Origin of the sequence: Prescottella equi (assembly GCF_002094305.1) — a bacterium.
GTDB lineage: Bacteria > Actinomycetota > Actinomycetes > Mycobacteriales > Mycobacteriaceae > Prescottella > Prescottella equi.
This window is the reverse complement of sequence record NZ_LWTX01000001.1, coordinates 457,840-1,154,308: the sequence shown is the minus strand read 5'-3', so window position 1 is coordinate 1,154,308 and position 696,469 is coordinate 457,840. Positions and strand designations below refer to the sequence as shown.

General features: G+C 68.9%; 637 protein-coding genes, 13 tRNA genes, 1 other RNA gene, 12 pseudogenes and 1 riboswitch (1 of these 664 cut by a window edge). Of the genes and pseudogenes, 276 read left to right on the top strand and 387 right to left on the bottom strand.

Annotation, left to right across the window (positions count from 1 at the left end; all coding sequences use genetic code 11):
* Nucleotides 1-133 precede the first annotated feature (133 nt).
* From A6I89_RS05570 to A6I89_RS05530, 9 genes are all read right to left on the bottom strand, one after another.
* Nucleotides 134-1,639, bottom strand: a complete 1,506-nt coding sequence (locus A6I89_RS05570; RefSeq protein WP_022596221.1) for a glutamate synthase subunit beta — start codon at nt 1,637-1,639, stop codon at nt 134-136.
* Nucleotides 1,632-6,215, bottom strand: coding sequence for a glutamate synthase large subunit (gltB, locus tag A6I89_RS05565; RefSeq protein ID WP_022596222.1), 4,584 nt, complete (start codon nt 6,213-6,215; stop codon nt 1,632-1,634). The genes A6I89_RS05570 and gltB overlap by 8 nt, the downstream gene beginning before the upstream one ends.
* Nucleotides 6,216-6,503: 288 nt before the next feature.
* Nucleotides 6,504-7,247: a TM2 domain-containing protein gene (locus A6I89_RS05560; protein ID WP_022596223.1), complete on the bottom strand. Its 744-nt coding sequence runs from the start codon at nt 7,245-7,247 to the stop codon at nt 6,504-6,506.
* Nucleotides 7,244-8,179 (bottom strand): prolipoprotein diacylglyceryl transferase, encoded by a 936-nt coding sequence (gene lgt / locus A6I89_RS05555; protein WP_022596226.1) that lies wholly within the window; start codon nt 8,177-8,179, stop codon nt 7,244-7,246. The genes A6I89_RS05560 and lgt overlap by 4 nt, the downstream gene beginning before the upstream one ends.
* Nucleotides 8,180-8,184: 5 nt before the next feature.
* Entirely contained in the window at nt 8,185-8,988 is an 804-nt protein-coding gene (gene trpA / locus A6I89_RS05550) for a tryptophan synthase subunit alpha (RefSeq protein WP_022596228.1), read from the bottom strand.
* The gene (gene trpB / locus A6I89_RS05545; RefSeq protein WP_013416177.1) at nt 8,985-10,292 is read right to left on the bottom strand and encodes a tryptophan synthase subunit beta; all 1,308 of its coding nucleotides are present in this window, start codon (nt 10,290-10,292) and stop codon (nt 8,985-8,987) included. The genes trpA and trpB overlap by 4 nt, the downstream gene beginning before the upstream one ends.
* A 61-nt stretch (nt 10,293-10,353) precedes the next feature.
* Complete coding sequence (gene trpC, locus A6I89_RS05540) at nt 10,354-11,163, bottom strand: indole-3-glycerol phosphate synthase TrpC (RefSeq protein WP_013416178.1); 810 nt, start codon at nt 11,161-11,163, stop codon at nt 10,354-10,356.
* Between the two features lie 77 nt (nt 11,164-11,240).
* The gene (locus tag A6I89_RS05535) at nt 11,241-11,978 is read right to left on the bottom strand and encodes a TIGR02234 family membrane protein (protein ID WP_022596230.1); all 738 of its coding nucleotides are present in this window, start codon (nt 11,976-11,978) and stop codon (nt 11,241-11,243) included.
* Nucleotides 11,971-13,572 (bottom strand): anthranilate synthase component I, encoded by a 1,602-nt coding sequence (locus A6I89_RS05530; protein WP_022596231.1) that lies wholly within the window; start codon nt 13,570-13,572, stop codon nt 11,971-11,973. The genes A6I89_RS05535 and A6I89_RS05530 overlap by 8 nt, the downstream gene beginning before the upstream one ends.
* Before the next feature lie 58 nt (nt 13,573-13,630).
* Between A6I89_RS05530 and A6I89_RS05525 the strand changes: the two genes are divergently transcribed.
* Nucleotides 13,631-14,089: a peroxiredoxin gene (locus tag A6I89_RS05525; protein ID WP_005512861.1), complete on the top strand. Its 459-nt coding sequence runs from the start codon at nt 13,631-13,633 to the stop codon at nt 14,087-14,089.
* 7 nt (nt 14,090-14,096) lie between these two features.
* On the opposite strand, the gene A6I89_RS05520 is transcribed toward A6I89_RS05525, so the two are convergent.
* On the bottom strand, nt 14,097-14,864 hold the full coding sequence (locus tag A6I89_RS05520; protein WP_022596232.1) for a dioxygenase family protein: 768 nt from the start codon (nt 14,862-14,864) through the stop codon (nt 14,097-14,099).
* 153 nt (nt 14,865-15,017) lie between these two features.
* Here A6I89_RS05520 and A6I89_RS05515 point away from each other — a divergent pair, with 153 nt between their 5' ends.
* The 3 genes and pseudogenes from A6I89_RS05515 to A6I89_RS25135 all read left to right on the top strand — a co-directional run.
* A complete protein-coding gene (locus A6I89_RS05515; protein ID WP_005512859.1) occupies nt 15,018-15,512 on the top strand; it encodes a MarR family winged helix-turn-helix transcriptional regulator in 495 nt (164 codons plus the stop codon).
* Between the two features lie 4 nt (nt 15,513-15,516).
* Nucleotides 15,517-16,323 (top strand): helix-turn-helix transcriptional regulator, encoded by an 807-nt coding sequence (locus A6I89_RS05510; RefSeq protein ID WP_005512858.1) that lies wholly within the window; start codon nt 15,517-15,519, stop codon nt 16,321-16,323.
* A gap of 55 nt (nt 16,324-16,378) precedes the next feature.
* Nucleotides 16,379-16,714, top strand: a pseudogene (locus A6I89_RS25135) (transglutaminase-like domain-containing protein); the annotation flags it as partial.
* Between the two features lie 365 nt (nt 16,715-17,079).
* Here the strand turns inward: A6I89_RS25135 and A6I89_RS05500 are convergent.
* Nucleotides 17,080-17,259 (bottom strand): tautomerase family protein, encoded by a 180-nt coding sequence (locus tag A6I89_RS05500; RefSeq protein ID WP_005512856.1) that lies wholly within the window; start codon nt 17,257-17,259, stop codon nt 17,080-17,082.
* A gap of 303 nt (nt 17,260-17,562) precedes the next feature.
* On the opposite strand from A6I89_RS05500, the gene A6I89_RS05495 reads away from it, so the two are divergent.
* Complete coding sequence (locus tag A6I89_RS05495) at nt 17,563-18,366, top strand: SDR family NAD(P)-dependent oxidoreductase (protein WP_005512855.1); 804 nt, start codon at nt 17,563-17,565, stop codon at nt 18,364-18,366.
* Here the strand turns inward: A6I89_RS05495 and A6I89_RS05490 are convergent.
* Nucleotides 18,314-19,492 carry a DICT sensory domain-containing protein gene (locus A6I89_RS05490; RefSeq protein WP_022596234.1) on the bottom strand — a complete coding sequence of 393 codons (1,179 nt, stop codon included), beginning with the start codon at nt 19,490-19,492 and terminating at the stop codon, nt 18,314-18,316. The genes A6I89_RS05495 and A6I89_RS05490 overlap by 53 nt on opposite strands.
* 41 nt (nt 19,493-19,533) lie before the next feature.
* Nucleotides 19,534-20,757 (bottom strand): DICT sensory domain-containing protein, encoded by a 1,224-nt coding sequence (locus tag A6I89_RS05485; protein WP_044991084.1) that lies wholly within the window; start codon nt 20,755-20,757, stop codon nt 19,534-19,536.
* Nucleotides 20,758-21,112: 355 nt separating this feature from the next.
* On the opposite strand from A6I89_RS05485, the gene A6I89_RS05480 reads away from it, so the two are divergent.
* Complete coding sequence (locus tag A6I89_RS05480; RefSeq protein ID WP_237171242.1) at nt 21,113-21,418, top strand: hypothetical protein; 306 nt, start codon at nt 21,113-21,115, stop codon at nt 21,416-21,418.
* Between the two features lie 49 nt (nt 21,419-21,467).
* Here A6I89_RS05480 and A6I89_RS05475 read toward each other — a convergent pair whose 3' ends face one another.
* Nucleotides 21,468-21,902 carry a hypothetical protein gene (locus A6I89_RS05475; RefSeq protein ID WP_022596239.1) on the bottom strand — a complete coding sequence of 145 codons (435 nt, stop codon included), beginning with the start codon at nt 21,900-21,902 and terminating at the stop codon, nt 21,468-21,470.
* A gap of 21 nt (nt 21,903-21,923) precedes the next feature.
* Nucleotides 21,924-22,403, bottom strand: coding sequence for a DUF6098 family protein (locus A6I89_RS05470; RefSeq protein WP_005512847.1), 480 nt, complete (start codon nt 22,401-22,403; stop codon nt 21,924-21,926).
* A gap of 190 nt (nt 22,404-22,593) precedes the next feature.
* On the opposite strand from A6I89_RS05470, the gene A6I89_RS05465 reads away from it, so the two are divergent.
* From A6I89_RS05465 to A6I89_RS05455, 3 genes are read left to right on the top strand one after another with little or no spacing between them, the layout of a single operon-like run.
* Nucleotides 22,594-23,073, top strand: coding sequence for an SRPBCC family protein (locus A6I89_RS05465; protein WP_022596242.1), 480 nt, complete (start codon nt 22,594-22,596; stop codon nt 23,071-23,073).
* A 4-nt stretch (nt 23,074-23,077) separates the two neighbouring features.
* Nucleotides 23,078-24,682 (top strand): phytoene desaturase family protein, encoded by a 1,605-nt coding sequence (locus A6I89_RS05460; protein ID WP_022596244.1) that lies wholly within the window; start codon nt 23,078-23,080, stop codon nt 24,680-24,682.
* Between the two features lie 2 nt (nt 24,683-24,684).
* A complete protein-coding gene (locus A6I89_RS05455; RefSeq protein WP_044991140.1) occupies nt 24,685-25,752 on the top strand; it encodes an NAD-dependent epimerase/dehydratase family protein in 1,068 nt (355 codons plus the stop codon).
* Nucleotides 25,753-25,755: 3 nt separating this feature from the next.
* On the opposite strand, the gene A6I89_RS05450 is transcribed toward A6I89_RS05455, so the two are convergent.
* Nucleotides 25,756-26,232: a DUF4383 domain-containing protein gene (locus A6I89_RS05450; RefSeq protein WP_005512839.1), complete on the bottom strand. Its 477-nt coding sequence runs from the start codon at nt 26,230-26,232 to the stop codon at nt 25,756-25,758.
* Between the two features lie 173 nt (nt 26,233-26,405).
* Here A6I89_RS05450 and A6I89_RS05445 point away from each other — a divergent pair, with 173 nt between their 5' ends.
* Nucleotides 26,406-26,831, top strand: coding sequence for a hypothetical protein (locus A6I89_RS05445; protein ID WP_022596248.1), 426 nt, complete (start codon nt 26,406-26,408; stop codon nt 26,829-26,831).
* 53 nt (nt 26,832-26,884) lie between these two features.
* The gene (locus A6I89_RS24565) at nt 26,885-27,055 is read left to right on the top strand and encodes a hypothetical protein (protein ID WP_005512833.1); all 171 of its coding nucleotides are present in this window, start codon (nt 26,885-26,887) and stop codon (nt 27,053-27,055) included.
* A 13-nt stretch (nt 27,056-27,068) separates the two neighbouring features.
* Here A6I89_RS24565 and A6I89_RS05440 read toward each other — a convergent pair whose 3' ends face one another.
* Genes A6I89_RS05440 through A6I89_RS05420 form a run of 5 tightly spaced genes read right to left on the bottom strand, consistent with a single transcriptional unit; the run spans nt 27,069 to nt 32,005 of the window.
* The gene (locus A6I89_RS05440) at nt 27,069-28,376 is read right to left on the bottom strand and encodes a UDP-glucose dehydrogenase family protein (RefSeq protein ID WP_005512832.1); all 1,308 of its coding nucleotides are present in this window, start codon (nt 28,374-28,376) and stop codon (nt 27,069-27,071) included.
* Between the two features lie 8 nt (nt 28,377-28,384).
* Nucleotides 28,385-29,311 (bottom strand): glycosyltransferase family 9 protein, encoded by a 927-nt coding sequence (locus A6I89_RS05435; RefSeq protein WP_005512831.1) that lies wholly within the window; start codon nt 29,309-29,311, stop codon nt 28,385-28,387.
* Nucleotides 29,302-29,991: an SDR family oxidoreductase gene (locus A6I89_RS05430; protein WP_005512829.1), complete on the bottom strand. Its 690-nt coding sequence runs from the start codon at nt 29,989-29,991 to the stop codon at nt 29,302-29,304. Before A6I89_RS05430 ends, A6I89_RS05435 begins: the two co-directional genes overlap by 10 nt.
* Complete coding sequence (locus A6I89_RS05425) at nt 29,988-31,436, bottom strand: PfkB family carbohydrate kinase (protein WP_022596251.1); 1,449 nt, start codon at nt 31,434-31,436, stop codon at nt 29,988-29,990. The genes A6I89_RS05430 and A6I89_RS05425 overlap by 4 nt, the downstream gene beginning before the upstream one ends.
* Entirely contained in the window at nt 31,433-32,005 is a 573-nt protein-coding gene (locus tag A6I89_RS05420; protein WP_022596253.1) for a D-sedoheptulose-7-phosphate isomerase, read from the bottom strand. Before A6I89_RS05420 ends, A6I89_RS05425 begins: the two co-directional genes overlap by 4 nt.
* A 122-nt stretch (nt 32,006-32,127) precedes the next feature.
* On the opposite strand from A6I89_RS05420, the gene A6I89_RS05415 reads away from it, so the two are divergent.
* Entirely contained in the window at nt 32,128-32,736 is a 609-nt protein-coding gene (locus A6I89_RS05415; protein WP_022596255.1) for a flavodoxin family protein, read from the top strand.
* 55 nt (nt 32,737-32,791) lie between these two features.
* Here the strand turns inward: A6I89_RS05415 and A6I89_RS05410 are convergent, their stop codons facing one another.
* The gene (locus tag A6I89_RS05410) at nt 32,792-33,091 is read right to left on the bottom strand and encodes a ferritin-like domain-containing protein (protein ID WP_005512823.1); all 300 of its coding nucleotides are present in this window, start codon (nt 33,089-33,091) and stop codon (nt 32,792-32,794) included.
* A gap of 276 nt (nt 33,092-33,367) precedes the next feature.
* Here A6I89_RS05410 and A6I89_RS05405 point away from each other — a divergent pair, with 276 nt between their 5' ends.
* Both A6I89_RS05405 and A6I89_RS05400 read left to right on the top strand, forming a co-directional pair.
* Complete coding sequence (locus A6I89_RS05405) at nt 33,368-33,958, top strand: TetR/AcrR family transcriptional regulator (protein ID WP_037085177.1); 591 nt, start codon at nt 33,368-33,370, stop codon at nt 33,956-33,958.
* Between the two features lie 110 nt (nt 33,959-34,068).
* Nucleotides 34,069-34,803 (top strand): SDR family NAD(P)-dependent oxidoreductase, encoded by a 735-nt coding sequence (locus A6I89_RS05400; RefSeq protein ID WP_005512821.1) that lies wholly within the window; start codon nt 34,069-34,071, stop codon nt 34,801-34,803.
* Between the two features lie 1,135 nt (nt 34,804-35,938).
* On the opposite strand, the gene A6I89_RS05395 is transcribed toward A6I89_RS05400, so the two are convergent.
* Complete coding sequence (locus A6I89_RS05395) at nt 35,939-36,136, bottom strand: hypothetical protein (RefSeq protein ID WP_022596259.1); 198 nt, start codon at nt 36,134-36,136, stop codon at nt 35,939-35,941.
* Between A6I89_RS05395 and A6I89_RS05390 the strand changes: the two are divergent.
* Nucleotides 36,088-36,516 (top strand): annotated as a pseudogene (locus A6I89_RS05390) (GAF domain-containing protein); the annotation flags it as partial. The gene A6I89_RS05395 and the pseudogene A6I89_RS05390 sit on opposite strands and share 49 nt — an antisense overlap.
* A 257-nt stretch (nt 36,517-36,773) precedes the next feature.
* Here A6I89_RS05390 and A6I89_RS05385 read toward each other — a convergent pair.
* From A6I89_RS05385 to A6I89_RS05375, 3 genes are all read right to left on the bottom strand, one after another.
* On the bottom strand, nt 36,774-38,015 hold the full coding sequence (locus A6I89_RS05385) for an MFS transporter (RefSeq protein WP_237171243.1): 1,242 nt from the start codon (nt 38,013-38,015) through the stop codon (nt 36,774-36,776).
* A gap of 37 nt (nt 38,016-38,052) precedes the next feature.
* On the bottom strand, nt 38,053-38,655 hold the full coding sequence (locus A6I89_RS05380) for a TetR/AcrR family transcriptional regulator (protein ID WP_005512814.1): 603 nt from the start codon (nt 38,653-38,655) through the stop codon (nt 38,053-38,055).
* A 67-nt stretch (nt 38,656-38,722) separates the two neighbouring features.
* Nucleotides 38,723-39,595 (bottom strand): aldo/keto reductase family oxidoreductase, encoded by an 873-nt coding sequence (locus A6I89_RS05375; RefSeq protein WP_022596266.1) that lies wholly within the window; start codon nt 39,593-39,595, stop codon nt 38,723-38,725.
* 127 nt (nt 39,596-39,722) lie between these two features.
* Here A6I89_RS05375 and A6I89_RS05370 point away from each other — a divergent pair, with 127 nt between their 5' ends.
* Nucleotides 39,723-40,172 carry a winged helix-turn-helix transcriptional regulator gene (locus A6I89_RS05370; RefSeq protein WP_044991142.1) on the top strand — a complete coding sequence of 150 codons (450 nt, stop codon included), beginning with the start codon at nt 39,723-39,725 and terminating at the stop codon, nt 40,170-40,172.
* Nucleotides 40,173-40,259: 87 nt separating this feature from the next.
* On the opposite strand, the gene A6I89_RS05365 is transcribed toward A6I89_RS05370, so the two are convergent.
* A complete protein-coding gene (locus A6I89_RS05365; RefSeq protein WP_022596270.1) occupies nt 40,260-40,757 on the bottom strand; it encodes a CGNR zinc finger domain-containing protein in 498 nt (165 codons plus the stop codon).
* Nucleotides 40,758-40,840: 83 nt separating this feature from the next.
* Here A6I89_RS05365 and A6I89_RS05360 point away from each other — a divergent pair, with 83 nt between their 5' ends.
* The 5 genes and pseudogenes from A6I89_RS05360 (at nt 40,841) to A6I89_RS05335 (ending at nt 45,829) form a co-directional block, all read left to right on the top strand.
* Nucleotides 40,841-41,719, top strand: a complete 879-nt coding sequence (locus A6I89_RS05360) for an alpha/beta fold hydrolase (RefSeq protein ID WP_013416208.1) — start codon at nt 40,841-40,843, stop codon at nt 41,717-41,719.
* Nucleotides 41,683-42,402, top strand: coding sequence for an NAD(P)H-binding protein (locus A6I89_RS05355; protein WP_232244739.1), 720 nt, complete (start codon nt 41,683-41,685; stop codon nt 42,400-42,402). The genes A6I89_RS05360 and A6I89_RS05355 overlap by 37 nt, the downstream gene beginning before the upstream one ends.
* 261 nt (nt 42,403-42,663) lie before the next feature.
* The gene (locus tag A6I89_RS05350; RefSeq protein ID WP_005512808.1) at nt 42,664-43,020 is read left to right on the top strand and encodes a hypothetical protein; all 357 of its coding nucleotides are present in this window, start codon (nt 42,664-42,666) and stop codon (nt 43,018-43,020) included.
* A gap of 736 nt (nt 43,021-43,756) precedes the next feature.
* Nucleotides 43,757-44,224: pseudogene (locus A6I89_RS05340) on the top strand (AAA family ATPase); the annotation flags it as partial.
* Nucleotides 44,225-44,668: 444 nt separating this feature from the next.
* A complete protein-coding gene (locus tag A6I89_RS05335) occupies nt 44,669-45,829 on the top strand; it encodes a DUF6924 domain-containing protein (protein ID WP_139811862.1) in 1,161 nt (386 codons plus the stop codon).
* Nucleotides 45,830-47,072: 1,243 nt separating this feature from the next.
* Here A6I89_RS05335 and A6I89_RS05325 read toward each other — a convergent pair.
* Complete coding sequence (locus A6I89_RS05325; RefSeq protein ID WP_049910447.1) at nt 47,073-47,456, bottom strand: hypothetical protein; 384 nt, start codon at nt 47,454-47,456, stop codon at nt 47,073-47,075.
* Nucleotides 47,457-47,665: 209 nt separating this feature from the next.
* Between A6I89_RS05325 and A6I89_RS05320 the strand changes: the two genes are divergently transcribed.
* From A6I89_RS05320 to A6I89_RS05310, 3 genes are all read left to right on the top strand, one after another.
* Nucleotides 47,666-47,962, top strand: a complete 297-nt coding sequence (locus tag A6I89_RS05320; protein ID WP_005512802.1) for a hypothetical protein — start codon at nt 47,666-47,668, stop codon at nt 47,960-47,962.
* 150 nt (nt 47,963-48,112) lie between these two features.
* Nucleotides 48,113-48,871, top strand: coding sequence for an MBL fold metallo-hydrolase (locus tag A6I89_RS05315; RefSeq protein WP_044991090.1), 759 nt, complete (start codon nt 48,113-48,115; stop codon nt 48,869-48,871).
* A gap of 27 nt (nt 48,872-48,898) precedes the next feature.
* The gene (locus A6I89_RS05310) at nt 48,899-49,474 is read left to right on the top strand and encodes a DUF488 domain-containing protein (protein WP_022596282.1); all 576 of its coding nucleotides are present in this window, start codon (nt 48,899-48,901) and stop codon (nt 49,472-49,474) included.
* Nucleotides 49,475-49,542: 68 nt separating this feature from the next.
* Here the strand turns inward: A6I89_RS05310 and A6I89_RS05305 are convergent.
* Nucleotides 49,543-50,769 (bottom strand): annotated as a pseudogene (locus A6I89_RS05305) (epoxide hydrolase family protein).
* Nucleotides 50,770-50,833: 64 nt separating this feature from the next.
* Between A6I89_RS05305 and A6I89_RS05300 the strand changes: the two are divergent.
* Nucleotides 50,834-51,175, top strand: a pseudogene (locus A6I89_RS05300) (CGNR zinc finger domain-containing protein); the annotation flags it as partial.
* Between the two features lie 134 nt (nt 51,176-51,309).
* Here A6I89_RS05300 and A6I89_RS24340 read toward each other — a convergent pair.
* A complete protein-coding gene (locus tag A6I89_RS24340) occupies nt 51,310-51,567 on the bottom strand; it encodes a DUF6480 family protein (protein ID WP_080559245.1) in 258 nt (85 codons plus the stop codon).
* 199 nt (nt 51,568-51,766) lie between these two features.
* On the opposite strand from A6I89_RS24340, the gene A6I89_RS05295 reads away from it, so the two are divergent.
* From A6I89_RS05295 to A6I89_RS05190, 22 genes are all read left to right on the top strand, one after another.
* The gene (locus tag A6I89_RS05295) at nt 51,767-52,507 is read left to right on the top strand and encodes a hypothetical protein (RefSeq protein ID WP_022596286.1); all 741 of its coding nucleotides are present in this window, start codon (nt 51,767-51,769) and stop codon (nt 52,505-52,507) included.
* 5 nt (nt 52,508-52,512) lie between these two features.
* Nucleotides 52,513-53,529 (top strand): SRPBCC family protein, encoded by a 1,017-nt coding sequence (locus A6I89_RS05290; protein WP_022596288.1) that lies wholly within the window; start codon nt 52,513-52,515, stop codon nt 53,527-53,529.
* Nucleotides 53,530-53,532: 3 nt separating this feature from the next.
* Nucleotides 53,533-53,931 carry a gas vesicle protein GvpJ gene (gene gvpJ / locus A6I89_RS05285; RefSeq protein WP_005512792.1) on the top strand — a complete coding sequence of 133 codons (399 nt, stop codon included), beginning with the start codon at nt 53,533-53,535 and terminating at the stop codon, nt 53,929-53,931.
* Nucleotides 53,928-54,710 carry a GvpL/GvpF family gas vesicle protein gene (locus A6I89_RS05280; protein WP_022596289.1) on the top strand — a complete coding sequence of 261 codons (783 nt, stop codon included), beginning with the start codon at nt 53,928-53,930 and terminating at the stop codon, nt 54,708-54,710. The genes gvpJ (A6I89_RS05285) and A6I89_RS05280 overlap by 4 nt, the downstream gene beginning before the upstream one ends.
* A gap of 1 nt (nt 54,711) precedes the next feature.
* Complete coding sequence (locus tag A6I89_RS05275; RefSeq protein WP_022596291.1) at nt 54,712-54,963, top strand: gas vesicle protein GvpG; 252 nt, start codon at nt 54,712-54,714, stop codon at nt 54,961-54,963.
* Between the two features lie 6 nt (nt 54,964-54,969).
* Entirely contained in the window at nt 54,970-55,269 is a 300-nt protein-coding gene (gene gvpO / locus A6I89_RS05270; RefSeq protein WP_005512788.1) for a gas vesicle protein GvpO, read from the top strand.
* Nucleotides 55,266-55,679 carry a gas vesicle protein gene (locus A6I89_RS05265; protein ID WP_005512787.1) on the top strand — a complete coding sequence of 138 codons (414 nt, stop codon included), beginning with the start codon at nt 55,266-55,268 and terminating at the stop codon, nt 55,677-55,679. The genes gvpO and A6I89_RS05265 overlap by 4 nt, the downstream gene beginning before the upstream one ends.
* Complete coding sequence (locus tag A6I89_RS05260; protein ID WP_022596293.1) at nt 55,669-56,448, top strand: GvpL/GvpF family gas vesicle protein; 780 nt, start codon at nt 55,669-55,671, stop codon at nt 56,446-56,448. The genes A6I89_RS05265 and A6I89_RS05260 overlap by 11 nt, the downstream gene beginning before the upstream one ends.
* Nucleotides 56,445-56,642, top strand: coding sequence for a gas vesicle protein GvpJ (gvpJ, locus tag A6I89_RS05255; RefSeq protein WP_022596294.1), 198 nt, complete (start codon nt 56,445-56,447; stop codon nt 56,640-56,642). The genes A6I89_RS05260 and gvpJ (A6I89_RS05255) overlap by 4 nt, the downstream gene beginning before the upstream one ends.
* Nucleotides 56,639-56,974 carry a gas vesicle protein K gene (locus A6I89_RS05250; protein WP_005512784.1) on the top strand — a complete coding sequence of 112 codons (336 nt, stop codon included), beginning with the start codon at nt 56,639-56,641 and terminating at the stop codon, nt 56,972-56,974. The genes gvpJ (A6I89_RS05255) and A6I89_RS05250 overlap by 4 nt, the downstream gene beginning before the upstream one ends.
* 24 nt (nt 56,975-56,998) lie before the next feature.
* A complete protein-coding gene (locus A6I89_RS05245) occupies nt 56,999-57,886 on the top strand; it encodes a glycosyltransferase family 2 protein (protein ID WP_044991098.1) in 888 nt (295 codons plus the stop codon).
* Nucleotides 57,883-58,776, top strand: a complete 894-nt coding sequence (locus A6I89_RS05240) for a glycosyltransferase family 2 protein (protein ID WP_005512782.1) — start codon at nt 57,883-57,885, stop codon at nt 58,774-58,776. The genes A6I89_RS05245 and A6I89_RS05240 overlap by 4 nt, the downstream gene beginning before the upstream one ends.
* 96 nt (nt 58,777-58,872) lie before the next feature.
* Nucleotides 58,873-59,874, top strand: coding sequence for a glycosyltransferase (locus A6I89_RS05235; protein WP_022596296.1), 1,002 nt, complete (start codon nt 58,873-58,875; stop codon nt 59,872-59,874).
* 3 nt (nt 59,875-59,877) lie between these two features.
* Nucleotides 59,878-61,095: a glycosyltransferase gene (locus tag A6I89_RS05230; RefSeq protein ID WP_022596297.1), complete on the top strand. Its 1,218-nt coding sequence runs from the start codon at nt 59,878-59,880 to the stop codon at nt 61,093-61,095.
* Nucleotides 61,092-62,099: an NAD-dependent epimerase/dehydratase family protein gene (locus A6I89_RS05225; protein ID WP_022596298.1), complete on the top strand. Its 1,008-nt coding sequence runs from the start codon at nt 61,092-61,094 to the stop codon at nt 62,097-62,099. Before A6I89_RS05230 ends, A6I89_RS05225 begins: the two co-directional genes overlap by 4 nt.
* Complete coding sequence (locus A6I89_RS05220) at nt 62,096-63,724, top strand: carbamoyltransferase family protein (protein WP_022596299.1); 1,629 nt, start codon at nt 62,096-62,098, stop codon at nt 63,722-63,724. The genes A6I89_RS05225 and A6I89_RS05220 overlap by 4 nt, the downstream gene beginning before the upstream one ends.
* Nucleotides 63,721-65,265, top strand: coding sequence for an HAD-IIIA family hydrolase (locus tag A6I89_RS05215; RefSeq protein ID WP_022596300.1), 1,545 nt, complete (start codon nt 63,721-63,723; stop codon nt 65,263-65,265). The genes A6I89_RS05220 and A6I89_RS05215 overlap by 4 nt, the downstream gene beginning before the upstream one ends.
* The gene (locus tag A6I89_RS05210; protein ID WP_022596302.1) at nt 65,262-66,386 is read left to right on the top strand and encodes a glycosyltransferase family 9 protein; all 1,125 of its coding nucleotides are present in this window, start codon (nt 65,262-65,264) and stop codon (nt 66,384-66,386) included. The genes A6I89_RS05215 and A6I89_RS05210 overlap by 4 nt, the downstream gene beginning before the upstream one ends.
* The gene (locus tag A6I89_RS05205) at nt 66,383-66,823 is read left to right on the top strand and encodes an ATP-binding protein (RefSeq protein ID WP_022596304.1); all 441 of its coding nucleotides are present in this window, start codon (nt 66,383-66,385) and stop codon (nt 66,821-66,823) included. Before A6I89_RS05210 ends, A6I89_RS05205 begins: the two co-directional genes overlap by 4 nt.
* A complete protein-coding gene (locus A6I89_RS05200) occupies nt 66,805-67,599 on the top strand; it encodes a SigB/SigF/SigG family RNA polymerase sigma factor (protein ID WP_044991100.1) in 795 nt (264 codons plus the stop codon). The genes A6I89_RS05205 and A6I89_RS05200 overlap by 19 nt, the downstream gene beginning before the upstream one ends.
* 225 nt (nt 67,600-67,824) lie before the next feature.
* A complete protein-coding gene (locus A6I89_RS05195; protein WP_232244741.1) occupies nt 67,825-68,259 on the top strand; it encodes an STAS domain-containing protein in 435 nt (144 codons plus the stop codon).
* A gap of 27 nt (nt 68,260-68,286) precedes the next feature.
* Nucleotides 68,287-69,018, top strand: coding sequence for a GAF and ANTAR domain-containing protein (locus tag A6I89_RS05190; RefSeq protein WP_022596309.1), 732 nt, complete (start codon nt 68,287-68,289; stop codon nt 69,016-69,018).
* A 64-nt stretch (nt 69,019-69,082) separates the two neighbouring features.
* On the opposite strand, the gene A6I89_RS05185 is transcribed toward A6I89_RS05190, so the two are convergent.
* Nucleotides 69,083-69,295: a hypothetical protein gene (locus A6I89_RS05185; protein ID WP_022596311.1), complete on the bottom strand. Its 213-nt coding sequence runs from the start codon at nt 69,293-69,295 to the stop codon at nt 69,083-69,085.
* Complete coding sequence (locus A6I89_RS05180; protein WP_044991144.1) at nt 69,292-69,519, bottom strand: ANTAR domain-containing protein; 228 nt, start codon at nt 69,517-69,519, stop codon at nt 69,292-69,294. The genes A6I89_RS05185 and A6I89_RS05180 overlap by 4 nt, the downstream gene beginning before the upstream one ends.
* A gap of 330 nt (nt 69,520-69,849) precedes the next feature.
* On the opposite strand from A6I89_RS05180, the gene A6I89_RS05175 reads away from it, so the two are divergent.
* Nucleotides 69,850-70,329, top strand: coding sequence for a CinA family protein (locus A6I89_RS05175; protein ID WP_022596315.1), 480 nt, complete (start codon nt 69,850-69,852; stop codon nt 70,327-70,329).
* Between the two features lie 33 nt (nt 70,330-70,362).
* Here A6I89_RS05175 and A6I89_RS05170 read toward each other — a convergent pair whose 3' ends face one another.
* Complete coding sequence (locus A6I89_RS05170) at nt 70,363-71,541, bottom strand: zinc-dependent alcohol dehydrogenase (protein WP_022596317.1); 1,179 nt, start codon at nt 71,539-71,541, stop codon at nt 70,363-70,365.
* Nucleotides 71,542-71,771: 230 nt separating this feature from the next.
* On the opposite strand from A6I89_RS05170, the gene A6I89_RS05165 reads away from it, so the two are divergent.
* The 3 genes from A6I89_RS05165 to A6I89_RS05155 all read left to right on the top strand — a co-directional run bounded on the left by A6I89_RS05165 (nt 71,772) and on the right by A6I89_RS05155 (nt 73,104).
* The gene (locus tag A6I89_RS05165; RefSeq protein WP_005512762.1) at nt 71,772-72,056 is read left to right on the top strand and encodes a hypothetical protein; all 285 of its coding nucleotides are present in this window, start codon (nt 71,772-71,774) and stop codon (nt 72,054-72,056) included.
* Between the two features lie 70 nt (nt 72,057-72,126).
* Entirely contained in the window at nt 72,127-72,372 is a 246-nt protein-coding gene (mbp1, locus tag A6I89_RS05160) for a microaggregate-binding protein 1 (RefSeq protein ID WP_022596322.1), read from the top strand.
* A 3-nt stretch (nt 72,373-72,375) separates the two neighbouring features.
* A complete protein-coding gene (locus A6I89_RS05155; RefSeq protein WP_022596324.1) occupies nt 72,376-73,104 on the top strand; it encodes a HemK2/MTQ2 family protein methyltransferase in 729 nt (242 codons plus the stop codon).
* A gap of 470 nt (nt 73,105-73,574) precedes the next feature.
* Here the strand turns inward: A6I89_RS05155 and A6I89_RS05150 are convergent, their stop codons facing one another.
* On the bottom strand, nt 73,575-74,213 hold the full coding sequence (locus A6I89_RS05150; RefSeq protein WP_255221279.1) for a class I SAM-dependent methyltransferase: 639 nt from the start codon (nt 74,211-74,213) through the stop codon (nt 73,575-73,577).
* Between the two features lie 296 nt (nt 74,214-74,509).
* Here A6I89_RS05150 and A6I89_RS05145 point away from each other — a divergent pair, with 296 nt between their 5' ends.
* On the top strand, nt 74,510-75,247 hold the full coding sequence (locus A6I89_RS05145) for a hypothetical protein (RefSeq protein ID WP_044991145.1): 738 nt from the start codon (nt 74,510-74,512) through the stop codon (nt 75,245-75,247).
* A 363-nt stretch (nt 75,248-75,610) separates the two neighbouring features.
* The gene (locus tag A6I89_RS05140; RefSeq protein ID WP_022596329.1) at nt 75,611-75,988 is read left to right on the top strand and encodes a hypothetical protein; all 378 of its coding nucleotides are present in this window, start codon (nt 75,611-75,613) and stop codon (nt 75,986-75,988) included.
* 1,189 nt (nt 75,989-77,177) lie between these two features.
* On the opposite strand, the gene A6I89_RS05130 is transcribed toward A6I89_RS05140, so the two are convergent.
* Nucleotides 77,178-77,537: a nucleoside triphosphate pyrophosphohydrolase gene (locus A6I89_RS05130; protein ID WP_022596331.1), complete on the bottom strand. Its 360-nt coding sequence runs from the start codon at nt 77,535-77,537 to the stop codon at nt 77,178-77,180.
* A 745-nt stretch (nt 77,538-78,282) separates the two neighbouring features.
* Here A6I89_RS05130 and A6I89_RS05125 point away from each other — a divergent pair.
* The 4 genes from A6I89_RS05125 (at nt 78,283) to A6I89_RS05105 (ending at nt 82,619) form a co-directional block, all read left to right on the top strand.
* On the top strand, nt 78,283-79,047 hold the full coding sequence (locus A6I89_RS05125; RefSeq protein WP_080668412.1) for a nucleotidyltransferase domain-containing protein: 765 nt from the start codon (nt 78,283-78,285) through the stop codon (nt 79,045-79,047).
* Between the two features lie 203 nt (nt 79,048-79,250).
* Nucleotides 79,251-79,778: an SRPBCC family protein gene (locus A6I89_RS05120; RefSeq protein ID WP_022596334.1), complete on the top strand. Its 528-nt coding sequence runs from the start codon at nt 79,251-79,253 to the stop codon at nt 79,776-79,778.
* Between the two features lie 936 nt (nt 79,779-80,714).
* Nucleotides 80,715-81,425 (top strand): TetR/AcrR family transcriptional regulator, encoded by a 711-nt coding sequence (locus A6I89_RS05110; protein WP_022596338.1) that lies wholly within the window; start codon nt 80,715-80,717, stop codon nt 81,423-81,425.
* Between the two features lie 27 nt (nt 81,426-81,452).
* Complete coding sequence (locus A6I89_RS05105) at nt 81,453-82,619, top strand: FAD-dependent oxidoreductase (RefSeq protein ID WP_022596341.1); 1,167 nt, start codon at nt 81,453-81,455, stop codon at nt 82,617-82,619.
* 297 nt (nt 82,620-82,916) lie between these two features.
* On the opposite strand, the gene A6I89_RS05100 is transcribed toward A6I89_RS05105, so the two are convergent.
* The gene (locus A6I89_RS05100) at nt 82,917-83,291 is read right to left on the bottom strand and encodes a cupin domain-containing protein (RefSeq protein ID WP_064066899.1); all 375 of its coding nucleotides are present in this window, start codon (nt 83,289-83,291) and stop codon (nt 82,917-82,919) included.
* Between the two features lie 54 nt (nt 83,292-83,345).
* Here A6I89_RS05100 and A6I89_RS05095 point away from each other — a divergent pair, with 54 nt between their 5' ends.
* Complete coding sequence (locus tag A6I89_RS05095; protein WP_013416243.1) at nt 83,346-83,795, top strand: MarR family winged helix-turn-helix transcriptional regulator; 450 nt, start codon at nt 83,346-83,348, stop codon at nt 83,793-83,795.
* 54 nt (nt 83,796-83,849) lie between these two features.
* Here A6I89_RS05095 and A6I89_RS05090 read toward each other — a convergent pair whose 3' ends face one another.
* Together A6I89_RS05090 and A6I89_RS05085 are read right to left on the bottom strand one after the other, a co-directional pair.
* On the bottom strand, nt 83,850-84,272 hold the full coding sequence (locus A6I89_RS05090; protein ID WP_013416244.1) for a ChaB family protein: 423 nt from the start codon (nt 84,270-84,272) through the stop codon (nt 83,850-83,852).
* Nucleotides 84,273-84,309: 37 nt separating this feature from the next.
* Nucleotides 84,310-85,260, bottom strand: a complete 951-nt coding sequence (locus tag A6I89_RS05085; RefSeq protein WP_022596346.1) for a TIGR03557 family F420-dependent LLM class oxidoreductase — start codon at nt 85,258-85,260, stop codon at nt 84,310-84,312.
* Between the two features lie 210 nt (nt 85,261-85,470).
* Between A6I89_RS05085 and A6I89_RS05080 the strand changes: the two genes are divergently transcribed.
* Nucleotides 85,471-86,361: a manganese catalase family protein gene (locus A6I89_RS05080; protein WP_013416246.1), complete on the top strand. Its 891-nt coding sequence runs from the start codon at nt 85,471-85,473 to the stop codon at nt 86,359-86,361.
* An 83-nt stretch (nt 86,362-86,444) separates the two neighbouring features.
* Here A6I89_RS05080 and A6I89_RS05075 read toward each other — a convergent pair whose 3' ends face one another.
* Entirely contained in the window at nt 86,445-87,017 is a 573-nt protein-coding gene (locus A6I89_RS05075) for a hemerythrin domain-containing protein (protein ID WP_044991147.1), read from the bottom strand.
* 141 nt (nt 87,018-87,158) lie between these two features.
* Here A6I89_RS05075 and A6I89_RS05070 point away from each other — a divergent pair, with 141 nt between their 5' ends.
* The gene (locus tag A6I89_RS05070) at nt 87,159-88,055 is read left to right on the top strand and encodes an SDR family oxidoreductase (protein ID WP_022596350.1); all 897 of its coding nucleotides are present in this window, start codon (nt 87,159-87,161) and stop codon (nt 88,053-88,055) included.
* 24 nt (nt 88,056-88,079) lie between these two features.
* Here the strand turns inward: A6I89_RS05070 and A6I89_RS05065 are convergent, their stop codons facing one another.
* Both A6I89_RS05065 and A6I89_RS05060 read right to left on the bottom strand, forming a co-directional pair.
* A complete protein-coding gene (locus A6I89_RS05065) occupies nt 88,080-88,499 on the bottom strand; it encodes a hypothetical protein (RefSeq protein WP_022596353.1) in 420 nt (139 codons plus the stop codon).
* On the bottom strand, nt 88,496-89,923 hold the full coding sequence (locus A6I89_RS05060) for a cytochrome P450 (RefSeq protein ID WP_022596355.1): 1,428 nt from the start codon (nt 89,921-89,923) through the stop codon (nt 88,496-88,498). Before A6I89_RS05060 ends, A6I89_RS05065 begins: the two co-directional genes overlap by 4 nt.
* Nucleotides 89,924-90,047: 124 nt before the next feature.
* Here A6I89_RS05060 and A6I89_RS24560 point away from each other — a divergent pair, with 124 nt between their 5' ends.
* The 11 genes from A6I89_RS24560 (at nt 90,048) to A6I89_RS05015 (ending at nt 98,028) form a co-directional block, all read left to right on the top strand.
* Complete coding sequence (locus A6I89_RS24560; protein WP_005512735.1) at nt 90,048-90,224, top strand: hypothetical protein; 177 nt, start codon at nt 90,048-90,050, stop codon at nt 90,222-90,224.
* A 97-nt stretch (nt 90,225-90,321) separates the two neighbouring features.
* Nucleotides 90,322-90,579, top strand: a complete 258-nt coding sequence (locus A6I89_RS05055) for a DUF7218 family protein (protein ID WP_005512734.1) — start codon at nt 90,322-90,324, stop codon at nt 90,577-90,579.
* A 4-nt stretch (nt 90,580-90,583) separates the two neighbouring features.
* A complete protein-coding gene (locus tag A6I89_RS05050) occupies nt 90,584-92,104 on the top strand; it encodes an FAD-dependent oxidoreductase (RefSeq protein ID WP_022596357.1) in 1,521 nt (506 codons plus the stop codon).
* Between the two features lie 5 nt (nt 92,105-92,109).
* Nucleotides 92,110-93,576 (top strand): aminotransferase class I/II-fold pyridoxal phosphate-dependent enzyme, encoded by a 1,467-nt coding sequence (locus A6I89_RS05045; RefSeq protein WP_022596359.1) that lies wholly within the window; start codon nt 92,110-92,112, stop codon nt 93,574-93,576.
* Nucleotides 93,577-93,652: 76 nt separating this feature from the next.
* Nucleotides 93,653-93,805: a hypothetical protein gene (locus A6I89_RS24555; RefSeq protein WP_013416254.1), complete on the top strand. Its 153-nt coding sequence runs from the start codon at nt 93,653-93,655 to the stop codon at nt 93,803-93,805.
* A gap of 16 nt (nt 93,806-93,821) precedes the next feature.
* A complete protein-coding gene (locus A6I89_RS05040) occupies nt 93,822-94,340 on the top strand; it encodes an SRPBCC family protein (RefSeq protein ID WP_022596360.1) in 519 nt (172 codons plus the stop codon).
* A gap of 21 nt (nt 94,341-94,361) precedes the next feature.
* Nucleotides 94,362-95,528, top strand: a complete 1,167-nt coding sequence (locus A6I89_RS05035; RefSeq protein ID WP_022596361.1) for a zinc-dependent alcohol dehydrogenase — start codon at nt 94,362-94,364, stop codon at nt 95,526-95,528.
* 17 nt (nt 95,529-95,545) lie between these two features.
* Nucleotides 95,546-96,649, top strand: a complete 1,104-nt coding sequence (locus A6I89_RS05030) for a carboxylate-amine ligase (protein ID WP_022596362.1) — start codon at nt 95,546-95,548, stop codon at nt 96,647-96,649.
* Nucleotides 96,650-96,752: 103 nt separating this feature from the next.
* Complete coding sequence (locus A6I89_RS05025) at nt 96,753-97,172, top strand: hypothetical protein (RefSeq protein WP_022596363.1); 420 nt, start codon at nt 96,753-96,755, stop codon at nt 97,170-97,172.
* The gene (locus A6I89_RS05020) at nt 97,169-97,429 is read left to right on the top strand and encodes a hypothetical protein (protein ID WP_044991148.1); all 261 of its coding nucleotides are present in this window, start codon (nt 97,169-97,171) and stop codon (nt 97,427-97,429) included. The genes A6I89_RS05025 and A6I89_RS05020 overlap by 4 nt, the downstream gene beginning before the upstream one ends.
* Entirely contained in the window at nt 97,417-98,028 is a 612-nt protein-coding gene (locus tag A6I89_RS05015) for a TetR/AcrR family transcriptional regulator (protein WP_022596365.1), read from the top strand. Before A6I89_RS05020 ends, A6I89_RS05015 begins: the two co-directional genes overlap by 13 nt.
* On the opposite strand, the gene A6I89_RS05010 is transcribed toward A6I89_RS05015, so the two are convergent.
* On the bottom strand, nt 98,025-99,530 hold the full coding sequence (locus A6I89_RS05010) for a Mur ligase family protein (protein ID WP_005512716.1): 1,506 nt from the start codon (nt 99,528-99,530) through the stop codon (nt 98,025-98,027). The genes A6I89_RS05015 and A6I89_RS05010 overlap by 4 nt on opposite strands.
* A gap of 125 nt (nt 99,531-99,655) precedes the next feature.
* Nucleotides 99,656-100,177: a metallophosphoesterase family protein gene (locus tag A6I89_RS05005; protein ID WP_022596366.1), complete on the bottom strand. Its 522-nt coding sequence runs from the start codon at nt 100,175-100,177 to the stop codon at nt 99,656-99,658.
* 42 nt (nt 100,178-100,219) lie between these two features.
* Between A6I89_RS05005 and A6I89_RS05000 the strand changes: the two genes are divergently transcribed.
* Complete coding sequence (locus A6I89_RS05000; protein ID WP_044991149.1) at nt 100,220-101,017, top strand: SDR family oxidoreductase; 798 nt, start codon at nt 100,220-100,222, stop codon at nt 101,015-101,017.
* 10 nt (nt 101,018-101,027) lie between these two features.
* Here A6I89_RS05000 and A6I89_RS04995 read toward each other — a convergent pair whose 3' ends face one another.
* Both A6I89_RS04995 and A6I89_RS04990 read right to left on the bottom strand, forming a co-directional pair.
* On the bottom strand, nt 101,028-102,488 hold the full coding sequence (locus tag A6I89_RS04995; RefSeq protein ID WP_022596368.1) for a DNA-3-methyladenine glycosylase 2 family protein: 1,461 nt from the start codon (nt 102,486-102,488) through the stop codon (nt 101,028-101,030).
* 479 nt (nt 102,489-102,967) lie between these two features.
* Nucleotides 102,968-103,408, bottom strand: coding sequence for a MarR family winged helix-turn-helix transcriptional regulator (locus A6I89_RS04990; protein ID WP_005512710.1), 441 nt, complete (start codon nt 103,406-103,408; stop codon nt 102,968-102,970).
* A gap of 107 nt (nt 103,409-103,515) precedes the next feature.
* Here A6I89_RS04990 and A6I89_RS04985 point away from each other — a divergent pair, with 107 nt between their 5' ends.
* The 4 genes from A6I89_RS04985 to A6I89_RS04970 all read left to right on the top strand — a co-directional run bounded on the left by A6I89_RS04985 (nt 103,516) and on the right by A6I89_RS04970 (nt 107,429).
* The gene (locus A6I89_RS04985; RefSeq protein WP_022596372.1) at nt 103,516-104,589 is read left to right on the top strand and encodes a substrate-binding domain-containing protein; all 1,074 of its coding nucleotides are present in this window, start codon (nt 103,516-103,518) and stop codon (nt 104,587-104,589) included.
* Between the two features lie 81 nt (nt 104,590-104,670).
* On the top strand, nt 104,671-105,306 hold the full coding sequence (locus A6I89_RS04980) for an AmiS/UreI family transporter (RefSeq protein ID WP_022596374.1): 636 nt from the start codon (nt 104,671-104,673) through the stop codon (nt 105,304-105,306).
* A 36-nt stretch (nt 105,307-105,342) separates the two neighbouring features.
* Entirely contained in the window at nt 105,343-106,380 is a 1,038-nt protein-coding gene (locus tag A6I89_RS04975; RefSeq protein WP_013416265.1) for an aliphatic amidase, read from the top strand.
* Between the two features lie 14 nt (nt 106,381-106,394).
* Complete coding sequence (locus A6I89_RS04970; protein ID WP_022596375.1) at nt 106,395-107,429, top strand: AAA family ATPase; 1,035 nt, start codon at nt 106,395-106,397, stop codon at nt 107,427-107,429.
* Between the two features lie 275 nt (nt 107,430-107,704).
* Here A6I89_RS04970 and A6I89_RS04965 read toward each other — a convergent pair whose 3' ends face one another.
* The 8 genes from A6I89_RS04965 to A6I89_RS04930 form a co-directional block, all read right to left on the bottom strand.
* A complete protein-coding gene (locus tag A6I89_RS04965; RefSeq protein ID WP_013416267.1) occupies nt 107,705-108,163 on the bottom strand; it encodes an Hsp20/alpha crystallin family protein in 459 nt (152 codons plus the stop codon).
* Between the two features lie 255 nt (nt 108,164-108,418).
* Nucleotides 108,419-109,291 (bottom strand): LLM class F420-dependent oxidoreductase, encoded by an 873-nt coding sequence (locus A6I89_RS04960; protein WP_022596377.1) that lies wholly within the window; start codon nt 109,289-109,291, stop codon nt 108,419-108,421.
* A complete protein-coding gene (locus A6I89_RS04955; protein WP_022596379.1) occupies nt 109,288-109,818 on the bottom strand; it encodes a nuclear transport factor 2 family protein in 531 nt (176 codons plus the stop codon). Before A6I89_RS04955 ends, A6I89_RS04960 begins: the two co-directional genes overlap by 4 nt.
* Before the next feature lie 109 nt (nt 109,819-109,927).
* The gene (locus tag A6I89_RS04950; protein WP_005512691.1) at nt 109,928-110,215 is read right to left on the bottom strand and encodes a hypothetical protein; all 288 of its coding nucleotides are present in this window, start codon (nt 110,213-110,215) and stop codon (nt 109,928-109,930) included.
* A gap of 162 nt (nt 110,216-110,377) precedes the next feature.
* Nucleotides 110,378-110,938, bottom strand: a complete 561-nt coding sequence (locus tag A6I89_RS04945) for a TetR/AcrR family transcriptional regulator (RefSeq protein ID WP_013416271.1) — start codon at nt 110,936-110,938, stop codon at nt 110,378-110,380.
* Nucleotides 110,938-111,435, bottom strand: a complete 498-nt coding sequence (locus A6I89_RS04940; RefSeq protein ID WP_022596381.1) for an FBP domain-containing protein — start codon at nt 111,433-111,435, stop codon at nt 110,938-110,940. The genes A6I89_RS04945 and A6I89_RS04940 overlap by 1 nt, the downstream gene beginning before the upstream one ends.
* Before the next feature lie 145 nt (nt 111,436-111,580).
* The gene (locus tag A6I89_RS04935; protein ID WP_232244745.1) at nt 111,581-112,756 is read right to left on the bottom strand and encodes a serine hydrolase domain-containing protein; all 1,176 of its coding nucleotides are present in this window, start codon (nt 112,754-112,756) and stop codon (nt 111,581-111,583) included.
* A 261-nt stretch (nt 112,757-113,017) separates the two neighbouring features.
* Nucleotides 113,018-113,743, bottom strand: coding sequence for a CPBP family intramembrane glutamic endopeptidase (locus A6I89_RS04930; protein ID WP_044991151.1), 726 nt, complete (start codon nt 113,741-113,743; stop codon nt 113,018-113,020).
* A 61-nt stretch (nt 113,744-113,804) separates the two neighbouring features.
* Here A6I89_RS04930 and A6I89_RS04925 point away from each other — a divergent pair, with 61 nt between their 5' ends.
* From A6I89_RS04925 to A6I89_RS04915, 3 genes are all read left to right on the top strand, one after another.
* Nucleotides 113,805-114,371, top strand: a complete 567-nt coding sequence (locus A6I89_RS04925) for a TetR family transcriptional regulator C-terminal domain-containing protein (protein ID WP_005512684.1) — start codon at nt 113,805-113,807, stop codon at nt 114,369-114,371.
* A 720-nt stretch (nt 114,372-115,091) separates the two neighbouring features.
* Nucleotides 115,092-116,063, top strand: a complete 972-nt coding sequence (gene ligD / locus A6I89_RS04920) for a non-homologous end-joining DNA ligase (protein ID WP_022596389.1) — start codon at nt 115,092-115,094, stop codon at nt 116,061-116,063.
* 49 nt (nt 116,064-116,112) lie between these two features.
* A complete protein-coding gene (locus A6I89_RS04915) occupies nt 116,113-116,763 on the top strand; it encodes a hypothetical protein (protein WP_232244746.1) in 651 nt (216 codons plus the stop codon).
* On the opposite strand, the gene A6I89_RS04910 is transcribed toward A6I89_RS04915, so the two are convergent.
* The 3 genes from A6I89_RS04910 to A6I89_RS04900 form a co-directional block, all read right to left on the bottom strand.
* Nucleotides 116,712-117,365, bottom strand: coding sequence for a GAF and ANTAR domain-containing protein (locus A6I89_RS04910; protein ID WP_175278990.1), 654 nt, complete (start codon nt 117,363-117,365; stop codon nt 116,712-116,714). The genes A6I89_RS04915 and A6I89_RS04910 overlap by 52 nt on opposite strands.
* Before the next feature lie 231 nt (nt 117,366-117,596).
* Nucleotides 117,597-118,583, bottom strand: a complete 987-nt coding sequence (locus tag A6I89_RS04905) for a hypothetical protein (RefSeq protein ID WP_022596392.1) — start codon at nt 118,581-118,583, stop codon at nt 117,597-117,599.
* 101 nt (nt 118,584-118,684) lie between these two features.
* Entirely contained in the window at nt 118,685-119,245 is a 561-nt protein-coding gene (locus tag A6I89_RS04900) for a TetR/AcrR family transcriptional regulator (RefSeq protein WP_005512679.1), read from the bottom strand.
* 120 nt (nt 119,246-119,365) lie between these two features.
* Between A6I89_RS04900 and A6I89_RS04895 the strand changes: the two genes are divergently transcribed.
* Nucleotides 119,366-120,574 (top strand): YbfB/YjiJ family MFS transporter, encoded by a 1,209-nt coding sequence (locus A6I89_RS04895; protein ID WP_084967886.1) that lies wholly within the window; start codon nt 119,366-119,368, stop codon nt 120,572-120,574.
* Nucleotides 120,575-120,600: 26 nt separating this feature from the next.
* Here A6I89_RS04895 and hisI read toward each other — a convergent pair whose 3' ends face one another.
* From hisI to hisD, 11 genes are read right to left on the bottom strand one after another with little or no spacing between them, the layout of a single operon-like run.
* Nucleotides 120,601-120,948 (bottom strand): phosphoribosyl-AMP cyclohydrolase, encoded by a 348-nt coding sequence (hisI, locus tag A6I89_RS04890; RefSeq protein ID WP_022596396.1) that lies wholly within the window; start codon nt 120,946-120,948, stop codon nt 120,601-120,603.
* Nucleotides 120,945-121,718 (bottom strand): imidazole glycerol phosphate synthase subunit HisF, encoded by a 774-nt coding sequence (gene hisF / locus A6I89_RS04885; protein ID WP_022596398.1) that lies wholly within the window; start codon nt 121,716-121,718, stop codon nt 120,945-120,947. Before hisF ends, hisI begins: the two co-directional genes overlap by 4 nt.
* Nucleotides 121,715-122,548, bottom strand: coding sequence for an inositol monophosphatase family protein (locus tag A6I89_RS04880; RefSeq protein ID WP_022596399.1), 834 nt, complete (start codon nt 122,546-122,548; stop codon nt 121,715-121,717). The genes hisF and A6I89_RS04880 overlap by 4 nt, the downstream gene beginning before the upstream one ends.
* 14 nt (nt 122,549-122,562) lie before the next feature.
* Nucleotides 122,563-123,297: a bifunctional 1-(5-phosphoribosyl)-5-((5-phosphoribosylamino)methylideneamino)imidazole-4-carboxamide isomerase/phosphoribosylanthranilate isomerase PriA gene (gene priA / locus A6I89_RS04875; RefSeq protein WP_005512674.1), complete on the bottom strand. Its 735-nt coding sequence runs from the start codon at nt 123,295-123,297 to the stop codon at nt 122,563-122,565.
* 18 nt (nt 123,298-123,315) lie between these two features.
* A complete protein-coding gene (locus A6I89_RS04870) occupies nt 123,316-123,600 on the bottom strand; it encodes a hypothetical protein (RefSeq protein ID WP_005512673.1) in 285 nt (94 codons plus the stop codon).
* Complete coding sequence (gene hisH, locus A6I89_RS04865) at nt 123,597-124,232, bottom strand: imidazole glycerol phosphate synthase subunit HisH (RefSeq protein ID WP_005512672.1); 636 nt, start codon at nt 124,230-124,232, stop codon at nt 123,597-123,599. Before hisH ends, A6I89_RS04870 begins: the two co-directional genes overlap by 4 nt.
* A 9-nt stretch (nt 124,233-124,241) precedes the next feature.
* The gene (locus A6I89_RS04860) at nt 124,242-125,393 is read right to left on the bottom strand and encodes an MFS transporter (RefSeq protein WP_005512671.1); all 1,152 of its coding nucleotides are present in this window, start codon (nt 125,391-125,393) and stop codon (nt 124,242-124,244) included.
* Complete coding sequence (locus A6I89_RS24550; protein WP_005512670.1) at nt 125,393-125,545, bottom strand: hypothetical protein; 153 nt, start codon at nt 125,543-125,545, stop codon at nt 125,393-125,395. The genes A6I89_RS04860 and A6I89_RS24550 overlap by 1 nt, the downstream gene beginning before the upstream one ends.
* A gap of 4 nt (nt 125,546-125,549) precedes the next feature.
* Nucleotides 125,550-126,164: an imidazoleglycerol-phosphate dehydratase HisB gene (hisB, locus tag A6I89_RS04855; RefSeq protein WP_013416286.1), complete on the bottom strand. Its 615-nt coding sequence runs from the start codon at nt 126,162-126,164 to the stop codon at nt 125,550-125,552.
* On the bottom strand, nt 126,161-127,309 hold the full coding sequence (locus tag A6I89_RS04850) for a histidinol-phosphate transaminase (RefSeq protein ID WP_005512667.1): 1,149 nt from the start codon (nt 127,307-127,309) through the stop codon (nt 126,161-126,163). Before A6I89_RS04850 ends, hisB begins: the two co-directional genes overlap by 4 nt.
* Nucleotides 127,306-128,628: a histidinol dehydrogenase gene (gene hisD / locus A6I89_RS04845; protein WP_005512666.1), complete on the bottom strand. Its 1,323-nt coding sequence runs from the start codon at nt 128,626-128,628 to the stop codon at nt 127,306-127,308. The genes A6I89_RS04850 and hisD overlap by 4 nt, the downstream gene beginning before the upstream one ends.
* 235 nt (nt 128,629-128,863) lie before the next feature.
* Between hisD and A6I89_RS04840 the strand changes: the two genes are divergently transcribed.
* The 3 genes from A6I89_RS04840 to A6I89_RS04830 are packed head-to-tail and all read left to right on the top strand — an operon-like array spanning nt 128,864 to nt 132,434.
* Nucleotides 128,864-130,471 (top strand): GMC oxidoreductase, encoded by a 1,608-nt coding sequence (locus tag A6I89_RS04840; protein ID WP_022596402.1) that lies wholly within the window; start codon nt 128,864-128,866, stop codon nt 130,469-130,471.
* Between the two features lie 10 nt (nt 130,472-130,481).
* Nucleotides 130,482-131,768 (top strand): glycoside hydrolase family 1 protein, encoded by a 1,287-nt coding sequence (locus A6I89_RS04835; protein ID WP_022596404.1) that lies wholly within the window; start codon nt 130,482-130,484, stop codon nt 131,766-131,768.
* 48 nt (nt 131,769-131,816) lie between these two features.
* On the top strand, nt 131,817-132,434 hold the full coding sequence (locus A6I89_RS04830; protein ID WP_022596406.1) for a LysE family transporter: 618 nt from the start codon (nt 131,817-131,819) through the stop codon (nt 132,432-132,434).
* Between the two features lie 2 nt (nt 132,435-132,436).
* Here the strand turns inward: A6I89_RS04830 and A6I89_RS04825 are convergent, their stop codons facing one another.
* From A6I89_RS04825 to A6I89_RS04785, 9 genes are all read right to left on the bottom strand, one after another.
* Complete coding sequence (locus A6I89_RS04825; protein ID WP_022596408.1) at nt 132,437-132,835, bottom strand: low affinity iron permease family protein; 399 nt, start codon at nt 132,833-132,835, stop codon at nt 132,437-132,439.
* Between the two features lie 77 nt (nt 132,836-132,912).
* On the bottom strand, nt 132,913-133,980 hold the full coding sequence (locus tag A6I89_RS04820) for an iron-containing redox enzyme family protein (protein WP_022596410.1): 1,068 nt from the start codon (nt 133,978-133,980) through the stop codon (nt 132,913-132,915).
* Nucleotides 133,980-134,225, bottom strand: coding sequence for a CDGSH iron-sulfur domain-containing protein (locus A6I89_RS04815; RefSeq protein ID WP_005512659.1), 246 nt, complete (start codon nt 134,223-134,225; stop codon nt 133,980-133,982). Before A6I89_RS04815 ends, A6I89_RS04820 begins: the two co-directional genes overlap by 1 nt.
* A complete protein-coding gene (locus A6I89_RS04810) occupies nt 134,222-134,932 on the bottom strand; it encodes a hypothetical protein (protein ID WP_044991124.1) in 711 nt (236 codons plus the stop codon). The genes A6I89_RS04815 and A6I89_RS04810 overlap by 4 nt, the downstream gene beginning before the upstream one ends.
* 63 nt (nt 134,933-134,995) lie before the next feature.
* On the bottom strand, nt 134,996-137,122 hold the full coding sequence (locus A6I89_RS04805; protein ID WP_022596414.1) for a catalase: 2,127 nt from the start codon (nt 137,120-137,122) through the stop codon (nt 134,996-134,998).
* A 39-nt stretch (nt 137,123-137,161) separates the two neighbouring features.
* Nucleotides 137,162-138,034, bottom strand: a complete 873-nt coding sequence (locus A6I89_RS04800) for a glycosyltransferase family 2 protein (protein WP_064067026.1) — start codon at nt 138,032-138,034, stop codon at nt 137,162-137,164.
* Nucleotides 138,031-139,029, bottom strand: coding sequence for a glycosyltransferase (locus A6I89_RS04795; RefSeq protein WP_022596418.1), 999 nt, complete (start codon nt 139,027-139,029; stop codon nt 138,031-138,033). The genes A6I89_RS04800 and A6I89_RS04795 overlap by 4 nt, the downstream gene beginning before the upstream one ends.
* On the bottom strand, nt 139,026-140,141 hold the full coding sequence (locus A6I89_RS04790; protein WP_022596420.1) for a glycosyltransferase: 1,116 nt from the start codon (nt 140,139-140,141) through the stop codon (nt 139,026-139,028). Before A6I89_RS04790 ends, A6I89_RS04795 begins: the two co-directional genes overlap by 4 nt.
* Entirely contained in the window at nt 140,138-141,205 is a 1,068-nt protein-coding gene (locus tag A6I89_RS04785) for a hypothetical protein (protein WP_022596422.1), read from the bottom strand. Before A6I89_RS04785 ends, A6I89_RS04790 begins: the two co-directional genes overlap by 4 nt.
* A 739-nt stretch (nt 141,206-141,944) precedes the next feature.
* On the opposite strand from A6I89_RS04785, the gene A6I89_RS04780 reads away from it, so the two are divergent.
* A complete protein-coding gene (locus A6I89_RS04780) occupies nt 141,945-142,754 on the top strand; it encodes a sigma-70 family RNA polymerase sigma factor (protein WP_022596423.1) in 810 nt (269 codons plus the stop codon).
* Nucleotides 142,755-142,796: 42 nt separating this feature from the next.
* Here the strand turns inward: A6I89_RS04780 and A6I89_RS04775 are convergent, their stop codons facing one another.
* The 5 genes from A6I89_RS04775 to nadA form a co-directional block, all read right to left on the bottom strand.
* Nucleotides 142,797-145,388, bottom strand: a complete 2,592-nt coding sequence (locus A6I89_RS04775; protein ID WP_044991126.1) for a LuxR C-terminal-related transcriptional regulator — start codon at nt 145,386-145,388, stop codon at nt 142,797-142,799.
* 139 nt (nt 145,389-145,527) lie between these two features.
* On the bottom strand, nt 145,528-146,142 hold the full coding sequence (locus A6I89_RS04770) for an NAD(P)H-dependent oxidoreductase (protein ID WP_022596427.1): 615 nt from the start codon (nt 146,140-146,142) through the stop codon (nt 145,528-145,530).
* Between the two features lie 6 nt (nt 146,143-146,148).
* The gene (gene nadC / locus A6I89_RS04765) at nt 146,149-147,009 is read right to left on the bottom strand and encodes a carboxylating nicotinate-nucleotide diphosphorylase (protein ID WP_005512652.1); all 861 of its coding nucleotides are present in this window, start codon (nt 147,007-147,009) and stop codon (nt 146,149-146,151) included.
* A complete protein-coding gene (locus A6I89_RS04760; protein WP_022596429.1) occupies nt 147,006-148,583 on the bottom strand; it encodes an L-aspartate oxidase in 1,578 nt (525 codons plus the stop codon). The genes nadC and A6I89_RS04760 overlap by 4 nt, the downstream gene beginning before the upstream one ends.
* Nucleotides 148,583-149,614, bottom strand: a complete 1,032-nt coding sequence (gene nadA, locus A6I89_RS04755; protein ID WP_005512645.1) for a quinolinate synthase NadA — start codon at nt 149,612-149,614, stop codon at nt 148,583-148,585. Before nadA ends, A6I89_RS04760 begins: the two co-directional genes overlap by 1 nt.
* Nucleotides 149,615-149,717: 103 nt before the next feature.
* On the opposite strand from nadA, the gene A6I89_RS04750 reads away from it, so the two are divergent.
* Complete coding sequence (locus A6I89_RS04750) at nt 149,718-150,452, top strand: NUDIX hydrolase (RefSeq protein WP_005512644.1); 735 nt, start codon at nt 149,718-149,720, stop codon at nt 150,450-150,452.
* 42 nt (nt 150,453-150,494) lie between these two features.
* Nucleotides 150,495-152,099 (top strand): HNH endonuclease signature motif containing protein, encoded by a 1,605-nt coding sequence (locus A6I89_RS04745; RefSeq protein WP_044991129.1) that lies wholly within the window; start codon nt 150,495-150,497, stop codon nt 152,097-152,099.
* A gap of 152 nt (nt 152,100-152,251) precedes the next feature.
* Here A6I89_RS04745 and A6I89_RS04740 read toward each other — a convergent pair.
* A pseudogene (locus tag A6I89_RS04740) lies at nt 152,252-152,581 on the bottom strand (MFS transporter); the annotation flags it as partial.
* 104 nt (nt 152,582-152,685) lie between these two features.
* Between A6I89_RS04740 and A6I89_RS04735 the strand changes: the two are divergent.
* The gene (locus A6I89_RS04735) at nt 152,686-153,741 is read left to right on the top strand and encodes a winged helix DNA-binding domain-containing protein (RefSeq protein WP_044991131.1); all 1,056 of its coding nucleotides are present in this window, start codon (nt 152,686-152,688) and stop codon (nt 153,739-153,741) included.
* Nucleotides 153,742-153,748: 7 nt separating this feature from the next.
* Here the strand turns inward: A6I89_RS04735 and A6I89_RS04730 are convergent, their stop codons facing one another.
* From A6I89_RS04730 to bioB, 3 genes are all read right to left on the bottom strand, one after another.
* Entirely contained in the window at nt 153,749-154,261 is a 513-nt protein-coding gene (locus tag A6I89_RS04730) for a DUF2567 domain-containing protein (protein WP_022596437.1), read from the bottom strand.
* Between the two features lie 62 nt (nt 154,262-154,323).
* Entirely contained in the window at nt 154,324-154,569 is a 246-nt protein-coding gene (gene bsaP, locus A6I89_RS04725; protein ID WP_005512638.1) for a biotin synthase auxiliary protein BsaP, read from the bottom strand.
* Nucleotides 154,556-155,575 (bottom strand): biotin synthase BioB, encoded by a 1,020-nt coding sequence (bioB, locus tag A6I89_RS04720; RefSeq protein WP_013416308.1) that lies wholly within the window; start codon nt 155,573-155,575, stop codon nt 154,556-154,558. The genes bsaP and bioB overlap by 14 nt, the downstream gene beginning before the upstream one ends.
* A 187-nt stretch (nt 155,576-155,762) precedes the next feature.
* Here bioB and A6I89_RS04715 point away from each other — a divergent pair, with 187 nt between their 5' ends.
* Nucleotides 155,763-156,395 carry a TetR/AcrR family transcriptional regulator C-terminal domain-containing protein gene (locus A6I89_RS04715; RefSeq protein WP_013416309.1) on the top strand — a complete coding sequence of 211 codons (633 nt, stop codon included), beginning with the start codon at nt 155,763-155,765 and terminating at the stop codon, nt 156,393-156,395.
* Nucleotides 156,396-156,426: 31 nt separating this feature from the next.
* On the opposite strand, the gene A6I89_RS04710 is transcribed toward A6I89_RS04715, so the two are convergent.
* Both A6I89_RS04710 and A6I89_RS04705 read right to left on the bottom strand, forming a co-directional pair.
* Nucleotides 156,427-156,750: a hypothetical protein gene (locus A6I89_RS04710; protein WP_022596439.1), complete on the bottom strand. Its 324-nt coding sequence runs from the start codon at nt 156,748-156,750 to the stop codon at nt 156,427-156,429.
* A gap of 145 nt (nt 156,751-156,895) precedes the next feature.
* A complete protein-coding gene (locus tag A6I89_RS04705) occupies nt 156,896-157,192 on the bottom strand; it encodes a hypothetical protein (RefSeq protein WP_044991155.1) in 297 nt (98 codons plus the stop codon).
* A 183-nt stretch (nt 157,193-157,375) separates the two neighbouring features.
* Here A6I89_RS04705 and A6I89_RS04700 point away from each other — a divergent pair, with 183 nt between their 5' ends.
* Nucleotides 157,376-158,515 (top strand): lipase family protein, encoded by a 1,140-nt coding sequence (locus A6I89_RS04700; RefSeq protein WP_022596443.1) that lies wholly within the window; start codon nt 157,376-157,378, stop codon nt 158,513-158,515.
* 16 nt (nt 158,516-158,531) lie between these two features.
* Here A6I89_RS04700 and A6I89_RS04695 read toward each other — a convergent pair whose 3' ends face one another.
* The 8 genes from A6I89_RS04695 to A6I89_RS04660 all read right to left on the bottom strand — a co-directional run bounded on the left by A6I89_RS04695 (nt 158,532) and on the right by A6I89_RS04660 (nt 180,887).
* The gene (locus A6I89_RS04695) at nt 158,532-159,278 is read right to left on the bottom strand and encodes a Mut7-C RNAse domain-containing protein (RefSeq protein WP_022596444.1); all 747 of its coding nucleotides are present in this window, start codon (nt 159,276-159,278) and stop codon (nt 158,532-158,534) included.
* Nucleotides 159,279-159,339: 61 nt separating this feature from the next.
* Nucleotides 159,340-159,723 (bottom strand): VOC family protein, encoded by a 384-nt coding sequence (locus A6I89_RS04690; protein ID WP_013416313.1) that lies wholly within the window; start codon nt 159,721-159,723, stop codon nt 159,340-159,342.
* Nucleotides 159,724-159,828: 105 nt separating this feature from the next.
* Nucleotides 159,829-176,271 (bottom strand): amino acid adenylation domain-containing protein, encoded by a 16,443-nt coding sequence (locus A6I89_RS04685; protein WP_022596445.1) that lies wholly within the window; start codon nt 176,269-176,271, stop codon nt 159,829-159,831.
* Between the two features lie 192 nt (nt 176,272-176,463).
* Entirely contained in the window at nt 176,464-176,784 is a 321-nt protein-coding gene (locus A6I89_RS04680; RefSeq protein WP_005512623.1) for a hypothetical protein, read from the bottom strand.
* A 247-nt stretch (nt 176,785-177,031) separates the two neighbouring features.
* Nucleotides 177,032-177,787, bottom strand: coding sequence for a succinate dehydrogenase/fumarate reductase iron-sulfur subunit (locus A6I89_RS04675; protein ID WP_022596446.1), 756 nt, complete (start codon nt 177,785-177,787; stop codon nt 177,032-177,034).
* 1 nt (nt 177,788) lies between these two features.
* Nucleotides 177,789-179,720 carry a fumarate reductase/succinate dehydrogenase flavoprotein subunit gene (locus tag A6I89_RS04670; RefSeq protein ID WP_022596447.1) on the bottom strand — a complete coding sequence of 644 codons (1,932 nt, stop codon included), beginning with the start codon at nt 179,718-179,720 and terminating at the stop codon, nt 177,789-177,791.
* A 67-nt stretch (nt 179,721-179,787) separates the two neighbouring features.
* Nucleotides 179,788-180,591, bottom strand: a complete 804-nt coding sequence (locus A6I89_RS04665; protein ID WP_013416318.1) for a hypothetical protein — start codon at nt 180,589-180,591, stop codon at nt 179,788-179,790.
* Between the two features lie 11 nt (nt 180,592-180,602).
* Nucleotides 180,603-180,887: a hypothetical protein gene (locus A6I89_RS04660; protein WP_005512616.1), complete on the bottom strand. Its 285-nt coding sequence runs from the start codon at nt 180,885-180,887 to the stop codon at nt 180,603-180,605.
* A gap of 257 nt (nt 180,888-181,144) precedes the next feature.
* Between A6I89_RS04660 and A6I89_RS04655 the strand changes: the two genes are divergently transcribed.
* The 4 genes from A6I89_RS04655 (at nt 181,145) to A6I89_RS04640 (ending at nt 185,239) form a co-directional block, all read left to right on the top strand.
* The gene (locus A6I89_RS04655; RefSeq protein ID WP_013416319.1) at nt 181,145-182,020 is read left to right on the top strand and encodes a TIGR03619 family F420-dependent LLM class oxidoreductase; all 876 of its coding nucleotides are present in this window, start codon (nt 181,145-181,147) and stop codon (nt 182,018-182,020) included.
* Nucleotides 182,021-182,223: 203 nt separating this feature from the next.
* Entirely contained in the window at nt 182,224-182,787 is a 564-nt protein-coding gene (gene ahpC / locus A6I89_RS04650; protein ID WP_005512614.1) for an alkyl hydroperoxide reductase subunit C, read from the top strand.
* 176 nt (nt 182,788-182,963) lie between these two features.
* Complete coding sequence (gene ahpF, locus A6I89_RS04645; protein WP_022596448.1) at nt 182,964-184,553, top strand: alkyl hydroperoxide reductase subunit F; 1,590 nt, start codon at nt 182,964-182,966, stop codon at nt 184,551-184,553.
* Between the two features lie 122 nt (nt 184,554-184,675).
* Entirely contained in the window at nt 184,676-185,239 is a 564-nt protein-coding gene (locus A6I89_RS04640) for a hypothetical protein (protein WP_226347344.1), read from the top strand.
* Here the strand turns inward: A6I89_RS04640 and bioD are convergent.
* The 3 genes from bioD to A6I89_RS04625 all read right to left on the bottom strand — a co-directional run bounded on the left by bioD (nt 185,229) and on the right by A6I89_RS04625 (nt 188,536).
* Entirely contained in the window at nt 185,229-185,924 is a 696-nt protein-coding gene (gene bioD, locus A6I89_RS04635; RefSeq protein WP_022596450.1) for a dethiobiotin synthase, read from the bottom strand. The two genes, A6I89_RS04640 and bioD, sit on opposite strands and share 11 nt — an antisense overlap.
* Nucleotides 185,921-187,087 carry an 8-amino-7-oxononanoate synthase gene (locus tag A6I89_RS04630; RefSeq protein ID WP_013416322.1) on the bottom strand — a complete coding sequence of 389 codons (1,167 nt, stop codon included), beginning with the start codon at nt 187,085-187,087 and terminating at the stop codon, nt 185,921-185,923. The genes bioD and A6I89_RS04630 overlap by 4 nt, the downstream gene beginning before the upstream one ends.
* A 144-nt stretch (nt 187,088-187,231) precedes the next feature.
* Nucleotides 187,232-188,536, bottom strand: coding sequence for an adenosylmethionine--8-amino-7-oxononanoate transaminase (locus tag A6I89_RS04625; protein WP_022596451.1), 1,305 nt, complete (start codon nt 188,534-188,536; stop codon nt 187,232-187,234).
* A gap of 115 nt (nt 188,537-188,651) precedes the next feature.
* Here A6I89_RS04625 and A6I89_RS04620 point away from each other — a divergent pair, with 115 nt between their 5' ends.
* A complete protein-coding gene (locus tag A6I89_RS04620) occupies nt 188,652-190,742 on the top strand; it encodes an acyltransferase family protein (RefSeq protein ID WP_022596452.1) in 2,091 nt (696 codons plus the stop codon).
* A 9-nt stretch (nt 190,743-190,751) separates the two neighbouring features.
* Here A6I89_RS04620 and A6I89_RS04615 read toward each other — a convergent pair whose 3' ends face one another.
* Nucleotides 190,752-191,999, bottom strand: coding sequence for a cytochrome P450 (locus A6I89_RS04615; RefSeq protein ID WP_005512606.1), 1,248 nt, complete (start codon nt 191,997-191,999; stop codon nt 190,752-190,754).
* Nucleotides 192,000-192,217: 218 nt separating this feature from the next.
* On the opposite strand from A6I89_RS04615, the gene A6I89_RS04610 reads away from it, so the two are divergent.
* The 5 genes from A6I89_RS04610 to A6I89_RS04590 all read left to right on the top strand — a co-directional run bounded on the left by A6I89_RS04610 (nt 192,218) and on the right by A6I89_RS04590 (nt 196,105).
* On the top strand, nt 192,218-193,000 hold the full coding sequence (locus A6I89_RS04610) for a GNAT family N-acetyltransferase (RefSeq protein ID WP_005512605.1): 783 nt from the start codon (nt 192,218-192,220) through the stop codon (nt 192,998-193,000).
* A 39-nt stretch (nt 193,001-193,039) separates the two neighbouring features.
* Nucleotides 193,040-193,627: a hypothetical protein gene (locus A6I89_RS04605; RefSeq protein WP_005512604.1), complete on the top strand. Its 588-nt coding sequence runs from the start codon at nt 193,040-193,042 to the stop codon at nt 193,625-193,627.
* A 30-nt stretch (nt 193,628-193,657) separates the two neighbouring features.
* Nucleotides 193,658-194,272, top strand: a complete 615-nt coding sequence (locus A6I89_RS04600; protein ID WP_044991136.1) for a hypothetical protein — start codon at nt 193,658-193,660, stop codon at nt 194,270-194,272.
* Nucleotides 194,273-194,483: 211 nt separating this feature from the next.
* Nucleotides 194,484-195,782 (top strand): HNH endonuclease signature motif containing protein, encoded by a 1,299-nt coding sequence (locus A6I89_RS04595; RefSeq protein ID WP_084978808.1) that lies wholly within the window; start codon nt 194,484-194,486, stop codon nt 195,780-195,782.
* A 122-nt stretch (nt 195,783-195,904) separates the two neighbouring features.
* Nucleotides 195,905-196,105 carry a hypothetical protein gene (locus A6I89_RS04590; protein WP_022596470.1) on the top strand — a complete coding sequence of 67 codons (201 nt, stop codon included), beginning with the start codon at nt 195,905-195,907 and terminating at the stop codon, nt 196,103-196,105.
* 35 nt (nt 196,106-196,140) lie between these two features.
* On the opposite strand, the gene A6I89_RS04585 is transcribed toward A6I89_RS04590, so the two are convergent.
* Nucleotides 196,141-197,346 (bottom strand): PucR family transcriptional regulator, encoded by a 1,206-nt coding sequence (locus A6I89_RS04585; RefSeq protein ID WP_022596472.1) that lies wholly within the window; start codon nt 197,344-197,346, stop codon nt 196,141-196,143.
* Nucleotides 197,347-197,451: 105 nt separating this feature from the next.
* Complete coding sequence (locus tag A6I89_RS04580; RefSeq protein ID WP_022596474.1) at nt 197,452-197,814, bottom strand: hypothetical protein; 363 nt, start codon at nt 197,812-197,814, stop codon at nt 197,452-197,454.
* A gap of 163 nt (nt 197,815-197,977) precedes the next feature.
* On the opposite strand from A6I89_RS04580, the gene A6I89_RS04575 reads away from it, so the two are divergent.
* The 3 genes from A6I89_RS04575 to A6I89_RS04565 are packed head-to-tail and all read left to right on the top strand — an operon-like array spanning nt 197,978 to nt 200,722.
* Nucleotides 197,978-199,018: an NAD(P)-dependent alcohol dehydrogenase gene (locus tag A6I89_RS04575; RefSeq protein WP_005512597.1), complete on the top strand. Its 1,041-nt coding sequence runs from the start codon at nt 197,978-197,980 to the stop codon at nt 199,016-199,018.
* Nucleotides 199,015-199,410, top strand: coding sequence for a hypothetical protein (locus tag A6I89_RS04570; RefSeq protein WP_232244749.1), 396 nt, complete (start codon nt 199,015-199,017; stop codon nt 199,408-199,410). Before A6I89_RS04575 ends, A6I89_RS04570 begins: the two co-directional genes overlap by 4 nt.
* A 55-nt stretch (nt 199,411-199,465) precedes the next feature.
* Nucleotides 199,466-200,722, top strand: a complete 1,257-nt coding sequence (locus tag A6I89_RS04565; RefSeq protein ID WP_103143027.1) for an ion channel protein — start codon at nt 199,466-199,468, stop codon at nt 200,720-200,722.
* Here the strand turns inward: A6I89_RS04565 and A6I89_RS04560 are convergent.
* Together A6I89_RS04560 and A6I89_RS04555 are read right to left on the bottom strand one after the other, a co-directional pair.
* Complete coding sequence (locus tag A6I89_RS04560) at nt 200,715-202,391, bottom strand: ammonium transporter (RefSeq protein ID WP_022596478.1); 1,677 nt, start codon at nt 202,389-202,391, stop codon at nt 200,715-200,717. The genes A6I89_RS04565 and A6I89_RS04560 overlap by 8 nt on opposite strands.
* Nucleotides 202,392-202,567: 176 nt before the next feature.
* Nucleotides 202,568-202,876 carry a PepSY domain-containing protein gene (locus tag A6I89_RS04555; RefSeq protein WP_044991161.1) on the bottom strand — a complete coding sequence of 103 codons (309 nt, stop codon included), beginning with the start codon at nt 202,874-202,876 and terminating at the stop codon, nt 202,568-202,570.
* A gap of 143 nt (nt 202,877-203,019) precedes the next feature.
* Here A6I89_RS04555 and glgX point away from each other — a divergent pair, with 143 nt between their 5' ends.
* The 4 genes from glgX (at nt 203,020) to treZ (ending at nt 210,263) form a co-directional block, all read left to right on the top strand.
* Nucleotides 203,020-205,137, top strand: a complete 2,118-nt coding sequence (glgX, locus tag A6I89_RS04550) for a glycogen debranching protein GlgX (protein ID WP_022596480.1) — start codon at nt 203,020-203,022, stop codon at nt 205,135-205,137.
* A complete protein-coding gene (gene treY / locus A6I89_RS04545) occupies nt 205,134-207,512 on the top strand; it encodes a malto-oligosyltrehalose synthase (protein WP_022596482.1) in 2,379 nt (792 codons plus the stop codon). The genes glgX and treY overlap by 4 nt, the downstream gene beginning before the upstream one ends.
* 112 nt (nt 207,513-207,624) lie before the next feature.
* Entirely contained in the window at nt 207,625-208,437 is an 813-nt protein-coding gene (locus tag A6I89_RS04540) for a mycofactocin-coupled SDR family oxidoreductase (protein WP_005512588.1), read from the top strand.
* Nucleotides 208,438-208,502: 65 nt separating this feature from the next.
* Nucleotides 208,503-210,263 (top strand): malto-oligosyltrehalose trehalohydrolase, encoded by a 1,761-nt coding sequence (gene treZ, locus A6I89_RS04535; RefSeq protein WP_022596484.1) that lies wholly within the window; start codon nt 208,503-208,505, stop codon nt 210,261-210,263.
* On the opposite strand, the gene A6I89_RS04530 is transcribed toward treZ, so the two are convergent.
* From A6I89_RS04530 to A6I89_RS04520, 5 genes are all read right to left on the bottom strand, one after another.
* On the bottom strand, nt 210,244-210,981 hold the full coding sequence (locus tag A6I89_RS04530) for a class F sortase (RefSeq protein WP_232244751.1): 738 nt from the start codon (nt 210,979-210,981) through the stop codon (nt 210,244-210,246). The two genes, treZ and A6I89_RS04530, sit on opposite strands and share 20 nt — an antisense overlap.
* A gap of 14 nt (nt 210,982-210,995) precedes the next feature.
* Nucleotides 210,996-211,148, bottom strand: coding sequence for a hypothetical protein (locus tag A6I89_RS24545; RefSeq protein WP_005512585.1), 153 nt, complete (start codon nt 211,146-211,148; stop codon nt 210,996-210,998).
* 4 nt (nt 211,149-211,152) lie between these two features.
* Nucleotides 211,153-211,956: a class E sortase gene (locus A6I89_RS04525; RefSeq protein ID WP_022596488.1), complete on the bottom strand. Its 804-nt coding sequence runs from the start codon at nt 211,954-211,956 to the stop codon at nt 211,153-211,155.
* Nucleotides 211,957-211,989: 33 nt separating this feature from the next.
* Nucleotides 211,990-212,130 carry a hypothetical protein gene (locus tag A6I89_RS24540; RefSeq protein WP_005512581.1) on the bottom strand — a complete coding sequence of 47 codons (141 nt, stop codon included), beginning with the start codon at nt 212,128-212,130 and terminating at the stop codon, nt 211,990-211,992.
* Between the two features lie 150 nt (nt 212,131-212,280).
* Nucleotides 212,281-216,705: a DUF5979 domain-containing protein gene (locus A6I89_RS04520; protein WP_232244753.1), complete on the bottom strand. Its 4,425-nt coding sequence runs from the start codon at nt 216,703-216,705 to the stop codon at nt 212,281-212,283.
* Here A6I89_RS04520 and A6I89_RS24775 point away from each other — a divergent pair.
* A complete protein-coding gene (locus tag A6I89_RS24775; protein WP_226347349.1) occupies nt 216,680-217,252 on the top strand; it encodes a hypothetical protein in 573 nt (190 codons plus the stop codon). The two genes, A6I89_RS04520 and A6I89_RS24775, sit on opposite strands and share 26 nt — an antisense overlap.
* Before the next feature lie 278 nt (nt 217,253-217,530).
* Here A6I89_RS24775 and A6I89_RS04515 read toward each other — a convergent pair whose 3' ends face one another.
* Together A6I89_RS04515 and A6I89_RS04510 are read right to left on the bottom strand one after the other, a co-directional pair.
* Complete coding sequence (locus A6I89_RS04515; protein ID WP_044991163.1) at nt 217,531-222,309, bottom strand: DUF7507 domain-containing protein; 4,779 nt, start codon at nt 222,307-222,309, stop codon at nt 217,531-217,533.
* Between the two features lie 450 nt (nt 222,310-222,759).
* Nucleotides 222,760-224,274: an MFS transporter gene (locus A6I89_RS04510; RefSeq protein ID WP_044991165.1), complete on the bottom strand. Its 1,515-nt coding sequence runs from the start codon at nt 224,272-224,274 to the stop codon at nt 222,760-222,762.
* A gap of 120 nt (nt 224,275-224,394) precedes the next feature.
* On the opposite strand from A6I89_RS04510, the gene A6I89_RS04505 reads away from it, so the two are divergent.
* A complete protein-coding gene (locus A6I89_RS04505) occupies nt 224,395-224,961 on the top strand; it encodes a TetR/AcrR family transcriptional regulator (protein WP_005512576.1) in 567 nt (188 codons plus the stop codon).
* On the opposite strand, the gene ilvA is transcribed toward A6I89_RS04505, so the two are convergent.
* From ilvA to A6I89_RS04490, 3 genes are all read right to left on the bottom strand, one after another.
* Nucleotides 224,954-226,306 (bottom strand): threonine ammonia-lyase IlvA, encoded by a 1,353-nt coding sequence (gene ilvA / locus A6I89_RS04500; RefSeq protein WP_022596496.1) that lies wholly within the window; start codon nt 226,304-226,306, stop codon nt 224,954-224,956. The two genes, A6I89_RS04505 and ilvA, sit on opposite strands and share 8 nt — an antisense overlap.
* A 73-nt stretch (nt 226,307-226,379) precedes the next feature.
* Nucleotides 226,380-228,155, bottom strand: coding sequence for a pyruvate dehydrogenase (locus A6I89_RS04495; RefSeq protein WP_005512574.1), 1,776 nt, complete (start codon nt 228,153-228,155; stop codon nt 226,380-226,382).
* 95 nt (nt 228,156-228,250) lie between these two features.
* Nucleotides 228,251-228,688, bottom strand: coding sequence for a nitroreductase family deazaflavin-dependent oxidoreductase (locus tag A6I89_RS04490; protein WP_022596500.1), 438 nt, complete (start codon nt 228,686-228,688; stop codon nt 228,251-228,253).
* A gap of 163 nt (nt 228,689-228,851) precedes the next feature.
* Here A6I89_RS04490 and A6I89_RS04485 point away from each other — a divergent pair, with 163 nt between their 5' ends.
* Nucleotides 228,852-229,097, top strand: a complete 246-nt coding sequence (locus A6I89_RS04485; RefSeq protein ID WP_022596502.1) for a hypothetical protein — start codon at nt 228,852-228,854, stop codon at nt 229,095-229,097.
* A 121-nt stretch (nt 229,098-229,218) separates the two neighbouring features.
* The gene (locus tag A6I89_RS04480) at nt 229,219-230,106 is read left to right on the top strand and encodes a DUF5995 family protein (protein ID WP_022596504.1); all 888 of its coding nucleotides are present in this window, start codon (nt 229,219-229,221) and stop codon (nt 230,104-230,106) included.
* A 46-nt stretch (nt 230,107-230,152) separates the two neighbouring features.
* On the opposite strand, the gene A6I89_RS04475 is transcribed toward A6I89_RS04480, so the two are convergent.
* From A6I89_RS04475 to rarD, 4 genes are all read right to left on the bottom strand, one after another.
* Nucleotides 230,153-231,349: a fatty acid desaturase family protein gene (locus A6I89_RS04475; RefSeq protein WP_022596506.1), complete on the bottom strand. Its 1,197-nt coding sequence runs from the start codon at nt 231,347-231,349 to the stop codon at nt 230,153-230,155.
* A 59-nt stretch (nt 231,350-231,408) separates the two neighbouring features.
* The gene (locus A6I89_RS04470) at nt 231,409-231,906 is read right to left on the bottom strand and encodes a DUF5994 family protein (RefSeq protein ID WP_044991198.1); all 498 of its coding nucleotides are present in this window, start codon (nt 231,904-231,906) and stop codon (nt 231,409-231,411) included.
* Nucleotides 231,907-232,122: 216 nt separating this feature from the next.
* Nucleotides 232,123-235,659 (bottom strand): DNA polymerase III subunit alpha, encoded by a 3,537-nt coding sequence (dnaE, locus tag A6I89_RS04465; protein WP_022596510.1) that lies wholly within the window; start codon nt 235,657-235,659, stop codon nt 232,123-232,125.
* Between the two features lie 44 nt (nt 235,660-235,703).
* A complete protein-coding gene (gene rarD / locus A6I89_RS04460; RefSeq protein WP_005512567.1) occupies nt 235,704-236,636 on the bottom strand; it encodes an EamA family transporter RarD in 933 nt (310 codons plus the stop codon).
* Nucleotides 236,637-236,709: 73 nt separating this feature from the next.
* Between rarD and A6I89_RS04455 the strand changes: the two genes are divergently transcribed.
* Nucleotides 236,710-237,735: an alpha/beta hydrolase gene (locus tag A6I89_RS04455; protein WP_022596512.1), complete on the top strand. Its 1,026-nt coding sequence runs from the start codon at nt 236,710-236,712 to the stop codon at nt 237,733-237,735.
* A 7-nt stretch (nt 237,736-237,742) separates the two neighbouring features.
* Here A6I89_RS04455 and A6I89_RS04450 read toward each other — a convergent pair whose 3' ends face one another.
* The 4 genes from A6I89_RS04450 to lspA are packed head-to-tail and all read right to left on the bottom strand — an operon-like array spanning nt 237,743 to nt 240,638.
* A complete protein-coding gene (locus tag A6I89_RS04450) occupies nt 237,743-238,348 on the bottom strand; it encodes a chorismate mutase (RefSeq protein ID WP_044991168.1) in 606 nt (201 codons plus the stop codon).
* Between the two features lie 58 nt (nt 238,349-238,406).
* On the bottom strand, nt 238,407-239,081 hold the full coding sequence (locus A6I89_RS04445) for a hypothetical protein (RefSeq protein ID WP_005512564.1): 675 nt from the start codon (nt 239,079-239,081) through the stop codon (nt 238,407-238,409).
* Between the two features lies 1 nt (nt 239,082).
* Entirely contained in the window at nt 239,083-240,009 is a 927-nt protein-coding gene (locus A6I89_RS04440; protein WP_013416350.1) for an RluA family pseudouridine synthase, read from the bottom strand.
* Nucleotides 240,006-240,638 carry a signal peptidase II gene (gene lspA / locus A6I89_RS04435; protein WP_005512562.1) on the bottom strand — a complete coding sequence of 211 codons (633 nt, stop codon included), beginning with the start codon at nt 240,636-240,638 and terminating at the stop codon, nt 240,006-240,008. Before lspA ends, A6I89_RS04440 begins: the two co-directional genes overlap by 4 nt.
* 62 nt (nt 240,639-240,700) lie before the next feature.
* Between lspA and A6I89_RS04430 the strand changes: the two genes are divergently transcribed.
* On the top strand, nt 240,701-241,651 hold the full coding sequence (locus tag A6I89_RS04430; protein WP_022596516.1) for a hypothetical protein: 951 nt from the start codon (nt 240,701-240,703) through the stop codon (nt 241,649-241,651).
* Nucleotides 241,639-242,397: a hypothetical protein gene (locus tag A6I89_RS04425; RefSeq protein ID WP_022596518.1), complete on the top strand. Its 759-nt coding sequence runs from the start codon at nt 241,639-241,641 to the stop codon at nt 242,395-242,397. Before A6I89_RS04430 ends, A6I89_RS04425 begins: the two co-directional genes overlap by 13 nt.
* Before the next feature lie 82 nt (nt 242,398-242,479).
* Here A6I89_RS04425 and A6I89_RS04420 read toward each other — a convergent pair whose 3' ends face one another.
* The 24 genes from A6I89_RS04420 to A6I89_RS04305 form a co-directional block, all read right to left on the bottom strand.
* Nucleotides 242,480-242,968 carry a WKL family lipoprotein gene (locus A6I89_RS04420; protein WP_022596520.1) on the bottom strand — a complete coding sequence of 163 codons (489 nt, stop codon included), beginning with the start codon at nt 242,966-242,968 and terminating at the stop codon, nt 242,480-242,482.
* Nucleotides 242,969-243,108: 140 nt separating this feature from the next.
* A complete protein-coding gene (locus A6I89_RS04415; protein WP_022596521.1) occupies nt 243,109-244,452 on the bottom strand; it encodes a DNA polymerase IV in 1,344 nt (447 codons plus the stop codon).
* A 63-nt stretch (nt 244,453-244,515) separates the two neighbouring features.
* Entirely contained in the window at nt 244,516-247,683 is a 3,168-nt protein-coding gene (gene ileS, locus A6I89_RS04410; RefSeq protein ID WP_022596522.1) for an isoleucine--tRNA ligase, read from the bottom strand.
* Between the two features lie 248 nt (nt 247,684-247,931).
* Entirely contained in the window at nt 247,932-248,186 is a 255-nt protein-coding gene (locus A6I89_RS04405) for a hypothetical protein (protein ID WP_013416355.1), read from the bottom strand.
* 43 nt (nt 248,187-248,229) lie between these two features.
* The gene (wag31, locus tag A6I89_RS04400) at nt 248,230-249,087 is read right to left on the bottom strand and encodes a DivIVA-like cell division protein Wag31 (RefSeq protein WP_005512552.1); all 858 of its coding nucleotides are present in this window, start codon (nt 249,085-249,087) and stop codon (nt 248,230-248,232) included.
* Between the two features lie 114 nt (nt 249,088-249,201).
* On the bottom strand, nt 249,202-249,504 hold the full coding sequence (locus tag A6I89_RS04395) for a YggT family protein (RefSeq protein ID WP_005512551.1): 303 nt from the start codon (nt 249,502-249,504) through the stop codon (nt 249,202-249,204).
* A 117-nt stretch (nt 249,505-249,621) separates the two neighbouring features.
* Complete coding sequence (locus tag A6I89_RS04390) at nt 249,622-250,209, bottom strand: cell division protein SepF (protein ID WP_005512550.1); 588 nt, start codon at nt 250,207-250,209, stop codon at nt 249,622-249,624.
* A 97-nt stretch (nt 250,210-250,306) separates the two neighbouring features.
* On the bottom strand, nt 250,307-251,035 hold the full coding sequence (locus A6I89_RS04385) for a YggS family pyridoxal phosphate-dependent enzyme (protein ID WP_044991171.1): 729 nt from the start codon (nt 251,033-251,035) through the stop codon (nt 250,307-250,309).
* A gap of 22 nt (nt 251,036-251,057) precedes the next feature.
* Nucleotides 251,058-251,783 carry a peptidoglycan editing factor PgeF gene (pgeF, locus tag A6I89_RS04380; RefSeq protein WP_022596525.1) on the bottom strand — a complete coding sequence of 242 codons (726 nt, stop codon included), beginning with the start codon at nt 251,781-251,783 and terminating at the stop codon, nt 251,058-251,060.
* Nucleotides 251,784-251,794: 11 nt separating this feature from the next.
* Nucleotides 251,795-253,024, bottom strand: coding sequence for a cell division protein FtsZ (ftsZ, locus tag A6I89_RS04375; RefSeq protein WP_013416358.1), 1,230 nt, complete (start codon nt 253,022-253,024; stop codon nt 251,795-251,797).
* Between the two features lie 227 nt (nt 253,025-253,251).
* The gene (locus tag A6I89_RS04370) at nt 253,252-254,025 is read right to left on the bottom strand and encodes a cell division protein FtsQ/DivIB (RefSeq protein WP_013416359.1); all 774 of its coding nucleotides are present in this window, start codon (nt 254,023-254,025) and stop codon (nt 253,252-253,254) included.
* A 59-nt stretch (nt 254,026-254,084) separates the two neighbouring features.
* Complete coding sequence (gene murC, locus A6I89_RS04365) at nt 254,085-255,581, bottom strand: UDP-N-acetylmuramate--L-alanine ligase (protein WP_005512544.1); 1,497 nt, start codon at nt 255,579-255,581, stop codon at nt 254,085-254,087.
* Nucleotides 255,578-256,732, bottom strand: a complete 1,155-nt coding sequence (gene murG, locus A6I89_RS04360; protein WP_044991200.1) for an undecaprenyldiphospho-muramoylpentapeptide beta-N-acetylglucosaminyltransferase — start codon at nt 256,730-256,732, stop codon at nt 255,578-255,580. The genes murC and murG overlap by 4 nt, the downstream gene beginning before the upstream one ends.
* Nucleotides 256,733-256,737: 5 nt before the next feature.
* Complete coding sequence (gene ftsW, locus A6I89_RS04355; RefSeq protein ID WP_022596528.1) at nt 256,738-258,234, bottom strand: putative lipid II flippase FtsW; 1,497 nt, start codon at nt 258,232-258,234, stop codon at nt 256,738-256,740.
* Nucleotides 258,231-259,742, bottom strand: coding sequence for a UDP-N-acetylmuramoyl-L-alanine--D-glutamate ligase (gene murD, locus A6I89_RS04350; protein WP_022596529.1), 1,512 nt, complete (start codon nt 259,740-259,742; stop codon nt 258,231-258,233). The genes ftsW and murD overlap by 4 nt, the downstream gene beginning before the upstream one ends.
* Before the next feature lie 3 nt (nt 259,743-259,745).
* A complete protein-coding gene (gene mraY / locus A6I89_RS04345) occupies nt 259,746-260,840 on the bottom strand; it encodes a phospho-N-acetylmuramoyl-pentapeptide-transferase (protein WP_005512540.1) in 1,095 nt (364 codons plus the stop codon).
* The gene (locus A6I89_RS04340; protein ID WP_005512539.1) at nt 260,837-262,357 is read right to left on the bottom strand and encodes a UDP-N-acetylmuramoyl-tripeptide--D-alanyl-D-alanine ligase; all 1,521 of its coding nucleotides are present in this window, start codon (nt 262,355-262,357) and stop codon (nt 260,837-260,839) included. The genes mraY and A6I89_RS04340 overlap by 4 nt, the downstream gene beginning before the upstream one ends.
* Nucleotides 262,354-263,997, bottom strand: coding sequence for a UDP-N-acetylmuramoyl-L-alanyl-D-glutamate--2,6-diaminopimelate ligase (locus tag A6I89_RS04335; RefSeq protein WP_022596530.1), 1,644 nt, complete (start codon nt 263,995-263,997; stop codon nt 262,354-262,356). The genes A6I89_RS04340 and A6I89_RS04335 overlap by 4 nt, the downstream gene beginning before the upstream one ends.
* A 177-nt stretch (nt 263,998-264,174) precedes the next feature.
* Nucleotides 264,175-266,052, bottom strand: coding sequence for a peptidoglycan D,D-transpeptidase FtsI family protein (locus tag A6I89_RS04330; protein WP_226347352.1), 1,878 nt, complete (start codon nt 266,050-266,052; stop codon nt 264,175-264,177).
* Nucleotides 266,049-266,741 carry a cell division protein FtsL gene (gene ftsL / locus A6I89_RS04325; RefSeq protein WP_022596531.1) on the bottom strand — a complete coding sequence of 231 codons (693 nt, stop codon included), beginning with the start codon at nt 266,739-266,741 and terminating at the stop codon, nt 266,049-266,051. Before ftsL ends, A6I89_RS04330 begins: the two co-directional genes overlap by 4 nt.
* Before the next feature lie 3 nt (nt 266,742-266,744).
* A complete protein-coding gene (gene rsmH / locus A6I89_RS04320) occupies nt 266,745-267,749 on the bottom strand; it encodes a 16S rRNA (cytosine(1402)-N(4))-methyltransferase RsmH (protein ID WP_022596532.1) in 1,005 nt (334 codons plus the stop codon).
* A 188-nt stretch (nt 267,750-267,937) separates the two neighbouring features.
* Nucleotides 267,938-268,369: a division/cell wall cluster transcriptional repressor MraZ gene (gene mraZ, locus A6I89_RS04315; RefSeq protein WP_005512527.1), complete on the bottom strand. Its 432-nt coding sequence runs from the start codon at nt 268,367-268,369 to the stop codon at nt 267,938-267,940.
* 464 nt (nt 268,370-268,833) lie between these two features.
* Entirely contained in the window at nt 268,834-269,274 is a 441-nt protein-coding gene (locus tag A6I89_RS04310) for a DUF3040 domain-containing protein (RefSeq protein ID WP_005512526.1), read from the bottom strand.
* A 248-nt stretch (nt 269,275-269,522) separates the two neighbouring features.
* Nucleotides 269,523-269,915: an SAV_6107 family HEPN domain-containing protein gene (locus A6I89_RS04305; RefSeq protein ID WP_022596535.1), complete on the bottom strand. Its 393-nt coding sequence runs from the start codon at nt 269,913-269,915 to the stop codon at nt 269,523-269,525.
* Nucleotides 269,916-270,219: 304 nt separating this feature from the next.
* On the opposite strand from A6I89_RS04305, the gene A6I89_RS04300 reads away from it, so the two are divergent.
* The 5 genes from A6I89_RS04300 to A6I89_RS04280 are packed head-to-tail and all read left to right on the top strand — an operon-like array spanning nt 270,220 to nt 275,224.
* The gene (locus tag A6I89_RS04300; protein WP_022596537.1) at nt 270,220-270,840 is read left to right on the top strand and encodes a GNAT family N-acetyltransferase; all 621 of its coding nucleotides are present in this window, start codon (nt 270,220-270,222) and stop codon (nt 270,838-270,840) included.
* On the top strand, nt 270,837-272,474 hold the full coding sequence (locus tag A6I89_RS04295) for a phytoene desaturase family protein (protein WP_022596538.1): 1,638 nt from the start codon (nt 270,837-270,839) through the stop codon (nt 272,472-272,474). Before A6I89_RS04300 ends, A6I89_RS04295 begins: the two co-directional genes overlap by 4 nt.
* Nucleotides 272,471-273,274, top strand: a complete 804-nt coding sequence (locus A6I89_RS04290; RefSeq protein WP_022596541.1) for a carotenoid biosynthesis protein — start codon at nt 272,471-272,473, stop codon at nt 273,272-273,274. The genes A6I89_RS04295 and A6I89_RS04290 overlap by 4 nt, the downstream gene beginning before the upstream one ends.
* Nucleotides 273,275-273,306: 32 nt before the next feature.
* On the top strand, nt 273,307-274,041 hold the full coding sequence (locus tag A6I89_RS04285) for an LppM family (lipo)protein (protein ID WP_044991202.1): 735 nt from the start codon (nt 273,307-273,309) through the stop codon (nt 274,039-274,041).
* Between the two features lie 13 nt (nt 274,042-274,054).
* The gene (locus tag A6I89_RS04280; RefSeq protein WP_022596543.1) at nt 274,055-275,224 is read left to right on the top strand and encodes a glycosyltransferase family 2 protein; all 1,170 of its coding nucleotides are present in this window, start codon (nt 274,055-274,057) and stop codon (nt 275,222-275,224) included.
* A 3-nt stretch (nt 275,225-275,227) separates the two neighbouring features.
* Here A6I89_RS04280 and A6I89_RS04275 read toward each other — a convergent pair whose 3' ends face one another.
* Nucleotides 275,228-276,166: a methylenetetrahydrofolate reductase gene (locus A6I89_RS04275; protein WP_013416372.1), complete on the bottom strand. Its 939-nt coding sequence runs from the start codon at nt 276,164-276,166 to the stop codon at nt 275,228-275,230.
* A 181-nt stretch (nt 276,167-276,347) separates the two neighbouring features.
* Between A6I89_RS04275 and A6I89_RS04270 the strand changes: the two genes are divergently transcribed.
* From A6I89_RS04270 to A6I89_RS04255, 4 genes are all read left to right on the top strand, one after another.
* Nucleotides 276,348-277,469 (top strand): polyprenyl synthetase family protein, encoded by a 1,122-nt coding sequence (locus A6I89_RS04270; RefSeq protein WP_037084096.1) that lies wholly within the window; start codon nt 276,348-276,350, stop codon nt 277,467-277,469.
* A gap of 14 nt (nt 277,470-277,483) precedes the next feature.
* Nucleotides 277,484-279,061 (top strand): phytoene desaturase family protein, encoded by a 1,578-nt coding sequence (gene crtI, locus A6I89_RS04265; protein WP_044991204.1) that lies wholly within the window; start codon nt 277,484-277,486, stop codon nt 279,059-279,061.
* An 85-nt stretch (nt 279,062-279,146) separates the two neighbouring features.
* On the top strand, nt 279,147-280,772 hold the full coding sequence (locus A6I89_RS04260; RefSeq protein ID WP_005512512.1) for an alpha-(1->6)-mannopyranosyltransferase A: 1,626 nt from the start codon (nt 279,147-279,149) through the stop codon (nt 280,770-280,772).
* Between the two features lie 38 nt (nt 280,773-280,810).
* Complete coding sequence (locus A6I89_RS04255; protein ID WP_022596548.1) at nt 280,811-281,731, top strand: phytoene/squalene synthase family protein; 921 nt, start codon at nt 280,811-280,813, stop codon at nt 281,729-281,731.
* 30 nt (nt 281,732-281,761) lie between these two features.
* On the opposite strand, the gene A6I89_RS04250 is transcribed toward A6I89_RS04255, so the two are convergent.
* Nucleotides 281,762-282,130 carry an Rv2175c family DNA-binding protein gene (locus tag A6I89_RS04250; protein ID WP_013416376.1) on the bottom strand — a complete coding sequence of 123 codons (369 nt, stop codon included), beginning with the start codon at nt 282,128-282,130 and terminating at the stop codon, nt 281,762-281,764.
* A 122-nt stretch (nt 282,131-282,252) separates the two neighbouring features.
* On the opposite strand from A6I89_RS04250, the gene pknB reads away from it, so the two are divergent.
* Nucleotides 282,253-284,268 (top strand): Stk1 family PASTA domain-containing Ser/Thr kinase, encoded by a 2,016-nt coding sequence (pknB, locus tag A6I89_RS04245; RefSeq protein ID WP_005512509.1) that lies wholly within the window; start codon nt 282,253-282,255, stop codon nt 284,266-284,268.
* 72 nt (nt 284,269-284,340) lie between these two features.
* Here the strand turns inward: pknB and A6I89_RS04240 are convergent, their stop codons facing one another.
* Both A6I89_RS04240 and A6I89_RS04235 read right to left on the bottom strand, forming a co-directional pair.
* Nucleotides 284,341-285,726 carry a class II 3-deoxy-7-phosphoheptulonate synthase gene (locus A6I89_RS04240; protein WP_022596552.1) on the bottom strand — a complete coding sequence of 462 codons (1,386 nt, stop codon included), beginning with the start codon at nt 285,724-285,726 and terminating at the stop codon, nt 284,341-284,343.
* 90 nt (nt 285,727-285,816) lie between these two features.
* Complete coding sequence (locus A6I89_RS04235; RefSeq protein ID WP_005512507.1) at nt 285,817-286,308, bottom strand: polyadenylate-specific 3'-exoribonuclease AS; 492 nt, start codon at nt 286,306-286,308, stop codon at nt 285,817-285,819.
* 90 nt (nt 286,309-286,398) lie between these two features.
* On the opposite strand from A6I89_RS04235, the gene A6I89_RS04230 reads away from it, so the two are divergent.
* Nucleotides 286,399-287,712: a glycosyltransferase 87 family protein gene (locus A6I89_RS04230; RefSeq protein WP_005512506.1), complete on the top strand. Its 1,314-nt coding sequence runs from the start codon at nt 286,399-286,401 to the stop codon at nt 287,710-287,712.
* A gap of 33 nt (nt 287,713-287,745) precedes the next feature.
* Here the strand turns inward: A6I89_RS04230 and A6I89_RS04225 are convergent.
* The 8 genes and pseudogenes from A6I89_RS04225 to A6I89_RS04190 all read right to left on the bottom strand — a co-directional run.
* A pseudogene (locus tag A6I89_RS04225) lies at nt 287,746-288,450 on the bottom strand (DUF4436 family protein); the annotation flags it as partial.
* A 158-nt stretch (nt 288,451-288,608) separates the two neighbouring features.
* Complete coding sequence (locus tag A6I89_RS04220; protein ID WP_005512503.1) at nt 288,609-289,265, bottom strand: SanA/YdcF family protein; 657 nt, start codon at nt 289,263-289,265, stop codon at nt 288,609-288,611.
* A 7-nt stretch (nt 289,266-289,272) separates the two neighbouring features.
* Nucleotides 289,273-290,001: a lysophospholipid acyltransferase family protein gene (locus A6I89_RS04215; RefSeq protein WP_005512502.1), complete on the bottom strand. Its 729-nt coding sequence runs from the start codon at nt 289,999-290,001 to the stop codon at nt 289,273-289,275.
* A gap of 114 nt (nt 290,002-290,115) precedes the next feature.
* Nucleotides 290,116-291,102 carry an ROK family glucokinase gene (locus tag A6I89_RS04210; protein ID WP_005512501.1) on the bottom strand — a complete coding sequence of 329 codons (987 nt, stop codon included), beginning with the start codon at nt 291,100-291,102 and terminating at the stop codon, nt 290,116-290,118.
* Between the two features lie 34 nt (nt 291,103-291,136).
* Nucleotides 291,137-291,514 (bottom strand): hypothetical protein, encoded by a 378-nt coding sequence (locus tag A6I89_RS04205; RefSeq protein ID WP_037085133.1) that lies wholly within the window; start codon nt 291,512-291,514, stop codon nt 291,137-291,139.
* A complete protein-coding gene (locus A6I89_RS04200) occupies nt 291,511-292,749 on the bottom strand; it encodes an ArsA family ATPase (RefSeq protein WP_080668413.1) in 1,239 nt (412 codons plus the stop codon). Before A6I89_RS04200 ends, A6I89_RS04205 begins: the two co-directional genes overlap by 4 nt.
* Entirely contained in the window at nt 292,746-293,183 is a 438-nt protein-coding gene (locus tag A6I89_RS04195) for an SRPBCC family protein (protein ID WP_005512497.1), read from the bottom strand. Before A6I89_RS04195 ends, A6I89_RS04200 begins: the two co-directional genes overlap by 4 nt.
* Nucleotides 293,184-293,268: 85 nt before the next feature.
* Nucleotides 293,269-293,655 carry a hypothetical protein gene (locus A6I89_RS04190; RefSeq protein ID WP_022596559.1) on the bottom strand — a complete coding sequence of 129 codons (387 nt, stop codon included), beginning with the start codon at nt 293,653-293,655 and terminating at the stop codon, nt 293,269-293,271.
* 170 nt (nt 293,656-293,825) lie between these two features.
* Between A6I89_RS04190 and A6I89_RS04185 the strand changes: the two genes are divergently transcribed.
* Nucleotides 293,826-295,637 carry an AMP-dependent synthetase/ligase gene (locus A6I89_RS04185; RefSeq protein WP_005512494.1) on the top strand — a complete coding sequence of 604 codons (1,812 nt, stop codon included), beginning with the start codon at nt 293,826-293,828 and terminating at the stop codon, nt 295,635-295,637.
* Nucleotides 295,638-295,719: 82 nt separating this feature from the next.
* Here A6I89_RS04185 and A6I89_RS04180 read toward each other — a convergent pair whose 3' ends face one another.
* The 4 genes from A6I89_RS04180 to A6I89_RS04165 form a co-directional block, all read right to left on the bottom strand.
* Nucleotides 295,720-296,847 carry a glycosyltransferase family 4 protein gene (locus A6I89_RS04180; protein WP_005512491.1) on the bottom strand — a complete coding sequence of 376 codons (1,128 nt, stop codon included), beginning with the start codon at nt 296,845-296,847 and terminating at the stop codon, nt 295,720-295,722.
* 43 nt (nt 296,848-296,890) lie between these two features.
* Complete coding sequence (locus A6I89_RS04175; protein ID WP_005512490.1) at nt 296,891-298,177, bottom strand: peptidase MA family metallohydrolase; 1,287 nt, start codon at nt 298,175-298,177, stop codon at nt 296,891-296,893.
* Between the two features lie 180 nt (nt 298,178-298,357).
* On the bottom strand, nt 298,358-299,383 hold the full coding sequence (locus A6I89_RS04170; protein WP_044991208.1) for an NlpC/P60 family protein: 1,026 nt from the start codon (nt 299,381-299,383) through the stop codon (nt 298,358-298,360).
* Between the two features lie 267 nt (nt 299,384-299,650).
* Entirely contained in the window at nt 299,651-300,259 is a 609-nt protein-coding gene (locus A6I89_RS04165; RefSeq protein ID WP_005512488.1) for a C40 family peptidase, read from the bottom strand.
* Nucleotides 300,260-300,274: 15 nt separating this feature from the next.
* Nucleotides 300,275-300,440: riboswitch (cyclic di-AMP (ydaO/yuaA leader) on the bottom strand.
* Between the two features lie 480 nt (nt 300,441-300,920).
* Here A6I89_RS04165 and A6I89_RS04160 point away from each other — a divergent pair.
* Both A6I89_RS04160 and A6I89_RS04155 read left to right on the top strand, forming a co-directional pair.
* Entirely contained in the window at nt 300,921-302,654 is a 1,734-nt protein-coding gene (locus tag A6I89_RS04160) for a DEDD exonuclease domain-containing protein (RefSeq protein WP_022596562.1), read from the top strand.
* 9 nt (nt 302,655-302,663) lie between these two features.
* Nucleotides 302,664-302,939: an Lrp/AsnC family transcriptional regulator gene (locus A6I89_RS04155; RefSeq protein WP_005512486.1), complete on the top strand. Its 276-nt coding sequence runs from the start codon at nt 302,664-302,666 to the stop codon at nt 302,937-302,939.
* A 14-nt stretch (nt 302,940-302,953) separates the two neighbouring features.
* Here A6I89_RS04155 and trpD read toward each other — a convergent pair whose 3' ends face one another.
* Complete coding sequence (trpD, locus tag A6I89_RS04150; protein WP_022596564.1) at nt 302,954-304,045, bottom strand: anthranilate phosphoribosyltransferase; 1,092 nt, start codon at nt 304,043-304,045, stop codon at nt 302,954-302,956.
* A 79-nt stretch (nt 304,046-304,124) separates the two neighbouring features.
* The gene (locus A6I89_RS04145; protein ID WP_005512483.1) at nt 304,125-304,568 is read right to left on the bottom strand and encodes a hypothetical protein; all 444 of its coding nucleotides are present in this window, start codon (nt 304,566-304,568) and stop codon (nt 304,125-304,127) included.
* Between the two features lie 126 nt (nt 304,569-304,694).
* On the opposite strand from A6I89_RS04145, the gene ctaE reads away from it, so the two are divergent.
* From ctaE to A6I89_RS04120, 5 genes and pseudogenes are all read left to right on the top strand, one after another.
* Nucleotides 304,695-305,306, top strand: coding sequence for an aa3-type cytochrome oxidase subunit III (gene ctaE, locus A6I89_RS04140; protein ID WP_022596569.1), 612 nt, complete (start codon nt 304,695-304,697; stop codon nt 305,304-305,306).
* A gap of 63 nt (nt 305,307-305,369) precedes the next feature.
* Nucleotides 305,370-306,233, top strand: coding sequence for a cytochrome bc1 complex diheme cytochrome c subunit (gene qcrC, locus A6I89_RS04135; protein WP_172504533.1), 864 nt, complete (start codon nt 305,370-305,372; stop codon nt 306,231-306,233).
* Nucleotides 306,230-307,366 carry a cytochrome bc1 complex Rieske iron-sulfur subunit gene (gene qcrA / locus A6I89_RS04130; protein WP_005512480.1) on the top strand — a complete coding sequence of 379 codons (1,137 nt, stop codon included), beginning with the start codon at nt 306,230-306,232 and terminating at the stop codon, nt 307,364-307,366. The genes qcrC and qcrA overlap by 4 nt, the downstream gene beginning before the upstream one ends.
* Complete coding sequence (gene qcrB / locus A6I89_RS04125; RefSeq protein ID WP_013416392.1) at nt 307,363-309,015, top strand: cytochrome bc1 complex cytochrome b subunit; 1,653 nt, start codon at nt 307,363-307,365, stop codon at nt 309,013-309,015. Before qcrA ends, qcrB begins: the two co-directional genes overlap by 4 nt.
* A gap of 138 nt (nt 309,016-309,153) precedes the next feature.
* A pseudogene (locus A6I89_RS04120) lies at nt 309,154-310,478 on the top strand (carotenoid oxygenase family protein).
* 74 nt (nt 310,479-310,552) lie between these two features.
* On the opposite strand, the gene A6I89_RS04115 reads toward A6I89_RS04120, so the two are convergent.
* Nucleotides 310,553-310,969, bottom strand: coding sequence for a cytochrome c oxidase subunit 4 (locus A6I89_RS04115; RefSeq protein WP_005512476.1), 417 nt, complete (start codon nt 310,967-310,969; stop codon nt 310,553-310,555).
* A gap of 35 nt (nt 310,970-311,004) precedes the next feature.
* Nucleotides 311,005-312,069, bottom strand: a complete 1,065-nt coding sequence (gene ctaC / locus A6I89_RS04110) for an aa3-type cytochrome oxidase subunit II (RefSeq protein WP_080561105.1) — start codon at nt 312,067-312,069, stop codon at nt 311,005-311,007.
* 301 nt (nt 312,070-312,370) lie between these two features.
* Here ctaC and asnB point away from each other — a divergent pair, with 301 nt between their 5' ends.
* Nucleotides 312,371-314,296 (top strand): asparagine synthase (glutamine-hydrolyzing), encoded by a 1,926-nt coding sequence (gene asnB / locus A6I89_RS04105; RefSeq protein WP_022596575.1) that lies wholly within the window; start codon nt 312,371-312,373, stop codon nt 314,294-314,296.
* A gap of 69 nt (nt 314,297-314,365) precedes the next feature.
* Here asnB and A6I89_RS04100 read toward each other — a convergent pair whose 3' ends face one another.
* The 3 genes from A6I89_RS04100 to A6I89_RS04090 form a co-directional block, all read right to left on the bottom strand.
* Nucleotides 314,366-315,340 (bottom strand): carbohydrate kinase family protein, encoded by a 975-nt coding sequence (locus tag A6I89_RS04100; protein ID WP_022596577.1) that lies wholly within the window; start codon nt 315,338-315,340, stop codon nt 314,366-314,368.
* A gap of 128 nt (nt 315,341-315,468) precedes the next feature.
* Entirely contained in the window at nt 315,469-315,819 is a 351-nt protein-coding gene (locus A6I89_RS04095) for a HesB/IscA family protein (protein ID WP_005512470.1), read from the bottom strand.
* A 59-nt stretch (nt 315,820-315,878) separates the two neighbouring features.
* A complete protein-coding gene (locus A6I89_RS04090; RefSeq protein ID WP_022596579.1) occupies nt 315,879-316,967 on the bottom strand; it encodes a glycerate kinase family protein in 1,089 nt (362 codons plus the stop codon).
* A 108-nt stretch (nt 316,968-317,075) separates the two neighbouring features.
* Between A6I89_RS04090 and A6I89_RS04085 the strand changes: the two genes are divergently transcribed.
* The 4 genes from A6I89_RS04085 to A6I89_RS04070 all read left to right on the top strand — a co-directional run bounded on the left by A6I89_RS04085 (nt 317,076) and on the right by A6I89_RS04070 (nt 320,292).
* A complete protein-coding gene (locus tag A6I89_RS04085; RefSeq protein WP_005512468.1) occupies nt 317,076-317,756 on the top strand; it encodes a DUF3043 domain-containing protein in 681 nt (226 codons plus the stop codon).
* A 70-nt stretch (nt 317,757-317,826) separates the two neighbouring features.
* Nucleotides 317,827-318,417, top strand: a complete 591-nt coding sequence (locus A6I89_RS04080) for a bifunctional adenosylcobinamide kinase/adenosylcobinamide-phosphate guanylyltransferase (RefSeq protein ID WP_022596581.1) — start codon at nt 317,827-317,829, stop codon at nt 318,415-318,417.
* Nucleotide 318,418: 1 nt separating this feature from the next.
* Complete coding sequence (gene cobT, locus A6I89_RS04075; RefSeq protein ID WP_041674300.1) at nt 318,419-319,528, top strand: nicotinate-nucleotide--dimethylbenzimidazole phosphoribosyltransferase; 1,110 nt, start codon at nt 318,419-318,421, stop codon at nt 319,526-319,528.
* 2 nt (nt 319,529-319,530) lie between these two features.
* A complete protein-coding gene (locus tag A6I89_RS04070) occupies nt 319,531-320,292 on the top strand; it encodes an adenosylcobinamide-GDP ribazoletransferase (protein ID WP_022596583.1) in 762 nt (253 codons plus the stop codon).
* A 64-nt stretch (nt 320,293-320,356) separates the two neighbouring features.
* Here the strand turns inward: A6I89_RS04070 and A6I89_RS04065 are convergent, their stop codons facing one another.
* The gene (locus A6I89_RS04065; protein ID WP_005512459.1) at nt 320,357-321,460 is read right to left on the bottom strand and encodes a branched-chain amino acid aminotransferase; all 1,104 of its coding nucleotides are present in this window, start codon (nt 321,458-321,460) and stop codon (nt 320,357-320,359) included.
* Between the two features lie 53 nt (nt 321,461-321,513).
* On the bottom strand, nt 321,514-322,629 hold the full coding sequence (gene gcvT, locus A6I89_RS04060) for a glycine cleavage system aminomethyltransferase GcvT (protein WP_022596585.1): 1,116 nt from the start codon (nt 322,627-322,629) through the stop codon (nt 321,514-321,516).
* Nucleotides 322,630-322,732: 103 nt separating this feature from the next.
* Between gcvT and A6I89_RS04055 the strand changes: the two genes are divergently transcribed.
* Nucleotides 322,733-324,259, top strand: coding sequence for a leucyl aminopeptidase (locus A6I89_RS04055; RefSeq protein WP_041674301.1), 1,527 nt, complete (start codon nt 322,733-322,735; stop codon nt 324,257-324,259).
* 68 nt (nt 324,260-324,327) lie between these two features.
* On the opposite strand, the gene A6I89_RS04050 is transcribed toward A6I89_RS04055, so the two are convergent.
* Nucleotides 324,328-324,669, bottom strand: a complete 342-nt coding sequence (locus A6I89_RS04050) for a hypothetical protein (protein WP_005512454.1) — start codon at nt 324,667-324,669, stop codon at nt 324,328-324,330.
* Nucleotides 324,670-324,974: 305 nt separating this feature from the next.
* On the opposite strand from A6I89_RS04050, the gene sucB reads away from it, so the two are divergent.
* From sucB to A6I89_RS04025, 5 genes are all read left to right on the top strand, one after another.
* Nucleotides 324,975-326,735: a 2-oxoglutarate dehydrogenase, E2 component, dihydrolipoamide succinyltransferase gene (gene sucB, locus A6I89_RS04045; protein WP_060934547.1), complete on the top strand. Its 1,761-nt coding sequence runs from the start codon at nt 324,975-324,977 to the stop codon at nt 326,733-326,735.
* Between the two features lie 108 nt (nt 326,736-326,843).
* Nucleotides 326,844-327,737, top strand: a complete 894-nt coding sequence (locus tag A6I89_RS04040; protein WP_005512449.1) for a TIGR01777 family oxidoreductase — start codon at nt 326,844-326,846, stop codon at nt 327,735-327,737.
* Nucleotides 327,738-327,748: 11 nt separating this feature from the next.
* Complete coding sequence (lipB, locus tag A6I89_RS04035; RefSeq protein WP_022596589.1) at nt 327,749-328,522, top strand: lipoyl(octanoyl) transferase LipB; 774 nt, start codon at nt 327,749-327,751, stop codon at nt 328,520-328,522.
* Nucleotides 328,523-328,574: 52 nt separating this feature from the next.
* On the top strand, nt 328,575-329,591 hold the full coding sequence (lipA, locus tag A6I89_RS04030) for a lipoyl synthase (protein ID WP_013416407.1): 1,017 nt from the start codon (nt 328,575-328,577) through the stop codon (nt 329,589-329,591).
* A gap of 60 nt (nt 329,592-329,651) precedes the next feature.
* The gene (locus A6I89_RS04025) at nt 329,652-330,407 is read left to right on the top strand and encodes a DUF4191 domain-containing protein (RefSeq protein ID WP_005512441.1); all 756 of its coding nucleotides are present in this window, start codon (nt 329,652-329,654) and stop codon (nt 330,405-330,407) included.
* Between the two features lie 95 nt (nt 330,408-330,502).
* Here the strand turns inward: A6I89_RS04025 and A6I89_RS04020 are convergent, their stop codons facing one another.
* Nucleotides 330,503-330,976, bottom strand: coding sequence for an RDD family protein (locus A6I89_RS04020; protein WP_044991180.1), 474 nt, complete (start codon nt 330,974-330,976; stop codon nt 330,503-330,505).
* Nucleotides 330,977-331,227: 251 nt separating this feature from the next.
* On the opposite strand from A6I89_RS04020, the gene glnA (A6I89_RS04015) reads away from it, so the two are divergent.
* Together glnA (A6I89_RS04015) and A6I89_RS04010 are read left to right on the top strand one after the other, a co-directional pair.
* Nucleotides 331,228-332,664 (top strand): type I glutamate--ammonia ligase, encoded by a 1,437-nt coding sequence (gene glnA / locus A6I89_RS04015; RefSeq protein WP_005512438.1) that lies wholly within the window; start codon nt 331,228-331,230, stop codon nt 332,662-332,664.
* A gap of 180 nt (nt 332,665-332,844) precedes the next feature.
* Complete coding sequence (locus tag A6I89_RS04010) at nt 332,845-333,882, top strand: beta-ketoacyl-ACP synthase III (RefSeq protein WP_022596593.1); 1,038 nt, start codon at nt 332,845-332,847, stop codon at nt 333,880-333,882.
* Between the two features lie 76 nt (nt 333,883-333,958).
* Here the strand turns inward: A6I89_RS04010 and A6I89_RS04005 are convergent, their stop codons facing one another.
* From A6I89_RS04005 to A6I89_RS03985, 5 genes are all read right to left on the bottom strand, one after another.
* Nucleotides 333,959-334,459 (bottom strand): C40 family peptidase, encoded by a 501-nt coding sequence (locus A6I89_RS04005; RefSeq protein WP_005512434.1) that lies wholly within the window; start codon nt 334,457-334,459, stop codon nt 333,959-333,961.
* A 388-nt stretch (nt 334,460-334,847) separates the two neighbouring features.
* The gene (locus A6I89_RS04000) at nt 334,848-335,150 is read right to left on the bottom strand and encodes a putative quinol monooxygenase (RefSeq protein ID WP_005512431.1); all 303 of its coding nucleotides are present in this window, start codon (nt 335,148-335,150) and stop codon (nt 334,848-334,850) included.
* Between the two features lie 115 nt (nt 335,151-335,265).
* Nucleotides 335,266-336,375 carry an LLM class flavin-dependent oxidoreductase gene (locus A6I89_RS03995; RefSeq protein ID WP_022596594.1) on the bottom strand — a complete coding sequence of 370 codons (1,110 nt, stop codon included), beginning with the start codon at nt 336,373-336,375 and terminating at the stop codon, nt 335,266-335,268.
* On the bottom strand, nt 336,372-337,220 hold the full coding sequence (gene thiM / locus A6I89_RS03990) for a hydroxyethylthiazole kinase (RefSeq protein ID WP_005512428.1): 849 nt from the start codon (nt 337,218-337,220) through the stop codon (nt 336,372-336,374). Before thiM ends, A6I89_RS03995 begins: the two co-directional genes overlap by 4 nt.
* Nucleotides 337,221-337,279: 59 nt before the next feature.
* Complete coding sequence (locus tag A6I89_RS03985; RefSeq protein ID WP_022596596.1) at nt 337,280-338,182, bottom strand: sulfurtransferase; 903 nt, start codon at nt 338,180-338,182, stop codon at nt 337,280-337,282.
* Nucleotides 338,183-338,301: 119 nt separating this feature from the next.
* Here A6I89_RS03985 and A6I89_RS03980 point away from each other — a divergent pair, with 119 nt between their 5' ends.
* The 6 genes from A6I89_RS03980 (at nt 338,302) to A6I89_RS03955 (ending at nt 343,479) form a co-directional block, all read left to right on the top strand.
* Nucleotides 338,302-338,988, top strand: a complete 687-nt coding sequence (locus tag A6I89_RS03980) for a GntR family transcriptional regulator (protein ID WP_005512425.1) — start codon at nt 338,302-338,304, stop codon at nt 338,986-338,988.
* Nucleotides 338,989-339,192: 204 nt separating this feature from the next.
* Nucleotides 339,193-340,350, top strand: coding sequence for an ABC transporter substrate-binding protein (locus A6I89_RS03975; RefSeq protein ID WP_022596598.1), 1,158 nt, complete (start codon nt 339,193-339,195; stop codon nt 340,348-340,350).
* A complete protein-coding gene (locus A6I89_RS03970) occupies nt 340,331-341,392 on the top strand; it encodes a FecCD family ABC transporter permease (RefSeq protein WP_044991182.1) in 1,062 nt (353 codons plus the stop codon). Before A6I89_RS03975 ends, A6I89_RS03970 begins: the two co-directional genes overlap by 20 nt.
* Complete coding sequence (locus tag A6I89_RS03965) at nt 341,385-342,170, top strand: ABC transporter ATP-binding protein (RefSeq protein WP_022596602.1); 786 nt, start codon at nt 341,385-341,387, stop codon at nt 342,168-342,170. The genes A6I89_RS03970 and A6I89_RS03965 overlap by 8 nt, the downstream gene beginning before the upstream one ends.
* Entirely contained in the window at nt 342,167-342,802 is a 636-nt protein-coding gene (locus tag A6I89_RS03960; protein WP_022596604.1) for a hypothetical protein, read from the top strand. Before A6I89_RS03965 ends, A6I89_RS03960 begins: the two co-directional genes overlap by 4 nt.
* On the top strand, nt 342,799-343,479 hold the full coding sequence (locus A6I89_RS03955; protein ID WP_022596606.1) for a hypothetical protein: 681 nt from the start codon (nt 342,799-342,801) through the stop codon (nt 343,477-343,479). Before A6I89_RS03960 ends, A6I89_RS03955 begins: the two co-directional genes overlap by 4 nt.
* Nucleotides 343,480-343,567: 88 nt before the next feature.
* On the opposite strand, the gene A6I89_RS03950 is transcribed toward A6I89_RS03955, so the two are convergent.
* The 4 genes from A6I89_RS03950 to A6I89_RS03935 form a co-directional block, all read right to left on the bottom strand.
* On the bottom strand, nt 343,568-344,068 hold the full coding sequence (locus A6I89_RS03950; protein ID WP_044991210.1) for a hypothetical protein: 501 nt from the start codon (nt 344,066-344,068) through the stop codon (nt 343,568-343,570).
* 14 nt (nt 344,069-344,082) lie between these two features.
* On the bottom strand, nt 344,083-347,097 hold the full coding sequence (locus tag A6I89_RS03945) for a bifunctional [glutamine synthetase] adenylyltransferase/[glutamine synthetase]-adenylyl-L-tyrosine phosphorylase (RefSeq protein WP_037084084.1): 3,015 nt from the start codon (nt 347,095-347,097) through the stop codon (nt 344,083-344,085).
* Nucleotides 347,098-347,194: 97 nt separating this feature from the next.
* Nucleotides 347,195-348,535, bottom strand: coding sequence for a type I glutamate--ammonia ligase (glnA, locus tag A6I89_RS03940; RefSeq protein ID WP_013416420.1), 1,341 nt, complete (start codon nt 348,533-348,535; stop codon nt 347,195-347,197).
* 67 nt (nt 348,536-348,602) lie between these two features.
* Nucleotides 348,603-350,174, bottom strand: a complete 1,572-nt coding sequence (locus A6I89_RS03935) for an alpha/beta hydrolase (RefSeq protein ID WP_022596610.1) — start codon at nt 350,172-350,174, stop codon at nt 348,603-348,605.
* 189 nt (nt 350,175-350,363) lie between these two features.
* Between A6I89_RS03935 and panB the strand changes: the two genes are divergently transcribed.
* The 4 genes from panB to A6I89_RS03915 all read left to right on the top strand — a co-directional run bounded on the left by panB (nt 350,364) and on the right by A6I89_RS03915 (nt 353,691).
* Nucleotides 350,364-351,203, top strand: a complete 840-nt coding sequence (gene panB / locus A6I89_RS03930; protein WP_005512410.1) for a 3-methyl-2-oxobutanoate hydroxymethyltransferase — start codon at nt 350,364-350,366, stop codon at nt 351,201-351,203.
* Nucleotides 351,204-351,327: 124 nt separating this feature from the next.
* A complete protein-coding gene (locus A6I89_RS03925; RefSeq protein ID WP_013416423.1) occupies nt 351,328-351,789 on the top strand; it encodes a hypothetical protein in 462 nt (153 codons plus the stop codon).
* A gap of 3 nt (nt 351,790-351,792) precedes the next feature.
* Entirely contained in the window at nt 351,793-352,749 is a 957-nt protein-coding gene (gene pip / locus A6I89_RS03920) for a prolyl aminopeptidase (RefSeq protein ID WP_022596611.1), read from the top strand.
* Between the two features lie 45 nt (nt 352,750-352,794).
* The gene (locus tag A6I89_RS03915) at nt 352,795-353,691 is read left to right on the top strand and encodes a CHAD domain-containing protein (protein WP_005512405.1); all 897 of its coding nucleotides are present in this window, start codon (nt 352,795-352,797) and stop codon (nt 353,689-353,691) included.
* A 75-nt stretch (nt 353,692-353,766) separates the two neighbouring features.
* Here A6I89_RS03915 and A6I89_RS03910 read toward each other — a convergent pair whose 3' ends face one another.
* Together A6I89_RS03910 and rnpB are read right to left on the bottom strand one after the other, a co-directional pair.
* Complete coding sequence (locus tag A6I89_RS03910) at nt 353,767-353,952, bottom strand: hypothetical protein (RefSeq protein WP_005512404.1); 186 nt, start codon at nt 353,950-353,952, stop codon at nt 353,767-353,769.
* A gap of 373 nt (nt 353,953-354,325) precedes the next feature.
* Nucleotides 354,326-354,753: RNase P RNA component class A (gene rnpB, locus A6I89_RS03905), an RNA gene on the bottom strand.
* Nucleotides 354,754-354,829: 76 nt separating this feature from the next.
* Here rnpB and A6I89_RS03900 point away from each other — a divergent pair.
* Both A6I89_RS03900 and A6I89_RS03895 read left to right on the top strand, forming a co-directional pair.
* On the top strand, nt 354,830-355,357 hold the full coding sequence (locus A6I89_RS03900) for a DUF1697 domain-containing protein (protein ID WP_005512401.1): 528 nt from the start codon (nt 354,830-354,832) through the stop codon (nt 355,355-355,357).
* Nucleotides 355,358-355,380: 23 nt separating this feature from the next.
* Nucleotides 355,381-356,616, top strand: a complete 1,236-nt coding sequence (locus tag A6I89_RS03895) for an SLC13 family permease (protein ID WP_044991192.1) — start codon at nt 355,381-355,383, stop codon at nt 356,614-356,616.
* A 6-nt stretch (nt 356,617-356,622) separates the two neighbouring features.
* Here A6I89_RS03895 and A6I89_RS03890 read toward each other — a convergent pair whose 3' ends face one another.
* On the bottom strand, nt 356,623-358,008 hold the full coding sequence (locus A6I89_RS03890) for a dicarboxylate/amino acid:cation symporter (protein WP_005512397.1): 1,386 nt from the start codon (nt 358,006-358,008) through the stop codon (nt 356,623-356,625).
* Nucleotides 358,009-358,322: 314 nt separating this feature from the next.
* Between A6I89_RS03890 and A6I89_RS03885 the strand changes: the two genes are divergently transcribed.
* On the top strand, nt 358,323-358,778 hold the full coding sequence (locus tag A6I89_RS03885; RefSeq protein WP_022596617.1) for a DUF4383 domain-containing protein: 456 nt from the start codon (nt 358,323-358,325) through the stop codon (nt 358,776-358,778).
* On the opposite strand, the gene A6I89_RS03880 is transcribed toward A6I89_RS03885, so the two are convergent.
* The 4 genes from A6I89_RS03880 to cobC all read right to left on the bottom strand — a co-directional run bounded on the left by A6I89_RS03880 (nt 358,756) and on the right by cobC (nt 362,938).
* Nucleotides 358,756-359,889 (bottom strand): bifunctional RNase H/acid phosphatase, encoded by a 1,134-nt coding sequence (locus A6I89_RS03880; RefSeq protein ID WP_060934548.1) that lies wholly within the window; start codon nt 359,887-359,889, stop codon nt 358,756-358,758. The genes A6I89_RS03885 and A6I89_RS03880 overlap by 23 nt on opposite strands.
* Nucleotides 359,886-360,623 (bottom strand): zinc ribbon domain-containing protein, encoded by a 738-nt coding sequence (locus A6I89_RS03875; RefSeq protein WP_005512392.1) that lies wholly within the window; start codon nt 360,621-360,623, stop codon nt 359,886-359,888. Before A6I89_RS03875 ends, A6I89_RS03880 begins: the two co-directional genes overlap by 4 nt.
* Before the next feature lie 123 nt (nt 360,624-360,746).
* Entirely contained in the window at nt 360,747-361,895 is a 1,149-nt protein-coding gene (locus tag A6I89_RS03870; RefSeq protein ID WP_022596636.1) for a Nif3-like dinuclear metal center hexameric protein, read from the bottom strand.
* Nucleotides 361,892-362,938: an Rv2231c family histidinol phosphate aminotransferase CobC gene (gene cobC, locus A6I89_RS03865; RefSeq protein ID WP_022596638.1), complete on the bottom strand. Its 1,047-nt coding sequence runs from the start codon at nt 362,936-362,938 to the stop codon at nt 361,892-361,894. The genes A6I89_RS03870 and cobC overlap by 4 nt, the downstream gene beginning before the upstream one ends.
* A gap of 63 nt (nt 362,939-363,001) precedes the next feature.
* Between cobC and A6I89_RS03860 the strand changes: the two genes are divergently transcribed.
* From A6I89_RS03860 to A6I89_RS03850, 3 genes are read left to right on the top strand one after another with little or no spacing between them, the layout of a single operon-like run.
* The gene (locus A6I89_RS03860) at nt 363,002-363,679 is read left to right on the top strand and encodes an HAD hydrolase-like protein (protein ID WP_022596640.1); all 678 of its coding nucleotides are present in this window, start codon (nt 363,002-363,004) and stop codon (nt 363,677-363,679) included.
* Between the two features lie 7 nt (nt 363,680-363,686).
* Nucleotides 363,687-364,142: a low molecular weight protein-tyrosine-phosphatase gene (locus A6I89_RS03855; protein WP_044991222.1), complete on the top strand. Its 456-nt coding sequence runs from the start codon at nt 363,687-363,689 to the stop codon at nt 364,140-364,142.
* Nucleotides 364,143-364,171: 29 nt separating this feature from the next.
* On the top strand, nt 364,172-365,140 hold the full coding sequence (locus A6I89_RS03850) for an SURF1 family cytochrome oxidase biogenesis protein (RefSeq protein ID WP_005512386.1): 969 nt from the start codon (nt 364,172-364,174) through the stop codon (nt 365,138-365,140).
* A gap of 15 nt (nt 365,141-365,155) precedes the next feature.
* Here the strand turns inward: A6I89_RS03850 and A6I89_RS03845 are convergent, their stop codons facing one another.
* The 8 genes from A6I89_RS03845 to A6I89_RS03810 form a co-directional block, all read right to left on the bottom strand.
* Nucleotides 365,156-365,431, bottom strand: a complete 276-nt coding sequence (locus A6I89_RS03845; protein WP_005512385.1) for a putative quinol monooxygenase — start codon at nt 365,429-365,431, stop codon at nt 365,156-365,158.
* On the bottom strand, nt 365,428-366,414 hold the full coding sequence (locus tag A6I89_RS03840; RefSeq protein ID WP_044991224.1) for a cobalamin biosynthesis protein: 987 nt from the start codon (nt 366,412-366,414) through the stop codon (nt 365,428-365,430). Before A6I89_RS03840 ends, A6I89_RS03845 begins: the two co-directional genes overlap by 4 nt.
* A 71-nt stretch (nt 366,415-366,485) precedes the next feature.
* The gene (locus A6I89_RS03835) at nt 366,486-366,935 is read right to left on the bottom strand and encodes a hypothetical protein (RefSeq protein ID WP_022596646.1); all 450 of its coding nucleotides are present in this window, start codon (nt 366,933-366,935) and stop codon (nt 366,486-366,488) included.
* A 95-nt stretch (nt 366,936-367,030) separates the two neighbouring features.
* Entirely contained in the window at nt 367,031-368,596 is a 1,566-nt protein-coding gene (locus A6I89_RS03830) for a polyamine aminopropyltransferase (RefSeq protein ID WP_022596648.1), read from the bottom strand.
* Nucleotides 368,593-369,063 (bottom strand): DUF350 domain-containing protein, encoded by a 471-nt coding sequence (locus tag A6I89_RS03825; protein ID WP_037085118.1) that lies wholly within the window; start codon nt 369,061-369,063, stop codon nt 368,593-368,595. The genes A6I89_RS03830 and A6I89_RS03825 overlap by 4 nt, the downstream gene beginning before the upstream one ends.
* A 32-nt stretch (nt 369,064-369,095) precedes the next feature.
* Nucleotides 369,096-369,509, bottom strand: a complete 414-nt coding sequence (locus A6I89_RS03820; protein WP_005512381.1) for a DUF4247 domain-containing protein — start codon at nt 369,507-369,509, stop codon at nt 369,096-369,098.
* Nucleotides 369,497-370,000 carry a DUF2617 family protein gene (locus A6I89_RS03815; RefSeq protein ID WP_022596650.1) on the bottom strand — a complete coding sequence of 168 codons (504 nt, stop codon included), beginning with the start codon at nt 369,998-370,000 and terminating at the stop codon, nt 369,497-369,499. Before A6I89_RS03815 ends, A6I89_RS03820 begins: the two co-directional genes overlap by 13 nt.
* Nucleotides 369,997-370,593, bottom strand: a complete 597-nt coding sequence (locus A6I89_RS03810) for a DUF4178 domain-containing protein (RefSeq protein WP_005512379.1) — start codon at nt 370,591-370,593, stop codon at nt 369,997-369,999. The genes A6I89_RS03815 and A6I89_RS03810 overlap by 4 nt, the downstream gene beginning before the upstream one ends.
* 134 nt (nt 370,594-370,727) lie before the next feature.
* Here A6I89_RS03810 and A6I89_RS03805 point away from each other — a divergent pair, with 134 nt between their 5' ends.
* Complete coding sequence (locus A6I89_RS03805; RefSeq protein ID WP_005512377.1) at nt 370,728-371,474, top strand: VIT1/CCC1 transporter family protein; 747 nt, start codon at nt 370,728-370,730, stop codon at nt 371,472-371,474.
* On the opposite strand, the gene A6I89_RS03800 is transcribed toward A6I89_RS03805, so the two are convergent.
* The 4 genes from A6I89_RS03800 to A6I89_RS03785 form a co-directional block, all read right to left on the bottom strand.
* Complete coding sequence (locus A6I89_RS03800; protein ID WP_013416444.1) at nt 371,451-371,996, bottom strand: protein-tyrosine phosphatase family protein; 546 nt, start codon at nt 371,994-371,996, stop codon at nt 371,451-371,453. The two genes, A6I89_RS03805 and A6I89_RS03800, sit on opposite strands and share 24 nt — an antisense overlap.
* A gap of 110 nt (nt 371,997-372,106) precedes the next feature.
* Nucleotides 372,107-372,178 (bottom strand) — tRNA-Val (locus A6I89_RS03795).
* A gap of 33 nt (nt 372,179-372,211) precedes the next feature.
* Nucleotides 372,212-372,676 (bottom strand): peroxiredoxin, encoded by a 465-nt coding sequence (locus A6I89_RS03790; protein WP_022596652.1) that lies wholly within the window; start codon nt 372,674-372,676, stop codon nt 372,212-372,214.
* 85 nt (nt 372,677-372,761) lie between these two features.
* Nucleotides 372,762-373,184: a DUF3052 domain-containing protein gene (locus tag A6I89_RS03785; RefSeq protein ID WP_022596654.1), complete on the bottom strand. Its 423-nt coding sequence runs from the start codon at nt 373,182-373,184 to the stop codon at nt 372,762-372,764.
* A 387-nt stretch (nt 373,185-373,571) separates the two neighbouring features.
* On the opposite strand from A6I89_RS03785, the gene aceE reads away from it, so the two are divergent.
* From aceE to A6I89_RS03755, 6 genes and pseudogenes are all read left to right on the top strand, one after another.
* The gene (gene aceE / locus A6I89_RS03780) at nt 373,572-376,430 is read left to right on the top strand and encodes a pyruvate dehydrogenase (acetyl-transferring), homodimeric type (protein ID WP_044991260.1); all 2,859 of its coding nucleotides are present in this window, start codon (nt 373,572-373,574) and stop codon (nt 376,428-376,430) included.
* Between the two features lie 98 nt (nt 376,431-376,528).
* Nucleotides 376,529-377,878 (top strand): PucR family transcriptional regulator, encoded by a 1,350-nt coding sequence (locus tag A6I89_RS03775; RefSeq protein ID WP_022596658.1) that lies wholly within the window; start codon nt 376,529-376,531, stop codon nt 377,876-377,878.
* Between the two features lie 127 nt (nt 377,879-378,005).
* Complete coding sequence (locus A6I89_RS03770; RefSeq protein ID WP_022596660.1) at nt 378,006-378,923, top strand: ACP S-malonyltransferase; 918 nt, start codon at nt 378,006-378,008, stop codon at nt 378,921-378,923.
* Between the two features lie 90 nt (nt 378,924-379,013).
* Complete coding sequence (acpM, locus tag A6I89_RS03765) at nt 379,014-379,325, top strand: meromycolate extension acyl carrier protein AcpM (protein WP_005512370.1); 312 nt, start codon at nt 379,014-379,016, stop codon at nt 379,323-379,325.
* Nucleotides 379,326-379,332: 7 nt separating this feature from the next.
* Nucleotides 379,333-380,579 (top strand): annotated as a pseudogene (locus A6I89_RS03760) (KasA/KasB family beta-ketoacyl-ACP synthase).
* Between the two features lie 96 nt (nt 380,580-380,675).
* Nucleotides 380,676-382,109, top strand: a complete 1,434-nt coding sequence (locus tag A6I89_RS03755) for an acyl-CoA carboxylase subunit beta (RefSeq protein WP_005512368.1) — start codon at nt 380,676-380,678, stop codon at nt 382,107-382,109.
* 153 nt (nt 382,110-382,262) lie between these two features.
* Here the strand turns inward: A6I89_RS03755 and A6I89_RS03750 are convergent, their stop codons facing one another.
* The 6 genes from A6I89_RS03750 to A6I89_RS03725 all read right to left on the bottom strand — a co-directional run bounded on the left by A6I89_RS03750 (nt 382,263) and on the right by A6I89_RS03725 (nt 387,882).
* Nucleotides 382,263-382,772 (bottom strand): DUF3145 domain-containing protein, encoded by a 510-nt coding sequence (locus tag A6I89_RS03750; protein WP_022596662.1) that lies wholly within the window; start codon nt 382,770-382,772, stop codon nt 382,263-382,265.
* A 139-nt stretch (nt 382,773-382,911) separates the two neighbouring features.
* The gene (locus tag A6I89_RS03745; RefSeq protein ID WP_044991228.1) at nt 382,912-383,733 is read right to left on the bottom strand and encodes a serine hydrolase domain-containing protein; all 822 of its coding nucleotides are present in this window, start codon (nt 383,731-383,733) and stop codon (nt 382,912-382,914) included.
* Nucleotides 383,734-383,767: 34 nt separating this feature from the next.
* Entirely contained in the window at nt 383,768-384,895 is a 1,128-nt protein-coding gene (locus tag A6I89_RS03740) for an NDMA-dependent alcohol dehydrogenase (protein WP_005512363.1), read from the bottom strand.
* A 195-nt stretch (nt 384,896-385,090) separates the two neighbouring features.
* A complete protein-coding gene (locus A6I89_RS03735; protein ID WP_022596664.1) occupies nt 385,091-386,428 on the bottom strand; it encodes a WS/DGAT domain-containing protein in 1,338 nt (445 codons plus the stop codon).
* A gap of 72 nt (nt 386,429-386,500) precedes the next feature.
* Nucleotides 386,501-387,226: an MBL fold metallo-hydrolase gene (locus A6I89_RS03730; protein WP_022596665.1), complete on the bottom strand. Its 726-nt coding sequence runs from the start codon at nt 387,224-387,226 to the stop codon at nt 386,501-386,503.
* A gap of 582 nt (nt 387,227-387,808) precedes the next feature.
* Nucleotides 387,809-387,882: transfer RNA gene (locus tag A6I89_RS03725), tRNA-Ile, on the bottom strand.
* Between the two features lie 165 nt (nt 387,883-388,047).
* Here A6I89_RS03725 and A6I89_RS03720 point away from each other — a divergent pair.
* Nucleotides 388,048-388,734, top strand: a complete 687-nt coding sequence (locus tag A6I89_RS03720) for a 3'-5' exonuclease (protein WP_022596666.1) — start codon at nt 388,048-388,050, stop codon at nt 388,732-388,734.
* Between the two features lie 68 nt (nt 388,735-388,802).
* On the opposite strand, the gene A6I89_RS03715 is transcribed toward A6I89_RS03720, so the two are convergent.
* Nucleotides 388,803-388,875 (bottom strand) — tRNA-Asn (locus A6I89_RS03715).
* Nucleotides 388,876-389,011: 136 nt separating this feature from the next.
* On the opposite strand from A6I89_RS03715, the gene A6I89_RS03710 reads away from it, so the two are divergent.
* Nucleotides 389,012-389,260: a hypothetical protein gene (locus A6I89_RS03710; protein WP_005512358.1), complete on the top strand. Its 249-nt coding sequence runs from the start codon at nt 389,012-389,014 to the stop codon at nt 389,258-389,260.
* 19 nt (nt 389,261-389,279) lie between these two features.
* Here A6I89_RS03710 and dnaG read toward each other — a convergent pair whose 3' ends face one another.
* From dnaG to A6I89_RS03695, 3 genes are all read right to left on the bottom strand, one after another.
* A complete protein-coding gene (gene dnaG, locus A6I89_RS03705) occupies nt 389,280-391,208 on the bottom strand; it encodes a DNA primase (RefSeq protein WP_037085112.1) in 1,929 nt (642 codons plus the stop codon).
* Between the two features lie 81 nt (nt 391,209-391,289).
* Nucleotides 391,290-392,579 (bottom strand): deoxyguanosinetriphosphate triphosphohydrolase, encoded by a 1,290-nt coding sequence (locus A6I89_RS03700; RefSeq protein WP_022596667.1) that lies wholly within the window; start codon nt 392,577-392,579, stop codon nt 391,290-391,292.
* The gene (locus A6I89_RS03695; protein WP_005512355.1) at nt 392,576-393,271 is read right to left on the bottom strand and encodes a YdcF family protein; all 696 of its coding nucleotides are present in this window, start codon (nt 393,269-393,271) and stop codon (nt 392,576-392,578) included. The genes A6I89_RS03700 and A6I89_RS03695 overlap by 4 nt, the downstream gene beginning before the upstream one ends.
* Before the next feature lie 67 nt (nt 393,272-393,338).
* Here A6I89_RS03695 and A6I89_RS03690 point away from each other — a divergent pair, with 67 nt between their 5' ends.
* Nucleotides 393,339-395,390 (top strand): TPM domain-containing protein, encoded by a 2,052-nt coding sequence (locus tag A6I89_RS03690; protein ID WP_022596668.1) that lies wholly within the window; start codon nt 393,339-393,341, stop codon nt 395,388-395,390.
* Between the two features lie 82 nt (nt 395,391-395,472).
* Here the strand turns inward: A6I89_RS03690 and A6I89_RS03685 are convergent, their stop codons facing one another.
* Complete coding sequence (locus A6I89_RS03685; protein ID WP_013416457.1) at nt 395,473-396,864, bottom strand: glycine--tRNA ligase; 1,392 nt, start codon at nt 396,862-396,864, stop codon at nt 395,473-395,475.
* Nucleotides 396,865-397,062: 198 nt separating this feature from the next.
* Between A6I89_RS03685 and A6I89_RS03680 the strand changes: the two genes are divergently transcribed.
* From A6I89_RS03680 to A6I89_RS03650, 7 genes are all read left to right on the top strand, one after another.
* Nucleotides 397,063-397,428, top strand: coding sequence for an ArsR/SmtB family transcription factor (locus A6I89_RS03680; protein ID WP_037085107.1), 366 nt, complete (start codon nt 397,063-397,065; stop codon nt 397,426-397,428).
* Nucleotides 397,425-397,871 carry a Fur family transcriptional regulator gene (locus tag A6I89_RS03675; RefSeq protein WP_013416459.1) on the top strand — a complete coding sequence of 149 codons (447 nt, stop codon included), beginning with the start codon at nt 397,425-397,427 and terminating at the stop codon, nt 397,869-397,871. The genes A6I89_RS03680 and A6I89_RS03675 overlap by 4 nt, the downstream gene beginning before the upstream one ends.
* Nucleotides 397,872-398,095: 224 nt before the next feature.
* The gene (locus A6I89_RS03670; RefSeq protein WP_013416460.1) at nt 398,096-398,659 is read left to right on the top strand and encodes an alternate-type signal peptide domain-containing protein; all 564 of its coding nucleotides are present in this window, start codon (nt 398,096-398,098) and stop codon (nt 398,657-398,659) included.
* 30 nt (nt 398,660-398,689) lie between these two features.
* Nucleotides 398,690-399,250: a hypothetical protein gene (locus tag A6I89_RS03665; protein WP_005512346.1), complete on the top strand. Its 561-nt coding sequence runs from the start codon at nt 398,690-398,692 to the stop codon at nt 399,248-399,250.
* Nucleotides 399,247-399,795: a signal peptidase I gene (locus A6I89_RS03660; RefSeq protein ID WP_022596669.1), complete on the top strand. Its 549-nt coding sequence runs from the start codon at nt 399,247-399,249 to the stop codon at nt 399,793-399,795. Before A6I89_RS03665 ends, A6I89_RS03660 begins: the two co-directional genes overlap by 4 nt.
* A 3-nt stretch (nt 399,796-399,798) precedes the next feature.
* Nucleotides 399,799-400,410: a TasA family protein gene (locus A6I89_RS03655; protein WP_022596670.1), complete on the top strand. Its 612-nt coding sequence runs from the start codon at nt 399,799-399,801 to the stop codon at nt 400,408-400,410.
* Entirely contained in the window at nt 400,407-402,335 is a 1,929-nt protein-coding gene (locus A6I89_RS03650; RefSeq protein ID WP_044991229.1) for a S24/S26 family peptidase, read from the top strand. Before A6I89_RS03655 ends, A6I89_RS03650 begins: the two co-directional genes overlap by 4 nt.
* Before the next feature lie 22 nt (nt 402,336-402,357).
* Here A6I89_RS03650 and A6I89_RS24535 read toward each other — a convergent pair whose 3' ends face one another.
* The 4 genes from A6I89_RS24535 to recO all read right to left on the bottom strand — a co-directional run bounded on the left by A6I89_RS24535 (nt 402,358) and on the right by recO (nt 404,569).
* Nucleotides 402,358-402,501 (bottom strand): hypothetical protein, encoded by a 144-nt coding sequence (locus A6I89_RS24535; protein ID WP_157349030.1) that lies wholly within the window; start codon nt 402,499-402,501, stop codon nt 402,358-402,360.
* Nucleotides 402,502-402,583: 82 nt separating this feature from the next.
* Nucleotides 402,584-402,988, bottom strand: coding sequence for a YbjN domain-containing protein (locus tag A6I89_RS03645; RefSeq protein WP_022596673.1), 405 nt, complete (start codon nt 402,986-402,988; stop codon nt 402,584-402,586).
* Nucleotides 402,985-403,797 carry an isoprenyl transferase gene (locus tag A6I89_RS03640; RefSeq protein ID WP_044991230.1) on the bottom strand — a complete coding sequence of 271 codons (813 nt, stop codon included), beginning with the start codon at nt 403,795-403,797 and terminating at the stop codon, nt 402,985-402,987. The genes A6I89_RS03645 and A6I89_RS03640 overlap by 4 nt, the downstream gene beginning before the upstream one ends.
* Nucleotides 403,754-404,569: a DNA repair protein RecO gene (gene recO / locus A6I89_RS03635; protein WP_013416464.1), complete on the bottom strand. Its 816-nt coding sequence runs from the start codon at nt 404,567-404,569 to the stop codon at nt 403,754-403,756. The genes A6I89_RS03640 and recO overlap by 44 nt, the downstream gene beginning before the upstream one ends.
* Before the next feature lie 123 nt (nt 404,570-404,692).
* Between recO and A6I89_RS03630 the strand changes: the two genes are divergently transcribed.
* A complete protein-coding gene (locus A6I89_RS03630) occupies nt 404,693-406,120 on the top strand; it encodes an amidase (protein WP_022596679.1) in 1,428 nt (475 codons plus the stop codon).
* 3 nt (nt 406,121-406,123) lie between these two features.
* On the top strand, nt 406,124-406,693 hold the full coding sequence (locus A6I89_RS03625; RefSeq protein WP_022596681.1) for a TetR/AcrR family transcriptional regulator: 570 nt from the start codon (nt 406,124-406,126) through the stop codon (nt 406,691-406,693).
* Between the two features lie 34 nt (nt 406,694-406,727).
* Here the strand turns inward: A6I89_RS03625 and A6I89_RS25015 are convergent, their stop codons facing one another.
* The 7 genes from A6I89_RS25015 to A6I89_RS03595 form a co-directional block, all read right to left on the bottom strand.
* Nucleotides 406,728-406,892, bottom strand: a complete 165-nt coding sequence (locus A6I89_RS25015; RefSeq protein WP_022596683.1) for a DUF6790 family protein — start codon at nt 406,890-406,892, stop codon at nt 406,728-406,730.
* The gene (locus A6I89_RS03620) at nt 406,856-407,257 is read right to left on the bottom strand and encodes a DUF6790 family protein (RefSeq protein ID WP_022596685.1); all 402 of its coding nucleotides are present in this window, start codon (nt 407,255-407,257) and stop codon (nt 406,856-406,858) included. The genes A6I89_RS25015 and A6I89_RS03620 overlap by 37 nt, the downstream gene beginning before the upstream one ends.
* Before the next feature lie 155 nt (nt 407,258-407,412).
* On the bottom strand, nt 407,413-408,330 hold the full coding sequence (era, locus tag A6I89_RS03615; protein ID WP_005512335.1) for a GTPase Era: 918 nt from the start codon (nt 408,328-408,330) through the stop codon (nt 407,413-407,415).
* Nucleotide 408,331: 1 nt separating this feature from the next.
* Nucleotides 408,332-409,654, bottom strand: a complete 1,323-nt coding sequence (locus tag A6I89_RS03610; RefSeq protein ID WP_005512334.1) for a hemolysin family protein — start codon at nt 409,652-409,654, stop codon at nt 408,332-408,334.
* 24 nt (nt 409,655-409,678) lie between these two features.
* Nucleotides 409,679-410,221: an rRNA maturation RNase YbeY gene (gene ybeY / locus A6I89_RS03605; protein ID WP_022596687.1), complete on the bottom strand. Its 543-nt coding sequence runs from the start codon at nt 410,219-410,221 to the stop codon at nt 409,679-409,681.
* Between the two features lie 58 nt (nt 410,222-410,279).
* Entirely contained in the window at nt 410,280-411,371 is a 1,092-nt protein-coding gene (locus A6I89_RS03600) for a PhoH family protein (protein WP_022596688.1), read from the bottom strand.
* A gap of 97 nt (nt 411,372-411,468) precedes the next feature.
* The gene (locus tag A6I89_RS03595; protein WP_005512331.1) at nt 411,469-412,125 is read right to left on the bottom strand and encodes a TetR/AcrR family transcriptional regulator; all 657 of its coding nucleotides are present in this window, start codon (nt 412,123-412,125) and stop codon (nt 411,469-411,471) included.
* A gap of 134 nt (nt 412,126-412,259) precedes the next feature.
* On the opposite strand from A6I89_RS03595, the gene A6I89_RS03590 reads away from it, so the two are divergent.
* Nucleotides 412,260-413,870, top strand: a complete 1,611-nt coding sequence (locus A6I89_RS03590) for an MFS transporter (protein WP_013416468.1) — start codon at nt 412,260-412,262, stop codon at nt 413,868-413,870.
* Here the strand turns inward: A6I89_RS03590 and A6I89_RS03585 are convergent.
* The 4 genes from A6I89_RS03585 to hrcA all read right to left on the bottom strand — a co-directional run bounded on the left by A6I89_RS03585 (nt 413,861) and on the right by hrcA (nt 417,780).
* The gene (locus tag A6I89_RS03585) at nt 413,861-414,616 is read right to left on the bottom strand and encodes an alpha/beta hydrolase family protein (RefSeq protein ID WP_022596690.1); all 756 of its coding nucleotides are present in this window, start codon (nt 414,614-414,616) and stop codon (nt 413,861-413,863) included. The two genes, A6I89_RS03590 and A6I89_RS03585, sit on opposite strands and share 10 nt — an antisense overlap.
* A gap of 92 nt (nt 414,617-414,708) precedes the next feature.
* Complete coding sequence (locus A6I89_RS03580) at nt 414,709-415,470, bottom strand: 16S rRNA (uracil(1498)-N(3))-methyltransferase (RefSeq protein ID WP_005512326.1); 762 nt, start codon at nt 415,468-415,470, stop codon at nt 414,709-414,711.
* Between the two features lie 15 nt (nt 415,471-415,485).
* A complete protein-coding gene (gene dnaJ / locus A6I89_RS03575) occupies nt 415,486-416,637 on the bottom strand; it encodes a molecular chaperone DnaJ (protein ID WP_005512325.1) in 1,152 nt (383 codons plus the stop codon).
* A 99-nt stretch (nt 416,638-416,736) separates the two neighbouring features.
* Nucleotides 416,737-417,780 (bottom strand): heat-inducible transcriptional repressor HrcA, encoded by a 1,044-nt coding sequence (gene hrcA, locus A6I89_RS03570; RefSeq protein WP_022596695.1) that lies wholly within the window; start codon nt 417,778-417,780, stop codon nt 416,737-416,739.
* 227 nt (nt 417,781-418,007) lie between these two features.
* Here hrcA and A6I89_RS03565 point away from each other — a divergent pair, with 227 nt between their 5' ends.
* Complete coding sequence (locus tag A6I89_RS03565; protein WP_013416472.1) at nt 418,008-418,316, top strand: type II toxin-antitoxin system VapB family antitoxin; 309 nt, start codon at nt 418,008-418,010, stop codon at nt 418,314-418,316.
* Nucleotides 418,317-418,328: 12 nt separating this feature from the next.
* Here the strand turns inward: A6I89_RS03565 and hemW are convergent, their stop codons facing one another.
* Entirely contained in the window at nt 418,329-419,516 is a 1,188-nt protein-coding gene (gene hemW, locus A6I89_RS03560) for a radical SAM family heme chaperone HemW (protein ID WP_022596697.1), read from the bottom strand.
* A gap of 393 nt (nt 419,517-419,909) precedes the next feature.
* Between hemW and A6I89_RS03555 the strand changes: the two genes are divergently transcribed.
* Genes A6I89_RS03555 through A6I89_RS03530 form a run of 6 tightly spaced genes read left to right on the top strand, consistent with a single transcriptional unit; the run spans nt 419,910 to nt 426,151 of the window.
* Complete coding sequence (locus tag A6I89_RS03555; protein WP_022596699.1) at nt 419,910-421,619, top strand: nitrite/sulfite reductase; 1,710 nt, start codon at nt 419,910-419,912, stop codon at nt 421,617-421,619.
* Nucleotides 421,616-422,359 (top strand): phosphoadenylyl-sulfate reductase, encoded by a 744-nt coding sequence (locus A6I89_RS03550; protein ID WP_005512320.1) that lies wholly within the window; start codon nt 421,616-421,618, stop codon nt 422,357-422,359. The genes A6I89_RS03555 and A6I89_RS03550 overlap by 4 nt, the downstream gene beginning before the upstream one ends.
* A complete protein-coding gene (gene cysD / locus A6I89_RS03545; RefSeq protein ID WP_005512319.1) occupies nt 422,356-423,297 on the top strand; it encodes a sulfate adenylyltransferase subunit CysD in 942 nt (313 codons plus the stop codon). The genes A6I89_RS03550 and cysD overlap by 4 nt, the downstream gene beginning before the upstream one ends.
* A 2-nt stretch (nt 423,298-423,299) precedes the next feature.
* The gene (locus A6I89_RS03540) at nt 423,300-424,595 is read left to right on the top strand and encodes a sulfate adenylyltransferase subunit 1 (RefSeq protein ID WP_005512318.1); all 1,296 of its coding nucleotides are present in this window, start codon (nt 423,300-423,302) and stop codon (nt 424,593-424,595) included.
* Between the two features lie 4 nt (nt 424,596-424,599).
* Nucleotides 424,600-425,349: a sirohydrochlorin chelatase gene (locus A6I89_RS03535; protein WP_044991231.1), complete on the top strand. Its 750-nt coding sequence runs from the start codon at nt 424,600-424,602 to the stop codon at nt 425,347-425,349.
* Nucleotides 425,350-425,365: 16 nt separating this feature from the next.
* On the top strand, nt 425,366-426,151 hold the full coding sequence (locus A6I89_RS03530) for a pentapeptide repeat-containing protein (RefSeq protein ID WP_022596704.1): 786 nt from the start codon (nt 425,366-425,368) through the stop codon (nt 426,149-426,151).
* On the opposite strand, the gene A6I89_RS03525 is transcribed toward A6I89_RS03530, so the two are convergent.
* Nucleotides 426,148-426,366 (bottom strand): helix-hairpin-helix domain-containing protein, encoded by a 219-nt coding sequence (locus tag A6I89_RS03525; protein WP_022596705.1) that lies wholly within the window; start codon nt 426,364-426,366, stop codon nt 426,148-426,150. The two genes, A6I89_RS03530 and A6I89_RS03525, sit on opposite strands and share 4 nt — an antisense overlap.
* Nucleotides 426,367-426,480: 114 nt before the next feature.
* Between A6I89_RS03525 and A6I89_RS03520 the strand changes: the two genes are divergently transcribed.
* Both A6I89_RS03520 and A6I89_RS03515 read left to right on the top strand, forming a co-directional pair.
* Entirely contained in the window at nt 426,481-426,996 is a 516-nt protein-coding gene (locus tag A6I89_RS03520) for a flavin reductase family protein (protein ID WP_005512314.1), read from the top strand.
* 87 nt (nt 426,997-427,083) lie between these two features.
* Nucleotides 427,084-428,361 (top strand): serine hydrolase domain-containing protein, encoded by a 1,278-nt coding sequence (locus A6I89_RS03515; protein ID WP_044991263.1) that lies wholly within the window; start codon nt 427,084-427,086, stop codon nt 428,359-428,361.
* A 69-nt stretch (nt 428,362-428,430) separates the two neighbouring features.
* On the opposite strand, the gene A6I89_RS03510 is transcribed toward A6I89_RS03515, so the two are convergent.
* The 8 genes from A6I89_RS03510 to A6I89_RS25010 all read right to left on the bottom strand — a co-directional run bounded on the left by A6I89_RS03510 (nt 428,431) and on the right by A6I89_RS25010 (nt 434,194).
* The gene (locus A6I89_RS03510) at nt 428,431-429,378 is read right to left on the bottom strand and encodes a sulfate/molybdate ABC transporter ATP-binding protein (protein ID WP_022596709.1); all 948 of its coding nucleotides are present in this window, start codon (nt 429,376-429,378) and stop codon (nt 428,431-428,433) included.
* Nucleotides 429,375-430,181 carry a sulfate ABC transporter permease subunit CysW gene (gene cysW / locus A6I89_RS03505; protein WP_005512311.1) on the bottom strand — a complete coding sequence of 269 codons (807 nt, stop codon included), beginning with the start codon at nt 430,179-430,181 and terminating at the stop codon, nt 429,375-429,377. Before cysW ends, A6I89_RS03510 begins: the two co-directional genes overlap by 4 nt.
* A complete protein-coding gene (cysT, locus tag A6I89_RS03500) occupies nt 430,178-431,059 on the bottom strand; it encodes a sulfate ABC transporter permease subunit CysT (RefSeq protein ID WP_022596711.1) in 882 nt (293 codons plus the stop codon). Before cysT ends, cysW begins: the two co-directional genes overlap by 4 nt.
* Nucleotides 431,059-432,090, bottom strand: coding sequence for an extracellular solute-binding protein (locus A6I89_RS03495; RefSeq protein WP_022596713.1), 1,032 nt, complete (start codon nt 432,088-432,090; stop codon nt 431,059-431,061). Before A6I89_RS03495 ends, cysT begins: the two co-directional genes overlap by 1 nt.
* Nucleotides 432,091-432,287: 197 nt before the next feature.
* Nucleotides 432,288-432,377: an Ms4533A family Cys-rich leader peptide gene (locus A6I89_RS25070; protein ID WP_350317242.1), complete on the bottom strand. Its 90-nt coding sequence runs from the start codon at nt 432,375-432,377 to the stop codon at nt 432,288-432,290.
* 156 nt (nt 432,378-432,533) lie between these two features.
* The gene (locus tag A6I89_RS03490) at nt 432,534-432,758 is read right to left on the bottom strand and encodes a hypothetical protein (RefSeq protein ID WP_005512307.1); all 225 of its coding nucleotides are present in this window, start codon (nt 432,756-432,758) and stop codon (nt 432,534-432,536) included.
* 94 nt (nt 432,759-432,852) lie between these two features.
* Nucleotides 432,853-433,881 carry a sulfate ABC transporter substrate-binding protein gene (locus A6I89_RS03485; protein WP_022596716.1) on the bottom strand — a complete coding sequence of 343 codons (1,029 nt, stop codon included), beginning with the start codon at nt 433,879-433,881 and terminating at the stop codon, nt 432,853-432,855.
* Between the two features lie 223 nt (nt 433,882-434,104).
* A complete protein-coding gene (locus tag A6I89_RS25010) occupies nt 434,105-434,194 on the bottom strand; it encodes an Ms4533A family Cys-rich leader peptide (RefSeq protein WP_313957197.1) in 90 nt (29 codons plus the stop codon).
* A 107-nt stretch (nt 434,195-434,301) separates the two neighbouring features.
* Here A6I89_RS25010 and A6I89_RS03480 point away from each other — a divergent pair, with 107 nt between their 5' ends.
* A complete protein-coding gene (locus A6I89_RS03480) occupies nt 434,302-436,269 on the top strand; it encodes a glycoside hydrolase family 15 protein (protein WP_022596718.1) in 1,968 nt (655 codons plus the stop codon).
* Nucleotides 436,270-436,315: 46 nt separating this feature from the next.
* On the top strand, nt 436,316-436,693 hold the full coding sequence (locus A6I89_RS03475) for a VOC family protein (protein WP_013416484.1): 378 nt from the start codon (nt 436,316-436,318) through the stop codon (nt 436,691-436,693).
* A gap of 10 nt (nt 436,694-436,703) precedes the next feature.
* Here A6I89_RS03475 and A6I89_RS03470 read toward each other — a convergent pair whose 3' ends face one another.
* Both A6I89_RS03470 and lepA read right to left on the bottom strand, forming a co-directional pair.
* On the bottom strand, nt 436,704-437,636 hold the full coding sequence (locus tag A6I89_RS03470) for an NAD(P)H-dependent flavin oxidoreductase (RefSeq protein ID WP_022596720.1): 933 nt from the start codon (nt 437,634-437,636) through the stop codon (nt 436,704-436,706).
* A gap of 27 nt (nt 437,637-437,663) precedes the next feature.
* Nucleotides 437,664-439,610, bottom strand: a complete 1,947-nt coding sequence (gene lepA / locus A6I89_RS03465; RefSeq protein ID WP_013416486.1) for a translation elongation factor 4 — start codon at nt 439,608-439,610, stop codon at nt 437,664-437,666.
* A 474-nt stretch (nt 439,611-440,084) separates the two neighbouring features.
* Between lepA and A6I89_RS03460 the strand changes: the two genes are divergently transcribed.
* Nucleotides 440,085-440,636: a type II toxin-antitoxin system PemK/MazF family toxin gene (locus A6I89_RS03460; protein WP_022596724.1), complete on the top strand. Its 552-nt coding sequence runs from the start codon at nt 440,085-440,087 to the stop codon at nt 440,634-440,636.
* A gap of 61 nt (nt 440,637-440,697) precedes the next feature.
* Here A6I89_RS03460 and A6I89_RS03455 read toward each other — a convergent pair whose 3' ends face one another.
* Complete coding sequence (locus A6I89_RS03455) at nt 440,698-441,468, bottom strand: aquaporin (RefSeq protein ID WP_005512291.1); 771 nt, start codon at nt 441,466-441,468, stop codon at nt 440,698-440,700.
* A 327-nt stretch (nt 441,469-441,795) separates the two neighbouring features.
* Between A6I89_RS03455 and rpsT the strand changes: the two genes are divergently transcribed.
* Nucleotides 441,796-442,056, top strand: coding sequence for a 30S ribosomal protein S20 (rpsT, locus tag A6I89_RS03450; protein WP_005512288.1), 261 nt, complete (start codon nt 441,796-441,798; stop codon nt 442,054-442,056).
* Between the two features lie 157 nt (nt 442,057-442,213).
* On the opposite strand, the gene holA is transcribed toward rpsT, so the two are convergent.
* From holA to A6I89_RS03395, 11 genes are all read right to left on the bottom strand, one after another.
* Nucleotides 442,214-443,191 (bottom strand): DNA polymerase III subunit delta, encoded by a 978-nt coding sequence (holA, locus tag A6I89_RS03445; protein ID WP_005512287.1) that lies wholly within the window; start codon nt 443,189-443,191, stop codon nt 442,214-442,216.
* Nucleotides 443,188-445,566 (bottom strand): ComEC/Rec2 family competence protein, encoded by a 2,379-nt coding sequence (locus A6I89_RS03440; RefSeq protein ID WP_022596728.1) that lies wholly within the window; start codon nt 445,564-445,566, stop codon nt 443,188-443,190. The genes holA and A6I89_RS03440 overlap by 4 nt, the downstream gene beginning before the upstream one ends.
* Nucleotides 445,563-446,432: a ComEA family DNA-binding protein gene (locus A6I89_RS03435; protein WP_044991234.1), complete on the bottom strand. Its 870-nt coding sequence runs from the start codon at nt 446,430-446,432 to the stop codon at nt 445,563-445,565. The genes A6I89_RS03440 and A6I89_RS03435 overlap by 4 nt, the downstream gene beginning before the upstream one ends.
* Nucleotides 446,433-446,500: 68 nt before the next feature.
* The gene (locus A6I89_RS03430; protein WP_013416490.1) at nt 446,501-447,379 is read right to left on the bottom strand and encodes a DegV family protein; all 879 of its coding nucleotides are present in this window, start codon (nt 447,377-447,379) and stop codon (nt 446,501-446,503) included.
* 4 nt (nt 447,380-447,383) lie between these two features.
* Nucleotides 447,384-448,139, bottom strand: coding sequence for a diglucosylglycerate octanoyltransferase (octT, locus tag A6I89_RS03425; RefSeq protein ID WP_005512283.1), 756 nt, complete (start codon nt 448,137-448,139; stop codon nt 447,384-447,386).
* Between the two features lie 40 nt (nt 448,140-448,179).
* Nucleotides 448,180-448,911 (bottom strand): histidine phosphatase family protein, encoded by a 732-nt coding sequence (locus A6I89_RS03420; RefSeq protein ID WP_022596732.1) that lies wholly within the window; start codon nt 448,909-448,911, stop codon nt 448,180-448,182.
* Nucleotides 448,908-449,324 carry a ribosome silencing factor gene (gene rsfS / locus A6I89_RS03415; RefSeq protein WP_005512281.1) on the bottom strand — a complete coding sequence of 139 codons (417 nt, stop codon included), beginning with the start codon at nt 449,322-449,324 and terminating at the stop codon, nt 448,908-448,910. The genes A6I89_RS03420 and rsfS overlap by 4 nt, the downstream gene beginning before the upstream one ends.
* Nucleotides 449,325-450,020 (bottom strand): nicotinate-nucleotide adenylyltransferase, encoded by a 696-nt coding sequence (nadD, locus tag A6I89_RS03410; RefSeq protein ID WP_022596734.1) that lies wholly within the window; start codon nt 450,018-450,020, stop codon nt 449,325-449,327. It lies immediately after the preceding gene.
* A gap of 81 nt (nt 450,021-450,101) precedes the next feature.
* The gene (locus tag A6I89_RS03405; RefSeq protein ID WP_022596736.1) at nt 450,102-451,550 is read right to left on the bottom strand and encodes a vWA domain-containing protein; all 1,449 of its coding nucleotides are present in this window, start codon (nt 451,548-451,550) and stop codon (nt 450,102-450,104) included.
* 13 nt (nt 451,551-451,563) lie between these two features.
* A complete protein-coding gene (locus A6I89_RS03400) occupies nt 451,564-452,445 on the bottom strand; it encodes an AAA family ATPase (protein ID WP_022596738.1) in 882 nt (293 codons plus the stop codon).
* Between the two features lie 19 nt (nt 452,446-452,464).
* The gene (locus A6I89_RS03395; protein WP_005512276.1) at nt 452,465-453,748 is read right to left on the bottom strand and encodes a glutamate-5-semialdehyde dehydrogenase; all 1,284 of its coding nucleotides are present in this window, start codon (nt 453,746-453,748) and stop codon (nt 452,465-452,467) included.
* A gap of 44 nt (nt 453,749-453,792) precedes the next feature.
* Here A6I89_RS03395 and A6I89_RS03390 point away from each other — a divergent pair, with 44 nt between their 5' ends.
* The 7 genes from A6I89_RS03390 (at nt 453,793) to A6I89_RS03360 (ending at nt 461,177) form a co-directional block, all read left to right on the top strand.
* The gene (locus tag A6I89_RS03390) at nt 453,793-455,205 is read left to right on the top strand and encodes an amino acid permease (RefSeq protein WP_013416494.1); all 1,413 of its coding nucleotides are present in this window, start codon (nt 453,793-453,795) and stop codon (nt 455,203-455,205) included.
* 39 nt (nt 455,206-455,244) lie between these two features.
* Nucleotides 455,245-456,117 carry a ribokinase gene (locus A6I89_RS03385; protein WP_022596740.1) on the top strand — a complete coding sequence of 291 codons (873 nt, stop codon included), beginning with the start codon at nt 455,245-455,247 and terminating at the stop codon, nt 456,115-456,117.
* 49 nt (nt 456,118-456,166) lie between these two features.
* On the top strand, nt 456,167-456,622 hold the full coding sequence (locus A6I89_RS03380) for an acetyltransferase (RefSeq protein WP_022596742.1): 456 nt from the start codon (nt 456,167-456,169) through the stop codon (nt 456,620-456,622).
* 52 nt (nt 456,623-456,674) lie between these two features.
* Nucleotides 456,675-458,783 (top strand): RecQ family ATP-dependent DNA helicase, encoded by a 2,109-nt coding sequence (locus tag A6I89_RS03375; protein WP_022596744.1) that lies wholly within the window; start codon nt 456,675-456,677, stop codon nt 458,781-458,783.
* 132 nt (nt 458,784-458,915) lie between these two features.
* Entirely contained in the window at nt 458,916-459,443 is a 528-nt protein-coding gene (gene ectA, locus A6I89_RS03370; protein WP_037084058.1) for a diaminobutyrate acetyltransferase, read from the top strand.
* A gap of 13 nt (nt 459,444-459,456) precedes the next feature.
* Nucleotides 459,457-460,716, top strand: a complete 1,260-nt coding sequence (gene ectB, locus A6I89_RS03365; protein ID WP_005512268.1) for a diaminobutyrate--2-oxoglutarate transaminase — start codon at nt 459,457-459,459, stop codon at nt 460,714-460,716.
* Nucleotides 460,717-460,760: 44 nt separating this feature from the next.
* A complete protein-coding gene (locus tag A6I89_RS03360) occupies nt 460,761-461,177 on the top strand; it encodes an ectoine synthase (protein ID WP_005512267.1) in 417 nt (138 codons plus the stop codon).
* Nucleotides 461,178-461,247: 70 nt separating this feature from the next.
* On the opposite strand, the gene A6I89_RS03355 is transcribed toward A6I89_RS03360, so the two are convergent.
* A complete protein-coding gene (locus A6I89_RS03355) occupies nt 461,248-463,155 on the bottom strand; it encodes a YhgE/Pip domain-containing protein (RefSeq protein WP_022596748.1) in 1,908 nt (635 codons plus the stop codon).
* Nucleotides 463,156-463,295: 140 nt separating this feature from the next.
* Nucleotides 463,296-463,769 carry a VOC family protein gene (locus A6I89_RS03350; protein WP_022596750.1) on the bottom strand — a complete coding sequence of 158 codons (474 nt, stop codon included), beginning with the start codon at nt 463,767-463,769 and terminating at the stop codon, nt 463,296-463,298.
* 80 nt (nt 463,770-463,849) lie between these two features.
* On the opposite strand from A6I89_RS03350, the gene A6I89_RS03345 reads away from it, so the two are divergent.
* The gene (locus A6I89_RS03345) at nt 463,850-464,656 is read left to right on the top strand and encodes an NAD-dependent protein deacetylase (protein ID WP_044991264.1); all 807 of its coding nucleotides are present in this window, start codon (nt 463,850-463,852) and stop codon (nt 464,654-464,656) included.
* Nucleotides 464,657-464,664: 8 nt separating this feature from the next.
* Here A6I89_RS03345 and proB read toward each other — a convergent pair whose 3' ends face one another.
* From proB to A6I89_RS03280, 13 genes are all read right to left on the bottom strand, one after another.
* Complete coding sequence (gene proB, locus A6I89_RS03340) at nt 464,665-465,765, bottom strand: glutamate 5-kinase (protein WP_005512262.1); 1,101 nt, start codon at nt 465,763-465,765, stop codon at nt 464,665-464,667.
* Nucleotides 465,762-467,222, bottom strand: coding sequence for a GTPase ObgE (gene obgE / locus A6I89_RS03335; protein WP_005512261.1), 1,461 nt, complete (start codon nt 467,220-467,222; stop codon nt 465,762-465,764). Before obgE ends, proB begins: the two co-directional genes overlap by 4 nt.
* Before the next feature lie 192 nt (nt 467,223-467,414).
* Nucleotides 467,415-467,678 (bottom strand): 50S ribosomal protein L27, encoded by a 264-nt coding sequence (rpmA, locus tag A6I89_RS03330; RefSeq protein WP_013416501.1) that lies wholly within the window; start codon nt 467,676-467,678, stop codon nt 467,415-467,417.
* A gap of 51 nt (nt 467,679-467,729) precedes the next feature.
* Complete coding sequence (gene rplU, locus A6I89_RS03325) at nt 467,730-468,041, bottom strand: 50S ribosomal protein L21 (RefSeq protein WP_005512259.1); 312 nt, start codon at nt 468,039-468,041, stop codon at nt 467,730-467,732.
* 262 nt (nt 468,042-468,303) lie between these two features.
* A complete protein-coding gene (locus tag A6I89_RS03320) occupies nt 468,304-471,597 on the bottom strand; it encodes a translation initiation factor IF-2 N-terminal domain-containing protein (RefSeq protein ID WP_022596755.1) in 3,294 nt (1,097 codons plus the stop codon).
* Between the two features lie 456 nt (nt 471,598-472,053).
* Nucleotides 472,054-472,473, bottom strand: a complete 420-nt coding sequence (ndk, locus tag A6I89_RS03315) for a nucleoside-diphosphate kinase (RefSeq protein WP_005512256.1) — start codon at nt 472,471-472,473, stop codon at nt 472,054-472,056.
* Between the two features lie 18 nt (nt 472,474-472,491).
* On the bottom strand, nt 472,492-472,893 hold the full coding sequence (locus tag A6I89_RS03310; protein WP_005512255.1) for a DUF4233 domain-containing protein: 402 nt from the start codon (nt 472,891-472,893) through the stop codon (nt 472,492-472,494).
* Nucleotides 472,890-474,320 (bottom strand): bifunctional tetrahydrofolate synthase/dihydrofolate synthase, encoded by a 1,431-nt coding sequence (gene folC / locus A6I89_RS03305; RefSeq protein WP_005512253.1) that lies wholly within the window; start codon nt 474,318-474,320, stop codon nt 472,890-472,892. The genes A6I89_RS03310 and folC overlap by 4 nt, the downstream gene beginning before the upstream one ends.
* Nucleotides 474,317-476,977 (bottom strand): valine--tRNA ligase, encoded by a 2,661-nt coding sequence (locus A6I89_RS03300; RefSeq protein ID WP_005512251.1) that lies wholly within the window; start codon nt 476,975-476,977, stop codon nt 474,317-474,319. Before A6I89_RS03300 ends, folC begins: the two co-directional genes overlap by 4 nt.
* Before the next feature lie 164 nt (nt 476,978-477,141).
* Nucleotides 477,142-477,753 (bottom strand): membrane protein, encoded by a 612-nt coding sequence (locus A6I89_RS03295; protein ID WP_013416504.1) that lies wholly within the window; start codon nt 477,751-477,753, stop codon nt 477,142-477,144.
* A 140-nt stretch (nt 477,754-477,893) separates the two neighbouring features.
* Nucleotides 477,894-479,933: a S9 family peptidase gene (locus A6I89_RS03290; RefSeq protein ID WP_022596759.1), complete on the bottom strand. Its 2,040-nt coding sequence runs from the start codon at nt 479,931-479,933 to the stop codon at nt 477,894-477,896.
* A gap of 36 nt (nt 479,934-479,969) precedes the next feature.
* Nucleotides 479,970-480,572 (bottom strand): GNAT family N-acetyltransferase, encoded by a 603-nt coding sequence (locus A6I89_RS03285; RefSeq protein WP_005512244.1) that lies wholly within the window; start codon nt 480,570-480,572, stop codon nt 479,970-479,972.
* A 22-nt stretch (nt 480,573-480,594) separates the two neighbouring features.
* Nucleotides 480,595-481,608, bottom strand: a complete 1,014-nt coding sequence (locus A6I89_RS03280; protein WP_013416507.1) for an iron-siderophore ABC transporter substrate-binding protein — start codon at nt 481,606-481,608, stop codon at nt 480,595-480,597.
* Between the two features lie 118 nt (nt 481,609-481,726).
* Here A6I89_RS03280 and A6I89_RS03275 point away from each other — a divergent pair, with 118 nt between their 5' ends.
* The 3 genes from A6I89_RS03275 (at nt 481,727) to A6I89_RS03265 (ending at nt 483,370) form a co-directional block, all read left to right on the top strand.
* Nucleotides 481,727-482,005: an oxidoreductase gene (locus A6I89_RS03275; protein WP_022596761.1), complete on the top strand. Its 279-nt coding sequence runs from the start codon at nt 481,727-481,729 to the stop codon at nt 482,003-482,005.
* Complete coding sequence (gene fdhD / locus A6I89_RS03270) at nt 482,006-482,830, top strand: formate dehydrogenase accessory sulfurtransferase FdhD (RefSeq protein ID WP_013416509.1); 825 nt, start codon at nt 482,006-482,008, stop codon at nt 482,828-482,830.
* A gap of 81 nt (nt 482,831-482,911) precedes the next feature.
* A complete protein-coding gene (locus tag A6I89_RS03265) occupies nt 482,912-483,370 on the top strand; it encodes a hypothetical protein (protein WP_022596763.1) in 459 nt (152 codons plus the stop codon).
* On the opposite strand, the gene A6I89_RS03260 is transcribed toward A6I89_RS03265, so the two are convergent.
* Nucleotides 483,367-484,545: an alpha/beta hydrolase family protein gene (locus tag A6I89_RS03260; RefSeq protein ID WP_049910519.1), complete on the bottom strand. Its 1,179-nt coding sequence runs from the start codon at nt 484,543-484,545 to the stop codon at nt 483,367-483,369. The genes A6I89_RS03265 and A6I89_RS03260 overlap by 4 nt on opposite strands.
* 94 nt (nt 484,546-484,639) lie before the next feature.
* On the opposite strand from A6I89_RS03260, the gene A6I89_RS03255 reads away from it, so the two are divergent.
* Nucleotides 484,640-485,275 carry a TetR/AcrR family transcriptional regulator gene (locus tag A6I89_RS03255; RefSeq protein ID WP_005512234.1) on the top strand — a complete coding sequence of 212 codons (636 nt, stop codon included), beginning with the start codon at nt 484,640-484,642 and terminating at the stop codon, nt 485,273-485,275.
* 60 nt (nt 485,276-485,335) lie between these two features.
* Here A6I89_RS03255 and clpX read toward each other — a convergent pair whose 3' ends face one another.
* The 5 genes from clpX to A6I89_RS03230 form a co-directional block, all read right to left on the bottom strand.
* Nucleotides 485,336-486,613 (bottom strand): ATP-dependent Clp protease ATP-binding subunit ClpX, encoded by a 1,278-nt coding sequence (gene clpX, locus A6I89_RS03250; protein ID WP_005512233.1) that lies wholly within the window; start codon nt 486,611-486,613, stop codon nt 485,336-485,338.
* A gap of 288 nt (nt 486,614-486,901) precedes the next feature.
* Nucleotides 486,902-487,573, bottom strand: coding sequence for an ATP-dependent Clp protease proteolytic subunit (locus tag A6I89_RS03245; RefSeq protein ID WP_005512232.1), 672 nt, complete (start codon nt 487,571-487,573; stop codon nt 486,902-486,904).
* A gap of 49 nt (nt 487,574-487,622) precedes the next feature.
* Nucleotides 487,623-488,231: an ATP-dependent Clp protease proteolytic subunit gene (locus A6I89_RS03240; RefSeq protein WP_013416512.1), complete on the bottom strand. Its 609-nt coding sequence runs from the start codon at nt 488,229-488,231 to the stop codon at nt 487,623-487,625.
* Nucleotides 488,232-488,361: 130 nt separating this feature from the next.
* A complete protein-coding gene (gene tig, locus A6I89_RS03235) occupies nt 488,362-489,732 on the bottom strand; it encodes a trigger factor (RefSeq protein WP_005512230.1) in 1,371 nt (456 codons plus the stop codon).
* Between the two features lie 83 nt (nt 489,733-489,815).
* Nucleotides 489,816-489,892, bottom strand: a tRNA-Pro gene (locus A6I89_RS03230).
* 139 nt (nt 489,893-490,031) lie between these two features.
* Between A6I89_RS03230 and A6I89_RS03225 the strand changes: the two genes are divergently transcribed.
* Nucleotides 490,032-490,102 (top strand) — tRNA-Gly (locus A6I89_RS03225).
* A gap of 198 nt (nt 490,103-490,300) precedes the next feature.
* Nucleotides 490,301-491,434: pseudogene (locus tag A6I89_RS03220) on the top strand (nitronate monooxygenase).
* A gap of 17 nt (nt 491,435-491,451) precedes the next feature.
* Here A6I89_RS03220 and dinB read toward each other — a convergent pair.
* Nucleotides 491,452-492,708, bottom strand: coding sequence for a DNA polymerase IV (dinB, locus tag A6I89_RS03215; RefSeq protein ID WP_022596769.1), 1,257 nt, complete (start codon nt 492,706-492,708; stop codon nt 491,452-491,454).
* A gap of 104 nt (nt 492,709-492,812) precedes the next feature.
* On the opposite strand from dinB, the gene A6I89_RS03210 reads away from it, so the two are divergent.
* Nucleotides 492,813-493,622, top strand: a complete 810-nt coding sequence (locus A6I89_RS03210; RefSeq protein ID WP_005512226.1) for a GA module-containing protein — start codon at nt 492,813-492,815, stop codon at nt 493,620-493,622.
* Here A6I89_RS03210 and A6I89_RS03205 read toward each other — a convergent pair.
* The 3 genes from A6I89_RS03205 to A6I89_RS03195 form a co-directional block, all read right to left on the bottom strand.
* On the bottom strand, nt 493,619-494,416 hold the full coding sequence (locus A6I89_RS03205; RefSeq protein WP_013416515.1) for an Fpg/Nei family DNA glycosylase: 798 nt from the start codon (nt 494,414-494,416) through the stop codon (nt 493,619-493,621). The genes A6I89_RS03210 and A6I89_RS03205 overlap by 4 nt on opposite strands.
* 8 nt (nt 494,417-494,424) lie before the next feature.
* Nucleotides 494,425-494,907, bottom strand: coding sequence for a ribose-5-phosphate isomerase (locus tag A6I89_RS03200; protein WP_005512220.1), 483 nt, complete (start codon nt 494,905-494,907; stop codon nt 494,425-494,427).
* Between the two features lie 78 nt (nt 494,908-494,985).
* Nucleotides 494,986-495,618 carry a mycothiol-dependent nitroreductase Rv2466c family protein gene (locus A6I89_RS03195; RefSeq protein WP_037085088.1) on the bottom strand — a complete coding sequence of 211 codons (633 nt, stop codon included), beginning with the start codon at nt 495,616-495,618 and terminating at the stop codon, nt 494,986-494,988.
* A 131-nt stretch (nt 495,619-495,749) separates the two neighbouring features.
* Here A6I89_RS03195 and A6I89_RS03190 point away from each other — a divergent pair, with 131 nt between their 5' ends.
* Both A6I89_RS03190 and pepN read left to right on the top strand, forming a co-directional pair.
* Entirely contained in the window at nt 495,750-497,030 is a 1,281-nt protein-coding gene (locus A6I89_RS03190; protein ID WP_044991243.1) for an NAD(P)/FAD-dependent oxidoreductase, read from the top strand.
* A gap of 132 nt (nt 497,031-497,162) precedes the next feature.
* Entirely contained in the window at nt 497,163-499,748 is a 2,586-nt protein-coding gene (pepN, locus tag A6I89_RS03185; RefSeq protein WP_022596774.1) for an aminopeptidase N, read from the top strand.
* A 69-nt stretch (nt 499,749-499,817) separates the two neighbouring features.
* Here the strand turns inward: pepN and A6I89_RS03180 are convergent, their stop codons facing one another.
* The 3 genes from A6I89_RS03180 to A6I89_RS03170 form a co-directional block, all read right to left on the bottom strand.
* Nucleotides 499,818-500,294, bottom strand: coding sequence for a DUF5130 domain-containing protein (locus A6I89_RS03180; protein ID WP_005512216.1), 477 nt, complete (start codon nt 500,292-500,294; stop codon nt 499,818-499,820).
* On the bottom strand, nt 500,281-500,529 hold the full coding sequence (ctaJ, locus tag A6I89_RS03175; RefSeq protein WP_005512215.1) for an aa3-type cytochrome oxidase subunit CtaJ: 249 nt from the start codon (nt 500,527-500,529) through the stop codon (nt 500,281-500,283). Before ctaJ ends, A6I89_RS03180 begins: the two co-directional genes overlap by 14 nt.
* A gap of 61 nt (nt 500,530-500,590) precedes the next feature.
* Nucleotides 500,591-501,256, bottom strand: coding sequence for an HNH endonuclease (locus A6I89_RS03170; RefSeq protein WP_005512214.1), 666 nt, complete (start codon nt 501,254-501,256; stop codon nt 500,591-500,593).
* Nucleotides 501,257-501,422: 166 nt separating this feature from the next.
* On the opposite strand from A6I89_RS03170, the gene A6I89_RS03165 reads away from it, so the two are divergent.
* From A6I89_RS03165 to A6I89_RS03110, 12 genes are all read left to right on the top strand, one after another.
* Nucleotides 501,423-501,839 (top strand): globin, encoded by a 417-nt coding sequence (locus A6I89_RS03165; protein ID WP_044991245.1) that lies wholly within the window; start codon nt 501,423-501,425, stop codon nt 501,837-501,839.
* Nucleotides 501,840-501,937: 98 nt separating this feature from the next.
* Nucleotides 501,938-503,542 (top strand): glycoside hydrolase family 13 protein, encoded by a 1,605-nt coding sequence (locus tag A6I89_RS03160; RefSeq protein WP_013416522.1) that lies wholly within the window; start codon nt 501,938-501,940, stop codon nt 503,540-503,542.
* Nucleotides 503,543-503,673: 131 nt separating this feature from the next.
* On the top strand, nt 503,674-505,365 hold the full coding sequence (locus tag A6I89_RS03155; protein ID WP_022596777.1) for an FAD-binding protein: 1,692 nt from the start codon (nt 503,674-503,676) through the stop codon (nt 505,363-505,365).
* A 28-nt stretch (nt 505,366-505,393) separates the two neighbouring features.
* Nucleotides 505,394-506,167, top strand: coding sequence for an SDR family oxidoreductase (locus tag A6I89_RS03150; protein WP_005512210.1), 774 nt, complete (start codon nt 505,394-505,396; stop codon nt 506,165-506,167).
* A gap of 6 nt (nt 506,168-506,173) precedes the next feature.
* Nucleotides 506,174-507,310, top strand: coding sequence for an esterase-like activity of phytase family protein (locus A6I89_RS03145; RefSeq protein ID WP_022596778.1), 1,137 nt, complete (start codon nt 506,174-506,176; stop codon nt 507,308-507,310).
* An 86-nt stretch (nt 507,311-507,396) separates the two neighbouring features.
* On the top strand, nt 507,397-508,110 hold the full coding sequence (locus tag A6I89_RS03140) for an IclR family transcriptional regulator (protein WP_022596779.1): 714 nt from the start codon (nt 507,397-507,399) through the stop codon (nt 508,108-508,110).
* A gap of 206 nt (nt 508,111-508,316) precedes the next feature.
* A complete protein-coding gene (gene mhpA, locus A6I89_RS03135) occupies nt 508,317-510,041 on the top strand; it encodes a bifunctional 3-(3-hydroxy-phenyl)propionate/3-hydroxycinnamic acid hydroxylase MhpA (RefSeq protein ID WP_022596780.1) in 1,725 nt (574 codons plus the stop codon).
* Nucleotides 510,042-510,052: 11 nt separating this feature from the next.
* The gene (locus A6I89_RS03130; protein WP_022596781.1) at nt 510,053-510,916 is read left to right on the top strand and encodes an alpha/beta fold hydrolase; all 864 of its coding nucleotides are present in this window, start codon (nt 510,053-510,055) and stop codon (nt 510,914-510,916) included.
* Nucleotides 510,917-510,932: 16 nt separating this feature from the next.
* Nucleotides 510,933-511,874 (top strand): 3-carboxyethylcatechol 2,3-dioxygenase, encoded by a 942-nt coding sequence (locus A6I89_RS03125; RefSeq protein WP_022596782.1) that lies wholly within the window; start codon nt 510,933-510,935, stop codon nt 511,872-511,874.
* 58 nt (nt 511,875-511,932) lie between these two features.
* Nucleotides 511,933-513,165, top strand: coding sequence for a cytochrome P450 (locus A6I89_RS03120; protein ID WP_013416529.1), 1,233 nt, complete (start codon nt 511,933-511,935; stop codon nt 513,163-513,165).
* A 2-nt stretch (nt 513,166-513,167) separates the two neighbouring features.
* Entirely contained in the window at nt 513,168-513,749 is a 582-nt protein-coding gene (locus A6I89_RS03115) for a TetR/AcrR family transcriptional regulator (protein ID WP_044991247.1), read from the top strand.
* A gap of 74 nt (nt 513,750-513,823) precedes the next feature.
* Nucleotides 513,824-514,351 carry an FAS1-like dehydratase domain-containing protein gene (locus A6I89_RS03110; protein WP_022596784.1) on the top strand — a complete coding sequence of 176 codons (528 nt, stop codon included), beginning with the start codon at nt 513,824-513,826 and terminating at the stop codon, nt 514,349-514,351.
* Between the two features lie 7 nt (nt 514,352-514,358).
* Here A6I89_RS03110 and A6I89_RS03105 read toward each other — a convergent pair whose 3' ends face one another.
* The 5 genes from A6I89_RS03105 to ettA form a co-directional block, all read right to left on the bottom strand.
* Nucleotides 514,359-515,039: a DUF8010 domain-containing protein gene (locus tag A6I89_RS03105; RefSeq protein ID WP_022596785.1), complete on the bottom strand. Its 681-nt coding sequence runs from the start codon at nt 515,037-515,039 to the stop codon at nt 514,359-514,361.
* Nucleotides 515,032-515,499 carry an acyl-CoA thioesterase gene (locus A6I89_RS03100; RefSeq protein WP_005512191.1) on the bottom strand — a complete coding sequence of 156 codons (468 nt, stop codon included), beginning with the start codon at nt 515,497-515,499 and terminating at the stop codon, nt 515,032-515,034. The genes A6I89_RS03105 and A6I89_RS03100 overlap by 8 nt, the downstream gene beginning before the upstream one ends.
* Nucleotides 515,496-520,361, bottom strand: a complete 4,866-nt coding sequence (locus A6I89_RS03095; protein ID WP_022596786.1) for an NAD-glutamate dehydrogenase — start codon at nt 520,359-520,361, stop codon at nt 515,496-515,498. The genes A6I89_RS03100 and A6I89_RS03095 overlap by 4 nt, the downstream gene beginning before the upstream one ends.
* Before the next feature lie 121 nt (nt 520,362-520,482).
* The gene (locus tag A6I89_RS03090; RefSeq protein WP_005512189.1) at nt 520,483-520,905 is read right to left on the bottom strand and encodes an acyl-CoA thioesterase; all 423 of its coding nucleotides are present in this window, start codon (nt 520,903-520,905) and stop codon (nt 520,483-520,485) included.
* 4 nt (nt 520,906-520,909) lie between these two features.
* Entirely contained in the window at nt 520,910-522,583 is a 1,674-nt protein-coding gene (gene ettA, locus A6I89_RS03085; protein WP_022596787.1) for an energy-dependent translational throttle protein EttA, read from the bottom strand.
* Between the two features lie 128 nt (nt 522,584-522,711).
* Between ettA and A6I89_RS03080 the strand changes: the two genes are divergently transcribed.
* The 3 genes from A6I89_RS03080 (at nt 522,712) to A6I89_RS03070 (ending at nt 526,402) form a co-directional block, all read left to right on the top strand.
* Nucleotides 522,712-523,263 carry a TetR/AcrR family transcriptional regulator gene (locus A6I89_RS03080; protein WP_022596789.1) on the top strand — a complete coding sequence of 184 codons (552 nt, stop codon included), beginning with the start codon at nt 522,712-522,714 and terminating at the stop codon, nt 523,261-523,263.
* Nucleotides 523,264-523,460: 197 nt separating this feature from the next.
* On the top strand, nt 523,461-525,056 hold the full coding sequence (locus A6I89_RS03075) for a GMC oxidoreductase (RefSeq protein WP_022596791.1): 1,596 nt from the start codon (nt 523,461-523,463) through the stop codon (nt 525,054-525,056).
* Between the two features lie 35 nt (nt 525,057-525,091).
* Nucleotides 525,092-526,402, top strand: coding sequence for a lipase family protein (locus A6I89_RS03070; RefSeq protein WP_022596792.1), 1,311 nt, complete (start codon nt 525,092-525,094; stop codon nt 526,400-526,402).
* Between the two features lie 12 nt (nt 526,403-526,414).
* On the opposite strand, the gene A6I89_RS03065 is transcribed toward A6I89_RS03070, so the two are convergent.
* The 12 genes from A6I89_RS03065 to A6I89_RS03010 all read right to left on the bottom strand — a co-directional run bounded on the left by A6I89_RS03065 (nt 526,415) and on the right by A6I89_RS03010 (nt 539,695).
* Entirely contained in the window at nt 526,415-527,557 is a 1,143-nt protein-coding gene (locus A6I89_RS03065; protein WP_022596794.1) for an alpha/beta hydrolase family protein, read from the bottom strand.
* Nucleotides 527,558-527,656: 99 nt separating this feature from the next.
* Nucleotides 527,657-528,130 carry a single-stranded DNA-binding protein gene (ssb, locus tag A6I89_RS03060; protein ID WP_044991271.1) on the bottom strand — a complete coding sequence of 158 codons (474 nt, stop codon included), beginning with the start codon at nt 528,128-528,130 and terminating at the stop codon, nt 527,657-527,659.
* Between the two features lie 197 nt (nt 528,131-528,327).
* Nucleotides 528,328-530,358 carry a bifunctional copper resistance protein CopD/cytochrome c oxidase assembly protein gene (locus A6I89_RS03055; protein WP_044991249.1) on the bottom strand — a complete coding sequence of 677 codons (2,031 nt, stop codon included), beginning with the start codon at nt 530,356-530,358 and terminating at the stop codon, nt 528,328-528,330.
* Entirely contained in the window at nt 530,339-531,640 is a 1,302-nt protein-coding gene (locus A6I89_RS03050) for a vWA domain-containing protein (RefSeq protein WP_022596800.1), read from the bottom strand. The genes A6I89_RS03055 and A6I89_RS03050 overlap by 20 nt, the downstream gene beginning before the upstream one ends.
* A complete protein-coding gene (locus tag A6I89_RS03045; RefSeq protein ID WP_005512177.1) occupies nt 531,637-532,302 on the bottom strand; it encodes an SRPBCC family protein in 666 nt (221 codons plus the stop codon). Before A6I89_RS03045 ends, A6I89_RS03050 begins: the two co-directional genes overlap by 4 nt.
* Before the next feature lie 10 nt (nt 532,303-532,312).
* Nucleotides 532,313-533,173 (bottom strand): AAA family ATPase, encoded by an 861-nt coding sequence (locus tag A6I89_RS03040; RefSeq protein WP_044991273.1) that lies wholly within the window; start codon nt 533,171-533,173, stop codon nt 532,313-532,315.
* Nucleotides 533,174-533,208: 35 nt separating this feature from the next.
* Nucleotides 533,209-533,799, bottom strand: a complete 591-nt coding sequence (locus A6I89_RS03035) for a nucleotidyltransferase family protein (protein WP_005512170.1) — start codon at nt 533,797-533,799, stop codon at nt 533,209-533,211.
* Nucleotides 533,790-534,674: an XdhC family protein gene (locus tag A6I89_RS03030; protein WP_022596803.1), complete on the bottom strand. Its 885-nt coding sequence runs from the start codon at nt 534,672-534,674 to the stop codon at nt 533,790-533,792. Before A6I89_RS03030 ends, A6I89_RS03035 begins: the two co-directional genes overlap by 10 nt.
* 13 nt (nt 534,675-534,687) lie before the next feature.
* Nucleotides 534,688-537,084 (bottom strand): aerobic carbon-monoxide dehydrogenase large subunit, encoded by a 2,397-nt coding sequence (locus A6I89_RS03025; RefSeq protein ID WP_022596805.1) that lies wholly within the window; start codon nt 537,082-537,084, stop codon nt 534,688-534,690.
* Nucleotides 537,081-537,578 (bottom strand): (2Fe-2S)-binding protein, encoded by a 498-nt coding sequence (locus tag A6I89_RS03020; RefSeq protein WP_022596807.1) that lies wholly within the window; start codon nt 537,576-537,578, stop codon nt 537,081-537,083. The genes A6I89_RS03025 and A6I89_RS03020 overlap by 4 nt, the downstream gene beginning before the upstream one ends.
* 1 nt (nt 537,579) lies before the next feature.
* Nucleotides 537,580-538,464 carry an FAD binding domain-containing protein gene (locus A6I89_RS03015; protein WP_022596810.1) on the bottom strand — a complete coding sequence of 295 codons (885 nt, stop codon included), beginning with the start codon at nt 538,462-538,464 and terminating at the stop codon, nt 537,580-537,582.
* A 106-nt stretch (nt 538,465-538,570) separates the two neighbouring features.
* Entirely contained in the window at nt 538,571-539,695 is a 1,125-nt protein-coding gene (locus A6I89_RS03010; protein ID WP_022596812.1) for an XdhC family protein, read from the bottom strand.
* 88 nt (nt 539,696-539,783) lie between these two features.
* Here A6I89_RS03010 and A6I89_RS03005 point away from each other — a divergent pair, with 88 nt between their 5' ends.
* Nucleotides 539,784-540,740 (top strand): LysR family transcriptional regulator, encoded by a 957-nt coding sequence (locus A6I89_RS03005; RefSeq protein ID WP_044991251.1) that lies wholly within the window; start codon nt 539,784-539,786, stop codon nt 540,738-540,740.
* Between the two features lie 48 nt (nt 540,741-540,788).
* Nucleotides 540,789-540,865 (top strand) — tRNA-Arg (locus A6I89_RS03000).
* Between the two features lie 30 nt (nt 540,866-540,895).
* Here the strand turns inward: A6I89_RS03000 and A6I89_RS02995 are convergent.
* Together A6I89_RS02995 and A6I89_RS02990 are read right to left on the bottom strand one after the other, a co-directional pair.
* Nucleotides 540,896-541,858, bottom strand: a complete 963-nt coding sequence (locus A6I89_RS02995) for an esterase/lipase family protein (protein WP_022596816.1) — start codon at nt 541,856-541,858, stop codon at nt 540,896-540,898.
* A gap of 139 nt (nt 541,859-541,997) precedes the next feature.
* Nucleotides 541,998-543,410: a DUF4185 domain-containing protein gene (locus tag A6I89_RS02990; RefSeq protein ID WP_022596817.1), complete on the bottom strand. Its 1,413-nt coding sequence runs from the start codon at nt 543,408-543,410 to the stop codon at nt 541,998-542,000.
* Between the two features lie 356 nt (nt 543,411-543,766).
* Between A6I89_RS02990 and gdhA the strand changes: the two genes are divergently transcribed.
* Nucleotides 543,767-545,110: an NADP-specific glutamate dehydrogenase gene (gdhA, locus tag A6I89_RS02985; protein ID WP_172504590.1), complete on the top strand. Its 1,344-nt coding sequence runs from the start codon at nt 543,767-543,769 to the stop codon at nt 545,108-545,110.
* Between the two features lie 68 nt (nt 545,111-545,178).
* On the opposite strand, the gene A6I89_RS02980 is transcribed toward gdhA, so the two are convergent.
* The 3 genes from A6I89_RS02980 to A6I89_RS02970 are packed head-to-tail and all read right to left on the bottom strand — an operon-like array spanning nt 545,179 to nt 547,709.
* A complete protein-coding gene (locus A6I89_RS02980) occupies nt 545,179-545,391 on the bottom strand; it encodes a hypothetical protein (protein ID WP_022596820.1) in 213 nt (70 codons plus the stop codon).
* Nucleotides 545,392-545,405: 14 nt separating this feature from the next.
* Nucleotides 545,406-546,590 (bottom strand): fatty acid desaturase family protein, encoded by a 1,185-nt coding sequence (locus tag A6I89_RS02975; RefSeq protein ID WP_022596822.1) that lies wholly within the window; start codon nt 546,588-546,590, stop codon nt 545,406-545,408.
* A 33-nt stretch (nt 546,591-546,623) separates the two neighbouring features.
* On the bottom strand, nt 546,624-547,709 hold the full coding sequence (locus tag A6I89_RS02970; RefSeq protein WP_022596824.1) for a ferredoxin reductase: 1,086 nt from the start codon (nt 547,707-547,709) through the stop codon (nt 546,624-546,626).
* A gap of 133 nt (nt 547,710-547,842) precedes the next feature.
* Here A6I89_RS02970 and A6I89_RS02965 point away from each other — a divergent pair, with 133 nt between their 5' ends.
* Both A6I89_RS02965 and A6I89_RS02960 read left to right on the top strand, forming a co-directional pair.
* On the top strand, nt 547,843-548,490 hold the full coding sequence (locus A6I89_RS02965) for a TetR family transcriptional regulator (RefSeq protein WP_044991252.1): 648 nt from the start codon (nt 547,843-547,845) through the stop codon (nt 548,488-548,490).
* A gap of 21 nt (nt 548,491-548,511) precedes the next feature.
* Nucleotides 548,512-549,357: an alpha/beta fold hydrolase gene (locus A6I89_RS02960; protein ID WP_022596825.1), complete on the top strand. Its 846-nt coding sequence runs from the start codon at nt 548,512-548,514 to the stop codon at nt 549,355-549,357.
* A gap of 7 nt (nt 549,358-549,364) precedes the next feature.
* On the opposite strand, the gene A6I89_RS02955 is transcribed toward A6I89_RS02960, so the two are convergent.
* Nucleotides 549,365-549,934, bottom strand: coding sequence for a TetR/AcrR family transcriptional regulator (locus A6I89_RS02955; protein WP_022596826.1), 570 nt, complete (start codon nt 549,932-549,934; stop codon nt 549,365-549,367).
* An 89-nt stretch (nt 549,935-550,023) separates the two neighbouring features.
* Between A6I89_RS02955 and A6I89_RS02950 the strand changes: the two genes are divergently transcribed.
* Nucleotides 550,024-550,851 (top strand): acyl-CoA thioesterase, encoded by an 828-nt coding sequence (locus A6I89_RS02950; RefSeq protein WP_044991277.1) that lies wholly within the window; start codon nt 550,024-550,026, stop codon nt 550,849-550,851.
* Nucleotides 550,852-550,868: 17 nt separating this feature from the next.
* Here A6I89_RS02950 and A6I89_RS02945 read toward each other — a convergent pair whose 3' ends face one another.
* Entirely contained in the window at nt 550,869-552,215 is a 1,347-nt protein-coding gene (locus tag A6I89_RS02945) for an MFS transporter (protein WP_022596828.1), read from the bottom strand.
* Between the two features lie 578 nt (nt 552,216-552,793).
* Here A6I89_RS02945 and A6I89_RS02940 point away from each other — a divergent pair.
* The 7 genes from A6I89_RS02940 (at nt 552,794) to A6I89_RS02915 (ending at nt 560,915) form a co-directional block, all read left to right on the top strand.
* Nucleotides 552,794-554,482, top strand: a complete 1,689-nt coding sequence (locus tag A6I89_RS02940) for a sodium:solute symporter family protein (RefSeq protein ID WP_013416555.1) — start codon at nt 552,794-552,796, stop codon at nt 554,480-554,482.
* Nucleotides 554,483-554,529: 47 nt separating this feature from the next.
* The gene (locus A6I89_RS24770; protein ID WP_037084035.1) at nt 554,530-554,661 is read left to right on the top strand and encodes a putative transporter small subunit; all 132 of its coding nucleotides are present in this window, start codon (nt 554,530-554,532) and stop codon (nt 554,659-554,661) included.
* A gap of 100 nt (nt 554,662-554,761) precedes the next feature.
* Nucleotides 554,762-555,316: a PadR family transcriptional regulator gene (locus A6I89_RS02935; protein ID WP_022596829.1), complete on the top strand. Its 555-nt coding sequence runs from the start codon at nt 554,762-554,764 to the stop codon at nt 555,314-555,316.
* Between the two features lie 19 nt (nt 555,317-555,335).
* A complete protein-coding gene (locus A6I89_RS02930; protein WP_022596830.1) occupies nt 555,336-557,366 on the top strand; it encodes an NADPH-dependent 2,4-dienoyl-CoA reductase in 2,031 nt (676 codons plus the stop codon).
* A 45-nt stretch (nt 557,367-557,411) separates the two neighbouring features.
* Nucleotides 557,412-558,215 (top strand): mycolate reductase, encoded by an 804-nt coding sequence (gene cmrA / locus A6I89_RS02925; protein WP_005512138.1) that lies wholly within the window; start codon nt 557,412-557,414, stop codon nt 558,213-558,215.
* Between the two features lie 140 nt (nt 558,216-558,355).
* Entirely contained in the window at nt 558,356-559,699 is a 1,344-nt protein-coding gene (gene lysA / locus A6I89_RS02920; protein WP_022596832.1) for a diaminopimelate decarboxylase, read from the top strand.
* Between the two features lie 97 nt (nt 559,700-559,796).
* Nucleotides 559,797-560,915 carry an NDMA-dependent alcohol dehydrogenase gene (locus tag A6I89_RS02915; protein ID WP_005512136.1) on the top strand — a complete coding sequence of 373 codons (1,119 nt, stop codon included), beginning with the start codon at nt 559,797-559,799 and terminating at the stop codon, nt 560,913-560,915.
* Nucleotides 560,916-560,934: 19 nt separating this feature from the next.
* Here A6I89_RS02915 and A6I89_RS02910 read toward each other — a convergent pair whose 3' ends face one another.
* Nucleotides 560,935-562,539, bottom strand: a complete 1,605-nt coding sequence (locus tag A6I89_RS02910; protein WP_022596834.1) for a helicase HerA-like domain-containing protein — start codon at nt 562,537-562,539, stop codon at nt 560,935-560,937.
* Nucleotides 562,540-562,622: 83 nt separating this feature from the next.
* Between A6I89_RS02910 and orn the strand changes: the two genes are divergently transcribed.
* Both orn and A6I89_RS02900 read left to right on the top strand, forming a co-directional pair.
* A complete protein-coding gene (gene orn / locus A6I89_RS02905) occupies nt 562,623-563,222 on the top strand; it encodes an oligoribonuclease (RefSeq protein WP_013416560.1) in 600 nt (199 codons plus the stop codon).
* A gap of 83 nt (nt 563,223-563,305) precedes the next feature.
* Nucleotides 563,306-563,378 (top strand) — tRNA-His (locus tag A6I89_RS02900).
* A 652-nt stretch (nt 563,379-564,030) separates the two neighbouring features.
* Here the strand turns inward: A6I89_RS02900 and A6I89_RS02895 are convergent.
* Together A6I89_RS02895 and A6I89_RS02890 are read right to left on the bottom strand one after the other, a co-directional pair.
* Nucleotides 564,031-564,258: a hypothetical protein gene (locus A6I89_RS02895; RefSeq protein ID WP_005512131.1), complete on the bottom strand. Its 228-nt coding sequence runs from the start codon at nt 564,256-564,258 to the stop codon at nt 564,031-564,033.
* 52 nt (nt 564,259-564,310) lie between these two features.
* Entirely contained in the window at nt 564,311-565,555 is a 1,245-nt protein-coding gene (locus A6I89_RS02890; protein WP_022596836.1) for a L,D-transpeptidase, read from the bottom strand.
* A gap of 272 nt (nt 565,556-565,827) precedes the next feature.
* Between A6I89_RS02890 and A6I89_RS02885 the strand changes: the two genes are divergently transcribed.
* Both A6I89_RS02885 and A6I89_RS02880 read left to right on the top strand, forming a co-directional pair.
* A tRNA-Lys gene (locus tag A6I89_RS02885) sits at nt 565,828-565,900 on the top strand.
* Between the two features lie 35 nt (nt 565,901-565,935).
* A tRNA-Lys gene (locus A6I89_RS02880) sits at nt 565,936-566,008 on the top strand.
* Between the two features lie 145 nt (nt 566,009-566,153).
* Here A6I89_RS02880 and A6I89_RS02875 read toward each other — a convergent pair.
* Nucleotides 566,154-566,375 (bottom strand): DUF3618 domain-containing protein, encoded by a 222-nt coding sequence (locus A6I89_RS02875; RefSeq protein WP_013416562.1) that lies wholly within the window; start codon nt 566,373-566,375, stop codon nt 566,154-566,156.
* Nucleotides 566,376-566,519: 144 nt separating this feature from the next.
* Between A6I89_RS02875 and bcp the strand changes: the two genes are divergently transcribed.
* Nucleotides 566,520-566,990, top strand: a complete 471-nt coding sequence (bcp, locus tag A6I89_RS02870; RefSeq protein ID WP_022596838.1) for a thioredoxin-dependent thiol peroxidase — start codon at nt 566,520-566,522, stop codon at nt 566,988-566,990.
* An 11-nt stretch (nt 566,991-567,001) separates the two neighbouring features.
* On the opposite strand, the gene A6I89_RS02865 is transcribed toward bcp, so the two are convergent.
* The 3 genes from A6I89_RS02865 to A6I89_RS02855 form a co-directional block, all read right to left on the bottom strand.
* Nucleotides 567,002-568,372, bottom strand: coding sequence for a dipeptidase (locus A6I89_RS02865; RefSeq protein ID WP_013416564.1), 1,371 nt, complete (start codon nt 568,370-568,372; stop codon nt 567,002-567,004).
* Nucleotides 568,373-568,449: 77 nt separating this feature from the next.
* Nucleotides 568,450-570,156: a DEAD/DEAH box helicase gene (locus A6I89_RS02860; RefSeq protein WP_022596839.1), complete on the bottom strand. Its 1,707-nt coding sequence runs from the start codon at nt 570,154-570,156 to the stop codon at nt 568,450-568,452.
* A gap of 1 nt (nt 570,157) precedes the next feature.
* On the bottom strand, nt 570,158-570,919 hold the full coding sequence (locus A6I89_RS02855; protein WP_005512123.1) for a TetR/AcrR family transcriptional regulator: 762 nt from the start codon (nt 570,917-570,919) through the stop codon (nt 570,158-570,160).
* Nucleotides 570,920-571,029: 110 nt separating this feature from the next.
* On the opposite strand from A6I89_RS02855, the gene A6I89_RS02850 reads away from it, so the two are divergent.
* The 3 genes from A6I89_RS02850 to A6I89_RS02840 all read left to right on the top strand — a co-directional run bounded on the left by A6I89_RS02850 (nt 571,030) and on the right by A6I89_RS02840 (nt 573,529).
* Nucleotides 571,030-571,983, top strand: a complete 954-nt coding sequence (locus A6I89_RS02850; protein WP_022596840.1) for a daunorubicin resistance protein DrrA family ABC transporter ATP-binding protein — start codon at nt 571,030-571,032, stop codon at nt 571,981-571,983.
* Nucleotides 571,980-572,768: an ABC transporter permease gene (locus A6I89_RS02845; RefSeq protein ID WP_022596841.1), complete on the top strand. Its 789-nt coding sequence runs from the start codon at nt 571,980-571,982 to the stop codon at nt 572,766-572,768. The genes A6I89_RS02850 and A6I89_RS02845 overlap by 4 nt, the downstream gene beginning before the upstream one ends.
* Nucleotides 572,769-572,875: 107 nt before the next feature.
* A complete protein-coding gene (locus A6I89_RS02840) occupies nt 572,876-573,529 on the top strand; it encodes a TetR/AcrR family transcriptional regulator (RefSeq protein WP_013416568.1) in 654 nt (217 codons plus the stop codon).
* 111 nt (nt 573,530-573,640) lie between these two features.
* Here the strand turns inward: A6I89_RS02840 and acpS are convergent, their stop codons facing one another.
* Nucleotides 573,641-574,054 (bottom strand): holo-ACP synthase AcpS, encoded by a 414-nt coding sequence (gene acpS / locus A6I89_RS02835; RefSeq protein ID WP_005512119.1) that lies wholly within the window; start codon nt 574,052-574,054, stop codon nt 573,641-573,643.
* The gene (locus A6I89_RS02830) at nt 574,054-583,353 is read right to left on the bottom strand and encodes a type I polyketide synthase (protein WP_022596842.1); all 9,300 of its coding nucleotides are present in this window, start codon (nt 583,351-583,353) and stop codon (nt 574,054-574,056) included. The genes acpS and A6I89_RS02830 overlap by 1 nt, the downstream gene beginning before the upstream one ends.
* A 444-nt stretch (nt 583,354-583,797) precedes the next feature.
* On the opposite strand from A6I89_RS02830, the gene A6I89_RS02825 reads away from it, so the two are divergent.
* The gene (locus tag A6I89_RS02825) at nt 583,798-584,463 is read left to right on the top strand and encodes a hypothetical protein (protein ID WP_022596843.1); all 666 of its coding nucleotides are present in this window, start codon (nt 583,798-583,800) and stop codon (nt 584,461-584,463) included.
* Between the two features lie 77 nt (nt 584,464-584,540).
* Nucleotides 584,541-584,625, top strand: a tRNA-Leu gene (locus A6I89_RS02820).
* Between the two features lie 20 nt (nt 584,626-584,645).
* Here A6I89_RS02820 and A6I89_RS02815 read toward each other — a convergent pair.
* Nucleotides 584,646-585,254 (bottom strand): TetR/AcrR family transcriptional regulator, encoded by a 609-nt coding sequence (locus A6I89_RS02815; protein ID WP_226347359.1) that lies wholly within the window; start codon nt 585,252-585,254, stop codon nt 584,646-584,648.
* Nucleotides 585,255-585,325: 71 nt separating this feature from the next.
* On the opposite strand from A6I89_RS02815, the gene A6I89_RS02810 reads away from it, so the two are divergent.
* Together A6I89_RS02810 and A6I89_RS02805 are read left to right on the top strand one after the other, a co-directional pair.
* Entirely contained in the window at nt 585,326-586,261 is a 936-nt protein-coding gene (locus A6I89_RS02810) for an aldo/keto reductase (protein WP_005512112.1), read from the top strand.
* Nucleotides 586,262-586,290: 29 nt separating this feature from the next.
* Complete coding sequence (locus tag A6I89_RS02805) at nt 586,291-586,998, top strand: hypothetical protein (protein WP_022596845.1); 708 nt, start codon at nt 586,291-586,293, stop codon at nt 586,996-586,998.
* Nucleotides 586,999-587,042: 44 nt separating this feature from the next.
* On the opposite strand, the pseudogene yidC reads toward A6I89_RS02805, so the two are convergent.
* Nucleotides 587,043-587,901: pseudogene (gene yidC / locus A6I89_RS02800) on the bottom strand (membrane protein insertase YidC); the annotation flags it as partial.
* Nucleotides 587,902-588,024: 123 nt separating this feature from the next.
* Nucleotides 588,025-588,345 carry a DUF6412 domain-containing protein gene (locus A6I89_RS02795; protein ID WP_022596847.1) on the bottom strand — a complete coding sequence of 107 codons (321 nt, stop codon included), beginning with the start codon at nt 588,343-588,345 and terminating at the stop codon, nt 588,025-588,027.
* 152 nt (nt 588,346-588,497) lie between these two features.
* On the opposite strand from A6I89_RS02795, the gene A6I89_RS24755 reads away from it, so the two are divergent.
* Nucleotides 588,498-589,484 (top strand): ester cyclase, encoded by a 987-nt coding sequence (locus A6I89_RS24755; RefSeq protein ID WP_022596849.1) that lies wholly within the window; start codon nt 588,498-588,500, stop codon nt 589,482-589,484.
* 170 nt (nt 589,485-589,654) lie between these two features.
* Here the strand turns inward: A6I89_RS24755 and A6I89_RS02785 are convergent, their stop codons facing one another.
* From A6I89_RS02785 to A6I89_RS25065, 10 genes and pseudogenes are all read right to left on the bottom strand, one after another.
* A complete protein-coding gene (locus tag A6I89_RS02785; protein WP_022596851.1) occupies nt 589,655-590,749 on the bottom strand; it encodes an amidohydrolase family protein in 1,095 nt (364 codons plus the stop codon).
* A 6-nt stretch (nt 590,750-590,755) separates the two neighbouring features.
* Entirely contained in the window at nt 590,756-592,336 is a 1,581-nt protein-coding gene (gene ffh / locus A6I89_RS02780) for a signal recognition particle protein (protein WP_013416574.1), read from the bottom strand.
* 124 nt (nt 592,337-592,460) lie between these two features.
* The gene (locus A6I89_RS02775) at nt 592,461-594,998 is read right to left on the bottom strand and encodes a [protein-PII] uridylyltransferase (protein ID WP_022596854.1); all 2,538 of its coding nucleotides are present in this window, start codon (nt 594,996-594,998) and stop codon (nt 592,461-592,463) included.
* A complete protein-coding gene (locus tag A6I89_RS02770) occupies nt 594,988-595,326 on the bottom strand; it encodes a P-II family nitrogen regulator (protein WP_005512103.1) in 339 nt (112 codons plus the stop codon). Before A6I89_RS02770 ends, A6I89_RS02775 begins: the two co-directional genes overlap by 11 nt.
* Nucleotides 595,327-595,329: 3 nt before the next feature.
* Nucleotides 595,330-596,703, bottom strand: coding sequence for an ammonium transporter (locus A6I89_RS02765; protein WP_013416576.1), 1,374 nt, complete (start codon nt 596,701-596,703; stop codon nt 595,330-595,332).
* Between the two features lie 236 nt (nt 596,704-596,939).
* Nucleotides 596,940-598,433, bottom strand: a complete 1,494-nt coding sequence (gene ftsY / locus A6I89_RS02760; protein WP_005512099.1) for a signal recognition particle-docking protein FtsY — start codon at nt 598,431-598,433, stop codon at nt 596,940-596,942.
* Between the two features lie 116 nt (nt 598,434-598,549).
* On the bottom strand, nt 598,550-599,083 hold the full coding sequence (locus tag A6I89_RS02755; protein WP_013416577.1) for a glutathione peroxidase: 534 nt from the start codon (nt 599,081-599,083) through the stop codon (nt 598,550-598,552).
* Between the two features lie 67 nt (nt 599,084-599,150).
* The gene (gene smc, locus A6I89_RS02750; RefSeq protein ID WP_022596882.1) at nt 599,151-602,753 is read right to left on the bottom strand and encodes a chromosome segregation protein SMC; all 3,603 of its coding nucleotides are present in this window, start codon (nt 602,751-602,753) and stop codon (nt 599,151-599,153) included.
* Nucleotides 602,754-602,775: 22 nt separating this feature from the next.
* Nucleotides 602,776-603,057 (bottom strand): acylphosphatase, encoded by a 282-nt coding sequence (locus A6I89_RS02745; protein ID WP_013416579.1) that lies wholly within the window; start codon nt 603,055-603,057, stop codon nt 602,776-602,778.
* Between the two features lie 8 nt (nt 603,058-603,065).
* Nucleotides 603,066-604,161, bottom strand: a pseudogene (locus A6I89_RS25065) (SMP-30/gluconolactonase/LRE family protein).
* Between the two features lie 750 nt (nt 604,162-604,911).
* Between A6I89_RS25065 and A6I89_RS02735 the strand changes: the two are divergent.
* Nucleotides 604,912-606,213: an HNH endonuclease signature motif containing protein gene (locus A6I89_RS02735; RefSeq protein ID WP_022596884.1), complete on the top strand. Its 1,302-nt coding sequence runs from the start codon at nt 604,912-604,914 to the stop codon at nt 606,211-606,213.
* Between the two features lie 53 nt (nt 606,214-606,266).
* Here A6I89_RS02735 and A6I89_RS02730 read toward each other — a convergent pair whose 3' ends face one another.
* The 9 genes from A6I89_RS02730 to A6I89_RS02690 form a co-directional block, all read right to left on the bottom strand.
* Complete coding sequence (locus tag A6I89_RS02730) at nt 606,267-606,701, bottom strand: OsmC family protein (protein WP_022596885.1); 435 nt, start codon at nt 606,699-606,701, stop codon at nt 606,267-606,269.
* On the bottom strand, nt 606,694-608,136 hold the full coding sequence (locus tag A6I89_RS02725; protein ID WP_013416583.1) for an alanine/glycine:cation symporter family protein: 1,443 nt from the start codon (nt 608,134-608,136) through the stop codon (nt 606,694-606,696). The genes A6I89_RS02730 and A6I89_RS02725 overlap by 8 nt, the downstream gene beginning before the upstream one ends.
* 58 nt (nt 608,137-608,194) lie before the next feature.
* A complete protein-coding gene (locus A6I89_RS02720) occupies nt 608,195-608,875 on the bottom strand; it encodes a response regulator (protein WP_005512090.1) in 681 nt (226 codons plus the stop codon).
* Nucleotides 608,872-611,445, bottom strand: a complete 2,574-nt coding sequence (locus A6I89_RS02715) for a sensor histidine kinase (RefSeq protein ID WP_044991300.1) — start codon at nt 611,443-611,445, stop codon at nt 608,872-608,874. Before A6I89_RS02715 ends, A6I89_RS02720 begins: the two co-directional genes overlap by 4 nt.
* A complete protein-coding gene (locus A6I89_RS02710; protein ID WP_005512088.1) occupies nt 611,423-612,073 on the bottom strand; it encodes a potassium-transporting ATPase subunit C in 651 nt (216 codons plus the stop codon). The genes A6I89_RS02715 and A6I89_RS02710 overlap by 23 nt, the downstream gene beginning before the upstream one ends.
* A 7-nt stretch (nt 612,074-612,080) precedes the next feature.
* A complete protein-coding gene (kdpB, locus tag A6I89_RS02705; protein ID WP_044991301.1) occupies nt 612,081-614,207 on the bottom strand; it encodes a potassium-transporting ATPase subunit KdpB in 2,127 nt (708 codons plus the stop codon).
* Complete coding sequence (kdpA, locus tag A6I89_RS02700) at nt 614,204-615,904, bottom strand: potassium-transporting ATPase subunit KdpA (RefSeq protein ID WP_022596890.1); 1,701 nt, start codon at nt 615,902-615,904, stop codon at nt 614,204-614,206. Before kdpA ends, kdpB begins: the two co-directional genes overlap by 4 nt.
* A 20-nt stretch (nt 615,905-615,924) precedes the next feature.
* Nucleotides 615,925-616,023 carry a K(+)-transporting ATPase subunit F gene (kdpF, locus tag A6I89_RS02695; RefSeq protein WP_060934553.1) on the bottom strand — a complete coding sequence of 33 codons (99 nt, stop codon included), beginning with the start codon at nt 616,021-616,023 and terminating at the stop codon, nt 615,925-615,927.
* Nucleotides 616,024-616,249: 226 nt separating this feature from the next.
* Nucleotides 616,250-616,909, bottom strand: a complete 660-nt coding sequence (locus A6I89_RS02690; protein ID WP_022596892.1) for a pyridoxamine 5'-phosphate oxidase family protein — start codon at nt 616,907-616,909, stop codon at nt 616,250-616,252.
* A gap of 78 nt (nt 616,910-616,987) precedes the next feature.
* Here A6I89_RS02690 and pdxR point away from each other — a divergent pair, with 78 nt between their 5' ends.
* Complete coding sequence (gene pdxR, locus A6I89_RS02685; RefSeq protein WP_022596893.1) at nt 616,988-618,460, top strand: MocR-like pyridoxine biosynthesis transcription factor PdxR; 1,473 nt, start codon at nt 616,988-616,990, stop codon at nt 618,458-618,460.
* Here the strand turns inward: pdxR and mutM are convergent.
* From mutM to A6I89_RS02635, 10 genes are all read right to left on the bottom strand, one after another.
* Nucleotides 618,396-619,262 carry a bifunctional DNA-formamidopyrimidine glycosylase/DNA-(apurinic or apyrimidinic site) lyase gene (gene mutM, locus A6I89_RS02680; RefSeq protein WP_022596895.1) on the bottom strand — a complete coding sequence of 289 codons (867 nt, stop codon included), beginning with the start codon at nt 619,260-619,262 and terminating at the stop codon, nt 618,396-618,398. The two genes, pdxR and mutM, sit on opposite strands and share 65 nt — an antisense overlap.
* A gap of 24 nt (nt 619,263-619,286) precedes the next feature.
* Nucleotides 619,287-620,057 carry a ribonuclease III gene (gene rnc, locus A6I89_RS02675; RefSeq protein WP_005512082.1) on the bottom strand — a complete coding sequence of 257 codons (771 nt, stop codon included), beginning with the start codon at nt 620,055-620,057 and terminating at the stop codon, nt 619,287-619,289.
* Nucleotides 620,058-620,073: 16 nt separating this feature from the next.
* The gene (gene rpmF, locus A6I89_RS02670; protein ID WP_005512081.1) at nt 620,074-620,256 is read right to left on the bottom strand and encodes a 50S ribosomal protein L32; all 183 of its coding nucleotides are present in this window, start codon (nt 620,254-620,256) and stop codon (nt 620,074-620,076) included.
* Between the two features lie 2 nt (nt 620,257-620,258).
* Nucleotides 620,259-620,825 carry a YceD family protein gene (locus A6I89_RS02665; protein WP_005512080.1) on the bottom strand — a complete coding sequence of 189 codons (567 nt, stop codon included), beginning with the start codon at nt 620,823-620,825 and terminating at the stop codon, nt 620,259-620,261.
* 156 nt (nt 620,826-620,981) lie between these two features.
* Nucleotides 620,982-621,737, bottom strand: coding sequence for a DivIVA domain-containing protein (locus A6I89_RS02660; RefSeq protein WP_022596897.1), 756 nt, complete (start codon nt 621,735-621,737; stop codon nt 620,982-620,984).
* A 116-nt stretch (nt 621,738-621,853) separates the two neighbouring features.
* Nucleotides 621,854-622,348 carry a pantetheine-phosphate adenylyltransferase gene (coaD, locus tag A6I89_RS02655; RefSeq protein ID WP_005512078.1) on the bottom strand — a complete coding sequence of 165 codons (495 nt, stop codon included), beginning with the start codon at nt 622,346-622,348 and terminating at the stop codon, nt 621,854-621,856.
* The gene (rsmD, locus tag A6I89_RS02650) at nt 622,345-622,911 is read right to left on the bottom strand and encodes a 16S rRNA (guanine(966)-N(2))-methyltransferase RsmD (protein WP_041674318.1); all 567 of its coding nucleotides are present in this window, start codon (nt 622,909-622,911) and stop codon (nt 622,345-622,347) included. The genes coaD and rsmD overlap by 4 nt, the downstream gene beginning before the upstream one ends.
* Nucleotides 622,912-622,938: 27 nt before the next feature.
* Entirely contained in the window at nt 622,939-626,346 is a 3,408-nt protein-coding gene (locus A6I89_RS02645; protein WP_013416593.1) for a pyruvate carboxylase, read from the bottom strand.
* Nucleotides 626,347-626,555: 209 nt separating this feature from the next.
* On the bottom strand, nt 626,556-628,811 hold the full coding sequence (recG, locus tag A6I89_RS02640; RefSeq protein WP_022596899.1) for an ATP-dependent DNA helicase RecG: 2,256 nt from the start codon (nt 628,809-628,811) through the stop codon (nt 626,556-626,558).
* 40 nt (nt 628,812-628,851) lie between these two features.
* Nucleotides 628,852-630,501 carry a DAK2 domain-containing protein gene (locus A6I89_RS02635; protein ID WP_022596900.1) on the bottom strand — a complete coding sequence of 550 codons (1,650 nt, stop codon included), beginning with the start codon at nt 630,499-630,501 and terminating at the stop codon, nt 628,852-628,854.
* Between the two features lie 313 nt (nt 630,502-630,814).
* Between A6I89_RS02635 and rpmB the strand changes: the two genes are divergently transcribed.
* Entirely contained in the window at nt 630,815-631,006 is a 192-nt protein-coding gene (rpmB, locus tag A6I89_RS02630) for a 50S ribosomal protein L28 (protein ID WP_005519049.1), read from the top strand.
* A gap of 164 nt (nt 631,007-631,170) precedes the next feature.
* Nucleotides 631,171-631,965: an enoyl-CoA hydratase/isomerase family protein gene (locus tag A6I89_RS02625; protein WP_037086177.1), complete on the top strand. Its 795-nt coding sequence runs from the start codon at nt 631,171-631,173 to the stop codon at nt 631,963-631,965.
* Nucleotides 631,966-631,992: 27 nt separating this feature from the next.
* On the opposite strand, the gene A6I89_RS02620 is transcribed toward A6I89_RS02625, so the two are convergent.
* The 4 genes from A6I89_RS02620 to A6I89_RS02605 are packed head-to-tail and all read right to left on the bottom strand — an operon-like array spanning nt 631,993 to nt 634,377.
* A complete protein-coding gene (locus tag A6I89_RS02620) occupies nt 631,993-632,202 on the bottom strand; it encodes a hypothetical protein (protein ID WP_022596902.1) in 210 nt (69 codons plus the stop codon).
* Nucleotides 632,203-632,227: 25 nt separating this feature from the next.
* On the bottom strand, nt 632,228-632,905 hold the full coding sequence (locus A6I89_RS02615; RefSeq protein ID WP_005519044.1) for a uracil-DNA glycosylase: 678 nt from the start codon (nt 632,903-632,905) through the stop codon (nt 632,228-632,230).
* The gene (locus tag A6I89_RS02610) at nt 632,905-633,426 is read right to left on the bottom strand and encodes a gamma carbonic anhydrase family protein (protein WP_005519043.1); all 522 of its coding nucleotides are present in this window, start codon (nt 633,424-633,426) and stop codon (nt 632,905-632,907) included. The genes A6I89_RS02615 and A6I89_RS02610 overlap by 1 nt, the downstream gene beginning before the upstream one ends.
* Before the next feature lie 9 nt (nt 633,427-633,435).
* On the bottom strand, nt 633,436-634,377 hold the full coding sequence (locus tag A6I89_RS02605) for a thiamine-phosphate kinase (RefSeq protein ID WP_013416597.1): 942 nt from the start codon (nt 634,375-634,377) through the stop codon (nt 633,436-633,438).
* A 258-nt stretch (nt 634,378-634,635) separates the two neighbouring features.
* Between A6I89_RS02605 and A6I89_RS02600 the strand changes: the two genes are divergently transcribed.
* Complete coding sequence (locus tag A6I89_RS02600) at nt 634,636-634,884, top strand: Lrp/AsnC ligand binding domain-containing protein (RefSeq protein WP_044991304.1); 249 nt, start codon at nt 634,636-634,638, stop codon at nt 634,882-634,884.
* A 1-nt stretch (nt 634,885) separates the two neighbouring features.
* Nucleotides 634,886-635,473 (top strand): DUF3515 domain-containing protein, encoded by a 588-nt coding sequence (locus tag A6I89_RS02595; protein WP_005519040.1) that lies wholly within the window; start codon nt 634,886-634,888, stop codon nt 635,471-635,473.
* A gap of 48 nt (nt 635,474-635,521) precedes the next feature.
* On the opposite strand, the gene A6I89_RS02590 is transcribed toward A6I89_RS02595, so the two are convergent.
* Together A6I89_RS02590 and A6I89_RS02585 are read right to left on the bottom strand one after the other, a co-directional pair.
* Nucleotides 635,522-636,628: a D-alanine--D-alanine ligase family protein gene (locus A6I89_RS02590; RefSeq protein ID WP_022596907.1), complete on the bottom strand. Its 1,107-nt coding sequence runs from the start codon at nt 636,626-636,628 to the stop codon at nt 635,522-635,524.
* Nucleotides 636,629-636,709: 81 nt separating this feature from the next.
* Nucleotides 636,710-637,708, bottom strand: coding sequence for an NAD(P)H-dependent glycerol-3-phosphate dehydrogenase (locus A6I89_RS02585; RefSeq protein WP_022596909.1), 999 nt, complete (start codon nt 637,706-637,708; stop codon nt 636,710-636,712).
* 154 nt (nt 637,709-637,862) lie between these two features.
* Here A6I89_RS02585 and cofC point away from each other — a divergent pair, with 154 nt between their 5' ends.
* The 3 genes from cofC to A6I89_RS02570 all read left to right on the top strand — a co-directional run bounded on the left by cofC (nt 637,863) and on the right by A6I89_RS02570 (nt 641,853).
* Nucleotides 637,863-638,579: a 2-phospho-L-lactate guanylyltransferase gene (cofC, locus tag A6I89_RS02580; protein WP_013416602.1), complete on the top strand. Its 717-nt coding sequence runs from the start codon at nt 637,863-637,865 to the stop codon at nt 638,577-638,579.
* 147 nt (nt 638,580-638,726) lie between these two features.
* On the top strand, nt 638,727-640,856 hold the full coding sequence (locus A6I89_RS02575; protein WP_372489608.1) for an RNA degradosome polyphosphate kinase: 2,130 nt from the start codon (nt 638,727-638,729) through the stop codon (nt 640,854-640,856).
* A gap of 64 nt (nt 640,857-640,920) precedes the next feature.
* Nucleotides 640,921-641,853 (top strand): NUDIX hydrolase, encoded by a 933-nt coding sequence (locus A6I89_RS02570; RefSeq protein WP_005519035.1) that lies wholly within the window; start codon nt 640,921-640,923, stop codon nt 641,851-641,853.
* A gap of 87 nt (nt 641,854-641,940) precedes the next feature.
* Here A6I89_RS02570 and A6I89_RS02565 read toward each other — a convergent pair whose 3' ends face one another.
* From A6I89_RS02565 to leuC, 3 genes are all read right to left on the bottom strand, one after another.
* Nucleotides 641,941-642,630: an HU family DNA-binding protein gene (locus tag A6I89_RS02565; protein ID WP_022596915.1), complete on the bottom strand. Its 690-nt coding sequence runs from the start codon at nt 642,628-642,630 to the stop codon at nt 641,941-641,943.
* A gap of 156 nt (nt 642,631-642,786) precedes the next feature.
* The gene (gene leuD, locus A6I89_RS02560) at nt 642,787-643,398 is read right to left on the bottom strand and encodes a 3-isopropylmalate dehydratase small subunit (protein ID WP_005519031.1); all 612 of its coding nucleotides are present in this window, start codon (nt 643,396-643,398) and stop codon (nt 642,787-642,789) included.
* 26 nt (nt 643,399-643,424) lie between these two features.
* Nucleotides 643,425-644,858 (bottom strand): 3-isopropylmalate dehydratase large subunit, encoded by a 1,434-nt coding sequence (gene leuC / locus A6I89_RS02555; RefSeq protein WP_041674323.1) that lies wholly within the window; start codon nt 644,856-644,858, stop codon nt 643,425-643,427.
* 120 nt (nt 644,859-644,978) lie between these two features.
* On the opposite strand from leuC, the gene A6I89_RS02550 reads away from it, so the two are divergent.
* The 3 genes from A6I89_RS02550 (at nt 644,979) to A6I89_RS24520 (ending at nt 646,533) form a co-directional block, all read left to right on the top strand.
* Nucleotides 644,979-645,680 (top strand): IclR family transcriptional regulator, encoded by a 702-nt coding sequence (locus tag A6I89_RS02550; protein WP_005519027.1) that lies wholly within the window; start codon nt 644,979-644,981, stop codon nt 645,678-645,680.
* A gap of 91 nt (nt 645,681-645,771) precedes the next feature.
* On the top strand, nt 645,772-646,269 hold the full coding sequence (locus A6I89_RS02545; RefSeq protein ID WP_005519024.1) for a pyridoxamine 5'-phosphate oxidase family protein: 498 nt from the start codon (nt 645,772-645,774) through the stop codon (nt 646,267-646,269).
* Between the two features lie 96 nt (nt 646,270-646,365).
* Nucleotides 646,366-646,533, top strand: a complete 168-nt coding sequence (locus tag A6I89_RS24520; protein WP_005519023.1) for a DUF5302 domain-containing protein — start codon at nt 646,366-646,368, stop codon at nt 646,531-646,533.
* 78 nt (nt 646,534-646,611) lie between these two features.
* Here the strand turns inward: A6I89_RS24520 and A6I89_RS02540 are convergent.
* The 5 genes from A6I89_RS02540 to A6I89_RS02520 form a co-directional block, all read right to left on the bottom strand.
* Nucleotides 646,612-646,684, bottom strand: a tRNA-Glu gene (locus A6I89_RS02540).
* Nucleotides 646,685-646,751: 67 nt separating this feature from the next.
* Nucleotides 646,752-646,827, bottom strand: a tRNA-Glu gene (locus A6I89_RS02535).
* A 119-nt stretch (nt 646,828-646,946) separates the two neighbouring features.
* Nucleotides 646,947-647,018: transfer RNA gene (locus A6I89_RS02530), tRNA-Gln, on the bottom strand.
* 212 nt (nt 647,019-647,230) lie between these two features.
* On the bottom strand, nt 647,231-648,703 hold the full coding sequence (gene gltX, locus A6I89_RS02525; RefSeq protein WP_013416606.1) for a glutamate--tRNA ligase: 1,473 nt from the start codon (nt 648,701-648,703) through the stop codon (nt 647,231-647,233).
* 100 nt (nt 648,704-648,803) lie between these two features.
* Complete coding sequence (locus A6I89_RS02520) at nt 648,804-649,577, bottom strand: fumarylacetoacetate hydrolase family protein (protein WP_013416607.1); 774 nt, start codon at nt 649,575-649,577, stop codon at nt 648,804-648,806.
* A gap of 127 nt (nt 649,578-649,704) precedes the next feature.
* On the opposite strand from A6I89_RS02520, the gene A6I89_RS02515 reads away from it, so the two are divergent.
* Complete coding sequence (locus tag A6I89_RS02515) at nt 649,705-650,907, top strand: MFS transporter (protein ID WP_197939401.1); 1,203 nt, start codon at nt 649,705-649,707, stop codon at nt 650,905-650,907.
* A gap of 74 nt (nt 650,908-650,981) precedes the next feature.
* On the opposite strand, the gene A6I89_RS02510 is transcribed toward A6I89_RS02515, so the two are convergent.
* From A6I89_RS02510 to A6I89_RS02490, 5 genes are all read right to left on the bottom strand, one after another.
* Nucleotides 650,982-651,995 carry a 3-isopropylmalate dehydrogenase gene (locus tag A6I89_RS02510; RefSeq protein ID WP_005519016.1) on the bottom strand — a complete coding sequence of 338 codons (1,014 nt, stop codon included), beginning with the start codon at nt 651,993-651,995 and terminating at the stop codon, nt 650,982-650,984.
* Between the two features lie 110 nt (nt 651,996-652,105).
* Complete coding sequence (serA, locus tag A6I89_RS02505) at nt 652,106-653,698, bottom strand: phosphoglycerate dehydrogenase (RefSeq protein ID WP_005519015.1); 1,593 nt, start codon at nt 653,696-653,698, stop codon at nt 652,106-652,108.
* 263 nt (nt 653,699-653,961) lie between these two features.
* Nucleotides 653,962-654,963 (bottom strand): ketol-acid reductoisomerase, encoded by a 1,002-nt coding sequence (gene ilvC / locus A6I89_RS02500; protein WP_172504591.1) that lies wholly within the window; start codon nt 654,961-654,963, stop codon nt 653,962-653,964.
* A gap of 76 nt (nt 654,964-655,039) precedes the next feature.
* Nucleotides 655,040-655,543: an acetolactate synthase small subunit gene (gene ilvN / locus A6I89_RS02495; RefSeq protein WP_005519012.1), complete on the bottom strand. Its 504-nt coding sequence runs from the start codon at nt 655,541-655,543 to the stop codon at nt 655,040-655,042.
* Nucleotides 655,540-657,489: an acetolactate synthase large subunit gene (locus tag A6I89_RS02490; protein WP_005519011.1), complete on the bottom strand. Its 1,950-nt coding sequence runs from the start codon at nt 657,487-657,489 to the stop codon at nt 655,540-655,542. The genes ilvN and A6I89_RS02490 overlap by 4 nt, the downstream gene beginning before the upstream one ends.
* A 285-nt stretch (nt 657,490-657,774) precedes the next feature.
* On the opposite strand from A6I89_RS02490, the gene A6I89_RS02485 reads away from it, so the two are divergent.
* Both A6I89_RS02485 and ilvD read left to right on the top strand, forming a co-directional pair.
* Nucleotides 657,775-658,278 (top strand): PH domain-containing protein, encoded by a 504-nt coding sequence (locus tag A6I89_RS02485; protein WP_013416611.1) that lies wholly within the window; start codon nt 657,775-657,777, stop codon nt 658,276-658,278.
* A gap of 188 nt (nt 658,279-658,466) precedes the next feature.
* A complete protein-coding gene (gene ilvD, locus A6I89_RS02480; protein ID WP_005519009.1) occupies nt 658,467-660,308 on the top strand; it encodes a dihydroxy-acid dehydratase in 1,842 nt (613 codons plus the stop codon).
* An 80-nt stretch (nt 660,309-660,388) separates the two neighbouring features.
* Here the strand turns inward: ilvD and A6I89_RS02475 are convergent, their stop codons facing one another.
* Nucleotides 660,389-661,288: a DoxX family protein gene (locus tag A6I89_RS02475; protein WP_022596924.1), complete on the bottom strand. Its 900-nt coding sequence runs from the start codon at nt 661,286-661,288 to the stop codon at nt 660,389-660,391.
* A 117-nt stretch (nt 661,289-661,405) separates the two neighbouring features.
* On the opposite strand from A6I89_RS02475, the gene A6I89_RS02470 reads away from it, so the two are divergent.
* Complete coding sequence (locus tag A6I89_RS02470; protein WP_022596925.1) at nt 661,406-662,548, top strand: PQQ-dependent sugar dehydrogenase; 1,143 nt, start codon at nt 661,406-661,408, stop codon at nt 662,546-662,548.
* 3 nt (nt 662,549-662,551) lie between these two features.
* Here A6I89_RS02470 and A6I89_RS02465 read toward each other — a convergent pair whose 3' ends face one another.
* The 5 genes from A6I89_RS02465 to A6I89_RS02445 form a co-directional block, all read right to left on the bottom strand.
* Nucleotides 662,552-663,760 (bottom strand): cation:proton antiporter, encoded by a 1,209-nt coding sequence (locus A6I89_RS02465; RefSeq protein ID WP_022596926.1) that lies wholly within the window; start codon nt 663,758-663,760, stop codon nt 662,552-662,554.
* A gap of 11 nt (nt 663,761-663,771) precedes the next feature.
* Nucleotides 663,772-665,280, bottom strand: a complete 1,509-nt coding sequence (gene gatB, locus A6I89_RS02460; protein ID WP_037086173.1) for an Asp-tRNA(Asn)/Glu-tRNA(Gln) amidotransferase subunit GatB — start codon at nt 665,278-665,280, stop codon at nt 663,772-663,774.
* Between the two features lie 22 nt (nt 665,281-665,302).
* Nucleotides 665,303-666,334, bottom strand: a complete 1,032-nt coding sequence (locus A6I89_RS02455) for an ATP-dependent 6-phosphofructokinase (RefSeq protein WP_005519004.1) — start codon at nt 666,332-666,334, stop codon at nt 665,303-665,305.
* 81 nt (nt 666,335-666,415) lie between these two features.
* Nucleotides 666,416-667,078: a response regulator gene (locus A6I89_RS02450; RefSeq protein WP_022596927.1), complete on the bottom strand. Its 663-nt coding sequence runs from the start codon at nt 667,076-667,078 to the stop codon at nt 666,416-666,418.
* A gap of 9 nt (nt 667,079-667,087) precedes the next feature.
* Complete coding sequence (locus A6I89_RS02445; protein WP_005519001.1) at nt 667,088-668,233, bottom strand: sensor histidine kinase; 1,146 nt, start codon at nt 668,231-668,233, stop codon at nt 667,088-667,090.
* A 206-nt stretch (nt 668,234-668,439) separates the two neighbouring features.
* Between A6I89_RS02445 and A6I89_RS02440 the strand changes: the two genes are divergently transcribed.
* The 3 genes from A6I89_RS02440 to A6I89_RS02430 are packed head-to-tail and all read left to right on the top strand — an operon-like array spanning nt 668,440 to nt 670,964.
* Entirely contained in the window at nt 668,440-669,048 is a 609-nt protein-coding gene (locus A6I89_RS02440; RefSeq protein ID WP_022596929.1) for a hypothetical protein, read from the top strand.
* Nucleotides 669,045-670,394 carry an alpha/beta-hydrolase family protein gene (locus tag A6I89_RS02435; protein ID WP_022596930.1) on the top strand — a complete coding sequence of 450 codons (1,350 nt, stop codon included), beginning with the start codon at nt 669,045-669,047 and terminating at the stop codon, nt 670,392-670,394. The genes A6I89_RS02440 and A6I89_RS02435 overlap by 4 nt, the downstream gene beginning before the upstream one ends.
* A gap of 45 nt (nt 670,395-670,439) precedes the next feature.
* Nucleotides 670,440-670,964 (top strand): mycothiol transferase, encoded by a 525-nt coding sequence (locus A6I89_RS02430; RefSeq protein ID WP_022596931.1) that lies wholly within the window; start codon nt 670,440-670,442, stop codon nt 670,962-670,964.
* An 84-nt stretch (nt 670,965-671,048) separates the two neighbouring features.
* On the opposite strand, the gene gatA is transcribed toward A6I89_RS02430, so the two are convergent.
* A complete protein-coding gene (gatA, locus tag A6I89_RS02425) occupies nt 671,049-672,533 on the bottom strand; it encodes an Asp-tRNA(Asn)/Glu-tRNA(Gln) amidotransferase subunit GatA (RefSeq protein WP_060934498.1) in 1,485 nt (494 codons plus the stop codon).
* Nucleotides 672,530-672,829, bottom strand: a complete 300-nt coding sequence (gatC, locus tag A6I89_RS02420; RefSeq protein WP_005518991.1) for an Asp-tRNA(Asn)/Glu-tRNA(Gln) amidotransferase subunit GatC — start codon at nt 672,827-672,829, stop codon at nt 672,530-672,532. The genes gatA and gatC overlap by 4 nt, the downstream gene beginning before the upstream one ends.
* Before the next feature lie 188 nt (nt 672,830-673,017).
* Here gatC and A6I89_RS02415 point away from each other — a divergent pair, with 188 nt between their 5' ends.
* Complete coding sequence (locus tag A6I89_RS02415) at nt 673,018-673,668, top strand: ACT domain-containing protein (protein WP_005518989.1); 651 nt, start codon at nt 673,018-673,020, stop codon at nt 673,666-673,668.
* A gap of 5 nt (nt 673,669-673,673) precedes the next feature.
* On the opposite strand, the gene A6I89_RS02410 is transcribed toward A6I89_RS02415, so the two are convergent.
* The 9 genes from A6I89_RS02410 to A6I89_RS02370 form a co-directional block, all read right to left on the bottom strand.
* Nucleotides 673,674-674,162, bottom strand: coding sequence for a GNAT family N-acetyltransferase (locus tag A6I89_RS02410; RefSeq protein ID WP_013416622.1), 489 nt, complete (start codon nt 674,160-674,162; stop codon nt 673,674-673,676).
* 344 nt (nt 674,163-674,506) lie between these two features.
* A complete protein-coding gene (gene ligA / locus A6I89_RS02405; protein WP_044991306.1) occupies nt 674,507-676,597 on the bottom strand; it encodes an NAD-dependent DNA ligase LigA in 2,091 nt (696 codons plus the stop codon).
* A 96-nt stretch (nt 676,598-676,693) separates the two neighbouring features.
* Nucleotides 676,694-677,725, bottom strand: coding sequence for a methionine synthase (locus A6I89_RS02400; RefSeq protein ID WP_022596946.1), 1,032 nt, complete (start codon nt 677,723-677,725; stop codon nt 676,694-676,696).
* Nucleotides 677,722-678,840 carry a tRNA 2-thiouridine(34) synthase MnmA gene (gene mnmA / locus A6I89_RS02395; RefSeq protein ID WP_005518983.1) on the bottom strand — a complete coding sequence of 373 codons (1,119 nt, stop codon included), beginning with the start codon at nt 678,838-678,840 and terminating at the stop codon, nt 677,722-677,724. Before mnmA ends, A6I89_RS02400 begins: the two co-directional genes overlap by 4 nt.
* The gene (locus A6I89_RS02390; protein ID WP_005518982.1) at nt 678,841-680,058 is read right to left on the bottom strand and encodes a cysteine desulfurase family protein; all 1,218 of its coding nucleotides are present in this window, start codon (nt 680,056-680,058) and stop codon (nt 678,841-678,843) included. It abuts the gene before it with no gap.
* A gap of 54 nt (nt 680,059-680,112) precedes the next feature.
* Nucleotides 680,113-680,907 carry a lysophospholipid acyltransferase family protein gene (locus A6I89_RS02385; protein ID WP_197939402.1) on the bottom strand — a complete coding sequence of 265 codons (795 nt, stop codon included), beginning with the start codon at nt 680,905-680,907 and terminating at the stop codon, nt 680,113-680,115.
* A gap of 41 nt (nt 680,908-680,948) precedes the next feature.
* Complete coding sequence (locus A6I89_RS02380; RefSeq protein ID WP_022596958.1) at nt 680,949-681,764, bottom strand: GNAT family N-acetyltransferase; 816 nt, start codon at nt 681,762-681,764, stop codon at nt 680,949-680,951.
* A gap of 211 nt (nt 681,765-681,975) precedes the next feature.
* The gene (locus A6I89_RS02375; RefSeq protein ID WP_005518976.1) at nt 681,976-682,932 is read right to left on the bottom strand and encodes an electron transfer flavoprotein subunit alpha/FixB family protein; all 957 of its coding nucleotides are present in this window, start codon (nt 682,930-682,932) and stop codon (nt 681,976-681,978) included.
* A 45-nt stretch (nt 682,933-682,977) separates the two neighbouring features.
* The gene (locus tag A6I89_RS02370; protein WP_022596960.1) at nt 682,978-683,778 is read right to left on the bottom strand and encodes an electron transfer flavoprotein subunit beta/FixA family protein; all 801 of its coding nucleotides are present in this window, start codon (nt 683,776-683,778) and stop codon (nt 682,978-682,980) included.
* A 240-nt stretch (nt 683,779-684,018) separates the two neighbouring features.
* On the opposite strand from A6I89_RS02370, the gene A6I89_RS02365 reads away from it, so the two are divergent.
* From A6I89_RS02365 to A6I89_RS02355, 3 genes are read left to right on the top strand one after another with little or no spacing between them, the layout of a single operon-like run.
* Nucleotides 684,019-684,834: a class I SAM-dependent methyltransferase gene (locus A6I89_RS02365; RefSeq protein WP_005518973.1), complete on the top strand. Its 816-nt coding sequence runs from the start codon at nt 684,019-684,021 to the stop codon at nt 684,832-684,834.
* A gap of 41 nt (nt 684,835-684,875) precedes the next feature.
* The gene (locus A6I89_RS02360; protein ID WP_044991312.1) at nt 684,876-686,414 is read left to right on the top strand and encodes a 1,4-alpha-glucan branching protein domain-containing protein; all 1,539 of its coding nucleotides are present in this window, start codon (nt 684,876-684,878) and stop codon (nt 686,412-686,414) included.
* Entirely contained in the window at nt 686,414-687,658 is a 1,245-nt protein-coding gene (locus A6I89_RS02355) for a glycosyltransferase family 4 protein (RefSeq protein WP_013416631.1), read from the top strand. Before A6I89_RS02360 ends, A6I89_RS02355 begins: the two co-directional genes overlap by 1 nt.
* 23 nt (nt 687,659-687,681) lie before the next feature.
* Here A6I89_RS02355 and A6I89_RS02350 read toward each other — a convergent pair whose 3' ends face one another.
* The 3 genes from A6I89_RS02350 to ald all read right to left on the bottom strand — a co-directional run bounded on the left by A6I89_RS02350 (nt 687,682) and on the right by ald (nt 690,246).
* Complete coding sequence (locus A6I89_RS02350; protein WP_005518968.1) at nt 687,682-688,473, bottom strand: acyltransferase; 792 nt, start codon at nt 688,471-688,473, stop codon at nt 687,682-687,684.
* A gap of 70 nt (nt 688,474-688,543) precedes the next feature.
* Entirely contained in the window at nt 688,544-688,972 is a 429-nt protein-coding gene (locus A6I89_RS02345) for a hypothetical protein (protein WP_115155952.1), read from the bottom strand.
* 149 nt (nt 688,973-689,121) lie between these two features.
* Nucleotides 689,122-690,246 carry an alanine dehydrogenase gene (gene ald / locus A6I89_RS02340; protein ID WP_013416633.1) on the bottom strand — a complete coding sequence of 375 codons (1,125 nt, stop codon included), beginning with the start codon at nt 690,244-690,246 and terminating at the stop codon, nt 689,122-689,124.
* A gap of 127 nt (nt 690,247-690,373) precedes the next feature.
* Between ald and A6I89_RS02335 the strand changes: the two genes are divergently transcribed.
* Nucleotides 690,374-691,681 (top strand): outer membrane protein assembly factor BamB family protein, encoded by a 1,308-nt coding sequence (locus tag A6I89_RS02335; RefSeq protein ID WP_022596968.1) that lies wholly within the window; start codon nt 690,374-690,376, stop codon nt 691,679-691,681.
* 3 nt (nt 691,682-691,684) lie between these two features.
* Here the strand turns inward: A6I89_RS02335 and A6I89_RS02330 are convergent, their stop codons facing one another.
* The 5 genes from A6I89_RS02330 to A6I89_RS02310 form a co-directional block, all read right to left on the bottom strand.
* A complete protein-coding gene (locus tag A6I89_RS02330; RefSeq protein WP_022596969.1) occupies nt 691,685-692,842 on the bottom strand; it encodes a THUMP-like domain-containing protein in 1,158 nt (385 codons plus the stop codon).
* Between the two features lie 17 nt (nt 692,843-692,859).
* Nucleotides 692,860-693,834 carry a class I SAM-dependent methyltransferase gene (locus A6I89_RS02325; protein ID WP_022596970.1) on the bottom strand — a complete coding sequence of 325 codons (975 nt, stop codon included), beginning with the start codon at nt 693,832-693,834 and terminating at the stop codon, nt 692,860-692,862.
* Between the two features lie 136 nt (nt 693,835-693,970).
* Nucleotides 693,971-694,750, bottom strand: a complete 780-nt coding sequence (locus A6I89_RS02320) for an enoyl-CoA hydratase/isomerase family protein (protein WP_005518961.1) — start codon at nt 694,748-694,750, stop codon at nt 693,971-693,973.
* A 20-nt stretch (nt 694,751-694,770) separates the two neighbouring features.
* Nucleotides 694,771-695,580 carry an NUDIX hydrolase gene (locus A6I89_RS02315; protein ID WP_022596971.1) on the bottom strand — a complete coding sequence of 270 codons (810 nt, stop codon included), beginning with the start codon at nt 695,578-695,580 and terminating at the stop codon, nt 694,771-694,773.
* Nucleotides 695,581-695,726: 146 nt separating this feature from the next.
* Nucleotides 695,727-696,469: the 3' portion of an ABC transporter ATP-binding protein gene (locus tag A6I89_RS02310; protein ID WP_005518959.1), read on the bottom strand. Its footprint extends 88 nt past the window's final position; only the last 743 of its 831 coding nucleotides appear in the window; its start codon lies off the right edge, out of view; it ends in the stop codon at nt 695,727-695,729.

Sequence of the window (696,469 nt, the reverse complement as noted above, 5' to 3'; positions counted from 1 at the left end):
CGCGGTCGCCGGATGCAGTAGCAGGGCCAAGAGTGCAGACAATCTTCGTGCGTCGGGTCACGGGGAAAGCCTAGTCAATCCGGGGAACGAACTCTATTCGGCGGGCGAACGCTCGGTGACACCGAAGTGAGCGTCAGAGGACGGTCAGCGGCAGGGCCGTCGGATGCACCGGAGCGGGCAGTTCGGACGAACCAGTCAGGTACACGTCGACCCCGCGTGCAGCCGAACGCCCCTCCGCGATCGCCCACACCACCAACGACGCTCCGCGGTGCGCGTCGCCGCACACGAACACGCCGGGCGTCGACGTCTGCCAGTCCGCCGCGCACGACAACGAACCGCGGCGGTTGGTCTCGAGCCCGAGATCGTCGAGCAGCGGACCGTGCTCGACGCCCTCGAATCCGATCGCGAAAAGCGCCAGATCACAAGGTAGTTCGATCTCCTCGCCGACGGGAGTGATCACGCGTCGGCCGTGTTCGTCGCGGACGAGGCGGACCTCCGCGAGCACCATCGACCGGACGTGGCCGGACTCGTCACCGAGGAAACGTTGCACCGCAACCTCGTACCGGCGGACGCCGCCTTCGGCGTGTGCCGGCGACGTACGCAACACCATCGGCCACGCCGGCCACGGTGCCGATTTCGTGTCCCGCTCCTCCGGCAGCGCCGGGTGGTAGTCCAACTGGGTCACCGACAGCGCGCCCTGGCGGTGCGCGGTGCCCAGGCAGTCGGCGCCGGTGTCGCCGCCACCGATGATGACGACGTGCTTGCCGCGCGCGGAGATCGGCGTCGCCCCATCTCCCTCACACTCGTGGTTCGACGCGACCAGGTGCTCCATCGCCAGGTGCACCCCGTCGAGGCCCCGGCCCTGGACGTCGGGATTGTCGCGGGCGAGCAGCGCCCCGGTGGCGAGCACCACTGCATCGAAGCGCTCCCGCAGATCCGACACCGCGAGGTCCACACCGACCTCCACCTCGGTGACGAAATGCGTTCCCTCCACGCGCATCTGGGACAGGCGTCGTTCGACGACCCTCTTCTCGAGCTTGAACTCGGGGATGCCGTACCGCAACAGCCCACCGAGCCGGTCGTCGCGCTCGTACACCGTGACCTCGTGCCCCGCCCGGGTGAGCTGCTGTGCCGCGGCCAACCCCGCCGGACCCGATCCGACGACTGCGACGTTCTTGCCCGTCCGTAGCGCCGGGCGCACGGGTGGGACGAGGTCCTTCTCCCAGGCGGCGTCCGCGATGGCCTGTTCGATGCGCTTGATCGTCACGCTCCCCGTGGTGTGCGTGTCGGCCAACGCCAGCACGCACGCGGCCTCGCAGGGGGCGGGACAGACCCGGCCGGTGAACTCGGGAAAGTTGTTGGTGGCGTGCAGGCGTTCGGTGGCCGCGTCCCACCGTCCGCGCCGCACCAGGTCGTTCCACTCGGGGATCAGGTTCCCGAGCGGGCACCCCGCGCTGCTCGAATGACAGAACGGGATGCCGCAGTCCATGCACCGCCGGGCCTGCTCGGACACCTCACGGTCCCGCTCGGAGGGCGACTGGGGTGCATACACCTCACGCCAGTCGTGGATGCGTTCCTCGACGGGACGCTTGCGTGCGTCCTGCTTCGCCACGTGCAGGAATCCTTGGGGATCAGCCACGCGCCGCCTCCATGATCGCGGTGTCGACGTCGAGCCCTTCGGCGCGTGCCATCCGTGTCGCTTCGAGCACCCGCTGGTAGTCGGTGGGCATGACCTTCGTGAACAAGGCGGAACGCCGGGGCCAGTCGGCCAGGACCGACGCGGCCACCGCGGAACCCGTCCATCGCAGGTGCTGCTCGACCACCACACGCAGCCATTGCAGGTCGTCGCCGTCCGGAGTCTGCAACCGCACCATCGCGGTGTTGATCTTCGAGTGGTCGGCGTCGAGGAGGAACGCGATGCCACCCGACATGCCTGCTGCCAGGTTGCGCCCGATCGGGCCGAGGACGACGACGCGTCCACCCGTCATGTACTCACACGCGTGGTCGCCGACCCCCTCGGTGACGGCGACGGCCCCCGAATTGCGCACGCAGAACCGTTCGCCGACCCGGCCCCGCAGGTAGGCCTCGCCCGATGTCGCGCCGTACAGCAGGGTGTTGCCCGCGATCACCTGAGTCTCCGGGAGGAACAGGACGTCGTCGGCCGGGCGCACCACGATCCGACCGCCGGAAAGCCCCTTGCCCACATAGTCGTTCGCGTCACCCACCAGGTCGATCGTGATGCCGGGGGGCAGGAACGCACCGAGTGACTGCCCCGCCGACCCCTCGAGCTGGACCCGGATCGTGTCGTCCGGCAGCCCCGCCGCACCGTAGCGGCGGGTGACCTCGGATCCGAGCAACGTTCCGACCGTGCGGTTGACGTTGCGCACCGGCAGTTCGAGCCGCACCGGCAACGCGTCCTCGAGGGCGCCCTCGGCCAGCTGGATAAGAGTCCGGTCCAGGGCCAGGTCGAGCCCGTGGTCCTGGGCACGGACGCGTCGACGCTGAGGCGGGCCCGAGCCCGGGAGCGTCTCCTCGGCCGCGAACACCGGCGTGAGGTCCAGGCCACGGCTCTTCCAGTGCGCGACGCCGACCGCGGTCTCGAGCAGCTCCGGATGCCCGACCGCCTCCTCGACGCTGCGGAACCCGAGTTCCGCGAGGTGCCTGCGGACATCCGCCGCGACGAACCGGAAGAACTCCTCGACGAACTCCGGCTTGCCCGTGAATCGTTTACGCAGTTCCGGATTCTGCGTCGCTACACCCACCGGGCACGTGTCGAGGTGGCACACGCGCATCATGATGCAACCGGCCGCGATCAGTGGCGCGGTGGAGAACCCGAACTCCTCCGCCCCGAGCAGCATCGCCACCATGACGTCGCGTGCGGTGCGCAGGCCACCGTCGCACTGCACCGTGATCCGATCGCGAAGTCCGTTGAGCACCAGCGTCTGCTGCGCGTCGGCGAGGCCCACCTCCCACGGGAGTCCGGCGTGCTCGAGGGAGGTGAGCGGCGATGCGCCGGTGCCGCCGTCGTGCCCGGAGATGAGCACCACGTCGGCATGGGCCTTGCTGACCCCGGCCGCGACCGTCCCGACACCGACCGAACTGACGAGCTTGACGTGGACGCGGGAGTTCTCGTTCGCGTTCTTGAGGTCGTGGATGAGCTGGGCGAGGTCCTCGATGGAGTAGATGTCGTGGTGCGGCGGCGGCGAGATCAGTCCCACCCCCGGCGTCGAATGCCGGGTTCGCGCGATCCACGGATAGACCTTGAACGCCGGGAGTTGGCCGCCCTCACCGGGCTTGGCGCCCTGTGCCATCTTGATCTGGATGTCGGTGGCGTTGACGAGGTAGTCGCTGGTGACACCGAATCGCCCGCTCGCGACCTGTTTGACGGCGCTGCGCCGCATCGGATCGTAGAGGCGGTCGACGTCTTCCCCGCCCTCACCCGAGTTCGAGCGGCCCCCGAGTCGGTTCATTGCGATCGCCATCGTCTCGTGCGCCTCCGCCGAGATCGAGCCGTAGCTCATGGCGCCGGTGTTGAACCGCGCGAAGATCGATTCCGCCGGCTCCACCTCCTCGATAGGCACGGGTGGGCGCAGCCCGTGCCGGAACTCGAACAGTCCCCGCAGCGTCCCGCCCTCCGCGGACAGGCGATCGACCTCCGCGCTGTACTTCTCGAAGACGTCCGCCCGGCCCGTCCGGGTCGCGTGCTGCAACAGGAAGACCGTCTCGGGGGTGAACAGGTGCAGTTCGCCGTCGCGCCGGTACTGGTAGATGCCGCCGACATCGAGCCGACGATGCACCTGCGACGACGGGTTCTCCGGATACGCGGCGCGGTGCCGCAGTTCCACTTCGCGGGCGAGCACGTCCAGACCGACACCGCCGAGACGACTCACCGTCCCGGTGAAGTACTCGTCGACCACCTCGCGCGAGAGACCGATGGCCTCGAAAACTTGTGCGGCGGTATACGACCCGACCGTCGAAATGCCCATCTTGGACATCACCTTGAGCACACCCTTGCCGAGCGCGCGCAGGTAGTTCCGTACCGCGACCGACGCCTCGACGCCGGTGAGTTCGCCCTCGGCGACGAGGTCCTCGATCGTCTCCATCGCCAGGTACGGGTTGACCGCCGCGGCACCGCATCCGATCAGTAGCGCAATATGGTGCACTTCGCGCGCGTCCCCGGTCTCGACGACCAGCGCCACCTTCGTCCTCTCCTTCGTCCGGACCAGGTGGTGGTGCACCGCGGAAACCGCGAGCAGCGTCGGGATCGGCGCCCGCAGGTGGTCGGAGTCGCGGTCCGAGATCACCAGGGTGCGGAAGCCGTTCGCGATCGCCTCGCTCGCGGACGCCCGGAGGTCCTCGATGGCCTCCGCCATTCCCTCACCGCCCGCGTCCGCCCGGTACAGCGCCCGCAGCACCGTCGCCGCGAAACCCGGGCAGTCCCCGTCCGCGTTGATGTCGATGATTCTCGCCAGCTCGTCGTTGTCGAGCACCGGCCACGGCAGCACGATCTGCCGACACGACGCGGCCGTGGGTTCGAGCAGATTCTGCTCGGGGCCCATCACGCGGCGCAGCGACGTCACGATCTCCTCCCGGATCGCATCCAACGGCGGGTTGGTGACCTGCGCGAACAGTTCGACGAAGTAGTCGTAGAGCAGCCGGGGCCGCTGCGACAGGACGGCGATCGGGGTGTCGGTGCCCATCGAACCGATCGGTTCGCCGCCGGCCGTCGCCATCGGCGCCAGCAGGACGCGCTCCTCTTCCGCGGTGTAGCCGAAGGCGAGTTGTCGTCGGACCACCGACTCGTGGTCGTGGGAAATTCGGCCCCGCCCCGGCATGGAACGCAGGTCGAGCAGACCGGCGTGCAGCCAGTCCGAGTACGGCTGCTGCGCTGCGAGTTCCGCCTTCACCTCGCGGTCGGGCACGAGTCGCCCGGCCTCGGTGTCGACGAGGAACATCTCCCCCGGCTCGAGCCGGCCCTTCTCGATCACCTCGGACTGCGGGATCGGCAGCACGCCGCTCTCGCTGGCCAGCACCACTCGCCCGTCGCCAGTGCGCCACCATCTGCCGGGACGCAATCCGTTGCGGTCGAGAACCGCACCGACGACCGTGCCGTCGGTGAATGTGACGCAGGCCGGGCCGTCCCACGGTTCCATCAACGACGCATGGAACTGGTAGAACGCTCGCAACGACGCGGGCATGTCCGCGTGGTTCTCCCAGGCCTCGGGGATCATCATCAGTACGGCGTGTGGTAGTGACCGTCCGCCCAGGTGCAGGAGTTCGAGAACCTCGTCGAAGGAGGCCGAATCCGAGGCGTCGGGGGTGCAGATGGGAAACAGCCGCTCCAGATCTCCCGGGATCACCGTGCTCGCAAGCATCGCCTCGCGAGAGCGCATCCGGTTCCGATTTCCCCGCACCGTGTTGATCTCCCCGTTGTGGGCGACGAATCGGAACGGGTGCGCCAACGGCCACGACGGAAACGTGTTCGTCGAGAAACGACTGTGCACCACGGCGATCGCACTCGTCACCCGACGGTCTCGCAGATCGCGGAAGAAGAGGGCGAGCTGCACCGTCGTGAGCATCCCCTTGAACGTGATCGTCCTGCTCGACAGCGACGGAAAGTACACACCGATTCCGGCCCGCTCGACCTCTGCGGGCGTCTGCTCGGCGCGCTTGCGCAGACCGTAGACGCGGCGGTCCAGTTCGAGTCCGCCCAGCGGAGTTCCGTCCTCCGCTCGGGCGGAGACGAACAGGTACGTCATGTGCGGCATGCAGGACTGTGCGGTCCTGCCGATGTCGGCACCGATCGGGTCCACGTCCACGTCGTGCCAGCCGAGGATCTCGATGCCCTCCTGTTCCGCTATTCCGGCCACACGCTCCCGCGCGGCAATCCGGGACTGCGGATCGGTCGGCAGGAAGCAGATACCCGCCGCGAAGGTGTGGGCGCCGTCGGTGCGCGATTGCGGCAGCGCGAAAGGGACACGTTCGCGGAAGAACTCGACCGGTAGCTGAACGAGGATGCCGGCCCCGTCGCCGCTGTTGGCCTCCGCACCCGCGGCGCCGCGATGGTCGAGATTCTCGAGAGCCGACAACGCGTCGCACACGATCTCGTGGGAACGCCTGCCGTGAATGTCGGCGACCATGGCGACGCCACACGAGTCCGCTTCACGATCACGGACATAGAGGCCGCGGGAATCGGGTTGCCGAGAAAACAGCACCGGAACACCTCCACACCGGCCCACCGGAAGCTCCGCGAGCTTCGCTGCGGCCATCGCGCGTCGCGCACTTCTTCAGTGGCCCCTGGCGGGGTCACCGACTACGGGTGCCGACTGCATCGATCGGGGTCCACCGGCACTGCTGTCGACCCGTGAAGGTTGCCGAGGTTCCACACCCGGCCGGGCCAGTTTACCCCGGGAAGGCCACCCGAAGCGATGCCGTGAACGTGCTCCGCCCGCGCCGGAGAACGGCGCGGGCGGAGGGTTCGGAGGCGAACGGGGAACGGCGGATCAGGTCTTCAGCGGCCGGCCCTGAGGGTCGCGGACGGCGCCGGACAACATGAGGATTCCGTCGACGAACGCCCAGATCCAGATGACCGGGAAGATCACGAACCCGATTCCGAAAATGATGGTGATCAGGCCGAGCCAGAAGACGAGCAACTGGGTGAGTCCGATCCCGATGCTGCCGATGTACAGGCGACCGATACCGGGCAGCGAGATGAACCCGAGCAGGATCTGCAGCAGACCGGCCGTCGCGCGGGACTTGTCGGAGTACGGTTCGCCGGTGACCGGATCCCGACCGAACGGCGCGCTCGGATCGCCGTAGGCTCCGCCGTACATCCCCGGGTACCCCGATGCCGGCGGGTAGCCCGGCGCCGACGGACCCGTCGACGGCGGTGGGGTGGGCCTGCCGTACTCGGGCTGCGGAGTTCCGTACACGGGACCGGGCGAGCCGGCACCGGTGACCGGCGGCAACGGATCGCTCGACGGCGGCGGGTAGCTCGGGCCGGATCCCCAGCCCGGGCCGTTCCCGACACCCGAGTAGGTGTCCCATCCCGGACCGGCGGTGTTGCCGCCCGACGGTGGGACCGCCGACGTGCCGGACGTCGACTCGGTCATCGACGCGTCGGCCGTGGCGTCGTAGTCGAACGGTGAGCCGAACTCGGGTGGCAGCGGCGTACCGGAGGTGTCGGCCGACTTGTCGGCGGACTGATCGCCGGTGGACTCGGGACGCTTGTCCGGTTGCTCGGTCATTTCTTCTTCCCCTCGACTTCGGACGGCTCGGCGGTGTCGGCGGCGGGCGCCGCGCGGCCACCGGATCCGTGCGGCTGCAACTCCGCCGGATCCTCACGGCCCTTCTTCGCGAGAACGAAGTACGCGACGGCGGCCAGGAAGACGAGCGCCGACGTGAACGAGTTGACGCGGATACCCAAGATCTCGGACGCGTGGTCGGAGCGCATCAGTTCGATCCAGAAGCGCCCGGCGCAGTAACCGGCCACGTAGAGCGCGAACAGGCGCCCGTGCCCGATCTTGAACTGCCGGTCGACGGCCACCAGCAACACCACGATCAGCAGGTTCCACACCAGCTCGTACAGGAACGTCGGGTGCACCACCTGCTGGACCACACCGTTGGAAACCCCGTTCAAGGTGTCCACCCGGCCGGAAGCGTCGGTGCGCTCGTAGATCTCCAGACCCCACGCAACGGTGGTCTCGCGTCCGTACAGCTCCTGGTTGAACCAGTTGCCGAGTCGACCGATCGCCTGAGCCAGCACGATGGCCGGGGCGATCGCGTCGCCGAACGCCGGCAGCGGGATCCCGCGCCGGCGGCAACCGATCCAGGCGCCGACGGCGCCCAGCGCGACTGCACCCCAGATGCCGAGACCGCCCTGCCAGATCTTCAACGCGTCCGCCGGACTGCCGCCCTCACCGAAGTACGTCGGCCAGTCCGTGATCACGTGGTACAGCCGGCCACCGATCAGCCCGAACGGCACCGCCCACACGGCGATGTCGAGCACGGTGCCCTTCTCACCGCCCCGCGCGACCCAGCGGCGGTCGCCCCACACGATGGCGACGACGATGCCGACGATGATGCACAGCGCGTAGGCGCGCAGGGCCAGTGGCCCGACGTGCCATACGCCCTGCGGCGGGCTCGGAAGATAAGCGAGCAATTCGGTCGAAGTCACCATCGCAGTCACGACGCCACGTTAGCCGAGCGCACACCCTCCGCGAGTTCGGCAGTGAGCGCCCGCACCGCGTCCAATCCCTGCTCGGCCGCCGAGACGATCGCCGACCCGACGATGACGGCATCCGCGTACGACGCGATCTCCGCCGCCTGCGCCCCGGAACGAACGCCGAGACCGACGCCGACCGGGATGTCCGAATGCGCGCGGATCCGGGCGGTCAGTTCGGGGGCCATCGAGGACACTGCGTCCCGGGCACCGGTCACGCCCATCGTCGACGCGGCGTAGATGAACCCGCTGCTCGCCTCGAGGGTCATCGCGAGACGCTCCTCGGTCGACGACGGTGCGACCAGGAAGATCCGGTCCAGGTGATGTTCCTCGGACGCCGCCATCCACTCACCGGCTTCCTCGGGGATGAGGTTCGGCGTGATCAGGCCGAGGCCGCCGGCGGCGGCGAGATCACGGGCGAAGCGATCGACGCCGTACTGGAGCACCGGGTTCCAGTACGTCATGACGACGGCCTTGCCACCGACCGACGCGATCTGTTCGACGACGGTGAACACGTCGCGCACCCGGACGCCGCTGCGCAGCGCGGTCTCGGCGGCGGTCTGGATGGTCGGTCCGTCCATCACCGGATCGGAGTAGGCGATACCGACCTCGATGATGTCGCAGCCCGCGTCGACCATCGTCTTGAACACGTCGATCGACGTGGGAACGTCCGGGTATCCGGCGGGCAGATACCCGACGAGCGCGGCCCGATTCTCGTCGCGGCACTTCGCGAACGTGGGCGCCAGGCGCGAATCTCGTTGGCTCACTTGGCCGAACCTTCCTCGGTCGAATCATCAGCAGAGTCGTCGAACAGCCCGAACCACTTCGCTGCGGTGTCCATGTCCTTGTCGCCACGGCCGGACAGGCTGACGACGATGATCGCGCCCTCCCCCAGCTCGCGGCCGAGCTTGAGGGCGCCCGCGACGGCGTGGGCCGACTCGATCGCCGGGATGATGCCCTCCGTACGCGAGAGCAGCAGCAGTGCGTCCATCGCCTCGGAGTCGGTGATCGGCTCGTACGACGCGCGACCGGTGTCCTTGAGGTAGGCGTGCTCGGGGCCGACACCCGGGTAGTCCAGGCCCGCGGAGATCGAGTGCGACTCGATGGTCTGGCCGTCCTCGTCCTGCAGCAGGTACGAGTACGCACCCTGGAAAGCGCCCGGGGTGCCACCGGCGAATGTGGCTGCATGCCGACCGGTCTCGACTCCGTCGCCGGCGGCCTCGTAGCCGACGAGCTTGACCGTCGGGTCGCCGATGAACGCGTGGAAGATGCCGATGGCGTTCGAGCCACCGCCCACACACGCGACGACCGCGTCGGGCAGGCGCCCGGTCGACGCCTGCACCTGTGCACGCGCCTCGAGACCCACGACGCGCTGGAAGTCGCGCACGATCATCGGGAACGGGTGCGGGCCGGCCGCGGTGCCGAAACAGTAGTACGTGCGGTCTGCGTTGGTGACCCAGTCGCGCAGCGCCTCGTTGATCGCGTCCTTCAAAGTGGCCGAACCCGATTCGACGGAGACGACCTCGGCGCCGAGCAGACGCATCCGGGCGACGTTGAGGGCCTGCCGGGCGGTGTCGACCGCACCCATGTAGACGATGCACTCGAGCCCGAGCAGCGCACACGCGGTCGCCGTCGCGACGCCGTGCTGGCCGGCTCCGGTCTCGGCGATGATGCGCGTCTTGCCCATGCGCTTGGCGAGCAGCACCTGCCCCAGCACGTTGTTGATCTTGTGAGATCCGGTGTGGTTCAGGTCTTCCCGCTTGAGCAGGATGCGCGCGCCGCCGGCGTGCTCACGCAGCCGGGTCGCTTCGAAGATCGGGGACGGCCGGCCGGTGTAGTCGCGCTGCAGCCGGTCGAGTTCGTCGAGGAAGTTGTCGTCCGCGCGAGCCTTCTCGTACTCCGCGGTGACCTCCTCGATCACCGCCATGAGCGCCTCGGGTACGTGCCTACCGCCGTAGACCCCCCAGTGGCCACCAGGGTCCGGTTCATGGCCGGACCGCTCCGTCAGACCGGCGCTGGCGGGAGGCAGATCGCCACCCTTGGACACGAGGGCCTCATTGCGTGAACTCACCCCTCCAGTCTGCCCCAACGCCATCGAGAACGAGCGGTCGGGTCCGACGGGAAGCGTGCCGTCAGCGCGACGGCTTGGGGCACGACGGATGCGCACCCGCCGTCACGAGATCCGACACGGCGGCACGCGGATCGCCGCTGGTGACCAACCCCTCCCCGACCAGGACCGCGTCGGCACCGGCACCGGCGTACGCCAGCAGGTCCGCGGTACCACGAACGCCTGACTCGGCGATCTTCACGAGGTCCGTCGGCAGGCCCGGGGCGATGCGCCCGAACGTGTCCATGTCGACCTCGAGCGTCTTGAGGTTGCGGGCGTTGATGCCGATGACGCTGGCGCCGGCCTCGAGCGCGCGGTCGGCCTCCTCCTCGGTGTGGACCTCGACGAGCGCGGTCATCCCCAGCGACTCGGTACGGTCCAGCAGAGACGCGAGAACGTGCTGCTCGAGCGCGGCGACGATCAGCAGGATCACGTCCGCGCCGTGCGCGCGCGCCTCGTGGATCTGGTACGGCCCGACGATGAAGTCCTTGCGCAGGACCGGAATGTTCACGGCCTTGCGGACAGCGTCGAGATCGGCGAGCGAGCCGTGGAAACGCCGCTCCTCGGTGAGCACGCTGATCATCCGCGCCCCGCCGGCCTCGTATGCCGCTGCCAGCACCGCGGGGTCCGGGATGTCGGCGAGGGCGCCCTTCGACGGGCTTGCCCGCTTCACCTCGGCGATGACGCCGATTCCGGGCGCGCGCAGAGCGGCGGCCGCGTCGAGCGCCGGAGGGGCGGCAGCGGCCGCGGCCTTCACGGCAGAGAGGTCGAGAACGGCTTCACGGGCGGCGACGTCGGCGCGCACTCCGTCGAGAATCGAGTCGAGAACGGTCATCGTGGCCCGAGTCCTTTCCGGCATGTCAACCGATGTGAGGAAACTCATCGGCTCTTGACTCAGCCTAGAGGTCGCAGTTATTCGGACTCCGAGCGGGTACCCGAGGGCCCGGTGTCCTTGGTCACATCCGGTGCCGCAGGGCTTGACTCACCTGCAGCGGAGGCGCGATCGCCCCCGTCGACGGTCGGGTCCTCACCTGCGTCGAGCGCGTCCCACAGCATGCGCTGGGTCGGCGGCTCGTTCTCCGCATGCGAGGCGCCCCGCTTGGCGGTGGCCTCCCGCCGCGCCGCCGGGCTGTCGTACTTCGACGAGAGTCCTCCTGCCGCAGACGGTTTCCGGATCAGAACGAACGCGGCACCGAAGGCGACGACGGACCCCACCAGCACCAACAGCGCCGGGGCGGTGGCCACCTCGGTCGCGGTGACCTGAGTCGCAACACGTTCGAAACCCGCGATGTCGGAGGCCTTCTCGTCGGAAGCGCCGCCGACGAGCAACCCGACGGCCGGTATCGCGGCGACCACCGCGACGACGGCGACCAGGAGCCCGACCACCCGCAACAACCATCCGCGCACCGCGAAGGCGGCCGCGATCGCAGCGATCAGCGCGAGAGCGAGAGGCGTCGTGGCGGCAGCCCAGGTGCCGCCGTCGAGTTCGGTGATGCGCTCCTCGCCGAGTCCGTCCGCGGACGTCACCGTCACCCACGTCATCCGGGAGGACGCCCACAGGCACAGCGCCGCGACGGCGAGCAGCAACGCCGCCACCCCGGTTGCCCGCTTGCTGCGCGAAGCGGGGTTCGCGGTCTTCTTCTCACTCAACGCCGTTCACCTCCGAAGCGCCCCCGAAGGGCCGCAGCGTCTGCGCGGCGGCGACGGCACTGAGCGCCGACATCGCCTTGTTCCGCGCCTCCGTGTCCTCGTACACCGGATCCGAATCGGCGACCACGCCGGCGCCCGCCTGCACGTATGCCGTGCCGTCCTTGATCAACGCCGTGCGGATCGCGATCGCGGTGTCCGCGTCACCGGCGAAGTCGAGGTAGCCGACGATGCCGCCGTAGATGCCGCGCCGTGTCGGCTCGAGTTCGTCGATGAGTTCCATCGCGCGCACCTTCGGTGCGCCGGACAGCGTCCCGGCGGGGAAGCAGGCGGTGACCGCATCGAGCGCGTGCCTGCCCTCGGACAGCCGTCCGGTCACCGTCGACACGAGATGCATGACGTGGCTGTACCGCTCGATGTGCCGATAGTCGTGCACCTTGACGGTTCCCGGCTCGCACACCCGGCCGAGATCGTTACGCCCGAGGTCCACGAGCATCAGATGCTCGGAGTTCTCCTTCTCGTCGGCGAGAAGGTCCTTCTCGAGCAGGATGTCGTCCTCCTCGGTGGCACCGCGCCACCGGGTGCCCGCGATCGGGTGCGTCGTCGCGACGCCTTCCTTGACCGTGACGAGCGCCTCCGGGCTGGAGCCGACGATCGAGAAGGCCGTCTCCCCCTCCGGGCCGGGCACCTGCAACAGGTACATGTACGGGCTCGGGTTCGACGCCCGCAGCATCCGGTACACGTCGATCGGCTCTGCGGTGCAATCCATCTCGAAGCGCTGCGAGAGCACCACCTGGAACGCCTCGCCCGCCTCGATCTCGTCGATCAGCCGGCGCACGTCCGCCCCGAAGCTCTCGGTGGTCCGCTGGCGGCGGTACACGGGCTCCGGCCGCGCGAAGGTGGACACGGTCGAAGGGGCGGGCGCCGCCAGCGCCGCCGTCATCCGATCCAACCGCGCGAGCGCATCGTCGTAGGCCTCGTCGACGCGCTCGTCGGATCCGTCCCAGTTGACCGCGTTCGCGATGAGAGTGATCGCGCCCTCGTGGTGGTCGACCGCCGCGAGGTCCGTCGCGAGCAGCATCACCATCTCGGGGATCTGCAGGTCGTCCACCGCGTGGTCCGGCAGCCGCTCGAGCCGTCGGACGGCGTCGTATCCCAGGAAGCCGACCATGCCGCCGGTCAGCGGCGGCAGGTCCGGCAGACGCTCACTGCGCAGCAGTTCGAGGGTACGGCCGAGCGCGACCAGCGGATCGCCGCCGGACGGCGCTCCGGCCGGAACGTTGCCGAACCACGAGGCCTCGCCGTCGCGCACAGTGAGGGCGGCGGGACTACCCGCCCCGATGAACGACCAGCGCGACCAGGACCGGCCGTTCTCTGCCGACTCGAGTAGGAACGTGCCCGGGCGGCTGCCCGCCAACTTGGCGTAGGCGGACAGCGGGGTCTCGGCGTCCGCCAGCACCTTGCGGATGACGGGGACCACGCGATGCTCCGCCGCCAGCGACCGGAACTGCTCGCGGGTGGTGGTCGAATCGTGCCGTGGCCCCCGGCCCGGAACGGCCGAGGGAGCTGCTGGGATGGTGGTGGACTCGCCGCGCATGCACCCATCATCCCAGCAACACCGATCGCTGCCGCGGTCGCGGGTAGCGTCGGCGCCCATGAAGCCCGGAGAGCGCGCGCCCGAATTCGACCTTCCCGACCAGGACGGCATCCGCCGCACGCTGGCGTCACTACTCGCAGACGGACCGCTCGTGCTGTTCTTCTATCCCGCGGCGTCCACTCCGGTGTGTACGGCCGAGGCGTGCCACTTCCGTGATCTGGCACGCGAGTTCGCCGCGGCCGGCGCGTCCGTGGCGGGTATCAGCCGCGACGCCGTCGAGAAGCAGGCGAGTTTCGCCCGCGCGCAGGAGTTCGACTACCCGCTGCTCGCCGACGTCGACGGCACCGTCGCCCAGCAGTTCGGTGTCCGGCGAGGACTGCTCGGCCGGATCACCCCGGTCAAACGCAGCACGTTCGTCATCGACACCGACCGGACGGTGCTCGAGGTGATCTCCAGCGAGCTGCGCGCCAACCTGCACGCGGACCGCGCACTCGAGTTCCTGCGCAGCCGGACCTGATCCGGCGTCAGACCACCTGGAAGGAACGCTTTGCCAGGCCCATCCAGAAGCCGTCGATCACCTGGTCGGCGCTCTGTTCCGGATCGCTCGACGCACCGAGGGTGACGAACAGCGGCGCGAAGTGCTCGATCGTCGGGTGGGCGTACGGCATGCCGGGGGCCTGGGCACGGAAGTCGATCAACGCGTCGACGTCCCCGGCCGCCAGCTTCTCCGCCGCCCACGCGTCGAATTCCGCCGACCATCCGGGCGCCACGGCGTCGGGCGACGGATCGCGCAGGAACGGAAGACCGTGCGTCGTGAAACCGGATCCGACGATCAGCACCCCCTGCTCGCGCAGCGGACGCAGCCGCCGTCCTAGTTCGAGTAGGCGCACCGGATCGAGGGTGGGCATCGACATCTGCAGCACCGGGATGTCCGCGTCGGGATACATGACGGTGAGCGGCACGTACGCACCGTGGTCGAGACCGCGGCCGGGCTGGTGGTGAACCGGTTCGTCGTCGGGCATGAGTGCGGCGACCTGACGGGCCAGGTCGGGTGCGCCCGGCGACCGGTAGGTCACCTCGTAGAAGCGGCGCGGGAAGCCCCCGAAGTCGTACACGAGCGGTGTCCCGGTTGCAGTGGCCCCGATCGTGAGCGGCGCCGACTCCCAGTGCGCGGAGATCACGAGGATCGCCGTCGGGCGCGGCAGATCGGTGGACCACCGGGACAGCTCGTCGACCCACTGCGCGCTGTCCACCAGCGGAGGTGCGCCGTGGCTGAGGAAGATGGCCGGCATTTCGCTCACGAGAACTCCTTTGTTGAAGCTTCAACCTAACATGTTGTTCAACTTTCCCCGCTCGACCTCTGTTCCCCGCTCACGCGCCGGCGGTGCCGGTTTGGCACGCTGGTACCCGAGATCGACCTCTTCAGTGATCGGAGAAACGACCCGATGGGCGCGCAACAGAGCACCGAGACTCCCTGGCTCACCGGAGCACAGCAGGAGGCGTGGCGGACGCTCGTCTCCCTCGTGACCCGGCTGCCCGCGGCGCTCGACACCCAGCTGCAGCGCGACTCCGAGCTGACCCACTTCGAGTACTTCGTGCTCGCGGTGCTCTCGGAGGCGCCCGACCGGCGCCTGCGCCTGTCCGAACTCGCGTTCCAGGCCAACGCGTCGTTGTCACGGCTGTCCCATGTCGTGACCCGGCTCGAGAAGCGTGGGTGGGCTCGGCGCGAGACGGTGGCGGGCACGCGCGGGGCGTTCGCGGTCCTCACCGACGAGGGCTACGACAAGGTGGTCGAGGCCGCACCCGGGCACGTCGCCACCGTTCAGGCGCTGGTCTTCGAGGGCTTGGACGACAAGCAGGTCATGCAGCTGTCGACCCTGGGCAAGGCACTCGTCGATCAGCTCGACCGGGGCATCGCAGCCGGCACCGGCAAGGCCTAGCCGCATGGCGGCGGAGCCGGCATCCTCCGGCCCGTCCGCGTGGGGCGGGATGCTCACGCTGACACCCGGCGCCGTCCTCTATCGAGGCCCCGGAGGCAACGCCGATCTGCACGCGCACCATGCCGTGCAGGTCCTGATCACGCTGGACGAGCCGTTCGTCCTCGAATTCGCGGACAGCAGTCTCGAGGCCTCTGCCGCAGTCGTGCCGAGCGGTCTCCCCCACCGGCTGCGGTGCACGTCCCGCGATGCGCTCCTGATGCTGGTCGAGCCGCTGGGGCCCCGCGGCCGCGGGCTCGGCGCGGTGGGATCACGCCGCCGGGGCCAGGAGCATGCGCACACCCTCGCCCGCATCGCGACCGAGCGTGTGCGTGAGCCGAGCGCCGCGGCCACGATCGACCACCTGCTCGGAGCGATCACCTCGGAGGGACCGCCGCGATCCCGCGCGCTGTCCCGACCGGTGCGCTCGGCGGTGCAGTATCTCGAACGCAACGCCGGGACGCGGCCGACCCTCACCGGTGCGGCCGCCGAAGCGCACCTGTCCCCCTCGCGGCTGACACACCTCTTCACCCAGGAGGTGGGAATCCCGTTCCGCCGCTACGGGCTGTGGGTGCGCCTGCGTGCGGTCGCCGAACACGTCGCGGCCGGATCCGACCTCACCCGTGCGGCGGTCGCGGCCGGCTTCAGTGACTCCGCGCATTTGAGCCGGGTGTTCAAGAGGAACTTCGGCCTCACTCCGTCGGCACTGCTGGGAATGACGGTCGACCGCGACGCGTGGCCCACGGGCGGACCGACGGGGGCGGACCCCGCGTAGAAGATCAGCCGCAACGTTCAAGCCGCCCCACCGTCGCCTCTCCTACGTTCGAGGCATGGACGTTCACCTGCGACCCACCGACATCCTCGACTACGAGCGGGAACCACTTCGAGCGCTGATCGGAGCGCGCGGATGGCGCGAACTGCCGTACGCGGCGCGCATCGGCGCGGTGTACGACTTCGTCAGGGACGAAATCGAATTCGGGTACAACGCATCCGACGCGATCCCGGCGTCCCGGGTGCTCGCCGACGGGTACGGCCAGTGCAACACCAAGACCACCCTGTTGATGGCACTCCTCCGCGCCGTCGGAGTGCCCTGCCGATTCCACGGGGCGACCATCGACAAGCGTCTGCAGAAGGGCGTCGTCGAAGGCGCGCTGTACCGCATGGCACCCCGAAACATCCTGCACAGTTGGACGGAGGTGTGGTTCGACGACCGCTGGGTCGATCTCGAGGGAGTCATCCTCGATGCCGACTACCTGGCGGGCCTGCGCAACACCGTGGCGTCCACCGGGGCATTTCTCGGCTACGGGGCCGGGACCGACGACATCGCCGACCCGCCCGTGGCGTGGGTCGGCACCGACACCGCCATTCAGAAGACCGGCCGGCGTGAACGGCGATTTCGGTACGTTCGACGATCCCGACGACTTCTACCGAGCGCACGGCACCAACCTGACCGGCGTGCGAAAGTTCCTGTATCAGAGGGTCATTCGTCACGTCATGAACCGCAGGGTCGCCTCGATCCGCGGGTGTGCGATCACCCCAGCGGTTCGCCGCCCACGCCCCAGTGCTCGCGCGGAACCTCGGTGATCGTCACCCACACCGACGACGCGTTCTTTCCGGTCGCCTCGGCATAGGCCTTGGTGACGGCGGCGATGGTCTCGCGCTTCTGTTCGGCGGACAGGCCGGGCGTCTGACTGATCTGAATCAGGGGCATGCCGCCATTGTCGCCGCAATCGCTTCCGTCTCGCCCGTCGGGGCGCCACCACCACGCCCGCGCGCCGGGAGCCGAGACGACCGGGATCGATCGAAGCGGCCCTCTCGACTGCTTTCGTCAACACTGTTGACAACATTTCGTCAACACTGTTGACTGGTTCTCATCGAGTTCGACCGATCGGAAGACCTGCCACCCGGTGCGCCACGAGGCAGAAGTGATCGCCCCGATCACCGGTCCGGGCGCACACGGCCGACACCGATCGCCAGTTCCCAGCTCGAACTCATTCGTAGAAAGGGCGCAAGAATGAACCGACTTTCCGGCAAGAAGATCGTCATCACCGGAGCTGCAAGTGGAATCGGTCAGGCCGCGGCGAAGTTGATGGTCGCCGAGGGCGCACACGTTCTGATCGCCGACCTCGACCGGGAGGCCGCCGAGAGTGCCGCTGCCACCATCGGCCGGTCCGAGTCCGGTGGGCGAGCGGTCGGGACAGAGGTGGACGTGATGGACGCCGAGTCGATCCGCACGATGATCGACCACGCGGTCGCAGAATTCGGTGGAATCGATGTTCTGTGCAATCACGTCGGCGGCAGCAACCCGCGCAAGGACCTCGACCTGCTGCGACTCGACCTCGACGAGTGGGATCGTACGATGGCGCTCAACGCCCGCAGCACCGTTGTCGCGTCACAGTTGGCACTGCCTCACATGATCGCCGCGGGCGGTGGTTCGATCATCAACACCGTGTCCGTCGGCGGACTCTCCGGCGACACTCTCCAGTGCGCCTACGGAGCGGCGAAGGCAGCCGTCATCCGCCTCACCCAGTACATCGCCACCCAGTACGGAAAGCAGGGCGTTCGCTGCAACGCCGTCGCGCCCGGGGCGGTGATGACACCGGCGCTCCGGGACAACCTTCCGGCGAACGTCATCGACGACATTCGTCAGCACAACGCCCTCGACATGATCGGTGACCCTGACGACATCGGATGGGCGATGGTCTATCTCGCGTCCGACGAATCCCGGTACATGAGCGGCCAGACCCTCGTGCTCGACGGTGGACTCACCGCGCAGAGCCCGATTGCCGCGAGTCGCCGAGTGCTGCTCGACTCCTGACGGCCCCGGCTGCGGCGGTTGCCGCCGACGCTACGGGTCGGCACAGAACCGACCGGGCGGCGCGGACGATCGTGCTGCGGTCGTACGTGACGACGTAGTCGAACTCACGCTTGCCGTCGGGTCCCCCGGTGTGCAGATCCAGAGCGGAGAGGGCACACGCGAACCGGGCTCCGATGACGATCACGTTCCATTCGTCGATCAGAGGATCGTGTGGGTGCAGCCGATACCGATGGATCCCCAGATCGCTTGCCGGCGAGAACTGTTCGCCATACGCCGCCGTGAACGAAATGGTGCGGGCGAGGTCCGACCATCGGCGCTCGGTGGACGCGGGAAAGTGATGCAGCCGCTGGAAGGTTCCGACGGCGACGACCTCACTGCCGGCCGATCGCGCCTGCTCCTCCAACTGTGTGCTCATCTCGACGAGGAGACCCTTGACGCTTCGAATCCGTTCGCGTCCGGGAGAAATGAGGGAGAACGGGGTGCTGCCGGCCGGGACGGGGTCCACCTGCCAGGTCGGGCCCGCGAGCAGCGGTCGGGGCCGAGTGCTGCGCATCGGATCGGGAGTTCTGTGCAGGGATTCGAACTTCCGGCCCGAGCCGTGGCGGATCCCGAGAGCGAGAGCGTGCTCGCAGTCGCGGTCGGTGTCGATACCGTCGGCGACCACGACCGCGTTGCTGCGCTCGACGACCGCGGCGAGGGCCTGAGCCAGAGCGATCGGATCGCTGTCCGCACCGTTCGACAAACCCCCCGCTCCGACCACGATCACATCCGGCTCGATCAAAGGCAGTAAGCCGAGGGCTCGCGGGTGCGACCCGACGCCGCTGAGAGCAATGAGATCGCCCTCGGCGCGGGCACGGTCGATCAGTCCGAGGACCGGCGTGGGATCGCCGTCCAGCAATCCGGGTGTCACAACCGACACACGGGAGACGGCTGCGGCCCCGTTCGCGCTCCGGCGAGTGATGGGAACGAAAACCGGAAGCGCCCGGCGCTCGACGTCCGACGGAAACAGGTCAATGCAGTCGGCGTCGCAGTTGGCGTCCTCGCCGTTCCACACCACGGCCACACACTCGCCGTCTTCGAGCTGACGGATCGGAACCACCAACTGCGCACCCGACGACTGACCCATCGCAGCAGAATAGGTCAGTTCCCCGGATACCCGCGTGTGCGTCAGTCGGTGAACCGCTCCAGGACGGCGTGCGCGCAACGCGTCACGGTGCGGCGATCGTAGGAGACCACGTACTCGAACTCGCGTTCGCTGTCGACCGTCCCTTTGTGCAGGTCCCGGGCGGCCAGCACACAGCAGAAGTGCGATCCGAGGACGACGACGTTCCATTCGTCGACCAGCCGGTCGGTGTGGTCGAGCGGCGCGTGATGGACGTTGAAGTCGATCATCGGCTGAATGCCCACTCCGTATATGCCGGTGTAGGCCACTTGCGACGCAAGATGAGCCCAGCGGCGCCTGGAACCGGGAGTGAAATGATCGGCGTGCTGGAACGTACCCAACACGATGGTGTCCTGGCCGGCCGAAGCGGCCTGCATCTCGAGCATCTTGCTCATCGACACCAACAGTCGCTTGAGGCTGCGCGTCGTCCGGCGACCGGGTGCGGCGATGGTGAAGGGCGTCGAACGCCCGTCCGACGCGCCCCCGGGCCGGGAGCGCGGTCCCGGATCGAAGTCACCGTGACCCGCGACCGATGCGGCCGTCGCCGGAGGGAACGAGCCGATCCCGAACCGCGCTCCGACGCCGAGCGCGCGGCGCCGCTGCAGGTCACTGTCGACGCCGCGCGCGATCACCAGGGCGTCGGTTCGCTCGCGGTAGGCCGCGACTGCATGCGCTGCCCGTGCCGTCAACGCGTGAGCGGGGCGTGAAACGAGGTCGGCCGACGTGATGATCACGTCCGGCTCGACCAGGGACAAGAGCGCCAGCGACTGCGGGCGCTCACCCACCTCGTCCACGGCGATCGCCACTCCCATGGAACGAGCCGCCGCGATGCGTCCGAGTGCCCGTGCCGGATGCGCCATGACGGCGTCCTCGGTCACGGTTGCGATGAGGCGCACACCGTCGTCGACTCCCGCGAGGTTCGCACTCACAGCGATCTCCACGTCAAGTAGAGCCAGCTGCGGTACGGCGGACTCCTCCTCCGCATACGCCCGCGCCGCGGCCAGGGTGAATTCGTCGAGCAGACCCGTCTCACCCATCGAGCGCGCAGTGGCCCGTAGGACACCGGGAGCCGCGAAGGCAGAATCCTCGGCGCCGCGGAGCTGAAGCTCCACAGCGGTCAGGGCGGCGGTATCCAGGCAGCGGACGGGAGCGCGGTGCACACGGAGCGGGATGCCGTGGAACGCGGGGGCAGAGCCCGCCGAGGCGGGTTCCGGTGCAGTTGTCTCCATCGGCCCACCATGCCAGACGCCCGGTCCAGAACCTTTCAGCACCTAATTCATATCGATTCGATAACCTTGCATAACGTTTCGGTATCGTTGGACGACCATCGCGATTTCGGCGGTTTCCGCAGCTCAATACGTACTACACGGGGTCTACGCTCGCCGCATGACAGCAATCGGAGACAGCCCAACTGCGGACACGGCTCCCTCCGTGCCCGTTTCGTTATACGAACTCGCGACGGCACCCGTCACGACCGCCAGGCGCGCGGAGCGCACACCGCGGGTGCCGACGGCGGCGTATCTGTCTTCGCTCTATCGCGACGAAGTCGATGCACTCGCCATTGCGACGTGCAGACCGACCTCCGTGGTTCGTCGCGGCACCGGGTTCCTCCTGTGCGTGGAGTTCGAGTTCGACCGGTTCCTCCTCGCCACCAACTCTCCGCTCGGCACCCTCGATCCCAGCCCTCGACGTACAGAGCCCCCGCGATGGGTAGTGCAGTTCTTCGCTCGCGACGACGGCAACGAACGGTTCCTGGTGGAGGCCGCGAACGAATGGCTGATCGACGCATTCGACGAGGCCCTGATCCGGGTCTGCCGGCAGGGACACTGGGTGCGGGCCGATTTGAAGTACGGGCACCTGACCGCGCCGCGCGAGGCCGCGACGGCCTAGTTCGACAGGTGCGCGGCGCGGTCGGGCCGAGGTGTCACGGGCCGAGGTGTCACGGGCAGGCCGGTGTGACGATGTCGTAGATCCGTTCGGCCTGATCCTGCGAGGGTTCGGTTCCCTTGTTGGCCGCCAGCACACGGATCTTCTCGGTGACCTGCTCCTCGCTGACCCCGTTCGCCAGGTCGTTGCAGGACGCGATGACGATGTTCTCGATGCTGTCGTCGTCCCGGTCCTCGGAGAGATCCGAGTACCCGCTCCGAAATGCGACCACGAACGCATCGAGCTTCGCCTGATCGAACGTGCCCAGCTGGTCGGTCGATGTGACCGATGTGGGGGTCGATTCTTCGCTCTCCGTCTCGGTGGTCGCGGGCATCTCCATCGACGTCTGCATCGTGGTGTCGGTGCTGTCGTCGTTGCCGTCTCCGCACCCCGCCAACGGCAGCACGGCGCCGGCACCCACCAGAGCGGTGGCGATGATCTTCTTCATGCGACTTGCCTCTCTCTTCGGCTATTCGGAAGTTGGAGTGGAGGGAGCGAACTGCTGCTCGAACAGGCGAGCGGCCTCCTCGAGCACGGATCGATGGATTCGGGCCAGCGGACGGAACTGGGCGACCAGCGGTTCGAGATCCAGGCTGTGTCCGATGACGGTGCCGGTGAGCAACCAGGGAAACCGATCCGGCTCCGAGCCCTGCTCGGCGGGCACTTGTTCGACGAGGCCGCAGCAACGGTGCAGCCGGCGCGCGATCCATTCCTCGACAGTCCGCGGCCACCACGGTTCGAGGGACAGTGGTGTGACGGTCAGGCCCGGCATGTCGATGTCCGACTCCCGGTCTCGGCTCCGACAATCTGCGGCATCGCGTTCGGGGCCGGCGGAGTAGCGCAGGAAGATGCCGTGTGTGGACGCCGTGAGGGCGACCAGCTCGGCCAACGTGGTGATCGTGACGAGCTGCGCCCCCGGCGGCTCCCGATTCGAGACCGCGCCGGTCACGAGTAGGTCCTCCGGACTCTCGATCGCACGAAGCTCCTCCGATGCTCGCATCCGTCTCGACGACGGCGGGCACGGTCCGTGTACCCGGGCGGACGCGCGGCCAACCATGCCGGGCACGTTTCACTTCTCGGCACCTCGGGAATACACCGTCTGTTCCGATCGGTCCCGAGCAGCACCCGGAGAGGCAGACATGAAATTCGAGGCGCACTGGGAGACCACCGCTTCTCCCGACAAGGTGTGGGAGGTACTCGCCGACGGCTGGCGGTATCCGGGCTGGGTGGTCGGCGCGTCCCGAATGCGGGCCGTGGACCCCGCCTGGCCCGCCCCCGGTGCGCGCATCCACCATTCGGTCGGATTGTGGCCGTTCCTCATCGACGACCACACCGAGGTTCTCGAGGAAGATCCGGGGAAGTCACTGACCCTTCTGGCCCGCGCGAAGGCCTTCGGCCGCGCCCGGATCGAAATCCAGGTCCGTCCCCGCCCCGACGGGGTGGGCACCGTCATCGAGATGGGCGAGCATCTCGCCTCCCCTCCCATGTCGTGGTTTCCGCAGAGCGTGGTCGAACTGGCGGCGGTGCCGCGCAACCGGGAGTGCATCCGCCGGTTGGCACTGCTCGCGGAGGGCCCCGCCCATCCGCGCGACGGCTCGACCGCACCGAGGCTCGGGTGATCGGATGACGGAGAAGGCGGATGCAATCGTCGTCGGCGCCGGACCCAACGGACTGGTCGCCGCGATCACCCTCGCGGATCGAGGATGGGACGTGCTGGTCCTCGAGGCCGAACCGACACCGGGAGGAGCCGTGCGTTCCGGTGATCTCCACCCCGGATACCGCTACGACCGGTTCAGTGCGTTCTATCCCCTCAGCGCGGTATCGCCCGCGTTCGCCGAGCTGGACCTGGACCGGCACGGGTTGTCGTGGAGTCGAGCTCCCATCGCGGTGGCCCATCCGCTGGACGCCGAGGACTCGAACGCGCCCGCCGTCCTTCCCGAGGCCGCGGACACCGCAGCCGCACTGGAGCGGTTCCGCAGCGGCGACGGGGAACGGTGGCTCGAGCTGTACCGGACGTGGGAGCGCATCCGCGAGCCCCTGCTGGACACCCTGTTCGGCCCGTTTCCCCCGCTGAAGGGGCCGGTGAAGCTACTGCGCGAGCTGGGCTCGGCGGAGGCGCTGCGCATCGCCCGGTTCCTGTTGTTGCCGGCGAACCGGATGGGGCAGGAACTGTTCGCCGGCGAGGCGGCGAAGGTCCTGCTCCTCGGCAATGCACTGCACGCCGACGTGCCACCCGACGCCCCGATCAGCGGGGCGATGGGATTCCTGTTAGGGATGCTGGCGCAGGACGTGGGTTTCCCGGTCCCTGTGGGTGGTGCGGGCGCGCTCACCGACGCCCTGGTGCGCCGACTGGAATCGGCGGGCGGCCGGGTGGAATGCGACAGTCGTGTCGACGCCGTGACCGTGCAGGGCGGCGCGGCAACGGGGGTTCGCCTGTCCGACGGCCGGACGTTCGGCGCTCGTCGCGCCGTCCTCGCGGACGTGTCGGCGCCCGCGCTCTACGAGCGGCTGCTGCCGCAGGACGTCGTGCCCGCGAACGTGCGCGCCGCGCTCGCGAACTTCGAGTGGGACACCCCGGTGGTGAAGGTGAACTACGCTCTGCGCGTGCCGATTCCGTGGCAGGCCGACTCGGTCCGCCGCGCCGGCACCGTGCATGTGGGCGGCGATACCACCAGGCTCGCGAAGTGGCACACGCAGCTGGCGGCCGGCGAGCTCCCCGAGCACCCGTTCCTGCTGGTGGGCCAGATGACGACCGCCGATCCGACCCGCTCGCCGGACGGCACGGAGAGCGCATGGGCGTATACGCACCTCCCGCGGGGCGTGGCCGACGATGCCAGCGCGGACAAGATCGCCGAGCGCACCGACGAACAGCTCGAGCGTTTCGCTCCCGGCTTCGGGTCGAACATCGTCGCGCGAAGCGTCCAACGGCCGTCGGATCTCGAACGCGCCGACGCGAACCTGGTGAACGGCGCTGTCAACGGCGGAACCGCCCAGTTGCACCAGCAACTGATCTTCCGGCCCGTTCCCGGGTCGTCGCGGCCGGAGACTCCCGTGAAGAACCTGTTCCTGGCCAGCGCGTCGGCGCACCCCGGTGGCGGCGTGCACGGCGTGTGCGGCCTCAACGCGGCCCGGGCCGCCCTTGCCCGGCACGGTATCGGGGCGCCGGTCCGGCGAAGCGTGAACCGCGTCGTGGCGGACGTCGTGTGGCGTTCCGCGAAGCGAGGGTGACGATGCGGATCGCGATCACCGGCGCGACCGGGAACCTCGGCACGACCCTGTTGCAAGCATTGTGGGAGGACGGCAACCACGAGATCGTCGGAATCGCGCGGCGGAGGCCTCCGGACGAGCCCCCGTACGCCGGCGTGGCCTGGCACACCGTGGACGTCGCCGCCCCCGACGCCGCCGAGCAACTCGCACTCCCGTTCGCGGATGCCGACGCCGTCGTCCACCTCGCGTGGGGTTTCCAGCCCACCCATCGGCGCCACTACCTGCGGGCGACCGGGGTCGACGGGACACGCGCCGTGCTCGCGGCCGCAGCGACGGGCGGCGTCGGGCACGTCGTGCACATGTCCTCCTCCGCCGTCTACGCGCCGGGCTCGTACGGGCGGCCCGTCGACGAGTCGTGGCCCACCACCGGTGTGCGGTCCTCGGTCTACAGCCGGGACAAGGTGGCCGCCGAGGACGTCGTCCGCCGCCATGTCGATGCCGGCGCCGGGCCGTCCGTGACGGTCCTGCGCGCCGGCCTGATCGGTCAGTACCGCGCGGGAAACCAGTTGCTGCACTACATTCTTCCCGACTGGGTGCCCGCCGGCGTTCTGCGCGTCGCGCCCGTGGTGCCGATCGACCGGGGCATGTGCATCCCGGCGGTGCACGCCGAAGAGGCGGCGCGAGCGATCGTCTCCGCGACCCGGCAGCGGAAATCCGGGATCTACAACATCGCGTCCGACGTCCCGGCGACGGGCGCCGACGTCCTTGCCGGACTCTCCGTCCATGGTCTGCACGTCCCGTCCCGACTGCTGCGGGCGGCCGCCCAGGTGACGTGGCGGCTGCACCTGCAACCCGTCGACGGAGGCTGGATCGACCTGGCGTACTCGACTCCGCTCGTGGACCCCGCCCGCGCCCGCGACGAGTTGGGTTGGGTCGCGCACACCGAGGGACCGGATGTCGTCCGCGAGCTGGCCGAGGGGATGGTCGATCGCGCGGGCACCGGCAGCCCCGTCCTCGAGGACCGCTCGGTGCTCACGCGGCTGACGTCGGCCCTGCGGCGAGGCGAGGTCGGCACCAGGAAACCGACGTGACGGTCAGTCCATTCGCCTGGACGCCGGCTGCGCGTTGCGCGTCTCCATCGGCGGGAGGAAACCGCCGATGACGATCATCGCGACCGCGAGCCCCAGGTGGAGCCAGTTGTCGGCGTCGTTGACCGGAATGAAGTTCGCGGCGTCGTCACGGTTGATCGACACACCGTAGATCCACACCGCGAAGTAGACCACGCCTCCGGCGATCAGGTAAGTCCGCGCCAGTCGCATGCTCCGGGCCATCACGATTCCGGCCACACCGAACGCAAGATGGATGATGTTGTGCAGGACGGAAACTTCGAAGATTCCGAGCAGCTTCGCGTCGGAGTGGTGGCCGGCCCACGTCATCGTGTCGTAGTCGGTCGTGATCCCGGGGATGAAGCCCGCGATTCCGACGACGAGGAACACGACACCGAAGACCAGCGCCACCACCTCGGTGGCCGAGCGCTTGCGAGCCGACGTCGGCCGAGTATCGCTGGACATGTCGTACCCCTTCCTGTTCGGGTCCGAGCGGGGTACCCCGCGATCGCGGCAGTCAACCCCCGGTGCGCGGGGGAAATCCGCTCACGGACATCGAGCGTGTGGCATACCCAGCGAATGGGTACCCGACGTCCACGGAGGGGTGGACGGCGAGCACGGACATCGAGGAGGCAGCCATGACGCAGCGACCGGGCGAACATCTGGAGGAGGAACCACAGTCGGAGCGGGGCGCGCCGGGCTCCCGCGATACCGGGGCCGAGGAGCCGAGTGCAGGCGACCACCGGCGCGAGGGCGCCTTCGAGGACGAGTCGACGATCTCGTCGGACGAACCGGGGTGGCAGCGGCCCGCGGATGCCGGCGGACACGGCGCGTCCTCCGACGAGGCCGCGATACCGCCGTACGACGATCGCCAGCAGGAGGCCAAGTCCCCCGAGCACATGCGTGCACGCGCCGGCGATCCCGACGGCGCCGGGCAGGCACAGAAGAGCGGCGTGCAACACGAACGACCGTCCGAGTCCGACCCCGGGGTCGGACCGGCACACCAGGGTGGTACGCGCCGGGGCGAGGACCACCCCCCGGAGACCACGCACCCGGAGAAGTAGCGCCGCGAACCGGCGCGGCAGCGAAGCACTGGAACCTCGAGGAGGATCAGCAGATGGAAATACTCGTCATCGTCGCACTCGTGGTGATCGTCGCCGCGATCAACGTGCGCTGGTGGTATCGCAGGCGCCAGGGCAACTCGCCCACCCCGGAAGCCGGTACGGCCGAGGGCAAGACCCGGCAGATGAACGACGTGCACCGGGAGCGCCGCAACGACGAATCGTGAGTCTGCCCAACGTTCACGGCCTGCCGATCCCGCGGTAGGAGAAGCCACAGGCCTCCAGAGCCGCAGGATCGAGCAGGTTTCGCGCATCGATGACGAGCGGCCGCTGCACTTCTCGCGCCGCGGCGCGCCAGTCGACGGTCCGGAACTCGGGCCATTCGGTGAGCACCACCACGGCCGACGCGCTCTTCACCGCCGCCGCCGGTTCGTCGACCACCTGGAACTCGCCGTCCGCGTCCACGGCCGATGCCCGCCCCGAGCCGCATGCCGGGTCGTACGCGGTCACGATCGCACCGCGGACACACAGTTCGTGGACGACCGCCAGCGCGGGCGACTCCCGCACGTCGCCGGTGCCGGCCTTGAAGGTCAGACCGAGGACCCCTATCCGATATCCGGCCAGGGATGCCGCCGGGTCCCCCGTGAGCTCGCGGACGATGTCGGCCACCAGCCGGCGGCGATGGCGGGTGTTCGACCGCACCGCCGCCCGCACCGTGTCCAGCACCACCCCCGCCCGCCGCCCGGCGTCGAGCATGCCGCAGGTGTCCTTGGGCAGGCAGGATCCACCCCACCCCGGACCGGGCGCGAGGAACGCACCTCCGATTCGCGGATCCGCCGCCATCACCGCGGTCACCTCGGTCACGTCGGCGCCCACCGCCGAGCACAGGTCGGCGAGTTCGTTGGTGTACGACGCCTTGACCGCGAGGAAGCTGTTGCACGCGTACTTCGCGAGTTCGGCGCTCGCCCAGTCCGTGCGGAAGATCGGCGCGGGAACCGACCGGTACAGCGACGTGACGGCGTCGACGGCGGCGCCTTCGGCACCACCGACCACGATCCGTTCGGGCCGCAGGAAGTCCGCCACCGAACGGCCTTCGCGGAGGAACTCGGGATTGCTGACCACGTCGATACGGCCGCGGCCGATTGAATCCTGCAGTGTGCGAGCGCTTCCCGGCGGGACGGTGGATTTCACCGCCAGCACCACCGGCCCCGCGATCTCGCGGGCGATGCGTCGGGACACCGATGTCACGCTCGCCAGGTCGGGTGCGCCGTCCCGGCCGGAGGGCGTGGGCAGGCAGAGAACCACGACACCGCACGAGGTGAGTGCACCGAGTTCGGTGTCGAAACACACCGTCCCGCCGCGTAATCCGGCGTGCACGAGCTCGGCGAGACGCGGCTCGAGAATGTCGACCACACCCCGCCGTAACCGCTCGACCCGGGTCGCATCGCTGTCCACACACCGCACCGAGTGGCCCAGGTGCGACAGACAGGCCGCCGTCGTCAGCCCCACGTACCCGGCCCCCACTACGCCCACCGGACCTGCGGACATCGCGCACCTCACCTCTCCAGTTGCACGGACGCGGCGGCCACGACGTCGGCCGCCTCGATGTCCGCCAGACCGGGGTCCAGACGCGCACCGTGCGGGTCGCCGCGCCGGCCGGTCCACAACACCGTGTGCAGATGTCGGTCCACCCGCGGACCCCACGTCCGCGGCGGTGTGGGCCCGAACAGCACCACCGATCGCGTTCCGAACGCCGTTGCCAGATGGGCGATTCCGGTGTCACCGCAGACCACCAGCCGGGCACGCGAGATCAACGCGGCGAGTTCGCCGAGCCGGCACGGGACCGCACGCCGGACCGGGACACCCGATCCGACGGCCCGGCACACGTCGTCGACGAGTCCGCCTTCCCCCGGACCCCCGGTGACCACGACGGCTCCCCCGTACGCACTCCACAGTTCGCGAATCACGGCGGCGAACCGAGCTGCGGGCCAGCGGCGGGCCGCGCTCGCCGCGCCGGGGTGGACCACGATCGCACCCTCGACGGGCGCCGACCGGGGTCGTCGGATCCGCAGTTCCGTCGGATCGGCGGGCACCCCGTGGTGCCGCAGCAGCGCGCACCAGCGATCGACCTCGTGCAGATGCTCGTCCCACTCCGGGCCGTCGGCGCCGATGCCCGGATCGCGATGACACCAGACGCCGCCCGGTCCCGCGCCGCGCAGCAACGTCGTGCTCTGCGGGCCCCGGCCGTGGAGATTGACGGCCAGGTCGGGACGGGTGTGCACGGCCATGGCGCGCAGCCCGGACGTCGGCACGATGTCGTCGATCCCGCCGATCAGGCCGACGAGGTCCCGCAGCCCGATCGGCGTGGCCAGGCGCAGACGTGCGTTCGGGAACTCGCGCCGCAGCGCACGCAGCGCCGGGACCGCGGTCGCCAGGTCACCCACCCCGAGCGCACGCAGCACCAGCACGTCGCTCACGGCCACGACGACTCTTCGGAGGCGCACACGACCATCTCGCGGATCTCGCACCCCTCCGGCTGCCCCAGCGCGTACACCACGGTCGCGGCCACGTCCTCCGGCCGGTTCAGGTGGGCGTCCGGGGGCGGACGGTACTGCGCGGTGCGCCCGTCGAAGAACGACGTGTCCATGCCACCGGGCACCAGCAGGGTCACGCCGTATCGTCCCGCCGTCTCCGCCGCGAGTGCCCGGGTGAAACCGACGACACCGAACTTCGCCGCACAGTAGGCAGTCGCGTCGCTCACCGCCTTCAGACCCAGGGTCGAGGCGCACGTCACGATGCGGCCGGACGGGCTGGCCAGATGCGGCAGTGCCGCACGGACGACGGCCGCGGTCCCCATCAGGTCGACGGCGACGACGCGCTCCCAGTCGGCTGCGGCGACCTCGTCCAGCCTGCCGCAGCAGTCGATGCCGGCGGCGGTGAACACCCCGTCGAGTCGGCCGCCCACGCTGCCTGCGAGTTCGGCGGTGGCCTCGGCGACCGCCGAACTGTCCGCGATGTCCACGAGCCGATAGGCGTGTTCCGCGTCGGGCACCGCCATATCGAGTACGAGCGGCGTTCCTCCCGCCTTGGCGACGGCGGTCGCGGTCGCGGCGCCCAGGCCCGACGCTCCGCCCGAGATGAGCACGTTGCCGATGTCGATCACGGATTCCTCCCTTCGGATCCGAGACCGGCCCGGCCCCGGAAAGCTTCGTGATGCGATTCGATCGCGGCGACGACCTTGGTGGTCGAGTAGTCGCCGAGCGGCGGGACGGTGCGGACCTCGCCGCCGTTCCGCCGCACGGTCTCGGCCTCGGGGAGATCGGCCGGTCGATAGTCCCCGCCCTTCACCCACACGTCCGGTCGCAACCGCTCCAGCAGGCGGGTCGGCGTGTCGTCGTCGAACACCGCCACCGCGTCGACGGTGTCGAGTTCGCGCAGCATCGCCGCGCGTGCGTCCTGCCCGAGCACCGGGCGCCCGGCCCCCTTCAGCCGGCGGACGGACGAATCAGAGTTCAGGCACACCACCAGTGCGTCGCCGAGTGCGGCGGCCTCGCGCAGCAGGCGGAGGTGGCCTGGATGGACCAGGTCGAAGCACCCGCCGGTTGCCACCAGCCGGCCTCCGTCCCGGTGCACGCGATCAGCGAGTGCGAAAGCGTCCGAGCAGGATCGGCTCGGACGACGGACCCGGTTCGATGCCGCCCCGCGGTCCACGGAGGCCATCGACCCCGCGCCGCCCGCGGACACGAACCGGGACGCGCGATCGACCGCGACCGTGACCGCTTCGGTCACCGACGCACCGCCGCCCAGCGCGGCCGCGGCCGCCGCGGCGAATCGGTCGCCGGCGCCGCACGTGTCCGGCCGGCCGGTCCGCAACGTCACCGGCGTCTCCGGGACGGGGACCACGTGGACCGGCCGACCCCGTTCGACGACGGTGGCACCGGCCGGGCCCTGGGTGATCGCAACGGCTCGTGTTCCCCACTGCCCGAGCAGGCGCCGCCCGGCCTCGGCCGGCACCAGCGCGTCGGCGCCGCCGCCGAGCGCACCGTAGGCCTCCCGCAGATTCGGCGTCGCCAACGCGCTCTCCGCGCCGGGCGCCGCCCCGCGCGGATGCGGATCCCAGACCACCGGAGCCATTCGGGCCCGGGACGCGACCAGTGCCCGGAGGCCCCGATGCCGCGTCGTTCCTAGCCCGTAGTCGGCGACGACGATCGCGTCCGCCCCCGCCAGCGCTCGCTCGACCGCGGAGGTCACGGGCGTGCCTGCGGTGACGCCGTCGCCGGAGTCGATCCGCAGCAGGTGCTGGACGTCGGTACGGATCCGGGTCTTGGTCACTGTCGCCCCCAGCAGGTCGAGCGGGACCACGTCGCAGTGTTCCGAAACGAGTTCGACGAGTCGCCGCCCCTCGGCGTCGGCGGCCACCGCCGTCACCAGCACCACCTCGCCGACGTCGCGAGCCGCCAGCACGGCGGCCAGCGCGGCGCCCCCCGGACGCACTCGGACGCTGTCGGTGTCGAACACCGGGACCGGTGCCTCCGGCGACAGCCGGTCGACACGGCCCTCGAGGTCCACGTCGAGGAGCGAGTCCCCGAGCACCACGACGCGGGTCACTGCGCGGACCTCAGGGCAGTGTCGATCTCGGCGCACAACGCGTGCACGAGAACCAGGTGGATCTCCTGCACCGTGGAGACCCGGGGCGCGTCCACCGCGATGGCCTCGTCCACCACCGCCGCCAGCGGGTTGGGTTCGCGCCCCGTCATGGACCACGTCGTGACACCCAACTCGTGGGCCGCCTTGGCTGCGGTGAGGACGTTCGGACTGCGGCCACTCGTGGACAGGCAGAGCAGCACGTCACCGGCGCGGGCATGGGCACGGACCTGGCGCGCGAAGATCTCGTCGAGGCCGTAGTCGTTGGCGATCGCCGTGGCCGACGAGGTCTCGGCGTGAAGAGCGATCGCGGACAGTGGCATCCGCTCCCCTTCGAACCGGCCGACGAGCTCGCCGGTGAGGTGCTGCGCCTCCGCGGCACTGCCGCCGTTTCCACATGTCAACAACCTCGCTCCCGAGGGCAGGACCGCGGCGAGATGCCGGCCCCACCGCTCGAGGCGGGGCGTCGCCGCGACCACGCCGTCCAGGGCCGCGTGAAGTTGCGCTGCATGGTCGTCGAGGTGCTCGGGCATCGGGGCCTCCCAGTTCCGAGTACGGGCGATCACGGGCTACCCGTGCCGACCGGCCCCAAACACCGACCTTGCGGATTCCGCGGAACATGCGTGAGCCCGCCCCGGCCTGGGTATCCGCAGGCATGACCGAACCGACTGCGCTCGCTCTCGTCTGCACACTCAAGGCTTCTCCGGCCCCCTCCAGCAGCGACCTGATCGCCCGGCAGGTCCTCGCCGAACTCGAGAAGCACGGCGTCTCGGGACGCACGATGCGGGTCGTGGACCATCACGTCGCTCCCGGCGTCGAGAAGGATATGGGAGAGGGCGACCAGTGGCCGACACTGCGCCGCGCGGTCCTCGAATCCGACATCGTGCTGATATCGACGCCCACATGGCTCGGACAGATGTCGAGCGTCGCGAAACGCGTCCTCGAACGTCTCGACGCCGAGCTCTCGGAAACCGACGAAGAGGGGCGTCCTATCCTGTTCGACAAGGTCGCGGCAGCCGCGGTCGTCGGGAACGAGGACGGCGCCCACGCCATCGTCGCGAGCCTGTTCCAGGCATTGAACGACATCGGCTTCTCGGTGCCGGCCCAAGGTTGCACGTACTGGAACGGGGAGGCGATGACTCCCGGCGACTACAACGATCTCGTCGACGTGCCCGAGGCCGTCGCCTCGACGAACGCGACGCTCGCCGCGAACGCGGCACACCTCGCTCGCGTGCTGCGGGAGAACCGGTATCCGGCGACCTGACCGAACCATGACCGCGAGTCGACGGGCAGACAGCCCCGCTGGAGGCCATCGCGGATCAGTTGCCGAGGAGGTCGTTCAGGTCGTCGGCGTGGTCTCCTTCCTCGGCGAGAATGTCCTCGATGAGCCGGCGGGTAGTCGGGTCCGAGTTGCCGGTCCACCGCACCATCTCCTGATAGGTGGTGATCACGATGCGCTCGGCGGCACGCAACCCGTGCTGAATCTCCTCGTTGGCGTGTTCGGTGAACTCGGCTGCCACCTGCGCCCGGTCGATACCGCTGGCCGCGATCGCGTTCTGCGTGTACCGCATGACGCAGACCATCTCAGTCGCCACCACCTGATTGAGAACGTTGATCACTCGACCTCGGTAGTGTTACCCGAGGTCAACGCGCCCTGCTCCACCTGGCGCCGTCCGTCGTCGCGAATCGCAGTCACGTCCAGGCCCAGGACATGCCATCGCCCCAGCTGACGACACGAAAAGCACTCACCCCCAGTGAGTGTGCGGCCGAGCCATACGTGGAGCCCTCCCTAAGAGGTACGACAACCAGCCAACCGGCGAAAGACCGCTCGATAGACGGCGCTTCCGCTCGGCGCGATGATGGACCGGGTGGTCCAATACAGATATCCTGGCTGCATGCCGCGTCCACGCCAGTTCGAGGAAGAGGTTGTCCTGGCGGCCGTGCAGGCGGTGTTCTGGGACAACGGGTACGCAGGCACGTCCCTCGACGATCTCGTGGCAGCCAGCGGACTGGGCAAAGGGAGTCTGTACGGGGCATTCGGAGACAAACGGAGCTTGTTCCTGCGTGTGCTTCGCGAGTACGACGAGGCCAATGATCGGATGCTGCGTTCGTGGCTGGAGCAGGCCGACCGCGCTATCGATGTGATTCGCGGTTTCGTGACCGGACCCGTACGCGATCCCGGCGGCGAACAGGCTCGTCGCGGTTGCCTGCTCGCCAATACCGCGATGGAGCTCTCCATGAGCACTGCGGAGGTGGCTGCTGAGGCTCGGCGCAGCTACGCCGCAACCACTTCCATGCTGGTCGATGCGATACGGCGAGCGCAGCGCGAGGGCGACATCGCCCTCCATGTCGATTCGGAAGACGCCGCCCATGCGGTGCTGGCAGGTCAGCTCGGGCTGATTGTCCTCGGCCGGGTCGGTCAGGACCCCGCCGCCCTGTCGATTACGGCCGAGACCCTGCTCAACGGCCTGTTACCCAAGCCCTGAGCATTCCCGCAATGGCGTGCGGGCGAACAATTCCGCCACTGTTCTTGACTAAACGGTCCACATCGGCTGTTATGGACTGGTCGGTAAATAACAAGAAGGTAGGAGCTGCCATGAAGGTCCTGGAAGGCAAGGTCGCGGTCGTAACCGGTGGTAACGCGGGTATCGGACTGGCGATCGCGCGGGCGTACCTCGACGAGGGTGCCCGAGTGTTCGTCGCCGGCCGTCGCCAGGCGCAGCTCGACGAGGTCGAGGCCGAACTTGGTCCCGGGGTGACCGGGATCCGCTGTGACGTGGGCAGGCTCGAGGATCTCGACGCGCTCTTTGCAACGGTTGCCGAGCAGGCGGGTCGGATCGATGTCCTGGTGGCCAACGCCGGGATCGGCATCGTGGCGCCGTTGGGCGAGATCACCGAGGAGCAGTTCGACGCCATGTTCACCACCAACGTCAAGGGCTCGCTGTTCACCGTGCAGAAGGCCTTGCCGCTGCTCTCGGCGGGGGCGTCGATCATCCTCACCGGATCGACGGCGGCCTCGCGGCCCGAGCCGTATCTGCCCGTGTACGGGGCGACCAAGGCTGCGCTTCGTAACCTGGTTCGCGGGTTCGCCCACGTCGCCGGGGAGCGTCGATACCGGATCAACATGCTCTCCCCGGGCGGTACCCGCACGCAGGGTCTAGTCGACCTGATCTCAGCCGAGGCGGTCGCCTCCGCCGGGGCGTCGGTTCCACTCGGCCGGTTGGCCGAGCCTGAAGAGATCGCCGCGGCGGCCGTCTTCCTCGCCTCGGACGCGTCCAGCTATGTCAACGGCTCCGAGCTAGCCGTGGACGGCGGCTTCGCTCAGATTTGAGCCGCGCAGATGCACCCCGCCCGGCAGGAGCTGTGCAGAGCATGTGCGAATAGCACTGTCACTGCTCGGGGGCGATGCCCTGGACGTGGAGGTCGGCGATGGCGGTCCACACGGTCACCAGCCCGCCTACTGTTTCGGGCTCGAGCATCAGGGGATTCTCCACGGCCGCATCGTGTCGCCGGGCTTCGTATTGCGCACCCTCTCTGGTGGCGCAGCGGCGACCATCCATCCGTCGCAGTGGTTTCAGCTGATCGCGGCCGGCGGCTCGTTGTTCATGGCCGCGTCGGCACGCCCTCAGCTCCCACAACGTTCACCACCACAGAAATCTGCTGGCCGATCTTGACACCACCCCACCGCCACAATGTCAACAAGCCGTGGCCCACATAGCCCGGGACGGGCCGTAGCCTCCAAGTGGCGCCATGGTTGAACAGCGCTGCCGGCGGCTACGCAAGCTCCCCTACCTGCTGGTGCGCCGCGACAGGAATGACCCGCCATCAGAGACTGGCGGGTCTTCCAGTCGCCAACCACGAGCCGCTGCATCTGGGGGCAGTGCCGCGGGACGAGATCCCGGATGAGCGGTGAGGTATCCGAGACCCCGGCCGACTACAACCGGATACGCGAACCGGTCAACGAACGGTGTGGCCATCCACGCTCGCAACCACCACGGCGCCCGCGACAGATCGAAACGTCCCCCGAATCCCTTCGGGATGCTGTTCCAGCCCTCGAGTCTCACTCCCCCATTCTCCAGTTCCGCTGTCGCGATCGTCGAACCTCAGACCTCGACGGCTCACCACATCGAAAGCTGATCGTCACTGCCACCCGACCGCCGACGCCGCTTCGTCTGTTCCGACTGCGCCGCCGTGGGCTCGTCGGTGACGATTCCAGCACGTAGGGCACGTTCGAGTTCGGGGCGCGGGTCGACTCCCGCGGCCGCCGCGATCGCGGCCTTGATCCCGGTGCGGTGCGCGAGTGGCGCGGCCGGCGTCGGTGTCGCGGGCGACCCACGCCTGCTGCCATGTATCCGATCCGGGCTGCAGCGCGTCGATCGTCTCCGCGACCGCCTCGGGTGGCACTTCCCTCGCGCCCATACCGCGCAGCGTAGGTCGCGGTGCCAATTGCTTTGAACTACACGCCACTACGGAGAACATGGCGGCAGTTCGTGACCGAAGGTCCACACGGCCGCCGTGGCGGCGCCCACCACGGCGGCGGCTCCGAGCATCCGGAGGGCTCCGGACGGGAACACCGCGTGCCGCGTCGTGGGCTCGTCGGTGCCTGCCGGCCGCGGTGCGTCGCCGACGGCGGACGGGACATGGATCCGCACCCACACGGTCACCGCCGCGGCGACTGCTACGGCGCGTGTGCCGAAGCGCGGCGTGCCCGTCGTCGCGTGCCGCGGTCGAGCTCGTTCCCGGGGCCGAGCACGCGGACATCACGCTGGCCGTGCGGGGCGGGCGTCTGGAATCGCGCGCCGGGACATCCGAGTTGCCGAGCCGGATCGACGACCTGCAACAGTTGGTCGACGACGGTCCGTGCCTGCAGGCGATCTGGGAGCACGAGACGGTTCGGGTGGACGACATGGCGCACGAGGACCGGTGGCCGCGATTCGCGCCCCGTGCCGCGGACGCGGGGATCGGCTCGATGCTCGCCTTCCAGCTCTACACCACCGAGTCGAACCTGGGCGCGCTCAATCTGTTGAGTGCCTCTCCCCATGCGTTCGACTCCACCTCGGTGAGCGTCGGGGGTTCACTGGCCACGCATGCGGCGATCGCGGTGATCGCAGCCCAGCGCGAGGGCGCAACCTCACCGAGGGGGATGAACGCCCTTCCGCCTGACTCGTCGATTCCGGCGAAGGAAGAGGTCGATCCGCTGCGACGGGACGATATCGATCTGCCACGCAAACCGTCTTCCACCCTCCGCCCAGGTGGGTCGCGGTCACGCACCTGGGCGAGCAGTGCACCGGGAAGCGGAGCTCAGCTGACGCCGACCTCGACCCCGGCCGGCCGATCGAGTTCGTCGTTCGCCGCCCGCGTGCGGCCTCTCTGCAGGGCGAGCGTGACCGCGGCCAGAAGCGCGAACGCGCTGCCGGTCCACATGGCAACTGCGGGATCGTTTCCGAACATGCTGATGGTCAAGGCGCTCAACGCAGTTCCGGCGGTGATGCCCAAAGTGATCACCGACGTGTGGAAGGTGCTGACGAGATTTCCCGTGCCCCCGATTTCGACGACCCGGGTCACCAGGGGCGGGTTCATGGACACCCCGGCGAGCCCGACGACAAGCACCATGGTGAGAACCAGAGGTTGGGTCTGGCCCGCGAGTGCGAGCACGCCGAGTGAGACGAACAGCAAGGCATGGCCGAATCGCAGAACGCCGACGGCGTGCTTGTCTGCCAGCTTCCCGACGATCAGATTGCCGACGAGGGCACAGAGTCCGTACGCGAGGAGTATCAGCGTCGTCGCGTCCGCACCGAACCCGGCGCTGTCCTCGAGAAGAGGAGTGAAGTAGGAGAACGCCGCGTATGCAGCTCCGATGGTCAGGAAGCTCACGAGGTAGCGCGCCCACAGGCTGGGGAGACGAAGATTGCGCAAGTCCTGAGCATTGTCGGCGGCACTGGCGGCGCTCCTCGGAGCAAGCGTGAGGAGGCTGAGCGCGAATACGGCCAGGGCGGCAGCGCCGAGAATGTAGAAGGTGGCCTGCCAGTTCCAGCGTCCGGCGATGAAGTGGGAAACGGGAAGCCCTACCACCGTGCCGACCATGATGCCGCTCAATACGATCGACACGGCTTCGCCGATCTTGTCCGTACTCGGCGCAAGTCTGGTGGCGTAGACGATCGATAGCCCTACGGCAGCTCCTGCGAGGCAGCCGGTCAGGATGCGCATCAGCACCACCCACCAGTACTCGTGCACGACGGGTACGAGCATCTCGGGGACTGCGTAGGCGGCGACAACTGTGAGCAGTGCCTGCTTGGGTGGGCGGTGCCGCAGAGCATAGGCGATCACCGGTCCACCGAGTGCCATGCCGAGCGCGAATATCGAGACGAGCAACCCGATCCTTCCTGTGTCCACGTCGAGGTCCTCGGCCATCTCGGACATCATCGCGGGCACTTGCAGCTCACTCGAGACCACGATGATCATCGTCAGCATGAGTAGGTACAGGTGTTTCTTCAATGGACTTCCTTCGGTGATCGAAAACTTGTTATGTATTTGAGAGTCCAAAACGCGGGCAGAGTTCGAGAGTGCAGTGCACCGACGTTCACGCCCTCAGGGAGTCGATGTGCAGATCGGCGACCTTGCGCAGCTCGGCGGGCATGGTGCCCGCCTGTGCCAGGACACGTATCCCGGAGATCGCCGACACCACCATCAGGGCGGCCTGCTTCGGTGCGAGATCCGTCCGCAGGGTGCCGTCGAGTCGTCCGGCTCGTACCGCGTCGGCCACGAGCGCGAGCTGATCGGCCAGGAAGCGGTCGAGGATGTCCTTCACTCGGGGTTCGCGCGCGCCGACGTCGGGCGCCATGTGAGTGCTCACGACCATGCATCCTGCGGCGTGCCCGTTCTTCCTGGCTTGACGCTCTTCGTCCAGGACGAGCGCGAAAAGGGCCGTCAGGCGTTCAGCTCCCGACAGTTCGACGTCCGTCAGGACCGATTCCTGCTGCTCCTTGGCGACGGCGACGCTTCTCTCCAGCGAGCGAACGAACAATTCGTCCTTCGAGGTGAAGGTGTTGTACAGACTGCTCCGGCGGACTCCGGCCGCGTCGCACAGCTGCTCGGTAGAGGTATCCGCGAACCCGTGCACCCGGAACTGTTCGGCGGAAGCGTCCAGAACCGCGACCTCGTCGAACCCTCTCGGCCTGCCCATGCCCGCCACGCTACACGATTATGTACTCAGCTGTCCAAAAGGCCGCTGGAGCGCTGCCGTCCGGGGGTCAGCGACCGATCCTGTCCAGCTCGGTCACGGCGTCCTCGGGAAGTGAAAGCGCCGCGCCGGTGATGTTTTCGTGGAGGTGTGCCGTCGACGATGTGCCCGGGATCAGCAAGATGTTCGGGGATCGCTGCAGGAGCCACGCGAGAGCCACCGCCATCGGCGCCGCCTCGAGCTCTTCCGACACCGCCGAGAGCCTTTCGGACTGCAGCGGCGCGAACCCGCCCAGCGGAAAGAACGGCACATAGGCGATGCCCTGTTCGGCGAGTTGGTCGATCAAGACGTCGTCGTAGCGGTGCGTGAGGTTGTACATGTTCTGAACGCACACGATCGGGGCGATGTCCTGCGCCTCGGCGACCTGCGCGGGGGTGACGTTGCTGACCCCGAGATGTCTGATCAGACCCTCTTCCTGCAGTTCCGAGAGCGTGCCGAACGCTTCTGCGAGGGAGCCGGGTTGCGGGCCGGTCGCGTCGCCCATCCTCAGGTTGACGAGATCGAGAACCTCGACCCCCAGGGACCGAAGGTTCTGCTGCACCTGCCTACGAACCTCTTCTGGTCGTCGGGCGACGGGCCACCCGCCTCGGGCGTCGCGCGTCGCGCCCACCTTCGTGGCGATGAACAGTGAGTCGGGGTAGGGGCGGAGGGCTTCGCCGATCAGCTCGTTCGTGATCCGGGGGCCGTATGCGTCGCTGGTGTCGATGTGGGTGATGCCGGCTGCCACGGCCTCCCGGAGAACGGCCAGAGCGCCGTCGCGGTCGGCGGGTGAACCCATGGCTCCGGGACCCGCGAGCTGCATTGCGCCGTAGCCGAACCTGGTGACGACAGAGTCGCCGAGAGTCCAAGTGCCGCCGGGAAGTGAAGTGTCGAGTGCTTCCATCGTATTCGCCTGTTCCTTGATCCGAGGTGGCGCTCGCCGCCACCGACGACCATCATCGAAGAGTCGCTTCCCGTGTGGAAGTAGGCACCTCGAAGTGCGTAACTTACTCGAGAGGAAGCGGATCGAATTGGCAACGACGAGCGCGGCCCAGAAGCGAGCGGTGGAGAAGGCGCAGTACAACGCGTTTCTGGCGCAGTGTCCGAGTCGGCAACTGCTCGACCGGATCTCCGACAAGTGGGTCGTTCTGGTCCTGTGTGCTCTCGGTGGCGAGGCGTCGGATCGCGGGAGCACGGAAGTCGATACGGCAGACGCCGCAAAGGCGCTGCGCTACTCCGAGATTGCGCGGATACTGGCCGGCGTCAGTCAGAAGATGTTGACGCAGACGTTGCGAGCACTCGAGCGTGACGGTCTGATCACGCGCACCGTCATACCGACGGTGCCGGTCACCGTTTCCTACGAGCTGACCGACCTCGGTCGATCGCTCCACCAGGTGACCCGAGGCCTGCGAAGTTGGGCCCAGGATCACATGCCGCAGATACTTGCCCACCGGGGTCTGCACGACGACGTCGGCGTCTGACCGGGGCGCCCGCGGGTTGGTAGCCACGGATGTGCCGGCTGTGGCCGTCGACTTCGGCGCGCTGCCGCGTGTGCGCTACTCGGCGCGTCAGACCTCCCGTCTGCGGTGGGCGTGTGTGCGCACCTTCATCCTGTTCCCGCAGGTGCTCATGGAGCACCACTTGGCGCTTCCTGGACGACTGTGGTCGATGAGGAAGAGGTTGCACTCGGTGTTGGCGCAGGGGCGAAGTCGGCCGGGCATTCGCTCCGTGACCTCGGACCAGGCCATCGCGGCACGAACCGCGAGCCGTTCGTCCGGGGAAGTCTGCAACTCCCACTTGATCCCGGTGGGCCCGACCTCGGGGGTGAGAAACGCGTCGCGAAGCAGTGAGTCGAGGGCTGCATGGGCGTCGGCCTGGTCGCGAATTACGTCGTGCAGGGCGTTCCGCATCCGCTGGAGGTGCGCGATCTCGGTCTGCGACCCCGTTCCACCGAACTGCTGGGTCAACTCGCGACCGGCTGAACCTGGCAGGTTGTCGACCTTCTTGCCGTCGACGATCGGCGCGCTGTTCAGCAATGCCAACAGCAGATCCTCGTCCTGAACCACTTGCACCCCTTCCTCCGGTCGCGTCGGTCTACTCCTCATGCTACCGTCGTGCTAACCAGTTAAACCTAATTAAGGGGTTAGTCATGAGTGTTGTCCACCACCGCACCGTCGCCGTCGGCGACCACGAGGTCTTCTACCGTGAATCAGGATCCCCGGATGCGCCCGTTCTCCTTCTGCTGCACGGATACCCGACCAGCTCGCACATGTTTCGCCGCCTCATCCCGGCGCTTGCGGGCACGTATCGGGTGATCGCTCCCGACCACATCGGGTTCGGCCGCTCGTCGGCTCCTTCCGTCGATGACTTCGACTACTCGTTCGAGTCCCTGGCGAACGTGACGCGCGCCTTTCTGACGACGATCGGTGTCGCGAAATACACCGTGTACGTACAGGACTACGGCGCACCGATCGCCTGGCGCCTGGCGTTGGCCGAGCCGCGGTCGGTCGAGGCCGTCATCTCGCAGAGCGGTAATGCGTACGAGGAAGGTTTCGTGCCGGCGTTCTGGGAACCGATCTGGGCTTACGGCGCCGATCGGTCCGTCGAGCACGAAACCGCGTTGCGACCCGCACTCGAGCGAGAGGCGGTGGAATGGCAGTACAAGCACGGAGTCGCCGACCAGACGACCGTCGACCCCGACGCCTGGGAACACGACCTCGCTCTGCTCGGTCGCCCGGGATCCGACCGTGCTCAGCTGGACCTGTTCGCCGACTACGCGACCAATCGACAGCTGTACCCTGCGGTGCACGACTGGTTGCGCACCGCCCGGATTCCCGTACTCGCAGTGTGGGGGAGGAACGACGAGATCTTCGGGCCCGCCGGTGCCGAGGCCTTCCGGAAGGACGTGCCCCATGCGCGCATCGAGCTGATGGACGGCGGCCATTTCCTCCTCGAGTCGCACCTCGACGATGTTGTCCGCGTCATCGACGAATGGCGAAGCGAGACTTTCGATATGGCACGCCGATGAACGTTTTTGTCATCGGAATCACCGGGAGAGTCGGTCGGCTACTCGCTGAGCGACTAGCGGGCCGAGGCGACACCGTCAGGGGCCTGACGCGGTCGACCCGTGACCAGGAGAAGTTCGCTGCAGTCAATATCGAGACTGTCGTCGCGGAACTCGGTGCGATGACGCCGCACGACCTCGCATCGGCCATCGCCGACGCGGACGTGATCGTATTCGCCGCGGGATCGAACGGTGGAAAACGAGGTGTCACCGAGGCTGTCGACCGGGAGGGGGTCGCCAAGACCATCGAAGCGGCGCGCCTGGCCGGCGTCGGCCGGGTGGCGCTCGTGTCCGTGTTCCCCGAGGCGTGGAGAGAGCGCAGCCTTCCGGCAGACGAGGAGTACTACTTCTCCGTGAAGAAGGAGGCGGAGGTCGTACTCACCCGCAGCGGACTGGACTGGGTGATCCTGCGCCCCTCTCTGCTGACGGACGACGCCGAAACCGGGCTCGTCGCCCTCGGCCCCGCCGAACTGCACGGTCGAATCAGCCGAGGCGACGTGGCCGCGACGCTCGCCCACATTCTGCACGAACCCCGTATCGGCAGACAGATCCTCGAACTGAACGAGGGCAACACCCGCATCGACGCAGCGGTCTCGCGCGCACTCGTCGAGGCCGGGCAGGTGGAGCACGGAACGACACATCCGTAGTTCCATCGCACGGAGGTCGGAGCACGGTCTCCGAGGATCGCGCCATGATCCGACTTCCGTCACAGCTGATCGCCGCCGGGCCCCACCGGCGTCGCCGACGCGGCACCGTTGATCACCCTGACGATAGGCAATACCTACACCCTCTCCCTGTTGCGGGGCCAGCAACGGGTCCTCGACGCACCCTTCCCACCGATGGCCGACGGTGATGACAAGTAGGTTGGAATCCGGCGGTTCCGGCTACGGACGACATACTGTGCCCACATGTCGACAACGTTGCGCCGCACACTGCGATACGGGGTCCTCATCCTCACCGCGCTGCTCGCCGCCGGGATCCTCTACACGATGTTCATCTACCACAGCATCAATATCTTCACCCCACCCGAACGACTCGAATCCCTCGGCCGCACATACCTCCTCAGCAACAGCCGGAGCCACGAGCGCGACGAGATCCGCCGACCGAGGCACGCCGAATACACCCTCGAACATGTCAGCAACCTCTGGCCCCGCCACCCCATCTACCAATTCCAGAACGACGAAATCCGCGGCCAAGCCACCACCCGTGCCTACCTCAAATGGGGCGACCGCTACTTCGAATACAGCCTCTCTGGCGGGCCCTGACCAAGCAGTTCTGCGAGAAGTATGGGTTCGTCGAACTGCCGCCCGCTGACCCCGCCGTCGCTCCGATGACCTACGCCGGGTCACCGCGAGGACGATCCCCTTGCGGAGCGCGAGCCCCAGTGGCGATCGAGCGCAGCAACGTCCCGCCACGACGCGTCGGAAGAACCCCGCCATCCAACCGCGGAAGTCGCACCCAGGTCGGGAGTGAGTGTGTCCGGTGGAGGTTGGTCTATCGGGACGCGCGGAGAGGTCCCCTGGGCATCACGTCTGTCGCACGTCTGTCGGTTGCCTCAGGAATGATCGCCTCATGAGTGGAACCAACAGAAGTGAACGTTCCCCCGCGCTACTCCCGGGTGGATCCCTGGGTGATCAGCGACAATACCGAAGCTGAGATCGCGTTCCTAGAAGCAGCGATTCAAGCGTACGAGACCCCCGGCTCGCGGATGCTCGGACCCGACGGACGCATTGGTCACGTCGAGGCTGTCGACCGTGCAGTAGAAGCTGGTGCTCGACTTTTGACTCAGCCAACCGAATCGGCCTTCGGCGAGCGGGAGGCCCGCGTTCGCGATCCCCAAGGTCACCTGTGGTGGGTTCACGAGCGGTTCGAGGACGTTGCCCCGGCCGACCTCGCGCAGAGGTTCGCCGACCCTGGCGCGCAACAGGCAATGGCCTACGTCCAAGACTCATTGACAAATGAGCCGTCCCGCGCCCGATATGCCATCCCTGCCGAGCGTTCGTGCGGGTGGTGGCGCTGTCCTTGCCGCGAGTTCGGACACCGACGGACACCTTCATCACCACCAAAGCACACCGTCGGGTTCGCCGAGTTCGCCGACACCGTCCGCCGCGAGGCGACCATCGGAATCTGCTACGCCCAGCCGGAGTCGGCAAAACCCTCTCTGCCCGCCGCCACGCCCGCTGGGACAAAGCCGAACCACTCCTCGAAGAATGGGGACCACGCGACAAGGACGCTGAACGCCCCATCAGCGCCGCACGCGCACGCGCACGCAACCGCACCATCGTCTACACCCTCTACGCTGGCACCACCGTCCGACGCATCCACGAAGACCTCGCCCGCATCACCACCCACGCCAGCGTCTGCATCGGTGAGCACACCGACCCCTCCGCCCGCGGCGACCGCATCCAACTCCGCATCATCGACGAATCCGAACACCTGACCTCCAGCGCCCTCGAGATGCTCCGCGACGAATACGACCGGGGCAACCACGGACTGATCTTCATCGGGGATGCCAGGCATCGAAAATGGCTTCTCCTGCCACGCCCAGCTTTACAGCCGTGTCAGGTTCGCCCACCACTACCGTACGCACGCGCGGCCGAGTTCTGGGGTGCCGGATACATTGGGCGAATGTCGATGACGTGGCCGCAGGTGCGCGGACTGAGCTACAGCACGATGGGTCGATCGGTGCGTGCCGAGACGTGGGCCGACGGCACGTATACGGGCAAGGTGTGGTTTCAGCCGCCGACCTCGTGGCGGATCGAGAACGCCTCCGGTGAGGTCACCTACATCGAGAACGCGACTGACGAGTACCGCCGCGGCGACGACGGAATCATGGTGCATGTGGTGAAGTCCCCGCATCGGTGGGTGATGATGACCGGTCACGCACCCTCCCTCCTCCTGCAGGCGTACTCGATGTGGTTGCCGCAGGAGCAGGGTGTTCCCGCTCAGTTGGATGAACCCACCTCGCCGCGAGAAGTCGACGTGCGCGGCCGCACCGGCTGGGAAGTGCAGTTCACAGACCAGTCCATCAACCGCACGGGCCGTATTGTCACTTACGCCATCGACGCGGAAACCGGTGTCGCACTGTCCCGATCGACGCCAGGTCTTGCCCTGGAACTCTCAGACCCCCTGATCGACGAGCCCTTCGACCCTGCCTTGTTCACCTGGACCGGACCCACCCGGGACGAGGAAGACCTCGCCAACGCAGGTCAGCGTGAGTACGAAGCGAAGATGCAGGCGCTGTCCCAGATGCCGGCCGCGCAGGTCACCTGGACACCGGGGAAGATCCAGGCCCGGCCCATCGACGGCGATCCTCGCACCGGGGCATTGAATCTGCAGGTCATGCCCAACTATCAGGATTTCACGCTGCGGCAATGGGTGACCGAACTCGGCGAGCCTGCAGGCGAATTGAGCACCCGGACCCCACTGATGCACCGCGCCACGGTCGGCCCGTGGACCTACGAGATCCGCAGTCACACGCCGATCGACACCGGCGACTGCGAACGCATCATCGCCTCGATCGTTCCCGCGGATCTGCCCTCTACCCCGGCCGATCAGATTCGCGAGGCAATCGACCTGGAGGCCGCCGAACAGGCCGATGCCAAACTGACCCGGATGCTCGGGACCGGACGCCGACTCGCTGACTATCTCGGCGGCGACGGGGGCGTCTCCCTCCTGATCCGAACAGACTTCAGCGACGACGCGAAGTGGCGTGAAGCCGCCGCGGCCGCAATGGCACCCGGAGAAGGCGAGAACTCGGACTTCTCGGCTGACCTCACCTGCATCGACAATCCCGAGAACAATGGACTGTCGATCCCCGACCTGATCGAGCGCATCGGGGACCATCCGCCGTACTACGTCTTCATCGCCGACCACACCACCATCACCGACCCCGAACACCCGATCCTCGCCGTCGACACCGGCCCCGAGGACTTCGGCAGCACCCGCGGCCAGACCGTCCGCGTCATCCCCTCTCAGATGTGGTCCGTCGAAAACAACCTCTCCATCAGCAACATGGACTTCGACGAATTCGTCGAGTCCGCCGGCCCGGACGGGGTCTACCGTGGTTTCTGACCGCGCGCGCCCCCGACACGGTGCCATCACACGTACCGGCGCGCGCCGTCGGAGGCGTCGACCCACAAACAGACGTCGAGTTCGCTGCGCCCGTTGGCGGATCAGGCGCGGATGCAGACCTATGCGAGCCAGCGGTCATCAGCGATTCGGAGCCAGCAGTGGAGGTACCCGTGCATCCGCGCTTCCAGCTGCACTCCCCCAGCCCGCACGCGCAGCGGCGAGACGCGCGAGACATCCACGAATACCGTTGCGGGACTGTTCAGATGGCGAACCGTCGGGGTGCCGGAAAAGAGCTCTACCCAGCCGTCGAGGCCGGGTGGAGGGTTCACCGCGCCATCCTCAGTGGTGCAACAGCGCCGCTGTCGTCGGTGTCCCATAGCTACGCCACGCCGATGCCCGCACACATTCCCAGGTGAGCGTCCTGCCGGACGCCGCAACGACCGAGGATCACACCGGCGGCGGTTGTGTGAGGCCAAGATCAAGAATCAACACTGCACATCTCGGACGAAGAGGACTCACGTATGCGACTGACCTCCCGTGCCGCGCTCATTGCAGCAGCCGCCATTCCACTCGCAACCGCAGCACCGGCGGCCGCATCCGCCGCCAGCGCAGGCGACGTAACCTACAGCTTCGCCGTCGACGGCTCCACCGTCATCAACACGATCACCAACAACTCCGGAACCGAACTGTCCTGTGCGACAGTCCTGGCGGAGGCGCCCGGGGGTGTCCTCCCACCAGTCGCTGACGTCGTGCTCGGCCCCCAGCCCTGGCAGACCGGAGGCCCTACCCCGGCCGGAGTCACCACACAAACACTCACCGACGTCCCCGCTGGCTCCTACGTCATACTCGCGACTTGCGGACGCCACGAGAACGATCGGGCCATGTGGGTGCCGAGTATCCCGGGATCGAGGAATACCTCACCCCTTTCCAAATCCCAGCCTTCACCGTCCCGCAAGAATCAACCGTCATCTCCATCCTCGGAGACTGACTGCTCGTATCGCGACCGGCGCGGCACCGCAGCGATCAGCAGTGTGATGCCGCGCCCGGTTGGTCGGCCACTTCACCCGGACCGGCAATGCACCCATGGAGCGACTCTGGGTTGTCCTCAATCGCCTCCCGTTGCGAACTGACCTATCCCGCCAGGCATCCACACTCGGCGATCGCTATTACAGGACTCCTCGGGGCAGCATCAGCCCTGTGGATCCGGCTTGGCTACCGTGCCGAAGAAGCGGACGACGTCTGATTACTCAGCGATCGGATCAAGCACCGGCCCTTCCAGGTGGTAGGTGGGTCCGTCTTTCAGTTGGTCCGCTGTGAAGGAAGGCTGCGGGATGTTGTTACTCACCCACAGCTCGTAGATTCTCTGGTTCGCGGCGATCGCCTCGAAATACGCGGAGTAGGTGCATGTCCCAGTCCAATTGTCGGGATCCGTTTCGATCGATTCGACTCTCAAGGGCGCGGTCGCAGTGGTCGCAGCGGATCCAGCAGAGATGGACACCACGTAGACCGGCACAAGGTGCGCGGCACCGGCCCAGACGCACTCACCGGAATCGACCCTCGCCTCGTCTGCGTCACCAGTAATCGTCACCATCGCAGCGAACGTCGCGGGCGTATCCACGTTGGTCACACAACCCGACAGAGCCCCTGCTCCCACAACCGGCGCCGCCACGGCCGCGATCAACCCCCGCCTGTACCCCATAGCAACACCCTAGGCAGTACCGCAGCCACAGCTCTCGACGTACCGCGTGGGTGTGCCGCGCCATCAGATATGAAGTCGCTCTTCCCCACGCTGAAGACCGCCTAGAGTCGAAATCGCGTATCTACGAGGGGGTAGCAATGGTGGTCGGCGTAATCGCAACACTGTTGGCGGTCGTGCTGAACGCAATGGGTGCCGTGATGGGGGCCCGCGACAACGATGGTCAGCGTGCAACGCGGCCCTCCTTGCGCGGACGTCGTTGTCGCGACGCGGCATGGCTCTCGAGCATCGTTGCCGCGCTGGCTATCGGAAGCGCGCTGTGGAATTCGGCGCCGGGCGTGAGCATCGGTGTCGTCGTCACAGTGCTCGTTCTCACCCAGGGCTTGCCAGTACTCGTCGTGACGTTGGCCCAACGCGGGAGGGCGGCGCACCGCTGAGCGCTGACGGGCGGACCGGTCAACCCCCCCAAAAAAAGAAGAAGAACGGTCCGGCCGTACGAGCGCCCGTGTGCCGACCGGTGCACCTGCAGCGTCGATGAACCGTGCGGTATTCACTGCTCGCCCGACATTGAGTCACAATCGATTCCCGTGACGACGGTTGAGGAAGTAGCGCCCGATGTGTTCCGTGGCAGCGGAACGCATGTGAACTTCGTGCTCCTGCGAGATGGTGACGCGCTCACTTTGATCGACGGCGGCTATCCAGGCGATGTGGCCGCAGTCGACGGGGCGATCCGATCGCTGGGGCGGCGGCCGGAGGATGTGCAGGGCATGCTGCTCACGCATGCGCACGTCGACCACATGGGCGCGATCGTCTCGTTCCATGAACGCTACGGAATCCCCGTCTTCACCGACCCCACCGAGGTGGCGCACGCCCGACGGGACTACCTCGAGCAGGCCACCGGTAAGGACTTCATCCCGATGCTGCACCGGCATGGCGTGCTGCCGTGGCTGCTGCGCATCGCCCGGGCCGGCGCCACCAGGTCGGTGTCCGTGAACGCGCAGGCCGTCACCTCCGGTCGCCCCCTGGACCTCCCGGGCGGCCCGGTGCCGGTCGCCACCCACGGCCACACTTCCGGGCACACCGCGTTCCATCTGCCGCAGCACGGTGTCATCGTCACCGGCGATGCCCTGGTCACCGCGCATCCGCTGTCGAAGACTCAGGGCCCGCAACTGCTTCCGCCGGTCTTCGACCACGGTCACGGGGACACACTCGCAGCACTCGACCACCTCGCCGGCCTCGACGCGGACACCGTCTTGCCGGGCCACGGCCCGGTGGTGTCGATGGCGATCGCGGCCGCCGTCGATCTGGCGTGTGAAGCGGCGCGCTCCCGCGAGTACCGGGTGTGATCGTCGCATTGCTGCGAGCATGGGGCCATGCGCGCCGAACCGGGTGAACTGTGGACGATCGGGCACTGGGCCTGCCCGCCGTCCGTCGTGCTCGACACGCTCGCGCAGGCCGACATCGACATGATCGTGGACGTGCGGAAGATGCCGGGATCGCGGCGCAGTCCGCAGTTCGACGCCGACGAGATGATCGCGTGGCTGGGTGCCGCAGCCATCGAGTACCTCCATCTCACCGAGCTCGCCGGTCGGCGGCCCAAGCAGCACGACGTCGACCCGATGATCAACGCCGGCTGGCAGAACACGAGCTTCAAGAACTACGCCGACTACACGCTCACCGCAGGTTTCGAGGCGGGCCTGAAGCGACTCACCGCACTGGCCGCCGATCGACACGTCGCGATCATGTGCGGCGAGCCGATGCCGTGGCGTTGCCACCGCCTGCTGATTGCGAACACACTGACCGCCCGCGGCTGGAGCGTGGTGCATCTGGTGAACAACGCCGCGCCGCGGCCGCATCGGCTGGGGCAATGGGGCGCGGCTCCGTCGGTGGGCCCGGACGGGGTGGTCACCTATCCGCCCGACCCGGCGCCTGCGGCCGGATCACCGTAGCCGCCGCCTCGGAGCTGTCGGTGTGTGCGCGGCAACCTGCGGCGCCTACTCCGACGATCCGATCCGAACTACATGGTCCCACCGGACGGCGTCGCTGTCCGAGTGGCGGCGAGCACCGCCGCCAGACCCTCCTGCAGATCCCGGACGAAATGGTCAGGGACCTCCAGCGACGGGAAGTGACCGCCGGTCTCGGGTTCCTGCCATCGGACGATCCGCCTATACCGCTGCTCCGCCCACGGGCGTGGGCACTTCTCGATGTCGCGGGGATACATGGTGATCGCGGACGGCACGTCGACCCGAAGCTCGGGATCGAGCGAGTTGTGGCTCTCGTAGTAGATGCGGGCCGCCGAGGCGCCGGTCCGCGTCAACCAGTACAGCGTGACGTCGTCGAGGATCGCGTCGATGGAGATCGTCTCGAAGGGGCTGTCCTCGGTGTCCGACCACTCGGCGAACTTGTCGAGGATCCAGGCGAGCAGCCCCACCGGGGAGTCGACCAGCGAATACCCGAGGGTCTGCGGCCTCGTGGCCTGCTACTTCGCGTACGCCGCCCGGTGATGCCAGAAGTCGCGGGTCTCCTCGGTCCATCTGCGCTCGTCCGCCGTCAGCCCGTCCACGGACAACCCCGGCGGTGCCTCCGCGAACAGGGTGTGGACGCCCAAGACGTGCCCCGGGAACCGGCCCGCGAGCACCGTGGTGATGTTGCCGCCCCAGTCGCCGCCGTGCGCGAGGAACCGGTCGTAGCCGAGCCGTCCCATCAGCTGTACCCAGGCGGCCGCAATCTTCTCGGTGCCCCACCCGGTGGTGGTGGGGCGGTCGCTGTAGCCGAAGCCGGGCAGCGACGGAACCACCACATGGAACGCCGGCACGGCGGGTTCCTGCGGTTCCGCCAGCTCGTCCACCACATGGACGAACTCGGCGATGCTGCCCGGCCAGCCGTGCGTGAGGAGCAGCGGCGTGGCGTCCGCGCGCGTCGAACGGCGGTGCAGGAAGTGGATGCCGAGGCCGTCGATGGTGGTGCGGAACTGGCCGATCCGGTCGAGTCGCGTCTCGAACGAGCGCCAGTCGTACTCGGTGCGCCAGTAGTTCACCGCCTCGACGAGGTCGGCGAGCGGAACGCCCTGGTCCCATCGGGCCTGGCCGGGCGCCGCGCCGTGGACCGTCTCGGCTTCCGGTAGCCGCGCCGCCGCCAGCCGCGTGCGCAGATCGTCGAGCTCGGCGTCGGTGGCGTCAGCAGTGAACGGTTGCACCGCAATGGAATCCGGCGGAGAAGGCTGAGCATGGTCGAGCGTGGACATGGGACCTCCTGGTCACCGCGGAACCGAGTACGACCGATAGAGAACCAGCTATGACGGTTCTAACACGACGGCGGCCCTGCGCGAGACCCTCCCGACAGCAGCCGTCGACACCATCAACGACTGCAGCCTCCGGGGCCGCGCCTCGGCCGTCCTGACGTCCACGGGTGGGCGTCGGTGGCGACTCGGGTCGGCGTCCGGCGTCGACGACGCCCTGGGAGTGATCGCCGCCGACGCGATCGATGTCATCACTGGTGAACGCGACGGCAGACTGGCCCTGTGCGCATCACCCACCTGCCGGGCCGCGTTCTTCGACACCAGCCGAAGCCGGACCCGCAGATGGTGCGACATGAACACGTGTGGCAATCGCGAGAAGAAGGCCCGCTTCATAGCCAACCAGCGCACGAACACCGGCGGCTGGCCGGCGTCACCCCCGATCGGGGTGATGACGATGTTGATCGCCCATTCAAGGTTCGCGTCGCCGACAGTGGTGCCCCCGCTCGACGCGAACCCGGAACGGGCGGCCTCCCGACGGCGCTCGGATCACCAGACGCCGGTCGCCATCAGGATGAGCGCGACCACCACCGCGGCGAAGACGATCACGATGAGACCGACCACCACGATCGTGGCGGCACCAGTCGCCGGAAATCCGTGGCGGGTGTCGGGCTCGTGCTCCGACACACCCGAGGTTCCGCCGGATGCGGGCGGAGTGGACCCTGCGGGCACGCCCCCACCTGGTTCCAGGTCCGGGGTGTTGCGGGGGTCGGGGTCGGGGCTTTCGGCTGCGCGTGGATCGGTCATCTCGTCCTCCTGGTCGCCTTTGGATCCGAGTACCCAGGGGCGCCGCGAGTCATTCGCCCCGAGTCCCGTCGGTTTCCGAAATCGGTGTTTGTGCGGGCGTCGCAGCGGCTAACCGAAACGGGTGGAGCGCGGCGATCCGGGCCGGTGGGGTACCGGGCATGTCCCTCCCCCGTACGAAGGACAGGTCATGAAAGGTGGCATGCGAGTCGCACTCGGTGTCGCGGCCGGCTACTTCCTGGGCCGAACGCGAAAGATGAAGGTTGCGCTGATGCTCGCGGGCGCGGGAGCGACGGGACGTCTTCCCGACAACTCACGCCAACTGGTTCGGGAAGGAATCAAACGGCTCGGGGAGTCCGCCGAGGTCGGCAAACTCACGGAAAGTGTCCGGGGTGAACTCACCGACGCCGCAAAGCGGGCGGCGGTCGCGGCCGCGAGCAACCGGATCGACGCCCTCACCAACCGCATCGAAGGTGTCGGGTCCGGCGTGGGCGAGAGCGTCGGCAAGGTGGGCGAGGACGTCGGCGACACCGTCGGCAAGGTCGGCGAGGGCTTGCTGGGCGGCGGGAAGGACGACGAAGACGAGGAAGAGCAGGACGGAAAGGCCGAGAAGGGCGAGAAGGGCGAGAAAGACACAGCCACAGCCGAATCCGCGACTCCGAAGTCCACTTCCTCTCGGCAACGGACGAAGCGGACGAAGTCCGCAGCAGACACAGATGACGCCGATACGGGAGATGCCGGCGGCACGGAGAGCGACGAGGACGTGGGATCCGATCACGAAGAGGGCCGGGACGACGCGGCCCCCCGGCGCAGGTCTTCCGCGCGCGGCTCGGCGGCGCGACGCGGCACGCCGCGCACACGTAAGGACTCCGAGTCCACGTCGCGCACCCGCACGCGGTCCGCGACGGCCGCCGATGCACCCGTGCGACGGACCGGGAGGTGAGGGTGATGACCACAACGCAGGAAGGGACCGACGAGAAGGCAACCACGCCTGGCGCGGATCAGCTCAAGTCGTCCCTGCAGCATCTCGTCGGCGCCGTCGCCCAGAAGGGGGTGAAGTCGCTGACCGACACCGTCTCGTCGACCGTGGGCAATCTCGACCAGTTCACCGAGGGCGGCGGAAGTGGAGGTCTCGCGTCCGCCGTGACCGGGCTGGCGCAGGGCGAGTCGCCCGCGAAGGTCGCGCTCAAGGCCGGCATGTCGTCGGTGACCGGAAAGATCAAGGAGAAGGGCCAGGACCTCAAGCAAGCGCTCACTGGTGGCGGCAAGGGCAAAGGTAAGGGCAAGAGGGACAAGATCACCAACATCGTCGAACAGATCGACATCGGCGCACCGGTCGATCTGGTGTACGACCAGTGGACCCAGTTCGCCGACTTTCCCCGGTTCATGAAGAAACTCGAGCAGGTTGAACAGATCTCGGACGAGAAGCTGAGGTGGAAGGCGCAGGTCTTCTGGTCCCACCGCTCGTGGGAGTCCACCATCCTGGAACAGGTTCAGGACGAACGCATCGTGTGGCGTTCCAAGGGCGACAAGGGGTATCTCGACGGCGCGGTCACCTTCCACGAACTCACACCCGACCTCACCAGGGTGCTGGTCGTGATCGAGTACCACCCGCAAGGCTTCTTCGAGAAGACCGGCAACATCTGGCGGGCACAGGGACGTCGAATCCGACTCGAGCTCAAACATTTCCGCCGCCAAGTCATGATCCAGACCCTCCTGCACCCGGACGACGTCGAGGGCTGGCACGGCGAGATCCGTGACGGCGAGGTGGTTCCCGAGGAGGACCTGGACGACGAACCCGAAGACGAGGACACCGAGGGCGACGAGGGCGACGAGGGCGACGAAGAGGAACCCGACGAGTACGACGAGGTGGACGAGGAGCCGGACGAGAACGAAGACGAGGAACCGGAGGATGCGGAAACCGACGACGGTGAGCGAGCGGAAGCCGGTTCCCGGAAGGAGTAACAGATGACCATGGTGCAAGGGGGCGGCGGTGCCGGCGGCCCGAGTTCCCAGAGCCTCGCGGACGTGGTGGACACGATCCTCGACAAGGGCCTCGTGATCGACGCGTACGTACGGGTCTCTCTGGTCGGCATCGAACTCGTCACGATCGATGCGCGTGTCGTGGTCGCCAGCGTCGACACGTACCTACGATTCGCGGAGGCGGTCAATCGCCTGGAGATCTCGGAGACTCAGCCCAAGGGACTGCCCGACATGGTGCAGGACATGACCACGGGCGTGGCCGAAGGCAAGACGAAGGGCGCCATCGAGGCGGCCGGCGAGAAGGTGCTCGACTTTCTCGGTGGCTCGCAGGACGAGCGTGAGCCGCAGCGACGCGGGCACTCCGGCGGAGGCAAGGACCGATGAGCGAACAGGAATCCGCACCGGACGGTGGTGGCCCGGTGGTGTACGTGTACGGACTGGTTCCCGCGGACGTGGAAGTGAAGGAGGACGCCACCGGTATCGGCTCGCCGCCCCGGCCGCTGAAGATCGTCCACCACGAGGACGTGGCCGCTCTGGTCAGCGAGATCGACCCGGACACCCCGCTGGGCAGTTCCGACGACCTGCGGGCCCATGCGGCCGTCCTCGACTCCACCGCGACGGTGGCACCGGTTCTGCCGCTGCGCTTCGGCGCCGTACTCACCGATACCGATGCCGTGGTGGCCGAACTTCTCGAACCGTATCGGGACGAGTTCCACGAAGCGCTCGAACAGCTCGAGGGCAAGGTCGAGTTCGTGGTCAAGGGCAAGTACGTCGAGGACGCGATCCTCCGCGAGATCCTCGCCGACGACCCGGAGGCGGCACGACTGCGCGACGTCGTCCGCGAACAACCCGAGGACACGACCCGCGACGAGCGGTTGGCGCTAGGCGAACGAATCAGCCAGGCACTGCAGGCCAAACGCGAGCAGGACACCGGGCGCACCGTCGAAGCTCTCGAACCCGCGGCGACCGCCGTGGCACCACGGGAGCCGACCGACGACGAGGAAGCTGGTTCGGTGGCCGTACTGATCTCCGCGGACGGGGTGGACGAACTGGACAAGGCCGTGGCGCGGCTGATCGACGACTGGCAGGGGCGCGTCGAGGTCACGGTGGCCGGTCCGCTGGCCGCCTACGACTTCGTGAAGACGCGGGCGCCGGGTACCTGACATGGGACTCTTCTCCGCCATCTTCGGACTGCCACTGGCGCCCGTCCGGGGCGTCGTGTGGATCGGGGAGGTCGTACGCCGGCAGGTCGAGGAGGAGACGACGAGCCCTGCCGCCATGCGCCGGGACCTCGAGGCGATCGAGGAAGGCCGCCGTTCCGGTGAGATCTCGGAGGACGAGGCCGCGCAGGCCGAGGACGAGATCCTCCACCGGGTCACGCGCCGTCGGGACGCCGGCGGCTCCGGAGAGGAGTAGTGAGCGATGAGCGGGCCTCGAGATCCGGACGAGCCCACCGACCTGACAGCACCGCAGGCCGCCGCGGAGGCGGCGCGGCAGATCGCCGCGCTCACGGGGCGGACGCCCATCGGAGCCGTGTCGGTCGCGCCGAGCGACGAAGGGTGGTCCGTCGAGGTGGAGGTCGTCGAGGATCGCCGGATCCCGTCGTCCTCCGACGTCCTCGCGATCTACGTGGTGGTCCTCGACATGGACGGCATGCTGCTGTCCTACCGGAGGAGCCGCCAGTACACGCGCGGTCGGTCCGAGAAGGGGGCACAGCAGTGACGAGGTCGGGCAGCGGAGCGAACTACCCACAGCAGTACAGCCAGGGGCTCGGCGGGGCGGGCCACGAGCCGGCCAATCTCGGCGACATCCTCGAACGGGTCCTCGACAAGGGCATCGTGATCGCCGGGGACATCCGGGTCAATCTCCTGGACATCGAACTGCTCACCATCAAGCTGCGCTTGGTGATCGCCTCGCTCGAAACGGCGCGCGAGGTCGGAATCGACTGGTGGGAACACGATCCGTGGCTGTCCGGGAACAACCGCGATCTGGAACTCGAGAACGAGCGTCTGCGCGCGCGCATCGAGGCTCTCGAATCCGGCGAGAGACGGGTCGCGGACGTGACCGACCCGCACCGGGCGGTGCAACCGGCCGAGTCACCCGCCGCGGAGGTTCGCGACGATGACTCCTGACGACGGCGTGTGGGTGTACGCCGTGACCGGTGACGGCCCGTTCCCCGGCGGTATCTCCGGTATCCGCGGGGTGGCCGGCGAGGAACTCCGTACGGTAACCGACTCGGGGTTCACGGCCGTCGTGGGCACTGTTCGCCTCGACACGTTCGGCGAGGAAGCTTTGCGGCGCAATCTCGAGGATCTCGACTGGCTGGCCGACACGGCCCGTCGACACGACGCGGTCGTCGCCGCCATCTGCGCGGGCGGTGCCACCGTGCCACTCCGCTTGGCGACCGTGTACTTCGACGACGATCGGGTCCGAACGATGCTGCGCGACAATGCCGAGCAACTCGGCGAGGCACTGCAGCAGATCACCGATCGGTCCGAGTGGGGCGTGCGCGCCTACCTCGAGCGACCGCGCAGCGAACCCCGAGACGCGCGTGAGAAGACCGGACGCCCCTCCGGCACTGCGTATCTCATGCAGCGGCGCGCACAGGTGGCCGCCCGAGAGCAAGCCGAGTCCGCGGCGGGCCGACGAGCCGACGAGATCTTCGCCGAACTGGCACGGTGGGCGGTGGCCGGCGTCCGGCAACCGCCCTCTCCCCCGGACCTCGCGGGCCGTCGTTCCCAGGAGATCCTCAACACGTCGTTCCTGGTCGACAACGGCCGCCACCGCGAGTTCGTCACGGCCGTCGAAGAACTCGACGCGCGACTGAGCGATGTGGACCTGGTACTCACCGGCCCGTGGCCGCCGTACTCGTTCACCGCCGTCGAAGCGAGTGCGCGGTGAGCGCCACCCCGGACCGTCGGATCGCGCTGGTCGATCTCCTCGACCGAGTCCTCGGCGGAGGCGTCGTCGTCGCGGGCGAGATCACCCTGTCGATCGCAGACGTCGACATGGTGCACATCTCCCTGCGCACGCTCGTGTCGTCGGTCAGTGCGCTGACCCGGCCACCCGACGAGAAGCCGGAGAATGCCGGGTGAGCGAATCGACCGGCGGTCCGACGTCGAACGAGCGTGCCGGCCCGCACGATCGGTCGATTCGCCAGCGGATCGACTCGGATCCCGAGTCGGTCGAACGCGGGCTGGTCGCGTTGGTCCTCACACTCGTCGAACTGTTGCGACAGCTCATGGAGCGGCAGGCGCTGCGCCGCGTGGACGCCGGTGATCTCTCCGACGACCAGATCGAACGCATCGGCACGACGCTGATGCTGCTCGAGGAGAAGATGGAGGAATTGCGTGAGCATTTCGGACTCGAACCCGAGGACCTCAACATCGACCTGGGCCCGCTCGGCCCGCTGTTGGCGGAGGACTGACCGTCGGCAGTGGCGGGAGCCGGCATGAACCGCACATCCGTCGTGATCGCCACACGCGACCGGCCGATCGAGCTGGCCCGGACACTCGACCGCATCGGTGCAGACTGTCCTGCGACACCGATCGTCGTGGTGGACAACGCCTCTCGGGATCCTCTGCAGCGCTGGTTGAAGACGCGCCACCCGGACGTCGAGGTGATCCGGCTCGACACGAACCGGGGCGCAGCCGCCAGGACGGTCGGCGCCCGCCGGGCCGGCACAGAGTTCGTGGCCTTCTGCGACGACGACTCGACGTGGGAGCCCGGCGCCTTCGCCGTCGCCGAAGGCATGTTCGATGCGTATCCGTCGGTTGCAGTGCTCGCCGCTCTCACCCTCGTCGGGGATCAGCAGCAACCGGACGCGATCACCGCCGCGCTTGCCGGCAGCCCGCTCCCCCACACCGAACCGCTTCCCGGACCCCGGATCCTCGGCTTCCTCGCATGTTCGGCGATCGTCCGGCGCGCGGCGTATCTGGGTGTGGGCGGATTCGATCCACTGCTCCACTTCGCCGGCGAGGAACGGCTGCTGTCCCTGGACCTGGCAGTACACGGCTGGGACCTCTGCTATTCGAACCGGCTGGTCGCGCGGCACTTCCCGTCGCAGGTCCGTCCCCCGTCGGATTGGCGGCGGCGCCGCGAGATGCGCAACGACGCCCTCACCTCGTGGATGCGCCGACCGTTTCCCGCCGCCCTCGGATCGTCCGGGCGGTTGCTCCGGCGCGCGCTCGCCGACCGTTGCGCCCGCGGTGCCGCCGGCGAGGTGGCGCGCCTGCTGCCCGCGGCGCTCGCGCGCCGACGGCCGCTGCCGGCGACCGTCGAGCGCGACATCCGACTGCTCGAAACTGCACCCGCTCTTCGTCCGGAGGTCTCGTCGTGAGCGAACGCGCCACGGTCGTCGTCATCACCTACAACCGCCGCGACGAACTACGGCGCACCCTGCGGGCGATGACCTCGCTACCCGACGCGGCGCCGATCGTTCTCGCCGACAACGGCTCGAGCGACGGCAGTGCAGCCATGGCCGAGGCGGAGTTCCCCGACGTCACCGTCGTGCGGTTGCCGCGGAATCTCGGCGCGACCGCCCGCAACATCGCGGTGGAGCAGGTGTCGACGCCCTACGTGGCGTTCTGCGACGACGACACGGTGTGGCAACCGGGTGCGCTCACCACCGCCGCCGACGTCCTCGACGAGTACCCGGGCCTGGCGACGGTCACCGGCCGTTGCCTCGTCGAACCGACGCTCACGGAAGATCCCCTGACCCCTGAGCTGCGCAACTCGCCGGTCCCGGGCCCGGACTGGATGCCCGGTCCGACGCTTCTGGGCATCATGGCCGGGCTGACGATGATCCGCCGTCGCGCGTTCCACGAGGTCGGCGGGTTCGAGCCGCGGATGTGGCTGGGCGGCGAGGAGGAGCTGCTCGCCCTCGACCTCGCCGCTGCCGGGTGGTGGATGTGCTGGCGCGAGGACGTCGTCATCCACCATCGGCCCTCGACGTCGCGTGACGCCCGGCGTCGGCGCCAACTGGGAATCCGGAACACGTTGTGGACGCTGTGGCTGCGCCGTCCGGTGCGCTCCGCGCTCCGTCGCTCGACGCAGATCGTCCGTTCGGCGCCGGCCGACCGGTACACCGCTCTCGCGGTCCTCGAGGCAGTGCGGTCGCTGGGCTGGGTGGTCCGCAACAGGGTCGTCGTCCCGAGTCGGGTCGAATCCGGTCTACTCGCCCTCGAGGACGCCCAGGTGCACTCGGCGGCGCGCCGCTACGTGGGCTGACCTGCTCCGCAACACCTTCGGTTCGGTTCCGACGCGGGATTCCACGATTACCTATCCATAGAGTTTGAAATTCGCTGGATCGGTAACCCTCCCCACATGAGCGATCGGAGCGACGCGCGCAACATCCTCGTGTGGCACGTGCACGGCTCGTGGCTCGACGCGTTCGTCCGCGGTGGACACCGGTATCTCGTACCCACGCTGCCCGGCCGCGGTCCATGGGGACGAGGACGGATGGGCCGCGACTGGCCGCCGAACGCGGAGGAGATCGTCCCACGTGACCTCGAGAACGCGGACGTGGACCTCGTGGTGGCGCAGAATCCGGGCGAGATACCGCTGGCCGCCCGGTGGCTGGAGCGCCTGCCCGGACGCGACGTTCCTCTGGTCTACGTGGAGCACAACACCCCCGGTGGGCACGCCCCCACCACCCGGCACCCGATGGCCGATCGTGACGACCTGACACTCGTCCACGTCACCCACTTCAACCGCACGATGTGGGACTCGGGGTCCACGCGCACCCGCGTGATCGAGCACGGCGTCGTCGACCCTGGCGCCCGGCACAGCGGCCGGCTGGCCCGGAGCGCGACGATGATCAACGACCCGGTACGGCGGTGGCGGGCCGTCGGCACGGACCTGCTACCGAAACTGGCGTCCGCCGCCCCCGTCGACGTGTTCGGCATTCGAACCGGCGAACTGGCGCGCAGAGCCGACATACCTCCTTCGGTCTCGGCCGGAGGGGACCTCGGCCGCGACGCGCTGCACGACGCGGTCGGGGAACGCCGCGTGTATCTGCACACCGCGCGCTGGACGTCCCTCGGATTGTCGCTGATCGAGGCGATGATGCTGGGAATGCCTGTGGTCGCGCTCGCCAGCACCGAGGTGGCCGTCTCGGTACCCCCCGAAGCCGGAGTCGCCGCCACCGATCCCGACCGAATGGTCTCGGCAGTGCACCGCTTCGTCACGGATCCCGCGGATGCCGCCGAGACGGGCCGCCGCGCGCGGGCTTTCGCGCTCTCGAAATTCGGACTCGAACGTTTCCTGCACGACTGGGACGTCGTCATCGACGAGACAACACGCCGACCACTGTGCGCCAGGAGGTAGCGAATGAAGATCGCGATGATCTCGGATCACGCCAGCCCGCTCGTCGCGATGGGCGGGGTCGACACGGGAGGACAGAATGTCCATGTCGCGGCGTTGTCCGCCGCGCTCGTGCGGCGGGGTCACGACGTCGAGGTGTTCACCCGCCGGGACGACGCCACCGTCCCGGAACGGGTCCGCTCCGAGGACGGCTACGACGTGGTGCACGTGCCGGCCGGGCCTGCGCGGAGAATCTCGAAGGACGAGCTGCTACCCCACATGCAGGAGTTCGCCCTCGGTCTTCGCGATCGTTTCGCGCGGGCACAGTTCGACGTCGCGCACTCACACTTCTGGATGTCCGGCCTCACCGGCCGACTCGCGAGTCAGGCGTGCGGGATACCGCTCGTGCACACGTTCCACGCGCTGGGCATCGTGAAGAAGCGCTACCAGGGCGCGGCGGACACGAGCCCGCCGGAGCGGATCCCGTTGGAGTGCAAGATCGGCCAGAGTGCCGACGCCGTCGCGGCGACGTGCTCCGACGAGGTGTTCGAACTCGTCCGGATGGGCATCCCCCGCTCACACATCACCGTGGTCCCGTGCGGGGTCGACACGGACGAGTTCCGCCCGGACGGGCCCCGGGCCCCACGGGGCGACCGGTTTCGCGTCGTCACGGTGGGACGCCTGGTGCAGCGCAAGGGATTCGATGTCGCCATACGCGCGCTGGTCGCGCTGCCGGGCGCCGAGCTGGTGATCGCCGGCGGGCCGGTGGCGGGATCGGTGGACGAGGACGCAGAGGGATCGCGGCTGCTGCATCTCGCCGACGAACTGGGCGTACGGGATCGCCTGACGATGCCCGGCCAGATTCCCCGCGCCCGGATGCCGGAGCTGCTGCGCTCGACGGACGTGGTGGTCTGTTCGCCGTGGTACGAACCGTTCGGGATCGTCCCGCTCGAGGCGATGGCGTGCGGTAAGCCGGTGGTCGCCAGTGCCGTCGGGGGACTCACCGACTCCGTCGTCGACGGGGTGACCGGGGTGCACGTTCCGCCCCGGAACGCCGACGCCCTGGGCCGCGCCCTGCATCGGCTGCTCACACAGCCCGTGCAGTGCGAGCAGTTGGGACACGCCGGGCGGGACCGGGCGGTGCAGCGCTTCGCGTGGAGCCGGGTGGCGGGCGAAACCGAGCGCGTGTACGAGTCCGTGCTCCGCCAGGCGGTTCCCCGCGCGGCCGGCGGGGTGGGCCGATGAACGCGCCCGGTGGTCCGCGCCGTCGCCGGGTGCTGGTCACCGGCGGAGCCGGCTTCCTCGGTCTCCATCTCTGCACGCGCCTGTCCAGACGGGGCGAGTCGGTGGTCTGTCTCGACGACTTCTCGACGTCGGCCCCGTGGGCGCGATCGACCCTGGAAGCGCTCGACCGCGTGACGGTGATCGACGGTTCCGTGACGGATCCTCCGCCGCTGCCCCGCCGGATCGACCTCCTGATCCACCTCGCCTGTCCCGCATCGCCGCGCGACTACCAGGACGACCCGGTCGGCACCCTCGCCACCGGTGGTCTCGGAACCCTCGAGATGCTCGAACGTGCCGAGGCTTCCGGCGCTCGCTTCGTGCTGGCGTCGACGAGCGAGGTGTACGGCGATCCGCAGGTGCACCCGCAGGCGGAGTCGTATCGCGGCAATGTCGACCCGGTGGGTCCGCGCAGCATGTACGACGAGGCCAAACGGTTCGGCGAAGCCCTGGCGTCCGCGTTCCGCCGCCAGTACGGCACCGACACCGCGATCGTGCGCATCTTCAACAGCTACGGTCCCGGCATGCGGGCCGACGACGGGCGCATGGTGCCGGCCTTCGTGTGCGCGGCCCTCGACCGCCGCCCTCTACCGGTCGCCGGGAACGGACGTCAGACGCGATCGCTGTGCTACGTGGACGACACCGTGGCGGGCATTCTGGCCATGTCGGACAGTCGGCATCCCGGTCCGGTCAACATCGGCACCGATCACGAGATGTCGGTGCTGGACGTCGCCGCAGTCATCAACCGGATCGCGCACTCGGACGCTGGTGTCCGCTTCCTGCCCTCGGCCCCGGACGACCCCCGGCGACGGTGCCCCGACGTCGAACGTGCCCGCAGCCTTCTCGGTTGGCGCCCGCGGGTGACGCTGGAGGAGGGCATGCGCCGCACCGTGGACTGGTTCGCCCGCACGGCCCGGGCACAGTCGGTCGCCGGCGCTCCGGCGAGCACCCGAGGGGGTTCACTGTGAAGATTCTCGGTGTCAACGCGGTGTTCCACGATCCCGCCGCCGCCGTCGTCGACGACGGCCGGGTAATCGCCGCCGCGGAGGAAGAGAGATTCAGCAGGCGAAAGCACGGCAAGCGGCCGTACGCCTTCTCCACGTGGGAAATTCCCGAGCAGTCCATTCGATGGTGCCTGGCCGAAGCCGGACTCACCGCGCAGGACCTCGACGCCGTCACGTACTCGTACGATCCCGCTCTGGTGGATCCGGAGCTTCCCGGCACCGAACAGGACTGGGAGTTCCTACGCACGATGTACGCCGAGCGTTTCCCACGGTTCCTCAGGACGGTCCTTCCCGACGTCGATCCCTCGATCGTCCGCTTCGTTCCCCACCACCTGACCCACGCCGCGTCGGCTGCGCTCGCCTCGCCGCATCAGGATTGCGCGGTTCTGGTCGCGGACGGGCGCGGCGAGTCCTCGTCGTATCTGGCGGGCGAGTTCCGGGGCGGAAAACTGACACAGCTTGCCTCCCAGAGCCTTCCGCACTCTCTGGGGCTGATGTACGAGGATCTGACCGAGCACCTGGGGTTCGCGCGGTCGAGCGACGAATACAAGGTCATGGCCCTAGGCGCCTACGGGACCCCGCGCTTCCTGCCGGAACTGCAACGCCTCGTCACCACCACCGACAGCGGCAGCTTTCGGATCGAGCCGATCGAATGGGACGCGCTGGCGCCCCGGCGACATGCCGGGGACGGCTGGACCTCCGCGCAAGCAGATCTCGCGTGCAGTGTGCAGCGTCGCCTCGAAGACGTCCTGCTCGCGCTGGCTCACTGGCTGTACGACCGAACCGGGAATCCCCATCTCGCGCTCGCCGGGGGTGTGGCGTTGAACTGCGTCGCCAACACTCGGTTGCACGCGGAAGGACCTTTCGACGACGTGTGGGTCCAACCGGCGTCAGGTGACGCGGGGACCGCACTGGGCGGCGCACTACTGGCCGCCGCGGAACTCGGCGATACTCCGGCCCATCCCGCCGGGTACGACCTCGGACGGGCGTGGACCGACACGGAACTCGAGGACATTCTCGTGGCCGCGGCCGTGCCCTACGAGCGCCCGACGGACATCGCAGATGCCGTCGCCGAGGCGATCGCACGGAACCAGGTGGTCGGATGGTTCCAGGGCCGAAGCGAATTCGGGCCGCGCGCGCTGGGCCACCGCTCGCTACTGGCGCACCCCTCCCCGGCCGCGAACATCGAGCGGCTCAATGCGGTGAAGGGCCGTGAGCAGTTCCGGCCGGTCGCCCCGATGGTCGCCGTGGACCGCGCGTCCGACATCTTCGGCCGCGGCCCCGTTCCCAGCCCGTACATGTTGTTCGTCCACGACGTCGCGCCGGAATGGCGGGATCGACTGTCGGCGGTCACCCACGTCGATGGTACGGCCCGCATCCAGACCGTCGATCCCGTCACCGAACCGCTGCTGCACCGGATGCTGGCGGCGTTCGAGCGCCGAACCGGAGTCCCCGTGGTGGTCAACACCAGTTTCAACACCGCGGGCCGGCCGATGGTCGATTCGCCCCGGGACGCGCTGGAGTGCTTCGGCTCCGCTCCGATCGACCTGCTTGCGATGGGTCCCTTCGCGGTTCGGAGGCCGAGGTGACCGCGCGCGAGTTGCGCTACACCGTCGTGATTCCGACGGTGCTGCGGCCGAGCCTCGACGTTCTGCTGCGAGCGCTGGCGGGCACCGACGGTCCGCAGCCATCCGAGATCATCGTGGTCGTGGACCTGCCCGACCGGACGGGCTCGCAGGTCTCCGGCGGGGCCGGGAGTGTCGACAGCGGTGAGCCCCCGGTGCGATGGCTCTCCTCCGGGGGCCACGGTCCGGCGGCCGCACGCAATCGTGGCTGGCTCGCCTCCCACGACCCGTGGGTCGCCTTCCTGGACGACGACGTCGTCGTCTCTCGTGACTGGGCGCGGCGGCTCGCCGAGGACCTCGCCGGCCTGGGACCGGAGGCTGCCGCGTCCTACGCCCGGATAGAGGTCCCCGCGCCGATCGGACGGCGCCCCACCGACGACGAGCGGCGCACGCTGGCGCTGCGCAATGCGCAGTTCATCACCGCGGACGCGGCTGTCCGCCGGTCGGCCCTGATGGCGGTCGGAGGGTTCGACGAGCGGTTCCCGCACGCGTATCGGGAGGACGCGGACCTCTCACTGCGCCTGATGTCGGCGGGATTCACCCTCCACACCGGATCGCGCGTCACCACCCATCCGATCGGCCGCGCTCGCGCTCTCGCCAGTCTCCGCGCCCAGGCCGGTAACGCCGACAACGCCCTCATGCGTCGCAGGCACGGGCCGGACTGGCGTCGCACCGCGGGCGAGAGCGGGGGCCGACTCGGGCGGCACATGTTCACCACGTTCTGTGCGGGTCTGGCCGCGGCCGCGGCGGTCTCGGGACGGCGCCGAGTCGCTGCCACTGCCTCCGCGGCGTGGCTCGCCTCCACCGTCCGGTTCGCGCTCGCGCGGGTGGCTCCGGGGCCCCGCACCGCCCGAGAAGTGCTCGAGATGTCGGTCAGCAGCATCCTCGTCCCGCCGGCGGCGGTAGCCCACCGGATCCGCGGGGAGATCGCCGTGTCGAGGGCCGGAACAGCGATTCGGTCGCCCGTCCTCGCGGTCCTCTTCGACCGCGACGACACGATCATCCACGACGTTCCGTACCTGTCCGACTTCCGCAAGGTCGAGCCGGTGCCGGGCGCCGCCGAGGTGCTGTCGCGGCTGCGGGCCACTGGGGTGCTCGTCGGCGTCGTCTCGAACCAGTCCGGGGTCGCGCACGGACGGATCACCGCCGGCGAGCTTCGGGAAGTCAACGACGAAGTGGAACGACGGCTCGGCCCGTTCGACACCTGGCAGATCTGCGTCCACTCGGGACGGGCCGGCTGCGCGTGCCGCAAACCGATGCCGGGCTTGATATTCCGAGCCGCTGCGGACCTGGGCGTGCCGGTGGAGCGCTGTCTCGTCATCGGGGACACGGAAGCGGACGTCGAAGCCGCTCGCACCGCAGGAGCAGTGGGGATCCTCGTACCCACGGCACGCACGCTGCCCGCCGAAGTGCACCGGGCCCACAGTCACGGCAGGCTGGCCCCCGACCTCGCGACGGCCGTCGCACTCGCAGGACTGGGCCGGGGCAGGACCGCCGACTCGTGACCGGCCTCCACACACTCGTCGTGCGCCAGGACAATCTGGGCGACGTGCTGCTCGCCGGTCCGTGTGTGCGCGCGGTCGCGGCCGGATCCGGGCGTGTCACGCTGCTCGTGGGTCCCCGCGGGAGTGCCGCCGCGGCACTGCTTCCCGATGTCGACGAGGTTCTCGTGTGGGAGGCGCCGTGGATCGACCCGGAACCGGTGTGGCCCGGCTCCGACTCGGTACTCGACCTCGTCGACCGGCTGCGGGGGCGCCGATTCGATCGCGCCTTGATCCTCACCTCGTTCCACCAATCCCCACTCCCGACTGCCGTGCTGCTCCGGATGGCGGGAGTGCCGTGGATCGCGGCCATCTCCGACGACTACCCGGGGGCTCTGCTCGACGTCCGCCATCGTCTCGATGCCGATGTACCGGAGGCCGAGCGGGCGCTGGACCTCGCCCGGCGCGCCGGATACCAGCTGCCCCGCGGCGACGACGGCCGCCTGCGACTGCGCGCCGAGCTGCCCGATCCCGCGCCGTTCGTCGGGTCGGAGCCGTACGTCGTCGTGCATCCAGGCGCCTCGGCGGCGGCCCGGACCGCGTCCGCCGGTTGGTGGGCACGAACGGTCCGGTCACTCGCCCTCCGCGGGCATCGCGTCGTGGTCACGGGCGGACCGGACGAGTCCGCGCTGACGCGAGCCGTCGCCGGTTCCGCGATCGATCTCGGGGGACGGACCACGTTCGCGGAACTCGCAGCGGTGCTGCGATCCGCCGCCGTGACGGTCGCGCCGAACACCGGGGCAGCCCATCTGTCGGCGGCCGTCGGTACTCCGGTGGTGTCGTTGTTCGCTCCGATCGTTCCGGTCGAAAGGTGGGGGCCCTACGGAATCCGCAGCATCGTGCTCGGCGACCAGCACGCCCCGTGCCGGGGCTCGCGCGCACGACGGTGCGACCTGGCGGCGCATCCGTGTCTGGACGCGATCGACCCGCGAGATGTAGGTGGTGCAGTGGAGAAACTACTCCGCAACCCTTCCCTGGAACGCGAGTATCCGCGAGTTTGGAAACAGGGCACGACGGGAATCCTCCGATCGAAGCCACCGACCGGACCCACCTGTCAGGCCCAGTTTCGAAACGAGGAGTCATGAGCGAAGCGTGCCTCTCCACGAGCAGAAGCCAGGAGCCGGCGCCTGTCATCGAGCTGCGCACGCCGGCCGAGCCGATCCAGCTGGCCCCGATCCGGGGTGTCACGGCATCGCTGGCCGAACGGTGCGACATGACCCTCGACCAGTTGGCCGATCTGAGGCTCGCCGTCGACGAGGCCTGCAGCACTCTGTTCCGGATCGCGCTACCCGACAGTGACATCGTGTGCACGTTCCGGGTGCGGGCCGACACCTTCCGATTCGCCGCCTGTGTCCCGACCTCCCGTCCCGCAGTGGACGGAGAGTACGAGCAGACGTTCGGTTGGCACGTCCTGCGCACCCTCACCGACGATCTCGCACTCCATCGACACCACGGCAACGGCGACGGCCGCGCCTCCACCGTCACGATCTCCTTCACCGTGGAATGCGGGGAGCACATGTGACGCCCCGGACTACGGACCGGCCCGACGAGTACAGCGACGTCAAACCCATGTTCGCGTCGCTGCAAGCGCTTGACGAGAACGACCCCGGTCACGCGGAACTACGGGAATCGATCATCACTCGGTGCCTGCCCCTCGCCGAGCACATCGCTCGACGCTTCGACCGCCGCGGCGAGCCCTTCGAGGATCTGGTGCAGGTCGCCAGCATCGGCCTCGTCAACGCGGTGGACCGCTACGACGTCGAGCGTGGCTCGGACTTCCTCGCCTTCGCCGTGCCCACGATCATGGGAGAAGTGCGGCGCCATTTCCGGGACACCGGCTGGGCGGTCAGGGTGCCGCGGCGCCTCAAGGAGCTTCACCTGGACCTCGTCAAGACGTCGGCGCAGTTGTCCCAGCGCCTCGGACGGTCTCCCACCACCCGCGAGATGGCTGAGGAACTGGGAATCGAGGTCGAGGAAGTCGCTCAGGGCCTGCAGGCCGCCAACGGATATCAGGCACTGTCCGTCGACGCCGCCGCGGGAAGCGGCCCCGACACCGGTTCGACGCTGGGCGACCTGTTGGGCGACAACGATTCGGATATCGCCGGTGTCGAGGACCACGAAACACTGCGGGTCGTCCTCGAAGGACTGCCTGAACGGGAACGAACGGTCTTGTTGCTCCGCTTCTTCGGGAACCAGACGCAGTCTCAGATCGCCGCGCACGTCGGCGTCTCCCAGATGCATGTCTCGCGGATCCTGTCCGACACGCTTGCCCGGCTGCGTGCGCAGGTGGAGCGGTAAACCACGCGCTGTTCTTCCGGCATACCCGTTTCGTGAGCCTCGAAACCAGGGCAGACGCCGGTGACCTGTACACCGGGACGCGTCGGTGTTAGAAAGAAGAGAGGTTGAGCACACAGCCTGTCCACATCGGAGACGGGCGCATCTGTGGCCGTCGATCGAGTGAGCGTCCCGGCCAGAATTGGGCCAGGCGCCGTCCAACTCGTTTCCAGCAGATGGAGGCATGCCGTGCCTGATCTTCCCGGTACAGCGACGAACATATTGCACGCGTCCACCCACCAGACCGACGCCGGCGCCGACACCTCCTCCGCGCTGGTGGTGACGCTCCTGGTCGACTTGGACCTCAGCACCGTGGACACCTTCCGTCAGGCGTTCGCCCAGCTGCTCGCAGGCGACGCTTCGCCGAACGCGGACCTTCTCGTCTTCGATCTCTCGCGGGTCGACTTCGTCAGCATCGACGGAGCCTCGGCACTTGTCGAGGCGAAGGACAGGGTGGTCGAAAGCGGCCTCGATTTCCGGCTCGTCACCGCGACACGGGGCGTCGAGCATGCTCTTGCGGCCACCGGCGCGCGGCAGATGTTCGAGCGCCACGCCACGGTCGGGTCTGCTCTCGATCGCGAGTCGAACCGGGCGGGCACGCCGGTCGCCGACCCCTCCTACTGACTGCCGCACCGGTGAACGGATCCCCAGATGACGGACGACACCACCGACACACTGAGTGAGCGTTTCGACGAGATCACCGGAGCACTCCAGGATCTGTCCGACGTCCTGGACGAATACGAGGACCTCGCAACGGTTCTGGAGCATGTCGTCGAAGGAGCGGTGAGGATCGTTCCGGGAGCCGACATGGCCGGAGTGACGCTCGTGTCCGACGAATCCGCGAAAACTGTGGCGGCAACGCATCCGCGAGTCCGCGAAGTGGACCAAGTCCAGTACGCGAACAACGGCGGCCCCTGCCTGACGGCGTCGCGGGACGGCCGGAGCGTGGTGCTCGACGTCGATCAGGTTCGCTCACGGTGGCCCGCCCTCGAAGCCTCGGCCGCCGATCTCGGGATCAAGAGCTTCATCGCGCTGCCGTTGATGCTCTCGGATCGTATTCACGGCTCGTTCAACCTCTACAGCAGCGATCCCCGAGGCTTCCAGTCCCTGGACGAGTCACTGCTCGAGCTGTTCACCACCGCCGCCGTCACCGCGCTGCAGCAGGCCGAACGGCACCGCCGCGCGCTGGCGTCGATCCGAAACCTCCAGACCGCGCTCACTTCTCGCGCAGAGATCGACCAAGCGATCGGTGTGGTCATGGCGTTGCACGGCCTGCCCGCCGCCGAGGCGTTCGACCGGCTGGTGTCCACGTCTCAGGACACGAACGTCAAGGTCAGAACTGTTGCGCGACAACTTCTCGACAAGGTCGCGGCGCAGAGGTGACCGGCGGATGACGGCGGCGCTGCACCCGCAGCGCCGCCGTCATCGTGTCGGACCGTGATCGTGGTCAGATGAGAATCGCGGCAAGGCCCACGGCCACGAACACCACCAATGCCACGGTGGCACAGAGAATCCCGCTGTATCCGAGCACGAGGGGCGGGAAGGCGGCAACCGCTCCCGAGCCGCAAGCGAGGGCCGCCGAGTAGCCGCGCCGTGACTGGCGGCCTCCCGGCTCGGGAAGACCGTTGCGGCCGGCGAGTCGATCGGAGTCGAGAATCATGCGTCCGCACCTACCGTCCTCGCATCGACGTTGCGCGCCTTCCGGAGCTCGGCCCACTGCGGCGGAACGATGACCGCACCGTTCGGCAGGTCGCTCTCCCTGACCAGCGAGATCAGGCTCGCGGCGGCGGAGCCGACACTGACGTGATGATGCATGGCGACGTCGATCAACTCGTCGAATGCGGCGTCCTGGCTGCATCCGCGCGCGGCACTGATGACGGCCACCGCTTCGCGTTCGGGAGCGCAGCCCGGCACTTCCACTTCCCCGCGGAGGGAACGATGTACTGAGAGGTGTTGGCGATTCATCACGAGACGACTCCGATACGTCGGAAGAAGAGCGGTCTCGCTGTCGACCCATCGCATTACTCGAACCGAGCGAGAATGAGGGACGAAGCCGACGCGAGCGGGGCTTCCAGCATCGGCTGTTTGTTCAACCGTGACCAAGAATACAGACTGGCCCCGCCGACGCGCAAGGGTCGGAGCCGAATACGTCCGTGCCGGGGTCGTGAGAGATCAAGTCGAGTAGGACTCCGCCGGAAAGGGTATAACCGAGCAATGGCGAACCCCCGCAACGACAGCGACGCACTCGCAGAGAAGGTCTCCGATCTCGCTTCCGAGGCCGGCCGCAGTATCGCGACCGCCGAATCCCTGACCGGCGGGCAGATTTCGTGCCTGCTCGGCGCCGCTCCCGGATCGTCCGACTGGTTCCGTGGCGCCGTCGTCGCCTACGCGAGCGCCGTCAAACACGATCTGCTCGAGGTGCCGCCCGGCCCGGTCGTCTCGGAAGCCGCTGCCCGCAGCATGGCAGCGAAGACGGCGGAGCTCCTGGGCGCCGACACCGTCATCGCGGTGACAGGCGCCGCAGGACCCGACGGCCAGGACGGGCAGGAACCGGGGACCGTCTGGTTCGGGATCTTCGACCGCGGTTCCGTCCGTGCCTTCCAGAAGAAGTTCGAGGGCGAGCCGACGGAAGTCGTCGAGACGACCGCCCATCACGCCCTCGAACTCCTCACCGACTGCCTCGGCGGCGAATGAGCTGCCGAAGCGTCGAGCCGCGCGTCACCAACCTCAGGGTTCGAGGAGGACCTTCACCGCGCCGTCCTGCTTCTTCTGGAAGATCTCGTAGGCGCGGGGCGCTTCGTCGAGCGACAGCCGATGGGTGGCGAACGTGTCGACCCCGAGCGGGTCACCGTCCGTGAGCAGCGGAAGAATGTCGTCGGCCCAGCGCTTCACATTGGCCTGACCCATCCTGAACTGGATCTGCTTGTCGAACATCTTGAACATCGGCAGCGGGTCCAGAGCTCCCCCGTACACGCCGACGATCGAGACGGTGCCCCCGCGGCGCACGATGTCGATCGCTGCTTCGAGCGCCGCGAGACGGTCGATGCCCGCGTGGGTGAACAGCGGTCCGGCGACAGCATCCGGCATGAACGACGTCGCCTGCTGTACCAGCTTCGCACCCGGCGACCCGTGCGCTTCCATCCCGACGGCGTCGATCACGGCATCGGTGCCGCGCCCACCGGTCATGTCCCGGATCGTCGCCCCGATGTCGTCGTTCTCCCGCAGGTCGAGAACCTCGATGCCACGCGCCCGCAACCGCTCGAGCCGCTCCGGAACCAGGTCGACGCCGATCACCCGGACCCCCCGGTGTGCCGCGATCCGGGCGGCCATGTCGCCGATCGGCCCCAGCCCCAGCACCGTGAGCGATTCGCCCTCGCGGACGCCGGCGTACTCCACTGCCTGCCACGCGGTGGGCAACACGTCCGACAAATACACGAAACGGTCGTCCGGCGGGCCCTCCGGGACCTTGATGTGCGTGTACTGCGCCTGCGGAACACGTAGATACTGCGCCTGCGCCCCGGGGATACTGCCGTAAAGCTTCGAATACCCGAAGAGCGCGGCGCCGGTGCCTTCCGATCTGACTTGTGTTGTCTCACATTGCGTCTGCAACCCACCACCACACATCGCGCAGTGCCCACACGAAATCTGGAACGGAATCACCACGCGGTCCCCGACCGCGAGATCGCCCACATCGCTGCCGATCTCCCGGACGATACCCATCGGTTCGTGTCCGAGAATGTCGCCGGCGGTCATGAACGGCGACAGCAGTTCGTACAGGTGCAGATCGGACCCGCAGATGTTGGTCGTGGTCACCTCGATGATCGCATCGTTCGCTTCCTGGATACGCGGATCGGGAACCGTCTCCACCGATACGTTCCGCTTGCCTTGCCATGTCACCGCTTTCACCGCTACCTCCAGGTTGTGGGTCGTCTCCGCCCGACGCCTACCCAGTCGCGGACCGGCGCAAACGCCCCAGGATCGCCCGCCGGCAGCGAGCGGATCGAGGTGCGGTACGGCCCCCGCGAGAACGATCGCGTGCAAGAACGACCGGGGTGGACGACAATCGGAACTACATTCAGGGCCCGCACCGGTCCATTCCGGCGCGGAGCACCGACTCGACACCGGGGAGGCTCGAAATGAACACCAACGACCCTCGCGATCTCGCGCACACGACCCGGGAGCACCCCGGCGAAGCGATCGAAGACGCGCGCAACTGGCCCGGCTACGCCCTGATCGGCGTCGCCATAGTCACGCTGGGCCTTACACTCGTCGCAGCCGGATACGGGTTTGCGGGCTGGGCCTGGATCGCCGGAATCGTCTGCGTGGGCGCACTGCTGGCCGGCACCGCACTCGTTCTCGCCGAGCATCGGCGGGTGAAGCGACTGGACAACGCGTCGCTCACCGATCAGGTCGGCCACTGACCGACGTTTGATTCCTTCGACGATCGGGTACACAGCTGGCGGAACCTGTCGGCGGAAGGGAGTTCGCGTCATGTCGGACAAGGACGAGTCGGGGCCTGCGGAGGCTGTCAAAGGCGCCGTCGAAGGCGTGAAGGGTAAGGCCAAGGAGGCCGCCGGCGCGGTGACAGGTCAGGACGACCTGGTTCGGGAAGGCAAAGCGCAGCAGGACAAGGCATCCGCCGAGCGGGAAGCCGCCGAGAAGGAGGCCGAGGCGGAGAAGGCTCGCGGCAAGGCGGCAGCGAACGAGGCGCGCCAGCGCACGGAGCAGGACTCGTAGCAGATGACTTCGGACGCAGTGTTGCGGGGAACCGGTGAGCCGATTCGCCCGCGCAACGGGAAACCTGGCAAGTTCTGGCGTCTACCGGGGGTCTATCCGCCGCAGTCGGACACCTACCTTCTCGCACGTACGTTGCTCGGCGAGACGATCGAACCCGGTACCCGCGTGCTCGATATCGGCGCGGGTACCGGGTATCTATCGGTGTCAGCAGCGCTGGCCGGCTCGCGGAACGTGACCGCTGTCGATGTCGCGAAGCGGGCATTGCTGAACACCCGCCTGAACGCCACACTCAACGGCGTGCAGGTACGTACAGTCCACGGCGATCTGACGAATCCTCTGGGGGAGAACAACTTCGATCTCGTCGTCAGCAATCCGCCGTACGTCCCGGCAGCCGACGACACGTTGCCGACGGCGGGCCTGGCGCGATGCTGGGATGCCGGCCGAGACGGCCGCGCCCACCTGGATCGCATCTGTCGTGAAGCTCCGCGCATACTGGCGCCGGGCGGTGTGCTCCTATTGCTGCAATCGGCCCTGAGCAACATCGATGCGACACAACGAGAGCTCCAGCGCCAAGGCTTTTCGGCAGAGATCGTCTCCACCGCCCAGATCCCCTTCGGCCCCGTGCTCACCGAACGCGCGTCCCTGCTGCGGCAGCGCGGGCTACTGGCACCCGGAGAAGACCGTGAGAAGCTGGTCGTTTTCCGGGCAATCAAGCCTACGGGCGCAGCATGAGAGCCGATCGGCGCATACAGGTTTCGACGTCTCGCCAGGGACGGGCCGACAGCTCCTGCGGTAGCTAGGTTCCTCCAGGTGCGGCAGGGCGGGATGCCAGCACGATCTGTCGCTGGCAGCGTTGGGTCGGTTGTCCGCGGTCACCCGGCCATGACCGCATCGGCCGATCTGTGATCGAGCGATCCGCGAACGGCAATCGCGATGAGTGCGAGCCCGGCGAAGAGCACGCCCGACCAGATCATCCGATGCAGTAGCGCAGTCAGTTTCGTAGTGGTGAGGACGCCGGAGGCGAATCGCGGTCCGGCGCGGTCCGTTCGTGCGCTCCCCTGTCGCCTCGGCTGGTAGTCCTCCCCTGGCAGGATTGCGAATTGTGGAGTGCTGATGCAACGGAACCTCTGGGTCCACCTCGTCGGCGGAGGTCAGTTGCGGCATTGCTGCGGTACCACCTCACGGAACCAAGCCTCATCGTCTCAGCCGCGGATGGCTTCGAAGGTCCACACCGCGTCGGTGGGGGTCGGTGCGCTGCCGGCGCGATATCCGCCGTGGACGGCCACCTCGGCGAACCCTGCCTGGTACAGCATGGTCGTGAACTCGGCCAACCCGAACCAGAGCAATGAGAACACCTGCAGTTCGGTTCGGATCAGTACGCCGGCGTCCCAGCGTTCGTAGCGGAGCCAACTGGTAGATCGTTGGGCGATCGGATCTGCGGTCCTCTTCCAGGTGTCAAGAGTGATAAGGCTTCCTTCGTGCCACCAATGACGAACTGGATCGCGGTCGGGCTCGACGTGCACGGTCGGCGGCTCGATGTCGACGATGAGCCGTCCACGCGAGGCAAGGTTGCCGTGCATCGCTTCGAGCGCAGCCAGGGCGCTGTCGCGATCCGGCAGAAGAGCGAATGATCCGGTCGGGATCACGATCGCCTCGTACCTGCGCTCGTCGCAATAACGTGTCATCTCGCCCTCGACGACGTCGGGGACCAGATCATGGCGTGCACAGTTCGCCCGGCATTGGTCGAGCATCGCGGGCGAGTTGTCGTACCCGCGCACGGAGAATCCTTGTTCCAGAAGCGGGATGAGGATTCTTCCGGTTCCCACCGCAGGTTCGAGCACGGGGCCGGTCACGCCCTGCAGGCGGGACAGATAGAACTCGACGTCACCGAAGGACGTCCCGATCGGCTTGTCGAGTTCGTAAGCCAACGTGGCGAGTGGTCCGTATTCCCAGCCGGTCCCGTGCGTCTCCACCAAAGCCAACTCGCCTTCCGATCGAGGATGCTGCAACGCCTCTCAGGACGCTCCCGAGCACGCTACGGGCGAGCCGGGACTCTGCACCAATGGATTTCGAATCGCAACTCGTGTTCGACGATTCATCTCCTGGGTACAGCATCGCTGGACTCCAAGGTGAGCGCATGGCAAGGAACGACCAACGTTGGCACTGGGCTCCTGAGGAACTGGCGCTCGCCTCCGGCCCGGATGCAGGCTTCTGGATCGCTGATGGGTTGCGACGCGGTGCGTTCGATGTCGGAGGCCTCGTTCCGCCGGTGTTCGACGCGTTCGCACGTGTCTTCCATCCCGTTTACCTTCACGACGGCGACGACTGGACTCGAGTCAACTGGGGAACCATCGCCCAGCAACACGGCACGACCGCACACGCTGCAATGAGCTGGCAGGCCATAACCGGCACTCACCGTCCCGGCAATGATCCGGAAGAAGGCTCCCTGCCTCGACCGGAGGCAAGCGTCCTCGCGACGATCCTCCGCCATCACACCACCACACCGGACGAATGCTGGTTTGCAATCTGGGACGGGTACGGCGACGAAGGCAGACCCCCGGCTGGTATTGAACTCCTCGATGCGTCCCGGAACATGGTTGTCCTCCACGGGCCGATCACTGCAGCCGAGGCTCGTTTCGGCGCGGCCCCGCACCACTCGGGCGGCGGCTACAGCGCCAATCTATGGTGGCCAAACGATCACACGTGGTGCGTAGCAACCGATATCGACCACAAGTCGACGTACGTGGGCGGCAACTCCGCCTGCATCGATGCCATCCTCACCGATCCGCGTCTCGAAGCCTTCCCCGTTTCCGGAACCCAGTTCATCGGCTGGGCAGCCGACACCGTCAACCCCCATCCGCCATACGGGACATGACAGCCAACCAACTTTCCACAGTGCCGGAGAGGCTCGGCGGGCCCCACAGGTGTGTAGCCGGCCGAGCCGGCGGGCCCTCCAGGTCACCGTGCTGTATCGGACGGGACATGCCGTCAATCCAACTCCGGGCCGGCAGCACACGTGCCTTGTACGTTGAGGGAGTGAACTGGCTCCTGGTAGTGACACTGCTCCTGGTCACGGTGGGCGCGTACCTCGGGATCGGCGTACTGACAGCAATCGGGTAACGCCGACGTGGCGGTAGCGGCGTCCTCGCTGCCGGCTCGATCGTGCTCTTCCCCGCCTACTGGATCACCTGGTATCTGCGGGACACCAAACCCTTCACCCGCACGCCGCAACCATCCGGTGTGCGACAGTCGCAGAACGGGAAACCAGCGGCACGCCGACACGACGCCACACGGTTCCCGAGGTAGCGCCGCGAAGGCACTTGTCATCGCCGCAATCTGCCTCATCGGCGGGCTCACGTTCACCGGCTTGCCCATCTTCGAGACCTCGCTGTGGATCACCTATGCCGTAATGGTCATGGTCGAAATTGCTCTCGGCGTCGTCCTGTTCTTCTCCCGATGGACCAACAAACCCGCAGAAGTCGTCCTCGTGCTACTGGCACTGTTTCAAGCCGGACAGAGCTACTTCAACGAGCAGATGCGATACACCTCAGGTGATCCGGTCATCCCGATCGACAACTTCGGAGTCCTCTTTTGTGCGCTTTGGCGGCATATCTGATCGAGAAGGGCCAGCCCTGGCCTGTTCGACCCCACCCCTGACGGGGGTTCCGGCCCCACCTGGGATGCTCGCCCCTGCTCGGGGCGAGCTGCACCTGTACGACCTATACGCCATCCCATGGTGCATACGTTGAGCGCCTTGTAATCGACTCGGGGGTTCTATCGTTGCTGATTTCGGCTGGGCGTCCCCAGCATGTTCTGTGGCGTGACCAACGCGAAAATCACTCCTCCGCTGAGCAATTGAAAGAGTCGACGGCGTTTTCATGAGGCTTGTAGGTGTGCTCGCAGCCGATCATCCAGCAGAAGGCTCGATGTCGCCGACCAGCTCCGGCGATCGTCACTCATGCGACCCAAGCACCCACCCGCTTCCTCTTCTTCTGCAACATCGGATGGATTCGCGATTCGGGCGACGCCGTAGGGGGTGGCGACTCGACGACGGTCGTCTGCGACGGAGTACTCGGCAGCGCGAAGGAAGTCGTCGTCACAGACGAGGGCTGACCGCTCTATCCGGCACCGCTTCCGCAGGCGACCAGCGCCGCCCCCACCACTACGCCCAGCAACACCCGCCTACCGTTCATGCGTCGACTACCGCGAATGACGCCCAGCCGTTACACCTAAAAGCAGGGCAGTCGTCGCCACCCGCGAATTCGCGTTGTTGAAAGACGAATTGATTGTCGTGGGGCGGAGCCGTTCAGGCAGCGCCACCGCAGTGTCGTAGTCAGGTTCGCTGTCGTGCGGCTGGCGTCCTGAGCTTTCCAATAATTGCAGGCCCACCGGTCGCGAAGGTCGCTGTGCCCGCTGCAAGCAGAATCCCAATCACCGCGGCTCGGCGCGGAAGCCCTTGGCGAGCAGCGGCCGCTACCACTCCCGCGTCGACGACGTCCATCACGACACCGGCTTTCAGCGTTGCGCGTCGAACAGCATCGTCGGGGTGCAGGGCCGCCACCCCCAGGACGATGTCGCGGACTCCAAAGGCCTTGATCCAGATCCCCTTGTCCGGGCCGGGATACTCGACACCAAGCGCTCGGTGGACGCAGCCGGGAAAGAGCGCTGTTGTGGCACCCCAGACGATGCGCCCAAGACCTATGGCAGCGAGAACGTGACGTTCCGCTACATGAACACTTGTCACCTTGGCTGTCCTCCCAGTTGGTTCGGCGTGCTCCCGCTGCGAAGGCGGCCAGTGTGTCGCTCTATGGCTGTGCCGTGTTGCCCATCTCGACGTGATCGAGCCAGATTCGCTTCGTGAAGCCGCCCCGGGTCGTACGCTTCCGATCGGCCACCTTCTTCACCTCGGAATCCGCCATCCCGAGCTCCGCCATCAAGGCGGCGGCAACCTCGAGCAGGTCGGCCAACTCGTCGATTCGGTTCTCCGGCGACGCGTCCTGCAGTTCCTTGGCTTCCTCGACGACCTTGGTGAGCAGCGCCGCGAGGTAGTCCGAATCGTCGACTATGGGCCGCCAGTGCGGGCGGTCACCATTGGCAAGAATAACGTCCGGAATGTTGTCTCGAACGAGCTTTCGATGGAACTCTACCGCGCCGCTGCTTCCCATTCGCTGATTCAACCATCCAGGACGACGTGCAGCGCCCCCTGTTTCCGGGATTGAACGGCGCCTTGGCGAGGCTGGTTCGTTCATACAGCTGTAACCATTACCGCGAGGTGGTACTGATTCAGGAGTGGTATTGCCAGTCCGGCCGGCCCTCGGCGACGTGAGGTGTTCATCGACCGTCGAAGGCACTACCGGTTTCCAAGCCGTCCGCGGGATCGGTGAGCATGGCGCTCAGCGATACCCAGCGCGGACGAGCGGCGTCCGCGTCGACTTTGTCTACTAGGGCTGCTCACTCCCAGGTGATGTCGTCTCGGCCCGTCTCTTCGCGGAGCCGGCGATAGAGATCCGCGCCCACCTCTCGATGGCGCCGTGCGTGTGCGGGGTTATCCCAACCATCGATTGGGTCGTACTGCCGGTCCCACGAACGTTGCCATTCAATGAGGTCACGAATCAGATCGCGACAGCCCGAGCGGGTTGCGGCCCGGCCCGAGTAGGACGAAGTGGTCCGGCACGCGAAGATAGGTTCCCCATACTGGAAACGGCGCGCAGTAGTCGACCATTAATCGGATGCGGGAAATCACCGCTGACGACACTGCGCGAGTGTACCGGTTCACAGCGCCGGGCAGAGGGAACCCGTGCGCAGATCACAACGGACTGGGTTGCTTTCTCTGTGGCCGTTGATTCCGTTGCGCGTGGTCTGGTTCCTCGATGCTGGGCCAAGGATGATGGGCAGGTGCCGGATAGCGACGTGGAACCATATCTCGAAGCCGTCGTGGAGGCCGCCCGCGAGGTGTTGGGTACGGAATTCGTCGGGGCGTACGCGGCCGGGTCGCTGGCTCTGGACGCCTTCGACCCTGGCCGCAGCGACATCGACATCGCTCTGCTCTGCCGCAACCCCTTGAGAGAGGCTGTAAAGCGGGAGTTGATAGCCCGATTGCGGCACAGCGCCCTGCCGTGTCCGGCCCGGGGTTTGGAGCTGGTGGTCTACACCGTGGCTACAGCGCACTCGGGCACCGGGAAGCCGGGCTTCGAGCTCGAGCTGAACGACGGCCCAGACATGGCCTTCCGGCAGACCTTTCGACCTGCGGACCGTCCGGCGGCCGACGGGACGTTCTGGTACGGACTGGACCGCAGCATCCTGCACCAAAGCGGCCGGGTGTTGGCGGGACCGCCGGCCTCGGAGGCTTTCGCCGAACTACCACCGGACGAGCTGCGGAGCCTACTGATCGACTCGCTGCACTGGTGGATGGCGCTGTCCGGCCAATCCGACGACCGATCTGCAGCCGGAGCCGACGACGCGGTCCTGGGGGCCTGCCGCGCGCTGGTCCGATATCGCTACGGGAGGTGGCTTTCCAAAGCCGACGCCGGCCTTCGGCTACTCGGGGCCGGCAACCAGCCGACCGAGGCGATCGAGCAGTCCATCGCAGCACGCTGGGGTGGGCCCCCACCCTCGGGCCGGCAAGCACGGACCTTCCAGGAAGGCGTTCTGCACACGCTCCTGACTGAGACCTGACGGGCCATGCCGCCCGCCACGCATCCGAGTGTCTGCCCGGGCTGGCGCTGCGGGCGGTCACGCAGACCTGACCGAGCGATCGGCCCTCGGACCTGTGAAGTGCGCCAATCACTGTGCGGTCCCCACACTTCGATTCGTGATGTTGCGCGTCACAAACCCGCGGGACTGCCGCGGATCGGAGTGGTGGTTTCTAGGATTGTGTGATGCCGAAATGGTTCGACCTGTCTGCCGGCGACGAGACGCACCTGGAAACAGCCACCTTCGTCCGGCGCTTCTCGGTCGCACTGTCGGTCTCCGCGGAATCTGCATGGGCGGAACTGACCCGCGATAACGCGCTCGCTTGGTGCTCATCTGTCACCAGTTCCCGATACCTGACACCACGCCCGTTCGGTGTGGGCACGCGTCGTGAACTGTCGATGCGTCCATCCCCAGTGAAGGCCACAGAGGAGTACTTCCGGTGGGAGGAGACATCGCGAGTCCGGTATCGGAACACCTTCTACGTCAGTAGATTCACCGTCGCCGGTCTGCGGCTTTTCGTGGAGGACATACTCGTCGAGCAGATTGCATCCGGCTCGCGACTGACTTGGACGTTCGCGATCGAACCGGCTCGCACACTGCGCGTGCCGCTGCGACGTGGTGCACCGGCCGTTACCGCGGCGCTACAGCGCGTCGTGACGGAGACCGCTGACCACCTCGGGCGCGCGACCGAAACCACGCCCATTGACACCTGAGCTGCGCGATCGACCGAGAGCCGGGCTTCGGATCGCCACTACCTGCCTGGTAGAGGTCACTTCCGTTGGCTGCGACATCCAAGGAAATCCCCTTGCAGCGCAGGCAGAGTGGTTCTTCGTTCGCGTTCAACACAGGGATGGAGTGTTCGTGCCCGTGCCCGTGCCCGCGCCAACTTGCCGACATCGCTTGCGTAGGGGCCGTTCCGTCCGTACACAATTCACGGGACCAAGGCCGGCCCAGCGAGGAGAACTACGAAAGGCAACAAACTGCGGCGGGAAGGCCCGGTACGAATAGCAGCGGGATGTGCGGATGAGGGACCGGCTGCCAGTCGGCCGTGCCTACGCCTTGCCAGGTTCGTAGTTCACCCAGTCTCCGTAGTGGGTGAACACGACCCAGGATGCTCCATCGTGTTCCCTTGTCCGTTCTGTCCGGATGTACACGCAGCGACCGTGACTCCGAACCTGATCGGCCGGCTGATCGGGGCAGCACATCTGACGGGTCTGATAGGAGCCGATCTCTCGTTCGTCGACGTCGAGATAGCTCCCCGTAAGGTTTCCACCCTCGAAGGTGCACCGCATGTGACGATCCTAACGGCGGGCCACGAAGGACGTCCGCTTCCCCACCTGGCTGACTGCTGGGCCGCACGCCTGCCCGTGACCGGACCGGCCAACCGGCCTCGAGGAGGCTCGCTGTGATGCTCGCCCGCGCCCGGATTGCCCAGCGGTTGCGGCCGCTCGAGGCGATGGTGAACATGCACCGCGACACTCCGACGAGTGCCGATCTCGACGTACCTCGCCGACCAGCAGGGCACGACGCAGGCCGAACATGCCGATCGTGGTCGACCGTCTTCTGCTCGAGCTCGCCGAACCACAGTGCGAACACTCCGGCCAGTACGAACATGTTCGTTACGAACATGTTCGTGTAACGTGGTCGGTATGGAGAAGGCAGTTTCGATCCGTAGCCGACGCGAACGACCCGCCAAGCCGGCGTTATCCCGCGAAGGGATCATCGGCGCAACCATCGAGATCATGCGCGCCGAGGGCCTCGAGAAGGCCACTCTGCGTCGCGTGGCACAGGCGCTCGACACCGGCGCATCCTCGCTGTACGTCTACGTGGCCAACACCACCGAACTCCACAACGCGGTACTGGACGAACTCATCGGGTCACTGGAGGTAGGCGCAGACGGGAACTGGCAGACACGGCTCGAGAATCTACTGGCGGACTACACCGACGTGCTGTTCACATATCCCGGTCTGGCGCGATCGGCAGTTGCACTCCGCCCGGCAGGACCGAGCTCACTTCGATTGTTCGACCGGGTCCTCGGGTTGCTCCTAGGAGGCGGTATCGAGCCCGCCCGCGCTTCATGGGGTGCCGATCTCCTACTGCAGTACGTCACCGCGACTGCCGCCGAGCACAGCACTCCGGCGCCCACCAACCGCGACCATCTCGGCGAGAACGAAGCCAAATCAATGCATCTCACGTCAGCGATCCGATCTGCCGACCCACAAGCCCTCCCCCATCTCACTGCACACGCGGGTTCGATCCTCGGCGGCACACCAGCCGAACGCATTTCGTGGTCCATCCGGGCACTCCTCACCGGAATCTCCGCCACACCAACACCAGACACACACCACGATGCGCCCTGACCACAGCGGGCCTCACCAAGGAGCACCATGCCCAAGCACTACCCCATCGCGATTATCGGCGGCGGTCTCGGCGGCCTGGTAGCCGCTCGTGTCCTCCACAGCCACGGCATCGAATCCGCCGTGTTCGAACTCGAACCGACCCGTGACGCCCGCGTCCAGGGCGGCATGCTCGACATCCACCACTACAACGGCCAGAAGGCCATCCACGCCGCGGATCTGTGGGCACCCTTCGCCGCACTGGTCCGCCCCGGCGGCGAAGCAATGCGCATAGTCGACCACACCGGCGCGATCCTCCGCGACGAAGCAGACGACGGAACCCTCACGCGGCCTGAAGTCGACCGCGGCCAACTCCGTGACATGCTCATCGATTCACTACCCGACGACACCATCCGCTGGGGTCACAAAGCCATCCACATCCACGCGGACGCAGGCACAACCGGCCGCCACGAAGTGACATTCACGAATGGTGAAACCATCACCACCGACCTCCTCATCGGAGCCGACGGCGCGTGGTCGAGAGTGCGGTCACTGATCTCCGACGCCACACCCGCGTACACAGGAATCTCGTTCGTCGAAGCAGACCTGTTCGACGCCGACGAACGACGCCCCGCCCAGGCCGAGATCATGGGCGGTGGAATGCTGTTCGCATTCCGCGGAAACACAGGAATCCTGGGTCATCGTGAAACCGACGGCAGCCTGCACAGTTACCTCGGCATCCGCATCGACGAAGACTGGATCGACACGATCGACTTCTCCGACACCGCCACCGCCCAACAAACCATCCTCGACCTGCTCGACGGCTGGAACGACGCGCTCCGCGGTCTGGTCACCAACTCCGATACCGGCCTGACCCCGCGCCGCGTCAACGCCCTCCCCGTCGGACACTCATGGCCGCGCGTCCCCGGGGTCACACTCCTCGGCGATGCCGCGCACGTAATGTCGCCTTTCGCCGGAGAGGGCGCCAACCTTGCAATGTACGACGGGGCACTGCTCGCACTTGCCATCGTTGACCACCCTGGCGACACCGAGACCGCACTCGCCGCCTACGAAGCCGAACTGTTTCCTCGCGCCACCGAGGCGGCCGCCGAATCCGCGCAGAGCCTCGACATCCTCTTCAGCGCGGCGTCACCGCAAGGTCTTGTGGACATGTTCGCCGCTCACGACTCCGAGAGTGGCCGCGCCGGCGAAATATAGCAGCGCGGCATACCCGTGGAACGCAGCGGAGAACACGCCATAGTGCCCGAAGCGCGGAGCGACACCCCAGCCTCCGGTCCGCCTCCTCGGGCGACTCTCAAGACGGGGTTCGCGACAACAGGGATGGCCCCGAAGCGATTTCGGCGCCGCATAGCCGCTCCCTGAGGATGACCGGAGAGGTGCGTGGAGGGAGCCTGCGTCGGCGCCGGGAGAGGATCGGACTCCGATCGGTCCACCGGGCGGCGCTTCTGCCGCTGGACGGTGAAATGGTCCCGGAGCTGTCGAACCCGAGGGGGATCAGGACGCCCACGGCGGGGTTATGGTTCCGCGGTCCGCAGTGATGGCCGTCATGCCCACCGATGTCGTCACCCACAACGAGGCGACACTGCCGTTGGGGTTGTCGAGCTGAACAGTCGCGGACTCCGGAACGAACACGACATCTCCCACCGAGAGTTCAAATCGGCTGTCGTCCAGCGTGATCACAGGTGTTCCATCAAGCACGAGAAGGACCTCCTCATGCGAAACCGTGTGCGATGCGCCAGCACTTCCCGGCACGAGATCCGTCCGCCAAGCGCACAGCTGTCGACTGCCGCGAGAGGGCGCCACATAGGAGTGGAATTTCGCGCCGTGCATTTGGTGGGTGTCGTGATCGCCGCTTCGTCGAATCGGCATGTCGATCCCCTTTCGTCAGTTTAACTGTCTTTATTGGACAGGTAGGCTGACGACATGTCAAGGGACGAACCGCGCGCCGATCTGCTGATACTGCTGATGCGAAGCTCATCCGCACTGGCAGAGCGGATCAATGCCGCCGTGGTCGCGGCGGGGCATTCGTCGCTACGCCCGGCGCATGGCTTGTTGTTTCGCAGAGTGGCCGGCGACGGGGCCACCGTCAGCGAAATAGCGGCCTACCTGGGTATCACGAAACAGTCCGCAGCTGTGATGGTCGACGAGTTGGTCGCGTCGGGGTATGTGAGCAAACACCCCCACCGAAGCGATCGCCGTTCGCAGCTCGTACGGCTCACCTCCGCCGGTGTCGATGTGACCGCTGCGGCTACTGACGCAGCCCTCCGCTGCTGGGAAGCAGCGAGCACGACGATCGGCGCCGACACAATGGCATCGCTGGTGGTCGCACTCGAGGAGATCGGGAAACACGGAACGCCCCGGCCGGTCTGGTGACCGAATAGTCGGGCGACAGCGCTTGCGCTGTGTATTGGGGGCCCGCGTCTCGTCTCAACTTCGCGCTGCGGCACTCCGGCGTCGGTTCTCCTTCTCGATGGCATCGACAAGCTCCCCCTTGTTCATCGTCGACCGGCCGTGGATATCGAGTTTCCGAGCGATGTCGTAGAGGTGACGTCTGCTGGCGTTGGCGTCGACGCCCTCAGCGGTGCGGCCGGAGGCCTGCGGGCCTCCGCTGCGCGCCCGTGCGTCCGACGGCCCCTTCTCGGCCTTCGGCTCCCAGTGGTCGCCGACCTTCTCGAAGCTGTGCTTGAGCGCCGCGTACGCGACCCTGTGTGCTCGCTCACCTTCGCCGTACTCTTCGACCGCCGAGTCGTGCGCCTTGGCGAAGGTCCGTTGCGCCTTCGCGGGCGAGCGCAGCAGTGTTTCCGGCAGCTCCTGCTTCTTCGGCTGTCCGGTCTTGGTCGTCTTCGGCATCACTGCACCTTCTCTCGCCTGTCTCGTCCGGCACGGCCTAGGCCAACGCCGGTGCAATCTCCCGCACGTAGAAATCGAAGAACCCGTCGACATCCGGTCCCGCGTTGACGAGGGCGAGATGATCGAAGCCGGCTTCGCCGTACTCGCGAATGCGCTCCAGATGACCTTCCGGATCGGGCCCGTAGCCGAAGCTCTCGGCCGTGTCCGATTCCCGGACAACGGATGCGGCGGCCTCGAAATTGACCGGATTCGGCAACTCGGCCTGCACTTTCCACCCGGTAGCCGAGAAGCGAAACAGCTTGTGCGCAGACTGCAGGGCCGCGTCCTCCGTCGGCGCCCAGGACAGCGGGACCTCGGCGTATCGCCGTCCCGCTCCCCCCTCCTTCTCGTACTGGGCGATCAGATCCGGGTCGGGCTCGGTCGCGAACAATCCGTCGCCGAGATCGGCCGCGATCTTCGCCGCCGGCGCTCCCGATCCCGCCACGATGATCGGAGGCAGTTGCTCCGGCAAGTCGAACACACGCGCGTCCTCGAGCTCGAGGTGTCGACCGCTGTAGCTGTGATAGCCGCCGCTCCACAGCAAACGGATGATTTCGATCGACTCGCGCAGCATCGCCGAACGGGTCGACGCCGGTGGCCACCCGCGGGCCACGACGTGCTCGTTCAGTCGTTCCCCGGTTCCCAGCCCCAGCACGAATCTGCCGTCGGACAGGAGTGCTGTCGTGGCCGCCGCTTGCGCGATGATCGCCGGGTGGTAGCGGACGAAGGGACACGTCACCCCGGTGGCCAGTTCGAGGGTCGACGTCTTCGCGGCGATGGATCCGAGGATCGACCACGCGAAACCGGAGTGGTTCTGATCGTGCAGCCAGGGGTGGAAGTGATCGCTGATCTCGACGAAGTCGAAACCCGCCTCCTCTGCCCGAACCGCCTGCCGCACGAGCTCGGCGGGCGAGTACGCCTCCGCGAACAATTTGTATCCGATCTTCACAACGCCTCCGTCGATGCCGTATCCGTCACCCGGTCCTGAAAATCGACTACCCCGCAGCCGAGCGCTCGAAACCGGCTCCGCGTGGGGTGCCGCCGGTGCCGATATTGCGTTCGCGTCACGATCGGCGACGGCCACGCCGGTCGAGGATTCCTCCGCGCCGCGGCGGGTATCTCGGCAACGTCCGAACTACCGCGTCCCGAAGGAAGTGACATGTTCACCCACAACAAGGATCTCCAGTTCGAAGTCCGGATCGACAGGCCCGACCCACAGTTCGCGACGCTGCTGCAGGAACAGTTCGGCGGCGCCAACGGTGAACTCAAGGCCGCCATGCAGTACTTCACGCAGGCATTCGTCCTGCGGCGCAAGAACCCGAAGATGTACGACCTGTTCATGGATATCGCCACCGAGGAGTTCAGCCATCTCGAGATCGTCGGCTCGATGATCACGATGCTTCTGGACGGTCTCAACGACGACCTCAAGCAGGCGAACGAGCGCTGCGACTGGATGCCGGTCGTCGCGACGGCCGACGGCCGGGAACAGGCGATCCACCAGGTCGCGGTGAACCCGACCTATCTGAGCCTCACCGGCGGCGGCCCCGACGTCGTGAATTCGGCGGGCACCCCGTGGTCGGGAACCTTCGTCAACTCCAATGGGGATCCGTCGGTGGATCTGCGGAGCAATCTTGCGGCGGAGTCGCGGGCGAAGATCGTCTACGAGTACCTCAAGCAGTTCACGGACGATCCGGGTGCGCAGGACACCCTGACGTTCCTGATGACGCGGGAAGTGGCGCACTACCAGCAGTTCACCGCCGCCCTCAACGAACTGCCCGTCAACTTCCCGCCCGGCCAACTGCCCGGCGACGATCGCTTCCAGAACGTCGCGTTCAACATGTCCAACGGTGGATCGGTCCGCGGGCCGTGGAACGAAGGCCAAGGCCCGTGGCCCGAGGGCACGGAGTGGCGCTACGTCGAGGCTCCTGCCGACCAGTGGCTGCGCAGTGAGGACAGCACCAACCGGGGCGAGACCGAGAGCCCCGAAGGCGGCCCTGCGGTTCACGGCACCAAGCCGTTCACGCACGAGCAGCACGTCCCCGCGAACTGACCTCACGACCGACAGATGCGCGACGAAGGGATGCTCCCCGCGATCGGCGGGGAGCATCCCTTCGTCGTGGTGAGCTGTCCCGGTCAGCTCGGCGGCGTCTCGGGCGGATGGTGCCGACCGCGTCCGCTGAGCACGTCGCGAACCTTGTCCACCGCCGCAGCCATGGCGCCGGTGGTCTTGAGAACAGCCGGCCGCGGTGGTGTGTTCGGGTGAGGACGTGTCGGAGCACGCTTACGGGCCGCCTCCAGTCGGTTCCCTGCGTCCTCGAGGTCCGAGGCGGGAACGGCCTCCGTCACGAGTGGCCACACCTGATTCTGTTCGTACTCGATGTGCTCCCTTGCCGCGGCGAGAAACTCGCGCAGAGCCGACTCGTAGTCCTCGTCCCCCGCGGACCCGTGCTCGATGGTGTCGAGCAACTTCTCTCCGTCCATCTCCTGGCCGATCGCCGTGTCCGCCAGCTCGTCGCCCCCCGGGACCGCGTCGCGGACGATGGGCCAGAAGATCTCCTGTTCGATGGCCTCGTGACGAGACTCCGCGATCACGAGATTCGCGACCATGTCGTCCCGGCCGGGTGATCCCGGGCCCGACCCTTCGAGCACCTCCAGCATGCCGAGAACGCTCTCGTGCTCGGCGCGCAGAAACGTCAACGCATTCACCACACCCATCACCTCCGATTCCAGGGCTGTCTGTGGGACATAACCGATCAGGGGCGTCCTCAAACACGCTGCCGGCAGTGGACAGGATCCGGCGAGGCGTGCACGGTGGGACCAGGACCTTCCGACCGAAGGAGAACTGCAATGTCCGAACGTGATTCGCTGCAGGATCCCACCACGCGCTTTCCGATCCCCGACCTCGAGGGCCAGAAACCGATCGCGCACCCGGGCCTCACCCAGGAGATGACTACCCGCCCCGACCACGGCGAGCAGGACTACCGCGGAGCCGGCCGTCTGGCACAGCGCCGGGCGCTCGTCACCGGCGGTGACTCGGGGATCGGAAGGGCCGTGGCCGTAGCGTTCGCGCGAGAGGGGGCCGACGTCGCCGTCAGTTACCTTCCGGAGGAGGAGCCGGACGCTCGGGAGACCATGCGTTTGATCGAGGATGCGGGTCGACGCGCGCTCGCCCTCCCCGGCGACATCCGCTCCGAGGAACACTGTCGCGCCCTGGTGGAGTCCACGGTGGAATCCTTCGGAGGACTGGACATCCTCGTCAACAACGCGGCGTACCAGATGGCGACGCCGGGCGGGATCGCGGACATCTCGACCGAACAGTTCGACCGCGTGATGAAGACCAATCTCTACGCGCTGTTCTGGTTGTGCAAGTTCGCCGTCGCGGTCATGCCGGCCGGCTCCACGATCATCAACACATCCTCCATCCAGGGCACCAACCCATCACCCTCCCTGATGGACTACGCCACCACCAAAGCCGGGATCGTGGACTTCACCAAGGCGTTGGCCGACGACGTGGCAAGCAGGGGGATTCGGGTCAATGCCGTTGCACCGGGGCCGATCTGGACACCGCTCATCCCGGCCACGATGCCACCCGAGCAGTACCGCGAGTTCGGCAAGGACGTCCCGCTCGGCAGGCCGGGGCAGCCCGCCGAACTCGCGCCCGCGTACGTGTTCTTCGCCTCGCCCGAATCCAGCTACATCACTGGTGAAGTCCTCGGAATCACCGGTGGCACACCGTTCACATAGTTCCACGCGATCGGTGTACCGCGGTCAGTGCGAGGGACGAGGGGTCCCCGGCCCGGTATCGCCACCGAACGGATGGCGCAGGCTCCGCGGGTGTTCCGATTGCTGCGTCGTCTCCGTGCGGGGGGCCTCGGCGCGGGTGGTGGGCGAGACAGCCGCATCACCGGCCGGCACCGCCGCGGCGTCCCTGCGCTCCAACTCGTGGCGGGCGTAACGGGCCTTGCGCGAGGTCCGCCGCGCACCGGCGAGCAGCAGCGCGAGTCCCAGCATGCCCGCGGCGCCGACGACCAGTCCCGCCAGGAAGAGCGTTCCGGTGGACCCGGTCACGTGGACACCGAACACCGTGAAGTCGTCCTGGAGTTCGTGTGCGGTGCCGGTGTTGTTCACGACGCCGGCCACCCCGATCGCGACGGCGGCGATCAGGAGGATCAGTCCGATGATGATCATGTGTTCTCCTCGGTCGTTGCGCGGCTGCCCTGGGCCGCCGCGAATTTCAAGCCGTAGTGGTTGAGGGTCGGAGGCAGGTCCCCGCCCGGTTGCAGTCGTGGTGCACTCACCTGTTCGATCCGGTCGAATGCCGTCACGACCGCGGACAGCACCGTGCTGGATACGAACAGGGCGACGTTGCGTCCGGGGCATTCGGCGGGGCCACCGCTGAAAGGCAGCAGCGTGTGCAAGCCGTCGGCACGCCCGTCGATCCAGATGTCGGGGGTGAACGCGTTGGCGAAGTCGAAGCGGTCCCGGTCGCGGTGCAGCGGCGGGGTGAGGATGATGAACATGCTTCCCTCGGGCACCGTGGCCCTCGCGCCACCCGGGGTCCGCCACACGGTGGGCCGAGTCGAATCCCGCAGAATTGCCGGCGTCGTCGGCCACAAGCGAAGCGACTCCAGAATGCAGGCCCGGTGGATCGGCAGGGTGGCCGCGTTCCCGACGGGTCGCTCCGACGCCTCCCGACGAACCTCGGCGAGCCGGTCGGGGTGCGCGGCAAGGAGTGCGAGCGCACGCAGGGTCGCCATCCCGGCCGCGTCGAATGCGAAGAGCCAGTGCGGGATCTGCCCCACCGGATCGACGGCCGGAGCCGTCTCCACCGACGCGAGCGCGTGGACGAGGGTGCCCGGCTCGGCACGGTCGGCGTAGTCGTAGAGACTCTCGAAGAACCGATCCCGCAGGCGTCGGCGCGGCGGAGTGAGGTACGACCAGTTGCCGTTGGCGCGGAGCTTCCACAGCCGATCGGTGACGTCCGTGTCGTCCCGCGCACTTTCCCCCAGTGTCACCTGGCGAGCGATTCTCCACCAGACCCGGGTGAAGTCGGCCGCCGTGAACGCGCCGGTCTCCCCCACCTGCTGCGCGAAGATGGAAATCTCCCGGTCGATCGTCCGGGCCATGCTGTCGGACGCACCGTGCAGCGGCTTCGGGGTCTCCAGTGCCGCCTCGTTGACCACGCGCCGTCGCGCGCGGATATCGCCCTGCGAGATGAGGACCCCATGCGGCTGGAACGCCCCCAGCGCCGCCCGCTTCTCTCGATTCGCCGGCGTGAACGGGTCCGGGCTGTCGTCGAGCACCCGCGCGACGTCGTCGGGGTCCAGCAGCAGGACCACCCGGCGGCCCGGCAAGCGGAATTCGATCGGACCACGACCGAATTCGTCACGCAGCCGTCGGAACATCTCGATCGACAACGCGTCGGCCCGTGCCTTCTCGAGTAGCGGCATGACCAGATGCCGCCGGGCGATGATGCCGGAGGCGACCGACGGCAGTCCCAGTGCGGTGACCGCTCCGATCGCCCGGAGCCCGGCGACGACCGGAATCGCGGAAGATCCCTCGTCGGTCGTGGCACCGACCGGCTCGCCCGGCGCTGGGAAGTGGGACGTCATTCGGAAGACCTACCCGTACCGCCGAAATGCAAACGTCGCGGGGTGACAGCAGCGTGCATGGACGGTGCCTTCTGGGTTGTCTCTGCGAGGGTTTCGAATCCTCACGGGGCGGGAACCTTCCCACATGATCAGACGCAGACATCGGGCGCCCCCCGAGCCGGACGACGACACCGAAGGTGCCGAGGGGTCGCCCGACGTCCGATATCCGCAACCGAGCCCCCTCGAACCGTGGTGGCGGCGCGTGATGGCGCAGGGCAAGGCGGCCGACGACCGCCCCGAACACGGCGACGGACGCCGCTGAGCCGGCCTGGCCGACGCCTGTCCACGCCGAAGGTGTAGCCACGCGGACTGCTGGGTATGCGACAGCCAGGCAGCACACGCATTGGAGGGAGACGACCATGGCACGCTCGTCGATCAAGGATGAGAAGCAGTACGAGAAGCTCCGGGAGAAGGGCGCGTCCAAGGAGAAGGCCGCCCGAATCGCGAATGCGAGCGCTGACCGTGGGCGTTCGGACGTGGGCCGCAAGGGTGGCAAGTCGCAGTCCTACGAGGACTGGACCGTCGACGAACTGAAGAAGCGCGCCAAGGAGATCGGCCTGTCGGGCTACAGCTCCAAGCGCAAGGCCGATCTCATCTCCGAACTGCGTAACCACTGAGCCCGTGAACGACCCCTCGCTGTGGCTCGACCGCCCCCGCCCCGCATCGAGTCCGCCCCTTCCGGACGGCAGCCGGTTCGACACGGTGGTGGTCGGTGCAGGATTGACCGGATTGTGTACCGCGTTCGAACTCTCCCGGGCGGGGGCCACGGTGGCGGTCCTCGAGGGCCGCCGTGCGGGTTCGGTGACGACGGGTCGCACGACGGGGAAGATCTCGCTTTTGCAGGGCACGAAGCTGTCGCAGATCGCCGAGCGTTACCCCACGGACGTCGTACGCGCCTACGTCGAGGCCAACCGGGACGGCCGACGGCGGCTTCTGGACCTGTGCCGCAGTTTCGAGGTGCCGGTGCAGAGGGAAACGGCGTACACCTACGCCACATCGTCCGAGGGCGCGACGGCGCTCGCCGCCGAGTTCGATGCCGCAACCGAAGCCGGCCTCGACGTCGGTTGGGACGAAGCGGCTGAGTTGCCGTTCCCGGTGACCGGCGCGATCGGGCTTGCCGATCAGGCGCAGTTCGATCCCGTCGACCTCGTGACCGCGCTCGTGCGCGAGCTGCGCGGGCGTGGCGTCCCCGTCGTCGAGAACACTCGCGTGCGGTCGGTCGGGCGGACGCCGGGCGGCCTCGCCGTCCGCCACGACGGTGGGGGCGAGCTCGTGGCCGACCGGGTGGTCCTCGCGACCGGAACACCCGTCCTCGACCGCGGGTCCTTCTTCGCCAGACTCGAACCGCAAAGGTCGTACTGCATCGCGGTCGCCGGTACGGACCAGCCGCCCCGAGGGATGTACCTGTCCGCCGACTCCCCTACGCGGTCGCTACGCTACGCGCCCAACCCGGACGGCGATCTGCTGATCGTCGGCGGCAACGGGCACACCGTCGGTCGCGGCGGACCGACGCAGCCGCGTGTCGCGGATCTGATCGACTGGACCCGTCGCCACTTTCCCGGCGGGGAGGTCACCCATACGTGGTCGGCTCAGGACTACCACTCGGCCGATCAGTTGCCGGTGGTCGGCGGATTGCTCCCCACCGACGATCGGATCCTGATCGCCAGCGGGTACGACAAGTGGGGTATGACGAACGCCGTCGCCGCCGCGGCCGTGATCGCCGCGCGAATCGACGGCGAGCCGCCGGCGTGGGCGGCGACCTTCGACCCGTGGGCACTGAGTCGCGCACCCCGAAGCGCTCTGCCCACTCTCGAACTCAACGCCGGCGTGGCGGTCGAGATGGTGAAGGGATGGGTGGGGCCCGTCGTCGGATTCCGCTCGTCGTCGCCTGCGGAGGGCGAGGGCAGGGTCCAACCCGGGGTTCCGGTTCCTCGAGCCGTGTGCACGGTCGACGGGCGGACCCACCGGGTGTCGGCAGTGTGTCCCCATCTCGGGGGCATCGTCCGGTGGAACGACAGCGAACGCAGCTGGGACTGTCCGCTGCACGGCTCCCGCTTCGCCGCGGACGGCCGGGTCCTCGAAGGGCCCGCCACGCGAGGTCTGAGTGCGTCGGATTGCGTTTCCGACCGACGGGGTACGTGAGGGTCATGGACCAGTCACGGGCGCCTCTGCTGGAGGCCTTGCAGGAGTACCACCGATTGGACCGTTACGGCTTCTCGCCGCCCGGGCACCGCCAGGGCCGCGGCGCCGACGCGCGGGTTCGCGACGTGTTGGGCGACGAGCCGTTTCGCGCGGACGTCCTGGCGTCCGGAGGCCTCGACGATCGCCTGTCGTCGGCGGGCTATCTGTCGAACGCCGAGAAGCTGATGGCAGAGGCGGTCGGCGCGGAGCAGGCCTTCTTTTCCACCTGCGGCAGTTCGCTGTCGGTCAAGGCGGCGATGATGGCGGTTGCGGGAGACGATCCGGGCGGCCTCCTCGTCGCCCGCGACTCTCACAAGTCGATCGTCGCCGGACTGGTCTTCAGCGGCGTCACGCCCCGCTGGATCACCCCGAGGTGGGACGAGGAGATGCATTTCTCCCATCCGCCCTCCCCCGAGCAGGTCCGTTCCGCGTGGGAGAAGCACCCCGACGCGGCAGGAGCGCTGATCGTCAGCCCGAGCCCGTACGGCACGTGTGCCGACATCGCGGGCATCGCCGATGTGTGCCACGAGCGCGGCAAGCCGCTCATCGTCGACGAGGCATGGGGCGCACACCTGCCGTTCCACGAAGACCTACCCACCTGGGCGATGGACGCCGGCGCCGATGTCTGCGTGGTCAGCGTCCACAAGATGGGAGCCGGTTTCGAACAGGGCTCGGTCTACCACGTACAGGGCGACCTCGTAGAGGGCCGGTACCTGGCGCAGTGCGCCGACCTGCTGATGACCACCAGCCCGAACGTGATGCTGTACTCGGCCATGGACGGCTGGCGGCGGCAGATGGTCGAGCACGGCCACGACCTGCTCGGACGCGCGCTCACACGGGCCGCGCGCGCCCGCGAGCAAATCAACGGCATCGACGGTCTCACCGTGCTCGAGGACCGCCTGCTGGGTGAGGAGGCCTCACACGATCTGGACCGGCTCCAGGTTCTCGTCGACGTGAGCGACCTCGGTGTGTCCGGATACCAGTGCACCGATTGGCTGCGCGAACACTGTCACATCGATCTCGGCATGACCGACCATCGGCGAATCCTCGCCACGATGTCCCTCGCCGACGACGACGCCACCGTCGATCGCCTGGTCGACGCCCTCCGGGCCGTCGCCCGTGCGGCGGAGTCGTTCCCGGCGCCCCACGAGATTCGCCTTCCGAGTCCCGACGAACTCCAACTCGAGTCGGTGCTCTCCCCACGGGACGCCTTCTTCGGAGACATCGAGATGGTGGATGCCGGCGACGCCGACGGCAGGATCGCCGCCGAACAGATCACGCCGTATCCCCCGGGCATCCCCGCAGTGGTGCCGGGCGAGCGTCTCGACCGAGCGGTGATCGACTACCTCCGCAGCGGCGTCGCTGCGGGCATGAACATCCCGGACGCCTCCGACACCTCGCTGGAGAAGTTCCGGGTGGTGAAAGAGCACTGAGCGGCGAATCCGCTGGACTTCGTTTGAGCCACAGCGGAGCCGGGCACCCACTACACACAGACCGGAAAGGTTCGAGATGACCGACGAGACCCACCGCCCCGCACCGAAGGACGACGTCCACGCCGACCCCCCGGGTCCGGCCGATCACGGTCGCGACGGCGGAATGGCAACCCGCGAGAACGCGCCGGACGTCGTGCGCCAGTCCGACAAGGACGAGGACGACAGCTGAGCACCTCGGAGGACCCATGATCTATCTGGACAACGTCGTGCAGAAGGTGGGCCAGGTGGTGGGCGAGGCCGTCGGCCACGTGTCGAAGTCGGACGCCACCCAGTCGGTCACCATCGCCCGCCCCCGCGACGAGGTGACACAGTTCTGGCGCGACCCCCAATCGCTGTCCGCGGTCTTCGACCAGGCCGCGGAAGTCCGAGCGGGCGATGTTGCCGGGGAGTATGTCTGGAGCCCGGTCGGTTCACCCGACGACGCCGAGTCGTGGCGCGCGACCCTCCGAGAGGACGAGGACGGCTTCCGGTTCACGACGACCGGGGGCGACGCGACCGGCCCGACCCCCGGATTCGTCCTGGGCTTCCGGGACGCGCCCCACGGGCTCGGCACCGAGGTCACGCTGCGAGCCCGGACCCCGCTACCGGAGTTCCTGTCGTCGCTCGCGGCGTTCGCAGTCCTTTACCGGGCGCGCGCTCTGCTGCAGACCGGGGAGGTCCCCACCCTGCGCGACAACCCCAGCGCCCGCCGTAGTGGGCAGTGATCGACAACCGGAGGAGGTCCCGTGCGCGCTCTGTGTTGGAACGGCGTCAACGACTTGGCCGTGGAAACCGTCGACGATCCGCGTCTGGTCAATCCTCACGACGCGATCGTCGAGGTACGCCTGACCACGACGTGCGGGTCCGACCTGCATTTCATCGACGGCTACCTACCGGGGATGCGAGAAGGCGACGTCTTCGGCCACGAGTTCATGGGCGAGGTGGTCGAGACCGGCCCGCAGGTCACCCGGATCCGGACCGGGACGCGGGTGGTGGTGCCCTCGTTCATCAGCTGCGGGTCGTGCTGGTACTGCGACCACGACCTGCCGTCGGTGTGCGACACCGCCAACCCCAATGCCCATCTGCAGCAACCGGTTTTCGGTTACCCAACCGGCGGGATCTACGGCTACACCCACCCCTTCGGGGGCTACCAGGGCTCGCACGCCGAGTACATCCGGGTGCCGTTCGCCGACTCCAATTGCTTCCCGGTGCCCGACGGGATATCCGACGAGCAGGCCCTGTTCCTCTCCGATGCGGTGCCGACCGGCTACATGGGTGCCGACTTCTGCGACATCTCCGCCGGTGACACGGTCGCCGTCTGGGGCGCCGGCGGAGTGGGTCTGATGGCTGCGAAGAGCGCGCTGCTGCTCGGCGCCGACCGGGTGATCGTGATCGACAGGTTCCCGGAGCGTCTCGAGATGGCACGCACCGTGTGCCACGCCGAGACCGTGGATTACACCGACTGCAACGTGCGCGAGGTACTACGTGAGAGCACCGGGGGACGCGGTCCCGACGCGTGCATCGACGCCGTCGGGATGGAGGGCCACGGTACCGGAGTGCAGGAACTCTACGACCGCACCAAGCAGCTGCTGCGACTCGAGACCGACCGCGCGACATCACTGCGGCAGGCCGTACTCGCCTGCCGCAAGGGCGGAGTGGTCTCCGTGCTCGGGGTCTACGGGGTGACCGACAAGTTCCCGATGGGCGCCGTGACCAACAAGAGTCTGACGATCCGCTCCGCGCAGCAGCACGGGCAGCGCTATCTCCCCAGGCTGTTCGAGCACGTGCAGCGGGGTGAACTCGATCCCGCGGTACTCGCCACCCACGACCTCCCGCTCGAGGACGCGGTCCGGGGCTACGAGATGTTCAAGAAGAAGCAGGACGGTTGCGTCCGCGCGGTCTTCCGTCCGTAGCGACGCGAGAGGGTGCGATGCCGTCGCGGTGGAATCCCACCGTCGGGGTCGAGGAAGAGTTCCTCCTCGTCGACCCGGTCACCGCGTGGCCGCGGATGGACAACGACGCCGTGGTCGCCGAAGCTCACCGCGCCGGTGTGGAGCTCCAACGCGAACTGGGTGCCTGTCAGATCGAGACGACCTCCCCGGTGTGCACCGGGCCGGAGGAGCTGACCACGCAGCTGGCCCAGCTGCGTTCCGCGGCCGCGCAGGCGGCGGCCCGATGCGGCTGTCGACTGCTCGCCTCCGCGGTCCCTCTCGTCGGACCCCGCGAACACCAGGTCAGCGACGACGACCGTTACCGATCGATGGAGCGAGCCTTCGGGATCCTGGCGCGGCAGCACGGCGTGTGCGGCTGCCACATCCACGTGGCGGTGCCGGACCGGGACTGTGCGATCGCAGTCGGCAACCGCCTACGCCCCTGGCTGCCATCGCTGTTGGCTCTCACTGCGAACTCCCCGATCTACAGCGGGGTCGATACCGGTTGTGCGAGTTGGCGTTCGGTCATGTGGCGACGCTGGCCCAGCGCCGGCGCTCCCCCACTGTTCAGGGATGCGCACGAGTTCGACCGCGTCGTCGCGGCGATGGTCGACACCGGCAACATCCTCGATCGTGGAATGGTCTACTGGGACGTGCGGCCGTCCGCACGGTTTCCGACGGTGGAAGTGCGGGTGAGCGACGTTCCGGCGACCGTCGAGGAGTCGGTGCTGCTCGCGGTACTCGTGCGCGCGCTCGTGGTGACGGCGCTGCGAGACGCAGAAGCCGGCTCGGACGTCGCGGATGTACCCGGCCACGTGCTCGACGCCGCCTACTGGCGCGCCGCCCGCGACGGGCTGGACGGCGTGGGTGTGGACCCCGCGACGGTGACCGTCGTCCCCGCCTCGGTCCTGCTCGAGCGGATGATCGACAGCGTGGGCGACGCCCTCGACCACCAGGGGTTGCGAGCCGTCGCAGAAGACGGGCTCCGGCGTCGGGTGGCAGCGGGAAACGGTGCTCGACGGCAGCTTTCGGCCTTCCGGCGACGGCACTCGATCTTCGACGTGGTCGAGACGGTCGCAGACCTCACCCTGCAGGGTTGCTAGGCAGCAGACCACCCGACTGGCGATCACGGGCCGTGCGGGACGACACGAAAGGCGTCCTGCTAGTTTTTGTGACGACTTGTCGTCATAAAGAAGGGTCGACTCGGTGCCGACGATCGATGTACACGTTCATACCGACGGGATCCGGCTACCGCGGCGCCGGCAGATGGCGTTGTCGGCCCTGGCCGGCGCCGCCGCGTCCGCGGTGATTCTCGCTTCGGCGCAACTGGCTGTCGGCTGGCAGAATTCGGCCGATTCCGCGCTCCTGCTGAATCTGGGCTACGCGGCCCAGTTCGCCGCCATCGTCCAGGTACTGTCCGTTCCGCTCGCGCGCGCCGGAGACCGCGTGACGGGTCTGTCGCTGGGATTGTTCGTCGCCGCGATGTTCCCGCCGATGCTGCACGGCCATGCCGCCCGACTCGCAGTCGTGAGCGATCTCTATCTCGTGAATGTGCTCGTGGTCCTGGCGCTCGCGGTCGCGACGGTCCGTGCCACCGCCGATCTGTGGCGGAGGGCTCGCGCGTGAGCGGACCGGCGGACGTCGTCGGCGCGGTTCGGCTCAGAACGAGACGAACGGTCGCGGTGGAGCTCGAGCGCCTGGCGCGGCGCGGCAGCCTGTCGGAGATCCAGATCGAGGCCGTCGCCGCGGCCCTCGAGCGCGTGTCGACCGTCCTCGTCCTCGATCGGCTGGCGGCGTTGCAGGGTGACCCGTGGGTCGTGGCCGAACTGTTCGGCCACGACGCCCCGACCACGAACGAGGAACACCGCCGATGCCCAAACTGACAGGTGGGACCACGCTGGCCGAGCACAAGGCTGCGACGCGTGACGCAATGCTCGACGCGTTCGCCGTCGAACTGCACCAAAGACCTTGGCAGGACCTCAAACTGCAGACGATCGCGGAACGGGCGGGAGTGGCGCGCACCGCGGTGTACAACTACTTCCCCGACCGGACCACACTGTTGCTGGCCTGGTCCGAACGCGAGATGACGCGATTCATGGCGTTGGCCGCGCGCGAACTCGCGGACCGCATCGACCCCGTCGACCGCTTGCAGGTCCTCGTCAAGCTGGTCCTCATCGAATTCTCCCTGCAGCGCGGTGTCGCCGCCTCCGTCGCGTCGATGCTCGCACCCGAGGATCGACACGTCTTCTTCACGCACCTGGAACCACTCGCGGAGCTGTTCGAGGATCTGCTGCGGGACGGTATCGACGGTGGAGTGTTCGCGGACGCCGATCCGGCAGCCACGCGCCAGTTGATCATGGCGTGTCTGGAATCCCAGCGCCCGGGACTGGTCGCGGGAGGAAGAACGGATTCCGCCGTCGCACGCACCGTGCCGTTCATTCTGCGCGCGCTCGGGGTACGAGAACCCGGGGTGCAGGGCTAGTAGGCCCGCGTCAGCAGGGCGTTGCGCAGCGCGGCCCGATCGTCGAACGCGGTCGCCACGCCGTCGTCGACGAGTGCCGGGTCGTGCCCGCGTCCCGCGAGGAGCACGGTGTCCCCGGCACCGGCCAGGTCCACGGCTACCGCGATCGCCTCCCCGCGATCCGGGATCACCACCACCTCTGCCGTCCCGGCCCGGCGCGCTCCCGCCGCAACGGCGTCGCGGAGATCGGCGGCGTCGTCGGAGAAGGCGCTCTCGTCCGTCACGACGACCACCTCCGCGTATCGCGCAGCGGTGAATCCGAGCGGAGCGCGCTTGCCGGGATCACGCTCGCCGGTGGCGCCCAGCACAACCACGATCCGCCCTGGCGTCACCGAACGCAGATAGGGGAACAGCCGATGCTGACCGGCGGTGTTGTGCACGTAGTCGACCAACGCGAGGAACGGTTGCCCGACGTCCACACGCTCGAGCCGCCCGGGGATCGCGTCGAGTGCCTCGATCCCGGCCACGGCAGCGCCGAGGTCGATTCCTCGGACGGACAGCGCAGCGAGGGCCGCGACAGCATTGTCCACCTGGTGCCCGCCGAGGACCCGCAACCGAACCGGTACCCGTTCGCCCCGGTGGTGCAGAGTGAACGTGCTCCCCCACCGTTGTGCCCGCACCGTCGTCGCGTACACGTCGGCACCGGGATCGCGTGCCGAGAACGTCAGGTGTGGAACCGCGACCTCGGCCGCGAGCCGGCGGCCGTAGTCGTCGTCGATGCAGACGGCCGCGCGTTCGCAGAGGTCGCGTTCGAACAGACGTGCCTTTGCTGCGTAGTAGGCCTCCATGTCGGGGTGGTAGTCGAGGTGGTCACGCGCGAGGTTGGTGAAGACTCCGACGTCGAAACGGGATCCGTCGATCCGGTGTTCGGCCAGTCCGTGGCTCGACACCTCCATCGCGACCGCGTCCACTCCTTCCTCGACGAACTCGACGAAGCTCTGCTGCAGCTCACACGCTTCCGGCGTGGTCCGCGTCGCGGGCCGGACCGTGCCGGGTCCCCGCACCGTGACACCGGTGACCACCCCCGTCCGGAGACCCGCCGCCACGAGAGCGGCCTCGAGCAGGTAGACGGTGCTGGTCTTGCCGTTCGTCCCTGTCACGCCGTACAGGTCGAAGGCGGTCGACGGATTTCCGTACGCCCATGCCGCGAGCGGTCCCAGTGCCACGCGTGGATCGTCGACGACGACCGTCGGCACGATGTCCGACGGCCGGTCGCTCAGCATCGCGACAGCGCCGCGCGCGGTTGCCTCCGAGGCGAAATCCGCACCGTGGTGCCGACGTCCCGGCAGTGCAGCGTAGAGGTCACCCGGGCGGACACGCCGGGAGTCCTGACACACTCCGGTGATCACCCGCCGGTCGTCCACGGGGGCGTCGGCAACCACGTGCCCCGCCTCGCACAGGCGGTCGACGACCTCACGCAACGTGCGGGGAGAAACCGGCGTCCACAGGTCCTCGAGGTCCATCCGACAAGTTGACCACCCTCGGGGCGGTTGCCGCCGGTGAACGATCGTGTCCCTGACGGTCGGGGCATTCCCGATCCGCGCCGTCTCGACATCTCGGCGACGGAACTGCCCGACTGCGCAGGCGCTCAGCGGCCGGGCGAGCCGACGGACCGCACGGGAAGGCGATGCAACTCCACCTCGTTCAACACCCCGCCCAGGGCCGTCGCCGTCATGTACGTGCAATGCGGCTGCCGGCGCCGATCCGTCGGTGAGCCCGGGTTGAGCAGACGCAGTCCGCCCGGGGCTGTCGTGTCCCACGGGATGTGCGAGTGCCCGAACACGAGCACGTCGGTGTCGGGGTACGCCGCCTCCGCCCGCTTCTCCCTTCCCGCCGCTGCTCCCGTCTCGTGGACCACCGCGAGACGCACCCCTTCGAGCGTCACCCGCGCGATCTCCGGAAGCCGTTCCCGCAGTGCGGGACCGTCGTTGTTGCCCCAGCAGGCGACCAGCCGCCGAGCCCTTCCCTCGAGCTGATCGAGCAACCCGACGTCGACCCAGTCGCCCGCATGGACGACGACGTCGGCGCGATCGACCTCGTCCCACACCGCGGGCGGCAGCGACCGCGCTCGGGCCGGGACGTGGGTGTCGGCCAGCAGCAGGAGCCTCATCTCACCAGTGTGCCGCTCGCGCTCGATGGGTACACGGCGAGCATGACCGTCCCCACACACGACCGACTCGCCATCGTGACCGGTGCAGACTCCGGCATGGGCAGGGCAACCGCGCAACTCCTCGCCTCCGACGGGTACGACGTCGGCATCACGTTCCACACCGACGAGGCCGGGGCTGCGGACACCCGCGCCGCCGTCGAGCAACGCGGACGACGCTGCTACGTCGCCCGCCAGGATCTGACGAGTCCGGATACCGGCGACACCGTCGATCACCTCGCCGAACAGCTCGGTGGATTGGGGGTGTTGGTGAACAATGCCGGCGCCGGTCACCGGGACCGGGCGCTCGACCTGACCTACGCCCGGTGGCGGGAGATGCTCGCCACCGATCTCGACGGCCCGTTCCTGTGCGCGCAACGGGCCGCGCGCCGGATGGTCGAAACGGGCAGGGGTGGACGGATCGTCAATATCACCAGCGTCCACGAGCACGTACCACGCCTGGGCGCGGCCGCCTACTGCACGGCCAAGGCCGGCCTGGGAATGCTGACCCAGTGCCTCGCACTCGAACTCGCCCGGTACGACATCACCGTCAACGCCGTCGCTCCCGGCGAGATCGCCACCCCGATGACCGGTATGGACGAACCCGACGCTTTCCGCGAGGACCGTCCCGGCAATCCGACCGGGCGCCCGGGGCACGTCGACGAGATCGCCGCCGTCGTCGCCTTTCTCGCGTCGCCGCGCGCGTCGTATCTCACCGGCCGCTCGATCCCGGTGGACGGCGGCCTGATGCTCATGGCCGCGCACGGGCACGACATGGCCGACGGCAGCTGGCGCGAACTCTGACTGCGCCCAGCTATTCGGCGCTACGTCCGACCCCCGCGTCGCGACAAGCCGCGACGAGGTGGAGTCCGGCGTAGGTCCGCCACGGCCGCCAGCGGTCGACATCCACCGCATCGATGCCGAACCGGTCCATTGCCGCCCGGACGGCGGGATCCTCGGTCGACAGGACGTCGGGGTCGCCCAGGCCCCGCATCCGGATGTGGGCGGCAGTGCCCGGTGGGAGGCCGGGAATGTCGCCGAGGGCCTTCTCCGCGGCGGCGCGGTCGACGCCCGGGTCGAGTGTGACCGCGCCCGAGGCCAGCCTCCGAGCGAGCCCTCGAAGCGTCCGCCGGAGGGGATCGGACAGTTCCCCGAACGAACGGTCGGCCAGATCCTCGGCTCGGGGGAACAGGTGGGTCAGGCCGCCGCGGGCAGTGACCAGCGGCTGCCCATAGCGCCGCGCCAGGAGGGCGCCGGCCCGGCCGGCGACCGCGCGGAGCGCGAATTCCTCCGGGTCGACGGTTCCCGGAGAACGCAGACCGGGTCGGGCCGCCACGGCGTCGGCGAGCGCCCGGTCCGCGCCCAGCCGCTCGGCCACCGCGTCGGGATCTGCGTCGAGGTCGAACAGGCGCCGGACGCGTTGCGTCGCGGTCGTGAGGTCGCGCAGGTCCTGCAGGCACAGGTGGCAGGGCAGCCACCCGTCGCCGCTGTCCTCCCCGACCTCGGCGATCCCGACACCGCGGGGAAGGCGCAACGTGCGACGGTAGCGGCGGGTGGGACGGACACCGGTCATCTCCTCGACGCCCGGTACCAGATCGGCGGCGAGGACGTCGAAAGTCACTGCGGCCGAATAGTGCCCGCGGAAAGGCAGGCGCAGTGGGATACCCGCCGCCGTGCCGGGGGCGCCTACGTCACCGAACCGGGTGGGGGTCCGGGGGCGGGCGGCGCGCAGCCCGGTGGGGTTGGCCGCGTAGATCTCACGGATGGTGTCGTTGAACTGCCGCACGCTGGCGAACCCGGCCGCGAACGCGACATCGGTCACCGGCATCGACGTGGTCTGGAGCAGGACCCGTGCCGTGTGCGCGCGCTGGGCCCGCGCCAGCGCCGTCGGGCCCGCCCCGACCTCGGCGTTGAGTTGGCGCTGAACCTGGCGAGCGCTGTACCCGAGTCGGTAAGCGAGCCCCGAGACACCCTCCCGGTCGACGACGCCGTCGGCGATCAGGCGCATGGCGCGCCCGACCAGGTCGGCCCTGACGTCCCACGCCACCGAACCGGGGACGGCGTCGGGGCGGCAGCGGCGACAGGCGCGGAATCCGGCGCCCTGTGCAGCGGCCGCGGTGGGGAAGAAGCGGACGTTCACACGTTTGGGGGTGGTCGCCGGACAACTCGGCCGACAGTAGATACCGGTGGTGGCCACCGCGAAGAAGAAGTCGCCGTCGAACCGCGCATCACGACTGCACACCGCCTCGTACCTGGCCTCGTCGCTGATCACCACACCAGCATGCGGTGGACGAGTTCGATCGGGCCAGCGGAAATCGGACGTCGCGTTCGAGGACCGCTCGCTGGGGTCGACGTCTTGGCGGGCTGCCACGGAGCCGCCGAGGTCGTTTACGCCGCCGCTGTCCCGTCCGCTCCGCCCGCGACCACGGCGACGGTCGAGCAGACCACCGCCGCTCGCGTCAAGATCTTTGTCAGCACTGGATACTCACCCCTCTCCCTTGATGGAGGCGATCAGTGTTCGACCGCCCTCGTACCGTGTACGAACGGTTCGGACCCACAGCCGCATCCGGAGCCGTGAGCGTTCGTGCGGCGGTAGCGCTTCGCTCGACGTAGCCACAAGGCGCGCCGCGAACGGATACGTGACTCGCCAACCGGAGCGGCCTGTGGACCGCGGAGAGACCTCGACGGCCACCGGCTCAGTGGCCGCAGGACGTCGTAGCCCCTCGAAGCCTCGCCGCACCTGCTCCCGAACCGTCAGGGGCCCACTCGCACCAAACCTGCCAGCGCCCGGACCAGATCGGCAGATTCCGGAGCGGGTAGCTCCCCGAGCCATTGCTCCTCGACGTCGCGCACCGTCAGCGACAAGCGGGCGTGCAACTGCCGTCCCCGCGGACTCGGATGGACACGCACTTTGCGCCGGTCGTCGGGGTCGACCTCACGGTAGACAGCGGCGATCGACACGAGCCGATCCACGACACGGGTGAGAGTCGGTGCCGGGATCCGTGTATCGACCCGCAGCTCCGCCATCGTCGCTCCCGGACGGGCCGCCAGCGTGTCCAGCACCAGGTAGTGGTCGACGGTGAGCTTGTCCGCGGCGAATGCGTCGTCCGTCGCCTGCGCTGCCACTCGGGCCGCCCTCAGCAGCGCAGCGGTCACCGACACGTCGCCTACTGCGATGGCACTATCGTCCGACACGACCCACTCCCGAGCTGTTGCGTAGTTCACACCCCACAAGCAATACTTTCAAATGAAATGATAACCCGAGCACAGCCCCTCACCTACGACGCCGCGGAGGCGACGACATGAGCGCCGTACTCGACCGCGTCCGCGCCGCGCAGTGGCGAGTGGCGATGGTGGTTCCGCTCCAGGGGCCGGCCGGATTGTTCGGGCCGTCGTGCGAGGCGATCGGCGAACTGGCCGTGCACGACATCAACAACACCGGAGGCGTTCTCGGCCGCGAGGCCGCCCTCCATGTCGTGGACGGCGGTCTGGACCCTGCGGCGATCGCCGCGGAGGTGCACCGACTGGTGTCCGCCGGCGCCGTGGACGCGGTGAGCGGTTGGCACATCTCGTCCGTGCGCCACGCGCTCGCACCGGTCGTCACGGGACGCGTCCCGTACTCCTACACCTCGCTTTACGAAGGCGGCGAGACGCGCAGCGGCATCTTCTGCTGCGGCGAGACGCCTCGCCAACAGATTGCTCCGGCCCTGAAATGGTTGCGGGACAACCTCGACACCCGTCGATGGTTCGTGGTCGGCGACGATTACATCTGGCCGCACGGATCACTGGGCGCCGTGCGGGCGTATGCCCACGAGCTCGGTCTCGAGATCGTGGGCGAGGCATTCGTAGACCTCGGCCGCGGCAACATGAACCGCGTGGTGGACGCAGTCCGCGCATCATTGTGCGACGGCGTTCTGATGCTTTTGGTGGGTCAGGACGCCGTCGACTTCAACCGCGCCTTCGCCCGCCGTGGACTCGACGAGCACATCGTGCGGTTCAGTCCCCTCATGGAGGAGAACATGCTGCTCGCGAGCGGGCCGCACGCCACGCGAAGTTTGTTCGTAGCCGCCGCATACTTCCGCTCGCTCGTCGACGCCGACTCGATGGATCTCGTCGGCCGCTACGTTTCGCTACACGGCGCGGCAGCGCCGCCACTGAACAACGCCGCGGAGTCCTGCTACGAGGGCATCCAGACCCTCGCCAACCTCATCCACCGTGCGGGAAATCCGTCCACCGCGGCACTCGATTCCGTCGTCGACGGCGCAGCATACGACGGCCCACGGGGGACCGTTGAGTTCCGAAACCGAGTAGCTCGTCAGCGAATTCACCTCGCCATGGCGAACGGTGTCGACTTCGACATCGTGACCACACTCTGATCGACCACCTCTTGACACTGTGGCGCACACCACTTACTTTCATTTGAAATCATTCCATTTGAAAGTGATCTGAGGTGTCCGATGGGCAGTGTCGGTCTGCTGTACGTGGGTGCGGTCCTGTTCGTGAACGGGCTGATGCTGCTCGGAGCGGTGCCACCGAAATCGGCGGCGATCCTGAACCTGTTCGTCGGGGCGCTCCAGTGCATCGTCCCGACGGCGATGCTGATACAGGCGGACGGCGACTCCGCGGTGACCCTCGCCGCGTCGGGTCTGTACCTGTTCGGCTTCACGTACCTGTACGTCGGGATCGGCAACCTCGCCGGGCTCGATCCTCGTGGCGTCGGCTGGTTCTCGATCTTCGTCGCCGCCGCAGCGGGTGCCTACAGCCTGATCTCCTTCAGCGTCGTCGACGACCCCGTGTTCGGTGTCATCTGGCTGGCCTGGGCCGGGCTCTGGACCCTGTTCTTCCTGGTCCTCGGCGCCGGACGGGAGGAGCTCACCCGATTCACGGGCTGGACGGCCCTACTACTCAGCCAACCCACCTGCACGCTTCCTGCGTTCCTGGCGCTGACGGGCAATCTTCCGAGCTCATCTGGTGCTGCAGCACTGTGGGCCGCCGGGCTGGCAGCGCTCGTCGCAGTCGCCGCGACCCTGGGCCTGCCAGCCGCCCGGCGCCGGGTGCCCGATACTGCCGAACTCCACCTCAGCCCCCACTAACTCTGCCCTGCAACGCAATCAACGAGAGGAACGATCATGCGACACGGAGATATCTCCTCGAGCAACGACACCGTCGGAGTGGCGGTGGTGAATTACAAGATGCCTCGACTGCACGACAAGGCCGGAGTCCTCGACAACGCACGACGAATCGCCGACATGATGATCGGCATGAAGTCGGGACTGCCAGGGCTCGACCTGGTGGTGTTCCCTGAGTACTCCACGCAGGGAATCATGTACGACGAACGAGAGATGTACGAGACGGCGGCAACGATTCCCGGCGACGAGACCGCGATCTTCTCGGCCGCGTGCCGCGAAGCCGACACCTGGGGCGTCTTCTCGATCACCGGCGAGCAGCACGAAGAACATCCGAACAAGCCGCCCTACAACACCCTGATCCTCGTGAACAACAGGGGCGAGATCGTGCAGAAGTACCGAAAGATCCTGCCGTGGTGCCCGATCGAAGGCTGGTATCCGGGCGACACCACACACGTGACCGAGGGGCCGAAGGGCTTGAAGATCTCGCTCATCGTATGCGACGACGGCAACTACCCCGAGATCTGGCGGGACTGCGCAATGAAGGGCGCCGAACTGATCGTGCGCTGCCAAGGGTACATGTATCCGGCGAAGGACCAACAGGTCCTCATGTCGAAGGCCATGGCGTGGGCGAACAACTGCTACGTCGCCGTAGCGAACGCCGCCGGATTCGACGGAGTGTATTCGTATTTCGGCCACTCGGCGATCATCGGGTTCGACGGCCGCACCCTCGGCGAGACAGGCGAGGAGGAGTACGGCATCCAGTACGCACAGTTGTCGGTCTCCGCCATTCGAGACGCCCGCGAGAACGACCAGTCCCAGAACCACCTGTTCAAGTTGTTGCATCGCGGCTACTCCGGCATTCACGCTGCAGGTGACGGCGACAAGGGCGTGGCGGATTGCCCCTTCGAGTTCTACAAGCTGTGGGTCACCGATGCCGAGAAGGCCCGAGAGCGCGTCGAGTCGATCACGAGAGACACTGTCGGCGTGGCGGATTGCAGGGTGGGATCGCTGCCCGTCGAACAGACCTCCGAGGCCTGACGAGGAGGTCCGCCATGCCCTATCTCACAGACATGTTCCACGAGCAGAACCGAGCGCCCACGGATGTGGTGGCACAGCCACTCCGGCCCGTCGGCGCTTTCGATCCCACCGCACTCACCGACCGCCTCGGTTCGCGGATCGTCGGACAACGCAACGCAATCGACGCCGTCGTACGGGCGGTCTCGTTGGCCTCGGTAGGCGCCAACGATCCGTCCCGCCCGCTCGCGAACATCCTCCTTACCGGACCGACCGGTGTCGGCAAGACCGAACTGGTACGGCAAGTCGCCGCCGCGCTGCGCTCCGGACCGGACGATATGTGCCGAATCGACATGAACGCGCTTGCGCAGGAACACTACGCGGCGTCCTTCTCCGGCGCGCCTCCCGGATACGCCGGCAGCAAGGAATCGTTCACCCTGTTCGACCGCGGCGCCATCGAAGGCGATCCGTACACACCTGGGATCGTCCTGTTCGACGAGGTGGAGAAGGCCGACACGACGGTCCTACGTGCACTGCTGCAGATTCTCGACCACGGCGTGCTCCAGCTGGCGAACGGGCAGCAGACAATCTCGTTCCGCAACAGCTACGTGTTCCTGACGTCGAATCTCGGGTCCGTCGAACTGGCCGCCCGCCGCCGCACCCTGTGGGGGCGGCTGGGCCGCCGACACCCGCCGGACGACGAGAAAGTTGTCCGGCGCGCCGTCGAGCGCTTCTTCGATCCGGAGTTCTTCAACCGCCTCGACGAAACCGTGGTGCTGAACGGACTCGACGACGCGACCGCCCGCGAGGTTGCCGGTCTCGAGATCGACGTGGTCGCACGCCGGCTGGCCAGGCGGTCGATCAGCGTGGAGATCGGACCCGACGTCGTCGCGCTGCTCTGCGGTCAGGGCTTCGACCCCGTCTACGGCGCGCGCGGGCTGCGACGCACTGTACGTACGGTACTGGCCGATCCGATCGCGGCAGCGGTCCTCGAACACGGGCCTGTTGGATCGGAACCACTCCATCTCCGCACGCGGGTGACCGCCGGAAGAGTCCGTGTCACCCGCAGCTGATCTGCGGAATCCGTCTGCGGGGTGGCCCGGTACCGGACCGGGCCACCGCGCTCGAGGCCTACCGTCCACGCACGCTCGTGTCTCCCGCCGTCGCAGGTGCACACACCCGGTCCTTTCGAACAGCGCCGCGCCGACACCATCAACGACACTGACCAACGGAGTCCCGGCCCGCGTCCTACGGGCCGGGACGCCACCCGCATCAGACCGGATCGAACCCCTGCCGCGGCTTCAACCGATCCGCGAGGTGCTACGCCGGACGCAGCTGTGCCGTCGGGTCAGGTCGACGTCTCCCCCGTCCCCGCCTCGATGGTGTGCTGGGTGTCGGATGCGAGACGAGTGACCTCGATCTTCCGTGGCTTGGCCCGTTCGGCGACCGGGATCATCACGGTCAGGACACCGTTCTCGTAGGTGGCAGAGATGTTCTCGGCGTCGACGCCGTCGCCGAGTGACAACTGCCGACGATAGGTTCCGGTGAACCTTTCCGACGCGAGCCACTGGACGTGCTCTGCCGAGGGCGCGCTGCGATGCGCGGTCAGCGTGAGCGTGCCGTTCTCGACGTCGACGTCGACCGAGCCGGGGTCGACGCCGGGCAGATCGGCGTGGAGCACATAGTGGTCGTCTACCCGATACAGGTCCATGGGCATGAACTGCGGGACACGCGAGGTACCCACGGCGTTGGACATCAGGCTGCGAGTGAGTGCGTCGACATCGGTGAAGGGATCGAAGCGAAGCACAGCAGAACACCTCCCGAGCTTTCCAGTGCCCGTCACGTCGACGGGCATCCGAACAACGTGTGCACCATGAAATTTAGCACTCCCCGACCGAGAGTGCCAAGAGGATTCCGGGTCGAGTTTTCGACGCGCCCACGACGCCGACTCACACCAATCCCACTGCTGCACAACCACGTCGACGACCGGCCGACTCACTCCCGCGGTGGGGATCGGATCGAAGCAGCGGCCGGTCGGCGCCGTCACCGGCTCGGGCGGACGCTAGCCCGATCGGATGTCGAGGCCGGCAATCTCCGCGAACGCCGCGAGCTGCTCGAGGTAGTGCCCGAGGGAGTCGTGGCGGACCGTCAGGTTGATCTGTGTGGCGCCCGCCTTCTCCGCCGTGGCGATCACGTCGGCCACCTGGCCGGGAGCGTCGACGGGATCGAGCCGGTGGTTCGGCGAGAAGACGACGTCGAAATCGTCGGGCAACTCGTGCCGGTCGAGCATCTCGCGCATCAGCTCGGGACTGGGACCGCGGAAGGCCTGCGGCGCCGGCGCCCAGCCGTCGGCGAGGGTCACGGCCCGGCGCAGTGCACGCTCGCTGTGCCCACCGATCCACATCGGAACCCGCGCCTGCGCGGCGTGCGGGTCGACCACCATGTCCCGGAACGAGTGGTACGGCCCCTCATAGGACACCACGCGGCCGGACAACGCCGCGCGCAGGGCCCGCAGGGCGTCGTCGGCGCGCGGTCCACGGTCCTCGAAGGGAACCCCGAGCATGTCGAACTCCTCCTTCAGGTTCCCGACACCGAACGCCAGGATCAGTCGCCCGCCGCTGAGGTGATCGAGCGTCCCGTACCGCTTGGCGATCTCCAGGGGGTGATAGAACGGCAACACCAGGACGTACGGCAGGAATCGCAGCCGGTGTGTCTGCCCGGCCAGGAACGAGAACGTCGCGAGCGGATCGTAGAAGCGTTCTCCGCGCGGCAGACCCGGTGGGACCGCCACGTGGTCCCCACACGTCATGAACTCGTACCCGAGGCGGTCGGCAGCCTGCGCCACCCGGACCAGTTCGGCGGTGCCGGCGGTGGCCTCCCACTCGGGTCGGTTGCCCGCGAGCGCCACGATCGGCGAGCTGATACCCACCTTCATGCCCGTGCCTCCGCCCCGTACAGCCTGCGCTGCAGCTGGATCAGCGGATCGTCGCCGTCCCTGCTGCCGGACGGTCCGGCGCCCTCCTTCGGCATGAACCGGCCGGCGTCCGACCGCGTCCACTCCCGGGCGGCCCACCGCTCGGCGATGGCCCAGCGACCGTCCCGCCATTCCATGTGGTCGATGAACCGCACGCCGCTGGTGAAATTCGTCCGCGGATCGTCGGCCGGCTCACCCCAGTGAACCGACGTCCCGTACGTCTCGCTGATGGCGGTGTCGCCGAGTAGTTCGACCAGATGGTTGCCGACCATGTGCATCGTCCCACCGCGCCGGGCGCGCAGCTTGGGCTCGACCCAGGCGATGTACTCGTCCAGGGTGCCCTCGAACCCGGTGTGATGATCGATTCCGTCCGGGTGATACGCCGACCGGACGAGGTCGAAGTCCAGCCGGTCTATTCCGCGGCAGTACCGCAGGACGACGTCGTGGATCTGTTGGCGATCGGACCACTCGCTGCGTTGCTCGTTCATACCGAACGAACGTAGAGAAGCCGTCGGCCTCACGCGGTCCACATCCTGCTGGGCGAGAAGACGCGGCGGTGAACCTCGGACCCGTCGGCGTGCCGGGCGAATTCGAGGCTCAGTGCCCGAGGTGATCTCTCAGGTGCCGATGCTCCATGTGCTTCACGTGCGCATGCTCGGCCACCACGATGCTCGCCCCTGCCATGAAGAACAGCGCGCATGCCGTGCCTGCGATGACGGCCCAGCCCTCGAACCCGTAGCCGGCAGCGACCAGCGCCATCCCGAGCGTGGCTATACCGAGGCCGATCAGTCCCAGCCCGGGCCAGTTCCTCGTGTCGTCGATCGATTCGCCCGGATGCTCCCGGGTGGTGTGCGCACGGTCGAGCGGCAGTCGATGAGTGTTCATGCCGACCCTCTTCCTCGAGGTACGGGTTCGAGGTTCCAGCATGCGCGTGTCCTGCGGTAGAACGGGACACAGCGGCATCACCTGAAGGTCACATTCTCCTCTCCCCGGCCGCGAATCGACCCGGCGACGCGCCCCTGCGCGCACGGCGTAGCAGTGCCCGATTCATTCGCACTCGGCCCGGATCGCCGTGAGCATGACGGAGGACACGGAAATCGGCGGAGCGTCAGTGATGCGGACCATTCCGGCGAGACCGACGGCCAGCATGAGCAACCGGCCCGCCGCCTCACGGGCATGCGTGAAGTCCGCGTTCCGGCGGCACAAAACGGCTGCGAGTACTTCGGTCAACCGGGACAGCGACTCGATGTAGCTGTCTGCGATCGGCTTCCGTAGCTGCGCATGGGCCGCCGCCTCGGCCCATCTGGCCATCGACCGGCCATCCGTTCCACCCAGCAGATCGCGAAAGAACTCGATCAAGGCGTCGATCGGTTCGAGTCCCTGTACTTCGCCTTCATAGGCGTCGATCTCGCTAGCGGAGTATTGGCGCCACGCTTCCGCGGCAAGTTCATCGGTCGACGAGAAGTGATGGTGGATTTGCCCCTGCGAACCACCGAGTTGCTCCGCCACCGTACGGGCCGTAACAGCACTGAGGCCTTCCTTCGCCACGATGGCCGCAGCCGCCTCGACGATCGAGCGTCGACGCTCCGCACGTGCCAGATACGCCATCATTGCCTCCGTCGTGCTTCTCGCTCGGGATGGGACGCCGACTTCAGGAAGGCAGCCGTTCGTTCGCGGAGGCCCTGCCGACGCCGTTCGATCGTCTCCTCGGCCGGAGGATCGAGTGGGCCGACGATCGGCTTGCTGTGGACGTTCACACTGCAGTCGAGGTCGGTGCAGACGTGAAGCCCGAGCGTACTCAACCGCTGACGCTTGTCGCGGGACGGGCGCGGGGCAGTGAAGAGTGACACCTCGTTGAACCGCCGCGCAAACCGACACAGGTCGCACATCACCGCGCGCGAGGAATGTGCGGCTTGATTCGGGTTCTGCCGGAGCATCACACCGAGCGCCTCGCCCTCGACGTCGGCGACCAGATAGACCCGCAGCGGAGCCCGCAGGTCTCGCCAGCCGAGGTAGTCGATGCGCGGCCAACGCACCTCGTCGAATCCGACCGGTAGGTGCACTCTCTTCTGCACCGGATCGAGATTGACGATAGAGGCACGCACTTCCGCCCTCGTCATGGACCGCACGTCGTTTCCCCCTAACTTGTACACGGATACAATTTGTATCACGATACAACTTGGAGGTTCGTGCGTACGCGGGCGTGGCTGCCGACATCGACTCTCCTCGGCCGGCGAGTCGCGAGGCCGCCTACTCGGCTTCCTTGATCCACCTGGTCGCGTACATCGTGTTCGATCCGAAGAACTCGCGAACCACGTCGTCTACTGCGTTCAGACCGTTCTCGCTGTTCGTCATGATCACAAGACTGCGGCCGGTTTCGGGATAGGCGATGAAGAAGGCCTTGTACGGGCCGTTGTCGCCCCAGTGCCAGATCGCGTCCCCGAGTTCATTGCTCTGCAGCCCGATACCGAGGCCCCACTTGATGTGGTCGATCGCGTCCTGGTCGCTGCCGCCGTGGTCGGCACTACCGAAGGGAGTGAACATCATCTGGCGCGTGGCAGGTTCGAGGCCCTCGCCGTCCAGCAGCGCGCCGCGAAGGAACTTGTCGTAGTCACCCGCCGTGGTCCGCAGGGTGTAGGCGATGTTCGCGCGGGGGAAGTTGCGTACCGGCCGGGCGGCGCCGTCGGCGGTGTGGCCGACGGATGTGACGGCGTCGAACGCAGGATTGGTGACGAGATCGCTTCCCGCCATCCCGAATCGCTCGAAGACCCGCTCCCGAACCAGTTGGTCGAACGATTTGCCGGTCAGCGATTCGACGGTCTTCTGCAGGTAGTAGAAGCCCTCTCCGGAGTACGACCACTGGGTCCCGGGTTCGAAAGTGGTGCTGACCGGTGTGGTCTCGAACTCCGGGCTGGACGGTCCGGTCGCCCAGTTCGGGAGGCCGGACGTGTGCGTCAGTACCATCCGCCCGGTGATCCGTTGCGCCGCCGGATCTCCCGCGATCCGCGAGTAGTCGAAGTACTCCGACAGCGGCGTGTCGAGATCGAGCAACCCCTCGTCCACCAATTGCAGCACGACGTACGAGGCGACCACCTTCGTCAGCGATGCCGCCTCGAACACCGTCTCGGCAGTCACCGGCCTACCCGTGGCAGCACTCGCCACCCCGTAGTCGAATTCGCGCTCGGTCCCACGGTCCGCGTAGATGACCTGGGCGCCGGGAACCCCCTGCTCCGCCATGATGGCGCCGAGCCGCTGAGCGACAGCCGCGCACGACGGGTCCTCGACGGAACCGCCGAGAGAGCCCAGCGAACCGGTGGAGCCGAGCCAGCCGGGGGCCCCGATCGTCGCCGCCCGAGCCGGCGCATCGATGGACGGGGACAGCGCGACGGCACCGGAAAAGGCCACAGCGAGAACAGGTACCAACACCCTGCGATGGAAAGACTTCACATGACACCTCGAGACATCGATCAACGGACACGCCGATGCTAGGACGGATCGGGGCCCGAATCGCTCGGGGTAACAACATCCTTACCGCCGTCAACCAGATTGAAACAAACGTCCGTTTGACCGCTGTTTCAATTTGGGCACCATCGGTTTTCGTGTGTCACAGATCATGCAGTCCGCCCCAGCGCACCCCCGGCCGGACTCGACGAGCACCTGAACCTGGCGCCGCAGTCAGCGGAAGCGTTATGCGCTGGAGATGACAGCGAAAGCGGCCAACGTCATGGCGCCGTTGCTGACCATGTGGGCGACGATGGGAACCCAGAGGTTCCGATACCGGTGCAGGAGCCACGCGAACAGCAATCCGGCAAAGAAGGCGCTGATCGTGTTGAACACTCGGGGGAGATGCGCGAGTGCGAACATTGTCGAGACGAGAACGACAGCGGCGGCGGCGGGCATCCTGGCGGCGATTCCGTTGAACACGATGCCGCGGTACAGCACTTCCTCGTACAGCGGTGATGCGATCGCACCGAAAAAGAAGGCGAAGCTGAGCTGTGCGGCGAATGCCCCGGCGGGGTAACCACCTTCACCACCGCCGTCACTGGCAAGAGAAGCCGGTAGGGCCACAGCGAGGACCGTCGTGAACACCGCCTTCGCCAGTCCCCAACCCGCACCGGCCCCAACATGGGCCCGGGTGGGGCGGGTAAGCATCAGCGGGCCGGCGACCGTGCCGTAACGGCGGTAGACGAGTGCCAACCCGACGGCAAGTTGCACACCGTTAATCGTGGCCCACGCCGCGGTCAGGGCAACCATCTCGGATGCGCCCAGATGCCGTGGAACCTCAGCTACACGCTCGACCAGTGCGCTGTTCGCCAGTCCGATACCCACCGCTAGTACAAGCAATATCTCCGCGTAGGAGAACCAGGTGTAGCCGTTTCGCGAATCGGCGGACTTCGAATCAGGCGTCGTCACCTCCGCCAAACTAGTCAAATGACCTATTTAGGTCAAATGACCGAAATAGTAGAATGTCACTATGCCCAAGATCGTCGACCATGCCGAACGCCGAAACCTCATAGGCACAGCGGCCTGTGTTGTGCTCGAACGCGCAGGGCACCAAGGACTGTCGGTGCGTTCCGTGGCCAGACAGGCAGGGATGGCCCTCGCCACAGCCCAGCATTACGCCCCCACCCGCGAGGCGATCATGCACGCCGCGATGGACACTCTCGAGCGTCGCGTGATCGCCCGAGCCCGAGAAATCGACACGGGGCTGACCCGACTCGACACCCTGCGCGCGGCACTGCTCGAGTTACTCCCTCTCGATGACGATCGGCGGTTCGAGTGCAGGGTTTGGCTTACGCTCACTGCCGCGGCCATGACCGATCAGGAGGTCGCCGAACGCCTCGAAAGCAGCGAGCGTCACTTACGAGAAAACCTCGAACGCCTTGTCGCGCACACCTCCCCTTCTGCAGATGCGCCGCACGTAGCCGCCACCCTGACTACGGTGACGACCGGGCTGACGGTGCGCATGCTCACGACAGGACTACCCGACGAAGCAGCGCAGGAAGAACTCGATCGTGCACTGGAGAAGGCAACGCAGTGACCGGCGGCCGACATCACGATGCGTCGGTGCCGACGAACAACGGATCTCGGGAGCGCATCCGCAGCCAAGGAGAATCGGCAAGGGAGGAGCGGGGTCTGCCGTTGCCATGGAACCTGCCGAGGTGCTGCGCCAGGAGCCCGCGTGGATCGACGGACTGTCACTGGTCACTCTCGACGAGGCCAGCGCCCTCGTGGGCTGCGTACTGCCGCCCCGCGCGTAGATCGGGTCCCCCGGCCACTGTGCACAGGACCGTGTGCGGTCCTGTGCACAGTGGCCGTCATCCGCTACGCGGCAGCCTTCGGCGACATCTGACCCTCCCGTTCGACCGATAGGCCGGCGACCCCGGGACTCGTCTGGCGCTCGCGCGGGCGAGCCCCGGGCGGTTACGCGGTGGACGCTGTCTCGGCGACGGGCACAAGCACCGTCGAGGTGCCGCGAGATACCGCCGGCATGCCGGTGCGCCTACGGTCCGGAGATGGCGCCGTCTCCGCAACGACGGAACCTCGCTGAGATGCCACTGCCCCTGGCAGCCACAAGCGCGTGCCTCCAACTCGGTTCACAACCATTCGGCGTCCAGTACCCAGGACCGGACCGAGGAAGCTGAATCAATGCCTCCACAATCCGCGCCATCCTCCTCGCTGCTCCCAGACAACACAGTTCGGCGCGCAACACTCGGAATTCGGCCCCGCCTGACCGGCACGACCGAGCAGAATCTGGACTATGAGTGCCGCGCCGACTCCTCCCGCGCCGATGCTCGCCACGCTCGGCGAGCCTCCGGCCGGTGAGGGCTGGGCGTTCGAGATGAAGTGGGACGGACAACGCGCCGTCACCGATGTTCGCGACGGCGGTGTCCGACTCTTCAGCCGCAACGGCAACGACATCACCACGGCGTTTCCCGAACTGACCGGGCCGATAGCCGAGGCCGTCGACGACCATGCCGTCGTCCTGGACGGCGAGATCGTGGCGCTCGACGCGAAGGGTCGGCCGTCGTTCGGTCGGCTGCAACGCCGGATGCACGTCGCTCGTCCTACGACCCAGTTACGCAACGACTTTCCGGTCATCTACTACGCGTTCGACGTCCTGGCCCTCGATGGCGAATCGACCATCGGCCGGACGTACCTGGAGCGGCGCCGGATGCTCGACGACCTCCGGATATCGGGGCGGCAAGTGCAGGTTCCGCCGTTCTGGACCGGCGTGGACGGCCACCGGATGCTCGACCTGGCCCGCGAGCACCACCTCGAGGGCGTGGTCGCCAAGCGCGTCGACTCCACCTACCGGCCGGGTCGACGCGCGCCGGAGTGGATCAAGACTCCACTGCGCAAGAACACCGAGGCCGTCGTCGTGGGCTGGGTCGACGGCAACGGCGCAGCACGTCACGGAGTCGGCTCTCTACTGCTCGGCGCATACGACGACGATGGTCGCCTCGTCTACATCGGACATGTCGGCACCGGCTTCACCACCGCACTGCGCCGATCGTTGCGCGAGCAACTGGCCACACTCGAGCGGCCCGCGAGCCCGCTTGCCGCGCCGCCCCCGAGCCGGGACGCGAAAGACGCGCACTGGGTCGAGCCCCAACTGGTGGGCGACGTCGAGTACCGCCAATACACCGGAGGCAGTCTGCGACATCCCAGCTGGAAGGGCCTACGCGACGACAAAACCCCCGCCGAAGTCGACCTCCCCGGCCGTCACTGAAGATGGATCGGTTGTCGCCCACGGCCGACGCGGCTGCGACACTGCTCGAATGGAAGCTATCGGGTTCGAGGCGGCAGAACTGCTCGACGCGGACGGTGTCGCGCTCGGACCGGGCCTGTCCGACGCCGAGTTCACCTCCGTCCACGAGCGCTTCGGATTCCACTTCAACCCAGACCATCGCAGCCTCTTGGCGGCTGCTCTACCGCTCGGCGACGGCTGGCCCGACTGGCGCAGCGGCGACGATCCCGAGTTGACCACCTGGCTCGACAGGGTCGCCGAGGGTTTCATCTGGGATGCACTACACCAGACGCCGCCCTTCTGGCCAGCATCGTGGGGAGAATTGCCCGCGACGCCCGAGGAGGTCGCAACAACCGTGCGCCGGCAACTCGAGTCCTGGCCACGCCTCATCCCGATCTATCGGCACCGTTTCACCCCCGCGGCCCCCTCGCCGGCGGGCTCACCGGTCCTCTCCGTATGGCAGACCAACGTCATCTACTACGGTGCGGACCTCGTCGAGTATCTGCGCAACGCAGCTCCCTCCCGGCCGAGGCCGAAAGTCTCTCTCGCCCATCACCGTCCGCGTGCCGTACTGGTCCCGGTTCGTCGAGTCGGCGAACAGCGCCGAATCGGTCTGACCGACGGGCGGAGTCAGACGGCCGGGCGTTCATCCCCCTCGGTGAGTTTGCGCGCGATGTCGTAGATCGGCACGTTGCGTTCCTGCGACAACTTGCGCAGTAGGCCGAACGCGTGATCAGCGTCCACCGAGAATCTCTCCATGAGCATCCCCTTGGCCTGCCCGATGGTGTCCCGTGACTGGAGTGCCTCCCCGAACTGCTCCTCGCGCTGAGCTGCGATCACCGCGATCGCCGCATGCGTGGCCAGTGAACCCCCGACGCTCACCGAGGTGGAGTCGAACGCATGGGGAGAGGCACTCAACAGATTGAGCGCGCCCAGGTTCGACTCGGTGGTGTAGAGCTGGAAGGCGAGCATCGAGCCGATCCCCGCGTCCGCGGCACGGGGCGCGAATCGCGGCCACCGGTCCTCGTGCGCCATGTCGTCCACCCGAACCGTCTCGTGCTCCCAGATCGCCTGCAGGCACGGACCGTCGTCGACCAACTGTTGCAGGTCGTCGATCCGGCTCGGCAACTCGGATGTCCCGGCGCGCGATTCCAGACGCCCGCCCCGCACGGCCAGCGTGATGTCCGCGTGCTCGGCCCCGGGAACGAGCTCGACCGCGGCGCGAGTGATCACCTCGAGCGTGCCGTCGAGACTGGCGTGCTCGTCGCGCATGTCCCGCGCCATGGCTTCGATCGCGACCCGTACGTGCCGCTCCACGTTTCGCGGCGTCGTCGCTGCGCTGCCGCCCTCGTCGCCTCCGTCGTGTGCCACGCATCCATGTTTCCACTGATGCGGCCCTGCGCGCGGGCGATCCACTCGCCTTTTCGGACGAGTAGCCTGGCGATCAGCCGCATGGCTTCGGACGCCGTCGGTCAGGCGTTATCGGTTCAGCAGCGCAGCTGGTGGCGTCGTCCGTCACCGGACGCCGACAACCTCCTGTGCTATCGCGGCAAGGCGCGTCTGAGCTGCAGAGACGACGCCGTGCCGGTTCTTGTTCGCCTCCTCGTAGGCGACGATGACGCGCACATCGGCGGGATCCGTCAGTTCCTTGATCGCGGCCACCGCGCGGGAGACGTTCATGTCGTCGTAGTCGGCGATCGGCAGTTCGTCGGGCCGCAGCGCGCCCGTGGATGCCCGTACCCCGTGCAGGGCGTCGGCCACCGCGTCGACCCCACGATCACGCGTGACCTCCTCGGCCCGCTCCAAGGCGCCGTCGCGACCTGCGGCGATCGTGCGCGTCGCCACGTCGCCGGCGTACGCCCCGCGGCTCAGCAGCCGATCGAAACGAGGACCCGCGGAACGCACCGCGTCCATCATCTGGTCGATCCCTCGCGCCGACCAGGACACGGGAGCGTTCATCCAGCGCACCGCCACCCCGGCCGCCGCCTGCGCAGGGGTTCGGCGCAGCGCCACGGGACCACCGAGCGCCTCCTCCGCCAGCACGGTGGTCAACCACTCCACGGTCGCCGAATGCGCTGTGATCAGGCGGTCTGCCAGCTTTGCCACGTCCTCGCGCCGTTCCGCGGTGGCCAAGGCCTTCAGATACCGGGCGCGGTCGAGCAACTGGTGTTCGAGGGCGAGGTCGGCCAGCAGTGCTTCCTCGAACGGCTGCGCCTGTTCCGCCAGTGCCTTCAGGACGGCCGTGGCCCGCCCGACCATCGGGCCGACCAGGGAGGGTAGCCCACCGAGGTCCCGCAGAGTTCGCTCGATTGCGTCGGCCCGTCCCCGCGCATTGTCGGCGTTGCGCGCGAGTTCGGTCGCCACGGCCTCGGTCCGCGCCTGCGCGCGGCGGGTGTCGGCCAACTGGATCTCGGAATTGGTCAGCTCGAGCAGGGTGCGTAACTGCACGACGAGCGTCGAGGTGTCGGTCACCGCATTCTCCGTTCCGGCAGTGCTTGCCATAGGGGAAACTTCGTCCGCGCCGTGGGCTACCCGAATCCCTCCCGCGCCAATCACTTGCGGCACGACGTGCCGCAAGCGCCCTCGGGCACGCCGCCGCGCCGCTATCCGGCCAGGATCCGCTCGGCGAGCTCTCCGGCTCGCCGCAGGCGCTGATCGGATCCGTCGATCCCGCGGTGAGAGACCGCACCCTCGAGCAACAGGTAGAGATGCTCCGCGACCTCCCGCGGGTCGTCCGCGACACCGTCCTCGGAGACCAACTGCGCCATCCGTTCGTGGACACGCTGCTTGTGATCGCGGATGACGTCGTAGGCCGGGTGGGAGAAGGGCAGCTCGGCAGCCGCATTGATGAAGGCGCAACCCCGGTCCCCCTCGTCGACGTCCGCGCGATAGGAATCGAAGACGGCCAGGACCCGTGGTCGCGGCGCCGTCGCGAGTCGCTCCTCGAACCGCTCCCACCACCGCCTGTCCCGCTCGGTGAGGTACGCGACCACCAGCGCATCCTTCGAGCCGAATCGGTCGTAGAGGGTGCGCTTGGTGACGCCCGCGCCGGCGGCGATCGCGTCCACCCCAACCGCGTGGATACCGTTGCGGTAGAACAGCTCCGATGCCGAGTCGAGAATCTTACGCGCCCCGTCGGTGAGCCGACCCCCGGATGCCACCATCACACCATCCTCCTTGACTTCACCGACCAGTATACCTAGCGTGAGAACACGTACTTCACAGATCGGTATACCCAACCGGCAGGCGCCGATTCCACACGGACGACCGAAGGGAGTCATGTCATGTCCTTCACGAAGCCGGCACAAGCGGTCGGCGGCTCCGGTCCGACGCTCTCACCGACGCGCACAATAGGCTTGGCCGGCGCGGGACTGTCCTTGATCGCAGTCTGTTACGGCCTGGCGCGCTTCGCATACGGGTTGTTCGTGCCCGAGTTCCGCGAGTCCTTCACCCTCACGGCCGGCCAGACGGGACTGATCGCGGCAGCCGGCTACGCCTCGTACTGCGTGGGTGTGGTCGCCGCGACGACGGGCACGCCGCGCTTAGGCGCACGCGCCGTAGCCGTCGCCGCGGGCTCCTTGGCGACGGCGGGGACCGCGCTCATCGCGGTTGCCCCCAACGCTGTCGTGCTGGCCGCCGGCGTCACCATCGCCGGAGTCGGCACCGGGGTCGCGTCCCCGCCACTGGGCCACGCGATCGCACTGAGAGTCGTCCCGCGGCACCGCGACCGAATCCAGACCATCGTCAACGCCGGCACCGGCCTGGGCGTCGCAATCTCCGGCCCGGTCGCCTTGCTGGCCGAAGACCGTTGGCGGGCAGCATGGCTCGCGTTCGCCGCCGTCGCCGCGGCGGTGACCGTGTGGGTGCGGATCCATGTCCCGTCCGCCGTCGGCGACGCACCGCGGCCGGCAGGCACCGACGAGCCCACGACGCGGCACGCGGTGTTCCCGTCCGGAGCCCTCCGGATGCTCGGAGCCGCCGCCGTGGTGGGCGCCGCCACGGCGGCCGTGTGGACCTTCGGTCAGGAACTGCTCGTCACCGTGGGAGGTCACGACCGCACGTTGGCGACGACCGCATGGATCGTGCTGGGAGTGTCGGGCCTACTGGGGGCCGTGTCCGGCGAGTTGGTGCGCCGGGTGGGACTGCAACGCGCCTGGACGATGTCGACCGCGGCGGTGTGCGCCGCGACCGCCCTCCTGGCCGCGGCTTCCCGCCAGCCCGCCGTCGCCGTGGCGGCCTCGGCGCTGTTCGGTGCCGTCTACATCGCCGTCACGGGAGTCCTGCTGGTGTGGAGCACTCGCGTCTACCCCACGCAACCCGCCACCGGTGTGGGGCTCGCGTTCCTGCTCGTCGCCGTCGGCCAGGCCGCGGCCGCGCCCGTGCTCGGCTTCGTGGCAGACCGGGCGGGTCTCACGACCTCGTTCTGGATGTCCGCAGGTGTGGCTCTCGCCGCCGTCGCCGTGACGCCGCCTGCCCGATTCCGCAGGACATGATCGGCCCCATCGAGGATCGAGCGCCGTCAGTCCTCGGCTGCGAGCAGCACGTCGGTGTCGAAGCACGTGTGCGTGCCGGTGTGGCACGCGGCACCGTCCTGGTCGACGATGAGCAAGACCGTGTCGCCGTCGCAGTCCAAGCGGACCTCGTGCACGTACTGGGTGTGGCCGGACGTCTCGCCCTTGACCCAGTACTGCTGACGCGAGCGCGAGTAGTAGGTGCCCTTGCGGGTCTCGAGCGTGCGCGCCAGGGCCTCGTCGTCCATCCACGCCACCATCAGGACGTCGCCGGTCGACTTCTCCTGCGCAACGGCACTGAACAGCCCGGCCTCGTTACGCTTGAGGCGGGCGGCGATCGCCGGATCGAGGCTCATCGGACGGTGATCCCTTCTGCACGCATGGACGCCTTGACGTCCCCGATCGTCATGTCCCCGAAGTGGAAGACGCTGGCCGCCAGGACGGCGTCGGCGCCGGCCTCGACGGCGGGCACGAAGTGCTCGACGGCGCCCGCGCCGCCGCTGGCGATGACCGGCACGTGCACCGCGGCACGGACCGCGCGGATCATCGTCAGATCGAAGCCGGCCTTGGTGCCGTCAGCGTCCATCGAGTTGAGCAGGATCTCCCCGACACCGAGTTCGGCCCCCCGGACCGCCCACTCGACGGCGTCGATGCCGGTGCCGCGCTTGCCGCCGTGGGTGGTGACCTCCCAGCCCGACGGCGTGGGCTCCTGACCCACGGGGACGGTGCGGGCGTCTACCGACAGCACGATGCACTGCGACCCGAACCGCTCCGACATCTCGCGCAGCACCTCGGGGCGGGCGATCGCGGCGGTGTTGACGCTGACCTTGTCGGCTCCGGCGCGCAGCAGGCGGTCGACATCTTCGACCGTGCGCACGCCGCCACCGACGGTGAGCGGGATGAAGACCTGCTCGGCGGTGCGGGTGACGACGTCGAGCATCGTGCCGCGGTCACCGCTGGAGGCGGTGACGTCCAGGAAGGTCAGCTCGTCTGCGCCCTGCGCGTCGTACGTCGCGGCGAGCTCGACGGGATCACCCGCATCGCGCAGGTTCTCGAAGTTGACGCCCTTGACGACGCGGCCCGCGTCGACGTCGAGGCACGGGATCACTCGAACAGCCAAAGTCATTGTGGTGGCCCTCCTTCAGGCCGCGTCTCCGGATCACCCAGAGAGTGGAGAATGTCGAGCAGCTCGCCGTGCACGCCGGGCGCCGCCGCGAGGACGGATCGCGAGCCCACGTGCCAGTCGTCGCCGCGCAGATCCGTGACCACGCCACCGGCAGCCCGCACCAGCGCGACGCCGGCCGCGTTGTCCCACACGTGGTGACCGAACACCACGGCGCCGCCGAGAATTCCGGCGGCGGTGTAGGCGAGATCCGCCCCGGTCGACCCGTGCATCCGGATCCGCGACGAGACGCGGCTGAGCCGGCCCAGTAGTTCGAAGCGGTACGTGCCGGGGATGCGGCCGCGGCTGTCGAGGTTGAACGCCCCGAAGCCGATCATCGCCGACGACAGTTCGCTGCGTTCGAGCGTCGGCAGGGCGACCCCGTTGCGGTACAACGGCCCGCCCTCGGCGGCGGCGAACCGCTCCCCCGTCAGCGGCAACCAGGTCAGGCCCAGCACGGGAACGCCGTCCCGCAGCAGCGCGAGCAGGATGCCCGCGATGGGCAGGCCCGCCGAGTAATTGAAGGTGCCGTCGATCGGGTCGAGGATCCACACGTCACCGCTCGCGAGCTCGGGACCGCCGAACTCCTCACCGTGGACCTCGATACCGGTGCGGCGTTCGAGTTCGGCGGACACCGACTTCTCGAGCTCGAGGTCGACGGCCGTTGCAAAGTCCTTGGGGCCCTTGCGAACCGCACTCGGCGCGCCCAGCCCCTCGACGAACCGTTCCCGGGCGCCGTCGAGAACCTCGCTCGCGATCGCGAGCAGGTCGAGCGGTGTCCGGGACGGGCTCATCGTGGCGGCCGTTGCTAGCGCGAAACCGCGGCCAGGGCCTCGGGCAGGGTGAATCGTCCGGCGTAGAGCGCCTTTCCGACGATCGAACCCTCCACACCCTCGCCGACGAGACCGGCGATGGCCTCGAGGTCCGCAATGGTCGAGACACCACCGGACGCGACGACCGGGGCATCGGTGGCCGCGCACACGGCGCTGAGCAGTTCCAGGTTCGGGCCCGTCAGCGTGCCGTCCTTGCTGACGTCGGTGACCACGTAGCGCGAGCAGCCGTCGCGGTTGAGGCGCTCGAGGACCTCCCACAGGTCGCCGCCGTCGGAGACCCACCCGCGACCGCGCAGGCGGTAGTCGCCGTCGATCAGCTTGACGTCGAGGCCGACGGCGATGCGCTCGCCGTGCTTGGCGATGGCACGCGCACACCACTCGGGGTTCTCGACGGCCGCGGTGCCCAGGTTGACGCGGGCGCACCCGGTCGCCAGGGCTGCTTCGAGGGAATCGTCGTCACGGATACCGCCGGACAGCTCGACCTTGACGTCGAGCTCGCCGACGACGGCGGCCAGCAGCTCACGGTTGGATCCGCGGCCGAACGCGGCGTCGAGATCGACCAGATGCACCCACTCGGCACCGTCGTTCTGCCACGCCAGGGCAGCGTCGCGGGGCGCACCGTAACTGGTCTCGCTCCCCGCCTCTCCCTGAACGAGGCGAACAGCTTCACCGTTGGCGACATCTACAGCAGGCAAAAGGACCAGGCTCACTGCGCCGATCCTAGTGGGTCACCGGTCTCGTCCGGGTTTCGGGTCGCCACCGGGCTGGTCGGGTCGGCGTCGCCGGTCGCCGTACGCACGATTGGTCATACGTTTCGACACCACACCCATCCCCGCGATCGCCCCGACGACGCCGACGAGGGCGATCCCGAGCCCGACGACCGGGCCCGGCTGCACGAGCACGACGACGAGCGCGACCACGACCAGGACGGTGGCCGCGGTGCCCATCGTCGCGAGCGCGAGCCTGGCGATGGACAGGTCACCGCCGGCGCGGTCGTCGCGGTCGGGGGTCACAGACTGCGGACCCAGTTCTCCAACAACTGGGCGCCGGCGTCGCCGGACTTCTCGGGGTGGAACTGGGTGGCCGAGAGAGCGCCGTTCTCGACCGCGGCGAGGAAGCGGTCGCCGTGCTCGGCCCACGTCAGCTTGGGCGGCGCGATGATGTCCGACGGCGGCAGTTCCCACTTGCGCACGCCGTAGGAGTGGACGAAGTAGAAGCGCGTCTCCGGGTCCATGCCCGCGAACAGGACACTGTCCTCGGGTGCGTCGACGGTGTTCCACCCCATGTGCGGCAACACGTCGGCCTCGAGACGCTCGACCGTGCCCGGCCACTCCCCGCAGCCGTCCGCCTCGACGCCGAACTCGACGCCGCGCTCGAACAGGATCTGCATGCCGACGCAGATGCCCAGGACCGGGCGTCCGCCCGCGAGTCGCTGGCCGATGATCCGGTCGCCGCGGACCGCCAGCAGTCCCTCCATGCACGCCGCGAACGCTCCGACGCCGGGAACCACCAGTCCGTCGGCAGCGAGCGCCACCTGCGGGTCGGAGGTCACCTCGATCTGCGCGCCGGTGCGAGCGAGGGCGCGTTGCGCCGAGTGGAGATTTCCGGAGCCGTAGTCGAGGAGGGCAACCTTGCGTGCGGTCATGAGGAAACTCTATCGGTGTGCGGGACCCGCCCCGCGCACAGCCAGGGCGATCGGGGCGACCACCAGCGCCACGACGGACGACAGCGCGAACACCGCCGGATAGCCCGACGCACCGGCGACGACGCCGAGGACGAGCGCACCGATACCGGTGCCGCCGTCGTACGCGATGTTCCAGGCGGCGCTGGCGGCGCCGACCCGATCCGGCCCTGCGGACGCCAGCAGCGTCAGCAGCGCCTCGTTCTGGACGGCGCCGAATCCGGCACCGAACGCCATCGCCCCGACGACGAGCGCCCCGTCACCGCCGATGCCCGCCACCGACAGCGCCAGCAGGCCCATGCCGGCGGCCGCGAGGACCAGTGCGGGCACCAGGGTCCGCCCGGCGCCGATCCGGTCCGCGATCACGCCCGCGCCGTAGCGACCGACGAGCATCGCACCCGCGGACGCCGACAGCGCGAACCCGGCGATCGCCGCGCGGCTCTCCGTCGCGATCGGCAGCAGCGACGACATGCCGCCGTACGCGGCCGAGACCACCAGCATCGCCAGGCACGGGATCAGCAGCACACTCACCGACAGACCCTTGCGGCCCGCCGGCAGGCCGGGATTCGGCACCACCGGTAGCCGCGATATCGACACCAGCGACAACGTCGGGATCAGCGCCCCGAGGACGAAGACCGCGGCATCGAGACCGGCTTCGTACAGTGCGAGGCCGAGGGGCAGCACGATCATCTGGGCCGACGCGATCGCCACACCGTTGGCGCCGGTGACACGTCCCAACAGGTTTCGGGGCGCCAACTCGGCCAACAGTCCGATACCGGCGACCGTCACCATGCCGAAGCCGACACCACGGACCGCCGAGATGACGAGCGCAGGACCGGTTGCGGTGCTCCACAGGAAGGCGAGCGACGGCGGGCCGAGGAGCACACAGCCGACCGCCAGCACTGCTCGGTACCCGTACCGACGGAGCAGTGCCGGCACCTTCAGCTGGGTCGCGACGGTGGTGGCCATGAAGACCGCCGTCGACGCACCCGCCGCGGCGTCTGAGCCGCCACCGTCGGCGATCGCCAACGGGACCACGGGCAGCAGGAGTGACCACCCGCCGAACGTGGTGGCACCCATGAGGAGAGCAACCAGGATCCCGCGCGTACGCAGGAGTTCACGCATCAGATCAGCCGCAGGATTCCCGACGCAGCGGCGAGGACGGCCAGGGCCACCAGCACGCCCGACGCCAGCTTGTTGACCTTCCACATCGCGTACGCGCCGCCGATGGCGAAGCCTGCCGCGAGGAACAGGACGTAGATGAAGACCGTGCTCATGGTTCTACAGCGCACCCTTGGTCGACGGAACGCCCGACACCCGCGGATCGGGTTCGACGGCCTCGCGCAGCGCGCGGGCGACGGCCTTGAACTCCGCCTCGGTGATGTGATGCTGGTCGCGGCCGTACAGCACCCGCACGTGCAGCGCGATGCGCGCGTTGAGCGCGATCGACTCGAAGACGTGCCGGTTGATCACGGTCGAGTACGGCACCCCCGGGTAGCCGCCGATCACGCTGTGCAGCATGTGTTCCGGCTCACCGGTGTGCACGCAGTACGGTCGTCCGGAGACATCGACCGACGCGTGCGCGAGCGTCTCGTCCATCGGGATGAACGCGTCGCCGAAGCGGCGGATACCCCGCTTGTCGCCGAGCGCCTGCCCCAGCGCCTGACCGAGCACGATCGCGGTGTCCTCGACGGTGTGGTGGGCGTCGATCTCGACGTCGCCCTTCGCCTCGACCGTCAGGTCGAAGCTGGCGTGCGCGCCGAGGGCGGTGAGCATGTGGTCGAAGAACGGAATCCCGGTGGACACCGACACGTTGCCCGTTCCGTCGAGGTTCAGCTCGACGACGATGCTCGACTCCTTGGTGGTCCGCTCGACGCGTGCGATCCGGTCGCTCATCGGGATCCCTTCGTTTCCGTGGCCGCCAGCTCCGTGGAGGCAAGTTTCCTGCTGACCCGCAGCAGCTCGTCGTTCTCGGCAGCCAGGCCGATCGTGGCCCGCAGGTGCCCGGCGATACCGACGTCGCGGATCAGCACGCCCTCGTCGAGGTAGTGCTGCCAGGTGCGGGCCGCATCCTCGAAGAGCCCGAAGAGGATGAAGTTGGCGTCGCTGGGGACCACCTCGTACCCCATCTCGGTCAGTTCGGCGCTCACGCGATCCCGCTCCGACGCGAGCTCCGCGACGCTGCCGAGCGTCTCGTCGGCGTGGCGCAGCGCCGCCCGCGCCGCCGCCTGCGTCACCACCGACAGGTGATACGGCAAGCGCACCAGCAGCATCGCGTCGACGAACGCCGGCGCCGCGACCAGGTAGCCCAGCCGGCCTCCCGCGAACGCGAAGGCCTTGCTCATCGTCCGGCTCACCACGAGCTTGGTGGGGAACTCGTCGATCAGGCCCACCGCGCTGGGCACGGACGAGAACTCGGCGTACGCCTCGTCCACGATCACGATGCCGGGCGCGGCCGCGAGGATCTGCTTCAGATCCTCGAGCCCGATGCTGTGCCCGGTCGGGTTGTTGGGGCTGGTCACGAACACGACGTCGGGACGCCGCTCCTCGATGATCCGGACCGCGGTCGCGGTGTCGAGCGAGAAGTCGTCGTGTCGCGCAGCCGCGATCCACTCGGTCTGGGTGCCGGCGACGAGCAGCGGGTGCATCGAGTACGACGGCACGAAACCGATAGCGCTGCGGCCGGGGCCGCCGAACGCCTGCAGCAACTGCTGCAGCACCTCGTTGGAGCCGTTGGCGGCCCACACATTGGACACGTCGAGCGGAACCCCGGTCTGGCGGGTCATGTACTCGGCCAGGTCGGTGCGCAGCGCCACTGCATCCCTGTCGGGGTAGCGGTGCAGGTCCGCAGCCGCGGCGCGCACGGCCTCGGCGACGTCGTCGACGAGCGCCTGCGACGGCGGGTGCGGATTCTCGTTGGTGTTGAGCTGCACCGGCACCGTCAACTGCGGTGCGCCGTACGGAGATTGACCACGCAGGTTCTCCCGGATGGGCAGGTCGTCGATGCCGACCGTCGATCCGGGGACGTTCCCCGCGCTCACTGGAGAGCCTCGAACCGCAGACGCACGGCCTCGCCGTGGGCCGGAAGATCCTCCGCGTTGGCGAGCGTGATGACGTGCCCGGCAACGTCCTTCAAGGCCGCCTCGGAGTAGTCGACCACGTGGATGCCACGCAGGAACGTCTGCACGCTCAGACCCGACGAGTGCCGCGCGCAGCCCGCGGTGGGCAGCACGTGATTGGAGCCGGCGCAGTAGTCGCCGAGGCTCACCGGAGCCCACGGACCGACGAAGATCGCTCCGGCGGAGCGCACCTGCGCCGCCACCGCGGACGCGTTCTCGGTCTGGATCTCGAGGTGCTCGGCGGCGTAGGCGTTCACGACCTTCAGACCGGCCGCGATGTCGTCCACCAGCACGGTGCCCGACTGGCTGCCGCGCAGCGCGGTCTCGACACGCTCGCGGTGCTTGGTGATCTCGAGCTGCGCGGCCAGCGCGGTGTCGACGGCGTCGGCCAGATCGGTCGACGTGGTCACCAGCACGCTCGCAGCCATGACGTCGTGCTCGGCTTGGCTGATCATGTCGGCCGCCACGTGCACGGGGTCCGCGGTGTGATCGGCGAGAATCGCGATCTCGGTGGGGCCGGCCTCGGCGTCGATGCCGACCAGTCCACGGCACAGCCGCTTGGCGGCGGTGACGAAGATGTTGCCGGGTCCGGTGATGAGATCGACCGGCGCGAGTTCAGCGCTGTCGGTGTCGGTACCGCCGTAGGTGAGCAGCGCGACGGCCTGCGCGCCGCCGACGGCCCACACCTCGTCGACGCCGAGCAGCGCGGCCGCCGCCAGGATCGTCGGGTGCGGCAGGCCACCGAACGCAGCCTGCGGCGGCGACGCCACGACCAGCGACTCGACTCCCGCGGCCTGCGCCGGCACGACGTTCATCACGACCGACGACGGGTACACCGCGTTGCCGCCCGGCACGTACAGACCGACGCGCTCGACCGGAACCCAGCGCTCGGTGACGGTCCCGCCGGGGACCACCTCGGTCACGGTGTCGGTGCGGCGCTGGTCGGCGTGGACCTTGCGGGTCCGTTCGATCGCCACCTCGAGGGCGGCGCGGACGTCGGCGTCGAGTTCGGCGAGCGCACGGTCCAGCTCGGCCTGCGGGACGCGCACGGTACCGGGGCGGACACCGTCGAACTTCTCGCCGTACTCGAGCGCGGCCTCGGCACCGCGATCGCGGATGTCCTCGACGACGGGGCGGACCTGATGCAGCACCGCGTCCACGTCCACTCCGCCACGGGGCAACGCGCCCCGGAGCTCAGCGGTGGAAGGGGTACGACCACGAAGGTCGGTGCGGGCGAGCATGAGAGGTCCTCTCTGGAGAACGGGGGTTCACACCGATTATCCGCGATGGACGCAAGTTGCCTACGTTCCGGCCCCGCACGCGCGTCGAGCGGGCCTCCCGACGCGGCGAGCGGCGGCCCTGAACTGCGATTTGTCCGAAAGACACCTCACTGGACATGTGTCCACCCTAGAGTCCGGACCTGCGGGGCCGGCCACCCCGCTTCCGTCCCCGGAACAGCCAGGTAAGGGAGCCGACGTGATCGCGGATTCGAACTCCACCACTACCCGCGTGTCGCGGCGCGCGTTCCTCGGCGGCGCAGCGGCCGCGACCGTCGCCACCACCGCCGCCGCGATCTCGGCGCCCGCCGGAGCCCAGCCCCGCCCAGTCACCGAGGAGCGGCGCCGGGCCGTCGTGATCGGCAGCGGGTTCGGGGGCGCGATCGCTGCGTTGCATCTCGGGCGCGCCGGGGTGGACACCGTCGTCCTCGAGCGCGGCATCCGCTGGCCGACGGGCCCGAACGCCGAGACGTTTCCGCGGATGCTGTCTCCCGACCAACGTTCCGCGTGGCTGCAGCCCCACCCGGTGATGACGGGCGCTCCCCCGGCGGTGTTCCCACCTTTCACGGGGCTCATGGAACGCATCCCGGGCAACGGCATGGACATCTTGTGCGGAGCCGGCGTCGGCGGTGGATCGTTGGTGTACCACGGCATGACGATGCAGCCGAACGGCGAGAACTTCGCGAAGTGCGTCTCGCCGCGCATCGACTACGAGCAGATGGCGTCGGAGTACTACCCGCGGGTCGCGAGGACGCTGCGGATCGCCACGATCCCGGACGACCTGTTGAACAGCCCCCAGTACAGCTCGTCGCGCCGGTTCGTGGAGATGGCCGACGCGCAGGGCCTGCACTCGTTCCGGGTACCGATGCCGATCGACTGGGAGTTCGCGCGGCGGGAACTGCGTGGCGAGATGCGCCCGTCGTACACCAACGGCGACGTCATCTACGGCGTCAACAACGGTGGCAAGTTCTCGGTCGACGTCACCTACCTTGCAGCGGCCGAGGCGACCGGCAAGGTGGAGGTTGCCCCGCTCCACCGCGTGAACGACATCGAGCGCGGTGCCGACGGCACCTGGATCGTGCACTGCGACCGGATCGGCCGTGACGGCACCGTGCTCGAGCGCAAACGCGTCGTCTCCGACGCGCTGTTCCTCGGGGCCGGTTCCCCCGGCACCACCCGGCTGCTCGTCAAGGCCCGCGCGAAGAACGCGATTCCCGACCTGCCGGACGGCGTCGGAACGGGTTGGGGCAACAACGGCGACCGCATCTTCATGGTCACCCGGGCGCTCGACAGCCCCGGGGCGTGGCAGGGCGGTCCGGCGTGCGTCGGGGTCAAGGACTGGGACAACCCGGCCGGCGCCCTGACGATCGTCCTCGGGCCGGTGCCGTTCCCCCTCGATCTGCACACGACGTCCGTCATCGGGTACGGCGTGGTGGAGGGACTCGGAAGCTGGCACTACGACAGCGCCCGCGACGACGCGGTGCTCACCTGGAACCAGGCCTACGATCGTGGGCTCACCGACGCGATCCGCGCTCGGATCGAACAGATCGTCGGCGCCGGGTTCGGGGTGTCGGCGATCGACGTGAACGCGTTCGACACCAACACCTTCCATCCCCTCGGCGGCGCCCCCTTCGAGACCGTCTGCGACGACGCCGGACGGGTGCACGGGCAACGCGGCCTCTACATCCTCGACGGCGCGCGTATCCCGGGATCGACAGGCGCGTGCAATCCGTCGATGACGATCGCGGCCCTGGCCGAATACAGCATGGACCTTCTCGTCGCACACGACGTCGACACCGTCTTCTGAAGGAGTTCTCGTGAGAACCGCACTCGGCGCCGCGCTCGTGGCCCTGTCCGCAACACTGCTCGCCGCGCCCGCCGCGGGCGCCGGCCCGCTCGGCGACGACTTCCTGTGGGGCGTCGCCACGTCGGGCTTCCAGTCGGAGGGCTCGTCCCCGGACAGCAACTGGGCGCGCTATTCGGCATCCGGGAGGACCCACGACGCGATCGGCGATGCGGTCGACTTCCGGCACCGGTACGCCGAGGACATCGACAATGCCGCGGCGCTCGGTGTCGACGTATTCCGCTTCGGGATCGAGTGGGCGCGCGTCCAACCTGCTCCCGGGCAGTGGAACGAGGCCGAATTCGCGTACTACGACGACGTCGTGCGTCGCATCCGCAGTCACGGCATGACGCCGATGATCACCCTCGATCACTGGGTGTACCCCGGCTGGGTCGCGGACCGGGGCGGATGGGCCGATCCGCGAACCGTCGACGACTGGCTGCTCAACGCCGAGAAGGTGGTCGACCGCTACAAGGACGCCGAGGCCATCTGGATCACGTTCAACGAACCCACGACGTACGCGCAGCGCGAGCTGACCTTCGGCGGAATCTCACTCCTGGACGTCCACCGGATGTTCGACGGCATGACCCGTGCCCACCGGGCGATCTACGACCGCATCCACCAGCTCGACCCGTCCGCCCGCGTCGGCAGCAACCTCGCATTCATCCCCGCCGTCTTCGGCATGCTCGACACGCTCTTCGTCGACCGGGTGACCGACAAGCTGGACTTCCTCGGCATCGACTACTACTACGGCGTCTCGTCGGACAACGTCTCCGCGATCGCCGCTGCCACCGACCGCTTCTACGACGTCGACCCGCAGCCGGACGGGATCTACCACGCCCTCATGGCGTACCACCGCAAGCTGCCGGACATGCCGCTCTACGTCGTCGAGAACGGTATGCCCACCGACAACGCACAGGCTCGCCCCGACGGTTACACCCGGTCCGATCATCTCCGCGATCACGTCTACTGGATCGAGCGCGCTCGCGAGGACGGCGCCGACGTCATCGGCTACAACTACTGGTCGATCACCGACAACTACGAATGGGGTTCGTACCGGCCTCGATTCGGGTTGTACACCGTCGATGCCCTCACCGATCCGGCGCTGACTCGTCGCCCCACGGACGCGGTGGCGACATATCGCGATCTCGTGGCGGCCGGTGGAGTGGCCCCCGACTACCGCCCCGTGAAGGCGGCCGCCTTGTGCTCCCTCGTCGACCCCCCACGCAGTTGCATCGGCTCCGGATCCGGTGGCTCCTGACGGACCCGCCGCGGCCGGTCGGCCGGGCCCGGGGTAAATTTCTCGCCCGTGTCGTGGCAGGTCTGGGTGGCGTTCTTCGGCGCCAGCTGGGTGATCAGCCTGTCACCGGGAGCCGGCGCCATCGCGTCGATGACGACGGGCCTGAACCACGGCTTTCTTCGCGGGTACTGGAACATCCTGGGCCTGCAACTGGCGTTGCTGCTGCAGATCGCGATCGTCGCCGCGGGCGTCGGCGCTCTGCTGGCGGGATCGACGACCGGCTTCATGCTCGTCAAGTGGTTCGGCGTGGCCTACCTCGCCTATCTCGGTGTGCGGCAGTGGCGTTCGAAGCCTGACCCGGTCACGGCCGAGTCCGCCCCGGATCGTGCGTCCGCCGCCGGACTGGTGCTGCGCGCCTTCCTCGTCAACTCGAGCAACCCGAAGGCCATCGTATTCATGCTCGCCGTGCTGCCCCAGTTCCTGGACCCCGCCGCACCACTGTGGCCGCAGTACGCCCTGATAGCGGCAACGATGGTGGTGGTCGACACGATCGTGATGACCGGCTACACCGGCCTGGCCGCGCGGGTCCTGCGGCTGTTGCGCTCGCCCCGGCAGATGCAGCTCACCAACCGGGTGTTCGCGTCTCTCTTCTTCGCCGCGGCCGCCGCCCTGGCGACCGCCGTGTGAGGCTACGCGCCCTCGCGCTTCTCGATTCCCACCGCCGCGCGAAGCTCTTCCAGGTCCACGCGCAGACCCGGGTGCTCGCGGCTGAGCTCCTCCATCAGATCGGCGAGCCCGTCTGCTATGGCGTTGAGCTTCTGCTGCACCGCGTCGTCGGACCGCTTCTGTGTGTTCTGCAGCAGGGCCACCAACAGGAACGTCACGATGGTGGTGATCGTATTGATGATCAGCTGCCAGGTGTCGATGTTCTGCAACACCAGAAACGACGGCGCCCAGACCACCACGATGATGACGCACGCGACGAAGAACACCGCACGCGAAGTGAAATTACTTGTCGCCGTAGCGAACCTGTCGAACACGGACAGTTTGCCGACGACGCCCGACGGCATGGTGACGGACTGCTGCATGGGTACCTCCACAAGGATCTGGTGGGGCACTACCCAAGAGGTGCCTCGATCAAACCGGACAAGTCGTCCGGAGCTACTCAGGACCGCAGCGAGCTCCTGCCCCGCGACCAGCAGTCGGTGACGTGCTCGCCCAGGAGGTCGTCCAACGCCAGGCACGCCGCCGCCCCGAGGAGCACGTCGTCGAGCAGCTCCGGCCGATCGCTCACCAGACCGCCCGCGAGGTCGCGGACCGCGATCTGCTCGTGGACGGAATCCGCCTCGACATGTTCGTCGAAGAACAACGTCGCGGCGCTCCCGTAACCGAGGCGTCGCAGGCCGGCCGAGTACTTCTTGCTGGGCAACGCGGACGTCGTCTCGATGGCACACAGGTGGCCGACGAGAGCGCCGAGATTGCGGCGGTGCACCCCGAAATAGGACAGCGCATTCAACGTCGCCAACGTCACCGCGGGAACGGCGTCCAGGTAGTGCGCGTAGGCGTCGGACAGGCCCAGTTCGCGCATCGTGGTCGCGAACAGTCGCGAGTGCATGCGGTCGAGCCGCCCCTGCCCGTACTCGTCGATCTGGATCTCGAGCAGCGCGGCCTTCGGCGCCCCGGCCATGCGCGGGATGCCGAAGGTGTAGAGGTCCGCCTCACGCAGCTGGTTCAGCGACCGGTGGATGAGCAATTCGCGGAACTGCTCGAGCACCGCTTCCGTTGCCATGAAGTCCGAGAGGCCGGGCTCTCTCGTCGGGGCGGTCATGTCCCACAGCGCCGCCACCACGTCGTCCCCGAATCGACCCCGCGCCGCAGCGACCCGGTCGTCGGCGAGCGCGCGGATAGCGGCGTCGAACGGTCGCTCCAGCAGCCGTCGGGCCGCGACGAGACGCGGATCCCATTCCCAGCGGTCGTCGACGCCGTCGATGCCCTGCAGGTGCAGTTCGTAGAGCAACGTCAGGCACAGCTGCGCGTCGTCGTCGTGGAGGATGCCGAGGGCGTCGGCGTCGTACCGCGCGCTCAGTTCCGCGGCTGCGGTCAGGAAGCTGTCCGGCTCGCCCTCGCCTCGCAGAACGTCCAAGAGGATACCGCTGGCATCCCCTCGCATGACCGGGACGGCCATCCGACCGGTGAGTCGTTCGCCGGCGGCACCCTCTCGAAGCGGCAGCATCACGGTTCTCCTCCCTCTTCCGCCCGCGCCGCGGTCCGCACGGCACGCCGCGGCTTCTTCTTCTTGTGTGTCGAATCGCAGAACGGTGGATTCCTGGTTCCGCCGCACCTGCACAGGGCGACGACGTTGCGCTGGACGTCCACGGGCGCACCGTCGGCGTCCACCAACTCGATCGCACCGCGCACGAGGAGGGGTCCGTCCGGGCACACGGTGATCCTGACGTCGCCGTTCACTTCGGCACTCATGTAATCGCATCCTCCACCGGGTTACATGTCCTCGTGGCATCGGTCCCCCGACCCCGCCGACTGCCTGCATAGGCGATGCGGCGGATCCTGGCCAACCAGGACGGCCACATCCGGATTCCGGCCGGACAGTTGAGCACGGGGTCGAAGGACGGCTGGTCACCGTCTTCGCATGGTATCCGCCGCGTCAGGCGGAAGGACCCGACCGGAACCGGCGCTCCGCGTGCGGACGCCAGTCCGACCCCGAAGGACAGCGGTGGCACCAGATCCTCGAGCGACGGCGGGCCGTCCGGTCGGCCCCCGACGGGAGCCGCGACGATCCACCGAGGCGCCGCGCCGTCGATCCCCCGATACGCGGCCAGCGTGCTGAAGTTCGCGCTCGCCCACGAGCGGGCCGGCACGAGCGCGATGCGCGCGGGTACGAAGGCCGACGCGAGCAGCAGATCCCACGGACCACCGGGTAGACGCAGACGCACCGCGACACCGAGGATGTCGGGCAGCGGACCGGGGAGACCGATCCCGCGCGACAGGCGAGCATGGAGCGGCACCGGGTCGCCGGTCGGGAGCGGCCACCGCCCCCGACCGGCATCCCCGGTGTCGAACTCGGCGATACCCTCGAACAACACACCGTGCGGATGGAAGATCCGCGCACCGCGGACCGCCGAACCCACCTCGAACGGCGCGGACACCGCCTTGCGCAACCCATCCATACGGACCGGATTACCCCGTGGCCGCAGATTCGAATCGCACGCCGGCACCTTCCGTCGAGGCAGCTAGCGCTGCCAGACCCTGTGGGATCGCATCAGTTCGACTACCTGGTCGGTCACCTGCCGCAGGTCGTCGCCCACGTGCACGCCCGGCTTCTCGCGCGCGCCGGACGCCAGGCCTTCCGCGCCGTTCGAGTCGGCACCCACAGCCTTGCCGTGGCGGAAGGCCTCGTCGAGCAACCGGACCACTCGCGCGTCCGGTTCGGTGGTCAGGGACAGGACGGCATCGAACTCGATTGAGCGGGCCGTGTCGTACGTCCGGGACACCGTGACAGCGCTGTCCCCGAGCGTCAGTCGTCCCCCGTGCGGAGCGGTGACCAACGGGACCACTCCGTGGCCGGAAAGCACATCGAGAACCGCCTCGACGGAATCCGCGGCGGATCCCTCGTCCACGAGGACCGCCACGTTTCGGCCCTCGACCGGCCACTCCCCACCGATCTGGGACAGGGCCGCGCTCGGGCTCGACGGCAGATCCGGTTCGCTGTCGGCGACCTCGGGAACCGGCAGGCCCAGCGACCCTGCGACGTGCTCGCACAGGGTCTTGTCGACGCGTGCGAGCACCTCGAGGGCACGTTCCTTGATGGGCTGTTCGAAGCACTTCCCGAGCTCGAACGAGTAGGCATCGGCGAGATGACGCTGCTCCACCTCGGACAGGCTCGTGTAGAACAGTCGCGGCTGACTGAAGTGGTCGTCGAACGAGCTCGGCTTGGTCCGCTGCTTGGTCGTCGCCTCGATCGGCACCGGCACGTCCACGAAACCCGTGCCCGGCGCGGCGGTGAACGGGCACCCACCGTCGAGGCTGTTCGGCTTGTAGGGCGCGACCCCGTCGTGGACGGCCGTCTGGTGCATGCCGTCCCGCAGCATGTCGTTGACCGGCGCGTGCGGGCGATTGATCGGGAGCTGCCCGAAGTTGGGTCCACCGAGTCGGCTGATCTGGGTGTCGAGGTAGGAGAAGAGGCGGCCCTGCAGCAGGGGGTCGTCGGTGACGTCGATGCCCGGCACCAGGTGGCCGGGATGGAAGGCCACCTGCTCGGTCTCGGCGAAGTAGTTGGTGGGGTTGGCGTTGAGCGTCATGACACCGATCGGCTGCACCGGCGCCAACTCCTCGGGCACGAACTTGGTGGGATCGAGCAGGTCGATACCCTCGAATTCCTGTTCCGGGGTGTCCGGGAAGACCTGGACGCCCAGCGTCCACTCCGGGTAGGCACCGCTCTCGATCGCGTCGGCCAGGTCCCGGCGGTGGAAATCCGGATCGACGCCGGCCGCTATCTGCGCCTCCTCCCACACGAGGGAGTGCACACCGAGTCGCGGCTTCCAATGGAACTTCACCAGGCTGGTCTTGCCGTCCGCATCGACCATCCGGAAGGTGTGGACGCCGAAGCCCTCCATCATCCGGTACGAACGTGGGATTCCACGATCCGACATGTTCCACATCGTGTGTGCGGTGGCCTCCGTGTGGAGGGTGACGAAATCCCAGAATGTGTCGTGCGCACTCTGCGCCTGGGGAATCTCCCTGTCCGGGTGCGGTTTACCGGCATGGATGATGTCCGGGAACTTGATCGCATCCTGGATGAAGAAGACCGGGATGTTGTTGCCGACGAGGTCGAACGTGCCGTCTTCGGTGTAGAACTTGGTCGCGAATCCACGGGTGTCGCGGACGGTGTCCGCCGACCCCCGAGAACCCAGCACGGTGGAGAACCGCACGAAGACCGGTGTCTCGACGTCCTTCCGGAGGAACGCTGCGGACGTGATGTTCTCCGCCGCTCCATTCGCCCGGAAGACGCCGTGCGCTGCGGCACCGCGCGCGTGCACCACTCGCTCCGGGATGCGCTCGTGATCGAAATGGGTGATCTTCTCGCGGAAATGATGGTCCTGCAGCAGAATCGGTCCCCGCGGCCCCGCCTTGAGGGAGTGATCGGTGTCGGTCAGCCGGGCACCCTGCGCGGTCGTCAGCGTTTCACCCTGTTGCCGCCGATCGCCGTCGGCGGCGCCGGTCGGCGAGATCCGGTCCGGTCCCGACTGGTCGTCCTTCGTGAGCCGGGGAACCGGCCCGCTCGTCGGCTCGGCCTTCTCGGGGGTGAGTGCGCTCGGCGCACCGGGAACATCGAATTCGTTGATGGACAACGACATCATTCCTTCCTGTTCGTCGGATGTGATCGAAATTCGGGTCACTCATGGAGGGCTGGCAGGACCGGCACCCACGGGCGCGGCGTTCGGCCGGCTCCAGGCCTTCGACTGCTCGTCGAAGCGGATGAGACCTCGCGACTCGAAAGCGTCGAGCCATCCCCGCATCGGCCACCAGCCCCAGCGGCGCTCGAAGATTGCGGCGTTGCGGAGGATGTCGTCCAGATGCTCGACGGGAGGGTCGGAGACGCGGTGGTGGAGGTGGAATGCGTCCGCTCCCCCGACCCAGGCGAGCCCCACCCCGGCTGCCGCAGCAACCTGGGCGAAGTCGGTGTCCTCTCCGCCATACCCCGTGTAGTCCTCGCAGAAACCACCGAGGCGTTGCCACACCCGCGGGCGAACGGCGAACGAGAGCGACCAGAACAGCTCGTACCGGTCGTCGACCAGGACGGTCCCGTCCGGTGGCGCCGGGCGTGCCGGATGCGGGGCTACCGGTGGTACGCCCGCCCCGGGATACTCCCGGATTCGGGTCGACGCCTCGGCATCGAGATAGGTCACGGGCCCGCACAGCACCGTGTCCCGATGCTGTGCCGTCGCGGCGCCCCGCTCGTAACGACCGAGCATCCGCGGGTGTGGGACGCAGTCCACGTCCAGGAACACCAGCAGATCCGCCCCTCGGTCGATCGCTGCCTCCGCTCCGAGGTTGCGTGCCCTCGCCAGTGGAAGCTCGTCGGTCGAGGCCGGGATCCACACGCTGCGAGTGGCGTCGGAATGCTCGGCGACGATGTCGGTGACGGCCCGGTCGCCCATCGCGACGACGACGTGGTCGTGTGCGGCCACGGTCGATCCGCGCAGCCGACGCAATTGCGTGCGCAAGTGGTCGTGTCGGCCCGACACCACGGTCACCACAGAGGTCCTCATCCGGCTCCACCTCCGTCCAGGACGCGTTCGACGGCAGCCGCGGCACGGTCCACGGCTCCGCGGGTGTTCCACCGTTCCCAATCCGACCCCCCGCCCTGTCGAGCCCGCTCGATCAGGCCGGGCCACTCGGCCGGTGACGGCCAGGACGGTTGTACGACCGCCAAGCGCGCGGCGTGCAGCACGCCGGCCGTCGTGACCTGTTCGGCGAAAGGGCGCTCCTGCGGGATCACGATCGACGCGGCACCGGCGGCGGCGACGTCCGCGACGGCGTTCTGTCCGGCATGCGTGACCACCACCGAACTCGCACACAGATCCGGCCAGGGATCGTCCTTCCATCCCCCCGGCCCGCCGAGCGTGACCCACTCGACGCCCGGTACGGCGGTGTTCCACTGTTCGAGGCGTTGCCGGGTCAGCGACGTTCCGCCCGCGCCACTGAGCACCGTGACCCGGACGGTGCCGGAGTCTCCCGTGACGGCCCGGGCACGTTCCCCGAAACGGCTGAGGCCACCCACATAGGTCGTCTTGGCGGCGTGTCGCTCCAGCCAGGCCGGTGCATACAGCTCGCGCGGCCACGCGGCGATGATGTGGTCCGCCACGTCGTACGCAACCCGGTGGACCGCGTCGTCGCGCTCGCCCGGCATCGCGATCACGACCGTGGGAACACCCATCAGGCGCACGAACGTGGCGACCTCGACCGATACGTCGACAATCATCGCCCGAGGGCGCGCGGTGCGAATCCAGTCGGCGAGCGTCGCCATCCGCGACCGGAGTCCCGGGTCCTGCAGCGGCGCCCAGTGCAGTGCACCGCCGGCGGTGGGATTTCGCGGTGCGGTCGAGGCGTCGTCCCGGTCGAGATGAACGACCTCGCGAAACGGGTGCGGGTGTTCGAGGGCGAGCGAAGTGAGCGCGACGACCGGTGTATCGAGCCGACCGGCGAGAGTCCGTGCACGGGTCAGGTGCCCGCGACCGTGGTGGTGCACGTAGTACCCGATCATGCGACCGACACCCCTTGCAGTCGACGGGCCGCGCTGCGGCTGGCGGCCGATCGGTAGCACCGCTCGTATGCGGAGACCATCGCGGTTTCCGAGCATGCCGCGAGCGCTCGGGCCCGCACCCGGGCCCGTGGGAGCATCGCCGCGTCGGCGATGGCAGAAGCCATTGCTCCGATGTCCCCGGGAGGGACCAGTCGTCCGCTTTCCCGGTCGACGATCTCGGGAATTCCGCCGCGCGCGAACGCGACGACGGGCGTCCCGCACGACAGAGATTCGGCTACCACCAGCCCGTACGGCTCGTCCCAGTCAGGAGTCACGAGCGACACGGCGCAATCGCCTACGAGCCGGGCCAGGTCGGCACACGGCAGATGCCCGAGATAGTCGACGACGCCGGCCCGCAGACGGGGTTCGACCGCGGTGCGGAAGTAGGCCGGATCGCTCACCGGCCCCGCGATCCGCAGCGATATGCCCGCTCGCTCGGCAGCGTCGATCGCCAGGTGGGTGCCCTTCTCCTCGGTGATGCGGCCGAACCATACGGCGCCGTCGCCGCCCTCTCCGAGCGGCCAAGCATCGGTGTCGACTCCGTTCGGAACGACTCGGATCGGGGTTTTCACAACGGATTCCCAGGCCGCGGCGGTATGCCCGCTCACCGCAACGAAATCCACGCCGACGCCGCCGGTGAGCGCGGTGGCCGACCCCAGCCACGGCGTCGGCGGGGTATGCAGGGTACTGACCATCGGGACCGTAAGCGTCGGTGCCATTGCCAGCGGCAGATAGTGCAGGCTGTGGTTGTGCACGACGTCGAAGCGATCGGCACCGTGTTCCGCGAGTTCCAGCATGAGCCCGAGGTAGGCGTGATGGTCCGCGAGGAACTCCGGATGCGGCATCGACGGATCACCGCTGGCGAGGCGACTCGGCCGGAACGACCTGACCCTCAGGTTTCCGCTCGCGACGTCGGCGTCGGAACCGTCCGCGGCGAACAGGGTTACCTGGTGGCCGACGCGCTCCAACGCTCGCGCCAGGTGCCACACGTGCGATTCGAGGCCCCCGGCGAACGGCTGACGGATGGGGTGGCGAGACGACGCGATGATTGCAATCCGTAGGGTCGCCGTCATCCCAGCGCCCGCTCGTAGATTGCTCGGTGTGCGCGAGCGAGGAAGCGTCGCTCCGACATCCGCTCCTCCCAGGTGGCGCGCGGTGACGTCCACCGTTTCCGGTACGCGCGCTGCACACACTCCTCCAGTGAAGCCGTATCGAAGCGTTCTTCGTCGAATGTGTACGTCTCACAAGGGTTCTGCTGATGATAGAAGCCGCAGGATGGTGCGATCACCTGCGTGCCCAGGTCGTGGCAGGCCTCCAGCCATCCGGAGTGGGTGCCGAACCGATACGGCAGTACGGACACCGACAGGGACGACAGATAGGAGAAGAGCCGCTCGTCCGAGTAGTAGGGGTGCACGTCGACGGTGACTCGTTCACGATCGCCGTACTTGAGGAGCAGTTCTCCCGTTTCGGGCGCGTACCAGTGGTTGTCGGGATCGAAGACCTCGTCGTGGAGGTCGACTCTCAGTTCGGCGCCGGGAAGGTCCGAGACTGCCCGCGTGAGCGCCTCGACGACCGGAAGGACGTCCATGTTGGCGCGGAAACTCTTGGCGTGCAGGCCCACCGTGAACGTTTCGGCGGCGGAGGCACCGCGGTGTGCGAACCATTCCTTCTCGACTACGTGCGGATGTGGCAGGACCGTCGCCGAGCGCTGCCATCGGTCGTCGATCACCCGAGCCGCTCCGGGCGTCAAGGTGATCAGTTCATCGGCCAGGGGGATCAACACGTCGAGTTGCTCGTCGTGCATCGACGGGTCCGGATGGTGGGGGTTGCGCAGATCGTGCACGGTGTAGACGAGCGGCTTTCCCTGATCACGCAGTTCGCCCACGATGTCCTGCAACGTCTTCGGATTCACCGCGTCGAAGCCGAAGTGGATGTGGAAGAGGTCGAAGTTCGACGCGTTCGTACGAATCCACACGGGGTCGAGCATGAGAGGAGGCCACCAACCGCCGGGGACCTTCCGGCCGTCCTCCGGCACCGGGTCGGGCAGTCGGGTCACCTCGTCGTCGAACTCCGGCGACCCCAGATGTCGCACGTAGACATGGGAAGCCGGGACGGAAGCGAAACGAATCGGCCTCATCGAGCTCCTCGGGATTCGGGGCACGGCATCACCTGTCGGGTGACACCGTGCACATATTGGTGTGGGCAGCGCCTCGGATCGGACGAGTCAGCGGCTCGGGGGGCGCTGAGCGATCACACGCGCCCACCATCCGTCGAGCGGGCTCGGGTCCGGGTATCGGACGACATCGGGACCCGCGAACACCTCCCGGCGATCTGCTCCCAGAAAGTTCTTGTCGGCATTCCTCATGGCACTCATCCCTTCACCTCGGATGCAACGGGCCCGTACCCGAACGTCGGACGAAGATCCGGCAGGTGGGCTGCTGCTTCCGAACCCGTCCACAGGACGCCGTCCGGACACACAGAGAATCTATACCCCCCACACCAAATTTTCTCTGGAAGGTCCACATTGCCTGGCCGAAGCATCGCCACAGCAAGTCCGACGGGAATACCGCCCTCCGTGATCCACTGCCCCGACATATCCACGCCTCACCATCACCATGCATATGCCGGGAAGCGTGTTGTACCAGCGTCCAGGTGCACCGATGACGCACCGGCAGCATCGGCGATGACCCGCGCCAGACGGGCGACTCGTCCGACACGCCGGACCCGCGTCTTCGAACCGCGCTGCAAATCTCACGCAACAGGTATAGATTTTGTCCTACAGACGACCGATCAATCCTCAACCGACGGGGGTTCGGATGAGCATCCCGATACCCCCCGCACGCCCGACCTGCCCCTCACCGAGAACAGGATGTGCGATGAGCGACTTCCTCACCGATTACGACGACTCCCGCGAGGCCTGCGACGAGCAGGTTCGCCGCTGCATAGAAGAACTCCGCGACCATTGCGCGTCCGGAGAGACCGACCCCGAGGAACTCCATCGCTGCGTGGACCGACTGTGCGTCGCCGCTCTTCCCATGGCTTACCGCGTCGCCGGCCGGTACCGCAACCGAGGGGTTCCGACAGCCGAGCTCCGCCAGGTGGCGGCCCTCGCCCTGGTCGGAGCGGCCCGCCGGTTCGACCCGAGCAGGGGCACGGACTTCATCCCCTACGCCGTCACATCGGTGCGCGGCGAGATCCGCAAGTACTTCCGCGATTTCACCTGGTCCACCCATGTTCCTCGGCGCCTGCAGGAGAGCCACCTGGCCGTGCGGAACCGGATGGAATCGCTGTCGACCGAACTGGGCCGAACGGTCCGACTCGACGAGGTGGCGCATTCGCTGGGGATGCCGGTGGAGGAAGCCGAGGAAGCTGAGCGCGTGGGCGAGTTGTACTCGTGCGAGTCGCTCGACGCCACGCCGGTGGACGGTTCCGTTCCACGCCTGCACACCACCGGCGATGTCGATGCCGACCTCTCGCGGGTCGAACACCGGCACCTGCTGCGTCGGCTCATGGCCACGCTCGACGAACGCCAGCGCACCCTGTTGTGGCTCCGCTATTTTCACCAGATGTCGCAGTCCGAGATAGCCGAACAGGTGGGGTTGTCCCAGATGCACGTCTCCCGGCTACTGCGGCAGTCGCTCGAGCACCTACGCAGGCAAGCGGACGAGACGGTGGCAGCAGCGTGAGCCGCACCGAACGTGTCCTGGTTGCCGGAGGAGGGCCACGCCTCAGAGAAGCCCGCGCCGCGTGGCCGTCTCCACCGCCTCGGCGCGGCTGGCGACGTCGAGTTTCCGGTAGAGGTTCCGTGTATGCGTGCGAACGGTGTTGAGTGACACGTGCAGCTCGCGGGCGATCTCGCGTAACTGTCTCCCGGTGGCCAGTTCGCCCAGCACGACCTTCTCGGTGCGTGTCAGCCCCGGATTGCGCCCCGCATTGGCATCGAGCAGCTTCGCCCTGACGTGCACGACGAACTCGTGGGTGTGCTCACCGCCGGGTGGGAGCGCTGCGAGCAGTTCGGCGGCGTCGGCAGCGCAGTCGAGGAACGGCATCACGATCCGAGCCGGTTCCGCCAGTTCGAGCGCACGTGAGAGCGCGACGGACGCGTCGTCCGAACGGTGCTCCCGGTTCGCCACCACGGCGTCCAGAAGCCAGGCCCGGACAGCGAGCGCCGGATGCAGCGGCCGGTCGCGGACGGTGGCCAGCAGCTCACCCGCAGCCCCAGTCCGGCCCACGTGCAACTCGACCATCGCCCGCGCCACCACCACGTCGGGGATCTCACCGAAGGCGTCCGCTGCCTTCTCGATCACCTGCGCGGCCGTGTTCGTTCGGCCCGCGTCCAGAACGACTGCCATCGCCGGCGTCACGAGGGTATTGCTCAGCCCGGCCTGCGGACCGCGACTGAGCAATCCGATCAGGGCCCGGCTCACCGCGTCCGCTTCCGCCGTCGTCGGCCGCACCGTGCGCCGCGCCTGCAGGAGCGCGAACGCCACCTCCGCGTGGCCGCCGGAGACCGGCGCACTCGTCCCGTCCGGCCGCGTGCGCCGGGGCGACGTGAGGGCGAGTGCGTGGACCGGGCTGTCGTCGGGCAGCTGCTCGCTCCGAACGTAGGTGTCCATGCATACGGCGGCCGCGCACTGGAAGGCGTCGATCCGGTCGGTGAGACCGTGGGCGGCAGCATATTCCAGCGCGCGCCCGGCTCGCAGGCTCATCGTCGTGAGGTCACCGATCACCCCCGACAGGATCGACAGCCTCGCGAGGGTCCGCAGGATCAGGCGCGGGTGGGCACCGACGTCGCCGAGGGAGAGCGCCTCGCGGAGCAGTCGCTCACTCGACGCCGGGTCACCGAGGAACATGCGCGCGACCGAATGCTGTAGTGCGACGTAGCAGTCCAGATCGGCGCTGCCGCTCGGTCCGCACTCCTCGAACGCGGCGAGCGCATCCTTCGGCATGGCCGATCCACCGATCACGGCGATCTCGACCGACAGAGCCGCCGCGAACACCGTGGCAGCGGAGGCGACGCCGCCGGAGGTCGGCGCCGAACCCAGGGCCCCCAGAAAGGCGCGCGCGGCGTCCGGGTAGTTCTGTTCGACCGCGGCGAGCGCGCGCAGGTATCGCACAGCCGGCAGATCGGCGTACCGGGCGCCGAGGAGATTCCAGAGCTCCTCGGTCCGGCCGTCGAACACCACCGTGAGTCCGTGCAGGAGGGCGAGCTCCTCGATCGCCGCCTCATCCCCCAGCGCGACGAGGTGTTCGAGGGCGACGAGCGGCTCGCGCGCCTCGAGGAACCACCGCGCCGCGGTCCGGTGCAACCGGGCCACCCGTTGGGGGTCTCGATCGCGAACTCCCGCACGGGCATGTGCGCGAATGAGGGGATGCCATCCATACCGGACCCCTGCGGCATCCGACGAACATCTGACGACCGGTACACCGAACTTCTCGCGATCCGACGCCACCCTGTCCACGCTCGCCTCGTCGAGCTGTTCCGCGAGATCGGCGTCGAAGAACTCGACGATGCTGGTGGCCTCGATGAAGCGCAGCAAGTACGCGGGCAGAGCATCGAGCGTTTCTGCCACGACGTACTCCGAGATCCGCTGCGGATAGCGGACGAGATCGGCAATGGCTCCACTCGGATCCGTGTGGTTGGAGAGTCTTATCGCGGCTAGTCGCAGCGGCGCCGCCCACCCACGTGTCAGCTCCAGCAGCGCGTCGAGATCGGACTCGCCGAGCGAGTGCCCGTACTCCTCGACGATCGCGGCGGCCTCGGGCCGGCCGAGCGCCAACTCCTCCCAGCCGATCCAGGTGAGCGTGCCGTCGAGCGCATAGCGGGAGAAGGGCAAGTCGGGGGTTCTCCGGCACGCGACCACCACCGTCGAATGCGCCGGCGCCGAGTCCACGAGGCTCGCCAGCACCCCGAGCGCCACGTCGTCCCGGACCTCGTGGGCGTCGTCGAGTACCAGTACGGTCGGACGTCCCGCCGAGGACAGCCTCTCCCACAGTCCGACAACCCTGCGCCGCAACTCTTCTGCATCGTTGTCGGCGGGTCCGAGTACCAGCCAGGCTATCTCGCGAGCCGCCGTCTCTCTCGCGAGCCAGTCGGCGACCAGCACCGTCTTCCCGGTTCCCGCGGCCGCACTGATCAGGATCTTGTCGGGCACGTCCCGCGCGGCGACCGCATCGAGCATCGCGTAGAGGTCCTCGCGCGGCTGAACCGTGACCGACAGCCGCGGCGGAGGCATCGCCTCGGGAGCGGGTCGATCAGCCGACCGCCCCGCAGGAGAGCCGCCACCGGAAACGTCTCCCGCCGAACTCTGCTGCGCCACATGACTCCTCCGCCGATCCCTGTATGGACTCCCCGACCCACTGAGTCTTATCAGACATTTCGACCGGCTAAGGAAGGTTCAAGATCAACTGTGAGCGAGGCCGCACCATATACCTGTAACTCCAGGTACTCAATAGAATTCAGCGCTCGAACAGAGTCAGAGTCGTCTCCGCGACATCGTCGAGCCAGACCCTCCGCTGCTTCGGTGTCGCATCGGTCACCGGCCTGAGGACGTGGCGTACGAAGGACGGGCCGTCGAGATACGGGGCGAGACACCGTCCCCAGATCGCTTCGAGGGGATCCCCGAACACCGCCTCCTCACGTTCGGCGGTGGTGTCCGAGGTGTTCACCACGAGCATCCGCTCGATCGTGACGAGGCTCTCGGGCTCACCGGTCGCGTCGGGCAGACGGTAGGCGACGCCCGGGACCACGACGCGGTCCATCCAGCCGGCGAGTATCGCGGGCGGCTTGCCCCACCAATTCGGGTGGACGACGACGAGACCCCGGGCCTCCCGCAGTTCGGCGCGGTGCCGCCCGACGACGGTGTCGGACTCACGCGCCAGGTACGCCTCGACCGACTCGCCGGTGGTGTATGCCTCCTCGGCCGAGACGATCGGATCGAACTGCTCCGCGTACAGGTCGTGGAACCGGACGTCCGCCCCCGCGTCGGTCAACACCGTCCGGATCCGGTCCGCGATCGCATGGCAGTAGCTGTCCGGGCGTGGGTGCGCGAGCAGCAGCATCACGTGCGACACGGCGGGCTACATGTCCAGACCGAGGTCCAGCACGCTGACCGAGTGAGTCAACGCGCCGACCGCGAGATAGTCGACACCGGTCGCCGCGTAGTCCGAAGCGACGTCGATCGTGAGCCCGCCCGACGACTCGAGTTTCGTCGAGGGCGAGACGGTGTCCCGGCGCTGCACGGCCACCTGCGTCTGCCACAGCGGAAAGTTGTCCAGCAGAACGAGTTCGACACCCTCGGCCAGCACCTCGTCGAGCTGGGTGAGGTCGTCGACCTCCACCTCGCACTCGATGCCCGGTGCGACGGCGCGTACCGCGCGCAGAGCGGAGACCACAGAGCCTGCCGCGGCGACGTGGTTGTCCTTGATGAGCGCCGCGTCACCGAGACCCATCCGATGGTTCACACCTCCACCCACCCGCACCGCGTACTTCTGCAGCCCGCGCATGCCGGGCAGCGTCTTGCGGCTGTCCCGGATCTTGCACTCCGTACCGGCCACGGCGTCCACCCACGCGGACGTCGCGGTCGCGATGCCGGACAGGTGGCACATGAGGTTCAACATCGTCCGCTCGGCGGTGAGCAGCCCTCGCGTGGGCGCGTTCACGGTGAGCACGGCGTCGCCGGGCTGCACCCGGGTGCCGTCCGCGACGCGGTCGAGTACCTCGTAGTTGCCGGCGCCGATCACCTCGTCGAGTACGAGCAGTCCCACGTCGACGCCCGCGACGGTGCCGACCGAACGCGTCACGACGGCAGCTTTCGCCACGGCACCCTCCGGCACCGTCGCGACCGAAGTGATGTCGGGTCCGTAGCGCAGATCCTCGTCGAGCGCGGTGCGCACCAGCGCGAGCGTCTCCTGCGGATCGAGTCGGTCCAGCGTGCTCATCGTGCTCCTGTCGATTCCAGTTCGGGTACTTCGAGTTCACCGTCGCGACCGATTCGCACCTCGATGCTGCGTCGGAACGCGTCGGTCGTGTCCGGGTAGTCGGTGCGGGTGTGGCAGCCGCGGCTCTCCCGGCGAGCGAGGGCCGCCATCACGAGCGCCGACGCCGCGACCGTGAGCGAGGTGTCCTCGAGTGCCGCTCCAATGCCCGCGACCGCTACGCCGCTGCGACCCAATTCGCTTGCGGCGGAGGCGAGCCCATCTCCATCCCGGACCACCGAGGCATGCGCCGTCATGAGCGTCTGCACCGTTTCGCGGGGCGCCCGCCGCCGGAACGGCAGCAGCAGATCGGTCGCCTCGACCCTCAGGTCGGCACGTTCGGCGGCCGCGTGCCCGACGCGCTCGCCCACCACGAGCCCCTCGAGGAGACTGTTCGACGCCAGACGATTGGCGCCGTGCAGACCGGTACGGGCAACCTCACCCGCCGCGAACAGTCCGGGCACCTCCGTCCGCCCGTGCACATCGGTGACGACGCCGCCACACGAGTAGTGCGCGGCTGGGGCGACGGGGATCAACTGTCGGCTCGGGTCGATGCCGGCCGCCAGGCACGAGGCGGTCACGGTCGGGAACCGCGACGCGAAATTCGTCAGGTGTCGGGCATCGAGATAGACGTGGTCGGTTCCGGTGTCCCGCAAACGCTGCGCGATCGCACGCGAGACCACGTCGCGTGGCGCGAGGTCACCCTGCGTGTGCACGCCGTCGGTGACCGACCGGCCCTCCGCATCGACGAGCCGGGCACCCTCGCCGCGCACCGCCTCACTGATGAGGGGCCGCCGTCCCACCCCGCCGGGCGCGAACAGCACGGTGGGGTGGAACTGCACGAACTCGAGGTCGGCCACGGGCGCGCCGGCCTCGAGCGCCAGCGCGATACCGTCCCCGGTGGCGCCGGGCGGATTGGTACTGCACGAGTACAACTGCCCGAGTCCGCCGGTCGCCAGCACCACGGACGGCGTGTGGATGACACCGAGCCCCTTGTCCGACAACACGATCAGGCCGGTCACCCCGTGCGGGTCGGTGGTCACGCGCGCGGCGGCCGCACCGAAGAGCACCGGCATCCCGGCCGCGTTCAGCGCACGCTGCACCTCGGCACCCGTTGCGTCGCCGCCGGCGTGCACGATGCGCCGCGTACTGTGCCCACCCTCGCGGGTGCGGGCCACGGTGCCGTCGGCTCCGACGTCGAAGACGGCGCCCAGCGCGGTCAGCGCGGCGAACGCCTCCCGGCCGGCGGACACGATCGACCGGACGGCGGCCTCGTCGCACAGTCCGACGCCCGCGACGCAGGTGTCGCCGGTGTGCGAGTCGACCGAGTCGGTCCGCGGATCGCCGACCACGGCGATGCCACCTTGCGCGTACTGCGTCGCGGTGTCGGTGGGCCCGCCCTTGCTCACCACGAGAACCTGCAGACCGCGTTCTGCGGCCACCCGCGCGGCCGTCAGCCCCGCGACCCCTCCCCCGACGACCACGACATCGGCGCGCGCCTCCCACACGACGCCGTCACCCCCGGGACCGGCGACCATTACTCCCCGCCGCCGGGGTTCCCGATCTCGATCATGCGCTGCACGGACTTTCGCGCCCGCTCGGCCACATCGGGGGCGACGTGGACCTCGTCCTTACCCTCGACGAGGCAGCGCAGCAACGCGGCCGGGGTGATCATCTTCATGTACGGGCACGAAGCACGGTCATTGACGGCCTGGAAGTCCACGCCCGGCGCGGCCTTGCGCAGCTGGTGCAGCATGCCGACCTCGGTGGCGACGAGAACCTGCTTGGCGCCGGTCTCACGGGCAGCGTCGAGCATGCCGCCGGTCGAGAGGATCTTGACCTTGTCCTCGGGGACGAAGCCCTCGCCCGCGAGGTAGAGCGCGGACGTGGCGCAGCCGCACTCGGGATGCACGAACAGCTCGGCGTCCGGGTGACTCTTGGACTTCGCGGTGAGCTCGTCACCGTTGATGCCGGCGTGGACGTGGCACTCCCCCGCCCAGATGTGCATGTTCTCGCGGCCGGTCACCCGCTTGACGTGGGCGCCGAGGAACTGGTCCGGCAGGAACAGCACCTCGCGGTCGGGATCGATCGAGGCGACGACGTCGACGGCGTTGGACGACGTGCAGCAGATGTCGGTCAGGCCCTTCACCTCTGCGGTGGTGTTGACGTAGGACACCACCAGTGCGTCGGGGTGCTCGGCCTTCCACTCCCGGAGCTGCTCGGCGGTGATCGAGTCGGCGAGCGAGCAGCCGGCCCGCTCGTCCGGGATCAGCACGGTCTTCTCCGGGCTCAGGATCTTGGCGGTCTCGGCCATGAAGTGGACGCCGCAGAAGACGATCGTGCCCTCTTCCGCTTCGGCGGCGATCCGCGAGAGCGCCAGCGAGTCACCGACGTGGTCGGCCACGTCCTGGATCTCGGGCAGCTGGTAATTGTGCGCCAGGATCGTGGCGTTGCGCGCCTTCGCCAGACGGCGCACCTCGGCAGCCCACTCGGGCCCGCCCTCGACACCGGTGTACCCACCGGGGCCGTCCACGATCTGTCCCGCACCCGCCCACATCGTCGAGGTCATGGCCACTCCTTCTTTCGAAGCCTGTTCGACGGCTCCGTCACTACAACCCGGGCGGGCTGGCCCGAATTTCCGAAATCGAGGTTTTCGACTTAGGATCGAAAACATGCCACATAGTAGCACCGTCCACGAAGTGCTCACCGCGGTGTTCCAGGTTCGGCCCGCCACCGAGACCATCTCCGCAGGTGACGGCCATCACGGCCCCAACGGGTGCCGCGGCGACGAACTGATGGTGCTGCTGTGGCAGCGCGCTCTCGATCCCCAGAAAGGCACATGGTCGCTGCCCGGCGGGACACTCCGCATCGACGAGGACCTGAAAACCTCGGCCCGTAGACAGTTGGCCGAGAAGGTCGACGTCCGCGAGGTGGCCCACCTCGAGCAATTGTCGGTCTTCAGCGATCCCCACCGCGTCCCCGGCGACCGCCGAATCGCCTCCACCTACCTGGGCCTGGTCCCCCTCCCCGCCGATCCACAACTCCCGGCGGACACGGCCTGGCACCCGGTCTCCGCGCTTCCGGAGATGTCCTTCGACCACGGGACGGTGGTCGAGCACGCGCGCACGCGGTTGGCCGCGAAACTGTCGTACACCAACATCGCGTTCGCCCTGGCGCCCGACGAGTTCACGATGTCGACCCTGCGCGAAATCTATTGCGCCGCTCTCGGTTACCAGGTGGATACGACGAACCTGCAGCGAGTCCTGACCCGACGCGGCGTCATCACCGCCACCGGCAACACCGCCCGATCGGGGCGCACCGGCGGCAGACCCGCAGCGCTCTACCGCTTCACCGAGTCGCAACTGCGGGTGACCGACGAATTCGCGGCGCTTCGTCCCCCGGTCTGAGTTCGCCCCCCTTTGTCGGCACGTCCGATTACACTCGAAACTATGTTCGAAGCGGGTGGTGCGAGTGGAGGCGTGGAAGCGGCTGACGCCGCCGAGCTGCTCACCGCCCGGCATGCCCGGATCGCACGGGAGCAGTACCTCGAGATCGAGTCGGTGACCGATCTGTTCGTGGTCCGGTGCGAGGAGGACGCCCGGGCGGGCCGGAACGAAGCACGTCACGGCGAATTCGCTCACGTCGAAGTCGCCGGGATTCTCGGGCTGACGGAGTCGGCGGCGCAGCGGATGATCGGCCTCGGCTGCGATCTGCGGTGGCGGCTGAGCCGGGTCCGAGCGGCGTTCGCTACCGGGCGGATCGACCTCGCGAAAGCACATGCCCTAGCCGAGATCCTCGCGAAGGTCTCCGACGAGGTGCTCGCCGAGATCGAGGAACGACTACTCGACGGTGCCGACCGGACGAGTACCACCCGGCTGAGGAATCAGGGACGACGCCTGATCGCCCGCCTGGATCCGGAGGGTGCACGCGAACGCCGGAGGCGCGCCACCGCGGATCGCGACGCGCGCGTCATCGCCCGTGACGATGGGATGGCCGAGGTCGACGGTCTGCTGCCCGCCGCGGGTGGCCGGATCCTGGCCGGTCGGCTCCGGGCGATGTGTTTCGACGTGTGCGCCAAGGATCCGCGCACCGATGCGCAGCGACGCGCCGACGCATTGGTCGCGCTCGCTTCGGGGCACACACACCTCGACTGCACTTGCGGGCGCGACGACTGCGCCACCCACGCGCGCTTTCCCACGCGTGACGATCCCCCCGCCCGTTCGGGCGTCTCGGTGCAGGTCCTGGTCGGCGTCGACGCGTCGACACTGCTCGGGCTCGACGACGCCCCCGGCTACCTGTTCGGCCACGGCCCCATCGACGCCGATCTGGCGCGGGATCTCGCTGCGGACGGCACATGGAAACGGGTGCTCACCCTCACCGATCGCGATCGCGATCGGGTCGCATCAGCGACAGCCTGTTCGACAGGCCCGGTCGTCGGTGTCGGCTCCCCACTTCCGCCGCCGCGACAGGCACCCGCCGATGTCGCGGTGCGCCTTCGCGAACGCACATACCGACCTAGCCGCCAGCTTGCGGAGACCGTGCGGATCCGGGACGGCGGGTGTCGTTTCCCGAACTGCACCGTCCAAGCCAGTGCGTGCGATATCGACCACACGGTCGCGTTCGATCACGACGAACCCGCACGCGGTGGACCCACTACCGAAGCGAACCTCGCGTGCTTGTGTCGCAAACACCATCGGCTGAAAACACTCGGCCACTGGGCCGTCCGGCAGATCGGCGGCGGAAGGTTGGAATGGTCGGGTCCCTCGGGGCGGCCCGTCGTCACCGAACCCTATGGGCCGTTCACCGATACAGGCCTGCGCGAGATCTCTGCAGGAATCAGCGCCGAACTCCTGGACAGAGTCACCGACAGTGCCACCGTGGCGGCGTTGAACTACTCACGCGCCGAACTCGATCTCGACTACCTCCTCGACGTCCACATCCCGCCTCGACAACGCCGGCGCCGCGGGCACACCCCGCGCCACGGCAGTTCACGGACGACGATCGAGCCCGAAACATCGCTGTCCGCAACTGCTGACGATTCGCCGCCGTTCTGATCGGAATCAATTCGACGACACACTATTTCGAACGACGAGCGCGATCGGCTGCCGCCCGTCGACACCGTTGGAGGCGAGTTCGAGCGCCTCGGTCGCCGCAAGCACCGGGATGCACGAAGCTTCACCGGCGAGCCCGACGGTCGTGAACACGGTCAGCGGTCGGCATCCGAGCAGCGGAAAACGGCCACCGACAGCAGCGCGATTGCACGTGCAGATCGACGTTCGGAAAGGTGTTCCCGAGCCACGGCCATCATCAGCGCCGCGAGTCCGAGTCCCGCCCCCTGCGCCGCGCGCCCGATCAACAGGACCGGGAACGGCACCGGAAGCGCCGTCAGCGCGCCGCCCGCGGCGACAATCGTCAGCGTCCAGATCACCACCGCACGACGACGCGGGCCCGACCCGAGCCGACTGAGGATCGGCGTGCTCACGGCACCCGAGAGCAGCGGGACGGTCAACGTCCACTGCGCCGCAGCGAGAGAAACGTGATAGTCGCGCTCCGCGTCGACATCACGGTCGGAGCCTACGACCGTCGAATCCCGCGTGCTCGGCGCCGCGACTTGTCGGGCTGTGGCACTACATTCGTTCCATGACGACGCCCCGGGAGCTCGCTCTGATGCGCCTCGTGGCGCAGCGGATCTCCGGTCCTGCCTGCCCTTCGGCCGCGGAGGCCGTGCGCTGGCTCACCGCGGCGCAGGCGCAGGATTTCCCCGGAGCAATCACCTCGATCGCCGCCAGGGCCGGGGGCGGTGGCCGGAAGTCGATGCTCGACGCCCTGAACAGCGCAGAGGTGGTGCGCTCATGGCCGATGCGGGGCACGCTGCATTTCGTCGCCGCGGAGGATCTGCGGTGGATGCTCGCACTCACCGGTGCGCGGACGCTGTCGAGTGCACGAGCCCGCCACCGGGCCCTCGACATCGACGACGCCGCGGTCGACCACGCCGGCACCATCGCACGAGAGGCGCTCGCCGACGGCGGCCTCGGGCGATCAGAACTGATGCAGGCCTGGGAGCGGGCCGGGATCGCGACGGCGAACCAGCGCGGACAGCACCTGTTGTGGACGCTGGCACTCACCGCAGTGGTGTGTCTGGGCCCGGTCGACGGCGGCACACAACGGGTGGTGTCGTTCGACGACTGGATCGGCAGCTCACGCGAACTCGACGGTGACGAGGCACTCGGCGAGTGGGCGTTACGGTACTTCCGCAGCCACGGACCGGCGACGGTGGACGACTTCGTGTGGTGGACGAAACTGACCGTCCGGCAGGCACGTGCAGGTCTGGCGTCGGCGGCCGAGCGTCTCGAACGGATCGTGGTCGACGGGGTCGACTACTACCTCGACCCGGCGACGCCCGATCTGCTCGCGGCGCATCGTCGACAGGCGCGCGGGGTCTTCCTGCTACCCGGATTCGACGAGTTCATCCTCGGTTACCGTGATCGCGGCGCCGCCGTGGATCCCGCGTTCCAGCCGCGGCTGCAACCGGGAAACAACGGCATGTTCAGCCCCACCGTCGTCGCGAACGGCCGGGTGGTGGGCACGTGGAAACGGCGTCGCGGTGCGGCCGGCGGCATCGACGCCACGCCGTTCACCGCGTTCGACGCAAGCACGGAAAAGGCGATCCCCCGGGCGTATTCGGCACTGGCGTGACGCACCCCTACGGGCTCTCGGCCACGTCCGCCCATTCGGGATCGGTCGGCGCGGATGTCTCCGCCGTGCCCCCGGCACCGAGGTCGTCGTCGGGGCTGAGTGATACGAACAGCAGATAGACCAGCGCCGCCGCGAGTGGCTGGACGATGAGCACCAACGGCGTCGACACGCCGGGGGCCGCCGCGATCACCGAGTCCACGGCGGGTGCGGTGACCTCCGGGTAACGCAGTCGCGCAACGCCCATCCCTACCAGTGCAGCCACACCCGAACCCGCCACGGAACCGCAAACCAGAGCGGCCATCGCTCCCGGCCCACGGGAGCGCCGCATGCCCCACACCACGACCGCCGACAGCACCCCCACGACGATCGTGGTGCCGACGAAGATCGCGAGGGCATCGAACCGGTGCAGATTCTCGGTGGTGAGCACGACCCCGCGGTCCTCGGCGACGACGAGCATGTGCACCGCCGGTGCGAGCAGCGCCCAGATCATCCCGGCCGGCACACCGAGCAGCGCCGACACGACGACGATCCTCACCAAGGCTCGCGATCGGCGGTGTCGGGATGGAGTCACACCACGGGACGTTACCTGCGACCGAGCAGGGTCGAGTCGAGGACACCGTGCCGGGAGCACTTCGCCCACCAGCCGTCGGGGCTGACCTGGACGATCATGCGTCGACCGCACTGCTCGCAGAACCGTGGCGGCTCGAGGCCGAGTTGCGCCGCGGTGGGCGTGGCGTCGTCGACGCCCGGGACGACCCGGCGCCCTGTGAACGGGTTGTAGCGCTCGCCCGCGGGCACGATCTCCGCCGCGGCGTCAGAGGGTGGCATTGAGCGCCTTGATGGGCATCTCGAGATCCACCAGTAGATCGAGGTCGCTCTCGGCGGGACGTCCGAGGGTCGTCAGGTAGTTGCCGACGATGACCGCGTTGATTCCGCCGAGCATGCCCTGCTTGGCGCCGAGGTCGCCGAGGGTGATCTCGCGGCCGCCGGCGAATCGCAGGATCGTGCGGGGAAGTGCGAGCCGGAAAGCGGCCACCGACTTGAGGGCCTCGCCAGCGGGCAGCACGTCGAGGTCACCGAACGGGGTGCCCGGGCGCGGGTTGAAGAAGTTCAGCGGGACCTCGTCGGGCTCGAGCGCGGCGAGGTTCGCAGCGAATTCGGCCCGCTGCTCGACGCTCTCCCCCATGCCGAGGATGCCGCCGCAGCACACCTCCATGCCCGCCTCGCGGACCATGCGCAGCGTGTCCCACCGCTCCTCCCACGTGTGGGTGGTGACCACGTTGGGGAAGTACGACTCGGCCGTCTCGAGGTTGTGGTTGTAGCGATGCACACCCATCGCCGCAAGCTGGTTCACCTGCTCCTGCGTGAGCATGCCGAGCGAGCAGGCGATCTGGATGTCGACCTCATTGCGGATCGCCTCGATCCCCGCCGCGACCTGGGCGAGCAGCTTTTCGTCCGGACCTCGGACGGCGGCGACGATGCAGAACTCGGTGGCACCGGTCTTGGCGGTCTGCTTCGCCGCCTCGACCAGACTCGGGATGTCGAGCCACGCGGCGCGGACGGGCGACTGGAAGAGGCCGGACTGCGAGCAGAAGTGGCAGTCCTCGGGGCAACCACCGGTCTTGAGGCTGATGATGCCCTCGACCTCCACCTCGGGTCCGCACCACTTCATGCGCACGTCGTGCGCGAGGGCGAGCAGTTCTTCGAGGCGGTCGTCGCCGAGGCGCAGCACCTCGAGCACCTGTTCCTGATTCAGCGCTTCACCACGCTCGAGTACCTGTTCACGGGCGGCCGCGAGAATGTCGAGATCGAGAACGTCGGGGGCGCTGGTCACTGCAAACTCCTCGGGTGCGAACAGTCCCGACACCCGGGACCTGACGACTACAGCAGCTGTATCGATGTCGGACTTGAACACCGTACAAGTTGAACGGCGTTCACGTTAGAGCCGTGGTGGATTAGTGTCAAAGGAACAGGCCGAACGCGACAACCCGCGGCCCGACCCGATGCGGAGGAGTGAGGCAGTGCAGCTGCGACGCGGCGACGTCCTCGACGGCGCGATGGCGATCCTCGACGAGTACGGTCTCGCCGATCTCACGATGCGCCGGCTCGCGACCTCGCTGGGCGTCCAGCCGGGCGCGCTGTACTGGCATTTCCCGAACAAGCAGACCCTGCTCGGTGCTATGGCCGACCGAATTCTCGAGGGCGTCGACGCCCCGGTGTCGTCGGAGCGGTGGGACGACGGGATCGCCGAGCTCGCTCATCGTCTGCGCACGGCGCTGCTGGCGCACCGCGACGGGGCCGAACTGGTCGCGGCGACGTACGCGTCGCGGATGACGTCGACCCTGGCCCGGGAGAGTTTCGTGGGCGCGGGCGTGCGCGCCGGTCTCCCCCGACCGTATGCCGAGCTGGCCGCGTACACGCTGCTCTACTTCGTCCTCGGGCACACCGTCGACGAGCAGTCCCGGGCCCAGATGGAGGCGGTCGGCGCCCTCACTCGGGCGCCCGCATCACCCGACACCGAAACGGCCGCCGACGTCGGTTCCGACGACGACTTGCTCGACGGCGACCCGCAGGTCCGGTTCGACTTCGGACTGGCCCTGTTCATCGACGGCGTGCGCGCCCGGTTGGCGACCGGTTCCCCGGCCGCCCGCTGAGAAATCCGTCGGGTGCCTCTGCCGTCGGCGGCTAGTCGGTGGGGCGGCCGATCGCGAACGCGGCGATCGCGGTACACACTGCCGTGAATCCGCCGACCACCAACCCGTCGGTCGTCGACCGCGAGCACCACCACGTCAGCCCGCCGGGAAACACCCCCGACGCGACGACGACGGCGTCGACCAGACGGACCGCTCCGGCGCGTGCGCGGCGAGCAGAGGTGTCGGAATCCGCCGGCGGGTGCCCGGGACGAGCAGAGGGCGGCAGATCGGCGGTCAGAAAGTCCGGTCCGCGGAACTCGGGAGGAACTTCGGTACGAGGAGGATTCCGATACGGCATCGCATACTCACCGTCCATGGTGGAGGGCTGGCACGGAGCTACGGTTCGAACTCGCTCGCCGGGTCCGCCCACAGAATAGTCCGCCGCGGCGCCGCTTCGACAGGACTCGAGACGGAAACCACAGCAACGCTACGGCTTCGGGGCGAATCGGCAAACGCGCCAGTCAGTGAGCGTCCGCGCGACGTTCGCTGACGGCAACGCAGATGTCGCGATCGACGGCGACCGCCCGAGCGGTGTCGACGTCCCCCACCGCGAGCAGTTCACGTTCGCGGTCGGTCAGTGCCTGGATGGCGCGCCCGAGTTCTTCGTCGTCCATCGCCCACGCCGCGGCATGCACCGGGGACGTTCGGGTGCGACTCCGCGTGCGCCATTCGTGCCACCCGAACCACCCGAGCAGTACCACCATCGCGAGGAGGGGCACCATCGCCAACAGCACGAGCCACGTCGGCGGCGTCGTCATCTCACCCGAATACACACCCGGATACTCGCCAGGCCCCATGAACACCCCCCGAAACGAAACTGCGCCCAGAGCTTTCGATGGTAGCGCCGGCGAATCCCGAGCGAAGATCGCGTCCCAGCCAGCAGAATGGGTGGTGTAGCGCACAACAGAGCATCGTCCCGGCGACGTCTGCGAGGTGACGCGATGACCGGAGCGTTCGCCCACCGGGCCGCGGTTGCGATGGTGACCACGGCGGCAGCCGTCGTGCTAGCGGGTTCTCCCCCGGCGCAGGCGCAAACTCCGGACGTCGCGTCGACGCCGGGGGCCGTCACGGCGGTGGAAATGCTCCCGGCATCGTCGTGGATCCCGGGGGCGGTCACCGGCACCAAGGTCACCTACACCACCACCGGACCGCTGGGCCGATCGGCGACCAGCACCGGTGCCGTCTTCCTCCCTCCCGGAGAGCCGCCGCCCGGCGGCTGGCCGGTCGTCTCGTGGGCGCACGGAACCGTGGGGATCGCCGACCGGTGCTCCCCCACCGTCACCGGGAAGATCGGTGGACCGTATCTCGCGCACTGGCTTTCGCAGGGTTACGCGGTCGTCGCCACCGACTACGTCGGTCTCGGAACGCCCGGCCTGCACCCGTACCTCGACGGGCCCACCGAAGCGAACAGCGTGATCGACATGGTGCGGGCGGCGCGGGCGGTAGAACCCGCCCTGTCTCCGCGGTGGATCGTGCTCGGACAGTCCCAGGGCGGCCAGGCCGCGCTGTTCACCGCGGCGCGTGCAACGGGTCGTGCACCGGAGCTCGACTTCCGGGGGGCCGTCGCGACCGGCGCTCCGTCGAATCTCGAGAACCTGACGACGCTCGTCACGCCGGGATTTCCCCGGCTCCCGCTCGAGGGCAGCACGGTGTTCGTGTCGTACATTCTCGCCGGGCTGCGGGCGGCCCGGCCGGACATCGACGTCGATCGGTTCCTCACGCCGGTCGGCCGCGATGCCCTCGCGGCCGCCGAGACCGAGTGCTACGAGACGATGGCCCCTAAGCTGGCGGGCGTCTCGATCGGCAGCCTCGTGTCGCGTCCGCTAGACGATCCTGCGCTGCTCGCCGCGGTCCGCGACATGCTCGAGGTCCCCACTACCGGGTACGACAGGCCGGTGTTCCTGGGACAGGGACTGACCGACGACATCGTGCCCGCACCGCTCGTGCTGAAGCTGGCCGCGGAGCTCGCCGCCAATCGGCAGCCGGTGACGTTCCGGACCTACCCGACCGGCCACCTCGAGACCATGCGCGCCTCTCTGCCCGAGACGACCGCGTTCGTGCGTGACCTGTTCACGCGGTGATCTGGGTGTGAACAGGTCAGAACCACACTCCGATCTCCGCCAACCGGGCCCGCAGCCGCGCCAGATGGCCACCCGGCCAGTACACCTGGCCGCAGTCCCCACACCGGCTGAACCGGCGCTGCTCGCGCAGCACACCTCCGGGCACCCGGCCGCGGGCCATGGCGGGCGTCGACGGCGCGATGAGCCCGTTGCAGCGCGCACACCGAGTGAGCGGCGCGATACGCGAGTGCAGCCGGAACCGATCGAGGACCTCCCGCAGTTGCAGCCGCGAGTCCGTCTCGTGCAGAAAGCCTCCGTAGACGAGCGCGGCACGTTCGAGCAGTCCGACGTCCCTGGTGAGCAGCACGCGGTCCTGGCCGCGGGACACTGCGAGCAATTCGTCGTCCGAGCGATCGTTCGAGTACACGCTGTCGAACCCGAGCAGGCGCAGATAGCGGGCGAGGCGACCGAGGTGCACGTCGAGCACGAACCGCGGCTCCCCCAGCGGCGGGCGCAGTGGCGCGATGTCGCCCAGGTCCAGGGACTGGAACGGCGGGTACACGGCGACCCGTTCGCCGCCGGTCAGCAGCCGGTCGAAGCCGACCGGTACACCGTCCACGACGATCAGATCTACCTCGGTGTGGGGAATGCCCAGCGATTCGATCCGGTCCTTGACCGACGGTGTTCCGGCGAACACGTCGGGAACGGTTCGCCGGCGCGCCGGTGGTCGCAGGAAGTCGTTCAGCTCCCCGTAGAACCGGAACTCGCAGTGCTGCATCGTCATCGCCGTATCGCCCCGACCGAGCGCCGACCGGCCGACTGTCCCGGCGTCGCCCGGCGTGTTGTCATCCTCCGGAACCGTAAGGCCGGGTGATGATCTCGAGATTGTGGCCGTCCGGGTCGTGGAAGTAGACGCCGCGGCCGCCGTCGTTGTGGTTGATCTCGCCGGGTCGTGTCTTGCGCGGATCGGCCCAGTGCTCCATTCCCCGCGCACGGATCCGGCCGTAGATGCTGTCGAAATCCGCTTCCGAGACGAGGAATGCGTAATGCTGCGCAAGCACGTCGACCGGCGACGTCGCGAAGTCGAGCGTAACCCCGTTGTCGAGAGCTACCGCCAGGAACGGACCGGCCGCCACGGGGTCGGGAAGACCGAACAGCTCGGTGAAGAAGTGCGCGGACACGGCTCTGTCCCGCGAGAACACGATGGTGTGGTTGAACGAGATCGTCATGGAAGACCCCTCGAGATTCGACGCCTCCATGCCTGACGCAGTCCGCCATCGACACGCGACGCTGCCCACCATGAAAGCACCGGATCGGCGCCCGCCGCAAGATCATCACGCGTGCCCGTCCAGGCACCGACCGACGAGCGGGCCGATCACCTCGAGCGCCTCCGGCGTGGTGAGCCGATTGTGGGTCCAGGACACCGATTGGATCCGTACCGTCCCGGAAACGTAAGGATCCCACGGTGTTTGCGAGGACGCCGAGGTCCCGTCGGCGGCTGCCACGTAGACCAGATCGCCGTCGAACACCTCCGGACGGTAAGCGCCACCGAGGTCGATCGTGTGCAGGTAGTCGTCGTAGAGGCGGCGCACGTCGGCGGCGGTGAGCGCCCCGTACGGTCCGTCTCCCTCAGCCAGCAACCGCGCCGCCTCCTCGGCGGTGAGGTCGCCGTCGACCGGGGCTTCGTCGACGCCCGCGAACTCGGCGAACAGCATGCCGAGGCTGGGGGCGGGTGCCGACCGCGGAACCGACTCCGCCGTCTGGGTGTCGAGCATGACGAGGGTGCCCACCTCCTCGCCGAGACGCCGGAGCCGCACCGCCATCGCGTGTGCGATCGCACCGCCCACCGAGTAGCCGACCAGGTGGTAGGGGCCGTGCGGCTGGACCTCGCGGAGCCGGTCGACGTACTTCCGCGCCAGCTCGTGCATCGTCGCCGGCGCATCCGCCCCGTCTGTCAGGCCGGGCGACTGGATGCCGTATACGGCCCGGCCGGCCGGCAGATACGGCAGCAGGCCCGTGTAACACCATGTCGACCCGATGGCCGGGTGCACACACACCAGAGGTTCCGTTCCGTCTCCCGGCCGCATCCGGACCAGGATGTCCTCCGCCGCGGGCTCGCCGCTGCCGTCCAGCCGGGCGGCGATCGCCGCCGGCGTGGGGTCGGTGACGACCCACTGCATGGGCAGCGCCCGGCCGAGCCTCGACTGCACCTCGGCGACGACCCGCACGGCACTGAGCGAGTTGCCTCCCAATTCGAAGAAGCTGTCGTCGACCCCGACCCGGTCGGCACCGAGGACGTCGGCGAACACGTCGGCGAGGGCCGCCTCCGTCTCCGTCTCCGGCGGCCGGTAGTCGACGGTCGCGAACACCGGATCCGGCAGCGCGCCTCGGTCGAGTTTGCCGTTGGAGTTCAGCGGCACGTCGTCGAGGATCGTGATCGCCGACGGCACCATGTAGGCAGGCAACGACGCCGCGGCGAGCTTCTTGAGCGCCGCGGCGTCCAGGGCACTGTCGGCTGCGAGGCGCACGTACGACACCAGCACGGTCTCTCCGGTGGGCGCCGTGTGCCCGAGCGACGCCGCGAACTCGACGTCGGGGTGCGCCGTCAGCGCAGCGTCGACGTCCCCGATCTCGATGCGCAGTCCCCGTATCTTGATCTGGAAGTCGGTGCGCCCCACGTATTGGAATCCACACGAGCCGGCGCGCCGCACCAGGTCGCCGGTGCGGTACAGGCGCGACCCTGCCGGGCCGAAGGGGTTGGCCACGAAGCGCTCCGACGTCCGCGCCGACTGGCCGCGATAGCCGCGCGCGAGGCACGGCCCGGACAGGTAGAGCTCGCCTTCGCCGCCGTCGGGCACCGGTCGCATCCAGCCGTCGAGCACGACGGCGCGCACCGCCGAACCCGGCACCGGACCGCCCAACGTGATGGGTTCGCCGGGTGCCAGAGTGTCGCTGGTGGTGACGCACACCGTGCACTCGGTGGGCCCGTACGCGTTGAGCAGGCGGGTGCGGGGGGCCCATTCGTCGACCAGTTCGGCGCCGAACAGCTCGCCGCCGACCTCGACCACTTCGACGTCCGGCAGCGCCGCCGGGTCCAGGGTGCCGCAGACGGCGGGGGTGACCAGCAGGTGCGTGACGTGTTCCTGTCGCGCGTACCGCTCGAGTTCGGGGCCGGCGTACACGTCGGGCGGCGCGACGACGAGGGTGGCTCCGGCGGCGAGCGCGAGCGTGAGTTCGAGGACCGACACGTCGAAACTGGGCGAACACACGTGCATGACGCGGGATCTCGGCGTGACGCCCTGATGTTCGATCTGTGCGGCCGCCAGATACGGCAGACCGGTGTGCGTGACGACCACGCCTTTGGGCGCGCCCGTGGACCCGGACGTGTAGATCAGATAAGCGGGGTCGGACACCCGGACCGGGTGTGTGCGCTCGTCGTCCCGAATCGGCAACGGGGAGAAGCGGTCCAGTTCCAGTTCCTCGAGCGGGAGCCACTCCGGTCCGCCCGGGAGCCCGTGGTGGGCAGAGGCGACGAGACCGACCGCGGCCGCACAGTCGTCGAGCATGTAGCCGATCCGCCCGGGCGGCAGATTCGGGTCGATCGGGACGGGCGCCGCACCCGACTTCGCGACGGCCCAGGTCGCGGTCACCGAATCGGCGGACCGCGGGATCGCGACGGGAACGAAGTCCTCCGGTCCCACCCCTCGCTCGACGAGGGCCCGCGCGATGCGGGACGAGCGCTCGTCCAGTTCCCGGTACGTCGTGTCGACGCCGTGCCAGCGCAGCGCTGTCGCATCCGGATCGACGGCTGCTCCCGCCGCCAGTGTCTCGCCCCAGGTGCGGGGGGTCACCGGGTGCTGCGACGCCACCTCCACGAGTTCCTCACGGCGTTCGGCCCCCAGCACGTCGATGCGCCCGACCAGCGTGTCGGGCCGGTGCGCGACGGTCGCGACGATCCGGGACAGCCGGGCCGCGAGATCCGCAACGGTCTCCGCGGGGACGGCCTGCGGTGCGTACCGCAGCCGCAGCCGCAGCCCCGCGTCGTCGAACGCCATCAGCGAGAGCGGGTAGTGGGTGGAGTCGAATCCCTCGACAGCTGTGACGCGGACACCCGTCGCGTCCGCGAGCCGACTGAGTGCCGTCACGTCCTGCGGATACGACTCGAGCACCATCGCGGTGTCGAAGAGTCCACCGAAGCCCGCCGCGTCCTGGATCGCGGTGAGCCCCAAGTGCTCGTGCGGCATCAGTGCGGCGCGCTCGGACTGCAACCGGGCCAGCAGATCGAGCGTCGTCTCGTGCGGGTCGAGCCGGACCCGGACCGGGACGGTGTTGATGAACAGCCCCACCATCGACTCCACTGCCTCGACGGCGGGCGGGCGTCCGGACACCGTGGTGCCGAACACGACGTCGGTTCCGGTGGTCATCTCCCCGAGCAGGATTCCCCACGCCGCCTGCAACACGGTGTTGACCGTGACGCCGGCCCGCTCGGCCGTCCGCGTCAACGCCACCGCAGTCGCATCGTCCACCGGAACGGCCTCGCTCGCAGTCGCCGACAGCCGCTGCCCGGCGGCGTGCGGCGCGACGAGGGTGGGTCCGGGCAGCCCGGTCAGTGCCCCGGCCCACGCCTGATGCGCGGACTCGGTGTCGCGGGCGACGAGCCAGGTCAGGTAGTCCCGGTACGGCGCCGCCGGGCGGGCCAGCGGCCGACCGCCGGTGACGTACAACTCGAACAGGTCGGAGACGAGCAGCGGCATCGACCAGCCGTCGAGCAGGATGTGATGGTTGGTGACGACGAGCCGACGGTGGCCGGCGCCGAGTTCGACGAGCAGGAACCGGATCAGCGGCGCCGTCCGCATGTCGAAGTGGTTCTCGCGTTCGCGGTCGATCAGCGCCTGATCGTGGCCGTCGGTGACGACGGCCACCGACCAGTCGACGTCCACGTGGTCGAGTACCACCTGCACGATCGTCCCGTCGGCGCGGTTGTCGAACGCGGTCCGCAGGCTCGGGTGCCGGTCCATCAGCGCCTGCGCCGCCACCGCCAACCGGACCGGATCGAGATCGCCGTCGAGGTCGAGCACCAGTTGCACGTGGTAGGCGTCGACGTCGTGTCCGGCGAGCAACGCGTGGAAGAGCAGGCCCTCCTGCAGCGGCGTCGACGGCCACACGTCCACCAACGTGGGATGCGCGCTCTCCCAGCGGACGATGTCCTGCTGCGTCGCCGTCACGAGGTCGAGATCGGACGGTGTCAGCCCCCCACTGCCCGGGCGGTCCGCGTACTCCGCGAGGGCGTGGACGGCACTGCGCCACAGCGCCGCGAACTCCTCGGCGCCGTCCGCGTCGAGGACACCCGGCGCGTACCGGACGGCGGCACACAGATGCGGCCCGTCGGCGAGGTCGACGACGTAGGCGTCGATCGCGAGCGTGCTCGGGACCGGCCCCTGGCTCGCGGCGTCGACCATCGTGTCCGGGCCGTCCGCGTCGAGTGACCACCCGGCCGCACCCTGTCCCGCCAGCCGCCCGAGGTAGTTGATCGACACCTGCGGGTCCTCGAGGTCGTCGAAAGCCGTTGCCGTGTCGGGATTGAGGTAACGGAGCAGGCCGTAGCCGATGCCGTGGTCGGGCACCGCGCGCCATTGCTCCTTGACCGCCGCGAGCGCCGCTCCGGCACTGTCGCCCGCAGCGTATGCGTCGCCGAGGTCGATGCCCGTGAGGTCGATGCGGACGGGGAAGCTCGTGGTGAACCAGCCCACGGTTCGCGAGAGGTCGGCACCGGGGAGAATGCGCTCCTCGCGTCCGTGTCCCTCCGCGGAGACGACGACACTCGCACGGCCACCGGCCCAGCGATCCCACCCGGCGACAGCCATCGCCGTCGCACACAGCACCGCGTCCGCCGGGGTCGCCCGGTACAGCTCCGGAAGCCGGCCCAGCAGTCGATGCGTCACGCTCGCGGGGATGCGCACCGACAGCTGCTCGGCGGTCATGTCCCGGTCCGGGTCGAACCGCCGGGCGCCGAGAGTCGGGTCGGCGGGTGTCAGAGCTTCTCGCCACCAGCGCAGTTCCGCGACCCGTTCCGGTGCGGCGGCGAGCCTAACCAGCTCGTGCGCCCACGTCCGCATCGAGGTCCCCACCCGCGGCAGTTCGGGTGCCGCGCCGGCCCGGGCCTGCTCGCACGCGGAGACGAGGTCGGCGAGCAGGATGCGCCACGACACCCCGTCGACGGCGAGGTGGTGGATGGAGACCGCGAGCCGTCCCGCCCGTCCGGGGCCGGTGTCACACCACACCACCTGCACCATCACCCCGGCCGCGGGGTCGAGACGGGCAACGGCGGCGGCCCGTTCCCACGACGCGACGGCATCGACGTCCGCGTCGTCGCGGACGTGCGAGCAGTCCACGCGCCGTAGGCAGGTCCCGGCATCGACCGAGCCGGGTTCGGCCACGACCAGGTGCAGGTCGGCGCCGGAACCGAGGCGGGTGGCGCGCAGCATGTCGTGGCGGTCGAGCAGCGACTGCAGCGCCACGCGCAGCTGTGCCCCCGTCGTGCCCGCGGGAATCCGGACGGTGACCGACTGCGAGAAGTGGTCCCATTCGCCGTGCCGGCCGCCGAGCCAACGGAGGACGGGTGTCGGCTCCACGGCACCCACACCGCCGCCGGCGATCTCCGCGAGCCTGGCGCCCCGGTCGGAGGCATCGCCGGCGCCCGCGGCGCCGACGACCGCGGCGAGACGCTCGACGGTCGGACGTTCGAACACGTCCTGCGGGGTGAGCACGATGCCCGCCTCGCGGCCGCGGGACACCAACTGGATCACCGTGATCGAGTCCCCGCCCAGGGTGAAGAACGAGTCGTCGGCGGCGACCGCGGGAACGCCGAGCGTCTCGGCGAACAGACCGGCGAGGAGCAGTTCCGCGGGTCCGGTGGGCGCGCGGCCGTGCCCGGTGAACGCTGCGAAGTCGGGCTCCGGGAGCGCGCGTCGGTCGACCTTCCCGTTGGCCGTGACGGGCAGCGAGTCGAGCACGACGACGGCCGCCGGCACCATGTACGGCGGCAGGATCCGGTCGACGGCGTCACGGACACCGACGGGGTCCAGGTGCTGATCGGGCGTGGGGACGACGTAGCCGACGAGACGGTCGTCGCCGCCGCGTTCGCCCCGCCGGGACACGACCACTGCGCGCCCCACGCCCCCGACGCGCAGCAGCGCCGACTCGATCTCGCCCAGCTCGATCCGGAAGCCACGGACCTGGACCTGGAAGTCGGTGCGGCCCAGGAACTCCAGTGCCCCGTCTGGTCCACGGCGGCCGAGGTCGCCGGTGCGGTACATCCGCCCGCCGGCGCCGCCGGGTGCTGCGACGAAGCGCGCCGCGGTGAGGCCGGGCCGGCCGACGTACCCGCGGGCCACGGCGTCGCCGGAGATGTAGATCTCGCCCTGCACTCCCGTGGGCACGGGGTGCAGCCGCGCGTCGAGCACGTCGACCCGGACACCCGGCAGGGGGCGGCCGATCACGGAGGCCGGGATGTCCGCGAGCACGTCCCGGGCGAGGTCCTCGGTGGTGTCGATCACGGTGGCCTCGGTGACGCCGTACATCTCCGCCACCCGGGCCCCACCCTGCGGAGACTGCGCGTACCAGCGTTCCACCTGCGCGGGGGCCAGTTCCTCGCCGCCGACGAACACGTACCGCAGCGCAAGCTCGACACCGGCGGCGTGGTCGACCAGTTGGTAGAAGGACGCGGGCGTCTGGTTGAGCACGGTCACCGACTCCCGGCGCAGCAACTCGACGAATCGGTCCGGCGAGCGTGCGACCGCCGGGTCGACCAGCACCGCGGTCGCGCCGATCGACAGCGGCCCCCACGTCTCCCACACCGAGACGTCGAAGGCGAAGGAGTGGAACAGCGTCCAGGTGTCGGTCGGCCGCAGGTCGAAGGCTGCGTGGCCGCCGGCCAACAACGCCACCGCGCTGCGGTGCGGCACCTGAACGCCCTTCGGCCGTCCGGTCGATCCGGACGTGTAGATCACGTACGCGGCGTTGTCGGGGTGCAGCGGGGCGGTGCGGTCGGCGTCGGTCACCGGCTGCGGCGACGCCGCGGCACAGGCCGCCCGCACCTCACCCGAGTCGACGAGGACGACGGGCGCCGGGAGGCTGCCCAGAGAGTGGGCCGTGTCCGTGGTGGTGAGCACGCACGTCGGCCGGGCCTCCCCGACGACGAAAGCGATTCGCTCCGCGGGGGATCCGACATCGACCGGCAGGTACGCCGCCCCCGCGAGCGTGGTGGCGATCATCGCGATCACCAGGTCGGCCGACCGGGGCAGCGCCAGCACCACCACGGTGTCCGGTCCCGCGCCGCGGGCGGTGAGCACCCGCGCCAGGCGGCTCGCGTCGGCGAGCAGTTCCTCGTACGTCGTGCGTGTCTCACCCGCGACGAGTGCCACGGTGTGCGGGTGCGTGGCGGCCGCCCGCGTGAACAGGGTGTCGAGCGTCGCCCCCGGCGCGCTCGCGGCAGCGATGTGTCCGGCCTCGATCGCCGACAGTTCGGCCTCGGTGAGTAGATCCACCTCCCCGACCGGGGCGTGTGGATCCGTCACGGCAGCAGCGAGGATCCGGCGCAGCCGTTCGGCGAACGTCTGCGCTGTCGATGCGTCCCACAGGTCGGTGGCGTAGGTGAGGTCCAGCCGCAGGCCCGCGGGTTCGCCGCGCCGCGTGAACGATTCGGAGACGCCGAGTTGCAGGTCGAACTTGGAGACCGCCGGCTCGCAGTCCACGGGTTCCACCTCGAGACCGGGCAGCCGCAGGTACCCGGACATGTCGGTCCGGTACTCGACGAGCACCTGGAACAGCGGCGCGTACGACGTCGACCGCTCCGGTGCCAGTTCGTCGACCAGGCGCTCGAACGGCAGGTCGGTACGGGAGAACGCGGTGAGATCGACGTCGCGGACCACGGCGAGGAGGTCGCCGAATCCGGCGCCGGTGTCGATCGGGGTGCGCAGCGGCAGCATGCCGACGAACATGCCGACGATGTCGTCGAGTCCCGCCTCACCGCGTCCGGACACCGGGGTGCCGATCACGATGTCGCGGGTGCCCGACAGCCGCGCGGCCAGCACCGCGAGCGCGGTGTGCGCGACCATGAACATCGTGGCGTTGCCGTGGCGGGCGACCTCCGCGAGCCGGGCGTGGTCGGCCGCGTCGATGTCGAAGCCGACGACGGCGCCCCGGAACGACTGGCGCGACGGCCGAGGACGGTCGGTCGGCAGCGGGATCAGCTCGGGAATGCCGTCGAGTGTGGAGCGCCACTGCGCGAGCTGGCGCCGGTACAGCGACTCCGGGTCGTCGGGGTCGCCGAGCAGGTCGCGCTGCCACAACGCGAAGTCGACGTAGTCGAGTGCCGGTGGCGCCCAGTCCGGTGGGCTGCCGCGACGGCGGGATTCGTACGCGCGCATCACATCCCGTGCCAGGGTCGTCATCGAGAACCCGTCCGCCGCGATGTGGTGGGCCACGACCGCCAGCACGTGTTCGGTGCGCGACATCCGGAGCAGCTGCGCCCGCAGCGGCACCTCGCGGCTCACGTCGAAACCCCTACCGATCAGTCGCAGCAGGTGCGCGGGCAGGTCGGCGCCGAGCACCGACACCAGCTCGGGACCCGGCGCGGCGTCGGGTTCGACGATCCGCTGCACCGGGCCGCCGTCCACGAGCGGGTACATCGTCCGCAGGGTCGGGTGCCGGACCACGACGTCGCCCACCGCGGCGACGAGCGCGCGTTCGTCGAGGTCACCGTGCAGGCGGACGGCCATCACGATGTTGTAGGCGTGCGACGCGGTGTCGAGTTGGTTGATCGACCACATGCGCGACTGCGCCGACGACAGCGGCACGACCTCCGGCCGGGGGTACGGACGCAGCGGCGGACGGCTCTCGGACCGTCCGCCGTGGCGGATCCGCGCGGCCAGGCCGCGGACGGTGGGCGACTCGAACAGCGCACGCACGTCCAGGTCGGCGTCGAGGGCCGCGCCGAGCCGGCGCGTGACGCGGGTCGCCATCAGCGAGTTGCCGCCGAGGTCGAAGAAGCTGTCGTCCGGTCCGATCCGGTCGATACCGAGCACCGCACGCAGGTGCCCGGCGACGATCTCCTCGATCGGGGTGAAGGGCGCGGCGCCCGTGGCGTCGACAGCGGCCGGGAAGTCCGGTTCCGGCAGCGCCTTCTGGTCGAGCTTCCCGGACGGCGTCAGCGGCACCTCGGGTATCGGGACGATCAGTGCCGGGACCATGTGAGACGGCAACCGTCGCGCCACGTGCGCCAGCAGTTCGTCCGGCTCGACTGCCGGATCGTCCCCGGACCGCACGTACGCGACGAGGACGGTCTCGCCCGACGGCGCGGTCCGCCCGAGCGTGGCCGCGAAGTCCACCGCCGGGTGATCGGTGAGCGCCGCGTCGATCTCGCCCAGTTCGATCCGGAATCCACGCACCTTGACCTGGAAGTCGCTGCGGCCCAGATACTCGAGGGTGAGATCCTCCCGCCAGCGCACGATGTCGCCGGTCCGGTAGAGGCGGTCGCCCGGCAGGGTGCCCTCGTCCTCCGCGGTAGGCCGATCGGTGGGGGCGACAAAGGGACTCGCGACGAAACGTTGCGCGGTCAGCCCCGGCCGGTGGTGATAGCCGCGCGCGATCGCGGGGCCGCCCAGATACAGCTCGCCGGGCATGCCGATCGGCACCGGCTGCAGGTGTGCGTCGAGCACCAACTCGACGAACCCCAGCGTCGGACCGCCGATCGTGACGGGCTCGTCGGGCGCCAGAGGTCCGGCGATGTTGGACATGATCGTGGTCTCGGTGGGCCCGTACGCGTTGAACATGAGCCGCCCCGGCGCCCAGCGCCCCACCAGTTCCGGCGGGCACGCCTCCCCCGCGACGGCCAGCGAGGACAGCGCGTCGAGGTCGTCCGGTGGCAGCGAACCCAGGACGCTCGGAGTGAAGAACGCGTGCGTCGCGCCGCCGGTCGCCAGGCCGCGCGCCAGCTCCTCCCCGCCGTACACCTCGGGCGGCGCGATCATCAGGTGAGCACCGGAACCGAACGCCATGAGCAGCTCGAACACCGACGCGTCGAAGCTCGGCGACGTGAACTGGGACACGCGGGCGTCCTCGGTGACGGCAAGACTCTCCCGCTCGGCGGCAACGAGATTCGCCAGACCTCGGTGCGTCAGTGCGACACCCTTCGGGATTCCTGTCGAGCCCGACGTGTAGATCAGGTACGCGGGGTTGTCGACGCGCACCGGCGCACGCCGGTCGGCATCGGAGAGCGGTTCGCAGGAGAGCTCGGCGACCTCGTGCCGGTAGCCGGCGGAGTCGATCGTGTGCCACGACACCGCGCCGGGCAACGTGTCGCGCCAGCGGTCGACCGTGAGCCCCACGCGCGCCCCGGAGTCGCCGAGCATGTGGTCGATACGCTCCCGCGGATACGTCGGGTCGACGGGGACGAACGCCGCGCCGGTCTTCGCGACCGACCACACGCCCAGCACGAACTCGATCGACCGCGTCACCCCGAGCGCCACGACGTCTTCCGGCCCGACACCGGCCGCGACGAGGTGCCTGGCCATCCGCGAGGACCGCTCGTCGAGTTCCCGGTAGGTGAGGATGCGGTCGGCGCACGACAAGGCCGCCGCGTCCGGGTCGATCCGGGCGGCGTCGCCGAGGATGTCGGGCAGTGTGCGGGGCCGGCGTCCGGCGCGGCCGTGGACAGGGGCGAGCCGGGCGTAGTCGGTGTCGGAGATCAGCCGCAGGCGCGCCAGTGTCCGGTCGGGCTCGGACGCGATCGCGTGGAGCACCCGCTCGAGACGGTCGGCGACGGTGTCGATCTCGTGCTCGTCGAACAGCGCAGGTGCGTAGTCGATACGGATCTCCAGCCCACCGTCTACGGATGCGGCCAACGCGAACGGGTAGTGCGTGGCGTCGTGGACCGCGACGTCCGCGACCCGCATCCCGGCGATGTCGGTGTCGGCGGTGAGCCCGCCCCGATCGATCGGGTAGGACTCGAAGACGGTGATCGTGTCGAACAGCGCCGCCGCCCCGGTCGCGCGCTCGATGTCGGCGAGACCGACGTGCTCGTGGTCGAGCAGGGCAGCCTGGTCGGCGTGGCAGCGAACGAGCAGTTCGCCGAGCGTCTCCGCCGGGTGCAGGGTCACCCGGACCGGGATCGTGTTGATGAACAGACCGACCATGTCCTCGATACCGTCCACCTCCGGGGGCCGGCCGGAGACGATCGCCCCGAACACCACGTCGTCGCGTCGGGTCCACGCGCCCAGCACGATCGCCCACGCCACCCGCACGATCGTGCTGAGCGTGACCCCGCGCGCCCGGGCGAGCTCCTCGAGTCGCGCGGTCTCGCCTTCGGTGAGCAGCAGCCGATCGGCGCGCGGCACCGTCGGCAGCTGCCGGCCTCGCTCGAACGCGCCGACGAGCGTGGGTTCGTCGACCCCGGCGAGCTCCTCCACCCATCGCTCGATCGACGCCGCTCGGTCGACCGTGGCCAACCATGCGAGGTAGTCCGCGAACGATGCGGACACCGGGACGTCGCGGGGGTCCGGTGTCGCGTACAGCGCGAGGAGTTCGCGGATCAACAACGGTACGGACCAGCCGTCGAGCAGGATGTGATGGTAGGTGAGCGCGAGTACGTACCGGTCGTCGGCGCCGCGAATCAGCAACGCCCGCAGGAGCGGTGGGATCGCCATGTCGAAGCGCCGGCGCCGGTCCTCGGCGAGCACCCGGTCGACGGAGGCGGGATCCGGCAGGTCGGCCACCGACCACGGCAACTCGACTCGACGCGGAACCGGTTGCAGCGGATCGCCGTCCGGCCCCGTGGTGAACGCGACCCGCAGGATCTCGTGCCGGTCGAGCAGCATCTGGACCGCGCGGTGCATCCGGTCGCCGTCCACCCGCCCGCGCAGCTCGAGCGTCAACTGGACGAGGTAGGGATCGGTATCCGTGCCGGCGAGTTCGGTCTGGAAGAGCAGCCCGGCCTGCAACGGCGACAGGGGCCACACCGCAGCGAGATCCGGGTACGTGTCCTCGAGCTGCTCGATCGTCTCCTGGTCGAGGTCCACCAGCGGCACGTCCGACGGGGTCAGACCGCCGGCGTCCGGGGTGCGGGACGCGCTCGCGAGCTCCCCGCACGCCGAACGCCACAGGTCGCCGAGATCCTGAACCTCCGCGGCGTCGAACAGGCTCTGCGGGTACGCGATCGAGGCGCGCAGCGTCGGGCCGGTCGCCGTGTCGACGGTGAGGAGGTTGATGTCGAGGGCCGCCGCGACGGGCATCTCGGGATCCGCGGACGCCCCCAGGTCGCCCAGTTCGTCGACCGGCAGCCAGGCTCCGTCGTCGCCGTCGGTCAACGTCGTACGCCCCAGATAGTTGATGCTGATCTGCGGTACGGGAGCATCCGCGAGGTCTGCGCCGTCCCGGAGGTAGCGGAGCGCACCGTAGCCGATGCCGTGGTCGGGGGCCGCCCGCAACTGTTCCTTGACGACTTTCAGTGCCTCCAAGACGCCGCCGCCCGTGGCCCCGGTGGCGGCGGCGCCGGACGTCACGGCCTCGAGGTCGATCCCGGTGAGGTCCAGCCGCACCGGATGGATGGTGGTGAACCAGCCCACGGTCCGGGAGAGGTCGGCGCCGGGAATCACGTGTTCCTCGCGGCCGTGCCCCTCGAGCAGGACGAGGCACGACGCGGTCGCGACACCGCGGCGATGCCGCCATCGCGCCAGCGCGATCGCCAGCGCTGTCACGACGGCGTCGTCGACGCCGCCGTGCACGGTTTCCGGGACCGTGGTCGACAGCGCGGCCGAGACGCTCTGCGGCAGCTCGACGAGTCGGGTCGCGACGGCGGCGACGACGTCCCGGTTCGGGTCGAGGTCGCGACGGCCGGGCGGCGGATCGGATTCGCCGAGCACTCCACGCCAGTACCCGGTTTCGGCCGCTCGTTCCGGCGCCGTGGCCCACTCGGTCAACGCGTGCGCCCACGTCCGCATCGAGGTGCCGACGTCCGGCAGAGTCGGCGGCCGGCCGTCCCGCACCTGCTCCCACGCGGATGCGAGGTCCGGCAACAGGATTCGCCACGACACCCCGTCCACGACGAGGTGGTGGATCACGAGCAGGAGCCGCCCGGGCCGATCCGGCCCGACATCACACCACACGGCCTGCATCATCCGGCCCGACGTCGGGGCGAGCCGTCCGGTGGCGTCCTCGCGGGCAGCGGCGAGAACACCGGTGAGATTCTCCTCCGGGTCGACCGCGATCCGGCGCAGCACATCCGGTGCCGCGACGTTGCCCGGCGGCGGCACCTCGAACCCCGCGGTTTCGGTCCGGAACCGTGCCCGGAGCATGTCGTGGTGGTCGATCACGGCCTGCAGCGCACCGCGCAGATCGGCTGCCGAGATCCCCACCGGCAACGCCACACACACGGACTGCGCCAGGCGCGACCACGGTCCGCCGCGTTCGACCAGCCAGCGCACGATGGGCGTCGGCGGCACGTCGCCCACCCCGCCGCCCGGCAGCTCGTCGAGCACCTCCACCGGGTGCTCGACGGATGTGGCGACCGCGGCGAGGCCGGACACCGAGAGTCGGTCGAACACGTCGCGGGGCGTCAGGGACAGACCGACCTCGCGGGCCCTCGACACCAGCTGGATCGCCATGATCGAGTCGCCGCCCAACGCGAAGAACGAGTCGTCGGCTCGTACCGTCTCGACCCCGAGGACCTCCGTGAACAGACGCGCCAGCGCCTCCTCGACCGGACCGGCGGGCGCCCGACCCGCCCCGGCCGCAGTTCCGAAATCCGGTTCCGGCAACGACTTCCGATCGACCTTCCCGTTGATCGTGAGCGGTAGCCGCTCGACGACGGTGACGACGGCGGGAACCATGTACGGCGGCAGGATCGCACCGATCCGCTCACGCACGGCGAGCGGATCGAGGACCGCACCCGCATCGGGCACCACGTACGCGGCCAGGCGCACCGCGCCGGCGTCCGACCAGCGCGGTACCACCACGGCGTCGGCCACCCCCGGGCATTCGGCAAGCGTCGCCTCGATCTCCCCCGGCTCCACCCGGAACCCGCGCACCTGCACCTGGGAATCGCTGCGCCCGAGGAAGACCAGCCGCCCGTCGGCGTCCCACCGCGCGAGATCGCCCGAACGGTAGAGCCGGTCGCCGGCGGAGAAGGGGTCGGCGACGAACCGTGCTGCGGTCAGTCCGGGCCGGCCGCCGTACCCGCGGGCCACCTGGCTCCCGCCGGCGTAGATCTCGCCGACCACACCGACCGGCACCGGGCGCAGCCGGCGATCCAGCAGGTGCAACCGCACCCCCGGCAGCCCGCGTCCCACCAGGTTGCCCGGCTGCTGCGCGCCGTCCGCGTCCATGACCACTTCGGTGAGGAAGACGGTGGTTTCGGTGATCCCGTAGACGCTCACGAGTACCGATGCGTCGTCGCCGTGGCGCTGCAACCAGGGCAGCATGCGGCGCTGGTCGTAGTCGTCGCCGCCGACACAGACCCGGCGCAGATCGGCCGGTGGCCGCGCCGCTGACTTCTCGGCCTCCGCGAACTGCAGGAACGCGGCCGGAGTCTGCCCCAGTACGTTAACGTGCTCGCGCCGCAGCAGGTCGACGAACGTGTCGGGAGATCGGGCGGTGTCCTGGTCGACCACGACGAGAGTTCCCCCGGAGGCGAGCGGCCCCCATATCTCCCACACCGAGAAGTCGAACGAGAAGGCATGGAACATCGCCCACACCGAGCCGTCCGCGGTGTCCAGCGCCTTCCGTGCGTTCGCCAGGAGCGTGCTCACGCTGGTGTGGGCGACCTGCACGCCCTTGGGGCGCCCGGTCGAGCCCGACGTGTAGATCACGTACGCGAGGTGCGCCGGGTGCAGGGGTCGTATCCGGTCGGCGTCGGCCACCGGCGCCCCGGAAAGTGTGCCGAGTCGCTCGGTGGTCGCGGCGTCGTCGAGCAGGACCACCGGGCCGACGACGGTCGACTCGGCGGCGACGTCGACGGTGGTCACCACGCAACCCACCGCGGCGTCGCGCAGCACGTAGTCACGACGCGAGGCCGGGGTGCGGGCATCGACGGGAACGTAGCTGCCGCCTGCGGTGACGACGGCCAGCAGTGTGACGATCAGATCGTCGGAGCGGTCCAGGACGACGCCCACCGGAACCTCCGGCCCCACCCCCAGGGCGATCAGCCGGCGCGCGAGCCGGTTCGCGCGAGAGGTCAACTCCGCGTATGTGAGCCGAAGGCTCCGCCAGACCACTGCGACCCGATCGGGGGACTCCGCGGCTCGGCGCGCCACCAGCGCGGGCAAGGTCTCCTCGACGTCGGCCCCCGGCCTCTGCCACGACGCCAGCCGGGCCGCGAGCGCCGCGGTGTCCACGAGCGGCAGTTCGCCGACGGGAGCCTCGGCGGGCGCGTTCAGCAAGGCGTGCAGCAGACGGGCGAACCGGTCGTGATGGGTGCGGAGGGTCGCGTCGTCGTAGAGTTCCGGATTGGCCTTGAAGTCGAGGCGAATCGGCCCGGCAGGCCCATAGCGGTAGACGTTGACGAGCAGATCCTCGATCGGCCCGGAGGAGAGGACGTCGAGCGCGGTGCGGGTGTCGCCGAGGCGCAGTTCCTCCGGGAACAGCATGAGGTTCAGCAGCGGTCCCGCGAAGCCGCGGCCGGCGCCGTGCGCGCCGCGATCCCGGCGCAGGTCCTCGTGCCGGTACCGCTGATGACGCAACGCACCGGACAGGGCCGCGGCCACCTCGGTCACCAGCTCCGCGACCGTCGTAGCGACGCCGACGGACACCCGCAGCGGCACGACGTTCGCAAGCGTGCCGCCGGAGCGGCGCAGTACCGCCGTCGTGCGCGAGGAGACCGGCAGACTCAGCACTACGTCCTCGGCGCCGGTGTGCCGCGCCGTGTACGCAGCGATCGCCGATGCGACGAGAACCGCGATGCTCACGCCGTACCGGTCCTGGGCCTCGTGGAGAGCCGCTGCGGTGTCGGGCGCGACGACACCACCGACATCACGCCCGAGTGCCCGTGCCGGCGCGGACCTCTCCGCGAGACTGCACCTTTCGGGCATCCCCGACATCCGCTCCGCCCAGTAGTCGCGGTCGGTCCGCCAGCGCTCGGAACCGACGTACGCCGTATCCGCGGCATTGACGGCATCGAGATCGGCGGCCCGGGCGGAGGGCGGCTCCCGGCCCTCGACGGCCGCGTTGTACAGATCTGCGACCCGGTAGAGCATGGTCGCCGCACCCACCCCGTCGAGCGCGATGTGATGGGCCCGGGTGTACCAGAACCAGCGATCGTCGGCGATGCGGAGGAGTACCGATACCGAGAGCCGGTCACGCAGCAGGTCCAGAGGAGCCGTCACATCGGTCCGCATCCAGGTGTGCGCCGCCGCCTCCGGATCCGGCTCGCCGCGCAGATCGATGATCCGGGTGCCCGTATCGAGCCGGGGATCCAGGATCTGGTGCGGCCGAGAATCGATCAGTACCAGACGAATCAGACCCGAACCGAACTCGCGGGCCGCTCGAGAACCGGCCCGCGAGAGAAGGTCGACGTCGAGCCGGCCCGGCCCCTCGCCGATGTCCACGTACTGGGCCACGGACATCGGTACGGCCGGATCGAGCTGCTGCGCCAGCCACTGTCCGGTCTGCGCGGGCGAGAGCGGCATCGGCTCGGAGCACCCACCGCAACCGCTCTCGGGTTCCGGCAAGGCTCCGTCGGCGTCCGTCGTGCCGGGCGCTGCGGCGACTCGGAAGGGCAGTTCCATCAGCTCGGTACGCGGCGTTGCGTGGACTGGATGGTCCGACGCCCGCCGTCGCCTCAGTCCTGACCGGGAGAGTCGATCCTCGTCGCGCGAGCGCCGGAGGCGTTCGACGCGGAAGGAATTGCGTCGATGTTCGTCATTGCCCCAACGATACGACGGACGGTCACCGCCGAGCGAGTGACGATTTCGTGTAGATCACCACTGAGGTGCGGCGACGAGTACGAATATCAGTCCGGCGACGACGCCGAGGGCGCCGCTGAGAATGCCGAAGAGGGCCTCGAGCGACTTGGGTTCACTCTCCTCCGAACGCGACGCGACGACGCCCGCCGCGATGGCACCGAGCCCGAGCACGATGCCGAGACCGAACGTCCAGAAAGTGATGACGGACAGCGCGCCGAGCGCGATCGAGGTGTCGCTGCCGGACCGGCGCAGCCAGTCCGTGACGGCTGCGAGAGGCCGGGAACTGTCGGTGGTGGGGTCTGGATCCGGAACGGGACGATCGGCGACGACGGACATCACGGTGCTTTCTCGAACGAACTACTGGTTGACGCGTGGCATCGGTGGGCGCACCCTCCGATGGGTCTTTCGGTTCGAACCGGGCGAGCGTTTCCCTCGGCGGCCGCTGCCCGACCGGCGACCGATCGACCGTGACACGAAATTAGCACTCTTCAGCCGTGAGTGCCAATCTTGCGTGAACCCGTGCAGTCCGGGCGATCACGCCGAAAGCGACTGGCGCGCAAGTGCACCGATCCCGAACCGGCAATCAGTGTCGATCTCGACGGAAGAGCTTGTTGCCCAACCAGACGACCGGGTCGTAGCGCCGGTCCGCGACCCGCTCCTTCATCGGAATCAGAGCGTTGTCGGTGATGTGGATGTCTTCCGGACAGACGTCGGTGCAGCACTTCGTGATGTTGCACAGACCGAGGCCGAAGTCGTCCTGCGCGGCGTCTCTCCGGTCCGCGACGTCGAGCGGATGCATCTCCAGCTCGGCGACCCGCATGAGGTAACGCGGTCCCGCGAAGGCCTCCTTGTTCTCGTCGTGGTCCCGCACCACGTGACACGTGTTCTGGCAGAGGAAGCACTCGATGCACTTACGGAACTCCTGCGAGCGCTGCACGTCGACCTGCTTCATCCGGTACTCCCCCGGCGCCAATCCGGGCGGCGGGGTGAACGACGGGATCTCCCGCGCCTTGGTGTAGTTGAACGAAACGTCGGTCACGAGGTCGCGAATGACAGGGAACGTCCGCATCGGCGTCACCGTGACGACCTCGTCCTCGGCGAACGTCGACATCCGCGTCATGCACATCAACCGGGGCCGGCCGTTGATCTCCGCGGAACACGATCCGCACTTGCCCGCCTTGCAGTTCCACCGCACCGCCAGGTCCGCGGCCTGCGTCGCCTGGATCCGGTGGATGATGTCGAGCACCACCTCGCCCTCGTTGACCTCCACCGCATAGTCCTGCAGGCCGCCGCCCGACGCGTCCCCACGCCAGATCCGGAACTTCGCGTCGTATCCCATGTCAGGTCGCCCTCCCAGGATGAGCGTCGAGTTCGGCGTCGGTGTAGTACTTGCCGAGCTCGTCGATGTCGAACAGCGCCAGCAGGTCCGGGCGCATCGGCAGCTGCTGTTCGCGGGTGACGATCACGTCGGGAACGGACGTGCCGTCCTCCGCGGCCCGGTCGTCGGCGACCGTGCTGCACACCAGCAGCGTCGACCGCCACTGCGGATCCATCGACGGGAAGTCGTCGCGGGTGTGCCCGCCGCGGCTCTCGGTCCGCATCAGCGCCGCGCGTGCCACGCACTCGCTGACGAGAATCATGTTCCGCAGATCCAGTGCGAGATGCCATCCGGGGTTGAACTGTCGATGCCCCTCGACCGTCACCCCAGGCAGGCGGGACTTGACGTCGGCGAGAGTGGCGATGGCCCGTTCGATCTCCGCCTCGGTGCGAATGATGCCGACGAGGTCGTTCATCGTCTGCTGCAGTTGCGTGTGCAGCGTGTAGGGGTTCTCCCCCGCCCCCGGCACCGGCGGATCGAACGGCAGCAGTGCAGCCCGTGCAGCCGTCGCGACGTCGGCCTCCGCCACCGTCGGGCGCGCCTCCAAGGACTGGACGTAGTCGGCCGCGCCGAGTCCGGCCCGGCGCCCGAACACCAGCAGATCGGACAGCGAGTTGCCACCGAGCCGGTTCGACCCGTGCATCCCGCCCGAGCACTCACCTGCCGCGAACAGCCCTGCCACCGTGGAGGATCCGGTGTCGGGATCGACCTCGATGCCCCCCATCACGTAGTGGCAGGTGGGGCCGACCTCCATCTGTTCCTTGGTGATGTCGACGTCGGCGAGTTCCTTGAACTGGTGGTGCATCGACGGCAGCCGCCGCACGATCTCCTCGGCGGGCATGCGCGACGCGATGTCGAGATAGACGCCGCCGTGGGGTGTGGAGCGACCGGCCTTGACCTCGGAGTTGATGGCGCGCGCCACCTCGTCACGCGGCAACAGGTCCGGGGTCCGACGGTTGTTGTCGGGGTCGTCGTACCACTTGTCGGCCTCTTCCGCCGTCTCCGCGTACTGGCCTTTGAACACCGCCGGAATGTACGAGAACATGAAGCGCTCGCCGTCGGAGTTCTTGAGCACACCGCCGTCGCCGCGGACGCCCTCGGTGACGAGGATGCCCTTGACGCTCGGCGGCCACACCATCCCGGTCGGATGGAACTGCACGAACTCCATGTTGATCAGGTTCGCGCCGGCGCGGAGCGCCAGCGCGTGCCCGTCGCCGGTGTACTCCCACGAGTTCGAGGTGACCTTGAACGACTTGCCGATGCCACCCGTCGCCATCACCACCGCCGGCGCCTCGAACAGCACGAACCGGCCGGACTCGCGCCAGTACCCGAAGGCACCGGCGATCCGGTCGCCCTCCTTGAGCAGTTCGGTGACGGTGCACTCGGCGAACACCTTGACCCGGGCCTCGTAGTCCCCGGTGGCCGCGAAGTCCTCCTGCTGGAGGGCGACGATCTTCTGTTGCATCGTGCGGATCAACTCGAGGCCGGTGCGGTCGCCGACGTGGGCGAGCCGCGGGTAGGTGTGGCCGCCGAAGTTGCGCTGGCTGATGCGGCCGTCCTCGGTGCGGTCGAACAACGCCCCGTACGTCTCGAGCTCCCACACCCGCTCGGGCGCTTCGCGCGCGTGCAGTTCGGCCATGCGCCAGTTGTTGAGAAACTTGCCACCGCGCATCGTGTCACCGAAATGGACCTGCCAGCTGTCCTTCGAGTTGGCGTTGCCCATCGCGGCCGCGCAGCCCCCCTCGGCCATCACGGTGTGGGCCTTGCCGAACAGCGACTTGCACACGACCGCGACCGACAGCCCCCGCTCCCGGGCCTCGATGACGGCACGCAGCCCGGCACCACCGGCGCCGATCACCACCACGTCGTACCTGTGCCGCTCGACTTCGGCCATGCGCACTCCCCCATTCGGTACATCCGTCCGGCGAGCGTCTCGGTGCCGACGCCGGAATCGGTGGAACTCAGTTGATCAATCGCAGGTCGGAGATCGTGCCGCTCGCCACCAGCATGATGTAGAAGTCGGTGACGATCAGCGTCCCGAGCGTGGTCCACGCCAGCTGCATGTGCCGGGTGTTGAGCCTGCTCACCCACGTCCACAGCCGGTAGCGGATCGGGTGCGCCGAGAAATGTTTGAGCCGTCCGCCGGTGACGTGGCGGCACGAATGGCACGACAACGTGTACGCCCAGAGCAGGATCACGTTGCCGGTGATGATCAGACTCCCCACGCCGAGCCCGAAGCTGCCGTTCGGCCCCTCGTAGGCGCGAACCGCGTCGTACGTGTTGACGAGCGAGACCACCAGCGCGACATAGAAGAAGTACCGGTGGACGTTCTGCACGATCAGCGGAAAGCGGGTCTCACCCGAATACGTGGAGTGCGGTTCCGCCACCGCGCATGCGGGCGGCGCCAGCCAGATCGACCGGTAGTAGGCCTTGCGGTAGTAGTAGCAGGTGAGCCGAAAGCCGAGCAGGAACGGCAGGACGAGGAATCCCAGCGGAATCCACATCGGCAGCTCGCCCACCCACGTCCCGAAGTGGCTGGCTCCCGGCACGCACGACTCGCTGATGCACGGCGAGTAGAACGGCGTCAGGTAGTGGTAGTCGTCGACCCAGTACGCGGTCCGCACGAACGAACGGACGGTCGCATACACGACGAAGACCGCGAGGCCGAGGGTGGTGAGCAGCGGCGCCAGCCACCACCGGTCGGTGCGCAGGGTGCGCGCACGGATGTCCGCCCGAGCCGGCGGCGGCGCGCCGATCTCGGTCACCCGCGGCGCCCTCACGTGTTCTCGTGGGGGTTGCCGCCGAGTCCCTCGTCGTCCGCGCCCTGCCACAGCGAGCGGTCGTACGGGGTGTCCGGCACCTGCACTCGCTCGGCGGTGGCGCCGGACGTCGGACGCGGCGGCGATTCGCTCAGATCGTGGGCGTCGATGTCGAGTCGATCGACGTCGTTGGCCAGTCGCCGCACGGCGGACGCGTCGCCGTACCTCTCTCGCAACGATCCGACGCACTGACGCAGATGCCCGATCGTGCGCTGCAAATCCATCACTTCGGTGGTGGTCATCCGTACCTCCGCACAAACGTCGGTCGGATCGGGTGGCGGCGGGGCTGCCTGTCGCGCCCGATCTGCCTACACGGTGTGATGCCACTCACAGTACGTCAGCCTCCGCGTCGACGCCGTCGATCGATCGAGATCCGCCGACGAGGTACCGCGAACACCTTCCCACGCAGCGGGAGGAGCGCTGACATGTGATGCAGACCACTCCAGGATGGGGCGTCGGGGCGAACCCCGCCCCGGCACTCGATCGAAGGAGCCCGTCCGTGCGATTCACCTATGCCGAGTCCATGACCGATCCCGACTTCTACGTTCCGCTCGCGCAGGCGGCCGAGCGCGTCGGCTTCGACTCCATGACCATCGCGGACAGCATCTGCTACCCGGAGGAATCGGACTCGGTCTACCCGTACACCCCGGACGGCAGCCGTGAGTTCCTCGAGAACAAGCCGTTCATCGAGGCGATGATTCTCGCGATGGCGCTGGGTGCGGCGACCAGCACGCTGCGGTTCACGACCTTCGTACTCAAGCTCCCCGTCCGCCCGCCGGTGCTGGTCGCCAAGCAGGCCGCATCCGTGGCGTACCTGACCGGCAACCGCCTGCGCCTGGGCGTGGGCGTGAGCCCCTGGCCCGACGATTTCCAGATCATGGATGTGCCGTGGGAGCGCCGCGGGCGCCGGACCGACGAGGCGATCGACATCGTGCGAGGACTGACCGGTGGCGGATACTTCGAGTATCACGGCGAGATCTTCGACGTACCGTCAATCAAGATCAATCCCGTTCCGACGCAGCCGATTCCGATCCTGATCGGCGGCCACAGTGACGCAGCACTGCGCCGGGCCGTGGTGCGTGGCGACGGCTGGACCCACGCTGGCGGCGATCCCGAGGAACTCGACCGGATGCTGGACCGGCTGCAGAAGATCCGGGCCGCCGAGGGCAAGTCGGACACTCCGTTCGAGATCCACGTCGCCTCCGCCGAGGCCTACACGGTGGACGGGATCAAGCGCCTCGAAGACAAAGGCGTCACCGATGTGATCGTCGGCTTCCGCAACTCCTACGACGTCGCCCCGGACGCCGAACCGCTCGCGCAGAAGATCGCGAACCTGGAGAACTACGCGGAATCGGTGATCGCCAACGTGCCCTGACGAGGCAGGACCGTCGACTCTCGCCGCCCGGGCGCCGGGCGGCGAGGATCGACGTCGACGCGCCGGTTTTGCCCGAAACCCTGCCTTCAGCATTGATAGGTAAAGCGTATCTATGAAGTAGACCTCATAGATTGGAACTATCTATGATTCTTGGCTAACCTCTAGAACGTCTGGTATTCAACTTCGACCGAACAGAGGTTCAAATGGCCCTGATCAACAAGCAGATCAAGCCCTTCTCCGCGACCGCGTACAAGAACGGCGCATTCGTCGACGTGTCCGACGAGGACATCAAGGGCAAGTGGGCGATCTTCTTCTTCTACCCGGCCGACTTCACCTTCGTCTGCCCGACGGAGCTCGGTGACCTCGCCGATCACTACGAGGAGCTGCAGCGCCTCGGCGTCGAGGTCTTCTCGGTGTCCACCGACACCCACTTCACGCACAAGGCGTGGCACGACTCCTCCGAGACCATCGGCAAGATCCAGTACGCGATGATCGGCGACCCGACCCTCGAGATCAGCACCAACTTCGAGGTGCTCCGCGAGAACCAGGGCCTGGCCGACCGCGGTACCTTCCTCGTCGATCCCGACGGTGTCGTCCAGTTCATGGAGATCACCGCGGAGGGCATCGGCCGCAACGCTGCCGAGCTGCTGCGCAAGGTCAAGGCCGCTCAGTACGTCCGCTCGCACCCGGGCGAGGTCTGCCCGGCCAAGTGGGAAGAGGGCGAAGAGACCCTCGCTCCGTCGCTGGATCTCGTCGGCAAGATCTGACGTAAGTCGAATCAGCTGACGTAAGTCGCCACGGGCGGCGCGGGCCCGGACGCCACGGGCCCGCGCCCCACCCCGCTTCCGTCTCGACCAGCACCACCCCGCACCTGTCCGGACCGCAGGAGTAACAAGGTCCACTTCCCCGATCACAGCCTTCCCCACGGATGGAGTAGATCCGCATGCTCGACGCCCCCCTCGCCGCCCAACTGAAGTCCCTCCTCGAGCGGTTGACCCTGCCGATCGAGCTCGTGTCCTCCCTCGACGACGGAGCCAAGTCGGCCGAACTCGCCGAACTGCTCACCGAGATCGCCGCGATGTCGGACAAGATCACCTATGAGCGTCTCGACGACGACGCCCGGCGCCCGTCGTTCGCCATCCGCCGCGTCGGCACCGACATCGAGGTCCGCTTCGCCGGCATCCCCCTCGGTCACGAATTCACCTCGCTCGCACTCGCATTGCTCCAGGTCGGCGGCTACCCGTCGAAGGAAGCCCCCGAGGTGCTCGAGCAGGTCCAGGGACTCGAAGGCAAGTACCACTTCGAGACCTACTTCTCGCTGTCCTGCCAGAACTGCCCCGACGTCGTCCAGGCACTGAACCTGATGGCCGTGCTCAACCCCGGTGTCAGCCACGTCGCGATCGATGGTGCGCTCTACCAGGACGAGGTCGACGGCCGGCAGATCATGGCGGTGCCCACCGTGTACCTCAACGGTGAACTCTTCGGCTCCGGTCGGATGAGCCTCCCCGAGATCGTCAACAAGCTCGACGACGGCGCCGCCGATCGCGCGGCAGCCGCGATCGCGGAGAAGGACCCGTTCGACGTGCTCGTCGTGGGTGGCGGCCCGGCCGGAGCTGCGGCCGCGATCTACGCTGCCCGCAAGGGGATTCGCACCGGCATCGCCGCCGAGCGCTTCGGCGGTCAGGTCCTCGACACGATGGCGATCGAGAACTACATCTCGGTCCCCTACACCGAGGGCCCGAAGTTCGGCGCTGCACTCGAGAACCACGTGCGCCAGTACGACGTCGACCTCATGAACACCCAGCGTGCCGCGAAGCTCGTGCCGGCGGCCACCGAGAACGGCCTCGTCGAGGTCGAACTGGAGAGCGGCGCTTCGCTTCTCGCCCGCACGGTGATCCTGTCGACAGGTGCGCGCTGGCGCTCGATGAACGTGCCCGGCGAGACCGAGTACCGGAACAAGGGCGTCACCTACTGCCCGCACTGCGACGGTCCGCTGTTCAAGGGCAAGCGCGTCGCGGTCATCGGCGGCGGCAACTCGGGTGTCGAGGCGGCCATCGACCTCGCGGGCATCGTCTCGCACGTCACGCTCGTCGAGTTCGACTCGGTGCTGCGCGCCGACGAGGTGCTGCAGCGCAAGCTGCGCAGCCTGCCGAACGTGACCATCCTGCTCAGCACCCTCACCACCGAGGTTCTCGGCGACGGCAGCAAGGTCACCGGCCTCACCTACACCGACCGCACCACCGACGAGTCGCACACCGTCGACCTCGAGGGCGTGTTCGTGCAGATCGGCCTGCTCCCCAACACCGAGTGGCTGGACGGCAGCGTCGACCTGTCGCCGCGCGGAGAGATCGTCGTCGACGACCGCGGTCAGACGTCGGTGCCGGGCGTGTTCGCCGCGGGTGACTGCACGACGGTTCCGTTCAAGCAGATCGTGATCGCTGCCGGAGCAGGAGCGACGGCTGCCCTGTCCGCGTTCGATCACCTGATCCGCACCAGCGCTCCGGAAGAGGAGTCGGCGGCAGCGGTCGGCTGACGCTCTCCCATGACGACCCCCGGGTCCGGTGCCGTTTCGGTGCCGGACCCGGGGCCGTTCAGGCCGACGGGCCGCAACCCTGTTCGGATAATCCATAGATTCCGTCCCGCCCGAAGTTCCGTGTGGAGCTGCCGGCCCGGCCAGTCGGTCGGCTGTGCAACGATGCCGACATGTCCGCTATTACCGACTATTTCTCCGCGCCGTCCGACGAGGCCGCGGCGGCGGCTCTCGACGATCTGCTCGACCTAGAGCCGGACGACATCGCCGCGACCGAGGAGCTCTACCGCATCTCGCCGGACGAAGCCACCCGCCCCCGGGTACGGACCGCCGCGAGCGAAACGCCGGTTCTGCAGGCGAAGGGGATCGACCCGAAGGTCTCGCTCGGGCAGCTCGAGGCGGTGCTCACCGGACGCAGCTATGACGACGTCAAGACCGGCCCGAGGCACGGATCCATGGTGGCGGACAGCGAGGACGGTGACGCGTTCGTACTGTCCGTCGCCGACGAATTGCGCACTGCACTGGCCGCTTCCGATCCGAGCGCACTGATCGCCGCGGCGCGCGAATGGATCTTCGACGAAGATGCGGAGCCGTCGGAGGAGTCGGTCCCGTTCGTCGTCGCGTTGGCCGAACTGGCCAGCATTGCGGCATCCCGCGGCGAGCGGCTTTACTGCCGCATCATCGTCTGATCAACAGCGAGTCGAGCCAGTCGGGCTCGAACCACGTGGGCGCGGTCGCGGCGAATCCGGCGGCGTCCGAGCCCGCGACGCCCTCGGGCACGCGCCCGACCACCGCGGACCCGGTGACGGCGGGCAGATCGTGGAGGTTGCAGCGGGCCGCGAGATCCGGACGCCGAGGCCAGGATCCGACGACGAACCCGCTGCACTTCACGCCCGCAGCGGCAAGCGCTTCGGCCGTGAGCGCGCAGTGATTGAGGGTGCCCAGACCGGCAGCGGCCACCACGACGACGGGGGCACCGAGTTCGGCTGCCACGTCGCGAACCGTGAACCCGTCGGCGCCGAGTCGCACCAACAGCCCGCCCGCGCCCTCCACCAGCGTCACGGCGTGTCGGGCGTCGAGATCGCGTGTCGCGGCAACCACCTCGGGTTGCGTCAGCATCGGCAGCGCAGCGCGGCGCGCGGCGGTGTCGGGAGCCAGCGGTTCCGGGTATCGCGCCAACTCGACGGTCGCGGTCACGCCGCTGAGCCTGGTCACCTCCGCCAGATCGCCGGGTTCGTCGACCGTGACGCCGGTCTGTGCGGGCTTGCACACCGCAACCGACTGACCTGCGGCGCGCAACGCGGCGGCGAGCGCGGCGGTGACGACGGTCTTGCCGACGTCGGTGGACGTTCCGGAGATCACGAGAACACTCATGCCGGCACCCCTGCGCGACGCTCCGAGAGAACTTCTGCCAGAACGGATTCGATGACTGCCATCTCGGCGGAATCGATCGTCGCCCGCGCCGTCAGACGCAGGCGCGACGTGCCCTCCGGGACGGATGGTGGGCGGAAACAGCCCACGTGCAGGCCGCGGTCCCGGCAGGCCGCCGCGGCCGCGACCGCCACCTCCGGATCGCCCAGCACCACCGACACCACGGCCGACTCGGGGTCGGCGGCCCCGGTGATGCGGGCGAGGTCGCGGGCGCGGTCCAGGACGGCGGTCGCCCGCTGCGGCTCTCGCCTGAGCACCGACAGCGCCGCCCGGGCAGCGCCCACCGCGGCGGGCGCCAGGCCGGTGTCGAAGATGAACGTGCGTGCCGCGTCGATCAGGTGTGCACGGACTTTCCGCGACGCGAGTACCGCACCACCCTGGCTCGCGAGAGACTTCGACAGTGTCGCGGTGACGACGACGTCCGGTTCCCCGGCCAGGCCCATCTCGTGGACGAGTCCGCGACCACCGCGGCCGCGCACGCCGATGCCGTGCGCCTCGTCGACGAGCAGGACGGCGCCGTGCTCTCGGCACACCCGGTGCATGTCGGCCAGCGGAGCGAGGTCGCCGTCGGCGCTGAACACCGAGTCGGTGAGGACGAGGGCACGCTCCTCGGCTCGCTCGGCGAGTGCGCGGCGCAGGAAGTCGACGTCGGCGTGCGGCGCCACGACGACGCGGGCCCGTGACAGCCGGCACGCATCGACGAGTGAGGCGTGACAACCGGCGTCCGACACGATCAACGCATCCTGACCCGAAAGTGCGGTCACTGCACCGAGATTGGCGGCGTATCCGCTTGCGAACACCAGCCCGGACTCGGCTCCCACGAAGGCGGCGAGCTCGCGTTCGAGGAGTTCGTGGTCGGACGTCGTGCCGGTGACCAGGCGCGATCCGGTCGCTCCCCCGCCCCAGCGCCGGACGGCGTCGACAGCTCCGTCGACCACCTCGGGGTGCCGGACGAGACCCAGATAATCGTTGGACGCGAGGTCGACCACCCGATCGATCTCGCTGCGGGCCCGCAGCTCGCGGTGCAGTCCTGCCGCCCGCCGCGCCCTTTCGACGTCGTCGAGCCAATCCAGAGCCGCGTTATCGGTACCCACCCGCAGCACCATACAAGCTCACTTGAACGGTGTTCAAGTGAGCTTGTATCGGACCTCGTCGTCCGCGTTCGACCGCCCACCGCACCACCCGGATTCCGCGGCCGAGTGCGCCGACCGATGCCGTCACAGTGCTCACCCGGACTGGAGCGACGAAGATCATATTTCGGCGCGACTCCGGGACTGGCTGCTCGCCGCCGCGACCATTCCGGCGGCGATGCGGTCGATCTCCTCGGCGGTGCACACGTAGGGCGGCATCGCGTAGATCAGATTCCGGAACGGACGCAACCAGACGCCCGCGGCGACCGCCGCCGCAGTCACCGTCGGCATGTCGACGGGTTCGGCGAGTTCGATCACGCCGATTCCCCCGAGGACCCGCACGTCCACCACGCCGGGCACGTCCCACGCGGGAGCGAGGCCGCGCCCCAGTCCCGTGTTCAGCGCCCCGACCTCCGCACGCCAATCGCGCGAGAGCAGCAACTCCACCGCGGCGACCGCCACCGCGCACGCCATCGGGTTCCCCATGAACGTGGGCCCGTGCATGATGCCGCCGCCCTCGCCGGCGCTGATCACCTCGGCGACCGCGGTCGTGCACAGCGTCGCGGCGAGCGTGAGGTAGCCGCCGGTGAGCGCCTTGCCCACACACATGACATCCGGCGCCACCCCGGCGTGGTCCGCGGCGAACAGTTCTCCGGTGCGGCCGAAGCCCGTGGCGATCTCGTCGAACACCAGCAGCAGACCGTGCTCGTCGCACATGCGGCGCAGTTCGCGCAGGTAATCGGGGTGATGGAACCGCATGCCGCCGGCACCCTGGACGACGGGTTCGACGATGATCGCGGCGAGTTCGTCACGATGCGCCACCACCAGGGCCTCGAAATCGGCGACGTACCCGGGATCGAAGTCGCGCGGCGGGGCGGGCGCAAACAGTTGCCGGGCGAGCACGTCGGTCCACATCGCGTGCATGCCGCCGTCGGGGTCGCAGACGCTCATCGGCGCGAACGTGTCGCCGTGGTATCCGCCGCGCCACGTGAGCAACCGGTGCTTCTCGGGACGTCCGCGGCTGCGCCAGTACTGCAGGCACATCTTCACCGCGACCTCCACCGACACCGAGCCGGAGTCGGCGAGGAACACCTTGTCGAGTCCGGCGGGGGTGATCTCGACCAAGAGTTCGGCGAGGCGCGCGGCGGGCGCGTGGGTGAGGCCGCCGAACATCACGTGACTCATCCGTCCGAGTTGGTCGGTGACGGCGGCGTCGAGCACCGGGTTGCGATACCCGTGCACGGCCGACCACCACGAGCTCATCCCGTCCACCAGTTCCGTGCCGTCGGCGAGCGTGAGCCGTGCCCCTTGGGCGGACTCGACGACCAGCGACGCCGTCGACGCAGGAAACGCGCCGTAGGGGTGCCACAGATGGGTGGTGTCGATTTCGACGATTCGGTCGGCCGTCAGATGCAGGGAGTTCACGGCGCTCGACTGTAGGTGTCAAGCATCACGGGCGGGTCGGCAGGTACGTTGGACAGGTCCCCGCCGGCGGAATCCGCCGCGGTCGACCCCCTGTCGTCTGCCCGGGAAGATTCGCGTGTCCGTCCGCTCCACCGACCGAACCCTCCTCGGCGGGCCGTCGGCGTCGGCAACTCGTGGCCGCGCCGCGTACCGCCACGATCTCGACGGACTCCGCGGTCTCGCGATCGGTCTCGTCGTCGTCTACCACGTCTGGTTCGGTCGGGTGTCCGGCGGCGTCGACATCTTCCTCACGCTGTCGGGGTTCTTCTTCGTCGCCTCGCTGCTGCGGGCCGCGGAATCCGGAGGCCGGCTCGATCCGGTTCCGGTGGTCCGGCGGGTCCTGCGGAGGCTGCTGCCGCCACTCGTTCTCGTGCTGGCGGCGGTGGTGGCCTTCACCGTCACGATGCATCCGGCCACCCAGTGGTTCGACACCGCGCGGCAGGTCACGGCGTCGTTGACGTTCCTGCAGAACTGGCACCTCGCCGACAGTGCGAGCGACTATCTCGCCGCCGACCCGTCGGTAAGCCCGCTGCAGCATCTGTGGTCGATATCCGTCCAGGGGCAGTTCTATCTGGCTGCGCTCGTCCTCGTCTTCGGGCTCGCGTGGCTGCTCCGCGCACGTGGCATCACGGTTCGCGGACCGCTCGCGATGCTGCTCGGTGTTCTCGCGATCGCCTCGCTGACCTACGCGACGACCAGCGACCTGCCTCAGACGTGGCTGTACTACGACACCGCTGCCCGGATGTGGGAACTACTCGTCGGCGGTCTGCTGGCCTGCGCGGCCCCGTATCTGCGGGTGCCACGGGTGTGGCGGGTGCTCCTCGCGGTCGCCGGGCTCGCGATCGTCGTCGCGTGCGGCATGGTGCTCGACGGACGAAGCCAGTTCCCGGGACCGTGGGCGCTCGTTCCCGTCGGTGCCGCACTCGCGATCATCGTCGCCGGGGCGGAGGGAGACGACCGAGATCCCTCCCCCACCCGCCTGCTCGCGTCACCTCCCCTGGTTCGGTTGGGGTCGATCGCGTACGCGCTGTACCTGTGGCACTGGCCGGTCCTCATCGCGTTCCTGGTCTGGCGCGAGGAGCCGGATGTCGGTTTCGCCGGCGGCGTCGTCGTCATCGGCCTCTCCCTTGCGCTCGCCGAACTCACCACCCGCCTGATCGAGACGCCTATCCGGCAGACGTCGGGCCCGCGCGCAGTGCGTGGCACACTGATCGGCGTCGTGTCGCTGATCACAGTCGCGCTCGCCGCGGCCTCGGTGACGTGGACCGGGTTCGTCGATCGCCGCACCGAGGAGTGGGCGCAGCAGACATCACTCGACTCCGCGGCGTACCCCGGCGCCGCCGCGCTGCTGTCCGGCGCCGACGTCGAGTTCGCGCGCGAGCAGCCGTCACGCTTCGTGGCGCACGCGGACCTGCCCGCGACCACCCTCGACGGATGCATGTCCCAGGACGGTCAGACCGAAGCTCTCAACTGCACGTACGGCGACACGGAGGCAGACCGCAGCATCGCGTTGATCGGCGGCTCGCACGCCGAGCACTGGCTACCGGCGCTCGACGAGCTGGGCCACAAGCACCGTTTCCGGGTGGAAACGTACGTGAAGGTGGGATGCCCGGCAGTGCTCCCGCCGGGACCGGACGCCCCCGTCGGCGAATGCGAGGAGTGGACGTTCGACGTTCTCGACGCGGTGGCCGCCTCGCGCCCCGACATCGTGTTCAGCACCTCCACCCGTCCCCGCCCGGGTGCGGCCGGCGACTACACCCCCGACACCTACCTCGCGTTGTGGCAGGCCCTGACGGACCTCGACCTACCGACGATCGTCGTGCGCGACACCCCGTGGTTGGAATCCGACGGCGTCGCCTACCGCGCATCGGACTGCCTGGCCCGACGCGGCGGCAACGCCGACACGTGCGGTATCGACCGGGCGCAGGCCCTCGACCCGATCGATCCCGCGCTGGACGCCTCGGCCCCGTTCCCCACCGTCTTCCCTCTCGACCTCTCCGATGCCGTGTGCCGGGAGGATCGTTGCCGGGTGATCGAGGGCAACGTGCAGATCTACCGGGACTCGAACCACCTCACCGCGTCGTACGTGAGAACCCTGACGCCGGTGATGGAGGACCGACTCGGCCCTCTGACGGGATGGTGGTCGGACGCGCCGGCGGACTACTGACTCCGGTTGTCAGTGCGCCACCGGACACTTGCCGGCGTAGTCGACCTGTAGTTCCTTGATCCCGTTGATCCACCCGGACCGCAGTCGGCGCGGGTCGCCGAGCTTGGTGATGTCGGGCATGTGGTCCGCGATCGCGTTGAACATCAGCTCGATCTCCATCCGCGCGAGGTTCGCACCGATGCAGAAGTGCGCACCGGTGCCCCCGAAGGCGAGGTGGTCGTTGTCGGTGCGGGTGATGTCGAACCGCATCGGATCCTCGAATACGTCCTCGTCGAAGTTGGCCGACGAGTAGAACATCACGACGCGGTCGCCCTTGCGGATGGTCTGCCCGCCGAGTTCGGTGTCCACCAACGCCGTTCGCTGGAATCCGACGACCGGCGTGGCCCAACGGATGATCTCGTCCACTGCTGTCGCCGGACGCTCACGCTTGTAGAGCTCCCACTGGTCGGGGTTGTCCATGAACGCCATGATGCCGTGCGTAATGGCGTTGCGAGTCGTCTCGTTCCCGGCGACCGCGAGCAGAAGCACGAAGAACCCGAACTCCTCGGACGCCAGCCCGTCGCCGTCGACGTCGGCCTCCACGAGCGTGGTGACGATGTCCTGCGCCGGGCACTTGCGTCGCTCCTCGGCCATCGCGTACGAGTACGCGAGAATCTCGGCGGACGCAGTGGCGGACTCCTGCGCGAACTCGGGATCGTCGTAGCCCATCATCTGGTTCGACCAGTCGAAGATCTTGTGCCGATCCTCCTGCGGCACACCGATGAGCTCGGCGATGGCCTGCAGCGGCAGCTCACACGCCACCTGCTCGACGAAGTCCCCGGACCCCGCGGCCACGGCGTCCTGCACGATCTTCTCCGCCCGCGCCTTCAGCGCCGGACGCAGACTCTGGACAGCGCGCGGCGTGAAGCCACGGGCGATCACTTTCCGGAGCTTGGTGTGCTCGGGGGCGTCCTTGTTGATCAGCAGGTGCCGCATCAGCTCGACCGTCTCCCGCGGCATGTCGTCCGAGAACCGCGCGATCGCAGTGTTCTCCCAGGTCGAGTAGACCTCGCTGTTGCGGGAGACCTCCTTGACGTCCTCGTGCCGGGACACCGCCCAGTAGCCCTCGTCCGCGTACCCGCCCTTGGTCGGCGGCTGTGCCACCCAGTGCACCGGCGCCGATTTGCGCAGCGCCGCGAACTCGCTGATCGGCAACCGCCGCTCGTACACGTCAGGGTCGGTGAAATCGAAACCTTCGGGGACACCGGGAACTGTCACGCCGCACACCTTCTCTCGGGATCGAGGCGGACCGTTCAGCGATCCGCGTGACCATGATCACACGATCGCGCAGACCGCCGCTTGGGCATTCGGCACAGCACGGCGGGTGCGAATTGTGCTGTCGGCACAAACGCCACGCACGTCGATCGCGGTGAGCACCGCCGGAGAGCACCTACCGGATTTCGCCGACCGGATCCTCGGGTGCGAGGCTGGGACGCATGGCGCCAGATACCCGCTCAGAGACTCTCCCGGCCGGGCGATCGGACTCCGGCGCACTGCTCGCGCAGTGGCAGGAGACCGACGACCAGGTGCTCGATCACCCGGTCCACTTCTCGCTGACCGGCGCTCACGCCCACCTCTCCCGCACCGTCGGTCGGGCGAATGCGTACGCCGACGAGGTGTCGACCTTCTGCTCGGTTCCGGCCGACCCGCGACCCGAGGATTGGGAAGATCTCGCCCGCCTGCTCGGGGCCGGCGGCTTCGCCGATCTCTTCAGCTGCCCGGAACTCCCACCGGCACACTGGGAGCCGGTTTTCGTCCTCGACGGGTTGCAGATGCTGGCGCCACCCACGGGCGTGCACCCTGCTACTGCCGAGGACGGGCTTCCCGCCGGATTCGCGCTCGTCGAACTCGGTGACGCGGATCTGCCGGAAATGCTCGCGCTCGTGACGGAAACACGTCCGGGTCCGTTCTGGTCGCGCACACCCGAGTTCGGAACCTACCTCGGGATCCGCCGGGACGGCGCTCTGGTGGCCATGGCCGGTGAGCGCCTGCGCCCGCCGGGCTGGACGGAGATCAGTGCCGTCTGCACCGCACCGGACGCGCGCGGCCACGGCCTGGCCGCGCACCTGGTCCGAGCGCTCGCCGACCGGATCGCGGCCCGCGGCGAACGAGCGTTCCTGCACGTCGCCGCCACCAATGCCCAGGCGATCAGCGTGTACACCCGTCTGGGGTTCAGGCAACGGCGAAACGTGACGTTCCGCGGATTCCGAGTTCCCTGAGTAGCGCCGCGAATCGGGTGTCGCCGCCATAATCTCCGGATGGGCATTACGCGGTGTGCCGACCTGACGGTCGCGCGGTGGCTGGAGCGGTCGGACGAAGATTGGCGACATCTGGCGGCACGAGGCCCACGCGACTTCGAGAAGCACGCGCGCCTACGGTTCATTCCCGACCCGAGCTTTCCGGGGCAGTCAGAGGGCGACGTCCGGCGCGCCCCGGGCGCGCTGTCCGACAACGAACAGCTGGGCGTGGCTCTCGCGGACTTGACCCCCTACACCGCGACGCCCGACGACTGTTATTTCTGCATCTGGGAAGGATGGCCGAGCTTCTCCGGGGACGATCCGATGCCGAGAATCTCGATCCCGAACCGCGCCTACTTCCTCTTCCGCGGATCACTAGCCGACGTCGCCGACTGGGACTCACAGGTTTCGGAGCTGCTCCAGGACACGGTAGCCCCCACGCCCGCGTTCGTCTGGCCGGCCGATCACGCGTGGTGCGTCACATGCGACGTCGACCCACACTTCGCAACGATCGGCGCAAGCGCCGACGCGATCGCGCGGCTCGTCGCGGACACCCGCGTAGACGTCGTGGTCGACGATCCCGACACCGAGCCGCCGTACTACGGCTGAGGGCGCGCCTTTTCGACCTATCCTCGGAGGATGGCGTGCGAAGCGAGGCCGGTCCACGACCGAGGCTCCCTCGGCTGGGTTGTGTGGGTCAACCTCGCGGCGGCGGTGGCCGCGGCAGCGGTGATGACTGCCGTGGCGTGGCACCTCCCGTGGCCGTCCCCTTCCGACAGCGCTGTCGCACGCGCGAGTGCCCGCACCGCACTGGCGCTTTCAGCCGTGGTGGCGACCGTCGTCGCAGCCCTCATCGTGACGCGGCGTCGGCGCTGGACATGGGCAATCGTGGTCTGGCTTCTCGTTGCCGGGTGCGCACTCGGCGCATCCACATTCGGCCGTCCCACCTTCGCCGACCATCGACGAGAGTTCGAAGAGGTTGCACACCAACTACTTCGCGAGCCCGAGAATCTTCGCGGCGGCCGCTACCAGCGCGACGTAAGAATCGGACGATTCGACGTCGCGTACGCCCATGTCGGCGGCGATGGCTCGGTGTACTTCCACGATGCACGAACGGGACTGTCGCCGTTCGACAATCCGGGATGGATCTACGCACCTCACGGCCTCTCCGAAGCCACCCTGAAACGCACGGCCTCACGCAACATCGGGGACGGCTGGTACACCTTCCCCAACCTCGTCGTCGACGACTACTGAGTTCGGCACAGAAGGACCGTGGGGTGATTCGAACCGAGGTCGACCTACATCCGCATCTTCACCTCGAACGGGACCTTCGTCCGTCGCGACCTCGCCATACGCCCACCCACGCCGGCTCGCGTCCCGGCTCTTCAACGCCGGGACCTCCCGGAAAGTCTGACGCAGGAGAAGCCCCATTGACTCGAACATATATTCGAACTAGACTTGGGTCATGAATCCGGGGGGACTCAATTCGCTGGTCACGGTCACCGCACCGCGACCAGGAGACGTGCACACACTGCCAGAAATCCTGCTGGTGCAGACCGGCCTCGACATCTGCCACGCGATCGAACAACTCGAAGCACTACGTGCAGCCATCGTCGCCGAAATCGACGAGCGCGCAGTCTCGTTCGACACCCTCGGATTTCGCAGTGTCAAGCAGTGGTTGGCTGCGAACACGTTGCTGGAGGTACCGGCTGCCGCACGGATCCTCGCATTGGGCCGGATGCTGAGCCGACAGCCCGAGATCGCCGACGCCTTCAACGCCGGCGATATTTCCGCCGAGCACGCGGCGTTGATCGGGAAGTTCTGCGAGACCCCGCCGCGCGGCATGCCGAACGAAGCGCTTGGTTCGTGCCGGAAGGTGTTGCTGGACGCCGCGTCCGGTCCCGCCGCGACCACTACGACCGTTCGCACCTGCATCTCGCGGTTGGAGCGGATCTTCGAATCCGACGAACTCCCGCCCAGCGAAGACGCCGAGCGCAACGAGTTCCACGCCTCGAAAACGTTGAACGGACGCGTCGCGGTCGAAGGTGACCTCGACGCCGTCACCGGCGAGATGCTGTTGACGGCACTCTCGGCACTGACCAAGCCGAGGAAGCCGGTCGACGACCCCGCCGAAAAACGCACCCCGGCACGGCAGCGGGCGGACGCATTCTCCGAGATCCTGCGCCGCTACCTCGACTCCGGCGAAGCACCCGTCGAGGGCGGCGAGCGGCCACACCTGTCACTCCATGTGAACGCCGCCGACCTCGCCCGCAGCAAGTCGGCTCACGAGTGGGTGAATCCAGACAGCGATTCGGATCTGTTCGGCGACAAAGACATCGCACGCATGCCCCACACGGGGCCCCTGTCGATCGCGACCGCCCGCCGGATCGCGTGCGACTGCCACCTCACCCCCATCGTCATGGACGACGGCGTCCCCTTGAATCTGGGGCGAACGAGCAGGACCGTGTCGAAGAAACAGCGCCGCGCGTTGATCGCCCGCGACCACGGCTGCGCCTTCCCCGGCTGCGGCGCACCACCCGCCCACTGCGAAGGCCACCACGTAAAGCACTGGGCAGACGGCGGACCCACCGACCTCGACAACCTCGTCCTACTCTGCCGCTACCACCACCAACTCCTCCACCACAGCCACTGGGACGTGAAAATCGGCGCCGACCGGCACCCGTGGTTCACACCACCGAGCACCGTCGACCCCTACAAGAAACCCGTCCCCGCCCACAACCGCGCCGGACCACACGCCGCATGACACGGCAGCCGGCACCCGAAACAGCGTGCCGGCTATCGCCGGATGCACGAGTTCGGCAACATTGTCTGCCATTCGGCTGCACGCCAAGTCCACATACGCACCAACCACGTACGGAGCTACCCATGAACAGATTCTCGACCGGGGCAATACTGCTCTACCTGACCGCCGTCATCGCCCAAGCACTGACGTGGCCCGACCTGGGCAGCGCGGAACGCAGCTCGCGTGTTGTGCTCTTCCTTCTCGCCGCTGCGCTACTGACGGCGATTCTCGGATCACGTGCCGACCGAGCTCGGCATCCCGAAGCGGCGGCTGACCGGCAGTGAGTGTTTCATCGCGTGCCAGCGGACAGCGATCTCCGTTATCCGCCGAATGCCTCGAAACACTCCAAGGCGAGTTCCAGTTTCAGCCTGCGCGCCAGAATGTCGCCGCCGAGAAGTTCTTCCGCCCGCTGCATGCGGTACCGGACGGTGTTCTTGTGGATTCCCAGCCGACGGGCTGCGGCCTCATGGTTGCCGTGACAGTTCATCACGGCGCGCAGGGTGTCCCGCAAACGCTCGGACGCAGGATCCTCACCGAGGAGACCGGCCAGCTCCCGGGCGACGAGGGCGCGCATCGCGTCGGGATCGGCCGACAACATCGAGACCAGTTCGACGTGGGTGTAGCTGGTCACGGCCTTTCGCTGCTTGCCGACCTCGGCGATCCGCTGCGCCGCGAGCGCCTCACGATGGCTGCTGCGGAATCCCTCGATTCCCGGAGCACGCTCACCGACCGCGAGGCGGACGCCGTCCGGAATCCGACAGTGGTCGACGACCCACGGGTCGTCGCTGTCCTGCGCGATCCACGACCACACGCCGTGCGCACCCGACGGCACCGACAGGGTGCGCCGGCCGGCCGCAACTCGTGACATCACCCGGTCGAGGGAGCCGGCGAACACCGTCGAGTCGTCGACCCACGCGACCACGGCGGTGTGTGTGAGTCGCAACGGGTAGCCGAGCAGTCCCGACGACTGCGCGACGCCCCCACCGCCGTCGAGGATCTCGCGCACCGTGGTCACGCGGGACGCGAAAGCGCCCTGCAGCAGCCGCTCCCGCTCGTCCGCGTACGTGACGGCAAGTTCGTCGAGCATCGCGTTGAGCAGCTCGCTGGTCTGCGACCACATCGTGGTGAGGACCTCGAGTTTGAACTGGGCGTCGAGGTCCTCCTGCTGCAGGAACTCGGTCGCGAACGACAACATGGCTCGGTGACCGGCGTGATAGAGCTGAGACAACACCCGCAGCTCGAGTCCCCGCTGTGCGACCGTGCGGGCGAGCGCGTGGGCCTCGACGGAGACCGGCGCCTCGGCCGATCCGTCGGCGGACTGTCCGGACGCACCGAGGAACGCGCCGAGCTGACTGCGCACCGCCGCTCGTAGGTCTCGTTGAAGTTCGGCGTCCGCGGCCAACTCGGGAATGTCCGTGGTGAACGACTCCTCGAGGCCCGACAGGAAGAGATCGAGGTCGTGCTGCGTCAGCGTGCTGGTGAGGTAGTTGCGCAGCCAGCGTTCTGCCGGTTCCCGCGCGTTCACTCGCCATCACACCTTTCCGGATCGAGCTCGCCGCCGACGATCGGCGGCATCCACCGTAGACGCGGCACCTGTAGTGCACAGCGACGAAACGCCGCGGACGGGCCGCTAGCGCAGATCCGCACCGGTCAGCCGCAGTGTGACGTAGTCGCTGTCGACCAGAGAAGAGTCGAACACGCGGTCGCCCTTCGCCAGCGATCGACGTACCCCCGGCTCGAGGGCGTCCCACCAGGCGTCCAGACACTGACGGCGGACGAACAGGTAGTCCGACAGTGGGCCCTGGAAGATCGCGAAGTGCGGCACGTCGTCGTCGGAGGTGACGTAGCAGACGCTGTCGTCACCGCAGACACTGATGACCTGGCCGATGAACTCCGGGGGCACGAAGCCCTGCGGATTGCGAAGCAGCGCAAGTCGCGCCCGCTCCGACAGGCGGCCGTAGACGTGTTCGGGTTCCGGGATCGCGTCCCCCATGTCCTGCAACCTAACGCCCGGGGACGGGGCCTGTCCCCCGAGTCGGCGGATCCGTGCGATGCTCGAGACGCGACACGTCCTCGACCGCGAGTGCCCATCGAACGCGAGAGCCCATCGAACGCGAGAGCCCATCGAACGCGAGAGCCCATCGAAGGAGTGCATTGTGAAGGCGATCCAGTACACCCGTATCGGGGCGGAGCCCGAACTCGTCGACATCCCGACGCCCGAGCCGAAAGCCGGTGAAGTGCTGCTCGAGATCACCGCTGCGGGCGTGTGCCACTCGGACGAATTCATCATGAGCCTGCCCGCCGAGCAGTTCGGCTACGAACTGCCGATGACACTCGGTCACGAGGGCGCCGGCCGGGTGGCCGCCGTCGGCGCAGGCGTCACCGACCTCGACATCGGCACGAACGTCGTCGTGTACGGGCCGTGGGGTTGCGGACGTTGCTGGCACTGCGCGCAGGGGCTCGAGAACTACTGCTCCCGCGCAAGGGAACTCGGCATCGCCCCACCCGGCTTGGGCGCGCCGGGCGCGATCGCCGAGTACATGATCGTCGACTCGCCGCGTCACCTGGTCCCGATCGGTGACCTCGACCCCGTCACGACGGTGCCGCTGACCGACGCCGGGCTCACCCCGTACCACGCGATCAAACGGTCGCTCGGCAAGCTCCGCGCCGGTTCGTACGCAGTCGTGATCGGCACCGGCGGTCTCGGACACGTCGGCATCCAGCTGCTCCGCCACCTGTCCCCTGCACGCATCATCGCCCTCGACGTCAACGACGAGAAGCTTGCGTTCGCCCGCGAGGTCGGCGCGCACGAGACCGTGTTGTCGAACGCCGACGCCGCTGCGAACGTCCGGAAGATCACGGGTTCGGCCGGTGCCGCGCTGGTCCTCGATTTCGTGGGTGTGCAGCCGACGCTCGACGTCGCGACCGCAGTGGCCGGAGTCGGGTCCGACGTCACGATCGTCGGGCTCGGCGACGGGAAGTCCGCGGCCCGGGTCGGCTTCTTCACCGGTGCGTACGAGACGAATGTCGCGTCTCCGTACTGGGGTTCACGCAGCGAGCTCATCGAGTTGATCGACCTCGCGCACCAGGGTGTCCTGGACATCGCGGTCGAGCGGTTCGCGCTCGACGACGGCGTCGAGGCGTACCGCCGACTCGCGGCAGGAACGTTGCGCGGTCGGGCTGTCGTCGTGCCGTGAGCCGTGCTGCGGATGTGCTCCGCAGGCTCGTCGGCGGTCTCTTCGTATTCACCGCCGGCATCCACGTCGGCATCGTCGCGGCAGACCCCGAGTTGTACCGACCGTTCGCCGATCGGACGTATCTGCCTCTCGTCCGGACTGCGTGGCGAGACGTCTTCATGGCCCACCCTGCCGGGTGGGGTCTGGTAGTCGCGGCCGGAGAGCTGGCGATCGGCGTGCTGACCCTCGCGGGCGGTCGGTGGACCAGGCTCGGACTGATCGGCGCGATCGTCTTCCACGTGGCACTCATGATGTTCGGCTGGGGATACTGGATCTGGAGTGTTCCGACGCTCGTCGTGCTCGGATATCTGCTCCGGGAGAACCTCCGGCAGCCTCGGCGTCGTAGCGTGTAGGGACTAGCGCTCCGACCCGTCGAGCAGGGAAGCACCGGAGGCACCGTTGGACGTCGTGTTCCCGAGCACCCGGACGATCGCGCGTGAGGCCGTCCCCTCCGTCCTCGTGGGTGTCGCGGCCGCGGTCATCCCGATCGCGATGGTGCTCGTCACCGACCGGGTCACCGACCTGCTCTACAGGTGGATTCCCGATCTGATCGGGTTCGACGGTTACGCCCGATGGTGGATCTTCGCGGTACTCACCGGAATCGGACTGCTGGTGGGTGTGCTGGTGTGGAAACTGCCCGGGCACGGTGGACCCGACCCCGCCACCGCGGGGCTGGTAGGACCGCCGATTCCGCTCAGGTCGCTACCGTCGCTGGCGCTCGTCGTGGCGCTCGCGCTGGGCGCCGGGGTGAGTCTGGGTCCGGAGAATCCGCTCATCGCGATCAACGTCGCGGTCGCTGCCTGGATCCTCGGGCGGCTGTGGCCGACGATGCCGACCAAACGCGTCGTGTGGCTGACGACGTCCGCGACGATCGGTGTGCTGTTCGGCACCCCACTGGCAGGGCCGTTGGCGTTCGTCGAACTGGCCGGCCGCCGCCCGAAAGGCGAGCTGTGGGAGAACATGTTCGCGCCTCTCGTCGCGGCCGGCGCGGGCACCGCGACGATGTTCCTCCTCGATCGCCCGATGCTCGTCGTCGACGTCCCCGCATACCGCGCACCCACCATCGGGCACATCCTGATCGGCACGCTCATCGCAGTCGGTACCGCCGCCTTCTTCCTGATGGGCGTCCCCGCCTTCCACCGGATGCATGCGCTGTTCCACGCGCTGCCGAACCCGGTTCTCGCGATCGGGCTCGGCGGTGCGGTTCTCGGCGCGCTCGGCGCTGTGGGCGGACCCGCAACACTCTTCAAGGATGCCGAGAACATGGGGCGGGTCACCGCGAGCGCTGCCGACGAGTCGGTGGGCCGCCTCGCGCTCTACGCGCTGATCAACCTCGTGGCGCTGCTCGTCGCGTCCAGCTGCGGCTTCCGCGGCGGCCGGACGTTCGCGTCCGTATTCGTGGGCTTGAACGTCGGATTGCTGGTGCATGCCATGTTCGACACCGTCCCGCTCGCACTGTCGATCTCGTGTGCGGTCCTCGGCGCGCTCGTGGTGGCGGTGCGCAGTTGCTGGCTGGGCCTGTTCATCGGTGCGACGATGGTGGCGTCGTTCGGGGTGATTCCGGTGTTGTGCATCGCGGTGCTACCGGTCTGGCTGCTGGTGGTGCACCGCGGCCAGCTGGTCGTGGGCCCCAACACCGTACCGCTCGAGAAGCACGTCAGCTGACGGGGTCCTCGTCCGTACGGGCTTGTGGCGAGAGCGGTTCCGCGGCCTGCTGCACGTACCCCTCATGGCCTCCGATGGTGGCGGAATCCAGTGCGTCCAGCACACGCTCGACGTCGGTGTCCCGGACCAGCACCTCCACCTTCAGTCGCTGCGCGAGCGCGAGTTCACTGCGCTGGTCGCGCATCACCACCGTGTCGCGATGGGTGGAGGGGGCGTGAACTTCCGTCACGACGATCGACCGGGCTCCGGCCTCCCGCAGCGCGCTCTCGAGCGCTCCTGCGTCGATGGCCCGCACGAGCACCGTGACGAGGCGGTACTGGACGCTCGACGGCGCTGCGGCGATCCGCGTCGCCGTCAACGGCGGCTCGTCGACAGCACCCGACGCCAGCCCGGCCCCGGCAACGAACGACGGGGCGAACCGGTACGCGTCCATGCCCTGACGGCGGCGGTCCGAGCCGAACTCCTCGTCGGCGGGCAGGCGCAGGCCCACGGTTCGGTCTGCCGCGAACGCGATCACGAGTGTGACGACGAAAGAGAACGCGACCACCGCGACGACAGCGAGAGCCTGATTCCCCAGCAACGAGAAGCCCCCACCGAAGAACAACCCGTCCGCTCCGATCCCATTGATCGCCTTCTTCCCGAACAGGCCCAACAGGAGGGAACCGAGTACACCACCGACGAAGTGGACGGCGATCACATCCAACGCGTCGTCGAAACGGAACAGCACTTTCAGCCGTAGCGCCACCTGGCACACGAGCCCGGCGACCGCCCCGATCAGCAGCGCCGACGCAGTGTCGACGTATCCGGCGCACGGTGTGATCGTGGCAAGCCCGGCCACCGCCCCGGTCGCCGCACCCACCACGGTCGACCGCCCCTGCCGGAAGCGTTCCGCTATCGACCAGATCACCATCCCCGCTGCCGCCGCGACATGGGTGTTGATCAGGGCCTGCGCGGCAATTCCGTTTGCCTGCAGGCCATCTCCCGCATTGAATCCGAACCAGCCGAACCACAGAATTCCGGCACCGATCATCGTGAGCGGCACCGAGTGCGGAACGGTCTCGGTGCCGGGCCAACCGGTCCGCCGGCCGAGGAACAGGAGGATCGCCAGTGCGGCCGCCCCCGCCGACGCGTGGACCACCATGCCGCCCGCCCAGTCCTGCGCTCCCCGGACCGCGAGCCATCCCTCGGGGTCGAACAGCCAATGCGCGATCGGCGCGTACACGACGACAGGCCACACGGCGAGGATCACCACCCAGCCCGCGATCTTCAGCCGATCCGCCGTCGCGCCGGTGATCAGCGCGGGAGTGATTACCGCGAACATCATTTGATAGGCGACGAAGGCCAGGGTCGGGATCGCGATGCCCGGGACGACGACATGAAGTGCCGGGCGCGGCGCTTCGTCCAGATTCTGCAGGGCGAACAGCTTCAGATCGCCGAACAATCCGGCACCGGTGTCCTCGCCGAACGCGATGCTGTGGCCGATCAGGATCCACACCACCGTCACCACGCCGAGCGCGACGAAGTTCTGCTGGATCATCACCAATGTGTTGCAGCTCTTGACCATTCCGGCGTAGAAGAATGCCAGTCCGGGAACCATGAACAACACCAGTGCGGCGCACACCAGCACCCAGGCGGTGTCGCCTCCGTCCATCGGATTCGACGCGGTCACGGAAAAGCACCTCCGGAGAACGACTCCGGTCGCCCCTTCGTCGCGGAACAGGTTGCGGGACAAACCGTTCAAACGACACAGCCGAAGCGCCGGGTCGCCGGATCCTCAGTGTAGAGCGGCCACCGTGCGGCGTTAACCCCCGCGATCGACACGCGGTCCAAGGGATACGCGAGTCGTCAGCCCGGCAATGTCGAGGCCGGCGCCGTCGCCTCGTCGTCCGGCTCGTCCTCGGTGATCAGGCCGGTCTGCAGATCCACGTCGATCTCGCGCCGCTCGCCCTGCAGATTCACGTAGTCGATCTCCACCGTGGGGCGACCGTCCTCCTCGTCGAGTTCGACGCCCAGGATCGCAGGTCCCGGCGGCGTCTCCTGCGCCGCGGCGGTGCCGGCGCCGAGTACGAGTGCGCCGGATCCGACGACGGCGGAGCAGATCACCGCGATGGCCGACCCGGCTGCCCGAGAAGCTGCACGAGAATGGGAGAACACAGGACCTCACCCCTCCACTGGAAGTGCGACTTCGTCTCCACGCTAGACCGAACCACTCACCAGCGACAGGGTGAACGAACCTGCGAACGAACCCTTGTCACAATCCGGGTGCACCGGTCGGCTTACAGCTAGGGTTCAGCAGCATGGAGCGCAGCGGGCCCGGCGTAGCGCCGCCGATCGAGACGTGGCCGGGAGCCGCGTATCCGCTCGGCGCCACCTACGACGGGGGCGGGACCAACTTCTCACTGTTCTCCGAGGTCGCCGAGGCGGTGGACCTGTGCCTGGTCGCGAGCGACGGCACCGAGACCCGCGTCCGGCTCGACGAGGTCGACGGCCACGTGTGGCACGTGTACCTGCCGTCCGTAGGACCTGGGCAGCGGTACGGGTTCCGGGTCCACGGGCCTTTCGACCCGGAGGCCGGGCTGCGGTGCGATCCATCCAAGTTCCTGCTCGATCCCTACGGCAAGGCCTTCGACGGCGTGTTCGACGGCGACCCGTCACTGCACGCGTTCGGCGAGGACACGCTCGGCCACACGATGACGACTGTCGTGATCAACCCGTTCTTCGACTGGGGCGCGGACCGGCCGCCGCGCACGCCGTACCACGAGACCCTCATCTACGAGGCTCACGTCAAGGGCATGACCGCGACCCATCCGGAGATTCCGGCCCAGCTGCGCGGCACCTATGCCGGGCTCGCGCACCCGGTGGTGATCGATCACCTCCGTGCGCTCGGGGTCACGGCGATCGAGCTGATGCCGGTACACCAGTTCATGCACGACCAGATCCTGCTCGATCAGGGGTTGCGAAACTACTGGGGCTACAACAGCTACGGATTCCTGGCGCCCCATGCCGAATACTCGTCGGCCACCGAGCCGAGCGGCGTGGTCACCGAGTTCAAGGCGATGGTGCGCGCGTTCCACGACGCCGGTATCGAGGTGATTCTCGACGTCGTCTACAACCACACCGCCGAGGGCGACCACCGCGGCCCGACCCTCGTCTTCCGCGGCATCGACAACGCCGCGTACTACCGACTCGACGACGACGATCCGTCCCGCTACAAGGACTACACGGGCACCGGTAACAGCCTCAACGCCCGGCATCCGCACACCCTTCAACTCATCATGGACTCGCTGCGCTACTGGGTGACAGAGATGCACGTCGACGGTTTCCGTTTCGATCTGGCGTCGACCCTCGCCCGCGAATTGCACGACGTGGACCGGCTTTCCGCGTTCTTCGATCTGGTGCAGCAGGATCCTGTGGTGAGCCAGGTGAAGCTGATCGCCGAGCCTTGGGACGTCGGCGAGGGCGGCTACCAGGTCGGGAACTTCCCCGGGTTGTGGACCGAGTGGAACGGCAAGTACCGCGACACCGTCCGGGACTTCTGGCGCGGACAGCCGGCCACCCTCGGGGAGTTCGCGTCCCGACTGACCGGGTCGTCGGATCTGTACGAGGCCACCGGGCGTCGCCCCAGCGCGAGCATCAACTTCGTGACCGCCCACGACGGTTTCACTCTCGCCGATCTCGTGGCGTACGAGGAGAAGCACAACGAGGCCAACGGTGAGGACAACCGGGACGGTGAAAGCCACAACCGGTCGTGGAACTGCGGCGTCGAAGGGCCCACCGACGACCCCACTGTCCTCGCCCTTCGGGGCCGGCAGCAGCGCAACATCCTCGCCACGCTGCTCCTCAGCCAGGGCACCCCGATGCTTGCCCACGGCGACGAGATGGGCCGCACCCAGAACGGCAACAACAATGTCTACTGCCAGGATTCGCCGCTGTCGTGGATGGACTGGTCACTGACGCGAACACACTCGGATCTGTTGGCCTTCGCCCGTCGTGCGTCGGCATTGCGGGCCGCGCACCCGGTCTTCCGCCGACGGCGCTTCCTCGCCGGCCGCCCCGTCCGCGACGAACACCGTCCCGACATCGCGTGGCTCACCCCGACCGGCCGGGAGATGACCACCGAGGACTGGGACAGCGGATTCGGCAAGGTCCTGGCGGTGTATCTGGGCGGTGATGCGATACCCGAACCCGATCACCGCGGGCGCCGCGTGGTCGACGACTCGTTTCTGCTGTTCTTCAACGCGCACGATGCCGACGTCGAGTTCGCGGTTCCGTCGGGCCCCGAGGAGAGCCGGTGGGTCGGCGAGCTGGACACCTGCTCGCCCACCGGGGCAACGGATCTCGCTGCCCACGCAGGAGACACGCTCACCGTGCCGTCCCGATCCCTGCTGGTGCTGCGGCGGGACCGGCCGTCATGAGACCGATCACCGCGACGTACCGACTGCAACTGCGAGGTGACGCCTTCACCCTCGACGACGCACGCCGACTGGCCGACTATCTCGATCGTCTCGGCGTCTCGCACGTCTACCTCTCGCCGATCCTGACGGCGATGCCCGGATCCACCCACGGCTACGACGTCGCCGACCCCACATCGGTGTCGTCCGAACTGGGCGGGCGTCCCGCACTGGTCGCGCTGTCCGCGGAACTGAGCGAGCGCGGCATGGGACTGGTCGTCGACCTGGTGCCCAACCATCTCGGAATCGGCCGGCCGCAGCACAACCGCTGGTGGTGGGATGTACTGACGAACGGCCACCGCTCCCCGTTCGCCCGGTTCTTCGACATCGACTGGCGGGACGACAACGGCACCGACGGGCGGATCGCGCTGCCGGTGCTCGCCGACGAACGTGATCTGCTGGCCCTGCAGGTCGATCGCACGGGCGGCACTCCCCTGCTGGCGCTGGGCGAGCAGCGCTTCCCGATCGCCCCCGGCACCGACGACGGCGACCCCCGGGAGATTCACGCACGACAGCCGTATCGGCTGGTGCCGTGGCGGGACGGCCGGGTCGGCTATCGGCGCTTCTTCGCGATCAACGATCTGGCCGCGCTCCGGCAGGAGGATCCGCGGGTGTTCGACACCACCCACCACCAGTTCGCGTCGTGGGTACGCGACGACATGGTCGACGGTGTCCGGGTCGACCACCCCGACGGGCTGAGCGATCCCGCCGGATACCTGCGCAACCTCCGCGGGCTCATCGGACCCGATCGTTGGCTGGTGGCCGAGAAGATCCTCGCGGCAGGGGAACCGCTCGATCCCACTCTGCCGATCGACGGCACCACCGGCTACGACGCCCTCACCGAGTACGGTGGCGTGTTCCTCGATCCGGCCGGGACGGCGGCGCTCACCGAGTTGGCGGCCCGTGCCGGCGCGGCCGGGGACCGTGCCTGGTTGGACGAGAACGGAACCGAATTGCGCCGCGGCGTCGCTCGCGGCGACCTCGCTCCCGAGGTACGCCGGCTGACCCGGGCGGTGCTGCGGGATTCACCCACGTTCTGCAATCCGGAGCAACTACGCGACGCCCTGGTGGAGGTCCTCGCACACATGCCGGTGTACCGCGCCGATTACGCGCCGCTCGCCGGCATCGTGCCGCGCATCATCGGCGAGACCGTCGACCGGCACCCGGAATGGCAGACGGCCCTGACGACGCTCGCGAGCGCCCTCGTCGACGGCTCCGAGTCCCGGATCCGATTCCACCAGGTGTGCGGTGCCGTCACCGCGAAGGCGGTGGAGGACTGCCTGTTCTATCGGACCGCTCGCCTCGTGTCGCTCCTCGAGGTCGGTGGCGACCCGGGTGTCGTCGGCTGCTCTCCTGCCGAGTTCCATCTGCGTGCCCACGAACGTGCACGCTTCTGGCCGCGCACGATGACCGCCCTGTCCACTCACGACACGAAACGCGGGGAGGACGTCCGTGCCCGCATCGGGGTGCTCTCGCAGGTGCCGGAACTGTGGGCCCGCTGCGTCGCCGACTGGGAGATGTCGGCCCCCAGCCCGGACGGCGTCCTGGGACTGATGATGTGGCAGAACATGTTCGGGGTGTGGCCCGTCGACGGACCGTCCCCCGACGGCGCGGACCTGCGGCCGCGTCTGCACGCCTACGCCGAGAAGGCCGCCCGGGAAGCAGGGGTGCGCACGTCGTGGACCGCGATCGACACGAAGTTCGAGGACGCCCTGCACGAGTGGATCGACCGGGTTCTCGACGGTCCGGTGGGCCGGAGCATCGGTCGGATCGCCCAGCACCTGGCACCGCACGGTTGGTCGGACGCGCTGGGCCAGAAGCTGCTGCAACTGTGCGGGCCGGGAATCCCGGACGTGTACCAGGGCACCGAACTGTGGGAGGACTCGCTGGTCGACCCCGACAACCGGCGTCCCGTGGACTTCGCCGTCCGACGCGCCGTCCTGAAATCGATGGACACCCCCGGTGTCGAGGCCCCGCCGATCGACGCGTCGGGTACCGCGAAGCTGCACGTGACACGCATTGCGTTGCGACTGCGGCGGGAACGCCCCGACAGTTTCGTGGGCGGACACTACCGCCCGGTCTTCGGGGTCGGTCCGGCCCGGGACCACCTACTCGGGTTCGCGCGCGGGCCCGTGGGCGCTCCCTCGGACGTCATCGCACTCGCGACGCGGCACAGCGTGCTGATCCACGAGAACGGTTGGGGCAGTTCGAGCATCGCACTTCCGACCGGAAGCTGGTTCGACCGGCTAACAGGGGAACTCCACACCGGGTCGATCCCGCTGGCGAAGGTCTTCGGCCGGCTACCCGTCGCCCTGCTGGTCCGGCTCGACCGGCCCTGAACGACGCTCGGCCGCCGCTCGTCCTCCCGGTGACCGGGACCGCGCCGACACCGGTCGCCGCCGCTTCATATGGTCCAGATCACACGATCGTCGAAGACTGGAGGCAGTACCCATGAGCGCGAACCGTTTCGTCGGCAAGGTTGCATTCATCACCGGAGCGGCGCGGGGCCAGGGCCGCGCCGAGGCAGTGCGGCTGGCATCCGAGGGCGCCGACATCATCGCGATCGACGCGTGTGCCGACTTCGACTCCACCGCCTACGACGGCGCCACCGAGGCGGACCTCGCCGAGACCGTCGCACAGGTCGAGGCACAGGGCCGAAAGATCGTCGCCACCAAGACGGATGTGCGCGACTTCGCCGCGGTGTCCGAAGCGCTCGCAACCGGCATCGCCGCGCTGGGCCGACTCGACGTCGTCGTCGCGAATGCCGGCATCTGTTCGGGCGCCATGTCGTGGGAGATCACCCCCGAGCAGTGGCAGGAGACGCTCGACGTCAACCTCACCGGCGTGTTCCACACCTGCAAGGCCGCGATCCCGCACCTGATCGAGCAGGGCGAGGGCGGTTCGATCGTCATCACCAGCTCCGTGGCGGGTCTGCGCGGGCTGCCGTTCCTCGGCCACTACGTGGCCAGCAAGCACGGCGTCACCGGGCTCGCGAAGACGCTTGCCGTCGAACTCGGCGCGCACAACATCCGCGTCAACACCGTTCACCCCAACGGCGTCGACACGGGCATGCAGGTCAACGACATGCACGCGCTGGTGCAGGAGTACGCGACCACGCTGGCCCCGATCTTCATGGGCAGCCTGCCCGACCAGATCAGCCGGCCCGAGGACATCGCCAACGCCGTCGCGTGGCTGGCGTCGGACGAGGCCCGGCACGTCACCGGCATCCAGCTGCCCGTCGACCTCGGGACTCTCATCCGCTGAGAGACTGAGCGGCTGATCGACACAGGTCGGCTGCGGTGTGCACGCGATCGGGGCATGCTGATCACGTGCACACCTTCGAGGTCTGGGCCCCGATCCCCCGCTCGGTGCGCGTCCACGTGGACGGATCCGAGCACGAGATGACGCGCTCCGCCGACGGCTGGTGGCACGCCGACGTCGACGCCGCGCCGGGGGCGCGGTACGGGTACGTGCTCGACGACTCCCCCGTCGTGCTCCCCGATCCACGCTCCCCGCGTCAGCCGGAGGGCGTACATCTGCCGTCCCAGCTGCACGAACTCGACCCGAACCGGTGGACGGACGCGGCGTGGACGGGCCGGCAGTTGGCCGGCAGCGTCGTCTACGAACTGCACATCGGCACGTTCACGCCGGAGGGCACGTTCGACGCCGCGATCGGCCGCCTCGATCACCTCGTCGACCTCGGCGTCGGCTTCGTCGAGCTGATGCCGGTTGCGGCCTGGGGCGGGACCCACAACTGGGGCTACGACGGCGTGCTCTGGTACGCCGTCCACGAACAGTACGGCGGCCCGGACGGGTTGCAACGGTTCGCCGACGAGTGTCACCGGCGCGGGCTCGCGGTGGCTCTGGACGTCGTCTACAACCACCTCGGACCGTCGGGCAACTACCTCGACAGATTCGGCCCGTACCTCGCCGACGGCGCCAACTCGTGGGGGCGCGACGTCAACCTGTCGGGTCCCGAGTCCACCGAGGTCCGCCGCTACGTCGTCGACAACGCGCTGCGCTGGTTCCGCGACTTCCACGTCGACGCCCTGCGGCTCGACGCCGTGCATGCCCTGGTCGACAACTCGGCGACACATCTGCTCGAGGAACTGTCGATCGAGGTCCACCGGCTGTCGGCTCATCTGCGACGCCCCCTCACGCTCATCGCCGAGAGCGACCTCAACGACCCGCGGATCATCACGGCACGGGCCGCCGGCGGACTGGGTCTCGACGCGCAGTGGGACGACGACATCCATCACGCGATCCACGCCGCGGTGTCGGGCGAACGTCAGGGCTACTACGGCGATTTCGGCTCGCTGCAGGCCCTCGCCCGCACCCTCACCCAGGGCTACTTCCACAACGGCACGTACTCGACGTTCCGCGGGCGAATCCATGGGCGCCCCATCGACATCCGGAGGATCCCCGCCGACGCGCTCCTGGCCTACACGTGCACGCACGACCAGATCGGCAACCGCGCCACGGGCGACCGCCCGGGCACGTACCTGTCCGACGGGCAACTCGCGATCAAAGCGGCGCTGGTCCTGTGCTCCCCCTACACGCCGATGCTGTTCATGGGCGAGGAGTGGGGCGCCCGAACACCGTTCCAGTACTTCACGTCGCACCCGGAGGCCGACCTCGGTGCGGCGACGGCGGAGGGACGTCGCCGTGAATTCGCCGAGCACGGGTGGACCGCGGACGCCGTGCCGGATCCGCAGGAGCCCGCGACGTTCGAGCGCTCCAAACTCGACTGGAACGAGCCGACGCGTCGCCCGCACGACCGCCTGTTGGAGTGCTATCGGGCACTGATTGCGCTGCGGCGCAGACGATCCGAGATCAGCGACCCGTGGCTCGAGCACCTCGGCATCGAGTACGACGAGGACGCGCAGTGGTTTGCGATGATTCGCGGGTCGCTGCGCGTGGTGTGCAACCTGGGTCCCGACCCGGTGACGGTGCCGATCGGCGGGATCCCACTGCTGTGGTGGGACGAGCCCACCGTGGACGCGACAGCCTCCGCGGTGGTGTTACCGGGACATTCGTTCGCCGTCCTGGACGCCGATCCGGTCGCCCGGATCAGAACGGGACGGCAGTGACCACCACGTTCTCGAGGTAGGTGGCACGTCCCTGGGCGTCCTTCACGATCTCCCCGCCACACGTGACGACGTGCAGTTCGCGCGGGCCGCCCGGACCCTGGAACGCCCAGTCCGGCAGCGCCTGCTTGACGAACCGCTCCATCTTCGTGATCTTCCAGCGCGTCACGACGCCGTCCTTCGTCACGTACACCGCGTCGCCGGGATACAGCGTGTGCATCCAATACAGGGCACCCTCACCCTGATTCGCGTTGTCGACGTGACCGGCCACCAGGATCCCTCCGTCCAGGGCATCGATCGGCGCCGAACCGGTCCAGTACGTCACCTGGCTCACATCCCGCGGCAGCAACAGGCTCTGATCCGGCGCCAACCCGAGCGGATCGAGCGTTGTCTGCACCCCGATCGCCGGGATCACCACACTGTTGTCGGGCAGCGGTCCGGCGGGCACCTGTGGTCGGTCCGACGGATTCTCCGCCGCCGGTCCGGGTTTGCGCGCCTGCCCACCGGCACCGATCCCCGGCAACGCGCCGTCGACCGGATCCGCGACGCCGTCGGGGGGCAGTTCGAACGTCGATCGCGGTACCGGCGCGGCCGCCGCAGGATCTGGCTGCAACCCACGGAAGACGAGGAATCCGCCACCCGCGAGCAGGACGAGCGCGACGACGACCATCAGGATCGTCCCACCCCGACCTGCTCGTCGCGCGGCCTCGTGCCTACCCATGAACGCCATCCTCCCTAGACGGTGACGTCAGAGTAGGGCATCTGCGCCGACACCCAGGGGAAGACGACTTCCATGAGGAGCAGCACGAGCGCGACCGCGATGAGGATCGCGAGCGCGGCCTTCACCGGACGGGGTCCGGGGAGGGCGCGCCAAAGGTAGCCGTACATCTGTCTACTCCTGCAATGCCGCGGGGAGGGTTCCCGCGGACTTCGACACGGATTCGACGCGAACCGCGTGCACGATCATGCGTTCGGTGTTCGAGAACAACGGATGGCACGTGGTGAGCGTCAGGGTGCTTTCGAGCCCGGAGTGCGGTTCGACCCACGGGGCCCCGGGCAGCGGGTTGACGACCTCGACGTCGTCGGGGGTGGTGATGTGCCGCCCCACGACGTGGGCATAGTCGCCGTCGGCGACGCGATCGACCTGCTCCGGGCTCAGACAGGCAGCCGCCTCGGCGCGGCGCCCGAGCTGATCGTTTCCGAGTGGGAGAACCCGATACGTGATCCATCGGAACTCGGTCTCCACGACCACGGCATCACAGGTGTCGAGTCGATCCAGGTGCTGGAACACCGCACCGGTACCGATGCGATGCCCGGCGAGCGCGAAATTTCCCGGCTCGCCGGGCATCTGGGTGTCGACGTAGTGGCCGGGGCCGGCCCGCAGGTCCTCGTTGCGCGTGCCCTCGACGACGGCGTAAGCGGCGTCGAGGGCGGGAATGTGCACGCGCGCAAACCCTTCGCCCGGCGCGGGAGGTGCCGGGGCGACCGACTCGTCGCCGGTCGCCCCGTTGCCCCAGGACTCCGTCAGGCCGCTGTCGACCTCGTCTTGCAGCCGCGCCGAGACGATATTGGTCCAGAACGCCTCGTAGAAGAGGTACAGCAGGAGGACGGCCCCCGCAGTGAGGAGCAGTTCGCCGATGACCCGGCCGCTGTTCGGCCGGGCCCGTTCCGGACCCGGAACTTCGGTGTCGCGCATGGGCCGGAGCCCCTTCCACAGGTGTCGAACCGGCTAGCTACCCACGTTGATCGCAGCGCTGCCGGCGCCACCGAGCAGGTCGTAGAGAAGCACGGACAGCCGACCGAGACCGTCGATCACGGCAGAGCCGGTGGTCTGGACGTCGAAGGTGAGGGAGAGCGGGAGGACGAGCACGGAAGTATCTCCTTTTCGAGGGCGACCGAATCATCGGCCGCGATATTCCTTGTCCGCTGTGGAGCGGTGTTCGATTCGAGCGAACTGCGGCGCGGGGCGGATGCGACAGACGAGGTCGCACCCGCCCCACCAGCCGGGTGCCCGAGGGAACTATCCCTCGCCGGACACCCTCCTGCGGCTACGTAGAGTCAGCCATCCACCACCGGCGATCAGCGCGAGCGCTGCACCGGCGAGCCAGACGACGTTCGCACCCGTCACGGGCAGCGACGACGACTGGTCCGGCGCCGGCTTGCTCGGCGCAGGCTTGCCCGGAGCACCGTTGTGGCCGGTCTCGCCCGCATTCTCCGGCGAGGCAGGTCCGCCCGGTTGCGCCGGCCCGCCCGGCTCACCCGAGACCGGCGGCGTCGGCCACTCGGAGCCCGACCCCGGCGGGGTCAGCGATCCGTTCCACGGCGGCAACGGAATCGGGAGCGGGATGATGATCAGACCGTTACTGCTGGTCTTGTTCTCGAGTCCCAGCACCACCGGCTCGTTCGCGTCACCGGTAAGGGTGACCGAGACTCCGGTCGGCTTGCCGTCGATCGCCGCGACGTCCGCACTACCTTCCTCCACACCCCAGACGACCTCGCCCCACTTGACGTTGGTCACGTCGGTGTAGGCGCCGGTCTCGGCGAAGGTGATCTCGGTGCCCAGCGGGAACTGCACCCGGCCGTCGACGACCGGAGCGTCACAGTCGGCCGTCGGGGTGGCCGGAGCGCCCGGCTTCACGTCGAGGACACAGGAACGGTTCTCGTCGTCGACATCCGTCCACGAGGCCGTGACCTGGAAGATCGTCGAACCGTCCTTGGCGACCTGATTGCCCTTCGGACCGCTCACGATCTTGTCGATGTCCACGTCCGCCGTCGGGATCGGTCGGTTGCGGATCTCCACCACGGATTCGTCGCCCGCAACGATCTGGACCGTGTTGCGGTCACCGGGCTCACCGGCATCCGCGGCCACGTAGTAGAACGGCCGCGCCCAATCCATTCCGGGCAGGGCGGCGGGATCGACCTCGGAGAAGGTGATCACAGTGTTCCGCGGCAGAACGTCGCCGGACTTCCAGCTCCAGCCGTTTGCGGCGTCGAGGGTGATGGTCTCACCCACGGCCGGGAAGTCGGTTCCTCCCGGAAGTGCCGGATCGATGCCCTCGATCCTGACCTCGAACGCCGCACCGTCGGGCAGGTCGGCCTCGGTGGCGGGGACGGGATCCTCACCGTCGAAGACGAACTTGGTGAACTCGACGGAGCCGTTCTTCCACAGCGCCTCGTTCGACAGCGTGATCAGACGGCCGTCCGTCGGGTCGTCGGAGACGATTCCGGTCGCGGTGCCACCGGGATTCGTGACGAGCCACGATTCGCCGTTCGGGTCCGTGCCCCACGAGATCGTGCCCCATTCGACTCCGGCGATCTCGGGACGCCCGGTCTCGGTGAAGGTCACCTCGGTACCGACGGGGAGGTCGACACCGAGCGACGTGGCCGCGCCCTGCTTCACGGTCAGGTCCTTGGTGACGTACTCGGTGCCGTCCTTCCAACGTGCCTGCACCGTGAACTCGGCGTCGTCACCGACCGCCTCGGCGGCCTCGCCGCCGACCTGCTTGGCGATGCGCAGGGTGCCGTCGTTCTTGTCGACGTAGTTCGTCACCTCGACCTTGCCCGCGTCCTTGCCGATGGTGACCGTGGCCGAGCCGTCGTCACCGATCGTCACGTTCCCGGAGTACGAGGGCACGCCCCACGCGAGGCCGTTGCCGTTCGCCGGAACCGTCTCGGTCAGCGTGACTTCGGTGCCGCCCGGCAGATTCACACCGAACGGAACCGCGGTGCCGTCGGCCGGGAGCGTGAGCGTCTTGGACTGCGGCGCTCCGTCCGCGTTCCAACTGGCGATCACGTCGAACGTCTTCGGCACGGACTTGTCGAATGCCTCGGGACCCGTGAGCTTCTTGCTGACCGCGAAGGTGCCCATGGTGACCTTGGCCTCGTTGGTGACGGAGACCCTGTTCGCCGTGGCATCGGTGCCGATGGTGAGCGTCTTCGGCTCGATCACCGGTGCCGACCACGTCACCCGATCGGTGTTCAGCGGCAGTACCTCCGAGAAGGTGACCTTCGCTCCGATGGGCAGATCTGCCAACTCGAAGTGCTGGCCATTCCGCAGGGTGAACTGGCGCACCTCGTCGCCGGTGGTGTCGTCGTCGTCGGCGATGTGTGCGTCGATGACGAAGGACTCGTTGCCGGTGAGACCGCCGAGCCCGTCACCCACGACGGCCTTGGTGATCGTCGCCTTGCCCAGGACGGCGTTGTTGACCAGGGTGACACCGATGTTGGTCTTCGGTTCAATGGTCACGACCGCCTGGGTCTGATCCGCGTTCAGGGTCACGCCCTCTGCCGGACGGAACTTGCCCTGCTCGAAGTAGACGCCGTCGACGGTGGGCAGATCGATCTCGGACAGGCGGATCTGCCAACCGGTACCGCGGGGGTTGACTCCGCTGACGGGTGTGCCGTCCGCCTTCACCTTGACGTTGTACGAGCTGTCCGGCTTGTCGGTCGCCGGGTTCTTACCGGGAGCGAACTCCTCGACCTTGACGGTGAACTCGGTGCTCTGCGGGAACGGCTTGGAGAAGGACGCGACCTCCTTCAGCAGCGAGAACGAGCCGCGCGAGACGCCGGTGCCGGTGCCGCCGCCACCCCACTCCTGTCGGACGCTGCTCGTGATGGCATCGCGGCCCTGGTAGGTGAGCGAGTTTCCGTACACCGTGCCACGCCCGTCGAGACCACCGCTGGCGGTGCAGAGGGTGTAGTCGATGTAGTACCGGGTCTCACGGTCGTACTCCTCCAACGGCAGGGTGAAGTCGACCCCGCCGGCCGTGCGCACGACGCCGGTGGTGGCGGTGAGGTCCCGCTCGGCAACAGCCTTGTCGCCGAGGAAGTCCCGCGCGATCACCCGGAGATTGAGGTTTGCCTTGATGTCGTTGCCGACGTCGCAGACGGTCAGGGTGCCCGAGAAGGTGTCACTGATGACCGCCGGTTCCGTCAGGCCTTCGAGGTGACGTCCGGGAATCTCCACCTTCCAGTCGAGGGTGGTGCCGGCCGGCTGCTTCTCACCGGCAACATCACGCTCGGTGGTGTTGAGCTGGCCGCTCTTGCCGCTCTTGAACTCGGGGCCCCTCACCGAAGCGGTGACCGGGGGGCGGCCGTTGAGGCTCGCCGAGTTGGCGAAGACCTCGGTGTTGTCCGGGACCCTGTCCTCGGTGAGGCAGGTCCGGTAGCTCACGTAGTAGTACTGCTCGGGGTCGAACGCGGCGACGTCCTTCGGCGTGATCGTGACACTGATGTCCTTGGCGCCGGGGGCGGCATCGACATCGATCGTGAACTGGCCGGTGACATCCGTCCGCCCGGGGCTGTTGCCGCTGGCGTCGGGCAGGTAGTTCGCCTTGGCGATCTTCACGACGAGCCCCGTCGCGCAGACGGCGTGGTTGCCCGTGAGGGTGTCGGCGATGGACACCGTATGGTCGGCGCTGCCGGCGATGAACGTGCCGGGGACCATGATGGTCCAGGCCGCCTCCTTGTAGCGCTTGCCCTTGTCCAGGCTGCCGGACTTCGACGGCGCGGTCTGCGGCGTCCAGTCCTGGCCGACGCCGGTCGACGGCACGTCCTTGTTGCCGATCGTCACGGCGTTGTCGTAGACGGTTCCGACCGGGTCCACCTGTCCACTGGCCGTGCACGAGGTGTACTCGATCCGGTACAGCAGGTTGCTGTCGAATGCCTTGCCGTTCGTGAGCGCGATCGAGACGGGTTCGCCCGCGGCATCCTGGGTGACGGTGACGCCACCGCTGACCGCCTTCAGGTCGCCCGGGCGACCGGACTGCAGCGTCGCGTTGAGCCGACCGGTGTCGCAGAGCTTCATGTTGGCCGAGAGCGCGTCGTTCAGGGTCACCGAACCGGTACCGGCTGCGTCCAGAGCGGCCAGGTCCTTGCCGGGAATGTCGATGGTCCACCGCACGGCCTGCTTGTCCGACTGCAGCTTTCCGGACTTCTTGGCAGCGCCGAGATCCTTGCCGTCGCTGATGCCGCCACCGCCGGGCAGCGGGTACGACTGCGTGAACTCGCCGTTGAGGACGAAATCAACGTCCTCGGCCGTGGTGTAGGCAACTGCCTTCGTGTAGACCTCGAAGTCGCCGTAGACGTCTTCGGGCTTGTCCGCCACCGCATCGGTGAGCACGCAGGTCATGAGGTTGGTGGCGGCCACCAACTCGCAGGTGCCCCAGACAGTGCCGTCGCCGACCAGATCGATCCTGGGGTTGGCGTCGAGTTTGAGGACCTCAGGGAACCGGACGGTGAACTGGTCGCCGGGCTGAGGAGCGGCGGTCCGCGCGTCCCACTTGCCCTTCACCGAGACGGAATCGCCGACCTTGATCTGCTGGCCGTTCGCCCCCTCGACCTGGACGTCGGTGATCTCGACGGTGATCTTGTCGTTGACTCCGCGCGGGGTGACGGCTGCGGCACGCTGCTGCGCCGTCGTGGTCGGCACGCTCGTCGTGGTCACCGGCGACGTCGACTCGGCCGGGGCCGTCGTCGTGGTCACCGGCGCCTGCGACGTGGTGGTCGTCGGCGCCTTGGTCGTGGTCGTCGGTGCGATCGGAGCGGAGCTCTGTCCCGTCGTCGAGGGCGAGCTCTCGGCGGTGCGCGTCGGAGCGGAAGTGGTCGATGTTTCGCTCGGGTTCGCCGAGGCCATCGGGGCGATGGAGAACGAGGATAAGACCAGAGTCAGAACCGCAAAGATCATCCCGAGCGCCGCCCACCGTGACACCACCTCCCCTCCGGCACGACGCAGGAACACACGTTTACGCATGAAGGACACCTCTCGTTCGACACATCCGATTTGCCGCACGCCTGACGAGGGGCCGGCGACCGACTACGGAAACAGGACAAACACCTCATATACACGAAGTGATGACACGAAAAGTGACACAGAAACTCGTTCACACCGGGGATGGGGTCACGGGCGCGAGCGCGCAGTCATAACGAAATGGCATGCGCTGCTGATCAATTCGGAGTTGCGCCGCGATCCGATCGACACGGACCGGCGATGACCGGACACTTGCGTGCCGATCGGAATCTCACCCTCGAAATCATCCACCTCTCGGCCGAAAGGTGACCCACCGCACACCTTCGCGGTCCACCGGAGACCCCTCGCTCCGAGGGCGGTCGATGCAGCGAAGTGTGTCGTACACCACTGTGCCGCAACCGGTCCGCAGCCGCCAGCCGAAGCGGGGCGAAGGCGCCACCCGATTGCCCGACGGGGCGAGCCGAAGCAAGGGTGGCCCGAGACGATTCCGTCTCGGGCCACCCCGTCAATCGTCAGGGTTCATCACAGGTCCGTGACATCACCGTCCTCGGCCCTGCGCCTGCGCAGTGCCACAACCAGCACACCGCCTGCGGCGATCAGCAGTGCCAGTCCGCCGGCGACGAGACCGGAGTTCAGCCCGCCGTCACCGTCGGCGCCCAGACCGGAGTCGATCAGCCCGCCCTTGGGATTCGAGGCCTGGGTCTCGGCGTCCGTGCCCGACTCCGCGCCCCCCTGTCCCGGCTGGTTGCCTTCACCGGTGGGGTTGCCGTCGATGACCGGCGTGTCCGTACCCGCCGGCTCGCCCGCAGGTCCGGTCGACCCGGTCGAGCCGAGCGAGCCCGTCAGGAGCCCCGGGATGATCGGGATGATGATCAGACCTGGGAAGCTCGACTTGTCCGGTGTCACCGTCTCGTTCGACGGCTCCGACACCACCTCGTCGCCCTTCGGGTTCGTGCCCGATGCGGTCGCGACGTTGTCGATGCGTCCGTTCTTCACGTCGGCCCGCGTCACGACGTAGGTCGCGGTGCATGCCACCGAGTCCTTCGGCGCCAGCGACTTCGCCTTGTCGGGGCAGGTGATCGCCGACATCGTGCCGGTGCCCGTGAAGTCGCCCTCGTTCACGGTGACGTCCTTCAGGGTCACGTCTCCGACATTGGTGATCACGAACCGGTAGGTCACCTCCTGACCCAGCTTCACCTTCTCGCGCGGGTTCGCCTTCTTGACGATGCTGATGCCCGGGTGCGGATGGCCCGGCAGCGCCACCTGCGACTCCGGCGACTCGATCGGCTCCTTGCCCGGCGGGGTGCCGGTCGCGGTCGCGACGTTGTCGAGCGTTCCGGCATCGATGTCGGCCTGCGTCAGCGTGTAGTTCGCGGTGCAGGTCACCGCGTCGTTGGGCGCCAGCGCGCTCGCGCCCGCCTCGCAGACCGGATCGGACATCGGCCCGGATCCGGTAAACGACTTCTCGTTCGGGCGAACGTCGGTGAGCGTGACGTCACCGGTGTTCGTGATCACGAACGAGTAGGTGATCTCCTTGCCCACCGTGAAGTCGGACGAGTCGGAGATCGACGCAGTCTTCACGATCGACAGGTCCGGGTTCGGGTTGCCCTCGATGCCGCCGTCCGACGGCGGGGACTCGATCGGCTCCTCGGTACCCGGTGGCGTGCCGATCGCGGTGGCCGTGTTCTCCACCTTGCCGGCATCGACATCGGCCTGGGTCAGCTCGTACAGCGCCGTGCAGGTCACCTGCGCACCCGGAACCAGCGACTTCGCCTCCTCCGGGCACGAGAGATCGGTGATCTCGCCGGTACCGGAGAAGTCGCCTTCCTTGATCGAGACGTTCGCCACCGTGACATTGCCCGTGTTGGTGACCGCGAACGAGTACTTCACCTTCGCGCCGGCCTTGAAACCGTCCAGGCTCGTCAGTGAGGCCGACTTCACGACCTCGAGCTGGGGCGCCTGCGCACCGGTCACGTCGACGTCCGACGGATCGGACTCGATCGGCGTTCCCGACGGCGGGGTACCCGTCGCCGTGGCAGTGTTCTCGACCCTGCCCACGTTCATGTCCTCGACCGTGAACGTGTAGGTGGTCTCGCAGGTCACCGACTTCCCGGGATTCAGCTCCTTCGCATCGTCCGGGCAGCTGATCGCGGACAGCGTTCCCTTGCCGGAGAACTCGTTCTCCTTGACGCCGACGTCCTTCAGGGTCTGATCACCGGTGTTGGTGATCGTGAACTTGTAGGTGACGGTGTCGTTCACCTGGACGTTCTCCCGCGGTTCCGCGGTCTTCTCGAGCTTCAGTCCCGCCTGGGGATCACCGGCGAGGTTCTCCTCGTCCTGCGGGGACTCGATCGGGGTGTCGGCGCCCGGGGGCGTGCCGACCGCGGTCGCGACGTTGTCGAGCTTGCCGGCGTCGATGTCCTTCTGCGTCAGCTCGTACGTTGCGGTGCACGACACCTCGGCACCCGGCGCCATGGACTTCACTTCCTCCGGGCAGGACACGTCGGAGAGCTCACCGCTGCCGGAGAACGCTCCCTCGACGACCTTGACGTCCGTCAGGGTCTGGTTGCCCGTGTTGGTGACGTCGAATGTGTAGGTGACCTTCTGGCCGACCTTGAAGTCCGAGACACCCTTGGGCGACGCTGTCTTGACGATCTCGAGGTTCGGCTTCTGGTTACCCGTCAGCTTCGCGTCGTCCTCGTCGGACGTGACAGGACCACCCGATGGCGGAGTGCCCGTCGCCGTCGCGGCGTTGTCGAGCTTGCCCCGGTCCACGTCCGCCTGGTCGAGCGTGTACGTGGCGGTGCACGTCACGGATTCGTTGGGTGCCAGCGACTTCGCGGCATCCGGGCAGTCGAACGCCGAGATCCTGCTGCTCTCACCCGTGAAGGCGGTCTCGTTCGGACGCACGTCCTTCAGTGTCACGTTGCCCGTGTTGGTGATCGTGAAGCTGTAGGTGACGGTCTCGCCCACCGCGAACTTGTCCGGGTCCGTCGGCGACGCCGACTTCTCCAGGGCGATCGCGGGCTTCGGCTCGCCCGAGAGCGTCTTGTCCGACGGCTTCGAGGTGACCGGCTCACCCGACGGCGGCGTACCCGTCGCGGTCGCGGTGTTCTCCAGCTTGCCGGCATCGATGTCGGCCTGCGTCAGCGTGTACTTCGCCGTGCAGGTCACCGACGCACCCGGCGCCAGCGACGCCGCCCCTGCGGGGCAATCGAACGTCGACATGTCGCCCGAACCCGAGAACTTCGTCTCGTTCGGATGCACGTCGGTGAGCGTCACGTCGCCCGTGTTCTTGATCAGGAAGGTGTACGAGATCTCCTGGCCCACCTTGTAATCCGCGGTGGTCGACGGCGATGCGTCCTTCACGAGAGACAGTGACCGGGCTGGATTGCCCTCGACGATCTCCTTGCCCGGCGGGGACACGATCGGCGTGTCCGTGCCCGGCGGCGTGCCCGTCGCGGTCGCGGTGTTCTCGATCCTGCCGTTGTCGATGTCCTTCTGCGTCAGCGTGTACTCCGCGGTGCACGTCACCGATGCCTTCGGCCCGAGCGCCTTCGCCGTGTCGGGGCACTCGACCGCCGACAACGGACCGGCGCCCGTGAACGCGCCCTCGTTCACCCCGACGTTCCGCAGCGTCACGTCACCGGTGTTGGTGATCTTGAAGCTGTACTTGATCGTCTGACCGAGCTTGTAGCTCTCTGCATCCTTCGGCGACGCGGACTTCACGATCGAGATGCCGGGCGTGGCCGGACCACCCTTCAGCGGCACCTTGGACTCGGCGGAGTTCACCGCCTTGCCACCCGGATCGGTGCCGGTCGCGATCGCGGTGTTGTCGACGGTGCCGCGGTCGATGTCCTCCTGCTGGAGCACGTACGTCGCGGTGCACGTCACGGAAGCCTTGGCGGCCAACGATTTCGCGCCCTCAGGGCACGAGAAGTCGGACATCTTCGCCTTACCGGAGAAGTCCTTCTCGACCGGCTTGACGTCCTTCAACGTCACATCGCCGGTGTTGGTCATCTTGAAGCTGTAGGTGATCGTGTTGCCGACCGTGAAGTCGGCTGCGGTGTTCGGCGCAGCCGTCTTCTCCAGCGCCAGGCCGGACTTCAGTGAGCCGTTCGTGAAGGTGCAGACGACACTCGCGCCACCCTTCGTACTGGGAAGCGACATCTTGCCGGATGCCCCGGTGCCGCTCGACAGCTTCGCGTTGGTCTTCGCGTCGAGGCACTGCCAGGTCACGTTGTAGTTGGCGAGATCAGCACCGTTCTTCGCCGTCTCCTTGATGGTGTACTCGGTACCGGGAAGTCCCAGGAGCGGTCCAACCTTGACCGACTGGATACCTGTGGTATTTCCCGTGGTCGTTGCCGTATTGCCAGTACTGACTCCGCCGCCGGTTACCTCGAGCAAGAACTGGTCACCATCCGCGGCACGACCCGCCGGAAGGTCCTTGCGTAGCTCGATCGAGTACGGGTCACTGCACGAGCCGAGGTCGTACATTCCCATGCTGCGCAGAGTCGTGACGGTCGCACCGGTCGCTGGGTTGAGCCGCGTCAAATCGGAGCTTCCAGTCCTGCCGACGTACAAGTAGCCATCAGGGCCGAACGCCGCGGAGGTCGCGTTGGCGAAGCCTGCCGCCTTGGCCGTAATCCCCGTTCCCGTCAGTACAGAACCTGCAGCGACCGGCCCGGGCACCGAGTACACAAGCCCGTCGCTGCTACTCGAGGAAACGATGTACAGGTTGCCGACTGCATCGAACGCGATGTCGCCGTTTGTCTGCCTTGACCCCGGTGCCGGGGTGACGGTGACCTTCACGTCGCCCGTCAACGGCATATTTGTACTGGGGTCGTAGACCCTGTACTTGAACGCACCGTTGTCGTATCCGCCGAAGTAGTACAGACCGTTGCTCGGGTTCACGGCCCCTTGCTGCGTGGCGTAGCCATCTGGCCGGTCCACAGAGGAGGTGGCGCCGGTGAGGGCGTCGTACTTGAAGATCTTGGGACTGTTCTTTGAATCCGGGCCCGTATAGACGGCATACGCCCCGCCGGCCCCGATTCCCAACTGGTTGGGGGTCGTGGACAAGAGCTTGAAGTCCTTAGTCGGCGCACCGTCGGCCGGATCGATCCGGTACGCGTTGGAATCGTTGTTGTTGACCGCGTAAAGCGCATCACAACTCAGCGCCACTGCCGCTGCCGCGGTCCCCGCCCCGACCGTTGCGGTCGTAATCGTGACCATGGCGGCCAACATGGCCATGACCACAGTTCGGATGACGCCCCTGCGCAGGGCGCCGCTCAACCTCACCATTTGAGGCCCTTCTTATGGACGCCCGGCCGGATTCGGCTGCGAGCGATGGATGACATGGACAATCACCCCGACGCGGGACATACAAACACAATCGGTAGTACACGTCCTTCATCCCGGGAGCGCCCCGAACTGATTCACCCGAGCGCTCACCCTCGCGAAAACACAAGCACCGCAGTGTTTTTCATGCAGGGGATGTGCCGAGGGTGAAAAGCCAGGGTGATAGCGCAAGATTCAACCATTTCACCCGCAGATTCATACCTTTGTACTGCAGTCCAAACTGGCTGCGCACCAGAGGTATTCGACCGGAACGACGCGGACCGGCGCAGGCCTGCGGGCTGGCGCCCTACTCTGCTGTGACGCTTGATAATTCCCGTTACTCGTGTGACTCGATGCGCACACGAGAACGGCCCGCTCGATCATCAATCGAGCGGGCCGCTGTGGCGTTACGGATCAGCGACGGCCGAGCATGCGCGCCACGAGGATTGCCGTGATCAGGAGCACGATCGCAGTTGCGCCGGCCGCGATGTGCATGCCGTCGACGAAGGCCGCCTGCGCCCCGTCGACGAAGGCCTCGGCTTGCGGCGCCGGCATCCCCTTGGAGACCTCGACAGCGCCACCGAGCGTGCCCTGCGCGACGTGCGCCTGATCGGGGGTGAGGGCCGAGACGTCCATTCCGCGGCGGAAGATCGCCAGTACGACACTGCCGAGGATGGCCACACCCAGCGCCACGCCGAGTTCGTATGCGGTTTCGGAGACCGCGGACGCTGCACCGGCACGTTCCGGCTCCACCGAGCTCACCACCAGATCCGACGTCAACGTGAGCGCCACACCGACACCGGCGCCGGCGAGCACGAATCCGATCACGAAGGCCTGCGGGCCGCTGTCCGGCTGCAGTGCGATCATGACGGCGGCACCGATTGCCGCGATCACCAGACCGATGCTCAGCACCCGGTTGGGCGCCCAGCGGCGGACGAGCCACGCCGCAGCCAGCGAGGCGAACGCACTGACCAGGGTTCCCGGCAGCATCAGCAGTCCGGCCTCGAGCGGCCGGTAGTCGAGCACCAACTGCAGGTACTGCGACCCGAAGAACAGCACGCCGGCGAGCGCGAAGATGGACAGCAGGTTCGTCAGGACGGCCGTCGAGAACGCGGGCCGGGCGAACAGCGTCAGGTCGATCATCGGATCGGCCAGCGTCTTCTGCCGGCGCACGAACGCCCAGCCCGCGGCGAGTCCGACGACACCGACAGCGGTGAGTACCCAACTCGGCCCGTGGACCGCGGTCTCCTTGACCGCGTACACCATCGGCACCATGGCCAGCATCGACAGCCCGGCGCTCACCAGATCGAAGCGGCCCGGGGCCGGATCCTTCGACTCGGGAATCACCAACGGCCCGAGAGCGATGAGACCGATCATGACCGGGATGTTGACGAGGAAGACCGAACCCCACCAGAAGTGCTCGAGCAACCAGCCACCGACCAGCGGTCCGGCCGCCGCGCCGCCACCGGCCATCGCGCCCCACACGCCGATCGCGGTGGTCCGCTGACGAGGGTCGACGAACATCGTGCGGATGAGCCCGAGGGTCGCGGGCATCAGCGTCGCACCCGACACACCCTGGAGCACACGCGCCGCGATCAGCATCTCCGGACTCGACGACCACGCCGCGATCAACGACGCCAGGCCGAAGCCGGCCGCACCGATCAGCAGCAGGCGGCGGCGCCCGATCCGGTCGCCGAGGGTGCCCATCGTCACCAGCAGACCCGCCAGCACGAACGAATAGACGTCGATGATCCACAGCAACTGCGTGCCGCTCGGCTCGAGATCCTCACTGATGAACGGCAGCGCGAGGTCGAGGACCGTCGCGTCCACCGAGATGAGCAGCACGGCGAACGCGAGCACGACGAGGCCGAGCCAGTCCTTCCGGCTCGCCGTCACGTCGTGCGAATCCCGCACGGTGCCCACAGACATGCTTCCACTCCCACACGAACTGGTTGATGAACAGGAACCGACCGGGGAGTTAACCGTCCAGCCGGTACAGTAGCGAACTCCAGAATAGCAGTCGACCGTCCAGCCGGTACAGTGATTTTCATGGCATCCGACACACGCGATCGCATCCTCGACGCACTCGAGAGCCTTCTCCTGACCCAGGGACTCGCGCAGGTCACCCTCGAGGCGGTGGCGGCGGAGGCAGGCGTCTCCAAGGGCGGTCTGCTCTACCACTTCCCCAGCAAGGAAGCACTCCTGGCCGGGATGGTGCGACGACTCGGCGACCGCTCCGACCAGCAGCTGGCCGACGCCGTCGCCTCCGGGCGGACCGTCTCGGAGATCTATCTGCAATACCCGCCGGCCGAGTCCGCCGACGAGATGACGCTGTATCGGTCGATGCTGGCCGCGATGCGCAGCGCCGACGGCCGGCACGACGAGGTGCAGCAGGCGATCGCCGACGTGATGCGGTCGTGGGACGACGGGCTGCTGGCCGAGATCGACGACCCGGTGCAGGCCGAGATCGTCCGCCTCGTCGGCGACGGCATCTATCTGGCGGCCCTGCTCGGACTCCCGGAATCCGACCCCGATCTGCACCGCCAGGTCGTGAACCGACTACTCGGCACCGACCCGGCGGGCAGAGATCGTTCGGACGAGACGCCCGCTACGTGAGGTAGCGGTACGCCGGCGAGCCCGGCTCGAGCTGCTCGACGACGATGCGCGACGTGCGCATCCGATCGAGCAGATCCGACAGACCGTCGGCCGACCCCAGTTCGATACCCACGAGCGCGGCACCGGTCTCACGGTTGTTGCGCTTGACGTACTCGAACAGCGTGATGTCGTCGTCCGGGCCCAGGACCTCGTCGAGGAACCGGCGCAGCGCGCCCGGCTCCTGGGGGAAATCGACGAGGAAGTAGTGCTTGAGCCCCAGGTGAACCAGCGATCGTTCGAGGATCTCGCCGTAGCGGGACACGTCGTTGTTGCCACCCGAGACGAGACACACCACGGTGCTGCCGGGCGCGACGTCGAGCTGACCCAGCGCGGTCACCGAGAGCGCCCCGGCAGGCTCGGCGATGATGCCCTCGTTCTGGTAGAGCTGCAGCATCGCGGTGCAGATCGCGCCCTCGTCGACCTGCGTCATGGCGAAGCGCTCGGGTCCGCGCCCCGCACGAGTACCGGCGACCAGGGGCAACGACGCGTGCGAGACGACGCTCGCCCCCAACCCGGCAACCACGGCGTACGGCAGATCGCCGACCCGCTTGACCGCGGCACCGTCCACGAACGGGTCGACCTCGGGTAGCGTGACCGGCCCGCCCGCCACCAACGCGGCGGTCATCGACGCGGCACCGGCCGGCTCGACGCCGATGATGGTGGTCTCGGGCGCACGCTCGTGCAGGTAGGTGACGATACCGGCGATGCAGCCGCCGCCGCCGACCGGCACGACGACACTGTCCGGCGCCTCTCCCAGCTGCTCGAGGATCTCGGCGGCGATGGTGCCCTGACCGGCGGCGGTGCGGGCGTCGTCGAACGGCGGCACCATGGTGGCACCCGTCCGCTCGACATCCGCGGCCGCGGCCGCGGCCGCGGCATCGTAAGTCTCGCCCGTCGGGATCAGTTCGACGAACCCGCCGCCGTGCACCATGATCCGGTCGCGCTTCTGCTTGGGGGTGTTGGCGGGCACGTAGATCCGGCCACTGATCTCCATCGCCCGGCACGCGAACGCGACACCCTGGGCGTGGTTCCCGGCGCTGGCCGCGACCACGCCGGCGGCGCGCTCGGCATCACTGAGCTGCATGATCAGGTTGTAGGCACCGCGGAGTTTGTACGAGCGCACCACCTGCAGGTCCTCCCGCTTGAGGTAGACCCGGGCTCCGGTCAGCGCCGACAACCGCTCACTGAACTGCAGCGGTGTCGCATCGATAATGTGTGCAATTCGCTCCGCAGCGGCGTCGATCTCGTCCGCGGTGAGCGCGGGCGAGGTTACCTTCAGATCTGCGAGTTCCGGCGAATTAGACACCCATGCATTTTCCCACTACAGGCGGGCGGGCGCGCAACCGCCCCACCGTTCGCCGGACGCGATGTCCGCGCAGTCACCCTCGCGGCGAGAACTGGGACGGTCGCGGCACGTTGCGCAGATTCGACTTGGCCATCTGAACCGCTTCGGCCACACCGCCGTTCATCACCATCTTGGACATGGCCAGTGCGAACCCTCGGACCTGACCGCCGGTGATCGAGGGCGGCAGCGACAGCGCGTTCGGATCGGTCACGATGTCGATCAGAGCGGGTCCGTCGTGCGCGAACGCCTCTCGGAGCCCCGACTCCAGATCGGCAGGATCCTCGATCCGGCGTCCGTAGAGCCCCAAAGCCGTTGCAACAGCGGCATAGTCGACAGAAGGGACATCCACTCCGAAATCGGGCAAACCATCGACGAGCATCTCGAGCTTGACCATGCCGAGGGTGGAGTTGTCGAACACGACGATCTTGACCGGCAGTCGGTACATCGCGACGGTGATCAACTCGCCCAGCAACATCGACAGCCCGCCGTCACCGGACATCGCGACCACCTGCCGACCGGGTTCGGCGAACTGCGCGCCGATCGCGTGCGGCAACGCATTGGCCATCGACCCGTGCAACGCCGACGACAGGAACCGGCGACGGCCGTTCGGGTTCAGGTAGCGCGCAGTCCACACGTTGCACATACCGGTGTCGGCGGTGAAGACCGCGTCGTCGGCGGCGATATCGTCGAGGATCGAGGCGGCGTACTCGGGGTGGATCGGAACGCGCTGTTTCGCGGGTTCGGTGTAGGCACCGACGACCTTCGTCATGAGCTTCTCGTGCCGGTCGAGGGTCTTCTCGAGGAAGGTGCGACTCGACTTGCGGTGCACGAGCGGTTGGAGGGCGCGCAGCACGGAGCGGGTGTCCCCGTGAACGGGGAGGTCGACACCGGTGCGCCGGCCCAGCGTCTGCGCCGCGACGTCGATCTGCGCGGTCCGCACGTCACCGGGCAGGAACTGGTCGTACGGGAAATCGGTGCCCACGAGAATCAGCAGGTCCGCGTCATGGATCCCGTCGTGCGCGGCCCCGTACCCCAGCAGCCCGGTCATGCCGACGTCGAACGGGTTGTCGTACTGGATCCATTCCTTGCCACGCAGCGTGTGACCGATCGGCGCCCCGACGGTGTCGGCGAGGGCGAGAAGTTCGTCCCGGGCACCGCGCACTCCTGCGCCAGCGAAGATCGCGACGGCGGAAGCCTCGTTGACGGCGTCCGCGAGAGCCTGGACGTCCTCGTCCGCCGGAACGAGCGACGGGGTGCCCGTGCGGGCGAGCGGGGGCGCGGTGCCCTCGGCCGGCTCCTCGGCGATATCGCCCGGCAGCGTGATCACGGCGACGCCCGACTGTGCGATCGCGTGCTGTATCGCGCTCTGCACCACCCGCGGGGATTGCGCGGGAGTGCTGATCATCTCGGTGTAGCGCGAGCACTCGACGAACAGCCGGTCCGGGTGGGTCTCCTGGAAGTAGCCCATCCCGATCTGGGTGCTGGGGATGTGGGAGGCGATGGCGAGCACGGGCGCACCCGAGCGGTTCGCGTCGTACAGACCGTTGATCAGGTGCAGGTTGCCCGGTCCACACGATCCCGCGCAGACCGCCAGTTCTCCGGTGACCTGCGCGTCCGCTGCGGCCGCGAAGGCGGCAGCTTCCTCGTGCCGGACGTGGATCCAGTCGATGCCACCCTCAGCCGCCCCGCCTGTCCTGCGAACGGCGTCGACGACCGGGTTGAGACTGTCCCCCACGATGCCGTAGATCCGCCGCACGCCGGCTTCGACGAGTTGGGAAACCAATTGATCTGCAACAGTTTTCGACGCCATCCCAAGCCTCCGGCCACGGTTCCGAGTGTGGTTGTTCCTGCTTCGCAGGCTACTCGGAACCGGGCCCGACGGCTGGGGGACGGCGACGCCGCCCGCTACTTCTGGGGGGACAGAACGAAGACCGGGATCTGACGATCGGTGTTCTGCTGGTACTTGGCGTAATCCGGCCACGCCGCGACCGCACGCTCCCACCAGACGGCCTTCTCGTCGCCGGTGACCTCACGCGCGACCATGTCCTGCTTGACGGGGCCGTCCTGCAGTTCGACGCGGGGATCGGCCACGACGTTGTAGTACCAGACCGGGTTCTTCGGGGCACCGCCGAGCGACGCGACGACGGCATACTCGCCGTCGTGCTCGACGCGCATCAGCGGCGTCTTGCGCAGCTTGCCGGACTTGGCACCGACGGTGGTCAGGATGACGACGGGTTTGCCCTCCATCGTCGTTCCCTCGGTTCCGCCCGAGCGTTCGTAGAGGTCGACCTGGTCCGCGGCCCAGGACGAGGGGCTGGGTTCGTATTCACCGGTGAGAGGCATGCCCTCAAGTGAACACCCCACACTTGATCTTGACCACCCGATCGGCCGGACGACGGGATTTCCGTCACACGTCGCAAATTGTTCGTTGCGCCGAACTTCGTGCCGTCGGTAAGCTGAACACACCGGCAGGACGACCCGAAACCACGCGAGAGAGGTGCACGCAATGACCACCGCTGCACTCCCCCGCCGCTCCCGCGGCCGGTCCGGCGCCACCGTCGATCTCGCCGGCACCGCCTGGCCGCTCTACAAGCTCGAAGCCCTCGCCGCGGGACTACTCGTCTTCGTTCTGGTTCTCGCCGTGACACAGGTGCTGCAACCAGCAGTTCTGACGGCGGCGGGCGTGGCCGTCATCGTGTGGTGGGGGCGGCGCGTCATGCTCGCGCGCCAGTCGACGACACCTCTCCGCTGAGCTTCCCGGACCGGTTTCCCGGACCGACCGGGCCCGTCCCCACGCGACGCGGCCGGCGCCGTGACCCCCTCGCGGATCGCTTCGTCCGGCGCGGTCGCCGTCGACGCCCTACGCTCGGGCGATGCGCTCACGCCGATTGCTCGCGCCCCTCGTCGCTGTCGGAGCGGCCTTCACGCTCCTGAACCCCGCTCACGCCTCGGCCGACACCGCGGTGGCCACCGCGTGCGGAACGCCGTTGAGCTCGAACGAGATCGACGCCATCGTCGCTCTGAGCGATACGTCCACTTTGTCCGGCACCGGTCTACCGCGACTCGAGTCCGCGATCGACCGACACCACCGGATCACCGAGATCCTCGTCGACCACCGGGACCGGCGCGGGCTGTTCTCGATCGGGCTGGACGCCGTCGAGTACGAGGCGGTCCTGCCTCTCCAGCGCGACCCGGCCGCGTTGCCGGACCGCACCTGGTCGCCGACCATCAGCTACGACCTGCTGACACGCTATCTGCGCAACCTGCACGCCGAGTTCACCGGCGCCCCGGTCGATCCGGCGTGGTTCCACTACTTCGCCCTGACCCGGCAGTGCGCGCAGAGCCCGGCCCGGGTCGCGATGGCCGGCTACAACGCCCACCTCACCGTCGACCTCGCGCACGCGGTCGACACCAGCGGCACCCGGCCCGAACATGTCCCCGACTTCTATCGGATCGTCGATTCGATTGCACTCGAAGGCGATTCGATCGTGACACTCACCAAGGACCGGTACGGCGCCGACCTCGGACCACTCTGGCGCTTCTACTTCGTGGGTGAGGGCCTCGATCGCCTCGCCGGCAACGACCAACCGTCGCGGACGCTGCTGCGTGCCGCCGACAGCGGCTACAACACCGTCACCCTGGCGAACGGTTTCGCGCTCCAGAACCCGCAGGTGCGTCCGTCCGCCGAACAGGAGATCGACGGCCTCTGGCGAGTGACGGACACTGCCCTGCAGACCCTGTCCGACCTCGGCGGCCTCTGACCGATCGGAGGTTTGCGGGCACCCGGGTCGGATCCACCGCCACCTTCTACCAGGAGGAAGTGCTGCGATTTCGTAGTGCCGTCCGTAGCCCACACCGGCGCGATTCTGCACTCGACGAAGCGGATCGCACACCCGCTCTCGACTGCGCGCGAAACTTCGACTCGGAGGCCGTCTCCGGTGCGTCGTCGGCGGTTGCGACCAACAGGCAGTCCGGGAGTGCCAACTTCAGGATCGTCCGGAATGTCTGCCAGTACTGTCGCGCGAGCGGACCGGTCGTGTACGGCAGATCGTACTTCTCACACAGCGGCCGCACGCGAGCGGCGATCTCGGCGTACCTGTTACTCGGCAGGTCCGGGAAGAGGTGATGCTCGATCTGATAACAGAGGTTGCCGCTCAGGAACGCCAGCACCGGGCCGGCACGAAAGTTCGCGGTCCCGAGCATCTGCCGCAGATACCACTCCGACGATGTCTCCCGCTCCAACTCTTCGAGCGTGAACTTCTCCGCCCCGTCCGGGAAGTGGCCGCAGAAAATCACCAGATACGCCCACACGTTGCGCAACAGGTTCGCGGTAGCGTCTGCGGCGAGCGTCCGTCGCCACCGCCTCCCGCTGAGCGCGGGGAACAGCACGTAGTCCTTCGCCGATTGCCGAGCAATCTTGACCGCGACGGCGCGGACACCGCTGCGTTGGTGGATATCGACGTCATGCACGGCCACCCCCCACTCGAACGTGGCGGCCAACACCAGATTCTGGATCGGTTGCAGCAGGTGTCGAGGACGCCAGCGCTGATCCCTCGTCACCCTCATCACGCCGAAACCGACATCTTCGTCCATACCGACGACATTGGTATACCGATGGTGGACGAAATTGTGGGCGTACTTCCACTGCGTCGATGTGCCGGCCATGTCCCATTCCCAAGTGGTGGAATGGACTTCCGGATCGTTCATCCAGTCCCATTGGCCGTGCGACACGTTGTGCCCGATTTCCATGTTCTCGATCGACTTCGCGACGCCCAGGCCAGCCACGCCGAGGACCCACCCGATCCGCCCGCGACTCAGAGCGAGCAGCAACCGCGACGACGCGTCGAGCGCTCGCTGGAACGCGATGGTGCGTCGGATGTATCGGGCATCGCGCCGACCCCGCGAATCCTCGACATCCCTGCGAATGGTTGTCAGTTCCACTCCCAGCGCCTCGATGTCATCCCTGCTGAGGTGTGCGTACTCGTCGATGTTCGTAATAGCCACCGCGTTACTCCCGTCCTGAGCCGGGCAGGACGCGTCGACATCCGATACGGCGGCCCGTATCAGCGTGCCGACGCTCCACCCTCGCCGTCCCACCGACTTTCCGCGAGCTCACGGTCCGCCCGACTCGTGGCGCGGCGGACGTCGGTCATCAGAAGATCGTCTGCGGTGGTCGCATTGTTCGGCGCGGCGGCACGCATCATGGTCCGATGCGAGTACCCCGGATCGGTTTCCGGCGCCAAGACCAGCAGGGTCAGCCGGTCGCGATTGACTCCGACCACATACACCGTGTTCATCGGCTGGTAGTGGTATCCGTCCAGGCGAACCGAACGACCCAGTGCCACAATTCGATCGGGCGTCCGAAACCAGTTGGCCAGGCTGTAGACCACGCGCTCGATCGGCCCGAGTCGCACCGAGAGCACGGCCAGAAGATCCGGGAGCTCGTCGACGAGACTTCGCGAGTGCGGCCACCACGCACCGTCCACATACCCGGTGCCCGGCGCCTTGGGCTTCAACCTCAAGCGCGGCGTGTACCGCGGACCGTCCACCCCTCGATGCATGGCCGGTCCGGGCCGGGACTCCGCCACTGGCTCGAACTGGGCGCGCTGCAGCGTCATGACGACGCTCCTACCTCGGCCGAGAAATAGGCCGGATCATTTCAATCGACAGGCGACGCAGTCTCGAATGCCCACGTGCGAAATGCCGTCGATACAGTCCAGCCTACGCTCCCACGCGCCGGCGGAGAGAATCGCCGAAGCGTGGACGCGGGTTCCTCGTCAGCCCGCCAGGCAGCTCGGCCCGAGCAGTGCTTTGAGGTCACCCATCAGCGACGACGACGGCTCCACCCGGAGCACCTCGTCCACCTTCCATAGTGTGGTGCCACGCGATCCGATCAGCTTGACGTGCACGTCCGCCGTCCCGGGATGCTTCGACAGCACCTGCCGCAGGGCACCGAGCTTCTCCTTGGTGCACTGGCGCACCGGCAGGCTCACCGACACCGGCTTCGCCACGCCGATCGCCGACAGATCGGGCACCGCGAGATCGTTGGCGATGAGGGACACCCGGTCGTCTCGAATCGACACCCTGGCCTTGACCAGCACGACCGAGTCCTCGACCACGTCCATGCCGTACACCGAGTACGCCTGCGGGAAGAACAGCACCTCGATGCCACCGGAGAGGTCCTCGAGCTGAGCGGACGCCCAGGTCAAGCCGTTCTTGTTGATCCTGCGGTTCACCGACGCGAGGATGCCGCCGACGGTGACCTGGGTCCCGTCCTTGATGTCTCCTTCGAGGATCACCGGGATGGACGTGTCGGACTGCGCCGCCAGCACGTGCTCGACGCCGTTGAGGGGATGACCGGAGACGTACAGGCCCAGCATCTCCCGTTCGAGGGCGAGCTTGTGCTTGGTGTCCCACTCCTCGTCTGGCACCTTGACGTTGAACACCGAGGTGATCGACTCGTCGGCGTCGTCGCCGCCGAACAGGTCGAACTGACCCATCGCTTCGGCCTTCTTGGTGCCCATGACCGCGTCGATCGCGTCGGCGTGCACCAGCATCAGACCCTTTCGTGGATGCCCGAGTGAATCGAATCCGCCTGCCTTGATGAGGGATTCGGTGACCTTCTTGGAGCAGGCGAGCGCGTCGATCTTGTTGAGGTAGTCGGAGAAGTCGGTGAAGCTGCCCTTCTCCTCGCGGGCCGCGATGATCGACCCGACCACGTTGGCGCCCACGTTGCGGACCGCACCGAGGCCGAACCGGATGTCCTCTCCGACGGACGCGAAGTCGACGCGGGATGCGTTCACGTCCGGCGGCAGCACGGTGATGCCCATCTTCCGGCAGTCCGAGAGGTACACCGCGGCCTTGTCCTTGTCGTCACCGACCGAGGTGAGCAGGCCCGCCATGTACTCGGACGGGTAGTTCGCCTTGAGGTAGGCGGTCCAGAACGAGACGAGGCCGTAGCCGGCGGCGTGCGATTTGTTGAACGCGTAGCCGGCGAACGGCAGAACCGTGTCCCACAGGGCCGTGATCGCGGCCTGGGAGAAGCCGTTGGCCTTCATTCCCTCCGCGAAACCGTCGTAGGCCTCGTCGAGGATCTCCTTCTTCTTCTTACCCATCGCTCGGCGGAGCAGGTCTGCCTGTCCGAGTGAGTAGCCGGCGACCTTCTGAGCGATCTGCATGATCTGCTCCTGGTACACGATCAGACCGAAGGTGTCGGCGAGGATCTCCTTGAGCGGCTCCTCGAGTTCCGGGTGGATCGGCTTCACGTCCTGCCGGCCGTTCTTGCGGTCGGCGTAGTCGTTGTGCGCGTTCATGCCCATCGGGCCCGGGCGGTACAGCGCCAGGACGGCGACGATGTCCTCGAAGCCGGTGGGCTGCATGCGCCGCAGCAGATCGCGCATCGCGCTGCCGTCGAGCTGGAACACGCCGAGCGTGTCGCCCCGCGCGAGCAGTTCGTACGTGGCCGGGTCCTCGAGCGGCAGCGTGTCTAGGTCGATGTCGACGCCGCGGTTGGCCTTGATGTTCTCGATCGCGTCGCCGATGACCGTGAGGTTGCGCAGACCGAGGAAGTCCATCTTGAGCAGACCGATGGCCTCGCACGACGGGTAGTCCCAGCCGGTGATGATCGCGCCGTCCTGCGCGCGCTTCCACACCGGAATCGCGTCGGTGAGCGGCTCCGACGACATGATGACCGCGCAGGCGTGTACGCCTGCGTTGCGGATCAGGCCCTCGAGGCCCTTCGCGGTCTGGTAGATCTTCGCGACGTCCGGATTGGAGTCGATGAGGGCGCGGACCTCGACGGCTTCCTTGTACCGCTCGTGCTCGGGGTCGGTGATACCCGACACCGAGATGTCCTTTGCCATGATCGGCGGCGGCAGCGCCTTGGTGATCTGGTCGGCGATGGCGAAACCGGGCTGGCCGAACTGGACTCGCGCGGAGTCCTTGATGGCGGCCTTGGTCTTGATGGTGCCGAACGTGATGACCTGCGCCACCTTGTCGCTGCCCCACTTGTCGGTGGCGTAGCGGACCATCTCGCCGCGGCGGCGATCGTCGAAGTCGATATCGATATCGGGCATCGACACGCGTTCAGGGTTGAGGAACCGCTCGAACAGCAGCCCGTGCGGGATGGGGTCGATGTTGGTGATACCCATCGCGTACGCGACGAGCGAGCCGGCCGCCGAGCCTCGACCCGGGCCCACCCGGATCCCGACCTCGCGGGCGTGGTTGATGAGGTCGCCGACCACGAGGAAGTAAGCGGGGAAGCCCATCTGGTTGATGACGCCGATCTCGTACTCGGCACGCTCGATGTACTCGCGCGGCGGCCCGGCCGGGAAACGCCGGTCGAGGCCCCGCATGACCTCCTTGTGCAGCCAGCTCGCCTGCGTCTCGCCCTCGGGCACCGGGAAGATCGGCATCCGGTCTCGGTGCTGCCACACGTCCTCGTACGGCTGCACTCGCTCGCCGATGAGCACGGAGTTGTCGCATGCGCCGGGAACCTCGGAGTCCCAGATCGCCCGCATCTCCTCGGCCGACTTGAGGTAGTAGCCGTCCCCGTCGAACTTGAAGCGAGTGGGGTCCGAGAGCGTCTTACCGGTCTGGATGCACAGCAGTGCCTCGTGGTTCTCGGCGGCGTCCTTGGTGACGTAGTGGCAGTCGTTCGTCGCGAGCGGCGGGATCCCGAGCTGTCGGCCGATCGAGAGCAGGCCCTCCCGGACGCGGCGCTCGATGGACAGCCCGTGGTCCATCAGCTCGAGGAAGAAGTTGTCCTTGCCCCAGATCTCCTGCCATTTCGCGGCGGCCTCGAGCGCCTCGCGGTCGTGGCCGAGCCGCAACCGGGTCTGGATCTCGCCCGACGGGCAGCCGGTGGTGGCGATGATGCCCTCGGCGTGGGTGGCGATCAGCTCCTCGTCCATGCGCGGCCACTTGCCGAGCTGGCCCTCGATCGACGCGAGCGACGACAGCTTGAACAGGTTCCGCAGACCGGTCGAGTTCTCGGCGACCATCGTCATGTGGGTGTACGCGCCGCTGCCGGAGACGTCGTCCGACTTCTGGCTCGGGTCGCCCCACAGCACGCGCTTGGTGTTGAACCGCGACTCGGGCGCGACGTACGCCTCGATGCCGATGATCGGCTTGATGCCGTGCTTCTTGGCCGAGTTGTAGAACTCGCTGGCGCCGTACATGTTGCCGTGGTCGGTCATGCCGACCGCGGTCATGCCGAGGCGTTCGGCTTCCTTGAACAGCGGGCCGACTTTTGCCGCACCGTCGAGCATCGAGTACTCGGTGTGGTTGTGCAGGTGAACGAACGAGTCAGCCACGCGTGCCTCTCTGTAATTCGGTAGATCCCAGGCAAGCCCAGAGTCTATGCCCTGTCACCGACGGTCTCGGGCAGCCGTGACCCGGCCCTGCGCGTCCGCCGTGCACGAGCCAGTGCGTCCGTGGTGAATACCACCAGGGCGACCCAGATCAGGGCGAATCCGACCCACCTCGACGGTGGCATCACCTCGTGCATCACGACCACTCCCCACACCATCTGCAGCGCCGGGGTCAGGTACTGCAACAGGCCCAGCGTCGTGAGGGGAATGCGCTGCGCGGCGAGGCCGAACAGCAACAGAGGCGCCGCCGTGACCGGTCCGGCCGCGACGAGCAGCAGGCTGTGGCCCACGCCGTTACCGAGGAACGACCCGGTGCCGGAGACCAGGAGAACGACGAGGTAGACGATCGCGAACGGCGCCGCGACCAGACCCTCGGCCGTCAGACTCGTGCGCGGATCCAGCGGGACCACCTTCTTGACGACCCCGTACAGCGCGAACGACAGCGCCAGAGTCAGTGCGACGACCGGTGGCCGGCCGTAGTCGACGGTGATGATCACCACGGCGATCGCTGCCAGGACCAGTGCCGCGATCTGGGCGGCACGGATCTTCTCGCGGAAGACGAGCACCCCGATCAGCACGCTGACGAGCGGGTTGACGAAATAGCCGAGAGCGGCCTCGACGACATTGCCGGAGACGACCGCGTAGATGTAGACGCCCCAGTTGACGGCGATCGCGACGGTGGCCGCCGTCACGAGCCCCCACGTCCTCGCGGACAGGCCGCGCAGCGATCCCAGCTTGCCGAGGACGAGCAGGACGGCGAGCATCAGCAGGACTGTCCACACCATCCGGTGCGCCAGCACCTCGAGGGAACCGGCGGGGTCGAGGAGACCGAAGAAGATCGGGAACATTCCCCAGATCAGGTACGCGCCGAACCCGGCCGCCAGTCCGGTGGAATCCTCGGTTCTACCCTGCGGTGTCACGTATGCCGACGATAGCCCTCCGGCTACTGTGACTCGTCACACGCCGAATCCCCCGAGCCAGGAGGACTGCACCTTGACGATCGGTGACCGGACGCTCCGACGGATCCTGGGCGCGGCCGGCCTGCTCGCCGGCAGCGTCGTCGCGTTCGCCGCCGGCCCGTGGCCCGGGGCGCTGGTCGTGCGCACCGTGTTCGGCCGGGACGCGCGCAGGACGACGGAAGCCCTGCGCAAGCACGCTCCCGGAGGAGTCGCGTCGATCACCGCGCAGCGGTACCGGGCGGGCGACGACGACGCCCACCTCGACGTGTACTTCCCCGCCGAATCGGGAGGCGCCACGCACGCCCTGCCCACGGTGATCTGGACCCACGGCGGCGCCTGGATCTCGGGGCACCGGACGAACTGCGCGACCTACTACGAGCTCATCGCCGCGGCGGGCTTCACCGTCGTCTCGCTCGACTACTCCCTCGGACCGCGCCACCGGTACCCGACGGCCGTCGAGCAGTTGCGCGACGCCCACGCCTACATCCTCGCGAATGCCGAACGCCTGCACGTCGATCCGGACCGAATCGTCCTGGCCGGTGACTCGGCCGGCGCCCAGTTGACGAGCCAGCTCGCGACGATGGCCACCGACGCCGCCTACGCCCGCGCGATCGGGATCGAGTCGGCGCTGCGACCCGAGCAACTGCGCGGCGTCGTCCTCAACTGCGGCATCTACGAGGTGACCGACATGGTCGGCGGCCCCGGCATCCTGGGCTGGGGCACCTCCGAGTCGATCTGGGCCTACACCGGCACCAAAGACGTCGCGAACTCGCGCGCCGTCGCCGAGATGTCGACGCTGCGCCACGTCACTGCGGACTTTCCGCCTACCTACATCTCGGGCGGCAATGCGGACGGGCTCACCGAGAAGCAGTCGAAGGCGCTCGCGGTGAAGCTCACCGATCTCGGCGTCGACGTGACGACCCTCTTCTACCCGGACGACCACGAACCGCCGCTGGCACACGAGTACCAGTTCGACCTCGACAACGCCGACGGCCGGCACGCACTGGATCGGACGATCGAGTTCCTGCGAAAGCACACCGGCGACGCCCCGGTGGACTGACGAGCCGTCAGCCGGAGACCGCGCCGCACACCGACCGCAGCGCCCGCACCAGACCGGCCTGATGCAGCACGTCCGGTCGCTGCGCGCCGACGACTTCGGCCGCACCGGCGACGAGGTCCGACAGGCACCGCGGATCGGCCAGTACGTCCTTCTCCTCACCGGTCCGCGTCACGATCTCGGCGTTCAGGCGATCCAGCACAGGCCGCACCGCTGCGAGGTCGGGCCGCGGCTCGGGCACCGCCTGTGGCACGACGTCCCAGTACGCGAACAGGCCGCGCTGCACGTCCTTGCTCGCCTCGATCTGATCGCGGAAGATCTGCGTGACCCGGGCCGGGTCGAGGCCCTGGCCCCGCGCCTGCTCGGCGACCGCACGGAGCACATCGGCCTCGCGTGCCGGGTCGTCGATCGGCTTGCCGGTCCCCCACTTGGCCGCCGCGACCGCATCGGCGATCGCCAGGCGTTCGGAGAGCGCGGAGATCAACGGGACCAGGTCCGAGCTCGGCGCCGCCGACGACGACTCGGCCGCAGCCGTCGCCGTCCCCACCGACGACATTGCGGCACCTACGGCGAGCACCACCGTCAACGCTCGTATCGACACGGATTTCCTCGGCATTGCGACATTGTGCCGCCGCCCCCACGCGGGTGGTCGGATTCGACCGAGGGCGGGCGCGTCAGCCGAGGGCGGGCACCGGGCCGTCGTCCGGCCCCGGAACGACAGAGGTGGACTGCGTCGGCAGCAGTGGGTTGACCGAGAACGCCCCCGCGATCGCGTCGGCGGGCAGGGCCTCCACCGCCCGCACCCCCGGGACCGCCGCGAGCGCGCGCAACCGGTCCAGCGAGCCCCGCACCGTCGCGCCCACGACGCACGCACAGTCCGCGGACAATCGGCTCGCCGAGTAGGCCGCGATCTGGGCACCGCGATCGTTCCCGACGGCTCCGGCCTGTAGACGTGCCGCCGCGACCGACGGCGCGCGGTGCACCGCGACATCGTTGGCGGGGACCGGTACCGCGACGATCGGTGTCTGGACTCGGTCGACAGGGACCCGGAAGAGCACCTGGGACACCCGCACGTCCGGCGTGTCGGTGAGCAACTGCGAGGTTGTCACCGGGGCGTCGAACGACACCAGCGCCCACCGTGGCCCGGCGTCGGCGGAGTCCGCGGCAGAGGCGTCGGTGAGCGAGGCGGCGGCCCGCGCCAGGTACTCCGCGACCAGTTCACCCGATTCGGGACCGAGTGCATCGGTCCCGACACGCCCCGGCTGCGGCGGATTCGCCACCCCCAGGCCCACCACGACAGCCGCCAGCGCGACCGTCGCGGCGACGGCCGGCCACGTGCGCGAACTCATCTCACGCGCCCCGCAGGACTCCGAGCGCGTGCTGCAGGTCCTTCGGGTAGTCGCTCGTGATCTCGACCCAGTGCCCGTCGGCCGGATGCGCGAATCCCAGCGAGCGGGCATGTAGCCACTGCCGCTCCAGTCCCAGCCGCTCCGCCAGGCGCGGGTCGGCACCGTACGTGAGGTCACCGCAGCACGGGTGGCGCAGCGCCGAGAAGTGGACACGGATCTGGTGCGTGCGGCCCGTCTCGAGGTGGATGTCGAGCAGACTGGCCGCCTGGAACGCCTCGACCGTGTCGTAGTGCGTAACGCTGGGCTTGCCGTCCGCCGTCACCGCGAACTTCCAGTCGTTGCTGCGGTGGCGACCGATGGGCGCGTCGATCGTGCCGCTGCTCGGATCCGGGTGTCCCTGCACCAGTGCGTGATACCGCTTGTCGATGGTGCGCTGCTTGAAGGCGCGCTTGAGGACGGTGTAGGCGCGCTCGGACGTCGCCACGACCATCACGCCGGACGTGCCGACGTCGAGGCGGTGCACGATGCCCTGGCGCTCGTGCGCACCCGACGTCGAGATGCGGAACCCGGCGGCCGCGAGGCCACCGATCACCGTCGGCCCGGTCCAGCCGACGCTCGCGTGCGCCGCGACACCCACAGGCTTGTCGACCGCGACGATGTCGTCGTCGGCGTAGAGGATCTCCATGCCCTCCACCGGCTCGGCCTCGATGGTGAGCGGGCGAGGCGGCTCGGGCAACTCCACCTCGAGCCAGGTGCCGGCCGAGAGCCGATCCGACTTTCCGGCGGCGGCGCCGTCGACCAGCACCGCGCCCTCCTCGGTGAGGGTGGCCACGGCGGTCCGCGAAAGCCCGAGGAGTCGCGCGAGGCCGGCGTCGACCCGCATGCCGTCGAGCCCGTCGGGCACCGGCATCGATCGTGTCTCCCTCATTCCGCATCTCCCTTCCGCGAGACCTTGTCGCCACTGGGTTCGATGCCGAACAACGTAAGCGCAACCAACAGGACGGCGCCGCAGACGATCGACGAGTCCGCGACGTTGAAGACCGGCCACCAGCCGACCGAGACGAAGTCCACGACGTGACCCTGGAGCGGACCCGGCGAACGGAATATCCGGTCGATCAGGTTGCCCAGCGCACCGCCGAGAACGAGACCGAGGCCCAGGGCCCACCACGGCGAGCGCAGGGTCCGCCCGATCCGGATGACACCGATCACGACACCGACCGCGACGAGCGTCAACAGCCAGGTCATTCCCGTCGCCATCGAGAACGCGGCACCGGGATTGCGGATGAGGGTCAGGGTGACCGTGTCGCCGATGATGCGGACCGGATCCCTCGGGTCGATCAACGCGACCGCCAACACCTTCGTCAGCAGGTCCAGCGCAAGCACGACGACCGCGATGACCACGAGCATCCGCATGCGCCGAGGGCGTGCCGCCACGGTGCCGGAGCCGGAATCTGCGGGCGGCACGGAGGCGTCACCGGGGTCGGGGACGGGTGGATCGGGAATCGGTTCACCTTTCACGGCGGCGTCGTCGCTGTCGGTGCGGTCGTCACTCACCACGCCATCATCCCTTACGCGGGAGACAGACCGGTCATGCCACCCGCGCCGACTAACCTGTTGGCGTGCCAGTTGCGTCGAAAGTCTTCCGTTCGGGAACCGCGGTCGTCGCGGCCACCCTCTCCCTCACTCTCCTCGCCGCGTGCGGCAACGGCGGCGAGGCTGCGCCCGTGAGCCCCGACGCGGTCGGGGCCGCCTCCGACGAGGTCACCGTGCCGGTGACGGCCGCGACGACCGAGATCGTCGACGCCGGCGCCGAACCGCGATCGGTGGTCCGGTTCCGGCCCGCGCAGGGCACGCGCCAGGAAGCACAGCTGGTCACGACTGCGACGGTGATGCAGCAGATCGACGAGCAGGCCGTCCAGGACGTCTCGACGCCCGCCCTGACCATGCCGCTGACCGCACTCGTCACGCAGGGCGCATCCGACAGCACACCGGCGACGACCGTGGACCTCACGCTCGGCGACCTGAGCACACCCGACCCGGACGTCGACGAGGTACTCGCCCCGGCGACCGGCTCGCACGCGGGGTTCACGATGAACCTGTCCGGCGCCGTCACCGCACTGCGCCTGCGCCCCGACCCCGACGCCCAGAACAAGGCGCGGGCCATGATCGAGCAGGCGTTCTACCAGGCGGTGTATCGCACGGTCGCGTTCCCGGAACAAGCGATCGGCGTGGGCGCCGAGTGGAGGATCCGCCAGCAGGTGATGGGCGCGATCGCCGTCGACCAGGTGACGACCGCCAAGCTGGTCGCACGGGACGGCGACCGTCTCACCATCGACGTGCAGGTGGAGCAGACGCCCACCACGGCGCTCTTCCAGCTGCCCAACGGGGCCGGGGCGCTGGACGTCGACTCCTTCGCCCTCCGTGGGTCCGGCAACGTGGTGGTCGACCTGAGCGTGCCGCTGCCGGTCGCCGGATCGATCACCGCCGAGGGCAGCCAGTCCTTCAGCGATCCGACCGACACGATGCACCTGCGCCAGACCACGAGCGAGCGGGTCGAATGGAACAGCTGACGCGCGTGGTCGTCACGGCCGCTGCCATCGCGCTGGCCGGCGGGCTGGTGGCATGCGGATCGTCCGACCCGGAACCCGGATCGTCGACCGACGCCTCGCCGTCGGCGCCGTCGGATCTCGGTCCGGCCGTGACCGCGCCCGCTGCGCCCGGCGCGGGTCCGATCACCGACCCGGCCGCGCTGCGGGCCGCGCTTCTCGCCGCCCCCGACCTACCGGTGGGGTTCGTCGCACTAGCCGCCGCCGGGAGCCCGGACGAGACGACCGGCGCCGGCACTGCGCCGCCGACGACCAACCCCACCCGGTGCGCGAACGTGCTCGACACGGTCGCCCGCCAGGCTCGCGGTGCGGTCGCCGACGCCGAGTCGAACTTCTCCGGGCCCGACTTCACGAGTATCGACATCGATGCCGCGAGCTACCCGGGAAGCGGTGCGGCCGAAGCTTTCTCGACGATCCAGGCCACGGCGCGGCAGTGCACCACCTACTCCGGCACCGACGGCGAGGGCGTCGGGGTCGACTACCGCGTCGAACCGCTCGCGACTCCCGCTGTCGGTGACGCGTCCACGGGAATCCGGCTGATCACCACGAGCGACGGATTCTCCCTGGTATCCGACGCCGTGCTCACGGTCGTGGACTCGACCGTCGTACAGGTGGTCGCGACGGGACCCGAACCGATCGACGCCGGGGTTCTCGCGGGCCTCGCCCGCAGTTCCGCCGAGCGGATCCACGCGGCGGCGCCGACGCGCTGAGCCCGGAACCGACCGGGACCGAACACGCCGATGCCGTCGTCACCCGGGGTGACGACGGCATCGGTGCAGGGACAGTGAGCGCTTACGCGGGGCAGGCCGGCGAGGAGAGCTGAGCCATGGTGACGAGCTGGCAGGCGTAAGACTTCGACATCTTCCAGACGCCGTCCTCGGCGACGAAGTCGACCGTGGCCGGGTTGTTCTGGCCGTTGATGACGAGCTCCACACCGGCGGTGACGGTGTCGTCACCGGTGGGGGTCACGTCGACGACGTTGATCGTGGCGCCGGCATCCTTGGCGGCCTTGGCGACCTGGTTGATCAGCTCGGGATCGGCCTCGGCGCCCTGGACGAGCTGCGCCTTCTGCTCGACCGGCACGCTCTCGTCGAATGCGGTGGCCAGAGCGGCGTTGAGCTCGGCGGCCGTCGGCGGTGCGAGCGTCGGCGTGGCCGCCGCGGTCGTCGTGGTCTGCTGCGCCGTGGTGCGCTCGGTGCTTCCGCTGTCGTCCGAGCAGGCCGTCATGGTCAGAGCAGCGGCGATCGCCACACCAGCGATGGTCATCTTCCGGAGCTTCAAGTGCTTGTCCTTTACATTCTCGGTCGAACACATTCTCGGGTCGAACACGATTCGGGTTTGGCCGGGATGCGGACGACGATAACCGCCCACCCCAGCTGTCACGTACGTTCACAGCAACAATACCGGCGGTGAGGACGACCTCACGCCAGGCTGTCGATCACGTCCGCGACGACCAGATCACAATCGGTGTCATCGAATGTACGTGACGGCCCCCGCCCCGTGCTGCGCGTCTCGAACCGGACCGTCACCACACCGTGGCCCGCGCCCTGCACCCAGCCGTGCCCGTACTCCGGGTGCGAGACGTCCATGCCGGGCCGCCAGCGGACCGTCGTGTCGGAGACGTCCTCGGCGATGGCGTCGGCCTCGGCTACGTCGTCCTCGGCGGGCACTGCCTGATCGAGCTCCGGGAACAGCGAACCCTGGCTCACCGCCGACAGGCCCCCGAACCCCACTCCGACGAGGCGGATCGGACCGAGCTCGAGCGGATCGATCACCTGCCGTTGCGCTGTCGCGGTGAGGATCTGCAGATCGGTGGTCGCGTACGGCAGCGTGAGCGATCTCGTGACGATGCTCATGTCCGACTTACGGAGCTTGAGCACGACGGTGCGGGCAGCGCGCCCGTCCCGGTCCAGGCGACGGTGCGCGGCCGCGGCGCTCGCGTCCACCGCACGGCGCAGCCCGGCCAGCGTGACGATGTCCTCGGCGTACGTGGTCTCGGCACTGACCTGCTTGGCGTCGGCGCGTTCGGCGACCGGCCTGTCGTCGATCCCCCGGGCGAGCCGGTGCAGGCTCGGCCCGATCGTTCCGCCGAGCACCGACACCACTTCGGCGTCGGGAAGCGCGGCGAGAGCGCCGATCGTGTCGATGCCGAGCCGCTTGAGTTTCTCCTCCGCCACGGGCCCCACCCCCCACAGCTTGCGCACCGGCAGCGCACTCATCAACTGCTGCTGGACATCCGGGGACACGACGGTGACGCCGTTGGGCTTGGCGAGCCCCGACGCGATCTTGGCCACCTGCTTACCGGCGCCGGCGCCGATGGACGCGACCAGTCCGGTCTCGGCCAGCACGAGGGCCCGCAACTCCTCGCAGTAGCGTTCCACCTCCGCCTTGCCCACGCCCGCCAACTCGGCCGGCTCACCGAACGCCTCGTCCATCGAAAGCTGTTCCAGCACCGGCATCCTCACGCGCAGCGCATCGAATACCTGACGGCTGACGTGCCCGTACAGGGAACCGCGCGGCGGCAGCACGACAGCGGCGGGGCCGACCAACCGTCGCGCCTGGTGCATCGGCATCGCCGAATGCGCCCCGAACACCCGAGCCTCGTAGCTGGCACCGGCCACCACTCCCCGACCGCCCAGCCCGCCCACGAGGACCGGACGGCCGCGCAACGTGGGACGGGTCAGTTGCTCGACGGACGCGAAGAACGCGTCCATGTCGAGGTGCAGGACCCACCGGCGGCTGCGGGTGGGGTCGGCGGAAACCATGTCTGAAAACTACGCCGGGCGGACGACAGGAACTTCGTCGTCCGCCCGGGGCGCCTCGTCCGGTCAGGCCTTGACGATCACGGCGCGCACACCCTCGCCGAGATCGACGACCGCGTCTCCGCTGACGGCGCCGAGCTCGAGCGACGTCGCGAGGATCTCCCCCGCGATCAGCTCGCGGTGCCGAGCGGCCCACTCCAGCCGGTCCGCCGGGACCTCCAGCGTGACCGAGATGCGGTCGGAGACGTCGAGTCCCGCGCTGCGGCGGGCGTCCTGCAACTCGCGGATGCGATCCTTGGCCCAGCCCTCGGCCTCGAGCTCCTCGGTCACCCGCGAGTCCAGCACGACCAGGCCGGCGCCGTCCGGCAGTGCCGCCGTCGACTCGGGCTCCGCCGCGACCAGACGCTGGGTGTACTCGGACGGCAGCAGGTCGATGCCCGCGGCGCTGACGACGCCGTCGGTCTCGGTCCAGTCGCCGGCCTTGACCGCCTTGATGACGGTCTGCACGTCCTTGCCCAGACGCGGACCCGCGGCGCGCGCGTTGACGACGAGCTCGAAGCGGCCGTGCACGTCCACGTCGTCGGTGAGGTCGACCTTCTTGACGTTGACCTCGTCGGCGATCAGACCCAGGTACGGCCGCATCTTCTCGGCGTCCGGCGCCGCGACCGTCACCTCGGGCAGCGGCAGGCGCACGCGCAGGTTCTGTGCCTTGCGCAGTCCGAGCACCGTCGAGCAGACGCTACGGACGTCGTCCATCGCGGCGACCAGCTCGGCGTCGGCCGGCAGCTCGGTCTCGGTCGGCCAGTCGGTCAGGTGCACCGACCGCCCACCGGTCAGCCCGCGCCAGATCACCTCGGACGCCATGGGCAGCAGCGGCGCCGCGAGCCGGGTGACCACCTCGAGCACGGTGTGCAGCGTGTCGATCGCGTCGCGGTCCTCGTCCCAGAACCGGCTGCGCGAGCGGCGCACGTACCAGTTGGTGAGCGCGTCGCAGAACGTGCGCAGCTCGTCACACGCTCCAGCGATGTCGGTCACGTCGAGCGCCTCGGTGATCGCGTTCCGCGTGGCCGCCAGCTTGGCGAGGATGTACTTGTCGAGCACGTTCGGCGAATCGGTGCGCCACTGGCCGGGCTTGGACGCGTACAGCTGCAGGAAGCTCCACGCATTCCACAGCGGCAGCAATGCCTGGCGGACACCCTCACGGATGCCCTGTTCGGTGACGACCAGGTTGCCGCCGCGCAGGATCGGCGACGACATCAGGAACCACCGCATGGCGTCCGAGCCGTCGCGGTCGAAGACCTCCTTGACGTCCGGGTAGTTGCCCTTGGACTTGCTCATCTTGAGACCGTCGTCGCCGAGGACGATGCCGTGCGCCGCAACGCATTTGAAAGCCGGGCGGTCGAACAGCGCGGTCGCCAACACGTGCAGCGTGTAGAACCAGCCGCGGGTCTGGCCGTTGTACTCGACGATGAAGTCGCCCGGGTAGTGCGAGTCGAACCAGTCCCGGTTCTCGAACGGGTAGTGCACCTGCGCGTACGGCATCGAGCCCGACTCGAACCAGCAGTCCAGCACCTCGGGCACGCGACGCATCATCGACTTGCCGGTCGGGTCGTCCGGGTTGGGGCGGACCAGCTCGTCGATCATCGGCCGGTGCAGGTCGGTCGGGCGGACACCGAAGTCCGCCTCCAGTTGGTCGAGCGAACCGTAGACGTCGACTCGCGGGTACGACGGATCGTCCGACACCCACACCGGGATCGGGCTGCCCCAGTAGCGGTTACGGCTGATGTTCCAGTCCCGGGCGCCCTTGAGCCACTTGCCGAACTGGCCGTCGCGGATGTGCTCCGGCACCCAGGTGATCTCCTGGTTGAGTTCGACCATGCGATCGCGGAACTTGGTGACGGCCACGAACCACGACGGCACCGCCATGTAGATCAGCGGCTGGCCCGAACGCCAACTGTGCGGGTACGAGTGCTCGATCGTCTCGTGCCGCAGCAGCTTCCCGGCGGCCTTGAGGTCCTTGATGATGACCGGGTTCGCGTCGAAAACCTGCAGGCCCTCGTACGGCGGGACCATCGAGGTGAACTTGCCGCCCGGATCCAGCGGCTGCACGATCTCGATGCCGTTGGCCGTCGCGCACTCCATGTCCTCTTCACCGAATGCCGGCGCGAGGTGCACCACGCCGGTACCGGAGTCGGTGGTGACGTAGTCGGCGGACAGCACGCGGTGCGCTTCCTCGTGTCCCTTGCCGGGGCCGTGGAAGAAGTCGAACGGGGGAACGTACTTCAGCCCCACCAGGTCGCGGCCCTTGTACTCGCCGAGCACCTCGGGCGCCTCACCGAGTTCGCGCGCGTAGTGCCCCACCCGCGCGGCGGCCAGCACGTAACGCTTGCCCGCGCCTTCAGACCCTGCCGCCCGCACGTGCACGTAGTCGACATCCGGATGGACCGCGATCGCGAGGTTGGACGGCAGCGTCCACGGCGTGGTGGTCCAGATCAATGCGTTCGCGCCGTCGAGCGGCGAGCCGGGCGCGGTGAGCAGCATGTCGACGGTGACCGCGGGGTCCTGACGCATCTTGTAGGCGTCGTCGAGCCGGGTCTCCTGGTTCGACAGCGGCGTCTGCTCGTACCAGCTGTACGGCAGGACGCGGAAGCCCTGGTAGATCAGGCCCTTGTCGTACAACTCCTTGAAGGCCCACATGACGGACTCCATGAAGTCCAGATCGAGGGTCTTGTAGTCGTTGTCGAAGTCGACCCAGCGGGCCTGACGGGTGACGTAGTCACGCCACTCGTCGGTGTAGCGCAGGACGGACTGCTTGCAGTAGGCGTTGAACTCGGCGAGGCCCATCGCGTCGATCTGCGACTTGTCCTTGATACCGAGCTGCTTCTCCGCCTCGAGCTCGGCGGGCAGGCCGTGGCAGTCCCAGCCGAAACGGCGGTCGACCTTCTTGCCACGCATGGTCTGGAAACGCGGGACGACGTCCTTGACGTAACCGGTGAGCAGGTGCCCGTAGTGCGGCAGGCCGTTGGCGAACGGCGGGCCGTCGTAGAAGACGAAATCCTCGGCACCGTCGCGATTCTCGATGCTGGCGCGGAAGGTGTCGTCCGCCGCCCAGGCCGCGAGCACCTTCTGCTCGAGGTCCGGGAAGGAGACGGATCCGGTGGCGCGTCCGCCGACGATGTCGACGCGCGGGTACCCGTCGTTCGTCCGGGGAGAGGTGGATTCGTTACTGGTCACCGTTTGGCTCCTCGTGCCCTACTACCGGCACGGGGACGACGACGGCGCCCTGTGCGCCGTGACCGCGGTACCACCCCGCTTGCCCGCCGCGCGGACGCGGCGAACCTCTCGACTTCGGGCTGTGACGGGCCCACCCGTTCGGTTCTAGTGAGCCGGAACCCGGTGGCGCTTGCGCCCCCACCGAGTACCGACCGTTCTTCCGAAGGCTCCCCGGTGATGGCCGGATCGACGCCGAATGTGCGTTCAGTCTAACCCTGCGTCGAATCGCTTCCGGAATCGCCGTGGTCGGGCAGATCCGCGGTCCCGGTCTCGCCGGGGGGATTCTGCGCCCCCGTCTCGCCGGGCACCGCCTTCCTGCTCGCCAACGCACTGACGAGCAGGAGGACGGCGCCTGCGACACAGACCAGGATGCAACCCCACGCCCAGATGACGGAACCCGTCATCAGAGCGATCACCAGCAACGCGAATCCCGCCGCGGCAAGGACCAACGTCATGACCAGCACGATTCACCCCCTGCTCGGGAGCCGGCCGGGCGTCGACTCGGGGTCAGTTGTTTCCTTTGGCGTACGACTGGGTGAAGCCGGCCTGAGAGCCCGGACCGAAGGTGTCCTGGCCGCCGTCGACCGGAACCGCCGAGCCGCGCTGCTCGAGCTCCTCGAGCTGAGACTCCAGGTACGACTTGAGACGCACCCGGTACTCGCGCTCGAACGTCTTGAGCTGCTCGATGCGGCCTTCGAGGACCGAACGCTGCTGGTTGATCGTCGCCATGATCTCGGTGTGCTTCTTCTCGGCGTCCGCCTGCAGCGCGTCGGCCTTCTCCTTGGCCTGACGCAGCTGGGTCTCCGAGCGGGTCTGGGCATCGGACAGCAGCGACTCGGACTTCTGCTTCGCATCCGCGACCATCGTCTCGGACTTCTGCTTCGCGTCCGCAACCATCGTCTCCGACTTGGTGCGCGCGTCGGTCACCAGCCGCTCGGAGTTGGTGCGGGCATCGCTGAGCAGCTGCTCGGCCTCGGTCTTGGCGTCGCCGGTGAGGCGGTCGGCCATCTCCTGGGCCAGACCCAGCACCTTCGCGGCCTGCATGTTGGCGTCCTCACGCGGCGCGGCCGCGGGGGCCGGCGCAGGCGCGGGCTTGGGGGGCTCGACGACGCGAACCGGCTCGGGCTCCGGCGCCGGAGCGGGCGCGGCTGCCGCCGCGGGACGCGGGGCCTTCTTCGCCTCGGCCAGCTCCTGGTCGAGCTCGCCGACACGCTGACGGAGGTCTGCGTTCTCCTCGATGAGGCGCGACAGCTCCTGCTCGACGAGGTCGAGGAAGGCGTCTACCTCGTCCTCGTTGTAGCCACGCTTCCCGATCGGAGGCTTACTGAACGCAACGTTGTGCACATCAGCTGGAGTCAGCGGCATGGAAGGATCCCTTCACGCATCTTTTGGCGGTCTAGCACGCATTCGGTTCTAGCGCGTTGCGCGTACTCGTTAACCATTTCGTTACCAGTCACACTGTAACTGCGGGCCATTCTGTCACACGAAACCTGCGGGTGAAGCCAGTCCTGCGACCACCTGCATCAGGATGAAGAGCAGGAACAGCAACACCATGATCGAGAGATCGAGCCGGACTCCGCCGAGCGAGATCGGCGGGATCAGTCGGCGCAGGAGCTTCACCGGTGGGTCGGTGACCGTGAAGATCGCCTCAAGGACGACCACCACGAAGCCCGTCGGCCGCCAGTCACGGGCGAAGACTCTGATGAACTCGACGATGATCCGCCCGATGAGCAACAACCAGAAGATGAACAGGATCACGTAGATCACCGAGAACACGGCCACACCTTCACTCTGCCTGACAGGAACCAGTCGATCAAAACCAATGGGGAAGCCGAGCCGCGTGTCACAATCCCGCGAAGCAGCCGACCGGGTCACACGATCCGGCCGACCGCGCCCAGGTCACTTCTGGTTGTAGAAGCCGGTCTCCGCGATCCGGCGGCGCTCCTCCGCGGAAACATCGATGTCGGCGGGCGAGAGCAGGAACACCTTGGTGGCGACCTTGTCGAACGATCCCCGCAGCGCGAAGGCGAGACCGGCGGCGAAATCGACCAGGCGCTTCGCATCGGCGTTGCTCATCTCGACCAGGTCCATGATCACCGGCGTGCCGTCACGGAAACGCTCGCCGATGGTGCGCGCCTCGCCGTAGTCACGGGGACGGAGCGTCGTGATCTTGGACAGCGGGCCGCTCTCGTCGACGGCGGAGCGGCGGCTCTCAACCCGATCGAGCCGCGGGTCGACCGCGAGTGAACCTCGGGTCGGTCGCGGAGCGACTCCGCGCGGCGCGATCGATTCGACGCGCTGATGGGACGGCCGGGGCGCGGGCTCGTAGCGATCGAAGTCGCTGTCGACGTCGTCGCGACGCGCCGACGCGTAACCCGGTTCCGCGTATTCGCGACGGCCCTGACCGGGCTCGTCGATGTAGTCGTCCTCGAAGTCCTCGAGGGGAACCATGCCGAAGTAAGCCTTGAACTTGTGCAGGCTGCTCATTGATCGACCTTCCTGGGCGCGGCGGACTGGTACTGGCTAATCCTGCGGTCGACCGCAGAAATCCGGGTGTGACTGGTGTTCCATGTGTGACTGGTGATCATTTCGAGACTATCGGTCGAGACCCGAGCAGCGCAGTTCCGACACGCACGCACGTCGAACCGTGGCGGACGGCGGACTCCAGATCCCCGGTCATCCCTGCCGACAGCGTCCCCGCACCCGGATGCACCCGCATCAGGTCGGCGTGCACCTCGTGCAACTGCGCGAACGCGGCATCGGGGTCCGCGCCGAGCGGCGGAACCGCCATCACTCCGGCGAGTTCGAGACCGGGCGCGGACGCCACCCGATCCGCGAGACTCTCGAGGTCCGCGACCGGGACACCACCACGCGACGGATCACCGTCGAGACTGACCTGGACGAGAACCTCGACGGCACGTGAACGCTCCCCCGCGTCCAGCGCGGCAGCGACGGCGCCGGACAGCGCATCGGTGAGCCGGCCGCTGTCGAGCGAATGGACCGTGTCGGCCCAGCGCACCACGGACTTCACCTTGTTCCGCTGGAGCCGGCCGATCATGTGCCAGCGCACGGGTTCGGTGACGTCGGGATCGGCGGAGAACTCCGCGACCTTGGTACTCGCCTCCGGTTCCCGCGACTCACCGAACGCCCGGCACCCGAGGTCGTAGAGAACCCGCACATCCGATGCCGGGAAGAACTTGGTCACGGGCAGCAGGGCGACCTCGGACGGCTCCCGACCGGCGTGTCGGCAGGCCGCATCGAGCCTGGCGCGCACGCGCGTCAGGGCCGACGCAACTTCTTCGTGCCTACCCATCCCGACAGTCAACTCTCTTCCGTCACTCCGACCCGGACGGATCCATCCAGATCACGGCGGCCAGCCTTCCGGTCGGTGCGCCCCGACGATGGCTGAACAGTGTCGGATCCTCGATCGTGCAGCGCGGATCCTCCGCGACCCCGGAGACTCCCGCGGCGAGAAGCTGGCGCCGCAGTCCCGCCCGCAGATCGAGGCCCGGGGTGCCCTTCGCCGTCCGCGTCGCGCTGCCCGGAAGGAACTTCTCGACATCTGCCTGCATCGCGGCCGGCACCTCGTACTGGCGGCCACTGGCCGCGGGTCCGAGGAACGCTCCGATCCGCTCGGGACGCGCGCCATGCTCGATCATGGCGCCGAGCACCTTCGGGACGATGCCGATGCGGGCACCGATGCGGCCGGCGTGCACCGCGGCGATCACGCCCGCCTCGTCGTCGGACAGCAGGATCGGGACGCAGTCGGCACTCAGCGTCACCAACGCCAGGCCGGGCACCTTCGTCACCAGCGCATCAGTCGCCGGCACGGGGCCGTCGACCGGCCCGTCGACGACGGTCACGTTGCGACTGTGGATCTGCTCCATCCAGACCAGCCGCTCGAACGGCAGGCCGATGCCTTCGGCCAGTCGACGGCGATTGGCCTCGACCGCCGCGGGATCGTCGCCGACGTGGTCACCGAGATTGAACGAATCGTAGGGTGCCGCGGAGACCCCGCCCGATCGACTCGTGACGACCCGCCGGACCCGAACACCCGTCACAGCTGCCCCGCTCAACGGCGCATGAAGGAAGGCACGTCGACGTCGTCGTCCTCGCCGTCCTCGTTACCGACCGGCACGGCACGCGACCCCGTGGATCCGAGCGGCGGAAGGCTGGATCCGGTGGGCGTACCGACCGGCTCACGCGGGGCCACCGGCGGGGCCGGCGCCGGCTCGGCGGGCGCCGCCGGAGCAGCCGCGGCGGGGCGCTCGGACTGGCCGACCTCACCGGCACGACCGGCACCGATGTTGCCGCGACCGATCGCGGACTGGACCTCGAGCGGACGCTTCACGGGAGCGCCGCCGTCGAAGCCCGCCGCGATGACCGTGACCCGCACCTCGTCGCCGAGCGAATCGTCGATGACCGTTCCGAAGATGATGTTGGCGTCGATGTGCGCGGCCTCCTGGACCAGCGACGCGGCCTCGTTGATCTCGAACAGGCCGAGATCCGAGCCGCCCGCGATCGACAGCAGCACGCCGCGTGCACCTTCCATCGACGCCTCGAGGAGCGGCGAGTTGATCGCCGTCTCCGCAGCCTTGATCGAGCGGCCCTCCCCGCGGGAGGAGCCGATGCCCATCAGCGCGCTGCCGGCACCGGACATGACGCTCTTGACGTCCGCGAAGTCGACGTTGATCAGACCCGGCGTGGTGATGAGGTCGGTGATGCCCTGGACACCGTTGAGGAGAACCTCGTCGGCGCTGCGGAACGCGTCCATCAGGCTCACCGCGGCGTCGCCGAGCTGGAGCAGACGGTCGTTCGGGATGACGATCAGCGTGTCGCAGGACTCGCGGAGCGCGGAGATACCGGACTCCGCCTGCGAGCCACGACGCTTGCCCTCGAACGAGAACGGACGAGTCACGACACCGATCGTGAGAGCACCGAGCTTGCGGGCGATGCTCGCGACGACGGGCGCGCCACCGGTGCCCGTACCGCCACCCTCACCCGCGGTGACGAAGACCATGTCGGCGCCCTTGAGGACCTCTTCGATCTCGTCCTTGTGATCCTCGGCGGCCTTGCGGCCGACCTCCGGGTCGGCGCCGGCGCCGAGGCCGCGGGTGAGCTCGCGTCCGACGTCGAGCTTGACGTCGGCGTCGGACATCAGCAGAGCCTGGGCGTCCGTGTTGACCGCGATGAACTCGACTCCCTTGAGTCCCTGCTCGATCATGCGGTTGACCGCGTTGACGCCGCCGCCGCCGATACCGACGACCTTGATTACGGCGAGGTAGTTGTGCGGGGGCGTCATGGGCTCTCGCCTTCCGTGAGTGGGTTTCGCGCTCGTACTAAGGGGGTGATTGCCGGAAAACCCTCAACCTCAACCACAGGGTCAAGGTTATGTCAAGTAGTCCCTCGAAGCGAAACGCTATGCAGTGGCACAGCGATCCGCCAGCAGGCGCGCCGACACGCGCCAAGTTTTTGCGGGCGTTGGTTGCCGCTGACCTGGATTGCGGTGTGCGGCCCCAGGATCACCCATCACTTTACTGTGGGCAACTCGGGACTCGACACATCGAAGATCCGGCCGGGCTGTGTCAACAGCACGGACACCACCGCCGACTTCCTCTCGGAGCCGTCGGCACTGCCCCACACCACGACACGGCCGTCCACAAGAGTAACCGAGACACTCGAAATCGTCGGCGCGGCAACCTCGGAGACCTGGAAGCGCACGGACTCCGGTAGAGCCCCCAGCACCTCGAGCGCAGCCTGCGTCGCGTGGTCGTCGCGTCCCGGGGTGGGAGTCACCAGACGCACCACACCGAACGGCGGAGGCTCGATCGCGAAATCGACGCCGTTCTCGTCCATGAGGTGGGTGCCCTCCGGGGAATCGAAGAACACCACCGGAATCCGCTCGGTGACCGAGACCACGACGGTCGACGGATACTCGCGCCGCACCCGGGCCTCCGCGACCCGCGGCATGCCGGCGACCCGCTGCGCTGCCGCGGCCGTGTCGACCCGCAGCAACGGCCTGCCCTCCTGGATCCGGGCCTGCGCCAGTACTTCCTCGGACGAGAGCACGCCGTCGCCGACGAACTCGACGCTCCGCACCGACATCAAGGGGCTGAACCACAACGTAGCCGTGAGCGCGACGATCAGCACCGCCACTGTTCCGCCGATCAGGAAGACCTTGCGACGCAACGACCTGGCACGTGCCCGATCGACGGATCCCCGGCCCGACCGCTCCGCCGGCTCCGGCGAATCGACCTGCACGGACGAGCCCTGCGGAACCTGCTCGCTCGGTCGGGAGCGCACCCGGCGGTCCCGCCTGGCGTCGGGTCGTCCGCCCCGCGAGCGACTCCGGCGATCGGAGGTCACATCCGCTCCGAACCGGATCCCGCTGCCGCCGAACGACTGCCGTTGGGGCGAGCCCGCAGTGCGTCGAGGATCTGACCACCGAGCATCGTTACGTCGCCCGCACCCATCGTGATCACGACGTCACCCGGTTCCGCCAGGCTCGCGACCTGACGCGGCACCTGCGACCGATCCGGCTGGTAATGAACGGGTTTCGTCACCGACTGCGCGACCAGTGCCCCGCTCACCCCCGGCAACGGCTCCTCGCGGGCGCCGTAGACGTCGAGCACGACGACCTCGTCCGCCAGATCGAGCGCCTCACCGAATTCCTGCGCGAACGTGACCGTCCGCGAGTATAGATGCGGCTGGAACACCACGACGACCCGGCCCGGCTGCCGGTCGTCGTCGACGAGATCGCTTGCCGCACCGAGGACGGCGCGCACCTCCGTCGGATGGTGCGCATAGTCGTCGAACACCCGAACGCCCCGCTCACGCCCGGTGAACTGGAATCGGCGATGGACTCCGCCGAACCCGGCGAGCCCCTCGAGCAGTTCGTCGATCGACGCCCCCGCGCCGCGACCGGCGAGCAGGGCGGCAAGCGCGTTGAGCGCCATGTGCTTTCCGGGGACCCCGAGGCGCAGAGTGCGCGCGGCGTCCTCACCGGCGAACCTGATCTGGGCCACTCCCCCGGTATCGCGGGCCTCCCACGACACCAGCTCGACGCCGACCGGCACGGGACCGGCGGCGGCCACACCGTCCGCGGTGCCGTAACCGACGACGCGGACGTCGTCGCGGCCCGCCTCGATCGTGCGGCGTGCGAGCGCCGCCGAACCGGGGTCGTCGAGACACGCCACCAGCAGGCCGCCCGGCGCGATCCGCGCGACGAAGTCGTCGAAGACCTGGACGTACGCGTCGCTGGTTCCGAAGAAGTCGAGATGATCGGCCTCGACGTTGGTGACGATCACCACGTCGGGGTCGTACTGCAGCAGCGAGCCGTCGCTCTCGTCCGCCTCGGCGACGAAGACGTCACCGGTGCCGTGGTGCGCGTTGGTGCCCGCCTCGTTCAGCTCACCGCCGACCGCGAACGACGGATCGAATCCGCAGTGCTGCAAAGCGACCACGAGCATCGAGGTGGTCGACGTCTTCCCGTGCGTACCCGACACGAGGAGCGTGCGGTGGCCCTGCATGAGGGACGCGAGCACCGCCGGCCGGAGGATCACCGGGATCCCCCGAGCCGCCGCCTCCACGAGTTCGGGATTGTCCTTCGGGATCGCGGCGTGCGTGGTGACCACAGCGGTCGGCCCGCCCGGCAACAGGTCGAGTGCGCTCGCGTCGTGGCCGATCCGCACCACGGCGCCGCGGGCGCGCAACGACAGCACCCCGCGGCTCTCCTTCGCGTCGGAACCGGATACCTGACCGCCGCGAGCGAGCAGGATCCGCGCGATGCCGGACATGCCCGCACCGCCGATCCCGACCATGTGCACCCGCTCGAGCCCCACGGGTAGCTGCTCACTCATCGGTTTCCCCTTGCTACGTCGACAACGATCTGCGCGACCGCAGCGGCTGCACTGCGGTGACCGGCGCCGGCGGCGCAGCGACCCATCTCGTCGAGTCGCGCCCGGTCTCCGAGCAGCGGTACGACGGTGTCCGCCACGAACTGCGGCGTCAGTTCCGCGTCTGCCACGATCATCCCACCACCCGCAGCGACGACGGGCCGGGCGTTCAGTTCCTGCTCACCGTTTCCGTGTGGCAACGGCACGTAGACGGCAGGCAGACCGACCGCGGACACCTCGGCTACCGTCATCGCACCGGAACGGCAGATCACGGCGTCCGCCGCGGAGTACGCGAGATCCATCTGCTTGAGGTACGGCACCGCCACGTAGGGCGCCGCCACCCCCGATTCGACGTCGACCGAATTCTTGGGCCCGTACGCGTGCAGCACCGACACACCCGCCGCGGCGAGCTGCGGCGCGGCGCCGACGACGGCCTCGTTGAGCGACCGCGCACCCTGGGAACCGCCGAACACCAGCAGCACCGGTCCTTCGGCGGGCAGACCGAAATGCTCGCGCGCCTTCGCCCGCAGCGCCGCCCGGTCCAGGCCCGTGATCGACGAGCGCACCGGAATACCCACCACCTCGGCGTCCGCCGCTCCCCGGGCCGCGACGCCCGAGCCGGGGACCGCCGCGAGCACGCGTCGGGCCCGGCGGGCGCCGATCTTGTTGGCGATACCGGCACTCGCGTTGGCCTCGTGAATGACGATCGGAATCCTCCGGCGCCGCCGCAGTAACCCGGCCCCGGCCGCCAGGTAGGCCGGCAGCGCGACGTACCCGCCGAACCCGACTATCACGTCGGCGTCGGTGCGGTCGAGCACCTCACGGGTGGCGGCGATGGAGCGTCGCAGCCTGCCCGGCAGGCGCAGCAGGTCCATCGTCGGTTTACGCGGCAGTGGAACCGGCGGGATCAGTTCGAGGGGGTAACCGCGCTCGGGGACGAGAGTGGTCTCGAGTCCGCGCTGCGTGCCCAGCGCCGTCACCACGGCGGACGGGTCGAGCGCGCGGACCGCGTCCGCCACGGCCATCGCCGGCTCGATGTGTCCGGCGGTCCCGCCGCCGGCGACCACCACCGAAAGGGCAGTGTTTCTGCCGTTCCTGCCGTTCCTGCCGTTCACGCCGCTCACCTACGTATTCCTCGCTCTCCTGGACGCGGGTCGCGCGCACGCGTCGCGCGCCCCCGCTCCGTCATGGGGCTTCGCCCCTCGTTGTCGTCCGGCCGTCGGCCCCTGGCCGGCGGCGTTCGGCGGGCCGTGTCGTGTCCACGGCCCTGTGGTTGTCCGTACGGATTGCCGGCGCCGATCCGCTCGGTCCGAGCGGGGGCCCGCTCGCCGCGCGCCGGCTGGATCTTCCGATTCTCCTGCCCGCGGACCACCGCGGCGCCCCGCTTCCGAGGCGGGATGTACGCCGCCGGCTTCGGCAGCCGGAGCAGGCGCGCGACGCGGCCGTCCTGACCGCTGTGCAGCGCCGACACCGCCTCGGGTTCGTGCCGGGCCGCGTTCGCGACGAGGCCGAACATCAGTAGCGTCGTCGCCGTCGACGTGCCGCCCGCCGACACCAACGGCAACTGCAGACCCGTCACCGGCAGGACGCCGACGACGTAGCCGATGTTGATGAACGCCTGGCCGGTGATCCACGCGGTGGCGGTCGCGGTCAGCAGCTGCAGGAACGGGTCGGCCGACCGGCGAGCGATTCGCAGGCCGGTGTAGACGAACAACGCGAACAGACCGATCACGGCGCCGGCGCCGATGAAGCCGAGCTCTTCGCCGATGATCGCGAAGATGAAGTCGTTGTGCGCGTTCGGGAGATAACTCCACTTGGCGCGGCTCTGGCCGAGTCCTTCGCCGAACAGGCTGCCGTCGGCGAGCGCGTACTTGGCCTGCCGCGCCTGGTAGCCCGCGCCCTGGGCGTCGTCACCCGGGTTCAGGAAGGACTGGACACGCGCGGATCGGTACCCCGCGGTGAGCGCCAGTGTGGTCGCGGCAGTCGCGCCGGCCACCAGCAGGGACAGGAAGATCTTGAGCGGCAGACCGGCGAACCAGAGCAGCGCCAGCAGGATGATCGCGAGCGAGATGGTGGTGCCCAGGTCGGGCTGCAGGACGATCAGGAAGAACACCACCAGCGCCGCCGGCACCAGCGGTATCAGCATCTCCCTGAGCGGGGGGTTCTCGCGCCGCCGCGTAGCGAGGAGATGCGCACCCCACACCGCGAACGCGATCTTCGCCAGCTCCGACGGCTGCAGGGAGATCGGGCCGATCACGAACCAGCCACGCGTGCCCTGGGACTCCGTACCGATACCCGGAATCAACACCAGCACGAGCATCACGATGGTCACGCCGAACGCGGGCAGCGCCCACTTGCGCAGCAGGCGCACCGGAACGATCAGCGCGCAGTAGAAGATCACCAGACCGACCGTGGCGAAGATCAGCTGTGAGACGAACTTGCCGTACGCCGAACCGTCACGAGCCACCGACTCGACACTCGACGACGACAGAACCATCACCAGACCGAGGACGGTCAGCAGCATCGCGATCGTGACGACGAGATGGAACGACGTCAGCGGACGCGCAAGCCACGCACCGATCCTGGTGCGCGGCGCACGTTCGCCCGCCGTGGTCATCCCTCGATCCCCCGGCCGGTGTCGGCAGCGGTCAGCGCGGCGGCCGCCGCGGCGAAACTGCGTCCACGGTGCCCGTACGAGTCGAACATGTCGAGCGACGCCGCCGCGGGCGCGAGCAGGACGACGTCGCCCGGCGCAGCCAGCGCCGCAGCGGTCCGCACCGCCTCCGCCATCACGGTGTCCGCGTCCGCCGCGGGAAGATCGAGGTGAAGCGCCGGCTCGGCGCCTTCCTCGGGCCCGTCCACACCCTCATGGCCCCCATCGTCGCCCGCGCGGACGAGAACGACCGGAACCTCGGGGGCGTGTCGTGCGAGCGCGTCCGCTATCGCCCCGGCATCACGGCCGATCAGGACCGCCCCGGCGATCCGCTCGCCCACCTCGGCGACGAGGTCGTCCACGCGGGCGCCCTTGAGCAGGCCGCCGGCGATCCACACGACCGAATCGTGCGCGACGATCGACGAGCGCGCCGCATGCGGATTGGTCGCCTTCGAGTCGTCGACGAACGTGATCTCCGCGAGCGTGCGGACGACCTGCGCTCGGTGCGGGCCCACGCGATGCGCACGCAGTCCCGCGGCAACCGCATCGGTGGTGACACCGATCGCGCGGGCCAGCGCAGCGGCCGCCAGCGCGTCGGACACTCCCGCCGGCCCCGGCGGGCTGATCTCGTCCGCTGGAACGAGGGCTGCGCCGTACGCGAACGCGCGATCGACGAGCACGCCGTCGACGACGCCGAGTTCGTTCTGGTCGGGTTCGCCCAGGCGGAATCCGATCGTGCGCCCGTCCCGCGGGCGGTCCGCCAGCGAGGCCGCCACCGGGTCGTCGAGCCCGACGACCGCGACGGCGCCCGTCAGAGCCTGTGCCTTGGCGTCGACGTATCCCGGCATGCCGCCGTGCCAGTCCAGGTGGTCCTCGGCGATGTTGAGCACGACCCCCGCCGCGGGCCGAACCGACGGCGCCCAGTGCAGCTGGAAGGACGACAGCTCGACGGCCAGCACCTCCGCCCGCGGCTGCGCCCGCAGCGCATCGAGGACCGGGAGACCGATGTTGCCGCACGCGGCGGACACGAAACCGGCCGCCTCGAGGATCGAGTGCAGCATCGACGTCGTGGTCGTCTTGCCGTTGGTCCCGGTGACGACCAGCCACTGCCGCGGCGGTCCGTACATCCCCGACCGGTCGACGTGCCACGTGAATTCGATGTCGCCCCACACCGGAACCCCCGCGGCCGCGGCGGCGGCCAGCACGGGTGCGTCGGGCCGGAAGCCCGGGCTCGTGACGACGAGCTCGAACTCGGCCATCCGCCGAGGATCCGCCGCCAGGTCGTCGACCGGCACCGTGGACGCCCCCGCCTCCGCGCAACGCGCGAGCGCGTCGGCCGCGGTGTCGGTGACCGTCACGTGTGCCCCGAGGTCGTGCAGCGGCGCGATGACTGCCCGACCGGAGATGCCCGCGCCGGTCACCAGGACCCGGGCACCGCGCAGCCCGTCCAGGTTCGCAGGATCGATCGGCATGGATCAGTCCCCGATCGCCGCGAGGTACTCGCTGTAGAACAACGCCAACCCGATCGCGGACGCGATCGCCGCCAGCAACCAGAATCTGATGATCACCTGGGTTTCCGCCCAGCCACCGAGTTCGAAGTGGTGATGGAACGGTGCCATCCGGAAGACCCTTCGGCGACTCGATCGGAAGACCGCCACCTGGATGACCACCGACGCGGCCTCGGCGACGAACAGCGCGCCGATGACGACCATCAGCAGTTCGGTGCGGGTCGTGATGGACAGACCCGCGAGCATGCCACCGAGAGCCAGCGACCCGGTGTCCCCCATGAAGATCTTCGCCGGCGCGGCGTTCCACCACAGGAAGCCGATGCACGCCGCGGCACCCGCCGCGCACAGCAGCGCCAGGTCCAGTGGGTCGCGGACGTCGTAGCAGCCCTTGGCGGGTCCGGCGGTGACCGGCCCGCCACTGCACGCGTTGCGGTACTGCCAGAACGTGATGATGACGTAGGCACCGAGCACGAGGCTCATCGAGCCCGCCGCGAGACCGTCGAGCCCGTCGGTGAGATTCACCGCGTTCGACCACGCGCTCACCAGCAGGTACACGAACAGGATGAAGACGATCGAACCCATGCTGACGGTCGCGATGTCGCGTACGTAGGACAGGTGCACGCTGCCGGGTGTCAGACCGTTGCCACCGCGGAACTGTAGCGCCAGGATCGCGAAGACCACGGCCGCCACGAGCTGGCCGACCAGCTTGGCGGTCTTGTTCAGGCCCAGGTTGCGCTGCTTGCGGATCTTGATGAAGTCGTCGAGGAAGCCGACCGCGCCGAGCGCGGTCGTCAGGCCGAGGACCAGCAGACCCGACGCCGTCGGGCCCTCCGCGTCGTAGCCGATGCCGATCAGGTGCGAACCCCAGTAGCCGGCCCACAGACCGGCCAGGATGGCGACACCACCCATCGTGGGCGTCCCCCGCTTGGCCTGGTGGCTCGCGGGCCCCTCGACCCGGATCTCCTGCCCGAAGCCCTGCCGCGAGAAGACCTTGATCAAGACCGGTGTCAGCAGGATGGAGACGGCGAGCGCGATGCCCGCGGCGAAGAGGATCTGCCTCACTGCGGCGCCTCCTCGCCGGTCACCGAACCCGCCACGGGCGCCGCGAGCACGGCATCCGCGACCTCCCACAGACCGATCGACTGCGACGCCTTCACCAGCACCAGATCACCGGCCCTCAGTTCCTGCTCGAGCAGTGCGATCGCGCTCGCACCGTCGGGCACGTGGATCGCCTCGTCACCCCACGAACCTTCCATCACCGCTCCCTGGTACATCGCGCGGACGGGCCGGCCCGGTCCGACGAGGATCAGCTTGGTCACGTCCAAGCGCACCGCGAACCGTCCGATCGCGTCGTGCTCGACCACTGATTCTGGCCCCAGTTCCGCCATTTCACCGAGGACCGCCCACGTCCGGCGCGCCGGACCACGTCCCGACCGCGCCATGGACACCAGCGCCTTGATCGCGGCGCGCATCGAATCGGGGTTGGCGTTGTACGAGTCGTTGACGACGGTCACGCCGTCGGACCGGTCCCGGACCTCCATGCGGCGGGCCGACACGGGCGCCGCCCCGCCGAGGGCCGCAGCGATCTGATCGAGGGTCGCACCGCACTCGAGTGCGACGGCGGCCGCCGCGAGCGCGTTGCCGACGTGGTGCTCGCCGTGGACCGCGAGAGTGACCGGGACCGCCCCGGCCGCGCACGTCAGCGTGAAGCTCGCGCGCGCCTGGTCGTCGAGGCGCACGTCGGTGGCGCGGACGTCGGCGTTGCCGGACAGGCCGACCATCACCACGCGCGCCTCGGTCCGGTCCGCCATCGCCGCGACCAGCGGGTCGTCGGCGTTGAGGACCGCCACTCCGCCGTCGGCCGCGGACGGCAGCGATGCGGGCAGTTCGCCCTTGGTCTCCGCGATCGCCTCGCGCGAGCCGAACTCGCCGAGATGCGCGGTACCGACGTTGAGGACCACTCCGATACGGGGTGGTGCGATCTCCGCGAGCGCCGCGATGTGGCCACGGCCGCGCGCGGACATCTCGAGCACCAGGAACCGGGTGTCGGCGTCGGCGCGCAGCGCGGTCCACGGATGTCCCAGTTCGTTGTTGAACGACCCGGGGGGCGCGACGACCGATCCCAGCGGCGACAGCACCGCGGCGAGCAGGTCCTTCGTGGACGTCTTGCCCGACGACCCCGTGACGCCCACGACCGTCAGCCCCGACTCGGTGGTGAGCCGGTCGACGCTGGCGCGGGCCAGCTTGCCGAGCGCCGCCAGCACCGCGGCCCCGGACCCGTCACGATCGTGTTCGAGGGCCAGTGCCCCGTTGCCCGACGCGCCGAGCGGCTCGACGACGATCGCGGGAACCCCGACGGGACGCGCCGCGAGCACCGCGACCGCACCGGCCGCGACCGCACCGGCCGCGTGGTCGTGGCCGTCCACCCGCGCACCGGGCAGCGCCAGGAACAGGCCACCCGAGGTGATCTTGCGGGAATCGAACTCCACCGTTCCCGAGACGGTTGCCGACGGATCGTCGACGTCGTGGAGCGTCCCGCCGACCGCCTGAGCGATCTGAGCGAGCGTCATCGGGATCATGCGTTTCCTCCGTGTGCGCGATCCTCGGGGACGATCCGTGCGATCGCCGCTGCCAGGACCTCGCGGTCGTCGAATGGGTGTTTCACCCCGTGGACCTCCTGGCCCGACTCGTGCCCCTTACCGGCCACGAGCACCACGTCACCGGTCCGCGCCCAGCGGACCGCCGCGGCGATGGCATCCGCGCGGTCACCGATCTCGCGGACCTCCCCGCGCTCGGCGTCCGGAACGGCCACGGCTCCGGCGAGCATCTGTGCGCGGATGGCGGCGGGGTCCTCGGTCCGCGGATTGTCGTCGGTGACCACCAAGAGGTCGGCGCCGCGGGCGCCGGCCTCGCCCATCAGGGGCCGCTTGCCGCGGTCGCGGTCACCGCCGGCACCGACGACGACGGCGATCCGCCCCTTCGTCTGCCCGCGCAGGGTCGCGATGACGGCTTCCAGTGCTGCCGGCTTGTGGGCGTAGTCGACGACTGCGAGGAAGTCCTGGCCCCGCTCGACGCGTTCCACCCGACCCGGGACGTCGACGTTCGCGATCCCGGCCAGAGCGGCGTCCACGTCGGCTCCCGCCGAACAGCAGATCGCGGCGGCCAGCGCGGCGTTGGCGACGTTGTAGTGGCCGGGTAGGCGAAGTGTCGCGGTGCGCGGCGTGCCGTCGGGACCGGTGAGGGTGAAGACCTGGTTTCCGGTGTCGGACGACGACGTGGCGGTGGCCGTCCAATCGGCGGGCGGGTGCGTGGACACGGTCTCCACCGCGTCCGCGTCAGCGGGATGCGCGTGGCGGGCGATCTCGGCCATCCGGACGCCCCACCGGTCGTCGGTGCAGATCACTGCGCGCTGGGCGCACACCGCGGAGTCGGCGGCGAACAGCCGGCTCTTGGCGTTGAAGTAGTCGTCGAAATCCTTGTGGAAGTCGAGGTGATCCTGCGACAGGTTGGTGAATGCCCCGATCGAGAATCGGACGCCGTCGACCCGGCCCAGCGCCAGCGCGTGACTCGACACCTCCATGACGACCGTGTCGATGCCGCGTTCACGCATCGCCGCGAACAGCGCGTGCAACTGCGGCGCCTCCGGCGTCGTCAGGGCGCTCGGCACCCGATGCCCCGCCACTCGCGTCTCGATCGTGCCGACCAGGCCGATCGTGTGCCCGGCCGCGGCGAGACCCGCTTCGACCAGGTACGACGTCGTGGTCTTCCCCGAGGTGCCGGTGATTCCGATGATCTGCATGTGCTCGGACGGGTGCCCGTAAATGGTCGCCGAGGCCTCGCCGAGGACCTGCCGCGGATCGGGGTGCACCAGCACCGGCAGCGACGCGGCCGACTCCTCGGTGCCCGCAGCGAGCATCGCGACGCCGGCGTCGTCGGTGAGAACGGCGGACGCACCGGCAGCGATGGCGACACCCACGAACTCCGCCCCGTGTGTGTGGGCTCCGGGCAGCGCGGCGAACAGGTCGCCGCGGCGCACGGCCTGCGCCCGCAACTCGACGCCCGTCACGTCACCGGCGTCGGCGCCGGGCGACCCGATCCACTCGAGTCGGGCACCGATCCGCGCCGCGAGGTCGGTCAGGGCAGTGAACGGTGGATTCTCCGGCCGGAGACCACCCACCGCCGCCGCGTCCGGCGTTGACGGCTGCGGACTCGGATGCACAGGCAGTAGGTCCTCTCGGGTCGCTTCGGATCGGGTATCCGATGGATTTCTTTCGGAACTTCACGCGGGTCACCGCGCGATGATCGACATGTCAGATTACCGGCGGCGACTCCCGCTGCACGAGTCAGCGTGCCCGGCACACGCCCGTCCGTGGGAATCGTCACGCCGACCGCCTCGTCAGTCCGCCTGGAGCACCAACCGCCGACCCGGATCCGGCGACATCGGAACGCTGTCGCGTTGCAGCAGCCACGACGCGATGTTGTGGAACAGCGGCGCCGCCGACTGGCCACCGCCGCCGTCGATCCCCCGCACCGGCGCATCGAGCATGATGCCGATGACGTAGCGCGGATCATCGGCCGGAGCGATACCGGCGAACGTGATCCAGTAGTTCGAGTTGGAGTAGCACCGGCAGGCAGGATCCACCTGCTGGGCCGTGCCCGTCTTGCCGGTGATCTGGTAGCCCTCCACGGCCGCCTGCGGGCCCGTGCCCTGCTGGTAGCCCATCGGATCCTTCTGGGTCACCGAACGGAACATGTCGCGCACCGTACGCGCCGTTTCCTCACTGATCGCGCGTACGGGCTCGGGACGTTCGGTCTCGGTACGGGTGCCGTCCTCGTCGACCACAGCCTTGACGATCCGCGGAGAGATCCGTTCACCGTCGTTCGCGATCGCTTGATACATGCCGGTCATCTGCAACAGGGTCATCGAAAGACCCTGCCCGATAGGCAGGTTCGCGAAGGTGCCCCCGGACCAGTCCTCCAGGGCCGGGACACTGCCGGCACTCTCGCCGGGCAACCCGACATCGGTGACCTGACCGAGCCCGAAGCGGTGGAGCATGTCGGCGAAGCGTTCCTCACCGACACGTTCCGCGAGCATCAGGGTGCCGACGTTGGACGACTTTCCGAACACCCCGGTACTGGTGAACGGCACCACGCCGTGCGCCCACGCGTCCTTGACGGAGACGCCGGCCATCTGAATGGTGCCCGGAACCTGGAGTACCTCGTCGGGGGTGGTGAGGCCGTACTCGATCGCCGCAGCGGCGGTGACGATCTTGTTCACCGAACCCGGCTCGAACGGCGAGCTCACGGGAAGGTTGCCCATCTGCGCGGTACGCGGGTTGTTGCCCACCCCGATCGCCGGATTGAACGTGCCGTCGTTCGCCATCGCGAGGACTTCGGCGGTCTTCGTGTCGAGCACCACGACGGACGCGTTCTTCGCGCCCGACAGGTCCTTGGCCTGCTGCGTCTGTTGCTGCACGTAGTACTGCAGGTCTGAGTCGAGCGTGAGCTCCACCGTGGACCCGTCGACCGCCTCGCGGAGATCACGCCGGCTGCCCGGGATGACCGCGCCGTCCGAACCCCGGTCGTGGGTCTCCGAGCCGTCCTTCCCCGCCAGCGTCGAGTCGAGGGACGCCTCCAGTCCGAGCAGTCCGTGGCCGTCCCATCCGGTCGCCCCCACGACGTTGGCGGCGAGCGAACCTCCCGGATACTCGCGGATGTCCTGCCGTTCGAGCCCCACCTCCTGGAACTCGTCGCCGATGTCGGCGGCGATCGCCGGGTCGACGCTGCGCGCGAGATAGACGAAGGTCTCGTCGCTGCGCAGCTTCTCGAGCAGGTCGCTCTCGGAAACGGTGTCGCCGAGTCGCTCGTGGATACCCTCCGCGATCTCCTGCAGCCGCTCGTCGGGCTCGGGCTTCTCCGGGTTCTCCGCGTGCGCTTCCTCGAGCCTCTTCCGTTCGGCGACAGGCTGGAACGTGAGAGCCTTCGCGTCGAGGGTGTAGGCGAGCTTGTTGCCGTTGCGATCGACGACGGCGCCGCGGACCGCGGGCAACGTCACGGTCGTGGTGCGCTGGTTGGCGGCCTCGGCGGACAGCCGCGGAGCCGCGATGCCCTGGACCCACAGCAGTTGGACCGCAACGATGGCCAGCGCGCCGAGCATCACGAGGCGCCCGCCACGGAGCCGGAACTCGAAGGAATCGCCGCGCTTCGTGCGCCCCCGCTTCGGACGTCGAGGCGGGGGTGCCGGCCGGCGACGCCGCGGAGCGGAGCCGCTCACTGGCGCGCGCCCACCGGAGGTCGGGTGATCACCGTCACGGGTGTCAATTGTTCACCCTGTGCCTGGATGCGGCCGTCATTGCTCGGCTGCGGCGTGGCGGGAGTACCCGGCAACGTGGTGCTCGGCGGCGTGGTCGGCGGGGCGGTGGTCGTCTGCTGCCGAGGACGCTCGGGGGCGACCGTCGGCGCCGGTGTCCGGTCCAACGGAGCGACCGGCTTGCCCTCCGCGGGCTTCGGCGTGCCGACCACCTGGACCGACCCGTCCGACGCCTGCAGCAACCGCGCCGGATCCTTCGCGGGAATCAGGCCCAACTCGGCGGCCTTCTGCGCGAGAACGGGCGCCGAGTTGCCGGCCTCCACCTCGCGCTTGAGGTCGACGGCCTGCTCACGAAGCGTCTGGTTGTGCGCGCGTGTGGCGGCCAGCTCGTACGAATCCTCCGCCGAGCGCGTCGTGAGCAGCAGCGTGGCCGCGAGTCCCAGACACAGCAACCCGATGATGGTGGCCACGAACGGAATCCGGGCCACGACGTCCTTGGGTGTCGTCACGACCGAGGTGACACGCGTGTCCGACGCCGACGGGTGGCCCGCCACGGTGGCACGCTGCCGGCGGCGTTCGTAGGCACGCTGCGCGGCATCCGACCGGCGAAGACTCGCGGACCCGACACCGACGGGAGTCATCTGCACAGTCATGCGCTACGCCTTCCTCGCGATTCGTTCCGCTGCCCGCAGGCGGACCGGTGCCGCTCGTGGGTTGTCTTCGATCTCGGCCTCGGAGGCCCTCTCCGCACCACGGGTGAGGATCTTGAACTCCGGACCCATCCCCGGCAGCTCCACGGGGAGCCCCTCGGGCGTCTTCGATTTCGCGCGCGGAGCGAGTTCCTGCTTGACGACGCGATCCTCGAGCGACTGGTACGACATGAACACCACACGCCCACCGACCGCGAGCGCATCCAGCCCCGCGGGGATCGCGTCGCGCAGCGAATCGAGTTCGCCGTTGACTTCCACCCGCAGCGCCTGGAAGGTCCGTTTGGCAGGGTGTCCCCCGGTGCGCCGGGTGGCGGCCGGGATGGTGTCGTAGAGGAGTTCCACCAGCGCAGCGCTGGTCGTGAACGGCTGCTTCTGGCGACGGCGCACGATCTCGGACGCGATCCGGCCGGCGAATCGCTCCTCGCCGTACGTGCTCAGGATCCGCGCCAGTTCGCCGTGGCTGTACGTGTTGAGGACCTCGGCGGCCGTGATGCCCGTCGTCGGATTCATCCGCATGTCCAGCGGCGCGTCGATCGAGTATGCGAAGCCCCGATCGGCCTCGTCGAGCTGCATCGAGGACACCCCGAGATCGAACAGGATCGCGTGCACCGATCCGACGGGATCGAGGCCCGCCTGACCGAGGGCCTCGACGATGCCGTCGTAGCGGGTGTGCACGAACGTCGTCCGGTCCGCGTAGGGCGCGAGACGTCCCGACGCGATGCGCAACGCCTCGGGATCTCGGTCCAGGCCGATGAGATGCAACCCGGGGTAGGTGCGCAGGAAATACTCCGAATGCCCGCCGAGACCGAGGGTCGCGTCGATCATGACGGCGCCGTCACCGCGCGGGTTGTCGGCCGTGATCGCCGGACCCAGCAGGTCGTCGGCACGATTGAGCAGTACCGGGACATGACCGAACTCGCCGGGGACCTTGCCGTCCTCGCCGTCGACCATGATTCCTCCGACTCTTCCGCGGTGTGCTGCTGTGCAGGGTGGGCGAATGCCTCGGGGTCCCTGTCCGATCGGGGACCTGGCGCTGGGGAAGTGCGTCAGGGTCCCGGCGGCGAACCTGACACTGGGGAAGTGCGTCAGGGTCACCTTCGGGCAGAGGCCTCGCGGCACTCGCCGATGGCGTCTCCGGGCTAGAAGATCCCTTCGAGCGCCTCGTCTCTGGCTTGCGAGTAACTCTCCTCGTGCTCCGCGAGGTAGGACTCCCACGCTCGGGCGTCCCAGATCTCGAGGAATTCGATCTGACCGATCACCACACAGTCCTTCGACAGCCCCGCGTAGCGACGGTGGTCGGCGGACAGCGTGATCCGGCCCTGACCGTCGGGGTGCTGCTCGTCCGTCCCCGATGCAAGTCCGCGCACGAATGCACGGGCCTGCGGGTTGGTCCGGGAAGCCGCAGCAGCACGACGCGCGACCGCGGTGAACTCCTCGCGGGGGTACACCGCAAGGCTGTGGTCCTGACCTTTCGTGACCATCAACCCTCCAGCCAACGCGTCCCGGAACTTCGCAGGCAACGTCAGTCGCCCCTTGTCGTCGAGCTTCGGCGTGTAGGTACCGAGAAACATCTCGTCACCTCCCGCCGGAGCCCCTGTGGCGAATCTGTTGGGACCTCACCGGTTGGTGCGACCCAGCATTCATGCGGGTCGCTCCCACGATCCGCTGCGCACCACAGTACCCCACTTTCCCCCACCACGACTCCAAACTCGGGGCCGATTTGACAAGTTTCGAAAGATAACTGCAGTTCACACGCATGGGTCGAAGTGGGGGAGGCAGCGAACGTGACCGCAAACACCCAGCCAGGCACGCGACATCCCTCGCGGGGGCCACCCGAAAGCTGCCGAAACGCCCAGGTCGGAGCGCTCAATCATCCCGACGGGCGGCGCCCTTTACGGCCGGCCACGCTCGGTGGGGAACTGTGGGGACCCCGGTGGGTCGATGTGGGGGGCACGGGTCGGACCGGGGCCACACACGCAAACGGCGGCGGCGCGACCCATGGGTCGCGCCGCCGCCGTTCGGAAAGTGTGCCGGCCTATTCCTGTTCGAATCTCTTGCGGAACCTGTCTTCCATCCGCGACGAGAATCCGCCGGACTTCTTACCTCCGTGCGGCTTGCGTTGATGCGAGCCGCGGTTGGCATCTGCCCCACCGGAGCCTGAGTCGTCTCCGTCGGGAACCGCCGCCAGATGGCTCTTTCCTCCGCCGACGAGGAAGAGAACACCGGCACCGAACATCACGACGAACCCGATCACACTGACGATCGGGAAATCGCCCAACCTCAACACATCGACAGCCACACCCACGATGAGAAGAACGAGACCCAGAACGAACAGGGCCGCCGCCTGCAATCGGCGCTTGCTGGAGGCGACGCGAATACGTCCGCCCCTCACTGTGGACGCGAACTTGGGATCCTCGGCGTAGAGAGCGCTCTCGATCTGGTCGAGCATGCGCTGCTCGTGCTCGGAGAGTGGCACGGTACCTCCCCCGGCACTAAGAGTTGGCACCTCACCGCGGTGCGGAGAGGCGGGTAACGGACTGGCGGTTACCTGGATTCAATAATACGAGTAGAACCAGCCCCCCACCACCTACTCCATCGACGAGTTCTCATCGAATAGGTGACTATCTGGGGCAGCCCGGCGGGTGGACGCCCGGAGGTGTCCGGAATCACCCGCTCGCGCACGCGGATCGGACCCGGCGGCACCTGCGGAAACCGGCACGGTAGTCAGCGCCCGAGAAGGTCCTCGACGTCGAACAGGAACCTGCCGACCTCGGCGTAGAAGCCGTCCACCTCCTCCGCGTCGACGGTGCGGGTGATGCCCGCCTCCAGGTCCGCGCGCAGTCCCGAGTAGCCGGCGAAGTAATCCGCCCACGCACCGAAGCCGGGTTCGGCACGCGCCATCAACACCCACGCGCTGCGGGAGCGGGGTCGGCTCGCCCAGCCGGCCGACGTCCCCTCGCTCGCGGCCAGCACGGCCGCTGCGCCGCGCAGTGCGCCGACGTACGCGGTGCAGAACCGCTCGGCGGGATCGGAGGCGCCGGCAGCCTCCGAGAGCAAGCCGTCGGCCCGGCGCAACAGATTCACCGCCTTGGCAGGCGCCGACAGCGGCCCCCGCACTGACGCCCCGCCCTTGGGGCCCGACACCCCTGAAGGCGCTGAGGGCACCGAGGACACCGACCCCGACGCCGCCCCAGACGACCCCCGCACCCTCACTCTCGGACCTGATGTCCGCGACTGGACCTCGACCACGATTCGCGCACCTCCCAGAAGTACGAACCTCGGGACCGGTGAGCCGGTGATGTTCGCTTCCCTCGAACATCACCGGCATCACCGGATCACCAATATCGAACATGCGTTCGACCTATTCAATATAGCTGGCCCCACCGACACGTCGTCAAGAGAGAGAAGGGTGAGCCCACTCATGGATGCGAACCCCGGCGAGAGTTCCGGTATCGACCCGGATCCGACGCCGGTCGTCGTCGACCTGTCGGTATCCGACATGCGTGCCCGCTTACCGGAAGCCCTGTCGATCTACGTCGAAGCCATGAACTACCCCCGCGGGACGGAGTTCCACCGCGCGCCGTTGTGGACCGAACACACGCAGCGCCCGGGATGGCGAGCCGTCGGTGCCGTCCGGCCCGATCCGGCGCAACCCGATCGGCCCGGTCCGCTCGTCGCGATCGCCTACGGGTATCGCGGCGCCCCCGACCAGTGGTGGCAACAGCAGGTCCGCCACGGAATGCAGGCGACGGGGTGGAGTCGGGACCAGATCGAGTACATCCTCGGCAGCTACTTCGAACTGACCGAACTGCACGTGCACCCGAGCGCCCAGGGGCATCGTCTCGGTGAACGACTGCTGCGCCGACTCCTCGCCGACCGCCCCGAACGCGGGGTCCTGCTGTCGACGCCCGAGGTGTCCGAGGAGGACAACCGGGCCTGGCGACTGTACCGGCGTACCGGATTCCGAGACGTCGTCCGGCACTTCACGTTCGCGGGCGACCGCCGCCCGTTCGCCGTCCTCGGAAGGGGTTTGCCGCTGTGAACGGACAACCGCAGGAAATCCGTCGGCGCTCGGATGCGGCCCTCGACACCGTCGTGATCGGCTCCGGGCACAACGCACTGGTCGCCGCCTGCTATCTCGCGCGGGACGGCTGGTCGGTCGAGGTGCTCGAGCGCGACACCGTCGTGGGCGGCGCCGTCTCGACGGTCGAGCGATTCCCCGGGCACAAGGTGGATCGGGGCTCGTCGGCGCACATCATGATCCGGCACACCGGGATCATCGAGGAGCTCGATCTCGCGGTCCACGGTCTCCGCTACATCGACTGCGACCCCTGGGCGTTCGCGCCGGCGCCCGCGGGCTCCGAGCGACCCGGAATCGTCTTCCACCGCAGTCTCGACCGCACGTGCAGGTCGATCGAGGAATCGTGCGGACGCGCCGACGCCGACGCCTACCGCCGCTTCGTCGGCACGTGGGGTCCGCGGTCCGAACGCGTGATGCGCTCGTTCTCCGCGCCGCCCACCGGCGGTCACCTGCTGCGTTCGTTCTGGGGCCTCGACACCGGAGACGGCGGTGCGGCGCTGTCCCGCGAGTTCCTCGCGTCCGGCGACGCGCTGCTCGACGAGTACTTCGACAGCGAACCGCTCAAGGCAGCCCTGGCCTGGTTCGGGGCCCAGTCCGGTCCCCCGATGTCCGAACCCGGCACTGCGCCGATGGTCGGTTTCGCCGCACTCATGCACACGCTGCCCCCCGGTCGCGCGGTGGGCGGCAGCGGCGCCCTGACCGCGGCGCTGTCGGCACGACTGACGGCGGACGGTGGCACCGTCCGCCTCGGCGACGGCGTCACCGAACTGCGCCGGACGGCGGACTGCTGGACGGTCGTCACCGAATCGGGCCGGCGCGTGCGCGCCCGGAACGTCGTAGCCGGCTGCCACATCCTGACCACCCTCGATCTGCTCGAGCGCGGCGGCTACGACCGCGCCACGCTCGACGGCTGGCGGCGCCGGATCCGGGTCGGCCCCGGCATCGGGATGGTGCTGCGGCTGGGCACCGATGCCCTGCCGTCGTATCCGAGCGCACCCGCCGACGCGTCCGCGACCACCACGACGTCGGGCCTGCAACTGCTGGTCTCCGATCGCGCACAACTGCGCACCGCCCACGGCGCCGCGCTCGCCGGCGAACTCCCGCCCGAGCCCGCGGTCCTGGCGATGAGTTTCAGCAGCATCGACCCCAGCATCTCCCCTGCCGGCGAGCACCAGGTGACGTTGTGGTCGCAATGGCATCCGTACCGGCTGTCGGGCGGACGGGACTGGGCGAGCCTGGGCGAGAGCGAGGCCGACCGGATCGTGGCGGGCGTCGACGCCCTCGCACCGGGGTTCGCGGACAGCGTCCGGCACCGTCACGTGCAGACACCGGCGGACATCGAACGCGAGATGGGGTTGCTCGGTGGCAACGTCATGCACGTGGAGATGTCGCTCGACCAGATGATGCTGTGGCGGCCGCTGCCCGAACTCGCCGGCCAACGCGTGCCCGACGCCGACAACCTCTACCTCACGGGGGCATCGACGCACCCCGGCGGAGGCGTGTCCGGGGCCAGCGGCCGCAGCGCCGCCCGGATCGCGCTGTTGGACGCGCGCGGGGGCCGGTGGCGTCGGGCGCTGCGCAAGAAACTCCGGTGAACACCACCGTGCGGCGGGCCTCGGCCGTCGTCGCGATCGCCGCCGTGGGCGCCCAGATCGCGTACCCGCTGGTCCACAGCGGTCCCCGCGACGCCGTCACGGTCGCCGTGGTGGCCCTGCTCGCCGCCGCCTCGATCCTGCACGCGATCGCCGTGCGCGGAAAGCTCTGGGCGGCGGGCATGGTCGCGGCGACCGCAGGTATCGGTCTGCTGTCGGAGGTGGTGGTCGGCACCGCGACCGGCATCCCGTACGGCTGCTACGAGTACGCCACCGGACGTCTCGGCTGGTCGATCGCCGACGTCCCGCTCGTCGTTCCGTTCGCGTGGACGGCGGGCTTCTACCCGGTGTGGTGCGTCGCGTCGCGACTGACGCGGCAGCGGCTCTCGCGGATCGTCCTCACCACGGTCGGCGTCGTCGGCTGGGACCTGTATCTCGACCCGCAGATGGTCGCGGACGGTCAGTGGCAGTGGTGCGTCACCGACGCCGGTCTGCCCGGCGTCGCCCACATTCCGCTGACCAACTACGCGGGCTGGCTTCTCGTCGCTGCGGTGATGGCCGTCCTGGTCGATCTGCTCGATCGCCGAACGGAGACCGTGTCCGCGTCCGACGCGGTCCCGATCGCGCTGTTCCTGTGGACGTGGCTCGGGTCGGCGTTGGCTCACACCGTCTTCCTCGACGCGCCGGAACTGCGTTACTCGGCGGTCTACGGAGCCGTCGCGATGGGTGTCCTCGGAGTGCCGCTCCTCGTGAACCTCACCCGCACACGCCGAGCCGAGCAGCACAACACCCCTACCGCCTGACACGTATCCCGGTGCCTGGCACGATGATCGCTGTGCAGCCGCCTTCCCGCCCGACTCCCCCACTGTCGTCCCGCCGCCCCCGCACGCGGGTGCTCGGTGCCGCTGTTCTCGCGCTGCTGCTCGTGCCGCTGCTGGCCGGCTGCCTGCGGGTGCAGGTCTCGATGGGTGTCTCGGCGGACGACAAGGTGTCGGGCCAGATCGTCGCAGCCACCGTGCCGAAGGACGAGGAGGACAAGGGGCCGCAGCTGACACCACCCGACTCGCTCGCCGACCGGATGAGGGTGCAGGAGTACGACAAGGACGGTTACGTCGGCACCCAGGTGTTCTTCAGCGGACTGTCGTTCGGCGAGGTACGTGATCTCGGCTCGATGTCCGCCGACACCTCCGGCGTACTGCAGTTGTCGCTGCAGCGAGCCGGCGACCTGGTGAGCCTCGACGGCCGCATCGATCTCGAGGACGTTCCGGCGCAGGGCACCGACGTCCAGTTCACGATCGCGTTCCCGGCCCGCGTGGCCACCACCAACGGCACCCGGGATGGGGATTCGACCGTCACGTGGAAGCTGCCCGCGGGAGAGGTCACCAATCTGCGCGCCGAGGTTCGCTACGCGGACCCCAGCACCCGCAGCTTCGCCGGCTGGGCCGGCATGTCGGCGGGCGTGGCGATCGGTGTCGCGCTGATCGTGGGCGGCATGGCCTGGCTCCACCGCAACCGCAACACTCCGCCGCGGCCGCAGCGCGACAGATCCCTGGAGACGTCGACGCGGTAGCCGGTCCACTCCGATGGCAGTCCCACTCCGTCCACTGCGTTCGTCTCTGCTCGTGACCCGGAGCGCGGCGCTCGTCGCGCTGTCGGGGGCGGCGATCGCGGCCGTCAACGCCTGCACGATCCCCCGTCTCCACGCACGCCGCGTCACCGAACCCGTCACGGTGGTGGTGCCCGCCCGGAACGAGGAGAGTCGCATCGGCGATCTGGTGGCAGATCTTCGGCGGCAGACTCTCCTCGACACCCTGCGCGTGATCGTCCTCGACGACGACTCGGCCGACCGCACCGCGGCGGTCGCGACGTCGGCGTTCGCGGGCGACGGCCGGTTCGCCCTCGTCCCCGGCGACGGTCCGCCGCCGGGATGGCTCGGGAAGAACGCGGCGTGCCACGAGGGCGCCACCCGCGCAGCCCGTCTGATGGACCCGGCCCGGCCCGGCGTGCTGGTCTTCCTCGACGCCGACGTGCGTCTGGCGGCCGACGCCCTCGCCGCGGCGGTGACCGCGCTGCGCGACTGCGGAGCAGACCTCGTCTCACCGTGGCCGCGGCAGGATGCCGCGACGGCCACCGAGCGACTGATCCAGCCCCTGCTGTGCTGGTCGTGGTTCTCGACGCTGCCGGTGACCGTCGCCAATCGCAGTACCCGCCCGTCGACCGTCGTCGCATGCGGGCAGTTCCTGGTGTTCGACGCCGCCGCCTACTACCGCATGGGCGGGCACGCTCCTGTCGCCGGCAGCCACACCGAGGACCTCGACATCGCGCGCGCCGTGCGCCGCCGCGGCGGCCGCACCGTCGTCGCCGCCGCGCAGGAGCGGGCGCACTGCCGGATGTACACGGACGCGGACGCGCTGCGGGACGGGTACACGCGCTGGCTGTGGACCGCCTTCGGGTCGCCCGCGGGCGCGGCCGTGGTGACGACCCTGGTCGCGGCGACCTACGCCGTCCCGCCGCTCGCGATGCTGTTCGGTCGCGGCCGCACCCGCGTCTGGGGCACCGCCGGCTACCTGGCCGCGATCGCCTCACGCATCACCGCTCGGGCCGTCGAACGCGGTTCACCGCCCAGTGGCCGGGATGTGGCCGATGCGGCGGCGCATCCGCTGTCCGTCGCCGCCTTCGTGCGACTGGTCGCGGTGTCGCACCGCGACCGCCGCCGCCGGCGACTGCAGTGGAAGGGTCGACAGCTGACCTGACGGTCAGACCGACGCCGAGGCCGACATCCCGAGGTTCGCCAACACCTCGCCCGTGGCCCGCGCGAAATTGAGCGTAATGAAGTGCAGGCACGGCGCGCCCTCGGCGATGAGCCGCTCACTCATCTCGGTCGCGACCTCGATGCCGATCTCGCGCACCGCGGCCCGGTTCTCGTCGGGTCCGTCGCCCGCGGCGCGGGTGAGACGTTCCTCGAGCGCGGGCGGCAGACTCGAACCCGACAGTTCCAGGCTGCGCCGCGCCGAGCGCAGCGACGTGATCGGCATGATCTCGGGGATGATCGGCTTCTCGCCCTGCTCGCGGTCGTACGCGACGACGCGGTCACGCAACCGCAGGTAGTCCTCGACGTCGAAGAACATCTGGGTGATCGAGTACTCGGCACCCGCTCGCAGCTTCTGCACCAGGTATTTGGTGTCGTGATCGAGGTCGGGCGCGCGGTAGTGGCCCTCCGGGAAGGACGCCACACCGACGTGGAAGTCGCCCATGTCGCGCACCAGCCGCACCAACTCCTCGGCGTACTCGACGCCGTCGGGGTGCTTGACCCAATCGCCGAGCGGATCGCCCGGCGGATCCCCACGCAGAACCAAGATGTTGCTGATGCCGCGGTCGGCGTACGCCCCGCACATCGCGCGCAGTTCGTCGATGCTGTGCCCCACCGCGGTCAGGTGCGCGACGGGCAGAAGGGTGGTGTCGTCCGCCAACTGACCCGTGACGCGGACGGTGCGGTCACGCGTCGACCCGCCGGCGCCGTAGGTCATCGACACGAATGCCGGTCCGAGTCGCTCGAATTCGCGAACCGCACGCCAGAGCCGCGCTTCGGCGGCCTCGTCGCGGGGCGGCGAGAACTCGACGGAGAAGGGAATCCGACCGCTCTTCGAAGCTTCGGACGAGCGGATCCGGTCCACGATCGAGGGGGTCTGAGTCACGAATCCCGCGCTGTTGCGCCCCCGGACGGCATCGAATGTCACCCGCCAAGCATAGGTTCAGTGCACTGGTCGGACCGCATCGCGTCGGCTCCCCGTCTCACGTGCCGGGACCTGGGCAGCACCCGACGCGACCGTGGAGAGGACCACTAAGGTTGGCCGGGAGGCTTTTCGAGAACTCGATTTGGAGGCTGTCCTGTCCGCTGGAGCCGGTGAGTCCACTCGCCCTTCGCCGTCCGTCCCACCGTTCACCGATACCGTCGAGGACGCCTTGCGGGAGTTCTTCGCCTCGCGCGCCGGCACGGTCGAGACCGTCGGCGGCGGCTACGCCGAGGCGGTCGCCGCGCTCGAGAGTTTCGTGCTGCGCGGCGGCAAGCGGGTGCGTCCCATGTTCGTCTGGACCGGCTGGCTCGGGGCCGGCGGGGACGCCACCGGGCCCGAAGCGCCGGCGGCGCTGCGGGCCGCGTCGGCCCTCGAACTGGTGCAGGCGTGCGCACTGGTCCACGACGACATCATCGACGCCTCGACGACGCGGCGCGGCTTCCCCACCGTGCACGTCGAGTTCGCCGACCAGCACAGTGCCCACCACTGGAGCGGCGGATCGGCGGAGTTCGGCCGGGCAGTCGCCATCCTGCTGGGCGATCTGGCGCTGGCATGGGCAGACGACATGATCCGGGAGGCGGGACTGTCGCCCGACGCCCAGGCGCGTATCTCGCCGGTGTGGTCGGCCATGCGCACCGAGGTACTCGGCGGCCAGTTCCTCGACATCAGCAGCGAGGTCCGGGGCGACGAGACCGTCGAAGCTGCGTTGCGGGTCGACCGATACAAGACCGCCGCCTACACGATCGAACGTCCGCTGCACCTGGGCGCGGCGCTCGCCGGCGCGGACGACGCACTCGTCGCCGCCTACCGGACGTTCGGCACCGACATCGGCATCGCGTTCCAGTTGCGCGACGACCTGCTCGGCGTGTTCGGCGACCCCGAGGTCACCGGCAAGCCGTCCGGCGACGATCTCCGCGCCGGCAAGCGCACCGTCCTGTTCGCGGAAGCGCTGCAGCGGGCCGACGCGTCCGATCCGGCCGCCGCGGCGCTGCTACGCGAGTCGATCGGCACCGACCTGTCCGACGCCCAGGTCGCGACACTGCGCTCGGTCATCACCGATCTCGGCGCCGTCGACGACGCCGAGCGGCGCATCAGCGAGCTCACCGACAGCGCTCTCAGTGCGCTCGACGGCAGTACCGCCACCGACGAGGGCAAACTGCGCCTGCGGGAGATGGCCATCGCGGTCACCCGACGAGACGCCTGACCGCGGTGGTCGGCGTGCGCGTCGTACCCGGGGCGACGGACCGGGTCGTGGTGGTGGGCGCCGGGCTGGCGGGATTGGCCGCCGCCCTCCATCTGCGCGGCAGCGGACACGAGGTGACGGTCCTGGAACGGAGCGATCATCCGGGCGGCCGGGTCGGGACGTACCGATTCGCCGACCACGTGATCGACAACGGCGCGACCGTGCTGACCATGCCGGAACTGGTCCGCGACGCCCTCGCCGCGGTGGGCGCCGACTTCGATACGACGACGCCTCCCCTGCGTCTGCACCGCCTGTCGCCCGCGTACCACGCCCGGTTCGCCGACGGCTCCTCGATCGACGTGCATTCGGACCCGGATCGGATGGTCGCGGAGGTGACCCGGGTCTGTGGGGCGGACGAGGCGCGCCGGTACCTGGAACTGCGCCGCTGGCTCGGTCGCGTGTTCGACGCCGAGTTCGACACGTTCATCGACGCGAACTTCGATTCCCCACTGGACCTGTTCGCCACGCGCGCCTCCGCGACGGACCTGGCCAGGCTGATCGCCGCGGGGGGCTTCGGCCGCCTGGGCAATCAGGTCGCCCGCCGGATCCGCGACCCCCGCCTACGCCGGATCTTCACGTTCCAGGCCCTCTACGCCGGGGTGGCGCCGGCGAAAGCTCTCGCCGTCTACGGCGCGATCGCGCACATGGACACCTCGATGGGCGTCTCCTTTCCCGAGGGCGGGATGCACACCATCGCCGAAGCGATGACCGACGCGTTCACCTCGGCAGGTGGGCGGATCGAGTTCGGGGCGGAGGTGGTGGCACTCGAGCAGTCCGGCGATCGGGTACACGCGGTGCGCACCGCGGCCGGAGAGACGTTCGGGTGCGACGCCGTGGTGCTCACTCCCGACCTGCCGATCGTCGACGACTTGCTCTCCGCCCGCCGGTCCCGACGGCTGCGGATCTCGCCGTCCGCCGTGGTGCTGCACGGCACCGTCCCGTGCGACGTCTCGGCAGCCTGGGGCGCACCGCACCACCACACGATCGACTTCGGCGCCGAGTGGGAGCGCACGTTCGCCGAGATCGCGGCGCGGCCGGGTCGCGGCCGGTTGATGAGCGATCCGTCGCTGCTGATCACCCGACCCGCGGTGACCGATCCGGGTTTGCTGGTCGAACGCGACGGCCTCCGGCACGAACCGCTGTCGGTGCTGGCACCGTGCCCCAATCTCGACAGCGCCCCGTTCGCGTGGGACGCCCTGGCCGGGCCGTACGCCCGTGAACTGCTCCGCACCCTCGAGCAGCGCGGCTACCGCGGCATCACCGCCGGTTATGTCGTTGATCACATCGACTCGCCCGGGACGTGGGCCGCGCAGGGCTTGGCGGCGGGCAGTCCGTTCGCCGCCGCCCACGTGTTCCGGCAGACCGGGCCGTTCCGTCGTCGAAACCTGCCTCGACACCCGGTCAACGCCGTTCTGGCGGGCTCCGGCACGACGCCCGGTGTGGGCGTCCCCACGGTGATCGTGTCGGGGAAACTGGCCGCCGAACGCATCGACGGACGCGGACGGAAGCCGCGTTCCGGACTGCATGCCGAACATTCCGGTGGGACACACTAAACTGACTAGCCGTCCAGTACCGCGCGGCCGTCCAGCGTCGGCCGACGGTGATCGAGCACCTCATCCGGGGGAGGAATCTGTACCGATGTCGGCCCCTTCCGGACCCCTCGACACCGCGTCCGACCGTTCGTGGCTGCGCGCCGCCGGCGACTATCTGCGCACTCCCGAAGGCCACGCCACCGTGCTCGGGTTCATCGGCGCGCTGATGATCACGTTCGGCGGCTTCGGTGCCGGCAGCGTGCGCCGGCACGACCCTCTGCTCGAGGACGCCAACCTGTCGTGGCTGCGGTTCGGGCACGGCTACGTGTTGTCCACGATAGTCATCTGGGCGGGCGTCCTCGCAATGGTTGCCGCCTGGGTGCGACTGGGCCGCTCCGCGATCAAGAGCCGGGTCGGGGTTCGTGCCCTCATGTGGACGGTGCCGATCTGGACCGCCCCGATGCTCCTCGCGGTGCCGATGTTCAGTCGCGACGCCTACTCGTATCTGGCTCAGGGCGCGCTCCTGCGGGACGGGTTCGACCCGTACGCGGTGGGGCCGGTCGCCAACCCCGGCATCCTGCTCGACAACGTCAGCAATGTGTGGACCACGACGACCGCGCCGTACGGGCCGATCTCGCTGCTGCTGGGCCAGGGCATCACCAGCCTCACCGGCGACAACGTGATCGCCGGCACCATGATGCTGCGCCTGACGATGCTCCCGGGCCTCGCGCTGATGATGTGGGCGCTGCCCCGCCTCGCCCGGCAGTTGGGCGGCAACCCGGCGATCGCGCTGTGGCTCGCGGTGCTCAATCCACTGGTCCTCATCCACCTCGTCGGCGGCGTCCACAACGAGCTGCTCATGGTCGGCCTCATGGTCGCGGGCGTCACGCTGGCCCTCGATCGCAAGCATGTTCCGGCGGTGGCGGTCATCGCGATCGGAGTCGCGGTCAAGGCGATGGCCGGGATCGCGCTGCCGTTCATCGTGTGGATCTGGATGATCCACGAACGCGAGCGCGCCCAGGCCGAGGGCCGCGAGCCCGCCACCCCGCTGGCATCGTTCGTGAAGACGGCCGGCATCGGTGTCGCGGTGTTCGTCGCGGTCTTCACCGCGGCGTCGGCGGTCGCAGGTGTCGGGCTCGGCTGGCTCACGGCGCTGCAGGGGTCCGCGAAGATCATCAACTGGCTGTCGCTGCCGACGATCATGGCGCATCTCGTGACCGTCGGCACGGGCTGGTTCACCGGCGCGACGCTGGCCCCGGTCCTCGAGGTCACCCGCGCCATCTGCGCGGTCGCCCTCGTCACGACCCTCGTCTGGGTGTGGTGGCGCTTCCGGCGCACCGAACGCGACGCGGTACTGGGCATCCTCATCGCCCTCGTCGCGATCGTGATCCTGTCCCCGGCCGCCCTGCCCTGGTACTACTCGTGGCCGCTCGCGATCGCAGCGGGCTTCGCGATGTCGACCCGCACCCTGCAGGTCCTCGTCGGCCTGTCGACGTGGCTCATGCTCGTCTTCCAGCCCGACGGATCGATCGGCCTCTACACATTCCTGCATGTCGCGCTCGCGACGTTCGTCGCGGTCGTGGCCGCGGTGTCCCTCAAGACGGTCGATCCGCTGCGACTGCGGTCGGTCGCCGAGCCGACACCGGACATCCGCCTGCCGGAGGCACCGGAAGCCACAGCCGTCTCCGAGGCACTGGTCAGCGGTCCCGATCGGCGCCCGTCACCGCTGTGACACCGCCACGGGACTCCGATCTGGGCGCGGCCTATCGGATGTGCCGTGAACTCGCCGCCGAGCACGGTAGGACGTACTACCTCGCAACGCGACTGCTGCCCGCGGATCGGCGGCCGGCGGTGCACGCCCTGTACGGGTTCGCCCGCACCGTCGACGACGTCGTGGACGTGAACAGTGCCGACAACGCGGCCGACCCGGCCGCCGAGCGGATCGCCGCGGTCGACCGAATCGAGGCCGAGCTCGCCGCCGCGCTCGCCGGACGTCCGGTGACCGACCCCCGGTCCGGGCCGGTCGTGCGGGCGGTCGCGGACACCATCGACCGGTACGCGATTCCGGTCGAGTACTTCCGCGCATTCCTCGCTTCGATGCGGATGGACATCCCGGGCACCCCGGACTTCCAGGACGTGTACCCGGACATGGCGACATTGCGGCGCTACATGTACGGATCGGCGGTCGTGATCGGGCTGCAGATGCTGCCGGTCCTCGGCACCACGACACGTCTCGACGAGGCGAAGCCGCATGCCGCGGCGCTCGGCGAGGCCTTCCAGCTGACGAACTTCGTGCGCGACGTCGGCGAGGATCTCGCGCGGGGCCGGGTGTATCTGCCGGCGGACGACCTGGCCGCGTTCGGCGTGGACACGGAGCTGCTGCGGCACTGCCGGGAGACGGGCCTCGTCGATCCGCGAGTGCGGCGAGCACTGGGACACGTCGCGGCCCTCACCCGGGCGCTCTATCGCGAGGCCGAGCCGGGGCTGAACATGCTCGATCCGCGGGCTCGGCCGGGCATCCGGGCGGCCTACACGCTCTACTCGGAGATCCTCGACGAGGTGGAACGCAGCGGGTTCCGGGTGTTCGATCGTCGCGCGGTCGTGTCGAGGCGCCGACGGCTCGCGGTGGCGCTGCCGCTGCTGGTGCGCGCCACCCGGGCGAGAGCAGGTACGGCCGGGCGACAGGTCTGACCCGCCGCCCGGCCGCTACGCGGTGCTGTGTCAGAAGGCCATCGACTGGGCGCGGCGAACCACTTCACGCGCCTGGTCGGTGTGCATCGTCTCGATGGGCGTGGCGGACAGCGACTCGTCCTCGGTGAAGAGCCAGCGCAGAATCTCCTCGTCGTCGAATCCGCCGTCGCGCAGCACGACGATGAGGCCCGACAGCAGCCGGACCGGCTGGCCGTCGTCGCCGAAGAACGCCTCGGGAACACCGACGACGCTGTCGCGGCGGACCGCGATCAGCTTGTGGTCGCGCAGCAGCTGATGGACGTGGGTGACAACGATGCCCATCTGCTTCGACACGTCCGCCAACTGAAGCAGCGGGATCGAGCGGTCCAACACGTCATCGCAGTAAGGGATAGCACTCACTCCCGTAACGTTATCGGGTCGGCGGAGACGGTACGACCAGGGTCCCGCCGTGGAATCGGGTCGGGCGGCGTCTGCTGACTACGATCGAGATGAATCTGTGCACGGAAGCGAGGGGCGCGAGCGTGAATCCCGGAGGTCGACGGTTGATCGGTGTGGTGCTGGACAGGCGCTACCGCATCGATGCGCCGATTGCGCGGGGCGGCATGTCCACCGTCTATCGCGGCATGGACCTGCGTCTGGATCGCCCCGTCGCGATCAAGGTGATGGATCCGCAGTTCGCCGCCGATCCGCAGTTCCTGGCCCGGTTCGAGTTCGAGGCCCGGGCGGTGGCCCGCCTGGCCCATCCCGGGCTGGTGGCGGTCCACGACCAGGGCAGCGACGGCGAGCACGCCTTCCTGGTGATGGAGCTCGTCGAGGGCGGCACGTTGCGCGAACTGCTGCGCGAGCGCGGGCCCATGCCCCCGCACGCCGCGGCCGCCGTCGCGCGGCCGGTGCTCGAGGCGCTCGCCGTCGCGCACCGCGCCGGCCTGGTGCACCGCGACATCAAGCCCGAGAACGTCCTCATCTCGCACTCCGGCGACGTGAAGATCGCCGACTTCGGACTGGTCCGGGCGATCGCCGCGGCCGGCACGACGTCGCGCAGCGTGATCCTCGGTACTGCCGCATATTTGTCACCCGAGCAGGTCACCACCGGGACCGCGGATGCCCGCAGCGACGTCTACGCGGCCGGGGTGCTGCTGTACGAGATGCTGACCGGCGCCACGCCGTTCACGGGCGACACGTCGCTGTCGATCGCGTACCAGCGGATCGACAACGACGTCCCGGAGCCGAGCACCGTCATCGACGGCGTGCCGGCGGAGTTCGACGACCTCGTGGTCCGCGCGACCGAACGCGATCCGGAGCAGCGCTTCGCCGACGCCGGAGCGATGGCGGCGCAACTGCGCACGGTGAGTACGCAGCTGGGGCTGCCGGACTACCGGGTGCCCGCGCCGCGCCGCTCCGCGCAGCAGTCCGCGACGCCCACGGCCGTCACACCACGCGCGCCCGGAGCGCCGGGACCGTACGCCGAGCCCGGGAGTCGGCCCGTCCCGGCCGCCGACGCACCGACCACGGTCACCCCGGCGGCAGCCTCCCCGGACGGCGTCCAGCACACCAAGGTCGTGACGACGGTGACGCCGCGGCCTGCCGACGACGATGTCTCACCGCTCGACGCTCCGCCGGCCCGGCGCCCCTTCGGCGCGCCCGGATCGCCGCAGCACGGTTCGCGGCGGACAGTTCTGGTGTGGCTGCTGGTGATCCTGTTGGTCGCCGGCGCGCTCGGTTTCGGTGGGTGGTGGCTCGGGTCGGGTCGCTACGCTGCGATTCCGGCCGTCGACGGTCTAGACAAGGCCGGCGCCACCTCACAGATCGAGGCGGCCGGTCTGAGCGTGGAGACCCGCGGAGCGTACTCCGACACCGTGGCGATCGACACGCCGGTCGGCACCGATCCCGCGGCCGGTGAGCGCGTGACACGCGGGTCGTCGGTGGTCCTGCTGGTCTCGCTGGGGCGCCCGACGGTGCCCGAGGTCGGTGGCCGCGGCGACGTCGCGGCCGTGGAGGCGAGCCTGCGCGAGCGCACCTTCGTGCCGGTCGACGGTGGGGAGGCGTTCAGCGCGCGGGTTCCCGTCGGCGGGATCGCCGCCCTCGAGCCCGCGCCGGGCACCGTGCTCTCGGTGGGCTCCGAGGTCCGGATGCTGCGCAGCAAGGGCGCACCGCCGGTCGACGTCCCCGGGGTCGAGGGGATGTCGGAGGACGCGGCCCGCAAGGCGCTCGACTCGGTCGGCATCACCGTCCGCGACGTCCAGCAGGTCTTCGACGACAAGATCGACGCCGGCGACGCCGTCGGCACCGATCCTGCGGCGGGTACGTCCGTCAAGGCCGGTACCAGCGTCGTGCTGAAGGTGTCGAACGCCGTGAAGGTTCCGGCGCTGCTCGGCCGCTCGGTCTCGTCCGCCAAGTCCGAACTGGACAAGCTGGGGCTGCAGTACGAGGTACGCCAGATCGTCAGCTCGGACCGCTCACTGATCATCTCGCAGAGCCCCGGCGCCGGCGACCGCGTCGCCCCCGGCGGCACCGTCACCATCACATCCCTGCTCTGACGATTCCCGAAAACAGCTGAAGGGTCCCTTCGTGCGCTGCGAGCGTACGAAGGGACCCTTCAGCTGTTCGGGCTAGTCGCGCAGCATCTCCGCGACGAGGAACGCCAGTTCGAGCGACTGCTGGGTGTTCAGGCGCGGATCGCATGCGGTCTCGTAGCGACCGGACAGGTCGAGATCGGAGATGTCCTGCGCGCCGCCGAGACACTCGGTGACGTTCTCACCGGTCAGCTCGACGTGGATGCCGCCCGGATGGGTCCCGAGTCCGTTGTGGACCTCGAAGAAGCCTTGGACCTCGTCGACGATGCGGTCGAAGTGGCGGGTCTTGTAGCCGGTGGTGGCCTCGTGGGTGTTGCCGTGCATCGGATCGCACTGCCAGATCACCTGGTGACCGGTGGCCTGCACCTTCTCGATGATCGGGGGCAGCAGGTCGCGCACCTTGCCGTTGCCCATGCGGGAGATCAGCGTCAGCCGGCCCGGCTTGTTGGTCGGGTCGAGGCGCTCGACGTATTCGACGGCCTGCTCCGGCGTGGTCGACGGGCCGATCTTGAGGCCGATCGGGTTCGCGACCAGTTCGGCGAACGCGACGTGCGCGCCGTCGAGCTGCCGGGTGCGATCGCCGATCCACAGGAAGTGCGCCGACAGGTCGTACAGCTTGGGGTGATCGTCGGTGTTGTCGAGACGCAGCATGGCGCGCTCGTAGTCGAGCACCAGCGCCTCGTGGCTGGCGTAGATCTGCGCCGACTGCAGGTTCGGGTCGGTGACGCGGCACGCGTTCATGAACCGCAGGCCGCGGTCGATCTCGGCGGCCAGCGCCTCGTAGCGGGCGCCGGCGGGCGAGGACGAGACGAACTCACGGTTCCAGTCGTGGACCTTGTGCAGGTCGGCCATCCCCGAACCGGTGAGGGCCCGCACGAGGTTCATCGCCGCGCTGGCGTTGGCGTAGGCCCGCACCAGGCGTGACGGATCGTGGACACGCACGGCCTCGTCGGCGACGAGCGAGTTCACCATGTCGCCGCGGTACGACGGCAGACCCAGCGCGTCGGTGTTCGACGAGCGCGGCTTGGCGTACTGGCCGGCGATTCGCGCCACCTTCACGACCGGCATGCTCGCACCGTAGGTGAGCACGACGGCCATCTGCAGCAACGTACGAATGTTGCCCTTGATGTGCGGTTCGGTGTTGTCCGCGAAGGTCTCCGCGCAGTCGCCGCCCTGCAGCAGGAAGGCCTCACCGCGAGCCACCTCGGCCAGCTTCTGCGACAGCGCCTCGACCTCACCGGCCACCGTGATGGGAGGCACGCTCTCGAGGACGGTACGCATCGCGGCCGCCTGGTCGGCGGGCCACTGCGGCTGCTGCGCGGCGGGCTTGGCCAGCGCCGCATCCAGCTGATCTCGCATGGCTGCGGGCAGCGGCGGGAGTTCGGGCAAGCGGTCGATCGGAACGTCGACAGTCCAGTTCACCACTACAGGATATTCGCCTCGCCCGGGTGGGGTGAGCGAAGGCCCCCATTCACACGGAATCGTTGCCCCGGCCGGGGCTCGTGATTCGCGTCACCGGACCGAGCGGAACGCCTCGATCGCCTCGAACTTCGCGAGGTTGTGCCGGGCGTCGGCGAGCGCGTCGTGGGCGTCGTCGGGAACCGGCGGCAGCGGCGGGGAACCGTTCGTCTCCCAGTGCTGACGCAGTTCACGGGTGTAGCGCGGCATGCACGACGGCAGCTCCGTCATCGCGCCCCACAGCTGGCACAGCACGACGTGGTCGTACGCCGCCACCCATGCCCACAGCTCCGGTTCGATGCCCGGCCGGGGAACCAGGAACTTCATGAGGTCGTCACGGATGCGTGCGCGGCTCTTCCAGACCGGCGACGACGGCGAGGGCAGCTTCGGCAGCACGTTGCGGCGCACCCACTTGCCGGCGCGGTCCGGATCGAACTCGGTGGAGACGGCGTAGAACTCACGCCCGTCCTCGCACACCACACCGATCGAGACCAGCTCGATTGTGCGACCATCCTCGATGAACTCGCAGTCGTAGAAGTAGCGCACGGTGGGGAGCCTATGCCCCGGATCCCGAGCCCTCGACACTGCCCCGCTCGCGGGGTCACTCGACACCGTGCCCCGTGTTCGTAGAAGGATGTGGTGGTGCACAACCCCACGAGCGACTTCGCCGGCCCCTCCCCCGCGGACGACGGCGCACCGCCGAAGACGACGTGGAGCCCCGCCGCCGTCGTCGCGGCCAGGGTCGTCGTGGCCTCCGCGTTCACCCTCGGGGCCCTCTTCTACCTGGTCGGTTTCCCGGGTGTGCGCGACGTGGGCTTCCAGTACCACATCGATCTCGACGTCTACCGCCTCGGCGGCGCCGTCTTCGCGGCCGGGGACCCGCTCTACGGCGAGCTGCCGCCGACGTTCTTCGGCCAGCACCTGCCGTTCACGTATCCGCCGCTCGCCGCCGTCGTGTTCGCCCCGATGTCGTGGATCTCGCTGCAGGCGGCCGGCGCGGTGCTCACGGTGCTGTCCCTGGCCGCACTGGTCGCGACGCTCGTGCTGGCGCTCGCGTCGGTGGGTGTGCGTCCGCGCACGACCCTGGTGTGGACGGCGCTCGGCGGCGCGGCGGCCGCTCTCACGTTGGAGCCGGTCAGCTCGACGTTCGACTACGGCCAGGTCAACATCCTGCTGATGGTGTTCGTGGCAGCCGACTGTCTGATGAAGAAGACTCCGTGGCCGCGCGGCATCCTCATCGGATTCGTCGCGGCCGTGAAGCTCACCCCCGCGGTGTTCATCCTGTACTTCCTGTTCCGCAAGGACTTCCGGGCCGCGGTCACGACCGGAACGAGCTTCGTGGCGTTCGGCGCCATCGGCTTCCTCGTCGCCCGTGCCGACTCGTGGGAGTACTGGACCGAGACGCTGTTCGACTCGAGCCGCATCGGCGGCCCGGCCTACCCCGCGAACCAGAGCCTCACCGGCGTCCTCGCCCGGCTGGGGCTCGACCCGTCGATGCGGACCGTGCTGTGGCTTGTGCTGAGCGTGGCCGTGCTCGCGCTCGCCGCCGTCGCGATGCATCGGGCCTTCGCGGCCGGGCTGCCCGTCGTGGCGCTGTTCGTCAACGCGTTGTTCGGTCTGCTGGTCTCGCCCGTGTCGTGGTCACACCACTGGGTCTGGGTCGCGCCTCTGCTGGTGGTCCTCGCCGTGGCCGCCTACCGGCGCCGCAGCGTCGTCCTCGGCGCCGCCGTCGCTGCCAGTTTCGTGCTGTTCGTCCTCGCCCCGCACTGGGAGCTCGGCATCGGCCGCTGGGACGGAACCGGCTGGCCGCTGTGGGACCAGTTCCTCGCGTCGTCCTACGTGTGGTGGGCACTCGCCGTGATGATCGCGGTGACGCTGTCCCTCGGCCGGCGGGCCCGTCTCCGCGCCGGGGTCGCCGACTCCCCCACGCAGCTGGCGCCCACCGCCTGACACGGTCTCGCCCGCGGTGTCGCGCCACCAGCAGTAGACGTACAGCGCCAACGAGACCACGAGGGTCACGATCACCCATACCGTGACGGTGATGTCGACCCAGGCGCCGATCGGCGGCGCGCCGGGCAGGATGTTGCGCATCGGGATCACCGCGAAGACCATCGCGGCCATCCAGCCCAGCATGTCGGTGTGCACGACGCGGCGGCGGCGCGCGGTCTGGATCGACACGAACGCCGCCAGCGCCGCCAGGATCACCATCATCGCCAACAGCAGCGCCGAGTAGACGAGGATGCCGCCGGACCGGTGCACCTCCACGCGTACCTCCTGGACGTCCTGGCCGTCCGCCGAGAGCACGTCGTCGCCGACGGTCCAGCCCTCGGCTTCCCCGTCGACGAGCACACGGGTGGGATGGGTCTGCACGTCCGATCCGGATCCGGTGTACGCCGTCACCACGAGGGGATCGACGACGAACCGGTCGAAGGGCCACCGTCCGGCCTGCCCGTCGAGCAGCACCTGGGTGTCGAACGTCGTCACCGACGTCCCTTGTGGGAGGACGAGTTTCGTCCGGGCGATACTCGGCGAGACGAGGACGGTCATCTCGCGCGCGAGATCGGCTCCGCCGGAATCGAGGAAGCTGGCGCCGGGCGCCACCGAGACCTCGACGTCGACCCGCGACGTGCTGGGACGGACCTCGGTGAGCGAGACGATGACGAGCACCTCGTCGGCATCGGGCGTCACCTCCGTCCATCCGGCATCACTGTCGTCACTCGCGGCGTAGACACCCAGCGACGACAGATACAGGGCGACGACGAGTGCGGCGATCAGCGACCAGAACAGGCGGGGCCGAGTGCGGGCGAACGAGACGACGGACACCCACGGAACATACCGTCAGGTCGTCATTCCGGGCAGTGACTCGACAGTGCTGCCGTCACCGAATCGTCCGGCGCGGAACCGACTTCCGGATCTCTCCCCGACAGGACGTCCCGTGCCGCCTTCGGATACGCCAGCATCTCGCGCACCGTGTTCCTCACCAGTGTGGATCTCCTGCCGCCGGCCCGGCCCGCGTACACCCCGTGGGCCTCGATTCCGGCGGCGCGGGCGAGCGCGACGGTGCGTGGCAGATGGAAAGGCTGAGTCACGAAGAGCGCGTTTCGGATTCCGAACGTTTCCGCCGCCCGCACACACGTGTCGTAGGTGTCGAGCCCATAGGGGTCGGCGACGATCGACGTTCGCGGAACTCCCACCTCGACGAGGTACTCGACCATCGCGGCGATCTCGTCGCCCGACCGCCCGTGCGCGTCGCCGGAGACCAGCACGACGGCCACCTTGCCGTCCCGCACCAGACGTGCGGTCGTGTCGAGACGTCCTTGGAGGAACTTCATCGGGCGGCCGTCCCGTACCCGCGCACCGAGCACGACCGCGACGGGCGCCCGGGGGGCTCGGGCCGCACGGTGCATGCGCCCAGCCGCGACCGCGCCGATCCACACGGCGGGACCGACGAGGGCGAGCAGCCCTGCGGCGGCGGCCGATCGGCCGAGCCGACCGAGCGTCACCCGCCCGCTACCCGGCGCGCGTGTCGGGCACGCGGTCGATGTCGGTCACCGGCTCGGCGGCGGGCGCCGGGTCCTTGAGGCTGGCGGCATAGATGTCGACGTACTCCTGACCGGACAGGCCCATCAGCTTGTACATGACCTCGTCGGTGATGGCACGTTCGACGAAACGGTTGCCGCCCATGCCCTCGAACCGGGAGAAGTCGATCGGCTCGCCGATGCGGACGGTGACCTTCGCCGGCCGCCACATCTTGGAACCGATCGGATTGACCTTCGCGGTGCCGATCATCGCGACCGGGATGACCTTGACGCCCGACTCGAGTGCGAGGCGCGCCATGCCGGTCTTGCCCTTGTACAGACGGCCGTCGGGCGAGCGGGTGCCCTCCGGGTAGATGCCGAGCAGCTTGCCCTGGCCGAGGACCCGCAGCCCGGCGTCGAGCGCGTCCTTGGCGGCGTCGGCACCGGTGCGGTCGATCGGCACCTGACCCACGGCCGAGAAGAACCACTTCTGGAAGGCACCCTTGAACCCGGTGCCGGTGAAGTACTCGCTCTTGGCGAGGAACGTGATCCGGCGCGGGCAGCGCAACGGAAGGAAGAAGGAGTCGAGTACAGCCTGGTGGTTGCTGGCCAGAATCGCCGGGCCGTCCGTCGGAATGTTCTCGGCGCCTTCCAGTTTCGGCCGCCCGAGGAGCCACATGACAGGACCCAACAACACGTACTTAAACAGCCAGTACCACATGGCGTCCTTCCGTCCGAGCTCGTTCCCCCGAGGCCTGCCAGGGCGGCCACCTACGCAATGACTGTACTCAGCAGTCTGGACGGCTGCCACACCGTGTTGGTGCGCTCCGCTGCGTCAACGCGGACCAGCCAGCGCCCGGCGCGCGAGGTCGGCGGCACCGATCATTCCGGCCGCCTCCCCCAACTGGGTGTGCCGGATCCGAGCGAGCGGCCGGTGCCCCGCGCCGGTGACCAGTCGCGCGTAGTGCTCGCGCGCCTCGTCCAGGAACAGCGATGCGGAACTGCCCACGCCGCCGCAGATGACGACGAGGTCCGGATCGAAGATGTCCGACACCGTCGCGAGCCCCACCCCGAGCCACCGCGCGAAGTCCGCGAACGTCGCGAGCGCCACCGGGTCCCCCTCCCGCGCGGCCGCCGCGATCCGTCGGCCGGTCAACGCGCCCGGATCGACGGCGACGTCCCGAGCCAGGACCGTCGAGCCGGACGGCTCGGCCGCGAGCATTTCGAGTGCGGTGTCCACCAGCGCGGTCCCGCTGCAGTACCGCTCCCAGCACCCGCGCTTGCCGCACGCGCACACCCGGCCGTCGGGCACGACCTGCAGGTGTCCGAGTTCCGGTGCCACGCCGAAGCTGCCCCGGTACAAGCGGCCGTCGATCAGCAGCGCTGCCCCGATACCCGTCCCGATCGCCACGACCACGACGTTCCGGCCACCTCCGGCCGCACCGAAGCGGCTTTCCGCCCAGGCCGCCGCGTTCGCGTCGTGTTCGAGCACGACCGGCAGCGAAAGCCGGTCTCCGAGACGGCGAGCGACGGGTGCGTCCACCCACGGCAGGTGCGGCGCGAACCGGACCGTGGTGCGGTCGTAGTCGACGAAGCCCGCCACCGCGAGCCCCACCGCCGCAATCCGGTGCCGTGACGTGAGCTCCCGGACGGCGCGGGTGATGCCCTGTTCGAGGGCGTCGGCAGAGTGCGGCGTCGGCGCCTGCGCGGTGTCGACGACCTCACCGCGGACGTCGACCACCGACGCGCGGATACTCGTCCCCCCGACGTCCACTCCGACGGTGAGCTCTTCGACGCTGTTCACGTCGACGATTGTGCCCACACCGCTGCGTGCGGTCGCCGCCGGGCGGTGCGGATCAGTCCTTGATCGTGATGTGGATCGGCACGAAGGCGGAGGCCTGTTCGGCCGGCTCCGGCACCTGCCCCGCGCGCGCCGCGGTGGCGTCCTGCTGCCCGTCGAGCACCTCACGCAGCACCGCGAGCAGGGCCGACGCATGACCCGCCACCGCCGTGACGAGGTCGTGCTGCTCACCCCGGATCAGCGCGGCGAGGGCGCACAGCGGACACCACGAACAGCTGCTGCATCCCGTCTGGCCGGCCGACTCGGGCCCGTCGGATTCCGCGGCGGCCTCGGCGCCCCGCGCCGCCTTCTGCAGGATCGGCTCGATCCGCTCGAGAACCGTCTCGGCCAGGGCCCTCAACTCCGCGACCATCTCGGCGTGCTCACCGGTCACTGCGGCCACACCGCCGGGTCCGGCACGAACCGCACGACCAGGTCGGTGCCGTCGAAATCCGCGTCGCGCACGGTGCACCGTCGGAGCACCGATGCCAGCCTGACGCGACGGCGCTTCCCGTCGGCCCCCACCACCAAGTCGTCCTCCACTCGTCCCAACGTCAATGCCCGAGGGTCCGCGAGCGGCAGGTGCATGCGCATCGCATACACCGATTCGAGGCCACCCGATCCTGATTCGAGCGCTACCCGGATGGGTTCGGTATCGGCGGTGAGCGCCGCCGACGGGCGGGATACGCCCGGGTAGAGGATGCGCGCCACGCCGTCCAGAGCCTTCAACCCTATCGGCTCGGTCGCCAGCTGGTCGACGGGAAGCACGACGGCGTCCCCGGCGGCCACGCGCAGATCCGCGAGAACCGAGTCCTGCGCACCGCGGCGAGCGCGGTACCAGCCGCCGGCATTGGACTCGTCCGCTTCGATGTCCGGCAGCAGCCCGTTGACGATCACGGCATCGACCCGCAGCGCCCCGAGAGCCAGCGCCGACAGCAATCTGCGTGTCTCCGCCGCCGCCATCCGCTCGGCCGTCGTCACCACCCGGATCGTCGTCCGCTCCCGATCCGAGAGCAGCGCCGCGATCGCCGACGCGGTCTCCAGCACGCGATCCACCATCGCGACGACCACGGCGATGCCGGTGTCGCCCGAGGTGAGTGCCGCCATGCGGCGGTGCTGGGGCCACACCCGCTCGATGTATCCGGCCACCGATTCGGGCAGGGACAGCAGGCGTTGCGCGTCGGAGGTGGCGGGGCAGTCGACGACGATCGTGTCCCAACGTGATTCGTCGGCCGACCGCACCACCTCGCCGAGCCCGAGTACGTCCTCCACGCCCGGCAGTCCGGTCAGCTCCTCCGGCGCCAGGTCGGTCAGGTCGGCGCCGTGATCGTGCGCTCCGCCCAGTGCCAGCAGCGCGACCAACCCCCGGTAGCGCTCCTCGAGCAACGCCAGCGTGTCGATCTCGAGGACGTCCAGTGCGGGTGCCACGCGCGTCGGTTCTCCCGGCGCGATCGGGTGGTCCAGCATGTCGGCCAGCCCGTGCGCACGATCGAGCGAGACCAGGAGGACGCGCTCACCGTTCGAGGCCGCGCCGACCGCCGTGGCAGCCGCCGTCGTCGTCTTTCCGGCACCGCCCTTGCCGACGAAGAACCGGACTGCGGCACCCGATCCCGAAGCTGCGGCGCTCAGCCCTCGACCCGCTTCTTGAGTTCCTTGAGCGCCGTGTCGGTGATGACTCTCTCGGCCTTGCGCTTGAACAGCCCGATCATCGGGATCGTGAGATCGACGGTCAGTTCGTAGGTGACACGGGTCCCCCCGCCGGCCTCGGGCTCGAGCGTGTACGAGCCGTGCTGCGATTTCTGGATCTCACCGGACACCAGGTCCCAGCTCACCGCCATGCCGTCCGGCGCCCAGCGGTAGCGGAGCACGTAGGTGTCCTTGACCATTCCGGCGTCGAGGACGAACCGCACCTCGTCGGCGCGGCCGTCGGGTCCCGACGCGAGGACCTCCACGGACTTCGCGGCCTCCACCCAGGACGGGTAGGCGCCGAAGTCCGCGATCACACCCATCACCTCGGCGGCGGGGGCGTCGATGGTGATCGACCTCTTGGTCTTCTCGGCCATGCCTCGGACGCTTCCTTTCAGAACGACGCGGTGCGCGCGTACCGCTCGTTCATCTCACACGATTGCCGACCTCGCGCACAATTCGCTACGCGGGCGGCTCCCCGGCGGCGCGTCCCGCCTCGAGTTGCTGCTTGATCTCGAAGGTCATCGTCTTACCGGCGAGGCGGCGGGCGTGGTTCATCCCGGCCAGGTCGAGTGACGCGAGAGCCTGCGGCGATACCCCGGTCGGCTCCGCGTGCAGGAAGTAGTGCATGACGGTTCCGTCCATCACCGGCTCGAGCCACACCTCCATCGTTCCGGTGAGGGGTCCCGCGACGGTCCAGCGGACGCCCTTCTCGGCCCGGTCCTCGCGCACGTCGAGGACCAGATCCGGCCACCACGCGCGCCAACGCGCGGGCACGGACACGCGGGCGGCCACCTTCTCGGGGGCTGCGGCGACGAACGTCTGGTCGGCGACCTGAATGCTGCTCACCCTCACAGCTTCACACACCGCCTGCCAGGTCGGTGATCTGGACTACACCTGGACGGACGACCATGCGAGCAGCCGCAGGTAGGTGGCAGTGCCGCACGTCACGCGCGGGCCGTCTATCGTGAGGATCAGCAAGCCCTACTCGTCAGTATCTTCAGTGTTCGGAGGTCGTCGTGCCCGAGTTCAGCGTTCCTGCCACATTCACGATTCCGGAGGACGCGTCCGCGGTCGACTCGGTCTACGAGTACGCAGCGACGAAGCCCGATCACGTGGTCTTCCGCAGACTCGTGAACGGATCGTGGGTCGACGTGACGGCCCGCGAGTTCGCGGAACAGGTGACAGCCGTCGCGAAAGGCCTCGTGGCCCGCGGCGTCCAGCCCGGCGACCGGGTCGCCCTGATGTCGGCCACCCGCTACGAGTGGCAGCTCATCGACTACGCAATCTGGTCCGCCGGCGGCGTGACGGTGCCGATCTACGAGACGTCGTCCGCCGAGCAGGTGAAGTGGATCCTCGAAGACTCCGGCGCCATCGGCCTCGTCGTCGAGACCGATCAGCATTCGAAGACCGTGGCCGAGGTCGCCGAGGCGGCGCCCGACCTGCGCGCGGTCCTCCAGATCGAACCGTCCGGCGCGGACGCCGGTGCCGTCGAGGTGCTCACCACGCAGGGAGCCGAGGTCTCCGACGACGAGATCCGCGCTCGCAGGGCAGCACTGAAGGCGAGCGATCCGGCCACACTGATCTACACCTCCGGCACCACGGGCCGCCCGAAGGGCTGCCAGCTCACCCATTCGAACCTGATCGCCGAGTCCAAGGGCATCATCGCCTCGAGCCTCGGGGATCTGCTGACCACGCCGGGCGTCAGCACGCTGATGTTCCTGCCGCTCGCGCACGTCCTCGCTCGCGCCGTGAGCATCGCAGCGTTCGACGCGGGCGCCTCGGTCGGCCACACGAGCGACATCCCCAACCTCGTCCCGACTTTCGCCGAGTACAAGCCGGACTTCATCCTCTCGGTGCCGCGCGTGTTCGAGAAGGTGTACAACACCGCACGCCAGAAGGCCCATTCGGAGGGCAAGGGCAAGATCTTCGACGCGGCCGCAGCGACCGCGATCGCGTGGAGCGAGGCGAAGGACAACGGTGGACCCGGCCTGCTGCTGAACATCAAGCACGCGGTGTTCGACAAGCTCGTCTACTCGAAGCTGCGCGCCGCGCTCGGCGGCAACTGCAAGCTCGCGATCTCCGGTGGCGCACCGCTGGGCGCGCGCCTCGGCCACTTCTTCCGCGGTATCGGCGTCACCATCTACGAGGGCTACGGGCTCACCGAGACCACGGCGGCGTTCGCGGTCAACACGATCGGCAACCAGAAGGTCGGAACCGTCGGAAAGCCCTTGGCGGGCAACTCCGTCCGGATCGCCGAGGACGGCGAGATCATGCTGTCCGGCCCGGTGGTGTTCTCCGGCTACTGGCGTAACGAGACCGCCACGAAGGAAGCGATCGAGGACGGCTGGTTCCATACCGGCGACCTCGGCACCGTCGACTCCGACGGCTACATCACGATCACCGGCCGCAAGAAGGAGATCATCGTCACCGCCGGCGGCAAGAACGTCGCCCCTGCCCAGCTCGAGGACCACCTGCGGGCGCATCCGCTGATCAGCCAGGCAATCGTCGTCGGTGACCAGAAGCCGTTCATCGGCGCGCTGATCACGATCGACGCGGAGGCACTGCCCGCCTGGAACGAGCGCAACGGCAAGCCCGCCGGCACAACGGTTTCGGAGCTGCTGTCGGATCCCGATCTCACCGCCGAGGTCGACGCCGCCATCGCCGAGGCCAACAAGCTCGTCTCGCACGCGGAGGCGATCAAGAAGTACCGGATCCTGCCCGTCGACTTCACCGAGGAGACCGGCGAGCTCACCCCGACGATGAAGCTCAAGCGGGGCGTCGTCCACGAGAGCTTCGCGTCCGACATCGAGCAGATCTACAGCAAGTAGCCCACACCCGACGGCGCACGACGCCCGCGGCCCCGAAAGGGCTGCGGGCGTCGTGCGTTCCCGTTCTCCGGCGCGGGACCGTTCAGGACAACAGGTGGCGCAGCCGGGCGCCGAGCACGTCCCAGCGCCAGTGCGACTTGACGAACTCCCGGCCCGCTGCGCCCATCGCCGCTGCGCGGTCGCGGTCCTCGAGCACCTCGACGAGCGCAGCCGCGATGTCGTCCACCGAGGTCCCGTCGACGACGTACCCGGTCTCGTTCTCGCGCACCGTCTCCGGTGCGCCACCGGATCGTCCCGCGATCACCGGCACGCCGCTCGCCGACGCCTCGAGGTAGACGATGCCGAGACCTTCGACGTCCAACCCGGCGCCGCGGGTACGGCACGGCATCGCGAACACGTCCGCGATCGTGTGGTGCGCCGCCAACTCCGCCGCGGGGACACCCCCGGTGAACACCACGTGTTCGGCCACCCCGCACTCGTGCGCGAGGGCCTGCAGGCGCTCCGCGTACGGTCCGCCACCGACTATCACCAGCACGGCACCGTCGATGCGGCGTCGCACCGCCGACAACGCCCGGATGAGCTGATCCTGCCCCTTGCGGGGCACCAGGCGGGACAGGCACAGGATCGTGGGCCGCTCCCCCAGCCCGTATCGGGCGCGCAGCTCCGCGCGTGCCGCCGGGTCCGGGCGGAACACGTCGGTGTCCACACCGGGGGGCAGGTGTTCGAGCGCGGCACCGGCCCCGAACGCCGACGCGAAGCGCCCACGGGTGTACTTGCTGACGAACGTGACCGCGTCGGTGGTGTCGCCGATCCGCCGCAGCGCCTGCCGGGCACCGGGCAGCATCGACCAGCCCACCTCGTGGCCGTGGGTGGACGCGATCACCCGGTCCGCGCCCGCCCGGCGCACCGTCGGCGCGAGCAGTGCCAGCGGCGCCGCCGCACCGAACCACACGTTCGAGCACGCGTACTCGCGCACCAGCTTCGCGGCCCGGCGCGCGACGAACGGCGTCGGCACCATGAGCGTCGTGGGATGACGCACCACGCGGTAAGGCTGCTCGGCGTCGAAACGGATGTGGCTGTCACCCCGCCAGCGGGGCGCGTAGACCACCAGCTCGTCCGGCGGCAACTGGGCGGCAAAGGTGTGCAGGTACGACTGGATCCCGCCGGGGCGGGGGGGAAAATCGTTCGTCACCAACAGGGTTCGACGCATGCGTCCACCGTAGGTCCCGCGGACGGGGCGGCGGCCACCAGGGTCAGGACAGTTGTTCCTTGACCCACACACCCCACGAGTGCACCAGCTCGTCGGTCCCGACCCCCAGCACGCTGCGGATCCTGCGGTCGAGTTCCGCGTCGGCAACCGGCCCGCGGGCCAGCTCCCGGTACAGCGCACCCAGCTGCCCCTCGCCGTACTGCGACGCGATGAAAGTCGCCAACGACCACGACGATTCGTATGCGAGCCGAGCAGTGTCGCCACCGCCACGGAAGTCGCCGTCGACGGGCAGCCTGCTCGGCGGCCCGGACTTCGCGACGTCGGCCGCCAGGGTGGGTGCGAGCTGACCGAACTGCGCCTCGATACCCCGGTAACCGACGTAGTCGGCGTACCCCTCGAGCATCCACATCGGCGACCCGTCCTCGGTCACCGGACGCGCGGCGATGTGGGTGAGCTCGTGCCGCAACACCGACACCCTCGTCAGGTCGGTCAGTCGCCCCGCCGACTCCGGGCTGAACACGATGCGCTGACCGGACGCCGTCCGCGAGCGCCGGTCGACCGCGTCGGACACGGCGACCGCAGCGATGTCCGCCCCGCTGTGATCACTGCCGACGAGCGAGGAGAACTCCTCCTGCGAACCCGCGACCATGACCACGGCCCGGCGCGACCAGTCCTCACCCCAGACGTCGGTGACGTGACCGACGGCGTCGCCGACCTCGCTCGCCAGCAGGTCGATCATCGGCGCCTGCGTCGTCGGCCCCAGCACGAACGACGGCCGACCTTCCTCACCGTCCACCCGACGAACCGTCACCGGACCGAAATCCCAAGGGCCACGCCAGGTCTCACGATCGGAACCCGGCACGCCGGAATCGCTGACGAGCTTCCACTCGTCGCCGTGCCGCGCCAGGAGCAGCGCCACCGGTTTGCGGGTCGACTGCGCGTCGGCCCCCGCGATCGAGTAACGCAGGTACACCGTCGGCGCCCACACGTCCGAAGCCCCGAGTTCGTCCGCGGTCGCGGACGCCACCGGCGTCTCCGGCTCGACACCGATGTCGTAGGCGAACTCGCCGAACGGAACCCCCGCGGCGTTGTTCGCTCGGCGGATCTCCGACTCGAGGAAGCCGGGTTCGGCGTTCGGATCGAACAGCGCCGGCAACGAATCGGTGTCACCGGTGCGCACCGCGGCGGCCCACTCGTCGAGCAGGGCCTGCGCGCCCGCGCGTCGCGCATCCTCGTAAGGGTTGCCCACGGGGGCGGCACCCGGCGGGGCGGCTGGTTCGTCGTCACCGTGATCGAACGCCGACAGGCTCAGCACCAGCGCGACGGCCACACCCAGCCCGAGCAGACCCGCCCACTCCCACCGCCGAACACGCCGCCGGGGCGTGGCAGTGGACGAACGATCTTCAGCGGACACGTCCGAGAGTGTATGAGCCTCGGACGACAACGGACCCGATACCCCTGGGTATCGGGTCCGTTCGAGGGCCGTGTATCGACCGGGTCGGGCTGCGGGTCAGTACCGGCGTGCACCGTAGAACGGCATCGACGCCATCGAGTCGACCTTCACGGGCGTGCCGTAGGTGGAGGCGTGCAGTACGTTGCCGTCACCCGCGTACAGCCCGACGTGCGAGGCGTCCTCGTAGAACAACACGACGTCACCCGGCTGCAGCTGGCTCTTGTCCACCGGCGTCCCGCCACCCGCCTGCGCCTGGCTCGAGCGCGGCAGCACCTTGCCGATCTGCTTGTACGCCCACACGACCAACCCGGAGCAGTCGTAGGCGTCCGGGCCGGTGGCGCCCCAGCTGTACGGCTTCCCGATCTGCGTCATCCCGGCCTGCAGCGCCGCGGAGCCGGTGCCGGGCGCCAGGTTCCCCAGGATGCGTCCGGCGTCGAACCCGGGCGGGAAGGAGCTACCGGCCAGCTGAGCCCGCTCGGCGCCGGTGAGACGGTCGAACGCCTGTGTCACCGACTCGATCTGCTTCTGCAGCTCGCTCTGCTTGTTCTGCAGATCGTCGCTGACGACTCTGGCCTGGTCGGTGGCCGATCGCGCCGCGTCCGCGGACACCCGCGAGGCCTCGGCGGCGGCGGACGCCTCGACCGACGCCTGCTTGAACCCCGCGACGGCCTTCGACGTCTCGTTCGAAATGGCGTCCAGCGCAGCCATCTGGTCCAGCAACTGCTGCGGCGAATCGCTCAGCATCAGCGCATAGAGCCGATTGGTCCGCGCGCCTTGGTAACTCGCGGCCGCCAGCTTGCCGACCGTGGGCCGGAACTGATCGATCCGGGATTCGGCCGCTGCGAGGGCGTCCCGGTCGCGCGCCAACCGCGCCTCCGCGTCCCGCTGGGCCGCCTGCTTGCCCTCGAGATCGATCTGGGCATTGTGGAGAGCTTCGGTGGTCCGTTCGGATTCCCGGGAGAGTTCCGCGAGGCGGTCGAGCGCCGCGGTCGGATTGCTCAGCACGGGATCGGCACCCGCCGAGCCTGCGGGCAACCCCACGAGGGTCAGGGAGAGCACCCCCGTCGCCAGAGCAGTACACATCGAGCGCTTGAACTTGAGCGAGGACTTGTCAGCGGGCACAGCTGCGCGACACTCCGTTTCTGGATTCAGTCTCCATCGCACGGCGATGGGCTCCGTAATGTCTCGAATAGGTTACGGAAGGGTATATGTCCGTGTCTACCCACCGGTACAACAGAACGCCGCACAGTCGCGAATGCCACAGCTGACGCGGTGCGAACGGCGTTCGGATACGGCTCGGGGCGGGTCCGAAACCGGACCCGCCCCGAGAACCGAGAACTGTTGTGTCGACTACGCGTAGCGGCGAGCGCCGTCGAAAGGCATCGACGACACCGGCGCGAGCTTCACCGGCTGGCCGGCGGTCGATGCGTGGATGACGTTGCCGTTGCCGGCGTAGATACCCGAGTGGCTGCCACCGTAGAAGGAGATGACGTCGCCGACCTGCAGATCGTCACGTGCGACAGACCAACCGGCCGCGGCCTGGTCGTAGCTCGTACGCGGAAGGTTGAGGCCGGCCTGCTTGTAGGCCCACTGCACGAGGCCCGAGCAGTCGAACGCGTCCGGACCGGCGGCACCGTAGACGTAGGGGGCGCCGAGCTTGCTCTCCGCTGCCTGCAGGGCCTGCTGGCCGGCGCTGAGGATCGGCGCGACCGAAGCCGGAGCGGCGGGCGCGAGATCGGCGGAGCCGGTAGGCAGCGCAGGCGCGACGATCGGGGCGATCTGCGCGACGGCCGCGTCGACCTGAGCCTGGTTCACGCCGGGGAGGTCGACCGTGCCGACGCCCGGGACGTTGACGGGATCGGCGATGGCCGGGGCCGCGGAGACCGCGACGGCTCCGATTGCAAGTGCGCCGGCGACGGCTGCGCGCTGCGCGGAACGCTTGAGATTGGATGACGCCACGAGAAAGGTAACTCCGTTTCTTCCGTTCGTCCGCCGACCGAGTTAGCTGACGGGTTCGGGCTGGGAAGATCAGCCCTACCCGTCGACACCGCACACGCGGCTTCGACGGGATTCACCCCAAAGGAAACTTGGGTTCCCGGCACGTCCCCTCCATGAGGTTTCGATTAGGCGGGCCCAGCGATGCCGTTCCGGGTGGGACGGCAAGACTCCGCTAGGTCTCGAGAAGATTACGAAAGCGCATCCTCCGTGTCGACCCGGACGCGCCGAATCCGCACTTTTCAATCGTTTGGCCGGGGTTCGAGGCATCCTCCCGGCCCCAACATCACGGACGGATAACAACCAGTTCGGTTCCGCTCACACAGGGCGTTCACCCCGCTTCCCCCACGCGGCGGCGGCGAACGCGCGCGACGAGCGACGAACCGCCGGTCGCCACTGGTCAGCGCGAGATCCACGGGCGCCGCCGAAGACCACACCCCGGCCCGCCCGCGTCCGTCACGACCACGCCGCGACGGCCTGAAACCGAACTCGCCCAACAGCGATCGCACACGATGCGATCCGGGCGCCGAGAACGGCAGGTGTGATCCTCGTCTCTCCACTCCCGCGGACGGGTCCGACGCGCTACCGGAGCCGTTGTCGGAGGGGCTCTCTAAGGTCTGCGGTCGTGAGCAGATCGCCGAACGCCCGAACCGCCGACGGCCTCCAACTGACTTTCGACGAACTCGACACCCCCCTGCGCGAGACGACCTTCGTCGTCGTCGACCTCGAGACCACCGGCGGAAGCTCGGAGTCCGACGCGATCACCGAGATCGGGGCCGTGAAGGTGCGTGGCGGCGAGGTGCTCGGGGAGCTCGGCACCCTCGTCGATCCCGGCCGCGCGATTCCGCCGTACATCGTCGAACTCACCGGGATCACGACGGCGATGGTGCGCACCGCGCCGCGGATCGACACGGTGCTCCCGGCCTTCCTCGAGTTCGCCGGTGGTGCAGTACTCGTCGCGCACAACGCCGGCTTCGACGTCGGGTTCCTCAAGGCGGCAGCCGCCCGACAGGGTCTGCCGTGGCCCAAGTTCCAGGTGCTGTGCACCGTGAAGCTCGCGCGCCGAGTCCTGGGCCGTGACGAGGCGCCCTCGGTCAAACTGTCGGCGCTCGCGGCGCTGCTGGGGGCGGACACCACACCGACGCACCGGGCGCTCGACGACGCCCGGGCCACCGTCGACGTATTGCACGCGCTCATCGGGCGGGTCGGCAACCAGGGCGTGCACAGCCTGCCGGAACTTCTCGACTACCTCCCGCGCGTGTCGTCGGAACAACGCGCCAAACGCACCCTGGCGAGCCACCTTCCGCGGTCGCCGGGCGTGTACCTGTTCCGCGGGCCGTCGGACGAGGTGCTCTACGTGGGGACCGCGTCGGATCTGCGACGACGCGTGCGCAACTACTTCACCGGATCCGAGACTCGCGGACGGATGAAGGAGATGGTCGCGCTCGCGACCCGGGTCGACCACGTCGAGTGCGCGCATCCGCTCGAGGCGGGGGTGCGCGAGTTGCGACTGCTGAGCGCGCACGTGCCGCCGTACAACCGGCGCTCCAAGTTCCCGATGCGCGGCTGGTGGGTCACGCTGACCGACGAGGCTTTTCCGCGCCTCTCCGTGGTCCGTACGCCCACCGCAGACGCCCTGGGCCCCTTCCGGTCCCGGACGGACGCCACGGACGCCGCCGCGACGGTGGCGGAGTTCTGTGGGCTGCGGACCTGTACGACGCGGACCGGGAAGGGGCAGCGGCACGGACCGAAGTGCCCGCCGCGGGACATCGGAGGTTGTCCTGCGATCGCCGACGACGAGGAGGGCTACCGCGTCGCGCCCGAGACGGCACGGGCGCTGATCCGGGGCGAGGACGACGCGCCGCTGCGGCGTGCGCGCGCTCGCATCGAGGAACTCGCCGCCGCCGAGTTGTTCGAGAGCGCGGCCCGTCTGCGGGACCGCGTGGCGATCCTCGGCCTCGCCCTGCGCCGTGTGCAACGGCTCGCCGCGCTGGCCGCCGTCGACGAACTGGTCGCCGCCCGGCCGGCTCCGGAGGGCGGTTGGGAGTTCGCCGTCATCCGGGCCGGACGCCTCGCGTCCGCGGGTGTCTCGAGGCGTGGCGTCGCGCCGATGCCGGTGGTCGAGGCACTGGTCGCATCGGCGGAGACGGTCCTCCCCGATCCGGTGCCACTGCGGGGCGCCTCACCCGAGGAGCTAGCAGTCATCGCGCGCTGGCTCGACGCCGACGGTGTGCGGATCGTCCGGACCAGCCACGGCTGGTGCGAGCCCGCACACGGCGCCGGATCCTGGGAGGACTGGTGCACGCTCGCCCGGACAGCCCGAGCGCCTACTGTGTCTGTCGAACGACAGCACAGCTGAAGGAGCGCCATGATCAACGCGATCGTCATGATCCACGCCGAGGCCGACCGGATCCCCGAGACTGCACAGGCGGTCGCCGACCTGGGCGGAGTCTCCGAGGTCTACTCGTGCGCCGGCGACGTCGATCTGATCGCGATCGTCAAGGTGCGCGACCACGCCCAGATCGCCGAGGTCGTGACCGAGCGCATCAACAAGGTGCGCGGCGTGACCAAGACCGCGACGCACATCGCGTTCCAGTCGTACTCCAGCGCGGACATCGAGGCCGCCTTCTCGCTCGGCGAGTAGGCGGCCCCGCGCGTCTAGTGGTGGGCGGCCAGTTCCGTGGTGAGCGCCGCCCACCGCTCGAGCACCGTCGCGGCGGTACCCGAATCGATTGCCCGGGCCGCCTTCTCGAGACCTGCGGCCAGCGATTCCTCGAGGCTGTCGCCGACGCCGTCGAACGCGGCGAGCGCACCGGCCGCATTCAGCAGCACCGCGTCGCGGACCGGCCCCTCGTCGCCGGCGAACACACCGCGCGCGACCACCGCGTTGGCCTGGGCGTCGCCCCCACGCAGCGCATCCAGCGGCACCCGCGCGATACCCAGATCCGTCGGATCCAGCTTCCGGGTGCGCACGGTGCCACCCGAGACCACGTGCACCACCGACGTCGTCGACGTGGTGAGTTCGTCGAGTCCGTCGTCACCGCGCACCACCAGCGCCGAGTTGCCGCGCTCCGCGAGCACCCCGGCGACCACCTCGATGAGATCCTCGAAGGCGCAGCCGATCAGTCCGGCGCGCGGGCGGGCAGGGTTCGTCAGCGGCCCGAGGACGTTGAACACCGTCGGGATGCCGATCTCCTTGCGGGGCGCTCCCGCGAAGCGCAGTGCCGGGTGGAACACCGGCGCGAAGCAGAACCCGATCCCCACCTCCTCGACGCAGCGCGCGACCTCCTGAGCGCCGAGATTGATGTGCACGCCCAGCGCCTCGAGGACGTCGGCGCCACCGCTCTTGGAGGAGGCGGCACGGTTGCCGTGCTTGACGACCCGGACACCCGCCGCCGCCACCACGACCGACGCCATCGTGGAGATGTTCACCGTGTTGGAGCGGTCACCGCCGGTACCGACCACGTCGACCACGTCCGGCGAGACCGGCACGCTCCGGGCGTGGCCGAGCATCGCGTCCGCGAGGCCGCGCAGTTCGGGCGGCGTCGCACCTTTCATCTTCAGGGCGACACCGAACGCGGCGATCTGCGCGGAGGTGGCGTTGTCGGACATGATCTCGTCCATCGCCCATGCGGCGTCGTCGGCGGTGAGATTCCTGCCGTCGGTGAGGGCCCCGAGAATCGCCGGCCAGGTCCGGTCGGCCGCGCCCGCCACTCGATTCACTGCCTGCGCTGCCGACTGCCGCACCATGACGACCCCTTCTGCTGTACGCCCACCAACCGGTCGGGCGGAGATTTGACGTTCCGCAGCTTAGTGCGCCCGTCCGAGCTCACCCCGCGGACGGCGGCTGCAGCCCCTCCCAGCCCAGCGCGGTGCCCCCGAGCCGCTGGGCCAGGCCGGCCATCCGCGACCGCTCCTGGGAGCAGTGCAGGGCGTCGAGAAGCTGCACCCGCTCGAGGAGCACCGTCGCGACCCCGTCCGCGTCCACCACGGGTTCGTCCGCGAGCGCGTAGTCGTCCTGACCCGCTACGTCCACCGCCTCCTGCACCCGATCCGACGGCAGACGGAGGTGATGCCGGAGCACGGCCTGGGCATCGGGCACCCATGCCGGCGCGCCCGCAGCGCCACGTTCGAGGGTGGTCGAGCACGCCTCGACGTCGTCGAAGCCGGACACCACCACCACGAGGTCCTCGCGCGTTCGATCGAGGGCCGCGGGCGAGCGCCTGGACAGAAATCCGCCAAACCAACGAGCGACACCGCTCCTGAGTTCCATGTGCCTACTTTGTCACGTCCACCGACGCCCGCCGGGACCGCCGAGGAATGGCCTCTGACGTGGGCCGACGCGCCGACACCGGACCCGGGTGGCTTTCCTTTACGACGAAGCGTCATACTTCTCAGCGTGACGAGCGCAGTAGGGACTTCAGGATCGGCAATCACCCAGCGCGTGCACTCGCTGAACCGGCCAAACATGGTCAGCGTCGGCACCATCGTGTGGTTGTCAAGCGAGCTCATGTTCTTCGCAGGGCTCTTCGCCATGTATTTCGTTGCACGAGCACAGGCGAATGGGAACTGGCCACCGGAGCCGACGGAGCTGAACCTCACGTTGGCCGTGCCGGTCACGCTGGTGCTGATTGCGTCTTCCTTCACCTGCCAGATGGGTGTCTTCGCGGCAGAAAAGGGTGACGTCTTCGGTCTCCGGCGTTGGTACCTGGTGACTCTTGCCATGGGCACGTTCTTCGTGCTCGGCCAGGGTTACGAGTACTACCACCTGGTGCACGAGGGAACGACGATCTCGAGCAGTGTGTACGGATCGGTCTTCTACATGACGACCGGCTTCCACGGCCTGCACGTCATCGGCGGTCTGATCGCGTTCGTCTTCTTGATCGTCCGCACCAAGGTCAGCAAGTTCACGCCTGCACAGGCCACTGCGGCGATCGTCGTTTCGTACTACTGGCACTTCGTCGACATTGTGTGGATCGGCCTGTTCGCCACGATTTATTTCATCCGTTAGCCAGCTGAACGACCAGGCAGCCCCCTGACGCTTCAGTCGTCCCGACATACCAAAGGGATACAGATGAGTTCATCCCCCCCTCCCGCAATCGAGGGTGACATGCCCGACCGCACCACCGCCGCCAAGGCGCGCCGCCAGCGCAAGCTGCGCCGGCGCGTCACCGGCGCGTTGATCCTGATGATGGGTCTCGTGAGCGCCGGATTCCTCGCCTCCGCACTGACGCCTGCACCGCAGGTCGCCACCGCGAGCGACGATTCCGCCGCGCTGATCCGCGAGGGCAAGCAGCTCTACGACACCTCCTGCATCACGTGCCACGGCGCGAACCTGCAGGGTGTCCAGGACCGCGGCCCCAGCCTCATCGGTGTCGGCGAGGCAGCCGTGTACTTCCAGGTGTCGTCCGGTCGTATGCCGGCCGCTCGCAACGAGGCCCAGGCTTCCCGTAAGCCGGCCAAGTTCGACGCCCGTCAGACCGACGCCATCGGCGCCTACGTGCAGTCCCAGGGCGGCGGCCCGACCGTCATCCGCGACGAGAACGGCGAGATCGCGCAGTCCTCGCTGCGTGGCGGCGACGTCGCCCGCGGTAGCGAGCTCTTCCGCCTCAACTGCGCGTCGTGCCACAACTTCACCGGTCGCGGCGGTGCGCTGTCGTCCGGCAAGTACGCCCCCGTTCTGGACCCGGCCAACGAGCAGCAGATCTACGCCGCCATGGTCACGGGCCCGCAGAACATGCCCAAGTTCTCCGACCGTCAGCTGACGCTCGAGGAGAAGAAGGACATCATCGCCTACGTCAAGCAGTCCAGCGAGAACAAGAACCCCGGCGGCTACGGCCTCGGTGGAATCGGACCGGGTTCCGAGGGTCTCGCGATGTGGGTCGTCGGCATCGTCGCTGTCGTCGGTGCAGCACTGTGGATCGGAGCAAGGTCATGAGCGACGCCGGCAGCGGCGATACGCCGAAGAAGTACACGGACGACGAACTCGACCGTATGAGCCGTGACGACCTCGTCAAGCTCGGTACCAACCTCGACGGCGTCGATGTCGCGTTCCGCAAGGACCGCTGGGCGGTCAAGGGCACGAAGGCCGAGAAGCGCGCAGAGCGTTCGGTTGCCTTCTGGTTCATCCTGGCGGGCGTCTCGGCGATCGCGTTCATCGCGATCTTCCTGTTCTGGCCGTGGGAGTACGCCGGTCCGGGTGAGGACACCTACTCGGCGTACAACCTGTACACCCCGCTGATCGGCCTCACCATGGGTCTGGCGATCCTCGGTGTCGGCGTCGGCGCGGTGAAGTTCACCAAGAAGTTCGTCCCCGAAGAGGTCTCGATCCAGGACCGCCACGACGGCGGCTCGGCCGAGGTCGACAAGCGCACGCTCGTCGCGCAGCTCGGCGACACGCTCGACAGCTCGACGATCGGCCGCCGCAAGATGATCAAGCGCAGCCTGATCTTCGGTGGCGGCGCCATCGGCGTCATGTCCGTCATGCCCCTCGGCGGCATGATCAAGAATCCGTGGGCCAAGGGCGACGACTCGCCGCTGTGGGTGTCCGGCTGGACCCCGCGCTACGAGGGCGAGACCATCTACCTGCGTCGCGACACCGGACGTCCGCACGACATCGTGCTGGTTCGCCCCGAGGATCTCGACGCCGGCGCCATGGAGACCGTCTTCCCCTTCCGTGAGTCCGAGCGCGGCAACGACGAGGAGCTGTTCAAGGCTCTGCGTGGCATCCGCAACTCGGTCATGCTGATCCGTCTGCGCACCGAGGACACCCAGAAGGTCATCAAGCGCAAGGGCCAGGAGAGCTTCAACTACGGCGACTACTTCGCCTACTCGAAGATCTGCACCCACCTCGGCTGCCCCACCTCGCTCTACGAGCAGCAGACCAACCGAATCCTGTGCCCCTGCCACCAGTCGCAGTTCGACGCGCTGCAGTACGGCAAGCCGCTTTTCGGTCCCGCCGCTCGTGCTCTTCCGCAGCTGCCTATTACAGTGAACGAAGAGGGCTACCTCGTCGCCAACGGTGACTTCATCGAAGCCCTCGGCCCGGCATTTTGGGAGCGTCGACCGTGACCACTACCACTCAATCCAGAGTTGCCGCCCAGGCAGAGGGAGTCGACTCCCGCTACCACCTCGCGGCCGGTATGAAGCGGCAGATCAACAAGGTCTTCCCGACGCACTGGTCGTTCATGCTCGGCGAGATCGCGCTCTACAGCTTCATCATCCTGTTGATCTCGGGTGTCTACCTGACGCTGTTCTTCGACCCGTCGCTGGCCGAAGTCACGTACAACGGCGCCTACGAGCCGCTCCGCGGCGTCGAGATGTCCCGCGCCTACGCCACGACCCTCGACATCTCGTTCGAGGTTCGCGGCGGCCTGTTCGTCCGCCAGATCCACCACTGGGCTGCGCTGATGTTCGCCGCGTCGATCATCGTGCACCTGCTGCGCATCTTCTTCACCGGCGCGTTCCGTCGCCCGCGTGAGGCGAACTGGGTCATCGGCTCGCTGCTGCTGATCCTGGCGATGTTCGAGGGCTTCTTCGGTTACTCGCTGCCCGACGACCTCCTCTCCGGTACCGGCCTGCGCGCCGCGCTCTCCGGCATCACCCTGAGTGTCCCGGTCGCCGGCACCTGGCTGCACTGGCTGATCTTCGGTGGCGACTTCCCCGGCACCCTGATCATCCCGCGTCTGTACGTCGCGCACGTCCTGCTGCTGCCCGGCATCATCCTGGCTCTGATCGCCGCCCACCTGGCGCTGGTCTGGTACCAGAAGCACACCCAGTTCCCCGGCCCCGGCCGCACCGAGAAGAACGTCGTCGGCGTTCGCATCCTCCCGGTGTTCGCTCTCAAGGGTGGCGCGTTCTTCGCGTTCACGTTCGGTGTCCTGGCCCTGATGGGCGGCCTGCTGCAGATCAACCCGATCTGGAACATCGGCCCGTACAACCCGTCGCAGGTCTCCGCAGGCTCGCAGCCCGACTTCTACATGATGTGGACCGACGGTCTGGCACGTCTGTGGCCGGCATGGGAGCTGTACCTGTTCGACCGGTACACGGTCCCCGCGGTGTTCGCCGTCGCGGTGATCATGGGCCTGGTGTTCGCACTGCTGATCGCCTACCCGTGGATCGAGAAGAAGTTCACGAAGGACGACGCGCACCACAACCTGCTGCAGCGTCCGCGTGACGTCCCGGTCCGCACCGGCATCGGCGCGATGGCCATCGCGTTCTACCTGGTGCTGACGATCTCGTGCATCAACGACATCATCGCCTACCACCTGGACATCTCGCTCAACGCGATGACCTGGATCGGCCGCATCGGCATGGTGATCCTGCCTCCGGTCGCGTACTACGTCACCTACCGGTTCTGCCTGGGTCTGCAGCGCAGCGACCGCGCGGTGCTCGAGCACGGCATCGAGACGGGCATCATCAAGCGCCTGCCGCACGGTGAGTACGTCGAGATCCACCAGCCGCTCGGCCCGGTCGACGATCACGGCCACCCGATTCCGCTGGAGTACCAGGGTGCTGCGATCCCGAAGAAGATGAACAAGCTCGGCTCCGCCGGCAAGCCCGGCTCGGGTAGCTGGGTCACCCCGGACCCGGTCGAGCAGAGCCAGGCGCTCGAGGCAGCCGATCACAAGGCTGAGCACGAGCAGCTGAAGATGCTCACGGAGTACCAGGACCGCATCCGCGGAAACGGCTCCGGCAACGGCAACGGCGAAGCGCACTAGTTCGCCGAGACCGACGAGGAAGGCCCCGAACCGATATCGGTTCGGGGCCTTCCTCGTTCCGGATCCGCCCGGAAACCACCCGGGTATCCCGACGTGCCTCTACTGTCCTCGACAACGACGATGTTGCGGGGGGATTCCATGGTGGCGAGCTATGTCGACGAACGGTATGCACCGGTGCGCGCCGAGGTGACCGAGTTCGACCTTCCGGTGCGGGGCACGATCCCGGAGTGTCTCGACGGCCGCTATCTGCGCAACGGCCCCAACCCGATCGCGCAGGTGCGTCCGGACGAGTACAACTGGTTCACCGGCGACGGCATGGTGCACGGCATCCGGATCAGCGGTGGACGCGCGCTGTGGTACCGCAACAGGTGGGTCGACTCGGAGGTCACGTCGAGGGCGCTGCACCGATCCGCTCCCCCGGAGCACGGTCGCTCACCCCTGCACGGGCCGTCGGCGAACACCAACGTCATCGGCTTCGCGGGGCGCACCCTCGCCCTGGTCGAGGCGGGCGTCGCCTGTGCCGAACTCTCCTACGACCTTGACACGGTCGACGTGTGCGACTTCGACGGCACGGTGCGCGGCGGCTACACCGCCCATCCGGGCAGCCCGATGATGCACGCCTTCTCGCTCACCCCTGACTTCGTGGTGATCTACGACCTGCCGGTCACGTTCGACGTTCGCAGCGCCGTCACCGCCAACATCGCCCGCCCGCTGCGTCCCTTCGCCGCGCTCGCGCTGAGTGCCACGATCGGACGCGTCCGACTGCCGCCTCCGGTCCTGAACCGCGTGCCTGCGACCCGCGCCGGGAGCTTCCCGTACCGCTGGGACCACCGCTATCCGCCCCGTGTGGGGCTCGTCCCCCGCCGCGGTGATCCGACACCGATGTGGTTGGACGTCGAGCCGTGCTACGTCTTTCACCCGGTCAACGCCGCCAGCGAGGGCGGGAAGGTGGTCGTGGATCTCGTCGTGCACGAGCGGGTGTTCGACGCCGACCGCACCGGTCCGTCCGAGGGGCGCCCGCGACTCGAGCGCTGGCATCTGGACCCGCTGGTCAGCAGCCGCGTCCGCCGCACCCGACTCGGCGACGAGAACGTCGAGTTCCCGCGGTTCGACGAGCGCCACACCGCCTCGCTCCATCACGACTGCTGGCTCGTGGTCGGCTCGGACGACCTCTCCGGCGAGCACCGCCTCGTCCGGTCCGATCGCGCCCACGGCATCCAGGCCATGCGCGATTTCGGCCCCCGATCGGCGGTGGGCGAGTTCGTGTTCCACCCGGAGGCTCCGGACTCCCCGGAGGGCACGGCGTGGTGATGGGATTGGTGACGAATCTCGCGGAGAACTCGACCGAGCTCAGGATCCTCGATGCGCGGACGCTCGAGGATCAGGCGTCGATCGCGCTCCCCCGCCGGGTTCCCGCCGGCTTCCACGGGAACTGGGTGCCGGACGCCGCAGCGACCCTGTGACAAGCCCCGAGAACGGCGAAGGCGCCGAACCCGGCTGGGGGTTCGGCGCCTTCGGCGTCGTTCTGAGGTGAGCGCTAGTGCTTCTCGGGTCCGAGGTGGTACTCGAAGACCAGGCCGGCGGCGGCGGTGAGAACCAGCACCACGGCCACGACGATCATCCACGGCTGGAAGAACGCCAGCGAGATGGCCGCGAAGGCGGCCGCACCGGCCAGCAGGATCGGCCAGAAGCTGCCGGGGCTGAAGAAGCCCAGGTCGCCCGAGCCGTCGGAGATTTCGGCCTCTTCGTAGTCCTCGGGGCGGGTGTCGAGACGACGCGCCACGAAGCGGAAGTAGGTCCCGACGATCAGGCTCAGGCCTGCCGACAGGATGATCGCGGTGAGGCCGGCCCACTCGATTCCGGTCCGCGACATCGCGGTGAAGACACCGTAGACGATCGCGACGAGAATGAAGAACACCGTCAGGATCTCGAAGAGCTTGGCTTCGATCTTCATATCAGTTCTTGTCCTTGGTCAGTGGTTCTCGGGCGTCAGTTCCCGTTGGCCGATGCCTCGCGCACGGTGCGATCGGTGTAGAACGGGGAGGTCGAGGTCGCGGTGGGCGACTCGCCGATCGACGCCAGCGCCTCGCCGGTGTTCATGCCCTTGCCGCCCTCTTCGACCGACTTACGGGCCTGGATGTACTGCTCGAACTTCTCCGGCGTCACTGCACGGACCTCGAAGTTCATCATCGCGTGGAAGGTGCCGCACATCTCGGCGCAGCGGCCCACGAACGCGCCTTCCTTCTCGATCTCACTGATCTGGAAGACGTTGTCCGAGTGGTTCTCCTTGGGGTTCGGGTTCACGTCACGCTTGAACAGGAACTCCGGGACCCAGAAGGAGTGGATGACGTCGGAGGACGCCAGGACGAACTCGATACGCTTGCCGGTCGGCAGCACCAGGATCGGAACCTCGTTGCTGGTGCCGACGGTCTCGATCTTGTCGTACGCCAGGTAGGACAGGTCCTGCGGGTTCTTGCCGTGGATCGCGCCGATCTTCTCCTTGCCGTGCTCGTCGACGCCTTCGGGCTTCGACGCAGCCAGCGCGGCCTCGGTAGCGGCCTGGTCGATGCCGTCGTACTTGGCGGCGCCGTCACCGAGATCGATGCTGCGGTAGCCGAACTTCCAGTTCCACTGGTAGGCCGTCACGTCGACGACCACGTTCGGGTTGTCCTTCTTCTCGGTGACGTAGTTCTGCACCACGACCGTGAAGTAGAAGAGAACAGCGATGATCACGAACGGAACTGCCGTGTAGAACAGCTCCAACGGCACGTTGTATGCCGTCTGACGGGGGAACTCGGGCGAGTCCTTCTTCTTGCGGTGGAACACGACCACCCAGAAGGTGAGGCCCCACACGATGACACCCATGACGAGGGCGGCGATGACCGACCACGTCCACAGTTCGCGCATGCGTTCTGCCTGCGGGGTAACTCCCGAGGGCCACCCGAAGCGAAGCACCGAGTTGTCGATTGAACATCCCGACAACAGCATGGCAGCTATGCCCAAAGAGCCTGCCAGCCCGGCTCGCCGAAGGATCCGACCTTGCGCCACGTTCACGCCTTCCTGATCGCCGCAATTCCACTAGGGCACACCCGAAGGGAAGGCCCAATTACTACGCAGCGTAGACCAAAGGCGCCGATCCTCCACTGTCGGGTCGGCGCCCGTGTTGCAGTCGGGACCAATGGCCCTCCACGCTACGCGCCCTACCTGGGATTCAGCTGAGATCGCGGCCACCTCCCGCGGTCCGGCGACGGTCCCCCTCCGGAAACTGCGGCATACTTTCCTGGGAAATCGGCGAGCCCCCGCGGACCACCGGTCTCCGCCCGACAACCGACTCTGAATCGAGGTACTGGACGCCGTGTGCGGACTGCTCGGACTACTCACCACCGACGGCACCAGCGACGACGCCGTCGCCCGCGTCGATGCGGCCATGCACTGCCTGCGCCATCGCGGCCCGGACGAGCACGGCACGTGGCACGACGACGACCTGATCTTCGGTTTCAACCGGCTGTCGATCATCGACATCGAACACTCGCACCAGCCGCTGCGGTGGGGTCCGCCGGAGAACCCCGAGCGGTACGCGCTCACGTTCAACGGTGAGATCTACAACTACCTCGAGATCCGAGCGGAGCTCGCGAAGGACCACGACGCGCAGTTCCGCACCGAGGGCGACAGCGAAGCCATTGTCGCCGCCTTCCACTACTGGGGCGCCGACGCCGTCTGCCGGCTGCGCGGGATGTTCGCGTTCGCGGTGTGGGACACCGAGACCCGCGAGCTGTTCGTGGCGCGCGACCCCTTCGGCATCAAGCCGCTGTTCATCGCGACCGGCGCCGCCGGCACCGCGTTCGGCAGCGAGAAGAAGAGTCTGCTCGAGCTGGCCGACGTCATCGGCATCGACACCGACCTCGATCCGCGCGCGACAGAGCACTACACGGTGCTCCAGTACGTCCCGGAACCCGAGACGCTGCACGCCGAGATCCGCCGACTGGAATCCGGGTGCTACGCGCGCCTGACGCCGGGCAAGGCGCCCGAGACCACGCGCTACTTCACGCCGACCTTCCCGGCGGTCCCGTTCGCGCCCGGCAGCGAGGCGTCCCGCTATCGCGAGATCGCGGAGGCCCTCGAGGACTCGGTGGCCAAGCACATGCGCGCCGACGTCACCGTGGGCTCGTTCCTGTCGGGCGGCATCGACTCCACCGCGATCGCGGCGCTCGCGATGCGGCACAACCCGAACCTGATCACCTTCACCACCGGGTTCGAGCGCGAGGGCTACTCGGAGGTGGACGTCGCGGCCGAGTCCGCGGCGGCGATCGGTGCACGGCACGTGGTCAAGGTCGTCTCCCCCGCCGAGTTCGCGGCCGCGATCCCCGAGATCATCTGGTATCTGGACGATCCGGTCGCCGACCCCGCCCTCGTTCCCCTCTGGTTCGTGGCGAAGGAGGCGCGCAAGCACGTCAAGGTGGTGCTCTCCGGCGAGGGCGCGGACGAGCTGTTCGGCGGTTACACCATCTACCGGGAACCGCTGTCGCTGAAGCCGTTCGACTACCTGCCGGCACCGCTGCGCAAGGCGGCCCGCAAGCTGTCCGAGCGCATCCCGGACGGCACCCGCGGCAAGAGCCTGCTGAGCCGCGGCTCGATGACGCTCGAGGAGCGCTACTACGGCAACGCGCGCAGCTTCAACGACGCCCAGCTGAGGGCGGTGCTGCGCGACTTCCGCCCGGAGTGGACGCATCAGGACGTCACCGCACCCATCTACGCGCAGTCGCGGGACTGGGATCCGGTGGCGCGCATGCAGCACCTGGACCTGTTCACATGGCTGCGCGGCGACATCCTGGTCAAGGCCGACAAGATGACGATGGCGAACTCGCTCGAGCTGCGGGTGCCGTTCCTCGACCCCGAGGTGTTCGACGTCGCTTCGCGTGTGCCGCTGGATCAGAAGATCACGAAGACCACGACGAAGTACGCGCTGCGGCAGGCGCTCGAGGGCATCGTGCCGCCGCACGTGCTCCATCGCGCCAAGCTGGGCTTCCCGGTCCCGTTGCGGCACTGGCTGGCCGGCACCGAGCTGTTCGACTGGGCGCACCAGCAGATCGCCGAGTCGGGTACCGATCACATCTTCGACAAGGCGGCCGTCACCCGGATGCTGAACGAGCACCGCGCGGGGACGTCGGATCACAGCCGCCGGCTGTGGACGGTTCTGTGCTTCATGGTGTGGCACGGGATCTTCGTCGAGAAGCGCATCGTGCCGCAGATTCAGGAGCCGGTGTACCCGGTCAGCCTGTAGGCGCTCCGCGCCCGTGCGCCTTTTCGGTAGCTGGTACTACCAAAAAGGCGCACGGGCGGCGTAGCCGCCTTACGGGAGCAGCGCCGCGATGTCGTCGGCGGCGGCGCGGCCGTACGCCTCGGTGAGTCGCTTGAGGGCGTCGTCGCGCTGGAACGTCCATTCCTGCGTGCCGACGGTCTCGAGGACGTAGACGGCGACGAGCGAGCCCAACTGCGCGGACCGCTCGACGCTCAGGCCCGCGGAGTGTGCCAGCAGGAAGCCCGCACGGAACGCGTCGCCGACGCCGGTCGGGTCGACCTTGCCGCGCTCGGGCACGACGCCGACGCGGACCCAGTTGCCGTCGGCGTCGACGATCTCGACGCCCTTGGCGCCGAGCGTGGTGACGCGCAGTCCGACCTGGGAGCGGATCTCCTCCTCCGACAGCCCGGTCTTCTGCTGCAGAAGACCCCACTCGTACTCGTTGGTGAACAGGTACTTGGCGCCCTGGATGAGCTTCTTGGCGTCGTCGCCCGACAGGCGCGCGAGCTGCTGGGACGGGTCGGCGGCGAACGGGAGGCCGAGCAGTCGGCACTCGTCGGTGTGGCGCAGCATGGCGTCGGGGTCGTTGGCGCCGACAAGCACCAGGTCGAGGTCGCCGGCAGCCTTCGCGACGGCGGCGATCTCGATCTCCCGAGCCTCGCTCATGGCGCCGGGATAGAACGACGCGATCTGGGCCATGTCCTCGTCGGTGGTGCACACGAAGCGGGCGGTGTAGGCGCTGTCGGACACGCGAACCGCGCTGCAGTCGACACCATTGGATTCGAGCCAGGTGCGGTACTCGGCGAAGTCGACGCCCGCCGCACCGACGAGCAGCGGCGAGCCACCCAGCACACCCATCGCGTATGCGATGTTGCCGCCGACGCCGCCGCGGCGGATCACCAGGTCGTCGACCAGGAAGCTCAGCGAGATGTGCGCGAGCTGGTCGGCGAGCAGCTGCTCGGCGAAGCGGCCCGGGAACCGCATCAGATGGTCGGTGGCGATGGATCCGGTTACCGCAATGGTCACGCGGGTGCCTTTCAGCTCGGGTGGCGCCGTCGGTCAGGACGCCAGTCGGGGGCGCAACGCAGTCTGACGCGGAGCCCGCCGGTGAGGCAGACTCCGCGTCAGAGTGCGTCGAGAAGGTTGTTCGGGACTCAGTTGAACGAGTCGCCGCAGGCGCAGGACCCCGTGGCGTTCGGGTTGTCGATCGTGAAGCCCTGCTTCTCGATGGTGTCGACGAAGTCGATGGAGGCGCCCTCGACGTAGGGGGCGCTCATGCGATCGACGGCGAGGTTGACGCCACCGAAGTCGACGACGAGGTCACCGTCGAGGCTGCGGTCGTCGAAGAACAGCTGGTACCGCAGGCCGGCACAGCCACCGGGCTGCACGGCGATGCGCAGCGCGAGGTCGTCGCGTCCCTCCTGATCGAGCAGCGCCTTCGCCTTGGAGGACGCGGCCTCGGTCATCGTGACGCCGTGCGTGGCCGTCTCGTTCTGCACAGTCATGGGCTCTCCCTGTCGCTCGTATCAAACCCGTGATCGCTTCAACGGTACTCTCCGCGCTGCTATTCCTCATGTATCGGGGCGATCCACACAGCGCTCGACGGGCCGCGCCATCGGTCGGCGACGCACGACGTCAGAGCCTCGAGCCGGCTGGCGGCCTCTGTCATGGCTCGCTCGACCGAGCCCGCGAACTCCGCCACCGAGAACGCCGCGACGATGCCGGCCTCGGCTGCGGTGTCCGGATCCACCGCGACCTGCCCCGCGAGAACCACCGTCGGCACTCCCCCGCGCCGGGCCGCGGCGGCGAGCGTGGTGACGAGTTTGCCGCGCAGGGACTGGTGGTCGAACCGGCCCTCACCGGTCAGCACGACGTCGGAATCCGCGAGCTGATCGCCCTGACCGGTGCACGCGGCCACCACCTCAGCCCCCGATTCGCGCACGGCGCCGAGCGCGAGCAGCGCCGCGCCCAGTCCACCGGCCGCACCGGCACCGGGCAGGTCGGCGACGTCGCGCCCGCAGGCCCGCGCCAATTCTCCTGCCCAAACGGCGTTGCGCTGCTCGAGAAGCTCGATCGCGGACGCGTCGGCGCCCTTCTGCGGGCCGAACACGTGGGCGGCCCCGTGCACGCCGAGCAGGGGATGCTCGACGTCGGTGGCCGCGACTAGTTCCACATCCCGGAGTCGGCGCGCGGCCTCGTCCGGACCGCCGAGGGCGGCGATCATCCCGCGCCCGCCGTCGGTGCAGCAGGACCCGCCGAGTCCGACGACGATCCGGCGCGCGCCGGCGTCGACCGCCGCCGCGATCAACTCGCCGACGCCGCGGCTGTGCGCCTCGAGGGACGTCGTCCGGGTGGGCGGCCCAGCGAGCAGCCCGAGCCCCACCGCCTGGGCCGATTCGATGTAGGCGGCGTCGTCGGCGAGGACCCAGCGCGCCTCGACCGCCTGCCCGAGCGGCCCTGACACGCGCGCGGATCGCATCCCCCCGGCAGTGGCCGAAATCACATCGGCGAACCCGGGGCCGCCGTCGGACTGCGGTGCGAGTACGACGGTGTCCGAGGGCCGTGCGGCCGACCATCCGGCCGCCATCGCCTCGGCCGCCTGTACCGCAGTGAGGGTTTCACCGAACGAGTCGGGGGCGATGAGCACGCGCATCAGCGCAGTGTATGGCGGCCATCCGACCTCGGCATTTCGGAAGGCGTCCTGGCGGTTCGACGGGTGGTCGGTTTCGACTGCACGGCAGTTATCCCATAGCCTGGTGACGTGAAGCTGCTACGCCGAGGCGACTCCGACAATTCCGACAAGCGCGACGTCGAGGTCATCGAGTCGACCGCGGAGACCACCACTGACGAGCCGGGAACGGCCGATGCCGCCGGCGCATCCACGCCGGGCAAGGGCCGCCCGACCCCGAAGCGGCGCGAGGCCGAGGCCAAGAAGCGCGGTCCGGTGGCGCCCGCTCCGCTCACCTCCAAGGAAGCCCGCGCCCGCCGCAAGGCCAATCGCGGCAACAAGGAGGAGCGCAAGGCCGCGGCCGCCGAGCGCCGCGCCGAGTCCGCGAATCGCCGCGCCCGAATGCTCGCGGGCGAGGAGAAGTATCTGCTCCCGCGTGACAAGGGTCCGGTCCGCGCCTACACGCGCGATCTCGTCGACAGCCGCCGCAACCTCGTCGGTCTCTTCATGCCGCTGGCCCTCGTACTGATCATGGCGATGTTCCTGAGCCCCGTCATCCAGAACTACGTGACACTGGCGATGCTCGTGATGATGCTGTTCATGGCGGGCGAGGGCTACTTCCTCGGCCGGATGATCAACAACAAGGTCCGCGAGCGGTACCCGGACAGCGTCGACGGGGGCTTCAAGCTCGGCTGGTACGCCTTCGTCCGCGCGTCACAGATCCGGAAGATGCGCGCACCGGCACCCCGGGTCAAGCCGGGCGACGCCGTCTGATCCACCTGCGTCTCGGGCCGGTCCTCGCACTGCGGGGACCGGCCCGACGCGGTTGGTAGCGTCTACCCTCGTGCCCTCCCCCGATTCGTCCCGTGCCCGGCGCACCCTCGTGCTCGGCGGCGCGCGGTCCGGCAAGTCGGCACATGCGGAGGGCCTGCTCGACGACCTCGCCCCCGGCACGCACGTCCGGTACGTGGCCACGGCGCGCCGCTACGCGGACGACCGGGACTGGGACGCCCGCATCGATCAACATCGCCGACGCCGCCCCGATGCGTGGTCGACGGTCGAGACCGGGCACGACGGCAGCCTCGTCGCCGTGCTGAGCGCCCCCGGCCCGCACCCCCCGACGTTGGTCGACGACCTCGGGACGTGGATCACCGCCGAACTGGACGACGCCGACGCCTGGGACGCTCCCCGCGGGACGATCGCGAGCCGCACCGACGGACTCGTCGACGCTGTCGCGTCATACGGAGATCGGCTGCTGCTGGTGAGTCCCGAGGTGGGCATGGGCGTGATCCCCGAGCACCGCTCGGGGCGGTTGTTTCGCGACGAGCTCGGCGCCCTCAACGCCCGCCTGGCCGATGTGTGCGACGACGTGATCCTCGTGGTCGCCGGCCTCCCCCTGATCCTCAAACGACCCGCGCCGATACGAAAGGCTTAGCGTGACAAGCGAACCCGTGAGCCCGTCCGCTCCACTCTACGAGCCGCTCACCCCGCCGGACGCCGGGGTGCGGGAGCAGGCACTGGCCCGTCAGTCGATGCTGACGAAGCCGACCGGCGCCCTCGGCCGCCTCGAGGAACTGTCGGTGTGGGCCGCGGCCTGCCAGGGCGTGTGCCCCCCGCATATCTTCGCCCGCCCACGCGTGGTGGTGTTCGCCGGCGACCACGGCATCGCCCGCGGCGGGGTGTCCGCGTACCCGCCCGAGGTGACCGCGCAGATGGTCGCGAACATCCAGGGCGGCGGTGCGGCCGTGAACGTGCTCGCGGACGTCGCGGGCGCGTCGGTGCGCGTCGTCGACCTGTCCGTCGACGCCGATACCGATCCGGTCGTGTCGGCGTACAAGATCCGCCGCTCGTCGGGGTCGATCGACCGCGAGGACGCGCTCACGCACGAGGAGACGCTGCGCGCCGTCGCGGCCGGACGCGCGATCGCCGACGAGGAGATCGACTCGGGCGCGGACCTGCTCATCGCCGGCGAGATGGGCATCGGGAACACCACGCCCGCGACGGTCCTCATCGCCGCGCTCACCGACACCGAGCCCGTCGCCGCGGTCGGTCGCGGCACCGGCGTCGACGACGCCGGGTGGATGCGCAAGACCGCCGCGATCCGTGACGCGCTGCGTCGGGCGCGCCCCCACGTCCGCGACGCGGTGGGACTGCTCCGCACGGTGTCCGGCGCCGATCTGGCCGCCATGGCCGGCTTCCTGGCGCAGGCGTCGGCGCGCAGGACGCCGGTGATCGTCGACGGCCTCGTCGTCACCGCCTCCGCGGTGGTCGCGGAGGCGCTCGCCCCCGGTGCGCGCGAGTGGTGGGTGGCCGGTCACCGCTCCACCGAACCGGCACATTCGATCGCGCTGCGGCACCTGGGTCTCGATCCGATCCTCGGCCTCGACATGCGTCTCGGCGAGGGCTCGGGCGCCGTCGCGGCGCTGCCGATCCTGCAGGGCGCGGTCGCGACCCTCGCGCACATGGCCACCTTCGATTCCGCCGGGGTGAGCAACAACACCGAACTCGAGCCCGAACCCGACGGCGCTGCAGCGGAATCGAACTGATCGTGCGCGCCGCGGTCGCCGGGCTGTCGACGGCACTGTCCTGGCTCACGGTGCTACCGGTGCGCGGCCCGCGCGAGATCGGCCGCGCCGAAGGGCGGGCGGCCATCGGCGCGGCGCCGGTGGTCGGGGCGCTGCTCGGTGCGGGCGCCGTCGCCGTGCTGTGGGTGCTGGTGTGGGCCGGACTCGACCCGGCACTGGCGGGACTGCTCACGGTCGGCGCGCTGGCCGTGTCGACCCGCGGGATGCACGTCGACGGTCTCGCCGACACCGCCGACGGCCTGGGCTGTTACGGCCCGCCGGAGCGAGCGCGCGAGGTGATGCGCAGCGGGGGCGCCGGACCGTTCGGGGTGGCCGCGTTGATCGTCACCATCGGCGTGCAGGCGCTCGCGTTCGGTTCGCTGGGCGCGGGCGGCGCCTGGATCGCGGTGGCGGTCGCCGTCGCGACCGGACGCGTATCGGCCGTCTTCGCCTGTCGCCGCGGCATTCCCGCGTCGAGCCCGAGCGGTTTCGGCGCGTTGGTGGCGGATTCGCAACCGGCGTGGACGGCCGCGGTGTGGGGCGCAGCGGCAGCGGTCGCGGCGCTGTGGGCCGTCCCGGACCGGTGGTGGCAGGGCCCGCTCGTGATCGTCGTCGCCCTCACCGGGGCGATACTGCTGGTTCGGCACTGTGTCCGCCGCTTCGCGGGCGTCAACGGCGATGTGCTCGGGGCTGCGATCGAATTCACGGTCGCCGCGACGGCCGTAGGATTCCTGATCGGTTCCTGAGCCCGGACGCGCTCGGGCCCTCCCGCCGGAAGCGGAAGGGCCCGAGACGAATCGGTGTGCGGACTCAGCGCAGCTTGGTCATCCAACCGTGGGTGTCGGCGAAGGTGCCGCGTTGGATGCCGGTGAGGGTGTCGCGCAGCGCCATCGTGATCTTGCCCGGCTCGCCGTCGGCGATGGTGAACTCGCCCTCGGCGGACTTCACGCGGCCGACCGGCGTGATGACGGCGGCGGTACCGCACGCGAACACCTCGGTGATCTCCCCGGATGCGGCCTTCTCGCGCCACTCGTCGGTGCTGATCTTGCGCTCCTCGACGGCGAAGCCGGCGTCGGCGGCCAGCGCGAGCAGCGAGTCGCGGGTAATGCCCGGCAGCAGCGAGCCGGACAGCGACGGCGTCACCAGACGCGCGTCCGGGCCCGAGCCGAAGACGAAGAACAGGTTCATCCCGCCCATCTCCTCGACGTACTTGCGCTCGATCGCGTCGAGCCACACCACCTGGTCGCAGCCCTCGTCCGAGGCCTGCGCCTGCGCCAGCAGCGACGCGGCGTAGTTGCCGGCGAACTTCGCGGCGCCGGTACCACCCGGGGCCGCCCGCACGTACTCCCGCGAGAGCCACACGCTCACGGGCTTGACGCCGCGCGGGAAGTACGCGCCGGCCGGGGACGCGATCAGCAGGTAGCGGTATTCCTTGGCCGGGCGAACTCCGAGACCGGCCTCGGTGGAGAACATGAAGGGCCGCAGGTACAGCGAGTCCTCGCCACCGGCGGCGGGGACCCACGCCTCGTCGACGTCGAGCAGCGCGTCGATCGAACGGACGAACAGGTCGTCGGGCAGCTCCGGCATCGCCAGACGGCGGGCCGACTGACGCAGACGCTCCGCGTTCGCGGTGAGACGGAACGACGAGATGCCGCCGCCCGGCTGACGGTAGGCCTTCAGACCCTCGAAGATGGCCTGCCCGTAGTGCAGCACCATGCCGGCCGGGTCGAGTTCGATCGGACCGTAGGGCAGCACCTCGGCGTCGTGCCAGCCGCGGCCCTCGGTGTACATGATCGAGACCATGTGATCGGTGAAGAACCGACCGAATCCGGGCGCCTCCAGAATCTCGCGCCGCGCCTCTTCGGTCGCGGGAGAAGGATGCTGGGTGCGCGCGAATTCGAGGCCGTCTGTCATAAGCCGTAATCCTATCTAACGGAGTTTCGCCGCTTTTTCCCTGGTGCCGAGCGTTACCTGGTGTGGACCGGCACGAACGGCGGCGTGACGACCTCGCATCGGAGGCTACGCCCGCGCACGTCGACGGAGATCTCGTCGCCCGCCGCCACCCCGGAGGCAGTGTCGAGCAACGCCAGAGCGATCCCCACCTTGAGCGTCGGCGAGAAGGTGCCCGACGTGGTCTCGCCGATCGACGCACCGTCCTTCGACACGGTCTGTCCCTGCCGCAGAACGCCGCGGTCGAGCGCCTTGATCCCCCACATCCGCCGAGCCGGACCCGCGGCCTTCTCCGCGGTCAGCGCGTCGCGACCCCAGAACTGCGGCTTGGCCCAGCCGATGGCCCAGCCGCAACGCGCCTGCAACGGCGAGATGTCGAGCGAGAGTTCGTGTCCGTGCAGCGGGTATCCGGCCTCGGTGCGCAGGGTGTCGCGGGCACCGAGCCCGGCGACCTCGCCGCCCTGCGCGCGCACGGCGTCGATCAGTGCCCGGAACAGTGCCTCCGCGTCGGCCCAGCGCGGCAGCAACTCGAAGCCGCGCTCACCGGTGTAGCCGCTCCGGCACACCCGGACCGGGACGCCGTGCCAGTCCATGTCCGCGAAACCCATGTAGTCGATGTCGGCGATCGCGATGTCACCGCGCAGGTCCAGCGCCGCGAGGACCTCACCCGCCTTGGGTCCCTGCACCGCGAACACCGCGTAGTCGCGGTGCTGGTCGGTGATCTCGATTCCCTCGGGCGCGGCCGCCTGCAGTCGCGCGACGACGTCGGCGGTGTTGGCCGCGTTCGGGACGAGGAACACCTCGTCGTCGGCGACGTAGTAGGCGATCAGGTCGTCGACGACGCCGCCGGCCTCCGTGCAGCACAACGTGTACTGGGCCTGGCCGGGGCCGATCTTGCCGAGGTCGGCGGTGAGTGTCGCGTTGACGAAGTCGGCGGCGCCGGCGCCCGCGACGAGCGCCTTGCCCAGGTGGCTGACGTCGAACAGGCCGACCGCCTCGCGGACCGCGGTGTGCTCGGCGACGGTGCCGGCGTACGAGACGGGCATCTCCCAGCCGCCGAACGGGGCGAAGGTGGCGCCGAGGTCGACGTGAACGGAGTGGATGGGTCCCTGCAGCAGCTGCTCGTCGCTCATGGGCGACAACGCTAGCCGACGCCGCCTGCACCTCCGTACCGCATTCCGGGCACTAACATCGGATTTCGGCAAGCCCCTTTTTCTTCCTTCCCCACCGCAGGAGATGCCCGTGCCCGCAACCTCGTCCCCCATTCGCCCCCTGGGCCCCGAACTGGCTCCGGTCGGATCGATCGGAAAGCGGGCCGACGTGCTCGTGATCGGTCTGACGGCCGGATCCGACGGACCGGAGGCGCTCGTCGGCGCCGGCGTGGACGAGGAAGTGTTGGCCGGGCTCCTCGACGACCTGCAGGCCGTCGGCGCGACCGGCAAGGCCGAGGAACTCACTCGCGTCCCCGCCCCGGCCGCACTGGCGGTGTCGAGCGTGCTGGCCGTCGGACTGGGCGCAGCCGACAAGATCGACGGCGAGCAGGTCCGCAAGTCGGCCGGCGTGGCCGCTCGCGCACTGACCGGTGTCGCAACCGCCTCCACCACTCTGTCGGCTGTCGACCTCGGTGCCGCCGCGGAGGGCTTCTACCTGGGGGCGTACAGCTACAGCGAGTTCAAGGCGAAGTCGGCGCCGGGCGCCGGCGCGCAGCCGCTCGCCCGCGTCGAACTGCTCGTCGAGGCACCGCGGGCGAAGTCCACGAAGGACACGCTGGCCCGCTCGATCGCCGTCGCCGAGGCCGTCGCCACTGCGCGTGAGCTCGTCAACACCCCGCCGAGCCACCTGTTCCCGGCCGAGTTCGCCGCCCGCGCCAAGGCCCTCGGCTCCGCCGCCGGGCTGACCGTCAAGGTCCTCGACGAGAAGGCACTCGCGAAGGCCGGTTTCGGCGGCATCGTCGGTGTCGGTCAGGGCTCGTCCCGCCCGCCGCGCCTGGTGCAGATGACGTACTCGTCCGGCAAGCGCCGCGGAGTCAAGAAGGTCGCACTGGTCGGCAAGGGTGTCACGTTCGACACCGGCGGCATCTCCATCAAGCCGGCTGCCGGCATGGAGAACATGACCTCCGACATGGGCGGTGCGGCCGCCGTCGTCGCCACGGTCGTGCTGGCCGCCAAGCTGCGCCTGCCCGTCGACGTCACGGCGTGGGTGCCGATGGCGGAGAACATGCCGTCGGCGACGGCGCAACGTCCCGGCGACGTGCTCACCCAGTACGGCGGCACCACCGTCGAGGTGATCAACACCGACGCCGAGGGCCGCCTGATCCTGGCCGACGCGATCGCCCGCGCCTGCGAGGACGAGCCCGACTACCTGATCGACACCGCGACGCTGACCGGCGCGCAGATGGTGGCCCTGGGCAACCGCACCGCGGGCGTCATGGGCACCGACGACTTCCGCGACCGCGTCGCCACGATCTCGCAGGAGATCGGCGAGAACGCGTGGCCGATGCCGATGCCGTCGGAGCTGCGCGCCGACCTGAACTCGCGGGTCGCCGACCTCGCGAACGTCACCCCGCACCGGTGGGGCGGCATGCTCGCTGCCGCGATCTTCCTGAAGGAGTTCGTCGCCGACGACGTGCAGTGGGCGCACATCGACGTGGCCGGGCCGGCGTTCAACACCGGCGGCCCGTTCGGCTACACCGGCAAGGGCGGCACCGGTGTCCCGGTTCGGACGATGATCTCGGTGATCGAGGACATCGCCGCCAACGGCTAGGCGCTCCGCGCCCGTGCGCCCTTCTGGTAGCCGCGACTACCGAAAAGGCGCACGGGTGGCGCAGCCGCCTACAGTTCGCGCTGCCGTTCCCGCTTGCGTTCGATCCGGCGCCGGTTGTCGTAGTCGCGCATGCGCTGCGGGTATCCGGTCTTGCGCACGTCGTAGACGGGGATCTTCAGGTCCTGGCCGAGTTTGCGGGCGCCCCGCTCGCCGCCGACCTTGCGCCGCGTCCATTCGCCGTCGTACGCGACGAGCACGACGGTCAACTCGGTCACCGTGGTCTCGGGTTCGATGTAGGCCTCGACGCCGCGGTGCGAAGCCGCCCAGTCCGCCAGGTGACGCGCGTCGGACTCGACCCCCGCCCTCGGACGCGCCCCACCCCGGCGCGTGAATCGGTCGAACAACCCCACGTGAACTCTCCTCCCGGCGCTTCGCGGACGACTCCGCAGCGATCTGTCCGATTTTGCCAGCCCGTGACAGCAGCGACGAGGAAATTCACGTGACACGCCCCTCGCACGACGCGCCCAGGGCATCAATGAAAGGATGGGCGGAGGCGCCGCACGACGGGTCCGAAGCGCAGCACACCGCCGGAGTGAGGCGCCTCGGAAACGTCGTACAACGCCGCCGGAACCGTGCTTCTCGAGCACAATGGTTTTCGACCACAAGTCGACAAAACTCAACAAACCCGAACACAACCGTCGAGGAGTCAAAAGAAATGGCCTTCTCCGTCCAGATGCCAGCCCTGGGTGAATCCGTCACCGAGGGAACTGTCACGCGGTGGCTCAAGCAGGAAGGGGACACGGTCGAAGTAGACGAGCCGTTGCTCGAAGTCTCCACCGACAAGGTCGACACCGAGATCCCGTCGCCCGCTGCCGGCGTCCTGACGAAGATCGTCGCGCAGGAGGACGACGTCGTCGACATCGGTGGCGAGCTGGCCGTGATCGGTGAGGCCGGCGAGGCGCCTGCCGCCGAGGCCACTCCCGCTCCCGCCGCCGAGGCCACTCCCGCTCCCGCCGCCGAGGAGACTCCGGCCCCCGCCGAGGAGACTCCGGCTCCCGCCGCCGAGTCTGCACCGGCTCCGGCCGCCGAGCCCGCCGCTGCTCCTTCCGACGGTTCCTCGTCCGGCACCCCGGTCACGATGCCGGAGCTGGGCGAGTCGGTCACCGAGGGCACCGTCACCCGCTGGCTCAAGGCCGTCGGTGACGAGGTTGCCGTCGACGAGCCCCTCCTCGAGGTCTCGACGGACAAGGTCGACACCGAGATCCCGTCGCCCGTCGCCGGTGTGCTGCTCGAGATCAGCGCGCAGGAGGACGACGTCGTCGACGTGGGCGGCCAGCTCGCCGTCATCGGCTCCGGAGCTCCGGCGGCCGCTGCCCCGGCCGCTCCGGCTCCCGCACCCGAGCCCACCCAGCCTCCCGCACCCGAGCCCACCCCGGCTCCCGCCGCTGCTGCTCCGGCTCCGGCTGCCGCACCGGCCGCCCCCGCTGCTGCTCCCGCACCGGCCGCCGCACCGACCCAGTCGACCGACAACGCGCCGTACGTCACCCCGCTCGTGCGCAAGCTCGCCGCCGACAACAACGTCGACCTGTCGAAGGTCTCGGGCACGGGCGTCGGTGGACGCATCCGCAAGCAGGACGTCCTCGCCGCCGCCGACGCCGCCAAGGCTCCCGCCGCCGCTCCGGCTGCAGCCGCCCCCGCTGCCGCCGCTCCGGCCCCCGCCGCGACCGCGGGTGTGCGTCCGGAACTCGCGCACCTGCGTGGCACCACGCAGAAGGTCAACCGGATCCGTCAGATCACGGCCGTCAAGACCCGCGAATCGCTGCAGAGCACCGCTCAGCTGACCCAGACCTTCGAGGTCGACGTCACCCGGATCGCGGCGCTGCGTGCGCAGGCGAAGGCCGACTTCGCCGAGCGCGAGGGCGTCAACCTGACGTTCCTGCCGTTCTTCGCGAAGGCCGTCGTCGAGGCACTCAAGGTTCACCCGAACGTGAACGCGAGCTACAACGAGGACGCCAAGGAGATCACGTACCACGCTGCCGAGCACCTGGGCATCGCGGTCGACACCGAGCAGGGCCTGCTCTCGCCGGTCATCCACAACGCGGGCGACCTGTCGCTGGCCGGCCTGGCCCGCGCGATCGCCGACATCGCCAAGCGTGCCCGCACCGGTGGCCTCAAGCCGGACGAGCTGTCCGGTGGCACCTTCACGATCACCAACATCGGTAGCCAGGGCGCCCTGTTCGACACCCCGATCCTGGTGCCGCCGCAGGCTGCGATGCTGGGCACCGGCGCGATCGTCAAGCGCCCGGTCGTGGTCCAGGACGAGAACGGCAACGAGTCCATCGGCGTCCGCTCGATGTGCTACCTGCCGCTCACCTACGACCACCGCCTGGTCGACGGCGCGGATGCGGGTCGTTTCCTGACCACCATCAAGCAGCGCCTCGAGGAGGCGTCGTTCGAGGCCGATCTGGGCCTGTGAGGTCCCGCGGATCGCGAACGCCACACGAATGACCGCCGAGGGGCACCACTTCCACACGAAGTGGTGCCCCTCGGCGTATCGGCAGGAGCCGTCGAAGGAGGAGAACACATGCGGATCGTCGTCGCCGGGTCGTCGGGCCTGATCGGGAACGCGCTCGTCACATCGCTGCACGCGGACGGCCATGAGGTGACCCGACTGGTGCGCAGACGGCCGTCGAGTCCCGACGAGTCCCAGTGGGATCCCGGACGTGGGCAGCTCGACGACGAGGTGCTGCGCGGCACCGACGCGGTCGTCAACCTGTGCGGCGCCGGGATCGGCGACAAGCGCTGGTCGGGGGCCTACAAGCAGGAACTGCGCGACAGTCGGCTCACCACGACGGACGTGCTCGCCCACGCGGTCGCCGAGGCCGGCGTTCCGGTGCTCCTGAACGGCAGCGCGATCGGCTACTACGGCGACACCGGTGACCGGATCGTCGACGAGCGTTCACCGGCCGGCGGCGGGTTCCTCGCAGATCTCTGCCGAGACTGGGAGGCGGCCACTGCGCGGGCGAGTGCGGCCGGTGTCCGCGTCGTGAACCTGCGGACCGCGACGGTGCTATCCCCCACCGGGGGCATGCTCGGCAAGTTGCGTCCACTGTTCTCGCTGGGCCTCGGTGGACGCCTGGGCAGCGGCCGGCAGTACCTGTCGTGGATCTCCCTCGCCGACGAGGTGGCCGCGATCGAGTTCGCACTCACCCACGACGACGTTCGCGGGCCCGTGGACCTGTGCGCGCCCGAACCGGTCACCAACACGGCCTTCACGTCGGCGATGGGTCACGCACTGCATCGGCCGACCCCGTGGATCGTGCCGGGCTTCGCGGTGTCCGCGCTGGTCGGCGAGTTCGCGCGGGAGGCCGTCCTGACCGGACAGCGGGCGGTCCCGAAAGTGCTGACGGACGCCGGTTTCGACTTCCGGCACCGCACGATCGAGGACGCTCTCGGATACGCATTCGGTCAGGCGTAACGTCTTCGATCATGAGCAGTGTCTTCGCGGCGGCCACGAGCACGGCCCGCTCCAGTTCCCAGCCGATGGTCGTCGAGCAGCTCGGGCGCATCGACTACATGGAGGCGTGGGATCGCCAGCGCGTGATCGCCACCGCGCGGGCGGACGACGAGGGTGCCGACACGCTGCTGCTGCTCGAGCATCCCGCCGTGTACACCGCGGGTAGGCGCACCGCGCCGGAGGACCGTCCCGCCGACGGCACACCCGTCATCGACGTCGACCGCGGCGGCAAGATCACGTGGCACGGTCCGGGTCAGCTGGTCGGCTATCCGATCGTCAAACTCGCCGAGCCGGTCGACGTCGTCGGGTACGTCCGCCGGGTCGAGGAGGCGCTCATCGCGGTGTGCACCGACCTGGGCCTGACGTGCGGACGAGTCGAGGGCCGATCCGGCGTGTGGCTGCCCGCGGCGCTGGTCGACGGCAACTGGCTGCCCGAGCGGAAGGTGGCCGCGATCGGGGTGCGGGTGCAGCGCGGCGTCACGATGCACGGTTTCGCCCTCAACTGCAACGCCGAACTCGACGGGTTCGACAACATCGTCCCGTGCGGCATCACCGACGCCGGCGTGACGACCCTGTCGCGCGAGCTCGGGCGCGACGTGACCGTCGACGACGTCGCGCCCGCCGTGATCGCGGCAGTACAGGCGGCGCTCGACGGCGCCTTGCCGGTGGCCACCCACGACATCGAACGAGTGACCTTCGACACGGCCGCGGCGGCCCCCGAGTTCACGACCGTGCGGTTCGGTTGAGGCCTGCCGCCCAGCCCGGAGCGACGGTTCGGTCAGGCGTACGATCGACGGCGTGACTGTCGCCCCAGAAGGACGGAAGCTGCTCCGCATCGAGACCCGAAATGCGGAAACTCCGATCGAACGCAAGCCCAACTGGATTCGGACCCGCGCGAAGATGGGCCCGGAGTACACCGAGCTCAAGGGCCTGGTGAAGAACGAAGGCCTGCACACGGTCTGCGAGGAAGCGGGCTGCCCCAACATCTACGAGTGCTGGGAGGACCGGGAGGCGACGTTCCTCATCGGCGGCGAGCAGTGCACGCGCCGTTGCGATTTCTGCCAGATCGACACCGGCAAGCCGGCCGCGCTCGATCGTGACGAGCCGCGCCGGGTCGCCGAGAGCGTCAAGGCGATGGGTCTGCGCTACTCGACCATCACCGGTGTGGCCCGCGACGACCTGCCCGACGGCGGCGCCTGGCTGTACGCGGAGACCGTGCGTCAGATCCACGCGATGAATCCGGGCACCGGTGTCGAGAACCTGATCCCCGACTTCAACGGCAAGCCCGATCTGCTGGCCGAGGTGTTCGAGTCCCGTCCCGAGGTGCTCGCGCACAACCTGGAGACCGTGCCACGCATCTTCAAGCGGATCCGCCCGGCGTTCCGCTACGAGCGCTCACTCGGCGTGATCACGGCGGCCCGTGAATTCGGCCTGGTGACCAAGTCGAACCTCATCCTCGGTATGGGCGAGACCCCCGAGGAGGTCCAGCAGGCGATGGTCGACCTGCACGAGGCGGGCTGCGACATCATCACGATCACGCAGTACCTGCGCCCCTCGCCGCGGCACCATCCGGTCGAACGGTGGGTCAAGCCCGAGGAGTTCGTCGAGCACTCGCGGGCCGCCGAGGAGATCGGATTCGCCGGTGTGATGGCCGGTCCGCTGGTGCGTTCGTCGTACCGGGCCGGCCGCCTGTACGCGCAGGCGATGGCCCGCCACGGCCGCGCCCTGCCCGAAGGCCAGGCCCACCTCGCCGAGGAGGGCAGCGCTTCCCAGGAGGCGAGCTCGGTGCTCGCGAGGCTCGCCGCCCGCGCCTGACGTGTTCCCCCCCTCACCGCGCGCGCGATAGGGCACGGTGAGGGTCGTATCCTGTGAGGTATGGCGAACGGCAGTAAGTCCGGTAAAGCGGGCAAACCAAGCAAGGAAGCGAAGGCTGCGGCGAAGGCGGCCCGCAAGCAGGCGTCCAAGGAACGCCGGACTCAGCTCTGGCAGGCGTTCCAGATGCAGCGCAAGGAAGACAAGCTGCTGCTGCCGATGATGATCGGCGCACTCGTCGCGAGTGCGCTCGTGTTCTTCCTCGTCGGGCTGATCTTCGGCATCGAGTGGTTCCTGCTGCCGATCGGTGTCCTGGTGGGCGTCCTGCTGGCCTTCATCATCTTCGGCAAGCGGGTCCAGAAGACGGTGTACGGCAAGGCCGAGGGCCAGGCCGGTGCAGCCGCGTGGGCACTCGAGAACATGCAGGGCGCGTGGCGGGTGAAGAACGCCGTCACCGGCACCGCTCAGCTCGACGCGGTGCACCGGGTGATCGGCCGTCCCGGCGTCATCCTGGTCGCCGAGGGTTCGCCGCAGCGGGTCAAGGGCCTGCTCGCACAGGAGAAGAAGAAGACGGCCCGCCTCGTCGGCGACACCCCGATCTACGACATCGTCGTCGGCAACGACGAGGGCCAGGTTCCGCTGTCGCAGCTGGTCAAGTACCTCAACAAGCTGCCGCGCAACATCGACACCAAGCGCATGGACTCCATCGAGTCGCGTCTGGCCGCGCTCGGCAGCCGCAGTGGTGCGGCCATGCCCAAGGGTCCGCTGCCGCCCGGCGCACGGATGAAGGGCATGCAGCGCACCATCCGTCGTCGCTGATCCTTCCCACGCACGAACGCCGAATGTCACATCGGTTCAGTCGGACTGAACCGGTGTGACATTCGGCGTCTACGGGCTACCTGGACAGTGACGAATCAGCGCGTGCGCACCAACGCGGTGCCGGTGGCACGGTCGTGCATGCCGCGGCCGTCGACGTCGGTGATGACCGCCGGCGCGATGAAGACGATCAGGGCCTGACGGGCCAGGGCGCGCAGGAATCCGACCGGCACGGGGCCGTCGACGCGGGCCACCTGCAGTCCCATCGCGTACTGCCCCGGAGTGAACGAGAACAGGGTGACGCAGACGAGGCCGACGACGAACCACAATCCCAGCGTGTTCGTCGAGACGTAGGAGTCCCACGGCGCCTGCTGCATGAACAGCATGACCACGCCGGCCGACATGAACCAGTCGATGACGAGGGCCCCGATGCGGCGACCGGTGGTCGCGAGCGACCCGGGGCCGTCGGCCGGAAGCCCGAGAAGTTCGCCTCGGTACGCCTGCGCCTCGGTCTGGTCCTTCGGCAGCGCCGCGGACGGTCCGGAGAGCCAGGAACCCATCATTCGTGCCATAGCGTCCAGGATAGGCGTCGACGTGCGGGTTCCGACCGGCCGTGGCACCCGGGGTGCCCTCCGTCACACTGACGGAAGTGGGCCGACCGGTGGGAATGGTCACATTCACACCCGGTCCACGGGCCGAATCCCGACGTGTAACACTGGCGAAACATAGGCTTGATTAGCGGGCAACACCGGCTCTCTACCGTCTTGCCTCGACGAAGCCGCCGCAACCCGACCGGCAGGTAACCGACTTAAGGAGCACCAACGTGGCGTTCACCACGGCCGATGAGGTCATCAAGTACATCGCCGAACAGGACATCGAGTACGTCGACATCCGATTCAGCGACCTGCCGGGCGTCCAGCAGCACTTCTCCATCCCGGCCTCCGCGTTCAACCAGGACGTGTTCGAGGACGGCCTCGCGTTCGACGGCTCTTCGGTCCGCGGCTTCCAGTCGATCCACGAGTCCGACATGATGCTCCTCCCCGACGTCGCGACCGCGCGGATCGATCCGTTCCGCAAGGCCCGCACCCTGAACATGGACTTCTTCGTCCACGATCCGTTCACCCGTGAGGCCTACAGCCGCGATCCCCGTAACGTCGCCCGCAAGGCGGAGGAGTACCTGAAGTCGACCGGCATCGCCGACACCGCGTTCTTCGGTGCCGAGGCCGAGTTCTACATCTTCGACTCGGTCCGCTACGACTCGCAGATGAACGGCGCGTTCTACGAGCTGGATTCGGTCTCCGGCGCCTGGAACACCGGCAACGACGTCAACGCCGACGGCTCCCCCAACCTCGGCTACAAGGTTCGCCCCAAGGGCGGCTACTTCCCCGTCGCACCGTACGACCACTACGTCGACCTGCGTGACGCGATCTCCACGAACCTGACGAACGCGGGCTTCGAGCTCGAGCGCGGCCACCACGAGGTGGGCACCGGTGGTCAGCAGGAGATCAACTACAAGTTCAACACCCTGCTTGCCGCTGCCGACGACCTGCAGCTGTTCAAGTACATCGTGAAGAACACCTGCTGGCAGTACGGCAAGTCGGCCACCTTCATGCCGAAGCCGCTGTTCGGTGACAACGGCTCGGGCATGCACGTGCACCAGTCGCTGTGGAAGGACGGCAAGCCGCTGTTCCACGACGAGGCCGGCTACGCGGGCCTGTCGGACATCGCTCGTTGGTACATCGGCGGCATCCTGCACCACGCGCCGTCGCTGCTGGCGTTCACCAACCCGACGATCAACTCGTACCACCGTCTGGTGCCGGGTTACGAGGCCCCCATCAACCTGGTCTACAGCCAGCGCAACCGCTCCGCCGCGGTCCGCATCCCGATCACGGGCAACAACCCGAAGGCCAAGCGCATCGAGTTCCGCGCCCCGGACTCCTCCGGCAACCCGTACCTGAACTTCGCCGCGCAGATGATGGCCGGCCTGGACGGCATCAAGAACAAGATCGAGCCGATGGCTCCGGTCGACAAGGACCTCTACGAGCTCCCGCCGGAGGAGGCCCGCAACATCCCGCAGGCGCCCACCAGCCTGTCGGCCGTCATCGACCGCCTCGAGCAGGATCACGACTACCTCACCGAGGGCGGCGTGTTCACCACCGACCTGATCGAGACCTGGATCGCGATCAAGCGCGAGCAGGAGATCGCCCCGGTCAACCTGCGTCCGCACCCGTACGAGTTCTCGCTGTACTACGACTGCTGAGTCGTATGAACCGCTGACGCCGTCGCGTCGGTAGTTCGTCGAATCGACCCGCTCCCCGATCACCGAAACGATCGCGGAGCGGGTCGATTCGTTCATGTCGGCCCAGAACCGGGCGACGTCGATCCGAGTGATGTTAGATCGGAATCATGTGGTCCGATCGGTCCACATGGAGAGGATGCCGTGCCTGCCCCCATTGCCACCGCAACTCCTGCCGCGCACGCGGCCCTCCTGGGCCTCGGCGTGTACCGGCCCCGACGTGTGGTCCCGAATTCCGAGATCGTCGACCGCATCGATTCGTCCGACGAGTGGATCCGGACTCGTTCCGGCATCACGGCTCGCGGCTGGGCCGAGCCCGACGAGACCATCGTCTCGATGAGCGTCGCCGCCGCCCGCGACGCGCTCGCCGCGGCGGGACTGGTCGCCGAGCAGATCGACGCCGTCGTGCTGGCCACCTCGTCACAGATGGTGCTCGGCCCGTCGGCCGGAGCGGTCGTGGCGACGGAACTCGGCATGCAGGACACCGCCGCCTTCGACGTCTCCGCAGGTTGTGCCGGCTTCTGCTACGCGCTCGGCAACGCGGCGAGCCTCGTCCGCGCAGGGCAGGCCCGGCACGTCCTGGTGATCGGCGTGGAGCGGCTGTCCGACCTACTCGATCCCACCGACCGGACGTGCGCGTTCATCTTCGCCGACGGCGCCGGTGCGGTCGTCGTCGGTCCCTCCGATTCCGAGGGGATCGGTCCGGTCGCGTGGGGTTCGGACGGGAGCCAGACCAAGGCGATCAAGCAGGACAAGGACTTCATGCAGTATTTCGCCGAGGTCGCGGCCGCCGAAGCCGCGGGTGGCAGTACGGAGCGGCCGTACATCCGGATGGACGGCCAGGCCGTCTTCCGTTGGGCCATCACTTTTCTGGAGAAGGCGTGCCGCGACGCGCTGGAGAAGGCCGGGGTCACCGCGGACGACCTGGACGCGTTCGTGCCGCACCAGGCCAACAGTCGCATCACCGACGCGCTGATCCGCACTCTGGGGCTCCCCGATTCCGTCGCGGTGGCGCGGGACATCGCCGAGAGCGGCAACACCAGCGCTGCATCGATCCCCATGGCGATGGAACAGCTCCTCCGCTCCGGCGAGGCCCGCCCCGGTGACACCGCGCTGCTGCTCGGCTTCGGCGCCGGCCTGGCCTATGCCGGGCAGGTGGTCCAGCTCCCCGCGATTTCGTAGGCAGGACAGGCAAGAAACGAGCCCGTCACTCCCTCGGGAGTGACGGGCCCGTCGGTGTCGGTGCCGAGCGCTCGACTCAGTAGCGGCTCGCGCCGGAGAAGGTCATCGAGTCCAGCGGCGAGATCTTCACGTTCTCGCCCTCGGTGGGGGCGTGCACGACACTGCCGTTGCCGATGTAGATGCCGACGTGCTCGGCGCCGTAGAAGGCGACGACGTCACCGGGCTGCAGGTTGGCCTTGGACACCGAGGTGCCGCCGCCGACCTGGTCGTAGCTGGTGCGCGGGACCGACTTACCGGCCTGCTTGTAGGCCCACTGGACCAGACCGGAGCAGTCGAACGAGCTGGGGCCAGTGGCGCCCCACACGTACGGCGAGCCGACCTTCGACTGGGCGGCGTTCGCGACGGCCTGGTTCGACCCGGCGACCGGGGTGGCCTCGATGGAGCTGCTGCCCCAGCTGGGCGCCGTGAACGGCTGCGCCATGGCGGGGGCGGCGGGAATCATGACGGCGCCGGCGGCGACAGCGCCGAGCAGCAGGCCGCGGGTGGTACGGGTCAGGCGGGTGTTCTTCAGGGCCATTCGAGGGTCCTCCGAGTCTTGCTGTGGTCCGACACTTGGTCTGGCATCGGTGTTCGGGCACAACCCAGAGTTCCGTCGTTATGGATTCGATACATCCGTAGAAGTACGCGAATGGGTACCTGTTCAGGTAACCGGGTATACGTGGTCCGCGCCGGAGCGGCGGTGGACATCCGGCGGAAATGGAGCGCTGACCAGCAAAGAGAGGCAGGAGATCAGCCATCTCCCGCAGCTCGGAGTGACTGTGCGGTTCGTGACTCACGCGACAATACGGGCAGTGTGATCCGGACCGCGATCACCCGAGACGCACCCGACTAGCCTCGAAGTAACGGCTCGAATGTCACGCTTACATCTCCGCGGCCGACGAGCGTGACGGTATCTCGACGTTGTCTCAGCCCGGTAATTTGCTCGCCAGCACGTCGACCTTGGTGATGGTGGGGTGCGCGACGAACAACTCGTCCGCGCGCGCCATGAGAGCCTGCGCGACCTTACCGGCGAGGTGCGCCTGCCGCCCCGCATCGTCGGGGAACGCGTCGAAGATGCCGAACGTGGCCGGGCCGAAACGCAGCGCGAACCACGCGGTGGTGTCCGGTTCCTCCTCTACCAGCGACAGCGCACTCTCGAGGAACTCGGCGACGGCAGCCTCCTTGCCGCGTTTCGCCTCCACTCGTACCAACAGTGCTGCGCGAACCATTCGGCACCTCCGAAGATCGTTCCCGGTACCACTCACTGTTCTCGCGCGCGCAGGCCGAGTCAACGAGGAGCGGGCGCCGCGACAAGGAGGTCACGACGCCCGCTCGCGGGTTGTCTCAGTCGAGGTCGGCGAACCGCGGAATCAGGTGCTCGGCCACCTGCTTCGCCTCGTCGATCAGCGGCCAACCGGCCAGGATCAGCGACGTCAGCCCCGTCCGCTGCTTCAGCACCCGGACGTGGTCGGTGATCTCGTCGGGGGCGCCGACGTAGTACACGGCCGACGACCCCGTCGCGAAGATATCGAGCGGCGACCACGCGGTGATGCCGGCGTACAGGCCGTCCCCGAGGTAGAGATCGTTCGGTTCGGGGATCTTTCCGGCCACGATGGTGTCGACCCACCCCTGCCGCTGGGCGTCACGCGCGGTGAAGGTCTTCAGGTCCTGTTGCCCACCGGTCCGACGCCGCACCGCCTTGTCCAGGACGTCGGTGATCTGGTCGATTCCGGCCTTCTCGAACAGCGACCGGAACCGGTCCATCGCCTCGTCCCGGGACGGGCGGACGATCACGCCGGACAGCGCGCCGAAATCGGTGAACTCGCGTCCTGCGGCGGCCGCGGCAGCCCGCGCACCGGCGAACTTGTCCTCGATGAACGACGTCTCGCGGAGCATCACCAGGTACGCATCGAGCACCTTGCCCGAGTTCGCCAGGCCGGCCGGGGAGTCGCCGGTACCCCACAGTGGAACGTCGTGGTCGGCCGGCCCGTCGATACGCAGCGGCGTGTTCGGGAAGTTCGACTCGGTGCCCTCACGGTAGTACCGCCGGAAGTCCGCCCAGTACTGTTCCCCCAGTTCGTAGCGGCGGTCGTGTTCGACGTTCATGTCGTACTTGGTGAGGATGTTGTCGCGTCCGTTCACCGAGTTGATCATGAGGCGGCCACCGGTGAAGGCGTCGAACGTGAGCGCCTTCTCGGCGAGCAGGCGCGCCGGGATCATGTTGGCGTAGATCGCGACGAGGAACTTCATCCGGCTGGTGTGCGAGGCCGCCCATGTCGCGGAGGCGAACGGATCGTTGGACCAGGTGGCGACGAGGGCGCCGTCGAAGCCGCCGTCGTCGATGGTCTTCGCGAGTTCGATCTGACGCGCCCCGTCCACCGGGTAGAGGCCGCCGGGGCTCCACGGGAAGTCGCCGTCGGCCTGCGTGAGGTACCAGAAAGTCTTGATGCTCATCGATTTCCACCCACGATCGCCGGATCGATCGACTCGACGAGGGCACGCTCGGCGAGCGTGGCCGCGTCGACCGCAGCCAAGGCGTCGAGGTACTCGACCGCGAACGAGCCGGGGCCCGAGGACTTCTCGGCGGCGATCTCCGACGCGACCGCGACGTGCGCGTGCGCGGCGGCGAGGCCGACGAGCGGGCTGGGTGCGACCGCGAGGTAGGCCGCGACCAGGCCACCGAGCGAGCACCCGGTCGAGGTGACCCGGGGCAGCAGGTCACTGCCACCGCCGATCCGGACCCCGACGACAGCGCCGTCGGCGTCGCGGCCCACCAGGTGGTCCACCGGGCCCGAGGCCGAGACGGCGTCGGCGTGCGCGAGCAGGGCGACTGCCGCGGGCACCGCCGCGGCGGGGTCGTCGGAGCTGTCGACGCCACGGGTGTCGCCGCCGAGACCGGCGAGGGCGATGATCTCGGAGGCGTTGCCACGGATCGCGGTGGGCCGGTGCTTCAGCAGATCGACCGCCAGTCCACTACGCCACGGCAGGCCGCCGACCCCGACGGGGTCGAGCACCCACGGGGTGCCGGCATCGTGCGCGGCCTCGGCCGCGAGCGTGAAGGCTGCCGCGGTGCCGTCGTCAGGCGTGCCGAGGTTCACCAGCACGCCGCCGGCGATGCGGGCGAATCCTGCTGCCTCGTGGGCGTTGTCGATGTGGGCGTTGCTGGCACCGGCAGCGAGGACCACGTTGGTGAGGAAGTTCGCGGACACGATGTTGGTGAGCGAGTGAACGAGTGGCACCTGGGTGCGCAGCGCGTCGAGGGCGCCGGCGAGATCATCGCCGGTGATGGTGCGGTTCATGGAAATCCTTGGGGAGTGGAACGATTCGGGTGGGAGGAATCAGGACCGACGACATCGGGTCACGGTTCACCGCCGGGCAGGGTCACGAGTGGCAACGCCGGGTCGGCGGTCCACTCCTCGAGGGATCCGTCGTAGATCCTGATGTCGTGGTGGCCGGCGAGGACCAGTCCGAGGGCGGACAGGCACGCCGAGATACCGCCACCGCAGTAGAGGACCACCGGATCGTCGGCGCCGGCGAGCGCCGCTGACGCGAGGGACCGGAGTTCCTCGACCGGCCGCAGTCGGCCCGTCTCGTCGAGCAGGCTCTTCGCCGACAGGTTCCGGCTGCCGGGGATGTGTCCGCGGCGCGAGTACCGGGTCTGCTCGGCACCGGAGAACTGGGCCGGCGCGAGCGCGCAGACCAGCGTCCCCGGCGCGCTCCCCTCGACGATCGCGACCGCATCGTGCCGGTCCGCCCATGCCGGCCGGTATTCCGTCACGTCGAGCGGCGCCGCCGCCGGGCGGACCGGAGCATCGTCCCCGACCGCGACCGGCAGATCGAGTGTGCGCCAGCGGGCCAGACCACCGTCGAGGACGCGCGCGTGAAACCCGATGCTGCGGAGCAACCACCACACCCGCGCCGCCCACGTCGTCGTGCCCTGGTCGTACAGGACGACGTCGGTGTCGGCTGTGATGCCCAGCCCGGCGAGGTCCTGGACGAGTTGCCCGACGCGGGGCCGGGAGAAGTGCAGGTCGCTGCCGCCGTCCGAGAGCACGGCGAGAAGATCGACGTGCCGCGACCCCGGCACATGCGCCTCTCGCCACGCCGATACTCCCGACGCGGGCCGGTAGTCGCCGTCGAAACGGGCAGGAGCCAGGAGGACTGTGACGTCCAGCACGACGGGCGCCGACTCCTCCCCGAGTAGGGCGGCGAGTTCCTCCGCCTGGATCAGGGGCCACGCAACGCTCGACAACTTGTACATCCTCACTACGACGATCAGCGCCCACGAACCTAAATGACGACGTGCGTATACGCAAGTATCCGACCGGCGTCGATGGCATAATCAGCGAGTCCGAAGCACAAACGACAGATGGGGCACCGATGGCACACGGGGACGACCTGACGGAACTCGGCGCACTCATACCCACCGACGCCGCCGGCCGATCCGATCAGACGTCCAGGCAGTACCTCCACCTGCGCGCCGACATCCTCGCCGGCAAGTTCCCACAGGGTGCGGCACTGCACGAGACGCAGCTGAGTGAGAAGTACGGCGCGTCCCGCACGCCGATTCGCGAGGCCTTGAACTGGCTCGCACACGACGGCCTCCTCGAACGCGCCGCGCGTGGTTTCCGGGTCCGCTCCGGCACTCCCGAGGACGTGATCGAGATCTACGCGGCGCGCGTCGCCCTCGAGTCGGAAGCCGCCGGCGCTGCCGCGATCCGGCACACCGACCTGGACATGGCCCGCCTCGACCGACTGCACAACTCCTGCTGCGGAGCCAAGGACGACAACGAGATCCGCACCGACAACTTCCGTTTCCACGAGGCGCTGTGGCAGGCCGCCCACAACACGACGATCATGACGCTGCTGGTCCGACTGACGACGCAGCTGCGGATCTATGACAGCGGACCGCCGTCGAACTACGGCGAACCCGATCTCCTCAATGCCGAGCACAGCAACATCCTCGAGGCGATCCGCGCTCGGGACGAACGGTCCGCACGGGAGCACATGCGCACCCACCTCGAGCGCAGCCGCGAGCAGCGGATCCATCTCTTCGCGAACGGCTGAGGCCGGTACGCCTCCACGGGTCCGCGGACGGTTTCGTCCGCGGACCTCGTCGTTTCGAAACCAGGCGGGGTCCAAAACCCGACAAAGGGTACTCAGGTAAGCCTTACTTTCTTTATTGTAGGCTTACCTGACCTTCCGATCCCGGAGGGTTGCTGCCGTTCCTCGAACGGCCACCGAGCCAACGACTTCTGCCTGCGGAGCCCCATGTCGACCCCTCCCCGTTCCCCGAACTTCACCGCCGCGCTCACGCGCCGAGACCTCATGCGCTCGATGGGGGTCGCAGCGCTCGCGCTCGGCGCCCTGGGCATCACCGCGTGCTCGAGCCGCGAGACCGTCTCCGCGACGGCCGCGGACGCCGCAACCGGTGGACCCGTCACGATCGTCGACCAGTACCGGAACACCGTCACGTTCGACACCCCGGTGGGCCGGATCGCGTCCGCCATCATCCCGGTGCCGTCGATGATCATCGGGTCGGACCAGTCCACCGCCCGCAATGTCGGCGTCAATCAGGTCGCGATCTCGATGGCTTCGAAAGGCATGCTGGGCACGATGTTCCCGCAGTTCCTCGACACCCCGGTGGTGGCGGGCAACGACTTCGTGCCGAACGTCGAGCACATCCTGAGTCTGAACCCGGACGTCGTGATCCAGTGGGGCGACAAGGGCGACGACATCGTCGCGCCGCTGCGCAACGCCGGCCTGAAGGTGATCCTGCTCAAGTACGGCACGCAGGAGGATCTCGAGGCCTGGATCCGGATCTTCGGCGAACTGCTGGGCAAGAAGGCCGAGGCCGACGCGGTGCTCGCGAAGATGGCCGACGACCGCGCGCTGGTCGAGAAGACCGCCACTGCACACGCGGCCGCGGCACCGAGGGCGCTCTACCTGTACAACGCGCCCGAGATCAAGGTCGGCGCCGACCACAGCTACATGGACTTCTGGATCGACCTGGCCGGCGGCCGGAACGTCGCGTCCGGCGCGGGTAGCGGCTCCAGCCTGGGGGTCACCCGCGAGCAGGTACTCGGCTGGGACCCGGAGGTGCTGATCCTCGGCAACTTCGAGCCGACCACCCCCGCCGACGTCTACGCCGACCCCAAGTGGGCGTCGCTGTCGGCGGTGAAGAACAAGCGCGTCTACAAGGCCCCGATCGGCGGCTTCTCGTGGGACCCGCCGTGCAATGAGTCGAACCTCATGTGGCTCTGGGTGAACTCGGTGTTCTTCCCGGACGTGAACCACGGACTGCGCGAGCGCATCCGGGAGACGTACCGCGCGCTGTACGCGTACGACGTCACCGATGCGGACGTCGACCGGATCCTCCAGATGCCGGCCAACTCGGGTAGCGCGGGCTATGACGCCTTCCGTGCTTGAGACCGCAACCGAGCAGCGGACGCGGCGGTCGTCGCGCTTCGTGGTGCCGGTGGTCCTCACCGTCGGGATCGTCGCAGTCGGACTGATCTCGCTGTCGGTGGGCCGGTACACCGTGCCGGTCAACGAGGTGGCCCGCATCCTGATCAACGAGGTGATCTCACTCCCCCGCACGTGGACCGACGCCGAGTCCAACGTCGTTCTCGGCGTGCGCCTTCCACGAGTCCTGCTGGGGATGCTCGTCGGCGGCGGCCTGGCGCTGGGCGGTGCCGCACTGCAGGCCGCGTTCCGCAATCCACTGGTGAGCCCGCAGATCCTGGGCGTCTCCTCGGGCGCCTCGTTCGGCGGCGTACTGGCCCTGATGTTCGGCCTGGGCTCGTCGTTCCTCGTCGGCGGCGCGTTCCTGTTCGGACTCGCCGCACTCGGCATGGTGCTGCTGATCGGCCGGAGCCGGTCGGGTGGCGCGATCCTCATGATCGTCCTCGGCGGCGTGGTCACCAGCGCGTTCTTCTCGGCCCTGGTGTCGTTCATCACCTACGTCGCGGATCCGTACACGACGCTGCCGTCGATCGTGTTCTGGCTCATGGGATCCCTTGCGACCGCGGACATGGCGAAGGTGCTCGTCGCGGCGGTCCCGATCCTCGCGGGATCGGCCGTGATCGTCGGACTGCGCTGGCGAATCAACATTCTCTCGCTCGGTGACGACGACGCCGCCTCGCTCGGGGTGAATCCCGGACGGCTGCGTGCCCTGCTGCTGACGATGGTGGCGCTCATGACCGCGGGCGCCGTCGCCGTGTCCGGCGTCATCGGGTGGGTCGGCCTGGTGGTTCCGCACATCGCCCGGCTGTGGGTCGGACCCGATCACCGGATCTCGATGCCCACGACGTTCGTGCTCGGTGCCGCCTACCTGACGATCATCGACACCCTCTCGCGCACGGTGAGTTCCGGCGAGATTCCGCTCGGCATCCTCACCGCGATCATCGGTGCGCCGGTATTCGTTCTGCTGCTGCGGAACTCGCGTAGACAGGCCTTCATCGATGCTTGAGATTCAGGACGCAGGTTTCCACTACCCGCGCCGGGACTGGGTGTTCCGGCACGCGAACCTGCGGATCGAGGGCGGCATCACGTCGATCCTGGGACCCAACGGCCAGGGCAAGACGACGCTGCTCCGGTGTATCGCGGGGCTCACGCCGTTGCGCGAGGGGCTGGTGGAGCGGGACACCGCGATCGGCTACGTCCCACAGGCCGCGCTGTCGAGCTTTGCGTACTCGGTCTTCGACATGGTCCTGATGGGCCGGGCGAAGAAGGTCTCGGCCTTCGCGGTGCCCGGTAGGGCCGACATCGCCCGTACCCGCGAGGTCCTGGACCGGGTCGGCATCGGCAATCTCGCTCGGCGCAGCTTCGCCGAACTGTCCGGCGGCCAGAGGCAACTGGTGCTCATCGCGCGGGCGCTCGCCTCGGACGCCACGTTCATGATCCTCGACGAGCCCGTGTCGGCCCTGGACCTGCGTAACCAGGCGAGGGTGTTGGAACTGCTGCGCGACCTCGCCGCGGACGGCATGGGCGTCCTGCTCACGACGCACCATCCGGATCATGCGCTGCACCTCGGTGGGCGCGCGGTCGTGATGTGCTCGCCCGAGGACATCCGCACCGGCGCCGTCACCGATCTCGTCACCGACGACATGCTCAGCGAGCTGTACGGCATCGACGTCGTGAGCGCCACCGTCGACGACCGCGGGGCTCCGCGCACCGTCCTCTACACCCGCTACGACACATTCACGGCCGCCGATCCGGCGGCCACCCTGCAGAAGGCTTCACGATGACTCTCGACACGACTGCGCCGCAGTCACTTCCACCGGTCCTGCACCTGGTGATGGGCACCAACACCGGCATGTCCGGCGGCACCACCGCTGCCCGCCGGGTGCAGCCCGTCGACCTGTACGACCTCGACACCCTGCACCTGGACGGCGTCCGCGGCCTGCTGATCAACGGTAACTGCGACCAAATCTTCCTCGAGCGCCGACGCGACCTGCTCACCGGCTTCGTCACCGGCGGCGGCCGCATCGCGATCATGGGTCACCCGCTCACCGACTTCCTGCCGGGCCTCGGCCAGTGGCGCAAGCTGCAGTACTCGGGCCCCAAGGATCTGGCGATCACCGCCGGTGAACCGCACCCGGTGTGGGAGGGTGTCGACCGCGCCGACGTCAGTTTCCGGCGCGGGGTGTCCGGCTTCTACGGCCGCGGCTACAGCCAGAAGCTGCCCGACGGCGCCGTCGTGACCAACCGCATCGGACGGCACGCGCTGCCCGTCGACTACGTGTATCCGCTCGGTGCCGGCGAGGTGCTGGTGCACGGCGGCATCGATCTGGCCGTGTACCAGGAGGATTCGAACACCTCCGCCCGCATCTTCCCGCAGCTGCTCACGTGGCTGGCCCAGCAGGAGGCACAGGCATGACCACCATCGAACCCTTCGCCCGCACCGATCGCGCCCCCCGCTCCCGGCGTCGACTCGCACTGGTACACGGTGGATCGCACTTCCACCTGCAGACGCTGAAGGACCCGGCGGTGATCGCACACCAGCCCGAGTTCCTGTACCTCGCGGACCTCGCCGACGGTGACCTCGATGCGTTCGACACCGTGATCCTCGCCGACCGCCTGCACCCCGAGTTGTTGCGTCGGCACACCGCGCAGATCCTCGCGGTCGCCGAGCGCGGCAGAACGCTCGTCGTCCTCGGCGAGAACGCGGCGCACACGTGGCTGCCCGGCGTGACGTGGACGGCGCGACCCACCAACTTCTGGTGGTGGCTCGAGGGCGAGGATCCGCTGATCCGCACCCGCAGCCCCGAACACGAGGCGTGGGAATACCTTTCGACGAAGTCGGTGATCTGGCACCACCACGGGCTGCTGCACACCGACGCGGATGTCGTGCCGCTGCTGGTGTCGGAGGAGCCCGACGAGAACGGCGACCTTCGCGACGCCGGGATGATGCTGTTCGAGGACACCGTCACCACGCCGGGTCGGATCATCGCGACCACACTCGACCCGACGTACCACCACGGCAACAACTTCATGCCGGGCTCGACGCGCTTCCTCTACGCGCTGCTGCGCTGGCTGGACAACACCGGCAGATGAGGCAAGCCCCCCCACACACACAGCTGAAGGGTCCCTTCGTGCGCTCGGAGGCACCGAAGGGACCCTTCAGCTGTCGGAGGGGAGTTTCTCAGTCGACGTCGTAGACCTCGGTGGCCGGCACCGCCAGCAACCGGTCCGTCATCTCCTGCTTCAGCACGACCAGGCGGGACTCCTCGGCGTCGGTGCGCCCGCTCCTGTTCACCAGTTCGATGAACTCGTCCGCCACGAATCCGCCGCGCACCTGCAGCGTCACGGAGGAACCGCGGTAGTCGAGCCGAAAGACGTAGTTGGCGAGTGTGCTTCCGCGCTCCGGCCGGGCCAGCGCGGGATCCACAACGTACCGACCGCCGGTCACTGCGCGCGTCACCATCTCGAAGGCGTCCCGCACGCCCGGTCCGCCGTGCGCCGTGGCGATCTCCACCTCACGACGCTCGATCGGGTGCCCCTCGTCCAGCAACGGCAGCGCGCGTTCGAGCACCTTGAACGCGTGCGCCACACCGCCGGGCGCGCTGGGCCCGTGGTATCTCATCAGATCGCCGAACGTGTAGACGAGCGGTGCCCCGCCCTCGACGACCGATACCTCCGACACTTCCGACCTCACGATCACTCCCCTCCGAACACCCTCTGCACCACGGCCTTCGCCCGCCGGGTGACCCGCAGGTAGTTGTCGAGGAACTCGTTGGCGTCGCCGCCCGGCCAGCCGGCCACCTGCGCGACGGCGGCGAGCACCTTGCCCGGTCCGGGCAACTGGTCGGTGGGCTTGCCGCGCACCAGCACCAGCGCGTTGCGTGCCTTGGTGGCGAGCAGCCAGGCGTCGCGCAGCAACTCGACGTCGCTCTCGCTCAACAGCTCCGCCGCACCGATGGCGTCCAGCGTCTCGAGGGTCGACGTGTTGTGCAGTGACGGGATCTCGTGCGCGTGCCGCAACTGGATCAGCTGCACGGTCCACTCGATGTCGGCGAGGCCGCCGCGACCGAGCTTGGTGTGCGTGGCCGGGTCGGCGCCGCGCGGCAACCGCTCCGAGTCGACGCGGGCCTTGATCCGCCGGATCTCCCGCACCGCCTGCTCCGACACCCCACCCTCGGGGTACCGGGTCTTGTCGATCATGTGCAGGAACCGCAGCCCCAGCTCTGCGTCCCCCGCGACCGCGTGGGCCCGCAGGAGCGCCTGCACCTCCCAGGCCTGCGCCCACTGCGCGTAGTACGCCTCGTACGACGTGAGTGTCCGCACCAGCGGGCCGCTCCGTCCCTCGGGCCGCAGGCCGATGTCCACCTCGAGCGGCGGGTCGGTACTGGGAGCGCCGAGCAGGGTCCGCACCCGGTCGCCGATCAGGTTGGCCCACTTCACCGCCCGCGTCTCGTCGACGCCCTCGTGCGGCTCGCACACGAACAGCACGTCCGCGTCGGAGCCGTAGCCGAGTTCGCCGCCGCCGAGGCGGCCCATGCCGATCACCGCGAACCGCGCCGGTGCGGGCTCTCCCGCCTCCGCCTCGTGCGCGCGGATCACCGTCGCGAGCGCGGCATTGAGTACCGCCGCCCACACCGACGACAGCGCCTTGCACACCTGCGGGACGTCGAGCATGCCGAGGATGTCGGCGCTCGCGACGCGCGCCAGCTCGTAGCGGCGCAGCGAGCGGGCGGCACCGATGGCCCGCACCGGGTCGACGTACCGCGCCGACGACGACAGGATGCCCCGCGCGACATCCTCGGGCTGCGGCTCGAGCAGTCGCGGACCGGACGGGCCGTCCGCGAACAGCCGGATCACGTCGGGGGCCTTGATGAGCAGGTCCGGGATGTACGCCGAGGACCCGAGCACCGTCATGAGACGCTGCGCCACGGACGCCTCGTCCCGCAGAAGCCGCAGGAACCACGTGGCGTCGACCAGGGCGTCGGACAGGCGCCGGTACGCGAGCAGGCCGGCGTCCGGATCCGGTGTGTCACCGAGCCATTCGAGCAACGTCGGCAACAGCAGGGCCTGGATGCGTCCCTTGCGTGACGCCCCACCGGTGAGGGCGGTGAGGTGGCCGAGCGCGTTCTGCGGCGCCGAGTAGCCGAGCGCAGCCAACTGGCGGACCGCGGCGTCCGGGCTCAGCCGCAGGGCTTCCTTGTCGATCCGCGCCACCGACTCGAGCAGCGGACGGTAGAACAGCTTGGCGTGCAGGCGCCGCACCCGGTGCGAGTTGCGCTTGATCTCCGCATTCAGCACCCCGAGCGCGTCGTTGCGCCCGTCGGGGCGCATGTGCGCGGCGCGAGCGAGCCAGCGCAGCGCTTCCTCGTCGTCCGGCGGCGGCAGCGTGTGGGTGCGCTTGAGCTTCTGCAACTGCAGGCGGTGCTCGAGCAGGCGCAGGAACTCGTACGAGGCAGTGAGGTTCGCGGCGTCGTCGCGACCGACGTATCCGCCGGCGGCGAGAGCCGTCAGGGCGTCGACGGTGCTCTTGACCCGCAGCGACGTGTCGGCCCTACCGTGCACCAATTGCAGGAGCTGGACGGCGAATTCGACGTCCCGCAGGCTCCCGCGACCGAGCTTGAGTTCCCGCTCGCGCAGTTCCGGCGGCACCGAGTTCTCGACCCGGCGGCGCATCGCCTGCACCTCCGGCACGAAGTCCTCGCGCTCGGCCGCCGTCCACACCATCGGGCCCAGGGCCTCGGTGTACTGCCGCCCCAGGTCGAGGTCGCCGGTCATCGGCCGGGCCTTGAGCAGCGCCTGGAATTCCCACGTCTTGGCCCACCGCTTGTAGTACGCGATGTGCGAGTCGAGGGTGCGGACCAGCTCCCCCCGCTTGCCCTCGGGACGCAGGGCGGCGTCGACCTCGAAGAAGGCCGCCGACCCGATACGCATCATCTCGCCCGCGATGCGGCTCGAGACCGCATCGGACGGTTCCGCGACGAATACCACGTCGACGTCGCTCACGTAGTTGAGTTCCCGCGCACCGCACTTGCCCATCGCGATGACCGCGATCCGTGCCGGGCACGGCTCGTCGGGAGACACCGCGGTGACGGCGACCGCCAGGGCCGCGGTGAGCGCGGCGTCGGCCATGTCGGAAAGCTGGTGCCCCACAGTCTGATATGGGACGACGGGCTCGTTCTCGACGGTGGCGGCGAGGTCAGCAGCCGCCAGCACCATCATCTGATCCCGATAGCACTTGCGGAGGGCGGCAATCGCTTCCGGCCCGGTGAGCTCGGCGCGGTACAGCATCGACGACGCGTTCGGGCCGGTCTCCGGGACGGCACCGACGCACGCGAGCAGCCGCCGCGTCATCTCTTCCTTCGACGGCAGCGTCATGTCGCCCGCCAGCAGCTTCCACGACGACGGGTCCGCGACGAGGTGGTCACCGAACGCGCTGGACGCACCGATCAGCCCGAACAGCCTGCCGCGCAGGCCCTTGTCGGTGTGCAACGCGCTGTCGAGCTCGGCCCACGCGTCGCCGAGCCCCTCCTGGATGCGCACCAGCGTGCGGAGGGCCAAATCGGCATTCGCGGCCCGCGACAAGGACCAGAGCAACTCGACCGAGTCGAGGTCGGACCAGCCGATCGCCTTCAGCTCGTCCGGAGCCGTGGGCTCCACGAGCCCCAGTCGGCCGACCCCGGGGACCGCCGAGCGAGCATACGGAGGCTTCACCGGAGCACCCCCGTCCGGACGTCGTCACCAGCGGAACATGGACCGGCCGGACGGGGCACGCGCGTCACCTCTCGGGATCTTCCTGGTCGGATCGGCCCTACAGGCCGAGGTAGGCCTTCAGCTCGAAGGGAGTGACCTGGCTGCGGTACTCCTCCCATTCGCGTCGCTTGTTGCGGAGGAAGAAATCGAACACGTGCTCACCGAGCGCCTCGGCGACGAGTTCCGACTTCTCCATCTCGGCCAGGGCTTCGGCCAGGCTGCCGGGCAGCGGCTTGTAGCCCATGGCGCGACGCTCGGCGCCGGTGAGCGCCCACACGTCGTCCTCCGCCTCGGGCGGCAGCTCGTAGCCCTTCTCGATGCCGCGCAGTCCGGCGGCGAGCAGGACGGCGAACGTCAGGTACGGGTTGCATGCCGAGTCGGGGCTGCGGACCTCGACGCGCCGCGACGACGCCTTGTTCGGCGTGTACATCGGCACGCGGATCAGCGCGGACCGGTTGGACGGGCCCCATGTCGCGGCCGTCGGCGCCTCGCCGCCGTGGACGAGCCGCTTGTAGGAGTTCACCCACTGGTTGGTGACGGCACTGATCTCGTTGGCGTGCTCGAGGATGCCGGCGATGAACGCCTTACCGGTCGCCGACAGCTGGTTGGGGTCGTCCGGGTTGTGGAAGGCATTGGTGTCGCCCTCGAACAGGCTCATGTGCGTGTGCATCGCCGAACCGGCCTGATCACCGAAAGGCTTGGGCATGAACGACGCCCGCACACCCTCGTCGATGGCGACCTCCTTGACGACGTACCGGAACGTCATCACGTTGTCGGCCATCGAGAGCGCGTCGGCGTAACGCAGGTCGATCTCCTGCTGGCCCGGCGCGGCCTCGTGGTGGCTGAACTCCACCGAGATGCCCATCGACTCGAGCGCGTCGATCGCGTGGCGACGGAAGTTCGGTGCCCGATCGTGCACGGCCTGGTCGAAGTAGCCGCCGCTGTCCGCGGGGACCGGTGGGCTGCCGTCGATCGGCCCGTTCTCCAGCAGGAAGAACTCGATCTCGGGGTGCACGTAGCACGAGAAGCCGAGGTCACTGGCCTTCGCCAGCTGGCGGCGCAGCACGTGCCGCGGATCGGCCCAGGACGGGGTGCCGTCGGGCATCGCGATGTCACAGAACATGCGCGCCGAATGCTGGGCGCCGTCCTTGTGTGCCCACGGCAGGATCTGGAAGGTCGAGGCATCCGGCTTGGCGACCGTGTCCGCCTCGGAGACCCGCGAGAAGCCCTCGATCGCGGAGCCGTCGAAGCCGATTCCCTCCTCGAAGGCGCCCTCGAGTTCGGCGGGCGCGATCGCCACCGACTTCAGGTAGCCGAGGACGTCGGTGAACCACAGCCGCACGAACCGAATATCGCGCTCTTCGAGGGTGCGTAGCACGAACTCCTTTTGGCGATCCATGCTCGCGAGCGTAAGCACATCGCGTTAAATCTGTGTTACATCGTGAAATCGGTCTCGTCGGCGCAGCTCAACACGTCAGGTCCCCATCGGGAACGGTGAGGTCCACGAAGTAGCGCGTGAGCGGATCGTCGATGCACGCGACACCGTCGAACGACGCGGTGTGCTGCGCGCCCCGGTACGTCACCAGCGCGGCGTCCAACTGTTTCGCCAGGTCCACGCCCGCCTGGTAGGGGGTGGCGGGGTCCTGCGTCGTCGACACCACCACGAGCGTCGGCAACCCCGCGACCGACGCCGGGTCGATCGCGTGCGGCGCACCGGTGTTCGGCACGGGCCAGAACGCGCACGCGTCGAGCGGTGCGTTGCCGGTCCCGCGCCCGTCGTCGAGGAACGGGGCGGCCTCCCGGTACCGCATGTCGGCCTCCCCGGCCACGGCCCGGTCGGTGAGCGGCGGATCGTCGACACACCGGATCGCGTTGAACGCGTCGTTGATGTTCGAGTAGCTGCCGTCGTCGGCTCGCCCCTCGTACAGGTCCGCCAGCAGCAGGAGCGTGTCGCCGTTGCCTTCCGCGAGACTCGACAGCCCGCCGCGCAGCGAACTCCACAGGCTCGGCGAGTACAGCGCCTGCGTCACACCGGTGATCGCGTCCGAGTAGCTCAGGCCCCGCGGGTCGGTGGTGGCGGCCGGTCGCGCGACCAACGGCTCGACGAGGGCCCGGAAACGCGCGTTCGCGGCGCTCGGATCGGTGCCGAGTGGGCAGTTCGACGTCTGCGCGCACTCCGCGGCGAACGCGTCGAACGCCTGCTGGAAGCCCGCTCCCTGGAGCACGACCTCCTCGACCGGATCCTGCTCGGGGTCGAGAGCGCCGTCGAGCACCATCGCCCGCACGTTCCGGGGGAACGTCTCCGCGTACTGCGTGCCGATCCGAGTGCCGTACGAGAATCCGAGGTAGTTCAGCTTCGCGTCGCCCAGCACCGAGCGGATGACGTCCATGTCCCGCACCACCTCGCGGGTACCGACGTGCGCGAGCAGGGGCAGCCCCGAGCGTTCCGCGCAGCGGGCGGCATACGTCCGGTTCTTCTCCTCGACGTACGCGATCCCCGCGGGGCTCATGTCGACGTCCGCGTCGCGCCGCTCGGCGTCGCTCTCCTGCGGGGTCAGGCAGCGCACCTGGGGTGTGGACGCGCCGATCCCCCTCGGATCGAAGCCGATCATGTCGAACCGCTCGGCCAGTTCGGTGCCCTCGGTGATCGACGCCGAACTCAGTCCGGACGCACCCGGGCCACCGGGATTGACGAGGATGGAACCCAGCCGGGCCCCGGTCGCCGGCGCACGCGAGATCGCGATCTGTGCGGTGTCCCCGGCGGGCGCGGCGTAGTCGAGCGGGACCGTGACCTTCGCGCACTCGAGCGACGCGCTCAACTCGTCCCCGTCGGTGGCGAAGCCGTCGCACGACCCCCACGTGATCTGCTGCGTGTAGAACGCCTCGAGTCCGGGCGGCACCTCGCCCGCGCCGGCGACGGCCTCGGCCACAGGCGTCCCGACGACGGTGTCCGATCTGTCCGCCGAGCTGCAGCCGGCCGCCAGGACGGCCACCGTCCCGATCGCAGCGGCCACGAACAAGCGGGGTCTGGACTGCATACCTAGATCGTGCCACGCGACCCTGAACCCCCGGTCGAGCCGCTGAACGCGGGAGAGGGGCGCGGCCGGGTGTGACGAACGGCACCGAAACAGCCCTACGAGGCTTCGCGACGCGGTGGCAGACTGAGACGCGTCAGCATCCCACCCGGGGACCCGCACGGCGGGCCTCGAGGCCAGAAAGGGACAACGATGTCCGAAAACGCTGTCTACGGCTCCGCCGCACCCGCGGCCCCCAAGCGCAAGACCCGCATCCATCACCTGCAGGCGATGAAGGCCGAGGGCACCCGCTGGGCCGAACTCACCGCATACGACTACTCGAGCGCCCGACTGTTCGAGGAAGCCGGCATCCCGGTCCTCCTCGTCGGCGACTCGGCCGCGAACGTCGTCTACGGATACGACACCACTGTGCCGGTCACGATCGACGAGATGCTTCCCCTGGTGCGCGGCGTGGTGCGCGGCGCACCGCACGCCCTCGTGATCGCCGACCTGCCCTTCGGCAGCTACGAGGCCTCCCCGCAACAGGCGCTCGAGACCGCGTTCCGCTTCATGAAGGAGGGACAGGCGCACGCCGTCAAGCTCGAAGGCGGCGAGCGTGTGGCCCCGCAGATCGCGGCGCTCACCGCGGCCGGCATTCCCGTGCAGGCCCACATCGGCTTCACTCCGCAGTCCGTCAACAGCCTCGGCGGATTCCGGGTGCAGGGCCGCGGCGACGGCGCCGAGCAGCTGGTCGCCGACGCGATCGCGGTCCAGGAGGCCGGTGCGTTCTCCGTCGTCATGGAGATGGTCCCGGCGGAACTCGCCGGACAGGTGACCCGCAAGCTCACCATCCCGACCGTCGGCATCGGCGCCGGTAACGAGTGCGACGCCCAGGTGCTGGTGTGGCAGGACATGGCCGGGTACACCAGCGGTAAGACCGCGAAGTTCGTCAAGCGCTTCGGCGAGGTCGGAACCGCTCTGCGCGACGCGGCAGCCGCCTACGCCTCCGAGGTGGAGTCCGGGGCCTTCCCCGCCGCGGAGCACAGCTTCTGACGCTGCCCACACGGCAGACGACGGGAAGGCCGGCCGACGAGATCGGACGGCCTTCCCGTTTTTTGGCACACTCGACATTCCGGACTGCGCAGCAGCCACCCCCGATCAGAACCGAGGTGCATCCATGACCGCACGCCGAGGACGCCTCGCGGCGACCGCCGCCGCGACCGCCGCACTCGCCGCCCTCGTCGGCGGGTGCAGCAGCACCGGCGATTCCCCGACGCCCGGTAACAGCGCACAGACGTCCGCGCTGACGTCGGCCCCGTCGGCCCCGCAGCCCTCGGCCACAGCGGGCGGGAACAGCGGTTCCGTCACCGGTGTCACCGACGCCCAGGCTGCGCAGCTGTGCTCGGACATCGACGAGCAACTGCAGAACTGGCGCACCTACACGCCGACGATCGGCAAGGGCGGGCTCAACACCGTCGTGATCTCGTGGGCCACCACGAACGGCGTCGACCTGCTGAAGCTCGCCGGTGACCGCGGGCAGGTCGACGCGATCACCAGCGCGCAATGTCCGCAGGTGCGCGACGGTGCGCTGTACGCGCTCGAGATCCCCGATCTCGCGTCCGCGCTGATCGGCTTCTGAGCCGTGCGGACGCCGTACCCCCCGATCGCGCCGCACCGCACGGGATTCCTGTCCGTCGGTGACGGGCAGAGCGTCTACTGGGAGGTCAGCGGAAATCCCGACGGCAAGCCGGTCGTCTTCCTGCACGGCGGTCCGGGCGGCGGCACCGATCCCGCGCACCGCAGCTTCTTCGATCCCGCGGCCTACCGGATCGTGCTGTTCGACCAGCGCGGCTGCGGGCGGTCCACGCCCCACGTCGCCGACGGCGCGGACCTCTCGGTGAACACCACCGATCACCTCGTCGCCGACATCGAAGCGCTACGAGAACATCTCGGCGTCGACCGCTGGCAGGTCTTCGGCGGCTCCTGGGGATCGACGTTGGCCCTGACCTACGCGCAGCGATACCCCGAACGCGTCACCGAACTGGTGCTGCGCGGAATCTTCCTGCTGCGCCGCACCGAAATCGACTGGTACTACAACGGCGGCGCCGGGAACCTCTTTCCCGAGCGATGGGAGCAGTTCCTCGCGCCGATTCCGCCCGAGCAGCGCTCCGGCGACCTCGTCGAGGCGTACCACGAGCTACTGCACTCCGACGATCCCGATGTCGCCGTGCGAGCGGCGATCGCGTGGTCCGGTTGGGAGGGCGCCACCAGCACGCTGCTCCCCCGCCCCGAACGAATCGACGAGACGTCCGAGCCGCGATTTGCCTTGGCATTCGCGCGGATCGAGAACCATTACTTCCGCAACGCGGGCTTCATCGACGACGGCCAACTGCTGCGCGATGCCGCTGTTCTGGAATCCGTCCCGGGTGTGATCGTGCAGGGCCGCTACGACGTCGTCTGCCCCGCCACCAGCGCGTGGGAGCTGCACCGGGCGTGGCCCGGCTCCGAACTGCACATCGTCGACGACGCCGGCCACGCGGCCGCCGAGCCCGGCATCACCCACCACTTGGTCGAGGCCACGGACCGCTTCCGCGCCTGACGGTTTCGGTCGACGCGTAGCCACCGGCACTGGTAGACCTGAAGCGTGGCCGCACAGAAGCACGGGCGTGGAGATTCGGTGCCCGACGTGATCGTTCCCGCGGCGCGGGGACACTACGAGCGACTGGTGTCGCTCGCCGTCGACGTGCGCGCGGACGCCGACGATTCCGTCCACCAGATGCGCGTGTCCACCCGCCGCCTGCGCAGTCTGCTCGGCTCGTACAAGCACGCGTTCCCGTCGGAGGCAACCCGCACGGCGCGCGCCGAACTGCGCTGGCTCGGATCGGTTCTCGGCAAGGCCCGGGACGCGGAGGTGCTCGCCGAGCGCTTCTCCGCCCTCATCGACGCACAACCCGGTGACCTCGTCGTCGGGTCCGTGCACCAGCGGCTGGTCGGGACGCAACAGGACCTGTACCGGGCCGCCCACGCGAGCGCGGTGGAAAGCCTCGACGAGCCGCGGTTCGCGGCGCTGTGCGCGCTGCTCGACGAGATCACTTCCGGCCGGCACCCCGTCCCCGCGGAGGTGACCCTGCGCTCCGGCCTCGACAAGGCCCACCGCCAGCTCCGCAAGGCTGCGAAGAAGGTCCGCCGGCTCCTCGACGACGGCGCCGAGGCGGGGCCGGCACTGCACCGGGTTCGCAAGCGGGCCAAGAAACTCCGGTACGCCGCCGAGGCCGTCGCGGTGGCCGAGCCGTCGGCGGCCGATGTCGGCAGTGCCGCAAAGGCTCTGCAGACGGTCCTGGGCGATCACCAGGACGGTGTGCTCGCCCGCGCGTGGATCATCGACACGGTCGCGCAGGCCCGCGAGGACGACGAGGACACCTTCACGTACGGGCTGCTGTACGCCACCGAGGAGCAGCGGGCCGATCGTGCCGTCGACGCGCTGCCGCAGCACGTCAAGGCGATTCGGCGCGCCTACCGACGGCTCGAGCGGAAGTCCTGAGGCAGCTCCCGCGCAACACCCCGGGCGTCCCCGGCCGCCGGCGCGAGCCGCGCCGACGGTCCGAGGCGGGTCAGGTCAGGCGTTCCACTCGTCGTCCGCGTCGTCCGCGGCCTTGTTCCGTTCGGCCGCGGTCTGCAGCGCCCGCTCGGCGCTCTCCCGGTCCGGATACGGTCCCATCCGGTCGAACACGTTGGCCGCCTTACCCTGGCTGACCGATCCGTCGCTGAGGCTGAAGTACCACTGCTTGTCGTCGTCGCTCATACCCCACAGTGTGCCCCGCCGAACGCACGGCCACCACGCCATCCGGGATCGGCGCGTGACGGCCGCGTGACATCACGGTGAAGTCGTGGACGTGGGTCTGTGACAAAACGCTGCCGACTGCTAATCTCTGCGCGTACCGCGCATTCTCGCCGACGCCTCGCGTCACTGGATTCTCGACGCGCTGGCGTCACAGATCGGAGCCCCGCATGTCCTACATCATCTTCGACACGCTTCTTCCCTACCTCGGCCAGACCGGCGCCGAGTACTGGGCCAAGCTGCTCATGATCAACCCGATCGGCGGCTACTTCCAGTAGGACATGCAGACGAAGGCCCCCGGTGTGCACCGGGGGCCTTCGTCGTATCGGCGTGTGGGCGGACGAGTTGGCGTGTAAGCCGGATCCTGTCCCCTGCGCTCGCGCGCCGGGTGGCGACCATCCATCTGGGCACACCGTCGCCGGGTACCTCGAGCAGTCCACCCGCAGGCTCGGGCGAGCAGCCCTCGAACACCTGCGCAGCCGCACCCGTGGTCCCGGAGGACACCGGTGCGGCCTTCGACCTTGCTCCGGGCGGGGTTTACCTAGCCGCCCCGGTCACCCGGGGCGCTGGTGCGCTCTTACCGCACCTTTTCACCCTCACCGACGCCTGAGCGTCGGCGGTCTGTTTTCTGTGGCACTGTCCCGCGAGTCACCTCGGGTTGCCGTTAGCAACCGCCCTGCTCTGTGGAGTCCGGACTTTCCTCGGCCCCGGGCCTGACACCTCGAGGATGTCGGTTCCCGTAGCCGCGGCCGCCCGGCCAACTCGTCCGCACGACAAGACTACTGGGTGCGGTCGCCGTGTCCGAACCCGCGGTGTCGGTGCTCGGCACTATCGTCGCGCCATGACTCGTTACGTGGCACTTCTGCGGGGAATCAACGTCGGCGGGATCAACATCAAGATGGCCGACCTGCGGCAGGTCTTCGTGGACCTCGGGTTCGACGAGGTGAAGACCGTCCTCGCGTCGGGCAACGTCCTGTTCTCCTCCGACCAGGTGGACGTCGCCGGCCTGAAGGCCACCATCGAGACCGCACTCCGGAAGGTGTTCGGGTACGAGGCGTGGGTGTTCGTGCTCGAGACGGCGACGCTGGCCCGGATCGTCGACGCCTACCCGTTCGATCCCGAACGCGCCGGCTGGCACCCGTACGTGATGTTCACCGCCGAGCCGTCGGTGCTTGGCGGACTGCTCGAGGTGCAAGACCGGCTCGACCCGGACATCGAGCGCATCGCGGGCGGCGACAATGTCCTGTACTGGGAGGTCGAGCGTGGGCGCACGCTCGACAGCACATTCGGGAAGAACACGGGCAAGCCGAAACTCAAGGCGGTGACCACCACTCGCAACCTGCGCACCCTGGTGAAACTGCTGAAGTAGCCGCTGCGTGACATCATTCGTCGGTGATGATTGTGGCGGTGCTGCTGGTAGCCGCTGTGCTGATCTTCGCAGTCACACGCCCGCGCGGGCTGCCGGAGATAGTCGTCGCCGGCCCGGCCGCCCTCGTCGCACTCGCTGTCGGCGTGGTGACGCCGAGCCAGGCATGGGACGAGATCACCGCCCTGGCACCGACGGTCGGATTCCTCGCGGCGATCCTCGTGCTCGCCCACCTCGCCGACGCGCACGGGGTGTTCACCTGGGTCGCGGGTGTCCTGACGCGGACGGGCGGGGGTCATCCCCGACGCCTGCTCGCGCTCGTCTTCGCGGTCGCCGCCGCAACCACTGCCGTCCTCAGCCTCGACGCGACCGTCGTACTGCTCACACCGGTCGTCATCCGGGCGGCGCGGGCACTGCGCGTCTCGGTGCGTCCCGGCGCGTATGCGACGGCCCACCTGTCGAATTCGGCGTCGACGCTGCTGCCCGTGTCGAATCTGACGAATCTGATCGCGTTCTCCGCGACGGGGTTGACCTTCGTCCACTTCACAGCGGTGATGGCGCTGCCGTGGCTGGTCACGGTGGTGATCGAGTTCGCGATCTTCCTGGTGTTCTTCCGCCGCGAACTGACCGGCCCGGACGGCCCCCTCCCCACAGCGACGACGGCGGCGGAGCCCGCTCCGGTTCTGGCGTTGGCGGTGCTCGCCGCGACGCTGGCCGGATTCGCGCTGGGCGGGCTGGTGGGTGTCGCGCCGGGGTGGATCGCGGCGGCGGGGGCCGCGGTGCTCGCGGTGCCGGCGCTCAGGGACGGACGCACGACGCCGAAGCGCATCGTCTACGCCGCCGACGTGTGGTTCTGCGCGTTCGTCCTGGCGCTCGGTGTGGTGGTGGCGGGTGTGGCCGCCGGACCGATCGGCGAGTGGATCGGCGAACGTCTGCCCGACGACGCCGGTCTCGTCGGCATGCTGGCGACCGCCGCGATCGCGGCCGTCGCCGCGAACCTGCTCAACAATCTCCCGGCGACGCTGCTGCTGCTCGCAGCGCTGGGACCGGGCGCGCCGACCGGACTGGTGCTGGCGCTGCTGATCGGGGTCAATCTCGGGCCCAATCTCACCTACGTCGGTTCGCTCGCCACGATGCTGTGGCGCCGCGTCGCTGCGGCCGGCGGGTGCCGGCCCGAGCTCGGCACGTTCACCAAGCTCGGGCTGGCCACCACACCACTGACGATCGTCGCGGCGACGACGGCGTTGTGGTTGGTCCTGTGACCGCGGTCAGCGGGCCGGTTCGAGCGATTCGTCCGCGAACGGATCGCCCTGGCGCGGTGCGTTGTACAGCTCCTCGTCGAGGATGCCCTCCCGCTTCGCGACGATCGTCGGAACCAGCGCCTGGCCGGTGACGTTGAGCGCGGTGCGGCCCATGTCGACGATCGGTTCGACCGCGAGCAGCAGACCCACACCGGCGAGCGGCAGGCCGAGGGTCGACAGCGTCAGCGTCAACATCACGGTGGCGCCGGTGGTGCCCGCTGTGGCGGCGGAGCCGATCACCGACACCACGACGATGAGCAGGTAGTCGGTGATGCTCAGATCGATGCCGTAGAACTGGGCCACGAAGATCGCCGCGATCGCCGGGTACACCGCCGCGCAGCCGTCCATCTTCGTGGTGGCACCGAGCGGCACCGCGAACGACGCGTACTCGCGCGGCACACCGAGGTTGCGTTCGGTGACGCGCTCGGTGAGCGGCAGCGTGCCGATCGAGGACCGCGAGACGAAGCCCAACTGGGTCGCCGGCCACACACCGGAGTAGAAGTTCTTCACCGACAGGCCGTGCACGCGAATGATGATCGGGTACACGACGAAGAAGACGATGGCCAGGCCGATGTAGATGGCGATGGTGAACACGCCGAGCTGGCCGATGGCATCCCAGCCGTAGGTCGCGACGGCCTTGGCGATCAACGCCGCGGTCCCGATCGGGGCGAGGCGGATGATCCACCACAGCACCTTCTGCACGATGGCGAGCAGCGCGGCGTTGAAGTTCAGGAACGGCTCGGCCTTCTCACCCACCTTGAGGGCGGCGATGCCGATAGCGATCGCGACGACGAGCAGCTGCAGCACGTTGAAGCTCAGCGACGTGGTCGCGGAGAATCCGGAGGCCGCGTCGCCGGTGACGGTGGTCTTGGCGCCGAGCCCGAGGAAATTCTGCGGTACCAGGCCGGTGAGGAACGCCCACCACGACCCACCGCTCTTGGGAGCGGACGCCGTGTCGGCGTCGACGGTGGTGTTCGACCCGGGCTGGGTGATCAAGCCGACGACGATGCCGATCAGTACCGCGATGAACGCAGTGATCGCGAACCACAGCAGCGTCTGCACTGCGAGACGGGCCGCGTTCGCGACGTTGCGCAGGTTCGCGATGGAACTGACGATCGCGGTGAAGATCAGCGGGATGACCGCGACGGTCAGCAACGCCACGTAGCTCGAGCCGATCGTCTTGACGGTGCCGACGAGCCAGTTCTCGTTGCCGTCGGCCGCGTCGGGCATGGCGCGGGCGATCAGTCCGAGGACGACGCCGAGGATCAGACCGGCGACGATCTGCGGGCCGAACGAGGTTGCCCACTTGGGCAGGGCGCGCCGGGAGGGCGCGTCGAGGGTAGGGGCCGACATTTTGGCCTTTCGGGTGAAGATGTGGAGACGGCGGCGCACGACGACACGCGCGCGACCGGGATGGACGCACGGAAGGCTCGGAGATGGAGAGCCGTCCCGGGACTCGAGTGGTCGACCGGGTGTCAGCAGTGACAGACCGCGCTCGCCTGCAGACAGTTGTCGACGTAGCGGCGACAGGTCAGCAGGGCGTTCACAACGGTCGAGGCTACGCCTGCCGTCCATCCGTAATCCAATCGGATGCCCACCGCGTGGGAGTGCTGGGAGAATGGGTAACCGGGAGTCGAGCAACCGTGCTGCCACCGGAGGTGGAATCGATGGACGAGCCCGAGGGCCTCGCCCGGACGACGACCCAACTCGCCACGACCGTCGTCGCGGCCGCGCTGCTGGCCACCGGGCTGCTCGGTTTCGTGCCCGGTGTCACGTCGGGTGTCGACGACATCGCATTGGCCGGCCCCGGAACGGGCGCGCGCATGTTCGGGCTGATGGAGGTGTCCGTCCTGCACAACCTCGCCCACATCGTCAGCGGGGCGATCGGACTGGCGATGTCGCGCAAGCTGGCCGCCGCGGAGATGTTCCTCATCGCCAGCGGCCTGGCCGCCGTGATGCTCGCCGTGTACGGGCTGGTGATCCGGCCCGACACGGCATCGAACTTCATGTCGATCAACTACGCGTCGAGCTGGCTCCACCTCGTGGCCGGCGTGGTACTGGTGTTCCTCGGCGTCGCATTGCCGAGGCACGACGACGGCCCTACAAGTGCGACGTATCGTTGACCAACCGGACCGACGAACCGCCGTCCGGGTAGAACTCGGCGATGCTCAGCGACGCCAGATCCAGATGCAGGCGATACAGCAGCGACGGTCCGACGTCGAGTGCCAGTTGGAGCAGTGTCTTGATCGGCGTCACATGCGTCACGACCAGGATGTTGGCGCCGGGATAGGACGCCGTCAGGTCGTCCCGGACCGTCTCGATCCGGGCCCGCACCTCGTCGAAGCTCTCGCCTTCCGGCGGGCGCACCGACGTGTCCGACAGCCAGCGGGTGTGAACGTCGGGGTCGCGCTGCTGGGCCTCGGTGAACGTCAGCCCCTCCCACTTGCCGAAATCGGTCTCGATCAGGCCGTCGTGGACGGTGACCGGCAGTCCCAGCGCCTCAGCCGCCGCGGCGGCGGTCTCCCGGGCCCGGCCGAGTGGTGAGCTCACGACGGCGGCGACCGCGCCCTTGTCGGCGATCCGCTGTGCCGCCGACCGCGCCTGGGTACGCCCGAACGCGGTGAGCGGCGGGTTGCCGTGGCCCGAGTACCGGCGTTCGACGGACAGTTCGGTCTGGCCGTGGCGCAGCAGCAGCATGCGGGTCGGCGCACCGACCGCGCCGGTCCAGCCGGGGGACGTCGCGGCGGCGGACTCGGTGTCGGTCGCGGGGGAAGTCTCGGAGCCGGTCGCCGGGTCGGTATCCGCGAACCCGGACGTGATGGCGTCCTCCCCGTCCATCGCCTCGTTGGCGAGGCGATCGGCGTGCGAGTTCTCGGCTCGCGGGATCCACGTGAAGTCCACCCTGGCGAACCCGTCGGCCAGCTCCCGCGCGCGCTGTGCGAGCGGGATCATGTCCGGGTGCTTGACCTTCCAGCGTCCCGACATCTGCTCGACGACGAGCTTGGAGTCCATTCGGACGTCCACCTCGTGGGCACCGAGGTCCCGGGCCGCGGCCAGTCCGGCGATCAGTCCGCGGTACTCGGCGACGTTGTTCGTGGCCACCCCGAGGAACTCCCGACGCTCGGCGAGCACCCGGCCACGGTCGGCGTCGAACACCACCGCGCCGTAGCCTGCCGGGCCGGGATTACCGCGGGATCCGCCGTCGGCCTCGACGACGACACGATCCGAGGTCACAGACCGGACTCCTTGGTGCGCACCATGATTGCGCTGCACTCGGGGCATCGGACGACGACGTCGGCGGGGGTGGCGGCGATCCGGGCCAGCTCACCCCGGTCGATCTCGATGCGGCACGCTCCGCAGCGGCGGGCCTGCAGCAACGCCGCACCGACACCGCGCTCGGCGCGCTGCTTCTCGTAGATCGCCAGCAGCTCGTCGGGGAAGAGCCCGACGAGGCCGGAACGATCGGCGTCGCAGCGCTCCTGTGCCTTGTCGAGGTCGGCGACGGCGTCGTCGCGGCGGCGTTCGGCGTCGATGAGTTCGTCCTCGACCTGGGTCAGGCGTGCGCCCGCGTGGTCGTGGTCGGCCTGCGACGCCTCACGGCGCTCCATCACCTCGAGCAGCTCGTCCTCGAGGACGCTCTGCCGGCGCTCCAGGCTGCCGAGTTCGTGCTGCAGTTCGGACAGCTGCTTCGGCGCCAGCGTGCCGCCCTCGAGTAGCTTCCGGTCCCGGGTCTCGCGCTGGCGGACGGCGTCGACCTCACCCTCGAGCTTCTTGATGTCGCGATCCAGGTCGTCGAGCACGATCTCCACGGCCACGGCGGCGTCCTTGCGGGAGAGCCGCTCGGCCTCGAGCCGCTCCACTTCCTGCTGCTCGGGCAGGGCGGAGCGACGGTGCGCGAGCCGTGCCAGCTCGGTGTCCACACCGGCGAGCTGGAGAAGCTTGGACTGCACTGAGGGATCGACGTTCACGCGTGGAAGCTCCTGCTGTGTTCTTGTTGGTCACGAGTTCTCGAACGGGCCGAGATCAGGTGTCAACCGTACCCCCGACGGCGCGGTGGACCGACCACATCGGGCACCCCGCCGCCGCCTGCGTCAGTGGCAGGCGACCGTCCACGGGTCGGTGCGCAGCTCGGTGACCCGCACGTCCCACCCATCGACGCTTCCGAAGCGGCCGTCGAGCACGCCCTTGGCCTGCGCACACCACGGCTGTTCGCTGGCCCAGTGCGCCACGTCGACGAGGGCCGGCCCGCCTCGGCGCAGGTGCTCGTCGGCCGGATGATGTCGCAGATCCGCGGTCACGTAGACGTCGGCACCGAGCCCGGACACCGTGTCCAGCAGCGAATCGCCCGAGCCACCGCACACCGCGACGGTCCGAACGACGCGGTCGGGGTCGCCGGCCGCCCGCACGCCCCACTCCGTCCGGGGTAGCGCCGCGGCGACACGGGCGGTGAACTCCCGCAGGGTCTGCGGTTCGGGTAGTTCGCCGATACGCCCTAGCCCGCGGCTGCCGGGGAAGTCCGCCGTCTCGAACACGTCGAACGCCGGTTCCTCGTACGGATGCGCGGCCCGCAACGCGGCCAGGATCCGGGCCCGCGACCGGCGCGGTGCAATCACCTCGACACGGTCTTCGCGCACCGTCTCGACCTCCCCGACGACTCCGAGCGTCGGGGCCGCCCCGGGCAGCGGGCGGAACTGACCGTCGCCGGTCACCGTCCAACTGCATTCGCGGTAGTCGCCGAGCTCGCCGGCCCCCGCCGCGAACAACGCCTCGCGGACCCGAACGGTGTCGGTGGTGGGGACCATCACCACCCACTTGTCGGTGGTGGTGTCCGGAATCGGGACCAGCGGGCGCGTCGCGACGAGGCCCAACGCGCCCGCGAGCGCGTCGGAGACTCCCGGGTCGGCGCGGTCGGCGTTGGTGTGGGCGCTGTAGAGCGCGCAGCCACCGCGGATCAGGCGGTGCAGCAGCGCGCCCTTCGGCGTGTGTGCGCCGACGGTGTCGACGCCGCGCAGCAGCAGCGGGTGGTGCACCAGCAACAGCTGGGCACCACCCGCGAGCGCCTCGTCCACCACGGCGGCGGTCGCGTCGACCGCGACGACCACCTTGCGCACCTCGTCGGCGGGGTCGCCGGCCACCAAGCCCACCGAGTCCCAGGACTCGGCGAGCGCCGGGGGGTACGCCGTCTCGAGTGCGCCGATCACGTCCGCCAGAGTCGGGACGGTCGTCGAGGTTGCGGTCACAGAATCTCCCTCATGGTCGTGATCAACTGTTCGGTCATCGCTCGCGGCCGGACCGCAATGCGCAGGAAATCGGGGCCCAGGCCCGGGAAGGTGTCACAGCGGCGTACCGCGACGCCCCTCCCCCGCAGGTGGGTGCGCATGCGTTCGCCGTCGGGCAGGTGCAGCAGCAGGAACGGCGCGGCAGCCGGGGTGTGCACCGCGATCCCCGCGTCCCGCAGCAGCGCCACCGCGGTGTCGCGGTCGGCCCCGATCCGCAGCGCCATCTCCCCCGCCTCGGCCACGGCGGCGGGCTCGCTGCACGCGGCGATCGCTTCGAGCTGCAGGCTCCCGACGGGCCAGTGCGGGCGCCCCACTGTCAGCCGGTCCAGGACGTCGGGATGGCCGAGGGCGTACCCGCACCGCAGTCCGGCGAGCGCCCACGTCTTGGTCAGGCTGCGCAGCACCAGGACGTCGGGCAGGGAATACCCGGCGACCGACGCCGCCTCGCCCGGGACGGCGTCCATGAACGCCTCGTCGACCACCAGGATCCGGCCCGGCCGCCGCAGCGCGAGGACGTCGGTCGCCGGGTGCAGCACCGACGTCGGGTTGGTGGGGTTGCCGATGACGACGAGGTCGGCCGATTCCGGCACCGCCGACGGATCGAGCCGGTACGGCGCGTCCAATCTGACGTGCGTGACCGGGACCCCCGCCTCGCGCAGGGCGAGTTCGGGTTCGGTGAACGACGGGTGGATGAGCGCGGCCTCACGCGGCCCCAGTCGCGGCAGCATCGCGAACCCCTCGGCGCCGCCCGCGAGTGCCAGCACCTCGTCGGGCGCACGCCCGTGCCGGGCCGCGACGTGCTCCCGCGCCCGCCGGTCGGACGCCTCGGCGGGATACCGGCCCAGCCCGGTCAGTGTGTCGGCGAGTCGGCGCCGCAGCCACTCGGGCGGGCCGTCTCCCTGCACGTTCACCGCGAAGTCGAGCAGTCCGGGAGCCGCCTCGGCGTCGCCGTGGTGCCGCAAGCGCGCGAGCGCGTCGAGCGCCGTTCCCGAACCGAATTCCATAGCCGTCGAGCCTACGGCGCGAGCCGGTGCGCACCGCCGCGGACGTCCGATCACAATGGATGGGTGACGACGACCGCTGCACCCCTCGCGCCAGTCCTGCTGTTCGACCTCGACGGCACCCTCACCGACTCCGCACTCGGCATCCACAACGGCTTCCGGCACGCGCTGGCCGCGGTCGGTGCGCCCGCCCCGACCGCGGAAATGCTCGGGACGGTCATCGGACCACCGCTGATGGATTCGATGCGCGGCATGGGGCTCGACGACGCGGCCACCGCGGCGGCCCTGGCCGCGTACTTCGAGCGGTACGACGCCGTCGGCTGGTCCGAGAACCAGGTGTACGACGGCGTCGAGGCGATGCTCGCGGCGGCCGGTGCCACCGGGGCGAGGATGGCGGTCGCGACGTCCAAGACGGAGAAGTTCGCGATCCGGATTCTCGAGCACTTCGGGTTGGCCGACTACTTCGAGGTGATCGGCGGCGCCAGCAGCGACGGGTCGCGGCGCGCCAAGGCCGACGTCATCGGACACGTCCTCGGCGGGCTGGGGCTGTCGGCGACGACGGGCGGCACCGCCGACGTCGTCATGATCGGTGACCGCGAGCACGACGTACACGGCGCCGGGCACTGGGGTATTCCGACCGTGTTCGTCGAGTGGGGCTACGGCGCCACCGCCGAGGCGGGACAGGCAGGCTGGACGGCTCCGACGGTCGCCGACCTCACCCGGATCCTGACGGGGACGGCGTGACACGAGCATGATTCACGTCACTTTCGTGTGTACCGGAAACATCTGCCGCTCCCCGATGGCGGAACGCATCTTCGCCGAACACGTGCGCCGCGAGGGCCTCGGTGACCGGGTCCGGGTCACCAGTGCGGGCACCCACGGCTACCACGTCGGTGACGGGGCGGACCCGCGCACGGACAAGGTCCTCGAGGCCGCCGGGTACCCGACCGGGCACCGCGCCGCGCAGGTCGGCGACGACCATCTGTCCGCCGACCTGGTGGTTCCCCTCGACACCGGCCACGACCGGATCCTCGCGCGACTGGGGGTGCCCGCCGAGCGGCGCCGTCTGCTGCGCAGCTTCGACCCCCGCGCCGACGGCGATTCGGTGCCCGACCCGTACTACGGCGATGTCACCGATTTCGAACTCGTCCGGGACCAGATCGAAGCCGCCGTGTCCGGCCTGCTGGACTGGGTGCGGGAGAACTGACCTGCGCGCGAGCCAGTACCGTGGTAGCCGTGCGTAGGCTGACGTTTCTGCTGCGACCCGGCTGGCTGGCATTGGCTGCCGTCGTCGCCGGTTTCGCCTTCATGTGCTTCACCGTGCTGGCCCCGTGGCAGCTCGGGAAGAACACCCGGACCGAGCAGCGCAACGGGCTGCTCGAGCAGTCCCTGAACGCCGAGTCCGTGTCGATCGACACGCTGCTCGACGGGGGCGGACCCACCGAGAACGACGAGTGGCGCAGGGTCCTCGTCACCGGCACCTACGTACCGGACAGCGACCTGCTGGTGCGGCTGCGCTCGGTGGAGGACAAGCCGGCCTTCGAGGTGCTGACCCCGCTCAGGATGTCCGACGGCGACACCCTGCTCGTCAACCGCGGCTACGTCCGCCCCGAACAGGGCACGCAGGCTCCGCCCATCCCGGCTCCGCCCACCGGCGAAGTGACGGTCGAGGGCCGGATCCGGATGTCGGAGGGCACCGTCCCCGGTAAGGAGCCGATCAACGAGGCCGGCACCCGCCAGGTGTACTACATCGACTCCGGCCAGATCGGACAGTTCATCGGCACCGATCTGGTGACCGGCTACCTGCAACTCGACGACGCCCAGCCGGGCGGACTCGGCACGATTCCGCTGCCGCAGATCGACGCCGGGCCGTATCTCTCGTACGGCCTGCAGTGGCTGGCATTCGGCATCATGGCCCCGCTCGGTCTGGCGTACTTCGTTCGTGCCGAGCTGCGCGAGCGGCGGAAGGCCAAGCAGCGCACCGCGCCGACTACGGCGCCCGACACTCTCCCGGCGCCCGACGCTCCCCCGGTGCCCGCCCCCGTCGAGGCGGCCGCGGAACCGACGCGCGCGCCGGCGGTTCACACAGCCGACGACTTCCAGCTGCCGGCCCGACGCGGACTGCGCCGCAAGAAGAAGACCGAAGAAGCCCCGGTCACGGCGTCGGAAGCGAAGCTCGCCGATCGCTACGGCAAGCACCGCTGACGGAGCGTCGGCCGGTCACGACCGCTCGCACTCGAATTCGCGGACGTCGATCGCGAGGATGCGCGCCGTCAGATCGTCGACCGGGCCGTCGCCGCGGAAGTCGTCGAGCGCGGACCGCGTCGTCCACATCTCCAGCACGTTGATGCGGTCCGGTTCCAGGAGGTCGGCGCCGAGCGCGTACTCGATGCAGCCGGACGCCGAGCGGGCCCGCGAGACGACGTCCCTGCACGAGTCCAGGTAGTTCGCGCGGTCGTGCGCCGCCACCGTCAGATGTCCCGCCACGATGATCATCGTTGCCTCCTCTCCGACATTCTTCCGGAGACGAGGACCGTCAGTGCAGCAACGAGTGCGGCCCCCGCCTGGACCGCCGACGACAGACGCGCGGCCCGCTCGAGGTCCGCGATCACCGGTGCCGGACCCGAGCCGAGCGTGGGCCGCATCTCCACGCCGTGCGCGTACTCGGTTCGGCCGCCCAGTTGCACGCCGAGCGCACCGGCCGCCGACGCCTCCGCCACTCCCGCGTTGGGGCTCGGATGCGCGGCCGCATCCCGGCGCCACGCCTGCACCGCGGCGCGCGGCGAGCCACCGACGACGGGGGCCGCGGCGACCGTGAGGGCTCCCGCCAGCCGCGCCGGAGCGAGGTTCACCACGTCGTCCCAGCGCGCCGCGGCCCAGCCGAAGCGGCCGTACCTGTCGTTGCGGTAGCCGATCATCGCGTCGAGCGTGTTGGACGCCCGGTACGCGAGCAGACCGGGCACCCCCGCGACCGCGCCCCAGAAGAGCGCGCCGACGGTGGCGTCGGAGGTGTTCTCCGCGACGGATTCGAGGCTGGCGCGCGCCAACCCGTCGGCGTCGAGGACACTCGGATCCCGCCCGCACAGCGACGGCAGGAGCGCCCGTGCGGATTCCAGATCGTCGGCGTCGAGGTGCCGGGCCATCGTGCGCCCCGTGTCGGCGAGTGATGTGCCGCCGAGGACCGTCCACGTCGCCGCGGCCGTCACTGCCGTCTGCCCCACCCAACCCGCGCGCCTGCCGCTGCGCTCGGCGAGCACGCCCAGCGCAGCGGTCGCGCCCACCAGGATCGCGGTGTGCGTGGCACCGGAGAGTCGGCTGTCCGCGTAGGTGCGCTTCTCCAAAGCCATTGCCGCGAGCCCGAAACCGGCCACGGGGTGCAGGCGTCGGGGATCACCGAGAGCGCGGTCGGCGAGGTATCCGAGGACGAGTCCCGTCGCGCGGGCTGTGGGCCGGGAAGCTCGGCGGGGCGAAGAAGACACGACGGTATTTCTATCAATCCGGGCGTCCGGCGACGTAGCCGGTGCGACGAGGCCGTCGTGCGGTCGAGTCCCTAGGGGGTCCGCCACAGGTCGGCATGTTCACACAGCTCACCGACCGGGCCGACCGTGACGTCACCGTGGGGGTCCACCCAGACCGGCTCCCCCGCACGCAGCCGAGGAACGAGTAGGTGCCGGCCTCGGCTCGGCCACTGGACGAAGTCGTATCCCGCGAGATTGTCCTGAACCACTTCGGCGACCCAGGCTGCCGATTCACCGAAGGTAGCGTCCATCGACAACGCGCCACCGATCCCGAAGCCCCCGATCCCTCGGACACCCTGCCAGCCGATCCAGACGTGGTAGTTGCTGTCGATCACCAAGTCCCACTCCAGCCGATCGGTGTCGGCATACCGTCCGTACCGCAGGCAACGCAGGTCACGGCCAACCGCGACGAGCGCCCGCGTCCACGGGGCCGGAGGGTCGAAACCGGGTCCGTCGATGAATCCGGATCCGCCATCGATCATGGGTAGACGCCACACCAAACTGTCATTCCAGGGATCGAAACGGGGCATCGCACCATCATTGCCGACACGCCACGGCGAGGGACGTAGCTCGTGGACTACCGCTCGAACCCGCGCCGCATGTCGTCGACGATCCGTGGCCGGTCGAGGGTCGACGGCTCGAGGTCGCGCCGGGGCCGGTCGAGCGGGAAGACCGCCGCCGCAGCGAGGGTCGCGTCGTCGAGGAACCTGCGCGGCGGCGCGGACGGCGAGAGCGCCAGGGTCGGGGCCGGCCCGGCCTGCGCGAGAACGTATCCCCAGTCCCCGAAGCTGGGCACGTACGCGTGGTACGGCGTCACCCCGAGCCCCACCGATGCGACGGTGGACACGGTGCGCCAGTAGGCGTCGGGCGTCGAGTACGGGCTGCCCGACTGCACCACCATCAGCCCGCCGGGGTTCAGCGCGGCCCCGACCAGCCCGTAGAACTCGGTGGAGTAGAGCCGGCCCAGCGTCGGGGTGTCGGGGTCGGGCAGGTCGACGATCACCGCGTCGAAGCCGTCCCCGCCGCGTTCGCGCAGCCACCGGAACGCGTCGGCGGTCACGACGTCCACCCGATCGTCCTCGAGCGCACCACCGTTGAGGTCACGCAGCTTTGTGTTCGCCAGGTCCAGGACGGCGGGATCGAGCTCCACCTGCACGATCTCGCTGACCCCTTCCTGCCGCAACACCTCTCGCGCCGCGAGGCCGTCGCCACCGCCGAGGATCAGCACACGCTGTGGATCCCGGGCGAGCGCCGGGTAGACGAGCGACTCGGTGTAGCGGTGCTCGTCGCGGCTCGAGAATTGCAGGTCACCGTCCAGGTACAGGCGGATGTCGCCGGAACGCTCGGTCACCACGATCTCCTGGTACTGCGAACGCTGCGCGTACACGACCGGGTCGGGGTAGAGCCGCTGCCGGGAGGTCGTCTCGATGTCCGACGCGCGCACCAGCAACGTGCCGAGCAGTGCGGCGGCGACGAGCAGCGCCAGCATCGACGCGGCCCGCGCCACGGGCTTCAGGTGCCCGCGGAGCAGGAACAGCGCGGCGACAGCCGCGGCCACGAGATTCACCATGCCGGTGAGCGCGGTCCCGCGGATCAGCCCTGCCGCCGGCAGCAACAGGAACGGCCACGCCAGTCCACCGATGAGAGCGCCGGCGTAGTCGGCGGCGTTGAGATTGGCCAGCACCTTGCCCGTGTCCGCGGCGTCGGTGTCGCGGCCGGTCTGGAGTAGCGTCATGAGCAGCGGCACCTCGGCGCCGACGAGCATGCCGATGGCCGCGGTCGCCAGCACCAGCACCCACGTCGACGAGCCCAGGAACGTGAACGCGACGTAGAGCGCGGCGGCGCTCACGCCGCCCACCAGCCCCAGTACCACCTCGACCGCGACGAACGCCGGCGCCGCCCGCGTCAGCAGCGGCTTGGCGGCCAGTGCGCCGAGACCGAGCGCCGCGACGAATCCGGCCACGATGAGCGAGGTCTCGGTGATTCCGCCGCCGGTCAGGCTCGCCGACAGCGTCAGCAGCGCCAGCTCGTAGACCAGCCCGCACGCCGCGCACGCGGCGACGGCGGCGAGCAGCAGCACCCGCGACCGTCGCCCCAGCGCGGGGGCCGCCGCGACGGTCTCCGGCGGCGCGGTCACGGTCACGACAGGGCGGCGGCGTTGACCAGGCCCACCGAGAACAGGGTCACCGCGACGGCCCACGCCGCGCCGCACATGCGGGGCTCGCCCACCAGCGCGACGAGCCGACCGGGCAGCAACACGTTCATGATCGCCAGCGCGGCGGCCTGCAACACCACACCCACCACGCCGTAGACCAGCGAATCGGCCAGACCCTGCGCGAAGCCGTCGGAACTGGTGAGGATCGCGGTGACGACGATGATGGCGAGCGCCAGGTGGTTGGCGCCGAGCAGCAGCGCCGCGTTGGGGTTCTTCTCCACGTACACCTGATGACGCAGATTGCCCGGGGTGAGGGCGTCGAGCATCGCGAAGCCTGCCGCCAGCACGGCGACGCCCACCGCGAAGAACGCGAGGGTGGCGAGCACGCCCCCGACCATCGGCAGGAACTCCACGGTTCCGATCTCGGTGGCGGCGGCCAGGTTCGTGACGGTCATGTTCGCGCTCCCGGATTGCTGAGTGATGGTGGTCATTTCGCGTCCCCGGATCCCCCGGAGGTGTTGCCGGCGGCCGGCGATCCGGGCGTGAACCCGGGCCCGAGATAGACGAAGTGGCCGCCGCGGTATCGGCCGTCGAGGTCTTCGACGGAGATGTTGCTGCCACCGCCCGCCGCCGGGCCGACGGTGACGATGTCGTCGTTGTAGCGCAGGTACTCGTTGCCGCCGTCGGCCTTGCGTGCCGCCGGTTCGTCCTCGTCGACGATCCGGGTCACGGTGGTGCCCACCGGGTCCGGTGACCAGTAGTTGGTGATGTCGCCCTGCGAGCCGCGGTGCTCGAATCGGTCGGCGAGGTGGTCCCGCACATTGCTGCCGCCGCATCCGGCTGTGAGCGCGACGACCGCGCCGAGCAGCGCACCGGCCACGACCCGCCTCACGGCCGCCACCGGCTCTCGGTCGAGACCACGGTGCCGCCGCCGTCCCCCGGATACAGATGCCAGGTGCGCCAATGCCACTGGCCCGCATCCGCGGTCGCGGTCAGCGCGGTGAGCGCGTCGCGATCGCCGGGGAACGCCCCGCACACCCAGCCCTCCCCCGACGACTGCTCACGCAGCGCCGCGGCGCGAAGGCGGAACTCGTCCTCCGGCACCAACTCGGTTCGGGAGACGAATCGATAGCCGTGCCGCTCTTCCACTTCCGGCAACCGCATGCCACCGGAGCGGACGGCCTCGCACGAGACCTGCTCGGTGAGCATCCGGCCGTCGGTCTCGGCGACCACCACGTGCGACGCGCCCAGCACGCCCAGCGTCAGCGATCCGGCGAGCCCGTCGTGCAGGTGCAGTTCCGCGAGCGTCGCGGGTACGGGAGCGTCCAGCACGAGGCCGAGGGCATCCGCGGCGACGTCCGCCGGTTCGACCTCGAGTAAGTGGACGCTCACTGCGCGGGACCGGCGTGGATCACGGTCAGTTCGCTGCGAGTGACGGCGCGTCCGGTCGACACCTCCCACGACGAGGTCCGGGCCCAACGCTCGAACGCGAGCAGGCCGGTCTTGTCGGCGGTCTCGTAGTCGGCGTAGTCCATCGATCCGGTCGGAGCGGTGCCGGTGGTGCCCTCGGCGGTGAAGCGTGCGGAGCCGGACTCGATCTTCCGGTAGACACGGTCGTCGAGGACGACGTCGCCGCCGGGTTCCAGACCGGTGCCCTCGCGGCGCATCCACAGCGTCATCTCGAGCTCACCCTCGTCGTCCTCGACGGTGAGCCAGCGGCGGCCGGTGGAGCCGTCCAGCAGGTGTTCACGCCACTGGTAGCCCTCCTCGTCGAGGACGATGGTGCCGCGCACGACGTGGTCGATGCCCGCGTACGTGACGATGTCGCCGACACCGATCTTGTGCGGGTCGTAGACCTCCGGATAGTCGGCCAGCGGATCGACGCGGCGCGGCGCCGACTTGGGCTTCGTGCGCTGGACGACCACGACGATCCCGACGATCACAACCAGGATCAGCAGGACGACGAGAAGAATCATCACACCCATCAGGACATTTCCCCCATACTCGATGTGTTCCGGGGCACGACCCTACCTGCGCCTCGCTGGCCGCATCCAACCCACGACTTCGGACAGCCTTCCATTGCTGGTCGAGGGGACGCGGCCGCAATAGTCTTCGAGACGTGACCTCACACAAGGAGTCGCCCGAGCAAGCCGGCCCCGCCGGAGTCCACGACGCGGAACCGCACCTGGGATCGCTCTCGTCGCGGCTGAACTGGTTGCGCGCAGGCGTACTCGGCGCCAACGACGGCATCGTCTCGGTCGCCGGCCTGGTTGTCGGCGTCGCTGCGGCCACCACCGACCGTGGACCCATCCTCACCGCGGGCCTGGCCGGTCTCGCGGCCGGCGCCGTGTCGATGGCGTTGGGCGAGTACGTCTCCGTGAGCACCCAGCGCGACACCGAACGGGCGCTGCTGGCCAAGGAGAAGCACGAGCTGTCGACCATCCCCGAGGCCGAACTCGAGGAACTGGCGTCGCTGTACGAGGCGAAGGGCCTGTCGTCCGAGACGGCTCGAAAAGTGGCCGAGGAACTGACCGAGCACGACGCGTTCGCCGCGCACGCCGAGGCGGAACTCGGCATCGACCCGGACGAGCTCACCAACCCCTGGCAGGCGGCCGGCGCCTCGGCGATCTCGTTCACCGTGGGAGCGATCCTGCCAATGCTCGCGATCCTGCTGCCCCCGGCCACCGCGCGAATTCCCGTCACGTTCGTGGCCGTCCTGGTCGCACTCGCGATCACCGGCAGTCTCAGCGCCCGACTGGGCGGCGCACGCCGGTCCCGCGCCGTGCTGCGGGTGGTGACCGGTGGTGCACTCGCGATGGCCGTCACCTACGGGATCGGTCAGCTACTCGGGGTTGCGGGAGTCTGACGCGGGTTCGACGGGTTCGCCCAGCAGCCAGGCCTCGAACGCCTCGTTGCACAGGCAGGCGGGCGAACGCCGCTCCCGCAGCACCGCGATCGCGCCGGCCGGATCCGCCTCTTCGGACAGCACCATCGCCCGCGCCGCGACCAGACTCGACCGGTTGAGCCCCACCTGGCAGTGGATCAGTACCGGGCCGGTCTCCCGGCACACGTTCACCCACGCCGCGAGTGCGTCCACCTGTTCGAACCCCTGCTCGGCGCTGTCGTACATGCGCACGTACATCTCGGAGTCGACGGTGTGCCGGATGTCGTACTGCTCCCACGGATACAGCGACACGAGGTGTTTGACGAAGTCGGGCAGGACCAGCCCCTCCCGACACCCGCCCTGCCACAGATTCCGCGAAATCTCACTGATCACCGGGACATCGAACGGCAGGTGCTTGTGCGCGGTGATCCCGATCAGATGCTGCCGCATCGGGTCCAGCGCGATGTCGATCGCTGTCGGATCGACGGTGGGGTCCGTCGCCATCTTCGTCCGTTCCGTCGTCGTCCTTCCAGTATCGACTCGGCACGCTCCGGATTCGGGGCGAACGCACGCGAAAACCCCGCATCGCAATTCGCGAGTGCGGGGTTTCGATGTGGGCGCGGAGGGTTTCGAACCCCCGACCGCTGGTGTGTAAAACCAGAGCTCTACCACTGAGCTACACGCCCGAAATCCGGCGACCGAGGTCGCCGGATTTGCCTTCAGGACTTTAGCGCGGTGAGCGCTTTCTCCCAAGCTGCCTGGTCACGGGGTTCACCGGGGCCGTTCATCTCGGCGAACCGGATGACGCCTTCCTTGTCGATGGCGAACGTGCCGCGGTTGGCGAAGCCGAGTTTGTCGTTGAAGACGCCGTAGGCCTCGGCGACGGCTCCGTGCGGCCAGAAATCCGACAGCAGCGGGAAGGTGTATCCCTGCTCGGCGGCCCAAATCTTGTGGGTCGGCGACGGGCCGACGGAAACCGCGAGGATCTCGGCGTCGTCGTTCTGGAACTTCGGGAGCTCGTCCCGCACGCGGCACAGCTCGCCCTGGCAGACACCGGTGAACGCCAACGGGTAGAACACGAGCAGAACGTTCTTCTTCCCGCGGAAGTCCGACAGCGTGACTTCCTGGTTGTTCTGGTCCTTGAGTGTGAAATCGGGCGCGACTGCGCCCACCTCGAGAGGCATGCCTGTTCCTAACGTCGGGTACGGCAGCACGTCCGTCACGACCAAAGTACGCCGTGCGGAAGTGCGTGGATGAGGCTTCGAGCGGTCAGCGCTTGGGGGCGCGGGCCTTGGGCTGCACCAGTCGGCTACCGCTCCACATGCCGAGGTTCGCTGCCGAGGTCTGGGTCAGACCTGCGGTGGGTGCGGATTCGGCGATCTCACTGGGCTCGACGTGCCCGGGCTGCCCGGTCTTCGGGGTGAGCACCCACACGAATCCGTCGTCGGACAGCGGTCCGATCGCATCCATCAGCGCGTCGACCAGGTCACCGTCGCCGTCGCGCCACCACAGCAGCACGACGTCCATGACCTCGTCGGATTCCTCGTCGACCATCTCGCCACCGATGGTCTCCTCCACCGCCGAACGAATGTCGTCGTCGGTGTCCTCGTCCCAGCCCAGTTCCTGAACCACCATTTCGGGGGTAATGCCAAGCTTCTGAGCGTAGTTCTGAGCGTCCGCCGCGGCGACCACGGTGGTGTCCTCCTCTGTTCGGTCGGCCGCAGCATCCGCGAAACCCTCCGCGAGGTGCTGCTGACCTTGGTGGCGATCGAGCGTCCGTCGATCAATAGGTGAAAGCGAACATGGTCGGAAGCTTTCGCGCAAGCCGACGAACCCGAAAACCTCGAGAAAGTCCGCGCGAATTCCTGAGAATCGCCGCGAACTGGACGTTCTCCGACCGAACCGTCGGACCGCGACGCGCCGGGTACCGGACAACAGGAGCGGGGGTGCCTCCGGAGTCCGGATGGGGAAAGATGAGGGCTGCGCCATATTCATATGGAAAGTCGGACGGTCCTAACAAGGACCGCCCGGATGGAGCGGACGCGATACCGCGCGTCCCACCACAATGAGGAGCACACCTTGTCAGACCTGATCCAGGGGCCCGCGTCTCAACCGAACGCCGACACACCGGGCGTTTCCGGAGCGGTCCAGCCACCTGCCGCGAACGCGCAGCCCGGAGCCGACGGCCGGGTCCGCGTCATCCGCGAGGGCGTGGCGTCCTACCTGCCGGACATCGATCCGGACGAGACCACCGAGTGGCTCGAATCTTTCGACGGTCTGCTGGACCGTTCGGGTTCCGCCCGTGCCCGCTACCTGATGCTGCGCCTGCTCGAGCGCGCCGGCGAGAAGCACGTGGCGATCCCCGCCCTCACGTCCACGGACTACGTGAACACGATCCCGACCGAGAACGAGCCGTGGTTCCCCGGTGACGAGGACGTCGAGCGCCGGTACCGCGCCTGGATCCGCTGGAACGCCGCGATCATGGTGCACCGCGCGCAGCGGCCCGGTGTCGGCGTCGGCGGCCACATCTCGACGTACGCGTCGTCCGCCGCCCTCTACGAGGTCGGCTTCAACCACTTCTTCCGTGGCAAGGACCATCCGGGCGGTGGCGACCACATCTTCGTGCAGGGCCACGCCTCGCCGGGCATCTACGCCCGCGCGTTCCTCGAGGGCCGCATCCCGGCCGAGCAGATGGACGGCTTCCGCCAGGAGGCGAGCCACGCCCAGTCCGGCGGCGGCCTGCCGTCGTACCCGCATCCGCGCCTGCTCCCGGACTTCTGGGAGTTCCCGACGGTGTCGATGGGCCTGGGCCCCATGAACGCCATCTACCAGGCACGCTTCAACCACTACCTGAACGACCGGGGCGTCAAGGACACCTCGGATCAGCACGTGTGGGCGTTCCTCGGCGACGGCGAGATGGACGAGCCGGAGTCGCGCGGCCTCGCGCACGTCGCGGCCACCGAGGGCCTCGACAACCTGACCTTCGTCATCAACTGCAACCTGCAGCGCCTCGACGGTCCGGTCCGCGGCAACGGCAAGATCATCCAGGAGCTGGAGTCGTTCTTCCGCGGCGCCGGCTGGAACGTCATCAAGGTCGTGTGGGGCCGCGAGTGGGACGCGCTGCTGCACGCCGACAAGGACGGCGCGCTCGTCAACCTCATGAACGAGACGCCGGACGGCGACTTCCAGACGTACAAGGCGAACGACGGCGCGTTCGTCCGTGAGCACTTCTTCGGCCGCGACCCGCGCACCAAGGCGCTCGTCGCCGACATGAGCGACCAGGAGATCTGGAACCTCAAGCGCGGCGGCCACGACTACCGCAAGATCCACGCGGCGTACGCGGCGGCGATGGCACACAAGGGCCAGCCGACGGTGATCCTGGCGCACACCATCAAGGGCTACACCCTCGGCAAGCACTTCGAGGGTCGCAATGCCACGCACCAGATGAAGAAGCTCACGCTCGACGACCTCAAGCGGTTCCGCGACATCCAGCGCATCCCGATCTCCGACGCGGAGCTCGAGAAGGATCCGTACCTGCCCCCGTACTACCACCCGGGGCCGGATTCGCCGGAGATCCAGTACATGCTGCAGCGCCGCAAGGCCCTCGGCGGCTTCCTGCCGTCGCGCCGCACCGACGCCGCACCGCTCCCGCAGCCGACGGACAAGACCTACGACGTCGTGCGCAAGGGCTCGGGCAAGCAGGAGGTCGCCACGACGATGGCCGTCGTGCGCATCCTCAAGGAACTGTTGCGCGACAAGGAAATCGGCAAGCGCATCGTGCCGATCATCCCCGACGAGGCCCGCACGTTCGGTATGGACTCGTGGTTCCCGTCGCTGAAGATCTACAACCGCAACGGGCAGCTGTACACGTCCGTGGACGCCGAACTGATGCTCGCCTACAAGGAGAGCACCGTCGGCCAGATCCTCCACGAGGGCATCAACGAGGCCGGCTCGACGTCGTCGTTCACCGCGGTGGGCACGTCGTACGCCACGCACGGTGAGCCGATGATCCCGGTCTACATCTTCTACTCGATGTTCGGGTTCCAGCGGACCGGCGACGGCCTGTGGGCGGCCGCCGACCAGATGGCCCGCGGCTTCGTCCTCGGCGCCACCGCCGGCCGGACCACCCTCACCGGTGAGGGTCTGCAGCACGCCGACGGCCACTCGCTCCTGCTGGCGTCGACCAACCCCGCGGCAGTGTCCTACGACCCGTCGTTCTCGTACGAGATCGCGCACATCGTCAAGGACGGCCTGCGCCGCATGTACGGCGGAACGCCGGGCGTCGACGGCTTCGGTGGCGAGAACATCTTCTACTACCTGACCGTCTACAACGAGCCGTACCAGCAGCCCGCCGAGCCGGAGAACCTGGACGTCGAGGGCCTGCTCAAGGGCATCTACCTGTACAAGCCGGCCGAAGGTTCGGGACCGCGCGCCCAGATCCTCGTCTCCGGCGTCACCATGCCCGACGGTCTGCGCGCACAGCGGCTGCTCGCGGACGAGTGGGGCGTGGCCGCGGACGTGTGGTCGGTGACGTCGTGGGGCGAGCTGCGCCGCGACGGTGTCGAGTGCGAGCGCGAAGCGCTGCACAACCCCGGCGCCGACGCCCCGACGCCGTACGTGACCAAGGCGCTCTCGCAGGCGCAGGGCCCGTTCGTCGCCGCCTCCGACTGGATGCGCGCGGTGCCGGACCAGATCCGTCAGTGGGTGCCCGGTTCCTACACGACGCTCGGCACCGACGGGTTCGGCTTCTCCGACACCCGCCCGGCCGCGCGCCGCTTCTTCAACGTCGACGCCGAGTCGATCGTCGTCGCGGTGCTCTCCGCGCTGGCGAAGTCCGGCGAGGTCGACCGGTCGAAGGCCGTCGAGGCCGCAGCCCGGTACCGGATCGACGACGTGCTGGCCGCGCCGGTGTCGATGGCGGATCCCGGCGTCGCCTGAGCCCACCGGATGACACGGCCTCGCGGCCGCTGAACACGCCCGTCGCCTGCTCGAGTGTCCCCGAGACCTCGTGCAGGCGGCGGGCGTAAGTTCCTTTCATGGCCGAGGATCAGCCCGAGACGTCGAACAGCTCGCCGAAGCTGCCCGCCCTGCGCGAGGTACCGGCGCGACGTGTCCGCTACCAGCCCCCGCCACCCGCGACGGGCGGCCGGCCCACCCGGGATTCGTTGCCGGATGCACTCCTGCGCCGGGTCAAGCAGTTCTCGGGACGACTGTCCACCGAGGCGATCGCCTCACTTCAGGACCAGCTGCCGTTCTTCGCCGACCTCGACGCCGAGCAGCGCGCAAGCGTGCAGATGATCGTCCAGAAGTCGGTCGTGAACTTTCTCGAATGGCTCACCGACTCGGACAGCGACATCCGCTTCACCATCGATGCCTACCAGGTGATTCCGCAGGACCTCGCCCGCCGGCTGACCCTGCGCCAGACGGTCGACATGGTCCGCGTGGCCATGGAGTTCTTCGAGCAGCGATTGCCCGCTCTCGCCCGCAACGACCGGCAGCTGGTGGCCCTCACCGAGGCGATCCTGCGGTACGGCCGTGAGCTGGGCTTCGCAGCCGCCTCCGTGTACGCCAGCGCCGCCGAGTCCCGCGGCGCATGGGACACCCGACTCGAGGCCCTGGTCGTGGACGCCGTGGTGCGCGGCGACACCGGCTCCGATCTGCAGTCCCGGGCCGCCACCCTCAACTGGGACGCCACCGCCCCGGCGACCGTTATCGTCGGCACTCCCCCGCCCGAGGAGGGCGTGTCGGTGATCGGGACCGTGCACAGTACGGCGCAACGGCACGGCCGGGGAGCGCTCGCGGTGATCCAGGGCGACCGACTGGTCCTCGTCGTCAGCGGCGAGTTGCACGGGAGCAAGGCGGCGCGCGAGTTCATGGCCGACCTGATGGACAAGTTCTCCGACGGGCCCGTCGTGATCGGACCGACCACCCCGAGCCTGGGCGCCGCCCACTTCAGTGCGGTCGAGGCGTTGGCCGGGATGGAGGCCGTCGTCGGCTGGCGTGGTGCGCCGCGCCCGGTGTTCGCGGCGGAGTTGTTGCCCGAACGTGCCCTGCTCGGGGACACCGCGGCGGTCGCCGCCCTGACCGAGCGTTTGATCCAGCCACTGACCGGCTCGGGGACCGCCCTCGCCGACACCCTCGACGCCTACCTGGACTCCGGCGGCGCCGTCGAGGCCTGTGCCCGTCAGCTGTTTGTTCATCCAAATACGGTCCGATACCGCTTGAAGCGAATTTCAGAAATCACAGGGCGCGATCCGACGAACCCGCGAGACGCGTATGTGCTCCGCGTCGCAGCGACGGTGGGCCGACTTGCCCAAACGCCCGTTCAAACGTCGACTTCCGACACATCCGTCACAAACTTCACAATCCGGAGGGTAGGAACGTAACGCTGGGGTGCCCGAATTCGATAGGGAGCGCCCACGTGCATTTTTGTAGGGAACCTACAAAACACGTGTCCGGGTTTCATCCCCGACAACATCTCGCCGCACCGCGGGAGGGTGTTCCCTTGAATGCGTGATTTCGTTGCTAGCCCCGGGTCAGGGCTCTCAGACACCCGGCATGCTCAGCCCCTGGCTGGACCTGCCGGGCGCGCACGATCGCGTGACACTGTGGTCGAAGGCTTCCGGTCTCGATCTCGTCCGGCTCGGCACCACCGCCACCGCCGAGGAGATCACCGACACGGCGGTCACCCAGCCACTGGTCGTCGCCGCCGCACTCCTCGCTTACGAGGAGCTCGAGCGACGCGGCTCACTTCCTGCCGACACGATCGCCGCCGGGCACTCGGTCGGCGAACTCGCCGCGGCCGCGGTCGCGGGAGTCCTCTCGTCCGACGACGCCGTAACCCTCGCCGCGATTCGCGGCGCCGAGATGGCGAAGGCGTGTGCCCTGGAACCGACCGGAATGTCGGCGGTCCTGGGGGGCGACGAGGACGCGGTGCTGTCCCGGCTCGAGGAGCTCGACCTCACGCCGGCCAACCGCAACGCGGCCGGTCAGATAGTCGCGGCCGGGCGGCTCGAGTCTCTCGAGCAGCTCGCCGCCAATCCTCCGGAGAAGGCCCGCGTACGGGCCCTCCCGGTGGCCGGGGCGTTCCACACCCGGTTCATGGCGCCCGCGCAGGACGCCGTCGCCGCCGCGGCCGCACGGATCACCCCCGGGGATCCGACGCGGACGCTGCTGTCCAACTCGGACGGCGCGCCGGTCACTTCCGGCGCGGACGCCCTGACTAAGCTGGCCGCGCAGGTGACCCGACCTGTGCGCTGGGATCTGTGCACCGCGACGTTGCGGACCGCTCAGATCTCGGCCATCGCGGAACTTCCTCCGGCAGGCACCCTGATCGGGATCGCCAAGCGTGAGATGCGTGGCACCCCGACCGTGGCGCTGAAATCTCCCGGGGACATTCCCGCCCTGACCGAACTCACCGAAATCGGTTAGCTCCGTGCGCGCACACCACGCGCGCACCGGTCCGGCGTCCGTCGGACCGAAAGCCGAGACACGAACATCGAAAAAGAAGGGAGCCACCTAGTGGCCGCCAACCAGGAAGACATCATCGCCAACCTCGCCGAGATCATCGAAGAGGTCACCGGCATCGAGCCGTCCGAGGTCACCATCGAGAAGTCGTTCGTCGACGACCTCGACATCGACTCGCTGTCCATGGTCGAGATCGCGGTGCAGACCGAGGACAAGTACGGCGTGAAGATCCCCGACGAGGATCTGGCCAGCCTGCGCACCGTCGGCGATGTCGTCGCGTACATCCAGAAGGTGGAGGCCGAGGGTGGCGAGGCCGCCGAGACCGTCAAGGCCAAGCTCGAGGCCACCAAGAACGACGACGAGTGAGCCAACCGTGACTTCCGCTTCTGCCCGAGGGTTATTACCGAACATCGTCGTCACCAGCCTTTCGGCTACGACGTCGGTTGCCGGAGATGTGGATGGCACGTGGAAGGGCCTGCTGGCCGGTGAGAGCGGCATCGACGTTCTCCACGGCTCCTTCGTCGAGGAATTCGATCTGCCGGTGCGTTTCGGTGGCCAACTCAAGGTCCCGTTCGACGATGCGCTGAGCCGGGTCGAGATCCGACGCATGAGCTTCGTGGAGCGTCTCGCGCTCGTACTCGGTCGCCAGGTCTGGCAGAACGCCGGCAGCCCGAGGTCGACAAGGATCGTCTCGGGGTTGTCATCGGCACCGGACTGGGCGGCGGCGAAGCACTCATCGACGCCGTCGACAGGCTGCGCGAGGGCGGGTACCGCAAGGTGTCGCCGTTCGCGGTCCAGATGGTGATGCCGAACGGTCCGTCGGCCACCGTCGGACTCGAACTCGGCGCGCGCGCCGGGGTCATCACGCCGGTATCGGCGTGTTCGTCCGGGTCGGAGGCCATCGCGCATGCGTTCCGCATGATCGCGATGGGCGACGCGGACATCGTCGTGACGGGTGGCGTGGAGGGGGCCATCGGCTCGGTTCCGATCGCGAGCTTCGCCATGATGCGCGCGCTCAGCACCCGCAACGACGACCCGAAGGCGGCCTCGCGCCCCTTCGACAAGGACCGGGACGGATTCGTCTTCGGTGAAGCCGGAGCCTTGATGATCCTCGAGACGGAGGAGCACGCGAAGGCGCGTGGGGCGACCATCCACGCGCGTCTGCTGGGCGCCGGCATCACCTCGGACGGTTTCCACATCGTGGCACCCGATCCGGAAGGCACGGGCGCGGCACGCGCCATGACCCGCGCCATCGAGACCGCAGGTCTCACCAAGTCCGACATCAAGCACGTCAACGCGCATGCGACCGCCACCCCGATCGGCGACATCGCCGAGAGCACCGCCATCAAGGCAGCGGTCGGCACGCATCCCGCGGTGTACGCGCCCAAGTCGGCCCTGGGCCACTCGATCGGCGCCGTCGGCGCACTCGAGGCTGTGCTCACGGTCCTCAGCGTGCGGGAGGGCGTCATTCCTCCCACACTGAATGTGGACAACCAGGATCCGGAGATCGATCTCGACGTCGTGAAGGGTGAACCCCGCTACGGCGACATCGATTTCGCGATCAACAACTCGTTCGGTTTCGGTGGGCACAACGTCGCGCTCGCCTTCGGCCGGGCATAACCCAGCCGAACCTTGCTGGATCGCCAGGTGGGGACCCGCACCCGGGTCCCCACCCCCCGACCTTTCGCCCCAGGTGGGCATGCTCAGGAGGACATCATGACCGTCTTGGCTCCCGCGACGCAGTCTGAAGCATCGACCGATCCGCGCGATCCGCTCGCGCGTCTCGCCAAGCTCTTCGATGCCGGCACCGTCGCACCGCTGCACGACCGCGACAAATCCGGAGTGCTCGCCGCATCGGGCGAGATCGACGGCGTTCGCACCATCGCCTACTGCTCCGACGCGACCGTCATGGGCGGCGCGATGGGCGTCGACGGCTGCAAGCACATCGTCGCCGCGATCGACACGGCGATCGCCGAGAAGGCCCCCGTCATCGGCCTGTGGCATTCCGGCGGTGCACGCCTCGCCGAGGGTGTCGAGGCGCTGCACGCCGTCGGACTCGTCTTCGAGGCGATGGTCCGCGCCTCCGGTCTCGTCCCGCAGATCTCCGTCGTCCTCGGCTTCGCTGCCGGTGGCGCCGCGTACGGCCCCGCGCTCACCGACGTCGTGATCATGGCCCCCGAGGGCCGCGTGTTCGTCACCGGACCGGACGTCGTGAAGAGCGTCACCGGCGAGCAGGTCGACATGGCGACCCTCGGCGGCCCCGACACGCACAGCAAGAAGTCCGGTGTGGCCCACATCGCCGCCCGCGACGAGGACGACGCCTACCACCGCGCTCGCCGCCTGGTGTCGATGTTCTGCGAGCAGGGCGAGTTCGATCTCGCCGCAGCCGAGCGCGGCGACACCGACCTCCGCGCGCTCATGCCGGAGTCGGCCAAGCGCGCCTACGACGTTCGCCCGATCGTGCACGAGTTCCTCGACAACGTCGAGGGCGAGTCGAGCTTCGAGGAGCTGCAGGGCAACTGGGCTCGCAGCATCGTCACGGGCGTCGGTCGTCTCGGCGGCCGCACGGTCGGCGTGATCGCGAACAACCCGCTGCGTCTGGGTGGTTGCCTCAACTCGGAGAGCGCCGAGAAGTCGGCGCGCTTCGTGCGCCTGTGTGACGCGTTCGGCATCCCGCTGGTCGTGATCGTCGACGTCCCCGGCTACCTGCCCGGCGTCGGCCAGGAGTGGGAGGGCGTGGTGCGCCGCGGCGCGAAGCTGCTGCACGCCTTCGCCGAGGCCACGGTCCCCCGTGTCACGCTGGTCACCCGGAAGATCTACGGCGGCGCCTACATCGCTATGAACTCGCGGGCGCTCGGTGCGACCGCGGTCTACGCGTGGCCCGACTCCGAGGTTGCCGTCATGGGCGCCAAGGCCGCCGTCGGAATTCTGCACAAGCGCGCTCTCGCCGCAGCGCCCGAGGAGGAGCGGGAAGCCCTGCACGACCGGCTCGCCGAGGAGCACGAGGCCATCGCCGGTGGCGTCGGTCGGGCGATCTCGATCGGCGTCGTCGACGAGACGATCGATCCCGCCAAGACGCGCAGCATGATCAGCCGCGCACTCGCAGCGGCGCCCGCGAATCGCGGACAGCACAAGAACATCCCGCTGTAGGCCTCACCGGCACAGTCGAACACCGCGAAGCCGAGGCCTCCCGCACCTGCGGGAGGCCTCGGCACACCACTGGACTTGCAGAAACGGATGCCCGACAACGCATTTCGGCCGTCGATGTGACACTTCAGGTGAGGCGCCCCAGATTTCGGAACGTCAGCCGACGTCGCGGCGGAGCCACGTCACCTCGGCGCCCTCACCGCCGCTGCGGTACGACTCGAGCACCTCGTCCCACTCGGTCCCGAGGGCGTGCTCGATCGCCTCGGCCAGACCGCTCCCGCCCGCGAGCAGCGACCGCAGGCGCATCTCCCCCACCACCACGTCACCGCACGCGCTCGTCGCGCCGTGCCACAGGCCGAGGCCGGGGACGTGACTGAACCGCTCGCCGTCGACGCCCTCGCTGGGGTTCTCCGTCACCTCGAAGTAGAGCAGCGGCCATGCCCGCAGCGCCGCGGCGACCCGGGATGCCGTGCCGACCGGGCCGATCCAGTCGCAGGTTGCCCGCAGTGTGCCGGCGGCGGCCGGCTGCGCGGTCCACTTCAGGTTGGGCCGCGCATCGAGGATCGAGGTGAGCGCCCACTCGACATGCGGGCACAGCGCGGCGGGCGACGCGTGGACGTAGACAACTCCGGCCGTCGCATCCGCGAACTGGTTCAACGAGCGCACTGCAACACCTCCAGCTTCGACGAGGGACGTCTTCCCCAACGACCTCGGCCGATACGTGGAGCCGGATGCGCCGCAACGGGACACACCGACGACCAGTGTGCCTTGTGATGCCACTGTTACGCCAGTGGTAGCTGTAAATTTATCTGCCGCTACCGCGAAGTTCGGTGGCGACCGCGTCGCTCAGATCGGTCCACAGCGGCTTGGCCCAATCCCCGAACGCCCGGTCCGTGAGCACCACACATGCGGCGTCCAGCGCTGGGTCGACCCACAGGAAGGTCCCGGACTGCCCGAAGTGACCGTAGGTGGCGGGCGAGTTGCCGGTGCCCGTCCAGTGCGGCGACTTGCCGTTCTTGATCTCGAAACCCAGGCCCCAGTCGTTGGGGCGCTGCGGGCCGTAGCCGGGGAGCAGTCCCGCCAGCCCCGGGAACTGCACGGCGGTGGCCTCGGCCAGCATCTGTGGGGAGACGAGCGTCGGCCTGAGTAGTTCGGCCGCGAATCGGCTCAGGTCGTCGATGCCGGCCTGCGCGCCGTGGCCGGCCGGCCCGACGAGAGCGGCCGTGGCCATCCCGAGCGGTTGGAACACGGCCTCGGCCACGTAGTCCGGGAACGCAATGCCCGTCTCGGCCTCGACGAAGTCCGCCAGTACCTCGAAGCCCGCACTCGAGTAGATGCGCTTGGCGCCCGGCTCCGCCTGCACCTGGTTGTCCCCGAAGGCGAGACCCGACGCATGCGCGAGCAGGTGCCGCACGGTGGCGCCCGGTGGGCCGGCCGGCTGATCCAGCTCCACCGCGCCTTCCTCCACCGCGACCAGGGTGGCGTACGCGCACAACAGCTTCGTCACCGACGCGAGCGGGTAGATCCGCTGCCCGTCACCGAAATGCGCAACGCCTCGGCTGCCGTCGACGACGGCAGCCGAGGCGTTGTCCACCGGCCATTGCCCGATCCGATCGAGAGTCTGCACCCGATCAGACTACGAGGGCGGTCTGGTCAGGAATTCACCAGTCTGCTTCGGTGTAGCGGATGACACCGCGGATGTTCTTGTTGTCGAGCATGTCCTGGTAGCCCTCGTTGAGCTGCTCGAGCGAGTAGGTGTTGGTCACCATGTCCTCGAGGTTCAACAGCCCGGCCCGGTACAGATTCAGCAGGTTCGGGATGTCGACGCGGGCGTTGCAACCGCCGAAGATGTTGCCCTTGAGATCCTTCTGCAGCATCGACATCAGGAACGTGTTGAGCTTGACGTCCATGTCGGCCATGTGACCCATCGCGGTGACGACGCAACGGCCGTTCTTCGCGGTGAGCGTCATGGCGGGATCGATGTACTCACCCTTCATCTCGCCGACCGTGATGATCGTCTTGTGGCACATGCGGCCCCACGTGATCTCCATGATCGGTGCGATCGCCTCTTCCATCGACGGGAAGGCGTGCGTGGCACCGAACTTGAGGGCCTGCTCCCGCTTGAAGGGCGACGGGTCGATCGCGAACACGTAGCGTGCGCCCGACGCGACGGCGCCCTGCAGTGCGCTCATGCCGACGCCGCCGACTCCGATGATGGCCACCGACTCACCCGGCTTGACCTCGGCGATGTGCGTCGCCGAACCCCAACCGGTCGGGACACCGCAGCCGACGAGGGCCGCGAGCTCGAACGGGATGTCCTTGTCGATCTTGACGACGGAGGACTCGTGCACCGTCATGTACGGAGCGAACGTGCCGAGCAGGCACATCGGGATCACGTTCTGCCCGCGTGCCTGGATGCGGTAGGTGCCGTCGGAGATGGCCTGGCCGCTGAGCAGCCCCATGCCCAGATCGCACAGGTTCGAGTGACCCTCCGAGCACGACGGACAGCGTCCACAGGCCGGGATGAACGACAGTACGACGTGGTCGCCGACCTCGACGCCCGTGACGCCCTCGCCGACCTTGGTGATGACGCCGGAGCCCTCGTGGCCACCCATCGCGGGGTAGGACGGCATCGGCGTCGCACCGGTCACGATGTGGTGATCGGAGTGGCACATGCCGGCAGCTTCCATGCGGATCTGCACTTCACCGGCAACCGGGTCACCGAGTTCGATCTCCTCGATCGACCACTTCTCGTTGACACCCCACAGCAGCGCGCCCTTGGTCTTCATTGCTTCCGCCCTTCGATACCGACTACCAATGGCTGTGACGATAGCCACAAATCTTCCAAATTGAAACATGTTCTAGGTGTCGAGTAGTGAAACCACCCGCTGAGCGGGAGATTTACAGCGCGCTCGTCGGTGTAACGCGTGTCGGTGAGTCGGTCGGTCGACCAGTTACGAGCGCACGCGACCCGGATCGACGGATCACGTGAGGGCCCGGAACGCGGCGTACTCCTTCGCCAGCAGATCCATGTAGTGGTCGATGTCCGGCAGCATCCCGGTGTCGCAGGACACCGAGAGTGTGAGCGCGTCGCCGATCGACGTGGCGACGTGGCCCACCCCGCGGCCGTCGATCACGTCCCCCACGCTCACCGTCGTGTGCACCGGGATTCCGAGGAACTCGAGGTCCGCGGCACCGCGGGGCACATTGCTGACGATCGTGTTCGGATGACCGATCACCTCCGTATCCGCGTCGGGACGCGCGGACGGGGCGGTCAGCCGCCGGAGGAGCGGAGCCGGAAGTGAATCGAGGATCTGCATCCGGTCGGATCCGGATCGCTCGGCGCGGCCGCGTTCGCGGCCGGCGGAGTCGGAGATGGCGGCGAGACGCTCGCAGCGATCCTCGAGATCGGTGTGGAGATCGACGATCATGGAGACGATCTGGTTACCGACGGGCGGCCCACCCGCGCGAAGCGACAGCGGCACGTGGGCGGCCAGGGACGCGGCCGGCAGCTCGCCCGCCTCGATGAGGTAGGCGCGCTGGGCGCCCGCCACGACCGCGACCAACAGTTCGTTGATCGTGTACTCCCCCAGAGCTTTCGCGGTGGACTTGGCCTCACCGACCGTGAGATTGAGAAATCGATGCGCGCGGCCACCGTCTGCGCGGCCGTTGAATCGGGTGCGCGGGTGCAGCGGGGCCGGCATCGGGACGTCGTCGGCGCGCCGCGCCGCAGCCCATTGCCGGACACCCACTCGACCCGTGCGGGCCAGCAGCGCGGGAAGGCGGACCGGCGCCGCGAGCCACCACGGCACGCTTCTACCGAATCGCCATTGCGTGGTGGCACTTTCGCCGAAAAGGGAACGGAGGAGATGAACGAACCCGAGACCGTCCGTCACGGAATGGTGAAGCCGGAGAGCGAAGACGACCGCTCGATCCGGGAACCCGTCCACGCCCGTGACACCGGTGAAGACCGAGGCCCGCCACGGCGGCATGTTCGGAGGGAGGCCGTCCGCGGTCATCTGCACCAGCTTCTCCCCCAACGTTTCCCACCCGGAGTCGGTGTGTTGCTCGACCGAGACGTGTCGCGCGACGTCGACGTTGCCCGGCACCCAGCGTGGGTGATCGAGCGACCACGGCACCGGGGCCAGTCGGTGGGTGAGGATGGGCGAGCGGTCCAACCGCTGCGCGATCCATCGTTCGACCTCGGCCTGGCCGATGCCACCGGTGTCCTCGAACACCAGTACACCGACCATCGTCGGTCGGTTCCACAAGTAGAAGATGGTGTCCGCCGCCGACAGTCGAGCAGGTGCGATGAATGCCATGCCCGAACCGTACCGCTCGGTCGGTCATCCGACCGGGCACGGGCGAGGTCGGCGATGCAGGCGCGTGCTCGTTCACGTGCCGGGCGCGAACGGGTCCGTCGCGGCCGCGATCCGCTCGGACGCGTTCACCAGCACGGCTTCGCCGTGGCCGAAGCCCGCGATCCGGGCGCCGGTAGCGGCGAGCACGGTCAGGGAGCGGGCCGCCGCCGCCCGGTCCGTGTCGAACACACCCAGAATGACGTCGCCGTCGAACTCGGCCACAGCATCGCCCGTCAGGAGGGCCGAGACGTCGGGCAGGAACACGGCGATACTCCCCGGAGTGTGGCCGGAAGCAGCCACGACACGCGCCCCACCGGCGAAGTCGAGGACGTCGCCGTCGCGCACCATCCGGTCGACGCGACACGGCGGACCGTGGGACGGCTCGTCGGACTCCGCGTGGATCGTCTTCTCCGCTTCGGTGAGGACGGGGAGTGGACCTCGCTGCGTGCCCGTCACGAAGGGCGCATCGAGCTCGCCGGCGATCACCTCGACGGGCGCCCAGGTGGCGATCTCCGCCGCGGACCCGGCGTGGTCCTCGTGAAAATGTGTGAGCACGATTCTCCGGACATCGGCGCGGTCGCGTCCGAGCGCCGCCAGCGCCGCCGCGATCAAGTCCGCACTGTCCGGCCATCCTGTGTCGACGAGCGTGACGCCGTCCTCGCCGAGCCAGAGGAAACAGTTCAACAGGTGCGCCGGACCCGTGGGGATCCGCAGCCGGAACAACGCGGGGGCCAACTGCTGAAGATCAGGACTGGACATGCCGGAACACTACGTCGACAGGCGCGGGAGGACGTTCTATTTCGTTCTCGGCGAACATGTTCCGGACATTCGGACCGCGCTGTCGCCCCGAGGCCTCCACTGACCGCGTACCGAACCTGTTGGTTTCCGAACAGTGGAAACAGGTATCCGAACAGGTATTCGTGCCCTGGGCCACCCCGGTGACCCGCGTGCACACTGAGCCGGTATCGATCAGCAGGATCTGCGGGAGAGTGCCTCGTGACGCTTCGACTTCGATCTGCGGCCGGCAGACCATGACGTGCTTCGGATACCGCTTCGCGACCGCCGACTCCGGGCTGCTCCGAACCGCACGCGCCCTCGCCGGCGTCCTGACGAACCCGGTCCCGACAGGATCCGTCGTCACGGCTCGTCCGGTGATCCGTGGACTGCGCACCTGGGACCACGCGCCGAGAACGATCGCGATCATCGCCCTCGACAGTGGCGTGTGGTGCTACGCGTGGCTCCTCGGCGGGAACGGCGCCCGAGGTGCGCGGGCCAGACTCCTCGGTCGCGCACCCGGCGACAAGTACCCGACCTTCGCCACGAATTCGGCGCCGGCCTGTGTGGGGCGGGCGGGGCTCGAACCCGCGACCAATGGATTATGAGTCCACGGCTCTAACCGACTGAGCTACCGCCCCGTACCGCGGCGTGTGTCGCCGACCGCCGAATGTTACCGCCCGAGCCCGGCGGCGCGGCGGCGCGGGTGCCGTGTGTCGCGGCCCGAGGCGCGCTGTCGGTACCTGCGAGCAGACTGACCGGCGAACAACCGAGCAACAAGCTCGGACGAATGCCGAAGGACCGCAATGACCCACTGGACCACCCGACCGATCTGCGCTTTCGATCTGGAAACCACAGGCCGAGACCCACTCTCGGCACGAATCGTCACCGGGTCGGTGGTCACGGTCGGCGGCGAGGGGCACCGGACCCGGAACTGGATCGTCGATCCGGGCGTCGAGATCCCGGTCGACGCGGCCGCCGTTCACGGCATCTCCACCGCGCAGGCACGCGAACGCGGCCAGGACTATGCGTCGGGCTACCGGGAGATCCGCAGCGCGCTCACGGACGCGTGGGCGGCCGGCCATGTCGTCGTCGCCTTCAACGCGGCCTACGACCTCACCGTCCTGGACGCCGAGGGGCGCCGGCTCGGGTGGCCGCCGCTGTCGGGCTACGGTCTCGTCGTCGACCCCTACGTCATCGATCGGGAGATGGATCGTGACAGGCGCGGCAAGCGCACACTTGGCGCACTGTGCGAGCACTACGGGGTGGTGCTGGCGGCTGCGCACGAGGCCGAGTCGGACGCCCTGGCCGCGGCGGAGCTGGCCCGGATCCTGCCCCGGCGGTTCCCCCACCTCGCGGCCCTCGACGACGTCATGACCAGCCAGGCCGCGTGGCACGCCGAGCGTCAGCGTGACCTCGTCGAGTACCTGCGGAGCGAGGGCCGCGACGCGTCCGACGTCGACGGGCGGTGGCCCATCCGCGGCGCGGCGTGACCGCCCGCATCACGGCCGAAAACGACCGAAGGCCCCTCACCCGCTAGGGTGAGAGGCCTTCGTTCGGGCTCCCCCGGCTGGACTCGAACCAGCAACCGTTCGATTAACAGTCGAATGCTCTGCCAATTGAGCTACAGGGGATTGTCCTGCTCGGCGCTGCCCTTTCCGGCGGCGCCTGAGAAACTGTAGCCCATACCCCCACCCGAGTACCAAATCGCCTGAACAGAGACCGATCAGGCAGGATGTACACAGGCACTTCGACGGGAGGAATCCGGAAATGTTGCGGTTGTTGGTAGGCGTCGCTGCGGGCTACGTCCTGGGTACCCGGGCCGGCCGGGCCCGGTACGAACAGATCAGTAAGGCAGCCAAGGCCGTGGCGACCAGCCCTGCCACCAAGAAGGCGATCGAGGTGGGCCGGCAGAAACTCTCGGACTCCCTCAGCACACAGCCCAAGCTCGAACCGATGAAGCCGATCGACGAGCAGACGACGATCCTCGTTCCCCAGGACCAACTGCGCCGCAATTGAGCCGCGGATGCGGCGGGGGTCAGGCGATGCCCTCGCCGCTGGTGTCGCCGATCGCCTGATCGAGCAGGCTGCGCCGGTACTGCTCGAGCGCGACCAGATCCCCCAGGAGGGAATGGAACTCGTCGGAGTCGGTGGTCGGTGAGATACGCTGCAACTTCGACTTCAACTCGGCCACCTGCTCGCCCACCCACACCTCCTGCAGACGCGCGAGCACGCCCCGGATGTACCGCGGGGCGACGTCCTCGTCGGTGGGCAGTGGATCGACTGCGAGTTCCATCACGATCGAGTGCACGGTGCCCTCACCGGCGGCGCGGCCGACCGCGTCCACCCACTCGGCGCCGCCGAGGCCCGCGCTCGTGCCGCCGGCCGCGGCGACCGCCTCACGGACCGCCGCGTAGGCGGGATGGGTGAACGATTCCGGCGGCAACGAGTCGAAGACGGTGCCCGCGATGGCGGGATACTGGAGCGCCGCCTTGAGGGCGTCGCGCTGCGGCCACAGCGCCGGGTCGTTGGGCCGCGGACGCGCGATCCCCGGCGCCGGCGCGGGGAACGCCTCGACCTGCGCGGGATCGACGGGACGACGTTTCGCGGCGGGGGCACCGCCGCCGCGGGCGAACTTGCGCGCCTCGTCGCGCACCCGACGTCGAACGGCGGGGATGTCGTCCCAGCCCACCCAACCGGACAACTGCACCGCGTACCCGTCCCGCAGCGTCGGTTCCTTGATCCGGGCCACCACTGGGACGGTGCGGCGCAGAGCTTCCACGCGCCCCTCCGCGGTGTCCAGATCATGTTCGGCTAGAAGGGATTTGACGACGAACTCGAACATCGGAGTGCGGCGCGCCACGAGGTCGCGGACCGCGGCGTCCCCGGACTTCTGCCGCAGTTCGCAGGGATCCATCCCGTCCGGCGCGATCGCGACGAACGTCTGCCCCGCCATCTTCTGATCGCCCTCGAACGCCTTCATAGCGGCCGCCTGACCCGCCGCGTCGCCGTCGAAGGTGTAGATCACCTCACCGCGAAAGTAGCTGTCGTCCATCAACAGTCGGCGCAGCATCGCGAGATGTTCGTCACCGAAGGCGGTGCCGCACGAGGCGACGGCGGTCTTCACCCCGGCCAGGTGCATCGCCATGACGTCGGTGTAGCCCTCCACCACCACCGCTTGATGGCCCTTGGCGATATCCCGCTTGGCCAGGTCCAGACCGAACAGCACGTTCGACTTCTTGTAGAGGATCGTCTCGGGGGTGTTGACGTACTTTCCGGGCATGGTGTCGTCGTCGAACAGCTTGCGCGCTCCGAAGCCGATGACATCGCCCGCGAGGTTGCGGATCGGCCACAGCAGCCGGCGGTGGAACCGGTCGATCGGGCCCCGACGCCCCTCTTTCGACAGGCCTGCCGCCTCGAGTTCCTTGGCCTCGAATCCCTTCGCCATCAGATGCTTGGTGAGCGTGTCCCACCCGTCCGGGGCGTAGCCGCAGCCGAATTGGGCGGCCGCGGCGGCGTCGAAGTTGCGTTCGGTGAGGTAGTCGCGGGCGGCCTGCGCGTCGGGTTCCTTCAACCGGGCCGCGTAGAACTCCTGCGCGGCCGCGTTGGCCGCGACCAACCGCGCTCGGGTGCCGCGGTCGCGCTGGACCGACGGGCCGCCGCCCTCGTACGAGATCTGGTAGCCGATGCGGTCGGCGAGCTGCTCGACGGCCTCCACGAAGCTGACGTGCTCGATCTTCTGCAGGAACGAGTAGACGTCGCCGCCCTCGCCGCAGCCGAAGCAGTGGAAGTGGCCGTGATTGGGGCGGACGTGGAACGACGGCGACTTCTCGTCGTGGAAGGGGCACAGCCCCTTCATGGAATCGCCGCCCGCGCGCTTGAGCGAGACGTACTCGCCGACGATGTCCTCGATCCGGGTGCGCTCGCGAACGGCCGCGATGTCTCTGTCAGGGATTCGGCCGGCCACCACGACAGTCTAGGCGCTTCGCGCCCGTGCGCCTTTCCGGTAGCCCGCACCACCGAAAAGGCGCACGGGCAGCTCCGCTGCCTACCCCCAGCTGGCCTGGGCCCCGAGGCTCTGCTTGTCGATCCGCTCGAGGCGGCTCTCGGTGCACGACGCGATCTGGTCGACCACCACCCGCACCCGGGCGGCGTCGTCTGCGGCCCGTTCCCAGGCGGGAAGGAACAGCGGATCGAGGCCGGCGGGTGCGGTGCGCAGGAGCCATTCGGCGACGCGGTGGATCCGCTCCCGCTGCCGGCCCTGATGCTTGAGATGTCCGGCGTCGGACATCACGTAGTACAGCGCGACCGTCTTCAGCAGCACCACCTCGGCCGCGACGATCGGAGGCACCTCCAGATCGGCCTGGTACCGCGCGAGCGGTCCGGGCCCGGTCACCACCCGGGTCCCCGCGACCGCCGCGGACGCGAAGCGGCCCACCAGTTCGCTGGTGAGATTCTTCAGAGCGACCGCGCTCGTCAGGGTCCCGTCGTAGCTGCCGACCGCCGCGACCACCGGCAGCCGCGACAACCGGGACGCGGCTTCCACCAGTTCGTCGACGGCGGGCACCGGGAAGCGCGCCGCCCCCAGTTCGGCGAGCGCCCGGACCTCCGCGCCGTCGGCCAGCGCCCGCAGGTCGATGCGTCCGGCGATGACGCCGTCCTCGACGTCGTGGACCGAGTAGGCGACGTCGTCGGCCCAGTCCATCACCTGCGCCTCGAGGCACTTGCGGCGCTCCGGTGCGCCCTCGCGGATCCACGCCAGGATCGCGGCGTCGTCGTCGTACGCACCGAACTTGGCGCCCGGCCGCGGACGGGTCCACGGGTACTTGATCGCCGCGTCGAGCGACGCCCGCGTCAGATTGAGCCCCACGCTCCGCCCCTCGGCGTCGAGCACCTTGGGCTCGAGGCTGGTGAGGATGCGCAGATTCTGGGCGTTGCCCTCGAAGCCGCCGCACACCGCCGCCACCTCGTCGAGCGCCTTCTCCCCGTTGTGGCCGTACGGCGGGTGGCCGATGTCGTGCGCCAGCCCCGCCAGATCGACCAGGTCGGGATCGAGACCGAGTCCGTCGGCGATGCCGCGGCCGATCTGCGCCACCTCGATCGAGTGGGTGAGCCGGGTGCGCGGGGTGTCGCCGTCCCGCGGCCCCACCACCTGCGTCTTGTCCGCGAGCCGGCGCAGCGCAGCGGAGTGCTGCACCCGGGCACGGTCACGGGAGAAGGGGCTGCGGTGCTGCGCCCCGTCGACACCCGACGTGAGGTCGGCCGTCTTTGGCGCCTCGGTGACACGGCGTTGCAGGTCGTGCGCGGCATACGTCGCACGGTTGAAGGAGTCCGTCATTGACCCGCCGTGTAGCCGAAGTCCGCCGAGAAGTGCGTCAGCTGGTACCACAGCAGAGCGCCTGTCTCCCTGACGATTCCGTGCAGTTGCGACTCGCGAGTCATGACAGCGGGACCTTGCCGCGTGGGCGCCGTCCAGGCGTCCAGCCCCGCGTCGCGGGCCATCGTCCGGGTGCGCAGCGAGTGCCACGGGTCGCTCACGAGGACCGCGGAGTGCAGGCCGCGCGCGCCCATCTCCCGGCTGACCGCCTCCACGCTCAGCAGGGTGTCGGACCCCTCTTCGACCGCGACGATCGCGCCACCCGGCACGCCCTGGTCCATGAGGTAGTTGCGGCCGGACGCGGCCTCGGTGTACTCGTCACCCTCCTGCTTGCCGCCGACCGTCACGATCGTCGCGGCGACGCCCTGCTCGTAGAGCTTGTGGGCCTGGTCGAGCCGGGCCTCGAACACCGACGACGGGGTGCCGTCGTACTGCGCGGCGCCGAGCACGACGATCGCGTCGGCGGGTGTGGTGTCGGTGACCCGGGCCACCTGCCACACCCGGAGCGCGGTCCCGCCGACCAGCACCACACCGATCAGCAGTGCGCCGAGCACGATTCTGGTGGTCCATCGGGCGAGCGCGGCACCGAAGGACCGGCGCGGCACGGGACGTGACGACAACTCCGGCGGGTCGTAGCTGGGCGCGGTACTCACTCCCCGATTCTGCCAGTCGCCCACCGGGGCCGCCGATGACGACGCGCCAAGCGGATAGATTCGTCACATGGCCCAGGCTCTGTCGCGTCCCCTCCCCCGCCTCCGTGTCGCCCGACGGCCCGCCGCCGCCGTCGGGGCGCTGTTCGTCCTACTCGCTCTCGTGTTCGCACCCGCGACCGCGACGGCCGAGGCGCCGCTGCGGCTGCCGGACCACATCACCGATACCGCCGGGGTCCTCGACGCCGGGCAGCGGGCAGACGTCCAGAACGCCCTCGACACGCTGTACGACGAACACAAGGTCAGTCTCTGGGTGGTCTATACCGCGGACTTCGACGGTCTGTCGCGTGAGGCATGGGGCCAGCAGACGGCGAAGCTGAGCGCTCTCGGGAACCGGGACGCGCTCCTCGCGGTCGCGACGAACGCCGGCGACTACGACTTCGACGTCCCCCAGGCACTCTCGGAGGTCACCGACTCCGAGCTCGAATCGATTCGTCAGGACTTGGTGCAACCCGCTCTGCGCGAGGACGATTGGGCCGGTGCCGCGATCGCCGCGGCGGGCGGGCTGGGGGACGCGATGACCGCGACCAACACGTCGTTGAAGGTCCTCGGCGTCGGTATCGGCGTGGTCGTCGTGGCCGGTGCCGGCGTGTACCTGTACTCGCGCAAGAAGCGAGGTGACCGACTGGAGTCGTCGATCGCGCAGGCACGGCAGGTCGATCCGACCGACGCCGCCGCGCTGTCGGCGCTGCCGATCCCGGCGCTCGACGCGCTCGCGAAGGACGAACTGGTGGAGATGGACAACGCCATTCGCACCAGCGAGGAGGAACTGAACCTGGCCGTCGGCGAGTTCGGGGCGGACGCGACCGCGCCGTTCACCGCCGCGTACGACCGGGCCAAGGCGACGCTCGCGTCGGCGTTCGCGATCCGTCAACGCCTCGACGACGACATCCCCGAGACGCCCGAGCAGCAGCGGCAGATGCTGGTCGAACTCATCACGACCTGCGAGCGCGCCGACCGCGAGCTCAATGCCCGTGTCACCGAATTCGATGCGATGCGCGACCTGCTGCTCGACGCCCCCGCCCGACTCGACGCCCTCACCCAGTCCGTGGTGGCCCTCACCGTCCGCATCCCCGAGGCCGAGGCCACGCTCGCCGCACTCGGCGGTCAGTTCCCGGCGTCGGTGCTGGCGACCGTGCACGACAACCCGGCCATGGCACGCGAACGGATCACCTTCGCGGAGCAGAACATCGAGGCCGGCCGTAAGGCCGCGACGCTTCCGGCGGGCAAGCAGGGCCCGGCAGTCGTCGCGATCCGCGCCGCCGAGGGCGCGCTCGACCAGGCTCGCCAACTGCTCGACGCGGTCGATCGCGCCGACACCGACATCCGGCACGCCATCGCGACCCTGCCCGCAGCGATGGCCGACGTGCAGGAGGGCATCGACGCCGCCGGACCGCTCGCGGAAAAGGGCGGACCGGAGCTCGCGGAGGCGAAGGCCGCCGCGGAGGCGGCGTTGCAGAATGCGCAGTCCGCCAAGGACACCGACCCGCTCGGCAGTTTCACCAAGGTGGTGGAGGCCGATGCCCGCCTGGACGCCGTCCTGGCCCAGGCACAGGAGGCGAACCGGCAGGCCGAGCGGGCACGCGCGCGTCTCGATCAGGACCTGACGGCGGCGAAGTCCCAGGTGTCGGCGGCCGCCGACTTCATCTCCACCCGGCGCGGCGCCGTCGGCGCGGAGGCCCGCACCCGCCTGTCGGAAGCGCAGCGGCACCTCGAGGCGGCGCAGCAACTCGCCGAGTCGGACCCGTCGAAGGCGTTGCAGCATGCACAGTCCGCCACCCAGCTGGCGTCGCGGGCACTGTGGGCCGCGCAGGCCGACGTCAACCGCTACCAGGACAACCAGCGTCCGCCGAGCGGCGGCGTCACCGGCAGCGGCGGCAACGCCGCCGGCGCGATCCTGGGCGGGATCCTCATCGACAGCATGCTGCGCGGCGGATTCGGCGGCCGGGGCGGCAACTGGGGCGGACGAGGGGGCGGCGGCTGGGGTGGGCCGGGCCCCGGCTCCTTCGGCGGCCCGAGCAGCTCGGACCGCATCGGCCGGGGCGGCGGCGGCCGCTTCTAGACCCGAAACCTCCGGCCCCGGAAACGCCGAATGTCACATGCGTTCAGTCGAACTGAACGCATGTGACATTCGGTCGGGGAAACTAGGAGCCGATCAGGCGCTGGGCGAGGTAGCCCTCCACCTGGTCGAGGGAGACGCGCTCCTGCGCCATGGTGTCGCGCTCACGGATCGTCACGGCCTGGTCTTCGAGAGTGTCGAAATCGACCGTGATGCAGAACGGGGTGCCGATCTCGTCCTGGCGGCGGTAGCGGCGGCCGATGGCACCGGCGTCGTCGAACTCGATGTTCCAGTGCTGGCGCAGCGTGGTCGCCAGGTCCTTCGCCTTGGGCGAGAGGTCGGCGTTGCGGCTGAGCGGCAGCACCGCGGCCTTGACCGGTGCTAGACGACGGTCCAGCTTGAGCACGGTGCGCTTGTCGACGCCGCCCTTGGCGTTGGGCGCTTCGTCCTCGGTGTAAGCGTCGACCAGGAAGGCCATCAGCGAACGGGTCAGGCCGGCCGCGGGCTCGATGACGTACGGCGTGTAGCGCTCACCGGACGTCTGGTCGAAGTAGCTCAGGTCGGTGCCCGACGCCTTGGCGTGCGTCGCGAGGTCGTAGTCGGTGCGGTTGGCGACGCCCTCGAGCTCCCCCCACTCGCTGCCCTGGAATTGGAAGCGGTACTCGATGTCGACGGTGCGCTTCGAGTAGTGCGACAGCTTCTCCTGCGCGTGCTCGTACAGGCGCAGGTTGTCCTTGTTGATGCCGAGGCCGGTGTACCAGTCCATGCGGTAGTCGATCCAGTACTGGTGCCACTCTTCGTCCTCGCCGGGCTTGACGAAGAACTCCATCTCCATCTGCTCGAACTCGCGGGTGCGGAAGATGAAGTTGCCCGGCGTGATCTCGTTGCGGAAGCTCTTGCCGATCTGGCCGATGCCGAACGGCGGCTTCTTGCGCGACGTGGTCAGCACGTTCGCGAAGTTCACGAAGATGCCCTGCGCGGTCTCGGGGCGCAGGTAGTGCAGGCCGGTCTCGCTGTCGACCGGGCCGAGGTAGGTCTTGAGCAGACCCGAGAACGCCTTGGGCTCGGTCCACTGCCCCTTGGTGCCGCAGTCCGGGCACACGATCTCGGTCATCGCCACGGCGTCGGGATCGTCGAGCTTGTGCTTCTCCGCGTACGCCTCCTGCAGGTGGTCCTGGCGGTGGCGCTTGTGGCAGTTGAGGCACTCGACGAGGGGGTCGGTGAACACCTCGACGTGGCCCGACGCCTCCCACACCTGGCGGGGCAGGATCACCGACGAGTCGAGGCCGACGACGTCCTCGCGGCTGGTGACCATGTTCCGCCACCACTGCTTCTTGATGTTCTCCTTCAGTTCCACGCCGAGCGGACCGTAGTCCCAGGCCGACTTGGTACCGCCGTAGATCTCACCGCATGGGTAGACGAGGCCACGGCGCTTGGCGAGGTTGGCGACGGTATCGATCTTGGACTTGGGTGCCACTTGGCTGCTCTCCATCTGGGTAATAGATGCGTGGTTCACGTGCGGATTTCGCCCGTCCAGCCTATCGGTAGCGATGGAGGCGTCCCACGTGCCCGGTTGACATGCATATTCATGCATATCAAAATGGAATTGATTTGCAATAAGGTGGCATGTCCGGGCCCGATCGGTGCCCGTCCGATCGCATGGGAGGAGGCGCACGTGAGTGTCGCCGACGCGGGCCACCTGCACCCCGGAACCGCCGATCACGGCGCCTGCTCCGAGACGGCCCCGGCACCGCTGCCGCCCAAGGAGACGCTCACCGCCGCCGGTGAGATCCTGCGGGCCCTCGCCGCGCCGGTCCGTATCGCGATCGTGCTGCAGTTACGGGAGTCGCAGCGCTGCGTCCACGAACTCGTCGCCGCACTCGGGGTCACCCAGCCACTGATCAGTCAGCACTTACGCGTACTCAAAGCCGCCGGCGTCGTGCACGGCGAGCGCAACGGACGTGAAGTGATGTACCGACTCGTCGACGACCATCTCGCCCACATCGTCGTCGACGCCGTCGCCCACGCGGAGGAAGCATGACCGAGAACGTGACCGACCCGACCGATCAGCGCGAGCGGGCAGGCCGGGCCGTGGTCGGCGTGCGCTCGACCAAGCAGCGCAGCGCCATCTCCGCGCTACTCGACGACATCACCGAGTTCCGTTCGGCCCAGGAACTGCACGACGAACTGCGCCGACGCGGCCAGGGCATCGGGCTCACCACCGTGTACCGAACGCTGCAGACCCTCGCGGAGGCCGGCACCGTCGACGTGCTCCGCACCGACACCGGCGAGTCCGTGTACCGACGCTGCTCCTCCGGGCACCACCACCATCTCGTGTGCCGCGCCTGCGGATTCACCGTGGAGGTCGACGGGCCCGCCGTCGAACAGTGGTCGCAGACCATCGCCGACACCAACGGGTTCACCGACGTCAGCCACACGGTCGAGATCTTCGGTACCTGTCGGGACTGCGCGCAAGCTCGCTGACCGCGGCACTCCGCCGACCGACCGAACCTTCACGGCGCGGCCCTCCGACACGTCGATCGGTGTAGCCCCTCACCTCGTGGCCACCTCGAGGTACTCGCACTGCGCTGAGCGCTGTCGAATCCGATTCGACGAAAGCGTGCATACCAAACAACTGGTTTGGGTACGTAGTCCACAACAGCGCTCGATCGCCAATCGTCGGGGCGGAGCGCGGAGGGGAGGACACCATGAATCGGAAAGCAAAGGCCGCGTTGGCCGCCGGAGCCGCTGCCATACTGCTGCTGGGTGGTGCCGGAACGTTCGCCTTCTGGCAGGACCAGACAGAATCGGGCGGCGGCACGATCACCTCGGGCACGCTGGCACTCAGTGAGTGCACCCCTACGTCGGGCTCGGGCTGGCGCGACGTCACCGGTGGCCGGTCCGTCGCTGTCGACCTACCGGATTTCCGGATCGTTCCGGGCGACACACTCGAGTACTCGTGCACCAGCACGGTCACGGCCAGCGGCACGAATCTGTCGGCGACGCTGGCCGCCGACACCTCCGAAATGTTCTCCGAACTCAGCGATCCGGCGCTGCAGGCGCAGCTGATCGACACATCTCTGACCGCCACCACGAGCAGCGGAGCCGTGCTACCCGATGCACAGGTGACCGACCAGAACGACGGGGAAACCCTCACCATCGCAGCCCGACTCACCTTCGACCCGGAAACCTCGGGCACGATTGCCCAGGGCACCAGCGTCACCCTGAACAACGTGCTGATCACGCTCACACAGAACTTGAACCCCGCGTAGTGACCAGTCGAATCGCAGTGGGGGTGAAGAGTGCGCAGCTTCAGGTGGCTCGCCGCCGCCGGTGCGGCGGTGGCGATCGTGGCGTTCGGGGCAGCCGAGCAGACGGGTGCGCTCTGGCGCGGTGAGACGCGGATCGACGGCGGCATCATCCGGTCCGGCACGCTCGCGTTACGGGTCGGTGGTGCGGCTCTACCGACGCAGGTTCAGAACTACCAGTTCACCAGTTTCGGGGGCACCGACCTTGGGCCGGGATCGGTGGTGCAGCGCGCCTTGACCGTTCGTAATGCCGGTGACGTCGATCTGCAGTATCGATTGCAGTCGGCACGGCAGAGCTCGGCGTCGCTACCGCTCACACTCGGGGTGTGGACGGTGGCGAGCGAGAGCGGTTGTCCCGCATCGTCACCGCCCGTCGGCGCCTCGCTCTACGAGGGGCCGCTCCCCTCCGCCCAGGCGCCACCCGCGCCGCAGTGGGCGCCGGTACTGCGACCGCAGGAGACGATGGTCTGGTGCCTGCGCGCCACGGTGGGTGCGGACGCCTCACCCAACGTGTCCACCGCGGTGTCCTTCGATTTCGCAGCGAGCTCGGTATGAGGGCGTCGGCGTCGGTCGACACCGACGAAAGTCGCACCCGGTGGCTGCGGAGCGTCCTCGGGTGGGTAGTCGCGCTGGCAATGTTCGCGCTGCTGGCGGCCACCGTCCTGATCCCGGCCGTGGCGGGAGCGGAGCGGTTCACGGTCCTCACCGGATCGATGCGCCCGACGTATCCGCCCGGCACACTTGTGATCGTGCGGCCCTCCGAGATCGACGGACTGGCCGTCGGAACTCCGATCACCTATCAACTGGAATCGGGTCGACCCGATGTCGTGACGCACCGCATCATATCGGTGCGCCACAATCCGAAAGGCGAGGTCTCGTTCCGCACCCAGGGCGACGCCAACGACAGCCCGGACCCGAAACCGGTACGGACCGAACAGATCCGCGGACAGGTCTGGTACAGCATCCCGTATCTCGGCTACGTCAACAACTGGCTCTCCGGGCAGAAGCGCGCCGTCACCGTTGCGGGCGCCATCGTCGTGCTCGTCGCCTACGCCCTGTTCAATCTCGTCCGAGACATCCAAGTCCGCCGGAAGGGGTGACCGGTGCGCCTCTTCCCCGCTCCGCGCAGGCACCGGATCGGCATCCGGGTGCGCGCACTGCTCTCTCTCGGCGGGCTTCTCGGGATCGGTGCGGTGGGCACCCTGGCCGCGTGGAGCGACAAGGCGACAGCCACGTCCGGCACGTTCGCCACCGGCACGATCAACCTTCAACTCGACAACACGAAGACCCTGGCGTTGAACACACTCGCCGCGCTCAACCTGCTGCCGGGTGAGAGCGTCGCGGGCGCCGTGACCGTGCAGAACAGGGGCACTCTGCCGCTCACCTACACGATGGCGGCGACCACCCCCACAGGGAGCTCGGAGGTCGCCGCGCACGTTGTGGTGGCCGCGTACTCCGGCGGTGCGGCGACCAACGGCGCCACCAACGGTTTACGCGCCGGTTCCTGCAGCGGCACCAAGATCGCGGAGTCCGCGCTCACGGCCGGCGGTTCCGCGCCGATGGTGTCCACGCCACGCCCCGTCGCCGCGCGCACCGGCACGGAAGCGCTGTGCGTGACCGTCCGGCTGGCGCCGTCCGCACCGGTGAGTGTGCAGAACCAAATGCTCAACACAGTGCGCCTGGTGTTCACGGCCGCCGCCGGGAGGCAATCATGAGACGGGTGATCCGCATAGCGCTGTGGGTGGGCGCGGTAGTCGGCAGCCTCTGCATCGTCGCCGCGGTGGCGGCGCTGGCGTTCGGGATCAAGCCACTGATCTTCCGCTCCGGCTCCATGGAACCCGAGATCGGCACCGGTGCACTCGCCTTCTCGCGCACCGTGGCGGCCTCCGATCTCCACCCGGGCGACATAGCGTGCGTCGAAGACCAGGCCGGGCAGCGGATCACGCACCGCGTGGTGGCGGTGGACGCGGTTGCGGGCGACACAGCCACGTTGCGGCTGAAGGGAGATGCGAACGCAGACGAGGACGTGCAGCGGTATCACGTGGAGACCGCGGGAAGGGTCTTCCTCCACGTCGAGAAACTCGGATATGCGGTGGTGTGGTTGTCGAGCCCGCCGGCCGTGTTCGCCGGTGGGATCCTGGTGGGCCTGCTGGTCGCAGTGGCCGTCAAACCCGACTGGCTCGATCACCGCCGGGGGGCTCGGGATGAACGGGGCAGCAGCCCGGCGCTCACGGCGGGAGCCGTGCTCGCGGCGGCGACGCTGACGCTCACCGGAGTGGTGCGGGTGCCGACCACCGCCGCGGCCTATGCCGACACCGCAACGGCGGTCACCGGCGGATTCGGAACGAAGGCGGCCTTCGTGCCTCGTATTGCGGCGACGAGCGGTACCAACACCTATGTCACCTGCAGCGACAAGAGCGTCTCCGGGCCGGACCCCGTCACCCTGTCGTGGTCGCATCTGGGCGCCCCGTACCGGTACCGGATCATTCTGCGGGACCTGGACGGGATGATCTGGCGCACATGGGACGTCACCCCCGCGAGCGGCAAGACCGGTGATCCGGTGTCGTTCACCATCGACGGCGCCGGCATGCCCTCACGCGCCGCGATCTGGCAGTACAACGCCGAGATCCATACGATGCTGCCCGGCCCGCCCGTCTCCTCGGGCGCCGTCTCCACCGACTGGCGCGGAATCGGCGTCTCACAGCACCTCCGACTGGGCAACGAGGACCTGTTCTGCAGCAACCGCGGCGAGCAGTCCGGCTCGCCGGCGTACGTTCCGCCCCCGGCGTCGGTGACGTGTGTGTCCCAACCGGCCGGGGCGCAGCCGGCACGCGCGGTCCTGTCGTGGCCGCACCTGGGACCGCCGTACACGTACACCGTCTCGGTACGTAACGAGAACAACCGCAACATCGTGCTCAGGCGGACGGTGACCTCGGTTCCCGCACAGCCCGGTCAACTGGTCAACACCACCGTCTCCGGTTCGGACCTGGATTCCGGGACACTCTCCGGCACCGCTGCGGTCGCGGAGATCCGGACCCTGAGCGGCTCCGCGGAATCCGCGGGGTTCGTGACCCAGCGGCTCACCGTGAGCAGGACTGCGACCGCCTGCGCCGCCGCGGCTCTCACCAGATCGGCACCCGACGCGACGACCGGGACCTCGGCCCCCGATACGACGCCCCCGAGCACTTCACAGATACGCCCGACACGGACCTCGGACGCCGAACCGACAATCGGTACGTCACAGTCTCCGGCGTCTTCGACCACGACGCCCCCTGTTCCCGCGACTCCCCCATCGGAGCCGGAGTCGACCCCGCCGCCCACCGAACCGACAGCCGAAACCACCGTGCCCCCGATGCCTTCCATCACCGAACAGGTCGGTGCCACAACCACGTCGGACAGCGGACGGCAAGCTCGGCTCGTGCACGACGACCGGTGGTGGGTCCAGGTCGTCGACGGTTCCGGCGTCGAGGTCACACGCGTCCCGGCAGAGCCGGACACGCGGATGCACTGGTTGAGTGGAACCGACCAGCTGTGGCTCTCGTCGGCCGCCGGCCCGGTCTACCTGGACGGCACCACGAGTTGGAAACCGACGCAGCCGCAGAGTCCGGTCCCCGCAGAGATCGAGGAGGCGTTCACGTGACCGGCCGGCCGTGCGACGCGAGTCAGGGGGACTTTCGGTGGGCGGCGGCTACGACACGCTCCGACTGGCAGAGCTCGCCGCGAGCTGCTTCGGTGACGAACAACTGCGCGGCGATCGCCGATTCGAATGCCTGCACCGTCGAGGTGGCACCAGACCCCGCCGGCATGCCGGTGCGCCTACCGTCCGGAGATGACGCCGTCTCCGTAACGACGGACCCTGGCCAAGATCGGCACTCGGCCGCGGAACCCTTACGCCAGCAGTCCCCCACGCGCGTCCTCGATGCCCGACAGCACGAGCAGCAACATCGTCGCGAGTGGTGCCTCGGTCAGGCCCGTGGCCGGGAAGGTGTAGCGCAGCACGACGTCCGCCAGATTCCCGCGCGTGATCATGCTGATCGATCCGAACTGCGCCTGCGCGTTACGCTCGGCGACCCGCTCGAGCAGCGCCGCGGTGTACGTCCGGTCCCACGCCAGCACCCCGGTCAGCGACAGTACGTCCAAGCCGTCGGCGAGAGTGACGGCGCGCAGCGAGCACAACGCGCCGCCGTACTCGAACCGCAGGGAACCGTCGTCGTCGGATTCGACGGCGACGAAACCCGCGAGCGCCGCCCGCGCCCGCTCCTGCAACGCCTCGGCCGCGTCGGGGGCGCTCACTGGTACTTCACTCCCCCGAAGCGACGATCGCGGGACGCATACTCGACGCACGCAGCCCAGAGGTCGCGGCGGTCGAAGTCCGGAAACAGCTTCTCCTGGAACACCAGTTCCGCGTACGCCGCCTGCCAGATCAGGAAGTTCGACGTCCGCTGCTCGCCGGACGGTCGCAGGAACAGGTCGACGTCGGGCATATCCGGCTCGTCGAGGTACTTCGCGAACGTGGCCTCCGAGATCTTCTCGGGATCGATCCCCCCCGCCGCGGCGCGACGGGCGATCTCCCGGGCCGCGTCGGCGATCTCGGCGCGGCCACCGTAGTTGACGCACATGGTCAGCGTCATCACGGTGTTGTCCTTGGTGAGTTCCTCCGCGATCTCGAGTTCCTTGATGACGCTGCGCCACAGCCGAGGTCGGCGCCCCGCCCACCGCACCCGCACACCCATCTCGTGCATCTCGTCGCGGCGGCGCCGGATGACGTCCCGGTTGAAGCCCATGAGGAACTTGACCTCCTCGGGGCTACGCTTCCAGTTCTCGGTCGAGAACGCGTACGCGGACAGCCACTTCACGCCGATCTCGATGCACCCGGCGACGGTGTCCATCAGGACGTCCTCGCCGCGCTCGTGTCCCGCGGTGCGCGGCAGCCCGCGATCCTGCGCCCACCTGCCGTTGCCGTCCATGACGAGCGCCACGTGGTTGGGGATCAACTCGGGCTGCAGGATGGGCGGGCGGGCGCCCGAGGGGTGCGGGAACGGCGGGCGGATCTCCCGATCAGGCTGAGCTCGAGGTTCGCGTCGTCGAATCACGCTCCCCATCCTGCCTGACCGCCTCATCGTCCCCGACCGCCGCATGGGGTCGGTGACGTTCGATCAGCGGAAGGGTGCGCAACTGCCGTTCGAGGTGCCATTGCAGGTGCGCGGCGATCAGTCCGCTGGCCTGGCTACGCATCGCCGGCGTCGCGAGCTCGGTGTCCTTCCACTGCCCGTGCGCCAGGGCGTCCATGAGATCGAGCACACCGGGCGACGGCGTGGCCGCACCGGGCGGTCGACAGTGCACACAGACGGCGCCACCGGCGGCGACATGGAACGCACGGTGCGGACCGGGCGCCGCACACCGCGCGCAGTCGGTGAGCGCCGGCGCCCAGCCCGCGTAGCCCATCGCCCGCAGCAGGTAGGCGTCGAGGATCAGTTCGACGGGCCGTGTCCGGTCGCCCACCGCCCGCAGCGCTCCGACGGTGAGGCTGTGCAGCCGCGGGACCGGCGCCTTCTCCTCACCGGCCAGCCGCTCCGCGGTCTCGAGGATCGCGCACGCGGTGGTGTAGCGGCCGTAGTCGTCGACGATGTCGGCGCCGAACGCGTCGACGGTGCTCACCTGGGTGACGATGTCCAGGTTGCGCCCGGGATGCAACTGCACGTCGATGTGCGCGAACGGCTCGAGCCGGGCCCCGAACTTGGACTTGGTGCGGCGCACGCCCTTGGCGACCGCGCGGACCAGTCCGTGCTGCCGGGTCAGCAGGGTGACGATGCGGTCGGCCTCGCCCAACTTGTGCTGGCGCAGCACCACCGCATAGTCCCGGTACAACCTCACGTGCCCAGTCTCCCACGCGGTACCGACGCTCACCCACAGGCGCGTCCGCCGAAACCACCCGCAAAAAAACTGCAACGCGTTACTGTTCGTTCGAACGAACGGAAGCGGCGTGAAGGGGCGACAGTGAGCACGGAACTGCGAGAACAGTGCGTCGAGCAGCACGCGCCTGGCCTCGAAGACCAGGTCACGGCCCTGGCTACTGGCCGCGGCACATCCGTCGCCGCGGTGACCGCCGCGCTCGACCGGATCGACGCCGGTCAGGCCACCCTCAACGCCTTCCGGATCGTGCGCCGCGCCGCGGCACTCGCGGAAGCAGCCGAGGCCGACCGCCGCCTGGCCGCCGGGGAACGCCTCCCGCTGCTCGGTGTCCCGATCGCCGTCAAGGACGACGTGGACGTCACGGGTGAGCCCACTGCGTTCGGATGCCCGGGCGACTTCCCGGCCAAGACCGCCGACTCCGAGGTGGTGCGACGACTACGTGCGGCCGGTGCGGTGATCGTCGGCAAGACCAACAGCCCCGAACTGGGCCAGTGGCCGTTCACCGGCGGCGCGTTCGGTCACACCCGCAATCCGTGGGGCCGCGACCACACGCCGGGCGGGTCGTCCGGCGGCAGCGCGGCTGCGGTCGCGGCCGGCATGGTGCCCGCGGCCATCGGATCCGACGGTGCCGGTTCCGTCCGCATCCCGGCGGCGTGGACCCACCTCGTCGGCATCAAACCGCAGCGAGGCCGCATCTCGACGTGGCCCGAGCCCGAATCGTTCCACGGCATCACCGTCAACGGCCCGCTCGCCCGCTCCGTCGCCGACGCCGCCCTGCTGTTCGACGTCGTCGCCGGCAACCACGACGGCGACCTGCACAAGCCACCGCCGGTCACGGTGCGCGACGCGGTCGGCCGCGATCCCGGCCGGCTGCGGATCGCGCTGTCGCTTCGCATCCCGTTCACCGCCACCCCCACCGCGTTGCACCCGGAGATCCGGACCGCGGTGGGCCGCACCGCGCACACTCTGCGCCGGCTCGGCCACGACGTCGTCGTCGACGACCCGGAGTACGGCATCCTGTTGGGCCTCAACTTTCTTCCGCGCTCCCTGGCCGGCATCGAGGTGTGGCTCGACCGCCTTCCCGATCGCAGCCTGGTGGATCCGCGCACCCGCGCCAACGGGCGCACCGGGCGCCTGCTCTCCGGGTGGCCGTTGCGCGCCGCGCGGGCCGCCGAACCGCGGATGCGGCGGCGGATCGGCGCGATCTTCGACGACTACGACGTGGTCCTGGCGCCCACCACCGCCACGCCCCCGCCGCGCGTCGACGCGATGGACGGCATCGGCGGTGTCGCTACCGACAAGGTGATCACCGCGGCATGTCCGTACACGTGGCCGTGGAACATCCTCGGCTGGCCCAGTGTCAACGTCCCCGCAGGCTTCACCACCGACGGGCTGCCGATCGGGGTGCAACTGATGGGCCACGACAACACCGAACCCCTGTTGGTTTCCCTTGCCGCGCAACTCGAAACCGTCGGCCGCTGGCACGAGCACCGGCCCGCTCGGTGGTGGTGACGGATGGGGGCGACGGCGGTGCGCGACCGCATTCTCGCGGCCGCGCTGCAGATCGTCGGCACCGAAGGCGTGCCGGCGCTGACGAACCGGCGCATCGCAGCCGAGGCGGGCGTGGCGCTGGGCTCGATCACCTATCACTTCGCGACGCAGTCGGAGTTGCTGCACGCCGCTCTGACAGGTTTCGTGGCCGAGGAGACCGCGCGGCTGCGTGAGATCGCGGAAAGCTACCGCGACAACGGGATCAGCCTCGAGGACGCCGCGGCCGTCACCGAACAGGTCGCGCACGATCTCGGGTTCTCCGCCGAGCGGATCGCACCGTTCGAGCTCTACATCCAGGCCGGCCGCGACCCGGCACTGCAAGCGGCCGCGACCGCGTGCTTCGCGGCCTACGACGAGCTGACCGTGACGATCCTGACCGCACTCGGCATCCCGGACCCGCAGTCACTCGCCGCCACACTGGTGGCAGTCATCGCGGGCCTGCAGTTGCGCCGCCTCGCCACCGGCGACGGCGGACAGGAGATCTCGGTGGCGGTGCTCCGACTGATCCGGGGCGCCTTCCTCCCGGCGCCGTGACTCGGGATCACTCGACGACGGGGGCCGAGGAGCCTCACCTCGCCCCGAGACGGTCGGTACCCCGCCACAGTTGCGGATGACGTGGACCCACATGTCGCGACAGCACGAGGAAGACAACGGCGATCAGGGGCAGCAGGAAGTCCGTGGGGAGCGCCCACACGTTCATCGGTTCGGTGTTGTCGTGCGCGACCCACTGCATGATGTGGCCGATTCCGTCGCCCCAGAACGAGACGAGCAGGACGAACACGCCCCACTCATCCAGCCGCCCCGGTTGGCCTTCCACGCGCACGCGACGCCGGCAGCGCCGATCGCGATGTCCGCCCAGCCGACCTCCCACTGGAACATCGACTGCGTGTAGCCGATGCCGTCGGCGATCTCGTCCGACGTCGGCCCGATGTGGCCGATTCCGCCGACCACGGTCCACACGCCGCCGCCGACGACCGCCCACAGCGCGACCAGCCCGCACATCCGTCTCGGGGTGCGCCGCTCCGGATGCCGGTCGAGCGCGATGTGCACCGCGGCGCCGAGGACCAGCACACCCCACTGAATCAGGAAGAACCCCATGACATCACCTTCTCGATCCGAGAGGCCTGTGCAGGTCGACGGTTCGATCGTCGCACGCGCCGGGGCACCGCCGGGCCGAAAACAGTCGTGCCGAAAACAGTCGTTCCGCTCCCCCGACCGGGAGAGCGGCACGACGAGAACCAAAGCGACGGACGCTAGAAGCCGAGGCGCCCCAACTGCTTCGGGTCGCGCTGCCAGTCCTTCGCGACCTTGACGTGCAGTTCCAGGAAGATCTTGACGCCGAGCAGCTTCTCGATCTGCTTGCGGGCCGCAGTGCCGACTTCCCGCAGCCGGGCCCCACCCTTACCGATCACGATGCCCTTCTGGCTGGGCCGCTCGACATACAGCAGTGCGTGGACGTCGAGAAGTTCACCCTGCTTCTCGGTGCGCCCCTCACGCTCGCGCACCTCCTCGATGACGACGGCCAGCGAGTGCGGCAATTCGTCGCCGAGACCCTCGAGCGCCGCTTCCCGGATGAGCTCGGCCATGAGCGTTTCCTCGGGCTCGTCGGTGAGCTCGCCGTCGGGGTAGAACGCCGGACCGGGCTCCATCAGACCGGCGAGGACCTTCACCAGCAGTTCGACCTGCTCGCCGGAGACCGCCGACACCGGGATCACCTCGGCTTCGGGGCCGAGAAGCTTGGAGAGCGCCATCAGCTGCGCGGCGACACCGTCCTTGCTGACCTTGTCGATCTTGGTGACGATGCCGACCAGCTTGGTCTTGGGCGCCATCTGACGGACCTGCTCGAGGATCCACCGGTCGCCGGGGCCGATCTTCTCGTCCGCCGGGATGCACAGGCAGATGACGTCGACCTCGGAGTAGGTGTCGCGCACCAGGTCGTTGAGGCGCTGACCGAGCAGCGTGCGCGGCCGGTGCAGGCCGGGGGTGTCGACCAGAATCAACTGGGCGAAGTCGCGGTGCACGATGCCGCGGATGGTGTGGCGTGTCGTCTGCGGGCGCGACGACGTGATCGCGATCTTCTCGCCGACCAGCGCGTTCGTCAGCGTCGACTTGCCCGTATTGGGTCGGCCCACGAAACAAACGAAGCCGGAACGGAATTCGTTGTCGGTCATATCACTCCTGGTTCACGTTTCCGTCTTCGTCCATCTGGCCGGTGTCGCGGTGTTCGTCCGGTATCCGTTCGACGTGCACGGTGCTGATCCGCACCCGACCCCGCACGTCCGCGCCGCCCTCACCGCGCATCCGCAACCCGGCCGTCTCGATCTGCGAGCCGGGCAGCGGTACCCGGCCCAGCTCGTAGCCGAGCAACCCGCCCACGGTTTCGACCTCGTCGCCGGGGATCTCCACGTCGAACAGTTCACCGAGATCCTCGACCGGCAGCCGGGCCGAAACCCGGTACGTGCCGTCACCGAGATCCTCGATCGGCGGAGTCTCGTCGGTGTCGTACTCGTCGGCGATCTCACCGACGATCTCCTCGATCACGTCCTCGATCGTCACCAGCCCGGCGATGCCGCCGTATTCGTCGACCAGCACGGCCATGTGGTTGCGGTCGCGCTGCATCTCGGCGAGCAGGCTGTCGAGCGGTTTCGAATCGGGCACGAACACCGCCGGGCGCATCACCTGCGCCACCTTCACACTGCGGCCGCCGTCGGACGAATAGTACGTCTGCTGCACCAGGTCCTTGAGATACACGACGCCGAGGACGTCGTCGACGTTCTCGCCGATCACCGGGATCCGGGAGTGGCCGCTGCGGACCGCGAGCGTCGTCGCCTGCCCGGCCGTCTTGTCGGCCTCGATCCACACCATCTCGGTGCGCGGCACCATCACCTCGCGTGCCGAGGTGTCGCCGAGTTCGAACACCGACTGGATCATCCGGCGTTCCTCGTCGGCGACGACGCCGCGCTCCTGCGCCAGGTCCACCAGCTCGCGCAACTCGATCTCCGACGCGAACGGGCCGGCCCGGAATCCCCGGCCCGGGGTGAGTGCGTTACCCACCAGGATCAGCAGCCGGCTCACCGGGCTGAGCAGCGTGCCGAGCGCACCGAGCGGAACCGCCGCCGCCAACGCCAACGGGTAGGCGTGCTGCCGGCCCAGGGTGCGTGGCCCCACACCGATCGCCACGTAGTCGACGAGGACCATCGCCACGATGGTCACCGCCATACCCCACATGGGGCCGAGCAGGTCGATCAGCGCCCCCGCGAGCAGGACCGCGGCCGCGATCTCGCACAGGATCCGCAGCAGCACCATGAGGTTGACGTACCGCGGACGGTCCGAGACGATCCGGACCAGCCGCATCGCTCCCGGCCGTTCGTCCTTCGCCATCTCCTCGACGCGCGCCGGTGACAGCGTGTTCAGCGCCGCGTCGAGCGCCGCGAAGAGACCGCCGAGCGGCACCAGCACGACAGCGACGAGCACCAGGACGACTGCGTCGTTCACGTGTCGATCACCGTCCGCCGAGCGTCACTGCTCGGTGCCGTCGAAGAAGCCGGCCTTGCCGAGCAGCTGCTGATCGCGCGCCGCGAGTTGCGCCTCGCGCTCGGCACGTCGCAGGTCCTCGTACCAGTCGGCCAGCAACTGGTTCTGCAGGCCGAACATCTCCTTCTCCTCCTCCGGCTCGGCGTGGTCGTAGCCGAGGAGGTGCAGGACGCCGTGCACGGTGAGCAGCGCCAGTTCGTGATCGAGCGAGTGCCCGGCCTTCTCGGCCTGCTCGAGCGCGAACGACGGGCACAGCACGATGTCGCCGAGCATCGACGGGCCGGGTTCCGGGGCGTCCGGCCGTCCACCGGGCTCGAGTTCGTCCATCGGGAAGGACATGACGTCGGTGGGACCGGGCAGATCCATCCACCGCATGTGGAGGTCGGCCATCGTCCCCGAATCCACGAGCACCATCGACAGCTCCGCCGCGGGATGCACGTCCATGCGCGCGATCACGAACCGGGCGACGCTGATCAAATCCTCGTCGGAGACTTCCATCCCCGATTCGTTGGAGATCTCGATACTCATCTACGTCGTTCCTTCGTCGGCCGCGGGCATGCGGGAGCCGTTGTTCGCGGAGACAACCCTACCGCCGGTGCGAGCGCGGCTGGACCGCCCGCCGCTGTGCCCGATTGCCCAGCGGGAGATCCCCGTTCCGGGTCGACTCGAACCGGTCGTAGGCATCGACGATGTCGGAGACCAACCGGTGCCGGACCACGTCGGAGCTGTCGAGTACCGCGAAGTGGATGCCGTCGATGTCACCCAGGATCTCGGTGGCCGCCCGCAGCCCCGACCGTGCCCCACCGGGCAGATCGACCTGGGTGATGTCGCCGGTCACGACGATCTTGGACCCGAAGCCGAGCCGGGTGAGGAACATCTTCATCTGCTCGGCGGTGGTGTTCTGCGCCTCGTCGAGAATGATGAACGCGTCGTTGAGGGTGCGACCCCGCATGTACGCCAGCGGCGCGACCTCGATGACGCCGGCCTGCATCAGCTTCGGGATCGCCTCGGGATCCATCATGTCGTGCAGCGCATCGTGCAGCGGACGCAGGTACGGGTCGATCTTCTCGTGCAGCGTGCCCGGCAGGAAGCCCAGCCGCTCACCGGCCTCGACCGCGGGACGCGTCAGGATGATCCGCGTCACCTGCTTGGTCTGCAGCGCCTGCACCGCCTTGGCCATCGCCAGATACGTCTTACCGGTACCGGCGGGCCCGACACCGAACACGATGGTGTTCTCGTCGATCGCGTCGACGTAGCGCTTCTGATTGAGCGTCTTGGGCCGGATCGTCTTGCCCCGACGGGACAGGATGTCCAAGCTCAGCACGTCGGCCGGAGAATCCGACAGCCCCTGCGTGAGCATGCCGTGGGTGCGCCGCACCACGTCCGGGGAGATCGGCTGATTGCGACGCACGAGGGACGTCAACTGCTCGAGCACCCGCTCCGCGAGCGCGACGTCCGCAGGCGTTCCGGTGAGCGTGACGGCGTTCCCCCGCACATGGACATCGGCGTCGAGCACCTGCTCGAGAGCGGTCAGATTCTCGTCGGAGGACCCGAGCAAGGGCGGGACCACCTCGGGCGGAAGTTCCATGCTCGAGCGCACATTGCGCTGAGCCGGCTGTGCGGGATCCTGCGGGGTGTCGCGCAAACGCGACCTGCCGTTCTCGACTTGTTCACTCACGTGCGCGCTATGGCCTTCTTCCAGGTCCGATGGGTCGACGACCGGGTCGTCGCGTGTGCCCAAAGTCTAGCGCCAGCCGCCGACAGCGCCCACCGAGTTACCCGCCGGCCTCCTCACCGGGTGCGTCGGCGTCCGCGAGCCAGTCCGCCGCCTCCGAGACGACGGCGACGGCGTCGTCCGGCGGCAGCCCCAGCAACACCAGCCCAGCGGTGGCGAACGTCTCACCCCGGTCGGAGATCGCACCCCGGTTCGCGTGCTCGAGGAGCGTGAGCGTCATGCCCTCGTACATCGCGACCAGGAGCTCGGCGGACAGGTACGACGAGAACATCCCCTCGCGCTGTCCACGCTCGACATTGCCCACCGAGATCGTGCGCAGCGGTTCGAGGAGGTCGTGGATGCGCTCCTCCCCGAGCTCGCGCCGGGCGAACGACAGCAGCACCCGGAACCGGTCCCCGATCGGCCAGGTCCGCAGCGCCAGCACCGCGACCGCCAGGTCGGCCCGCTCCGGTGCAGGCGGCCCGGACGCCAGGCTCGAACAGATCGCCCCGGACGCCTCGGCCACCAGACCCTCGATCAGGGCTTCCCGGTTGGGGAAGTGCGAGTACACCGTGCGGCGAACGACGCCGGCCGCCTTCGCCACGTCGTCCATGCTCGCGTCCGGATCCGCCGCGAACGCGGAGATCGCCGCCTCCAGGATGCGGGCGCGATTGGCGCGCGCCTGGGAACGGACCGGCACCGGAGACTGGGAACTCACCGAACCATCCTCCCCCGAAGGCGCCGTGTGATGTGCACCACCGCGGTATTGCACACCGGTGTGCAACTAACTAACTTGCACATCAATGTGCAACATCGCCGGCGTGCTCGCGCCGGGCGGGAGGGAATTCGAGGATGACGATCACACTGTCTCGGCTGCCGGGAGTCGCCGGCACTCCGGTCGAACGGATGGATCAGCCGTACCCACGCCGCTGGGCCGCCCTCGGGGTGCTGTGCCTGAGCCTGCTCATCGTCGTCATGGCGAACACCGCGCTCATCGTCGCCGCGCCGGACATGACCCGCGACCTGCAGCTGACGAGCTCGGATCTCCAGTGGGTCATCGACGGCTACACCGTCCCCTACGCCGCACTGATGCTGCTGTTCGGCGTCATCGGTGACAAGTACAGCCGACGCGGGGCCCTCTTCGCCGGCCTGCTCGTCTTCGGCGGTGGCGCGGTGTTCGGAAGCCTCGCCGACAGCACCACGTCGGTGATCGCGGCCCGGATGGTCATGGGCGTCGGCGCCGCGATCATCATGCCCGCGACGCTCTCCCTGCTGGTCGCGACGTTCCCTGCCGCCGAGCGCGCCCGCGCCATCGCCGCGTGGGCGGCCACGTCCGGTCTCGCCATCGCCCTGGGACCGCTGCTGGCGGGGTGGTTGCTCGAGACCCGCTCGTGGCACTCCACCTTCCTCATCAACGTCCCGATCGCGGCTCTCGCGATCGTCGCCGCGCTGGTTCTGGTGCCGCCGTCGAAGGCCCACGGACTCGGTCGCATCGACTGGATCGGCGGATTGCTGTCGGTCGTGACGATCGGCTGCCTCGTCTTCGCGATCATCGACGGGTTCCACTTCGGCTGGGGTGCATCGGCACTCATCGCGTCCGCGATCTCGGTGGTCGGCCTGATGCTGTTCCTCGCGTGGGAACTGCGGCACCCGCAGCCACTGCTGAACGTGCGCAAGCTCGGCGAGCGGGCCGTGGGCGGCGCGTCACTGGCGGTGATGCTCGTGTTCCTGACGGCGTTCGGCGCGATGTTCTTCGTCGCCCAGCAATTCCAGTTCGTGCTCGGCTTCGGCCCCCTCGACACCGGTGTCCGGCTCCTGCCGCTGGCCGCCGCCGTCTCCGTCGGTGCCGCGGCCAGCGCCCGGCTGACGCCGCGCATCGGCGCCCGGGCCGTCGTCGCCGGCGGCATGCTCGTCGCGGCGGCGGGCGTCCTGCTGCTCGTCCGCGTCGACGGCGCCTCGACGTACCTCGACTTCGTCCCCACCCTGGTGCTCCTGGGCATCGGTGTGGGCCTGGCGGTTTCACCCGCGACCGACGCCATCATGGGGAGCTTCCCGGACAAGGACCTGGGCGCCGCCGGCGGACTCAACGACACCGCGATCGAGCTCGGCGGGTCGCTCGGCATCGCGATCCTCGGCTCGGTGCTCGCCTCCGCCTACAAGGATGGGATCGCCGGCTTCCTGGCGGCGCTACCGGTTCCGAAACTCACCGGGGCGCAGGCAGATCTGGTCGCCCAAGGGTTGCAGGCGTCGGGCGAATCGGTGGGCGGCGCAGCGATCGTCGCCGAGGAACTGGCGAAGAACCCGTTCGGCGCCGCCCAGGCACAGCCGCTCATGGACGCCGCGACGGTCGCGTTCGCCGACGCGATCTCCCGGGCGAGCCTCGTCGGCGGCCTCGCCCTCGCGGTCGGCGCGGTGGTGGTCGCCGCGATCCTGCCGAGCCGAACCGCCCCGGGTCAGGACTGAGTGCCCAGCAGGACCTCGCGGGAGAGCTTCCAGCTCCGTGTGTTCGGGTCGAGGAAGGCGAAGTGATCCTCGCCCTCGACCAGCGTCAGCTCCACGGGGTCGCCGGCGGCGCGGGCGGCGTCGGCGTACCGGGACGCGATCTTCGCCGGCACCTGGGCGTCCTCGGTGCCGTGGAGGACGACGACGGGAACCCCGATCGGCACGCGATGTTGCGGTGACGCCGACCGGTAGAGCTCGGGATCGACGTCGAACGGCACCCCGAACAGGTCCTCGATGTAGCTGATCCGGCGGCCGCGCTCGGCGGCCGACGCCAGGTCCAGCGCACCGGCCTGCGACACGAACAGCTCCGGCCGGACCGCCGTATCGCGTTGCCCGGCAAGCCACACCGCGAGCTGACCGCCCGCCGAGTGACCGACGACGCGCACCCGGTCCAGATCCAACGGTATCGGCGACGCGTCGGCGACCGGTCCGGCGATCGCGTCCAGCGCGGCCACGACGTCGGCGGACATTTCGGGCCACCGTCCGCCCGCGCCGATCCGGCGGTACTCGATGTTCCACACCGCGACGCCGCTGCGGGCCAGTTCCACCGCGAACGAGGTCCCGAGATTGAGGTGGTACTGCCCGCTCCAGTAGCCGCCGTGGATCACCATGACGACCGGCACCGGACCGTCCCCCGCGCCCTCGGGCGCGTAGAAGTGACCGAACTGCTGCGGTTCGGGTCCGTACTCGATGCGCGTCCGGGGCATGGATCTCACTCCTGTGTCGTGGGCGGCTGCGCCACCCGTGCGCCTTTTCGGTAGCGGGAGGTACCAAAAAGGCGCACGGGCACGAAGTGCCTTCAGTCGATGGGCGCGGACGACCAGCGGTCGGTGAGCACGCCGATCGCCCCGAGCGCCACCGCGGCCGCCGTCGAGGTGCGGAGCACCGTCGGCCCGAGCAGGACGGCGGTGGCTCCCGCACCGGTGAGGGCGGCGATCTCGTCGTCGGACAGTCCCCCTTCGGGGCCGACCACCAGCATCACCTCGGGCGCGTCCCGCAGCGGCAGCGACGCGAACGGCGACTTCGCCGACTCGTGCAGCACTGCCACGACGCCACCGCGTCCGACGACCTCCCGCACCCGCTCCAGTACCTGCTGCGTGTGGTGCAGGTCGGCGACCTCGGGCACGAACGAGCGCCGGGCCTGCTTCGCCGCCGCGATCGCCGCGTTGCGCCAGCGGGTGACGCCCTTGTGGATCTTGGCGCCCTCCCAGCGGGCGACGCAGCGCGACGACTGCCACGGCACGACGACGTCGATCCCCGCCTCGGTGGCAAGTTCGACGGCCAGTTCGGAGCGTTCGGCCTTCGGTAGCGCCTGCACCAGGGTCACCTGCGGCGTGGGCGGCTGCTGGTCGAGCCGGGCTGTCACCTCGAGGTCGAGGCGGTCCTTCCCGGCGGCGGTGACGACGGCGTCGGCGAGACCGCCGCGACCGTCCGCGAGCAGTAGACGCTCACCCGGCTTGATGCGCCGCACCGTCGCGGCGTGCCGGCCCTCCGGCCCGTCGAGTACCGCGGGACGGCCGACGTCGGGCAGGGGGTCGAGATAGAAGACGGTCGCAGCCATCGGGTCCGACGCCGATCAGCGGCCGCTGAAGGCGTCGCGCAGCCGGGAGAACAGGCCGCCGCTGTTCTGCGATCCGGTCGAGACGACCTCGGCCTGATCGCGGTCGCGGTGATTCTTGAACTCCTGCAGCAGCTTGCTCTGCTTGCCGTCGAGCCTCGACGGGATGACCACCTCGAGATGCGCATGGACGTCGCCGCGCACCGTGGAGCGCAGCTTCGGCATGCCGTGGCCACGCAGGACCGACACCGATCCGGGCTGCGTGCCCGGGTCGACGGTGATCTCGGTGGGACCGTCGATGATGGTGTCGAGCGTGACGGTGGTGCCGAGGGCCGCGTCGACCATCGGGACCCGGATGGTGCAGTGCAGATCGTCGCCGTCGCGGACGAACACCTCGTGCGGCTGCTCGATGACCTCGACGTAGAGGTCACCGGCGGGGCCGCCGCCGGGGCCGACCTCGCCCTGCGCGGCGAGGCGGATGCGCATGCCACCCGAGACACCGGCCGGGACCTTCACGGTGATGTCGCGGCGGGCGCGGACGCGGCCGTCTCCACCGCACTTGTGGCACGGATCCGGGATGGTCTCGCCGACGCCACGGCACGTCGGGCAGGGACGCGAGGTCATGACCTGGCCCAGGAACGAGCGCTGCACGGACTGGACCTCGCCGGCGCCGCCACACGTCTCGCAGCGGACCGGCTGGGAGTCGCCGTGCGTGCCCGAACCGGTGCACCCGTCGCACAGGATCGCGGTGTCGACGGTGATCGTCTTCGTCACGCCGGTGGCGCACTCGGCGAGGGTCAGCTTGGTGCGCAGCAGGGAGTCCGCGCCGGGCTGCACCCGCCCACGCGGGCCGCGCGCGGTTCCGCCGCTGCCACCGAAGAACGCCTCGAACACGTCGCCGAGACCGCCGAACCCGGCCCCGCTGAAGCCGCCTGCTCCGGCCGAGGCGCCGGACTCCATCGGGTCGCCGCCGAGATCGACGATGCGGCGCTTCTCGGGATCCGAGAGCACCTCGTAGGCCGTGGAGACCTCACGGAACCTGGCCTGCGCCGTCTCGTCGGGATTGACGTCCGGATGCAGTTCACGGGCGAGCTTTCGGTATGCCCGCTTGATCTCCTGATCGCTCGCCTTCGGTCCGACGCCGAGCGTGCCGTAGTAATCCCGTGCCACTTTGGGTATCTCGTCCTTCTCTACATCGTTCGCATCAAACGGTGAGCGTCGCCCGGCACCGGTCGGTCCCGGCCCGGCCACGTGGCGCCCGTCCGCGCACTACCGCTCGGCGAGTACTTCGCCGATGTACCTGGCAACGGCAGCCACCGAGGCAATTGTTCCCGGGTAGTCCATCCGGGTGGGACCGAGGACCCCCACACCGCCGAACACGGTACCGGCCGTGCCGTAACCCGTGGAGATCACCGAGGTGCCCCGCATCTCCTCGACCTGTGTCTCCTCACCGATACGCACGGTGACCCGGCCGGCGTCCTGCGTCGCCGCGATCAGCTTGAGGACCACCACCTGCTCCTCGAGCGCCTCGAGCACGGAACGCAGTGAGCCGGGCAGCCCCGCCTGCATGGTGAAATCGGCCGCGTTGCGTGTCAGGTTCGCGGTCCCACCCAGGACCAGGCGATCCTCGGGGTGTTCGACCAGGGTCTCTACCAGCACCGTGGCCGAGCGGATCACCGCGTCGCGCAGATTCTCGGGCGCATCCTCGGCCAGTTCGGACACCGCGATGGAAGCTGCGGCCAGCCGCTTCCCTTCGAGCGCACCGCCGAGTAGCGCCCGCAGCCGGGACAGGTCCTCGTCGTCGATCACGTCGCCGAGTTCGACGATTCGCTGGTCGACGCGTCCGGAGTCGGTGATCAGCACCATCAGCAGGCGCGCCGGCGTGAGGGCCACCACCTCGAGGTGACGCACCGACGATGCCGACAGCGTGGGGTACTGCACGACGGCGACCTGCCGGGTGAGCTGCGCGAGCAGCCGCACCCCGCGCCGAAGGACGTCGTCCAGGTCGACACCGGACTCGAGAAACTCGAGAATCGCGCGGCGCTCGGCCGCCGAGAGCGGCTTGACGTCGGCGATCCGGTCGACGAACTGGCGATAGCCCTTGTCGGTCGGTACCCGGCCCGAACTGGTGTGCGGCTGGGTGATGTACCCCTCGGCCTCGAGGGCCGCCATGTCGTTGCGGATGGTGGCACTGGAGACGCCCAGGTTGTGACGTTCGACCAGGGCCTTCGACCCGATCGGCTCCTGCGTCGAGACGTAGTCGGCGACGATCGCCCGGAGTACCTCGAATCGTCGTTCCTCCGTGCTCGCCACCGCCACCCACCTCCGTTTCGCGCTGCGGCCCGGGTTGTCCCGGAGCCGTGCATCCCGCCCTGCGCGGGATCCACCTCGGTACCCAGTCTAATGGCCCCGCCCGGACGGAACTTCGCAGGCCGCGCCGGACATTCGAGGCACACGGAACAATTGCCTCGTAGGCCGTACTGTGGTCACCGGTCGGGCCGCAGGACCCGTCCTACGGTCGAGAACTACGGGCGGTGAACATGATCTTCAAGGGTGTCAGGGAAGGCAAGCCGTATCCGGATCACGGATTGACGCTGCGCGACTGGGCCCAGATACCGCCGCGGCAGGTGCGCCTCGACGAGATCGTGACGACCACCCGGGTGTTGCAGCTCGACCGGCTGCTGGACGAGGATTCGACGTTCTACGGCGACCTGTTCCCCCACGCCGTGCTGTGGGAGGGGACCATCTACCTCGAGGACGGCGTCCATCACGCCGTGCGCTCGGCCCTGCGCAACCGCGTCGTGCTGCACGCACGGGTCTACGACTACGACGCGGCACCGACCGAGTAGGTCGGCCCCGGGTCAATCCAGGATGTCCCGGACCACGGCGTCGGCGAGCAGCCGCCCACGATCGGTGAGCACCAGGTGGGCGCCCTCGACGCGCGCGAGTCCGTCCGCCACCACCCGCTCGGCGGCACCGCGTTCACTGTCGCCCAGATCCGACAGCGACAGCCCGGTGCGTAGCCGAACGGTCAGCATGACGCGTTCCACGTGCGCGTCCTCGGCGGTGAGCGTCTCGCTGCCCCCGACCGGGAGTTCCCCCGCCGACAGCCGGTCCGCGTAGCGCGCGGGATGCTTGACGTTCCACCACCGCACCCCACCGACGTGGCTGTGCGCGCCCGGGCCGGCACCCCACCAGTCGCCGCCGTCCCAGTAGCCGAGGTTGTGGCGGCAGCGCGACGCATCGTTCGCGGCCCAGTTCGACACCTCGTACCAGTGCAACCCCGCGTCGGCGAGACGCGCGTCGATCCGTTCGTAGCGGAAGGCCAGGACGTCGTCGTCGGGTGCGGGCAGTTCGCCACGGCGCACCCTGCGGGCCAGCGCGGTGCCGTCCTCGACGATCAGCGCGTACGCGGAGACGTGGTCGACGCCCGCGCCGAGGACCGCGTCCAGCGACGCATCGAGGTCGCGATCGGTCTCGCCGGGGGTGCCGTAGATGAGGTCGAGGTTGACGTGGTCGAACCCGGCGGCCCGCGCCTCACGTGCGGCGGCCACCGCCCGGCCCGGAGTGTGGGTGCGGTCGAGCACGCGCAGCACGTGCTCGGCGGCCGACTGCATGCCCAGCGAGATCCGCGTGAAACCCGCCTCGCGCAGCCTGCTGAAGAACTCCGGCGACGTGGACTCCGGGTTGGACTCGGTGGTCACCTCTGCGCCGTCGGCGAGGCCGAAGCTCGCCTGTACCGCCCCGAGGACCTCGGCGAGGCCGTCGCCGCCGAGGAGCGAGGGCGTACCGCCGCCGACGAACACCGTGTCGACCTTCGGAGCGCCGGTGATCTCGGCCGCCGACGCGAGCTCGCGCTTCAATGCCTCGAGCCAGGACTGCGGCGACGCCGACGTGCCGAGTTCCCCCGCCGTGTAGGTGTTGAAGTCGCAGTACCCGCACCGCGTGGCACAGAACGGGACGTGGACGTAGATGCCGAACGGCCGTGTCCCCACTCCTTCGAGCGCCGACACGGGAAGTTCCAGGCGTGTCGATTCGACATCGACCACTGATCCACTCACGTCTCCAGTGTCCCAGCCATCCGATCTGCCGCCACGAACGCCCGCCCATCAGGACATTTCCCGGAATTTTCGGGGAAATATGCTCCCGGTGGTCGGCAGACGGCAAATCCCGTGGCAGAATGGCCCGCATGACAGATACCGGGGTGCGATTGGTGGCGCGGCGCCACGTCGACCTCAAGCGTGTCTGTAGCTGTTGTTGTCTGTCCTGCGGCGTGTAGCGGCCAGCGTTTCCCTGCCCTGAAGCAGCGGCGCTCGCCTGCGTTCGTCTCCCCCCGTTAGGCCCGTAACCCGGCCGGCCGAGGACGACCCCGCGAGGAAGCAGCCCTCCTCTCCCTGTCTTCGACCGGTGCACCGTGAGATTCACGAAATTCAGGAGCACCCATGACGTCGACCACCGACGCCGAATCTGCCGTGAGCCCGCCGGCGCGCACCGCGCGTCCGAAAAAGCGTGTCTCCGAGGGCCAGTGGGCCCTCGGCTACCGCGAGCCGCTCAACGCGAACGAGCAGATCAAGAAGGACGACAACCCGCTCAACGTCCGCACGCGCATCGAGAACATCTACTCGAAGCAGGGTTTTGACAGCATCGACAAGGCCGACCTGCGCGGCCGCATGCGCTGGTGGGGCCTGTACACGCAGCGCGAGGAGGGCTACGACGGCACCTTCACGGGTGACGAGAACATCGACCTGCTCGAGGCGAAGTACTTCATGATGCGGGTGCGGTGCGACGCCGGCGCCCTCACCGCCGCGCAGTTGCGCACGATCGGCGAACTCTCGACCGAGTTCGCCCGCGACACCGCCGACCTCTCGGACCGCGAGAACGTCCAGTACCACTGGATCGAGATCGAGAACGTCCCCGAGATCTGGCAGCGGCTCGAGGCCGTCGGTCTCGGGACCACCGAGGCGTGCGGCGACTGCCCTCGCGTCGTGCTCGGATCCCCGCTGGCCGGCGAGTCGTTCGACGAGATCCTCGACCCGACCCCGGCGATCGACGCGATCGTCCGCCGCTACATCGGCGATCCCGAGTACTCGAACCTGCCGCGCAAGTTCAAGACCGCGATCTCCGGGCAGCAGGACGTGGTGCACGAGATCAACGACGTCGCGTTCGTGGGCGTGAACCACCCCGAGCACGGTCCGGGCCTGGACCTGTGGGTGGGCGGCGGCCTGTCGACGAATCCGATGCTGGCGCAGCGCGTCGGCGTGTGGGTGCCGCTCGACGAGGTCCCGGACGTGTGGGAGGCCGTGGTCTCGATCTTCCGCGACTACGGCTACCGCCGGCTGCGCGCGAAGGCGCGGCTGAAGTTCCTGATCAAGGACTGGGGCATCGAGAAGTTCAGGGAAGTTCTCGAACAGGAGTACCTGAAGAGGCCCCTCATCGACGGCCCCGCGCCGGAGAAGCCCGAGCGCCCGATCGACCACATCGGCGTCCAGAAGCTGCGCAACGGCCTCAACGCGATCGGGTTCTCCCCCATCGCCGGCCGCGTGTCGGGCACCATCCTGACCAAGGTCGCCGCCGCGGCCGAGGCGGTCGGCTCCGACCGCATCCGCTTCACGCCGTACCAGAAGCTGATCGTGCTCGACGTGCCCGACGACAAGGTCGAGGAACTGATCGCCGAACTGCAGCCCCTCGGCCTGCACGCCCGGCCGTCGCACTGGCGTCGGAACCTGCTGGCCTGCAGTGGTATCGAATTCTGCAAGCTGTCGTTCGTGGAGACCCGCAAGCGCTCGCAGGTGCTCGCGCCGGAACTCGAGGAGCGGCTCGCGGACATCAATGCCCAGTTGGACGTCCCGATCACGATCAACATCAACGGCTGCCCCAACTCGTGCGGCCGGTCCCAGATCGCCGATATCGGGTTCAAGGGCCAGTTGGTCGACGACGGCGAGGGCAACCAGATCGAGGGTTTCCAGGTGCACCTGGGCGGCAGCCTCGGCCTGGACAGCGCCTTCGGCCGGAAGCTGCGCCAGCACAAGGTGACCAGCGCCGAACTCGGCGACTACATCGACCGGGTGGTGCGCAACTTCGTGAAGCACCGCAACGAGGGTGAACGCTTCGCACAGTGGGCAGTTCGAGCAGACGAGGGGGATTTGCGTTGACGATCGACATCACCACGGCAACCCAGGACGAGCTCCGGGCACTTGCCGCGCAGGGCGCAGCGGAGCTGGACGGCGCGTCCGCGCGGGAATTGCTGCAGTGGACCGAGGACACGTTCGGGGCCGGGGCGAGCGAAGCGACGGGGTATCGCAACAGCTACATCGTCGCGTCGAACATGCAGGACGGCGTGCTGGTTCACCTTGCCGCACAGGTCCATCCGGGCGTGGACGTGCTCTTCCTCGAGACCGGATACCACTTCCCCGAGACCATCGGCACCCGTGACGCGGTGGAGCAGGTGTACGGCGTCAACGTCATCAACGCACAGACCGACGTCTCGGTCGCCGAGCAGGACGCGGCCGAGGGCAAGGACCTGTTCGCCCGCGAGCCCAACCGCTGCTGCGCGCTGCGCAAGGTCGCGCCGCTGAAGGCGACGCTGAAGAACTACCGGGCGTGGGTCACCGGCATCCGCCGGGTCGAGGCCCCCACCCGGGCGAACGCGCCGTTGATCTCGTTCGACGAGGCGTTCGGACTGGTGAAGATCAATCCCATCGCTGCATGGTCGGACGACGACATGCAGGCGTACATCGACGAGCACTCGATCCTGGTGAATCCGCTCGTCGACGAGGGGTATCCCTCCATCGGGTGCGCTCCGTGCACCGTCAAACCTCTCCCCGGCGCCGATCCGCGCAGCGGTCGGTGGGCCGGTTCGGCCAAGACAGAATGCGGGTTGCACGCCTCATGACCATCGACATCTCCCTCCCCGAGCCGCGGCTTCAGCTCGACGGCAACAAGTTCGACACCCTCGACGCCCTCGAGTCCGAGGCCATCCACATCTTCCGTGAGGTGGCCGGCGAGTTCGAGCGGCCCGTGATCCTGTTCTCGGGCGGCAAGGACTCGACGGTGCTGCTGCACCTGGCGATCAAGGCGTTCTGGCCGGCCCCGCTGCCGTTCGCGCTGCTGCACGTCGACACCGGACACAACCTGCCGGAGGTGCTGGACTTCCGCGACCACGTCGTCGCGAAGTACAACCTGCGCCTGCACGTGGCCAAGGTGGAGGACTACCTCGCCGACGGCCGCCTCACCGAGCGCCCCGACGGGATCCGCAACCCGCTGCAGACCGTGCCGCTGCTCGACGCGATCGCCGAGCACCGCTTCGACGCCGTGTTCGGCGGAGCGCGCCGTGACGAGGAGCGGGCCCGCGCCAAGGAGCGGATCTTCTCGCTGCGCAACGCGTTCGGGCAGTGGGACCCCAAGCGTCAGCGTCCCGAGCTGTGGAACCTGTACAACGGCCGGCATTCCCCCGGCGAGCAGGTCCGCGTCTTCCCGTTGAGCAACTTCACCGAACTCGACATCTGGCGCTACATCGCGCGGGACAACGTCGAACTGGCGAGCATCTACTACGCCCACCAGCGTCCGGTGTACCAGCGCGACGGCATGTGGATGACCCCGGGCGTGTGGGGTGGCCCGGCCGAAGGCGAAGAGCTGCAGACGCTGTCGGTCCGCTACCGCACCGTCGGTGACGGATCCACCACCGGCGCGGTGCTGTCCGAGGCCGCCGACAACGAGGCCATCCTGGCCGAGGTCGCGGCGTCCCGGCTCACCGAGCGCGGCGCCACCCGCGGCGACGACCGAGTTTCCGAAGCGGCCATGGAAGACCGCAAGCGAGAGGGCTACTTCTGATCATGAGCGACCTGCTACGACTCGCTACCGCGGGCAGCGTCGACGACGGCAAGTCCACTCTCGTGGGCCGGCTGCTGTACGACACCAAATCCGTTCTGGCCGACCAGATCGACGCCGTCACCCGCGCGTCGGTCGACAAGGGCCTGTCCACCCCCGACCTGTCGCTACTCGTCGACGGCCTGCGTGCCGAGCGCGAGCAGGGCATCACGATCGACGTCGCATATCGCTACTTCGCGACACCGCGCCGCTCGTTCGTGCTGGCCGACACCCCGGGCCACGTGCAGTACACCCGCAACACCGTGTCGGGCGCGTCCACCGCGCAGTTGGTGATCCTCCTGGTGGACGCGCGCAAGGGCGTCATCTCGCAGACCCGTAAGCACGCCGCGGTGCTGGCGCTGCTCGGAGTGCCGCGACTGGTGCTGGCGGTCAACAAGATCGACCTCGTCGAGGATCCGGCGCAGGTGTTCGCCGACATCACGGCCGAGTTCCGTTCGCTGACCGGATCTCTCGGCTGGGACGACGCCGACGTCCAGGCGATCCCGGTGTCCGCGCTACACGGCGACAACGTCGCCGTGGCGTCGGACAACACGCCGTACTACGACGGGCCGACGCTGATCGAGCATCTCGAATCGGTGCCCGTGGACAGCGACAACGAGGGCAAGCACGCCGTGGGTCTGCGGTTCCCCGTGCAGTACGTGATCCGTCCGCGCACCGCCGAGTTCCCCGACTACCGCGGCTACGCCGGTCAGGTGGCGGCCGGTTCGGTGGTGCCCGGCGACGAGGTGGTGATCCTGCCTTCCGGTACCCGGACGACGGTCACCCGCATCGACACCGCCGACGGCGAACTCGACGTCGCGCACGCGGGCCGCAGCGTGACGCTGGTGCTCGCCGACGACGTCGACGTCTCCCGCGGCGACACCATCGCGGCGCCGTCCGGCGCGCCGGAGCCGATCGACCAGTTCGACGCCACCGTGTGCTGGCTCGCCGAGAAGCCGCTTCGTCCGGGCGCACGCCTGCTGCTCAAGCACGGCACCCGCACCACGCAGGCCATCGTCGGCGCGCTCGTCGAGCGCCTCGACGAGCAGGAACTGACGTCGGAGCTGTCCCCGGAAACCCTCGAGCTCAACGAGATCGGCAAGATCTCGGTGCGTGTCGCGGAACCGATCGTGGCCGACGACTACACCGTCAACCGGCACACCGGCAGTTTCCTGCTGATCGATCCCGCCGGCGGCAACACGCTCGCGGCCGGTCTGGTGGGCGACGCCATCGCCGCGGTCGAGCTCGGTGAGCGGGTCTGACACCGTGACTCCACTGATCGCCGTCGCACACGGCAGTCGTGATCCCCGATCCGCTCGGGTGGTCACGGCTGCCGTGGCGGCGATCCGCGCGCAGCGGCCGGACGTCGACGTCCGGTTGTGCTTCCTCGACCTGAACACGCCGTCGGTGGACCAGGTCGTCGACGCCGTCGCCGCGGAGGGGCATACCGCTGCAGTGGTGGTGCCCCTGCTGCTCGGCAGCGCGTTCCATGCCCGCGTGGATCTGCCCGGGATCCTGGCCGCTGCCCGCGCACGGCACCCGCAGCTGACGCTCGTCCAGTCCGACGTCCTGGGCCACGACCGCCGCCTCGTCGACGCGGTACGGGACCGGATCACCGAGACCGGTGTCGCCACCGACGACACCCGCGCCGGAGTCGTGCTCGCCGCGGTCGGCTCGTCCGATTCGCGGGCCAACGATCGCACCCGCGCACTGGCCGGCGTCCTCGCCGACGGCAACCTGTGGGCGACGGCCGCCTGCTTCGCAACCTCCGCCGAACCGACCGTCGGACAGGCGATCTCACAGCTGCGCTCGCGAGGGGTCGAGCGCATCGTGATCGCCCCGTGGTTCCTGGCGCCGGGACGCCTCACCGACCGTCTCGGCGCAGCCGCACTCGACGCCGCTCCCGACGTCGTGTTCGCCGAGACGATCGGCGCACACCGGAACGTCGCCGAAGTTGCGCTCGATCGGTACCGGACCGCCCTCGGCGCAGCGGACTCGTGGCGACTCTCCGCCTGACGTTTACAGTGAGTCGGTGACGACCGACAAGCACAGCGCGGCGAGTGCCGCATCGCTGCGCGGGAGGTGGAGTTCCGAGACCACAGCCCAGCTCGCGCGCCAGTTCGTCGATCAGGCCGGATTCGTGGGACGCACACACGAGATCACGTCCCCGTTCGGAACCGACGACGGTCGTGTGGACCTGCGCGGCGTGAAAATGGCTCGCGGATACCCGCTCTCGATCAAGTACCTCGCGCTCGAGCGGCTCGACCTGAGCTACGCCCGAGGAACCCTCCACTTCGTCGAGACCGAGGTGAGCGACAGCCGCTTCGACGGAATCTCCGCGTCGGGCAGCACGTTCGACCGATTCTTCGCAAGGTGCAGTTTCAGATCGGCGCGCCTGACGCGGGCACGGATCGGGCGGCGATTGACCGACTGCGACTTCACGGGCGCATCGATGCGCAAACTCACACTCGGAGAGAACACCGTGTTCGAGCGGTGCACGTTCCGCGGAGCAGACCTCACCGACGCGAAGCTGGTGGGCGGCCGCTTCGTCGAGTGCACATTCGCCGACACCACGTTCTCGGCGCTCACGACCTTCGACCGCTGCGACTTCCGGGGCACCGTGCCCGAGCTCGGACCCGCGCGCCGAATCCGGTGCACCCACGGCGGCCGTCCCCTGCCCGACAGCTGGCCGGGTCAGGCGTACGCCGACGACCTCGAAAGTGACTACCTCGGGCGTTACGGGCGCGCAGTGCAGGCGGGGACCGCGGAGACCATGCCACTCGACCCCGAGTCACCGCCCGGGCACGCCACGCGCTAGGCGTTGTCGGTTCGGAAGCCGAGACCGCGCTCGCCCAGCGAGTCGGTCAACACCCGGAGCGCTTTGGGACCGACGCCGTGGAGCGCGAGGAGATCCTTCGCCGAGTGCTGCGCGACGGCCTGCAGCGTGGTGATGCCGGCTTGCGCGAGCGCCCGGGTAGCCGGACGCCCGATCCCGGCAGGGAGATCGCCGGTGGTGTCGCTGGGTGGGGTCATGCACGTCATCGTAGGGAGCCGTACCCGTGGCGTCGACCACAATCCCTTTACCTCGAGTCAACTCGAGGTTCTAGCGTCGTCAGTGACACCCCCGCCTCGACGAAGGACCTCGCGTTGACGACCACTGCCCCGAACCCCCTGCTCGGCGAAGACTTCCGGCGCGCCTTCCGGGGTTACCCCGCGGGCGTCGCGATCATCACCGCACAGGGTGCCGCCGGCCCGGTGGGCATCACCTCGTCGTCGGTCGCGTCGATCTCCGCCGATCCCGCCGTGCTGGGCTTCTCGCTACAGGCCCTGCGGGGTTCTGCCGCCGAGATCGCGGTGGCGTCGAGCGTCCTGGTGCACCTGCTCACCGCCGACAACGTGGCGCTGGCCCGTCGGTTCGCGGCGTCCGGCAACACCCGGTTCGGCGTCGACACGGCCTGGTCGACACTGGGATCGGGTGAGCCACTCCTGCACGACACCGGCACAGTGCTGCGCTGCACCCCGCTCACGCGTACCGAGGTCGGGCAGGCACTGGTCGTCACGGCCGCTGTGACGGAGATCCACGACGCCGAGTCGCTCGCGGCTCCCCTGGTGTACCAGAACCGCTCGTACCACTGCGTGAGTGCCTGGACCGCACTCCCCTGATCCAACGTTCGTTCGGACGCAGGTCGGTCCCGACCGCTACGGGAAAAATCTGACGAAAACCATTACCTCAGATTTACTCTCGTGATCATGCAACCGACTCTCCGCCGCCCGTATCGACGGGCCGGCGCCGCCGCCCTGGCGACTGCGACATCCCTGGTGCTCGCCGCCACCCTCGCACCGACAGCCTCCGCAGCGATTCCCGTCCCGAATGCAGGGTCGTCGATCGGTGACGGGTGGGAGACGCGAGCCGTGGCCCGGGCCGCATCGAAGGTGGTCGGCCACAGTGCACCCGGCATGTCGATCGCGATCGTCAAGCGCAACCCCGACAAGCCCGACGAGGCGATCACCACCACATACCACTTCGGGTTGGCGGACAAGGAGAATCAGCGCCCGGTCGGTCCGCAGACTCAGTTCGAGATCGCCTCGGAAACCAAGACGTTCACCGCGGGACTGCTCGCGAAGCGGATCGACGAAGGCCTCTCCACTCTCGGCGATCTCGCCCAGGACTACGAGCACGACGTCACGTTCCCGACGATGGACGACACGGCCGTCACGCTCGGGGATCTCGTCACCCACCGGTCGGGGCTCACCGACGACCCGGGCAACCTGAATGCCGGCTGCCCGGGAGGCGGCGACCACGGGTGCTCGGACGCGAAGGCGCTCTACAACCGCACCCTGCTGTGGGAGGGGCTGGAGGCGCCGGGTGCGCTGGCGAGCGCACCGGGATCGGAGTGGATCTACTCGGACTTCGGTTTCGGAACCCTGGGCACCCTGATGGCCGATGCGTACGCACCGGGTCACGCCGAGCCCCGCTTCGCCGACGTGGTCCAGCGCGAGCTCACCGGCCCACTCGGCATGACCGGGACCGTCATCGAAAGCCCCACCCCGGACCTGGCCGTGCCCTACGCGAACGGCAGCCCGACCGACCTCTGGAACAACACCGGTGCGCTGGCCGGCGGCGGCGGTCTGATCAGCACGGCGGCGGACATGGCGAAGTGGGTGGCGGCCACCCTCGGCTACGGGGACGAGCCGCTGGTGCCGGTTCTGCAGTCGATGCTCGATCCGATCCCGGGCGTGGCGCCGACCAGGATGCCGAACATGCAGATGGGCATGGCCTGGCAGCTGTTCCCCCCGCAGAACGGGATCAACCGCCCGTACGCGTTCAAGGACGGTGGCGCCTCGGGAATGACCAGCGCCACCTACCTCGTGCCGTCCGAGGGATGGGGTGTGACGGTCATGGCGAACGGCGACTCGGAGCACACCGACGGGGTCGCCCTGGACCTGATGCGTGAGCTCGCCCCCGACTACCCGGCGCCGCCGGAGAGCGGCAGTGGCTCACTGTCGTTCGGCTCGCTGGGGTCCTGACCCCGTCGCACGACGACGAAAGCCCGGCTCCACCTTGGCGGAGCCGGGCTTTCGTCTTTACTCGGTGGACTAGCTTGCGATGTCGCTGGGCCGCACGTACACCGTCTCGCCCTCCCGCAGACCGAGCGCCTCGGCGTCGCTGCGGGTGATCTGCGCCGACAGCTCCTGCGCTCCGGTCTTGGGCTGCAGCTCGACGCGGACCTCGAATCCGAGGTGCACGACGCGGGAGACCGTGGCCGCGAACGACTGCGGCAGCTGGTTGCGGTCCAGGCGCAGATCGTGCGGGCGCACGAGCTGCCCGTTGAGCCGGGCGACCGGGCCGAGGAACGACATCACGAAGTCGTTGGCCGGGGTGTCGTACAGCTCCTGCGGGGTGCCGACCTGCTCGATGCGTCCCTTGTTGAGCACCGCGATCCGGTCGGCGACGTCCAGGGCCTCCTCCTGGTCGTGGGTGACCAGCACCGTGGTGACGTGCACCTCGTCGTGCAGGCGGCGCAGCCACGTCCGCAGGTCGTCACGCACCTTCGCGTCGAGCGCGCCGAACGGCTCGTCGAGCAGCAGCACCTGCGGATCGACGGCGAGCGCACGGGCGAGGGCCATGCGCTGACGCTGTCCGCCGGACAGCTGTGCGGGGTAGCGGTGCTGGAAGCCGTCCAGCCCGACGATCCCGAGCAGATCGTCGACCTTCTTGGTGATCTCCGCCTTGGGGCGCTTGCGGATCTTGAGCCCGAACGCGACGTTGTCCCGCACGGTCATGTGTTTGAACGCCGCATAGTGCTGGAACACGAAGCCGATGTCCCGCTTCTGCGGCGGCACGCCGGTGACGTCCTTGCCGGCGATCGTGATGGTGCCCGAGTCGGGATGTTCGAGGCCGGCGATCGACCGCAGCAGCGTCGACTTGCCCGAGCCGCTGGGGCCCAACAGGGCGGTCAGCGAGCCCGACGGGATGTCGAGGGTGACATCGTCGAGCGCGGCGAAGTCGCCGTAGTTCTTGCGCGCACCGGTCACGGTGATCATGTCGTGCTCCTCTTGCGGTCGAGCAGAGTCATCAGCAGCAGGGTGATCAGGGCGATACCCATCAGCAGCGTTGCCGCCGAGTAGGCCCCGAAGGTGTTGTGGTCGTCGATGTAGCGGGAGTGCACGAGCAGGGTCAGGGTCTGCGATTGGCCGGGAATGCCGGACGAGACCATGATGACCGCGCCGAACTCGCCGAGCGCGCGGGCGACGGTGAGGACGACGCCGTAGGTCAGGCCCCAGCGGATGGCCGGCAGGGTGATCCGGCTGAACGTCTGCCACTTCGACGCGCCGAGCGTCGCGGCGGCCTGCTCCTGTTCCTCACCGATCTCGTGCAGCACGGGTTCCACCTCGCGCACCACGAACGGGAGGGTCACGAAGATGGTGGCGATCACCATGCCCGGCAGCCCGAAGATCACCTTGAAGCCAGTCGATTCGATCCCACCGAACCAGCCGTTCGCCCCCCACAGCAGGATCAGCGAGACACCGACGACGATGGGCGAGACCGCGAACGGCAGGTCCACCACCGACTGCAGGAGACCGCGGCCCGGGAAGCGTCCGCGCACCAGCGCGAGCGCCGTCACGATGCCGAACACCACGTTCAACGGGACCACGATCGCCACGATGATCAGCGACATGTTGAGCGCCGAGATGGCGGCCGGGGTGCTGATCGCGTGGAAGAACGCGACGAAGCCGTTCTCGAACGTGCGGTACAGGATCACTGCGATGGGCAGGACCAGCAGGACGAAGAGGTAGGCGAGGACGATGGTCCGCAGACCGATCCGCGCCTTCGGGGACAGCTTCACTGGGCGTGCTCCTCTCGGCGCTGGTTACGGGCCGCGAACAGGCGCAGGACGAACAGCGTGACGAACGCGATCGCCAACAGTGCCACCGACACGGCCGCGGCGCTGACCGGACGGTCGATCTCGATCTGCTGTTGGATGTACTGCGACGCCACCTGCGTCTCGCGGGGAATGTTGCCGCCGATCAGGACGACGGAGCCGTACTCGCCGATCGCCCGGGCGAACGCCAGCCCGGCACCGCTGATGACCGCCGGCGCCAGCGTCGGCAGCACCACCGAGCGGAAGATGGTCCAGTTGTTCGCACCCAACGACGCGGCCGCCTCCTCGACCTCTCGGTCGGCCTCGATCAGCACCGGCTGTACCGAGCGCACGACGAACGGCAGCGTCACGAAGGCCAGCGCGACGATCAGACCCGGCTGCGTGGCGTTGAGGTGGATACCGACGGGGCTCTGCGGCCCGTAGAGCGAGAGCAGCACGATGCTCGCGACGATCGTCGGCAGCGCGAACGGGAGATCGATGAGTGCGCCCACGATCCGCTTGCCGGGAAACTCGTCGCGCACCAGCACCCAGGCAATGGCAGTGCCCATCACGACGTTGATCACGGCGACGATCGCGGAGACCACCACCGTCACCCGCAGCGCCGCCAGCGCGCCGGGAGCGGTGACCGCGTCCCAGAAGCCGGCCCAGCCGTTCTCGAACGACGTGACCGTCAGCGCCGCCAACGGAAGGAGCACGATGACGCTGAGCCAGAGGCCGGCGATACCGATGCCGAGCGGCCCGACGGCACCGGTGACGGCAAACCTGCGCCGCGAGCGGGTCTTCGGTTTCGGTGAGGGTGTCTGCGCCGGCTGTCGGGCCGGCTGAGTCGTCACGGTCGTCATCACTTGGTCGCGTTCTCGTAGATTGCGGCGATCCGTCCCGAGTCCTGCTCGAACAGATCCTGGTCGACGGCGTCCCAACCACCGAGGTCGGCGATGGTCCACAGCTTCTGCGGCTCCGGGAAGTCCGCGGCGAACTCGGCCAGCACGGCCTGGTCGACGGGACGGAACCCGGCCTGTGCCCACTGACGTTGCGCTGCAGGGGTGTAGAGGAACTCACGGAACGTGACGGCGGTGGACGCGTTGCGGCCCGTGGAGACGACGGCAACCGGGTTCTCCACCTTGAACGTCACAGCGGGCGTGACGTGCTCCACCGGATCGCCCTTACGCTCGGTGAACAGCGCCTCGTTCTCGTAGCTGAGCAGCACGTCACCGGTGCCCTGCAGGAACATCTCGGTCGCCTCGCGTCCCGACTTGGGCTGCACCTTCACGTGCTCGCTCACGAGCTTGCCGAGGTAGTCGAGTCCCGCCTGCGGGTTCCGGCCGCCCTCGCTCTCGGCGGCGTACGGCGCCAACAGGTTCCACTTCGCCGAACCCGAACTGAACGGGTTGGGGGTGACCACCTCGATCCCCGGACGCAGCAGATCGTCCCAGTCGCGGATGTTCTTCGGATTACCCTCCCGCACGACGAGAGTGACGACCGACCCGAACGGGACACCGCCGTATGCGTCCTGGTTCCAGGAATCGTCGACGAGACCCGCCTCGACGAGCCGGGTGATCTCCGGCTCGACGGAGAAGCTCACCAGATCGGCCTGCGCGCCGTCCCTGACCTTGCGGGACTGGTCGCCCGAGGCACCGTACGACGGATTGAACCGCACGCCCTGACCCTCGTCGGTCTCCGCGAACGCCGCGGTGACCTTGTCGTAGCCCGGCTTGGGGACGCCGTATGCGAACAGGTTGATCGTGCCGCCACTGCCGTCGGCACCGCCGTCGCCGCCACCCATGACGTCACTCGAACCGCCGCTACACCCGGCGAGCGCCACCGCGGCGACGGCGACGAACGCAGCCACGAGGGGGCGGGACCGATGGTTCATAGGGACTTACCTTCCTACAGTGCCGGCAGATGCAGAAGAGCTCGCAGCAGAGCGGACCGACCGGACGGTCGGGCGGCGGGAGCTATCGGGGCGCAGGGGGGCGTTCGCGGCACGCAGGGCGGCGGGGTGACTCGGGGGAGAGCTGCGCGTTCGGACCGAACACGAGTGTCACGACTGGGCGAACACCGACGAGGTGATCAACAACAGTCGACGTCGGCAACTGCAAGTCGGCCGACAGCGATCAACGCCAGTTCATGGCGGACCTGGTGGGCGACGACTACAGACACGCGGCAGACTTTAGCAGAGCGCCGAACCGCCGTCCGAATCGCTTTTCTGGTGACCGGGACGGCCGTAGTCGGGCAGGCCTCAGCGGGTGAAGTACCAGGCGATGACGACCAGGACGATAAGTGCGATCAGAGCCAGGGTCACGCGTGAGCGCGGCATCAGGAACCCTCCACCTTCGAGCGCGCGTCCGCGCAGACATCCGACGCGGCCGGTTCGGCACGACCGACTGCAGCGAACACCGCGGACAACACGCGGTCGAGCATCCAGGCGATACCGAAGCAGGCCGGGATCATCACCGCGAGCACCAGGAGAACCTGGGGAATGAACGGCAGGCCGGCGATCCACAGTTCGGCGCCGTCCCACCAGTTCGCGAGTTGATCCACCCGACCACCCTAGCGGCTGGCAAGGTGCGGACCGAACGCGGCGCAATGTGCGTGCCGCGTCCGGTCCCGTGTCCTCACCGTGCCTGCGCGCGAGCTACTTGGTCGCGTTCTCGTAGATCACCGCGATGCTGCCGGTCCCCTGCTTGAACAACTCGGCATCGACGGTCTTCCAGCCCCCGAGGTCGGCGATGGTCCACAGCTTCTGCGGCTGCGGGAAGTCGGCCGCGAACTCCTGCGCCACGGCCGGGTCGACGGGACGGAAACCCGCCTCCGCCCACAGTCGCTGGGCGTCGGCGGTGTAGAGGTAGTCGCGGAACGCGGTCGCCTGGGCCGCGTTGGGGCTGTTGGAGATGACCGCGGCCGGATTTTCGATCTTGAACGTCGCGGGCGGAGTGACGTGCTCCACCGGGTCGCCGTTGCGCTCGGTGAACAGCGCCTCGTTCTCGTAGCTCAGCAGCACGTCACCGGTGCCCTGCAGGAACGTCTCCGTGGCCTCGCGTCCCGACTTGGGCTGCACCTTCACGTGCTCGCTCACGAGCTTGCCGAGGTAGTCAAGTCCCGCCTGCGGGTTCCGGCCGCCCTCGCTCTTCGCGGCATACGGCGCCAACAGGTTCCACTTCGCCGAACCGGAACTGAACGGGTTGGGGGTGACCACCTCGATACCCGGACGCAGCAGATCGTCCCAGTCCTGGATGTTCTTCGGATTGCCCTCGCGGACGACGATCGTGACGACCGACCCGAACGGAATTCCGTTGTAGGCGTCCTTGTTCCAGTTCTCGTCGACAAGGCCGGCGTCCACCAGTCGGGTGATGTCGGGTTCGACGGAGAAGTTCACGAAGTCGGCCTGCGCGCCGTCCTTGACCTTGCGGGACTGGTCGCCCGAGGCACCGTACGACGGATTGAACCGGACCCCCTTGCCATCCTCGGTCTCCGCGAAGGCCGCGGTGACCTTGTCGAATCCGGGCTTGGGCACCGCATACGCGAACAGGTTGATCGTGCCGCCGCTGCCGTCGGCGGTCTCGGTGCCGCCGACGACGTCACTGGAACCGCCGCTGCACGCGGACAGCGCGACCGCGCCGAGCGCGACGAGTGCGGTCAGGAACGAACGGGAACGATGCCTCATGAGGGATTGCCTTCCTACCAGGCTCACGGATGATGGTGATGACGTACGGAATCGGTCCGGCACACGCCGGACCGTACTCAGAGATCGGACGGATGTCCTGCATTGGAAGGGCGTTCGTGACGAACCGGGCGCGCAGCACGCCCCGGCCGGTCCACCGACGAAGAAGAGCGAAGCGCGCGGCCGCGGGCCGGATTCGACGGAAGACGAACGCCCGGAAAGGGCGTCAGCGACAAAGAATGTCGGCAACCGCCAGATCGCCGACGGCAATCAACGCCAGTTCATGGCGGACGCGGTGGGCGATGGCAGCAGACACGCCGCAGAGAGTAACAGACACCCGCAGTCGCGGCGAGCCGCACCGCTCCCCCGCGCGGCGCGGTCGAAACATGGACGGCGGCGTGCGCGCGGGTCGATGATGAGGAGATGACGTCGCAGGCCGAGCAGTCAGTCACCGGACCGTCGGGCGATTCGGACGAGATCGCGCCGGAGCACCGCAGCGTCTATCCGCCGATCGACGACTACGCATTCCTCTCCGATTGCGAGTCGAACTGCCTGATCGCCCGGAACGGCTCCGTCGAGTGGATGTGCATCCCGCGACCCGACTCGCCCAGCGTGTTCGGGTCCATCCTGGACCGCAGCGCCGGGCACTTCCGGATAGGGCCGTACGGCCAGAACGTGCCGGCCGCGCGCCGCTACCTGCCGGGCGGGCTCATCCTGGAGACGACGTGGCAGACGCAGACCGGGTGGCTCATCGTCCGGGACGCCCTCGTGATGGGACCCTGGCACGCGAACGAGCAGCGTTCGCCGACGCGTCGGCGCACGCCGTCGGACTGGGATGCCGAGCACGTGCTGCTGCGGACGGTGAAGTGCGTCAGCGGCACCGTCGAGTTGGAGATGAGCTGCGAACCCGCCTTCGACTACCACCGCGCCCCGGCCCGGTGGGAATATACCGGCAAGGTGTACGAGGAAGCCACGGCGACGTCGCGCGCGTCCTCCGCCGACCACCCGACACTGCGCCTGACGTCGAATCTCCGGCTCGGTCTCGAGGGGCGCGAGGCCCGTGCCCGGACGCGAATGGTGGAGGGCGACAACGCCTTCGTCGCCCTTTCCTGGTCCGATCTGCCGGCCCCGCGTACCTTCGCCGAGGCGGCGGACCGGATGTGGCAGACCACCGAGTGCTGGCGGCAGTGGGTGACGATCGGCCGGTTCCCCGACCATCCGTGGCGTGGCCACCTGCAGCGCAGTGCGCTGACCCTCAAGGGCCTCACCTACGCCCCCACCGGCGCCCTGCTCGCCGCCCCCACCACGTCCCTGCCCGAAACGCCCGGCGGCGAACGGAACTGGGACTACCGGTACGCCTGGGTGCGCGACTCGACCTTCGCGCTGTGGGGTCTCTACACGCTCGGGCTCGATCGGGAGGCCAACGACTTCTTCTCGTTCATCTTCGACTCGTCCCAGTCCGACGACGGCGACCCGGCACCCCTGCAGGTGATGTACGGCGTCGGCGGCGAGCACACGCTCGTCGAGCAGGAACTGAGCCACCTCAAGGGTTACGACGGGGCCCGGCCGGTCCGGATCGGCAACGGCGCCTACAACCAGAACCAGCACGACATCTGGGGCACGATGCTCGACTCGGTGTACCTGCACGTCCGTTCCCGCGACCAGGTCCCCGAGACCCTGTGGCCGCTCCTCAAACGTCAGGTCGAGGAGGTCGTCGAGAACTGGCGCCGGCCCGACCGCGGCATCTGGGAGGTTCGCGGCGAACCCCAGCACTTCACGTCGTCGAAGATCATGTGCTGGGTCGCGCTCGACCGCGGCGCCAAGCTGGCGACGTTGCACGGCGAGAAGGCTTATGCGGCACAGTGGGCCGACATCGCGGACGAGATCCGAGCCGACGTCCTCGCCCACGGTGTCGACGATCGTGGGGTGCTCACCCAGCGGTACGGCAGTCCGGCTCTCGATGCGTCGTTGCTGCTCGCTCCCCTGCTGCGCTTCCTGCCCGCCTACGACGAGCGCATCCGGGCCACCGTGCTGGCGATCGCCGACGAACTCACCGAGGACGGACTGGTGCTGCGCTACCGAGTCGAGGAGACCGACGACGGACTGTCCGGCAAGGAGGGCACTTTCACGATCTGCTCGTTCTGGCTCGTCTCGGCCCTGGTGGAGATCGGGGAACTCGAGCGCGCCAAGCAGCTGTGCGAACGTCTGCTCGGGTTCGCCAGCCCACTCAAGCTGTACGCCGAGGAGATCGACCCCAAGACCGGCCGGCACCTCGGCAATTTTCCGCAGGCTTTCACCCACCTGGCGCTGATCAATGCGGTCGTGCACGTCATCCGAGCGGAGGAGGCCGGCGACACCGGCACCTTCCAGCCCGCTCACGGGCCGTCCTGACGCGGGAACGGCCACTTCTGTCGGTGACCTGTGTCACGATCGGCGCATGTTGGATCACCTGGGAATTCAATGCGTCGACATCGAAGCCGGTGCTGCGTTCTACGACGCCGTGCTCGCGCCCCTCGGCGGGAAGCGGGTCGTCGAACCCGCTCCCGGCGTCATCGGTTACGGCGTGCCGCCACACCCGGACTTCTGGATCAGCCCGCTGGTCCCGGCCGATGCCGGCTTCCGCGAGAACCATGTGGCGTTCGTCGCGGACACCCGAGCCGCGGTCGATGCCTTCTACGCGGCCGCGGTCGAGGCGGGTGCAGAGGTTCTGCACGCACCGCGCGAATGGCCGGAGTACCACCCCGGCTACTACGGCGCGTTCGTGCGCGATCCCGACGGCAACAACGTCGAGGCGGTCTGCCACCGCCCCGAGTGACGGCGTTCGCTCAGTAGGTGCGGCGTAGCAGGCGTTCGGCGTCGGCGGCGATGGCGCGGACCACGTCGCCGGCGGGTTGCTCAGTCGTGACCAGACCCGCTGCCTCGCCGGCGTAGACCACACCCTGGGTCGCGTCTGCAGGGTCGTAAGCGGCAGCGAGCGTTTCGTTGTCGGCGCCGCGACCGTGCCACTCGGCGGTGTAGTCGTTGGCGAGGGCACGGCCGCCCCACCTCGCCGGCCAGGGCTGATCGCGCGCCTGATCGAAGATCGACGTGTAGACGGTGTCGGCACTGCCGGCCTCGATCAGCTTGCGGCGGGCGTATTCCGGCCCGATCGTCTCCGGGCTCGCGAGCAGCGCGGTGCCGATCATCGCGCCCTCGGCGCCGGCGGCGATCACCGCCGCCAGTCCACGGCCGGTGCCGATTCCGCCCGCCGCGAGGACGGGCAGGCTCGTCGCGTCGAGGACCTCCTGCAGCAGCGGCAGGGTGCCGATCCGCCCGGTGTGGCCGCCGGCCTCACCGCCCTGAGCGATGACGAAGTCGACGCCCGCCCGCTCGACCACCTGCAGGTCGTCGAGCGTGTTCACCTGGGAGACGGCGAGCGCACCCGCGGCGTGGACCCGTTCGACGTACGGTGCCGGATCGCCGAACGACAACGACACCACGCGCGGGCGCTCGGCGAGCGCCGCGTCGAGCAGTGAATCGTCGGCGTCGAGAGACCACGTCATCAGCCCGATGCCGAGCAGCCCGCCGCCGATCTCGCGGGCGGTCGCCGACTCCTCGGCGATCCACTCGGGCGTCGCGTAGCGTGCCGCGCCCAGCAACCCCAGACCACCGGCGCGGGTGACCTCCCCCGCGAGCCGTCCGCCCGCGCGGCCGCCCATCGGGGCACCGAAGATCGGCACCTCCAGCCCGAGCTCGCGGGTCAACCAGGTGCCGATCATCGAGTGTTCCTCCTACTTGCCGTCCGGCTACTTACCCTTGGGCTTGTCCGCCACCGACTCGTTGGACAGCGCCGCAACGAAGGCTTCCTGCGGGACCTCGACGCGACCGATGGTCTTCATCCGCTTCTTGCCCTCCTTCTGCTTCTCGAGCAGCTTGCGCTTACGGCTGATGTCGCCGCCGTAGCACTTGGCGAGCACGTCCTTGCGGATCGCCCGAATGTTTTCGCGCGCAATGATCTTCGAGCCGATCGCAGCCTGGATCGGCACCTCGAACTGCTGACGGGGGATGAGCTCGCGCAACTTGGTGGTCATCTTGTTTCCGTACGCGAAAGCAGCATCCTTGTGCACGATCGCGCTGAAAGCGTCGACGGTCTCACCCTGGAGCAGGATATCCACCTTCACCAGCGCGGCCTGCTGCTCGCCCGACTCCTCGTAGTCGAGGCTCGCATAGCCCTTGGTTCGCGACTTCAGAGCGTCGAAGAAGTCGAACATGATCTCGCCCATCGGCAGCGTGTAGCGCAGCTCGACGCGCGTCTCCGAGAGGTAGTCCATGCCCCCGAGCTCGCCGCGCCGCGACTGACACAACTCCATGATCGCGCCGGTGTACTCGCTCGGCGCGATGACGGTGCACTTGGCCATCGGCTCGTACACCTCGCGCACCTTGCCCTCCGGCCAGTACGACGGGTTGGTCACCTCGTGCTCGGAGCCGTCCTCCATCACCACCCGGTACACCACGTTCGGCGCGGTGGAGATGAGGTCGAGCCCGAACTCGCGCTCGAGACGGTCGCGGGTGATCTCCATGTGCAGCAGACCGAGGAAGCCGCACCGGAAACCGAAGCCGAGAGCGACCGAGGTCTCCGGCTCGTAGGCCAGGGCGGCGTCGTTGAGCCGCAGCTTGTCCAGCGCGTCACGCAGCACCGGGTAGTCGGAACCGTCCATCGGGTAGAGACCCGAGTACACCATCGGCTTGGGATCGCGGTAGCCGGTCAGCGGCTCGGATGCGCCGTTGCGGAACGTGGTGACGGTGTCGCCGACGCGCGACTGCCGCACGTCCTTCACACCGGTGATGAGGTAGCCGACCTCGCCGACGCCCAGACCTGTCGTGGCCTTGGGCTCGGGCGAGATGATGCCCACCTCGAGCAGTTCGTGTGTGGTGCCGGTCGACATCATGGTGATCTTCTCGCGGGGACGGATCTTGCCGTCGACCACACGCACGTAGGTGACGACGCCACGGTAGGCGTCGTACACGGAGTCGAAGATCATCGCGCGTGCCGGACCGTCCGCATCGCCGACCGGGGCCGGAACCTGCTTCACGACCTCGTCGAGCAACTCCTTCACACCGACGCCGGTCTTCCCGGAAACCTTCAGCACGTCCTCGGCCTCGCAGCCGACGATGTGGGCGATCTCGGCCGCGTACCGCTCGGGGTCGGCGGCCGGCAGGTCGATCTTGTTGAGCACCGGGATGATGGTGAGATCCTTCTCCATCGCCAGGTACAGGTTGGCCAGGGTCTGCGCCTCGATGCCCTGCGCGGCGTCGACGAGCAGGATCGCGCCCTCACAGGCCTCGAGCGCGCGGGACACCTCGTACGTGAAGTCGACGTGGCCGGGAGTGTCGATCAGGTGCAGCACGATCTCTTCGGTCGTGCCGTCCTCGTTCTGGACGGTCCACGGCAGACGGACGTTCTGCGCCTTGATGGTGATGCCGCGCTCGCGCTCGATGTCCATGCGGTCGAGGTACTGAGCGCGCATCGCGCGCTCCTCGACGACGCCGGTGAGCTGCAGCATCCGGTCCGCGAGAGTCGACTTGCCGTGGTCGATGTGCGCGATGATGCAGAAGTTCCGGATCTTCGACGGATCCGTGAACGTCTTCTCCGCAAAGTTGCTGCTCAAGCCCAATTCCCTCGTCTCACTCGCGCACTGACATCGGCCCGGTCCGGTCGCCCGTCCCGCACTGGTCCCGCACCAGGATCGCATCGACAGCGTCCCGTGCCCTCCCATCATCCCTTGACCATGGGTGGGCGTACACATCGAGGGTCACGGCAGGCCACTTGCCACCAACGTACTGAGCCGTCCCGGGGACCGGCGCCCCGAGCCTGCCGATCCCCGAAGACAGCGAACGCCCCGAGGATCACTCGAGGCGTTCGGCGGCTCGCTTCCCCCGAGCCACCTGTCGCAACCTACGCGCGGGGTCCGACAGTCGGCCTCCGCCGATCGGCTCGAGCACGGCCACGGTGGCCGTCGACCCATTCGACGTCGTGCAACAACACGAAGACCCCGCACCAGGGGGTAGCGCGGGGCCTGCGTGTGCGCCGTAGACGGGCACGTCCATAAACATACCGCGAGTACGTTTCGGTCGGCGTGCATCGTCGCGAAAAATTCGAAGTCCCCGGATTCGATGCCAGCTCGGTTCCCGGGCGCCGACGGTCTCCGGCGTTAAGCTCGGCTGTCATGGCGAGCACTTGGGGCAGCATCGGCAGGAAGCTCGGCGACTTCGCCGTCACGCAGGGCCCGAAGCTCCTGCGCCAAGTGCAGAACACGCCGGCGGTCAAACGCGCGACCGCGGCGCTCGCGGGCCCACCGTCCGCGGTGCCGGGCCGGCCGGTATCGCGTCGGACGTCACCGACCGCGCACCGCGCCCGCAGAATCGAGTACGCCCCCGATCTCGACGGCCGTGCCGATCCCGGCGAGATCGTCTGGACGTGGGTCACGTACGAGGAGGATCCCGGCCAAGGCAAGGACCGGCCGGTGCTGGTCGTCGGCCGGGACGGCAACACGTTGCTGGGACTGATGCTCTCGTCGAACAGCGAGCGCGACGACGAGCCGAACTGGCTGGCGCTCGGCACTGGCCCCTGGGATGCGGACAGCAGGCCGAGTTGGGTGCGACTCGACCGGGTCCTCGACGTTCCCGAGGCGGGCATCCGACGGGAGGGCGCCGTTCTCGACGTCGATCGTTTCGAGACGGTGGCCGCCCGCCTACGCGCCGACTACAGCTGGCACTGACACCTTCCACGACACGGCAGGGGCCCGGCGCATACTCGCGCCGGGCCCGTGCCCTGTCGCGTCAATCGTTCAGTCGGTTGTACCGGCCGAACAGCGCCCGGTAGATGACGGCACCCAATGCGCCGCCGATGAGTGGGAAGACGATGAACAACCAGACCTGCCCCATCGCACCCGGCTGGTACGCCGCGACCGCGAAACTCCGGGCGGGGTTGACGGACGTGTTGTCGATCGGAATCGAGATGAGGTGGATGACGGCGAGCGTGAAGCCGATCGAGACGCCCGCGAGCGGGACATCGGACAGCTGATCCGTCGAGGCGAGCACGACGAACACCAGCAGTGCCGTGAGAACGATCTCGACCGTCATCGCCGCACCGATCCCGTAACCGGGCTCGACGAGCTTGCCGAGCGGACCGGTCTGGGCCGACGGGCTGTGGACACCCCAGCCGTTCGCGGCCAGACCGTCCTCCCGACGGTTGTAGCTGGGGACACTCTGCGCGATCGCGTACACGGCCAGACCGGCCACGAGACCGCCGACCACCTGGGAGAGCACGTAGAAGCCGGCCCTGGCGGCCGTCACCCGACCGAGAATGTAGTGCCCCAGCGTGACGGCAGGATTGACGTGGCAACCCGAGATGGGGCCGATCGCGTAGACCAGGAACATCAGCGTCAGGCCGAACGCGAGTGCGATGCCGAGCTGACCGACCGTGCTACCCGAGAACACCGCTGTGCCGATCGCCGCGAACACCAGCACGAAGGTTCCGACCCCCTCGGCCAGGTACTTCTTGAGGTCGGAGATGTGTTCCTTCTCCGCGATTTCCTGTGCTGTCGACATTCACACCCTCACTTCCGAACCGAAGAGCGCCTGATGTTTCCGAACGGACGTTACGTACATCTCGGTCTCGTTTCGGCACATTCGGTACTCTCCGAGTCCGAATCGGTATGCGCGAGAGTGCGTTCCGACGGACCGCCAGCGGTGGTCGCGAGCACCGACCCCGCCGACACCCCGGCCACCGACCCGCATCAGCGTGTGGGTATGCTTTCCAAGCCCTGGACGGCCACCGGTTTGAGAACACCACACGGGTACTGGTAGTGTCGTCGGTCGGCGCATCCGTGCGCCCAGAGCTTTCCGACAGAAACCAAAGACGACAGGATTTTACGCGTGGCCAACATCAAGTCCCAGGTGAAGCGGATCCGCACCAACGAGCGCAACCGACTCCGCAACCAGTCGGTCAAGTCCTCGCTGCGTACGGCGATCCGTTCCTTCCGCGAGGCCGCGGCAGCCGGTGACAAGGACAAGGCCAACGAGCTCCTCGTCGCCACCAGCCGCAAGCTCGACAAGGCAGCCGGCGCCGGCGTCATCCACGCCAACCAGGCAGCCAACAAGAAGTCGGCGCTCGCGAAGGTCGCCAACTCTCTCTGACAAGTTTCTGACGGTTCCACCGTCGCAAGCTCTGTGGAAATAGCCCCCGATCGATGATCGGGGGCTATTTCTTGTTGTCGTCCCGGTCCTGTCGTCGCCCCGACCGGGGACCGACAACCTGCATTCGGTGCGGGCCGAAGGGGCCCGCACCGGTGGTTCAGCGCCCCCCGTGCAGCGCGACGATTCGCTGCACCGCCGCTTCCACCGCGTAGTCGGCGTCGGCTGCTTGTCCCTTGACCTCGGCGTTGAGCCGGGCGACCACCTGCAATGCCTCTCCGATCGAGGCCGGATCCCAGCCGCGGACCTGCGCCTGCGCCTTCTTGATCTTCCACGGCGGCATGCCCAACTCCGACGCCATTCGGAACGGGTCGCCGCGACCGGCCGAGCCCACCCGGGCGATCGTGTGCACCGCGTCGGCGAGGGCGTCGGCGAGCAGCACGTGCGGCACACCCCGGTGCATCGCCCACCGCAGCGACTCCATCGCGCCGCGCCGATCCCCCGCCACCGCCTTGTCGGCGACATCGAATCCGGACACCTCGGCCTTGCCCGAGTAGTAGCGCTGGACGGCGGACGCATCGATCTTGCCGCCGGTATCGGCCACCAACTGAGAGCAGGCGGCGGCGAGCTCACGGAGGTCGGACCCGACGGCCTCGACGACGAGTTCGATCACTTCCGGCGACACGCGCACGCCCGCCGTGCGGAACTCCCCGCGCACGAAGTCCACTCGCTCGTTCGCCTTGAGCTTGGCGCACTGGTGCACGACGGCGCCGGACTTCTGCAGCACGCCCGCCATCGCCTTTGCGCGACCGCCGCCGGAGTGGAGTACGACCAGCACGACGCCCTCGGGGAGGTCGGCGGCGGCGTCCTGCACCAGCGCGACGGCATCCTTACCCGCCTCGGCGGCGGCTTCGAGGACCACCACCCGGTCCTCCGCGAACAGTGACGGGCTGAGCAGTTCCGCCAGTTCCGGCGCGCTCGCGTCCCCGGCGCGCAGTCGCGAGACGGGCATGTCCTGACCGGCCGACCCGGCAGCCTCCCGCACGGCGGCGATCACCGAGGCGACCGCGCGTTCGACCAGGAACTCTTCGTCACCGAGGACGAGGTGGAGCGAATCGGGCCGCGTTGAGGTGCTCACCGCACGATGTTCCCACGAGAATGCCCGACGACGGCAAGCGCCCCGGACCCCGAGCGCGCCACCGCCACATCGCCGTCCCGGTCGGTGCGCACGGTCACCGCGCCGAGCGCCGCGAGCCGTTGGAGGATACCGGGATTCGGGTGCCCGAAGGTGTTGTCGGCCCCCACGCTCACGAGCGCGACCCGCGGCCGGACCGCGTCGAGGAACTCCGGACTCGTCGTGCGGGACCCGTGGTGCGGGACCTTGAGCACGTCCGCACGCAGTGGGATCTTCGACCGCAGCAGCGCGCGTTGACCGTCCTCCTCCACGTCGCCGGTGAGCAGGAGGCGCCCCGCCGCCGTCTCCGCCATCAGCACGAGAGATGCGTCGTTGGCGCCGTCCTCCGCGGCCGCCGGTGTCCGGGGTTCCGGGAGCAGCGGCCCCAGCACGGTGATCCGAACGGCGCCCACCGTCAGTTGGCGTCCGGCCGCCAGGCGCACCAGCGGCACGTCCGCGCGCGACGCCGCCGCGGACACGAACCGAAATCCGCCCTCCGGCAGGCTCGCCGGTCCGATCGCCACGGCCCCCACCGACCGCCCGTGCAGGACCGCGTCGAGTCCGCCGTAGTGGTCCGCATGCAGGTGCGTGACGACGAGTAGCGGGATCTCGTCGATGCCCAGCCGCCGCAGGCACCGGTCCATCGGACCCGGCTCCGGACCCGCGTCCACCACCACGGCCCTCCGCCCGCCGGCCGACAGCACCAGCCCGTCGCCTTGCCCGACGTCGCACGCCACCAGGGCCCACCCCGACGCGGGCCAGCCGGGCTGGTGGAATCGCGTCGGAACCCACACGGCCGCGACGCCGACCGCGACCGCCAGCAGCATGCGTCGCGACCACGGGTGGCGCGCCGCCAGGACCGCGACCGCGATCCCGACGGCCACGATCACCGCGCCCCCGAGTCCGTTGCGAACGGCGAGGTTTCCGCCCGGTACCGCCGCCGCGCGGTCCGCGACCTCGAGCAACCACCAGAGCGGGGGCCCGGCGACGCGGACGAGCAGGGCGGCCGCGGGCAGCCACACCACAGCCAGCACCGCCGTCGCCGCACCGACCACGGTGATCGGCGCGACCGCCGGCGCCACCAGCACGTTCGCGACGATCGAGACGATGCTGACCGTGCCCGACATCGCCGCCACCAGCGGCGCGGTCACCACGAACGCTGCGAGTGCGACGGCGCACATCTCGGCGAGCCAGCGCGGCCAGCCCCGTGCCCGCAGCCGCGCCACCAGAGCCGGCGACACGACGACCAGACCTGCGGTCGCGAACACCGACAGCGCGAATCCGAAATCGACTGCGAGCGAAGGCGACAGCGCCAGCAGGACGACGACGGACGCGGCGAGCGCCGGAATCGCCTGCTTGCGTCGACCGGTCACCAGCGCCAACAGCGCGACGCAGCCCATCGCGGCGGCGCGCAGCACACTCGGCGACGGCCGGGCGATGACGACGAAGGCCACCAGCGCGATCCCCGCCAGCAGCGCACCGGTGCGGGGTCCCAGGCCGACACCGCGGACCACGAGAAGCACCGCACCCAGGACGATGGATACGTTCGCCCCGGACACCGCTGTCAGATGGGTGAGTCCGGCGGCGGTGAACTCGTCCTTGGTCTCCTGCGCGAGCCCCGAGGTGTCGCCGACCACCAGGCCCGGCAACAGACCCGCCTGGTCCGCCGGGAGGGCGGAGCCGGCAGCGGACGCCAGTCGGTCGCGGACCACCCCGGCCCACCTCTGGATGGCCGGCGGCTCGGCGACGTGCTGCGGCGATCCCGTCGCCCGCACCACGGCCACCGTGAGATCGCGGCGCTCGGGCTCGGCGAGCCGGCCCCGCAGGGTCACCCGCTGTCCGGGCAACAGGCCGGCCCACTGCTCTCCCTCGGCGAACACCAGTATCGACCCGCCCGCCCGCAGCACTGTCCGGTCGGTGCGGACCTCCTGTAGCGAGGCGCGCAGCATCAGCTGACGCTCCCCTCCGAAACTCTTGCCGCGCAGCATCTTCGGGTCGTCGTCGAGTTCGACGACGAGCGTCGCGGAGCCGCCGCCCGCCGTCAACGCGGCCAGGGGGTGTGTCTCGACGGCGTGCGCTCGCACGGCGACGGCCGCGGCGAAGCCCGCACCGAGCAGTGCCGCCGCGACCACCCCCACGCCGATCCCCAGCACAACCGACGGGCCGGCGCGACGCCGTCTCCACACGAGAAGCGCGAGCACCGCTCCCACCGCGGCCGACACGATCGCCGACACGGCGGCCGGCCGCCACCCCGCCAGCAACCCGACCAGGGTTGCACCCCAGCAGGCGGCCACCGACGGGACCAGCCGCAGATCGAACGGGTGGTCCCGCTCGCTCACAACGTCACCAGGTCGCGTAGCTTCGCCAGTCGCGCGGGTCCGATGCCGTCGACCTCGCCCAACTGCTCGACATCGGTGAACTTGCCGTTGCTCTGCCGCCACGACACGATTGCCGCCGCGGTGACCGGCCCGACACCGGGCAGCGCATCGAGCTCCCCCTCGCCCGCGGTGTTCAGGTTCACCTTCCCGGCGGCCTTCCCGCCACCGCCGGCTGCGCTCCCCGGCGCCGCACCGGGGCCGACGCGGGCACTGCCGACGGTGGTGGGACCGCCGTCCGGCGGCATCGCCCCGACCAGGATCTGGTCGCCGTCGTCGACCCGTTCGGCCATGTTCAACCCCAGGACGTCCGCGCCGGGGCGTGGCCCGCCCGCGGCGGCGAGCGCGTCGGCGACCCGAGATCCGGGCGGAAGCCGAACCAGCCCGGCCTGATTGACGAGACCGACCACGCTCACGACCAGCTGCGCGTCCCCGACGGGTTCCGCTGCGGGCGCCGGCAGGCCGGCGTCCTCGTCGCCGACGGTCTCCGGCTCGCGCACCTCGACGACCGGCAACGGTGGAACCGCCTGTGCGGTGGGACGATCCCGCCACACGGCCACACCCGCAACTCCGGCGGCGATCAGCCCTGCGAGGACGAGGACCGCTGCGCCCCGGCGGCCGAGGGCCAGGCGCGACCGCGGTGAGAAGCTCGTGGGCTCGTCCTGCTCCGGCGCATCGCCGCGTTCGAACAGCCAGCCGGGAGCCCGTTCGTCGGCGGCGTCGAACGCGGAGCCGTCGCTGTGGGACTCGGCCGCGGTCCGCGGCACCGCCGTCTCGGACGCCGTCACCAGTCGACTGCGCACCGTCGCTCGATCCTGATCGCTACCCATGGGGAGAAGCTAGAACCCGTATCCGGCAGGACCGCGGCCGAATCAGCCGACGAAAAGAAACCTGTGGATCAACGATCAGCTGTGGATGACGGGCTCGAATCGCCCTCCGCTGCAGGTAGATCTGCCCCGCCCGGGCACACCACCACACCGACCGCACCCGGACCGACGTGCGCGCCGAGGACCGCACCGATCTCCGTGACGACGACCTCGCTCAGATCGGGAATCCGATCCTTCAGCTGCGCCACCACGTCCTCGGCCCGTTCGGCGGCATGGGAATGGTGCACGGCAACCGCGGCCGAACCCTCCCCTGCCTCCATCACGGCGGCGTCGACGAGTTTGGCGAGCGCCTTGCTCGACGTCCGGGTCTTCTCGCGGAGGACCAGTTTGCCGTCGACGACGTGCAGGACCGGCTTCATCGCGAGCGCCGTACCGAGCAGAGCCGCGGCCGTGCCGATCCGTCCGCCTCGACGCAGGTGCTCGAGACGGTCGACGACGATGAACGTCCGCCCCCGCGCCGCCACCTCCACGGCACGCTGGTAGACCACCTTGAGGTTGCCCCCGGCGCGTGCCACCCGGGCAGCCGCCAGCGCCGGGAACCCGAGGCCCATTCCCGTCGACTCCGAATCGACGATGCGCACCTTCTCGCCGAGCTTCTGTGCGGCCTGCCGGCCTGCCTCCCAGGTGCCGGAGAGACCGCGCGAGATGTGCACCGCGACCACGCCGTCGCCGCCGCTCTGTTCGAGCGCCGCCGCGTACGCATCGGTGAGCTCCCCGGGCGACGCACCGGACGTCGTCACCCCGGACAGGTCGTCCGGAACCGGGTCGACGCCGTCGAGGAGATCGCGGCCGCCGCTGAGCAGATGCAGCGGGACCACCCGGATGCCGAAGCGATCGACCAGTTCGGGCGACAGACAGGCCGACGAATCGGTCACGACGACGACGGGCACGGCGCTACTCCGCTCCGGATTCGGTGGACGGCACCGGACGTCGGACGTTCTTGATCGCGTCGATCATCGCCGCGGCCACCTCCTCGTGGGCGTCCCAGCCCCAGTGGATACCGTCCGGGTTGGCGTGGTCGGAGAAGACGTTGTCGCGCACGGCGGCCGCCAGATCGACCATCGGCACCCCCTTCTGCGCGGACCACGCCTCGAGGGCCCGCACCGCGGGTTCCCGTCCGGCGTGCACCCGACCGTACGCGTCGCAGCGGTGCACCGACGGATAGGTGCCGATCACCGGGAGGTCCGGCCGGATCGCGGCGAGCGCGTCCCGGCAGCTCTCGAGATATTCGACCGACAGCCGCGGCGGCAGAGCGACCGGTCGGCCCAGCTTCGACAGCCGCGGCTGCAGCCACTGGTAGCCGGTGCGAACGACCCGTCGCAGCGCCGGCGGACGGATGTAACGCAACTGCTCACGCAGTGCCGTCGGCAGCGGCGACGGCAGGGAATCCATGCCGCCGACGGCGAACACCACGGCCCCGGCCTGCGGTACCGCGGCCCACACCCGCGGGTCCTGCGTGATCGCCCACCAGGCGTCACGACTGGTCCAGCCGATGCGCGCCACCAACTCGACCCGCCAGCCCAATTCCTTCGCGACCAGGCTCGGCCAGATCCTCGGGTGATCGGCGGGGAGCCCGCCCTTCGGTCCGTAGTAGGCGAGCGAATCCGCGACCACCAGCAGGACCGGCTGCTCCGGCTCGGACGCGGTCACGACGGCGCCGCCGTCAGATGCCGAATCGACGGCGCCGCCGTCAGAGCACGTCGCCGGCGACGTTCGCCGACGCGTTCCACACATCCAATCGCCATACCGGTTCCGTACCCTCCCCGTGTCCGCTGAGCTGCACCCAGCTGGTGTTCCCGAGTCCTCCGAGCACCGGCCAGCGATCGGCCGGAAGGTCGAGCAACCGCGCCGTCAGCGCAGCGATCAGCCCCCCGTGCGCGACGAGCACGAGGGGGCGCTCCGCGCCCTGTGCGCCGTTCCGGTAGTCGGAACTACCAGAAAGGCGCACGGGTGCGTCAGCGCCTACGCCCCAGTTCTCGTGGCGCGCGAGCAGTTCCTGCACCACCGGCAGGCTGCGGGCGGCGACGTCGATCCGGCTCTCCCCGGCAGGCGGCGCCCACTCGGCGTCGGTCCGCCACCGCGCCCGCGCGCCCGGCGAGATCTCGTCGACATCTGTGTGGGTGAGCCCCTGCCAGTCGCCGAGATGCGTCTCCCGCAGCCGGCTGTCGGTCTCGACGGACAGGCCGACGTGGTCGCCCAGCGCGAGCGCGGTGTCGTGCGCGCGGCGCAGGTCGGACGAGACGATCGCGAACGGCTGCTTCTCGGCGAGAGCCTGCGCGGCAGACTTCGCCTGCGCCCGCCCCAGATCGGACAGGTCGGTGTCGAGCTGTCCCTGCATCCGGTTGCTCGCGTTGTATTCGGTCTGCCCGTGCCGCAGCAGGATCAGCCGCCTGACCGCGGGTCCGGCTGCGGCCGCCGTCACTGCTCCGACTCCCCCGCCTCGTCGGCCGGCTCGTCGAGCGACAGGCTGCGGGGCTCCACGCCCTCGACGGGGATCACCGGGCAGTCCTTCCACAGCCGGTCCAGCGCGTAGAAATTGCGCTCGTCGGTGTGCTGGATGTGTACGACGATGTCGACGAAGTCGATCAGGGCCCAGCGGCCCTCGCGCGCTCCCTCGCGGCGCACAGGCTTGTGCCCGGCCTCACGCAGCTTGTCCTCGACGTTGTCGACGATCGCGTTGACCTGACGTTCGTTGGCCGCCGACGCGATCACGAAGCAGTCCGTGATCACCAGCTGCTCCGAGACGTCGAGCACCACCACGTCCGAGGCCAACTTCTCGTCGGCCGCCAGTGCCGCGATTCGTGCCATCTCGATGGCGTCGTTCGATGCGCTCACTCAGTGTTCTCCCGGTTCTGCTTGTACTGAAGATTGTGAAGGGTCTGCGGCCGGGTGTCGCGCCGGGACCGGCTCCGACATCGTGACCGCCCCGTCCAGCCGCTCCACCCCGTGCGGTCGGTACAGGTTTCGCTTGCTGATGTACTGCACCACCCCGTCCGGCACGAGGTACCAGACCGGCCGGTGCTCGCTGGCGCGCAGCCGGCACTCGGTGGACGAGATCGCCAGCGCGGGGATCTCGATCAACGTCACCGCATCGCGCGGCAGCCGCTCGAGGTGCGACGAGAGGTGCTCGGTGTGCAGCTCGTAGCCCGGCCGCGAGACGCCGACGAATTTCGCCAGCGCGAACAGCTCCTCCCAGTCCTGCCACGACAGGATGCTCTCGAGCGCGTCGGCACCCGTGATGAAGTAGAGCTCCGCGTCGGGGTGCTGGGCCCGCAGATCCCGCAGGGTGTCCACCGTGTAGGTGATCTTGCTGCGGTCGACGTCGACACGACTCACCGAGAACCTCGGGTTCGACGCCGTCGCGATGACCGTCATGAGGTAGCGGTCCTCGGCCGGACTGACGTCGCGGTCGTCCTTCTGCCACGGCTGTCCCGTGGGCACGAAGATCACCTCGTCGAGAGCGAATCGATCGGCGACCTCACTGGCCGCCACGAGGTGGCCGTGGTGGATCGGATCGAAGGTGCCACCCATCACGCCCAGGCGGCGCCGCGGGGCGATAGCTGTCGGCTGCTGCACGAGGATCCAGCTTACGGGCTGCCGCGGCGCACCCGGTTACACAGGCAGCAAACCGGCGACCACCGCCGCCAATTGCTGCGCGGAGCGGCACTCGTGCATGTCGATCACCTCGTTGTAGACGAGCACCGCGGAATCGCCGGTCCCCCACTGACCGCGCGGTTCCGGGTTGAGCCAGTGCGCGTGCTTCGCGACGGACACCAGAGCCTCGAGGGCCGGCAGGCCGGGATCGCGATAGTTGTTGCGGGCGTCACCGAGGACGAGCAGAGAACTCCGTCCGGTGAGGGTGTGCGCGTATCGCTCCGCGAACACCCCGAGCGAGTGCCCGTAGTCGGAGTGCCCGTCGTAGGTGATCAGTTCGGCCTCGCGGATCATCCGCGACATCGACACCCCGAGATCGGCCCCGGTGTCGAAGAACCGGGTCACCTCGTCCGTGGTGTCGATGAAGGCGAACACCCGCACCCGCGAGAACTGCTCCCGCAGGGCGTGCACCAACAACAGTGTGAAGTGTGAGAAGCCGGCCACCGACCCCGAGACGTCGCACAGCAGCACCAGTTCGGGGCGGGCCGGGCGGGGCTTGCGCTGCACCAGATCGATCGGCACCCCGCCGGTCGACATGGACTTGCGTAGCGTGCGCCGCAGGTCGATCGCGCCCGAGCGGGCCCGGCTGCGTCGTACCGCCAAGCGGCTCGCCAACAACCGGGCCAGCGGGGTGACGCTGCGCCGCAGGGCCACCAGTTCGGAGTCGGATGCCCGCAGGAAGTCGACCTCCTCGGCAAGCTTGGGCACCCCGTAGTTCGCCACCCGCTCCTTGCCGATCTGCTCCGCCGACCGGCGCCGGGTCTCGGACTCCACCATCTTCCGGAAGTCCATGATCCGCTGGACCGCGGCGCGCTTGGCGACCTCGGACGCGTAGTCGCCGCCCGACTTCCCTTCCTGCGGCTGGTTGCCCAGCAGGCCCGACAGGATCTTGTCGAGGAGCGTGTCCGGCGCGACGTTCCGCAGCGCCTGGTACGCCGAGAACGACGGGCCGTTCGTCGACTCGTACCTGCCGATGTCCTCGACCATCTGCGCGACGAGCGCCTCGAGCTGTTCGAGCGCCTCCGGGGAATCGTCCGAGAGGAGTTCGGCGAGCAGTTCCTGCAGCGCGTCGAAGTCGATCTCGCCGTCCGGGGTCCGGGGAATGCTCGGGGCTTCGTCCGCACCCTGACCCCGCAGGCCCACGCCGGCCGGGAACCACAAGTCGAACAGCGCGTCGAACGTGGCCCGATGGGTAGGGCGGCGCAGCAGCGAACACGCGAGTCCCTCGCGCAGCGCCTCCCGATCCAGCAGATCCAGGACGGACATCACCCGGCCGGCGTCGACCGTCTCGGACGGCCCGACCGAGATGCCGCGCCGGCGCAGCGCCTCGACGAAGTCGACGAGATGACCGGGGATTCCGTGCGGCGCGGGCGGGCCGCCACGACGGTTCGCGGGCGAGGTGACCATCGGTCGGGTCCTCTCAGTTGAGGCGCAGTTCGGCGGCCGCGCGCTGCTGATCCGCGCGGTGCTTGAGCACCACACCCATCGTGGCGCGGACCGCGTCGTCGTCGAGGGTGTCGAGTCCGAGCGCGAGCAGCGTCCGACCCCAGTCGATGGTCTCGGAGACCGACGGCACCTTCTTGAGCTGCATGCCGCGCAGCACGTTGACCGTGCGGACCAGCTGCTCCGCGACGGCCTCGGGCAGTTCGGGCACCCGGCTCGCCAGGATCCGTCGCTCGAGGTCGGCGTCGGGGAAGTCCAGGTGCAGGAACAGGCAGCGCCGCTTGAGCGCCTCGGACAACTCCCGCGTCGCGTTCGAGGTGAGTACCGCGAAAGGCTTTCGGGTGGCGGTGATGGTGCCGAGTTCGGGGATCGTGACGGCGAAGTCGCTGAGCACCTCGAGCAGCAGGCCCTCGATCTCGACGTCGGCCTTGTCCACCTCGTCGATCAACAGCACCGTCGGGTCCTCACGGCGGATCGCGGTCAGCAACGGCCGCGACAGGAGGAACTCCTCCGAGAACACGTCCTGCTTGGTCGCGTCCCAGCTGTGATCGCTGCCGGCTTGAATGCGCAGGATCTGCTTCGCGTGGTTCCACTCGTAGAGCGCGCGGGACTCGTCGACACCCTCGTAACACTGCAGCCGCACCAACTCGCCCGCCGACGTCTGCGCGACGGCCCGCGCCAGCTCGGTCTTACCGACCCCGGCCGGGCCCTCGATGAGCAACGGCTTGCCCAACCGGTCGGCGAGGAACACCGCGGTCGCGGTCGCCTTGTCGGCGAGGTAACCGGTCTCGGCGAGCCGTTCGACGACGTCGTCGACACTCGCGAACAGCGGCGGTGCGGTCGGCAGGGCGCGGTCCACACTCGCTCCTTTCGGGCCGTCAGGCCGGTCGGGTATGACCGTCTCCCCAGACAGTCCACTTGGTCGAGGTGAGCTCGCCCAGACCCATCGGGCCGCGGGCGTGCAGCTTCTGCGTGGAGATCCCGATCTCCGCACCGAACCCGAACTGCTCACCGTCGGTGAAGGCAGTCGAGGCGTTGACCATAACCGCGGCGGCGTCGACACGCGTGGTGAACTCGCGCGCAGCGGACAGATCGGACGTCACGATGGCCTCGGTGTGGCCGGTGCCGTAGTGGTCGATGTGCGCGACGGCCTCGTCGAGACCGTCGACGACCTTGAGGGCGATGTCGAGGGTGAGGTACTCCTCGGACCAGTCGTCCTCGGTGGCGGGGACGAGACCGGGCAGGTCGCCGTGCACGGTGACGCTGTGCTGCTGCAGCGCCTGCAACAGCTTGGGCACCGCGGTCTCGGCGATCGCGGCGTCGATCAGCAGCGTCTCGGCGGTGTTGCACACGCTGGGCCGGCGGGTCTTGGCGTTGAGGACGATCTTCTCGGCCATCTCGAGATCCGCGGCGGCGTGCACGTAGACGTGGCAGTTGCCGACCCCGGTCTCGATGGTCGGCACCGTGGCGTCACGGACGACCGCGTTGATCAGGCCGGCGCCGCCGCGCGGGATGACGACGTCGACCAGACCACGGGCCTGGATGAGGTGCGTGACACTGGAGCGGTCGGCGCTGGGCAGCAGCTGGACGGCGTCCGCGGGCAATCCCTGCTCGGTGAGCGACTCGCGCAGCACCTGCACCAGCGCGGCGTTGGACTTCGCTGCCGACGACGACCCGCGCAGCAGTGCCGCGTTGCCGGACTTGAGCGCCAGCCCGAACGCGTCGACCGTTACGTTGGGGCGGGCCTCGTACACCATGCCCACCACGCCGAGCGGAACGCGCACCTGTCGGATCTCGAGGCCGTTCGGGAGCGTCGAACCGCGGACGATCTCGCCGACCGGGTCGGCCAGGCCGGCCACCTGACGCAGACCCGACGCGATGCCTTCGACACGCGCGGCCGTCAGACGGAGTCGGTCGAGGAGAGAGTCCTCGGTGCCGGCCGCGCGGGCGGTCTCGATGTCCTCGGCGTTCGCGGCGAGCACGGCGTCGGTCGCGGCGACGACCGCGTCCGCCGCCGCCTGCAGGGCGGCGTCCTTCTGCGCGGTGGTGAGCAGCGCCAGCGCGCGAGACGCGACACGCGCGCGCCGGGCCGCGTCGTGGACCTCCTGGCGGGTGTCCCCGGAGTCGGTGGCGGCCGGTGAAGTGTGCGTCGCGGCAGTCATCTCTACAGATTAGCGAGCGCCGCGGGCGCATAATCGTTCTGCCCATGCGCCGACTGCATAAGGAAAAGTCAGTGTCACAACACGAGACGATCCACCAAGCACCGTCAGAGGGATACAGTCGCGGACTCAACGCCCGCACCGTGCAGATGATCGCGCTCGGCGGCGCGATCGGGACGGGCCTGTTCTACGGCGCCGGCGGCGCGATCGAGGAGGCCGGGCCGTCGCTCATCCTCGCGTATCTCGCGGCCGGCCTGGCGATCTTCGTCATCATGCGGGCGCTCGGCGAACTGCTGACGTACCGGCCGATCTCCGGCAGCTTCGCCGAGTACGCCGAGGAGTTCCTGGGGCGGTTCTTCGGGTTCGCCACCGGGTGGGCGTACTGGGCGGTGTGGGCGGCCACGTGCATGGCCGAGATCACGGTCGCCGGCAAGTACGTCGAGTACTGGTGGCCGAGTGTCCCGACGTGGCTGACCGCGCTCGTGGTCCTGCTCGTGCTGTTCAGCGCCAACCTCATCTCGGTGAAACTCTTCGGCGAGGCCGAGTTCTGGTTCTCGGCCATCAAGATCACCGCCATTCTGGGGATGATCCTCATCGGGATCGGCGTCCTCACTCTCGGATTCGGTCACGCCACCAATCCGACGGTGACGAACCTGTGGGCGGACGGTGGCGTCTTCCCCAACGGGTTCGGCAGTGCGCTGATGAGCCTGCAGGTGGTCATGTTCGCGTACGTCGGCGTCGAACTCGTCGGCGTCACGGCCGGCGAGGCCAAGGATCCCAAGCAGACCCTGCGCAAGGCGATCAACACGCTGCCGTTCCGCATCGGCCTGTTCTACGTCGGCTCGCTGATCGTCATCCTCTCGGTCGCGAGCTGGCAGGACTTCCACGCCGGTAAGAGTCCGTTCGTCGAGGTGCTCGAACAGATCGGCATCCCCGCCGCCGCCGGCATCATGAATTTCGTCCTGCTCACCGCGGCGCTGTCGTCGTGCAACTCCGGCATCTACTCCACCGGCCGGATGCTGCGCAGCCTGTCGCTGCGCCGTGAGGCACCCGAGGTGCTGGGCAGGTTGAGCAGTCGGCACGTGCCGTACGCGGGTATCACCATGTCGGCCGGAGCGATGATCATCGGCGTCGTCGTCAACATCCTGTCCCCGGACCGCGCGTTCGTCTACATCACCTCGGTGTCGACGATCGGGATCATCTTCGTGTGGGGTGTGATCCTCGCGTGTCATCTGCGCTACCGCCGCTTCGTCAATCGCGGCGCGCTACCGGCGTCGGACTACCGGCTGCCCGGCGCGCCGTACACCAACTGGATCGCGCTGACCTTCCTGGCATTCGTCGTAGTACTGCTGTTCTTCACCGATGCGGGCCGGATCGCCCTCGCGGTCGGCGCGGTGTTCGGCGTGCTCGTCGGCGCGGGCTACTTCACCCTGCTCGGACGCGCCTCGTCGCGGTACTGACCCGGCCGGTCCCCCGCGCGGGGCGACTAGCCTCGGCACATGGAGCAGAACACCGTGGTCGTCGTCGGCAGCATCAACATAGACCTGGTGGCGCGGGCTGCGCGGATGCCCGCCCCGGGCGAGACGGTCCTCGGCACCTCGTTCGCGACGACACCGGGCGGCAAGGGATCCAACCAGGCGATCGCCGCGGCGAAGGCCGGAGCGGACGTCGCCTTCGTGGGCGCGGTGGGCGACGACACGTTCGCGCTCGAACTGCGCCAGACACTCGTGGACGCGGAAGTGGACGCCGAACGGCTGCGGGAGGTGCCCGGCCCCAGCGGCGTCGCCGCGATCACTGTCGACAGCTCCGGCCAGAACTCGATCATCGTGGTGCCCGGCGCCAACTCCCGGGTCGTGGACCTCACACACGACGAGCTGGCGGCAATCGCCGACGCCGACGTCCTGCTGTGCCAGTTGGAGATCCCTCTCGACACCGTGACCGCGGCCGCCCGGCACGCCGCCGCACACGGGACCGTCGTGATCCTCAATCCCTCTCCGGCGCAGCCACTGCCCGACGGCCTAGTAGATGCGGTGGACGTCCTCGTCGTGAACGAAACCGAGGAGCGACAACTCGGCGAGAACGCCCTCACCCGGGTGCAGCACGTGGTCACGACTCTCGGCGCCGACGGCGCGCGCTACCGCGGACCCGGCGGCGAGCAACTCCGGGTCGCCGCCCCCTCGGTCGACGCCGTCGACACCACCGGCGCGGGTGACGCGTTCGCGGGAGCGCTGGCATCGGCGTGGAGCCGCGGCCCGCTCGCGGCGCTGACGTTCGCCTGTGCGGCGGGCGCGCTCACCGCGACCCGTCCCGGCGCCAGTGCGGCGTCGCCGACGCGCGCCGAGATCGAGGAAATCTCGGCCGCGGACGCTTGACGTGGAAATCGGGTTGGCACCCGCGGTCGGGGCCCGTACGGTTCACCGGGTGATCTCTGCCGATCCGGTCCTGCGGCCGTGCACGAGTCCGACGGAGTGGCCGGCCCTGGTCCGCGTCTGGCGGAGCGCGGTCGAGGCAACCCACGATTTCCTCACCCCCGAGGACGTCGCGTTCTTCGAGTCCCGGATGACCAGTGACTACCTCCCGGCGGTCGAAGTCACAGTGGCAGACGTCGACGGGGTGCCTGCGGGTTTCTCCGGACTCGCCGGCAACTCCCTCGAGATGCTCTTCGTCGACGACGCGCATCGCGGACGCGGAATCGGCTCCGCGCTGCTCGACCGCGCGCTCGCGGATCATCCGGACCTGGTACTGGACGTCAACGAACAGAATCCTCAGGCCGTCGGGTTCTACGAACGCCACGGCTTCGTCACGCTCGGCCGCTCGGAGACCGACGCCGACGGTCGCCCGTTCCCGATCCTGCACATGGCGCGTTCCACCTACTGACCCGAGCCACCGTGACACCGGACCTGTCGGCGTCCTCGGGCACGATGGACGCATGACGACCGCGACCAGCACCGAGTCCGCCGCCGATCTCCGCGACGAGGCCGAACGGTTGCTCCGGGAGCTCGCCGGCCCGGACGCCCGGCTCCGAGAGGACCAGTGGACGGCGATCGAAGCCCTGGTGGTCGGCCGACGGCGCGCGCTCGTGGTGCAGCGCACCGGCTGGGGCAAGTCGGCGGTCTACTTCATCGCCGCGAAGCTGCTGCGGGCACACGGGCACGGCCCGACCGTCATCGTCTCCCCGCTGCTGGCCCTGATGCGCAACCAGGTCGCCTCTGCCGAACGGGCCGGTGTGCGGGCGGCGACGATCAACTCGGGCAACGTCACCGAGTGGGACGAGATCCACGAACGGGTGGCCGCCCGCGAACTCGATGTACTGCTGGTCAGCCCCGAGAGACTCAACAACCCCGACTTCCGCGACCAGGTGCTGCCGTCCCTCGCCGCGGATGCCGGCCTCGTCGTGGTCGACGAGGCCCATTGTGTCTCGGACTGGGGCCACGACTTCCGGCCGGACTACCGCCGCATCCGGACCCTGGTCGAGGAACTCGGCGAGGGCATCCCGGTCCTGGCCACGACGGCCACCGCGAACGACCGCGTTGTCACCGACGTCGCCGCGCAACTCGGAGTGGGCGGCGCCGAGACGCTGGTGCTGCGGGGCACCCTCGAACGCGACTCGCTGCGCATGTCGGTCGTCCGCATCCCGGAGGCCACCCAGCGTGCGGCGTGGCTGGCCGAGCACCTCGACGAGCTCCCCGGGTCCGGCATCATCTACACGCTCACCGTCTCCGCTGCCCGCGACCTGGCGAGTCTGCTGGCCGACCGCGGTCACCAGGTCGCCGCGTACACCGGGCAGACCGACGCCGCCGAGCGGGAGGTGCTCGAGAACGACCTGCTGAACAACCGGGTCAAGGCACTGGTCGCGACGTCGGCGTTGGGCATGGGATTCGACAAGCCCGATCTGGGGTTCGTCGTGCATCTCGGCGCCCCGTCGTCGCCCATCTCGTACTACCAGCAGGTGGGCCGAGCCGGGCGTTCCACCGACAGCGCCGAGGTGGTGCTGCTGCCCGGGCACGAGGACCAGCAGATCTGGAGCTACTTCGCATCGGTGTCGTTCCCGCGTGAGCACATCGTGCGCAAGGTCATCGACGTCCTCGACACCGATCGCCCACAGTCGACGATGGCCCTCGAGCCGCTCGTGGAACTGAACCGGACGCGACTCGACCTCGTTCTCAAGGTGCTCGACGTCGACGGAGCGGTACGCCGCGTCCGCGGCGGCTGGGTGGCCACCGGGCAGCCCTGGACGTACGACGCCGGACGCTACGGACGACTGGACGCCGCCCGGCAGGCCGAGCAGCAAGCGATGCTCGAGTACGAGCGCACCGACGAGTGCCGCATGACGTTCCTGCGCCGACAGCTCGACGATCCGGGACTGGCCGCGGCCGGTGACTGCGGCCGTTGCGACAACTGTGCCGGTCCGAAGTACAGCCCCGACGTGAGCGACACCACGCTCGCCGACACCCGGCAGCGTCTGCAGCGCCCCGGCATCGACCTCGCGCCGCGCAAGCAGTGGCCCACCGGGATGGCCAAGCTCGGAATCAACCTGTCCGGCAAGATCTCCGACGGCCCGGAGCCGGGCCGCGTACTCGGCCGACTGTCCGACCTGGGATGGGGTCAGCGCCTGCGAGGCCTGCTGGACGGCCCGGACGGGTCGGTACCGGACGCGATCGTCGACGCCTGCATCAAGGTCCTCGCGGCCTGGGACTGGGCCGAACGTCCGGGCGCGGTGATGGGTCTGGAATCGTCGACGCATCCGATCCTGGTGCGGTCGCTCACCACGCGACTGGCCGAGGTGGGCAGACTCGAGGATCTGGGTGTGCTGCACGTGCGGCCCGAGCTTGCGCCGGTCTCGGCGGCCAATTCGGCGTACCGTGTCGCGGGACTCGACGGACGGTGGGAGGCCCCGGACCTGTCCGGTGTCGCCCGCCCGGTGCTGCTCCTCGACACCGTCACCGACACGGGTTGGACGCTGACGATGGCGGCCCGCACGCTGCGTCGGGCAGGTGCCCCCGCCGTCCTTCCTTTCGCGCTCGCGACCCCCAAGTGATACCGTCTGTGATCAGGGTCACATACACCTTCTCACCTGCACGGCTGTAGGGCCTTCTCTGTCCGATTTCGCTGGTTCCGTGAAATCGAGGCGTCGGGTTGTTACGTTCGAACAACAAGGACGCCAACCACAATGACGCCAACACAGCTGAGAAATACCCCAACCACCGTGCCGGACGCGGTGGAGTTTCGTAAGCCCCAGATCTCAGACGGAGTCCGGCTCTGGGAGATCGCCAAGGATTCACAGGTGCTCGACCTCAATTCGAGTTACTCGTACCTGTTGTGGTGCAGAGATTTTCAGGACACCTCGATCGTCGCGACCGCCGACGACAGGGTCGTAGGATTCGTTACCGGCTATGTGCGCCCCGAGGTGCCGGCCACACTATTCGTCTGGCAGGTCGCCGTGGACGAGGATCAGCGGGGCCGCGGACTGGCCGGACGCATGCTATCCCACCTGCTCGACCATGTTGCGTTGCAGGGTGTCTGGAAGCTCGAGACCACCATCAGCCCGGACAATGCCGCATCGATTGCGCTGTTCACGTCCGTCGCCCATCGGCGCGGATGTGAGATCACCAAGAGTGAACTGTTCTCCCCCAACGATTTTCCCGACGGGCACGAGGCCGAGGATCTTTTCACGATCTCGCCGCGGAATGCCTCCTGAGGAAGGAGCACCCATGACCACAGTCGAGACCAGCATCTTCGAATCGCTCGAATCCGAGGTGCGGAGCTACAGCCGTAACTGGCCCTCCGTGTTCGAATCCGCGTCCGGTGCGTGGATCCGCGACGAGGGCGGGCGCGAGTACCTGGACTTCTTCGCGGGCGCCGGCGCACTCAACTACGGACACAACAACCCTGTGATGAAGCAGGCGCTCATCGACTACATCGCGAGCGACGGCATCACGCACGGCCTGGACATGTCCACCGTCGCCAAACGGGAGTTCCTGAAGAGCTTCCAGCGCAACATCCTCGAGCCCCGCGGGCTCGACTACAAGGTCCAGTTCCCCGGACCGACCGGCACCAACTCCGTCGAGGCCGCACTGAAACTCGCCCGCAAGGCCACCGGCCGTGAGTCGATCATCAACTTCACCAACGCTTTCCACGGTATGACGCTGGGCGCACTGTCGGTGACCGGCAACTCGATGAAGCGTGCGGGTGCCGGTGTTCCGTTGGTGCACGCCACCCCCATGCCGTTCGACAACTACTTCGGCGGAGTCACCGAAGACTTCCAGTGGTTCGAACGCGTGCTCGACGACTCGGGCAGCGGGCTCAACCGTCCCGCCGCGGTGATCGTCGAGACCGTCCAGGGTGAGGGCGGCGTCAACGTCGCACGGCCCGAATGGCTGCGGGCCCTCGCCGACCTGTGCCAGCGGCGCGACATCCTGCTCATCGTGGACGACGTCCAGATGGGCTGCGGCCGAACCGGTCCGTTCTTCTCGTTCGAGGTCGCCGGGATCACCCCGGACATCGTGACCCTGTCGAAGTCGATCGGCGGCTACGGCCTGCCTATGGCGCTCACGCTCTTCAAGCCCGAGCTCGACCTCTGGGCACCGGGCGAGCACAACGGCACATTCCGCGGCAACAACCCGGCTTTCGTGACGGCCACCGCGGCCCTCGATCACTACTGGGCCGACGACGCGCTGCAGAAGTCCACGCTCGCGAAGGGTGAGCGGATCAGCCAGATCTTCTCGAACCTGGCCCAGACTTTCGACGGCGTCAGCACCCGCGGCCGCGGCATGGTCCAGGGTCTGGTGTTCGCCGATCCCGGTATGGCCGTCAAGGTGTGCGGAATCGCATTCGACGAGGGGCTGCTCGCCGAGACCTCGGGACCGTCCGACGAGGTGGTCAAGCTGCTGCCGCCGCTGACCATCACCGAGGCCGAACTCGACCACGGACTGAGCATCCTGGCCGAGGCCACCGCCAAGGTCTTCGCCTGACACCCCCCGGGCCAACCGGAAACGTAGCGACGAGAGGAGCTTTCATGATCGTTCGCACCACCGACGAGATCACCGACACCGACCGCGACATCACCAGCGAGGACGGAAACTGGCGCAGCAAACGCATCGTGCTCGCCGGCGACGGCGTCGGATTCTCGTTCCACGAGACCACCATTCGCGCGGGATCGGTCAACGAGTTCCACTACGCCAACCACATCGAGGCGGTGTGGTTGATCGAGGGCGACGGCATCCTCACCGACCTCGACAGCGGCGAGGTGTACCAGCTCCGGCCCGGAACGATGTACCTGTTGAACGGGCACGAGCGACACCGGGTGGAACCTGTCACCACGATGCGCATGTTGTGCGTGTTCAATCCTCCGGTCACCGGACGCGAGGTACACGACGAGAACGGTGTCTACCCGCTCGTCACCCTCGACGAGGACGAGCGCGCAGCCTCGTAGATCTCCACAACGGTCAGGGCCCGGTCGAACTACTCGACCGGGCCCTGAACGTTGCTGCGGATCGTGCTGATCAGCCGACGCGCTCCATCACGACGGTGGGGTCGTCCATCGGGGGAACGTCGTCCCCGACCGGTTCCTGGCGACGTCGCCACCAGATGGTGAACGCCACGGCGACGAGGACCAGCGCGACGAGGCCTGCGACCGCCGTCCAGAACCGCGGCCCGTAGTAGCCGACGAGGACCATCCGCATGGCGTTGCGCGCCCACGTCAGCGGCATCAGTGCGTGCAACCACTGCAGCGGGGCGGGCATCTGCTCGATCGGGTAGACGGCGCCGAAAGCGAAGATCTGGATCATCAACGCCCCCAACGCCACAAAGGTGCCGTTCACCGCACCGAAGACCACCGTGAAGAGCCGTCCCAGCGCCACCGCCGCCGCACCCACGAGGATCATGACAGCGGCGAGGGCCAGAACGCTCGGCGGATCCGCGTCGGCGACGACGAGCGAGACCACCGTCGCCACGAGCGCCGCGACGAGCGTGACGAGCGCCGGCACCCGGTAGCGACGCAGCCCCTCCCGGATCACGTTCTCGTGCACGCGCTGCGGGCTTCCCCGACGCGGACGGACGACGAACCAGATCAAGATGCCGACGAGGAACAACAGCACCGACATCACAGCCGGCACCGCACCGGGCCCGAATCCGGCGGCCGGGTAGGCGTACTTCTCCTCGACGGCGACGGGCGCGGACAGGAGCCCTGCCGTGGTGGCCCGCTCTTCGTCGGTGAACTGGGGAACCTGCGCGGCGCCGTCGGTCAACCCGGTCGCGAGTTCGTTGCTTCCGCTGTCGAGCTGACCCATGCCGGTCGACAGCTGCCCCAGTCCGTCCCGCAGCTGGATTCCGCCGGTGTTCAGCTGCCCCAGTCCCGCCGACAATTCGTTCGCGCCGGTGCTCAGCTGGTTCGCTCCCGACGACAGTTCGCCGAGCCCGGTGTTCAGCTCCCCGGCACCCGCAGCCGCCGACATCAGGCCGCCGCGGTAGTCCGCCGACGGATCGGTGAGCTGACGTGCCAGCTCCCGTGCGCCGTCCCGCAGCTCGACGAGCTGGGACTGGATCTCGCCCTGTTCACCGAGGATGCTGAGCAGCGGTCCGGTGACCGTGTCGACGAGGTCGCTGATCTGTTTCGCGCCGGCCCCCAGCTCGTCCGTGCCGCCCACCAGTTGGTTCAGTCCGGTGCTCAGCTGACCCGAGCCCGCCGCAGCCTGGCCGGCGCCCGCCGCGAGTTCCCCGGCACCAGCCGCGAGTTCCTTTCCACCCTGGTTCGCCTCACCGAGTCCCGTCGACAGCTCCTTGCTGCCGGCGTAGAGCTCGTTGGTGCCGGCGAGCGCGTCCTTCGTTCCGGCCGACAGCTGCTGCGCGCCGGCCGCCGCCTCGCCGAAGCCCTTGCCGAGGTCACCGAGCCCGATGAGGACCTGATCGACGGACTGCTCACCGATCGACTCCGAGACGGCCGAGCGCACCTGCGCGACGACGCTCTCCCCGACCGGTGTGGCGACGAGACTGTTGTAGTCGTTGTAGACGACATCGAGCTGGGCCTTGCGGCCGCTGCCACTCGCGGCGCTGGCGACGTCGGCGCTGAACGTCTCCGGGATCAGGACCGAGAAGTAGTAGGTGCCGTCGTCGACACCGTCCTGGGCCTGTTGCGCCGAGACGACCTTCCAGTCGACGTCGCCGCTGTCGACCAGACCGGCGACGACGTCGTCGCCCGCGACGATCCGGGTGCCGTCGACCTCGGCGCCCGCGTCTGCGTTGACGATCGCGACGGGCAGACGGCTCACGGTGTCGCCCGGATTCCACAGCGCCCACATGTAGAAGCCGGCGATCGCGAGCGGCGCGATGACGACCAACGCGAGAACTGTGCGGACGACGTGAGCCCGGCGCGTGGACGCGCCGGACTCACCGGACGGGGATGTGGACACCATGAAGAGCTCTCTCGTTGCGCGGACCGAGTGCGGCCGGCGCCCGAACGGCGCCGACGTGGACATATGTCCAATTCGGTCACGATAGAGAGTGAAACGGCTCGCGGTGGCGTTTCCCGCGAAATCGCGGCGTGGTTGCGTCGTCAGGACACCGGATCGGGAAAGAACAGCTCGCGTGCCCGCCGCGCCACCTCGGCGGGCGGGACGTCCTCGATGCGGGTGCAGACGGCCCAGCGGTGCCCGAACGGGTCGAGGAACACACCGTGCCGGTCGCCGGAGAACGCGTCGGCCACGGGCGTGACGAGGGTGGCGCCGGCCCGCACCGCGGAGTCGACGAACGCGTCGGTGTCCTCGACGTACACCACCAGCGAGGAGTGCACCCAGCCCTGTTCTGGCGCCTTCAGTCCGAAGTCGGGCATCTCCTGTGACAGCTGGAGCATCGAGTCGCCGATCCGGATCTCGGCGTGCATCACGGTGCCGTCCGGGGCATCCATCCGGTCGACGATCACCGCGCCGAGTCCTCGGACGTAGAAGTCCAGCGCGGCGTGGCCGTCCGGTACCGCCAGGTACGGCGTGAGGGTTCGGTATCCGTCGGGAATCGGGTTCACTGTGGTCATGGCGACCAGTGTCCGACGCCGGACGCCGCGGCCGATTGAACGGATCGGACACGCCTACCCTGGATCGGGTGATCGACCGAATGCTCGAACTGCTCCACGGCCGCCGCGTGTGCGTGCTCACCGGGGCAGGTATCTCCACCGACTCCGGTATCCCCGACTATCGCGGGCCCGATTCGCCGCCACGGAACCCCATGACCTATCAGCAGTTCGTGGGCGATCCCTCGTTCCGCCGGCACTACTGGGCGCGCAACCACCTCGGTTGGCGCTTCATGGACGCCGCCCGCCCCAACACCGGGCATCGCGCCGTCGCCGCACTCGAACGGGCAGGCGTGGTGCACGGCGTCATCACTCAGAACGTCGATCTGCTGCACACCAAGGCCGGTACCCGGCAGGTGATCGACCTGCACGGCAGCTACGCACAGGTGCGGTGCCTGGACTGCGGCGCGCAGACGTCCCGGATGACGCTCGCCGGCCGCCTCGATGCCGCCAACCCCGGCTTCGCGGAGACCGTTGCCGCCGCCACGGGTGTCGAGATCGCACCCGACGCGGACGCCGTGATCGAAACCACCGACCACTTCCGGATGGTCGACTGCGAGCAGTGCGGCGGCATGCTCAAGCCCGACATCGTCTACTTCGGCGAGAGCGTGCCGAAACCGCGCGTGACCGCGGCTTTCGAGATGGTTGCCGGCGCCGACGCCCTGCTGGTCGCGGGATCGTCGCTGACCGTGATGTCGGGTCTGCGCTTCGTCCGCCGCGCCGCCCGGGACGGCCTGCCCATCGTCATCGTCAATCGCGGCGCCACGCGGGGCGACGAGTTCGCCACCCTCAAGATCGAGGACGGCTGCTCGGACGTGCTCGAGTCGCTCGTGTCCGCGCTGCCCGGCTGAACGGACGGCTACAGAGCCACCAGGTCGTCGGCGTGCACGACGGGACGATGCATGTCGGCGGGAAGGTCCGTGGTCGAGTGGCCCAGCATGTCCTCGATCTCCGTCGAGTCGTACGCCACCACGCCGCGCGCGACGGGACGGTCGTCGGGTCCGACGATGGACACCACGTCGCCGCCGTAGAACCGGCCGCCGACGGCGGTGATCCCTGCCGGCAGCAGCGAACGCCGACGCTCGACGACCGCCCGTACGGCGCCCGCGTCGAGGTGCAGCGCGCCCTGCGTGTCCGCAGCGTGCCTGACCCAGAACTTGCGGGCCGACATCCGGTGCGGCCGGGCCGCGAACACGGTGCCGACGTCGGCGGTGGTCAGTGCCGTCGCGGCGTCCGATGCCGCGGTCAACAGCACCGGCACACCCGAGTCGGCCGCCAGCCGGGCCGCCGACAGCTTTGACGCCATCCCGCCCGTACCCAATGCTCCGCCTGACCCGGCGACCACACCGTCGAGGTCCTCGGGGCTGTTGACCTCCGGAATCAGTGTGGCTCCGCCTTTTCGGGGGTCGCCGTCGTAGAGGCCGTCGACGTCCGAGAGCAACACCAGGGCGTCCGCCCCGACCAGGTGCGCGACGAGTGCCGCGAGCCGATCGTTGTCGCCGAACCGCAGTTCCGTCGTCGCGACCGTGTCGTTCTCGTTGACGATCGCGACCGCGTGCAGGGCCCGCAGTCGGTCGAGGGTGCGCTGCGCGTTGCGGTGCTGGGTACGGCGGGCGATGTCGTCGGCAGTGAGCAACACCTGTCCGACAGTGCGCCCGTATCGTGCGAACGACGTGCCCCACGCATGCGCCAAGGCCAGCTGACCGACGCTGGCGGCCGCCTGTTTCGTCGCGAGATCCCTTGGGCGGTGCGTCAATCCGAGCGGAGCCAGGCCCGCTCCCACAGCGCCCGACGACACCACGACGACGTCCGACCCGGCCCGCATCCGCGCCTCCAGCGCGTCCGCGAGCAGGTTCAGCCGTCCGACGTCGAGTCCGCCGATCAGGCTCGTGAGTGCCGAGGATCCGATCTTGACGACGATGCTGCGCGCGGACGCGATGGCCGCTCTGGTCTCGCTCACCGGTTCTCGGGATCCTCGCTCTCGAGTCCCCGGCGGACCCGGCGGGCGTGCTTGCGCTCGGCAGCACCGATGCGCTCGTCCTGGTCGAGACGCGCGTCGGTGCCGCGTCCGGTACGGACGATGTCGACACCGGCCGCGGTCTGCGGCTCCCACTCGAATCCGACGTCACCGATGGTGACGAACGCGCCCGGTTCGGCGCCGTGCTTGACCAACGCGTCCTCGACGCCGAGACGGGCAAGACGGTCCGCGAGGTAGCCGACGGCCTCGTCGTTGTCGAACGCCGTCTGGCGCACCCAGCGCTCGGGCTGAGTGCCCCGCACGATGAATCCACCCGGTGTGTCCGGATCGGCGATGACGTCGAAGCCGGTCTCCTTGGCCGCGATCGGTCGGATCACCTGACGCTTCGGCTCCGCCGGCGGATGCGCCTCGCGGTACTCGGCCACCATCTTGGCGAGCGCAAAGGTCAAGGGCCGCAGACCCTCCCGGCTGACGGCCGAGATCGTGAACACCGGCCAACCGCGCGCCTCGAAGTCCGGCGTCACCATCTCGGCGAGCTCGGCCGCCTCGGGAACGTCGGCCTTGTTGAGGATCACGATGCGCGGACGGTCGGCGAGATCGCCCAGTCCGGCATCGCCCTTGAGCGCGGGCTGGTACGCCGCCAGCTCCGTCTCGAGGGCGTCGACGTCGGAGATCGGGTCGCGTCCGGGCTCGAGCGTCGCACAGTCGACGACGTGCGCGAGCACCGCGCAGCGCTCCAGGTGGCGCAGGAAGTCCAGACCCAGACCGCGTCCCTCACTGGCGCCGGGGATCAGGCCCGGGACGTCGGCGACGGTGAACGTCGTGTCGCCACTCGACACCACACCCAGGTTGGGCTGCAGAGTCGTGAAGGGGTAGTCACCGATCTTCGGCTTCGCGGCCGACAGCACCGACACGAGCGACGACTTGCCGGCGGACGGGAATCCGACGAGGCCGACGTCGGCGACCGACTTGAGTTCGAGGATCAGGTCGCCCGACTCGCCGTCCTCGCCGAGCAGCGCGAAACCGGGAGCCTTGCGCGCCTTGGACGCCAACGACGCGTTGCCGAGACCACCGCGACCACCGCGCGCCGCGACGAAACGGGTACCGATACCGACCAGGTCGGCGAGGACCTCGCCGTCCTTGTCGACCACGACGGTGCCGTCCGGCACCTTGAGGATCAGGTCCGAGCCGTTGGCGCCTTCACGGTTGCCACCCATGCCCTGGGTGCCGTTGGTCGCCTTGGCGCGCGGATGGAAGTGGAAGTCGAGGAGGGTGTGGACGTTGCGGTCCACCTCGAGCACGACATCTCCGCCGCGACCACCGTTGCCACCGTCGGGGCCGCCGAGCGGCTTGAACTTCTCGCGGTGGACGGAGGCGCAACCATTGCCGCCTTTTCCGGCGCTGACGTGCAGCACCACGCGGTCAATGAATCGGGACATGACTGCCGGATCCTTCCTCAGTCAATTCTTCGGGCGGAGAGTGCGGCGCGCCGAGCGCACCGTTCTGGAAACAACAATAGGGGCGGGCAGGGTTGTGAGACCCTGGCCCGCCCCTATTGGGAGATCGGATGTGATGTCGGACTCGTCAGTGCATCGACACGACCGCAGTCCGGATCACAGTTGGCAGCAGGCTCAGGCCTCTGCCGCGACCGGAACGATGTTCACGGTCTTGCGCCCACGCTTGGTGCCGAACTCGACGGCGCCCGCAGCGAGAGCGAACAGGGTGTCGTCACCGCCACGGCCGACGTTCACGCCGGGGTGGAAGTGGGTGCCGCGCTGACGCACGAGGATCTCGCCGGCGCTGACGGACTGGCCGCCGAAGCGCTTCACGCCGAGTCGCTGTGCGTTTGAATCGCGACCGTTACGGGAGCTGGATGCACCCTTCTTATGTGCCATGTCGAATCCCTCCCAGGAATCGGTGAAAGCTGAATCGGTGAAAAGGTCGAGCTACTTGATGCCGGTGACCTTGAGGACCGTCAGCTTCTGACGGTGACCCTGGCGCTTGTGGTAGCCGGTCTTGTTCTTGAACTTGTGGATCCGGATCTTCGGGCCCTTGGTGTGCTCGACGACCTCACCGGTCACGGAGATCTTCGCCAGCTTGTCGGCGTCGGTGGTCAGCTCGGACCCATCGACCACGAGGACCGGGGCAAGCGAGACAGCGGTGCCGGGCTCACCCTCGATCTTCTCGACCTTGACGAGGTCACCAACAGCGACCTTGTACTGCTTTCCGCCGGTCTTGACGATCGCGTACGTTGCCATCGGACGGCTACCCCTTGCTACTTCGAACGTGCTCGCGCCGCTGCCGTGAGGCTTTCGTTGCTGCGCGACTGGTCTGGTGTGGCAGCTACCCCTTGCGCGCCCGTGGTAGGCCCGAAGCGGGCGCAGCAGAGCGGTATCGCCGGGTAGCGACCGGTCAAGATTACGGGACAGTGGCCGTCAGGGTCAAACTGACGCAACACCGTTCCCGCTGTGGTGCTTCACCGCCCGAAGTCGACGGAGCGGTGAAGCACCACGGGACGAATCAGGCGTCGGCGTCCACCGGAGGACCGGCGGGACGTGCGGCGGCACGGCGACGACGCGGCTTGCGTGGAGCGACTGCAGGCTCGGCGGGAGCCTCGCCGTCGGGCGACGACGTGCCCTCCGCTGCCTCGGGCGCCGGCTCGGATGCCGCCGGGGCTTCGGCCGTCGGAGCGGGCTCCGTGGCGGACATCACGAACACCGTCCCCGACTCGGGGCTGTCCGCCGCCGGTGCGGCCGCCGCGCGGGAGACCCGTCGGCTCCGTCGACGGCGCGGCGCCGCCTCCGGTTCGGGTGCGGACTCGGACGTCGGTTCCGCCGTCGCCTGCGGCTCGGATGTTGCCTCCGGCTCCGTCCGCGGCATCTCGACCGTGTCCGGCTGCGCGACGTCGGCCGGCGAGGTCTGCGTGGCGTCCTCGGACGGCGGCGCTGCTTCCTCGGCCGCCGGCGCTGTTTCCTCGGCCGCCGGCCCGTCGGACGGATCGTGGTCGGGGTGGTGCGACGCCATCGCGAGCGCGACCGGGTGGGCGCGCTTGACGGTCGCGTCGGCGGCCGCCTCCTCGGCGGACGGGTGCGCGTGCTGACCGTTGGACTCCGGTTCGGGCGTCGGTGCCGGCGTCGCCGCCGCCGCGCGATCGCGGCCACGCTTCTTGCGGCCCCCACCGCCCGACTCCTTGCCCTGACCCTGGCCGCGGCCACCGTCGTCGGACGACTTCGTCTCCACCGGCTCGGTGTGGACGATGATGCCGCGCCCGTGGCAGTGCTCGCACGTGGTCGAGAACGCCTCGACCAGCCCGGTGCCGAGCTTCTTGCGCGTGACCTGGACCAGGCCCAGCGACGTCACCTCGGACACCTGGTGGCGGGTGCGGTCCCGGCCCAGCGACTCGGTGAGTCGGCGCAGCACCAGATCGCGGTTCGACTCGAGCACCATGTCGATGAAGTCGATGACGATCATGCCGCCGATGTCGCGCAGGCGCATCTGCCGCACGATCTCCTCGGCAGCCTCGAGGTTGTTCCGCGTGACGGTCTCCTCGAGGTTGCCGCCGGCACCGGTGAACTTGCCGGTGTTGACGTCGACCACGGTCATCGCCTCGGTGCGGTCGATCACCAGCGTGCCACCGGAAGGCAGCCAGACTTTCCGATCGAGTGCCTTCGCGAGCTGCTCGTCGATGCGGTGGGTCTCGAAGACGTCCGGGGTGCCCGGCGCGGGATCGTGCCGCTCGACGCGCGGCAGCAGGTCCGGCGCCACCGTCTTGATGTAGGTCTCGACGGTGTTCCAGGCCTTCTCGCCCTCGATCACGAGCTTCGAGAAGTCCTCGTTGAACAGGTCACGCACAACCTTGACGAGGAGGTCGGGCTCCTCGTACAGCGCCTGCGGCGAACCGGACTTGCCGTCCTTCGCCTTCGCGGCCTGCTCCTCGATCGTCGCCCACTGCGTCTGCAGACGGGTGACGTCGCGGGACAGTTCCTCCTCGCTGACGCCCTCGGACGCCGTCCGGATGATCACACCGGCGTCGGCCGGCACGATCTCGCGGAGAATCTCCTTGAGACGCTTGCGCTCGGTGTCGGGCAGCTTTCGGCTGATGCCGGTGGACGTTCCGCCGGGCACGTACACGAGGAACCGTCCGGCCAGGCTGATCTGCGTGGTCAGGCGGGCGCCCTTGTGCCCCACCGGGTCCTTGCTGACCTGCACCAGCACCTGATCGCCGGGCTTGAGCGCCTGCTCGATCTTGCGCTCGCGCCCACCGAGACCGGCGGCCTCCCAGTTGACCTCGCCCGCGTACAGGACGCCGTTGCGTCCGCGGCCGATGTCGATGAAGGCGGCCTCCATGCTGGGCAGCACGTTCTGGACGCGACCCAGGTAGACGTTTCCGACCATCGACGTGGAGGACGACCCCGTGACGAAGTGCTCCACGAGCACGCCGTCCTCGAGGACCGCGACCTGCGTCGACGCTGCCGGGTTGGCACCACCGACCTTCTCGCGGACGACCATGACCCGGTCGACCGCCTCGCGGCGGGCCAGGAACTCCGACTCGCTCAGGATCGGCGGGCGACGACGTCCGGCGTCCCGCCCGTCGCGGCGCCGCTGACGCTTCGCCTCGAGTCGGGTGGATCCGCTGATCCCCTGCACCTCGTCCTTGGTCCGCGGCTTGTTCCGCGGCTCACGCTCGTGCACGACGGTGTTCGGCGGATCGTCCTCGGAGGCGACCTCACCGTCGGCACCGCCGCGACGGCGACGACGACGGCGCCGACGACGGCTCGAGCCGTCACCCTCGTCGTCGGACTCCGACGCCTCGCCCTCGGATGCCTCGGCACTCTCGGTACCGGCCTCGGCTGCCGTGTCGTCGGCGTTCTTGCCGGTCGATTCGGCGGCTTCCGAGGCGGTCTCCTCGGTCTTGTCGGTGTCCTCGGTCTCGCCCTCGGCGTGCTGCTCGCCGCGCCCACGGCCGCGGCCACGACGGCCCCGGCGACGGCGACGCTGCTGATCGCCGCTCTCGGTATCGGTCGACTCCCCGGCGTCGGACGAGGCGGACGACTCCGACGACTCGGAGGAGTCTGCGGTGGCCTCGGTGTCGGTCGCCTCGGCCGAAGCCTTGTCGGCGGCCAGCCCCGCGGCGGACGCCACCTTCTCCGGCTCCTCGGTCACCTCGGGGGCTGCCGCGGCCCGACGGCTGCGCCGACGACGCGGAGCAGGCTCCGCTGCCGCGGCGTCGGGCTGCAGGAACAACGGTGCCTGCACTACCGCCGGGGCGGCGGCCTCTTCCTTCTCGGCGGCGGGCTCGGCGTCCGTGAAGAGCGTTTCGCCCACGCTGGAGGTCTCTGCCGACTCCTCCGCCGTCGTGGGCGACGGGGCGGACTCGGCCGGCTTCTCGGCGTTGGGGGCAGCCTTCTTGCGGGCCCGCTTACGGGGCGCCGGCTTCTCGGCCGGCGGGGTCTCCTCGGGGGCTACCTGCTCGGGGGCCACCTGCTCGGCGGCTTCTGGCTCGGCGGCTTCCGGCTCGGCGGCTTCTGGCTCGGTGGCGGCGACCGGTTCGGTCCCCTGCTCGGCCCCGGCAGCAGTCCCCGTCACCGTGGCGTGGATACGCTCCGCGATCTCACGGGTCAGACTCGACTGCGCGCTGCGCAGCTCGGTGCCGAGTGCGGCGGCCTCGGCGAGGACCTGCTTGCTCGTCACACCGAGAAGCTTGGCCAACGCGTGGGCGCGGATCTTCTCGGGCAGTGCCGGGGTGGCACCCGCTTGGACCGACGCTTCCACGATCGGTTCCTGCACGTTTTCGGGCGGCGCTTGATCGGCCACGTATTCTCCTCGAGCCCCCGGGCGCGTCCATCCGTCTGTCTGTCGAATGTGACGCGGCCGCGCGGGGGCGATGGTTGTGTACTCGTACCTCGGGCACGAGATTGTCTGGTCTCGCTCCACGTACTCCACAGTGTCCGTTATCACTGCAGAATCGCGCGGTGCCTGGCTGGATGGCGGCGATCCACGGCGCATGCGCCTGACCGTTCACGGCCCGAGCGCCTGCTCATCCAGCGTGCCTCACGTGACAGGGATTACCTGTACTGATGTGGCAGCGATGACGGGCTTCGTTCCGTGGGTGTCATCCGGCCGAATCCGCGTGGAACCAAATTGCGGTCCGGCCTCCCCCAGTATCCCACACGGCAGCGGTTTGTCCGCCCAGCGGCGCACCGATAGGTGCCGAAACGAAGGGACGCTCCGCGGGCACGAAGGCCCGGGAGCGTCCTGAGGTAGAGGGTGTCAGACCCGTGCGAGCTGCGGAAACCAGAGCGCGATCTCCCGCTCGGCGGATTCCACGGAGTCGGATCCGTGGACCAGATTCTGTCCGCCGTCCAGCGCGAGATCGGCACGAATGGTGCCGGGAACAGCCTTCTCGACGGGGTCGGTGCCGCCGGCGATCTGACGGAACGCCGCGATCGCCCGCGGACCTTCGAGAACCGCCGCCACGAGCGGACCCGAGGTGATGAACTCGAGCAGCCCCGGGTAGAAGGGCTTGCCCTCGTGCTCGGCGTAGTGCGTGGCGGCCACGTCGTTCGGCGCGGTCCGCATCTCCATCGCCGCAATGGTCAGGCCCTTGCGTTCGATGCGGGAGAGGATCTCGCCGACGTAGCCGCGGGCCACGCCGTCGGGCTTGATCAGTACCAGGGTGCGCTCAGTCACGGCGAACAGCCTAGACGGTCAGTCTCGTTGTCCCGGCAGCAGACCCCGCGCGATGCGCTCGGAGATGTCCTTGCGCAGGTACACGATGTACAGCCAGACTGCGCCGAAGAGCACACCGATCACACCGAGCGAGATGTCGATGAAGAAGCCGAGGATCGTCGCAACCTGCAGCGTCAGGTTGAACTTCATCGCCCACGGCTTCCCCTGTACGCCCGCGCCCAGGATCATGAGCAGTGCCAGCACGCAGATGTAGAGGCCCGAGGCCCACGTCAGGCCCGTCGAGTTCACGACCGCCACGACCGGCAGCGCCAGCAGCACGACGATGGCCTCGAGGATGAGGGTCCCGGCCATCACGCCGCGGAACCCCTTCCACGGATCGTTCACCGGGGCACGGAACTCGGGTTCCGGGTTGTCGCTCACGCGGGGTCCTTTCCGAACAGGGATCGGGCGACGCCGGCGGTCACGACGGACCCGGTGACGACGACACCCGCTCCCGATACTGCCTCACCTGGTTCGGCGACCTCCTCGGCCAACCCGATCGCGGTCTCGAGGGCGTCCGGCAGGGTGGACGCCACCACGACACGTTCGTCGCCGAACCGCGCGACTGCACGGTTGGCGAGATCCTCGACATCCATCGCGCGCGGCGACCCGTTGTGGGTCACGACGATCTCGTCGAACACCGGCTCGAGGGCCGACAGGATCCCGTCGACGTCCTTGTCACCCATGACGCTCACGACGCCGACGAGCTTGCGGAAGTCGAACTCCGCCGACAAGGCGGCCGCGAGTGCCTGTGCGCCGTGCGGATTGTGCGCGGCGTCCAGGAACACCGTCGGGGCGTTACGGACCCGCTCGAGCCGTCCGGGATTGACTACCGACGCGAAGCCCGCGCGGATCGCGTCCGCGTCGAGCTGCCGGTCCGGGCCGGCACCGAAGAACGCCTCCACCGCGGCGAGGGCGAGCGACGCATTGCGCGCCTGGTGCTCGCCGTGCAGCGGCAGGAAGATGTCCTCGTACACGCCGCCGAGTCCCTGCAGCTCGAGTTGCTGGCCGCCGATCGCGATCTGTCGGCGCAGAACCCGGAACTCGGATCCCTCGCGGGCGACGGCCGCGTCGACCTCGACGGCCCGCCGCAGCAGTACGTCCATGACCTCGGGGGCCTGCTCGGCGATGATGGCGACGGTGTCGACCGGCGCGACGCCCTCGACGCCGCTCTCGCGGCCCTTCTTGATGATTCCGGCCTTCTCCCCCGCGATCGACGCGAGATCGGGGCCGAGGTAGTCCATGTGGTCCAGGCCGATCGGGGTGATCACCGCGACCTGCGCGTCGATGACGTTGGTCGCATCCCACTTGCCACCCAGCCCGGTCTCGACGACCGCGACGTCCACGGGCGCCTCGGCGAAGGCCGCGTACGCCATCGCGGTGGTGACCTCGAACTTGCTCATCGCGGGGCCGCCGGCAGCCTCGGACTGCTCGTCGATCATCCGGATGTACGGCTCGATCTCCCGGTAGGTGTCGACGTAGGTGCGGACCGAGATCGGGGACCCGTCGATGCTGATCCGTTCCGTCGCCAGCTGCAGGTGCGGGCTGGTGGTCCGGCCGGTCCGGCGATGCAGGTGCGTCATCAGCGCGTCGATCATCCGCGTCACCGACGTCTTGCCGTTGGTGCCGGCGACGTGGATGGCCGGATAGCTGTGCTGCGGCGAGCCGAGCAGGTCCATCAGCGCGGAGATCCGGGTCAGCGACGGCTCGATCTTGGTCTCGGGCCACCGCTGGTCCAGCTCCGCCTCGACGAGCGCGAGTTCGGCGAGGTCGACCGGGTCGGGTGCGCCCGGGCGTTCGGTACTCACGCTCCGCCCAGCTCCTTCAGACGTGCCGACATGCGTGCGATCTCCTCCTGGGCCACCTGCCGGCGGGCGCGGATCTTGTCGACGACCGCGTCGGGCGCCTTGGCGAGGAACGCTTCGTTCGACAGCTTGGCAGTGGTGCCGGCGAGCTCCTTCTCGGCGACCGCGAGGTCCTTCTCGAGACGCTTCTTCTCCGCCCCGAGATCCACGGCGCCCGACGTATCGAGCTCGACGGTGACGGTGGCCTTGCTCAGTCGCACCTCGACGGACGCGGTGGCCGCGAACGTCTCGGTGGGCTCGGTCAGCTTCGCGAGGAACGCGACCGACGCCAGCTGCGACTCGATGTCGGCCTCGGCGGCACCGGTCAGGCGCGCGGCCACCTTCTGCGACGGCTTGAGTCCCTGGTCGCTGCGGAAGCGGCGCACCTCGGTGACGAGACGCTGCATGTCCTCGACCCGCTGCGCGGCAACGGGATCCGTCGCGATGCCAGTCGCGACCGGCCAGTCGGCGACGACCACGGACTCGCCGCCGGTGAGCACCTTCCACAGCGTCTCGGTGACGAACGGGATCACCGGGTGCAGCATCCGCAGCAGCGTGTCGAGGACGTTGCCCAGCACGGCCTTCGTACCGTCGGCGTACACGCTGCCCTCGGCGAGCTGCGGCTTGGCGAGTTCGAGGTACCAGTCGCACACCTCGTCCCACGCGAAGTGGTAGAGCGCCTCGCAGGCCTTGGAGAACTCGAACTTCTCGAACGCCTCGTCGACCTCGCCGCGGACCTGCTCGAGCCGGTCGAGGATCCAGCGGTCGGCGTCGGTGAGCGCGTCGCGGGCCGGCAGGTCGGCAACGACCGCACCGTTCATGAGCGCGAACTTGGTGGCGTTGAACAGCTTGTTCGCGAAGTTGCGCGACGACTGCGCGTGGTCCTCGCCGACGGCCAGGTCGCTGCCCGGGTTCGCACCGCGGGCCAGCGTGAAGCGCAGCGCGTCGGCGCCGAAGCGGTCCACCCAGTCGAGCGGGTCGATGCCGTTGCCGCGCGACTTCGACATCTTCTTGCCGAACTGGTCGCGCACCAGGCCGTGCAGGAACAGGTCCTTGAACGGGACCTTGCCGCCCTGCACCGCGTCGTCGCCGGCGACGTACGTGCCGAACATCATCATCCGGGCCACCCAGAAGAACAGGATGTCGTAGCCGGTGACGAGAACGCTTGTCGGATAGAACTTCTCGATCTCGGCGGTCTTCTCGGGCCAGCCCATCGTGGAGAACGGCCACAGCCCGGACGAGAACCAGGTGTCGAGGACGTCGGGGTCCTGCTCCCAGCCCTCGGGTGCGGTCTCGTCCGGGCCGAAGCACTGCACCTCACCGTTCGGGCCGTACCAGATCGGGATGCGGTGGCCCCACCACAGCTGCCGCGAGATGCACCAGTCGTGCATGTTGTCGACCCACGCGAACCAGCGCGGCTCCTGGCTGGCCGGGTGGATGACGGTGTCGCCGCCACGGACCGCGTCGCCCGCAGCCTTGGCCAGCGCGTCGACCTTGACCCACCACTGCATCGACAGCCGCGGCTCGATGGTCTCCCCGGAGCGCTCGGAGTGTCCGACGCTGTGCACGTACGGACGCTTCTCGGCGACGACGCGGCCCTGCTCGGCGAGCGCCTCGCGCACCTTGACGCGGGCCTCGAAGCGGTCCATGCCGTCGAACTGCGTTCCGGTGTCGGCGATCTTGCCGGTCTTGTCCATGATGGTGGGCATCGGCAGGTTGTGCCGCAGGCCCATCTCGAAGTCGTTGGGGTCGTGCGCCGGGGTGATCTTCACGGCGCCCGTGCCGAACGCGGGATCGACGTAGTCGTCCGCGATGATCGGAATCTGCCGACCCGTGAACGGGTGCTCGAGCGTGGTGCCGATCAGGTCCTTGTAGCGCTCGTCGTCGGGGTGGACGGCGACGGCGGTGTCACCGAGCATCGTCTCGACGCGGGTGGTGGCGACGATGACGTGCGGCTCGTCGTCGCTGAGGGAGCCGTAGCGCAGCGAGACGAGCTCACCCTCGACCTCCTCGAACTTCACCTCGATGTCGGAGATCGCGGTCTGCAGCACCGGCGACCAGTTGACCAGCCGCTCGGCGCGGTAGATCAGGCCGTCGTCGTAGAGGCGCTTGAAAATCGTCTGGACGGCTCGGGAGAGCCCCTCGTCCATCGTGAAGCGGTCGCGGCTCCAGTCGACGCCGTCGCCGATGCGCCGCATCTGGCCCTGGATCGTGCCGCCGGACTCGCGCTTCCAGTCCCACACCTTCTCGATGAAGGCCTCGCGTCCGAAGTCTTCCTTCTTCTTACCGTCCGCGGCGAGCTGCTTCTCGACGATGGTCTGCGTCGCGATACCGGCGTGGTCCATGCCGGGCAACCACAGCACCTCGAACCCCTGCATCCGCTTGCGGCGGCACAGCGCGTCCATCAGGGTGTGGTCGAGGGCGTGTCCCATGTGCAGCGAGCCGGTCACGTTCGGCGGGGGAAGCACGATCGAGTAGCCGGGCTTGTCGCTCGTCGCGTCGGCGGTGAAGTAACCGGCGTCCACCCAGCCCTGGTACAAGTCGGCCTCTACCGCGCTGGGGTCCCAGCTCTTGGGGAGGGCGTCTGCGGGGTTCTGGGGAGTCTCTGGCGCACTGGTCACCCCCCAATCGTAATCAGTGACGGCGAATCGCCCGGACCCGGCTCGTCACCCCCGCCACCGCCCCCGCTACCGCCCCCGTCACCCCTCGCCCCTCCCCCTCGCGTTTCGCGCACTTGTCGCGTGATTTCGGGGATCGCAAGCGCGACAAGTGCGCAAAACGCGGATCAGAAGCGCTGGACGAACGCGTACCAGTCCCCCTCGATGTGCCGATACCCGATGTCCCCGTCGCGGCGGGGCTCGCCGAGGTAGGGCCGCTCACCCGGCAGATAAGCGACACCCACGAAGTCGACCAGCCCGCCCTCGACAGTGAACCGGCACCCGCGATCTCCGACGCGTTGGACCGAATGCACCCGGTACACACCGATCCGTTGGGATCGGACATCGGCAGCGTCGGCCGGATCCGCGCACGCGACCGCGGCCCGCTGCAGGTCGTCCTTCGAAACCCACCACCCGAATCGCCCCGGCAACTCGGCGGCCGCCAGCCCGACGGTGACCAGCACGATGACCGGCGCGACGAGCGTGACGCCGCGCCAGCCGTAGCGGATCGAACCGAACACGACCGCGGCCAGCCACACGACGCCGACGATGATCAGGGCTCCCCATGCCAGCACGTACAGCGGGTAGAACACGACGGGCGGCACCAAGCTCCACAGCACGACCAGACATGCCGCAGCGGCCAGGAGTGGAATCACCAAGCCGACCGTCAGACGCCACCACAACGACGCCGGCCGCCGGGCAGGCTTTCCCTCACCGACCTCCGGACGCGTGTCGTCCATCCCCCCACGTCCCCTCGCGTTTTGCGCACTTGTCGCGACATGCCAATAGCCAAAAGTAGCGATAAGTGCGCAAAACGCGGGGAGGGTGGGGCGCGGGGGGCGGGGAGGGTGAGGCGCGGGGGCGGGGGGCGGAGAGTCGGTCAGCCGAGAACGTCGGGGAGCGGGACGTCCTCCTCGAGGACGTGCTCGGCGAGGAAGGACTCGACCACCTGGTACCAGACCTTGGCGTGCTGGGGGCTGAGCACCCAGTGGTTCTCGTCGGGGAAGTAGAGGAAGCGGTGGTCGGTCTTGCCCTCGGCGTCCGCGGGCAGCCCCGATTCGGACAGCAGCTCGTACCAGAGGCGCAATCCCTCGCCGATCGGCACGCGGTAGTCCCTGTCGCCGTGGATCACCAGCATCGGGGTGACGATGTCGGCGACTGCCAGGTGCGGCGAGTTCTCGAACGCCATCTCGGGGGTCATCTCGCGGGCCCAGTACCAGGCGGCGTCGGTCGTGGGGGCGAACTGGTCGAGCGCCCACAGGCTCGCGTGCGTGACGATCGCCTGGAACCGGTCGGTGTGCCCGGCGATCCAGTTGGCCATGTAGCCGCCGAAGGAGCCGCCCATCGCGGCGGTGCGCTTCGCGTCGATCTCGGGCAGCGCGACGGCCGCGTCGGTGATCGCCATCAGATCGGTGAACGGCGCCTTGCCCCACTGACCCCAGCCGCGCTGGACGAAATCCTGACCGTAGCCCGTCGACAACGCGGGATCGGGCAGTAGCACCGCGTAGCCCTTCGCCACCAGCAGCCACGGGTTCCATCGCCACGACCATGTGTTCCACGAGTTCAACGGTCCGCCGTGCACCCACAGCACGAGCGGCGCCGGCGCGTCGGCCGACGCGGACTCCGGTAGGGCCAGCCACGCGCGCAGCGGAGTGCCGTCGTCGGCCTGGCCGACGACCTCGGTGAGCCGCCCCGGCAGCCGCGGCGGCTCCGACGGGGCACGTAGTTCCGTGACGGTGCCCGCGTCGGCCCCGGTGAGGGCGATCCGGACCGGGTGCGGTGGGCGCGCGTACGACGCTCGCAGCGCGTACACCGCCGAGCCGTCCGGGGCGACTTGCAGATCGGAGTAGGCGGCGTCGTCGGTGGTCAACGGCGCCGGGCTGCCGTCGCCGCGCAGCACGAAGACGGGGCCGCGGCCTCGCTCGTCGGTGGTGAGCAGCACACCGGCGGAGTCCGGGAGCCACACGGCCGAGGTGGGCCAGCGATCCCAGCCCGACGCGAGGTCCACGACGCGGGCGTCCTCGAAGTCGAAGCGGTGCAGCGTGATCCGCGGCGCCTGTTCGGCATCGCCGTACGACTCACGCAGGTACACGACGCTCGAAGCGTCGGGCGAGATCACCGGCCGCGACAGGTCCGCGCCGTCGTCGTCGACGATCGTGGTCCGCTCCCCCGTCGCCGCATCGATGCGCACCAGCACGGTGCGCATCGAGCCGAGAACGCCCGGCAGCGCCCACGTGCTCACGACGAACGAGCCGTCGGGAGCCAGGTCGTAGTCGGCCTCGCGCAGCGCGATGCCGGGGGTCGGGGTGAGGTCGTCGAGCGAGATCTCGCCGTCGACGTCCGTCGTCCCGGCGAGCAGGTGCGGGACGTCCGGACCGAGGTCGTGATCCCAGTGCCTAACCGGGTATCCGGTGTGCAGGATCGCCTTGACCTTCTTGTCCTTGCGCTCGCCGCGGATCCGCTCGTCGTCCTCGACGGTGGCAGCCAGCGCGGACGTGGACACCACCACGCGCGGGGCCGAGCGTGCCGCGCGGACACCGGAGATTCCGCCGCCGCGGCAGGCCACACGGGATGCCTCGCCGCCGTCGGCCGGAAGCCGCCACAACCCATTCGGTGCGTCGTCCGCCGCGCCGGGTACGGGCCGCGACGCCGTGAACAGCAGGTCGCCGGTGCTGGTGAACGCCGCACCCCCTTCGCCTTCGACTCCCCAGGTGATCCTGCGGGCGGACCGGTCACCGGCGGGGTCGATCTCCCACAGCGCCGACACGTACTTGGTCTCGTCGGCGTCGAGGACTGCCTGCGAGATAACGAGACGCGAGCCGTCCGGGGACAACACCAGTCCGGACAGCCGGGCCAGTGCCAGATAGTCGTCGAGGTCGTCGAACGGTGTGCCGAGCGGGGTCTGCGGGGTGGAGGTCACCCCTGATTGGTACCACTGATCGGTACGCCACCGAAGTCAGCGTGGATCGCGCCACATCTTCCACAGCGTCGGACCGCCGTTCGGGATCACGATCTCGCCGGTGACCTCGAACCCGAATCGTTCGTAGTACGGGATGTTGGCGTGCTTACTGGACTCGAGATAGGCCGGGGCCCCCTCGGCGTCACAACGCGACAACCGGGAGTTGAGCAGCGCCTTGCCGTAGCCGCCGCCGCGCCCGGCCGACGACGTCCCGATCGTCGACAGGTACCAGTGCGGCGCGGTGGGGTGGGCGGACTCGAGCGCGTGCGAGACCTCGGCGCCGACGCGGAGTTTGCCACCGAGGGCGCGGACGACGGCGGGCAGGCTGCGCAGCGAATCGAAACTCGACTGCTTCCATCGGCCCGGCGGATCCCAGAGCGCGCCCCCGACGATCGTGCCGTCGGGCGTCTCCGCCAGTTCCGCTCCGCCACCGGCGAGGTGGTGGTAGCGGGTCTCCGCCGCGAACAGACGCGCCATCCCGGTGGGACGTTTCGCGTCGTTCGGGAACATCCAGCACATGACGGGGTCGTCGTCGAACGCTTCCGCGAGAGCGCGCGACAGCGCCGGAATGTCTGCTCGGGTCACTGGCCTCACGCCCATGACCGCGAGAGTACCGGCTGGTTCAGGCGAACAGGGGCGCGATGCGCGGCGGGATCTGGTCCAGCGCGTACGGCAGGCTCACGACGGTCGACCAGGCCATCGCCTCGGCCGCCTCGTCCTCGAGCACGATCGTCCGACCGTCCTTGACGACGTCGAGGGTCTGGTAGACGGGTGTCTTCGCCAGCTCGGCCCGCAGGTCGTCACCGAAGCCGCCGCCCGCGTACCAGACGAGCAGGTCGACGTCCGCGAGGGAGAGCTGCTCGGTGCTGATCTCCGCGAAATTGGTCTTGCGGACCTGTTCCGCGACAGGCGGATTCACGAAGCCGAGCTCGGTGAAGAAACGGACCTTGGGATCCTCGGGCCCGTACACACCGAACTGGCCGGGACCCTTGAGTGCGCCCACGAGAACCGTCTTGCCCGCGAACGACGGGTTGGCCGCGGCCACGTCGGTGAAGCGCTGCTGCACACCCGCCACCAGTTCGGCGGCCCGATCCTGCTTGCCGAGCGCCTCGCCGAGGATCGTGGTCTGGTCCTGCCAACGCACGCCGTAGTCGGCGACGCCCGCGGGCTGTGCGACGGTCGGCGCGAGCGCGGACAGCTTGTCGTACTGCCCCTGGGTCAGTCCGGAGTACGTGCCCACGATGAGATCCGGTGCGGCGGCCGCGACCTTCTCGACGTCGATACCGGTGCTCGCGCTGCCGATGATCGCCGGCTGGGCGTCGCCGAGCAGCGGCTGCGACCACGGCCACACCCCGTACGGATAATTGCCGTACCAGTCGAAGACGCCGACGGGAACCGCGCCGAGCGCGAGCAACGCGTCCTGGTCGTTGTAGCCGACGCTGACGATCCGCTGCGGGTTCTCCGGCACCGTCGTCCGGCCGTACTTGTGGGTGATCGTCGCGCCGGAGGCCCCGCCGGAACCACCGTCGCCGGACCCGCTGCTGCACGCGGCGGCGAACGCGAGAAGCGCGCCGGAGCTGCCGATCAGGAATCCTCGGCGCGAGATTGCGCCGGCTCGCGACTGGAGATCACCCATCGAAGGACCCTTCGTGTCGTGGTGGTGCATGCAGGAGAAGGTAAGGCTAGCCGACACTACCTGGTGGTTCGGTGCGTCGGATCGTGCGGACCCGACCGAATCGGGCCACTATGGGGTCATGACGCGCACGGGGCCCCGGGAGGACATCGCCGAGATGGGGCTGCACAACGGGCCACCGGTGGACTTGGTGCCGGAGGGGGCGACCGCCGACGGCACCGCCGAGGAACGGCGGGTCCACGATTTCCGGGTGGTCGAGTACCGCACCCCCCGCGGCAACGCCGCCGCCTACTACTCGAAGACCAAACCCGTCGCCCCACTCGACCACGTGGCGGTGAAGTCGAACACTTCGGCGTCGAAAGCCGTTGTCGTGCCTCTCGAACCGAGCGGAGGTCGCTAGGTGGGCCGGGTCACCGCACGCCGACCGGTCCTGCGCATCACGCCGGACGGCACCCGCCGTCGGCCGGACGCCCTCGCGGTCGAGGAGCCGCTCGAGATCCGTCTCGGCGGGCGGTCGCTCACCGTCACGATGCGCACCCCGGGCCACGACGTCGAACTGGTCCACGGGTTCCTGCTGACGGAGGGGATCATCGCGTCACCCGAGGACGTGCGAGTCGTCCGCTACTGCGACGGGGTCGACGCGGACGGCGCCAACACCTACAACGTCCTCGACGTCGAACTGGCCGCCGAGGTGCCCGACCCGGGCAACCGCGGGCGGCGCGAGTTCCTCACCACGTCCGCGTGCGGGGTGTGCGGCAAGGCGTCGCTCGACGAGGTCGCGGTGCGGAGTCGGTACCCGTTGTCCGACAACGCGCTCGAGGTCACCGCGACCGCGCTGGCGTCGATGCCGCCCACCCTGCGCAAGGGCCAGCGCGTGTTCGAGGCGACCGGCGGCCTCCACGCGGCCGGGGTGTTCACCGCCGACGGCGCGCTGCTCGCCCTCCGCGAGGACGTCGGGCGCCACAATGCGGTCGACAAGGTGCTCGGCTGGGCGCTCACCGCAGGCCGCGTCCCGGCGTCCGACACCGTCCTCGTCGTCAGCGGACGCGCGTCGTTCGAACTGGCGCAGAAGGCCGCGATGGCCGGGATCCCGGTCCTCGCCGCGGTTTCGGCACCGTCGTCGCTGGCCGTCGACCTGGCCCGAGACCGCGGGATGACCCTCGTCGGCTTCTTGCGCGGAGAGAGCATGAACGTCTACTCGGGCGAGCAGCGGATCAAGATCTGACACCCGTTCGCCCACTCGCGCGGGGCGCGGCGTGCCACAGTGGAGACCACGCGGGTCGGGCGAACGGGAGGGCGTCACGGCATGGCCGGAGGACGGAAACGGCACGTCGCGGGGGCCGCCGCGGCGGGTGCACTCGCGGTGGCCGGGACATTCGGTGCAGCGCCGGCCGCGGCGACGGTGACCGGGCAGGGCGACGTGCGCACCTTCGGCAACTCGATCCTCGTGACGATGCTGAACATCGACTCCACCACCGACGCACCGGCGCGGTGCGCGACCGTCGTCTTCGACACCGCCGGCCGACCCGTGATCACCGATCTGCAGGAGATCCACGACGGTGGACTCGGCATCTGGTGGACCACGATGCCCACCGAGACACTCCATCTCGCGGGGCAGTACACGGGCAGCGCCGATTACCGCGTCACCACCGAGTGCCGGGACGACGACGGTGTCGTGCGACTGGCCGACACCGTCGTCACCCTGCCCGAGGGCGAACTCGTCGGGAACCCACCCCGGTACTCGGAACTGTTCGGGCCGTTCTAGCAGAGGCCGGCCGGCTTCTCCCCCGCCTGCAAGGCGCCGAAGAACTGTTCGGCATCGTCGAACGACTGCGGCACGGCGGACCGGTGATCGGCACCCTCGTACGTCTTGTAGGCGACCTCGGAACCGTTGCTGCACAACGTCTCGACCACTTCCCGGCTGCCCGGTTCCGCGATGAGGGTGTCGGCGGTGCCCTGCAGCACCAGCGTCGGAACCGTGAGCGTCAGCTGGCCGAGCGACTGCTTCTTCAGGTACGTCACGAGCTTGTCGATGTCGGCGCCCGGCGCGAACGCCTTGTCGACCGGCACCGAACCGATCACGTTCCGGATCTGACCCACGCAACCGGTACGCGCCGCGGTGAGCAGCACCTGCGACTCCGGCGCGACGTACGAATCCGCCACGATCGACGGATCCGCAGCCTCGGCACCCAGCAGGATCAGCGGCAGGAAGGCCAGTGCCGGGGCCACCGCGGGGTCACCGGACGCCAGGTACTGCGGCGTCGCACTCGTCTCGTTGCCCGGGGCGATCGCGACCGCGCCTCGCAGATCGAGTTCGGGTGCACGCTCGCTCCCCTGAGCCGCGGTGAACAGGGTGGCGTGCCCACCCTGGCTGTGCCCCATCGCGTACCACTGGTTGCTGATCGAGTCGTCGATCTCCCGGCTGGCGCGGACGATGTCGACCACCGCGTTCGCCTCCGTGCCACCGTCCATGTAGGGGTGGCCGCCGGGGGTGCCCATGCCGACGTAGTCGGTCTGCACTACGACATAGCCGTCGGCGACGTACCTGTCGAGAACCGCGTCGACGCCACCCAGGTAGTCGTGCGCCGGACCGTCGGTGGTGTCGTTCGACGGCGCGCAGATGTCGGAGACACCGGTGGTGCCGTGTGCCCAGCTGAGCACCGGCCAACCGCCGTCGGGCGCCGGGGTGCGGGGTATCGACACCGTCCCCGATACGACCACCGGGTCGCCCTGCGCATTCTGCGACACGTATGTGATCAGTTCACTGCGGCCGGCGCTGGGGAGCACCGGCGCACCGCGCAACTCCTGGACCGAAAGCAGTTGCCCGGGTTCGAGAGCCGCATGGGACTCGTCGGACTTACCGTCGCTGCTGCATCCGGCAGCGACCAGCGCCACCGTCGTTGCAGCAACCGTGAAGAGGCCGGCACGACGGGCGCGCACGCCCCCGTTCCTCGACAGCGGATTCACGAACACCTCCAAATTAAGAAATCTCTCTTAGCCCGAAGAAGATAACCCATTCAGTACTCTTGCCGCTATGAACTCGAACGGTCGCGACACGATCCTTCTCGTCGCCGAGCGCCTCATCGCCGAACGCGGACTGCACGGAGTCTCCGCCCGCGAGATCGTGAGAACGGCCGGCCAGCGGAACAACTCGGCCATCACCTACCACTTCGGATCGTGGGACGGCCTGCTCGAATCGGTGTGGCTCGAACACATCGGCACCGTCAACGAGCTGCGCGCCCGCATGCTCGACGAGATCCCCGACGACGCCGCCGATCGCCTCGACCGGCTGGTCGCCGCCTACGTCCATCCGTTCGTCGCGGAGATCTCCGCCCACAAGCCGTCCTACTGGGCGCGCTTCAACGAGCAGTGGTTGACCGGAGTCCACATGGACTTCGTCGACCGGCCCACCACCCTGCTCCCGGAGGACGCCCGCTACCCGCGCATCCAGGGCATGGACCTGCTCAAGGGGCTCTTCGCCCGTATCGGTGCGGAACTGGCACACCTCGACCCCGAGGCCCGGACCCGCAGGGTCGCGACGACGGCCCGGTTCGTCGTGTCCGCCCTCGCTACGTGGGAGCGGGAATCGACCACGGGCATCGCACCCGATCTCGACGCTTTCGAGAAGGAACTGACGGCACTGGCGCTCGCGCTTCTGCTCGCACCCTGACACGGCAGAGGGGCCCGGGTGCCGATGGCACCCGGGCCCCTCCACGAGGTCCTACCGCTCCTACGCGCTCTTGTCGCGGCGCTCGCGTTCCGGCTTGCGGGGCACGATCGTCGGGAGCACGTTGTCGTTCACCGTCTCCGCGGTCACGACCACCTTCGCGACGTCGTCGCGACTGGGGATGTCGTACATCACCGGCAGAAGGACTTCCTCCATGATCGCCCGCAGGCCACGCGCGCCGGTACCGCGATGGATCGCCTGGTCCGCGATCGCCTCGAGGGCGTCCGCCGAGAACTCCAACTCCACCCCGTCCATGTCGAACAGCCGCGTGTACTGCTTCACGAGAGCGTTCTTCGGCTCGGAGAGGATCGTGACGAGCGAATCCTTGTCGAGGTTGGTCACCGACGCGACGACGGGCAGACGGCCGATGAACTCCGGAATCAGACCGAACTTGATCAGATCCTCCGGCATGACCTCCGCGAAGTGGTCCTGCGTGTCGATCTCGGCCTTGGACCGGACCTCCGCGCCGAAACCGATGCCGCGCTTGCCCACCCGATCCGACACGATCTTCTCGAGACCGGCGAAGGCGCCGGCGACGATGAACAGCACGTTCGTCGTGTCGATCTGGATGAACTCCTGATGCGGATGCTTCCGCCCACCCTGCGGAGGAACACTTGCCTGCGTGCCCTCGAGGATCTTCAGCAGCGCCTGCTGCACACCCTCACCGGAGACGTCGCGGGTGATCGACGGGTTCTCGCTCTTGCGGGCGATCTTGTCGACCTCGTCGATGTAGATGATGCCGGTCTCGGCGCGCTTGACGTCGTAGTCGGCGGCCTGGATCAGCTTCAGCAGGATGTTCTCGACGTCCTCGCCGACGTAGCCGGCCTCGGTGAGCGCGGTGGCGTCCGCGATCGCGAAGGGGACGTTGAGCATCTTCGCGAGCGTCTGCGCCAGGTAGGTCTTGCCACACCCGGTGGGGCCGAGCATCAGAATGTTCGACTTCGCGAGTTCGACCGTCTCCCCGCGGGCGTCGCGGCCCCGGTCGCCGGCCTGGATGCGCTTGTAGTGGTTGTACACCGCGACCGCCAGGGTCCGCTTCGCCGAATCCTGGCCGATCACATAGTTCTCGAGGAACTCGCGGATCTCCGCGGGCTTCGGCAGCTCGTCGAGCTTGACCTCGCTCGACTCCGCCAGCTCTTCCTCGATGATCTCGTTACAGAGATCAATGCATTCGTCGCAAATGTAGACCCCGGGTCCCGCAATGAGCTTCTTGACCTGCTTCTGGCTCTTACCGCAGAAAGAGCACTTGAGCAGATCGCCGCCGTCACCGATGCGTGCCATCTCGTAAGGTCCCTACTTCCTTGTCTACGTGCGAGCATCCTCACCCGGTCCCCCACCGCCGCGGTGCGGCCGATGCGAACCCCGAATCCGGATCGAAGGCCCCTGGTGTGACCGTACCCGCAGTTCGCGAACGAGGTCGACCAATAGAGCGGTGATTCCCCCGCGACACGGGCGCTCGGCGCGAAAATCAGGCCGACGTCGTGCGCGGACTGCCCAGCTTGACGGGGTGGCGTCCCGGTCCGCCGCAACCCGCCCCTCGGGCGTGTCGACGAACCGGGATGCCCCGCATCACTTCTGCGCCGAGAGCTTCCGGTACTGGAGCACGTCGTCGATGATGCCGTACTCCTTCGCCTCCTCGGCGGTGAGGATCTTGTCGCGATCGGTGTCCTTGCGGATCACGTCGGGATCCTTGCCGGTGTGCTTGCCGAGCGTGGTCTCCATGAGACGACGCATGCGCTCGATCTCCGCGGCCTGGATCTCGAGGTCCGACACCTGACCCTGGATGCCGCCGGTGGCCGGCTGGTGGATCAGCACGCGCGCGTTCGGCAGCGCGAGCCGCTTGCCGGGGGTGCCCGCCGCGAGCAGCACCGCCGCGGCCGACGCGGCCTGGCCGAGGCACACCGTGGTGATGTCGGCGCGGACGTACTGCATCGTGTCGTAGATCGCCATCAGCGACGTGAACGAGCCGCCGGGCGAGTTGATGTACATCGTGATGTCACGGTCGGGGTCGAGCGACTCGAGCACCAGCAGCTGGGCCATGACGTCGTTGGCCGACGCGTCGTCCACCTGCACGCCGAGGAAGATGATGCGCTCCTCGAACAGCTTGTTGTACGGGTTCGACTCCTTGACGCCGTAGCTGGAGTGCTCGATGAACGACGGAAGGATGTAGCGCGACTGCGCACCGGACGGGGCCTGGCCACCGAGTGCGTGGGCGGCACGGGGATCGAACAGGTTGGTCATCAGTTCTCCAAGGATGATGGGAGCGGAAGGAAGGGTTCGGGTCGCGGCACTAGTTGCCCGCGCCGCCCGCCTGCCGCGCGCGGGTGACGACGTGGTCGACGAAGCCGTACTCGAGCGCTTCCTTCGCGGTGAACCAACGGTCGCGGTCCGAGTCGGCGGTGATCTGCTCGACGGTCTGACCGGTGTGCTCCGCGATGAGCTCGGCCATCTCACGCTTGGTGTGCGCGAACTGCTCGGCCATGATCGCGATGTCCGACGCCGTGCCACCGATGCCGGCGGACGGCTGGTGCATCATGATCCGCGCGTGCGGCAGGGCGTACCGCTTGCCCTTGGTGCCGGCCGACAGCAGGAACTGCCCCATCGAGGCGGCCAGACCCATACCGAAGGTCGCGACGTCGCACTCGGCGAACTGCATGGTGTCGTAGATCGCCATGCCCGCCGTGACCGAACCACCCGGCGAGTTGATGTACAGGTTGATGTCCCGTGTGGGGTCCTCGGCCGACAGCAGCAGGATCTGGGCGCACAGCTTGTTCGCGATGTCGTCGTCCACCTGCGTACCGAGGAAGATGATGCGCTCGCGAAGCAGGCGTTCGTACACCGAGTCGCTGAGATTCAGGCCGGAGGTGGCTGAAGTCATGGCGGGATTCTGGTAAGTCACGGTACCTGCCTTCTGATAAGTCGTTGGTTCCTGACACAGACACTAACGAAGTAGGGCGGCACCGGAGTCCCGGTGCCGCCCTACTTCGCTGAAAGCGGAAAACTAGCTCGCCGTCCGGCGGGCAGAAGGATTACTTCTGCTCTGCCGCCTCATCGCCCTCGGCCTCGTCGGCGGCCGGCTCCGCGGTGCCGAACATCTCGGCGGTGTCGATGGTCTCACCGGCGGTGTCGGTGACCGTCGCGGCGTCGACGACACCCGCGAGAGCCTTGCCACGGCGCACGTCGGCGAAGACTGCACCGAGCTGGTTGGCCTGCTGGATCTGCTGGATGAACTGCTCCGGCGCCATGCCGTAACGCTGGGCCTGGAACAGGATGCGCTCGGTGAGCTCGTCCTGGCCGACGGTGGTGCCGGCAGCGTCGGCGATCGCATCGAGCAGCAGCTGGGTCTTCACCGAGCGCTCGGCGGCCTCCTTGGCGTCCGCGTCGAACTGCTCGCGCGTGGTGCCCTGCGCCTCGAGGAGCTCGTTCAGCTTCTCCTCGCTGTGGTCGAGGCCGTGGATGGCGTCGTGCAGCGCAGCGTCAACCTCGGCCTTGACGACGGCCTCGGGCAGCGGGACCTCGACGGTCTCCAGCAGCGACTCGAGCACCTTGTCGCGGATCTGACCGGCCTGCTCGACCTTGCGGACACGGGCGACGCGCTCACGCAGGTCGGCCTCGAGGTCGGCGAGGGTGTCGAACTCGCTTGCCATCTGGGCAAACTCGTCGTCGGCCTCGGGCAGCTCGCGCTCCTTGACCGAGTTGACGGTGACCGTGATGACGGCCTCCTGGCCGGCGAAGTCGCCGGCCACCAGCTTGGAGGTGAAGTCCTTGGACTCGCCCGCCTTGACGCCGATGATGGCCTCGTCCAGGCCCTCGATCAGCTGGCCGGAACCGACCTCGTGGGACAGACCCGAAGCGGTGGCCTCCGGGACGGCCTCGCCGTCGACGGTGGCGGACAGGTCGATCGACACGAAGTCGCCGTCCTGGACCTCACGCTCGACACCCTTGAGGGTTCCGAAGCGCTGACGCAGCGACAGCAGCTGCTCGGCAACCGCCTCCTCGGTGACCTCGATGGGGTCGACGGTGACGGCGACGGTGGAGAAATCGGGGAGAGTGATCTCGGGGCGGACGTCGACCTCGGCGGTGAAGACGAGCTCCTGGCCGTCCTCGAGCTTGGTGATGTCGATCTCCGGCTGGCCGATGACCTTCACGTCCGAGGCCGAAACGGCCTCCGAGTAGCGGGCCGGCAGTGCGTCGTTGACGACCTGCTCCAGCACGGCGCCGCGGCCGACGCGGGCCTCGAGCAGCTTGGCCGGAGCCTTGCCCGGACGGAAGCCGGGGAGACGGATCTGCTGCGCGAGCGCCTTGTAGGCCTTGTCGAAATCAGGCTTGAGCTCCTCGAAGGGCACCTCAACGTTGATACGGACTCGCGTCGGGCTGAGCTGCTCGACGGTGCTCTTCACGGATCTGGCTCCTTCGTAGTGGTGATGCTCTTCGTTGCTCTATGTCGTGCGTCGGCGCCGCGCTCGCGACACTGACGCACACGTGGTCGGGATGACAGGATTTGAACCTGCGACCCTCCGCTCCCAAAGCGGATGCGCTACCAAGCTGCGCCACATCCCGTCCGAAACAGGACCTCACCAACCTTGCGAGGACCCGAGGCAGAATCCTACGGCCCCCCGATTAGGAAATCCAAAGCGAGGTAGGTACAGTTCCATCTCGCACACGGCATCGCTGGCGATCCCACTAATGTCGTATGCACGGGGATGTAGCTCAATGGTAGAGCCTCAGTCTTCCAAACTGATTACGCGGGTTCGATTCCCGTCATCCCCTCCGCGAGGAGGAAACCCCCGCCCGGCGATTACGTCCGGGACGGGGGTTTTGTCGTTTCTCCACCAGCTTCCGCCCCGCCGAGTGACGCTTGTCACACAGGCAAGCCGGTCCCTGTTTCGCGCGAATCGCCACCCCACGCGACCAGGCCATCCTAAGTTGGAACCTGTTACAGATTTCAGGCCAGCGAAGGAGTGCCGGATGCACACCCCCCTCTGCGACGAACTCGGCATCGAGTTCCCGATCTTCGCGTTCACGCATTGCCGCGATGTCGTGGTCGCTGTCAGCAAGGCCGGCGGTTTCGGCGTCCTCGGCGCCGTGGGCTTCACCCCCGAAGAACTCGAGATCGAGCTCAAGTGGATCGACGAACACATCGGCGACCGCCCGTACGGCGTCGACATCGTCATTCCGAACAAGTACGAGGGCATGGACTCGAACCTGTCGGCCGACGAGCTGACGAAGATGCTCCAGTCGATGGTTCCGCAGGCCACCTTGGACTTCGGACGCAAGATCCTCACCGACCACGGCGTGCCCCTCCCCGAGGACGGCAACGACAACGCGCTGCAGCTGCTCGGCTGAACCGAGGCGACCGCGACACCTCAGGTCGAGGTGGCTCTGCAGCACCCCAAGGTGACCCTCATCGCCAACGCACTCGGCACCCCGCCGGCCGACATGATCGACCACATCCACGCGGCCGGACGCAAGGTCGCGGCCCTGTGCGGCTCGCCTTACCAGGCGCGCAAGCATGCCGATGCGGGCGTCGACATCATCATCGCCCAGGGCGGCGAGGGTGGCGGGCACTGCGGCGAGGTGGGCTCGATCGTCCTGTGGCCGCAGGTCGTCAAGGAGGTCGCACCCGTCCCCGTGCTGGCGGCCGGTGGTATCGGCAGTGGCCAGCAGATCGCGGCAGCGCTCGCGCTGGGCGCCCAGGGCGCGTGGTCGGGCTCGCAGTGGCTGATGGTCGAGGAGGCCGAGAACACTCCCGTCCAGCAGGCCGCGTACGCGAATGCGAGCAGCCGCGACACCGTTCGCAGCCGCTCCTTCACCGGCAAGCCGTGCCGGATGCTGCGCAACGACTGGACCGAGGCGTGGGAGCAGGAAGGCAACCCCGAGCCGCTCGGGATGCCGCTGCAGTACATGGTGTCCGGCATGGCCGTCGCCGCCACCCACAAGTACCCGGACGAGACCATCGACGTCGCGTTCAACCCGGTGGGCCAGGTCGTCGGCCAGTTCACCAAGGTCGAGAAGACGTCGGCGGTCATCGAGCGGTGGGTGCAGGAGTACCTGGAGGCGACCGGCACACTCGAGCAGCTGAACGCCGCCGCCGAAGCCTGACGGACGTCTCACCGCGGTCACTCGTCGGGCAGCATCGGGACGCTCACTCCTCGGTCGCGACCGAGGAGCGCGGCGCGCGTCACCGCGACCGACCCGAACTTGGCCCGCACCGCATCGAGCGCCGTATCGAGCCGGACCCCGTCGGTCTCCGTCACCGGAGGCCCGGTGTCCGGCTCGAACGGTAGGGCCAGCTGCTCGGCGCCTTCTCTGTCCAGATTGGTCAACGCAACGCCCACGAGCGTGAGCCCGCGCTCGGCGATGAGCGGATGTGATTCGACGAGCAGTGCCCGCACGGCGGCCAGCACGACCTCCGTCCGGGCCGACGCCTCACCGAGCGTGACCGATCGAGTGGCGCGTTCGAAGTCGGCGAACCGCATCCGGAGCACGACCGTGCGGCACACCCACCCGGCCGCCCGCAGCCTGCGCACGACCCGATCCACCAGAGCCGCGGCCGTGGACTCGACCTCCGCGAAGCTCCGTTGCCGCCGGCCGAGGGCGTGCTGCGCGCCGATGGACCGGCGGCGGCGGCCGGTCTGCACTCGCCGCGGGTCGCGGGCCCACGCCAGGGCATGCAGGTGCCTGGCCGAACCCGGCCCCACCACCGTCGACAGCTCGCGTTCGGACAGCGCCGCCAGTTCCGCGACAGTCCGGACACCGTAGTCGCGCAGCTTGCGGGAAGTGACCTTTCCCACGCCCCAGAGCCGCTCGACGGGCAGCGGGTGGAGGAACTCGATCTCCCGGTCCGGTGGCACCACCAGCAGCCCGTCGGGCTTGCCGACCGCGCTGGCCACCTTCGCGAGGAACTTCGTGCGGGCCACACCCACAGTGATCGGCAGGCCCACCTGCTCCCGCACGTTGCGCCGCAATCGTTCCGCAATCCGCACGGGACTCCCGGAGATCCGCCGCAAACCGCCGACGTCGAGAAATGCCTCGTCGATGGAAATCCCCTCGACGAGCGGCGTCGTGCGGCGGAACACCTCGAAGACGGCCCTGCTGGCCTCGGCATACGCGGACATCCGCGGTGGCACGACGATCGCATCCGGGCACAGGCGCCGGGCCAGCGCTCCACTGGTCGCCGTCCGCACACCACGCGCCTTCGCCTCGTAGCTGGCGGCGAGGACCACTCCCCCGCCCACGATCACCGGGCGTCCGCGCAGGCGCGGGTCGTCCCGCTGCTCGACGGACGCGTAGAACGCGTCGAGATCGGCATGCAGAATCGTCGCCTCGGCACGCACCGCGGCCTCGGGATCGCACACACCGTCGGACACGAACATATGTTCGCATGCGCCACCGACAAGACGATCGGTGTCCGAGTCGCAGGTCACCCGGTCCCGGTATCCTGGATGTTGTCCGATTTGTCGCCTCCGGAAGGCACCCCGTGGAACTCCTTCTCATCGTCGCCGTACTCGGCGCCGTCGTCTTTCTGGTCATGAAGAGCCAGAACAAGAACAAGGGCCACTCGGCGAACCAACTCGAAGACGCCAAGGCGGACGCACGCCAGGCGATCGAGCGATTGGGTGGCCAGGTCTACAACCTCGTCGGCAGCGACGAGGCCTCCAAGCAGGCGCTCGCCGACGCATCCGAGCGGTACACCGCCGCCGGTTCGCAGATCGAGCAGGCGACCACGCCGGTGCAGGCGCGTCTCGCGAAGCAGACCGCACTCGAGGGTCTGTACTACATCCGCGCGGCACGCACGGCGATGGGCATGGACCCGGGCCCCGAGGTGCCGAGCATCGACGGCCAGAAGTCGGCCGGTTCGGTCACCGAGGATCGCGAGATCGAGTTCGAGGGCCGTCAGGTCGCGGCATCGCCCAACCCGTCGTCACGCACGCCCAACTACTACCCCGGCGGCCGCGTCGCCGGACGCCCGGTGCCGGCCGGCTGGTACTCCGAGCCGTGGTGGAAGCCGGCCCTCGTCGCCGGCGCGTGGGGTATCGGATCGATGTTCCTGTTCTCCGCCATGTTCTCGGGCATGGCCGGTGTCCCCTACGACGCGCAGGCTTTCGAAAGCGGTGCCGGTGAGGGCGGCGACGGTGGAGACGCTGGTGTCGACGGCGGTGACGCCGGAGGTGACACCGGTGACGGCGACTTCGGCGGCGGGGACACCGACTACGGCGCCATGGGCGACGGCGGCGACTTCGGCGGCGGCGACTTCGGCGGCGGGGACTTCGGAGGCTTCGACTTCTAGTCGACCTGACAACCGGGGCACCAGAACAGGTTGCGCCCCTTCATGACAGCGTGAGCGATCGGCGTGCCGCAGATGCGGCACGCCGATCCTGCTCTGCGGTAGGTGTAGGTGCGCGGCCGATCCTTCGCGTACGACGGGTCGCCGTGGTCGTCCTCGGGCCGCACGACGTGCATCTTGCCGCGGCGCACCCCGACGTTCATCAGGTCGACGAGGTCGGCCCACATCGCGTCGAATTCGGCGCGGCTGACGTTCTTGCCGGGGCGTTCGGGATGAATGCCGTGCCGGAACAGGATTTCGGCGCGGTAGACGTTGCCGACGCCGGCCAGGACGGCCTGATCCATGAGCAACGCCCCGATCGGCGTCTGCGACTTCGAGATTCGCGCCCACGCTCGGTCCGGGTCGGCGTCCGCACGAAGCGGATCGGGACCGAGGCGGGCCTCGATAGCGGCCACCTGCGGCTCGTGCAGCACCTCGCACGCGGTGGGCCCGCGCAGGTCGGTACCGAATTCGGTGCCCGCCATCCGCATCCGCACCTGTCCCACGGGCGGTTCGAGCGGGAGCGGCGACTCGGTGAACTTTCCGTACAGGCCGAGGTGGACGTGCACCACGAGGCCGTTCTCGTAGTGGTGCCACAGGTGCTTGCCCCACGCGTCGGAACGGACGAGGACGCGACCGTCGATCAGGGCCGCGTCCTCGGCGAAACGACCCTGGGGGCTCGACACCCGCACCGGTGATCCCGCGAAGCGCCGCTGATGCAGCCGCGCGAGACGGTGCAGGGTGTGTCCCTCGGGCAACGTGTCTCCTAGGCCTCGGGGGCCTCGGGCACCGCGGGTGCGACGCCGGTCTTCTCGTACTCGGCGAGGATGTCGATGCGGCGCTGGTGGCGCTCCTCGTCGGACCACTCCGCGGCCAGGAAGGCGTCGACGATCGCGAGGGTCTCCTCGAGCGAGTGCATGCGGCCGCCGATGCCGATGAGCTGCGCGTTGTTGTGCTGACGCGCGAGCTGCGCGGTCTCGACGCTCCACGCGAGCGCGCAGCGGGCGCCGGGCACCTTGTTCGCGGCGATCTGCTCACCGTTGCCGCTGCCGCCGAGGACGAGGCCGAGGCTGCCGGGGTCGGCGACGACGCGGCGAGCCGCCTCGATGCAGAAGGCCGGGTAGTCGTCGACGGCGTCGTAGACGTGCGCACCGCAGTCGATGGCCTCGTGGCCGTTCGCGGTGAGGTGTTCGATGATCTGGTTCTTGCGTTCGAAGCCGGCGTGGTCGGCACCCAGGTATACGCGCATGGCCTCAATTCTGACAGGCCACGCCGTCGCGGCGCCCCGCGGGGACGCCGCGACGGGTGTCGTGTGTGCCCGAGGACCTCAGTCGAACTCGGGGTCCTCGGTGCGGGTGCGCTTGAGCTCGAAGAAGTGCGGGTACGACGCCAGCGCGACGGTCCCGTCCCAGACTCGGCCGGCGTCCTCGCCGCGCGGGATTCGGGACAGGACGGGGCCGAAGAAGGCGGTGCCGTTGACGTGGATGGTCGGGGTGCCGACGTCGTCGCCGACCTTGTCCATGCCGGCGTGGTGGCTGCGCCGCAGTTCGGCGTCGTACTCGTCGGTGTCGGCGGCCGCGGCCAGCTCCGCCGGTAGGTCCAGCTCGGCGAGGGACTCGACCACGACGTTCGTCAGATCCTGGTCGCCGCCGTTGTGGATGCGGGTGCCCATCGCGGTGTACAGCGGCAGCAGGATCTCGTTGCCGCGTTGCTGCGCCGCGGCCATGAGGACCCGCACCGGGCCCCACGCCTGGGCCATCCGCTCGCGGTACTCCTCGGGCAGTTCCCGGCCCTCGTTGAGTACGGCGAGGCTCATGACGTGGAAGTTGGCCTCGATGTCGCGCACCCTCGTGACCTCGAGGATCCAGCGCGAGGTGATCCAGCACCACGGGCACAGTGGGTCGAACCAGAAGTCGACGGTATCCGTCGCATCGTCGGTGCCTGGGGTCTGTGCTTGCATGCTCACTCGCATCTCCTTGTCCGGGCGTAGCGACGTCCACGCCACACCTCTCGATTGAAGGGAACCACGTCGGCGCGGGAATGCTTCCCGAGCACGCCGATACCCGGTTAGGGTCGATCGAGGACAGCGAAATGACAGATCCAGTCGCAACACTGGAACGGAGCATTGACGTGACTTCCCTCGACCCATCGCAGCGCACCTTCGTCGTAGTCGGCGGAGGCCTCGCCGGCGCCAAGCTGGCAGAGTCCTTGAGAGCCAGGGATTTCGACGGCGCGATCGTGCTTCTGAGCGCCGAAGACCACCTTCCGTACGAGCGTCCACCGCTCTCCAAGGAGCACGTCGCCGGCAAGAAATCGCTGCCGGAGTTCACGGTGCAGAACGGCGACTGGTATCGCGACCACCACGTGGACCTGCGCCTCGGCACCACGGCAGAGGCGATCGATCGCGACAATCGGCGCGTCGTGCTGCCCGACGGATCCACGATCGGTTACGACAAGCTCGCCCTAGCCACCGGGTCCCGCTCGCGGCGACCTCCGATACCGGGCGCCGACGCGGCCGGAGTGCACTATCTGCGGACGATCGAGGAGTCGGACGCGCTGATCGCGGCATTGACCCCGGGGTCGCGTCTGGTCGTAGTCGGCGCGGGATGGATCGGACTCGAGATCGCCGCGGGCGCACGCGGCAAGGACGTCTCGGTGACGATCGTCGAGGCGGCCGACCTGCCGCTGCTGGCTGCGCTCGGCAGCGAGATGGGCGCGGTGTTCGCCGACCTGCACCGCGAACACGGCGTCGACTTCCGGTTCGGTGCGAAGGTCGAGGAGATCACCGTCTCCGACGGCCGCGCGAACGGCGTGCGTCTGGGCGACGGCACGGTCCTGCCGGCCGACGCGGTGCTGGTGGCGGTGGGCGCGCAGCCGAACATCGAGATCGCCGAGGCCGCGGGGCTTTCCGTCGACGGCGGGGTGTTGGTGGACGGCACCCTGACCACGAGCGATCCGCACATCGTCGCGGTCGGTGACATCGCGGCGCAGCAACATCCGCTGCTCGGGACTCGGATTCGCGTCGAGCACTGGGCGAATGCCCTCAATCAGCCGGCGACCGCGGCGGCCACGATGCTGGGCCATCCCGTCGAGTTCACGAACCTGCCGTACTTCTTCACCGATCAGTACGACCTGGGCATGGAGTACGTCGGCTGGGCGCCGGAGTATTCGAGGGTGGTCACGCGCGGCGACGTCGCCGCCCGGGAGTTCCTCGCGTTCTGGCTCGACGAGGAGAACCGGGTCCTGGCCGGGATGAACGTCAACATCTGGGACGTCACCGATGACATCAAGGCACTGGTCGCCTTCTCGGGCCCGGTCGACCCGGACCGCCTCGCCGACCCCGCCGTCCCCCTGCCGGACCTGCTCCCCTGACCCGTCGCGTTTTGCGCACTTTTCGCGCCCCGGGACCCGAGATCTGCGCGACAAGTGCGCAAATCGCGGGAGATGCGGGGTGCGTGATGGGATGTCAGGAAGTGTCCGTCCACCCGTGATGAGGAGTTCTCCGTGGCCCCACCGAATCTGACCCGCACTCAGGCCGCCGAACGGTCGGCGACGGTCTCGGTCGACAACTACCGCATCGACCTCGACCTCACCGACGGCGCCGGACGTCCGGGCGAGAAGACCTTCCGATCGCGGACCACCGTCACGTTCCGGGCGAAGGCCGGCGCCTCGACGTTCATCGACATCATCGCCGCCACAGTGCATTCCGCGACTCTCAACGGCGAGCCGGTCGACGTGTCGGCGTACGACGAGGCCACCGGGATCACGCTCGACGGCCTGGCCGAGGCGAACGAACTGGTCGTCGACGCGGACTGCATGTACACCAACACCGGTGAGGGCCTGCACCGATTCGTCGATCCGACGGACGACGCGGTGTATCTGTACTCGCAGTTCGAGACCGCGGACGCCAAGCGGATGTTCGCGTGCTTCGACCAGCCGGACCTCAAGGCCACCTTCGACATCTCGGTCACCGCGGCCGAGGACTGGGCGGTGATCTCGAACGCCGAAACCGTGCAGACCCTCGCGGCCACGCCGGGCCGGCACGTGTTCCGGACGACGCCGCGGATGAGCACGTACCTGGTGGCCCTCATCGCCGGCCCGTACGCGCAGTGGACCGACGCCTACACCGACGAGCACGGGACCATCCCGCTCGGCATCTACTGCCGCGCCTCGCTCGCGCCGTACATGGACGCCGAGCGGCTGTTCACCGAGACCAAGCAGGGTTTCGGCTTCTACCACCGCAATTTCGGGATGCCGTACGCGTTCGGCAAGTACGACCAGCTGTTCGTGCCGGAGTTCAACGCGGGCGCGATGGAGAACGCTGGCGCGGTGACGTTCCTCGAGGACTACGTGTTCCGGTCCAAGGTGACGCGCTACTCGTACGAGCGGCGCGCCGAGACGGTGCTGCACGAGATGGCGCACATGTGGTTCGGCGACCTCGTCACCATGCGGTGGTGGGACGACCTGTGGCTCAACGAGTCGTTTGCAACGTTCGCGTCGGTGCTCTGCCAGAGTGAGGCCACCGAGTACACCAACGCCTGGACCACGTTCGCGAACGTCGAGAAGTCGTGGGCGTACCGACAGGACCAGTTGCCGTCGACGCACCCGATCGCCGCCGACATCCCGGATCTGGCCGCGGTCGAGGTGAACTTCGACGGCATCACGTACGCCAAGGGGGCGAGCGTGCTCAAGCAACTCGTCGCGTACGTGGGCCAGGAGCCGTTCATGGCGGGTCTGCGTGACTACTTCGCCGAGCACGCGTTCGGCAACGCGACGTTCGACGACCTGCTGCGGGCGCTGGAGAAGGCGTCCGGCCGCGACCTGTCGGATTGGGGCGCGCAGTGGCTCAAGACCACCGGCCTGAACATCCTGCGTCCGGACTTCCAGATCGAGCCCGACGGCACGTTCCGCAACTTCGCGGTGCTCCAGGAAGGCGCCCGTCCCGGCGCCGGCGAGACCCGGGTGCACCGCCTCGCGGTCGGCATCTACGACGACGACCCGGCCACCGGCAAGCTGGTCCGGACCCACCGCGTCGAACTGGACGTCGAGGGCGACAGCACCGACGTTCCCGAACTGGTGGGCGTGCCGCGCGGCAAGCTGATCCTCGTCAACGACGACGACCTGACGTACTGCTCGCTCCGGCTGGACCGGGACTCGCTCGACACCCTCGTCGGCCGGATCGGCGACATCGCCGAGCCGCTCCCCCGCACCCTCGCGTGGTCGGCGGCGTGGGAGATGACCCGACAGGCCGAGATGCGAGCCCGCGACTTCGTCAGTCTCGTGCAGCGCGGCATCGGAGCCGAGACCGAAGTGGGCGTCGTCCAGCGGCTGCTGTTGCAGGCGCAGACGGCGCTCGCGGCGTACGCCGAGCCCGGCTGGGCGGATGCGTTCGGCTGGCCGGCGTTCGCCGACCGCCTCCTCGAACTGGCCCGCGAGGCCGAGGGTGGCTCGGATCACCAGTTGGCGTTCGTGAACGCGCTGACCGGCTCCCAGCTGTCCGCATGGCACACCGAGATCCTGCAGGAACTGCTCGACACGACCGATCCGGCCACCGTCGGGCTGGCCGGGCTCGTCGTGGACACGGACCTGCGCTGGCGGCTGGTGCACGCGCTCGCGGCGGCCGGGGAGATCGACGCCGACGGCACGGCGAGCCCGGTGATCGACGCCGAGGCCCAGCGCGATCCCACTGCCGCCGGCGCCCGCCAGGCCGCGGCTGCCGCCGCGTCCCGACCACAGGCGGCGGTCAAGGAACGGGCGTGGACGACGGTGTTCGACGACGACACCGTCCCCAACATCACCGCGCGGGCGATCATCGGCGGCATCGTCGCCCCGGGGCAGTCGCAACTGCTCGAGCCGTACGTCGCGCGCTACTTCGCGGAGATTCCGTCGGTGTGGGAGCGCCGGTCGAGCGAGGTGGCGCAGACCGTCGTCGTCGGGCTGTATCCCTCGTGGTCGATCAGCGAGCAGTCGGTGGCCGCTGCGGACGCGTTCCTCGAGGGCGATCATCCGCCGGCGCTGCGACGTCTGGTGGTCGAGGGCCGGGCCGGCGTCGTGCGCTCGCTGAAGGCTCGGGCCTTCGACGCCACCTGACCGCCGAAACGACGGTGACCCGGTGCCGTGCGGCACCGGGTCACCGGGGTGGAGCGTGAGTGCTCGGGCTTACTTGGGGGCGATCGCAGCGCTCATCACGCGCAGGGCCGAGACGAGGCCGTCGACGAGGTCGCCCTCGCCGAACGACGCCAGCGCGGCGGTGACGCCGAGCTGAGCGACCCGGTCGGTGACCCGGTGCTGGACGGCGCGGCCGCCGCGGACCTCGATCGCGCGCTGGTTGGGCGAGACCGCGATGAGGACCGAACGCTCGGCTTCCGGCGTGTGCGGGAAGATCGCGTCGGCGCCGAGCGCCGTGTTCTCGCCGAGATCGCCGACGTAGACGTTGAACCGCACCTTGGTGGAGCGGGTCGCGTCGGTGAGCGCATCGTCGAGGCGCACGAGCTGGTCGGTCGTGAACGGCAGCAGGTCGTCGAACGGCTCGCCGATGCGGTGCACGCCGGAGAGGCGACCGCTGGTCGTCACCACGGTGCCGACCGGCAGATCTGCCGGGGCGACCGAAGTCTGGATAACGTCACCACTTGCCACTTGCCGAACCTCCGATCGCGTCTGCGCCCACGGCGTGCGCGGCGTGGTGACCGTGCGTGGTCACCTCGTCGACGGCGCTCCACAGGACCGGCTGGTGGGTCCAGCGCTCGCCGAGGCGGTACTCGGTCGGCACGAAGCCGGGCGACTTCTTGGTCATGAAGGACAGTCCCGCGACGATCGCGATCACCAGGACGGGTATCCCTACGAATATCAGCACTGTCTCGAGAATGCTCACGAGGCAAACCGTAGCCGAGTCCTGCCGAAATGGAAGCGTCGGGGCCGAAACCGCCTTCTTCTCAGGCCGCGCCCTCGCCGAGATACGGCAGCCAGGTCGGATGCAGTTCGGTGGTGCTCGACAACAGCCTCCAGTGCGGGCCCGACGGTGGCACCAGCGCGGTCCGGAGCGTCCACCCCAGCTCGGTCAGCAGTTTGTCCGCTTTGCGGTGATTGCACGGCGCGCAGCACGCGACGCAGTTCTCCCACGAATGGCCGCCGCCCCGACTGCGCGGCACGACGTGATCGATCGTCTCGGCCTTGTTGCCGCAGTAGCCACAGCGGAAGCGGTCGCGGTGCATCAGCGCCGCCCGGGTCATCGGAACGCGCGAGCGATAGGGCACGCGAACATAGTTGCGGAGGCGGATGACCGACGGCACCTGCAGGGAACAGCCTTCGGAGTGGATCACGGGCCCGAGCGGATCCTCGTGGACGGCATCGGCCTTGTCGCAGACCATCAGCACGACGGCACGGCGGGCCGGCAGAGCGGTCAGGGGTTCGAACGTCGCGTTGAGCAGCAGTACCCTACGCTTGTTCCAGCCGGGCTGCGGGCCCCGACCCGGCAGAGCGAGCCCGGATGCTCCGGGCTCGGGAATGACATGCAGCGGGAAAGCCCCCGATGTGTGGTTACCCCGCACATCAGTGGGCACGAGTTGTCGATGCGCTCGCGCGCTCTGTCGGTGTGCCATGCGACCTCCGCGAAGACTGACCCAAGTTGACCACGGATGATGCGGTCCCGCACACCCATTTCCGGGAAAAAGTTGCTGCACGATCGGTGAACCCGGGGTGCCGGACACCGCGGGCCGGCCGTGCCCGGGTGACTTCGCCGCGAGAACGGGCACAATGGGACACGCCATGACTGAAACGAACCCCACGACCCCCACGACGGAGCAGACGTTCTACGACGCGGTGGGCGGAGCCGAGACGTTCCGCAAGCTCACCGCGCGCTTCTACGAGGAGGTGGCCAAGGACGAGATCGTCCGCCCGCTGTACCCCGAGGAGGATCTCGGCCCCGCGGAGCGACGTATGCGCATGTTCCTCGAGCAGTACTGGGGCGGTCCGCGCACGTACTCGGAGGAGCGTGGCCACCCACGCCTGCGGATGCGCCACAACCCGTTCAAGATCGGCCCGATCGAGCGGGACGCCTGGCTGCGCTGCATGCACATCGCGATCGCGTCCATCGACGAGCAGACTCTCGACGAAGCCCATCGGCGGGCCCTCGTCGACTACATGGAGATGGCGGCGGCCTCCATGGTGAACTCGCCGGTCTAGCGGCCCACGACCGAGGCAACCACACAGGCCGAGACACGGGCGCAGACACAGCCTCATACCGCGATCCGCACGCCCCCGATGCGGCACTATGAAGTGCTGTGACCACCCGTGACGATCAGCCCATCACCGGCACGGCGCCCGACTCGCGTCCGTGGTGGTCGGACGCCGTCTTCTACCAGGTGTATCCGAGATCGTTCTCCGATTCGAACGGCGACGGCGTCGGTGATCTCAGCGGAGTCGTCGACCGGCTGGGCTACCTCGAACTGCTCGGCATCGACGCCATCTGGCTCAGCCCGGTGATGCGGTCCCCCATGGCCGACCACGGCTACGACGTCTCCGACCCGCGGGACATCGACCCGCTGTTCGGCGACCTGGCGACGATGGACACACTGATCGCCGAGGCGCACGCGCGCGGAATCCGGGTCACGATGGATCTGGTCCCGAACCACACCAGCGATCAGCACCCGTGGTTCCGTGAGGCCCTCGCCGCCGGACCCGGCAGCAGCGCCCGGGAGCGCTACATCTTCCGTGACGGGCGCGGTCCCGGCGGCAGCGAGCCGCCCAACAACTGGCCCAGCGTGTTCGGCGGCCCGGCGTGGACGCGCATCACCGAATCCGACGGTTCCCCCGGCCAGTGGTACCTGCACATCTTCGCCGCCGAGCAACCGGATCTGAACTGGGACCACCCCGAGGTGTTCGACGACCTCGAGAAGACGCTGCGATTCTGGCTGCACCGCGGCATCGACGGCTTCCGGATCGACGTCGCGCACGGCATGGCCAAGCCCGAGGGTCTGCCCGACCACGACTGGGACGCCAACGCGCTGCTCCGCAACGAGGACGACGATCCCCGGTTCGACAATCCGGAGGTGCACGAGATCCACCGGGGCATCCGCGCGGTGATGAACGAGTACCCGCACGCGATGGCAGTCGGCGAGATCTGGGTCCGCGACAACGAGCGGTTCGGCGAGTACATCCGCCCCGACGAACTCCATCTCGGCTTCAACTTCCGCCTCGCCGAGACGCCGTTCGACGCCGACTCGGTGCGCGCCGCGATCGAGAACTCGCTCGACGCGGTCGCCCGGGTCGGCGGCACGGCCACGTGGACGTTGTCGAACCACGACGTCGAACGAGAGGTCACCCGGTACGGCAACGGGTCTCGCGGGACGACCCGTGCCCGCGCGATGGCGCTGGTAGAACTCGCGCTGCCGGGGGCGGCGTTCATCTACAACGGTGCCGAACTGGGACTGCCGAACGTCGACCTGCCCGACGCGGCGCTGCAGGATCCGGTGTGGGAACGATCGGGCCACACCGAACGCGGCCGGGACGGATGCCGCGTGCCGATGCCGTGGGAGGGGACGTCGCCGCCCTTCGGCTTCTCGACCGCGCCGGACACGTGGCTGCCGATTCCGGCGGAGTGGGCGGACCTGACCGTCGAGGCACAGCTCGAGGACGTCACGTCGACACTGTCGCTGTATCGCGCAGCGCTCGAGCTGCGCGCGACGCTCCCCCAATGCTCGGGCAGCGAAATCGATTGGTACGGAAGCCCTCCGGGATGCTTCGCGTACCGCCGCCGCGGCGGTCTCGTCTGCGTCCTCAATGCCACCGACGGACCGATCCAGCTGCCACCAGGCACCGTCGTGTTGTCGAGTCTGCCGCTCGTGGACGGCCTGCTACCCGCCGACTCGGCGGCCTGGTTGGTCTGATTCGCCGTCCTCCCGCCCAGCGGGAGGGACGATTTCGCCGCCCTTCACGCGCTTCCTAGGGTCGTGGACGCGACGCGACCGGACACAGGCGCCTCGGGTCGCTCCCCCAACGCACCCCGAGGAGCTCCGCGATGGCCGCGACCGAACCGAACCCGACCGAGAAACCTGGGCAGTCCCACTGGGACCACGAGGTGGATCTGCTCGTCGTCGGCAGTGGCGCAGGGGGTTTCACGGCCGCCCTCGCCGGCGCCGCGGAGGGTCTGGACACTCTGCTGATCGAGAAGTCCGACGTCTACGGCGGTGCCACCGCGCTGTCCGGCGGCGGGGTGTGGGTTCCGAACAATCCTCTGCTGATCCGTGAGGGGCTGGGCGATTCCCGCGCCGACGTCCGCCGATACCTCGACGCGGTGCTCGGCGACCGGGTGCCGTCGGCGAATGTCGACGCATTCATCGACGAGGGCCCGAAAACCCTCGAGTTCCTGGAGACGTCGAGCCCGCACATGCGTTTCCAGTGGTGCACCGGATACTCCGACTACCACCCCGAACAGCCGGGCGGCCGTCCCGCGGGCCGGACGATCGAGCCGCTCCCCGTGGATCTCAGGAAGCTCGGCGCGGACGAGCACCTGCTGCGCCCCGCCGCCCTCGCGACGCCGCCGGGCCTGTTCATCACATCCAAGGACTTCGTGCAGCTCAACATGGTGATGCGCACGTGGAGGGCCAAACTCACCGCGCTCCGAACCGGGTTCAACGCCGTGAAGTCGATCCTGCTGCGCCGACACATGGACACCCTGGGCCGCGCTCTCATCGCGCGACTGCGGCTGGCGCTGAAGGACGCCGGGGTGCCGCTGTGGCTCGAGACGCCGATGCAGACGCTCGTCACCGACGAGACCGGTGCCGTGATCGGTCTGGTCGCCGAGCGGGGCGGTCGCGCGGTGCGGATCCGCGCTCGTCGTGGCGTCGTCCTGGCCACGGGCGGATTCGAGTTCAACGAGGACATGCGCAAGACGTACCTGCCCGAGGGCGGTCGGGACAACTTCAGCGCCGCATCGAAGGACAACACCGGAGACGGCATCGTGGCGGGCCGGAGTGTCGGCGCCGCAGTCGATCTCATGGACGACGCGTGGTGGATGCCGTCGTTCCAACGGCCCGACGGCATCGTGCAGGTGATGGTCGCCGAGCGTTCCGTACCGCGGTCGGTCATCGTGGACCAGCACGGCAGACGATTCACCAACGAGGCGGCGCCGTACGTCACGTTCGTGCACGACCAGTTGGCCGGCGGCCACGAGCCCACCTGGTTCGTGTTCGACGAACGCGCCAAGAAGCGTTACCCGATCGGCGGCATCATGCCGGGGCAGAAGTTCCCCACATCGTGGATCGACGGCGGATTGGTCGTCGTCGCCGACACGGTCGAGGAACTCGCCCACCAGATCGACGTTCCGGTTGCTGGACTCACCGAAACCCTCTCCCGTTTCAACGGATTCGCCCGAAACGGGAAGGACGAGGACTTCCACCGCGGCGAGAGCGCGTACGACAACTACTACGGCGATCCGAGCCTGCCGCACCCCACCCTCGACGTGATCGACACCGCTCCGTACTACGCGCTGCGGATGCGCGCCGGCGACCTGGGCACCAAGGGCGGACTGGTGTACAACGAGAACGGTCAGGTCCTGCGCGCGGACGGCTCCGTGATCGACGGCCTGTACGCCACCGGCAACACGTCGGCGTCGGTCATGGGCAACGACTACGCGGGAGCGGGCGCCACCATCGGACCCGCGATGGTGTTCGGCTACATCGGTGCCCGCCACGCCGCCCGCAGCAAGTGACAAAGCCAAACGCTGGAAGGTGAGCCATATGAGTGAATCGGCAATGCTGTCCGACAAGGTCGTTCTCGTCACGGGCGGCGCCCGTGGCCTCGGCGCTGCATTCGCGCGCCGAATCGTCGAGGGCGGAGGCAAGGTGGTGATCGCGGACGTCCTCGACGACGACGGCCGCACCACCGCCGCCGAACTGGGCGACGCCGCCCGCTACGTCCACCTGGACGTCACGGACGCCGACGCGTGGCGGTCCGCCGTCGAGTTCACGGTCGCCGAGTTCGGGTCGCTGACCGGCCTGGTGAACAACGCGGGAGTATCGACCGGCCAGTACATCGAGCACGAGCCGCTCGAGCACTTCCGGCAGGTCCTCGACATCAACCTCGTCGGAGTGTTCAACGGCATCCAGGCCGTCATCGCCCCCATGCGGTCCGCGGGCGGCGGGTCGATCGTGAACATCTCGTCCGCTGCCGGCCTGATGGGGCTCGCGCTCACCGCCGGCTACGGGGCGTCGAAGTGGGGCGTGCGAGGCCTGTCGAAGATCGCCGCCGTCGAACTCGGCACCGACCGGATCCGCGTCAACTCGGTTCACCCGGGCATGACGTACACGCCGATGACCGCGGGCGTCGGCATCCAGCAAGGGGAAGGCAACTACCCCAACACCCCGATGGGACGGGTCGGCGAGGCAGACGAGATCGCCGGCGCGGTGACCTACCTGCTGTCGGACGCGGCGTCGTACGTCACCGGCGCCGAGATCGCCGTCGACGGCGGCTGGACTGCCGGTCCGACCGTGAAATACGTGATGGGACAGTAGGAAAAGATGGCCACTGCGCACCTGTTCGCGGCCGGCGCGGTGGCGCTCGCAGGGCTGGGCGGACTGCTGCCCGGCGCCGGATCCCTCGGTGCCGGGTCGGTGGACGCCGGTTCCCTCGCGGGTGCCACTCCCCCTCCGCGCGTCGACTATGTCAACGCGATCACGTTGCCCGCCGGCCTCGAGTTCGGCGGCTCCCGCGTGGGCGGGCTGTCGGGCATCGACTTCGACGAGGCGTCGGGCGAGTTCGTCGCGATCAGCGACAATCGCGGCGAGCAGGGTCCGGTCCGCCTGTACACCCTGGACCTCCCGCTCGAGGACGGCCGCCTCACCACCGCCCGGTTCGACGAGGTGGTGCACCTGCGGGACGTCGACGGCGCGCCGTACGCGCCGCGCACCGCCGACACCGAGTCCGTGCGGTGGTTGCCCGATCGCGGCGGCTACATCTACACCAGCGAAGGCGAGTCGAGAACCGGCCGGCCCGGCTTCGTCCGGGAAACGTCCTCCGACGGCATCTTCCTGAGGGACGTGCCGCTGCCGGAGCATTTCGCACCACGTCTCGACCTGGACGGTGCGCTCGTGTCGGGGATCCGCGACAACCTCGGTTTCGAGGCGATGACCCTGTCGCACGACGGTTCCCGCGTCGTGGCGGTGTCCGAGAACGCGCTGGTCCAGGACGGTCCGGCCGCGTCGCTCGACGGCCCGTCGCCGTCTCGGCTGGTGGTTCTCGATCGCGCGACGGGGGCCGACGTCGGCGAGTACGTGTACCCGGTGGACGCGGTCCCGCCCGGCGGCATGGCGCAGGCCACCGGAGTCGCCGAGATCCTCGCGGCCGGCGACGACGCCTACCTGACCCTCGAGCGCACGCTGATCCCGGGCCGGGGCTTCACCGGGAAGATCTACCGCACGACCATCGACGGCGCCGACGACGTGCAGGAGGTGCCCGCTCTCACCGGCGCCGAGCGCGTGATGCGCAAGGAGCTCGTGTTCGACTTCGCCACCGTCGCCGAAGATTCCGATTGCATCGAGGGCATCACGTGGGGACCCCGCCTGCCCGACGGCTCCCGTTCGCTGGTCGTGGTCGCCGACGACAACTTCGGCCTCGCCGGACGCACCACGTTCCATCTGCTGTCGGTCTCGCCCTGACCGCGCGGGGGGTGCGGCGACCGCGTCGTCGATCGCCGCACCCCGCGTGTGCACATTGTGCACACCCTGCGGCATAGGGTGAGCCCGTGGCCGACACCGATCCGAACCCGCAGACCACCCCCGCGCCCACTCGCGCGGCCGGGACGCAGACGCTCGCCCGCGGCCTGCACGCGCTCGAACTCGTTGCGAACTCCGCGAGTGGACTGACCATCCAGGATGTCGCGGATCGACTGGGTGTGCACCGCAGCATCGCGACCCGACTGCTGGCCACCATCGCCGACCGGCGCCTCATCAGCCGCGGACCGGACGGCCGCTACCGCGCCGCGGGCGGTCTGGCCGCGCTCGGCCGCGAGGTCTACTCCGGCCTGCGTGAGGTCGCGACGCCGCTCATGCAGAATCTCGCCGACCGCCTCGGCGCGAGCGTCGCATTGTTCGTGGCGGAGGCCGACGACGCCGTCGCCGTGGTGGTCGCCGAGCCCGCGAACTCGACGGTCCGGGTCTCGTTCCGCCAGGGCGGCCGCCACCCTCTCGATCGCGGTGCCGCAGGGTACGCCCTGCTCTCCGCACTCCCCCCGCGCCCCGGAGAGGATCCCCGGGTGACCGAGGGACGCCGGACCGGCTACGTCATCAGCTTCGGCGAGGTCGAGCCCGGCTACTGGGGCCTGGGCGCCCCCCTCGCCCAGGTCGAGAACGAACCGGCGGCCTGCCTCACCATCATCAGCGCATCGAAGGAACTCATCGAAGGATCCGTGGACGCAACCCTCGAGGCCGTGGCGCAGTTGCGCCGGTACACCACCTGACCTGACGGCCCGATTTCCGGACGAGAGACCCGCACCGACCCGTTCGGTGCGGGTTTCGTGCGTTCTGCAGGGTGACAGCCACGTGGGCTTGCGAGGGGCGGCGTGTCCGTGTTCACATAGTGCGTATCGATGTGCAACTAACGGTCACCAAGACGCGCTATTCGCACACTCGAACCCCGGGCCGGCGCAACCGCAGTGAGGAACCTATGAACACCACCCACCACGACAGTGACGTGATCATCGTCGGCGCCGGGCCCGTCGGCCTGATGCTCGCGAACATCCTCGGCATGTACGGCCGGTCGGTGACCGTGCTCGAGGCCCTCGACGACCTCATCGACTACCCGCGCGGCGTCGGGCTCGACGACGAGTCCTTCCGGACGATCCAGACCGTCGACCTGGTCGATTCCGTACGTCCGCACACCAATCCGCAGCACATCATGCGGCTGGTCAACGGCGCCGGGAAGGTGATCCTGGTCAACAATCCGCAGACCGTGGAGTTCGGGTGGGAGCGCAAGCACGGATTCATCCAGCCCGAGGTGGATCGCGCACTGTACGAAGGACTTTCGCGGTTCGACGACGTCCGCGTCCTGTTCGGCCACCAGGTCGAGACCGTCGAGGAGGACACCGAGTCGGTCACCGCGATCGCTCACGTCACCGGACGCGACGGCACAGTCGAGGAGCACCGCTTCCGGGCCCGCTACCTGGTGGGCTGCGAGGGCGGCAAGTCGCCGACGCGCAAGCGCCTGGGCGTCACCTTCGAGGGTGAGTCGCCGTCCACGCGATGGCTCGTCGTGGACGTGAACAACGATCCGCTCGGCACGCCGAACGTGTTCCTCGGCGCCGATCCCAAGCGACCGTACGTCTCGATCGGTCTGCCGCACGCAGTGCGCCGCTGGGAGTTCATGCTCCTCGACGGCGAGACCGAGGAGCAGGTGACCGACCCGGCCTTCGTCGATCAGCTTCTCGCCGAGCATGTTCCGGATCCGTCGAAGCTCGAGTTCATCCGCCGCCGGGTCTTCACGCACCACGGCCGGGTGGCGTCGAGCTTCCGGAAGGGGCGCCAGATCGTCGCCGGCGACGCCGCACACCTGATGCCGGTGTGGATGGGCCAGGGCTGGAACTCCGGCATGCGCGACGCGACCAACCTCGGCTGGAAGCTGGCAGCGGTGCTGTCCGGACAGGCCGGGGACGACCTCCTCGACACCTACACCGACGAGCGCAAGGAGCACGCGCAGGCGATGGTCGACCTGTCGCTCACGTTCGGCAGGTTCATCAAGATCACCAACCCGGCGGCCGCCGCCCTGCGCGACGCCGCGTCGTCCGCACTGAACCTCTTCCCACAGGTGAAGAGCTACTTCGCGGACATGCGCTTCAAGCCCATGCCGCGCTACACCCGCGGGGTGCTCGCCGATCCCACGACGCAGGCGTCCGGCCGGGCCGCGGCCCGCCTGACCAGCAGACTGGTCCCGGTCCGAACCGCCAACAGCACCGTGTCCCCGGTCGGCGTGCAGTTCCCCCAGCCACGGGTGACCACCCGAGCAGCCACCGACGTTCTGCTCGACGACGCGATCGGCAACTGGTGGTCGGTGCTGGTGTGGGGCAACAACCCGCGCGATCTGTTGCCGCAGGAATCGCTCGACAAGCTCGCCGTGCTGGGTGCCCGACTGATCGCGATCGTTCCGGAGACCCAGCGCGAGTGGGCCGAGAAGTACATGGACGACGACGTCGTCGTCCTCGGTGATCACACCGGCGCAGTGAAGAAGTGGTTCGACGACCGGCCCACCCCGATCATCTTCCTGCGCCCGGACCGGTTCGTGGCCGGCGCCTGCCTGGCCCAGCACGCTCCCGCAACCCTCGACGCCATCCTGGCGGCGATGTCGTTCACCGGCCGACCCGCGTCCGTCACCGCCCAGCCGTCGCTCGCCAACTGAAGGAGATTTCCATGTCCGTCCCGACCCCCGACTACACGACCGACGCCTTCTTCGGGCTCGAGGACAAGTGGCTCGAGACCGCCGCCGGCGAGCTCACGCACTACCACGACCTCGGTGAGGGCACCCCGATCCTGTTCCTGCACGGCTCCGGCACCGGCGTCACCGCCGCCGCGAACTGGTGGCTCAACCTCCCCGAACTGAGCCGCTACGGGCGCTGCATCGCAATCGACTCGATCGGCTACGGGCAGTCCGTCGTCGCCGACGGCACTGCGTACGGCATCAAGGAATGGGTCCGCCACGCGGTGCGCGTCCTGGACTCGCTCGGCATCGAGAAGACGTGGATCGTCGGCAACTCCCTCGGCGGTTGGCTGGCCTTCCAGTTCGCGATCGACTTCCCCGACCGGCTCCTCGGCATCGTGTCGATGGGCACCGGCGGCGCCAAACTGACGGGAGCGCTTGCCGCGCATTCGAATCCGACGCTCACCGAGGACGGCATCCGCAAGACCCTCGAGATGTTCGTGGTCGACAAGTCGCTGGTCACCGACGAGTTGGTGTCGCTGCGCTACCAGTCGGCCCTCAACGACACCGCCTCCGACAGGCTGGCCGACGTCGTCGCCGCCCGCGACCGGGACCGCCACGCCCTGCCGCTGGACTTCGAGGTCCTCGCCCGCCTCGACATCCCGGTCCTGCTCGTCCACGGCGTCCAGGACGTCGTGATCCCGGTGTCGCGGACGTGGGAGCTGCTCAACGTGATCCCCCACGCCGACGCGCACATCTTCAGCCAGTGCGGCCACTGGTCCCAGGTCGAGCGCGCAGCCGAGTTCAACGAGGTCGTCGGCAGCTACCTCGCCCGCCACGCCGACACCCGCCGCTGATCGGGGGAGGATCGTCATGCCACAGGCACTGCTGTGCATGTCCCACAGCCCACTGCTCGACCACGCCGACCCGCCGGCCGACGTCGTCGCGTCGGTGCAGGGTGCGTTCGAGCACGCGCGGACGTTCGTTCGCGACTTCGATCCGGATCTGGTGGTGAACTTCGGCCCGGACCACTTCAACGGGTTCTTCTACGACCTGATGCCGCCGTTCTGCCTCGGCTACCGCGCGCACGGCACCGGTGACTACGACTCGTTCGCGGGTGAGCTGGACGTCCCCGAGGAGATCGCCGAAGACCTCGCGCAATTCGTGATCGACCGCGGCATCGATCTGGCGATCTCGCGGCGAATGGAGGTCGATCACGGCGCCGTGCAGCCGATGGAGATCCTCCACGACGGTGACGCCGCCGCCCGGCCGGTTCTCCCGGTCTTCGTGAACTCGGTGGCCCGCCCGTTCGTCCCGATGTCCCGGGTGCGGGCGTTCGGGCAGGCCGTGGGCGAGTACTTCCGCGGCACCGACCGCCGGGTGCTGTTCATCGGTTCGGGGGGCCTGTCGCACGATCCCCCGGTACCCCAGTACGCGACGGCCACCGATGCGCAGCGTGAGTTCCTCACCGGGGGAAGACATCCCACAGCGGAGGCGCGCGCAGCGCGACAAGCGAACACGATCGCCACCGCGCGCCGGTTCGCGGCCGGCGAGGCGGACATCATGGACCTCAACCCGGACTGGGACCGCGGATTCCTCGAGGTCTGCCGGTCCGGACGTGTGGAGGACTTCGACCGCTACACCGCCGACGACATGGATGCCGCCGCCGGACACTCCTCGCACGAGGTCCGCACCTGGGTGGCCGCATATTCGGCGCTGCACGCGTGCGGGGACTACGCCGTGACGTACGAGTTCTACCGGCCCATCCCGGAGTACATCGCGGGCTTCGCCGTCACCACCGCCGTCCCCCGCTGACCCACACCCGTTCCGGACGGGGGTTGACAAGTTCGGTGATCTGTCTCACAGTCGAGACATGACGACGACCATGTCCGGCAAGGCGTCCTACGTTCCCCGATCCGGCGAGTCGTGGCGGGATCCGTGGGGCATGTACGCGGCGCTGCGCGATCACGACCCCGTGCACCATGTCGTGCCCGACGGATCGCCGCAGGACGACTACTGGGTGCTCACCCGGCACGAGGACGTGTACACCGCGGCGCGTGACGCCGAGACTTTCTCGTCGGCCGAGGGCCTGACGATGACGTACGGCGAGCTCGACAAGATCGGGCTGCGCGACAATCCGCCGCTGGTGATGCTCGATCCGCCGGTGCACACGCAGTTCCGTCGCCTCGTCGCGCGCGGTTTCACTCCCCGCCAGGTCGAGGCCGTCGAACCGGAGGTGCGCCGCTTCGTCGTCGAACGACTCGAGGGCCTGCGCGCCGCCGGCGAGGGCGACATCGTCACCGCGCTGTTCAAGCCGCTGCCCAGCATGGTCGTGGCCCACTACCTGGGTGTGCCGCCGGAGGATCGCGGCCGGTTCGACGGCTGGACCGATGCGATCGTCGCCGCGAACGCGACTGGTGACCCCCTCGCGGCCCAGACCGCAGTGGTCGAGCTGATGACGTACTTCGGTGGTCTGATCGAACGCCGCAAAGCCGAGGCCGAGGCGGGCAACGCCGGTGACGACACCATCTCGCACCTCGTCGCCGCTGGCATCGGCGCGGACGGCGACGTCTCCGGCCTGCTTTCGATCCTCGGGTTCGCGTTCACCATGGTGACCGGCGGCAACGACACCACCACCGGAATGCTCGGCGGCGCAGTGCAACTACTGACTCAGCGCCGCGATCAGCGGGATCTGCTGCTCGCCGACCCGGGGCTGATCCCGGGGGCGATCGAGGAGCTCCTGCGGCTGACGTCGCCGGTCCAAGGGCTGGCGCGCACCACGACGTGCGACGTCACGATCGACGACGCCACCATCCCCGCAGGACGCAAGGTGCTGCTGGTCTACGGGTCCGCGAACCGCGATCCCCGCGCGTTCGGCGAGAACGCCGAGGAACTCGACGTTCGGCGAAACCCGAAGCAGATCATGACGTTCAGCCACGGCAACCACCACTGCCTCGGCGCAGCGGCCGCACGGATGCAGGCCCGCGTCGCGCTCGAGGAACTGCTCGCTCGCTGTCCCGATTTCGACGTCGACATCGACGGCGTCGAGTACGCCGCCGGCAATTACGTGCGCCGCCCCACCCACGTTCCGTTCCGCGCCGGGTGACGATGTCCTCCAGCACATCCCGCACCTGGCTGAGCGACGAACGAGTCGAAGCGGCCGCCGGGAGGATCCTCGACGCCGCGGCCCTGTTGTTCGTCGAGCGCGGTGTCGCGGCGACGGGCATGGCCGACATCGCGAAGGCGGCGGGCTGCTCGCGGGCGACGCTGTACCGGTACTTCGAGAACCGCGGCGCACTGCACCGCGCCTTCGTGCACCGCGAGGCCCGGCGGCTCGGTGATCGGATCGCCCGCGCCGTCGCGGCCGTCGCCGATCCGCGGCAGCGGGTCACCGAGGCCGTGCTCATGGCGGTCCGCGAGGTCCGGTCGACGCCGGCGCTGGCAGCGTGGTTCGGTCTGGGCGACGCCGGTCTGGCCTCCGAGCTCGCGAGCACGTCGGAGGTGATCGACGTGCTCGGCACCGCCTTCCTCGCCGACGTCCGGCACGCCGACGACGCCGAGATCACCCGTCGTGCGCGCTGGTCGGTGCGGGCGATCGTCTCGCTCCTCACGGTGCCGGGGATCGACGACGCGGACGAGCGGGCCATGGTCGAGCAGTTCCTGGTACCGGTACTGCTGCCTTCCGTGTGATGCCGCACACTGTAACGCTCCGCCTCGCACCGTCGGATACACGATCGGAAAGTCGGGGACTCGAGGGAGCACACATGTCGATGGGCACGCGGAACACCACCTGTGAGGGCTCGGTCCCCGGGGTGATCGAGCCGGGCCTGGTGCTCCGGTCGTCCGACGTCTACGTCGTGGGACGGGAGAAGGTGCGCGAGTTCGCCCGCGCGATTCTCGCGACGGATCCGGCGCACCACGACGTCGACGCCGCCCGGCAGGCCGGGTACGCGGACATCGTCGCCCCGCCCACCTTCACGGCGGTGGTGACGGCAACCCTGATCCGGGACATGCTGACCGATCCGGACTCCGGAATCGACCTGAGCCGGCAGACCCCGATCCACGTGAACGAGAAGATCACACTCGCGGCGCCGATCCTGGCCGGTGACGCCCTCACCGCGTCACTGGCCGTCACCGGTGTCAGTGAGCGTGGCGGGGCGGTGTTCCTCGACACCGAGACCACCCTGCACACCGCCGCGGGCGAGCTGCGGTCGACCGTGCTGTCGTCGATCCTGCTCACCCCCAACACCGAGCCGGCGAGTCCCGAACCGGAACTGGTGGGGGCCCGCTGACCCGGACCTATGCCGTGAACAGCGGGATCGCACCCGCACGGCGGGCGTAGACCGAGCCGAACCGCGCGTCCAGGCGCAGCCACGACGGGGTTGCCCGTACCCGCACGACCTCGGTCTCGGCGATAGCGTGGACGTCGGTGTCCGCGGCGGCCGGGCGACCGTCGGCGAGCGGCACGAATCCCATTCCGGTGAGCGCGAACACCGTTCGCATGGCGATCGCCACCTCGGTACCACCGCCCGCGACCTCGAGAACCTTCTGCTCGAGCAGCGATGTCGGCGGCCCCTGCGCGCTGCCGTGTTCCTTCGCCAGTGCGGCGCCGCGCTGCGCCAGATCGAGGAGAACCCGGGCCGGGACGTCGTCCACGTGCACGAAGCCCGACTCCGGCGGAAGGGCGCCACGCCAAGCCGAATCCATCGCGAATCCCGGATCGATGTCGCCGCCGTCCCCGGCGAGCGCGCGCAGTAGCTCGTCCCCCGCAGCGGTGGTGTCGGCAGGGCGGACGTCGCCGGCCACGACACGGGTCGCCAGGGCATCGAAACCCGTTGGCGCCCAGACCGAAACTCGTCCGCCGCTTCTCCGCTTCAACCGGACGACGGCGGCCTCGTCGAGCCGGATCGCCCGCCCGACGAACATCGCGAGATCCGCGCGATCAGCTTCGGAGGGAATCGTCAGGACACGCTCACGCACGCTTCCACAACTCCAGGTACCCGCGCTCGGACGGGGTCAGCCGCCGCAGCCGCTGCGTCCCGATGTCGAAGGCCGCGATCTGCGTCGACGCGACGATCGACGGCGGCGTCGACGGCGCCGCTCCCCCGGGACGCACCTCGTAGGCGATCGTGAAGTCCACAGCCCGAATCTGCTCCACCCACATCAGCACGTCGAGCGGGCTGTCCTCGTGACGCAGTTGCCCGCGATACCGCACCCGTAGGTCGGCGATCACCGCGCCGTCGCGCAACGTCACCGTCGGCGCGCCGTCCTCGAACAGCCAGGGGATCCGCGCCTCCTCGAGCAGCGTCACCATGCGCGCATGGTTGATGTGCTGGAACGCGTCCATGTCCGACCACCGGACCACGACCCGTGTATGGAATCCCACCGGCTGCGCGCCGACGGCCTTCCCGTTGTGCACGGTCTCCTGGGAACCGCTCACCTTCCGACCTCCGATCTGGTGCCCACACCCCGCACCATGCTGCGTACCTGACGCGCCGCCACCGACAGCGTCGCAAGGTCCAGCGTTCCAGACTCGAAGATCTCGGCCAGCGCGGACCTCGATCGCGCGAGTCGTGAGGCGTTCGTGGACTCCCAGTAGTCGATCTTCTCCTCGGGGGTCTCGTCCGGTTCACCGCCGACGAGGACTTCGAGGGTGAGCGAGCGCAGCGACCCGTACAGGTCGTCGCGCAGCGCCAGCCGGGCCAGCGAATGCCACCGGTCGCCGCGGGCGAGGTCGGACACGGCGGTGAGCAGCCAGTCGATGCCCAGGTGCGCGTCCAGCGCGAAATACAGTTCCGCCACCTCCTCGCCGTCGCGCTCGCAGATGTCGGCGACGTCGATGATGTCGAGCAGACAGAACAGGTCCAGCAGCCGGTACACCTCGAGCGCGAGTTCGCGCGGGGCGCCGTCCGCGATCGCCGACCGCGATCGGCGTTCCAGATCGGTGACGTGGTGGCCGCGCAGCCAGCCCGGCACCTTCGGCGCGAGCCTGCGGAACTCACTCGAGTAGCGGGAGATCTCGGCACCCACCGCGATCGGCTGCGGCCGGTTCGACAGGAACCAGCGCGACGCGCGGTCCAGCACCCGCCGCGACTGCAGCATGAGGAGATCCGAGACCTCCGACGGCACGTCGGCCGTCCCGACCCGCGACCACACGTCGTGCAGTTCGAAGATCTCGGTCACCGCGGCGTAGGCGCGGATCGCGTCGGTGCTCGACGCGCCCGCGTCCTCCGCGAGCCGGTACGCGTACGTGATGCCGCCGTTGTCGATCGCCTCGTTCGCCAGCATCGTGGCCACGATCTCGCGACGCAGCGAGTGCCCGCGGATCGCCGCGCCGAACCGATCGCGCAGCGGCTCCGGGAAGTAACCGGGCAGACGAGCGGCGAAGAAGTCGCTGTCCGGCAGTTCGGTGGCGAGGAGGTCCTGCTTCAGCGCGAGTTTGGCGTGCGCCATCACCGTCGCCAGCTCGGGAGAGGTGAGCCCGCCGCCCGCCTGCGCCCGCCGGCCGAACTCGGCCTCGGTGGGCAGCGCCTCGAGCTTGCGGTCGAGCCCGTGGTGGGTGACGAGCGTGGCGATCAGACGACGGTGCACCCCCAGCATTTGGGGCGCGCTGGCACGGGACATGCCGAGCTGGTCGTTCTGGGCGATGTTGTCCGCCAACACCAGTCGGGCCACTTCGTCGGTCATCGATGCGAGCAGAGGATCGCGGTCCGCGCTCGGCAGTTCACCGCTGCTGACGACGGCGTCGAGCAGGATCTTGATGTTGACCTCGTGGTCGGAGCAGTCGACACCGGCCGAGTTGTCGATCGCGTCGGTGTTGATCTTGCCCCCGTGCAGCGCGTACTCGATTCGTCCCAGCTGCGTCACACCGAGGTTGCCGCCCTCCCCGACCACGCGGGCACGGACGTCGGCCCCGAGCACGCGAACCGCGTCGTTGCTCTTGTCGCCCACCGACGCGTCGGACTCCGACGCCGCTTTGACGTAGGTGCCGATACCGCCGTTCCACAACAGGTCGACCGGCGCCTGCAACACGGCCTTGACCAGATCCGGCGGCGACAGTTCGGTCACGTCGTCGCCGAGTCCCAGCGCGGCCCGCACCTGTGGGCTCACCGGTACCGATTTCGCGGTCCGCGCGTACACGCCGCCGCCTTCGCTGATCAGCGCGCGGTCGTAGTCGTCCCACGACGAGCGCGGCAACGCGAACATGCGCCGCCGCTCGGCGAACGAGCGCGCCGCGTCCGGCGTCGGGTCGAGGAAGATGTGCCGGTGGTCGAATGCCGCGACCAGCCGGATGTGCTCGCTGAGCAGCATCCCGTTCCCGAACACGTCGCCGCTCATGTCGCCGATTCCGGCCACCGTGAAATCGTCTGTGGCCACGTCGATCCCGAGTTCCCGGAAGTGGCGCTTGACGCTCTCCCACGCACCCCGGGCGGTGATGCCCATCTCCTTGTGGTCGTAGCCGGCCGAGCCGCCGGACGCGAACGCGTCGCCGAGCCAGAACCCGTAGTCGGCGGCCACGCCGTTGGCGATGTCGGAGAAGGTCGCGGTCCCCTTGTCCGCCGCGACGACGAGGTACGTGTCGTCCCCGTCCTTCCGAACAACGCGCGCGGGCGGCACCACGGCGCCGCTCACCCGGTCGACGTTGTCGGTGAGGTCGAGCAGTCCGGAGATGAACTTGCGATAGCAGGCCACCCCCTGATCTCGTACCGCCTGGCGGTCGACGGCCGCATCACCGGTCGGCGCCACCGGCTGCTTGACGACGAAACCGCCCTTCGCACCGACCGGGACGATCACCGCGTTCTTCACCGCCTGCGCCTTGGCCAGGCCGAGGATCTCGGTGCGGAAGTCCTCGCGCCGGTCCGACCAGCGCAGTCCGCCGCGCGCGACCGGACCGAACCGCAGGTGCACGCCCTCGACCTCCGGCGAGTACACGAATACCTCGAACTGCGGGCGCGGCTTCGGCAGTTCGGCGATGCGGGCGGGCTCGAACTTGAGCGAGAGGAACTCTCGCGACAGCCCGTCGGCCCCCTGCACGAAGTAGTTGGTGCGCAACGTCGCACGGACGAGCCCGAACAACGCCCGCAGAATGCGGTCGACGTCGAGGCTGACGACCGTGTCGATCGCCGTGCGCAAGTCGTGCTCGAGGGACTCCGACCGCTGCGCCGACGCGGCGTCGGGGTCGAACATCGACTCGAACAGTTCGACGAGCAGGCGGGCCACCTCGGGGTGCGCAAGTACCACCGACTCGATGTGCCCCTGGCTGTAGGCGAAGCCCGCCTGGCGCAGGTACTTCACGTAGGCGCGCAGCACCGAAACCTGCCGCCAGTCCAGCCCGGAGCGCAGCACAAGCTCGTTGAACCGGTCCGCCTCGCACCGCCCGTGCCAGATCGCGGCGAACGCCCCGGTGAGCCGATCGCGCAGCTGTTCACCGGGCCCGTCCGCGCCGATCCCCGCCGCGGCGTCACCCAGCAGCTCCCGGGGTACCGCGAGCCCGAACTCGTACAGCCAGCACTGGAGGCCGTCCGGACGCCGTACCGCGTACGGACGCTCGTCGAGCACCTCGACACCGAGGCTGTGCAGCGCCGGAAGTATGTGGGACAGCGAGATTCCGTCGCCGACGAAGTAGAGCGCGAACTGCCACCGCCACGCCGGAGCGGGCGAGTCGTGGTGGATCCGCATGTCGATCGAGTCGGCGTCGAGACCCTCGAAGCGGCTGATGTCGACGAGCGCCTCCGCGGCGTCGAAGTCCTCCTTGTAGGCCTCGGGGAGCTCGGCCGCATACTTCGCGGCGACGGCCGGATCCACATCGGGATCGGCTGCCACGGCGTCCGCGAAATGGTCGTCCCAGCTGCGGCTCGCCTCGGCGAGCAGGCCCTGGATGCGGAGCCGATTGGCCTCCGACGTGTCGACGCGGCCGTCGCGTGAGCCGGGCGGCTTCCGGATCGTCACGTGCAGCATCGCCAGGTCCCCCTCCGAGACCCGCGCGGTGTAGTCGAGTAATCCACCGCCCAGCTCGTCCAGCAGGATCTGCTGCATCGCCAGGCGTACCCGGGTGGTGTAGCGGTCCCGCGGCAGGTACACCAGACACGAGACGAACCGTTCGAAGCTGTCCTCGCGCATGAACAGTCGGATCTGCCGGCGCAGCCCGATGTTGAGCACCGCGGTCATCGTCTCGAGCAACGCGTCGGCGTCGATCGAGAACAGTTCGGTGCGCGGAAACGACTGCACCACCTCGAGCATCGCCTGGCCCGAGAAGGAGTCGATACCGAAACCTGCGCGCTCGATCGCGGTGCGCACCCGACGCGCGATCACCGGAATCTCCAGGACGTTCTCGTGCATTGCGGTCACCGTGAACACCCCGAGGAAGCGATGCTCACCGACGATCGCACCGTCGTCGTCGAGGATGCTGACACCCACGAAGTACGGATACACCGACCGGTGCACCGTGGCCGGCGCCGAGCCCTGCGTCAACACCAACAGCGGACGATCCGGAATGTCCACCGTGAGCGGGATTCTGACGTGCTCGTCGGCGTGGGCTTCCGACCGCAGTACACCCAGTCCGCTCTCCTGGATCCGCCGGGTGCGGTGGTCGTCTCCGCATTCGTAGCGGCGATAGCCGAGCACGGTGTAGTGCCCGTCGGCGAGCCAGCGCAGCAGGTCCGCGCAGTCTCGCAGTTCGTCGGCCGACCGGCCGGGCGGCGGATTCTCCGCTCGGACATCGAGTTCGGCCGCGACCGCGAGTTGCAGACCGCGCATGGCATCGGTGTCCGCCACGACCTGTCCCACGTCGGAGAGCACCGCGGCGATGGAAGATTCGAGCTCGTCGAGGATCTCGTCCTCGGTCGCAGGATGCAGTTGCACGTGCATCCACGACTCCGCGAGGGCATCGGTCGGGAGGTCGCGGATCGGGACGTCGGCGAGAATCTGTTCCAGCATGCCGTCGGCGTCCCGGCGCACACCCAGTATCGGATGGACGACCTCGCTGATCGACGCATCGAGTCGGCCCAGCAATGCGGTGACGGACTCGACGAGCAGCGGCATGTCGTCGGCGACGATCTGCAGTGCGGCCCCGACGCCGGAGCCGTCGGACGGACGGTGGACGCGGGTGACCGCTTCACCCGGCAGGCGCCGCGCCGCGAGCAACACGTGCTCCCGGACGATCGCGTCGGCGTGCCGGTCGAGGACGCTGTCGGGTTCGCCGGCGGACGTGTGACGGAAATACACCGCCCTCAGGTCCGCCAGGCCGGCCCGCACGTCCGAGGACAGCGTCAGTGACCAGTCGGTATCTACAGAATCCGTCATCGCGACGCTCCGTCCCTGTTCGAGATCACCGCGGTTGGCTCAATGGCGAGCCTAACCGCGGCGACCCCGGGTCGCGCGGAACTGCCGGTGCGGACGGGTCCCGGAGGGACCCCCGCGTGGGCTACGCGGGCGTCGTGGCCGGCAGGTAGCGGCCGAGCACCTCGCGCTCGACGTCTGAGAGCACACGTGACGTCTCCGCCCGCGCGTCGAAGCCGACCATGACGGCGTCGCCCTTGGCGCAGACGGTGCCGGCGATGTCCTTGACGACGTGCCGCAACGTGAACGACGACGTCCCGACGTGGACCACCGACACCTCCACCCGGACCGGGCCGGAGGCATCGGTGATGGGGCGCAGGAACTCGGCGTCCATCTTGCGGACGACGACGGCCCGGGGTGCGGCGCCCGACGACGCCGCACCCTCCGTCAGGAAGAGCGACCGCGCTTCCTGCATGTACTCCACGACGCGGGCGTTGTTGACGTGTCCGAGGCGATCGGAATCGCCCCAACGCACCTGGACGTCGCAGCTGTAGACCTGGTTCGACACGGGGTCAGTCGCGGGTCAGCTTGCGGTGGGTGACCCGGTGCGGACGCGCCGCATCGGCACCCAGCCGCTCGACCTTGTTGGCCTCGTACGCCTCGAAGTTGCCCTCGAACCAGAACCACTTGCCCTCTTCGACGTTGCCCTCCCACGCGAGGATGTGCGTGCAGGTACGGTCCAGGAACCAGCGGTCGTGGGAGATCACGACGGCGCAGCCCGGGAACTGCTGCAGGGCGTTCTCGAGCGAGCTGAGGGTCTCGACGTCGAGGTCGTTGGTCGGCTCGTCGAGGAGGATCAGGTTGCCGCCCTCCTTGAGGGTCAGCGCGAGGTTCAGACGGTTACGCTCACCACCGGAGAGCACCTCCGACCGCTTCTGCTGGTCCGGTCCCTTGAACCCGAACGCGGAGACGTACGCGCGCGAGGGCATCTCGTTCTGACCGACCTCGATGAAGTCGAGCCCGTCGGAGACGACCTCCCACACCGTCTTCTTGGGGTCGATGTTGGCGCGGGACTGGTCGACGTAGCTCAGCTTCACCGTGTCGCCGACCTTCACCGTGCCGGAGTCCGGCTGCTCGAGACCGACGATGGTCTTGAACAGCGTCGTCTTGCCGACACCGTTGGGGCCGATGACACCGACGATGCCGTTGCGGGGCAGTGTGAACGACAGGTCCTTGATGAGCACCCGGTTCTCGAAACCCTTGTCGAGGTGGTCGACCTCGACGACGACGTTGCCCAGGCGCGGCGGCGTCGGGATCTGGATCTCCTCGAAGTCCAGCTTGCGGTGCTTCTCGGCCTCCGCGGCCATCTCCTCGTACCGGTCGAGGCGGGCCTTGTTCTTGGTCTGGCGGGCCTTGGCGCCGGAGCGGACCCAGGCGAGCTCCTCCTTGAGCCGCTTCTGCAGCTTCTGGTCCTTCTTGCCCTGGACCTCGAGGCGCTCGGCCTTCTTCTCCAGGTAGGTGGAGTAGTTGCCCTCGTACGGATGCAGCTTGCCGCGGTCGACCTCGCAGATCCACTGGGCGACGTGGTCGAGGAAGTAGCGGTCGTGGGTGACGGCGAGGACGGCGCCGGGGTAGCTCGCGAGGAACTGCTCGAGCCACAGCACCGACTCGGCGTCGAGGTGGTTGGTGGGCTCGTCGAGCAGCAGCAGGTCGGGCTTGCTCAGCAGCAGCTTGCACAGCGCGACGCGGCGACGCTCACCGCCGGACAGGTGCGTGACCGGCTCGTCGGCCGGCGGGCACCGCAGCGCGTCCATCGCCTGCTCGAGCTGCGAGTCGAGGTCCCACGCGTCGGCGTGGTCGAGCTCCTCCTGGAGCTTGCCCATCTCCTCCATCAGCTCGTCCGAGTAGTCGGTCGCCATGAGTTCGGCGATCTCGTTGAACCGGTCGAGCTTGACCTTGATCTCGCCGAGGCCCTCCTCGACGTTCTGCTTGACCGTCTTCTCCTCGTTGAGCGGCGGCTCCTGCAGCAGGATGCCGACCGTCGCCTCGGGGTCGAGGAAGGCCTCGCCGTTCGAGGGCTGGTCCAGACCGGCCATGATCTTCAGGATGCTCGACTTACCGGCGCCGTTCGGGCCCACCACACCGATCTTGGCGCCCGGGTAGAAGCTCATGGTGACGTCGTCGAGAATGACCTTGTCGCCATGCGCCTTGCGCACCTTTTTCATCGTGTAAATGAACTCAGCCACCCAAAGGCTCCAATCTGGACTGGAAAAGCGCAGCTCACCGGCTGCGAGAACGTACGACTCGACCGCCAGCCTACCGCGCCGGTCCCGCACCTCTCCCCCGTGCGCGACCGGTACCCGATAATGACGCGGTGCGGTCGCGGAAGAAGATCTTGGACGCCACTCTCGGATTGATCGGCAGCGCCGGGTTCGAGGGTGTCAACATCGCAGCCGTGGCCGCCGCTGCGGGTGTCACCCGGCAGACGGTGTACTCGATCTTCGGCACGCGCGAGGATCTCGTCTCACAGGCGATCGCCGGTCTCGCCGTCGAGGTGCTCGGCGACATCCGTGCCCGGCTAGCGGCCACACAGTCGGCAGTCGAGTACGTCGTCGAACTCGTCGTCGCCGGCCGGGCAGCGGTCCGGGACACACCCGTCCTGCGCGCGCTGCTCCGCGCCGGCGACGGCAATCCGTTGTTCGATCCGGGGATGATCAGCCGCGCCAAACCGGTTGCCCGCGAACTCCTCTCACCGCTCGTCGAGCGCGAGCCCCGACTCGCCGACCGCGCCGACGACATCACCGAGATCACCTTGCACCTCGCACTGTCGGTCGTCTTCTTCGACGACGAGACGCTGCACGCCGACGACGAGCTGCGCCGGTTCCTCACGCGCTGGCTCGCGCCTGCTCTGACGCTCGACCGGTAGACGCGTACCCCTCCCCAAGTTCTTGACAGTCGAGCCGACAAGTGTCTAGTTTTAGCTCGCTCTCCGGAGTGAGTCGGATCACTCCGCGCGGCTGACCACCCGTCCGCCCGGGGCTGAAGGGACCCTTCGTACGCCCACAGCGCGTCGAGGGCACCTTCGACCGATGCCACCACTGCGTACGAACCGGGGGATGTGCTGTGCCCGACATCAAGAGACGCTCCTTTCTGACCGCTGCCGCGGTCGCCGGGATGACGCTCGCGGCGCCGGTGACGGCCCGCGCCGCCGTGGGTATCGCGGCCCGCGTCGACCGGATACCGCTCACCCGTGAGGACCACCGGGTGATCGTGATCGGCTCGGGGTTCGGTGGCGGCGTGACCGCTCTGCGTCTCGCCGAGGCAGGTGTGCCGGTCACCGTCCTCGAACGTGGAATCCGCTGGCCCACAGGGCCGAACGCATCGACCTTCCCCAGCCCGACGGCACCGGACAAGCGTGCACTGTGGTACAAGTCCGTACCACAGCTGTTCGGCCGCCCGATTCTCGTCGAACCGTTCACCGGGCTGGTCGAGGCGGTGCCCGGTGACAACATCACCGCGCTGTGCGCGGCGGGTGTGGGCGGCGGATCCCTCATCTACCAGGGCATGTCGCTGCAACCGGCGGAGGCCGTCTTCACGACGCACTTCCCCACCGGGATCGACTGGACCGAGATGGACCGCGTCCACTACCCGCGCGTGGCACGCATGCTGCAACTCTCCGTCGCGCCCGACGAACTGGTCGACAGCCCGAGCTACCTCGCGCCGCGGACCTTCGCGCAGCACGTCGAACGCGCCGGGCTGCCGCTGTCGAAGATCCCGATGCCGATCGACTGGAAGTACGCGCTCGACGAGCTACGCGGGGTGATGCGGCCGTCGTACACCAACGGCGACGGCGCGCTCGGCGTCAACAACGGTGGCAAGCACTCCGTCGACGTCACCTATATCGCGGCCGCCGAGGCCACGGGCAGGGTCACGGTGCAGGCGCTGCATGAGGTCACCGACGTCGGGCGAGCACCGGACGGCCGCTGGGCCGTGCACGTGAACCGGATCGACACCACCGGCCGGATCCTGGAGAACAAGATCCTCACCACCAACGCGTTGGTGATGGCCGCCGGCAGCCTGAACACGACCCGGATGCTGGTGCGGGCCGCGGGACAGGGACGGATTTCCGACCTGCCCGACGGTCTCGGCGACGGCTGGGGAACCAACGCCGACCGGATCTACGTGTGGACGACGCCGGACCGTGAGTTCGGCGTCGCGCAGGGCGGCCCCGTCGTCTACGGCAGCCTCAACTGGGACGACCCGGCGACGGCGCACACCGTCATCCAGGCCTCGATCCCGTCGCTGTCGGTCGACGTGCACAGCACAATGCTCGTCGGCTACGGCGTCAGCGACGGCCGTGGCCGCTTCGACTACGACCCCGCGCGCGGCGACGCGGTGCTGCGTTGGCCGCACGAGGGCGACTGGGCCGTCCAGACCGGTCACATCGATCGGACGGTCCGGGCGATCGCCGGCCCGACGAGCATCGTCACCGACACCAACGCGATCGTCCCGTCCACGTGGCACCCGCTGGGCGGGGCCTGCATGGAGACGGTGTGCGATCTCGAGGGCCGGGTCCACGACCAGCGTGGGCTGTACGTCCTCGACGGCGCCCTCATGCCCGGCAACACCGCCGCCTGCAATCCGTCGATGACGATCGCCGCCGTCGCCGAACGTGCGCTCGACCGGATCGTCGCGCACGACGTCGGGGTCGTCATCTGACCGTCCGTGCACCTCCCTCTTCGGAAGAGCACTCCATGAACATGTTCCGCAGGACCCCCGGACGGGCCGCCGTCGCTGCCTTGGTGACCTGTGCCGCAACCGCACTCACCGTCGCCGTACCCGGCCGGGCCGGCGCCGATTCCCCGCCCGACTTCTATTCGCCGCCGGCGTTGTCGGCGGACGCCCCCGGCGGCATCGTTCGCAGCGAACCGCTGCCGCTATTCGCGACCATCCCCGAGTCCGACGGGACCTGGCCTGTCGCAGCGCAACTCGTGATGTACACCTCCCGCCTGCAGGACGGCACACCGACCGCGGTGACCGGCACCTTCATCGACAGCACCCATCCGTGGCGCGGCCACGGCCCGCGGCCGACCGTCGTCATCGCGCCCGGCACGTCCGGACAGGGCGACCAGTGCGCGATGTCCCGGGCCTTCTCGACGGGATTGAACGCCGGCGTCGATCCGCTGTTCGTGTCGGCCAACCAAGAGGCGGTGTCGGCCGGCGTGTGGTCGGCGCTCGGGGTGCGGGTGTTCGTGACCGACTACATCGGGCTCGGCACACCCGGCACCCACACCTACGTCAACCGGATCGAGCAGGCGCACGCCGTGCTCGACGCGGCGCGCGCCGCGAACGCGCTCGTCGGCGACGACGCGACACCGCTTGCGCTGTGGGGTTACTCACAGGGTGGCGGGGCCACTGCCGCCGCTGCGGAACTTGCGGCGTCGTATGCGCCCGAACTGAACGTCAAGGGGGTGTGGGCCGGCGGCCCGACCGCCGATCTCGAGCAGGTGCTGGAACAGATCGACGGGAACCTCATCGGCGGCTCGATCGGCTTCGCCGTCAACGGCTTCGTCGCCCGCTACCCCGAACTGCGGTCGGTGGTGCAGGAGCGGCTCACCCCGGAGGGTCAGGCAGCGCTCGACGGTATCGGCACCGAATGCATCGCCGACATCATCACGAAGCGGCCGTTCCTGCAGACTCGGAGCTTCACGCGTGACGGCCGGCCCCTGCTCGACAACCTCCGCGAGGTGCCCGAGGCCCTGCAGGTTCTGCGCGACCAGCGGATCGGCACCGTCGCACCACGGGTGCCGGCCCTGGTCTCCAGCGGCCGCAACGACGACACCGTCCCCTACGGTCAGGCCCGACAACTCGCCGTCGACTGGTGTGACCGCGGCGCGAGCGTCACGTTCCACACCGACGAACTGCCGCCGCTCGCACCGGGCACCACGTTCGGCAACCACTTCGGACCGCTGATCGACGACGCCTACGTCGAGGGCACTCCTGTCCGGTACCTCCTCGACCGGTTCGACGGCGTCCCGGTCGCGCCGGGCTGCAGCTTCACCTGATGGGAGAGGGGGTCACAGGCGCTGCCGGACGAACGGCGTCGAGTCCGGCAGCGACGCGGCCATCGTCCCGTCATGGTTGGTCGGGTACGTCATGTAGGTGGCGTCGACGCCGGCCAGCCGCAGGTCGGCGATGAGCTTGAACGACAGCGGTGCCGGGACCACGGTGTCGAGCAGCCCCTGCGCGATGAACAGCGGCCGGTCGTAACCAGTGGTGGGCACGCCCAGATACTCGGTCATGGCGGCATGCATCGCGGGTTCGCCGAGCGATCTGGTCAGCAACTCGCCCACCGACACGCCCTTCACTGCCTCGGACTGTTCGTCGTAGCACAGGGTCTCGGCCGCGTCGACGAGTTCCTTGCCGCGCGGGGTGAGGTAGCTGTCGACGTCGACCTGCGGCATGGCCGCGCGCATCCCGGCGAAAATGTACGTCGCGAACACCGTCAGCCCGTCCAGTCCGAGGGGCGGAATCCACGGTCCGCCGATCGAGAACGCCGTCTCGAGGTTCGACGGCGCGCCGGTGGTGACGGCGCCGCGGAAGTCGAGTTCGGGTGCATAGCGAGTCGCGTCGTGCGCGGTGAACAGCGCCGCGTGCCCGCCCTGCGACTGCCCGATCGACATCCACCGCGGTGACAGCTCCGGCACCACGGCCCGGCCCGCGCGCACCATGTCGATCACCGCGGTCGCCTCGGAGGCCCCTTGGAGATAGGGATGGACGCCCGGGGTGCCGAGCCCGATGTAGTCGGTCGCCACGACGGCATACCCCTGGGACAGCCAATGGCCCAGATAGTTCGCGTCGCGCTGGCTGCGCGGATTCCGCGAGGGCGCGCACGCGTCGCCCAGACCCACCGTGCCGTGCGCCCACGACAACACCGGCCACCCACCCTCGGGCGGAGTGCCCTGCGGGACGAAGACCACTCCGGAGCTCTCCGCTGGACGCCCGACCGCATCGCGCGTGATGTACGTGATCCGGTACTCCCGCGCGGCGCCGGGCAGTCCGAGCCCTGCCGGCAGAGCCTCGACGGACTGCACTTTCCCCGCCGTGGCGTCGGCGGGTGCACCGCCCGCCGACGCCACCGCCGGCACCAGCGCGGTGAGGGCGAACACCGCCCCGACCGCGGTCGCGCGACGCAGTGACTCACCGATCGATCGACGCATGTTCGCTCCCTCGGGTTTTCGTTTCCGTTCGGCCTGGGCCGCAGTCACTGTCGCAGACCACCGGATGGTTCGCCCGGCGAAACGCCGAACCTTTCCGACCTACCCGGTGAGAGCCTCGACCCGTTCCTCACGGGCACCGGCCTCCCCGTCCCTGCCTTCCGATTCGGAAGGAGCCTCGCCCTCGGATCCGTCGGTCGCGCCGCCCCGCGCCCGGCCCGACCGGTCGAGCCGGGCGCTGCAGCGCGCGAGATCCGGACCGACCGCTGTGGCCCTCATCTCGAGGTCGGAGCGCGGCTCGCCGTCGCGCGTCTTGTACTCGTTGGTGCGCAGTTCGCCGTGCGCGATGATCGGGTCGCCCTTCATCAGCGACGCACCCACGCCCTGCACGAGCCGGCGCCAGCAGCTCACCGTCAGGTACAGGGTGCCGCCGTCGACCCACTCGCCGGATTCGCGGTCCCGCCGACGGACGTTGCTCGCCATCCGGAAGCTCATGACCTCCTCGCCGGACGTGGTCTCACGCTTGATCGGGTCGGTGATCACGGTGCCCACCACCGTGCCGTGCGTTTCGTACATCGCCATCCCCCTGGATCGGCCGCTCGGGTGGGTCCCCGAGACGGCGAATGCACCGCCCCGGTCGGGACGGTGCATTCGACTGTGCCGTGGATCGCGCCCGGAAACGGGCCGGCGGGGTGATCTGTGGATGAACCGAATCGCCATCCACAGGGTGCGCCGAAGGCGCCCGGACGCCCGGGGCCTGTCGGCGGTGCGTGCTAGTGGCCGGCCTCCCGGTCACGTCGCGCGAGTTCGGCGAACATCGCGTTGTGCGCGGCCAGGTCCGCGTCGTCGTCGCGCTCGGCGGCACGGTCGACGCGTTTGGCGGTCTTCTGGTCGCTGCGCGACCACTGCACCAGCAGCGCGAGCATGACGAGCACCAGCGGAACCTCGCCGGTGGCCCACGCAATGGAGCCGCCCAACTGCTGGTCGTTGAGCAGGTCGGTGTTCCAGTCGAGGCCGAGCGACCGGTAGAACGTCGCGCCCATGACCTCGCCCATGCTCATGAGCGCGATACCGAAGAACGCGTGGAAGGGCAGCGACCCGAACACCATGGCCAGCTTGGTGATGGGCTGCAACTGCCGCGGCGACGGGTCGACGCCGATCACGACCCAGTAGAACAGGTAGCCGCTGAGGATGAAGTGCACGTTCATCAGCAGGTGCGCAGTGTGGCTGTCGACGTTGGCCCCGAAGATGCCGCCGAGATACAGCGCGTAGAAGCCGCCGACGAACAGCACCGACGCCACCAGCGGGTGGGTGAGGAAACGCGAGATGGGGCTGTGCAGGAACGCCAGTAGCCATTCACGCGGGCCCGGGACGCCGTCCTTGCCGGCGGGGCGCATCGCCCGCAGCGCGAGGGTGAACGGTCCGCCGAGCACCAGCAGCACCGGCGCCAGCATCGACAGCGCCATGTGGGCGCCCATGTGAACACTGAACATCGCCGGTGCGTACCGGCCGACACCGGACGACGTACCGATGAGCAGAACCAGGCAGCCGGCGAACCACGCGATGGTCCGGCCCACCGGCCAGCTGTCGCCGCGCTTGCGCAGGGTCCGCAGACCGACGAAATACAGCACGGCGAGGACGATCGCGGCGGTGCCGAAGATCAGGTCGAAACGCCAGTCCAGCATCAGCTTCGCGAAGGTCGGCGGACCGTCGAGGTTGTAGCCGAGTTCCACCTCGGTGAGCGTCGGCACCGACGACGGCGGGGGCGGCGGAGTGCGGCCGAGTCCGACGGCGATGCCGATCGTCGCGGCGAACACGAGGGCCTCGGCGCCCGCGAACCGGATGAGCGCGCCCCGCGACTCCGGGTCGGCGGCGAGCGCGGGCAGCGCGCGTCGACGCTGGAGGAAGCCGAACACACCGAGCACCACCAGCGCGACGATCTTCGCGACGATCAGGCGCCCGTAGGTGGTGGAGAAGAGGTCGTCCAGCGGAACGCGGACGAGCGCGTTGACGACGCCACTGATGGCCATCGCCACGAAGCAGATGGTCGCCACGAACGAGAACCGTCGGGCGGCGACATCGGTGTGGGCACCGCGACGGCGGGCATGCGCGAGCAGGGCGAAGAGGCCGCCCGCCCAGAACGCTGCGCCGACGAGGTGCCAGATCAGGCTGTTGGTGGCGACGTCGTGCGAGCCCCCCGAGGACGAATGCCCGGTCAGCGCCAACGGCATCATCGTCGCGACTCCCAGCGCCAGCAGGAACGGCGTCCAGGACCAGCGCAGCGCGATCCGGCACAGCACGGCGAGGACCACGGCCATGATCGCGGTCCACTGCCACGCGACGGCCGTCTCCACCTGACCGATCGCCGAGAACAGGTTCGACGGCTTGACGGCTTCCGAGAACGGCTGACCCGATGTGTCCGACAGCGTGAGTGGCACCAGGATCACCGCGCTGACCGCCCACACGAACGCGGCGTGCGAGGCGGTGCGCACCGCCCGGTAGCCGTCGATGTCGAGGACGCCCGACTTCTGGGGCGGCACCATGAACGCCGCGAACAGCAGCGAGCCGATCGCGATGACGGCGGCGATCTCGCTGACCGCGCGCAGGGCCGGCAGGCCGTACGTGGTGAGCGGGCCCGGATCCGGGATGCCCATCAGCACCAGCGCCTGCGACGCCGACATGGCGACCACGAGGGCGGCGACGAGGCCGGCGAAGACGCCGCTGACCGCGAAGAACAGGCCGGAACCGGGACGGGACGAGGGAACGGGAGCGTGCTCGGTCTGCTCACGCACGGGTGTTGCCATGCCTACCAGGGTAGGACCTACGACAATCTGTCGGACTCGTGCCTCGCCCCGGCCGCGGCTGCCGGAGCGCGGGCGGGCCCCCGACGATCTCGAGCACCTCCGCCAGCGCCGCCACGGTGTGCGCGGGCAGGAAGTCGTCGCAGTACGGCAACGCCGCGGCCATCGACCCGGCGGGCGGCTCGAAACCCGGTTGGGCGGCGCGGGGATTGAGCCAGACGAGTCGGTGGGCGCGGCGGCCGACCCGGGCCACCGCCCCCGCCAGGTCGGCCGGGTCGTCGCTGTCCCAGCCGTCCGAGGCGACGATCACGACGGCGCCGCGCAACGACGACCCGTGTGGCGAGGACAACAGTGCGTCGAGGCTGCGGGCGATGTGAGTGCCGCCGAATCGGTCGACGACTCGTTCGGTCGCGCGCTGGGCGGCGACCTCGGCGCTGCGGTGCGCAAGCGTCGGCGTCAGCCGAGTGAGCCGGGTCGAGAACACGAACACCTCGGCGTCGCCGGGCCGGGATCCGAGCACGACCGCGCGCATCAGATGCAGACAGGCGTCGGCGTACCCGCGCATGGATCGGCTCACGTCGCACACCAGCACGATGCGACGCGGACGGGGGCGAGGCCGGTCCCGCGCCACCCGGACCGGCTCGAACCCGGTACGTCCCGCACGACGCATCGTCGCCCGCAGATCCACCCGGCCGTGCCGATGCGGTTCGCGCCGACGGCTCCGCCGTGCCGGCCATCGTCGCCGCGCCCGCTCGAGCCGTGCGCCGAGTGCCCGCAGATCTGCGTCGTCGAACGCGTCGAACGGCTCGCCCGCGAGATCCTCGCGCGGGCTGGGTAACCGCTTGCAGGCACCGACGGCCGCCGAGGTCTCGTCGTCGGACGCTCCGGCGCGCGTCACCCACGGCAGTGCCGTCCGCTCCCCCCTCGTATCTCCCTCGTGCACCGACGGACCGGGCTCCGGCCGTACGGAACGATCGTGCGGGCCGTTCCGTGCAGCGGCGCGGGCAGCCGGGTCGAGCGTGAGGACCGCGTCGGAGAACACCGTCGCGAACACGGCATCGAATCGCTCGAGATCGATCCGGCGGCCGACGAGCGTGATGCGGGCGGTCCAGTAGAGCCGGCGCCGGTCGGTCGGCGGCAGCACCCGCAGCGCCTCGGTGAACCGCCCCGCCCCGCTCGCCGACACCGCGATCCCGACCGATCGCGCCCGCGACACCAACGCGACGGCGAACGCCGCGAGGTCCACCCCGCGCAGCAGTGGGGCCGGAGCGTCGGGGGCCGTCACCGCCGGCGCGCTCGCAGGACGGTGAAGACGACGGCGGCCGCGACCGCCGCGGCGATCCAGGGCAGCAGCCGGCGCGCGGCCCCGATCCCGGACAGTGCCACGAGGTCGATGGGCTCGACGTCCGGTTCGACGGCGACCGGCCCGGTCAGCCCGGACACAGCAGCGACGCCGGGGCCGTTGTCGGGCGGAGGCAGCGCACCCGTCGCAGTGCCACTCGTCTCGGAAGCGAGCCGGTCCTCGAGCGACGACGCGAACTGCCCCATGAGCTTCGCGGACACCTGCGAGATCATCCCGCTGCCGAACTGGGCGAGCTTGCCGACCACCTTCATGTCGGTGTCGACGGTCACCCGCGTCGCGTCACCCTCCTCGTGCAGGCGCGCGGTGATGGTGGCGGACGCGTTGCCGCTGCCCCGCTTCTCCTTGCCGCGCGCGTCGATCACCGCGGTGTGGGACCGGGCGTCCTTCTCGGCGAAGGAGGCGCGGCCGGCGAACTCGGTCGTGACCGGCCCCACCTTGATCTTGACGGTGCCGAGGTAGTCGTCGCCCTCGCGGCCCGTCATCCGCGCGCCCGGCAACAACGGTGCGATGCCCTCGAGGTCGGTGAGCACCTCCCATGCCCGCTCGATGGGGGCGTCGACCGTGAACTGGTCTGCAATCTTCATCGTCGTCCTCTCATCCTGTCCTCCCGCACGCGGCGTACGCAGTCACCGCCTCGGCCAGCACGGTCCGGTCGTCGGGGGTCTTCGCGATCGCGCCGAGGCTCGCGAGCGCATCGGCCGCCACGAGGTCGGCGGCGCCGAGCGCGGCGAGTGCCGACACCCAGTCGACGGCCTCGGCGACGCCCGGCGCCTTGTCGAGGTCGAGACGGCGGGCCACGCCCAGGAAGTCGGTGACGCTCGCGATCAGCGGCTGCGTCGCGCCGGGAACCGTGCGACGCAGGATCGCCGCGGCCCGCTCCGGAGCCGGGTAGTCGATCCAGTGGTAGAGGCAGCGTCGGCGAAGTGCGTCGTGCAGGTCCCGGCTGCGGTTCGACGTCAGCACGACGATCGGCGGCCGGTCCGCGACGAACGTACCGATCTCGGGCACCGTCACGGCCGCCTCGCCGAGGAACTCGAGCAGCAGCGCCTCGAATTCGTCGTCCGCGCGGTCGATCTCGTCGATCAGCAACACCGGTGGGATCGGCCCGCGGTGCCGCACGCAGCGCAGGATCGGGCGTTCGAGCAGGAACGGTTCGGTGAACAGGTCCGCCTCCTGCAGCCGGTCACCGCGCGCCTCGGAGACCCGCACGGCCAGCAGTTGCCGCTGGTAGTTCCAGTCGTACAGGGCCTCGTCGGCGCCGAGGCCCTCGTAGCACTGCAGTCGCACCAACGGTGTGGTCAACGCGGCAGCGAGCGCCTTGGCCGCGGTCGTCTTCCCCACCCCGGGCTCCCCCTCGAGCAGCAACGGCCGCCCCAGTTGCAGCGCCAGGAACAGCGCCGTGGCGGTGCCCTCGTCGAGGAGATAGTCCCGCTCGTCGAAGCGGCGGATCAGCATGTCGACGTCGGGGACGATCGCGGTGACGGCCTCGGTCACGAGGCGTCCCGGTCCTGGTCGAGCAGCGCCCGGTACTCGTCCCACGTGTCGACGTCGAGGGGTATCCGGCCTTCCGCCGGCACGTCGAACACGTCGATGTCGTCGCGGTCGAACAGCTTCCACACGGCCTTGTCGCCGTACAGGTCGGCGAGGTCGCCGAACACGTCCCGCCCCAGCCACAGCGGATGTCCCTCGCCGTCGCGGTAGCGACACAGTCCGATGTTCTCGAGACGGCCCCGCTCGACCAGCGCGCGGACCGCACGGGGAGACACCCCGGGCTGGTCACCGAGCATCAGCACGATCCCGGAGGCGAGGGGGTCGATGTGCGGCAGGGCGGCTTTCACCGAAGCCGAGCATCCGCTTGCGGCGTCCGGGCAGTGCACGACGGTGCATCCACCGAGGTCGACGAGGTCCTCGATGGCGTCGGCGGATCCGGGCACCGTCACCAACAGCTGGTGGAAGCGGCAGGCGCGGGCCACCGTGAGCGTCGCGTCGAGCAGCGTCGCCCCGCGGTAGGGCAGGAGTTGTTTCGGCCGACCCAGCCGCCGCGACGATCCGGCGGCGAGCACCAGTCCGGTCACGAACATCGCGCACGCTCCTTCTCGTAGGCGCGGCGGCAGCCCGGCGCGCAGAACCAGTAGTCCTCCCCGTCGATCTGCAGGTGCGGCGTGTCCGCGCCGACGAGGACCGTCATGCCGCACACCGGATCGATGACAGTGAGGGCCGCATCCGGTTCCGCCTCGGCCGCAGCCGAATCCAGCTGCCCGATCCGGATCGCGCGCACCAGTTCGGCCGCGATCGACACCGCGATCTCCCCCGGAGTTCGGGCACCGATCGGAAGCCCTGCCGGGGTGTGCACGACAGCCCGTTCCGGTTCGTCGAGGTCGAGTTCGTCGACGATCGCGGCGCCGCGCCTGCTGCTCGCCACCAGTCCGACGTAACCGACTCCCGAGTCCAGCGCCTCGCGGATCACGGCAGGTTCGTCGCCGCCGAGACTCGCGACGATCACCGCAGCCTCCCCGTCGCCGACGGAGATGCCCCGGCGGACGTCGACGTCGAGCACCTCGAGGACCCGGGCGACGGCGTCGGCGACCGGCGTGGCGCCGGCCACCCGCACGATCGGGGCCGGCAGGCACGGTTCGAGGAAGATCTCCATCGCCCCACCGGACAGGCACGGGTTCACGACGACGTCGGCGCCCGGCGCGTCCGGGAAGGCCGGTCCGCCGTCGGGCAGGATGCGCAGCAGCACGCTCTCCCCCGACGCGACGGCATCGAGCGCCGCGCGGCGCACCGAGTTCTGAACACAGTGTCCACCGACGAATCCCTCGATCATGCCGTCCGGCAACACGATCGCCCGATCGCCGGGCCAGGTCGACGTGGGCTGTTGGGCGCGGACCACCGTCGCACGCACGAACGGACGCCGCTCGCCCGTCAGTTCGGCGGCGCGCGCACTCAGGTCCATGCGAACTCCTTCGTCAGATCGGCGGGGTCGCGCGACCCTGCATCGCCTCCCACACCCGCGACGGTGTCAACGGCATGTCCGCGTGCCGCACCCCGAACGGTTTCAAGGCGTCGACGACGGCGTTCACCACCGCCGGCGGTGAGCCGACCGTCGCGCTCTCGCCGATCCCCTTGGCGCCGATCGGGTGGTGCGGCGAGGGGGTGACGGTGTACCCGGTCTCGAGGTGCGGCACCTCACGCGCGGTCGGAATGAGGTAGTCCATGAGCGACCCGCCGAGACAGTTGCCGTCCTCGTCGAACGCGACGATCTCCATGAGCGCCATGCCGATTCCGTCGGTGATGCCGCCGTGCACCTGACCCTCGATGATCATCGGGTTGATCCGGGTGCCGCAGTCGTCGACGGCGAGGAAGCGGCGCACGCTCACCTGCCCGGTGCCCGGGTCGACGTCCACGACGCAGAAGTACGCGCCGTACGGGTACGTGAGATTCTCCGGGTTGTAACAGATCTGGGCCTCGAGCCCGCCCTCGATGCCGTCGGGCAGATCGCCGGCCCCGTACGAGCGCATCGCGATGTCCTGGATCGTCACCGCCGCCGACGGGTCACCCTTGACGTGAAAGTTGCCCTTCTCCCACTCCAGGTCGGCGACGGACACCTCGAGCATCCCCGACGCGATGATCCGCGCCTTGTCGCGGACCTTGCGGGCCACCAGCGCCGCCGCCGCGCCCGACACCGGCGTCGACCGGCTGCCGTACGTGCCGAGTCCGAACGGGGTGTTGTCCGTGTCGCCGTGGACCACGTCGATGTCCTCGGGCGGGATGCCAAGTTCCTCCGCGACGATCTGCGCGAACGTCGTCTCGTGCCCCTGGCCCTGGGTTTGCACGGACAGCCGGACCACGGCCTTGCCGGTCGGATGCACGGTGAGTTCACAGCCGTCGGCCATGCCGAGCCCGAGGATGTCCATGTCCTTGCGCGGTCCGGCGCCGACCGCCTCGGTGAAGAACGACATCCCGATGCCCATCAGCTCGCCGCGCCGACGCCGCTCGGCCTGCTCGCGGCGCAGGTCGTCGTAGCCGATCATGTCCATGGCCTTGCGCATCGTCGTCGCGTAGTCGCCCGAGTCGTACTTCCACCCGGTCTTGGAGGTGTACGGAAACTGCTCTGGGCGCAAAAGATTGCGCAGCCGCAGCTCCGCGGGGTCCAGGTCGAGATCGAACGCGAGACAGTCGACCAACCGTTCCACCAGGTATACCGCTTCGGTGATCCGGAACGAGCACGCGTACGCGACTCCCCCCGGTGCCTTGTTCGTGTAGACCGCGGTCATGTGGCAGTACGCGGCCTCGAGGTCGTAGCTACCGGTGAACACGCCGAAGAACCCGGCCGGGTACTTCACCGGGGCCGCGGTGCCGTTGAACGCACCGTGGTCGGCCAGGACGTCGGTGCGGATCGCGAGGATCTTCCCCTCCCGCGTGGCGGCGATCTCGCCGACCATGATGTAGTCCCGCGCGAAGCCGGTGCTGGTGAGGTTCTCGCTACGATCCTCCATCCACTTGACGGGTTTGCCGGTGAGCAGCGACCCGACGATGGCGCACACGTAGCCCGGGTAGATCGGTACCTTGTTGCCGAAACCGCCGCCGATGTCCGGCGAGACCACCCGGATCTTGTGCTCGGGCAACCCTGCGACCAGCGCGTACAGCGTGCGGTGCGCGTGCGGGGCCTGGCTGGTCGACCACAGCGTGAGCTTGCCGTCGACGGCGTCGTAGTCGGCGACCGCGCCGCACGTCTCCATCGGCGCCGGATGCACGCGCGGGTAGACCATCTCCTGCCGTACCACCACGTCGGCCCTGTCGAACACGGCCGCGGTGGCGGCGGAATCTCCCGTCTCCCAGTCGAAGCAGTGGTTGTCGGTCTTGCCGTCCAGGTCGGTGCGGATGACGGGGGCGTCCGCGGCGAGGGCTCGGCGGGCGTCGATCACCGGGTCCAGGATCTCGTACTCGACGTCGATCAGCTCGAGCGCGTCGCGCGCCGAGTACCGGTCCTCGGCAACGACGAACGCCACCTCCTGCCCCTGGAACCGGGCCTTGTCCGTCGCGAGCACCGCCTGCACGTCGTTCGACAGAGTCGGCATCCACGCCAGGCCCTTCTCGGCGAGATCGGCGCCGGTGACGACCGCCGCGACCTTCGGGTGCGCCTGCGCGGCCGTGGTGTCGATCCGCACGACCCGCGCGTGCGCCACCGGCGACCGCAGGATCGCCAGGTGCAGCATGCCGGGCAACTGCACGTCGTCGACGTAGCGTCCCTGGCCGCGGATGAACCGCGGGTCCTCCTTGCGGAGCATGCGACCGTGCCCGCATGGCTTGCCGTCGTTGACGGGGCGGTCGGGGTCCGTCTGCGGGTGGTCGAGCGTGGTCACGACGCGCCTCCCGTGGTGACGGTGTCGGTGGTCGCGCCGCCGTGCTCGGCCGCCCACCGGACGGACCGGACGATCGTGGTGTAACCGGTGCACCGGCAGATCTGGCCCGAGATCGCCTCGCGGATCGTCTGTTCGTCCGGGTCGGGGTCGCGGTCGAGCAGTGCGCGGGCGGTGATCATCATGCCGGGCGTGCAGAATCCGCACTGCAGGCCGTGGCACTGCATGAAGCCCTCCTGCACCGGGTCGAGGACGCCGTCGGCGGCCAGCCCTTCCACGGTGCGGACCGCGCGCCCGTCGGCCATCACGGCGAGCATGGTGCACGACTTCACCGGTTCGCCGTCCACCGCGACCACACACGTCCCGCAGTTGCTGGTGTCGCATCCCCAGTGAGTTCCGGTGAGGCCCAGACGGTCCCGCAGGAAGTGCACCAGCAGCATGCGCGGCTCCACGTCGTCGGCGACCTCCGCGCCGTTGACCGTCATCGTCACCTGCATCTCACAGCTCCGTCCGTCCGGTGTGCGCCCGCTCTGCGGCGGTCCGCAGCGATCGGACGGTCAGTTCCTCGGCGAGATGCCGCTTGTAGGCGGCGGTGCCGCGCGAATCCGTGACGGGTTCGCAGGCCTGCCCGGCCAGTTCGCCCGCCCGCCGGAAGTTCTCCTCGTCGGCCGGTTGCCCGCGCAGGACGTCCCCGATGTCGGCCAGACGCTCGGCGTCGGGCACCACCGCGGTGAGGCCGAGCCGCGCCGCCGCGATGCGGTCACCGTCCAACCGGATCGCGGCGCCGGCGGCCGCGATCGCCCAGTCCCCCACCCGCCGTTCGACCTTCGTGTACGCACTCGATCCCGACGGCACCCGGGGAATCCACACCTCGGTGAGGATCTCGTTGCCGCGGACGGCCGTCTCGTAGGGCCCGACGAGGAACTCCTCCATCGGCACCTCCCGCACCCCGGTCGGCCCACGGATCACACAGACCGCGCCCACCACCGTGCACACCGTCGTGAGGTCCTCGGCCGGATCGGCCTGGCACAGCGACCCGCCGATCGTGCCGCGGTTCCGCACCACCGGGTCCGCGATCACCCTCTCGGCGTCCCGGAAGATCGGCAGCAGCCGAGCCAGATCGTCGGACTCGAGAATCTGGCGATGCCGGACCATCGCCCCGATCCGCACCGCGTCCGCCTCGACCGTGATGTCGCCGAGCTCGGCCGCCAGGTCGTTGATGTCGATGAGATATTCGGGGTTCGCCAGCCGCAACTTCATCATCGGTAGAAGACTGTGGCCACCCGCGACGATCCGCGCCTCGTCGCCCAGCCGATCCAGCAGGGCGATCGCATTCTCTACATCGGTGGCGCGCTCGTATTCGAACAGTCCCGGAACCTGCATGTGGCACTCCTCACAGCCCGGACACCTTCCAGCGTGTGCCCGGTCGGGCGGGGCGTCAAGCGCGATTCAGCGAAAGCTTGATCTCGACTCGACACGGCCGCCCCGATCACCCGTTTCGCTCGTGATGGATACCTCCGCGCAGGTCACGCAGGGGCAGCCCGCCGCCGCCCCAGCGCCGCGCGATGATCTCCGCCGCGATGGACACGGCCGTCTCCTCGGGAGTGCGGGCCCCGAGATCGAGCCCGATCGGGCTCGACAGCCGGGCCAGATCCACGTCGGTCAGACCGGCCTCGCGCAGCCGGTCCAACCGGTCGCGGTGGGTGCGCTGTGAGCCCATGGCCCCGACGTACCCGACGTCCGGCAGTCGGAGCGCGACCGCCAGCAACGGGACGTCGAACTTGGGATCGTGGGTGAGCACACAGATCGCCGTGCGGCCGTCGACTTCCCCCGCGTCGGCCTGCGCTTCGAGGTACCGGTGCGGCCAGTCGACCACCACCTCGTCGGCGGTCGGGAAGCGCGACGCGGTCGCGAACACCTCGCGCGCGTCACACACGGTCACCCGGTATCCGAGGAACTTCCCCTGCCGAGCGACCGCGGCCGCGAAGTCGATCGCCCCGAACACCAGCATCCGGGGCGGCGGCGCATAGCTCGCGACGAACACCCGCAGGCCCTCGCCGCGCCGCTGCCCGTCCGGCCCGTACGCGAGTACCGCGGTCCGGCCGGCCGCGAGCAGACCGCGGCCGTCGTCGACGACCGCGGCGTCGAGCCGGTCCGAACCGAGCGTCCCCGAGACGTCGTCGGGTCGGATTACCAGGTGCTGCCCGACGCGACCGGCGACGTCGTCGACGACCGTCGCCACCGCCACCGGACGCCGCTCCGCGATGTCGTCGGCGACGTCTGCGAGGGCGGGAAACGTGGCGCGGGAGACCGGCTCGACGAACACGTCCAGGATGCCGCCGCACGTGAGCCCGACCGCGAACGCGTCGTCGTCGCTGACGCCGTACCGCTCGAGGGTCGGCCTCCCCGTCCGGACCGTCTCGGACGCCGATTCGTAAACCGCGCCCTCGACGCACCCGCCGGACACCGAACCGGACACCCGGCCGTCGGGGGCGACCACCATCGCAGCCCCCGGAGCGCGCGGCGCGGAGTGGAAGGTGGCGACCACCGTGGCGAGTCCGGCCGTCTCGTCCGCGCGCCAGATCGCGAGCAGATCGGACAGAACGTCGCGCATGGCTTCAGCCTCCAGCCCCGGCCGTCGCCGCAGGTGAGGCCGGTCCATTCGCAGATGTCGATCTTCCTCGGCCCGTACCCTCGAGGGCGTGACACCCGCTCAACTGCGAGCCTATTCCGCGGTGGTGCGGCTCGGATCGGTTCGAGCGGCAGCGCGTGAATTGGGCATGACGGATTCGGGTGTCTCCATGCATATCGCCCAGCTCCGCAAGGAACTCGACGACCCCCTGTACTGCCGACGGCCGTCGGGGCTCGCTTTCACACCGGGCGGGCTGCGCCTCGCGAGCCGGGCCGTCGAGATCCTCGGGCTACAGCAGCAGACGGCGCTCGAGGTGAGCCAGGCCGGCAACGGCCGACGCCTCCTGCGGATCGCGGCGTCCCCGCTGTTCGCCGAACACGCCGCCCCCGGGCTGATCGACCTGTTTGCCGGGCGCGCGAAGGATCTGTCGGTCGAGCTGAGCGTCCACCCCGTCCGGCAGTTCGCAAATCTGATCTCCTCGCGGGCCGTCGACGTCGCGCTGGGGCCGCGGGTCCTGGGCGAGCGGCAGCCGCTGTGCCTGCACCCGTTCCTGCAGTACGAGGTGCTCACGGTGTGCGCACCCCAGCACCCGATGGCGCGGACCCGGCCGTCGCTGCGGCAACTGCGCGAGCAGCAGTGGTTCCTCGGACCGTCCGCGGCCGGCGGCGACGGCGTGATGCGGCACATGCTCCGCGCACTCGACATCCCCCACGAGCGGCAACGGATCTTCCAGAGCGACGCCGCCGCGATCGAGGCGGTCCGGCGGTCGTCGGCGTTGACGCTGGCACTCGGCTTCGCGATCGACGACGAACTGTCGGCCGGCTCTCTCGACCTCGTCGAAGGTCCGGAACTGCGCGCGGCGGGCGAATGGTGCGCCACGACCCTGCACCACCAGCACCTCCAGCCCGCCGCGACCGAACTGCTGCACTTCGTCAGCACACCGCGATGCATCCAGGCGATGATCCGCGGCACCGGCGTCGACGTCGCCCACTTCAAACCCAAGGTGCACGTCACACTCTGGAGCTGACCCCGGATGCGCGAATCACCCCGAATCAGCAGGTATGCTCTTGGCCGCGCCTCCGTAGCTCAGTTGGATAGAGCAAGAGCCTTCTAATCTCTAGGTCGCAGGTTCGATTCCTGCCGGGGGCACCACAAAACTGCAGCGACCGAACCGGCATGTGATCATCCCACCGGCGTACCGGTAAACGGGGCAACCATCACGCACGGCACCGGTTCCGGGTACCGCGGATCGAGCGCGTTGAGCACATATCCGGCTGCGACGGGCGACGCGGCCAGCGCCGCATGCTCCGAGTAGTCCTGTGGGCACCGATCCTGGACGACGATGTTCGTCGCGTTCGGACCGGGGACGAGACCACTGGTGTACGGCACGACGAGCTCGTCGTACCTGGTGGCGATGTTCGTGTACGCGACGCCGGGCGCATACGGACTGCCGCCCTCGTTCATCTTCTCGATGAAATCGGCGCCCGGCGCCATGTCCAGGCAGGACGCGCACAGCCGTCCGAACGTCTGCTCCTGCAACGGCTTCAGGCCGAACTGCTCGACGAGGGCCGTGATCTCGCCGGCGCCGAAGGAGCCGGCCCCACCCCACAGCGGCGCCAGTGACACATACTTGTCCACCTTCGCCGCGTCGCCGAGGAACTTCAGGTAGTAGTTCGGCATCAGGGTGCCCTGCGAGTGGCCGACGATGTCGACGTTGCTCGCGCCGGTGGCGGCAAGCACCTCGTCCACGAAGACCGACAACTCCTGTGCGCTCTGCTCGAGCGGCGAGAGTGCGCCGAAGGCACTCATCGGCCACGTCGCGTCCGGACGCGTGCCGTAGGTGGGCGCGAAGACGCAATAGCCTTCGTTCTTCAGCAGGGGAACGTATGTGGCCCAATTTGTCTGCCGATTCGCACCCGTGCCGTGGACGAGGATCACCGGATTCGGATGGGCCTCGGTCGGCTTACAGGTCCAGTCGTTCGAACCCGGAATCGAGCCGCCAGGGTTTGCCGTCTCGAGCGCGATACCTTCGAAGAAATTGTGCGGCACGGGTAGCGGATCGGCCCCGACGCCTGGCGTCGCCACAACGGGCAGGGCGAGCGCCCACAACGCTGACGCACAGACCGCGGCGAAGAACGCACGCATGTAGATCCCCCTCGGCTGTTCCACCAGAACCCCGACCGACCGACCGAAACCTAGCACCCGCGTGAGGTTTCGGACGCGAACTGCAAGCGGCCCGCCCCCGGTGGACGGGGACGGGCCACTTGCTACGAACTGCGATCGATCACTCGACCGCGTCGGGCTCGACGAAGCCCTCGGGGGTCTGGAAGCCCTCGAGCCTCTGCTCGCCGGTGATCGCCGGGTCCGGGCGATCGAACGTGTCGGTGGACGCCACCCGCATGCCGCTCAGATCGGTCTTCATGTAGATCACGTTGTAGCGGTCCCACGTGGTCAGTACGAAGTAGAGATTCTTGTCGGTGCCGTTCTTGTTCGTCCACGGATGCATGAAACCGCCGTACAGCGACGGCAACGCAGTCGAACCGATCAACGTCTGCGTGCCACTCCAGTTGATCAGGTCCGACGACTGCCGGATCTTCAGACCGCCCATGTCGGTGTACATCGCGACGTACTTGCCCAGGTACGGATTCCATTGCACCGACAGTTCGCTGACGTTGCCGCGGATCACCGGAACGGCGTCGGCGATGTCCTGGCTCCACCCCGAACCGGTTCGGTACTCGTAAGCGTTGAGGTTACGAATGTCCGCCTTCGGTACACGGGCGAGGCGCGCCTCCCCCGATCGACCGGAGGGCGTTCCGAACTCGTAGACGTAGTTGCTGTCAGCACCGCGCCCCGGAACAAAGGCACTCATCTGCCAGTTCTTGTTGCTGGTCGCCAGATTCGGGACGCCGGGCAGGTCGAGACCGTCCAGCACGCCCTCGCGGTTGAGGCGGACGGTGGCCGGATCCGTGGTCCAGTTCTCACCGTTGTCGGTGGAGAAGGCCAGGCCCGAGTAGTTGGTGGTCCACTCTCCCGGCACGTCCCACGAACGGACCGACATCCAACGCACGTACTGCACGCCGTCGACCGCGACGCCGCCGGTCGGGATCACCGTGAACTCGGGCATCGTTCCCGGAGGCAGGTTCAGCAAACCCTTGATGACCTGTCGCGAGAAGTTCCCGCCAGGGGTATCGAGCGGAGAACTGTCGATGCGCATGCCGTCGGCCAGATTGGCGTCGTTGCTGCGGAACAGGACGTTGCTGCGCCACTGGTCGCCGTCGATACCGCAGTCTCCCACGGTGTCACCGAAGGCCATCAGCACCTGACCGGCCCCGTTGTCCCACATGATCCCGAGGTCGGTGCCGGCGACGCTGAAGCGGTCGATCGTGTCGTTCGGGCTGCCCGGCCCCGTCACCATCTCGAGTGCCTTGGTGGGGCCGGACAACACCGGTAGCGCACCGTTGGGCGCGCCGGTGATCCACGGCAGCGTGTTGGCCAGCGATCCCGTCGCGCTTCCGAGGCTGCCCGCGCCCAGACTGCCCATCAGGCTGCCCGTCAGGCCCGAACTCCCGAGGCTGCCGCCGCCCTGACCGCACGGGCCACCGACTGCAGCGGCCGGCGTCGCCATCGCGACCGACAGTCCGGCGGTGACCGCGGCGGCCGACAGGGCTGCCGCCCACCTCCGATTTGCTTCTCTCACAGACCGATTCCCTTCCACAGGTGGAGACGGAGGGAGACAACCCCAGTGCGGCCCGACCGCTGATTCCCCCGAATACGTTCGTCGGTCAATGATCAAACCACGGAAAAGCCCCGATCACGACGTTTCCTGTGTGACTGCTGGGGAAACTGTGACTCTGCCCGACCCTCGGACGCCGGACTCGAACTCGTGCCACCGGCCCCGACACGGGTCTCCTAGCAATCTTCGCAACCACGTAACACGATGTTCACACGTGGCTAATCTCACTTTCCGCAGGTAACCGTCGAAGTCGTGCACCCTCGCGGACTATCGTGTAACGGAAAGATTAATAAGTTCTCACGGAATCAGGTAGGTGAATGTTGTCTGTACGCGACCGCGTTGAGGAGATCTACAAGCAGGTACTCCTTCGCAATGCTGGCGAGCCGGAGTTCCACCAGGCGGTCGCCGAGGTCTTCGAGTCGCTCACCGTGGTTCTCGATCGGCACCCGAACTACGCCGACGGCGCCCTGATCGAGCGTCTCTGCGAGCCCGAGCGGCAGATCATCTTCCGTGTGCCGTGGCAGGACGACAACGGCAACATCCACGTCAACCGTGGTTTCCGCGTGCAGTACAACAGCGTGCTCGGCCCGTACAAGGGCGGCCTGCGCTTCCACCCGAGCGTCAACCTCGGCATCGTGAAGTTCCTGGGCTTCGAGCAGATCTTCAAGAACTCCCTCACCGGCCTGCCCATCGGTGGAGGCAAGGGTGGCTCGGACTTCGACCCCAAGGGCAAGTCCGAGTCCGAGATCATGCGTTTCTGCCAGTCCTTCATGACCGAGTTGCAGCGCCACATCGGTGAGTACACCGACGTCCCGGCCGGTGACATCGGCGTCGGTGGACGCGAGATCGGCTACCTGTTCGGCCAGTACAAGCGCCTCAACAACTCCTACGAGTCGGGCGTCCTCACGGGCAAGGGCCTCACGTGGGGCGGTTCGATGGTCCGCAAGGAGGCCACCGGCTACGGTGCCGCCTACTTCGTCGCCGAGATGATGGCCGCCAAGGGCGACTCCATCGAGGGCAAGAAGGCCGTCGTGTCCGGCTCGGGCAACGTCGCCATCTACGCGATGGAGAAGATCCACCAGCTCGGTGGCACGTCCATCGCCTGCTCCGATTCCTCGGGCTACATCGTGGACAACGCCGGCATCGATCTGGAACTGCTCAAGGAGATCAAGGAGGTCCGTCGCGGCCGCATCTCCGAGTACGTCGACGAGCGTCCGGACGCGCAGTACTTCCCGGGCGGCAACATCTGGAACGTGCCGTGCGACATCGCGCTGCCGTGTGCCACGCAGAACGAGCTGGACGACGTGTCGGCGAAGGCCCTGGTGAACAACGGCGTCAAGGCCGTCGCCGAGGGCGCCAACATGCCCACCACGCCGGGTGGTATCGCGGTGTTCCGCGAGGCCGGCATCGCGTTCGCGCCGGGCAAGGCAGCCAACGCCGGTGGCGTCGCGACCTCCGCGCTGGAGATGCAGCAGAACGCATCGCGTGACTCCTGGAGCTTCTCCTACACGGACGAGCGCCTGTCGAAGATCATGCGCGGCATCCACGAGCGTTGCTCCACCACGGCCGAGGAGTACGGCAAGCCGGGCGACTACGTCCTGGGCGCCAACATCGCCGGCTTCGTGAAGGTCGCCGACGGAATGTTCGCCATGGGCGTCATCTGATCGACCCGCAGACAGAAGTCGGGCCCGGCACCTGTGACAGGTGCCGGGCCCGATTCGTTTGTCAGGGATCAGCTCTCGTCGGCGTCCGGCCGCTCACCGTCCTCGCGCGCTTTCCGTGCCGCCTCGCGCATCTCGATGCCGTCGGCGATCCAGTCACCCACCTCCCGGGTGACGTCCCGGACGGCACCGGCGATGATCACCGCGATCGCGCCGACGTGTGTGGCCGCGGACTCGGTCAGTTCCTGCACCGTGTCCTTACCTCGCTCGAACTTCCCCACCATGTTCGACGTGCCTCTCATGCAGCGGTCTTCCGACGCTCGACGATAACACCGCTCACCGGCGCCCGGCCGACGAGCGACGGCGGCAACGCGAACCGGAAGATCTTGGCCCACACGGTGCCGATCTGCCGGAAGAAGCCGCCGGTGTTGTACGGCAGGTCGTAGCGTTCGCACAGTTCCCGGACCCGCGGCGCCATCTCCGGGTACCGGTGCGCCGGGATGTCCGGGAAGAGGTGGTGCTCGATCTGGTGCGACAGATTGCCCGACATGATGTGGAACAACGGGCTTCCGGTGATGTTGGCGCTGCCGAGCATCTGCCGCAGGTACCACTGGCCGCGCGTCTCGTCGGCGGTCTCGTCCTCGGTGAAACTCTGCACGCCGGACGGGAAGTGACCACAGAAGATGATCGAGTACGCCCACACGTTGCGGACCACGTTGGCGGTGGCGTTACCGAGCAGGGTCGAGACGAACAGCGGGCCGGTGAGTGCCGGGAACAGCACGTAATCCTTGAGCACCTGACGGCCGGCCTTGCGCCACCAGCCCCGCACGAGCGGTTTGACGTCCGACCACCTGCGCTTGCCCTGGATCACGTTCTCGGCCTCGAGGTCGTGCAGCATCACGCCCCACTCGAACAGGAACATCAGTGCGGTCGCATACAGCGGATTGCCCAGGTAGTAGGGGTTCCAGCGCTGCGCCTCGTCCATCCGCAGGATGCCGTACCCGATGTCGCGATCGCGGCCGACGATGTTCGTGTAGGTGTGGTGCATGTAGTTGTGCGAGTGCTTCCACTGATCCGCCGGGCACACGGTGTCCCACTCGAACACCCGCGAGTTCAGGCCGGGCTCACGCATCCAGTCGTACTGGCCGTGCATGACGTTGTGCCCGATCTCCATGTTGTCGAGGATCTTCGAGATCGACAGTGCCCCCACTCCCGCCAACCAGAACGGCGGCAGGAATCCCAGGTACATCAGGCCGCGGCCGGCGACCTCGAAAACGCGCTGCGCCTTGATGATCCGGTAGATGTACTCGCGGTCTGCGGCGCCGAGATCGGCGACGACCTCGTCACGCAGCGCGTCGAGTTCCCGGCCGAGTGCCTCGACGTCGTCGTAGCCGATGACGGTGACCTCGGGCTCGGGGTCGCGGCCACCGAATTTCAGAAACCCGGGCAGGGCCAGGAACCCGGGAACGCTCAGTCCGAACATGGGTTTCTCCTCTGGTCGTGGTGGACCGGTAGGTCAGACATCGATCTCGACGTCCCCGACCGGCGCCGAGATGCACAGTTGGATCGACTGCTCCGGGTCGTCGTGGGTATCACCGGTGCGCAGGTTGCGGGTGCGCCCGGACCGTTTGACCGCGGTGCACGAGAAGCAGATGCCCATCCGGCAGCCGAATTCCGGCTGCAGACCCGCGGCCTCGGCCTGGTCGAGCAGGCTGGCTCCGGTGTTCTCCGCGGTGACGCCGCTGCGCGTGAAGGACACGACGCCGTCCGCCGGTCCGGAGGCCGCCGGCGGGTCGATCCGAAACCGTTCGGTGTGCATCTGTTCACCGAATCCTTCGGCGTCGAGCATCTCCTCGACCGCCGCCGAGAGCGTGTCCGGACCGCACACGAACACCTCCGATTCCGGCCCGAACCACGGCGCCACGGCGTCGAGGTGCTCGCGCCGGAACCGCCCGTCGACCGAGGTCTCGACGACGCGGACAGTCACGTTGTCGTGCGCCTGATCGATCGCGCGCAACTCGCCCGGGACGGGAACGTCGTCCAGCGTGCGGGTGTAGTGCAGGAACGCGACAGACCCGGCGAACCCCTCGTCGACGAGGGTGCGCAGCATCGACAGCACCGGAGTGATCCCGCTACCGCCGCTGACGAGGACCACCTGCGCCGGTCGCGGCTCGGGCAGTGTGAATTCGCCTGCCGCCGTAGACAGGTCGAGCACCATTCCCACAGCCGCCTCGCGGACGAGATACTGCGAGACCAGCCCGCCGGGGTGCGCCCGCACGATCAGCCGAATCGAGTCCCGCGCCCCGCCCTGGGCACCGGTGGGCGAATAGCACCGGGTGTGCCGCACGCCGTCGATCACGACGCCGAGTTGCACGAACTGGCCCGCCGCGAAGCCGCGCCACTGCCTGGTGGGCCGCAGATCGAGCACCACCGAATCCGATGTGGGGCGTTCGACCCGCACGACGCGGGCCCGCATGTCGCGAGCGGTCGCCATCGGGTCGAGCAACTCGAGGTAACGGTCGACCGCATGGGGGGTGGCGAGCGCCTCGAGCAGCGACAGCAGCGGCCGTCGGCGCGCTCGCTCCGGGGAAGTCGTCGTCATGATCATCTCCTCACGAGAGATTTTCAGTGCACACTCGTACACTGATTAGTGTGAACGCGATTACCCCCTACCTGTCAATCCCGGAGGCGCGTGACGGCGATCACTGCACGACCCGGACGGTGCCCGGGACCCGATGCCTAGACTCGACGCCGTGACCGAACCGGTGGAGACCCGCGCGCAGCGCAAGGAGCGCACGCGGCAGGCCTTGCTGGACCGGGCACTCGAACTCCACGCCGACCGCACTTTCGCGAGCGTGAGCCTGCGTGAGGTCGCGCGCGCCGCGGGCATCGTGCCCACGGCCTTCTACCGGCACTTCGCGTCGATGGACGAACTCGGCGTCGTGCTGGCGGAGGACAGCATGCGCGTGCTGCGCCGAATGCTGCGGGACGCCCGGCGCACTCCGAGCAGCAGAAACGCCCGCGACTCCCTCGACATCCTCGTGCGCCAGGTGCGCGCCCACGAGGCCGAGTTCCGGTTCGTCGCCCGCGAACGGTACGGCGGCGTCCCGGAGGTGCGGCGTGCGATCGCGACCGAACTGCGCCTGTTCGTCAGCGAACTCACCATCGACCTCGGACGCATGCCGGCGCTGGGCGACTGGGATGCCCCGGACCTCGAGATGGCCGCAGACTTGATCGTGCAGGCGATGCTGGCCGCGGTCGTCGATCTGCTCGAGGTCGATCGCCCCGGTTCGGCCGACGAACGGGCGGTGATCGACCGCACCGCGAAGCAACTGCGGCTGATCACGATCGGCATGGGCGGGTGGAAACCGGCGCGCCCATAGCGATTCCGCTACCGTGGCGCAATGACCGACGACTCACGGACCGATCGCGTGCGCCTGGGCGAACTGACCTTCGATGTCACCGTCGCGGGCCCCGACGACGGAACCCCGATCCTCCTGCTGCACGGTTTCCCGGAGAGTTCGGCGTCGTGGCGCCCGGTCACCCCGCGCCTGGTGCGCGCCGGTCTGCGGGTCATCGCCCCGAACCAGCGCGGTTACTCCCCCGACGCCCGGCCGGAGCGGGTGGACGAGTACCGCTTCGACCGTCTCGTCGGCGACGTCGTCGGACTGCTCGACGCCTACGACATCGAGTCGGCGCACCTGGTCGGCCACGACTGGGGTGCGGCCGTCGCCTGGCAGGTCGCCGGGGGCCATCCGGAACGGATCCGCAGCCTCACCGCGGTCTCGGTTCCGCACCCGGCCGCGTTCGGGTGGGCGCTGAGGGAGGATGCCGATCAGCAGCGCCGGTCCGGCTACATCGGCCTGCTCCGCCAGGAAGGGAAGGCTGAAGCCGTTCTGCTCGAAGACGATTCGCGTCGCCTGCGCGCCATGTTCGGCGACGGGAACGACCCAGAACTGGTGGAGGAGCACGTGCGTCTGCTGTCGCAGCCGGGTGCGCTCACGGCAGCGATGAACTGGTACCGCGCTATGACCCGGGCGTTCGGCGATCTACCGCCCGTCCGGGTGCCGACGACGTATGTGTGGAGTACCGCAGACCCGGCGCTCGGGCCGGCGGCCGCCAAGCGGTGCGCCGAGTTCGTCGATGCGTCCTACCGTTTCGTGGTCCTCGACGGCGCGAGCCACTGGATCCCGGAGGAGCATCCGGACGCGCTGGCGGACGCGATCCTCGCCCGCGTGGCGCAGGCCTGACCTACGGTCACGCGCGCAGCAGCACCTCGAGTTCGTCGACGACGGCGTCGAGTGGCGCCGACGTGCCCTGCGCCTGGGCCATCACGAGCGCGCCCTCGAGAGCACTGACCACCAACACCGCCAGCGACGCCGACCGGTCCTGAGGCACCCCGTCCTCGACGAGACTCGCGGCGATCAGCTCGCACCACTCGGCGAAGGTGACGCCGGCGACCTCACGCGCGCCGCGCTCGGTGCCCAGAGCCGCCGCGACGATGGGGCATCCCGCCTCGTAATCCGTTGCCTCGAGCCCGCGGCGCCACAGATCGACGAGCGCCCGCAGCGCCGACACGGTGTCACCCGACTCGAGCACCCGGGCCACACCGCGGCCCAGGTAGGCGGCGGCGGACTGGGTGGCCTCCTCGACGAGCTGCGACTTACCGCCCGGGAAGTGGTGATAGATCGAACCGCGGGGCGCGCCGCTGTGCGCGAGCACGTCGGCGAACGACGTCGCAGCGACGCCCTGCTCACGGATGAGCGCGACCGCGCTGTCGATCATTGCGGCCCGGGGCCCGGCCCCGGGGTCCTGCCGCCTCGCCATGTCGTCACCTTCCGCCGTCGCACGGTTGCCGTCCGCTTCTATGTATGTTGTCATACTTAGAACCGGATCGTCAGCTGTCAGGAGTGGTCGTGACCCAGATCGTCGCACCTACGCACCCGTTCGACGTGGCCGTCGAACTCTCCCCCGAGTTGGGCGCACCCGGCGTCTTCCTGGGCCACACCTCCCCCGCGTACGCGAACATGGTGGGTCCGTTCGGTGGCATCACCGCCGCGACCCTGCTGCGCGCGGTCCAGCAACATCCCGAACGTCTGGGCGACCCGCTGTCCCTCACGGTGAACTTCGCGGGTCCCATCGCCGACGGCGCGTTCGAGGTGTCCGCCCGCCCGACGCGGACGAATCGGTCTACGCAGCACTGGAACATCGAGCTCGCCCAGGACGGCGTCGTCACGACGACGGCCACCGCGGTATTCGGCAATCGCCGGGATACGTGGGCGTCCACCGAGATCGAGGCGCCCCCGGCCCCGCCCGCCGATGACGTGGCCGCTGCAGGTTTCCCCGACTTCATCGCGTGGGCGCGCAATTACGAGATGCGGTTCGTCACCGGCGAGCTCCCCACTCCCGAAGCGGGCGGACAGCCGGATTCGACGACCACGATGTGGGTGCGCGACGCCCCGCCGCGAGCGCTGGACTTTCCGGCACTGACATCGCTGTGCGACGTCTTCTACCCGCGCGCGTTCCTGCGTCTGGGTCGGTACCTGCCCGCGGGCACCGTCTCACTCACGGTGTACTTCCACGCCGACGCGACGTTGCTCGCCGCGCAGGCCGACGACGCCGTCCTCGCCACCGCCCGAGCGCAGCGGTTCGGAAAGGGCTACTTCGACCAGTCCGGTGAGATCTGGGGCCACGACGGAGCCCTGCTCGCCACCACCCACCAGCTGGTGTACTTCAAGGACTGACCCGCGGTGACCGCATGTCACGTGGGGAGAGATTCGGCCGTGTCGCGCTCCGGCGCCCGCACCGCGGCCAGCGCGGCGAGGCCGATCCCCAGGACGACAAGCAACCCGACGATGCCCGCCCGGTCGGCGCCGAACCACCAGGCGAAGAAACCGAACAGTGTCGGCGCGAGGAACGACACCGCGCGGCCCGTGGTGGCGTAGAGACCGAACAACTGACCTTCCCGGCCCGGCGGGGTGATGCGCGCGAGGAAGGTGCGAGCCGACGACTGTGCGGGCCCGACGAAGAGGCACAGCAAGAGGCCGAAGATCCAGAAGAGCAGCGTCCCCGAGACACCGATCAGCACGACACCGACCGCGATCATGGAGACCAGTGACGCGACGATGACCGCCTTCGGGCCGACTCGGTCGTCCAGACGCCCGGCGACGATCGCGCCGAGTGCGGCGACGACGTTGGCAGCGACTCCGAACAGCAGGACGCTGTCCGACGCCATCCCGTACACGTTGACCGCGAGCACGGCACCGAACGTGAAGACTCCGGCCAGCCCGTCGCGGAACAGTGCACTGGCGATCAGGAACCAGACCGTCCGCCGGTCCGCCTCCCAGAGGTCCTTCAGATCGCGCCACAGGACGCGGTACGACTCGACGAATCCCGCCTTGGCGGCGCCGGGATCGGCGGCACTGCGCGGAAGTTCCGGCACCGCGAAGAGAACCGGCAAGGCGAACACCGCGAACCACGCTGCCGCGAGGAGCGCGACGAGCCGGATGTTGAGGCCACCTTCGGTGGTCAGCCCCAGCAGTCCGCGGCTGTCGCCGTCGCCCGCGATGAACCCGAGATAGCACACGAGCAGCAGGACGATCCCGCCGAAATAGCCCATGGCCCAGCCGAAACCGGATACCCGGCCGATGTTCTCGGGGGTGGACACCTGCCGCATCATCGCGTTGTACGGCACACCCGCCAGCTCGAAGATGACAGAGCCGACGCCGAGCAGCACCAGTCCGAGCCACAGGTAGTGGTAGTCGTCGACGACGAGGAACATCGCCGCCATGGTCGCGATCGTCAGGAACGTCAGCAAGGCGAGCGACCGTTTGCGGCGCCCGGTCGCGTCGAACCTCTGGCCGCTGACCGGCGCGAGGACGGCGATGAAGAAGCCTGCGATGCCGAGTGACCACCCGAGCCAGGTGCTCGCCGAGATCGATCCCGGGAGGTCGTCACCCACCGCGTCGGTGAGGTAGACGGAGAAGACGAACGTGACGATGACGGCGTTGAAAGCCGCGCTGCCCCAGTCCCACAGTCCCCACGCCGCGACCTGCCGGCGGGACGCCGCCTGCCCGATGCCTGCTTCGCCGACCACTTCCGCACCCATGGCGGTGAGCCTACGTAGTCGGGCGAGAACCGCAGGACGACGTGCGCGTCCGTGTCGCCGACCGACGTCGGCGCCCGATCACCCGCACCCCGGAACCACCCCCAAAAAAGGGAATCCATCCTTCTATCAAATTTCTGCAGGCCTTTCAATTTCGCGGGACGAAATCCCGGAAGCAATTTTGTGCGTGTTACACTTCACGACGACTGATGGGAATGCTTCGACGATTCTGTGCACAATACGCGCGGACTCCTGATCCGGAACTCGTCGATCCTCGCGCACGACCTGCGAATACCGCACCTCGTGCGCATCCGTACGCCCGTCGGCGCAGGCAACTCCCGCGCCGACGGGCGTCGTGTGCCGCCTCGGCCCCGTCGGTCCACGAGCCGCGTCGAGGGACATGACCCGCTCGGACCGAACAGATTTCGCACTCCCGGAGTCGCGAACACGGCTGCGCAGCGGCACCGGCACCGCCCCGTGCGCAGCGCCACCGCGCGGCCCACGGCACCCCTCGCCGGCGCCGGCTCGCGTCGGAATTTCGCGACCCGTTTTTGTGCGAATAAATGTCAAGGAGGTAACGAATGGACGTTCCCGAACTCGTCCAATTCAGTGCCGTGGCAATTGTCCTGCTGCTGCTGTTCTTCTACGGAGGAACATTTCTCATATCCCTTCGCATCGGCAGGAAGAACGAGAACGCCGACAACTTCATGACCGCCGGAAACCACGTCGGTTTCGGCATCTCCGCCGCCAGCATGACGGCCACCTGGATCTGGGCGTCGTCGATGTACGCGTCGGCGACCTCCGGATACACCTACGGGATCTCCGGCCCCATCCACTACGGGCTGTGGGGCGCACTGATGATCCTGTTCATCTATCCCTTCGGCCGGCGGATCCGGACGCTGGCGCCGCGGGCGCACACGCTCGCCGAGATCATGTACGCGCGCCACGGTCGGTCCAGCCAGCTCATGCTGGCCGGCTCCAACGTCGTCGGCAGCCTCATCAGCCTGATGTCCAACTTCATCGCGGGCGGCGTGCTGATCTCGTTGCTGTCGCCACTCAACTTCATCCAGGGCGTGCTCGTCATCGCGGGCGGCGTGCTGCTGTACACCCTGTGGTCCGGATTCCGCGCGTCCGTGCTGACCGATGTGATCCAGTTGCTGGGAATGCTCGGCGCCGTCGTCGTACTGATCCCGATCGTGTTCTTCGCCGCCGGGTTCCCGGCCGCGTTCGAGACGGGCGCGGCGAATCTGACTCCCGCCCAGGGCAATTTCTTCTCCAGCGAAGCCTTCTTCAACCAGGGGGCGCCGTACATCGCCGCGGTACTCGCGTACGCGATCGGCAATCAGACGATCGCGCAACGGTTGTTCGCGGTCCGCGAGGACCTCATCAAACCGACGTTCGTCACGGCCGCCGTCGGTTACGGCTCGACCGTGATCGGGATCGGCATGTTCGGCGTGCTCGCGCTCTATCTCGGCATCGAACCGCTGGACGGCGATGTCAACAACCTCATCCCGCAGATGGCCGGCACCTACCTGCCCGCGATTCTCGTCGCTCTGTTCTTCCTGCTCGTCCTCGGCGCGTTGTCCTCGACCGCCGATTCGGACCTGGCGGCGCTGTCGTCCATCGTGATGACCGACGGCTACGGCCACACGGTCGCCGGCAGGTCGAAAGCCGATCCGCGCCGAATGCTGCTGATCGGCCGCGCGACCATGATCGTCGCGACCGCTCTGGCCGTCGCGTTCGCCAGCATGAGGCTGAACATTCTGGATCTGCTGGTGTTCGTCGGCGCACTCTGGGGCGCACTCGTCTTCCCCGTCATCGCCAGCTTCTACTGGAACAAGGTCTCCAACAAGGCGTTCACGGTGGCGACGATCTCCGCCGTCGCGACCTTCCTGCCGGTGCGGTTCGGCTGGCTTCCCACGGACGGCGCATCCGGGTTCCTCATCGACGTCGCTTCGGTCGTCGGCGTGGGTGTGGTCGCGGGATTGATGGCGTTCGGCTTCTTCGGACTCCGAATCGCCAAGATCGTCGGCATCGTCGCCGTCGTCGTCACCGCGCCCTTCGGCATCGGATTCCTCCACGACTACGCGACACTCAGCGGCTCACTCGTCGCCTACGCCGTGAGCACGGTCGTCTGTTTCTCGATGTCGGTGCGCAATCCCGACACTTTCGACTTCGCGACGATCGAGCAACGAGTGGGCGACTTCGATCGGCCCACCGGCGCAGACGACGACCGCCCGACGCGGGACGAGACGCCGGCACGCAACTGACCACCGCGTCTCATCCGATCCACTCGATTCGCCCCAGGAGGCTTTTCGTGAATGCTGCAGTGCTGACCGTGTACGTCCTGATCTGGCCGGTTCTGGTGGCCGCGACACTGTTCGTCATCACGCGCGGTGTGATCCGCGAGTGGGTGGCAGCCCGCCGGACGGGTCGAGACCTCGTCTGACGACTCTTCCCGGAGAACGGGTGTCCCGGAGCGTTCCGGGACACCCGTTCTGTTTATACGCCCGATTGCATATTCACCTCGTTGCATAGAGAATGGGCGTGTGGCACTCGAACACGCGATCCTCGTGTCCCTCAGCGAGCAGTCCGGCTCGGGGTACGAACTCGCGCGCCGGTTCGACAGATCGATCGGCTTCTTCTGGAGTGCCACCCACCAGCAGATCTACCGCGTACTCAAGCGGATGGACGACGCAGGATGGGTCACGGGCGAAGCGATCGCACAGGACGGCCGCCCCGACAAGAAGGTGTACCGCGTCTCGACCGCCGGACGGGCCGAACTTGCCCGCTGGATCGCCGAGCCCACCGAACCGGGACACCTGCGCAACGAACTCGCCGTGAAGATCCGCGGCGCCTCGTACGGGGACTCTGGTTCGTTGCTCGCCGAGGTGCGCCGGCACCGCGACGAGCACGCCGCGCGCCTGGACCTGTACCACCGCATCGCCGACCACGACTTCCCCGAGTCCCGCCCCCGCAGCGGCCGCGCCTTGCACCAGTTCCTCGTCCTGCGCGGCGGCATCCGCGTCGAGCAGGGCTTCGTCGACTGGTGCGACGAGGTGCTCGCCGCCCTCGGGTCCGAAGCGGACTCGGAACAGCCCTGACCCGACCGAAAGGCCCGGCATGACTTCCCCGTTCCCGCATCTGCTCGCACCCCTCGACCTCGGATTCACGACGTTGAGGAACCGCGTCGTCATGGGTTCGATGCACACCGGACTCGAGGACCGCGCGAAGAACACCGCGCGTCTGGCCGAGTTCTACGCCGAACGCGCCCGCGGCGGCGTCGGCCTCATCGTCACCGGCGGCTACGCCCCCAACCGGACCGGGTGGCTGCTGCCGTTCGGCGCCAAGCTCACCAACCGGTTCGAGGCCCGCAGGCATCGCACGATCACCCGAGCCGTGCACGATGCGGGCGGCAAGATCGCGCTGCAGATCCTGCACGCGGGCCGATACAGCTACCAGCCTTTCAGTGTCAGCGCGTCGTCGATCAAGGCGCCCATCAATCCCTTTCGGCCGCGCCGACTGACGAGCCGCGGCGTGCGGTGGCAGATCCGCAACTTCGTACGCTGCGCCCGCCTGGCCCGCTCGGCCGGGTACGACGGAGTCGAGATCATGGGCGGCGAGGGCTACTTCGTCAACCAGTTCCTGTGCGAACGGACCAACAAACGCACCGACGAGTGGGGCGGTACACCGCAGAACCGCCGCCGGATGGCCGTCGAGATCGTGCGCCGCACTCGCGCGGCGGTGGGGCCGAACTTCGTGATCCTCTTCCGGCTGTCGATGGCGGATCTGGTCGAGGGCGGTCAGAGCTGGGACGAAATCGTCGCGCTCGCACAGGAAGTCGAGGCCGCGGGCGCGACCGTCATCAACACCGACATCGGCTGGCACGAGTCCCGGGTGCCGACCATCGTGACGTCGGTGCCACGGGCCGCGTTCGTGGACGTCACCGAGAAGCTTGCCAAGCACGTGTCGATTCCGGTGGTGGCGTCGAACCGGATCAACATGCCCGAGATCGCGGAGGACATCCTCACGCGCGGTGAGGTGCAACTGATCTCGATGGCTCGGCCCATGCTGGCGGACCCGCAGTGGGTACGCAAGGCCGAAGCGGGCGCGCCCGACGAGATCAACACGTGCATCGCGTGCAACCAGGCGTGCCTCGACCACGCGTTCGTCAACAAGCACGTCTCGTGCCTGCTCAATCCACGAGCCGGCCGGGAGACCGAGCTGACGCTGCTGCCGACACGGCGCAAGAAGAACCTCGCCGTCGTCGGCGCCGGACCCGCCGGGTCGTCCGCGGCGCTCAACCTGGCCCAGCGTGGGCACGCCGTCACGCTGTTCGAGGCGCGCGACGAGATCGGTGGCCAGTTCGGGATCGCGCAGAAGATCCCCGGCAAGGAGGAGTTCGCCGAGACCATCCGGTACTTCCGGCGTCAGCTCGATCTCGCGGGCGTCGACGTGCGCCTCGGCACCCGCGTCGACGCGGTGGACCTGATCGACGCCGGCTACGACGAGGTGGTGATCGCGACCGGCGTCACCCCGCGCGTGCCCGCCATCCCGGGCATCGACCACCCGAAGGTGCTCTCGTACGCCGAGGCGGTCCGCGACGGCAGGCCCGTCGGCCGGTCCGTCGCGGTGATCGGTGCGGGTGGCATCGGCGTCGATGTGAGCGAATTCCTCACCCACGCGCACTCCCCCACGCTCGACGTCGCGGAGTGGAAGCGTGAGTGGGGGGTGACCGACCCCGAATCGGCGCCCGGCGCACTCACCGTCCCGCAGCCGTCGCCGTCGCCCCGTGAGGTGTTCCTACTGCAACGCAAACCCGGCCGTATCGGCGCCGGACTCGCGAAGACCACCGGTTGGGTGCACCGCGCCGCGTTGAAGGCCAAGGGAGTGCAAGAACTTTCCGGCGTCAACTACGAACGCATCGACGACGCGGGCCTGCACATCACCTTCGGCGAGAAGCACGAGAATCCACGCACACTCGAGGTGGACACCGTGGTGGTCTGCGCGGGTCAGGAGTCGGTGCGCGACCTGGTCGACGAGTTGACCGTGGCCGGCGTCACGACGCACGTCATCGGTGGCGCCGACGTCGCCGCCGAACTCGACGCCAAACGCGCAATCGAACAGGGCACGCGTCTCGCGGCGCGGATCTGAGCGCGTGACCACCGCCTTCCCGACGACCCGCTACGCTGCACTGTCGTGAGCCTGCCGAATCCCACCCCTGACGCCCGCGCGGTCGTGACCGGCGCCTCCTCCGGCATCGGCGAGGCCCTCGCCGCCGAACTGGCCGCGCGCGGGCACTCGCTGATTCTGGTCGCCCGCCGCGGCGACATCATGGAGAAGCTCGCCGCCGAGTTGCGCGAGAAGCACGGCGTGGAGGTCGAGGTCCGCGCCGTCGACCTGTCCGACCGCGACGGTCGGGCCCCGCTCGTCGCCGAACTGGCCGAGCGGGAGATCTCGATCCTGTGCAACAACGCGGGCATCGCGACGTTCGGTCCGGTCGTCGACCTGGATCCGAGCTACGAGCGCGACCAGGTCGAGCTCAACGCCGTCGCCGTGCACGACCTGACGCTCGCCGTTCTGCCGGGCATGGTCGCCCGCAAGTCCGGTGCGATCCTCATGGTGGGCTCCGCCGCCGGAAACATGCCGATCCCGAACAACGCCACCTACGCGGCGACGAAGGCGTTCGTGAACACGTTCTCCGAGTCGCTACGCGGCGAACTGAAGGGCAGCGGCGTCAACGTCACCCTCCTCGCGCCCGGCCCGGTGCGCACCGAGACTCCGGACCCGGCCGAGGCGTCGATCGTCGACAAGCTGGTACCCGACTTCCTGTGGATCTCCAGCGAGTACGTCGCGAAGGTGTCGCTGGACGCGCTCGCGGAGAACAAGATGCGCATCGTGCCCGGCATCCTCAGCAAGGGCATGTCGGTCGCGGGGCAGTACAGCCCGCGCGCCGCGATCGCACCCATCGTCGGCACGTTCTACAAGAAGCTGGGCGGCTGACCGCGGCGTCAACCGCGCGTCAGGGCTGCCGCGGCCCCCGTCAAGTCCCCGTCAAGAACCGACCACCGAGCAGGGCGTCGGCGTAGTCCTGAAGGTGAACCCGCTCCGACCGGAACGCGGGCGCCCCCCAGGAGACGCCGGTGACCCTGCTCGACATATTTCCCTCGCTCCGCGCCGCGATGGCCCCGCGTCTCGATCCGGCACTGTGGCCGGTCACCACTGATCACGACGAGCGCGGCCGGATCCGGGTGGGCGGCGTCGCGCTCGACGACATCGCCGACCAGTACGGCACGCCGACGTACGTGCTCGACGAGGACGACGTCCGGCACCGGTGCCGCGCCTACCGAACCGCCTTCCCCGAGTCCGAGATCGCCTATGCCGCCAAGGCACTGACGACCCGCGCCGTCGCCGACTGGGTGACGAGCGAGGGCCTGTCCCTCGACGTCTGCTCCGAGGGCGAACTCGCGATCGCGCGGTCCGCAGGGGTGGATCCCAGCCGGATCATCCTGCACGGCAACGCCAAGACGGCGACGGAACTTCGCACCGCGGTGGGCGTCGGGGTCGGGCGGATCGTCGTCGACTCGCACACCGAGATCCGACTGCTGGCCTCCCTCGCCCGACGCCGGCAGAGGGTGCTCGTCCGTGCGACTCCGGACATCGACATCCACGGCCACCCGGCGGTCACGACCGGCGTCGACGACCAGAAGTTCGGGTTCCCGATCAACGGCGGTCACCTCGACGCCGCAGTCCGCCTCGTGCTCGAGCAACCGTCTCTCGAACTCGTCGGACTGCACTGTCACCTCGGTTCCCAGATCACCGACGTCGAACTCTTCGCATCGGCCGTCGAGCGGATGATCGGCCGGATGGAGCAGATCCGACGCGATCACGGGGTGATCCTCACCAACCTGAACCTCGGTGGCGGGCACGCCGTCCCGTATCTCCCGGGCGATCCGCAGATCGATCTCACCCGCCTGGCGGGAGTCCTCGACGACGCGCTCGACGAGGCGTGCGCCCGCAATCGGTTCCCACGACCGGACATCACCCTCGAGCCCGGACGCGGAATCGTCGCACGCGCCGGCGTCACGCTGTACCGCGTGGTGTCGATCAAGACCGGTTCGGGTGGAAGGACATTCGTCGCGGTCGACGGCGGTATGAGCGACAACCCCCGGGTGGCGCTGTACGGCGCCCACTACGACGTCGCGGTCGCCAACCGGCATCCGACCGGCGCTCACATGCCTGTGACGGTCGTCGGACGGCATTGCGAGGCCGGGGACGTACTCGCCCGCGACGTGTCCCTGCCGTGCGATCTGCATCCCGGGGACGTCCTGGCGGTGCCGTGCACCGGCGCCTACCACCACTGCCTCGCGTCGACCTACAACAGCGTCGGGAGACCGCCGATGGTGGCAGTCCGCGGGGGCTGCGCGCGCGAACTGATCCGCCGGGAGACGGCCGCGGATCTGCTGTCGCGCGACGTCGGACTGTAACCCGGTTCCAGTGAGTGAGACCGGTCACACGGAAACAGACCGTCCGGGCAGATAGTGATGCGCACCACAACATTGCGATCCAGCCAGGAGGAACCCCGTGAAGACCCGCGCCGCCGTCATCACCGAAGCGCCCGGCACCTACAAGGTGGTCGAACTCGAACTCGAGGGCCCCCGCCAGAACGAGCTCACCGTCAAGATGGTCGCGTCGGGCCTGTGCCACTCCGACGATCACATCGCCAAGGGCGACCACGGCGTGGGCCGCTACCCGATCTGCGGCGGCCACGAGGGCGCCGGCATCGTCGTCGAGGTCGGACCGCACACCGTCGGCTGGGAGGTGGGCGACCACGTCATCTTCTCGTTCCTCGCCGGCTGCGGCCGCTGCCGCTGGTGCGCCAAGGGCCTGCAGAACCTCTGCGACCGCGGCGCCGCGATCATGACCGGCGGCCGCCCCGACGACCCGAACAGCTACCGGCTGACGCTCGACGGCGCACCCGTCGCGCAGACCTGCGGACTCGGCACGTTCAGCGAATACACCACGGTCAGCATCGATTCCGCCGTCAAGGTCGACAAGGATCTCCCCCTCGAGACCCTGTGCCTGCTGGGCTGCGGCGTCGGCACCGGCTGGGGCGCCGCCGTGAACTCGGCCGAGGTCTACCCCGGGCACACGGTCATCGTCATGGGCATCGGCGGCATCGGCATCAACGCCGTCCAGGGCGCGGCGCACGCGGGGGCGTCACACATCATCGCGGTCGATCCGGTCGAGTTCAAGCGCAATGCGGCTCTCGAGTTCGGTGCCACCCACGCTGTGGCCACGATGGAGGAGGCCACCGAGATCGCGCGCTCGTTCACCAACGGGCAGGGCGCGGACGCGGCCATCGTCACGGTCGGTGTCACCACCGGTGAGCATGTCGCGCAGGCCTTCTCGTCGATCCGCAAGGCCGGCACGTGCGTCGTCACCGGTCTCGGCAAGATGGAGGACGTCGGGCTGCCGATCAGCCTGCTCGAGCTGACGCTGTACCAGAAGCGCATCCAGGGGTCGCTGTTCGGCGCCTCCGCCCCGAGCGCGGACATCCCGTGGATGGTCGAGATGTACAAGGCCGGCAAGCTCGAACTCGACAAGCTCGTCACCACCACCTACAAGCTCGACGACATCGCCCAGGGCTTCATCGACATGCACGAAGGCAAGAACATTCGCGGCGTCGTGCTGTTCGACTGATCGCGTTCGGTACCGGGCGTCACCGCCGTCGGCGGCGCCCGGTACCGAAGATGCTCCGCGAGATCTCTCGTCCCGCCGCCGACGCGGCCGACCGCAGGAAACTCTTCACGGCAGCATTACCGAGGATCTGCTCGGTCACACTCGGTTCGTCCGGCGCCGGCGGCAGGTCGGGAAGGTCCGGCACCGGCGGCACGTCCAGCGCCGGGTCTGCGTTCGGCGCCCCGGCCACCTTGGCGCTCAGGAGTTCGTACGCCGATTCCCGGTCGACCGTCTGCCCGTACTTCGGCTGCAGTGTGCTCGCCGCAACCGCGGAGCGGATGCCGTCGTCGCCGATCGTGCCCATGAGAGAGCGCGGTGGCCGCATCCGGGTCCACGCCACCGGCGTCGGTGCACCCCGCTCCGACAGCACCGTCACGATCGCCTCGCCCGTGCCCAGCGATGTCAGCGCCTTCGCGAGGTCGTAGTGCGCGGTCGTCGGATACGTGCGCACCGTCTTCGTGAGCGCCTTCTGATCGTCCGGGGTGAAGGCGCGCAGCGCGTGCTGCACCCGGGCCCCGAGCTGCGACAGGACGGCATTGGGCACGTCCGTCGGCAACTGCGTACAGAAGAACACGCCGACGCCCTTGGAACGGATCAACTTCACGGTCTGCTCCACCTGCGCCAGGAACGCCTTCGACGCGTCCGCGAACAGCAGGTGGGCCTCGTCGAAGATGAAGACGAGCTTGGGCTTGTCGAGATCCCCGGCCTCGGGCAGCGTCTGGAACAGGTCCGCCAGCACCCACATCAGGAACGTCGAGAACATCACCGGTCGTGCTGCCTGGGCGCCGAGCTCGAACAGCGTGACGATCCCGCGGCCGTCGTCGGCGAGGCGGAGCAGATCCTCCGTCTCGAATTCGGGCTCACCGAAGAACGTGTCACCGCCGTCCGCCTCGAGGTTCACGAGCGACCGCAGGATCACCCCCGCGGTGGCCGCCGACACTCCTCCGATGCCCTTCAGGTCGGCCTTGCCCTCGTCGGACGTCAGGTGCGCGATCACCGCCCGCAGATCCTTCAGGTCCAGCAGCGCCAGCCCGCGGGTGTCCGCCCAGTGGAAGATGAGCCCGAGGGTCGACTCCTGCGTCGCGTTGAGTCCGAGCACCTTGGCGAGCAGGATCGGCCCGAAGCTCGTGATCGTCGCGCGCACCGGAATGCCGCTCCCCTCCGTGCCGAGGGAGAGGAACTCCACCGGGTAGCGCTCGGGAGACCAGTCCGCGTCGCCCGTCTCGCGGGCGCGCGTCACTATGGCGTCGTTCGAGGCCCCCGCGACGGACAGCCCGGACAGGTCGCCCTTCACATCGGCCATGACGACGGGAACCCCGGCGGCCGAGAGCTGTTCGGCGATGCCCTGGAGTGTCTTGGTTTTGCCGGTGCCCGTCGCCCCCGCCACGAGTCCGTGACGGTTGAGGGTGGCGAGCGGAATGCGCACGCGCGCGGACGGATCCACGACGTCGTCGACGACGATCGCTCCCAGTTCCACGGCCGCCCCGTCGGACGCGTAGCCGGACGCGATCTCGGCAGCGGCGGCGGCGATTCGGCCGTTCCCCGCGGGCGACTGCGCGCCGTCGGCACTCGGATCAACCGTCATGGACGTCCTCCTCGAGCAGAAAGCGTGCGGGAAGTTCTCCACCGTGGACAATATCCCGACGGTCCCTGACTACTGTGTTTCTCGTGCAAGACAAATTGGTATGGATCGATTGCGAAATGACGGGGCTTCGGCTCGGTTCGGACAAGCTCATCGAGATCGCGGCCCTCGTGACCGACAGCGACCTCAACATCCTGGGCGAAGGCGTGGACATCGTGATCCACGCCGACGACGAGGCGCTGGCGGACATGCCGGACGTCGTGACCCAGATGCACGCGAAGTCGGGACTGACGGAAGAGGTGCGCGCGTCGACGGTGACGCTCGCCGAGGCCGAACAGATGGTGCTGGCGTACATCCGCGAGCACGTACCCGTCGCCGGCACGGTGCCGCTGGCCGGTAACTCGATCGCGACCGATCGCGGTTTCATCGCCCGCGACATGCCCGAACTCGACTCCCACCTGCACTACCGCATGATCGACGTCAGCTCCATCAAGGAACTGTGCCGGCGCTGGTACCCCCGGATCTACTTCGGTCAGCCGGAGAAGGGCCTGTCGCACCGCGCGCTGGCGGACATCAAGGAGTCGATCCGCGAACTGCAGTACTACCGCCGCACGGCGTTCGTCGCCGATCCGGGTCCGTCGACCACCGAGATCGCCGCCGTGGTGGAGGCCCTGGGCCCCGCCTGACCTGCCGATTGGCACTTTCCTCGATCGACAGGCTAGTATTCATCTCGCTGCAGCAACCGGCCCCGCCGGAAGTTACAGCGATGGTGACTGTAGTTCAGTTGGTAGAGCACCAGGTTGTGATCCTGGCTGTCGCGGGTTCGAGTCCCGTCAGTCACCCCGAAGAAAAGCCCCGGCATCCGCCGGGGCTTTTCTCGTTCCCGCGCCGCCCCCGGGACTCTGTGTCGCTCTGTGTCGGACCCCGACCCGCGCTCGTGCCGCGCGACAGCCGCCTCTACCCCACTCCTGCGTTTTGCGCACTTGTCGCGCGTGCGGGACCCCGCATCGCGCGACAAGTGCGCAAAACGCGAGGTAGAACAAGAAACGTGACCTATTTCACCGTTCGTTACCGGACAGTAGGAACAAATGCGTCTGACCAGGAAAAACTGACAAGTCCCACTCAGTGAGACCTGTTCTTAACCGTATGTTCATCCGTTCTCTACTGTGACGCGCAGCATCTTCGATGCACGGCAGTGACTTTCCTCACTGACGCAGCCCGACAGCATCAACAACAGGAGAAAACATGCCTACCTTCGGTTCCTCGACCCCCGAGATCCGCAACTACTTCGGCATCGGCGCCGGCCTCGTCAGCGGCATCGGTGGCGTCATCGGCCTGCTCGCCCTGCTGGGCGTCATCTGATCCCGTCCTGACGGATCAGAACCGCAAACTACGAAAGTGGCCGGCACCATCTGGTGCCGGCCACTTTCGTGTCGCCGGAGCGACGGGGCGCGCATCGACTCGTCGCACCCCTCCCGATCGAACGGCGTGGGACTAGTCGAACAGCGTGGGCGACTCACCGTCGCTGTCGGCCGATTCGGCCGCCGGGGCGGCGGGACCGGGCTGCGCCTTGCGCACCACGGTCAGCGAAGTCGTCCGACGCGACAGCCGGTGGCCGTCGGCGTGTTCGAGGAGTGCCATGCCGTGTCGGACCTCGAGGACGGTCCACGGGCCCGCATGTCCCGCCGCCTGCACCAGGTCCCCGACTCCCACCGATTCCACGTTCAGCTCCCGTTCCTTCGGACGATTCGGTCACACCCAGATTAATCGGCGGTCATGCGTTGCCGGCGCGCCAGGTCTCCCAGGGGATGTTCCAGTCGCCCAGGCCGTCGGTGCCCGACAAGGTCCCCCCGACGGTGTTCTCGACGATCACGATGTCGCCGCGCTTGGTGTTGTCGTAGATCCACTTCGCGTTCGACGGGCTCAGGTTGAGGCACCCGTGGCTGGTGTTGGTGTTTCCCTGCTCGCTGAGAGACCAGGGTGCGGAGTGGAAGAAGATGCCGCTGTAGGACATTCGCGTGGCCCAGTCGACGGGCGTGCGGTAGCCGTCCGCCGAGTTCACCGGGACGCCGTAGGTGGACGAATCCATCACCAGGTGGTCGAAGCGATCTCCGATGATGTAGACGCCGTTGTCGGTGGGGGTGCTGTTCTTGCCCATCGACGTCGGCATCGTCTTGACGTCCTTACCGGCCACGTTCACCGTCACCTGCTTGGTGTCGTCGTCCGCGGTGATGACGACCGCATCCCCGATGGTGAACGAGGAGTGGACGTCCTCCTGCCCGAACATCCCCTTGCCGAGCTCGCGGCCGTAGACCTTGACGTCCACGGTCACCTTGGTTCCCGGCGCCCAGTAGTTCTGTGGACGCCAGCGGACCTCCCGGTTGTTGAGCCAGTAGAACGCGCCTTCGACAGGCGGCACCGTGACGATCTCGATCGCCGCCTCCGCCGCCTTGCGGTCCGGGATGTTCTCGTCGAACTGGACCGCGACCGGCTGCCCGATGCCGACGACGCTGCCGTCACCGGGCATCACGTACGGCTTGGTGAGGTTGCCCGGCGCACTCGTGGTGAAGGTGAGCGTCGTCGACGTCGAGCCGCCGAGCCCGTAGGCGTCGGCCCGCAACGTGTACTTGCGGTTGTAACCGAGCGGCTCGGTGTTGGTCCAGGACAACCCGTCCGGGGCGACCACGCCCTCGACGGCGCGTCCCTCTGGGTTGCGCAGCTCCACGTCGACCAGGCGACCGTCGGCGACGCGCACCGCTACCGGGTCACCGGGCGAGTAACCCACGGCCCCGTCGGTGACCGTCGTGGTGACGACCGGCTTGATCAACGACAGGAGCGGATTCGAGTCGATGGGCGCGTCCGACGACGTCGACGCCCCGGCCGGCCCGGTCGAGATGGTGCAGCCGGTGACGAGCATCACCGCCCCGAGCGCTGCGGCCACCGCCGCAACCACGACCGGAACCTTCGAACGTCCGACTAGCCCGCCGCGCCGACTCTCGACCCCGCGACCGATCTTCATGAAAACCCCACTTCACAACCACAACAACCACGACACACCCGCCTGGCGTGCCCCGCCCCGGCGCCGGAACCCGACCGGTCCGTCGCTCGCGCACCTGCATGATGCCAGTCCGACGACGCGCCCTCCGACGACGTGCCGGACAGTCGAGTAACGGTCGAATACCAATCGCTACCTGCGCCGCAGTGGTTACAGAGGGACTGATTTGCTTTCGTCGGAAGCGGTCCGTTAATGTTCTCCTCGCACCGAGCGGGGACACCCCGCCGAGGCAAAATGCGCCGCTAGCTCAACTGGCAGAGCAAGTGACTCTTAATCACTGGGTTCGGGGTTCGAGTCCCTGGCGGCGCACGCTGGATCGTCCACTGGACGTTCGAGCAGAGCTAGCGCCTATAGCTCAGTTGGTAGAGCAAGTGACTCTTAATCACTGGGTCCGGGGTTCGAGTCCCTGTGGGCGCACCGAGAAGGCCCCCGCACATCGTGCGGGGGCCTTCTTCGTGTCTCGGGAATCCGCCGCCCGCCGAACGACGAACGGGACATCAGGTACGCACCGTGACGCGGATGCGTGCCCCGACGTCCCGTTCGGAGATCGAGTGCGGATCGATCAGCGGAAGATCTTGCGCAGCACGAGCAGTCCGACGACGGCACCGGCACCGATGAGCGCCGCCTTGACAGCGGGCTCGTTCAGCTTCGCGAGCACCGTGTGCTTGGTGGTCTCGACCAGCCGCTTCGGATTCGTGCGGACGGCCAGCACGTCGAGTGTCTGCGCGAGCTGATTGCGGGCGTTCTCGATGTCCCGCTCGATGGCCTCGGTGTCCCTGGGCACGTGTCCTCCAACTGGTTCGAATGATGCGGCTGTGATGCTGCTGTGCCGGTCACGCTACCGGCCCGGCTCGACACAACCGTAGAACAGAAGAGCCGACGCGGCGCAGACCGCACCCGTCAGGCCCCTTCGGTAGCCTCACTCGCTGTGACCGACAACAGGCTTGCCCCCGGAGACATCGCTCCCGAGTTCACCCTGCCCGACGCCGACGGCAACGAGGTGTCCCTCGCCGACTACCGCGGCCGCAAGGTGATCGTGTACTTCTACCCGGCCGCCAGCACGCCGGGCTGCACCAAGCAGGCGTGCGACTTCCGCGACAGCCTCGACGAGCTCAACGGCGCCGGCCTCGACGTCGTCGGTATCTCTCCCGACAAGCCGGCCAAGCTCGCGAAGTTCCGGGACAACGAGGGCCTGACCTTCCCGCTGCTGTCGGACCCGGAGAAGACGACACTCACCGCGTGGGGCGCGTTCGGCGAGAAGAAGATGTACGGCAAGGTCGTCCAGGGCGTCATCCGCTCGACGTTCCTCGTCGACGAGGACGGCAAGATCGAGGTCGCACAGTACAACGTGCGCGCCACCGGTCATGTCGCCAAGCTGCGCCGCGACCTGTCCGTCTAGGCCCGCTCCGTTCACTCCCCCCGTTCGCCGAGGCCCAGCAGGAACAGGGCCTCGGCGACGGCGAGGTTCTCGATCTCCGACGGGTCGACGCTCTCGTTGGGCGCGTGGATGAGGGCCTGCGGCTCCTCCACTCCCATGAGCACTATCTCGGCGCCCGGGAACTGTTCGGCGAGCACGTTGCACAACGGGATGGTCCCGCCCTGCCCGGCCACGGCGAGCGGATGGCCGTACGCGGTCTCCAGTGCCGCCTGCAGCGCCGCGTAGCCCGGGCCCGACGTCTGCGCCTGGAACGGGGCACCGACGACCTCGCGCTCGACCCGCACGTGCGCGCCCCACGGGGCCGCGCCTTCCAGGTGGGCGACGAGCGCGTCCTGGGCCCGCTGAGGATCCATGCCGGGCGGCACCCGCAGGTTCAGGCGCGCCGATGCGCGCGGTTGGATGGCCGCCGCCGACCCGATCACGGGCGGGGCGTCGATGCCGAGGATGGTCAGCGCGGGCCGTGCCCAGACGGCGTCGGCGACCGATCCCGATCCGGTCAGCCGCACCCCGTCGAGCACGCCGGCGTCCTTGCGGAACTGCTGTTCCGGATACTGCGCCCCGTCCCAGTCCTGCGCGGTGTCGAGTCCGTCGACGACGGTGTTGCCGCCGTGGTCACGCAGCGTCGACAGCATCTGCACGAGCGCCGCGAGCGCGTCCGGCGCGGAGCCGCCGTACATTCCCGAGTGCAGTTCCCCTTCCAGGGTCTCCACGTGAACCACGACGTTCGCGATCCCCCGCAGACTCGTGGTGACCGTCGGCTGCCCCACGGCGACGTTGCCGGTGTCGGCGATCACGACGACGTCGGCGGCGAACAGGTCGGGACGGTCCTGCACCAGTTGCTCGAGACCACCGGTGCCGGTTTCCTCCGAACCCTCCGACACGATCCGGATTCCGACCGGGAAGGTGTCCGCGACCGACGACAGCGCGCGCAGCGCCAGCAGGTGCATGACGACGTTGCCCTTGCAGTCCGCCGCGCCGCGCCCGTACCAGCGCCCGCCCCGCTCGGTGAGCTCGAACGGCGGTGAATGCCAGAGTGCCTCGTCGCCGGCGGGCTGGATGTCGTAGTGGCTGTACAGCAGGACGGTAGGGGCGCCGTCCGGGCCCGGATGGTGCCCGACGACGGCCTTCGATCCGTCGGACGTCTCCACAAGCTCCACGTGCTCGATGCCGACCGACCGGAAGGCGTCGGCGACCCATTTCGCCGCCCCGGTGCACTGCTCCGGCGGCGCCTGGCGCGGATCGGCGATGGAACGGAATCCGACGAGCGTCGCGAGTTCGTCGCGCGCGGTCGGCATGAGCTGCCTCACCCGGGTCCGGATCTCGTCCGACTTCTCCACCACCACCGCACCTCCAGGACTCTCGACGTGACGCTCCGAGCCTACGAGCCCGGACGGACGCGCGTGAGCATCCGCGCGTTCCGCTAGGCCAGGGCGTCGGACGGCAGCCATTCGGCCCCGAACAGTTCCGCGATCGCCCCGAGGGTGCTCAGGTCGCCGTCGACGGACGCGGCAGCCACCAGCAGCCGCTGCACCATCGTCGTGGCGGCCCGTTCCTCGACGGTGCCCTCGCTGTAGAGCAGGAACCACGGGCACACCTGGTGGTCGCGGTGTGCGCGGCCGACCGTCTGCCGGGCAGCGATGCCGGAGTACCGCGGCTGATGGAACAGGCCGATCCGCGGCGTCGCGGTTGCGGACGTGCCGTCCGAGAGCTGTTCGTTCGCGTGGAGGCTGATCGCGGTGGTGGTCGTGAACACGCAGACCGGCGCCAGTCCGCGTTGGAACCGCAACCGCTGCTCCTCCGCGTCGGTGCGACCTCCGAAGATCCGTGCCACCGGGACACCGCGGGCCTCGAGTGCTTCCGCGATCGGTGCGGCCGCGGTCGACACCATCTCCGCGGCGATCACCACCTGATAGCCCCGTGCCACGTACGCCGCGGCGAGATCGACGGTGTGCGGGACCCGGATCATTCCGGCCTTCTGCCGGAACCTGAGCAGCGCAGCGAGACCCCGTGCGGTATCCGATCCGGTACGGGCCACGCCCATCTCACGTCGGAACTCGCCCCACTCGAGGTCGTACTGCTGTTGCTCCGTGGGTGTGAGCTCGACGCCGAGCCCGTCGATCGGTGCCGGCCCCCACGGAGAGTTGCGGTGCAGCATCAGGGGTGGATCGTGCGCGGTGAGCCAGCCGCGTACGACGGCGACGGCCTCGGCCTGCAACGCCACCCGCTCCAGGGCCTCCGGTGACCACTGCCAGGAACCGAATCTGCGGGCCAGCGGGAGCCCGGCGCGGGCGAGCCTCGCGCCGAGGTCGTCCCACTCCGCCGGGTCCTCGCCGTGGATCTGCGCGAACAGCGACGACAGGTATCGCCACTCGCCCGGGTGGTGTCCCGGAGTCGCCGTGACCGCGATGAGGAACGGCGCCCTGTCCGGCGGAGCGAGCATCTTCGTGATGCGGCGCATGTAGTCGGTGCGCTGGGACGTGTGCCGAAAGTTCTGCGCCTCGTCCGCGATGACGACGTCGAAAGCGAACTTGGGCCGGCCGTTGGCGGCGATCAGCTTCTTCAACTGGTCGGGAGAGCAGATCAGCCAGCGGTAGCCGCCGTCACCGACCGCAGCGATCGTCGAACGCCACGACGGGATCGTGATCGCCGTCGGTCGGTCGACGATCACCAGCACGTTCGTGCCGCCGCGCTGCGCGAGTACCTCCTTGGCGCCGAGGACCGCCGAGATCGTCTTGCCCATGCCGACGTCGTCGAACAGAGCCATGCCGCGCATCCCGTGCCGTGCGGCGTCGGCGATCGCGCTGCCGGCCGCGAGCTGCTCCGGGCGCGGAGTCTTGGCAGCTGCCGTCGCCGAAGGCCCCCGCGTCCCGGCGAAGTCGTCCGCGAGCCACTGTTGGTAGCTGTAGGGCTTCGCGGCGAACGGCGCGAGCGACGCCGGCAGGTCACGACCGACGAACACGTGGCAACGGAGCTTCTTGTTCCAGGTGGCGCCCGCCGCGCTGACGCGGTGCGGGACGTCGAGCATCCACACCCGCTCCCCCGCCGCGGGTACGGGGAGAGCCGGGGCGGAAGCGGCCTTGCGCGCGGTCTTCTTCGCCGGACGTCGGCGAACGGTGCGGCCGGCCACGTCAGGAATCCGAGTTCGCGTCGTCGCCGGCGGCACCGGACTCGTAGCGCGAGACGATACGTTCGACCCCGTCGAGGAGGAGGCCCAGCGCGAACCGGAAGTCGGAGTCCTCCCAGTCCACGTCGTCCGCGGCGAAGGCAGCGCCGTCGAGGGCCGCGGTGAGCGCGGGAAACCGGGTCGGATCGATCAGCCGCGGCAGGATGGCCGCGTAGTTGTCCGACTCGGCGTTCACGACGAGATCGGCGGTGAATCGCGCCCGTCCGATGACATGGACCGAGACGTTCAGCGCGACCTGCACCTTGAGCGCCTCGGGTAGCCGCGTCGACGCGAGACAGCGGAGGGCGGCCTCGAGCCAGGCGATGTTGTTGGGCCCCAGCGGCGCCCCGTCGATCGGCAGGCGCAGCCACCAGCGGTGGCGCATCAGGGCGTCGTACTCGGCGCGCGCCCAGGTCTCGAGTCCGGCCCGCCAGGACACGTTCGCCGGGATGTCCGGTGGGGCTCCGATCACCCGGTCGGCAATCAGCTCGAGTAGCTCGTCCTTGCTCTCGACGTACCGGTACAGCGACATCGTGGTGAAGCCCAGGCGTTTGGCGACCCGCGCCATCGACAGCGCCGCGACACCCTCCTCGTCCGCGAGTTCGATGGCGGCATCGAGGATCTCGTCGAGAGACAGACCCCGTTTGGGGCCGCGCCGACCGGACTCGTCCAATCCCCACGCCAGTTCCACGAATCGAGGCAGCGCCGCCTCCCCTGTGGTCTCCATCCGCGTCGTGCTCCTGCCTGTCACCCCGGTCGCTCTTGCGCTCATCCTAAAACTGCGTATGGTCTAAGCAGTTGTATATGTCATACACAGTTATGGGGAGGAGTGTTCGGATGAACCCACAATCTCTCGACCACGCCGTCGCGGTGACCGGGCTGCGCAAGGCTTTCGGCGAGCGAACGGTGCTGGGCGGAGTCGATCTGCACGTGCCCACAGGGTCGGTGTTCGCGCTGTTGGGAGCCAACGGCGCCGGCAAGACGACCACCGTCCGCGTGCTGTCGACGCTGCTGCCGTTCGACGCAGGACAGGTCCGGGTGGCCGGGCACACACTCCCGTCGCAGGCCCGCGCGGTCCGCGCCGACATCAGCGTCACCGGCCAGTACGCCTCGGTCGACAAGCTCTCGACCGGACGCGAGAACCTCGCCCTGATGGGCGAACTCCATCACCTCGGTCGCCGCGGAGCTCGGGCCCGCGCCGACGAACTGCTGCACCGGTTCGACCTCGTCGACGCCGCCGACCGCCGCGCCGACACGTACTCCGGAGGCATGCGGCGGCGCCTCGACCTCGCGATGAGCCTGGTCGCCCGGCCCAAGGTCCTGTTCCTCGACGAGCCGACGACGGGGCTGGACCCGCGCAGCCGCCGGGACATGTGGGACATGGTCCGGGAGCTGGTGCGCGAGGGCACCACGATCCTGCTCACCACCCAGTACCTCGACGAGGCGGACGCCCTGGCCGACCGCATCGCAGTGCTCGACGGAGGCCGAATCGTGGCGGAGGGGTCGGCGGACGAACTGAAGCGGCTCGTCCCCGGCGGTCATGTCGAACTGCGGCTCCAGGACGGCACACAGGCCGCGGCGGCCGCCGCCGCACTGCCCGAGGCGGTCGTCGACGCCGAGACGGCGACACTCACGATCCCCACCGACGGCAGCATCGGCTCCCTCGGGCGGATCCTCGCCCGCCTCGACGACCGGACGCTGTCCGTCGAACGATTCGCCCTGCACACGCCCGATCTGGACGACGTGTTCTTCGCCCTCACCGGCTCCGAGAAGAAGGAAGCTGTCCGATGACGACGCCCCTCGACGCGCGGCACGACGGCCGGACCGTGATCGCGGATTCGTGGGCTATGTTGCGGCGCAATCTCACCCACCTCACGCGCAGCCCGGACACGATGATCACCGCGCTCGCGCTCCCCGTCATGCTGATGCTGCTGTTCGTGTACGTCTTCGGCGGCGCCATCGACACCGGCAGCGCGTACATCGACTACGTGGTGCCCGGAATCATCCTGCTGTGCGCCGCATTCGGTTCGGCGACGACGGCGGTGAGTGTGTCGGCCGACATGACCGACGGCATCATCGACCGCTTCCGCACGCTCCCGATCGCGCGTTCGGCGGTGCTCAACGGCCACGTGCTCGCCAGCGTCACCCGCAATCTCGTCACCAGCGCCCTCGTCGTGGCGGTGGCCCTGCTGATGGGGTTCCGGCCCACCGCGAATCCCGTGCGCTGGCTGGGCGTGGTCGGTGTTCTGGCGCTGTTCGTGTTCGCGCTGTCGTACCTGGCGACCGCACTCGGCCTGCTCGCGAAGAATCCCGAGGCGGCCAACGGTTTCACCTTCGCCATCCTGTTCCTCCCGTACGTCAGCAGTGCGTTCGTACCGGCGGAAACCATGCCGACGTGGCTGCGGTGGTTCGCGGAGAATCAGCCGGTCACGCCGATCATCGAGACCGTGCGCGGGCTACTGATGCAGACCCCGGTCGGCAACAGCGCATGGCTCGCCGTCGGGTGGTGCGTCGCGATCGCCGCGGTGGGGTACGCGGCCGCCACGACGCTGTACCGCAGGCGCACCGCCCGGTAGGCGGTACCGGAGGAAACACCAGAAGCGGGAACCTCGTCGAATCCGAACGAAAAGACAGATAACCTGTGCTCGTGGAGTCCACTACCAGCCGCCGTCCCCCTCGCCGGGTGGACCCCGCGCTGGAGGTCCAGAGCGACCCCCAGGAACTGATGCCGCGGAAGCGTCCCACCCAGGAACGCAGCCGTCGCAAGTTCGACGCATTGCTCAACGCGTCCCGCGAGTTGCTCGTCGACGTCGGGTTCGAGTCGTTCACGTGCGAGGAGGTCGCGGCGCGCGCCGACGTCCCCATCGGCACCCTCTACCAGTTCTTCGCGAACAAGTACGTGATCGTGTGCGAACTCAACCGGCAGGACCTGGTGGGTGTGCAGCAGGAACTCGAGGCGTTCGGTGGCGAGGTTCCGTCGCTCGACTGGCTGCGGTTCCTCAACACGTTCGTCGACCACATGGCCGGACTGTGGACGTCGGATCCGTCCCGCCGCGAGGTGTGGCTCGCGATGCAGTCGACGCCGTCCACCCGCGCGACGGGTGTGATCCACGAGAAGCAGTTCGCCGAGCGGGTCACGCGCATGCTCGCGCCTCTCACTCCCCACACGCCCCGCGAGCGCCGCACGATGATGGCCGAGGTCCTCGTCCACGTCGTGTACTCGATGCTCAATTTCTCGGTACAGGACGGGCAGAGCCACGCCGACGCGGTCGCCGAACTCAAGCGCCTGATGGTCGCGTATCTGCTTGTGGCCGAGAAGGAATCCCGCTCCAAGTAGCCGGGTACCGCGCCGCACGCGTGGCCGGTACCCGCTGCCCCCTTGTAAACGAAGAACGAGGCCGGCCGACGGATTGTGTCCGTCGACCGGCCTCGTATTTTCCGTGCTCGATCAGCCGATGGGCGCGATCGGGTCAGGTTCTTCGATCACCACCATCGCGCCCGCGACGTCGCCGTCGTGGGTCAGCGACAGGTGGATCTTGGCGCTCGGCAGGAACTCCGCAGCCTCACCGTGCAGCTTGATGGTGGGTCGACCCCAGGCGTCGTTGACGACCTCCACCAGCGCGTAGGCGTTGTCACCGACGGCCGGCGGGCGAGCGAACCGCGATGCCGCCCAGGCCTTGATGACCGCCTCCTTCGCCGCCCAACGGACCGCGTAGTGCCGCGCCGGGTCGGTACTGCGGGACTCGCAGTACCGACGCTCGGCCGGTCGGAAGCTCGACAGCATCGCGGTGCCGGGTCGCTTCATCTGCTCTTCGAACTCAGAGATCGTGACGACGTCGAAGCCGATTCCGAGAACCGCCATCACTGGCACCCGGGCTTTCCGGCGCGGTACACGTGATCGGTACCCAGGCGCGCCTCCTCGGTGAGGAGCATGTCCGCCTCGAGCTGACGAGCAGCCTTGGCGGGCACCGCATCTCCACCGAATCGGCGGTCTGCGGGACGCTCGTACAGGGCCTCGCCACCGCACATCGCCGACGCCAGTCGGCGCTGTCCGTCGATGGTGCGCTGCTGCGCCTGCGCCAGGTACGCCTCGCGCTGATCCGCCGGGATCGACTCGACGAACGCCTGCGGGTGGACCACCGCGATCAGACCCGACACGTGACCGAAGCCGAGGCTGGTCAGCAGGCCTGCCTTGAGCGCGAACTCGTTCCCGAAGCGCAGCGGGGTCCGCGGCCACACCAGGTGCGAGAACTCAGCCATCTTGTCGTCGACGCAGTCCAGGCTGCGGTTCGGCGGGATGACGCCCTGGCCGAGGACCTGGCACAGGCCGATCAGCTGGAACGCCGCCGCGCCACCCTTGGCGTGACCGGTGAGCGTCTTCTGCGAGATGACGAACAGCGGGGCACCCTCGCTGCGGCCCAGGGCCGCCGCCAGTCGCTCGTGCAGTTCGGCCTCGTTCGGATCGTTCGCCGCCGTCGAGGTGTCGTGCTTGGAGACCACCGAGATGTCGTCGGCAGTGATACCGAGCGCGTTGAGCGACAGCGCGAGCTGCGAATCCTGTCCCCCGCGACCGGCGCCGAGGGCACCGATGCCGGGAGCCGGGATCGAGGTGTGGACGCCGTCGGCGAAGGAGCCGGCCCACGCGACCACGCCGAGGACCGGCAGGCCCATCTCGAGCGCGAGATCACCGCGAGCAAGCAGGATCGTGCCACCGCCGGCCGACTCCACGAAGCCGCCGCGACGTCGATCGTTGGCCCGCGAGAAGCGGTTGTCGGCAATGCCCTTCGCGGCCATCTCGTCCGACTTGGCGGTCGCCGACATGTCGCCGAAGCCGACGATGCCCTCGATACCCAGGTCGTCGAAGCCGCCGGCCACGACCAGCTTGGCCTTGCCGAGCTTGATCTTGTCGACGCCCTCCTCGACGGAGACCGCGGCCGTGGCGCACGCCGCGACCGGGTGCACCATCGCGCCGTAGCCGCCGACGTACGACTGCACGACGTGCGCCGCAATGACGTTCGGCAGGGCCTCCTGCAGGATGTCGTTCGCGCGGGACTCGCCGAGCAGTGTGTCGATGTACAGCGAGCGCATCGACGTCATGCCGCCCATGCCGGTGCCCTGCGTGTTGGCGACGAACGCCGGGTGCACCCAGCGCAGCAGCTCGGACGGGGTGAAGCCGCCGGTGAGGAACGCGTCGACGGTGGTGACGATGTTCCACAGCCCGACGCGGTCCACGGAGCCGGCCATGTCGGCGGGGATTCCCCACTTGGTGACGTCGAATCCGGTCGGGATCTGGCCGCCGACCGTGCGGGTCAGCTTCACCTTGCGCGGCACGCGGATCTCGGTGCCGGCCTTGCGGGTGACGGTCCAGTCGCCGCTTTCCGGGTCCACCGCCGCGACGGTGTTCTCCGGGTCGGAATCGACGAACGCACGGGCCTCCGCCTCGGAGCCGACCACGAAGGACAGGTCCTTGTCGATGAACACCGACGTCAGCAGCGGCGCCGTGTTGTCGACCATCGCGCCCTCGTCGCCGTAGGTGCGGATGCCGCAACGCTCGACGACAGCGTCGTGGTAACGCTCGGCGATCTCTTCCTCGGGAACCAGATCGCCGCTCTCGACGTCGTACCAGCCCGGCTTGGGATCGTTCTCCCACGCAACCATTCCGGTGTTCCACGCCAGCTCGAGCACGCCGGCCGCCGACAGCTGCTCGTCGACCTCCATCTCGAAGCGGGTGCGCGCGGAGCCGTACGGGCCGAGCTCACCGGCGCCGACGATGACGACCAGGTCGGCCGGGTCGACATCCAACTCGGGCCAGGACGGGGCGTCGAGCGCGTCGAGGATCCGCGGCGGAGCAGGCAGGGCGGCAATGGAATTCGCGTCCTTCGACGCCTCGTCCTCGGCCTTGCCCGCAGCCTCGGCCGCCTCGGCGGCCTCCTTCGCGAGCGCCGGCAGGTCCAGGTCCACCTCGGCGAGCCCGCCGGTGAGATCCACCAGGCGCGGCGCGTCCGCAGCGGCGCGCTTGACCTCCGGGGTGCACGAGAGCAGCAGTTCGGTCGCCATCTCGTCGGTGGACCAGGTGCGCACACCCTTGGCCTCGACGGCCTCGACCATCGGGTCGTTGCCGCCCATGAGGCCGGTGCCGCGCACCCAACCGATCAATGCGTGGACGAGCGTGACCCGCTCGGCCCACGTGCGCTCGGCCGACCAGCGTCCGACGACCGCATCGAGCGCCGCCTTCGACTCGCCGTAGGCGCCGTCGCCGCCGAACAGGCCGCGGTTCGGCGAGCCGGGCAGCACGACGTGCAGGTGGGTGTCGACGTCACGGTCGTAGCCGATCTGCGACAGTCCGCCGATCAGGCGCTCCACCGACCACAGCAGGACCCGCATCTCCATCTCGGCGCGGGCACCCGCGTCGGACAGCTCGCCGGCCACTCGCGGTGCGGCGAACGGGAACAGCATCGTCGGCGTCATCGCCTCCTTGACGAGCTTCTTCGCGCCACCGGCCGTTTCGGTCTGGACATTGCCGACCCACTCGACCAGCGCGTCGACGTCGCTGTACGACGCCATGTTCGCGGGCACCACCCACAGGGCGGCACCGGCGCGGGCGTTCGCGGCATAGAGCTTGCGGTAGAAGCCGAGTCGGTCGCTGTCGAGGCGCGAGGTGGTCACGACGACCGTCGCGCCGCCGCCGAGCAGCTTGCCGGCGACCGATGCGGCGATCGAGCCCTTGCTGGCACCGGTGACGACCGCGATCTCACCGGTGTACTGCCCGGTCTCCTCGATCGGGGCGACCGCGACCTTTGCGATGCGGCCGTACAGCTCGGCCAGCGTCGTGCGGCCCTCCGCGGTGGCGCGCTGCTGCCACCACTGCGCGTGGGCGGCCACGGCGGCACCGGCGCCGTCGAAACGCTCGACGGTCAGGTCGATCTCACCGGTCCAGCCGCGTGCGAGGTCCTCGCGGGCGGTGGCCCAGCGGTCGTCGATCAGGACGGCCTTCTTGGCGTCGAACGCCGGGGCGACCAGGCGCGGCCAATCGGAGCCGAGCTCGGCCGACACGAGGTCGACGAGCGCGGTGTCGTCCGCGGCGACCGCGGCAGCGGCCGACTCGCTGAAGCCGAGCTGCTCGAGCACCAGACGTGCGGCCGAGGCCAGCACGCCGTTGCGGCCGGTGATGGCCTCGGTGAACTCACCGAGCGCGGCAGCGTCGACGGTTCCGCCCGCTCCCCCGCCGGCAGCCGGCATGGAGACGGCCACGCCGCGGCGGGATGCGACGGCCTGGACGGCGGCGTCGACGAGGGCGTCGACGGCAGCACCGTCGGCGACAGCACCCTCGTGCAGCCCGCCCATCGCGCCACCGCGGACGCTCGAGCCGTCACGGGTACCGAGGGCCACCTCGGCGGTCACGTGGGTGGCCCAGCCGTCGCCGAGCTCCCAGACCTTCTTGACGCGATCCGCGATGGCGGCCGGACGCTTACCGGACGGACCGAAGACCTTGCGCAGGTGATCGCCAATCGAGTCGGACAGCACCGGGCCGAACGGCTTGTACGTGCGGGCCAGGCGATCGACCGTGACCGCGAGCGATCCCATGTCGGCGTCGGCGGCGCCGTCGATGGCACCGAGCGACAGCTCCGACCCGAGGTCGACGAGCAGCTGGTTGCGGCGCGAGGACACGCCGTCGCACAACGCCTCGATGGTGTCGGCGGGACCGATCTGGTCCGGGCGCAGCTTGGTCCAGAGCGCGATGAGCACCTTGGTGGCGTCGGCGGCCTTGAACGCGATGTCGTCGGGGCGCGGACCACCGGTGGGTGCGGCCGGGGCCGCGACGGGAGCAGCAGCAGCCGGAGCCGCGGCAGGCGCGGCACTTTCCACGGGCTCGTCGTCCTCCACCGGCGCCGGATCGACGTCGGTGCTGTAGACGATCGACGCCTCGCGCTCGATGTTGAGCACCTCGACCTTGGTGTTCGCGTGCTCGTCCAGCTTGAGGGTCTGCGACGCCAGGTTCGCGACGGTCGGCGTGGCCCCCAGACCGATCTCGACGAATCGCTCGACACCGAGTCCGCCGTCGGCCTCGTCGGTGAACAGCAGGTCCTGCGTCTCGATCCAGCGGACCGGGCTCGCGAACTGCCACGCCAGCAGCTCGACGAGGATGACGCGGGTCAGCGCGACGGGACGCTCGCTCCAGCTGTCGAAGTCCGCCAGTACCGCCTGCAGCTGCTCGGACGGCACCAGGTCGGCGATCTCCTGGACGAAGTCGCGACCCAGGTTGAACAGCCGGGGAACGAGGTTCGGGATGTAGCGGCCGATCAGCAGCGACGGGTCGATGTCCTGCGGCAGCAGCTCGTCGAGCTTGGCGCGGAAGTCGTCCACGCCGCCGCGCAGGACGGTCGAGTGGAACGGCACGTCGATGCCGGGCACCAGGATGAACGCGCGCTTGCCACCGAACGCCTCACGGCGGATGTCGATCTCACGCTCGAGCGCCTCGAGCCCCTTGACCGTGCCGGCGATCGCGTACTGCGAACCCTTGAGGTTGAGGTTGACGATCTGCAGGAATTCCCCGGTCGCCTCGGCGACACCGCCCACGAACGCCTGCAGCTCGTCGTCGGCGACGCCGATCTGCGACGGGCGGATCGCGGCCATGCGGTAGTCGCTGCGGCCCGCACCGTCGCGGGGCACCAGTTCGTGCATTGCCGATCCACGCTGGAAGACCACCTCGAGGAGCGCCTCGAGCGGCAGCACGCCGGCGACCGCGGTGAGGGCGTTGTACTCGCCGACCGAGTGACCGGCCAGGTAGGAGCCCTCGACGAACGCGCCGGACTCGCGGAGTTCGGCGACCTGCGCGACACCGAGGGTCGCCATCGCGACCTGCGTGAACTGGGTCAGGTGCAGCACGCCGTCCGGGTGCCGGTGCTCCACCCCGCGCGCCTTGACGAGCGTCGGGTTGTCGCGGACGACGGCCAGGATCGAGAAGCCGAGTGCCTCGCGGGTGTGCTTGTCGGCACGCTCCCAGACCTCACGCGCGGCCTTGCTGCGCGAGCGGGCGTCGAGGCCCATGCCCGGGCGCTGGATGCCCTGGCCGGGGAAGGCGTACACGGTCTTCGGCGCCGCTGTGCGACCCGTCGCGACCATCACCAGGTCACCGTCGACGCGGCAGCCGACCTCGACGATCTCGTCGCCGTGATCGGTGGCGACCCGGTCGACGCGGACGTCGATCTCGGCGCCGGGGCGGACCATCCCGAGGAAGCGGGCGGTCCACGCGGTCAGGCGACGGGTCGGCACCTTCGATGCGGGGTCGACGGCGACGACGGCCTGCTGCGCGGCGGCCGACAGCCACATGCCGTGCACGATCGGGCTGCCCAGACCGGCGAGCAGCGCCGCGGCGTCGGAGGTGTGGATCGGGTTGTGGTCGCCGGAGACGCGGGCGAACGCGGCCATGTTGCGCGGCGCCACCATCTTCAGATCGCGGCGGCGACGACGCGGGGTTTCCGCGACGTCGGCGGACAGCGATCCGCCGGCGCGAGCCGGATCGGCCAGCTCGCCCTTGCCGGTGCGGCCACGAATCGCGAAGCGCTCGGTGAGCGTCGCGACAGCGGGAGCCTCGAGGCCCTCACCGAGCATCGCGCCGACCTCGACGCGGACCTCGACGACACGACCCATGTCGGTGTCGATGACATCGCCGGCCTCGGCACGGACCACGAGAATGCTCGTCTCCGTGGGCAGTTCGCCGACGAGGTCGACCGCGTGATCGAGGTGGACCAGGTCGAGCATGCCCTCGATGACGTGCACGCCGGACTCGGTGGTGGCGGCGCCGAGCGCCGCGAACACGGCAGGCCAGCACGCGCCGACGACGACGTCGGGCACGGCCTTGCCGCTGGTGCTCACGGTCTGGGGCAGGCCCACACCGGTCACGCCGGCGTGGTCGGCGACCAGATCCGGGGTCCACGCCAGGTTGATGTGCGCGACACCGTTCTTCACCTGCGGAAGCTCCTGCCCCGCAGCGACACCCAACAGTGCCGACATCGACGCCTCGGCGTCGGCCTGGGTCACGACGGGGGCGCCGCCGTCACGGACGGTGACGGGCACCGTGATGCGGATCTCGACGGCCTTGCCCTGCGCGAGCGGCACGGTCAGATCGACGTGCTCGGCGTCGGCGACGACGAGGCGGGCGCCGGTCTTGTCGTGGCTGGCGACGGTGTCGGACTCGATCGTCCACTCGTCGACGGCGCCGAGACGGCGAACCGGGTTCTGCGTCAGGCGCGCGGCCCACAGGACGTCCGGGGCGGTGAGGACGGCGTCGAGCAGTCCGGTGCCGAAGCCGCCGTGACGACGACCGGCGATCGGGGTCGGGGTGGCGCCGGCGGCGACCAACTCGTCCGCGGTGGCCTTCTCGAAGCGGTCGAGCAGCTCACCGACCGGCTCGTCGACGCGGGTGATGCCGGCGACCGCGACGGTGCCGGGAATGATGCACACCTGGTCGGCGGTGTAGCGCGGGTCGTGGGCCTGCCACAGCGAATCCGAACGCCACCAGCGTCGGACGTCACCGTCGACGACGGGAACGAAGTTGACCGGCTTGCCGGGGGTCTTGCACAGCGCGACGAAGAACGGGACGTCCGCCGGGTGCAGCACCGTGGTGGCGTAGTCGGGGTACGCCGCCTCGAGAGCGCAGAGCGCTGCGAAGGGCTGGTCCAGCGTCGCAGGATCCGCGAACAGCGTCTGGATGGGGCCGCGGTCGTTGCGGTGCAGTCGGGCCTCGGCGCGCTGCAGCATCTCGCCGAAGCGATCCCGCCACGACACGTCCAGCCACACCGACTGCGTGGCGTCGACGATCGCGTCCTGCACGTCGCCGCCGCAGTCGAACGCCTGCGCGGAGTCGACGCCCACGGCCAGCTCCAGGTAGCGGCGCAGCCACTGCTGGTAGGTCATCGAGGCGACGTCGCCGAAGTACGGCTTGGCGGTCACGTCGAGCGCGGCGATGATCTCGTCGCGGCGGGCCGCGACGGCGTCGGCGTCACCGGCGACCTCGTCGAGCAGACGGCCCGTGCGCGACGCGGCGTTGTCGATCTCGTGGATGTCGGCACCGAGCTGGCTGCGGCCGGAAGCCATGCCGCCCTGCGCGGTTCCCGCACCGACCCAGTCGGGGGTGCCGGGGGTGTCGACGAGCATCTGCTTGACGTCGGGCGAGGTGGTGGCCTCGAGCGTCGCCATCGCGGCGGTGCCGACGAGGATGCCGTCGAGCGGCATCGCCGGGAACCCGTGCTCGGTGGCCCAGCGTCCGGTCAGGTAGTCGGCGGCCCGCTCAGGGGTGCCGATGCCGCCGCCGACACACAGCACGAGGTTGTCGCGGGTGCGCAGCTCGGCGTACGTGGCGAGCAGCAGGTCGTCGAGGTCCTCCCACGAGTGGTGGCCACCGGCGCGGCCGCCCTCGATGTGGACGATGACCGGGAAGTCCGGGACCTCGTTCGCGATGCGGATCACCGAGCGGATCTGCGCGACGGTGCCCGGCTTGAACGCGACGTAGCTGAAGCCGGCCTCGGTCAGCTCGTCGATGATCGTGACGGCTTCGTCGAGCTCGGGGATGCCGGCGGTGACGACGACGCCGTCGAACGGTGCGCCCGCGGCGCGGGCCCGCGGGACGAGGCGCTTGCCACCCACGTGCAGCTTCCACAGGTACGGGTCCAGGAACATCGAGTTGAACTGGACGGCGCGGCCCGGCTCGAGCAGCCCCTTCAGGCCCTCGACGTTGTCGGCGAAGATCTGCTCTGTGACCTGGCCGCCACCGGCGAGCTCGGCCCAGTGGCCGGCGTTCGCGGCGGCAGCGACGATCGCGGGATCGACGGTGGTGGGGGTCATGCCCGCGAGCAGGATCGGCGAGCGTCCGGTGAGCTTCGTGAACGCGGTCTCGACGGCGACGCGGCCGTCGGGCAGGGTAACGGCCTTGGGCGCGAACTCCGTCCACGCCCGAGCGACCTCGGGGGTGGCACCGGGGGTGAGCAGGTTGCGGTGGCCACCGCGGGTGGAGGCGGCGAGGATGCCGACGCCGTGGCCGCGCAGGCCCGCGGACGTCATGCGGGTGAGCAGATCGCCGGGTCCGAGGTCCAGGATCCAGCGAGCGCCGGACTCGACGGCGCCTTCGACGGCGTCGACCCAGTCGACCGGGTCGACGAGGACGGCCTGCGCGAGCGCGCGCACCTGGTCGGCGTCGAGACCACAACGGGTGGCCCAACCACCGATGATGTCGACGGCCTCGGCCAGCGCGGGGTGGTGGAAGCCGATCTCGACCGAGAGCGACTCGAAGACAGGCGAGAAGACTGCGCCACCACGGGTCTTGGCATCGCGTTCACGGGCCTCGTCGGCTGCGATCTGCTCGCAGCGCTGCTGGACCCGTGCGAGCTGAGCCGGCGGGCCCGACAGCACGACGCGACGACGCCCGTTGCGGATCGCCAGGACGGCGGCGCGCTCGGCCGTCTGGCCCTCGGCCAGCTCGGCGACGATGACGGCCAACCGCTCGGGGTCGACGTTGGAGACGGCCAGCATCGGCGAGCGGTCGGCACCGGCGATGATTCCGCGGCGACGGCCGACGAGACCCGCAGCGGCACCGATGAGCTGGGCGGTTGCGAGCAGCGCGCCGTCCGCGGCACCGCCGCCTGCGACGGCAGCGGCGGCGATCAGGCCCTGCGAGTGGCCGATGGTGGCGGCCGGGGCGTTCACCGCGGGGTCGAGGCCCTGCTGCTGCAGCGCGCGCAGCGCGGCCAGCTGGGTGAGGAAGACGCCGGGCAGCGAGACCGCGGCCGACGTCAGGGCAGCCTCGGACGGTCCCGCGGGCGCGGTCTCGTCGTCGGCGAGTTCCTGTTCCAGAATCCACGCGATCGGATCGAAACCGACCGGGCGGACGACGAGGAGATCCTGCGCGACCGGCTCGAGCATCGCGGCAGCCTCGTTCACGAGCTCCGTGAGCGTCGGCTCCAGACCGCTGTCGCGGGTCAGTTCGGCCAGTGCGCTCAGCCACGGGGCACCCTGCCCACCGAACGCGAGCGCGTACGGCTCGCCGGCACGCAGACGGTCCACGAGGGGTCCCTGCGCCGCGGAGCGGACCGGAGTCCGATCAGCACCGAACTGGCTCTGCTCCTTCGAGGTTCGTCCGTTTCCTGCAGTGTCGTCGATCGTCACTGAAGTTGTGTCCTCTCCTGGTTCCCTCACGGGAGGTAGGTCTTGGTCGGCCGCCCTCGGCAGAGCTGACGCGTGGCATCCCGAGACACCCACGGCACCCCTCGAATTCACTTCGGAATCCAGCGAATCCGGGCGTGTAAAGGTTGGCACAGAATCATGAGGAAAGCCTCACGTTTGTCCGCCGACCCCGTTCCTACCAGCGAGTATCGAGTGACATTGCGCACACCGTCGCCCTCAAGTGACTCGCGAGTAGACCTCGTAACCGCGGGTCAGGTGGCATGCGAGGACGTCCACAAACCTGAGGGAACCCTCACGTTGATTGTTACCAATTCGTGATCACCTTGACGGCGGCGCCCAGACGTGCGGCAGGCGCTGTCGGACCGTCCCCGTTGTCGGAGGACGCCGCTACCGTGCGACGCGTCAATCGAAATCCAGGGGGGATTCATGACCGACAATCGGATTCGCGCACTCGTCGAATACATCGGCACCGCGCTGCCGCCCGACCGCTCACACTGGCCGGCCGGCTGGCCACGCGAGGCCGAAGCAGCGCTGCTCGACGCGATCTTCGCGGCCCGCGCCACCTACGGCACCCCGACGTCCGGCGTCCGGCGGGTCGTCGCCAACTGGCGCGCGCACCGGAAGCACGAGCTCGACGATCTGAGCGCGCTGGCTGCCTTCGCCGACGCCCCGGACCACCTCGCGGAAATCCTCGACAACCGGCAGCGAGTGCCGGGCAACCACACCACCAAGGCCGAGGCGGCGGCCCTCGCGGCGGCGGCATTGATCGACGCCGGAATTCCCGGCAGCGAACGGATCGGGGACGGCCGACGCGCGCGGGAGGCGATCACCGCGGTTCCGGGACTGGGGGGCGCCACGTGGGAGACCTTCGTCCTGCAACTCGGGCTCGTCGGCCCCGCAGCGCTCGGGGCAGTGCACGGGTTCGTCGCGCAGGCGCTGGGCCCCGCCGAACCACCCGTGAGCGAGGCATGCGCCCTCGAACTTCTCGCCTCCGCATCCGAGACCGAGAACATCCCACCGGCCGCCCTCCTCAACGCCGTGTGGCGGTACGGACGAGCCCGGTCGATCAGACCGAAACCGTTGTCCGCGTAGCTGAATCACCTCGCGGGTGCGGTCGGCCGGTCCTGCGGTTCAGGACCGGCCGGCGGTGGCGTAGGCTGACATCGCTCGCGCGAGTGGCGGAATTGGCAGACGCGCTGGATTTAGGTTCCAGTGTCTCAGGACGTGGGGGTTCAAGTCCCCCCTCGCGCACCACGGCGGCCGTGTCGTCGCCTCTACGCCACGTCCTCTGCGGCAAGGGTGGCGAAGGATCGGCGCAGGAGATCGACTGCGTCCACCCCCTCGGATTCGGCCCAGGTGCTCAGGGCGATGTCGAAACAGGCGAGTGCGGACTGCACGAGCGTCTGTGCCCGAAGTTCCGCATAGTCGCCGTTCAGACGTGCCTCCACAACGGGAACCAACATCTTCGCCCAACCCAGGTGCTTCTCGAGGTTTCGGGCACGAAGTGACGCGGTGCTGGTGAGCACCCGCATGGTCCGCTTGCTCCGCTCCTCCTCACCGGCGTTGCGCGGGCGAGACAGCAAGGCTTCGAAAGCGATTCGCAACGAGACCAGGGGCGGTTCGTCGGTCGGGCGCGAGGCAAGCCCGTCGCGGACGAATTCACCCCAGCGAGTCAGGTCCCCGATGACCGCATCCTCCTTGGCGGGGAAGTACCGATGGAAACTCCGCGCGGAGATCCCGACCTCGGCAGCGATCTGTTCGACGGTGACGGACTCGAAACCGTGCTCGGCGAACAGGTCGATCGCGACATCGGATATGCGCGTGCGCACAGCTTCACGGGTGATGTCGCGCAAACGCGGGGCGGGTGCCGGGGAACTGTCCACATCGGCAGCATACATGGACAAACTTGTCAGCCTCTGACACATTGGTCTGCAACTGCCAGCGAGGAGGATCCATGGAAGAACGCACACTCGGCAAACAAGGACTCACGGTCTCCGCCCTGGGCTACGGCGCGATGGGCACGGCAATCGGCTACGGCCCGACCGACGACGTCGAATCGATTGCCGCGATCCGTGCCGCACACGATCTCGGCGTGACGATGTTCGACACCGCCGAGATGTACGGCTGGGGCGAGGGCGAGAGGTTGCTCGGCCGCGCCTTGGCTCCGGTGCGTGACGACGTCGTGATCGCCACGAAGTTCGGACTCACCCGGTCGTTCGGGGTCGACTCGCGTCCCGAACACATCCGCGAGGTCGTCGACGCCAGCCTGCGCAACCTCGGCATCGACACGATCGACGTGCTCTACCAGCACCGTCCGGACCCGACTGTGCCCATCGAGGACGTGGTCGGCACGATGGCGGAGTACGTCCAGGCGGGCAAGGTTCGGTATCTGGGTCTGTCCGAGGCCGACGAGGCGACGATCCGCAAGGCGCACTCGGTTCATCCGATCTCGGTCCTGCAGAGCGAGTATTCGATCTTCACCCGTGAGGTCGAGTCGCTCTTCCCCGTGCTCGAGGATCTCGGTATCGGTTTCGTCGCCTACTCGCCGTTGGCCCGGGGGTTCCTCAGCGGCGCTGTCTTCTCCCGAGACCACTACGACGCGAACGACTTCCGTCGACACCTGCCGTGGTGGGACCCGCAGAACTTCGATGCCAACCTCGCGATCGTCGACGGCCTCGACGCTCTGGCCCGTCGAAAGGATGCCACTTCGGCCCAACTGGCGTTGGCCTGGCTCCTGACCCGTCGGGACTACGTGGTCCCGATCCCCGGTTCCCGCAACCCATCCCGGGTCGCACAGAACATCGCCGCCTCGGACCTGGTACTGGACGCCGAGGATCTGCGTGCCGTCGACCGTGTCGCCGGCGGAGGCGGGATCGGCAACCGGAACTGAGCATCGCCGTCCTTCCCTACGATGAACGGATGGCACGGACACCGGACAGTTCGTCTCCGCACGTGGTCACCTACGACGGGCTGCCGGCATCCGCCGGCGGCGCGCACTCGCTGCGAGCCAAAGATCCCGACAAGGCATTCCGGCGGGTTCGGAGCTTCGTCGAGGAGTGCACCGCACAGGCGTCGCCCCCGTCGTGGGTGTTCCGGGTCGCGGCCGGTGGCCCACCCGCAGCGACCGAGCACCTCGTCGCCCTCGCCACCGACCGTTTCGGCGGCCCCCGTCACCGCGCGCGAACCCACACGGAATGGAATGTCGCGCCCGGCGCCGTGGACCACGCCCTCGACATGCTGGGAACCGCCGGGCCCGACGCGGTGACGAGCCACGGGCATTCGCTGGCCGCGCTGACCTGTGGCGTGCGTGTCGATCTACTCGACCCGCTCGCCCGTGCCCCGTACCCCGACATCACCCCCGATGCCTTCGGCCGCTTCGCGGTCGACGGGTACGGCCGTCTGCTGGGCGCCTCCGGCGTTCGTGCAACCGTCGGCACCGCGGCGTCCTCGGTGTCGCTGTGGCTGAACCTGCCGGCCGACGACCGTCTGGCCCCAGCCGCGCGTCATCTGCAGGACCACCTGCCGTTTCGTCTGTCCGCGAAGCACTGGCGCCTCTGGCAACCGACGCGCAGCGGCGACGCATACCGCTCCACGAAGATCCCGTCGCCGGTGCACACCCGCGACTGATCGGCGCGTCGCGGTGTCCGGTCAGCGCCTGTTCTGCCGTTCCTGCGCGAGCGCGCGCTGCTTCACTGCCGTCTCCCGGTCCAGCCCAGCGAACACGAGATGCTGTTGCGCGTAGGTCCAGATGTTGTTGCTCACCCAGTACAGCAGGATCGCGATCATCAGGAACGGACCGCCTACGAGGACGCCGAGCGGGAACACCCAGAGCATGAGCTTGTTCATGATCGCGGTCTGCGGGTTCGCCGATGCGTCCGGCTCCTGCCTGGCGACGGAGGCACGCGCATTGAAGTGCGTGGCGAGCGACGCGATCACCATCAGCGGAATCGCCACGGCCGCGATCGTGGCCACGGTCGGCACGCCGCCGTGCGCCGCGAAGGACTCGAGGGTGCTCTGCGGTGAAGTGATCGCGGTCGAGATCGGTGCACCGAACAGGCGCGCGCTCAGGAACGACTGCACGTCGGCCGGACTGAAGATGTAGTTCGCGGTGTTCGCGTTGTCCTGCGCAGTCATCCCGAGCCCACCGTGACCGGTTCCGGTGCGGTTGAAGGACCGCAGCACGTGATAGAGCCCGACGAACACCGGCGCCTGCACCAGCATCGGAAGACAACCCATCAACGGGTTGAAGCCGTGTTCCTGCTGCAGTTTCTGCATCTCGAGCGCCATGCGCTGCCGGTCACCGGCGTACTTCTTCTGCAATGCCTTGATCTGCGGTTGCAACTCCCGCATCTGGAGGCCGGTCCGGATCTGTCGGATCGCGGGTCCGAGCAGCAGCAGACGCAGGGTGAAGACCAGGAACATCACCGCGAGCGCCCACGCGAAGCCGTTGTCCGGACCGAGTGCGGCGCCGAACGCTTTGTGCCAGAACCACAGGATCGCGGAGACGGGATAGTAGACGAAATCGAGCATCGAGCACCTCTTCGCCGCGTGACACGACGACGGGTCGTATCACGCGGGTGTTTGTCGCGCCGGGGTCCTTCGGACTGCCACGGGCGCTGGACGGACAGGGGTCATCTGTGCGGCACAGCGAAGCTATGCGGCGGCGAGAGCCTGTCCGGGTGCTCGGGGACGACGGGGACGGCCGGGAGTGTTCGGCGCGCTCTGCCTGCGGAACGCGCCACGCAGGTGCCGCTCCTCGCGCGGTGGTCCGGCGGCCGGCGCCGCCAACCGGTGCAGTTGCGACAGCGCACCGTCACCGCTGACCGCGAAGATCAGCGCGATCGCCAGAGCAGTGCCCGCGAGGGCGGCGGGACCGTCGACGGCCGTCGTCGCGATCACCAGGGTCAGCACGCCGACCCAGGTGAGCTGAACTGTGTTCAGCCTCTCCGCGAGTGTCGACCGGAACGGTGCCATGACAGGCACAGTACCGGCACGGCGCCCACCCGGTGTCGATGCTGCAACCATTCCCGCGACACGCGAACTCCGCACCCGTTCGCCGCGCTAGCGTTCGGGGGTATCGCGGCACCACCGTCGCGACACCGTTCCGCGGCAGACAGGGGACGACGGTGTCCACACGTGTTCTCTCGGACTCGACCTGCACCCACGTCGTCGACGTGGCCGCCGAGAGGGTCGACATCACCGACTGGCTGTTCTCGCTACCCGAGGCCGAGTACCGACGATGCTGTCCCCCGGACCACATCACGAACGGCGTCGGCACCGCCGAGGACGGGCATCCTCTGTCCATCGGTGTCGAGACGATCGGCGACGCACTCCTGATCCACCACTTCGCCACCGAGGTCGTCGAGCCTCACCACTGCCGGATGCTGTCGACGTCGGACGTCGTGTCCGCGGAAGGCCGGACGACGGTGGACGTGACCTGGGAGTTGCGGGCCCAGCCCACCGGCGACGGTCGGTGCACCGTCACCGACCGGATCCTCGTCACCCCGACCGGGGACTACTTTGCCTTCATCGAACGACACGGGATCGTCTTCGAGGACGCAGCGGCCTCCTGCCACGCCGCGTGCGGTGACCACGTCCGGCGCGAGACTCCCCTGCTCGCTGGCAGCATCGCCCGCCGGGCGTCGAACTCGAACGGGCGCCACGCCGCCGACTCCACTGCTCCCGGGAAACTTCCGACGATCCCGGACAGCGACGGCGACACCGCGAAGGCCGTCGTCCGCCGGACCACCGAGCAGGTGCAGGGCGGTGGCGACTTCACAGTCTTCGACGAGCTGTTCGCCGACGACTACGTCGACCACACCCCGCAGCCGGGACTCACCCCCGACAAGTCCGGCACGAGACTGCTGTACCAGTCGATGCGCGCGGCCTTCCAGGACTTCCACGCCGAGATCCACTGGCAGACGGTCGACGGCGACCTGGTGACCACCTACAAGACCTACCGCGGAACCCGACGGGGGACGTTCCCGGGCGTCGAACCCACCGGCCGCGCAGTCACGTTCGACACCGTTGACGTCATGCGGGTGCGTGGCGGCCGGATCGTCGAACATTGGGGTGCCGCCAACCTGCTGTCGCTGATGGACCAGCTCGGCTGAGTCGACATTCGGTCGCGGACGCGAAGTCGACCTGAGCCGCGCCGACGAGGCTCCACCGCCCACCTCACGCTGCCCTGGCATCACACACCTTTTATCGGCATCACACACCGAATGCGCACGGAACGGGTGTGTGAACCCGACAAGTCGTGTGTGACGCCGGGGCAGCGAACTCAGGCCAGCGAACCCCGCGTCGTCACGACTTCTCCGCCGACCATCACGAGCGACGGCAGCGTCAGGACCTGCGGCCCGGTGCGCGGATCCTGCTCGTACACAACCAGGTCCGCGGGTGCACCCACCGCCAGTCCCCCGCCGCCGAGCCAGGCCTGCGCATTCCAGCACGCGGCGCCGAGGGCTTCGGTGGGTGTCATGCCGACCTTGCCGAGCGAGGCGACCTCGTCGGCGACGCGGCCGTGCCGGACGTGTCCGCCGGCGTCGGTACCCGCGTAGATCGGGATGCCGGCGTCGCGGGCGGCGCCGATAGTGTCGTTCACCCGCGCGTACAGGTCGCGCATGTGCGCGGCGTACACCGGGAAACGTGTTGCGCCGTCGGCGATCTCCGGGAAGTTGTCGATGTTGATCAGCGTCGGCACCAGGGCGGTGCCGCGCTCCGCCATCATCGCGATCGTGGCATCGGTCAGGCCGGTGCCGTGTTCGATGCAGTCGATCCCGGCATCGATCAAACCGGGGAGCGCGTCCTCGCCGAACACGTGCGCGGTGACGCGGGCGCCCTCACGGTGCGCGGCTTCGATCGCCTCGACGAGGACGCGGTCGCTCCACAGCGGGGCCAGGTCACCGACCTCGCGGTCGATCCAGTCCCCCACCAGCTTCACCCAGCCGTCACCGGCACGGGCCTGCCGCACCACCTCGTCGGGCAGCTGCGACTCGTCCTCCAGGTCGACGGGCAGGCCGCGGATGTAGCGCTTGGGCGCGGCGATGTGCCGTCCGGCGCGGATGATCCGCGGCAGTCCGGGGACCTCGTCGAGCGAGCGGGTGTCCACCGGCGATCCGGCGTCTCGGACCAGCAGGACGCCGGCCTCCCGCTCGATCCGGGCCTGCGCCAGCGCCCCGTCGAGGTCCTCGGCACCGCCGCCGTACCGAATCCCGATGTGGCAGTGCGCGTCGACGAGGCCGGGCAGGATCCAACCCTCGGTGCACAGGGTCTGTGCGTCCGGCACCGGCTCGTCGGTGAACTTGCCGTCCCGGATCCACAGCTCGAACGGCTGCTCGTCCGGCAGACCGGTGCCCCGCAGGTGGTAGGACGTCACGCGGGCCTACTTCTTGGGGAGCTTGAGCTGCGACAGGTCGATGCCGTCGAGACCCGGAGGCAACTGATCGAGGCCCTTGGGCATCTTCGACAGGTCCGGGAAGCCGGCCGGCATCCCGCCCGGCATGCCCGGCAGACCACCCGGCATCCCGGGGAAGCCGCCCTTGATCTTCGGCTGCGTCGGGCCCTTGCCGCCCTTCTTGCCCTTCTTCCCCTTCTTGCCGCGCACCTGCTTGCGCGCGCCGGGCATGCCCATGCGGCCGGCCATCGCGGCCATCATCTTCCGGGCCTCGAAGAAACGGTCGACGAGCTGGTTGACGTCGGAGACCTTGACGCCCGAGCCGTTCGCGATGCGCAGGCGGCGCGACGCGTTGATGATCTTGGGGTTCTCGCGCTCCGCGGGCGTCATGCCGCGGATGATCGCCTGGATGCGGTCGAGCTGCTTCTCGTCGACGTTGGCGAGCGCGTCCTTCATCTGTCCGGCACCGGGCAGCATGCCCAGCAGGTTGCCGATCGGGCCCATCCTGCGGACGGCCATCATCTGCTCGAGGAAGTCCTCGAGGGTCAGCTCGCCCGAGCCGATCTTCGCGGCGGTGGCCTCGGCCTGCTGGGCGTCGAACACCTGCTCGGCCTGCTCGATGAGCGTGAGCACATCGCCCATGCCGAGGATGCGGCTCGCCATGCGGTCCGGATGGAAGACGTCGAAGTCCTCGAGCTTCTCACCGGTCGACGCGAACAGGATCGGCTCGCCGGTGACCTCGCGGACGCTCAGCGCGGCACCACCGCGGGCGTCGCCGTCGAGCTTGGTGAGCACGACACCGGTGAAGCCGACACCCGACTTGAACGCCTCCGCGGTGTGCACCGCGTCCTGGCCGATCATGGCGTCGAGCACGAAGATCGTCTCGTCGGGCTGGACGGCGTCGCGGATGCCCGCGGCCTGCGCCATCAGCTCCTCGTCGATGCCGAGGCGGCCGGCGGTGTCGACGATCACGACGTCGTACTGCTTGTTGCGGGCCTCTTCGACACCGGCGCGCGCGACCTCGACGGGGTCGGCGGCCGAGATACCGAGCGGGTTCTCGCCACCGCCGATGGAGGTGCCGGGGTGCGGCGCGAACACGGCCGCGCCCGCGCGCTCACCGACGATCTGCAGCTGGCTGACGGCGCCGGGACGCTGGAGGTCACACGCGACGAGCAGCGGCGTGTGGCCCTGATCCTTCAGCCACTTGGCCAGCTTGCCGGCGAGGGTGGTCTTACCGGAGCCCTGCAGACCGGCCAGCATGATCACGGTCGGCGGCGTCTTCGCGAACTGCAAGCGACGCGTCTCACCACCGAGGATGCCGACGAGTTCCTCGTTGACGATCTTGACGACCTGCTGCGCCGGGTTGAGCGCGGCCGAGACCTCGGCGCCCTTCGCGCGCTCCTTGATCTTGGCGATGAAGGTGCGGACGACGGGGAGCGCGACGTCGGCCTCGAGGAGCGCGAGACGAATCTCGCGGCACGTGGCGTCGATGTCGGCTCCGGAGAGTCGACCCTTGCCACGCAGATCCTTGAGGGCTCCGGTCAACCGGTCGGAAAGGGATTCGAACACCGAATGCGCTCCTGAGCTCTGTGCTGGTCCGCCCGCAGGCCGTGAATAATTCTCGGAACCAGGGTAACCGTTCCAGCGCCCGCATCCGCGCGGCAACCCCGGAGGCGCGCGGCCGGTCGACGGCTCACTCCGTCGCCGGTTCCTCCTTCTTCGGCTCCGGCGCCGGTACGACCGACAGGATCGCGTTCTCGATCTGCTCCCGGCGTGCCCGCGTGCCGCCGCCCTCCATGCTGATGCAGAACGCGTCGACCACCGACGATCCGAGCGTGCTCACCCGCGCCCAGCGCACGTCGGCACCGTTGCGTTCCAGGACCCGGGCCAGCCGGCTGAGCATTCCGAGCCGGTCCTCCGCCCGCAGTTCGACTATCGCGTCGCCCTGGGCGTCCTCCCCGCCCACCACGTCGAACCAGATCACCCGCGGAGGCGCCAGCGCGTACTGCACCGGCACGGCCGCGACCGTCCGATCCTCGAGCACCTGGTTCTCGCGCACTTCGCGTTCCTTGGCGTCGAGTTGCTCGAGCACGTCGATCTCCCCCGCCATCGCCCGGATCAGCTCCTGCCGCAACAACCCCGCCTGGGGCGGCGCACCGAATCTCGGGGCCACGACGAACGAGTTGATCGCCGCGTCCCCGTGGCTGCCGAGCGAGGCCGACAAAACCCGCAGGGAGCTCAGCGCCAGCACCCCCGCTTCGTGCGACAGCAGCCCGGGCGTGTCCGGGGCGACGACGGTCACCACATAGGTGTGCGCGGCGGTCCCCGGGTCGAGCGCGACGTGCACACCACCCTGCGTCGCGACATCGATGAGCGCCGGATCGATCGGGTCGGGTACCGGCAGCTGATCGCCGGCCATCGCGAGCCGGCAGCGGCGCACCAGCTCGCCGATGAGCGACGACTTCCAGTCGCCCCACACCCCCGGCCCGGTGGCGAGCGAATCCGCCTCCGCCAGCGCACTCAACAACTCCAGCAGCACATGGTCGCCGCCGAGTTTGTCGACGACCATCTGGACGGTCGCCGGATCGTCGAGGTCGCGGCGGGTGGCGGTCTGCGCCAACAGCAGGTGGTGACGCACCATGCCGGTCAACAAGGCGATGTCCGACGGCCACAGCCCGAGCCGGGCCCCGATCTGACCCGCCAGTTCCGCGCCGACGATGCTGTGGTCCCCGCCGCGTCCCTTGCCGATGTCGTGCAGGAGCGCACCGAGCACCAGCAGGTCGGGACGTGAGACCCGCGTCGTGAGGGCACCGGCCTGGGCGACGGTCTCGACGAGGTGCCGGTCGACGGTCCACGTGTGCACTGCGTCGCGCGGCGGCAGGTCGCGCACCGCGCCCCACTCGGGCAGCAGCCGGCCCCACAGACCGGTGCGGTCGAGCGCTTCGATCGTCGGGATCGCCCGATGACCGGAGCCGAGCAGCACCAGGAGGTCACCGAGCGCCCCCTTGGGCCACGGTTCGCGCAGCTCGGGCGCGCTGTCGGACAGTCGCCCCAGCGTGGACGCGGAGATCGGCAGTCCCGTCGAGGCCGACGCCGCCGCAACCCGCACCACCAGACCGGGATCGCGCTTGGGTCGCGCATCGCGCGCCAGCACCAGCTCGCCCGACTGCTCCACGACCCCCTCGTCGATGGGCCGACGCAGCGGCACCCGGCGCAGCTTCGACAGCCCCTTGCGGGGCAGCGAGTTGCCGGCGGTGCGCAGACCCACGTCCACCGAGTACCCGATCGTGCGTGCGCAGTCGCTGAGCATGCGTGCGAGATCGAAGCGGTCTCCGATCCGCAGCGCCGCGCCGATCTCGTCGGCATCCTGCGCTCGCAGCTGGTCCCGCGAACGCCCGGCCACCCGATGCAGTTCGGTCCGGACGTCGAGCAGACGCCGGTGCGCCAGCGCGAGACCGCCACCGGGCGTGTCCGGGCCGAGCCCGGGCATCCCGTCGGTGAGCTGCGCGATGGACAGCGCGTTGAGGAGCTGGACGTCCCTCAGGCCACCACGGCCGTTCTTGATGTCGGGCTCGGCGCGGTGCGCGATCTGGCCGCTCCGGGCCCAGCGCGCCTGCGCCTGCTCGACGAGTTCGTCGAATCGCGAACGGATCCCGGTACGCCACTGCCGGCGCACACCGCCGATGAGTAGGTGACTCAGCTCGACATCGCCGACGATGTGCCGGGCCTCGAGCATGCCGAGGGTGGCGGTGAGGTCGCTCGCGGCCACCTGGAGCGCCTGCGGCACCGTCCGCACACTGTGGTCGAGCTTGATGTGCGCGTCCCACAGCGGGTACCACAGCTGGTCGGCGACCTTGGCGACCAGCGCGGGGTCGACGTCATCGTGCAGCAGGATCAGGTCCAGGTCCGAGTACGGCATCATCTCGCGGCGGCCCAGGCCGCCGACCGCCACGATCGCGAAGCCCGAGTCCGGCCGGATGCCCAGCTCGTTTCCCTTTGTGGTGAGCCAGAATTCGTGCAGGTCGACCAGTGCGTGTCGCAGTGACGGTGCGTCGAGGCGGTGGTTTCGAGTACCTCCCGCCAGGAGCTGTTCCCGCGCCCGGGCCAGATCGCGCGCGTCGTCGGTGTGGTTGGCGTCGGGTCCGTCGGACCCGGACGGCCCCGACCCCGTCGCCGTGATGGCGACAGGATCAGGGCCGTCGAATCCGGACCCGCGAGGGTCAGATCGCATCCCCGCCCCGTTCTCCGGTACGTACCCGGACGACCGATTCGACCGGCGTGACCCAGACCTTTCCGTCACCGATCTTCCCCGTGCGGGCGGCCTCGACGATGACCTCGACGACCTTGTCGACTACCGAATCCTCGACGACGACCTCGACGCGAACCTTCGGGACGAAGTCGACCGAGTACTCGGCGCCCCGATAGACCTCGGTGTGCCCCTTCTGCCGCCCGTACCCCTGGACCTCGCTGACCGTCATACCGAGAACACCGGCCTGTTCGAGTCCGGTCTTGACGTCCTCGAGCGTGAACGGCTTGACGATTGCGGTGATCAGCTTCATGACTCATGCCTCCCTGGCGGCAACAGTTGCGGGCGCCGGTACGCGCCCCGGGACCGGGCTACCTGCAAGTGCGACGAAGTCGTAGGCGCTCTCGGCGTGTTCGGCCTCGTCCACGCCACGAGCCTCGGCCTCGGCGCTGACTCGCAGTCCGATCGTGACCTTCACGATAAGCGCGATGACGGCCGTAGCGATGCAGGAGTACACGAGCACGGCGCCCGCGCCGACCGCCTGACGCCACAGCTGGTCGAGTCCGCCGCCGTAGAACAGGCCGTTGACGCCGGCCGGTGCAGCCTCGGTCGCGACCAGGCCGACCAGCAGCGTTCCGACGAGACCACCGACCAGGTGGACGCCGACCACGTCGAGCGAATCGTCGTAGCCGAAGCGGTACTTCAGGCCGACGGCCAGGGCGCACAGTGCGCCGGCGACGACACCGATCACGATCGCGCCGACGACGTCGACGGACGAGCAGGCGGGGGTGATGGCGACCAGGCCGGCGACGATGCCCGACGCGCCACCGAGCGTGGTGGCGTGACCGTCGCGGATCTTCTCCACCAGCAACCAGGCCAGCATTGCGGCGCAGGTGGCGACGACAGTGGTGACGAACGCCGCAGCGGCGACTCCGTTGGAACCGACGGCCGAGCCGGCGTTGAACCCGAACCATCCGAACCACAGCAGCGCGGCGCCGAGCATCACGAACGGCAGGTTGTGCGGACGGAAGGGCGTCTTGGGCCAGCCGCGACGCTTTCCGAGCATGAGCGCGAGGACCAGACCTGCGACACCCGCGTTGATGTGGACGGCCGTGCCGCCGGCGAAGTCGATCGCGCCGAGCTTGTTGGCGATCCAACCGCCCGTCTCGGCGGTGACGCCGTCGAACGAGAACACCCAGTGCGCGACCGGGAAGTAGACGACCGTCGCCCACAGGCCGGCGAACAGCAGCCAGGCTCCGTACTTCATGCGATCGGCGACCGCGCCCGAGATCAGGGCGACCGTGATGATCGCGAACATCGCCTGGAAGGCGACGAATACCAGTGCCGGGATGGTGCCGACCAGCGGGATCGCGGCGGCCGTGCCGGCCTCGGCGTCACCGAGGTAGTCACCCCCGAACAATCCCTTCAGTCCGAAGAACTCCGTCGGATCCCCGATCAATCCGCCCTTGTCGTCACCGAACGCGATGGAATAGCCGAACAGCACCCACAACACGCCGACGACTCCCATCGCGCCGACGCTCATCATGATCATGTTCAGCACGCTCTTCGCGCGGACCATGCCGCCGTAGAAGAACGCGACGCCCGGAGTCATCAAGAGCACCAGCGCGGCGCTCATGAGCATCCACGCGGTGTCCCCGGTGTCCGGGGCTCCGATAGTGGGGAAATCCACGGTGAGCCTCCTCGTCAGTCTTGTCGTTCTGATCAGCAAGACTGCTCACCTGGTGTTTCATCCGTGGTTGCACAGCGTTTCGGATAGGTGAACGGATCGGCCGGTTGTGTTGCAGTCGGGTTTCGCGGTTGCGCTCACCCCGGATCGAAACTTCGTGAACCACCGCGAAGGTCGCAAAACGCCGCTGCCCGGCCCCTCGGACGAGGGACCGGGCAGCGATGGACGGAGCGTGCCGGTCAGCCCAGCAGCGCGTCGACGAAGGCCTCCGGCTCGAAGGGAGCGAGGTCGTCGGCGCCCTCGCCCAGACCGACGAGCTTCACCGGAACGCCCAGCTCGTGCTGGACCTGGAAGACGATGCCACCCTTGGCGGTGCCGTCGAGCTTGGTCAGCACGACGCCAGTGATGTCCACGACCTCGGCGAACACGCGGGCCTGCATCAGGCCGTTCTGTCCGACGGTGGCGTCGAGGACCAGCAGCACGTCGTCGACGGCCGCCTTCTTCTCGACCACGCGCTTGACCTTGCCCAGCTCGTCCATCAGGCCGGTCTTGGTGTGCAGACGACCGGCCGTGTCGATGAGCACGACGTCGACGCCGTCCTCGATGCCCTTGGCGACCGAATCGAACGCGATGGCCGCGGGGTCGCCGCCCTCGGGTCCGCGAACGACCTCGGCACCCACGCGCTCGGCCCATGTCTGCAACTGATCGGCCGCGGCCGCACGGAAGGTGTCGGCGGCGCCGAGCAGGACGCGTCGGCCGTCTGCGACGAGGACCCGGGCGAGTTTGCCGGTCGTGGTGGTCTTGCCGGTGCCGTTGACGCCGACGACGAGCAGCACGGCGGGATGATCGCCGTGCGGAAGGGCGCGGATCGAGCGATCCATCTCGGGACGCAACTCCTCGACGAGAACCTCGCGCAGGAGCGCCCGGGCCTCCGCCTCGGTGCGCACACCGCGGGACGCCATCTCCTCGCGCAGCCGCTCGACGACCTTGACGGTGGTGGCGGTGCCGAGATCGGCGATCAGCAGCGTGTCCTCGACCTCCTCCCACGAGTCCTCGTCCAGGTCGCCGCCACCGAGCAGGCCCAGCAGGCTCTTGCCGACGGCGTTCTGCGAGCGCGACAGCCGACCGCGCAGGCGATCGAGCCGGCCCGCGGTGGGCTCGATCTCCTCGATCGCGGGAGTAGGAGCAGCCTCCGGCTCGACCACCGGCTCCGGCTCGACCACCGGCTCCGGCTCGACGACGGGCTCCGGCGCGGCTTCCGGCTCGACGGCCGGCTCCGGCGCAGGCTCCGGCTCGACGACGGGCTCGGGTGCGGGTGCAGGTTCGACCACCGGCTCCGGCGGAGCCACCGGTTCGGGGGTGACGGGCTCGGGAGCGGCGGGAGCCTCCGGCTCGGCGACCGGCTCCGGGGTGACGGTGGGCTTCGCCTCCGGTACCGGCGTGGTCGGGGGAACCGGCGGCGCGACCGGGGGCTTGGGCGGAACGACCGGCGGCTTGGGCGCGGCCGGCGGCACCTTGGGCGGCGCGGTGGCCGACGGCCCCTGGCTGAAGTTGAAGCCGCCACCGGCTTGGTATCCGCCCGAACGGTCCTTCGGCTGCTCCGTCAGCTCGGGCTTCTCGGGCGCCGCGGTGAGGCTGATGCGGCGACGGCGGGCCAGGGTCAGGCCGACGACGAGCGCCACGACGAGGACGGCCAGTACGGCCGCTATTGCTATCCAGGCTCCGGTAGTCACACCGACATCCTGTCAGGCTGCCCGCGTCCGTGACGCCTCCGGGCAAGTCCGGCGGGGCGTGGCGAGATCGGTCCGTGACACCCGAGGAGCGGCTCCTCGGGTGTCACGTCGGGCCGTCAGAGCAGGGCGGCGATCTCGTCGGCGATCTGCTCCGGGGTGACGGTCGGCTCGAAGCGGCGAACGACCTCGCCGTCCCGGTCGACGAGGAACTTCGTGAAGTTCCACTTGACCTCGTCGGTGCCGATCGCCTCGGGGCGGGTCTTGCTGACGTGCTCGTAGAGGAAGCCGTGGTCCGGGCCGAAGTCACCGGGGGCCTGCGCGCGCAGGTACTGGTACAGCGGGTGTGCGTCGTCGCCGTTGACCTCGAGCTTCGCGTACACCGGGAAGGTGACGTTGTAGTTGACGCTGCAGAACTGCTGGATCTCGGCGTCGTCGCCCGGCTCCTGGTCGCCGAACTGGTTGCACGGGAAGCCGACGACCTGCAGGCCCTTGTCCTTGTTGGCGCGGTGCAGCGCCTCGAGGCCCTCGTACTGCGGCGTGAGGCCGCACTTGCTCGCCACGTTGACGATCAGCAGCAACTTGCCCTTGTGGGCGCTGAGATCCTCGGTGGCGCCGTCGGCGGTCTGGACGGGGAAGTTGTGGGCGTTCATCGATGGTTCTCCCATGTAGTTCGGTGGGGTCGTGCGGGGTGCACGCACGTGAATGACGGTGCCGGGTTCACCCGGCAACCAGGTCCTGACCGCGCAGGCGCTGCGAGATGACGGTGGTGATGCCGTCGCCGCGCATGCTGACGCCGTAGAGTGCGTCGGCGACCTCCATCGTCGGCTTCTGGTGGGTGATCACGATCAGCTGCGACTTCTCCCGCAACTGCTCGAACAACCCGATCAGGCGCCGCAGGTTCGTGTCGTCGAGCGCGGCCTCCACCTCGTCCATGACGTAGAACGGCGACGGCCGGGCCCGGAAGATCGCGACCAGCATCGCGACCGCGGTGAGCGACTTCTCGCCACCGGACAGCAGCGACAGCCGCTTGACCTTCTTGCCCGGCGGCCGGGCCTCCACCTCGATGCCGGTGGTGAGCATGTCCGACGGATCGGTGAGCACCAGACGGCCCTCGCCGCCCGGGAAGAGTTTCGCGAACACCTCGACGAACTCGCGTTCGACGTCCGCGTACGCCTCCGTGAACATCTGCAGGATGCGGGCGTCGACGTCGGCGACCACCCCGAGCAGGTCCTTGCGCGCGTTCTTGACGTCCTCGAGCTGGGTGGACAGGAAGTTGTACCGCTCCTCGAGCGCCGCGAACTCCTCGAGCGCGAGCGGGTTGACCTTGCCGAGCGTCGCCAGGTCCTTCTCGGCGCGCTTGGCCCGGCGCTCCTGGGAGGCGCGGTCGTACGGCACCGGCGCGGGCCGGGTGACCTGCTCCCCGCGCTCGCGGGCCTGCTCGTACTCCGCGATCTCGAGTTCCGACGGCGGCAGCGCGACGTCGGGCCCGTACTCGGCGATCAAATCGTCGAGGTTGACTGCGTACTGCTCGAGGATCGTCTGTTCGAGCTGCTCGATCCGCAGGGCCGCTTGCGCCCGCGCCACCTCGTCCCGGTGGACCGCATCGGTGAGTGCCGCCATCTGGGCGGTGAGCTGCCGGACGCGCTCCTTGACCGCCTCGACCTGTTCGGTGTGCGCGGCGCGCAGGCGGCTCAGCTCGTCACGGTGTGCCACCGCGTCCGCCACGACGCGGTCGAGACGGTCGGCCACCTTCTGCCCGGCCGAGGCCACTGCGGCCGCCACCTCGGCGGCGGTTCGACGGGCCTGCCGCGCCCGCTCGGCCCGCGCTCGGGCCTCGCGTTCGGCCTGGGCCGCACGACGCAGCGAATCAGCCTTGCCCCGAACGGATTCCGCTCGCTCCTCGGCGGTGCGCACCGCGAGCCGGGCTTCGACCTCCACGGCACGTACCTCGGTGAGCGCAGCCGCGGCGGCCTCCCGTTCGAAATCCGTCGGCGCAGTACTGCCCGAGTCGGCCGCGGCACCGGACTGTTCGTCCTCCGCGCGGCGCAACCGCTCCTCGAGTTCGGCGAGCGCAGCGAGCGTCTCCTCCCACCCGCTCTCCGCCTTGGCCCGCTGCGCGAGCAGCCGCTCCGACTCGGCGTGGGCCGCCCGGACAACTTGCCCCAGGCGCCCCAGCTGCTCGTAGACCGCGGACATGTTGGCGTCGGACTCGTGCAGAGCGGCCAGCGCCTGCTCCGCGACCTCGGCGCGATCGGCCTGCTCGGCGACGGCGCCGGCGAGGGCGGCTGCCAGTTCCTCGGAACGTCGCTCGGCCGCCTCGAGAGCCGACGTCGACGCGTCGATCGCGGCCTGCACTTCGAGGGTGCTCGGACGGCGATCGGAACCGCCGGTGACCCAACCGGTTCCGACCAGATCGCCGTCCCGGGTCACCGCCCGCAGGGACGGCTGCCGGCACACGAGTTCGGTTGCCGCGTCGAGCGAATCGACGACGGCCACCCGATCGAGGAGGGCATCGACTGCGGCGCGCAGCGATTCGGGGCAGTGCACGTTGTCGGCGATCCACGTCGCCGACCCGGGAAGGTCCGGACGCGTCGCGACGTCGGAATGCTCGGCGGTGTGCAGGATCGCAGCCCGGCCACCGTCGGCGGCGCGCAGTGCCTGCACGGCCGCCGCCGCGGCGGCGGCAGATTCTGCGGCGATCGCGTCGGCCGCCGGACCCATCACCGCGGCGACCGCGGCCTCGTAGCCGGCGTCGACGCGAATCAGCTCGGCAACCGGACCCGTGAGCCCGCGATCGGTGTGGTGCTCGAGCAGCCAGGCGCCGCCGTCCTTGCGCTCGAGTCCCATCGACAGTGCGTCGATTCGCGCCTTCAGCGATGCCACCTCCTGGCCGGCGTCGCGCTCGGCGGCCTGCAGTTCGGCGACCCGCGCGGTGATCAGGTCGAGTGCCTCGACCGCGCGCTCGTGGTGGCCGTCGAGCCCGAGTTCCCCGGCGTCGAGGTCGTCGACGGTTGCCTCGACCGCGTCGAATTCACGTTGCGCTGCGTCGCCGCGTTCACGGGCCTCGCCGATCGCCACGTCGAGCCGGGCCACCTCGGCGTCCACGGACTCGGCACGGGTACGCAAGGTGTCCACCTGCCCCGCCAGTCGTGCCAGTCCTTCGCGGCGATCCGCGATCGCCCGCACCGCCGCGAAGTGAGCGCGTTCGGCCTCCGCGGCCGCCTCCTCACGCTCGGCGAGTTGTTCGCGTGCGGCCTCGAGCGTCGCGCGCGCGATGTCGACGGCGGCGATCAGTTCGGCCTCCTCCGCCGCGATCCGCTCGGCCCGGGCCTCCATCTCGTCGGGATCCTGGCCGCGGCCGGGTTCCGGTTCGCTGTCGAGGTGCCGCGCGCGCTCCTGCGCGATGCGGATGGTCGCGCTCACCCGCTCCGCCAGCGCCGACAGCTGGAACCACGTCTGGCTCGCCGCCTCGGCCTGCGGCGTCAGGCGGGCCAGCGCCTGCTCGTGACCACCGAGTTCGGCCGTCGCCGCCTCGAGCGCCGCCTGCACCGTCTCCTGCTGTTCGCGGGCGAGTTTCTCGTCGTGAGTCTGGTGGGCGAGTTCGGCCCGGCGTGTGACGAGGTCGTCCGCTGCCAGCCGCAACCGCGCGTCGCGCAGGTCGGCCTGAACGGTCTGTGCGCGTCGCGCGACCTCGGCCTGGCGACCGAGCGGTTTGAGCTGTCGACGCAACTCGGCGGTGAGGTCGGTGAGCCGCGCGAGGTTGGCCTGCATCGCGTCGAGCTTGCGGACCGCCTTTTCCTTGCGCTTGCGGTGTTTGAGAACGCCCGCGGCCTCCTCGATGAACGCGCGCCGGTCCTCGGGACGCGATTCGAGGATCGCGGACAGCCGACCCTGCCCGACGATGACGTGCATCTCCCGGCCGATACCGGAGTCGCTGAGCAGTTCCTGCACGTCCATCAGGCGGCACGAGTTGCCGTTGATCTCGTACTCGCCGGCGCCGTCGCGGAACATCCGTCGTGTGATGGACACCTCGGAGTACTCGATGGGCAGGGCGCCGTCGGAGTTGTCGATCGTGAGCGTCACCTCGGCGCGGCCGAGCGGGGCCCGCCCGGCGGTGCCGGCGAAGATGACGTCCTGCATCTTGCCGCCGCGAAGCGCCTTCGCGCCCTGCTCCCCCATCACCCAGGTGAGGGCGTCGACCACGTTCGACTTGCCGGAGCCGTTGGGTCCCACGACACACGTGATGCCCGGCTCGAACCGCAGAGTCGTTGCGGACGCAAAGGACTTGAAGCCCTTCAACGTCAGACTCTTCAGGTGCATGACGGTGGACTCTACCGGCGGATCAACGCTCGACGAATCCGGAAAGGCCTCCGCGTGCCGCGTCGATGTGCTCGACTACCAGCGTCACGTTTCCCGGCGTCTGTCCCGATCGCAGCAGCTCGAGCAGCCGCTCGAGTTGCGGCCGCGGGCCCTCGGCGATCACCAGCACCCGCCCGTCGGCGTGGTTGGTGGCGTGGCCGACCAGCCCGAGTTCGAGGGCACGTGCCCGCGTCCACCACCGGAAGCCGACACCCTGGACGTAGCCGTGAACCCAGGCGGTGAGGCGTTCGGTGTCGGAAGTCATGGCTGCCATTATCCGACGGGTGGTGTCAGCTTCCGGACGGCGCCGTCGAAGCCCACCGCGTACAGGGCGCGGCTGTCCCATCCGGGACCCGCACCGAACTTCACGGCCGACGTCAACATGAGCCCCGACGCTATCTCGCAACTCGTACCCGCGACGGGATCCACCCGCAGCACCTTGCCCGCGACGTTGTACGCCAGGTAGACGGCGCCATCCGGGCCGACGGTGAGGTCGTCGGCGACGTTGAGCGGACCGATGCCGGGCAGCGGGATCGCTCGGACCGGGCCACGCAGATCCGACGCGGAGAGGATTTTAAGTTCACTGACCGGGTCGAACGAGGTGGTCAGGTACACGCGATCGCCGTCGGTCGCGACGCCGTCGACCGTGCCCAGGTCGGAGCGCACCCGTTCGGGCGAGCCGGGTCGATCCGCGGGGATCCGGGTGAGGCCCGGCGTTCCCAGGTTGTGGGTGGTGAGCAAGTCGCCGTTGCCGAGTCGGGCGAGACCGTTGGGCATCACGAGACCGCCGGCCACGGTTCGACGTTCGCGGCTCACCAGGTTCACGACGTCGACAGTGCCGTCCGCGATGTTCAAAAGCCCGGAAATCGCGCTGTTACCGGGTGAAGTACACGTCGTCGCCGGCTACGGCCAGCCCACCCGGACCGTTCACTGGATCGGCGAGCCTTCCCCGCGCACCCGACGCGTCGAGCGTGCGAACCGCGCCGGGCGCCGTCATCGACGAATCCGACAGCAGCATGGAACCGCGACCGTCGAACGCAAGGTTCTCGAGCATCCCGTAGCCGGACGCGATCGTCACGACGTCCCAACGCGGACAACCGATCCCGTCACTCGACGACTGGGCCGACGCCGGCGACCCTGTCAGCAGTGTCGTGACTGCTGCCGCCGCAAGCGCAAGAACTCCGAGCCGCACCCTTCGCCGACTCCGCACAATGTCCCCCATATCCGTCCGTTCCGGGCCGAGGGCGCGATTGTTGCAGACGTCGAGCCTGCAGGGATCGGAATCGACCCGCACAACGCCGTCGAACCAGGACCTCGAATCGGTCCGGATCACCTGTATGCCATGCGCGGGCGACTCGATCGGGATCATCCGGCGTGAATCCCGAGCGCACGGTCGGCAGATTCTCACGCCAACCGACCAGTCCCGAACTGTCGCGACCCCAGACGCGGACAACCAACGTCATCGTCGAATCTGCCCAGTCCAACCCGGTCCCCGAGTTCTAACGACCAGTCAGGAATACATCTGCGACAGCAACCACCAACGCCGACGCACAACCAACAGCGATACCGGCAATTTGCGGCGATCCAGGCCGAAGGTGCCGTACGAGGTAGCCGGCCCCAGCTCCCACCAACCCGATGGCGAGCACACCGCCGAAGATTGAGAACAACGTCATGAACGCGACCATGGTGACCGCCGCTCCGACTGCAGCCCCTACGGAATGGCCGGCGGTGCCGGCGATAGCTACGGGGAACTGCCACACCAGGGCTGTCAAGCCGGCCGCGACAGGGGCCGAGAGCACTGCAGAGCAAGCCCCTCCCCGCAAGCTACGTTTTGAACTGGGCTGCATGGTATGCCAGTGTGCCTTGCCCGCTTCGGAGGGTCGATCAGGTGTGAGCGTTTGTGCCGTAGTCGGTTTCAGTTCCGCTTCCACATGCCGTGCCGCTGTCCGGGCGGGCCTACCGAGGTGTGGGTCGACCCCCGTCGACCTACACCAAGATCAGGAGCCCGATGTTTCGGACACGATGACGCCTGACACCACACGCAGGAACCCTGCGATCACGTCCGGCTGTGACAGCCACATCCATTGACTCGAACATCAGTTCGAACTAAGCTTGCATCATGAATCCGGGGGGACTCAACGACACGGGCATCGCAGCTACCGCGCTGCAGCCCGACGACGTGCGCCTACTCACCGAAATCACATTGCTGCAGAACACTCTCGAAGTCACCCGCGAGATCGAACGCCTCGAGGCATTGCGGGTCGCGATGGTCTCCGAAATCGACGAGCGCGCAGTCTCGTTCGACACCCTCGGCTTCCGCAGCGTCAAGCAGTGGCTGGCCGCGAACACATTGCTGGAAGTGCCGGCCGCAGCCCGGATCCTCGCGTTGGGCAGGATGCTGAGCCGGCAGCCCGAGATCGCTGACGCCTTCAACTCCGGCGATATATCGGCCGAGCATGCGGCGTTGATCGGGAAGTTCTGCGAAACCCCACCCCGCGGCATGCCGAACGAAGCGTTGGATTCCTGCCGGAAGGTGTTGCTGGACAGCGCCTCCGGAACCACTGCAACCACCATGACCGTCCGCACCTGCATCTCCCGGCTCGAGCGGATCTTCGAATCCGACGAACTGCCACCCAGCGAGGACACCGAACGCAACGAGTTCCATGCGTCGAAGACCTTGAACGGGCGAGTTGCAGTCAAGGGTGATCTCGACGCAGTCACCGGAGAGATGCTCCTGACCGCCCTGTCGACGTTGACCAAGCCGCGCAACCCGATGGACGACCCCGCCGGCGCCCGCACCCCGGCGCGGCAGCGGGCCGATGCGTTCGCAGAGATTTTGTGCCGCTACCTCGACTCGGGCGAGGCGCCCATCGAGGGTGGCGAGCGACCCCATCTATCCCTGCACGTGAACGCGCAGGACCTCGCGCGTACCGACGCGGACCACGAGTGGACAGGCTCGGACGGCGATCCGGACCTGTTCGGCGACAAAGACATCGCCCGCATGCCACACCTGGGACCACTATCGATCGCGACCGCCCGCAGATTGGCCTGCGACTGCCACCTCACGCCGATCGTCATGAGCGACGGCGTCCCGATCGATCTGGGCCGCACCAGTAGGACTGTGTCGAAGAAGCAACGGCGGGCACTCATCGCCCGCGATCACGGCTGCGCCTTCCCTGGCTGCGACGCAGTGCCCGCCCACTGCGAAGGCCACCACGTCACACATTGGGCTGACGGCGGACCAACCGACCTCGACAACCTCGTGCTGCTGTGCCGCTACCACCACGGACTGCTGCACCACTCCCACTGGCAAGTGAGAATCGGCGCCGACCGCCACCCGTGGTTCACCCCACCGTCGACCGTGGATCCCTACAAGAAACCCATCCCCGCCCACAATCGCGCCGGACCCCGGGCGGCGTAGGCACCGTCGACGCCTGCCATCACCCAGGACGGCAGGCGTCGACCAGGCGTGCTCTAGTCGCGCTTGATCGTCAACGTCACCTTGGTGCCGGCCTTGAGCGTGCGGCCGACGGTGCAGACTTTGTCGACCGAACGCTCGACGAGCGCGACCAGTCGATCCTGGGCTTCTACGTCGAGTTCGCTGAGATCGAGTTCTAGGACCTCGTCGAGCTGCGGGTACACCTCGTTCTCCCGGTCGGCCACGCCGGACACGCGGATGGTGGCGTCGTAGTCGTCACCGAGACGGCGCGACAGCGGGAAGTCCGAGCTCATTCCGGAGCACGCGGCCAGCGCGATCTTGAGCAGTTCACCCGGGGTGAATACGCCCTCCACCGACTCCGATCCGATCCGGACCTCGGCGCCACGCGAGCTACGTCCGGTGTAAAGGCGGGTTCCGGTGCGCTCGACCCAGAGTTCGGTGGGCGTGGGTGCGGGAGTCTGTTCAGCCATGAGTGGAGATCCTGCCATCTTCCGGTGCCTCGTCCCACACCTGGATGCCCGAGATCTCCGGCACTTCGTCGCGGTGGAACGTCGGGTCCTTGCCCTCCGCGCGCTGACGTCGATAGTGGCCGAACAGCAGGAACGCGACACCCGACAGCGGCAGCAGTGCGGCCAGGTTCACGGTAGCCATGACACCCATCACCAGGTCGGCGAGCGCCCAGATCAATGGCAGTGATCCGACGGCCCCGGCGAACACACACACCACGACGATCGCCCGGAACCCCTGCAGCACGCGTCGGCTTCCCGTGAGGAACTCGATGTTGGATTCGCCGTAGTAGTAGTTGCCGATCACCGACGTGAAGGCGAGGAAGAAGATCGCGAAGGTCAGGAAGTGCACGGTCCAGCCGCCGAGCTGCGCGCTGAGTGCGTTCTGCGTCAGCGACGCGCCGGCCTTGGTCCCGTAGTCCGGGTTCGACAGCAGGATGATGAACGCCGTTGCGGTGCAGACCAGCAACGTGTCGAAGTAGACGCCCAGGCTCTGCACCAGACCCTGCTTGACCGGGTGTGAGACAGCGGCCGTCGCACCGGCATTGGGGGCCGAACCCATGCCCGCCTCGTTCGAGAAGAGCCCCCGCCGGATGCCTTGCATGAACGCGGCAGCGAATCCGCCGCTGACCACCTCACGGATGCCGAAGGCGTTCTCCACAACGAGCCGGATCATGCCGGGCACCTCGGTGATGTTGAGCGCCACCACAATCAGAGCGATGACCAGGTATGCGCCCGCGACCACCGGGACCACCACCTGCGACACGGCCGAGATCCGGCGCACCCCACCGAAGATCACAGCAGCCGTCAGACCCGCGACCACGAGCCCGACGACGATGCTCAGTGCGCGGGAGTCCTCGCCCACCGAGGTGGACACCGCGTCGACGATCGAGTTCGTCTGCACCGCATTGAAGACGAAGCCGTACGTGACGGTGATGATGACGGCGAAGATCACGCCCATCCAGCGACGGCGCAGTCCGTGCAGCATGTAGTAGGCCGGTCCGCCCCGGAAGCCTCCGTCCTTGTCGCGGATCTTGTAGACCTGCGCCAACGTCGACTCGACGAACGCCGTGGCGGCGCCGATGAGGGCCATCACCCACATCCAGAACACCGCGCCGGGTCCGCCGACGCTGATCGCGATCGCGACGCCGGCGATGTTGCCGGTGCCCACCCGCGACGCCGCCGAGATCGAGAAGGCGCGGAACGCCGAGATCCCCTTCTCCCCGTCGGGCAGCGTCTCGGCCGGCTCGGTGACCGATCGGAGCATGTCCGGCAGCAACCGGATCTGGACGAACCGGGACCGCACCGTGAAGTACAGGCCGAGCCCGACCAGCAGCACGATCACTGCGTACCAGTACGCATCGTTGACGTCGGTGACCAGTTCCACGAGCGAGTCCACATCAGCGACTATGCGGGACGCTCGTCCGGTCCGCCAGTCGCGAACCGACCGTTAGTTGCTACACCTGGAACCGATACCCCATACCGGTCTCGGTCAGCAGATGCCGCGGTTTCGACGGGTCGACCTCGAGCTTGCGACGCAGTTGTGCGAGGTAAACCCGCAGATAGTGCGTCTCGGTGGCATACGCGGGACCCCACACCTCGCGGAGGAGTTCCTTCTGCCCCACCAGTTTGCCCTTGTTGCGGACGAGCATCTCGAGCATGCCCCACTCGGTCGGCGTCAAGTGCACCTCGGCCCCATCACGAGTGACCTTTTTCGCGGCCAGGTCGACCGTGAACGAATCGGTCACGACGACGGGCTCACCGGTCTCCGCGGCCGCCGCGCCGCGCCGGACCGCGGCCCGCAGGCGCGCGAGGAACTCGTCCATCCCGAACGGTTTGGTGACGTAGTCGTCCGCCCCCGCGTCGAGCGCCTCCACTTTGTCCGACGAGTCGGTCCGGGCCGACAACACGATCACCGGCGCCGTGCACCACCCGCGCAGACCCGCCAGTACCTCGATGCCGTCCATGTCCGGCAGGCCCAGATCGAGGACGATCACCTCCGGGTGCCGCTCGGCGGCCGCCCGCAGCGCCGCCGCCCCGGTCGACGCGGTCGTCACCTCGTAGCCACGGACACTGAGATTGATCCGCAGTGCCCTCAGGATCTGCGGCTCGTCGTCCACTACCAGCACCCGCGTCATCGGGCCCCTTCCACTTCCCCGGCACCCGCGGGTGCCGCATCCAGTTCCACGATCATCGTCAGTCCACCACCGGGGGTGTCGGTCACCCCGACCGTGCCGCCCATCGCCTCGACGAACCCCTTGACCACCGACAGCCCGAGGCCCACGCCCACGGTGTTGTCGCGGTCGCCGAGTCGCTGGAAGGCGTCGAAGACCTGCTCGTGGGTGCCTCGCGCCAATCCCGGTCCGGTGTCGGCGACGGTGATCGTCATGTGGTCGCCCGCGCGAGCCGCTCCGATCCGAACCGGCTCGTCGGGCGCGTATCGCAGCGCGTTGTCGACGAGGTTGGCGATCACACGCTCGAGCAGGCCGGCGTCCGCCATCACCGCGGCGTCACCCACCTCGACCTTCACCTGGTCCCGGACCCGTCGTGCGGACCCGGGCCCACCGAACCCCGCGCCGACCAACGCCCGGTGCACCACCTCCTCGAGATACACCCGGCGCAGCGTCGGTTTCACGACGCCCGCGGCCAGACGCGAGGAATCGAGCAGATTGCCGACGAGAGCGGTCAGCTGGTCCGTCGACTCCTCCACGGTGGCGAGCAGTTCCGCGGTGTCCTCGGGTGAGAACTCGACGTCGTCGCTGCGCAGGCTCGACACCGCGGCCTTGACGGCGGCGAGTGGGGTGCGCAGGTCGTGGCTGACGGCGGAGAGCAGCGACCGACGCAGCCGGTCGGCCTCCGCGAGGGCCTGCGCCTTGCTGGCCTCCTCGGCGAGTTGCCGCTGCCGGATCAGGCCCACGGCCTGATTCGCGACCGCGTAGAGGACCTTGCGGTCCCGCGCGCCCAGTTCCTCGCCCGCGAGCAGCAGGGCGTATTCGCCGTCGCTCACCTCGCACACCGTGCCGGCCTCGTCGACGGTGCTCGGCGCCGACGCCCCCGCCGCGCTCACGACGCCCTCCCCGCGCCGGACGACGCTGACCCCGGTCTGCGAGTACGTCTCACGCACCTTCTCGAGCAGCGCGGGCAGATCCGCGCCGCGCAACACCGAGCCGGCGAACAGCGCCAGCAGTTCGGCCTCCTGCGACGCCCGCCTGGCTTCGCGCGACCGTTTGGCCGCCGCGTCGACGAGGATCGCCACCGCGACCGCGACCACCAGCAGCACGACGGTGGTGATGAAGTTGTCCGGTTGGGCGATGGTGAAGCTGTAGAGCGGGGCGGTGAAGAAATAGTTGAGCAGCAGGCCCGAGATCAACGCGGACAGGATCGCGGGCCCGACGCCGCCGAGCAGTGACACCACGAGCACGACGACGAAGAACAACGCGTTCTGTCCGCCGACCCCCGCCACCCGGTCGATCAGCCCCATCAGGGCGGCGGCGATCGACGGGACGACGACGGCGGCCAGCCACGACACCGCGCGCCGTTCGCCGCGACCGAGGAACGAGATCCGGTGCCGGGTCGCGGCCTCGTCGTGCGTCACCATGTGCACGTCGATCTTCCCGGACTGCTGGACGATCGCTGCCCCGATCCCCTCGTCGAGGATCCGGGCCCACCGCGACCGCCGGGACGTCCCGATGACGAGTTGGGTGGCGTTGACCTCGCGGGCGAATTCGAGCAGCGTGGTCGGGACGTCGTCGCCGACCACGCTGTGCAGGCTCGCGCCGATGCTCGTGGCGAGCTTGCGCACCTTCCCCATCTCGGCGGCGGACACCCCTTCGATGCCGTCGCCGCGGACCACGTGCACCACCATCAGTTCCGCGCTCGCCTTGCCGGCGATACGGCTCGCGCGCCGAACGAGGGTTTCGGATTCGGGCCCCCCGGTTACGGCGACGACGACGCGTTCGCGTGCTTCCCACGTGTCGGTGATCTTGTTCTCGGCGCGGTACTTGGCGAGCGCGGCGTCCACCTGGTCCGCGACCCACAGCAACGCGAGTTCGCGCAGCGCCGTGAGGTTTCCGCGCCGGAAGTAGTTGCCGAGCGCCGCATCGACCTTCTCGGCGGAGTACACGTTTCCGTGAGAGAGCCTGCGTCGCAGCGCTTCCGGGGTGATGTCGACGAGCTCCACCTGCGATGCGGCCCGCACCACGGCGTCCGGCACCGTCTCCTGCTGCGTCACACCGGTGATCTGCTGGACCACGTCGTTGAGACTTTCGAGGTGCTGGACGTTGAGGGTCGAGAGTACGTCGATCCCGGCGTCGAGCAGCTCGTAGACGTCCTGCCAGCGCTTCTCGTTCCGGCTGCCCGGGGTGTTCGTGTGGGCGAGTTCGTCGACGAGCACCACCGCCGGCCGCCGCGCCAGCACGGCCTCGACGTCGAGTTCGGGCATCGCCGTGCCGCGGTACTCGACGAACCTCGGTGGAATCAGCTCGAGTCCGGCGGCCTGCTCGGCGGTGCGGGCGCGGCCGTGGGTTTCCACCACGGCCGCGACCACGTCACCACCACGTTCGAGGCGCCGGTGCGCCTCCCCGAGCATCGCGTACGTCTTGCCGACGCCCGGCGCCGCACCGAGATAGATGCGCAGCTCACCACGGCGCGGCGCGCGGTGCTGCTCGGGACTGCTCACAACGCCATCATTCACCCGCGGGGACCGCATTGCATCCGGGTGCGGTCAGTCCGAGCGCGACGTTGAGTTCGAGCACGTTGACGCGCTCGGCACCGAGGAAACCGAGCTGACGGCCCTCGGTGTGCTCGGCCACGAGCTCTCGGACTCGGTCCTCCCCCAGGCCTGTGACCGCGGCGACGCGCGGCACCTGCAGCTGCGCGTAGGCGGGTGAGATGTGGGGATCGATGCCGGAGCCCGACCCGGTGACCGCGTCCACCGGCACGTCGTGCGGGGCCACGCCCTCCCGCTCGGCGACCGCTGCCCGGCGCGCCTCGACGAACCCGGCCAGCACCTCGCTGCTGGGGCCCTGATTGCCGGGCAGGGCCGCTGCAGGGTCACCGGGTGCGAACGGGTCCTCGTCCGCGACCGAGCCGACGACCCGGTTGTGGAAGAACGGATCCGGCTCGCCGGCCGGGACCTGTGGATCGACGCCGACCCAGCGGCTGCCCACGACGCACCCCGCGGCGTCGTGGACCGGCGAGCCCTCCGCGGACCCCGAGGCGATGCGCCCCACGCCCCACACGGCGGCCGGATACAGCACCCCGAGGATCGCCGTGAGCGCAAGGAGGACGAGCAGCCCCGCCCACACCTGCTTGAGGAAACCGATAGCGAATCTCATTGGCTTTTCACCCGATTCCAGGAATGAGGCGGACGACGAGGTCGATCACCCAGATTCCGACGAAGGGGGTGACGACACCGCCCACGCCGTAGATCAACAGGTTTCGGCCGAGCAGTTTCGATGCGGCCGCGGGCCGATAGCGGACGCCCCTGAGCGCCAACGGGATCAGTCCGACGATGACGAGAGCATTGAAGATCACCGCCGACAGGATCGCCGACTGCGGAGTCGCCAGATGCATGATGTTCAGCACCGCCAGCTGCGGATAGATCGCACTGAAGAGCGCCGGCAGGATCGCGAAGTACTTCGCGAGATCGTTCGCGAGCGAGAACGTCGTGAGCGCCCCGCGGGTGATCAGCAACTGCTTGCCGATCTCGACCACCTCGATCAGCTTGGTCGGATCCGAGTCGAGGTCCACCATGTTGCCGGCCTCCTTCGCGGCCGACGTCCCGGTGTTCATCGCGACGCCGACGTCGGCCTGCGCGAGGGCGGGGGCGTCGTTGGTGCCGTCGCCGGTCATCGCGACCAGACGTCCGCCCTCCTGCTCCTGACGGATCCTCTCGAGCTTGTCCTCGGGCGTGGCCTCGGCCATGAAGTCGTCGACCCCGGCCTCCTCCGCGATGGCCCGCGCAGTGAGCGGGTTGTCGCCGGTCACCATGACGGTGCGGATCCCCATGGCCCGCAACTCCGCGAACCGTTCGGCGATCCCCGGCTTGACGACGTCGGTCAGCGCGATCACGCCGAGCACCGTCGCCGTGCCACGCTCGGCGACCGCCACCACGAGCGGGGTGCCGCCCCCGAGGGCGACCTCCTCGACCGAGTCGGACACGGCCGGATCGACCGCCGCACCGTACCCGGCGACCCACGCCAGCACGGCGTCACCGGCACCCTTACGGATCTGCTGCCGGCCGGTGCCGGTGGCGATGTCCAGTCCGCTCATTCGGGTCTGCGCCGTGAACTCGACGAACTCGGCGCCCCGCTCGCTGTCCGAAGCCTCGGTGGAGAGCCCGTACCGCTCGGCACACAGCTCGACGATGCTCCGGCCCTCGGGGGTGCCGTCCGCGAGGCTGGACAGCCTTGCCGCGGCGGCCAGTTCGTCCTCCGACCGGCCCGGCGCCGGATGGAGCGCGGTGGCCCGGCGGTTGCCGAAGGTGATGGTGCCGGTCTTGTCCATCAGCAGCGTGTCGATGTCGCCGGCGGCCTCGACCGCGCGGCCCGACATCGCCAGCACGTTGCGCTGCACCAGCCGGTCCATCCCAGCGATACCGATCGCGGACAGCAGCGCGCCGATCGTGGTCGGGATCAGGCACACCAGCAGCGCGATGAGCTTGACCGGATCCTGAGCCTCACCCGCGTACTCGCCCATCGGTCCGATCGCGACCACCGCGAGCAGAAAGATGATCGTGAGCGACGCGAGCAGGATGTTCAGCGCGATCTCGTTGGGCGTCTTCTTGCGCGACGCCCCCTCGACGAGCGCGATCATCCGGTCCACGAACGAATGCCCCGGCGCGCAGGTGATTCTCACCACGATCCGGTCGGAGAGCACCGTGGTGCCACCGGTGACGGCGCACCGGTCGCCCCCGGACTCGCGGACGACGGGCGCGGATTCGCCGGTGATGGCCGACTCGTCGACGGTCGCGATGCCCTCGACGACGTCGCCGTCGCCGGGAATCACCTCGCCCGCCTCGACCACCACGGTGTCGCCGACCACGAGCGTGGTGGCCGAGACCTCCTCGACCGCGCCGGACGCCGTCACCCGTCGGGCCACGGTGTCCTGCTTCACCTTCCGCAGGCTCGCGGCCTGGGCCTTGCCACGGCCTTCGGCGACCGACTCGGCGAGGTTCGCGAAGAGCACCGTGAACCACAGCCAGGCGGCAATCGCCCACGAGAACACCGTCGGCTGCACGATCGCCATCACCGTGGTCACGACGGACCCGACGAGGACGACGAACATCACCGGGTTGCGGGCCTGGTGGCGTGGATCGAGTTTGCGCACCGCGCCGGGCAGCGACGTGATCAGCTGCCGGGGACTGAAGATGCCGGCCGCGACCGGCGCGTGGCCGTGCGCGGAATCCGCGTCGGGCACATCGGTGGGAACGTCGGTCACGGGGACCGTCGTGTGGGTCTGAAGACTCATTGCAGGGCCTCCGAGATGGGCCCGAGAGCGAGGGCCGGGAAGAAGGTGAGGGCCGCGACCAGCACGACGGTGCCGGTGAGCAGTCCCGTGAACATGGGGCCGGACGTGGGCAGGGTGCCCGCACCGGCGGGTGTCCGACGCTGCGCGGAGAGCGATCCCGCGAGCGCGAGGACGAACAGGATCGGCAGGAAACGTCCCAACAGCATGCAGACACCGAGCGCCGACTGGAACCAGTCGCTCGTGACCGTGAGGCCGCCGAACGCGCTGCCGTTGTTGTTGGACGCCGACGCGAACGCGTACAGCACCTCGGTGAAGCCGTGGATGGACTGCGGAGTGCCGGGATCGCCACTGTTGCCGAGGTATCCGACGGTCGAGCCGAGGATGACGGTGATACCGGTGCCGATCAGGACGAGGGCGGGCATCACGAGCACCGACAGTGCCGCGAGCGTGATCTCACGCTGCCCGAGCTTCTTGCCGAGGTATTCGGGGGTACGTCCGACGAGCAGACCACCGACGAACACCGCGATGAGGGCGAGGACGAGGATGCCGTACAGGCCGGTCCCGACGCCGCCGGGCGCGATCTCGCCGAGCAGCATGTTCAGCAGTACCGCACCGCCGCCGAGCGGCGACATACTGTCGTGCGCCGAGTTCACGGCACCGGTACTGGTGCCCGTCGTGGCGACGGCGAACAGTGCCGATCCGGGGATTCCGAAGCGGACTTCCTTGCCCTCCATCATCGATCCGGCCGCCGTCGCCGCGGCGCCGCGCGCCCCGGATTCGGCCGCGAGCGTCACAGCGAGCAGGCCGAAGAACAGCGTCGACATCACGGCGAGGAGAGTCAGGCCCTGCCGACGGTCGCCGACCAGTGTGCCGAACGTGCGGGTGAGGCTGACCGGGATCAGCAGGATTGCGAGGATCTCCACGATGTTCGTGATCGGGGTGGGATTCTCGAACGGATGCGCCGAGTTGGCGGCGAGGATGCCACCACCGTTGGTGCCGAGTTCCTTGATCGCCTCCTGCGAGGCCACCGGGGCCAGTGCATTCGTGACAGTGGTCCCGTCGAGCCCGGTGGACGAGAAGCCGGTCCGGAACGACTGGATCACGCCCTGGCTCAGCAGGATCAACGCGATCACGAAGGCGAAGGGCAGCAGGATGCGCAGGGCACCGCGGGTGAGATCGACCCAGAAGTTGCCGATCTCGCCGCCCCGCGAGACGCGGACGAATCCACGGATGAGCGCCGCCGCGACGGCCATGCCGACGGCGGCGGACACGAAGTTCTGGACGGCCAGGCCCGCGGCCTGCGTCAGGTGGCTCATCGTCGTCTCCGGGACGTACGACTGCCAGTTGGTGTTGGCGACGAACGACGCCGCGGTGTTGAACGCGACGGCGGGGCTCACGCCCTCCACGCCGCCGCCGAGCGGCAGCACTCCCTGGATCCGCTGCAGGAAGTAGAGCAGCAGCACGCTCGCGGCCGAGAAGCCGAGCAGGCTGCCGGCGTAGCCGTACCAGGTCTGCTCGGTGCGGGGATTGATCCGGCAGAGCCGGTACACGACAGTTTCGATGCGCAGATCCCCGGACCGGAGATCTGTGTCGGTGGTGTAGACCTTCGCCATGTAGTCACCGACGGGGACGTACAGAATCGCTAGCACGGCAACGACCAGTGCTATCTGCAGTCCCGCTGCGAGAGCGGGATTCATGTGTGGAGACCTCTCGAGGACTAGAACCGCTCAGGGTTCAGGAGCGCGATGAGCAGGTAGATCACCAGCGCGGCGGCGATCACGACGACGGCGACACCGACCGTCCCGGCGACCGTCACCGGACGCTCCTCGTCTGCAGACCACGCAGCACCAGCGCACAGACGGCGAACACTCCGATGATCAACCCGACGTAGGCCAAATCAGCCATGACGTTCCTCTTCGTCTTCCTCGAAAACCGCAGCGTCGTATCTCGACGCCCACTGCGGAGCGTGCCCCCGTTCTGCGCCCGGATGCGCTGCCCTTACGCATCGCTGACACCACCGACTGATCGCGTTGACGCGATCTTTACGCGCCGCTCCGTCCGGGCTTCGAGAGCGCCCGTACCGACGCCGGCACCGGTACGTCGTCGGACACCCACGGGGCGCGGATCGGTTCGCCCGCAACGGTTCGCATCGGCACCACCCCCGCCCACACCCCCGGATCCCGGTCACCCTCGCTCGGCGGGGCGTCCCGCACCTTGACCGTCCAGCGGCCGGGCTCGATCGGCAGTGCGATCGTGAGGGTCGCGGCCAGTTCCTTGCGGGTCGACGCACGCACCTCGGTGCTGCGGTCCGGGATGAGCGCGTCCGACAGTTGGACGAGCGCGCACTCCGCCTCTTCTCGGCGCAGCGGCGTCAGGTTGCCGTGCACGACCGCAGAGCGGTAGTTGGCGGAGGAGTTGAAGAGGTTGTCGGCCACGACGATTCCGTCGAGAAGCGTGACACACAGCGATGCGGGCGCACCGGACGCGACATGGCGCAGCGCGCCGGCCCCTGTCGAACCGTGCAGCAGTATCCGGTCTCCGACCCGGGCGTAGAGCATCGGCACCGTCCAGGGCAGCCCATCGACGACGGTGGCAAGCGTGCCGACGGCGCAGGCGTCGAGCACCGAGTCCAGGTCGGCGCGGGACTCGCGGGAGCGTTCGGGCAGTCGTCCGATGCCGCACAGCGGCGGTGTGATGGTCATACCGACAACTGTGGGTCGATAGTGGCGCCCCGACCAGGTCCGGAATCGTCCGATCAGCCAGACCAGTATGGTGCACGGATGGCCCGGACCCCTCGTGCGTCGACCCTGCACCTCACGCTGCCCGACACAGGTGAACCGCTCCGACAGCGGATCGCCGGAGCAGTGGTCGCGGCGCTGCGGAGCGGCGCGCTCCGGCCCGGCGATCTCCTGCCGGCCAGCCGGGTCCTCGCCGTCGAACTGGGTGTGTCCCGTTCCGCGGTGGTCGACGCGTACGACGAATTGGCGGCCGCGGGTTTCGTCGACTCGCGTGCGGGATCCGGCACCCGGATCGCGCTGGGCGCCGACGTCGCGGCGCACGCCGGTGTGACCCCGCACGTGACCCCGGCGGAGGGCACGGCGTCGTCGCCCCGCACCGTCCGCCCCGCCGTCGCCCTCGACCTGTCGCCCGGCTACCCGGATACGGACCTGATCCTTCCTCGCGACTGGCGATCCGCGTGGCGCGCGGCCACGGCGGGGCCGGTGCCGAACATCCCACCCGGGCCCGGTGGCCATCGGCGACTGCGTGAGGCGCTCGCGGTGCACCTCCGGCGCACTCGCGGCATCGTGGCAGAACCCGACGAGATCGTCGTCGTGCCCGGCGCGCTCGCCGCCCTGAGAGCCCTTGTCGCCGCGGCAGACCTGCCCGGCAAGCCGATCGCGTTCGAGGATCCCGGTTACGCGAAAGCCCGGGTCGCGCTCGCGGCCGCGGGCGCCGACATCCGACCGGTAACCGTCGACCAGGACGGGATCGATCCTGCGGCCCTACGCGCCACCGACGCCGCGGTCTACTGCACTCCGGCACACCAGTACCCGATGGGCTCGCGACTCTCCGCGGCCCGGCGAGCCGCCCTCCTCGCCAGCGCCTCGACCGCCGGACGGCTGGTCATCGAGGACGACTACGATGGCGAATTCCGTTACGGCGTACCGACACTGCCTGCTCTGCGCGCAATCGAGGGCGGACGTGAACGGGTGGCGTACGTCGGCACCGTGTCGAAGATCCTCTCGCCGTCCCTGCGCTTGGCGTGGCTCGTGCCCCCGGCCGACCTGCTGCCCCGCGTGCACGACGCACTCGCGGCGAGCGGCGAGACCGCCTGCGCCGTCACGGCGGACGCCGTCGCCAGGTTCGTCGAGTCGGGTTCGCTCACCAGGCACCTCGCCCGGTCGTCACGCACGTACGCGGCCCGGCGGCAGGCGTTCGTCGACGCATTGCGGACGCACCTGCCGGGCGTGCAGCCCCTCGGAGTCGAGGCGGGACTGCATGTAGCGCTACGCCTTCCCGACGGCGCCGACGACGTCGCGATCGCCACCGAGATCACCCGCCGCGGCGTGAAGGTACCGGCACTGGCCAAGTATCGGGTGTCCGAGGCCGGACCGCGCGGACTGCTGTGCGGCTACGCGCAGTTGCCGGAATCGAAGGCATCCGCGGCCGCGACGACGATCGCCGAGGTCATCCGCGAACGAGCCGCGGCCGCGGCTGACACTTCGGACAGCTGTACGACGAGCGGTTCATGAACTTCTCGCGCCGGATCGGCGCCCCGCAGCGTCGGCACGGCAGGTTCTCCTGCCCGTAGGCGTTGAGGGACCGGTCGAAGTAGCCGGACTGGCCGTTCACGTTGACGTACAACGCATCGAACGACGTGCCGCCCTGGTCGAGAGCCTCGGTCATCACGTCTCGGGCCGCGTCGAGCAGGACTCGCAGCCGCGGGCCACTCAGCTTGTCGGTGGGACGGTTGCCGTGAATCTCGGCCCGCCACAAGGCCTCGTCGGCGTAGATGTTGCCGACGCCGGACACCACGGTCTGGTCGAGGAGGGCGCGCTTGATCTCGGTGTGCTTGGCGCGCAATGCCTTCACGACGAGATCGGGATCGAAACGCGGATCGAGCGGATCGCGGGCGATGTGCGCGACCGAGTCCGGCACGACGGTGCCGTCGACGGTGACGAGGTCGGCCAGCGCCCATCCACCGAAGGTCCGTTGGTCGACGAAACGGAGGTCGATGCCGGACTCCAGGCGCGCCCGGATCCGGAGATGCTTCTCGTCGGGCACCGTCGGATCCTGCACGAGCATCTGCCCGCTCATTCCCAGATGGACGACGATCGCAACCGAGCTCGGTTCGAGGACGAGCCACAGATACTTGCCTCGGCGCTCGGCCCCCACCACGGTCTGGCCCTCGAGTCGACCGGCGAGGTCGAGAGAGCCCGGCAGATGCCGGCGTACGGCACGCGGATGCAGAACCTCGACGTCGGCGATGTTGTGCCCGACGACGTGGGCCTCGAGACCCCGTCGGACCACCTCGACCTCGGGAAGCTCCGGCACGCTACGCCCTCGACCTGTGCCGGGTCAGGACTCGACGACGGTGTCGTCGGGAAGGACGACCGACTGCGCAGCCTCGGACAGCGCGCTCCACGCGGTGCTGGCGGCCTTCTGCTCGGCTTCCTTCTTCGACCTGCCCACACCGACACCGAAAGCATCGCCACCGACGACGACCGTCGCGGTGAACTCCTTGTCGTGGTCGGGACCGGTCGCGGTGATCTCGTACGACGGGACTCCGATGCCACGTTCGGCGGTCAGTTCCTGGAGGCTGGTCTTCCAGTCCAGGCCGGCACCGAGTTTCGGGGCACGCGAGAGCAGATCGGCGAACAGATCGAGCACCACCCGTCGGGCAGTGTCGATTCCGTGCTCGAGGTGGATCGCACCGAGGAGCGACTCCATGCCGTCGGCCAGGATGCTCGGCTTGTCGCGGCCACCCGTCATCTCCTCGCCCTTGCCGAGGAGCAGGTGCGCACCGAGACCACCGGGCCCCAGACCGCGCGCCACCTCCGCGAGGGCGTGCATGTTGACGATGCTGGCGCGGATCTTCGCGAGCTCACCCTCGGACTTCTCGGGGTGGGCCGTGTAGAGGCGCTCGGTGATTGTCAGTCCCAGGACCGAGTCACCGAGGAACTCGAGGCGCTCGTTGGTCGGCAACCCGCCGTGCTCGTACGCGTACGAGCGATGGGTCAACGCGAGCGTCAGCAGATCCTCCGTCAGAGGCACGCCAAGGGCGGCGAGGAGAGATCCGTGATCTTCCTCGCCGCCGGCGTAAGCTGTATTGCTTTTTTTGCTGGTCACAGCGCGACTTAGCAGACTAGACCGCTGCGGTAACCTGACGGCCCTTGTAGGTGCCGCACGACGGGCACGCAACGTGGGGCAGCGTCTTCTCGCCGCACGCACGGTTCGGGCAGGTGATGAGGGTGGGCGCAGTGGTCTTCCACTGGCTCCGTCGCGACCTCGTGTTGGACCGCGACATTCTGCGCTTGGGAACAGCCACGTCTACTTCTCCTCGTTGATCTTGCTGGCATCAGCAGTTGCATTGCTGGCGTCGGATCCTGCACCGAATTTGGCTGCGAGCCCAGCCCAGCGAGGATCCATTATTTCATGACCGTGCCCGGATTCCGCAATCGCCAGGCGAATGCCACATTCGGGACACAATCCCTCACAGTCGTCGCTGCACAACGGCTGGAGCGGAAGCTCCAGTCCGACCGCATCGACGATCACCGGTTCGAGGTCGATCTCGTCGTCCACGACCCGGTAGACCTCGTCCTCCTCGGTGGTCTCCTCGGTGGCGCTGTCCGGGTACGCGAACAGCTCCGTGAGGTAGAGGTTCACCGAATCGGTGAACGGCTCGAGGCACCGCGAGCACTCGCCCACGATGTCCGCACTGACGGAGCCGGTGACGAGGACACCCTCGGACACCGACTCGAGCCGCAGATCGAAAGTCACGTCCGCACCCTCTTCGATCGCGACCATGTCGAGACCGATCCGGGAAGGAGCCGGGACAACCCGTGACACCGTACGCATCGAACCGGGCCGACGGCCCAGCGAGAGCGTATCCAGCACGAAACCCTCGTCCCGGGCGGGACGTGAGGCACTGCGATGATGGGATGACACCGGAATCTCTTTCAGGAAGCACAGGGTAGGGCAACCACTCCACGGTACGCGATGTAACCCGGAGAGGCGAAATCGGCAGTCGATCGGCCGCCGATCCGGGGCCTTCTAGCGGCGGCGGTCGCCGTAGCCGGCGTCGTAGTCCGGCACCCCGGTCCCCGTCCGTAACTGCTGGCGACCACGCCCCACGGACCGGATGGTGCCGTTCAGGAAGTCCTCGAACTCCGCGAGCTTGGTGTCGACGTACAGGTCGCATTCCGAGCGCAGTCGATCCGACTCGGCATGGGCGGCGTCGATCACGCGCGCCGACTCCGCGTTGGCGGCCTGGACCACCTCGGCCTGCGACACCAGTCGCTCCTGCTCGGCGATGCCGTCCGCGACGGAGCGCTCGTACGAGGCCTTGCCGGACTCGATCATGCGGTCCGACTCGGCCCGCGCGCGCCCGGTCAGCGAGTCGTACTCGCGCTGACCCTCGGCGACCGTCGCGTCGGCCTCGGCGCGTGCCTCGTGGACCAACTGCTCGGCATGCGAGCGCGCCTCGGCGACCATGCGATCGGCCTGTGCCTTGGCGTCGGCGAGAATTCGGTCCGCGTCCTCGCGAGCCTCGGTGATCGTCTGGTGCGCCTGCGCGTTGGCCGTCGTCACCATCTGCTCGGAACTCTGGCGGGCGTCGCCGACCAGCTTGTCGCGATGATCGAGCACGTCCTGCGCGTCGTCGAGTTCACCGGGAATCGCATCCCGGACGTCGTCGAGCAGTTCGAGGACGTCGCCACGCGGTACGACGCACCCCGCGGTCATCGGAACTCCACGCGCCTCCTCGACGATCGCGACAAGCTCGTCGAGTGCCTCGAATACCCGGTACACGCACAACCCCAATCGTCGAATGCCATCGCTGGTGCTGAAAGACAGTTTGCCCCAGACCCCGCACACCCGCCGCCGCGGCGCCGGTGTGTCGGACGAAGGAGTTCGTCAGTCCTTCGTCAGCCCTTCTCCTGGGCCCGCTCGGCGAGCCGCGCCACGAGCCGCGCGTGCACCTTCTCCGGGACCATGTCCGCCACGTCGCCACCGAACGTCGCGACCTCCTTGACCAGCGAACTGGAGAGGTAGCTGTACGTGGGGTTGGTGGGGATGAAGAGCGTGTCGACTCCCGACAGCTTCTGGTTCATCTGCGCCATCTGCAGCTCGTAGTCGAAGTCGTTGGCACCGCGCAGGCCCTTGACGATCGCCGAGATCCCTTGCGACTTGGCATAATCCACCAGCAGCCCGTGCCACGACGCGACCCGCACGTTCGGCAGGTCGCCGGTGGCGTCCTCGAGCATCTCGATGCGTTCCTCGACGCTGAACAGACCGCGCTTGCTCTTGTTGATCATCACGGTGACGACCACCTCGTCGAACAGTGCCGCAGCACGTCCGATCACGTCGAGGTGGCCATTGGTCACGGGGTCGAAGGATCCGGGGCAGACGGCGCCAGTCATGAGTCCAGACCGTAGCAGGTGGCGACCTCGATCCGGGTCTCGCCGTAACGCTTGGTCCGCTCCGGGCGCATGCCGTCGGGCCACGTGGTCTCGGGCGAGCGGGAGGAGCGCTCGACGACCACGATCGAGCCCTCCCCCACCCAGCCGTGCGCGACGAGATCAGAGAGCACGGAGGTCACCGCCTCCTCTGTCACGGCGTACGGCGGATCGGCCAGCACCACGTCGAATTCGCGCTCGGCCGCACCGCCCACGACGGCTGCGACGGGGGCCGTGCGAACGACCGCACCGCTCAGGCCGACCGCCGCCACGTTCTGCTTGACGACGGCGGCGGCCTTCGCGTCCGACTCGACCAGCAGCACGTGAGCGGCGCCCCGCGAGAGCGCCTCGAGCCCGAGGGCGCCGGAACCCGCGTACAGGTCGAGCACGGCGGCGCCCTCGAGGTCGATGCGGCTGTCGAGCGAACTGAACAGGGCCTCGCGGACTCGTTCGGACGTCGGGCGGGTCCCGCTCGCGGGCACCTTCAAACGCCTGCCTCCGGCACGGCCGGCGACGATTCTTGTCACACTGCAGTCCTGTTCACTCGCCCACGGTCACTCGTTGCCGGTTGTCTCCCGCGTCGAGACGACCGCCAGGAGATCGCCACCCTCGACCTGCGAGGCGCCGGCGATAGCAACTCGCGAGACGATACCGCTGCGCGGCGCTGTGATCGCGGCCTCCATCTTCATGGCCTCGATCGTGGCAACGGTGTCACCGGCCGAGACCTGCTGGCCCTCGGTCACGACCAGGGTGACCGCACCCGCGAACGGGGCGGCGACGTGGCCGGGGTTGTTCCGGTCGGCCTTCTCCGCCGCGGGCACCTCGCTCGCGATGGAGCGGTCGCGCACCGACACCGGACGCAACTGGCCGTTGAGGATGCACATGACGGTGCGGTAGCCGCGCTCGTCGGGTTCGGAGATCGCCTCGAGCCCGATGAGCAGCTCGACGCCCTTGCCGAGCTTGACCCGGTGTTCCTCGCCGCGGCGCAGGCCGTAGAAGAACTGGTTGGCCGACAGCTGCGAGGTGTCGCCGTACTTGTCGCGGTGCTCCTCGAACTCCCTCGCCGGGCCGGGGAACATCAACCGGTTGAGGGTGGCCTGCCGTTCCTTGGACGATCCGGACAGTCCCTTCTCGTCCTCGGGCGTGAGCTGCACCTCGGGCTTCGCGGCACCGCGACCCTCGAGCGCCTTGCTGCGGAACGGCTCGGGCCACCCGCCGGGAGGGGTGCCGAGTTCGCCGCGCAGGAACCCGACCACCGAATCCGGGATGTCGAATCGGGCGGGATCCGAGGCGAATTCGTCGGCGGGGACGTTCGATCCCACGAGGTGCAACGCGAGGTCGCCGACCACCTTCGACGACGGCGTCACCTTGACCAGGCGGCCAAGCATCCGGTCGGCGGCGGCGTACTTCGCCTCGACCTCCTCGAAGCGGTCGCCGAGACCGAGGGCGATGGCCTGCTGACGCAGGTTCGACAGCTGACCGCCCGGAATCTCGTGGGTGTAGACGCGACCGGTGGGGGCGGGGATGCCGGACTCGAACGGCGCGTACACCTTTCGCAGCGCTTCCCAGTAGGGCTCGAGATCGCACACGGCCTGCAGGTCGATGCCGGTGTCGAACTCGCTGTGCGCGGCGGCGGCGACGATCGCCGACAGCGCGGGCTGGCTGGTGGTGCCCGACAGCGGCGCCGAGGCACCGTCGACGGCGTCCGCTCCGGCGTGCCACGCGGCGAGGTAGGTCGCGAGCTGGCCGCCGGGGGTGTCGTGGGTGTGCACATGCACCGGCAGGTCGAAGTTGGAGCGCAGTGCGGTCACGAGCTTGGTGGCGGCGGGGGCACGCAGCAGACCGGCCATGTCCTTGATCGCGAGGATGTGGGCGCCCGCCTCGACGATCTCCTCCGCCAGACGCAGGTAGTAGTCGAGGGTGTAGAGCTTCTCGTCCGGGTTCGCCAGGTCGCCGGTGTACGACATCGCGACCTCGGCGACCGTGGTGCCGGTCTCGCGGACCGCCTCGATCGCGGGACGCATCTGGTCGACGTTGTTGAGCGCGTCGAAGATCCGGAAGATGTCGATGCCGGTGTCGGCGGCCTCCTGCACGAACGCGCGGGTGACCTTCTCCGGGTACGGGGTGTAGCCGACGGTGTTACGGCCGCGCAGCAGCATCTGCAGGTTGATGTTCGGTACGGCCTCGCGCAGCGCCGCGAGCCGGTACCAGGGATCCTCGTGCAGGAAGCGCAGCGCCACGTCGTAGGTCGCTCCGCCCCACGCCTCGATCGAGAGCAGTTCGGGCGTCATCCGCGCGACGTGACCGGCGACGTCCAGCAGTCCGGACGTGCGCACCCGGGTGGCGAGCAGCGACTGGTGCGCGTCGCGGAACGTGGTGTCGGTGACCGCGAGCGCCTTCTGCTCGCGCAGTGCCTTCGCGAATCCCTCGGGTCCGAGCGCGAGCAGCTTCTGGCGCGACCCGTCCGGCGGGGCGACACCGAGGTCGACCTTGGGGAGCTTGTCGTGCGGGTACACCGCGGTCGGACGCTCGCCGTGCGGCTTGTTGACCGTCACGTCGGCCAGGTAGTTGAGGATCTTGGTGCCACGGTCGGCCGAGCTGCGCAGCGTCAGCAACTCGGGCCGCTGCTCGATGAACGACGTCGTCACGCGTCCCGCACGGAAGTCGGGGTCGTCCAGAACCGCCTGCAGGAACGGGATGTTCGTGGAGACACCGCGGATGCGGAACTCCGTGACGGCGCGGCGGGCGCGGGCGACGGCGGCCTCGAGGTCGCGACCACGGCAGGTCAGCTTGACGAGCATCGAGTCGAAGTGGGCGCCGACCTCTGCGCCCAGGTTCGCGCCGCCGTCCAAGCGCACGCCCGCGCCACCCGGGGTGCGGTACGCGGTGATCCGACCGGTGTCGGGGCGGAATCCGTTGGCGGGGTCCTCGGTCGTGATGCGGCACTGCAGTGCGGCGCCGCGGATCGTGATCTTGTCCTGCGCCAGACCGAGATCGGCCAGCGTCTCGCCCGACGCGATGCGCAGCTGCGCCTGCACCAGATCGACGTCGGTGATCTCCTCGGTGACCGTGTGCTCCACCTGGATTCGCGGGTTCATCTCGATGAAGACGTGGTTGCCGCGGGTGTCGAGGAGGAACTCGACCGTGCCCGCGCAGCGGTAACCGATCTGCTTGGCGAACGCGACCGCGTCGGCGCAGATCCGATCTCGCAGTGCGGGATCGAGATTGGGGGCCGGCGCGAGCTCGATCACCTTCTGGTGCCGTCGCTGCAGCGAGCAGTCGCGCTCGAACAGGTGGATGACGTTGCCCTCGCCGTCGGCGAGGATCTGTACCTCGATGTGACGCGGGTCGACGACGGCCTGTTCGAGGAACACCGTCGGATCACCGAACGCCGACTCGGCCTCTCGCGAGGCCGCCTCGATCGCCTCCCGCAGTTGCGCACGCTCGGCGACCCGGCGCATACCGCGTCCGCCGCCGCCGGCGACGGCCTTGACGAAGACGGGGAACTCCATGTCCTCGGAGGCCGCGAGCAACGCCTCGACGTCCGACGAGGGCTCCGACGATGCCAGCACCGGCAGGCCCGCTGCCTTCGCGGCCGCGATCGCACGCGCCTTGTTGCCGGTCAGCTCGAGTACCTCGGCTGACGGGCCCACGAACGTGATGCCGTTCGCTTCGCACGCCGCGGCCAGGTCCGGGTTCTCGGACAGGAAGCCGTAGCCGGGGTAGATCGCGTCCGCACCGGCACGCTCGGCCGCCGCAATGATCTCTTCGACCGAGAGGTACGCGCGGACCGGATGACCGACCTCACCGATCTGGTACGCCTCGTCCGCCTTCAGGCGGTGCACCGAGTTGCGGTCTTCGTACGGGAACACCGCAACGGTCCCGGCACCCAGTTCGTAGGCGGCACGGAACGCGCGGATGGCGATTTCGCCGCGGTTGGCGACGAGGACTTTGGTGAACATGGGAAGCAAAGTACCTTGCCGCGCGGCGTGCCGTGAGCGGGGCGTCCCATGATGCGGAACGCTTCGCAAGCTTCACAAACAGCTGCTCTGACATGCGAAATTGGCAAGTTTGCAAACCGGAGAAGAAGTGCCCTGCACAGGCCGTACTCGGTGGCCGTGCTCGGCCTCCGACACCGGATCCGGAGGGCCGGGAGGGCACCCGGAAACTTCTAGGACTTCTCCAGAAATTCGATCCTCTCGGAATCGAGCGCGGCCGCCACCATCGCCGCCAGACCGGGGTGGCGGGACAGATCCGGGTCGTCGTCGACGACACCGCGGGCGAACTCCTGCGCCGACGCGATCACGTCCTCGTGCTCGAGCAGGGACAGCAACCGCAACGTCGTCGCGCTGCCCGACTGGGCCGAGCCGAGGACATCGCCCTCTCGACGCTGGCGCAGATCGAGCTGGGCGAGTTCGAAGCCGTCGTTGGTCCCGGCGACGGCGGTCAGCCGCTCGAACGCCGGCGACCCCGGCATCATGTCGGTGATGAGGATGCACAGTCCCTGATGGCTGCCTCGACCCACCCGGCCGCGCAGCTGATGAAGCTGGCTGACGCCGAACCGATCCGCGTCGACCAACACCATGACGGTCGCGTTGGGGACGTTGACACCCACCTCCACCACCGTGGTGCAGATGAGGACGTCGATCGCACCGGCCGTGAAGTCGCGCATCACCGCGTCCTTCTCGTCGGACGGCAGCCGCCCGTGCAAGAGTCCGAGCCGCAGATCGTGCATGGGCCCCGACCGCAGTTCGTCGAAGAGATCGACGGCCGACTTCGTCTCCGGCGGCTCCTTGCCGGCCTTGATCAGTTCGGCATCGCTGTCGCCGTCACCGATCCGCGAGCACACCACGTACGCCTGCCGTCCGTCGGCAACCTCCTCCCGGATCCGCTCCCACGCCCGGGCGACCCACTGCGGGGTCTGCCGTGCCGCCACGACCTTGCTCACGATGGGCGCGCGCCCCTGCGGCAGCTGCCGCAGCGTCGACGTCTCGAGATCGCCGAGCACCGTCATCGCGATCGTGCGGGGAATCGGCGTCGCGGTCATCACCAGCAGGTGCGGGCTGAGCCCCTCCTTGGCTCGCTTGCGCAGCTCGTCGCGCTGCTCGACACCGAAGCGGTGCTGCTCGTCGACCACGACGAAGCCGAGGTCGAAGAACTCCACGTTGTCCTGAATCAGCGCGTGTGTGCCGATGACGATCCCCGAATCACCGGTCACGATGTCCAGGAGCGCTGCCCGACGCGCCTTGGTCGACATCGACCCCGTCAGGAGCGTCACCTTGGTCGCCACGTCCACGGCCCCCAGCTCACCGGCAGCGCCGAGCGGCCCGAGCATCTCCCGCAGCGACCGGGCATGCTGCGCCGCAAGCACTTCCGTGGGGGCGAGCAGTGCGCACTGGTATCCGGCATCGACGGCCTGCAGCATCGCCCGGAGCGCCACGATCGTCTTGCCGGAACCCACCTCACCCTGCAACAGGCGGTTCATCGGGTGCCGGCGGGCGAGATCGGCCGAAATCTCCTCGGCCACCTCCTTCTGCCCCTCGGTGAGCTCGAACGGCAGCATCTCGTCGAATGCGGCAGCCATTCCGTCCGGCTTCGGCGGGCACTGCGGCGCCACCCGCGCCGCGATGTCCCGTCGGCGCTGCGCGAGCACCAACTGCAGTGCCGCCGCCTCGTCGAATCGCAGACGCTCCTGCGCACGGCCGATGTCGTCGCGGGTCTCGGGTAGGTGCACCAGGCGCAGGGCCTCGTCGAGCCCGATCAAGCCTTGTTCCCCACGCACCGCGTCCGGCAGCGGATCCTCGACTGTGTCGAGCTGATCGAGCACCTGACGCACGCCACGGAGGATCGTCCAGCTCTCCACCTCCCGCGTCGCCGGGTACAGCGGGATCAGCTCGCGGTCGAAGATCGACATGTCGACGCCGGAACCGGAATCCTGCGTGGCGCGCGCCATTCCGACGAGGGAACCCGCCCCCTGCACGTGTGCCATGGACACCACCGGATCCTCGCCCTCCGCCGGCTCGGGCAGGATCAGGTAGCTCGGATGCGTCAGGCTCCACTTGTTGCGGAAGTACTTCACGGTGCCGGAGAACATCGCCCGGACACCGACACGCACAGCGTGCTTGACCTTGTGCGGGTTGAAGAACGTGACGTCGACGCTCTGCGACTCGGCCGCGAGCACCACCTTGAGCATCTGGCCGCGGCGGCTCTTCATGTTCACGACGTCGGCCTTGACGACTCGGGCGATGATCGTGACGTGCGAACCCTCCTCCGGCTCCTTCTCCGTCAGTTCCCGCCCCTGTGCGGCGTACCGGTGGGGGTAGTGCCGCAGCAGGTCCTCGACCGTGCGGATGTCGAACGCCTCGACGAGCGCGTCGGCCGTCTTCGCCCCCAGCAGGTGGTCGAGGCGATCCGTCAGCGTCGCCATGTCGGGTGTCCCGTCGCCGTGCTCACTATCGACTCGCCTTCTACTCGACGCCGAACTGCAACAGATCGCGGCTCTGCCCACCCCGGTAGACCATCACCTCGACCCCCGGATGGCGGGACGTGATGTAGTCCGCGACCCGCTCCCCCAGACCCTCGCTCGCCTGCGCACCCAGGAGCACCGTCACGAGCTCGCCGCCGGCCCCCAGAACGAGGTCGACGAGCCGGCATCCGGCGGCCACGACGTCCCGTTCGATCACCACGACCTCGTGCCCGACGAGGCCCAGTCCGTCCCCCGGTTCGCACGTCCCGACGTAGGTGAGGGCGCGTTCCTCCGCGACCCGAAGCGAACCCCAGCGGGTGGCCGCCGCCGCTTCCGACATCGCGAACGCGTCGTCGACCGCCAGCCGCTCGGCGTCGTGCACGGCGAGCGCCGCGAGTGCCTGCACCATCGACGAGCTGGGCAGGAAGACGACGTCGCGCGCATCGGCGCGGGCCCGCGCGCCCACCGCGATCAGGTCCTGGGCCGGCAACGCGCCGTTCGGCAGCACCACGACCTCGCGGCGGCCGGTGCCCCGGATGGCCGCGAGCAACTGCTCGGGGGTGACGGCGCCGTCGGACCGCAGTACCCGCGCGCCCTCCTGCTCGAACAGTTCCGCCGCGCCCGGCCCCTCCACCACGGACAGCACCGCGCGTGGGGTGGCGGGGTCCGGGACGTCGGCGCGGGCAGCGTCGAGCACGAAACACGTGATGCGAACGCTGTGCAGGCGCCCGGCCTCGAGTCCGGCCTCGACGGCGGCTCCCGCGTCGCTGCAGTGCACGTGGACCGACCACGTGGGCATCTCGTCCGAACCGTCACCGACGATCACGACGGAATCCCCCAGGGAACAGAGCCGACCACGCAGATCCGCGATGCGTGCCTCGTCCGATTCGGCGACGAGGTACATCACCTCGTAGTCCTGGCCGGCGACCTCGTGGCCGAGGTGCGCGGGGCCGCACACGTGCTCCGCGCCGGTCGCCGCACCCTCGCCGGCCGGCGCCAGGAAGGCCTCCCGAGCCGGGGGCACACCGCAGATCACCTCGACCAGGGCGTCGAGGATGACGACCAGACCCCGGCCACCGGCGTCGACCACGCCGGCCGCACCGAGCACGGCGAGCTGCGACGGAGTCCGGAGCAGCGCCTCGGCCGCCGCATCCGCGGCCACCGCCGACAGCCGCGCAAGCGGAGCGCCCGCGGCCTCCGCGGCCACCGCGTCGGCGGCGGCCGCGAGCACCGTGACGATGGTTCCCTCCATCGGGACGCTGACAGCCTCGAGAGCCAGATCCGATGCGTGCCGCAGCGCCGAACGGAAGGTGTCGGCGTCGAGCCTGTCCGACTTCGTGGACTCGGCGACCCCCCGCAGCACCTGGGAGAGAATCGCACCCGAGTTTCCGCGCGCGCCCGTCACCGCCCCGCGCGCGAGCGCCCGGGCCACGGCGGACGCGTCGGCCCCGCGCCCGTCCGCGGACAGTGGTGCGGCGGCCCGGACCGCTGCGCGCATCGTTGCGAGCAGATTCGTTCCGGTGTCCGCGTCCGGGACGGGGAAGACATTGAGATCGTTGATCTCGTCGCAGCGCTTCTCGATGCCGGTGACGCACGCGTCGGCCCATCGGTACAGAGCGGAGCCGTCGACCGCCTCCAGGACCTCGAGCACCCGTGTTCGTCCTCTCCGCGCATCGGCCACACCAGCAGCGGGACGGGGCCACTACCCGCCCAGCCGTCCCAGACCGCCAGCCTAGCGGGGGCATCCGACGTACCCCTCGAACGCGGCCCACGCGCAACCTGTACCGTCATTCCAGTCTTCGACACGGCCCGAACCGCACTGTAGTTCGCCTCGGGCCCGATGATTTGGCCAATCCATGCGGATGCGGTTACCCTTGCAGGGTTGCCTCGCACGGGTCGTTCCACTTCGCGTGTTCGTAGGCAAGAACAAGACAATGTTTGACTATCACAAGGAGTTCGCGACTATGGCTGCCGTCTGCGACGTATGCGCCAAGGGGCCCGGCTTCGGTAAGTCGGTCTCGCACTCGCACCGGCGTACCAACCGTCGCTGGAACCCGAACATCCAGCCCGTTCGTGCTCAGGTTGCCCCCGGCAACACCAAGAAGCTGAACGTCTGCACCTCTTGCCTGAAGGCCGGCAAGGTCGTGCGCGGCTGATTCCGCTCACAGCACAGTTCTTCGACTGAGCCCCCGACACCTCGGTGTCGGGGGCTCAGTCGTTTTCGCGGCTCGTCCGGAGGGGCTCCCGGCTGCTCGTGACCGTCGCGGTGGATGGGACCGGACTACCGGACCGGCCCGATCGAGCGGCTAGTGTGCTCCACGTGACTGCAACAGAAGCACCCAGCAATGTCCGGATCGAGGACGGCGTCCTCCGCGTGGCCGTGGCAACTGCCGCGAACGGAACCTCCCTCGACATCGACGGAATCACCGAGGCGACTGCCGCACTGCGCGCGGCCGGCAGCGACGTGGGCGCGGTGCTTCTCGTCGGTGACGGCGCGAACTTCTGCGCCGGAGGCAACGTTCGGGCTTTCGCCTCGGCCGAGCGTCGCGGCGAGTTCGTCGGCGAGATCGCGACCGCGTTCCACGAGTTCGTGCGCGCGCTCGACGACACCACGGTCCCGGTCGTCGCGGCGGTCCACGGCTGGGCTGCCGGTGCCGGCATGAGCATCGTGTGCCTCGCGGACATCGCGATCGGTGGCACCTCGACCAAGCTGCGTCCTGCGTACCCGTCCATCGGCTTCACACCGGACGGCGGCATGTCGTGGACGCTGCCGCGCATCGTCGGTGCGTCGCGTGCACGGGAGATCCTGCTCACCGACGCCGTCCTGAACGGCGAGGAGTCCGTGCGTCTCGGCCTGCTCAGCCGGATCGTCGAAGACGACCAGGTGCAGGACGAAGCCCTGCGTGTGGCACGAACGCTCGCGGCCGGCCCGACCGCGTCCTACGCCGGGATCAAGAAGCTCTTCGCGAGCAGCCGGGCCAACTCGCTGTCCGAGCAGCTCGACGCCGAGACCGCGTCGATCTCCGCCGCAGCCGACGGTCCCACCGGCCGCGAGGGTGTCGACGCGTTCGTCGAGAAGCGTCGCCCCGACTTCTCGTCGGTGCGCAACGCGTAAGCGGGAACCGCGGATCCCGGTCGCTCGTCAGGCCTCCACGGTCACGGCGACCGGGGTCCGGTCCGCACGGAAGTGCACCTTCGGCCAGTAGCCGGCCATGAAGGCCTGTTCGAACAGACCCCGGTCGTCCGAGAGGTCCACCCCGAAGTCCCCCGAGTGGTACACCGTGACGGCCTCGAGCCCGAACGAGTCGAGGAAACGCAGCCGGTCCTCGTCGGTGTCGCTCTCCTCGCGCACCCGCCACCCTATCGACACCGAGGCGTCAGGGCAGACGCCAATCCACCTGGTTCGCACCGAGTTCGGCGAGCAACTCGTTGGCGCGACTGAACGGCCGCGACCCGAAGAAGCCCCGGGACGCCGACAGCGGCGACGGGTGCGCCGACTCGATCGTGGGAACGTCGCCGAGCATCGGCTTCAGTGTGGCAGCGTCACGCCCCCACAGGATCGCGACCATCGGCGACTGCCGCTCCACGAGCGCGCGGATCGCCTGTTCCGTGACCGCCTCCCAGCCCTTCCGGCGGTGCGACCCGGCCTCCCCCGGCGCGACGGTCAGCACCCTGTTCAGCAACAGCACACCGTTCTCGGTCCAGGGCGTCAGGTCGCCGTTCGACGGCGTCGGGTACCCGAGGTCCCGGCTGTACTCGGCGAAGATGTTGTTCAGGCTCCGCGGCACCGGCCGGACGTCCGGCGCCACCGAGAAGCTCAGGCCCACAGCATGTCCGGGCGTCGGGTACGGATCCTGACCGACGATGAGGACACGCACGTCCTCGAAGGGATGCGTGAACGCGCGCAGCACGTTCTCACCACTCGGGAGGTACTGTCGTCCGGCGGCGATCTCGGCGCGCAGGAAGTCGCCCATCTCGGCGATCCGGCCCTCGACCGGTGCGAGGGCCTTCGCCCACCCGGGGTCGATCAGGTCCGTCAGCGCCTTTGCCGCCATCAGTCGAGCCTGCGCAGCGCGTCGCGGTAGAACGCGGCATTCGCCGCGTACAGCTTCACGTTGAGTTCGAGGTGACCCTCGGGAACCTCGTAGCCCTCGCGCACCTTGGCCGGCACACCGAGCGCCATGCTGCGCGGCGGCACCTCGAATTTGAACGGCACGACGGCGCCCGCCCCGACCACCGATCCGGCACCCACCGTCGAGCCGTTCAGCACGACGGCGCCGGACGCGATGAGGCAGTTGTCGCCGATCTGCGCCCCCTCGATGTGGGCGTTGTGCCCGACCACGCAGCCGGCGCCGATGACGGTCGCGTCGATCGACGTGCAGTGGACGACGGTGCCGTCCTGGATGTTGGTGCCGGCGCCGACGCTGATCGTGCCGTAGTCGCCGCGCAGCACCGCCTGCGGCCAGATCGAGGCGCCCGGCCCGAGGGTCACGGCGCCGATCACGACGGCGTCGGGATGGACGTAGGCGTCCGGTGCGATGTCCGGTTCGCGATCACCGAGTGCGTAGATAGCCATGCGTGCAACCTATCCCGCGTCGAAGCTCTGCCAGCCACCGGACACCGTCCACGGATGCCCGTCGACCAGCACCCTGCCGCCGTCGGCGTCCACGCCGGAGACCACCTCGCCGATCGCCGACCAGCCGTCCGGAAGCACCGTTCCGGGCGGGAACGTCGCCGCCAGGGCGTGGTCCTCGCCACCGGTCAGGATCCACTCCCACGGATCCCGCCCGAGATCGCGCGCCGCATCGAGCAAACCGGCGGACGCGTCGATCCGCCCCCGGTCGATCCGGATCCCGACGCCCGACGCGTCCGCGATGTGGCCGAGGTCGGCGACGAGACCGTCGGAGACGTCGGTCATCGCGCTCGCGCCGGCGACCGCGGCCGCGACGCCCTGCTCGTAGGGCGGTGTGGGGACCCGGTGCGCGTCGATCAACTCCGCCGCACCCGGAACCGACGGGTCCACGCCGGCGAGCAGCAACGCCAGTCCCGCAGCCGACCGGCCGAGCGCCCCGGCGACAGCGACGACGTCGCCCTCTCGCGCACCCGAGCGCAGCACCGGACTGCGGCCTTCGAGGTCGCCGAGAACCGTCACCGACACGACGACCTCGTCGGCCTGCACCAGATCGCCGCCGACCACACCCGCGCCGAGAGCCTCCGCGGCACTGCCGAGACCGTCCGAGATGCCCGCGGCAACCGCGAGTGGGGTGTCGGGCGGGCAGCCCAGCGAGACGAGGAACGCCGTCGGACGCCCTCCCATCGCGGCGATGTCCGCACCGTTCTGGGCCACCGCTTTTCGGCCCACCTGCTCGGGTGTCGACCAGTCCAGCCGGAAGTGCCGATGTTCGACGAGCATGTCCGCCGACACCGCGGCCCGGCCGTCCGGCATCCGCACCACGGCCGCGTCGTCGCCCGGCCCGAGCAGCGTCGTCGACGGTTGCCTGCGTCGTTCCACGGCCCGCCCGATCACCGCGAACTCCCCCACCGACGCCACGGTGCGATCGTCGTCGTCCTGCTGCGGTCGCGAGGATTCGATGGTGGGCCTCCCAATGCTGATGTGCGTACTCGTGTGCGCCGGCGGTCTCCCGGTCCCGGGATTCGCCTCCCGCAACTGCGGTACCTTTTAGTGTGCGGCCGGGCATCCGGTGCGGGGCGCCGGGACCGGAGTCCCGTGGGTCTCCGCGACTCTACCGAGGCGACGGCGCACGACGACGGGAAGGACGGACCCGTGGTGCAGGCTTACGTACTGATCCAGACCGAGGTCGGCAAGGCCGCGGCGATCGCGGCGACGCTGTCCCGGATCACCGGCGTCGATTCCGCCGAGGACGTGGTGGGGCCGTACGACGTGATCGCCCGCGTCGACGCACCCGCCGAGGCCGCGCTGTCCGACGTCGTCGACGACATGAAGAAGGTCCGCGGGATCACCCGCATCCTGACCTGCCAGATCGCGGCGCCAGCCGCACCGACCGAGAACTGAGATGTCCGAACCCGAGAACCCCACCACCGATCAGAACGAACCGCACCCGTCCGAGAAGCGCAGTCCCGCGCTGATCGCGACCGCGGTCGCCCTCCCCGTCGCGCTCGTCATCGGCGTCATCGTCGCCGCCGCGATCGCCGGGCGTTCACCCGTGAAGGAAGATGTCGGGCTCGGCCCCGTGGAGGCGCCGGCCGCGCAGTCCGCGGAATGCACGACGTTGATGAACGACCTGCCCGAGAACCTCGGCGACTACACGCGCGCCGAACTGCGCGACCCTGCACCCGAGGCGACGGCCGCGTGGCAGCCCGACGAGGGCGAGCCCGTCGTGATGCGGTGCGGTCTGCCGCGTCCCCCGGAGTTCGACCAGGCATCGCCGCTCAGCGTCGTCGACGGCGTCCAGTGGTTCGAGATCTCCGGCGCCTCGCAGGGCATCGAGGCCAGCACGTGGTACGCCGTCGACCGCGGCGTGTACGTCGCGTTGACCGTGCCCAACGGATCGGGCCCGACGCCCCTGCAGGACGCGTCCGCTGCGGTTTCCGAGGCACTGCCGCAGAAGCCGCTCGACCCCGCGCCGGTCCCCAACCCGTAGCGGGTCGCGCGCGGGCCGGGGGGCCGACGCCGCGGCGCTCGGCTCAGCTCAGCGCAGCCCCGTCCCGCGCGCCACGGCCGTGTCGACGAGCGTCGAGACGAGCGTCTCGTACTGGACACCGGCCGCCTGCCACATGCGCGGGTACATCGAGATCGACGTGAAGCCCGGCATCGTGTTGATCTCGTTGATCACGGGTCCGTCCGCAGTGACGAAGAAGTCGACGCGGGCCAGCCCCTGGCAGTCCAGCGCGCGGAAGGCACGGACCGCGAGGGCGCGGATCTGTTCGCTGACGTCGTCGTCGAGCTTGGCCGGAACGTCGAATTCGCAGACGTCGTCGAGGTACTTGGTGTCGAAGTCGTAGAACGCGGACTCGTCCCCGTCGGTGTCGGGCATGCGGATCTCGGCGACCACGCTGGCCCGCACGTCACCGTCGGGGAATTCGAGGACGCCGCATTCCACCTCGCGCCCGACGATCGCCGACTCGACGATCACCTTGGGGTCGTGCGAGCGGGCGACGGCCACCGCGGCGTCGAACTGCGACCAGTCCGCCACCCGCGTGATGCCGATCGACGAACCGCCACGGGCCGGCTTCACGAACACCGGCAGCCCCAGCTGCTGCTTCTGCTCGTCGGTGACGGTCGACGTGCCCGGGCGGAGCACCACCTGGAACCCGACCGGCAGACCCTCGGCCGCCAGCAGCTTCTTGGTGAACTCCTTGTCCATGCCCGCCGCGCTGGCGAGGACGCCGGGACCGACGTAGGGAATGCCGGCCAGCTCGAGCAGGCCCTGGATGGTGCCGTCCTCGCCGTACGCACCGTGCAGGACCGGGAACACGACGTCGACCGACGCGAGCGCCTGACCGGCCTGCTTGTCGTCGAGAGCGACGACGGCACCCGCACGGGTCGGGTCCGCGGTGAGGGTGAGAGCCTTGCCGTCCGCGTCCACGGTCGGCATGGACCGGTCGCGGATCGCGAGGTCCGCGGGATCGGTCGAGCCCAGCACCCACGCGCCGTCGGTCGTGATGCCGATCGGTACCACTTCGTAGCGATCCGGGTCGAGGTTCCTCAGGACGCTGCCGGCGGAGACACAGGACACCGAATGCTCGTTGCTGCGGCCACCGAAGACGACGGCGACCCTGGTACGCGGATTGTTCACGCCCCAAACCGTACCGTTGCGAGCGGCCTCGCCACGAACCGACCGAACAGCTCGATTCGATACCGCCCGAAGTGCCCGGAACTACTCGGGCTTGATGCGGCGCCCCAGCAACATACCGACCGCGTCGTGAACCGACATGCCCTCGTGGCACACCCGGTGCACGGCGTCCGTGAGCGGCATCTCGACCCCCTTCGCAGCGGCCAGGGCGCGCACCGACGTACACGACTTCACGCCTTCGGCGATCTGGCCGTGGGTCGCGGCCTGGGCGCTCTCGAGCGACCCTCCGAGCCCCAGCCGCTCGCCGAAGGACCGGTTCCGGGACAGCGGCGACGTGCAGGTGGCCACGAGGTCGCCGACGCCCGCCAGGCCCGCGAGCGTCGCGGCGTTGGCTCCCGATGCGACTCCGAGTCGGATGATCTCCGCGAGTCCTCGGGTGATCAGGCTCGCGATCGTGTTCTCCCCCAGCCCGATGCCGGACGCCATGCCGCACGCCAGCGCGATCACGTTCTTGCAGGCCCCACCGATTTCACACCCGATCACGTCGGTGTTCGTGTAGGGCCGGAAATAACTTGTCGCGCAAGCTTTCTGGACGGCGAGGGCGCGCGCCTCGTCGGTGCACGCGACGACCGTGGCGGCCGGCTGGCCGAGCGCGATCTCACGCGCGAGATTGGGCCCCGAGAGCACCGCCACCCGTGTCGGGTCCACCGACGCCACCTGTGAGACGACCTCGCTCATCCGGAGCAGTGTCACGCTCTCGATGCCCTTCGCGAGGCTGAGCAGGGTCGCGTCCGGACCGACCGCACCGGCCCACCGCTCGAGATTTCCGCGCAGCGACTGGGACGGCACGGCGAGGACCACGATGTCCGCGCCCGCCAGAGCCTCCTCGTGATCGTCGGTCGCCGACAGCGTCGGCGGCAGCGCGATCCCGGGCAGGTAGTCCGGGTTCTCGTGCCGGCTGACGACGGCGTCGGCGATCTCGGTTCGCCTGGCCCACAGCGTCACGTCGGTTCCCGCGTCGGCCAGCACTTTCGCGAACGCCGTCCCCCACGATCCCGCCCCCAGAACCGCCGCCTTGCTCACGCCGCCCCCTCCGCTCCGCGCTCACCCGAGTTGTTCACTGCCCACACCGTTCCGCCGCCGACCTGCCCGCTCACTGCCTGCGAACACGATATCCCTCACACCGATCGGTCGGCGGGCGCGCCGCGTCGACGGCGCGGCTGGCAAGATTGGCGACATGAGGGGTGCGCACCGATCGGATCAGCCCGCGCACACCCATGTCGTCGTCGCCGTGAAGGACCTCAGCCGCGCGAAGACCCGCCTCGCGGAATCGCTGTCGGCCTCGGACCGGACCGACCTCGTCGTGGCGATGCTGCGGGACACGCTGAGCGTCCTGGTGGGCGCGCGCGACACGGCCGATCCGGCTCGCATCACGGACGTGACCGTGGTGACCCCCGACCCCGTCGTTGCGTCGATCGCCGCCGAGTGCGGCGTCGGGCACCTTCCGGATCCGGCCCGACGCGCCATCGGCGAGTCCGGGCTCAATGCGGCGCTCACGGACGCGGAACGCGCGCTCGGCACCGCCGGGGGCGCGATCGACGTGGTGGCGCTGCAGGCCGACCTGCCCGCCCTGCGGACAGCCGAGCTGCTCGATGCACTCGGACAGGCCCGCCGCGGCGGACGCTCGATCGTCGTGGACCACACCGGCACGGGAACCTCGGCGCTGTTCGCCTGCGGCCCGTCCACTCGTCTCGACCCGAGGTTCGGGACCGACTCCGCACGGGCCCACATCGCGTCGGGGGCGCGGGTACTCGACGGGGCCTGGCCAGGACTGCGCCAAGACGTCGACACCCTCGACGACCTGTTCGCCGCAGCCCGCCTCGGCCTCGGCCCCGCGACCCGGGCGGTGTTCGACCGCCTCGGATGTACGCCGGGTGTCCGGCAACTCCGATAGCTGTGAACTCCGTGTGATCGATTGTCCTGCCTGCGAATCTCGAGGGATGATCGTGGAGTGAGCAACGGGAGAGCACTCGAGCGACGCACGGACTCCGACCGATCGGCGGAGGACGGTTCCGACTCTGATCGAACACGCCCGGCGGGTATCGGCCATTCGGCCATCATCCCGACCGCCCCGCCTGCGGCCACCCCCACCGGCTCCCCGGACGGCGGTCTGCCCACGGCGCGCTATCTCAACCGCGAACTGAGCTGGCTCGACTTCAACTCCCGTGTGCTCGCCCTCGCGGAGGACACTTCGCTGCCACTGCTCGAACGCGCAAAGTTCCTCGCGATCTTCGCCTCGAACCTCGACGAGTTCTACATGGTCCGGGTGGCCGGCCTGAAACGACGCGACGAAACCGGGCTGTCGGTGCGGTCCGCGGACGGACTCTCGCCCCGTGAACAACTGGCGCTCATCGGATCCCGCACCCAGGAGATCTCGTACAAGCACGCCAGGGTGTTCCTCGATTCCGTGCGTCCGGCGCTCGCCGACGAGGGCATCTCGATCATCGGCTGGTCCGACCTCGATTCTGAGGAACGCACGCGTTTGTCGGCGCACTTCCACGAACAGGTCTTCCCGGTCCTGACCCCGCTGGCCGTCGACCCGGCCCATCCGTTCCCCTACATCAGCGGGCTGAGCCTCAATCTCGCGGTCACCGTGAAGGATGCCGCAACCGGCGGAGAGCACTTCGCGCGCGTGAAGGTGCCCGACAACGTCGACCGGTTCGTGCGCGTGACCCGCACCGGCGACACCCCCGGCTCGATCGCGGCCTTCCTGCCCACCGAGGACCTCATCGCCGCCCACCTCGACGTACTCTTCCCCGGCATGGAAGTGGTGGAGCACCACGCTTTCCGCGTCACACGCAATGCCGATTTCGAGGTCGAGGAGGATCGCGACGAGGACCTGCTCCAGGCACTCGAGCGCGAACTGGCCCGACGGCGGTTCGGTTCCCCGGTCCGCCTCGAGGTGGCCGACGACATGACCGAGCACATGCTCGAACTGCTGCTCCGGGAACTGGACGTGGATCCCGGGGATGTCATCCAAGTACCTGGGCTTCTTGATCTTTCGTCCCTCTGGCAGGTGTACGGCGTCGACCGCCCGAATCTCAAGGACGCGCCGTTCGTTCCCGCCACGCACCCGGCGTTCGGCGAGCGGGAGACGCCCAAGAGCGTCTTCTCGACCCTGCGCGACGGCGACGTTCTCGTTCAGCACCCGTACGACTCGTTCTCCACGAGTGTTCAGCGGTTCATCGAGCAGGCGGCCGCCGACCCTCAGGTTCTCGCGATCAAGCAGACGCTCTACCGCACCTCCGGCGACTCCCCGATCGTCAACGCCCTCGTCGCGGCGGCCGAGGCGGGCAAGCAGGTGGTGGCGCTCGTCGAGATCAAGGCGCGCTTCGACGAGCAGGCGAACATCAAGTGGGCCCGCAAACTCGAACAGGCCGGCGTCCACGTCGTCTACGGACTGGTCGGTCTCAAGACCCATTGCAAGACATGCCTCGTCGTGCGACGCGAGGGGTCGACCATTCGCCGCTACTGCCATATCGGCACCGGCAACTACAACCCCAAGACGGCCCGCCTCTACGAGGACGTCGGCTTGCTCACGGCGGCACCCGAGATCGGCGCCGACCTGACGGACCTGTTCAACTCCCTCACCGGGTACTCCCGAAAGTCGCAGTATCGCAACCTGCTCGTCGCCCCGTACGGCGTGCGCGCCGGGATAATCGCCCGCATCGAATCGGAGATCGAGCACCGCAAGGCCGGCCGCGAGGCGGGAATCCGGCTGAAGGCCAACGCCCTCGTCGACGAACAGGTGATCGACGCGCTCTACCGCGCATCACAGGCCGGGGTCCCGGTCCGGATCGTGGTCCGCGGGATCTGTGCGCTCAAGCCCGGCGTTCCCGGCCTCAGCGAGAACATCGAGGTCCGCTCGATCCTCGGCCGCTTCCTCGAGCATTCGCGAATCATGCACTTCCAGGGTTCGAACGAGTTCTGGATCGGTAGCGCCGACATGATGCACCGGAACCTCGATCGCCGCGTCGAGGTGATGGCACAGGTCAAGGATCCGCGTCTCACCCGTCAGCTCGACGAGATCTTCGACTCCGCACTCGATCCCACCACCCGCTGCTGGGTACTCCAGTCCGACGGCAGCTGGCAGGCCGCACCCGCTCGTGGCGAGAAGGTGCGGGAGCACCAGGAAGAGATGATGCGCCGACGCAGATCCACCAACTCCTGACGCGGAATCCGCTCCAGTCCAGCCGTTCGACCACGACCTCCGGTCGAGGGAAGGAACCACACCGTTGAGTCCTGATAAACCGGTCAAAGCAAACATTTTCGCGGCCGGCGCAGTTCTGTGGCGCAAGTCACCGAACAACCCGTACGAGATCGAAATCGCACTCATTCACCGGCCGAAGTACGACGACTGGTCTTTTCCCAAAGGAAAACTCGATCCCGGCGAAACATCGATTTCCGCCGCAGTGCGGGAGATCCACGAAGAGACCGGAATTACAGCGCAATTGGGGCGACACCTCTCAGGTGTGACATATCCGATACCGGGCCATCGCAAGCTCAAGCGGGTCGAATACTGGGCAGCCGAGGCGGCGGGTGGTGAGTTCACGCCCAACGACGAGGTGGACGAGATGCGGTGGCTGCCACCGGACGACGTCCCCGACCAGCTCTCCTACCCGATGGACCGAACGATCCTGCGGCGGTTCGTCCAGATCCCGCCGGACACCACCACGGTCCTGCTCGTGCGTCACGCAAAGGCGGGCAGCAGGAAGAAGTACGAGGGCGACGACGACACGAGGCCGCTCGACGAGAAGGGTCGTGTGCAGGCGGAAGCCCTTGTCGGCCAACTACGAGCCTTCGGAGCATCCGAGGTGTCGTCGGCGGACCGGACCAGGTGCGTGCAGACGGTGGAGCCCCTCGCCGCGTCGCTCGAAGTACCGATCCACATCGAGCCCCTTCTCTCCGAAGAGCAGTACGCGGCCGATCCGGCGAGCGCCCGCGCCCGCGCCCGCAAGATCGCTGCTCGAGGCGGCGTTCAGGTCATCTGCAGCCAGGGCGGGGTCATCCCTGACCTCCTGGAGTGGTGGGCCAAACGCGACGGCATCACGCTGCCGCCTGCCCGAAACCGTAAGGCGAGCACGTGGGTGCTGTCGTTGTCGGGCGGTCGGTTGGTCGCGGCGGATCACATCGACAGCCCGCTGCCCATGCCCCGCAACGCGGATTGACCTCTCGACACACGACAAGGCGGCCACGGGATTCGATCCCGTGGCCGCCTTGTCAGTTACGGAGTATTTCCGCCGAAGTCTCGCGACTTACTTACGTGCGGTGCGCTTGGCCGGAGCCTTCTTGGCTGCAGTCTTCTTCGCGACGGTCTTCTTGGCTGCGGTCTTGGCGGGAGCCTTGGCTGCAGTCTTCTTCGCGACCGTCTTCTTGGCTGCGGTCTTGGCCGGAGCCTTGGCCGGGGCCTTGGTCGCGGTCTTCTTCGCGACGGTCTTCTTGGCTGCGGTCTTGGCCGGAGCCTTGGCCGCGGTCTTCTTGGCTGCGGTCTTGGCAGGAGCCTTGGCCGCAGTCTTCTTCGCCACGGTCTTGGCAGGAGCCTTGGCCGCAGTCTTCTTCGCAGCCGTCTTCTTGGCGGCGGTCTTCTTGGCAGCCGTCTTCTTGGCGGCCTTCTTCACGGGCTCAGCGGCGCCACGCTTGACGGCCGGTCCGCTGCTGGGGAGCTTCTGCCCACCGGCGATGAGCGCCTTGAACTGTGCGCCCGGACGGAACGCCGGAACCGACGTCGGCTTGACCTTGACCGTCTCGCCCGTGCGCGGGTTGCGAGCGACGCGAGCCGCGCGACGGCGCTGCTCGAAGACACCGAAACCGGTGATGGTGACGCTCTCGCCGGCATGGACTGCACGCACGATGGTGTCGACCACGTGCTCGACGGCCTCACTCGCGGTGCGCCTGTCCGTGCCCAGCTTCTCGGTCAGAACATCGATGAGCTCTGCCTTGTTCATGGAAAATCCTCCGCAAACTAATGGTCCACCGTCGGACCGACTACGAACTACGGTAAACCCGAAATCGGCAAGAGTCTATGTGCCACGCCAATTCTCATCAAGCGCGGCCCCCCGATCTGTGCTAGATCGAGGGGCCGAACCAGTTATCCGATTACGTCAATTGTCGTTCGCGACGCGCGCCGGAAGGGTCGCAGGTTTCCATGACGGCCTTGACTTTTCGAACTCGGAAATCGCCTCTACCTGGCGCAACGTGAGTCCGATGTCGTCCAGCCCCTCGAGTAGACGCCAGCGCGTGTAGTCGTCAATCTCGAACGGCACCACAGTCGTTCCGGCGGTCACGGTCTTGGATGCGAGATCCACCACGAGTTCGAGACCCGGCTGCTCCTCGAGCAACTTCCACAGCATCTCGACGTCGCTCTGCTCGACCTGAGCCGCGAGCAGACCGGCCTTACCGGCGTTGCCGCGGAAGATGTCGGCGAAACGCGATGCGATGACGACGCGGAAACCGTAGTCGGACAACGCCCACACCGCGTGCTCCCGAGACGACCCCGTGCCGAAGTCGGGACCCGCCACCAGGACGCTGCCCTTGTCGTACGGCGCGACGTTGAGGATGAACTCCGGGTCGGTCCGCCAGGCTGCGAACAGCCCGTCCTCGAAACCGGTTCGGGTCACTCGCTTCAGGTACACCGCAGGGATGATCTGGTCGGTATCGACATTGGACCGGCGCAGCGGAACACCGATTCCCTTATGAGTGGTAAAGGCTTCCATCGTTTTTCTCCTAGTTCCCTTGCGCCCTATGCCAGGTCTGCCGGTGCCGAGAGCTTGCCCCGCACCGCTGTCGCGGCCGCGACAGCCGGAGAAACGAGGTGCGTACGCCCACCCTTGCCTTGGCGGCCTTCGAAATTGCGGTTCGATGTCGACGCCGAGCGCTCGCCCGGGGCCAACTGGTCGGGGTTCATACCCAGGCACATCGAGCATCCGGCCTGACGCCACTCGGCACCCGCCGTGGTGAAGATCTCACCGAGACCCTCTTCCTCGGCCTGAGCGCGCACCCGCATCGAGCCCGGCACGACGAGCATCCGGACACCGTCTGCGACCTTGCGCCCCTTGAGAACCTCCGCAACCGCACGAAGATCCTCGATACGCCCGTTGGTGCACGAACCGACGAAAACGGTGTCGACCGGCACCTCGCGCAGCGGCGTGCCCGCCTCCAGGCCCATGTACGCCAGCGCCTTCTCGGCGGCGAGACGTTCGCTCTCGTCGGCGAAGTCGGCCGGGTCGGGAACCGAATCGCCGAGCGGGGCACCCTGACCGGGGTTCGTTCCCCAGGTGACGAACGGCGTCAGCGCCGAACCGTCGATATGCACCTCGGCGTCGAAAACCGCGTCGTCGTCGGTCTTCAGCTGATCCCAGGCCGCCACCGCCGCGTCCCAGTCGGCGCCCTGCGGGGCGTGCGGACGGCCCTTGACGAACTCGTAGGTGATCTCGTCCGGTGCGATCATTCCGGCGCGAGCCCCTGCCTCGATGGACATGTTGCAGATCGTCATCCGCGATTCCATCGAGAGCTTGCGGATCGCCTCGCCGCGGTACTCGAGGACGTACCCCTGCCCGCCACCGGTGCCGATCTTCGCGATCACGGCGAGGATCAGGTCCTTGCTCGTGACGCCGGGCGCCAGTTCGCCGTCCACGGTGATCGCCATGGTCTTGAAGGGGCGCAGCGACAGCGTCTGCGTCGCCATCACGTGCTCGACCTCACTGGTGCCGATTCCCATTGCCAGAGCGCCGAAAGCACCGTGCGTCGACGTATGGCTGTCGCCACACACGACGGTCATGCCCGGCTGGGTCAGGCCGAGTTGGGGGCCCACGACGTGCACGATGCCCTGATCGAGATCACCCATGGGGTGCAGGCGAACTCCGAACTCCTCACAGTTCTTCCGCAAGGTGTCGACCTGGGTCCGCGAGACCGGGTCCGCGATCGGCTTGTCGATGTCGACCGTCGGGACATTGTGGTCCTCGGTCGCGATCGTGAGGTCGGGTCGGCGCAACTTGCGTCCGGCGAGCCGCAGACCGTCGAAGGCCTGCGGGCTGGTGACCTCGTGAACGAGATGCAGGTCGATGTAGATCAGATCCGGCTGCCGTGCCGCACCCTCACCTTCACCGCGCACGACAACGTGCTCGTCCCACACCTTCTCGGCCAGAGTGCGTCCTCTGTCAGCCATCTTCTCCACCTCTGTCTCGGGATGTCGCGCGTCGACAGGTTCCTGGGCTGCCCCGTGTCGCGCGCCGTGTCGAACCACCTCGCACGCAATCGGCTATGATCCCAATATGCGAGAAGGGAGTATCGATCTATGAGACAGCATAGCGGTATCGGGGTGCTCGACAAAGCAATGGGCGTGCTTCACGCCGTCGCCGAACAGCCCTGCAGCCTCACCGAACTGTGCAACCGGACCGGGCTCCCCCGCGCCACCGCACACCGTCTCGCCGTGGGACTCGAAGTGCACCGACTCCTCACTCGCGACGCGGACGGACTGTGGTGCACCGGACCCGGCCTCGGCGAACTCGCCGCGACCGCGAGCGACGCCCTCGTCGATGCTGCGGCGCTCGTCCTGCCGCGGCTCCGCGAGATCACCGGAGAAAGCGTTCAGCTCTACCGGCGCGAGGGGACCCACCGGGTGTGCATCGCGTCGATGGAGCCGCCCGCCGGCCTGCGCGACACCGTGCTCGTCGGCGCGCGACTGCCGATGACCGCAGGTTCGGGCGCCAAGGTCCTTCTCGCATGGGCGGACGCCCAGACCCAACGCGCCATCCTGCCCGAGGCCTCGTTCGGCGAACGAGTGCTCGTCGAGGTGCGTCGGCGTGGCTGGGCGCAGAGCGCGGCCGAACGCGAGTCCGGCGTGGCCAGTGTCGCGGCGCCCGTCCGGGATGCGTCGGGCAACGTCGTCGCGGCGATCTCGGTGTCGGGACCGATCGATCGCATGGGCCGCCGCCCCGGTGCCCGCTGGGCAGCGGACCTGCTCGCCGCTGCGGACGCGCTCCACAAGCGCCTCTGAGGACCTAACCGACCCCACGCGCGTGCCGGGAAAGTGATTCGTGGCACAGTCGTTCGAAAGAACGAAATCCACTTCGAGTCGAGGAGCGGCTGTGGGGACCAACCAACGCGGGCAGATCACGATGTCGGACGCCGAGATCACCGAATTCGTCGAACGCAGCCGAGTCTCGACGATGGCGACGATCGGGGTGAACGGCACCCCTCACCTGGTCGCGATGTGGTACGCCGTCATCGACGGCGAGCTGTGGTTCGAGACGAAGGCCAAGTCGCAGAAGGCCGTCAATCTCCGGCGCGACGACCGGCTCACGATGATGATCGAGGACGGTGACACGTACGACACCCTCCGCGGCGTCTCGATCGAAGGTCGCGGCGAGATCGTGGACGACCCGGAGGCCCTGTTCAAGGTCGGGATCAGCATCTGGGAGCGCTACACGGGGCCGTACTCCGAGGACGTCAAGCCGGCGGTCGAGATGATGCTGCACAAGCGCATTGCCGTCAAGGTCGTCCCGGAGCGGGTGCGGTCGTGGGATCACCGCAAGCTCGGACTGCCGGAGATGCCGGTCGGCGGGTCCACCGCGGCTTACCTCTAGGCAGCCCGGCGCCGCCGTAAAACCACGCGACGCGCGCCCGGCCTCGGCGGTACATTCCGAATCGACGAGTCACCACCGAGGCAGGAGGAGGACGACGTGAGCGAATCGGCCGACAATGAGATCAAGCGCAAGTTCCGCGAGGCCCTCGACCGCAAGAACCACCGGCAGTCGAGTGCGACGGCGCACCTGGACGGGCAGTCGAAGGTCCATGATGCCCACGGCAGCGCCGACCACAAACGCGAGTTCCGCCGGAAGAGCGGGTAGGCCCGGTCAGCCGCGGCCGGTGCGTTCCCCGAAATGAGAAATACCCTCCGATCGATGATCGGAGGGTATTTCTCGTTGTAGCCCCGACGGGATTCGAACCCGCGCTACCGCCTTGAGAGGGCGGCGTCCTAGGCCGCTAGACGACGGGGCCAGGACTGACACTCGAATGCAAGTTCACTTCCGCAGAAGAACCTCCGCTTCTGCGGAGGGTCTGTCCGTGGTAGCCCCGACGGGATTCGAACCCGCGCTACCGCCTTGAGAGGGCGGCGTCCTAGGCCGCTAGACGACGGGGCCGAGAACTTGCATCGAACGCTGTACTGCTATGACTGCGAAGCAACACATCCGCAGTGTAACTGGAAGCCGGTGAGCTGAACTCACCGAAGTACGGCGACCTTTCGGCCTCCGAACTTCCGCTGGGGTACCAGGACTCGAACCTAGAATGGCTGAACCAGAATCAGCTGTGTTGCCAATTACACCATACCCCAATGGTCTGTTCCTTCGGCCTGCCCTGCGGGCGTCTGGCCTCCGTTCCGAACCGAGAAGAAGATTAGCACCAACCCTCGCCCGAACTACAAATCGGCTGGTCAGAGTCGGTAAATCGCGCTAATGACCGCCGCGACCCGCCCGGACGAGCCGGTGCGGGCCGCGGCCGACGACCTGAAGTGGACTCCGAGGTGGACTCCGAGTGGACCCCGAGTCAGGCGATCTGCGCCCGAGCCGAACGCAGGCGGGCGAGGGTCTTCTCGCGACCGAGCAGTTCCATCGACTCGTACAGCGGCGGACTGATGTGCGAACCGGTGAGCGCCACGCGCACGGGAGCGAAAGCCTTACGCGGCTTGAGTTCGAGCTTGTCGATCAGGGCGCCCTTGAGCGTCTCCTCGAGATCCGCGGTCGCCCACTCCGGCAGCGCATCCAGCGCCTCGATCGTGGCGTCCAGCACCGGCGCGGCGTCGGCGCCCAGGTTCTTCGCAGCGGCGGCCGGATCGATCGCGAAGTCGGCGTCGTCGACGAGCAGGAACTTCAGCAGGTCCCACGCGTCCGACAGAACGACGATGCGGGTCTGCACGAGATCGGCCGCCACGTCGAACTGCTCGGCGGTGAGGGCGTCGACCGGGTGCCCGTGAGTGGTCAGATACGCGCGCAGGCGGGCAGCGAAGTCGGCCGGCTCGAGCAGACGAATGTGCTCCGCGTTGATCGCGTCGGCCTTCTTCTGGTCGAAGCGGGCCGGATTGGAATTGACCTTGGAGATGTCGAACGCGGCGACCATCTCGTCGAGGGAGAAGACGTCGTGGTCGTCGGCGATGCTCCAGCCCAGCAGTGCCAGGTAGTTGAGCAGTCCTTCGGGGATGAAACCGCGATCGCGGTGGATGAAGAGGTTCGACTCCGGATCACGCTTGGACAGCTTCTTGTTGCCCTGTCCCATGACGAACGGCAGGTGACCGAACTCGGGTGTGAAATCGGCGACACCGATGCGCTCCAGCGCCTCGTACAGCGCGAGCTGACGCGGCGTGGACGAGAGCAGATCCTCGCCCCGCAGCACGTGCGTGATCTTCATCAGCGCGTCGTCGACCGGGTTGACGAGCGTGTACAGCGGAATGCCGTTGCCGCGGGTGAGCGCGAAGTCCGGCACCGTACCGGCCTTGAAGGTCGTCTCCCCGCGCACCAGGTCGTTCCACGTCAGGTCGTGGTCGGGCATCCGCAGCCGCACGACGGGCTTGCGTCCCTCGTCCAGGTACGCCTGGACCTGCTCGGGCGTCAGGTCCCGATCGAAGTTGTCGTAGCCCAGCTTGGGGTCGCGGCCGGCCGCCTTGTGCCGCGCCTCGACCTCGTCGGGAGTCGAGAACGACTCGTACGCCTCCCCCGCCTCGACCAGACGGCGTACCACGTCGAGGTGCAGATCGCGTCGCTGCGACTGCCGGTACGGCTCGTACGGGCCGCCCACCTCCGGACCCTCGTCCCAGCTCAGCCCCAGCCACCGCAGCGCATCCAGGATCGCCTGGTACGACTCCTCCGTGTCACGGGCAGCGTCGGTGTCCTCGATACGGAACACGAACGTGCCACCGTGGTGACGCGCGAACGCCCAGTTGAACAGGGCGGTGCGGACGAGCCCGACGTGCGGGGTGCCGGTGGGTGACGGACAGAAACGGACGCGTACTTCGCTGGTGGTCATGGCTCACTTCGGGTCGACACTGCTAGACGCTGCTAGGCGTGGTCAGCTACGGGAACGGACCCCTACAGGCTAGTCCGCAGCCACCCGGAGCGGTATCCGATCAGCGCTTGGCAGCAACCGGATTGGTCAGCGTGCCGATCCCCTCGACCGTCACGCTCACACTCTGACCGTCGACGATCGGCCCCACACCCTCGGGCGTTCCCGTGAGGATCACGTCACCGGGAAGCAGGGTCATGACGGCGGACACCCACTCGATGATCTTCGGAATGTCGTGCAGCAGAAGCGAAGTGCGACTGCGCTGCTTGATCTCGCCGTCCACCTCGGTCGTGATCTCGACGTCCGAGACATCCACATTCGTCTCGATCCACGGACCCAGCGGGCAGAACGTGTCGTACCCCTTCGCGCGGGTCCACTGGCCGTCGTGCCGCTGCTGGTCGCGCGCCGTGACGTCGTTCGCGACCGTGTACCCGAGCACGACGTCGAGCGCCTTGGCCGCGGGTACGTCCTTGCAGGGTCGGCCGATGACGACCGCGAGTTCGCCCTCGTAGTGCACCTCGTTCGACGACGGCGGCAGCATGATGGGAGCGCCCGGACCCGCGATCGAGGTGTTGGGCTTGATGAAGATGACCGGATCCTCGGGCGCCTCGCCGCCCATCTCCGCAGCGTGCGCGGCATAGTTCTTGCCGACGCAGATCACCTTGCTGGCCAGGATCGGGGCGAGCAGGCGAACGTCCGCGAGCGGCCAGCTGCGGCCGGTGAAAGTCGGTGTGCCGAAGGGATGTTCGGCGATCTCCTTCGCGGTCTGCGCGTCGCCCTCCCCTTCGATCGACACGAAGGCAACTCCATCGGGACTGGCAATTCGACCAAGGCGCATGTGCCCGAGTCTATCGAGTCACACGACTGCGCTCGGCCATACCCGTCGCACGGTCGATCGCGAAGGGTCTAGACTTCGACGCATATCCATATTCTAGGACATTCATTTCATATACTGGGACGGAATCATGAGCGCACAGGTAGGCGAGGAGTTTCGGGTAAGTGCGGCGAAACGCTGGGCCATGCTGGCACTCGGTGTGCTTGCGCAGGCCGCGGGCGCCGTGTTCTCGAACGCGCCCGCGTTCCTGTTGCCCACGCTGCACGACACCCACGGCATGGAGCTGTCCCGTGCCGGACTGGTCGTGGCCGCGCCGACTGTCGGGTTCCTCCTCAGCCTGATGGCCTGGGGCGCCGTCGTCGACCGCGTCGGCGAGCGCCGCGTCCTGGTGATCGGCATGGCGGCGACCGCGCTGGCGAGCGCCGGCGCAGCGCTCAGTTCGTCGTTCGCGATGCTCGGCGTCTTCCTCCTGATCGGAGGCATGGCCGCGTCGAGCGCCAACGCGGCCAGCGGCCGGGTCGTGGTGGGATGGTTCCCGCCACAGCGACGCGGATTCGCGATGGGGATCCGGCAGATGGCACTGCCGCTCGGCGTTGCGATCGCGGCGCTCACGGTGCCCGGAATCGCGCAATCGCACGGTGTCGGTTGGGCATTGGCCCTGCCCGTGGCGGCGACGTCGGTTGCCGCGGTCGGTTGCCTGTTCGTGGTCGATCCGCCCCGGCCGGGGCGTTCGGCCGCCCAGGGTTCGGGCCTGTTGGACAACCCGTACCGCAACTCGGGTGTGCTGTGGCGGATCCACGGCGTGTCGGTGCTGCTGGTGGTGCCCCAGTACCTGGTGTGGACGTTCGCGCTGCTGTGGTTGATGACGGATCGGAACTGGTCCGCCGCGTCGGCCGGTCTGCTGATCACCGTCACCCAATTGCTGGGCGCCGCAGGGCGGATCGCGGCCGGAGCACTGAGCGATCGTGTCGGTAGCCGGATGCGCCCGTTGCGCTGGGTGGCCGTAGCGGCGGCTGTGTCCATGGGAGCGCTGGCCCTGACGGACTGGCTGGACTCCCCCGTGTCCGTGGCGCTGCTGGTGGTGGCGTCGGTGATCACGGTGGCGGACAACGGTTTGGCGTTCACCGCCGTCGCCGAGATCGCCGGACCGTACTGGAGCGGCCGTGCGCTGGGGGCCCAGAACACGAGCCAGTACCTCGCGGCGTCGCTGGTACCGCCGGTCTTCGGGGCTCTGGTCGCGGCGGTGAGCTTTCCCGTCACGTTCGCGGTCGCGGCCCTGTTCCCACTCGTCGCCGCGCCTCTGGTGCCCCACGACCACCCCGAACGCCGCTGAAACGCTCGCCGGAACGACCGTGACCGCCGCCCGGAACCCGGGCGGCGGTCACGTCTTTCGAGTGGCGGGAGCGCCTAGACGGCGGCGGCGATCCGGTCGCCGACCTCGGTGGTCACGATCGGACCGTCACCACGCGAGGCCAGATCGGCCTCGACCGCGGCCTCGATCCGCGCGGCGTCGTCCTCGCGGCCGAGGTGACGCAGCAGCATCGCCGCGGACAGGATCGCCGCGGTCGGGTCGGCGATGCCCTGGCCGGCGATGTCCGGTGCCGAGCCGTGGACGGGCTCGAACATCGACGGGTTGGTGCCGGACGCATCGATGTTGGCGCTCGCAGCAAGGCCGATACCACCGGTGACGGCGCCCGCGAGGTCGGTGATGATGTCGCCGAACAGGTTGTCGGTGACGATCACGTCGAAGCGGGCCGGGTCGGTGACCATGTAGATGGTCGCCGCGTCGATGTGGCAGTACGCCGTCTCGACGTCGGGGTACTCGGCACCGACCGTCTCCATCGCGCGCGTCCAGATGCGACCGGCGTTGGAGAGCACGTTGGTCTTGTGGATCAGCGTCAGGTGCCCCCGCCGCTTCTGCGCCAGCTCGTACGCGGCACGGACCACGCGTTCGGCGCCGAACCACGTGTTGACCGACACCTCGGTGGCGACCTCGTGCGGGGTGCCGATGCGGATCGAACCACCGTTACCGGTGTACGGGCCCTCGGTGCCCTCACGGACGACGACGAAGTCGATGTCCGGGTTCGCGGCCAGCGGCGAGCTCGACTGCGGGTAGGTGCGTGCCGGACGCAGGTTCACGTGGTGGTCGAGCAGGAAGCGCATGTTCAGCAGCAGGCCGCGTTCGAGGATGCCCGGGGCGACGAACCGCGGGTCGCCGATGGCGCCGAGCAGGATCGCGTCGTGCTGACGGATCGCGTCGAGCTCGGCGTCGGGCAGAAGATCGCCGGTCTCGTTGTAGCGCTTGGCACCGAGGTCGAACTCGGTGGTCTCCACATCCGGCACCAGCTTCCGCAGCACCTTCAGCGCTTCCGCCGTGACCTCGACACCGATGCCGTCACCGGGGATGACCGCAAGCTTCATGGGACACACTCTCTTTCGACTGGATCCGCCGGTGGCGTGAGACACCCCGGCTGCACCGGTGGCCGTGACCGTCGTCGACGGTCACGGCCACCGGGGAGGGATGGGGAGGATCAGGACAGGTCGACCTGCGCGACGCGGGCGTCGAGCTGCTCCACGATCTGGGCGACCTCGGCGTCACCGACGACACGGTCGACGCGCAGGATGACGGTGGCGCCCTCGCCCTCGGCGTCCTGGCTCAGCGCGGCGGCCTGGATGTCGATACCGGCGGTGCCCAGCACGGTGCCCAGGACACCGAGAACGCCCGGGCGGTCCGTGTAGTGGACGACGATGTTGTGGCCCTCGGCGCGCAGGTCGAAGCTGCGGCCGTTGATGTTGACGATCTTCTCGACCTGCTGCAGGCCGGTCAGCGCGCCCGCGACGGTGGTGACGGTGCCGTCCGCGGCAACCGCGCGAACCTCGACCGCGCTGCGGTGCGTCTGTGCCTCGCTGTGCTTCTCGACCTCGACGCTCACGCCGCGCTGCTCGGCGAGCTGCGGTGCGTTGACGAACGTGACGGCCTCGTCGCTGCTCGCCGAGAACAGGCCACGCAGTGCGGCCAGACCCAGGATGTCGACGTTCTCGGCCGACAGCTCCCCGCTCGCGACGACCTGGACGTTCTGGACGGCCTCGGGCGACAGCGTGCCGGCGAGCAGGCCCAGCTTGCGGACCAGCTCGAGCCACGGGGCGACCTCTTCGCCGACCGGGCCGCCGGAGACGTTGACGGCGTCCGGCACGAACTCGCCGGCCAGGGCCAGCAGGACGCTCTTCGCGACGTCGGTACCGGCGCGATCCTGGGCCTCCGAGGTGGACGCACCGAGGTGGGGGGTGACGACGACGTTGTCGAGGTCGAACAGCTTGGAGTCGGTGCACGGCTCGGTTTCGAAGACGTCGAGTCCGGCGGCGCGGACCTTGCCGTTCACGAGCGCGTCGTACAGCGCGTCCTCGTCGATCAGGCCACCGCGAGCGGCGTTGACGATGATGACGCCGTCCTTGGCCTTGGCCAGACGCTCGGCGTTGAGCAGACCCGCGGTCTCCTTGGTCTTGGGCAGGTGCACCGAGATGAAGTCGGCGCGCTCGACGAGCTCGTCGATGTCGACCAGCTCGATGCCCAGCTGCGCGGCGCGAGCGGCGGGCAGGTACGGGTCGTACGCGATGATGTCGGTCTCGAAGGCGGCGAGACGCTGCGCGAACAGCTGGCCGATGCGGCCCAGGCCGACGACGCCGACGGTCTTGCCGAGGATCTCGGTGCCGTTGAAGCTCGAACGCTTCCAGGTCTTCTCACGCAGCGTGCGGTCGGCAGCCGGGATCTGGCGCGCGGTGGACAGCAGCAGCGAGACGGCGTGCTCGGCGGCCGAATGGATGTTGGAGGTCGGGGCGTTCACGACCATGACGCCACGCTCGGTGGCAGCCGGGATGTCGACGTTGTCGAGGCCGACGCCGGCGCGGCCGACGATCTTCAGCTTCGTGGCGGCGGCGAGGACCTCGGCGTCGACCGTCGTGGCCGAGCGGACGAGCAGGGCGTCGGCCTCGGGCACGGCCGCGAGCAGCGCGGGACGGTCCGGACCGTCGACCCAGCGCACCTCGACACCGTCACCGAGCGCATCGACGGTCGATTGTGCGAGCTTGTCGGCGATCAGGACAACGGGACGGCCATTCTGGCTCACGAGGAACTCTCCTGTGTTTCGGTGTCTGGGTGTGTCGGGTCGAGCGATTGTCCGCGGCCGGGCACCGCTTCGGGCGCGCACGGGTCGCAGTCGTGATCAGTTTAGTTGGCAGTGCGGCGCGATTCCGCAGGGCGGGTACCTGCTACCACATAGTGGACACCGCCGGAGCGCAATTCGGAGATTCGCGCCACAGCCGGAAACGACTCCGGCCCGGGGGCCGCGCGACGGTACGCGCGGACCCCGGGCCGGACGGAGGCTGTGGATCAGGCCGTCTCGGTGATCGGACGATCGACCCAGCTCATCAGGTCGCGCAGCTTCTTGCCGGTGACCTCGATGGGGTGCTCGGCGTTCTCCTTGCGGAGAGCCTCGAGCTCCTTGTTGCCGTTCTCGACGTTCGCGACCAGGCGGCGGGTGAACTCGCCGGACTGGATGTCGGCCAGGATCGCCTTCATGCGCTCCTTGGTGTCGGCGTCGATGACGCGGGGGCCGGACAGGTAGCCACCGAACTCGGCGGTGTCGGACACCGAGTAGTTCATGCGGGCGATGCCACCCTCGTACATGAGGTCGACGATGAGCTTGAGCTCGTGCAGCACCTCGAAGTACGCCATCTCGGGCGCGTAGCCGGCCTCGACCATGACCTCGAAACCGGTCTTGACCAGTTCCTCGGTGCCGCCGCACAGCACGGCCTGCTCACCGAAGAGGTCCGTCTCGGTCTCTTCCTTGAACGTGGTCTTGATGACGCCGGCGCGGGTGCCGCCGATGCCCTTGGCGTAGGACAGAGCCAGGGCCTGGCCCTCACCCTTCGGGTCCTGGTGGACGGCGATCAGGGCCGGAACGCCCTTGCCGTCGACGAACTGGCGGCGGACCAGGTGGCCCGGGCCCTTCGGCGCGACCATGCCGACCGTGACGTTCGCCGGCGGCGTGATCAGGTCGAAGTGGATGTTGAGGCCGTGGCCGAAGAACAGCGCGTCGCCGTCCTTCAGGTTCGGCTCGATGTCGTTCTTGAAGATCGACGCCTGAGCGGTGTCGGGGGCGAGCACCATGATGACGTCGGCCCACTCGGCAACCTCGGCCGGCGTGCCGACGGTCAGGCCCTGCTCCTCGGCCTTCGCGCGGGACTTCGAACCCTCCTGGAGGCCGATGCGCACATCGACACCGGAATCGCGCAGGCTCAGCGAGTGCGCGTGGCCCTGGCTGCCGTAGCCGATGACCGCGACCTTGCGGCCCTGGATGATCGACAGGTCTGCATCGTCGTCGTAGAACATCTCGACTGCCACAGTTCTTACCTTCCCTCTGGGTTCTATGAACGCTTGATTGTCTGTTGTCGGCTGGTGAACGGTTCTAGCGGGTGGCCGTGATGGACTTCGGCCCGCGGCCGACGGCCACCACACCGGACTGCACGATCTCGCGGATGCCGAACGGATCGAGCATGCGCAGGAGTGCGTCGAGCTTGGAGCGGGTGCCGGTCGCCTCGATGGTGACGGCCTCCGGAGCGACGTCGATCACCTTGGCGCGGAACAGGTTCACCGTCTCGATGACCTGTGTGCGCACGCTGGAGTCCGCCCGCACCTTGATCAGGATCAGCTCGCGCGCCACCGACGCCTCGTTGTCCTGCTCGACGATCTTGATGACGTTCACCAGCTTGTTGAGCTGCTTGGTCACCTGCTCGAGCGGGAACTCGTCGACCGTGACGACGATCGTCATGCGCGAGATGTCGGGGACCTCGGTGCCGCCCACGGCGAGCGACTCGATGTTGAAACCCCGGCGGGAGAAGAGTGCAGCGACACGGGCCAGCACGCCCGGCTTGTCCTCGACGAGAACACTGAGGGTGTGGCTGGTGCTCACTGACGTTCCTCTCCGGAAGCGGCCTCACCGGCACGCTGCTCGCGTTCCATGGCCTCGTGAATGGTTGCGGGCTCGTCCGCAGCTTCGTCCTCGTCGAACAGCGGACGAATTCCGCGGGCGGCCATGATCTCGTCGTTGCTGGTGCCGGCGGCGACCATCGGCCACACCTGGGCGTCCTTGCCGACGATGAAGTCGATGACGACGGGCTTGTCGTTGATCGACTGAGCGGTGCGGATGGCGTCCTCGACGTCCTCCTCGCGCTCGACGCGGATTCCGACGCAGCCCAACGCCTCCGCCAGCTTGACGAAGTCCGGGATGCGGACGGCGCCGTGCGTGCCGAGGTTCGTGTTGGAGTAGCGCTCGTCGTAGAACAGCGTCTGCCACTGGCGGACCATGCCCAGGTTGCCGTTGTTGATGAGCGCGACCTTGATCGGGACACCCTCGACCGCACAGGTCGCGAGCTCCTGGTTGGTCATCTGGAAGCAGCCGTCGCCGTCGATGGCCCAGACCTCGCGGTCCGGCAGACCCATCTTGGCGCCCATCGCGGCCGGGACGGCGTAGCCCATCGTGCCGAGGCCACCGGAGTTGAGCCACGTGCGCGGCTTCTCGTAGTTGACGAACTGTGCCGCCCACATCTGGTGCTGACCGACTCCCGCGCAGTAGACGGCGTCCGGACCGGCGAGCCGGCCGACGGCCTGGATCACGTACTCGGGCGACAGCGCACCGTCCGAGGGACGGTCGTACGCCAGCGGATAGGTGCGACGGATGCCGTCGAGGTACGCCCACCACTCGGTGAGATCGAAGGACGTGCCCGTCGCCTGGTCGGCGCGGATCGCCTCGATCAGCTCGGCGATGACCTCCTTGCAGTCGCCCACGATCGGGACGTCCGCGTGGCGGTTCTTGCCGATCTCCGCCGGGTCGATGTCCGCGTGGATGACCTTGGCGTCGGGGGCGAAGGAGTCCAGCTGGCCGGTGACGCGGTCGTCGAAGCGCGCGCCCAGCGTGATCAGCAGGTCGCTCTTCTGCAGCGCGGCGACGGCCGCGACGGTGCCGTGCATGCCGGGCATGCCGCAGTTGAGCTGGTGGCTGTCGGGGAACGCGCCGCGCGCCATCAGCGTCGTGACGACCGGAATGCCCGTCAGCTCAGCGAGTTCGAGCAGTTCGGCCGATGCCTCGGCCTTGATGACACCGCCACCGACGTACAGCACCGGCGACTTCGCGTCGGCGATGAGCCGAGCTGCCTCGCGGACCTGCTTGCCGTGCGGCTTGGTGACCGGACGGTAGCCGGGCAGGTGCATCTCCGGCGGCCACGAGAACGTGGTCTGCGCCTGCAGGATGTCCTTCGGGATGTCGACGAGGACCGCACCCGGGCGACCGCTCGACGCGAGGTAGAACGCCTCCGCCAGGATCCGCGGGATGTCGACACCGTCGGTGATGAGGAAGTTGTGCTTGGTGATCGGCATGGTGATGCCGGAGATGTCGGCTTCCTGGAAGGCGTCCGTGCCGATCAGCCCGCGACCGACCTGGCCGGTGATCGCGACGACCGGAACCGAGTCCATCTGTGCGTCGGCGAGCGGCGTCACCAGGTTGGTCGCGCCGGGACCGGAGGTCGCCATGCAGACGCCGACCTTGCCGGTGGCCTGCGCGTAACCGGTGGCGGCGTGGCCTGCGCCCTGCTCGTGGCGGACCAGGACGTGGCGGACCTTCTTCGAATCGAAGAGCGGGTCGTACACCGGCAGAACGGCACCACCCGGGATACCGAACACGGTGTCGACCTCGAGCTCCTCGAGGGCGCGGACCACCGACTGCGCGCCGGTGACGCGCTCGGGCGCGACCTGACGACGGTTACCGGGCTGCGAGGCGGCGGCCCTGCTGTCTCCCGCGGTCGGGCCGGTAGCTCCCGACTTGCGCGGCGTGGGTTGAGGCCGTGCGGTTGGTGCGCTCACTGGAGAAGTCCTCTGCGATTCTGGCTCTGCGGTTCTGGATCCGGGCAACAAAAAACCCTCGTCAGCATCAGCTGTACGAGGGTGGCGCGTCGTTATCTGGCGAGTTGCAACAACCGGCTCAGGCGACGACGCGCCGGCCGATTACGAGCAACTCATTCTGCTTCACGCGCTCGACGGTAGGCGCGCCAATGGTAGACAGTCAACTTTGGTGAGTGCGCTGTCCCAGAATGTAAGATGCCTCGGCTGCAGTGCGAAGATGTAGAGGTGTCATCTCCTCAGCAGCCCGTGCCACCACAGCCATCATCCCATACGCCCGCGGACAGCCGACAGGTCATCCGGATTTCGCCGCTCGCGCTGATTGCGTGCATCTTCCTGCTGTTCTGCCTCAGCTTCCCCGTTCTGGGTTGGCCGGCGGCGTTCGCCTGGACGTTGGTGATCCCCTTCCTGATCGGCGCCTGGGTGCTGCGGGTGCGCACCACCGTCACGCCGGACGGGCTCGAGCTGCGGCGAGCCTTCTCGTCGCAGTCCATATCGTGGGATCAGGTGAAGGGCTTCCGCTTCCCCAAACGCGGCTGGGCCCGGGCCGACCTCGTGGACGGCACCGAGGTGTCGCTGCCGACCGTGACGTTCGGCCGACTGCCCCAGTTGGCGTCCGCGAGCGGTGGGCGGGTCACCGACCCGTACGCGGCCGCTCGTGCGGCCGAGGCACGCAAGCGTGCGGCCGAAGCCGAAGCAGCCCGGTCGGACGAGACCGCAGCTACGGACGCGCCGGAGCCGAATGCCGAATGACCCGGTCACGGGAGTAGCGTCGCACCAGGACGTCTCCCACTCCCACCGGAGATGACGAGCAGTTCCCACAGCCGATATCGGGTCCAGCCGACCAGCACCCCACGGGCCCACACGTACACACTTTTCTCGCTGCGCTCGGCGTGCACAGCCCGCCGCCGAGAACCGCTGATCGACGAAGGAATCCGCCCATGCCCCCGCTGAGGTCACGCACCACCACCGTCGGACGCAACGCTGCCGGAGCCCGCTCGCTGTGGCGGGCCACCGGTATGACCGACTCCGACTTCGGTAAGCCGATCGTCGCGATCGCCAACTCGTACACCCAGTTCGTCCCCGGCCACGTTCACCTCAAGAACGTCGGCGAGATCGTCGCCGAGGCCGTCCGCGCCGCCGGCGGCGTGCCACGCGAGTTCCACACGATCGCCGTCGACGACGGCATCGCCATGGGCCACGGCGGCATGCTGTACTCGCTGCCCAGCCGCGAGATCATCGCCGACTCCGTCGAGTACATGGTCAACGCCCACACCGCCGACGCACTGGTGTGCATCTCGAACTGCGACAAGATCACCCCCGGCATGCTCAATGCCGCGATGCGCCTGAACATCCCGACCGTGTTCGTCTCGGGTGGCCCGATGGAGGCCGGCAAGGCCGTCGTCGTCGGTGGCGTCGCGCAGGCACCCACCGACCTGATCACCGCGATCTCCGCGAGCGCCAACGACTCCGTGTCCGAGGAGGGTCTCGACGAGGTCGAGCGCTCGGCGTGCCCGACGTGCGGTTCGTGCTCGGGGATGTTCACCGCCAACTCGATGAACTGCCTCACCGAGGCACTGGGCCTGGCCCTGCCCGGCAACGGCTCCACGCTGGCCACCCACGAGGCGCGCCGCGCCCTGTTCAGCCGCGCCGGCACCACCGTCGTCGAGGCCGCGCTGCGCTACTACCGCGACGAGGACGAGTCGGTTCTGCCGCGGAACATCGCCACCCCCAAGGCGTTCCGCAACGCGATGGCACTGGACGTCGCGATGGGCGGCTCCACCAACACGGTGCTGCACACGCTCGCCGCGGCGCAGGAAGGCGAGGTCGACTTCGACCTGAGCACCATCGACGAGATCAGCCGTCGGGTGCCGTGCCTGTCGAAGGTCTCCCCCAACTCGGACTACCACATGGAGGACGTCCACCGCGCCGGTGGTATCCCCGCGCTGCTCGGTGAGCTGCGCCGCGCCGGCCTGCTGGAGACCGACGTCTCCACCGTCCACACCAAGAGCTTCGACGAGTGGCTCGACACGTGGGACATCCGCTCCGGCAAGGCGTCCGACGAGGCGATCGAGCTCTTCCACGCGGCTCCGGGCGGCGTGCGCACCACCGAGCCGTTCTCGACGAACAACCGTTGGAGCGCACTGGACACCGACGCCGAGGGCGGCTGCATTCGCGACCTCGAGCACGCCTACACCGTCGAGGGCGGCCTGTGCGTGCTGCGCGGCAACATCGCCGTCGACGGCGCGATCCTCAAGACGGCCGGTATCGACGAGGAACTGTTCTCGTTCCAGGGTCCGGCCGTCGTCGTCGAGTCGCAGGAAGCGGCCGTCTCGGTGATCCTGCAGAAGCAGATCAAGCCGGGCGACGTCATCGTGGTTCGCTACGAGGGCCCCAAGGGCGGCCCCGGCATGCAGGAGATGTTGCACCCCACCGCCTTCCTCAAGGGCGCCGGGCTCGGCAAGGAGTGCGCCCTGATCACCGACGGCCGCTTCTCCGGCGGCACGTCGGGCCTGTCGATCGGCCACATCTCCCCCGAGGCCGCGTCGGGCGGTGTGATCGGACTCGTCGAGGACGGTGACCAGATCCGCATCGACGTCGCGACTCGCACGCTCGAGGTCCTCGTCGACGACGAGACCCTCGCCGCGCGCCGCGCCAAGATGGAGGCGTCCGAGCGTCCGTGGCAGCCGGTCGACCGCCAGCGCACCGTCACCACCGCGCTGCGCGCGTACGCCGCCCTGGCCACCTCGGCCGACAAGGGCGCCGTCCGCCAGGTGCCGTAACACCGCTACAACAGCTGAAGGGTCCCTTCACGCGCTCACAGCGCGCGAAGGGACCCTTCAGCCGTTTCGGGGGGGGTGGCTCAGATGACGGGATTCGCGCCGTTGAAGACGAACCACACCGTCAGACCGGCGGCGACCCCGACGAGCAGGATGACGACGGACCCGACGTGCGGCCGGGTGGCCCACTTGCGCCGGCCGTCGAGCGCGATCCGGCCGGGACCGGTGAGGACGATGGCAGCGGCGGCGGCCCCCAGGAGCGTCTCGTACTCGACGCCGTCGGGCGCGAAGTACTCGAGACCGGGCAGCGCCGACTGCTTCAGGCACCACGCGTTGATCATCACCGCCAGCACCGCCGCACCCGCGAACGGCGTGAGCAGGCCCAGGATCAGCAGCGCACCGCCGGCCACCTCGCCGACCGCGCCCGCGACCGCGAGGGCACGCGCGTGATCGAAACCGGCAGTGACGAGGTCGTCGCGGTATCCGCCGAGCCCCGGGCCGTTCCACCATCCGGTCAGCTTCTGCAGACCGTGCGCGAGGAGGGTGCCTCCCACGGCCAGACGCAGGACGAACAGTCCGACGTCGAGCGTGCCGCGGCGCTGCTCCGTGCTCTCGGGCGGTGGCGCCTGCGGGGAGACTGCGACGGGGGCGGCGACCGTGACGGGTTCGGACACTATCGGCTCCGAAGCAGTCGGCCCCGAAACGATCGGCTCCGACACCGTGGGCTCGGGACGCGCAATCACCTCGGTGACCTGATCGTCGACAACCGGCGGGGCCGATGCGTTCGCGGCGGGCCGGTAGACGGGCAGCTGCTCGGTCGGCAGACTGCTCAGATCGTCCGCCCCGGGGTCGAAATCGTCGTCGGTGCGCGGGATCGACGGCCGGACGGACTGTGCGGGAAACCGCTCCGTCGGCTGGTCGAACGGACTGGGCGCGGTTCCCTGGCCGGTGGACGCTGGGTGCTCTCTCGGCTTGTCGGTCACGAAAGGCAGCCTAGGGCGGATCGCGGTGGGTCACCGGATTGGCGCCTCGGCGCGCCGGTCACACCGGGCGACGTGGCGGCGACGGCGTGCCCTTCCGTAACGTCGTGCAGCATGAGGATGCGTGTACCGAGCCTGCGGGCCCGCCGTGCGACGGCGGCCGCATTCTGTTCGATCGTCGTGGTCGCGGCGGCGGGATGCGCTCGCTTCGACGACACCGCGTCCTCCCCGTTCACCCCGGAACCGACGTTCGGGTCGGGTGGCGAGGTGCAGCCGAAGGAACCGTCACCGCCGTCGTCGGTGGCACCGCAGCCGTCGGTGCCCGACGACCCGTGCTTCGACCGCGATCCGAACGTCGTGGCGACGTGTCTCGACGCCACCGGCGGACTGGTGATGCTGCCCGACGGGGCGTCGGCGCTGGTGACCGAGCGGCGCACCGGGCGCATCCTGCTGGTGACGCAGGGCCAGGCGCCCACCGAATTCGCCTCGGTGCCCGTGGATTCGGGGTCCGACGGCGGCCTGCTCGACATCGCGCTCTCCCCCACCTTCGGGGAGGACCGGCTGGTCTATGCGTACATCACGACGGCCACCGACAACCGCGTCGTGCGCGTCGCCCCCGGCGACGTTCCCAAGGACGTGCTCACCGGCATTCCGCGGGGCGCCGAGGGCAACGCCGGGTCACTGACCTTCGCGAAGCCCGGCGAGCTCATGGTGCTCACGGGCGATGCGGGCAACCCGGCCGCCGCGGCCGATCCGGGATCGCTGGCCGGCAAACTCCTCCGTGTCACGTCGCTGTCGACGGCTCCGGCGCCGCCGCCTCCGGCCGTAGCCGCGTCGGGGTTCGGCCGCGCCGGCGGCGTCTGCACCGACGTGGACGGCGGAGTGTGGGTGACGGATCGGACGGCGACCGAGGACCGGCTGCAGCGGATCCGTCCGGACGGCGGCGTCGGCGCCGCCCCGGTGTGGACGTGGCCCGACAAGCCGGGCGTCGCGGGATGCGCGGTGGCGGCGGGCGCCGTCGCGATCGCGCTCACCGACGGGCGCGCGGTGGCGGTGCTGACGACCGACCGCGAGACCGGTTCGGTGTCGTCCGCGCCCGCGCAGCTCGCACAGAATCTCTACGGCCGGCTCGGCGACGTCACGATCAGCGGTGAGGGTCAGATCTGGGCGTCGACGGTCAACAAGTCGGGCGGCGAGCCCGGGCCGACGGACGACCGCGTCGTGAAGATCCCCTTGCCGTCCGGCGGCGGCGGTTTCGACTGACGCTCAGGCGCTCACACCCTCGTGGGCGTCGCCCGGCGACGTCGGGGAGCGCCTCACGAGGAACCCCGCGAGCATCGGCAGGATCAGCACCGAGATGGCGCCCGCGGCAACGAGGATGGATGCGGTGGCGTTCGACATCTGCCCCGCCGACACCGCGACGCCGGTGACCGCGACGATGAGCGGCAGACCGGTGGTGGAGTACAGCGCGACCTGCAGGCTCTCGCGCGTGTCGAACGATGCGATCCGGTCGTAGCGCGACGCGACGAACACCGGCAGACCGCGCACCACCACCAGCAGGGCGAGGAACGCGGCCAGCACCCCCGGCTCGTCGGCGACGGCCGACACGTCGATCGCCATGCCGGAGGTGACGAAGAAGATCGGGATGAGCAGGCCGAAGGCCAGACCCTCGAGTTTGTGTTCGAGCTGTTCGTTGCCGTCCGGCACGGTGCGCCGCAGGATGAAGCCTGCCGCGAACGCGCCCAGGATGATGTCGAGGTCGAAGACGGCTGCGACCGCGATGAGCGCGACGAGCAGCAGCATCACCAGCCGGACCGTGGTCTGGGCGGTGGTGTCCGAGCCGCGGCGGACGACGGCCAGCAGGTCGGTGCCCTCGCGCAGGATCCGCGCCGGTAGCAGCGCCACCACCACCGCGACGGCCGCGAACGCCGCCAGCACGACCAGCGACAGCACCGCACCGCGCGCACCCAGCAGCACCGCCATCGCGATGACCGGGCCGATCTCACCGATCGCGCCGTGGTTGAGCACCGCGCGGCCGACGGGGGTCTCGACGAGACCGCGGTCCTTGAGGATCGGTAGCAGGGTGCCCAGCGCGGTCGACGTCAGCGCGATCGCGACGGCGATCTCGGAGTGCACCAGTCCCGCCGCGGCCAGCCCGCCGACGACGGCGAACGCCAGCGCCAGGCAGATCAGCCACGTGATCAGGGCACGGCGTCCGCCGCGGCCCGTCAGTTCGTCCCTGTCGATCTCGTATCCGGCGAGCAGGAACAGCATGCCGAGCCCCAGCTCACGCAGCAGCTCGATCTCGGAGTCGACGTTCGCCAAGTCCAGCGCGTACGGCCCGATCACGATCCCGGCCACGAGCAGCAGCACGACCTCGGGAATCAGCTTGCGCCGCAACGATCCCGCGATCAGTGGCGCGATCGCTGCGGCGACTGTGATCCAGAAGAGTGACGTGGCTACGGCAGCGCTCATGCGCCGCTACATTAGCTGCACGCGGCGATGACGAGTTCCTTGACACGCGCCGGATCTGCTTGTCCGCGAGTGGCCTTCATGACGTCGCCGACGATCTTGCCGGCCGCCGCGACCTTGCCGCTGCGGATCTTGTCGGCGATGTCGGGGTTCGCGGCGAGGGCCTCGTCGACCGCGGCCTGGAGTGCCGAGTCGTCACGCACCACCTCGAGGCCACGGGCAGCCACGACCTCTTCCGGCTCACCCTCGCCGGCGAGCACGCCGTCGACCACCTGGCGGGCCAGCTTGTTGGTCAGCTTGCCGTCCGCGACGAGGGCGACGACCTTGGCGACCTGCGCCGGGGTGATCGCCAGCTCGGTCAGCTCGACACCGCGAGTGTTGGCCTGCTGCGCGAGGTATGCCACCCACCAGGAGCGGGCCTCGGACGCGGGTGCGCCGGCCTCGGTGGTCGCGATGACGAGGTCGAGGGCACCGGCGTTGACGAGGTCGCGCATCTCCTCGTCGGAGACGCCCCACTCCTCCTGGATGCGGGCACGGCGGAGCCACGGCAGCTCGGGCAACGTGCCACGCAACTCCTCGACCCACGCGGCGTCCGGTGCGACGGGCTCGAGATCGGGCTCCGGGAAGTAGCGGTAGTCCTCGGCGGTCTCCTTGCGGCGACCGGCGGACGTGGTGCCGTCGCCCTCCTGGAAGTGCCGGGTCTCCTGGATGACTTCGCCACCGGAGAGCAGAACGGCGGCCTGACGGCGCATCTCGTAGCGGACGGCCGTCTCGACGCTCTTGAGCGAGTTGACGTTCTTGGTCTCCGTGCGGGTGCCGAACACATCGGCGCCGATCGGCATGAGCGAGACGTTCGCGTCGCAGCGCAGCGAGCCCTGATCCATGCGGACGTCGGAGACGTCGAGGGCCTTGAGCAGGTCGCGCAGGGCGGCGACGTAGGCCCGCGCCACCTCGGGGGCCCGCTCACCGGCACCGGTGATCGGCTTGGTCACGATCTCGACGAGCGGCACGCCCGCGCGGTTGTAGTCGAGCAGCGAGTGGCTGGCGCCGTGGATACGACCGGTGGCGCCGCCCACGTGCAGCGACTTTCCGGTGTCCTCCTCCATGTGCGCGCGCTCGATGTCGACCCGCCACGTGCTGCCGTCGTCCAGCACGACGTCGAGGTAGCCCTCGGTCGCGATGGGCTCGTCGTACTGCGAGATCTGGTAGTTCTTCGGCTGGTCCGGGTAGAAGTAGTTCTTCCGGGCGAACCGGCCCCACGGGGTGATCGAGCAGTTCAGCGCGAGGCCGATGCGGATCGCCGACTCGACGGCGGCCTGGTTGACGACGGGAAGCGCTCCCGGCATGCCGAGGCACACGGGGCACACCTGCGTGTTGGGCTCGGCACCGAACGTCGTGGGGCACGGGCAGAACATCTTGGTGGCGGTGTGCAACTCGACGTGCACTTCCATGCCCAGTACGGGCTCGAACTTCGCGAGGACGGCGTCATAGTCGAGAAGGTCAGCGGACACGGCGGCAGTCATGGCCATGAGTTTATGCGCCTCGTCACCCGAAGAACGCGGCCGCCTCCCGGTAGCGCTCGACGGGCACCGTCTTGAGTTGCTTGGTCGCCTCCGACAGCGGCACCAACTCGATGTTCGTGCCGTGCAGCGCCACCATCTGCCCGAACTGTCCGTTGTGCGCCGCGTCGGTCGCATGGACGCCGAACCGGGTCGCCAGCACCCGGTCGTACGGGGTGGGTGTGCCGCCGCGCTGCACGTGACCGAGCACCGTTGTGCGCACCTCCTTGCCGATGCGTCGCTCGATCTCGACCGCCAACTGCTGCGCGACGCCCGTGAAGATCTTGTGCCCGAACTCGTCGATCCCGCCCTCACGCAGCGTCATCGACTCCGGGTCCGGCGCCGCTCCCTCGGCGACCACACAGATGAAGTGCGAGTCGCCGCGCTGGAACCGCTTCTTGACCAGTGCGCAGACCTCGTCGACATCGAACGGCACCTCGGGCACCAGTGTCAGGTGCGCGCCGGACGCCATGCCGGACTGCAGAGCGATCCACCCGGCGTGCCGGCCCATCACCTCGACGAGCATCACGCGCTGGTGCGACTCGGCGGTGGTGTGCAGCCGGTCGATCGCCTCGGTCGCGATCGTCAGTGCCGTGTCGAACCCGAACGTGACGTCCGTGCAGTCGATGTCGTTGTCGATCGTCTTCGGAACGCCGACGACGGGCACGCCGCTCTCGGCGAGCCAACTGCCGGCCGTGAGCGTGCCCTCGCCACCGATCGGGATGAGGACGTCGATGCCGTTGTCGTCGAGGGTCTGCTTGATCCGGTCGAGACCGTCGTGCAGTTTCTGCGGGTTGACGCGGGCGGTGCCGAGGATCGTGCCGCCGCGCGCGAGGATGCGGTCGATCCGGTCCTCGTTCCGCATCTGGACCTTGCGGTCCTCGAGCAGGCCGCGCCAGCCGTCCCGGAATCCGACGACGGTGCTGCCGTACCGACTGTCCGCGGTGCGCACGACGGCGCGGATCACGGCGTTGAGACCGGGGCAGTCGCCGCCTCCGGTGAGTATTCCGATGCGCATCACGGCACCTCTCGGCGTTCGCTTGCAGAGCGGTCCCTGTTCATCTTGCCGCTCCAGCGCCGATCCGGCACGCCGAGTCGATCAACCGGGGGTGACCAGCCCCGATTCGTACGCCATGACGACGGCCTGCGCGCGATCGCGCAGCGAGAGCTTCGACAGCACCTTGCCGACGTGGGTCTTGACGGTCTGTTCCGCGACGAACAGCCGTTCGGCGATCTCGACGTTCGACAGTCCCGCCGCGATCAACTCGAGTACCTCACGCTCGCGGGGCGTGAGCGTCTCGAGCTGCCGGTCGCGGCGGCGCGGGGCGGCCCGGCGCCGCGTGACGTCCTCGATCAACCGTTTGGTCACGCTCGGAGCGAGCAGCGCCTCCCCCGCCGCCACCACCCGTACCGCCCGGATCAGCTCCTCCGCCGGCGCGTCCTTGAGCAGGAAGCCGCTCGCGCCGATCCCGAGCGCCTCGTACACGTACTCGTCGATGTCGAACGTGGTGAGCATCAGCACGCGCACCGGCGGTTCCATTGCTGCTGCGAGGATCTCGCGCGCCGCGTCGAGCCCGTTCATCTCCAGCATCCGCACGTCCATCAGCACGACGTCGGGCCGCAGCCGCTTGACCTCGGTGACCGCGGCACGACCGTCGGGGGCGTCGCCGATGACGCTGATGTCGGGCTGGGCCCCCAGCAGCGCGCCGAAGCCCTGCCGCACCATCGCCTGATCGTCCGCAATGAATACCGTGATCGCCACCGCCACAGCCTAGGCGAGCGGGGCGTTCGGGATGTGTCCCCGGACCTCGAATCCGCCGTCGTCCCTCGCGGTGGCGTCGAGAGTGCCGCCGATCGCGGCCGCGCGTTCACGCATGCCCGCGATCCCGCTGCCGCCCGACGATTCCGGCCGCGGCGAGGCCGCCGAGGAGGCGAGCGCGGGACCGTTGGCCACCACGAGGGAGGTGACCGACGGCCCGTAATCGACCGACACCGTCACGTGTGCGCCCGGGCAGTGCCGCGACGCATTCGACAGCGACTCCTGCAGGATGCGGTACACCGTCAGCCCGGACATCTCGGACAGCACCGACGGATCACCGGTCACGTTCCACGACAACGTCATCCCGGCACGCCTACTGCCGTCGAGCAGCGCCTGGACCTGGTCTACGCCGGGCTGCGGCGCCCGCTCGATCGTCTCCGCGTCGCTCCGCAGCACACCGAGCAGACCGCGGATCTCGTTGAGCGCCTCCCGCGCGGTGGCGCCGATGGACTCGAACTCGGCCTTGGCCTCGTCGGACACCGATGCGATCCGGTACGGCGCACTCTGCGCCTGCACGACGACCATCGACATGTGGTGGGCCACGACGTCGTGCAGATCCCGGGCGATGCGTGCCTTCTCCTCGAGGATCGCCCGCCGTGCCCGCTCCAGCTCACCGGCCTCCTCTTCCGCGGCGAGCTGTCGGCGGGACAGCACCAGCCAGCGGACCAGCAGACCGAACACCACCAGGGCACTCAACCCGACCGCCCAGCCGATGCCGTCGTCGCCCGGAGCGTCGGCGAAGAACAACAGCACCGTGGAGATCCACGCCACCACGACGGTGGGCGGCCCGGCGACGAGGCTCACCGCCAGCAGTAGCGTCATGATCACGATGATGTGCACGACCTGCCACGGGTACACGTACCCGGAGTCCGGGACGAGGTCGAACACCCACGGGATCACGAGCGCCGACACGGCCGAGACGGCCCATCCGAGTGCGGGATTGGCCCGGACGAGGATGAACGGCCATGCGGCGAGCGCCGCGATGATCGGCTGCATCGGGTACGAGACCTGATGGGTGAGATGCAGCGTCGGCCACGCCACCGCGTACAGGACGACGGTGACGAGGCCGATGAGGATGTTCACCCCGTGCCCACGCATCCGATTCGTCGCATCACGGACCACTCGATTGCCACTCACGGATCCGACTCTAGGAACCGCGGTCTCGTCGGGCGTCATACCTGAGAGTGAGATCGCGGTGGTTCCCCGGTACGAGCGGCTCGTCGCCCGTCCCGCCGCGGGGCGGGGCGTGATCCGCACTTCGGGGTGATGTCCCAGCGCAATACCCGTTTCTAGCGTCGTTTGGCATGCGAACCAGAATCTGGGCCGGCGCGGTCCTGGCCGCCACCTCGATCGTGACCGCGACGTCGTACGCTCCCGCAGCCGACGCCGATCCTCTGCGCGAGGACACCGTCGCCGCGCGTGCGGTGGCCGCGCTGACGGCAGACGACCGGTCACCGGAGGTCGTCCCGCACGATTTCGCCACGGTGATGGGCTACCGGCCCACCGTCGTGGACGGGATGCTCGTCAATCCGGACGGAGCATGCTCGTCGCCGATCCCGCTGCCGTCCGAGTTCGACACCGCCTGCAAGTCGCACGATCTCGGCTACGACCTGCTGCGGTACGCCCACCTGAACGGCGGCGACCTGGGAACGTGGGCGCGCACCGAGATCGACGCCCAGCTGGACCGGCGCCTGCACGACGCCTGCGATGCCCGGATCCGGGACCGCGCACAGTGTTTCGTGATGGCCGATACCGCCGCGACCGCGGTCGGCTGGAACTCGCGGCGGCAGGGTTACGGCGCCCCCGTCGACGAACCCTGGATCCGGTACACCGTCGGGGGCGCCCTCGCCGCCGCCGGCGTACTGCTCACGGCGTTCGTGATCCGGCGGATCAGGACGGGGGGTGCGGCATGAGTGCCGTCGACGCGTCACGCGCGGCGGCCGCGGGCGCCCTCTCCCTGCCCCGCGTCGCCACGACGGCGGCGGTGACGAGCGGGGCCGTGGCGTCGCTCGCACCGTCGCTGTTGCCCCGTGGCCCTGTGGTGCAGGGTGTGCTGACCGGGATACTGGCGGTGCTCGGCTGGGGTGTCGTGACGACGGTGCGACGCCTGCGGCCCGTCCACCCGGCCCCGCACCGGGACGCCCGGGTGGTCGCGCTCGTCCTCGCGGGTGCCGCCGTCGTCTGGTCGGTCGGAACCGCGAATCACTGGCAGAACGCGGTGCGGGCGGCGATGAGCGCACCACCGGTCGGGGCCGGGCACTGGGCGGAAGTGACGGTCTGGGCGGGAATCACCGGCCTGGCCCTGTTCGCGGTCGCTCGCGGAATCCGCGGTGTCGCGCGACGTCTCGGTCTGCTGCGCGGCGCCGCACTGGCACTCGTCGCCGGGACCGTGCTGATCGCGGGCGCCGCACCGGCAGCGGCCGATGCTGCGGCGCAACACTTTCGGAACACGAGTGGCCGTATCGACCCGACACTCGCGCCGGGTGATCCGGATTCGCTCGTCCCGTGGTCGACGCTGGGCGCGGAGGGCCGCCGGTTCGTCGCCGGCATCTCCGACCCGCGCAGCGTGCGAACCTACGTCGGTCTCGACTCGGCCCCGGAGCCGGGGGCCCGGGCGCGCCTCGCGGTCGCCGAACTCGAGCGCGCGGGCGGCCTGCGCCGGGCGCACGTGGTGGTCGCGGTGCCGACCGGCTCCGGGTGGATCGACGGTGAGGCCGCACGCGGACTCGAACGCCGCTTCGCCGGCGACGTCGCGATCGTGGGCATGCAGTACTCGTACGCGCCGAGTTGGGCGACGTTCGTCTTCGGCCGGGCCGATGCGGAGGCGTCCGCCCGTGCACTGTTCGCCGCCGTCGCGGCGCGGATCGCAGAGTTGCCCGCCACCGAACGTCCCGCGCTGCACGTGTACGGGCAGAGCCTGGGGTCCATCGGTGGCAGCGCGATCTTCGACGACGTCGCCGACCAGCGCGCACGGACGTGCAGTGTGCTCTGGGCGGGCCCGCCGGCCGGCTCGGTGCGCACCGACGACGCGACAGTCCTCGCGAACAGTTCCGACCCGGTCGTCTGGTGGTCGCCGGCCCTTCTGACGCGAGCACCCGATCTCACCCACGCGCGGGTCGACGCTCCTGTGCCGCAGTGGATTCCCGTCGTCAGCTTCCTCCAGACCGGCATCGATCTCGTATTCGCCCTGAATGCCCCGTCCGGGCACGGCCATCGCTACGGCGACGACCAGGGACTGGCGATGCGTGACTGCGGCTGACCCCGATCCCCGGACACATTCGTCTGACCCACCTACCGTGGAGACATGAGTGCAACGGACACGGAACCAGCGCGGGCGATCCTGCGGGACAATTTCGAACGGATCCGCGAACTCGTTCTCGCGAGCACCGACGGACTGACCACCGAGATGGCCGACTATCGTCCCGGCCCACAGGCGAATTCGATCGCGTGGCTGATCTGGCACCTCACCCGCGTCCAGGACGACCACGTGAGCGGCGTCGCCGACGTGGACCAGGCCTGGACGTCCCGTGGTTGGCAGGAGCGGTTCGGCCTGCCGTTCCCCGCGTCGGACATCGGGTTCGGGCACGACAGCACCCAGGTCGGCGAGGTCCACGCCGACGCCCAACTGCTCGCCGACTACCACGGCGACGTCCACCTGGCGACACTCGAGTACCTCGACGAACTCACTGCCGACGAACTCGACCGGGTAGTGGACCGGCGGTGGGATCCGCCCGTCACGGTGTCCGTCCGACTGGTCAGCGTGATCGGGGACTGCCTGCAGCACCTCGGGCAGGCCGCGTACGTGCGGGGGCTGTTCGAGGCACGTTAGCCGCGGACCCGCCCCAGTCGCGGCCCGCGAACGCCGACGGCCCGGATCCGTGTCTCGGATCCGGGCCGTCGTGCGGAGCGGGTGTTACGCGACGGGCGACGCGATCGGCCCGCGGGCCGCCTCGTAGGCCGCGCCGACGCGGTACAGGCGCTCGTCGGCCAGCGCCGGGGCCATGATCTGCAGGCCGACGGGCAGACCGTCGTCCGCGGACACACCGGACGGCACGGACATCGCGCAGTGACCGGCCAGGTTGGTCGGCAGCGTGCACAGGTCGGACAGGTACATCGCCAGCGGATCGTCGACCTTCTCGCCGAGCTTCCACGGCGTGAACGGGCTCGTCGGCGAGACCAGGACGTCGACCTTCTCGTAGGCGGCGTCGAAGTCGCGGGCGATCAGCGTGCGGACCTTGAGCGCCGAACCGTAGTAGGCGTCGTAGTAGCCGGACGACAGCGCGTAGGTGCCGATCATGATGCGGCGCTTGACTTCCTTGCCGAATCCGGCGGCGCGGGTGGCGGCCATGACCTGCTCGGCGCTCATGTTGCCGTCGTCGACCCGCAGGCCGTAGCGCATCGCGTCGAAGCGTGCGAGGTTCGAGGACACCTCACTGGGCAGGATCAGGTAGTACGCCGCGAGCGCGTGCAGGAAGTTGGGGCACGACACCTCGACGACCTCGGCACCGAGCGCCGTCAGCTGCTCGACGGCAGCGTCGAACGAGGCGATGACGCCGGGCTGATAGCTGTCGGAGTGCAGTTCCTTGACGACCCCGACCCGCACGCCCTTCAGGTCGCCGGTCGCACCCTGACGGGCCGCCTCGACGACCGGGCGGACCGGCTCGTTCACCGACGTGGAGTCGCGCGGGTCGTACCCGGCGACGACCTCGTGGAGCAGCGCGGTGTCGAGCACCGTACGACCGCAGGGACCGCCCTGGTCGAGCGACGACGCGCACGCCACCAGACCGAAGCGCGAGACGGTGCCGTACGTGGGCTTGGTGCCGACGGTCGCGGTGACCGCGGCCGGCTGGCGGATCGAGCCACCGGTGTCGGTGCCGATCGCGAGCGGCGCCTGGTACGACGCGAGCGCGGCCGCGGAGCCGCCACCCGAACCACCCGGGATACGCGTGGTGTCCCACGGATTCCGGGTGGGGCCGTACGCGGAGTTCTCGGTGGACGAGCCCATCGCGAACTCGTCCATGTTCGTCTTGCCGAGGATCGGGATGCCGGCCTCGCGCAGCTTGGTGGTGAGCGTGGCGTCGTAGGGCGAGACCCAGTTCTCGAGGATCTTCGACGCGCACGTGGTCGGCATGTCGGTGGTCGTGAAGACGTCCTTGAGGGCGATCGGCACGCCCGCGAGCGCCGATACCGGCTTGTCACCGGCGGCGATCGCGGAGTCGACCTCCTTGGCCGCGACGAGCGCCTGCTCGCCCGCGACGTGCAGGAACGCGTGCAGCTCGCCGTCGACCTTTGCGATCCGATCCAGGTGCGCCTGCGTGGCCTCGACCGACGAGATCTCGCGCGAATGGATCTTCGACGCCAGGTCCGCGGCGTTGAGACGGGTCAGATCGGTGCTCATTCGCCCTCTCCCAGGATCTGCGGAACGGCGAACCGGTCCTCTTCGACGGCCGGAGCGCCGGACAGTGCCTGCTCGGGCGTCAGACCCGGGACGACGACGTCGGGCCGGGTCACGTTGACGACGGGGTTGGGGTTCGCGGTGGGCGGGACATCATCTGCCGCGACCTCCGCCACCGCCTTCACGTGGCTGAGAATCGAATCCAGCTGACCGGCGAACTCGTCGAGTTCCGCGTCGGTCAGGGCGAGCCGGGACAGCCGGGCGAGGTGGGCGACCTCGTCACGGGAGATGGCAGGCACCTTCGGTGACCCCTTTCAGGTCGGAGTGAACGTTCCCACCAGCCTAGAGCGTGGCCGTCGCGGGCCGTGCAGCCCGTCACCCGAGCAGCGGCGGGACCGGGGTGAAAGGATGGAGGCGGCGGGGGCTCGCACCGTGTCCCTTCTTCGGTGTCGAAACTTCAGTCTTCGAACGAACGGAAAGGCCGCACGTGTCGTACCTGCTGCGAGTCCAGCTGCCCGATCGTCCCGGCAGCCTCGGCGCACTCGCCGTCGCGCTCGGCTCGGTCGGCGCGGACATCCTCTCGCTCGACGTCGTCGAGCGGGGTTCGGGATTCGCCGTCGACGATCTCGTAGTGGACGTCGCGAGCGGCTCGCTTCCCGACACGCTCATCACCGCCGCCGAACATCTCCCCGACGTCCGCGTGGACTCGATCCGCCCGTACGCCGGAATCCTCGACACCCATCGCGAACTCGAACTCATCGACAACGTCGCGGCGGCGCACTCCGACCGGCTGCAGGTCCTCGTGGACGGCGCACCGCGCGTGCTGCGCGTCGGTTGGTCGACGGTGATGGACCTCGGTCCGCACGGCGCGTTCCGGGTCGTCGGCAGCCCGGGGGCGCCGGAGACACACGCCGGCGACGCCCCGTGGATGCCCCTCGCGAAGGCGACCGTCCTCGACGGCCAGGCCGACTGGGTACCGCAGTCGTGGCGCGACATGGACACCACCCTCGCCGCCGCGCCGCTCGGCACCAGCGGCAAGGTGCTCGTGCTGGGCCGCCCCGGCGGGCCCGAGTTCCGCCCGTCCGAGGTGGCCCGCCTGGGCTATCTGGCCGGGATCGTCGCGACCGTGCTGGGCTGAGACCGCTAGACCAGTTCGCGGACGAGGGCGGTGAGCTCCATGCCGGGAACCGGCTCCCAGTTGCGCTCGGGCGCCGGGACGAAACCGTTGCGGTCGTAGATCCGTCGGGCGTCCACCATGTCGGACTGCGTCGAGATCACGACAGCGCGGTCACCGCGCTCGTAGGCGACGTCCAGCACGTGCCGGACGAGGGCCGATCCGACGCCCTTGCCGCGGGCGGTGGGCGCGACCGCCAGCATGCGGAACTCGAGCTCACCCTTCTCCGCGACGTCCGCGAACTTCGATTCGGGTGCGGCGATGGTGACCGACCCGACGATCTCGTCACCGACGACCGCGACGACCACGTCGGCGTGCTCGGCACGGGACGCCGTGTCGCGCAGCCGTTCCGCGTACATGTCGGACTCCGATACGAAACCACCGTCGATGTAGACGTCGGCGGTCAGGGTGCCGACGGCGTCGTAGTCGGCAGGCGTGGCGGTCCGGATATCGATCATGGCGTCACTATGTCAGCCACTGCCCTCCGTCAGAAAACCGATTCAGATGCCCCGAGCGGCGGAAATGAGACGCCCGCCACACTCGGACCGCCCGGTCCGGACGAACGCGATCACCACCGTGGGCGCACCGGGTACGTGCGCCGCGCCACAACGGAACCGACTCCCACCAGGATCGATGGCCGTCGGCCCACCCCGCCGAGCGGCGACCGAACCCCCCGTTCGCTCCGCCCGGCCGATGCCCGACGCCAACGACGCCTCGTCGTAGAGTGGCATTCATCACGTAGACAAGATGCCCGATTCGGTGTGAATGTTCGTGTCGCGCTGCGCTTCTCCGGCTGTGGCCGTCAGACTCCCTCGGGCCCGTGGTCGAGGAGGCGCCGGAAACCGTCCTCGTCGAGGATCGGGACACCCAACTCCTCCGCCTTCGCCGCCTTCGATCCGGGCGCCTCCCCGATCACCACGAACGCCGTCTTCTTCGACACCGATCCCGCCGCCTTCCCGCCGCGAACGAGGATGGCTTCCTTCGCCTCGTCACGGCTGAAGCCCTCGAGCGAACCCGTGACGACGATCGACAGTCCCTCGAGATTGCGCACGATGGACTCGTCTCGTTCGTCCTCCATCGTCACTCCCGCGGCACGCCACTTCGCGACGATGTCGCGGTGCCAGTCGACCTCGAACCAGGCCACGACAGCCGCCGCGATCGTGCCGCCGACGCCGTCGACCGCGGCGAGTTCCTCGACACCGGCGTTCTCGATCCGCTCGAGGCTGCCGAATTCGCTCGCCAGGGCCCGCGCCGCGGTCGGCCCGACGTGCCGGATCGACAGCGCGACCAGCACGCGCCACAGCGGTTGCTGCTTGGCCGAGCCCAGATTGTCGAGCAGGCGGCGGCCGTTGGCGGACAACTTCCCCGCCTTGGTGCGGAACAGCGGCGCCTCGAGCAGGTCGTCCTCGGTGAGCGAGAACAGGTCGCCCTCGTCACTGATGACACCCGCCTGCAACAGTGCGGTCGCGGCCTCGTAGCCGAGCACCTCGATGTCGAAGGCGCCGCGCCCCGCGACGTGGAACACCCTCTCCCGCAACTGCGCCGGGCACGAGCGCTGGTTGGGGCAGCGGATGTCGGCGTCGCCCTCCTTGGCGGGCGCCAAGGTGGTGCCGCACTCCGGGCACTCGGTGGGCATCACGAACTCGCGCTCGGAGCCGTCCCGCACGTCGACGACCGGGCCGAGCACCTCGGGGATCACCTCGCCGGCCTTCCGGATCACCACGGTGTCCCCGATCAGCACACCCTTGCGCTTGACCTCGGACGCGTTGTGCAACGTCGCGAGGGCCACTGTCGACCCGGCGACCAGCACCGGCTCCATGTAGGCGAACGGCGTGACGCGTCCGGTGCGGCCGACGCTGACCCGGATGTCGACGAGCTTGGTGGTGGCCTCCTCCGGCGGGTACTTGTACGCGACCGCCCAGCGCGGCGCCCTCGACGTCGCGCCGAGGCGACGGTGGAGCGACATCTCGTCGACTTTCACCACGAGGCCGTCGATTTCGTGTTCGACGTCGTGCCGGTGTTCGTCCCAGTACTTCACCTTCTCGACCACCGCGTCCGCCCCGACGACCCGGGACGTGTGGGTGGAGACCGGCAGGCCCCACGCCGCGAGCGCGGTGTACGCGTCGTACTGCCCGGCCGGATCGAACCCCTCGGTGCGGCCCAGTCCGTGACAGATCATGCCCAGCCGCCGTCGCGCGGTGACCGCGGGATTCTTCTGCCGCAGCGAGCCGGCCGCGGAGTTCCGCGGATTCGCGAAGGGCGCCTTGCCGTCCGCGACCAACGAGGCGTTGAGAGCGGCGAAGTCCTCGAGCCGGAAGAAGACCTCGCCGCGCACCTCGAGCAGCGCGGGAATCGGGTATTCGTCACTGGGCGTCAGCGTTTCGGGAATGTCCGAGATGGTGCGGGCATTGAGCGTGACGTCCTCACCGGTGCGACCGTCACCCCGAGTCGCGGCCCGGACGAGTCGACCGTTCTCGTAGACCAGGTTCAGAGCGACGCCGTCGATCTTGACCTCGCACAGATAGTGCAGGTCGGGGTGGGCAGCGGAGCCCGCAGAGCGACCGTCGGACACCTCTGCCTCGATGCGGCCGATCCAGGTACGGAGCTCGTCGTAGTCGAAGACGTTGTCGAGGCTGAGCATTCGCTCGAGATGGTCCACGGCCTTGAATTCGGTCGCGAAGCCGCCGCCGACCAACTGGGTGGGCGAATCGGGCGTGCGCAGATCCGGATGCCGTTCCTCGAGGGCGTTCAGTTCGCCGAACAACTGGTCGAACTCGCCGTCGGAGACGATCGGCGAATCGAGCACGTAGTAGCGGAACTGGTGGTTGCGTACGACCTCGGCCAGCTCCTGCCAGCGCTCCCGATCCTCGGCGCTCGCGGGCACGACCTCCACGTCGGGCTGACTGGTCACGGAGGCGGGGGCTTCGTTCTGGTCCACCTGGGAAGGTTATCGCAGCCAGCCGACAAGTTTCGGCCGCCGAGAGACCCTTCAGCGGGTCCGGTCTGGGTCCGCCCCGTCCGCGAAAGCGCGGGTCACATCGTTCGCCGACCGCAGCGCCGCGCGGGCCCGGTCCAGGCTCGCGCCGGCCAGTCCGCACGCCGGGGTCACAGCGACGCGCGACGACAGCAGTTCGCGGGGGAAGCCGAGCCGGTCGAACAGCCGGGTCGCGGGCTCGGCCAGCTCCCGCCAGCCGGGCGTACGCTCGGGCTCACCGGTCGGCACCAGTCCCAGCGCGAGGTCGACGCCACCGTCGAGCAGTTCGCCGATGCCGTCCAGGTCGGAGGTCCCGAGGGTGTCGACATCGAAGCCGACCATCGCGGCGCCGCTGCGGCGCAGCAACCCCCACGGGACGTCCGACGCACAGCAGTGCACCAGAACCGGGGCATCGATGCGCCCGATCGCCTGCTGCAGGACATGGAGGGCCTCGGGCTCCGGCAGCGCACGAGGCGTCTGCAGGATCGACACTCCGGACAGCGAACCTGCGAGCACCGCCGGCAGGCCCGGCTCGTCGAGTTGCACCACCACCGGCGAACCGAGACGTCGGGCGGTGTCGGCGACGTGGTTCGCGACGCCCTCGGCGAGCGACTCGGCCACGTCCCGCAGCGCCCCGGGATCGGTGAGCACGCGGTGCCCGCCGTGCAGTTCGAGTTGCGACGCCAGCGTGAGCGGCCCGACGGCCTGCACTTTCACCGGTTGGTCGGTGCCACGGCGTCCGGCGAGCTCCCACGCCTCCTCGAGCGCGTCGAGATCGCGGGCCAGCAGGTCCCGGGCGGTGCGGGTGGCGGCGCCGACGCGCTGCGCCAGGCGATACCCCGTCGTGGAGGTGTCGATCGGGATGTCGATCAGCAGGGCTCCCGCTCGGCCGATCATGTCGGCGCCGATGCCCCGCGCGGGCAGTTCGACGAGGTGCGGCAGGGCCGCTAGTTCTCCGACGACGATCTCCGCCGCCGCTCGCGGATCGGTGCCCGGCCACGATCCGACACCCGTCGCGACACCGACGGGAACCCGGGAGGCGGTCACGGACGGTCCGCGGAGGTTCCCGCGATGGTGCCGCTGCCGATGACGACGTCGCCGTCCTCGTCGGGGCGGTACAGCACCACGGCCTGTCCCTTCGCGACGCCGGTCAGCGGTTCCGACAGCTGCACGACGATGCCGCCGTCGCGACCTTCCCCGTCGCTGCGCTCGCCCCGGACCGCCTCCGCGACAGCACGCGCGGTACCGCCGTGCGCACGCACCTGCACGATGCACTCGATCGGCCCCTCGGGCGCCTGCCCCGACGTCCAGATCGCTCGTTCGGCGGTGATGGTCCACACGTCGAGGCGCGCGGCCGAGCCGACCCGCACGGTGCCGGTCTCGGGCTCGATCGCGGTCACGTAGCGGGGCTGACCGTCGGCGGCCGGCCCCTGCACGCCGAGCCCCTTGCGCTGCCCGATCGTGAACCCGTGGACGCCCTCGTGCTGCGCGAGCACCTCACCGGTGTCGGCGTCGACCACCGCGCCGGGTCGGATCCCGATCCTGGCTCCGAGGAACGCCCGGGTGTCGCCGGACGGGATGAAGCAGATGTCGTGGCTGTCGGGCTTGTTCGCGACCGCGAGTCCGCGTGCGGCGGCCTCTTCGCGGATCTGCTCCTTGGGGGTGTCGCCGACCGGGAACATCGCCCGGGACAACTGGTCGGCGGTGAGCACCGCCAGCACGTACGACTGATCCTTGTCCGCGTCCACCGCACGGCGCAGCTCGCCGTCCTCGAGACGGGCGTAGTGCCCGGTGGCGACGGCGTCGAAGCCCAGCGCGTACGCGCGGTCGGCGAGCGCCGCGAACTTGATCTTCTCGTTGCACCGCAGGCACGGGTTGGGGGTCTCCCCGGCGGCGTACGACTCGACGAAGTCGTCGATCACGTCTTCCTTGAAGCGGTCCGCGAAATCCCATACATAGAAGGGGATTCCGAGTACGTCGGCGGCACGCTTCGCGTCACCGGCGTCCTCCTTGGAGCAGCAGCCTCGCGAACCGGTGCGCAACGTGCCGGGCGCGGTCGACAGCGCGAGGTGCACGCCCACGACGTCGTGACCGGCCTCCACGGCGCGGGCAGCGGCCACCGCCGAGTCCACACCACCGCTCATCGCAGCCAGAACTCGCATCTAACGATTCCCTCCTCGAGCGCCCGCGCTCGCCAGTCCGGCGGCCCGGGCACGTTCGATCACCTGCGGCAGAGCGGACAGCAGCGCCTCGACGTCCCGCTCGGTCGACGTGTGCCCCAACGAGAAACGGAGCGATCCACGAGCGACGACCGGGTCGACGCCCATCGCGGTGAGCACGTGGCTGGCGCTCGCGACCCCGGCCGTGCAGGCCGACCCGGTGGAGCACTCGACACCCGCGACGTCGAGGAGCATCAGCAGCGAATCCCCTTCGCAGCCGGGGAAAGTGAAGTGCGCGTTACCCGGGAGCCGCGCCGGCCCGGTGGCGCCGTTGAGGATCGCGTCGGGCACGACGGCGCGCACACCCTCGATCAGACTGTCCCGCAACGTGATCAGCTCGGCGCTGCGCGACGCCATCTCCGTCGTCGTGATCTGCAGAGCCGATGCGAGGCCGACGATCGACGCCGTATCCTGCGTGCCCGAACGCAGGTCACGCTCGTGGCCGCCGCCGTGCGACAGCGGCACGCACGGCACCTGCCGGCCGAGCAGGAGTGCACCGACACCCTGGGGGCCGCCCAGCTTGTGGCCGGCGATGCTGAGCGCCGACAGCCCACTCGTCGCGAAGTCGATCGGCAGGTGCGCTGCGGCCTGCACTGCATCGGAGTGGATGGGGACGCCGTACTCGGAGGCGATCGCGGCGATCTCCGCGATCGGGTTGACAGTACCGACCTCGTTGTTGGCCCACATGACGGTGACGAGCGCGGTCTCCTCGGCGTGCAGTGCCAGTTCGGCCCGCACGGCGTCGGGGTCGACGGCACCGTCGGCGTCGACGGGCAGCCACGTCACCCGGGCGCCCTCGTGTGCGGCGAGCCACTCGACGGCGTCGAGCACGGCGTGGTGCTCGACCGCGCTCGCCAGGATCCGGGTGCGCCGGGGGTCGGCGCCGCGCCGCGCCCAGTAGATGCCCTTGACGGCCAGGTTGTCGCTCTCGGTGCCGCCGGAGGTGAAGATCACCTCGGACGGGCGCGCGCCCAGGCACGCCGCAATCGACTCGCGGGCCTCTTCGATACGGCGTCGCGCCGACCGACCCGATCCGTGTAACGACGAGGCGTTACCCACCGTGGCGAAGACCTCGGTCATCGCCTCGATCGTGGCCGGATACATGGGTGTGGTCGCGGCGTGGTCGAGGTAGACCGCTGAGCTGGTGGCAGGCGAGATCATGACCCGACAAGGATAGCCCGTCGCCCGCAGTCACCGTTTGGCCGGAGACCGCAGTCACGCAGCTTGCGCGTGGTCCGGCTGGTCGAGCCGCGCCAGGAGCCGGTCGATCGTCGGCCGGGAGCCGTCCCGCACCTGTCGCGAGCAGCGGTCGGCGAGCTCGCGCCGATCGCTGCCGGGGTGCTGCATCTCCCCCGCGGTCACCCGGACGCGCAGGCCCCGGGCCCGGAGGACGCGGCGCATCGACGCGCCGATCGTGTCGGCGCCGACGAAGGCCGGCACCGTGGTGCCGTCGCCCGCGGCGTCGAGGTAGTCCACCGACAGCGGCAGCACCGGTCGCTGCGCGTCGATCGCCGACTGGAACAGCGCGGGCCGGAAGCGCCCGAACGCCCGACCGCACCACGTGGTCCCCTCCGGGAACGCGATCACCGTCTCCCCCGCGGACAACCGGTCGCGGACGGTGGCGACCGTCGCGGGCAGGCCGCGCAGCCGGTCGCGGTCGATAGTGATGACTCGTGCTCGCCTCGCGACCGCGCCGAGCAGCGGCCAAGTCACCAGGTCCGCCCGGGCCACGAACCGGCCGGGCACCACGGCGGCGAGCACCAGCACGTCCAGCCACGACACGTGGCCCGCCACGACCAACGTGCCGTCCGGGACCCGTAGCCCGGCCCCACCCTCGACTCGGATCCCGATGCCCCGCAACGCAGCCCGGGCCAGACGCCGGTGACATCGCGCTCGCGTGGGCTGTGGGAGCGCGCGCAGGAGCGGGAACAGCAGCATGCTCGACGCCGCCGCCAGCGCCACCCATCGCGCGCAGGCCGTCGGCACCGAGACGCGGCCGACCCCGCTCACGCAGCGCTCACCGCACGGACTCGTAGGCGCCCAGGGGTGGCTCACGCCGCGGCCTCGAGGGTCGCGGCGGCGCGCTGGAGCCGTTCCAGGTAGCGGGTGTCGGCGTCGCGCAAGGTCTGCAGCGCGACGAAGTCCGCGACACCGAAGTCCGGGTCATGCGCCGGCTCCCCGCAGATCTTCGCGCCCAGCCGCAGGTAGCCGCGCAGTAGTGGCGGAACCGCCGGCCGCAGGGGTGCGGCGATGTCATCGAGCGGTCGACCGTCCACCCGCACCGGTCGCAGCGGTCGCACCCACGACGACGGCTCCGCGGCGTGGCGGCCCAGCAGGAAGTCGCGGACGCCGCGCACGTTCGCGCCGGCGACGGCGTCGGGACGGTCCTGCATCGGCACCGACACGCAGCCCATGACCGTGTCGTGGCCGGTGAGCTGCAGGTAGTGCAGGATGCCCGCCCACATGAGTGCGAGCACCGAGCCGGAGCGGTGCTCGGCATCGACGCACGCGCGCCCCATCTCGACCACGCGACGCCCAGTGGGATCGAGCGCTTCCAGGTCGAACTCGGTGGCGGTGTAGTAGCCGCCGGCCGCGATCGCGGCGTCGGGCGGAAGCATCCGGTAGCAGCCGACGAACTCGTCGGTCGCGTTGTCGCGGACCAGCAGGTGGTCGCAGAAGTCGTCGAAGCGGTCGGCGTCCAGACGGTCGTCGGACGCGGGGATCACGAAGCCGGGTTCGGCGGCGAACACGCGGTAGCGCAGGGCCTGAGCGGCCAGGCGGTGCTCACGATCGGAGGACACCAGGAGGGAGTAGCGCGAGGTCTCTCGCGGGGAACAGACGGTCTCGACAGTCGACGAAGTTGTCATGCCAGAGGTCTATCGAGTGGGTACGGCGATCAGGCGTCGCGGACGTGTCGCGTCGATGCAGCTTCGGTGAACGTGCCGCGCGCGAAGTGACGCCCCGCGCGCACGATCGCGCGCGCGGGGGACGAATGCGCGCGCGAGAGCGACCGACACGACGCGAGAGCCCCCGCCACCGGATGCGGTGACGGGGGCTCTGCGAGCGCGTGGCCGGGTGTCAGCCCTTGTGAGCCTTGACGGCCTCGGTGAGCTGCGGAGCGACGTTGAACAGGTCGCCCACGACGCCGAAGTCCGCGATCTCGAAGATCGGGGCCTCTTCGTCCTTGTTGACCGCGACGATGGTCTTCGAGGTCTGCATGCCGGCGCGGTGCTGGATGGCGCCGGAGATGCCGAGCGCGATGTACAGCTGCGGCGAGACCGTCTTACCGGTCTGACCGACCTGGAACTGACCCGGGTAGTAGCCCGAGTCGACTGCGGCACGCGAGGCACCGACGGCGGCACCGAGCGAGTCGGCGAGCTCCTCGACGACCGAGAACTTGTCCGCCGAGCCGACGCCACGGCCACCGGAGACGACGACCGACGCCTCGGTGAGCTCCGGACGATCGCCACCGACGATGGGCTCACGGGAGACCACCTTGACGGCGCCCTCTTCCTGGCCCGGAACCTCGACGACGACCTGCTCGCCGGCAGCGGCCTGCGGCTGGGCCTCGACGGCACCCGGGCGGACCGAGATGACCGGGACCTCGCCGTTGGCCTTGGCGTCGACGGTGTAGGCGCCACCGAAGATCGAGTGGACGGCGCTGCCGTCGGACTTGACCTCGACGACGTCGGACAGCAGGCCGGAGCCGATGCGGGCCGCCAGGCGACCGGCAACTTCCTTGCCCTCGGTGCTGGCCGCGAGGATCACGGCGGCCGGGCCGGCGGTCTCGACCAGGCCGGCGAGGACGTCGACCTTCGGGGTCACCAGGTAACCCTCGATGTCGTCGGATTCGGCGACGTAGATCTTGGCGGCACCGGCAGCGGCCAGGGCCTCGGCCAGCTTCGCGGCGGTGCCGGCGGGACCGGCGACGACGGCGGCCGGCTCACCGAGAGCACGGGCGGCGGTGATGAGCTCGAGGCTGACCTTCTTGAGTGCACCCTCGGCGTGCTCGACGAGCACGAGTACTTCTGCCATTGCTTACTTCTCCCTGTCTTGTCTGCTGGTCTCGAGGGGGCCGGATCAGATGATCTTCTGGCCCACGAGGTACGCGGCGATCTTGGTGCCGCCGTCGCCCTCGTCGGAAACGCGCTCGCCAGCGGTACGCGGGGGCTTGGGGGTGGAGCCGGTGACGGTGGTGCCGGCGTTCGCGACGCCCACGGTCTCGGGATCGACACCCAGGTCGGCCAGGGTGAGGACCTGAACTTCCTTCTTCTTCGCGGCCATGATGCCCTTGAAGGACGGGAAGCGCGGCTCGTTGATCTTCTCGGTGACCGAGACGATGGCCGGGAGGCCGGCCTCGAGGCCGAAGACGCCCTCGTCGGTCTCGCGCTCGCCGGTGACCTTGCCGCCCTCGACCGTCAGCTTGCGCAGCTGGGTGAGCTGCGGCAGGCCGAGGTACTCGGCGATGATGGCCGGGACGGCGCCGATGCGGCCGTCGGTGGCCTCGTTGCCGGCGATGACGAGGTCGGCGGCCTCGCCGTTCTCGAAGCTGATCTGTCCGAGCGCCGCGGCGAGAGTCCAGCCGGTCTGGATGGCATCGGAGCCGTGCAGCGCCGGGTCGTTCACGTGAACGGCCTTGTCGGCGCCCATGGACAGCGCCTTGCGGATGGCATCGGTGGCGCGGTCGGGACCGGCGCACAGGACGATGACCTCGCCGCCGTCGCGCTCCTTGATGAGGAGGGCTTCCTCGACGGCGCGCTCGTTGATCTCGTCGAGCACGGCGTCGGCGGCCTCACGGTCGAGCGTGAAGTCGCCGTCGGACAGCTTGCGCTCGGACCACGTATCGGGGACCTGCTTGATCAAAACGACGATGTTCGTCATGGGTCTTCGTCGACCTCCTGTGTGTAGCCGGCTGATAGTCGCGAGAAACTCCGCGACATGCCGAGCTCTCGTAAGTAATTTCGTCGCACGTTGGCTGTGCGACAGATTACCTCACACTAAGTTACCAGCCGGTAACTTAGGCGAAATCCGGTCTCACCATAACCGCCGGAGCGGCCTGTCGCGGCTGTGATGTGGACCACCCCGACAACTGTCCCTCGCGGTGCCACTAACCTCGCTGGGGTGAGCGAATCCACAGTCGGTTCCACAGCCAGCCCCCTCGACGCCGGGGCGACATCGCCCGACGATGCCTCGACACTGCCGTTGACGGGCGAGCGAACGGTGCCGGGAATCCCCGAGGAGAACTACTGGTTCCGGCGGCACGAGGTGGTCTACCGCGACCTGCTCCCCCGTTGCACCGGTCGCCACGTGCTCGAGGCGGGTTCCGGAGAAGGCTACGGCGCCAACATGATTGCCGATGTGGCGACGAAGGTCACGGGACTCGACTACGACATCTCCGCGGTCGAGCACGTCCGTTCCCGGTACCCCCGAGTGGAGATGCTGCACGGCAATCTCGCGGAACTGCCGCTCCCGGACGGCTCCGTCGACACGGTCGTCAATTTCCAGGTGATCGAGCACCTGTGGGATCAGGCACAGTTCCTGCGCGAGTGCCACCGCGTGCTGGCGCCCGGTGGCGAACTGCTCGTGAGCACCCCGAACCGAATTACGTTCTCGCCCGGGCGCGACACTCCCCTCAACCCGTTCCACACGCGTGAGTTGAATGCCGCGGAGCTCACCGAACTTCTCGTCGACGCGGGCTTCCGGGTCGAGGTCATGACCGGAGTGCACCACGGCGAGCGCCTGCGCGCCCTCGACGCCAAGCACGGCGGCTCGTTCATCGACGCCCAGATCGAGCGCGCTCTCGCAGGAGAGCCGTGGCCCGAGGACCTCACGCGCGACGTCGCGGACATCGGTGTCGACGACTTCGAGCTGCGTGAGGCCGACATCGACGCGAGCCTCGACCTCGTGGCGATCGCGATCAAGGATCCCGTGGCGTGACCGCGGCTCAGGGGGAAACCGTGACATCCCGCGAGCCGGGCATGTTCTGCCTGGTCCTGCACTCGCACCTGCCGTGGCTCGCCAACCACGGCCGCTGGCCGGTGGGCGAGGAGTGGCTGTACCAGTCGTGGGCAGCCACCTACCTGCCCGTCACCGCTGTGCTCCGCCGCCTCGCCGCCGAGGGGCACTCGCGGATGCTGACGCTCGGCGTCACCCCGGTCCTCGCGGCTCAGCTCGACGACCCGCACTGCCTCGACGGGATGCACCACTGGCTCGGCAACTGGCAGATCCGCGCCCACGAGGCCGCGGGGATGCCGTCGGCCTCGCACAAGGAGCTCGGCGCGCGCGAGCACCGCGCGTCCGCGGCAGCCCTGGCGGACTTCGAAACCCGTTGGCGCCACGGCGGTTCCGCCGTCCTGCGGGAACTGATCGACGCCGAGGCGATCGAACTGCTCGGCGGTCCGCTCGCGCACCCGTTCCAGCCGCTGCTCGACGAGCGGTTGCGGGCGTTCTCCCTCACCGAGGGCCTCGCCGACGCGCACGCCCGCTGGGGCCACACCCCGGCCGGGATCTGGGCACCCGAGTGCGGCTACACGCCCGGCATGGAACGCGGGTACGCCTCCGCGGGCGTGTCGCACTTCATGGTCGACGGACCTGCGCTGCGCGGCGACACGTCCGCCGGTCGGCCGGTCTGGGGCTCCGACGTCGTCGCGTTCGGTCGCGATCTCGAGGTGAGCTACCGCGTGTGGTCGCCGAAGACCGGGTACCCCGGTCACCCAGCCTACCGGGACTTCCACACCTACGACCACGACACCGGGCTCAAGCCCGCCCGGGTCACCGGGCGCTCGGTGCCGTCGGAGAAGAAGGCACCGTACGACCCGGAGTCGGCGGCGGCCGCCCTCGACAAGCACGTCGACGACTTCGTCGAGACCGTGCGCCGACGACTGCGCAGCGAGTCCGAGCGCATCGGCAAGGGCGCCCTCGTCGTCGCCGCGTTCGACACCGAACTGTTCGGGCACTGGTGGTACGAGGGCCCGCAGTGGCTCGAGAAGGTGTTGCGCGCCCTTCCCGAGGCCGGCATCCGTGTCGGCACCCTCGCCGACGCCCGCGCCGCCGGTTACGTGGGCCAAGCGGTGGAGTTGCAGGACTCGTCGTGGGGGTCGGGCAAGGACTGGCGGGTGTGGGCCGGAGACCAGGTGCAGGACCTGGTCCAGCTCAACGCGGAGGTCGTGCAGACCGCGCTGGACACGATCGACAAGTCCCGCGACGCGAATCCGGGCAGACCGGAACTTCGCAATCGGGTCCACGACCAGATGTTGCGTGAGACGCTGATGACGGTCTCCAGCGACTGGGCCTTCATGGTCAGTAAGGATTCGGCGGCGGGATACGCCCGCGACCGGGCCCACAAGCACGCCCACGCGCTGCGGGAGATCGCCGACGCCGTCGCGTCCGGCCGCGACGATCTCGCACGACGTCTCGCGGACGGATGGAACGCCGCCGACGGCCTCTTCCCCGCACTCGACGCGCGGCGCCTGCCCGGTCGCCGGACCGAAACAGCCGCATTCGCTGGGAGCGTGTGATGAAGATCCTCATCGTGTCGTGGGAGTACCCGCCGGTCGTCGTCGGCGGGCTCGGGCGGCACGTCCACCATCTGGCGACGGAACTCGCCGCGGCCGGCCACGAGGTGGTCGTGCTGTCGCGCCGGCCGTCGGGTACCGACGCGTCGACGCATCCGACGGTCACCGAGATCGCCGACGGAGTGCTCGTGGTCGCGGTCGCCGAGGATCCGCCGCACTTCATCTTCGGCGAGGACATGCTGGCGTGGACGCTCGCCATGGGTCACGCGATGGTCCGCGCCGGCGTCGCACTGGCGAAGGAGGGCATCGGCGCGGGCTGGCAGCCCGACGTCGTGCACGCCCACGACTGGCTGGTGGCGCACCCCGCCATCGCACTGGCCGAGTTCTACGACGTCCCGCTGGTCTCGACGCTGCATGCCTCGGAAGCCGGTCGGCACAGCGGCTGGATCTCGGGCCGGATCAACCGCCAGGTGCACTCGGTGGAGTGGTGGCTGGCCAACGAGTCCGACTCGATCATCACGTGCTCGGCGTCGATGCACGACGAGGTCACCGAGCTCTACGGCCCGGAGCTGCCGCCGATCACCGTGATCCGCAACGGGATCGACGTCACCACCTGGAGCTTCCGGCCCCGCGCGCCGCGGTCCGGGCCGGCGACCCTGCTGTACGTGGGACGACTCGAGTACGAGAAGGGCGTACAGGACGCGATCGCCGCGCTGCCGCGGATTCGGCGCAGCCACCCCGGCACGACGCTCGCCGTCGCCGGTGAAGGCACGCAGTTCGAGTGGCTGCAGCAGCAGGCCCGCACGCATCGGGTCGCGCGTTCGGTGACGTTCCTGGGCAACCTCGACCACGAGGAGCTGCTCGGCTGGCTGCACGGAGCCGACGCGATCGTCCTGCCCAGTCGATACGAGCCGTTCGGCATCATCGCCCTCGAGGCGGCCGCCGCGGGCACCCCGCTGATCGCCTCCACCGCGGGCGGGCTCGGCGAGGCCGTGGTGGACGGGGTCACGGGCCTGTCGTTCGAGCCGGGCGACGTCGACGGGCTCACCTCGGCGGCGCGGGAGGTGCTCGACGATCCGGCCGCCGCGCAGCGGCGTGCGGTGGCCGCACGAGAGCGTCTCACCGCCGACTTCGACTGGCACAAGGTGGCCGAGGAGACCGTGCAGGTGTACGCCGCCGCGAAGCGACGGGTGCGGCATCCGCTGGCGCGCCCGCAGATTCCGGAGCGTCCGCTGCCCGGTCGGTAGCGGACGCCCCGTTCACCGAGCGATCAGGCCTGACTGCCGGCGCCGTTCCCGTTCACCGCGGGGGCGGCGTCGGCCCCGTTCGAGGCGAGCTTCTTGCGCGCGATGTCCTCCAGCGCCGCGATGTACTTCGCGCGGTCCGCCGCGCCGGCCTCCCAGTCGGCCCTACGGTTCTTCACCGCCTTCGCGGGCGAGCCCACGGCGATGCTGAAGTCCGGGATGTCCCCCTTGACCACGGCGTGGGCGCCGAGCACGCAGCCACGACCGACCCGGGTGTTGCGCAGCACCGTCACCTTGGCGGCGATCCAGGTGTCGGGTCCGATCCGCACCGGTCCCTTGACGATGCCCTGGTCCTTGATCGGCACGTCGACGTCGTCCATGCGGTGGTCGAAGTCGCAGATGTAGCACCAGTCGGCGACGAGGGTGGACGCGCCGATCTCGATGTCGATGTAGGTGTTGACGACGTTGTCCTTGCCGAAGACGACCTTGTCCCCGATCCGCAGCGAACCCTCGTGGCAACGCAGCGCGTTGCCGTCGCCGATGTGCACCCACTTGCCGATCTCCATGCGGGACAGGCCCGGCGTGGAGTGGATCTCGACGTTCTTGCCGAGGAAGACCATGCCGCGGGTGATGATGTGCGGGTTGGCGAGTTTGAACTTCGCCAAGCGGTAGTAGCGGACCAGGTACCACGGGGTGTACGCCTTGTTCGCGATCACCCACTTCAGCGAGGCCACCGTCAGGAAACGGGCCTGTTCACTGTCCCGACGTCGCGATCCGCGCCACCTCGAGCGCAACGGTGCGCCCCACATGCTCGTCATGACACGTAAGCCTACGGACCGCGACTGTGCGCCCGGTCACGTGCCCCGTGGGTCGCCCGTCCCGTGGTCGTCAGGTCGCGGCGCGGCGCCCCACACCGTGGCGGGCGTCCCACGAGTGACGGGTCCACCGCGGTGCCACGAGAACCTGGTGTCGGCGGGCACGGCGCCGGCGCATCGACCGCAGCCACTCGTCGTCGTGCGCGACGACGTACGCGATGAGCGCCCCGACCGCCGCGGTGATCACCATCGCGACGACCGAGACCATGACCAGTCCCACCGCCGCGGCGACCCCCACCACCAGGCCACCGGTGACTGCCCGTCCCGCGGCGGGGGTACCGAGGAGGAAGTCGTCGGGCCCGGAGCCGGCGAGGCTGTCAGCGGACGCGTCCGGGTCCACCTCGGAACGGCTCTCGGCGACAACGGATTCGGGCGGCGGACTCGTACCCTCCCGGGGATCCGATGTCGGGGCGTCTGCCTCGATCGTGACTGATTGCCGCACGTCGACTTCGGATTCTGTCCGCACTCCCGGCTGCATGAATCCATTAGACACAATTCCGCAGCGCGTGTCGCGACCGAATTCGATAAACGATCTGCAACGATCGTCACCCGCGCGAATTGCATGCGTGGCGTTTTCCACTATCGGGCATTTCAACCGTTCAGGGCACTTTCCACGCTGACGCACGGGAGCGCATGGGCCTCGGCGACCGGCGCATGCGTCACCTGCCCCGACCAGGTGTTCAAACCTGCGGCCAGGGCACTGTCCGCGCGCATGGCCGCCCGCCAACCCTTTTCCGCGACGGCGCCGACAAACGGAAGGGTGACGTTTACCAAAGCCCGGGTGGACGTATGGGGAACAACGCTCGGCATATTGGGAACCGCATAGAAAATTGAATTGTGAACCACGAAAGTCGGGTGGTCGTGAGTAGTCGGGCGGGAATCTTCGAAACAGCCGCCCTGATCGATCGCGATGTCGACCAGCACGCTCCCCGGGAGCATCCGGGCGACCTGCTCGGAGGTGACGAGGCGCGGCGCCCGCGCACCGTGCAGCAGCACAGCACCGATCACCAGGTCCGCATCCGTCAGCGTCTGTTCGAGCTCGGTACGGGTGGAGACGGCCGTCGAGATGCGGGATCCGAACCGGTCGTGCAGCGCCCGCAGCCGCTCGACGTCCCTGTCGAGCACGGTGACCCTCGCCCCCATCCCCACCGCGACGGCCGTCGCGTGCGTGCCGGCGCTGCCCGCACCGATCACCACCACGCGCCCCGGCGGCACCCCGGGCACCCCACCGAGCAGGATGCCCCGCCCGACACCACCGGCTGTGGCCTGCAACGCATGTGCGCCGACCTGGGTGGCGAGCCTGCCCGCCACCTCGCTCATCGGCGCGAGCAGGGGAAGCGAGCCGTCGGGCCGCTCCACCGTTTCGTATGCGATCGCGGTCACCCCGCTCGACAGCAGCGCCTCGGTGCATTCCAGTGAGGCCGCGAGATGGAGATAGGTGAACAGCACCTGACCGCGTCGCATCAGCCCGAACTCGGGAGCCAACGGCTCCTTCACCTTCACGACCATGTCGGCCTCGGCCCACACGTCCTCCGCCCGATCGAGGATTCGTGCGCCCGCCATGACGAATTCGCCGTCGGGCATCGCCGATCCGATCCCGGCGCCGCGCTCGACCAGGACGTCGTGGCCGCGCGCACGTAATTCGTTGACGGCCAGCGGGGTCAGCGCCACCCGCAGTTCACCGCTCTTGATCTCCCTGGGCACACCAATTCGCATGATGTCTCCTCCGCCGGAACGGATCCGTCCTTCGAGGGTCCCACGATTGCGGGTGGGGCGGTTGGCCGACGGAGAATCCGGGCCGGGATAGTCTCGCTCCGGACGGATTCCGATTCGAGGAGAAGTGATGCGGCGTGCCCTCAGGTCGTCGGCGGCGGCGCTGACGACGATCTCGGCCCTCCTGCTCGCAGGGTGCGCCGGCGATTCCGGCGCCGAGAACGTCTTCGGCGCGGGCGGCTGGCCGGGCATGCATTCCGACGCCCGCAACAGCGACACCGCCGCCGTGACAGGATCCCGGTCCCTCGATTTCCAGTGGTCACGGCCACTCGGCGGCCCGACGACGACGAACGCCTCCGTCGCCGCCAACGGCCAGGTGTTCCTGACCGCAGCCACCGACGCGGGCTGCAACGTCTTCTCGTTCCAGGTCGACACCGGACGCAAGCGCTGGTGTGCCCGGGTCGGACCCGGAGCCGCGCTGTCGACTCCCGTGGTGGACCGTGCCACCAACATGTATGTCGGCGAGGACGGCGCAATGCTCTCGTTCGACGAGCGCGGCCAATTGCGCTGGCGCACACCGGTCACCGGCACACCACTGTCCGCACAGTTCACCGGTGACGGGAACCTGCTGTTCGTGACGCAACTCGGGCAGGTGAACGTCGTCGATCCGCAGACCGGCCGCACGGTGGCGGCGCCGTACGACCTCATCCCCCCGGCGTCGTACCCGCAGGGCGCGAACATCGATCCCCTGCCGAACGATCTGGGCGTCCAGGACTGCTTCGCGGGCGGGCCGCTGTGCCCGGTGGCGACGTCCCCCGCGATCGACCTCGACAACGGACGCATCGTCGTCACGTTCTGGCGCCCCGGCGCTCCACAGGCCGACCTGGTGGCTCTTCGATACGGCGACGGCGAGCGACCCCGAATCACCGAGGAATGGTCCACGAGCACCCTCGCCGCCGGCAGCGCATCTGCGCCGGTGCTGTCGCGGGACGGAAAGACCGTGTACGCCAACGACAACGCCGGACACCTGTGGGCGCTCGACGCCGAGTCCGGCTCCGTCAGGTGGCAGTACGACCTCGGCTATGCGGTACGCGGCGGCCCGTCCGTCTCCGGCAGTGGGGCGATCATCCCAGCGGGCGCGGAGAACGGCCGTCTCCTGGCCCTGCGCGACCGCGGCGACCGCGCCGAGGTGCTGTGGGAACGCGCCGACGTCGTGCAGCGCGGTGCGCCCGCCCAGACGTCCGGCTCCACCGCATACACCGTCGTTCGGGACGGCGACAACGGCCTGGCCCTCCTCACCTTCGACACCGCGACCGGGGAGACGCTCGACCAGGACGCGCTGCCCGGGGCGTCCGGATCGACCGCGGGGACGTCCGTCGGACCCGGCGGCGAGGTACTCACTCCGACGCTGATCGGCGAACTGTTCGTCCTGAAGTAGTGGTCAGAGCCGGGCAGCGCACACGAAGGCGACGGGCGTGCGGCCGATCCGGGTGAGCACCACCGACAGTGGCGTGGTGCCCCGCAACTTCAACCGCGGCCGCAGCACGGCGGGATCGATGTCGAGTCCGCGGACGAGGATCTCGGCCGAACCGCAGTCCCGCGCCGCCAGCTCCTGACGCAACGCCTTCTCGGTGTACTTCAGCCGCGCCAGCACCCGGAACCCGCGCACCCCGTCCGGCACGCTGTCGCCCGTGAGGTAGGCGATCCGCGGATCCAGCTGCCACAGCCCGTGCCGCGCCGCGTAATGGCGCACCAGGCCCGCCCGCACCACGGCGCCGTCCGGGTCGACGATCCACTCCCCCGGCTCGCGCTCGGGGATGTCGTCGGATTCGGCATCGGTGACCTCCCACGACGAGCCGTCCGACCGCAGGACGGTGGCCCGCCGCCGCACCCCCGCGCCGGCCAGTCCCGGCGACCACAGGCACGCCTCCCGCACGCCGCCGTCGAGCGAGACGACCTCCACCTCGCCGTCCCATTCGAGCCGGTCGAAGTCCAGACCGGGCGCACATTTCACCGCGAGGTCCCGGCCGGCGTAGACGTCGAGCAGGTCGGGCAGCGGCGGCATGAGCGCCGCCGGATCGTGTGTGCGTCTGCCACCGGAACGGCGCGCCGGATCGGCGATGACGACGGTGTCGCGCGTGCACGGCCGCAACGCGTCCGCCCGGACCAGCGTCGCGCCCGGAACGTTGTGCGCGGCCATCGCGAGCCGCACCGGGTCGAGGTCGCTGCCGACCACCGTGTCCGCCACCGGAACGAGCGCCGACAATTCGGCGCCGATCGAGCACGTGACGTCGTGGACGCGGCGCCCGGCAAGCCGCTCGCCGCGATGGCGGGCCACCGCGAGCGGGGTTGCCTGTTGCAGTGCGTCGTCGGTGAACAGCCAGGAGTCGGCGCCCGACAGCTTGGTCTCGGCCTTGCGCCGCAGCAGGACGGTCTCGATCAGCAGTCCGGCGCGGTCGCCGAAACGCGCACGCGCCCGGCCGATGTCGGCCAGGCGCGTCCGCGTGGACAGCTCCGACTCCGCCGTCCGGGTCAGCGCCGCGATGCCCTCGGCGCTGCGCAGATAGTCGACGTCGTCGATCGTGAAGTCGTATCCCAAAGCTCGTTCGACTCGGTTCAGTCGGTGGTGCCCGGCTTCACGCCGGTGATCATCACGTTGTAGAAGAAATTGCGCGGGACGACGTGCTGGAGCACCTTGTCGTCCACCCAGCTCAGCGTCTTGAAGCCGCCGAACGCGAACTTGGCCCAGCCCCAGCCCAGCTTCTCCGGCGGCACGGCGGCCTCGAAGGTGCGGACCGGCCAACCGAGGAGCGCCGCGGCGAACTCCTCCGTCTTGGCCTTGACCTCGACCGCACCGGCCGACTTCGCGATGTTCTCGAGGTCGGTGGGGTCGAAGGTGTGCAGGTCGACGACGGCCTCGAGAGCGGCGGCACGCGACGACTCGTCGAGCTCGGACTGCGGGCGACGCCAGTCGGACAGGAACGGCAGTTTGGTGACGTTGGTGGTCGCGGCCCACGTCGCGCGACCGAGCCAGCGGGCGTAGAAGTTGCCGATCGTGCTGGGTTCACCGGCGAAGACGAAACGGCCACCCGGCTTGAGCACGCGCAGCACCTCGCGCAGCGACTGCTCGACGTCCGGGATGTGGTGCAGCACGGCGTGCCCGACGACGAGGTCGAATGTGTCGTCCTCGTACGGGATGGTCTCGGCGTCGGCGACGCGGCCGTCGACCGGCAGTCCGAGGTGCTCGGCATTGCGCAGCGCGACCTTCACCATGCCCGGGGACAGGTCGGTGACCGAACCGGTCTTCGCGACGCCGCCCTGCATGAGGTTGAGGAGGAAGAAGCCGGTGCCGCAGCCCAGTTCGAGTGCCCGCTCGTACGGCAGCGGCTGGTCGCCGGCGACGGCGTCGAAACGCCCGCGTGCGTAGTCGATGCAGCGCTCGTCGTACGAGATAGACCACTTGTCGTCGTAGGTCTCCGCTTCCCAGTCGTGGTACAGGACCTGGGCGAGCTTGGTGTCCTGCAGCGCCGCCTCGACCTCTTCGGCCGTGGCGTGCGGGTTGGGCGCGGGATCTGTCGGGCTTGCAGTCATGCCGGGAATCCTACCGAATGGTAAGGAATGAACAAGTTCTAGTTTTGCGGTTCTTCCCCCCGCGTTTCGCGCACGTGTCGTCGCCTCGGGGCCCGGAGGACGACGACAAGTGCGCGAAACGCGAGAAGAGGCGCGGCTACTTGCCGGTGAACTTCGCCTTGCCGGGGCCGTTCTCGACGAACGACTCCATGCCGATGGTGCGGTCGGCGGTCGCGAACAGCGACGCGAACAGGTGCTGCTCGATCTTCAAGCCCGTTGCGAGGTCGGTGTCCAGGCCCTGGTCGATCGCGGCCTTCGCGGCGGCGATCGCCCGGCTCGCGGCACCGGTGAACTGCGACGCCCACGTACGCGCGGCGTTGTAGACCTCGTCCGGTGCGACCATCTCGTCGATGAGACCGATCGCAAGGGCCTCCTCGGCGCCGACGAAGCGACCCGTGAAGACCATGTCCTTGGCCTTGGCGGGGCCCACCAGGCGGGCCAGACGCTGCGTGCCACCGCCACCGGGGATGATGCCGAGCAGGATCTCCGGCACCCCGAGCTTGACGTTGTCGCCCGCGATCCGGCGATCCGCGCCGAGGGCCACCTCGAGGCCGCCGCCGAGCGCGTAGCCGGTGATCGCGGCGACCGTCGGCTTCGGGATGTCGGCGATCGCGCCGAGCGCCGACTGCAGGTCGGCGATGATCTCGCTCATCTGCACGAAATCGAGCTCCGCCATCTCCTTGATGTCGGCGCCCGCGGCGAACACCTTCTCACCGCCGTACACGATGACGGCCTTGACCTCCGGATCGACCGTCGCCTGACGCGCAGCCGCCCGAATCTCCTCCTGCACCTGACGGTTGAGGGCATTCATCGGAGGACGCGCCAGACGGATCGTGCCGATACCTTCGGAAACCTCGAGAGTCACAAACTCAGCCATGCGGCTCAGGCTACTGGGCGTCACCCCCAGGGCAGCGCCCCGGTGTCGTAGTAGCCCTCGTCACCCGGGAACGACACCCGCGGCTTGCCGTCGACGAAACTCAACTCCGGCAGGATCGGCGAAATCTCCGGCTCGGCAGCAAGAATCGCGTCGACGCCGTCGAACTCACCCAACGTCGCGAGCTGACGCCACGTCGGCGGCAGCAGGACGCTGCGACGCTGACGCCAGTCGTCGACGGCCGCGGTCGGGGTGCGCCACGCCACCTCGGCGGCCTCGGACGTCTCCCCGTCGGCGTTCTGCCCCTCGGGCAGCACTGCGACGAAGAAGCGGGTGTCGTAGCGACGCCCCTCCTGGACCGGGGTGATCCAGTTCGCCCACGGGCGAAGCAGATCCGCACGCAGCACGAGGTTCTCGCGCGTCAGGAAGTCCGCGAACGACAACTCCCGCGACTCGAGCTGGCGACGGGCCTCGGCGTACCCGGCCGTGTCCGCGACGACGGTGTCCTCCGTCGGGCCGGCGAGCAGGACGCCGCACTCCTCGAACGTCTCCCGCACCGCCGCGCACACGAGCGCCTTCGCGCGGGCCTCGTCGACGCCGAACCGCTCCGCCCACCACGCGGGCGACGGGCCGGACCAGCGGACGTCGGCGGTGCCGTCGGACGGATCGACGCCGCCGCCCGGAAACACCGTCATACCACCGGCGAACGCCATACCGGCGACCCGCCGCAGCAGGAACACCTCGACACCGTCGTCACCGTCGCGCACGAGCATCACGGTGGACGCGTCCTTCGGCGCCGGAGCCGTGGACACGGTCTGCGACTCGTCGAACATTCCGGCCTGCTGCGGGGCACCGGCGGTGGGTGCGCCCGACTCTCGAGAAGTTCCCATACCGGGAACTTACGCCCCGAGTGACGGACGCCTCACCACCAGTCCCAGCGGCCGCGCCCAACGCGCGTGTCGCGAGCGGGCCGGCCGGGTCAGGCCCGGTGCCGTCCGGGATGCCGTGTCCGACGGGCGAAGTAACGGCCGTCGACGCGATCGAGCGTGATCGACTGGCTGAACGCCTCGCTGAGGTTCTCGGCCGTGATGACGTCGTCGAGCAGACCCTGCGAGACCACCCGCCCCTCGGACAGCAACATCGCGTGGGTGAAGCCCGGCGGGATCTCCTCGACGTGGTGCGTGATGAGCACCGTCGCCGGCGAATCGGGATCGGCCGCGAGGTCACCCAGGCGTGCGACGAGTTCCTCACGGCCTCCCAGGTCCAAGCCCGCCGCGGGCTCGTCGAGCAGCAGCAGTTCCGGATCGGTCATCAGTGCCCGGGCGATCAGCACGCGCTTGCGCTCGCCCTCCGAGAGGGTCCCGTACACGCGGTTCGACAGATGCTCGGCACCCAGGCTCTCGAGCATCTCGACGGCGCGCTCGGTGTCCATGTCCTCGTAGCGTTCCCGCCAGCGACCGAGCACCGAATAGCCCGCCGACACCACCAGGTCGCTCACGATCTCGTCCGCCGGGACGCGATGGGCCAGCGCCGACGACGACAACCCGATCCGGGGTCGCAGTTCGGTGATGTCGACGCGGCCGAACGTCTCGCCGAACAGGCGCGCCACACCGGACGTCGGGTGGATCTCGGCGGCCGCCATGCGCAGCAGCGAGGTCTTGCCCGCGCCGTTGGGGCCGAGCACGACCCACTTCTCGTCCAACTCCACTTTCCAGGAGACCG

Bases quoted from the DNA above. Each gene is read 5' to 3' on its own strand.
- A6I89_RS03700 (WP_022596667.1), bottom strand. From the start codon at position 392,579: ATGACGGACTCCTTCAACCGTGCGACGTATGCCGCGCACGACCTGCAA.
- A6I89_RS03975 (WP_022596598.1), top strand. From the start codon at position 339,193: ATGTCGACCCCTCCCCGTTCCCCGAACTTCACCGCCGCGCTCACGCGC.
- A6I89_RS05380 (WP_005512814.1), bottom strand. From the start codon at position 38,655: ATGGGCAGGCCGAGAGGGTTCGACGAGGTCGCGGTTCTGGACGCTTCC.
- A6I89_RS03155 (WP_022596777.1), top strand. From the start codon at position 503,674: ATGGCCGCGACCGAACCGAACCCGACCGAGAAACCTGGGCAGTCCCAC.
- A6I89_RS05475 (WP_022596239.1), bottom strand. From the start codon at position 21,902: ATGAAGAAGATCATCGCCACCGCTCTGGTGGGTGCCGGCGCCGTGCTG.
- A6I89_RS03585 (WP_022596690.1), bottom strand. From the start codon at position 414,616: ATGCCCCGGACGCGCATCGAGTACGGACCCGAACCGCAGCAGTTCGGT.
- murC (WP_005512544.1), bottom strand. From the start codon at position 255,581: ATGAGTGAGCAGCTACCCGTGGGGCTCGAGCGGGTGCACATGGTCGGG.
- A6I89_RS02610 (WP_005519043.1), bottom strand. From the start codon at position 633,426: ATGGCTATCTACGCACTCGGTGATCGCGAACCGGACATCGCACCGGAC.
- A6I89_RS03710 (WP_005512358.1), top strand. From the start codon at position 389,012: ATGTTGCGGTTGTTGGTAGGCGTCGCTGCGGGCTACGTCCTGGGTACC.
- wag31 (WP_005512552.1), bottom strand. From the start codon at position 249,087: ATGCCGCTGACTCCAGCTGATGTGCACAACGTTGCGTTCAGTAAGCCT.
- hisF (WP_022596398.1), bottom strand. From the start codon at position 121,718: ATGACTTTGGCTGTTCGAGTGATCCCGTGCCTCGACGTCGACGCGGGC.
- A6I89_RS02810 (WP_005512112.1), top strand. From the start codon at position 585,326: ATGGAAGAACGCACACTCGGCAAACAAGGACTCACGGTCTCCGCCCTG.
- A6I89_RS05290 (WP_022596288.1), top strand. From the start codon at position 52,513: ATGACCACAACGCAGGAAGGGACCGACGAGAAGGCAACCACGCCTGGC.
- A6I89_RS05510 (WP_005512858.1), top strand. From the start codon at position 15,517: ATGGCGGCGGAGCCGGCATCCTCCGGCCCGTCCGCGTGGGGCGGGATG.
- A6I89_RS02430 (WP_022596931.1), top strand. From the start codon at position 670,440: ATGAGTGCAACGGACACGGAACCAGCGCGGGCGATCCTGCGGGACAAT.
- A6I89_RS05120 (WP_022596334.1), top strand. From the start codon at position 79,251: ATGCCGAAATGGTTCGACCTGTCTGCCGGCGACGAGACGCACCTGGAA.
- A6I89_RS03145 (WP_022596778.1), top strand. From the start codon at position 506,174: ATGGCCACTGCGCACCTGTTCGCGGCCGGCGCGGTGGCGCTCGCAGGG.
- A6I89_RS05030 (WP_022596362.1), top strand. From the start codon at position 95,546: ATGCCGTCGCGGTGGAATCCCACCGTCGGGGTCGAGGAAGAGTTCCTC.
- A6I89_RS03355 (WP_022596748.1), bottom strand. From the start codon at position 463,155: ATGGTGTCCACATCCCCGTCCGGTGAGTCCGGCGCGTCCACGCGCCGG.
- A6I89_RS03555 (WP_022596699.1), top strand. From the start codon at position 419,910: ATGACGTCGACCACCGACGCCGAATCTGCCGTGAGCCCGCCGGCGCGC.
- A6I89_RS04905 (WP_022596392.1), bottom strand. From the start codon at position 118,583: ATGGCAAGCACTGCCGGAACGGAGAATGCGGTGACCGACACCTCGACG.
- A6I89_RS03035 (WP_005512170.1), bottom strand. From the start codon at position 533,799: ATGTTCGTGACCGGACTGGTGCTCGCCGCCGGATCGTCGCGGCGGCTG.
- A6I89_RS05520 (WP_022596232.1), bottom strand. From the start codon at position 14,864: ATGCCGGCCATCTTCCTCAGCCACGGCGCACCTCCGCTGGTGGACAGC.
- A6I89_RS03955 (WP_022596606.1), top strand. From the start codon at position 342,799: ATGACCACCATCGAACCCTTCGCCCGCACCGATCGCGCCCCCCGCTCC.
- A6I89_RS04900 (WP_005512679.1), bottom strand. From the start codon at position 119,245: ATGGTGGCATCCGGGGGTCGGCTCACCGACGGGGCGCGTAAGATTCTC.
- lepA (WP_013416486.1), bottom strand. From the start codon at position 439,610: ATGCGATCCTGGTGCGGGACCAGTGCGGGACGGGCGACCGGACCGGGC.
- A6I89_RS03910 (WP_005512404.1), bottom strand. From the start codon at position 353,952: ATGAGCGACGACGACAAGCAGTGGTACTTCAGCCTCAGCGACGGATCG.
- A6I89_RS05405 (WP_037085177.1), top strand. From the start codon at position 33,368: ATGCCGCGTCCACGCCAGTTCGAGGAAGAGGTTGTCCTGGCGGCCGTG.
- mnmA (WP_005518983.1), bottom strand. From the start codon at position 678,840: ATGCGAGTTCTGGCTGCGATGAGCGGTGGTGTGGACTCGGCGGTGGCC.
- A6I89_RS04610 (WP_005512605.1), top strand. From the start codon at position 192,218: ATGGCGCCAGATACCCGCTCAGAGACTCTCCCGGCCGGGCGATCGGAC.
- A6I89_RS04750 (WP_005512644.1), top strand. From the start codon at position 149,718: ATGCCACATAGTAGCACCGTCCACGAAGTGCTCACCGCGGTGTTCCAG.
- A6I89_RS04485 (WP_022596502.1), top strand. From the start codon at position 228,852: ATGACCACCGCTGCACTCCCCCGCCGCTCCCGCGGCCGGTCCGGCGCC.
- A6I89_RS03790 (WP_022596652.1), bottom strand. From the start codon at position 372,676: ATGCCTCTCGAGGTGGGCGCAGTCGCGCCCGATTTCACACTCAAGGAC.
- A6I89_RS02355 (WP_013416631.1), top strand. From the start codon at position 686,414: ATGAAGATCCTCATCGTGTCGTGGGAGTACCCGCCGGTCGTCGTCGGC.
- ligD (WP_022596389.1), top strand. From the start codon at position 115,092: ATGAGTGCCGCGCCGACTCCTCCCGCGCCGATGCTCGCCACGCTCGGC.
- A6I89_RS04255 (WP_022596548.1), top strand. From the start codon at position 280,811: ATGTGCCGTGAACTCGCCGCCGAGCACGGTAGGACGTACTACCTCGCA.
- A6I89_RS03800 (WP_013416444.1), bottom strand. From the start codon at position 371,996: ATGGCGACGGACCCCACCGTCGATCCGACAGCGATCGACATCGCGCTG.
- A6I89_RS05280 (WP_022596289.1), top strand. From the start codon at position 53,928: ATGAGCGAACAGGAATCCGCACCGGACGGTGGTGGCCCGGTGGTGTAC.
- A6I89_RS04790 (WP_022596420.1), bottom strand. From the start codon at position 140,141: ATGACGGCGACCCTACGGATTGCAATCATCGCGTCGTCTCGCCACCCC.
- A6I89_RS04600 (WP_044991136.1), top strand. From the start codon at position 193,658: ATGGCGTGCGAAGCGAGGCCGGTCCACGACCGAGGCTCCCTCGGCTGG.
- A6I89_RS05175 (WP_022596315.1), top strand. From the start codon at position 69,850: ATGGCGAACCCCCGCAACGACAGCGACGCACTCGCAGAGAAGGTCTCC.
- A6I89_RS03525 (WP_022596705.1), bottom strand. From the start codon at position 426,366: ATGACCCCACCCAGCGACACCACCGGCGATCTCCCTGCCGGGATCGGG.
- A6I89_RS04795 (WP_022596418.1), bottom strand. From the start codon at position 139,029: ATGATCGGGTACTACGTGCACCACCACGGTCGCGGGCACCTGACCCGT.
- A6I89_RS05485 (WP_044991084.1), bottom strand. From the start codon at position 20,757: ATGGAGACAACTGCACCGGAACCCGCCTCGGCGGGCTCTGCCCCCGCG.
- A6I89_RS04745 (WP_044991129.1), top strand. From the start codon at position 150,495: ATGTTCGAAGCGGGTGGTGCGAGTGGAGGCGTGGAAGCGGCTGACGCC.
- A6I89_RS03730 (WP_022596665.1), bottom strand. From the start codon at position 387,226: ATGTCCAGTCCTGATCTTCAGCAGTTGGCCCCCGCGTTGTTCCGGCTG.
- A6I89_RS03660 (WP_022596669.1), top strand. From the start codon at position 399,247: ATGAGGGCGTCGGCGTCGGTCGACACCGACGAAAGTCGCACCCGGTGG.
- A6I89_RS02335 (WP_022596968.1), top strand. From the start codon at position 690,374: ATGCGGCGTGCCCTCAGGTCGTCGGCGGCGGCGCTGACGACGATCTCG.
- A6I89_RS04690 (WP_013416313.1), bottom strand. From the start codon at position 159,723: ATGACGATCTCGTTCAACCACACCATCGTGTTCTCGCGGGACAGAGCC.
- A6I89_RS05130 (WP_022596331.1), bottom strand. From the start codon at position 77,537: ATGGGAAGCAGCGGCGCGGTAGAGTTCCATCGAAAGCTCGTTCGAGAC.
- A6I89_RS04675 (WP_022596446.1), bottom strand. From the start codon at position 177,787: ATGGGATACGACGCGAAGTTCCGGATCTGGCGTGGGGACGCGTCGGGC.
- A6I89_RS03115 (WP_044991247.1), top strand. From the start codon at position 513,168: ATGTCCTCCAGCACATCCCGCACCTGGCTGAGCGACGAACGAGTCGAA.
- A6I89_RS02910 (WP_022596834.1), bottom strand. From the start codon at position 562,539: ATGACGGTTGATCCGAGTGCCGACGGCGCGCAGTCGCCCGCGGGGAAC.
- A6I89_RS04300 (WP_022596537.1), top strand. From the start codon at position 270,220: ATGGATGCGAACCCCGGCGAGAGTTCCGGTATCGACCCGGATCCGACG.
- A6I89_RS03165 (WP_044991245.1), top strand. From the start codon at position 501,423: ATGACTGAAACGAACCCCACGACCCCCACGACGGAGCAGACGTTCTAC.
- A6I89_RS04470 (WP_044991198.1), bottom strand. From the start codon at position 231,906: ATGCATCGAGGGGTGGACGGTCCGCGGTACACGCCGCGCTTGAGGTTG.
- A6I89_RS24565 (WP_005512833.1), top strand. From the start codon at position 26,885: ATGGAAATACTCGTCATCGTCGCACTCGTGGTGATCGTCGCCGCGATC.
- A6I89_RS05040 (WP_022596360.1), top strand. From the start codon at position 93,822: ATGATCTATCTGGACAACGTCGTGCAGAAGGTGGGCCAGGTGGTGGGC.
- A6I89_RS04055 (WP_041674301.1), top strand. From the start codon at position 322,733: ATGCCCGTGCCCGCAACCTCGTCCCCCATTCGCCCCCTGGGCCCCGAA.
- A6I89_RS02455 (WP_005519004.1), bottom strand. From the start codon at position 666,334: ATGCGCATCGGAATACTCACCGGAGGCGGCGACTGCCCCGGTCTCAAC.
- A6I89_RS03470 (WP_022596720.1), bottom strand. From the start codon at position 437,636: ATGATCGGCACCTGGTTGACCCGCGAGCTCGGGCTGGAGGTGCCGATC.
- A6I89_RS02845 (WP_022596841.1), top strand. From the start codon at position 571,980: ATGACGACGCCCCTCGACGCGCGGCACGACGGCCGGACCGTGATCGCG.
- A6I89_RS05165 (WP_005512762.1), top strand. From the start codon at position 71,772: ATGAACACCAACGACCCTCGCGATCTCGCGCACACGACCCGGGAGCAC.
- A6I89_RS04480 (WP_022596504.1), top strand. From the start codon at position 229,219: ATGCGCTCACGCCGATTGCTCGCGCCCCTCGTCGCTGTCGGAGCGGCC.
- A6I89_RS03480 (WP_022596718.1), top strand. From the start codon at position 434,302: ATGACGTCGCAGGCCGAGCAGTCAGTCACCGGACCGTCGGGCGATTCG.
- A6I89_RS04955 (WP_022596379.1), bottom strand. From the start codon at position 109,818: ATGAACGAGCAACGCAGCGAGTGGTCCGATCGCCAACAGATCCACGAC.
- A6I89_RS03255 (WP_005512234.1), top strand. From the start codon at position 484,640: ATGAACTCGAACGGTCGCGACACGATCCTTCTCGTCGCCGAGCGCCTC.
- A6I89_RS04670 (WP_022596447.1), bottom strand. From the start codon at position 179,720: ATGGCCGAAGTCGAGCGGCACAGGTACGACGTGGTGGTGATCGGCGCC.
- A6I89_RS02975 (WP_022596822.1), bottom strand. From the start codon at position 546,590: ATGTTCGGACTGAGCGTTCCCGGGTTCCTGGCCCTGCCCGGGTTTCTG.
- A6I89_RS03030 (WP_022596803.1), bottom strand. From the start codon at position 534,674: ATGGACCTGAGTGCGCGCGCCGCCGAACTGACGGGCGAGCGGCGTCCG.
- A6I89_RS05105 (WP_022596341.1), top strand. From the start codon at position 81,453: ATGCCCAAGCACTACCCCATCGCGATTATCGGCGGCGGTCTCGGCGGC.
- A6I89_RS05260 (WP_022596293.1), top strand. From the start codon at position 55,669: ATGACTCCTGACGACGGCGTGTGGGTGTACGCCGTGACCGGTGACGGC.
- A6I89_RS02930 (WP_022596830.1), top strand. From the start codon at position 555,336: ATGACTTCCCCGTTCCCGCATCTGCTCGCACCCCTCGACCTCGGATTC.
- A6I89_RS02795 (WP_022596847.1), bottom strand. From the start codon at position 588,345: ATGGCACCGTTCCGGTCGACACTCGCGGAGAGGCTGAACACAGTTCAG.
- A6I89_RS02520 (WP_013416607.1), bottom strand. From the start codon at position 649,577: ATGCGCCTTGGTCGAATTGCCAGTCCCGATGGAGTTGCCTTCGTGTCG.
- A6I89_RS03040 (WP_044991273.1), bottom strand. From the start codon at position 533,173: ATGCTGATCCGCCGCTTCGACGAGCGGGACTATCTCCTCGACGAGGGC.
- A6I89_RS03670 (WP_013416460.1), top strand. From the start codon at position 398,096: ATGAATCGGAAAGCAAAGGCCGCGTTGGCCGCCGGAGCCGCTGCCATA.
- cofC (WP_013416602.1), top strand. From the start codon at position 637,863: ATGAGGGGTGCGCACCGATCGGATCAGCCCGCGCACACCCATGTCGTC.
- kdpA (WP_022596890.1), bottom strand. From the start codon at position 615,904: ATGAATCCCGCTCTCGCAGCGGGACTGCAGATAGCACTGGTCGTTGCC.
- A6I89_RS04260 (WP_005512512.1), top strand. From the start codon at position 279,147: ATGTCGGCCCCTTCCGGACCCCTCGACACCGCGTCCGACCGTTCGTGG.
- A6I89_RS04505 (WP_005512576.1), top strand. From the start codon at position 224,395: ATGGCATCCGACACACGCGATCGCATCCTCGACGCACTCGAGAGCCTT.
- A6I89_RS05525 (WP_005512861.1), top strand. From the start codon at position 13,631: ATGAAGCCCGGAGAGCGCGCGCCCGAATTCGACCTTCCCGACCAGGAC.
- A6I89_RS05515 (WP_005512859.1), top strand. From the start codon at position 15,018: ATGGGCGCGCAACAGAGCACCGAGACTCCCTGGCTCACCGGAGCACAG.
- A6I89_RS04825 (WP_022596408.1), bottom strand. From the start codon at position 132,835: ATGCAGCAGTCCGTCACCATGCCGTCGGGCGTCGTCGGCAAACTGTCC.
- ahpF (WP_022596448.1), top strand. From the start codon at position 182,964: ATGCTCGACGCCCCCCTCGCCGCCCAACTGAAGTCCCTCCTCGAGCGG.
- A6I89_RS03970 (WP_044991182.1), top strand. From the start codon at position 340,331: ATGACGCCTTCCGTGCTTGAGACCGCAACCGAGCAGCGGACGCGGCGG.
- A6I89_RS03890 (WP_005512397.1), bottom strand. From the start codon at position 358,008: ATGTCGGCCCCTACCCTCGACGCGCCCTCCCGGCGCGCCCTGCCCAAG.
- A6I89_RS03935 (WP_022596610.1), bottom strand. From the start codon at position 350,174: ATGCAGTCCAGACCCCGCTTGTTCGTGGCCGCTGCGATCGGGACGGTG.
- A6I89_RS05015 (WP_022596365.1), top strand. From the start codon at position 97,417: ATGCCCAAACTGACAGGTGGGACCACGCTGGCCGAGCACAAGGCTGCG.
- ald (WP_013416633.1), bottom strand. From the start codon at position 690,246: ATGCGAATTGGTGTGCCCAGGGAGATCAAGAGCGGTGAACTGCGGGTG.
- A6I89_RS03960 (WP_022596604.1), top strand. From the start codon at position 342,167: ATGACTCTCGACACGACTGCGCCGCAGTCACTTCCACCGGTCCTGCAC.
- A6I89_RS04425 (WP_022596518.1), top strand. From the start codon at position 241,639: ATGGAACAGCTGACGCGCGTGGTCGTCACGGCCGCTGCCATCGCGCTG.
- A6I89_RS05000 (WP_044991149.1), top strand. From the start codon at position 100,220: ATGACCGTCCCCACACACGACCGACTCGCCATCGTGACCGGTGCAGAC.
- A6I89_RS02375 (WP_005518976.1), bottom strand. From the start codon at position 682,932: ATGGCAGAAGTACTCGTGCTCGTCGAGCACGCCGAGGGTGCACTCAAG.
- A6I89_RS03375 (WP_022596744.1), top strand. From the start codon at position 456,675: ATGACGACCGCGACCAGCACCGAGTCCGCCGCCGATCTCCGCGACGAG.
- rplU (WP_005512259.1), bottom strand. From the start codon at position 468,041: ATGGCAACGTACGCGATCGTCAAGACCGGCGGAAAGCAGTACAAGGTC.
- A6I89_RS03125 (WP_022596782.1), top strand. From the start codon at position 510,933: ATGCCACAGGCACTGCTGTGCATGTCCCACAGCCCACTGCTCGACCAC.
- rsmH (WP_022596532.1), bottom strand. From the start codon at position 267,749: ATGGTCGACGGCGAGGACGGCAAGGTCCCCGGCGAGTTCGGTCATGTC.
- A6I89_RS02980 (WP_022596820.1), bottom strand. From the start codon at position 545,391: ATGGTGGGGAAGTTCGAGCGAGGTAAGGACACGGTGCAGGAACTGACC.
- A6I89_RS05060 (WP_022596355.1), bottom strand. From the start codon at position 89,923: ATGACGTCCCACTTCCCAGCGCCGGGCGAGCCGGTCGGTGCCACGACC.
- A6I89_RS05350 (WP_005512808.1), top strand. From the start codon at position 42,664: ATGTCGACAACGTTGCGCCGCACACTGCGATACGGGGTCCTCATCCTC.
- A6I89_RS03045 (WP_005512177.1), bottom strand. From the start codon at position 532,302: ATGAAGATTGCAGACCAGTTCACGGTCGACGCCCCCATCGAGCGGGCA.
- A6I89_RS03150 (WP_005512210.1), top strand. From the start codon at position 505,394: ATGAGTGAATCGGCAATGCTGTCCGACAAGGTCGTTCTCGTCACGGGC.
- cysD (WP_005512319.1), top strand. From the start codon at position 422,356: ATGACCATCGACATCTCCCTCCCCGAGCCGCGGCTTCAGCTCGACGGC.
- A6I89_RS04090 (WP_022596579.1), bottom strand. From the start codon at position 316,967: ATGCGCGTGCTCATCGCCCCCGACTCGTTCGGTGAAACCCTCACTGCG.
- pdxR (WP_022596893.1), top strand. From the start codon at position 616,988: ATGGCCCGGACCCCTCGTGCGTCGACCCTGCACCTCACGCTGCCCGAC.
- A6I89_RS05320 (WP_005512802.1), top strand. From the start codon at position 47,666: ATGGTGGTCGGCGTAATCGCAACACTGTTGGCGGTCGTGCTGAACGCA.
- A6I89_RS02805 (WP_022596845.1), top strand. From the start codon at position 586,291: ATGGCACGGACACCGGACAGTTCGTCTCCGCACGTGGTCACCTACGAC.
- A6I89_RS04680 (WP_005512623.1), bottom strand. From the start codon at position 176,784: ATGTCCGTCGTCGCCGATCGTCCCGTTCCGGATCCAGACCCCACCACC.
- A6I89_RS05185 (WP_022596311.1), bottom strand. From the start codon at position 69,295: ATGATTCTCGACTCCGATCGACTCGCCGGCCGCAACGGTCTTCCCGAG.
- A6I89_RS02945 (WP_022596828.1), bottom strand. From the start codon at position 552,215: ATGGGTGCGGAAGTGGTCGGCGAAGCAGGCATCGGGCAGGCGGCGTCC.
- gvpO (WP_005512788.1), top strand. From the start codon at position 54,970: ATGAGCGGGCCTCGAGATCCGGACGAGCCCACCGACCTGACAGCACCG.
- A6I89_RS05155 (WP_022596324.1), top strand. From the start codon at position 72,376: ATGACTTCGGACGCAGTGTTGCGGGGAACCGGTGAGCCGATTCGCCCG.
- A6I89_RS04705 (WP_044991155.1), bottom strand. From the start codon at position 157,192: ATGACGACGCCGCCGACGTGGCTCGTGCTGTTGGCGATGGTGCCCCTC.
- A6I89_RS02735 (WP_022596884.1), top strand. From the start codon at position 604,912: ATGAATCCGGGGGGACTCAACGACACGGGCATCGCAGCTACCGCGCTG.
- A6I89_RS02715 (WP_044991300.1), bottom strand. From the start codon at position 611,445: ATGCGGTCCCCGCGGGTGAATGATGGCGTTGTGAGCAGTCCCGAGCAG.
- A6I89_RS02470 (WP_022596925.1), top strand. From the start codon at position 661,406: ATGCGTGTACCGAGCCTGCGGGCCCGCCGTGCGACGGCGGCCGCATTC.
- A6I89_RS04065 (WP_005512459.1), bottom strand. From the start codon at position 321,460: ATGACAGACGGCCTCGAATTCGCGCGCACCCAGCATCCTTCTCCCGCG.
- A6I89_RS04910 (WP_175278990.1), bottom strand. From the start codon at position 117,365: ATGGCGCGGGACATGCGCGACGAGCACGCCAGTCTCGACGGCACGCTC.
- A6I89_RS04510 (WP_044991165.1), bottom strand. From the start codon at position 224,274: ATGTCTGTGGGCACCGTGCGGGATTCGCACGACGTGACGGCGAGCCGG.
- A6I89_RS03245 (WP_005512232.1), bottom strand. From the start codon at position 487,573: ATGACCAACCTGTTCGATCCCCGTGCCGCCCACGCACTCGGTGGCCAG.
- A6I89_RS05010 (WP_005512716.1), bottom strand. From the start codon at position 99,530: ATGGACCTCGAGGACCTGTGGACGCCGGTTTCTCCCCGCACGTTGCGT.
- A6I89_RS24560 (WP_005512735.1), top strand. From the start codon at position 90,048: ATGATCAGACGCAGACATCGGGCGCCCCCCGAGCCGGACGACGACACC.
- bioD (WP_022596450.1), bottom strand. From the start codon at position 185,924: ATGAGTGTTCTCGTGATCTCCGGAACGTCCACCGACGTCGGCAAGACC.
- A6I89_RS05530 (WP_022596231.1), bottom strand. From the start codon at position 13,572: ATGCGCGGCGAGTCCACCACCATCCCAGCAGCTCCCTCGGCCGTTCCG.
- A6I89_RS03590 (WP_013416468.1), top strand. From the start codon at position 412,260: ATGACGATCACACTGTCTCGGCTGCCGGGAGTCGCCGGCACTCCGGTC.
- cysT (WP_022596711.1), bottom strand. From the start codon at position 431,059: ATGACGACCGTGACGACTCAGCCGGCCCGACAGCCGGCGCAGACACCC.
- A6I89_RS04695 (WP_022596444.1), bottom strand. From the start codon at position 159,278: ATGACGATGCAGCACTGCGAGTTCCGGTTCTACGGGGAGCTGAACGAC.
- A6I89_RS05230 (WP_022596297.1), top strand. From the start codon at position 59,878: ATGAAGATCGCGATGATCTCGGATCACGCCAGCCCGCTCGTCGCGATG.
- A6I89_RS03285 (WP_005512244.1), bottom strand. From the start codon at position 480,572: ATGGGCGTGAGGCCAGTGACCCGAGCAGACATTCCGGCGCTGTCGCGC.
- A6I89_RS03110 (WP_022596784.1), top strand. From the start codon at position 513,824: ATGTCGATGGGCACGCGGAACACCACCTGTGAGGGCTCGGTCCCCGGG.
- A6I89_RS05295 (WP_022596286.1), top strand. From the start codon at position 51,767: ATGCGAGTCGCACTCGGTGTCGCGGCCGGCTACTTCCTGGGCCGAACG.
- glgX (WP_022596480.1), top strand. From the start codon at position 203,020: ATGGAGCGCAGCGGGCCCGGCGTAGCGCCGCCGATCGAGACGTGGCCG.
- A6I89_RS02445 (WP_005519001.1), bottom strand. From the start codon at position 668,233: ATGCGTGGGCACGGGGTGAACATCCTCATCGGCCTCGTCACCGTCGTC.
- A6I89_RS02825 (WP_022596843.1), top strand. From the start codon at position 583,798: ATGACCGACAATCGGATTCGCGCACTCGTCGAATACATCGGCACCGCG.
- A6I89_RS03200 (WP_005512220.1), bottom strand. From the start codon at position 494,907: ATGCGCGTATACCTGGGTGCCGACCACGCCGGCTTCGAACGCAAGAAC.
- A6I89_RS04025 (WP_005512441.1), top strand. From the start codon at position 329,652: ATGGCGAACGGCAGTAAGTCCGGTAAAGCGGGCAAACCAAGCAAGGAA.
- A6I89_RS05200 (WP_044991100.1), top strand. From the start codon at position 66,805: ATGCGGGGAGCACATGTGACGCCCCGGACTACGGACCGGCCCGACGAG.
- gcvT (WP_022596585.1), bottom strand. From the start codon at position 322,629: ATGAGCGACGAGCAGCTGCTGCAGGGACCCATCCACTCCGTTCACGTC.
- A6I89_RS04880 (WP_022596399.1), bottom strand. From the start codon at position 122,548: ATGAGCCCGTCCCGGACACCGCTCGACCTGCTCGCGATCGCGAGCGAG.
- obgE (WP_005512261.1), bottom strand. From the start codon at position 467,222: ATGTCCCGATTCATTGACCGCGTGGTGCTGCACGTCAGCGCCGGAAAA.
- A6I89_RS05205 (WP_022596304.1), top strand. From the start codon at position 66,383: ATGAGCGAAGCGTGCCTCTCCACGAGCAGAAGCCAGGAGCCGGCGCCT.
- A6I89_RS04820 (WP_022596410.1), bottom strand. From the start codon at position 133,980: ATGCTGCCGCTTCGAGAGGGTGCCGCCGGCGAACGACTCACCGGTCGG.
- nadD (WP_022596734.1), bottom strand. From the start codon at position 450,020: ATGGGTGGCACCTTCGATCCGATCCACCACGGCCACCTCGTGGCGGCC.
- A6I89_RS03900 (WP_005512401.1), top strand. From the start codon at position 354,830: ATGACTCGTTACGTGGCACTTCTGCGGGGAATCAACGTCGGCGGGATC.
- A6I89_RS02645 (WP_013416593.1), bottom strand. From the start codon at position 626,346: ATGTTCACCAAAGTCCTCGTCGCCAACCGCGGCGAAATCGCCATCCGC.
- A6I89_RS02965 (WP_044991252.1), top strand. From the start codon at position 547,843: ATGCCTAGACTCGACGCCGTGACCGAACCGGTGGAGACCCGCGCGCAG.
- A6I89_RS04710 (WP_022596439.1), bottom strand. From the start codon at position 156,750: ATGGACGGTGAGTATGCGATGCCGTATCGGAATCCTCCTCGTACCGAA.
- A6I89_RS03485 (WP_022596716.1), bottom strand. From the start codon at position 433,881: ATGAGGCATCGTTCCCGTTCGTTCCTGACCGCACTCGTCGCGCTCGGC.
- A6I89_RS03540 (WP_005512318.1), top strand. From the start codon at position 423,300: ATGAGCGACCTGCTACGACTCGCTACCGCGGGCAGCGTCGACGACGGC.
- A6I89_RS03580 (WP_005512326.1), bottom strand. From the start codon at position 415,470: ATGGCTGCGACCGTCTTCTATCTCGACCCCCTGCCCGACGTCGGCCGT.
- A6I89_RS02320 (WP_005518961.1), bottom strand. From the start codon at position 694,750: ATGGCTGAGTTTGTGACTCTCGAGGTTTCCGAAGGTATCGGCACGATC.
- A6I89_RS24545 (WP_005512585.1), bottom strand. From the start codon at position 211,148: ATGTACGGCTACCTTTGGCGCGCCCTCCCCGGACCCCGTCCGGTGAAG.
- A6I89_RS02710 (WP_005512088.1), bottom strand. From the start codon at position 612,073: ATGAGATTCGCTATCGGTTTCCTCAAGCAGGTGTGGGCGGGGCTGCTC.
- A6I89_RS03510 (WP_022596709.1), bottom strand. From the start codon at position 429,378: ATGATCACCGTGACCGGTGCGCGCAAGAACTACGGCGACTTCGCCGCG.
- trpD (WP_022596564.1), bottom strand. From the start codon at position 304,045: ATGGTGCGGCAGTCGGCAGCGCAGGCAGTGAATCGAGTGGCGGGCGCG.
- thiM (WP_005512428.1), bottom strand. From the start codon at position 337,220: ATGAACCGCACCATCACCGGCGATGATCTCGCCGGCGCCCTCGACGCG.
- A6I89_RS03395 (WP_005512276.1), bottom strand. From the start codon at position 453,748: ATGACTGCCGCGACGCACACTTCACCGGCCGCCACCGACTCCGGGGAC.
- A6I89_RS02465 (WP_022596926.1), bottom strand. From the start codon at position 663,760: ATGAGCGCTGCCGTAGCCACGTCACTCTTCTGGATCACAGTCGCCGCA.
- A6I89_RS02550 (WP_005519027.1), top strand. From the start codon at position 644,979: ATGAGACAGCATAGCGGTATCGGGGTGCTCGACAAAGCAATGGGCGTG.
- ybeY (WP_022596687.1), bottom strand. From the start codon at position 410,221: ATGAGTATCGAGATCTCCAACGAATCGGGGATGGAAGTCTCCGACGAG.
- A6I89_RS05400 (WP_005512821.1), top strand. From the start codon at position 34,069: ATGAAGGTCCTGGAAGGCAAGGTCGCGGTCGTAACCGGTGGTAACGCG.
- A6I89_RS05420 (WP_022596253.1), bottom strand. From the start codon at position 32,005: ATGCCCGAGCACCTCGACGACCATGCAGCGCAACTTCACGCGGCCCTG.
- A6I89_RS05275 (WP_022596291.1), top strand. From the start codon at position 54,712: ATGGGACTCTTCTCCGCCATCTTCGGACTGCCACTGGCGCCCGTCCGG.
- A6I89_RS04810 (WP_044991124.1), bottom strand. From the start codon at position 134,932: ATGGATGGGTTGCGCAAGGCGGTGTCCGCGCCGTTCGAGGTGGGTTCG.
- A6I89_RS03265 (WP_022596763.1), top strand. From the start codon at position 482,912: ATGGCCGGAGGACGGAAACGGCACGTCGCGGGGGCCGCCGCGGCGGGT.
- A6I89_RS05235 (WP_022596296.1), top strand. From the start codon at position 58,873: ATGAGCGATCGGAGCGACGCGCGCAACATCCTCGTGTGGCACGTGCAC.
- A6I89_RS02515 (WP_197939401.1), top strand. From the start codon at position 649,705: ATGAGCGCACAGGTAGGCGAGGAGTTTCGGGTAAGTGCGGCGAAACGC.
- A6I89_RS05080 (WP_013416246.1), top strand. From the start codon at position 85,471: ATGTTCACCCACAACAAGGATCTCCAGTTCGAAGTCCGGATCGACAGG.
- A6I89_RS04195 (WP_005512497.1), bottom strand. From the start codon at position 293,183: ATGGCCGAGAAGACCAAGAGGTCGATCACCATCGACGCCCCCGCCGCC.
- A6I89_RS05065 (WP_022596353.1), bottom strand. From the start codon at position 88,499: ATGATCATCATCGGACTGATCCTCCTGATCGCCGCCGTCGCGATCGGG.
- A6I89_RS03825 (WP_037085118.1), bottom strand. From the start codon at position 369,063: ATGACCGTCACGAACCTGGCCGCCGCCACCGAGATCGGAACCGTGGAG.
- A6I89_RS03345 (WP_044991264.1), top strand. From the start codon at position 463,850: ATGCTCGAACTGCTCCACGGCCGCCGCGTGTGCGTGCTCACCGGGGCA.
- A6I89_RS04155 (WP_005512486.1), top strand. From the start codon at position 302,664: ATGATCAACGCGATCGTCATGATCCACGCCGAGGCCGACCGGATCCCC.
- A6I89_RS05560 (WP_022596223.1), bottom strand. From the start codon at position 7,247: ATGACCGAGCAACCGGACAAGCGTCCCGAGTCCACCGGCGATCAGTCC.
- A6I89_RS05005 (WP_022596366.1), bottom strand. From the start codon at position 100,177: ATGAGGCTCCTGCTGCTGGCCGACACCCACGTCCCGGCCCGAGCGCGG.
- A6I89_RS03065 (WP_022596794.1), bottom strand. From the start codon at position 527,557: ATGCGTCGATCGATCGGTGAGTCACTGCGTCGCGCGACCGCGGTCGGG.
- A6I89_RS02410 (WP_013416622.1), bottom strand. From the start codon at position 674,162: ATGATCGATATCCGGACCGCCACGCCTGCCGACTACGACGCCGTCGGC.
- lipB (WP_022596589.1), top strand. From the start codon at position 327,749: ATGAGCAGTGTCTTCGCGGCGGCCACGAGCACGGCCCGCTCCAGTTCC.
- A6I89_RS05460 (WP_022596244.1), top strand. From the start codon at position 23,078: ATGACGGAGAAGGCGGATGCAATCGTCGTCGGCGCCGGACCCAACGGA.
- A6I89_RS04000 (WP_005512431.1), bottom strand. From the start codon at position 335,150: ATGGTTCGCGCAGCACTGTTGGTACGAGTGGAGGCGAAACGCGGCAAG.
- coaD (WP_005512078.1), bottom strand. From the start codon at position 622,348: ATGACTGGCGCCGTCTGCCCCGGATCCTTCGACCCCGTGACCAATGGC.
- A6I89_RS04515 (WP_044991163.1), bottom strand. From the start codon at position 222,309: ATGGTGAGGTTGAGCGGCGCCCTGCGCAGGGGCGTCATCCGAACTGTG.
- bsaP (WP_005512638.1), bottom strand. From the start codon at position 154,569: ATGCCACCCTCTGACGCCGCGGCGGAGATCGTGCCCGCGGGCGAGCGC.
- A6I89_RS05100 (WP_064066899.1), bottom strand. From the start codon at position 83,291: ATGCCGATTCGACGAAGCGGCGATCACGACACCCACCAAATGCACGGC.
- ahpC (WP_005512614.1), top strand. From the start codon at position 182,224: ATGGCCCTGATCAACAAGCAGATCAAGCCCTTCTCCGCGACCGCGTAC.
- murD (WP_022596529.1), bottom strand. From the start codon at position 259,742: ATGCCGATCGATCCTGCGAACCTGGACGGGCTGCGCGGTGCCCGGGTC.
- A6I89_RS04540 (WP_005512588.1), top strand. From the start codon at position 207,625: ATGAGCGCGAACCGTTTCGTCGGCAAGGTTGCATTCATCACCGGAGCG.
- panB (WP_005512410.1), top strand. From the start codon at position 350,364: ATGTCCGAAAACGCTGTCTACGGCTCCGCCGCACCCGCGGCCCCCAAG.
- A6I89_RS25015 (WP_022596683.1), bottom strand. From the start codon at position 406,892: ATGCAGTGGGTCGCGCACGACAACACCGAACCGATGAACGTGTGGGCG.
- A6I89_RS04980 (WP_022596374.1), top strand. From the start codon at position 104,671: ATGGGCAGTGTCGGTCTGCTGTACGTGGGTGCGGTCCTGTTCGTGAAC.
- A6I89_RS05110 (WP_022596338.1), top strand. From the start codon at position 80,715: ATGGAGAAGGCAGTTTCGATCCGTAGCCGACGCGAACGACCCGCCAAG.
- A6I89_RS05055 (WP_005512734.1), top strand. From the start codon at position 90,322: ATGGCACGCTCGTCGATCAAGGATGAGAAGCAGTACGAGAAGCTCCGG.
- A6I89_RS03070 (WP_022596792.1), top strand. From the start codon at position 525,092: ATGAACATGTTCCGCAGGACCCCCGGACGGGCCGCCGTCGCTGCCTTG.
- A6I89_RS04115 (WP_005512476.1), bottom strand. From the start codon at position 310,969: ATGAAGATCGAAGCCAAGCTCTTCGAGATCCTGACGGTGTTCTTCATT.
- A6I89_RS03675 (WP_013416459.1), top strand. From the start codon at position 397,425: ATGACCGAGAACGTGACCGACCCGACCGATCAGCGCGAGCGGGCAGGC.
- A6I89_RS04495 (WP_005512574.1), bottom strand. From the start codon at position 228,155: ATGGCGTCGAAAACTGTTGCAGATCAATTGGTTTCCCAACTCGTCGAA.
- mraZ (WP_005512527.1), bottom strand. From the start codon at position 268,369: ATGTTTCTCGGTACCTACACGCCGAAGCTCGACGACAAGGGGCGACTG.
- A6I89_RS03385 (WP_022596740.1), top strand. From the start codon at position 455,245: ATGGAGCAGAACACCGTGGTCGTCGTCGGCAGCATCAACATAGACCTG.
- A6I89_RS03010 (WP_022596812.1), bottom strand. From the start codon at position 539,695: ATGCGCGACGTTCTGTCCGATCTGCTCGCGATCTGGCGCGCGGACGAG.
- A6I89_RS03985 (WP_022596596.1), bottom strand. From the start codon at position 338,182: ATGTACAAGTTGTCGAGCGTTGCGTGGCCCCTGATCCAGGCGGAGGAA.
- A6I89_RS02960 (WP_022596825.1), top strand. From the start codon at position 548,512: ATGACCGACGACTCACGGACCGATCGCGTGCGCCTGGGCGAACTGACC.
- A6I89_RS04950 (WP_005512691.1), bottom strand. From the start codon at position 110,215: ATGAACACTCATCGACTGCCGCTCGACCGTGCGCACACCACCCGGGAG.
- A6I89_RS02390 (WP_005518982.1), bottom strand. From the start codon at position 680,058: ATGATCTCGCCTGCCACCAGCTCAGCGGTCTACCTCGACCACGCCGCG.
- A6I89_RS04785 (WP_022596422.1), bottom strand. From the start codon at position 141,205: ATGAGGCCGATTCGTTTCGCTTCCGTCCCGGCTTCCCATGTCTACGTG.
- A6I89_RS03965 (WP_022596602.1), top strand. From the start codon at position 341,385: ATGCTTGAGATTCAGGACGCAGGTTTCCACTACCCGCGCCGGGACTGG.
- A6I89_RS04945 (WP_013416271.1), bottom strand. From the start codon at position 110,938: ATGGCGTATCTGGCACGTGCGGAGCGTCGACGCTCGATCGTCGAGGCG.
- A6I89_RS04780 (WP_022596423.1), top strand. From the start codon at position 141,945: ATGAGCGACTTCCTCACCGATTACGACGACTCCCGCGAGGCCTGCGAC.
- A6I89_RS03650 (WP_044991229.1), top strand. From the start codon at position 400,407: ATGAGACGGGTGATCCGCATAGCGCTGTGGGTGGGCGCGGTAGTCGGC.
- ftsL (WP_022596531.1), bottom strand. From the start codon at position 266,741: ATGACTGTGCAGATGACTCCCGTCGGTGTCGGGTCCGCGAGTCTTCGC.
- ilvD (WP_005519009.1), top strand. From the start codon at position 658,467: ATGCCCCCGCTGAGGTCACGCACCACCACCGTCGGACGCAACGCTGCC.
- cobC (WP_022596638.1), bottom strand. From the start codon at position 362,938: ATGGAATTCGGTTCGGGAACGGCGCTCGACGCGCTCGCGCGCTTGCGG.
- A6I89_RS04860 (WP_005512671.1), bottom strand. From the start codon at position 125,393: ATGCGTGAACTCCTGCGTACGCGCGGGATCCTGGTTGCTCTCCTCATG.
- ftsW (WP_022596528.1), bottom strand. From the start codon at position 258,234: ATGACCACGGCGGGCGAACGTGCGCCGCGCACCAGGATCGGTGCGTGG.
- A6I89_RS04180 (WP_005512491.1), bottom strand. From the start codon at position 296,847: ATGCGTCGAACCCTGTTGGTGACGAACGATTTTCCCCCCCGCCCCGGC.
- A6I89_RS03775 (WP_022596658.1), top strand. From the start codon at position 376,529: ATGGCCGAGGATCAGCCCGAGACGTCGAACAGCTCGCCGAAGCTGCCC.
- sucB (WP_060934547.1), top strand. From the start codon at position 324,975: ATGGCCTTCTCCGTCCAGATGCCAGCCCTGGGTGAATCCGTCACCGAG.
- ssb (WP_044991271.1), bottom strand. From the start codon at position 528,130: ATGTACGAAACGCACGGCACGGTGGTGGGCACCGTGATCACCGACCCG.
- A6I89_RS04040 (WP_005512449.1), top strand. From the start codon at position 326,844: ATGCGGATCGTCGTCGCCGGGTCGTCGGGCCTGATCGGGAACGCGCTC.
- A6I89_RS03435 (WP_044991234.1), bottom strand. From the start codon at position 446,432: ATGGGTAGCGATCAGGATCGAGCGACGGTGCGCAGTCGACTGGTGACG.
- A6I89_RS03350 (WP_022596750.1), bottom strand. From the start codon at position 463,769: ATGACCACAGTGAACCCGATTCCCGACGGATACCGAACCCTCACGCCG.
- A6I89_RS02565 (WP_022596915.1), bottom strand. From the start codon at position 642,630: ATGAACAAGGCAGAGCTCATCGATGTTCTGACCGAGAAGCTGGGCACG.
- mbp1 (WP_022596322.1), top strand. From the start codon at position 72,127: ATGTCGGACAAGGACGAGTCGGGGCCTGCGGAGGCTGTCAAAGGCGCC.
- A6I89_RS04525 (WP_022596488.1), bottom strand. From the start codon at position 211,956: ATGCGCGACACCGAAGTTCCGGGTCCGGAACGGGCCCGGCCGAACAGC.
- A6I89_RS03995 (WP_022596594.1), bottom strand. From the start codon at position 336,375: ATGAGCATCAAGACTTTCTGGTACCTCACGCAGGCCGACGGCGACTTC.
- A6I89_RS04390 (WP_005512550.1), bottom strand. From the start codon at position 250,209: ATGAGCAGCCTGCACAAGTTCAAGGCTTACTTCGGCATGGTTCCCCTC.
- A6I89_RS04590 (WP_022596470.1), top strand. From the start codon at position 195,905: ATGAACAGATTCTCGACCGGGGCAATACTGCTCTACCTGACCGCCGTC.
- gatA (WP_060934498.1), bottom strand. From the start codon at position 672,533: ATGAGCACCGATCTGACCCGTCTCAACGCCGCGGACCTGGCGTCGAAG.
- A6I89_RS04095 (WP_005512470.1), bottom strand. From the start codon at position 315,819: ATGACTGTGCAGAACGAGACGGCCACGCACGGCGTCACGATGACCGAG.
- A6I89_RS02440 (WP_022596929.1), top strand. From the start codon at position 668,440: ATGCGAACCAGAATCTGGGCCGGCGCGGTCCTGGCCGCCACCTCGATC.
- A6I89_RS04580 (WP_022596474.1), bottom strand. From the start codon at position 197,814: ATGGGGGACGCGATCCCGGAACCCGAACACGTCTACGGCCGCCTGTCG.
- A6I89_RS05335 (WP_139811862.1), top strand. From the start codon at position 44,669: ATGTGGTTGCCGCAGGAGCAGGGTGTTCCCGCTCAGTTGGATGAACCC.
- A6I89_RS03740 (WP_005512363.1), bottom strand. From the start codon at position 384,895: ATGAAGACCAAGGGCGCGCTGCTGTGGGGTGTCAACGAGAAGTGGTCG.
- trpC (WP_013416178.1), bottom strand. From the start codon at position 11,163: ATGACCGTTCTCGACTCGATTCTCGACGGAGTGCGCGCCGACGTCGCC.
- A6I89_RS04595 (WP_084978808.1), top strand. From the start codon at position 194,484: ATGAATCCGGGGGGACTCAATTCGCTGGTCACGGTCACCGCACCGCGA.
- A6I89_RS03015 (WP_022596810.1), bottom strand. From the start codon at position 538,464: ATGCAGGTTCCGGGACTGTTCGAATACGAGCGCGCCACCGATGTAGAG.
- A6I89_RS05490 (WP_022596234.1), bottom strand. From the start codon at position 19,492: ATGGGTCAGTCGTCGGGTGCGCAGTTGGTGGTTCCGATCCGTCAGCTC.
- era (WP_005512335.1), bottom strand. From the start codon at position 408,330: ATGACCGACAACGAATTCCGTTCCGGCTTCGTTTGTTTCGTGGGCCGA.
- A6I89_RS03095 (WP_022596786.1), bottom strand. From the start codon at position 520,361: ATGACGGATTCTGTAGATACCGACTGGTCACTGACGCTGTCCTCGGAC.
- A6I89_RS03190 (WP_044991243.1), top strand. From the start codon at position 495,750: ATGACAGATCCAGTCGCAACACTGGAACGGAGCATTGACGTGACTTCC.
- A6I89_RS03195 (WP_037085088.1), bottom strand. From the start codon at position 495,618: ATGCAAGCACAGACCCCAGGCACCGACGATGCGACGGATACCGTCGAC.
- A6I89_RS04145 (WP_005512483.1), bottom strand. From the start codon at position 304,568: ATGGAACTCAGGAGCGGTGTCGCTCGTTGGTTTGGCGGATTTCTGTCC.
- A6I89_RS02615 (WP_005519044.1), bottom strand. From the start codon at position 632,905: ATGGCGGCAAAGGCGCTGACGGACCTGATCGACCCCGGGTGGGCGAAG.
- A6I89_RS03055 (WP_044991249.1), bottom strand. From the start codon at position 530,358: ATGGCAACACCCGTGCGTGAGCAGACCGAGCACGCTCCCGTTCCCTCG.
- acpS (WP_005512119.1), bottom strand. From the start codon at position 574,054: ATGGCGGTTCTCGGAATCGGCTTCGACGTCGTCACGATCTCTGAGTTC.
- A6I89_RS05310 (WP_022596282.1), top strand. From the start codon at position 48,899: ATGCGCGCCGAACCGGGTGAACTGTGGACGATCGGGCACTGGGCCTGC.
- A6I89_RS02770 (WP_005512103.1), bottom strand. From the start codon at position 595,326: ATGAAGCTGATCACCGCAATCGTCAAGCCGTTCACGCTCGAGGACGTC.
- A6I89_RS05090 (WP_013416244.1), bottom strand. From the start codon at position 84,272: ATGCCGAAGACGACCAAGACCGGACAGCCGAAGAAGCAGGAGCTGCCG.
- A6I89_RS05245 (WP_044991098.1), top strand. From the start codon at position 56,999: ATGAACCGCACATCCGTCGTGATCGCCACACGCGACCGGCCGATCGAG.
- glnA (WP_013416420.1), bottom strand. From the start codon at position 348,535: ATGGATCGCCAAAAGGAGTTCGTGCTACGCACCCTCGAAGAGCGCGAT.
- A6I89_RS02995 (WP_022596816.1), bottom strand. From the start codon at position 541,858: ATGCGTGCGTTCTTCGCCGCGGTCTGTGCGTCAGCGTTGTGGGCGCTC.
- A6I89_RS02370 (WP_022596960.1), bottom strand. From the start codon at position 683,778: ATGACGAACATCGTCGTTTTGATCAAGCAGGTCCCCGATACGTGGTCC.
- A6I89_RS24340 (WP_080559245.1), bottom strand. From the start codon at position 51,567: ATGACCGATCCACGCGCAGCCGAAAGCCCCGACCCCGACCCCCGCAAC.
- A6I89_RS05465 (WP_022596242.1), top strand. From the start codon at position 22,594: ATGAAATTCGAGGCGCACTGGGAGACCACCGCTTCTCCCGACAAGGTG.
- A6I89_RS03405 (WP_022596736.1), bottom strand. From the start codon at position 451,550: ATGGTCACCTCGCCCGCGAACCGTCGTGGCGGCCCGCCCGCGCCGCAC.
- A6I89_RS02755 (WP_013416577.1), bottom strand. From the start codon at position 599,083: ATGAACGCCCACAACTTCCCCGTCCAGACCGCCGACGGCGCCACCGAG.
- A6I89_RS03885 (WP_022596617.1), top strand. From the start codon at position 358,323: ATGGACGAGCCCGAGGGCCTCGCCCGGACGACGACCCAACTCGCCACG.
- A6I89_RS03360 (WP_005512267.1), top strand. From the start codon at position 460,761: ATGATCGTTCGCACCACCGACGAGATCACCGACACCGACCGCGACATC.
- A6I89_RS02720 (WP_005512090.1), bottom strand. From the start codon at position 608,875: ATGACGCGGGTGCTGGTAGTGGACGACGAGCCGCAGATCCTGAGGGCA.
- A6I89_RS02510 (WP_005519016.1), bottom strand. From the start codon at position 651,995: ATGAAGCTTGCGGTCATCCCCGGTGACGGCATCGGTGTCGAGGTCACG.
- A6I89_RS02775 (WP_022596854.1), bottom strand. From the start codon at position 594,998: ATGCGATCTGACCCTCGCGGGTCCGGATTCGACGGCCCTGATCCTGTC.
- ilvC (WP_172504591.1), bottom strand. From the start codon at position 654,963: ATGTTCTACGACGACGATGCAGACCTGTCGATCATCCAGGGCCGCAAG.
- A6I89_RS04440 (WP_013416350.1), bottom strand. From the start codon at position 240,009: ATGAGGGAGACACGATCGATGCCGGTGCCCGACGGGCTCGACGGCATG.
- qcrA (WP_005512480.1), top strand. From the start codon at position 306,230: ATGAGCGACGCCGGCAGCGGCGATACGCCGAAGAAGTACACGGACGAC.
- A6I89_RS04760 (WP_022596429.1), bottom strand. From the start codon at position 148,583: ATGGTCGCCGGTCCCGGGGGTGACGGCGTCGTGTGGGAGGCGCGCGCC.
- A6I89_RS03980 (WP_005512425.1), top strand. From the start codon at position 338,302: ATGGCACACGGGGACGACCTGACGGAACTCGGCGCACTCATACCCACC.
- A6I89_RS03455 (WP_005512291.1), bottom strand. From the start codon at position 441,468: ATGTCGACAGCACAGGAAATCGCGGAGAAGGAACACATCTCCGACCTC.
- A6I89_RS03690 (WP_022596668.1), top strand. From the start codon at position 393,339: ATGGCCCAGGCTCTGTCGCGTCCCCTCCCCCGCCTCCGTGTCGCCCGA.
- A6I89_RS03475 (WP_013416484.1), top strand. From the start codon at position 436,316: ATGTTGGATCACCTGGGAATTCAATGCGTCGACATCGAAGCCGGTGCT.
- A6I89_RS02325 (WP_022596970.1), bottom strand. From the start codon at position 693,834: ATGACTGCAAGCCCGACAGATCCCGCGCCCAACCCGCACGCCACGGCC.
- A6I89_RS02360 (WP_044991312.1), top strand. From the start codon at position 684,876: ATGTTCTGCCTGGTCCTGCACTCGCACCTGCCGTGGCTCGCCAACCAC.
- A6I89_RS03625 (WP_022596681.1), top strand. From the start codon at position 406,124: ATGGGGGCGACGGCGGTGCGCGACCGCATTCTCGCGGCCGCGCTGCAG.
- A6I89_RS04660 (WP_005512616.1), bottom strand. From the start codon at position 180,887: ATGACCACCACCGAAGTGATGGATTTGCAGCGCACGATCGGGCATCTG.
- A6I89_RS02850 (WP_022596840.1), top strand. From the start codon at position 571,030: ATGAACCCACAATCTCTCGACCACGCCGTCGCGGTGACCGGGCTGCGC.
- A6I89_RS05070 (WP_022596350.1), top strand. From the start codon at position 87,159: ATGTCCGAACGTGATTCGCTGCAGGATCCCACCACGCGCTTTCCGATC.
- ectB (WP_005512268.1), top strand. From the start codon at position 459,457: ATGACCACAGTCGAGACCAGCATCTTCGAATCGCTCGAATCCGAGGTG.
- A6I89_RS04735 (WP_044991131.1), top strand. From the start codon at position 152,686: ATGACGACGCCCCGGGAGCTCGCTCTGATGCGCCTCGTGGCGCAGCGG.
- A6I89_RS05495 (WP_005512855.1), top strand. From the start codon at position 17,563: ATGAACCGACTTTCCGGCAAGAAGATCGTCATCACCGGAGCTGCAAGT.
- A6I89_RS03120 (WP_013416529.1), top strand. From the start codon at position 511,933: ATGACGACGACCATGTCCGGCAAGGCGTCCTACGTTCCCCGATCCGGC.
- A6I89_RS04925 (WP_005512684.1), top strand. From the start codon at position 113,805: ATGCCCAAGATCGTCGACCATGCCGAACGCCGAAACCTCATAGGCACA.
- lgt (WP_022596226.1), bottom strand. From the start codon at position 8,179: ATGGTGACTTCGACCGAATTGCTCGCTTATCTTCCGAGCCCGCCGCAG.
- A6I89_RS05190 (WP_022596309.1), top strand. From the start codon at position 68,287: ATGACGGACGACACCACCGACACACTGAGTGAGCGTTTCGACGAGATC.
- A6I89_RS04280 (WP_022596543.1), top strand. From the start codon at position 274,055: ATGGCAGTCCCACTCCGTCCACTGCGTTCGTCTCTGCTCGTGACCCGG.
- hisD (WP_005512666.1), bottom strand. From the start codon at position 128,628: ATGCTCGCCCGCACCGACCTTCGTGGTCGTACCCCTTCCACCGCTGAG.
- A6I89_RS03170 (WP_005512214.1), bottom strand. From the start codon at position 501,256: ATGGCACACCGACAGAGCGCGCGAGCGCATCGACAACTCGTGCCCACT.
- A6I89_RS04630 (WP_013416322.1), bottom strand. From the start codon at position 187,087: ATGGTGCTGCGGGTGGGTACCGATAACGCGGCTCTGGATTGGCTCGAC.
- treY (WP_022596482.1), top strand. From the start codon at position 205,134: ATGAGACCGATCACCGCGACGTACCGACTGCAACTGCGAGGTGACGCC.
- A6I89_RS03130 (WP_022596781.1), top strand. From the start codon at position 510,053: ATGTCCGTCCCGACCCCCGACTACACGACCGACGCCTTCTTCGGGCTC.
- A6I89_RS03515 (WP_044991263.1), top strand. From the start codon at position 427,084: ATGCAACCGACTCTCCGCCGCCCGTATCGACGGGCCGGCGCCGCCGCC.
- A6I89_RS03020 (WP_022596807.1), bottom strand. From the start codon at position 537,578: ATGCAGGTGACGATGACGGTCAACGGCGCGGAGGTCGCCGACGACGTG.
- recG (WP_022596899.1), bottom strand. From the start codon at position 628,811: ATGGCGACGCTGACGGATCGCCTCGACCACCTGCTGGGGGCGAAGACG.
- A6I89_RS05145 (WP_044991145.1), top strand. From the start codon at position 74,510: ATGGCAAGGAACGACCAACGTTGGCACTGGGCTCCTGAGGAACTGGCG.
- A6I89_RS05455 (WP_044991140.1), top strand. From the start codon at position 24,685: ATGCGGATCGCGATCACCGGCGCGACCGGGAACCTCGGCACGACCCTG.
- ftsZ (WP_013416358.1), bottom strand. From the start codon at position 253,024: ATGACGCCCCCGCACAACTACCTCGCCGTAATCAAGGTCGTCGGTATC.
- mhpA (WP_022596780.1), top strand. From the start codon at position 508,317: ATGAACACCACCCACCACGACAGTGACGTGATCATCGTCGGCGCCGGG.
- A6I89_RS04005 (WP_005512434.1), bottom strand. From the start codon at position 334,459: ATGGCCCTGAAGAACACCCGCCTGACCCGTACCACCCGCGGCCTGCTG.
- A6I89_RS03810 (WP_005512379.1), bottom strand. From the start codon at position 370,593: ATGGGTGTGATGATTCTTCTCGTCGTCCTGCTGATCCTGGTTGTGATC.
- A6I89_RS24535 (WP_157349030.1), bottom strand. From the start codon at position 402,501: ATGCCGGCGGGGTCTGGTGCCACCTCGACGGTGCAGGCATTCGAATCG.
- A6I89_RS03845 (WP_005512385.1), bottom strand. From the start codon at position 365,431: ATGATCATCGTGGCGGGACATCTGACGGTGGCGGCGCACGACCGCGCG.
- A6I89_RS05045 (WP_022596359.1), top strand. From the start codon at position 92,110: ATGGACCAGTCACGGGCGCCTCTGCTGGAGGCCTTGCAGGAGTACCAC.
- A6I89_RS03835 (WP_022596646.1), bottom strand. From the start codon at position 366,935: ATGATCGATGGCGGATCCGGATTCATCGACGGACCCGGTTTCGACCCT.
- A6I89_RS03390 (WP_013416494.1), top strand. From the start codon at position 453,793: ATGCGCCGACTGCATAAGGAAAAGTCAGTGTCACAACACGAGACGATC.
- A6I89_RS03495 (WP_022596713.1), bottom strand. From the start codon at position 432,090: ATGAACCATCGGTCCCGCCCCCTCGTGGCTGCGTTCGTCGCCGTCGCC.
- A6I89_RS05440 (WP_005512832.1), bottom strand. From the start codon at position 28,376: ATGTCCGCAGGTCCGGTGGGCGTAGTGGGGGCCGGGTACGTGGGGCTG.
- leuD (WP_005519031.1), bottom strand. From the start codon at position 643,398: ATGGAAGCCTTTACCACTCATAAGGGAATCGGTGTTCCGCTGCGCCGG.
- A6I89_RS05360 (WP_013416208.1), top strand. From the start codon at position 40,841: ATGAGTGTTGTCCACCACCGCACCGTCGCCGTCGGCGACCACGAGGTC.
- A6I89_RS04895 (WP_084967886.1), top strand. From the start codon at position 119,366: ATGTCCTTCACGAAGCCGGCACAAGCGGTCGGCGGCTCCGGTCCGACG.
- A6I89_RS03755 (WP_005512368.1), top strand. From the start codon at position 380,676: ATGACCGTCTTGGCTCCCGCGACGCAGTCTGAAGCATCGACCGATCCG.
- A6I89_RS04975 (WP_013416265.1), top strand. From the start codon at position 105,343: ATGCGACACGGAGATATCTCCTCGAGCAACGACACCGTCGGAGTGGCG.
- A6I89_RS02970 (WP_022596824.1), bottom strand. From the start codon at position 547,709: ATGACGACGACTTCCCCGGAGCGAGCGCGCCGACGGCCGCTGCTGTCG.
- A6I89_RS04800 (WP_064067026.1), bottom strand. From the start codon at position 138,034: ATGAGGACCTCTGTGGTGACCGTGGTGTCGGGCCGACACGACCACTTG.
- A6I89_RS04020 (WP_044991180.1), bottom strand. From the start codon at position 330,976: ATGGCACGAATGATGGGTTCCTGGCTCTCCGGACCGTCCGCGGCGCTG.
- ectA (WP_037084058.1), top strand. From the start codon at position 458,916: ATGACGCCAACACAGCTGAGAAATACCCCAACCACCGTGCCGGACGCG.
- A6I89_RS04530 (WP_232244751.1), bottom strand. From the start codon at position 210,981: ATGGGTAGGCACGAGGCCGCGCGACGAGCAGGTCGGGGTGGGACGATC.
- A6I89_RS02435 (WP_022596930.1), top strand. From the start codon at position 669,045: ATGAGTGCCGTCGACGCGTCACGCGCGGCGGCCGCGGGCGCCCTCTCC.
- A6I89_RS02745 (WP_013416579.1), bottom strand. From the start codon at position 603,057: ATGACTTCCGACACCGAACGCCTCACCGCCTGGGTTCACGGCTACGTC.
- A6I89_RS02350 (WP_005518968.1), bottom strand. From the start codon at position 688,473: ATGACGAGCATGTGGGGCGCACCGTTGCGCTCGAGGTGGCGCGGATCG.
- A6I89_RS04490 (WP_022596500.1), bottom strand. From the start codon at position 228,688: ATGCCTCTCACCGGTGAATACGAACCCAGCCCCTCGTCCTGGGCCGCG.
- gltX (WP_013416606.1), bottom strand. From the start codon at position 648,703: ATGACCACCAGCGAAGTACGCGTCCGTTTCTGTCCGTCACCCACCGGC.
- A6I89_RS02955 (WP_022596826.1), bottom strand. From the start codon at position 549,934: ATGGCGAGGCGGCAGGACCCCGGGGCCGGGCCCCGGGCCGCAATGATC.
- A6I89_RS05225 (WP_022596298.1), top strand. From the start codon at position 61,092: ATGAACGCGCCCGGTGGTCCGCGCCGTCGCCGGGTGCTGGTCACCGGC.
- A6I89_RS03620 (WP_022596685.1), bottom strand. From the start codon at position 407,257: ATGGGGTTCTTCCTGATTCAGTGGGGTGTGCTGGTCCTCGGCGCCGCG.
- A6I89_RS04685 (WP_022596445.1), bottom strand. From the start codon at position 176,271: ATGGAACTGCCCTTCCGAGTCGCCGCAGCGCCCGGCACGACGGACGCC.
- A6I89_RS05095 (WP_013416243.1), top strand. From the start codon at position 83,346: ATGTCAAGGGACGAACCGCGCGCCGATCTGCTGATACTGCTGATGCGA.
- qcrC (WP_172504533.1), top strand. From the start codon at position 305,370: ATGAGTTCATCCCCCCCTCCCGCAATCGAGGGTGACATGCCCGACCGC.
- A6I89_RS02690 (WP_022596892.1), bottom strand. From the start codon at position 616,909: ATGACCATCACACCGCCGCTGTGCGGCATCGGACGACTGCCCGAACGC.
- A6I89_RS04445 (WP_005512564.1), bottom strand. From the start codon at position 239,081: ATGAGTTCGCGCACGTGGCCGGCCGTCGCCGCGACGGTCGCGCTGGCG.
- A6I89_RS03720 (WP_022596666.1), top strand. From the start codon at position 388,048: ATGACCCACTGGACCACCCGACCGATCTGCGCTTTCGATCTGGAAACC.
- A6I89_RS05445 (WP_022596248.1), top strand. From the start codon at position 26,406: ATGACGCAGCGACCGGGCGAACATCTGGAGGAGGAACCACAGTCGGAG.
- A6I89_RS02855 (WP_005512123.1), bottom strand. From the start codon at position 570,919: ATGGAGACCACAGGGGAGGCGGCGCTGCCTCGATTCGTGGAACTGGCG.
- A6I89_RS04415 (WP_022596521.1), bottom strand. From the start codon at position 244,452: ATGGTTTCCGCCGACCCCACCCGCAGCCGCCGGTGGGTCCTGCACCTC.
- A6I89_RS04340 (WP_005512539.1), bottom strand. From the start codon at position 262,357: ATGATCCCGATGACGCTCGCTCAGATCGCTCAGGCGGTCGGCGGGACG.
- rpmB (WP_005519049.1), top strand. From the start codon at position 630,815: ATGGCTGCCGTCTGCGACGTATGCGCCAAGGGGCCCGGCTTCGGTAAG.
- A6I89_RS04805 (WP_022596414.1), bottom strand. From the start codon at position 137,122: ATGATGTCGTTGTCCATCAACGAATTCGATGTTCCCGGTGCGCCGAGC.
- A6I89_RS04700 (WP_022596443.1), top strand. From the start codon at position 157,376: ATGACCGGAGCGTTCGCCCACCGGGCCGCGGTTGCGATGGTGACCACG.
- A6I89_RS02595 (WP_005519040.1), top strand. From the start codon at position 634,886: ATGTCCGAACCCGAGAACCCCACCACCGATCAGAACGAACCGCACCCG.
- A6I89_RS05375 (WP_022596266.1), bottom strand. From the start codon at position 39,595: ATGGAAGCACTCGACACTTCACTTCCCGGCGGCACTTGGACTCTCGGC.
- kdpB (WP_044991301.1), bottom strand. From the start codon at position 614,207: ATGAGTCTTCAGACCCACACGACGGTCCCCGTGACCGACGTTCCCACC.
- A6I89_RS04815 (WP_005512659.1), bottom strand. From the start codon at position 134,225: ATGAGTGCCGAAGTGAACGGCGACGTCAGGATCACCGTGTGCCCGGAC.
- A6I89_RS24550 (WP_005512670.1), bottom strand. From the start codon at position 125,545: ATGAGCACGGTCTTCATCTACGTCCTGTTCCTCGCGGCAGGCTTCGCC.
- A6I89_RS03855 (WP_044991222.1), top strand. From the start codon at position 363,687: ATGATTCACGTCACTTTCGTGTGTACCGGAAACATCTGCCGCTCCCCG.
- hisI (WP_022596396.1), bottom strand. From the start codon at position 120,948: ATGAGCCTCGATCCGGCGATCGCCGCCCGCCTCAAGCGTAACGAGGCC.
- A6I89_RS05500 (WP_005512856.1), bottom strand. From the start codon at position 17,259: ATGCCCCTGATTCAGATCAGTCAGACGCCCGGCCTGTCCGCCGAACAG.
- A6I89_RS05355 (WP_232244739.1), top strand. From the start codon at position 41,683: ATGGCGAAGCGAGACTTTCGATATGGCACGCCGATGAACGTTTTTGTC.
- A6I89_RS02940 (WP_013416555.1), top strand. From the start codon at position 552,794: ATGGACGTTCCCGAACTCGTCCAATTCAGTGCCGTGGCAATTGTCCTG.
- dinB (WP_022596769.1), bottom strand. From the start codon at position 492,708: ATGTTCGTGTCCGACGGTGTGTGCGATCCCGAGGCCGCGGTGCGTGCC.
- A6I89_RS02315 (WP_022596971.1), bottom strand. From the start codon at position 695,580: ATGTTCGACGAGTCGCAGACCGTGTCCACGGCTCCGGCGCCGAAGGAC.
- A6I89_RS04170 (WP_044991208.1), bottom strand. From the start codon at position 299,383: ATGTGTACTGCTCTGGCGACGGGGGTGCTCTCCCTGACCCTCGTGGGG.
- A6I89_RS03295 (WP_013416504.1), bottom strand. From the start codon at position 477,753: ATGGACGACACGCGTCCGGAGGTCGGTGAGGGAAAGCCTGCCCGGCGG.
- A6I89_RS03460 (WP_022596724.1), top strand. From the start codon at position 440,085: ATGGCGAGCACTTGGGGCAGCATCGGCAGGAAGCTCGGCGACTTCGCC.
- hisH (WP_005512672.1), bottom strand. From the start codon at position 124,232: ATGACCGCACGCAAGGTTGCCCTCCTCGACTACGGCTCCGGAAATCTC.
- A6I89_RS05450 (WP_005512839.1), bottom strand. From the start codon at position 26,232: ATGTCCAGCGATACTCGGCCGACGTCGGCTCGCAAGCGCTCGGCCACC.
- clpX (WP_005512233.1), bottom strand. From the start codon at position 486,613: ATGGCACGCATCGGTGACGGCGGCGATCTGCTCAAGTGCTCTTTCTGC.
- A6I89_RS02730 (WP_022596885.1), bottom strand. From the start codon at position 606,701: ATGGCTGAACAGACTCCCGCACCCACGCCCACCGAACTCTGGGTCGAG.
- A6I89_RS03640 (WP_044991230.1), bottom strand. From the start codon at position 403,797: ATGGGGAGCGTGATTCGACGACGCGAACCTCGAGCTCAGCCTGATCGG.
- A6I89_RS03735 (WP_022596664.1), bottom strand. From the start codon at position 386,428: ATGGCATTCATCGCACCTGCTCGACTGTCGGCGGCGGACACCATCTTC.
- nadC (WP_005512652.1), bottom strand. From the start codon at position 147,009: ATGAGCACGCTGGACCGACTCGATCCGCAGGAGACGCTCGCGCTGGTG.
- A6I89_RS04385 (WP_044991171.1), bottom strand. From the start codon at position 251,035: ATGGGTAGGCACGAAGAAGTTGCGTCGGCCCTGACGCGCGTGCGCGCC.
- A6I89_RS04970 (WP_022596375.1), top strand. From the start codon at position 106,395: ATGCCCTATCTCACAGACATGTTCCACGAGCAGAACCGAGCGCCCACG.
- nadA (WP_005512645.1), bottom strand. From the start codon at position 149,614: ATGACCTCGACGATGTGGGCGGGTGCGGGACAGATCGTGGACGGCCCC.
- A6I89_RS03925 (WP_013416423.1), top strand. From the start codon at position 351,328: ATGACCGCACGCCGAGGACGCCTCGCGGCGACCGCCGCCGCGACCGCC.
- A6I89_RS04985 (WP_022596372.1), top strand. From the start codon at position 103,516: ATGAGCGCCGTACTCGACCGCGTCCGCGCCGCGCAGTGGCGAGTGGCG.
- smc (WP_022596882.1), bottom strand. From the start codon at position 602,753: ATGCACCTGAAGAGTCTGACGTTGAAGGGCTTCAAGTCCTTTGCGTCC.
- hisB (WP_013416286.1), bottom strand. From the start codon at position 126,164: ATGAGCGACCGGATCGCACGCGTCGAGCGGACCACCAAGGAGTCGAGC.
- gatB (WP_037086173.1), bottom strand. From the start codon at position 665,280: ATGACTGCCGCCGTGTCCGCTGACCTTCTCGACTATGACGCCGTCCTC.
- rpmA (WP_013416501.1), bottom strand. From the start codon at position 467,678: ATGGCACATAAGAAGGGTGCATCCAGCTCCCGTAACGGTCGCGATTCA.
- A6I89_RS02890 (WP_022596836.1), bottom strand. From the start codon at position 565,555: ATGAAGATCGGTCGCGGGGTCGAGAGTCGGCGCGGCGGGCTAGTCGGA.
- A6I89_RS03275 (WP_022596761.1), top strand. From the start codon at position 481,727: ATGACGCGCACGGGGCCCCGGGAGGACATCGCCGAGATGGGGCTGCAC.
- A6I89_RS04605 (WP_005512604.1), top strand. From the start codon at position 193,040: ATGGGCATTACGCGGTGTGCCGACCTGACGGTCGCGCGGTGGCTGGAG.
- A6I89_RS02380 (WP_022596958.1), bottom strand. From the start codon at position 681,764: ATGACAACTTCGTCGACTGTCGAGACCGTCTGTTCCCCGCGAGAGACC.
- A6I89_RS04915 (WP_232244746.1), top strand. From the start codon at position 116,113: ATGGAAGCTATCGGGTTCGAGGCGGCAGAACTGCTCGACGCGGACGGT.
- A6I89_RS03565 (WP_013416472.1), top strand. From the start codon at position 418,008: ATGATCTTCAAGGGTGTCAGGGAAGGCAAGCCGTATCCGGATCACGGA.
- A6I89_RS04215 (WP_005512502.1), bottom strand. From the start codon at position 290,001: ATGTGGTACTGGCTGTTTAAGTACGTGTTGTTGGGTCCTGTCATGTGG.
- A6I89_RS24555 (WP_013416254.1), top strand. From the start codon at position 93,653: ATGACCGACGAGACCCACCGCCCCGCACCGAAGGACGACGTCCACGCC.
- A6I89_RS03280 (WP_013416507.1), bottom strand. From the start codon at position 481,608: ATGGGTGATCTCCAGTCGCGAGCCGGCGCAATCTCGCGCCGAGGATTC.
- A6I89_RS04450 (WP_044991168.1), bottom strand. From the start codon at position 238,348: ATGCCGAGGAAATCCGTGTCGATACGAGCGTTGACGGTGGTGCTCGCC.
- A6I89_RS05415 (WP_022596255.1), top strand. From the start codon at position 32,128: ATGACCGAACCGACTGCGCTCGCTCTCGTCTGCACACTCAAGGCTTCT.
- A6I89_RS04960 (WP_022596377.1), bottom strand. From the start codon at position 109,291: ATGAAGGTGGGTATCAGCTCGCCGATCGTGGCGCTCGCGGGCAACCGA.
- gvpJ (WP_005512792.1), top strand. From the start codon at position 53,533: ATGACCATGGTGCAAGGGGGCGGCGGTGCCGGCGGCCCGAGTTCCCAG.